Origin of the sequence: Sporosarcina sp. FSL K6-3508 (assembly GCF_038615825.1) — a bacterium.
Classification (GTDB): Bacteria; Bacillota; Bacilli; order Bacillales_A; family Planococcaceae; genus Sporosarcina; species Sporosarcina newyorkensis.
In genome coordinates this window covers 1,384,116-2,306,861 of record NZ_CP152016.1, presented here as the reverse complement: position 1 = coordinate 2,306,861, position 922,746 = coordinate 1,384,116, and the positions used below count along the sequence as shown (strand labels likewise).

Sequence of the window (922,746 nt, the reverse complement as noted above, 5' to 3'; positions counted from 1 at the left end):
ACTTTGCATTCGGCTGGCCATGAGGTAGTAATTGAAACAGGAGCAGGTCTTGGATCTAGTTTTACTGATGAAGAATACATTCAAGCGGGTGCAAAAATTGTCCAAGAGGCCGCCGAGGCATGGGGAGCAGAGATGGTTATGAAAGTGAAAGAACCCATTCCTTCTGAATACCGTTATTTCCGCAAAGGATTACTAGTATTCACGTACTTGCATTTAGCATCTGAGGTTGAGCTGACTAACGCTCTTTTGGATAACGAAGTGATTGGTCTCGCTTATGAAACAGTACAACTTCCAAACCGCTCTTTACCGTTGCTAGCGCCAATGAGTGAAGTGGCTGGGCGTATGGCGACACAAATTGGGGCTCAGTATCTTGAAAAGACAAATGGTGGAAAAGGCATACTGTTATCGGGCGTGCCGGGTGTGCCACGTGGTAAAGTCGTTGTCATTGGTGGAGGACAGGCTGGAACGAATGCTGCTCGCATTGCAATCGGTATGGGCGCCCAAGTAACAGTTCTTGATTTGTCGGTAGATCGTTTACGTCAGCTAGACGATATTTTTGGCAGCGATATTCAGACGTTAGTTTCGAACCCGTTCAATATTGCAGAATCTGTAAAAGAAGCGGATCTTGTCATTGGAGCCGTGTTGATTCCTGGAGCAAAAGCACCAAAACTTGTTTCAGAAGTGATGGTGCAATCGATGAAACCAGGTTCCGTGCTAGTGGATATCGCTATTGACCAAGGAGGAATTTTTTCCACATCTGACCGGGTAACAACTCATGATGACCCGATCTACATTAAGCACGGAGTGATCCATTATGCTGTTGCTAATATGCCTGGTGCGGTGCCGCAAACTTCTACAATGGCATTGACCAATGTGACGGTACCGTATGCACTTCAAATTGCCAATAAAGGTTGGATGCAAGCACTTCTTGATAATACATCGCTGCGAACAGGCTTAAATACCTTAAACGGGAAGATAACATGTTTGGCCGTTGCACAATCTCAAGGATTGAAATATGTATCCCCAGAGTCTCTATTGGCAGGGGAAGACTTGGTTATAAATTAATAAAAGTAGATAATAGTCCTATGAATCATAACTCAGCTGATTGGCAAATTCTTAAAACTAATTTGACATATCAATTTGATCCTTTCATGTTTCTATAGGTCAAACCTCGGGAAGTATTATACTTGAGGTGAGAACCATGGGAGAACTTTTAATCATACTAATAGTATTAGGAATACTAGTGATCATTGGTCAAGTATTGCTGTATTTAAAACGCTTTGGAGATAAAAGAGGTGTATGGATTCAAAATATACTTCTGAATTTACTGATTGGCTTTATATCGTATACATCCTTTCCGGATAACTATACTGCCAGTAAAATGATTGCGTTGGTGCTCTTTGCAGCAGGAGTAGTAGGCTTTATTATGAGCATCGTTGGGAAAAAAACGACTATGGGTGCGAAGCTGTTGATATCGATTTCTGTAATCGGCGGATATTTATTTTTAATCTTCAGCATATGAAATTAAAAGGCTATCACTGAAATTTTCCAGTGATAGCCTTTTTATCATTTCACAAGTTCTCGTTTCAAAAAATCAACTTCTGGATAATAAGCATCTTTCACAAGCAAATTCGGTCCAAGACAGCGGACAGCAGGGCAGTGACAGCTCACACTTTTTGCAAGTGGATGTTGTTGCCATCGATCATACAGTTCAGGCAAATGATCCGTCTGAATATTTCCAAGAGGTGGTACATCGCCAAAATCTGTGACAATTACATCTCCCGTGAAAATATTAACATTCAAACGAGAGCGACCGTCCGGATCATTGCGCACAGTGACATTTTTGCTGGCTGCAAGTTTTGCAAACAACTCTTGATCACGGGCGTCTTGACTGCAGTTGTAGAACGGCAATGTTCCAAATAACATCCAGGTATTTTTATCGCGATAGGAAAGAAGATCTGTGATGGCCTGCCGTGTTTCGTCGAGTGAAAGTACGTCTAGAGAAGAAGCGAAATCACTTGGGTACATAGGGTGAACTTCATGACGTCCACATTTCATTTCATTGACAATTTGCTCATGAATGGTTTTCAAATGAGGCAAAGTTCGACGATTCAGCATCGTCTCGGCGGATACCATGACACCCATTTCCGATAAAGCTTTACTGTTTTCATTCATGCGTGCAAACTGGGCCGCGCGTCGGTCACGGGGCGGTTGTCGTTCCATTCTGGCAAAGCCGCCATCAATGAAATCATCGACTGTACCCCAGTTATGCGAAATATGTAACACGTCCAAATAAGGAGCAATCAGTTCATAGCGATCAAATGGCATCGTTAAATTCGAATTCACTTGCGTCTTAATTTGGCGTGAATGTGCATATTGCAATAGAGGTACGACGTATTGCTCGACAGATTTCTTCGAAAACATCGGCTCACCGCCAGTTAAACTGATTGTCCGCAAATGGGGAATTTCATCCAGTTTCTGAAGTAGTAATTCAATCGGCAACGCGTCCGGATCTTTCGGTTGAAGCATATAACCGACTGCACAATGCTCACAGCGCATATTACATAGATATGTCGTAGTAAATTCAATACTGGACAGCACTTGTTTTCCATGTGTGTCCACGTCATTATAGGCTTCCCAAGCATCTGATAAATGGGGAGTGGATAGTACCATTATTCAAACTCCTAACTTGTTAGTTCTGTTGCAGAACATATTCGGTAATCTCTTTTGCATACTTATTCATGGAAGAAGGAGAGACGTCAAAATGTTCTGCAATGTCCTTCCATGTCATCGTGAGTGGCTCAAACAACTCGTTTTCTTGTCCGTAACGGATGGCACCTGCTGCAATCGCCACTTCTTTCCGTGCATTCGGCTGCTGTTCTACTAAAAAGTCTTCAATGAGTTCAAGCAATGCATCAGATTGTCGTTCACTCATCTCTAAGAACTCCGCAGCTGCTTGCAGAACGCCAGACTCGAATTCAGTGAACTCGTCTCCTGCATAACCGTTTTCTCCAAGCTTCACCCAAAACGACATTGTATGTTCTTTTACCTGATCAATCGAATTCGCAAATTGTTTGATAGCTTCCGAATGATCGGTAGGGAAGAAAATCAAACTGGATACAGCTAAATAATTACCCTCTTCTGTTCCGTCTGGCATCAAGAAACAATAAAAATGAACGCCAGCTGGAATCGGTTTTTCGCTTTCTTTCCACAACTGAATCGTTTCATCACCGATGATGCTTGCGGCGGTCATATACGTCTCATCTACAGCTGTCACTTTGCCGATGAAAACGCGTGGATGCGCCCATTGATCCAGCAAACCTAAAATTGAAGGCCGTACTTGTTTCTTCTTTTGCTTTTCAATATAACTTTCCCATATATCCGAACGTTGATGGAAGAAAAATTCATCCAACGCAATCGCTTCAATCATTTCTTCAGGTAAATATTCACGCAAAGAGGATTTCCAGGAATCCGCGAAGTCAATGAACTCTGATACATCCTTACGTTCAGGATACGTATCATAGAACGTCTGCAATAAGCGTTCCATTTCTTCGGTTTGTACTTCTTCAACAGATACCGCCTGCTTTGATTCGCAACACTTTTTATATTTCTTTCCACTGCCACAAGGGCATGGTTCGTTTCGTCCTACCATACATACACTTCCTTTGATAAATTAACACATAGTCTAGTGTACCAAACGATAGATGAGATGGCATTGGATTTGTATGGCGAGGATTAAAATGAATAACTCTGAATATACAAACAGTCGGCGAAATGATACGCTACTGAATAGTAAAAGAGTAAGGCAACAGGGGGAGGGAATAGAGTGACATATCTGTCTACTGGCGAACTAGCAAAGCGTCTGGAAGTATCGGTCCGAACATTACGTTACTATGATCAAATTGGCTTGGTTCAACCTACTGAAAGAGGCAACGGAGGTAAGCGTTTATATACTGAGGACGATATTTTTACGTTAGAGAAGATCCTCATACTGAAGGACCTATCATTATCTCTCGAAGACAGTAAGCAAATTATTCAGGAGCAATCGATGGCGTCAATCTTATCGGCACACAGATCATCTTTAACTGAACAAGTAGAAACATTGGATGAGTCAATACGGCATACTACCTCGCTCATTCATGTGCTAGAGCTCGAGGGGGAAATAAAATGGCAAGACTTATTAACTTTAGTAGTGGACCACAAGAAAGAAAAGAATTGGGCTTTCTATTTTACTGATGAAGAGCAACAACTGCTTGAAATGCAGCTGCCTTCTTTAGAGAGCCAAGACATTTCCACGAAAAAATGGATGAATTTGATTAAACGGATCGAGCTATGTATTAAGAATGGCGCTTCTCCAAAGTCGGAAGAAGCGCAAATTATTATGGATGATATGAATATTCTTTCCGATGAGACGTTTAATGGTGACCAGGAGCTCATGGATAAGTTTTGGGAAGTGAGAAAATCTGGAGAAGCTTCTGCTGAACTTCGACTGTACCCAATTCGGCAAGAAATCATTGATTTCATTGAGCAAGCGTTATCAGTCTAACTCAATCCATTAAGCGAAAGCGGTTAGAAACAAGGCTATGGCATTAAATGTGCCGTGAATTATCATGCCTGGAAAAACGGATCCTGTCTTTTCATAGGTCCATGAGAAGAGGAGTCCAGAGACAAATGTGATAGGTAATACATTATAAGTAGGAATATGGACCAACATAAAGATGAAGGAACTCCCCATCATTCCCAAAGCTAGACCGTAACGGCTTCTAAACCAGCGATACAGAAAGCCACGGTAAAAAATTTCCTCATACACTGGAGAAATAATGCTGGCTGAAACAAATGCAATGAAGAATGTGAGTGGTGAAAGATGAGTTTGTACACTTTCCGTTTTACTGTTATCTACACCAATCCCGACAAATGACATTAAGAAAACCATTAGGATACTGCCAATGATCAACACAACAGTCCATCCAATAATCGATCCCCAATACGAACGAGAAAAACGATTTAATCCAACATCTCTCCATCCGAGCTGCTTTGGACGTAATGCCACTACATAAAGTCCCGTCATGAAAATAATAGACATGATTAAGCCAATGAGTATGCCGGAATATAAATCGTTTTGAAATAGGTCGGTTAGGTAGTTCATAAAAAGGTATTCGATGAAAAAGGGAATGAGCACTAACACAAGAAATAAAAGTTGAAACAATTCCTTTTTGCCCCAAGGCGAAGTTTTGAAAAATGAAAGCATAGTATTTCCTCCTCATACGGTGTTAATTTAAGTGTATGAGGTGACGCTACGTAACCTGCAAGAGATAGTTTCAATAAAAATAAAAAAGATGCTTTCCAAAATAGAAAGCATCAGCAGTTTAACTTTGTCATGCAGTACTTGTAGAAGTATTCTCATATGCGACGAGTGTCACACCTAATTCATTCTCCAAACGATTTAGTGCATGAAGTTCCTCTTCTCCCAACTTTGCAATTGGTGCTTCAATCTTTGCCATATACATCTTCCTTTCTGAATTTGTACATAAGGTGGCAGAATGAGGACAGATTATACAAACGAATATAAATTAGGGGGCAGCATCATGTACGACCCAACTGTTTTTGAAAACCTTAAAGTAGCATTCGAAAATCATGTCTATGATTTGGATAATCTAGAACGTTCGATTTCCATCTTGAACCGTACCGATCAGTTAGATTTAGCAGTCATGTCAAGAAAATACTCTATACAATTTTCATTAGTAAGCCATCACGCTGTGAGCGTGGAGATTGCGCTGAATTCATCGCTTCAAGAATTGGCGGATGAAATACTGGAAGCGAAAGGAACAGAACCAGGCTGCTTATTGTCTTTGCGCGTACTTATAAATGTGCAGGACATGGATACACAATGTGAGCAGGTCGAAAACATTATTCAGACGATCTGGGAAAATGATATCGAATATAGGCAGACGCTGAGTTTTCATTATGGACAGACAGAGCCTGGTTTTCTAAACACGGTAGAAATCGACTTTAAACCGAAATTGACGGAAGAGCATATGGGAGAGATTGGAGAGTTTTTGCAGCATGTGCTGGAGATGCTTGTTCGAATAAGTGAAATATAAAAACACAGCTGTCCTGAATGTAGAAAAATGCTTTTAGTGACAGCTGTTTCCCTTAGGAACAAGCGAGAAAATCAGGTGAATATACCAAAGTCCCATTGCACATATTCTCGCCGTCATGACAACTATCTAGAATGTACAAAAAGCATTTCTCCGACAAAAAAAGACGGTCTGAGAAGTCGGATAGAAATGACTACACGAACTGCCTTCTTATTCTATATGGTTCCATAAAAAAGACTCGATACCAGGATAGCTCTCATGTTCAATTATAAAGTGTAATTTATCATTATCTAAGAGTCGGTGTTTAACTATTTGACTCAGTGCCATAACTAAACATTTTTCGGCAGGTATTTCTTCAGATGATACATATACACCCGGTTCCAAAAGATGCAGCAAGTTCTCATTCTGTTCTTCTTCGACCAGTGGCAAGACGGCATTTTCAATAATACCTTCTTGAACAAGCAATTGAAGTGCTAGACTCAAGCAACTTTTCTGTGCCCGTAATGTTTTGTCATCGACTGTCCGAATTATCGGTGGCTCGGGTTCAGGCGGATTAAGCAAAACCTGCTCTAATGCCCAAATATAATCCGTACCATCTGGGCTGGGTCCGCTCGGGTCGCCAAACTGTGTCGCACAGCCACATTTCAAACAAATCGCGGTATAGTCCACAAAAAACACATCAATCCCTGGCTTTTCTACGTTTTTATACGTGTGATAGGGCAAAAACACATCATTTGCGCAAAAGCGGCAAATGAGCGGCTGGCCGAGAATCCAAACCCTGCTTGCATCGCAAATCAACTCGTCTACCATCACGTTTTCACCTCGATGTAAACAATATTCGTTTTTGTACCGTCTGTTTTCTCTTGCACAAGTTGAGTCGTACTGCAAACCTTGCACATCAAGGATTGCAAAGTCAGTTGCTCTCGATCTATCTTCTTTGGCAATTCCAAATCCAAATAGACTTCACGATGATGGAACATTTTACCATCGCACAATGTACAACATAGCTGTTTACCTAGAATTTCCACTTCGTAAATCCCGCGTCTTCTGACCAAACCCGCACCTCCCTCATTTTTTGAAACGGTTTCCTGTATTCGAATACACAACGGCGAAAACAACAAGCAGGACAAAGAGAGCAAGCCCTACTACAAATAAAATTTGCTGATTGAGCAATTCACTCAATGCAAACAAACCTATGCAAAAACTCAATCCATACATAATTTTTGACATGAATTTACATAATGAAAGTTCATCAATCATCGCTTTTTTCTCTTCAGGCATCGTATTATAACCCGAAAGAAGAAATGCACCTTTTCCTTGAGAGAGATAGAAAGCGAAGATCAAAAAGGCGATCATTAGTACAGTATCGATCATAGCTCCTGTCATGGCCGACCCTCATTTCCCAACATTTAATCCGATAGTTTAACAAGTAGATCACTTTTCTACATAAAGGAAAAAATGATAATAATAAAAAGATTCGCAGTGAAATGCGATATAGCACTGATCCAAATATTAGTTGTTTTGTGAAATACGATACCATACAACATACTATTAATGAAAATAAAGAACATATCGTAACTGATAACAGCAAAGTTACCTACAGTATAATGAGCGATGGAGAATAGGAAAGAAGTTAAAATTAAGGCGGGAAGGATGGGCAGCCGTGTGCTTAATTGCTTTTGGAAAAAACCGCGCCATGCAATTTCTTCGCCCAATGCTAAAATGGCCAGTTGAAGGATAAGTGCGAATAGCGTATCTAATGAAATCATGGTACCTGTTCTACCGATAAGATGTTCTATGAATTCGGGCAGGAATAGTGTTGCTAAAATAATACAAAATAGGTTCATGAGTAAGGGCGAAAAGATCCAGAACCATAGTGATTTGTTTTTGAAATTCGGTCCAATTGTTTTCAAGCTAAGACTAGTATCAGGAGAGGTAGTTTTATCTGCTACTCTACTGATAATAAAAAAAGTAATACCAAGAATAACAGATATACCGCCAATAGTTAATCCGAAAAAGTTGGCAAAGGAAACAATCACCATAGCAGACATGGCAACTAAATAAAAATCTTTAGTCTCGGACATAATCATTTAACTCCTTGCCTATAGAATGTTATAAATTTTTCTCATTGATTAACCCAACCACGGTCATAATAAGGATACGTTTTACTGTATTATAAGTTTCATTTATTGGTAGTAAATAACTCTATGCCTTCGTCTTGCTTTTAGAAACATTATGCACTAATAAAAAAGTAGCCGACTAAATGCATAGTGCTTTCACTACGAGTTAGTTGACTCCATTTTTTAAAAAATTCAACTTACCATAGATGAGATGAACTTTATAGTTAATTTTGAAGTCAAGGATGATAAAGAACGTCAAGCATGTCTTAGATTCACTAGGATTGAAGTTCTTTATCCTGGTATGAAAGTGATTGTAAAAGTTAAATGGGTTACAACACTTTTATTCGCTATATATTAAGATTTATATATAGCAAAGTAAAGGTCAATCATTCCATAATAGATAAAAGGTGGTGTTTTAATCATGTAAAGTGTGTAGAGTAAAGTAATTGATCTAATACTTTACCTGCGATGTTGCGGTATTTTTCTTTTTATAATATACAGTAGATTGTTTATTCTGGGACAATGAATTTCAATTGATCAGCGAGTTTTGGAGCAATTTGTAAAGATGGTAATCGGTAAATTCTTCACCTTTGCAGTTCCCTGCCAATTCCAATTAATTGCGTATTTATTGTTCAGGTTGTATGACCTCCATTTATTAGTTAATTATATTGGGTGAGTTTGATGATGGGCATGGCGCGGCTGTATGGCTATATCAATCTGGAGTCTTGCTAAGAGGAATTCATCAATTGATTCTAACCCATTTGCATTCAGATCCTATCGTTTGCATACCTGACGTGCTGTTTATGGCTACCGTATCGATTATAAGGTGTACTTATGACAACAATTTAATAGTACATGCTAAGGGGGCAGATATCATTATTCACGAAGTTGGTGTCGTTCCCCCGGATAAACTAGAATCATTGAAAGAATTACAACTTATTATGTCTAAGCGATACTTTCCCGGAAGATGTAGGAAAAGTATTAACCTAAACAAAGCTGAAGTTGGCCGTAAACACACACCTTGTTCTGCTTGGTGGTTTTAATTTAGAAAATGCTGAACTAATAGGAAGAAAGAAATAGACATACTCAGGTGGGATTGTTGAGGGTAAAGACGTTATATCAATTAATATAGGGGATGAAAAAATGGAAGTTGATTAATTCAACGAAATTAATTGAACGAATCATTAAGCCTATGCATGAAATAAAGTTCCCCAAGTATAAATCAAGATTTAGAGAAAGACCAGGAATTAAACATTTCATCTATGTTAGGGAGTGTTGGGTATCAATACAACAGAAAAAAATAACGTAATACGGATTGCTTACGGTACAAATGAAAACCAGTTTGGGGATTTACGAATTCCAGATGGAAAAGGTCCGTTTCCAGTAGCGATGATTATTCACGGTGGTTTCTGGAGAGAAAGGTTTGATCTAGAGCAAATGAATAAAATGGCCGAAGCATTCACTGCGAAGGGCATCGCGACTTGGAATGTAGAATATCGACGAGTTGGCCAGGAAGGAGGAGGCTGGCCGGGGACATTTTTAGACAACGCGGCAGCAGTCGATCATATTCGGGTTCTTACAAAATCGTATCCGCTTGACGTGAATCGAGTGATTACGATCGGCCATTCGGCAGGAGGCCATCTTGCTCTATGGCTGGCAGCTAGACATAAACTTTCCGCAAATAGTATGTTACAAACATCTGAACATCCTTTGCCTTTAAAAGGAGTCATCAGTCTTGCAGGAGCGAACGATTTGGAGATGATGCATGATATTCATCAATGGACAGAGACGTTGTTCGGCATTGTCGATAATCCGACTCGTGACTTATTAGGCGGGAAGCCGAATGAACAGGCAAATCGGTACAAGGAAGGATCGCCATATGAGCTTTTGCCGATTGGAATACCACTCGTTCTCATTCATGGAAGCCTAGATGTCAATGTCCCCATAGGTTTAAGTGAACACTTTGAGAAGGAGGCCATCAAGGAAGGGGATTCGATTACTCTGAAAATCATTCCGACGGCAGAGCATTTCAAATTAATTCTACCAGAGACAGAATCATGGTTAGTTTTATTAGAATCAGCTAATACATTATTAGGAAATAAACATTAGAAAGGTTATGAGATTTTTTACTCATAACCTTTTTTTGGAGAATACTTGATGTAAGGATAAAAGATAATCCACATTGTAATCGAAATTTGTATTTAATGTTCGGATTTCTTTAAGTCGCTGTCTATCTTTGATTTCAAGTACATCGCCGACTACATCAATAATTCCTTCTTTTCGCCACTTATTGATGACCTGATTGACACTTTTTCGAGAAATTCCAAGGAATTCGGCAAAGTTAGTCTGTGTAAACGGGATCACTTCTCCGATTTCACTGTCTAACTTTATTGTAAAATGAGCTATTTTTTGTTCAATGTTGCCATTCATGAAAGTAACAATTTCTGCCATGGTTCGGAGTTTGAACAGAAGAGCTTTTGTAAAAACGAGTCTAGCCTCTGGAAATGCATCGCATACTTCATTATAGGCAAGGTCGGAAAAATAATACACTACAGAGGAGCGCACTGCTCTTGCGTTGGTGATATAGGGTTCATGAAATATGCCTGGTTCGCCGAATAGCATGCCTTCCGTGATATAGTTTATTACGTGTTCGTTACCATCGGTAGAAATGATTGAATTCATGATTAATCCATTATTTAAATAATAGAACCCTTTCCCTTCCTCATGCTGTTGATAGACAAAGACCCCCTGATCAAGATCCAACTGTTGACCAAAATCGAGGTATGGTTGCCAAGAATAACGTAGTTGCACTAGACCTTTTCTCTCCCTTATTAATAGAGTCCTTCAGCGTATTTTTTTAGAACGGTTGGATTTTTGATGGAAAAGGACTTTCCTGTGTTTTCAATATATCCATTTTCACTCCACTCTTTGAAGATCTTATAAATTGTAATTCGTGTAAGCCCCGTGCTGCTGGCTATATCTTTTTGAAGTAAAGGGATATCATACTGGCTAAATTCATCATAAATATTTAAAAGCAGTATTGCTAATTTTTGTTCTGCCGGTAACCTTTCTGCATTAATTTTTGAGGCAAACGTATTCATCTCGTTAATGACCGATTGCAGAAAGAGTTGATTTATTGTAGGTTTCTGAAGCATTATTTCTTCAATTGTATTATAGGGGAAAAAGTAGAGAACCGAATCCTCAATAGTCTTTGCCGTCGTATAATGGACAAGTTGATCCATGGCTTGTATACCTACTAACTGGGTAGGCAAGACTATTTTGAGCAGTAAGTCACTACGACCCGCAGTCGTTGTCATAACTTTAACCAACCCTTTTTTAAGATAGTAAAAACCATCACCAATTTCCCCCTGTTTATAAATTACGGAATTCTTTTCCAGAAACTGACGACTGCCATACTTTACGAACTCCTCCCAATTAATATTAAATTCATTAAGTAAAGTCATAGTTTTCAGCTCCTTTATATTAAATACAGGGAAAATTTAGTATGAAAAGATTCCAAAGCTATAATGAAATTTGAATAAATAACATTCGATCATTTTGGAATCTTCAGAAATATTTACTTATAAAAGTTAAGTGGGTTACACCGTTTTCACTCAATATATATTAAGATTAATATACGGTGATGGGAAAGTCAATTATCCATTCAATATGTAAAGGAGGGTGTTTCTAGCATTAAAAAGAGTGAAGAATAAAGTATAAGATGTTTCTGTAGATTTGTTTGAACATGCTTTCATTTGCATGCAACGGAAAAATAATAAAGGGGATGGCGACATGAATATTCAAGAAAAAAACACATTAAATTCGATTGAAATGAACGGTCAAGAGATTACATTCGATATACACGGTGATGCAGATGGACCGGTAATTTTATTATTATCGGGTTGGGCACAAGACCACCGTTTATTTAAGCATATTGTCGAGCCTTTAAGCAAACGGCACAAAGTACTTCGCATGAATTATCGCGGGCACACGGACCCATTAACATTCCCAGAAGATTTCGGTCCATCTGATCAAGCAGACGATATTATCGGGGTGCTAGATGCGCTGAATATTAAGCAAGTGATCCCAGTATCCACTTCTCACGGTGGTTGGGCAAACATGGAAATCACGGATCGACTTGGTATAGAGCGGATACCACAAACCATAGTCATTGACTGGATCATGATAGAAGCGACAGGGGAATTCGTGAAGAGTTTGCAGGATATCCGAAATCCCAATACATGGTTCCAAGCACGCCGTGATCTTTTCAATCATTGGATTGGTATTAGTGACAACAAAGATGTGAAAGATCATTTGGATATCGAAATGGCAAGCTGGGGATTTGACATGTGGGAGCGTTCCTGCCGACGGATTGAGGAAGCCTATAACTACTGGAGCTCTCCGCTAAAGCGAATGAAGGCCCTGGAAGAGAAGCGCCCAATTGTGCATATTTATTCTCAAGCTGCAGTAGAAGGTTATGAGGATATCCAGCAAAAATTCGCAGACGAAAATCCGTGGTTTGACTTTAAAGTCATCAAAGGGGATACTCACTTCCCTACATTGGAGTCTCCGGATGCAGTTGTTGATCGTATTAATGAATTTGTGGCTGCGCACTCATTAGTAAGTAAGTAATCGAGCTGATAGAAAAGGTATTATGTAAAAACACATAATACCTTGTAAATAAAAATGACGATAGAAAAAGCATACTATTGATATGATAGACATCAAAACTTTACTTAGACAGGAGGACGTTATCGTGGCAAAGAAAAAAGTGATTATAGCGGGAGCAGGATTGTCAGGTTTAACTTTTGCTACAGCACTTGCTCAACGTGGTTGGGATGTTCAAATCTTTGAAAGATCCTCAGAATTGAGAGAAGTTGGAGCTGGGCTGTATACATGGGAAAATGGGTTAAAAGTGTTGGAGTCCATTGATGTTTTTAATGAGGCATCACAAAATATAGAATTTATTACGAACCTCGATATGATTGATAATACGTACGGGCTGATGCATTCCACTAAATTCACGAATGAAAGCCGCTTTTGTGTAATTCCACGCCGAGATGTCTATAAAGCATTAGTAAATGCCTGCAAACGTGCAGGAGTAAAGATCGAAACAAACGCTGAAACCGTATCAGTCGATCCTTCTGGAGTCATTCAATTACGAGATGGAAGAAAATATAAGGCAGATTTAATTATTGGTGCTGATGGAGTTCATTCTAACGTTCGTAATTCACTGAATATTGGAAGAAAGGAAGTCATAGGCAATGGGGCATGGCGTGCTTTGATTCCAAGAATTGATGAAGATAAAAAGGGGATTGCAGAAGAACATTGGAATGACTACCGCCGAATTGGAATCGCACCATCAACAGACAAATATCGTTATGTATACTTAACCGGGATGACTTCGGATAAAGAAGCACTTTCGGAGCCGTTTAACAAAGAGGCATGGTTATCCTCTTTCCCTCATCTGGAATCCGTCCTGGAGAGGATCGATGATTGCAGACTGGACAAAAACTTTTATTATATTTATTTGAATTCATGGAAAAGAGGAAGAGTCGCTTTGCTTGGGGATGCTGCCCACGGAATGGAACCGAATCTCGGACAGGGGGCCGGAGTCAGTATTACGAGTGCGTTAGAGCTTGCGATACAATTGGAACGGTATGATATTGAAGATGCTCTTGATAGCTGGGAGAAGATAATGAAGCCTGCGGCGGACACAACTCAAATGTTTTCTAGAATCTATGGCGCAGCCGCATCCAATTGGCCAAAAGAGTTATTAGGAATTCGCCCCGAAATTGTAAGCAAATCAATGGGATCTGACAATATTGATTTAATGATGAGCACGGCAGCGAGATATGTCACCGGTTTAAATGCGTCGGTATTCATTTAAAAAAGTGTTGGGTAGAAACGCTATCTGCCAAGGATATGGAAACTTAGAAGGACGCAAGTCGACTAGTCATTCAGAAACATAAGTTTGAAATGGCTCTTACATCTTAGGCTAGTTATGTTGATTACTTAAAGGTTTTGTAAGCGCATTCACAGAATGGATAAAACACAAAAAATACCTTGCAAAATGAATGCCTCAAATAAAGGTATGAAGGTATATCTACTTGGACGGATTTAAAGAGCTATGAAAGCTGATTCATCAATCTTTCACCATATTACTCCGATATTGTCATTGATTTCATTAGTATTTTTTGGGAAAAGGAGGAATTTTGTATGAATAATAATCTGGAGATCCAGAACACTGGAGATAGAAAAAAGCTACTTTTAGGAATTATCATTATGCTGATTGCTGCTACCCTTTTTGGTACATTAGGAACTTTGACAAACCTTGCCGTCCAGGCAGGACTAAGTCCTGTTGCGTTTGCAATGTGGCGTGAATTACTTGGAACCATTTCCTTAATCATTTTACTCGCATTCGGTTTAGGAAAAACAACCAAGGAAGATCGGATATCTTTATCGAAAATCCCTAGAAATCAAATCCGTAACCTGGTGATTGCGTCTCTTGCTTTTTCAGCCTATAGCTTGGCCATGTTCTATGCTTTTGTTGAATTGTCCGTAGCTCTAGCGATGCTATTATTCTATACCTTTCCAGCAATTGTTACAATACTTTGTGCAATTACCGGTGTAGAACGATTAAACTCACCCAAAGTGATTGCGTTGATCCTCTCCCTGATTGGTGGTGCTTTAGCTGTTTTTGGGCAGTTGCTTGGACAAAGCGTCCAAATAAGTACCCTTGGAATTGTCCTTGCACTTGGCGCTGCGCTAGGCATGTCTGTATTTTATATGATTGGTAGGAGCGGCTACCAAAGTTTACCACCCACTTATGCTACAACGTTCTTCTTAGCAGCCGGGACTATTGTATTTGCCATTTGCGGAGTAGTCTTTGGAGAGGGTGCTACATTGATTGCGCCATTTGTCGATTCGTCTGCATACGTGTGGTTTATTCTCGTATTTGCCGGGTTAGCCGGAGCTGCAATTCCAACGATGTTAATGATAACGAGTATTCGGATGATTGGGGCTTCACGAGCTTCAACCATGCAAATATTTGAACCGGTCGTTGCCGCAGTTTTTGCAGCTATCTTTCTTGGGCAACAGATCTATTCCATTCAAATTGTTGGTGGAATTTTGATTATTTGCGCTGCATATATCCTTCAGCGTAAAACGAAAGAATCGAGCGTTGAGCCATTATCAGTTCCCGCCATTGGTATTCAGAAAGTTGAATGAAATTTAATTCCAATGTCATTATGATTACCATTTCCCAATAGTAGAGTTGGCGATAAATTACCAAATGAAAAATAACTTAATGCATTAAGCGATTAACAGAGGAACGTCCAACCGGGGCGTTCTTTTTTGATTTCTGGCTAAGAAATATTTAGGGAGGAAGTTGAAAAGGGAAAGTAAATGTAGATTTATCTTCCGGACAGTATGTCCGTGTGGATATACTATTGCATCTGTTTCAGCTTTATGGCCACAAAAACAATAAATAAATTATTATATTTGAGAGAAATCATTGGAGGTCACATAATAAGCGGAAGAAAATTAGCGGAAATCAAGAAAATAATCAATACCATTAAATTCACAATATCTCTAGTTACGGTCAACCTTCATCTTCTAATGAAACCAAATGAGGCCGACTCCATCTTTAAGAGTCGACCTAGCTTTAAACAATCAAGAAGCGGTTTGTTCCTGATGATTATTATTTCTCTTAGCAGACATAGAAAGTGAAATCACCGCGCAAATAAACGCGATAATGACAATACTCCCACCAACTGCCGGCATACTCGTTACACTGCCTGTCTGACTGAAAACCATTCCGCCTACACCGGAGCCAAGCGCAATTCCGACTTGTAAAGCGGAATTGTTAAAGCTTTGATGAATATCCGATGAGACCGGATCACTTGTAATAATGTAATCCTGCTGTGCAGGTGCCAACGCCCAGCTGAGTGCGCCCCAAACCATCATAAACACAATGAAAAGCGGAATCGAGAATGTAGAATAGGGAAGTGCGAACAAACTGATCGCGAATGCTCCCAAAATGACCAAAATACTTTTCTTCGAGCCCAATCGTGAAGCGAGTCCTCCGCCAAAAGCACCGCCGCCAACTGCGGCGAGTCCAAACAAAAAGTAGAATACACTGATCCAATAAGGACTCAATTGCATTGTTGTCTCAAGGAACGGAGTGAAGTATGCATACACCGTATAATGTCCAGCAAGCATAAACATCGTTGCCAAATGTGCAAAGAAAATCTTTTTATTGGCAAGGGCTTTAATTTGAGCTGAAAGAGGCTGCACTTCACCAGTTGGGATGGTTTCCAAGAATTTTGCGATCAACAGAATCGAACCGATGGTCAAAATCGCAATCCCTAAAAATACAGAACGCCATCCAAACGCATTCGTGACCACGATTCCAATCGGCACACCGAGCACGAGCGATGAACTGATTCCCATATAAATATAACCAAGCGCTTTCGCCCGGTACTTAGGCTCCACTAGACGCGCCGTAATCGTCAACGAAAGCACAATGACTAGCGCCGCACTCGCGGCCGTCAAAACACGTGCTGCCATCATCAAACCGAATGAAGGGCTGAAATACGTCAGGACATTTCCAATGAAGAAAACTCCGAGCCCAATCAAGTACAATTTTTTGCGTTCCACTTTCGCCGTCAGTGACAGCAACACAGGACCTGCGATAGCATACACAAGAGCGAAAACTGTAATTAATTGTCCCGCTGTCGCGATCGAAACATTCAAATCGTCCGCAACGACAGGCAAAATCCCGCCTACAACGAGCTCCACCAGACCCACTGTAATGGCAGACACTGCTAATAAAAATACTCTGAAATCCACTATAATACCTCCCGCTTAAGTTGCAAACATTCTATGTTGAATAGAAAAATCCCGATTACAAAAATAACTTTTGTAATCAGGAGATTGACGGTTCCTGGTAGAGACCCCCGAACCATATTATCGGGGTTATACATGTTGATTCCCATAATGAAATTTTCTATTGATCAATTTATCATGGATTTGGGGAGTTGGCAAGGCTGGGGACCCCATTTGTGAAAAGTAAACGATATGAAGATTCTGTATAATATAGGTAATGAGATGTAGCTGAGCGGAGATTGATGAAATATGTATTCTCAAAATCCGCATGATGAGTTTTTCAGAGTAACATTATCGCATGTAGGAATAGCGAAAGACCTTCTATATAGTTATTTGCCCCATACTGTGATGGGAGCAATAGACTTGAACACTTTAGAACTGCAAAAAGATAGTTTCATTAATCATGATTTATACAGGTGCTTAGGAGGGATAAGCATGTCAATATTTATAGAACCCTTTTTCACTTTCTTGAAAACACCAATATTTTGGATTTTAATTTTCCTAATGATTCTTAGTGTATGGTCTAATCGCCAAATGCCAAAGTGGCGGGGTAGTTGGGGAGAGCGACAGGTAAATCGATTGCTAACCCAATTAGGTCCTGAGTATAAAGTGTGGCATGATGTGTATGTTTGGAATAAAGAATATGGTATGACACAGATCGATCATCTGGTCGTATCTCCATATGGCTTGCATGTCATTGAGACAAAACACTATAGCGGCTGGATTTTTGGGTCCGAACGTCAAAAGTATTGGACACAAGTAATCTATAAGAAGAAACAGAGAATGTATAATCCCATTCGACAGAATTATGGACATGTCCAAGCGATTAAAAACTATTTGCGAGACAATGAATTGAATACATATTCTATTATTGCTTTTTCGCCCAGTGTTGAATTCAAATTCAAAGAGCCTTTTAAGACGGCGAAAGTTGTTCATTTTAATGAGCTCATAACTGTCATTAAGGAACAGAGTATACCTGTCGTCAACGCAGAGAAATTGCAGAAAATACAACTAGAAATAGATCGATTGGTACTAGCTGATCCTAAAGAAAAAAGACGGATTCAAAAAGAGCATGTTAAACAGGTAGCAGGAAAACAGCGAGAGAGTGGAAAAAATGTAAGAGTAGCTGCGGAATCTTCAGCTATTGAACCAGAAAGCAAAAAGGGAATATGCCCGCGTTGTAATGGACATCTAGTAGTTCGCAACGGGAAAAACGGTTCATTCATTGGTTGTAATCAATTTCCAAAATGTCGCTATACAACAGAAGTGATTTTGTGAAAAGTATAAAGTTGTTGCTAAGTCTAAGTACAAGTATTTAAAGACAAAACCGAATTACAAGAGTATGTGATTGCACCTGCTGAAATTGGATACTCATCAAGGCATTTACTGATAGTAATAATACTGCATGGATATCCTCCCATTTTCCAAATGATCTATCATCTCATGTTATGGAGGGGAGGGATATAGTTTATCTGTGTTCTTTAATGGGTTGAATCGTTATACGATGAAGGTAACAGTTGCTTGCATAGGTACCCGATTCAAAACTCTTTTCAGTTGTCAAGCGAGACGTTATCAAGTATAATTCCCTGATAAACTGTGCTACTAAATGGACGATAAAGGATGGATATATATGACATTTGAAGAAGTGTTGCCGCGTTTAAAGACTGGCGAGAAAGTGATTCGCAGCGGTTGGGGCGGAGCTGAGTTGTATGTAAAGCTAGTAGGAGAAAGTGAGCATGATGGAAAGAAGTTGAATCCTTATTTCTTGATTAATGTGACAGGTGAGGGTTACACCATGTTTACTCCTACAGTTTGTGATTTGTTAGCGGAAGATTGGATTATTGTAAAATAAGACGGATGAATCAAAGCTCATGAGCAATCATGGGCTTTTTTAATAGGAGGAAGTTATGAAATTTGAAGAATATGTGGGGAAGACAGTTGTTGTAACAGGTGCTGCATCGGGAATTGGAAAGGCACAATCGCTTGCGTTTTTGGAGAATGGAGCGAATGTATTTGCGTTGGATATAAATGAGGACGAGCTTCTGAATATGAAGCGGGCATACCCTGTACAGTTTGCGTATTCAATTGGTAGTATAAGTTCAAATGAAGACGTGACGCATACCGTTGCGGAGGCACTTGCGACATTTGGTCAAATTGATATTTTATTGAATACGGCTGGGCTTCTGGATGGCTTTGCTAAAACGCTTGATACGGATGAAGTGCTTTGGGATCGGATTATGGATACGAATGTTAAAGGGACATATTTTATGACCAATGCTGTTTTACCTCATATGATCGCTCGGAAATCGGGTGTTATTGTCAATATGGCATCTATCGCGGGGCTTGTTGGAGGCGGTGGTGGTGCGGCGTATACAGCTTCAAAACATGCGATTGTAGGTTATACAAAACAGGTGGACTTGGATTATTGCCGTGAAGGAATCCGTGTCAATGCAATTGCGCCGGGAGCGATTCAGTCGCCGATGAACAAAGCGGATTTTGAGGGCAAGGGCGAAATGGCGAAGTGGGTGGCAGAGGAGACACCGGCTGGACGCTGGGCGCAACCAAGTGAAGTCGCTGACCTAACGCTATATTTAGCCAGTCAAACTGCTGACTATATTCATGGTACCGTCATTCCGATTGACGGAGGATGGACAGCCAAATAATTCTTTTTTCATATATGACTTTCTGCTATACTATGCATGCAAGCAAATTCTGCTTGCACTGCGGCACTTTTGATTGAGCGAAAGGCTCATTCTTCCTTTGGCCGTAGTTATTACTGGAATAGCATATGCTATTTCACAAAGGAGAAAATAAAATGAGTATGTCTTTTGTAAAAGATTCACAAAAGAGTGCAGTGAGTGAGCTGACGAAAACAGCGCTTGTTGCGGCTTTATATGTGACAGTTACGGTAATGTTTTCAGTCATTAGTTTTGGAGCAGTTCAGCTGCGTCTATCAGAGATGTTCAACTATCTTGCATTGTACAATAAACGTTATGTGGTAGCTGTAACGTTAGGTGTGATGTTCGCGAACTTTATGTCGCCGACTTGGCTGTTGGATGTTCCAGTGGGTACTATAGCTACATTCCTTGCGTTACTTCTTTGCCGGGTAGTGACGAAGAATATTCAGAATGATATTGTGAAAATGGCGATTACTGCCATTATCTTCGCATTGTCGATGTTTACAATCGCTGGTCAATTGACAATTATTCTAGGTCTGCCGTTTTGGGCGACTTGGGTTACAGTTGGAATCGGTGAATTATTGTCTATGACAGTTGGCGGAATGATTATATATACGTTGAATAAAAAAATAGACTTATCTAAATAAAAAAGGCACATTCGCTAGTTGCGAGTGTGCTTTTTTGCGTTTAACTAAACGAATGCTCAGGCTTGAGACTCTAGCTCACTATCAAAGATTTCAAAGGGTTTTCTGTTAATTGAATCATTTACAAATCAAACGGTTTTTACCGTACAAAAAGATTATACCGTAAAAAGTATTGTAAACACTATCAGAAATCTGTTAACATAATGGAGTGTCAAAAAATAAATTGAAATGAATCTTAGGCGTTTCACCCGTAACTTCAAGAAAGTGAGAGGAAATATGATAGAACTTCGAAAAGTGAATAAAGTTTATGAGGACGGTACTCATGTATTGAAAGACATCGATCTCCTGTTTGAAAGCGGTAAAATTAATGTTTTGATCGGACCAAGTGGATGCGGAAAAACGACCACAATGCGACTGCTGAATCGGTTGACCGAGCATACAGGCGGCGAGATTTTCATTGATGAGAAGAATATTGGGGATTTCAATCCGATTGAGTTACGTCGCCATATGGGGTATGTAATTCAAAGTATTGGGCTGTTTCCGCATATGACGATCTACGATAATGTGGCAACAGTGCCGCGCTTATTGAAATGGGATAAGTCTAAAATCGACAAGCGTGTGAATGAACTGCTGGAGCTGGTTAATTTAAACCCTGAGCAATATAAAAAACGATACCCGTCAGAATTGAGTGGCGGACAACAGCAACGGATCGGTGTGGCTAGAGCGCTGGCAGCTGAACCGGCAACGATCCTGATGGATGAACCGTTCAGTGCGTTGGATCCGATCAGTCGAGATCAGCTGCAAAATGAATTGGTTCGTCTGCAAGAGGACATTCAGAAAACGATTATCTTTGTAACACATGATATGGACGAAGCGTTGAAAATTGCCGATCAGATTATTTTGATGAAAGATGGAAGGGTGGTCCAAAAAGGAACACCGCGTGAAATATTGACGAATCCAGCGAATGATTTTGTCAGAGAGTTTATCGGGGAGGAACGATTGAAAACTGCAGAACCATTGCCTTCATTAAGTAATTTCATCGATCCTACGATACAAGCAATCCACTTATCCGAATCCAAAGAATCGGTAATTAAGAAATTGATGGAACAACAATGTTTTACATACCCGCTAGTCGATGAGACTAATCAATTCCTTGGACAGCTTTCATTGCAAAAGATTATGAATGAGTCATCTGTTCATTTAGAGGATTTTGTCGATCCATCTGTGCAAGCGTTAACAACTGATCAAGATATTGAGGATGTTTTAGAATACTTAGAAAAACATAAGCATCACAGTCTACCAGTTGTTGACAACGAGAATATGTTCGTAGGAATGATCGACATGAAGGAACTGTTTCGATCGGTTCGTTCTGTCTATGGGAAACGTGGTGGAAATTAAATGGAGTTTATACGAAACTATTTTGAATTTTGGAGGGATCGATATCCGTCCATTTTGGAATATGCAGTACAACATTTGATTATGTCTGCCCTTAGTTTGGTAATCGGAATACTTGTGACGATTCCCCTTGCTATATTATTAACTCGTTTGAAACGTAACTTTCTAAAAAGCCTCGTTTTTAACATCGCAAACGTATTTCAGACAGTTCCTACCATTGCAATGTTAGCGCTGATGATTCCTATCCTCGGGATCGGTATGAAGCCGGCGGTTACAGCAATGTTTTTATACTCACTCCTGCCTTTACTTCGAAACACCTATGCAGGTATCCAGTCTATCGATTCAGGTATTGTAGATGCAGCAAAAGGAATGGGCTATAACTCTTTTCAAAGTTTGATTAAAGTCGAACTTCCTTTAGCGATGCCTTATATTATGTCGGGGATTCGCGTGACTTCTGTGTACATCATTAGCTGGGTCACGATGGCTGCAGTGATAGGAGCTGGGGGGCTGGGAGGTTTGATCATTTCCGGCATTGGATTTAATGATAAAAACTTGATTTTCACGGGTACGCTTCTGGCGATTGTGTTGGCAGTAGCAACAGATTTGCTTTTTGCACGTTTTGAAAAATCAAGAAATCGAACTAGGAGGAAGACAATCTAATGAAGAAACTTACATTATTATGTACATCCTTATTGCTGTTAGTGGTTTTAACAGCGTGTGGTGGGAAAGATAAAGAAACGGCTGCTGGTGGAACTTTTTTTGAAATGGGGACACAAGATTACACCGACCCTAAAATTATCGCATATATGGTGAAAGAGCTTGTAGAAGACCAAACAGACCACGAAGTGAATGTCACAGAAAATATCCAAGCGAGCCCATTAATTATCACTGCAATGGATAAAGGCGACTTTGATTTGGCGACTCTTTATTCCGGAGAAGTATATAACAATCATTTTGATGATGATCAAGTAGAATATACAACAGATCCTGACAAAACTCTTGAACAGGCTCAAAAGTTATTCGATGAAAAATTTAACTTGAAATGGTTTGACTCGCTAGGCTTTGAAAATAAGTATACGATTGCCATTACTGAAGACTTGGCGAAAAAGAAAAACATCGAAACAATGACGGATCTTGGAAAGTATGCGAAAGATTTGACGATTGGTACGGACTCCGCTTGGATTGAACGCGGAGATGACGGATACCGTGCATTCCAGGAACACTACGACTATTCATTCAAGAAGGCGAATGGTTTGGAAATTTCTTTGATGTATGAAGGCTTGAAATTAGGGGAGTTGGATGCGATTACTGCGTATTCAGTGGATCCAGAAATTAAAGAATTAAACTTAAGAGTCTTGGAGGATGATAAAGGCTTCTTCCCTCCATCAACTGCTTCCCTAGTGGCAAGAGAAGATACGCTGAAAGATTATCCTGAATTAGAAGAAATTATAAATTCATTGACAGATCAAATTAATGAAGAAGAAATGACGCAAATGATTTATGAAGTAGATATTGAAAAGCAAGAACCGAAAGATGTAGCAAAAAAATTCTTAATTGAAAAAGGTCTGTTGAAATAAGGAGAATGTAAATGGAGTTACTGACAGAGTTAATGCAGTATATAATGAATAACCAGTCGGAGCTGCTAGCTTTAACGGTTGAGCATATCCTGTTAGTCATTTATGGAGTGGTCTTAGCGTTTATTGTCGGGGTTCCATTGGCAATTTTGGCGGTTAAAATTCCGCGGTTGGCACCGGTTATATTGTCGGTCGCGAACATCTTGCAAAATGTCCCGAGTCTCGCGATGTTGGCGATTCTCATGCTGTATTTCGGATTAGGGAATACTGCAGTGATTATCGGATTGTTCTTTTACTCATTACTGCCAATCATTCGTAACACGTATGTAGGATTGCAGGAAGTGAGTGGCAGTCTGCTAGATGCGGGCAAAGGTGTCGGCATGAATTCGTTTCAGTTGCTGACAAAGGTCCAAATCCCTCTTTCTTTACCATTTATCGTGGCGGGATTACGGGTTGCTGCAGTTATTGCAGTCGGAGTAGCTTCGATCGCGCCTTATATCGGTGGCGGTGGATTAGGGAAGGAAATTGTCTCAGGAATTGCACAGCGTTCTGATATCAAGATACTAGCCGGTGCGATACCCGCAGCTTTATTAGCAATTCTCGCAGATTATCTCCTAGGATTTGTGGAAAAATATACGAAGAAAAGAACGGCTTAAAAAGGTGGGATTCGTTTGAAGGAAGAATTATTTACTCGCCTGGAGGATGGCTACGAAGAAATGATCGAGTTGCGTCGAGAGTTTCATATGTATCCCGAGCTCTCCTTCCAAGAGGTGAATACGGCAAAAAAAATCGCTGACTACCAAAGGAAGCTGGGACTAGAAGTGCAAACAGATGTCGGAGGGAATGGAGTCGTTGCCACGCTACGCGGAAAACATCCAGGAAAGACGATAGCGATCCGTGCTGATTTTGATGCGCTTCCGATATGGGAAGAGAATGACGTACCTTATAAATCGAAAAATCCTGGAGTTATGCATGCATGCGGACATGACGCACATACGGCGATCGCATTGGGGTTATCTAAAGCACTGGTTGAGATGAAAGAACAGCTTACTGGAAATGTTGTGTTTATCCACCAGCACGCTGAGGAAGAAGATCCAGGCGGTGCGAAATCCATGATTGAATCAGGGGCCTTGTCTGGTGTTGATGTGATTTTTGCGACACATATGGAAAATTATATTCCGGTAGATCATCTCCTGTACAATGAGAACTATATATTAGGTGCATGCGATGATTTTACGATTGATATTCTAGGTTTTGGCGGACACGGTGCATTTCCGCAAGACACGGTAGATGTCATTGCAGTAGGTGCTCAGCTAATAAGTAACTTACATCAAATTACTAGCAGAAAAGTAGATCCACTACAATCGGCTGTGTTATCAATAGGTGCCTTCCATGCGGGGGAAGCAGCAAATGTCATACCGGAAAAGGCCCAACTCAAAGGGACCGTCCGTACGTTTGACGAGGGAGTTCGCCAAGAGATGCATAAGTGGGTGCAAACAATCACTTCTCATACTTGTCAGGCATTTGGTGCAACGTATGAAATGGACTATATGTTTGGCTATCCAGCAACAAAAAACGATCCAACGATTACAAAGCTGATGGTGAACGCAGCGGAAGAAGTTCTGCCGGCTGAAAACATCCAAGAGGTAAAGCCAAATATGGGTGCAGAAGATTTCTCGTACTTCCTACAGCAAGTGCCAGGAACCTACTTCTTCATAGGTTCTGCCAATGAAGAAAAAGGTTTGATCTATCCCTATCATCATCCTAAATTTGACATTGATGAAAAAGCATTACTAAACGGTGCAAAAGTACTTGCTTCTAGTATGGTTGACTATTGGAAAATCTATAATAAGGGCTAATGCTTGATATATATATACACCTCCTCTTACCATTTTAAGATGGCTAGAGGAGGTGTTTTTCATTATGGGGTGTTTACTACTAAATTGATGCATTGTAAATAGATTACATAACAATCTCTAATGATTCATTAAAATCATCATCCGTCTGATTTAAATTGAAGTCCTGGCTGAGTACACAAAATAAAATTGGTCAACTGTACCATCTCCTGAAATTTGATATAGTTAGATTATCATGTTCAGTGAATTACAATCCATAATTAACTAATAATAGATTGTGAGTAAGTATAGAAAAAGCTGGATCAGTGAATTTTTTGAAAGAAGGATACAAATGTCATTGAATAAAAAAGCACTTCAATTGTTTGAAAACAATCAATACGATGAAGCAATCTTACTGTTGGAAAATGTGGTGAAAGCAGAACGAACGGTTCAGTCGCTAAATAATTTGGCGTTCATGTATTTATACGAAGAAGAGGATGTAAATCGGGCAAAACCACTCCTTGAAGAAGTTATTTTAAAAAAACCGCAGTCACATTTCCCTTTTAGCATGCTTGGAGAAATTGCAATACAAGAAAAACAATGGCTTGATGCGAAGAATTACCTGCAAAAATCCATCGACTTTCATCCTTCTATAGAAGCAATACATAATGTGGCAGTCGCTCATTACAATCTAGAGGATTATGAAATGGCGGCGACCAGTTTTCATCAAATTGCCAAGGATTCTGATGTCATTCGCTGGTATGAAGTACTGGCACGCATTCAAAATAAAGACTATGATGTCGCTCAGTCTATTCTTGATCAATGGAACGCTCAGTCAGATGATTATGCAGGGGCGATTGAAGCGGCAGATGCTTATGTAGAAATCGACTGTTTTGAAAAAGCTCGAGACATGTTCAAGAGGGAATGGGACGAGTATGCTGTCACGTCTTACATCATTAGCAGGTATGCTTATACTTTATTCCAGTTAAATGAGTTACAAACATGTCATGACCTGATAGAGCAAGAAATTGAAAAAAAGCGTGTTGAAATTGAAGAAGAGAAACGAGAAGAATGTGATGAACATTGGTCAGAGCTGGATAAAAAAGAGAGAATTGAAGAACTTCATCAGGAATTAAATGAACTTCTTCAATTGTTTGCTAAACTGCAATCAGGGTATCGTCCTCCCATAGAGATTGAATTGGACCGGACAGGCGGCTGTTACTTATTCGGTTGTCAGCAACATATGCATGAAGAATATAATAATTAGTAAGAGTAAGTTCTAGCCCCTTGCGCGATTAAGTTATCGGAAATCGATTCACAGAATAAGTTCATGTTGGAGGAGTGGTTACTGATGCAAAATGATAATAAATTCCCCATACTGGAAACCGATAGATTGATACTGCGTCAAGTGACTGAAGAGGACGCTGGTAGCTTGCTAGCTTATTTATCTGATCCTACTGTAGTTAAGCACATGGGTTTCGAACCCTTTCTGTCTATCGATGACGCAATAAATGAAATTTCTTGGTATCGTTCCATATTTGACGAGGGAAGCGGGATCAGATGGGGAATTGCCCTTAAGGAAGACGATGTCATCATAGGTAGCTGTGGATTTCTGAATTGGATTCCAAAGCATTATCGTTCGGAAATTGGTTTTGAGTTAAGTAGAAGTTTCTGGGGGAAAGGCATAGCGAACGAAGCTCTCGAAATAGTGCTGGCTTATGGGTTCAAGCAGATGAACCTGCAACGGATTGAAGCATTGATTGAACCACCGAATGAATCATCCAAGCGTTTAGTTGAAAATCACAGTTTCGTTCGAGAAGGTTTGTTAAGGAGTTATGAGTGTACGTTAGGGAAGTTTGTTGACCTTTATATGTATTCTTTATTAAAGGAAGAGTTTTTAAATGCTTAAAAGTGGTGCCGGATCCCTGAAAAGAGAATCTAGCACCTTTTATTAATTAATATATCTGCCCTCCGTGATCCGAAAGCAAGTAATGATCACCATCCTCGGTTATGGACCAGCCCTCAAAAAGAGTGCTGCTGTGAAATACATCGATAAATAAATCATCCAACTGCACCATGAGGAAAGGGCAGTTTTCCCAAAGCTGCACATCTTGGATGGTCTTGTTGATCAATAAATCTTGAAGGTCTTTCCAACTCATACCATTCACATCCATATCAGCATGGCCGAATAAAATGGTTTCTGTGTTGCGAATTCTCCAAGCGCACTCAATCATTAGGCGGCCGTTTTCAAACTGCACGATAAATCGAGGAGCTGCTTGCACATCGACATCCAATATCCGCTGGCCAAGTAATGTAGAAAAGGTATACTTGCTTTTTTCTGAATACCAAAGTTCGCGTGCATATGCGATGATTTTTTCGATTACTTCTTCTTTTGATAAAACAAATGCTTTGTCATATTGAAATTGATCAACCCATTCACTGGGTTCATGCCACTGAAGCTGTTTTTCTTCTAAATCATATTGAATCGAACAGTTATAAATTTCTTTGACGTTAGCAAACACTTCATCAGAATTAAAAAGTAAATGTTGATGCAACAGATTTATATGGAATAATGCGCATTCTCTTTCTGAAGGAAGCTCCCAACCTATTGCGCGAACTGCTTTCTCAAACATCTCATTTATTTCAAAAGGTTGGAGGGGCGGCCGCATACTTGCCAACATCTTCACTTCATCCATATCTAAATAAATTATTTCCTCTGCCCACCGCACATAATCAGCGGGGGTATCATAGCCAGTGTACTTCTTATACAAAAGCTCTTGCAGTTCCATATGGATCATCCTTTCTCTATGTACGTTGCAATACCGTAAAAGACACTGCGTAAATGAGCAAACCACTGATAGGAATTGAAGCAACAGCAAATACTGGAAACCAAATATGATCTAAAAAATAATTCGGTATAAACATAAATGAACCAATTACGAAAAAAGAATAAATAAGTAGACCGGAAAATGCGTAACTTACTGCTTTTCTTGTATGATCAATGGCTCGTTCATCGGTGGCATCATACTCAAAAGTAAAGAAGTCCCGTATATCTGTATTCGTCTGTTTCCGCAAACGCCAAAAATGTAGTAGATTGGCAATAATGAAAAGAAATAAAATCCCTAAAAGCATATATCCCGGCCAATTGGAAATGTCTACAGAGAATCCATCAAGAAGACCTCTATCCATTTGGATAAATAATTGTTCCACTCTTAAAAAATCAAACACCATCACTGCAAGCGCTACAAATAATAAAATTCGTAAACTGACAGCCAGAAACACATTCTTCATTTAGCATCCTCCTTGAAAAAAATATCCTCAATCGGCATCTTAAATACTTCTGCAATATTCATTGCTAACAAAAGGGAAGGCGTATAGCTTCCTTTTTCCAACGCGACAATCGTCTGCCGTGTTACGCCTACTCGTTCTGCAAGCACACCTTGAGTCAAATCAAATCGTGCCCGCAGCTCCTTCACTCGATTTTTAATCACGCGCATCCTCACCTCATTTATACATAATGTATACTAAACTATACATTATGTATAGTCAACCATACAAATTTAAAATGAATTACTGCCATACTAAAATGAAGCGTGCAGTGAAGGTGTTCCAAACGTTATACTATAAGAGATAATTTAATTTTATAAAAAAGGATGATGGAACAATGCAAGTCAGAAGAATAATTAACGATGAGGATCTGAAACAAGCATTTGAAATTCGTAAAGCAGTATTCGTAGAAGAACAAAACGTGCCCGAAGAAAATGAATTTGATGAGTTCGATGCTCAAAAAGGCATATGTGAACATATTTTAGTAGTAGATGAAGAACAAGCTGTCGGCACAGGTAGAATTAGAGATGTTGATGGTGTAGGGAAGTTGGAACGGATCTGTATCCTACCTTCTCATCGGCAGTTAGGTTTGGGGAAAGTGATTGTCAGTGCATTGGAAGAGATTGCACAAGAACAAGGAATTGGTCGAGTGAAGTTACATGGCCAGACACATGCCGAGAAATTCTATCATAAGCTAGGGTATAAGACGGCTTCAGAGGTATTTATGGAGGAGGGTATTCCGCATATTGTGATGGAGAAAGAACTTTCAGCAACAGTTAGATGACTGCGGAAACCGAATATGAAAAATCTCCCACACTCAGTGTAAGGGAGATTTTTCACGTTATGCTTTCACAGAACTTCTTTTCGGCTTCGAATCCTTAATCAGAAAAGACAAGACGAGCCCGACAATTGAGATGTATCCTGCAACGAGAAATGCAATATTGACTCCATGAATTTGACCGGATACCGTACCGTCATCTATTTCAGCTGTTACCATAATCGTCACTAAAACAGCGGTCCCGACCGAGCCGGAAATCTGGCGGAAGGTGTTGTTCATGGCGGTCCCATGCGAAATCAAGTGGTTCGGTAATTGATTCAGGCCAAGTGTCGTAGAGGGCATCATGACCATGGCTATGCCTGTCATCCGAACTGCATTCAAGATAGCTAAATATGTAAAGCTAGTTCCTGCGGATAAATTCGCGAACATGAACGTTGTAATCGTCAGGATGGTGAAACCGGTTAGCAGCAGCCATCTTGCCCCGTATTTATCGAACAATGCACCGGTCACCGGATTCATGATGCCCATAATAATCGCACCTGGTAATAGCATAAGGCCTGAATGGAAAGCATTGAATCCAAGCATCGTCTGCATGAAGAGAGGTAAAATCACAGTTGTTGCGATCATGGATGAGAACACGATCATGCCGAGTCCAGTAGCAATGGTGAAGATTTTGTATTTAAATACCCTGAATTCAAGAATCGGCTGTTCCAGCTTCAATTGCCTTCGTATGAATAAAATTAACGAAATTGCTCCGATAGCAATGGATAGACCGACTTCCGCACTGAGCCAATCCGCTGTACCCGCGATACTGAATCCGTAAAGAAGTCCGCCGAATCCGAATGTGGAAAGAATGATCGATAAACTGTCCATTTTAGGATTGGTTTGTTTCGTCACGTTTTTCAGTAAGAAATATGCCGCAATGATGTTCAATAAAGCAAATGGCAGTACGACATAAAAGACACTTCGCCAAGGGAATTGGTCAACGAGATATCCTGATAAACTTGGTCCGATGGCAGGTGCAAACGCAATAACGAGCCCGTACATTCCCATTGCTTTTCCTCGTTTTTCGATAGGGAAGAGAAGGAACATAATAGTTTGCAAGAGCGGCATCATAATCCCCGCACCGGCTCCTTGTAAAACTCTTCCTAGCAATAAAAAAGAAAAGCTGGGAGCAACGGCAGCGATTAGTGTACCGAAAGCAAATATACTCATAGCAGTAAGGAATAGTCTTCTCGTAGTAAATTTTCCGATTAAAAAGGCAGTGATCGGAATCATGATCCCATTGACGAGCATAAAAATCGATTGCAACCACTGAACCGTGCTCTCCGTGATATGTAGATCAACCATGATCGGCGGCAATGCTGTCGCGAGAAGGGTTTGATTTAGGATCGTGATAAATGCACCTGATAATAAAACGACCATCAGTGGAATATTCTTTTTAAAATCAAATGTTTGCGAGTTTACCATAAATAATAACCACCCATTTTAAAAGTCGTATTCATGAAAAAATCAGAATACGACATGAATTGGACACATCTCACATGTTAGTGGTTATTTGACTGGACCTCAATTATATTGCCTAACTACATACAGTTTTTCGATAATTGAACTGGCGTCACTTATTAACGAAACGCTTCGGATTCTAAAAAGCCAGTACTCGAAACAATTCTGTCTCGAGTACTGGCTGAATCAATTTAAATAGACGCTTCATAAATGGATTGCACGGCTTTTTCAAGTGTGTCATTAAATTCTTCATCTGTCTGATTGGCATTTAAGTCTTGGCTCAGTGCACGTGAAAAACTTGCAATCAGTCCTTCGTTTTCTTTGAGCTTTTCATTCGCGATAACTGTTGAATATCCCCCTGACAGTGCGACTACTCTCACTACACGAGGGTGATCGATAAGCTCTTTATATACGTTCGCTTCTGTCGGGATCGTCAATTTCAGCATAACGTTCTCAGTGTCTTGCAACTGATCTAGATGCTTTAGAATTTCTTTTTTCAGCAGCTGTTCACATTCTTTTTTACCTGAACTGTTGATATCGACTTCAGGTTCGATGATCGGAATGAGACCCGCCGCAATAATTTGTTTACCAACCTCAAATTGTTGATCGACGATTGCCCGGATGCCTTCTTCGTTTGGCTCTTTGATGACGGAACGCATTTTGGTACCGAAAATATGACGTTCGTTTGCCCGCTTCAATAGTTCATCCAAATTAGTGATTGGTTTCATCAATTGAACCCCGTTTGCTTCTTCCGCAAGCCCTTTATCCACTTTTAGGAAAGGTACGATTTCTTTTTTTTCTGCTAAGTAATCCGCAGTGTACATGCCCTCAATTTCACGATCCATTGTCTGTTCAAAGAGAATCGCTCCGAGTATATATTTTGAATCAAAGGCAGGAGATGTAATGATCCGTGTCCGCATGTCGTGCACTAAATTGAACATCTCGTCTTCATTGGCGTAAGCATCTTCTTGTACGCCATAAGCTGCCAACGCTTTTGGTGTACTTCCGCCACTTTGATCCAGTGCGGCAATAAATCCTTTACCATTTTTAATTTTGTCAAATTGTTTTTCATTCATTTACTTCACTCCTTGTAAGTGTGTGATATATCTGATAGTTTAACATGGAATAGAGTTCGGGTGTGTGCGAAACAGCTCGCTCGTAATTATGTAGAGCTTTAGGCGACATGTCCTTTCCGATTTTGTATAAAAGCCTATATACGGGAAATCCTTACGATAAGACGTTAATCTGGCAAGGAGTGTGTCACTATTGAAAAAAGCAGTGTTTCTAGATCGCGATGGTGTGATAAATGAAGTGCTCACCGACCGGGTGAAATTTGTAAATGAGCCTCAACAGCTGTTCTTTTTGCCGGGTGTTGCGAAAGCGATTAAGCAATTGAATACGGTGTTTGATTACATCTTCGTTGTGACCAATCAAGGTGGTGTCGGACTTGGGTTTATGAAGGAGTCCCAGTTGAAGGCGATTCATAAACATATGATGGCCGAACTGGCAAAGGAAGGCGCGTTTATTCAAGAGGTTGCGTACTGTCCGCATAAACCAAAGGCAGGATGCGCTTGTCGAAAGCCGAACAGCAAAATGATTGAAGATTTGGCGAGGAAGTATCATGTAGACGTTTCCTCGTCGTATATGGTTGGGGATACTGATACGGATATTATCGCCGGTAAAAATGCAGGGACGAAAGGAGTCTTTCTTGGTACAGCAGACCCACTTGCAGATGCTGTGTTTCCTGATCTTCTTAGTGCGGCTGAGTGGATTATTGAGGATGCAAATCGAAGTTGACAGGTGAGCTGCACGACTATAAAGCTATATGGAGAATTTATATGTCCAGGGAACAAGTGTAGGATAAGTGCGCACGTTACATACCTATTATTATGCATAAAGGAATAGGAGCTGAAAATGGGTTCATAACAATAAGCATAATAAAAAGAGGAGTTGAAGCTGGTATTCGAGGCTTTGACTCCTTTTTCATGTAAAACAGCTTTCTTTACCCCGTGCTGTGTACACTATACGATAGGATAGAAAGGAAATTAGGGGGAGAATCTAGTATGAAACGAATTAAATCGGTAGAAGCATGGAAGACGCTATTGAAGAAATCAGACGAACAGCCATTTCTTTTATTCAAATTGAGTATGACGTGTATAAGTAGCGTGGTGGCGAAAAAAGAATTGCAGAAGTTGCAGACAGAACTTCCTATATACGTAGTGATTGTGCAGCTGGACAGAAAAGTTTCGAAGGCAGTCGAAGAGGATCTTGGCGTGAAACATGAATCTCCGCAGCTGTTGATTTTAAAAGACGGAAGAGGAATTTGGCAAGCGACGCATTATCATATAAAACAATCAATTGTTCTGGATGCGATTGAAGAGTATGTGTAGGCAATATTTCTCGTAATGAACCTCTAATTTTAATTAGGGGTTTTTAAAATTCCATCTACGAGCTAAATGAAAGCAATTAAAGTCAAAAAGACCGTAAATACTTCTGGTATATTAACGTTAGAGAGGTGAGGAGATGAGCTATAGTCCCGTTATTCAAAGCACCATTAACTTTATTGAAAAAAATTTGAATGAGGAATTGTCTCTTGAAGACGTATCAGCAAATGCTGGTTTTTCTAAGTTTCATTTTCACCGTATATTTCAGAATGAAACCGGCGTCTCTGTTACGGAGTATGTGAGATACAGGAGAATTACCGAGTCTGCTCAGGTGCTTATCTATACCAATGCAAAAATCATTGATATTGCGATGAATTATGGTTTTGAATCACAAGAAGCATTTTCACGAGCTTTCAAAAAGTATTATCATTTGCCCCCAGGCCACTATCGGAAACTAATGGGTAATTTAACTAAGCAAAAGGAGGAAACAACTGTGAATGAAGAACATGCTGTAAAAGGATGGATCTTAAGCGGAAGTAATCCGAATCTTTACCAGATGGGTATTGATCAAGAAACAGTGCATAAAGGGAAGTCTTCAGGTTTTTTACAATCTGTACTTGTGCAGTCTACTGATGAATTTGCTACAATGATGCAACAATTTAAAGCCGAAAAATACCTTGGGAAAAGAATGAAGTTCTCAGGATTTTTAAAGGCATCGAGCGTCGAAGGATTTTGTGGTTTTTGGATGAGAGTCGACAATACACTGGGTGACGTTTTGCAATTTGATAATATGAGCAATCGACAAATTAAGGGAGATACCGAATGGAATTATTATTCTATAGTCTTGGATGTCCCTGAAAACGGATCAACTATTTCTTTTGGAGTTCTTTTGTCAGGTAAAGGGCAAGTATGGATTGATGAATTACGTTTTGAAGAGGTAGACCACCGGGTGGCGACTACCAACCTGGATATTACATTTGAACTTCTAAATGAACCAATGAACTTGTCGTTTGAGGAATGATCAGATGTCTACTAAAAAACAATTTATCAGTATAATGATTTTTGTTCTGATTATCGCAAGCATTATGGCTATGAAATTTGCTGCAGGCAATCTCCTTTTTCCTATAATTAGAGATATGTTTAATTCGATTTTTTAAAGTGTGCGATGGATAGATTGTGGTAAATTGGCTTCTTATCGATATGTAGTATTTTAGCTCACCTTGTTATTAGGTGGGCTTAATTAATTCCATAAATAGTTTATTATTTCTCAACCAGTTGGCAGGGGGCTCTTTAATCTCTCAAATGACTGGCAAATATGAATCATAGACTGGATGAGAATAAAAGGGCGGTCTGGGACCGATTTGAGGAACTTCCACTTGCAAAAACTGATTTCCATAGATTAAAACAGATGTCTGCTCAGAGTACGGGAGCAGCAAGTAATGCACATAAGGAGAAAAGTAAGATTCCATAAAGTGTGCCTCCTAAATTTTACTTTACAATACACTATATTCTTCTAGTTTCAAGTATGTGAAGTATAACAAACTGTTTTTAAACATAAAGTAGCCTGATTAGCATGAAGTCAGGAGGAGAAAGAATTGACACATGATCATTCAGGGAGCGAAGACTATCCTCTTTATCCGAATTACGGGAAAATAACCCGTTATGAAGAAGTGGCACTGACGGTACCTGAGCAAAGACAATACCATCAGCCGGGAAGGGAAGCATTAATGGTGCCGCGGCCTATCATCGAAAACCCAAATTATTTGGGAAGTGGCAAGTTGAAAGGAAAAACAGCACTTATTACAGGAGGTGACAGCGGTATAGGAGCTGCGACTGCCATTGCTTTTGCAAAGGAGGGAGCCGACGTAGCCATTGCCTATCTAGATGAGCATGAGGATGCCAAACGGACTAAAGACAGAATTGAAGAACTTGGCCAGCGCTGCCTTCTGTTGCCCGGTGATCTGCGCCATAAAAAGCAATGTGTGGAGATCGTCGAAAAAACGGTCAATACATTCGGTTCACTTCATATCCTTTGTAACCATGTCGGCATTCAGTTCCAGCAATTGAGCATTGTAGATATTAGCGATGACCAATTTGATGAGACGTTTAAACTAAATGTTTATTCCCATTTTTATACTACACGCGCCGCAATGAACTATTTAAAAAAGGGTAGTTCCATTATTAATACAGCTTCCGTTGTTGCTTTTGAAGGCAATGAGCAATTAATGGATTATACAGCAACAAAAGCGGCAATTGTGGGTTTGACACGGGCATTGGCTAGAAATTTGGTCAGCAAAGGAATCCGTGTCAACGCTATTGCACCAGGTAAAATTTGGACTCCATTGATTCCTGCAAGCTTTTCAGCAGACCAAGTAGTTTTGGCGGGTAACCCGATGGATCGGCAAGGGCAGCCATTTGAAGTAGCACCGACTTTTGTTTACCTTGCCTCTGATGATTCTCGCTTCGTAACCGGGCAAGTATTGCATGTAAACGGTGGTCAAGTGTTCGCTTGAAGATTTTATAAGCGTGAAGTTATTTTTGGCAATTATGGCACAATGTTTCAAAAAGTTCTTTGTATTCTTAGACTAAAACGGTGTAAATAATATTAAGAAATATGGGAAAGCTAATTTGGAAGGAAAAGCGAAGGAAGGAGGATGGAAAATGGATAAAAACTTTCCCAAGCCGAATGATCCAGCTGATAACAAGGAAAGATTGAACAAAACGATCAGCAATATGGAAGCAGCGAAGGAAGCAATGCACTTCGCAGAAGGTGAAGAACGTGCCAAAATCAAAGAAAAAAATGACCGTAGGGAAGAAAGCATTAAAGATTTAAAGAGTGAAATACATGAAGAAGACAAATCGCGAATTAATGGATATATTTAAAGATAACTGGGCAACGAACTTACTCTATGTTGCCCAGTTATCTTTGTTTATACTCTCGCCGGCGCCTCTACATTTTTATACACATTTACGATAAATAGAAGAATAGAGAAAGCTAAAGCGATACCTCCGCCCCAAACACAAATTTGTATGAGCATCAATGGGGCACCGATAGCTGGCTGGATGATCAACATACCTAGCAATAAGATCGGCAATCCGATGTTATAGAGCCAAAATTGTGCTTTTCCTAACGCACTGTTTCCGGCTTTCGGATATACTGAATAAATAATACCGATTGCAGCAGTCGTCAACCACCCAACAACATTTATATGTGCGTGTGTTGCCCCCCACTGAAGTTCGATTGTCGCGTGCATATAAAGTCCAAAACCTACTCCGATTAAAAAATAAATAACAGCCGCTTTAATCCATTTCGCTCCCATGTTTATTCACCTCCTTTCAATCTTGGAGAATTTAGATATGTGCTACCATTCACTTCCTAACTATTCTTTATAATAAACATGTTGATTTTTCGTCATTTCTGTTAAGTTTGTTCTATTATATGCAAGATAGGTTGAGAATAGGTACAGGGTTCCCCCTCATGGAAAAGAGCCAATTACAAGGTAATTGGCTCTTTTCCATGAGGTTTTTGTATTGCATTTTCGCAGTGGAAAATACTTTTTATGTAAAATAGTCAAGTGAAACGGTTTATAATATATAGTTTTTCATAATAATTTCACAATCCAATTTTCCTTTAATTTGTATTAACTTCTAACATTTTAATGAGTTGCAAATATATAAAAATATATATAATAACCTTTTGTGACAACGATTGTTATCTATTGTTTTTCATTTATGAAAGGCATAATATAGATTTCACAAAAGTGCTATTTTACTTTAAATGTAATAAATATTAGCTTTTATTGATATTTAAATATAGTTAATGGAATATGAGCGCTTTAAATACAGAAGGAAGAGGGGAGCCCCATTGAAGAAAAAGTGGTTATTAATTTCGAGTTTTCTACTCATGATTTTATCCGGTTGTGATAACCCGTTGCTTATATTTGACCCAAAAGGTCCACAGGCTCAAACGATATCGGATACAATTCTCTTTTCTATCCTAATGATGGCGGGAATTTTATTCGTTGTGTATGTTCTCTTTGCTTTTATGTTAGTGAAGTATCGATCGTCTAAATTGGCTGCTGATTATGAGCCGCCGCATGAAGAAGGAAGCAAATGGTTGGAAATAACGTGGATCTCCATTCCGATCATCATAGTAGTGATTTTATCTGTCGTCACTGTACGCTCTACGGTAGACGTGGAAAATACACCAAAAGCATATGCAAATGAAAAACCACTCATTGTCTATGCCTCTTCATCCAACTGGAAATGGCATTTCAGTTATCCTGAAGAAGGCATTGAAACCGTGAATTACGTTAATATTCCCAAAGATCGTCCGATTGAATTCAAACTTTATTCATACGGTCCGATCACAAGCTTTTGGATTCCTCAGTTGGCAGGCCAAAAATATGCAATGAGTGATATGGTGACGACGATTCATTTGGCTGCTGATACGCCAGGATCGTATATGGGAAAAAACTCCAACTTTAGCGGGAAAGACTTTGCACATATGGAGTTTGAAGCACAAGTCCTGACTGCAAAACAGTATGACGAATGGGTGCAGGATGTGAAAGAAACAGCGCCTATGTTAACAGAAGCAGAGTTCAATCACTTGCTTGAGCCTGGTATTTTGGGCCGTAAAACTTATAGGTCTACGCATTTAGGATTCAGTCCGGCCCCTGAAGGTGAGCATGCAGGCCATCAACACGAGAAAAATGCGGACATGGACATGGGAACGATGCATGAAAATGATTCAACTATACACGGTGAACATCAGAATAACTAGTTTCAACCCAAACCTCGAAAGGAGTTTACATCTATGAAATGGGATGAATTTTTTGTCACCGGTGAACCGATGATTTACGCGGCGATGGTCAGTATTGTGCTTGTCTCCATCGCGATTCCGGCTGGTCTTACATATTTTAAAAAGTGGGGATATCTTTGGCGTGAATGGCTGACCACGGTTGACCATAAAAAGATTGGTGTCATGTATATTATTGCCGCTTTACTCATGTTGTTCCGCGGAGGAGTCGATGCACTTTTAATGAGAGCGCAAACGGCTGTACCAAATAATGGTTTGCTTGACGGACAGCATTACAATGAAATTTTCACAACTCACGGGATTATCATGATTCTCTTCATGGCAATGCCTTTCATTATTGGTTTAATGAATGTGGTCGTTCCGCTTCAAATTGGAGCACGGGACGTAGCATTCCCGCGTTTAAACGCAGTCAGCTTCTGGCTCTTTTTCTTCGGAGCGATGCTGTTGAATATTTCCTTTGTCATCGGAGGATCGCCTGATGCAGGTTGGTCTGCATATTTCCCGCTTGCCAGTTTGGAGTTCAGCCCGACTGTCGGAAATAACTACTACTCCCTTGCATTGCAGATTGCAGGAATCGGGACGCTTATGACGGGGATCAATTTCCTCGTGACGATACTTAAAATGCGGGCACCTGGTATGAAATTAATGAAAATGCCGATGTTTACATGGTCCATTTTGATAACAAGTGTCATTATTATTTTCGCTTTCCCTGTATTGACAGTAGCACTTGCGTTAATGATGCTCGACCGCCAATTCGGCACGCAGTTCTTTGCGATGCAAAATGGCGGAATGGACATGCTCTGGGCGAACTTGTTCTGGGTATGGGGTCATCCGGAAGTATACATTGTTATCTTGCCGGCATTCGGTATTTACAGCGAGATCATTGCTACGTTTGCCCGAAAAAACTTGTATGGCTATAAATCAATGGTCTATAGTATGGTCGTCATTTCCTTGCTGTCATTCCTAGTATGGGTCCACCATTTCTATACAATGGGGCATGGTGTCATGGTCAACAGTGTTTTCTCCATTACAACAATGGCCATTTCAGTACCGACTGGTGTGAAAATATTTAACTGGCTCTTTACTTTGCGGCGAGGGAAAATAAGTTTTACGACCCCGATGCTCTATGCACTCGCGTTCATTCCGATTTTTACAATCGGAGGGGTAACAGGCGTCATGTTAGCGATGGCGAGTGCCGACTATCAATATCACAATACAATGTTCTTGGTTGCGCACTTCCACTACGTATTGATTCCGGGTACTGTATTTGGCGTCATCGCCGGCTTCCATTATTGGTTCCCGAAAGTGTTCGGTTTTAAATTGAATGAAAGACTGGGGAAATGGGCGTTCTGGTTTATCGCGATTTCATTCAACATTACATTCTTCCCACTCTTTATCCTGGGATTGAATGGTATGACGCGTAGAATGTATACCTATTCTGAAAGCACAGGATACGGCCCGTTAAATATGCTCTCCATGGTTGGCGCTATGGGCTTGACGATCGGTTTCATCCTGCTAGTCTACAATATTTATTGGAGTACACGTTATCAGCCGCGTGAAGTAACGGGAGACCCTTGGGATGCGCGCTCATTGGAGTGGAGTACACCAAGTCCTGTTCCAGAGTATAACTTTGCGAAGACACCGGTTGTCGATAAATTGGATGCTTTCTGGTTTGCGAAAAAAGAAGGCAAATCGTTGATTGAAGAAGGGGATTATGAACCGATTCATATGCCGAACAACAACGGTCAGCCGTTCATCATGGGCGTGGCATTTTTCTTCTTCGGATTCTTCATGGTCTTCAGCTGGTGGCTTCCTGCGATTATTGCCGGGATGTTTATCTTAGGTACGATGGCATATCGAACATTTGAACAAGATCATGGACATTATGTTACTGTCGAAGAAATTGAACGGACAGAAAATGCATTGAGAGGTGAGAAAAAATGAAAATAGATCACTCGTTGCCATTGGAATATAGTACAGAGGAAAATAAGCTGAAAATACTTGGATTTTGGGTGTTTCTTGGCGCGGAAATCGTATTGTTCTCAACTCTTTTTGCTGTCTATTTTACATTGCAAAATAATATAGGGAATGGACCGGGCGGCAGTCATATTTTTGAACTCACGCCTGTGATGATCGAAACAATTGTATTGCTGTCGAGCAGTTTCACCATCGGTCTTGGCATTCACGCCATGAGATTAGGCAATAAAAAAGCGATGATGACCTTCTTTGGTATTACGTTATTTCTGGGCCTCGGATTCTTGGGCGTGGAAATTATGGAGTTTTTCACGTATGTACATGAAGCTGCTACAATGCAAACGAGTGCATTCCTTTCCGCGCTCTTTACATTGCTTGGAACCCATGGAGCTCACGTGACATTCGGCTTGCTGTGGGGTGGTGCGATTTTGTTGCAAGTGAAAAAACGTGGTTTGACACCGGAGACGGCAAATAAATCCTTTATTTTCTCCTTGTATTGGCACTTCCTAGACGTTGTCTGGATCTTTATTTTCAGTTTTGTCTATATGAAAGGGATGATGTAAGTTGAAAGAACTGTTTCCGGTACCACATGTGATCGGTTTTGTTTCTTCATTGCTCCTTTCACTTATCGCACTCGTCGTCATTAAGTTTGATCTATCGTTTGGCATGGGTATGACCATATTGGGAGTGACAGCTATCATTCAAGCATGCTTACAGTTGTTTCTTTTCATGCATGTCGGAGAGAATGAAAACAAAACTGCACTGTTGACCAATATTGGCTACGCATTATTTGTAGGGCTGGTCACCATCTTCGGCACATTATTTGCGATGATGTGGGGCTATCAGATGATATGAAAGAAAGGGCATCATGCGAATGCATGATGTCTTTTTTATGCTTACCGCATGTTGTAAGAGGGAAATGATATAGTAGATTAATTGAAAGGAGTAAAGCGAATGAAAAAGCGAGTTTATGGTAGCCTATTGATTTTGCTGCTAGTAGTATTGAGTGCATGTTCTGCGGATCCTGAATCAGTCAAAGAGCCTCAAATTGATGCAGAATCTCCAGCAGATCAGGGAGAAGCGATGACAAAACCTGATGATAAAACGACTGGCGATAAAATAGAAGATAGAAAAGCGGAACCTTTGACGCAACAAGAAGTGCTGAGCGCAATTGCAGATGAATTGCAAACCAATGTGGAGAAAATATTGCCAAATCATCTGCCTCTGGAAAAAGGACAGCATCTTACGGCGAAAACAGAATCCCGACAGAACGAATATTTCATCGACTTTTATTCAACCAAAGAACTGATTCCTATTAATAATGAAATACTAAAAGAAGAACGTCCAGATATCAAAAAAATAGCAAATCTCAAAGTTAAAATCTATTCATCTGAAAAAGAAGCTGATGAGACCATTGGATTTGAAGACTATTCTAAAGTAGGGGGTCAGAAAGTAGACCTGGGATTTGAAATCACAGGCTATCAAGATGCAGGTGTCGGCAATTTATGGACGAGTTGGAATGAAGGCAGATGGGCGTTGGCTACGCATACTTCGATTCAGCAGCCTGAACAAGGAGTTGATTTAGCTAAACAAAGTGTTAAGTATTTGGAAGAACATACATTGCCGATACCAAAAATGTATGGTGCAATTCGCTTGGATGCTACAGGAGACAGTCATTATGCTTTTTGGGCGAAAGGAAGAGTGGTCGCTGAAGTTACTGAGGTATCGTCAGCGCAGAATTTATTGGAGACAATTGTGAGTTTTGAATGACTGTCTAGAGAGATTGCATCATATAGATAAAAGGGAAATTTAGATGCAGAGCGAAAGAGTAGGATAAGGGAGGAATGACCATGAGTAGTGGAGCTGAACAAGTAAACACGAATGCCTTGCAAAAAGAGTATATTGAAACACCTGTTAAGACCATTTTCAAGAAGTTTGCTAATCAAAGAGATGTATCCTTAGTCTATGGAGAACCTATTGAACTGGGCTTGCAAAAAGTGGTTCCTGTAGCAAAAATCAAGTATGCAGTTGGTGGCGGTGGGGACGGAAACGGTGGAGAAGGTGGTGGAGGCTCTTTTAAAGTAAAACCGGTGGGGGTATACATCATCACACCGGATCAGGTGAAGTTTCAATCTACACTGGATGTGAAAAAGCTTACTGCGCTATCTGTTGTGGTAGGTGGGGTTTTAGGTTTGTTGGCGGTTTGGAAGGGAAGATGATTTAGATTCTATAGTATGAGAAGTTATTTTACTTATTACTACGGAAAAATAAAAGTTTCCATTGAGGCTGAGACAAAACGAGCCTAATTAATAATGTAAAAGGGTGCGGTCATCATTTTTTGATGACTGCACCCTTTTTGAGTGGAGAATTATGTACTCTTACGATCAACTCCTAGTTATGGCGGTATACTTTCTCAAGTTTGCCTCCATAAACATGAACTCTAATTCATTTTCTGTCTTTTCGTTTCCTCTTACGAAGAAATTAGTGAAATGCAAATCAGCCTTCGGAAGTCCAGATATTGAAGCTATATCGATCTTACAATTATCCTATATATTCCTTGTTTTTTCTTCTGAAAGCTTTTCTAAAACATATGCTTTTGGCGCTCCTACACTTTATATTCATATACTTTAAATCTACGATTGAAATCATACTTGCCTTTTGTTTAGAGACGTATTTGAATGCAATTTTTTGTTCGCGCCTATAAACAGTGGTCTAACACAATATATTTATTTTTCCCAGTCTATTTTCAATGTGTTGTATTTAGCAGGCTTAAGAATTGTCGCGCGCCTTTAGCCTGTAGCATAAGCTAATAAAGTAAATAAGAAAAAAGGGGAGTGCTTATGAAAGATGAGCTTATTTATCAACAACGACAAGCACAAAAGCATTTATAAAAATCAAGAAAAAATAAAAGGTATAAATCAGAACTTTTTTAGGAGTGATCCCTTATCCGAGATCTTGAAGGAACAACAAAAGATAAATGATTCATTTTACCGATCAATTCGTGATCTGGAAACGATAAGCAAACAACAAAAATTTAGGCAAAATGAGCAATGGGATGAAATTAATCATCTGTTTAATGAATTTAAAGAATATCATGATAGGAAAAACAAACATGTGGTACAAAAGTTACTAGATTTAGAAGCTGGAAACCGGAAGTTACGACAACGATTTAATCATAAACAGTTATCAGAAGAAAAGTGGATAGATCAAATGGATTCCATTCAGAAATCAAATGATGAAATAATACTGCAACTCATACAATATGCCCTAACAAGTGAACAAATAGAAGAGAAAGTAGATGAACAAATTACGACGCAAAAGCAAATGTATGAAAAAGTCTTGGAACACTCAAAAAATCAAACCGATGTTATAAAAAGATTAGAAATCCAAGAGGAAATCTCGGAAAAAACTTTAATACAAATAGATCATTTTCGCTCTGTTGAATTGAAAGGGCAGTTTGATGAACTAAAAGAATTGTATGGAAAGCATGAAAAGACAGAGCAAAAGCTATTGGATTTAGTAACGGAAAACCGGAAATTAGAACAACAATTTATAAATAAACAGTTACCCGCTCAAGAGTGGATTGATAACATGATTTTCATTCGGAAATCAACCGATGAAATAATGGAACAACTCCAACAATATGCACTTAGAAGCGAACAAATCGAAAGGAAGTTAGAGGAGGAAATAATAGCGCAAAAGCAAACGAATGAACAAGTGCTAGAACAAGTAAATAAGCAAACAGATGATATACGTCGATTGGAAAATAAAAAAGGAATCACAGAAAGAGCTTTAAGACAAATTAGAACATATTCAGATGAGCAAGCATTAGAAGGAATTAAAAGACTACCAACAGATAATAAAAGTGTTGCAAAAAAAATAAACACTGGAAATGTGCAATTGCATAAACCAAAACCCAAATCTGAACCTGAATTGAAAAAGGGAAATTCGAATTTGCTTCGACACATAAATAAAAAGAACGTTCGACTAATTAAATTGGAGGAATGCCCACTTAAAGAAGTTAATTATCAACAACTAGAATGTGAACTTAAAAATCAAACTGAAGGATCGGAAAGGGAGGGGAATGAGGCAGAAAAATTAAGTTCTCAGAAAAATGAATGTCAGAGAGCTGAAGAGAATAGAAAAGCTTCTTTGAGAAGAAAGAAGGTGTTTGGCAAAAGGGAACAAAATAAAGGATCACTACAGAAATATTACTTATATAAACAATTTAGTAAATACCCAAGAATTGATGATTTTTAAAAAATCAGGTGTTAAGAAAGGGTGATAAGTGTGACGGAAAGTGGTAAAGATCTATTGAAGAATGAATTGAAGAAACTAATCCCGGAAATAGAACATTTAAATGGGATCCTGGATCAGGTGGAGATAAACGTTGTTGATAACAACACTACGTATGAAGTGAAAGAAGTTAACAAGCAGGAACTAGAGGCCATTAAAAGATCGGCCCTAAGCAAAGATGGTAGATTTGAAAAAAATGAATCCAATGAGTCTAGAAAGAATATTGGGATACTAAACGAGATAAGAAATAATTTAACTTCTTTAGATAAGAAAATGGATATAATCATTCAGTATTTGGAAGCAAAGGGATGATAGATTTAAAGTCCTTGATGTTTTAGTGGGACTTTATTTAACAAGGACATTAAAAACACTTCCCATCATATGGTGACCTTCCTAGTGTCTATCCATCCAGCATACAGAAATAAAAATAGAGATTGGGGAATCATATTGTTTAAATAAAGGGCTGCTACTTCAGTTGTGAAGTAGCAGCCTTTGTCAATCAATACTATATTATTCGTTTAAATCGAGATCTTCAATGCCGTTGCCAGCTCCATTTGTTGGGCATGGACCAGGTGCTTGATCAAATTCATCCTCAACCGTAACCGTATTGTTTAATCTAAATGCGGGTGCGGCAATTAATAAGTTTTCTTTTTTCCAGAGTTTGTCGATAATAAAACCTCTCACAATAAGTTCTGTTCCATCAGCTGAAACAGAACAATTTAGATAAACTTGAACACAAGATCCATCTACGATTTTAAGGGCGTCACTAGCATATACACGGCGTCCAATACCAGGATCTGTTGATACACTAAAGAAGCGAGAGCAGTAAAAACTGTGTGTATCATTGATTACTAGTGCACAGGTTGTATCGTTTGGATTAGGTGCAATTACCTGATAACCAATCGTAACATCAACTGCTGAACAATCTTCTCTCGGTGCTTCATTGGCACATGTTAGAATTACCTCACAGTTGTCTGGATCGATTGGAGAAACAACTCCACGACAATTCTGTGCACCGGTAAAATCAACAACTGGATACCTCTTTTCAAAGGTGTCTACACAAATAAAACGATCTTGATGAGCACAAATTAAGGTAAAAGGATCGAAGCCAATTATTGAGCCAAGTGAATTTTGCAGTTTTGGTGGAAACGCACCTGTCTGTTCATATAAAGACTGTAAATCCATTCCCTTACTTTCATTCTCTTTTGTCATTTAATTTCCTCCTAAAATATCTTTTGTAAGGCCTTACACTAATACTATATGTAAGAAGGATTATAGCGTTTGGATGTCTATCTCCTATTTGAAAGGGCTTATTAAGAAAAATACGAAAATCCAGTGGACTATCCAGTTATTTAGTATTTGAAGAACAAGATAGCACTCATCTAGTTACACTTGCATAATGTAAGAAAAAGAGAGCATTGATTCTTAGAGGAGGTTTACCACATGATTTTTCCTCCCCCACCGGAGAACCAACAATTGGTCTCCCGTAGCCTTTATTGTGAGGAGACTCAGCAACTGCAGGATGGAATAGCGGAAAATCAAGTGAAAACACAAGCCCTGGAAAAGAAAATCGAAATAATGAAAGAACAAAATCAAAATCTCAGACAACAGATACAAAATCAGCGCACCAGTATGCTTCATAAGCAGAAAAAAATGCTGAAGCATGTAGAGAGTTTGGTTGAAAAACAAGACGATCGAGATCAATTGCTGTTGAACGAAAAACTGCGAATAAATCAGGAAGTTCAAAGGTTGGAAGCCGCCGCTCAAGACCAACAAATGAAAATTCATGATGTCGAAAATCAATTAGCAGAAGCGGCTGTAATGCAAAATCAAAGGGAAGAATATCAACGTCGGCAGTTCAAGGAATTGGGGAATGAACTAGCCATACTACAAGATGTGAAAAGACGTGTGGACCAAAACGAAAAACTCATGCAAGAAGTCGGAAATGAAGTTAGCCAACAGAAACTTCATTTACATGGAATTGATCAAAAGTTTACGGTATTACAGAAGGAAACTGAAGACCTTCATGAAATTGTGCGTACACATGAAAGTAAAATCTATGCCCTGGCAACAGTGTTTAGAGAGTTAATGAGAAGGATGGAACAAAAGATGTTGGGCTGGGTTGTGAATCATAATCTCATCAGGAAGAAATGAATGAGTAGTTAGTAGGGATATACATTTGACGCAGGGCCCCCGACCAAATTGGCTAGGGGGTCCTTTATCGTCATGCTCTAAACTATGCTAAACTAATATGAATATAGTTAAGTGTTGTTGGCGAATAATTCCAGTCATTCTAGAGGTGATTAAAATGAAGTTAAAACCTATTTACGTAGAAATACCAATTCAAGTCCCTATTCAGCGAGTATGGGATGCATCTCAAGAGCCTGACTTGCATGCCCAATGGGATTTGCGTTTTTCTTCGATTAGCTATCTTCCTAAAAATGAAGAAGAGCCTCAATTTTTCACCTACACACGAAAGGTAGGCCCGTTTTTGACGGTGGAAGGTTGGGGGAAAAGCAGTGGTTCGCAGCAATTAAAGAACGGGTCACGAAGCTCGGCTCTTCATTTCGGAACGGATCAGAAAGTATCACCTATACGGGAAGGACGAGGTTATTGGAAGTACGAGCCGGTAGAGAATGGGGCTAGGTTTTTAACGCAGTATGATTATACTGCGAATTTTGGGGGAATCGGTCGCTTATTTGATTTGTTTTTCAGACCGCTAATGGGGTATGCAACGGCTTTGAGTTTTGATGTGTTAAAGAGGTGGTTGGAAAAAGGTGAAGCGCCGGCATCACAATACAGACGTTTCTTTACAACACAACTCCTGACTGTATTCTTTGCTTTCCTATGGGTTTATCAAGGGGTGATGCCTAAACTGGACGCGATGCATCCGCAGGAAAAATCCATGATCGCAAGCAGCTTGTCTCTATCAGATGCGCAGGCGACTTACGCAGTAATCGCTGTCGGGATAGCGGAAGTTTTAGTTGGTTTATTTTGGTTGATTTATAAAAAGAAGCGGCATCTTTTTGTAGTGCAGATTGTCTTTTTTCCTCTTCTAACAATTGCCGCCCTGATCGCTTCTCCTGAAACTGCGATCCAACCGTTTAATCCGGTAACTTTCAATCTGTCCTTGATGATGTTGACTGGGATTGGATTGCTAATGAGCAAAGACATTCCAACTGCTACATCTTGTAAAAGGAAGAAATGAGGTGATGAAGATGACCATATATCAAAAGGTTTTACAGGCAGATTTTTTGCGTCTTCATCCTGAACTTCAAAAAAGATATGATTTTGAAAAAGGTTCTGTCTTTAGAGCTTCAGGAAGAATGGACTCTATACAAGGTGGACCCAGATGGCTTTATCCACTATTTAAATTAGGCGTGAGATGGAAATTGCTTTTTCCCGAGCGAGGACAAGATATCCCCTTCACAATCATTAATTCATCTTTTGTCAATTCAGAAGGAGAACAGCAAATACATTGGGAACGCAAGTTTTTCTTTCCGAAGAAAACGCGCTATTTCAATGCGTTGATGAGTTTAGATGAAAAACGAATGGTTGTGAAAGATTATTTGGGAGAGCCGCATTTACTTTACTCGGACTTGCAATTCACTGTCTCGGATGAAGGAGCATTGGAGATCAATTCAATGGATCAGCGGCTGGTGCTTGGCAAAAAAGAAATCCCATTGCCTCGATTTTTTCAGGGGTTGGCGACAATTGCGGAAACATATGATGATCAATCTGAAGTCTTTCGAATTTCTGTTGTTGTAAAGAACCCTTTAATAGGAAATGTGTTCTCATATGAAGGAGAGTTTACAGTCGATGCCTAATTTCATTTTGGTTCATGTGCTGCTATTCTTTTTCACTGCTGTTTTTAATGTAAATCCTTGGCCATATATCTTGCTGTCCGTTGCACAACTTGTCTATATTCCGATTATGCTGTGGCTTCTATGTAAGGAACGCGATTGGTTTTTCCGAGTCTATCCGTATTTTGCGGTACCGGCTTATGCGGCGGTTGTAATTGAACAAATTACTTCGTCTGACTGGGATATTTTTTTGGCGGCGATCTACCTTTTGTTTACGCTTTACATAGCGCTTTATGGGATATTCCGATTTCTTCATCGAGGGTTTACGAACCTGGAAGAGTTTGCGATCGATATAGGATTGATTTACTTGGCGATGGGTGGAGTTTGGTATTTTGCTTTTATTGCCGAAATTGATTTAGGTTTCAGTCCGTTGCTGACTTGGTTGACGGCTATTCATTTCCATTACTCGGCGTTCCTTTTACCGGTTTTTTCAGGATTGATAGGGCGTCTTCATACTTCGCGTTTGTATAGAAGCTCTACTGCTGCATTACTCGTTGCACCGATGGTTGTGGCGATCGGCATTACGTTTTCGCGATGGATTGAAGTCGGTTCGGTTCTTTTATATGTCTATGGCTTGGCTGGAATCATTTTGATTGCCTGGAAGTTACCTTTTTCGAATTCACTGCAAAAATGGCTAATTCGGATTTCATTTACTGCACTCGCTGTGACGATTTCATTTTCCGCGCTCTATGTACTTAGCAATGGATTTGGGCTGTTTTCTGTCACGATCGACTTTATGCTTCGTTTTCATGGTGTTTTGAACTGCGTCTTCTTTGCTTTACTAGGTATTGTCGGATGGTCTTTAGCTATTCCGCCATCGCGTTTCAAACCACATTCTTTTCCTATTAGTCAGATCCGTGGAAGGCAGTTTGCAGAGAGAATCGGGGAAATCGGAAGACACCGCGGTCTTTCTGATGACTTAAGCGTTTACGAATTAAAGTCAGTGAATCTCTCTTCACAGATTATTGACTTCTATGAAAATACAACGGATTACAGACTTAGAGCTTCCGTCAATTGGCATGCTTGGTTCAAGCCATTTGCATTTCTATATTCATTCATCAGTAAGCGAACACAGCAAATAAATTTGCCTTTTAGCATTAAAAAAGTTGAGATGACTGGAAGTATTTATACTCTGTATGACGGGCTGGATGGGAGAGAAAATGTTCGTGCGTGGGAACGGAAAGTCGTCGACGAAACAATTTTTACGGCTCTTTATTCGCAGCATCAAACAAATGGTCGGATGTATATGAATATCGCGCTGCCTTTGCCTTTTACGACGATGACGGGCATACTGGAGTTATGTTCAGCAGGAGAAGACTTGCGGTTGACGAGCAATCGGTCGGAACCGTCTTCAGATGCAGGTGTATATGTATCGGTAGGCAGTGAGGGGTTATTCAAGCTGCCTTTGCAAGAAGACTTTTTAATTCAGGATGTGGGGAATGGGTATTTAAAAGCAACGCATACTATGCGAATTTTTGCGCTGCCATTCCTGACGATTGAATATTCGATTGATCGATTTTAAGGGGAAAAGAGCGACAGTTTTTAGCAGCTGTCGCTTTTTTTCTTTTATTTATCCGTTGGAGGACCAATCAAAATAGAAGGCTGGATATTAGCAGTCGCCGCTTTCCATTGATTTTCATCCAGACCATACGTATAGGCGAAAACGTCAGCGGGCGTTGCTGTTAAAATGTCTGAACCTAAAATCACTTCGGGTGTATCGGTATTAAAGATTCCTTGTAAGTGGGTATCATCAGTATTTGCGATTTGATAATGCCACCAACCTTGAGGAATATTGACCACCTGTCCTGAGGTGATCTGATAGTGTTGAAACTTTTTCGTGTTAGGATTCATTAATGAAATGGTGGCGGAACCGGATACGCAATAGGTCAGTTCGGATGCATTGGGATGGTAATGGGGCTCGATAATACTGTTTTTGCTAAGGAAGATATCGAGCATTGAGAGGTCGTTCAGTGTATTCAACTGCTGAACGCTAAGAATATTAATGAAGTTTTGTTCATCTTTCTTGAAGAATGTACTTTTATTAACATTCGCAGCATACTGATCGTGATTTGAAATCAGTTAAATCAACCTTTCCATTATACTATTGACCATATCTTTTTTAACAATACCCCGAAAGAATTCACCCTCTTCAAGCGTGTGAAGGGCAATGCCCAACGATAAGAGGGAGATGAATTTCAGTTGGCGATAGCCAAAATACCACTACTTTGTCGTGGTAGAAACAGCTGTTCTTGTAATGTAATGAAGGTAAGTGCCTGTTTTTTATTCAATCTATTTGATGTTGGAGGCCAGTAAGTGGTATCAGGTCCCTAGTATATTTCACTTTATGTTATTCTTTCATCTTCCAAGTTTCTCCACAGGTGATGAGCTTCCCTTGCGATATGTTCCAACAAATCAGGAGGCGATGTTGTTGCGATTGCACATTTTTTGATTAGTTCATCTAACTCCAATTTAAATGCTTCGAGACTCTTAGCTTCTTTAATAATCACTTCTTTAAAATGTGTTAAAACAGGAAGCGTTTCATTGCGAGGTTTACGAATCATTGTTTTGAGAGCGGTTGCCTGCATTAATAGACGCTCAAATTTTTGCATCATATTTGTTACTTCAAAGTTCACTTCATAATTCGAGACGTCTGAATAATGACGAATATAACCCAGATGATCTGCCATTTGTCTTAACCAAAATACGGTTTCGTGGATGATAGCGTCTGACTGTGAAACTTTACCGCCACTTTCCATTAACTTAAAGACCCTTTGAGATTCTTCAGCTTCCCGTACCATGTGGTCAAGAAGGGATACTGGCGTTGAAATAATGACTTCACAATGTAAAGATTTATCCATCGTATGGGCTAACAGACTGTGAAATTCACTTGTGGCATGATGGGCATCAATAAGCAATGTACCAATGTCCTCTTGTCTTGCTTCCGCTCTCTGCCATACTTCCCCCAAACGTTGTATATTGTTTAGGTTTGCACGTGCCAGTTCCATTTCGTAATGGCTTATTTCTCTGTCTAAAAAACGCCCATGATCATAATCATTTCGTAACCAAAATGCAATAATCCCATAGGCATCCCTTTCATAGTTATCTGTGTACGCCAATTCAACACCCCATTCCAAAGTAATGAGTACGGTGCCATGATATGCCTGGCATTTAAATCATATGTTTCGTAAATATATTTGAATAAGCCTATGTTTTGAAACAACTAACGTTGTGTGTTAAACGAAGCTGTGATTGATATGTATTCATATATATGGAAGTTAGTTTAGAAGGAATCTAATGGAAACTGTCGTCCGTTGGTTGAAACATCCACTCATTCATCGAATGCCGTCATACTATAGTAGTAACCGAAAATACGCTAAGAATTCATTTTCGGAGGACTACAAAGAAAGGAGTCGTAGTATGACAAAAAAGCATTGTGCAACATGCAGACAAACCTTACCACCTTGCGCAAATAAAAGTTGCAGATGCAGTGAGAATTCTCATGAAACTAGCTGCTGTGCATGTCATCATCAAAAGGATTGCAGCAATTGTCATCACAGCCATCAATGCTGTGATTGTTGTCGACACCAATCCTGCAGGAAAGCGATCTGTGACGATGACTTCAGACTACGTTTAGGTGGACTGCAAAATGGATTGAATTATCGTCTGAGGCAACTGCTTGGATGTGAGGTGGAAATCCAATTAGAAAATGACGAAGTAGTATACGGAGAAATCTGTTATGTAGGTTCAAACTTTTTAGAGCTACTTGTGGAAGAAAAGAGGCGACCAAAGCCGCGAGATGAGGAGTCTGAAGAAAAATGTGCTGAAACAGTTGAAAAAGCTGAGAAACATCACAAAGAGAAGAAAAAACATTCATTACTATTCTCTTTGGATAAGATTAATAATCTGAAGCATGACTGCGGTTGTCAGAACGCTTGCAATTGTGGTAAATAAAGATTTCGATGGGGGTGATTCGTCATTTCGATTCATCCCATCTTTTTAATTAAAACGAGCTTACGTTAGACTGGAGGCTTAGATTATGGAAGGCATACTAAATATCGGTTCTCAACTCCTGAGCGATCAAACCGATTCTTTAAACTCCAATATACGATATCTGATTCTTTATAAGAAAAATGGTGAAAGATTCGAAGTGATTGGCAGGAATGATGATAAGAAGTGTTTTCCTGCAAATATATTTAAAGTAGAAAACAAGCTGGGGTGTTATGATTGTCTAATTTTAATTCCTATCTATCCCTTCACAAATAAATTATCTTATTCAACCCCAGTTGTTGTTTCCATGTCGTCAATTTGCGGTTATCAATGGATTTGTCCATCCGAAATGAATCATTTTTCCAAGCGGAAGCAAGTCATAACGATAGATGAAGATAGATTGGAAATGCAACATAAAAAAACGAATGTTCCATCCGAATTATTTGATGTTCCCGCCATTCAAGCCAAGGTAGAGATAGGTGAGAATATAATAAAAGAAGCATCAGTCAAAACCGAGGGGACATCTGAAGCTTCAGTCCGCATATACGAGAGGGAAGCCGCGATGAAAAATCCCGTTGAACCTGGTTTTCAAGTGACAAATATCATGAAAGACGCAAAGTCACAGCTTGACCTTCCTCGTTCCCAACAAGAAATCTCAGAACTAAAACAAAAGGAATCACTTCACTCGCAATGTGAACCTTCCGAGCCCACTACTATTATCCCATTCGATAAAATCAAGACCATTACGTTAAAGTGTGAAAGAAAAGAATGAACCCATCATCTGAAGGATTGTATTCTTCTTGGATGATGGGTTTTACTTTGAAGAGACGACACCTTGATATCAGCATAAAAATTTGGAATTAATTATGCTTGATATTTTTTTATCAACGTAATTTTATCTATAGGAATGACTTTCAGTTTCTTATTCGATTCGATTACAATGGTCTCTTTATCTACATCCATCACGAGCCCTTCAATTACTGTATTATCCAAAGTGATTTCAATTATTTTGGCATCCAGCAATAAAAGGTAAATCGTCAATCGTATCTTAAAGAATCTTTGCAATAATTCTGGTGAGGATGCTACGATTTCACCAAAACAAAAAGCTATATCTCTCCTTAAGCAGGAATCAATGTTGAGCAATGAGGGTTCGGTAGTAGGCTCTGCAAACCTTCCGCATGGTTTGACCATATCGATTTGTCTGTAGGGAAGAATGATTTCAACTTTGCCGTCTAATAAAACAACAAAGTCAAAGCCTACAGTCATCACTTTTCCTGTGATGGTTTTTCCTTCGTTCATTATAACTATTACTTTAAGGCCTTCCAGACCAGCAAAAACCTTACGGAAAATTTCTTCAGGTGGCCGGTCTTCTAGGGCTAAATCAAGAAGTAACTCGTTCGCTGCCTTAATTTCTTTCTCCATTTGCTCAAATGATTCAAATGGGAGACAGTTTGTTGGTGAAGGGAAGCGTTCGGGACAGCATCGATCATCAATACAGAAATCTTCAATTGGCTTTTGTTCAACTTGAGGGAGTGTGTGTTCTATTTCTTTCTTCAACTAGTTCACCTCCTTTTTCATTGTTCCTCAAGCGGTGGTAAGTGTTTTTGCAGTTCGGAGTAAACCCTCATGATTCCCCACATGCCCTGCTCAATATCCCATTGAATATTACCTGAACGATACATAAAATCTCCATCAAACCCTAAATAAGCACCAGCGCCTCCCAATAGCTCTAAATCACGCTTTGCACCTGCGACGTTAAATCCGACGAATGATTCCGTGCGTGAATTCATATCTTTCGTATCAAAACGCCAGCGATGTCCGTGAAGATGGAATGTATGCGATCGTCTTCTTTCCGCGGGCGTGACTAAACGAATGGTTACAGGGTCGCCTACATAACTTTCAAACAGCGGAGTAGCTGGATCGTCAAATACCTCGGAGGAAAACAAATCCCGCAAAATGGGATGCTTTCTGTACCGATTAATCAATCTCTCACTTCGATAATTAAAACCGCGAGAACCTTGGTCATAGGTGTCAAGGAGATCTTCTTCGATCTCAGCTGGAGGTAGTATTATGCCATCAACCGGATCAATAATGAGCTGATTGTTCTGGTCAAGCAGTCTCACTCCATCATGCATGACAACCACAAATTCTCTAATGTCAGGCAAAAAAGGATTTCGTAAAATTACGTTTGCGCCTGTCTCCACAGGCTTCAAAGTATAGGGATCCAAATATTCTGTCCATCTTGGTTCAGCGATAAAGGCACCAAATGCTCCCTGCGATTTATGGTTGCGTATATCCGCCATATCCCATAGCCCGCATGCACCTACCGGTATATCAACGTACCAACGATAATTTCTTTTCTCGCCAGGACCGACAGTTTGATCTCCGTTAAATCCGACTGTTTCTCCGGCAGATGTTTTCACATCATAATCGATTAGTTGTGGATGAAGGGATATTCTCAAAGAAGGTGGATAGAATGCCTGTTCCTTTACAGTTGGGTATGGATAAACCCCATCCTTAAAAGGGAATAAATCCATTTTCAACATACTGGTCAATGTTACATCCACTGTATCTCCGACATTGGCTCGGATAATTAGGGGCTCAGGTTTTTTCTTACCTTTTAGAATTGCATCCATATCTTTGCGAAGTGCAAAGATAATGCCGTGTGGATCATGATCACCGAATGAATTGTAGGATATCGGGATTTGGAAAGCGACAATATCAAAATATCGAACGCATCCTTTTTCTACAGGATGGCAAGTAGGATTGTCGGCAGGTGGAGGATTCTTGCCGGTACATTCCGGTAATGGTCTCGAACGTTTTAATGGAGCGGGTCTGTCAGAGAGGGAAATTAGATTAGGTACTTTCTCATCGAAGGCGCGAATCAACCCCCAAAGTCCATTCCATAAATCTTCCTCTGTTTCAAATGCCCATAAATAGTCTCCCACTCTTGGAATAAATGTATCGAATGTAAATGATTCTGAAATTCCAATATGTTGTTGGCAATTATAGTTGGATAGCAAATCACCGCGTTCCCTCAGCCATCTAAGTCCGTGAACATTAAAGCTGTGTGATTCCTCCTGTGCTCCCTGGAGTAAACGAATACGAATAGGATCACCTTCATAGGCGTTAAGAATGGGTGTGTGTGGATCTCCGTGTACATGAGAACTGAAGCTATAGGCTGGATCACAATCCGGTCCTAATCGGAATTGGAGCGGTTCATTTTTATAATTCACTCCAAACAAGCCTGGGTCATCTTGAGAACCAGGAAACTTTGGCGGATTCAACGGTTTCCCATTTTTGTCAAACAACAGGGTAAAGTCTTGTGCGAAAAGGCTGAAATCACGATAATCCGGAATAAGCGGACTAGATACCGTTACCTGTGTTCCGGTATTGACACTTTCACCAGTTTTTGAGTCGAGAAATTTGGCGAATCGTGAATGGACGACCCCGGAGCCAAAAACACCATGCTGCTGATGAGATAAAGGAAATAGATGATCATGGAAAAACCACGCTTTTAATTCCACATCGGCATAATAGGAATATCGAATCGTTTCATTCGGCAAAACACTTGAATCATAGTTCCATCCCACATTTGCTCCATCACAAACGAGAACATCAAATTTAACAAAGTGAATGTGAAAACCAGTTTCATACGTTCTAGTGACTAGCTGAAATGCATCGCCGTCAAGTACATGTGGCAGTCGATTTGTAAAGTTGATATGAAAACACGTATGGGCGGCTGCGTGAATCACTAACGGCTCTGGTTCCTTTTTCCCCGAGCATACGTCTTCCAAATCTTCATCTAAAACATAAATCCGGCCTTTAGGGTCATGCCATCCTTGTTTATTGTATACAAGCGGTAATTCAATTAATGAGATATTAAATTCTTTTACAACTGCATTTTCGGGACAGGGATCGGCAAAAACAACACCAGGTCTTGGGTTAGGAATCGCAGCATGTTGCTCAAGCTTCGTCATTTCACGTCCGCCAATTATGCCTAACGGCGGACGAGGCGCCTTGTTTCCTACCTTTCCTGGAATGAAATTCGGGAATCCAGGTTTTAATTTCGTTGGTTTTGGCGGAGGAGTACGATCGGGTAAAGGCTGCAATGCTTTAATAGGTACTCCGTTCGGGTAACATTGACTGCCGTCCTGAAGTGTATTAAATATACGATTCATCCCCCACATGCCAGCTGCAAAATGCGGATATAGATGGCAATGGATCACGACATCGCCGAAAGAACCTTGTAAACTTCCGAGTCCGTAAAGTGGTTCAATTGTATAATGTGACTGCGGACTAATTGCTTGAGCATCAAAAATTTCAGACGCCAGATCCATAGGGTCGCTAAACCATTGATGCACATGATAATGGAAAACATGAGTTTCTTTTGTTCCGCCATGAAAAAGACGTATTTTTGCAGGGTCTCCTAAATAACCACGCAAAATAGGGGTGGAAGGATCACCAAAGACCCAAGAGTCGTGGTGAACTTCCTCTCCTTCACAGTTTGGACAAACGACTCCTTCTGCAAGTAGCTGCTGCCGTCTGTTTTCCGGCTCGTAACGATAGTTCGCGCCGTGAAATGATTCCTCTTCTTGGTTGGATATATGATTAATCGGTCGATTGCCTGTCAAATCATCTACTTCCATTTCATCATGGAATATCCAAGCATATTCTCGGAATGAAGGTAAGATAGGGTGATGGATATCAGCATACACACCGCTGTTTAGTGTTTTCCCGGTTTCAGGGTCCGTCCACCAAGAAAAGCGCCTTTCCACACACAATCCTCCGAAAAGACCGTTTGAATTCGAACCATTTTCTCCGCTAGAAGGGTTGCCTAAATCCGAAAAGAAGTAATTTCCTTCCTTGACGGCATGAAGTTGGTACAAAATGCTTTCATTTGGAGCAACTGTGCTATCTTTATTCAGTCCTACCTTTGCTCCGTCAGCATGTTGTACGTCATATTCTGCTTCTTGAACATGAATACTGGTAGCGAAAGACAGCTTATTTTCAAATAGAATTTCAACCGTATCTCCTTCATTCGCTCTGATTACTAAAGGCTGTACGAGGTCGACAGGTGTAAATGGATTCTTTTTAATCAAGTCTTTTACCTTTTGTTCATTTTCTTTTAACACATACATATTTGCGTTCGGATTATGGTCGCCAAATTTATTCACTACCATGCGTATAGGAATAGCCACAACATGATATCGTCTCTTCATTAATCCTCCTCATTTCTATCAATCTTTTAAGTCGGGGATTTTCTGACCTATATTCGTTTCAATATAGAAGACTTCAATGGAGTGGATATGAATGAGCCATTCTTTGCCCTCTAATGCAGGAACTGAGGTTGTCAATACATCCAAAACTGCCATGTCCTCTATTACATCTTTAATGATGCCGATAAACATGAAGGGAAATGCCTCAGTCAGAATAAAAACTTTCCGTTTTTTATTTTTCCTGAAGTGTTTAACAATTGCAACATCTCGCGCTATATTGACCATACTTAATGGATCTTCATTATTCATTGAATATCCTCCTTCGTCACGATAATGGAAACGCCAAATCACTAGGGATTTCTGCTGAAAATGCGACAATCTTCTCGAGAGGAATACTTAGTGGGAAGGGGAATTCGTAAAATGGTGCGTTTACCATCTTAATAATCACAGGTGACAGGGTAATATGACTGTCCTTCACTTCCAAGATGGTTCCACAGAAAATGGGGCGAAATACTTGCCCTAGTAAGTTCAGCTGAATCGCTTTCGTAATGACCATCAATTCTTCGCCTTCTATGTTTTTGAGCTTGGCTTTTAGCAGTCTTTGATCCTGTTGTTTCATGTCGATCCCCTCCAATTTTTCGGAAAAACAGACCTCATTATTTCTTTCCAAATGGTAAAAAGCCTTGCCGTAGATGCATATTGAATCTCTATTAATGGAATGATTAGCATCTTATTTGCTAGTTGAAGAGTTAACACTTCTTTATCTGCACTCACTATTTTACCGAATGAAGCTTGATCAGCGGTTTTAACCTCTATCCAAGTACCTTTCCAAGAATGCAAATTTGTTCTTATCGATTCCTCAAAGAACTGCTGTATCAGTGCATCCTTTTTCGTTACGGTTTCTCCGAATCGAAGGATTAGTTTCTCCCTCAGTTGATTGTCATAAATATGATGCTGGTGTGGGTTGGAATAGGTTGGTGTGCCAAATGGAATAGTTGCAGATTCGATAGATGCGAAGGGGAGCCAGATTCGTTTGCGAAGATTGGTCACCATGACAAAGTCTCGTCCTATGGTGGCCACTTTACCTTCAATGGTAGATGTTTTAGTTTCCTCAATCAGAGTAGTAATTACAACTTGTTGGTTGCGTTTCATTTTAAAAAACTTTTTCAAGGTTAATGTTTTTCTATGTGGTTCATATAGGCGAATCAATTTAAACATATTTTGTTGGCTGATATGTTCGTTGAGGATTCTTGTTTCTTCAGCTGATACTGAACTGGTTGGCGATGAAAAGGATGGATTTTCATTTGAGTATTGCTTTTCACTCTTAGAATTTAAGAATCTCTTAATCTTATTCTTCATTACCTTCCTCCATTGTAATTATCGTTAACAGCTTCATATTGATAATATATGGATTAAGCGGGCAACTGTGCAAGATTAGCCAATCGAGCATTGATCATGGTTTTTGCAAGAGCGCTAGGATATTTTCTGCAAGCGCCTCCAAATTGACTGATCTTTGTCCTGTGTTCATATCGTGGTAGGCACGAATAGTGTTTTTTTTATCCAATAAATACATTCTAGTACCGTGAACTATAAAGCCGTCTTGATCTTTCTTGTATACCATTTTAAATTGATTGGTCACTTCTTTAGTATGTTCGGCAGATCCCCTTAAAAAAAACCAGTTACTAGATGAAATGTCTAATTGACTCTTATACTGTTCAATTGTTTCTGCCGTGTCGTTCTCAGGATCCAAGGTAATTAAAACGACATTATATTCATTTTCTCCTACTCCTGCTTCTTGTAATTGTTGTTGAAGCATTTTTAAATCCATTATGGTCATAGGGCACACATCAGGACAGTGCGTATAAAAAAATGTCACCAACTTCGGCTTTTCATCAGAAAAAGTGAATGTCTGACCTTTAGTAGTCGAGAGATGCAGATTCTCTACTTTACCAAGTTTAGGCAGCACCACCGTTTGAGGCCATAAAAAGAGTACTGCAATAAATCCTACTAGAACAAATGACGAGATGATTAGCTTCTTTTTCAAATGAATCCCTCCCTTTACACTCTCAAAGAGTAAAGAACTAGACTGATGACGAATGTTAGAAGTAACGTGGCAAACCCACATATTTGATACATATTCATTAACAGTTGCTGTTGCGATGCAATCGGAATACTGCATAGTTGAGGGTTTTTCAGCACTTCGCCAATCATTAGCCCCATTGAACTTCCGATAATTCCATGATACATACCTACTAAAAGTGAGTGGTATTTTACAAGGGACCCGAACAAAGCGCCAATTAAAATACCGAAAATAGTAGTACACATAAATAGAGTTGATAACTCTGCCGATATGATCAACGAAAAATGAAGTCCAAACAAGAGTGAGGTGATCGAGGTAGCTGTTTTGGTTATGGTGGTTGCGAAACGATCTTCGAATAAGGTTTTCTTTCTTCGTAAAATGAGATAACACAACAATGTAATGGCAAGATTCCAAACGCCAAGACTATAAATGATGACCATATTAAGATTCACGACCTTCTTATTGAAATACCGATTATGATGATCATTAGGAATATCAAGGCTTCCAGAATGACCATAAAATAGACATGCTCTGTCATGATAGCCCCTAGCATTGGAGACATAATACCCGCCATCAGACCATTTATTAATCCTGTTAACATTGTTTGGTAATCAAATAAAGCACCGAAGATTGCTCCAGTTACCATGCCTATGCATGTTGCTAAAATCGTAATAAATGTAAAGTGAAACGGAAATTGAAAAATTAATAAAATGCCCGAGGTTAACGCAATTAATCCACCGGTAACTATGGCTATGTTCATACCTAAATGAAAACCAATCATTCTACGCAACTTAAAAATAAAAATATACAAAAAAATGAACAGTACGAAATTCCCGTATAGTACAGATATAAAGGAAATTCCATGCATTCTACCACCCCACGATAGAATATGCTCCTAACACCCGCAGAGTGATTAAACTAGGGGCATTGCATTGAGATAACCCCTGAAATACTTTTCAATCGAACTACACTTCATGGCGGCAAAGTTGTTTACAGCCCAGTGTATGAATTATTAAACAAGACGTCTTTCTATTTCCGACCATAGCTTTGGTCAGTGAAAGACGTCTAGATGGGACATCTATTGAGGAAGGTAAATGAATTAGCTGTAAAAATTGTTTATGGCTTTTTGGCATCCCAAACCGTACCATTCAAGCGTTTTTCGCTCATCAGTTCACTGACTGTACCGAACGAATAACCTTGTTCTTTAATCTGCATAATCATATCTTCTAAACCTTCTGCAACAGGCGATGTAGGGTGCATCAATACCATGGAGCCGTTTTCGACCTGAGATACTACTCTGTTCACCATCACTGTCGTCGCTGGTTTTTTCCAATCCACCGTGTCGACTGTCCATAAAACTGTATGCATTCCAAGCTGATCGGCGACCTCGACAGTTTGCTGATTGAAACTTCCGCTTGGCGGTCCAAACCACTTTGGCGGATCAATTCCCAATGTTTTTGAAATGATATCATTCGTTTTCCTTAATTCTTCGACCGTTTCCGTTTTGGATTTCTGCTGCAAATCTGGATGACTGTATGCATGGTTTCCGATTTCATGGCCTTCCTCGAATATTAATTTCGCCATATCCGGGTTTTTGCTTACCCAGCTGCCATCAAAGAAAAAAGATACCTTTGTTTGATGTTTTTTCAACACGTCCAAAATGTCTGGAATATATTCATTGCCCCAGGCAACATTAATTAAAAAAGTTACCATTGGCTTTTCAGGATTACCTCTGAATATGGGTTGTGGAGGATTCAAGTCTTCCAAATGAACGCTTGGAGAAATTTCTTGGTAGATGACTTCCGAGGGGTTCAATTCGCCACTGACTTTCATTTTTTTGTAGCTGGCTTTTATATTCACTTCGAGACCATTGTATCCAGGGATTGCTTTCCAAACTCGATCTACTTTTGCATCAACTGCAGGTATCTTATGTCCTTTACTGAATGCTTCCAATTCCTTATAAAGCTCATCTTGGTTGAGCTTCGAAGCAGAAGCCTTACTATTTGGACGTGAATCGATGCCTAAATACTTCGTGGAAACACCCCAGCACAAGATTCCGATACATATGAGAAGAGAAAGTATGCTTAAGTTCTTCACTGTTTTCAACTCCTTTTTGTTACGTAAATGGTTTTACTAATAAGTATTTCCTAAACATAGGGAACTATGCTTTTGATAAATGAACTGTAAAGTATTAGAAGTGTGACAATTTGAATTCAGGGTATTTCATTACATAATAAGCGATTTGCGTGCTCCTAGATTAGGAAAGCAAATTTTTAAATAGGTAGTGGCTAAAGGAGGAGATTGGATATGGTGAAGGAGTATGATTTGCTTGTAATTGGAACGGGAACTGGCGGATCAATTGCAGCTAGTAAATGTAAGGAAGCCGGTTGGAGTGTGGCAATTATCGATGACCGCCCATTTGGCGGTACATGTTCTCAGCGCGGCTGTGACCCGAAGAAGGTGTTGGTAGGAATTGCTGAGCTGACCGATTGGAATGAGCGGATGTATGGCAAAGGGGTGCGGACGGCGGCTCGGTTTGATTGGCGAAATCTGATGGAATTCAAACGCACATTCACGGCAACAATTCCCCAAGATACGGAAGAAAAATTTAAGAAGTTGGGTGTGGGTTCGTATCATGGGAAAGCAATTTTTTATAGTGAGAATGAACTGAAAGTCGGTTCAGAGCTCTTGAAAGGGAAGTATATCCTAATTGCGACTGGAGCAGAACCTATAGAGATGGGAATTGGGGGAGAAGAATATTTGAGGGCAAGTGATGAATTTTTGGAATTGGAGGAACTCCCAAAACGCATCGTTTTTGTCGGGGGCGGGTTTATTTCATTTGAGTTTGCGCATATTGCAGCCAGAGCAGGTTCGGAAGTTCATATTGTGCATAGGAGTGAACGTGTCCTGAAGCATTTTGATCCAGATTTAGTTGATTTACTGATGGAACGATCAAAAGAAGTTGGTATTCAGGTTCATTTGGAAGTAAGTGTGGATGCGATTGAGAAGCGTGGAGATTCATTTGTTGTAAAGGGAAAGCAAAACGAGAAAGAACTAGAGTGGGAAACCGACTTGGTTGTGCATGGGGCAGGACGGACGGCGGCGCTCGATATGGAGTTGGACCGAGGGAATGTGGAGCGTGACAAGAAAGGGGTACGTGTGAATGAATACATGCAGAGTGTCAGCAATCCTTACGTCTACGCAGCGGGAGATGCAGCTTCAACGGATGGGCCGCCCTTAACGCCTATCGCTAAGGCCGAATCGCTCTTGGTAGCGGCCAATTTATTGGAGGGGAACTATGAGAAAGCAAAATATCCTGTCATTCCATCAGTCGTTTTTACAGTCCCCAAGCTGGCATCGGTAGGGATGAGTGAACAACAGGCGAAAAAATCGGGACTGGACTTCCACGTGGAGTATCAAAACACGACTGACTGGTTCACGTATAAAAGGACGAACGAATCGGCCGCAGCTTTTAAAGTGATTACAGATCAGGAAGAAGGCGTGGTACTGGGAGCTCATTTACTTAGCGAAGAAGCAGATGAGCTTATAAACCTTTTCGCTTTGGCTATCCGGTTTAAACTCTCTCTTCAGGAATTAAAAGACATGCCGTTTGCATATCCAACTTCAGCTTCGGATATTTCTTATATGATCTAGTATTAGGTGGAAATAGTTCCATGGGGTTTTAATCATCTGAACGAATAGACAAAGGGTGGACATTCCCTTTGTCTTTCTTTTTTGAAAAAATGAACATTAGTCATAGTTGTTATAAATAAAGAAAAGTTGACGATAAAGTAGGTGGCTATGCATAAAGTATTCAAAGGGCAAGGAAAGTTTTATGCAGAGATTGAATGATCTTTAGCATGAACATGTAGATGGGGGAAATCAAAAATGTCAATCGGAAAAAAGCTATATACGGGTTTCGGGGCAATCTTAGTAGTGATTTTATTATCCTCGGCTTGGAATCATTATGAGTTGAATGAAATTGAAAGTAGTTATGATGAGATGATGCAGGGCAGTGTCGCATTGACGATGCAAGCACAAGCCGTAAAAACTGAACTCGCATTGTCAGGATCATACATCCGTTCGTTTATTCTGCGAGGAAAGTCTGAGGATGTAGAGAAGTTTATCGAATATGAAGAAAAAGCACGACAAGGTATAGGTATATTGCAAAATATGGTGGAGAGTGAGAATTCTCAAGAGACCAAAGACTTTATTAATGGCATCGCGATAATGTCAAAGGACTTTTCGGAAGCTGCATCCCGTGTGATTGATTTGAAGAAGGCGGGCCAAACGAGCCAGGCAGGCATTGTATTAGAAGAGACAATGCGCCCGCTCGATACTCAAATACGTGAATCAATGGATGGAATGATTGCGGTGCAATATGAAAATCTTGAAACCCAGATGAGTGAAGTCGAACAAGCTGCTAACTCTGCAAAATGGGGATTGATTTTTGCGGGCATAATTGCCTTGATATTGGCGCTAGTTATTTCCATCTATATCACCCGAATTATCACCCGTCCTTTGCGGCGAGTAACTGCAGAGTCAGCAATCATCGCTTCTGGAGATTTGACTCGTGAAGATGTAGAACTCAATTCCAAGGATGAACTTCGCGAATTGGCGGACTCATTCAATCAAATGAAGCATAATCTCCGCAAAGTAATTGGTGATGTCCATGACAATGCACTTCATTTGACAGCCTCTGCCGAAGAACTTTCAGCGAGTACGAATGAAGTGGCGGATTCCTCTGAAGACATCTCAAAGGCCGTGGAAAGCATTTCAAACGGTGCACGGGGATCTGCTGTCTCTGCCCGAGAGAGTTCAAAAGCTATGGAAGAGACGGCTACAGGGGTACAACGGATTGCAGAGTCAACAGTCAGCCTGCATGACCGTGCAGAAAATGCCATGAAGCTGGGTATAGAAAGTGGAAGAACGATGCAGTTTGCCAAAGAACAGATGGCGCTTATTCATACTTCATCTTCAGAAACGAATGAGATGATCAAACGATTAAGCCAGCAATCCGCTGAAATAGAGAAATTTACAAATGTCATTACGAGTATCACAGAACAAACCAATTTGCTGGCGCTTAACGCAGCAATCGAAGCCGCGCGTGCAGGTGAGCACGGCAAAGGATTCGCAGTCGTTGCGGATGAAGTTCGAAAATTAGCGGAAGAATCGAAAGCATCGGCAAGTCAGATTGCCAGCTTAACCTCTGCTATTCAGCATGATACGAGAAATGTTGAAGTGTCGGTACAAGATAGCTTATCCAATGCGACTCAAGGTGTAGAAGTGATTGAGGACGCTGCACATTCTTTCATGACAATCGTAGAAGCGGTTCAAAAAATGAATGACGAAATTGAAGAAATATCTGCTGCGACTGAAGAGATTTCGGCAAGTGCGGAAGAAGTATCTGCGTCTGTCACAGATATCGCTTCACTGGCAGAGGTAGCTTCGGAACAATCAGGACAAACATCTGCAGCGATGGAAGAACAGATGGCAACTGTTCAAGAAATTAATGCAGTGGCTAACGATCTCAGCAATAAGGCAATTGATTTGCAAGAGATGATTCAACAGTTCAAAATATAATACATGACAGGTACTCTGGCATATACCGTTTCGTCGGGAATGGTAGGAGTACCTGTTTTCCATAACGGCAGGCGCTTGAGCCAACTGAACTTGTTGGAATGATGGAAATTGACTCTTTCAATAACGTCATATGTTTCGTTACAATAGCGCAGTTATCCATTACTAAGGAGATGTCACAATGAACATAAAACGAGCACTAACCATTGCTGGATCTGCAGCGCGGGGTGGAGCAGGCATCCAGGCAGATTTAAAAACTTTCCAAGAGTTCGATGTATTCGGCATGACAGCAGTTACAGCGATTGTTGCGAAGAATCCAAGAACCGGAACAGGAGTATTCCCGCAATCTTGGGAAGCGATTGAAGCGCAATTGGTGACGATTGAAGAGGATATAGGAGTCGATGCGTTAAAGACGGGTATGCTGTTCACTAAAGATATTATTGTCAACGTAGCACAGTGGATCCGACAGTCGGAGGCAGATAATATTGTAGTGGATCCGGTCATGATCGGTAAAATGGGCTCTGCTTTATTGAAAGAAGATGCCATGGAAGTAATGAAAAACGAACTGCTGCCGCTCGCTACGATTATCACACCGAATATGCCGGAAGCAACATATTTACTGAATGGAATGGAACTAAACTCAGTTGTGGATCTGAAGGAAGCAGCACGTCGTCTAATTGATTTAGGTCCGAAATTTGTGCTCGTAAAAGGCGGCCGATTAACTGGTCCGGCAGTAGACGTATTATGCGACGGAAAACAATTTTATTTAATGGAGGCACCGCGCATCGATACGATTCATACAAATGGAGCGGGCTGTAGTTATTCGGCAGCGATAACGGCAGGACTCGCAAAAGGGCAAACTGTACCTGAAGCTGTGATTGAGGCAAAAAAATTCATTACGGCAGCTATTCGTCATTCGTTAACATTTAAGCAAGGAGTAGGACCTACATACCATGCAGCTTATGGCAAATATGATGAAACAAGCTGTCGTGTGACAGTGGAACAGCTGTAAATATGAGAATGGGTGAGTCACCATCTTCCGTAAATGAAGTGCGGAAGATGGTTTTTTCGAATGTTCATTGAGTTCGTATTGTTTTACTTATCGGTAAAAAATTGTTAAGGTTACTATTAGTAAGCTTAATTCGGTTGCTTCTGAAGACCTCGAATATAGTACTAAACGATTGGGGTAGTGCGAATCATGAATAATGAAGAGTTCGTTCAATCGGTAAACCCTAAAGGGCAACAAACATGTGATAGTTTCCATGGAACGATCGAATTTATCGGCAAACGATGGATGGGAATTATTATCTATCAGTTATTGGACGGACCAAAACGATATCACGAGCTGGTGTCTGAAATCGAAGGGATTTCGGATCGTCTTTTAACCGAGCGGCTGCGTGAATTGGAAGCTCATAAATTGGTCGTTAAAAAGAAATCAGATCCAGCAGCCAGGAAAGTTGAATATGAGCTGACGGGTAAAGGTAAAGAATTAGAAAAAATAATTCATGCTATTTTTGAGTGGGTGAAGAAAAATGGCTGTAGTTATAAGGAGTGAATGATGTGATCAGTGAAAAAGCTAAAAGATACAAAGGAATACCATTGTCTATATTGGATTTAGCAATGATTAATGAAGGCAGCGACGCGGGACAGTCTTTCAAGAACAGTGTCGACCTTGCCCAACATGCGGAAGATTGGGGGTTTAACCGCTATTGGCTGGCAGAGCACCATAATATGCCGGGTGTCGCGAGTTCAGCAACGTCAGTCATTATTGGACATGTTGCCGGGGAAACGAAGACGATTCGAGTAGGTTCGGGTGGTATTATGCTGCCTAACCATGCGCCGCTTGTTATTGCCGAGCAGTTCGGAACGCTCGATGCGATGTATCCGGGTCGAATCGATCTGGGCCTCGGGCGTGCGCCGGGCAGTGACCAAGCGACGGCTTATGCACTTCGTCGAACATTGCACAGCAGTGGGGAAGAGTTCCCTCAACAATTGGAGGAATTGCGGTCTTATTTCTCATCTGACTCAACTGCCCGAGTTCGAGCATTTCCTGGAGTAGGGCAGGACATTCCGATCTGGTTGCTTGGTTCAAGCGGTTTCAGCGCACAGTTGGCAGCTCAACTTGGATTGCCGTTTTCTTTTGCTAGCCATTTTGCGCCGGCGTATATGATGCAGGCATTACAGTTGTATCATCAAAATTTCCGCCCTTCTAAAGACCTTCAAAAGCCACATGCAATGTTAGGGGTTAACTTGATTGCGGCAGATACAGATGAAAAAGCACAGTACTTGGCGACCTCGATGCAACAGCAATTTTTGGATATTCGCCAAGGTATCTCGAAACAATTTAGACCGCCGATTGAGGACATCAATGCAACATGGTCACCGTATGAACAGGCTGCGGTCACTCAGCAAGCGGATGCGCTGTCCGTCATTATAGGCGGACCTGAAACCGTACGCCGTCAGCTTGAAGAATTTGTGGAAATGACAAAAGCGGATGAACTCATCATTAGTTCCGGTATATTCTATCACGAGGACCGACTCCGTTCGTATGAAATCTTAAGTGAATTGATGGACTGAAAGATGAAAAGCATCAGCTGTGCAGGGGAATCCTGAACAGCCGATGCTTTTTTACGTTCGTTTTATTGAGCTTCAATTTCTTCTGTCAGCTTCTCTATCTGTTCGATTAAGTCGCCGATGTAAGCAATCGTGTCGCGTAACGGTTTGTCTGTCGTGATGTCAATGCCTGCCATGTTCGCAAGTTCGGCTGGATTTTTGGATCCGCCTGCACGTAGGACATTCAGCCAATCCTTGACAGCTGGGTCGCCTTCTTTTAGAACGCGCTGTGCCATTTCAGTGGAGACTGTCAACCCCGCACTATATGTGTAAGGATATAAGCCCATATAATAATGAGGCTGGCGCATCCATGTTAGTTCGGCTCCTTCATTCAACGTGACAGTATCACCCCAGAATTCTTCCAATACACCGCGTTTTAACTCATTCAATATGGTTGCATTGACATTGCCGCCAGCATCTACCCGTTCATACACTTTACGCTGGAATGCCGCCTCCAATAAATGGGTGACGAAGTTGTGGTAGTATGTCCGAGAAACAATAGAAGAGAGTACCCATCGTTTGAATTTCGGGTCTTCTGAGTTCTTAAGCAAATGGTTGGCCATCAGCATTTCATTCATCGTCGAAGGTGCCTCGATGAAATAAAGGGATGCTTCGTAGTTAAATAAATTCTGCTCCTGGTTGGCATGGTAGAAGTGTCCCGCATGACCGAGTTCGTGTGCCAACACAAAGACGTCTTCCATGCTGCCCGTCCAGGAGATCAGGATAAATGAACCGCCGCGATAAGGGCTTGCACAAAATGCACCCGTTGATTTCCCCTCGTTTTGCGCAAAATCAATCCAGCGCTCCGAGAAAGCCCGGTTTACCATGTCAAGATAGTCTTCGCCCATGACGGCGAGTGCATCGTTCATATAGGTTTTTGATTCTTCAACAGTAATGGAAGGCTCGTATAATGGGTCGATTGGCATTTTGAGATCTGCAAATGTCATCTCTTCCAAACCATAGATTTTCTGAAGAAGTTTCGCATATTTTCGCATATGCGGAGCCAACTCTTCCATAATGACATCGATCTGTCGATTGTACATCGAACGATCCACGTCCTGATCCATCAACAAGTAGTCGATAACGGATTTATAGCCACGTAAATCGGCTGTAGTTTTCTCCATTTGGACATGCATGTCATACGTTTTTGCTGTTGTATGCTGATACTCTCTTAACTTGCCCGAGAAAGTCTGGAATGCGGCGCGTCTTTTGGCAGTATCCGGCTCGGATTCCCAAACACCTTCAAATGAAACATAACTAAGTGGATAATCCACTCCGTTTACAGTGAAATTAGGAAAATTGATATCTGCCATCTTGGTCGTATTGTACAAAGTATATGGTGCTTGGAAAGTCGAAGAGAATGCAGCGAGTGTTTTCTCTACTTCGGGGTGCAGCTGATATGGCTTTTTGCGTATGATCTTCTCGAATGTCACTGCATAATCTTCTGATTGCTCACTTGCCTGCTGTAAAACTTCTTCAGGCAGTTCCGATAGTTCGCTCATGACAAATGAAGTTTGACTGCCAATTTTAGCGGCGATCGATCCGTATTGACTTTCTCTCATTTGTGCCTCATCATCTGTCAAATCGATGCTGGCAGCCAACTCTGCATAACTGCCAATCTTGGTCATTTTCTCTTGCAAACTGCGGTATGCATCCAATGCCTTGATTGCTGAAGCTGCGTCTTTAATCGTTCCCCGATAGTGCTTTGCAAATGTGGCGGAATCTGCTTCAGCCTCTTGTACAGCCTGCTGATAAGCGCTGTCATTTTCAAATAAAGTTTTTAAGTTCCATGTTTCCTCTACTTTAACTTGTTCACGTTTAGGTAAGCTTTTCACTATGTGGATCGCTCCTTTGCTTCGATTATTCGATTTCCGAATTATTTAATAGTATAGTACAGATACTAGCGAGAGTACAAAATTACGGTTTATTGGAAATGATAAATTCCATCAACCAGTCAACTTGTAAAGGTCCGTTGACGACTTCGTAGTATAATTGATCGTTTTGAATCAAAATCCCTTCTTCTATTAAGATTGTCATACGGTTTCCTGAATCATCGTGAAGGTCGATAGTGAAGAGAGGCTGATCGTCAAATAATTGCAAAGTATCCGGATCAACCCGTTCAAACTCATAAGCTTGCAAAAAATGAAGCAGGCGATTGACTTCATCCACTTGATCTACTTTCCATGTGACGGACGGTTGTTCATGTATGCCGGGTTGTCGGAAGCTGATGGAGGAATAGGGCGTTCCATCCTGATCTGCATATAACCATTCAGTGGGCTGGAAAGTAGTTTCCTTGATTGTCTGGACCATCACATAGAAACCTGCTGAAACTAATAAGGCCAGTAAAACAGCACGTATTTTCATTGAGACTCACTCCTTTTACATACTCTGTGTTTCTTCATAGTATATGAATACTTCTATTACTATACGCACTGAATTATAGACTCGGCTGTGCCGATATTAATTTACACTCGATATTTCAATATTCGGAATGTATAATAGAGAGAATTCATTTAGAAGGAGGAGCTGTCGTGAAAGAATTTATTATCCATGCAATTCAAGATGAATATCCAGATGACTTTTCGTGGTGCTATGGCTGTGGCCGATTAAATGAAGCAGGTAATCATTTCCGGACTGGATGGGAAGGTGAGGAAACGGTGACGTATACTTTGCCGTCTGAAACCTATACCGCGATCCCGGGATTTGTCTATGGCGGATTTCTGGCGTCGTTCTTGGACTGTCATGGCACGGGTTCTTGCTCGCTTGCATTGCATCGTAAAAATGGTCATGAACCCGGCGACGGAGCGATTCCACCTCGTTTCGTTACGGCATCCTTGCAAATTACATACAGCAAGCCGACGCCTCAAGGTCAAGTGCTGAAGGCGGTTGGGCAAGTCACGGAAATCCATCCGAAAAAGTGGAAGGTGGATGTGAAAATCTTTGCGGGAGAGGAATTATGCGCCAAAGGAGAAGTAGTCGGTGTCGTGATGCCCTCTACATTTACTGAATAAAATGGCAACTAGATAAGGTGTGAACAGATAATGAAGAATTCTCCACAGGCTGCAACGGCTGCAAATCCTGTATTTCCAATCATGATTGCAATCGGTGTCTGTCATTTATTTAATGATACGTTGCAGGCGGTGATCCCGGCCATGTTGCCGATTCTTGAGAAAGAACATCAGTTTTCGTTCAAGCAATTAGGTTTCATTGTATTTGCGCTGAATATCGTGGCTTCTTTGCTACAGCCGGTCATCGGTTATTTCAGTGATCGCAAGCCGAAGCCTTTCGCTTTGCCGATTGGTATGACGTTTTCGTTAGTCGGGATGGCAGGCCTTGCGCTAGCGCCTAGTTACTGGCTGATTATTGTATCGGTGCTATTTCTAGGTTTTGGGTCAGCGGTATTTCATCCGGAAGGTTCCCGTGTTTCTTTTTTATCTGCCGGTAATAAACGAGGACTTTCGCAATCTATCTTTCAAGTAGGCGGAAACTCAGGCCAAGCGCTTGCCCCGTTAATTAGTGCATTTGTTCTCGTTCCGCTCGGACAGATCGGAGCAGCAGTTTTTGTTTTGGTGGCAGCGGCAGGAATTGCGCTGTTGTACCGTATTTCGGTTTGGTATAAGAAACAGTTAAATGAGGAACGTCTGGGCAAAAGAAAAAAGGCTATTTTGTCCACGATGGAGAATCTGTCGAAAAAACAAATTACCATCGCATTAATTCTTTTAATGATCGTTATTTTCGCCCGATCATTTTACGTGACGAATATTACGAGTTTTTATATCTTTCATTTGATAGATAACTACGGATTGACGATCCAGCATGGCCAGCTCTATATCTTCTTGTTTTTAGCGCTGGGCGCAGTCGGAACGTTTTTTGGCGGACCAGCGGCAGATCGGATCGGACGAAAGAAAGTCATTGTCTTGTCTCTGGTCGTGCCTTTGCCGCTCTGCCTGTTGTTGCCGTACGCTCCGTTATGGGCGGTCATATTGCTTTTGCTTATCATCGGATTCTTCATTATGTTGAGCTTTTCGGTGACGGTAATCTACGCACAGGAACTGGTGCCATCTAAAATCGGTACGATGGCGGGTCTTACGGTAGGATTGGCATTCGGGATGGGTGCGATCGGTGCGGTAGCGATTGGCGGTCTGATGGATTCGTTAGGAGTGTATCAAACAATGATTATTACATCGTTCTTACCTTTCATTGGTCTGGTTGGCTTGGGATTGCCGCGTGACCAGAAAGTTCAAGCGATGAATTGAAATAACTTATAATTTATATCAAATTACTATGATTTAAAGCTTTTAGTTTGTTATACTAGGTTCACCATTAAAAAAGAAGGTGAACGAGAATGTTAGTTGTAAATAATATGGCGGAGTTGATTGGAGAAACGCCTTTAGTAAAAGTACGTACGCTAGGGAGCCCGAGTGGTGCTGCTGTTTATGTCAAGCTGGAGTATTTCAATCCGAGCCGCAGTGTCAAAGACCGAGCCGCTTATCAAATGCTTGTGGAAGCAGAGAAAAGCGGAGTCTTGAAGCCTGGCGCTACGATCATTGAGCCGACTTCCGGCAATACTGGAATCGGCTTGGCGATGAATGCGGCGGCGAAAGGTTATCGTGCCATCTTCGTCATGCCCGACAACTCGACGATTGAGCGGATCAATTTGATGAAGGCTTATGGAGCGGAAGTGGTTCTTACGCCAAGTTCAGAGCGCATGCCGGGTGCGATTGCAAAAGCGAATGAAATTGCAGCATCGATTGATCACAGTTTCATACCGATGCAATTTGAGAACGAAGCGAACCCGGACAGCCATCGCCATACAACTGCTATTGAAATTATTGAGTCAATCGCTTCGATTGACCGTAAACTGACGGCCTTCGTCTGTACTTCCGGCACTGGCGGAACAGTAACAGGTACTGGAGAGGCACTGAAACAGCATGATCCTACAATTACGGTCCATGTAGTGGAGCCTGCCGGATCACCGGTCTTATCGGGTGGTCAGCCGGGAAAACATAAGCTTGTCGGTACGAGTCCTGGTTTTATTCCTCCAGTATTGAACACCGATGTCTATGATGAGATTTTCCGAATCGAAGATGATGATGCCTATACAACAGTCCGGCAATTTGCGAAACAAGAAGGTGTGTTGCTTGGCCCTTCTGGTGGTGCCTCACTCTATGCTGCTTTGCAAGTGGCCAAACGGCTGACACCTGAGGACACGGTTGTCTGTATTGCACCTGACTCTGGTGAACGATATCTATCAAGTGACTTGTTTCACTAATAAAATCTATTTATTAACCTCTCTCTGCATAGCAGAGGAGGTTTTTTGATTTGTAAATAATTCGATTCCTACGTTTTCCTGTAGTTTAAACAAATAATTGCAACTTTAAAAAAGAATTTTTAAAATTGTGTTGACAAATCCTATAGGAATGGTAGATTATATACATAGTTAAACATATAAAGATAGTAGGAATTAAAAATCTTTGATAGAAAATAAAATGAGCAATAGGGGGAATCGACATGTATTTATCAATTAAAGGGATTGAAAAGAGCTTTCCCCATAAAGAAAGAGGAACGGTCAAAGTATTGGATAAGATTGACCTTGAGGTGGAGAAAGGTCAGTTCGTCTCGATTGTCGGTCCATCCGGATGTGGAAAATCCACCATGCTGTACTTAATTGCAGGACTTGAAAAAGCGGATCAAGGAACGATCAGCATTAACGGAAAGACAGTGACTGGATCGGGTTCAGACCGCGTTGTCGTCTTTCAGGAAGCGGGATTATTTCCATGGCTGACTGTCCTGGATAATGTGACGTATGGCTTGCTGCTGAAAAAGATACCGAAAAAAGAAGCGGAACAGAAAGCGATTGAGATGCTGAAAATGGTTCATTTAGGAAATTATATCCATTCGTATCCGCATCAGTTGTCGGGGGGGATGAAGCAGCGAGTATCTATAGCACGTGCACTCGTGATGGAGCCTGATATTTTATTGATGGATGAACCGTTCGCAGCACTGGATGAGCAGACGCGCATGGTGTTGCATAAAGAGTTACTGGATATTTGGAGGAAAACAAAAGTCACGATTTTCTTTATTACCCATAATATCCGAGAAGCAGTGCTGCTCTCCCAAAAGATTGTAGTATTCGCTACTCGTCCTGGAAAAATTAAAGCGGTCTTCACATCTAAGGATTCAAAAGATGGCGTTGTACCAAGTGACGTGACACTGCAATTGGAAAAGCAAATTTTAGCAGAACTGCAAGACGAAATAGAGAAGGTGCTGAAGGAGGAGATGGGCGATGACTACAGCTTTAAGACGAATAGCGTTTCTCGGGATACTAGTGGCGATATGGGAAGTCACATCTAGATTATCGGATTTACCCGATTTCATGTTTCCGAGTTTTACGCAAGTGATGGCAACGTTATTTTCCGGGCTCATATCCGGCCAGATTCTAGTCGCAATTGGAGCTAGTCTCAGTCGCCTGCTCATCGGTTTCACCATTGCATCGATTCTCGGTCTTGTGCTTGGTTATTTGATATGGCGCTATAAATTGGTGGAAGATACGCTTGGTTTTCTTGTGACGGCTTTGCAGTCGATTCCCAGTATCGTCTGGTTTCCATTGGCGATCATTTGGTTTGGTCTAAATGACTTCGCTATTTTATTTATCGTTACATTAGGGGCTACTTGGACAATGATCGTCAATGCGACGAGTGGGTTCAAAAATGTACCCATACTTTACCAACGAGTTGCTAAGTCTCTTGGATCCAGTGGAATTCATTTTTTAAGGACCGTAATCTTGCCAGCGTCCGTTCCGCAGCTGATTTCCGGTTTACGTATTGCCTGGGCTTTCTCATGGCGCGCCCTGATGGCAGGTGAGTTGCTTGGTGCTGGTGTCGGGCTCGGTCAATTGCTGGAAGCAGGCCGTGCGCTCGGTCAGATGGATCTCGTAATTTCGGTCATGATCATCATAGGAGTGATCGGAACGATTATGGATAATGTATTATTCTTACGTTTGGAACGAAACGTAGAACGAAAATGGGGAATTCGGACGTAACGAATCCAATTGGAAAAGGGGAGAATGAGATGAATAAAAAGTTACTGGGTGTGTTGATTTCTATAGTGGCACTCGTTGGGATTTTATCTGGGTGCGGTAAAAAAGATGCAGCAGAAGCTGATAAAAATGAAGTGAAGATAGGCTATTTCCCGAACTTAACACATATTGCAACGATCATTGGTCTGGAAAATAACTACTTTGCAGAAGAATTTGGTGAAGATATCAAAATTTCTACGAAGACAGTGAGCAACGGCGGTCTTTTCATGGAAGCAATGGCTACAAATTCAATCGATATTGGAACTGTTGGTCCGGGACCGGTCATCAACTATTTTGTCAAGGATCCAAAATATCATATCGTTTCAGGTGCGGTGAATGGTGGCGCAGTATTGGTGGCAAGTGGTCATAGCGGCATCGATGAATTGGCGGACTTAGATGGAAAAAAAGTCGCGATTCCTGTTATCGGCAGCACGCAGGACGTCATGTTGCGTAAAGCATTGCAAGACGTAGACTTGAAAGCAAAAACAAATGGCGGAACAGTAGACTTATTCGCAGCTGCTCCTGCAGATACCGCTACATTATTCATACAAAAATCGGTTGATGCCGCGGCGACTCAAGAACCATGGGGCTATATTTTGCAAAACCAAGCAGGCGGAAAACTGTTATTGGATTGGGAAGACTTTGCATGGGGCAAAGAGTCAACAAATACTGTTGTAGCGACAAGCGATGGATTTTTGCAAAATAAAGAGCTTGTGACAGCATATTTAAAAGCCCATGCCAGAGCGGTGCAGTTTGTGCGTGATGAGCCGGAAGAAGCACAAGCACTTGTCGTGAAGCATATTAAAGGGCTGACAGGCAAAGAATTAGACAAAGCAGAGCTTGAAGCGGCATTCAGCCGGATCGAAGTGACGACGGAAGTGAATGAAGACGTCTTACAAGAAATGGCGGATATCAGTCAGGAAGCAGATTATATTAAAACGAATGAGATTGACGGTTTGATTGATCTGAATGTGATTAAGGAAATTACCGCCAAATAAAATGAAAGCGAGTGTCCAAAATAGGATGCTCGCTTTTCCTATGTCGTTGGAGTTTTGTCAATCCGGATGAAAACAAAATATGCTACTATAAAGAGAGAACGTAATTTCGCTATTATGAAAGGATGAGAATGTATGCTGGCAGATTTATTGAAGAAATCCAAGCGGACAATCGTCTATACAGGGGCGGGAATGTCGACGGAAAGTGGATTGCCGGATTTTCGTTCGGCCAAAACAGGAATGTGGGAAATGGAAGATCCATCAAAAGTGGCGAGTGTGACAGCTCTCAACGAACAGGTCGAGCAATTTTTCCAATTCTACAAACAACGCGTACTGGCCACGAAGGAAACTGGACCGCACGCCGGACACCGCATCTTGGCGAAGTGGGAACAGCAAGGCTTGATCAGCGGTATCATTACGCAGAACGTCGACGGTTTCCATACAATGGCCGGGTCGAAAAACGTGATGGAGCTGCACGGTACGCTCCGTAAGGTTCATTGTGAAAGCTGCGGAAAAGACTACAGTAATGAACGCTACGCACAGGACGAATTCTACTGCGAATGCGGTGGCAAACTTCGACCATCCGTTGTTCTTTTCGGGGAAATGCTACCTGAGGAAGCTTTTCTCCAGGCTATATTCGAAAGTGAAAAAGCCGATTTATTTATCGTCCTAGGCTCTTCATTAACCGTCTCCCCAGCCAATCAATTCCCGATGATGGCAAAAGAACAAGGTGCAAAAGTAGTCATCGTCAATTTGGAAGCAACTGAAATGGACGACATCGCAGATTTGGTCATCAACGGGCGGAAAATTGGAGAAGTTTTAAAGGAAGCGGATGAGGAATTGTTGCGATAAAAGGTTACTGGCCATTTTTTATACACCGAGAGGAGAATACATTTGAAAATATTCCACACAGCGGACTGGCATCTTGGCAAACTGGTTCAAGGCGTTTACATGACGGAAGACCAGCGCTTCATCCTGCAAGCCTTTATCGAAGATATCAAACAAGAAAGACCGGACGCCGTCATCATCGCAGGCGACCTATACGACCGTGCCATCCCGCCAACCGAAGCTGTCGGACTGCTAAATGAAGTCCTGCAGGAAATCGTTATAGACTTGCAAACACCGGTCATCGCAATCGCCGGAAACCATGACAGCCCAAGTCGACTTCACTTTGGCAGTTCATTTATGAAAGAACGAGGGCTCTACATAACAGGAGAACTATCTGCCGATTTACCGCCAGTAGTCTTGAAAGATGAATTTGGAGACGTACATTTTCACCTCATACCATACGCTGATCCATCTATTGTTAGAAGCCTATTTGAAGACGACACCATCAGCAGCCACCAACAAGCGATGCAAAAAGTCATCGATCATTTACGATTATCGATGGAACCAAACGCAAGACATATTTTTGTGGGGCACGCATTCATCACACCAATTGGTGAAAAAGAAGAGAATACGAGCGACGCAGAGAGACCCTTATCAATCGGGGGAGCAGAATATGTCTCCTCAAATTTGTTCGAGCCTTTCCATTATACAGCACTTGGGCATTTGCATAGAGCTCATTTTGTTGGGAATGAAACGATTCGGTATTCAGGTTCGCCTTTGAAATATTCCATTTCAGAAGAGAATCATCAAAAAGGCTATCTCATCATTAATCTGCAAAAAGACGGAAAAGTGGATGTGGAGAAACGATCACTGACTCCGCGTCATGACGTCCGGACTGTCGAAGGAACTATGGAAGACTTGCTTGCACACCAGCCGAATGAAGACTATGTTTTTGTGAAGCTATCGGATACTGTGCCGATCATCCAGCCGATGGAAAAAATTCGTTCTGTCTACCCGAATGCTATGCACATCGAAAGAAAGCTCCTCACATCGTCGTCTGAAGGATTAAGTGCTGCAGTAGACGTAAAAAAGCGGGAAGACGATCGTGCGATGTTTTTATCGTTCTACAAAGAGCTGCAAGGTGAAGAAGCTGATGCAGAAACAGCGAAGTTATTTGAAGAAGTTTTATGGGATGTCATGAATGAGGAGGACAGAGCATGAAGCCAATCACATTAAACATGACTGCATTCGGCCCGTATAAAGATACAGAGACCGTAGATTTTCGTGATTTGAAAGAGCATCGCTTATTCGTCATTTCAGGTAAGACAGGTGCAGGAAAAACGACGATATTCGATGGCATTTGTTTTGCACTTTATGGGCTGGCGAGCGGGGAAGACCGAACAGATTCAAAAGCATTACGCAGTCAATTCGCAGATGACTCTGTTCAGACGACGGTGGAATTACTATTTGATATTCATCAACGAAGATACCGTGTTTTGCGGCAGATTCCTTACAGAAAACGAGGCAATAAATCCGAAACATCTGCGCGCTGTGAACTGTATGAGGTGAAGGATGAGCAAAACATTCCTGTAGTCGATCGGCAAATTGTCACTGAAGTGAATGAGAAAATCGAGCAGTTATTAGGATTTACACACGCGCAATTTAGTCAAATCATGATGCTTCCCCAAGGGGAGTTCCGTAAATTCCTTACGTCCGATACAGGAAATAAGGAAGCAATCATGCGCAAGATCTTTAAAACGGAACCTTATCAGAAAATCGTTGACCGGTTAAAGGCGAAAAAAGATGAAGCGAAAATGGAATATCTACGACAGAAACAGCTTAGCGATGCTATTCTACATCAAATTCCAGCGAAATTGCCTGTGCGTGATGCATTGCTCTTCACTGAACTGGAATCGGAGTACCCTAATTTTCATCAGCTAATTTTAGGGTTGCAAGAAGAACAACAGTATTACCAAACACAATCCGTGGAAAAACATGAAGACTATACCCGTTTTTATACCTTCCATAATGATAAACAAAAAGAATTGTACTCTGCTCGCACTACTAATGAACTGTTTGAGAAACTGCAGAAGCGTCAGGAAGATCTTCAGCGACTGTACGCGCAGCAAGATGAAATGACTTCTCTGGAGCAACAATTGCAAGCAGCCGAACGCGCTGCCGGCTTGGAAGATCTGGAACAACAAGTGAAATCGAATAAATTAGAACAGGACAAGAAAGACCGCAGTTATCAAGAAGTGGTTCACTTGCTCGCGAATGCTAATGAACAACTTGCGAATACTAAGGCTTCATATGAACAGGAGAAAGTGAAGGAATCAGACCGGATAGCAGCGAAGGAAGAATTACTAAGATTGAACGGACTTCTTCCGACGGTCACTGGACTGGCGGCTCAGCGTCAGCAGCTTGATCAGCTTCAAAAGAAAACGGACCAGCTTGAGACGCAACTACAGCAAAATTATCAAGCGGTTGAGCAACAGCAAGCCACTATTATTTCCCGGAAAATAGAAATCGAGGAACTGGAAGGTACATTGGAAGATTACGAACTGCATCTGGACGAGCTAGCCGCTTTAACTGCCATTGCGAAACAATTGAAATTCTATCAAGAAAGAGTTCACGAACTTCAGCAGCTTCATCTTCAATATGAAGCTGCTAAAGAAGAATACGAAGAGTATGCCTCGGCTTATCGTTTGCTGGAAGATCGTTGGATTGGTAATCAAGCAGTGCTGCTGGCAGCTTCCTTAAAAGAAGGAGAAGACTGTCCTGTTTGCGGTAGCGCTCACCATCCTGCAAAAGCAACAGGTTCAGAAGAACAGAATGTAACAAAACAGCAATTGGACGAGGCAAAGCAAGAGTTGGCATCGAAGGAGCAAGTCTTTCATACGAAATCTGCTGAAACTCGGCAGCTTCAGCAAAATTTAGAAACAATCAAACACGAACTGGATGAACAGGACGTCGATTTCGGGCGTGATTACAAAGCTGAACAGACGAATCTCGAAAACAAAGTGGCTGTGCTTCGAAAGAATCGAGATGTTTTAAAGCAGAAAAGAGATGCCGAAACTCAAGTTAAAATTGCTATGGACAAACAGATGGCTGAAACCAAAAAAATGGAACAGCAGCGTAATGAAACAAAAAGTGAATTGGAAACGAAGCGAGCCGTGTATGACCATACAATCGCATCTGTCCCTGAAGATGTAAGAGAGTTTGCTGCTTTAAATGAACAGATACGAATGAAAGAAGCCGTTAGTCAGCAGTTAGAAGATGCATGGGGAAAAATTCAAATGCAATTGCAAGAAGCGAATATCTTGCGAACACAAATGGAATCGCGTGAACAGATGGAAAAGCAATCTGTGGCGGAAATGAAGGAGAAATTGAATCGTAGTACGCTAGCATTTAAAAAGCGATTGGCAGAGGAAGGTTTTACGTCGGAGGAAAGTTATCTGAAAGTAAAATTATCCTCGAGCGATCGTCAAGAAATTAGACATCGTTTACAATCGTACAATCAAACGCTCCATACTTTAAGAGCTTCTGTCGATGAACTGAAACAATCGGTTGAAGGCAAAAAACTGATTGATCTCGAGACACTGGAACAGCAAGTAGAATCTTTGAAAGAACAATATGAGAAGGCATTTGCACATTTCAATCAGTCAGAAGGATGGAGAAAGTCTTCAGAAGAATTGTGTGAACAGCTGGAAAGCAGTAAATCACGTGAAGTGGGATTAGAGAAAACACATGGTAAGTACACAGACCTTTACGATATTGTACGTGGTCAAAATCGGTTAAAAATTTCATTCGAACGATATATTCAAATTGAATATTTGGAACGGATTATCCAAGCGGCGAATATCCGTTTACGAGATCTGTCGAATGGGCAGTATGAATTAGTCCGCAGCGATCGTCAGGAAACGAGAGGGAAGCAAAGCGGGCTGGGTATTGATGTCCATGACGCATATACAGGCCAGACGCGAGATGTAAAGACGTTGTCAGGCGGCGAGAAGTTCAATGCGTCTCTTTGTCTGGCACTTGGCATGGCGGATGTTATCCAAAGTTTCCAAGGTGCTGTACGGATGGAGACAATGTTTATAGATGAAGGGTTCGGTGCACTGGATGAGGAAGCCATTCAGAAAGCGATCGATACATTGATCGCTTTGCAACAATCCGGAAGAATGATTGGAGTTATTTCACATATTGACGAAATGAAAGAAGCGATTCCAGCGACATTGCAAGTTACAAAATTGAAAGAGGGATATAGTAAGACGAAGTTTGTGCTGAGCTAAATAGATGGTGATAAGGAAAGGATAGAACTGATCGCTTATATGGTCAGTTTTTTTGTTTTGAAAAAGTATATTAAATAGAAGAAGGCAGGTATATCACGGATACAACTAAATAGTCAGTGAGTTAGCAATAAATTCAATAATTAAACGATTTATCACTCTGTTGATTTTCTGGTTTAGGAAGAGTAATATATTGCATACAGAAAAGTACTGTCGTTAGTAGGAGGATTTTTATTCAAATGGAGAAAAAATTATCATTTTCATCAAGTCTCGTTATCGGGGTTATGCTGTTCGCTTTATTTTTTGGGGCAGGCAATTTAATTTTCCCCGCTGAACTTGGTCAGCTTTCAGGAACTCACACATGGAAAGCAATGCTGGGCTTTTTATTTACAGGTGTTGGTTTACCTTTTTTAGGAATATTAGCGATAGGTTTTTCAGGGAAAAAAGATTTACAGGACTTGGCAAGCCGGATTCACCCTATCTACGCGGTACTATTCACTTCAATATTGTACTTAACCATCGGTCCGTTTTTTGCTGCACCACGTACTGGAGCAGTAGCATTTGATATCGGAGTTGCTCCGTTTTTGGGTGGATTTTCTATTGATTTGGCCAGATTGCTATTTACTTTGGCATTTTTCGGCATTAGCATGTGGTTATCAATGAATCCTGCAAAAATCGTTGATAGGGTCGGTAAATATCTATCACCTCTTATCATTATATTGTTGATTGGTTTAATTGCGATGACTTTCATCAAGCCGATGGGAACAATCCAAGCTCCTCAAGATCCATACATAGAGTCTCCGTTCTTTAAAGGTTTCCTCGAAGGATACAATACGATGGATGCATTGGCGTCGCTTGTTTTTGGAATTATTGTGATTAAAGCGTTGCATGCGATGGGTATAACGAATAAAAAACAAATTCTGACTTCCACTATGAAGACCGGCTTTGTGGCAGCTGGATTTTTGGCTATTATTTATCTCGGTATCGCTTACCTTGGTGCTACGTCGGTCGAATTATTCGGCCAACTGAATGGGGGGGGACCGGTCTTGAGTAAGACGGCGTCTCATTTCTTCGGTTCGATTGGTCTGGTGTTGCTCGGTGTAGTAATCATGCTTGCATGTTTGACTACAGCGATCGGATTAATAACAGCATGTGGTGAATACTTTCATTCAATTATCCCGGCGATTAGCTATAAATCATTTGTGATTTTCTTTTCGACATTTTGTTTAGTCGTTGCGAATTTTGGTTTAGAAAACATTATCAATTACTCACTACCTGTGCTCGTATTGCTTTACCCACTGGCTATGGTACTGATCTTGCTGACTTTTACAGGGCCTTTATTCCGACAAGCCAAGATAGTATACCGGATCGCCACAGTTACAGCTTTTCTGGTCAGCTTTGTGGAAGCGCTCGTGAAATTCTATTCACTGGTTGAGAAACAGATGCCTATGTGGCTAGAAGTAATTAATGATGCGTATATAAAATACATCCCATATTATGAGCAGGGGATTGGTTGGCTAGTGCCCGTATTGATCGTAGCGGTCATTACCGGGACTATGGTCTTTATTACCAACAAAAAATAATAAAATTAAAACAGGATCCGAACTTATCTCGGGTCCTGTTTTTTGAAGAACTAAAAAATATTTGATTGGAAATAGTATTACTTTATGAATTGACTCTCTTAACAGAATGAAACTCTTCGATTGCGCGTAGCCAATTTTCTCGCATAACTTTTGTTACTTGTTCTCCGTCTCGTGCACTCATCAGATCAATTATTTGTTCGTGTTCCGTAATTGATTGGGAAGTTAATATGATGGAGTTATGGAAAAATAGTCTTCGTACATGGGCCTGTAAGGAGACAAGCATTGAAGAAATATATGGGTTTTCAGCCGTATCCACAATGATTTGATGGAATTTTTCATCGATTTTCAATGCCTGAAAATAATCTTCCTTTTCTACTGCCCGTGCAAAACGTTTATTCGTATCCCGCAGTTTCTTAATGATATTGTCAGTGAGATTCGGTATCGAAAGTTCAGCTGATAAAGCTTGTAAAGCAGCGAGCGGAGGCAATAAGTCTGAGATGGTCTCGCGATCTACCTCGGTTACTTGCGTCGCTTTTCCAGGAAACATTTGTACGAATCCCCGGACCTCTAAAAGTTGCAGTGATTCACGGATCGGCGTACGGCTGACACCGAGTGCTTCTGCAAGTTCAACATCATTCAGTTTTTCACCGGGCTGGAGAGTTCCATCGATAATCCACTTTTGTAATTGACTAAAAGCGTTTTCCTTTGCTGTCTTACGGATAGGTTGTTCATGATTAGTTGGTATAGGCAATTTCTCACACCATCTTTCTCTTTTTTCAGTCTATTTTGACGAATCGCAATCTAAATGGAGATGATATACAATATACTACATCTTTTAGCTGTTATTTAACAGAGAAAACTTGTTAAGGTTGAATAAAATCGAAAAAAGGGCACGTTTATTTAGAAAACTTAAAAAATAGCGAGTAATAAAAAATGTTCTTGTAACTTTCACTTGCATTTGATAGATTAATGAGTATATTAACTTGCTTATCTCAGTAGATTTAATTTTACAAATCTTCGAAAAAAGGTATTGCAAATTAAGTAAATGTTTGGTATTGTTTACATGTGTACTATAACAAATAACCTGTTTATTCCGCTGTGACATATTAACTAGACAGGCTAATGATGAAAGCGGTTTCAGAGGAACGGAGGAGATTGGTTAAATCGCTTCACTTTGCTAGATAAAATAGAAAAATAGAAAGGGGATTAACAAATGAGTAATCAATCGAAAACTACATTAGACTATGAGCGACTTGTCCAAACTGAAGACTTTAAAGGTTTGGTGAGAAGGAAAAAGAACTTTGCAACTCCTTATGTCGTAGCCTTCTTTGCAGCGACCTTCCTTCTTCCACTCTTAACTGGTTATACTACGATCCTAGAAACAAGAGCAATAGGCTATATGACATGGACATGGGTGTATGCGTTTTCTATGTTTTTCATGGTATGGATATTCACATCTATTTATATGACAAAAGCGAAACACTTTGACGTTGAAGTAGATAAGATAATAGAGAAAAACGTCTTAAAATAAGGGGGTTCTGTTGATGAAAATGGATTTTATTTCTGCACTAATATTCTTCTCAGTCATTGCACTGACACTTTTTATTACATGGTGGGCGGCAAAGCAAACGACCACAGCGAGTGACTTTTACACAGCCGGCGGATCATTGACTGGTTGGCAAAATGGTATGGCAATTGCCGGTGACTACTTATCAGCAGCCTCTTTCCTTGGTATCGCGGGTGCGATTTCACTTAACGGCTTCGATGGCTTCTACTATAGTATTGGTTGGCTGACAGCCTACCTAGTTGTACTATTTCTAATCGCAGAACCACTACGAAACTTAGGTAAGTTTACAATGGCCGATATGATCGGTGCTCGCTTCGGTGCTAAAAAAGTTCGTGGAGCGGCTGCATTAAATACAATTACAATTGTTATGTTTTACATGCTTGCACAATTAGTTGGTGCTGGAGCTCTTATTAAATTACTTTTTGGTATCCCATATGCGGGATCAGTTCTACTTGTTGGAACGATGATGTTGATTTACGTTTTATTCGGCGGAATGACTGCAACAAGCTGGGTACAGATTGTTAAAGCGATGCTACTAATGGCAGGTACAATTATTATCTCGTTCCTTGTACTTATGAAGTTCAACTTCAACTTCATTGGTATGTTTGATGCAATGAGAAATGCAACGCCACATGGGGAAGCATTCCTTCACTCAGGGGTTGTCTATAAGGATACAATCGGTCTAATATCTGTATTAATGGCCCTTGTTTTAGGTACAGCGGGTCTTCCACATATCCTTATGCGTTTCTTTACAGTTAAAGATGCGAAAACAGCGCGTTCTTCTGTTATTTATTCAGTTTGGATTATCGGTCTTTTCTATATACTTACAATTTTCCTTGGCTTCGGAGCTGCCAAGTTCGTTGGGGCAGATGCGATCATCGCGGAAAATGCCGCCGGAAATATGGCAGCGCCTATGCTCGCCGGAGTTCTTGGTGGTAATGCCCTTGAATCCTTTGTTGCAGCAGTTGCGTTTGCAACAATTCTAGCGGTAGTTGCAGGTCTCGTTCTTTCAGGTGCATCTGCAATCGCTCATGATCTGTATGGTCAAATTTTCAAAAATGGTAAAGTGACAGAGAAAGAGCAAGTTAACGCTGCGCGTTGGGCTTCCATCGCGATCGGTGTATTCTCTATCATTCTAGCACTAGGCGCTGAAAAACTGAATGTTGCATTCTTAGTATCACTGGCATTCTGTATAGCGGCCTCTGCCAACGTGCCGACAATTCTTTTGACAATCTATTGGAAGCGTTTTAATACAACGGGTGCTGTTGTATCCATGTTATCAGGGCTTATCGTAGCATTGGTACTTGTGGCAATGAGCCCGAGTGTTTGGAATCCGGTTGAAGGGGCTGCATTGTTTACAGGAGAGCCAATCTTCCCGTATCCACTTCCTACGATTTTCTCTGTTCCAGCAGGTTTCATTGGTGCATGGCTTGGTACGGTTCTAAGTGCTAAGCGTCACGAAGAACTAGAAGTCTCTTATGCAGAAGTCCGTTTCAAAGCAGAAACCGGCTACAGAGAGCTTGATAATTAATTATCTGTAGACTTGTTCTTAGAAATGCTTCCCCTTCTATTAGTTACTCAGAAGGGGAGGCTATTTTTATGTACTGAAAGGAAACCCGGAATAATAAGTTGTTCATGAACCGTTCATTTGAGAAGGAGGTTTTGTAGTGCTGCAGACGATAAAAGATCGTGCGTTATATGAAAAAATCCATCAGAGCCCATTATTTGAAAACACAACAGAAGAAGAATTCGACAAGTTATTGCTAGAGTGTAAACTAAAAATATATGAAAATGCCGAGAAAGAGAACTACTTTAAAACACCACAAGAAGGCCTATTGATCATTTTGCAAGGAACTGCAGAAGTTCATATTGAAGGACAAGATGGAAGCTCTGTCCTGTTGGAAGTGATTCAAGAAGACGAGATTATCGGTTTTTCTAATTTTGCTTACTACTTAGGTGAAATAGCTCGACCGCTGGATAAACATCATATTGATATGGAAGTGAAGAAAAATGCAATTTGTCTTCAGATTCCGTATGAAGTAATAAAGCAGCGAATGGATGATCAGAACGTACGAGATTTCGTTCTGCGTAAGATGTCATTGCGTCTAGCCAACGTATATACCTCCCTAGGAGAGCAGGTTCGTTTAGCTGATGAGTATGGTGAAAGTGAGCCTTATGTGCGCCGTGTACAGGACTTCATGAGCAGTCCTGTCATTACGATTGGTGCTGATGCAAGAACGAAGGAAATTGCGGAGTTGATGATTAATAACTCCATCAGCTCAATTATTGTGGTAGATCAAATAGGCAAACTCATCGGCATCGTTACTGAAAAAGATCTAGTGGAACGGGTAATAGCGGGTGGAGGCTCTCCGATGGATCTAGCAGCCAAAGATATTATGACGAAGAAACCTCACACTGTTCGTTTGACAGATTATTATTATGAGGCATTGACAAAGTTCTACAAACACGGAATCAAGCATTTGCCGGTTGTGAAAGCTGGAAAGCCTGTAGGAATCGTTACGTTTGCTACGTTAATCATGAAACGTGACCGTAATTCCATGAATATTTTGCGTACGATTGAAGAATCTTCATTTGAAAATTTGCCAATCGTGAAAGCGGCGATTTATGATGTTCTTTCGAATTTGATTCACGATGAAATTTCTACCATTCATACTTTAGAAATCATCACGAAATTCTATGATCGTTTAGCTAAACATTGTGTAATGCTAGCTGTTAAATCACTGGAAGACCAGGGGAAAGGTTCACCGCCAGTGCCGTTTGCTTGGTATCAAATGGGGAGCGGGGCACGGGGAGAACAGTTCATGCTCACCGATCAGGATCATTTTTTAGTATATGAAGATGTTTCTTCAGCTGAAGCACAGCGAGTCGAAAGTTATTTTGAAATTCTAGGGAATGAGATTGTCGTTCATTTGGAACAAGCCGGGTATACTAGATGTAAAGGGTTTATGATGGCGAGCGAGACTCAATGGCGCGGTACGATGAATGATTGGAGAGAGCGTCTGCGAAAATGGGCTTTGCAGTCGACGCCTGAACAAATTTTATTGGGTTATAACTTTCTATCATTCCGTTTCCTATATGGAGAGTCATCGGTGAATGACCGTTTTGTTCTAATGGTGAAAGAACAATTGAGGAAGTCTTCCACGTTCATCTATTACATGGCTCAGCAGGAGAGAGAAAAACCGATTCCTCAGCTCCATCAGAATTTCCTGACGATTTTTAAAGGGCGCAGCAAGGCAGATATTATTGATATTAAAAAGCATGCGTTGTTTCCTCTGCATCATTGTTTGCAGATTTTAGGTGTCAACAACGGTATCATTAACGCGACGCCTTTAGAAATTATTTCAGCTTTGTATAAAAAGAAAAAAATCACAAAAGATTTTGCAGAAGAAGTGCGTCATGCTTATGAAATTTCATTGAGCATTCGTATTTCGATGTCATGGGAAAAACATTTACGAAATGAGAAAATCTCCACAGAAATTGATTTGCGAAAGTTACGCCGTTGGGAACTGAATGAATTACGAACCACCTTAGATACTGTAAGAGCTCTTCAATCGCACTTATTATCAAAATTATAAGATTATTTAGATGAAGATCCCTGTACTAAACACGTGCGTAATGTACTATATAGGGAGGGGAGGCAAGATCATGTTCTGGAAAAAGAAAAAATTAACCTATGAGCTACAGCAATCTCTTCACTTAAACACGCCTTTACAAGATATGAGCTTTACAGTATTCGACACCGAAACAACTGGCTTTGCGATAGGAGCAGACGACAGGATGATAGAAATCGGCGCGGTTCAAGTGGAGGGGTTTCATGTGACGGATCGAGTATTTCAAACATTCGTCAATCCTTCAAGAGAGATTCCGACTGCAATCAAAAAATTAACCAATATACAGCAAGCACAAGTGGATGAAGCTCCTTTGCCTTTACCGGCCATTGAAAAATATTTCACATTCATCGAAGAGAATAAAAGTGGTGGCTGGGTAGGTCACCATGTTAGTTTTGATGAAATGGTCATAAAAAAAGAATTAAGCAGACAGAAATGTACCTTTGAAACGCCTACGTCGTTCGATACGATGCATCTCATCCGCTTTTTAGATCCAGCAAGCGAGCAGCAAGATTTGGCAGATTATGCGCGGATTTTTGGTACAGAAATTTTTGAACGGCATCGCGCACTAGGCGATGCCTTAACGACAGCGCATGTGTTCACTGAACTGCTAAAGAAACTCGACCGCCAAGGAATTAAGACGCTAGCTGATTTATTGCGCATTAAGAATGGCGGAGCACATAAGTTTGTATCCCATACTTGATCAATCCGAATAGCCCGCATTCAAGCGAACCTTGAGTGACGGGCTGTTTTTGTCAGTCGATTCAATGTGCTATATTGAAGATACAATTAGTTAGTTGAATTAATTAAGGGGCGTGACAGAATGAATAAACGTCAGATGATTTTACTGATCCTCATCATCGCAGCTGTTTTACTCTATTGTTGGATTCTGTTTTTTGAACTGCCCGATAAAACTTTATAAGGGCAAATTGAAGAGTATCGCACATTGATCTGCAGAGAAATAATTTGGAAAGAGGTAGAAAAAATGGAAATTATCATTATTACGGGTGCATCAAAAGGAATTGGACAAGAACTGTATAAACAATTTACTGAATCCGGTGCAATGGTTTACGGTCTAGCACGCACGAATCCAGACCGCTTGCAACGTATGGAGGAAGTGGATATTACGGATTTTGGGAAAACGTCAAACATAGTGAAAACAATCATCCATCGCCATATGGACGAGGCTAAATCTTTCACCTTAATCAATAACGCGGGTGTGATCGATCCGATTGATATGGTTGGTTCATTGGATTCGGAAGAAATTGAGAAAGCAGTGAAAGTAAATCTGACTGCTCCTATTCATTTGATCAATACATTTATCGCCACTTTAGTAGATTTTTCGGGAGAGAAAAAGGTCTTGAACATTTCATCCGGCGCTGGTCGCAATGCTTATGAAGGGTGGAGCATTTATTGCACAACGAAAGCGGGGCTTGATCACTTCTCGCGAGTCGTTGCATTAGAACAACAGCAGTCAGAGAACCCAGTAGGTATTGTATCGATCGCGCCTGGAATTATTGATACGGGCATGCAAGAGACCATCCGATCTTCTTCAGAAGAACAATTTCCTCATTTAGAGAAATTCATTGCTTATAAAGAACAAGGACAACTAAGTACTGCGGCAGAGACTGCGAGTAAATTATTGAAGTTTATTAACAAAACGAATTTCATTGAAACAGAAACAATTGCAGATATTCGTCACTTCAACTAATTAGAAAAGAAACCCCACGGCAACTTGAAGAATCCAAGCTGCAGCGGGGTTTCAACTTCATTCTATAGCTACTTTGCGAACCTCTTTAAAATCCTTCATTTTTTCCAGCGCAATCAAAAAAGGTGGATTTCTGCGTTGATTCAGCAATTCGTAGCGGATGGCATGGACATCACCTTGATGCAGCGTCTTGACATATTCGAGCAGCGCATCGCGTTCTTCGCTGCCACCTTCATGTCCGTCATACACGGTAATCGTGATGATGCCCGTTTTTTTTAGTAAGCCAAGCAAAGCATCCAGCGCTGCAATGGTTGAAGAAGGCTTTGTAATGATGCTTTGGTCTTCACTATAAGGCAGATAGCCTAAATTAAACATGGCACCGCCGATTTCGCCGCTTACATACTGGCGGACGTTCTCGTGACTATCGAGAACTAAAGAAGTCCGGCCTGCTAAATCGCCAAGATGTTGACGCGTCGTATCCAGTGCCTGCTGTTGGATATCAAACGCAAATACCTTTCCGGAGTCTCCGACAAGCTCAGCCAGAAACAGTGTATCGTTTCCGTTGCCTGCTGTTGCGTCGACCACCATTTCGCCCGGTTGCACGCGTTCTGAAATGAGCCGCTTTGCTACAGGCAGGACACGATGCAAAATAATGTCCGTCACTTCAAGTTCACCTCTTGCACATACTTTTTCCCTTGCCAGCTGTTCCGTCTTTCCAATTCCGCGTCAATGCCATTCAGCACTTCCCATTTGGTTACGCTCCACATCGGTCCAATCAATAAATCAATCGGTCCGTCTCCAGTAATCCGATGTACAATCATCTCAGGAGGCATGATTTCCAGCTGATCTGCGACAAGGTTTATATACGCTTCTTTTGTCAGGAATTCCAATTTGCCTTTTTCATATTGTTTGACCATAGGAGTACCTTTCAACAAATGAAGCAAATGAATTTTAATTCCCTGAACGTCAAGCTTTGCAACTGCCTGCGCAGTTTCCATCATCATTTCTTCCGTTTCACCCGGCAAGCCGTTAATAATATGGCTGCAAATGCGGATGCCATGTTTCCGAAGTTTATCGACGCCTTCTTTATAGCACTCGAAATCATGCGCTCGATTGACTAGTTTTGCAGTGGATTCATGAACCGTCTGTAAACCGAGTTCGACCCATAAATAGGTACGCTGATTGAGTTCCGCCAAATATTCAACTACGTCATCGGGGAGGCAATCCGGACGAGTTGCGATGGAAAGCGCAACGACTCCTTCTTGTGCGAGGGCAGCTTCAAATTTCTCTTTCAATACAGGAAGGGGAGCGTGGGTGTTCGTATACGCTTGGAAATACGCCATATATTTTGCGTCTTTCCATTTTCTTTGCGAGCGTTCCTTGATTTCTTTAAATTGCACTTCGATTGGATCGACGCGGTCTCCGGCGAAATCACCAGAACCTGCAACGCTGCAAAATGTACAGCCTCCATGCGCGACAGTTCCATCGCGGTTCGGACAGTCAAACCCCGCATCCAGTGCTACTTTCGCAATTTTACATCCAAATGTATCTTTTAAATGTCGAGACCATGTATGATACCGTTTCCCTTCACTCGGGAACGGAAAAGTTGGTTGGTTCATCGTATCCAGCTCCTTTACAACAGACATTGTACCACGTAGCAAGCGAATAAATCATACAACAATCTGTATGTATACGACAAAAAGCAACAGGGAAGGCTTGTATTCAATCAGGGTTTCGGGTAAACTGAAGAAAATAATGATGGCTTTGATCAGGAATAGTAGTTCTACCGCTTATTTTAAGAGAGCAGACGGCAGGTGCAAGTCTGTAGTAACGTAGATCGAACTCGCCTAGGAGTCTGTATTAGTGAAGAGATGTAACTGATACCGTGATCCGCGTTAAGGAATCAAGTTGGACGGAGAAATCCGTTAATTTGGGTGGTACCGCGGGAAGCTATATAGGCTCTCGTCCCTGTGCAAAGGGACGAGAGCCTTTTCTATTTGAATTGGAGGAATTTTCAGATGAGTTATAATCACGTGCAAATCGAAGAAAAATGGCAGAAGTATTGGGATGACAACAAGACGTATAAAATGATCAATGATCCATCCAAGCCGAAATTTTACGCATTGGATATGTTTCCGTATCCGTCCGGCGCGGGGTTGCATGTCGGGCATCCGCTAGGCTATATTGCGACAGATATTTTGAGCGCATTTAAACGTAAGCAAGGCTACAATGTGTTACACCCAATGGGCTGGGATGCGTTCGGTTTGCCTGCGGAGCAATATGCGATCGATACAGGAAATGACCCTGCGGAATTCACTGCGAAAAATATTGCGACATTCAAGCGTCAAATGCAAGAACTTGGATTTTCTTATGACTGGGACCGTGAAATCAATACAACGGACCCGAGCTATTACAAATGGACACAATGGATTTTCATTCAGCTGTATAAGCGAGGCCTTGCGTATATCGATGAAGTTCCGGTCAACTGGTGTCCTGCTTTAGGAACTGTGCTTGCAAATGAAGAAGTCATCGATGGACTGTCCGAACGAGGAAATCACCCGGTTGAACGCCGTCCGATGCGCCAGTGGGTTTTGCGTATTACTGAATATGCGGATCGTCTTCTTGAAGATTTAGATGACCTTGATTGGCCTGAAAGCCTGAAAGATATGCAGCGCAACTGGATCGGTCGTTCAGAAGGTGCACAGTTAACATTCCAAATTGCCGACACGGAACATTCATTTGATGCGTTCACAACACGTCCGGATACGATTTTTGGTGCAACGTATGCAGTTTTGGCACCTGAGCATAAATTAGTACAAGAGATTACGACGGATGCGCAGCGTGAGGCAGTGGAACAGTACATCGACAATGTGAAATCAAAGAGTGATCTGGAGCGTACGGATTTAGCGAAAGATAAAACAGGCGTCTTCACAGGTGCGTTTGCGATTAATCCGGCAAGTGGCGAGAAAATGCCAATCTGGATTGCGGATTACGTTTTGGCGACGTACGGAACAGGTGCAATCATGGCGGTTCCAGCGCACGACGTGCGGGATTACGAATTCGCAAAAACATTTGATTTACCGATTGTCGAAGTTGTAGCAGGCGGGAATATTGACGAAGAAGCCTATGCAGGTGAAGGTGAGCATGTCAATTCTGATTTCTTGAATGGTTTAGGAAAAGAAGAAGCGATTGCAAAGTCGATTGAATGGTTCGAAAAGCAAGGAACTGGCGAACGCAAAATTACGTATCGTCTGCGTGACTGGTTGTTCTCTCGTCAACGCTACTGGGGCGAGCCGATTCCTGTCATTCATTGGGAAGACGGCACGATGACGACAGTGGATGAGTCGGAATTGCCATTGATGCTTCCAGTTACACAGAATATCAAGCCGAGCGGCACTGGCGAGTCGCCACTAGCGAATATTGAAGAATGGGTCAATGTGGTAGATCCAAAAACAGGTATGAAAGGTCGTCGTGAAACGAATACGATGCCGCAATGGGCAGGTAGCTGCTGGTACTACTTGCGTTATATCGATCCGAACAATGATGAAATGATTATTGATCCGGAATTAGCAGAGCGCTGGCTGCCGGTGGATATTTACGTAGGAGGAGCAGAGCACGCGGTTCTGCATTTATTGTACGCGCGTTTCTGGCATAAAGTGCTGTATGATATCGGCGTGGTTCAGACGAAAGAGCCGTTCCAAAAACTCTTCAACCAAGGGATGATACTAGGGGAAGGTCATGTGAAAATGTCCAAGTCTTTAGGTAACGTCATCAACCCGGATGATATCGTTCATTCTCACGGTGCAGATACGCTGCGTCTTTATGAAATGTTCATGGGACCTCTTGATGCTTCGAAGGAATGGTCGACAAACGGTTTGGACGGATCCCGTCGTTTCCTAGACCGAATTTGGCGCTTACTGGTCAATGAAGATGATACGTTGACGGATAAGCTTACGGAAGAAACAGGCGGACCGCTTGAGAAAGTATACAATCAGACAGTCAAGAAAGTAACCGAAGATTTCGAAGGCATGCGCAATAATACGGCGATTTCTCAGATGATGGTCTTCATCAATGAGTGCTATAAAGCGGATAAATTACCGAAAGCGTATATCGAAGGATTCGTTTTATTGATTTCACCGATTACGCCGCATTTGGCAGAAGAGCTATGGGTGAAACTCGGTCATACGGAGACAGTAGCTTATGCACAATGGCCGACGTATGATGAAACGAAATTGTCTGATGACACGGTAGAAGTAGCGGTACAGATCAACGGTAAAATCCGTGCGAAAATCAATGTGTCGAAGGATAGTACGAAAGAAGAGCTAGAGCAAGTTGCACTAGCGAACGAAGATGTAAAACAGTGGATGGAAGGTAAGGAATTGAAAAAAATTATTGCGATTCCTGGACGTCTAGTAAATATAGTCGCTGGTTAATAAAATGTTTAAAAGCCGGTCAGAGAATATTTTTCTCTGACCGGCTTATTTTGATTGAAAAGATGGTCGCGATCATAAATTGTGGGCAAGCGCTCATACTTTTGGGAAAGTCGCTCATACTGCATCGATACATGATCATACCTCTTCGATTCACGCTCATAAAAGTTTTTTACCGCTCATAAACCTTCACTCCGCGCTCATACAACACAATGTTTTCACAGTATCCCTGCATTTATACCAGCTAATCTGCCTGTAACAAGCGCAGCGGTAATATTATATCCGCCCGTGTAACCGTGTATATCAAGAATCTCTCCGCAGAAAAAGAGACCGGACTTTTTTCGTGAAGCCATCGTCTTTGGTTCGATTTCTTTCACAGACACACCGCCGCCTGTGACGAATGCTTTCTCGATAGGTTGTGTCCCGGTAACGTGAACAGGAAATGTCTTGAGCAAATGAGCGAGCTTGCGAATAGCTTCCTTGGGAATATCTGCGCCGATTTCAGTTTCAGCGATCTCAGCTTTTTGTAGTAAAAATAAAAGCCAGCGCTCAGGTACAAGCCCTTTTAAAGAAGTCTTCACTTGCTTTTTAGACTCATCCTTCAAAACCTTTGTAATGGATTGCATGAGCTGTTCCTCATGCTGATCGGGTATAGAGTCGATTTGTAGCAACACCGGTTGTTTGCCGTTTTTCATTTGTTCCTTGACGACAAATTGGCTACAGCGCAATATCGCAGGCCCGCTCAATCCGAAATGGGTGAAAAGCATGTCCATTTGATGCGAAACAAGCGTTTTACCTTTTTTATTCAGCACCGACACATTGACATCACGCAGCGCGAGACCTTGCAATTCCTTTGAGACGATGAATGGTTCTTTTGACAATAAAGGAACTTCTGTCGGGTAAAGTTCTGTTACAGTATGTCCGGCGCGTTCAGCCCAAGGATAGCCGTCTCCTGTACTGCCTGTTTGGGGAACTGCTTTGCCACCGACTGCTACGACGACTGCGTTGGCCTGCAGTTCTTCGCCATCATCCAATCGGACACCAAGAATCTTTTCGTCATTCATCAGCAATTTCTGAACACGGCATTCTAAACGCACTTCCACTTCAAATTTATCCATTTGATTCAATAAGGCATTGACGACATCTTTCGCTTTATTGGAAACAGGGAACATACGACCGTGATCTTCTTCTTTCAAAGGCACACCTAAACCTTCGAAATACTGGATGATGTCTTGGTTATTAAAGACGGAGAATGGTCCGTAGAGAAATTTTCCGTTACCCGGGATGTGCTTGATTATTTCTTCTTGAGATAGGCGGTTAGTGACGTTGCAGCGGCCACCTCCAGAAATGGCCAGTTTATTACCGAGCTTACGCCCCTTTTCAAGCAACAATACACGTTTGTTTTGTTCGGCCGCTGCAATAGAAGCCATTAAGCCAGAAGGGCCGCCGCCGATCACAATTACATCATACATAGTAGAACCACGCTTTCATTCGTTTTGAATTCATTATACACCATGTCGCTTGCAGTTAAAGATTGTACAAACACGTGCCGAGGGGTAAACTATATAAGTATCTCTTGAGAAATGGAAGGAATCAATCATGGCATCGAATTTAATTAAAGGCACAGCCATTTTAACGATTGGCTTATTTTTGTCAAAGGCACTTGGGCTGCTTTATGTTATCCCATTTTATGCAATAGTCGGTGAAAAAAGTGTCGGTCTCTATCAATATGCATACATACCTTATAACCTAGCACTTGCGGTGGCAGTTTCGGGGGCACCGCTTGCAATCTCGAAGTTCGTTTCGAAATATAACGCGCTCGGGGATTATGCGACAGGGCGAAAGTTGATGAAGTCAGGCATGCTCGTCATGTCTTTGACAGGTTTACTGTCGTTTCTCGCTTTGTTCGCCTTAGCGAATCCTATCGCTGGCCTCGTGATAAGAGATGATGAACAAATTTTCACGGTGCAAGATATCGCCTCAGTCATCCGCTGGGTCAGCTTTGCATTGCTTGCCGTTCCGTTACTCAGTATTGGGCGCGGATTTTTGCAAGGCTATCAAAAGTTCGAACCAACTTCTGTATCTCAATTAATTGAACAGATCGTCCGGATTGTTGTTGTTCTTGCAGGTGCTTTTATTGTTGTGAACGTACTGGGATTATCTCCTAGGATAGCTGTCCAATTTGCGGTCTTTGCCGCGTTTATTGGTGCGCTTGCGGGTTTGTGGAGTTTGTATCATTACTGGAAAAAGTATCGTGATGAATTCAATTATTTATTGACTAACAGTCCTCCGGCGAGTTCTGTATCACTCCGTCAAATCTATACAGAAGTATTCGCTTACGTTTTGCCGTTTGTTCTTGTCGGCACCATTAATCCGATTTATCAATTTGTCGATATGGTCACGTTCAATGATGCAATGAAATCGATTGGGCTGGCAAGCGTGTCAGATTTGTATTTGACGAAGCTGAACTTCTTGACGCATAAAGTTGTGATGATTCCTGTCATGGTGGCGACTGGGTTTTCGATGGCGCTCATTTCCATTATCACGAGCTATTACACAAAGAATGATCAGCAAGGAGTAAGCCGGTCATTGGACCAAACCTATCAAATCATGTTATTTCTAACGATCCCGATGGTTATCGGGCTGATCGTTTTGAACAATGAAGTTTATCAGTTTTTATATGAACAGGACGCAGCAGGTGCAGGTGTACTGGCGTCTTACGCTCCAGTCGCCATCCTGTTTGCAATGTTCACGGTAACAGCGGCAATTTTACAAGGTATCGATCATCATAAATGGATTGTCTTTACGTCTTTACTTGGTTTACTTGTGAAAATGATCATCAACATACCGCTAATTAAACTGTTTGAAACAAATGGTGCGATTCTCGCTACTGCAATTGGTTATTCAGTAGCGGTTGGCATCAATTTACTGGTCATTAAGAAGGCGTTGAATTATAAGTCGCAGATGGTCATCAGAAGATTGGTTCTTATCTTAATCTTTAATGCGATCATGTTTGCCGGCGTATGGCTGACTACTAAAGGGCTGAACGCATTGCATGTGCCGGTAGGTCGCTGGCAGGCATTGCTTTATGTACTGATCGGAACAGGGGTCGGTATGGCGATTTACGGGTTCCTGTCATTCAAGTCAGGACTTGCACAACGATTATTCGGTGATCGGCTGACGCGGATTGCGCAGCGCATTGGATTTGGAGGGTGACGAATGAGGCTTGATAAATTATTATCGAATACGGGGTATGGTTCTCGGAAAGAAGTACGTCAGTTATTGAAAAAAGGAATGATTCGCGTGAACGGGGCGGTGATGAAAGATCCTGCCCAGCATGTGGATCCCGATAAAGATGCGGTTTCATTACTTGGCGAGGAAGTTGTTTACAAGGAATTCATTTATCTGATGTTAAATAAACCGCCTGGTGTACTATCTGCAACGGAAGATTCCCGTGATCGCACTGTAGTGGATTTACTAGGAGCTGAAGAACGGCATTTTCAGCCGTTTCCTGTCGGTCGATTGGATAAAGACACAGAAGGTTTGTTATTGCTGACCAATGACGGACAGTTGGCACATAGTTTATTGGCACCAAAAAAAGAAGTGCCGAAGACGTATTTTGCCAAAGTATCGGGATGTGTCACAGAAGAGGATGTAAATGAATTTTCTAAAGGTGTCGTGCTCGATGATGGGTATGAAACAAAGCCGGGATTTTTGAATATACTTCATTCCGGCGAAATTTCCGAAATTGAACTTACGATTACGGAAGGGAAGTTTCATCAAGTAAAGCGGATGTTTGAGTCGGTAGGAAAAAAAGTAGTTTATCTCAAACGGCTGACGATGGGGCCCTTAAAGTTAGACGGCAATTTGAAGTTAGGGGAATACCGGGAGCTGACAGAAGTGGAGCTGCAGGAATTGCTGAAATTGGATAGTTCCAAGCGAAAAGGCTGATGCAAGAATGCGTCAGCCTTTTCCGCTGTATAGACAACTGTATATAGGATGCTGAATCAGGAAGTTAATTTCACTTTCTTGGACGTCGTCGTCCATTCGCCGCGGACTGAGTTCTTGATCAATTCGTTGTACTCCAAAACGTTAAGGTCTCGCTGAGCCGTACGTGAGGAAATATTGAATTCCTCCGCCACATCTTCAGTCGTTACTGTACCGTTATCCCGAATGAACAAATAGACATCTTTGATACGAATTAACATGCGATCGGTAGCTGGGTTCATCGAAGAAACCACTCCTTCATCTTCATATTTTCACACCAACATAGCAAACGAAGACTGTTGGGTATTCTCTGAAATTACCTGTCCTGATCCGCTCCTTTTGAGTAGTTATGCCAGAATAGTATGTAAAATGTTCTGACAATATGATTATAACGTATTTTTTCATAAATCGCACATATTTTTGCTTCACTCTTTAACAAACTCCAATAAGATAGTTTCCCTTTATTTTATTCACTAAACGTGGGAAAATAGAGTCAGAGGAAACGGCAGCCTATCGTGGTTGTTTTAGGTTCTATAATAGAAGAGGTGACGGACGTATGATCTACTTTAAAGATGGGGAATACCTGCAGGAAGAACAGATGAATCTATCAATGAATGATCGTGGCTATGTTTTTGGCGACGGCGTTTACGAAGTGATAAAAGTGTATGATGGCGTACTGTATACAGCAGAGGAACATATGGAGCGTCTGCTTGAAAGTGCTGCCAAAATTCGTTTGACCTTACCGTACACTTTGGAACAGCTGGTTGGAATTGCAGAACGGTTGTTGCAAGAAAATGAGTTATCGGTAGGTCATATTTATTTGCAAGTGACACGCGGGATAGCTCCACGCGTCCATCAATTTCCAGATCATAGCGTGTCTCCTGTCTTAACAGGCTATACAGTTGAGAATCCACGACCGCTTGAACAGCTGGACAAGGGGGCTGCCATGAAGTCAGTGGAAGACATGCGCTGGCTTCGTTGTGATATAAAGAGCTTGAATTTACTCGGTAATGTTTTGGCTAAGCAAGAAGCGGTGGAACAAGGTTGTCAGGAAGCATTGTTTGTGCGCGACGGAATTGTCCGGGAAGGTTCAGCTTCTAATGTATTCGGCATTAAAGACGGTATCCTACATACGCACCCGGCCAATAACTTTATACTGAATGGCATTACTCGTCGTGTTGTTCTTCAGTTAGCGTCCGATCTTTCAATACCTGTCCAAGAGAAGGAATTTACATTAGCTGAAGCTTTGGCAATGGACGAATTTTTCTTTACATCTACGAACGCAGAAATCACACCGGTCGTGACCATTGATCGTCAGCCAATCGGCGAAGGTATACCAGGCCCGCTCACTCGACAGTTGCAAAAATTATTCGATGAGCAGATACCTGCATTAGTAGCTGCTGGACATGCTTCGGCAAGGGATTCAAATGGCTCAACTAGTTAAGCTAGTCGACTATGTTTCGCGCTATGAGAATGATTTGACACGCTATCCGACACAATTCATCCGTCTAAAGCGTTATCAATGGAAACGGATTAAAAACCAATGGGAACATGGTTTTAATCTTTTTGAAGAACAGGCCGCTACGATTGAGGAGGATCCACGAGAAGATGCGAAATGGTATTCTCTTCTCTTCAAGAAATGGCGGAAGCGGCGAGATGAGGAATTTGAAGATGAAGAACCGAACGTTGGGAAAGAAGAAGGTACGGAAACAGATTTGGCATTCCAGGCCGCTATCTCCGACCGGCCTTCCACTATCGAACAACTGAAAAAATCGTATACGAATCAATTATTTCAGTTCCAATTAAAATGGGCGAGTTCGACACTCTATGATCGCTCACGAGTAGACCCGAAGTTTTTCTCCGATCCCTTGTTGAAAGAGTTGACGCAGCGCTTACCTGATAGTTTTTTGCTGTTCTATTATCCGATCGTCAAAGTGAATAAAGCTCCAATTGAACTGGATATTTTATTGCTGACACCAACTGCCTGCTATTGCATCACGGCACTGGAAGATGAGCGGATGGCTGCTTATATCAGCAGCGGTGATCGATTCTGGCTGAAGAAGTTCGGTGAGAAGGAAGTAAAAGTGTTGAATCCAACCATTGCACTGAATCGGATGGAGAAAGTTGTTTCATCATTTTTCACGGCTGCGAATGTGGAGTTGCCTATCAAGAAATTAATCCTCACGAGAAATGGCTATATCGATTATCCTGGAAACCCGAATGAAATCACGTCAATAGATAAAAAAACATACGATGAGTGGCTGGATCGGCTCAGTAACAACCCGAGTCCGATGAAGCATACACAATTCAAGGCGGCACAAGCGATTTTGGATCATGCACAAACGACTGCGATGAGCCGGTTATTTGATCCAGAAGAGCCAATCGAAGAATAAAAGAATTTAAAGAAAAAGTGAGAGTGTACTGATTATGCGTTTACGAAACAAACCATGGGCGAAAGATTTTATGGCAGAGCATCCTGAGATGTTAATCATGGATTCCGAAGGTAAGAAAAGTCATTGGGCCGAGGAGTTCGGAAACCCGCAGCCGATTCATATTGAAGTAGGGACAGGAAAAGGTCAATTTATCATTGGTATGGCGCTTGCCAATCCTTCCATCAACTATATTGGCATCGAACATTTTGATAATGTCATCGTTTCGGCATTGGAGAAAGCAATCGAGGTAGGGAAACCATCCAATCTGCGTTTATTACGTGCTAATGGTGAAGATTTAGAAAATATTTTTGCGGATGCTGAAATCGATCGAGTGTATTTAAATTTTTCTGATCCATGGCCAAAAACCCGCCATGAGAAGCGTCGGCTGACACATGCGAATTTTTTACAAAAATATGAAGGTATTCTGAAGTCGGGTGGAGAAATTCACTTTAAGACAGATAATCGTTCGCTCTTCGAATACTCTTTAGTATCCATGACAGATTACGGCATGAAATTACTGTCTGTTTCCTTAGATTTACACGCGAACATGCCGGAAGACAATATATTAACGGAGTACGAAGAAAAGTTCTCAAGCAAAGGACAACCGATCTATCGCTTGGAAGCCGAGTATCCAATCAGAAAGAAAATATAGGCTATTCCGCGAGGTCTCCTCGCGGAAATCCATGATGGTGGGCGGGATGTTAATTCGGAAGGTAGGGAGGAATTATTATGGATCAATTAACTTTTCATGACATGAAACTAACATGGTTAGACGGTGGAGTGAACTATTTGGATGGAGGTGCGATGTTCGGTGTCGTACCGAAAGCATTGTGGTCAAGACGCTACGAACCCGATGAAAACAACTTAATCGAATTGCGGACGGATCCGATCTTAATACAGTACCAAGGCAAGAATTTATTGATTGATTCAGGGATCGGCAAGGGGAAACTGGATGAAAAGAAGAAAAGAAACTTGGGTGTCCGTGCTGAAACTAGAGTAGAAGAAAGCTTAGAAGAGCTCGGCTTGACACCGGAGGATATCGACATCGTGCTGATGACGCATTTACACAACGACCATGCGGCAGGCCTGACACAATGGAAAGGCGACCGACTCGTCTCTGTGTTCTCGAATGCTACAATCTACACATCTAAAGTGGAATGGGACGAAATGAGAGAGCCGAATATTCGTTCACGCAACACGTATTGGCCGGAGAACTGGGAGCCGATCCAAGATCAAGTGGAGACATTTGAAGATGAGCTGGAAGTATTACCAGGTATTAAAATGATCCATACAGGCGGTCATAGTGACGGCCATAGTGTGATCAAGTTGGAACAGCAAGGCGAAACACTTATTCACATGGCGGATATCATGCCGACACATGCGCATTCTAATCCACTGTGGGTACTTGCTTATGATGACTACCCGATGGACTCCATTTTCGCAAAAGAGCGCCTCATGAAGGAAGCGCTTCCAAATAACTATGGATTTATTTTCTATCACGATGCTGTGTTCCGTATGGCAAAGTTCAGCGAGGATGGAAAGCAAATCGTAGAGAGCGTTCCGCGTACTCGATAAAATGAAAAAATGAAGCTGTCCTGAAAGTAGAAATCACTTTCGGTGACAGCTTTTTCTCGTGTGGTCAAGCGAGAAAAGAATTGGAACTCACTAAAGTCTCGCTGCACCTAACATACAATATCGACATAAAACAAGAAATGAAAAAGGACACGTAAGATGAGTTACTCAGTCTCCGTGTCCTTACCTGTTATTTGTATATAGATTATTGGCGAACTAATTCCACGACAGTACCTGTCTTCGCATCCGCAGCAAATTCATATTGTTCCAGTCTTCCGTCTTTCATACGAGAAACTCCTCCACGGTAGACCTCCATAGAAATTACGTGATTTGTATAAGGTTCTGGTTTCATTACGATCCAAGAACCGTCAATTGGACCTTCCTCTTTAAAAGCTTCTTTCACTTTTTTAAGAACGTTGTCAGCAGGTACTTCTTCATTTAATTTGTTGAATGCTTCATTTACTACTACTCCTGCAGCAACACCAGTTAAAATGCCAGCTAAAAATTCTTTTACTCTCATGGCCAATTGCAGCCTCCTTCGCAAATCTTTTCTTATAGTGTACCATAGATTAAAAGAGCATGGCGATTCAAATGTCTTTCCTTTTTATCCATTCAGCATATTTTTAATCATCTAATTAAAGAAAATGAGGAACCTAAATAGTTTTCATCTGTTTGCCATCTCGATATAATGCAGGTAGATCGTAAAAAAAGTGAGGGATTTGCATGAAAAAAGAAACTTTGGATTTATTTCGCACATTGACAGAACTTCCCGGCGCTCCAGGAAATGAACATCGTGTCCGGGCTTTTATGCGTGAACAACTTAAAACAAATTCAGACGAGATCATTCAAGACGGTCTGGGCGGCGTGTTTGGTGTCCGAAACGGTAAAGAGGGGCAGCCGAAAATCATGGTAGCCGGACATATGGATGAAGTCGGCTTCATGGTGACAGGCATCACGGACAACGGAATGCTTCGTTTTCAGCCATTAGGCGGCTGGTGGAATCAAGTGCTGCTTGCGCAACGAGTGCAAATTATTACGACCAAAGATACTGTAACAGGTGTCATTGGTTCAATCCCTCCACATTTATTGAGTGATGAAGCACGAGCAAAACCAATGGATATTAAAAATATGCTAATCGATGTCGGTGCAGATGATAAGGCAGATGCAGAAAGTTTTGGAATCCGTCCTGGACAGCAGATTTTGCCGATTTGTCCGTTCACACCAATGGCAAATCCGAAAAAAATTATGGCGAAAGCCTGGGATAATCGATACGGCTGCGGGCTAGCGGTGGAATTGCTGCAGGAAGTGAAAAACGACACGCTGCCGAATACTCTTTATTCCGGTGCAACTGTCATGGAAGAAGTTGGTTTGCGCGGTGCACAGACCGCTGCCCGCATGATCAATCCAGACTTGTTCTTTGCGTTGGATGCAAGTCCTGCGAATGATGCGAGTGGCAATAAAAACGAATTTGGCCAATTGGGAAAGGGAACGTTGTTGCGTATTTTCGACCGTACGATGGTGACACATCGCGGAATGCGTGAATTCATTTTGGATATGGCGGAAACTCACAACGTGCCCTATCAATATTTTGTTTCCCAAGGCGGAACGGATGCCGGTCAAGTCCATTTATCCAATGAGGGCGTGCCAAGTGCCGTCATCGGAATTTGTTCTCGATACATTCACACGGCGGCTTCGATTATTCATACGGACGATTATGCGGCAGCAAAAGAATTGCTCGTTCATTTAGTGAAAGCTTGCGACAAAACGACTGTCGAAACGATTAAACAAAACAGTTAAGCGGATATTGAGAGAGGAAGGAGGGTGCTGAATGAAATTTATAACAGGTTCTGAAAATCAAGCGAAAATGCGTGCGGTGACGCGGATGATTGAACGCTACCTTGGCAACAGGGACATATCTTCAGCATCCGTCGCTTCTGGTGTGAGTCCACAGCCAATGAGTGACGAAGAAACGAGACAAGGTGCGATTAATCGAGCGGTCGCGGCGAGTGCGTTGCAAGAGGATACATATGGAATCGGATTGGAAGGCGGCGTCCGGATAATCGGAAGGACGATGTATTTATGCAATTGGGGCGCACTTGCCACACCGGATGGTCAGGTGTTTACAGCTGCAGGTGCGCAAATTCCGCTTCCGGAAGACTTGGCTGCCGAAATTAAGAACGGTAAGGAACTGGGAGATGCGGTTGATCACTATTTTAAGAAACAACAAATTCGCCTTTCAGAAGGAGCCATGGGAATGCTTACAGCCCAAACGGTTCCGAGGGATGTATTGTTCGAACACATCATGCAGCTGTTGATTGGCCAATTCCTATACAGCAAGGCTAGCAGTTGAATATTGCAATAGAGACGGCATGCGATTAGAATAGGACTGATAGAAAATTGTACGGAGTGGAGAAGGGGGGAACCTAGATGTTCCGAAATGGAAAGGTTGTCTTGCTGCTGCTTCTGGCCGTAGTCCTCGTAGGATGCAACCAGAAAGTCGAAGGACTGACTGATGAGGGCTTTGTCGCTGCAAGGGAAGCATTTGAGGCAAATGCTAAAAAAACCAATGAGGCGGCTGGTGACATCCATTTTTACAAGCCGACAACGATGGAAGTGGACAAGCAATCCACTTCTCAAACAATTGTCCTAACGAAACGAAATGATTCATTTTATTTGACTGTCAATCCAAACGAAAAGAAAAATAGCCGTGTCTATTATGATTTGCTGATGACAGATGAACCTGAAAACTTAGTAGGAGCGCAGACATTCGCAAAGGACGAGGTGTTTGGCTTTGTTGCGGTCATACAAAAAAGTGAGAAGTTAGTGGAATTGATTGCTAGTGTAGGTGGAGTGAAAGTGGAGACCGTAACAGATGAAAAGAATATCGACTCTCATTTGGGAAAAATGATGCAAATTGCGCGTTCTGTTCAGCAAGACGAGAAGTGATGAAATAGGACAAACGATTGTTGAGAAGGAGAGTGTCTAGAATGGAAGCTAAAGATTTAGTAGAAGAACTGAAAAATCGTTTACCTAAAGAGAAGTTTGATTGGCAGTTCGATCGTAAGGCTGACAAGCTGCGAATCGTCCATCATACACTTCATAGAGGGATGGATATTTCATTGCCGGAGATTTTGGCGAAGTATGAGTTAAAAAAAGAGCGAGCAATCGATGAAGTAGTCTACACAATCCAAGAAACGTTCCATGCGATGGAGCAGGAGCATGAAAAAGGATTTGTTGGTGAAACAACTATTTATCCTGTTATTCGTTCGACATCGTTCCCGACTGAAAGTGCAGCGGGGCAACCGTTTCTGACGAAGGATCATACAGCGGAAACCCGTATTTTTTATGCGCTGGATTTAGGTACGACTTATCGTTTGATTGATGAAGGCATGCTTACTGAGATGGGAATGACGGCTCAGGAAGTACAGGAAGTTGCTATGTTCACAGTGAAGACATTGCCAACTGCCTGGAAACGTGATGAAGTATCCGATAATGTATTTTATTTCATTAATAATAATGATGGCTATGATGCGAGCCGAATATTGAATCAGCCGTTTTTGAAGGAAATGGAACAGAAGATTGAAGGTCATATGGTTGTGTCGGTACCGCATCAAGACGTGTTGATCATCGGAGATATCCGGAATGACACAGGCTATGATGTCATTGCACAAATGGCAATGCAATTTTTCACAACAGGCGCGGTGCCTGTTACATCGCTGTCGTTTATTTATGAAGATGGCAAACTAGAGCCTATTTTTATTATGGCAAAAAATCGATTGGCTAGAAGGGACAAGAAAAAATGAACTTATTTTATAATGCCGCAGGTGTAGGCGATGTTTTATTCGTCCAGTTGACAACTGAACGACCAACTGAAGTAGTATGCGAGCGTAAAAATGATGTAGCGATCCTCAAAGAAGCGAAAACTGGTGATATCATCGGATTCAATTTGTTTGACGTGTCGAGTTACTTCCCGCTTGCTGCAAACGGACAAGTGGAATTAACAGAAGAACTTGCTGAACAATTTCAAGAAGCGCTTAGGAAGAATGAAGTGGAATTTGAACTTGATGTCGACTTCAGTCCGAAATTCGTTGTAGGGTATGTGAAAGAAAAAGAGAAGCATCCAAACGCAGATAAATTGAATATTTGTCAAGTTGACGTGGGCGAAGATACATTGCAAATCGTTTGCGGCGCACCGAATGTTGAAGCAGGACAAAAAGTAGTCGTAGCGAAAGTCGGTGCAGTTATGCCTTCTGGGATGATTATTCGTGATGCTGAACTACGTGGCGTAGCGTCATCTGGAATGATCTGCTCTGCTAAAGAACTTAACCTGAAGAATTCTCCTGAAGAAAAGGGAATTCTTGTGCTGGACGAGCAAAGAGAAGCTGGAGAAGCTTTCCAACTATAAGGTTATTATAATTATCTAAGTCGATCAGCTTTTGTACGAGGCTAAGCCCAGCTCGCTGCAAAAGCTTTTTTTATGACTTCAGTCGTATAAGAGGTCCGAGAATCTTGTTGCATTTGCATAGGCTGACTCTTGCAATATTCTTTTTATTTTCAACATACATAGATCTGTTTGATTTCCACATAGTGAACCTGTTAAAATAGATTGATTGACATGAAAAGAGTGATACATTTGAGTTGGTTACGAAATATGAAAAGACGTCTTCAACAAATGGAAGAAGACGGAGAAAAAATAAATGAATCCTATGAAAATTCTATCACCAATGATGATATGGAAGGTAATAAAAAAGTAAACTTTAGATTTCCGATTGTTTCAGATCATGAAATTTATGGATGGGAAAAAGAAATCGAGCACAATGAATATACAAAAGATTATTTACAACAAGAACTAGAAGAAGAATATGAAAAGATTCCGCTTTATCAAAATGCACGCTGGCCTGGCAGATTTGAACAAGAAGGTAAGGTTTATAGATCCGAACCAAAATCTGAATCTCCAAAGCCACCGACGATTGCTAAGATTCGCCCCAAAGCAGCACAAGTGAAAAGCACACCTGTTAAGGAAGCTCTGCCAAAGGTACCTAGAAGACCGTTCTCGCCATCTGAAGTACCGTCTCCTATCTATGGCTATGTTAAGAGCACGCCTGTCTTATCTGCTATGGAAGAAGCTAAGTTAAGAAGAAAGCAAAAAGATGCAATGCAAATGGAAGAACTAGAGGAAACCCAAGCTATAGATGATCTGGACCTGCAACAGGCTGAATCGGTAGATGTTGTGACAGAAATCGAAGAAGTACCTGCAGAAATGACTTCTGATAGTGGTTCAATCGAAGAACTCACACAGCCTTTAGCCGTAGAGGAGTTTGAGAGTGGGAGCAATGAAGTTGCTGTAGCTGAATCTTTTGTTATGGAAGAGCAAGAAACTGAGGAACTAGAGGATGAAGTACAAGAAGTAGAAATAGAAACAGAAACAGAAACAGAAACAGACTTACAGTCAGAATTTCCCCTTTCTATGTCAGATACATCGACGATATCTGCCATTTCAGATGAAGATGAAGAAACGACTGTGATTTCCGAAGCACCAATGGTGGCAGTCCGTGAAATCGGGCAATTGGAAGTTGCAGAATCTGAAACTGATGAGTTTGATGCAGAAGAAGCTGAATTAGGAGAAGTGAACGAGGAGATTGATTTTGTTCAGACGATTGAAGAAAATGCTGAATCACAAAAGAAAGAAAAAATCATACCTTTTAATGTGTTGATGCTCCAATCGGACAAAGAAAAATTGGCGATGAAACATGCACAATCTTCATTGGAAGATAAAAACGTGCAAGAAGCCGTACAAGAGAAACAACCTTTAGTTGAGAAAACGGTCATTAAACCCTCAGTTGCGCAAGCAGTACAGCCTATTAAGAGCATGGAAGATGAAGTGGACGAAGAACCACTTCCTTCGTATGCATTCCCACCCCTGAATTTCTTGGCACCACCGGAAGAAGAGGTGAAGGATGAGGAGTGGCTCGAGTCTCAGTCAGCGAAGTTAGAAGAGGCACTGTCATATTTCTCCATTCAAGCGACCGTCATGCAAGCTGTTCAAGGTCCTGCTGTGACGATGTTTGAGTTGACGGTGGAACAAGGGGTAAAAGTAAGTAAAATCCGCAACCTGACGGACGACTTGAAACTTGCTTTGGCAGCGCGGGATATTCGTATTCAAGCTCCTATTCCAGGAACCAGTTTGATCGGAGTAGAAATACCGAATCGTCAAACGAGAGCAGTCCGTATTTCAGAAGTGATAGAAAGTGAGCCCTTTAAAAACTCGGACTCACCTCTAGAAGCTGTTCTTGGACTCAGTTTAACAGGTGAACCGCAAACGATCGACCTGCGCAAAATGCCGCATGGAATGATTGCCGGTGCAACTGGCTCCGGTAAATCAGTCTGTATAAATTCATTGCTGATCAGTTTATTGTATAAAGCATCCTACCATGATCTGAAACTACTGTTGATCGATCCGAAGATGGTTGAGCTTGCTCCTTATAATGGCATTCCGCATTTATTGAGCCCGGTCATTACAGATGTCAAAGCTGCTACTGCTGCTCTAAAATGGGCTGTTGAAGAAATGGAAAGACGGTACGAGCTGTTTGCCCATTCCGGTGTACGAAATATTGAGCGCTATAATGAAATGGTCATGGAATCGCGCCGCTTCTCCTTGAAGATGCCATACATGCTGATCGTTATTGATGAGTTGGCGGATTTGATGATGATGGCGCCGGCAGACGTGGAAATTTCCATTAGCCGAATCACCCAAAAAGCCAGAGCTTGCGGCATTCACTTGATTATCGCGACACAAAGACCATCCGTCGATGTGATTACGGGAACGATCAAAGCAAATATTCCAACACGAATTGCATTCGCGGTCTCGTCACAAGTCGATTCACGGACGATATTGGATTCGGTTGGCGCAGAGAGGCTGCTCGGAAAAGGGGATATGCTGTACTTAGGCAATGGACAGTCAGCGTCTATTCGTCTACAAGGGACATTTGTCACGGATGATGAAATTGAGCGTATAATAGAACACGTTCGTAACGAAGCTGAACCTGACTATCTCTTCGGTCAAGAAGACTTGCTGGCCACAGCTATTCAGGAAGAGGAAATGGATCCATTATTCCAACAGGCATGTTCCTTCATCATTGAGCAGGGGAGTGCGTCCACCTCGATGCTACAAAGACATTTCAGCATCGGATATAACCGTGCGGCCAAACTGATGGATCGTATGGAAGCGAATCAGTTTATTTCTGAGCAAAAAGGAAGTAAACCGAGAGATGTATTTTTGACACATCAAGCATTAGAAAACTTCCTAAACTGAAGAAATCAGTAATTCAGTCGCTAATTTTTTTCTTAAACACATGCTATACTATGACAAGATATAATCTTCAAGCGTAAATATTTTTAGCTGAAGATAAAAAGTGGGATGAAAGAATTCCCGGGAGGTTTCAATATGACATTGTTACACTTTACAGGCATAAAAGGATCGGGAATGAGCTCGCTTGCCCAGTTGCTGCATGATTCTTCTTATAAAATCCAAGGTTCTGACGTAGAAAAATATTTTTTCACGGAAGATCCTTTACATGAACGAAATATAAAAGTCCTACCATTTGACGAAAGCAATATCCAACCTGGTATGAAAGTTATCGCAGGCAATGCTTTTAAAGACGATCATGCCGAATTAAAAAGAGCAGACGAACTTGGAGTAGAAGTGATTCGCTATCATGATTTCCTTGGATCTTATATGGAACAATTCACTTCAATTGGCGTAACTGGCACTCATGGAAAGACGTCCACGACTGGTTTACTTTCCCATGTATTGGGCGGTTTCGCACCGACATCGTACTTAATTGGCGATGGAACTGGTAAAGGCGTAGAGAATAGCGAGTACTTTGTATTCGAAGCGTGCGAATATAAACGGCATTTTTTGGCGTACCATCCAGACTATGCCATTATGACGAATATTGATTTTGACCATCCGGATTATTTTAAGAGCTTGGACGATATTTTGGATGCATTTAGTCAAATGGCAAGTCAGGTGAAGAAAGCATTGATTGCTTGCGGTGATGATGAAAATCTTCAGCGTCTACAGACACAAGTGCCAATCGTTTATTATGGACTCGATTCCTCAAATGATTTCTATGCGACCAACATCGAAAAGGACAGAGTCGGCTGTTCCTTCGACGTGTTTATTCGCAATGAATTCTATCATCGATTCACGATTCCTTTAACTGGCGATCACGCAATCAAAAATGCGCTTGGTGTCATCACCCTATGCCATTATGAGAATATACCGGCTGAAGTAATCGATGCTCGGTTCGCTACGTTTCCAGGTGTGAAAAGACGTTTTTCTGTCATGGAATTCGAAGGCAGAGTGATCGTGGACGACTATGCGCATCATCCGACTGAAATTCGTGCAACGTTGGATTCTGCACGTCAAAAATACCCGGATCGGGAAGTAGTGGCGGTATTTCAGCCGCACACTTTCACGCGTACGGCTGCGCTTCTAGATCAGTTTGCAGACAGTTTGTCCGATGCCGATCAAGTGTACCTGTGCGATATCTTTGGTTCAGCTAGAGAACAGGCAGGAAATTTAACAATTCAGGATTTAGTCAATAAAATTCCGAGTTCTCGCCATTTAACAATAGATGATACATCCGAACTTTCGCGACATCAAAACGCGGTCATCCTATTCATGGGTGCAGGAGATATCCAACAATACTTAGAACAATTCAAATCCAATATTTCCAAAGAAGAGACAGCCTAACCATATGGGGAGGCTGTTTTTTTCAGTTTTATTCAGCGGGAGACTTAGGTGATGAGAGGAAGTAGTTTTTTCCTGTTCGAGGGATGTTCAAACACTTGATGAACGATAGGAGAACACAGGTGAAGATTGCCCTGTCCTGTGTCAAAGGTTAACTGACCTGCATCACGCAGAACTAAGCACAATTCAAAATATAGACGCAATTACTCCGAGGCGTAATCGATAAAATGAAACAATTAATTGGAGATTGAAAAAGGATATCACTTAGTTTTGTCGAAGAGTAGCTATAAGGCGAAAAGTTTAAAAGCTCTTTAAGAAGGGTAAAGTTTTCGTAAGAATATGCTCTAGGGGGATAACGTCGGTGGTTAATTTACTTTATGTCGCAGCAGTTGTGGCTGCGATCGCATTTCTTATTCTTTGTGTCAGTCTTGCCATGACGCTCGGGTCTTTAAAGACTACTTTAAAAAGCGTCTCGCATACAATGGACGACATGACTAAACAACTGGAGGGAGTCACAACAGAAAGTACACAACTCCTTCACAAAACTAATCAGCTGGCTGAGGACTTACAAAGTAAGGCGGAAAAGCTGACCACTGTAGTGGATGCAGTAAAAGGAGTAGGTGATTCGGTAAACAACTTGAATCAATCCGTGCACCGTATTTCCAGCTCTGTTACTACACAGGCTGAACAAAACAGTGAAAAAATAGCCCAAGTCTTGCAGTGGGGAACCGTGGCAGTTGGTCTCTACGATCAAGTGAAAGAACGGAAACCGGCAAAGTCCACTGGCTGGACACTATATAAGGCCCGCTCCTAGTTCAAGCATTTTCCTTAGCAGCATACCAAACATTCAACACACAGGAGGAAGTAAAATGACAGAAAACAAACCGAACTACAATACAAACCAAGGTACCTACGCAAACACGTACGGTGAACCACAATACCCGGCAAATTACACGTACCGTTCTACAAACGATTTATATGAAGAAGATAACAGCGGAACAGGAAGCTTCCTGGCCGGAGCAATTATCGGAGGTGTCATCGGCGCAGCCACTGCTCTTTTCTTGGCACCGAAAACAGGACGTGAGATGCGTGAAGATTTCACAACACAAGCAGCACAACTGAAAGATAAAAGCATTGAACTTAGCTCAACTGCAAAAGATAAAGCAATAGAATTATCAAGTACAGCAAAAGATAAAACGGCGGATTGGACGGACGTTGCAAAAGAGAAAACAGCTGCATTCACTTCCGCTGCAAAAGACAAATCATCGGAACTTTCTCAAACAATCCAAGAGCAATCTGGTCAGTTAGTGGATAAAGTGAAATCCGTTGCAGGCAAGACAAATATTCCAATGGATGATGGAACAGTGTCTTCAGAAGGTGAAGAGGCAACAGAATATAAAAGCATGAAGGAAAGCAAAGAAGAGTCTGGCAAGATCAAGAAAGCGGATCAATCTGTAGACCAAAATGAAAAAGAGAAGCCGCATAAAAACGTAAATCCGAATAAAACCGTGAGTGCAAGCAAAAAATAATGCTCAATAAATTAAGAGGCTGTCATTTTCTATATGAGAATGACAGCCTCTTTACGCTTTATTCAAATTGAATTTCCAGTCGGTCTCCGCCGAAAATAGGTTCATTGAAACGAATGGATTCTCCGTTACGCAGCAAGCGATAAGCAGAAGTGGAGTTAGTAGGCAGCGAGAAATCTGTGAATGAAAAAATGTCGCTGAAAATGATAGGTGCATCTGAGACGGACTTAAATTCTACTTGATCTTCGGGTTGAACCTGATAAGCATGGTCCGCCAGCTGACCGTTGATGAATACGGCAGTGCGTTGTTTCTTGATACTGACAGGTTCAGTATTGAACATAACATCTGCACGAGCTTCCAAGATAATCTCCAATTCGTCCGCAATTTCTTTAATAGATAAAGGCTCAGGAGATCTGGTCTCAATGATATCGCCGTCTTGGATTATATATTGATGAGTAATCTCTCTACCATCTACGAGATATTTAGACGGACGATGTTTCAGGATATGATTGCTCCCGTTCCACTTTACGGAAAACAATTCTGCAGATACTTTCGGATGTTGTATGCTGTACACTTTTTCAATAGCCGCACCTAATGTGTTTGCTTGCCGTACAATCAATTCATCACGATCTGAGACCATAGTGTCTATAGAGGCAACTTGTCCGTTCAGTAATACCTCGCTGTCAACTGTTACAGCCAAACCATCTAAGTGAAAATGGATCGATGCAGGGCCATCTACTAAATCTTTAACTGCAGCTTCCGCGTCTTTGCCGTCCATTCCGAAATCTAGTTCAATTACATCTTGATTACGAATACGATCTTTCGTGCTGGCTTCTCTGCCATTTAATAAAATCGTGGTGGAAGACCCGTGTTCGCCAGGAATTGTTACCCAGCGCCCGTTTACTTTCACTGTCAAAGCGAGTCCGGGCTTTCCGTATAATTGGCGAGCAGTGACATGCGCTGCAAGTAATGCGTCGCCGACTGTCATTTCTTTTAGTTCGAAAAGACGAATATCCTGCTCGTTGACTGTGATGGACATGTAGTGAATCGGTGCTCTCTTCGCAGCAATGGCAATTCCAATCGGCGTGACGAGTGCAGGGGAAGCTTCAATCGTGTCGTTAAGAGTGACGCCTGTCAATGCATCCAAGCTTCGAATCGCCACCCGGTTCTCAGGCAGCTCCAGTTGGACGCTTAACTCTTTTGATAATGTGGGCGTCAAACTTCCGCCTCCAACAATCATAACAGCCTGCGGAGAGGTACCGTTATTTAATCTTCTAATCTCTTCGCTGATCGAAATAGCCAAGCGTTTTACAGCAGGACGAATGACGTCAACAACTTCCTCCGCTGGAATTTCTTGTTCGAACCCCAAAATATCGTGAAAGGTGAGCGTTTCCTGCGAAGCTATTTGACGTTTCATTTGTTCGGCAAGCGGGAAGTCGAGCAAGTAATGACTGCTCAAAGTTTCCGTTACTTCATCACCTGCTACCGGGACCATGCCATACGCTGTTACGGTATTTTCATTCGCGATCGCAATATCCGATGTACCGGCGCCAATATCAACTAATGCAATATTCAACCTTCTCATGGAAGGCGGGATGAGGACATTAATCGCGGCAATCGGTTCAAGGGTTAATGCTTCCATCTCTAAATCTGCCCGTTTTAACGCCGCGAGTAATGATTCAACGACAACACGCGGTAAGAATGTAGCGATAACTTCAACTGTTGCTACTTTTCCTTTCTGGTCGATCAGACTGCCGATTTCCTCGCCATTTAATTTATAGTGAAGTACGGAATAGCCAACACAGTAATAATGATCGTCCTCTTTCAGTTCATCCGAAGTGAGCAAAGTTTGCTGTGCATTCTGAACCGCTGATAATTCCAAGCGGTTAATATCCTCAGTCGAAATCAATGGTCGTTCCGAGATATCAATCGTTATGGAGCCTTCTGCTGTCTTCAGAGAGCGACCTGCCGCTGCCACGCTGACATGCTGCAACTTACCATGATGCTGTTCTAGCTCTTGTTTAATCTCTTGAATGATAGACGCCACGCTTAAAATATTATGTATTTGTCCGTCAATCATCGAGCGTTCCTTATGTTCTTTCGAAATTAAATCGATGATATGAAACGAATCATCATATTCTTCCAGCACAATACCGACTACAGAACGCGTTCCGATGTCGAGTGCAAATAATGTGTTAACCAGGATTTTCAACCTCTTTTCAAGCTTTATTCTATGTGAAAATAGTGAAAATGTATTAATTCGGTGAAATTGCGTGACTTTTCAAAGATAAGTCATTATACTTGGTCTATTATATAAAAATGTAACATAGATTCCGGACTTAGAAAAGGATGATATGTGCGGGGAGGAGACAGAATGATGAGCAAGCAAGATTTAGGTGAGTTAAGAGGTCGCATTGATCAGTTAAACAATAATATTTTGGATTTGATCAATGAGCGTACCGCCATTGTACAAGAAATTGGTAAACTTAAGGAAAAGCAAGGTGTGAATAGATATGATCCAATCCGCGAACGGGAGATGCTAAACGTCTTAAAGGATGCGAATAACGGTCCATTACCAGACGGAATCCTGGAGCAAGTGTTCAAATCGATTTTCATGTCAGCGCTTGAGGTGCAGCAAGATGAGCAGAAGAACGCATTGCTCGTATCCCGTGCACGGAAAGCTGAAGATACAATTGTAAATGTGAACGGCCAGAAAATCGGAGGTGGGGAACCTACTTTCATTTATGGTCCTTGCGCAGTAGAATCTTACGAGCAAGTATTGGCTGTTGCACAATCTATCAAAGCAAAAGGCTTAACGATGATTCGTGGTGGAGCTTACAAGCCGCGTACATCTCCATATGACTTCCAAGGGCTTGGTCTGGAAGGACTGAAAATTTTAAAAAGAGTTGCGGATGAGACAGGACTTTCCATTGTCACAGAAATCATCACACCAGCACATTTGGAGGAAGCACTCGAGTATATCGATGTAATCCAAATTGGTGCTCGTAATATGCAGAACTTCGAATTGCTGAAAGAAGCGGGCATGGTTGATAAGCCGGTACTTCTGAAGCGCGGAATGTCTGCTACGATTTCTGAGTTTGTTAACGCAGCTGAATATATTATCTCTAAAGGAAATACTGAAATTATGCTATGTGAGCGTGGAATCCGTACATACGAAACGGCTACACGAAATACACTCGATATTTCAGCGGTTCCAATTTTGAAGCAAGAAACGCATTTGCCGGTATTCGTCGACGTGACGCACTCTACAGGACGCAAAGACCTATTGCTTCCAACGGCGAAAGCAGCGATTGCAGTAGGAGCAGATGGTGTCATGGCAGAAGTTCATCCGGATCCTGCAGTAGCACTGTCGGATTCAGCACAACAAATGAACCTAGAGCAGTTTGATACGTTCTATGAAGAAATGAATCGCTTCATGAAGACACACCAAACAATCTGACAATCAGGCACCGATCCCAGTAATGAGGATCGGTGCCTTCTATATAAGTTGAACAACTGATTTTTTACTTATTCACACTAAGTTGCTTGGAGTGGAAGGCATCTTCCTGGAACGGAAAGTGACGGTTGAGACCGTTCATTTCTTTAATTCATCGTATGTACATAATTAGAAATTTTAAAATAAAGAAAAAACCCTATAAAGATGGGCAACACTGTATACTAGTATAGAATAAGGATCGTTGGGAGGATTGGAAATGGCTATCACCATTTACGATGTAGCAAGAGAAGCAAACGTATCTATGGCAACGGTTTCACGAGTAGTTAATGGAAATCAAAATGTCAAGCCTGCTACTCGAAAAAAAGTATTGGATTGTATTGAGAGGTTAGGATACAGACCGAACGCAGTCGCTAGAGGGTTGGCTAGCAAAAGGACAACAACGATTGGTGTCATTGTTCCTGACATGTCCAAAAGCTATTATGCAGAATTATCTAGAGGAATTGCAGATGTGGCGACGATGTATGAATACAATATCATCATCTCCAACTCAGACAAGAGCACTTCACGGGAAGTCGAACTTTTTGAAGATCATTTAGGAAAACAAGTGGACGGCTTAATTTTCATGAGTGATTCGATCTCTCCAGAAGTGCGGGCAGAAATGAAAACTGCCAATGTACCGATTGTATTAGCGGGTACATTGGATTTTGAAACCAATTTACCCTCGGTAAATATTGATCATGAACAAGCCGCTTATGATGTCGTTAAGAAATTAATTGATAATGGGCATAAGCGAATTGCCTTCGTATCAGGCCCGTTCACACGTGATATTAACCGTGTGTGTAAACGGGTAGGTTATATCCGGGCTCTAGAAGAAGCCGGTATGCCGATTGATGAATCATTGATTGTCGAGACAGATAATACGTATGATGATGCCTATGAAAGTTGGAATGTATTAGGGAAATTGGCAGATCATCCAACAGCTGTTATGACTAGCAGCGATGAGGTGGCGGTTGGAATTATGAATGGCGTACGTGATGAAGGTCTGAGTATACCAGATGATGTAGAAATCATTTGTTTCCAACACTCCATTCTCGCAAGAATCGTACGTCCACAACTGTCGGCTATTGTCGTACCTTTGTATGACCTCGGTGCAGTATCCATGCGTTTGCTGACAAAGTTGATCAATGAAGAAGAGGTAGAAGAAACAGAGGTTATCTTACCGTATCATCTAGAAGAGCGCCAGTCTGTAAAGTAAAAACGAGCAACTTATCATTTGGATAAGTTGCTTGTTTGTGTAGATTAAGAAACTAGTGGGTGAGGCACCGTTGACCTGCATTCCGCGTGGCTCCCGCGGCGTTTCACCTGTCGGGCTAATCCCACAGGAAAAGCCGGAACGAAAAACGGCTTTTGCGAACAAAAGCGTAGCGTTGAGAGCATATTTTCTCCTTTCGCTGCCTTCCACTACGATCAACTGGCGTAATATCCTGAGGATGATGGGTATAGGAAATAACATTCGAGTTAAAGAATAGAAATATTTTCTGTTCAAGGAGGAAAATACCAAACTTCACACAGTGTTTCCACTATGTATAAAATCTTCGGTATGCAAGCACAGACCATCTTACATCATTTAATTACACTATCATAACACTATCATAACACTATCATATATTCGCCTTTATTCTATGTAGGCTACATAGTCAAGCAACTTATCACTAAGATAAGTTGCTTGTTTTTTATAAATAGATTACGAACCATTGCGAATGACATGGAGAGCTCTCGTTAGCATTTGCTCATTCTTTTCATTGATATCCTTTTTACGTGGCACAGGCTCGTACAAATTGGGGGGGTCTTCCCATGTTTCAATCAGGGAAACAGGGGATTCCGGCTGCCATTTTTTCAACCATTCTTCGGGCAGAGCGCCGGTTGGAGCTGGAATCGCTTTCATAGTTAACCATAAGTGAGACCAAGCGCGTGGAACGACGCGCCATATATCATAACCACCTCCGCCTATTGCAATCCAACGTCCATCACAATATTCTTCTGCCAGTTCTTTGGCGACTTTTGGAATCTCTTCGTAAATCTTCATCGTTCCATACAAATGGGTTAGCGGATCAAAATAATGTGCGTCCGCACCGTTTTGTGTCAGTATCACATCAGGTTTAAAAAACTCTGCAACTTCCCGCAATGCTGTACGATAAATGTGTAAGAACGATTCGTCTTCCGTGAATGCATCCACAGGGAAATTGAACGAAGTGCCATATCCTTTACCGTTCCCACGCTCCGTTACGTTCCCGGTTCCTGGGAATAAATAACGGCCGGTTTCATGGATAGAAAATGTACAAACACTTGGATCGTCATAGAATGTCCATTGCACACCATCTCCATGATGTGCATCCGTATCGACGTAAAGCACACGGGCACCGTACTTTTCCTGCAAATATTTTATTGCAACAGAGCTGTCATTATAGATACAAAACCCTGATGCTTTGCCCTGAAAACCATGGTGTAAGCCTCCGCCTAGATTCAGAGCAAATCTTGAACGACCTTCCATCACTTCCTCAATCGCAGTGAGCGTTCCGCCGACTAGTAGTGCACTGGCTTCATGCATATTAGGGAAGAAGGGAGTATCTTCTGTTCCGATTCCATATATACTGCCAATATTTTCACTTACTTCACCTTTACTTGCTTTTTTCACAATTTCAATATACTTCGCGTCGTGAGCCAACAGTAGTTCTTCATCGGTTGCCGATCTTGGCACGACAATTTCATCTGGCTGGATCGCATGGATTTCTTCCAGTAAATCTTTAGTTAAGATAATTCGTTTTTGATTGAATGGGTGTGTCTCCGAAAACTCATAATTTAATTGGTCGGGTGAAAATATAAAACTTGCTTGTTTTTTCATAAGTTCATCTCCGGTTCGCTCGGCCAAAGAACCTGAAACCCTTCCATTTTTAAATCTTCGATGATGGAAAGGGGATTCATCCGTTTGATTCTGACAGCTAGAATTTTATATGATTCGTCATCTTGATAAGGATAGACAAGAACACTCAGCACATTGGTATTATGGTGATGAAATACTTTTGATACTTCAAAAAGAATGCCTGGTTGATTTGGGACTCTAATTTGAATATGAGAACTTGGCTGGTTCGCACCTGTCAATTCAATATAATTGTAGAGCAGATCTGTTTTGGTCAGTATACCGACGAGTTGATAATTTGATACGATAGGTAAACAACCGATTTCATATGTGTAAAATAGCAAAGCAGCTTCTTCTATAAAATCTCTTGGATGACCAATGATCAAATCAGTTTTCATAATTTTAGAAAGAGGTGTTTCATAGAGTAATGTTTCTAACTCATCGGAGAGGCTGGAAGGGGCGGCTTCTTTGACATCACGATCCGTTACCAATCCAATTAAGCGGTCATTTTCTATGATCGGTATATGTCTGATCTTTTTCTTTTGCATCAAATGGACAGCTTCTGCGATCGTATGCGTGGAATTCAACGTAATAACGTCATTCTTCATAATGTCTTGTACGAGCATCGTCATTCCTCACTTTCAGTAGTTTACCCGGTTTTTGAAACGAACTCGATCAAATTGTAGGATCGATTCTTCGTCGACTCTTTTTCCTATCCGTGCCATCAAACAATTGGCTGGGTGTGAGCATACCTCCGGATCGTCCGTTGAGAAAAACTCCATTCCGCCAGCACGCATCATTTTTTCCATGACTTTTCGGTATTCCCAAACTGTCAATCCGGTTCCTTTTAGATCCCAATGCCAATAATACTCCGTCGTGATCACGATATAATCTTCCATTGCATCGTCGATCATCGATAACTCCAGCAATGACTTTCCGATATGAGCACCCCGATAAGCTGCAGCTACTTCGACAGCACCAAGCTCAATTAAGTTGGATAATTTTGCTTCATACCATCTTTCAAGTGGATCAGGATAGAGAAAGGTCACGTAGCCGACGATCATGTCTCCGATTCTCGCGATATTGATGCGTCCTTCTGGAAATGAAGCAATTTTTACTAATGCTTCTTGTTGCTGTTTAGGTGGACGAAATGCTTTCAGTCCTTCATGGAAATTAAGCGCAGACAATTGCTCAGATGAAATAGGTCCTTCAATAATTAATTCACCTTCTTCGTGAGGAAACGATCTTGAAAAATACGTTTTTCTATGTTCCACGCAGTTCACTCCTTCCTTTTCAATTTACCCTTAAAGTTGGCAGGTAATCGCTGTGAGCCCAATATGTGCTACTCTACTTCAAGTATACAATTTATGTTGGAAAAATGCGTGTAGTTTTCAGAATATCATGAAATTGTCAATGTTATTTTTTTACAGAAAAAACCGAATTACAAAAGAATAATTGTAATTCGGTTTCATATTCAATCTGTCTTTGGTGGTTCCTGTTTCTCAGGTTCCGGTTTTTTCGGATCATCTTTGTTTTCATTGTTGTTAGAACCGCCATTAACGTTTCCATCTGTTTCAGGAGCGGGAGAACCACCATTTTCTTCAGGTTTGGTTTCCGGTGTAGTTGAATCCGGATCAGGTGTTGGTTCTGGTTCAGGCTCGGGCTCCGGCGCAGCAGTCACTGTATTGGAAGCACCTGATAATAATCCTGTAATATCAACAGCTCTTACATAGTACGACCCAGCGCCAGCCGGATAGGAAAGTGATTCGCCATCTCGGACTGTACCGACGCGAACGCCATTTTGATAAATGTAATAGCCGATTACATCATTAGAAGGTGAAGCTGACCAAGTAAGGACAGAACCATTTTGACTTGCTGAAACTGAAGCTGGCGGTACATTGTCTGCAGGGAAGACGGAGCCGGAAACTACACTGCTTGAATATCCGCTTTGTCCAGAGAATAATTTCGATCCGTCTCCACCAAGTCTGCCAAGCATACGTTTAATAAATTCAGAGTTCAAGCCAACGCCGCCAGATGTCACGAATTCACGTGGTGTGGAAGGCAATGCCTGATACATTTGACCTTTCACTCGTACTCCGGCAGATGAAATGATGCTGTCATCCGCTTTCGATGGGACCATCACTTTAGAATTAAACAAATCAGCGCGCACAAGCCCTGCAGCTGAGCAGGCAGCAGAAGGAGCCATGCCCGAAATCGAACAGAATGAACGAGTTACAACGCTACTTGGACGTTTAAATGTGTCGGACGCCTTGACAATGTCAGGTCGTACGCTGTTGGCTGTATTCATCAGCTGACCGAATAATCGTGCAGTCCGTTCAGAAGGGTGCATTTGACTAGGACTGCCATTGTATAATGTTGTTTTCTGATTTTTATATCCAAGCCAAACACCGAGAGATACATTCGGATTGTAGCCAACGAGCCAAGCATCAGCATAATGCTGAGATGTACCGGTTTTGGCGGCTAAGTCTGGACGGAAATTCATGAATCCAGGAACTCTCGCCCCAGTACCAAAGCCTTTTAATACATCTCTCATCATATCGGTGACGATATATGCGGTCTCTGGACTGAATACTTCGACTGGCTCCGCTTTATGTTCGTAAACAATATTGCCTTTCATATCTTCAATGCGCTCAATCATATAGGATTCAATGAATTGACCGCCGTTGGCGAATGTTGCAAAGGCATTGGTATTTTCCTCAACTGTGACGCCGTATTTTAAACCTCCGAGTGAAGCGGATGGGTTATGGCCATCTTCTTCAATAATTTGAGAAAAATTCATTTTCCGTAGAAAATCAATCGGTTGTCTATCGATAATTTGATTGTAAAGACGTGCGGTGGATAAGTTTTGAGACCGTGCTAATGACTCGCGGGCTGAGATGATGCCCATTTCGCGATCATAGTAATTGGCAGGTTTCCAACCGTGCCAGTTGAACTTCACATCAACAACTGGACTACCTGCCCCGATAACGCCATATTCAATGGCGGGCGCATAGACAAGTAAAGGTTTGATGGAAGATCCGTTCTGTCTAAATGCTTGAGTTGAGTGATTCAATGCTTCAATTTCGTGATCGCGTCCACCGATAAATGAAAGAATTCTTCCCGTATGGTTTTCGATCATTGAAGCACCGACTTGTACTGGGTTTTCTACGATATAACTTTTACCGGAATCTTTATCCGTTTTCTCAGTAGTATAAGTAAAACCGTAGTGTTGGAAATTCTTCGCTACTTCATTCATCTTGTCATATAGATCTTTATCAATTGTAGAATAAATTCGGTAGCCGTCTGTGCGCATGGATCGATCTGCAATAATCTCATACTTTTCCTGTATTTTGGAATCTTCTTCAAATCGACTAGCTTCAATACCATCTTTTTCTGCTAAGACCTTCGCAAGTATTTCGACTGTCCGATTCTGGATTTCTTGTGTAACGTAAGGGTAGCGGTCAGTTGCGCGTCTTGCAGGCTGTCTGAAATCTTTAACGATATCATAGGCAAGCGCTTCCTGATATTCTGCTTCTGTAATGTAGCCAGTATCCCTCATGCGGAATAATACCGTCTTCATTCGATTAATTCCGGGTTGCAGTTTTTCTGGTTCTTTCATCCCCTGATTCTTACTATAGAAAGGTGTGTAAGAGAAGGGGGCTTGCGGTATGCCTGCTATGTATGCAGCTTGTGGCAAATTCAGCTCGCTTGCCTTAATACCGAAAATCCCGCGTGCTGCTGTTTCAATTCCCGCAATATTTTGACCTAAGACATCTCTGCCGTATGGAATGATGTTCAGGTACGCTTCTAATATTTCATCTTTAGTCATGAAGTGCTCTAAACGCATAGCGAGTAAAATCTCTTTCGCCTTACGTTCATAAGATACTTCATTCGTTAAAATTTGGTTTTTCACGAGCTGCTGGGTCAAAGTCGAGCCGCCCGTTTGACTAGCAGAATTGGTGACATCTTGGAATACACCGCGAAAAATCGCTTTCGGCACAATCCCTGTGTGCTCATTAAAATACTCATCCTCTGTTGCGAGAACAGCATCCAATGCATATTGTGACACCTTGTCCAAAGTGATCTGCCTGCGCTCGATGTCCGAGTTGATTTTCCCTAAATATACATTGTCGGCAAAATACATTTCCGATGTTTCTTCATACGTGAAAACCGCATTGCGCAGTTCTTCTTTAGAACGCAAAGGTTCTTTCGCAACTAGTGAAGCGAAATATCCGGCACCGACAGATGTGGCGAAAACCGCGCCGATTACACCGAATATCAGTAACAATATGAATAAGTTCCAAACAACACCTGAACCGATTCGAACTTTTTTGGCCCACGGTTCTTTTTTGAGCTGTTCGAATTTACTTTCTAGTTGTTGGATCCGATTATTTTTCTCTTTATCCAAATCATTCTCCCCCTAAAAATCTTACTCATTATATCATAGATTCAACATTAAATAAGCAATTAATGTTGACTTTCATTGGAACTTGGTTAAAATGAAAGACATACGAAATTACATGTCGAAAAAACCGAAGTAATGTTAGCGATGGTCCGTATTAGAGAGGCAGCGGTTGGTGCAAGCTGCTCGGTGCGCTATACATGAATTACAGTTTTGGAGTGTACGTTTTGCGCAACGTTATCAGCGCCTTAAAGCCGGAGAGTTTCTCTCAAGCCGGGTGGTACCGCGTTATGTTTAATTTACTCAACTAGCGTCCCTGCATGATCATTTATTGATTGTGTGGGGACTTTTTGTGTTGAGCTGAGGAGGAAATGGAAAATGGCGAATGAATTAATGGAAGATTTGAGATGGAGAGGCCTGCTATACCAACAGACGAATGAAGAGGGCTTGGAAAAATTACTGACGGATGAAAAGATTGCTCTATACTGTGGTGTGGATCCAACCGCAAATAGTATGCATATTGGTCATATCGTTCCGTTATTGACATTGCGACGCTTCCAATTGCACGGACATCAGCCGATTTTATTGATCGGCGGGGCAACAGGAATGATTGGAGATCCATCTGGACGCTCTGAAGAACGCCAGCTGCAAACGACGGAACAAGTGGAAGATAATGTGCGCGGAATCAAAAAGCAATTGGAAATGATTTTTGATTTCCAATCAGATAATGGTGCGAAGCTAGTTAATAACAATGACTGGATCGGCTCAATGTCATTGATCGAATTTCTGCGTGATTACGGTAAATTATTGAGTGTCAATTACATGTTAGCGAAAGATAATGTCGCATCTCGTTTAGATCAAGGAATCTCCTATACGGAATTCTCGTACATGCTCATGCAAGGTGCGGACTTCAATCATCTATATGACCATCATAACTGCCGTGTGCAAATTGGTGGATCGGATCAGTGGGGGAATATCACGACAGGTCTTGAAGTCATACGTAAAATGCATGACGAAGAAGTAAAGGCATACGGATTTACAATTCCGCTCGTGACAAAGTCAGATGGAACGAAATTCGGAAAAACAGCGGGCGGCGCGGTTTGGCTAGATGCTAAGAAAACTTCTCCTTATGAGTTCTACCAATTTTGGATCAACGCAGCGGATGCAGATGTCGTGAAATACTTAAAAATCTTCACTTTCTTGAGCCGTGAAGAAATCGAAGCACTCGAAACTTCAGTTCAAGAAGAGCCACATTTACGTAAAGCACAAAAAACATTGGCAGAAGAAATGACACGCCTCATTCATGGAGAAGCGGCACTCGAGCAAGCCATCCGTATTTCAGCTGCTCTATTCAGCGGCGACTTGAAAGCGTTGACTGCCTCTGAAATGAAAGATGCATTTAAAGATGTGCCGACTGTTGAAATGGAGAAGGCGGATCAGAACATCGTCGATTTCATCGTTCAGGCAGGCGTGTCACCATCGAAACGCCAGGCGCGTGAAGATGTGACAAACGGTGCGATTTCATTTAATGGGGAACGCATTACGGATACAGATTTCACAGTGGGGGCAGATCAGCGTTTAGAAGATGCCTTTACGATTGTGAGACGTGGTAAGAAGAAATATAGTATGGTGAAGTTTGTGTAATAGGTAGCTGAATTGAAAAGCAAGTGACCGTAAACGAATTGGTTTACAGTCACTTGTTTTATTTTTAAAGTGGATTGGAAAGCGTGTTCAGCATTTGGTCAGAAACAGGTTATTCACATCCGACTCCATCGCCATCACGGTCTAGGTGCTTTCCGTATCCCGGATCTCCTCGATATACAGGCGCTGCCCCTGCAGCTCTTGCAGCAGTACAATTTTTATAATAAGCAGTAGAGCTCTGTTGGCTCGGCTTTGATACACTGCTGCCAGATGATGAATCTGATTTATTACTAGCAGCATTTACAGTGGCGTTTGTATTCATGCTTGCTACCTGGCCTTTTAGGTTGCTAACTTCACTTGTCAAAGCTGTGTTCTTCGCTGTGAGATCAGTAATTTCCTGTTCAAAAGCTTTGTTGTTCTCTTCGTGAGCAGTTTGTTTTTCCGTTAACTCTTTTGTTAATTTATTGGAATCATCTAGCTTCACCACTAACTCGTCAATTTCTTTATTCGCATTCTTGTTCTCTTCTAGCAACTTCGAATTTTCTTCTATAAGTTTATTGTGTAAGGTTTGCATCTCTTCGTTCTTTGCAATCAACTCGATATTCTCTTCCTGAGCTTTCTCGAACGCAACTTGTACGCTTGTATCCACATTGAAAGCCCCAACGATAAATAATAAAAGACCCCCGATTAAAGCGGAGTAGAAAGGCTTCTTCGGTAATATACGATTACTATTCTTAATTTTCCTTACGAAATGATAAGCCAGATAAATCAATGAACCAAAAAATATAAGTAAACCTACCGCTGCAATTGCCAGCATATTCCCACCTCAATATAATATTTAATAGAGGACATGAAGTCATTACATTTATCTCAAACATAGATTGAATTACTCTAAGCGAAAAATTAAATTTGTTGGCGACCCTTTTTCACTCCAAACTCTTTCCAACTTATATGAAACTTGTCTATGTATCCACCATCCTTGTTATATATCGTTATCCTATCTGTTTCTTTAAGTGACTTCTGAAAAGTTTCTGAAGTTATATTTAACGTAGTAGGTGTTCTTTAAAGAATGTATATCGAGGGTTAATAATATTATTAAGCAGAAACTCGTGAGGAGAAGAACTATTTCCCCTGAGTAATCAATAAAAAGTATAATGCATCAAACATAAGAACGACTGTGTTATAAATGAGGACGGAAGTTTACGAGACGAGCATTGGGGCCTTATAAAAAAGGATTATTATTGATAATTACAGAGGGAGGTACAGCGACGTTTGCTAAAGAACGTTTAAAAGTGTATTTTGGTGAAGGTATTAAATGAAGGTTTTTTCTTTCACTTATCGTATTAAATAAAGAGGGAGGGATTAATCATGACAAACGAAGAAGTAACTAAACTATCAGATATGCTGTTACAAAGCCTTTATGATTATCATTTTGCGAATAATGGAGGAAGCTACACTTTGCCAACAGCAATGCTGAATGCCGATGCGAATAGTAAACTGGCTATTGACTATCTTATCGAAAATGAATATGCCGTAGATAGTGGGAAAGGGTCGGATAATTTAGTTTTGTCCATAACGCCGAAAGGTATGGAATATGTAAAGAGCAAATAAGCGATTAATAGGGGCGTCCGTCTTGGGCGTTCTTTTTATTTTATTTAAAAAGAGAGAAGTGGGCGGGGATGGATAGTAGTAGGGGACAGTGTTTATTGCTTAAAGAAGTGATTTCAAAACAATAAAGCCAATCAAATCGAATTTTTATTTGTTCTGACTGGCTTTATAAAGATCTGAGATTTTGATTAATAAATATTCCTCCCTCTAATTAAGCAGCTTGATCAAAGTAACTATTAAGCAATACATCTAATTCTTGACTGCATTTTACTACTAGCGGATGTGTGAACCCTAAATTTTCAGCTTTTTTATACATGTCCTTTCTTTTTACTTCAATTTTACGTTTTAATATTTTCTTTAACAAGAAACTTATCATTATAATCCCTCTCATCCAATATTTTTAGCTTTCTTCATCTGGGGCGTTTGATTGAGATGAAACAACCTTTTCTATATTAGCCTACCCATAATGTAAAGAGTGTCGATTTATGCGTAAAAAAGTGATTTCATAATAATGTCATAAACAAAGAGTTTTGTGTAAAATAAACCGATTTTGTCTTGACTTTTATCAACCCTTTAGTTTTTGATTTCGAAGATGGAGAATGAAGGTTTTTGATTAAGTTGGGGGATAGGCTTTCATCTAATAATGTTACGCAATTTGCAGACAAAACGACGGAAGTGACACAAAACATGTAGTGGAATTAACTCTTTTATATATGAAAGAAGAGACCAATCTCATTGATCTCTTCTTTGTAATATTTTTTTAGCCTAAAAATTAAAAAAATAATAATGAGCTATTTGGAACTGTCCATTTAATTTTCTGGAGGGTCTGCTTGAATAAAGTAGTTAGGAGTTAAAATGTCATTGCTATATGGTTTATGGTAAATGTCAGTTGTTGCTGGTGATAGTGGTGGAATAAGCCATGCCCAATTACCTGTGATAGGTCGACCATTTTTTCTTTCATTTTCTTCAAAAATCTTAAATTGTTTTGCAGCTGTATGATGGTCGACAAGCGTTACGTGTTCTTTTTGATAAGAATGTATTACTGCGATATTTAATTCAATTAAAGCTTTGTCGATCCACAGCGAGCTGTTTGACTTAGTGTCTAATTCCATTATTTCGGCAACTTTTGGCAGTAAATTATAACGGTCTTGATCGGCTAAGTTTCTTGCTCCAATTTCTGTGCCCATATACCAACCATTAAATGGGGCCATAGGATAATCAATACCGCCTATTTCCAAACGCATGTTTGAGATGATTGGAACGGCATACCATTTTACACCCAGCTTATTAAAATCATCAAGCTGCGGATGAGTTATCGGCACTTCTTTAATAATTTCATGGGGGACTTCAAATAATTTAGGTTTTTTTCCTGTTTCCTGAATGACTAGAGGGAGGATATCAAAGTGGGTATTATCCCCTTTCCATCCCATTCTTTGGCACATTTTTGTCAATTTGATAGATGTTGAATCACCAATTACTTTATCGCCCTCTTTGTATCCGGCATAACGTAGTAATTGATGGTTCCAAATTCTAATAGGATCTTCTCCATTTTTTCGAGGTGCAAAAATCGTAATGGTAGATCGGATTTTCCCACCGTTTGTAGCAAAATCAATATGATTAACTAATTTTTCATATGCATCTTCTGCTGTAAGTGCATCTCGTGCATCAAAAATATGTAATGTGTTCCAGAGTAATCGACCTATACAACGATTGCTATTGCGCCAAGCCATTTTTGCTCCATGCGTTAACTCAAAAGTCTTATGTGAATATGTTCCGGTAGTATTTATTTCATTTTTAATTTCTTCAATTCGCTTCAATTGATTTTCTTTAGATATATTGAGTTCATCGTAACAATGATTAATAAATTGTGTTGCTTCCATTAGCAATTTATTTGTTTTAGTAGATTGAACCATTAGCATCAACTCCTTACATTGAGCTTAACACGAATATAAGAGGGGGATGACTAAACAATTTGTAGATTCATTGAATTGTTCAATTTGGAAAGATGTGAATGAAACATGAGGGTTAAACGAATTTGATACACATTTCGAAGAAAAGCGGAGTAGACGAAGAAATGAACCAAAAATCCCTAAGGGATGCCTGATCATCTATCGGGTTGAAACCTATGACATTGACGGTAAGCTCTTCCGCATGGTGACAGGAGATGCGGGTATCAGGTGGCATGATATCGCTGTCTACATCTTGGAGGATGTGCAAACGAGCGTAAGAATGCAGGTAACAGAATATATAGCAGGCCACTATTAGAGTGTTTATGTGAATGTTTTTCTCCATATATTTTACAAACTACGAATAATAAATCAAAGTAAGGGCAAAATGATACAAGCATACTTAGATTGGAGAGATTAACTTGAAAGAGAAAAAGTATATTATTCCACTTATGTCGGTTATTTTATCTGCTGGATTTTTATTTGGCTGCAATGGAGTAGATGAAAACGAACCGGATCCGACAGAAGAACCATCTGAACAGCGTCAAGATGAGAATAACCAGTAAAGTATGTGGCACCGTTTAGGCGGTGCTTTTTCTATGCCTAAACAAACTATCCTGAAATAGTTCCATTTTCAAACTCAACCCTTCATAGTGGATATTTTCCCCTCCTATGTATAATCCTTTAGATTTTTGTTAACCACTCCAACAACTCTATGCCAGATGTAAAAATCAACGTCTCTTCTATAGAAGCGGAAGTTACGGAAGTTGCTACAGTTGAAAAAGAAATCGATGCGTCCTCTGCGCAAATTAACAACATCCGGCTATCACGGCAAAGCAAAACGTGCGGCCATGCGCTTTGCTTGGTTCTCGCACTTCGCAATAGCATATTAATCTACGCTTAACTGTGTTTCGTGGTGTGCATACAGATGGCAGAACTCTTCTTCAAGCAGTAGCTTTTTCTCGATCTCGTCCAATCCTTTTTTAATGTAGATGATTCCGAGTTTGCCGCGATCTCTGGGTACGGAGGGATACTCTATCACATTCGTGACCTCTAAATTAAACGAAAGGAGATTGCAACGTAGAGAAATTCAGTATTTACACAACTCTGATTCTGGCGCGCGTTCTGGATGGACTCGCGCAGTTGGTTGAGTTCTATCGATGCCTACTTTGATAAGAGCTGCATTATTTAAAACTTAACTCAGCAGCCAATCCGCGCGAAGTCTACTTCCAAATGCGGAATGTGAAAAAGAAAGTTAATGGTCAAGTTGTTTGGACTAAGCAAATTGAAATGGGGATCGAAGGTTTGGAGGTGTAGCTGATTCCTAACTGGACAAACAACGGCGGAATCTACATGGTTCCCCGCTCAGATAAAGTGGACTAGCAGCAGATCAAGGGGGAGATGGATGCACTGGAAGCGAAGTTGCAAATTGCAGAGGTGGCGATAGTTGCGCGAGAGGGGATGACGGCGTGAGGGAGTTTAAGCTGTTAAAGTATTCATTTGCCAAAGGTTAATGGGATTATATCTTAATTATCCTTGAACTTTAATTTATAGCACACTTGTCTAGCTGCCACTAGTTATTTAAAACTAATCAATTGATAATCGTAAATAAACTATCTAAAGGAAATGGGGCGCAATACAAATGAAAGCACTTGGAATTGTAAGGAAGATAGATCAGTTAGGCAGGATTGTTATTCCTATGGAAGTCGGAAGAACACAGAAATGGGAACACGGGACTTTGGTTGAAATGTTCGCGACAGACGATGGAATTACTATGAGGAAGTATCAAGAATCAGAGAAAGTGCACCAAGTCATTGTAGGCTTAGAAGAGGCGAAACTAAAAGCTAAAGATGTTGATACCATTCAAAGTCTCCAAGCGGCTATGGAGTATTTAAATACAAAATTACAATAATAAATTTAATTTAATTTATCGGCTAGCTTACATTATAACTAAAATTATTGCTGGACGTAGAAATGATATTTGGAAGATACAAAACTATATATTCTTACAGCCTGCAAATATTCGAGGTTGTAAGTAAGGATAGTTAGGAGTATTAAAAGTGCCTACAATAGACTAGTAAAGTCTACTGCAGGCACTGAGGTTAATTACCTTGTAATACTCCAGATCCAGTACATTGAGTACCTGTTGAACAAGACAAACCGATACTATAATAGCCAGGGCTGATGGAACCCGAAGTAGTTTGATATTCGAAATGTTAAAGATTATTGAAAGCATGGGTACATGGAAGCCGAGAGTGGTTATTGGGGAAAATGTGAAAAATGTCTTGTCGAAAAGAATGAAGCTGGCATTTGATCGTTATTTATCAGATAAGGAAAGATTGGGTTATACGAATAATTTCGATGTGCTTAATGCTCGAGGCTTCGGGATTCCTCAAGCGAGGGAAAGAGTATTTGTCGTAAGCAGACTGTGTGGATCAGTTTTCAATTTCGCGAGACTTAAGAAAAGCCAATGCAAGATATTTGGAGTTTCATCGAAGACAAAGCGGACGATCGGTACATTATCACTCAGCCAAACATGCTTAACAAAATAGGTGTTGATCCAACCCTTTTGGTGGCAGGCTCACTCTTATCAAAGAATATGCATGGACAATAACCACGAAGCAAATGCGTTGCCCGAACAGCGGCATTATACCAATCGGAAAAGAAAATTATCGGTTGCTGACAGGAAAGGAGTGCTGGCATTTGATGTGCTTTGATGATGAGGACTTTAATGCCGCTGAGAAAGAGCATCCGCGCAGGCGCGACTTTCTTAATGGCACGCTTTATCACCAAGCAGGCAATAGCATTGTGGTGGATGTGTTGGAAGCGATATTCGATGTTCTATTAAGTTCTGAACAACCAAATGATTTTATTCAAGAAACAAACGGGCAGTTAAGGTGGATTTGTTAAGTGGGGTGAAAGCGATGCACGATATTTTATATAGTATCCGCTCTAACCATTTCCATGCTGTTTTACTGGATCGGTCGTAGCAACGGTTACATAGCAGGAGTAAATGCTGGCTATGATCACGGCTGGATAAATGGTAAGCGGGAAGGCGAAAGGCTTGGAAGGCGTAGGAAGTTTTGATACACAATTGACAAAAGCTGCACAACAATGAGTTTTCACATTAAAAAATAGTCCCTTCTTAATTAGCTATTAAGAAGAGACTATTACTTAATTTTATTCGTTTTTATTTAAAGAGAAGATTTAAAAAAGAAACGTTAGGGTTTAATTTCCTTTTTATAAAAGTCGTATAACTGGTTAATAGAAGAACCAGACAAGATATGGCTGGCCCGTTCAATTTTCTCACGTTCCCAATCGAACCAACGCATTTCCTTCAACTTTTCGATTTCTTTTTCTGTAAAGCGTTTCTTTATCTCTTTTGCAGGATTACCACCTACTATCGTATATGGTGGGACATTTTTTGCAACGACCGATCCAGCCGCAACAATGGCACCTTCACCAATGGTCACACCAGGCATAATCATCGCATTCATGCCAATCCAGGCATCATTTTCGATGATTGTATCGCCTTTTGGTTCGTAAGAAGTTTCAATTTGTTCCACAAACGGATACACGGTAATCCATTCGGGATGATGATTGTTATTTCCGCCCATTAAAATAATTACACCACTTGCAATGCATACGTAATTTCCAATAATTAACTTATCTAAATGCCAACCATAGTCTTCGATGGGGTTAAATAACTTTCTTGATTTTTCGTCTCCCCATAAGTATCTAACGCACCCATCTTCAAAATCTTGATTATCGTAATAACCAGAATAGTAGGAGTACTCCCCTACTTCAATCATTGGATTGTTGACAATATCTTTTAAATACTTAATTTCAGACCAGTGGTTAAATCGATGTTTTTTCATTTTTTTTCCTCGCTTCTAAGTAGTATAAATCATTTTTTACTTAGAAGCTTAATGCCGTAGCAACATTCTTAAACCGTTTCAAACGACGAACCATCGCCCTCATCCTATTCCTAATTGATGGGGGAATTGTAACAAATGAATCAACTTCTGTCAAATCTTACTGCAAAGTCGAAGGAAAAGCGCAAGAGGGGTCAGATGAAACCGAAAATTCACAAAGGTTGCCCGATTATCCAGCCAGGAGAACCTATGACATCGACGGCAAGCTAAACGAAGTCGTGACAGGAGTAGCAGGCAACGGCAAGGTTAGAGGTGACTCAATATCGCTGTCGCAACTGGTCTATATCTTGGAGGATGTTCAAACAGGCGAACGAATGCAGATAGGTGAGAAAGAGCTTCACGCTAAATTCTCATGACAAACAGACCGCAAAGCGCGGTCTACACTCACCATTTGGTGTAATCACAGTTTCAGCGAGTGGGGCTGTAAATAAACATAGTAAATTTTGGACAACAGGTGAAGAGCATGAGCAAAAATCCAATAGCAGAAATAACGAAGATATAGGACCAGCTACCGATCGTAGCGTTACAAGACATACACAAACGCATAGCGGATTGGTTAGCCGGCGGAGGCAAGCATGATGATCCGTATGTTTGGCGGCAGTTGAGATATGTGAAGAGTGTAGCAGAAAGGGTGAAAGTGAATGGTCGCTAAATATGAACCGATCTATTTGCTATTTGAAGATGCCACAGTCAAGTGGCGGTGGTCAAAGAGTGAGTTGTTCCGCTTCCGGCAGATGTGGGTGATGGCGCTGATATTAGCGAATTGACAAAAGCGTTTAAGACTAATCGGCGTAGTATTGCACTTGTTGTGATGGATCAGGCGGAGCAGGGGTTTATTGACCATCAGCGATTTGGGTTGTTTGGGAATTGAAAAAGACGAGGATCCCTCCGCGGCATGGCTAACAACATTGTAATACACAAAGAGGTATCCTATGGGAAACACTCATGTTTTTAAATTTTATGGCAACAATAATTTGAAATGTTGAAAGAGAAACGGAGTGGAAATATAAGTGGAATTTTTTTATGGTCAAGAAAATCTTACAAGTATTCAATGGATATTACGTGCAATAGTTTCATTTTCCGTTTTACTTTTGGCAACCAAATTATTGGGACGCCGCTCAATTGCACAGTTAAGGCTTCTTGATTTTACTATAGCCTTAATACTTGGAAATATACTTGCACACCCATTATCAGACGAGCAGTTAGGATTAAAAGGTTCAATTATTACGACAGGGGTGCTAATTGCTCTTTACTTGCTAAGTGTATTTGTTTCTTTGAAGTCGAGAGGATTTGGAAAATGGTTAGAACCATCTCCTTTCCCTTTAATAGAAAATGGAAAAATTCTGTATAAAGAATTGGGTAAAGCAAGGATCACAATAGACCATTTATTATCAGAAGCTAGAAAAGCAAAAGTTGCAGAAATTAATCAAGTCGCCCTTGCAATGTGGGAACCTGATGGAACCATTTCTTTTTTCTTATCGCCACAACTCCAGGCATTAACTCCGAAAGATATTCAATTAGTAAAAGATCCTTTTTCTATTTCGAAGACGATTATCATAGAAGGGAAAATAGATCTCGCTGAATTAAGCCAGATAGGTAAAGACATTGCTTGGTTAGAACATAAAATGTCAATTTCTAATGTTAGTGAAAAAGATATTTTATTGGCAACTATGGATAATCAAGAACAATTAAGATTTTATTTTTATTGATGAAGTTGTTTGTAAATAAAAAAAGACAGGATCTCTCCCGTCATGGCTGACGTTATTGTAACACACAAGGAGGGATCCTGTGGGTGTAATTCAAGAAGAAGTATACGTTAAGAGAGCAGGCAAGTTTGTAAAAGTGAAAAATGCGGCGCTGGTGAGTTTGGATAAAAACGCGGTTTATCGAGTGATAGATAAGTCTATAGATGAGACGGACAAGCATGGAGAGGGATTTGGGAAGCAAATCTTCAACTGGCAGGATGATAAGCCGTTGTTTTATGAGGTTAGTTATACGAAGAGGTAGGTGGGTGAATAGATGAATGATATAGTTAACGCTATGAGTTATCGTGATGGTTACTTAGACGTTCAATTCTCAAGTTCCCTATTAAAAAAATTATACGTCAAGAAAATAAAATGGGGAAATGATACAATATATATAATTCAGGGTTACGGAAAGCATCCACCAGTAATAGAATATATAGTCAAGCGCACAACTTGTTGAAGAGTCACAAATATAAAGATGTTATCTTGAATCACAAAAACGATAGTAAGGTAGGATAAGAAAATGAAAACTCAACTGTCAAAGTATATAAAAACAGGCTCTTCAAAACAATTTAATTCTATTATTGGTGAAAATAACAATCTGCCTCTTTTAGTGTATTTGCATGATGGTCCAGGTGATGCTGCTTTACCACTGATTTATAAATATAACTCAGAACTTGGAAAAACGTTTAATGTTGTAGTTTGGGAACAAAGAGGGGCTGGGAAATCCTACTATACTTTTTCTAATGAGGAACAAATATCTAGTGAAACTTATATAGAAGACTTATACAGTTTAATTCATTATTTGTTAGAAACGTTTAAACAAGAAAAAGTTTACCTTTTAGGGCACTCGTGGGGTAGTGTACTAGGCTTAATTTTTATTAAAAAATATCATCATCTAGTATATAGTTATTTTGGATCTGGTCAAGTAGTTAACATGAAAAAAGGGTTGAAGTGTCAATATGATTTTGTTCTGAAAGAAATTCAAGAACAAAATAAAAAAAGTTTATTCAGCGATTGAAAAGTATTGACCTTTCATTAACTCAAAAAGATTGGTTAAACGATTTATTATTTATTACTAAATTAGTGGTACGATACAGACGTTCTTTATATGGTAAAAGCAATTATAACCAACTGGTAAGGGATTTCGTTTTTTCATCAAAGTACACATTTAAAGATTTAATTAATCGTGAAAAAGGGAGTCTACAATCAATACAATATTTGTGGCAAGAGCTCATGAAAATAGATTTTAGTGAATACAAGAGTTTCGATGTCCCTGTTACGTTTTTTGAGGGGCGTCATGATAGGCATGTTTCTTCCGCGTTAGTAGAGGATTACTATCACACAATAAAAACGACAAAAAAACTTATTTGGTTCGAAAATTCAAGTCATTTTCCCCAGTGGGAAGAATCAGTCAAGTTTAGTGAGTCTTTGATAAGTGATATAAAGCAAAATTAGTTTTACAAGCTATTGATTTCTTTGAAGTCTGTAATTTGCAATGCTTTAGACGGCAGTATATCAAAGCTTTTCATATCTGGTTGGTACAAACGCAGGACTATGAAAGGATATGCATAACTAAATAAGTCTACTGGAACAACCAGGGACACTGAGGAACGGCGTAACGCTGTTGTTTGGTGTCCTTTTTATTTGTTGCACAAGGGAAACTGCACTCTGGGACTTTTTTACCCAAAAACGATAGTTTTGGCAACATTTATGAAAGGAGTGGGGAAATGAACAAAACTTTAAAAGAACAACTCATTGAAAAAGGACTCGTGCAGCTGGTCAAACAAGCGAAAGTGAAAAAGGATACTAGGACAAGCAAGAAGAGAAACGAGCGGTTGAGCGAGCGGGATTGGAGGAAATTGATGGGTTCGAACATGCCGACGTATGGACGGAAAAAGGGCTGAACATTTAGACAACGATAGGATGGGGGATACAACATGCTGGATTGGGCGGATCTGCTGGATAGAAACAATCCGATTGAGATGGAGGATCTGAAGCATTTCAACTCTATGATTAAATTCATGTCTTACTCTCTGGAATGGATGGAAACAGGACGTCAACCAGGGACTTATCGGGGAGCGGAAGAAAGTAATGTTTATCAAAAAAGATCCTACGAAAATATGGATTGGCTGCCTGATTTGGAAGCGCAACTACGTGAAGAAAATGACATAAACAAAAAGCATTTATTCATGACCAGGGAAGAAAAGATAATACTCGCTGACATACTTTCCTCCTTTTCGTTGAGAGAGCGTCAGTGCTGCCTGTTGCACAAGGGGCAGAAGAAAAGCATGAGTGACATAGGAGAGGGTTTAGGTGTCAGTAAAAGCATGGTCCAACAGTCTATACGCCTTGCCAAAAAGAAGATTTCTGATCGTATTCAAAAAGATTCATGATATATGCTATGATATACGAACTTGCTATACTTGAGGGGAACCATTAAAGGAGCCGTGATATTACCCCTTTCACGGGGATGTTTTACTTTTTTCCCGCACTGATATCAATTCATTAGTAAATATCTTCACCCTCTTCAATGAATTTTGCTCGCTCATTATACAGTTCTAATTCTTCAGGTGTGAGTTCACGCAGCTTACTACCGTAGGTTGAACTTTTCTAAACTGACTGAAGCAAATGGGTGTACTCATCTTCATTCTTCTTTTAAATCTGTCTAACTCTCCATCTTTTCTTTTTTACTTTTATTTATTTGTTTATTTATTCTTTTATTAAGCTTTGATTAACCTCGAATACAAAATATTGGAAGGGATTTAAAATGATCAGAATAAGTAAAAAATATCTAAAACCTTTTGTGTTGTTGTTATCTTTCACACTATTTTTAAATATGATTTCTCCAAGTATAGCTTTAGCACAAACAACAGCTTCTGATCAAAAACCTATCGAAAATCTACAGTATGACGAAAATGGATTTGAAGTACAACCTATGTTTTTAGGCTTAATTGCAAGAGTTGTTATTCAAGGTGGTTCAAGATTATTAAAAGTTTTTAGAGGCAACTCATTAGTCACTACTCATAAACTTATTATTCATTCTGGAAAACAAGGTAAACACATAATAGGTCACAGTAATTTCATACCAGGAAGAAGTGTTTTAAGAGCTGACGCTAATGCATTATTAAAATCATATGCTGGAAAAGGAAAAATGATTAATGAAAATAAAGAAAGAGTAGATTTAGGAAAATCAATTGGAAATTATTACAATCCAACAACAAAGCATTACCATCCTACAAACCAAGGAATTATACATTACAGTAAAACAGGTGCTTATATAGTTCCAGCAGCGCCATAATAGACTAAGGAAAGTTATTATAAATGATCCATATAGATAAAATTGTGAAAAAGCTTCTTAAATATAAAACAGGAACTTTATTAAAGATAACTTGGGATAATAATTATACAAGCTTAAATGGGTAAATTTTACACGCATGTATTTTTTAAGGAATACCCGGAAAGAACATACGAATACCATTATTTTTCAAGAGAACGTTTCTTCGGTGCTGCTTATGAAAATGGCGCAGAAATAGAAACGACGGAATATCTGAAAAATGCAAAATACCCATAACATAAGCGACTCTATCCATTCAGACGGAGTCGCTTTTTTTATTTGCCCGGTCAGTACCCATTTTAGAGAATACATTATCATATTGATAAGAAAAAGGAGAGAATAAATGGACCTGCGTTTAGCAGACCTTCTTCAGAAGACCAGTTTGTACGGTACTTTAGCCAAATACTACGAACATATCGATCCACGATGGCATATGTATTTTTACGAGTTGCACTTTAAATATGAAAAACAGCTTGTAGAACTATACTGGAAGCTTCATGCACAAAATCCTAAAATGGATAATGAATAATAAATTTTAATTTATTGAGCCGCTAATTAGAAAGCGGCTCTCTTTTTGTATTATGCCTATCGCCCAATTCTAATAGTGTTTGTGCAAGCATACGTTGTTCATCTATAGATCCAGATTTTAAAAGTTCCATTAACATTTTCAATTCATTACTTGACCCCTTGTCACCAAACTCAACTCTCTCTGAAAGCATGATTACACCCCTTTAACGTTATGTTTCACCAATATGATTTGCATCATTCATCACCTCATACTCATTATGTCCACTTTTAATAATTACAATACATACCATTGGTATAAGAACGTTCATTCGATATAATGAGAAAAAGGGGGGACGAGTGTGCGTAAAATATTAGAGAAGTAGGTAAAGTATGGAGAAATATTAGAGGTTATGTATATGGCCAAGGATGGTTCGATCAGTAAAAGACGAATCCGCGTGTTACAAGTGGAAGAGAACTCATTTCGCGCATATTACTTTCTACGAAATTCCAAACGAATATTTCTGATTGATAATATATATTAGCAGCCGTTCCCATATGCCACAGAGAAAGCCTGGTGATCTGATTAATTTCATCAGGCGACTTGAGTAAAATGAGTTCGGTATTGCACCGGACTCATTTTTAATTTTGCCTTCATCCGTTTCGTATTATAATAATTGATATATTTTTCTAGTTCTATTTTAAATTGTTCTACACTTTCAAATTCTTTTAAGTAGAGGAATTCCGACTTCATAATCCCAAAGAAATTCTCTATCATCGCGTTGTCGTAACAGTTGCCCTTACGAGACATGCTTTGGACGATTCCTCTTGCTTCAAGGGTGTGACGATATTGTTTCATTTGATAATGCCAACCTTGATCCGGATGCATCATTAGCTGGTGATCCTCTGGCAAGCGTTCTAGAGCGTTCTCCAACATATCTGAAACAAGTGAATACGTAGGTCTAGAGCCTATTGTATACGTAATAATTTCTCCATTAAATAAGTCTAAAACAGGCGATAAATAGAGTTCCTCGCCAAATAATTTAAATTCCGTAATGTCGGTTACCCATTTTTTATTTGGGGTATCTGCGGTAAAATTGCGGTCTAAAATATTGGGCGCTATTTTACCAACCGTACCTTTATATGATTTATACTTTTTCATACGTACCAAGCACTTTAACCTAACTCTTTCATGATGCGTTGAACCTTCTTATGATTAACTTTCTTTCCACGATTCGCTAGCTCATCACGAATACGACGGTAACCGTAACGTCCCTCATGTTCTTCATAACTCGCTTTGATTTCAACTTTTAAATCAGCATCTGGATCAGACTGATTCATTCGTTTCACTAAATCATAATATGTGCAGCGTGGAATGCCAGCAAGCTTCACGAGTGCTTTCACCGGATATTTATGCCTTAACTCATAGACTACTTGTGCTTGTCTTGTTTGGTGATTTTTCCTTGTTTTGAACTAAGATACTCAACTTTTTTGAATACTCGTTTTCCATCTCAAGCTGTTTAATGCGCGCTTCAAGCACTTCCGTTGATCTTTCAGTAGCGGATGGTTTTGATGATGGATGTGACTCTTTTTTCATGGATGGACGCCCCTTTTGTTTTGGCTGAAGGGCATCAATTCCTTGTGTTTCAAATTGTCTTTTCCAAACACGAATCGTTGAAGGAGAAGTTATTTTGAAAATAGCTGCAGTTTCATTCAAGGACGTACTATTTCCAACCATAAAATTTAGTACGTCCAGTCTAAACTGTTGGGTGTAATTTGTACATCGTTTTATGAATGCTTCGACACCATTGTACTCATATTGTTTGACCCATTTAAGAATCGCTTTATGATCAGTTCCTAAAGATTTAGCTATTTCACGAGAACTCTCACTTCCGTTTAAGTACTGATTAACTGCTTGTAATTTATCTTCTGCAGTAAATTTAGCCATAGAAAAACTGCACCTTCAATTGTTAGATTGTGTCTAACAATTGGGGTGCAGTTCATAAGCAGTTTCGGGGATTTTGAATACTGTCGTTTACTAAGCGTTCTAATTAGCGAGAGTAAACCGATAATTGAGGATTGGTTATTGTGGTGAATAAAAAGACCACTCTATTTTGAGTGGTCCATAAATAATCGGTATATTAGCCGCCTATGCTGTTTTTTATTAGCCCCAACTATATACTTTAACGTGCATTATAATACTTACATGAATAAATAAAAAGAAGCCCAGAACCTTGATTTAACAAGGTTTCTAAGGCTTTTAATACCATGGTTTGCAATGCAAACTAATTAACGAGAGTAGAATTCAACGATCAATGCTTCGTTGATTTCAGCAGCCAATTCGCTGCGCTCTGGAAGGCGAACGAACGTGCCTTTTTTAGAATCTTTGTCGAAAGTCACATAGTCAGGAACAAAGCTGCTCACTTCTAGCGCTTCTTCAACAGCAGTTAAGTTTTGAGATTTCTCGCGAAGAGAGATTTCAGAACCAGGTTTTACAGCGAAAGATGGGATATCTACGCGTTTGCCGTCTACTAGTACGTGACCGTGGTTGACCAATTGGCGAGCTGCGCGACGAGTGCGAGCAAGACCCATGCGGTATACAACGTTATCTAAACGAGTTTCAAGAAGAATCATGAAGTTTTCACCGTGAATTCCCTGCATTTTCCCTGCTTTGTTGAAAAGCGTGCGGAATTGACGTTCGTTTACACCGTACATGAAACGTAGTTTTTGTTTTTCTTGTAATTGCATTCCGTATTCGGAAAGTTTTTTACGTTGGTTAGGACCGTGTTGTCCTGGTGCGTATGGACGCTTTTCAATTTCTTTACCTGTGCCGGTTAGTGAGATACCAAGACGGCGTGACAGTTTCCATGATGGACCTGTATATCGAGCCATGAGAGACTCCTCCTCTGTTGGTTTTATTTTGTTGTAAAATAAGACCAGATATGTTCAATCCATTTGCCATTCTATTATCTTGCATCTTCGCCTCTGCAGCCCCGAGGTTACGCGATACACCTTTATAAAGGAATAGACTGGACACAATGGAACACATAACTGCTGCAACTATTTTACACAAAGAATAGCATACCAATTAATTAGTCCTAGGTCAAGCTTTATACATATGGAGGAAGTTTAGAGAAACGATTCTTTCACTTTTCGAGAATTCGCGTTACACTGAAAATAGTATAACGAAAATACGCTTTCATATGATTAATTGAATAAGGTAGTAGAAGGAGGAATCAACATGCAAAAGAATAACAACTGGCATAAAGAAACGGCAATGATTCATGAAGGGTATAATAGTAAAGAGCATCAAGGTAGTCTCGCTGTACCTTTATATCAAACGGCAACCTATGTATTTGATTCGGCCGAGCAAGGTGAGCGGCGATTTGCAGGTGAAGAGAGTGGTAATATTTATTCACGTTTAGGAAACCCGACTGTTGGTGTACTGGAGGAACGGATTGCCAGAATGGAAGAAGGTTCAGCGGGACTGGCTTTTACATCGGGAATGGCAGCTGTTAGTGCAGTGCTCGTCCATGTTACAAAGGCGAATGATCATGTGCTTTGTTCTCGCGGAATTTATGGATGTACCTTTGGTTTATTAAAAATAATGCAGGAAAAATACAGTATCACACATGATCTAATTTCCATGGCGACAGAAGAAGAAATTGAAAAAGCGGTAACGCCTGAAACGGTATGTATATATGTAGAAACTCCAATTAATCCGACGATGGAGCTGGTGGATTTGCAGGCTGTCGTCAATGTTGCCAAACGTCATGGCTTGAAAGTGATCGTAGACAATACATTCTGTTCGCCTTATATCCAAACACCTCTGACATTCGGGGTAGACTTTGTGTTGCATAGTGCAACGAAATATTTGAATGGTCATGGGGATGTAATCGCAGGATTATTGGTAGGGAAAGATCAAGAAGAAATAGCGACTATTCGCAGTACTGTTCAAAAAGATTATGGCGGCGTGATTTCGCCATTTGATGCTTGGTTATTGCTGCGGGGAATCAAAACGTTGCCTGTGCGTATGGATAGGCATTCTGCCAACGCCAAGATTCTTTTTGATTATCTGAAAAAACAACCGAAAGTAGAAGAAGTCTTTTATCCATTTGATGATCGACATTCACAGTATGAGATTGCGAAGAAGCAAATGAAAATGGGTGGAGGATTGATTTCCTTTACGATTAAAGGTGGTAAAAAGGAAGCACAGCAGTTGCTGAATAAACTGGAGCTTGTGAAATTGGCCGTTAGTTTAGGTGATGCGGAAACATTGATGCAACATCCCGCGACAATGACACATTCAGGAATACCAAAAGCAGAACGAGAAAAAATGGGCGTTACGGACTCCTTGCTTCGGTTATCTGTAGGACTAGAACATATGGATGATGTGATAGCTGATCTCGAACAAGCATTACACTCTATTTAATGAAGAAATGAAAAGAGGTTGCCGTGGAAGGTCTTTCCGTGGTAACCTTTTCGTTACACAAAAAACCGCCCGAAGTGAAAAAAACTTTTCGGGCGGTTCTGTTTACTGTATAAAATTGTGGAAGGGCTGCCTCTTTTGGAAGCAGCCCTTACTTTTGATAACTTACCAGTTTATTATGTTGGATCTCTCTATATCATAAGTGTGTTGGTTTCTATACATCATGTAGAATCTGAATAAACCGTATTTGCCGCGGTTGTTGTTCTACTGGTTGTTTTACTTAAGCAACGCAAACCCTACCTACTTTTGCGTCCTTGCGACCCTATAGTCGCGCCAGTGATGAATAAGTGTTCCGAAAAACATCTGCAGAACGCCATTTATTGTGTCAGATCAGTTATCAATACCAAATACTTATTATATACCATATATCATTACATGTCAACCGAATTGTAAATAGTCAAGATGGACGGAGTTTACATTTAGATGAAAGGGGAACAAATAAATTAGAGCCTGCGCTGTTAAAAGGCAGGAAAATTTGAACTGGAGGGATTAGGATGAACGTCGAAATTGTTAATGAATTTCCACATGAATTTTTGAGGGAGCAAGCGGAGCTATGTATCTCAATCTATCAACCGACCCACCGTTATCGTCCTGAAAATCAGCAAGATCCAATACGATTTAAAAATTTATTACAAAAAGTACATGAAGAACTAGAAAAAGAATATCCTGCGAATGAAGTGAAGGGCTTACTTGAGCCACTTGAAAAGCTAGTAGGCGAGAGGCCATTCTGGGCTCATGCAGGAGATGGACTAGCGTTATTTGCGACGAAAGATCGTTGTATTGCCTATAGACTCCAACGGCCCGTTCCTGAATTGGCAATCGTTTCAAAAAGCTTCCATATCAAGCCTCTCATCCGAGTATTCCAATCGGCAGATCGCTATCATTTGTTAGGAGTCAATCGACAACAGTTTAAATTGTTTGAAGGAAATCGCTACGGTGTAGAAGAAGTGGAAATACCTGAAGGATTGGCAAAAACTAAAGCGGAAGCAATCGGTGATCAAGTGACCGAATCATACTTAGGTGCAGGTGATTCAAGTGGAGCTGCCGGAACCGCAATGATGCATGGGCATGGAAGTAAAAAAGACGAAATCGATATAGATATTGAGCGTTATTTCCGCTATGTCGACCGAACGGTTGCAGAGCATTACTCCAAACCAAGTGGATTGCCTTTATATTTGGTCACGTTGACAGAGTACCATACGCCTTTTAAAGAACTGAGCCACAACCCGCACTTGCAGCAAATCGGAATCAAATCTGATTTTGAAGCACTGAGTTTAGAACAATTACGAAAAACCGCATGGGAATGCATTGAACCAAATTATTTAGAAAAAACAAAGAAACTAGTAGATAGTTTTGAGAACGCAAGGTCTAATGGTCAAGGCTCTGAAAAAATAGAGCAAGTTGTTCAAGCCGCCAGTGAAGATCGGATTAGTCGTCTTATGTTAGAAGACGGCCGTTTGTACCCAGGTAGAATTAATTTGGATACAGGAGAAATTCAGACAGAAAACCTGAAGAATACAGCTGTTGATGATGTGATGGACGACTTGGCTGAAATTGTTTTTAAAAGCGGCGGGGAAGTAGTCGTCTTGCCAGAAGAGCGAATGCCTGTCGATACCGGAATAGCGGCAATTTATAGATGGTAATGAAAAGCCGGTTGAGAAAATGTTCTCGACCGGCATTTTGTAGAGTTATTCATTTTCTAAAAGTTCTTTTGCGGCAGACAAAGCATTTTGAACACGCGGAAAGCCGACGTAAGGTATTAGTTGCATAATGCATTCGACGATTTCTGTTTTAGTCAAACCAACCGTCAATGCTCGTTTTACATGTGTCTTAATCTGTGGTTCTGTACCTTGCGTCACAAGAGAAGCAAGCGTCACCAACTGTCGCTGTTTACTATCTAATCCAGGCCTAGAATAGATTTCTCCATAACCAAACTCTACGATGTACTTTCGTAAATCAGGTGCTAGATCTTTTAATGTATCGGACGTCATCATCCGTTCTGCTTCTTCCTCGCTAACATATTCTTTGATTTTGCGTAAACCTTGTTCCAAACGATCTGTCGACATAATGTTCCCATCCTTTTTCTATTATTTTCTAATAAATTATAGGGTTAGTATAGCATAGTCCGAATGTTCTCTAAACAAATGGAGTGAGCAGTTTATATTAGTTAGGTGAAAAGGTAATGGGTACAAAGTCGTGAAGTGTGTAGAGGAAGTTTGAAAGGCAGGCTGAATAGGTATAGATGAATAGAGCGGAAAACAATTATTTGGAGGTTTTACAAATGGAAAAGTTTTTCTTAGAAAATGCAGTACAAGCAAAAAAGAAGATTGAAGAGCTAGTGACTCAAGGCTACACACATGACGATATTTATATATTCGCACACAATCAGGATCGCGAAGACAAAATCGCAGATGCGTTAGATTCTGAACAAGTTGGAATGGGGGAGATGGGCTTCCTTAATAAAATGAAGAATATGTTTACTTCTCGTGGAGATACATTACGCAGTGAAATGCAATCAGTTGGATTGACTGAAGCTGAAGCGCAAGAAGGCGAAAGCGAGCTTGATAAAGGCAGACTTTTACTCGTAGCAAAACGATAAAAAAATAAAAAGTCGGTGAAGGACAAGTCCTTTGCCGACTTTTTTTATACTCATAAATTATCCAATGCTTCATAGTAGGCGTCAATCGGAATGAAAAGCCCCACTTTTCCATGGTTGTCTTCGTTTAAAGTAGCAAAAATAATACCGATTACTTCATCTTCATTATTGATCACCGGACTACCACTATTGCCGCGATAAACTGGGGCACGGATCATCACGACAGGGCGGTCCCAATCAGGCAATTGAATATAATCAAGTACATACCCTTTATTGGCTATGCCTGAAAAACTTAATGGGTTGCCAATGAATGTGATAGCTTCATGTTCATCAAAATGGGTTTGTTCGGCCAACACTAAATAGGGAAGAGCCTCTCCCCGCACTTCTAAAATAGCGAGGTCAATGTCTGGGAAAGTACGAGTGACTGTGGCGGAGTATCGCTGTCCCTCAGGGAAAAAGACCATAACCGATTCATACCCTTCAATCACATGATAATTTGTAAGGATTGTACCTTTATCACTAATAGAAAATCCAGTCCCTTTACCATCCCCGGTTGAGACGACAACAACAGCTTCTTTATATGCAGCAACTTGCGGGTTTCTTGAGAGTTCAGATGAGGTCTTTAAAAATTCAATTGCTGGAATCGAAAAAATTTGAAATACAATAGCGAATGTGCTGACTGCCAATGTTGTCGCCATGATCCAAAACATCCATTTTGGAAATGGGCGGTATACGCGGCGTTCGTTCTTTTCAGTAGCTGCTTTTTCAAGCGCTTCACGTTGCGCTTCCAGCACTAGTTCTTGTAGCTCTTCATCATCCAAGTCTTCATGCAAAGGATCTTTAGAATCCACTCATTCCACCTCTTTCTACTAAGTAGTTTACCAGAAACTGAATGAAAAATACTGTACCGCACCTCTGACCTAATAATGTGAACGAGGAAGAGTGATTCTGTTTGATTTCTTGTCTTTGAAAGTCGATTAATCAGAAATTTGAGATAATAGTAGTAGAAAAGATTCTTTTTTATGATATAATAGAAATGGAGATAAAGGACTATTGATTTGGAGGTGAGAGTGTGAAAAGGTCTGTTACGATCCAAGCAGAGACTGTAGAGCAGGCGTTGGAGCAAGCGCTTCAGGTATTGGGGCTCACATTGGATGAAGTGTCTGTTCGAGTAAATCGACCTGCTGGAACATCCATGTTCAGACTGAAAAAAGTTTTAGCAGAAGTCTCAGTTACAGAAGTGGAAGAAAAGAAAGAAAAAATTATGGAAAACCAATCTGTCGTACGAATTCACAACGGACAACTGGAAGCGCACTTTGAAGATCAGAAATATCCGATGATTATTCCGTCCGCTGGGACCGAATTAAGAATTAACGATGATATTGTGGCACGGCGTACAATTCTTTTACCCACAGATCAAATCGTTTGCAAAGCAAAAGCAGAAAAGCTAGATCCTCAGTTCGTCATTCAATTAAAGGATGACGATATGATCGCAAAGGCTATCGTGACACCGGGAAAAACGATTACACGTACATTGATGGATACACAGTGGGAAACGGTTCTGAATATCCAAGTAACAGAAGAAACGCAAAACTTTAACGAATTAAAAACAGAGAGCTTTGTGGATGAACTGAGAAAAATGGGGATTGAGAACGGTTTATGTATGGATGCTATAAAAGAAGCGGCAAATTCATTGGAAGTTAAAGAATTCGTCGTGGCAAAAGGGACTGCGCCAATTGAAAGTAAAGATGCTGCGCTGGTTATTCATTTAAAATTTGATAAAGAACAAGCAGAAGAGCATGAACGAGTAGATTATCGGGAGCAAGATCCCATCCCTACTGTTCAAGCTGGTCAGTTGATCGCAACATATAGTCCACCGGTGGAAGGAATCGCGGGGAAGAGTTTATTTGATGAAGAAAGGCCGGTAAAACCGCCGCAGGAAATCATAATGCAATCGGGTCGGCATGTGAAAGTTTTTCAAAATAAAGTTTATGCAAAAATTGATGGAAGACCCGTAATAGAATGGCGCGGGAAATTGGTGAAAATAGATGTTAATCGAGAATATAGACATTCTGCTGACGTTAATTTGGAGAGCGGAAATATTTATTTTGATGGGGATGTCTGGATTGGCGGCAGTATACATCCCTCAATGTTTGTCGCAGCGTCTGGGTCGATTACGATCATAAAAAACAGCACGAAGGCTTCCATACGAGGAACAAAATCAGTATTTATTAAAGGAAGTATTTTTTCTTCCACTGTTACGGTTGGGATACAGGAAAAAGTGATTTCAATGTTGTTGAAAGATCTTGAAGAAGTTCTTTCCTATTTATGTAATATCGAATTGGCGCTTGTTCAAATATTTACATTACGTGGCGAGAAAGCGGAAGAAATAGCGCCATTTATTTTGAAACAAGCGATTCAACTTTTATTAGAACAGAAATATAGTGATTTCATGCAATTAAACAAACAGTTTATTCAAGTTGTCAAGAACCATTCGAGACGATTGGAGAAAGAATGGCTGGAACTTTCCGAGCGGCTGTATCTATTATTTGCCGATCCGCTGAGAGAAGAACAAACAACCATCTCTTATTTGCGACAATTAATAGACGATGCAGACGTGTTGCTTCAAATATATAATGAAGAGAGTCGGCCTGAATCGGTATTGCAAGCCTCCTTTGCGCTGAATAGCATATTATATAGCAATGGGAAAATCCATATTATGTCGAAAGGTGTCTACAACTGTTCAATTACTGCATTACATGACATTGCCATCAAAGGTGTTTGTCGTGGCGGCGAAGTAATTGGCAGAAGACATATTGACCTAGATGAAACAGGTTCTGCTGCTGGCGTGAAGACGAATATCCAAACTGATGAGGTTGGAGAAATTCGGATTGGAACAGCACATCCAGGAACTGTCATTCAAATTGGGAATCAGCGATATGAGTTTTTCGCTCTCAGGCATCATGTTACCGCAATGCTGAACTCCGAAGGATTTTTGACGATTACCTGATCCATTACACCGAGATGCATAGAGTAGGAAGAGTAAAGTTACCGAATTTCCCTCTAAAAACCGCGTCTAATTGATAAAATATCTGTTATTTCTCAAAAAACATGTTAATTCAAGACGAAAAAGCTTTAAACATGTTACGATATACTATAATATCTAGAGTAATGACTTTATGCGCGAAGTGTGGGATAGGGGGATCATAATGCGATGAAATATTTCATCATTCCATTAATTATTGTCATCGTTCTGACAGTAATCGCATTTCTGTTTAGGCGAAAGCATATACAAGAAATTGGAAGATTGGAACAAGAAAAATTACAAATTCAACATAAACCGATATTTGAAGAAATGACGAAAGTGAAACAATTGAATATGACAGGCCAAACGGAAGAGATGTTCGAGCGTTGGCGAAGCACTTGGACGGAAGTCGTTGATGATCGTATTCCAAAAGTGGATTCATTATTATTTGATGTGGAAGATCACGTGGATCGATTCCATTTCAAAAAAGCAACAGAAACAGAAAAGCATATACAAGAAATCTTGTCTCAGTGCGAAAAGGAAATGCATGCCATCCTTGAGGAACTGAATGAGTTAATCGGCAGCGAAGAGAAAAACCGCATTGAAATGGAAACGATTAAAGAGCAGCATTATGCGGCAAGAAAAGCAATCTTAGCACATCAACACTCATACGGGCCTGCCGTTGAACCACTTGAGAAGGAATGGGAGTCGTTTAATCCGAGATTTGATGAATACGATGCCTTGATCGCAAATGGGAACTATCTACAAGCCCGAGAAATCGTTATTTCATTGGCATCTAAAGGAGATAGGCTATCTCATATTATCCATGAAATTCCTTCGTTACTGACGGAGTTACAATCAAAAATACCTGCTGCATTACGTGAACTACGCATCGGGATTTTAGAAATGGAAGAACAAGCCTATTATTTGGGACATCTCAACCTAACTTCGCAGTTTGACGAAATTGAACAGCGCCTTACCGAACTTCGACAACAGCTTGTTGAGTTGCAAGTGAAAGAAGTTGGGCAAGAAGTATCGGAGCTTCACGATCGGATTGACTCCTTCTATGATGTCTTGGAGGAAGAAGTGAGTTCCCGACATTATGTTGAGGACCGATGGGAAGCGGTGTTGGATTTATTTGAAGATCTGCAAGGAACGATTCAAGATACGATACGTGAAGTGAATTTTGTACAGCAAAGTTATCGTTTAGATGAAAAAGAAGCTCAAGTTCCGCAAAATGCTATGAAAAAGTTGAATGCGTTGGCAAAACGTATCGAGGTATTCATTGAACGCCAGGATAATCATGTATCCGCTTATTCCGGCCTACAGACAGAATTGCAGGAAATAGCAGAAGAACTAGATCTGTTGGCGGAAGAACAAGAGAGATTTACGAATCGTATAAAAAATCTTAGAATCGATGAAAATCAAGTACGTTCGCGTCTTTTGGCATTGTCGCAACAACTTCAGGCTGCGGATCGCAATTTGCATCGTGCGAATATCCCTGGTATTCCGGATGAAATGGAAATCCAGTTGGAAGAAGCAGATGAACAAATTTTTCTTGTCAAACAAAGTTTGGAAGATGTCCCGCTTAATATGGCTTTAGTGGAGTCGTATATTCAAAAAGCAACGACTGTTGTCGATGATGTATGCAAAAAAGCGGAAGATTTGATTGAAAATGCGATGTTAGTCGAACGAATTATTCAGTACGGCAATCGATATCGCGCTTCTCATCCAGAAGTGCATCAGAAATTAGTACAAGCGGAAGATTCTTTTATGCAATTCCGCTACATGAAAGCTTTGGAAGAGGCAGCTACCGCTGTTGAAGACGTCGAACCGGGCGCCATGAAGAAAATTCAAGAAATGCTTCATCATAAAGTGTAACTATATTCCGACAAAGCCACCGGTTTGCCCGGTGGCTTTGTTTCGCTAATTCTGATTAAGAAGGAAGGTTTGAAATGTGTATTTTGATCACAGTGCGACGACAAAAACGGATGAAAGGGTACTGCGCACATTTATAGAGGTTTCTACAAATTATTTTGCAAACCCAGCATCTTTGCACGCTGCAGGGAAACAAACAGAAAAGCTGCTGGAACGTGCAAGAAAACAATTATTGGATACCATTGGGACAGGACTCACAGAAGGAGTTTTTACATCGGGTGGAACGGAAGCAAATAATCTTGCTATTGTCGGATATGTTTTAGCGAATCAGCATAAAGGCAGACATTTGATCACAACAGTAGTAGAACATCCATCCGTGTTCCGTACATTTCAGTACTTAGAAGAACAGGGCTTTACTGTCGATTATTTACAAGTCGATGAAGAAGGAAGAATCTCACTGAAAGAACTCGAGTCTACTTTACGAAATGATACAATTATGGTCAGTATCATGCATGTCAATAATGAAATTGGTACAATTCAACCAATAGAGGAAAGTGCTAGGATCATCCATAGTACATCGCGTGCAGTCTTTCATTCGGACTGTGTCCAAAGTTTCGGAAAGTTATTGCCGGCTGATTTTCAGGATGGACCAGATCTCATTACAGTTTCCGCTCACAAAATTTATGGAATTAAAGGCAGTGGATTTTTAGCTTTTCGAAAAAATTTGAGGCTTCAGCCGATTTCATTTGGTGGTGGACAAGAGGCGACCTTGCGAAATGGTACAGTTTCCGTACCGCATGCAGCCGCATTCGCAAAAGCCGCACGTTTGCAAGCGGAAGAAGTGGATTTGGAAAAAATTGGACGGCGGAAAAATGAATTGCAACAATTCTTTGCAGAGTTTGATGATTGCAAAGTATTAGCGCCAAATTCGAGCGTACCCTATATACTATCGGTTGCTTTTAGAAATATTACTGGAGAAGTAGTCGTTAATTTTTTACAAGAACGAGACATCATCGTCTCAACGTCAAGTGCCTGCTCTTCGAAAAATTCGGACGTGAGCCATGTAATTGAGGCAATCCGTTTGCCGAAAGACTTCGAGAAGGGTGTAATCCGTATCAGCTTCGGAAAAGATCAGACAATAGATGAAATTCATCAGATAATGGAAGCTGTACGTCAATTGATGCAACTGCTGAAAAGGGGAATTGGAAAATGAATTGGAATACCATTTTAATCAGATATGGTGAAATGTCTCTAAAAGGGAAGAATAAAAGTAAATTCGTCCGCAAATTAAAAGAAAATATTAAAGCTGCCTTGCAAGAACTTACGACATTGACAATGCGCGCAGAACGAGATCGCATGTTTCTTTATACGGAGCGTCCTGAGGAGTTAATCCGAGCGATTGAGATTTTGCCAACAGTGTTTGGAATCCAATCCTTCAGTCCAATTGCGATTTGCGAACCGACACTTGAAGCGATTAAGCAGACATCACTAGATGTGATCGGCAATACTGAAACAGAGGGTAAAACGTTTAAAGTTGAAGTGAAACGAACAGATAAAACTTTCCCGCTCGTCACAGGAGAATTGCAACAAGAACTCGGTGGACATGTACTTCGCGCGTTTCCTGAATTGATCGTAAAAATGAAGAAACCTGAAATTTTATTATACGTGGAAATACAACGCGGTGCAGCTTATATCTCTTCTCATATTTATAAGGGAGCGGGAGGAATGCCGGTCGGTTCAAATGGTCATTCGCTTTTATTGCTATCCGGCGGAATCGATAGTCCGGTTGCAGGCTATCTTATGATGAAAAGAGGTGTATCGTTTGACGCGATACATTTTGCGAGCCCTCCATTCACAAGTGACTTGGCAAAACAAAAGGTAGAAGATATTGTACGTCAGTTGACGAAGTTCGGAGCTACTATCCGCTTGCATGTTATTCCATTTACAGAATTGCAGCAAGCGATTGTTAAGCAAGTACCGAGTAATTTATCGATGACAACGACAAGACGGATGATGATGCAAATTGCAGATCGTGTCCGCGAAGAAATACATGCACTTGGACTGATTACAGGTGAAAGCCTTGGTCAAGTAGCCAGTCAAACATTAGAAAGTTTAACGGCTATTAATGAAGTAACGTCTACACCGGTGTTGCGTCCACTCGTTGCAATGGATAAGCTCGAGATTATTCAAATAGCAGAGACAATCGGAACGTATCCGATATCAATTCGTCCATACGAAGACTGCTGTACCATATTTGCGCCGTCCAGCGCCAAAACGAAACCGCAATTAGAAAAAGTACGTTATTACGAAAGCTTCGAGAATTTTGAAGCTATGGTGGAAGAAGCGGTTAACAAGCGTATCACGATCATTCCAAGTGAACAGAACGAAGAGGAATTCAATGATTTGCTTTAAAGAAAATATTTCCTGTCGAATCTCCTGCATGAAATTTCGAAAAGTGACCATTCTATAGTCACAAGGAGGTGACAACGACATGACAAACAACAGCAACGGCAACAACTCAAACCAGCTTTTAGTACCAGGAGTACAACAAGCACTTAACCAAATGAAAGAAGAAATTGCTTCTGAATTTGGAGTACAACTTGGACCAGATGCTTCATCGCGTGCCAACGGTTCCGTCGGCGGAGAAATTACTAAGCGATTAGTGCGTCAGGCTCAACAACAAATGAACGGTTTCCAAAAATAAGCATTGGTCCAAAGAGGACCGTTCTGCATATGCAGAACGGTCTTTTTAGTTTGTATGGAAAAGTGGAATTTATACATAGAGATCAGGCTGCTGTAGTTAAATTTCATAACTTAAAATTACGATTAATATAAAAAGTTTTGAAAAGTACGCATTGTATTTGTATACTTATACTATTATGTAAAAGGAGGAATGAAAATGAACCGTGAAGAATTGTTAGCACCGTCTAAGTATAACATCGTCTCAGAATTCGAAAAGTATGCAACAGGTGATGGCAAAAAAGCGTTAATTTACGTAGACTCACAAAACCAACAGCAAGAAGTGACATATGATGAACTTATGAAAGCGGCAAACAGAACGGCCAATGTATTGACTGCAAATGGTCTGCGAAAAGGTGATGTCGTATTGGTCATGGTACCTCGCATGATCGAAGCCTATGTTACATACATTGGTGCGCTCAAGGCAGGGCTTGTCGTCATACCGAGTTCAGAAATGCTGCGTTCCTCTGATATTGAATACCGGATTGAGCATAGCGGTGCAAAAGCGATCATTGCATTTGATGCCTTCACCGACCAATTAGAGCACGTTGGCAATATAGACAAAGTGAAAGTTTGTATTATCGGTCAGGCAAGGGAAGGTGAAGTGTCTTTAACGGAACAAGAAAAAAACGCATCCTCTGATTTTACAGCTTGTGATACGGCAAGCACAGACACTGCATTTTTATCTTACACATCGGGCACAACAGGCAAACCAAAAGGTGCAGTACATACGCATGCTTGGGGTTATGCGCATTTACGTACGACAGCACCGAACTGGCTTGGTATAAAAGAAGGAGACATAGTTTGGGCGACCGCCGCGCCTGGTTGGCAAAAATGGATTTGGACGCCATTTTTATCGGTTCTTGGAAGCGGTGCCACAGGATTTGTTTTTAATGGTAAATTTAATGTTGATAAATACCTCAATTTCTTAGACGAGTACCAAATCAATGTGTTGTGCTGTACACCGACAGAATACCGCTTCATGGCAAAAGCAGAAAATCTCAGCGACTATACACTTACCTCTGTTAGAAGTGCTGTTTCAGCGGGGGAACCGTTAAATCGTGAAGTCATTGATATTTTTGAAAAACAATTCTCGCTCTCTGTACGAGATGGTTATGGACAGACCGAAAACACTTTACTGGTTGGAACGATGATCGGAATGGAAGCGAAGCCGGGCTCCATGGGTAAACCGACACCAGGAAATCAAGTGGAGATCATTACGGATGAAGGAACAATTGCTGCAGTGGATGAAGTGGGAGATATTGCAGTTCATAAATTGACACCGGCTCTGTTCCGAGAGTATTTGAATGATCCTGAGCGAACTAAAATGCAATTCAGGGGCGATTACTACATTACAGGAGATCGTGCAAAAAAAGATGCAGATGGCTATTTCTGGTTTGAAGGACGCGGAGATGACATTATTATAAGCTCCGGCTATACGATCGGACCTTTTGAAGTGGAAGATGCGTTGATTAAACATCCAGCTGTGCGGGAATGTGCTGTGGTAGCAAGTCCTGATGCAGAGCGCGGCAATGTGGTGAAAGCATTTGTTGTGTTGCGTGATAGAGCGAACGCTCACTCAGATGATTTGGTTAAAGAGTTGCAAGAACATGTCAAGCAATTGACAGCGCCGTATAAATATCCGCGTAAAATTGAATTTTTGGAAGAATTGCCAAAGACAGCATCGGGTAAAATTATGCGCGTTGAGTTACGTAAAAAGGAACATAGTTTAGAAAGTTAATAGAAAAAAGGCTGTCCAAAGTCGTTTGCTCCGACTTTTGAACAGCCTTTAGTTTTGTAATTAAAAGAAAGTACGTTGCACTTTCTCGAAAAATGAATTATCCGAAAGTTTGGCAGTCCGAATGACCCGGTTACTCAGTTTAGCTTCGACTTTTTCAACCTGCTTGATTCCGAGCGCCTCATTGTCTGCCGCAGTCGAAGGGAACTCATTGCCTTCTTGATGAACATTCAAAGTGAGTTTCCTATTGCCGCTTAAAATAAATGAAGTCCCCAAAGTGCGGTAGCGATTGTTATTGACGGAAGCAAGTTCAGACACTTGGTAGCAAGGCAATAATGGATCAATGACAGCGCCGCGTACCGATTTATTGTAGGCTGTGCTGCCAGTCGGTGTGGAAATGATCAAACCGTCTCCTAAAAATGTCTCAAATAATAATTCGTCAATGGAAATATCCATGACGAATGTTCGTATAATGGTGGAACGAATGCTGAACTCATTTAAGCAATAGAATGGTTTATGTTGATTGATTGTTACTTCGAGTATCGGATAGTGACGCTCTGCAAGGCTGGGTTGGTTCAATGCGTATACCAATGTCCCAATTTCATCGTATTTGAAGTCGCAATAAACTCCGTGAGCGCCCTTTATGGAGATGCCAAGATAGAGACAGTCTTGGCGGAAATCTGTTTTGCGGACAGCTTGAAGAAATGTGCCATCACTTCCTATACTTATGACAACGGTCGCCTCAGTATGGTCATCAGTAAGCGAGAATCCTTCTTTCAGCAATTGTTCTTCAACAAATGTCTTTTTATGAACGGTATCTTCGTCAAGCCGGCTAAAGAGATAAATAGTGTGCTGATTAACCATCGGAAATCTCTCCTTCTCTATTTAATAGATTAAGTGTAGCATGAATGAAACATTTGGACGATTGGTAACGTACAGTAAGATGTAAACAAAGGAGGAATTTTAAGAATGACAGCAAAAAGAGTGATTGCAATTGCAGTCGCAGCGATATTGGTGTTCGTGTCGATCGGCATCAATACGATGTCCTGGTTTTTCACGAGAGATTGGAATGATCTAATCACTGAAATCACAGCTATCGACCAAGATCTGCAAGAAACAATAGTCGAAGACGGGAGTCTGAGTGAACGGATTGCCGTACTGAAAGTGGATGGTGTCATCCAAGATACGGGCGCAGCTTCTCTGTTTAGCGGGGAAGAGTACAATCACCGGCAGTTTATGGCACAATTGAATGAAGTCATGAACGACCCAACAGTAAAAGGAATCGTATTATCTGTCAATTCGCCAGGTGGCGGTGTATTGGAATCATCGGATATTTACGATGCGTTTACAGAAATTCAAGCGACAAAGGAAATTCCGATCTATGTGGCCATGGGTGGAATGGCAGCTTCAGGCGGTTACTATATCTCTGCCCCTGCTGAAAAGATTTTCGTTCACCCTGAAACATTAACTGGATCGATTGGAGTCATTATGCAGTCGATCAACTATGGCAAACTGGCAGAAAAATATGGAGTAGATTTTCCTACCATCAAGTCAGGTCCTTACAAGGACATGATGAGCAGTACGAGAGAGATGAAACCTGAAGAGCGCAAAATGCTACAGGAAATGATCGATGATTCGTATAAACGATTTGTAAACATCATCGCAGAAGGTCGCGGCATGTCAGAAAGCGATGTACGCAAAGTTGCGGATGGTCGTGTAATGAATGGCCGACAAGCGATCGAGGCTGGACTTGCAGATGATTACGGAAAATTACCGACAGTCGTTTCGGCAATGAAAGAAGACTACCATTTAGAAAAGGCTGCTGTCTTTGAATATGGGGCGCCAGACAATTTGGCTTCATTGTTATCCATGAAAGCGCACGATGTATTTGGCGGAGATATGGAGTCCCAAATCATGAAGAAGTTACTGACAGATAACCAAGCACCTCGGATGATGTATTTATATGGTGAGTGAGAAGGGGGAAATCGATGATGACGAATGAACTGCTGAACACACAGCGATCCATACCCACGGAACATTCACTTTTCCAACCGAAATTTGCAGGGTTTTGGGTCAGGCTGTGGGCTTTTTTGATTGACCTGCTGCTCATCTCGTCCATTAGTGGAATCTTTGTCAAACCGATTTTCCGTCTGATGGATATGGCGATCAATAAACCGTTTGCCTTTTTATTCAGCCCATATAAAGTAGCGGCATTACTATTATTGCTTCTATATTTTATTTTAATGACAAAATTGGCTGGGCAAACAGTAGGGAAAATGATCATGGGGATTCGTGTAGTGAAATTAAATGGGCAGAAATTGGATTGGAGTACAGTTTTGTTTAGAGAAGGAATTGGACGATTCATTTCACAAATGCTGTGGATTCCTTATATACTCGTTCTGTTTACACCTAAGAAGTCCGCGCTGCATGATATATTCGCAGATACGGCCGTGATTCATGAGCAGATATATGAGAAAAAGAAAGTACATGAGTTGAGTCCAACCGAACAACATAAGTTGCATGAAGGCCCTACCGTTTAGTACACTATGTTAAAAGGAGTGATTGGCATGGTAAATGTTACATTTAAAAACAATCCAATACATCTAGAGGGAACAGAAGTGAAAGTAGGGGAACGTGCTCCAGACTTTACAGTTCTATCTAATGACTTGCAGCCTGTTACATTAGCAGATTCAAAAGGTAAGGTTCGTTTGATCAGTGTCGTACCTTCTGTAGATACAGGTGTTTGTTCTCTGCAGACAAAACGTTTCAATGATGAAGCTACTTCTCTTGGGGATGACGTGGAAGTGTTAACAATTTCGGTAGATTTACCTTTCGCACAAGCTAGATGGAAAGATGCTGAAGGTGTGGAGAATTTGAATCTATATTCCGATCACAAAGATCTTTCATTTGGTACGGCATATGGAACTGCCATTAAAGAACTGCGTTTGCTGACTCGTTCAATTTTCGTTATCGACCGTAATGATAACGTGTCCTATGTGGAATATGTCAGCGAAGCAACAGATCACCCGGACTATGATGCGGCAATCAAAGCCGTGAAAGAATTGAATTAAACTAAAACCCACCTATTAAGAGGTGGGTTTCTTCATGGAGGAAATAGCATGAACAATATGGAAAAAGTGTTTACTTATTATGATGAATATGCACAATCAACGGATGGTTTGTATTTGGATGCAGTGCTTGAGGCTAGTGAACATTGGCTGGACAAACCTTCAGCAGTAGAGTTGGAGGATCCTGTCCAACCAGAAGAAATCCGTAAAGGTGTTCAACTTGCTCTGTTAAAAGGAATGAAGCAATCTGCACAAGCTCATCACCAAATGACTCCCGATTCAATCGGCTATTTGATTGGCTACTTAGTCAATAAATTGATAAATCCTAAACAAGCAGTTATATTTTTGGATCCGGCTGCCGGTACAGGAAATCTGCTATTTACAGTGCTGAATCAATTTGAAGGCAAAGCATCTGCAAGTGCGGTGGAAATCGATGATGTACTTATTCAAATTGCAGCGGCTACGGCAAATTTACTGCAACTGCCGGTATCGTTTTATTTACAAGATGCTCTGCGGCCCCTGCCCATTGATTTGGTAGACGCGGTGATCAGTGATCTTCCGGTTGGTTACTATCCGGATGAAGAAGTGGCGATGGATTATGAACTCATGGCTTCAGAAGGACATGCATTTTCGCATTATCTTTATATTGAGCAATCGATGCGCTATGTAAAGCCGGGTGGATATGGTTTCTTCGTCGTCCCATCAAAATTACTGACGGCGGATGGAGCAGAGCCGATCTTATCATTTGTGAAAGAACATCAGCTGTTAAGAGGAATGTTTGAACTACCTGCTTCTTTATTCAAGGATCAACGTTTTGCGAAAAGTATTTTGCTGTTGCAACAACCGCCAACTGATCGGATTGTCATGCCTGAGGTATTGCTTGCGAAGATTCCAGAGCTTGGAAACGCTTTGGCATTACAAAACTTTTTTGGTAAAGTAAGTCTTTGGATGGAGGAAGGGGAGAGTGACTGAGCACTCGCTCTTCCTCTCTTTTTCTTTTAAAGAAAAATTTTACAGAAAAATAGCTCAAATATCATTTTATTAATTGCGTTTCAAATAGTTAGGTATTATAATAACTTGAACGTCTACCAACGTAAAAGATTACTAAGGGGTTGAGTATAAATTGCCAAAAATTTTATCAGTGAATGCGGGAAGTTCATCTTTGAAATTCCAGTTGATTGAGATGGCAACGGAAGAAGAGATTACCAAAGGATTATTCGAAAGAGTAGGAATGGATAATTCAATTTTCTCCATGACAACAAATGACAAGAAGATCGAAAAAGTACTGGATATTGCGGACCACTCACAGGCTGTTAGTATGTTGCTTGAGCATTTGCTAAGCGAAGGTGTTGTATCGTCCTACGATGAGATTGATGGAATCGGACATCGGGTCGTCCACGGAGGCGAGGTATTTAGTGATTCAGTGCTGATCACTGAAGAAGTAATTGAAAAACTCGAAGAAATTTCAGGATTTGCACCGCTGCATAATCCCGCAAATATTGTCGGTATCAAAGCTTTTAAGGAAGCTCTGCCTAACTTGCCAGCGGTAGCAATTTTCGATACTGCGTTTCATCAAACGATGCCTGAAAAAGCATTTTTATATGCACTGCCGTATGAGTATTATGAAAAATATGGTATACGGAAGTACGGTTTCCATGGTACGAGCCATAAATATGTTACAGAACGGGCTGCGAAGATATTAAATCGTCCGCTTGAAGATACGCGTCTCATTTCATGTCACTTAGGTAACGGTGCAAGTATTGCCGCTGTCAAAGGCGGCAAATCAGTAGACACGTCCATGGGCTTCACTCCTTTAGCAGGGGTGATTATGGGTACTCGTTCAGGAAATATCGACCCGGCGCTTATTCCTTACATGATGGACCGCACGGGGCAGTCTGCTGAAGAGGTAGTGAATGTACTAAATAAAAAATCAGGCTTGCTTGGCCTGAGTGGTTTTTCTAGTGATTTACGTGATATTACAGAAGCTGCGGAACAAGGTAATGAACGTGCTCAATTAGCTTTGGATGTTTTCACAGATCGGATTCATCAGCATATTGGTCAATATGCTGCTGGAATGGGTGGAGTCGATGCCATCATATTCACAGCGGGAATCGGAGAAAACAGCGCCATTGTGCGTGAAAAAGTGATGCGAGGACTAGAATTCATGGGGGTCTATTTTGATCCGAGCTTGAATAATGTCAGAGGAGAAGAAGCGTATATTAGTTTCCCTCATTCGCCTGTAAAAGTATTGATCATTCCAACGAACGAAGAGATCATGTTGGCACGTGATACGGTGCGAGTTGGCGGTATTTCAGTGGAATCTTTACAAGTATCGAAATAAAAAACTCGTTCTTCCTAGAATACCTAGGGAGAACGAGCTTTTTTGTTATTCTTGAGTTTCAGGTGTACGTACTACAAGCACATCACATTTCGCGGAACGGACGATGTTCTCGGAAACGCTGCCGATCAGGAAACGCTCCACACGGTTTAACCCTGTAGCTCCACAAATAATGAGATCTGCATTTAATTTTTTAGCAATATCACGAGGGATCAATGTTTTGGGAGAACCGTATTCAACGTGGATCTGTACGTTGTTCATACCCACTGCGGCAGCCTCGGCCTGATATTCAGTCAATAGATCTTCCGCATACTTTTGAGCTCGTTCTGCGATGGAACGATCATATGCCTCGACTGCTGCATAAGAACGCGTATCAATGATGTTGATTAAGTGTAAAGTTGCTTCGTTACGGTCTGCAATAGCGATTGCTTTTTTGAAAGCCCATTTTGCCTCATCTGATCCATCTACGGCTACGATGATGTCTTTGTACTTAAGTGCCATAATTACCACTCCATCCTTAAAGTTAGATTGTATCTACATCTACTATATTCTTCATAGCTTGCGAATATCCTTCTTTTTTTGTCGAAATATTTACCCTAAGCAATGCAAACTGAAAAGTATACGGAAAGGTTTTAAAAAACAGAGGAAAAAACTTATATTTTCTGATAAGATTAAATTTATATTAATCGGCAAGATGAAATAGGCGATTAACGTAACTTTCAATTTAGGAGGATTTCGCATGCGTATAGGTGTTCCAAGAGAAGTTAAAAACAATGAAAACCGAGTGGCAATTGCCCCTGCAAGTGTACTGACTTTAAAAACTGCTGGACATGAAGTTTTAATTGAAACAGGGGCAGGACTTGGCTCCAGCTTTTTAGACGAAGAGTATAAAGAAGCTGGAGCTACGATTGTGGCAACTGCTGCTGAAGCCTGGGGTGCAGATATGGTGCTGAAAGTAAAGGAACCAGCTGCTTCAGAATTTCAATACTTTCGTGAAGGATTGATTTTATTCACCTATTTGCATTTGGCTCCAGAACTGAATCTGACGCAAGCATTGCTTGAACATAAAGTTACTGCGATTGCATATGAAACAGTCCAATTGCCAAACGGTGCCTTGCCTTTATTGGCTCCGATGAGTGAAGTGGCTGGACGAATGGCGACTCAGATCGGTGCGCAATATTTAGAAAAAACAAAGGGTGGTAAAGGAATCCTGTTAGCAGGAGTTCCAGGTGTTTCACGCGGTAAGATAACAATCATCGGTGGTGGTCAGGCGGGTACGAATGCGGCTCGTGTAGCGATCGGGATTGGTGCACATGTGACGATTTTAGATTTATCCGTAGAGAGAGTCCGCCAGTTGGACGAGTTGTTCGGAAAGGATATTCAAACGCTAGTTTCCAACCCATACAATATTGCGAATGCAGTGAAAGATGCGGACTTGGTAATTGGCTGTGTGCTTATCCCGGGCGCAAAAGCACCGACTTTGGTAACGGAAGAAATGGTTAAATCCATGAAGCCGGGCTCCGTATTGATTGATATCGCAATTGACCAAGGCGGTATTTTTGAAACATCCGATCGTGTAACGACTCATGATGAACCAACCTATGTAAAACATGATATCGTTCATTACGCGGTAGCGAATATGCCGGGTGCTGTTCCTCAAACATCTACCGTTGCATTAACGAATGTAACGATTCCATACGCCCTTCAAATCGCAAACAAAGGTGTAAAACAGGCATGCTTGGATAACGAAGCACTCCGCAAAGGTATTAATACAATGGCTGGAAGCATAACATACCAAGCAGTAGCAGAAGCTCAAGAGCTTGAGCATACTCGCGTGGAAGACGTTTTGCAAAGCATATAATTGAAAAAGCAGTCCGCGCTTTGCGCGGCTGCTTTTTTATGTTCATAAACTAGTTAAATAATTTTCAAGTCTTTAGAGAACTTCGTCAATACCTCAACGCCATCCTTCGTAACCAGTACATCGTCTTCAATCCGTACGCCTGTAATCGTTGGATCGTAAATACCCGGCTCGATTGTGAAAACCATCCCTTCTTCTAAAGGGAGTTCATTCGCTGCTGTCAGAGAAGGGTACTCATGTACGGATATACCGAGGCCATGACCTATTCGGTGTGGGAAAAGTTCACCATAGCCCGCTTCTTCAATCACAGAACGAGCGGCCAGATCCACTTCTTTTGCCAGTGTACCGGGACGAACCACATCAATTGCTGCTTGCTGTGCTTTTTTAACTGTTTCATAGATTTTTCGTTGTTCGTCTGTCGGCTCGCCAAGTGCAATCGTTCGGGTAATATCTGAACAATATCCTTTATATACAACACCCAGATCAAAAAGGATGAAATCTCCATTTTTAATCGCGCGGTCACCGGGTATACCGTGAGGGGAAGCGGTTTTTTTACCTGAAATGACAATTGTGTCAAAGGACATCTTTTCGGCACCCTTTTGTTTGACTGCTTGTTCAACAGCTTGGACAATCTCCAGTTCGGTTTTACCTTCTTTAATTTCACTGCAACCGACTTCGATTGCGTAGTCTGCCAATTCAGCAGCTTTTCTCAAGCAGTCCAATTCAGTTTCATTTTTAATTAACCGATAATTTGCGATTTCTCCATCCAGCTTAGCGAATTGGAGGGCGGGGAACCGTTCTTGTAAAATTTCGAACCGGTCTACTGTTATATGTTCTTTTTCTATTGCCAGTAGTGTCAATTCAGAGATGCGATCTTGGATGGCGTTATCCAAGAATTCAAACGCGTTATCAGTGTCTTTATAGCCGACAACGCCATGGGACCAGCCGATTGCTTTTACATCCGCCACTTCCATGGCTGGACATATAATAAATGGTTCTTCTTCTTTAAAAATAACCACACCTAGTAAACGTTCATGTGGCTCACTTCGAAAATTGGTTAGATAGAAGATGTTATCGGGATTCGTAATAAGAGCAGCATCTATAGCGTGTTCGATGAGGAAATCTTGGACTTTTTTAATATTAGACATTTATGTAGCCTCCTTTGTTTTTGTTAGTATAACAAAAAAAGAGGGTTTTGCGCTGTTTTGCAGAAGGTATAGAGTACAGATTCATTAAAATTAGGAGAGTGATTTTTGTGAAAATCTCATATCACGGCCATTCGATCGTGAAAATTGAAACAAGCGGAAAGACCATACTGATTGACCCATTCATTACGGGCAATAAGCTGACAGATCTGAAAGCGGCAGATGAAAAACCGGATGTGATCTTACTGACGCACGGTCATAACGACCATGTAGGAGATACGATGGAAATTGCGAAAAGGGAAGATATTCTCGTCGTTGCGCCCAATGAATTGGCGGTTTATTTAGGTTTTCAAGGATTGCGGACACACGGCATGAATATAGGCGGTTCAAAAAAGTTCGATTTTGGGACAGTCAAATATACACAAGCATTCCACAGTTCTTCTTACACAACAGAAAATAATGAAATCATATACACAGGCATGCCAGCAGGTCTGTTACTGACCATTGAAGATAAAATCATTTATCACGCGGGAGACACGGCGCTGTTCAGTGATATGAAATTGTATGCCGAAGATCCGATTGATATTGCTTTCCTTCCGATTGGCGATAACTTTACAATGGGGCCGCGCGACGCAGCGAAGGCTGTTGAGATTCTGAAGCCGAAATTAACTGTGCCTGTCCATTTCAATACGTTTCCGCCAATCGAACAGAATCCTGAAGGTTTCAAATCACTTGTAACGTCACATGAAGTGAAAATTATGGCGGCTGGAGACGTGATTGAGATCTAACAATCCAAAATAGGGCAGTGGCGGTCGAGGCGCTTTGTTATCGTCTTAGACCGTTTTTTTGATTGAATTATGGTATGATTAGCTAAAAGCCTAAACCGTTCAAACTAGGTCGGAGAAAAAGGTGAATCCATGTCAACAAAACACGAACAAATCTTGCGCTACATTGAAAGTTTGGCAGTAGGGGAGAAGATTTCTGTACGCCAAGTAGCTAAAGCGCTAGAAGTAAGTGATGGTACTGCATACCGTGCGATTAAAGAAGCTGAAAATCAGAAGCTCGTCAATACAATTGAACGTGTAGGTACCATTCGTATAGAAAAAAAGAAAAAAGAAAATATTGAACGCCTGACATTTGCTGAAGTCATCAATATCGTAGATGGCGTGGTATTAGGTGGTCGCGATGGATTACATAAAACATTAACGAAATTTGTCGTTGGAGCTATGCAGCTTGAGGATATGATACGATACATCGATGCGGGTAGCCTGCTAATTGTCGGAAACCGTTTGAAAGCCCATGAAATCGCTATAAAAGCGGGAGCGGCGGTGCTTGTAACAGGCGGATTTGATGCGACGGAAGAAGTGAAGCATCTAGCAGATGAAATGAACTTACCTGTCATTTCCACGAGCTATGATACATTCACAGTGGCTACCATGCTCAATCGCGCCATTTATGATCAGTTAATCGAAAAAGAAATTTTATTAGTAGAAGACATATTGACTCCGCTCGCCCGTACGGTAACTTTGGCCCCGGAAGACTCAGTTGATCAGTTTTTCGAAGTTAATCATCAGACGGCACACTCGGCTTATCCCGTCGTGGAGTCCAATGGAAAGTTGGTTGGGATCATCACGTCTCGTGACGTCGTCAGTAAACCGGATATGGATACTGTCGGAAAAGTCATGACCCCGGATCCCATTACCGTCAATGGGAAAATGAGCGTGGCTTCGGCAGGTCACAGCATGATTTGGGAAGGCATTGATTTAATGCCAGTTGTTTCCGAAGCGGGAATACTCGAAGGGATCATCAGCCGTCAAGATGTCTTGAAGGCACTGCAAATGACCCAGCGTCAACCGCAACAAGGTGAAACAATCGATGATATTGTAAAGAATCAAATGAAGGTCATTCCAAACGCGCCTGAAAAAATAGAATTCTCTGTTGTCCCTCAAATGACCAATCAATTCGGCTCTCTATCTTATGGCGCTATGCTCACAATCTTGAACGAAGCAGGCAGCCGAGCGATTCGTCTTCAAAAACGCGGAGAGAGCGTTCCTGAAAACGTCACGATTTATTTCATTAAACAAGTTCAGCTAGGTGCTGCAGTCACAGTTGTGCCGAAAATCTTGCACACGAGTCGCAGATTCATCAAATTGGAAATAGAGCTCTTCTCGAATGACAGTATCGTGGCAAAAGCAATGGGGATGTTCCAACTTTTTGAGAAGTAACTTGGCTGGCTTCTAACCGTGATTAAAAATAAAAAACTGATGCCGTTTGGACATCAGTTTTCGTTCAATGCTCGCTCTTCTTCAACGAACTGCTTATAATGTTTCTTCGCTTTAAGATTAAAGATCGCGACATAGCCGCCAAATACTATGAATATACCTGCCACCACATAGGTTAGAATACCTTCGAAAAACAGTATTTGATTGAGCCCAAAAAAGATCAAAAGGGCACCAAGAGCAGATCCTGCCATGCTTGCATACATCTTTTTCCGGATCGGAAACATATGGCTGGTTCGAAATTGACGAGTCTTAAAAACGAAATAAAAAACGCCGGAAGCGACGATACCAAAAACGAATAAAAAATTGACCGTTCCCATTAAAAAGCCTCCATTACATGAAAATAATCTATAGGTTTAAACCTTTAGGTCATAATACATTGTAGCGGCTTTTAACAGGAATTGCGAATACAAGAACAAGAACTTGGGGGAATCCGCATGAAAAGACAAATCATTGACACAATTGAACGCTATCAAAAAATCATTATCCATCGACATGTCCGTCCAGACCCGGACGCATATGGCTCTCAAATGGGACTTAAAGAATTAATCAAAAAAAATTATCCTGATAAAGAAGTACTGGCTGCAGGAACACATGATGAACTTCTCACTTATTTGGGGAAACCCGATCAGGTTACTGAAGCAGATTACGAAGGCGCACTCGTCATTGTTACAGACACAGCCAATACAGATCGGATAGATGGCGAATTCTTCAAACAAGGATCTTTTTTATTGAAGATTGACCACCATCCGAACGAAGATCCATACGGTGATGAGCGATGGGTGAATACGGAAGCCAGCTCTTGTTCGGAGATGATCTATACTCTTTTTGAAGAAGGTCAAGCATCGTATGGCTGGGAAATTTCAACAGAAGCAGCTCGTTTTTTATTCGCTGGAATTGTGGGAGATACTGGACGTTTTATGTTCCAAAGCACTACAGAAAAAACATTTGAAATTGCGAGTTCACTTATCAAACAGCCTTTTGATCGAACGAAATTATTTGCAGGAATGTATGAAGTAGAGCGTAAAATCTTGCACCTCCAAGGTTATATTTATCAAAACTTCACAATTGATGAACATGGAGCCGCGTATATTAAATTGACCCGTGAGATACTTGATCAATTTGATGTGACAGTTTCTGAAACTTCACAGCTGGTCGGTTCATTAGGGAATGTCGAAGGGATCTGTGCGTGGATTATTTTCGTTGAAGAAGACGATCAAATCCGTGTTCGCTTACGCTCAAAAGGTCCTGTGATTAACACCTTGGCGATGCAATATAACGGAGGCGGGCATCCACTTGCATCCGGAGCATCGGTCTATTCGTGGGATGAAGCAAATGAAGTCATTGTGAAGCTAGCAGAAATTTGTAGAAATTACTAAGCAGAGCTGAGGGATTGAAATGAACCTGATGTATCCGCAAATCGTTACTGGCGCAGACTTATTGCGCGGAATCGTAAAGTTAGATGAATTGGCTCCTCTTTTACAACAAAGGGGAGCTAGTTCGGCTGCAATCGTAAATAGTAAACTGTACGGTGTACGATCGTTCAGTAAGATGTTGTCAAAATACGGCATACGTCCAGTGATCGGTCTATCAGTCAAAGTGTCGATTGAGGACAAAGATCTTCTTCTATATGTGTATGCAAAAAATCAATTAGGTTTTTCGAATCTAATGAAAATGAGCAGTGCCATATCGACACGTGAAGAGGAAAACCTACCGCTTTCTTGGTTGCATGCATATCGGGAAGGTTGCTGGGTCATTTGTGCGTTAACGGATTCTTCATGGGCTGCACACAGGACCGCTGAGATTGTGCAACAGTTAGTGGAAGCACAAGCGGATCAGTCGACGTTTATTGGGATTGGTCGACCAGGCGGAGCAAAACACGCCGAAGAAGACCGCATGATCGAACTGGCAGGAGAATGTAAACTGCAAATTGCTGCATGCCATGAAACTCGTTTTCTGCATGCGGAAGATTTTCCTTCCTATGAAGTGGCAACCGCGATTCGTAAAGGCTATAAATTAAATGACCCTCAAAAACCTCCGAATCGTTTTCGCCAAGCGTATTTACCCCAGGCACATGAACTGTCTGAATGGTTCCATGACCATCCCGAATGGCTGCTACTGACTACGGAAATTCTCAGTGCATGCCAAGTGAACATATCAAATCAAGATTTTCAACTTCCTACATTTCCGATTCCTGCGGGACGAACCGCTATTTCCGTACTAACAGAAAAATGCCAGAAAGGTCTCCAGAGTCGTTTTCAGCAACTACCTGCTGAGTATGCAAAACGTTTGAACTATGAATTGGAGATCATTGAGCAGATGGGTTTCACTGACTATTTCTTGATTGTTGAAGATTATGTCCGCTATGCAAAAAATGAGAAAATACTCGTCGGTCCCGGCCGGGGTTCATCTGCCGGATCTTTAGTTGCCTTTGCTTTAGGTATCACAGAAGTAGATCCAATTCATTATGGGCTGCTATTTGAACGATTTTTGAATCCGGAACGTGTGACGATGCCGGATATCGACATCGATTTCGCGGATAATCGCCGAACGGAAGTGGTTAATTATGTGGCCGATACATACGGCAAGCAACACGCGGCACAAATCATCACGTTTGGAACATTGTCAACGAAAGCTGTCGCAAGGAGCATAGCGAGAGCTCTGGATTTCACTCCGGAAGAAGTTCGTTTTATGTCCAACGAATTAAGCAGTGGACGTTCATTCAAAGACACGGTCCAACAGTCCCGAAAACTGCAGGATTGGATTTCGGTTGATCCTCGCAGAGCCCTTTGGCAGCAATCTGCAGAAAGACTGGAAGACTTGCCTAGGAACGCGTCTACGCACGCGGCGGGTGTTGTATTGTCGACCGACCCACTCGTCAATTTTGTGCCATTGCAAATTGGAACAGAAGAAGTGTTTTTAACGCAGTGGGCCATGAAAGATGTCGAAGAGGCAGGCTTGTTGAAAATGGACTTTTTAGGTCTGAGAAATTTAACGTTACTTGATAGGATTCGTTCTATGGTCCAGTACAATAAGAAACTGGAGATTGATTTTGAAAGTATTCCGCTGGATGATCGGGCAACGTACAATTTGTTCAAAACAGGGGATACGACAGGGATTTTTCAATTTGAATCACCTGGCATGCGGCGAGCATTGCAAACCATTCATCCGGATAATTTCAATGATCTATACTCAGTAAATGCTTTGTATCGCCCGGGTCCGATGGAATTCATACCTCTCTATAGTCGCCGTAAAAACGGACAGGAGCCGACAACATATGAGATACCGGAATTACAGCCGATTTTAGCAGAAACATACGGGATCATCATCTATCAAGAGCAAATCATGAAAATCGCTGTTGAAATCGCTGGGTTCACTTTAGCTGAAGCGGATTTATTACGACGGGCCATCAGTAAAAAGAATCAGCAAGTACTAGAAAAAGAACGGCAGCATTTTATTGCAGGTGCAACAAAAAAAGGGTTTGATCATGCCAAGGCGAATAACGTCTATAATCTAATCGTCAAGTTCGCGGACTATGGTTTTCCGAAAAGTCATGCCGTTGCGTATACGTTAATTTCTTATCGCCTGGCTTTCTTTAAGGCAAATGAACCGACATATTTTTATGCGGCTTATCTATCTTCACTGACAGGCAGCAAAGATAAAATGATGGAACTAATTCGAGAAATTAAAGCGAAAGGAATGGAGATTCATCCGCCTTCCGTAACGAACAGCCGCTATTCGCATACTGTGGAAGGTAACGCTATTCGTTTAGGCCTTGGGGCGATTAAAGGAGTGACCTTTGCTTTCTATCAGCAATTAGCTATTGCTAGAGAGAATCAACAATGGTCGTCGATGTTTGATATGGCTATTGCTTTGGGTGCTGATCATTTCACTGAAAAGACATTGATTCCACTGATCAAAGCAGGTGCCCTAGATGGGTTCGGAGAGACACGAGCAGTTCTATTGGCCTCTATCGATGCGGCACAATCGCATGCATTGTATATAGGGGATGACGCGCTAAGTGAACAATTCAAATTCAATTCACATCCGAAATACAATCCAGGCGGAACGATGGATCGTTTAACGGTGCTGGCCTTTGAACGTGATACCTTAGGATTTTATTTATCTGAACATCCTATAGAAGAGTTAAAACGCAATGCCGCCGATCTTATTCAGCCGATTTCATCTCTGCTTGATTTAAGGCCAGGCGCCAAAGTCAAATGTATGGGCATTATTTTATCGATTAAGCGGATCCGAACGAAAAAAGGAGAAGCAATGGCTTTTCTAACTCTGCAAGATGAGACGGAAGAAGTTTCTTGTACAGTATTTCCGAAGCTTTATGCGCAAATTAGTGTTCACTTGAATGAAAACCAATTTGTTCAATTAGCAGGAACGATTGATTATCGAAATCATGCTGTTCAGGTAATCATTGACCAAATGACTCCCTTGTCGACTAATGAAAAAGAATGAAATAGAACAGAAAAAAAGTGTTAGCCAGACATGACACGAGACGCGTCATTGCTGGCTGTGCGCTGTACTATTACAAAGCGAGCGTTCAGTCAGCGCGAAATTTGACGGAAAAAAACTATCGAAACTTTTCCATTTATGCTTTACGGAGAGGAATCTTTTTTGTATGCTAGTAAGCAAGGTGGTCTGACCACTTTGCCGGCAGAACGAAAAAGGAGTTCTTTTATGCAAAATTCACAATCGTCATCCAAGAGATTTTTGGATATTATCGGAGAGCTGCAATCGCTGATCAAAGAGCAAGGTATCCAATATGGCGATAAATTGCCCTCTGAGCGACATCTTGCCGAGCAGTTGCAGGTTAGCAGGACAGCAGTCCGTGAAGCGTTGCGCAGTATGGAATTGCTTGGCTTGATTGAAACGAGACGCGGAGAAGGAACTTTTTTATCTGATTTTAAAAAACACCAATTGGTTGAGGTCCTCTCCACGTTTATCATGCAACAAGCTCGATCTGTCCAAGACGTTGTGGAAACTCGAATGATTCACGAACGTGCAGCCATCACCACTGTAACTGAAAATGAGGAACTGCGCGCATTGCCTGTTTGGAAGGGCATGCAAGTTAAATTAAATGAAGAAGAAGCTGTTTTCTTAAGAGAAGACGTGATACGTGAAACGATAATCGCGACGGAAAATCGACTTTCCTTAAAAATTTGGTTTTTATTGAAACAATATAGCGGAGTCTCTTTTGATGTGGCGATCATTGCCCCAGAAGAAATAGAGGTAGTGGGCGCTCTGTTAGAAGAAATGATGGCAGGCAATACACAGCAGGCCATAGCCTATTATGCACAATGGATGAACCGAGTCGAGGGAGAAAGAAGGGAAATGGAATGAGTATCCGAGAGTTATTTAAAAAGAAGTCAAAAGAAGAAAACCACACGATTCCATCAATGAAAAGCAAAAATGACGTACCAGAAGGCATCATGACTAAATGTCCTGAATGTAAGTTTGTAATATTGACAAAAGACCTGATGAAAAACGCCAAAGTTTGCCCGGAATGTCAACATCATTACAAGATGACTGCACAGGAAAGAATCGAGCATTTATTGGATGCTGAGAGCTTTGAATCAATGGATGATCACCTGAAAACAGAAAACCCTCTAGATTTTCCTTCCTATACGGAGAAAGTCCAGGCAGATTCAGAAGCGACAGGGTTAAATGAAGCAGTGTTAACAGGAGTCGGCACTATTCAAGGTAAGCAAGTTGCGGTTGCTATTATGGATGCGCATTTCAGAATGGGTTCAATGGGTTCTGTCGTAGGCGAGAAAATCACAAGAACCGTAGGAAAAGCAACGCAACTAGGAATTCCAATGTTGATCTTTTCCGCTAGCGGTGGGGCGAGGATGCAAGAAGGAGTACTTAGTTTGATGCAAATGGCGAAAGTAAGTGTTGCTCTTCAACGTCATGCCAACAAGGGCTTGCTTTTTGTATCGATTATGACCTATCCGACAACAGGCGGAGTCTCGGCAAGCTTTGCTTCTGTTGGAGATATCAATCTGGCGGAACCAAAGGCACTTATCGGTTTTGCTGGACGTCGTGTCATTGAACAGACAGTCAGGGAGAAATTGCCGGAAGACTTCCAAACGGCAGAGTTCTTACTTAGTCACGGACAAGTTGATGCTGTCGTTCATCGATGCGATATGGTGGATGTAATGGATAGAATTATTAAGCTTCACGCAGGGAAGGAGACGGATCGTGCATGAGTAAAACATTAGCTTTTGAAGAACCCATCGTGAAACTGCGTGAAAAAATTAGTGAATTAGAAGAGTATACGACAGTAAATGATGTTGACCTTTCAACGGAAATCGTGAATTTGAAAAGCCGTTTGGCGAAATTGGAAAAAGATATTTATGAGAATATGGAGCCGTGGGATCGTGTACAAGTCGCTCGACACCCTATGAGACCGACAACTACTGACTATATCCAGTATCTTTTCGAAGACTTCATAGAGCTTCATGGCGATCGGAACTTCGGTGATGACGAAGCGATTGTAGGAGGCATTGCATCATTTGACCAAATGCCGATCACAGTCATTGGCCATCAGCGAGGGAAGGATACGAAAGAGAATGTCAGAAGAAACTTCGGCATGCCTCACCCGGAAGGATATCGTAAAGCGCTTCGTTTAATGAAGCAAGCCGAAAAATTCAATCGCCCAATTATATGCTTCATTGACACAAAAGGAGCTTACCCCGGGAAAGCCGCTGAAGAGCGTGGCCAAAGTGAAGCAATTGCACGGAACTTGGTGGAAATGGCAGGATTGAAAGTGCCTGTAATTTCGATTGTCATCGGTGAAGGCGGAAGTGGCGGGGCGCTGGCATTAGGCGTGGCCAACCATATCCATATGCTTGAGAACTCTACGTACTCTGTCATTTCACCAGAAGGGGCCGCTTCGATTCTATGGAAAGATCCAAAACTTGCGAAGCAGGCAGCGGAAGCGATGAAAATAACGGCTCCAGATCTTAAAGAAATGAACATCATTGATGAAATCATTCCTGAAGTTCTAGGCGGCGCCCACCGAGATGCAAATCAGCAAGCGATCGAGATTCGCGATACATTGCGCAGATCATTAAAAACGCTGTGCGAGTTGTCATCGGAAGCGTTAATCGATGCACGCTATGAGAAATTCCGTAATATCGGCGTGTTTTCTGAATGAAAGGTGCGGAATAACCGCATCTTTTCATCCTTACATACTAATTTGATGTGAAAGGAGTGTGGAGAATGAGGAAAATTGCAGTGTTGACGAGCGGAGGCGACGCGCCTGGAATGAATGCGGCGATTCGTTCGGTTGTCCGGAAGGCGATATTTGAAGGTTTGGAAGTCGCAGGTGTATTCAATGGTTATCAAGGGTTGATTGATGGGAAAATTGAACAGTTCCAACTTGGGTCGGTAGGCGATATCATTCAAAGGGGCGGAACTGTTTTACGTTCAGCCAGATGTCCTGAATTCATGACAGAAGAAGGCCGCCAAAAAGCATTGCGACAGATTAAGCTTCACGGTATAGAAGGTATCGTGATCATCGGTGGTGACGGTTCTTTCCGCGGAGCTAATGAACTCGTGAAGCTGAATATACCGTGTGCTTGTGTACCGGCTACGATTGACAATGATATCAATGGCACAGAGTTTACGATTGGTTTTGATACTGCGCTCAACACGGTAATTGAAGCGATTGATAAAATCCGAGACACTGCCACCTCACATGAACGTTCATTTATCATAGAGGTCATGGGGCGGGATGCAGGTGACCTGGCGTTATGGGCCGGCCTTGGCGGCGGAGCGGAGTCCATTCTACTTCCTGAAAAGGAGTTTGACGTGACTTCAGTCGTCAACCGTATAAAGAAAAGTGCTGATCGTGGAAAAAAACACAGTATTATCGTTTTGGCTGAAGGGATGATGCCTGCAAATGAATTGGCGGAGATTCTAAAAAAAGAAGCTAATGTCGATACGCGTGTTTCTGTTTTGGGGCATATTCAGCGGGGGGGTTCACCATCTGCACGAGACCGCGTCATTGCCAGCCAATATGGCGCACGTGCGGTTGAAGCTTTGATGGAAGGAAAAAGAAGTGCTGCCATTGGTATGAGAAATCATAAAGTGGTAGACTATAATTTAGAGGAAGTCTTTACGAAGCGAGAAAAGTTAGATCTGTCATTATTGGATTTAGCTGAAACTTTATCCATTTAATTGTTATCACCAGAGTCTACATGACACAGAGGAGCGATAGTTAGTGAGGAAGACAAAAATTGTGTGTACAATCGGTCCAGCAAGTGAATCGTATGAATCACTGAATAAGCTGATTGACGCAGGGATGAACGTGGCACGTCTGAACTTCTCCCATGGCACCCAAGAAGAACATAAAGTACGTATCGAAAGAATTCGTAAGGCGGCTAAAGAAAGAGGAAAAGTCGTCGGGATTTTACTGGATACGAAGGGTCCTGAAATCAGAACACATAAAATGAAGGACGACCAAATCGAGCTAGTCAGAGGACAAGCAATCGATATTTCGATGGAGGAAGTGCTTGGGACTGAAGAAGTTTTTTCAGTCACGTATAAAGAGCTGATCAATGATGTAGATCGCGGTTCATTCGTACTTTTGGATGATGGACTGATTGAGCTGGAAGTTACCGGCAAAGATAATGACAAAGGGTTGATTCATACTAAAGTGATCAATGCAGGTCCATTGAAAAACAATAAAGGTGTTAACGTACCAAATGTTTCTGTACAGCTTCCGGGGATTACGGATAAAGACAAAGAAGATATTCTGTTTGGTATTGAGCAAGGAGTCGATTTCATTGCAGCTTCCTTTGTTCGACGCGCAGCAGATGTGATAGAGATTCGCGAATTGCTTGAAAACAATAATGGCGGACAGATCCATATTGTGCCGAAGATCGAAAATCAAGAAGGCGTCGACAATTTGGATGCAATACTTCAATTATCAGATGGATTAATGGTAGCTCGCGGAGACTTAGGCGTCGAAATACCGGCTGAAGAAGTTCCTTTGGTTCAGAAGATGATGATTAAGAAATGTAACCAGTATGGAAAGCCGGTTATTACGGCGACTCAAATGCTTGATTCCATGCAGAGAAATCCGCGCCCAACGAGAGCGGAAGCAAGCGACGTGGCGAATGCCATCTTGGATGGCTCTGATGCGGTCATGCTATCGGGCGAAACGGCAGCAGGGATGTATCCAGTAGAGTCTGTTAAAATAATGGATAAGATTGCAGTTTCTACAGAAGACTCCATGGACTTCCACTCGGTTGTTTCCTCCAGAACAAGAGGAAAAGAAGGAAACCTTACAGAAGCGATTGGACAAGCGGCTGCCTATACAGCTCTAAATCTTAATGTAAAAGTAATTTTGGCACCGACAGAAAGTGGTCAAACTGCTGAGATGATTGCGAAATACCGCCCAGGTGTTCCGATTATCGCAGTGACACGTTCTGAATCTGTTTCTAATAAACTGACACTCGTGTGGGGGGTATATCCTATCGTCGGCAAAAAAGCGTTGGATATTGATGGGATCCTCCAAGAATCTGTTGAAGAAAGTGTCAAGCATCAATACGTCACACATGGGGATGTCGTCATCATCACTGCAGGTGTTCCAGTTGGAGAAGCAGGTACTACTAACCTAATGAAGTTGCATGTGATCGGTGATTTAATCGCACGCGGACAAGGTATCGGTAAAAATGTGGCGTTTGGAAAAGCGAAAGTCATCAATTCGGCAAGGGAAGCACTGACTCAAATAGCTGAAGGCGACATCATCGTGACGAAATCAACCGATCGTGATATGTATGCAGCGCTTGAGAGATGTGCAGGTATTATCACAGAAACTAGCGGGCTGACGAGTCATGCAGCAGTAGTTGGTTTAAGTCTAGGTGTTCCTGTTATCGTCGGTGTTGAAAATGTAACATCAATAATTAAAAATGGAAGCGACATTACAATGGATGCAGCGAGCGGTGTTATCTACAACGGTCACGCGAAAGTATTGTAATTCATTCAGACCGCTGTTCTCATTATGAGAAGGCGGTCTTTTCGGAGGTTAATATATGAAATGGTTAGTAGGTCTGTTCATCATTGTTCCAACTGCAGAGTTGGCTTTATTGATAGTTTCCGGTAAAACACTAGGAGTGCTTCCGACAATCTTAATCATACTTGTGACGGGGTTCGGAGGTGCCTATCTAGCGAAAAAACAAGGTTTTCGGGCTTGGCGAGATCTTCAATATCGCTTGGCGAATAGGGAAACACCTGGAAAAGCCTTGGTAGATAGTGTTTGTATATTTTTCGGCGGACTATTGTTGTTGATGCCTGGATTTTTGACAGACATCCTAGGATTTATATTGCTATTTAGCTGGCCGCGTAAAATTTTATATCCATTTATTGTGAAGTGGATATACAACAAGATGAAAAACGGGCAAATTCGCGTTATGTGAAGGTAGGATGTTCTTTTACTTTCAAAGCTAAAAATAAAAAGAATGGTAAAAATATAATGCCGTAAATGCCAAATAAATAGACTGCACATGCAGTAATGAGAAACGAATGAACGGTTCTTAATTTGAAAGTATGAGCCCATAAAAAAGATTCAGTCATCTGCCTTGTGATGAGCAAAACGATATATAGAATGAGCAAACCGATTGCTAATTGTACGTGATCTATGTAAAACGCAAATGCAATCATTGGTAAAAAGACTAATCCAATTCCTAAAAAAGGAATACTGTCGACCATGGAAATTAAAAATGCTTTTGTCAAAAAAGAGTCGAAACCGAGCAACCAAAAACCGATACTCATGAGTGAAAAGGTAATGAAAAAAAGCCGGATTTGAACAGAAAAGAAATGCCCCATCAGGCTGCTGGCTTTTGAAAAAATACGTGTCGCAGCGGGGCGGAATTTTTTGGGGAAATAAACTAAAAACCAAAAGCGATTCTTCGCACTTTCTCGTAATGCAAAGAAATAAGCAATAACGAACATGAAGATGCTAAACAATTGTTGGAATAACTTTTGGAAAAAACTTAAAATTCCTTCCATTGCTTCATGACTGGACTGTATAAAGTTCTCTGATACTGCGTGAAAATCCAGCCCTTTGCTGTCAATCATCTCCAAGACTAAGACCAACTGATCTTCAACTGTCCAAAGAACTGAAATAAAGCCGTTCACCGAAAAGAAAACAAATGCGTACATTAAAAGCGCAAGGATGAACATAATGATTAAGGTAGCTAAAAAAGCTGGTAATTTAGTTAAAGATATTAAAGAGTTCACAAGCGGGGCAGTGAAAAAAGCTAAAATTATTGCGAAGCCAATAGGCGGGATGATCACTACAAACAGGACAATGAATAAAGCGGGTAACCATTGCCGTGAGTACGTTTGTAGGCGTTTAGAGTCGATCGATATCATAATTTCTGCCCGCTCCTTTCGAATAATTATAAACAAAAAACATCTTTACCATTCACAAAACTGTAAAAGTTGCTTATAATGGACATTGTAAGCGTTTTAGATAAAAATATAATTAGCAGATGGCCGTCATTCTGCACTCCGCATCCGGGGGATGGCCAGACTGGGAAGAAGGAGAGAATATCATGACAGCAACAAAAGGATTGGAAGGTATCATTGCGGCACAAACTCAAATCAGCTCCATTATCGATGACACACTTACGTATGTAGGGTATGGCATTGACGATCTAGCAGAGAACGCTAGTTTTGAAGAAGTAGTTTACCTCCTTTGGCATAAGCGCCTGCCAAGTGCAGACGAGCTTGCTGAGTTAAAACAGCAACTAGAAGAGCATGCGGAAATACCACAAGGAGTAATCGACCACTTTAAAACTTATCCAATCGACAAAGTGCATCCGATGGCAGCACTACGCACAGCAATCTCACTTCTTGGATTATACGATGATAAAGCTGAAGATATGTCACCTGAAGAAAATTACAAAAAGGCGATTAAACTTCAAGCAAAAGTTGCAACTGTTGTTACTGCTTTCGCGCGTATCCGTAAAGGACAAGAGCCAGTAGCGCCTAAAAAGGGCCTTAGCTATGCGGCAAACTTCCTTTACATGCTTTCTGGGGAAGAGCCTGCTGATATCGCGGAAGAAGCATTCAACAAAGCACTTGTACTACATGCAGATCATGAATTGAACGCATCTACTTTCACAGCGCGTGTATGTGTCGCAACTCTTTCTGATATGTATTCTGGTGTAACTGCTGCAATTGGCGCTCTTAAAGGGCCGCTACACGGCGGAGCTAACGAAGCGGTTATGAATATGCTAATGGAAATCGGCGATGAGGAAAAAGTCGAGCCATATATTCGTGAAAAGCTAGCAAACAAGGAAAAAATCATGGGCTTCGGTCACCGTGTCTACCGCAAAGGTGATCCACGTGCGAAGCATTTACGTGAAATGTCTAAGAAATTAACTGCTCTTCGCGGTGAAGAAAAATGGTATAACATGTCTGAGAAAATCGAATCAATTGTAACAGGCGAAAAGAATTTGCCTCCAAATGTTGATTTCTACTCCGCTTCGGTATATCATTCATTAGACATCGATCATGATATTTTCACACCTATTTTTGCGGTTTCTCGTTTTTCAGGATGGATTGCACATATCCTGGAGCAATACGAAAACAATCGCTTGATCCGCCCACGTGCAGAATACGTAGGACCAGGCATGCAGAAATATGTTCCAATCAATGAACGATAAAAACTAGTAAATTTCGTGGGGCGGTATCTCGTATACCGGCCCACTGATTTTGAACTCAGGAGGATATCAATAATGGCTAATGATGGAAAGATTACAGTAACTAACGGTGTTTTAAACGTCCCAGATCACGCAACGATTCCTTTCATTATAGGCGACGGTACGGGTCCAGATATTTGGAACGCAGCATCACGCGTAATTGAAGCGGCTGTTGAGAAGGCTTATGACGGTAAAAAGAAGATTAATTGGTTAGAAGTTCTTGCAGGGGAAAAAGCATTTAATCAAACTGGTGATTGGCTTCCGAAAGAAACTCTCGACACAATTGACGAATATCTTATCGCGATTAAAGGACCGCTCACAACACCAATCGGTGGAGGATTCCGTTCATTGAACGTAGCTTTGCGTCAAGAACTTGATCTATACACTTGCTTGCGTCCAGTTCGTTATTTCGAAGGAGTACCTTCACCCGTGAAACGTCCTGAGGATTGTGACATGGTTATTTTCCGTGAGAACACAGAAGATATCTACGCGGGGATCGAGTACCAAAAAGGTTCTGACGATGCGAAAAAATTAGTTAACTTCCTTCAAACTGAGCTAGGTGTTGATAAGATCCGTTTCCCTGAAACTTCCGGTCTTGGAATCAAGCCGATTTCTGAAGAAGGAACGAAACGTCTTGTCCGTGCTGCGTTGAACTATACGATCAATGAAGGCCGTAAATCATTGACACTTGTTCACAAAGGTAACATCATGAAGTTCACAGAAGGCGCATTCGCAAGCTGGGGATATGAAGTGGCTGAAGAAGAATTCGGCAACAAAGTATTCACGTGGAAAGAATATGACCGTATCAAAGAAGCTGACGGCACTGAAGCAGCGAACAAAGCACAATCTGACGCAGAAGCTGCTGGTAAGATCATCGTAAAAGATGCGATTGCAGATATCTTCTTGCAACAAATCTTGACTCGTCCTAAAGAATTCGACGTAGTTGCTACAATGAACTTGAACGGTGACTACATCTCAGATGCACTAGCTGCACAAGTTGGCGGAATTGGTATCGCTCCAGGAGCGAACATCAACTATGTAACTGGACATGCAATCTTCGAAGCAACTCACGGTACTGCACCTAAATACGCTGGATTGGATAAAGTTAACCCTTCATCGGTACTGCTTTCAGGCGTTATGATGCTAGAACACCTTGGTTGGAATGAAGCAGCTAATTTAATCACAGCTTCTATCGAAAGCACAATTGCGTCTAAAGTCGTGACGTATGATTTCGCACGTCTAATGGACAACGCAACTGAAGTCAGCACATCTGGTTTCGCTGATGAATTAATCAAAAATCTATAAGAAATAATTAAGAGGGGGAATTCATTCTCCCTCTTTATCTACATTCAGCAACAGACTTTCACCTCTATAGGTGGCGGGATGAAAGCTTTATATTTACTGTTTAGCGGTGTTCAAACGCCTGCTGAATAAAGACGGAGCCTCCGGCGGATGTCACAGGTTTTGAAAGGAGTTAATCGAGCTTGCTCGATTCAAAATCTAGACGCAATTACACCGAGGCGTAATTGATAGTAAATTGTTCTGAAAAGGGGAGTTTTACATGTCATTGAAGCGTAAAAAAGTATCGGTTATCGGATCTGGTTTTACCGGAGCAACAACTGCATTTCTTTTGGCTCAAAAAGAACTTTGTGATGTCGTAATTGTGGATATTCCTCAGATGGAAAATCCAACAAAGGGCAAAGCATTGGACATGTTGGAGGCTGGTCCGGTTCAAGGTTTCGACGCAAATATCATAGGGACTTCTAATTATGAAGATACAAAGGATTCAGATGTCGTTGTCATCACTGCAGGTATTGCACGTAAACCAGGAATGAGCCGTGACGACTTAGTTCAGACCAACCAAAAAGTAATGAAATCAGTAACAGCTGAGATTGTGAAATATTCACCAAATACGACGATTCTAGTGTTAACCAATCCAGTTGATGCGATGACGTATACCGTTTATAGGGAATCTGGCTTTCCGAAAGAACGCGTAATCGGTCAGTCTGGAGTTTTAGATACTGCTCGTTTCCGTACATTTGTCGCACAAGAATTAAATCTTTCCGTAAAAGATGTGACTGGTTTTGTATTGGGCGGTCACGGGGATGATATGGTTCCGTTAGTGCGTTATTCAACAGCAGGTGGTGTACCGTTGGAAAACTTGATTTCTGCAGGCCGTCTGGAAGAAATCGTAGATCGGACGCGCAAAGGTGGAGCTGAGATCGTCAATCTTTTAGGTAATGGTTCTGCATACTATGCACCTGCCGCTTCATTAGTGGAGATGACAGAAGCAATCCTTAAAGATCAAAAACGTGTCTTGCCATCTATTGCATTTCTTGAAGGAGAGTATGGCATGGACGGTATATACTTAGGTGTGCCGACTGTGTTAGGTGCAGGCGGTATCGAAAAAATTATAGAACTGGAATTAACGGACGATGAAAAAGCGGGTCTTGAGAAATCAGCTGACTCTGTGCGTGCGGTAATGAATGTTCTGGCATAATGAATGTCTGAAGAAACGAGCAGCGAATGAAGCTGCTCGTTTTTTTATGTAACTCGATTTTTCGCAAAGAGATTGCTATACTTTAACTAATTGAATAGATCTTCGTTCGCTTTACTGGATAATCCGGAAGTATACTAGGGGGGATTTCTTTGTTGAAAGGTAAACGTATAACGATTGGGAAAGAAATGGCCGAGTTGGAAGTTGGAGAGAGGCTAAGCCTTACTGAGAAAATTGAGGATAAAGACTTGATGCTCTATTTAGGGCTGACAAATGATGCGAATCCGCTGTATATTCAGCATGACTATGCAGCTGAGACCATTTATGGACAGCCGATTGTGCCGCCGATTATGTTGACGGGTATCGTGACAGCTGCAGTTTCAAAGCACTTGCCTGGCCCGGGCGCGCACATCATCCGTCAACAACTACATTTTCCAAAGCCGGTATATCACTATGCGATTGTCGAGTTTTTCTTGGAAATTACTAAGTTGGAGCTCGCAACAAATCAAGTAACGATTTCAGTAGATGCGATCGATGACGAGGGAGAGTGTGTCATGAGCGGGGAAGTAGTCGTCAAGACGCCTGAAAAAACAAACACCGAACAATTGTCGAAAAAAGGAGTTATTAATGGAAACTAAACAACAGAAGGTATTGATCGTAGAAGATGAACAATCGATTCAAAAACTATTAGAATTTACTCTTAAGCAAGCGAATTATCACACAATCTTGGCCAGTGACGGTGAACAAGCTCTATCACTCGTTTTAGATGAAGAGCCCGATTTGATTATTTTAGATTTGATGCTTCCTAAAATTGAGGGCATAGAAGTGTGCAGAATGCTGAGAAAGCAAGATATTGAAACTCCGATCATAATGCTGACCGCAAAAGGCGAAGAGATGGACAAAATCATCGGTCTTGAGATGGGGGCAGATGATTATATGACAAAACCTTTCAGTCCACGCGAAGTGGCAGCTCGGGTAAAGGCGGTTCTTCGGCGTACCGGCGAAAAAAAGGTCCAAAAAACAAAAGAAGAAATTCTAGAAGCAGGACAATTAGTCGTCTATCCTGAGCGTTTTGAAGTCTATCTCGATAAAAAACAATTAGATTTCACACCTAAGGAATTTGAGCTGCTCGTCTATTTCATGCGTCATACCAACCGTGTACTCACACGTGATCAGCTTCTTCAAGCTGTCTGGAATTATGATTTTGCGGGCGATACGAGAATCGTGGACGTCCATGTCAGCCATCTGCGCGATAAAATCGAAGAAAATACAAGAAAGCCTCGTTACATCAAAACGATGAGAGGGGTAGGCTATAAATTCGGAGAGCAAATTTAAATGAAGAACTATTATTCGAGCCTGCTCGCTGCGTCTGCGATAATTTTATCCATCTTATTAATTGTACTTGGAATTATCCTAGGTCAATTTTTTCACTTATTCGCAGAAGATGTCGACCCAATCATTCAACAAACGTATTGGGTCTTTCTTTTACTTACACTTGTATTAGTATTCATCGTCATGATGTTTGTGATGGCAAAATTACTCCAGCAATACGTTCAACCCATCGACCATTTTACGGATATCGCTCATCAGCTGGCTTCAGGTAACTACTTAGCGAGAGCTCAAGTGGAGGATGGTCATATGAATCAGCAGTTGACGATCACAATCAATCAGATAGCCAGGAATCTGCAAGAGAATTCGATTCTGCGTGCGATGGAACAGGAACGACTTAAGACATTGATCAGCAGTATCGGCAGCAGTCTTCTTGTATTTGGTCGGCAAGGCGCTGTCAATCTTGTAAACCGTGTGTTTGAAGAAACATTTCATCGAACTGGCGAAGATCTAATGGGGAAGACTTATAAAGATATCGGATTACCAGAAGATATTGAGAAGGAAATTGAAGCGATTTTTTTAACGGAAGAAGTTCGCTCATTCCAATCAAAAATTCGTTTGGAAGGCGATATAGTTCATTTGGAAGTGTACGGTGCTCCAGTTATTGGGGAAAATGGGAATTGGCTAGGGATCGTTGTCATCATGCATGACATTACGGAGTTGATTCACCTTGAACAAATACGTAAAGATTTTGTTGCAAATGTCTCTCATGAATTGAAAACCCCTGTCACATCAATTAAAGGATTTTCTGAGATGCTATTGGATGGGGAACTTGAAGACTCTGCGCTTAAAAAAGAATTTCTTGAAATCATCTACAAAGAAAGTAATCGGCTCCAACTGCTAATTGAGGATTTACTTCGTTTGTCGAGTATGGAACGCGGAAGTTTTGAAATTACGAGTAAACCTGTAAATATGATTGAAGTTATTAAGCAATCTATCCAAATTGTTCAAACCAAGTTGCAGAAAAAAGATATGGAAGTTGTATTAAATATGCCGCAACAATTAATAATCCCTGCGGATCACGACCGTCTTGTACAAGTGATGGTCAATTTGCTGAATAACGCTATTGCCTATTCACGAGAGGAAACTACGATTACTGTATCGGTTCAGGAAGTATCTGACTTTGTCAATATTGATGTAAGTGACGAAGGAATGGGCATCACATCTTCTGAGCTGCCACGCTTGTTTGAGCGCTTCTACCGTATCGATCGTGCGAGAAGCAGGGAATCGGGCGGTACGGGACTTGGTTTGGCAATTGTCAAACACATAGTAGAAGCACATAACGGATCTGTTACGGTTGATAGTGAAATAGGGATCGGCACCACCTTTAAAGTACAGCTTCCAGTAAGTGAATCTAAACAATGATATACAATTCTCTATTTCATTGAAACTAAATTGCCGGTTGTTCCGTAAAGTAAACATACAGAGAAAAGGGAGGAACAATTATGGGCACAAAACGAATCCTCGTGACACTGGGCTTAGTCATCACCGGATTATTGCTTTTATTAATCGTATTTACGACATGGTATACCGTTGACGAATCCGAACAAGCCGTCGTGATTTCATTTGGTCAAGCGGGTGAACCAGTCGTGGAGTCTGGCTTGCACTTCAAACTACCGTGGCCGATTCAGCGGGCTGAAATTTTATCTAAAGAAACGTATAGTATCCACTTTGGCTACAAACAAGACAAAAGTGGTGAGATTGTCGATAAGGAAACGAAAATGATTACAGGTGATGAATACATAGTACTCACCGATCTAACCGTTCAATGGCGAATTGTCGATCCCAAAAAATATATTTTCAATGCTGAAGAGCCAATTGAAATTTTGCGGGATGCAGCTTCTGCTTCCATTCGCTCCGTCATCGGCAGTTCGACTATCGATGCAGCATTAACGGATGGAAAGGCAGAAATAGAGGCTAAAACACGCGATTTATTAACGAACCTGGTGGAAAGTTATGACATTGGAATTGCCGTTCAAGGCGTAAAACTGCAAGATGTAGAACTGCCAAATGCTGAAGTACGTGCTGCATTTACGGCCGTGACTGATGCAAGGGAAACGAAGAATACGAAAATTAACGAAGCAAAGAAATATGAAAACCAGAAAACAAAAGAAGCGATCGGTGAACGTGACGCGATCAAATCCGAAGCACAAGGTAAGAAGACCGCACGTATTGAACAAGCACGAGGGGATGTAGCGGTATTCAGTGATCTATATACCGAGTATGCGAAAAGCAAAGCAATTACGCGAGAGCGTCTGATCCTCGAAACGCTTGAACAAGTCTTACCTAAAGCAAATCTTTATATCATGAACGATAGCGGAGAAACAATGAAGTATTTGCCTATTCAACAGTTGCCGCAAGCCCCGCCTGTAGAGACTAAAGAGTCGGAGCAGCAAGCTGAGAAAGGAGAGAAAGCATCATGAGTAACGAGCAAAATCCTTTCAAAAAAATAGAAGAAGCGATGAAGAAAATGAGTGAAAATGAGAAAAATAAAACCGATCAGAAAAGACCGGCAACTGATCCTAAAGTAAAAGTTATCAAACCGAAAAAAACAGTCAATATCAAACGTTATACGAAATTAATCGTAATGCTGACCGCCGCATTTGCTGTGCTGGTCATCCTGCTTTCCAATTTGTTCATCGTCAAAGAGAATGAATACCGGGTCGTTCGTCAGTTCGGTGAAATTACCAGGATCGTCAAAGACCCGGGTATTAATATGAAAATACCATTTATTCAAAGTGTCTCGACTTTGCCTAAAAACCAAATGACGTATAACGTGCAGGAAGCAGAAATCACTACTAAGGATAAAAAGCGGATCATCATCGACAACTATGCAGTCTGGCACATCACAGATCCTGCAAAGATGATTTCAAACGCCCGGAACATCGTTAACGCGGAAGCACGGATGGAGGAATTCATTTATTCAGTAGTCCGAAATGAAATGGGGCGCCTGGATTACGTGGATGTCGTCAATGACGAAAACTCAGGACGCGGAAGTTTAAACGACCGCGTTACAGAGAAGGTCAATGACTTCCTAGCTGAAGGAAACTTTGGAATCGAAGTCGTCGATGTCCGAATGAAACGCATCGACTTACCTGAAGAGAACGAGCAATCCATATACACACGCATGATTTCAGAACGTCAATCGACCGCACAATCCTATTTGTCGGAAGGGGACGCGGAAAAACGTAAAATCGAAGCAGAAACGGATCGAGAAGTACAGGAAATGTTGGCGAAAGCAAAAAAAGAAGCAGCCATTGTGACAGCACAAGGGGAAGCAGAAGCTGCAAAAATCTATAACCAAGCTTTCTCGAAAGATCCTGAATTCTACAAGCTTTATCGAACGCTTCAATCTTATTCGAAAGTCGTGAATGACGAAACGGTAATCATCCTTCCATCCGATTCACCATATGCGAAGCTATTAACTGGATATTTACAATAATAATAAGTGCGTCATTTTCATTTACAGTTGCCGAATGGTAAACTAAATGAAAATGACGTGTTTTTAATTCAAAAGCGGAAAGCGCCGTCTAGCCTCGACAGGCACTGGAAGCTTTAAAATAAAGGCGCTTTTTGCCTTTATCTTTAAGACTGAAGTGTCCCGAGAGGCTGGCGCTTGCAGCTGGATGATTAATTGTGAAGATACTTAAAGGAGTGGGATAGATTTTGACGAAAAAGAAAATAGTCTTACTGGACGGCAACAGCTTGGCGTATCGAGCCTTTTTTGCTTTACCCTTACTGACGAATGATAAAGGGATCCACACGAATGCTGTATATGGCTTCACGATGATGCTCGAAACGATTCTGGACAATGAAAAGCCGACACATGTCTTGGTGGCCTGGGATGCGGGTAAAACAACGTTCCGGCACAGCACTTTTACAGAATATAAAGGAGGCCGACAAAAGACGCCGCCCGAGCTTTCCGAACAATTTCCCTATATCCGTAAATTGATTGAGGCATTTGGCATCGAGCAATATGAATTCGATCTTTATGAGGCGGATGACATCATTGGTACATTGAGCAGGGAGTGTAGTGAAGCGAAAGCAGAAGTGGTCATCATTTCTGGAGACAAGGACTTGACCCAACTGGCAAACGAACAGACAACGGTGTGTATTACGAGAAAAGGGATTACGGATCTTGAAAAATACACTCCTCAGCATATTGAAGAAAAATACGGCATTGAGCCATTGCAGATCATCGATATGAAAGGCTTGATGGGCGATGCGTCCGACAATATTCCAGGTGTTCCGGGAATTGGGGAGAAAACTGCGCTAAAGCTTTTGAAAGAGTATGGTTCAGTAGAGAATGTTTACCAATCAATCGATCAAATTACCGCCAAAAAAATGAAAGAAAACTTAGTGACGAATAAAGAGCAGGCGTTCATGAGTAAAGAATTGGCAACGATCGAAGTGCATGCGCCAATCGAAATATCTTTAGCAGATCTAGATTTTGCAGGTCTAAATGAAGAGGAAGTCATCCAACTTTACAAAGAGCTGCAATTTAATTCGCTTCTCGAAAAATTGGATGCGCCAGTTGAAGTGCAGCACCTTGAAGAAATAGAAATTCAAACTGTCGATGAAGTGACTGCCGATATGTTGACGGATACAATGTCTATCCATGTGGAAATCGATGGAGACAATTATTTATCAGCGTCTATTTTAGGGATTGGCCTGTCGAATGAAACCAATACCTATTTCGTTCCGACTAATGTAGCGGCATCTTCGGCTGTGCTTAAAGAATGGCTGGAAGACCATGCGACATTGAAATATGCTTCTGATTCCAAGTCAGCCTATGCGGCGATAGCGAGGCTTGGCATGGAGCTGAACGGCACGGACTTTGATCTCATGCTGGCAGCATATATCGTTAATCCTTCTTTTTCGACAGGAGAAGTAGCAGAGATTGCGCGTTCATTCGGATACCACGGAGTTAAAAGCGATGAAGCGGTTTTTGGCAAAGGTGCAAAAAGATCACTTCCTGCTGCAGAACAACTTGCAGAGCATGTCGCAAGAAAAGCGCATGCTGTGTGGGAGCTGTACCCAGTCGTATCCAAGCAGTTGGAAGAAAATGAGCAACAAGAATTATTTCATGAGCTTGAACTGCCATTAGCGAAAATTCTAGGTAAGATGGAAGTGACTGGAGTTAAGACCGATTTGGACGTACTCCAAACAATTGGTCAACAATTGTCCGAACGCCTAGCATTGATTGAGAAGGACATCTATGAAATGGCGGGAGAGAAATTCAATATTAATTCGCCAAAGCAACTCGGTGTAATTCTTTTTGAGAAAATTGGCCTGACACCGATTAAGAAGACGAAAACAGGCTACTCGACAGCAGCCGATGTTTTGGAGAAGCTAGAGAATGAGCATGAAATCATTCAGCATATCTTACTGTATCGTCAGCTTGGTAAGTTGAATTCGACTTATATTGATGGACTTTCAAAAGAGATTCACGAAGATGGAAAAATTCATACGCGCTTCCAGCAAGCCCTGACGCAGACAGGTCGTTTAAGCTCAATCAATCCGAACTTGCAAAATATCCCGATTCGTTTGGAGGAAGGCCGCAAAATACGGGCAGCATTTATTCCTTCCGAACCTGAATGGATTATGTTTGCTGCAGACTATTCACAAATTGAGTTGCGTGTATTAGCTCATATCTCGCAGGATGAGAAATTGATCGAGGCCTTCAAGCAAGGCGCGGATATTCATACGAAAACTGCGATGGATGTATTCGGCGTAAGTGAAGAGGATGTCGACAGCAATATGCGCCGTGCAGCCAAAGCTGTCAACTTCGGAATTGTCTACGGCATAAGCGATTATGGATTGTCGCAAAGCTTGAATATTACGCGTAAAGAGGCAGGGGAATTTATCGATACGTATTTGGCTAGTTTCCCGGGTGTAAAACAATATATGGATGACAGTATTGCCGATGCCAAGCAAAAGGGATATGTGACGACTTTGCTTAATAGACGCCGATACTTGCCGGATATTACGAGCTCTAACTTTAATTTGCGCAGCTTTGCAGAACGGACTGCAATGAATACACCGATTCAAGGGACTGCGGCGGATATCATTAAAAAAGCGATGATTGATATGGACGCACGACTTGAAAAAGAACAATTGCAAACACGTATGCTGCTGCAAGTACATGATGAATTGATTTTTGAAGCCCCTGTGGAAGAATTAGAAAGACTAAAAGAAATCGTACCGGAAGTCATGGAACAAACACTTCAGCTTGATGTTCCATTAAAAGTCGATTGGAATCATGGCAAGTCCTGGTACGAAACGAAGTGAGAGGATATACATGCCGGAACTACCCGAAGTAGAAGGAGTGGTGCGAGATCTCGCGCCGCTTGTTGAAGGACGGACGATCAAAGGGCTTTCCGTGTCCGATACGGTCGTAACTTCAAAATTAGCTGGTAAAGAAACGATTATTAAAGGAAAAACTGTAGAGGACTTTCTTCAAGATATGGAACTTATGCACATTCAGAAGATCGTCCGGCGCAGTAAATATATTTATTTTCATCTGAAGAAGCAAGAGCAGTCGTATCTACTCGTCAGCCATTTAGGGATGACGGGTGCTTGGTTTGTCGTCGACTCTTTAAATGGAATTGCAGAAGAGAAGTTTCGTAAACATGCTCATATCTTTTTGGAGATGGAAGATGGCGGCTTACTTATTTATTCGGATATCCGCAGATTCGGAGAGATGCGTCTTTTACAATCAGAAGAAGATTTTCCGCCTCTCCTAGATATGGCACCAGAGCCATTTTCAGAGGAAGCGCTAGATCATTTTCTCGAAATGGCGGAATCCACAAAATATAAAAGTAAAGCGATCAAAGAAGTGATCATGGATGGCAAAGTGATCTCAGGCTGTGGCAATATTTATGCAACAGAAGCATTGTTTCATATGAATATTCATCCAGCGCGAGCCGCGGAAAGAATTAGCAGAAAACGCAAAATTCTGCTGTTCAATGAAATTGTCCGCGTGCTGCAAGAGAGCATAGATGCAGGGGGCAGCACGATTTCGGATTATCGTTCTGTCAACGGCAATGCGGGAACAATGCAAAATCGTTTGCATATGTACGGAAAGAAAGTGTGCAGTACGTGCGAAACGCCTACGAAAAGCAAGCAGATTGCCGGAAGGACTTCCGTCTATTGTCCTGCTTGTCAAAAATGAGGAGTGATAGAAGTGATCATTGGACTGACAGGTAGTATCGCCAGCGGTAAAAGCACAGTGGCCAACATGCTGCGTGAAAAAGGTTACCCTATTGTCGACGCAGACGTCATCGCCCGCCAAGTAGTTGAACCAGGAAGTCCTCTTTTGAATGAAATTCAACATGCATTTGGCAGTGATGTTATTCAAAAAGACGGATCACTCAATCGCGAAGAACTAGGTGCACTAATTTTTCATGATGAAAATAAACGCGTCCAGTTAAACGAACTCATGCACCCGGCAATTAGAGGGGAAATGGTAAGCCAGAAGGAACAATATCTGCAGCAAGGCTATCAAACTGTCATTATGGACATCCCATTGCTTTTTGAAAGCAAATTGCATTCCTATGTAGAAAAGATTCTAGTCGTCTCTGTCACTAAAGAACTGCAAAAACAGCGTCTAATCGCACGTAATGAATTGTCAGAACAAGAGGCAGATGCACGAATTGCCTCCCAGCTCGACATGGATATCAAAGAATCAGGTGCCGACGCAGTCATCCATAATAATGCCACGATAGAAGAAACTGAAAAACAGTTAGAAAAAATACTAGCTGACTGGCAAGCGACGCCATTATAAGGAGTACCCGACGGTACCGCATAATATCCGTAGTTCGTTCGTGTTTGTAAGTAGTATTTCTTTCGTATATTTAGAAAATTTATTTTTTAAAATAAACATCTAATAGTGTTGGCTAAATCGTAATATGTGTTATACTAATTAACGATAAAAGATAATAAGTATAACATACATGCAGGAGGATCCCTTTCATGACTACTACAATTGCGATTAACGGACTCGGCCGTATTGGACGGATGGTATTCCGTCAAATCATCAAGGAAGAAGATGTTAATTTAGTTGCCGTAAACGCGACATATCCAGCAGAAACGATTGCTCACCTATTAAAATATGATTCCACTCACGGTGTGTTTGACGGTGACATTCAAACTGAAGAAAATGCCATCATTGTAGACGGCAAACGTGTACAACTCATTTCTGAACGCGACCCATCAAAGCTGCCGTGGAAAGAACTCGGTGTTGACATCGTGATCGAATCAACAGGTGTATTTAATTCGCGTGAAAAAGCAGCACTTCACTTAGGGTCTGGAGCAAAGAAAGTAATCTTGACGGCTCCTGGTAAAAATGAAGATGTCACAGTAGTACTTGGTGTTAACGATGACAAACTGGACGTTGAAAAACATAGCGTTATTTCGAATGCCAGCTGTACGACCAACTGTTTGGCGCCAGTAGCAAAAGTATTGAACGATGAATTTGGTATTGTGAATGGCTTAATGACAACGGTACATGCTTACACGAATGACCAGAAAAACTTGGATAATCCACATAAAGATTTACGTCGTGCTCGTTCTTGCGGCGAGTCAATTATCCCAACTTCAACTGGAGCAGCGAAAGCATTATCTTTAGTCCTCCCTGAACTTGAAGGGAAAATTCATGGCTTGGCATTACGTATTCCAACACCAAACGTATCACTTGTAGACTTAGTTGTAGACGTAGAAAAAGATGTGACTGTTGAAGAAGTGAATAATGCATTTCTAAAAGCAGCAAATGGGCCATTGAAAGGTATCATGCGTTTCACGACGGAACCGCTTGTTTCTATCGACTTCAACACGACAACAGAATCTGCAACGATTGACGGTCTTTCCACGATGGTAATGGGGGGGCGTAAGATAAAAGTACTTGCTTGGTATGACAATGAGTGGGGCTATTCAGCACGCGTAGTCCAATTAACTAAAAAAGTAGCAGCTGCTTTGAACAATAAAGTAATTTTATAATGGCAGAGCGAACACTTCACCATAATCGGTGAAGTGTTTTTCATTACCCTTCTGTTGTTGTACCGGCAGTTTCTGTTATAATGAAAGGTACCAATTAAAAATGCGGAGGAACCGACTATGTTATGTCCAGCTTGCCATTACAATGGAACACGCGTTATCGATTCGCGTCCGGCAGAAGAAAATCGCTCAATTCGTAGAAGACGTGAATGCGAAAAATGTAGTTATCGTTTCACGACTTTTGAAAAAGTAGAACATACCCCGCTCATTGTCGTCAAAAAAGACGCAACGCGCGAGGAGTTCAGCAGTGAAAAATTGCTTAGAGGTTTAATTCGTGCCTGTGAAAAGCGAGCCGTCCCTATAGAAAAATTGAAAGGTATTGTTATCTCGATTGAAAAAGAGCTGCGAAGTGCAGGGATCGTAGAAATAGACTCCGATCAAGTAGGTGAAATGGTGATGGAACGGTTGATTGACGTAGACGAAGTTGCATACGTCCGCTTCGCTTCTGTTTATCGGCAATACAAAGATATCACCGTGTTCATAGATGAATTACAGCATTTACAAAGCAGGAAAGACCAACAAGAGTAAATCGTTTAACCAGAGGAGGAGGAGATTGTCATAATGCTTTATACAGAACTACAGCCTGTCGATTCCTTCCAAGTAAAACTAGCGCATCCTTTTTCCGTTTATGACCGGCAGATGATCACTTTGTTTTATCAGCCACTCATCGGTTCAGAGGCTGTCAGTTTGTTTTTGACACTTTGGACGGATGCTGAAAATATGGAGGCCCAAGAGCATACTCATTACTATTTAATGAATATCTTATCATTCCCACTTCAAAGAATTTTTGAAGCGAGAATTTCATTAGAGGCGATTGGATTGCTTCGGACTTATAAAAAAACAGATGAGATGGAGAACCGCTCTTTTCTATACGAGTTACTGCCGCCGCTAGACGCGCCTTCTTTCTTTCACGATCCGTTATTATCCACTTTTTTATTCAGTAAAATAGGTGAACAGCCATATCGCCAACTACGCAGCCGGTTTCTTCAAGAATCAATCAATGAAGAAATGTATCAAGACATTTCCCGTACTTTTTTAGACGTATTTCAGCCTGCAAGAGGGGATCAGGCTATGGAGTTAACATATGGCTTGGAGTTTCAAGGGAAAACAGTTGCCCCTGGAATCCCTTTTTATATGTCAGATTTCAACTTCGAGTTATTTTATAGCGGACTGTCTGAACAAATGATTCCGAAGTCTTCACTTCGCAGTATTTCCCAGGAAATGATAGCAAAACTTTCTTTTTTATATACATTGACGCCTTTGGATATGCAAAAAGTTGTGATGATTGCAATGGACGAAAACCATCAAGTTACAGAGGAGCGGGCGCGAAAAGCCGCCGCTGAATTTTATAAGATGAACCGCTCGAAAGTGCCGCCTCGTTTAAAGAAAGCATTCGCTTTACCGGTAAATGATGAGCCAATGCCAGAAGACTTGAGTCGGGAAGAAGAGTTGGTTTATTATTTAGAAAATATTTCTACAATTGATATGCTAAGGCAGATTACTGACAAAGAACCATTATCAGTCGATATTAATTTAGCAGAAGAACTTATTCTGACTCACGAGTTTCCAATTGGTGTTGTAAATGCGTTGTTCCAATACATCATGTTGCGTAACGATATGAAAATTACGAAAGGCTTTGCAGAACGCATTGCCTCTCATTGGGCAAGTAAAAAAGTAGAGGATGTCAAGACAGCGCTTGAGCTTGCACGAAAAGAACATGATAAATATATGAAGTGGCTAAAAGAAGGAAAACAGCCGAATACAGGTACACGAAAACCAATTCGAGAAGAGAAAGTGCCTGAATGGTTTGCCAAACGTACCAATAAATCGAAAAAAGCAGAAACGCCTTCTGATTTTAACGTAGAGGAAGAACGACGGAAATTAATGAAGGAACTGGGGATTCAAGAAACAGAGGTGAAATAATTGGAACGAATCGGAGATGCTATGAAGCGGGTGGTCAATGCTCCTTCATTGGCTGCAAAATACGAGGAACTTCGGCAAGAAGTGCTAGAAGACATTGCTGTCCAGCAATTCATCAGTGAACATTCAGACGAAATCAATACAGAAGTAGTGAATCGCAGTTTAGGGAAACTGTATGAGTTCTCAACCGCCTCGCATGCTTGTGAACGCTGTCCAAACCTAGAAGGCTGCGTCAATGTCATGAAAGGATTCGAACCCAAACTGGTAATCGCACAGCGTCTCATCGACCTGGACTACGTCGTCTGTCCGACCAAGCAACTTGACGATGAACGTCGAAATGTATCGAAAATGGTCAATAGCATGTATATGCCAAAAGATGTGATGGAAGCTCGACTGTCAAATGTCGATTTTAAAACTGAAGACAGCCGTGTCCAAATCATGCGGGCTGCGAAGAATTTTTTGAACACCATTGACTCCACAGGTGAGATTCCTGAACGCGGTTTGTATTTGTATGGAGATTATGGAGTTGGGAAGTCCTTCATATTAGGCGCTTTGGCGAATGAACTGGCAACACGTAAAATTCAAACAGTTGTTGTATACGTCCCAGAGTTTTTACGTGAAATGAAGCAATCTATCCAAAACCAGACATTGGATGAAAAAGTGGAATTCGTCAAAAAAGCTCCGATATTAATGTTGGATGATATCGGTGCTGAAACGATGTCAAGCTGGACCAGAGATGAAGTGCTCGGTACCATCTTGCAATATCGAATGGCCGAAAAATTGCCTGTCTTCTTCACATCCAATTTCGATTACGATGTGCTCGAACATCATTTGACCACATCTCAGCGCGGTGAAAAGGAACCGATGAAAGCAGGCCGGCTCATGGAAAGAATTCGCATGGTCAGCACTCCGCTCAAACTGGGCGGTAAAAACTGGCGGGATTGATGTTATATAATGTTTTTTATTAAGGCTTAAAGCGTCCCGTCTGCAGCATAAATCTCGTGTCGCCGCTAAACTTTACTTATGCCATTTCATCGGATTTTGGTTATGAAATTAAGGAAATAAGAAAATAAACTTGCAATTCCGCTCAGACTTTTTTATACTATTACTCAGTTCAATATAAATAATTTGTCAAAATGCATCGAAGAGGACAACAGTTACTTTTTCACCTTTCAGAGAGCAGGGGCATGGCTGAAACCCTTGCAGGCAGGAAAAATAATTTACCACCTCCAAGCAGCATCAGTGAATATAGTAGCTGATGACGGTAACGGCCCGTTAGCCGATCGAAAGCTTCATCTATTCGCAAATGCGAACAGAAGGAAGAAGGGTGGAACCACGAGCTCAAGCCTCGTCCCTTTAGGGATGAGGCTTTTTTGTGTTCAAAAAAAGAAAGGGAGTATGGCAAAATGGCAGAAAACATTCATTTAACTTTTCCGGATGGAGCAGTAAAGGAATTTGAAAATGGAACAACAACAGAAGATGTTGCGGGGTCTATCAGTCCTGGATTGCGAAAAAGTGCATTGGCAGGGAAAATTGGAGATCAGCTAATCGATTTGAAAACACCGATCCATGAAGATGGGGAAATCAGTATCGTGACACCAACTTCAGACGAAGCATTGGAAATCTTACGTCATAGTACTGCTCACCTTTTAGCACAAGCTGTCAAACGTAAGTTTCCTGACGCGAAGCTTGGAATCGGTCCGGTTATTGAAAACGGATTTTACTATGATATCGATTCACCGACGCCGATCACAGCAGAGGATCTACCAGAATTAGAAAAAGAAATGAAACGGATCATTGGTGAAAATCTTCCTATTGTGCGTCATGATGTTTCACGAGAAGAAGCAGAAAAACGTTTCAAAGAAATTGATGATGAATATAAATTGGAACTTCTTGAAGCAATTCCCGAGGGTGAACAAGTCTCAATCTATGAACAAGGCGAGTTTTTCGACCTTTGCCGTGGAATTCACGTACCGTCTACCGGTAAACTAAAAGAGTTCAAATTGCTCAGCATTGCGGGCGCTTATTGGAGAGGGAACTCTGACAATAAAATGCTTCAACGTATTTACGGAACAGCTTTCTTCAAAAAAGATGAACTGAAAGAGCATTTGCGTTTATTGGAAGAAGCGAAAGAGCGTGACCACCGTAAAATCGGTAAAGAACTGAACCTTTTTACGAACTCTCAAAAAGTAGGACAAGGTTTGCCGCTATGGCTGCCAAAAGGCGCTACAATTCGTCGAGTCATCGAACGGTATATTGTAGATAAAGAGGAAAGACTGGGTTACGATCACGTCTATACACCTGTTTTGGGAAGTGTAGATTTATACAAGACATCCGGACACTGGGACCACTATCAAGACAGCATCTTCCCGGTGATGGAAATGGATAATGAAAGCCTGATCCTGCGCCCGATGAACTGTCCTCATCATATGATGGTCTATAAGAATGGTATTCACTCTTACAGGAACTTACCTGTTCGAATTGCTGAACTTGGAACCATGCATCGTTATGAAATGTCTGGGGCACTTTCCGGTTTGCAAAGGGTACGCGGAATGACGTTAAACGATGCGCATATCTTTGTTCGTCCTGATCAAATTAAAGAAGAATTGAAAAATGTAATTTTATTAATTATCGAAGTGTATAAAGACTTTAATATTAAAGATTATACGTTCCGTCTGTCATATCGTGATCCCGCGGATACAAAGAAATACTTTGATGATGATGAAATGTGGGAACGCGCACAGTCCATGCTGAAAGAAGCAATGGATGAGTTAGAGCTTCCTTATACAGAAGAAGAAGGCGAAGCCGCATTCTATGGTCCGAAACTGGATGTTCAAGTGAAAACAGCTATCGGCATGGAAGAAACACTTTCTACGGCACAACTCGATTTCCTTCAGCCTGAACGCTTCGACTTAACGTACATTGGCGAAGACGGGAAACAACATCGTCCAGTCGTCATCCACCGTGGTGTCGTATCCACAATGGAACGTTTCGTTGCATTCTTAATCGAAGAATATAAAGGAGCTTTCCCGACTTGGCTTGCACCTGTTCAAGTAGAAGTGATCCCGGTCTCGCCTGAAGTGCATTTCGACTATGCAATTCAAGTGAAAGAGCAATTGACAGCAGCTGGATTCCGCGTCGATGTAGACAGCCGTGATGAGAAGATCGGTTACAAAATCCGTGAAGCGCAAGTTCAAAAAGTACCTTATATGCTCGTCCTTGGAGATAAAGAGGTCGAGTCCGGTGAGGTCAATGTCCGGAAGTATGGTGAACAAAAATCCGAAAGCATGTCTTTCGAAGCGTTCTTGGAATTGATTCAGGAAGACGTGAAGAAAGACTAAATCTTTTTAGGGGTTTGCTTTCTCTAACTGGACAATTAGTTTTGTGCCGTCGTTCGACTTATAGTGTGTCCGGGACGAAGTACATGTTGTGCTTTGGCACCGCTACGCCGCTGGGGATTGCCTCCCGCTAAGAGCCAACTAGCAAAGGACGCTAGCTGTCTCTTGGCTTCGGCCGACCCCGCAGTTGCGGCTTTGCTGGTTTGATGAAGCTAATAAGCGTATTGTTTAATACTAAGAAAGCTCCGGCACCTGGTTTAGTAGTCAGAAGCCCATGAGCGAAAATATATACCCGGGGCTTTCACTTACTCAACGAAGGCGCCTTACAAGCGGTAGGCGGAGTGATGAGACAGACAGGCGCTTTTCCTGACTGGCTCGTCGCGGGAGCCATCCGCAAGCGCCAAAGTAGTTTCAATGACGTTACTCATTTTTTGTTCCGTTGCTCGAATACCAGTGTGTCCTAGACAGAGTACATGTGGTGCTTTGGCACCGCTACGCCGCTGGGGGATTGCCTCCCGCCAAGAGCCAACTAGCAAAAAGCGCTAGCTGTCTCCTGGCTTCGGCTGACCCCGCAGTTGCGGCTTCGCTAGTGTGGTAAAACTAGTGAGAAAAGTGTTTAAAGTTGGGGAAACTTCGGCAACCGATTTAGTAGTCAGAAGCCAATGTGCAAAAATATATACCTAGGGCATTCACTCACTAAACGAAGGCGCCTTACAAGCGGTAGGCGGAGTGATGGGACAGACAGGTGCACTTCCTGACTGTGGCTCATCGCGGGAGCCATCCGCAAGCGCCGAAGTGATTTCAATAACGTTACTTATTTTTGCTGTTTTTTGCTTAAGAAAATAATAGTTGCCAAATATTCACGAGTGAGCTATACTATGAAAGTTGAATTCTTTTGAATCTAAAATGTGCATTCGATAACAAGTTTCAAACCTAGTTGTTGACACGTTATCCAAAACATGATAAAGTAAATAAGGTTAAATGAATACAGTTTGTGGTATAAGAAGAGGCTACCCGCTTCTCACCTGATCGACGCAATAAAGTTGTTGACAGGTTGGCACATGAGTGAATTTCTATGCATGCATTGCATAGATTACTTACGCGGGTAGACAAATAACATTTGTCTACTTTTTTTATTTCGTAAAATGAATGGACCTGTGGGATCGGATTATTCGACATACCCAATACGTGTATTCACGAGACAACATTCGGAGGTGGATTACTATTAGCAAAGACATGTACGTAAATGACGGTATCCGAGCACGTGAACTACGCTTAATTGATCACAATGGTGAGCAACTCGGTATCAAAACACGTAATGAAGCTTTGGATATTGCTGCTCGAGTGAACCTGGACCTTGTTCTTGTCGCTCCACAAGCGAAGCCCCCAGTAGCTCGTGTTATGGACTATGGAAAGTTCAAGTTCGAACAGCAAAAGAAAGAGCGTGAAGTTCGTAAAAATCAAAAGATCATCAATTTGAAAGAAGTTCGGCTAAGCCCGACAATTGATGAGCATGATTTCCAAACGAAACTTCGTAACGGAATCAAGTTCCTCGAAAATGGGGACAAGGTAAAAGCTTCGATTCGTTTCCGTGGCCGTGCGATCACGCACAAAGAAATTGGCCAACGTGTGCTCGATCGCTTTGCAGAAGCTTGCAAAGAAGTCGCAACTGTTGAAGTAAAACCAAAAATGGAAGGCCGGAGCATGTTCTTAATACTTGCACCGCTTGCCGAAAAAAAGTAACACGAACAATTTAGGAGGAACAGAACATGCCAAAAATGAAAACTCACCGCGGTTCCGCGAAACGTTTCAAAAAAACTGGATCTGGTAAATTAAAACGCGGCCGTGCGTATACAAGTCACCTTTTTGCAAACAAGTCAACGAAGGCAAAACGTCACCTTCGTAAATCTGCACTAGTTTCTTCAGGCGATTACAAGCGAATTCGTGAAATGCTAACAAACATGAAGTAATACAGGTAGAACTCGCTGGATGAATTCTAACAACACACACTTACAGGATAAGCAGGAGGTAATGCACTATGCCACGCGTAAAAGGTGGAACAGTCACGCGCAAGCGTCATAAACGAGTATTGAAATTAGCAAAAGGCTACTTTGGTTCAAAACATAGACTTTATAAGGTTGCTAACCAACAGGTAATGAAATCTTATAACTATGCATACCGTGACCGTCGTCAAAAGAAACGTGACTTCCGTAAACTATGGATCACACGTATCAATGCGGCTGCACGTATGAATGGCCTTTCATACAGCACATTAATGCACGGCTTGAAAGTAGCTGGCATCGATGTTAACCGTAAAATGCTTGCAGATCTTGCTGTTACAGATGCACAAGCATTTGCACAGCTTGCAGAAACTGCAAAAAAATCGGTTGCAAAATAAGATGAACTAAAAGCCGCTTTCGTTTTCATTCTTATATGGAAACGGAGCGGTTTTTCTATGTGAAGGAGTGGGTAAGTTGGTACAAACCCTGATGATTTATATGGCAATCCTTTCTATATGGGCATTTGCAGCTATGGGATTTGATAAAAAACAAGCACAAAAGAAAAAAAAGCGTATTCCAGAAAGGAATCTTTGGTTACTCGCACTACTAGGCGGCGGTGTCGGTGCCTACTTCGGCATGCAAATATTTCGTCATAAAACGAGAAAGACTGCTTTTCGAATCGGTTTTTTGTTATTCGCAATGTTAGACGCTGTAATCCTGCTTGCCGCGTCAGGTGTTAAATTGCCGACTTCTATTACCTTTTAAAAAAGGAATAGCCCATATGCGCTATTCCTTTAAAGAATTATGATTTCATTAACTGCTCGATAGGATTCTTCCAATTGATCTCGGCGTGTGGATAATTAGTTTTGACCTCGGATTCTAAAAAATAGAAGTCCTCCTTTGTCATCCCTTGCAGTTTAGACTCGTCCTTTACCCAGATGAAAATGGATATGACATCGAATGAATCTGTTGTCGTGCCTAAATACTTCTCGCCTTCAAATAATGCACCTTTATACGTGATGAAGAAATTTTTTCGGATATTTTTCACATCATCATAAAAATAGTATTGCTCTTTTTCATGCGCTTCATCCAGTTTCCGCTTAGCATCCGTCAAATAGCGAATACCTACATAAAATAAGTAAATGACAAGAGCTATAATGAACACGCGAATCAATAAAACCATGAAATCAACTCCTGAACACTATATAATACTTTACTATACGGATGAACAGGATATAAGGTTTCATTCTACAGCAAACTTTCGGGGGGATTTTGAAATGAAATTACACCAATTATTCGAAATGCAGAAAGCATTGGATGCATACATACAAGCAAACCACCAACAAGCCGAAACATTCAATGAAAGAGGATTGGCGTTATTGGTGGAATTGTCGGAGTTAGCGAATGAAACGAGATGTTTTAAATTTTGGAGCACGAAAGGTCCTTCCGCGGATGAAGTCGTTCTTGAAGAGTACGTGGACTCTATTCACTTCCTTCTTTCGTTAGGAATTGAAAAAGGGTTTGACGACTTGGATGAATGGCCTACGAGTGATGAACTAGAACGGGATCTAACTCAATTATTTTTACAAACAGGACAGTCCATCTACAAGTTTTTGGATGACTTGACGTTTGACAATTACAAAGATGTTTGGATGCGGTATGGGGCATTGGCCAAAACATTGGGCTTTACAGAACAGCAGATCATTCAAGCTTATATTGACAAAAATGAAGAAAATTATGCACGTCAAAGAAATGGCTATTGAGCTCTACTGCTATGTATTTGATATATCGCGGTTCAGATGATACGATTCTTTCGAGCCTTATATGAATTTCATATAAAATCAATTGACAAAAAGACCTTTTTATCAATAAAATAAATGAGTAGAGCTCAAATGGGGGGTATTTCGTTGAACGAATGGAGTAAAGATGACTTTGGATTGCGTTTGAAAGCACTTAGAGAGCGACGAGGGCTTTCGATGATGGCATTTGGTGCCGCAATCGGAACATCTGCTAGTCGAATAAAAGATTGGGAGCGCGGGAAAAATGCCCCATCCGCTGCCTGGATTGCCAAAATTTCAGAACGTTTTTCGGTGTCTACAGATGAATTGATCATGGGTGAAGTAACCTTTACTCCTTATATAAAAACGACAGGAAACACCGTCGAATCGCTGTATGATCGACTTCGCGAAACAATGAATGCAGAATCCTCTGGAAAATGGCCATCCGAAAGCGATGAGATGTATGCGGAAATCGATTCAACTAATAAAGAACGATACCGCAGTGGGAAAGGCCGACGCTTAGCCGAAAAAGAATTAATGGAACTGGTTATCAGACTGCCTAAAAAAGATGTACTTGAACTATTAGAATTAGCTAAATATAAAAGACGTAACATCTAACACAATGACTCGATTGTTCATTGTGTTTTTTTGTGTCTGAAATATGGAATAGAGTGAAGTATATGAAAACATTTAATAATACGTTATGATAGAAGCGTATATAAATGTGGGAAGGATGAGTTGAATGAAAGCTTTTGTACATGAGAATGGCAAATTGCAGTTTACTAATATCGCAGAACCTATGGCAGGTAAAGGAGAAGTGGTAGTCGCATTGAAAACTGCTGGTCTGAACCGCCGCGACACGAAAATTCCAATTCGGCGGGGAGATGCCAAAGAACCTCTAGTGCTAGGTTCTGATGGGGCGGGTATCATTGAGTCAATAGGTGAAGGTGTAACAAATTGGAGTGTCGGCGATAAAGTAATCATCAACCCATCGCTTCGTTGGTTTGAAAAAAGTGATGCGCCTTCAAAGGAGTTCGATATTCTAGGTATGCCGGATCACGGTACATTTGCTGAAAAAATTTGTCTTCCAGCAGACCAGTTAGAAAAGAAACCTTCTTATTTAACTTGGGAGGAGTCTGCTGTTATCGCACTTGCCGGCTTGACAGGTTACCGCGCACTGGTGACGAAAGGACAAATACAAAAGGGACAGACCGTATTTATTCCTGGCGCGGGGAGCGGCGTCGCAACATTTTTAATTCAGTTCGCTAAGAAGCTTGGAGCGCGTGTAATTGTCTCTTCTCGAAGCGAAGAGAAAAGACGTCAGGCAACTGAAATAGGTGCAGATCTGGCGATTAATACAAATAGTGACTGGCAAGCTGAACTGCAAGCTGAATGTGTGGATTTAGTAATAGAAAGTGTGGGAAGAGCGACATTTAATCGTTCCCTTGATGTCTTGAAACAAGGCGGCCGGATCGTTGTATTCGGAGCTACGACAGAGGATACAGTCGATCTTAATTTGCGGGAGTTCTTTTATGGTCAGTACACATTGCTTGGAACGACGATGGGCAGTCGTGAGGAATTACGTGAGATGTTATCATTTATTGAAACGCATCAAATTCATCCAGTTATTGATTCAGTTCTTCCGCTCGCAGAAACAAATGATGCATTTGCCAAGCTAGACGACAGTGTACAATTCGGTAAAATCGTTTTACAAATTATGCAATGAGACTATCCGAGAAATAGAAAGGCAGTGGGGGCAGTGGCGGAACAGGTGAAAACGCTGACGGATTTAGAAATTGCTTCAGAAGCAAAAATGCAGCCAATTGAAAAAATAGCGGAAAAAGCAGGAATACCTATAGATGCTCTTGAGTTATATGGGAAGTTCAAAGCGAAAATCAATGTGGATTTAATACCAAAAGAAACAAATCAAGCAAAGGTGGTCTTAGTCACAGCCACGAGTCCTACGCCGGCAGGAGAAGGGAAATCGACAGTGACGGTTGGTCTTGGTGATGCGCTTTCCCGCTTAGGTAAGAAAACGATGGTTGCTTTACGTGAACCTTCATTAGGTCCTGTAATGGGTGTCAAAGGAGGTGCCACTGGTGGCGGCTTCTCACAAGTAGTGCCGATGGAAGACATCAACCTTCATTTTACGGGAGATCTTCATGCAATCACAACTGTGAATAATGCACTGAGTGCGATGATTGATAATCATCTGCATCAAGGAAATTTGTTAAATATTGATCCGCGTCGTATAACATGGAAACGTGTTATGGATATGAATGACCGGGCTCTTCGCCATATAACTATTGGACTCGGCGGACCCGCTCAAGGAGTACCACGGGAAGAAGGGTTTGATATTACGGTTGCTTCTGAAATTATGGCTGTGTTCTGTTTGGCGACAGATTTGTCAGATCTCAAGGAGAGATTGGCACAGATCGTCATTGGCTACACGTATGAAAAAGAAGCTATAACAGTAAGGGACTTAGGGGTAGAAGGCGCACTTACTTTATTATTGAAAGATGCATTTAAACCCAATCTTGTCCAAACGATAGAAGGTACGCCAGCATTGATTCATGGAGGCCCTTTTGCAAATATTGCACACGGTTGTAATTCATTAATCGCGACAAACACTGCCCGTAATCTTGCAGACTTTGTGGTGACGGAAGCAGGGTTCGGTTCGGACTTAGGTGCGGAGAAGTTCATGGATATCAAAGCGCGGAAAGGGAATTTTCAGCCGGATGCAGTAGTCTTGGTGACGACAATCCGTGCGTTAAAAATGCAAGGCGGCGTAGCCAAGCAGGAATTGAAATCGGAAAATAGTTCTGCGGTTGAGCTAGGTTTAGTCAACTTAGAGAAGCATGTGGAAACGATTCGTGCATTCGGTGTTCAGCCAGTTGTTGCGTTGAATCATTTCATAGGAGATTCTGAAAGCGAACTTCAAAAAGTTCAACAATGGTGCAAGACAAATGCCGTAAAGATAGCTTTAACTAATGTCTGGCAAGACGGCGGGGCTGGTGGAGAGGAATTGGCGAAAGAAGTTCTCAAAGCATTAGATGAGCCAAATGAATTTGCCCCGATTTATGATGTGGAACAATCGGTCGAAGAGAAGGTGACCGCAATCGTCCAGAAAGTATATGGAGGATTAGGTGTTTTATTTACCGACCAAGCACTAAAAGATTTGGCTGAAATTCAGAAAAACGGCTGGGATTTACTGCCTGTCTGCATGGCGAAGACACAGTATTCCTTTTCGGATGATCCCAAAAAACTTGGTCGGCCTACTGATTTCATGATCACGATACGCAGTATTTTGCCGAAGCTTGGTGCTGGATTCCTCGTTTGTTTAACAGGTGACATCATGACAATGCCTGGTCTTCCAAAACAGCCAGCTGCGCTGAAAATGGATATAGATGAAGATGGCAAGGCAAAAGGCTTAATGTGAACATACTTAGAATGCAAGGAGTCTAATTAGGCTCTTTGCTCTTTTTTTTGTAAAGTAATGCATGCATTGTGACAAAAGACTGAAAAAAACCAAAATAAGGTCCCAATGGACTACTTTAATGATATAATATTTATAGAAGTTTATAACTATTGTTGAGGATGAGAGGTGATGGATTGGATAAGAATTTTCGCGGGAAATTAACAGTCATCCTCTTTTCATTCATGCTGTTTCTTTCACTCATTATCGTTGTGGCCGATTATCAGAAGCTGAAAAAGAATGTGCAAGCAAATCTGGAGACGAAAATTCAGAAGGCGGAAGATGAAATTATCACAAGTCTTTCCACTATTGATAAAGTCTATAACATACTAGACGTGGACCGTGCTGCGAATATGGAAGCGTATTCACTTAAACTGCTGGATCTGTATGAAGAAAATTCGGATTTTTCAACGTGGGATCTTGAGGCAATGGAAAAAGAAAGTGGAATGGATATTTTTATTATTAATTCTTCAAATGAAGTGATTGAGAGCAGTTACATAGAAGATATCGGTCTCAACTTTAATGAATGCTGCAAAAACTTTAGTACGTTATTGACAGAACGGCGTAAGCTTGGAGTTTTTTCTCATGATGCTCTGGATATTCAACAAAAAACAGGCGAATTCAAGAAATTTAGCTATATGCCGACTCCCGATGGAAAATTCTTAATTGAGCTAGCATATTACTTAGAGGATAAACTGGAATTCCAAGAATTTAATTTCAATGATACCACGGAGCGGTTGGAGCAGGAAAATGAGCAAATTAAATCGATCAACGTCTACACATCTTTCGGTTTACTGTTAGGTGACAGGAGAACGGATAGGGATGTAAGGGTGGCTGCATCTCGTGAAGAAGTCTTCAAAGAAGCTTTTAAGAAGTTCGAGAAAAGAGAACTAACTGTCGAGGAAAATGGGCAGACGTTAACTTATCGTTACATACCCTATAAAGCAGAGAAAGCGAAAGGACTTTCAACTAACCGTGTAGTGGAAATAGCATACTATGACGTCCCTTTCGCCAGTGTACTCGCATCATACAGAAATCAATTTATCTTTCAAATTATCGCGATTACAATCATTACCATTATTCTCTCGATTGTTCTGGCTCGAATGATTTCAAGACCAGTATATTTAGCCTTCCATGATGTGTTGACTGGATTAAAGAATCGCGCAGCGTTCGAAGATACGGCTGTAGAATGGTTACGCCAAAAAAAGGGACCTTTGCAATTTATGATTATCGATTTGGATAACTTTAAATTGGTGAATGATTCACTTGGCCACGGAGAAGGAGACAAGATTCTAATTCAAGCTGCAGAAATTATTGGAAAAGAAAGTGGGAAAGATCACTTGGCAGCTCGGATTGGCGGCGACGAATTTGTCGTACTGTTTTCTCGGCTAACAGAAGAGCAAGTGAGGGAGCGAGCGGAAAATATGTTAAAGACAATGCGTCAATCCTTTAGTTACTTGCAAAAAGAAGAAATACCCTTGTCAATCAGTATTGGGATTGCAATCGCTGATGAGAAAGATACCATGCATACCCTCTATCATAAAGCGGACCTCGCTTTATACCAATCAAAGAAAAAAGGAAAGGATCAGTATTCGCTATATAATTCCGCAGAATAATCAAAACCGGTCATCTCAAAGTGGGATGACCGGTTTGATTGGAATCAATTAAGATCGTTTACAGCTAACCAATTTCTGATTGAATCGGCAATAGATTGTACGGTGTCTTCTTCAAATGGAGACTGCAAGTGTGCTTCTTTGATGAGCTCCAAAAAGGATTTTGAACCACCAAGTTGGCAAAGATGTACATAATCTTTCCACGCGGAATCGAAATCTTCGATGGAACGTTGCCAGAATTGAAATGCGCAGATTTGAGCAAGCGTATAATCGATATAATAAAACGGCACTTCATAAATATGACCTTGTCGCTGCCAGAAGCCTCCTTGTTCTAAATACGGATGTCCATCATAGTCACGAGTCGGTAAATAGATATTTTCTAACTCTTTCCACACGGATTTTCGTTCACCAGGCGTCAGATCAGGCTGATCATAGATCCGGTGCTGAAATTCATCCACAGCTACTCCGTATGGTAAAAATAAGACACCTTCAAGTAAATGGGTATAACGATAGAGGTCGGCGTCCTTTTCAAAGAAAAGATCCATCCAAAACCAAGTGAAAAACTCCATACTCATCGAATGTATCTCTGCGCCTTCACTCGTGGGCCAAATATATTCGGGGATTCCAATATTTCGACTGGAATAAACTTGGAATGCATGGCCTGCTTCATGAGTTAAGACGTCGATATCACCGGAAGTACCATTGAAGTTGGAAAAGATAAAAGGAGAGTCATAGTTATCGATGAAGGTACAATAGCCGCCGGCCTCTTTTCCTTTCTTCGCCACAAGATCCAGCAGATTTTTTCGTTTCATATAATCAAAAAAGCGTCCTGTCTCGCGAGAAAGTTCTTGATACATCTTTTGCCCATTTTCAATAATCCACTCCGGCGACCCGCTTGGCTGCGGATTGCCTTCAGGAAAGTGTAACGGTTCATCATAGAACTTTAATTTAGGTACATGGATTCGATTTGCCTGCCCATGACGAATTTCTGCAGCTAAGGGAACAATTGCCTCTCTAATTTGCTTTCTGAAACCTTCTACCATCTTTGCATCGTAGCCTATCCGATCCATCCGGACGTAACCAAGCTCTGTGAAATTCTTGTAACCAAGCGTCGTTGCTATTTTATGACGCACTGCAACGAGCTGATCGAAAAGGTCATCGAATTGATCCGCATGTGCAGCGAAGAAATCGGCTGACGCTTGCATAGCGTCTTTTCTTATCGAACGATCAAGCGACTCTTTATAAGGTCCGAGCTGAGCGAGAGTTAACGTCTCGCCTTGAAATTCTATTTGCGCTGAAGCGACAAGCTTCGCGTACTCAGAGATCAGTTTATTTTCTTGTTGCAAGAAAGGCTGTACCTCATCGGAGTATGAGCGGATTGCGTTTTCTGCTAAAGCGAACAATTGGGGTCCCCATTTAGCCTCGAGATCTCCACGGAATGGTGTAGTGAGCAATGCTTTATAATACTCGCTCTGCAACGCTTGGAATTGAGGTCCGATTTCATCAAAAACATCTCGCTCTTGCTGATAAAAAGAGTCGTTCGTATCGATGGAAGAGCGGATATACATGATGTTTTCCTGTGTACTATAGTTCCTTGTGATCGTATTAATCTGCTCAATAATGGCGGATTGATCTTCGAATGAAGAGGCTTGTTGAAAATTTTCAAGAAGTGCATGGAATTGCTTTGAAAGTTCATTCATGTCTGGTCGGGTATACTTATAATCTTCAAAGGTAAGCATATAATTCCTCCTAATTCGTCTTAACGCAGTCTATCCATTCATTTTCGAGCAACTATTCATGAAAAGCAAACTTTTTATCAGAATTCATGGTCTTAAATTGCCCCCTACATGTAAAATGATGTAGGATAGAGGAAGCACTAAAGTGAACAGCGCTGAAATGCCCCAAGTGGTTGGCGATACTTTAAAGAGCGGGAAGAAGGAGAAGTTGTATGAACATAGTAAACGGCAAGGTAGAAGAATTGGTGGATCCGACAGGCATTATAGAAGGACAGAGGTTTGAGTTCCTTTTGACGGTCAAATTGGATGAAGAAGATGAGCTATACAATGAGAATGGCACGGGACTGCGTATTCTATATTCTGTAAAAGACGATCAACGCAAAATGTTAACATATCAATTTTATGAACTGGCTACCGAAATTCCATTTGACGTAGAATGGGACGAAGAAGAACAAGCAGCAGCAGAACAGTATTGCCTGGCTCATTTTCCTGAAATGTAAAACAAAATAGATGTAACTCTCTAAGAAATAGTAGATAATATAGTAGGAATACGTGTTGTAGATCTCAAGAGTATTATACTAAAGAATTGTTTATAGGAGTGTTTTTCATGAATCAAGAAATAGTAGATATTACGATTATCGGCGGAGGACCGACTGGATTGTTTTCATCGTTCTATGCAGGTATGCGTGAAATGTCTGTGAAAATTATCGATAGCCTGCCGCAGCTGGGCGGACAATTGATCGAGCTATATCCTGATAAATATATTTACGACGTCGGCGGCTTCCCTAAAATCTTGGCAAAGGATTTAGTGGCGAACTTAGTCACACAAGCGCATCATGCGAATCCGGAAGTTTTATTAGGTGAGGCTGCATTGTCTGTAGAGAAAAAAGACGATCATTTTGTTCTGACTACAGATAAAGGACAGCATCTGACACGTACGATTTTATTAACTGCCGGAATCGGTGCATTCCAACCGCGTAAAATCGGTTTAAAGGAAGAAGCTCTTTTTGAAAACAAAACATTGCACTACGGCATTAAGGACCTTTCCATGTTCAAGGACCAGAACATCCTTGTATGTGGGGGAGGAGACTCTGCACTTGACTGGGCGTTGATGCTGGAAAATATCGCAAGCCAAGTCACGCTCGTTCACCGAAGAGAGCGATTTACGGCGCATGAAACAAGTGTTAATCAGCTGCGCAATTCAACGGTGAATGTTTTGACATCCCATACGGTAAGTGAAATTCATGGTGATGGCGATAAAATCGAGAAGTTGACCTTAACAGAAAAAGGCGGCGACACGAAAGAATTCGAAGTGGATCATGTGGTCGTCAACTATGGTAATATTTCTTCACTTGGGCCATTGAAGGAGTGGGGCTTGGAGATGGAGCGCAACTCGATCGTAGTCAACTCTCGAATGGAAACCAATATTGAAGGTATCTATGCAGCCGGAGATGTTACAACGTATGACGGCAAAGTGAAATTGATTGCTGTCGGTATGGGTGAAGCACCAGTTGCTATCAGCCACGCGAAAGCTTTTATCGATCCGAAAGCTAAGCTGCAGCCATTACACAGTACTAGTGTATTTGGTTGATCTGAAAATAAAATTCATACCCTATAGGAAGCCTCAGCCGGGCTTTCTATAGGGTATTTTATTGTTCGTGCATAGATTCAAATGAAACTTTTTTTGAAAAATTTGCGTATGTGAAGGTGCATTTAAATAGGAGGGAGAGTTAAATGAAACAACTATACATTAAACAAAAGGTGTTCAGTATGAGCGGCAAGTTTACAGTAAAGGATCAGACCGAGAAAGATGTCTATTATGTAGAAGGCAGTTTTATGAAGGTCCCTAAGACTTATTCAATCAAAAATTCTGAAATGAATGAGGTAGCACTGATTACGAAAAAAAGATTCAGTTTCATGCCGACTTTTTTTGTTGAGACTGAGAATCGAGAAATGGTAACGATCAAGAAGCAATTCACATTCTTGAAAGCAAAATATACTATTGATGCGGCAGGACTTGAAGTGCGGGGAAACTGGTGGGATATGAATTTTGAGGTTTTGCAAAATGGGGAAGTTATTGGTGCTGTAGATAAGGAATGGTTCACGTGGGGGGATAGCTATCAAATAGAAATTATGAAGGAAGAAATGGAAATCCTACTTGTTGCTCTTGTCATAGCTATTGATTGTGCTAAGGCTGATCAGGCAGCTGCTTCCAGTGGGAGTGTTTGAGTTCAAGTCTTTCTTCATACTCAGATGTTGCATTTCCGGACCACCAAGGAAATTGGAAAATGGGAGGAGAAAATATGTCTGTTCAGATAAAACGAGTATATGATAAGGCTGAAAAAGCGGATGGGATACGGGTTTTGGTAGATCGTCTATGGCCGCGGGGAGTCAGCAAAGAGGATGCTAAGCTGGATGACTGGTTAAAAGAAGTGGGACCGAGCAAAGAACTTCGTGAGTGGTTTAGCCATGATCCTGAAAAGTTTGATGAATTCAAAAGGAAATACAAAGAAGAGTTGAAAAATAATAAAGTACAAACAGAAGAATTGAACAAATTGATCAACCGGAGCAAGGAGCATGATGAACAATTGACGCTTGTATTTGGGTCGAAGGATGAAAAACATAACCAGGCAATCGTTCTTAAAGAACTATTGGACCACCAATGAAATGCATGAAAAATACGTTAAAAGCAGTCTGAATACCCTGCTTGGAGAAAACTCCATACAGGGTATTCGTTAACCATATAGTATTAAAGCTTTGTTATTTCAGGATCTGCAACTTTTACAAGTTGTTTCCCAAGGTTTGTTCCTTCGAAAAGACCTAAGAACGCATTTGGGATATTTTCAAAACCCTCAACGATCGTTTCGTTATATTTCAATTTTCCTTCCGCAAGCCATTTACCTAAATCAGCAGCAGCAGTTCCAAAGTCTGCTGAATAATCCCCGACAGTGAACCCTTTCATTAATGCACTTGTTTTGATCATAGCTGATTGAAGGCGAGGGCCGACGTCCTGACCTTCTTTATTATAAGACGAAATCGCTCCGCATAAAGGGATACGCGCATGTTTATTCAACAAACGAAATACCACGTCTGTTACTTCGCCGCCTACATTATCAAAATAAATATCGACGCCATCGGAAGCAGCATTTTCCAAGTCTTGATGAAAACTGTCATTTTTATAATTCACTGCCTCGTCGAAACCAAGTTCACTTTTCAGATAATCAACCTTCTCATCCGAACCTGCGATCCCCACTACTTTGGCTCCTTTCATTTTGGCGATTTGACCAACGATGGAACCAACTGCTCCTGCAGCACCTGACACAACAACGGTTTCGCCTTTTTGCGGCTTTCCGATATCTAATAATCCAAAATACGCTGTAAGGCCAGGCATGCCAAGGATTCCCAAATGTGTAGTGATTGGGGCAATGGATGGATCTATTTTTCGTATATCTTTCTCCATTGCTGCAGTGTACTCCGCCCAGTTTAGATTGCCTACAACGACATCACCTGGCTGGAAAGCATCTGAATTTGACTTCGACACTTCACCTACCACACCGCCAACAATCACCTCATCGAGCTTAAAAGGCGGGATATAAGATTTTGTATCTTGCATCCGTCCTCGCATGTATGGATCTACCGATACATATAAAGTTCTGATCAGTACTTCTTTATTATTAAGTGTAGGAATAGGACGCTCTACAAAATTAAAGTCTTCCATAGTAGGCAAACCAGTTGGACGTTTTGCTAAGTAAATTTCTTGTTGTGTTGCTTGAGTCATTAATAAGTCCTCCCATTATGTTCGGTTATAGGTATTAAACATGCTATACCCTGTTAATAAACTTACTAATAGTAAGTTTATATTCAACCTTACTATTAGTAAGTAATCATGTCAATTATAAGGCCGTTTTCTGTGAATATCGGCTGTAAGTTAGCAGTTGAAATACAGGGAGGTGTTTCATTTGATTAACTAACAGGAAAATGGGGGAGCTAGAAGAGAAATATTAAGCCGAAATACTGCTGATCGTAGTCTTGTTGTCTGCATTCATAGTGTATAATATATTTTTTAATCTACTGATTTTTAATAAGAAAATAAGGAGCCATCCGAGTCATTTTCACCTGACTTTACGGATGGCTCTTGTTTTTTATGTTTATTAAAATAAATGGACTTTTTACATACGATGGATTAAATAATTCAAAAACTCTTCTTATTATTCCATTTACATTAATTCAAAATTTGTTATCATATTAATTGATAATGATTATCAGTATCAAGTGAAAAGGAGGGATTAACAACACAATGATAATAGCATTATTTTAGAAGGTCGAGTAATAGTATGAAAAATGAAAAAAAGGACGAGATTATTTATTTGCATCCTATATGAATTCGTCCTTTCTAATAAGAAGGGGTTAGATGACAAATTCTGAACATTTGGTAGCACTATATGGAACTGCTCCGCTCACATTTTTAGATATTGTTACACAAAAAATGGCGGAGAAAGATTCAATTCGATCCTTTACTTCGAATGTCGGGGCAGGGGGACTGCTATTCCCTATAGATGGATCGGCTGTTTTTACGATTGAAAATGTAGAGTACATGTTGGAGAGAGGGAAAATCTTGCATGTAGGACCCAATTTAGCGATAGAAAGCCAAATAACAAGCGATCGTCCTTTTGAGTATGCAGTAATTCACTTCAAACTTTCATGTGACATATCAGACCAATTTCCACTTTTTTATAAACATTTCCTGCTCCAGACGAATGAAAGTATCAAACTAGCTAAGAAAGTCCAACAACTTCAGCAAAACTTTTTGATTCCAGGGGCTTTGTCCTATTTACAGTCTAAAGTGTTGTTTTTGAAGATCTTAGAAGAGCTCATCATAATAACTGAAAAAAAACGCTCAGACAGGATCGACGATATGAGTGCCATCATCGAATATATGCATCAGTTTTATGAGCAGGGGATCAGCGTATTGGATATCGCAAATCATTTCAATACAGAGAGAAGAAAGCTGTCGTCCTTATTTTTCAAACAAATAGGGGTGAGTCCCACAAGTTATTTAACAGATTTGAGAATTCAACAAGCAAAATTATTATTGCGTACCTCTGATTTGCCAATAGCTGAAGTTGCTGAGAATACGGGCTATAAAGACCATTTTTATTTCAGTAGAGTCTTTAAAAAAGAGACGGGCTTTTCACCAACTGGTTATAGAAAGCATATGGGTTGAGGATAAATTTCACAATAGTAATGATAAATATGAAGGTCTTACATCAAAAATAGAAAAAAGGAGAAATTGCCAAATGAAAACCAAAGTACAACTATTTATCTTATCACTAGTAGCATTGTTCGCGTTAGCTGCTTGTAGCACCCAAGAGAAAGTTGAGGCAGATACAGAAAAGGAAGCAAAAACAGCAACAAGTGAGGCGAATACTAGTGAATCGGAGACGCGTGCTATTACATATTTAGGAGAAACATATACGGTTCCCAGTAAAGTGGAGCGTCTTGTAATTACGGGTGCAATGGAAGCGATGGAAGACGCTACAGCTTTAGAAGTAGAACCTGTTGGAGCCATAACGATTGCTGGTGAGTTCGCGGAAATGTTTAAAACGGCAATGGGCCAAGCTGAGTCAATTGGAGAAAAACAGCAGCCCAATTTCGAAAAAATCGTCCAATTAAAGCCAGATGTTATTTTAGGGTCAACTAAATTTTCTGAAGAAGTAGTAAGTAAGTTAGAGCAAATTGCACCGACTATCTTAGTTTCACATATTTCCTCCAGTTGGGAAGACAATCTCATGTTGATGGGGGAGTTGAGTGGAAAAGAGGAAAAAGCTCAAACGCTATTAAGTGACTATAAGGAAAGTGTCAAAACAATAAAGCCTTCTTTAGCTGAGGATTTCAAAGACCAAACAGTTGTGGCCATGCGTGTTCGCGGGGGCAAAATGTTCGTCTATCCAGAAGATGTCTTTTTCAATCCTGTTTTGTATGAAGAACTAGGATTGGAGATTCCTGAGACGATTAAGAAAGCTAAAGCACAAGAGGAACTATCAGTTGAACAACTTGCAGAAATGAATCCAGATCATATTTTCATGCAAGTACAACAAACTGGAACGCAAGAGAATGAACAAGCCTTCGAACATTTGAAGAAAAATCCGATTATCCAAAATATCAAAGCGTTTAAAGAAGATCAAGTCTACGTAAACGTCGTTGATTCGCTCCTTGAAGGAGGAACTGTTTTTAGTAAGAGTGCATTTGTGAATGAATTACAGAAAAACTATTAATTCTAATGAAAATAGGAGCTATTTGTATGTCGAAGATACGAAATAAACCTACCCTATTACTGATCGTCATACCGCCAGCCTTAATCGTTACAATGATTTGTTCTGTTATGTATGGGGCGACAACTTATGACGTATCAACTGTTTGGAGAGCTATGTCTCATGCAGATTTTTCAAACATGGATCATCTGATCATACGAAATTCTCGAATTCCAAGAGTGGTGGGTGCACTTCTTGTAGGGTTATTTATTGCTATCTCGGGAGCGTTAATGCAGGGGATGACAAGGAACTTTCTTGCATCTCCTAGCATTATGGGCGTTTCAGATGGGTCTATCTTCGTGATTACGTTAAGTATGATATTTATGCCGAATGCCACGCCGTTAACATTGATCCTCTATTCATTTGTCGGATCTATTCTAGGGCTTCTATTTGTATTCGGTGTCGCTAATTTGATTCCAAATGGGTTATCACCGATTTCCTTAGCGATTATCGGTACAATTCTTGGCATGTTCCTAAACGGAGTGTCGCAAGCGCTCGCTACATATTTTCAAGTCTCACAAAATATTAGTTATTGGTACAATTCTCGCCTGCATGAAATCGATCCAATTATTATTAAATGGTCAATACCGTTTGCACTCATTGGACTCATCATCGCATGGATTGTCAGTAAATCCATCACGGCTATTTCCTTAGGAGATGAAGTCGCACAAGGATTGGGAATCGACCTTCTTAAAATTAAACTTCTGACCATATTGAGTGTTGCGCTCTTAACTGGAATCTCCGTAGCGATGGTTGGGAAAATTACATTCATCGGTTTAATCATTCCGCATATCGCTCGATTTTTAGTCGGCGAAGATTATAAGCGAATTATTTTTTTCGCTGGAGTTTTAGGCGCATTTTTCTTAGCTTGGGCAGATATTGCCAGCAGATTGATCAACCCGCCTTTCGAAACCCCTGTAGGTGTGATGACTGCTTTAGTCGGTGTTCCTTTCTTCCTTTATCTAATACGAATAAAGGGAGGGAAACAACATGCGTAGACGCGCGGCATCAAGACGTTTTACCACTGTTTTCTTTCTTGGTTTAGTGTTAGTGCTACTGGTCATGTACATGAGCTTGGCAACTGGAATTATTCAATTGACTCATTTTGAGATCATCCGCACTCTGTTTGGACTAAATGAAAATCTGGATGATCAACTTGTGATTTATGAATTTCGCATCCCGCGTATTATTATTGCTGCCTTTGTAGGTTGCGCTTTAGGTATAGTCGGTGCTGTCTTGCAAGGTCTTACAAAAAATCAATTAGCGGATCCCGGTATTTTAGGGATACAAGCTGCTGTCGGTTTTTCAGTAGTTTGCTATATGTTTATTGTACAAAGTAATGTCGTCGGCATGAGCGGGCAGTCTATCTTCAGTATGTCGTTATTTGGTTGGCTGGGCGGGGTTCTCGCTGCTATATTCCTCTTTATGTTCTCTAGAAACCATGGAGAGCTCGATCCAAAAAGATTGATATTGGTAGGAATTGCCATAAATGCTGGATTTGGTGCGCTTACACTTTTCGTTTCATTAAAGATGAACCCACAAGATTTTGAAATGGCTACGGTCTGGCTGTCAGGAAGTATTTACAGCGCATCATGGGAACAGATCTATTCAATCATCCCATGGTTGCTCATCGTGGTACCTTTTCTCATATGGAATTCGCGTACATTGAATTTGCTGCAATTAGATGAAGTATCAATGGTTGGTCTTGGATTACGGGCAAATAGAGTTCGGCTCCTTTTTCTTTTGGGGGCAGTAGGTTTAATCAGTTCCAGTGTCATCGTTTCAGGGAGTATTAGCTTTGTTGGCTTGATTGCACCTCATATATCAAGACGCTTGGTAGGCATCCATTATCAATATGTCATGCCGATCAGTGGGGTGGTCGGAGTTCTGTTAGTAGTAATTGGGGATTGGATAGGGCGAACGATTTTCTCGCCTGCAGAGTTGCCTGTAGGTATTGTCATTTCCATAATCGGAGTTCCATACTTTGTATATTTATTGATGCGTTCAACGAGATCGATGTAGTGAATTGATAAGGAGGTGATGGGGATGCAAGGAAATATTCAAAAGATATTTCGGCACCCTTTAGCGGGACATTTTTATAAAATAACTGTGTCGGTTCCAAATGAAGAAGTGCCTGCAACAGGCTTTCCGGTATTGTATATTCTAGATGGCAATGCTTATGGAACTATGTGCGAAGAAATATTGAAGCTGCAGTGGCGGAGGGCTGAAAAAACCTATATTTCTCCAATGATTATCGTGAGCATTGGATATGAGCTAGACGAAGTATTTCCCGCCTTGCGTGTATACGATTTTACTCCTTCTTATCCCGCTAGTTCATTGCCTGATAAACCAGATGGTACTTCATGGCCGGCACATGGCGGAGCAAAAGAATTTTTAGATTTATTGGAAGAAGAGATTCAACCATTTGTTACCAAGCAGGTACCTGTTGATTTAAATAACCAAATTTTATTCGGCCATTCATTAGGCGGGTTGTTTGTTTTATATGTGCTATTTGAACGACCTGAACTGTTTAGAAATTATTTATGTTGCAGTCCGTCTATCTGGTGGAATGATCGAGAAATTTTAATTCATGAACGAAAAACCTGTCTTTTTCCAAATAAAAAATTGTACATTGCAGCGGAAAAGGTAGAAAAAGGGGATATGTTCGAAAATAGCCTAATGCTTTATCAGAGATTAAAAGCTCATCATCCTGATTTTGTTTCTTTTACCTCTCCAGTTGGAGAAAACCATATGTCCATAGTTCCCGCGATATTCAGCGAAGCAATGCGCTTTTTTTATAAATAACATAGAGGTGATAAAAATGATAGGGATCGACCACATTCGAGTAGGGTATGGCGAGCAATTAATCATCAGCGATCTTAGTGTCAACATACCCAGTGGAGAAATCACTACAATTATTGGACCAAATGGCTGTGGGAAATCTACCTTGCTTAAGACGATTGCCCGGATTTTAAAAGTACAGCAAGGAGCGGTTTATATCGATGGGAAATCGGTACACGAAACGTCTTCCAAAGAAATAGCGAAGAAGTTGGCGGTTTTGCCACAAACAGCTGCAGCGCCAGGAGGTTTGACAGTTCAGGAGTTAATTACATATGGGAGATTTCCGCACCAAAACTATTTTGCAAAGACTACGTCAGAAGATAAAAAGATGGTGGAATGGGCATTAAAAAGCACTAATTTAGAGCAGCTTGCTGATCGTCCGATTGAAGCATTGTCTGGCGGTCAAAGGCAAAGAGTGTGGATTGCGATGGCGTTAGCACAAGATACAGATATCTTAATCTTAGACGAACCAACCACATATTTAGATATGGCGCATCAGTTAGATGTATTGGAGCTATTAAAAGAATTAAATAGCGAAGAAAATAAAACGATTGTGATGGTCCTTCATGATGTAAATCATGCCTCAAGGTTTTCGCAGTTTTTGATTGCTATGCGAGATGGAAAAGTTGTAACAGAAGGAAAAGTCTCAGAAGTCATGACTGCCCACTACTTAAATGAAATTTTTGATATTCACCCATTTTTCGCGAAATGCCCTATTAGCGGAAATCCAATATGCCTTTCTTATGAAAAAACAAAGGTAGGTTGAATTTCAAAGATTAAAATGGAGGGAAAGCTACAAACAATTCAGTTCGGTTATAACCATAATTAAAGAAAAGAATGTTTAAGCGATTTATGAAGAGTATAAGGTCTGGATAAGATTGTGAATAAGAAAAAAGGAAGTGTTTATGTTAATAATGGATTCCGTTGCCTATCGCAAAACTAGAATTTACACTCAAAAATGCAAATAAAAATATATATTTAAAAGCACCATATAGTTTAGGTATATTTCTTCATAAGCTAGCTTTAATAACAACCATATTAATAAAAAGAAGCAGCCAATTCGCAGTTATATTAACTGCGAATTGGAGGGGTAACTCAGATAATGTAATCGAAAACTGAACTACGTTAAAATTAGGGCATTTAATCTTTGACTTTTTTCGAGATATTCTATTTTGGGAAAATGCCGCTGTTTTAATTGATCATTAGTATGTACAGTCGCATGCCTAATTTGCCGAATATCTGAAAAAAAGATTTATAAATCTCCAAATTGACTTCCTTTACGTATAGTGATAAGCTAATCCATATTAGGGATATTAGGAGTCTCTAATATCCCTTTTAGGATAAGGAGGATATGTATGAGGTATTCAAACGCCACAAACTACGCCCTGCACACAATGGTCCACTTAATGCTGCAGCCTAGGGAGAACCTGGTGGGAGTGCAGGAATTAGCTGAAATGCAACATCTTTCCCCGACGTACCTTTCTAAGATATTAACCAAACTTACGAAAGCTGGTTTGGTCGAGTCGACACCAGGAGCGAAGGGAGGCTATAAAATCTCCAGAACAAAACATGAAATATCCTTTTTAGATGTTATTAATGCGACTGAAGGAGATAATAGCTTATTCGACTGCTCCATTCATCATGAAGGCTGCCTGATTGAGAAAGTCATGTGGCAGGCAGAAGAAAATATGAAAAGTGAATTGAAATCAAAGCTTTTGATTGATATTGCTAAAGAGGCAGAATCCAAACAGGAATAACGAAAAAGTTAATTTATTTAAAGGAGTGGACAAAATGATATTAGACTGCGCTGTGATTGGCGGAGGACCGGCTGGGCTGAATGCTGCATTAGTTCTTGGAAGATCAAGACGTAAAACGATTCTGTTCGATGACAATAAACCAAGAAATGCGGTAACCTCCGAGTCCCACGGGTTTATCACAAGGGACGGTATACATCCGCAGGAATTCAAAAGAGTTGCCCAGGAAGAATTAAGCAGATATCCAGACGTGAGGATTGAAAAGCAACGGGTGTATCGTATAAATAAAGAAAACACTTTTTTCCAGGTGGAGACAGAAAATGGGGAAGTATACAGCGCGAAAAAGATCATTCTCGCAACCGGTTTTAAAGAAGTCCTTCCAGATATCCCAAGGGTGGAAGAGTTCTATGGCAAAAGCCTGTTCAGCTGTCCTTTCTGTGATGGCTGGGAATTAAGAGATCGTCCGCTAGCAGTGATTGCAAATGATCAAAAAGCTTTTCATATGGCGAAACTGGTGTCCAACTGGACGAACGATTTAATTATTTTTACCAATGGCAATAAAATACTATCGCTGGAAGAACAAGAATTACTCAAACGCTACGGAATCAGTATTAATGAAAAGAAGATCGCCACTTTCATTGGCGAAAACCGGATGCTGAAAAAAATTCAACTTGAAGATGGTACAAAAGTGCTCCGTGAAGGAGGGTTTATATCTGCGGAATGGAAACAGGCTGCTTCTTTTGATTCTACACTTAAATATACATTAAACGAGCATGGTGGAATTGAAACCGACAGCTGGCAACGCACGAATACGGAAGGGGTGTTTGCTTGTGGAGATACGCGAATTTCCGGTCCCTCCCAATTAATTATTGGAGCGGCAGAAGGTAGTATGGCTGCCATATCTGTGATTACAGCACTGACAGAAGAAAAATTTAACCAGGATAAACAGCCGCTTAAAAGGAGAATATATATGCATCACCCGCATGGTAAGAATAGCAAAGAAAAAGTATCATACTTGGAAAGCCCAGAACGAAGAAAGGAATTTTCCCCGGAACAGTTGCTGAACATGATACCTTTAAAAGAAACGGACAGCATCTTGGACTTTGGCGCCGGAACCGGTTATTTTTCCATCCCGGTGGCGAAGAGGACCACGGGAAAAGTATACGCACTAGATATCGATGCTGCAATGCTGGCAATAATAAAAGAGAAATCCTTGAAGGAACAGCTTTCGAATATTGTCCCGGTGCAAGGAAGTATGGAGGAACTACCTTCACCTGAAGGCACTATCGATATGATTATTGCTTCTCTGATATTGCATGAAATTCAGCCGCTGGGACCATTGTTACAGCAAATGAGAAATGTACTGAAAAAAGAAGGCCATCTAATCTGTCTAGAACTTGAACCAAAAGGAAGTTCCGATAAAGGACCAAGAATTACCTTGGAAGGAATGGAGCGAGAAATGAAGGAAGCAGGATTCCAGGTAACAGAGAAATATTTTCCATCGGAATCTCTATACATGCTCGTTGCACAGAGAAGGGATTAATCGATTATTTTTTTGTTTTATTAAAGATATTAGGTATCTTTAAAGACTTCAATTCATTCTTCACATAACATGTAGTTGACGAGCTAGTTTCCTTTTTCGAGGCAAACAGGGCAGGAATGATATATAGGCACTGAGGCTAACGTAGTTGTCCAATGCCCATTTTCTTTTGTGGTTCCTTCTAATCATTCATAGTGTGACAAATCAATGATTTTTTTGATAAACTGATGTAGCAAGTGGCAGAACCTCGTGTTTGTTTCGACAACTTTCACAATAACGGATTTGCCATTTGTTTTCATTTCATCGTCTTATCTGTCGACTACACTTCGCGGTGATGAACCAATATGGCTCCTAGTTAAGCAGGTGTTTTGGTGAAGAGCCGAGAAGCCGTTAATAAAAAAGTCGCTGTCAATAGAAAAACAGCCAACTCCACTTTAGGAAGTTGGCTGTTGTCTATTCAATCAATCATGAAACTGTCTCTTCTAAACGTAACGCTTCAATTTTAGCTAAGCGATCGTTAAACTCCTCAACCGTTAAATCGTGTTCCACGAAATAACGATTGCGTGGATGTACACGACATTCATCTGAACAGCTACGCATATAGACATGTTCATTCTCTTCAGAACATAAGATTTTCGCATTACACTCCGGGTTCGCACAATTCACATAGCGTTCGCATGGTGTGCCGTCAAAATGATCACGGCCAACGACTACATGCTCCACTTGATTGATCGGAACTGCGATACGCTCATCAAATACATAACACTGACCATCCCAAAGCTGTCCTTTTGCAACAGGATCCTTACCATACGAAACAATACCGCCATGTAAATGCGCTACGTCCTCAAAGCCCTCTCGTTTCAACCAGCCAGTAAATTTCTCGCATCGGATACCGCCTGTACAATAAGCCAATATTTTCTTACCTTCTAGTTGCTCTTTATTTTCTAGAACCCACTCAGGTAGATCACGGAAGTTTTCGATATCTGGACGGATTGCTCCGCGAAAATGGCCTAAGTCATACTCGTAATCGTTACGGGCATCCAGAACAACTGTGTTTTCGTCTTGCATCTGCTCTAGAAATTGTTCAGGCTCCAAATACTCACCAGTTAACTCTAAAGGATTGACATCTTCAGGTAAGCTGAGATTAACAATTTCGGGTCGGTGTCGTACGTGCATTTTTTTGAATGCGTGACCGTCTGTTTCATCGATTTTGAACCAAATATCAGCGAAACGCGGATCAGCTTTCATATGTTCCATGTACGCGTCAGTTTGTTCAATTGTCCCTGAACATGTTCCGTTAATACCTTCTTCACCAACTAGGATTCGTCCCTTTAGTCCAGTTTCCTTACAGAATGCCAGGTGTTCAGCAGCGAATTCCTCAGGATTTTCCACGTGGACGTACTTGTAAAACAACAATACTCGATATTCATTCTTTTCCATTTTAATTACCGCCTTCTGTTTTCTCTTTGCAATAGATAACAGCCGAGATCGGTGTGTATCAAAGGAGATGGTAAGTTCCCCTTACACCCGGATTTGCAAGATTCGGGCCTTGGATATTATACCATAAATCCGATTTCAGGAAAAGTATATCTTCAGGGGATTGCCCAATCTACTTAATGAAAAAATATTGAGAGATTCTATCAAATTCTTGTTTAGTTATAAATTTATTGTATACTAATAAATAGACATACTTTTTTAGTTTTCGCTATAAATCTACCATAGCTGACTGCATACAGAAGAGATTTGTCCGATCAAACTGAATAAAGCAATTTTAGGTAGTTTCAAAGATTAAGAAATATCGAAAAAAGGAGTCTTTCTATGAAGTTCAAAAAGAGAAAACGCCGTTCGCTATGGATCGATGTTGCGTTTTCAAGTGCAATCATGGCAATGACAGCCATTGCATTACTGTTAATATTTAACACATCTGACCGGTCGACAAATGCATCTCCAAATAAATCAAAAAAAGAGACGAAGCCGGAAATATTGGTCGACTCAAGCGACTCAAATTTTCCAGGCGTAAAAATTGTCACTGAAACTACCAATGATCCAAATAATCCGTTTGCAATCCAGTACCCTCAAACCGAGTTTACAGATTTTAATGACGAGATATTGGAGTACATAGATCAATGGAAAACACGTTATTTGAAATCTGATTCGGATAAAAACAGTACAACACCAAAAGAATTGAATATTTCATTTGAAACAGTACAGCATAAGTCAGGGAACTACTCATTCGTTATGCTGACAACAATTTCAACGAGTGAAAGTGATAGCCAGACAGAGATTCGTACATTCCATATCCAGCCAGAAACAGGTAAAGGAATTAAGATGACGGACTTGGTTGGTGGAGACGTTGAAAAACTAAAACGGATTGCTAAAGTAGTTCGTGATCATATTTATCAAAATCCTGAATTCAAAGACATACTCCTAGCGGAAAATGTCTGGACGCCGACGGAACCTTTATGGAAAAATTATCGTAATTTTTCTTTGACTGACGACAAAATCATTTTTTATTATGATGCAGGCGTTGTTACGGAAGAGTCAGCAGGCCCGGCAATTGTGGAAGTCCCCTTAGAAAAGTTAAATCCATTTTTAGCTGAAGAGTATCAAGTGGAGGTCGCTGAAAAGTCTGAGGGCAAAAAAGTCGCACTCACATTTGACGACGGTCCTGATCCGAAATCCACTGTAAGAATTCTTGAGACACTGAAGAAATACGATGCAAAAGCGACGTTTTTCATGTTAGGAAGCCGCGTTGAATATTATCCGGAAATTGCACAGCAGGTTGCCGAAGCTGGTCACGAACTAGGCAACCATTCATGGAACCATCCTTCGTTAACAAAAGTACCGGATAAAAAGCTCTATGACGAAGTACAGGGGACTACGGATATCATTCAAGAAGTAATCGGACAACCCGCAACTGTTTTCAGACCACCATATGGCGCAGTCGATGATCGTGTGCGAGCTATTACAAATTTACCTGTAGTAATGTGGGATGTTGACACCTTGGACTGGAAACATCACAATCCTCAAAAACTATTAGCAATAGTGAAAGCTCATACGCGTGATGGGAGCATTATTTTGATGCATGACATCCATAAAGCAACAGCAGATGGTTTGGAATCCGTTATGGCTTACTTGCAATCTCAAGGTTATTCATTTGTAACCGTTTCTGAATTAGAAAATTACTAATTTAAAGTTGTTTCATTGTTTTACTTCTAACAATGGAACAACTTTTGTTTTGTACTAGTCCTATTTAGTAGAGGATGGACATACAGTAAGAATATCAGTCCAAATGAGCATTAAAGAAAAATGGTGTCATGTTATTAACAGTTGACTGCGTGATATACTGTATGGAATGAATTTTATTGGAGGAACAATACGCATGGAGTGGAAAAATTTATATCGAGGGTTTTTAATGGGAATCAGTGATTTGATCCCAGGTGTGAGTGGTGGAACAATTGCTTTCATATTAGGAATATATGATCGATTGCTTATCTCGATAAGCGGATTTTTCAGCAGAGAGTGGAAAAAGCATATTGGATTCTTGCTTCCACTTGGCATTGGGATGGGTGCGACCATTATCTTATTCAGTAAAGTAATTTCTTATTTATTGAAGCATTATCATGAACCTACTCAATATTTCTTCTTAGGGTTGATCGTAGGCGTAATTCCGTTTGTTTCCAAGCAGGCAGGATTGAGAAAAAGTTTTAAGTTTCACCATATAATATTAATGTTAGTTGTGGCAGCAGGACTTGCCTCTACCATATTTATTAAGCCGGCGGATCCTAGTCTCATCACACATCTGACAGGAAAGACAGCGGTTATATTATTTTTTTCCGGATGGGCAGGAAGTATGGCCATGTTGTTGCCAGGTGTGAGCGGATCTTTTGTGCTATTGCTGCTTGGCGTCTACACGACTGTTATTACAGCAATTTCAGACTTTAATATTCCGATTATTTTAGTTACAGGTGTCGGAATCGCTGTTGGATTTGTGGTGAGCAGTAAACTTATTCGCATGTTGTTGACTCATTTCCATACCGGAATGTTTGCGGTCATCCTAGGTCTCATTATTGGTTCCATTTTTGTTATTTTCCCGGGAATCCCTGAAAGTGGCACGCCATTTGTCATGAGTGTGGTCGCCATTATTACAGGATTAATCATCGCTAATATTTTGAATGGCGTAGGAGAAAAATAATGTTCAGACAAAAGCGCTTGGAGAATGAACTCCAAGCGCTTTTATATGTTTTATTCTTAGACGAGTGTTGTAGTATTTTCAATGTCTACATCTGCCATTGGAATGTCCAATGCTTTTGCGACACCTTCACCATATCTCGGATCTGCTAAATAACAGTGGCGGATATGCTTGATTTTGATTTCTTTAGGAGCATCTCCCATATTACGAGCAGTATTGTTGAATAAGCGTTCTTGTTCTTCACTGCTTAATAGATTGAATAATTTTCCTGGCTGTGTGAAGTAGTCATCGTCATCCTCACGGAAATTCCAATGATCTGCATCGCCATGAATTTTAAGTGGTGGTTCTTTGAAATCAGGTTGTTCTTGCCACTCGCCGTAGCTGTTTGGTTCATAATGCATTGTAGCACCGTGGTTCCCGTCAACACGCATTGCGCCGTCGCGATGGAAACTATGGAATGGACATTTTGGTGCGTTGACTGGAATTTGATGATGATTGACGCCTAGACGGTAGCGCTGCGCGTCACCATAAGAGAATAGGCGGCCTTGCAACATTTTGTCAGGAGAGAAACCGATGCCTGGGACGATTGCAGCTGGTGTGAACGCGGCTTGTTCCACTTCCGCAAAATAGTTATCTGGGTTACGGTTTAGCTCAAATTCTCCAACTTCAATTAAAGGGAAGTCCTTTTTATACCAAACTTTTGTCAAATCGAAAGGGTTGTATGGCATTTCCATCGCTTGCTCTTCCGTCATGACCTGGATATACATTTTCCATTTCGGGAAGTTTCCATTATCGATATTGGACAGTAAGTCACGCTGAGCACTCTCACGGTCAGTAGCAATTGTTGCAGCAGACTCTTCATCAGTTAAGTTTGCAATCCCTTGTTGAGAACGGAAATGAAACTTCACCCAATGACGTTCATTGTTCGCATTAATCATGCTGTATGTGTGGCTGCCGAAACCATGCATTTCACGATACGATCTTGGTATACCACGGTCGCTCATGATGATAGTGATTTGGTGAAGCGCTTCAGGCAGGGAAGTCCAGAAATCCCAGTTGTTTTTCGGGCTTCTTAGATTCGTCCGCGGGTCTCGTTTAACGGCGTGGTTCAAATCTGGGAATTGCAATGGGTCACGGAAAAAGAATACCGGTGTATTATTGCCGACTAAATCCCAGTTACCTTCCTCCGTATAGAATTTTAATGCAAATCCTCGAATATCTCTCTCCGCATCCGCTGCTCCGCGTTCACCAGCAACAGTTGAAAAACGTGCGAACATCTCAGTCTGTTTACCAATCTCTGAAAACAGCTTAGCTTTCGTATATTGCGTAATATCATGCGTGACAGTAAATGTACCGTAAGCTCCTGAACCTTTCGCGTGCATGCGTCGCTCAGGAATAACTTCGCGGTCAAAATGTGCTAACTTTTCCAATAACCAAACGTCCTGCAGCAAAAGCGGACCTCTTGAACCTGCAGACATAGAGTTTTGGTTATCAACTACAGGAGCACCAGCTGCTGTAGTAAGCTTTCTTCTTTGAGAATCGTTCTCGTTAATTGACATATAAAATTCCTCCCAATCAGTTCTTTTGTTATCTACAATTACCATTATAGCAGAGCATTTATTAAAAGAAAAGAGTTATTTATAATAATTATCATCTGATAACTATTACTGTTAGATATAAGTTATTAAATGATATATATTATATCTTAATTTTTAGCTTGCTGTTTGTCTAGAAAAAGGTATCGGCTAACGAAAAAAGTTGCAATGAGGTATAATAACAAAAGAAATAGTTTGAAAGAAAGGATGTTAATCGATGAAATCAACGAGTAGATTGTTCGTTTTGCTTACCGTACTTACCAGCTTATTGCTTAGTGCATGCAATGATGAAAAGAATGAATCAGAAGAAAAACCCGAAGTGAATAAGCCGCAGGAGGAAAATGTGGTAATCCCAGCATTAACAGATGAAGCTTTTTTTGAGCAGGTACATAAGAAATTAGAGACAGCAGGTTTTGAAGTGAGCGAACCGATGGAAGCAGATGTGGAACTATTCGGAGCAGTAAGCGGCATGACACTTATAGTGAATAAAGAAGCCTTGATGCCCCTTAATCTTTACAAATTATCACCTTCAGATGAACGTTTATCAGAAGTCGACAAAACGGGCTATTTAGAGGTGACAACTGAAACAAAACATGAACGCCTAGCAGCCAAACGAAAAGATCACTTCATTATATATCTGCATAAAGGCCATCCGGATTACGAGAAAGTGATGGAAGTGTTGGACGAGTTGTAATCTATAGAGAAATATTATCCCATAAGGCTGTCACTGAAAGTTGCAATTGTCTTTCAGTGACAGCCTTTTCTTTTGTTATTGAGCAATGGAAGCTGGAGAAAGGAACAGAGTTTTGTTGAATCGCACTAAAATGCCTCCAGTCTGAACCAAAAAACATACCGTTCTAAACCACCACCGAAAGAATCACTCCAGCCGCACATCCAAATTACCTTCCCTTAAGTAATTGTCTCAAAGAACAACATTCTTTCGTTATACAAAAACCAGAGCCACGCAATACTCGAATTCATATGACTTTTTTGCCTTGATTTCCTGATAAAGGTAGCCGTTTTAAGGAATTCGCAAGGTCTGAACTTGTTGTTACAAAGCCGCCATAACTTCTGTACAATTCGGACATAAGTTTGCAGCTTTGTAACAGGAACTACGCAGATTGTTCACGAACTCTTTTTCGAACTACGTTATTGTAGGTAATAGAAACAAAGATCGAAAGGAGATCATGGAAAATGGAGGAAGTTCTATTAGCAAGAATACAATTTGCATCCACCACACTATTCCATTTTATTTTCGTACCACTGTCTATTGGCTTGGCATTGGTTATTGCGATCATGCAAACGATGTATGTGGTGAAAAAAGACGAAATCTATTTAAAAATGACCAAATTTTGGAGTGTGTTCTTTCTCATTAATTTCGCCATCGGAGTGGTGACCGGGATCATTCAAGAATTTCAATTTGGCATGAACTGGTCTGCTTATTCTAGATTTGTAGGGGATATATTTGGCGCCCCACTGGCAGTTGAAGCATTATTGGCATTTTTCCTGGAATCCACCTTTATCGGAATTTGGATTTTCGGATGGAATAAGTTACCGAAAAAATTACATTTAGCGTGTATTTGGCTTGTTTCAATCGGCACAGTTATGTCTGCGTTTTGGATATTGGCGGCCAACTCGTTCATGCAAAACCCAACAGGCTATGTATTGCAAAATGGGCGGGCGGAAATGAATGATATTATGGCCGTTCTGTTGAATGAGAAGTTATGGGTTGCATTTCCACATACGGTTTTCGGCAGTTTCGCAACCGGTGCATTTTTCGTAGCAGGGGTCAGCGCATGGTATTTGATTAAGAAACGTAAAGTGGACTTCTTTAAAAAGTCACTGACCATTTCATTGGTCATCGGCATGTTGTCTGGCGTGGGAATTGCATTCTCCGGACACTCTCAAGCACAATACCTAATGCATGCACAGCCAATGAAAATGGCAGCTGCAGAAGGATTATGGGAAGATAGTGGAGACCCTGCTGCGTGGACATTGTTTGCGAATATTGATGTGGAAAATCGTGAAACGACTAGCCGCATTGATATTCCATACATGTTGAGCTACTTGACGTACAGTGAATTCAAAGGAAAAGTCGAAGGTATGAATGCACTGGAAGCGAAAATGATTGAAAAGCACGGAGAAGGCAGTTATATTCCTCCTGTAAAAACGACATTCTGGAGTTTTCGTATCATGGTCGTGATGGGCGGCGTGCTCCTCGGACTAGGTACAGTAGGACTGTTTCTCATGTATCGAAAAAAGATTGCCGAGTCGGTTTGGTTCTTGCGTTTACTGATCGCGGGGATATTCCTGCCGTTTATTGGTAACTCGTTCGGATGGATTATGTCGGAAATGGGTCGTCAGCCGTGGGTAGTGAATGGCTTGATGAAAACAGCAGATGGCATTTCACCGAACGTTTCGGCCGGACAGATTCTATTTTCGCTCATATCATTCTCTACAATCTATACAATCCTAGGTATTATCATGGTTGTGTTGTTCGTAAAGTTTATCCAGCGAGGACCGGAAGAGAGACCAGAAGCGGATGTTTCCGCAACAGATCCGTTTGATACAGGAGGTGCCGGACATGCCGTTAAGTGATATTTGGTTCATATTGATAGCTGTCCTGTTTATTGGGTTCATATTCTTGGAAGGCTTTGACTTCGGTGTCGGGATGAGTACGAAGTTTTTGGCGAAAGATGATACCGATAAACGGATCATCATCAATACGATCGGCCCTGTCTGGGATGCCAATGAAGTATGGCTGATCACCGCTGGAGGCGCCATGTTTGCGGCATTTCCTCATTGGTATGCAACAGTCTTCAGTGGATACTATCTGCCTTTCGTTGTTCTATTGCTGGCGCTGATCGTCAGGGGAGTAGCATTTGAGTTCCGTGGAAAAGGTGACTCGGAAGCTTGGGTCAAAACTTGGGATTGGGCGATTTTCTTTGGAAGTTTGCTGCCGCCTTTCCTATTCGGTGTATTTTTCACGAGTTTGATACAAGGATTACCGATTGACAGTGAAATGAATATGTATGCAGGATTCACTGACTTCATTAATGTCTATACAGTAATCGGCGGTGTCACTTTTGTTATGTTGTCGTACTTGCACGGGCTTTTATTCATCGGTTTGAAAACAGTAGGCAGCTTGCGGGAGCGAGCCAATTCCGCAGCTCTTAAGGTGTATGGGCTTACAGGGGTGGTTGTCGTACTGTTCATGGTTTTCACCTATATAGATACTGGTGCATTTTCAGATCGGGGAACGATTCTAGTCCCGTTGTACAGCGTGGCCCTAGTATTGTATGGTTTATTATTTTTCTTCCTGAAAACAAAGCGGGAAGGCCTAAGTTTCACCATGACAGGATTAATCTTAGTGATTGTCATGGCTAGCTTCTTCATTGCTTTGTTCCCGAACGTCATGATCAGTACAATGGATCCGGCATTTAATATGTCGATCGCAGAAGCGGCTTCAGGAGAGTATTCACTGAAAATCATGACGATCGTAGCATTTACTATGGTGCCAATCGTTTTGGCGTATACAATCTGGAGTTATTATGTGTTCCGTAAACGATTGACAGGTGATAAGGAGCATCTAGAATACTAATGGATAAATACTTGCTTCGATATAAAGGAAGTAAACAAGTGTTGGCGTTGATTGGACTACTAACTGTAGTTCAGTCAATTGCCATCGTTTTCCAAGCAATTTACTTGGCGAAAGCCATTACACAATTGTTCCATGGTGCCGAAGGAAGTATTGCACTTCGGTCATTTGTGATTTTTATCGTTGCCAACAGCATTCGCCACCTCATTCAATGGGGGAAGGAGCGAATTGCATATAGATTTGCCGATCGAACAGCGAAGGATTACGAACAGCAATTGCTGCGCAAGATTTTTACGATCGGTCCTCAAGCTGTCGGAAAGTATGGTTCGGGTCATCTGGTGACACTTGGGCTAGAGGGGGTTCCAAAGTTCCGTAAGTATTTGGAGTTGCTCTTACCGCGTTCTCTCTCAATGGCGATTGTTCCATTTGTGATTTTGGTCTATGTTTTTACACTTGATAAAATGTCCGCGATCACATTGCTTATCGTTTTGCCGATCTTGATCATTTTTTTAATTCTGATTGGAATGGTCTCTCAGAAAAAGATTGATGACCAGATGGATACGTATCGATTGCTATCACGACATTTTGTTGATTCATTGCGCGGTATCGTCACGTTAAAGTATTTAGGCCACAGCCGTGCTCATGAGCAGTCTATCGCAACGGTCAGTAATAAGTATCGTATCGCGACCAATCGTTCGTTGCGCTACGCATTTCTATCGTCTTTTTCATTGGATTTCTTTGCAAGCCTATCGGTGGCTGTTGTAGCGGTGGAGCTCGGATTGCGTTTGATCAATGGCCAGATGTTGCTTGAACCATCTTTAGCAATTTTGATTTTAGCGCCTGAATATTTTTCTCCTGTACGGGAGCTTGGAAATGATTTTCACGCAACCGCTGACGGTAAAGATGCAAGTATGCAAATTCACGCTATTTTAGAAGAGGCTGAGCCAGAATCGCTTGTTTTAGAAAAAACAATTCGACGCTGGAATGCTGAATCTTCATTAGAGCTGAAAAATCTAGAGGTCAAGATGGAAGAACAGACTATATTTAAAGGTCTTACTATGAAAATGCAGGGTTACGGAAAAGTGGGGGTAATTGGCCATTCAGGCGCAGGAAAATCCACATTGATCGATGTATTATCGGGTTTCGCAGTGCCGACCGGTGGGGCTTGCTTGCTGGATGGGCAAGAGCTGCCTCACTTGTCGACTGCGGAATGGCAAGATCAAGTCGCCTATATTCCGCAACACCCAACGATATTTCCAGATTCAGTAATCAATAATATTCGCTTTTATGAGCCCGATGCATCGTTAGAAGAAGTGACGGAAGCCGCGAAAAGAGTTGGCCTTGATCAGTTGATCACGACTTTACCGAATGGTTACGATGAACGGATTGGCGCAGGCGGACGTTCATTAAGCGGGGGAGAAGAGCAACGGATTGCAGTCGCGCGTTCTTTGCTCCAACGTCGCCAAATTTTATTGTTTGACGAACCGACAGCACATTTGGATGTGGAGACAGAGCATGAATTGAAGCAGATGTTATTACCCTTACTTGAAGATAAACTCGTTGTGTTTGCGACGCATCGAATACATTGGATGCAAGATATGGATACGATCATTGTGCTGGAAAATGGCAAGGTTGTAGAGACGGGTTCCCATGAAGAGCTTATCGGCGCGGACGGAGCCTATTGTCGACTGCTGGAAGCACGCGGAAAGGGGCATGCAGTATGAATCTTTACCAACATCATATTTTTCCGTATGTCCGTAAATATAAGAAGACATTGTGGTCCACAATCATTTTAGGCGCATTGACGATCTTGTCTGCGGCGATGTTAACATTCACTTCAGGTTATTTGATTTCGAGGACATCTGAACGTCCCGAAACAATTTTGCTTGTCTATATTCCAATCGTAGCGGTTCGGACGTTTGGAATTTCGCGTGCTGCTCTTCGCTATGTGGAACGGTTGCTTGGCCACAATGCGGTTTTGAAGATTATTGCTGATATGCGTGTTCGTCTTTACCATGTGTTGGAGCCGCAAGCATTGTTCATTCGCTCACGCTTTCAGACCGGTGATTTACTCGGTACACTTGCGGATGACATCGAACATTTGCAAGACGTCTATATTCGAACGCTATTTCCGACAGTCATCGGTTTATTCCTCTATAGCTTTTCGGTGATCGTGCTGGCGGTATATGATTGGAAATTCGCACTCGTTATGGCACTATGTCTTGCAGTTGTGGTCTTCATCTATCCGATGGCTTCTCTTTATTTAATGAAGAAAAACCAGCAACAATCTAAAAAGCTGCATAGTCAATTGTACAACACAATGACCGAAGGAATCTTCGGTCTGCGCGATTGGATTATCAGTGGGCGCAAAGAACAATTCTTATCAGCTTTCCAAAAAGAGAGCCATGCAAGTCACGAAATCGATAAGAAAATTGCTTATTGGCAACAATCTCGAACCGTACAACTTCAGATTTTCTCAGGTATTCTTGTATTGGTAGTTGGTGTGTGGGCTGGTCAACAAGCAGCGGATGGATTTTTGCTCCCTACATATATTGCAGCCTTCACTTTGGTGACATTGCCAATTTTGGAAGGATTGATTCCAGTTTCGCATGCAGTTGAGCGCATGCCTGCCTATGATGCATCCTTACAACGTATCGATCGCATACATCAACAGAGTCAGGAATATGTGCAGCTGCTTGAAATGCCGAATGAACATCTTGATGTTACAATTGAACTCCAAAATGTTCGTTATCGCTATGAAAATCAATCAGCGGATGCAGTAAAGAACATCAACCTTTTCATTCGACCTGGTGAAAAAGTTGCAGTGCTAGGTAAGAGCGGGGCTGGAAAATCTACACTGATCCAATTATTGCTTGGCACACTCGAGCCGACTGAAGGCGACGTCCATGTCAATGGTCAACCAGTTAGTAAGTATGGAGATTCCGTGTATGACGTAATGAGTGTGTTGAATCAAAAACCGTATCTATTCGCTACGACTGTAGAAAATAATATGAAATTGGGTGATTCCCAAGCTGCCCTTGAAGACGTCAACCGAGTAGCTGAACAAGTAGGTTTGCACGAATATTTACAGTCTCTTCCTGCAGGATTGAAAACTCAGATGGAGGAAACAGGGCAGCGTTTTTCTGGCGGTGAACGCCAGCGAATTGCGCTTGCAAGAATACTGCTAAAGGAAACACCAGTCGTCATTTTGGATGAACCGACTGTAGGGTTAGATCCGGTGACAGAATATTCTTTGGTTGAGACGCTCCATCAATCTTTGCAAGACAAGACAGTCGTATGGATTACCCATCATTTGATGGGTATGGAGAAAATGGATACAATCCTTTTCATGGAGGACGGGGAAATCATCATGCAAGGAACGCATGAAGAATTGCTCAGTATGAATGAACGGTATCGCCAGCTGTATACAATGGATCAAGGATTATGAAGAACAACTAAATTGGTAACAAAACGTCTGGCATAATGCTAGGCGTTTTTTCTCATATCATAACGTGGTTGGATGTCTAGCGTAGATAACGGTCAAATATATAGTAGTAGTTTACTAAAAATTTTGTTATTGTTTTTTCTTTCCAATAAAACTATAATAGAAAGTAGGATAAATAGACTAATTCAACTAGTGCGATCAGCATACAAAAGAAAAAAGAATCTAGGGGTGCTGTATGAGAACGATTGGTTCTAAACTTATTTTGTCAATTGTGTTACTAGTAGTTGGAGGAAGTGTGTTGCTTGGCTTTTTTACTGCGCAAAACAGCTCGAAAGCTCTTTTGTATCAGTCTGAAATTACATTGACTGAAAAATCCAAAGACACTTCAGATTATATCGATGAACATTTCAAAAGAAAATACTTGGAAATTGAAGCACTTGCAAAAAGTCAGGAAGTAAGAAGTATGGATTTTAAAATACAATCAGAATATTTGGCAAAACAATTGGACAGTCAATCAGATTATCTAACTTTTGCAATCGTAACAGCCGATGGAATTTCGCATTATCTTGATGAGACGACAGCGGATTTAAGTGACCGTCCATATGTGATTGAGGCATTTAACGGGAAAACAACTTTATCCAGCTCAATTATTAGTCGTGTAACAGAAGAACCGGTTTTCATGATGGCGACACCCATTTTAACAGAGGACAGTGAACCCGCACTTTTATTAGGGCGTATTGATGGAGATTATTTAAGCTCTATCGTAGAAGGAGTTACATTCGGAAAGAATGGGTATGCCTATATTTTAGATGAAAACGGCAAATTCATTGGTCACCCGGATAGAACATTGGTGAACGATGAAATCAACTTTTTAAATTTAGTAGAAGAGTCAAAGAAACAGTCTGATAAAGGGAGCAGAATAAAAGAGATACTGACCCTAAATCAAGGTTTGATCAACTACTATTATAAAGAGAAGGATCGCTACGTTGGATTTGATACAATGGAAAATGGGTGGAAAGTGGTTATTGCTTCTCCAATGGAAGATATGCTAAGCGGTATGACGCAATTAAAAAAAGATTTCTTTATAGTAGTAGTGGTTATTATTCTTTTAGGGATTATAATTGCCTATTTCATGGCCAGATCGATCAGTAAACCAATTCAAGTGGTGAAAAGCATAGGCGAGCAAATTGCGGAAGGGAGTTTTTCTTATGAAATACCTGCACGTTACTTACGGAGAAATGATGAAATTGGCTCACTGTCTCATACGCTAGTGAGGATGACGGACAATATGAAAGATATGATCGATAACGTGCGCAACGGGGCTGAAAATATAGCGGACTCCTCACAGTTGCTCGACCGAAAATCCGAGGAAGTGACCAAGATGTCAAATGACATTTCATCTGCGATCGAACAAGTGGATCACGGTTCCGAAATGCAAGTGCAAATGTCCGAAGATAGCGCACGAGCGATGGAGGAAATGTCTACAGGTATTCAAAATGTGGCAGAAATTGCGGCTAATATTGCGGGCAACTCCGATTATATTACAGAGCGTGTGAGTGAGGGGCATGTAGCGGTCCAAACTTCCGTACAACAAATGAATAGTATACAAGCGACAACTGCCCAATCCACCAACGCTATCCGACAATTGGCAGACGAAGCATTGGAGATCGGACAAATATCTAAAATGATAACGGATATTTCGGAACAGACCAATTTACTTGCATTGAATGCTTCGATTGAAGCTGCACGAGCTGGAGATGCCGGGAAAGGATTTGCTGTCGTTGCGAGTGAAGTACGTAAACTGTCCGAGCAGACAGCAGATTCTGCTTCACAAATTAATCGTCTGATCGATAGCGTACAATCTCATACGGGAGACGCAGTGAAAGCTGCTGAACAAGGGGATGCTAACGTCATAAAAGGATTGGATGTGATCAACCAACTAGGCGATCGCTTTGAGGAAATCGTTCGTTCCATTGCACAAATCAGCAATGATATTGGGGAAATGAGTGCCGTTTCTGAGGAGATGTCAGCAAGTTCAGAAGAAGTCAGTGCGGCGATGGAAGAAATGGCGGCTACTGCAAGAGATGCATCCGATTATATCGGCGAAGTGACGAATGCAGCCAATCGACAGCTCGTCACAGTTGAAGAGATGGATCAGTACACGAACCGCTTGCTTTCATTGGCGGAAGATTTACGATCCTCTATCGATAGATTTACAATTTAATACTCCAGCTGGAAAAAGCGTATTCGAGACCCCACTCTCGAATACGCTTTATTTTTTTACAGTAAAGATTTAGAAAAAAGGCAGTCGAATGAAATAGCCGAGAAGGATGCAAATCATTGTCGACACGATCACACCTGGAATTGCGAATAAAATATAACGTCTTACGCTCATCCCGCTCATTCCTGAAACATAACAAACAAAATGGCGCATACCCGGTAAGAAATAACCAATCGTTACTGCCCAAGAACCGTATGCCATAAACCATTGCTCCACCTTTTGCATACGATGGGGCGAGAGGAATAAATAGCGGCCGAAACGATGAACGAGCGGCTTGCCAATCTTCCTTCCGATCATATATGTGAACAATGTTCCGACCATTACACCGGAAATCGTGAAAATCATTGCAAATACGAAATGAAATGTCCCGGCAGATGCTAAATAACCAGCAAATGTTACGAGCAATTCATCTGGCAGCGGTAAACCGAAAATACCTAGCGCCAAAAAGAAAAAAATGGAGAGATATCCATACTGCGCTATATATTCTTGAATCTGTTCCATTAGAAAACCTCATCTATTTAATATTGCCACTCTCCGATTTTATCACCGACCTGCACTTCTGTAAAAGGTAGATTTAGCGGAGCGAGAGAGTTTTTGTTTTCAATGAATAGAATCACGGTAGAACCGAATGCAAAGTGACCAAAATCTTCACCCTTCACACAGTCCTTAGAAGAATCTGCAATACGAATACTATTGACATTCAACGCACCGACCTTAACGATCGCAACCCGGCCACATGCAGTTTCCAACTCTGAAATGATCCGATAGTTTGAGGAGAACAGCTCATCTTTCATTCGAATTCCTAAATCGTTTACAGGATAGGAAGTCGTTCCTAATGCATAGCGACTGACCAACTTTCCAGAAACAGGGTAGTGGAAATGATGGTAATGCTGAGGGGATAGGTAAAACAAATAATAATAACCATTTTGATAAGGTTCTGCTTTACTTGTATCGCCGAAAAGGTCCGTAATACTGTAGTTTTTGTCCTTCACTACAAACTGCTGTTGTTCATTGACAGGACCTGAGTAGCTCAAGACCCCGTCAACTGGTGAAATCAATGTGTTCGGATCGTTATCAATTGGCCGGCTGCCGGCTTTCAGAGACCTCGTGAAAAAGGCATTCAAACTTTTATATTCATTCATTGGGAATTCTGCTTCCTGTTGCTGAATACGATAGAATGAAGAAAATGGCTTGATCAATGGCTTACTGATTGCGGAGGCAGTGAAGTTTTTTATAATTGAAGAACTGATCGGATGCCCCGTCAACTCGACAAATGTTTTAAAAATATGTTTTTTCATCTTTTCATCCCTTCTGTAAAGGATTATAATGGATTAGTCAGTGAGGAGGCAATGAAATGTTTTCATTCAGATATTTTGATTATACTAAACTCAAATCACAATTGGCGAATATTATTACACTTTTCAATTTAAGTTTAGGAATTATAGCAATATTACTTGTGTTAAAAGGACATGGGCATATGAGTTTGATGTTCATATTCTTTGCAGCTATTTTTGATCGATTCGATGGGATGGTGGCAAGACACTACAATATGGAGTCTTTATTCGGTAAAGAACTTGATTCGCTAAGCGATTTAGTTTCATTTGGGGTAGCACCGGCTATTCTCATCTATGACGCTGCTTTGTCACAAACATTATGGATTGGTTTATCTGCAGTGCTGTTTTATATTTTAGCCGGTGCTGTGCGATTAGCTCGATATAATGTCGAAGAGTTTGACGGCACGTTCTTCGGCTTACCGATTACGGCTGCCGGTGTGCTGCTGACTTTGAGTTATTTTGCAGTACCGTATATTCAACCGCCATATTTTGTGATCTTCATGGGATTGCTCGCATGGCTGATGGTGAGCCGAATCCGAGTCGCGAAAGTCTGAAATACGTCTTGCAGGGAGTTTTCTGCAAGGCTTTTTTTATTTGGTAATATTATGTGTGTTGATTAACCAATGTTTCACTCATCTTTCTGTCTTTATTTAACATTCTCCGAAAGAAGTCTCCCTCTTCAAGCGTGTGCAAGGCGAAGCCCAACGGTAAGGGGGGAAGAATTTCGGCTGGTGATAGAGGGAATGATGTATCAATGAATTTGGATAGCAACAATCATTCATTGTTCTTACTGTATTATCATCTCGTGAAGGCCGTCAAATACCGCCGAAAAGCGATGGACGATGTGATCTCGGATTATGCAAAAATTACATGATTTCTTTAGTCGAATGGAATCATGATCAGAATCATGTCCACATATTTTTCAAGGCTCACCCAAACACTGAACCCTCGAAATTTATCAATGCTTACAAGGGTGCGAGTTCGAGACGTATCTTTCCAGAAATGAAGAAGAGGCTTTGGAAAGAGTTTCTTTGGTCGAGAAGTCCAATCACTCTCGCTTATATCGGCAGATACAAGAAAAACTTTCAAAGGAACAGAAAGTCCTTTCACGCAGAACGAAAGGTTCCGCTTGATACAAAAAACAGCGAATCAAAGTCGCTGCACTACATGAGCAGGTGGCGAATCAACGAAAGGACTTCTTACACAAGAAATCTCGTCAGTTGGCAAACAAATATGATTGTGTCGTCATCGAAGCCCTCAACATGAAAGGGATGTCGCAATCCCTTCACTTCGGTAAAAGTGTTGCGGACAACGGATGGGGAATGTTCACCACGTTTCTGCACTATAAGTTGGTGAAGCAAGGAAAGCACCTTATCAAAATCAACAAGTGGTTCCTTCAACTAAAACCTGCTCAAATTGCGGACATGTAAAAAGGTTGCCCTTTCTGAACGACTCTACTCCTGTGCGTGCGGGTTCGAATCTGATAGAGATTGGAACGCCGCCATCAACAGCCGAAATGATGGGAAATTGATGGTAGCATTACCGTGAAATCAAAACAAAAACTCTTGGAACAAGAGGGGTAGCTCGGTCAGTTTTCGTTGGCTAGTAAAAGCAGCGATAAGTCGAGAAGCCCCCACTTCAAACAACCTGAAAGGGTGTTAAGTGGTGGGGAGTTCACGTGTCTCTGCAATTCTGTTATGATTAGGGAAACGATGAAGGAGTGGTTGATATGTCAGGACCCGCTTTAAGACAGCTGCATTCACATCGAGCAATCCATGAAGGCGGCCTATCAGGTGCCGTGATGAAGACGGAAGATTTGGTGGGTTTTCTAGAGCAAGGTGAGCAGGAAATGGTCAATCAAGCGTGCGATGATTTAATAGATTACTGGAAAACGAGAGTGATCAGCCATGCAGATGCCGAAGAGGAAGGTTTCTATAAGCAAATCTTAGCTGAGAATCCAGAGCTCGAACGAGAAATTATCCAATTGACACGTGATCATGATTTGATGCGTTTAGTAGTACAAGATATCGAAGCATTGCGTGAGAAGGATCCGCAAGTGACACCGGAAATCATGCAGAAGTTTTATGGCTTGATGGTAATCAACGAATTACATAGTCGGGAAGAAGAACGGTTATTATTTCAATGAAACAAAATAGCAATTCGGGAAGGAGGCGGCGATCATTCACGATCCATTAGACATATTAGCTAAGCATTTTGGATATTCAGAGTTCCGGGAAGGCCAACAGCGGGTCATCGATCAAGTGTTACAGGGCGATGATACGCTTTGCGTCATGCCTACAGGCGGCGGAAAGTCCATTTGTTACCAAGTGCCTGCTCTTGCGATGGAGGGCACAGTGCTCGTCATTTCGCCGCTCATTTCATTGATGAAGGACCAAGTCGATGCACTGCACCAATTAGGTATCCCTGCGGCCTATATAAACAGCACATTATCGACAGAAGAGTATTTCGGTACGATGGATAATGCAACAGCAGGCATGTATAAGCTTTTATACGTTGCTCCTGAGCGTTTGGAGTCTGAATCGTTCCTGCATCAATTGCAGAAAATGAATATTCCGTTGATTGCGATCGATGAAGCGCATTGTATTTCGCAATGGGGACATGATTTTCGTCCAAGCTATCGAAATATCCATCGTATTCTAGACTATTTAAACAGGCGGCCGATTATTCTTGCTTTGACTGCAACAGCGACTCCGGAAGTTCAGGATGACATTTGCCAGCAACTCCACATCCCGCCTGTCAGCCGCGTCGTAACAGGATTCGAACGGAGCAACTTAGTGTTTTCAGTAGTCAAAGGACAAAACCGGGATCAATTTGTCAAAGATTATACGCAGAAGAACAAAAGTGAATCGGGTATCATCTATGCAGCTACGCGAAAAGCAGTAGAGCAAGTATACTCGACGTTAGAGAAAAATGGTATTGCGGTTGCAAAATATCATGCAGGCTTGCCGGATCAGGAACGACAGCATCAACAAGATCGTTTCATAATGGAAGAAGCGCGCGTCATGGTGGCGACAAATGCGTTTGGAATGGGTATTGATAAGTCCAATATAAGATACGTTATTCATTACCAAATGCCAAAAAACATGGAAAGTTATTATCAAGAAGCCGGAAGAGCAGGCCGGGATGGGCTCGATAGTGATTGTTACCTCTTATTCTCTTCGCAAGATGTGCAGACGCAGCGTTTCCTGATCGAACAATCACCTGATTCCACGCGTGTTTCGAATGAAATCAAGAAGATGCAGGTGATGGTCGATTATTGCCATACTGAAGGGTGTCTTCAAAAGCATATCATCACATATTTTGGTGAAAACGATGCAGAAGACTGTAAACGATGCGGAAATTGTACTGATACGCGAGAGCAATTTGATGTCACAGTCGACACGCAAAAAGTTCTCTCTTGCGTGATCCGGATGGGACAGCGATTCGGAAAAACTATGGTCGCACAAGTATTGACAGGTTCGAAAAATAAAAAACTGATGGAATTTAATTTTGATCAGCTGACGACGTATGGCCTGATGAAAGAACGAAGTGCCAAAGACGTTGCGGATTTCATTGAGTTTTTGATTTCGGAGAATTATTTGCAAGTGGAAAGTGGTCCTTTTCCGATCATTTTTGTGAGTGAAGAAGGGAAGGATGTACTTCTCGGGAAAGTGAAAGTGTGGCGTAAAGGCGAGATGGTCACGACCGTTGTGGCTAAAGACGATCCATTATTCAATGAGTTGCGTGCGCTTCGCCTGAAATTGGCACAGGAAGCAGGAGTACCGCCATTTGTTATTTTCTCGGATAAGACGCTGCGTGATATGGTGGCCAAAATGCCGGCAACCGACGATGAATTGCTGACGGTACAAGGGGTCGGTGAAACGAAGTTAGAGCGCTACGGCGACGTGTTCCTAGAAGCCATCCTATCCTTTTCAGCTCAACAAGCATAAAAAAGAGCCGATTCAATCAATTTTTGATTGGATCGGCTTCTTTTAGTTTTGAATTGTGCTTGGGCCAGCAGGATGTAGCTCATGCAGGCGTTGCCACAGGACGTGGCGTTCTTAGCCTGCGTACTCCTATTGTTCAGCGAGCATTTGAATACCCGAAGAACAGGAAATAACACCACATTCGTTTCATCTCCTATAGTGGCGAGAGGTTTCTACTGAATAAAGATAAATTATTGATTTGAAATCACTGCGTCCGAATTAGTTAATAGGCGAGAGTTTTTTTCTTTTCTCGCTTCGATTCGACGACATATAGCGACCAATAAGTAGACAATCGGTGTATCGACTAAAGCAACAACGAATTTGAAAATATATTGCGTGCCAATCAGTACAAGTAAAGCGCTAATCGGCATAATACCGTAGAATGCAATCGTGATGAAGATTACGGTGTCGACCAATTGACTAGTCATGGTAGACGCATTATTACGGATCCATAGTTTCTTCTCACCGTGTTTTTCTTTAAGTTTATGGAAAATCGTGACGTCTAGATTTTGACTGACAATATAGGCAGTCAAACTCGCGAGCGTTACACGAAAACCTGCCGAAAAAATCGTTTGGAAAGCTTCTTGGTCCTGATATACCGGCGCGGCAGGCAAATTGATCGCAAGCCAGATGAACATACTGGATAAAAGCTGGGCAAATAAACCAGTGAGCACAGTTTGACGCGCGACTTCCTTACCGTATGTTTCTGTTAAGACATCTAAAATAGGATATGTACAAACATAGACAATGGCCGCTGCCGGCAACACGATCCAGCTTCCGAAACTGACTAATTTGACCGCCAAAATATTTGAAAGAATGAGTAGACCGACAAATGTTCCGCTTAAATAGTATCTCATTGTTCCATCACCGATTATCCACTTTCTCAGGATACAAATCGTGTTGGAACAAGCGCTGCTCCGCCATCTGTTCAAACTTTGTGCCAGGCTTGCCGTAATTACAATACGGATCGATCGATAAACCACCGCGCGGTGTGAACTTACCCCATACTTCAATATAACGAGGTTCAAGTAAGTTGACCAAATCCATCATGATTGAATTGACGCAGTCCTCATGGAAATCACCGTGATTTCGGAAACTGAATAAATAGAGTTTCAGTGACTTACTTTCGACAAGTTTCGAATCGGGAATGAAGCTGATATAGATTGTCGCAAAATCGGGTTGACCGGTTTGAGGACATAGTGAAGTGAATTCCGGGCAATTAAATTTTACGAAGTAATCACGTCCCTGGTGTAAATTATCGATGGATTCCAGTAAATTTGGATTGTAGGAATAATCATAGACCGTATTCTGATTTCCTAGTAATGTTAAGTCATGCAAAGTTGATTCATCTCTTCCTGCCATTTAAAAAAACCTCCTGTGTAAGTGGTCAGGGAGGTTCATAGACGAGGTAAATTTACTTATTTATTTCTGCAAAAATGCTGCTAAAATAAAAAAAGCCATGTCAATGGACATGGCGAAAATTCATCATCCATAGTTTTTTATAGAGGGTCGCTATGAACCTCTCCCAGACGGGTTATTCATTTCTATCAAGACATTACTGGATTGTCGTCGTTTTGTCAACAGGCTGTATATCTTTTCGTAGACCAATAACCGTAAAAACTCCCGCTAGGAACAAAATGCCACTTGCGAGCATAAACGCATGCTGAGACCCTAAGTCCAGAATACCGATTGCACTGGATCCTACTACGACTCCAAATGAAAAGAATGCATAGAAAAAGCCATATGCCTTCCCTCTGGTTTCAGGTTTAGTAGAATCAATCAGCAATGAATTGATGGAAGGGAATAATAAAGCAAAACCCATGCCGTAAACAATCATGGCTGTCAGCATTAGGGACAATTGATCCACTTGCGATAAAAACAGCATACTGGCGCTCATTAGAAATAACCCGATCGCCAATGTCAACATCGGTCGCGCAAAGTCAAAAATTCGGTTGACCGGCAAAAGGAAAATCAGCACGGCAACAAAACCGAAAACGCTTAGCAGCATACCGGTCGTTTTGGCATCATACTGTAGAAACTCAACTTTTAACGGAAGGACCAATGCTAAAACGCCTTGAGAGAACATCAAGAAGAAAGCACCGAGAAATGCACGGATAATTCCTGGGTGGCGAAAAAATGCCAATGGCTTCACTGCTTTTTGTGTTTCCGTTTTCACTTTCCTAACAAATGTAAACGAGCGTAAAAATAGGAAAGCTCCTATCGTCAACAGAACCATGAAGGTCCCGTTAATTGCCATGATCGTCACGACACTTGTATGGACAGAAACGATACCGCTGTAAGCAGGTCCGAAAATGGCTGCCAACCCAACAAAAGCACCTGAAATCGCTGCATTGCGTCCTCTTTTTGAGCGCTCAGAACCGTTCGCAAGAAAAGTGAATGCTGCCGGAACGATCAAACCTTCTGTCAAACCATGCAGGAAACGGACACCGATCAATGTCGCGGAGCCTTCAATCAGCGCATAAGAAAATAAAGATAAGGCAGAAGTGAGCAATCCAAACAGCAATATGTAGAATGGACCCTTTCGATCGGTCAGAATCCCCGAGATAATATTTCCGAAAACATTCGAAAATGAATAGATTCCGACTGACAAACCAACAATAAATGAAGAAGCGCCCAGCGAAGTCGCAAATGGACTAATAACAGGGAGCTGTGAAAATAAATCGAAAAACGAGAAGAAGACAATTAAATAAACAAAAAAGCGCATTATGAACCCCTACTTTTCAAATAATTCAACTGCCCCTATTTTACCATGAATCTCTATGAAATGAACGAAACAGCTCAACAATCACAGACGTCTTGGCGTAATTGCGTCCAGATTTTGAATTGCGCTAGCACGATCCCTTTTTCGAAAACTGCGGCTGTCGACATACGCTTATCTTAATTCGGAAAAATATTCGCAATCTATCAACCTTCACGGTAAAATGAGAAAGGTAAACAAGAAAGTAGAAGGGGATGTGTATTCTTGAATAACAAAATACGAGTAGGAATCGCTGGATACGGAAATCTGGGACGCGGCGTAGAGTCCGCGATTAGTCAAAATGAAGATATGACGTTGGTTGGTGTATTTACACGGAGAGAGCCAGTGGACGTGCAATTGCTGTCTGATCAAGTGCCTGTTCATAAATTGGACGAAATTGAATCATTCAAAGACGATATCGATGTGCTGATCCTTTGTGGCGGTTCTAAAAACGATTTGCCAGAACAAGGACCTGCATTGGCCAAACACTTCACAACAGTCGATAGTTACGACACGCATGCCAAAATTCCAGAATATTTTGCTACCGTCGATGAAGTCGCACAAGCTGCAGGAACAACGGCCATCATTTCAGTCGGCTGGGACCCGGGCTTGTTCTCGATTAACCGTATGTTGGGCGAAGCGATTTTGCCAGAAGGCGAAACGTATACGTTCTGGGGCAAGGGGCTAAGTCAAGGACATTCGGATGCGGTGAGACGAGTAGACGGAGTCAAAGCAGGCGTTCAATACACATTACCGGCTGAAGACGCAATGAATCGTGTACGCAATGGTGAACTTCCTGAACTGTCCACAAAAGAAAAACACACACGCGAATGTTATGTGGTCTTAGAAGAGGGGACTAGCGAAGAACAAGTTCGCGAAACGATCGTCACGATGCCGGATTACTTCGCGGACTATAATACAACGGTCAACTTCATTTCCGAGGAAGAATTGCACCGTGATCATGCGAAAATGCCGCACGGCGGATTTGTCATCCGAAGCGGGAAAACAGGTGAAAGTACAGACCAAGTAATAGAATTTTCCCTGAAATTAGACAGCAACCCTGAATTCACGTCAAGCGTATTAGTAGCCTACGCACGCGCAGCTCACAAACTACAGCAAAAAGGCGACACAGGCGCGAAAACTGTTTATGACATAGCACCGGGCCTTCTTTCTCCCAAGTCGCCAGCGGAGATTCGTAAGGAATTGCTGTAAATACACCTATTCAGGACACTTTAGAAATTTAAGAACTAGGAGGAAGAGCCTTTTATGAAACTAGATGAAACGTTAGAAATGATGAAAGACCTGACGGATGCTCGAGGCATTCCAGGAAACGAACGGGAAGCACGGGACGCTATGAAAAAACATATCGAACCGTACGCAGACGAAATCGATCATGACGGACTTGGATCGCTGATCGCGAGTAAGACAGGTGACGTAAACGGCCCGAAAATCATGATAGCGGGTCACTTAGATGAAGTAGGTTTCATGATTACACGGATTGACGACAAAGGTTTCATTTACTTCCAAACAGTAGGTGGCTGGTGGTCACAAGTCATGCTTGCACAACGTGTATCCATCGTAACTCGGTCAGGAGAAACGATCACGGGCATCATCGGTTCAAAACCGCCGCACATCCTAACACCGGAAGCACGCAAAAAGCCAGTCGACATTAAAGACATGTTCATTGATGTTGGCGCTGTATCGAAAGAAGAAGTCCTTTCATGGGGCGTCCTTCCTGGAGATATGGCAGTGCCATACTTCGAATTCACAGTCATGAAAAACGAAAATTTCCTATTGGCAAAAGCCTGGGACAATCGAATTGGCTGCGCAATCGCGATTGAAGTAATGAAGCGATTAAAAGATGAAAAGCATCCAAACCAAGTCTATGGCGTTGGCGTTATTCAAGAAGAAGTCGGCTTGCGCGGAGCTAAAACCGCGACCAATAAAATCCAGCCTGACATCGGTTTCGCAGTCGATGTAGGAATTGCTGGTGATACACCTGGAGTTTCTGATAAGGAAGCTGTTGGAAATATGGGAGAAGGACCTCAAATTCTGTTATATGATGCTTCTATGGTGTCGCATACAGGCTTACGTAATTTTGTCGTAGAGACAGCAGAGGAAATCGGCGTCCCATACCAATTCGCGACAATGTCGGGCGGCGGAACAGATGCTGGATCCATTCATGTAAGCGGGACTGGAATACCGACACTGGCAATCTGTATTCCAACTCGTTATATTCATTCGCATGCGGCTATGCTGCATCGAGCAGACTTCGAAAATACAGTAAAACTATTGGTTGAATTAATGAAGCGCTTGGACTCCGAAACGGTTCAAAAAATCACATTTGAATAATACTTTCTAGACGACAGCGATGCCTTTTCAGGTATCGCTGTTTTATTAATAAAAATTCATTTGACTTCATAATTATACATATGTATACTAATGCATAATACTTTAAATGGATGGTAGGGGATCGGAAAATGGCGACTAATAATCAAACAAAAGCGATGATAGAAAAAGAAACGTTAAAGGGACGCGACTTCTTGACATTATTGGATTATTCCAGTGAAGAAATCGCCTATTTATTACAACAAGCGTATGATATGAAGCAAGACACATTGGCTGGAACTATGCCTCCTGTCCTGGCAGGCAAGACGCTTGGCATGATTTTCGAAAAACATTCAACACGAACTCGTATTTCATTCGAAGTCGGCATGATTCATTTAGGCGGACATGGAATATTCATGAACGCGCGTGATTTGCAAATTGGCCGTGGGGAGTCTGTTTATGATACGGGGCATGTGCTGTCTGAATTTTTGGACGGCGTTATGATTCGTGCGAAATCCCATAAAATGGTGGAAGAGTTGGCAGAGCATACGTCTGTACCAGTAATCAATGGATTGACAGATATATTCCATCCTTGTCAAGCGATGGCGGATTTATTGACAATTAAAGAAGTGAAAGGTGATTTGAAAGGTTTAAAGCTTTCCTACATCGGTGATGGCAATAATGTTGCGCATTCATTGGTCATTGCAGGAGCGCATATGGGAATGCATGTGGCAGTTGCTACGCCGGAAGGCTATGAATACAATGCCGGCCTTCTGGAAAAGGCGAAAAAGATTGCAGAGAAGAATGGCGGCAGCGTTATTTCAACGTATGATCCAGTCGAAGCTGCTTCTGAGTCAGACGCGATCTATACAGACGTCTGGACGAGTATGGGGCAAGAAGAAGAAGCTGCAAAACGTTTGATCGATTTTAAAGATTTCCAGATAAATGATCAGCTAGTGGGCCATGCACACAAAGATTATGTATTCTTGCACTGTCTGCCGGCACACCGAGAAGAAGAAGTTGCAACGTCTGTAATCGATGGACCGAACTCATACGTCTTCCAACAAGCGGGCAATCGTTTGCATGCACAAAAAGCGATTTTAGCTTCTTTATTATAAGAATATAAAGAAAACCGGACTGCTTTCCCTGTTGATCGGGAGAGTGGTTTTTTTGTCGTGATGTTTAGATGAACATTATTTTGTTATAATACGATCAATTGAAATCGAGGAGGAAAAGCTTTGTTGACCTATTTACTCGTATTTTTGATAGCAGCTGTTCCTGGATTTGAAGTGTTGGTGGCTGTCCCGTTAGGTATCTTGCGCGGTATCCCGCCAGTTTTAGCTGTAATCATTGGTTTTGCTGGTAATGCTGCAACCATTTTACTAGAGATCATTGTATTCCAGAAGTTGAAAGAATGGTGGGAAAGCAAAAGGAAAAAAGATGTTTCGATGCCTTCCAAACGTACTGTTCGTGCTGAGAATATTTGGAGACATTACGGGATTCCGGGTCTTTCCTTACTTGGTCCAATTTTAATCGGCTCTCATCTTGCTACATTCTTGGCATTGGCACTTGGCTCGACAAAAAAACAAACTGCTTTCTGGATGTTAATCAGTCTAGCTGTTTGGGCAATTATATTTGGGATCCTGTCGGTGCTTGGTGTAGACATATTCTCTTGGATGAGGCAAAAATTCATTTAATATTCAAATAATGGTAGACAGAATAGTTTGATAATGTGTATACTATGTCCATAAAGTAAACTTAAAGTGTCATTGCAGGAATTCATAGTAGACCTCATCGGCGCATAGAGTACATCCGGGGAAACAAACTCCATCCCATTGCGCATAGATGCTTTTCATTTTAGACGATTGGACAAGCAGATGTTCAGTTGGTAAGGCGATGGATAATGATTTTCACTTCTAAATTAAGAGGAGCGGATGGATATGATGCAGACACCACTAATTTTGTCATCATTTATTAAAAGGGCAGAACGATTTTTTCCAGAAAAGATGGTTATCTCACGTACTGGAGAACAAACAATTCAGCGGTTTACATACCGAGAATGGGCAAAGAGGACACGCAAATTATCGAATGCCTTAACGCAGCTAGGAATGGAAAAAGGAACAAGGGTTGGTACCTTTGCGTGGAACCATCACCGTCATTTGGAGGCATATTTTGGCGTGCCTTGTACAGGTGCGATCCTTCATATGATCAATATTCGATTATCACCCGAGCATATTGTCTACGTCATCAATCATGCAGAAGATGAAATCCTTCTCGTCGATGAAGATTTTCTCCCTCATTTTGAAAAAATGGCACCCATGTTGAAATCCGTTAAACATATTGTCGTAATGAGTGACAGCAAAGATTTGCCCGAAACATCACTTGAAAATGTCCATTCTTACGAAGCGCTGCTCGAAGCTGCTTCCGATGAATACGACTATCCTGAAGACTTGGATGAAAATACACCTGCGGGATTATGCTATACATCTGCGACGACAGGGAATCCAAAAGGTGTAATATACACGCATCGCGGATTGGTGTTGCATAGTTACGCGCTTGGCCTTGCGGATGCAATGGGGCTTTGCGAGCGCGATATCGCTATGTCCGTTGTACCGATGTTTCATGCAAATGCCTGGGGCCTTCCATTCGCAGGCGTCTTTTTTGGAACAACGCAAGTGCTGCCGGGACCAGGCTTTAATCCGGCGGTTCTCTTAGACCTGATTGAGGCAGAAAAAGTAACGATTACTGCCGGTGTGCCGACCATCTGGCTCGCTGCACTGAAAGAATTGCAACAAAATCCACGTGACCTCTCTTCATTGCGTGTCATTGTCTGTGGTGGTTCGGCTTCACCAAAGGGACTAATCCGTGCATTTGAGGAAAAATATAATATCCCGTTTATAGTTGGTTACGGAATGACGGAGACAAGTCCGCTTGTCAGTTTATCTGTCCTCACTTCATCGATGAAGGATTTGACAATGGACGAGCGAATTGAAATCCGTGCTTTACAAGGGTTGGTCATGCCGGGACTGGATATACGAGTAGTCAACGAAGAAGGTGAAGTGCCGTGGGATGGCAAAACGATGGGCGAGTTGACGGTCAAAGGACCATGGATTGCAAGTGAATACTATAAAGATGAACGAACAGAGGAAGCATTTAAAGACGGCTGGCTCTACACAGGGGATATTGCGATCATGACCGAAGATGGTTATCTGAAGTTAATGGATCGAACGAAAGACTTGATAAAAAGCGGTGGCGAATGGATTTCATCTGTAGATCTGGAGAACGCCCTTATGACACATGAATCGGTTTATGAAGCAGCCGTCGTCGCGGTGCCTCATGAAAAATGGATGGAACGCCCGCTTGCCTGTGTAGTATTGAATGAAGGTGTCACGGAAGATGACAGCAAGAAAGAAGAACTGAGAGACTATTTAAAAGGTCAATTCGCCAGCTGGTGGGTTCCGGATGAAGTGCTCTTCGTTAAAGAAATCCCGAAGACTTCGGTAGGGAAGTTCCTGAAAGCAGCATTGCGCGATCACTTACGAGAACAGTATTCAGTCAATTAAACAGCACAGTAAAAAATCCTCCGCTTTTTACAAAGTGGAGGATTTTTAGCTGTTGTTCGATTTATTGCGCTTTAGCGAATGCTTGAGACAACTCATTTGTCATCGCATCTTTTTCCTTATCATCGGCACGCTGCCAAAGCTGTTCGAAAAAAACGCCGAGGCCTGGTAACAAATGTTCTTCGCCCCGCTGAATTGCATCATCGATTACACTGCGTACATCCTGTGAACTATTATTCGTCATATTTGCGGCAATTGCATCGCGTATTTGAAAATTCATTTCATCAACCTCCTACCTTCATCTTTTCCACAACAGTCGCTAAATATACGCGCGTTTGGTACACTAAAAAGAAAAAAGGATGTACAGCCTCTTGAATAAACGTATAGAATCCACACAAAATTCATTAGTGAAACATTGGAAGAAATTAGTGATGACACGGAAAGAACGAGATCAAACAAATGAGTTTCTCGTAGAGGGATTCCATCTCGTCGAAGAAGCATTAAAACACAAGGATTTAGTCATTCAATTGCTTGTGAGAGAAGATTTTGATATTCCTGCTCATTGGGATGTACCGATCATCGAATTGACGGCCGCAGTCTCCAAGGAAATTTCGGAAACCGAACAAACACAAGGTGTCTTTGCCTATTGCAAACAACCGCAATATGACGAAGCAGACCAGCATGAATGGAAACGGCTTTTATTGATAGACGCTGTGCAAGACCCTGGCAATATCGGAACAATGATCCGCACTGCAGACGCAGGCGGCCTCGATGCCGTAGTTCTTGGCAAGGGCTGCGCCGATCCGTTTAATCCGAAGACTGTGCGCTCTGCACAAGGGTCACACTTCCATATTCCTGTCGTGCGTGGTGAATTAATGCCATGGCTGGAACGTCTGAAATCGAATAATATTCCAATCATCGGTACCGGTTTGCAGGAAGCAGTCTCTCTTAATGAAATCACTGCACAATCAGAATTCGCCTTACTTGTTGGCAATGAAGGTAGCGGCGTAGACCCGGACCTTCTTTCAAAAGCCAATCAAGTAGTAAAAATCCCGCTCTATGGGCAGGCGGAATCATTGAACGTAGCCGTCGCAACAGGTATTTTGCTATACACGCTCCGCGATCATTGAGTTGACTGTTGAAGGCAATTGTCTTTTACGGTATACTACAAGATGAATCATACAAACAGCAACGACCGGGAAAAGTACATGGCACAGCACGTTCTTAGGGATTTCACACCTCGACTGAAAATGTGAAAAACGTCGCCCCATCGAATTCACCCTGCGAGCTGCACGCTAGGACCAGCAATGTAAAAGCGTGCCGGCAAAGGACCGTTATTCCAAATCAAGTGATTTTGCATCACATTCTTCAAGATGCGAACTAATCAGGGTGGTACCGCGAACTCGACCTCGTCCCTTTTACAGGGGCGAGTTTTTTGTTTTTCGGAAACTATACAAGTTGATTTGTTTTTTTATTCTTTAGATAGTTTTTCTTGATTTGAAGAATATCTAGTTGATTGTAGTGGAAGACGGCGACTCCAGCGGGATTAGCGGGACAGGTGAGACTCCACAGGGAGCAGAGCGACCGAGGAGGCTCACCGCCCGCCCCGCGGAAAGCGTCCGTCTGGAACGGAAATCAACGGTGCTTAGCAGCCAATCCATCTTACATAGTTTTAAACCACTATTGAACTCAAGAGAGGAGCTATGAACATGAAAGAACAACTGCATGAACTGAAAGAACAAGTCATTGCAAAAATCAAAGAATCCCAAACCATCAAAGAACTCAACGACGTACGCGTGGCCTACCTGGGGAAAAAAGGACCCATCACAGACCTGCTAAAAGGAATGGGTAAACTTCCTGCAGAAGAACGACCAAAAATGGGCGCGCTCGTCAACGAAATCCGCGAAAGTGTAACTGGAATTCTGGAAGAGCGCAAAGAAACACTTGAACAGCAAGCCATCCAAGAGCAACTCGAAAAAGAATCCATTGACGTGACACTGCCTGGTCGCCCAGTAGAGCTTGGCAACCACCATCCGCTAACCCGAGTTGTAGAAGAAATCGAAGACTTCTTTATCAGTATGGGATATGAAATCGCGGAAGGACCTGAAGTGGAAAAAGACTACTACAACTTCGAGGCACTCAATCTTCCAAAAGGACACCCAGCTCGCGACATGCAGGACTCCTTCTATATTACGGAAGATATTTTACTGCGTACCCACACGTCTCCCGTGCAGGCACGGACGATGGAAGCGAAAGATGGTGCTGCCATTAAGATCATCTGCCCAGGAAAAGTGTATCGACGTGACTCAGATGACGCAACACACTCCCACCAATTTACTCAGATTGAAGGATTGGTCGTTGGCGAAAACATTCGCATGAGTGACTTGAAAGGTACTCTTGATTTATTGGCGAAGAAATTATTTGGAGCAGATCGTGAAATCCGTTTGCGCCCAAGTTTCTTCCCATTCACTGAACCATCTGTAGAGATGGATATCTCTTGCTTCAAATGTGGCGGATCAGGATGTAACGTTTGTAAGAAAACAGGTTGGATAGAAATTCTGGGAGCCGGCATGGTGCATCCTAATGTGCTGAAAATGGCGGGCTATAATCCGGAAGAAGTGACTGGCTTTGCGTTCGGCATGGGGCCTGAACGGATTGCGATGTTAAAATACGGAGTGGAAGATATTCGTCATTTCTATACAAATGACATTCGGTTTATTTCACAATTCCACCGGGCAGAGGCGTAAGGAGGCGTACTGATGTTAGTATCAACAAATTGGTTAAGTAAGTATGTAGATTGGAATGAACTCAGCGTAGAAGAACTAGCTGAAAAAATTACTCGTGCTGGGATTGAAGTAGACGGTATCATTGATCGTTCATTCGGTATGGACAATATAGTGATCGGATACGTAACGGACTGCGTAAAACATCCAGAAGCGGACAAATTACATATTTGTCAAGTGGATGTGGGTGGAGAAATCACTCAAATCATTTGCGGCGCGCCGAATATTGCGGCAGGTCAAAAAGTCATCGTTGCACGTCCGGGAGCTATGTTGCCGGGTGGAATGAAGATCAAAAAAGCGAAACTTCGCGGCGAAGAGTCAAACGGTATGATTTGTTCATTGCAAGAACTGGGCATTGAAGGGAAAGTAGTTCCGAAAACCTATGCAGAAGGAATTTATGTTTTGCCGAATGATGTGCAAGCTGGAGAAAGTGCGTTGACTCATCTTGGATTATACGATCAAGTAATGGAATTTGACTTGACACCGAACCGTTCGGATGCACTCAGTATGCTAGGGGTTGCATATGAAGTAGGGGCAATACTGTCGAAAGACATCAAGTTGCCGGCTATTTCTTTTGAAGAATCTTCAGAAAAAGCACAGGACTATTTAAAGTTGGCGGTAGAAGCTCAAGAGGACAATCCGATGTATATTGCGAAAGTCGTGAAGAACGTCAAAGTGGCGGAATCCCCGCAGTGGCTGCAAAATACATTGATGTCTGCAGGAATCCGTCCGCATAATAATATCGTCGACATCACGAACTATGTGCTGTTGGAATATGGTCAGCCGTTGCATGCGTTTGATTACGATCGTCTGGAAACGAAAGAAATCGTTGTGCGTCATGCCCGTGAAGGCGAAAAAATTGTGACGCTCGATCAGGCAGAACGTACATTGAATGGCCATCAGCTCGTTATCACGAACGGGGTGGAGCCGGTTGCACTTGCAGGTGTGATGGGCGGAGCGAACTCGGAAGTGCATGAGGGAACTGCGACTGTCGTCATCGAATCGGCTTATTTCGCACCAAGTTCTGTACGTCGGACTTCAAAAGAAGTTGGACTGCGTAGCGATGCGAGTACACGATTTGAAAAGGGTGTAGATCCAAATCGGGTGGCTGAAGCAGTAGAACGTGCAGCACAACTGATGGCTGAACTTGCTGGCGGGGAAGTCCTTGAAGGTTCAGTTCAATTTGATGAGTTGGATAAAACTGCCGAGAGAATCATTCTGTCTCCAGATTACGTTAACAATCGTCTAGGTATGAAGATTCCGATGGACGAAATGAAGTCGATCATGGACCGTCTGCAAATTCCTACGGAAGCGATCAATGGTCAGCTCGTGATGGATATTCCGACGAGACGACAAGACTTGCGAATCAAAGAAGATATAATTGAGGAAATTGCTCGTCTTTACGGCTATGATGAGATACCGAAAACTTTGCCGGTTGTGGAAAGTACACCAGGTGGATTAACTCCATATCAAGAAAAGCGGCGCATCGTCCGCAGATTTTTAGAAGCAGCGGGTCTTTCGCAGGCATTGACATATTCATTGGCTTCACCAAAAGATGCACAAGCTTTTGCACTGGAGACAGCTCCCGTCACAGAGCTTCTTATGCCGATGAGTGAAGAGCGCAGCGTACTTCGCCAAAGTTTGATCCCCCATTTACTCGATGCAGCTACGTACAATACGGCACGTCGCAACGAATCGGTTGCGTTATATGAAACAGGTTCCGTGTTCCTTGGCATCGAAGAAGATGGATTGCCGAAAGAAGTCGAGCATGTGGCAGCCGTATTAACTGGCAAGTGGGTTCACCATGCGTGGCAAGGTGAGACGAAAAAAGTAGATTTCTTCGTCATGAAAGGGATTGTGGAAGGGCTGTTTGAACAATTAGGATTGCTCGAGCGCATCCAATTTACTAAAGCTACGGTAGAAGGCATGCACCCTGGCCGAACTGCAACTGTATGGCTAGGTGACCAAGCGGTAGGTATGTTGGGCCAAGTACACCCGACTGTACAAAATCAACGCGATTTGCAGGAAACGTACGTAATGGAAATGAATTTACGCATGATCATGGAAACGGCGGCGGAGGAGCTCTTCTACGAGCCAGTACCTCGCTATCCATCGATCTCCCGTGATATCGCATTAGTCGTTGATCGCGACACATCTGCTGCGAACTTGCAGGCTATTATTTTGCAAGCGGGCGGCAAGCTGCTGAAGACCGTTCAGTTGTTCGATCTGTACGAAGGAAAAAATGTTGAAGAGGGCAAGAAATCCTTGGCCTTCTCGTTAACGTACTTTGATCCTGAACGTACTTTGACAGATGAAGAAGTAGTCAATGCGCACAAGAAAGTGCTGGATGCACTGACAGTACAAGCTAATGCACAATTGAGATCTTAAAAAAAATGAACCGCAGTTCTCTTACGAGGACTGCGGTGTTTTTACCTTATTTCTTATATGCTAGTTTCAATGCTTTTTGTGTATTGGCGAAATGTACTTTCGTGATGGAATGTAAAAACGGTTCGCCTTTTTTACGTATGATCTGACAAGCGATTTGGTCGACTTTCGGACCGGCGCCTTTTGGCAGCGTAACTCCTGCCTTGGCACTCAGCCGATCCATTTCTTCCAAGAAAGCCACACGTGCTAGAATGGATGCCGTTGCTACGGATACATGCAAATTCTCTGCTTTTGTCGAAAATAACACTTTGTCACGAATGATTGTCGACTCATTTTTTAAATGATTGTAGTAAATTCTTCGTTCGGCAAATTGGTCGATTAAAATATATTCGGGCAACTCAGGCTGCATTTGTTCGAGAACTTGTTGAATCGCTTGGTTGTGTAGTACGGCTTTGATTTTTCCTTGTGACCAGCCTTTTTTTTGGATTTCATTGTATTTGTCATTATCGAGGGTCAGCACACAATGTGGGACAACCTGTTTCAAGTCCTCTGCGATTTGTTGCATATAGACATCCGTCAGCTGTTTCGAATCTTTCACTCCTAGTTCGCGGACCAGTTCTATTTTATCACGGCTGACAAAACAGGCAGCTACCGTAATTGGACCGAAAAAGTCGCCTGTTCCAGTCTCGTCTGAACCTATTACAGACAAAGTAGCGAAATTCTCGGGCAAGACATCACCTTTTGCTGCAGAACTTTTTGTTTTAGCAGCCGTTGATGGAGTTAGGGAAGGGGACCAGCGTGCAGCTTCTCGATCGGCACCAGCCCCTTGAAACAGCACTTTGCCGGATCGATATGCTGTGATGGAAGTATCAGCTGTCTTTGCAGCGAAAATCACGCCTGGTGCATTGCGTGTAATTTTATTTTGCTCGTAGAAATTCAGAACTTTAGGCATTTCATTTTCATTAAGGACGATGACTTGGTTACTCACTAAATCGTTCACTCACTTCCTGAAAGGATTTTCTACTTAGTATACCTGAAAAGCTAGTGCATAATGAACAGAACCATTTAAAATAGTTGAGAGAATGTAGATATGAGGCATAATTGATTCACAACCAATTGTTATTCATGGTATGATTATTAACAGGGTTTTTCAGAGGAGGGCGGAATAGTGGCGGACAAAGAAAAGACAAGAGTGGCAGTTGGAATCTATGGACAAACCTATACAATCGTTGGCACGGAAACGTCTAATCATGTACGTCATGTTGCCTCGCTCGTTGATGAGAGAATGCGGGAAATCAGTAAACGCAATCCTTACTTGGACAGTACAAAAATAGCTGTTTTGACTGCTGTTAATAGTGTGCATGACTATTTAAAACTGGAAGAAACCGTACAGCAATTAGAAGAAGAAGTGAAAAAGTTGAAGGGTTGAGAGGCGAAAAATGGTTGATTTACTGATAATTTTCTTGTTAGTCGGCGGTTTGATCACGGGCTTCAGACGTGGGTTGATCGTCCAGCTGATCCATATGCTTGGACTGATCGTGTCGATTATCGTTGCGTATATGTATTACAAACAATTAGCGGAGAAGCTCATCTTGTGGATTCCGTATCCTGGGGCTACGGCTGATTCGAAACTTAGTTGGACATTTGATCACTTAGACTTGGATATGACGTTTTATCGGCTCATCGCATTTATATTCATTTTTGTCGCAGTCAAGCTGGTATTACAGTTAATTGGCTCGATGTTGGACTTTTTGAAGCATTTGCCTGTTCTTGGTTTCGGTGCACGTTTACTTGGCGCTGGTCTCGGATTTATTGAATTTTATTTCATTATCTTTTTCTTTTTATCCGTTTTGGCAATTTTACCAATTGAGGTCATTCAAAATTCCTTGCGCCATTCCTTGCTGGCAAAAGCGATGTTCGAACATACGCCGGTCATCTCATCGGCCATCAAAAATTGGTGGTTTGTGTATATGGGTTAACGCCCGTCTGTAAGCAGTGTACATATGAACTGACAGCTTCCCGTTAGCGTGGAAGCTTTTTTAACAGAGTAGGGAGGGTAACGATTTGAATAAAAAGACAATCATTCGCACGTTTGAAAAAATTGCACTCTATATGGAGTTGCTTGGAGAAAACCACTTTAAAGTAGCGGCTTTCCGAAAGGCGGCTTCTGTACTTGAATTAGATACAAGAAGTTTATCCGAAATGGACGATATCCTGTCATTGAAAGGAATCGGAAAAGGAACAGGTGCGGTCATTACCGATTTGATGGAAAACGGCACATCCGAAGTGCTAAAAGAATTGGAAGACCAAGTGCCAAAAGGGTTAATTCCTTTGCTGAACATACCGGGACTTGGTGGGAAAAAGATCGCCAAATTAAGAGAGGCGTTGAATATTGATTCGGTGGAATCGCTTCGGAAAGCATGCGAAGAAAAACAGGTGAGTACAGTGCCTGGTTTTGGCAAGAAGACAGAAGAAAACCTATTACGTGAAATCGAATTGCTTGCGGAACGCTCCGGAAAGACGCCGATTTGGCAAGTAGAAAAAGTCGTAAATATTGTTGAAGCGGAATTGGAACTGATTAAAGAAGTCGATAAGTTTCAAGTTGCCGGCAGTTACCGCAGACGTGAAGAAGAAAGTTCTGACGTGGATTGGATCATCGTGACGGAAAAACCGGAAACAGTGCGTGAAAAAATTCTTTCCGTATTGCCGATTGAAAAGATCATCGCAGCAGGTGATGCTAAGCTTTCTATTTCACTCGACACAGAAAAACCGATTGATGCGGATTTCCGTTTTGTTACAGAAGCCCAATTTGCCACTGCACTCCATCATTTCACTGGTTCTGCAGCACATAATGTTCGGATGCGGCAGCTCGCGAAAAGTAAAAAGCTGAAAATCAGTGAATATGGAGTAGAAGATGAGGCAGGAAATGTTCAGACTTTCAAAAGCGAGAAAGAATTTTTCGCACATTTCGACTTACCTTTTATTCCGCCGAGTATTCGAAAAGACGGTACAGAGATTGAGCGCGCCGATGAAATCGCAAATATTGTCATGCCTGATCAGATTCGTTCGGATCTGCATATGCATACGACGTGGTCAGACGGCGGCTATTCTATAGAAGAAATGGTGGAGGCGTGTCGGGCAAAAGGCTATTCCCATATGGTAATCACCGATCATTCTCATTATTTAAAAGTAGCAAATGGTCTGACACCTGAACGATTGCTGAAGCAGATAGAAGAAATCCGTGAAGTGAGTGCGAAATATGATGATATTGAAGTTTTTTGCGGAACGGAAATGGATATTTTGCCAGACGGAACATTGGATTTTGAAGATGAAATTCTAGAGCAATTGGATTTCGTCATTGCATCGATTCATTCGAGTTTCAATCAGCCGCAAGAGCAAATTATGGAGCGCCTGCATTCTGCCTGCAAAAATCCCTTTGTCCATATGATTGCGCACCCGACAGGCAGGATCATTGGTCAGCGGGAAGGTTATAATCCCGATATGGATCAATTGATCAAATGGGCGAGCGAGTACGGTAAAATATTAGAATTGAACGCGAGTCCCTATCGTTTGGATTTGCGTACAGAATATTTGATTCAAGCGAAAGAAGCGGGTGTGAACATTGCGATCAATACGGATGCACATGCGACCGAACAGCTTGACTATATGCCTATTGGTGTAGAGTATGCTCAAAAGGCATGGCTTCCAGCTGAGATGGTCATCAATACTTGGCCGCTTGAAACATTCATCAAGAACGTGATACGCAGATGAAAGGAAGTGTGAGACGTTGGAAAAACGTGTCTTAAAAACACTTGAATTTAATAAAATAATTCAGCAAGTCGCGACGCACTGTACATCAGTAGCGGGAAGAGCACACGTAGAACAACTTACGCCTTCACGTGAACTGGAAGATGTTCAGCGTTTATTGGAAGAAACGGATGAGGGACTTGCTTTGTTACGTATTCGAGGGAATGTCCCGATGGGGGGTATTCATGACATCCGACCACATGCGAAACGTGCGCAAATCGGCGGAATGCTGAGTGCTATGGAGCTTGTGGAAATTGCGGATACTATACGTGCAAGCCGAATCTTACGCCAGTTCTTGGAGGCTGTAACTGCAGAAGGAGAAATTAACATCCCTCATTTAATTGCCCGCAAAGAAGCAATGCCGATTTTGACGGGTGTTGAGCATGAGATCAATGCCGCGATTGATGATAATGGACGAGTAGTTGATAGTGCTTCTTCGGCATTGCGATCGATTCGTCAAAGCTTACGCGTGCAAGAAAGTCGAGTGCGCGAACGGCTTGAAAGTTATACGAGAGGGAAGAATGCAGCGAAAATGCTGTCCGATGCAATCGTAACAATCCGTAACGATCGGTATGTTATCCCTGTCAAGGCAGAATATCGCTCGCATTATGGCGGTGTTATTCACGACATGTCTTCTTCAGGTCAGACTTTATTTATCGAGCCGGACGCTGTCGTTCAAGCGAATAATGAAATCCGCAGTTTAAAAGTGAAAGAGCAGGAAGAAATCGAGAAGATCTTGCTCGCATTATCCGCCAGTGTCCGGGAAGTGGCACATGACCTCTTTACGTTAGTGCAGCTATTGGCGGAAATTGATGTGATCTTGGCGAAAGCGAAGTATGGAACGGCGAATAAATGTACCAAACCTGCTGTAAACGCAGACGGGTATATGCGTCTTACAAAAGCGCGTCATCCGCTGTTGCCAATTGAAGAAGCGGTTGCCAATACGATTGAATTCGGCCAAGATATCACGACAATCGTCATCACAGGACCGAATACAGGAGGTAAGACAGTTACACTAAAAACCGTGGGCTTATGTACACTGATGGCCCAATCTGGACTGCCAATCCCTGTATTGGACGGTTCTGAAATTGCGGTCTTTGATTCGATTTATGCCGATATTGGAGACGAGCAGTCTATCGAGCAAAGTTTGAGTACATTTTCTTCTCATATGGTCAATATCGTAGACATTTTGAAGAAGTTCGATGACCGGTCATTACTATTATTTGACGAGCTAGGCTCAGGGACAGATCCTCAAGAAGGAGCAGCACTGGCCATTTCGATTTTGGATGAAGTGCATGGCAGCGGCGCGCGTGTAATGGCAACGACTCACTATCCTGAACTAAAGGCGTATGGCTATAATCGTCCGGGTGTCGCAAATGCCAGCGTGGAATTCGATATCGATACATTAAGCCCTACGTATCGTCTGCTGATCGGCGTTCCCGGTCGAAGCAATGCGTTCGAAATATCGAAACGACTCGGTTTGCATAATCATATTATTGATCGGGCAAAAGGGTTTACAGGTGAGGATCGCGGCGAAGTGGATTCGATGATTGCTTCTCTAGAGACCAGTCGGGTGCAGTCTGAAAAAGATGCTGAACGCACGCATGATTTACTTCTTGAAACAGAACAATTAAAGAAGGAATTGAATGCGAAGCTGGCAGAATTTGAAGAACAGAAAGAGCGCTTGACGGAAGCTGCAAAAGAACGGGCGAAAAAGATCGTGGAAAAAGCAAAATCCGAATCTGAAGCCGTTATTTCTGACTTACGTGCGTTACGAATGAATGCAGGGGCAAGTGTGAAAGAACACGAACTAATTGAAGCGAGAAAACGGCTTGAAAGTGCTACGCCTGCTGAAAAGAAAAAGAAAGCCATCAAGGCAAAAGCAGCTCCTCGTCCATTGCAAAAGGGCGATGAGGTAAAAGTGCTGGCATACGGACAAAAGGGTACGCTCGTTGAGAAAGTCTCGGATAAAGAATGGGTCGTCGAAATAGGAATCTTGAAAATGAAGTTGCCGGAATTAGGTTTGGAATATGTAAAACCTGAGAAAGAGAAGAAACAAGTGACCTCTGCAGCCGTCCGGGGGCGTTCAGGTCATGTAAAACTGGAACTAGATCTGCGCGGGGAGCGTTATGAAGATGCGATTGCACGAACGGAAAAATATATTGATGATGCATTGTTGTCCAATTATCATCAAGTCTCAATCATTCATGGAAAAGGGACAGGCGCACTGCAAAAAGGTGTCCAACAGTATTTGAAAAAACATTCCCGCGTCAATTCCTATCGCTTTGGCGAGGCGGGAGAAGGCGGTCACGGTGTTACAATCGTAGAATTAAAATAAAATGAAACTTTTCGGCTGCCTGAACCGTATGACATGCAAGAGAACATAAAGAAGGTGCCGAATACATGAATAATACTGGTTTTTGGGGTCATCCATTAGTAGAGACTGCAGGTTACTTCAGTGTCGTCGTTCTATGTCTGATCGTCTCCATGGTTTTATTTGAAATCGTAACAAAATATAAAAACTGGGAAGAAATTCGAAAAGGTAATCTGTCGGTTGCTATGGCAACGGGCGGGAAAATCTTTGGAGTGGCTAATATTTTTCGCTATTCCATTGAGCAGCATAATAGCTTGCCGCAAATGATGGGCTGGGGGTTGTATGGCTTTACATTGCTCATCTTTGCCTACCTTTTGTTCGAGTTCCTGACGCCAAAATTCAAAGTGGATGAAGAGATTCAAGCAGATAATCGTTCGGTCGGCTTCATTTCCCTTTGTATTTCGGTTGGTCTGTCCTTTGTTATAGGAGCCAGTATATCTTAGGAGATAGCGTATTATGGAAAGATTGATTAAAATTTTATTCGCGGTCTGTATACTTTTCGTTCTAATAGGGGTATATTGGCTCTTCAAAAACACGCCTTGACAGTTGTCTTGGCGTGTTTTTGCTTCACTCCAAATAATTCATGTCCTGTTTTGCAAAAAGAACGAAAGTGTGGAGGAAAAGGTGTGTTGCTCGGGATTTGCCCTCCAGACGGGGACGCGTTCTGGAGGGCGCGCGGTGAGCCCGCCGTCGCAAGCTCCCTGGCGGTCTCACCTGTCACGCTGATCCTCCCAGAGTCGCCCCGCCTTCCGGGCAAATCCCCGACTTTTTATCCGGAAGGCACTGAATTTTTTCTGGTGAATAGCGAGTGGAATAGTGGTTGCTCTTAAAAAAAGAAATACTAGTACAAAAACGATACCTTTTGGTTTTTATTAATTTCAAACGAAAATCAAATTATCTAGCCTACTCAATGTAGGGATTGGAGCGGAAGACGGTCGACTCCGGGAGGATCAGCGTGTGCCTTGAGACCCCGCAGGTAGCGAAGCAGACGAGGAGGCTCAAGCAACGCCCTCCGGAAAGCGTACCGTCTGGAGCGCAAATCCCCATGGATACACTCATGCCGCACTCACTTGGCCAAAAGAACCCATCGGTTGCATTCGTTTTATTTTTGTTGCATTTAAAATAAAAATTACAAAAAACATGTGAACTATTAATTAATCAACTTATCAGATAGTCCCTCCAAGTAGTAAAGTTAGTCATAAAAACCACTTGCACCTAATAGAATGAAAAGCAAGGGCTCTTGTCTGTCTAGTCATAATTCGCAATTAACGTAGACAAACCATTTAAAATAGCTCTTAATTCAACAGGAGAGTAAAGCGCTTTCATATTTATCTTGTAAACTAAAAGATTTATCGATATACTAATGAACAAGGAATATTCAAACAATTAACTATATGTAGAGGAGTTGTGAAGATGACACAAAAACCTTGGTTGTCCGCTTATCCCCCTGAAATTCCGACGTCTTTGGAATATGAACAAATTCCATTGCAAGACTATCTTACTAGGTCCAGTAAGAAATATCCGAATAAAACTGCAATCCACTTTATGGGGAAAGATGTTTCATTTCAAGAGTTTCATGAATCTGCGTTGAAGTTTGCGACGTATTTGCAGAAGCTGGGGGTTGAAAAAGGAGATCGGGTGGCGATTATGTTGCCTAACTGTCCGCAAGGTGCCGTGGCGTATTATGGTATACTCTATGCAGGTGGTATTGTCGTTCAGACAAACCCGTTGTATACTGAGCGTGAATTAACCTACCAAATGGCAGATTCTGGAGCAAAGGTTATTATCTCGCTTGACATTTTGTTTCCACGAATCTCGAAAATCAGGAAAGACACTTCTTTAGAACACATCATCGTGACAGGCATCAAAGACTATTTACCCTTCCCTAAAAATGTCATCTACCCATTCATCCAGAAGAAAGAACATGGTCTTTCCGTTAAGGTGGAACATCGGGGGATCCATCATCTTTATACAGAAATAATGAAATCGACGAAAGCTGATCCGATTCATGTTACTTTTGAAAAAGATGATATTGCATTATTGCAATATACTGGAGGAACAACAGGGCCACCGAAAGGCGTAGAGCTGACGCATGCTAATTTGATCAGTAATACAGAGATGTGTAACGCCTGGCTGTATGAAACAGAAGAAGGAAAAGAAACGATCATGGGAATTCTGCCGTTCTTCCATGTCTATGGTATGACGACCGTCTTAATCTTTGCGGTTATGAAGGGCCATCGGATGGTATTGGTACCTAAATTCGATTTTAAAACGGCTTTGAAAGAAATTGATAAACAAAAGCCGACACTTTTCCCAGGCGCTCCGACGATTTATATCGGTCTTTTAAATCATCCGGATTTGTCAAAATATGATTTGTCATCAATCAAAGCATGTATTAGTGGTTCAGCCTCCTTGCCTATCGAAGTGAAAGAGAAATTCGAACAGGTGACAGGCGGAAAGCTGGTAGAAGGTTACGGACTGACGGAGACTTCACCGGTTGCTTTAGCGAATTTTGTTTGGGATGGGCTAGAGAAAAGAGGCTCCATTGGTGTGCCTTGGCCGGATACCGATGCTTGCATTTTAGGTCCTGGCTCTTCGGAATCATTGCCTGTCGGAGAGATTGGAGAAATCGCGGTAAAAGGTCCACAAGTAATGACTGGTTACTGGAATAGACCGGATGATACGGCTGAAGCTTTCCGTGACGGCTGGTTTTTGACAGGTGATTTAGGGTATATGGATGAGGACGGATACTTCTATATTGTAGACCGCAAAAAAGATATGATTATCGCAAGTGGTTTCAATATCTATCCACGTGAAATCGAAGAAGTGCTCTATGAACACCCTGCCATTCAAGAATGTATCGTAGCTGGCGTGCCAGATCCATATCGTGGCGAAACAGTGAAGGCGTATATTGTCTTGAAGGATGGTCAATCGGTTACAGAAAAAGATTTGGATACGTATTGTAGGAAACAACTTGCCGCATTCAAAGTTCCTAAGAAATATGAATTCCGGGATGATTTGCCGAAAACTGCAGTTGGCAAAATTTTACGTCGTTCATTAGTAGAAGAAGAAAGAAAAAAACAAACAGAAGTCCAAGACACTTTAAAAAGTTCATAACAAAAAGCTTGACTCTAACTGAAAAGTTTATTATTATGAAAATATGAATGAATCATCATTCATATTTTCTTTTTTGGTGGTGAAACAAAATTAAACGAACAAAACCTAAATATAAACAAATTGTAGACGCTGCAGTGATCGTAATTGCAGAAAATGGATACCACCAAGCGCAAGTCTCGAAAATTGCGAAGGAAGCCGGAGTAGCAGACGGAACCATCTATCTTTATTTTAAAAATAAGGAAGATATCCTCATCTCTGTCTTCAGAGAAAAAATGGCGATTTTTGTAGAAAACATCAACGAGATACTTACAAAAGATCTTTCTATCAGTGAAAAATTACTTCAAGTAGTAGAAAACCATTTTAGGGTATTACAAAACGATCCTCATCTGGCGATTGTCACACAGCTGGAACTAAGACAGTCAAACAAAGATCTACGATTCCAGATCAACAATGTATTGAAAGAGTACATGATCTTGCTGGATCAGCTGCTGGAAGAAGGGGTAGAGAAAAATGAGTTGTCTTCTGAACTCGATTTACGTCTAGCTCGGCAAATGCTCTTCGGTACAATGGATGAGACCATTACTTCTTGGGTAATGAATGAACAAAAGTACGATTTGATCAGTCTGGCACCCAAAGTGAGTAATATGTTATTGCGCGGTTATCAACAACGGTAAAAGAACATTTTTTGAAGGAGATGTACTAGATGGCGTTGATTAAATTGGAAAAAGACGGACATGTTGCATTAGCAAAAATCGACCACCCACCAGCGAATGCACTATCTTCTAAAATAATTGAAGAAGTGGATCAACTGTTAACCGAAGTAGAGAATGACCCCGATGTACGAGTGGTCGTTCTCTACGGAGAAGGTCGGTTTTTCTCCGCAGGTGCGGACATTAAAGAGTTTACGACAGTGGAATCAGGCGAAGCGTTCGCTAAGCTTGCTGGCAAAGGACAGCAAGTGTTTGAACGCTTAGAAAATTTTCCGAAACCTGTAATCGCTTCCATACATGGAGCGGCTCTAGGCGGCGGTTTAGAATTAGCTATGGCATGCCATATCCGGTTGGTTACAAAAAGTGCGAAGCTTGGTTTGCCTGAGCTTCAGTTAGGGCTTATTCCCGGTTTCGCAGGGACCCAACGGCTGCCCCGATTGGTCGGTGTCGCAAAAGCAGCAGAAATCATGCTGACAAGTGATCCTATTTCAGGTGAAGAAGCTGTTAAGTGGGGGCTTGCCAATCATGCGTACTCCGATGAAGAACTTTCAAGCAAGACATTGAAATTGGCAAAGAAAATTTCACTGAAAAGCCCGATTGCAGTAAAGCATGCTTTGCAGATGCTAAAGTATTCAAAAGACCAGTCCTTCTATGATGGAGTGGAAGCAGAAGCTAAATCATTCGGTGAAGTGTTTGTATCAGAAGATGCAAAAGAAGGTATTCAAGCATTTATTGAAAAGCGTCAACCTGCATTTACTGGAAAGTAATTATTGAATAGGAGGTTCTATTAATGAACATTTATGCATTAGTAAAAAGAACATTTGATACGGAAGAAAAAATCTCGATTTCAAACGGTGCTATTTCAGAAGACGGCGCAGAATTCATCATCAATCCATACGATGAGTACGCTGTGGAAGAAGCGATTCAACTCCGCGACGAACATGGCGGTGAAGTAACGGTCATTTCAATCGGTGAAGAAGATGCTGAGAAGCAATTGCGTACTGCATTAGCTATGGGCGCAGACAAAGCGGTCTTGATCAACGTTGAAGATGACATCGATGAAGTGGATGAATTTACTTCTGCTAAAATAATTGCAGATTACTTGAAAGATAAGGATGCAGATATCATTCTTGCAGGTAACGTAGCAATTGACGGCGGTTCAGGACAAGTTGGTCCTCGTGTAGCGGAATTATTAGGTATTAATTATGTAACGACAATTACAGAACTAACGGTGGACGGCACCAATGTAACAGTTGTACGTGACGTAGAAGGGGATTCTGAAACAATTGAAACTTCTTTGCCACTTCTTGTAACAGCTCAGCAAGGACTCAACGAACCTCGTTACCCTTCTCTGCCAGGAATTATGAAAGCAAAGAAGAAACCATTAGAAGAGTTGGAGTTCGATGATTTAGACTTGGAAGAAGACGATGTGGAAGCGAAGACAGAAACAAAAGACGTTTTCTTACCACCTGAAAAAGCGGCAGGACGTATCCTTGAAGGTGAACCAGCAGATCAAGCAGCTGAGCTCGTGAAATTATTGCATTCTGAAGCGAAAGTAATTTAATTCTCATAGAACTGTATTAGGAGGGACTACATTATGTCAAAAAAAATTTTGGTTTTAGGTGAAGCACGCGATGGCGAACTGCGTAACGTGTCATTTGAGACGGTTGCTGCAGCAAAGAAAATATCAGGCGGCGGGGAAGTTGTCGCTGTCTTAATAGGAGACCAAGTCCAGTCATTAGGGGAAGAAATGATTCATTATGGAGCGGACCGTGTGGTTACGGTGGAGCACCCACATTTGAAGCATTATACATCTGATGGATACGGACAGGCATTCATGGCTGTATATGAAGATGAATCACCAGAGGGGATTGTCTTTGGTCACACGGCAATGGGGAAAGACTTATCTCCCAAAATCGCTAGTAAACTAGCATCTGGATTGATTTCAGACGTGACAAAAATCGAAGGAGAAGGCGATGATGCAGAATTCATCCGCCCAATTTACTCCGGTAAAGCGTTTGAAAAAGTGGAAATTAAAGAAGGTTTGTTGTTCATCAGCATACGTCCGAACAACATCGAGCCACTTGAACACGATGCAAGCCGTACAGGCGACGTATCTGCGAAAAGTGTCGAAATTACCAATTTACGTTCAGTGATCAAAGACGTTGTTCGAAAGTCTACAGAAGGTGTGGATTTGTCAGAAGCGAAAGTCATTGTAGCAGGTGGACGCGGCGTAAAAGGAACAGAAGGATTCGAGCCGTTGAAAGAGTTGGCTAACCTCCTTGGAGGGGCAGTTGGTGCTTCACGTGGTGCGTGTGATGCGGATTACTGTGATTATTCGTTGCAAATTGGTCAAACAGGTAAGGTCGTCACTCCAGATCTATATATCGCAGCGGGTATTTCAGGTGCAATCCAGCACGTTGCCGGGATGTCGAACTCAAAAGTTATTGTCGCGATCAATAAAGATCCAGAAGCGAATATTTTCAAAATTGCAGACTATGGTATTGTAGGAGATATTTTTGAAATCATTCCAATCATGATTGAAGAAATAAAGAAATTAAAAGCTAGCTAATCAAAAGGCGTTGTAAGCATTTGTTTAGCCCCTATGAAACCTCCATGATATAATGCGAATATAGTCGTATTTAAAAGGAGGCAATAACAGATGGCAATTATTAATGCAACAGATGCGAATTTTGCTGAAAATGTTAAAGAAGGCGTAGTACTTGTAGACTTTTGGGCACCTTGGTGTGGTCCTTGTAAAATGATCGCTCCAGTGCTAGAAGAACTTTCAGGTGAAGTTGAAGGTAAAGCGAATATCGTTAAAGTTAACGTGGACGATAACCAAGCAACAGCAAGCCAGTTTGGAATTATGTCCATTCCAACTCTCCTTCTATTTAAAGATGGAGAAGTAGCGGAGAAGGTTGTAGGATTCCAACCGAAGGAAGCACTTGCACAACTAGTTGAAAAACACGCGTAAATACAAGAGACCGGGAGCTACTTCAGCCACCCGGTCTTTTAGTAGGTGAAAATGATGAATGAAATAATTGAACATAAACTATCGATCCTCCCTGATCTCCCTGGCTGCTATTTAATGAAGGATCGGCAAGGGACCATTATCTATGTCGGAAAAGCCAAAGTGCTGAAAAATCGTGTTCGTAGTTACTTCACGGGCTCACATGACGGCAAAACGCAGCGCCTGGTCGGAGAAATAGAGGACTTTGAATATATTATTACCAATACGGAAATCGAGGCACTCGTCCTTGAATTGAACTTAATCAAAAAGCATGACCCGAAGTACAATATCATGCTAAAAGATGACAAGACCTATCCTTATTTGAAGATAACGAATGAACGGCATCCGAAACTTATCATCACACGCAAAGTGAATAAGAAATCGGGCAAGTACTTCGGTCCCTATCCAAACGCAACAGCAGCCCATGAGACGAAAAAGCTCTTGGATCGCCTCTATCCCTACCGAAAGTGCCAAAATATCCCGACTCGGGCTTGCCTATATTACCACATCGGCCAGTGCTTGGCGCCGTGCATCAAAGAAGTTCCTGCAGAAGCCTATCATGAGATGGTCAATGACATTACACGTTTCCTGAATGGTGGCTACAAAGAAATGAAAAAAGAACTTCAGGAGAAGATGAATGAAGCTTCTTTAGAGTTGGAATTTGAGCGGGCAAAAGAATACCGCGATCAGATCACGAATATCGAAGCCGTCATGGAAAAACAGAATGTGAATACAAATGACTTCACAGACCGTGACATTTTCGGCTATGCAGTGGATAAAGGGTGGATGTGTGTTCAAGTATTTTTCGTACGTCAAGGAAAATTGATCGAGCGCGATGTTTCAATCTTTCCCGCTTATAAAGACGCCGAAGATGAATTATTGACGTTCCTCGGCCGATTTTATGGGGAAACACAACATTTGCTGCCAAAAGAAGTTCTCCTGCCTGAAACGGTAGATATAACGCTTGCTGAACAATTGCTTAACACAAATGTCTATGTGCCGCAGCGTGGGAAAAAGAAAGATCTTGTGAAGTTGGCTGAAAAAAATGCATCGATTGCATTGCGTGCAAAGTTTCAATTGATTGAACGGCAGGAAGAACGAACAATCGGGGCTTGTGAAGAATTAGGTGAAGCTATGGCCATAAGCACGCCATTGCGGATCGAAGCATTTGATAACTCGCATACTCACGGTGTAGAACCAGTGTCTGCAATGATTTCATTTATAGATGGTAGACCGAATCGCAAGGATTATAGAAAGTATAAGACGAAGACAGCTGCCGCTCATGACGACTACGGTGCGATGCGTGAAGTAATTAGAAGACGCTATACCCGGGTACTGAAAGATCATCTCCCGCTTCCCGACTTGATCGTCATTGATGGCGGAAAAGGGCAAATGGAGATTGCTAGGGAAGTTTTAGAGGATGAACTTGGCTTGTTTATTCCGATTGCAGGTCTTGCGAAAGATGATAAGCACAATACGGCACAATTGCTGTATGGCAGTCCGCCTGAGATTGTACCGCTGAAGAAAACGAGTGAGGCATTTTATCTGCTGCAAAGAATTCAAGATGAGGTCCACCGTTTCGCGATTACTTTCCACCGACAGCGTAGAGGGGCTTCTTCACTAACCTCTTCGTTGGATGGCATAGAGGGAGTAGGACCGAAACGCAAACAGCAGCTGCTTAAGCACTTTAAAACAGTAAAAGCCATTCGCGAAGCAACAGCTGAACAGTTAAAAGAAGCTGGTCTCCCTGCAAAAGTAGCAGAAGGACTCATCGCGCATTTTCAACAACAATGATAAAAAGTGGCCACGTAATCTAAGTGGCCCCTTCCTTATTATACGGGTGATTTAGGATCACCTTTCACGATGAAATGAATATGATCTTCTTTGGGCATTTTCTGACCGTAACATTCGGTCAAATAGCCGTTGACCTTTTGATGCTGTTCGGCCAGAAAACCTGCCTCGAGCGAGCAAGAACCACCTGAAAGTTCAAGTAAGCTACTATTATGTAATGTATAATGTGTTTCTTGCTTAACAGTCTTTTCAATTGCCAATTGTCCCCAACCGGCTTCTGCGAAAAAGGCGGGTAACTCATCGAGCGACAAGATAGGGAACTTTCTGGCCATGTCTTTACCAAGCCAATACAATATGTCGTCTTCGTGCTTGCCTAGTAACGTGGGCAGTAAATGATCCCGCAGCAGATTGTAGCCAAAGTTTGTGGCTGGTGTTTGTTGAGTATTCAATAGTTTACAATCCTTTCGGAAATAGATATGAACAGGATCAGAGCAGTTTTCGGAAAAATCGCAATAAATTATAAAAAGTAGACAGCATCTTGACCTGCCACATACAGAGGAGTACAATGTACATGTTATCATATTGTACCACGAAGAGAGATACCGAGGAAGTGCAGCTAAATAGAGAATCTGCAATTCTTGTCAGGGAAATCTCAGAAATAAGGGAGGGTAAAAGACTTGTCGAAAGAATCAGATTTTTTCTTGCGCCGACTACATTCGTTGTTAGGTGTTATTCCAGTCGGACTATTTGTTGCCCAACACTTAGTCATCAACCACTTTGCAACGCGCGGTGAAGAAGCATTCAACACTGCATCTAACTTTATGGGCAACTTGCCATTTGTTACATTCTTGGAATGGTTCATCATCTATATTCCATTAATGTTCCACGCTTTTTATGGAGTGTACATAGCTTTTTCTGCGAAATATAACGTGAACCATTACGGCACATTCCGTAACTGGATGTTTACGCTGCAACGTTTTACTGGCGTATTCCTAGTGATCTTCATCGCATGGCACGTGTATGAAACACGTATCCAAAAAGCTCTTGGTGCAACAGTAGACTATAACATGATGGCGGATATCTTATCGAATCCACTTATGCTTGTATTCTATATTGTTGGAATCCTATCTGCGACTTTCCACTTGGCAAACGGACTTTGGTCTTTCTGTGTCACTTGGGGTATCGCTCAATCACCAAATTCACAAAAAATCGTTTCTTATATTACAATGATCGTATTCTTAGTACTTTCAGTAATCGGAATTCAAGCACTTTTAGCTTTCGTTTAATCAACTAACTTATGAAAACATGTATAATTGAGGAGTGAAACAATAATGGCAAAAGGCAGATTGATTGTCGTCGGTGGAGGGTTAGCTGGTTTAATGGCTACCATCAAAGCAGCAGAAGCTGGCACACCGGTTGACTTGTTCTCGCTAGTTCCAGTGAAACGTTCCCACTCCGTATGTGCCCAAGGTGGCATTAACGGTGCTGTTAACACGAAAGGTGAAGGCGACTCAGTCGATATTCACTTTGATGATACGGTTTACGGCGGAGACTTCCTAGCGAATCAAAAACCAGTGCAAGCAATGACGGCAGCAGCTCCTGGGATCATCCATTTATTAGACCGTATGGGCGTTATGTTCAACCGTACTCCAGAAGGTCTTTTGGATTTCCGTCGTTTCGGTGGTACACTTCACCACCGTACAGCTTATGCAGGTGCTACAACAGGACAACAATTACTGTATGCTCTTGACGAACAAGTTCGTTCACACGAGGTAGCAGGGTTAGTGAAAAAGTATGAACACTGGGAATTCCTTGGAATCATCACTGACGAAGAGGGAATTTGCCGTGGGATTAGAGCGCAAGACTTAAAGACCATGGAAATCCAAGCATTTAAAGCGGATGCTGTTATCATGGCGACAGGCGGACCTGGAATTATTTTCGGTAAATCAACAAACTCTGTAATCAATACAGGTTCTGCAGCTTCAATCGTCTATCAGCAAGGTGCATATTATGCAAACGGAGAATTCATCCAAATTCACCCGACTGCGATTCCTGGCGATGACAAACTTCGTCTAATGAGTGAATCCGCACGTGGTGAAGGTGGACGAGTTTGGACTTATAAAGATGGTAAGCCGTGGTACTTCCTAGAGGAAAAGTATCCCGATTACGGTAACTTGGTTCCACGTGATATCGCGACACGTGAGATTTTTGATGTCTGCGTAAACCAAAAATTAGGTATCAATGGAGAGAACATGGTGTATTTGGACCTTTCTCACAAGGACCCTAAAGAATTGGATATCAAACTTGGTGGGATCATCGAGATTTATGAGAAATTCACAGGGGACGACCCTCGTAAATTGCCAATGAAAATCTTCCCGGCTGTTCACTATTCAATGGGTGGACTATGGGTTGACGATCATCAGCAGACGAACATTCCAGGACTATTTGCTGCTGGGGAGTGTGATTATTCTCAGCACGGAGCAAACCGCCTAGGTGCGAACTCATTGCTATCTGCAATCTATGGCGGGATGGTCGCAGGACCAAACGCTATCGATTATATGAAGCACTTGAAGCGTACAGCTGACGAACTGCCTGAAACTATTTATGATGAAGCAGTCAAAGAAGAGCAGCAAAAATGGGAAGACTTGCTCAAAATGGATGGTACGGAAAATGCGTATGTCATCCACAGAGAGCTTGGCGAATTGATGACTGATAATGTAACAGTTGTTCGTTTTAATGATAAGTTAAAAGAAACTGACGAGAAGATTGTCGAGTTACTTAAGCGCTATGAAAATATCAGCATGACGGATACACAACAGTGGTCTAACCAAGGCGCAATGTTTACTCGTCAGTTGAAAAACATGCTATACCTAGCTCGTGTTATCACATTAGGCGCATTGAACCGAGATGAAAGCCGTGGTGCACATTATAAGCCTGAGTTCCCGAATCGTGATGACGAGAACTTCTTGAAGACAACAATGGCGAAATTTGACGGAGTATCTGCACCGATCATAACGTATGAAGATGTAGATGTTTCCCTAATTCCTCCACGTAAACGCGATTATTCAGCGAAGAAAGGAGATTGACCAAAGTGAGTGAACAACAAACAGCAACTGCAACTAAGACAGTCGTGTTTGAGATTCAGCGTCAGGACACTGCTACTTCAACGCCATACATGGAAAAGTTTGAGATTCCTTACCGTCCGAATATGAACGTTATTTCGGCGCTAATGGAAATCAGACGGAATCCAGTGAACGCAAAAGGTGAAAAAACAACACCTGTTAACTGGGATATGAACTGTTTGGAAGAAGTATGTGGTGCATGTTCCATGGTAATCAACGGTCGCCCGCGTCAATCTTGTACAGCGCTAGTCGATCAGTTGACACAGCCAATTAAACTAGAGCCAATGCGTACATTCCCAGTTGTCCGTGACTTGATCGTGGACCGTGAATTCATGTTTGATTCATTGAAACGAATTAAAGCGTGGGTACCAATCGACGGTACGTATGATTTAGGTGAAGGTCCACGTATGCCTGAGCGTAAACGTCAATGGGCGTATGAGTTATCTAAGTGTATGACATGCGGTGTATGTCTGGAAGCTTGTCCGAACGTAAACGACAAGACGAATTTCATGGGACCTGCTTTGATGTCACAGGTTCGTCTATTCAACTCTCACCCAACAGGTGCGATGAACAAAGACGAGCGTTTGGCAACAGTCATGTCAGACGGTGGAATCACAGAGTGTGGTAACTCACAAAACTGTGTAGTTGCTTGCCCTAAAGGTATTCCATTGACTACATCTATCGGTGCAATCGGTAGAGCAACAACAATTCAGATGTTCAAGAACTTCTTCGGAAGTGACCATCAAGTAGACTAATATCAAAACAAGACGACTTGCCTAATAGGTAAGTCGTTTTTTATTTGTCCTAAAATGATTGATTAAAGGTAAGGCAGTGCCAACCACTCGCAGCCAAGTTGGTTGACGTCTACCATTTTTTTGATATAATAGAAGAATGAATATTCATTCACTTCTATATGGGGGTATTTTGATATGAAAGCAAGCTATATTGAGGATTTGGATAAATGGAAAGAGGATTTTCAGTTCTTTTCAGAAGTATCGGTGCGTTTCTCTGAGACGGATATGTACGGACATTTGAATAATACGTCAGTTTTTACGTACTTTGAATATGCACGCATAGAATATTTTAAGTCTTTAAACTGTATGGAGAAGTGGATGAATCCGAAAGGGGAGACAATTCCGATCGTTGCTGATTTGCAATGTGATTACAGGAAACAAGTCTTCTTTGACGAAAAGCTTAGGGTCTTTGTGAAAACCCAGAGGATGGGAAATAGCTCAATGGATCTGCATTATATGGGGAAAAATGAACACGATGAAATCGTCTTTACGGGCAGGGGGACAGTCGTGCAAATCAACCGAAAGTCCGGACAGCCTGTGGCATGGTCGGAAGAAGAACTGGAAGTATACTTGCAAAACTCGTAAAAGCCTACACAGTCGCGCCCGCGCTCACATATCTTATGTGGAAAGCGTAAAGAGGAGGGGCGCATCTTGGATGAAATGCAAAACCGTTCTTTATTGACGAATCGAGAACGACAAATATTTACTTTACTCGTTGAAGACTTTACCACAAAAGAAATTGCAGGGCAGTTGACGATCAGTGAAAAAACTGTCCGGAATCACATTTCGAATACAATTCAAAAGCTTGGTGTATCGGGCCGGGCGCAAGCAATTGTAGAATTACTTCGGTTGGGTGAATTGCGTTTGAACTAATTTTTATTGAAAGCGTATGAAATTTGGCGTATTTTTGATCAATAGGTGTCCACAAATCCCTCTCTGCTGGTAGATTGCATGAAAAACTGTTGCGTTCATCATTGAAAAAGGTACAATGAAAAGACAGGAATCATTTCAGGGAGCTGATTTTTTGTCAAACGAACAGAAAAGCCTGTTGCATGGGATCGCATTGATGGAAAAAGATCTGCGGCATGTTGCAGCGATCATCAAAGAGCAAGGACGTAAAATCTTAAAAAATTATACGATAACGCCTCCTCAATTTAGCGCTCTTCAATGGCTGCTGGAGCACGGAGATATGACGATCGGTGACTTATCCAATAAAATGTTTTTGGCATTCAGTACGACAACGGACTTGGTGGACCGAATGGAAAGCAGTCAGTTGGTGAAACGAGTACGCGATGACAAAGATCGACGGGTTGTTCGGGTTCATTTGTTACCAGAAGGAGAACGAATCATTGAGGAAGTCATAGAAAAAAGGCAGCAGTATTTGCAGGAAGTACTCAAAAATCATGATAAGCAGGAAATTGAACAATTTTCTGCTCTGCTAGCTAAATTACATGAAGAGATGACTAGAGATTGAGGGATTATAGTGAATGCACCTATTGGAGTTATTGATTCGGGTGTCGGCGGTTTAACGGTCGTACGAGAGTTGCGAAAGTTTTTACCGAATGAACCCATTATTTACATTGGCGATGATGCACGTTGTCCATATGGGCCAAGACCATCAGAGGAAGTGTTGGAATTTACCATGGATATGGTGAAGAGTTTGGCAGATATGGGCATTAAAATGTTAGTGATAGCATGTAATACAGCGACTGCGATTGCTTTAGAGGAAGTCCGACATCAATTCGACTTTCCGGTGATCGGCGTTATTCAGCCAGGAGCAAGAGCGGCTTTAAAGGCGTCTCAAACTAGCGAGATTGCAGTATTAGGTACTCTTGGCACAGTGAAAAGTAAGGCGTATGATCAAGCAATTCATATGCAGCAGCCTGACGCAACGGTCCATTCATTGGCTTGTCCTGAGTTTGTTCCGATCGTTGAAAATGGGGAGTATCGCTCTCCAGCAGCCAAAGTAATTGTGGATCAAACCTTACAGCCATTGCACAAAGAGTCGTTTGATACGGTCATACTTGGCTGTACGCATTACCCGTTACTGCAAGAACATATCGAAGAGCATTTCCAACAGCAGAAGCGTATTATTTCTTCTGCTGTGGAAACCGTTGCGGACGTTGAAAGTATTTTACGTAAGCAGCAGATGTTGTCTGTCTCCGCAGTAGAACCGATTTTCTATACGACCGGTTTAAAAGAAAAGTTTCAGTCAATCGTTGAAGATTGGCTGAGCATTCAGAAACCGGATGTACGCACGATACAGTTTTGAGAATAGCGGAATTCACCCGAAAACAGTTACTCGTTTTCGGGTTTTTACTGTTCTTATGGTAAGATAGGTTGAATGTTTATTTATATGGACAAAATAATAAAAAAGGTACATAACGGAGGAAATAGCATGCGACATGATGGCAGAACAACAGAAGATATTCGTACAGTGACGATAGAGAAAGATTATTTAATCCACCCGGAAGGCTCGGTGTTGATCTCAGTTGGAAATACGAAAGTGATTTGTACGGCAACGATTGAAGATCGGGTACCGCCATTTTTACGAGGCAGCGGTAAAGGCTGGATATCAGCGGAGTATTCCATGCTTCCACGGGCTACAGGACAGCGGACGATTCGTGAATCGTCTCGCGGTAAGGTAGGCGGTCGCACAATGGAAATCCAACGTTTGATCGGTCGTGCTTTACGTGCGGTTGTAGATTTGGATGCAATCGGTGAACGGACGATTTGGATTGATTGTGACGTGATTCAAGCTGATGGCGGAACACGGACTTCTTCCATTACAGGCGCGTTTGTCGCGTTAGTAATTGCCGCGAATAAATTGCAGATCGAAAAACAATTGCCGACTTTCCCGGTTCGTGATTTTCTAGCGGCTACAAGTGTTGGTAAGCTTGCGGACGGACAACTTATTACGGATCTTGACTATGTAGAGGATTCATCGGCAGACGTCGATATGAACGTTGTGATGACAGGAGAAGGACAATTTGTCGAACTCCAAGGTACAGGGGAAGAAGCTACATTCTCACGAGCAGAGATGAATGACCTATTAACACTTGCAGAACAGGGAATCGAACGGTTGATCAAGATTCAAAAAGAAACGTTAGGGGAGCTAGCGGACAAAGTCGGACAGCGGGCAGGCGATGCACAATGAAAGAAGTATTGATTGCGACAAATAACCGCGGGAAGGCGAAGGATTTTGAAGTGCTGTTTAGCCCTCTTGGAATTAAGGTTCTTACTTTGCATGATCTAGACGATTCAATCGATGTGGAAGAGACGGGCACAACGTTTGCGGAGAATGCGATTTTGAAGGCCGAAACGGTAGCGAACATGCTCGATAAGGTGGTCATAGCAGACGACAGTGGATTGGAGGTAGATGCCCTAAAAGGAGAGCCAGGCGTCTACTCTGCACGCTATGCGGGCGAACCGTCAGACGATGAAGCGAATATCGATAAGTTGCTAGCGAACCTTTCTGATGTACCTACAGCCCATCGTCAGGCGCGTTTTAGATGTGTGTTGGCGATTGCTGGGCCTGGTGTAGAGACAACGACTTTCTCAGGTAGCTGCGAGGGTGTTATTACGGCAGAAAGACAAGGTATAAACGGCTTTGGCTATGATCCTGTATTTTATGTGCCAAAAAAAGAGAAGACGATGGCTCAGTTGACAGCCGAAGAAAAAAGCGCAATCTCTCATCGGGGTGCGGCGTTAGCCCAGTTAAAAGAACAACTTCCAGAATTCCTTAAAAGTTTAGGTGATAATGAATGAAAATTATTGTATTAAGTGATTCACATGGCGATACGGCAACTGTTCAACAGATTGCCGCTTTGCCTGCAGATGCTATGTTTCATTGTGGAGATAGCGAATTAGCAGCAGATCATCCCTTGCTTGCAGGTTTACATTGTGTTCGAGGCAACTGCGACCTCGACAGCCGTTTACCAGCCTCTCTGTTAGTGAAAATAGGGGATGAATCAGTATTTGCTGTACACGGCCATGAACATGACGTGAAGCGCTCTTTACTGACACTTTCTTATGCGGCAGCCGAACAGCAAGCGACCGTCGCGTTATTCGGCCATTCTCATTTATATGGAGCGGAACTGATCAACGGTATTTTATTCGTCAATCCCGGCAGCACAACACAGCCACGCGGCGGCAGGGAAGCAACATATGCGGTGATTGAGACAGGAGAAAAGTACACAGTCAACTTTTATACTATGCAAAATCATCTAGTAGATCAAATAGTTTTAGAAAAATAAAATATAGTGTTGACATTTATTTAAGTCATGCCTATAATAGTTCTTGTGCCTGAGTTATTCAGGTGTTTGTCTCAGTAGCTCAGCTGGATAGAGCAACGCCCTTCTAAGGCGTCGGTCGGGGGTTCGAATCCCTCCTGGGACGTATTTGAGTAAAAATGGAATACGATAAGAAAATCAAAGATGACCACAAACGTTGATATAATAGCGTTTGTGGTCATTTTTGATTTTTGAGATATACGTTCTGTAAATACATAGTTATATTTTAAAAATCCTCACTTGTTTGTTTCAATAAATTATCGTGTATATCATCTACATAACACCGGAAACTTTTCCACTCGTTTACTGTTGTAGTAATGAGATACTGAATTATTGTCATCATGAATATCTTACGTGCGGTATCCTTTTATTCTATGAACTTATGTTAGTATGGACATAGTTAATCTCTTTGTTAAGATGCTGCGAATATTAATATAAGTTTTTGATAAATTAAAATGTATTTTACTGTAAAGGAGAATTAGTTATGCCTGATTTAACAGGAAAAGTTGTGTTAGTAACCGGAGCAAATAGGGGGCAAGGGAGGGACATAGCAAAACACTTAGCATCTCTTGGAGCAAAAGTTGCTTTAGGCGCAAGGGATATAGAAAAAGTGAAGGCTCTCTCATTAGAAATTGGAGAGGATAAATGCCTTCCGCTACAATTAGATGTAACGAAGGAAGAAGATTGGATATCTGCTGTGAACTCAATTATTTCTGCTTATAAAAAGTTGGATGTACTTGTTAATAATGCTGGAGTTTTTATGAAAAAACCAATATTAGATACTACCGTTGAAGACTTTCAAGAATTAATCAATGTGAATCAGTTGGGGGTTTTTAGAGGAATAAAGGCAGTTGCTCCATTTATGCAAAAACAACAAAATGGGTCAATTATCAATAATGTTTCCATATCTTCTTTTGCACCAATTAATCAATCCGCAGCTTATGCCGCTACAAAGGCAGCAGTTTCCAACCTTTCGAAATCAGCTGCAATAGAATTAGGCAGAAAGGGAATTAGAGTAAATGTAGTCCATCCAGGTGTTATTGAGACAGATATGGTCAGTAACAATACATTAAATTTGGATCGTGATAATATCCCTTTAGGTAGAATGGGAAAGGCGAATGATATTGCCAATGTAATTGCTTTTCTTGCTTCTGATCAGAGCGCTTATTGTAATGGAACCGAAATTGTTGTAGATGGAGGTTTGACGCTAGGAACAGATATTTAATATTATGCGTGTTAATTAACCATAAAGATCCATTGTAATAAAAAAACACTCTTCTTATAAAATACAAGTATAGCCCATCAAATACAAGAAGAGGTACTACTTATGAAAACCACTATCATATTCCCGAAGTAGATTCGAAAATTTGTGTCCTAAAAGTACTTGATTTAAGCGGGAAAGCTATAGGATACAACACGTAAGATGGGCCTGGTGACATTGCTGGAACAGTCTATCTAAGGTCAATGATTCTACGTTATCCAATAAAGTTGAAAAACTTCTAAAGATATCACAAAAATGACCATGAAACATGTATAGAGCAGCTGGGAAGACACGGACTAAGATTATTTTTTTGAAGATTTTTATTTAGGTATACAAATAATACTGAATATATTGACACATAAGGTTTCGCGTAGATACACCGGAGATGTAATACGAAAGATGAAAGAACGTTAAGAAATCGACGTTCTTTTTTTATTCAGATTAAACACCTGTACTACAAAATTAAGGGCTAGAAGGAGTGGATAAGAGTGGCTCGAAAAAAATATCAAAATTTAGATCCAGCAGCAACAATAAGTTCATTAACAGATGTTATACGCTGGCAAAAAGAGCGAAGGGGAAAGAAAAAATATCAAAGTTATCGGATCGGCCAGGCAGAATGTAAACAACAGGAATTTTTGAGAAGTAATAAAAACGAAACAACGCTTACATGGATTGGCCATTCGACATTCCTACTGCAAATCGCTGGGCTGACGATTGTAACGGATCCTGTATGGGCAAAAAAAATGGGGTTCAGTCCAAGACTTGAGGAACCGGGCATTGCTTTGGAAGAAATGCCGTCCATAGATGTTATTTTACTTTCACATGCGCATTATGATCATCTGCATGTTCCCTCGTTGAAAAAACTCAAAGGCTCGCCAACCGTTCTCGTACCAGAAGGTTTCGGTCGTAAAATGCAAAAGATAATGCCTGGAAAAATTGTACATGAGCTGCCGTGGTGGGGATATGTCAAGATTGATTCCGTTGAATTCCACTTTGTGCCTGCTCAGCACTGGACTCGTCGCACGCTGTCTGACACGAATTCGTCCCATTGGGGAGGGTGGGTAATCAAACGTTCTGAAGCGGCTTTAGCCGAAGGGATGCAAGAGAACGATGCGATCTACTTTGCAGGAGACAGTGGATATTTTCAAGGCTTCCGTGAAGTTGGAGAGAGATTCCCAGATATCACCTATGCCCTTATGCCGATTGGAGCGTACGAACCAGAGTGGTTTATGGGTACACAGCATGTAACGCCTGAAGAAGCAGTGCAGGCTTTTCTTGATGTAGACGCAAAGATTTTTATACCGATGCATTACGGGGCTTTTCGTTTAGCGGACGATACGACAGAAGAAGCACTGAATCGACTGCTGGCAGAGTGGGATCAAAAAAAACTGCCTAGTGATCGATTGCAATTGCTACAGCACGGAGAGACATTAGTCCATGCGAGAACTAAAACTACTTCGGATCGTAATCTTTCCCAGCATGTTTACCTATAAATAGACACGAAATTATCTTCCAATTCAGCTGAATGGAAGATTTTTTTGTAGAGGAAAGCAAGTATTTAGCGATTTGGATGGAAGGTAGAATGCTTTTTGGAGACCTTATGAAAACTATTCATCCACGAAATTGCAAAACTATAAAGACAGTAACGCGGTGAACCTATCAATTATACTGACACAAAGTCTAAAAGTTATATTGATTATTTTTATTTCGACGAACTATAAAGAGCGTTATCTAAAAAATACTTAAGCTTAGTAATATCTAGAAAATGAATGTAGCCCTGGTCATAATCAATCATTTCTTCTGCTTTCCATTGATTGATTATTTTGTAGACGGTAACCCGGGATGTACCGATATAGCGAGCTAATGAGACTTGACTCAATTTTATTCTCAATTCATAATCCCGTAAATGGAGTTTGTATAAAAAATGAGCAAGTCTATAATCAGCGGGTGCATTTAGAATAGCTGTGGTTTCGGCCAATAATCGAACCTTTAGAATTAATGACTGCATAAACAAATTTGAGGCTTCTGGAATATCTAAACAAAGTTGATCAAAGTCTTTTTTTGAAAAAAAGTATAGTGTTGAAGGAGCAGAAATTGATGCGGTTGTAAAGTAAGGATGGTGATTAAACCCGTGTTCGCCTAGTAAGTTTCCAGGCATCACATAATCGATATCTCTTTCAATTCCTTGATTCGATAATAGGCTAATTTTAACTTCACCCTTTTTAAGAAAATAAAAACCTTGTCCTATTTCCCCTTGTCGAAATAAGATGGTGTTTTTTTTAGCATTAATCTTCTGACCATATTCACATGAAATAATATTATCCCAAGTATATTGTTGATTATCCATAAATTATCACCTCTTTTAAATATTAAGGAATACCTACTCAAACTTGTTCTAAATTGATTTAGTTAACAAATTAACACAAAAAAGCTCATCTGCTTCTTTAAATTTATCAAATAATACTGACTATGACAATTATAAAGTGTATAAAATACTTTGAATAATTGTAGTATTCAAAAATAAGTATTGAGATTTTTATTTTCTTATGTATAGTAAATAATAAACAATTTTGATGCTATTTCTTCTAGGAGGGATTGTATGTTTGATTCATATCTTAAAGAGGGTCAAAGAATGTTTGTGAAAAAAAATACAGTGATTTATGAACAAGGAACAATTGGTGATGGATTTTACTATGTAGCTGATGGTTTGGTTAAAATGAGCATGAGAGTATTTGAGGGAAAAGAAAGGATACTTGAAATTATTGAGAAAGGAAAAACATTTGGTGAACTATCAATGGATCATAAATGCTACTTTTCATCTGCCATTGCTATGGAAAACTCAGTTATTTACTACTTGGAATATAAAAAAAATCAGGAGTTGATTATGAAGAATAAAAATGTTCGGGATATGATTTGCAATACTGTAATCAATAAATTAAAAAGACTTGGTGATATTATTCAATATAAATCACTTCCTGTAGAAGAGCAATTAGCATATTTATTAATTGGAATTTGTCATGAAAATAATAGTTATGAAATTCCTCTTAATCAACAACAACTTTCCCAATTTACGGGTTTAACACGTATAACTATTTACAAAGTTACAAAGGAATGGAATGAAAAAAATCTGATTTTGAAAAAAGAAGGAAAACTATTCATCAGATGCCCAGAAAGTTTACAAGAATATGTAAGCGCTCTCTAAGTAATAGAGAGCGTTTTTATTTTTTGCAGAATAATAACAATTAGCATCAGTTGAAAAGTTAAAAGGTGTTAATAGGTTAACGGAAATTAAGAGCATGTGACGTTACAATTAACGCATAAGGGACAAAATCATAAAAAGAGAGGGGTTTATTTGATGACTACAAAGAGCACAACAACCTTAAAGAGTCAGGACAACCAAAAGGATGGGCAACGAAGCAAATATACAACAAGTACCGCATTTTTAGAATCATTGCAAGAGGCCGGGGTATCATACATTTTTGCCAACTTGGGAAGTGATCACCCAGCATTGATTGAAGGTTTAGCACAAGCAAAAAAAGAAAATAGAGAACTGCCTAAATTGATAACTTGCCCTCACGAAATGGTGGCAATGAGTGCAGCACATGGCTATGCACAGTTAACGGGAGAGCCACAAGCCGTGATAGTTCATGTGGAATGTGGAACGCAAAACATTGGAGGTGCAATTCATAACGCATTCAAAGGAAGAATACCCGTTCTCGTCTTTGCAGGTGCATCTCCATATACACAAGAAAACGAATTACTAGGAAGTAGAAATGAGTTTATTCATTGGATTCAAGACGTCTTCGATCAACGTGGAATTATGCGTGGTTATTCGAAGTATGACAACGAAATTCGCACGGGTAAAAATGTTAAACAACTCGTTCATCGTGCTTTGCAATTCGCAAAAAGTGAGCCTAGGGGTCCAGTTTATTTGATGGGTCCGCGTGAAGCGATGGAAGAGGAAACTGAACCTGTAACGATTAATAAAGATCTTTGGGAACCAATATCTCCAAGTGCAATTCCACCGAAAGGTATAGCGGAAATAGCAGAGGATTTAACGAAGGCCAAAAGGCCACTTATTATCACATCCTATTTAGGAAGAAATCCAGAAGCAGTAGAAGGTCTTGTGCTATTGAGCGACCGTTTAGCGATACCTGTAATTGAATCCGTATCCAATGCAATGAATTTCCCGGCAGATCATCCGATGCATTGCGGTCATCAATGGAATACTGCAGAGCAGAATGAAATGCTTGCAGAAGCTGATCTGGTTCTTGTATTAGATAGCGATGTGCCGTGGATTCCTATGAAAAATAAACCTTCAGAAGAAGCGATAATTTATTATATTGATATGGATCCGTTAAAGGAAGAAATGCCTTTATGGTATATCCCTTCCAAACGTTTCTTTAAAGCTGACACACAAGTAGCGCTTCAACAACTAAATGAACATTTAATTAGTGTGCAGATATGTGGAGAAACGATTCAAGAGCGCAAGAGAAAAATCACCCATATTCATGAGGAGAAAAAAGCGGAGAATCTTCGTTTGGAAGAAGCGATGGAAGATGTAATTACGCCGGAATATCTTACTGCATGTGTCCGAGAAATTATCGATGAAGACACAATAGTATTAAATGAAGGTATTTCAAATTATAAAACGATTTGTACACATATTGGACCTAGACAACCTGGTACCCTCCATGGAAGTGGGGCGGGATCATTAGGTTGGAACGGGGGAGCGGCTATTGGGATGAAATTGGCTAACCCAGATAAAACAGTCGTAAGCCTAACGGGCGATGGGTCTTACCTGTTTAGTATTCCATCTGTCGTTCATTGGATGGCCAGAAAGTACGACACTCCTTTCCTAACCGTAATTTATAACAACACTGGATGGAAATCTCCAAAACTATCGACACTAGGCGTACATCCTGACGGAATTGCAAATGCAATGGATCAGTTTGGGGTGAATTTTGATCCACCTGCTGATTTAGCAAAAATAGCGGAAGCTGCGGGTAACGCGTTTGCTTTAACTGTGACGAAACCTTCTGGGCTAAAAGCTGCATTAAAAGAAGCTTTTAAAATAGTGAAGGAAGGTCGTACTGCTGTTGTCGACGTGAGGATTCCCACAGTTTAAATGACAATGAGAACTAAATAACGATAAATTTAGCCAAATATGTTAATGAGTTAATAGTCTGTAAAAACAAATCAGGTTAATATTAACTCACAAGGGAATTAAAGGAGGTGCTATCTTTCTAATATTTATAAACTTGAAATTAGCAAGTGCGTTTGCAAAGAAATTAATTAATAAAAGAATAAATGATAGCGCTTTCAATGATCTTCTTTAATTATTAGAAATGGATCAATAATGCCCCATACCTCAAATAATAAATTTAATGACTGATTTACTCAGTCGAAATCTAAGGAGGAAAAATTATGAGTATACAACTTAATGAAGAACAGAAAAGAGTAGCAAATCTAGGTAAGGAGTTGGCTAAGGATTTCGCAACAAGAGCTGCTGAACATGACAGAGATAGATCTGCTCCAGAAGAAAACTATAAAAAATTGCAGGAAGCGGGACTGTTTGGTGTTGCTATTCCAAAAGAGTACGGTGGATTAGGAGTTGGGTTCTTAGGATATACAGCCTTCGTTATCGAACTGGCGCAAGGATGTGCTTCAACAGCAAACTCGTTTAATATGCATGCAAATGCAACTGGATCTATTTTGCAACATCCTGATATTCCTGAAAATGTTAAAAGAAAGGTGGCTAAATTAGCGATAGAAAAAGGAAAGCTTATGTGTACATCAGTGTCAGAGCCAGATTCCTCAAGTCTATTAGCAAGTGCCTATACACCTTCACTAGAAGCTAGAAAGGTAGAAGGAGGGTATACACTTCACGGAAAAAAAGCATTTTGTTCAATGGTCGAATCTAGTGATTATGTTTACTTATATGCTCATCCTGAAGGAGATGAAAATCTCCAGGCAAGTATTGGTTTTTTAGTACCTATTGATAAAGGAAACGCGCAAGGCGTAACCATCCACGACGTATGGGATATGCATGGGATGAGAGCTACAAGAAGTAACACTGTTGAATATGATGGAACATTTGTCCCTGATGAGCTGCTATTGCATAAAACAGATGAATTTTTAAACGACTTTATTATTCGGGGTGCAAATTGGTCATTCGGTGGTTTTGCTGCCGTTTACCTAGGTATTGGCGTTGGTATATTAAACTTTGCCTCAGGTTTTTTGAAGAATCGAGTGGCGAAAGGGTATGCACAGTCACAAGCTTATCATCCTGATATTAGGAGACGAATTGGGAATATTGCATCTGAATTACATGCATCAGAATTGGCTATAAAATATGCGGCCTGGCATAGCGATACTTACGGAGCGGGAATTGAAACATTTTATGAGTTTATTAAAGCAAAAAATAGTATTGGACAAGCTGTATCTAATACTGCAAAGTCAGCGACCATAGCCTGCGGAGCATCCAGTTTAATGAAGAAAGTACCTTTAGAAAGAATGATTCGGGATGCCGCTACAGCACCAATAATGCCTCCGAACATCGATGCTGCAGCTGATCAAGTGGGACTATTAACTATGGGACTCAATCCTGCAGATGCGCTACCACCTCTGCAGGCAAAACAAAAGTTAATTGCCCCTGTGACGACTAGCTAATTTTCATTTAGGACAAGTAATGAAATCTAAACCGCTATGGTTAAAAATTCACGTTATTAATCTTGAACACAGGTCTCGGTTTTGAGACCTGGCTTTTTTAAAACATTTACGATGAAATTTCTTAACGATACTTTCTGAAATTTAAGTCGTGTTTTTAGATTCCTATCTAATAATGTACATTCTAAGATGATAAATACTTTGCTTTAAAGAGGTGAGATTTATGACTGTTCGTAAACAACAATCTGTTGTGAACCTTCCCGACTTGTTATTTGCTAAGTATTGTAAAGAAACTTATGGATTGAACAGAGGTGTCTATAATATCATCGATGAATGGTTTTATAGACAAAGTCTAGAAAGTGTCGAAATGCGTCGTCAACAAGTACTAGAATTCCTCATGTTTCTTATGAGTTCAATTAACAAAGAAAGAAATGGAAGTAGTTTAAAATTTGGAAAAGGTGAACTTACAAATTTCTTAGTACAGTTTTGGAAACAGCAAAAAGTTTTAATGTAAATTAAACTAGAATTTTTTATTAATATTAAGTGGGCTTTATAGTATCAGAAGTATGTAGAAGTGGTAAATATCCCAAATGGAGTGATAATAATGGCAAACGATTTAAATACACGTTTACAAGAAAAGGTAGCAATTATTACCGGAGCTGGAAGTGGGATTGGTAAAGCAACCGCTATAAATTTTGCCAATCATGGTGCAAAGCTAATATTGAATGATATTAATAAAAAACGCTTAAATGAATTATTAAAAGAGATTCATAATAGTGAGGACCATATTATTGTCGAAGGAGATATATCAAAAGAAGAAACCGCGAATCAATTAAGTGAAATGGCGATAGAAAAGCACGGCAAAATTGATATTCTCATCAATAATGCCGGTATCCATTATATTGAAGACATAACAGATGTGACACCAGATGACTTTGATCGTTGTGTTTCTATTAATTTAAAGAGTATGTACTTATGTGCTAGAGCAGTGATCCCGCATATGGTTAAACAAGAAAAAGGGTCAATTGTAAACCTTGGTTCTATTTCCTCTTTCGTTGGTCAAGAAATGATGGGGAAGAGCACGTTTTTATATAATATTACTAAAGCCGGTGCAGTCCAAATGGCAAAATCACTAGCCACACGCTATGCAGCAGAAGGTATACGTGTAAACGCTGTATGTCCGGGTGCGACAAAAACAGACCAAATTACAGAAGAGCATACCCAAGGTATAGTGAGTCTTGAAGACTTTTGGGATGGAGCAGGAGAAGCACAACCGATGTTAAGGGCTGCAGATCCTTCAGAAATTGCAAATGCCATCTTGTTTTTGGCATCAGATGAATCCTCATTTGTTACAGGAACCTCATTAGCGGTTGATGGAGGATATTTAGCACGTTAAGAAAAAATGGAATTCTAGGAAGGGTGAAAATTTTCTTAGCTGAAGATGATCAATTTCCTTCCTTTTTGATTTAGGAGGATTTAATTGAATAAGATTAAGGTTTTCATAGAATACAAAGTTATTCCTGAAAAAAGAAATCAATATATTGAACTAACCGAAAAGATTATAGCTCGTTATCAAAGTCTTCAAGTGAATGGTTTTTCAATATACGAAGGAATTGAACAACCTAATTTATTTGTTGAAGATTTTACTGTGTTGAATTACGAGCAATTCAAACTACTTAAAACGGAACGCTTTGAAGAGCGAATTCCAATTTGGAAAGAAGTGCACTCATGTATTCATACTGGAGTAAAAAAAGTGAATGCTTATGCTTTCGAGATGTTATAGCAATAGGAAACTAGATAAATAGAACAAATGAAGAGAAATTTGATTAAATCTAAAACATGAGGTGGCTAACTATTGAAAAGAATTATTAGTTTAATATTTATTGTTTCTATTGTAGGTTTAATTATTTCAGGATGCGTAAATGAAACAGATGCTTCGGGAAGTAATGGGAAAACTAAAGGCCCATCGGATGCGATCACGTTAAGTTATTCTTTTTTTGCTTCAGAAAACTCGTTTCCAGCAAAACAAATGGAAAAATGGGCACAAGAATTGTCTGAACGTACTGACGGAAAGGTGAAAGTAGACCTTTTTCCAGGAGGCACTTTATTAGAGGCATCCAATACGTATGATGGAGTAAGAAAAGGGATAGCTGATATAGGCTTGTCGGCAACATCTTATGAACCAAACCAATTTCCGTTGCTAACAATCTCTGATTTACCTTCTAATTATCCGAATGCCTATGTCGCAAGTCGAACTGTTTATGATCTAATTCAAGAGTTTCCACCAGAAGCGTTCAATGATTTTAAAATTATTGCAGCATTCACTACTGAACCAGCCTATATTCAAACGGCAAAAAAAATTGAAACGACTGATGATCTGCGTGGTCAAAAGTTACGAATTGCCGGATCGATAAGTGAAATAGCTTCAAAATTGGGTGCAGCGCCTGTTGGGCTGTCTCAAGCCGAGGTACCAGAAGCATTGCAAACAGGAAATATCGATGGTTTTGTTACATCACGCGAGACCTTAAAAGATTTTCATTTGGCGGAAAATATAAAGTATATTACTGATTACCCTTTGCATATTACTACATTTGTCGCTGTAATGAATAAAGATAAATGGAGTTCACTTCCTGAAGATGTAAAATCAGTCATTGATGAATTAGGAGAAGAGATGGCGATCTTCACTGGTGAGTACCATGATAAGAATATTCAAGAATCGATTGAATGGAGTAATAAAGAACACGGAACAGAAACCAGCACTTTGTCAGAAGAAGAAAGAAAAAAATGGGATAAAATTATTGAACCAATCCAGGATGAATATGTTGAAAAAATAGAAAAGGAAGGATTACCTGCCAAGGAGTACAAAGAGAGACTGTATGAGTTGATAGAAAAATACAGTAATGAATAATTATTTACCAGGTTAAACACAGACCAAAAACGCGCTAAAAGAACCAAAAAAATACAGTAATCAGTACTTTAACAAAGGAGTGTTTATAAGTGGAGGTAATTGCTAAAACACCATCAAAAGGACTGGAGTTAACAGAAAAGTTAGATAAGTCAAATGTGTATTTAAATAATTTTTTAGCTGTAATGGCGGGTATTTCATTATTTTCCATGATGTTTCTGATTGTAGGAAATTCAATTATAAGAAACTTTTCTGTTCCATTTATGGGAACTACAGAAGTTGTAGGGTGGCTCGCCGCCCTTACAACAGCCTTTGCTTTAGGGCATACCCAGCGATACAAAGGTCACGTTGTTTTAGACCTAGTAATGGATAGATTACCAAGCGTTATACAAAAACTAGTAAATATTATAATTAGTATAGTCAATATTGTATTTTTCGCAGTCGTATTTTATCAATTATTCTTATACTCGTTGGATTTAAAAAGAAATGGTAATGTCTCTGAAACATTAGTATTAGCTTATTATCCACTAGTTACCTTGTTAGCGATAGGTTTTTTCGGATTATTATTCGCCTTAGTTACTGATTTAATACGTGATTTGAAAAGGGGGTCTCATCAATGAGTCCCACATTAATTGCAGTTTTAGGGATCATAGTTCTCTTTTTACTTATGCTTTTAAAAATGCCAATTAGTTTTTCAATGTTTATTGTTGGGTTTCTGGGTCTGCTTGTTATGTCAACACCGACCGCAGCGTTTGGAATATTGACGGCAGACTTATGGAATCAACTTTCTAGTTATAGCCTAAGTGTTATTCCGTTATTTATCTTAATGGGAGAACTCGTCTTCCGAACGGGCATAACCGAAAAGTTATTTCAATCAGCCTACAAATGGGTTGGACATTATAAAGGTGGAATGGCTTCTACAACAATACTTGCAAGTGCTGGATTTGCTGCGATCTCGGGTTCTAATTCAGCGACGGCAGCCACGATGGGTACAATGGCATTCCCAGAATTGAAAAAATATAATTACGATGACAAGTTGAGTACAGGAAGTGTTGCTGGTGGCGGTACGTTAGGGATCATAATCCCTCCTAGTACCGTTTTAATTATCATCGCCCTCCAGACAGAGCAATCAATTAAGGACCTATTTTTTGCAAGCCTCATACCTGGAATTACGCTAACGGTTTTATTTCTATTAATGATTATTTATATTTGTCAGCGAAATCCAGATCTTGGACCAGCAGGACCCAAAGCTGCAATGGGTGAAAGATTTCATTCCTTGATAGATGTTATTCCAATATTCTTATTGTTTGTCTTTGTTATAGGTGGTTTGTTTTTTGGTTGGTTTACACCAACTGAATCGGGTGCAATTGGAGCGTTTGGAGCACTCATATTGTCTTTAGTCATGCGGAAACTAACTTGGGAGAAATTGGTCATCGCTACATCGAGCTCATTACGTTCCTCGGCAATGGTCCTGATGTTAGTTGTAGGTGCTATGGTTTTTGGACGCTTTCTTACTTTAACGCGTTTGCCTTATGATGTAGCTGCTTGGGTTGGATCATTGAATGTGGCACCAGTATTGATACTGATAGCTATCCTGCTAATCTATCTAATCGGTGGTGCCCTAATGGATGCAATGGGATTCTTGATCATCTCTATTCCGATCTTTTTTCCTGTAGCAATGAGTCTAGGATATGATCCGGTTTGGTTTGCTGTTGTTTTATGTATGGTGACAAGTATGGGGGCAATAACACCACCGGTTGGAGTAAACGTTTTTGTTGTTAAAGGATTGAGGGCAGACGTTCCGATAGAAAAGATATTTATTGGGATTGTTCCATTTGTAATTGCTTATGTACTTTGTATAGCCATATTAACAATGTTTCCTGAAATTGTATTATTCGTTTTGTAGCTAAATCGCTTACATGAACTTTCGTAAAAACATGAAAATATTTAACTAGATCACTACTGAATTGATAAAAAATATAAGAGGTGGAAGAAATGACGAAAACTGTAGAAGAGAATGTGGAATTAGCGGGTAAAATAACCACTCCTACCTACAATTCTAATCTTGCGAAAAGAAATGTTGCTGATTTACAAGGCGTTGTCCAGTTACTAAAGGAAAAGAAAATGCTTGTTCGTGTGAAATCTCCAGTAGATATTAAACATGAAATGGCAGGTATTGCGACAAGGTTTGATGGTGGAAAAGCTGTTTTATTTGAAAAACTTAAGAACACAGATGTTTCATTATTGACAGGTTTGTACTGGAATCGAGAGGTGCTAGCAGAAATTTTCAACGTTAAAGAAAAAGACTTACCTTTCTTGAGTGCAGATTCAATAGAGAAGTGGAGTAAAAACCCGATTGAACCAATAGTCGTTGAGAACGGACCGGCAAATGAAGTAATCATTAAAAATAAAGAAAATTTATTAAAAGATATCCCAATCCCAACCCATGGCCTTCAGGATGGTGGTCCCTATTTAGATTCCTGTGTACTTATTGCAAAGGACCCGGAAACGGGAGTACGGAACGCATCCATACAACGTTTGATGGTCACAGGACCAAATAGGATGACGATGCTGATGGATATGGGAAGACATTTACGAGATTACTATGAGCGAGCTGAAAAAATGAATAAACCTTTAGAAATTACGATTAATAATGGAGTAGGTCTTCCTGTTCACTTTGCATCTACTACGCCAAGTAGTGCCGCACCTATTGATGCCGATGAACTAGGGGTTGCCTCACAATTATTGGGGGAGCCGTTAAAATTGCTTCGTTCCCAAACTGTTAATGTAGAAGGTGTAGCGGATGCGCAGTATGTAATTGAGGCAGAAATCCTGCCTCATATTCGAGAAAACGAAGGACCTGCTGCCGAAGTTACTGGATATTATGCTGCAGCGGACGATCGATGGGTTGTTAATGTCAAAGCTGTAACTCGCAGAAAACAACCAATTTTTCATACGATTATGCCTGGTAAGGAAGTTTATAATGCTGTCGGTTTAATGGCTGAAGCGAGCGTATATCAAAAAGTTTCTAGTATGGTCCCTGACGTTATAGACGTGTATTTATCATATGGCGGCTGCGGATTTTACCATGCAAATGTTCAAATTAAAAAAAGTAGTGAAGGGGTACAAAAAAATGCAATTATGGCCACGTTCGCTGCGTTTCCACCATTGCGTCGGGTGACCATAGTAGATGAGGATGTAAATATTTATGATCCCGAAGATATAGAGTGGGCTTTAGCTACACGTCATGATCCAGAAAGAGATATGATCCTTATATCTGATGCCCGCGGACATGAATTGAATCCAATAACAAATGACGGAATAGGCACGAAAATTGGCATTGATGCTACGGCCCCATACCCACGCCCTTGGGAATTTCAGCGCCTTGATATGAAAGAGGTTATGCTAGAAAATTACGATATCGAAGAATAAAGAAATATTATTGTGGAAAAATTGTGAAAAAGAGGAGATAAAATGGAAGAAAAGCGCATTGTTATTGGAATTACTGGGGGTTCTGGTGCAATATACGGCATACGTATGTTAGAAAAATTAAAAGAATTGGATGTAGAAACTCATTTAATTATTAGTAAATGGGGAGAAAAGACAATGCAAGTAGAGACTTCTTATCATTTGGATGACGTAAAAAAAATAGCGACGGTTCATTATGAAAATGATAATCTTGCTGCATCCATATCGTCCGGTTCATTTCGCGTTGATGGAATGATCATTGCCCCTTGTAGTATGAAGTCATTAGCAGAAATCGCAACAGGTATGACCTCTAATTTGATTACAAGATCAGCGGATGTGATTTTAAAAGAGAGAAAAAAATTGATTCTTTTGGCTAGAGAATCTCCATTAAATTTAATTCATATTCGAAATATGGAAACAGCAGCACTTGCGGGAGCAGTTATTTTTCCGCCTGTACCTGCATTTTATAATAAACCTCAAACAATAGATGACATTGTTGATCAAACGATTGGCCGTGTTTTAGACCAATTCGATCTCACACCAAATTGGATTAAGCGTTGGGGAGTAGCACCGAAAAAGAAGAAAGTATAAAATTGTTCCATTTGATAGAAAATATCGTGTGAATAGTAGGAGTGATTCAGGTGGAAAGTTTTGATTCAATAATTATAGGCAGTGGTATCAACTCATTGACTGCAGCAGCTATATTGTCCAAAAAGGGGCATAAAGTTGTTGTATTAGAAAGAAATGATTGGATTGGCGGTTGTATTAAGACCGAAGAACTGATAGCGCCTGGTTTTAAGACAGATGTATTTTCGGGATGGCATCCATTGTTTGTAACTGGTCCTGCTTATGCAGAGCTTAAGGAAGACTTGGAGAAATATGGGCTTGAATATGTCAATACAGATGTTCCAACTGGGGTAATTTTACCTAATAATCAAAGTGCTGTCTTATATACTGATCGAAAAAAGAATATACAGACCCTTAATCAATTGGCAGCTGGGGATGGTGATCGATACGCTGAATTGATGAGTAATTTTGAGGGTAATTCTGAATTTGTATTTCATATGTTGTCAAATGAGCCTTTATCTTGGTCTTCTATTCGGACTTTAGTAAAAACGGCAAGAAAAAAGGGGCTCAAGGAATTTAAAAGGGAAGTTGGTTCGATGATAAAGTCTGCTGATAAGTTACTTGATCAGTATTTTGAGAGTGATTTAATTAAAGCTCTTTTCGCTCCTTGGATTTTGCATACAGGCTTGGGTCCGAATGATGCAGCAGGAAATATTATGATGCAAGTACTCGTATTCTCTCTGGAGGCTGCAGGAATGCCAATCCCTAAAGGGGGAGGAGATCAGCTGGTCAAGGCACTAATGAAGATAGTAGAAAATAATAATGGGAAATTCATCACCAATGCCGATGTCAAAAATTTAATAGTCGAAAACGGCGTGATAAAAGGGGCTAAAACAGAGGAAAAGGAGTATAAATCCAAATATGTTCTAGCAAATGTCACGCCTCATCAATTGTATCAAGAACTGTTACAAGATACGTCATTACCTAAGTCTTTACAATCAGATGTGAGAAATTATGATTATGGCAATGCAGCAATGCAAATTCATTATGCTTTAGATACATCTTTAAATTGGGAAAATCCCGAGCTAAATAAGGTCGCAATGATCAATTTAACAAGCGGCGTTGAAGGGGTAAGTCAATCAGTAAATGAAGCTTACAATGGACTGCTGCCGAAAGAAGGAACGATAGCGGTCGGTCAGCATACTGCATTTGATCCGAGTCGTGCCCCAGATGGAAAACACACTTTGTGGATTCAGTTGCTAGAAATGCCACACGTCCTAAAAGGAGATGCATTAGGAGAGATCGTCACAACTAATGGATATACGAAAGAGGTTTTAGAAGCCTATGTGGATCGTATCGAGAAGCGTATTGTGCAACATGCTCCAAATTTCAAAGAAGCAATAATAAATAGGAAAATTATATCGCCAGTACAGTTAGAATCGGCTAATCGAAATTTAGTTGGGGGAGATCCCTATTCTGGCGTCGCTTCTATAGATCAATTACTGTTATGGAGACCTTCTTCAAAATACACAAAACATGATACACCTGTGAAGAATCTGTACCATATTGGCGCATCAACTCACCCGGGACCTGGTCTTGGAGGAACGTCTGGTTATTTGGCAGCTCATCATATAAAATGAATTAATTTTCTTGAATTAAAACCTAATGAATAACATATCATTAATAGTTTTAGACTATAAGCTTTATATTCGAAATGCTAATTATTCTATTGACAAAAAAAGGAGAGAAATGATATGGCGAAAGAGCGGAAACAAGATATATTCAAAAAAATCATGGGCAATTATCCAACAGGAGTAACAATTTTGACGACTGTGTCAGAGGATGGAACGCCAGTTGGACTGACGGTAAATTCATTTGCTTCCGTATCATTAGATCCCCTAATGCTTCTTTGGTCGATTGACCGTGGCGTTTCTTCGCTTAAAGAATTTACAGAAGGCGGGAAATTCGCAGTGCATGTATTAGCCGGAGAGCAACAAGAACTTTGTAAAGTATTCGCCAGCAAGCACGCAGATCGTTTCAGTACATGTAAGTGGAGTTTATCGGAAAATGGGTTACCTGTAATTGAAGATGTATTCGGCGTGTTTGAATGTAAGACATTTAAAGCAATTGAAGCGGGAGATCATATTGTATTAATTGGAGAAGTTCTCGATCTCAAAGTATCAAAAGAAAAAGATCCAATGCTTTATCATCGCAGAGTATTTGGTCCAATTCCTACAGACTTTTACAACTCAGAAATAACGGTGTCTTAATTCTAGACAGTTCAAAAGTTGACTGTCAGAAAATTAAGGGAAAAGACATTACAATTCATCTAAAATAATAAAGTAATATCTTGCTGAAAATTGCAAAAATGTTAACAGGTTAACGACTTGTACAATCAATAAGATGTAAAATGAAGTAAGCAATAAATATTAAATGGAAGATACGGGGGTAATAGGATGGATGTTCAATCGCAAGTAGTACACAAAACATCGCATGATCAATCACACGTATTAAGCCAATTACTAGGAAGTATTGTAAATGATTCAATTGAAGTCGTAGATATGACGCAAGTATTGAACGAAGATACACCAGTAATTCAACTTCCAGAACCATTTAAGAACACGGGCGGTTTTCAGTTTAAACAGCTTTCTAAATACGATGAAACAGGGCCTGTATGCTATTGGAATGATTTTGTCGCAGGTGAGCACTGTGGTACCCATTTCGATGCACCGAATCATTGGGTAACAGGCAGAGAAAATGCAAGTGTAGATAAGATCCCAGTAAAAAATCTGATTGGAGAAGCACGAGTCATTAATATTAAAGAAAAGTGTATAGAGAACCCGGATTATTGTTTAACAGTTGAAGATATAGAAGAATACGAAGCAGAATTCGGACAAATACCTAAGCATTCCTGGGTATTGCTATATACGGGTTGGGCGGAGTATCTAAACAGTGAAAAATATTTCAATACAGATAGAGATGGTTTGTCACATACGCCTGGATTTACACCGGAAGCATCCCGTTTTCTTGTCGAACGCGATATTTTAGGAGTAGGTGTAGAGACAGTAGGCACTGATGCGGGGATTGCCCATACTTTCGATCCTCCATTTCCAAGCCATCATATTATGCACCAAGCAAATAAATATGGTTTAGCACAGTTGACGAACGTTGATAAGCTTCCGCCTAAAGGAGCGGTCCTAATTGCGGCCCCGTTAAAAATAGAAAATGGGAGTGGAAGCCCAATTAGAGCCATTGCTTTAGTTTAATACAGTGCTAAATTTAAACCCGATAAAAAATAGATAAACCCCAGAATAAATTGTTGATTTTATATTAATGGAGGAGATTTATATGCAAACAATTAAAGCAAACACAAACGAAATCACATTAGATAGCCAATACGGTTCTTTTATTAATGGTGAATTTGTTGAGTCGGCAAATGGTTATATTGATGCAATTAATCCAGCAACCGGTGCCGTACTGTCCAAAATAGCTAGAGGGAATAAAGAAGATGTGGACCTTGCAGTAAAGGCTGCAAATGAAGCATTTAAAACATGGTCAACTCTATCAGTGGAAGAACGTGCAGCATATCTTCACAAAGTTGCGGACGCACTAGAAGAAAACACAGCACGATTGTCTATGATTGAATGCTTAGATACAGGCCGTCCTATAAATGAATTTGGGCTAGATTATGATATTGCAGTAAAACAATTCCGATACTTCGCTTCTGCGATTTTAACTTATGAAGGTACTTCAAGACCACTTCCTAATGGTCAGTTGATTGTACAGAAAGATCCTTTAGGTGTTTGTGCACAAATTATTCCATGGAATGTTCCGATGATAATGGTTTCTTTCAAACTGGCACCTGCTCTTGCAGCAGGTAACACAATTGTCATGAAGCCCGCTGAAGATGCGAGTTTATCTACTTTGGAATTTGCTAAAATCCTTAAAGATATTCTACCGAAAGGCGTCGTGAACTTTGTTACAGGTTACGGTATTGAGGCCGGAGATGCGCTTATTAACCATAAGGATGTTCATAAACTTTCTTTTACGGGCAGTGTAGGCGTAGGCCGGTTAGTTGGTAAGATAGCTGGTGAAAGACTGCTGCCGGTAACTCTTGAATTGGGTGGAAAGTCTCCACATATCGTCTTCCCAGACGTCAATATTGATGATGCTGTAGAAAACACTACTCTAGGTTACTGCTTATTTAATGGACAAAGTTGTATTCTTGGTTCTCGTTTATTCGTCCATGACGATATTTATGATGAATTTGTTGAGAAGTTAGTTGCAAGAGCAATAGAAGTTAAAGTGGGCGATCCAACAGATCCATCTACTCGAGTCAGTGCGCTTATCAATGAAAAGCAGGGAAAACGTGTATTAGGCTATATTGATATCGCTAAAGAAGAAGGAGCAAAACTTTTAGCAGGAGGCAACCGCGTAACTGTTCCTAATAATGAACACGGTTACTTCATAGAACCGACGATTTTTGAAGCAACGAATGAGATGAGAATTTCACAAGAAGAGATTTTCGGACCCGTGATTACAGTTATGCGTTGGAATGATGTGGATGCGGTCATTAAAGAAGCAAATGATGTGGAGTACGGTTTGGCGGCGGGTATTATGACGAATGATTTTAAGGCCGCATTGGATACTGCACAAAAAATGCAGGCTGGAAGTGTCTGGATTAATCAATATTTTAACTTCCAAACAGGAGCCCCTTTTGGAGGTTACAAAGACAGTGGCGTAGGAAGAGAATATGGCAAGGAAGCCTTAAGTGAATATACGCAAACAAAGACAATAGCGGCGAATTTCAACTTACCGCCGGCTGGTTTTTTTAAATAAGTCGTTTGTATTTGAAGGGTCCTTGTGTGACTTAAATGTTTAAGTGTTCATAATAATTTCATGTACCACTACCTGACAATGACAGAGGGGGGGAGCCCAATGCAAAGTTTGCAACGCGAAATTATTAATCCAAGTTCGATCCACGCTCCAATTGGATATACACATGTCACGATCCCTAAAGGGAATAAGATCGTTTTCATTGCCGGTCAAGTAGCATGGGATAAAAATTTGCAAGTGGTGGAAGTGGGTGATCTAACGAAACAAACAGATATGGTCTATCAAAATATTGAACAAGCTTTAATTGAAATAGGAGCAACTTGGGATCATATTGCGAAGACTACAATCTTTACAACCCAACCGCACGAATATGAAATAATAGGAAGCGTAACCGCAAGGTACTTTGGAGATACCCCTCCACCCTCCCAAACAATAGTTGGTGTGATGGGACTGGCGCTTCCGGAGTTCCTAATCGGGAGTAGTAATGGAGGAATAAAAATAGTACCCTGCAAATGATGAGGGGAAAAGGTAAACCCTCAATCAAACAACGCATAATCGAACGCAACACCACTTTGGTACGATCAACGTATCAAAGTGGTGCTTTCTCGCGAAGAGGGCCTGTGAGAAAGCTTACATACTCATGTTTGCTGAAACACGTATGAATTATTAAACAAACTATATTCTTTTATCTATTTAACATTATAGATACCCCCAATACTGTTTCCATTTAGATCAACACGATGCAAGGCATGCTTGATCTAGAAAAAGAATGCTTTTAAGTAGGCGACAATAACCATTCCTTTATTCGCAAAGGCTTTACCTCATTCAATGAATAAAAAATTCCTATCTGGACAAACTTTACGTACACTATTGGGAATAAAGGGGAGGTGTGTCTCTATGGATAATTTAAATTGTGATTTTACACCGATGAAGAGAACATTAACCGAAGATATTCGCCAAGTTATTACGGCATTACAAAATAATGTAGAAGCAATGAACGCTGAAAATTTCTGTGTACTTGGAGATTTCGAGGAAATTAAAGAGGCTTTTTTAAGCATTGAAATGAGAGCGGCTACTTTTTATTTGAACTGTTATTTGTCTCCGTTTACAGATAAGTATCCGGAAATATCACAGTGCATTCAAAATATGTCTAAGCGAAGACATGGCGGATTAATTGTAATTCAGCGTGAAGATCCTCTTGAATCTTTGGTGACATCAGGAATACCGATAGGCGCAGAATTAACTCATACTTTATTGGAATCAATTTTTTTCCCCGGCAATCTACTTCATGATGGAGCTGTGATGGTGAACTTTAATCACATCGTTTCAGCGACAAATGTTCTGCCGTTATCAGACAGATTTACAGGTGACAAAAAGCTGGGTACCCGACATCGTGCTGCTTTAGGATTATCCGAACGAAGCGACGCGCTTGTACTTGTAGTATCTGAAGAAACGGGAAGAGTTTCATTTGCTATTAATGGACAACTCCATCCTATAACTTCTCATGGAGCTCTATAAACATAACATGCAAGACACAATTTCTTGTATGTTGGAATAAAATTAACATTTTTCAAAAATCATAAAACAGAATTTCCAGCCCTTTCTTTCTATCTAGAAGAAAAGGGTTTTTTCATGTGCACCAACAAGGTGAAACCTCTTCAGCCTTCTTATCGGACAAATTTCATTGTTGCTCATTTGCAAAATACAAATTAAAGTAAAGGATAGATACTTATAGATTAAGATATTAACTAATACCTAATAAACTATGTAAGCACATCGGAGGAATTGTATTGGATAATAAAAACAAAACAGTGGTTCGATCAATGGATGTCTTAAATCTATTCATTAACCATGCAGAACTGACATTTCAAGAAATCATAGATTACTCGGGTATCCCAAAAACATCTGTTTACCGCATGCTTCGGTCACTTGAGGAAATGGGTTTTCTCGTGAAGGGGGAGGATTCAAAATATCGATTGGGACTTATATTTCTGAAGTTTGGTCATTTGGTCTCTTCTAGGATGAATATTCGTGCCATCGCGTATCCGATCATGCAGGCTCTTCATCAAGAAGTGAATGAAGCAGTGAATCTTATCATAAAACAAAATGATGAAGCCATTTACATAGAAAAAATTGATACACACCAGAAAGTTCGGCTTTACACAGCGATAGGAAGAAGAAGTCCTTTATACGCCGGAGCCTGTTCTCGTGCCATTCTTTCATTCTTACCGGATACGGAAATTGATGACTATCTTGATTCGATTGAGCTGACATCTTTTGGCAGGGGCTCTATTACAGATGAAACACAACTTCGAGAAACGATTAATCAAGCAAGAATAGATGGGTATACTGTAAGTCATTCTGAATTGGAAAACCATACATCAGCGATCGCAGCTCCTATCTTTGACCATAAAGGAGATGTCATTGCGGGAATCAGTGTTGCAGGGATCGAAGCAAATTATCAAGGAGAAAAGATTCAATATTTTGCAGAAAAAACGCTAGAAGCGGCAAAAAAAATATCAATGCAATTAGGCCACGAAGGATAGTGCCTTGAAGGGGCTGCCTTGAATGTTAGAAAACCTTTCAATGGCAGCTTTTACTCATATGAAAGGTGAGAGAAACAGTGAATCAAGCCAAAGTAAAGTTGCACTTGCCCCTGTCAAACCTTTAACTGAATCCCTATTTTGAGGCTTGCGATAATTTGTTCGTTTTTCCATAGTTCATTTTCTGCTTCCTCAATTGAAACCACTTCAAATTGGATGGTCCCTGGTGGCCGCAGTTGCGCTAAACTCGATAAATCGGCCGAAACAATTTGTGCGATCTTCGGATAACCACCAGTCGTTTGCCGATCTGCCATTAAAATAATGGGCTGTCCGTTAGGAGGGATTTGTATCGTTCCATAAGTGACACCTTCAGACAAAAGCTCGGTTTTTTCATTTAATGCAAGGGGCGGACCTTCCAAGCGATATCCCATTCGATCGGATGAATTTGTCAATACAAATAGTTCCTCGATTAGCCTTTGTTTACTCATTTCATCAAATTGATCATATTCTGCGCCTTCCGTGATACGAATGGTTTGCGCTTGACCAAGACGAATGATTGGTTCGTGGTTAGCGCTCCATGCAAAGTGGCGTTGCAACTTAGATAATTGTTGCAAAAATGATCGGCTTGTTGCATTTAGTTCACCGCAGGATAGGCTGTCCCCTTTTTTCAATGCTCTTCCTAAGAAGCCACCAATCCCAGCTCGGACATATGTACTTTTACTCCCCATAACTTTGGGGACAACTAAACCACCAGCAAACGCAATATATGCACGGCATCCTTTTCTTGCCGATTTAAAGGAGAGTAAGGAGCCTTTTCGGACTAATACAGGACGCCACATTGGTACTTCTTTGTCATCTACAGCCGGCATTAAATCACCGCCAGTAATTGCTATTAGAAGATCCCTTTCGAAGAGAAGCGTGCAGCCTACCAATGTCATTTCCAAAGTGCCTTCACCTTCATCATTTCCTACGAGTAAGTTTGCGATGCGAAGCGAATAGCTGTCCATTGCGCCGCCCACGATGACACCGTATTTTTGTGAACCGTATCTTCCCAAGTCTTGTATAGTCGTCAAAAGACCGGGGTGAACTACTTGGAAACTCATGATTTCAACTCCTTTATTCTAGTGTACTCCCTAACGGAAATAGACTTGAAGCGTATTTTATATCCTGCCTGCAGATATGTCGGAGGTTGCTGATCGGGAAGGAAAAGATCGACAGGAGTCCGGCCGATAATTTGCCAACCCCCAGGCGTTTCTAAAGGATAAACTCCTGTTTGCAACCCTGCGATTCCTACAGAACCCGCAGGAATAGAAGTTCTGGGTGTTTCCTTGCGCGGAGTGGCAATTCGCTCATCCATGCCGCCCAAGAAAGGAAAACCAGGAGCAAATCCAATCATATATACTAAATATTCATTTTTTGAGTGAATTTCGATTACTTCATCGGGACTCAGCCCATGATGGCTCGCAACATATTCTAAGTCTGGTCCATACTCACCGCCGTAAACAACAGGAATCGTGACGAGTTTTTCTTCGGAACCTGGTTGTTTACCGATTTTCTGAACTAAGTTTTCCATGTAAACGCTAACATATCGAAATGGACTTTTTGGCAATCCATCAGTAATCGACTGATGCACAATGTAAGGATTATAGTAAACAGTTAAACTGGTGTACGCAGGAACGGACTCGATATAGCCGTTAAATGGATGAATCTCCAGCAATCTAGTCAACTCGCCTACTAATTTGTGAATGGTAGGGTCGATCCCTTCACCTAACTGGACAATCAGGGCCGAATCTCCCAATGGTTTAATAAGTGCGTTATTCGTTTCTTTCTTCATTATCACAACTCCTAAAGGTCCGAAATTCGGTACACTGGTTTTAAATATTGGATCATATAGTTATTATAATAGACAGAAAACAAATTTCAAGTCGTCTAAACAATAAAAAGGTTTCGATACCTTATCGCAAACTTTTTTAAAATAAAATCTATTCAATTTCAAAACTTTATGATAAAGTGGACTTGTAATTCAAAACTAGAGTTTCGATTATCGGAACTAAACGATTTGTAAGCGTTTACGATAATGCATTTCATTTTATTTTTGGAGGGATTATGATGTATCAAGTTGATTTGAACTGTGATTTGGGTGAGAGTTTTGGACGCTATATGTTAGGTGAACAGAAAGAAATATTAAAATATGTCACATCTGCAAATATAGCATGCGGGTTTCATGCAGGTGATCCGCGTGTGATGAGAGAGACCGTCAGACTTGCTGTAGATCATAATGTGAAAATCGGTGCCCATCCAGGTCTACCAGATTTGAATGGTTTTGGCCGCCGCGAAATGAAAATCACTCCACAGGAAGCATATGATATGGTCATTTACCAAATAGGCGCACTGCAAGGGTTCTTAACTGCTTGCCAAACGTCTATGCAACATGTGAAACCACATGGCGCGCTGTACAATATGGCTGCACAAGATGAAAAACTTGCAGAAGCTATTGCGCAAGCTGTATATGACATTTCTGCCGATCTTATCTTATTTGGTCTGGCGGGAAGTGAATTAACAAAAGCTGGTGAACGAATCGGTTTACAAACAGTACATGAAGTATTTGCAGATCGGACCTATCAGGACGATGGTTCTTTAACTTCCCGCTCCCAGGCTGAAGCGATGATTGTTGATAAAGAACAATCTGCTGCACAAGTGATCAAAATGGTGACAGAAGGAAAAGTGTTAACGCAGCAAGGAATAGAAGTCCCTGTCAAGGCGCATTCCATTTGCATCCATGGCGATGGAGAGCATGCGTTGGATTTTGCAAAATACTTAAAAGAACAGCTACTGCAAAACAAGATAAAAGTTGCGGCAATGTCGTAAGAAGTGGAGGGTTCGTATGAAAGACAAGAATTTGGTGCATACACCGAAGAGTGAGAAAGTAAGTAAAAGTGTTTTATTCGGAGCGGCCTTTTTAATGGCTACTTCTTCGATCGGTCCTGGATTCCTAACGCAGACGACGGTATTTACGCAACAATTAGCGGCAAGTTTCGGGTTTGTGATTTTAATTTCCTTGCTGCTAGATGTCTTTGTACAAATAAATATTTGGAGAATTATTGCAGTATCTGGTTTAAGAGGACAAGAAATAGCGAATAAAGTGCTTCCCGGTCTCGGAGTCGTGCTGGCTGTTTTAATTGTCATTGGAGGACTTGCCTTTAATATTGGGAACGTTGCTGGCGCTGGGCTTGGACTTAACGCCATGCTCGGTATGGATCCCGTTTATGGAGCAGTTTTGAGCGCTGCTTTTGCAATCTTTATCTTTCTTTTTAAAGAAGCCGGTAAAGCAATGGATAAAGTTGCACAAGCTGCAGGCGGTGTCATGATCCTCTTGATGCTTTACGTTGCATTTACTACTTCACCACCGGTAGGAGAAGCGATTGTGAATACTTTTAAACCTGAGCAGCTTAGCATCTTTGCGATTATCACAATTGTTGGGGGATCTGTAGGCGGATACATTACATTTGCCGGAGGTCACCGTTTATTAGACGCTGGTGTGAAAGGGATTGACTCATTACCGGACGTTACGAAAAGCTCTGTTATGGGAATTGCGGTAACAGGTGTTATGCGTGTAGCTTTGTTCTTGGCAGTTTTGGGCGTTGTATCGATGGGACTGGCGATCGATCCTGCCAATCCACCTGCTTCGGTTTTCAAGCTGGCAGCAGGAGAGGTAGGATACCGAATGTTTGGTGTGATTATGTGGGCAGCAGCCATTACATCAGTTGTTGGAGCTGCATACACATCCGTTTCTTTCATACGAACCTTTCATCCTGCTATCGAAAAGTATCATAACTGGGTCATCATCTTATTTATTTTGATTTCAACACTGACATTTGCCATCGTCGGTAAACCTGTAAATGTTCTGATCCTTGTTGGTGCCTTAAATGCATTAATCTTGCCTCTTGGACTCGGTACTATTTTAGTAGCCGCTTATAAGAAAGAGATTATCGGGAATTATAAACATCCGCTTTGGTTAACCATTACAGGAGGAATCGTCGTGGTGGCAATGGCTGTGTTAAGTATTATGACATTAATTGAGCAGATTCCATTACTGTTTTAAAGAATGGCAAGTATGCATAGAAGAGGAGAATACATAATGACGAACTATGAAGAGATGTCTCCTGCAAAAGTTAGGGAACTGATCCGCGAACAGACGATTACAGGTCCTACTGCAGGAATGTCAAAAGGATTTGCACAAGCGAATTTGGTGATTCTAAAAAAAGAGCATGCGTACGATTTTTTATTATTTTGCCAGCGGAACCCGAAGTCATGTCCTTTATTGGATGTGACGGAGGTCGGTTCGTTCAAGCCGAACAAAATAGCGACGAATGCAAACATTTTAACTGATGTACCCAAATATCGGATTTATAAAGATGGTGTATTTACGGAGGAAGTGCTGGACGCTTCTTACTATTGGGAAGAGGACATGGTCTGCTTTCTGATAGGTTGCAGTTTCACATTTGAAACGCCACTCCTAGCAGCCGATATACCGATACGCCATATCGAAGAAAATTGCAATGTGCCTATGTACAAAACGTCGATTGCATGTGAGAAAGCGGGTGTCTTTGAAGGGCCCATGGTAGTAAGTATGCGGCCTATGACTTATGAAAATGCCATACGAGCTGTACAAATCACCACTCCTTTACCTGCTGTCCACGGGGCGCCTATTCACATCGGAGACCCGAGCCAAATCGGCATTCAAGATATTGACAAACCAGACTTTGGAGATTCAGTCACGATAAAGGATGGAGAAATTCCGGTGTTCTGGCCATGTGGTGTTACGCCACAGGCGGTTGCAATGCAAAGCAAACCTTCTATCATGATTACACATGCCCCTGGCTGTATGTTTATTGGCGATATTAAAGATACAACACTTAGTATTTTTTAACACTGTAGAAAACTAATTCAAATGCATGAAAGATTGGACATGAACGTGTGTCCGATCTTTTTTGCAGTATGATGGCTAGACAAAATTTTTCATAGTAGGTAAAGTGAAGAGCAGACTAGGGTGATTGGTCAGAGTATTATTAGGTTATACTCCGAACTAAACCCGATTTTAGTAAATAATAAGGAGTGAACGATTATGACAATGAGTAATAAAAAAGAGTTATCACCAGAACAACAAGAAGAACTACTAGCAATTTTGAAAGCACGTTTCGAAAAAAACATGGACCGTCATGAAGGACTGGTATGGACGGTGATACAAACGAAGCTCGAAGCAAATCCCGGAAAACTTTGGTCGCTCAATGAAATGGAAATGACCGGTGGTGAACCGGACGTCGTAGAGTATGATGAAAAATCAGATGAATATGCTTTTTACGATTGTTCAGCGGAAAGTCCTAAAGGGCGCAGAAGTGTGTGTTACGATCAGGAAGCGCTGGAGTCGAGGAAGAAACATAAACCGGAGAATAGCGCTATGGAGATGGCAACTGCCATGGGCATTGAATTGTTAACGGAGAACCAGTTCCGTGCATTACAGGAACTTGGGGATTTCGATTTGAAGACATCGAGTTGGGTTCAAACTCCATCTGATATTAGGAAACTCGGCGGAGCCCTTTTTTGCGATCGTCGATTCGGACACGTTTTCGTATATCATAATGGAGCGGAATCTTATTATGCCAGCAGAGGATTTCGTGGATGTCTTCTTGTCTGAATAAGGGACGTCGTGATTTAAGGAGATATCTAAACTGAGTTGTTAGGATTCTAATTTAGACATCATTATGGCACCACCGAAAATAATGAACCACACATCTAGTTATCATAGGTGTGTGGTTCATTATTTTTTACATACCCATCAGATGGATAAATTTCGTTTTCAATTCATATCAATGAATGGGGAGGTATATGAAATGACAGATAAAAAGAAAGATAACGAAAAAGATGAGCAACTTGAGAGTTTTCGGGTGAATGACAAAGGAAAATATATGACGACAAATCAAGGATTAAAGGTTTCCGAGGATGAACTATCCTTGACTGCCGGTGTCCGTGGTCCAACCTTAATGGAGGACTTTCATTTTCGAGAGAAATTGACACATTTTGATAATGAACGAATACCGGAACGGGTTGTCCATGCTAGGGGATTTGCAGCTCACGGTGAATTTGAGTTATACGAAGATATGTCGCGTTATACAAAAGCGAAGATATTTACTGATACATCTATAAAAACACCAGTATTTGTACGGTTCTCCACTGTCAACGGGGCAAGGGGTTCGGGGGATACGGCAAGAGATGCCCGCGGATTTGCAACGAAGTTTTACACGGAAGAAGGAAACTATGACCTCGTAGCCAATAACATCCCCGTCTTCTTTATTCAAGATGGAATAAAATTTCCAGATGTTGTTCACGCATTCAAACCAGAACCTCATAATGACATTCCTCAAGCATCTACAGCTCATGATAACTTTTGGGACTTTGTTGCCAATAATCCGGAAAATGCGCATATGGTGATGTGGATTATGTCCGACCGAGCGATTCCAAGAAGTTTTCGAATGATGGAAGGGTTTGGTGTAAATACATTTCGTTTTGTTAACGCTGCGGGGGAAGCATTCTTTGTTAAATTTCATTGGAAACCAAAACTAGGCGCCCACTCTTTAACTTGGGAGGAGGCCCAGAAGCTAATGGGAGTTGACCCTGATTTCCATCGCCATGATTTATGGAATGCGATTGAACGGGGGGATTATCCAGAGTTTGAGTTAGGTGTGCAAATTGTAAATGAAAAAGATGAATTTACGTTTGATTTTGATTTATTAGACGCAACTAAGCTAATACCCGAGGAAGAAGTTCCGGTGATAATCATGGGAAAGATGACATTAACTAAGAACGTTGATAACTTCTTTGCTGAGACTGAGCAAGTGGCGTTTCATCCAGGGAATGTGGTACCAGGTATTGACTTTACGAATGATCCATTACTCCAGGCGAGATTATTCTCCTATATTGACACACAATTAATACGCTTAGGTGGACCAAACTTTCATGAGATACCTATCAACCGTCCGATTTGTCCCTTCTATAATAACCAGCGTGAAGGTTATCATAGAATGACGATCAATGTTGGTCGTGTGAACTATCATCGTAACTCCTTAGCAGGGAATACACCGGCTCCCGTACCGTCTGAAGAGGGTGGTTATAAGCATTATGAAGAAAAAGTTGAGGGTCGGACAATAAGAGCAAGAAGTAAAAGTTTTACGGATTTCTTTTCTCAAGCAACAATGTTTTGGAATAGCATGAGTGGACCCGAGAAGAAACATATAATTGATGCGTTTAGTTTTGAACTAGGAAAAGTGAAAAGTAAATCGGTACGACAACAAAACGTGGATTTGTTTGCAAATGTTAACCTTGAACTGGCTAGAACAATAGCTAGAAATATTGGGGGTTCACCACCAACAAGTGGAGGATCAACCGTAACAAAATCTTCCCCGGCATTGAGCCAATTAAATATGCCTATGTCTGCGAAAACTCGTAAAGTAGCGGTAATTGTATCGGATGGGTTTAATGGTCCCTTAGTAAAGTCAGTACTTGAATATTGGAAATCGAAAGGACTTGTTCCGGAAATCATAAGTGAGGACCAAGGAATAGTTCAGGGTACGAAGAATGTTCAGTTAGAAGCGACACAAAATGTATATACTGCCGATTCAGTGTTGTACGATGCGGTCTATATGGTGCGGGGAAGTAGTGATGATATGGCTTTTAACCAAAAAATCGCAAATTTCCTTGATGAGGCTTTTCGTCACAAAAAGACAATTGGGGCTACCGGTCAAGGCGTACAATGGTTAAATGTCAATAATTTCATCAATAAACCAGGTGTTATTACAGATGAAAATATCCCTAATTTTGCAAATCGGTTTGTGGAAGCTGTTGCACAGCATCGTCATTGGGATAGGTAGTTTTCAATGGGAGGCGGTCCAAGGTTCCCTGAATAATAAGAGGTTGAGACAATAAAACCAACAAATTAAAATATTGGCGTCGTACTCCCACCATGTACTGGTGAAGGTACCGCGCCTATTTTTGTTTTTCCTATTCTTATATTTGTTTAGTATTCGAAGAGAATAACTTGAAAAAAATAAAGTGACACAATAACTAGCAGGACCTGTGAATATCTAGAATTTTTATTTAAATACTGCAAACGGCTGAGAATAAAAATTAACGAAATCAGCTCATGATTCTTCACTTTCAAAATGACTACAAATAAATAAGAAATTTGTAGTCTGAAAAATAGTTATTAAATTTTCAGAAAATTAACTTGATATTTAAAAAATGAATGTGTAGAATAAAAATTAATCAATTAACAGGGAGGTGAATCGCCGTGTCGTTGCGCCAGAAGAAGATAGCTAAGAAAAAAGAAGACATTTTACGGACTGCGGTTAGTATTCTCGCAGAAAAGGGCTATCAGGGGACGACAATGGAAGAGATTGCCTCTAGTTTATTGATGACAAAAGGATCTGTCTATTATTATTTCAAAGACAAACAGGATCTGCTTTATCAAAGTCAGCTAATGCTCTTACAGCAAAGTCTGGTAAATATTAAAACAATACAGCAGGAGAATTTACCGGTGGAGGACAGATTTAAAAAGGCTATGGTAGCTCATATCACCTATTTACTAGATGAAAAATCAGGGTTTGAGATGATGGTAAAGCTTGAACAGATTTTTTCAACTGAACAACTTGAAGAGATTTTTCAATTGCGAAATGATTACGAGAAGTGTTTCGACCAACTAATCCTAGAAGGTATCAATGAAGAAGTGTTTGAAGCTGTAGAAATCACAATAGTAAGGAACACAATATTAGGTGCCATGAACTGGGTGACTCAATGGTACTCGCCAGAAGGAAAAAAAGACCCGATAGAAATTGCTGAAACGGTTTCTGGCTATTTAACACGTATTCTGGTAAAAAAATAAACTACATCATTATTGGAGGGAAACAAATGAAAGTAGAAAATGCCGTCGTAGTAGTTACAGGTGGAGCTTCAGGTCTTGGAGAAGCTACAGTAAGGCAAATCGTTTCCAAGGGAGGCAAAGCTGTTATCCTCGATCTATCTGAGGAAAAAGCTCTTCATCTGAAAGAGGAATTAGGGGAAAGTATGTATTATGTACAAACCGATGTAACCGACGAGACCAGTGTACAGCAGGCTCTGGACCAGGCAGTTGAAAAGTATGGAAAAATTAATGGGCTCGTAAATTGTGCAGGTATTGGCATAGCAGAGAAGACGATCGGCAAAAAAGGGGTACATAGTTTATCTCGTTTTGCAAAAGTTGTCCAAGTGAATTTAATTGGTACATTTAATGTCATTCGACTGACATCAGAAATGATGGCTAAAAACGAACCGAATGAGGATGGTGAGCGTGGGGTAATCGTTAATACGGCATCTGTTGCTGCCTTTGATGGGCAAATTGGTCAGGTTGCCTACAGTGCTTCGAAGGGTGGGATTGTAGGAATGACATTACCGATTGCACGAGATCTTGCTCCGCTCGGTATTCGGGTAATGACAGTAGCACCTGGATTATTCGATACTCCATTATTTGCTTCATTGCCGGAAGAGGCAAAATCCGCATTGGGCAAAATGACACCGTTTCCATCCCGTCTAGGTTTTCCTGCTGAGTATGCACTTCTGGTAAGCAGTATTATGGAAAATCCAATGTTAAACGGCGAAACCATTCGTCTTGATGGCGCGATCAGAATGCAACCACGATAAGGATAGCCTTAAATAAGGAGGAAATCATATGGAAAGAGCCTATTTACATGGAGAACATGAAATATTCCGTCGTTCACTACGAAAGTTTCTTGAAAAGGAAGCTTTTCCATACTATGAGCAATGGGAGAGTGAGAAACAAGTTCCCAGATCTTTTTGGAAAAAGGCAGGGGCTCAAGGCTATCTTTGTCCTTGGGCTGATGAAAAACACGGTGCATTTCAAGCAGATTTTGGTTATACTGTTGTGCTTAGTGAGGAATTCGAACGAGTCGGTACAGGAATGGTCGGCGTAGGTCTCCATAATGATATTGTGATGCCATACATCGCGTCTTATGGGACAGATGCACAAAAAGCTGCTTGGATGCCAGGTGCAATCACCGGGAATTTGATTTCCGCTATTGCTATGACGGAACCGGGAACTGGATCGGACTTGGCTGCAGTCAAAACGACTGCAATTAAAGATGGCGATGAGTATATCTTAAATGGGGAAAAATCGTTTATTACGAATGGGCATAGTGCCGATCTAGTGGTTGTCGTCTGTAAAACAAATCCTAAAGCACAGCCTGCTCACAAGGGCATCAGCCTGATTGTAGTCGAAGCCGGGACACCAGGGTTTACAAAAGGTAAAAAGCTGCGAAAAGTCGGACAGCATGCAAATGATACATGCGAATTAATTTTCGAGGACGTACGTGTTCCAGCCAACAATTTACTTGGTGAAGAGGGCAAAGGTTTTTATTATTTAATGGCAAAGCTGCAGCAGGAACGTTTGATGGTTGCCATTCAAAGTATAGCAGCATCGGAAATTATGCTGGATTCAACTATCGAATATGTTAAACAACGAAAAGCGTTTGGCCGCAGTATCAGTCAGTTCCAAAATACGCAGTTTAAGCTTGCGGAACTGAAGACTGAAATTCAGATCGGCAGGACATTTATTGACCGACTGATTGTTGACCATGTTGCAGGCAAAGATGTCGTGACCGAAGTATCGATGGCGAAATGGTGGACGACTGATCTCGCAAAGAAAGTGGCAAATGAATGTATGCAATTGCATGGCGGCTATGGCTATATGGAAGAGTACGATATCGCGAGAAGATATCGTGATGTGGCAGTTTCATCTATTTATGCAGGTTCCAATGAAATCATGAAAGTGATCATCGCGAAAAACATGGGATTATAGAGGCTGACTGCAGCATCTAAAAAGAAAGATTCCAATGGAAAATGAGGACTTCTGATGTTGGAAGTCATTATTAAACATCAGCAGGACGAGGAAGTATTAACTTGCAGTACAAATGTATATGTGCAGGCTTCATGGAAATGTAAGGGCTTACAAAAGGTTGGTAGAAAGGGAGATAGCGATGCGTGAAGCAGTAATTATTGAGGCAGTCAGGACACCGGTTGGCAGACGAAATGGATTATTAAGTGGAATTCGAGCAGAAGAATTGGCTGCAAAGCCTTTGGAGGAAGTATTAAAACGGGCAGGTGTTTCTGCCGAATTGGTGGAAGACGTTATTTTCGGCTGTGTATCGCAAGTTGGAGAGCAAGCTTTTGACATTGCTCGACAAGCAGCGTTGATTGCCGGTTTTCCAGTGGAAGTTCCGGGTACAACAATTGATCGGCAGTGTGGTTCGAGTCAGCAAGCGGTTCATTTTGCCTCACAAGCGATTATTAGCGGAGATATGGATGTTGTGATTGCAGGCGGAATTGAAAGTATGTCGCGTGTGCCAATGGGATCCAATATGCAAGGAGTACAGCTTAGTGAAGCATTAACTTCAAAGTACGAGATCATTAATCAAGGCATATCCGCCGAGCGAGTAGCGGATAAATGGAACATAAGCCGTGAAGAAATGGATGAATTCTCATTGGAAAGCCATAGAAAGGCAATTAAGGCTCGTGAGGAAGGACGTTTTGTCGAAGAAATCATGCCGTTAGAGGTAACACTTCCAGATGGAACAATGACATTGATGAAAGATGATGAAGGTCCTAGAGAAAATACAAATCTCGAGAAACTTAGCGGGATTAAGCCGGCTTTTCGGGAGGACGGCAGCGTAACAGCGGGTAATTCCAGTCAAATCAGTGATGGCGCTGTTGCGATATTAATGATGTCACGAGAGAAGGCCGTTGAACTTGGATTAAAGCCGAGATTTCGTGTAATCGCGCGAACTGTTGTAGGTTCCGATCCGACACTCATGTTGACAGGACCCATTCCTGCAACAGAGAAGGTACTGCAAAAAGCGGGTTTGACGCTCGAAGATATTGACATTGTTGAAGTCAATGAAGCGTTTGCATCGGTTCCGCTCGCCTGGCTTAAGGAATTTGATATCGATCCGGCAAAACTGAATCCAAATGGCGGTGCGATTGCGTTAGGCCACCCTCTTGGTGCAAGTGGCGGACGTCTGATGACCACCATGCTGCATGAATTGGAGAGAAGCAATGGACGGTATGGACTGCAGACCATGTGTGAAGGCCATGGGATGGCAAATGCGACCATTGTAGAGCGACTTGATTAGTAAATTGTAAGTTGCCTGTCGTTTTATCATTTTACTAGAGTGACAGTTACCTTATAATATTTGCGCAATTAATTTTGTCTGGAGGTGTTCGTGTGGTATTAACGTCTATTCGTGTTCTCGATTTAACCCGCCTGTTGCCGGGACCGTATTGTACGATGTTACTTGCAGATTTCGGCGCGGAAGTGATAAAAATAGAGGACCCAAAAATCGGTGATTATGCAAGAATGTACGAACCTAAATTAGACGAGGACAGTGCACTTTTTCATTCGCTCAATAGAAATAAGAAAAGTGTTTGCCTTGATTTAAAAACAGAAGAAGGTAAACACAATTTTATAAAAATGGTCGAGAACGCAGATATAGTGGTAGAGTCATTTCGTCCGGGGGTTATGGAACGACTCGGCTTGGGTTATCAAACGCTGAAACTAGTAAACCCACGCCTTATTTATTGTGCGGTGACAGGTTACGGGCAAACAGGTCCCTATAAAGATTTTCCAGGACATGATATTAATTATTTGAGTTTTGCCGGCCTGCTCAATTTGATGGGAGAAAAGGATGGGAAACCGATTGTACCTTCCACGCAAATAGCCGATATTGGCGGTGGGGCCCTGCCGGCAGCAGTAGGTATTTTATTAGCTTTATTTGAGAGAGAAAGATCAGGAAAAGGGCAGTTTGTCGACATCTCCATGTTGGATGGCGTGATTTCCTGGTTGCAGACTATCCTCCCGAACTATTTAGCCGACTCTGTGACGACCAACCGAGGAGAACAAATGTTGTCCGGCGGGCTTGCTGCTTACAGCATTTATGAAACAAAGGACGCGCGCTTCCTTTCTGTAGGGGCACTCGAGGAAAAATTTTGGCAAGCGTTTTGTCATGGGATAGGAAGAAGTGATTTTATCCCTCGTATATTGGCACCTCCCCACGAACAACATCGCCTAAAATACGAAATACAAACGATAATCTATCAAAAAACACTGGCTGAGTGGATGGAGATATTTGAGAATAAAGAAGCCTGTGTCACTCCAGTGTTAACACTGGAGGAAATGACAAGCGACCCTCAAATAATGGCGCGTGAAATGATTCAATCCATGAAACACGAAACTTTAGGAACGATAAAACAAATTGGTATTCCCATTAAACTGTCTGAGACACCTGGTGTAATTCGTTTCATAGCACCAAAACTGGGTGAACATACAGAAGAAATCTTGAAGGAAGTAAATGCCGCTCGAAAAAAAGTATAAGTACATTATATTTTTCTGGAGGAATGTTCATGGATATTGGGACTACTTTAGCGAGGAACGCACGTCGGACGCCGGATAAAGAAGCAATTTATTTTAAGGATCACGTATACACATATGGTCGATTGAATCGGGAAGTAAATAAACTTGCACATGGATTGATTGCAAGAGGAATTGAAAAAGGAGACAAAGTTGCACTTTTGATGAAAAATTCCGACATGTTCGTAATTGCATTTTATGCAGTTATGAAAGTCGGAGGTGTAGCTGTTCCAATTAATTTCCGATTGACCCAAGAGGAAGTTCGGTATATTCTGGATGACTCCGATGCGTCCGCTGTATTCTTTGATGAAGAGTATGCGATGTTAGTCAATCAGGCTGCTGCGGATAACCAAAAAGTTATATTTCAGGTTTCTGTCGGAGAAAAAGTAGTAGGTGAACAAATCAAAATGGCAGAAATACTGACGAAAAATGACGAGGACCTGCCTATTGAAGTGGATGAATCCGACGATGCAGAAATTTTATACACCTCTGGCACGACCGGACGTCCAAAAGGAGCTTTATTCGATCATCATCGGGTTCTTCATGTAGCGTTTTCTACCGCGATTATGATGAAAATTAGTCCGGATGATAATCTGCTGCACGTAGCGCCACTTTTCCACTCAGCTCAACTCAACTTATTTATGATTACTGGGACGTTTTTAGGAAGTACTCAGGTAATTCATCAGGAATTCGACCCGCGTCACGTACTCCAATCAATTGGAAAATATAAAATTAACATTTTCTTCGCCGTTCCAACCATGTACAATTATTTGCTTTTAGTTCCTGATAGAGAGAGTTTTGACCTAACATCCGTAAAGAGATGCGGGTATGGTGCAGCACCCATGCCGGTTGCCCTGTTGGAAAAGTCGATTGCCATGTTTAAGAATGATCAGTTTCATAACATGTGCGGCTTAACCGAGGCGGGTCCGGGAGGTATTATATTACCGCCTGAAAAACATAAGGATAAAATAGGTGCAGGCGGAAAAGCCATGCTGAATACAGAAGTAAGGGTAGTAAGCGATACAGGTGATGATGTACTGCCGGGTCAAGTAGGAGAATTCATTATCAAAAGTGAGATGGTGATGAAGGGGTATTATAAAAACCCTGAGGAAACAAGAAAAGCGCTTCGGGATGGCTGGCTGTATACCGGAGATCTTGCGTTAATAGATGAAGAAGGCTATATTACACTGGTAGACCGTAAGAAAGACATGATTATCTCTGGTGGCGAAAATGTTTATTCTACTGAGGTAGAACAGATTCTATATAAACATCCAAAATTATTGGATGCAGCAATTATTGGCTTGCCAGATGAGTTGTGGGGAGAAAAGGTTGTGGCAATCGTTGTTCCGAATGAAGGAGAAGTAGTGGATGAGGAGGAAATAAAAACTTTTTGCGGGCAACATCTCGCAAAGTATAAAGTTCCCACCCAAATTTTTGTGGAAAAACAGATTCCACGTAATGCATCAGGTAAGGTATTGAAATATCGAATCCGGGAAGCACTTTCCAATGGTAAACCGGTCATTAATTGAACCAGATTAAGAAAGGGATTTCAAATGATGAATAAGCGGCTAACGTTAGCGTCTTTAGAACCGGTTAAGGGAATACCCCTTAGCCGGTTTTACGTGTTTCTTACCGGCCTTGATTTATGTTAACAAACCGTCGAAAAGTTATACCTAATAATTCAAATTAGAAAAGAGCAATACGGCTGAATTAATGCTATACTTACAAAGTATAATTTACAAGCGAGTAGGTGAGCGATATAATAGAAGTGAAACGATCTCCTGTCAGTGACGGAGAATTCAACAGGGGAGTATTCGCAACATGCGACATCAAAAAAGGCCAGCTCTTGCACGAGGCGCCTGTCATTGCGTACCCGAATGAACAACACCAACATATTGAAAAAACAATACTTGCCGACTACGCATTCGAATACGGAATGAATCATACGGCAATCCTTTTAGGTTATGGAATGTTATTCAACCATTCATATGAACCGAATGCAACGTACGACATTAACTTTGATCACCATACCTTTGATTTCTTTGCACACAAAGACATCAAAGCAGGTGAAGAAATTCTGATCAACTATAACGGCGATGTGGATGATCAAGAACAACTATGGTTTAATGAAGATTACGATGGAACTGCAAATGATTAATATTGGAACTTCGATTCTATACCTGAATCGAAGTTGTTAATCATTTTTATTACTGTGTCCTAGTAGCTCAGCTGGATAGAGCAACACCCTCCTAAGGTGTAGGTCGGGGGTTCGAATCCCTCCTGGGACGTAATTTAAATTAGTCGCGAACATTTTAGTTGTTGAATAAATTTTCTTTAAAGAGAAGAGAGTAGGTGAACAAAGTGGGGAAATATCAATTGGATGCTAAAGGTCAGGCAGCTGTGACAAAGTATCATGAAAAACACAAGCCTGCTAAATTTGATAAAAAGCAGCAACTAGAAAAAATACGTGCGGAGTATTTGGAAAAGAAGCAAAAACAAACAGATAAATAAAAGGAAGAAACATCTTCAAAATTATCAAAAATAGACCAACGGCAAAAGGCTATTTTAGAATTAGTGACGGTATAACACTTGTTTAAGTATTTAATATATTATAATTTAAAAGAGTGTATAGAGCAGATTCATGCGGTTGAGAAGCAAGAGAATAAGAGCAGCAATGAGGCGAGTAAACTAAGTGTTTATCTCGTTTTTTTATTTGTATTGTCAAAACTGAAATTGCCATTTGAGAACATCCGTTGAGCGTTCCTAAATTTGAACGAATCCCTTCTGAGAAGTCAAATAATACAAAAAAGAACGCTGATCCACTCAGCGTTCTTTTTTGTATACCATTTACCATTATACAGCATGCGATCCCCTGCGTGTAAACAACCGAATAATCCAATTAAATAAAGGCTCGATCAAACGACGTTGCCAAATAATCAAAAATGCAACTACAAGTGCAATGAAAGCGCCCGTCAATACATCAGTAGGATAATGGACACCAACGAATATTCGTGACAATGCCATCAGTCCTGCAAACACTAGAAGCACAGAGCCCATTTTTCTGCGTTTCCAGAAGAGGGCAAGGGCTAGGGCAAAGGAACCAGCTGTGTGATTACTTGGGAATGAAGGGTCGGAATCCAATTTGTCTACTAACATGGTGACATCATGGCTGACGAAAGGTCGTGAGCGGAAAAACGACATCTCAATGACCTTATCAATCCCGATTGTGACCACGGCAATCGTAAAAGCAAACAGCACGATTTTTCGGTTTTCTGCACGGTTTCCGTGTTTCGTGAACCATAGCCAGACGAAAAACAATCCGAATAAAAGCGGACCGTATTTCGTGAAAAATACAACGGATTGATCCAGTATATTATTGTGACCGGCAAATTGATTGATTGCTTCAAAAATCTTAAAGTCTAAATTCATTTGTTTTAATCCTCACGTTCTGTTTCGATAAATCATCATTCTTCATCATTTTTATTTGACGCTAAAAAGTCTTTTAGGATTTCTTTATTTTCTTCGAGATTAATATCCAATACAGCGCCTACATTTACACGTTTATCGGTGTAGGAGCCTTCTACAGGTATGCGCAGCGTCTCCATTTCTTTGGATTTCCCACCTGTCACCATACCTTTGCCGATTGCAAACAATATTTTACTATCTATATTCGTATCGAGATAGGAATCGACCACGCCAAGTAGTTTTGGTAAATTTAAGAGGGTGTGGACACTGATGGCCTGTTCTTTTAGTTTAGACAACGCTTCTTGCTGACGCTCTACCCTGCCAAAATCGCTATGGATGTCATGTCGGAAACGGACATACGCAAGCAGCTGTTCACCATTAAGATGTTGTTCGCCTGGTTCCAGTGTCATACCGATACCGTGCGACATTGGATAGGGGATATCGACATGTATGCCGTCAGGTGCAATCACATCTACAATCTTCGTAAAACCCTCGAAATCGACGATTGCATAATATTGAACATCTATGTCGAAATTTTGCTTGATGGTTTTGCGGACTAATTCAGGACCACCAAGGAAAAATGCTGCATTTATCTTCTGCATTCCATATTCAGGAACCTCGACATATGTATCTCTCATAAGGGAGACTAGCTTTACCTTATTCGTATGTTGATCGTAATGGCCGATCATCAGGGCGTCTGATCGTGCATCTTCCTCATCCGCTCTGGCATCGTTACCGATTAGCAGTACGTTTATTTCACCAAACTGAGGATCCGCGCCTTCAAACGGTTCGAACTTCGTATTCAAATCCCCATTGCCGCTCGAATTGCTATTCAGTTCAGTGTGGACGTTGCTCGTCGTATTCCCATTTGCCAAAGATACTCCACTAGTATATTGATTCACAAAGTAGATAGCACCTGCTAGTAGTATGAACGCAAAAATCAGGAAAAAGTTCCTCCGACCCTTGCTTTTCTTCCTCCTTCTCTTGCTTCTCGTCTCCATCCTTATCACCTGCTAACTTGGTTATTAATTCTTATTTACTGTGCTGGAAGCAATCTGAACAGCGATCGCATCATCGATATAGCCAATTGCGAATAAATAATCCGGTATGGCATCGATCGGGGCAATGAAATATAATAATGCACTGCCAATAATAGCAATTTCTCGTTTACTTCCATTTTGAGCTTTGAACCTGCCGAATAAGTATTTTAGCTGATCCATGAATGGTCCCGTTCCGCCGGTGCTTTGGAGTTTCTCCTCAAAATCATTCAGAATACGATTCTTGCCTTCTGTCGTTTGTGAATCGTCTTTGTACTCTGCCAGTTGTTTTTCTACATTAGAAATGGAAATAGTGGCGGAGAGTTGATCAGATATATCCAAGAGGTGTTGTATGGTTTTATCGTCAGCAAACGTTGATTCTTTTTTGTTTTCTATAGAATAGCCTGCAGCTTCCAATAGTTTCGACAACGGGATATCCAAAACAAATGAAAACTTCTCTAGATGATCAAGAGTCGCTTTACGTTTGTTGTTGATGATTCGAGAAATCGTAGCTGTGTCAATGTCCGTACGTTCACTTAGTTTGCGCATGGACAATGAATGTTTTTTTAAAGTATTTCGTAATAAATGCCCGATCGACAGTGTTTCAAATTCATTTGACATAAAACCAATCTCCTTTACAGAAAAACTGGAAGAAATTAAATGATCACCTAACGGCTTACATTGTAAAGAATTTTAAAGTAGTGTTGACAATTTGTCAACATGTGTAGAAAAATATTGCAGTTTGTTGGAAAATGCATTGAAATTCACTTGTTATTTTGCAGTAAGATTTCTTTTCATGAGATGTCAAATGTTTTTTCTGGTACGCTACAACATAGGATATAGAACTGTATAGAAAGGAATGGATAATTTGAAAGAAATGATAGTGAAATGCAGACAGATGGTTGAAATTATTTATAATAAATATGATGCGAGTCACGATCTAGATCATATTGATCGCGTGATGAAAAATGCAGAGAAGATCTTGCTTACTGAACCAACTGCTGATGAGCTCGTCGTTCGCTTAGCTGTTCTTTTGCATGACATAGAAGATGCGAAATATGAATCATTGCATGAGGCTACAACGGTAGAGATGCTCAAGCAAATTGGTGCTTCAGAGGACTTATCTGCGAACGTAATGTCTGCAATTGAAAGTGTGTCATTTAACGGAGGGCATTCGAAAGAGGTTACTTCTATTGAAGGGGCTATTGTCAGAGATGCGGATCGGCTGGATGCAATCGGAGCAATCGGTATTGCGAGGGCATTTGCTTTTGGAGGGGCGCGGGGCAGAAAGTTATACGACTTAGAGGAAGAAGCTCGCAGGAGTATGTCGGCTTCTGAGTACCGTTCAAAAGAAACAGCTTCTGTTACGCATTTTCATGAAAAGTTGCTATTGCTTAAGGATTTGATGGTAACAGAAGAAGGAATCCGACTGGCGAAGGAACGACATGATTTTATGGTTTTATTTTTAAATGAATTGAAGAAGGAGATTGAGTAAAAAGAATAGTTTGAAATTCAATTCCTTTTCTGGTCTTCATTTGGTAGAATAAAGAAAACAGCTTATTTTGTTCTATCCTGTGAAGAAAAAGGTGAGTACTTGGATAAAAATAATAGATTATTTATTATTACATTAATTGCAATTGTACTCTTTACATTGGGTGGTTTTGCAATGCAAAAAGGTTTTATTACATTTTAAGTGTCTTGTTTCATTCATTCCTCAGGGTCCTATGGTCGGTTCATCGACCAAGGGCTTTTCAACGTATCCTGCAATCATCAATGAAGGAAGGAGGGAATCAGATGAATATATATCAAAAACAGCCTGCAGAAATAGCGTCTATTTTTGTTGGGAAACCAAAAGTGATAGGGCAGCAAAATACAGATCATCCGATGGAACGTGAATGGAAAACCTCCATCTTTAAAGAGCCTTTTAACGGACAGATCTTTTTAGGAATGACCAATCTGGAAGGGGATGAGCAGGCGGATTTAAAACACCATGGGGGTCCTGAAAAAGCTGTGTTTTCCTATCCATCCGAGCATTATCATTATTGGCAAAACAAGCTCTGTAATTCGGAAATCAAGCCGGGCGGCATGGGAGAAAATTTCTCTACTATTAATTTGCAGGAATCTGACGTTGCGATTGGTGATATCTATGAAGTTGGGGAAGCCGTGATACAGGTGTCCCAGCCGCGTCAGCCATGCTGGAAGCCTGCCCGTAGATTCCGTATACAAGATTTGGCTGTACTTCTGCAAAACTCAGGCCGCACGGGTTGGTATTATCGTGTTCTCCAGGTGGGCTTTGTCGGGGCGGGTCAGACATTTCAACTGAGAGATCGTGTCGCTCCAGAATGGACAATTGAAAAATGTAATCAGGTCATGCATATAGAGCGAGAGAACTTCGAAAAAGCTGCTGCACTTGCAGCAGTTCCTGAGCTTGCGACCAATTGGAAAAAGACGTTGCTGAATCGAATTGAAATGAGAAAGGCTGAGGATATTCATAATCGAGTGTTCGGTCCTAATGTCGAGTGATATTCTTCGTATTTACATTGCATGATGTACAACAGGTCAATATAGTAAGCAATCCAAGCTGAAAACTTTTTTGTATTCAGCTTATTTTTCGTTGCAATGGATTTAACGTTGCTGTTTTTTTAACCGTTCTACTTCTTTCATTAAATATTCAATTTGCTGTTGCATCTCCAATTTATCCGGATCATTCGCTGATTCAGGTTCTTTTGAAATTTGCTGTAGTGCTAAGTAGGCGGAAAACGTGGTCAGTGCATCGCCAAGAAACCCGAAAGCTTCACCAAGAAAAGCGATTTCCGCAATTTGTTTATCGCTAACACCTTCGTTTTGAAAGAAGTCATTATCCACCCAAATAACCCCCCTTATTCTTTTATCTATTATATGAAAAGCCAGCTAATTGAGTTCGAAATAGAAGTGCTATAGTACATACTAGTTATGCTGAAACTGCATAAAACTCGACTTGAAAGGGCAGGCTTTTTGCATGTCCGTTGTTCGGGTGTTTAGAAAGCAGATTTTGGGTATACGTTTTAAATAGTATGACTCTTTGAAAGGGCGGAGTATAGTGGCTTTAAATGTTACACAAAAGCTAATTAAATCACATTTAATTTCCGGGGAAATGAAACACGGAGAAGAGATTGGATTGAAGATTGACCAGACACTTACACAAGATGCAACCGGTACAATGGTGATGTTAGAGCTGGAGGCAATGGGTGTAAAGCGTGCACAGACAGAAGCATCCGCCCAATATGTAGACCACAATGTCATTCAAGTAGACAACAAGAATGCGGATGATCACTTATTTTTGCAGAGCGCCACACAGCGATTTGGATTGTATTATAGCCGACCTGGCAATGGAGTTAGCCACCCTGTACACATGCAACGGCTTGCAAAACCTGGGAAGACCTTGCTGGGTTCGGATAGTCACACTTGCGCGAACGGTTGTATGGGGATGCTGGCGATGGGTGCAGGCGGTTTGGATGTCGCGCTGGCGATCGCCGGCAAACCCATTTATATTAAAATGCCACAAGTATGGGGTGTGAGATTGACTGGTGAATTACCTGATTGGGTAAGTGCCAAAGATGTCATACTGGAAATGTTAAGGCGTTATGATGTCAAAGGCGGCGTAGGTAAGATCATTGAATATTATGGCCCGGGGTTGAACCATCTAAGTGCCATGGATCGGCATGTGATTGCCAATATGGGGGCTGAATTAGGTGCCACCACGACTGTCTTCCCATCAGATGAAGAGATAAAACATTTTCTAAAGACTCAGGGGAGAGAAGAAGATTGGACAGAACTTACAGCGGATAAAGGCGCAACTTATGACTTGAATGAAGAAATTAATTTATCAGAACTCGTTCCCTTAATCGCTAAGCCTTCAAGCCCCGGAAATGTTGTTCCTGTATCTGAAGTTGCCGGTACACCCATTTATCAATCATATCTCGGTTCCTCGGCAAATCCGGGTTATCGTGATTTTGCTATCGTATCTGAAATTGTTAAAGGGAAAAGGGCGAAACAAGGTGTTTCTTTCGATGTTAACCCAACTTCCAGACAACTCCTAACTGATTTAGTTAAAGAAGGGCATATCGCCAATCTTCTTCAAGCGGACGCACGGTTGCACCAAGCTGGCTGTAATGGCTGTATCGGTATGGGACAAGCCCCAGCGACTGGGCGGAATAGCTTACGGACAACACCGCGGAACTTCCCGGGCAGATCGGGAACACTCGAGGATAGCGTGTTTTTGTGTAGTCCGGAAACAGCTGCAGCATCCGTTCTGAATGGAGAAATTACAGATCCGAGAACTTTGGGTATGCCGTATCCGCTAGTAAAAGACCCGGAAACGCCTACCGTGGATACGAAACTATTGACAGAACCATTGCCATATGAGGAAGCTCGAAAAGTGGAACTATACAAGGGACCGAATATCGCGTTGATTCCGGAGATGGATGAATTAAAAGACGAACTTGAAATTCCAATATTGCTAAAGATGAATGATAATATTTCAACCGATGAAATCCTCGCAGGAGGAGCGCGTGTCTTGCCTTATCGGAGTAATCTTCCTGAAATCAGTAAATTTGCATTTGAGATAATCGACCGTACCTATTACTCGCGAGCCAAAGCAAGTACTTTGGAAGGCGGACATGCCATTGTCGCAGGTTCTAACTATGGGCAGGGCTCGAGTCGGGAACATGCCGCTCTAGCACCAAGATATCTTGGTCTACGGGTAGCATTAGTAAAAGACTTTGCCCGCATACATTGGCAAAACCTAGTTAATTTTGGTGTACTTCCATTAACCTTTGTCGATCCAGATGATTATAAGTTGTTAGAAAATGGAGACGTTCTTCAACTTAGTAATTTACGTGAAGCGGTGAAGAGTGCAAAAGAATTTCTGATTGCCATAAAAGGGAAAAATCGTCAAATTCTTGTTCGACACAGCATGTCGGAGAGGCAAATTGATGTCATGCTCGAAGGTGGCATGATTAATTGGGCAAAAGCTCGACAAGATGAGACGCATGTTTAATTAAAGAGGGGGTATTATAAAATGGTTGATCGAGAAAGTACATGTAAGGCATGTGAAGGTGCAGGAATGTTAGCGGACGATGAAGGTTGGCAATATGCCTGCAGTGTCTGCCGAGGTAAAGGAATTCTTCACTCTGCTGTTTCTGCAGAGGAAGCAAAAGTCATGGAAGTAGACCACAACAACCGATTGTTAGATTAATGGACAGGAGGCTACAATAATGGAAAGAAGTTCATCAACTGAGCGTTTTCAACCGGTTACTTCAGAAAAGAGTAATCAAGGTGTAGAGGTAACGCCTGACCTGTATTGTCATACGATACAAATTGTGAACATCATCTTTTATGGTAAACCTGACGAGGGAGATTGGGTCCTGATTGACGCAGGAATGCCTAAATCCGGGAAAAAAATTGTGGAAGCCGCAGTTGCACGGTTTGGTTCTCACCGACCTCCAAAAGCGATTATCATGACACATGCACATTTCGACCATGTGGGTGGATTGATTGATGTATTGGAGGAATGGAAAGACGTCCCGGTTTACGCCCACGAGCTTGAAATGCCTTATATTACGGGTAAGCAAGACTATCCACAACCTGATACTTTGGTAGAAGGTGGCATGGTAGCCAAAATGTCTTTTATGTTTCCAATCGAAGCCGTAGATATTGGAGAACGGGCGCATGTCTTACCAACTGATCATTCTGTACCGTTCATGCCGGGATGGAAATGGATCCATACGCCGGGTCACTCAACAGGACATGTATCACTATTTAGAGAATCAGATCATGCGCTGATTGCAGGAGATGCATTCGTTACAGTGAAACAGGATTCACTTTACAAAGTGTTTACCCAAGAACTGGAGATGAACGGTCCACCACGCTATTTGACTCCCGATTGGGAAAGTGCAGAACAATCAGTCAAGTCATTGGCTGCTCTCAAACCAGAAATTGCGATTACAGGTCATGGCGTACCGGTTACGGATGCTTCATGGCTGCAAATAGAATTAGACAACTTAGCCAATCGGTTTAAAAATGTAGCTGTGCCCAATTATGGTAAATTTGTCGATGAATAATTGAAAAGCTTATCTGCAGACAGGATGTACTGCAGATAAGCTTTTTGGTTTGAAAACAAGAAAACCTTGAATTGACGAACTATTAAAACAACAGTAGTATAGTTAATGAAAGCGAATACATTCAGTTTGTATATAGATAAGCTACAGAGGGAGGAATCGGGATGGCGATAGAAGGAACAATACTTTGGAAACCAAGTGAATCCTACAAAGAACAAGCGAACATTACACACTATATGAATTGGTTGCAGGAAGAGAGAGGATTAGAGGTCTCTGACTATAACTCACTATGGCAATGGTCTGTAAATGAACTAGAGGATTTTTGGGAATCGATATGGAACTACTTCGCTATTGATTCAGCTTCTCCTTATAAACAAGTACTAGACACGAAGAGAATGCCGGGCGCTAACTGGTTTTCGGGATCAACACTAAATTACGTGGAGCATATTTTCCGACAGGGCGCTAATGAGAAAACTGCGATTTTTCATGAATCTGAAATTCGTCCGCTCGGAGAAATGTCATGGGGGACATTTAAAGAGCAAGTCGTGACCTTAGCGACGAAATTACGAGAGATTGGGGTCAAACCTGGAGATTGTGTAGCTGCCTACTTGCCGAATATACCGGAAACCGTTGTAGCAATGATGGCTACAATGAGCATCGGTGCGATCTGGTCAAGTTGTTCACCGGATTTTGGCAGCAGAAGTGTGCTGGATCGCCTTCAGCAAATCGAACCGAAGCTATTGTTGACGATCGATGGGTATCAGTATGCTGGTAAAACCTTTGATCGGCGTGAAGAGATTCGTGACATTGTAAAGCGTTTGCCAAGTGTTCAGCATGTGATTCATGTACCATATTTATATGCAGAAGAACAGGTAGGACCTACGAAAGATGCGTTAATCTGGAATGATGTGATCAATGAGCCCGCAGCAGTCTCGGTAGCCCAATTTACATTTGAAAAAGTGCCATTTGACCACCCTCTGCAAATTATGTACTCATCCGGCACGACAGGAATTCCAAAAGCGATTGTGCATAGTCATGGCGGAATTTTATTGGAATCATATAAGATTTTAACCTTCCATGCAAACTTGACTCCGGATAGCCGCTTGCTCTTTTATACAACGACAGGGTGGATGATGTTCAATATATTAACGAGTGGATTGCTTACAGGTTCGTCTATCATCCTGTATGATGGGAATCCGGCTTATCCATCGATCGGAAAGTTGTGGGAGTTAGCAGAAAAGACGAAAGCTACTGTCTTTGGTGCCAGCCCGATGTACATTAATTTAATGAAGAAAGCAGGCCTAACGCCAAAAGAGCAATATGATATTTCGGCTATTGATTCCATTATATTAAGCGGCGCGCCGGCAAGTCCAGATGTCTTTGAGTGGATTTATCAGAATGTGAAAGACGATTTATGGCTTTCCTCTCAAAGTGGGGGTACCGATATTTGTTCGGGGTTCGTGTCGGGTGTACCGACAGAGCCGGTATACGCGGGAGAAATGCAAGTCCGCGGCCTTGGCGTAGATGTCCACGCATTCTCCGAAGCAGGAGTTTCTGTCGTGGATGATGTTGGGGAATTAGTTGTACTGCAGCCGATGCCGTCCATGCCGATTTATTTTTGGAATGATGAACAAAATGAGCGGCTTCTGGAAAGCTACTTTGACACGTATGAGGGAATTTGGCGGCAAGGAGATAATTTGAAGATAACTTCGCGGGGTACTTGCGTAATTTACGGTCGGTCCGACTCTGTATTAAACCGCAACGGGGTCAGGATGGGGACAAGTGAAATTTACGCGTCGGTAGAATCACTCGAAGGAATCCAAGATAGCATTATTGTGAATTTAGATTTACCGGATAGCCGATCGTATATGCCATTATTTATCGTGGTAAAAGAAGGGGTTTTATTCGACGAAGAATTAAAGTCGAGAATTAATAAAAAGATAAGAGAAGGTGTTTCGCCGAAGCACGTACCGGACGCTATTTTTCCAATCCAGCAAGTACCTTATACACTTACCGGTAAAAAGATGGAAGTGCCTATACGAAAAATAATTACGGGGATTCCAGTAGAGCAAGCAGCAAACCCGGATGCTATGGCGAATCCAGGGGCGCTTGATTATTTCGTTCGCTTCTCTGAAACCTTGAACGCACCTGTTGAAGGATGAACCGATAAAAGAGCTGAAGTCTTTATGATTTCGGCTCTTTTCTATATGATTAAAAGCTGTTTTCACGATTTGCTTAGTATGAAAGGGACTAGCTGACGCATAGCAATGTATTAATAGAAAAGGAGAGTGATGGAAATGTATAATGCGTCTTATCATGATCAGCAAAGCCGTTCCATAACTGTTTGGGGGGAAGGGGCGGTGAAGGTAACTCCCGACACCGTTCATATTATTATGATGGTCAATTCGAGAGGAAATGAATTAAATGAAATTCAGCAAGAAAATGCGGATCGGATGAACAATGTCATCAGCTCATTGGTCGCTATGGGCGTCCCGGAATCCTCTATCCAAACGATCGATTATCAGATTCATCCTGTCTATGATTACGTGGATGGCGTACAAATCTTCAAAGGTTATGAAGTCGTCAATACAATACGCGTTACAATCAGTGAAATTTCACGTGTAGGTGAAGTGGTGGACACTGCTGTTTCGAATGGTGTGAACCAAATTGGCTCAATCCAATTTACGATCCAAGATCAAAGCGAATACTATCAAAAAGCTCTTGCGCAGGCACTGCAAGACGCCGAAACAAAGATGGTGACGATCGGTTCTTCGCTAAAGCTGCCCAATCGACCAATTCCAGTGAAAATTGAAGAACAACATGTTGCACAGCCGGTTGCCTTTCGTGCTGTTACGATGGCGGAAGCAGGGGGGACGCCGATTGAGTCGGGAACGATTACGGTGAGTGCTAGTTTGAAGGTTAGATATCAAATGGTTTGATCATGGGAATAGGAAGCAATACATGCATAACAACCACTGTTTATAAATAAAAGTTAAAAGCCAATATTTACGAATATAAACTTGTCTGTCTTTCGGTATTAGTTAGGCAAGTTAATATTCGTTTTTAAATATTTTAATAATATGAATAATAACTATTGATTTTGAAAACGTTTGCATTTATACTTTTACTAAATCGGTTTACTAAACCGGTTTAGTAAAAAGAAAAAGGTGAAGTGAAATGAAAGTGACTATGGCTGATGTCGCAAAAAAAGCAGGCGTCTCCAAAAGTACTGTTTCACAATTTATTAACAATAGATTTGAATTTATGGCGGAAGCGACCAAAGTAAAAATCGAGGAATCTATTGAAGAGCTGGGTTACATACCGAACAATATGGCGCGAAGTTTGAAAAAGAAAGAATCTAACACTATTGGTATCATTGTTGCAAATATCTTGCACACGTTTTCGAATGAAATCATTCGTGCGATAGAGGATGTATGTGAAGAACAAGGGGTTCATGTATTTGTTTGCAACGCGGATGATGATCCTAAGAAAGAACGTTCGTATATTAAAATGCTACAGGCAAAACAAGTAGACGGTCTAATCATTTTTCCAACAGTAGGAAATGAAGATGTCTACGCAAGTTTACGTAAGTCCAATTTTCCGATCGTATTTTTGGATAGAAAGACAGAAGGAGCTTATTACCCTACGATCATGTTGGACAACCACAAAGCTTCGGAAATTGCAATTAATCAATGTGTGAAAGCAGGCAAGATGAAAATAGCTATTGTTTCAACTTCTATTAAACGAAAAGTAGTCCCTCGGATCGAACGAATTGAAGGATATAAGCGACGAATGAAAGAGCTTAACTTGGCATATGAAGAATCCTGGATAGTTGCAACTGAACGGACAAAAATAGTGGAAGATCTTGACAGACTATGGTTGGCAGATGAAAGACCAAATGCTTTTTATGCGATTAACGACTTAGCTCTCATGGAATTAATGAAATTCATTAAGAAAAACAGCTTAACTATTCCTCAGGATGTTGCTGTGATTGGTTTGGATGACTCTCCTTTCTTGGAAGTTTTTACACCCCCCATTACCGTTATCACGCAGCCGACTTTTCAAATGGGTAAAGAAGCAGCGCAACTATTGCTAAAAATTATTCAGGCGAAAGATATTGAGGATGATTATGAGGTTATGAGACACATACCTCGTTTATTAAAAAGGGAGTCTGTTTAGAAATAAGGAGTTGGGAATATGTCTAAAAATTTTAATGTATTAACGATAGGGGATTCAATGATAACGATGAATCCTTTTACCACAGGCCCTATGCGATTCGTCTCTACTTTTGAGCGGAAAGTCGGCGGCGCAGAACTAAACTTCGCTATTGGATGTGCAAGACTTGGTATGAAGAGTAAATGGATTAGCCGTTTGGGAGAAGATGAATTTGGACGAGTGATTTACAATTTTGCGCGAGGTGAAGGTATTGATGTATCAGAAGTTGATTTTGTAGAAGGTTATCCAACGTCCGTTAACTTTAAAGAGATTAGAGAAAGTGGAGATGGAAAGACATTTTATTATCGTCATCAGTCACCTATTCTAACACTGAAGCCTGAAGATATTAATGACGAATGCTTGGATTCTGTTGATCTAGTACATATTACAGGAGTATTCCTAGCAATCGATCCACAAAATCTAGTAATTACAAAAAAACTTATCTCATTAGCGAACAAAAAAAGTATTCCGGTTTCTTTTGATCCCAATATTCGTTTGAAGCTTTGGACAATAGAAGAAGCGAAAAAAGTGTATTTTGAACTATTCCCACATATAGACATCTTATTAACTGGTTTAGATGAAATTGACACCCTTTTAGATGGAAGTTCAGAAGTATCATTGACCAAATTTGCGGAAAAGTACGGAATTTCAGACTTGGTTATTAAAGATGGAGCTTCTGGTTCTAGGTTGTATCGAAGTGGTCAATGGTTCTCAGCACCAGCATTTAATGTTCCCGTTGTCGACACAGTGGGTGCGGGAGATGGTTTTGATGCAGGATACGTGTACAGCTACTTGCATAACACTGAACCAGAGCAGGCTTTGCGATTTGCTAATGGCGTTGGTGCACTTGTTGTAACCGTTTCAGGAGATAATGAAGGTCTTCCATATTTGAGTGAAGTGCAGTCATTCATTCAAGGTGAAAAAGAAATTGAGAGATAGAGACTACTGAAAGGGGTGATTGAGGAAATAATGCTAGGTATGTCGGAAGTAGATTACAACTCTAAAGGAGAGAAAAACATGAGAAAATTTAAATGGATTGCAGGTTTAATGATCGCAATGTTGATGTTAGCGGCTTGTGGATCAGATAATGCAGAAGAAACAGCAGGTGGTAAAAGTGAGAAGGTTATTAAATGGAAACTAGGTCACTTAGCAGACGAAAATCATATTTGGCATAAAACCGCAGAGAAATTTGCAGAGTCCGTAAAAGAAAAAACAGACGGACAAATAGAAATTGTAATTTACCCGAACAACTCTTTGGGTGGAGAAACAGATACGATCAACTCGATTCAAGCTGGATCTGCCGATATGGTTGTTTCAGGGGAAACACTGCAAAACTGGGCTCCAAAAGCTGCTTTAATGGCTGTCCCTTATGCGTTTGACGGTATTGATCATGTGAAAAAAGTGGTTGAAGGCGATATAGGAAAAGAAATTGAAGAGCAGATTATGGATAAGGCAAAATTAACACCTCTTTATAATCATCTGAGAGCGCCACGTAATCTAACATCAGATAAAAAAATCGAATCATTAGCTGATCTAAAAGGTTTCACAATGCGTGTGCCAAATGTCCCTCTATTTTTAAAAGTGTGGGAAGCAGCAGGAGCAAAACCCCAAGTTATCGACTTTAACGAAGTATTTACAGGTTTGCAGCAAGGTGTCATCATGGGTCAAGAAAATCCAGTAGACTTAATCCAAAGTGGCGGTCTATATGAAGTACAGAAATATGTCAATCGTACTGAACACGTGTATTCTTGGATTTATGTATTGGTTGGAAACGATCAATTTAATGCATTAACTGAAGAACAACAAAAAGCCGTAAAAGACGCTGCAGCTGAAGCACAAGAATTCGGTGATTCATTATATGATGAATCAATTGAATCAATTGAGCAAGATTTAAAGGAAAAAGGAATGGAGTTTGTTGATGTAGATCGTCAGGAATTTAGTGATGCGATGTTACCAGCAGTTAAAAAGTCATTATCTGACGAGCAAAATGAAGTACTAGACAAAATTCTTGACGCGAAGTAATACAGAAACCAAAAGGTACGACTAGTCCATACCTAGTTGTGCCTTTCCTTAAGAAAGGAATGAATCACAGCCATGTTGAAGTTAGTGGAACGCATATTAGGCACACTTTCAATTTTGAGCTTTACTGGCGTTATCATTGTAGTGACAGTTCAAATTCTGTCAAGATTTCTGCCGTTTTCTTATGTCTGGACAGAAGAATTGACACGTTACTTATTCTTATTTGCAATTAGTTTCGGAACACCTTTAGCTTTGATGCGCAATGAATATATTAATGTTGATTTGTTGATTAATAAAATGAAAGGCAGTGTCAGAAAGTTTTATGATATAGGAATCTATATCGTTATTTTAATTTTAACTCTTGTGATTGCGAATGAAGGGTACAAATTTATGTTACTAGGACACAATCAACAAGCAGCAACACTACCAATTCAGATGTCGGTTGTACATGCGTCAATCTTTTTGATGGGTCTGTTCATTTCAATATTTTCAGTCATAAAAATTGTTAAATTAATACAGAATAAAGAGCCTTACGTAGATGGGAGTGAAGAAGAATGATGGCACTAGTTTTATTCCTATCTTTCCTAGTTTTGATATTTATAGGAGTGCCTGTCGCTTTTAGTTTAGGTTTATCTTCATTATTGTATTTATTCCTTAATGATATGTCATTTTCGATCATCCCTCAAAGAATGTTTGGCGGACTAAATTCATTCGTCTTACTTTGTATTCCTGGCTTCATTTTAGCGGGGAACTTGATGAACGCGGGTGGCATTACAGACCGGATCATTCAGTTTGCGAATAACTGTTTTGGTCATATCCGAGGTGGTCTTGGACTTGCTAATGTAGGGTCTTCAATGGGCTTTGCGGGTATCTCAGGAACGGCTCTAGCGGATACTGCAAGTATTGGTGCAGTAATGATACCGGCTATGAAAAAAGAGGGATATGGAGCAGGCTTCTCTGCAGCTGTTACTGCGTCATCTTCAACGGTCGGTCCAATTATTCCTCCATCCTTACCTATGATTATTGTAGGTACACTTGCATCTGTCTCGATTGGGGACCTTTTTCTAGCAGGTGCACTGCCAGGTATTCTCTTAGGTCTGGGCTTGATGATTCCAACCTACATTATTTCGGTCAAGAGAAATTATCCTAAAGGTGAACGGAAATCATTCAAAGAAATAACGAATAGTTTCTTGGGTGCTTTTTGGGCGTTATTTATGACGGTTATTATCTTAGTTGGAATATTAGGCGGTTTCTTCACTCCAACTGAAGCTTCTATCATTGCCGTTTTATATGCACTTGTCATTGGAATCTTTGTTTATAAAGAACTTCCTATTAAGAAAATACCAGAAATCATGTTATCTTCTATGACTAGCACAGCATCTATTATGTTACTAGTAGGGTTTGCAAACTTGTTTGGTTGGATTATGGTTAGTGAACAAATCCCGCAATTGGTTGCGAGTACGATTCTAGGGATCTCGAGCAATCCGATCGTCGTGATTATCTTAATCAATGTTTTGCTTCTATTTGTCGGTACTTTTATGGAGACGATTGCCGCACTCGTAATTCTCTTCCCTGTATTGCTTCCTGTCGCTATGGAAGTCGGAATGGATCCAGTGCAATTCGGTGTCATGATGGTATTGAACTTAGTAATCGGGTTGACTACTCCACCAGTAGGGGTATGTTTGTTCGTCGCTTCACAAATCGGAAAAGTTTCTATTGGAAAAACTACGAAAGAGTTGCTGCCATTCCTAGGGGTCAGTTTAGTCATCTTATTATTAGTGTCATTTGTGCCTCAGATTACATTGTATTTACCAAGTCTATTTAAGTAGGTGAAGGAATTGAAAGTGAAAGCAGTTCAAGTACCAGAAGCACATAAATTAGTGATTATCGAAAAAGAATGTCCAAAAATTAAGGATAGTTTTGACGTACAAGTGAAAGTGAAGCGAGTTGGAATTTGCGGATCGGACATGCATATTTTCCACGGCACCAATCCTCTTGCAACGTATCCACGCGTGGTAGGTCATGAGGTAGCTGGAGAAGTGATGGCGATCGGTGACTCCGTTAAAACTGTTCAGGTAGGAGATCATGTAGTGATCGAGCCGATCTCATTTTGCGGGAAATGTTATGCATGTAGAAAAGGTCGTCAAAACGTATGTAAATATTTATCTGTTTTCGGAGTACATGAAGACGGTGGAATGCAGGAAGTAGTTGTGCTACCTGAATGTCAAGTCCATCAAGTTAGCAAAGACTTAGATTGGGATGAAATTGTTTTGGCTGAGCCTTACACGATTGGTGCTCAGGCTGTCTGGCGCGGTAAAGTTGAGGCGGGTGATACGGTTTTAATCCAAGGTTGTGGCCCGATAGGTATTTGCATCTTAAAGTTAGCAAAAATAGCGGGTGCCATTGTCATGATGACGGATTTAGATGAAAAGAGACTGCAATTCGCGAAAGAAAATGGTGCAGACTATATTTTAAACGCTGGTAATGTTTCAATTGAGGATGAAGTCATGAGAATCACTGAAGATGAAGGCGTAAATGTTGTAATTGATGCAGTATGTTTGCCATCAACTTTTGAACTAGGTATTCAGGTTGCTTCACCGGCAGGAACAGTTGTCGTTCTAGGTTTTGATGAGCGACCAAGTTCAGTTTCACAGCTGCCTATTACGAAAAAAGAATTAACAGTAGTTGGTTCGCGTTTACAGACTAATCAATTTGAAAAAATCATTACGTTATTAAATGAAGGAAAACTTACACATAATGGATTGATTACACACAAGTTCAACTTGGCGGATGTTCAAGAGGCCTTTGACTTTATTGAGAAGAATCCAGATCAAGTTCGTAAAGCATGTATTATTTTTGACTGAGGAGATGAGAAAATGCTTCCAAAACATCAAGTGATCCAACATTTACTAGAACAAAAAGTAGTGGCAGTCATTCGTGCTTCTCATGCTGAAGAAGCGATTGAAATTTCGAAAGCTGCCATTTCTGGCGGAATCACAGCGATTGAATTAACTTTTACGACGCCATCTGTCGAGAATGTTTTCAAGGGATTATCAGCTGAACAGGCAGTGATTGGAGCTGGAACGGTCTTAGATGCTGAAACAGCTCGTATCGCGATTTTGTTTGGCGCTAAATTTGTTGTGAGCCCACATTATGATGAACAAATTGCGAAAATGTGTAATCGCTATGCCATGCCTTATTTACCAGGATGCATGACGATTAAGGAGATGAATAATGCAATGGAAGGCGGTTGCGATATTCTGAAGTTATTTCCGGCGAATCAATTCCAACCTTCAATTATATCAGCGTTTAAAGGTCCGTTGCCATATACAAACTTCATGCCTACAGGTGGTATTTCTTTAAATAATTTAGAAGAATGGCTAGATGCAGGAGCTGTAGCAGTCGGTATTGGAAGTGATCTTACAAAAGCTTATGCAACTGGTGGAGAAGAAGCAGTACGAAAACTTGCTGAAAAATATATTGAAAAATCAAAGGGGGGTAAGTCATGATGAATATCACCTTTCGTTGGTATGGCCGCGATAACGATACCGTTTCATTAGAACAAATAAAGCAAATACCTGGGACCAAAGGTATTGTTTGGGCATTGCACAATAAACAAGCTGGCGAATTATGGACAGAAGAAGAGATTCAAAATGAAGTTGCTTACATCCATTCACATGGTTTTCATGCAGATGTAGTAGAAAGCGTTAATGTTCATGAGTCAATTAAACTAGGATTGCCTGAACGAGATCAATTCATTGAGATCTACAAGCAAACGATTCGGAACTTATCAAAAGCAGGTATCAAAGTAATCTGTTATAATTTTATGCCGGTTTTTGACTGGACGCGTTCCGACCTGCATCATCCGCTTCCGGACGGTTCAACTGCACTGTTTTATGAAAAAGCGAAGGTAGAAGGGATCGATCCGGCAGAGCTTGTGAAATCTATATCCGAATCTTCTACTTTAACAATGCCTGGTTGGGAACCGGAACGACTTGCAAAGATTACTGATTTATTTGCAGCCTATAAAGAAGTCGATGACAATAAGTTGTGGGAAAACCTAGCATACTTTTTGCATGCAATTTTACCGATTGCCGAAGAATGTGATATTCAGATGGCGATTCATCCGGATGATCCGCCATGGTCTATTTTCGGTCTGCCACGTATTATGACAGGCGGAGATAGCTTGGAAAAACTGTTGGCGATCTCAGACTCTCCTTCAAATCGTATTACTTTCTGTACTGGTTCTCTTGGAGCCAACCCAGAAAACAATATGGTGAAGTTGGCAGAGAAGTATGCAAAATATTCTCCATTTGCTCATGTTCGTAATGTGAAAATCTTTGAAAATGGTGATTTTATCGAGACTTCTCATCTCACAGAAGATGGTTCAATCGATATTGCAGGCGTGGTCCAGACTTTAGCTGATCAACAGTATACAGGATATATACGTCCTGATCATGGTAGGCATTTATGGAATGAGGATTGCCGACCTGGATATGGATTATATGACCGTGCACTCGGAATAATGTATTTGCTTGGGCTGTGGGATGCATATCATATGAAAAATGGGGTGAAGTAACTGTGCACAATATTCACCACAAATTACACGATAAAGTTGCGGTAGTGACAGGTGGAAGCGGAGTGCTTTGTTCAGCGATGGCATTTGAGCTCGCGAGACAAGGCGTGAAAATTGCGATTGTCAACCGGACTCTTGAGAACGGTCAGCTCATTGCGGACCAAATTCAAGAAGCAGGCGGACAGGCTATAGCTGTTGAAGGGGATGTACTAAACCGAGCTTCTTTGGAAAAAGCGAGAGAGCAAATTCTTGCACACTTTTCTAAAGTAAACATATTAATTAATGGAGCAGGTGGTAATCATCCTGATGCTATAACTTCGGAAGAGACATATAGCGGGAAAGAAGTAGATCAGTCTTTCTTTGAATTAGATGAGTCGGGTTTCTCTAACGTATTTGCAAGCAATTTTACAGGCACCTTTTTGACCAGCCAAGTATTTGGAAAGGCTTTGTTGGAACAGAAGTCTCCAGTAATTTTGAATGTATCATCGATGAGTGCTTTCTCTCCAATGACGAAAGTGCCCGCTTATAGTGCAGCAAAGTCAGCGATCAATAATTTCACGATGTGGATGGCAGTGCATTTTGCTGAATCCAATTTACGTGTTAATGCAATCGCACCTGGATTCTTCTTGACGAATCAGAATCACGATTTATTGATTGACGCAGAAGGAAATCACACAGCACGATCCCAAAAAATATTAAACAACACACCGATGAAACGTTTCGGAATACCAAAGGATCTTCTCGGCACGATGTTATGGTTAGTTGACGAGTCGTATTCAAGCTTCGTTACAGGCATTACAGTACCAGTTGATGGTGGCTTTATGGCGTATTCTGGTGTCTAAATATAGGATAAATAACGCAAAGAGAGGAGAATTGTTCTTCTTTGCGTTATTTGGGTTTAGAACTAAACAGGTGGATTCAAGAGGACATATATGACAGCCCCCAACTGGAATCCTAATCTGCCCCTGTGCTATAGTAAAGTTAAAAGGCAGGTGAATGGATTGCGGAAAAAACCTAAACGAGTAATCCAGAAGGGGAATGTCGTAGTATTCCCAGGCACCTTGGAACGATTGCATAGAGAAGGAAGAGAAGCGATGGAGCGGGATCTTCATGTCGAAGCCATCGAGCACTTTGAGACGATCCTTGATATTGATCCCGAAGAAACTTCCATTCTTGACTTGCTGGCCATTTCGTTATACGAGACGAAGGATTTTGAACGTGCTAAGGGATATGCGCTTCTTGCTATCCAAAATCAATCGGGTGATTACATAGAAATATTGGAATTGTATTTATCGATTTCAATTCAACTGCGGCAGTATGAAGAAGTTGAGTTGACGATACAAGGTTTAATGGAAAAACAGATGATTCCACAAGACAGCATAAGGAAATTTCAATATTTGCGGGAATTAAATAATCGATTAGCTAATCGTTATATAGAAGATTCTACGCTTGAAGAACCTGCCATGGAGCTTGACGATTTTCTTCAAATGACAGCTCATGAACAGCAAGATTTTCTTTTGTCCTTGCAGAATCAACAACTGAAACCGTTTGTGCCTTTGTTGGTTGAACTTGTTCAGTATGAAGACAGTCTTCCCGTTGTAAAGACCTATGCGCTTCTTTTGCTGCAGCAAAATGGTGTGGAAGAAAGACTATATATAAGGAAGTATCATTTTGAGACAGAGACGATTCCGACAAGGCTTGTGTCGCCTGAGGATGATTTATTTATCAATGAAGTACAGTTTATTGCGAAATCACGATTTGAAAAAGATCCGACGGCCAGCGAGTTGGCGATGAATTTAATATTGAAGTACGGTATTATGCTTTATCCCTTTCATTGGGGTCCTTATACAGCAGAAGAAGTGGCAGAGGCATATGTCGCCTACACCAAACATTTATTGTATGGAAAAACGGTAGATGAAACTTCCCTGCTCCAATTCATCCGCTCTGTCGATGAAGAAATGGACGGCTGATGAGGAAATTTTGTTGAAAGATGATTAGACTATGTTATACTAAAATGGTTGTCAACTGCTTATCTGTCTCCACTGTAATTTTCGCTAAATAGCATGGCGGGGAACAATCTATTAGTGGTGTCCAGATAAAGCCTTCGAACGGTGTCACAGAGTTTTTTCAAGTGCTACTGAAAAAGTTTCGGACGCAATCACGCGGAGGTATAATTGATTAAAATAAAAGAAATAAAAGTTGTGTAAATGATTTGGAGGTCAGACATATGACAGTTAAATGGGAAAAATTAGAAGGCAGTGAAGGGAAACTTACGTTTGAAGTTTCTGTCGAACGGTTCAACCAAGGAATGGACGAAGCGTTTAAAAAAGTAGTAAAGAAAGTACAAGCACCAGGTTTCCGTAAAGGAAAAATGCCACGTAAGATGTTTGATAAAATGTATGGTGAAGAAGCACTTTACAACGATGCAATTGATATCGTGCTACCTGAAGCATATTCAAAAGCAGTTGAAGAAGCTGACGTTGAGCCAATCGCAGCTCCTGAAATTGATATTGAAAAGCTAGAAAAAGGCGAGCCGGTTATTTTCACAGCAGTTATCGCTTTGAAACCAGAAGTGAAATTGGGTGAATATAAAGGACTTGAAGTGACTCGTCAATCTACTGAAGTTACAGATGAAGAAGTAGACGCTCAACTACAACAACGCCGCGAAGGACTTGCGGAAATGGTAGTTAAAGAAGATGGCGCTGCAGAAAACGGCGACACGGCTACAATCGATTTCGAAGGCTTTGCAAATGGTGAAGCGTTTGAAGGCGGAAAATCTGAGAACTATGATCTTGAAATCGGATCTGGATCTTTCATTCCAGGATTTGAAGAACAAGTGGTCGGTATGAAAGCAGGAGAAGAAAAAGATATCGAAATCACTTTCCCTGAAGAGTACCATGCAGCTGAATTAGCTGGACAACCTGCTACATTCAAAGTGAAAGTTCATGAAATCAAAGCGAAAGAAGTTCCTGAGCTTGACGATGAACTAGCAAAAGAAATCGACGAGAGCGTTTCTTCAGTAGAAGAACTGCGCACGAAGCTTAAAGAAGAAGCAGAAGAAGTGAAAAAGAACGATTCTGAAACTGCGCTTCGCGACGATCTAGTTGAGCAAGCAGCAAGCAATGCAGAAATGGAAATTCCACAAGCGATGATCGATTCTGAAACAGATCGCATGATGCAAGATTTCGAACAACGTTTACAAATGCAAGGCATGAATCTTGAGCTTTACTTCCAATTCTCTGGTCAAGACGAGCAAACTCTTCGCGACCAAATGAAAGACGACGCATTAAGCCGCGTTCGCGTTTCATTGACACTTGAAGCAATTGGTGAAGCAGAAAAAGTGGAAGTAACAGAAGAAGAAGTCAATGCAGAACTTGAAAAAATGTCAGAGCAATTCGGCATGGAAGTAGAACAAATCAAGGCAACTCTTGGTGGCACTTCTGTACTTGAAAATGACCTTCGTTTCAACAAAACAGTTCAATTGCTTGTAGACAACGCAAAAATCGTTGACTAATCCAGCCATAAAACTAAAACAAGGTACGGTTTACCGTGCCTTGTTTTTCGTAAATAAAGGTAGGTATGCATAGTCTGCACAAATATCCATAAGCTATCAAGGAAACCGAATACATATTTGTCTTGGAGTTCTAAATAGTTGATTAAGTCATGGTAATCTTGTAGTATATTCACTTGAATAGGGGTGAGCATAATGTTCAAATTTAATGATGAAAACGATAACCTAAGCTGTTCTTTTTGCGGTAAATCACAAGATCAAGTCCGTAAATTAGTGGCAGGTCAAGGTGTTTATATTTGTGATGAATGCGTTGAACTTTGTGCGGAAATCGTGGAAGAGGAAGTTGGTCTTGAAGAAGACTTCGAACTGAAAGACGTTCCAAAACCAAGAGAGATCCAAAGCATTCTCGATGAATATATCATCGGGCAAGATCGCGCAAAGAAATCACTCGCTGTAGCTGTATACAATCACTACAAACGTGTAAATTCAGGAAGTAAAATCGATGATGTCGAACTGGCAAAATCGAATATTGTATTAATCGGACCAACGGGTAGCGGTAAAACGTTACTTGCTCAAACATTGGCTCGAATCTTGGACGTTCCATTCGCGATTGCGGATGCGACTTCTCTGACAGAAGCAGGTTATGTTGGTGAAGACGTAGAGAATATCCTTTTGAAATTGATTCAAGCGGCGGACTTCGATATTGAAAAAGCTGAAAAAGGAATTATTTATATCGATGAAATCGATAAAGTAGCTCGTAAGTCTGAGAATGCTTCCATCACACGTGATGTATCGGGTGAAGGTGTTCAACAAGCATTGCTGAAAATCTTGGAAGGAACTGTCGCGAGCGTGCCACCACAAGGCGGACGTAAGCATCCACACCAAGAGTTCCTACAAATCGATACGACGAATATTCTGTTCGTAGTCGGCGGTGCGTTTGACGGCATTGAAGATATCGTCAAGCGTAGAATTGGACGTAAAGTCATTGGCTTTGGTTCCAACCCGAACAAAGAAATTAGTGAAGATGAGAGCTTGTTGTCTAGATTGATTCCAGAAGACTTGCAGCAATACGGCTTAATTCCGGAATTCATCGGTCGTTTGCCTGTTATCGCTACATTGGACGCACTGGATGTAGACACGCTCTATCAAATCCTCACTGTTCCAAAAAATGCAATCGTCAAACAATACCAAAAGATGGTAGAACTTGATGAAGTAGAGCTTCGTTTCGAAGAAGAAGCTTTACGTGAGATCGCGAAAGAAGCCATTGCACGTAAAACAGGTGCTCGTGGATTGCGTTCGATTATCGAGAATATCATGCTCGATGTCATGTATGAGTTGCCTTCACTTGATGAAGTGAAGGAATGTCTCATTACAAAGGATTCCGTCCTAGGAAAAGCTTCTCCAATTTTATATAAAGCTGATGGAACCGTATTTGACATCGATCAAGAAAAAAATACGGCATAACGCCGATATTGGCAAAAAGCCGGCTCAACCTATGCGTTTTCACGCTAGGTAGTCGGCTTTTTCTTACATATGATTTTGCAGTTTATCTTTCTTACATATACATAACTTAATGGAGGTGGCTTGTAATGCCGAGTAATCAAAAGAAGAACATCCCTTTATTGCCACTTCGCGGAGTGATCGTTTATCCAACGATGCTTTTACATATCGATGTAGGCAGAGAGCGTTCGGTTTTTGCGATCGAACACGCTTTAGCTAATGATCATCAAGTTTTTCTTGCAACACAGATGGACTTAGGACTGGAAAACCCTGAAAAAGAAGACTTACACAGATTAGGTACGCTTGCGACCATCAAATCAATGACTCAATTACCGAACGGTACATATCGGGTGTTAATCGAAGGGGTGCAGCGCGCACACTGGTCTGCTTATCAAGAAGCCGATCTTTATCCCGTCGTAAATGTTCAAGGCTATGAAGAAGAGCAAGAGAAAGACGCTGAAACCGAAGCCCTTATGCGGACTTTGATTGCACAGTTCAAGCGCTATGCTAAAAATAGCAATCGGATTTCCGATGAGACAGTGGAAACAGTGGAAGGGATTCAAGAAGCAGGAAGATTAGCAGATATGATCGCCTCGAACCTTCCTTTGAAGTTGTCTGCCAAGCAAGAAGTACTTGAAATGACAGATGTCCAAGATCGTTTGGAATGGCTAATTAGCAGGATGTACAACGAACAGGAAATCATGGAGCTGGAACGCAAAATAAACGAGCGAGTAAAAGAAGCGATGGAGCGGACACAAAAAGAGTTCTATTTGCGTGAACAGCTTAGAGCAATTCAAACAGAACTTGGGGATAAAGACGGCAAAGGCATCGAAATCGCGGAGCTCAGGCAGAAGATTAAAGAGGCCGATATGCCGGAAGGAGTCCTAGAAGCGGCAGAACGAGAACTGGATCGGTATGAAAAGATTCCTTCGGTTTCCGCGGAAAGTGGCATTATTCGCAATTACCTCGATTGGCTGATCGCGCTGCCATGGTCTCATGCGACGGTGGACCAGCTTGATTTGGCTAAATCAGAAGCTATATTGAATAGAGACCATGAAGGTTTAGAAAATGTCAAAGAACGTATATTGGAATATTTAGCAGTGCGACAAATGACCAATTCGCTGCGCGGACCGATTCTTTGTCTCGACGGTCCTCCTGGTGTAGGGAAAACGTCATTGGCTCGTTCGATTGCAGAGTCCCTTGGCCGAAAATTTGTCCGTTTATCGCTCGGCGGTGTCCGGGACGAGTCTGAAATTCGGGGTCACCGCAGAACGTATGTCGGTGCGATGCCAGGCAGAATCATTCAAGGTATGAAGAAAGCAGAAACGATCAACCCCGTCTTTTTATTGGATGAGATCGATAAAATGTCGAATGATTTTCGTGGAGATCCTTCATCCGCAATGCTTGAAGTACTCGATCCAGAACAAAATAGTACGTTCAGCGATCATTATATCGAAGAACCATATGATTTATCGAATGTCTTATTCATTGCGACGTCAAATGATTTAGGTGCGATTCCAGGACCTTTACGCGACCGCATGGAAGTCATTTCGATTCCTGGTTATACAGAACAAGAAAAACAATCAATTGCTGTAAATTATTTGATTCCAAAACAATTGAAAGAACATGGACTGACGAAATCTCAGGTCCGTTTCCAAAGTCAGGCGATTTTAGAGCTTGTGCGCTATTATACACGAGAAGCCGGCGTTCGTTCATTGGAGCGGAAAATCGCGAGCATCTGCCGTAAAGCCGCTCGTCAAATACTTGCAGGTGACAAGAAAAGCTTGACGATCAGCCCAAAAACATTACAAGTCTTACTAGGGAAAAAACTATTTCGGTTTGGACAGGCGGAAACAGTCAATCAGGTTGGTATGGCTACGGGCCTTGCTTATACTACTGTCGGGGGCGATACTCTTCAAATTGAAGTTTCATTATCACCCGGAAAAGGTAAGCTATTGTTAACTGGGAAGCTTGGCGATGTCATGAAAGAGTCTGCTCAAACAGCGTTGTCCTATGTCCGTTCAAAAGCAGTCGATTTCGCGATTGATCCCGAGTTCCATGAAAAATGGGATATTCATATTCACGTCCCTGAAGGTGCTACGCCGAAAGACGGCCCTTCGGCTGGAATTACGATTGTGACAGCTTTAGTCTCCGCTTTGACAGAACATCCTGTTCGCCGTGAAGTCGGCATGACGGGAGAAGTGACTTTGCGCGGACGTGTACTGCCTATCGGTGGGCTGAAGGAAAAATCGTTAAGTGCCCATCGCGCTGGTTTGCGAACAATTATTATACCGAAAGACAATGAACGCGATCTTGATGATATACCAGAAAGTGTACGTGAAGAATTAACATTTAAACTCGTGTCGGATGCTCAGGAAGTACTCGATATCGCTTTGGAGGAAAAGAAATGAAAGTCCATAATGTCGAAATGATCATGAGTGCGGTGAAACCTGAACAATACCCTACGGAAGGCTATCCGGAATTTGCTTTAGCAGGCCGGTCAAATGTAGGTAAATCTTCGTTTATCAATAAGATGATCGGACGTAAAAGCTTAGCCCGGACTTCATCAAAGCCAGGGAAGACCCAAACTCTGAATTTTTATAAAATCGAAGAGCAATTATTTTTCGTCGATGTTCCTGGTTACGGTTACGCAAAAGTTTCTAAAACGGAACGAGAAGCATGGGGGAAGATGATTGAGCGCTATATTACAGCGCGTGAAGAATTGCGTGCGGTTTTGCTCATCGTCGATTTGCGTCACCCGCCCACTGAAGACGACTGCATGATGTATGACTTTTTGGCACATTATAATGTACCGACCATCGTAGTGGCGACGAAAGCAGATAAAATTCCAAAAGGTAAGTGGGAAAAGCATAAAAAGGTCGTACGTACAACGTTGAATATGGAGAAGCATCATCCACTATTATTGTTTTCATCCGAAAAGGGAATGGGAATTGAAGAAGCGTGGCGCGAAATTGAAAGTCGGATGTGAAAATAAGCGATTTTAACTGAACACTGCTAAAAATTGACGTCAAATGTTGTTCACAAATCGCATTCCGACCAGAACACTATGTATGTTATAATGTAGTTACGAAAAGATCTCGAAAGGTGTGAGCACCTAATGCATACAGTTGTCGTCGGTGTTAATCACCGAACTGCCCCTGTCGAAATTAGGGAAAAATTATCATTCGTTGAAGCTGAACTGCCGCAAGCGATGCAAACATTGCAACAGCAAAAAAGCATCTTGGAAAACATCATTATTTCCACTTGTAACCGTACAGAAATCTATGCGGTTGTAGATCAGCTTCATACTGGACGATATTATATAAAACGGTTCCTCGCTGATTGGTTTTCAATTCCGATTGAGGAATTCTCAAGCCACTTAATCATCTTTGAAGAAGATGGCGCGGTAGAACATTTATTGCGTGTTGCAGCAGGTATTGACTCCATGGTACTCGGCGAAACACAAATTTTAGGGCAAGTTCGAAGCAGTTTTCTTTCTGCACAGGAAATCGGTACTACCGGAACGATCTTTAATGAATTATTCAAACAAGCTCTAACAACTGCGAAAAAAGCCCATTCTGAAACAGCAATCGGCGAAAATGCTGTTTCGGTCTCTTACGCTGCCGTGGAACTTGGAAAGAAAATTTTTGGTTCACTGAAAAATAAACATATTGCAATTCTGGGTGCAGGTAAGATGGGCGAATTGGCTGTCAAGAACTTGCAGGGCAGCGGTGTCGGGAAGATCACAGTGATCAACCGTACATTCTCAAAAGCAGAATTATTAGCTGCCAAGTTCGATGGAGAAGCGAAGTCCATGCAGGAGTTACAATGTTTATTATTGGAAGCCGATATTCTGATCAGCTCCACAGGCTCAACCGATTATGTAATTGATTATGAGTTGATGGAGTTCGTTGAGAAATTACGTAAGGGAAAACCGTTATTCTTGGTGGATATCGCAGTTCCACGTGACTTGGATCCGAAAATAGGCGATTTAGCGAATATGTTCTTATATGATATTGACGACCTGCAAGGAATCGTGGAAGCAAATCTCGCAGAACGTAAGCGTGCTGCAGATGAAATTGGCATCATGATCGAAAGAGAAGTCGTCTTATTTAAAGAATGGCTTTTGACTCTCGGCGTAGTTCCAATGATTTCAGCATTGCGTAAAAAAGCAAGCCGCATCCAAAGTGAAACGATGCAAAGTATTGAAAATAAAATGCCTGATTTAACAGAACGTGAAAAGAAAGTGCTGAACAAGCATACAAAATCCATCATCAACCAACTTCTGAAAGAACCGATCTTACAGGCAAAGGAACTTTCTATAGATAAAAAAGCTGAAGAGAAACTGGCTTTATTTGAGCAGATCTTCGGAATTTCAGATGATGTCGTGGCAGAAAAAGAACAACAGGCTATTCAAGCGAAAGAACGCCTGCAAAAACGTGCTAACGAGAAAAGTAACACAATCGACTCAACCAAATTAAATTATTTGTACTAATACACTGGTGGTTCTGTATCTAGCTCTTTCACAAGAACGATACAGGCCACTTTTTTTATGCGGGTTAGTGGGTATAATGCTTTTTCATTTAATAGTTGATAGGAGTGGAGGGCAGACTAAGTTCGCCGCGTCCTGCGGCAACGGCTGTATGACTCACATCGTGTGAGCCCGCGGCAAAACCGACTCCCGGAGGATCGGGCGTGTGTCTTGAGACTCTGGACCGAGTAAAGCGAGGGAAGCGGCTCAAGACACGCTCTCCGGAAAGCGTCCGCCCGCAACGGAAATCAACGGTGCGAGGAAGGTAATGCAGATGCAATCATTTGCAGAAATGCCCTCTCATTTGAGAGAATGAAGGTAGAATACTTCTGAATACAAAGAGAGGTCTTCGCTTGAAAGGCAGAGAATAGCATATGGTGGATTTGACTATGGCAAGACTTCAGGAATTCATGATCGTCCTATATGCCCTTGGTCTTGTCTTTTATTTAATTGACTACTTTAAAAAGCAAAAAACATTGCAACAAATTGCCTTCTGGCTGATTGTTACGGTGTGGGTGACACAAACCGCAATTCTACTGCTGTATATTATCGAGATGAAACGGTTTCCGGTACTCTCACTTGTCGAAGGAATTTATTTTTACGTCTGGTTATTGGTAACCCTGTCGATAGTATTTCAATTGATTTACAAAGTGAATTTTATGGTCTTTTTTACAAACATCATCGGATTTATTTTCTTAATGATTCACGTGTTTTCCAACTTGAAATATACGGCGTCTACAGTCGGCGATTCGCTCATTTCGGAAGTATTATTCATTCATATTACGACAGCGATCCTCTCATATGCCGTGTTTGCATTAGCTTTTGTTTTTGCGGTATTGTATTTGATTGTCTATAAAGTATTGAAGAAGAAAAAGTGGTCGAAGCAATTTTCTAATCTTCCGAATCTGCATCAAACGATGATGGGGATGAAGATGTCGATTTACACAGGGATTCCGATTTTGTTCGTCAGTCTAATCTTTGGAGTGCAATGGGCATATGTGGCGCTTGTAGATTGGTCGATTTGGGATGTGAAGATCATGGGCTCGTTTGCAGTGCTCTTGATCTATACAGGGGTAATGTATTTCCAACACAAAGGTAAGCTTCAATCGATGGAATTTGCCTGGATGACAGTTTTTGCATTTCTCTTAACGGTTGTAAATTTCTTTTTGGGCAGTACATTGTCTGAGTTTCATTTATGGATATAAGGAAGGAAGAGTATTGTGAGAAAAATCATTGTAGGTTCTCGTAGAAGTAATTTGGCATTAACACAAACAAAATGGTTCATTGAGCAAATGAAACAAGCAGGTGCACCATTTGAATTCGAAATCAAGGAAATCGTAACAAAAGGCGATCAGATTCTAGATGTCATGCTGTCGAAAGTCGGCGGTAAAGGTCTGTTCGTGAAAGAAATCCAACAGGCGCTATTTGATAAGGAAATCGACTTTGCGGTACATAGCATGAAAGATATGCCTGCTGTCATTCCAGATGGTTTAACGGTAGGTTGTATTCCTGAACGTGTCGATCCGCGTGATGCGTATATTGCCAATGACCACGTCCGTTTCATGGACTTGCCGATCGGCGCGATTGTCGGGACATCCAGTTTACGCCGCAGTTCTCAACTATTGATGTTGCGTCCTGACCTTGAGATTAAGTGGATTCGAGGCAATATCGATACGCGTATACGCAAGTTGCGAGACGGTGAATATGACGCAATTATACTTGCAGCAGCGGGTATGAAGCGTATGGGCTGGGATGATAGCACTGTCACGGAATACTTGGCACTTGACGACTGCATCCCTGCGGTTGGCCAAGGCGCACTGGCTATTGAATGCCGACAAGACGATACGGAACTTTTGGATGAATTAGCAAAACTGACGGACCAAAAAACATGGATCGAACTGCAAGCTGAACGGACATTCCTCAACGAAATGGATGGATCTTGTCAAGTTCCGATCGCTGGATTTGCGAAGTATGATGGAAATGAAGTGGAACTGACTGGTTTTATTGCGTCACCTGACGCGATTGAAGTCTTCCGTGAAACGGTGAAAGGAACTGATCCTGTCTCTGTTGGTAAAGAAGTGAGTAAAATTCTTCGCGAGCAAGGTGCCGCCGAAGTAATTGAGAAAGTGAAGGCGGACATGGATGCGTAATGCGTTACCATTAACAGGGGAAACAGTCATTTTCACAGGTACCCCTAAAGCAAAAGAGGCAGCAGAACTCGTTAAAGAGTACGGCGGCACACCTATTTCAATTCCACTTATTGAAGTGGAAGAAATGAAGGACAAAAAAGATCTGCAAAAGTTAGAAGAAGCGTTGCACGCGGATTGGCTCATTTTCACGAGTCAATCCGCAGTCGGAGCATTTCGTTCGAAGATGGAACGCCATCGTTTGACTGCAGATTCGTATGCAGGAAAGGTAGCCGCGGTAGGAACACGAACGGCAGCTGCACTTGACCAGCTTGGTTTTACGGTTTCGTTCATTCCAACTGTTTTCAGTGCGGATGTCTTCGTTCAGCAATTTAAGCCAAAAGAGTCCGAGCAATTACGTGTTGTATTCTTAAAAGGTTCGCTCGCAGGCAACTTAATTCGTGAAGAATTGCCGTTTCATGTTACAGAATGGACAGTTTACGAAACGAAAAGCGCTACGAGTTCCATAGATAAATTATGTAAACAGATTATGCAGAAAAATCAGGTTTCTGTACTGTTCGCTAGTCCGTCAGCGGTAGAAGTTTTTGCTTCACGCGTAGTCCCGAAGACAACGTGGAACGGTTTTACAGTTTGTGCGATTGGGCATGTTACAGAACGTGCGTTACTGAAAGCAGGGACACGTGTTCATGTCAAACCCGAAACGTATACGTTAACCGAGTTAGTTCATGCATTAGCTAAACGAAAGGGAGATTTTAAATGAATCCAATAGAATTTAAGCGTCATCGCCGACTTCGCACGCATCCGACAGTGCGTGCAATGGTTAGAGAGACATCGATCAAAGCATCGGACTTCATTTATCCACTATTTGTAACGGAAGGTGAGAATGTTCGCAATCCGATTGCCTCGATGCCTGGGGTCGATCAGTTTTCGATTGATTTATTGCTGAAAGAAACAGATGAAGTAGTGGAACTCGGTATTTCATCGATCATTTTATTCGGAATTCCTTCCAGCAAGGATGCAGTCGGTTCGGAAGCATATGACGATGAAGGCATCATTCAGCGTGCAACACGTGCAGTGAAGGAACGTCACCCGGAATTGGTTGTGCTTGCAGATACGTGTTTATGTGAGTATACCGATCACGGTCATTGCGGTGTGATTCACGGAACAGATGTTGATAATGACGCAAGCTTGGAATTGCTTGCGAAAACAGCTGTGAGCCAAGCGAAAGCGGGGGCAGACATTATTGCACCTTCGAATATGATGGACGGTTTCGTTGCGGTGATTCGTCAAGCGCTGGATGAAGCTGGATTTAAGCAAATCCCGATTATGTCGTATGCAGTGAAATATGCTTCCGCATATTATGGCCCGTTTCGTGAGGCGGCCCAATCAACTCCGCAATTCGGTGACCGTAAGACCTATCAGATGGATCCGGCGAACCGTATGGAAGCAATGCGTGAAGCGGAATCGGATATTCTTGAAGGAGCAGACTTCTTGATTGTCAAACCGGCATTATCTTATTTAGACATTATTCGAGATGTGAAAAACCATGTGTTATTGCCTGTCGTCGCGTATAACGTCAGTGGTGAGTACGCAATGGTGAAGGCAGCTGCTCAGAACGGCTGGGTAGATGAGAAAAAAATCGTATTAGAAACGTTGACAAGTATGAAGCGTGCAGGCGCAGACATTATTATGACGTATCATGCAAAAGACGCTGCTCGCTGGCTGGAGGAGAAATAATTGGGTAGATCATATACAAAGTCTGAACAAGCATTCAAAAAAGCTGTAGATTTATTGCCAGGGGGAGTGAACTCTCCTGTCCGTGCATTTAAGTCTGTCAATATGGATCCGATTTTCATGGAAAGCGGAAAAGGCGCGATCATTAAAGACATTGATGGCAATGAATACATCGATTATGTCCTATCATGGGGACCCTTGATTTTAGGGCATACAGACCCGGATGTGGTCGCGGCGATTCAGAGAGTAGCCGAGACAGGGACGAGCTTCGGTGCTCCTTCTTTAATTGAAAATGAAGTGGCTGAACTCATTATCGACCGAGTGCCGTCTATTGAAATGGTGCGCATGGTGTCTTCAGGCACAGAAGCGACGATGAGTGCATTGCGGCTGGCACGTGGTTATACAGGCCGCAATAAAATCTTGAAGTTTGAAGGCTGCTATCATGGCCACGGCGACTCTTTGCTGATTAAAGCAGGATCAGGCGTTGCGACATTAGGCTTGCCAGACAGCCCGGGAGTACCAGAATCGATTGCTAAAAATACGATTACAGTTGCTTACAATGACTTGGAAAGTGTTAAAGCGGCTTTCGAACAATATGGCGATGATTTGGCAGGAGTCATCGTAGAGCCGGTTGCGGGGAATATGGGAGTTGTCCCACCTGAGCCTGGTTTCCTTGAAGGATTACGTGAGTTGACGGATGCCAATGGCACATTGTTAATTTTTGATGAAGTTATGACAGGTTTCCGTGTCGGTTATAATTGTGCGCAAGGTTATTTCGGTATTACTCCTGATCTGACTTGCCTGGGCAAAGTAATCGGCGGTGGGTTACCGGTCGGAGCATACGGTGGTAAACGTGAAATCATGGAACATATTGCGCCGGCAGGAACGGTTTATCAGGCTGGTACATTGTCTGGAAATCCACTTGCGATGACAGCGGGTTCAGAAACATTAAAGAAATTGACACCTCAATCTTATGACCGTTTTATTCAGTTAGGGGATCAATTGGAAGAAGGTTTCCGTAAAGCTGCGTCGGAAAATGGAATACCGCATACGGTGAATCGTGCGGGTTCGATGATCGGATTCTTCTTTACTAATGAACGTGTCTATAATTATGATCAGGCTAAAACTTCTGATTTGCAGTTGTTTGCTGAATATTATCGACTGATGGCAGAAGAAGGCATTTTCTTGCCGCCGTCCCAGTTTGAAGGAATGTTCTTATCTGCTGCTCATACAGAAGAGCATATTGCGAAGACAGTGGAGGCATTCCACACCGTGTTTGCTAAGTTGAAACGATAAAAGATAGCGCTGAGAGATGATCTGTTTTAGCATAGATCATCCGCTCAGCGTTTTTTCTGTGAGGCGAAGTGGGATTGGTGAAGTGTGTTAGGATTTTCGCTCGGATTGATTGGGCTTTGGTTCAGTTGTCTGCGGCTTTGGTGCTATACGGTGGTGAATTGGTTCGGTTCTCACTATGTTTGGTGCGTTCTCAATGATTTATACTACTTTTTTCGTTGGTAGTACTTCTATTCTTTTCGTTTGCTTCATATAGTAGCCTGAGTTAAGAAAAGGAGTGAAGCGGATTGACTAATCATCAATGGACGTTGAATGAAACGTTTTATTTTCCTACTGAATATGGTGCTTTTTCGGAAGCAGTTGAAGTGAAGGTAACACCTGGCTATACGGAAGACCGTACGGAGGAAGCGATCCGATTGCAAGGGATCTATCATATTGCAGCGAATGTTACATTTGACCAAGACAAGCTTGTGGAATTGTCTGCTGAGGATCGATTGGTAATTGATGATGTAGAAGTGGAGAACGGTGCAGGTTACTTTGAATATGCAGTGCCGTTAAATGTGGACTTACCCGGCGATATTGCGGGCCCTCTTGAATTGAATGTGGAAGGAGTGCGGGCTGCGCAGCTTGAAGACGGAGGTCTGCGTTTGGAATGGTCTGTAAATTTACAGGAAATAGCTGAGGCACCAGAGGAGATTGTAGAAGAGGTAGCGGTTGAATCGAAGAAGCCTGTACAAACAGCAATTGAATCAACTTCCCATTTAGAGTTTTTAGCCAACGCGGACAAAGCAGTTGAAAACGTCGAAAAAGAAATGGAAGACTTTCTCTTATACATCGCCGAGTTGGATGACGATGTGACGAGAAAGATCTTCCATTCAAATAATATTTTTGTAGAAGCAGAACGACAGGCCAGCGAGGAGACAGAATAGTAAAAAATCTCCGGTCGTTGGCACGATCAGCAAACGGATCAATTGAAACACAGTGAGCGGAAATATGAATCCTTTGCAATAAAACCTTGTCTTCCGAAGCCAAGGTGGCAGCAAATATGGATTATATCCTTTTCGCAATGCACACCCTCCTTTCTTGTTTGTCTAAAGTAAAACTTGACGGTTATGGCATCCTTCCCATATAATAATGGGTGATAAGGATAAAGATGCGAAGAATAGGAAAGTACATGTGCAAAGTTTTCTCTAGAGAGGGTACGATAGGTGGAACGTACCTGTAAACTACAGATGGAAAGTCCCCTATGAGCAGTTTCTGTGAAAAACGAGTAGCAGGAACCGGTGAAAGCCGTTACTGATTCATTAAGATGCATGCTTTTTAGCGTTCATAAATAAAGGTGGTACCACGAGCTCCTTCGTCCTTTAACCGGGATGGACGGGGCTTTTTGTATCCCTTTTTTTACCTTAAGGAGGAACTGAAATGACAGATGAACTAACGATGCCGACAAAATACGATCCACAAGCAGTGGAAGACGGACGCTACGACTGGTGGCTGAAAGGAAACTACTTTGAAGCCGATGTGACAAGCAAGAAAGAACCGTACACGATTGTCATACCGCCGCCGAATGTAACAGGCAGACTTCATTTGGGTCACGCTTGGGATACGACGTTACAGGATATGCTCATCCGGATGAAGCGTATGCAAGGCTATGATGCGTTATGGTTGCCTGGAATGGACCACGCAGGCATCGCGACGCAAGCGAAAGTGGAAGAAAAGCTTCGTTCAGAAGGTGTATCGCGCTATGATCTAGGGCGTGAAAAGTTCGTACAGGAAACATGGAAGTGGAAGGAAGAATACGCCGACCACATCCGTGCACAATGGGCAAAGCTAGGACTGGCACTGGATTATTCACGTGAGCGATTCACATTAGATGAAGGGCTTTCTAAAGCTGTTCGTGAAGTGTTCGTCAAGCTGTATAAAAAAGGATTGATTTATCGCGGTGAGTATATTATCAACTGGGATCCTGCCACTAAAACTGCGTTATCTGATATTGAAGTTATCCATAAAGACGTTCAGGGCGCATTCTATCATATGCGTTACCCATTGACGAATGGCACAGGACATATCGAAATCGCAACAACGCGTCCTGAAACGATGCTTGGAGATACGGCGGTTGCGGTCCATCCGGATGATGAGCGTTATCAGCATTTGATCGGGAAAATGGTCAAGTTGCCAATTGTTGACCGTGAAATTCCGATCGTAGCGGACGACTATGTCGAAATGGACTTCGGAAGCGGTGCGGTGAAAATTACACCTGCCCATGATCCGAACGACTTCGAAGTGGGGAATCGTCATAACTTGCCAAGAGTGCTTGTGATGAACGAAGACGGTACGATGAATAAACTGGCGGGTAAGTATGAAGGCATGGATCGCTTTGAGTGCCGCAAGCAAATCGTCAAGGATTTGCAGGAGATGGAAGTTTTATTCAAAATAGAAGATCATATGCATTCGGTTGGACATTCTGAGCGAAGTGGAGCGGTCGTAGAGCCGTATTTATCGACACAATGGTTCGTCAAGATGCAGCCGCTAGCAGAAGAAGCGGTCAAATTACAGAAAAATGAAGAAGAAAAAGTTCAATTTGTTCCGGAACGTTTTGAAAAGACCTATTTGAACTGGATGGAAAACATCCACGACTGGTGTATTTCACGTCAGCTTTGGTGGGGACATCGAATTCCGGCTTGGTATCATAAGACGACAGGTGAAGTATACGTTGGTCAGGAAGCGCCGGCTGATGCGGACAATTGGACACAGGACAACGATGTGCTCGATACTTGGTTCTCCTCCGCTCTATGGCCGTTCTCGACAATGGGGTGGCCGGACGTCGACAGCGAAGAGTTCAAGAAATATTACCCGAACGCTGCCCTTGTTACAGGATATGATATTATCTTCTTTTGGGTGTCTCGCATGATTTTCCAAGCTCTAGAATTCACGGGAGAACGTCCATTCAAGGATGTTTTGATCCATGGACTCGTACGTGCGGAAGATGGACGGAAAATGTCTAAATCCCTTGGTAACGGCGTCGATCCAATGGACGTTATCGATCAATACGGTGCAGATGCATTGCGCTATTTCTTGGCGACGGGTTCTTCACCAGGACAGGATTTACGTTACTCCACTGAAAAAGTCGAAGCAATCTGGAATTTTGCCAATAAGATTTGGAACGCATCTCGATTCGCATTGATGAATATGGATGGAATGAAATACGAAGAAATCGACCTGACAGGGGAAAAATCTGTTGCAGATGCGTGGATCTTAACTCGTCTGAATGAAACAATCGAACAAGTGACAAGCCTTGCAGATCGTTATGAGTTCGGTGAGATGGGTCGTGCGTTGTACAACTTTATTTGGGATGATTTCTGTGATTGGTATATCGAAATGGCGAAGCTTCCATTATATGGTGAAGACGAAGCAGCGAAGAAAACGACACGTTCGGTTCTCGCATATGTTCTCGATAACACGATGCGTCTATTGCACCCATTGATGCCATTCATCACAGAAGAAATCTGGCAGAACCTTCCGCATGAAGGGGAGTCGATCACGGTAGCGAAATGGCCGGAAGTAGACACGGCATTGTCTGACGCGTCTCGTGCAACACATATGAAGTTGTTGATGGACATCATCCATGCAGTGCGTAATATTCGCTCGGAAGTAAATACACCGATGAGCCGTAAAGTCGATTTGTATATTTCCGCGAAAGATGAAGCGACGGTCGCAGTGTTGGAAGACAACCGTGCGTATATCGAGCGCTTCTGTAATCCAGAAACATTGACAATCGGTGTAGGTGTAAATGCACCAGGCAAAACGATGTCAGCTGTTGTGACTGGCGCCGAGCTTTACTTACCGCTTGAAGGTTTGATTGACATCGACGAAGAATTGGCTCGTTTGACGAAAGAACTCGGCAAATGGGAAGGCGAAGTAAAGAGAGTTCAAGGGAAATTGTCCAATGAACGCTTTACAGCGAAAGCTCCTGCAGCAGTTGTTGAAGAAGAACGTGCGAAAGAACAGGACTACCTGGAGAAACGCGCGGCGGTTGAACGACGCATTGCGGAGTTGAAAGAGATTTAATTTGGAATAAACTTAGGCTGTCCTGTTGGTCATTGAATATGACTTTCAGGACAGCCTTTTTTTCATGGATAATGTGCGGACGCTCATAGAGCACGTCTTTGCGCTCATAGGCCGCTTGTTTGCGATCATAAAACGTGTCGTCGCGCTCATAGCCACCCGGTTTGCGATCATAAACTCTGTCACCGCGCTCATAACCACCTGGCTGGCGCTCATAAAGCATCTACACTTCTAATCGCTCTTTTATGTAATGCAACAGCTTTTCTGCAACTGAAAAATCATGTGTCGCATACAGAGAACGTGCCCCAACAGGATCTTCAATTTCATTGAGCAACCAGCCGCCTTCAGCAGGCAGCAGGAAATCGATTCCTATATAATCGCTGCGAATAGCACGTGAAATGGTCTGAACTTGTTTCTTCTGTGCTGTGTCGAGCGAATACTTTACCACTGACCCACCGAGCGTAAAATTGGATTTGAATGAATCTACTGGACCTGTTCGTTTTACAGCTCCAAGCACTTCTTCACCAAGCATAAACACACGGACGTCTTGTGCATCGGAATCGATAAAGGGCTGGGCGATTAGTTTTTGCTGATCAAAGCGGCTAAACAACTCCGCTATTTCTTTTTGGGAATGGCAGAGGAATACCTCGCTGCCACCATGCCCCCCTCGTGTTTTAAGTACTAGCGGCACTTTTGGAAGTTGTTGATCTGCCCGAAAAGTCGGCACTACGGGTATACCGAGAACGGTAGCCAATTCGAATGTTCTTAATTTATCATTTGCAATTTCTTGTACAGTGGATCTGTTGAATAGGCGATAGCCGGCCTGTTCCAATTCGCTTGCCACTAGTGGATTGCGGTCTCGGAATAAAATGAAATCAAGCGGTTCGGCTGGATATTTTGTCAGCAATTCAAGACAGATTCCAAGATTTTCCGCTTCTTTTTGTAAGTCCTTAATAAACGCATGATTTCGCTCAGCCTCAGCCAAGCTGTAATAGACTGCGCCTTTCATTGAATTTCCCCCAATATGTATTCAATCATTGCATCTGCCACATTGATGCCTGTAACCGTATAGATATTACGGATGTGCGCTGCGGCATTCACTTCACAGACGAGCGGTTCATCATTCGCCCCATACAGTAAATCGACGCCCGCAAATTCTGCGCCGACAGCTTTTGCTGCGCGTAAGGCCAGCGATTCCTGCTCGGCTGTCAGATCCACGACTTCGGCTATCCCGCCATTCGTGATATTCGCACGGAAATCGGTCTCTGAATACCGATACATCGCAGCGACGATCGTATCTCCCACGATATTAACACGCAAATCTCGTCCTCTGCTCGTTTCAATGAACTCTTGGAATACGTAATCCACTCCGCGCAATTCATCGACTTTTTCATAAAAACTTTCTTCTGACTCGATCAAATAAACCTTCATGCCGAATGAACCATGACCTTCCTTGATGATCATCGGCAAGCCGAGTTCGTCAAGCACTCGCTCATAATAGCCGCTGTCACGGATGGTGAAGTTCGCATACACTTTCGGTGCGATGATGGTCTTTGGCATTGGAATCCCCGTGTTTGCGAGTTCTAAATACTGCTTTGCTTTATTGTCGCATGTCTCGATCACATCTGGATCGTTAAATATTGGGATGCCCGCTTGCTTCAGGTAACTTGCGAGCAGCGTATCTTTATCGAGAAACACGACGAAGTCAGGAGGATTTTGAATCGGTTTTTGCAAATTCATTGGAAGTTCATAGTTTTTCAGTATCGTAGCCTGCACCCCTGCGCGTTCTGCCGCTTCTTGTATCAAATGCGCTTGATCGGCAAATTTATCGCTCGTCAAACTGCCGTTATAGATCACCCAACAACTTTTCAATCCCCACGCCACCTTTGCTATAATAAAGTTATATATTAATATTAGCACAGGAGGAATTCCTTTGATTCCAAAACTTGATGAATATAAAAAACAATTTGAATTAAAGAGCGATGACGCGATTAAACCGGGACTTGAGGCAGTGGAAGAGGCACTTGCGAAAGTTGGTCATCCTGAAAAAGATTTGAAGATTATTCATGTCGCAGGCACGAACGGTAAAGGCTCGACGATCGCGGTGATGGAAGCCGTGTTGAAAGAGCATGGATTCACGACCGGTGTGTTTTCTTCACCTGCTATTGTCGATTTGCATGATCAGATTCGGTTGAATGGCGTGCAGATTTCATCTGAGGAACTGTCCGTTGTGTTTGAGGAAATGAACAGTGCCGGTCTAAGTGGGACATTAACGGACTTTGAATTATTGACAGTGGCGGCGTTTCTGGCTTTTCGAAATGCTGCACCAGACTATATATTGCTCGAGACGGGAATGGGTGGAAGGCTAGATAGTACGAACGTTGCAACTCCATTAGTCTCTGTTATTACTTCAATTGCGCTTGACCATACAGGGTTTCTCGGTAATACAGTAGCAGAAATCGCCTCGCATAAGGCGGGTATCATTAAGCCGGGTGTGCCGGTAGTAATTGGCAAGTTGCCGAAAGACGCGAAAGAAATAGTCGAATTTGAAGCCAATCAAAAAGGAAGTCCGTTAGTTGTCTATGGACGAGATTTTAGAATGGCCAACGAAGAAATTGAAACTTTTAAAGGTATGCAGAATTTTGATCTTCCGATTAGAAGAATGAAAGGGCCGCATCAGGCGATTAATCATGCAGTGGCATTGGAAGCTTTACTGCAAGCAGGAGTTTCCTTAGAACAGGAAAATGTAGCCACAGCCATTCAGAATGTACAGTTGCCGTTTCGTTTCCAAGAAATTAGGGAAGGCGTGTTCATAGATGGCGCACATAACCCGGCAGCTGCTCGTATGCTGGTTCGAACGATAGAGGAAGAGTTCCCTGGTGAGAAGGTGGACTGGGTAGTGGGGATGCTGAAGACGAAGGATTATGAAGAGACTTTAAAGATTTTAGCGCCACTTGCTAATAACTTTACGTTTGTTGATTTTCCGCACCCGCAAGCTGCGAGAGCGGAGGATTTGCAGGCGGTGTGTCCGATTAAGCATGGCCAATTGATTTCTTCAGAAGATGTGGTTTTAATTAATAACGAAAAGTACATAAAAGTTGTTGTAGGCTCTCTTTACTTATTGAGTGGTTTAATGAGACAATAGACTTAATAAACTTTGAATATTAATCTTAAGTTAGAGTAATAAGGCATTTAGATCTAGGTTATAATGTGGAATCAATAGATCCGGAAAGAAAAGGAGGGGCGTCATGAAAACAAACAATGAAAAAGGAATGACATTGGTTGAGATATTGGCTGCTTTGGTGATCCTGGGTATTGTATTTATTGGCTTTATGACGATTTTCCCTCAGATGAATAATATGAATAATCGAACTGAAACTAAGTTGGAAACGATGAATTTGGCAAAAAAGGTTTTGGCTGATTTTAGAGAAGCGTCACCATCCTTACCGACCGATTATGAATTAATGCCAACAAATGCAAATCAGGTGTCTGAGAGATATACTCGAAGTAATAAAGATTATTTCATAGAAGTGATTTGTTCTCCTAGAGAAGATAGCGAGTTTAATAATCAAAAATGCAATAATAGTGAGAATAACCCCGATCGTAAAACGGACTTATATAAAATTCATATAGAAGTGAAAAAAGAAGAAAAAATAGTTAGTGAGTCATTTGGATATATAGTATTGGATTAGAGGAGAGACCACTATGAAAAAAAATGAGCAAGGAATGACGTTAGTTGAAGTGTTAGCGACGCTGGTTCTTCTTTCTTTAGTGGCTGCCGTGATTTGGACAACTATTTCTATAGCCTCTCAATTTAATATCTCTGAGACTTCAAATTTGCGACTTCAACAAGAAGCTAACTATATCATCTCACAACTTCAGCAAGTTCATAGAAATTGTTTTACGTATGATTTAACGATTAGTCAGAATGAAGTAAGAGTTGATAATTGCATGGAAGATAAAGATATACCAAAGGAATCTTATAACGGTGTGGTCAGTAATCAATTTGATTATCTACCCAAAATAGACCATGAAGAACAAACGCCAACGACAAAAGATTTAATCCTTACAAGCTTTAAAGTAACAGATCCTGTAAGAGTTAAAAGATTTGTTGAGATAACAACTGTAATTTCTCGTTATAAAACAGAAAACTAAATTGAAACAAATGAAACGAAAGAAAGGGGTTAACGTGATGGTGTATCAGAAAAATGAAAAGGGTTATGCGTTAATTATCGTTTTATTTGCAATTGTTTTTATTACTATAATAACAGCTGTATTTATGCGTGGAGCGTTGAATAATGCTGCGCAAGAAAAAACAATGGATAATAACAACTTAGCCATTGTGGCAGCAGAGTCTGGGATAGATTATTATTCTTTTGAATTAAAGAAAGCGTATGACGAAAAAGAATTAAATAGCTTGTTAAGAAATCTTTTAAAAAATGCTGTACAGGATATGATTGATAAAAAGAAAACTTCTATAGATTATAATGAAATCCAAGAAAAATTGGCTGATAGAGTGATAGATAATTTGATAGATATTATTCGTCGGATTGATCTGAAACAACAAAATAACACTTATGACATGTCTGATGATTATGAGCATATTTTACTTATCGAATCTACAGTCCCGGGTAGAGAAAATGTTATTACTCCTTTAATTTCTGAGCAGAATCTTGAGAATGGACAGACAAAAATTACTTTGACTGGAAAGGCGCTAGGTAAGCAAAAGAATGTGGATAATCAAAAAGATTTAGCTTTTGTTCTAGCTTTCTATATCCCGAATATTGAATTGTTAGTAGATGGTAATTTAGATGAAGATGATAATTCAAATGGATTTGATGATATTTTAATACCAAAAGACATTTGCAAAAACACAGTGAAAATCGAAAATGAAAATTGCCTATTCCTTACCAATAAAACATCAGATTTGGAATATGTTACAAAAAAATCATTAGTATACTTAAATGGAGATTACAGCGGTTGGAAGTCAGTTAAAATTGAAGATTCTACATTCCGTATGGCTAATATGACTAGTGGTAGTTATTTTGACATTCGAGATTCAAATTTTTATGTGAAGGGAAATTTAAGTAAGCATGGAAATACAAAATTACAAGATTCAACAACTTACATCGGTGGAAATTTTGCTGAATCAGGTTCTATAGATTTTCAAAAATCGAATATTACAATTGGAGGAATGTTTGGATATCAAAGCAGTCAAAATAATAAAATTCAAGATTCAGTTATGAAAGTAGGTTTAGATTTTAACTCACCTAATTTGGTTACTATTCAGGGAACCCACCTGACAGTAGGAGGAATGATGAAATTTAACAGTGGCGGAATTCTAGAATACTCCAATTTGAAAATAGGAGAAGAATTAAATGCCCCTTCAAAGCTTTATACCAAGAATTCACAGTTGGCAATAGGAAGATATCTACAATTAAATTCGGGAGCAGATTTTCAAGATACTAAAATGATTATTGGTTCATATTTAAATTCTCCTCAAGTATTGGATATAAAAAAATCAGAAATTTCAATAGGTGATTATTTACAAATAAACACTCCTTCTAAATTTCGAGGTGCAAATATATCGATAGGTGGGAAGTTTGGATCTCCGGTTAAGATTGAAATTCAAGATTCATCGTTACGTACAAGTGTTGCGGATATTGGGGCATTGAATTTACAGAACAGCAAATTTTGTGCGGAGACTTTCAAAGTTCGGGATTTAAATATGCAAAATAGTAAAATTTATTACGTTAATAGTTCAAGCCATACCGGAAAGGACATAATTAAACTGTCTAAACAAGATTTCGAAGAGACGTGTAAATTTTATTTAAAGCTTGATGACCCCAAGCAGCCTACTGATGGTTTACAGAAGCCGGAAGTTCCTCAGGTGCCTGACGCAGACATTAAATGGGAGGACTATAAACCGAACCTTGAGAATGTAACATATTAAAATAAACTTCATCGAAATTAAGCGGTAAAGGGTGATAACTTACATGAAACCAAAACTATACACAATAACCCTACTATGGGCAGCCGCACTCCTAGCACTCTCCACCCTATTCGTCCAAGACACCTACGCAGGCGATGGCTTTTTCTCAAACATCAAACGCTTCGGGAAGCACACATATGTTGGACCGTTTGATATATCGAAACTAAGTCGTAAGAAAGCAAAGGAAAAACTCGCGGCGGATTTTTCCGATCTGGAACAGAATCTCGCGGTGGAATTGCTTGTGCAGGATGAGTCCGTGGAGGTACCTTCAGAAGTCGTTACGTTTGATGTCGATTCCACGCTAAGTCAGGCTGCTTCAGGGCAGGATAATTCGTTAATTGCGAGTGTATCGCGAGATGGTTTGCGAACGGTCTTGAAGCAGAATTTTGATTCGCTGGCATTCTCTGAAGATGAAGTAGATACAGTCGCTACTAAAATAGAAGAATATGTGCGCAGCGGGATTATGCCACAGCGCATTCATTTGCCGGAGTATGTCCCGAATTTATATTCACAAACGCAAACTTTGGCTTCTTCTACCTATTCAATCAATGAACTACCAAAAGGGTTACGCCTGATTATGGAAGATCTGAATGGTACGGAAATTCAACCAAATACCACTTTTTCTTTTATGGAGATTTTGGAAGGAAAAGAATCGGCCAGTGCGAGTGATGAACAGTTGACGATCATGGCCTCGATGTTATACACGGCGGCCCTTCAAACGAACTGGATTATTGATGAACGTAACATCAGCAGTGAACTGACAGCTGAAGTCCAGCCAGGGTTTGAGGCGGCGATTAATCGTCAGCTTGGTTTGGATTTTATATTTTCGAATCCGAATCAAACTAGTTTTACCATTCATACGAAGTGGACAAACTCTCAATTGGAGTTGACGATAGAAGGGCTACCTTTTGTCCGTACATACGAACCGGAAGTGGAGAAATTGACCACATATGAGCCCAAAACGGTCATTCGCTACAGTGCATTTGTTTCTCCAGGTAGTGTGGAAACGTTGGAGGTGGGAAAAAAGGGATTGGAAGCAACAGTAAAACGAAAAGTGTTGCTGAACGGTTCGCTTGAAGAGTATGAAGACGTGTCTGTTGATTTCTACGTGCCTCAACCAAGAATTGAACGCCATCATTTGGTTCAGGCTGAGAATCCCTTTGACAACACAAATCAGGATGGGAATAGTAGCTCGGAATCAAACAGCGCAAATCCAGACAGTTCGGGATCGGACAATACAAGTAAGAACCCAAGCAATTCTGAAAGTAATACTTCAGGAACCCGGACACCTCCAGGAAATCCTTCTTTAAACTCTAATGCTTCAGGAGGCTCCGCTGGCGGAAAAGAAGACGATAAAATCATTTACGACAAAGGCGGAAATATTATGAAGTTCGATGAAAATGGGAATCCGATCGATTGATGAAGGAGGATTTAGATGGCTGGTACTAGAAAACGTCTCGGGGATTTATTAATAGAATCGGGTTTATTGTCTGATGAACAGCTAATGAGTACGTTGAAAGACAAACCGCGAGAACAACGACTTGGTGATGCGTTATTGCAGCGTGGCTACATTACTGAGCAACAGCTGATTGAAGTGTTGGAGTTCCAGCTTGGAATCCCGCACGTCAATTTATACAGGTATCCGTTTGACCCGAAACTCTTCAATATCGTGCCAAAAGGATTGGCTAAGCAAAAAATGATTGTGCCGCTAAAGAAAGATGGCGATAAATTATTCGTCGCGATGGCGGACCCAATGGATTACAATACAATTGAAGATTTACGTCTCTCGACTGGTTTCCATATCGAAACAGCGATCGCTTCAAAAGACGATATTACTCGAACGATCACTCGATACTATGATGATGAACTATTCGAAGATCTGACTTTTGAAGAACCAGAAGATCAGCAACAGCAACAACAGCAGGAAGAATTGGTTGACAACGACTCGCCAATAGTCCGTCTCGTCAATCAAATCATTTCAAGTGCTGTTTCAATGAAAGCAAGTGATATTCATATCGATCCACAAGAACACCAAGTGGTCATTCGTTTCCGTATCGATGGTAAATTGCAGACAGAACGCGTCTTGCCGAAACATTTGCAGTCTACACTCATTGCGCGGATTAAGATCATGGGCAATTTGAATATTACCGAATCACGTATTCCCCAAGACGGCCGTATTAAAGTAACCATCGATTTTAGACCGATCGACATCCGTTTATCTACTTTACCTACCGTCTTTGGTGAAAAAATTGTTATGAGGATATTGGATTTAAGCAGCTCGCTGAACGATTTGGCCAAGCTAGGTTTTGGCCATACGAATTTACAGCGCTTTTTAGAAGAAATCGAAAAGCCTAACGGCATTATTTTGATTTCAGGTCCGACGGGTTCGGGTAAGTCTTCCACATTGTATGCTTCGCTGAATCGTCTGAATAATGAAGAGGTCAATATTATCACGATAGAAGATCCGGTTGAGTATCAGCTCGAAGGCATCAATCAAATCCAAGTGAATCCTAAAGTGGGCTTGTCTTTTGCGGCCGGCTTACGTTCCATTTTGCGGCAAGATCCGGATATCGTCATGGTTGGTGAAATCCGTGATAAAGAGACTGTAGAAATTGCGATTCGCGCTTCGTTGACAGGGCATTTAGTGCTCAGTACGATTCATACAAATGATTCTGTGGCTTCCATTTCGAGGTTGCTTGATATGGGGGTAGAGCCATTCTTGTTGACGGCTTCATTAAATGCGATAGTCGCACAACGTTTGATTCGGAGAGTGTGTCGAGATTGTGGGACACGTCAGCCAGCTACAACTCGTGAGAAAGAGATTTTTGCTCGGCGTGGCATGGAGATTGAGGAAATCAATCGAGGAGCTGGCTGTGCGGCGTGTAATATGACGGGATACAGAGGACGAATTGCGATTCATGAAGTGTTGATCATCAATGCCGAGATGCGCGATGCAATCAATCGCAATGCCTCGCCAAGTGTATTGCGGGATATTGCTGAAAAAGGCGATACGATTTTCTTGATTGATGATGGTTTAGATAAAGTAAAGCAGGGCATTACAACTACTGAGGAAGTGTTGCGAGTGGCCTTGATTGAATAGGGGTGTGTGTGATGCCGATACGTATTGATCAATTATTAACTGAAGCATTTCAAATGAAGGCTTCTGATATTCATTTGACTGTTGGCGTACCTCCAGTCTTTCGTGTTCATGGAGATTTAAAACGTTATGGTGAAACTCCATTGACGGAAGAAGATACACGAGAGATCGCTTATCAAACAATTCCTGAAAAAGTGGTTCCAGACTTTAAAGAGGCGGGTCAGATCGACTACTCGTATGAAATTTCAGATGTATCACGTTTCAGGGTCAATGCGTTCCAGCAACGCGGAGCGATATCATTGGCATTCCGGACCATTCCGACGAAAATTCCGACTATCGACGATCTGCAGATGCCAGAGACGTTAAAGAATCTTTCGGGTACAGCGCAAGGACTTATTTTAGTGACAGGTCCCACAGGTTCAGGGAAATCTACAACACTTGCCGCAATGATACGTTATATGAATGAAACGATGAGAAAGCATATTATTACGTTGGAAGATCCGATTGAGTATATGCATGATCACGGTGCATCGATTATTGACCAGCGTGAAGTTGGCTTTGATACACTTTCGTTTGCGGATGGATTGCGTGCAGCATTGCGTCAAGATCCAGATGTCATTCTAGTTGGTGAAATGCGAGATTTGGAGACGATCTCCACAGCGATTACTGCGGCGGAGACCGGTCACTTGGTGCTTGCAACCTTGCATACTTGGAGTGCAGCTTCTACAATCGACCGGATTATCGATGTGTTCCCGCATGGACAACAGGCACAGATTCGTGTTCAGCTGGCGGGTGTGTTGACAGCGGTTATTTCGCAGCGTTTATTTCAAACGATGGATAAAGACGGTCGACGTGCCGCTACAGAAATTATGATCAACAATCCAGCTGTTTCAAATTTGATTCGTTCTGAAAAAGTACATCAGATTCCGAACGTCATCCAAACGAATCGTGCGCTCGGTATGCATATGATGGATCATTCGGTCAAAAGCCTCATGGAGCAAGGCATCATCTCGTATGAGGTCGCGATACCATACTTGCAAGGAGATGATTGACCGTGACGCGTTTTACATATGAAGGGCGTGACGCGAAATCGATCCGTCGCGGCACGATCACAGCTACGAATAAACGAGATGCGGCGGTAAAATTAAAGAATCAAGGCATTCGTGTCGTAAGTATTGTGGAGCAGAAAGAAACTGTTTTGACAAAAGACATCACAATCGGTAGTCCTGTCAAACGAGAACAATTGATCATGTTCTTGCGTCAGTTTTCCACTTTATTGCAGGCTGGAGTAACGATTGTGGACGCTGTTCGAATTTTGGCCATGCAAGTTGAACAGCCTGCATTTAGGAAGATTTTAAACGCCGTGCAGGAGGACTTGCGTACCGGAACACCATTATCCGACGCATTGGCAAAGCATCCGAAAGCGTTTGAACCATTGATTTTGAATATGGTTGGTGCAGGGGAGGTTTCCGGGACAGTCGATGAATCGCTCGATCAGTTGGCAGATCATTTCGAGAAAGCTTACCGAACTAGACAGAAAGTAACGTCTGCTATGGCTTATCCAGTTGTTGTAGGCATTTTGGCGCTCGGCGTTGTGATTTTCCTATTGTCATTCGTTGTTCCGATGTTTGTCGATATGTTCGATAGTATCGGAGGGGAATTGCCTTGGTTGACGCTTTTTGTGCTTGCAGCGAGTGATTGGATGCAAAATTATTGGTATTTGTTGGTGTTGCTGGTGGCAGCTAGTGTAGTGGGTGTTCTATTGTTGCGAAACAATCCGCAAGGAAAATATATGTTAGATTCTTTTTTATTGAGGATGCCTATATTCGGAAATATCGTCAAAAAATCCTCACTGGCAATGATGACACGTACACTCAGTTCGATGTTTTCGAGCTCGGTACCGATTCTACAGGCGCTTACCATGACGGAGCGAGTCATAGGAAACGAAGTGATCTCAAGAGTGGTTGGTCAATCCAGACAATCAATGGAACGCGGAGGATCATTAACAGAGCCGATGATGAATCACTGGGCATTTCCTCCGTTAATTCCGCATATGATTGCGATAGGTGAAGAAACTGGTTCTTTAGACTCTATGTTAGCGAAAGTTGCGGACTTTTATGAGAAGGAAGTAGAAGCAGCAACAGACCGATTAAAGGCGCTCATAGAGCCGATTATGATTGTTATTCTGGCTGCAATAGTAGGGACTATCGTCTTGGCAATTATGATCCCGATGTTTAGTATGTTTGGACAAATAGATAGTTTGTAATGCATTTTGTAATATTTTTTGTAGAATATGTGTTTTTTTGAGTTTACTAGTGTTAATTTCCTAAATCGTCTGCTATACTATATTCATAGAGTAAGTGAGAAAGAGGAGGAAACTACATGAAAAAGTTTCTACAAAAGAAATTGAAAAATGAAAAAGGTTTGACGTTGGTGGAGTTACTTGCGGTAATTGTTATTTTGGGGATTATTGCAGCGATTGCGGTGCCGGCTATTGGGAATATTATTACGAATTCAAAGGTTAATGCCTTGAAAGCTGATGGACAGAATGTGTTGGCTGCAGCGCAGATGTATTTTACTGAGAATGGTAGTAAGGATGGGACGACGGTAACACAGGAAGTCCTAAACACTGATGGTTTCCTAGAAGATGCTGGCGGGTTTGCAGCTAAAGAGGGAGCGACAGCAGCAGTAGTTACAAAGGCAGCAACAGGTAATACTATTACAGGGACTGCGGCAAATAAAGGTGTGACAGTGGCTTTTGCGGCTGCAACCAACAAAGAAATTAACGAGGTAGGTACTAAAACTTCCGGGAAATTAACTATAACTCGTTAAAGCTGTAGATTATTGTTACAAGGGAGAAAGAGTTACTAGACCTCCGAACAACCAGGACGTTGTTCATAGGTAAGGTACCTGTCCACTACAAAATTCAGAACCTTGTCAGATAACTTGTTAATCTAATTTTATATTAAAACCAGACTTCATATTGAAATCAGACTCTAAAGATATTATTCTCTTTAGGGTCTTTTTGTAAACTTAATAATTTGTATTTAATTAAACGCAAACTTAGGAAAATGAAGCCAAAACGCTAAAAGGGTTAACTCTCAGTATTTCTTGAAAGTGAAGACATATATTCACTTCGTGTGCTAGGAGGAGAAACTAAGAAAAAATTGTTGGAAGACAAAAAAGGTCTTACGCTTATCGAATTACTAGCGGTCATAGTGATTCTTGGTATTATCGCAGCCGTAGCTATTCCTGCAATCTCCAACATCATGGAAAAATCTCGAATTAAAGCGGAAAAGGCGAATGCACTTATGCTGATTGATGCTGCAAATCTATATTTTGTCGACTATGAAAGTCCGGATGGCTACATTAAGTCTGTCGGTGTCCCTACACTTATCGAAGAAGGCTATTTAGACGATGAAGGCTTGGCGAATGATTCACTTTATGTTGCAGATGCTCAGCCATCTTGGATTTGCGGAATGGAGTACTCTGGAAAAAATAAAGTAGAATTCCGTAAAGCCACACGTGAAATGATAGAGAAAAGCGATACGGAATTAAAGGTTGGAAAAGAACAATGCAGAGATATGGAACCATTGTAAAATGCTAATTAATAAATAAGTGCGATAAATAAGCACATTTCGCTATGAATCTTTCCTTCTCGCAGTCCATTTGCTATACTTAGCCTAACTAAACAGCAGTGAAAATCATTGATAGTTGAATGCTTGCTATTGCTTGTCCGAAAGGAGCCGCCTATGTCTATTCTTGAAAAACTTTCGCGTCCCATTTCTTTATTCGGTCGTAAAAAACGTACGGCATCTTTAACAATTGATGAAGACGCAATCCGTCATGTGCGTATTAAGTCTCGAGATCCGCTCGTGCTGGAAATGGCACAAGAACTTCCTATGCCGCCGGATGTCATGGAAGAAGGCCGGATTGCGGATCAGCCTGCGCTTGAACAAATATTGTCTGAGGCAGTGAAAGATTGGAACCTGGCAAAGCGAGATGTGGCGTTCCTTGCGCCTGATGCATACGTCATCATCCGACGAGTGGCTTATCCCGAAACAGTAGAAGACGAGGAATTGAAAGGACATTTCTTCATCGAAATTGGTTCCACCATTTATTTACCATTTGATGATCCGGTATTCGATGTTGTGCCTTATACAGCAAATACTGCCCAGCATGAAGCCATTTTGATTGCCTCGAAGGAAAGTGTCATGCAGACCTATGAGGATGTTCTCGAAGCGGTAAAACTCGTGCCGGTAGTGGCCGACATCGCGCCGCTTTCGTTGTATCGGCTGGCGTTTCATTCGCATCGGTTCTCAGGTGAAGAGCATATTCTACTTGCGGATTTACGAGGCCGCAGTTTGACGGTGTCCATATTCTTCAGTCATTTTCCTTTGTTCATCCGGTCGATGGAATTGGAAGTGCCGCTTAGTATGACAACAGGTGAAGAAATGAATGAACACCGCGTTGAGCCGTTAACTATTGTTATGGAACTTGAAAAACTGGCGAATTTCTATCGTTTTAATTTGGCGGAAAATGAAGTGTCGATTACGCATCTCCTGTGGAACGGATCATATGGACAACAGGACGAGTTGCTGCAGATGGTGCGGGAGCGTCTGGCGATCGAAACGCTTCCTTTAGTGAAGGAGCCGATTACATGCGTGGACGGTTCTGCGGTTTCTGCAGAGTTTCATCGGACGATCGGTCTTGCGCTGAAGGAAGAGGTGTAGGTGAAGTATGTTAGTCGATATAAATTTGCTGCCAGAGAAGTTAAAAGAACGGTCCACATGGTTATGGGTGGCGATAACAATTCTCGCAGCCGCACTTATCAGCTGGGCTGTTCTTTTTTGGCTTGCGCAAAAAAATGACGATGAAACCCAATCTCTTCAACAGCAAGCGTTTGAAGTGCAGAAACAACAAGAAGATGTCACCTCACAGCTGCGGCCTTCTTCATTTGGCCAGGAGAAAGCTCAGCTCGCCGCAACGGTAGAGTGGCTTGAAGGGTATCAGTATAAAACAGTTCCGCTTCTTCAGGAGCTTGTACACGCATTACCTGAGCGAGGATTCTTTATGGAGTTCACGTTCACCTCACCGAATGAAGCGACCTTCGATGTGCAGTTCGATGATATGTCGGAAACTGCTCATTATTTGACGAGAATGAAAGCTTCTTCATTGATCAATGGAGCGACCTTTGAATTAGTAGAGACAGAAGAGCTGACAGAGGAAGAATTGAGTGCAGATGTGCTGCCGCGCTACGTCGCTAGATATTTCGTTCAATTCCTCGATGAACGAGCTCAGACGGAGACGGACGCCATAGTTGAACCGGATGATGCAATTGATCAGCCGGAAGAACTGCCTGTAGATGAAGCGGAGCCTTCGGAGAACGAAGAAACGGAAGGAGGCGGCGTAGTTGAGTAAATACTTTACAAAACGACAGATGGAGATCGGGCTTGTCGTTTTAGCTTCCATTTTCTTTATCGCGCTCGCATTCTATTCCGTATATACGCTCTATTTGCCGACAAAAGAACAACGTGATCAAGCTGCGCTGCAATTATCTACAGAGCGGGATACATTGTTTGCTTTGCGAAAACAGTTGGCGAATAAGGATCCAGATAAAACCTTCACTTCCCGGCCTCTTCAGCAGAAAGTACCCGTCATACCGCTGGAAGATGCTCTTCTTCTGCAAATTGAAAAAGCAGAAGTGAAATCAGGAAGCAGAGTACACGGAATCGTATTTTCTAAAGAAGTGCCGGAATTTGAAGACATGCCGGAAGAAATGCAGAATGTAGAGAGAGTTCTAATGGAAGTAGAATTGGTTGCGGATACATACGACCAAGTGGAGATGTTCATTTACGAAGTCGAAGAGATGAAGAGGATTCTCAATGTAGAATCCATTCAATTTAAAGCGACAGCAGAAAAGACTGAAGAAGAGGTTGCAACAGGACCCATGGAGTTGGTTATCTCCTTTAACGCTTTCTTCCGTCCAGACCTAATCAACCTACAGAATGAAGCGCCGAAAATAGATGCTCCGCCTGCTGCATTAAAGGAAGATCCGACAACGCTCAATAAAATGACCGGCGACGAGAACGTGGAGTAGGAGGCTGTCTATGGAACTACTAATTAGCGTATTTTTCTTCCTCTACGGCATCACGTTCGGCTCATTTTTCAACGTGGTTGGCTTGCGTGTGCCGATGAAGGAATCCATTGTATCACCGCCTTCTCATTGCACGACATGTGAGCGCCGCTTGACACTTGCCGACCTGGTGCCGGTATTTTCCTACGTCTTTCTTAAAGGCAAGTGCCGTGGTTGTGGAGAGCGTATCAGTGCGATTTATCCACTCATGGAGTTGCTGACGGGGGTACTGTTCGTCTTCGCCTATTTACACTTTGGTTTTGAGCGCGAACTGATCGTGGCACTTTTATTTATTTCGCTGCTGGTCATTTTGACGGTATCTGATTTGAAATACATGCTGATTCCGAACAGAATCCTTTTGCCTTTCGGCGTAGCGATTTTTATCATGCGCATTTTCAGTCCGTTGACACCTTGGTGGGATAGCTTGCTAGGCGCGATTGTCGGTTTTGGTCTGTTATTGTTCATTGCGATCGTGTCGAAAGGCGGCATGGGAGGCGGGGACATTAAACTGTTCCTAGTGATTGGATTGGTTCTAGGGACGTTGCAGACCTTGTTAACGCTTTTTTTGGCTTCATTGATCGGCGCGATTGTCGGTATGATCTTTCTTAAAAAGACCAAGCAGGGCCGCAAGACGCCGGTACCTTTTGGGCCGTCAATTGCAGTTGCTGCACTCATTGCCTATTTATACGGCACGCAACTTGTCGGATGGTACACGGGTTTGTTGAGCTGAATCAGAAAATGTTCTAGGACAAGACGACAAGAGTCTTGTCCTTTTTCGCGTCTGCTTTGGTAAAGTGAAGAAAAAAGTGGAGTGAGTGCAGAATGAATTTTCGCAAATCCTATTCAAAATTCACAGTGATTCGGGCGATGGTGCAAGGTGTGGCAATTGGTCTTGCGGCCGTTTTAGTCATTGGTTTGACAATTTTCAGTACTGGAGGGAAAGATGCAAAGCCGTCTAAAACTGTTGCCACATCCGGCCCGAATACAGAGGAGACTGAAGAAAAACCTGCGGATGGAACGGCGATTCCAATGTACGTTAAGCAGCATGGCGTATTTTCAAGTGAGGAGACGGCGACTGAATTTATCACGTCTAATCCCGCCTTGGCAAATACGGCTATTATACAAGTAGGCGATCAGTTCTACATCTGGGGAGCTGTCTGGCTGAAGGAAAGCCAAGTGGTCTTGAAAGAAGGAGAAGATGCATTTAAGAAGAAAATCCAAGTTACCCCCGGAACGTGCAAGACGGCGGACATCAATGAAGTGAAAAAGGCGTTACTTGCGGAGGATTTATCGAAAATTAAATTATCCAAAGCGAAAGACGATGCCAAAAAAGAGTCGGATTTTGAGAAGAAATTAACCGCTATCACAGCATTCACCAAGGATTCTTCCATTGCCCGACTTCATTTGCTGTCACACTACTCGAGTCAGGACCCATGCTTCAAAATTCAATTTTGATCGAATATCCAGATCGAAATTCAATTTTGCTGCTTTTTCAAAAAGGGTGCAATAGAGTACACTATGGGAAAGGAGGTTTTCCCAATGAAATTTACAAGTACACGACCAATTATCCTCGCATCCTCTTCACCAAGGCGTAAGGAACTGTTAAAACTTGCAGGAATCGATTTTGAGGTGAAGCCGAGCCATGTAGCAGAAGATTTACCATTTACCCCGGAAGAACCGGATCTCTATGCGATTCGCTTATCTGAGCAAAAGGCGCAAGCTGTTTTTAAGGAAGAACCGGACTCGATTATCATCGCAGCAGATACGGTTGTCGTGATGAACGGCAGGCAGTATCCGAAACCCGCCAATAATGCGCAAGCGGTCGATTTCCTGATGGAACTTTCCGGTCAGACGCATGAAGTAATTACTGGCGTAACAGTATTGGAGAAAAATCGTAAGCTGCAGTTCGCAAGTTTGTCACAAGTGAAGTTCAGGCGGCTAGATTTGGAACTGGTTCACGCATATGTGCGGTCAGGGGATGCTGCGGATAAAGCAGGCGCCTACGGAATTCAAACAGAAGGAATGCTGTTTGTGGAAATCATCGCCGGAGATTATCAAAATATCGTCGGGCTGCCAATTGGAAAATTGGTTGAGCGTCTACGAGAAGAAGATTGGTTGTTTCTAGAAGAAGGTGACGCCTGAAATGCCGCTTGATTTAGCTCCACAAATGATGATCCGTGACGTTCATTTAGCGGACAGGCCTCGTGAACGTTTGATCCGGGAAGGGGCAGGAAGTCTTTCCAATCAAGAGCTCATGGCGATTTTATTACGCAGCGGAACGCGCTCTGAGTCAGTTTTAGTGCTCGCTAATCGGGTATTGTCGACACTGGACCGGCTACAGGATTTGAAAGAGCTGACGGTGGAGGAAATGACGGAGATAAAAGGGATTGGCGAGGCGAAGGCCGTACAGCTCTTGGCTGCGGCCGAACTTGGCAAACGTTTATATCGTACAGCACCGCAAGACCGTTATAAAATCCGTTCACCTGAGGATGCAGCCAATTATTTGATGACGGACATGTCTTCACTGAATCAGGAACATTTTGTCGCGTTATTTTTAAATGTCAAAAATGAAGTGCTACATAAGCAGACGATTTTTATCGGCAGTTTGAACTCCAGTATCGTTCATCCGCGCGAGGTGTTCCGCGAAGCATTCAAACGCTCGGCTGCTTCGATGATAATCAGCCATAACCACCCAAGTGGCGACACGTTAAACATAGTATCCTAAACTAGAGTACTCTAAGTACTCAAAGTTTAGGATTTTTTAATTTCATTGCTTTAACTATTAAATATATAAGGGTATTATTCATAGTAGTTAAAGTATTTAAGGGTGGTGGAAAGATGAAAGTTCAGAAAGTGATTGTGGAGGAAAAACCATATCCGTTATACATATTGCTGGATGAAGAATTTGAAGTGATAGAACCAGTTAAGAGATTTATAAAGTACTTGGATAATACGGGCAAAGCTCCAAATACCATTAAAACATATTGTTATCATCTCAAGCTGTTTTATGAATTTATGAGCCAAAGTGGAATCGAATTAGGAGATTTACAATTTGAGGATTTGGCAAACTTTGTAGGATGGTTAAGAAATCCAACAGGGCATTTAAAGGTAATAGATATACAACCAAAGAAGGCTAAAAGAGAGGAAACATCAGTTAATTCCATACTTAACGCTGTAACTAGTTTCTTAGAATATTTAAATCGCACAGAAAATTTTAAAGCTATAGATATGTCTAAAGAAGCAAAAGGAAGAAACTTTAAGGGGTTTCTTCACCATATTACTAAAGGCAAATCCTATAAAAAAAATATTTTAAAGCTTAGGGTCAAAACGAAACTTGTACAAGTATTAGAACATGGACAAGTCAAAGCAATAATTGAGGCATGTCATACCAAAAGAGATAAGTTACTTATTATGCTTATGTATGAAGGGGGACTTCGAATAGGAGAAGCATTATCTCTTCGTATTGAAGATATTTCAACATGGGATAACCAGATTAAAATCAGGCCAAGAGATCACAATGAAAATGGAGCTTATATTAAACTTAAAAAAGAAAGAACTATTGATGTAAGCAAGGAATTAATGGCATTATATACCGATTACTTAGTGTATGAATATGGGGAAGATTTAGATCATGATTATATATTTATTAATCTTAAAGATTCTTATTTTGGCCGGCCACTGAAATACCAAAGTGTATTAGACCTAGTGAGAAGGCTAGGAAAACGGACAGGGATTACTTTCACTGCCCATATATTACGTCATACGCATGCCACAGAGCTTATTAGAAGTGGATGGGATGCTGCATATGTACAAAAAAGATTAGGGCATGCCCATGTACAAACAACACTTGATACGTATGTTCATCTTTCAGATCAAGATATGAAAAATGAATATAAAAAGTATCTTCAAGGGAGAGAAACATGACAATGAAATTTCCAAGTGTAGCAACCAACCGAAAACTTATCGCTAGTACTGAGATTAATAAAAAAATAGCCAATATGACAAGTGTTTTAAAAGGATATTGGGCATCAGATAGGTGGGATATAAGAATTTGTCCACATCCTAGTGCAATTGAGTTAAGTAAGAATCCGTCACTGAGAAATCGTTGGGTAAATTTTGATAAGGTGGAAAATGTCTGGTTGAAAACAGAATTAAAATATTTTTATTACCTTCACTTGAATAATGGAGCTTGGAATGCAAAATCCGTTTGGATTAGAAAGGGAACAGTGATAAGCCGGATGATGGGATTTTTAAATTTAAAATATCCTAATATTACATCGATAACTGAAGTGCCTATAAAAAAAGCTTTGACTGAATACCGAACCTACTTAACGGAACAAAAAGTAAAAACTACTACTACTAATTACAAACTTGATGTAAATCAGCAGAAAATTTCTGTACATGCGAATTCCTATTACGTTACTCATCTTAAGCAATTTATGGAATTCTATGAGGACTTCTATTTTGATGGTGAAGAATGGGAAAAAGATGTTTGGAATCGAAGAAAATTATCATTACCGGAAGATAAGGTAAACCCAACATCCTACGAATATACGATCAACTTTAAGGGGTTTGAAAATAATTATTTTAAAGAAATAGTTAAGCGATATTGTAAACTAATGTTAAACACAGCCAGCTTTTCTCACGTAGTAGATATAGCTTCAAAATTAAAAGAGTTTTTTAATTTCATGAACAAAAATTGTGAAGATATACAAAGGATTCATCAATTAACTAGAAATGAAATTGAGCAATATTTTAATTTTCTAAATTTAAAAGGTTTAAAACCCAGCACTATAACTGGAAGAATATCTACTTTAGACGTTTTTTTCACTACAATTCAAAGATATGACTGGAAGGATACACCTTCTAAAATCCTTATCTTTCAAGAAGATTACCCTAAAGTGCCGAAGGCACTACCACGTTATATTGATGAACACATACTCGAACAATTAAATAGGAAATTAGATAAATTGGAACCTTATATTGCCACAATGATCATGGTGCTTCAAGAATGTGGAATGCGAATCAGTGAACTTTGTACATTGAAAAAAGGAAGCGTCATAACTGATAAAGAAGGGGATTGTTTTTTAAAGTATTATCAATGGAAAATGAAGAAAGAGCATATCATTCCTATTTCAAAAGAAATTGCTGCATTGATATTAGTTCAAGAGCAAAGAGTGGCTGCTGAACTCGATGATGGATGTGTATATGTATTTCCCCGAAAAGACGGCTCGCCATTGAAGCAGGATACCTTTAGGGTTAAATTAAATGAATTAGCTTATGAAGAAAAGATAACGGACAGCAAAGGAGAAATCTTTCGGTTTCATGCTCATGCCTTTCGGCATACAGTTGGTACAAGAATGATAAATAACGGAGTGCCACAGCATATTGTCCAGAAATTCTTGGGTCACGAATCACCGGAAATGACGGCGAGATATGCACATATTTTTGATGAAACTCTTAAGAAGGAATTTACGAAATTCAAGGAAACCTTAGTAACGAATAACGGTGACATTCTGGATTTAAGTGAGGAAAATACTGAAGCAGACAGCACAGATCTTCAATGGTTTAAAAAGAATATCAATGCACAAGCACTTCCTAACGGTTACTGTCGTTTACCAGTAATTGCTGGACCTTGTCCACACGCAAATGCTTGTTTAGATTGTACGAATTTTTGTACAAGTAAACAATTTCTAAATGAACATGAGGAACACTTAAAACGAACGAAGGAAGTACTGAATAGGGCTAAACAGAACCAATGGCAGCGTCAGGTTGAAACTAACGAACGTGTTAAGATTAGATTAGAGCAGATTATTCATTCGTTAAAGGAGACGAATTAAGATGACTAGAAAGAGTAACACAACTGCCATAATTCAACTATCAAAAGAAAAGTCGGAGAACACAAGAATTAGGGTTGAAAAGACAATTTCAGAGATGGCATTGAAAAAAGAGAAGATTAATTTTAATTCTGTTGCACAAAAAGCAAATGTTTCAAAGTCATGGCTTTATAAACAAAAAGGCATCAGAACTAGGGTGGAGACCTTAAGAGGGATGCAAATAAGTGAAGTAGCCCCTCGTAAACCAAGTAAAAGTCCCCGTTCAGAGGATGTATTAATAAAGACCTTAAAAAGCCGTATAAAGTCACTAGAAGAAGAGAACGAACAATTAAAGGATCAGGTTCAAAAATTACATGGCAAGCTGTTTTAGAGTTATTGTACATCTTAGAACTAATATGGCGTTCGGATTAGTGTAAACCTTCGCTATAGGTATGTGTTAAAATAAACTTATGAAGTATGATTACGAGAAGGAATTTCAACAAACGGGCCAGATTGTGGGATTTGTAAATGAAAAAACTAAATTAAATGTGAGGTATAGCAAGGAGGGGTTCACTATAAAAAAACTTAAAACAGTTGTCATTTGTACGTCCATAGTGTTGTTCATTTTACTCGCTATTACTTTTTTTGAATATATTTTCTTAAGATTACTCGGATTACAATATAATTCTATTAGTGCCTTACTGTTTTTCTTTGTCCTATATATCTTTCTTGAAATACCACTATCACTCATTACAAATGCGATACCAAAGGCTCTGAAATCCGTGGGTATTATAAAAACAAGTAAGGGCTGGCTATCGTTTATCTTAAACACGGGGCTTACGTTTTTGTTAATCGGATTACTCGACATTTTTATGGTGAATATTGAAATTTCTATACAAGGTGCATTTGTATTTGCTTTGATCTCTGGTTTCCTAAATTGGAAATTAAGTAATGACGATAAAGAACCACCTGATGCTACTAGCAAAGAATTCAAGGAAATAGGGAATAAGTATAATTCATAAATACAGTGTGATTTTGGGATTTGTGTAATAATTTCAAATTACACAAACGGGCGCTTATCATGAACTAGAATCTGCGCTCTGTATTATAGAATCGGGCGCGATTGTCGGTGCGACACATTCCTGGCTCAAATGAATTGTGGTCAACACAATTCATTTGAGCCAGGCAATTTATTTTTAATTGAAGGATATTATCGAGAAGTCGAATGAAGAAGTAACGCTCTGAAAGGCTTCCCCTGTTTCGAGTAGAACGCTACTTAGTAAGGAAATGCGTGTTATAAGCTCGGTTAATAAGCGTGAGAATGGCAATGTAAACACAATAACATACTGTATTGCTGACGAGCTTCCGAATGTACGGGTCTAGACGCGCATTATATAGAAATGTATTTACTACCACATGTAGGGTTAGCTGTGGATGAGTAAGAATCGGCAATATAAAAATCCATCTTGTGTTACAGGCACATGCAATGCTAACAGGCTCAGAGGAAGCACCTAAGTCTGTTCCATAATAGATCAATATTCAACGTGGTAAACTGATGACGTGGAGGGCTTACTCCCTGCGAAGCGTTGAAAAGGAAAGTAGTCGTGAGACTAGCGGCTATATAACTTTTCTTTATATCAGGGGTCCTACCAACAAAAAGCGCAAAACATACGCTAAGCAAATTTCGACATGAAAAAGGCAAGTTGAAGAAAGATGTGTTCATTAATGGAATGAAAGAGCATTTAGCACACAAAATAAATGGTCGCTGAAATTAAATCAAGTGATAAAAAATATAAACATGACAATTTCTCACATAAACATTGTCCAAACTGCGGAAGACCAATGCTTGAAGTGAATGGTAAAATGGGTGAAATGTTAGTATTCCAAGATCGTGAATGTGGTCACCGCAAGAACGTGTCACGTGTAACAAACGCTCGCTGCTCTCTATGTAAAAAGAAAATGGAACTACGAGGCGAAGGAAAAGGACAAATTTTCGCATGTAAATGCGGTTATCGCGAAAAACGATCTTCTTTTGAAGCTCATCGCAAAAAAAAGAAGGAAGTGGCAGAATTGATAAACGTAGCGTACAGAAGTATTTAAAGCAACAAGAAAAAGAGGCTGAACCACATATTTGGGGTCATAGCTATCGTAAAGATAGGAATGCTCCCTGAAACAAGTTGGCGCGAAATTCCAATCAAATCCAATGGGTTCTGGTTCGTTTCGCTTATTATAAGCGATGATAGATCGATGCCCCATACGGTGTACTTGTGCATAGATCGCTTCAAAGTCATAGCCGGCGTCCATCGTATGATACATCAGATTTCGAAGGGGAAGCCGTTCTGCCATTCCTTTTAACAATGGAATGGCAGCCTTACCGTCATTTAGACTACCGGAAGAAAACAAGGACTGCAGAATATACTGGCTGGATGCACCCACTGCTAAATGCCCTTTATAGCCGAACCAGAACACATTCTGCCTCTCACTGTTTTTCTTGACACCCCATTTAGGGTCTTGGGGGACTTCGGCACGAAGTTCGGCAAGCGATTCGTCCAGTTGTGCCTCGATCTTCTTTTCATATAGCGGAAGATTATCTTCAAGTTTCTCCTGTTCGACCAGCCATTGTTCACGTTCTTCCTTCTTTTTACGGCCGCGTTTCTTGGGTTCTTTCTTTGTTTTTTTCTGTTTGGCCGGCGCTTTATCACGTGCTTCGAAGTGAGTGGCGTCAATCGCTACTGTATCATCATCGATAAATCCTTCCGAGATGGCGTCCAGGACAATCGTCTCCTGTATTTTTTCCAAGATGTCAGTTTCACTAAGTTTCGAAAGCAGGCGACTGTATGAAGCTTCCGAAGGAACGTTGTCTGAAACTTTGAACCCGCAGTCCATCTTGAACGATAGATCGTTGTTCAAGCGCTTGATTAGATCTTTGTTTGTCGGAATCCGCTCGATGTAACGCGCAAAAACACTCACAACCATAGCGCCGTAATTTAATTCAGCAGGCGCACCCAAGTGGGATTTCTTGTTGATTTCGTGGAAAATGGCGTCCAAATAGATGGCAGCCATAATCTCTTCATATTTTTGGGTAGGTTCCATCTCGTATAATTCTTCGATGCTAAATAAGCTCTGTTGTCGTATAATGGTCATAGGGAGTACTCCTCCAGTCTTTTGGGATGTTTTTGTCGACTACCATTATACAAGACTTGGGGAGGTGCTTCCTTTTTTGTGTCTCCAAACCCTTGAGGGACAAGGGCTAGGAATTATGAGATTCATTCAGACTCTTTAATAATTTAAATGATGAATTTAAACAGATACCTAAGAACTGAATATTATCAGCCCATTGCACTAATAACAACAGTAGAAATAATCAAACTTCATGAAAGAACACAATACCCCCTAAGCATAATGTGTACTAAGTATATATTATGCTTAGGGGGTATTTTATAAAAAATACATATTTTATAATGAAATTTAAACGATTTCACTTTTATATATTATATACTTAGTATATAATGATTTTGAAAGAATAGGAGGAATTAAAACATGATTAAAATTAGAAATTTGAAAAAGGAATTTATACAGGGGCAAGAAAGAACTCAAGTCTTGAAGGGTTTTGATTTGAACGTTGAAGAAGGCGAATTTGTTGCTGTAATGGGCCCAAGTGGTTCTGGAAAGAGCACATTACTACAACTTTTAGGGGGTCTTGATGTCCCTACTGAAGGAGATATAGTAATAAATCAAAGTAATTTAAGTAATATGACGGAAAAAGAAAGAACGATATTTCGTAGAAAGTATATCGGTTTTATTTTTCAGAATTACCAGCTACTCCCTACATTAAGTGTAGAAGAAAATATAGCTTTCCCTCTTCATGCAGATGGCAGTTTAACTAAAAATAAGAACCAAATTATTGCAGAATTACTTGATTCTGTGGGATTGAAAGGGCTTGGTCGAAAACGTGCTAATTTGCTGAGTGGCGGTCAACAACAACGAGTTGCTATAGCCAGGGCATTAGTTAATAATCCTTCTGTTCTATTAGCCGATGAACCAACAGGAAATTTAGATAGAGGTAAAGCCGAAGAAATACTCGGATTAATATCAAGATTCAATCGAGAAAATAATCAAACAATCATCATGGTAACTCATGATATTTTCGCAGCCGGGTTTGCTGATCGAATTATTCTATTTAAGGATGGTATTATTGATCAAGTGATTTCTAGAAAGGATGATGATTATGCTAAATATGTGGCGAATTTCATGGCGTAATATTACACAAAATAAAAAAAGGTTTTTAATTTCCCTACTTGGGATAATCTTAGGTATAGCTTTTGTAACATCTATGCTTATTGCAGACAAAACAACAAATGATGTTTTCGATTATTATGAAGAAATGTATGTGGCAAATGCGGATTATTGGGTTCTTAGCGATGATCATACTTACTCTAAGGATGTGATTTCGTCAGTTTTAACTAGTCCAATTGTAACGGAAATCATGCTTGCACTTGATAAACAAGCTTTTTTTGAGCTGGAGGGTGATCAATCTCTAAATCAAAGATCCGTCCGAATTACAGGCGTGAATAATCAAAGCAGTTCTTTATTGAAACTTCCTGTTATCGAAGGGAGTTTGGATAATGAAGGTTTGGTGATACCAAAAGCTGTTGCAAATCTGTTAAATAAAAACGTAGGAGATACAATTAGATTTACCGATTTGGGAGAAGCCAAGGTTTCCGCCATTGTTGAATATACGCAGTTGCTTGCAAGTCCGAATAACTGGGAGCGTGCTGAATCAACCAGCTTCCGAATCATGGCTCCACTTGAATTGCTACAGGAATGGACTGGTATGGAGGACAAACTTTCCTATGTAAGATTTCAAACAAATGAAGAAGGAGAGCAATTTTTTCAATCTCTCCAGGAAGAATTTCGTAATTCAAATGCATATGTACAGCCAGTTGTCGCGGATGATCGGCAAAGTAACGATATAGGGGGACTATATACGTTCTTTTACTTAATTGCTGGATTATCTATGTTTATTAGCGGATTCATTGTTTTTAATATGATTTATACAAGTGTTATGGAGAGAAAAAAGGAATTTGCAATCATGAAAAGTTTCGGATATCTACAAAGTTCTGTTTCCAGACTTATTCTTATTGAAGTACTACTGTTGGGGCTAATAGGTACAGCTATTGGGGTGCCTATAGGAATTTGGCTTGGGGATATGTTCATGCAAACTTTACTAAGTGTATTTGAGTTTGACATGGTTTACACATTAAATTGGGAAATACCTACATTAATAGCCGTAGTAATTGGAATTTTATTTCCTGTTGTATCTTCATTATTTCCTATTTACAATGCGGGGAAAACCTCTGTGTTATTGACGTTAAAAATGGCAAATCAAACCCAATCATCGAGAAGCCTATACATAGTTAGGGCAGTTCTGGGTGTTGGCTTACTTGCTTTTGTATTTATCAATCATCCCATCTCTTATTTAGCGATTTTGGCAAGCATCATTTTGTTGTTTCCATTGTTGTTACTTGGTATGAGTAGGATATTTAAACCTATTTTAAAATTATTCTTCGGCTACTCTGGCAGTCTGGCAACGCAAAGCCTTACAAAACAATTAAATCGAAATGCTAATACTGCCGCTATTCTTGCTGTGGGGATTGCAGTGATATTATTACTAAGTGCTGTTATTGAATCTGCACCTGAAGGTTATGAAAATGAAATCAGGAATACGTATGGAGGAGACCTAAGAGTTTCATCAGAAGCACCTTGGTCTAATCAGGATAGAGAAAGGTTACTATCGTATGATGCTGTTGCAAATGCTGATCCTTTAACGGAAGCTACGCCAATTACATGGGTAACCACCGATGGAGAGAAGAGACAGTTCTCCATTTTTGCTGTAGATGAAGAAGGCCCCACATTGTTTGAAAGCTCTAAAGAGGAAAATTCATATAATGAACTGGCCAAAAAACCTTCTGTTATCCTCGGCGAAAGAGCTTTCGATGAATGGGGTGGAAAAATAGGAGAATATATTTACATTAATACACCCTCAGGTAAACAACAACTAGAAGTCCTTGAGGTAGTGAAAACATCGAATTACTCAGGCTATGTGGCATTTATGGATGAGAATCATTTAAATAATGAATTTGGTTGGGCGAATCATTTCGACATGTTATTAAGTTTAAATGACGGATATAATGGTGAACAATTACGTAATCAGTTATGGTTGGATTTCAGCACTCATCTCTCAAAAGTAGAAACGGTAGAAGATGAAATTAAATCAACTACTTCAGCATTGACTGGTATGAATGAGTTGATTTTAATCATGTTAGTTTTAATCATTGGACTAGCTAGTATTGGTACAGCAAACACTTTATTAATGAATACGTTGGAACGCACCGCCGAGATAGGGACAATGCGTGCTCTTGGATTTACGAAACAGCAAGTTAAAAAGATGATCATTGGAGAAGGTTTACTTATAGGATTGTCGGGGGTTATTGGTGGTATAATTTCAGGTGTAGTTTTACTTTATACAACTAGTAAATCTGAACTATTAGAAGGATTTATATCTTTTCAATTACCTTTAGGGAATATAATTCTGGCACTAATTGCTGGTGTTTCTTTAAGTCTCTTTGCTTCTTGGATTTCAAGTACTACCGCTAGTAAAATAAATATTATATCATCACTCAAAGAAGGTTAAGCAATTATGTCGGTTAAGTACGGAATATTAACATTGCTATTTCTACAGAAAAATCATGGGTATGAATTAAAACTAGAGCTAGAATCTCTTCTGGGAGTTAAAGGAAAAATTAATCCTGGTCAAATTTATACGACTCTGGACCGTCTAATACGTGATCAACTGGTCTTATCTGTAGGAATTGATGACCAAGAAAGAAAACTTTATGAAATCACTATAGAAGGAAAAAAAGAGTTGGAAAATTGGTTACTGGAACCCGTTCCCTATCATTCTACTAAAGAAGACTTTCATTTTAAATGGAGCTGTGCTCGAAAGATTGATTTCGAAGAAGAAAAGAAAATGCTTGATCAACAAAAAGTGATGATAATGAAAGATGTCATGGAATTGACTAAATTTAAAACGGAATTTCTACTTCAAGGTGACGAGAATAGGTATTTATTAATCACTGGTACACTCTTGCATTTAGAAGCAGATTTAAACTGGATAAATCAAGTTGAAAATCGAAATAGACCATAATTCTAGGTGAAGTTTTCCCTTTTTAAAAACCTTTACCTTTATTAATCTTTTGAAAGGGAGTGAACATTCTTTTGGATGTTATCCTTGATTATAATTGGGAATTGTTTATCTCTTTAGAGGTATTGTCATTAGGGTCCCTGATCTTTTTCGGTATATTTCGCTATTTTTTTAAAAAGCCTCAATTTAGCCTAATGTTCATTTTTTTATTTCTGTTTTTGTTGATAATTGAGGGGTTACTCGGACTGTATGTTTATCGTCAAACAGGGGAAATTTCCACTTTTCAAATCGTTATTATCATCTTTATCATCTATGCTTTTACATTTGGTATAACTGATTTTATCAAATTGGATCGTTGGATGCGTAAAAAGGTTGGAAAGTTACGTGGCGTTGAATTATTGACTGATAAAGATTATGAGATTATTGAAAGAAATAGTAATCCTAAATATATTGCGAAGAAATATCGTGTATCATCCTATATTCATTTAGTTTTGTTCATTACAGTTCAAGCTATTCTGTGGGTAATTGGTACAGAAAGTTTGGCAGAAATAAAGATGTACTTAAGTGATTTTTCGTGGCTAGGAAATGAAAATGCTAAAGAATCACCTTATCCAAATGATGCTGCGTTTGCAATAGGTGTAATTTGGGGAATTGTATTTATTGCTGACTTTATTTATTCATGGTCTTATACATTGTTTCCTAAAAAATAGGCAGAAGCAAGTTTGAACTTCAAAATTCGCACAATTATGGCATATACAAGTTATAATCGCCTTTTAATAATTAGTGGAAACAAGATATTAATCTATCCTTTGAATACATGTCCACAATGAAATAGTGTTGTTTATTTAAGTATGATTACGAGAAGGAATTTCAACAAACGGGCCATTTTACGGAGTAAACCAGGGGGTAGCGCAATGCGATTTTATGACAGATCGCTTAAAGCCTATTTATTTAACGATTTGAGTGCTGTTGAAGAACATGACGGAGAATCCATTTATCTTTTTGAAGAAGGGTATGTAACAGTCCTTGGCGAGTTTGAACACGAGAAATACGGTGGAGGTACAGCTTGTATTATTTTTAATCACGAAGACGTTATTTCTGTATCAAAAAAAATGTTGCGCTTTGTTGATGATAACCAATCGTAAAAGTGATGGGATAACCTTCTCCAAACGGGCGCGATTGTTGCAGATCAAAAGCCTAATTCCTCGGTGAAATATAAAGAGGAATTAGGTTTTTTATTTATGGTACATTCTTATTGACTGTAATCAATTGTCATCTAAAAATTACATTGTGTTTTTCCGTTTGATTTAATACGTTAAGTATATGTCCTTAAAGCAAGAGTCTTGATATTAATGGATTTTTAGTAGTTTACTCTTGATAAGACCCTACGCCATCCAGGGAGGATATCGAAGTGACGAAACGACTAATGGAAGCGGGGGCGATCATGGGCATAGACGTCCTTGATCACATCATTATCGGCGACCAAAAGTTCATCAGCCTTAAGGATAAGGGATATATTTAAGAGGGATGATAGACTGTTAGATGCATGCAAGAGACTGGGGAAATCGGTCTCTTTTTTCGTGTTTTTTGCATTCTAGTGAGACCCCACTGTAAATTTAGTTACCTTTCCGTTATAATGTGGTGTATGCTTTTAAGAAGGCCGTTGACGGTTATGCAGAAAGGAAGAACTAATTTGTTTGGAATCGGAACTAAAGATGTAGGAATCGACCTGGGTACAGCCAATACATTGGTCTTTATCAAAGGAAAAGGTATTGTGCTGCGGGAACCTTCCGTAGTAGCTAAAAACACTGTGACAAATGAAATCGTAGCAGTCGGTAGTGCTGCTAAAAATATGATTGGACGTACGCCAGGCTCCATCGTGGCGACTCGCCCGATGAAAGACGGGGTCATTGCGGATTTTGAAACAACAACTGCAATGATTGAGCATTATATGAAAGAGGCAACAAAGGCTTCCGGCGGTTCATGGAAGAAGCCGAATGTCATGATTTGTGTGCCATACGGAATTACTTCCGTCGAGCAACGTGCAGTCATTGATGCGGCACGTCAAGCAGGAGCAAAAGATGCATTCACGATTGAAGAGCCTTTTGCGGCAGCAATCGGAGCAAATTTGCCGGTTTGGGAACCAACGGGCAGTATGGTCGTCGATATAGGTGGCGGTACGACAGAAGTCGCAGTCATTTCACTTGGCGGTATTGTAACGAGCGAATCAATCCGCGTCGGTGGGGATACGATGGATTTAGCGATTATCAGCTATATTCGCAAGACGTACAACTTAACGATCGGTGAGCGTACGGCAGAGGCGATCAAAATTGAGATCGGTTCCGCTAAAGATGCAGTGAAAGCGGAAAAGATGGATATTCGCGGTCGTGACCTATTGACGGGTCTGCCGAAAACATTGGAAATTTCTTCAGAAGAAATTGTCGAAGCGTTGCGCGAATCTATTTTGCAGATTATTGAAGGTGTGAAAAAGACACTGGAAACTACTCCGCCTGAATTATCTTCAGACGTGATGGAACGCGGAATCGTCTTGACAGGCGGGGGCGCGATGCTTCGCAATTTGGACAAGGTTATTTCGGATGAAACGAATATGCCTGTGTTTATCGCAGAAGATCCATTGGACTGTGTGGCTATGGGTACCGGAAAAGCATTAGATAACTTAGAAGTTATCAAAAAAATGCAAGTAAAATAATTGGAGGAGATGTAGGCAATGCCACGTTTTTTTTCCAATAAACGATTAATCATTTTATTAGTAGGAGTAATCGTCCTTGTGGCATTAATTGCATTCTCACTTCGTGACCGGGATCATTCAAATTTACCGGAGCAAGTAGTGAAGGATGTTGTCGGTTTCGGACAGTCAATGTTCACGAAACCGGCTCATTTTGTTACGGGGATTATTGAAAATATTGATACGATGCTTAATACATACGAAGAAAACAAACGATTGAAGGAACGACTGGATGCGTATGCGGCTACGCAAGCCGAGCTGGTCGATGTGAAATCGGATAATGTGAAATTGCGGGAGATCGTCAAGAAGCTGGATGATTTACGAGCGTACGAGCCGATCCAATCAACGGTGATTTCACGAAATCCAGATCAATGGGAAGATAAGCTGATTGTCGATAAAGGAACGACGGACGGTGTGGAAGTCAATATGGCCGTCATTACTTCTCAAGGATTGATCGGGAAAGTTGTGCTTTCCAATCCATTCACATCTACAGTGGAATTGCTATCAACTGAAAATATCAATTTCCGCGTAGCTGCAATGATTGCAGGAGACGAAGAGATCTTCGGTCTGATTGAAGGATTTGACCGACAATCACGTCAATTGATCATGAAGCGAATCGACTCTAGCTTTGACGTGAAAAAAGGCATGCAGGTCACGTCTTCTGGTCTAGGCGGGATTTTCCCTAAAGGTATTTTAATTGGCGAAATAACGGAAGTGTCAACGGATGACTATGGTCTTACGAAGCTTGCGTACATTCGGCCAGCAGCTAATTTTTCCATGCTGGATCACGTGATGATTGCCAAACGTTCATCGACTATCGTGGATGGAACGGATGGAGGCAGCTCTGCTGACACAGAGGGGGACGATGAATCATGACTCGGTTCGTCATCCCTCTCATTGCAGTTGTATTGTTTTTCTTGGAGCCGATTTTTAGTCTGTTCTCGCCAATTGAACAGAACGGAGAATTATTTGTATTCGTTCCGAGATTTTTGATTGTTTACTTGATTTTCATTGCGGCTTATTACAGTCGTCAGCGGGCCATTTTATATGGTTTGATACTTGGACTCTTGTATGATATGTATCACATTGATATTATTGGACTATACACTTTTATGTACCCGCTCATTTGTTATTTATCTACGTTGGTGATCCGCCAAATTCAGCGGCACACATTGACGGTCATGGTATTATCATTAGTGATGATTGTCTTGCTTGAAATTCTTTCGTACTTTTTTGCTAGCGTGATCGCGCTCACGTCGATCGATTTCAATGAATTCTTGACGAGTCGACTCGTGCCGACGGTGATTGCCAATTCAATATTCATTGTAATGTTTGGCTGGACGTTTAAGCAAATTACATTAAAACGATTTTCTCAAAAACAAGCTGGTTTTTAAGTATTGCGAGGTGATGTGGGTGACAAAATCACAAATGGTAACCATAAAAGGAACAAAAGACGGCTTGGTGCTTCGGCTGGACGACCATTGTTCGTTTTCCGAGCTGCTGGAAGAGCTGGAGGAAAAAGTACAGGGCACCGGACTCGAAGGCGTTGCAGAAGTGCAGTTGCATACAGGGCACCGTTATTGTGACGAACAAGACATGAAAAGCATTCTCTCGGTCATTCATCATTCTCCTCATTTACGAGTTTCAAAGGTTCAGAGTGATGTCATATCGTTGGAAGAATGTCAGCAAAAGCTGATCGAGAAGCAATCCGAAACCTATATTGGGATTGTTCGATCAGGACAAATCGTAAAGGCGGCTGGCGATTTAGTCATTATTGGCGATGTGAATCCAAATGCCCAAGTTATTGCGGGTGGGAGTATTTACATTTTGGGTAGGCTGAAAGGCATAGCGCATGCGGGAGCCAAAGGTAATTTGGAAGCCGTGATAGCTGCTTCTTGGCTGGAGGCTACGCATTTGAAAATTGCGGATAAAATGGAGACGATGACGGATGAATTGACGATCCTTTCCGAACATCCTGAAATGGAATGTGCGTACATCCATGATAATGGACAGATTGCGATTGACCGCCTCCAAGAACTCCGACATTTACGTCCGGGCCTTGCTACATTTAAAGGAGGTATATAATTTGGGAGAAGCAATTGTTATTACTTCTGGTAAGGGTGGCGTCGGTAAAACAACTACGTCCGCCAATCTCGGCACCGCCCTTGCATTACAAGGAAAAAAAGTTTGTTTAATTGATACTGATATCGGTCTGCGAAATTTAGACGTTATTCTCGGCTTGGAAAACCGGATTATTTACGACCTTGTCGATGTCGTCGAAGGCCGTTGTAAGATACATCAAGCCCTTGTAAAAGACAAGCGCTTCGATGATCGTCTGTTTTTATTGCCGGCTGCTCAGACGACGGATAAAAGCGCCGTGTCTCCAGAGCAGATGAAAAAACTCATCACAGAATTAAAAATGGATTACGATTATATTTTGATCGACTGTCCTGCAGGAATCGAGCAAGGATATAAAAATGCCATTGCCGGAGCGGATCGGGCAATTGTTGTCACGACTCCGGAAATTTCTGCCGTTCGTGATGCAGATCGGATCATCGGACTACTGGAATCAGAAAAAGATATAGAACCACCAAAATTGATCATCAACCGAATAAAAGGCCGTTTGATGGAGAGCGGAGATGCGCTTGACGTCAATGAAATCACAACACATTTGTCGATTGACTTGCTAGGGATCGTCTTAGACGATGAAAACGTGATTTCTTCTTCCAATAAAGGCGAGCCTGTCGTGATGGACCCTTCCAATCCGGCTGCTGTAGGCTATCGGAATATTGCACGCCGCATTTTGGGTGAATCTGTGCCGTTGATGTCCATGGATACAGGGAAAACAGGATTTTTCGGTAAATTGAAATCATTGTTTAGTAAATAATTGAAATGAAACTCAGTGCCATTAAGGTACTGAGTTTTTTTGCGTCTATTTTCCACCCGCATTTCTAGAGCCGTTCTTTCATACACTGCAGGTAAGGGAGGGGAAGTGGTGAAGTGGAAAACCAAATGGATAATCGCTTTTCTTTTGACTGTGTCTGTAGTCGCTCTGTCAAAAATGGAAGAACGCCAACTCGTCAACATACCTATAACGCAATACGTCACAACAGGTAAAGATTTTGTAGTCATGAAAAAATGGGTTTCCTCCTGGATTGCGGATGATGAATCCATCACAGTATCAGCTGAAGCAGCATTCGACCCATTCGCCAAATATGAATCGTTTCAGCCTTACCAAGATGGTGCGATTATTTCGTACACTCAACCATTATCGATAACGTCACAAGGAAACGGACTCGTTGTATTTACAGGCTATACCCGCCAGTCAGGCAAAACGGTGACGATACAGTATGACAATGGAGACGAGGTGACGTACGGATTTGTCGGTTCTTTTTCGACGTTACCCTATACAACCGTCAGACGAGGGGATGAAATCGCCATGATGGATGAAGACGCTGTGTATATACGTGTGAAACGCAATGGTATTCCATTGGAGCCTACAGTACTCGCAACCTATATGACAGGCGACCTCGAATGAAATTTCGCATTCATCCAATTTTATTGCCGATTTTTTTATTTTTTATGATTGTCGGAGGCGTCTCATTGTATGCCATGATCTTATTTTCACTATTATTCCATGAGGTTGGACACATATGGGCTGCCAAACAAGCAGGGATGAATGTTCGCAGCTGCACAATCTTGCCGTACGGAGGAGAATTGCAAATCGTCAATCGTCAGTTGGCAACAAAACAGCAACGGCTGATCGTAGCACTTGGCGGACCGCTCGCGACAGCCGTTCTGTTACTCATTGCTTTACTCGTCTCATTCCCGGGAAGCGCTCAGCTTATTCAAATTCAACTCATATTGCTGGCCGTCAATTTGTTACCCATCCTGCCTCTAGACGGTGGACAAGCACTCTCCGTATTACTGGAAAGTAAAGACGATAAATACTCCTCACGCTCGATATTCACGCTCTATTCCATCATCGCGTCAATTGCCTTGTTTTTATTTTTAAGCATGTATCTGCCAGAAAGCCTTCCTTACACAATTGTAGCTGCTTTCCTAGCGGTTCAAAACATCATCTCCTATCGTTTCCGAAAGTACGAGCAAGTATTTGAACAAATTTCTTCAGCAAGACGGCGTTCATAATATATAAACTGAAATAGATGACTTGCACTCAAAGTAAAACGTAGAACCCGTTGATTTCCGTTCCAGGCGGACGCTTTCCGCGGGGCGCGAGTGAAAAGGAGCACATCTTTGCTCTGACAGGTGAGACAGCCAAGGAGCTCGCGACGGCTGGCTCACCGCGCGCCCTCCCGAAAGCGTACCTGCCTGGAGGGCAAATCCCGGATCACTTTCAAATTATTCTTTCACTCAATAAATATATCCCTTGACCAAGAGATTTCTATGTGATAATATTTTACTGTTATTGTTTGTAGCACCCGTGCTACAACCGCACTGATCAGGTACAAGCATTCGAGAGCGAATCACCTGTGAAGGCGAGTCTGAGTAAATAGAGGAGGTGCAAGTATGTACGCAATTATTGAAACTGGTGGAAAACAAATCAAAGTTGAAGCGGGCCAAGAAATCTTCATCGAGAAAGTTGCTGGTGAAGCTGACGAGGTTGTAACATTTGACAAAGTCCTTTTAGTAGGTGGGGATGACCTGAAAGTAGGTGCTCCTTTCGTAGAAGGCGCTACTGTAACAGGTAAAGTTGTCAAGCAAGGCCGTGGAAAGAAAATTACGGTTTTCAAATACAAGCCGAAAAAGAACTACCACAAAAAACAAGGTCACCGTCAGCCATACACGAAAATCGTGATCGACGGAATCAATCTATAATTCGGTATGATACATGTCCGAATTACAAAAGAGCCTTCTGGGCGCATCTCAGCTTTTGAGATGGACGGTCATGCTGAATTTGCAGAACACGGTAAAGATTTAGTATGTGCAGGCGCTTCAGCCGTATCCTTCGGGGCGGTCAATGCAATCGCTGAACTTACTGGAACTACACCTATGATCGAGCAAGGAGCGGACGGTGGATACTTGCGAGTGTCGTTTCCGGAAACGGAGCGGGACACGGAAGTCCAACTGATCGTGCAAGCAATGATCGTTTCTTTACAAACGATTGAATTAGACTATGGGCAATATATACAATTATCCTTTACCAAGTAGGAGGTGGCAGCTATGTTACGTTTGGATCTTCAGTTTTTCGCATCCAAAAAAGGAGTAGGTTCTACAAAGAACGGTCGTGACTCCGAATCGAAACGTCTTGGCGCTAAGCGTGCAGACGGACAATTCGTTTCCGGTGGTTCAATCCTTTATCGCCAACGCGGAACAAAAATTCACCCAGGTGAAAACGTTGGTCGCGGTGGAGATGATACTCTTTTCGCAAAAGTTGACGGCATCGTTCGTTTCGAACGCCTTGGCCGCGACAAAAAGAAAGTCAGCGTCTACCCAGAAGTGCAAGAAGCATAATTGGATAGCATGACGAAATAGAAAAAGGACTGCACTTGATGCAGTCCTTTTTCTATTTCTTTGTTGATTATTTTAGTGATTTCCGTACGTAAATGCTATACTAAGAAGTACGAATTCAGCTGGCGGTGAAAACAATGGGAAATATCGAATTAAATGTGTCCGACACCATGAGATACAGTCGGCATGACCATATGAATGACCTGCAATTATTGCTCATGTATTTGGACATGGGCAAGTATAAGGAAGCCAGAAAATGCATCCTGGACAAAACAGCAGAAATGCAGCAACTTGCAATGCTTCAGAAACTTTGTATGCCGCTAACGGAAGAGTGGTTGACTACATTGGACTGGAGATACCCAGTCTTTAAAAGCCACCTGCATTGCGACATCGCATCGAAAATAGAAGTGCAACAGATTGACGAAGTACTTGTGGATTACTTGGAACGTCTTGTACAGGACGTTATACCGAAGATCGACCAATATGCAGAATGTCCAGTGGAAATCACAGTCAGGACAGATGCAGCAGGGTGGAGTATTCAAATGACGTTTTCAGAAATACATGCAAAGCAAATGAACATAAGCGAGAATTCATCTCTGCTTACGGTTGAAGTCTGCGCTGAAGAGGGTCAATGGACGTTTATCATCAGTGGACAATTAGGAGGATTATAAATAATGTTTGTGGATCACGTAAAAGTATTTGTTAAAGGTGGCGACGGAGGCGACGGTATGGTCGCGTTTCGCCGAGAAAAGTATATTGCATATGGCGGCCCTGCTGGAGGGGATGGCGGAAAAGGCGCGGATGTAATCTTTGTCGTTGACGAAGGTCTACGTACGTTAATGGATTTCCGTTATCAGCGTCATTTTAAAGCACCGCGTGGAGAGCACGGAGGAAGTAAGAATATGCATGGACGCGGTGGCGCGAATTTAGTCGTGAAAGTTCCGCCCGGCACCGTCGTAAAAGATGCGGAAACTGGCACAGTCATTGCAGACCTTGTAGAAGACGGCCAGCAAGCTGTCATCGCTCGCGGGGGACGTGGAGGACGCGGCAATAGCCGTTTTGCGACACCTCAGAACACAGCTCCTGAGCTATCGGAAAAAGGTGAGCCAGGTGTCAGCCGTGATATCATACTGGAATTGAAAGTATTGGCTGATGTTGGATTGGTAGGTTTCCCGAGTGTCGGAAAATCCACCTTGTTATCTGTCGTTTCGGCAGCCAAGCCGAAGATCGCCGATTATCACTTCACTACGCTTGTACCGAACTTAGGGATGGTGGAAACGGATGATCACCGTACATTTGTTATGGCGGATTTGCCTGGCCTGATTGAAGGAGCGCATGAAGGAATCGGCCTCGGCCATCAGTTTTTGCGACATATTGAACGGACGCGTGTTATCGTCCACGTCATTGACATGTCTGGACTCGAAGGGCGCGAACCTTTCGAAGACTATCAGACCATCAATGCGGAGCTTGAGCAATATAATATGCGTCTGACCGAACGGCCGCAGATTGTAGTAGCCAATAAAATGGACATGCCGGATGCGGAAGAGAATTTAGCGGAATTCAAAAAAGCGCTGGGAGACGAAGATATACAAATATTCCCGATTTCGGCATTGACCAGAACAGGATTGGATCCATTGCTGTATGCAATTCTGGATTTATTGGAAACAACGCCTGAATTCCCAATGTTGGAAGAGGAAGAAGAGGAAGCGAATTCTGTCTTGTACAAACATGAGGCAACCGGTCCTGACTTTGTTATTTCTAGAGATGACGACGGTGCGTATGTATTGTCCGGTTACACATTGGAGCGCTTGTTCAAGATGACGGATTTCAATTTCGATCAATCTGTGCGGAAGTTTGCACGACAGATGCGCGGTATGGGTATCGACGATGCATTGCGTGAACGAGGTGCACAAGACGGCGATATCGTACGGATCTTGAACTATGAGTTCGAGTTCTTAGAATAAGTCGTCAAATGTAATTGCTCGTTGTGGGGGGAGCCAAATGGAACAAATTGGGGAAGGCCAGTTTTACTTGGTCCGTGAAGATGTTTTGACAGAATCCATGCAAAAAATGCTGGAAGCAAAGAGAATGTTGGCAAGAGGCGAAGTGACAACGATCCAAGAAGCTACGAAGCGGGTCGGTTTGTCACGTAGCGCCTTTTACAAATATCGTGATGCCGTGTTCCCGTTCGAATCGATCGCGCGGGACCGCATCTTGACGATTTTTATTCAATTGGAAGATTTAAAGGGGTCATTGGCCGTGCTGCTGGAAATTATTTCAGAGGCAAAATGCAATGTGTTGACGATCCACCAGACGATTCCTGTACAGGGGCGTGCCAATATCACGCTATCGCTCGATGTAACGGAAATGGAAATTAAAGTGGAAGCTTTTCTACAACGACTGAAAGCTCCCCGATTCATTGATTCCGTTGATTTAATCAGTTCAGGTGTCTTCTGAAATAAGGCAAGACGAACTAGTTAGGAGATGAAAATACATTGAATGATACTAATTACACACCATCTGTTGCATATTTAGGGCCGGAAGCATCTTTTACTCATATTGCAGCAGCTGAGTTATTCGGCCACAAAGGCTTGACGCCCCGTCCGACCATTCCAGATTGTATCGAAGCAGTGACGGAAGGTCATGTAGCTTATGCTGTCGTACCTTTAGAGAATGCGCTGGAAGGCTCGGTGCCGTTGACAATTGATTACTTATTCCATGGCGGAGAATTATTCATCACAGCGGAAATTTCCACGCCGATCGGACAGCATCTAATGGTGAATAAAGCACAGAAAGACTTTACGGATCAATTGGAGTCCATTCAATCGCATCCTCATGCGCTTGCGCAATGTCATAAGTTCTTGCAATATCGTTATCGCAAGATTCCTTTGATTCAGACGACATCCACAGCGGCAGCAGCAAAATATATTTCTGAGCAACCCGCACTGCATATTGCAGCAATCGGCAATCGGCTTGCGGCAGAAACGTACGGCTTACATATAGTAGAAGAAAATATTCATGACTTTCATTTCAATCATACGCGGTTTGTCGTGCTATCGTTAAGGAAAGAAATACTCGATCATAAAAATCATGCGGCATCAAAAAAGACTACGCTTATGGTCAAGCTGCCGGAAGATGACAAAGCAGGGATGCTCCATCAGATTTTATCCGTATTTTCATGGCGGCGCCTAAATTTAAGCAAAATTGAATCGAGACCACTTAAGACTGGACTCGGTCATTATTTCTTTATTATCGATGTTAATGAATCCGACGATCATCCGATGATGAAAGGCGCCATGGAAGAGTTGGCTGCGCTCGGTTGCACCGCTCGATCATTCGGCTCCTATTACGTCTATGAAACAGATCCATCCTCTGAGTGAGGGAGGATCTGTGCTTTTGGACGAAAGAATTGACAAGTGGCTAATGGTAACGTTGATCTTCGTTTCAGGCGGGCGCTTTCCGGGGGCGTGGCTTGAGCCACCTCGCTCCTAACGCTTCGCTTTTACTCGCAAAAGCGAAGCGTTACGGCTTTCGCTACCTGCGGGGTCTCAAGGCTTACGGTGATCCCTCAAGAAGTCTGTTTTGCCTTCCACTGCGATCAACTACCATATTTTACTGAAATTAGTGAGTTGACTGTCTATCCCGGGAAAATACGAAGTGCAGTAAGTAATAGCCCGGGAAAGTACAGATGTTTTTCTGTCGAAGGAAGCGATAACTTACACTACATACAGTGAGTTCGCTATGTACTACAGTTCACTTTATAGGGATTGGAGCGGAAGATGGGCGAAAGGCAAAGATGTGCTCTCAACGCTTCGCTTATGTTCGCAAAAGCCGTTCTTCGTGACGACTTTTCCTGTGGGACTTAGTGCGAATGATGAGACCCTGGACTGAGCGAAGCGAGGGAAGCGAGGGAAGCGGCTCATCCGCGCCCCACGGAAACATACTAACATTAGTAGTACAGACCAAGTCCATGGTTTGTGCTACTATTTTTTATGGTAGAAGTGAAGGAAAGTCGCAGGGACGCTGGGATCTTAGAATCCGTACAAGGAAACCGACTCACTTCACATCCTTATTTGAATCAGTTTAGTATGTTGGATCTTCGAGATCGTGTATAAGAAAGTGGAATCGATGAGGCACTGTGAAGACTTCTATGAATGGTCAAAAGGAGGAAACAAGATGAGTTATGTAATGGCGTTTGATGTCAGTATGGGAAAAAGCGCGGTGGTGATCTATGACGACAATCAGCAGTGTCATTACGAAGGTGAAGTGGAACATACAACAGTGGGGTTCCGTTCACTAAAAGAACAGATTAATTTAGTTAGGAAACTAGACGGTCAACTACCAGAAATCGTATTCGAGGCAACCGGTGTTTATTCGCAGGGCCTAGAGCGCTTCCTACAGAACGAGCAATATCCTTATAGCCGTATAAATCCTCTACAAGCTAAACTACAAATGGCTACAGGTAGTATGCGGCGACACAAAACGGATATCAGCGATGCACATGAACTAGCTAAATCGCATTTCAAGACAGAGCGGAATAAAACCTATGTACACGAAGAATATTTTGAACAAATGCGGGCATTGGGAAGGTACTACGACGATTTAGAACATGAAAGTCGACAATATGCGAACCGATTACATGCATTTCTGCAGTTAAGCTTTCCCTTATTGGAAGACGTGTTCTCTAGGAGTTCTCTTCACTTCTTACAAATCGTACAACATTACCCTCATCCAGATTTGATAAAGGGTTTATCGTTGGAAGAGATACAGAGCCGAGTGAAAGAGACTTCGCTCAAAAATATATCACTTCAACAAGCGGAGAAAAAGGCAGCACTTCTACTGGCAGCTGCTGAAAATTCCTATCCAGCCATTCAGGCGACAGATGTGCGGTGTCAGCACCTAAAGGAGTGTGCCCAACGAGTCAAAGAACTGAAACGCCAGAAAAAAGAGATCATCAAACAGATGGTCCAACTTTCAAAGGAACGTAGCGATTTTCAAGTGCTCATATCTTTTCCAGGCATTGGAGAAGCTACCGCTGTTCGGATTATTGGAGAGTTGGGAGACATTCGCCGTTTTCAAAATAACAAACAGGTGAATGCGTACGCCGGTATTGATATTCAACGGTATCAGTCAGGGAAGCTCCACTATCAAGATCGAATCAATAAACGTGGGAACCGTAGGTTAAGGAAGATTCTGTACTTCATGGTTATTTCCATGATTTCTTTACGAAAACGAACACAAAATACCATTGTTGATTACTATGACCAATTAAAAAAGCAACCCCAGAGTAAGCCTCATAAGGTTGCGGTGATCGCTTGTGTGAATAAGTTCCTGAAAGTCGCATTTCACCTTATTCAACACAGCATCCCCTATAACTATGCATTCGCCATGGCTAGTGCGTAAAAGGATAGCTTTACTATAGCACATTTCTCCTTTCGAAAAACAGCAATTCGTTAGGTCTATTTAGCATATGCAAAAATAAAGCTCAGATTTTACTAATTTTTTCAGTTTAAGCAATTAGATCATGACGGGGGATGGCTTCTTTCGCTCGCTATATAGGATTGGAGCGGAAGACGGTCGACTCCTGGGGGATCAGCGTGCGTCTTGAGACCCCGCAGGAAGCGAAGCGAACGAGGAGGCTCAAGGCCACGCCCCCCGGAAAGCGTACCGTCTGGAGCGGAAATCCCGGGGTGCTCACTAGCTGTGGTTTCACACGCCTATTCGGATAGTAAATCATAGTACGTATCTTTTATTCTAACAAAACCCTTGACTAGAGGTAAGAAAGCGTCCCATCTGGAGCGCAAATCCCCGGACCACAAGCCTCATATTCTTTTCTTGCATTTCTATCTTTATAACTTTAATAGTTATCTACATTTTGCGATCCACCTCCATGTGAGGGTGGATCTTTTTTTGTAATAAAGAATTCCCTGCCGAATATACATAACAAGAGAGGAAGCCTAAATAAGAGTCACCAATCTAGGCGTCCGTTCATACGATGGATTGATGGAAGGGGGAAATGTTAGTGGAAGTTCATATTGTCGTTAAAGGTGATACATTATGGAAAATTGCGAGGCAATACAATATTCCATTTGAAGAATTGAAGCGAGTGAATGCGCATTTGGCCAATCCGGATTATATTGTGCCTGGGATGAAAATATTTTTACCGATGGATAAGAAAAAGCCGACTCATAAAGGTGAATCATCCAAACCGCATGATAAGACACCACAAAAGCCAGCGAAACCAAGTCAACCAGAGATGAAACCGCCGACGCCGGCACCGAAGCCAACGCCAAAACCTGAAAAACCGCATCCTCCAGCACAGCAGGTACCGCCACTGCCACAGATGCCGCAGATGCCACAGACACCGCAGATGCCACAGACACCTCAGAAGCCGCATACACCGCCGCCACAGAAGCCGCAACTGCCGCAGAAGCCACAGACACCGCAAACGCCGCAATATCCGCAACAGCCATTGGAGCCACAAACACCGCCGGCACCTCAGATGCCGATGATGCCGAATATGCCGAGCGTACCAATGTGGCAAGCAGTTTTCCCGATTTGTGGATGGATGCCGATTTTCGATGCAGACTGCCACCCACATATGCCGCAACAACCGATACATCCGCCTATGCAAGCGCCGATTAAGCCGTTGCCGCCAAAAGCACCGATAGATTGTCATGATGAGTCGCCGCATCATCATAAACCTGCACCTATGCCGGACGGCTGGCAGTTGCTCGAGTCCAGTTCTCTGCACATGCCAATTAAGCCGCTTCCGACACCGAAACCGCCCGTCATGCAGCCAAAACCACCTGTTACGCAACCTAAGCCAATTCCACCAAAAGTAGAGCAGCCAATGCCGATGCCGATGCCAAATCAGCCGTCCATTCCGCCGAAAGCTTGTACACCTGCCTCATGGTGTCCGTCTAATCAGGATTACTGCTCGCCGCAGTGGCCGATTCAGCCGCAATGGCCGATGAATACGGAATGCATGCCGTCGCAGCCGCCAATGCAATGGTATCCAATGGCGTGTTACCCGCCAGCGTCGATGATGCCGCTGCCGTATCCAGGTCCATACCCACAGCAGATGCACCCGCCATTCGGACAGCAGAACGAATCGCATTATCCGATGCCCATTCAGGATGATTGGTATAGAAACCAATAATGGGATATGACAGCTGAACAACGATTTACAAAGATAAAAAAGAATGTATGGAAAATGGAAGCCGGCGGACGGGTATATTCTGTAAAGAAGTATGCATCCCTTGCACAAGCTGTGAAAGTTCGACAACTTCATCAATTACTTAATGTACATCATTTCCCGCATATCGTGTCAGTGTTAGAAGAAAAGGACCCATTACTCATCATGCAGCCATGGCTTGAAGGAGCGAAAGCCGTCAATTTCAAACGAAGGATTGACCGGATCGATTCTTTCAATGCGCTGCAGGCATTGCATGATACAAATTCGTATATTGATTGGCCGTCGATGTCATTTCTCCCTCATTATCATATGCTGGAGAAATGGGAGGTCCGACTGGCCAGGTTCATGGAGCTTCGAGAAATTTGCCAGCAATTTCTCTCTCCGAAAATGTATGAAGAGTTGCTTGTTTATGGCAAAGAAGCCTTGAAAATCAGCAAGAAACAGCCTTCATCAAATAATTCATTGACCTTGTTACATGGTGATGTCGTCCATCATAATATTTTGCGTGATGGATCCGGCCTAATTCGTTTCATTGATTTTGATTTAGCGTGTCTCGGAGCTGAGGAAGATGAGCTTGTATTGTGGATGCATCGTGTGTTACCGCAGATTACGTACAATCCTTCTTTTTTAATGGGCGAGCATCCCGCATTGCAGCACTTGTCCAACCAAGCGTTGGCAAAATTACTGTATCCCAATGAAATGCTGCGTGAATGGCTGCATTTACTGTCGCTTCCGGCAGCTCAGCAACAACGTATGGTCAGCAAACTCCTCCTCTTTACGGAGACCGCACTCTCGCAATGGCCGAGATTATGGTATGATGTAGAGCGAATGATGAAGTAGGAGGTTTGATCCATGGCTGGCCATTCCAAATGGAAAAATATCCAGAACAGAAAAGGCGCACAGGATGCAAAACGAGGAAAGATCTTTCAGAAGATGTCACGAGAGATTTACGTCGCGGCAAAGTCTGGCGGAGACGATCCAGACACGAATCCCGCTCTACGTCTAGCAATCGATAAATCGAAAAGCGCGAACGTCCCGAATGATGTAATTCAGCGGGCGATTGATAAAGCAACAGGGGCTGGTGCGGATGAAAATTACGAGGAAGTTATTTATGAAGGCTATGGACCGGGCGGAGTAGCTGTGCTCGTCTATTGCCTGACAGAAAATCGTAATCGTACAGGTCCGAATATCCGAGTTGCTTTCAATAAAAATGGCGGTAGTTTAGGGGAATCCGGCTCTGTCAATTATTTGTTCGAACGAAAGGGACGACTTTTTATCGAACGTACAGCAGAGATTGATGAAGATGCGATCATGCTGTTGGCTTTAGAAGCAGGTGCGGAAGATATACTCTCTACTGAAGACGGATTTGAAATCCTCACGGAGCCGTCTGAGTTCCTGACAGTGAAAGAAGCACTGGAAGCAGAGGCGTTTACGTTTGTTTCAGCGGAAGTCGATATGGTACCATCTGTGTATGCTGAATTGTCGGATGAACAAGAAGAGCAATTCGAAAAAATGATCGATACGCTTGAAGATGACGACGATGTGCAAAATGTTTATCATAATGCAGACAACTAAAAACTCAACCCGACAGGAGAAGTCTTTGTCGGGTTTTTTGATTTGTCATTGTTGGATTTCAAGCGTTTCCAGCATTTGAAAAAATCGGGCACCATGACCTTCCTGTACTTCAAGTGAATAGGCTTCAGTAATGAGCAAAGTGCCGGCTTCTCCAGCATCCATCAAATAAGCCATAAAAACTTGACTGTCCGGCTCAATGCCAGAAGTACCGTGAAGCGAAGTGGCTTGGACAGGGGATGTAACAGTTTCTTCTTCTACTGTAAAACTAAGATCCTTTTTTACTTCTTCCTTTACTTCATCTGGAGATTGATTGTGAATGTATCGAATTTCCATTTTCACTTCGGGATATGAATCAGGTAATGGCTCGACAGGAGTCAACACATCAAAATTTTCAAGCCTCTCAAATTGATAGCGCTCTTTATCCACGTAAAAGGAATAAAGCGATTCTCTGCCTTCCATTAAATCCATTTTAATCGTCTCATCCTGTCCTTCTACTGAAAACACAACGTCTTTCGTAGGTTTGCGCTCTGTTGGGGCAGCAGTGGCAGAAGAACCCGATGGTGTTTCTTCCATTGTTTCTTTAGGCGGATCTGCTTGGTTTGTAGAATCACAGCTGACTAATAGGATGGATGCGATCACGCCGGAATATAAAACTTTGCGCATATACTTTCCTCCTCAATTTAAATTCTAACTATTCAATCAGACGGATAAGAAACCCGAAATGTTACAGAATATAAGCAAATGATTCGTGATTTGAAACTACAAGCGCTATGATAATAAGTAGAATTTAAACACACAAAAAAGGGGCCATTCTTTATGACAATTAAAGTAAAAGCAATCATCGGCAGCACAAGTTCTACTTCGTATAATTTGAAGCTGGTCAACTACATGGCAAAACGCTATCAAGACGAATTGGAGATTGTTCCTGTGCTCATTAACGATTTGGAAATGTTTTCTATTGATATCGAAAGCGATCCATCTCCTGCAGTCCGCGCATTCAAAGAGGACGTCAAAGATTCCGATGCTGTATTGTTCGCAGCGCCGGAATACAACTACTCAATTCCAGGTGCAATGAAAAATGCAATAGATTGGCTATCTCGTGGAGGAGATTTCACGTTGCACGGAAAAACCGGCTTCATCGTCGGCGCCTCGATGGGTGTACTTGGTACAGTGAGAGCACAAATACACTTGCGCGAAATCTTATCCAACCCTGCGTTGGCACCTACTTTATTGCCCGGAAACGATGTGTTTATCGGGGCGGTCCATACAAAGATGAATGAAGAAGGCGACTTGACCGATGAAGCGACGATTCAGTTCTTAGATACAGTCGTACAAAATTTCATCGCATTTTATAAGAAGCAAAAAGCGGTCTCATTAGCATAAATTCTTATAACGAACGGACCGAATGGACACGATGTTAACGTGTCCATTTTTTCTGATGAATTTTAGAGGTCTGACAAGTAGAAAACTCGTTCGTATGCTATAATAACAGGTATACTTAGGGGGAGAATGTATTGTACGATTACATAAAAGGACTTGTCACAAGAGTGACACCGGAATATATTGTCTTGGAGCAGCAAGGAATCGGCTGGCAAGTGATGACGCCAAATCCGTTTGCTTTTCATGTCACGGAAGAGTTGCAGCAAGTATATACATATCTGCATGTGAGGGAAGACGCCCAATTACTGATTGGTTTTAAGACACTTGAACAGCGCGAATTGTTTCGTAAGCTGATCACCGTCTCGGGAATTGGTCCTAAAGGAGCGCTCGCTATTTTGGCGAACGGTCTGCCTTCTCAGGTAGTCAGCGCAATTGAACGTGAGGATGAAGGATTCCTCGTGCAATTCCCGGGGGTCGGCAAGAAAACAGCCCGCCAAATGATCCTGGATTTAAAAGGCAAGCTGCATGATCTGTTTACGGAAATCGATATGCCGGATTCGGAAGATACACTGTTGACGCTTGCCGAAAGTGATGCGCTGGACGAGGCACTGCTTGCTTTATCTGCGCTTGGCTATTCTGAGCATGAATTGAAGAAAGTGAAGCCGAAACTGGCGGATGTTGATCTCGATACAGAAGGCTATATGCGTCTCGCTTTGCAGTTATTATTGAAACAAGGCTAAAACGACGGAGGTGGTTCCAATGGAAGAACGCATATTAACGAATGAAGCAACCCATTTTGACGATAGCTTCGAACAATCATTACGACCTCAATTGCTGCAGCAATACATCGGTCAACAGCAAGCGAAGGACAATTTATCAATTTTTATTGAGGCGGCAAAAGGGCGTGAGGAAAGTCTGGATCACGTCTTATTGTATGGTCCGCCTGGTCTCGGGAAAACGACATTAGCTACCGTCATCGGCAATGAGATGGGTGTGAATGTTCGGATGACGAGCGGCCCAGCTATTGAACGTCCAGGTGATTTGGCCGCCGTTGTTTCTTCCTTGGAACCGGGAGATGTGTTATTCATCGATGAAATCCACAGGCTGAACCGTGCGATTGAAGAAGTTCTATATCCGGCGATGGAAGACTTTTGCTTGGATATCATGGTAGGAAAAGGACCGACTGCACGTTCAGTCCGTCTAGATTTGCCGCCTTTCACTTTGATCGGTGCTACAACCCGGGCAGGTTCATTGTCTGCACCGTTGCGTGACCGATTCGGCGTGCCGCTGCGGCTTGAATATTATGAAGTGGAGCCGCTGACTGAAATCGTAATCCGAAGTGCAGGCTTATTCGAAGTACAGATTGATCCGCAGGCTGCCGTGGAACTCGCGAAACGATCGAGAGGTACACCGCGTATTGCCAATCGACTGTTGCGTCGAGTTCGGGATTATGCGCAAGTACGAGGCAATGGAACGATTACGCTCGCCATTGCGCAGGAAGCACTCGACATGCTGCAAGTGGACCATCATGGACTCGATCAAATCGACCACCAGCTATTGCAAAGCATGATGGAGCGGTTTCGCGGCGGTCCCGTCGGTATTGATACACTCGCAGCTAGTATAGGCGAAGAATCGGTGACGATAGAAGATGTATATGAGCCATATTTATTGCAAATTGGATTTATTCAACGCACAGCGAGAGGACGGATGGCGACAGAAAAAGCGTACGCGCATTTCGGTTATCCACTCCCGCAGTGACAGATAGGAGTTACAATGATGGATGTACATGATTTTGATTTTGACTTACCCGAGCATTTGATTGCTCAGACGCCGCTTCTCGACCGCACAGCTAGTCGGTTGCTTGTGATGGATCGTCAGAATGGGGAAGTGTCACATCGACATTTTCGTGATTTGGTCGATGAACTGGAAGCCGGAGACCTGCTCGTTTTGAACGACACGAAAGTCCTTCCAGCTCGTTTGATCGGAACGAAGGAAGACACGGGAGCTACGATAGAAGTATTGTTGTTGAAAGAGATTGGTGAGGATCGATGGGAGACTTTGGTCAAACCAGCGAAGCGTGTGAAAGTGGGAACGGTTGTGACGTTTGGAGACGGGCGCCTGCAGGCGAAATGTACCGCTATTGGTGAACAAGGCGGGCGAGAATTTGCGTTTATGTATGACGGTATTTTCTATGAACTGCTCGATCAGCTAGGTCAAATGCCGTTGCCGCCTTACATTACGGAGTCACTTGAAGATCAATCACGTTATCAGACGGTCTTTGCGAAAGAACGAGGATCGGCTGCCGCACCGACAGCAGGTTTGCATTTTACAGATGAAATCTTGGATGCATTGCGAGATAAAGGTGTGAAAATTGCATTCATTACACTGCATGTCGGGCTCGGCACATTCCGCCCGGTGAGCGTGGATTCGATTGAAGATCATACGATGCATGCCGAGTATTATGTGATGACGGAAGAAACGGCAGCACTAGTGAGAAAGACGAAAGCAACTGGCGGCCGAGTAATTGCGGTCGGCACGACGTCTACACGGACGTTGGAGACGATTGCTTCAGAGAATGGCGGAAACGTTGTAGCTGCAAGTGGTTGGACTTCGATTTTTATCTTTCCAGGATATGCGTTTAAGGCGATTGACGGTTTGGTGACGAATTTTCATTTGCCGAAATCGACATTGTTGATGCTATTGTCGGCTTTTGCAGGGCGCGAACCGATACTCGCAGCATATGAAGAAGCCGTGAAAGAGCAATACCGCTTTTTCAGTTTTGGGGACGCGATGTTTATTCGCCCCGCTAAAAGAAAGGAACGAGATTAATTGGCAGCTATTACGTATGAACATATAAAAACTTGTAAACAAACAGGCGCGCGCCTTGGAATCGTTCACACACCGCACGGTTCTTTTGAGACGCCTGCCTTTATGCCGGTCGGAACGCAAGCCTCCGTCAAAACGATGGCTCCTGAAGAACTGAAAGAAATGGGTGCAGGAATCATCTTAAGCAATACGTATCATCTTTGGCTGCGTCCAGGTCACGAGATCGTCAAAGAAGCTGGCGGACTTCATAAATTCATGAACTGGGATCGCCCGATTTTGACAGACTCCGGTGGTTTCCAAGTGTTTTCATTGAGTAAATTTCGGGATATTAAAGAAGAAGGCGTTCATTTCCGTAATCATATAAATGGTGATAAGTTATTTTTGAGTCCGGAGAAAGCGATGGAGATACAAAATGCACTCGGCTCGGATATTATGATGGCGTTTGATGAGTGTCCTCCGTTTCCGGCGACACACGAGTATATGAAAGCGAGTGTCGAGCGGACTTCTAGATGGGCGGAACGTTGTTTGGAAGCACATCAGCGTTCGGGAGACCAAGGCTTGTTTGGTATTGTACAGGGGGGAGAGTATGAGGATCTCCGAAAACAAAGCGCAAAAGATTTGGTGTCTTTAGATTTCCCAGGCTATGCAATCGGTGGCTTATCTGTCGGAGAGCCAAAAGATGTCATGAATCGTGCGCTTGAATTCACGACACCTTTATTGCCCGAAAATAAACCGCGTTATTTGATGGGTGTCGGATCTCCTGACTCCTTAATCGATGGAGCAATCCGTGGAATCGATATGTTCGACTGTGTATTGCCAACACGTATTGCACGAAACGGTACGTTAATGACAAGTGAAGGTCGTCTTGTTGTGAAAAATGCAAAATACGAACGAGATTTCGGTCCGCTTGATCCGAATTGTGATTGTTATGCATGCAAAAATTATAGTCGTGCCTATATTCGTCACTTGATTCGTGCAGGAGAAACTTTTGGTATTCGTTTAACGTCTTATCATAATCTCCACTTTTTATTGAATTTGATGGAGCAAGTACGACAAGCCATTCGTGAAGACCGGCTCGGAGATTTCCGCGAAGAATTTTTTGAGCAATATGGCTTCAACAAACCGAATGCAAAAAACTTTTAAATCTTGTATAATAAATCTTGGTGCTTCAGGAAGGGGGAATTAGATTATGGAACAATATGGTGGAATTTTGACTATGGTGCTTATGGTCGCTATAATGTGGTTTTTACTTATTCGACCTGCACAAAAAAGACAAAAAGCAGCGAAAGAGATGCAAAACAGTTTGCAGCGTGGAGACGAAGTAGTAACAATTGGCGGTTTACATGGAACGGTAGATGCGGTGGATGAAACATCTATCTTCTTGCGTGTAGCTGACACGACAGTCTTGCGTTTCGACAAGCAGGCAGTTGGAAGAGTTGTAACGAACACATCAGCTTAATAAAAAGCGGTTATCTACTGGAATGTCCATAGATTGCCGCTTTTTTGTTTGCATGCGTATAGAACAAATGCCTGAAGGAACACTAGTTGTTTAAGGAGGCAGATTTGGGATGCATGAGTATGTGATTATCGGATTGCGGACGATTTTTTTATATGTCTTTTTATTGGTCATTTTACGAATTATGGGCAAAAGAGAAGTGGGAGAACTGGGTGTCATCGATATTGTGGTCTTCATTATTATGGCTGAAGTGGCGGCAATGATTGTAGAAACTCCTGACAAACCAATCATTGTAGGGGTTCTCCCTATTCTTCTGTTGCTCGTTATCCAATATATTTCTTCATTAATTTCTCTGAAAAGCAAGAAATTCAGGGATGTCGTAGACGGCAATCCGACCTTAATTATTAAAGATGGACAGATTCAAGAACAAGAAATGCGAAAACAACGGTATAATTTAGATGATTTATTTCAACAGCTGCGTGAAAATCAAATCGGCTCGATCCATAACGTCACCTATGCGTACCTAGAGCCTTCCGGTAATTTATCAGTGTTTACACGAGATGGCGATCTTCCCATAGTAGGTCTTGTTCTTGATGGAGAAATTCAAGAAGAACATCTCCGCTTAGTCGGAAAAACAGAAGAGTGGTTATTGAAACAGTTGCAAGACCAAAATATTTCGGATGTCTCGACTGTTTTTTATTGCTCATGGGAACAAGGCGATCTAAAGATTCAGATGAAAGAAAGTTAATACAGCAGGCTCAAAGCGCGACCTCTAGAATGCGTCCCCGCCTGGAGGGCAAATCTCGAGGATCCATAATGGCACACAAATTAGCTAATCCACACGTTCATTAATACCGTTTGACTAAATTACGAAGCATAATCCAATCTTGCTTTTTTATTTGCCCTGTCAGCAATAAAAGGGCTAATAATACAGCGGATGTGATGACACATTCTGTAAATAAATGATAGGAACCAACCGGGATAAAGATAGGCCGCATGATCGCGGTTAAAAGGAAAGCAGCATAGGTCATGGCGAACATTGAGAAGCCGGTTGCCGTGGCTTTGTTTTGCCGGATTGTCGCGATATGTAAAAACGAAGTGACCAATACGCCGAAACCGATCGCTAGGACCGCCCCTGTTTCCTGTAGACCAGGTTGCGATGCAAGAATGAACATGACCGCGAGTTTAGCAATTCCTCCGTACACCGAATTCATCATACCAGCTTTTGCGTCACCGGTAGCCTGCAAGATGGAATACAATGGACTTTGAATATAATAAAAGAAAAAGACGGGTGCCAAAATTGTCATATAACTGGCCCCTTCTACTACATGGAACAGCTTTTCGGCTAGTTCTTGACCATGAATATAAAATACCGTCGCTGCAAAAGCTCCAGTTAAAGCAGATAAGCGGAGTGCTAAATGAATGCGTTCCTGCAGCTTCTTTACATTGCTCGATGCGGCAGCCCCACTGACAGCCGGTACAAGCACGACAGATAATGCATACGGAATGAATGCAGGAAACAATAACAAAGGAATCAATACACCTGATATGACTCCGTACAAAGAGGTGGCGGCTACAGCTCCGACACCTGCCATACTTAGTGCACGTAAAAATATGATCGGCTCCAAAAACCAAGTGAAAGTACCGAATAGTCGACTACCCGACGAAGGAAGCGCGACGGAAAGGATGGGTCCCATCGGATAACGCGGCTCTTTTTTACGTTTCTTCGGCTGTTTGTGCTGATGTTGTTTGTATTTGTAAAGGAGATAGAGTACCGACAACACTTCTGCCAAAAATGTGACGACCATCGCATAGGCAGCATTGATCATCGGATCGTTTGGCGCCAGAATATAAGGCAGCATCCATGTAATAAGCAGGATTCGGAAGATTTGTTCAATGACCTGAGCCCACGCCGTTTCTTCTATCCGTGCAATCCCTTGAAAATAACCTCTTATTAAACCTCCAATCGCCGCAATCGGCACAATCGCAATGGCTACATAGAGAGCGGATGAGGTTGCTTCATTACCAAGCAGATTTCCCGCCAAATAAGGCACGAATAAAATACAGGCCGGGATGAAAACCGCTCCTGATAAAATCGTAATGAACGCCGACGTCTTCATCACTTGACGCAACTGCACATTTCCACCTTGCGCCTTCAGTTCAGCAATTACTTTCGCCATCGCAATCGGCACGCCCAACTGTACAAGGGAAAGAAAAAATACAAAAGCAGGATATGCTGTCATATAAATTCCAACTGTTTCTTCTCCAGCTACCCGCATGAACTGAATTCGGTACACGAAACCAAGCAACTTCGATAGAAATACAGCGGCCATCAAAAAAACTGTCCCGCGGATAAATGAAGACACCTCAAACAACTCCTTCTCAATTCCAGACTTTTCAGTTACACTATGAATACGTATTTTAAATTCCAAATATATGTTGAATTATAGTTTAAACATGAATTTATGCAGTAATGGACACTTAGTTGATTGAAGTGAAGGGCGGCGAAAGGCAAAGATATGCTCCCAACGCTTCGCTTGTGCTCGCAAAAGCCGTTCTTCGTTACGGCTTTTCCTGGGAGATCAACGTGCATCTTGAGACCTCGCAGGTAGCGAAGCGGACGAGGAGGCTCAAGCCACGCCCCCCGGAAAGCGTCCGCTTGGAACGGAAATCACCGGTTTCTACGTTTTACTTTGTGTGTAAGTTATTTATTTCAGTTTATCTAGTTAAGTGTATGTACTAGCATCCGAAATATTCCGCAAAACAGACGAGGCAAAGCAGAAGGGGGAAGCGCCAATGAATCAGAAATTAGACGAACTGTACACACATGTATTGCCGGCACTAGAAAGCAAAAAGAACGAATTTCATCTATATGGTTACACCGTAGTTACAGAAAAAGGACTGTGGGACTATCTTGTACAAAAGAAGTGGCGTAGAAAAGATATCTCCAATATGCGCCCTTATGAAATTGTTCAAGATTTATTCAAATTATCTCCTGCTCAATTTATGACGTATACACAGACAGAGGCTCAGCGCAATAGCAGCGCATTTCCAGAGCTTAGTGAAGAAGAGCGGGCCATTCTATTTTCCCCGAGGAAATCAAATTGATTGGCATTTGACATCATGAACTATTTGACACAGACTTCCGACTGTTTCATAATTGGTATGTTGTACAATGAGAGAACGAAGTACATAACAAGTGCTGTGCCGCTCTAGTATATGAGGGGGAAAAGGAAATATGAAAAACAGAGGCAGGATTGTCGCGTTTTTGCTGCTGATTGTGATATTTGCATCAACGATCTTTTCAACGACAAATCCGATTTTAAAAAATGTCAAGCTAGGCCTTGACTTGCAAGGCGGTTTTGAAGTTCTGTACCAAGTGAATCCGCTGAAGGAAGGGCAAAAGATTACGGAGTCCACGGTAGCGGATACCGCGCGGGCATTGACGAATCGGGTCGACGTTTTGGGTGTCAGTGAACCAAGCATCCAAATCGAGTCGAACAACCGTATTCGTGTACAGCTTGCCGGGGTAGAAGATCAGGAATCTGCCCGAAAATTGTTGTCCACTCAGGCGAATCTTTCATTCCGTGATGCGGATGATAATTTGATGCTTGACGGGAATGACTTGAAAGAAGGCAAAGCCAAAGCCAATTTCAATGAAAACAACAGTCCAGTCGTCACGTTAGAAATGAAAGATCCAAATAAGTTTGGAGAGGTTACAACTCAAATCCTGCAGAAGAAGCCGGACAATGTGCTGGTAATTTGGTTGGATTTTGAAGAAGGCGTGGATTCTTATAAAGAAGAAGTCACTAAGCCTAAACCGGCATTCATCTCTGCTCCGATGGTGTCCCAGACGATTAACTCATCCAATGTTGAAATTTCGGGGAACTTTACGGTAGAAGAGACGAAGAACCTTGCGGGTATTTTGAACGCGGGTGCGTTACCGGTTGATCTTGAGGAAATTTACTCCACATCAGTTGGCGCACAATTTGGTGAACAGGCACTTGATAAAACGATATTTGCCGGAATAGTTGGTATTAGCTTAATCTTCATCTTTATGGCATTCTATTATCGTTTGCCAGGGATTGTTGCGGTTATCACTCTGTCCGTTTATATCTACTTGATCTTATTGGTGTTTACACTGATCAATGGAGTACTGACACTTCCAGGGATCGCTGCATTGATGCTCGGGGTCGGGATGGCAGTAGATGCCAATATTCTTACCTATGAGCGGGTTAAAGAAGAATTACGTGTCGGAAAATCTGTTAAGTCATCCTTTACAGCTGGTGCCAAGTCATCATTCACCGCAATATTGGATGCGAATATTACCACTCTTTTAGCAGCGGTTGTATTGTTCATATTCGGGACAAGCTCTGTTAAAGGGTTTGCGACCATGCTGATCATCAGTATTTTAGTCAGCTTTATCACCGCTGTCTGGGGATCCCGCCTATTGCTTGGACTGCTTGTCCACAGTGGCAGCCTGGATGGAAAAACCGGTTGGTTCGGTCTTTCCAAGAAACAAGTCCATTCGGCGGATGAAGGACTTGAAACATTGGACCTTACAACGAAATTTGACCGTTTTGATTTCGTTGGCACGAGAAAACGTTTCTATACGCTCTCAATTGTCCTGCTGATTGTCGGTGCCATTATGCTTGGAGTCTTCAAGCTGAATCTAGGGATCGATTTCTCCGGCGGTACGCGTGTAGAAATCCTTGCTGAACAGGCATTGGATCAAACGGAAGTTGAAAAAGAACTAGAAGCGATCGGTCATCCGTCATCTGATGTCGTCATATCCGGTGATGAGAAGAATATTGCCGTTGCTCGATATAAGGAAGACTTCGCGCAAGAAGAAGTGAATAAGATTAAAAAAGAGCTGAATGGTGTCTACGGCTCAGAACCGAATGTTTCAACGGTTTCCGATACTGTCGGTAAAGAGCTCGTGCAAAATGCGATCAAAGCATTGGCTGTCGCTGCACTCGGTATCATTATCTATGTTGCCTTCCGTTTTGAATGGCGGATGGGATTGGCTTCAATCGTCGGTTTATTGCATGATGCATTCTTCATGATTGCGGTCTTCAGTATTCTACGTTTAGAAGTCGATATCACATTCATAGCGGCCGTTCTGACGATTGTTGGGTATTCCATCAACGATACGATCGTTACATTTGACCGGATCCGTGAAAACCTTCATCACATGAAGCACATTGACAGTGAAGATGAATTGGCAACGATTGTCAATAAATCCTTACGTCAGACACTTGGACGCTCAGTCAATACAGTCTTGACTGTAATCTTCGTAGTTGTTGCATTAATGGCGTTAGGTGCAGAATCCATCCGTCCATTCTCGATTGCATTGCTGATCGGTTTGATTGCGGGTACGTATTCTTCCATCTTCATTTCCGCTCAACTTTGGTTTGATCTGAAGAAGAAGCAGATCAACAAGGGTAACGGTTTGAAAGTAGAAAAAGAGAAAAAACAATGGGGCTCCGACGAACCAGTCGTTTAAGACGTTTGCAGCCTATCAAAAACAGGGTATACTCCGGTATATCCTGTTTTTTGATTGGAGGAATGAGTGGAATGAGTAGAGAAAGTGGAAAGAATTTTCAGTGGACTGTGTTGTTAAGTTTATTGTTTGCGGTCATTATTGCAGTTTTCGCAGTTTTCAATGTCGATTCGGTACCTGTTAATTATCTATTCGGCACGGAAATGATTCCTCTCGTGCTGGTCATCCTCGGCTCGGCATTGCTAGGTGCCTTATTTAGTGGATTTTTCGCCATCTTCAAATCGTATATAGGCAGCCGACGCATTAAAGAGCTAGAGAAGAAGCTGCAAGCGAAAGAAGAGGAACTGACAAGGCAACAACGACAAATGCAAGAGATGGAAGAACAGATCGATACGCTGATGGCAGAAGTGCCGGTTGTGGAAACAGAAATTCTTCCGCCAAAACAAATGTGATGCAAGAGCGGAATGGGCTGTGTTTCTCGCCTGACCGCTTTTTTCATGTGGTTTCCTTTCCGTCTCCGCCAAGATTCGATATAATACGAGATGAGGATGTGAACGTAATGATACAATCCAAAAAAAGATGGCAAATTGAACGTCCAGACGAACAGCTCGTTGAACAGTTAGCGAATGATCTGCAACTCTCTACGATGCTTGCGAAAATTCTTGTTGCACGGGGCGTCACGACCAGTGAGCAAGCAACAGCGTACTTGCATATGGATGAAACCAATTTGCACGATCCTTTTTTATTATATGGTATGACAGAAACGGTCGAATGTTTGAAGCAAGCAATCAAAGAACAAAAGCAAATTACGGTATATGGCGACTATGATGCCGACGGAGTGACTAGCGTAACAGTCCTCACGACTGCACTAGAACGTCTCGGAGCAAATGTAAACTTCGCTATACCGAATCGTTTTGAGCACGGCTATGGGCCGAATAAAGACTATTTTGAGCAATTACATACAGAAGGTACCGAAGTTCTCGTTACAGTAGACAATGGCATATCAGGGATCGAAGAGATCGCATTTGCTAAGTCGCTCGGCATGACCGTCATCGTCACGGATCACCATGAGATGGGCGAACAATTACCCGAAGCTGACGCGGTCATTCATCCGCGCCATCCGAAGGGCGAGTATCCATTTGGCGAATTGGCTGGAGTAGGGGTAGCATTTAAACTAGCTTCTGCATTATTAGGCGAGCCGCCACTCGATCTGCTGGAGTTTGTTGCAATCGGCACCGTAGCTGATCTTGTTCCGTTAGAGGATGAAAATCGCTATGCCGTCAAAGAGGGAATACGCAGATTGCGGCGTTCTAAGCGACCTGCTATTAAAGCATTGATGCAAGTGAGCGGGCACGAACAAGAGGCTTTATCGGAAGAGACCATCGGCTTTACGATTGGGCCTCGTTTGAATGCACCAGGACGTCTGGGAGATGCAGATCCTGCTGTTCATTTACTAAAATCAAAAGACGAGCAGCAAGCGATGGGGATCGCCGAGGAACTAAATGAACTCAATAAAGAGCGACAGCATTTGGTGAAAGAAATTGCAAAAGAAGCAGAAGAGCAAATCCAAATTCGCTACGGTAATCAGGTGCCGTACGTCTTGGTCATTGAAGGAGAAGGTTGGAACCCGGGGGTGGTCGGAATTGTCGCATCCCGATTGACAGAGAAATTCTATCGTCCTGCTATTGTGTTATCAATCGATCATGAGACAGGTTTAGCAAAGGGGTCTGCACGAAGCATTGAAGGATTTGATCTGTATAAGGAACTTTCAAAGAATGCTTCCATTCTGCCGCATTTTGGAGGCCACGCAATGGCTGCCGGCATGTCGTTAGAAATAGCAGACGTCGAATTGCTGCGGAGCAATTTAAATGAGCAGGCAAAAGAACTATTGACGGATGAATTGCTGCAACCTAAGTTGTCGATTGACGTTCCACTTTCACTTCATGAAATTGATATTGCAGCCATCGAAGCGCTCGAATTGATTCGGCCGTTTGGTGTTGGATTTCCGAAGCCTGTCTTTCTGCTCGAACAGCTGGAGACGGCTTCCGTTCGAAAAATTGGAGCGTCAAAAGATCATCTGAAATTGGAGATGGCAGACGGAGACGAGCGATTGGATGCCATTCATTTTGGTGCGGGCGCATTAGCGGATGAAATGGCGCCCACCATCAAATTAAGTCTAACGGGCGATCTGCAGATCAATGAATGGAACGGACGAAAGAAACCGCAAATGCTAGTGGAAGATATTAAATGCGACGAATGGCAACTATTTGATTATCGGGGAGTGCGGGACCCGGCAAGATGGCTGCCGCTTATACCGGAACAGGCTGCATTTGTGGCGTTTACGGAAGAGGCAATCCATCATTTCACTCCGTTTCTCAAGGATGTGCCGATTCAGTTAATCGGAAGAGACACACTTTCACCGGTGGATTCAATCGTGTTAATCGACTTACCGCAGGACGAAGAACAGCTTAAATCAGCGATCGGATCATCGCAGGCCAATCGAATCTATTTGCATTTATATGTCCATGATTCGATGTATTTCGAGAAAATGCCTGACCGCCAACAATTTGGCTGGTATTACAGCTTTTTGAAGAAGAGAGGGTCTTTTCACCTGCGAGATCAGATGGATATGCTCTCGAAACATAAGGGTTGGAAAAAAAGTACGATTAAATTCATGACAAAAGTGTTTTATGAGCTAGAATTTGTTACACTAGAGAATGGTGAAATCACTATGATGGAACCTGCCGAGAAACGTGATTTGGCAGAAGCGCCATCTTATAAAAAACGCCAACAGCAGATCAAATTGGAAGAGTTACTTCTTTATGCGCCGTATCAGGATTTGAAGAAGGTGTTCAACTCATTACGCAAGATTGAAGCTGTTGAGGAGGAAAAACTGTGGATTTAAAAAAGTTTGTAACGATTGTCGATGACTATCCAAAACCAGGAGTAAGCTTTAAAGATATTACAACGATTATGGACAACGGCGAAGCATACAAATACGCTACCGATCAAATCGTGGAGTATGCGCAGGATCTGGACGTTGATATCATCGTCGGACCGGAAGCTCGCGGCTTCATTATCGGTTGTCCCGTGGCATATGCGCTGCAAGTCGGTTTCGCACCTGTTCGAAAACCTGGAAAACTGCCGCGTGAAACGATCTCCGTTTTCTACGATTTAGAATATGGTCAAGATGAATTGACCATTCATAAAGATGCCATTAAACCCGGCCAGCGTGTGTTGATCGTAGATGATTTGCTCGCAACAGGCGGAACAGTTGGTGCTACAGTTGAACTAGTCGAAAAACTTGGCGGTGTTGTAGCAGGTTGTGCCTTTTTAATCGAACTTTCCTATTTGAATGGTCGAGAAAAATTGACCAATCATGACATTCGGGCATTGATTACGTATTAATTTAAGAATCCTTCGCATATTGCGGAGGATTCTTACTATATTTACCAAGCGCTGTAATTGATTCGTTTTACATTTAAGTGATACTATACATATAATAATAAAATTAAATTTCGGAATAGGTTGAAAGGGGTAAGAGAATGGCGAAGAATCAAGACATGACAGAACAAGATATTTTTGAGCTTGTCGCCAAATACATGAACGAAGAACATGTCGACTTTATCAAGAAGGCGTTCGTCGTGGCAAAAGCTGCACATGAAGGGCAGTTTAGAAGTTCAGGTGAGCCATACATCAACCATCCGATTCAAGTGGCTGGGATTTTAGCAGAACTTCAAATGGACCCTGAAACGGTAGCAGCCGGTTTCTTGCATGATGTGGTGGAAGATACTGAAGTCAGCCGTGAAGACATTATCCGCGAGTTCGGGGATGAAGTGGCGATGCTCGTAGATGGTGTGACGAAACTTGATAAATTGAAGTTTAAGTCAAATGAAGAAAAGCAAGCGGAAAACCATCGTAAAATGTTTATTGCAATGGCCCAAGACATCCGAGTCATTTTAATCAAGTTGGCAGATCGCCTTCACAATATGCGAACTTTGAAACATGTGCCCGCTGCGAAACAACGTCGAGTCTCCGAGGAAACACTGGAAATCTTCTCTCCGCTAGCGCATCGTCTAGGAATCTCCACAATCAAATGGGAACTCGAAGATATTGCATTACGTTATTCCAATCCCCAACAATATTATCGTATCGTGAATTTAATGAAACAAAAACGTGTCGAACGAGAAAAGTATTTGCAGGATGTTATGGAGCAAATGCGGGTAGAGCTTGATAATATGGGAATCGCTTCCGAAATGCATGGAAGACCGAAGCATTTATATTCGATCTATCAAAAAATGGTCATTCAAAAGAAAGAATTCAATGAAATATACGATCTATTGGCTGTTCGAATCGTGGTCAAGAGTATTAAAGATTGTTACGCAGCGCTCGGTATTATCCATACTTTATGGAAGCCAATGCCAGGCCGATTCAAAGACTATATTGCCATGCCGAAACAAAATCTTTACCAATCTCTCCATACGACGGTTGTTGGTCCAGCGGGAGATCCACTGGAAGTACAAATCCGTACGGAAGAGATGCACCGTATTTCCGAATTTGGAGTGGCTGCTCATTGGGCATATAAAGAAGGCAAATCCGTCGCAAAATCTTCCAATGATATTGATTCAAAATTAACTTGGTTCCGTGAAATATTGGAGATCCAAAACGAATCTTCCAATGCACAGGAGTTCATGGAGTCGTTAAAGTTCGACCTGTTTTCCGACATGGTCTACGTTTTCACGCCGAATGGGGATGTCGTCGAATTGCCGCAAGGATCTGTGCCGATCGACTTTGCTTACCGAGTACATTCGGAAGTTGGAAATCGGACGACTGGCGCTAAAGTGAATGGCAAAATTGTTCCGCTGGATTCTTCTCTTGAAACCGGGGATATTGTAGAAATCCTTACATCGAAACAATCATTCGGTCCAAGCCGGGATTGGCTGAAGCTTGCTCATACTTCCCAGGCGAAAAACAAAATCCGGCAATACTTTAAGAAACAATTGCGAGATGAAAATATTATTAAAGGCAGCGAACTCGTCGAAAAGGAATTAAAATCCCAAGAATACGACGCTAAAGAGGCGTTAAGCCATGCGAATATTCAACGGACGATCGATAAGTTCAGTTTCACTTCCGAAGAAGATATGTACGCAGCGGTTGGATCTGGTGGCATTACCGCCCAGCAAGTCGTCAACCGGTTGGCTGAACGTATGCGCAAAGAACGCGAGCAAAAAGAGACCATCGATAAAATCGTTTCGGATATGAAAACGCCTCAGCCTGAGAAACAGACGGAATCAGGAGTCATCGTCAAAGATGTCGACAATATGTTGATCCGAATCTCAAAATGCTGCAATCCGGTGCCTGGGGATGACATCGTCGGCTTCATTACGAGAGGTCGGGGAGTCTCCGTGCATAGAACGGATTGTACCAATATTTTATCGGAAGATGGTCAAAGTGAACGATTGATTGACGTGAAATGGGCATTGCCTGACGAGAAAATGCGCAAAGAATTCCAAGTCGACATTGAGATTTCTGCATTCGATCGTCAAGGTTTGCTGAATGAAGTAATGATGGTTGTAGCGGATATGTCGACACCAATTATTGCAGTCAGCGGCAAAGCGGATAAAGACAGTATTGCGCATATCCATATGTCAATAAAGATTCAGAATATTACTCATTTACAACGCACCGTCGAGAAAATTAAACAGATTAAAGATGTTTATTCAGTAGAACGAGTCATGAATTAAAAAGGAGGGGCTGACTTATGCGCGTGCTATTGCAGCGGGCGAAAGATGCGTCTGTGACAGTGGATGGAGAAATTGTCGGCTCCATTGCTAAAGGTTATGTGTTACTGGTCGGGATTACGCACGAAGACAGCGAAAAGGATGCGGCCTACTTGGCTAAGAAAATAGCGGGGTTGCGAATTTACGAGGATGACGAAGGTAAAATGAATCGCTCCATTGAAGAAGTGGAAGGTGCCATTTTATCGGTATCTCAATTCACTTTATACGGCAATGTTCAAAAAGGCAGACGACCGAGTTTTATTGGCGCCGCAAGACCAGAGCAAGCTGAACCATTATGGGAGTACTTTAACGAACAGCTCCGCAACGAAGGACTTCATGTTGAAACCGGACAATTCGGAGCCATGATGGATGTTCAATTGACCAATGATGGACCTGTGACGTTGTTGGTGGAATCGCCTAAGGCGTAACTTCGGCGTAAGATTTTTATTTAATTATCTGCGGGCATAGTAGTTTTAGTTCTAGTAATGTTATTGAAGCTTGGCAAAGGAAAGCATCTTAAATGATGCTTTTTTTATGTAGAGATTTAATGGAGATGAATTGCTGCCGTTAAGGATGATCAACATTCTAAGTTTGATAATTACTTTAAAAATGAACAAATTGTGATTTGCTAATCGTCTAAAACCGGAATTGGTTACAACTTGCAAGAAGATATTCAAGTAAGAGGTAAATAGAGTGTCATTTGTATTTAACAAGGGAATGAATCTTTGCAAGGCGAAGACGTTGTATTATTAATGAGGGCTACTACAGTGTGAAATTACACTAGGGGTGGAATGAAAGATGAAATGATAGATGCGGCTTACTATATTACCTTTGAGAAAGACTTTTAAATTCAATTTCAGAAGAGTTAACTACATATAATTCAATATAAAACGAGAAATTTTGAAAAAGTATTAATGATTACATCTACAATTTAGTTGGGTGGTGTTTCTGGTTTTATTGTTGGCGCCGGATTTGTCAGCACTTGGGTACTTAAAAAGCGTTAAGATAGCTTCAGTTCTGTATAATTTAGTTCATACCTATACCATTCCAGCTATACAAATGATCTGCGGTTTATTGATAGACCACCATCATGCTTTAAAGGTTAGCTTAATCTGGATTGCTCATATCGGGATGGATAGAATGTTTGGATATGGATTGAAATATCCAACAAAATTTCAAGATTCTCATCTTAATCGTGTTTGAGCGCTATACTAACAAAATTTATTTAGGTAAGAAGGTAGTATGTGTTGGATATAATTACTGCAAAATTAATGTATATTGCCATATTTATTTTTATCATTCACTCAATCGAGACACTCGCTTATGCCGTGAGATTATCAGGTGCCAGGGTAAAGATGATTGCTTCCGCTTTATCCCTTTTTAATATCATGGTGATGTTTTCAAGATTGGCAAATATGATGCAACAACCTTTTACGGGAAGTTTAATTGACACTGCACCAGGTAGTCATGCACAGGAGTTCGTAGCAACGCAATTTCGATTTCTTATAGGTGCATCAACAGTTGGAACAATTTTTGGCATGTTGTTACTACCTACTTTTATCGCCCTATTTTCAAGAGCGATTATTCATTTATCTGAAGAAAAGGGATCTGTTCCATCTTTAGTTAAAAGGTTATTTTCCTTACAGTATATAAAACGCGGTGTAACTCATTTCAATTTGCCTAAATTTTCGTATCTAAAAGATACAAAAATGAAAGATATTCCAATACGATTATTTTTCGTCAATATGGTAATAACAGCGATCTATACCATTGGTGTGTTATCTGCGTTGTATGCAGCCCTGCTCGCACCTGAACGGGCATCGACAGCTATTATGGCATCTGGCTTAATAAATGGAATGGCTACCATACTGCTAGTTATTTTTGTTGACCCAAAAGTTTCTGTTGTTGCTGATGAGGTTGTAAATGGAAGAGGGAGTTATCAAAAGCTTAAAAATCTCTCCTTGATGATGGTTTCGTCAAGGTTATTGGGAACGTTGTTGGCACAATTATTTTTTATTCCAGGAGCAAAATATATTGCTTGGTTTACTCAATTTATCGTGTAACATTCTTCGTCAAGCGGGCGTTTTAACCGCATTATGGAGCGCCTGTTTTTATATGAAATACTGCAGCCGTAATAGGCTATATTGCAAATTACTGAATGATTTTAAATTATTGATTTAAAATAGTGTGCTATTCTTCGATAGGGAGAGTAGCTTTTTTGTTTCACCAAATATATTTCACTAAAAACTAAGACAGTATTCTAGATTTTAGAATTTTTTCTCTTTGTTGTAAACTTTCTTAACGAGTGCATTTCATGAATACTAGAACGCCTACTACGATGTGAAAGATTTAAATATAGATAGTATAGAAATACTAGAAAAAATCACTTATGGTACAAAGGATGAAATAGCAGATATTATCAATAAAGCATCATCAGAAGGGGGCAAAGATAATTATTAACAAATACTTGCTAATCGGTAGGAGATGCTCCTCTCAATTGAAGCAATAGGCCAGAATGAATACACATCCTTCAATTTAGTAACTTCATCACGAATCCGAGATGTTTCTCTTGCACATTTATCAATTGAGTAGTAAAGTGAAGATGACACAAGGGAGTGCTGGACAATATGAAAAAGAATACTCGTGGATCATTAATCTGGCTGCGACTCGCTCGATTTACACATCAAAGTAACTTACTTTCAAATGACTTTTTAAAGCAATTTGATTTAACAACTGCACAATTTGATGTGTTAATGCAAATTTCAACATACCAACCATTAACACAAAGTGAACTGGCTGAGAAAGTAACCGTAACGCAGGGTGGTATTTCGCGTATGCTCGCTCGCCTTGAAAAAGAAGGGCTTATTGAACGTAAGCAAGATTGGAAAACAAAAACGATTTCCTTAACAAAGAAAGGGCAGGACAAACTGGACAATGCGTTTGAAGCTCAGCTGGAGTTTCAATCTTCATTCTTTGATGAGTCTTTATCTGAAGAGGAACAAAAGACGTTGTATTCGCTCATATCACGCGTGCAAAAAAATAGCGAAAAAAAGAAATTGTCAAACAGATAATTTTTTTACCACATCACTTGATTAATCAAATGAAAAACAGGAGGAAAACTTATGAATACAATTCCAGGACATCATCATATTTCAATGATTACAAAAAACGCAAAACAAAATAACCGTTTTTACCGTGACATACTGGGTTTACGGCGTGTGAAAAAGACGGTAAATCAAGACGAACCATCAATGTATCACTTATTTTACGGCGATAGAACAGGAAGCCCTGGTACGGAGTTATCATTTTTTGAGATACCGATGGCTGGCCGGACGCATCGAGGCACAAATGCGATCACTCGAATCGGCTTGCTTGTACCGTCAGAAGCGAGCTTAATTTACTGGAAAGAACGTTTTGAGGAATTCGGCATACAACACAGTGACATCACAACCTATGCCAATAAAACTGCTCTTCACTTTGAAGATTCCGAAGGCCTTCGCATGGTGCTTCTTGTGTCGAATGGAGAGAAAGTGGATCACTGGGAAACATGGGAAAGATCAAATGTGCCTGAAGAACATCAAATTCAAGGGATGGGCGCTGTGGAAATTACGGTGCGCCGACTCGATAAACTAGCGCGTACGCTTACGGAAATATTTGGCTATACACAAATTTCACGTACAGAAGATGAAGCGATATTTCAATCGATAGAAGGTCAAGTATTCGGTGAGATCGTTGTGAAATCTATAGATGGACCTAGTGAAAAACCAGGGCGCGGCAGTATCCATCACTTAGCGATTCGTGTGAAAGACGATGCAGAGATCGCTTACTGGGATGAACAAGTACGAGCAAATGGTTTTCACTCATCGGGGATTGTAGACCGTTTCTACTTCAAGAGCTTATACTTTCGCGAATCAAATGGTGTTTTATTTGAAATTGCAACAGACGGACCAGGTTTTACAATCGATGGAGATATCGAAACACTGGGCGAAAAATTAGATTTGCCACCGTTTTTAGAAGGCCGACGTGCGGAAATTGAAGAAAAACTACAACCTATTGAGGAGGACTAATTATGAAAAACTATCGTATCGACCCGTCAAAAGGGATGGAATTTGGATTGTACTCATTAGGAGATCATATGCCGAACCCACTAACAGGTGAGCGGATGTCGGCCCAACAACGAATCAATGAATTAATTGAGGCAAGCAAACTAGCGGAACAAGCTGGAATTGATGTCTTTGGCGTTGGTGAAAGTCATCAAACATATTTTACCACTCAAGCTCATACCGTTGTCCTTGGTGCGATCGCACAAGCAACAAGTAAAATTAAAATCACAAGTTCTGCAACCGTATTAAGCGTATCAGACCCTGTACGTGTGTATGAAGATTTTTCCACAATCGATTTAATATCCGACGGCCGTGCAGAAATTGTTGCTGGACGTGGCTCCCGTGTAGGGGCCTATCAATTACTAGGCGTCGATTTACAGGATTATGAAGAAATCTTTGAAGAGAAGTTGGAACTCCTTAAAAAGCTAAATGAAGAAGAGTATGTGACATGGCAAGGAGAATTCCGTGCCCCATTAAAAAATGCAAATATACTTCCTCAACCCAAAAATGGTTCACTACCAATTTGGCGTGCGGTCGGTGGCCCGCCTGCAAGTGCCATTAAAGCGGGTGTAATGGGAATTCCAATGATGCTGACTACATTAGGCGGACCAGCAAGCAACTTTAAACCTTCTGTTGATGCATATCGCGAGGCAGCTGAACAAAGCGGATATGATCCAAAAACATTACCGATTGCGACAACCAGCTTGTTCTATGTAGCTGAGACTACAAAAGAGGCTTTGCAAGGTATGTACCCTCATATCAACGGCGGATTCCTGGCAATTCGCGGCGGCGGCTATCCTAAGCAGCAATTTGCTCAAGCACCTGATACACGCGATGCACTAATGGTTGGCAGTACACAACAAATTATTGAAAAAATGCTGTTCCAATATGAACTCTATGATATGCAGCGTTTTATGGCGCAGATTGACTTTGGCGGCGTACCTTTTGAGAAGATTATGAAAAACATCGAGATCATCGGGAACGATATTATTCCAGCCATTAAAAAATATACAGCAAAATAACGGGAGGTAATAACATGAAAATCGTAGTACTTGCTGGATCAATCGTCGGTTCAAAGACAAAAACCGCTATGCTGAAAACAGTGGAAATCCTTAAACAAAACTACCCTCAGCATGAAGTCATGCTCATAGATTTAGCAGAATATACAGTAGAGTTTAGTGATGGACGTAATTACTTTGAATATGAAGGAGATACGAAATACATTACAGAGACCATCATGGCAGCAGATGCCATGATTATTGGAACGCCGACATTCCAGGCATCGATTCCCGCAACACTTAAAAACATCTTCGACTTACTCCCTGTTAACGCTTTTCGAGACAAAGTCGTTAGTAGTATCGTGACAGCTGGTACAGCGAAGCATTATTTAATGGCGGAACAGCAATTAAAGCCAATCTTGGCGTATATGAAAGCACACATCGTTCCAACATATGTATTCATAGAAGAAAAGGACTTCTTACGTAAAGAAATTGTGAATGATGATATCCTATTCCGTTTAGAACGATTGGTTGAGGATACAGTACTAACAGTAGAAGCATTCGAAGCCATTCGTAGGAATAAAGACGAAGAATATGATTTTTAAAAGGAGCGCATATGATCATTAACAAAAATTTATATGGGCTGTTCTGTTAATCATTTTTTGGATAGGTATGGATTATTCGGTTAAAATTATAAACTAATAATAGAAATCTTATTTCTCAGTAATAATTAGATTTAAAAAGTAATTCTCGTTTTCGAGACGTTTAATTTGATTTCCAATCGATTGATTGGTAAAGTGAAACAGAGTTAACGAATGGATTTTATTTTTTGTCCAATATCTCTAATACGAGACATATGAAGTGGGTGCATTAAAAATTGAAAAAAACGCTTTTTTTAGCTGATCTTTATCAATTCAAGAAAATACACGTGTTTTTTCTTGTAGCTAACCCAAACTAACCCATGATGAAAAAGAAAAAATTACTTATTTAGATAAGAGAAAAATGAGGGATATATAATGGAAATCAAAGGAATACATCACGTTACAGCGATCACTAGCAGCGCAGAAAAAAACTATGAGTTTTTCACTTATGTTTTAGGCATGCGTTTAGTTAAAAAAACGGTGAATCAAGACGATATTCAAACGTATCATTTATTCTTTGCCGATGATAAAGGCAGTGCAGGCACAGACATGACCTTCTTTGACTTTCCCGGCATTCCAAAGGGAGTGCATGGTACAAACGAGATTTCAAAAACATCATTCCGAGTGCCGAGTGACGCTGCATTGGATTATTGGGTAAAACGTTTTGATCGTTTAGAAGTCAATCATACAGGGATCAAAGAACAGTTTGGCAAGAAAACTCTCTCTTTCGTTGATTTTGATGATCAACAGTATCAATTGATTTCAGATGAAGTGAACAAAGGGATTGATTCCGGTACGCCTTGGCAAAAGGGTCCGATCCCACTTGAGTATGCGATTACTGGTTTAGGACCTGTTTTTATCCGGATTGCGAATTTTGATTATTTTAAAGAAATGCTGGAAAAAGTTTTATTATTTAAAGAGACAGCTCAAGAAGAATCATTTCATTTATTTGAAGTAGGTGAAGGCGGAAATGGTGCCTCAGTCATCGTGGAACATAATACGCTTCTTCCTGAGGGCCGCCAAGGCTTTGGTACAGTACACCATACGGCTTTCCGCGTAGAGGATCGTTCAGTACTTGAGGGATGGATTGACCGGATGAATAGTTTTGGATTTCAGACATCTGGTTATATAAATCGCCATTTCTTTGAGTCATTGTATTCAAGGGTTGCACCACAAATCTTATTTGAGTTCGCGACAGATGGTCCTGGTTTTATGGGAGATGAACCTTATGAAACGCTTGGGGAAAAATTATCTTTACCTCCATTCCTGGAGCCTAAACGTGAAGAAATAGAAAAATTGGTTCGTCCGATTGATACAGTAAGAAGCACGAAGGAATTCATTAAAGAATAAAACCAGAGGCTGGAACACAAACTTTCACTAGTAATTTTGGTTTTCAAACGAATGGATGAATTTTTGCGGCTCTAGCAAGGTTTACAGTAAAACAACTTAGAATACACATCCTCTCAACTATTTTGTACTTGAATTATGTTGCAGGGCAAAATATTGAATATCAAATATATTCAAAGGAGGTGGTTATAACTAAACGAAAAGAGGAAATCATATATGGGAATTTTAAATAAAATATTCGGGAGAACAAAGGAGAATAAAGATATGTCAAACGTCAAATTAGCAGTAGTTTTTTATAGCATGGGTGGAACAAATTATCAACTATCAAAATGGGCAGAAGAAGGAGCCAAAGAAGCTGGAGCAGAAGTAAAATTACTAAAAGTACAAGAATTGGCACCGCAATCCGTTATCGATGGGAACGAAGGATGGAAAGCTACTGTTGAAGCAACGAAAGACGTTCCAGTTGCAACATCAGAAGATCTTGAATGGGCAGATGCAATCATCTTTAGCGCTCCGACTCGATTTGGAAACATGCCATCACAAATGAAGCAGTTCCTTGATATTCAAGGCGGGCTTTGGGCTGGTGGAAAAACAGTGAATAAAGTGGTAAGCGCAATGACTTCCGCGCAAAACCCACACGGTGGTCAGGAAGCGACTCTTTTATCATTATATACTTCCATGATGCACTGGGGAGCTATTATCGCAACTCCTGGTTATACAGACCAAGTCCTATTTGGAGCAGGTGGAAACCCGTATGGAACTAGCGTAACTGTAGGACAGGATGGAAAAATGATTGAAGATGTCCAAGCGGCTGTCAAACATCAAGCGAAGCGTACAGTGCAAGTTGCGGAATGGGTTAAAAAAGGAAATCAATAAGAAAATACAAAGGCTGACCGATATTTATTCGGTCAGCTTTTTTTACGTTGTGAAGTATTATCGTAAAGGTCAAATTGAATTGTTTACAGTGATCAGCATTTCTTTTGCAATGAGGAATGCTATTTACCTTTGGCTGAAATTCAAAGAGCTTCACAACAATGTATGGAAATCGATAAAGATTTATTGCAATTCGATAAATGTTGTATTATTCTCAAATAGAAACTAAATATGCGAGGTGCTTTTTGTGAAACATGGTTCAACATTATTTTTAAAGATAGCTGTTATTTTTATTGGCCTTCCTGTTCTTGCTTTGTGCATCTTTGCGCTGCCCCAACTCGCGAGTGTAGCGATTGCAGAGGCCGTGAAAGGTGCAAAGTTGGGTTATGTGATAGTAGGCCTTTTAGTAGTTATGTATGTATCGGTGCTCCCGTTTTACTTTGCATTGTATCAGGCATTTAGACTATTAACGTATATTGACAAGAACCAAGCCTTTTCGGAATTGTCAGTAGGGGCACTGAAAAAAATTAAAACTTATGCCCTCTCAATCAGCGGTTTGTATGTGATCGCGCTGCCATTGGTTTATATCATCGCGGAGTGGGATGACGCACCGGGTCTCATATTAATTGGGCTGGTCATGGTCGGTGCATCCATGGTGATCGCGGTCTTTGCTGCTGTTCTTCAAAAGCTTTTAAAAGATGCGATCGATATTAAATCCGAAAATGATTTGACGGTCTGAGGTGAATAATATGGCGATTATAATTAATATTGATGTGATGTTGGCTAAAAGGAAAATGAGCGTAACGGAGCTTTCACAAAGAGTTGGTATCACGATGGCCAATCTTTCTATATTGAAAAATGGCAAGGCAAAAGCGATTCGATTATCAACTTTGGAGGCAATTTGTAAGGCTTTGGATTGTCAGCCAGGCGATATTTTAGAATACAAAAGTGATGAAAACGCTCAAGAATGATGAAGGTATATATTTAGTGCAACCTTCTACTAAGAGTACGGCACTTTTGACTTGGTGGTTCTCGTCTAACATTCTGCGCTGTCACCTTTTAATTAGCAAATCCGAATAATACTTTACGAACTGGATCTACTAGATGTAAACCCCAGCAATCTTCCTATGTGAAGTTTGCTGGGGTTTTAAGTTGGATGTGCTGACTATCTGTTCAACATCTCGTAATCTTCAATTCAACTCAATTAAAATAATCCAGCAATCCTTGATAAATACCGTGTGTAGCCTGTTCACGGAAATGATTGGTCGTGATTTGGCGTTCTTCATTGTAATTCGATAAGTATCCTAGTTCTACCAGCACGCCAATTCGGTTATTTTCGCGCAACACATGAAAATCTCCGAATTGCGTACCGCGGTCTCGTAACGTGATCGTAGAAGCTAACCCTTTATTGATAGCTTCTGCGAGCGGCTGTTGTTCAGATCGCGTGTAATAACTCGTGAATCCTGAAATCGATGGGTCTACATGCGCGTCATAATGAATACTGACGAACGCATCCGCATCATGGTACTGTGCAATGGAAGCACGCGCTCCAAGCAATACATATGTATCCGAATTCCGTGTTAATACTACTTCAGCCCCTGCTTTTTGAAGCTTCGTTGCAAGCAGCTCTGCTGTTATAAGCGTCAAATCTTTCTCGATCGAACCATGGGCGCCTGTTGTCCCTCGGTCATGTCCACCATGTCCCGGGTCCACCACAATCGTCAACCCTTTCAGCGTCCCTTTGACCCGAGCTTGTTTTGTCTGCTTTTGCCCAGTTGGGGAAGAAGAATCCGTTGTGGTCACTACCCATTCCGCTACAAATGCTTGCTGGCCGTTTGGCAATGAAATTTTATACCAATCGTCCTGCTTGTCGATAATTGGATAGTTCTCACCTGCGTTCACTCGGAAAACGACCGGCGATGAAGTAGAAGGCTCTTCACGTAAATTCGTTCCATCTGTCAGGATGGTAACGATTCCTTGGTCGGTCTCATCAGTCGATGCTACTTTTGTTTGATTCGACGAAAGATGCCCATGGAATGAATAGACCCAACCTGTCTTTTTCTTATCCAATTGGACTTGCACCCAATTGCCATCAGTTGCCACTACAGGGAACGTATCGCCTTTGTTAATCTGTGTTAGTTTTTTTGACTGCAGTGTCGCTTTTTTACGAACATTGAGCTTTTCAACCGCCACTGTAAATTCATCGGGATCAGTTACTTCTTTAGATACGGTAGGCTGTTCGATTTCTTCCTCTTCACCCGACGCTGCGAATGAAGATTCCTTCGCTTCCGACACATACTCAGCAGAAACCCAGCCTTCTCTTCCGTCCAGTATGATTGAAATCCAATCACCTTCTTGACCGGTAGCTGTCGCAATCGCACCTGCACGCATTTTTCCGATGACCGCAGATTGAACGGAAGGACTGGAACGGATATTAAGTGAATCGACTTTCGATACGACTTCCTTTGACTGTTCGCTCGTTTCAGCAGAGCGCGTCAGCCACTTTGCAACCCATCCTTGTTCCTCTCCAAACTGGATTTTCAGCCAATCTCCATCGGTCTCTAAAATAGTTAAGCGATCTTGATCTTTTAATTGACCGACAACAGGATAGGTGAGCCCAGGCCCGCTGCGTACATTAAGGGTCGGCGAATCTACTTCAACGGTTTCCGCTAAGCCGCTTGGGAGACTACTGAAAAATAATAAGAGTGCTAGAGACATTATTAAACCAAAGCGATATTTTCTCATGTCTTCACCTCCTTACTTCGTATTGTACCGAACAAGCCGCAGTAAACGCCACAATTAGATAAAAAAGTTGACAGTTTGAGTAGAAGTGATTAACATAGGAAATAATCGAATCGAACTACATACCGATGAGATGGAAAGTAACTTTACGAACGGCTGGAAAGAGAACAGGGAACTTGGCTGAAATTCCTTGACAGAACAGTAAGGCGAACAACACCATGGAGGTTTTGTGCTGAAATTAGTAGGCATGAACGGAACCGGCCGTTATCCGGATTCGAGTGGGCACAGTATGTGTCAATTTGGGTGGAACCGCGGAAGCTACAAGCTCTCGTCCCTATGTTTTTAGGGATGGGAGCTTTTTTATGTTTTCTGAAAAGGACACCCGCAACTATTAGGTCATTGAAAGGGGTTATGAACATGAATTTCAAAGTTCCTCGGGGTACACAGGACATCTTGCCTGATGTTTCTTGGAAATGGCAACGTGTCGAAAACATCATCCAATCTGTTTGTGATGTTTACAATTACAAAGAAATTCGCACACCTATTTTTGAACAAACCGAATTATTCCAACGCACAGTCGGTGATACTACCGATATCGTACAAAAAGAAATGTACACATTCACAGACAAAGGCAATCGCTCGATGACATTGCGTCCTGAAGGCACAGCGGCAGTCGTTCGTTCATTCGTTGAGAATAAAATGTTCGGCTATGCAGATCAACCTGTAAAATTATTTTATACAGGACCGATGTTTCGTTACGAACGTCAACAAGCGGGACGCTATCGTCAGTTTGTACAATTTGGCGTAGAAGCAATCGGGAGTGATGATCCGGCTATTGACGCTGAAGTGATTGAGTTAGCAATGACCGTCTATAAGCGCGCAGGATTGTCAGACATCAAACTCGTCTTGAACTCACTCGGTGATAAGGAATCCAGAAACTCACACCGGGAAGCACTCATCGCACACTTCACTCCGCACATCGGAGAATTCTGCCAAGACTGCCAAAACCGTCTGGAGAAAAACCCGCTGCGCATACTAGACTGTAAAGTGGACAGAGAGCATCCGTTGATGGAAACTGCTCCATCTTTAGCAGACTATTTGAATGAAAGCTCATCGGCTTATTTCGAAAAAGTAAAACAGTACTTGGATATAGCAGGAATCGAATACGAATACGATCCAAACTTAGTCCGCGGACTCGATTATTATAATCACACTGCATTTGAGATCATGAGCACATCAAAAGGCTTCGGCGCCATCACTACGCTTTGCGGCGGCGGTCGCTACAACGGCTTAGCAGAAGAAATCGGCGGACCACCAGCACCTGGTATCGGCTTTGCCATGAGTATTGAACGCCTCCTGCTCGCACTAGAAGCAGAAGAAAAATCCTGGACAGATGAACCGTCACTAGACGTCTATCTCGTCACATTAGGCGACGCAGCCCGAACAAAAGGCTTCGAACTCATCGGAAAACTTAGAGAAAACGGCCTTCGCAGCGAAATGGATTACATGGACCGCAAAATGAAAGCCCAAATGAAATCCGCCGACCGCCTGCAAGCAAACTACGTCATCGTCATCGGCGAAGACGAAGTAAACGAAAACTCCGTCCAACTAAAAAACATGGCAGACGGACAGCAGAAAAAAGTATCCATAGATGATTTATTGGAAGAACTGAAGAAGTAATATAATTAGGATCGGTGTTTTTATTTATCTTCCAAGACTTTAGTTGATTGTAGTGGAAGGCGGCGACTCCTGCGGGATTAGCGGGACAGGTGAGACCCCACAGGGAGCGTAGCGACCGAGGAGGCTCACCGCCCGCCCCGCGGAAAGCGTCCGCCTGCAACGGAAATCAACGGTGGGTGGATATGATGTACCAGTTTTAAACGCTAATGCAAATGCAATTAAAACCAACAACAAAGAATTGAAAGGTAGTGTAGTCGTCATGCAACGCACACATTATTGTGGAAACCTAACAGAACAACAAATCGGACAAGAAGTCACCCTCCAAGGCTGGGTACAAAAACGCCGCGACTTGGGAGGACTCATCTTCATCGACGTCCGTGACCGTGCAGGAATCGTCCAAACTGTCTTCAACCCGGATATTTCTAAAGAAGCACTGGAGATTGCCGAAACACTGCGTAACGAATACGTCGTCGAAATCAAAGGACACGTCATCGAACGCGCGGAAAAAACAAAAAATCCGAACCTGAAAACAGGCGCGATCGAAGTCCAAGTAAGCGACGTCAAAGTCGTCAATGAAGCAAAAAATCCGCCATTCACAATTGAAGACAACACCGACGTAGGGGAAGAAACGCGTTTGAAATACCGTTACTTAGACCTTCGCCGTCCTGAACTTGCACGTATTTTCAAAATGCGCTCAGACATCACGAAAACGGTCCGCAATTTCTTGGACGATGAAGGCTTCTTGGAAGTTGAGACGCCAATCCTTACGAAATCAACACCTGAAGGCGCGCGAGACTATTTGGTTCCAAGCCGTGTGCATGAAGGGGAATTCTACGCACTACCGCAGTCACCGCAACTATTCAAGCAATTATTGATGGTATCTGGCTTCGACCGGTACTACCAAATTGCACGCTGCTTCCGTGACGAAGATTTACGTGCAGACCGCCAACCTGAATTTACTCAAATCGATATGGAAATGAGCTTTATGTCGATTGAAGATATTTTAGAGATGAATGAACGTTTAATGAAGAAAGTCATGAAAGATGTAAAAGGGGTCGACGTCGAAACACCATTCAAGCGACTTCCTTATGATGAGGCGATGAGCCGCTACGGTTCAGACAAACCGGATACTCGTTTTGGAATGGAATTGACGGATGTATCGGAAATCGTCAAAGACTCTTCATTCAAAGTATTTGCCGGAGCAGTCGAATCGGGTGGACAGGTGAAATTAATCAACGTCAAAGGGGCAGCAGAGAAATATTCTCGTAAAGATATTGATGCGCTTGGCGAGTATGCAAAAGTGTACGGAGCGAAAGGGTTAGCTTGGTTGAAAGTAACGGAAGACGGCTTTAATGGACCGATTGCAAAGTTCTTTGATGGGGAAATTGGAGAAGCACTTAAGGCAGCTGGAGAAGGAGAAGTGGGTGACTTATTCCTTTTCGGTGCAGATAAGAAATCTGTTGTCGCGGATTCATTGGGCGCATTGCGTTTGAAATTAGGAAAAGACTTGGACATGATCGATCAGTCTCTGTATAATTTCCTATGGGTTACAGACTGGCCACTATTCGAGTACGATGAAGAAGACGGCCGCTACTACGCAGCGCACCATCCATTCACTATGCCTGCTGATGTTGAGCAGTTAAAAACTCATCCCGAGTCGGTAAAAGCGCAAGCATATGACTTAGTGTTAAACGGCTACGAACTCGGCGGAGGATCATTGCGTATTTACCAACGTGAAGTACAGGAAGAAATGTTCAAGGCACTTGGCTTCACTGAGGAATCTGCTCGCGAACAATTCGGTTTCTTAATGGATGCATTTGAATATGGAACACCTCCACACGGCGGAATTGCATTCGGTCTAGACCGGATTGTCATGTTGCTTGCGGGCTCCACAAACTTGCGTGACACTATCGCATTCCCGAAAACAGCAAGCGCAAGTGATTTGTTGACGGAAGCGCCAAGTTCCGTAGATGATGCACAATTAAAAGAACTAGGGATTAAAGTGGTAGCTGAACCAGCAAAAAAGTGAGGAATCTACTATTTTTGAAAGACTGTATTCAAATTGATTGAATTATGAAATAGTATATGATAGGATAAAGATAGTAAAAATCCTGAAGTGTTCGTCATTTGCCAATCAGTTTTGACCCAACATATTATCGTCGGGAGTCTGCTGTTCCAACTTGGATGGCATGCCTTTAATCGGGACGTCAAAAGAGCTGGATAAGACACCCACCTGCTACATGCGGGTTCAAAGCGATATCCAAAGACGGCACAGTCGGGATTTTACTTTCTTGCAAACTTCCAACCTCTTGCATCTGCAGGAGGTTTTTTGCGCTTCAATTAAGTTAGTTGCACTGTGGGCTATGACTGCATTAACATAGGGAATAAGACAAATTACTTTAAAGGATGGGTATCTATGTTACATCAATTTTCAAGAAATGAGTTAGCAATCGGCAAGGAAGGCGTCGAGCGGATGAAAGGGAAGACCGTTGCGATCCTCGGTGTAGGAGGCGTAGGTTCCTTTGCGGCGGAAGCATGTGCCCGGACAGGGGTTGGACGCATTATTTTGGTGGACAAGGATACAGTTGACATTACAAATATTAACCGTCAATTGGTCGCTTACCTTTCAACTGTCGGAAAATCGAAGGCTGGCGTCATGAAAGAACGGATTGAGGATATTAATAAAGAGTGTGAAGTCATCTCGCTACATATGTTTTATACGGAAGAAACAGCAGAGGAATTTTTCTCTTATAAACCGGATTACGTCATCGATGCGTCGGATACGATCAGTTACAAAATTCATCTGATCCAAGAATGCCTAAAACGAGGAGTGAAAGTAATCTCCAGCATGGGGGCTGCAAATAAAACGGATCCGACTCGCTTCCGAATCGCAGATATTTCAAAAACTCATACCGACCCGCTTGCAAAGGTCATTCGCCTTCGTTTGAGAAAGCTAGGCATTGCAAAAGGAGTGCCCGTCGTGTTCTCTGATGAAAGTCCGATCGTTATTCGGGAAGATGTCGTAGAGTCCGTTGGAAATCCTGATGCTTCCATTCGAAAAGCACAGATGCCCCCAGCTTCCAATGCCTTTTGCCCTTCTGTCGCTGGTTTGATTTTAGCCAGCTGGGTATTAAACGATATAGTGGCAGATATTCCTGTTGAACGTGTAAACGATTCGAAATAAAGGAGAGATGTACGATGGATGTAGTTGAAATGATCATCAATGGAAAGCTAATCGGCTCAGATTTACCGCAGATGAATGTGACCAATCCTGCGACGGGCGAAAAGATTGCAATGGTACCGCGTGGCGGAGCAAAGGAAGCGGTGCAGGCAGTGGACGCAGCTTCTGCTGCGCTAAAAGAGTGGTCTGCACTGTCTGCATATGAACGCAGTGCGTTTTTGATGAAATGGCACGCATTGATCTCGGAAAATGAAGAGAGCTTAGCCACGACGATGACGACGGAACAAGGAAAGCCCTTGTCAGAAGCATTGGGTGAAATGCGCTATGCGAATGGTTTTATTAGCTGGTATGCGGAAGAAGGGAAGAGAATTTACGGTGAAATGATCCCTGCAACCCACTCAACAAAGCGGCTCTTTGTTCATAAGCAGCCCGTTGGCGTGATTGCAGCCATCACACCTTGGAACTTTCCGGCTGCGATGATTACACGGAAAGTTGGACCCGCTCTTGCCGCTGGCTGTACGGTCGTGTTGAAGCCGGCTTCTCAAACTCCTTTGACAGCTCTTCGTTTAGTCGAGTTGGCACACCAAGCAGGCATTCCTGACGGTGTTGTCAATATCGTAACCGGGAGTGCCAGTGAGATTGCGGGTGCCTGGCAACAGGATGGGCGTGTGCGCAAGCTGACGTTCACCGGTTCTACTGAAGTGGGAAAAACGCTGATGAAAGGGGCTGCCGATACAGTGAAGAAAATTTCATTGGAACTCGGCGGACATGCTCCGGCAATCGTAATGGCGAATAGCGACCTTGATAAAGCAGTAGAAGGGATTATCGCTGCGAAATTCCGTAATGCAGGCCAGACTTGTGTCTGTGCCAACCGAATTTACGTCCATTCGTCAGTAGCTGAGGAATTTACTCGGCGCATCGGTGAGAAAACGAAGGCGCTGAAGGTTGGGAATGGAGTAGAAGAAGGCGTGGAGATCGGTCCTTTAATCGATGAAGCTGCGATTGGAAAAGTAGAAGAACACGTAGTGGATGCGAAAAGCAAAGGAGCGACCATCGTGGCAGGGGGAGAACAGATCGATGGTTTGTTCTATTCACCTACTGTGCTTTCAGATGTAACGGATGAAATGCTCTGCATGAAGGAAGAAACATTTGGTCCGGTGCTTCCGATCACGTTGTTTGAAACGGAAGAAGAAGTGATTCAGCGTGCCAATGACTCCATCTATGGGTTGGCTGCCTACGTCTTCACTGAAAACATTTCAGAGGGAATCCGAATTTGTGAAGCCTTGGAGTACGGTATCGTCGGTCTGAATGACGGTCTGCCATCTGCCCCGCAAGCACCGTTTGGCGGGTTTAAACAAAGTGGGCTTGGACGAGAAGGCGGGCATCATGGGATCGATGAATATTTGGAAGTGAAGTATATTTCACTGGGTCTTTAATGAAATAAAGGTGCAGGTACGAGTTTTCATGATGAGAAGAAAACAATAATTAATAATATTTTTGGGGACTCAATTCGCATATGAATTGGGTTTCTTTTTTATTGTTAGGTCAACGTGTTGTGGTGTTTACCATATGAATCGATGTGCAATTCACATCTATATTAACGCTATGGTGTTAATTGGCATGATGGAAATGATTACAAATTGTATATATCTTAGGTAGCGGTTTGCTTACTATGAGAATAAATAGGTTTCTTGTAGGATTTAGGAAAAGTTGTGGTAAAATAAGTTAAAATATTAGAAAGGGTCTGTGCGGGGAATTAAGAGAGGGTTTTTTCTTCAACAAACTGGCCGTTTGACAGAATAAGGATATTAATATACGGGGCGATAATGGGAGATATAGTTTGTAAGGTGATATGGGAAACAATGTGAAGGAACCAGTTATTATTGGAGATTACAATTCAGATTGGTTGAGAGAAAAAAGCTATTAAGTTAAAACAAAAGCAAAGACGTGTGATTATAATAGTTCTATGTATAGTAGCGTTTTTAGCTTTATTTTATTTGAATTAGCACGTAAGAATTAACTCCCATGATTTTCGGTAATAGAACTATTAGAAAAATAAAAGTGTAAGGGTGATAGCATACGTGGAAAGAAATATTCTTGCGATTTCCGGTGGTGGTTTTTCTAAAGAAGAGAAAGCTTATATAGACGAGTACTTACTAAAAATTTCACGCAAAGAAAAAAAGTTAAAAATCGCATTTATTGCTACGGCAAGTGATGATGCTCAGGAGTATATTAATAAATTTTATGAAACTTTTAAAACAGAACAGGCAAGCCACATTATATTTCAAGACTTTGAATCAACAAACATCCAAGAAATTATAAACTCCTTAGACATTGTGTATGTAGGTGGGGGCAACACGCAATACATGCTAAGAACTTGGCAAAGAGCTCATTTCGACGCTGTATTAAGAAATGCATATCGAAATGGTGTCATCTTAGCTGGAATAAGTGCAGGAGCAATGTGTTGGTTCGACACTTGTTTTAGTGAGAAAAACGGGGAAGAGTACTACGAAGAATTTAAAGGCTTAGGAATATTAAAAGGTACTCTGTGTCCACATTACAATGACGTAAAACGTCGGAAAGCTTTCGATCACTGGGCAAAAGCTCAAAAAGACAGTAATTTATATACATTAGATGACAATGTAAATTTACACTTTCGAAATGAAAAATTAATCGCGAGAATTATAGTATGAAGTAACCTGATCTTGAACACAAATGCCATTTAATACAGCTATTAATGGAGGTGGGTTTTATGGTGTCTAATTATAATTGTTCTATTGATATTCGTTTCAGTAATGGAGATATCCAATTTGATGTTACAAATGGCACACAATTATTTAGTTTTAAATCAGGTATAGGTTTTATAGCAATCCCGGTTTTTTTCTCAACTCTTTCCTCGCTATATAAAGGAGAAATTAGTGAGGCGGAATTAGTTTGTCATGGAAACTATGATTACTATTTGTTTTCCATTGATGGTACAAACCTTTTTATTGAACATGTAAGCCATTTTCCAGATGGTGTTTTTAAATATGAATTTAACCTAAAAAAGTATATTTCAGCTATCTCTACAGGGTTTAAAAAATATCTGAAACAACTTGAAGAAGAAGGAATATTGCCTTTGAAATCTCAAGAAACTGCTCATCCATTAGGTGATGATATGGTAAATGCCTTCCATGATTTTTCATCACTTTTAAGTCATTAATTTCCATATTTTTTTGTAAAGTTCAACTATTAGCCCAGATTGTTTGGTCAATCATATTGAACGAGTATTCAACAAAGATCATGGCGATGTAAGCGAGGAGGTTAGAACTGTGGTTAAAACAGTAACTTTTTCTTTCAATAGTTCTGAGTATGACGGTACTGAGGTGACAGAAACATTTACCTTTGAAGAGCTGGAAATTGATGAGAAAATAGATAGAAGATTATTGGAGAAAGAATTAGAACAAATTTTTCAAGCCTGGGTTTGGCACAAACTGAATATTTCTTGCAGCATAATTATGGATAAATCAGATGCTGCCCAGTAAGACGATAAAAATTACAAGACACTTTTACAAGTGTTAAGTTAAACTAATGGAGACGTCGATTCCCAACATCGATGTATTAGCAGGAATGTGCTTAACGATGTAGATGTGTAAAGCGCATACAAGGTCATTCAGCAAAACTAGATTTGCAATTAACTAAGATGTGAATGTCGATACTTACCATTGAACATAGGATTCCAACGAAGGATCGGATGGAAGAATTAAATGAACTTCATTCATAAAAAAGGATGGTGCAGAAATTAAATCTGCTCCCATCCTTTTTATTGTGATCGATATTTTATTTCCTTAATTAACAAACTGATTGCCAAAAGGATACTTGCCCCCAAAATGATTGGTCCGACTTTAAAATAAAACATGCCGATCAAGTAAAAACCAATAGCCTGCGCGACTGCCACGCTTAAACCATAGACAAATGCTTGGTAACGGTTTTTACGAATAGCAAGAAATAGTTGGAGTATAATGATATTACCTAAAAGTAAGATACCTGCCGCAATGAAGTAATCGACTGAAAAAATGCTTGTTCCTTCTGCTGTGCCAAAGAGTGAAAATGAGGCTATCAAAATTGTGGGAATGTTAATGGCAACCAATGCCACTACCCAAATGATCCATTGTACTGGTTTATTCATTGTATTATCTCCTTTTATTTGAATGAATCGACGACTGCACCTATGCTCGATGCACGGACGCCGGATTCGTTCTGTAATTGTTTAAGTGCTACTTTTTTTCCGACCACAACCGACCCGATGACTTTAATATTTGTTTCATCAACCTCACCTTGCTCGGTCAGTGTTTCGTAGAACGTTGCCATATCTCTTTTATAGCGCCCCATGTGATTTTTCCCATACACCACAGATTCCATGAATTCCTTAACAGGATCCTTTAATCTGATGCCTGTTTTGTCTACCAATGAAAACCCGAAGACTTCGTTTTCCGTAAATATATTTGCGGGAGGCTCTGAAGTTTGTAACGAGTTGACTTCTTCGACGGAATAAACATCAACCCACGCCCATTGTAAGGATATATCTTTTGGTAACATTGCTTTCACTTCATCCAATGAATAAGCTTTATCAAATGAAAGTCCCATTTCAATTAATTGATGATCCTGAAACATATCGATATTCTTTAATTCGTTCGGGACGTGGTTTAATTTCACTTCTGGGTGAATAAAATTCATCACTTTTCCGCCAAGGTAACTATACGTTTCGTATTCGTTCGGCGTGAGATGCACTTCGATTTTATCGGAGTTATTCGAGATTTCTCCAAGGTATACAGGTCGCCCGTCCAATAATTTATACTGAGGAGCTGTCGCTTTGCTTCCAATAATCTGAATTGACTCTTCCCAAGGACCAATAAACGAATTGGCACCGTGCACTTCATAGTACGTTTCTTGGGCTATCAATTCCTTGTTCAACAACCAAGGTGTCACTTGCAGTTTCACTAATATGATGAGTGTTAGTACCAACAGAGAGACTAATCCACTAATAAAGACCATACGGATTGTACTTTTTTGTTTTGCTTTCGTAATGAGGTTTTTTTCGTTTTTCTCAAAACTGAAAAGATCGTCCAATTCATGATTGTCTTTCAACAAACTCACTCCATTTCTGTTTAAAAGTATTCCGTGAGCGATATAGCGTCGTTCGGATTGTGTCAACTTTCATATTTAGTAGGACACTTATTTCTTCGTACGATAAATCGAGCTCATATTTCAAGAGTAGCAAGTTCGATTGTGTAGGCGATAATTGATTCAAAACTGTTTCAATTTCATTTTTATGTTCTTTCTTCAGCACAATTTGTTCCCCGTCCTCATCCATCTGGTACATATTCTCAAAGAAACTTTCATCTATTTGCGCATGCGGGTATCGTTTTTGTTTCCTGCATAAATCGTAATAATTGTTTATAGATACCCTAAAGAGCCACGCAGAAGGATTGTCCACATTCAGATGAATCATATGCTCAAATGCTTTAGAAAACGTGGTTTGTACGATATCTTCAGCATCCTCTTTCGGACATCCAATTTTTATTAGGTAACGGAATATGACACGAGACTTCTCCCGGTACAGGTCCTCAATCGTTTGGATTTGCAAGTGGCCACCTACTTTATGTTGTTAACATACATCAGACGCAGAGGTTTGAAAAAAGTATACATGTTTTTATTTATTTTCGTTAAAGAAATATTTCACTGCCAGTATTTCTGCCAAATTTAATTAATCTACACTAAGTCATTGTAGTAACACTGATCTACGGAATTTAGAGAGAAACGAGTTCTTTCAACCGTATCACAAAAGTATCAAGGCATTCAGGGCTTTGGTGCTTTTTTGTTTGTAATTTGTTAAGAAATCTACTTAAGATAACGACGGAGGTTGGTGAAATAAGTATAGTAAACATACGTCAAAAAAACGCTCATATTTCTGAGCGTTTTTTGCTATTTACATTAATATTTTATGGATAATTTGAAAGGAAATACTTATTTTGTGTTAAAATGGATTATAAGAAAATGTTTTATTCAACAAACAGAGCCGTTTCGTTGTAATGCTCTTTAAATTAAACCTTAATAAATCCGTGAATTGTAAAGCGTTATAGGTTGTATGATGTGCAGGTTTGTCTTTTGAAGAAGGACTATAATACAGACGAACATTTAACGGGCGCAAGAATAGCATTTAATTTAGCGCTGTTTTTGCTGATATCTTTAACCAGTTTAGTCGGTAACTTCAGCAAAACTTTTTTCTTGAATATAAATGGTTTATTCCAACGTTATTGTGAATAGATATTATATTTTTGTTTCTTTACTACTTGAACGTCAAAAATAAAGGCTATCGTAGCGAAGGTATTTATTATTTCATTCTACTATTGCTTTTAGAAATTGCATCGGTAGGAATAATCATTTCTTACATTTTAAGCGGTTTTCTGAAGTATGCTTATCTCAACGAGAGGAATTAAATGGCTATAAAAAGTATACGGATTTTTGGGGGCTGGATACAGTCGCAGTGCTATTCATACTTTTCATGTCTTGGTTTTATCCATTTTCTCACTTCAGTATATATAAAATTTTTACATACAAACCGACTGAGGTTTTATACCATAACGATAAAACATATGAAGATATTCTCAATAAATTCACTGAATCATACGAGAAGAACTTGGCTAAAGGAATTGAAAAATATAGTAACCGTGATCAGGACGTAACCGTAATGCAGACCCAATATATTCTGCCGATTTTTGAACAGGACTGGCTAATCGGTACAGATCCAGTATCGATGGATCAACATAAATTAGATGAGATGCTTGTCGATGTAAAACAGAGCAGAGACACATAATTGAGCTTGATTGCTAAGAAAGATTATTCAAGTGAAGTTAAAGTGTACTTGGTTGATACAATAAATAATTTTTTAAGGCTGGAAGAAGAAATCAGGTATATAAAAGATGGGAATAAATTTTCGAGAAGTGAACTGAATATTTTATTTGGTAATTTACGTAATACTTTCAGAAGCAACTTTAATATTTTTGCAACGACCTTTTATGAAAGTTCCCACTTGCAGCGGCAGTGAATTACCTTATTGTTCAATCGGACCAATATTGTTTAATAGCTTATGTGGAAATTTCATGCGTCAATTTGAGGAGGAGAAATTATGAAATATAGAGTAGGAAACGTTCAACTTGTTTGCCCTTGCTGTCAAAATGATACTTTCGATAAAGACTATAGACAACTCAACACAAGGGGAGCAACGCTGTTTGGCCTTGACTGGGCAAACCGCGATGCGACTATATTGATTTGCAGACAATGTTCCTATATTTCTTGGTTTATGAAGGAACCAGAAGCGGTTAGGTAAAAATTTAAACGATGAGAATTGGAGACGACAGTGGTGTTTCCGTGATTATACTGTTTTCATAAACAGACCAATCTGTTTAATAACAATTTTAAAGTGAAGTGGATATTATGAAGGTTTGCCGGTTTAACCTTATATATCCACAATCTTAATTACATTTGTTTGTATATTGGTTAAAGGTAGGTTTGGAATGGGGGATTAAATGGTTGATTTCTTCTTAATACTTAGGGGTTTCTTTATCGTTATTGCAAATATTATTGGATTTATATACTACAAAAAAAGAAAAACCTATATTTTGCTGCATTTACAATATTACTACTAGCAGTTTTATTTAGTGCAATTGGTGGTGCATTAGCAATAGTTATTATTCGTGATCCTTTTGCAATATTTTATGGCATGCAAGTGGGACAGTATTTATTGGCAAATAGTGTCATCGTTTTTATTATTGCAATTTTGGTAACTGTGATAAGAAAATATAACAACAGTAAAATTTAAATCATGATTATATTTAACTAACTCGGCGCGATTGCTTAACAGGAGAGTGAGCCAAACGTGCAAGGAGAGTTACTTATTAAAAATAATAGAATAGTATTTTCTTTTAATGCAAAGAATGGGGGATTTTTGGTTTTTACGCTGACCTACTTGTTTCAGCTATATACTATTTTTATTATTTATTTACAGTAAGTACTTTATTTTCTCCTAGTTTGATTTTTTGGAACGGTCTATTTGTTTTCTTTGCAGTTGAATTCATTTCGAGCATTATACACAAGGAATCGGAAAGGAATTTATAATTGAATTGTACTGTTTTGCACTCAGGCGCTTTTCTTCAATAAAGATCAGTGCCAATCGTCGTTTCGATTATACTATTATTCCCTTCTATTAATAGACAAAAAATCAACTTGAAAGAATTGAAAAAAGTTGATGATCTGAATCAACAATTAAAAATGGATAATCAAGAAGTGGGAAGTTATTAAATTAACGGGCGCAGTTGCTTTACAAGGATTGTGCCGCAAACTGGCCATTTTGTTAAGTACTAACTCGTTGGAAGGGAGCAGATTACATGGGCTTATGGTATATAATTAAAGATCGTTACATGCTTTTTTCAATTCTTCTAATAATTCTTCTTGTATGTTTATTTTTACTTTTAGCTACTTGGAAAAGACGCTCTGACATACCTAAAATCTTAACCTTAATAATAACTACAATTTGTACAGTTATAATCTTTTTATCAATATTTGCATTGGTATTTGCAGTTTCCTTTGGATATAACTCTTAAAAAGATTTTCAGAAGCGGATGCGCTTCCGCACTAAGGATTTGCGCCCATTCATCACTCAGGCCAGATTGCTGAAAGAGGTGATAGACAGGATGAACGATATGATTTTTATGGGAGCAGGAAATTGGATTGGTATGCTCTCAACAATTTTAATCATTATTTGTTTTTATTTTACTCTTACATTTTTCCAAAGTTTAAGATCGAATAATGAACGTCTTGCTAAACAGTCAAAGTTAGCAGCAGTTACTTGTTTGGCACTCGGATTGTTGTTGCCCGTTTTATATGGTTTTTATATTTATAATCAGATGATGCGATGAAGAATTAATATTTTGGGTTTTGGCAATCAGGGATGGCAACAGTTATGTAGGAGAAGGTGATTGACATTAAAAACTGGTTTTGGATACTTTTTAATTTAAGCTTTGCGTTCATCCTTCTTGGTTGTGCAAAGGGGGGACATATATTTGATCATAGAGTTTAGTGATCGGTTTAATATGTATATTATTTAAGATGACTTTCTATTACCGGTTTGTTTGTCGTGCTAAAAGTGAATGTATAATCTAGGCTAGTTCAGTAGCTTCTCCTATTTACAAAACAATAGTACCGATAAGAATCGACAATGTTTGGTATTTTAAAAATCATTGTGTTGAAATGGAATTACAAATTGTGGCCATATCATTATACAACTGCCCGTGTGAAACACATTCATGATTATTTAATTTAATAGGACGGTTTAAACAAAAGAAATAGTTTCGTACACAGGTATCCTTCATCGGCTTATTTTAGTCAAAACAGGGAAATATACATATGACAGTTTCAGGAACTACAGAAAGGAGATGAATAAGATGGGCGTGCATCACTATTTTAAAAGCTTGTCAGATTTGGAACAAATTATCCGTTGTCCAGGAAAGTTTAAATATCAAGAGCATTCAGTGGCCAGTCATTCATTTAAGGTAGCAAAAATTGCTCAATTTCTTGGGACGGTCGAAGAAAGATCTGGACAGGAAGTAGACTGGAAAACCTTGTATGAAAAGGCATTGAACCATGACTATGCGGAACTTTTCACAGGAGATATCAAGACACCCGTAAAATATGCTTCAAAAGAGTTGAAGCAGCTGTTCAGTGAAGTAGAAGAAGAAATGACAAGAAATTTTGTGGAAAAAGAAATTCCGGTTGAGTATCAGGCCATTTATTTGGAACGGTTCAAAGAAGGGAAAGATGAAACACTGGAAGGACGTATTTTGGCAATTGCTGATAAAATTGATTTGCTTTATGAATCATTTGGTGAGATTCAAAAGGGAAATCCGGAGCCGTTGTTTTTGGAAATCTACGAAGAAGCATTGCGGACCATCCTGCTGTTTCAAGATATGAGCTGTGTGGAATACTTCATGGAAAATATACTTACAGATATGCTTAGTGAACAATTTACTGAGCATGACGAGCTGACGGACATTACGATGTGGATAATTGGCGAATGCAAGATGTAAAAGACATCCAGCACTGTCTTGTTTGAATTTAGATGACTAACTTGATTCTATAATCGGTCCAAGATATATTATTTAACGACAGATCGAAAGTACAATACCATCCGTATTTTAGTGAATGACGAAGAAATCTCTATTGATAACAAAATGAGTCTATAATCTATATCAATGATCTTCGTTATTCAATTATAGAACGCGATTGCTGGATAAAAACTCCAAGCGGTCTCCTAGGTGATTAAAAAGGAAGGCGGCGACTCCTGCAGACAAGTGAACAGCTAGTCTAAATTCGATTAACAGACATGATTGTTGAGCAGAGAACGCCACTCTTATGAATAAGATAGTGCATCAAAAACGCTCAGATTTCTGGTCAGTTTTTGATGCTATTTATATTTTTATTCTCCCGATTCTGCTTCTTTTTACTTCGTTTCAATCTCCCGTAAAATGCCATGGCCATCTCGCACTTTAAAATGTGCAGTGGTGGTTCCGTCCTGAAGCCCTTGCGCTGCTACACGATGTCCTTTTTTCGGGACATAAAAAGGATCCAGGCCGAAGTTCACGATATAATGTTCGCTTTCCCGGTATTCCCGTTCAGTTGTTTGAGGTAACCAGCCCTCTAAATAGACACCGTCTGTGGGTTCCTTCTCGCTTAAAGTGACCAGCTGATCTATTCCATCTTGCTTTTCCAATACGCCGAAGACTTTTGTCATCCCCAATTCGGACGGTTGTTTCAATGTTTCCACTAAACTGTCCGTCATCTGTTCTTTGAGGACCTTTTCAATTTCATAACGTAAGACGATGTAGTTTTCATTTGCGTCCTCTTTCGTGATCGGTTCGGTTTGCAAATAGACATCAGCCCCCGTTTGAAGTGTTTTGAAATGAGGAACTGCGAGACTTGCCAGTAGAAGCAGGGGAATTACAAAGAGAAGTGCAACACTTATTTTTCTATGCCGATTGCTCAAAGCCGGGTCGCCGCCTTTCGGTAGATTTCATAAAAATACTTCTTATGTATGTAGAGCATGTGCATAAATGTATGGTTTTAGTAGTAATTTACCCATTAATTTTATCCAGGAAACATTTTGAAATTGGTATTTCAAGCACGAAAAAAGCCTGATGTGGTAAGCATCAGGCTTTTTCGGTATATATGACTTAGATCAGCAGTCCGAATAAAGAGCTGTCTTTGTTCACTTCTTTATAAGGAAATCCATTCTGTTCCATTCGTTCGATTAGACCTTTATATTCTTCCTTACGTTTAATCTCTATACCAACCAGTCCAGGACCGCTTTCTTTGTTGTTTTTCTTCGTGTATTCAAACATCGTGATATCATCATCAGGACCGAGCACGGTGTCGAGGAATTGACGTAGAGCTCCTGCACGCTGTGGAAAGTCGACGAGGAAATAATAGAGCAAGCCTTCATAAATCATCGACTTTTCTTTGATTTCCTGCATCCGTCCGATGTCATTATTCCCGCCGCTGATGACACAGACGACGCATTTTCCTTTGATTTCATTTTTATAGAAATCTAGGGCCGCAATTGGAAGAGCTCCTGCTGGTTCCGCGATGATGGCGTGTTCATTGTATAAATCCAAAATGGCCGTGCACACTTTACCTTCAGGCACGCTGACAATATTGTCTACGTAACTCATGCAAATATCAAAGTTGAGGTCACCGACACATTTAACAGCAGCTCCATCGACAAACTTATCGATCGTTTGCAACGGTACCACTTTCTGTGCGTCAATGGAAGTTTTCATACTTAAAGCACCTGCTGGTTCTGCTCCGATCATTCGTGTATGTGGAGATAAGTTTTTGATGTATGTGCTGATGCCCGACATGAGACCGCCGCCTCCGATGCTTGCAAAGACATAATCAATGGGTTCTTCAATATCGTTCATAATTTCTACCGCGACGGTTCCTTGTCCGGCCACGATGTCCCGATCATTGAATGGATGAATGAAGATTCGTTTCTCTTTCTCTACCAATTCAATTGCCTGTTCGAAGCAATCATCAAATGTGTCTCCGACCAATATGATTTCGATACGGTCGCGTCCAAACATTTTCACCATATTCACTTTTTGTTTAGGTGTTGTCTGAGGCATGAAGATTTTGCCGTCAATATCGAGGTGAGCACACGCATACGCAACGCCTTGCGCATGATTTCCAGCGCTGGCACAAACGATACCTGACTTCCGTGCTTCCGTTTCTATACGTTTCATCTTGTAGTACGCACCGCGCAGTTTAAAGGAACGGACATGTTGCAAGTCTTCACGTTTAATATACACATGACAGTCATATTTTTCCGATAGACGCTCATTCTTTTGCAGCGGCGTATGGGCTACTACATCTTTCAGCAGCTGGTTGGCAATTAAGATATCTTCCACTTGAATACTTTTCGACTCCATAGTTTTCACCTTCATAATTAATCATCTAACCTCCGTAACAATTCAACGTTTACTCATAATAACATGAAAAAATCCGAATGAACATAAGAAAGTTCCAAATTGTTCGTTTATTTTAACGACACCTCAATATGTAAGCGTTTACTTGGTTTGAAGGGGTTTCAATGGAGATTAATGGGACAAGAATTTAATATTTTTAGTACTATTCTTCGTTGGCGATTGCTAGATCTAATACAGTTAGTGTTTAATTTAAAAAGCGAGGGGAAAACTACTCAGAGAAGAGGCAGCCAGCTTAAATAAGAAAGGGAGCGTTACTGTATGCAAAAATGGGACAGCAGGCCCGAGAAGCCGGATAACGCGCAGTGGACAGTTTTTGTGGTCACTCTCGTTATTATCGCAGCCGTAATTGTGTACGGCTTAATGATGTAGGAGTCAAAAATTCGGAGCGCCGAGTAATCAGCGCTCTAAATTTTTATTCAATTCTAAATATTTATTCATTCATCCAGCTCTTTTGCATTCTATCGCGGAATACTAGCTTTTATCCAAAAGCAGTGACAAATCTATTCAACCTGTTATATATTAGTATCAATAAAAGTTGCTGTATCAGTACAGTGTATCACAGAAAATGAATGGAGGAATTAAGGATGAAAATGAATAATGAGCAAAGACAAAAGGTTGAAAAGGTTTGCCCGGAGTGTGGAGATAAGTTCACGGAAAAACACGAATCGGTATTGGTGGAGTGCGAACGCTGCATCGGCCGTCATGAAGAGTAAAAGCAACTGTATCCTATGCTTCCATTGTGGAGCATAGGATTTTTAATGTTTTAGAAAAACCCTGAGTGGTATAGAATGATAAGATGTATACAGTCTGTGGAAAGGAGGAAGGATGTATGGCGTATCTTGGCGTGCTATTTATAGCCATTGCGTTTTTGATCGTAGCCATCTACCTCTCCATGTTGCTTGTGAAGTCGTCCCATTTGTTACTGACGGTCACCAAAACAGCGAAGCGAGTGGAAGAGAACTTGGATCAGAGCTTGGAATATGTGAATGGTTTACTAAACGAAACGGAAGAGTTGGCAACAGATGTTCAAGTGAAATTGGATGCGACGACGCCGCTTTTCTCGTCAATTGAAAACGTCGGACGTTCTAGTCAGTACTTGAGTGAAGAATTGACGAAACGAACGAAGCAATTTGAAGAAGATGGATCACTTCCAGGAACGAAACCATTCGTTCAAGCGATTCAATATGGGGAATTTGGCTCCGAACTCTTACGTTCATGGAAACGAGGAAAACAAAGTACGGAAAATAGTCGATAGAAATGAGGTAAGAAGATGGATCTCGTAGGAATTGGCGTCGTATTGATTGGTATCGCCTTTATAATTTTAGCCATTTATTTCTCTAAAGTCTTGCAGCAGGTAGGGAATATCTTGCAGGACGTAGATAAGACGGTAGGGGAGTTACCTCGCCAACTGAATGGCATTTTAGATGAAACGGGAAATTTGATTCAAAACAGTAATAACACGTTAGCGGATATGAATACGAAATTGGAAAATTTGACTCCGCTGTTTCAAGTAGTTGGAGATCTCGGTGAAACCACACAAGGTTTGACTTCTTCTCTAGTGGATGTAACTTCATCGGTACAGCAAAAAGGTGAGCATGCTAATAAATCCGAGCAAAATAAACGACTTGGTAATATTTACGGCTCGGCGATGTTAGGTTACTATTTCTTGAAAAAGCGTAAAGAATCTTCTACAGGATCAACCCATTCAAGAGTAGCGCAAGATCAACCCTTGAAAAAGTTACCATCACCTGAAAACACCGGTTACTGAAAGCTGGTGAATTCGATCCTTGGATAGAAAATAATATATAACAGCTTAACGGGGACACCATTCGTATATGAATTGGTATCCCCGTTTTTATTGATGTACACAGTTTCAAGGAATTTACTGCACGAATGTAGAACTCATAACCAACTTAACTGTATTGCCTGCATCTAAATAAAGGTGCAGAATTGTTTTATGTATCTTGTAATTTATAATTGACATTTGGATACTATATATTACAATCAAAGTAGGGAATTGAGGTGAAGGTTTTTGAAAGAAATCTCAGTTAAAAATAAAGTAAAAATTACTCGGATTGAAAAGGGAAAGATGACCCAAATAGAATTAGCCAACTTGGTCGGAGTTACCCGACAGACGATGAATTTAATTGAAGCACAAAAATATAATCCTTCCATTCGAATATGTCTTCTAATCGCACGGTTTTTAGAAAAACCATTAGACGAGCTTTTTTGGATTGACGATTAAAACTTATTAACAAGAAAGGAGAATTCAGTATGCGTTTACCAAAGTGGGGATTGTTGATATTCAATATGTTATTGTGTGCGGCATTTGCATATGTAAGTATTTCATCATATTCCAATGGGGCGATGATTTGGTGGTTATGGGGGCTAATCTCTATCCTATATGGATTTACCACTATTACTCTTTTTGTAAAGGGGGTTAAGGAAGGTTGGTCTTCAACTGAAATTGTGGAGGATGAACGGACTTGGAATGTTCGACTCGTATCATGTTTCATCTCTTTTATTTTTATCCAGCTTTTCTTAACCGTTGGTATTATTGCCTATTACACAGAGAATTTATCCTTAGATCCTGTTGCTTACATGATTCTTGCAGTCACTGCAAGTGTAGTAGTATTTGCCATAGCTCAAGTTGTACAGTCGATTCAAAAGTAATTTAAGGGCTGTGATTTTGTGCGCTTTAACGGCATAAAGAAACGTGGATTTTTTATTATCGGGCCAAATTTTGGAGGGATTAATATGAAGGACAGGGTATTGTCCATGGTAATATAATCTTTTATTGTAGGAGGTGTAGCTATAAGTAGCATGGATTCCCTAAGTCATGCTTTCAAATCAAATTTTTACATCTTAGCTATGGTTATTTTAGGGGCGATTGTGCTACTTTATCTTTTTGAAAAGGTTAAAAGCATTGGAGAGTAGCCTATATATAGTGTCGGCAATCGGGTGGGCTTAATGGAATAAGCGATAGAGTGAGGTGTTAAAATGAAGTTCCATCTGTTAGGAGAGAAAACTGTATTAGAAATAGATGTCTTAGCTCGTATGTATCCGAACAGTTCTGATTATTGGGACGGAAACTGGCTTAGTTCAAATGTGAAAATTGAAATTCCAGGGTATACAGTTGACTTTAGTGCAAGTTTAAGAGCAGATGAAATTAGAGATTTTTTGAATGACGTAAAGTTAATGCATAGGAATTTATCTGGGAAAGCGAAATTGACAAGTTTAGAAAACTATATACATCTTGAAGGTGAAATGGATAAGCGGGGTCATATAGATTGGTCTGGAGAGACATGTTATCCAGCAGGAAGCGGTGCGGTACTAACCTTTGAATTTGTATCAAATCAATCCTATTTAGAAGAGGTTATTAAAGAGTTAGAGGATATAACCTATGTATATCCAGTAATAGGTAAGCCGTAGTCTTCAATTATGGGCGTGACGGTTTAAAAACATATACTATAATCGGTCCCAATTGTTGAATGACATGTTTTACAAGGTGGGGCAACACCACTAAAATAAACTTGGAGGTTTAAAAATATGAAACCATCAGGGACGCTATACTTTTTCTGTGGAAAAATGGGCGCAGGAAAATCAACTAAATCAAAACAAATGGCAATAGATAAACATGCGGTACTGTTATCTGAGGATGAATGGCTTTCATCTCTTTATCCCAATCAAATCGGATCATTTGAGGATTATCTAAAATTTTCGGCGCAGATCAAGCCGTTGGTGAAAAAGCATGTCCAAAATATATTAAGCGTCGGTACAGATGTAGTGATGGATTTTCCAGCTAACACTCAAAAGCAACGAAAATGGTTTTTGGATATGGTATTAGATGTCAATGCAAGCCATCAATTAATTTTCCTTAATCTTAATAACGAGCAATGCTTACGTCAAATTGCACAAAGGCGTAACGAACAACCTGAAAGAGCGGATTTTGACACGGAAGCGGTGTTTACTCATGTTACTAACTTTTTTGAAGCACCAGAGGCATTCGAGGGTTTAAATATTTTAGAGTTTAGTGGAAAAGAATAATAAGGAGTTCAACACAACATTGGGGTAGCTTTCAACAAAAGGGAGCTCTTCTTAAATGGTAAATGATTTCTGATTGAGCCTGCCATAGGGCATTTTTTTCATTAACGCATCATGGCTTGCGAAATAATAGTATTTGTTATAAAGGGGGAATTGGAGTGGCAGTAATTATTAGGAAATATGAAGACGCGGACTTATCACACATGATCACAATATGGAATGATATTGTGGAAGAAGGTATGGCTTTCCCAGAAGAGGAGCCATTGACAATTGAGGAAGCACGTTCTTTTTTTGCAGAACAATCCTATACAGGTGTGGCCGTCGACAACGGTGAGATAGTGGGTCTTTATATTGTACACCCGAATAATGTAGGGCGTTGCGGACATATTGCCAACGCTTCCTATGGTGTCAAAGCTGGACAAAGAGGTAAACGTATTGGCGAAAGGCTAGTGGTTGATTCACTGGAAAGAGCAAAATCACTGGGTTTTCGAATCATGCAATTTAATGCGGTGCTGGCTACGAACGAAGGGGCGATTCACCTATACAAAAAACTAGGATTTACCCCGCTAGGTTTAATTCCAGGAGGATTTAGACAGAAAAACGGTCATTATGTCGATATTATTCCTTTTTATATTGAAATGAATACAAATAAAGGTCTTTCTTGAGTTCCGCAAGATGAAGTTGTTCCACAAATGGGGCATCCACCCTGTTAAATGTAGTTTGCATGCAAAATGCCCTCCTGCAACATACTACAGGAGGGCAATCATGTCTTATAGTTTTTGAAGTTTCTTCAGTTCTTTACGCTGTTGCAACAAATAAAACACGATTGTCACTAACCCGTATAATCCTTTGTATTCTTTCTCTTTCACAAAGTCACTTGCATTTCCGACACGCTCTTTCAATCGTACGGAACGATCGAGCGCAGCTGTTGTTACCTCACGTGACGCTTCACCAACATCGCCGACGATTTCGAAAACAGGCGTTACTTCTGTAATTTGCTTGTTTACATTGCTGATCGTTTCATTGCTTGTGTGAAGTATTTGCTGTGTCTGTCCCGTTAAATCCGCTACCGTTGACGGCAGGGTATCTGTCGTCTTTTTAACGCTTTCCAACACCTCGGTTAACTTCCCAAGCGGTTTGATCAGAATGACGGCTACTATAATAAGTGCAATGCCAATTAGTAAGACGCCTATGCCTAGTACCCAATCCATCAAATTCACCTCTTTCCTTTCTGTTGCTTCGCGCTGTAATACATACGCGCTGCTGCTTCAGATAAAACAGTTGTTTGTTGCATCAGTTTTGCGTATTTTCCTGGGGGCGCAGCTACTTGATCGGCTATTTTCGTTAAGGAATGCTGTACATACTCTGTAGAATCACGAAGTTCCTTTGCCGAAGCCGCCAATCCATCAACAGATTGTAATTTGGCATTCGCATCTTCCGCAATTCGATTCGTCTGATTCATCAGCTGATCCGTCTTATCTGTAATGCCACCCACTTTTAATTCTACGCGTTTCATCGTGTCCGTTACGTCTTTCATTGCTTCTTTGACCGTTTTGGCCGTTTTGATAATAGCAATTGCAATGACTACTAAGGCCGCTACGGCGACTATGGCACTAATATACAAGAGCACCTTCAATCTCGTCACCTCCACATAATAAAAACATGAACTATTTTATACAAAACGTCTGCCGAAATGCAATTGCGGGTTGACGTTCCATACCCTTGTCTTTCCACAAATGAAGAGAATCTAAACCCCAGCTTGCTTGTGGCTTCTATTTGATATGCTTAACATATCATAAAAACAGGATTTATCCACTTTGTATCTATCTCATTTTCGAAAAAAATTTCGTTGCGCCAAAAGGGAATACTTTTCTGCCCTTTTTGTGAGTTGAAATCATTTACTGCGCTTATTGTTTAATGTTAAACTAACTGCATGAAGGAGTTGTTGATTATGAAACTAGAAAACAAAGTTGCCATCATTACCGGGGGAGCAGGCGGCATCGGCTTTGGAATTGCAACAGCCTATGTAAAAGAAGGTGCAATCGTTGCCATTGTCGACTTCAATCAACAAGCAGGTGAGGTAGCGATAGAAAAACTGAAAGAAATTTCTCCTCAGTCCATATTCATTCAGGCGGATCTATCCGATCATTTGACCTTACCATCTATTGTGGAAAAAGTAGTCCAGACCTTTGGGAAATTGGATATCTTGGTCAACAATGCGCACGCTTCACGTATGAAGCCATTCGAGGAAACAACTAAAGAAGACCTAGACCTTTCATTCGGCACGGGATTCTACCCTACTTTTTATTTGATGCAGGCAGCGCTTCCACATTTAAAAGAGACAAAGGGAAAAGTCGTGAATTTTGCATCAGGCGCAGGAATTAACGGGGACGTCAATCAAGTTTCCTATGCAGCCGCAAAAGAAGCGATCCGTGCGGTTACTCGGGTAGCTGCAAACGAATGGGGACAATATGGTATTACATGCAACTTGATTTCCCCGATTGCGAAAACTCCGGGGATTGAACAGTGGGCAGAAGAACATCCTGATTTCTATAAAGCCATGCTCAGCAAGAACCCTTTAGGCCGACTTGGAGATCCTGAAAAAGACATTGGCCGGACTGCTGTTTTTCTTGCTAGCGAAGACTCGGATTATATAACAGGTCAGACATTGATGGTGGACGGCGGTTCCATCAAACTTCGATAATAACGCATGCAAAAGGCTGTTGCCGAAAGAAAATTCTTTCAGTGACAGCCTTTTTTGACGCATTAAAAATCAGATGAATGTCTCATTCAACTTCGTATAAATCTTTAACAATTGGCTCTGCTCGGCGGCAGATAGATGGCTAAAAAATTCGGTTCGTACTTGTTGACCGTATCGTTTAGCTTCATTCAAGACCTCCAAGCCAAGAGGTGTGATATTCCAATACTTCGTACGTCGATCTTCTTTATCATTTCGTAGCGTAATATATTCATTTTTGATGAGTTTGGTCGATAAATGAGTAAGAGAGGCTGGCGTATAGCCGAGAGTCTCTGCCAGATCGGATGGACGCAGTTCCCCGTTGTTATGTAGTTCTAACAGCACTAGGATGTGAGAAATGCCAAGTGACAACTCAGACTCACGCTGGAAGCGAATGAGCATTTTATTCGTTACTTGATCCATCGTATGGAGCAAATTGAAGAAGGTTTGTTCATCTTTCAAATGGGACACCTGCCTTTCTTTTATGATCAATTATGTCCCGGCGGTATTGCGCCCAAATTTTGGATTTAAAATTTGTGACATCTGCCGGAAGCTTTATCTTTGTTCTGGAAATCCGTTGAACAGGAAAGAAAACCGTATTCCTCTCACCAGCCATAAAGGCGGGGGTTTTCTGCTGAATAAAGATAAACCTTATGTTCATATACTATTCATTATACAGCAATTTGAGTATTTACAACATTTCTATGACAAATTCGCCATGAACTACTTTACTATGCTATCGAAAATAAAGAGATTTACATTTTCTACTTTTTAATTACAGATTGATAGCGTATTATTAAGACAACGAATGAACTAGATGATTAGAAAGAGAAAGGTGGGCAAAAAGATTGATGAAATTTAGAGATTCACTAACATTTCAACTAGGAACGATTATTGCCGGGATCTTAGTAGTAATGCTAGCGATCACATCGATTGCCACGTACAAAACAGCATATGATAAATTATATGACGCAGCTGGAATTGAAGCATATGGCTGTGCCAATATTACAACCGGTCTGATTCGTCCGGATGAAATGGAAAAGGCGATGGCTGGTGATCTTCAGACGCAGGATGAAATTGGAAAAACATTGAATTGGACAACTGATCACAAAGATATATTTGAAACGCAATATATTTTGGATTTGGATGGTAATTTGATTGCATTGGATGACAATCTGAAAAGTAAAGGGTTTAAGCCTGGAGATGCGTTCCACATGGATAAGAAAGCAGTGGACGATTTGCTGGCACACGCACATCCTTCCTATTCCGAACCTTATGAGTTTGGCGGCATGAAGAGATTATCCGGTTATGCGCCTATCCATAAAGACCATGATCCAAGCAAGGAAATTATTGCGGTCAGTGTCATTGATTTTGATGCCGATATCGTGAAAAATCGTACGTGGGATGTTGTGCGCGACGGCATTTTGATCAGCATTATTCCGATGCTGCTAGCTTCCATTGTAACAGGCTTCCTCATTCGTCGAAAAACGAAGCCGATTTCCAGCTTGATTGTCCAAGCGAAGAAAATTGCGGATGGAGATTTGGCAGTGGAAACCACAACCGTCCACTCGAACGATGAAGTAGGGGACTTGGCACGCACGTTGAATCGCATGACAGTGAATTTGCAAGAAATGATCGCGACGATGAATACTACGTCGCATCAGTTGTCAGAGAACTCGAACGAAACATCCAGTTCGTTGAATGAAATGCGAGAAGCTGTCTCTATGGTTGCGAATAGCATTGAAGAAGTGGCAACAGCGGTGACAGATGGAACAACTACCGCCGAAAGTGCAACGGAAATCTTAACGAATTTGGCCAACGACTTACGCAGTACGAAAGAAGATGCAGATGCTATGCTCGTCAATTCCAATGAAACGATGAACATTGCGTTGGAAGGCGCACAGCGGGCTAACGAAATCAGCAGAGACATGGAATTGATTCGAACCGGGTCACAAGAAGTTGGAGATACCATTCAAAACTTGGTGGAATCCACAACGAAAATTCAAGATATTACAGGGTCGATTGCCGGAATTGCGGCACAAACGAACTTGCTCGCCCTGAACGCATCCATTGAAGCCGCTCGTGCCGGCGAACATGGTAAAGGATTTGCGGTAGTTGCCGAAGAAGTACGAAAATTGGCGGAGCAGTCCAATCAAGAAGTGCTGGAAGTGGAGAAATTGGTTCAGGATATTTCAGAACGAATTCAGCAAGTCATCACTTCCACATCAGAAAATACGAAGCATATTACCAAAGGTACAGAAACTGTACGACTCACCTCTCAGTCATTGAGCAATATTTCTTCCGCTGTGGCAGAAACTGTTGAAGAAATTAAAAACATTTCACGCCTGATGACTTCAGAATCAGAAAAGTCGGGTGAAGTCGTGCAATTAATCGAGAATCTGACGCACTCGGTTCGAGATATTGAAGATATGACGAATAATATTGCTGCAGCTGCAGAGCAGACGACCGCAAGTATCGAGGAAATTGCTGATCGCTCAACGCAGACGAATCAAATGGCACAGGATCTCGAAGTGTTTGTCGGTTCCTTCCGATTGCCAGAACAAAATTAGACGATCTATTGAGAAAGAATAATAACTGAAAAGCCTGTATCTTTGATTACCTTGTAATCAGGATACAGGCTTTTTTATTTAAGCTATACTTGTGCTTAAATTAATTTTATAAAAATTGAACCTAATATGATTTGATAATCGTCTAATTGCTGAATTTGAAGTGGTTTGAAGGGGAGGATAGTCGATTGAACAAAGAAGAAAAAGATTTCGAACTAGAGAGAGTGATGATTAAATACGGTAATGAGTTGATGTGGCTTGCATTCTCTTACGTGAAAGACACAGAGACTGCTAAGGACATGGTTCAAAATTCGTTTATCAAATGCTATAAAAACCTTGATTCATTCCGTTATGACTCACAAATCAAAACCTGACTATATCGCATAACAATCAACGAATGTAAAGATCATTTAAAAAGCTGGAATTACAAAATGGTACAAGTAAAAAGCTTTATAAATGAAACAGCAAAATCCATATTGCCATCAACAGAAAAAACAGTTATCGAGAAATACAGGAATAAAAAAATAAAGGATACTGTCTTTTCTCTTCCAAAAGTGTATCGGGAAGTAGTTTATCTATATTACTATGATTCACTAAACACGGAGGAAATTGCCGAAGTGTTGGATATACCGGTCAATACAGTGAAAACCCGATTAAGAAGAGCAAAACAAAGATTAGAGTTAATGATAAGGGAGGCAGAGCTGAATGGGAGATAAACGATTAAGAGAAAAATTTTATAATGCGGATGACCCAGAACTACGATTTACGAAAGAAGACCGTAATGAGGTATTTGAAAAAATTCATAAACTGGAGAAGCATAATACAAAAAAGAAATCCATTATTTTTTCTTCAAAAAAGTTCGCCCCACATGCAGCATCTTTAGTAGTAGCGGGCTTGTGTATAATTTTGTTTATTCCATCAATCCTACCTAAAGATATTGCCAACCAAAGCAACGGAAATATTGACGGTAATGCAAATGCAAGCAAATCAGTGGTACAAGAAAATGAAGTTTCAACTACTTTATTAACGGTGAAAGATGAGAATAATAGAATACCAATTAACCTTTTATTTACTTATAGTAAAGATAAAAATATGATGAAGATTCTATCGATTCCTCGTGATACCTATGCTCCGATATTGGATAATGAAAAAACTACTCCATATGATAAATTGTCGCACGCTTATGTAAATGGTTCGGGAGGGATTGAAGATGTACGAACAACCATTTCTAATTTATTTGATTTACCAATTGATTATTATGCTGTGATGGATGTAGAAGCTTTTTCAAAGATGATTGATTCAGTGAATGGTATAGATTACGACTTGCAAGAAGATATTCGAGTCCGAGCAATATCCAAAGTAGCATTTGAATTCAAAAAGGGAACGCATCGTTTGAATGGAGAAGAGGTTTTGGCATTACTGATGGATGCTACAGTGGGAAATGAATTGGGTGAAAAAGACCAATTAAACCTCATTAATGCGGTTATAAATCAAACAATAAACGTGTTACCACAAACGCAATTAGAACAATTTGCAACTGAAATAGAAGGTGATTTTCCAATTGAACAATTATTGGAGAATCCATTGGAACTTCCCTCGATACAATTAGTATCTTTAACCGATGGAATGATAGGTTCCATGATGAATGAGTCATACTATATTAAATTTGAGAAGAAATTTTTAAATTCAGTTTCAGAAGAGTTAACTACATTTAACTGATAAGAGTTTTAAAATAAGGGAAACATCTTTGATTTGAGTTCGATTTGGGGAACACGTCGATGGTTCTATTGCTTGTCTGACTATATAAGTAAAAGAACTGATCCAATCAAGTTGAAAGAAATGATAGCGTTATCTATTTAATGAAAAATTAAATGAAACTGGGTCCTCAAGTATCAAGACGAGTTTGTGGCATAGCAATATACCAGGATCGGGTCATTATGCTGAAATTATGAAACTGCTCACTATCTCGTTTCGTCTTAATTAATAAGAACTTTCAGTATGAATGGAGGATGTGTAATTTTGTGGCTAATATTCGGACTCCTAGCAATAACTGCAACTTTTATAAATTTATATATGTATGGAACAGGCAAAGATTATAAATTGGCAATGGCGATGGGGTTATCTTTTACTGCTCTAACCCTTGTTGCAGATTATAGTATGGTCTCCAATTGGGTAAAGGCGGAAGATTGGGCTGCTTTATCAGACGTAGTGCCTACGATGGAAAAAGCGTTTTGGATTTTAACGAGTATAGCGATTTTATTAAATATAACTCCCACACTTTTAGAGTTAAAAAATAGAAAATAACTCTTGCGTTAACTTTTTTGTGCAATTAAAGGGCGCAATTGTTGATAAGGACATTGCGTCACCGAATCATGAAATTGAACAAAAAGAGATCATCAATTGTGATGGTCTTTTTTTACATTGCATTCAGAATATATGTTCTGTATAATCACGAACATATATACGGTTTTGGAAGGAGCATTATATGGAGCGAAATCGTGACCGAGGAAATATCAAATGGACTTCTCTGATGCTTCCTGAACATTTAGAACGTCTACGCGACTGGCAGCAGGAAGATCAGTACACTGAACGATCAGAGCTGACGGACTGGGAGCTGCAATCGATGCAGCTGACGCTGGAACATGGCTGGCGAAGCAAGTGTGAACTGTTGATCAAGACATGGCATGACGGTGAAGTGCGTTATCATCAGGGAGAGATCGAAGCGCTTGATTCTGCTAATTCCGCAATTCTGCTTGGCGATCCTTTCGGTACGGAAAGAATCCCTGTTGCCGACATTATCGACGTACAACTGGCAAAAGGTACAGATGGCGCATAAACGAAAATAAAAACTGTCTGCGAGTGCAGACAGTTTAGTCTCTGTAAAATGCTTTTTCTGTATTGTACTTTGCGCGTTCCGTATTGATCACATACGTTTCATAAATCTCGCGCTCCATTGGATCATCCACAAGAATAGCAGCTATTTTCGCTACTTCTTCACGGTGATTGCGCAATGGAGATACTTGGTCTTCAAAATGCTTTTTTAGACGCGGGCGCAACTTTCTTGCTTTCCCTACGAATAATAGCTCGTCACTTTGGTTGTAAAACAACAACAGACCGCCTTTATCCCGGGGAATTTCATGGAAATCAATAAAACCGAAGATCGGCTTGATTGGCGTCGTATCCGGCGTCAGTTCCTGCTTTCTGCGAACGATTGTCACAGCTGGTTCTGGTAATTGAATCGTAATCAATTTTACTTCACATCCTCATATGATTAAGTGTCCATCCTACCATATGGCAGGGGAAAAAGCGAGAAACTTTCCGTGTGTTCCTTGCATATGGTAGACAAATGCCTTGGAGAGGATGAATCCATGAAATTGCCTGCTGTTATACAAGCGTATCATGTGTCGCATACGAAACCCAAAGTGAATATTTATTATCCTGTCATCATTCAGCTGGAGGACCCGAAAATTCAGCAGCAGCTCAATCAAGTGATTTTCACGGAGATGAATAAACTGCTTGTGGAACAAAATTATTACGAACCCAGTTTGGTCGAATTAGTAGCTGATTTTGAAATAAAAAACAACCAACGAGGGATCCTCAGTTTAAATCTTATTGTCTATTCCTTCACTGGCGGGGCGCATGGGATGACAGTCTGTAAGTCACTGACGTTCGACACACGTACAGGCAGAAGCTATAGCTTGCCCGATCTCTTTAAGCCAGGCAGCCCATATGTGCAGCGGATTTCTGAATATGTCCGCCGACATATTGAAAAATGGAAAACGCCTGTATTGGAGCCGTTTAAACAGATCCGACCCGACCAAGATTTCTACATCGCAGATACTTCCCTCGTCGTCTATTTCCAGCTCTATGAAATCTCACCTTACGTAGCCGGTTTCCCGTATTTCCCGATTCCGCTACTCGACCTGGAAGACCTCATCAAGCCAGGAAGTCCTGCAGATAGAATGCTGCCATTTATCGGAGTTTAACAAAGTTTCATGTGGAAGATATGTAGGAATATATGAAGTATTAATGCTATAATTTGAATATACAGACTATACAAATGAGGTGGAACGTATGCTAAGAGATCTCTTTATCGGTTTATCGGAAAATCAATTGTTGAACCGCGCCGCTCGGAACTATGGCTTACAGCTTGGAGCACAGCAGGTAGTGGCTGGAACAAATATTACAGAAATGATGGACAGCGTAAAAGAACTGAATCAAGCAGGGATTGCGTGTACCATTGATAATTTAGGTGAATTTGTTTACAACAAAAGCGAGGCTATCAGGGCGAAAGAACAGATCTTAGCAGTAGTGAAGGCGATCCACGATCAGCAAGCAGATGCACATATCTCCTTGAAACCATCTCAGCTCGGCCTCGACATCGATTATGAGTTTTGTAGAGAGCAAATAAAAGAGATAGCAGAAAAGGCAAGCCGCGACGACATCTTCGTGAATTTGGATATGGAGAATTATCCGCGGCTTGAACCTACCTTCCGTCTGGTTAATGAATTAGCAGAAGAAGGGTATACGAACATTGGAACTGTCATTCAGGCATATTTTCATCGCGCATTGAAAGACACGCGTGCCTATCGTGACATGCGAATGCGTCTGGTGAAAGGTGCATATAAAGAATCGCCTGCTGTTGCCTATCAAAAAAAGCAAGAAATTGATGAGAACTTCATCCGAGTCATCGAGTGGCATCTGCTTCATGGAAAGTTCACTTCAATTGCCACGCATGATGATAGGATCATCGATCATGTCAAACGCTTTGCAGCAGAACATGACATCGAGCGTGATCAATTCGAATTCCAGATGCTGTACGGATTCCGCAAAGACTTGCAGCTGGCGTTAGCGAAGGAAGGCTACCGTTTCTGTACATATGTACCATTCGGTGAAGATTGGTATGGGTACTTCATGCGCAGATTGGCGGAACGTCCGCAAAATATGAATTTGATGGTGAAGCAAGTGTTTAATAAGAAGACCAATACAGTAATAGGTTTGGCGGCAGGTGCATTTTTGCTTGGGCGGTTGTCGAAGCGTGGGAAATGACGAAATCATTGAATAGGGCTATCCGGGAAGTCGTTAGACGATTTCTTGGATAGCCCTTTTTTATATCAAGTGTTTCTTTAGGACCCTCACGCTCATAAGATGCCCGTCGGCGATCATATTTTCGGCCGGGCGCTCATATCCATCCGTTTGCCGCTCATACGGACTCGAAACTCGCTCATATGTCTTCTCCCCGCGATCATAAAGGGAGTATTCTCGCTCATACGCCGAATTGCCAGGTGTTATTTTTCTTATGATTCTACTAAATAAAGCTTCATTTAGTAGAAATACACTTATTTTATCAAATGATTTGAAACTTTTATAGAAAATCTCCGTCTGTAGGGTTCTAAATAAAATAACAGATAGCGGAGTGAATATATAGTGAGAAAATTGTTCGGAAAAATAAAGGTCGTTCTTTTCATTAGTTTGTTATTTGTTTTAATTACCCTGGCCAGCCTGTCTTTTTCCCATTTCGGTGCTGCGGTGCAGGACCAGCGATTTTCGGATATAGACAATACATTCTGGGCCAAAGATGAAGTGATGCAGCTGGCGGATGAAGGGATTATTGCCGGGTATCCGGATTTTCAATTTAGACCGAGTGCTGTTATAACACGTGGTCAGGCGGCCAATTTATTAGCAAGTGCATTACAACTACCCGATACGCCATATGAACCGATATTTACAGATGTCAGTCAGGAGTCATCCTTTTTACGTGGAGCGATGGCGACATACCAGGAAAAGATATTTGCCGGAAAACCGGACGGCGCGTTCGGCGTCAGTGACCCCTTAACAAGAGAACAGATGGCCAGCGCAATCGTCAGCGCGTTCAATTTAAAAAACACAGGGACGGCAAGTGGGTTCACGGATGAAAATGAAATCGGCATATCTCATAAACAAAGTGTAAACGTGCTGAAACAATATGGTATTACGACAGGGAAAGAAGACGGCTCGTTTGATCCGAAATCACCTGTCACAAGAGCGACCTTCGCAGTATTCTTACATAGGACGATGATTCAGTCGGGCGCATTGAAAGAACGGGCAGCTGTAAAGCTCACTGAACCGGAAACAATCGGACCATTTGAAGCCGTCCCTCATTCGGAGCAATTTATTGAATTACCATTGGGTGAGGAGTGTAAAGTATTTCTGCGGTCCGATCAGCAATTGCAGTTGATTGAAAAACGGACGCAGGCTCACGGTCATGCAACCGATCAAATGTATACGTACAGTGTGAACGGGCAGGATTCTGTAACTATGACCGTGGTCAAGCGCCAGTTGCCAAACAGTGACTATTTCTTATTTACAGAGTTACGGAATCCCGAGACGACCCCGATCCGTATAGATCTTGTACAGACTGAAGACGAAATTAAATCAAATGCACTCGAACCGTTCAGCAAGTTTTCTGCGAAAAAAGAAGTGAAGAAACTAGTCGGCGAAGATGTGACGACATTTCCTGTTGGTCTACTGGAGACGGTGACGGATGACAAAATCAGTCAGGAGCTGATCGGAAAATCGTATCGTTCCCGTGAATTGGAAATAAACTATGCGCAGGGGAGCAGCCGTACCCGCGAATTTCTGGCAGAAGAAGATGTATACAGCAGCATAGTGATGGGCGGCACGCGTGTGTCTGTATTTGTATTGCAATCGCATGGTGATGATGTTACAGATCAATGGCTTCTTTCATCCGGAACCAAGTTGTTCTCTACAGATGAACAAAGGGATAACTGGATGCATGAATTTGCCCTCCATAGTAAAAAACGCAATCAATGGTACACTGCCAAAGGAGCTTACAGTAAAATGGCCGAGACCGTGGAACCGATTGCTGCTTCCGGACGTGCGTATGGCCGTAATTTGCTGATGATGAAAGAAGACCGTGCCATGGAACTGTACCAACAGACACAAGAGCGGTTCTATGAAGACCTGCTGCATAATGCATTTGTCAATTTACAGTTGTTCAAAGGAGAGGAACAGTATTGGGAAACAGAAGTGACCAGTACCTACCTGAAAGACTTGTACGGCTTTACGGCTCCGTTTATTGATACGCGTTTTAATGAACAAATTGCCTTGTTCTTGAATAAAGCCGGCGATGCTTTTGAACATCCGGATGCGAGTGAAGGCCTGCGCAACTATGCTGATTTGCTTGTCGCTCAGCAGGAAAAAGGGAATATCAGTGGTTTGAAGCCAGGTGCTTATTATATTCCAGATTATTTCCCAGTGAAGCAGAAGGTGGTTACGCATACATCTATGAATCATCAGCTTGGCGGGATGAACATTCTTTTATTGGCCTATCAAGAGTTTGGGGATACTGTTTATCTAGAAACAGCAAGTGCGATTGAAAAAGCGATCGCGCTGGAAGAAAAAAGCTGGATCCGGGATGATGGGGATATATGGTATAAGCGGACGCCCGATGGAGAGTTTGCAGGAAGGGACTATACCCATCTGACATTGGAAGATTTGATTGATTCCTATGAGAACTGGCTTGCTGTAGACGAAGCAAAAACGCCTGTGTTTAAGCGGATGATCGAGTCAAAAGCAGGCTATTTAGATAAAAATAAGAAAGGGTATACAACTAAAATTAAAGAGGGGCTGAAACGGATCGATATGTCTAACTTATTACCTAATGGAATCGAGCATACAGATGCTTTGTAAAGTAAAATGGTGTGAAGATGCCTTTGTAGTAAATTAGTGGATACGTTCTGAAATAAGACTGCTCATGCGAAAAAATGTGTTGAAATGAACATTACATACCTTAATTGGTTGAAGGGGGTAAAGAAGGGGACAAGAGGTTTTGCGCTAAAAATATTGATTTTAGTGCAAGTTTAAGAGCAGATGAAATTAGAGGTTTTGTGAATGACTTAAAATTAATGAATAGGGATTTAACTGGGAAAGCAAAATTGGAGAGTTTAGAATGAGGCTAAATGAGTTAAGAGATTAATTAAAGGACTGGTTTTATGGAAAATCAATATACAAGTCGCTTTGTTATGGATTTTGGATCAGGACATGTTGAAATTAATCTGCAAGGAGATGACCAAAATATTTGTTTCAAATTTATGCTTGGCTTCATTTCGATACCTTCTTTTCTCAATAAACTCTTTCGGCTATGGGATGCGGAAACTTGCAGAGCTGAAACAAACTTAATATGAATGCAGGATATTGCAAAATAATAGGGACGAGGAGGTACAGGTATCAAGATTCGTAAAAATGATCATGTAGGTATAATCGTAAATGATCTCACTGCTGCTAAAGAATTTTTTCTCGATTTCGGGCTTGAAGTGCTGGGAGAAGCAGAAGTAGAAGATGAGTGGATTGAACCGAAAATGGGGTTAACTGACCTTAGAAAGACGGTTGTAATGTTAGGTATGCCGGACGGTGAGACAAAATTGGAGCTAGTCAAATTCCACACACTTTCAGATAGTAAAGATTTTCAACACTATTTTCCGCTAATTTTGGGTGTATGTCATATTGCATTAGCTGTCGAAAATATTGAAGCCATTGTTGCCAAGTTGAAAAAAAGTGGCTCAGAACTTTAGGTGAGATACAAAACTACGAAAATGTTTTTAAATTATGTTACGTTCGTGGGCCGGAAGGGATTGTTTTGGAATTGGCGGAGAAAATCAATTAAATTTTGGTTGGCGGTTTTCTCCCCATCAATCACTCGTGATTCTAATGCTTTTTTCTTTCATCTAAACTTCATGTTCTCAAAGTGAAAAAGATACAATCGATTTCTAAAAATGAAAGTTGGATTTTTCGCAATCTTTGTTACAATGGATAAAGCCATTGCCACTGGTCCACACCAACGAAAGTGTGAGGCATGAAGCGCTTTAAAAATGGCGAATGATCGTATCAGGGAGGTTATGTACATGACAGAAGATCGTTACCAGCAAGGTTTAGAGAAATTAAAGGAGCTTACGTTATCAGGTGATGAAAATCCAAACGGCGAGATGGACATTGGGGAAGGATTTAAAGACATTGCGCCCGATTTAAGCAAATACGTTGTGGAATTCGCTTTTGGAGAAATCTACTCACGTCCGGGATTGGATAACAAGCAGAAAGTCCTTACCACCATTACAGCGCTTGTTGCACAGGGAAAGCCGCAGATTGAGATGCATATCAAGACCGGGTTGAACGTTGGCTTGACACCGGATGAAATTGTAGGCTGCATCATGCACCTGATCCCGTATACGGGATTCCCGAGTGTTTTAAATGCTTTAACCGTTGCAAAGAAAGTTTTTGCAGAACGCGGTGTATCGGTTACATTGCCGGACGATAACTAGATTCTTTAATGAGACAGTTGAATGAAAGTTCAACAGAAACGGATAATTGGTTTGCAACTGTTCGAAAAATAAAATGGTTCTAATCCGCATTTTTTCAGGTGGGTTAGAACCATTTTGGCAGTAAGCACACTTCTAAATGTATATGCTAAAAAAGGGTTGTTGTATGGAGTACATGTGAAGGAAGCAACTAAAGGAATTATGGTACTTATTAGAGATTGAAGCTAATTTCTAGATGTTGAATTGTTTAGATATGCCTATTGCACACGAGCTGTACATGAATATGGGGGTCTCACCAATGATTGAGAAAAAGATACAATCATCAGAGGGAACAGTTTATTACTGGACAAATGAATTGGATGTCCGCAATGAATTTGCAATTGTTTTTTGCCACGGACTAACAGCAAATCACACACTTTTTGATAAGCAAGTCCAGTATTTATCTGATAAGTATAAGTTGATAACTTGGGATTGGCCTCTGCATGGAAAATCAAGACCTTATACTAATTTTTCTTTCTCGAATGTTAACGAGGAGCTATCGACTATACTTGAACAAGAAAACATAAATAAAATCGTCTTAGTGGGACAATCAGCAGGCGGGTATATTGCCCAGTCATTCATTCGGGATTACGAAGACAAAGTAACAGGATTTATAGGAATAGGAACAACGCCTTTTGGTAAAGGTTATTACAGAAGTTCAGAACTCTTTTGGATTAAACATTATTCTACCATTGCTAGACTGTACCCGTTTAGTTACTACTGTAAAGCAGGAGCAAAAGCCATTACGCTAACAGAAGAAGCAAGGAAAAGTATGTACAATACGCTGCTTCATTTAGGCAAACAAGACATGCTAACGGCAACTGGGGCGGTTTATGATGAATTTTTAAAAGTAGAAGATGAAGTCCAGTTTAATTGTCCAGTCCTGATCACCTATGGAGAGTACGACAAAACAGGCTATATAAAAAAGTATTGTAATAACTGGGCGGAAAAAAGGGGTTATCCATTAAAAGTAATTCATAATGCTTCTCACAATGCAAATTATGATAACTATGAAGAATTTAATGAATTACTGGATAACTTTGTTCAATCCATATTATAAAAGACTATTCAACGGACAAGCACTTTTGCAGAATAAGCATAACTCCTATTCTTGCTGAATCGGTTAATAATCGAGGAGGTATTTATAAATCAGCTCTTTTATCTAAATATTACGAAACCCGAAAGTGTCACTACTCAGGCAAATCAGATGGCACCACATCTCATAAAGTTACATGAATGGGAAAAGAGCCGTAATAGGTTGATTCCATTAAGTTGATGAACAGAATGTTGGCAATTCTACAATCAGATTGAAAACGAAACCTTCACTTGGTGTTTTCCGTACCATTAGTTGGAAGGGAAGGATACGGGAAGATGAGAATTTTTAAGAATACTGTGTTTTAAACCATGATTTTTTTGTCATTTTGTATTTAAATACTCTCATTTTTAACCCTCGGAATATAACGAGTATTTTTGAAAAGGGATTTTACCTGGCGTGGGAGTCATCTTGTCTGCTGTGGCTTTGTTATTTCTACTTATACTTTTCGTCACGCATATCAGCAGACTAAGGGCTACGTCGTAAAAAGAATTTGCAAGGAGGTAGTTCCAACGTGTCAGCAAATTTACCCAACTTACATACCGGCTACACCGTCGTGATCGGAATCGACGGCTTGGGAGGTTCAGGAAAATCGACATATGCGCGGGATCTTCAGCAGGCGATAAAAGGCGTGCACCTTTTTCATCTGGATGATTTCATTCATCCTAAAAAGATCCGTTACAACGAAGAGTATGAAGAGTGGTATGGCTATTATTATTTGCAATGGCGCTATGAATATTTGATCAACGAGCTGTTAGTCCCCTTAAAAAATGGGGGCAAAGTGAGGCGGACAATCGAGCTCTATGACAAGGAAACAGATGGTTATATCGAACAAGAAATTGACATTCCGTCTGGCTCGATCGTACTTATCGAAGGGGTTTTTCTGCAGCGTCCTGAGATAAGACCGTATGTGGATCATGTCATTTTTCTTGAAGTCGACAAACAGACTAGACTCAAGCGTGTAATCGACAGAGATGTCTATATCGGCACGAAGGAAGAGATTATTAGCAAGTACGAACGCAGGTATTTTCCAGCAGAGGAGATGTATATGAAGTTGTGTAATCCTCTGGCATCTGCTCACTATATTGATAGATGAGGTTGAGCGATTTCTGCCTGCTGGCGAACTGATGATACAAGGCTGTACCAGAACCGAACTTATTAATTGAATCGGGAAGGAATAAAAAATGATATGAAGCGTAAAAGGAAAATTATGAAATACCTTATGTATAGTGCCCTCACCAGCGCGGCATTACTCGCGATAGCGCTTTTCTTTCCCACCTGGACATCCACTATAAAAGGTGATGCGAGTATCAGTACACTAGAACAAGTGGAAATAAATGGGGTGGAACATGAAATTATGATACGTGGAGCGAATAAAGATAACCCTGTTATGATTCTTGTACATGGCGGACCTGGATCACCTGAAACACCGTACGCTGTTCAATATGAAGATTTATTGGAAACAAATTTTACTGTGGTGAATTACGACCAGAGAGCAAGCGGGAAGTCGTATCATTTTTTTGAGGACTATTCCAATTTATCCACGGATTTATTGGTTAATGACCTATTAGCGTTGACAGACTATATAGCAGAACGTCTTGGGAAAGAAGAAGTCATCCTTGCGGCTCATTCGTCAGGTACATACATTGGCATACAAGCAGCCAATAAATCTCCTGAGAAATATAAAGCGTATATTGGGATTGGGCAGATGGGTGATACACTCGAAAGTGAGAAAGAAAGTTTGGCTTACTGTATCGCGCAAGCTGAAAAAGCGGGAAATCTTGATGATGTGGAGTATTTACAAGGGATAACAGAGCAAATTGAAAATGGCAAAATGGTCACGCCGAGAGAATACGTGATGAAATATGGCGGATCCACAAAACAAATTGATCATCCTGATGGCAATAATATTGGAGTTTTATTTAGCAATGAATATAATTTGTTGGATGTTATTCGCTACAATATGGGAATGGGGTACTCTCAAGAGAAGTTAGTAGGCCATATGCTGGAAAATCCATTGCCGGAAATTGTGACAAAACTTGAAATCCCTTTCTATTTCGTCATGGGTACAGATGATTATATGACCACATCAAATGCAGCAAAAAAGTATTTCGATACGATAGAAGCCGAATCCAAGTATTTTGTCCCTTTTGAGAAATCAGCTCATTACCCGCATCTTGAAGAAAAAGAGAAATTTCATGAATGGATGTCTGATACATTTATTAATGAAACTAAGTAATAAGCTTAACAATCCTTAGCAAAATCATTAACCATGCCGCATCGAATCGTTCTATGATCTGTGCACATGTGAAAGAGAATCATTCTGATCTGTAAGGATAAGATCAGTATATCGCTTAGAAAAAAGACTCTTGACCACTGGAAAACATATGTTTATTTTGTTTTACCGATCATTCTGCTAGCCGCATTACTGGAAACATACATAGCTGATTTCTTATTCAATTTATTTCAGTAGCTACAAAAGAGAGACTTGATCGAAACTAATGTAGGTAATTTTCAGATCATCTTCAGCGCGCTAAGTACCGTAAATGAAGGAGGTCTCATTGAATTGGATGCAAAATGTATTACATTTCACGAGTTTGGAAGTCCTTTAGACGTATTGAAAATTGAACATAAAAGGATCGAACCGCCGAAGGACCATGAAGTGTTTGTTCGGATGTTAGCACGTCCTATTAACCCATCTGACTTAATCCCAATTAGAGGAGCGTATGCTCATCGAATTTCTTTACCTAGTATACCGGGGTATGAAGGTGTCGGCATTGTGGAAGATGTAGGCGCTTCCGTTTCTCAACATCTTATTGGCAAGCGCGTGTTACCTTTGCGAGGGGAAGGTACTTGGCAAGAATACGTCAAAACAGCAGCGGAATGGGCAGTGCCTATCCCTGATTCTATCGATAATTTTACGGCTGCGCAGATGTACATCAATCCACTTACCGCGTGGATTGTGAGTACAGAAGTTTTACAATTAAAACCGAATGATACGTTATTGGTGAATGCATGCGGTTCTTCCATCGGGCATATTTTTGCTCAATTATCGAAGGTCTTGGGTTTTCGTTTGATTGCGGTGACGCGAAATAACGTCTATACAGAACAACTACTTGATCTGGGAGCTACTGATGTCATCAATACAGCAGAAACCCCTCTACAAAAGATGGTGATGGAGCTGACCGACGGATGCGGTGCAGATGCTGCTGTTGACTCTGTAGGCGGATCATCTGGAAACGAATTGGCTTTTTGTGTACGTCCTAATGGAAAGTTTTTAACGATTGGCCTGTTATCAGGAATCCAAGTAAACTGGGCAGATATTGTAAAAAAAGCAAAAGTACACGCGAACATTTTTCACTTGCGGCATTGGAATAAAAATGTTTCAACGGATACGTGGCAAGAAACATTCAATCATTTATTGACATTACTAAATGATAACCAATTAAGACTGACGGAAATGGACTCTCACTATGATTTAGTAAAAGTAAAAGAAGCGGTTCGTGTCGTAGAAACTTCCAAAAAAGGTAAAGGCAAGGTCTTTTTAACAAATAGGACGTAATTTTATAAAAAACAACGATACTTTTAGAGAGTTTAAAAAACTAAATAAAACCCAAAAGAACAATAAGATAGGGGAAACAGTAATGGTATCTATACCGATGGAAGTATTGAGAAAAAACATTTAGAGAAAGATGGGGATGAGAGCTTCCAATATGTGGTTAATCGGCAGGCGTGTTAACGTACAAAAGATTCCCACCTTCGTATGAAAGTGGGAATCTTTTGTTTACTTATTATTATTTCGAATTTCTTTCTGAATTTTACGAAGTGCTTTTTTCGATCCTCGCTCTATATCATGATTTAGTTTTCTAGTATTGTAGTCAATGAATAAAGTGTCTAAGTCATAGCCCTCTGGATATAACTCTTCAGCTTTTAATTCTAATACCAAGCGTTTTCCGTTTACTTCAATAAATTGATTTTGATAATACACAGTAACGTTAGAATAGTTGTCCTTTTCTTTATACACTATTCCAAAGTCATCGTGGTCAAGCAGTTTTACCCGGTCTCCTTTTTGATAGTCGATATTATTTTTAACTTTCTCAACCTCTGTTTTTGGCTTTAGAATTTTGCTTTCATTTAATCGTTCCAAGCTATACTCTTTATTTTTCATATAATCCTCTGCTCTTTTTAGAACATTTTCAGGAACATTCATTTTTCTAGAGATCCATAAAGCATTACTATCCCCAGACTGCCCGATGAGAAGTTTAAATAATGGATTCAATGTTTCATTATTAAATTGCATAGCGGCGTTCATAAAGTCACTATGCATTTCGGAAAAACGTTTTCTTTCTCCATAATGCGTTGTTGCAACGGTAATACATCCTTTAAGATAAAACTCTTCTAAGAGGGAGATTGCTAATGCTGCTCCTTCATTTGGTTCTGTTCCGCTGCCGATCTCGTCAAATAGTAACAGGGTATTGTTATTTACTGATCGAAGTATCTCTGATAAGTTCTTCATGTGAGAAGAGAACGTGCTAAGTGCATTTTCTAAACTCTGATTGTCACCGATATCGACAAACATACGCTCAAATACTGCAATTTCGGTTTCTTTCGAAGCGGTAATATGGAACCCAGACATAGTTGCCAAAGTAACAAGGCCAATTGTCTTCAGCACGATTGTTTTTCCACCGGCATTAGGTCCAGTTATGATTAAGCTGCGATAATCGCTCCCAATCTGAAACTGTAGCGGTATAACATGACCCGATAGTAATGGATGCTTGCAATTTATTAATTTTATATTCCCATAATCGTTTATGTTTGGCTCAATTCCATCCACATGTTTGCTGTATTTAGCTTTAGCAAAAATCATATCATACTGGGATATAAGCTCAATATTAATATGAATGGCTTGAAGGTTTTCAGTCACTAACCCTGTTAAAGTAGCTAGTATTTGATATTCCAACATGGCCTCTTCGGATTTTAATGTTGCTAATTCAACACTTAATTTTCCCACCACACTAGGTTCCATAAAGACTGTCGAACCTTTAGATGATATTTCAATGATAGTTCCTTGTATTTGATTTTTGTAGGAGGATTTAATTGGTATGGTATAGTGACCATTCTTGATACTTATTATAAATTCCTGAATATAATTTCTGTTTGTGCTACTGTTGAGAAATTTATTTAATCGTTCCTTTATTTTTTGTTCGGTTGTTTGGATATGATGACGAATACGTTTGAGTTCTTTACTGGCATCCGAGTCAATCTGATTATTTTTTATAGAAAAGTTAATATCCTCTTCTACCGACATGAATTCTGTCATGGAATTGGCATAGGACGATAATGTCGGAGCAAAAAATTCTTTACTGGACATGAAAACTTTTATTTTTCGGCAACCTCTTAAAAAATCGGAAATACTTAAAAGCTCTGATGGAGTTAAAATTATGCCCTTTTCCAATTTGTCAATTGTATGTTCAATGTTGGAAACACCCATGAAAGGTACGTTACCACCTGCATTCAGAATGGCACGTGCTTCAGATGTTTCAGTTAATCGATGTTTGACTACTTTTAAGTTAGAACTTGGAATTAATTTATCAAATAGTTGTTTGCCTATTCCGCTAACACAATAAGATTTTATGATCTCTTTTAGTTCGTTATACTGTAATTTTTCAAAAGTACTTTCATTCATGTTTTTCATTCTCCTCCATGTGATGAATAGATCAGCAATGAAGAAACCTAGCAGGAAATTTCAATGAGTTGAATATAAATATAAAAAAGCTGCAGTATCCACCGCAGCTTACGTTTACAATGCAAAAGTAAAATACATAAATAAAACCATCAATAACGATAGTTCTAATCATGAAGTGATGCACTTTTTTGTAAAGTATGGTAGGTATCTTCATAAGTGGAAATAAGTCCACAACAAAATAAGGGGCGTGAAACTAACTGAAATCCCCTGTTGTTAATACTTCCTTATTTCCTATAATGTTTTCTTATTTAGAAACTACCGCACTCACAAAATTCACCTCTTGTATATAATTGAAATGCTCATTGAAATCGACTTTACAGGTCTATTATACTTAGTCGAAAGCGATATGTAAAGAATGTCAAATATTTCGTAAACGTTCTTACACAAACGGGCGCGCACGACAAGTTCTGTAATAAATGCTTTCCGGTATGAAAACACAGAAGATTTATTAAATACATTTCAACCTTACAACGAAGATTGGTGGGTATCAAGGCCATTTGACGAAGCATTTTATATACCCGAAGGCTTTGAAGGATGCGCCAGTATTGTTTACAACATTAATAATTTGTTAGATGTCATTCGTTATAAATATGGGATGGGGTACTCTCAAGAGAAGCTGGTAAATCATATGCTAGAAAATCCGTTACCAGATATTGTATCAACTCTTGACAGTCCTTTATATTTTGTTATGGGTAAATACGATTACATGACGTCATCTAATGCAGCAAAAAAATATTTCGATACGATTGCAGCCGAAGATAAGCATTTTATTACTTTCAAGAAGTCAGCTCATTATCCGCAGTTTGAACAGAAAGAAAAATTTAATGAATGGATGTTGGATACATTTATTAATGAAAGAAAATAGGATACGCCCTTCTGTTAATGAGTCATTTTGTTTAACAGTTATGCTAAAACGTTGATAAGTCATTATTTGGGGAGGGGAAGGTAATGCGTAAAACTAGTACAACCGTGTTGGGCATTTATGATGTATTTTTGGCGATGGGTGCAATTTGGCTGGGAGTCCAAATGATAACGTCGAGTAATGGAACGTTTTTTGCCGATCCGTATCCCGACAGTTGGGTGTCCAATCTTCCTTTTAACAGTTGGATTATGCCTGGGATTTTAGCGATCGTCCTATTTGGATTCGGTAATCTTATAGCAGCAGTGTTAAGTTTTAAAAAAGAACAGAAGAGTTCTTGGTATGCATCTGCTGTTATGGGAACAATTTTCTTGTTCGGTTTGGCTTTTCAGTACATTGCCGTTGGTGAAATGTATATGGTAACTGGCCCCTTTTTAATTATTGGCATGGTGCAGCTATGTCTTAGTGGCTATGTTTTTTGGAGTTATAGAAAAGGTCACAACTTGAACAGAAGATATCATTAATAAATCTTCCTCAAGCGGGCGCAGATTGCAGTGGAGCAGATCTACGCCCATTCGGCAGTTAGTGCCTTTAGCTGAGAAAAGTGGGCTTACAATAAGAATATGAAGGGTGGATGGCTTTTGAATAAAATATTACTGCATGTTGAAGGGTTTGCAGTTCTGGCGTTGAGTATTTATTTTTACTTCCATCTACAATTTAGCTGGATCGTGTTTCTAGTTTTATTGTTAGCACCAGACTTGGCAGCGCTTGGGTATTTAAAAAACGTTAAGATTGGTTCGATTCTGTATAACTTATTTCATACGTACACCATTCCAGCAGCACTATTGATCTTTGGATTAACGACGCATAACAATATTGCTTTGATGATTAGCTTAATTTGGATAGCTCATATTGGGATGGATCGGATGTTTGGGTACGGGCTAAAATATCCAACAAAATTTCAAGAAACACATTTAAACCGTGTTTAAGTGACTTTCTACAAAAGGGCGCAGATGTTGAATAAACGTTGTGCCTGAATTAAGCCACTTTGCAGATTATAGTTCTTAGGAGGCGAAGAAATGAACAGAGATAACGAAACTCCTGAAGAGAAAAGAGAGAGGCTAAGGCAGAAGGAATTAAAACATCCTGCCAGCAGTATTCACGGAAGCAATCTTTCCGATTTGGTCGGTGGATTAGGTTGGAAGGGTACTGGGATCATGATTTTGGTATTAGTAGTAGCTTTTGTAGTATATTCTGTATTCTTCGGTTAATGGGCGCTTTCCTTCAAGAGTGATCAGCATCCGATTTTCATAAGCAGGCCAAATAAGGGAGGGATAGTAATATCATCTATTATTGTTCAAAAAGCTAAAGGCATAGTAGATGGCTTGGAGTATGGTGCATTTATAACCTCTAAGAAATGGGAATGTCAAAACTTTGAGTATTAATTTAAATACTTCTCTAGTTCAGATACAGAGGTATAAAAGTATTCTCTTCTCGTTTTTGCGGCCGGACTTGGAAATTGGTATTCAAAATCCACTTTTATATTTTCTTCGTTTGAAGAATTACAAAATGATCCTTTGTTTGATCCAAATGCATTTTATTATTTTCCGGATTACATTGATTCTTTCTTAGCCAATCGAGAGAGCATAGAATCAGATTATCCAGAGTTGTATAGAATGATCGTTCTCTTTTTGTTTGAATTTGACACTAGGGAGTCATTTGATAAAATGTTTCCTGAACAAGAATTCTTTAAACAGCTCCGAAAGTTTTTAAATAGCACAGGATTCGGAGAAGAATTAATTTACGATGGTTTTCAAAGGTTTCTGTATAACATAGGATTGCCCAATTTTTATAAAAATATATAAAAACCTGACATTGTCTGTAATTCAGGAATGTATATTTTGGGCCGATTTATCAAAACTTGCTTTCTTCAATACATCTCAACTCTATTGCATTTAAGGGCGCTTAATATTATAGCACACACTTAGTTGATTGGAGTGGAAGCCTTAACGAAGTAAGGTTTTTGCAAGTGAAGCGGAGCAAAAGGAGCACATCTGGTGAAACACCCAGCGAGCGAAGCCACCGCCCGCCCTCCCGAACGCGTCCGGCTGCGGGGCAGATCAACGGTTTAGAACCACCTTGACGGTATCGTGCACAAATATGAAATAAACGCTGTGTTTGAATCAGAGCATTTTGTTAAATATAATATGCTGAAGATAATTAAATAAAAGGATGGATATTCATGAAAAAATTCTTTGTTTTTACGATCGGCTTTGTATTTCTATTTTCGCTACTTGTTTTTTCTACTGAATTATTGTCTGGAATATTCCTTACGTCCAGATATGTTCCTGATGTAAGTAAAGCCTGGAATGCAAGTGCTAGTTTACCTCAAGAAGTTGAAATATTCAGTAGTAGCAGTTCTTTTTCACTTACCTTGTTGTTTGCCCTTTTGTCTGCCACTGTTGCTTATTTTATAGCACAAAAGTTTCCACGACATAACTAGAGCTGAAAATGACAGATACTAAATCTCTTGTTACGGAATCTGACCATGCTTGCTGGATAAAATAAACGGTTCGGAATGCTATTCGATTATCAAAGGGGAGCAGTTGTTGAATGAGCAATGTGCTTGAATCTGTACATTTTGTGGGACTGAAGGAGGGATTTAAAGAATTGGATATGGGTAAGTATCTTCAAAGTATCATTGCGATCTCTTTCATCATACTTTTCTCCTTATTTTCATTTACTTATTTGCCTGGTCTAAGCTTAGGATATGAACAAATATTTGTACTCCTCCTTGGAGGATGTGGTATTTACCTTAACTTTATAGAAATGAAAACAGGCTAAGTGCAAATGTAACTATTTCACTGAAATCTGGCTGGATTGTGATAGTTATAAAATCTTTAATAAAGTAGTGATGGAGATGGTTAACAAGTTTTTTCTTGTTGTAGTCGTGGGATTCGGAGCTTTTATGATAATCACAAAAGATATAGTAATGATGCCTCTTTTTATAATACTGTTAGGTGTTGCTCTTGTGCCTGGTGCGATCAAAGAAATTAAAAGTAAAGAAGATGAGAGCGGAAATTTTGGGGCATATATGAATATAACGATATTTGGTTTGATTTTTGCTTATTTTCTATTTCTATTACTATCTGGTCACCTGTATCAATGAATCTAAAGTGTTAAGCAAAAGGGCGCTCTTACGGAATAAGGGCTGTGCTTCAAACGTGCCATCTTATTTAAGAGGAAAGATAGCTTTTGAGGTGGAGACCAAGGTGGTTAGTGCGTCTTTTTTTGTAGGTATGTTTTTAATGCCTATACTATGTATTATTTTTTGTTTAAACTTAGTATCTATATTGAAAAAGGTGAAGAGCGAGGAAAAAACTACGAGTAATACTGCTTGGCTCACAATCTCTTTTACACTCATAGTGTGGAGCATAGGGCAACTCCGTATTAATTTAACAAGGGCGTTAACTGAACAATGTTGTTTCAGAAAAGGGCCATTTAGTTCGAAGCTGTCGGTTGCCGAAAACTTTATTCCATTCTCCACAAAGAAAAAACCCAATGCAAGTGCACTGGGTTTAAACATTGGTACAACCGCGTTCGCCAAGTAACCGAGATCTGAACGGCAAACTTCGGTAGACCAACAGAGCTTAGAGGATGACTAGCTCCGCGAGCTTGACCGCGACGTCTGCCATTGGCTCTTCTGCAGTGTTCAGGCCGCTTCGTGATCCTAGCAATGGACTGACTTCTCGGAGGGCTTCATACGTTGTCTCGTGCACAATAGGAATAAGCCGGTCACCCGCCAGGAGTGCCGAAAGTTCTTTGTCGGCGACACCCTCTGCTGGTAGGCGGCGTAACAACGCAGGGGTCACCAGCACAATCCCAACTCGCGAGTTCGCCAAGCCTTTGTCGATGGCGCGAAGCATTGGCACACCGAGGCCAAGGTCTTTCTCGCTGAACCAGACGGAGACACCACGTAACTCAAGTAGATCGTGCAGCTCTTTGGCTGCGCCCTTTCGGTCATTCCACGCATGGCAGAGGAAGACGTCCCGAAGGTCAGGCTGATTCGCCAGATTTTCGACTCTGTTGCGGACTGGTGTGAGTGCCCGAACTTGTTCAGGTGTGTACAATATAGATGAACCTGCTCCTGACCAGCGCGGTTTTGAACTACGGACAGAACTTCCGCCGCTACTTCGGCCGCCCTCACTTGTCAGGAATGGGGAATAAGATGAGGGTGAGTACGACCTGTAACCGCCATAACTTCCTCTGCATGCTGGACAGTTGGCTGCAGCATGCGCTGAGCTATGTCCCCTTACTGGAGCTGTACATCTAGCCATGTTTCTACCTCCCTAATTGAATGATGGTTCTGACAAATTACATCACTTTTCTCCAATAAAATACAGAGTATTTCGGATACTCTGCATTTCATCATGGAGATCATTTAAGTGTTATCTTGAGAGTCTATGAGGTATACCTTTCCTGTAAAATTTGAACTCAGGGCATTAGATGTTTAGCAAAGAGAACTAAAATGCATGGTTTTCTATTTTTAACCATATTACACTAACGGAAATGTTAGTTTAACGAGCAAAAGGCAATACTCACTATCTTGATCTTCCATTATCGGGCGCTTTTACGACATAAAGAAGGGCCGGATATTCAATGATTAGCCATTTTCTTAAAAAGGGCGTTTATATGTTTGCAGAATTCACTCTATTCTATCTGATAAAGTGATAGAATAGAGTGAGCAGCTACATATCAGCGGATGGGCGGTTGGCACTCCCTTGTGAAAGGGGGTGTTTACATGGTGACATACGAAGCAATGAACATGCTATTCCAATTTGGAATGTTCCTCGCAGCAATGGCAACAGTGATTGTAGCGATGATTGCTCTATTCATCAATAGAAAAAAGTAACCACCCTCCGCTAACGTGCAAGAAAGCAGGGTAGTTACTCTTTATGAAAACACCTTGATTACTGGCCAACCGCACTTCAAGCGGATGTCAGCTGCACTGACCGGGTGTTCACAGCACTCGGTCTTTTTTTTATATCTTCACCTTACCACAATTATGCTGAAAATACACTTGTTTAACCACTATAAATTAATGCGCCTTGCCATCAGTAGCAATAATCGAGAATCGAGCACTATTGCCTCATAATGTTGTGTTGCAATGATGCCATGTTGTTGTCGTGTGAAATGAATTGTACTGGTTCTTAGATAACTGGTTTATTTAATAGTGAAATTGGCAAGAAGTCGAGGGGGGAATTCATGTCATTTTTGAAACGTTTTTCTTTTTGGCTGCCTGTATTGGCGGTGATTCATTATATAATTGAACTGTTGTATAACCCAGTTAAAGATATAATATTCGCCCTTGATCCCTTGCTAGGAAAAACATTTTGGGCGCTTAACATTCACGATTTTCTTTATGATAGCGAACATTCCAAAATCTTATTTCCAGGCTTATTGGTGCATCTTTTCGTGTGGTTAATCTATGGCATTATTATAGATTACATTTTCAAATTGTTATTCAGACAAGATACACGATGATTAAGAGTGCGTGCTTATTGGTTTGCAACTATCGAGCACGTTTGCTGCAAAGACCTGCCAGAACAGGACATTCTACCAGAGTTAAGAAACACTCTTTTATATCCAAGAAAGGTGGACGGGAAAAAATGAATTCAACAATCGAAATACACTCAAGTCCTATAGTGAACCTGAACGAAGAGCTGAAATCTGCGAATCCTGTTTCGATTGCCATCGGCCATGATAACGATCTATTCGTCCTGCTGGCGGAAGAGCGGCCACCTTTAATTAATGGCTGTTTTCCTGCAACGGTTACGGAAGAAAGCTATAGTTATCATGTCGTCCATGTGAAAGACGGTCAGAAGACAGTTGTGCATTTGCCGGAAGAGAAGTGGAATTATCATTATATACAGCCGATCGATAATGGACATATATTGCTTGTCGGTGCGCGATCGTATTACCATGATGCGCAGAATATTGAGGAAAACGCAAGGGTGTATGATAAAAATGGGCGTTTGATCCGGTCGTTTTGCCTAGGCGATGGGATTGAGCATGTGTACGTTACGAAGAACCAGGAAATTTGGACAGGGTACTTTGATGAAGGGGTTTTCGGCAATTATGGCTGGGAGGAACCAATCGGTCGTAGCGATCTTGTTGGCTGGAATGCGTCAGGTCATAAGATCGACTCAATGGAAGAGGACAAGGAGTATTCCATTTTTGAGTGTTTAGCGCTTACCAGTGATGCTGAAAACAGGATTTGGTTTTTCTTCAGTATTGATTCGAAGATTGGAGTACGAAAAGACGGACGGACAGTGTATTATTCGCCCGAAGGTCTGGGTTTCCAGTCGTTTGCGGTGAACGGGGATACCATCATTGCGTATCGGGAAAGATGGGGTCGGTCACTTTTTGAGATGCAGCGTGAAGGTGATGAATGTAAGGTTGTTCATGAAATTGAGTTGATCAAGCCGAATGGTACGGCTGTCGAACCGGAATTGGTGAGCAACCGGGAGAAATGGATACTGTTTTTGGACGGAGATGAGTTGTATATGTTTGAAGCGAAACCGGGCGTGTGATGAAAAGCAACTGGCTAAGATTTTAGGGTTCATTTTTATATAAAACTAATAGGCGAGTATAGAAAAAATCCGCAATTCTACTACAAGGCTTTGTTTCCTCTCACCAACCGGGCCACTTTGTTCTGAATGGAGGTTCTATGACTAGTAAAAATATACTCAAAAAAGCGTTATTTTCGTAGTTCAGTGCTTTGTTATTTTTCTGATTAAGGATTGGGTTTTCAAATCTGAGGTTCGATGGCCATGTACTTTGTTTGGTGTTATTTTAGCCACTTTAGTTTTCTTTGGTTTCTTTTGGCAACAAGCAAAAGGAGAACGAAAGGAAGAGTAAGATTCTAACCAATAAGCTTTAAAGCAATCGGGCACAGATGTTGAATAAACGCTGTGCTTGAAACGGGGCATTTTGTAAGGTTAAGGGAAGTGACAAATAATGTTCTTCAGGAAAATGAGTGTTAAGGAATCATTCAACTCTAAAAAAGGAATGATTTTTGGTTTTTATGCTTACTTGCTAGTTTCTGCCGTAAACTATTTTTATTATTTATTTAAAGAAAGTGGCTTGTTCTCTCCAACGTTTATTTTTTGGAGTGGGTTATTAGCTTTTTTCTTGTTTGAACTGATATTAAATGTTAAAGACAAATTGGTTAAGAAAAGTGTTAAAAATTGAGTACTACAATTCCAGAATCGGGGGCTTTAACAGCATAAAGAAGCGCCCATTTTACATTATCTGGCCAGATTCTTGGATAGGGGTGTATTTTAGTGGGGACTGAAAAGGTACCAAGAAACGAAAAAAAGAAAGTTTATAAAACGATTTTCTTTACAATTGGAGTAGTAGCGCTGCTTTTTGTAGGGCTACTTGGTTATGGAGTATATTGGGCATTCTTTGATATGAATAGGTTGCCGACAGGTGAATATCTTACGGAAGAAGTTCTCCTGATGGTAAGGTAAGTATACGTTAAAGGCATACGTTGCTAACGGTGGGGCTACAACGTCATATACAGTACGTGGCGAGTTAGTCTTTAATCAAAAAGATAGAAAAGCGAAGAATATTTACTGGAATCACAAGGAAGATAGTGCAGATATAAAGTGGCTTGATAATGACACTTTAATGATTAATGGACATTCGCTAGATGTACCGAAAGATAAGTTTGATTTTAGAAATCAGTAATTCACTATACTGTTATCGGGCGCTTTAGTTGAACAATCGGCTGCCTTTACAGCGCAGCTTTTTCTTATTGAGTAGTCAAGCCCGTTCAGCAATTGAATCGATGTTTTAAGGATGTACTAATGAACGATTTCAGTTGTTTGTACAAGAAATCCGGAAAACACATCGCCAATTTAAATTGAGTTAATGAACAGCTCTTACAATAAATAAACAGCCACCGACTCGATTAAGAAGGTGGCTGTTTCATATTGGCTCAATAAGTAAGGTTAGTCTAAGTCTAATTGAGAAGATGGATGTTTTTCCAAATAGAGGAAGTGAGTGTTAAAACTGAAGGTGGAAACGAATTTAAAGCCAACATCATTGAATATGGCGATGACCCAAAGCTTTGGTTTTTAGTTAATGATGGAGAAAAAATAGACTATTGGAATACTTACTCTATGATATTTTCGACCTTGATAATCGTGTCTGTTGCATCTAAATAAGTGAAACGATAATTCTCCCCTTTATATATTAGGGAATCCTCAAAATAGAGTGTCATTTCACCTTTATCGGTTTCAATTAGTACACTATTAGAACGAAAAGACACTTTATGTCCACGAGATCCCCTATATATATCCATAACCAATACGTCTTCGACTTGCCATTCGCCATTTTCATAATCTTTCATACTCTGGATAGACTTTTTAGCTGCAGTTCCACCGAAAACTAATAAAACTATGGTAATGATTAAGGTAAATATCCCACCACATGCAAATTTGATGACCGATGATTTTTTGATCCTCTGAGGATTATAAACAGTAATCAAAAAGACGTGATACAGAATAAGTAAACAGAATGTCAAACCAGCAGCAAACAAAAAGGACATTCCAATAAAATGATAGACGAATGCTTTATAAAGATCCGTCCCAAACTTATTGGTTGTAATAAAACTGCCCCCTATTATAACCAAAACAATCATGACCATTAAAAAGAGAAGAATGATTCGTAGTCGTTTTTCATTCTTTTCATTATGTAACTTTAAGGATTTCTTCCTCATAAACATCAACCTCTCGTTCGCCTATTGCATTTAGGTATGGTCTATGGTCTATTGCCAATAAACTTTTACCTATTTTCATAGTGAATACGAATGAAAGCGGTAAAAAGTTTTAATTGGAGAAGAATTATTATTTGCAATATCTCCTTCCCATCATTTTATTGATAAATAGTTTCACCGTTCCAATTAACTGGTGCACTTGGTTATACGCATTGTACAGAAAATCCACCAGTAGTGTGTTTTAAAGAATTTTTAAGTTACTATTTTATCGACCACTATTAACCCCATCTCGACTTAAGACAAGTTCGAAAAGAGAAAATAAGACAGATTAATCTACTTCAATTAATGGGCGAAGATTGTTTAACAGCTATAGATCGCACTCGGCCTATTTAATTGAACAATGCTCGCATGGCAAGAAGGATTTAGTATGGAGATTTCATTAGTCAGGCATGGTAAATCCAAACATGCAGACAATAATAATATGGCTTGCAATGAATTTAAAATCATTCTACCAACCATTGCGTTTCTTAATTGAAAAAGGGTATGTACTTAATAAGCTGTTCTTGGCGTTCACACTACAAATAAAAGAGGGATAAACAATGCAATCCTATCTAATGCCTATTTTCATTGCCGGCGTCGTTTTTGTGTTCCTTGCCGTATTGCTGACATTGCCATTTTCCATTTTTCAATACCGCAAGTACGGGTATTTCAGCTTTTGGAAAACGGCACTTCTTGTCAGTTTTATTTTTTACAGCTTAAGTGCGTACTTTTTAGTCATTTTTCCGATGCCTTTCAGTTTTCAAAACTGCGGAGAAGTTCCGCCCGGCAAGATTCTTGTCCAAACGCGTCCGTTCCAATTTATCCGGGATATTCAGCGGGAAGTTAATTTCCATTGGATTGTTCCTTCTACGTATGCTAATTTGCTGTCGGCACCTTCTTTTTATGTCCGATTTTTCAATGTTCTTCTGCTATTTCCGTTAGGTGTCTATATACGGTACTTCTTTAAGAATAGGGAAAAGTGGCAATACGCTGCATTGATGGGGTTAGGCGTTTCGCTGTTTTTTGAAATCACTCAGCGAACCGCTGTATTCGACCTGTTTGCCTGCCCTTATCGTGTGTTTGATGTTGATGATTTACTGGCGAATACAGCCGGCGCCGTTCTGGGTTTCTTGATTGCCCCGCTTTTTCTGATGTTCATTCCGTCGAAAGATGCCTTGGACAGGCAAGAACAGTTTTACGATGGACAGCAGCAGGCGACATTTGGCGCGCAGCTGTTTGAAGTGCTGTTAAATGTGATGGTAGCTAAACTGCTCGCTAATCTCATAAGTCCATTGTTTGCGCCGACGAGTACATTGGGCAAGGCCCTCATTTTTGCCGTTGCCTTTTATTTCTTGATCGTTATCCTTCCGGCAGTTTGGAGGGGACAGACAATCGGCGGAAAAATCATTCGTGCCCGGCTTATCGCAATAAAAGGAAGTCAATTTAGGAGATACAATCGACGATTTTGGATTTTGTATATGCCGTTTTTATTTTCCGCAACCAGTAGAGTCTTGACTTCAGAAATGAAAGATGACATCATTCTAAACCTAGCTGCTTTTGGGCTGGCTGGATTTTCCTAGCTTGTCTGGCTAGTGTTTATCGGGCATCTCCTCGTCAGGTGGGGGAAAAAAGATGACATGCCGTTTTATAACCGCTATGCCGGTGTTATGGTTGAGCGGATGGGGAAGAGAATGGATGGCGAAAGGAATAAATACATCTAATTTATAGGGTGCCTGTGTAAAAAACAAACATAATAGTTTGACGCACAGACATCCTACATGTTAATGCTACAATTGAAGATCTGAATAGCGTATCAAAACTAGGGGAATTGCCCTTACAGAAAGCAAAAGATTTTGCCATTGAAACTGGAGCTAAAAGTATTAGTCAGAATATAGCTCCAGATCAGAAGTTAAAAGTGAAGTTGCCAAAGGTGTATATTGATTTGATCAACGAGCTACAGGAACTACTAAGAAAAGGCGGAAAGTTGAAGCGGATAATCGAGCTACATAATAAGGAAACGGATGGCTATACGGAAAGAAATTGAAATTCTGCCTGGTTCGACAGTACTTATAGAAGGAGTTTTTTTACAGCTACCTGAATTAAGACAGTAATTTGATCATGTTATTTTTCTTGCCGTGGGCAAACAGACTTGACATAGGCGTGTAATCGACAGAGATGACACCTTGTAGTTAAGCATCAAGCACAAGTGTAGTTGAATTGTTATAAACGAAACTTGCATAGGTACCAAACAAAAATAGGGAGGAATTAAAATGAAAAGAATTGTACCACATTTAAGGATTAAAAATTGTAAAGAAGAAATTGAGTACTATAAAAAAGTTTTTGGCGGAGAAATAAAAAACACCCAGTTATCGGATGGCATTGAAATGTTCAAGGGGTATGAAGGTAAGTACATTCATGCTGAATTACATATTAACGAAAATTGTATTTTGTATATGGCTGACGTTTTTGGTGAGGAAACCGTACAAGGTACTAGCATTTTGCTTGGTCCTGATCTTGAAAGTGAAGAGGAAATTACCAACGTCTATGAAGAGTTGGCCAAGGATGGAGAAATTAAAATGGAGCTCCAAGACACATTCTGGGGGGCGAAACACGCTATTGTCACAGATAGAAATGGGATAACGTGGGAACTTAACTTTACAAAGTAGACAATTTACTTGTGTTTAAAATACATTGGACAATCAGTCATGATGTTTGTTAAGAAATTTTCAACATGTAAATAAAGTCAAAGAACGAAATTTAAAACATCTTTCATCTAATTATGACGAAATCCCTCCTGAACTCTTCACATCACAGGGGGGATTTTTTAATTCTAATTATTTTTAGCTTGCCCCTTCCCTTACGTCACACGTTAAACTAAAGTTACACCAATAGTAATGGAGGGATAGTTTTATGGATACTGAAGAATATGCTTTCACAATTAGTGAATTTGGAAAGCGTACCACAACAACGGTTAGAACGTTAAGATTTTACGAGAAATTAGAATTACTGATACCTACAAAGCAAAATGCCTCTGGTCACAAGTTGTATGGGTTTAAAGAGTTAACGAAACTGCAGCAAATCCAGTCCTTGAAGTTTTTAGGATACTCGTTACAGGAAATCAAAAACTTAATTGATAACGACTCAGACGCATCTCAACAACTTGAAAAGTCATTGCCCTGGCAGCATGCACTCCTAACGGAAAAGAGAGATGAGTTAAATCGATCCATCGAAGCAGTTGAGCATATACAATTTCTTTTGAAAGAAGGAAAGCCCATTACATGGAAAGTGTTAAGTTCCCTTCTTTTTAAGATGGAAAATGAACAAGATCAACTAGAATGGGTGAAAGAATACTATCCAGAAGACGTGGCTGAACAATTTGTTTCCCTTCCGAAAGAGCAGCGAGCTCAAATGGATATTGAAATGCTAGATTGGTTATCGACAATCAAGCAATTGATGAGGGATGGGTTATCTCCACATTCACCTGAAGCGTTTGAAGTGGCCGTAAAATTATCCGAGATTGCAATGAAACATGTAGATGACAAAGAGGAATTGGCAAAACAAATGCAGAAAGCACAAGAATCAATGAAAGCTGATAGTGTGAATTTTACGTTTCCTACAATTCTGACACAGGAAGAGGAAGCCTTTTTGGAAGCAATAGCAAAGTCGATTAAAGCGTTATATGGTGAAAATGTTGACCAAGAATAATAGGCACACGTGTAATCCTTCACTCAAGAAATTCTAAATTGATTCCTTCCAAAGTAAAAAGACGCTATTCTTTACTAAAGAGTAGCGTCTATTTACTCTTTCCGTATATGTAATTGTGATAGCTGTATATTAAATATTAATATTGGATTTATTCTGACTTCTTAAATGGTAAAATAGATTATAGAGCACATACTTTCTTTATTCAAGCAAATATACACAAACCTATGTTCTTGGATATGGAATAAACTATTCATACCAGTAGGTACAAGTGAAGCAATTTATATTGTGCTTTTTTTTATTTTTAATACCTATACCAGTCTAACTTTTCTTTGCGTTATTTTCTGAATCCGTTAGTGAGTTTATCACGCGGAAAAAAAATGCGGCTATTAACATTCCAAAACTTATCACAAGCAGTCCCATTCCAAGCCATCTGCCAATTATAAAAGAAGCGACAATTAATAAGATCGTTGAAATGACTGTTGAACTAGTTGCTCTTTTTTTATCCTTTAAAATGCCCAAAACTATAAGGTAAATAATCAGGTTACTACCAAAACCAATCCCAATTGGAACTAATATATCCACTCTATTCACCTTTTTCTCATCTTTTTATCGTATAAAAATCGTAACACAAACAGATGTGCACTAACAGCGATAAAGAAGAAAACTAGAGAGATTGTTTTTTGAGCACTTAAAAGAATCAATAAGCTTAGTAAAGAACAGAAACCAATAATTTCATTTATTGACGAGATTTTAAAAGGAACAAATACGATTGAAAGAATCTCCGCATCGCATGATAGTGAGTTAACAGAAATTGCAGGGGAATTGTATAGCAATTATCATTTCAGAGAATCGATTGAAGACGGTAAAGTATTATTTGATTATAAAGTTCACGAAGGACCTTCCACAACAAGGAATGCCATCAAACTGCTGGAGGTTCTAGATTATCCTGAAAGTGTAACTACTCAGGCAAATGAGATGGCACGGCATTTCACTGATGTGCATGAATGGGAAAAGATCAGTAACAGATTAACTCAATTAAGTTAACAAGTAGAATGGTGGCAGTTCAACGATTATGAAATCTTCACTCGATGTTTTTGTAAAAAGAATTATATCAGACATGGGATCGTGTCTACTGTGGCATTTCTATTCTTGGTTATACTTTTAATTACATATATCAGAAGATTAAGGGGGAAGAATTAAAGAGTATCTTTGAGAAAACCACAATGGAACAGCCTGTGGGTCGTTCCATTGTATCCCTTATCAAGTAAATGAGTGTACACTGCAAATTACTTTATTCATCTATTAGAAAACAAAAAAGAATCTTTCCATTTATAATTCCCACTTTATCCTGGCATATACAACGAGCATCACGAAGTTCGCCGCAGCACTAATAACCGTACCATAAGCAATTGACGATGCACCAAATGAGTCCATCATCAAATAAATAACTGCTACATTGATACCCAAGACGCTAATTACACTAAATAGTACCGGTACCATCGAACTACCTTTAGCATAGTAGAATCGCGTGAGAAAGGTATTGGCTGCAAGGAAAAACATTGACAGAGAAAACGCACGAAATATAGGCACTGTCAATAAGACGGATTCTCTTGTAAATTCTCTACGTTCAAAAACAAGACTTATCAGCGGTTCTGCAAAGACGTAAGCGACAACTGTTGCCGGAACAAGTAATGCACATAGATAAATCATTCCTTTTTTATAAAGTGCACGGATTGTCTCGATGTTGCCTTCTCCCTCTTTTTTACTAAGAAGAGGATAGATGACGGTTGTCACAGCAGTCATCAAGATCGCTTGCGGTAAACCAGTCGACTTCGAAGCAATGTTAACTGAAGTAATCACTCCTTCTCCAAATCGCTCAGATACAATCCGATGAATGAGAATATAGAATTGTAACGAAGCACCGCCAAACAGTATCGGCAAAGCGATAACCCATAATCTCTTAATATCTTCCGTCATACCAAAAGATGGTTTCAACGAATAGAGTTTCGATCTCCGAAGTCCTGTATAAAGAAATCCGCCCATCAACAGTGCACCACATAATGCACCAATCCCAAATGATTCAGGACCGAAATAACTGGTTAATAAGATAGCAATTCCGACAAAGGCTGCATTGTATAGAAGAACCGCAATACTCGACAGGCTATATTTCCCGTTTACGTTCAGTACCCCGCTCATCCACGTGGATAGGACTAAAATAATTGAGGACGGCATCATCCAGAGATATAGGGTGCGTAACAATGCATATTCTTCAGGACCCCGGTTTTTGAAGAACAGTTTCAAAGTCGGATCTACAAAGATGATTAATACAGCAGTTACGGAAATTGCAGTTGCAAGAACAGTTGTAAGCGACTTTCGAACATACAAGGCTTTATCAGATGTCGTTGAATGATAGACAGATATAAATGCTGTCGTCAATCCACCACCCACCACAAGATAAATAAAATTTGGAATCGTATACGCTGTTGCAATGGCATCCGCTGTGTTCGACGTTCCATACTGATTCGTTATCACAATTTCCCTATAAAAACCAAGCAACCTGGCCAGTATATTTATGATAGCAACGGCCCCAACAACTTTCATTATTTTACTCATTGAGACAACCTAGCCTTTCTTGAAGGGACAAAATTAACGGCAAGTCTCCTATGTATCGTCATGCAAATACTGTGCGACTTTCATTTACACAGCTGTTCCATAGATTATATCAGAATTGTCTTGCATGCCCATCTTTTTCCTTTCGTAAAGTTGGGGAAATTTGTAGTTGACATCAGAAAGTTGTTAGCTGAATTTTTATTAAGTCTGGTAGCCATCTATTTATTTCCAATAAGTGAGAGAGAAAGGGAACTATTTCTGGTAATATATATATGAATTAGAGTTTTGGTAAATGGGTAAACCGAAGTTGAAACCAGCGCTTCCAAGCCTTCGTATATAAGCTAAAGGGGGGTATTGAGATGATAAATAAAGCTTGGATATTTTCTGTATTCACTCTACTTTCTATAACAATGTTACTGATTTATGATTTCTTTCCTGAGTTAAACAAATTTTTACGACTATCAACACCAATTTTCATTGGACTATTTCTAATGATCTTATTTTCTGGATTCTATTTAAATCGTATTAAAATGAATCTTCCTTGCCATTCAATTTGGCATGGCAAGTTACACTTACATCGTATTTGTTCATTTTAATTATAGTATTTACATTGCTTGGGGGCGTTTCCCAAGTAGGAATATCTTTGTCCAATCCTATTCTATGGATTGTTCTTATGTTTACTGTTGTTGAAGATATCAGGCAGTATAGGAAAATGAAAAATGCTCAATCGAATTTAACTCCATAAATACGTTTTTATGGCATGTTGGTTTTAGAAAGGGTGAAGATAATACTGCAATCGATCGCTTTAAATAACTTACCGATGCTAAAGCACCCACGTTATAACTAGATGCTTGGGTAGTAATATAGATTTCCCCAGCTTTTGTGCTCAGTTGTTTTACTGTAGTTTTTTTGTAGATCTAGTATCTGATCAATTTTTGTTTCGTTTCGAATATTTTTCTTCATCAATGGCATAAATCAATTACAATTTATGCCATTGACGATTCACATGAAACTTGATATTATTTTCCTATTGTTTTTAAAACAAAAGATATACCTTGTATAAATTCAAGAAGATGGCTTGAAAGTTTCTACCAGCTACCGATATTAGCTGACTACAAGGAATGGGGAAATACTGGTATATTTTACTTCCTTTATGTAGAAAAGCTTTGGCCAACTAGTGGTCGAAGCTTTTTTTAGATTATAGGGAAATAAATGAATTATTTCTAAAATGACAGGTAGGCACATTCCCGTTTAATCTTTAATTTAGCAAATAGGAGATTCCAATATGAAAAACTTTTTTAAATTTGCAGAACGGGGTACTTCCTATAAAACGGAAACACTCGCAGGGATTACGACCTTCTTATCGATTGCCTATATTTTGATCGTCAATCCGATTATCCTTAGTCAATCTGGAATGGATCACGGGGCTGTATTCACCGCAACTGCGCTTACTGCAATTATCGGCACACTACTGATGGGGGTACTTGCGAACTTCCCGATCGCCATTGCACCGAGTATGGGATTAAACTCATTCTTTACTTTCTCAGTATGTATTGGAATGGGCATTGATTGGCAAGTCACTTTAACGGGGGTTTTTGTTGCCGGCATTATTTTTATGCTATTAAGTTTATTTAAAATCCGAGAGAAGATTATTAATATCATCCCAATCGATTTAAAATATGCGATCGCTTCGGGTATTGGATTCTTTATCACATTTGTCGGGTTAAAAAATGGTGGCATTGTGGTCGGTAATCCAGATACAATTGTGTCGATTGGCGATTTAACGTCACCGATGACACTACTAGCTGTTCTAGGTCTTATTCTGACGATTATTATGTTAGTACGCGACATTAATGGCGGTATTTTCTACGGAATGGTTATTACAACGATTGTTGGTATGATTTTCGGATTAATCGAAGTGCCTGCATCGATGGTTGGCAGTATCCCGAGCATGGAACCAACATTTGGTGTTGTGTTTGGCCATTTAGATGAGATTTTCACGCCAGAGATCCTGACAGTTATTTTCACGTTCTTAATTGTAGCCTTTTTTGATACAGCGGGTGCATTAATTGGCTTAACGAGTCAAGCAGGCATGATGAAAGACAATAGGATTCCGAATATCGGTAAAGGCTTGCTTGCAGATTCGGCTGCGGGTGTAATTGGCGCTGTTTTAGGTACATCAACACCTGCGACCAGCGTTGAATCTTCAGCTGGTATTGCTGTCGGAGGAAAAACCGGCTTTACCTCTGTCGTGATTGCTGCTTGTTTTGTCGTTGCTTTATTCTTCTCACCACTTGTTCACGTTATTTCAGTGGAAGTGACATCAGCTGCATTAATTATTGTAGGTGCACTAATGGCCATGGAAATCCGTAGAATCAACTGGACAAAGTTAGAAATTGTGATCCCGTCATTTTTAACAATTATTATGATGCCGCTAACTTCCAGTGTGGTCATCGGGATTGGGTTAGGTTTTGTTCTGTACCCAATTTGTTTAGTCGCACAAAAGCGTTCTAAGGAAGTGCATCCAATGATGTATGTGCTCTGCCTGTTATTCCTTTTATACTTTGCTTTTATCGTGTAGTAATAGGATTCGAGTACAAGGAGAATACAGTCGCAGGGAGATAGAGAGCGACGCCTGAAGGAACATACACCATGAAAGAACATAATGACCTCCATTCTTTTTAGGCAACGAAATTAATGGGTTTCAACCATAGAAGACATAGGTTAGTTCAGCTAATCTATGTCTTTTTTTACCTCATAAATAACTTAGGAACCTTATTGCAAGTAAAATTATTGAATAATCCATTCTTCAACTATCGGACCAGATGGTTGAAGAATAATTTTATTTCAACGGTTTTTTACGGGGATATTCCTAGTCGTTTGCACCAGCTTGATTCAATTAAGTTAACGGCCAATATGGTGATAGTTCAACTAACGGATAAGATTAGGAAACCTTTACTCGGTGTTTTCCGTATCACTAGTAGGTAGGAAAGGGTCAGTGAGGATGAAAGTTTTTAAAAACACTATATTTTTATACTATTATCTTTTTTGTCATCTTGGTTTTAAAAGCTCTTATTCTGAATCCAGAGAATATCAAAAGGGTTTTTGAAAAAGGAATTTTAACTGACTTGGGAGATTTCGTGTCTGCTGTGGCTTTGCTATTCTTGGTTATACTTTTAGTTACGTATATCAGTAAATTAAGATTAAAAAAGGAAGAGACGATTTTCAGAAATTCAATAAAAGATATGAAAGCGATCAAGGAGTAATTGGGGAATCATTGAAGGTTATTCAATGATCTATATTCCGTAAACAAGCACACTAACTAAAATGCAAACGCTTCATAAAACGATTGGATTGTCTAAGAAAAAATTGCCAGGAAGGAAATGAGTTTATTGGTTGAGAAATCTAGTGTTGATTGTGTAACGCCTACTAATTTTGGTCTTTTATTTCTTAATGGTGACAGCGAGTTGATTTACAAACAATGTATAAAAGACTTTCAAAGACTGATTACAGCTGATCAATTTGAGGAACTAATCACCAGCTTTAATGAAAATGTGACAAGTTATTCAGTGAAATTCACTTCTCAATTTGGCCCGCTCACACATTATATTTGGGTGGATGCTGCTGAACGTAAAGCTATATCTGTATATTTTGATGAAGAAAACCAAATCCACAGATTGCTAATTAAACCGTATGCAAAGTATCCTCAAACCGATGCAGTTTATTCGAAGCAAACTTATACGATGCCGGTTAAAGAAGATTGGACGGTCTTTTGGGGAGGCGTCAATGAATTCTTGAACTATCATTATGTATATGAAAATCAGAGATATGCCTATGATTTGGTTATCACTCACAATAGAGAAACGTTCAGCAACAATCGACTGAAAAATGAAAACTTCCATGCATTTTCAAAGAATGTGTATGTACCTAATGATGGAAAAGTTATAAAAATCGAGAATACCATACGTGATAATATTCCGGGAGAGATGAATGAAGAGGCCTTTTTAGGTAATTATGTAATTATTAAGCATGACGTAAATGAATATAGTCTAATCGCGCACTTGAAAAGGTATAGTATTACTGTACAAGAAGGTGCAAATGTTAAAACCGGTGAATTGATTGGACTGTGCGGAAACTCGGGAAATTCTTCGGAACCACATATCCACTTCCAGGTAATGGACAATGCTTCTATTTCAACGGGGCAGTCGATTCGTATGAAATTTTATAATGGCAAAGAGCCCATCCAAGGAGATCTCGTGAATTTTTCAGCTGCTATTAAAGAACAAAAGTTGGACAGTTTAGATAAAGCCGAGATGGCCTTCTCCTTGTCGGATATTTTACTTTTCGTACCTCGCCTAATTGTCACTTATTTTAAGTCGTAATTAGCAACACTGGTTGGTGGTTTGATTGAAAAGAATTTATTTGTACAGAGTATGGAAAAAAATAGTGATCGTTTCAGTAAACGGGGCATACAGCGGCATTAAGAAACGCTCAATTTTCATTAAAAATCTAAGCTATAAGACTGATTAGCAACCAGTGGTGGGTATATTGATTATTGAAATTGATGGTCATTCTTTTCAAGTATTGCTTACTGGAGAAAAATGTAATAAACGACAATTAAGGCAAACCTATATGCGGGCAAAAGAATTATCAGGTGATCTCAAAAATCTCCCTGCTATATTTTGCAGAATTTTAAACTATAAAAGTATTCCTTATGACAGTGCTATACCTGTTGATTTTGTCATCGATACTGATACGGAAAGAATTTACTCACCAACTTATTAAATTAACGGATACGTTTGCCGTACAAGATTGTGTCAGAAAAGAGCCATTTAACAGCGACAATCAATCAATTCGGTGGTGGTATTAGTATATATCTTGTTCACTGAATCATTGAACAAGTATTCCAGGAAGAGATATTTGTGCAATTAAAAGCTATTATGGTGTAAGAATTAGACCCACTTGAAATAAGGATAGATTGCAGATTTGAGGTGTTAAAATAATGTTCTTTAGATCAATGAATAAAAAAGAGTCGCAAAATTGGAAAAAGGGTGTTGTACTTGGTTTCTACACGTACATGCTTATGTTGTCTGTTAACTATTTCTATTATTTATCAATGGAAAAAGATTTCTTTTCATCCCATCTAATTTTCTGGGGTGGTTTATTAGTTGCATTTGGATATGATGCTTTTTTGAATCTTAAGGACAGAAGAAAGTCTAGCTATAAGAGTTCAAGTAATTGAACAGTACTCCGCTTGAGTCGGATCAGTAAAAGACTACCCTAGGAGGAAATACTGACAATGATTAAATATTATCTATACGATAAATCGGATAATTCTTTGCATGAATTTGATGCAGAAAAGGCCCGTAATAAATTCTATAAGAAGCAGAGCAAGGAAACCAACTTTCCATTCAGCATTGAAATGGAGGATAATTTTGTAATTACAGAAATCCCAACCACGATTAACCTGTATATGGATGATGGGGAAGGATATTCATTGGGTTATTTGACAACGATATCTGTTAGGACATGGTTGTCCGGAATAGTTGCTAAAAGGGGGAAATATGATGAAGCCCCCTTTACTTCTCAGAAAAAAGAGGATAAAAGCTTTGATGAATGCCTGAAGGATTATATATTTTACATAATGCAACCGAAATAAAACGTTGCATGAAACGAACAATAATGTGGAATATCATATGCAAGAAAACGAAAAAGGTCATGGGTATTGGGCTAATTATCTAAGGAATTCTAATAATAATTTCTAGATTACTAACTCCTATAAAAATTTTACCTACTAGTGTACTTGTTTATTTTGTTCTTGCTTTTACCATGCCTTTTGATGATTTAACCATGTAAAAGTTCTTCCGACTGACGGAGAATTTAGCGTGATATGTTTTTAATATTTATACTAAGGGAGTCTAATGAAATGGTGATAATTGTAACGATTATTTTGTTAATAACGCTGTTTTCGATAGAAGTTCAATTAAGAAGATTAAATAAGACAAACAAAAAAATAGTAGAATTACTTGAAGAAAAGACTGAAGAAGAAGATTTTAAGTAAATGGTTCAATGGACAATAGAGCAGACCAAGCAAGAAATGGGGACCAAAATTCATGCTGTTGAAACGTTTTGCCTTTTGGCTGCCTATATTAGCAGTCGTTCATTATATATTTGAATTGGTATGGAACCCAGTGAAAGACATAGTATTCGCCTTCGATCCCTTACTAGCAAAAATATTATGGATGTTTAACATTCATGGTTTTCTGTATGACAGTGAACATTTTAAAATTCTATTTCCGGGATTTTTGTTACACCTTCTTCTCTGGTTAATCTATGGTCTAATTATTGATTACATTATCAAATTTCTCTTTAAGCAAAATGAAGAAGCCCACTACAAGTGAATGTCTCTTGAGCTTATAACAATCAGGAGCAAGAGTCGAAGAAGTGCTGTACCTGAATTGATCCAGATTGTTAAAGTAGTTAATACGAGGAGGTACAGCTTGAATATACTTAGTATAGTGTTGCCAATTACAGTCGTAGTATCAGGCATTGTCATATTCGCCACAAAAGGTTTTGAATATTTGATTTACTATGTCCTGTTACTAGGGTGCTTTACTTTATTTACAGGATTAAGAGGTATAAGAAAAAAAGAAGATGATTTTTCGAAATACATGAATCTAACTATTTTAGGAATTCTTTTGGTTTATTCCTTTTTTTTTTAGTATCACGTTAAGGAGCACTTACTTGAAAGGATTCAGCAGCAGGACCATCCAGCAGATGAAGAGAAGGGGGGAGAATTGCATTAAGCGCTTTATTGTTATTCTACTGATGGCAGGTATATTGCTTTTAACTGCTTGCAGCAAAGAACATATAAACTATTTTCCATCGAAAGAAGCGGCTTTGGAAGAGTTAATTCGAAGCGAAGGAATTAAAGGGAATATTGACTTGATTACAACGATGAATGATGAAGAATTGTTAGTAATTCAAGAAGATCAGAATAATTATTTTGTAGGTGAACTGTTGGAAGAAAAAAAGGGCTTTGCTGCTAACAAAATATCAGCAAATGTTGTCATGGAGTTAGGTGGAAGTTGGGGGTTGAATACCTTGGCCAATCATAATTACACAATCTATTTTGAGAAAGAGCCAGAGAACCAGAACTTTTTACCTTTATCGAATGAAAATTATTATATCTCGATCGTAGAAGGAGATCAGGTGAAAAAGCAAGATCCGATTATTACAAATTCAATAAAAGTAATTGAATCAATCAAGGATTAATAGGTAATTATTCAATGGAATATATTCCAGAAACAGACGCTCTAACAGAAAAGCAAACACCCTTTTAAAACGAATAGAACATCTAGAAGAAAAGTTGCTAGGAAGGAAATGAGTTTATTGGCAGGGAAATCTAGTGTTGATGGTGTAACGCCTACTAATTTTGGGTTTTTATTTCTAAACGGAGACAGCGAGTTAATTTACAAACCATGTGTAAAAGACTTTCAAAAACTTATAACAGCTGAACAACATAAGAACTAATCACCAGCTTTAATGAAAATGTTACAAGTTATTCAGTGAAATTCACTTCTCAGATCGGTCCGCATACACATTATATCTTGGTCGATGCTGCTGAACGCAAAGCCGTATCGGAATATTTTGATGTTGGAAGGAAATTAGTCTCGAAACAAAAGTAATGGGTTTAATCAATTGTGCTTTATTCTAAAAAACAAAGGGAGGCGATTTTAATGAAACGTTTCTTTTACTATTTTGCTTGGTCCATTGGGATTGGTCTAATCATTTACTTAGGAATGAAGTGGGAGTTCCAGTTAAAAGAAACGGCAAGCATGAATTTTAATATCCTGCCGGTTGTCCTGTTTTCTGCAATTTTCCCTATTGTACTAGGGATGCTATTACGGTTACCGCAACTGTTTATTGAAATAAAGGAAAGTAAAAAATGGTCATTCGATTGGACAAAATTTCTTGCAGTAGCATTGCCGGCTCTATTAATAGTAGTTCTGTATATTTTATCTTACCTAGCAATCGTGCCTGTTGTACATTTTCTATTAATTGGCGGTCAAACACTTGTAACAGTAGCAGGAATCATTTTCGGGTACACGTTGCTAGATAGTTTTAAAAAATAACTATAGTCCTTATCGGGCGCTAATCTGACATAGGGATTAGCGTTAATGCTATAAATAAAGGCGATATTGCTGGAACAATGCAATGTAACTTTTTACGTCAAACCGTGGGCCGGATAACCCAACTGAAACCCTTAGCTCACAGAAATTCAAGTTATGTCTCCATTAAATTAAAGGAGTGAAATTAAAATGAACGGAGATGCTCTGGTTTGGATTGTTTTATTTCTGTCTATTGGAATCTGTGATTTTGTAGCAGTGTATTTATACAAACAAAAGAGATTCCCTTTATGGCTTTCTGCAATTGGTATGGCACTTTTAGTTCCGGTAATCGTCTTTTCCTTTGTGTCTGTTGGGGTTAGTTATAATAACATCGTTGGGCTTGAACCGGATGACACAGGTGAAGGGGTAGCTTTTGCCGGAGGATTTATAGCAGTAGTCCTTGGATTACATTCGATTATTGTGTTTGTTATAGGGGTCATAGTAAGTATTTATAATTTCACAAGAAAAACACAAAAAGTCAAAAAAGATCATGTGTTATAAACGCATGATTTTTTATATATTTTGCATGCAAAACACATAACTGCTTGTACTTTATATCTATTGAAGAAAGAAACTCCTGCGAAGTGGGCATTTTTATGTGGTTGAGGAGCGTGCGTTTTCAATATCAAATTAAATTATGAAACTTTCACTTGATGTTTTCCGTACCAATAGTTGGAAGGAAAGGATTGGTGAGGTTGAAGATTTATAAACAGACTGCGTTTTATACCGTTATCTTTTGTATAATATTGTCTTTAAATGCTCTTATTTTCAACCCGCGAAATATCACGAGCATTTTTGAAAAAGGGATTTTACCCGGCGTGGGAGTTCTCATGTCTGCTGTGGCATTATTATTTTTAATTATACTTTTCGTCACGTATATCAGTAGATTTAGCCCAAAAAATAAAGAGGTATAACCTTCATTATCATGCCAATTAATAAAACAGAAAAAGATCGGTGGCATTCCTATGTACTTCACTCAATTGTATTTATTTACGTTATCAGCATTAGTAAGTTCAGTTGGCGGTTTTATTTTTTATAAATTAAGCAATAAGTTTCTGTTTCCTAAAAAGCTTAGTTATATATTGGGAGGCGTAGTGTCCTTACTATTAAGCTATAGTTTTGCACTATTGTTTATCTTACCTTCACTTTTTTATGGGCTTCTCATTGGATTAGCAGTTTACATTTTATTTCTTGTATTATCAGAAAAAAAGTCATAAAAGTGTTTGTGTCAAATGGGCATGAGAGCTGAACAAATAAATGCTACATTTCAACCGGATTGTGAAAGTGTCTAGTACCAGGAAAAATAATCAATATAGTGCTACCAATCATGGGCACAGTAGCAGGTATTATGTTGCTAGTCACAAAAAAAATATTATTTTCTATTACTAGTCAGTTGATACTTAGATCGGACCATTTTCTAAGAAGAAATTCGATTGGCAAATTGAATAATTTAGGGAGAAGATTTGGAATGAAATATTTTGTAGATGATGACCATTGGGATCTATTGGGCTACGTAGAGGAATTAAAAAAGATCTTACCTAGATTTAATAAAGAGACCTCAAATTTTTTGAAAAAACACTCATTCCATGATGGAAAGGTCATTTCCATTACGGCTGTAAATCAGGAAAACGGTCAAACAAAGGACCCTACCACCATTAAAATGGTCATTGAGCAATATGAAGAGGGTGCGGGGATATTTGAAATACAATGGTTAAACGTCCGTAAGTTTTTGATGGATTTTGATATAACACGAAATGTTTACGGTAATAAGCCCAATGAAATTGTCTTCGGTGGAAGAAAAGGACTTGATGATTGGGGTTATGATGAAATTCTACCGTTGAGTAAAAAAAAATTACAACATGAAATATTTTTATTTTCACAAACGAAAATACTTATACATTGCTCTGATATTAAAATCAGAAAAATTAAGACCTAGAAAACAAGATGATTTTTTTCCATATTCCGACCTTTTATTAGCATTAAGAATTGTCTGTTTTTATCATTGGAGCATTTGTTGAAATTCAAAAATAGTATGTTCATTACTAAACTAGGGGGAATCCTTCTGGGAGAGACTATTCTTTATGGATTTTTTCTGATCACTGTATATGGCATTTTAATTTTAGTCTATATTTTTCCAAAAGAAAGTCTGTAGTTGTTCGGTAGATCGAAGTATAAAATTGAACCTAAATTCTCAGATTTTAGGATTCGTTTGAACAAGTTTCTTGCGCTCACGGTTATCCTCTTTTTAATATTTATGACAGTTAGCATGTTTGTCGACAATGTAGGTGTACGTATGGTATTTATATTTTTGTTTGACGCCTACTTAAAAATGGAAAAAGGAGATCAAGAGAAATTTAGAGTGGAGTTAAAATATCCTACTATTGTATTTGGCTTATGTGCACCTGTTTTAGTTTTACTGCTATTATTTTCTGGCATCTTTTCAGCAACGAAGCCGATTCAACATATTGGGGCGATATTGTTGAGCATTAGTTGTTTATCACTATTTACTTTAAGCTCATTAGGGCGGAATCGAATGAAGAATTGGGCTCTTTCCTGGTCATTTGTTGGCTAAAGGTCTCCTGGATTCTTGATTCACTGAGGGGGGAATGCTGTGAAAAAGGGAAGCGTTGGAATGATAATATTCACTTGTATATTTGTTATGCCCATAATGCTGTTGTTTGAATTTTTAATTCCTACTACTAGGATTATCCGAGTAATAATTGCTGGGTTATCAGCTTTAGGCGGTGGTTTGATAGGAAATAAATTATTTCCAAATAAAGAATGAAAGAACTTTTACTGTCAGGAGGAGTATTGCTTATCGTTATGGGGATTACTGAACTTCGAAAATGAAACCTGTACCTTTCACTTTTTTTCTTGCAGCAGGATATGTCCTATTTTTTGGTACTTATATTTATATAGAAATGGTTATGTTCCCTAAATAGAGAGAGACAATAAACCTTTAATAAGATTTCAATAAATACATAGCAAGAAGATACAAATCAAATCTGGCGGTGATAAAGTGAATAAAAAAGTATTCAACATATTCGGTTGGGTATTGCTTATAGGGTTGGGTGCTTCGTGGATCTGGTTTGGTTATTTGGATATCTACTTATTATGGCTCCCCGTGACGTATCTCTGTTTTGCCATTAGCGATGGTCGGATCAAGAGATTAAAGAAGATGAAAAAGCTATCCGTATCTCAATATTTACAGCTTGTCTTTTCATTTATTTTGTTTGTAATGGTGGCATATGTCCTTATTCAACTAGCTAATTACTTGATCAGGGATATTTTGCATCTTCACGGATCGCTTAAAACCTTTAGTCAAATAATTGCAGTCATTCTTGTGTTATACCCTGTTAAATTTATGTTTGGCAGTATAATTTATAAAGTGAATGAAGAATTAAATTCCAAAAATTAAGGCTAGAGGAATTGAAGAGAACTCCAACAGGTAATTTTAGTGATGCTTTTAATAGGGCTTATATTGGTAGACTTGAAAAGTAATTTAGCGTCTAATTAAAAATATTGGTGGGGATCAGAGGTTGGAACATCTTAAAATAAATGGATACATTGTCAAGGTGGATAAAAGGAAAACAAAGGAGTTATATAAGGAACTTCCACTTGTTTCAGAAAAAGCCCATTGTGGATGTCCTGAGTGTTCATATTACGCCAGGGCGATTATGCAAACAACACCTGATATTAAGCAGTTTTTTGATCAGCTTGGTATTGACCCAAGAAAGGAAGCAGAGGTATGGAGAGCTGCTAAAAATGAGGATGGAACATATTATTATGTAGCCGATTATCATTTTATGGGGGAGATTCAGGATGTGAGTGAATTGGATTGGATCGAAATAGATGGAGCATTTTTTGGCTTAACAAATTTTACAGGAAACTTGCATTCATCAATGATACCGGATACTTTTCTTTCACCTATAGTTGAATTGATTGTAAGGATAAATTTACGTAGTGATTTTTAGTTTCCGAACTTTGAGAAAGTTATCACCAAAAATATTGGAACGTTTTCTAATTGTATAAGTAGATAGTGAGGAGGGCTTATCTTGATGAAAAAGAAGAAACAAGTAATCAAATTATCGTTTATAAGCTTGATGCTCGTGCTATCTGGAGTTTAATTAGCTGCTTGCTCAAAGGCGGGCGCAGAAGATGTAAATGTAGGAGTTATAAAAAATGTTCTGGAACTTCAATTCAATGGTCCAGACGAGAATTTTATGGCACTTATTCATGATCCTAAGTATACGACTGTTATAGACGGTTATGGAGTGAACTCTGAGTTGGGTAAGTATGTACAAGAAGTATATGGGCCTTACTTTACAGAGTTATATGTCGAAACCTTTCTTAACACCATTGGATTGAGTTATCCAGTCAATGCTTATATATCAGGACACCAGTTGAATTTAAAGAATGCAGTTATTGAGAAATCGAAGGAAGCTTCCAATCGCTATACCTTCTCAGCAACAGTCGGATATCAGAAAGATGGAGAGAAAGAAAAATCTGCTGAGGTATCAGGTGTCGTTCTCTTTTCTACAAAGGAAAAAGGGAAAATCGGTAAGTTTGAATATGAGGATGACAATGGTTTTTCTGAAGAATTAACGGCAAATGAATAATTGTTTTAATGCGTAAGCATCAGAAGTATTATCATTCCAACAATCGGGCCATTTAGCGAAATAAATAGCCGTGGCTGTCTATTGCTAGGTATATATGATGAACAAAAACACAGAAGGGCTTGAGTAATATGATGATTTTAGCACCTTTTTTAACAGCTGTTATATTGGGGAGTATTATATTGTTGATTACTTGGTGGTTTAAGAAGATGCACTTTTCTTTGTTTGTTCAGACATTACCCGGAATCTTAACAGCTATAACGGCGATTGTTCTGTTTTACATTGGTTTTGTAAACATTAAGGGATTCGAAGGAGCAGCTTACGGATTTCTTGCTTTCTTTTTAATTAGTTTTGCAGCTATTTCTTTTGAAATGGCCAAGAAGAACAAGGAGGAAAAGTAATGTCCAATAAAGTAAAATCAAGAAAAATAATTTTAGATTTAGCCGTTACTCTAGATGGATTTATTGAAGGAAAAAATGGGGAAGTTGATTGGTGCATAATGGACCCTGAAATGGAGTTTACTAATTTCCTACATCAAATCGATACAATTTTATATGGAAGAAAAAGTTATGATTTATGGGGACAATATACTCCCACAATCAAAGCTGCTGATGATGAAAAAGAAATGTGGGAGTTGATTCACAGTAAGGAGAAATATGTATTTTCCAGAACGCAAAAAGGGTCTAACAATAAAGCACTATTTGTGAATAAAAATATATCCGAAGAAGTAAAAAAATTAAAGAGTAAGCCTGGTAAAGATATCTGGTTATACGGTGGGGCAAGCCTCATCACCACTTTTATGGATTTAGGGCTTGTTGATGAATTTAGATTATCTGTTCACCCTGTGGTTTTGGGGGAAGGGAGACCACTGTTTATTGATATAGGACAGAGGTTGAATTTGAAATTGATTAATACCACAACTTATTCCTCCGGCGTTGTACAATTAATCTACCATTTGGATAGAAATTAAATACAAAAATGTCATTAGGCAATATTCGTTAGTAAATTTCACGACAATCGTGTGCAATTCTTGAACGAGAATTCTCGCTTGTTCAGAAATAGAGCCAAATTGTTAAAAGAGGATTGTCCTGTTAAAAGAAATGAGGATGGAATATGTCAGTAGATCAATATATGCAAGAAAAGTTTCCTAACTTAAAACTTAGACCACCTCTATTTTATAATTGGAGTATTGGTATTCGCTATGAATTAGGAGTGAATTACGAATTAGAAAATATTCATGAAAGCCATTCTTATTTAGAAGAGGTTTATAAAAGAGCGAGTACTTTATTTAAATCTATCCATTCGTCGAATGATGATGTTTACATCGTAGTGGATGTGAATGACTTTGGGGAGCACAAAGCTTACAAGAGAAAATTAAACATCTTTTCTAAGTATGTAAAGGAAAAAGCAATCCTATTTAAGTTACAACACCATATAATTCCTTACATTTTTCCAGAAGATGACGAGGAAGGAACATATAGCACACATAGATTCAGTTTAAAATGTAAAGTATCTGATTTTAACTACTCTCCTATGCTTAAAGCAATTTGCAACCAAGATATGGGAGTAAGGCCAAGTATTTTTCACAGAATATATTTTATCAATGTCAGTAAAAAAACGATCTTTCACATATATGATGATCGTGGTTGTGATTTGCTAGCTAACTCACTGGATGCAATTCGAGGTAATTTTGAAGAATACAATGAATGGATATTAGATTATGACCGAGACGAGATTGATAACATCTTTAAGAAGAGCCACTGAATTACTCGAACAATCATATGTCAGAATCGATTCAGACTTTAAAGCAACATATGACCAAATTTTTCTTAAGTGGTAGGAAAGAATAAGAAGAGATTTTAAATGACATGAGCTATAATGAGACATTTAATCGCTTTTCTCTCTATTTTTTAGCGATGTTGATTTCCCCCATACTTTTTGGGGTTCTCTTGGCAATCTATTCAATAACATTTTTACAAGATTCTTGGAATTTCGGTCCAGCCATAATGGTAGTGATCCTTTATTCATTTCCGTTCTTTATGTTTGGGGCTCTCCCAGTTTCATTGTACATCGATTTTTCCGCTAGAATTAAAAATTGTTCGAAATGGATGAAGAAGTTTTTATATGCGGGTTTCGGCAGTTTGGCAGGTCTTTTGGGGAGCGTAGTTCTATATGATTTATTTCCAATTTTGTCTATGCTTATTTTCGGCATGGTCGGTGGAGTTATTCACTATTTCATATTGGCATTAATAAAAATGATTATCAAATAGCAACGTTGCCGGTGATTTGTCTGGAGGTAAAAGCCGGACAACGTTGTGCCAGAAAAAGTTCATTTAACTGATTACAATTAGGTAAATTAAGGAGGGTTTTAATGAAGTTGTTGTTATCCGTTCTCTTAGCAGGGTTTTTAGGCACCTTGGTTTTCCTCGGTCCTATTGGAATATATATTATATGTGCAATTATTGTTGGAGTCATTTTCAGGTTATTTATCTTAATTAATGAGATACATAAACAGGTAGTACCAATCAATAGCAATAACAGAGCGAAAGATGTTTATGAAAGATACATAAAAGAAAGGGAAGAAAGGGAAGAAAGAGAACGAGAGACTAATGTATGAAGTTCTTGTATCATAGAGAGTATCTGTATAAAAAATGATCGCGAAGTTCCAATAGTCAAGCCTATTGAAACAATCGTGAATGTTTAAAAAAGGAGTATGATTCCAAATCGTAACGTCTACTATGCCAAACATAATCGATAAGGCTTTATTTAAAAGAGCTATTAAGTTTTTCATATTTGCAGCATCCATAACAATACTTGCCGCAATCATAACGTACATAATCAATCCGGATTTAAAAGAGGTAATGAAAGGAATAGACAGTAGGGCGTCCGAACAAGTTAAAGAAGCTACTGGTGTGGATAAAGTATGGTCATATATTGTAAATAACGGTTTCATGGTACCTTTTCAGATGTTTATCCTAGCCTTGATTCCAATACAATTTTTGTATTTTCTCAATATCATTACAACAGTCTCCTTGCCAGGAATTCTTTTTGGAGTTGCGTTGCAAAGTGATTTTGGAAAAGGCTTTGAAATTATACTTTCTTCTCTTCCTCACTATGTTTTTGAGGTTTTTGCGTTATGCTTACTTGCAGCGGCTCTATTTGAATTGAACCGAGTGATTAGAGCGAATATAAAAAATATATTTAAGAAAGATAGATTGGGATTATCATTTATTAAGTCATTTTTAGCAACTGTAAGGACGTACGCTTTTTTTGTTTTACCCATCATTATTTTAGCCGCATTACTGGAAACGTACATAGCCGATTTCCTATATAATTTATTTTAATTGATAGAAAAAGCTTTTTAAAAGGAGCGGAGCGTCATGGAATATGCTGCAGACAGGACTCAAAGCAAATATATGATCGGGGTAGCGGCTCTCATATTATCGGCAATCCTCACTGCGCTAAGTCAGGTTTATTATGGGAATCGGGTACAATCTGTTCATCCTTTTTTATTCACCGGTATTAGTTTTTTTATTACGACTTGTTATTTTCAATGGTTTGCACGTAAGCAAAGGCTGCCTTATTATTGGCGGAAAGCCATTTCTCCATTAGTAAAGTTGAATCTTTCATCCGCGTTAACGTTCATGGGTTTTTACTATGCGTTGAAGTATATTGAGCCAGCCATTGTCAGTTCATTGGAGATGGGGATTGGCCCTTTGTTTGTCATCTTGATTGCCCTTTTTCAAAGAAAAGCCGTTATACTAGAAAAATGGGGAATAGCAGTTGGAACTTTGCTTACGACTTTTTTGCTAATTTATGCAGTTTTCACGGGACAATCCGCTACCGCAATACAATGGGATGTGAATGTTCTTCTTGGTATTTTTGCGAGCGTGGCATGTGGTTTAGGCGCAGTGTTATGTACTATTTATTCCAAGCAGTTAAGCAATGAAGGCTGGACGAGTTCAATGATATTATCAAAACGATTTTACGGCATTATTTTACTATCATTCTTTTTTACATATGATCTGATTTTTGATTATGCGCTAGAGAATATTGGATGGATTTTGGTAATAACATTTACAGGTGTTCTCATCCCCATGTACTTACTGCAAAAAGGAATACAGTACTGTGAAACTTTTTTGGTTATGATGTCTTTATGTTTCATACCTGTTATTACCTTTTTCTTGCAATTGTTTGATTCGAGATTGCAATGGTCGAATTTAACTCTAGTAGGGGTATTGCTGTTATTCGGGCTAGGAATTTCGAGTGTGTATGTGGAAAGGAAAGCTTAACTCCCAATATCGAACTTTCCTATTTTGGTGATTCGCTTTCTCTAGCTTAATTTTCCCAATAGATTGCAACGATCCTAAAGAAACGTCAATAAAAAATTAATTAGAAGATGGTGGATCGGTCATGGGGAGTATTTTTGTAAAGTTAATTCTAATGATATCTGTTTTCAGTCTTTTCGTCTTTTTTCTTAATAAGATTCTTAGGAAATGGCTGAACGTGGAAAAGAAAAAGCCTTTTTCGTATGACCATGTAAATGCCAAACATAAAAAGATTGATTGGACAATTAGAATTGCTTCCATTGTTTTGCTGTTAATTGGTTATTCCGTTAACATTACACGCGTACCTACAGAGCGTATTTGGTTTTTGGAGACGTATTTCATTTTATTCGCCTTTATGATTGTATCTGAAACAGTAGAGCTGTTATGGAAAAACGATATGCTGAAAATGGGAATAATTATATTTTCACGATTATTCAAATGGTAGTTTTCTCAATACTTTTATTTTCGTTATTTATAACTGATTTTTTCGGCTTATTTGGATAACCTTAATTAGGCGCGATTTATACAAATTTTATGATTAGAGATGCTTTATCAGTTAATTAAAGGGAGAGTTATATTATGATCATCGGTTTACACCATGCACAGATTACAATTCCCACTGGGGCTGAAGAAGAGGGGAAAAAGTTTTATTGCGAAATTCTTGGTTTAACGGAGAGAGAAAAGCCGGATTCCTTAAAAGGACGTGGGGGATTTTGGTTAGAAGTCGGAGATCGAGACGTTCACGTGGGGGCAGAAGATGGGTTTGACAGAGTCACAACAAAAGCTCACTTAGCTTATCAGGTACAGGATATTTCATATTGGCGTAGCGTGTTAAAACAGCATAACATTCAAGTGATTGAAGGAGTTCCCATCCCAGGTTTCGAACGATTTGAATTCAGAGATCCTTTTGGTAACCGAGTGGAGATGATCCAGGAAGTATGAGGTTGAGATTCAGAAGCTTGAATTGAACCGGAAAAGAAAGGATGTTAGACCATGGATGGTAGTATATTTTTTGCTTTTCTTCCCATTTTAGGTTTGTTATTTTATATGGTTCCGGCTATATTCATTGTTTGGTTTCTAGTGAAATTCATTAAAATACAGGACCGCAGAAATGACATACTGCAGAATATTGCCGATAAGTTAGATAAGTGATAAGGACTCTGAAGGTATATCGTATGATTTATCAACAAAAGGATGCTAATTCACCTAATGGGCGCTGTTCTTGAAAAAAGATCAGCGCTCATTCTTCATAATTGGAGCTGATTTGTGAATAGAGTTCAGAAAGGGAAAATGCCAATGAAGAGAAGATTATTAGTAGCATCGGTAGTTATGTTTGTCAGTTTAGGCAGCTCTCTCGTGTTCAATTTGAATTCACTTAGTTGGACGTTTAAAACGACTTATTTTGTTATTGTGCAAGTGTTTTTAACGTTATCGGGGTAGTCCTTCTCTTCTGACTCTTCAGAAAACCGGAAAAACGTGTAAGACTGATAGTGCAAAATTAATGGGTTTAGTCTACGAGGAACACTGTGCCTGAATCGGATCCAGATTACAGAATAAAATATAGTAATATCTCATTGAGTAATTATGAGGGGTGTAATTTGTTTGGGAAAAGATCGTCTGTGTGGAGGGGTAAAATGATTAATAAGCGTATTTTAAAAACAATTAATTGGTTTGTGTTCATATCCCTTGTTTTGATAGGGGTTATTACAGCAGTTTTTGCATTTTTAGATATAAATAGTACATCACATTCTTTTGATGCTGATCAATCTCGCGCTGAGTTTCGTTGGAGTTCAATACACACAGCTTTCTCGGTAGTATTAATTCTTCTTTTGACCTTTTTGGGATTAGGTTGGAAGCGACTGTTTCCTTTCAATGTTCCCATTGCTTTGATCATAGCAGGATTATTGTATTCGCTATTTTTTTTAACGTTTACAGTTGGCTGGGTAGGCATGGTGGGACTACTTGGCTTAGCCATTGCTATCGTGGTAGGAATGATATTAATAATAGTGTATTCCGTTTATTTATTGAATGAAAAACGGAAAAGGTCATCTAATAATACGTAGCCACCACTTTTTTCTGCAATTATTATAGGAAAATTTAATACGTCGATTGAAGTCTAGTGAGGAGTAAAGTAGCAATTTTAGGAACCCTTTCGGACGGTTGTTTGATAGTTATTAGCCTTGTCAGAGATAAGGGCTTTCGCGAGCAATAAAATGTATCAGAAAGTTATACATCCAGTTCAATTGATAGAAAAAGGGGGGGAACAAAGTGAGTAATCACAATAATAAGTTCTTTAATACTTTCATTTGTTTTCTACTCCTTTGGATCCTATTTGGATATAACCCTCAGTCAACGTTTTCTGCGAATGAACATATTGATTTAGAAAATAAATTAGAGAATTATATGCTAGAACACGAGGGAAATGTTGCTGGATTGGCAACGATTGTAATTGACCAAGGTGAAATCATTTACAAAATGAAAGGTTATTCAAATATAGAAGAACAACACCTAGTTAATGAAAATACGGTTTTTGAATGGGCATCCGTTTCTAAAATTCTAATTTGGATCAGTGTTTTGCAATTAGTAGAGTCAGGAATGCTTGATTTAGAAACAGATATTGAGACTTACTTGCCAAATAATTTCCGCTCCAAAAAAAAATTTGAGGATCCGATCACGATGCAGTACTTAATGCATCATACAGCGGGATTTGATGATAGTTATACAGATTTAATGATTCATCGTCCAACAAAAAAGAGCTCCTTACGAGAAGTACTTGAAGAGGCCGATATTAAACAAATATTTCCTCCTGATGAAGTCGTTGCCTATTCAAATTACAGTAGTGGTCTCGCTGCCTATATTGTTGAGAAAGTGAGTGGTCTAGACTATCGGGAATACGTACGGAAGAATATTTTAGAACCACTTCAAATGACGAAAACCGCAATAGATCCTGAACAAGACGATAACAAATGGGTGAAAGAACGGCGGAAAGAAGTGCAGGGATATTCGAATACGCTGCAATTAATCAAACCTAATTTTTACTCGATTCCTATGTATCCAGTAGGTAGTGCTATGGGAACAGCTACAGATCTGCAAAAGCTGTTACAAGCGTTATTAGCCGAGGATGGAGCCCCCTTATTTAAAGATAAAAAAACGATTAATATAATGTTTGAACCAACATTATATTACCCAGAAATCAATATCCCAAGGGTTGCAAACGGTTTATTTTATTTACCTTCGAAAAGTCAGCATGTTTATGGTCACAGTGGGAATTCTAAGGCTTTTAGCTCCTCATTTTATGTAGATAGAAAAGAACGTATCGGAGTTTTAGTGTTGACAAACATTAAAAATGAAAGTACGTTCACAGCGGGGATTCCTGAAATCATTTTTGGAGAATATGAACATGGAGAAAATGAAGAAAAAGTAGAAAATTCATCTCAGTGGAAAGGTATTTATGAGCCGGCCCGGTTACCACGACACGGATTTAGTAGAGTGTACGGGTTATTTTTAAGAAGCAAGACGAAGCAAAATGGGTCACACGATTTAATGGTAAACGACTTGAAGTATTCACAGCTAGAACCAGGCATCTACAGAACAGAAGATGGATTCAGTATACACAGTCTGGACCTTTATTCACATCATCCGCAAACTAAAAAAATGTTATCTAATATGTATTCAGATTTACTTTACGTCCCTTACTATAAACACTTCCTAGAGTGGGGAGGAATTATTCTAGGATTATTCACTATACTGTTTTCTTTACTCTGTAGTATAGTCACGATTTTTAGAAGAATATGGAATAAAAAACATCTGCACTTATTACTATTTACTCAACATATTTTAAATCTACTTGTGTTTACTAATATTCTTTGGATAGTTTATAAGGCCTCATCTATGGTAAGTTATTCATTTCTTAAGCCATTTTTAACTTTAAATTTTGTTTATATAGTGATCACTCTTATCAATAGTGGGTTTATAATTGTTAAAATAAAAGTTAAAATACTATCTAAATATAAGAAAATCGTTTGGATTATGACAATTATTTTTACAGTTATTTTGTGCGTAAATATTTTGTATTGGGCGTTTTATTATTAAATATTTCATGTCGATAATGAGAAAATAATTTGAGTTACCAAGTATAGATACAACCAAAATAGAACGACAACTTTAAAAACAGATTGTATAACAACCAGGCCATTTAGTTGAATAAAATAGCTAAGGGAAGTAGAAGAAAATATCATTGATTAAAAGGAAATGGTGGAGAATACCTTGAATAAAGTTGTCATTCCCATATTAGGGGAATAAGAATTTAAAGGTTCTTTACCTCACCTAAGGAGAAATAATGAAATAATATTGATTTAATTACTGTCCAACTCAGAAGGTTGGTTCAGTTCAAGAATTTACTTAATAACAAGAGAATAAATCTATGCCAGTTATACCAATAATAAACATTGACGAGACACCATTTAGTGACCTATTATAAAGACACTGAATGGTGTCCTATTTGTGAGGGGGGGAGGTTTTGAGCGAGAAAAAAGAAGGTCGTGATGTTTATGAAGCCATCGCAGACCCAACGAGACGTAAATTGCTACGTATATTGGCAGATGCAGGGGAGTTACCTTTGTACGAACTAACTGCCCCATTCCAAATAGGGCGTACTGCAGTTTCTAAACATTTGGCTATCCTGAGAGAAGCGGGTTTGGTTACCGTTCGTAAAGTTGGAAGGGAAACAAGGTATCGAATAAATGCGGCCCCCTTGCAGGAAATTAAAGACTGGGTATCCTTTTATGAGAACTTTTGGGTGAAAAAGTGTCGCATTTAAAAAAATTACTATCGGAGGAATAAACTATGGCAGACGTAACATTAGATTTTCAATTTACAAGTTCTATTGAACAAGTGTGGAAGGCATTAACAGATTCAGATATGTTGGCAAAATGGATATGGAACAATGACTTTAAACCAGCTGTCGGAGAAAAATTCCAATTCCGTTCTGAGCCAAATGAATGGTGGGATGGAATTGTTAATGGAGAGGTACTCAAAGTTGAGGAACCTCATATATTGTCTTACACTTGGGCAAGCGCTGGAGAAACCACTACGATTACATGGACATTGAAAACAGGTGCGGACGCTGCTACACATTTGCATTTTGAACAAACAGGTTTCAGTGAGGAAACAAAAGCAACCAAAGGAGCTATTGAAGGAGCTAAATATAGTTGGACGAACTTTGGTGAGCAACTTAAAAAAGTGTTGGAACAATAATCGTATTTTGCTTTAATTAAATGAATGGATAAAATAGATCATGTTAAACAGATCACTAAAATGATCTGTTTTTCGTTTTAAGGAGAACAGGATGATGAGCTTTATTCAAGATACCTTATCAATATTCAAAAAGAGAGAATTGTTATTAATAGAAAGCAAAAAAGAGTCTGAAGGGGTATATTCCTTTCTATTCGAAAAAGAACAGGGTTTAACCTGGAAAGCAGGACAACATGGTCTGTTTATGATTATACATAGGAAGACAAAAAAACCGATACGGCCATTTTCTATTGCATTTGCTCCAACCGAGAATGTGATTAGACTCACAATGCGTATTAGTAACAACCAAGCGATTTTAAGAAAGCCATGTTAGAGTTAAAACAAGACATGAAACTTAAAATGAATGGACCATTAGGCGGGGGGGCGGGTTATCTCCAAAATAACAGTCCTTCCCTTCTAATTGCAGGCGGGATCGGAATAACACCATTTCGGTCGATAATAACACAATTGAAGACTGAAGAGATTGGACAGAATAATTTACATCTGCTTTATTTAGATAGCAATAAAGCATTTATATTTAAAGATGAACTTGATGGAATTGCCGAAAATACTTCAATAAGTGTAACTTACCTTGATTCAAGAGATGAATTACATCAGGAAATAGACAAGTTTACCAATGTATATAAGAATGGTAGTAAATACTATATTGCGGGACCGAAGCCAATGGTAGATACAATTTCAATATCCCTAACAAACAATAATATTTCAAAACAAAATATCAAAAAAGATGCCTTTTTCGGAAATTAAAAATTAACACACACAACCAGACCATTTTCTAGAAGAAAGGAGTTTTAATTTGAAAAAAATTGATGCATTAAAAGCCGGGGTTGCTGTAATTATTTTGAACCAAGAGAATCAAGTTCTATTGCAAAAAAGAGCGGATGTGGGCCTGTGGGGTATCCCTTCAGGACATGTGGAAATTGGTGAAACCGTGTCTGAAGCAGTTATAAGAGAAGTAAAAGAAGAGACGAATTTAGATGTAAGAATTGAAAAGCTAATTGGTGTTTATTCCGATCCTAATTCACAAGTTTTCAATTATCCAAATGGCAAGACAGTTCATTTTATAACGACTTGTTTTCTTGCTGAAATTACAGGTGGGGAATTGAAATGTAATTCAGACGAATCGCTTGAAATTAAATTTTTCGGCCAGGATAATTTACCAGAAGATCTGTTAACAATGCACCCTCAATGGTTAGAGGATGCTCTTTCAAAAAAGGAAGCAGCATTTATTCGCTGACCAATATTCTGGAATCGTTTTTACGTTATCCGTTTTTATATTCCGTAATAATAGGGTATGTATTTAAGGTAAACAGAAAAGAATAGTAAAAATACGTGAATGAATAGGAGGAAAACAAACCAATGGCATATATAATATTAATTATTGGATTTGCATTGTTAATAAAAGGAGCTGGCTATTTTGTTGACGGGGCTTCCAATATCGCGAGACTGCTTCAGGTTCCGCCTATTTTAATCGGGTTAACAATTGTAGCTTTTGGGACAAGTTCACCGGAAGCGACGGTCAGTATTATTGCAGCACTGGAAGGAAGTGCTGAGGTTGCAGTAGGAAACGTAGTTGGAAGCAATATTTTTAACATTACTCTCGTCGTAGGAGTGGCTGCTTTTCTATATCCTTTGAAGGTTGAAAGTGAGACTATTAGAAAAGAAATTCCATTTACCTTACTCGCAAGTGTGGCATTGCTTATTCTTATGAGTGACATGGCATTGCAAGGGTTCAGCAGCAACATGATTACACGTGGTGATGGATTCATCTTCTTATTGTTCCTTTCCATTTTCATGTATTACGTTATCGAGATTGGACTAAAAAGCCGAAAAAATGCTGCGAATGAACCCGTACCTGAGAATATCAGCTGGGGTAAAAATATATTAATTACCATATTAGGCTTGGCTGCTATTATATTTGGAGGGGATTTAGTAGTAGATAATGGTACAAAAATCGCCTACTCTCTTGGCATGAGTGAAACATTGGTGGGACTCACAATTATTGCAATTGGAACATCTCTTCCTGAACTTGTCACATCTATTTCGGCGGCACTGAAAAAAGAAAGTGAAATAGCACTGGGGAATATTGTAGGGAGTAATATTTTCAACATTTTATTTGTACTTGGTGCTTCGGCTGCAATCTCTCCATTAGCCGTGAATGATAAGGTGTTTATTGATGTGATGTTCATGATCGTCCTAACTGTTGTGTTAATGATTTTCTCAAGGACCAATTTCAAGATTGGGAAGCGGGAAGGATCAGTGCTTGCTGCCGCCTATATTGTTTATTTGGTATATATTATAATACGGAATTAATAGGAACCGATATGCCCTGGGGTGCTGTATGAAACCCCGGGCTATAACAAGTTTCACATTTGGTGATGAGACTTGGTGAAAGAAGTCGCGGTATGACCAAAGAAGATGACACGGTTGATGAAATTGACCTTGTGTTATCTTCTTTTCTATATGACGGAAAGATGATAGAGCCAGGTCCTTTTAAAAATTGCGTTTTTTACATAAGGAGAGAGTCGGCTTCGAATGTTAAAGTATATTATTTTTTATAAGGTTTAAGGAACTGTTGAAGAGACTGATGGAACTAACATCCTGCCGTCGCGTTCAAAGTGGAACAAATAGAATAAGAACTTGATTCAGGCGGAAATTTTCTTTACCAAACTGCCTTTTTAAAATAAAGTATAACAAATATAATTAGATTTTTTTGGAGGTCAAAATGAGTGAGTAGTTCCCCAAATAAAATGAAACTTATCATTCCAAAAGGATGTGATAATGCTCCAAGAAAACAAATAGTCATTGACTTTACAGTAGCTATAGTTGAGCTGCAACATGAAATCATTAAGGAGTATGCAGTTGAATCAATTATATGGTATCAATTAAAAGATCATAAAAAAATAGAAGGTATAGGTTCATTTGTTACTACCTTGCAAGAGGAAGTAAAAAACCTTGTTTCCTGCCTTGAAATTTACCAAGTGATAACTCACGGGAAATTTGCTTCTATAAATGGTGTGATTTCATTAATAAATGGTACAGAAATTGACTTCTGTGATGTATATACATTTAGTAATAGTTCGAGGACTGGAAAAGTTAAAGAAATTAAATCCTATAGGCTATAATCTGGAAAGTGAAGTTTTTAAAAACGGAACTAGAGGTGAAGTTGTGTATATTTTAGACCAAACGAATGAATTGGATATCGATTCACCTGAGTTCGATGTGCGAAATAACGAAGTGAAAAATCAGCGGAAAATGCTTTTTGATTATTTTATTATGAAAGCCTGTACTGTGGATATATTGATGTACAAAGGGTTAACTGAAGAGAAGATACTAAAGCAGATGAAGAAGCTTTTTAAAAACCAACGAGTAAAAACAGATCATCATGGTAAATGCTACAAATTCTTTTTAGATGACGCTGCCAGGAGTTGGATTACAGCAAATAATATCAGTGAATGTACGAGCGTTATATATGATAAACATGACAAAGTGATTGCCGATTTTAATAGACATGTATCGTTTTATGAACAAGTGCCTTTGCCATGTGGTGTGTTGCCAGTGAAAGAGCTGCCATTTCAACTGGAAATTTATATTCCCGATAAAGATAGAGAACGTGATGTAGATTTACAAGAACAGGCTAAATCGTATTATATCAATACGGACTATGATTGTATGGAGAAATTTGCTTTTGAAACAATTGAAAATCTTTATTTTTATCCATTGTCTATCTATATTGAAACGCACGACGGAGAGCAACGTCAAATGCAGAAGGATTGGGCGGAGTATGATGTAGAATATATAGACTCTGGGCAGCGTGTGTTGACCCTCTCTTCAAAAGGGATGTATCATGCGGCTTCTTTTTAACAGTAAAGAACACCGATGAATTAAATATTGTGTTCGAAAAATTATTTTACTTAGCATATCAAAACGACACGTTCATTGTATCTCAAAATAAGCTGGAGAACCGAACTGGCCGTAACCGAATTTTCAAATCAAGTGATAAAGTCGTTTTAACGTTCGATCATGATGCACAAGGGATTGTCCTATACAGCGCGCTGAATCTAGAAAAAGTAAAGAGCTATTTTACAAATTATATGATTACACATATACAACAAGAGAGTTAGGCAATTAACTTGCCTCTCAAATTCTTACAAAAGAATATTTTGTATTGGGCGTTTTATTAATAGAAATGGGGTGTTTTAATGAGCAATTGATAAGAACTCATACAATTTAGCACGCAATACTATTTGAATACCGCCTAGTCAGGGTCTTTTTCATTGGTTGGCCAGCAAAATCACAAAATACAAAAACATCGCAAGCAAGCCAAGTATTAAACCGACGCGGGCCCACTCGACGATGTGTATATTTAATTTGCCGGGGGATTCAACATCCCGCCACTAATGAGCAATCAAAACAAAATCGCCTAAATCTTTCGAGTCTTGTAGCTGGGAGGAATAATACTCATTATCTTAAGTTGCGTAATATAAGGTATTGATAAGTCTATCATTGGAAATGGGCACCTTTATATAGGGATGCATATGCTAATTTATAAACATGCAAAGGCTAATATGGGGGTGCTGGGGTGGGTAAGGTTCATAGTGGGAATTTAACGTTTGATTATATCGTAATTGGTACTGGACCAGCTGGATCAGTCATTTCGAAAAAGCTGACAGATGATAAAAAAACATCCTTGCTTGTTTTGGAGGCGGGGGATCATAACAGTGGGGAGCAGCCAATAAGGAATTCGCTTTTTGCCCCGCCATTCATTCTAACGGATAATTATTTGCCTGAATATTTTTGGCAGGGAAAGGGTGTCCCACAGAAAAACGTAAATAGCCGTTCCTTTGAGTGGACGGGTGGACGGACTCTAGGCGGCAGTTCCTCAGTTAATAATGAACAATATGTACGACCTTCGCAAGTGAATATAAAACAATGGGAGAAAAGCCTTGGACCGCTTTGGTCGCCTGAACAGGAAACCTATCAATTTGCAAAGTTGGAGAACTACAACGGTGCAACCTATAATCCATATGCTCGGGGATACGGCGGTCGATTGAATATCAGACAGACTCCGGCGTACCCAACTGAAATGGTAGAAAAGATGGTTTCGGCTATGGAACGGGCCACTGGTCTTTCAAGAATTCTTGACTATAATGACCCGAATACGCCACTTGGTCCCTTTACGAGATGGCAACTTTATCAGATGCCTGACGGTCAACGAGAGAGTGCGGATACCGCCTTTCTATCGCCCGATGTTATGACTGTGAGTGGTCAAGGCGTAAATGAGAGAAAGCTAACAGTATATTATAATTCAACAGCTCTTCGTGTGATTTTTGATAATGAAAAACGCGCAATTGGCGTCGAGTTCCTTAGAGCAGGGAAGTGTGTCCGTGCGTACGTTCACAGAAAGGTCATTGTATCCGCTGGAATCAATAGTCCTCAGCTGTTAATGCTTTCTGGAATTGGATCGTCAGACATCCTGGATAAAGCCGGAATCCCCATTGTGTTTCATAATCCCAATGTCGGAATGAACCTAACCACCCACTCCGCCAATACAGCTACTTTTACAACGAATCCAAACGACAAAGCACTGCCAGCCAATGATCCATTTGCACTTTATACAGGTGGAGCCTTTTTACCGGACCCAACGCCTGGATCTGATCCAAATCGTCGTGGGGTACAAATTATTGGCCAAATTGATTCCAATGGAATGTTAAACATTGTCTTTTTCCTGTTAGAACCAAAAAGCCGTGGTTCTGTTAAAATCCAAAACTATGATCCATTAAAGATTGTGCTTGCGGACGAGGGGTTTCTGAATAACCCAGCCGACCTGGAATCCCTTAAAACAGTTTACAAAATCTATATTAGAAATATTGCGGCGGAGCTATTAAAGATTGACCCAAAGTATCAACTTGTTTCGCCCACACTTGATACTATTAACGACAATAGCAAGCTTGAAATGTATATAAAGAACAACCTTGCCCCCACACATCATGTACAAGGTACGCTTCGAATGGCACCCAATGAAAAGAGTGGGGTTGTAGATGCCAGGGGACACGTTTTTGGCGTACAGGATTTGATAGTTGCAGATGATTCCATTGCACCGTTCGTTTCGGACGGTAACACCTCGGCGCCTGCATTCTTCATTGGAGCAAACATTGCGGATCATCTCCTTGCGGGTCATTAAACGAGGTGACAGTGGCTGCTATAATACAAGGTACCTAATGTGAAAAATCTTGAGATTTTCGAATTGTTTAAACAAACTCAATAGTTTCGTGCACAGGTACCTCAACCAAAGAATCGACGAAGGAGGGATATGAGATGATTGAAGCACGCGAGCCGATAATTGTAGAGTTTCCTTTAAGAGGAGAATGGTACTCTCCTAACACGCCAGGGACAAAAATTCCTAGTCACGGCACAAACCAATTAGGATCAAGATATGCTTATGACTTTATTCAAGTGGATTGGGAAAGAATGGGTTGGCCCGCCTATCGCACTAGTTTGGCGCAATATTTACTTTTCGGGGTTCCCTTAGATGATTATTATTGTTGGGGGCAAGAAGTATTTGCTCCTTGTGAAGGAATCATTGTCCAAGCAAAGGACGGTTATAAAGAACGAGCAAGAACAAAATTGCTTTCAGATATGTCTAACGCTTATAAAAATGCTCATTATTTCGACCTAAAAAAAGACGACATACAATCAGTGGCTGGCAACTACATCATTATAGAATGTGCCGACAATATATATGCTGGATTAGTCCATCTTCAAACAGGGTCAATTCAGGTTTCAGTTGGTCAGCGTGTAAAAAAAGGTGAAGTTATTGGTAGAGTTGGTCACTCGGGTAACTCCTTTGCTCCGCATTTGCATTTTCAACTTATGGATAGTAGTGACATAGCTACCGCAAATGGATTGCCTTTTGCTTTTGAACAATACGAAATATTTAAAAATGGCCTATGGGAAAAAGTAAATAATGGGATTCCAACAAATAAGGATAGAATAAGATTTTAAAAATTCTGATGAACAGGAATAAATGAAAATAGGCTCGTATAATGTACCTGTGTGAGAAACTAACAGGAAGGTTTCAATAGTCGTGATTGTTTCATTAATCGCGTAAGTTTAAACAAACTCAATGGTCTTATGCAAAGAAAAGATATAAATAGTCTCCTCATTGCTTAAAAGAGCTTAAGTATTACAAAGGCATCCTGAATAGATCTATTCAGGATGCCTTTGTCTATCTAAAACAACCATGTCATTAGTAAATGGTTTATAGTCTACAACTGAAGATAATTTTATTAAGGTAGTCGGTTCTCCGAAAGATAAAGTAGCATCAATAAATTCTTCAAGTATTTTCACTGATTCCGTTACAACCTTTACTAAGTAACTAAACTGGCCGGCTAAACGATGGCACTCTACTACTATAGGTTGTTCTTTGCAAAAATCTTTGAATTTTCCCCCTTGTTTTGTATCGAATAAGATAAATGCTGTTATGTTTTTATTGAGTTTTTCAGGGTCAATGATAGCACGATACCCTTTTATAACTTCTTTATCTTCAAGTTTTTTTACTCTTTCATTTGTTGCAGGCGTTGAAAGCCCAATTTTCTTTCCTAATTCTGTCATTGATATTCGAGCGTTTTTTTGAAGTTGTATAAGAATGTTATGATCAATCTCGTCCAAGTTTTTTTCCTCCTTATAATTTTAAGTACATATATACTATTAAAGTTTTAAATTAGGTATCTTTAAAATAAACCTTAAAATGGTTATGTATTCAGAATAATATACCATATATAATTGTGATTAAGAAAAAATTATATTATATAGGAAGGGGAGAGGAATTTAAATGAAAATATATCATGCTATCATTGAAGATTTAGAAGGAGTTTCAAAATTATTTAATTTGTATCGCATGTTTTATCAACAACCATCGGATTTAGAAGGGGCTAAGACTTACATAAAAAAACGTTTAGCAAGCAGGGATTCTGTTATATTAGTTGTTAAAGATAAGCAAGGATACGTTGGATTTACTCAACTCTATCCAACATTTTCATCAATATCGATGAAAAGAGTATGGATATTAAATGACTTATATGTGGATGCAGAAGCTAGAAACCAAGGGGTAGGAGAAATGCTCTTAGACAAAGCTAAAGAGTTTGCTGCTGAGACAGGGGCAAAAAGTATTAGTTTAAGCACGGCACCGGATAATTATTCTGCACAAAGACTATATGAAAGAAACGGGTACGTTCGAGACTCACATTTTTACCAATACGAATTAGGTTTGTCCTAATAAAACTTCAAATGTATTATTTGTATAGAGTACTTGTCTGAGAAACAAATTCAATAATTCCATGTAATCCATTTCCCAACCAAACACTTCGGAGTGACTTCGTCTAATTGCATGCAAATAGAGAAAAGACCGCCAACTGAGCGGTCTTTTTTCATTGCCTAGCCAGCAAAATCACAAAATACACAACCATCGCAAGAAAACCTAGCGGCACACCGACTCGCGCCCATTCACCACTGCGTATATTCAATTTACCTGCCGCGATGATATTCGGGATATTCCCCGGTATCAGCATCCCTCCACTAATGAGCAATCCAAGCAAAATCGCCTGAATCGTCGCTTCGTCCATAGAAGGACTAATTTCCGCTGCAGCCAGTGTCGCATTATCGAGAACGGCAGAAATCATATTGATCCAATACAGCGTCAGTGGATGAAGATCGAGTAAGTAAAGACGAATCAACGGTTCGAATCCGGCGCCGAGAAGTGTCAAAGCAAGGACAAAAACATACACTTTCATGCCTCTCACCAAAATACTCCAATAAGATTCCGCCGCTTGTCCGGATGATTTGCGGACGGTTAAGCGAGGACGGATGATGAACAGTGCCAACAGTCCGAAGACAAAGACCCCTGCTATGATATCCGTTCCGAGCAAATTCATCAGATAATAGAAATCTTCATTCAGTTTATTGGTTGCAATCGTTGAAAGCGGCTCTCCGATGGGTGTAAGCACTGCCCCCATGCCGATCGCATAACATGCCAAAATGACGAAGCGAATTTCCGAACGGCGGTCCATTTGGAGTACCGAAGCAATCGCAACGAGGACGAGTGCCGCGATAATTGCGGTGATGATACTGGAAACGAGACCTAAAATCATAATAATACAAGCTAAATACAGACGAAAAGGGATAAGCCGGCTGCCGTATAGAATGGCTTTTTCAAACGGCACACGCACCCAACGGAATACAATGCCGGCTGCGACGACTGCTATTGTAATATGGAGCGGGTCACGAAGCGCCTGCATGATTAATTCGGGTTGAAGCACTCCGCTAATATATGCGGCAGCACAGCCCATGAAAAACAGAAAAATTTCCAAGTTTCGTTCTATACGAGTAACGGTAAAAGGCAACAACAATACAAGCATTAGAATCACTATCAAGCCAGCAACCATAAGCTACTCCTTTCTTTCATTATTTCCTACTACTCTATGCAAAGTGCCGCCTCATTTTGCATAGAATGTCCATACGATAGAAAAAAAGGAGAGACGGAACATGGAAGCGACGGATATCGTATTAATTCCCGTCATTATCGGCTTGATTGAGCTGCTGAAATTATATGGTTTGCCAAAAAAATTGATGCCCATTTTCTCACTGGCACTAGGTATTGGCGGAGGCATGTTCTATTTGTTCCCGAATGATTGGAAGTCCGGTGTGTTAAGCGGGCTAATTATGGGATTGTCCGCGAGCGGGTTGTATTCTGGAAGTAAGACGATGGTGAAACGGAAGGATTGCGAGGAAGATGGCAATGGAAAATAAGATGGGCAAACTAGGCGAATAGTAATTGCGAGAGTGGAGGCAAAAAGCTTCGACTCTATTTTATTGTTCATTTTCAAAAAACAGAAAATAATTTCAACAACAGTGTATCCTTTTCCAAAAAAGATTCTATATGACAGATAAAGAGGTACCCTCTGTTCAATAAAAGGTGGTGAAATAATGAACTACTTAAAAGAACTTGTTTCGTTTCATGACTGGCTGGACACAAACCCTCTATCGAGCGGGGCGATTGCTTTATGGCACACACTGATGGCGATCAACAATAAAACTGTCTGGTCGGATGAATTTACGGTCGCAAACTTAACATTACAAGCAAAGTGTGGTTTATCCCGACAACAACTAGACAGATCCAGAAAGCAATTAATGAACGCAGGACGAATCGTCTACACAAAATCCGGTCGGGCCAATCAAGCTGGTTGTTATGCGCTGGTACGTTTTGATACACAGGACGATCACAAAGCGAGCACAGTACGGACACGAAACGAACACGACGTAACCACATTAAGTAAACCTAAACAAAATGAAATAAAACAAATCGTTAGACAACAGCAAAGTCTTTCGGATGAACGAATTAAATCGACTAGAGAAAAAAGCTCGGCTGTTGTGGACGCTGGTTTTGCAGAAATCGCTAATTTTTATGAAACCAATATCGCGCCGCTTACCCCACAAATTGGACAGGTTCTCGGCGAAATGTGCGACGAACTAAATTCCGAACTTGCATTACTCGCTTTAAAGAAGGCTGTATTGGCGAACGCGACGCATAAAATTAATTATTCGTTCGGCATCATACGCAGCTGGAGGTCGCAAAATTTTACAACGATCACCGACGTGGAAAATGACGAAAAGCAAAAAGCGCGCAAAGGGCAACCAAAAGCCAAGGTTCGGTCGTTATTCGATGCCTCGTCGGAAACCCTTGAGCGACAGAGAAAAACAGTGGAGAACTACAAACCGAAAGAAATCGATTACTCGAACTTGCCATTCTAGGAGGGATTGTATTGGTTCATGCATTTGAAAGTGTATTTGAGAAGCTGAACGTCCGCAAAGTAGAGGATTTATTTTTTAAGATCCATCCGGATTATGTGCAAAGTGTATCGGAAGTGCGTATGGAATTTGTTCAATGTCCAGCTTGTCAACAGCATACAAAACAAGCATGGGTATATTGCTTTGACGGTGACCGGCTTCAAGAAGACGTTTGGTCGATTTGTCATGAATGTCAGAAACAATTTTATACCCTTCAAGTGGGGGCTAAATTGATTCAGAAGCGCCAGGATATCGTGGATGGTGATTGGTATTACATCAATAGCGATGACAAAGCAGGCTTTAAGAATTTTGAAGAACTGAATCCTGAATTGACGGCGGCGAAAGGAAAAGCTACCGACTATATCAAAGATTTGTTAGAAGGTAAGATCCGGAATTTACGGATATCAGGAACGCCAGGTACAGGCAAAACGCATCTCGCTAAGGCGATTGCGCGGACACTCAAACATAAGGGCAGAAAAGTGGCGTTCATCGAATCTCGAAAGCTCTTCGACAATATCAAAAATACGTTTGGCAATCGGGTGGCGCAAGAGCGTTTTGAAAAACAATTTGCTGACTTTGATCTAGTCGTGTTAGATGATGTCGGAGTTGAAACAAATAAAGCGGCCGACGAACTCTCCTGGTCTAGCCGTGAATGGGTAAAACTAATTGATTTGCGACGCGGTAAATCAACCGTATACACAACAAACTTCGACAAGGAATCGCTAAAAGCGGTGATCGGCGCTCGTTCTGTTTCTCGGATAGGTGAGAATTCAGAAACCATCGAATTATTTACTCCGGATCATGATTATAGAGATCGATTATTATATTAGGGGTGTTGGAAATGACTAATTGGATAAACAACAAAGGGATTTACACGGTGTGGCCCGTTGCTGAGGTTAGCAAGCAACAAATCAAAGCGGACATGGATGCCTTGGAAAAGCGTCTGCAAATTGCGGAAGCGGCAATGGCTGCACGAAGGGGGTTGGCGGTAGTTGAAAAGGTATCCGGTCAGTAAATGGTTCAAGCGCAGTTCGGATTTTATTTAAATTGTACTGGAGGCAGGTGTCTTAACTTAACTTTCTTAAGCATACCTAGGTGTAGAGATCGTATTAATGTGGTAAGATAACTATATACTAAAAAAGACTAGGGTGCGACTACACCCAGTCAATGCAGCTGACATCCGCATGAAGTGCGGTTGGCCAGTAAAAGTTATAAGGTGTTACAAAGAGAGTAACCACTCAGCTTTCTGGACAGTTAGCGGAGGGTGGTTACTTTTTTCTGTTGATGAATAGTGCAATCATCGCTACAACTGCTGTTGCCATTGCCGCGAGAAACATTCCAAATTAGAATAACATGTTCATTGCATCGTATGTCACCATGTAAGCACCCCCTTTCAAAGGGAGTGCCAACCGCCCATCCGCTATATGTCGTCTACCTATTAATTATACCATTCTAGCGGATGAAATGACATACTGTTCATATTGCTGCCTATTTCATGCTCGTCATTACTAGTTCTGAATTTCTATGCTAAATCAGGTGTAGAGTTCGTATAAGTATGGTAAACTGAACATATACTGAAAAAGACCAGGTGCGCTTACACCCGGTCAATGCAGCTGACATCCGCATGAAGTGCGGTTGGCCAGTAAAAGTCTTAAGGTGTTACAAAAAGTAACCACTCAGCTTTCCTAGTCATAAGCGGAGGGTGGTTACTTTTTTCTGTTGATGAATAGAGCAATCATCGCTACAACTGCTGTTACTATTGCTGCGAGAAACATTCCAAATTGGAATAGCATGTTCATTGCTTCGTATGTCACCATTTTAACACCCCCTTTCTCAAGGGAGTGCCAACCGCCCATCCGCTATATGTCGTCTACCATTCAATTATACCATTCCTAAGAGTGAAAAGAAACATAAATAGACCATATGTTCGCCTTCTGTTGATTAAGAAACCATTCCGAATTTAATTTACTATAAAAGCAACAAAAGAGTAGATAAGATGAAAATCTCCACTGAACACGATAAGATAGAAACGTAATCGATTAAAGAGAGGCGGAGATTTTTAATGAACGCATACGATGAGTACATGAGGGGCATTGTACAGCCCATGCGCGAAGAGTTAGTACAATCGGGCTTTACGGAATTAACGACAGCTGAAGATGTGGAACATACATTACAGGACTTAAAAGGTTCTGCAGTCATTGTGATCAACTCGGTCTGCGGTTGTGCAGCAGGTTTAGCGCGTCCCGCGGTTCGCGAAGCAGTTGTGGAAGTAAAACCGGATCATTTATTGACCGTATTTGCTGGACAGGATAAAGAAGCGACGGAAGCTATGCGTTCGCATTTCCCTGAAGTGCCGCCAAGTTCACCATCTGTCGCGATCTGGAATGATGGGAAATTAGCATACTTCATTCCACGTGAACAAATTGAGAACTTTCAAAAAGAACAAATCAAAGATCACCTCGTCGATGTGTTGACGAATGTTGTTAGTCAGTGAACGTGATTATTACGACTGCCGGCCGACCTGATGAACAATCTGCTGCTTTATTGAAATATGCCGAGGATTGTTTGGGTGCTCCTGTTGTCGAACGAAAAAAGCGGTCCGTGTCCAAGTTGCAAGACGTCTATCAATCGGACGTCTTGGTGGCTGGGAAGGACCGCTATTCGTTTTACAGACGCGGGATGTCGGAGCCATTCTTTTTTCATCCGAATTCTGCTACGTATCGATTGAAGCGTCTGTTGAAAGGTGAACTAGATCCTTTAATTGAAGCAGCAGAGTTAATGGCGGGAGATTCTTTTTTGGATTGTACGTTGGGTCTTGGATCGGATGCCATCATCGCGGCTAGTAGCGTAGGTCCGAATGGGATGGTCGAAGGAATCGAAGCAGATAAGGTAATCGCTTTTTTGACTGCGACTGGATTACGCAGTTTTCCGATTGATTTTCCTTTGCTAAAGGAATCAATGGAACGGATTGAAGTCATTCATTCGGAAGCTGTTCAGTTTTTGAAGCAGTGTCCGACAAGTTCGCGTGACGTGGTGTTTTTAGATCCGATGTTTACAACACCCATTGAGGAATCTTCCAATTTTGAGAGTTTGCGTGAAATAGGCGCTATGTATCGTTTGTCGGAAGAGTGGGTAGCTGAGGCTTTAAGAGTGTGCAAGCGACGCGTGGTATTGAAAGACCATTACCAGTCACCAATGTTCGAACGTTTTGGCTTCACTCAGCAAATTCGTCTGCATACGAAAGTGCATTATGGCGTGCTGGAGAAGTGAGTGACGGAGAACCGAACGAAAACTCGTCCGCACCGCACCAATCCAAGACAGAGCCGCACCAAACTGCTTTGTACCGAGCGAAATTCTACCACAAACGCTCGTAACTCGCACCACACCGCACCAAAACAACCGTAGTGCGAGCGTAACAACTTCTTTCCATAAAAAAAGACTGCACAGGCCGAATTCTTGGCTTGTACAGTCTTTTTTGCGTTTCGCCTGTCGAGGCTAGACGGCATCTTTCGCTTTTGTACCATCCAGCTGCAGGCGCCAGTCTCTCGGGACACTTCTGTCTTAAAGATAAAGGCAAAGAGCGCCTTTATTTTTAAGACCTCCAGTGCCTGTCGAGACTAGACGGCGTCTTTCACTTTTGATCAGTGAGTGAAGTTTAAGGAACTTAAGTATAATGTCAAAACGAGCATTCCGATTCCTAGTAGGAAGTTAACGTCCATTCGTGCGACCTCCTTTATCCTGCGTGTTGGTTGGTTGAATTCCGCTTAACTTGCAATCAACGAACTTTTTGTGAAAAGAATGATTGAAGTTTGACTTTATTGTACAATGAATTGGAGAAAGAAGAAACCTTTTGTCGGCTTTTTCGTATGAGTTACTAGGATGTATGACGAAATGTTGAAGGGAGTGGTAGCATGAAACAATGGTTGCAGCGATTTATGATCGCATCGGTCGCAGTCTTGACGCTTGGGGCCATTACGTCCAATCATGAAATTTGGTCGAACTTTCAGTCGAAGGACGAGCCAAATGAAATGGATTCTACAACTGGAGATTCGCACTATTCAATTGAACTCGACGACTCGCCTACGGAATTTTTATCTACACCTGATTATCCGATTCATTCAGAAGAAGACCAACTGCTCGATCTCGCGCGTTCGCTGTCTTATGAAAAATTCGGTCAGCGCATCGGTCCGGTGATTCAAGATGAATTTGATTCGGAGATTTTCCCTAGAATCGAAGCAGTGATACAGACCACTATACATAATGCAGCAGAACGTCGTCTTGCGATCACAGAACAGCCTTCCGGCGATTACGCAGAAAAGATTTTCCATGTGCATGATAAAATGGCGGGACAGGACGTTATTCGTTTCCACGTTCGCACCGAGAAACGTCCTCTTGATGGGTACTTTTACAATTTCCATTATCATACGGCTGACGATGGGTTCACAGCTCATCATACATTGGGCGACATTTACTGGTCCAAAAACACACCACCGAAATGGTTGTCTTAAAAATGTTGAAACACTCGTTGTGAAAACGGGTGTTTTTTTATTTTATTAATTTACGGTAACAAAAACAATGAATAAATTACTATCCCGGAGAGATGATAATAACTCTACGTACTATAAATCATAGGAGGTGCCATAATGAAAGGGAAATTTTTAGCATTGCCATTGGCGGCAGTATTGTTGTTGAGTGCTTGTGGAGAAGACAATGACAAGGATAATTTCAAAGTAGAAGATCCGCTGACAGAGGACAACGGAGAAAATGATGTAGGTACGTGACAAGAAAGAAGTAAATAAAAAGCGGAGTCAACGCGATCCACTTGATGTGAGCGTACAAATATTGTGTTTATATACAACCAAACAGTATAAACACCACCAAAATTCAGTCCAAAAACACACCTCTTTAGATGGCTTTCGTAATTCGCCATCTAAAGAGGTGTTTTTTTGTTCTCGATTTAACGAATGTCATTGGTAGGGTCATGACTAAAATAATGCTATACTGTATGTAATTTAGAAGCAGTTGCTTGAAAAAAGGAGTCTGAAAATGAAGCAATATTTAAATCTTTGTCAACATATTCTGGAAACAGGAACGAAAAAAGGAGATCGGACCGGTACGGGGACATACAGCGTTTTCGGTTACCAAATGCGCTTCGATTTAGCCAAAGGCTTTCCTTTATTGACGACCAAACGAACAGCATTTCGTCTGATCGTCTCCGAGTTATTATGGTTTTTGAAAGGCGATACGAATATTCGGACGCTTATCCAAGACCGCAATGGAATTTGGGATGAATGGGCGTTTGAACGATATGTAGAGAGCGATGCATATACAGGGCCGGATATGACGGATTTCGGGCATCGTGTAGTGGAAGATGAGCAATTTGCGAAAACGTACAAAGCTGAACTTGCTGCATTCAAAGAAAAGATTCTCGCAGATGAAGATTTTGCAAGGAAGTATGGCGATTTAGGTCCTGTCTATGGCAAACAATGGCGGGCGTGGGATACAGACCACGGTGTCATTGACCAATTGGCTCAAGTCATCGAAAGTATCAAAACCAATCCTGATTCACGTCGCCATATCGTCACGGCTTGGAATCCGGCGGAAGTGGATGAGATGGCGTTGCCTCCTTGCCACCTACTGTTTCAATTTTACGTGGCGGATGGAAAATTATCTTGCCAGCTCTATCAACGAAGTGCAGATGTCTTCCTAGGTGTACCTTTCAATATTGCTTCATATGCGTTATTGATTCATTTGATTGCCCATGAATGCGGTCTGGAAGTGGGTGAGTTCGTTCACACACTCGGAGACGCCCACATCTATCAAAACCATCTGACGCAAGTACAGGAGCAGCTATCGAGAGAGCCTAGAGACTTGCCGAAACTCAACGTCAATTACGCAGGGCGTTCCATCTTCGACTTAAACGTAGAAGACATTACGATAGAAGGCTACGATCCGCACCCGAAAATCACTGCACCCATTGCTGTGTAAGGAGGAGAAAAATTTTGATTTCACTACTAGTTGCACATGACGTACAGCGCGTCATAGGAAAAGACAACCAAATGCCCTGGCATATTCCTGAAGAATTGGCTTATTTTAAAAAGATGACGATGGGTAAAGCGATCGTTATGGGGCGTAAAACATTTGAATCGATCGGTCGTCCGTTACCTGGGCGTTTGAATATTATTGTCACTCGGAATGAATCATATGAAGCAGAAGGTATTACGGTCGTGCATGATCTGCAAACAGCTATCCAAAAAGCTAAAGAATACTCCGAAGAAGTAGTCATCATTGGAGGAGCACAGATTTTTGATATGGCAATGGGCTTGGCGGATCGACTGTATATCACCGTTATTGAAAATTCCTATCCAGGCGACACGTTCTTCCCTGAATATAAAGAAGGCTGGCAGCTGACCAGTGAGTCCGACGTACAATATGCAGAAGACCGCACAGCATATGTCTATCAAATTTGGGACAAAAAAGAATAGCGCCCCTCTTATACATACAGAAGGACGCTAAAATACATGGCTGCGCTGCCGGCAATGACGAATAAATGCCAAATTGCATGATTGTACGGCAGGCGCCGCCACGCATAAAAAACAGAACCGAATGTGTAGAGAACTCCCCCAATTACGAGCAGCCAAAAGCCTGCGGGCGGAAGTTGTTCATACAATGGCTTGATCGCAATAATGATCAGCCAGCCCATGACGATATAAAGCGCCAGTGAGGCTTTCTCAAAACGGTGAATGAAAAAGATTTTGAACAAGATCCCTAATATCGTAAGTCCCCAGATAATGCCGAACAATGTCCAGCCGAGAGCCCCTTTTAATGTTACGAGCAAGAAGGGCGTATAAGTTCCCGCGATTAAGACATAAATGGCGGAGTGATCCAAAATCGAGAAAAACTCTTTCACTTTAATAGGCATACTATGTAGTAACGTGCTCATTAAGAAAAGCAACAGCATAGAGACCCCGAAAATCGTGAAACTAACAACGGCTATCGCGGTTCCGCGCTCTATACCTGCCAATATCAGAAAGACCAGCGCAGGTATGCTGAGCAAGAAACCGATTGCGTGGGTAATCGCATTCCAACGTTCTTCCGAAAAATTCTTGAAATCAAATGCATCTGACAAAAAGCAACAACTCCTCAAACCTCACTATAGCAAAAAATGAACAGAAAATCGCATTTCACAGTACGCGAAGGAGACCATAAACATGAAAAAAATACACATAGTCACGGATTCTACCGCTGATCTCACTAAAGAACTCATAGAAAAACACGAAATTCACGTTGTACCTTTGACTATCCAAATTAACGATCAATCTTTTGTGGATGGAGTAGAACTTCAGCCCGACCAATTTTTAGACCTCATGCGAGAGTCAAAAGAACTTCCAAAGAGTTCACAACCCGCTGTCGGTGTCTTTCAAAAATTATACGATGAACTAGGAGCGGACGGCTCTCAAATTATCTCGATCCACATGACGGGTGGGATGAGCGGCACAGTGAAATCTGCCCAAGCGGCAGCCCAGGCTTCTTCTGCAGACGTTACGGTCATTGATTCCATGTACATTTCACATGCCCTGACGTTTCAAGTACTCGAAGCATGCCGTATGGTGGAAGAAGGGAAATCTGTCCAAGAAATTGTGAACGGGCTTGACAGCGTTCGTAAACGTTCTTCACTATATGTAGTGGTGGACGTACTGGATAATCTAGTAAAAGGCGGCCGGATCGGCAAGGGGAAAGCGATGTTCGGATCATTAATGAACATTAAACCGATCGCTACTTTGAAAGATGGCGTTTATACCCCTGTCGCGAAAGTACGCAGTCACAAACAAGTCGTCACATATTTATTGAATGAGTTTAAAAAAGAGACTGCGGGGAAAGTAATTCGTAGCGTTGGCATCGCCCATGCGAATGGACTCTTGATGGCCGAACCTTTGAAAAAAACGATTGAAGAAATGGGTATTCAAGTAAAGCTTACATTTACAACGCCAATTGTCAGTACCCACACGGGCGAAGGCGCGATTGGTTTTATGTTTTACACAGAGTAACACTATCAAAACAAAGGGGAAGATAGAGTTTATGAGAAGAATGGTTTTATTCCTGTTTGTCTTCTCATTGTTTTTATCCGGGTGCCAAGCACCATTTAGCCAAAAAGAAACGGCTTTGCCAGAAAGAGAACCAGTTCTCTTCGAACCTTTCTCAATACCGGAATATTTTGTTCCAAAGCGGGTCAACGTACTCGGTTTAGGAGATTCATTGACACAAGGGGTAGGGGATGAACGTAAAGAAGGCGGTTATTTCGGACGCTTAACAACAGAGATGGAACAATGGAAAGGGATAATGGAAGTAGATGCTGTGAATTTAGCAAAGCGAGGAAAGAGAAGCGATCAGCTGTTAGATCAGCTGGAAGATACCGACGTGCAAGAAGCAATCGTGCAAGCCGACTATATCGTTTTTACAATTGGCGGCAATGATTTGATGAAAGTAGTCAAAGGGAATTTCATGAAAATGAAGCTTTCCGATTTTTATAAGGAACTTGGTAAATTTGAAAATAGAATGGAAGAGTTATTTCAGTTGATCCGTTTGCTCAATCCAAATGCACCGATCATTGTAGCCGGTCTATACAATCCATTTTCTGTCGTTACGGATGAAGTGCAGGAATTTGAGGAGATTGTCGATGATTGGAATGCTTCATTGGAAGAACAAGTACGGAAAGACGGAGCAGCTTGTTTCATTCCTGTTAAAGATTTATTTAATTCGAATACAAATATGGTTTATCATACAGACTTCTTCCATCCAAACAGTAAAGGCTATGATTTGATGGGAAAACGATTTGTGGATGAAATGAAGAAATGTTCAGCAATTGATTTGGAAGTGGAGTGAGCAACTAATGAATTATTGGAAAATAGCATTCTTCAGCCTTGCAGGATTAATCGCAGCATCGATCGTCGGGCTGATCATAGTAATCGGCAATACCGCATCTTCACCTCCTCTTCCTGAATCAAACGCTTCCTCGAAGGCAGGATATTCGCTGGAATTAAATACGACGAAGGAAAATTTCGAAGGCATTGCGAATACGTACATTCGGAAAGCGGTCAAAGGCGCATTACCTGTTGAGTTGGAAATGCGTGATGATGTACTGCTGACGTCAGAACTAACCGTGTTTTCCTATACGTTGCCACTTGCCATGCACTTTGACCCGATCGTGCGGGAAGATGGAAACTTAATCCTGAAGCAATCGTCTATGGAATTAGGGGATTTGAATATTCCTCCTTCGACTGTATTAAAGCTATTGAAAAACTCTGTCGAATTTCCTCCATGGATGATCGTTCGACCGAAAGAAGAAGAAATTTTCATTGATTTGCAAGATTTGCCGATCTCCGGTGACGTTAAAGTGAAAGCAAAAGAAGTGAATTTAGCTGAAGATGAGATTATATTGGAAGTATTGATTCCGAAAAATTAAGGAGGCAACATAGATGGCGACACAATACGCAACATTTGCAGGTGGTTGTTTTTGGTGCATGGTCAAACCGTTCGACCTATACGAAGGCGTACATTCTGTTACTTCAGGCTATACAGGAGGACATAAAGTCAATCCGACGTATGAAGAAGTCTGCTCGAACACGACGGGACACCGCGAAGCAGTGAAGATTGAATTTGATGATGACATCATCTCGTATAACGAATTATTGAATATTTTCTGGCAAGTGATTGATCCTACTGATGCAGGCGGACAGTTTTACGACCGCGGCGAGTCCTACAAATCTGCAATCTATACACATTCACCTGAACAGCAAAAAGAGGCTGAAGAATCTAAAGCAGAGCTGCAGGCGAGTGGGAAGTTTGACTTGCCAATTGTCACAGACATTTTACCGGCGCATCCATTTTACCCGGCTGAAGAATATCATCAGCAATATTATGAAAAGAATCCTGGGCATTATGAACGTTACACCGTAGGATCAGGACGAGCAGGGTTTATTGAAAAGCATTGGGGGGATCCATCATGAAAGAGGACTTGAGAAACCGATTGACGGATATGCAGTATTATGTAACGCAGGAAAGCGGGACAGAGCCGCCCTTCCAAAATGAATTTGACGCACATTATGAAGAAGGACTATACGTGGATGTCGTTTCAGGAAAACCATTGTTCAGTTCCCATGATAAATTCGATGCGGGCTGTGGTTGGCCAAGCTTTTCGAAGCCAATTGAAGCGTCTGAAGTGACGGAGCACTTTGATACCACTCATGGGATGCGCCGCACAGAGGTCCGCAGCAAAACGGCAGATTCTCATTTGGGACATGTCTTCCCGGATGGTCCAGCTGATCAAGGCGGACTGCGCTATTGCATCAATTCTGCAGCTATGCGTTTCGTTCCTGTCTCCGATTTGGAGAAAGAGGGCTACGGAGAGTATAAAGGGCTATTTACGTGATGGATCGATCCTTTTATCATTTTGCGTTGAGGTATCGTGGCGGTGGAAAAGACGATGTGAAGGCGATGTTTGCAGAAAAGATGTTTCGTGATCCGAGTTTTCCAAAAAATGAGGAGGAATTCGATACGTTGTCACGTTATGTCGAGGATCAAGCCGATCACGATTTAAGCTCCACTACCTTTGATGAACTGTACGCAATCTATCAAGACGTATGCAGCAGATAAATGGCGAGGTCTTCATTGCATCTCGCCTTTAATCACTGTATGATAAAATTAAAATAGCGAAATGAGGCTGAAAAAGACATGAGCATACATATTAATGCGAAAAAAGGCGATATCGCCGACACGATTCTTCTTCCTGGAGATCCACTGCGTGCAAAGTATATTGCGGAAACGTTTTTAGAAGATGTTGTTCAGTACAATGAAGTACGAAACATGTTCGGGTATACAGGTACATACAAAGGAAAACGTGTTTCAGTGCAGGGAACAGGTATGGGCGTTCCTTCTATTTCTATTTACGCAACAGAGTTAATGCAGGAGTTTGATGTGCAGAAATTGATTCGTGTGGGTACATGCGGTGCCATCCAAAAGGACGTAAAAGTTCGCGATGTGATTTTAGCACAGGCTGCGACAACGAACTCATCGTTAAACGATACAACGTTCGGTCCCATCCGTTATGCTCCGATCGCAAATTTCGATCTTTTATTGAAAGCATTCCATGCAGGGAAAGAAAAAGGCCTTCATTTGCAAGTGGGGAATGTTTTCACAGAAGACTTCTTTTATAATGAAGACGCACAGCATGAAAAATTAGCACGTCATGGTGTATTGGCTGTAGAAATGGAAGCTGCTGCACTTTACACGCTAGCTGCTCGTTTTGGCCGTCAAGCGCTTGCTGTGCTTACGGTTAGTGATCATATCCTTACAGGCGAAATCACTACGCCTGAAGAACGCCAATTAACATTCAATGACATGATCGAAGTAGCACTAGAAGCAGCAATCGCTGAATAATACACAGTATTTCAAACAGCGGAATAGCTGCACATAAAGAACCTTTGAACAAAGACCGCTCTAGACAGCGGTTCTTTTCATGGGAGTTTAGAAAGTAGGGAAGACGATGAACGAGAACGATTCAAAAGAAAACGGAGAGGTAGAGCCGGAAAAGAAACCCGAACCTAGCCGGTATATCCGGATTAAGCCGTTTTCGCTGATCATGCTCATCTTTGCCCTTGTACTGGCGACAGCAGCGGTTACATTCTTCGCATTAACAGTCGGTGATGATAAAGTCGTAGAGGTCGTCAAACCCCAACAAGTGGGAAGTGAACGAAAAGAATTTAAAAAGCTTTTCGATGCGTATGATCAACTGAAACAAAGTTATTTCGATGAGGTCGACGAACAAGTCATACTGGACGGAGCAATCAACGGTATGGTCGATGCGTTAGGAGATCCTTATTCGGACTACTTGAACGAAAAGGAAGCGAAGCAGCTGAATGAGAGTATATCATCCAGTTTTGAAGGAATCGGCGCAGAAATTCAAGAGTCCAATGGCTATATCAGCATTGTATCTCCTATTAAGAATTCGCCTGCAGAAAAAGTCGGGCTATTGCCGAATGATACCATCCTTTCGGTAGACGGAAAAAGTATCCAAGGTATGTCCTCTTCGGAAGCTGTACTGTTAATTCGCGGGGAAAAAGGGTCAACGGTCACATTATCGGTCCGACGTGGGACAGCCGCAGAGCCGTTCGAGGTGAAAATCGTACGAGATGTCATCCCCGTTCATACGGTATATGCCGAAATGCTGGATGACAATATTGCACATATTAACATTACGTCCTTCTCTGAAAATACGTATCAAGAATTACTGGAATCTTTAAATGAAATGACGGAAAAAGGGATGAAAGGTGTCCTGATCGACGTACGTCAAAATCCAGGTGGTGTGTTGAGTGCCGCTATCGATATTTCTGATCTATTTGTAGAAGAAGGGAAAGCTTTATTCCAGACACAAGAAAAGGGCCGACCGGCAGAGATTTTCCCGGCGTCAGGCGGTCAGAAAATTGATGTGCCTGTCACGTTGATCGTGGACGATGGCAGTGCGTCGGCTTCTGAAATTTTAGCAGGTGCATTGAAAGAATCCGCTCATATTCCGATTGTCGGTATCAAGACGTTCGGTAAAGGGACTGTGCAGACACCGACACAGCTGCAAGATGGTTCCAATCTAAAGTTGACGACAGCCAAATGGTTGACGCCGGACGGCAATTGGATTCATAAAAAAGGGATTGAGCCCGATGTTAAAGTGCCATACCCTCCTTATGCATCACTTCCGTTCCTAGATGCCTCTGAAGAAATGAAGGAAGGCATGGTATCTCCTGCGGTTCAAGCAGCTGAAGAGATGCTTGAAGTAGTAGGATACCATCCTGGGGAAACGGACGGACTGTATGACGCAAACACTGCACAAGCTGTTAAAGCATTGCAGAAAGACCTTTCACTCGAACAAACAGGCATACTGACTGGTGATTCGACGATAGGCTTAATGCAAAAATTACGGGATAAGATGAAAGAAGACGATCCTCAATTGCAAAAGGCAAAAGAAGTCGTCCTGAAGAAAGTAAAATCATAATCCGTTTAATACGGACAAGAAAACGCGTCCAGCCTTGTTTGGACGCGTTTCTTCTATAGAAGGGATAGAGGTTTATGATCGATGTATATTTATTGAGTGGATTTCTCGGCAGTGGAAAAACTTCCTTGCTTGTTCAATTGATTGACCAAGTAAACAAACAAGGGAGGCAGCCCGCTGTTCTGATGAATGAATTCGGCGAATTGAATATAGACAGTCAAATCGTTGAAGAGAAAAAGGAAGTGCCGTTAAAAGAGTTGCTGAATGGCTGTATTTGCTGTACAGGTGCTGAATCGACGGAAGCCCAACTGCAAAGTCTATTGACTGACTATCCAAACGTTGACGTGCTGTTCATTGAGACGACAGGCGCTGCCCATCCGGTAGAGGCGTTAGATGCCGTCTATTCACCCTTATTCGCCGACCAATTAGATGTGAAGGGTATTATCACGGTTGTAGACGCCATGCGCTGGCTGGATCGTGATAAGCTTTCTCCGCGTATGCTCGCATTATTCTTGGAACAGGTCCGACATGCTCATTTCATGCTGCTGAATAAAGCAGATTTACTAACAGCGGGTCAATTGGCATCTGTAACGATGCAAGTGACACAATTCAATAGCTTTGCTCCTCTCGTACAAACAACGAATGCGAAAATCGATTTTAGCTATATCGAGAAGATGGTGGATGCCGCCTCTGCTCCGAAACATGCCGTCAGTACAGGCAGCGGCCTTCCACTCGCTTCGAAGGTACTGTCTTTTGAGAAACCGATTAATCAAGAGCATTTTGAAGATTGGGTGCGTTCCTTGCCAGACACCGTATATCGGATGAAGGGCTATATCCAATTAGAAGGCTCCAGATACTCACACTTGTTTCAATATGCGTATGGAATGGTCAATTGGATACCTGAATATATGCAAATTCCTTCAAAACTTGTCATCATAGGTGAGCAGCTTTCAAGCATCGAATATCCGCCTGAAAAGTAGTTGTCAATAGCTTTTCGCTGCCAATAGTCTTCATGGAAGGGCATATCTGCCAATTATAAGGAAGCTGAGGCTCTTGTCTCATAGGTTTGTAGATTGTATTGGGCGAGTTGGCAATTTCCGTCATATTTTCTTCTTTTCTAAAACGTTATGATAAGTTTCGTAGAAGAGGAGGTATGAAGATGAAAAAACCATTGACAATCATCTTATTAAGCTCAGCTATTTTATTGCCTAACCATTCAGCGGAGGCAAGCACGATCAAAACTGTCCACATCAGCCAAACGTACACGTGGAATATACTCCAAGGACAAGATAAGGGGATATTCTCTAATTTCTGGGATAAGTATTGTAGCATCTTGAACAACGAGATTCAGAAGCCAGTAGAGAAGCCACAGCAACCGAATAAACCAGTAGAGAAGCCAGAACAACCGAGCAAACCAGTGGAAAAGCCAGAACAGCCTAGTAAGCCGGTAGAGAAGCCGGAACAACCGAGCAAACCAGTGGAAAAGCCAGAACAACCGAGCGAACCAGTTGAAAAGCCAGAACAGCCTAGTAAACCAGTAGAGAAGCCGGAACAACCGAGCAAACCAGTGGAAACACCACAACAGCCAAGCACACCGGCTGAAAAACCACAGCAGCCTAGCACACCGCCAACAGCTGAAAAGCCTGAACAGCAAAAGCCGACTGCAAATGTGTCTGCTGAAGAACAAGCAGTTCTAGATCTAACAAATGCTGAACGAGCAAAAGCAGGTCTAAAACCATTGCAATTTGACGCAACTCTTCAGAAGTCTGCTAAACAAAAATCAGCAGACATGGCCAAGAACAATTATTTCTCACACACAAGCCCTACATATGGCTCACCATTTGATCAAATGAAGATGAATGGCATCACATACCGTAAGGCAGCTGAGAATATTGCACAGGGTCAACGGAACGCACAAGAAGTCGTAACAGCTTGGATGAACTCAGCAGGTCACAGACAAAATATCTTGACACCAGAGTTCACTCATATTGGAATCGGTTATGATGCGAACGGAAATTACTGGACACAACAATTCATTCAAAAATAAGCGGTAGGACGATGGAGAATATTCCATCGTCCTTTTTGCATATAACAGATGAATTTTATGCATACTGACTTGCATAGAGGTGAGTTTCATGAAGAACCCCGCATCAATGATAGATAAATATTTTTTGGAAGACTTGTTTTATGGATCATCTGATTTAGTTATCCAGGAAGTACAATGGACGATAGGGAAAGGTTTCGTTTGTTATTTCACAACCCTAGTAGATACTGTTGAAACGGCTAAACAAATTGAGTTGATGCGTTCGCGCTCTGAACAAGCGTTGAAAAACTGGGGCACGACAGCTATTTCAACCGTTCAGACCTTCAATCAAGAGCAGTTAATCGAAAGCATTTGTTCAGGCATGACCCTACTGATCTTCCCGGAGATGAACATTCAAATACAATTATCAACCCAACAGTTCACAGCCCGTTCTCCCGATGAACCAATTGGAGAAACAACCGTCCGCGGCTCACACGAAGGTTTTGTAGAGTCTTTGGAGCAAAACCTATACATGATTCGAAAAAGGCTTGCCATCCCTGATTTAGTGATTCGTACGGTCAAGATGGGTAAAGAAAATAATTCTTACGCAACATATATTTATATTGATTCTCTTGCAGATCCGGATGTGGTCCTTGAGGCGGCAAACCGACTTAAGAATATTCCCGGTGAATATGCCCTAGGCTCTGGACAAATGGAAGATTATCTTGAAGACACGGTTTACTCTCCGTTTCCTCAGCTATTGAATACAGAACGACCGGATCGGGTAGTGGAAAATTTATTGGAAGGTAAAATTGCTTTTTTAATCGATCATTCACCTACAGTATTAATTGGACCGGTCACGTTTTTTTCGTTTTTCCAATCCCCCGATGATTATAATGCCCGCCCTATTGTCGGTACGTTTTATAGACTATTGCGTTTAGGCGGCTTGGCAATGGCTGTTTTACTGCCAGCATTCTATATAGCCGTTGTGAGTTATCATTTTGAAATTTTACCGAATGATATTAGTCAAAAAGTAAAGCTTACGGTAAATGATCTCCCATACCGGCCTATTATCGAAGCGTTATTTTTAGAACTCTTCATTGAACTAATTCGGGAGGCCAGTCTCCGATTGCCTACTCCTATTGGTCCGACAATTGGGATTGTGGGCGGACTGGTAATAGGGGATGCAGTTGTAAACGCAGGGCTCGTATCGAATATCATGATTGTTGTGGTAGCCATAACAGCTATTTCGAGTTATGTCATCCCTTCACCAGAAATGAATATGAGTATCCGAATTATTCGTTTCCCGTTTATGATCATGGCCACGTTATTTGGTTTTTTCGGGATGAGTATCATGGCTTTGCTTTTGTATATCCATCTACTTAATCTTTCGTCACTGAAGCAGCCTTATTTTTCTCCATTAATACCATTTGATGCGTCCCGTCTTTGGGTAGTTTTCTTGAGGCTTCCTTTTTTTCGTCATCATCCACAGCAAAAGACATTTTCGTTTTTTCGGAGAGGTAGGAAATGATGATGTTTGAACTATCCAAAACTCAATTCTTCTGTATATTATTTTTTATACAGACAGGCGGCGTCTTTATCTCTTTTCAGCATTACTTGATTCAAGATGCGAAACAAAATAGCTGGTTGGTATTTTTAGTGATTGCCCTCATGCAATACTTGCTGTTTCTTCTCTTTGAAAAGACTTATCACGCGTTGCGCGTACCCACATTCATTCGCTGGGTATTCAAAATCTACTGGTTGCTTGTCATCATCAGCGGACTCAGTTTTATCATCTATTTATTGTCGTTATGGACGTTACCAGACACGCCTATTATTGTGACAACGGCTATCATTCTTATTGTTTCGTATTATGCGAACTACGGAAAGGTAACTGCTGTATTAAACATTTGGACAATCGCCATACCTGTAGTTATTTTTATCGTAATCACCTGGCTATTAGCCGTCCCTCATTTGGATTGGTACAGGATGGCTCCCCAAATGGATTTTAATGTGGTGAAAATGGCAAGAGCGTTTTTAGTCGCGACAGCACCGATGATTGGCTTGGAGTTTTATTTATTTTTACGCCCCTTTGTTAAAGAAGTAAGATCATTGGCGGGCTGGCCGTTATTCTCCTATCAAATGAGTTGGACGTTTTTTTATTTAGCAACCATCCTCGTCAACCAATTATTCTTTGGGATAGAGGAAATCAAGACCATCCCGCAGCCCACTTTATACATGATGAAATCTTTAACATTGTCTTTCATTGAACGGGCGGACTTGTTTTATATGATTGCATGGATCATATGGAGTATTGTCACAGTCATTTTATACATTTTCTTCGTTGTGATGACTTGGCCAGCCGACAATGAGAGCAAACGAAGACGGCAAAATATAGGTATCCACCTATTTTTATTGGCAGTCATTGGTTTTTTTGTTTCAAAGGAAAGAAATGAATGGATTCGGGAAATAGTGAATTATCTACACTTAGCAATAGGTATCGTCTTGCCTATCATTCTCATTCTTCTAAAGAAGGGGCTGAATAAATGGATAAAAGACTCCTCGTCTTAATACTGTCCTCTTTACTGCTCAGCGGTTGCTGGGATGAGCTTTTATTTAAAGATGTGACCATCGTTCCGCTTGCGGGAATGGAAGGAGGCGATGACGATGTTCACATGACATTTGCTTTCCCAGTATTTGATGGTAATCAGATCAAATTTTCAACATCCAAAGGGAAAGGGAATTCCATGAAGGAAGCTCAAATGAACGCCAACTACAGTACGAAGGAAGCGCTAAATTTATCTAAAATGGAAGTTCTTCTTGTCTCTGAAGAGATGGCTCGAGATGATCTATATCAGTATCTAGATAACGTCTATAGAGCGCCCAGAAACCGTCTGCAAAGTTACATGGCTTTGGTAGAGGGCGATATCCAGACATATTTTAATCCTTCTGGTGATTTACAAGGGGAAGTATCCAATTACTATACAGAGCTTTTATTGACCGGAAAGATTTACACATATTTTCCCCCTGCAAACCTGCAGCGTGCAGGTACCTTGTTATTAGAAAACACACAGGACCTTGCATTGCCTTATCTAAGAATAGATGAGGGAGGGCTACCTCAATTGGTAGGTGTGGGATTGTTTTCGGGAAAGGATTTTACAGGTTATGTTTTAGAGAGGAGAGAAGCAATGCTCGCTACGCTCTTAAGTGGGGAGAAAGGAAAATTCACCCGCTTCAGCTATAAACTAGAGAATGATGAAAAAGAAAACGAACTGACATTTGACGTTTTGAAAGTAAAAGATAATTGGGATATTTTGAACGATCGTATAATAATCCGCATGAAACTGAAAGCGACTATGGAAGCATTTCCTGATTATCACCATAATACACAAGCAGTAGAGAAACAACTATCGGAAAAGTTAACGAAAGACTTCAATGATGTGGTCGGCAAAATGCAGGAAGCAAAAAGCGATATGATCGGTCTCGGTCGCAAAGTACAAGCATTTCATCCTGAAATTTGGAATCGCGGAAGATGGCAGGACACTTTTTCAGAGCTGCCGATCACGGTGGAAGCAGAGCTGACATTCCGTGATTTAGGTATTCTAGAATAAAAAGGCCAGCAGAAAATCACTGCTGGCTTTGTCTTTTTTGGATATAGCGTAAGCGAAAAGAAAGAATGACCGCACCGACTGTCAATCCTGTGATAAGTCCGACCCAATAGCCATACGCTCCTAAACTCGTATAACCAGCCAAAACGTACCCTACCGGCAGACCAATCACCCAAAATGAAATGACACCAACCAAAAACGTCATCGTTACGTCTTTGTAACCTCGCAGAGCGCCTTGAATAGGTGCTTGCACTGCATCGGACAGTTGGAAGAACGCTGCATAGACAAAAAAGTGAATGGCGAGTGCAATAATTGCTGGATCCGGCGTATACATAGAAGCGATGGCTTCACGGAACGTCAGTAAGATGAATATGGATAGGAAACTGAACAATACAGCAAATCCAATTCCGAGATACGTAAACTCCCGGGCATCTTTTGGCCGATTGCCGCCAATTGATTGACCAACCAAAATCGTCGTACCCATCGATACGCTTAGCGGCACCATATAAAGTAAAGAAGTAAAATTCAAAGCGATCTGGTGCGCAGAAATCACCTGGGCAGTATAGCCGCTCATGAGTAACGTTACAACTGAGAAAATACTCGTTTCCACGAAAATCGAAAGTCCAATCGGCACACCGACCAATAATATCTCTTTCCACTTCGTAAACGATACAGGTTGCCATTCTTGGAACAGAGCAAATTCTTTAAAGTGCTTAGATGACCAAGCGATTAACGTGGCTATGAAGAATACTAACCAATATGTAATTCCAGAAGCATAGCCCGCACCTGCGCCGCCTAATTCAGGAAAACCAAAATTCCCGAAAATCAATAAGTAGTTTAAGACAATATTAATCGGAGCAGATAATAAAATAATGAACATGGACACTCGAGTTGCACCTAAGGCATCGAAAAAAGAACGCAACACGGTATAGGCCATCAGCGGTACCAAGCCGACACTCATACCGGTCAAGTAATTCGTAGCAACTTCCACAACTTGATCATCGAGCGGCATTTTGGTGATCGCAGGCAAGATTCCCCACTTGATCAATACAAAAATGATTGCCGAAAGAGTGAGGGAAACGTATAATGCTTGCTGGACAGTAGGCCGGATCGCACTTTTATTCTTCGAGCCAATTTGCTGTGCAATAATAGGGGTAAGACCCATCAAGATACCAGATAGCCCTGTGTAGACAGGAATCCAGAAAGAAGAACCGATCGTGACGCCTGCTAAATGATAGGTATCATAGCGTCCGGTCATCAGGATATCGAAGAAAGACATCAAGTAGAGTGCAACTTGAGTAATTAAAATCGGCAGCATGATTTTAATGAATAACGAGCTTTTCTGTTTTAATGTGTTCTCAGCAATAGACATAGTTTTCATTTCCTCTATAATTATTTTTCAATGGCTATTGTATCATGAAAAACAAAGCGAAAATTACATTACATAAGATTTACAAGGAAGGATGGGAAGAATGAAGCGACCGGTAATTGTATTAACAGGTGGCGGTACGGCAGGGCATGTATCCGTCAATCAAGCTTTAATCCCGGTTTTATTGGGTAAAGGATATAGTGTGCACTACATTGGTTCACATGAAGGGATAGAAAGAGAGTTAATCGGAGATGGACATCCTGAAGTGGTCTATCACTCTATACAAAGTGGGAAGTTGCGGCGTTATTTTTCCATGAAAAACTTTACCGATCCATTTCGCGTGGGAGCAGGTACCTTTCAGGCATTGTCTATTATAAGAAAGCTCAAGCCAGAAATCATTTTCTCTAAAGGTGGGTTCGTTTCGGTTCCTGTTGTGATGGCGGCTAAGCTGGCTAATGTGCCCGTTGTAGTCCACGAATCCGATGTCACGCCAGGATTAGCAAATAAACTCGCATTGCCGTTTTCTTCGCAGATTTTCACCGTGTTTGAGCAAACGCTACAATATGTGCCGGCTGGAAAATCTACTTGCACGGGTCCTATTATCCGTCCTGAACTTTTTAACGGCAGCAAAGAAGAAGGTTTGCGCATAGCGGGGTTAAAATCCGACCGTCCAATATTCATCGTCATGGGCGGAAGCCAAGGCTCAGCCGTATTGAATGAAGCGATACGCGGTGAATTGCCTCAACTGTTGAAAAATTATCAGATCATTCATTTATGCGGGAAAGGAAATGCAGTTCATGAGCTAAACGACTTAGCAGGCTACGTTCAATTTGAGTATGTAACAGGGGAATTGCCTCATTTGCTGGCGGCTTCCGATTACGCGATCTCACGCGCCGGCTCCAATGCAATTTTCGAGCTGCTCGCTATCCATAAACCTATGCTACTCGTTCCGCTCGCTGCATCCAAAAGTAGGGGAGATCAACTACTGAATGCATCTTATTTCGAATCGAAAGGATTAGCGCTTAAAGTAGAGGAAGAACAGCTTGCAGATCAGCCGATGGATGAACTCTTCAAAAATCTGGAGCAAGAAAAAACTCGACTGCTGTCGAATATTGAAAAAACGACAGAACCAAAAACCCCTGAGAAAATGGCTGAAATGATTTTGTCTTTTCAGAAATAAAAAACAATAGCAATACACCTTTGTCAAAGACTTTGTCGCGATTTTCATGTTTTTTTCGTGTCCTTTATAGAAAAGTTCACAACTTTGTATTAATCCCTTTCAGTTCTAGGATTTGCGTGCTATTATTGTATGGAAGTATATAAAATAATCACAACAAGCCAATAGGCAAATGTGGAGGTAATATTACATGTCGAACATTGTGGATTCCCATCGTTCCCCGTATTCTGCTTTTTCGGGTCCAAACCTTGGGTATGTAATGGAAATGTATGATCTGTTTAAAACAGATCCAGATGCAGTTGATCCTGAGTTAGCAGAGCTATTCAGGAATTTTGGTGCGCCTCAGATCGATGAGTCCGGCGAAGTAGCAGTTGTAGCGCAAGGTTCACAAACAGATCTGCGCAAAGTACTTGCCGTCTATTCTTTACTAGAAGCCATTCGCTCGTATGGGCATCTTGCAGCAGACATTTATCCATTAAACGATCGACCAAAGGATACATCACGTCTAGAATTGTCATATCACGGATTGACAGACAGCGATCTGGTCGGATTGCCAGCATCTTTGTTCTTGAAAAATGTTCCACCAACAGTGGAAAACGGATTGGATGCAATGAATTACCTGAAATCTTTATATACAGGTTCCATCGCATATGAGTTTTCACACTTAATCGACGAAACTGAGCGTAACTGGATTCAAACTAAAATTGAAAACGGTGACGTGCAGTCAAGCTTGCAAGGCGATGAGAAAAAGGAACTTCTCGAACGCTTGACGAAAATTGAAGGTTTCGAGAAATTTATTCACCGTACATTCGTCGGAGCCAAGCGCTTCTCTATAGAAGGAGTGGACACTCTTGTCGTATTGATCGATGAATTGGTTCGCCGTTCTGAAGAAGCGAAAGTACAAAAAATGTTGATTGGCATGGCTCACCGCGGACGTTTGAACGTGTTGACACATAATCTAAATAAACCATATGAAATGATGTTTGCAGAATTTGCAGGCGTACCGGCATCCCCATTCTTACCAAAAGACGGCTCATTGGAAGTTACGCGCGGTTGGTTTGGCGACGTAAAATACCATATGGGTGCTCTTTACAAAGGTGAATCCGGTCTAAACCGTTTCTTAGCCTATAACCCTTCACATTTAGAAGTTGTGAATCCAGTTATTACAGGACAAACTCGGGCTGCACAGGAGAACACAGATCAGCCAGGGATTCCAAAACAAGATACAAATGCAGCGTATGCGGTACTTGTACACGGTGACGCAGCATTCCCAGGACAAGGTATTGTACCTGAATCATTCAACTACAGTCGTGTACGCGGCTTCAGAACAGGCGGATCTATTCATGTAATCGCCAATAATACTATTGGCTTTACGACTGAATACTATGATTCTCGTTCTACGCATTATGCGTCCGATCCAGCAAAAGGCTTTGAGGTGCCTATATTCCACGTGAATGCAGACCACCCGGAAGAAGTTCTTGCTGTAGCGAAGTTAGCATTTGAATACCGTCAAAAGTTCGGTAAAGACGTCCTAATTGACCTGATCGGTTACCGCCGTTACGGACACAATGAAATGGACGAGCCGCTCGTAACAAACCCAGTGATGTATCATGAGATTCATAAGCATCCAACAGTTCGCCAAATCTACGGACAGCGTCTGGTGGAACAGAAAATCATGACAGACGAAGAAGTGCAGCAGATGGACCGATCCGTCATCGCGTCTATGCAAGAAGCTTACGACCGTGTGAAGGAAGATTCTGCAGACGCTCCAAAAACTTCGAATGCCACTCCAGAAGGGGTACTTGCTGGACTACCGCGTGATCTTGAAACAGGTGTTGCAGAAGATCGTCTTCGTAAAATGAATGAAGATCTATTGACATATCCATCTGAATTCACGGTATTTAGCAAACTGGATAAAATCCTTAAAAGACGTGAAGAACCGTTTAACGGAAAAGGTAAAATCGACTGGGCGCACGCTGAGCAACTCGCATTCGGTTCTATTTTACAGGACGGCAAACCAATCCGTATGTCTGGTCAAGATATCCAGCGCGGTACATTTGCTCAACGTCACCTAGTTCTCCATGATGAAAAAACAGGTGAAGAATTCGTTCCGTTGCATCATATTGGTGGCTCCAACGCTTCGTTCGTGGCATACAACAGCCCATTAACGGAAGCGGGTATCGTCGGTTATGAATTCGGCTACAACTTGGAAGAAGACAAAACGATGTCCATCTGGGAAGCACAATACGGTGACTTCTCGAACATGGCACAAGTTATGTTTGATCAGTTTGTATCTTCCAGCTTCTCCAAGTGGGGTCAGCAATCAGGACTTGTCTTGTTATTGCCGCACGCATTTGAAGGACAAGGACCTGAGCACTCCAGCGCTCGTATCGAACGTTATTTACAACTGTGTGCAGAAAATAACTGGACAGTTGCGAACATCTCAAGTGCAGCTAACTACTTCCACGTATTGCGTCGTCAATCGAAGATTCTTGGAAGTGAAGCAGAGCGTCCGTTAGTTATTGCGACACCTAAGTCGTTATTGCGTCATCCACTAGTTGGGGCAGACGTCAATGACTTAGTGGAAGGACACTTTAAAACAGTGCTTGAACAGCCGGGTACGGGTACGAAGCCTGAAAAAGTCAAGAAAATTTTATTTGCAAGCGGTAAGGTAGCAATCGATCTTGCAGAGAAAATTAAAGATGGCGAAGGATTTGACTACTTGCACGTCATTCGTGTAGAGCAGCTCTACCCATTCCCATCCGACAAAATCAAAGAAATCCTTGCTCGCTTCCCGAAAGTGAAAGACTTGGTATGGGTACAAGAAGAACCTAAAAATATGGGTACTTGGTCGTTTGCATATCCGTACTTGGAAGAGTTGGCAGATGGCAAGGACATTTCATATGTTGGTCGTATTCACCGTTCCAGCCCGTCAGAAGGCGACGGAGCTTCTCATAAAGTTGAACAAAATCGAATTATTGAAGAAGCATTAAAAAAGTGATATAACAAATAAGGAAGCTTTTCAAAAACAGTCAAAAACTACTTATAAAAAAGTAGCTATCCGTGAAAACGGTACACCTACGAGGAGGAATTTATTGTGGCAGAGATCATAGTACCTGAACTAGCAGAATCGATTACAGAAGGCACAATTGCAAAATGGTTGAAACAACCCGGTGAAAACGTAGATAAAGGTGAATTCATCGTTGAATTGGAAACAGACAAAGTGAACGTCGAAGTCATTTCAGAAGAAGCAGGTGTTGTATCTGAACTACTGGCTGCGGAAGGCGACACAGTTGAAGTTGGCCAAGTAATCGCGATTGTAGGCGAAGGTTCAGGTGCACCGGCACAGCAAGCTCCACAAGCAACAGAAGCAGCGGCTCCGGCAGCAGCTCCAGCTCCAAAACAAGAAGCTGCAGTTGAGCAAGCTACTTCTACAGACCGTACAATTGCAAGCCCGGCAGCACGTAAGATGGCACGTGAAAAAGGAATCGATCTAGCAGCGGTTTCACCTGTAGATCCAATGGGTCGCGTACGTGCACAAGACGTATCCGCTCATACAAACGCTCCTAAAGCACAGCCACAAGCTAAACCGGCTGTAACTGAAGCTAAAGATGACGGCCGCATCACACGCGAAAAAATGACTCGCCGGCGTCAAACGATTGCAAAGCGTCTTCTTGAAGTGAAGCAATCGACTGCAATGCTTACTACGTTCAACGAAATTGATATGACAAACGTGATGGCTCTTCGTTCACGCAAGAAAGATCAGTTCTTCGAGCAAAACGATGTGCGCCTTGGCTTCATGTCATTCTTCACGAAAGCAGTCGTTGCGGCATTGAAGAAGTATCCTTATGTCAACGCGGAAATTGATGGCGATGAAATTTTATTGAAAAACTATTTTGATATCGGTATCGCAGTTTCCACTGAAGGCGGATTGGTTGTACCAAACGTTGTGGACGCAGACCGCAAAAACTTCGCTGAAATTGAAGCTTCTATCGGAGAGCTTGCGAAAAAAGCACGCGACAATAAATTGACAATTGCCGATATGACAGGCGGTTCATTCACAATTACGAATGGTGGAGTATTCGGTTCATTACTATCTACTCCAATCCTAAACGGTACACAAGTAGGTATCCTAGGTATGCATACTATCCAAAAACGTCCAGTAGCTGTTGGCGACAACATCGAAATCCGTCCAATGATGTATGTAGCACTTTCTTACGACCACCGTGTAATTGATGGAAAGGATTCAGTTGGATTCTTGAAGATGGTTAAAGAGTTGCTTGAAAACCCTGAAGACCTTCTACTAGGTTCTTGATCGTCTGATTCAAAATAAAGCGACCCGCGTTTCAATTCGTGGGTCGCTTTCCTTTATGAAATATGAGAGGGGAGATGAAACTATGTCTTATCTGAACTGGTTAGAGGCACCTACTTTGAAAACTGTCACGTGCACACACACCGACGCGGAAAAATATGTCGTCAATCATATGTTGACAGCAGGGAATACGTACGAAGTAAAAAATGAAACAGATGAATTTTTATTCATCGTCGACAATTCTGGAAAAGTCGGCGGCTATTACAAAACGTACTTTGCAAACGAACAGATCTAACTGCAAAAATGTCCTTATGAGGTAACAAGTTCGGTTGACATGAAAAAACGCTCAGATTTCTGAGCGTTTTTTCTATACTTTTTTACGAATAGAAGGTATCCATAATGTTTGTTCCACAATCGCGACCATTTGCTTTGAAAAGCTATTTACTATTGCAAATTTAAAAGGTCTGTAATAATTTCTGAGCTATTAGGCGTTAATAAGAAAACGGATAAGATTACAAATAGTCCTCCTGTAACTAGTGGAACAAACGCTTTAATTCCTCCAGCTGTCTTTATTTTAACTAACCCCACAATAAAAACGACAACACCTGTCAGAAGTAAAAGTAAGTACCAGAACCTCATAAAATCACCCATTCCTTTTTAGATTTTGATTAAAGTTGTTCCTATCGAACCCCTTCTCGAAATCGTTGTAATATAAGACGGATTAAATTCATTACGAGTTTCATACTTGCAACACTAAATAGCCAGTTCATTAAACAAATTTCAATTCCTTTTTTAAGGGATGATTGCACTATTCATCAATAGAAAAAAGTAACCATTCTCCGCTATGACTCAAGATTAGAAACCCTTCCTCGAATAATGCATACATTTTACGTTAGAATGGGGGCAGATAGTAAAAGATAGAAGAGCTTGAACTCTCCCGCAACCTTAGCCATCCAGGTGAGTGGTTGTCAATTTAAAATTCCTTTTTATCTCAAGAACCACCCTTTTGCTTCTTACGGCGCAGAGTGGCTTTCTTTTTGTCTAAAGTTGACTATTTCTTCTCTGATAAAGCATTCACCTATTTCCTATTGATTTGTCAAATAACTAATATCCCAGGAAGAAGTAGTGAAGATATAGAATCATTTGTTAAGGATTTAGGAAAAGGAATTAATACACTAGGGATTAACAAAGCTAAATCTTTAGGTCCGTTTATTAATGAAATTGTAAAAGAGTTTAGCAAAATAAACGATATGTTTTCAACGGTTGCTTATCCGGACATTTCAGTAGAACCTATTGCAGTTTACAAAGAAATGAAATTATAATTTTGAATATTATTTTTGTGGTTTTAACATTGGACTTACTCAGGTAACGGGCGCAATTGCGGAAGAAAAATTTCAAACAGACCCCCTTAGTTGATTGGAGTGGAAGGCGGCGACTCCGGCAGGATTAGCGGGACAGGTGAAACACCTAGGTGAGCGAAGCGAGCAGTGTGGTTCAACGCCCGCCCTGCGGAACGCGTCCGCCTGCAACGGAATTCAACGGCTGCCAGGCTGTAACCCGTTAGTCAGGTTAAATTCATAGTTCAATTAAAAGGCACGATTATCGGACAAACAACTCCCAACATCTGTAAACTATTGAAATGCAAAAACGCTCAGAATCAAATCTGAGCGTTTTTATTTGCTATGTGTTTTGTCGTTTTACTAGTGAACTGCATACTAATTAGAATAATACTTATAGTACTAGTTCCTTTCAACCGAACTTCGCACTTTACGAAGGACGGTTTTTTGATTCTTCATATACAGAAAGCAAACGAGTTTTAAGATCTTCTTCCATACGCGCGATCTCGTGTTCCGCGGCTTTACGTTTCGCTCGGCCATCAGCTTGGATGACAAGTGTTTCTTCAATTGTTTGAATCAAGTTCTCTTGTGTCTTTTTCAGCGTGTCGATTTCAATTATGCCTTTTTCATTCTCTTTGGCCGTTTCAATACTGTTCGTTTTCAGCATCTCCGAATTACGCAGTAACAGATCATTCGTAGTCTTTGTTACAAGCTTTTGAGATTCTACAGCTTTTTGCTGACGATTCAACGTCAATGCGATTGCAATTTGGTTTTTCCATAATGGAATCGCCGTCATAATAGATGCTTGGATCTTTTCTGCCAACGTCTGGTTGGTTTGCTGAATCATCCGGATTTGCGGAGCACTTTGAATCGTAATTTGTCGTGACAGTTGCAGGTCGTAGAGACGTTTCTCCAGGCGATCGACAAACTGTGCCATATCATTGACTTCTTGAACCATCATTTGATCATCCGCAAGCTCTGCTTTTCTGTGCAATTCAGGAATAATCGTATTGTTGATTTCCTCGACTTTCAGTTCTGCGGCCGCAATGTAGACGTTAAGTGCTTGGAAATAAGTCTTGTTCTGCTCATATAGATTATCAAGCATGCGCACATCTTCCATTAAACCGCGTTTTGAATGTTCCAATTGCACCCCGATTTTATCAATCTGGGTACCTAATTTTTGATATCTCGTCATCATTTCCTGAACAGAGCGTGTTGCTTTACCAAATAGGCGGCTTAAGCCAGATTTCTTTTTCTCCGATAAGTCATCCGGGTCAATTTCGGATAGTTTATTCATCAGTTCATTGAGCACATCGCCAACAGGTCCTATATCTTTACTTTGTACATGATCCAGCATTTTATGGGAAAAGCGGGACAGTTCGTTTTGAGCATTGGCACCATACGTAATAATTGCTTCGTAATTGCCTACGGGAATTTGCGAAGCCAACTGTTTCGCTTTGTCTTGTTCTTCTTTTGATAGGCGGTCTACGAGCTTAGTAGACGCGCCGCTTTCCGCAAGGGTAGTCTCCATTTCTTGCGGTAATAGGCTGGCATCCATGTCGAATGGATTGCCGAGTAAATCATCAATTGTGGTTTCCTCTTGTGCATTTTTATCTGTCATTAGAATGTTCTCCTTTCGATTCGAGCAACGGTTTATCTTTATTGATTGTAACATCAACAAAATCAATTTCCATTTGTAGTTGCTCTAAATCTGTCGCAACTGCATTTCGTAAATCTCTTTCCATCTCTTGACTTAAATCAGATAACGTCTCCCGTGTATGCTGAAGAGCTACTTTGATTTCTCTATCTTTTAGCGGTTGATTAACTAATAGTCCATACTTAGAAGTCAATTCTACTGCAGAATCTAGATGTGCGTAGAAAAACGTCTCCACCTGATAAAATTTACGTGGATTCGTTTGAACAATTTTAATGATCCTTCTAGCCATCGAAGACATATCATATACTTGTCTAAACGCTTGGATAGAACGCACTTGTCCATACATATTGGCCAAACGTTTCAATTTTTGCTTGGATTGGGTGAGTTGGTGTTCGATATGCTTATATTCAGTACGCGTCATTCCAAGTTGTTTCAGGTTGGAACGTAATTGTACTTCTTTGATGGCCACATTTCCACCTGCATACAACGCGATACCAATCGCAGAACTCACAAAGAAATTCAGACTCGTAGCTCCGATCAGAGTGAACCAAGTCAGGAAACTAGCAGGAGCCATAATTGCGTGTCGCGTAAAAAAGTTTTTTATTTTATTCATAATTTGTCAGGCCACCTTCCATTCTATATACATTACTTACGGATTAACAACGAAAAAGTTTCATTCGGCCCAATGGGGATGTTGACCATAATCCATCCTATCCTAATTATAGCTGAAATCGGATAAAAACTCATATATTTCGTCGCGCCAATCTTTTTACTTTGCTATAGGGAATAGATTTGCTAGAATAAGTGTCATTCATGCATAGAGCGGATAAAGGGGTGCATACTAATGTATGAAGTGGTCTATATGAAAGCTGATTTTGAACCATGGTGGATGTTTGAAGAGTGGAGAGACTTTACAATCTCTGCGAAAACATTTCCAAATAAAATTGAAATGCAAGAATATGTGAGTGCTATGGTTATCGATATGAAAACGCGTTACGAGCACTATGAGACACGCAAAGGCTGTTTTCATGCATTTTGGTCGCCATCTGAAAAGCATTATTGCGACGGCTGTGAAGGCGATTTGCAAATTTATCATGGACTTATTGTATTGGTGAATGATCAGCCAGATATATCGTAAAAAGATTCTGTAAGTTCGGTATGCTTTTTATTGACAATCCATCCAATTATGATATACTTGCTCTAAGTAAATTAATCGAACGATCGTATGCTAATTGATTCACCTATTACAAAAGGGATCGGCGACGTCGGCACCTTTTGTAATATGTGAATTTTTTTATGCGAAAGTTCATGTATTAACAAGTACTTATACATTTTTGGAGGTTATCGAATGAAACAAGGTACAGTAAAGTGGTTCAATTCTGAAAAAGGCTTCGGTTTTATCGAAGTTGATGGAGAAGACGATATTTTCGTACACTTCTCAGCAATCCAAGGCGACGGATTCAAGTCACTTGACGAAGGTCAACAAGTTGAATTTGAAGTTGTCGAAGGAAACCGTGGTTTACAAGCAGCTAACGTTGTGAAATTATAATCCACTTGCAGAAAGGCGCCTATAGAGGCGCCTTTTTATGTGGGATAAATCATTCAGGTTGTGTTACTGTTTCCAGCAGAGAAGTTACTACAAAATCTTCTTCTGATGTCATGATCGACTCTCGTTTTACTTCGCCGAATCCTTTCACTAAATAGATGCGATTGATAATGTCTTTATCCTCTTTTTCGATGACGATCGCATCCTCAAATTGCTGATAAGGTGTTTCTACAGAAGCATCCATTTTTACAATAGTCCAATCATCAAACGTTGTGCCTTTTTCGATCGGTCCCTTTAAATAGACGCGGATCGGCTTCAATGCCTCCAACTCTTCTTTAGAAGGAACGCCGGCATTCAATTCGACCGGCTCTTCCTGAAGAACCTGGATTTCATCTCCTTGAAGCTTGTATACTTTCTGAATGAAAGACCCACCGTTATTTTCATGGATTACAATATAATCCTCAATAGGGGAATTCACTGTGATATCCAATTCAGCAAACTCATTTCCTTCACCTTTATAATGGGCACTTGATCCATCAGGAAGAAAGTAGTCGAGTAATTGCACTTCTGTTTTTTCTGCATCCTGATGATCTGTTTGGCTCTCATTTGTTTGTTCATCCTTAGTCGGCTTATCATTTGTGCTGCCACTGCCATCCAATGATGTAGCGGGCTTAGAAGAACAACCGGCCATTACAAGCAGAAGCGCAAATACAAGAACGATTGAATTGCGTTTCATGTAAAAAACCTCCTTTATTCTGTGGTATACCCTCAATGAAACCAAGTATTCATGAAAATTAAAAAGCCCGCTTTCTCAAAGAGAAAGCGGTCATGAAACAATTATGCTTTTTGACCTTTCCATTCCAAATACTCATCATACGACATCATTTTATCGAAAATTGTTCCATCTTCATTGATTTCGATAATACGGTTGGCGATTGTCTGAATGAACTGGTGGTCATGAGATGTGAAGACCATTGCGCCTTTAAACGCAATTAAACCATTGTTCAATGCTTGGATCGACTCCAAGTCCAAGTGGTTGGTCGGCTCATCAAGTAAAAGAACGTTAGCACTTGTCAGCATCATTTTAGAGAGCATGCAACGTACTTTTTCTCCACCTGATAATACACTTGGTTTTTTCTTTACTTCTTCACCCGAGAAGAGCATACGGCCCAGGAATCCACGCAGGAAAGTTTCCGTTTCATCTTCTGGAGAATATTGACGCAGCCATTCGACCAATGTCTGCTCAGATCCTTCAAAGTATTTCGTGTTATCAATAGGGAAGTACGCACGTGTCGTTGTAACACCCCATTTAATCGATCCTGTATCCGGCTCAGTTTCTTCTGCAAGCAAATCGAGCAATGCAGATTTAGCAAGCGGATTACCTAGTAAAACGACTTTATCTTCTTTGCCAAGTGTGAACGTAGCATCTTTCAAGAAGGTTTTACCATCTACTGTTTTCGTAACGTCTTTGATCGATAATACATCATTCCCGATTTCGCGGCCCATTGTGAAGTTCACAAAAGGGTAACGGCGGGACGACGGTTTGATATCGTCTAATTCGATTTTGTCGAGTGTCTTTTTACGGGAAGTTGCTTGTTTGGACTTCGAAGCATTCGCACTGAAACGCGCAATGAACGCTTGGAGTTCTTTAACTTTTTCTTCTTTTTTCTTATTCTGCTCTTGAGAAAGCTTTAACGCAAGTTGGCTGGATTCGTACCAGAAATCATAGTTCCCAGCGTAGATTTGAATTTTACTGAAATCAAGATCCGCAATATGCGTACAGACTTTATTCAGGAAATGACGGTCGTGGGAAACGACAACGACAGTATTTTCAAAGTTGATCAAGAATTCTTCCAGCCATTGGATAGCTTTCAAGTCCAAGTGGTTGGTCGGCTCATCGAGAAGCAATACATCCGGCTTGCCGAATAAAGCTTGGGCTAGCAATACTTTAACTTTATCCGATCCAGTTAATTCGGACATTTTAACATGGTGCATACTTTCAGAGAGTCCCAGTCCTTGAAGAAGAACAGAAGCTTCTGATTCGGCTTCCCATCCATTCATTTCAGCGAATTCGCCTTCTAATTCAGCTGCACGCATACCATCTTCATCTGAGAAATCTTCTTTCATATAGATGGCATCTTTTTCTTTCATAACCTCATATAGACGCTTATGTCCCATGATAACCGTTTCCATTACTTCAAATTCTTCATATTCGAAGTGGTTTTGCTTCAATACAGCTAAGCGCTCGTCTTTACCTAGGATGACATTACCTGTTTGAGGTTCAAGTTCACCTGAAACGATTTTGATAAAAGTTGATTTTCCCGCACCATTCGCTCCAATTAATCCATAACAATTGCCTGGATTGAATTGTATATTGACGTCTTCGAATAGCTTGCGGTCGCCGAAGCGAAGACTCACATTACTGACTGCTAACATAATTAAATCCTCCTAAATTCACAATGCTCCTATTATACATGAAAAAACGATGGAATGGAATGTTTGGGCTGGAACTGTTTGCATTTTGGGTTTACGATAAGAGAAGCAGGAGTTTGCTGACACAGCAAATCATCAAGCCTTATTATTTGTATTTCCACTTTTATTTTCGGCTATGCTTATACTGACATTGTAAAATCGCGAATCAATTTGAAACGCATAATCCAGACGCAACCCACCGGAGGCAAAAACGTCATTATCTATATTCAGCAGGAGACTCCCACCTCTACAGGTGGTGAGATGAATGGGGTCTTATTTCCTGTTCGATGGGTGTTTAAACGCCCGCTGAACAAAGATAAAGCCTCCGGCGGATGTCACAGATTTTGAGAGATGAAGTTAACCAATGATCGCCGCGTCCTGCGGCATAGGTTAACTGACCTGCATCACGTAGGCCTAAGCACAATTCAAAATCTGGACGCAATTACGCCGAGGCGTAATTGATTAAAGGACTACAGGGTTATTGGAGGAATGAAGGTTAAATGGAAGAACACTTGGAAGAACAACTGCCGCGTCGCAGAAAAAAGAAACGCAAGCTTCGGGTCGGCAGGGTTTTTATTACCCTTTTATTGCTTGGCACGATCACAGTTGCAGCGTATTGTTATTTTCAATACAAGCAAGGTAAAGCGATGACTGCGGGAAATGAGATTGACCCTGGAGACTTTCAAGGCGATTTACTAGATCCCCAAGACCCCACAACGGAAAATTATTTGTTGCTTGGAATTGATAATGATGGTTCTGGTAAATACCGTACGGATACGATGATGGTACTTTCTTGGGATCAAACACACGGAAACGCCAAGTTGATTTCATTCATGAGAGATATTTATGCTCAGATACCGGGTTATCAATCCTATAAATTAAATACGGCATACTACTTAGGCGGTGTACAAACCGCAAAAGAAACCATCTCAGGAATGTTTAATATTCCAATTCATCATTACGCGGTCGTCGATTTCGAAAACTTTGAATCAATTATGGATATTATGTTTCCAAAGGGCTTGGAGATGGATGTAAAAAAGGAAATGTCTGAAAAAATAGGCGTTACGTTAACTCCGGGGGTACAGAAGCTTAACGGCAAAGAATTATTAGGTTATGCCCGCTATCGCGCGGACAACGAAGGAGATTTCGGCCGAGTAAACAGGCAACAGGAAGTTATTTCAGCTGTTAAGAATGAATTATTTAGTTTATCTACTATTTTGCAGGCACCTAAAGTAGCAGGCGCACTTGATAACTATATCCAAACCGATCTCACTTCGAAAGAAGAATTGACCAAAGTCTTGACCGTTTTGGCGAAAAGAAAATTGGATCTCGAAACATTGAGGATACCAGTAGAGGATAGTTATTCGTTCACCTCTTACCGGCATGCAGGTTCTGTTATAGAAATCGATCTAGATAAAAATAGGGAAGCGATTCATTCTTTTTTAGCCGCACAATAAAGGGTCGTACAGAAGGGGGAAGAGGATCTTGAGACAGCCACCAAAAAAGAATTCTTTACGGGATTTTTGGTCTATTCGTTCAGCGTCACCGATCGTTGGATTTCTTGGTGGTCAATCTACATTGTTTGTGCTGCTTTGTTTATTGCTTATTGGATTGATCATTTTGATATTCACTCAAGTTTCATTTATTTTTTATCCGATCCGTGTGTTTTTCTCAACAGTTGTCCTGCCTATGGTGCTGGCAACCATTTTGTATTATTTAATGAGACCCATTCTGCGTTTTTTGGAAGTACGACTGAAGATACCACGGGTTTATGGGATATTGATCTTATTCCTAGCTGCAGCCGGATTGCTCACATTAGTCATTTTCCTCGTGCTGCCATTTCTGCGTGAGCAGACGATCAACTTATTCGATGAATTTCCTTCGTATTTCAAACAGCTGATTTTGGATATGGACTTATTTTTTAGAACTTCCATATTCGCTCCTGTTTATGAAGGATTTAATTTCAATGTCAACAGCTTTTTGGATTCAGGATTTGAGAGCATCGGAAAATTCTTCACCGAAACAATTGGAGGGATCGCTTCCGGTGTCACGTCCTTTATTTCCGCATTGACTGGTATTATTTTAAGTTTGTTTACGGTTCCATTAATATTGTTCTACTTGCTAAAAGAGGGCGAGAAGCTGCCACAGATGATTTTGCGTATGTTGCCGCCTCGTTTACGTGACGACGCATCAACTATTTTCAGAGATGCGGACAAACAGATCAGCGCCTATATTCAAGGACAGATTTTAGTGGCAATTGCGATCGGTATTATGGTTTCAATTGGATTCCTAATCATTAAAATGAAATATGCACTTTTGCTCGGTGTTCTGGCAATGTTTACAAGCATTGTGCCTTATTTAGGACCTGTCATCGCCATTACGCCTGCGGTTATTATCGCCATTGTGACGTCACCTTTCATGTTGGTCAAGCTGGCGATTGTCTGGACCATTGTACAAGTCGTGGAAGGTAAATTTATTTCGCCGCAAATCATGGGCAAATCCCTACATATCCACCCGATTACAATTATTTTTGTCTTGTTGACCGCCGGATCGTTATTTGGCGTAGCCGGTGTCATTCTTGGAATCCCTTCGTATGCATTGCTGAAGGTAGTAGCGACACATGCCTTTCATTTATTCACACTGCGCTATAATCGCTTCGAAACCGAGGAAGAGATGTATTATGATACTTTGGAAAACTATGAGGACATAGAATAACCCGCCATGTACGGCGGGTTATTTTTATGGTGTTTCGTATAAAATGGAACCTGTATTTGATAAATCATAGCCGCCGATTGCAGAGATTTTCTCTTGGAAATTTTGAGAATTTAAAGTTTCCAAAACCAGATCACGCAGTCTTTCATTGTCCTGTGTTTTCAGCAATACAAGATCATACTGCTCTTGAATCAACGGAACGAACTCCACATCAATGAGACGCGAGGCCTTTTCAATTCCTACTCCCACATCTGCCTGACCCGAGGCAATGCGCGCCGCTACGGCCATATGATTCAACTCTTCGTCCTCATAACCTTTTATAGCAGACGGGGCAATACCTGCAAGACGCAGCTGTTCATCTAGCAGGACGCGTGCACCCGAGCCTTTCTCACGATTGATCAGGCGAATGCCGGGCTGTCCTATATCAGACCAGGTACTAAACTCTTTCGGGTTGCCTTTTTGTACATACATTCCAGCTGTTCTACCGAGTAAATTAACGACCAAATAAGATTGGCCAGTAAGTAAACGTGTAATATACGGCAAATTATACTGTTTCGTTTCACCGTCAAACAAATGCGTACTGACAATATCTGCTTCTCCTTGAACCATTTTAATTAAGCTATTGAGACTGCCTGTAAATGAACGTAATGGACGAACGCCTAGTCCGGCATCTTCAATCGTATTGGCTAAAATATCAAGGCTCAAATCTTGCCCGCTAATAATAATCGAGGAAGCTCTAGATAATCCAGGTGCCTGTTCTTCCGAAACTGCTTGGACTGGCTGTCTTGTAGGAAAGTCACCTCCGCTTTTTAACCGCTCTTTATAAGCCGATAAATCCACTGCATCTACACGCATTTGCCTTCCCACACGATAGGCACGTATTTCGCCTTTCTTAATTAAATCATAGACCGTAAGTTTTGAAACTTTCAGTAGTTGGGCAATTTCTTCTGTTGTATACGATACACTGTTATCTAGATTGCTCATTTCTTCATCCTCCAATGCACATTCATTCTATCTTCCGTCATTTCTATGAAAAATGCAAAATTGACAAGTATAGCAAACCATATTAAGATAATTTTAAATATAATTAACTATAACTAGTTATAGTTAGTTTTATTCAAGAGAAAAGGAGGAATAACAGTGAAACGTTTTTTACTTTCGGTTACATTCGCCGTGCTGTCTGTCCTATTGTTCGGATGTTCGAATAACAATGAGCCAGAAAAAACAGATGCGACCGTAGATCAGGAAACGCCTGAGTCAAAACAGCAACCTGATGAAGAAGTGGCGTTATTAATTTCTGCTGCAGCCAGCTTGACAGACGCATTAGAAAATTTAAAATCGACTTTTGAAGAAGAGCACGAAGGAATTAAACTGACTTATAATTTCGGTAGTTCTGGAAAATTAGCTAAAAACATTGAAAACGGAGCACCATCTGACGTTTTCTTATCTGCAAGCTCAAAAGATATGAATGATATGGAGGAAAAAGGATTAATCAACAATGAATCTAGAGAAAATTTCACATCAAATGTACTTGTATTAATCACACATAAAGATTCGGACAGTACGATTGACTCGTTTGAAGATATCGATCCAGCTGCTCTCGATCACTTTGCAGTAGGCGAACCTGAATCCGTTCCAGTAGGACGCTATACGAAAGAAGCATTTGAAACTCTAGATTTATGGGAGCCTTTGCAAGATAAACTAGTGTTAGGTTCAGATGTTCGTCAAGTGTTGACACATGTGAAAATGGGTAATGCGGATTATGGCGTGGTTTATTCGAGTGACGCATATATTTCGTATGATGTAAAAGTATTGGCTGAATCAGATCCTGAATGGCATGCGCCAATTGTTTATCCCGGAGCAGTTGTAGAAGATTCCAAACATCAGGAGGCTGCACAGCAATTTTTGGATTATTTGACGAGTACTACAGGAAAAGAAACATTGCAAAAATTTGGATTTAAGTAAGAGGAAGGGGGAGTAGGCTTGCTTGAAATGGATTATTCACCTTTGATTTTATCGTTGAAAGTAGCTGCCATCTCCACTTTCTTCGTGTTTTTAGCAGGAGTTTTCATAGCTTATTTACTGTCAAAACGAGATTTTTTTGGTAAAAGTATATTGGAAGCTTTGTTTTTGTTACCTCTCGTATTGCCGCCTACTGTAGTGGGGTTTGGTCTGCTCATTTTATTCGGGAAAAAAGGGTGGATCGGTAGTTGGCTATTGGAATGGTTTGATTTTCAAATTGTTTTTACGTGGATTGGAGCGGTCATAGCTTCGATTGTTGTGTCATTTCCGTTAATGTACCAGAGTGCTGCAGCTGCGTTTGAGAGTCTGGATGAACGGTTTTCAAATGCCGCACGAACGATGGGCGCTTCCGAATGGCGTGTATTTTGGACTGTGGTTTTTCCACTTGCCTGGCCAGGCTTGCTGGCAGGATTGGTTTTATCGTTCGCAAGAGGTCTTGGAGAATTTGGAGCAACATTGATGCTTGCGGGATACATACCAGGCAAAACGGATACGATCCCAATGGCTATTTATTTTGCAGTGGAGTCCGGTCAAATGGAAAAGGCGACATTTTGGGTCGTCATCATCATTACATTCGGATTCAGTCTGATTTTGTGGGTGAACTGGTGGAGCAAGCGTAATATTCGTCGATTTAGCAGGATGTGAATGAAGAAATGGGGGAAGCGGATGCTGAGCGTACAACTAACTAAACGGCTCGCGCATTATGAAATGGCTATTCAATTCGATGTGGGAGCAGAAATCCTCGTGTTGGCCGGTCTATCCGGTTCAGGAAAAACTACAGTGTTAAACTGTGTTGCAGGACTTGTGCATCCTGATAGTGGATTGATCGCATTGAAAGATCGGTCATTTTACAAGAGTGGTGAAAAACCAGTACCAGCGAGAGAGCGTCAAATTGGTTATTTATTTCAAGATTATGCTCTGTTTCCGCATATGACAGTCGAAAAGAATATTTGGTATGGCGTCAAGAAAAAGCACTACAAAGAGGAACAGGATACAATTAAGCAACTTCTGCACGTGCTCGGTATTGAACATTTGCTGCAAAAGTATCCCCATCAAGTGTCAGGCGGTGAAAAGCAAAGAGTTGGGTTAGCGAGAGCGCTCGCCACGCGTCCATCTGTTTTATTACTGGACGAGCCATTGTCTGCACTTGATAAAGAAACCAGGCAACAATGTCAAGAAGAACTGCTTCGCCTGCATGAAATTTGGCAAATTCCTTTCATTATAGTGACGCATGATCTGGAGGAAGCCGAGAAGCTAGGTGATCGTATACTTTATTTAGATCAAGGTCATATCGCAGATGAAAAGCGAATTAAACATTTGGTAACCGCTTATTGAGGTAACGAACCAATCAACGAAGCTCCGATTCAATGGATCAAAGCTTTTTCTATGTCTTGCTGGACCTAGACATGGCTTGTATTTAAAACAAAATATCGCCATACTAGTAGGTATCAATCCATTGAAGAGGGGCCAATCCTGTGAGCAAACAGCTAAATGACCGCAAAGCAGAACATATCCAAATCGTCTTAGAAGAACAAGTGACAGGAAACACGATTACAACGGGCTTAGAGCACTATCATTTTATACATAATGCACTGCCTGAACTGGCATTTGACGATATTCAGATAGAACAGGCTTTTTTCTCAAAATTATGCAAGACTCCATTTTTAATCAGTTCCATGACAGGAGGTGCTAATTTTGCTGAAACGATCAACCGAAACTTGGCACTGGCCGCAGAGCAAAGAGGCTGGGCCCTTGCACTTGGCTCGACGCGTGCTTTAATCGAAAGTGAAGCATATAGACAATCTTTTGATCTGAGAGAGTATGCTCCCACCATTCCGATCATCGCAAACTTGGGCGCAGTTCAGTTGAATTACGGCTTTGCTGCAACAGAATGCCGAAAAATCATTGATTATACAGACGCAGATGCGCTTGTCCTTCATCTTAATATTCTTCAGGAAGTCATTCAGCCGGAAGGAAACACAAATTTCAGCAGTTTACTGCCAAAAATAGAAAAACTATGTACTGATTTGTCCATTCCAGTTGGTATTAAAGAAGTGGGATGGGGAATTGATCGGTCCACTGCTGAAAAACTGCTGGATGTCGGTATTTCTTTTATCGATGTTGCAGGAGCAGGAGGCACATCATGGAGCCAAGTTGAAAGATTTCGGACGGACCCAGTTAAGCAACAAGCTGCCGCCGCATTCAGTGAGTGGGGCATACCTACTGCGAGCTCTGTGGAGTTAGTGAAACCGACTATGGATGAAAAAATATTAATTGCAAGTGGTGGGTTGCACACTGGCGTAGATGCTGCAAAGTGTTTCGCATTAGGTGCAGATTTTGTCGGTTTTGGAAGATCGATTTTAGAGGAAGCTACCGTTTCTGTAGAAAGCGTTTTACAAACAATGGAAATTAGAGAACTCGAATTACGGATGGCAATGTTTGCAGTCGGCGCACAAAACCTTACTGAACTGCAGCAAACAGAACGACTTCAAAAAACAACTCCGTGAATTTTTGGTCACGGTTTGTTTTATATATTAAAAGGAGGAATTATCATGTGGAAATTAGTGAACGGAAAAATGATTCAAACAACCGATGAGACGCGTGTGAAATTTCGTACGAACATCAGCAAAGAGATTTTACAGCGACTAGACGATTTATCCGAGGAATACAATACATACAGCAATTATTTATTGGAAAACGGTTTACGAAATATTATAACGCATGATGTGATTCAGTATGATAAAAATTTACGCCCGAAAGATCGAATTCAATATAAAACTACATATGACAAAGAATTATTGGAAACCGTCAAACAGCTGGCAAAAGAACAAAAGCTGTTCGTCAATGATGTCATTGAGTATTGTGTGGATCATATTGATTTTAGCGATTTGAAAACAAAAGAACATAAAAACCGCTTAGAAGAGTAGCGTGGAAGGTATTAGAGAGTGCGTAAAATATAGAGTGTGTAGAACGCCCCGAACATAATATAAATTATAGGAAGTTAAGTTTCAGTTATAAGTATACTTGTGATATTGAGATATTAGCGGTTTTTAATGTACAAGGACACCAAAGTCCGGACTATTACTATACCCTTAAATTTTTTCTAACCAAAATTCACCATTTTAATTTCTAATTATTTTTGTTTTTATTCATCAATTATACTTTTGTTGTACAATTAAATGCTTCAAAAATGGACAATCGTTGTTTCAGATTGCGTCCTTTAGTTTTAGAGTCTATTTACATTACTCTAAAACTTTATCATCAAAGTTAGAATTTAAAAGTTGTGTTGTCAAAATCTACTTGGATCCTATATTTATGCGGAACAAGAACCTCATCACCAATCTGGCCCATCGTTATTATCGCCTATTTTAAGATTAAATGAATTAGAATCCAGATTGTAATTTTCAACTGACTCATAAAAAATTGATTTTACTTCTTCTTGTACAAATTCAGTAGCCCCTTTATTTTCTAATACATATTTCACCTGAATATCATCACTGGAATAAACAGCCACCAACGTTTGAAACTCATAGCCTTTACCTTCTAATTTTTTGCCTATCTGTTCAATAAAGCCATCCTTTTGATAAAGTCGAGTTAAAATCTCCTCTACTTCTTTTTGTTTCTGTTCTGCCTCCACATCTATTTCGCGATCTGTGAAGTTCGCAGCTGTTTTCCCATTTGTTAAAGGGGTACCAATATACAAAAAGGTTACAACAAATAGAATCGCTATGAATCCTGCTGAAGCAATTCCCCCCTTTTTCACGTTGTACACATCCTTTTTTTTATTTTAAATATATGACTGTACCAAAGGGTTTAAAACGACTTGAATTATTGAAAAACTAACCGTAATTCGTTATGCTGCCTTATTCTACAAAGTGGTCCGATTGATGAACGGACGCAAATGGTTGCTATCGCAATCGCGCCGTTTTATTGAAGATTGGCAATCCTTCGCACAAGAATTGCGACTATGTATGTAAAACACTAATCATAAATATGAAAAAGTGACTAATTTACACTTTTCGCATCGATATGCTGGAACTTTGCCTATTTTAAAAACTGAATCATTTATCAAGACCTCGTTTCCATCATCAAAGAAAACGGAATCCCCTGATTCTGACCAGCAAATTCGACGAGGAGAAAATATATATCCTTGCTGTACTTCATCACCACATTTGTGACACTTTAAAGTTTCGTTCATATTACTAACGCCGACTTTCCTAGATATTTTTTATAACTCACTATAAAACAAAATGGCCCTATTCTGCAATACGAGGCGCAGATCCTTATTCAAGAGGTGCGTCCAGTTTCTTGTAGAAAGTTATATAACGCTGTTAAGTAAAAAATATAAAACTCCCTATTTTCTTAACACCTTTTCGCATTTTAAAAAAGAACAAAGTAGCAAGTGCTAAATTAATACCCCCCATAAAAAGAAAAATAAAGGTGAAATATTTTCCCCCTACAGTTGGTGAACTGAATATTGTTATTCCGAAAAAAACGTAGATTACACTAATAGCTGAAAGAAAAACTGTTAATTCTTTGATATTATTTTTAAGTAGTAAGTAACCGCTTAAAATTAAGATATAAGATAGACTTAACAAAATTAGTATAGGGTACATGGGATAAAACTTTGCCGCATAGATGAAATGGTCCAATTGCGATATCTCTGAATTATCCGTAACTTCCCCATTAAACGTTTTCGAAAAAAATGCTGTGTATTTCCATTCCCAAGGAACATCTCTTATCATGCTTCCTTCATACCAAGATATTAATGTTGAAAATACTAGCAGCATTAATGCTAATAGATATTGAATGGCATACTTCATTTGTAACCCCCTCATTTACTTTATTTTAAGATGGGGCCCATCTTAAAATATCTAGCCCTGATATAGATCGAGCGGGATTACATATCATGAATTACGCCTAATTGCGGAAATAACATCTGGTTATTTATAAACTGATTTGTGCTTCCCCTGTGCATTTTCTCTAAATTCCCATTGGTTTTCTGAATACCGATACACAATGAGTTTGTAATGCTCTAAATCCTCCTTGGATAGGTTATTTTTTAAATAACTTTCGACCTCGGTAATATCTTTTTCTTCGTAAACTGATACATCAAGAACAGGGTCAGTGTCACCGATTGATGTGCTTTGAACATTATGGTTATCCCATAATGAGTCCATTACTGCTTCTGTACTGTACGGTTCTTTTTGCATAAAACCAACTAGTGCAATCCCTATGACGGCAAATACAGAAAAGAATACGCCAAACTTTGTTTTTACTCTCATTTTTCTCATCCTCACTGTTTGCTATTTGTTACCTGAAATATTTCGTAAAAGTATTCACCGTACCAATATAGGAACCACTTTTACTACACAAAATGGCTCCGATTGCAATACAGACGCAATTGCTTTATTGTCTATTATTTGCTGCGTTAATTTTCTTTACATCAGAAAATCCTATTACTACACAAATAAGTACACCTAAACCAAAGAATCCTGCAAGCAGCCAATTATGTTCCCAGTTGATAATCAGGCAATATTGGCAAACTAATGCAGTTATAAATGCTCCATACTTTTCATGCCATTTATATGATTTTGAAGGATTTTTATTGACCAAGAACCCATCCCCTCTCTTGAGTGCCATTCCACAAAATGGACCGATTGCTACATACTAACTAATTCGGAGCTTTCTAACTTATGAAACAAGTATACACTATTCATTAGTTAAATTGGGGTTAAATTATGGAAGCGTAAAATGCAATTAAGCATTTTTTTAATGCCTATACCTTTAGTAGTTCCTGCATTAATATAAAATTAAAGGTTCTTCTTTATTATTATCAGGAATGACAAGTATTTTACTTCGACAATTTCTTCATCACCATTCTATTGTTTCCAAATTTAGTAGACGCATTGTGTATAATAGGCTTATACATTTGTACACCTCCTTGGTATTTACTAATAAAAGGTCTTAACTTTGGTGTCCAAAAAGTTGGACACCAAAGTTAAGACTAAAATTGTAATAATGCAATATTATCAAGGTTTCATATCTGATTATATAGTTCGAACTTTGATGTCCTTCAACACTTTTTAAGGTAAATTTTACACTCGACTTATTAATAATAATTGCGAATTGTACATATAAAAATGCAAAGCTCGATTAAAAATGAGCTTTGCTTAGTATAACACTATTTTAGCGCCTGTACGTTCGGTTTTTAAACATTAACTACGTATTTGAGTGAAGCTGACACATATTAAGTCATTGCGACTTACGTTATCCAGTCCTTCATCTTTTTATAGACGGTTTGTGACGGTAATGATCCACCTCGTTCAATATTGCTTATATAGGATGTCGAAATATTCAATTCGTCGGATACTTGTTTCAGTGTTAAACCACGGTTAATGCGACACTCCTTAAAAACACTACCAATGTTCTTGCAAACTTCTTCTTTAGTTTGCGCTAAGGAAAAATTGTTTGGTGTCTTGATTGATTTCTTTCTCTCAATCGGCTCATAATAGCTAACAATCTCGTCAGGTGGCGCGATGATGATCGTAGCATCTAACCAGATACGTAGCCATCCTTTTTTCGACATACCGTCCTCGTTCCAATGATTGTACTGCCAAAATGTGATTACGCCTTCTTCTTCCAATAGGTCAAGGGCTTTCTCCAGTCGGTCCCGAATACGTGAAGGTGCTTGTGAATCTATTTGTATACCGATTTTTTCGAGTAATGTACTGATTTTATGCGGCTGCAAATAGCTTGCTTTTCGTGCCTGAGTACGCCAACGCCAGCTTACATAACGGATGAGTTTCTTCTCCCATTTCCTTTGATACGGATTGAATTCAATCGCTTGATTCGGTAATAACTTTACTTGTCTGGCAGCACCTTGCAAGAAAGGCTCAAAAACTTCCCCAATCGTTACATATAGACGTTCGGGTAGTGACTTTTCATTCAATTCGCATGGACTGCCGTCTTCATTCGAAAAAATGAACGCACGCCCTTGCATCTTCTTGTTGACAGGTTTACCTTGTTCATATACTAAGACCGTCTCAAGTTCCATCCATAGCGATTGTATAGTTGAAAGCGCTTTCAATACTTGGATACGTTGTTCTTTTTCATAACCACCGCGCCTACCTGTTCCTCCAAGTTTTGTCTTCAGTCCACGGATTGTCAGTAGATCATCGAAGCGGATTTCTACGCGGTCACCTAATTGCGCCAAATACAAATGGCATAGAGAATCTAATACGTCCACATCGACTTCTGATAACGTCTGAGCATCATTATGCAGTTGATTCATACGACTTGCTGTTCGATCCTCTTCACGCGGAAGTAGCTGTAAAGAACCTGCTAATCTAGCACCTTGAATAGTTGCTCGTGGCCATTGACCGAGCTCGCAGACAAAGTTTTGGTTAGAAATCGCTTCCGTAATGAATTGATAGATAGCATTGCTCATGACAACAAGATTATTCGTTTTTGCTGTTGATTCAATAGGCTGATGTACGGAAACCTGCTCGCCGACTCCGAGTAATTCATTGATCTGTTCCATTGAATTTTTTTCTAATTCAAACACCGCAAGTATTTCCGAAAGCATTTTTTCGATGTAAACGTTGACGTCAGCGGTAAATTTATTCAGAAAGCTATCGTTGGAAGCGAAATTCATCCTCATTTCTTCGAGGAATAATACATTCAATATTTCTCTTTCAAGAGCGTTCAGAGTATCGTATCCATGCTTTTTGATCATCTCACTGACGGTATGGTTCATTAAATACGTCCTATACCACGTGCTGAATACATTCCAAGAATTCTCATCATTTAGACGTGTATGTGCACGTACCATTTTATCGTATTTAGCATATAATTTATTTAGGATTTCCCATTTGAGTGTTGGCTTATTCACAAACAACGGTGCAAGATGACCTTCATAAGTACTAAAAAATTTAGCGACCATGAACTCTGTCGATTTCGCGAGCACTTCGCGTCTCGCATCAACACGAATCTTGAAAAATAAATCAATATTGTTTTCGTAGTCTTGCTGACGGACGATGAATGTCTCGTTTTTCCCCCTCGGGAAAATACGGTTGGCATCCACTTTTTTTCGTACGTTTTCAGATGGAAAATTAATTAAGTAGTTATAGTCAAAGAAGTTATGCCGGTGATCGTGTATAATGATCACTTGGAAGTGGTCGATTTTATTTGCGATGTTTTGATGATGGGTCAGTTCACAGTTCGTGTCATTTAACAGTAAATCGTAATTGTTCAAAATAGTCCCCCCGATAAACCGTAAGTTTCAAGTAGTATATCATGAATTTACAGAATTATCTATTCGCTTTCGCGGTAAAAAAGTTAGTCGCGTTATAGACTAAGCCAAAAAAGCTCGTACAGTTCATAAATTGAACTGTACGAGCTTTTTATGGTTAACAGGCACTTATGATACGAGCGCACCTTCTAATTTTATTTCTTTGATGAGTAACGCAAGAACTTCGAACAGATCTCCAACAATACCGTAATCTGCCATCTTAAAGATATTCGCTTCTTCATCGCTGTTGATTGCGACAATCACTTTGGAGTTCGACATGCCTGCCATATGCTGGATTGCTCCGGAAATACCTACCGCGATATAGAGATCGGGCGTAACCACTTTTCCTGTTTGACCGATTTGCAGCGAGTAATCGCAGTAATCTGCATCACAGGCACCTCGAGAAGCCCCTACAGCGCCGCCTAGCAAGTCCGCTAGCTCATACAATGCATTGAATCCTTCGGCGCTCTTGACGCCGCGTCCGCCAGCAATAACGATTTTCGCTTCCGATAAATCTACGCCTTCCGTTTTCTTACGGATAACTTCTTTGACGATCGTACGCAAGTCTTTGACATCTACTTCTTTTGCTATGATGTCACCCGTTCGGCTAGAGTCAGGCTCCAATGCGGAAATATTATTCGGACGGATCGTGGCGAATAACAGTCCATCGTCTTTCATCACTTTCTTTTCAAACGCTTTACCTGAGTAGATCGGTCTAGTGAAGACTACTTGATCGTCTTCTTTTTCAATTGCCACCGCATCCGAGATCAATCCAAGTTCCAGGCGACTTGCGATTTTAGGTGTCACATCTTTACCGACTGACGTATGGCCCATGATGATGCTGGATGGCTTCTCGTCCTCCATCACTTCCATGATGACCTGTCCGTAGCCTTCCGATGTATAATTGCTCAAGTTGGCATGTGAGACGGTAATGACACGATCTGCACCATAGTGAATCATTTCTTCAGCCGGTCGCTGCAAGTCTCCGTCACCTAGTACCAGTGCCAGAATTTCTACGTTTTCGTTTATTTGTTTTGCCGCTGCGATCGTCTCATAACTTACTTTACGCAGAACCCCTTGCTGCAATTCCCCGATTACCAGTATCTTTTCACTCATAGTAAAACTCCTTTCGTTTCGTAGATTGCTTAGATTACTTTCGCTTCATTGGACAATAAGTCGACCAGTTCTTTGACTTGCTCTCCTGTTTCACCTACCAAAATGCGTCCTGCCTGCTTTTTAGGAGGCAAGAAAATAGAAATCGTTGCCGTCTTCGCTTCGACGTCGTCTTCATCGAGATCCAAATCATCGAGCTCGAGTTGCTCAAGTGGCTTTTTCTTCGCCTTCATGATACCAGGAAGGGACGTATATCTTGGCTCATTCAGTCCTTGCTGGCACGTTACGAGCACCGGCAAGGATACTTCAATTTTCTCGAGATCCCCTTCGACGTCCTTCTCAATTTCCGCCGTGCCGTCTTCAATATCCAGCTTGACGATCGTCGTAATAAAAGGCATATTTAGGCGCTCCGCTAGACGGGGTCCTACTTGTCCGCTTGCTTCGTCAATTGCCACATTGCCTGCGAGGATCAAATCCGCTTCTTTTCCTTCAAAAAATGTCTCAAGAATCTTCGCTGTCGTGAATTGATCACCTTCATCAAGGTCGTCACTCGTATCGATGAGTACCGCGTCATCTGCGCCCATCGCAAGTGCCGTACGCAATTGCTTCTCCGAGTCCTCATCACCAATCGTCACAACAGTCACCGTTCCGCCGTGCTTGTCGCGTTGCTGGATCGCTTCTTCGACTGCGTATTCGTCGTACGGATTAATAATGAACTCCGCACCACTTTCATCTATTTGATTGCCTGACACGGAAATTGCTTCTTCCGTGTCGAATGTTTTTTTCAGTAAGACATAAATATTCATGTATAAGTCTCCTCCTTGTACTCTAGAGTTACCATTATTTGATTTCTTCAGTGTTTAAAGGTTTCGGCAATATTTTCGTACCAACTAAATCCTCTTCACTTGTATGGATCCCGTGAATTGTTTTAGGAATTAACGGCAAGAATAATAGTGCAATGACGATGAAACCCATGATGACGAAAGATGTATTCACTACCGCGCCGACGTTATTACCGCTTGCAGAGAAGATTGAGAACGCGACCAACGCAAACGAAGCACCCATTCTCTGTGCAAGGTTTTCTATTACCGTGTTCGTAAACGTCACGACATTCATCCGTTGCACGGAAGCTTTGGAAACGACCAATGCTTTGACGACCGGCGTTTTGAGACCAGCTCCAACCCCCACCAGACTCATCGCCGTGAACAAATAAGCAAACGATGTCGTAAGATTAACGAAACTCAACATGATGATCCCGGAAGAAAAGATGAGAATTCCCGATCCCATAATGGTCCGGGCCGAAAATTTCTTTAAAACTCTTCCACTGCAATATGCTGCGACCGACGTCCCGAGGAACACTGCCATCTGCAGGAAACCTACAGTCGTAGCGTCTTTTCCTTGTACGTTTTGTACAAAGAATGTCAGCAAGTACATCACACCTGCGTATCCAATAAGGATGAATACAGCAATCGTCGTAGGTACCCAGAAGTTCCGATTCGCAACATACTCTAAATCGAGCAACGGTGCTTTTTGTTTTTTCTCTACAACGATCAAGATGATCAACGCAGTGACGAATACTAGCAATGATGGAACCCACATTCCAGATTCGATTCCGAAGCTGTTAATGAATGTTGGAATCGTCAGCAAACCGAGCAATAGAGCGATAACGAAAATCAAACCAAGAACATCCAACTTCTTACGTGCTTGTGCTTTGACGTGTGGAACAAAAGCAAAGAGTGCAATGCCTAAACCACCAAGAACAGCAGTGAATATAAAGCTTGCCTGCCAGTTCATCGTATCGACGATCATACCGCTGATGACCGGACCAAATACCGCACCGATTGTAATAAACGCCGCAAACGTTCCAATCGCCTTCCCCCGCTGTGTCCCGACCATGAATTTACCGGCATAGGCAATCCCCGATGGCGCAATCGCCGCGCCCGAAATACCTTTAAAGAATAAACCGAGAACGAGCACCCAGAAAGAAAACGAGAATGCTACGAGCAATGATCCGATTACCATGAAAATACCGCCAATTAGGATGACGATCTTCAATCCGAACGAATCTCCAATCCATCCAAGTAGTGGCTGGAATCCTGTTAAACCAACAGCCAGACCCAGTTGCATCCAGACTGCGTATCCCGGCGTCAGATTAAATTCGGCAATCATATGCGGGTATGCGGGAAGATGGGTTGCTAAACTTAACATAATAAAGAATGCTCCGAAACTTATGAATAAAAAACCTCTATTAATCGATTTATCTTTCAATGCCATTTCACTCATATAGTGGCCTCCCTTTATCGATGATGGAATGGTTTTCAAGCTTTGGTTATTATGTCACATCTAGCTGTGGTCTAAAAAAGTAAATCCGCAGAAGGAGTTTCAGTCTGCTCAGAGCAAAACCGAAGCTCTCCCGCCACAGATCAGAGTGTTACTGGCTATTTAGCCGATATTAATGACACAAGCTTTTTCCTGTGAATAATCCAAAATCGAGTCCGTACCGTAACCACTTTCCTTTACACCGCTAAACGGCAGGTCCGCTCCTACTCTAGCGTACGTATTGACCCATACATTACCCGCTTGAAGCTTATCAATCATACGATGTGCAAGACCGAGATTTTGCGTCCATACGCCCGCTGCCAGACCGAAGTTCGTGTCATTGGCAATTTGAATGGCTTCTTCTTCCGTATCGAACGGAATAGCAACCGCCACAGGACCGAAAATTTCTTCACGAGCTAGTTTCGTGCTGTTGTCCGCTACTTTCACGAGTGTAGGCTGTACCCAGTACCCGTCCGCGAATTCAGGTTGACCCGGCAGAACCTCCTGTCCGCCGTATTTTCCGCCGAACACTACCTCATACTCGTCTTTTGACGCTTCGTCGATATACCTGCAAACCGACTTGAATTGCGCTTCATTTGCGATAGGTCCCATTGTATTAGTAGTATCTAGTGTGTTACCGTGCTTGACAAATTCCTTGTCCGTCATCAACTCTTTCAAGCGACCTATCACCTCATCGTAAATAGAGCGCTGGATCAACATGCGTGAACCACCCACACAAATCTGGCCGGAGTTCGGAGTAAAGATTCCGTTGATCAATCCATGTACCGCCTGCTCGATATTTGCATCTTCAAAAACGATATTCGGTGACTTGCCGCCCAGTTCAAAAATCAATGACTTCGGTGAATGGGCAGTTGCTTTTGTGATGCGTTCCGCTGTTGCCTTTGAACCTGTCAAACTCACTTTATTCACTTCTTCGTGACTGACAAGATAATCTCCAATTTCGCGACCGGAACCGGAAATGACATTGAGTACGCCAGGAGGCAGAATTTGTGAAATCAATTCACCGTAGCGCAAAGATCCAACCGCTCCGCTTTCAGCCGGCTTAATCACTACTGTATTGCCTGCTGCGAGCGCATAAGCAGCTTTGATCGTAAATGTAAACAATGGTGCGTTCCAAGGTAATATTCCGACTACTACTCCGTACGGCTTGCGTACAGTGAAACCGAAATCTCCTGTACCCATCTGTACAGTGCGCCCTTGTCCGCCTACTAATGTTGCCGCACTCGCTGCATCGTACCAGACTTGCTTCAATACTTCCGCGAGATAGCCATATTCATCCAGTACCCAGCCGTTGTTACGCGTCTCAAGTTCAAGCAGCTCTGCAGCGTACTCGGGTATCATATCCCCGATCTTGCGCATATAATCGCCGCGTGTACGTGCCGGTAGGTCAGCCCAGCCTTCAAATGCTCCGCGTGCCGCCTGGATCACGAGTTCTGCATCTTCTTTCTTACTTGACGGGATCTTTGCCCACACTTCGCCTGTTGACGGGTCGATACTGTCGGCTACGGCCCCGTCCTTCGCTTGTACGATCTTGCCGTTGATGATATTGCCGTAAGTCGTCAATTTGGATTTCTCGGATACGTTCGTCATATATTTTCCTCCTTCAAATTACCAGCCTAGTGAAGAGACTACTTTTTCTTGATAGAAAGGGGTGGAACCTAAATACTGATCATAATAGCGAGCGCGCTTTACAAATAGATGACAATCGATTTCTTCCGTGATTCCGATTCCGCCGTGAATCTGGATATTATGTGCCGAAACTTCGATGAATTTCTCCGTCGCATATGTACGGGCGCTGTATACTGCTGCTTCTCGATCGAATTCGTCCGTATCTACTACCCAGTTGGCATAATGACTCAGTGAACGGGCAATTTCCAAATTCACTTTCATGTTGACGATACTGTGTTTGATCGCCTGGAAACGTCCGATCGCTTGGCCGAACTGCTCCCGAATCTTCGCATATTCCGTCGCCATATTGACAACACTTTCCATTGCGCCGACGATGTATGAACTAAGCGCAGCGTTGAAGTACAACAGACCTTCTTGAAGCTGCATCCATCCCTTGTCTACTTCACCTATAATTTGATCTTCTTTGATGACTAGATTATTGAATTCGATTTTGGCTACATGTTTTGATTCGTCAAAGGAAGATAGTTTCTCGATGTTCATCCCTTCTGTCTTGTCGATCAACACAAGAGATAATCCGTCCTCTTGATCCTCCTGGTTTGTGCGTACCAATATGAGGAATGCATCCGCAAGTTCCGCTTCCGGTACAAGCGTCTTCGTGCCGTTAAGCACATACTGTCCATCCTGCTGTACTAATGTACATTGGATACCTGCTGGGGAGAAGTCGTTGAAAGGCTCCAGTGCTGCGAATGAAACCAGTTTCTCTCCTGAGGCAACCGCTGGCAGATACTGTTGCTTCTGCTCCTCTGTGGCGTATTTCTTCAGCGTCGGTACTACCAACGCTGAAGTTTCCATGAATAAGCCGGGTACTAGTGAACGTCCCATCTCTTCGAACGTCGGAACGAGATCGAGTGCATCCAGATCCATACCATCGTATTCTTCAGGAATGTTGATGCCACTGCATCCAAGTTCAGCTAATGTCGTGTACACCTTCTTCAGATTTTCCGGATTATTGTCAATCATTTCTCGAGCCAACTGTGTACCGCCGAATTTATCCAACATTTTGCGGATATGTCCACGGAACATTTCTTGCTCTTCTGTCAGTGAAAAGTCCATATTTTATCCCTCCAAGTCAATTAACGTCCCATGTCTTTCGGCAAGCCTAGTACGCGCTCGCCAATCGTATTGCGTTGTACTTCACTCGTACCGCCACCGATTGTCTGTCCGAATGATGCGAGGAATAAATGTTGCCACTTCGGATCCGCTGCGGCATCCTTATCAAATAGCACGCCTTGGTGTCCTTGAATCTCCACTGCAAATGCAGAGAGTGCCTGGTTCAATTCAGTTACCACCAATTTATCGATGGATGTTTCCGCTCCTGGTTGACCGTTTTTGATCGTAGTGGTCAGGTTTTTATAGTAATTCAAGAGCGATCCGCGCACGCGGGCATAGAAATTCGCCAATTTTTGTCTGACTAAAGGATTTTCAATCAATGGTTTGCCATTTACTTTATACTGCTGTGCCAGTTCCACTGTATCGTTGAATTGCTTTTCGAGTGTGAAGAGTTCTGCACCGATCCCCGTACGCTCATGGAGCATCAAGGCAATCAGAACATGCCAGCCCGAGTCTACTTGTCCGACGATATCTGCATCTGTCGCTACAGCGTCTGTCATATACACTTCGTTAAAGTCTTTGTGTCCGTCCATCTGCACGATCGGAAACGTTTCGACTCCTGGTTGATGCATATCCATCATGAACACCGTAATACCACGGTGCTTCTTTTCTGGGTGCGTACTCGTTCTTGTCAGAAGAAAGCATTTATCCGCCACGTGGCCAAAACTTGTCCAGACTTTCTGACCATTGATGAGCCAGCGGTCACCGTCTTTTACTGCACGTGTTTTCAGGCCTGTTAAATCCGACCCTGCGCCCGGCTCTGAATAGCCTTGGCACCATATTTCTTCACCTGTTAGGATTTTTTTCAAGTATCTCTCTTTTTGTTCATCCGTCCCAATGTCGATCAATGTAGGACCTACCATATGGATCCCGATATAGTTGATGAGTGGCGGCGCTTTGACGCGTACCATTTCTTGGTGGTAGATGATTTCTTCCATCAAGCTGGCGTTGCGGCCGCCATATTCTTTCGGCCAGGCGATGGCTGCCCATCCGCCTTCATACAATTTATTTTGCCATGCACGTAACACACGTGAGTATTCATCCAGGTCTTCCGGCAAGTCGCGCTTGCCTTCTAGCCAGCCTTCAGGAAGGTTTGCTTCAAGCCATGTTCGTAGTTCGATTCTAAATTTTTCTTCTTTTTTTGTAAAAGAGAAATCCACACTCGCTCATCCTTTCTATCTCATTTATCGATCAATTTGTAGCCGGAATCCACTGTGGCAATGCACGGTCTTCCGTAATATCCACCCATGTCATTTGGATCGGCATACCGATTTCCAAATCTTTTTCTTCGCAATTCAAGATGTTGCCCATAATTTTCACTTCTGGCACTTTGTCAAGCTGTGCGAGTGCGATAATCGTCGGTAACTCATCCTGGAAACCTGGTAAGAATGGACGGTAGGAAACCACATACGAATAGACTGTGGCTTTAATATCGTCGCCGAACTGTTCCCAGCTGACGTTTTCACTTCCGCATTTTGCGCACGTAGGGCCCGGCGGTTGTGAGTACGCATTACAGTCATCACATTTTTGCAGAGCTAGTTGGTGTTTGTCCGCTGCATCCCAGTACGGAGCATTATCTATATCTTTCAATGGAATGGGTTTTTGGTAAGCAGTCTTTGCTTGTGTCATAGTTATTCCTCCTAGTTTCGTAAGATCATGGCGCCTGCGATATCCGGTCCAGCCCAACCGGTACAAATACCGATCTTGCAATCTTCTACTTGGCGGTCGGTTCCTTTGTAGTCATGGCGCAGCTGTCTGACGATTTCAATGGCATTGTTCATTCCGTGTGTGTAACCTTCGGATAGCATGCCGCCCGCTGTATTGGTTGGTAGTTTACCGCCGATCTTCAAGTTGCCTTCTGCAACGAAATCTCCCACTTCTCCACGTTTCGCAAATCCGTATGCTTCAAGCTGTCGCATAACAACCCAGCTGAAACAGTCATAGATGGAGGCAACATCGATATCGTCCGGTGTCACACCCGCGTTTTCATAGAGCTCTTCCGCTACGTAATCAGAAGCAACCTGGTCGATATCGTTCCAGTAGTGAGCGTGCGGATGACATTGTCTTGCCGCCATCCCCATGATATAGACCGGTTTTGACGCGCAGTCTTTTGCTTTTTCAGCAGACGTTACGATGATCGCATTTCCTTCATCGAGTTCCAGGCACGAATCATGAATATTGAATGGAGAACTAATATCCGGTGTAGCGAGATAGTTTTCCATCGTTAACGGCTTACCATGCAGGAAAGCTTTTGGATTTCGTTGCGCATGCTCATAGAAGCTCAAGCACACGTGCCCCAGATGTTCTTTCGTAATGCCCGTTTCATGCATATGACGTGTCGCATACATGCCGAACCATTGCGATGGGCTTGCCGATCCGTATGGAATCACGAAGCTTCCGCCTGTGAGCGCTCTCTGCAGCATATCGGGATCATATCCGCGACCTACACGAGTTCCCGAGCTACCGTTCATGGAACGATAGATCAATACCGTGTTCAGCTGGCCGGCTTCAATGAGCGCCACTGCATCCGCAATGAGCATTTCCGTACTCGCTCCGCCGCCCTGGATATCCTTAACATACTTCGGTCGTACACCAAGATAGGTTGCTAATTGGTGGGACGTACAGGAATCCCCTTCGTTATAGTTCATGAATCCGTCGATGTCCGTCGCTTTCAAGCCCGCATCTTTGATTGCTGCGTTGGCCGCATCGAGCGCCAAATGCAGAGGCGTTTTTCCCGATTTTCTTGAGCGTTCGCTCTCTCCTACGCCTACAATGGCATAGCGGTCCTTAATAGTTCCCATAGATATATTCCTCCCATTTCACGTCTGTTTATGTCAGTTGTAAGATGGCGCTGCCTGATCCGACTACTTCTCCCGATACTTTCTCGGCCGTCAGATCCAGTGCGATCCATCGCTTGCCATCTTCTTCATATGTTCGTTTGACAACACCCGTGCAGCGTATTTCATCGCCCGGTACCGTCATTTTGCCGAAACGCATCTTAAAATTTGCAACGCGTGCTTCCTTGCCAGCAATTTTCATCACATATTCCCCAAGGAAACCCATTACGAGCATGCCGTGCGCTATGACGCCATCCATTCCGATTTTCTGCGCAAAACCATCGTCCAGATGCAACGGATTAAAATCCCCGGAAGCACCTGCATATTGTGCTAGTTGCACTTTCGTAATCGGCGGCTTCACCATCGGTTCAAGTTTCTGATCCACAGTCAATTCTTCCAACACCCAATCTTTGATCATACGAAGTCCCTCCCATTAGTTTTTCGCTGCGCGATAGACGATATTCATTCGGCTAATACAGACCAGTTCGCCTGTTAGATCTTTCATTTCCGTATCAAGCTTCAAGAACTGCATTTTTCCGCTCTTTCCTTCTTTGTCATACAGACCACTTACTTTGATCTGGCAACGTAGTTGATCTCCTATGCGAATCGGTTTGTAGTAGAGGAATTCTTGCTCACCGTGCAACATCCGCCGGTGGTCAAGTTGTAAGGGCATTTCTACTTTGCTGTCGTTCATCGCAATCGGGAATGTGGGCGGGACAATTAGCCCTTCGTATGCCGACTCCTTCGCATATCTGTCGTCTGTATAGAGTGGATTGTCGTCTCCGATGGCAGTGGCGAATTGGCCGACATGCCGACTTTCGACTTCAAACACGTATTCGTCGCTCATTAAGCCTATAACACTTTTATCCAAGTCCATTTTCCATCCTCCTCTTATTTGGTGATGATCAATGCATCTGCCGCTACAATTCCGTCTTCGTAAACGATTAACGGGTTAATGTCTATTTCCTGAATAATATCCGAGTAGTCTTCAATTAATCTAGAAACCTTCAATAACACGTCGATGATTGCTTCTTGATCGACGGGCTTTTTATTGCGTACGCCTTGTAGGATTTGATAGCCCTTCAAGCTTTCCATCTTATCGATAGCATCTTGTCTTGTGATCGGTGCGACACGGAAAGATACATCTTTGAAGACTTCTACAAAGACACCGCCGAGACCAAACATAATGACAGGACCGAATGTCGGATCACTTGTTACACCGACGATGACTTCCACGCCTTCCGGCAACATTTCCTGGACGGATATGCCGTGAAGATCCGCTGTCGGGCAATGTTCTTTTGCACTGCCGTAAATTTCCTTGAACGCCTGGCGCACTTCCTGCCCGTTCTGGACATTCAGCCGAATGCCGTTGACTTCCGTCTTATGCGGAATATCAGGCGAATCGATTTTCATGACAACCGGATACCCCATGTTATTAGCAGCTTGTACTGCAGCATCCTCCGTCTTGGCAGTGATTCGCTTCGCTGTGCGGATACCGTACGCGGAGAGAATTTCGCTCGACTGCGATTCGCTCAACGTTTGGTTTGCGGGTAACAAGTGCCGGATGTTCGATACGTCCAGTTCTGTTCTTGCCGGCCCATCGCTGATTTTGTGCGCCTTTCTGTAAGCCTCTGCATAATCCACTAATTTTGCCAACGAGCGGATAGGATTCATGTCACCGAGAATGAACGGGATACCGTTGTCCTCGAGATACTGGACGCCTTTTGGAATAGACATGCCTTTTAGCGGGAAGTTCGATATCATCACGAACTTATCCGAGTTCTTGCATATCTCAACGAATTCCTGAAGGAGCGGTGTGTTTTCATCCCAGTGAATAGGGAACTCAGGGAATAAGATGATGTCCGTATCCGGATCATTGACTAGTACTTTTAATGGTGCGAGATACAATTCTGGATTGGTAATCGATGCGGCTGCAGTTAAATCAACCGGATTGGAAGCGCTTGCAAAATCAGGAATATTTTTCTCAATTTCTTTTCGTACTTTATCGCTAAGCGCATGGATGTTTAATCCGTACGACTCACAACGATCCGCTTCGTTGATTCCTCTACCGCCTGAACTCGTGACGATAACTGTATTTTTGCCTGTCGGGAGTTTATTGGCCAAGAATAATTTAGAGAATGAAAGAATATCATCGTAATCGTCCGCACGCACAATGCCTGCTTGCTTGAAGAATCCGTCATATACTTTATCAGCACCAGCCAATGAGCCGGTATGTGATGCCGCTGCACGACTGCCTGCGCTGCTTCGTCCGGACTTCATGATGACGATCGGTTTATTGATTTGAAGCGCGAATTTCGCTAGTTTCCGTAACTTGGCTGCGTTTTTCTCGCCTTCCAAATAGCCGCTTGCTACTTTTGTTTTTGAGTCATGCAACATGTATTCAATAACATCGGAGAAGCTCACATCGACTTCATTGCCGACACTGACGAAGTAATTAAACGTCAAACCATGTTGAGCTGCCGCAATATACGTCAACACGCCAAACGCGCCACTTTGCGTAACAAATCCCACTTCACGTTTCTTGCCAAGCGGCACATTCGTGAGTCCTGGAGAGAATGTCCCCATCAAGCCATTTGTTGTATTGAGAAGACCTACACAGTTCGGTCCGATCAATCGCATATGGTATTGTTCCGCGATTTCTTTCAGGCGGTTTTGTGCAACAATTCCTTCTTCTCCGATCTCCGAGTAGCCGGATGCAAAGACAATCGCCGCCTTGACACCGCTTTCACCACAATCGATCAAACATTTCTCTACTTGATTAATACCGACACAGAGAATAGCTAAATCGACTTGTTCCGGTGTATCGCCTACGCTTGCGTAACAAGGCAATTCTCCAATTTCTTTCGATGTAGGATGGATGGGGTAGATCTCGCCTTCAAATCCTGCGTCTAATAGCGCTTTCAATTGCAAGTAACCAATTTTATTCGTGTTTTCCGAAGCACCTAGTACGGCAACTCTTTTTGGGTTGAATAAGGGATCCAGCTCAATATTCGACGGTAGTACTTCATTCAACATTTTCATCATCTCTTCACCTCTACCCTTTCTTATCAACTTTTTCTTTTTACTTGCTTGAATAGAATCATAGCAAAGTGGTTTTTCCATTACTTTTTCTTTTTTGAATTAAGTAATTAATTTTATTAGGTCTGGAAAAATAGTAAATGGAGTGGCGGACACTCGACAGTAAAGAGTTTTTAAATTTTTCAATTTTTCAATCAGTATGCGTGCCCCCGACTCTCGTGAACGATCACCGCGACAATGGAGCGGGACAAGCGCTTTTCTTGTGCTTTTCCATACCATTCACTCTACAGCTGAAAGTCTAGTAATCAAATCAAAAAAACGCTTTGCAATAGGGTCGCAAACCGTTTTTTATCTCTATTTAACTTCTTTCCTCATCACAAATCGGTATATTTCGAAGATGCCAAAAGTTATGATCCCACAGAAACAGCAAGCCGCATCGCCAACCGTATAGGAAGTGCCGGATTCGCCATTTGATTTACATCCCCAACAAAAAGCATGTCCTGCATAGGATGATAAAAGGCAAACGAACCCGTTGAGCCGGAATGCCCTACCAGCTCCCCTTTACCCGTAAACAGAGTAGCGAGACCACTTAGGGGTACTATCATAAATCCAGCGCCATATTGAATAGGATACATGCTGACTTGCAACTTGTTCATTGTATTCAATTCATTGAAAATGGTTTGATTAAATAACTTTCCTCCAAAGAATGACTTGAGGAATATCATTAATTCACGTGCCGTAGAAATACCACCACCACTGGCACGGCTGCTTCTTATGAATTTTGGACGATACAAGACGATATCCTTATAATAAACAGCGGGAACGACATCGTCATCACTTTTCAGGAGACAGGTTTTTCTGAGTTCTAATGGGTCAAAAATAAATTGTTGATACACATCTTCCAATGTCGAGTCCGTGACAGTTTCGATAATCTCTCCAAGTAAATCAAAGTTTATATTCGAATAGTGAGCCCTTTTTCCCGTACCAGGCACGAAATGTGGTTTCAGTTGCTTAGTCATCGCGATCTTATCATCAAAATTAAATTGCCGATCTTCGTAGATCGCACGTTTTTTTGCATTGTTACTGCCTTCTTCAAAAATATCAGGCAATCCACTAGTTTGAAATAATAAATTAGATAGGATCAGCCCCGTGGAATAGTCCTGTCTTTTGTACATATGAAGTTGGCTCAGCGTATCCTTTGTTAAATATTTTGCTACTTCATCATCGAGCGACAGTTTTCCCTGCTCTTTCAAAATTAAAATACAAGCAGTAGTAAATAGCTTTGTGATGCTTGCCATAAGGAATGGTGTATCGATATTCTTTCCACCGTATCCAGTGCCGTAAGAAAAGTCGCCATCCATGTTTTCCACGAAGAGCACGGCTTCATGTATTTGATTGGTTTTTGTCGTTCGTTCAAAGATCCTGTCGATTTTTTGTTTAGTTCTTTCCATAATAAAATCTTGATCCTCCCCGGTCGTATTGCAGACAATTAAATCTTTTTAAAACTACGTCTATTTACTACCCAATATGCCACAATCCGGAGCCGCTACTGAAAAATTTTTGTTACAACATGCAGGACATAAAAGGCAAGTCCGCCGACCGTGGCAATGTATCTTTGCACCGCACCAAAACACAGCTGAACCGAACGAAAAACCTCCCAACCGAACATTTACTCAACCGCACCGCACCAAACCACCCACAGAACGATCCAAACTAGCCGTCCACCGCACATTTACTCAATCCAACGTTAGAGAGAGCAATCGTTTTGCTCGCACAAAAACAAAACCCGCTCGAATTATCAGGTAATCCTGACATTTCGAGTGGGTTTCGATCTCCGCTTTGTTTGTTTCTTCACGATATGCTGCATCGGTCATGCATCCGACTGTCAGGATTTAATACAGTCTATCAATTCACCTCGTCAATACTCAATCTGCACGATTTCTCGTTCACATATCGAATGACCTTCTCCACCAATGCCTCTGCATTCTCCGCTTCAATGGTTTGCAATTGAATCTGGCAAAACGGTTTGACTCTACAGCGCAGACAGCGTCTGAAGCATCCCGTTTCATAGACGTTCACAAGTTCTGAATACTCCTTTTGAAGGGTTTCCTTAGCCTGCTCAGATCCGGTTCTGCGAAGATTGTTTTCACAAAATTTAACAGCGCGCATTAAGCTTCATCATAATGCGTGAATTGAATATCGAGTGTGCGCAGATAGGTTTGCAGGCCGGCATCTTGAATAGGTATGATATAAGCTGCTTCGTCCGATTCGTTATGATGAGAATGCCAAAGCCCCGGCGGTGTAACGAATGCCTTGCCTGTCACCCAGTCGATGCGAATTGGATCAATGATTTCATTGGTCTTCGGATCAATTTGATCGCCAACCAGTGTATACGTGCCAGGTGCCGCATACGCAACAAAATCGAGAGCAACCGATTTGTGGCTATGGGGAGCCTGATTGGATCCGACCGGTACAATGCCGAGCATCGCCCACAACACATGCGTAATCGTCAAGGTTTGATCAAACTTTTCATTGTTCAACAAAATAGAGATTCGATTTTTCAAATGCGCATCCGGAGCATTCGCCACTTCTTCCAAATGCTTTTTCGCCATTTCCGCTGTATATACCGTCGGTTTGAAACGGGCCTCTGTCGCCTTTACGCCTAAATAATCAAGAAGAGGCGTATCTACAATATAATAAATCGTTGTATCTTCTTTCGCCGTATGAATACTATTCGATCCAGATGGCAATGTGACAAAATCTCCTTGTTTCCAGTCAATGGTTTCCCCATTCACTTCCGTGTGCCCTGCACCTGAAATAATATAGTAAAGTTCACTCGTCGCATTCGGTTCCGTTTGAATGGAATCCCCCGCATTGATGCGCATAAATTGCGCAAGCAGCGAAGGACTTGTCGCCAAATAATCGGTTTTTAATTCTCTACTCAGGTCTAATGTGACGATTCTCGTTTCACCAGCATGATAAAGCTCCGGACAAAATTCTTTGGCGGGTATCGGACTGATGATACCGCTTCCAATTGGATCCGCCGCATTGGTATACTCCAAAAACCGCGCGTCCCCCGTCCAATTTTCCACCGCTTCCCCAATAGCAAATTTTCCCGCCTGTGCATTTGTTGACAATGACATCTCCTCCATTCATTTGTTATCTGTAAGTTTAGCTTGCTAGTCATCATTCGTGAAGTATATAATTCATATAACAACGATACGTTTTTCGAATAGTTAGAAAGTTGGTGACGCAACAATGGAATTAAGACAGCTCCGCTATTTTATAGCTGTGGCGGAAGAATTAAATTTCAGTCGCGCGGCAAAACGATTACATATTACACAACCACCATTAAGTATGCAAATTCAAAACTTGGAAAAAGAATTGGATATTCTACTTTTTTCTAGAACGAACCGAAGCGTGGAATTAACAGAGGCAGGACAACAATTCTATCAGGATATCGTCAAAATTATCGATTCCCTAGAAGGTTCAATTGAAAATGCAAAACGGATTCATCTTGGAAAACTTGGGTCTTTGCGTGTCGGATTCGTTGGTTCTGCTACCTATGACATTCTCCCTGCTGTGTTACGGGAATTCCGACACCAATTCCCCGACGTCCAAGTTCACCTTTCTGAATTATCGACACCTGACCAACTCGAAGCACTGCGACAGAACGAAATCGACGTCGGTGTCCTAAGACCCCCTGTCCTCGATGACACACTCCACACCGAAATCGTCTCCATTGATCCTTGCGTACTCGCGGTCCCGAAACAGCATCCCTTACTCGAATTAAAAGCAGTCACCCTGGACGATTTAAAGCCATACCCGTTCGTATTATTATCACCTAGAACATGGCCCGGCCTCTACACCGAAATCCTAGGCATATGTAATCCCGTCATCCAACAAGAAGCGCTCGAATTTCAAACAGTCATCGGTTTAGTTGCCGCAGGAATCGGCATCACCATTGTTCCTCAATCGACCATGAACCTTCATACACAAGAAGTCGTCTACATTGAGTCCATTCAACAATTGCCTCTCGTCTCGATGGGCATTACGTATCGGCGCAGTGACCAATCCATTCTTGTGAAAACTTTTTGTGAGATTGCAGATCGGGTGGCTCGGAGTGTTGTGTAGAATCCTCAGAGATGCAGAGGCCTATTCTCGAAAAAATGCCAGATCCTAAACAATTCGAAGTTGTTTAGGATCTGGCATCATTTCTTGAAACTTGAAAATGTTAGTTACTTTTATCCACAACTGCAAAATAATTTTGTTCACTATCGGCAAAGTTAAACACCCTACCAGTCGGCATTTCCATAATCTCTCCGACAGTAACACGTTGATTTGCTAAGTCGTTATATAATTTATCGAGGTTTTCTGTTGTAAACATCAAAGATGGAGTACTAAGATTTAACTCAGGAGACATCTTAGCAATTACTTCTTTATTGTGTAATACGATGCTGGTCTCCGCATCCTTTGAGGGAGCTATTTCAATCCATCTCATTCCTTGTCCATTTTCTTCCGCAACGATAATAAAGCCTACTTTTTTCGTCCAGAAATCAACTGCTTCTTGTTGATTAGTTACATAAAGCATAATTTGACCGATTTTAGTAATCATTCACGTTTCTCCTTTTACCTTTTATTGTTTACCCGTTTTCAATGATCGATTCTTAAAACTTTCAAGTATAACAGCAAAATTAAAAATGATCAATTCCGTCAAAGTACAACGAAATTGATCATTCATTCACGTCTTAATGTTCCTCGGCTTCTGCATCAGCTTTCGTTTCTTGAACAGTACCGAATGGGTGGTGCGGCGGTGCATAGATTGAATAAAGCTTTAACGGAGAATTACCCGTATTGGTTACATTATGCCATATACCAGCGGGTATCATAATGGCGGAATCATTACCGACGTTTCTTACATAGTTTAGGTTATTCTTGCTTTTTCCCATCTGGACAAGTCCTTGGCCTTCCTCTATGCGCAGGAATTGGTCAACGTCTGGATGAATCTCCAATCCTATATCTTCCCCAACGTTAATACTCATTAAGGTAACTTGTAGGTGTTTTCCGGTCCAGATAGCGTCACGATAGGTATTATTTTGCTTGGCAGCCTGACTGATGTTTACTACATAAGGGTTTTCTCCATGATCTTTTAACACGAAATCGCTTGTATTTCTAAAATTATTTGGATACGTTAAAGAATGGTTCGGAGAGTCCGCTGCATCTGAAATATTCCAATAGCCGTAATTCCAAATAGTATTACAGTTACACATTGGTACATAACTGTAACAAAGGTTTAGACAAGGATACATAAAATAAGGGTTATTCACTGTAATATACCTCCTAATCCATATGATCATAAACTTAGCATATGCACTAGGTAGGTAGGTTGTTATTATCGATACTGATATTTGGCTTCGACAGCCTACTGACTTAGTTTTCCATTCAACTTATAAAGCATGTAAGAATTTAGTGTTTTCTGTAATTACGCTCCGTGAAAAAAATCTTTTATCAGCATAATTGTACTGCATATTCCAAATTTCCATATCTTGTGCCAATGCTACCAGATATCTAAGAAAGACAATGAGAAGATCCTTGCCAAATGCCCGCTGCACATTTACTTGATCTGACGATGAAAGGGCAGGTTGTCACAGAAAAAGAAAATCCGCCCGAAATGTCAGCTAATCCTGACTCTTCGGGCGGGTTTCTGTTTTTATTTATCTTCCTTCTTCATTACAGCCACTTGGACAATCTTTCCTTCTTTCGCTTCGTCCACAATAGAACTACCAGTGGATTGTCGATTCGTATTCTTCAATGACATCGGATCAATCTCAATTTTTTGGTCTTTTGTCGTCAATAATACAAATTGTTCGTCTTCCTTCACTGCCTTCATATCCACAACCCGATATGGATTGGATTTCAACTCTTTTAGTACCGTTACGCCTCTAAGTGCTCGTGAAGCCACTTCGAACTCTGAAATGTTCATTCTTTTCACCGACCCGCGCTGAGTCGCAACGAAAATATTCTTGACTTGCTCTGTAATCACTTCAAATGCTACCAGCTCGTCTTCTGCCTTCAAATGAAGCCCTCTGACGCCTCCTGTACGTATGCCAGTGATGGCCAATTCAGATAAAGAGAATCGCAATGCATATGCTTGCTTGCTCACTAATAACACGTCTTCTTGACCTGTGACCACCTGCGCACCTACGAGTGTCTCGCCTTTTTTCACATTCATTGCTTTGAATGAACGATTATAGCGCTGCACTTGGAAGTCAGTCAGTTTAGATAATTTCACATTGCCGTTTGAAGCTGCAGTTAATATACTCAAGTTTTCATCAAACGTTTCGAGCCCGATAACGTCCACCAGCTCTTCATTCGGCTCAAGTCCGACAACACTTGATAGATGCTGCCCTAAGTCGCGCCAGCGGATATCAGGGAGCTCGTGGACAGGCTGATAGATATAATTCCCGGATGACGTGAACAATAAGAGATGATGCTGTGTATTCATCGCAGCTTCCAATAAATTATAATCGGATTCCTTCATCTCCTGGCCTGTACCATTCGACGCCGAATACGAGCGCATGCTAGTGCGCTTAATATAGCCGCCTTTCGTTACAGACACCATGACTTCCTCGCTTGGCACTAAAATATCCAAGTCCACTTTCAACTCTTCTATTTTTTCTTCAATTACAGAACGTCGCGGTTCAGAGAACTGTTTGCGAATAGCCTTCAGTTCTTTCACCAGAACAGCTACAAGTTTCTTCTCACTTGCAAGAATTTCTTCCAGTTCATTAATCAACATGCGCAGTTCTTCTTTTTCCTCTTTCAATTCGGTGATATCCGTATTCGTCAGACGATATAACTGCAAAGAAACAATTGCTTCGGCTTGGACTTCCGTAAATTGATATGCATCGATCAAGTTTCGTTTCGCATCTTTTTTATCTTTTGACGCACGAATGGTCTTAATGACCTCATCCAGTATAGACAAGGCTTTCATTAAGCCATCCACGATATGCAAACGGTCTTTTGCCTTTCGAATATCATATGTGGAGCGTCTTGTAATGACTTCTTTTTGGTGATCGATATACGCATCGAGCAGCATTGGAAGCGACATGAGCATAGGACGTCTTCCAGCAATCGCAATCATATTGAAGTTGTACGTGATCTGCAGATCGGTATGTTTCAATAAATATTGCATGATGGCATTGCCGTCCATATCCTTCTTCAGTTCCACCACAATTCGCAATCCGGTCCGGTCGGATTCATCACGAATTTCTGCAATTCCATCCAATTTGCGGTCATGGCGCAATTCATCCATTTTTTTCACTAAGTTCGCTTTATTGACGTCATACGGTATTTCCGTAACGACAATTTGTGATTTACCGGCTTTCAACTGCTCGATTTCCCACGTAGCGCGGATAACAAAGCGTCCTTTGCCTGTCTTGTACGCATTGCGTATGCCGTCGGTTCCTTGAATAATGGCGCCTGTTGGAAAATCCGGTCCTGGAAGCACGGTCATTAAGTCTTCAACGCTAGCTTCGGGATTTTTTAGTCGCATAAAGACCGCATCGATGACTTCATGCAAAGCATGAGGCGGAATGTCTGTCGCATAGCCTGCTGAAATACCTGTCGCTCCGTTGACAAGTAGATTAGGAAAGCGTCCCGGCAAGACCGTCGGCTCAAGTTCCGTATCATCAAAGTTTGGAGCGAAATCAACCGTTTCTTTACGGATATCGCGCAACATTTCACTGGCAATGGCAGATAGTCTTGCTTCCGTATAACGCATTGCCGCAGCTGAATCGCCGTCAACAGATCCGTTATTTCCGTGCATATCAATCATTTCATGGCGCAGCTTCCAGTGTTGACTCATCCGTACCATCGCATCGTAAACAGATGTGTCACCGTGCGGATGGTAGTTACCAATGACATTACCGACTGTTTTTGCCGATTTACGAAATGCTTTATCATGGGTATTTCCTTCATGATACATCGCATATAAAATCCGACGCTGAACTGGTTTTAAACCATCTCTGGCATCGGGAATCGCACGGTCTTGAATGATGTATTTACTGTAACGCCCAAATCGGTCGCCAATCACTTCTTCTAAGGGAAGATCTTGAAAAGTTTCTGAATGGGTCATTCCATATCCCCCTCAACATGTATAAATGCATTATCTAATATATTATGTTCTTCAATTAAGCCGAAATCGACATTTTCTTCGATCCATTTTCGACGCGGCTCCACTTTATCACCCATTAATGTCGTGACACGACGTTCGGATTTCGCACCGTCTTCAATCGTCACACGTATGAGTGTCCGTGTTTCCGGATTCATCGTCGTCTCCCATAATTGGTCAGCATTCATTTCTCCAAGCCCTTTATAGCGCTGGAGCATATAGCCTTTACCGATCTTCTTCATCGCTTCATCCAGATCGTCTTCTGTCCACGCATACTCCAGCTTCTCGCTCTTGCCTGACCCTTTGAACACTTTGAACAATGGCGGCAGTGCGATATACACTTTCCCTGCTTCGATCAAAGGTTTCATATAGCGGTAAAAGAATGTCAGCAATAATACTTGGATATGGGCGCCGTCTGTATCGGCATCCGTCATAATAATGATTTTGTCGTATGCAGCGTTTTCGATTTGAAAATCTGCTCCGACTCCTGCACCGATCGCATGAATAATTGTGTTGATCTCTTCATTTTTCATGATGTCTTCGAGCTTGGCTTTTTCCGTATTGATGACTTTACCACGCAGCGGCAGAATCGCTTGGAACGTACGGTCACGTCCTTGCTTTGCAGAACCGCCTGCAGAGTCACCTTCCACTAGATATAATTCATTTTTAGCTGCATTACGGGACTGGGCAGGTGTCAGTTTTCCTGATAATAATGTATCGGATTTTCTGCGTTTTTTGCCGGAACGTGCATCTTCTCTCGCTTTTCTTGCTGCTTCGCGGGCTTGATGTGCACGGATCGCTTTACGCACAAGATTCGCACTTAATTCAGCATTTTCTTCCAAGAAGTAGAGTAACTTTTGAGACACTACTGCGTCCGTCGCGGTACGGGCTTCACTCGTTCCGAGCTTGCCTTTCGTCTGGCCTTCAAACTGCAGAATTTCTTCCGGGATACGAACAGAGACAATCGCTGCAATCCCTTCTCGGATATCCGCGCCGTCCAGGTTCTTATCCTTTTCCTTCAGCAAACCGGTCTTGCGTGCATACTCATTAACAACACGTGTCATCGCTGCTTTAGCGCCTGTTTCATGTGTCCCTCCGTCTTTCGTCCGGACATTATTGACGAACGAAAGAATAGTTTCCGCATAGCCATCGCTAAACTGGAAGGCGAATTCGACTTCAATGCCTTCCACTTCACCTTCTAGATATGCAACGTCATGCAGAACATCCTTCTCTTCATTCAAATACTCGATAAACGCTTCAATACCTGATTCGTAATGAAAAACATCTTTTTTATCGGTACCTTCTTCTTGCAGGACAATCTTTAATCCTTTCAATAAAAAAGCTGACTCACGTAATCTCTCAGCTAGTGTGTCATATTGATATTTGATCGTTGAAAAGATTTTTTTGTCCGGTTTGAAATGAATGATCGTGCCCGTTTCTTTTGTCGTGCCGATTTGCTCTAGCGTGGTAGCAGGATGTCCGCCGTTTTCAAAACGCTGACGGAACTTTTTGCCTTCCCGAAAGATCGTCACTTCCAACCATTCAGATAAGGCGTTAACCACGGATGCGCCTACACCATGCAATCCGCCGCTTGTCTTATAGCCGCCTTGTCCGAATTTACCGCCTGCATGCAGTACAGTTAAAATGACTTCCGCTGTAGGCTTCCCGGACTGATGCAAACCTGTTGGCATGCCTCGTCCATAATCTCGAACACTGACACTGCCATCAGAGTGAATCGTCACATCAATCTCTGCTCCGAACCCTGCTAACGCTTCGTCTACCGAGTTGTCGACTATCTCGTAAACTAAATGATGAAGCCCTCGAGTATCCGTGGAACCAATGTACATTCCCGGTCTTTTTCGAACAGCTTCTAAGCCTTCTAAAATTTGAATGGAACTATCATCATACGTATTTTGTATTTTCTGTTTCGTCAAAATGAAACCCCCGTCAAACAAATGTTCTCTTATTTTTATCATACATCTTCTGATAAACCTTGTCAAATCAACGTTTTGTTTCAGCTCAACCTATTGTATAGAAGAAATCTTAGGATTGCAACGCGGAAAAGGTGACAACCTAATGAACGACATCTTCCGACAGATATTTTTTAAAAGCGTTCTTCAACCTGCACAAATCAGTCATTGTCCAGAACTTACTCTTCTGCTAAACTTAATGCAAACATTTAATCACGCAAAAGGGGTTCATTATGGAAAATTATATGATCATTCTGGCAGCCTATCTGCTTGGGTCGATTCCTTCCGCTTTGTGGATCGGGAAGATTTTTTATCAAACGGACGTCAGGCAGCATGGCAGCGGAAATATGGGTGCTACGAACACTTTCCGGGTTCTCGGAAAAAAAGCAGGGATCGTTGTCACCTTGCTCGATATCTTAAAAGGAACTGCAGCCGTTTTATTGCCTTTATTACCGTACTTTCATGATACTGCGGTGCATCCATTGTTGCTCGGGGTTGCAGCCGTGCTCGGACATATATTCCCTCTTTTTGCGAACCTTAAAGGCGGGAAAGCTGTGGCCACCTCAGGCGGTGTCCTGCTAGGATACAATTGGCCGATTTTTCTTTTGGTAATCATTACGTTTTTGATCGCATTGAAACTAACAAAAATGGTATCCTTAACTTCAATCATTGTTTCAATTCTCGGACCCATCTATTGCCTCATCTATTATCTGATGACAGAAGACCTATACTTATTCTTAGTCGTTGCGTTAATGGGCTTCTTCATTTTTTACCGACACCGAGACAATATCAGCCGCATCAAAGCAGGAACAGAACCTAAGATCAAATGGCTGTAAATCATGAAAAGAAAGGACGTATCCATCATGAATATCAATATATCCGAAAAGGCAGTTCATTGGTTCAAAGATGAAATGGAAGCCTCTTCAGGCGATTATGTAAAGTTTTTTGCACGGTATGGAGGATCTAGCCCATTGCACGACGGTTTTTCGATGGGAATAACGAAAGAAACTCCCGATGAATTGGCTGTGGAAACGGTCATAGATGGTATACATTACTATATTGAAGAACGGGATCTTTGGTTTTTCGATGGTCATGATTTACATGTGGATACAGATGTAAATCATGGAGAACTTGCTTTTCACTATGAGAAGGCATCTTAAAATCACTACATAAAATGGTAAGAATAACTCACATGTTATTCTTACCATTTTTTAATCGCGTCAATTGATCTAAACAATTTTCCTGTTTCAAAATCTCCACTTGTCGTTCACCCATCAAATCAAAGTGCGGGTACTCGTCTCTTGCATGAATCCACTCTTGGCGCAAACCATACTGCTTCCCCCAATTGATAAGCTTCTTCAGGTCGCTGCACCCGACTTTTGTGACTGTGTTCGTATCCGGAAACCGATCGTCTAGCCAATAATGCGTTAAAAAAGCAATCTCCCCTTGTTCTACTGCTCTTTTCCAAGCATACAGTTCCTGTCGCTTAATTCCGAAAGCCATCAGCCTTCTCCACGCTGAACTTCCATATATTTTGCATCCCATTGCGGATGAATTCTCCGTAATGAAACAGGGCGGAAATTGTCTTTTTTTACTACTACGTGCTCAGAGACAGCAGTTGCAGCAACCGTTCCATCTGCATGCAAGATTTCATAGCCATAGACGGTACGCAGTTTACCATGCGATTCCACCCATGTCCGGACGGTTACGGTCTCTCCGTATGTAATGGATGTCTTGTACTTCACTGACAGCTCGGTAACCGGCGATAAATAGCCATCCTTCTCCAGCTGTGCATAATGAAAGCCTAGGTCCTGAATGAGCGATGTACGTCCAACCTCCATCCAAATCAAATAATTGGCATGATACACGACACCCATCTGATCTGTTTCCGCATAGCGAACTTCAATTTCTTTTTCACTGTAAAACATCCAAACTCACCTCATCCTCTAGTATAACGAACGCAAAAAAACATTGCTTGCAATAACATTCCAAACGACACGAAAAAAGATGCCCAACAAAGTCGGACATCTTTTTCTTAAATCATATACTTAGTTTGATTTCAACTTATCACGTAGAACCATTTGCAGGATTCCTCCGTGACGATAGTAGTCGATTTCAACTTCAGAATCGAAACGTGCAAGCACTTCAAATTCAGTTTCCTTGCCGTCTGGAGCTTTCGCTACGACTTTCAGGATTGAACGCGGCTTAACACCTTCTGCGATGTTGATCGCGATTTCTTCTTCGCCTGTTAAGCCAAGAGATTCAATGTTCTCGCCATTGATGAATTGAAGTGGAAGTACACCCATCATCACTAGGTTCGAACGGTGAATACGCTCGAAGCTTTCTACGATAACTGCTCTGATTCCAAGCAAGTTTGTTCCCTTAGCAGCCCAGTCACGTGAAGAGCCCATTCCGTAGTCTTTACCGCCTAGAACGACTAGTCCTGTGCCATCTTCTTGATACTTCATAGCTGCATCATAGATCGGCATAACTTCTTTAGTTGGCCAGTACGTAGTGAACCCGCCTTCTGTACCTTTAGCGATTTGGTTACGAATACGAATGTTCGCAAACGTACCGCGCATCATCACTTCGTGGTTACCACGGCGTGATCCGTATGAGTTGAAGTTACGAGGCTCTACGCCGTTTTCACGCAAGTAGATTCCCGCAGGTGTATTTAGACCGATTGCCCCAGCTGGTGAAATGTGGTCAGTCGTGATGGAATCACCGAACTTACCGATAACACGCAAGCCTGCAAGTGTTTGGATATCTTCCGGTTCTTTCGAAAGGTTTTCGAAGAATGGAGGGTTTTGGATATAAGTAGATGACTCATCAAAATCATAAAGAGAATCATCAGTAGTTTCGATTGCATTCCATGCTTCGTTTTCCGTGAATACGCGCGCATATTCTTTACGGAACAATTCAGGCGTTACAGTAGCTTTCACTACATCCTGAATTTCTTGAGTGGAAGGCCAGATGTCTTTGAAGAATACATCGTTGCCGTCTTTGTCTTGACCGATTGGGTCTTTTGCGAAATCAATGTTCACTGTTCCAGCTAGTGCATATGCAACAACTAGTGGAGGTGAAGCCAAGTAGTTCGCTTTAACAAATGGGTGTACGCGTCCTTCGAAGTTACGGTTACCGGAAAGAACAGAAGTCACGAGTAGATCTTCGTCACCGATTGTTTTTTCGATTTCAGGAAGCAATGGACCGGAGTTACCGATACATGTTGTACATCCGTAACCAACTGTGTTGAATCCGATTTTGTCCAAGTACTCGGATAGGCCGGAATCATTCAAGTAGCCAGTAACAACTTTTGAACCTGGTGCCAATGAAGTTTTGACGTATGCTGGAGGAACAAGTCCTTTTTCGACAGCTTTCTTCGCAACAAGTCCCGCGCCTAACATAACGTAAGGGTTGGAAGTGTTTGTACAAGAAGTAATTGCTGCGATCGCAACATCACCAGTTTTCAGTTCTACTTTACGTCCATCTTCGAATTTGATCGTTCCAGACTTTTCAAGCTCTTTCGGTGTAAGACCAAAGCCTTGTGTTCCTTCTGGTGCAACTACTGCGTCTTTGAAAGACTGTTGCATTTCAGATAGAGGAATCAAGTCTTGTGGACGCTTAGGACCAGAAAGATTCGCTTCGATTTTACTTAGATCGATTTCAACCACATTTGTGAAGTTCGGCTCTTCCTTTTCAGGAGTGAAGAACATATCGTTTTCGATCAAGTATTGTTTCACTACTTCGATATGGTTCTCATCGCGGCCTGTTAAGCGCATATAGTTCAGTGACTCTTCGTCAACCGGGAAGAATCCACATGTAGCACCGTATTCAGGCGCCATGTTTGCGATTGTCGCACGGTCAGCCAATGGCAAGTTCGATACGCCAGGACCGAAGAATTCTACGAATTTTCCTACTACACCTTGTGCACGAAGCGTTTCAGTTACTTTAAGTGCTAGGTCTGTTGCAGTAGTTCCTTCAGGAAGTACTCCAACCAACTTGACACCAACTACTTCAGGAATTGGGAAGTATGAAGGTTGTCCAAGCATTCCTGCTTCTGCTTCGATACCGCCAACACCCCATCCAAGTACGCCGATACCGTTGATCATTGTAGTGTGGGAGTCTGTTCCGACAAGTGTATCCGGGTATGTTTCGAAAGATCCATCTTCATTTTCAACCGCATGGACAACGTTAGCAAGATACTCAAGGTTTACTTGGTGAACGATACCTGTTGCAGGTGGTACTGCTCGGTAGTTATCGTATGCTTTTTGTGCCCAGCTTAAGAATTGGTAACGCTCAGCATTACGCTCGAATTCAAGCTCCATGTTCATTTGAAGAGCTTGTGGCGTACCATAGCTGTCTACTTGTACGGAGTGGTCAATTACTAAATCTACTGGAATTTCAGGGTTGATCTTGTTTGGATCTCCGCCTAATTCATCCATTGCAGAACGTAAAGATGCAAGGTCAACTACAACAGGTACTCCTGTGAAGTCTTGAAGGATTACGCGTGAAGGTTTGAATGGCACTTCAGCATCTGCATTTACTACAGATCCCCATTTCGCCAAGTCTTCAACGTGCTCATCTTTGATCACATATCCGTCGTGTTGACGAAGAACAGATTCCAGTAATACTCTCACTGAATAAGGAAGTTTCGAAACGTTTGTAAGACCTGCTTCTTCTAAAGCTTTTAAATGGTAGTAGTTATACGTCTTTCCATTTACTTCGAAAGACTTTCGGCTATTGTGTAAATTGCTTTTTGCCATGATTTGGTTTCCTCCTTTATGTACTGAAAGATTATAAATGCACATCTTTCCTCTACTCCATCATAGTATAGCAAAGGAGATTAGTAAAATACATATAATTTATAGGGCTCCATAAGAAAAGGTAATGACTAAATCAAATTTCATTAAGAATTCTCAATTAGTCTTTTCAATTCTCAAATAGACCGCTTTTTCCTACTTTAATGTGCTTTTTTGTTACATTATGGCAGATTCGTGAAAATCCATTTTATAGTTCTCTCATAGTCTTTCACTTAAAAATGGATATCCTAATTTGGAAAGGAAACACACAGGGAGGAACGGGTGTATTCCTCGGGATTTGCCCTCCAGGCAGGGGCGCTTTCTGGGCACATCCCCTTTGGTAAGGCATTAATATTTGCCTTGTGAGTAGCGAGTTTCATGGTGTTCTCCTTGGGAAAAGAGAAATTTCTCACCGCATTGTCTTTACATATGTCTAGATATTCAACCGCCACTATGGCAAACTAACAGAAAGGAGATGATGGAATTGAAGAAAGCATTGCTTGTCGTGGATTATACAGTTGATTTTGTGGCTATAGACGGAGCCTTAACATGCGGCGAACCCGGTATCGCGTTGGAGAATCATATCGTACAGTTAACAAAAGATTTTCTTGCACAGCAGCAGCCTGTTTTTGTCATTAATGATCTTCATGAAAAAGACGATCCGTATCATCCTGAAAATGCTCTGTTCCCCGCCCATAACATCCGCGGCACATTCGGTCGGAATCTTTATGGTAAGATGCACGATCTATATAGTGAACATTCGGATGAAATCATTTGGATGGATAAAACCAGATACAGCGCATTTGCAGGAACCGACTTGGACATCCAATTGCGCGCACGAGACATCAGGGAAATCCATTTGACTGGTGTCTGTACAGATATCTGCATTTTACATACTGCGATAGACGCTTACAATCTAGGCTATAAAATTTTTATTCATGAAGGCGGCGTCGCAAGTTTCAATCCCGCGGGCCATGACTGGGCATTGTCTCATTTCCAAAACACGCTTGGTGCAACAGTGATCTCTAATTAATTTCCCCTTAAAGTTCAACAGAAATTACTCTGTCTGAACTTTTTTATTTCGCCAAACAGAATAAAAGATGTTTCATGTATTAAAAAGACGGTAATACAAATAATAAGCACGTACTAGATACAAAATTTTAAAGGAGATGAACAGCATGAGTTTTATTTGGTTCTTAATTATCGGAGGGATTATCGGTTGGTTAGCTGGCCTTATCGTAGGTAGAGATATTCCAGGCGGTATTATCGGTAACATTATTGCAGGTATCGTGGGTGCATGGATTGGTGGTGCGCTGCTGGGTGAATGGGGTCCTCAGATTTCCAGTTTCTACTTCTTGCCAGCATTAATCGGTGCGATTGTTCTTGTCTTCATCGTAAGTCTGATTATGAAGAGTATGCGCAAAGCATCCTAAATTAGACGCTAAAAAATGTGGAGCTACCTTTAACGGTGGCTCCACGTTTTATTTAGCTGCTTGTATTTTTGATTCTTTTTCCTTGCGTTGGTCTTCAAATTCCTTAAAATACCAGAGAACGTCTTCTACATAGGTTTCACTGTGATTGTAATGAAAAATCGCTTTTTCTATATCTCCGTCTGCTGCTCCACTTTTGGAGAGATAATTCGCTGCGCTGAATATCGCATCTTCAATATCAAACGGGTCGGCAATACCGTCACCATTTGCATCTACACCATAGCCGCCATATTTCTTTATCACATCGGGATTCGTTTTATCCTTTTGAGGAATATCACCTTTCCCAAGGTCTTTACAGCCAGGATAACCCCATCCTACAAACGTGCACGGCATGAACTGCATTGGTCCTTCGGCTCCGGCGGGTGAAACATCGGTATTCATTGTGGAAAACCTCGTCTCGATCCGATGATGTGCAGCGAGAAGCGTCCATGGGATATCATATTTTTCAGCTGCAGCTATATAGATGGGGATGTATTCTTCAGGTATCACGGTTCCTGTCTGTCGATCCTGGATACTCAAAAGCGTGGAAGCAGACTTGCGAATGACATCGCTTTTCTCAATGCTCGTCCAAAGTATCGCAGCAATCGTGAAGACGGTGACGGCAACGGGAATTAATAAGATCAAGAAGGCGACTTTGATGCGGATCGACCGGCTGACCTTCTTTTTCTTCATTGCCCCACCTCTTTCTAAAATTAGTTACCTTCTTTAATCAATTCTTTCATGTCTTTGACGATTGTATCATATGGTACGTCGCTATACCCATCATATAGTTTTACAACCTCGCCTTTTTGGTTAACTAAGCCAAAAGCAGTACCGTGTAACACTTGATCACTATTTGGGATGTCTTTTACAGCAGTCTTAAATGAACTGGCCGCTAGCTTCTCAATTGTTTTCATATCATATCCCGTTAGCATCTCCCATTTACTTTCATCAGGAGGGCCAAATGCTTGCATATACTCCTTCAAAGCTTCCGGTGTATCGACATCAGGGTCAATGCTGAAGGATACGATTTTGTAATCCTCCACACCTTCTGCTTGTAAATTTTCCTGCAACTCCACCATATTATTCATCATTGGAGGACAGGCAGACGTACAGACCGTAAAAATGAACTGTGCCAACCACACATCACCTTTCAAGTCTTCATTCGATACTTTTTCATGATTTTGATTGGTAAATTCAAATGGTTCCACCTTATACTTATGGTCCGCTTTGAATCCGCCGCCACACGCACTCAGCATGAGTACAAAAATAAGCATCAGCGGTACAAAAAACTTTTTCTTCATAATCAATTCCTCCAGCTTCTGATAGTCACTTTATCATATCGAAAGTTCGTTTGCCAAACAAGGCGGAGCTCTGTTCCTATTTGGCTAAACATTGACGGTTTCATGAAGTTCTGATGAAGTTCAGCGGTTTTTAATATCTGAGAGAACTTCATGGATCGCTTCCAGCTTTACTTCCAAACGATGTAACAGGTAAAACGATACAAAGACCGGAAACCCGATATCCTGGATCAGTTGCAGCCATTGCTCCATAGTCCACTCCTCCTCTCTTTTCAAAGTAAAAAAACCGGCGTCCAGTAGAGAACTGAATGCCGATTTTCTTGCATTATTAACGAGTCAATATGGTGCGCGCATCCCGCTCAACGATCCGTGCACTTTTAATAGACGCGAGTTGAGAGTCATCTGCCACAAAGACACCACTTTCGATCACTCGCTGCATGACCGACTCAACTTGCTCTTCCGTGATGTCTTCTCGCGGCTCATCGACCGTTAGTTTGACCGGTGTTTCTACTGCAGTCAGAAATGTCAATTCCAATACTTTTGCCATGTGTGAATTCCTCCTTTTGTTTTTTTAGTCATCCTGCACTTCTTCCGTTACCACTTTCTCCGCCTTCATCATCAAATAGCTAGAAAGTGACGCTAATTGCGTGAATGCTACGCTCAAGTCCGTTGCAGTAGACTCTCTTGTAATGTGTTTATACGTCTTTACCTTACGAATGATGTTACCCTTTTCATTCGTCCCTGCATTGAAGTGAATCTTGCCTACTGCCTGACTGAATTCTAGTGAAGCTGCCATATGTCTCACCTCCTTTCATCCCTTACATAGAACGAAAGAACAAAAAAGATACTTTGTTAGTGAAATATTTTCGAAATGCTTTTATAATGGATAGTAGAATGGAAGAGGTGAAAAACAGTGCAAGACCTATTTATGTGGTTTATCCTATTTTGGGGCGTTGTACTAATTGGCTTATTCGGTATCGGCGGATTCTTTATGTTCCGAAAGTTTCTTAAAGTCTTTCCGAAAGAAGACGGCAAATCGACGCTCGATTGGGAAGAGCATTATGTCAATGAATCCCTGCATTTATGGAATACGGAAGCAAAGGGTATGTTGAATGAATTGGTTACACCGGTTCCTGAACTATTCCGGGATGTAGCAAAACAAAAGATCGCTTCTAAAATTGGCCAAATTGCGCTAGAAGACCGAGCAAAAACAATTGAATTCGACCATATTATTAAAGGCTATATTCTTGCGACACCCAAACGAGACCATAATTTTCTGCGTAAAAAGCTGAATGAGATGGAAGTCGACATGCAGCCGTATGAACATTTATTCGGCTAGTAAATGATAAAAAAAGCAATCTGTCCAAACGATCAAAAGTGATCAATGGACAGATTGCTTTTAGTTTGCGCTCTTTTCAAGCTTTTTAAATTTCACAAGCATGCCGACTCTCCACGGCAAAATCATCGAGAATGCCAATATGAAAAACATGCCACCTAATTCTCCTACATCTATCGAACTGCTGAGCACGAGCTTGCCGACCATCCGTAAAATCAACAAGCTGAATAGGATCACGAGGAAAGCTTTCGATTTCTTCAAGTAAATTCCGTCTTCCTTCATTTCAAACATTGTGGTTTTAATGAGAACAGCAGAGAAAACCAATCCCACGAGGCTTGCTTCCAGCACTTGTATCCATGGCACTTGAAATTCATCGAACAAGAACATCAGCATTCCAGTTGACATGAACAACGGCGGCAAAATGATCTTCTTCGCCTGAATGGGTTTACTCGCGGCTCTTGCACGCATTGTATAGACGAATGTTGTCATGACAATAAAAATCACGGTAGAGCCAATAATCAAATAAACCGGCGGAATGCTTGTGAAAATATAATCTACCAACTCTTGCAACTTAAGCATCCTCTACGTTCCCCCACTCAACCAGTTCATCCATCCGTTTCGTCAAGTCATTCATTGGGACTATTCGAGCAAAACGAGCCAGTTCTTTCTTCTGATGAAACAGCAATACGACAGGTGCTGTAAAGAGTGCCAGCTGGCCAGCCATTTCAGGAACTTCCGCTGCATTGACTCTGTAAAAAGGAAAAGGGTAACGGCTTTCGAGCGCCGCCACTTGAGGGTAAAGCCCTTCACAAACAGAACAATGATGGGTCTTGACGAACAATAGGAATTGCTTGGATTCGTTCAATACGTGTTGCCATTCTTCAAAAGAAGTAAGTTCCTGCATAGTACACCTCTTTTCTGTTTCATGACCTTTAATTAGAAACCTTGGAAATCACCAAAGATCGGGCTGAGCAAACTAGTCAGGTACACCATTCCATTAAAGAACAGCAAAATCCCAAATGCAATCATGAGATATCCGCCCGCTTTGGTAATTTTCATGCTGTGCTTTCGAATCCAACCAATTCTTGTGATGAAGAAAGACAAGAAGAAAAACGGAATCGCAAAGCCAAGAACATACAACATCATATACAACATACTAGAAGCCGGATTTGTAGCCGCCAAATAAATGATCGCTCCAATTATTGGCCCCATACAAGGCTGCCAGCCAGCGGAAAACGCTAACCCGATTAAAGCAGTGCCGAGATAACCGGCCGGCCGATTCTTGAATTGCAGCTTTTTCTCCTTCATCAGAAATTCAGGTTTGAATAATCCAATGGTCATCAAACCAAAAAGGACAATGAAGATCGCACCAATTTGACGGATTAAATCTTGATACTGTAAAAATATTGCTCCGATAAACGATGTACTGAATCCCAGAAAGACAAACACAACGGAAAATCCGAGTAAAAAGAATAACGTATGTAAAATACCGGTACGGTTCATACCTTTTGACTTATCTCCCAGATCATCCAACGACATTCCGGTGATGTACGATATAAAGGCTGGGTATAACGGCAAGACGCACGGAGAAATGAAACTTAGAAAACCCGCTCCGAACGCAAAAAATATATTCACATCCGTTCCCAAACTATTTCCTCCTTCACGCTAAGCAATAGTAGATAGACGGCAGACATATTTTATCCCGCCAACTCTCCCACCCTATCGTAACAAAACCGCGTATAGATTACGCCCCATTTGTTTGTGAAATCTTTTTGACAACCTCTCAGCCATTCTCCTGTATGCTGTTCTGAAGTTCATACATTGTGAATTGTATAGTACCATCCTTTTTGCTCAAGCAATTTCGGGTGAGTTCCTAACGCCGGTCGAGGCTCGACAGCGTCTTCCGCTTTTAACTTCTATCCAGCTGCAGACGCCAGCCTCTCGGAACGTTTCAGACAAGCAGTAAAGGCAAAAAACGCCTTTATTGCTTTCCTTCCAACGCCTGTCGAGGCTAAACGGCGTCTTCCGCTTTTATTTATATCCAGCTGCAGACGCCAGCCTCTCGGGACGTTTCAGACAAGCAGTAAAGGCAAAAAACGCCTTTATTGCTCGTCTTCCAACGCCTGTCGAGGCTAAACGGCGTCTTCCGTTTTTATTTATATCCAGCTGCAGACGCCAGCCTCTCGGGACGTTTCAGACAAGCAGTAAAGGCAAAAAACGCCTTTATTGCTCGTCTTCCAACGCCTGTCGAGGCTAAACGGCGTCTTCCGCTTTTATTTATAATGCCCGCCAATTAGCTTGTTTCGCCTGTAAGCAGTCCCGCCGGAAGTGATGGAGACGGCGCGGAGTATGGCTGTGGAGCCGTATTTTAGGCGGAGTTCATCCATTACATGACCGATCCGCTGTTGTTTCCAGTTGGTTGGTTTGAACAAGTCGAGCTGGATGCCGTGTTCAGTTTCTAAATTGGTAAGGGTGACGGAAATGTGGCGGACGGGTCGGCCATCGTGGTAAGTCTCAAGCAGTTCTACACATGTGTGGTAGATGACCAAGGTTTCATTCGTTGCTTCCGCCAGCGTTTTTCTGCGTTGAAATCCGCCACCTAAGGCATGTTTGGAATAGCCGAATGACAGTTGCACAGTGCGACCTTTCTTGCCTGCCAATCGTGCGCGCATAGCAGTGTCCTCACACATCTCCAGGAGAACGGTTAAAATCTCATTCATCTTTATGTAATCTCGCAGCAAGGTCTGACCTTTGCCGTAACTGATTTGTCCTTTGATCAAAACCGATCCGAGCGTTGAATAATCAATTCCGTGCGCATGGTAATATAACTGGTTTCCCATGACGCCAAATTTCTTTTCCAGACGCTCAAGCGGTGTTCTTGCCAGGTCGCCCACAGAATAAATCCCCATGTCTTCCAATGTGCGTTCCATTCTTCTGCCGATTCCCCACATATTCCGAAGAGGTGATACTGGCCAAAGCTTCTTCGGCACATCTTCGTATGTCCAGTATGCCACACCTGTTTTCTTCGCCTCCAAATCAAGCGCCAGCTTAGCTAACAGCATATTCGGACCAACCCCGCAAGCGGAATGAAGTTGAAACTGCCGATACAACTCATCCTGTATCCGATAGATGATGTCATCCAAGGGGCCCCATAACTTTTCTGTCCCTGTGAAATCGACGAAACTTTCATCAATGCTGTATACATGGATTGCTTCTTTCGGAACATAGCGATTCAATAACTTCGTCAGTTCCATCGAAACATCAATAAAAAATTGCATTTTCGGCTCAATCAAATGAATACTTGCATCGTTTGGAATCTCATATAGCCGCATACCTGTCTTGATGCCGAACTGCTTTTTGAGCGGCGGAGACGCAGCAAGGACAACCCCGCCTTTACGCTCAATATCGCCGATAATCGCAATTGGCACCTTCATCACATCCAACCCTTCCATTGCAGCAGCACAGCTGGCGTAGAAGCTGCGCATATCTAAACAAGCGATCTGTCTGTGTGGCAAGTGCTCTGTCATGACCTTCACCTCCATAAGAACGAATGTTCCTCACCCCTATATTACCCACCCACACAGAGTTCAATCAATGGGAGTTGGCGGATAAATGACATAAAATTGGGCGTAGTAGGTTTTTTGAACAAAAAAACAGCCAAACAATAGGCTGTTTTTGTCCTTATTTAAAGAGAAATATCCTGTGGCGGTTCTCCGGATTTATTCATTAGACGAATGGCTTCAGGTTCAATTTTCAAAATCACCAATTTCGGATCCTCGGGACCATCAAACCATTTTTTTATTTGATTATTCCAAATTTTCTTCTTGATCTGTTCATCTGAAGAAATGGATACACGCCCTGCGTATTCGACATACGCATCACCAAATCCCTCTCCCTCATAACCGATTAGAATATGGGTATACGGATTATCTTCTAGATCCTCCACCTTATCCGTCTGGTTGCTCGTAGGTGTGTAGAGCGACAAGCCATCATTCACAAACGTCATATACCGACTATACGGCTTATTATTATCAACCGTCGCCATCGTACCAATAAAACTTTCATCTAAAATTTTCTTCACTGTATCCATCGCATTCATCAACGATCGCTCCTTTCACGATTACTTCTACTCTTCCCAAATGATCATTTTCTAAACTTTGAGAGAGAAGCAATCCATTCGAGTGACCGGACAAACCACGAATTCCAAGATCAAGAAGGCTTCTTGACATTATATCCTTGCTCATCATAAGGCTGAAGACAGCCCAACCACTTATCCTCCAGTTCCATCAGCGCTTCTTTTGCATTGTAAAATGGACCTTCCTTCTTTTTAAGGGTTTCCAGGATGTCTATTTGAAACGCTTCTTTTCCAAATGTGTTCCACTCTTCTTGCAGCGCTTTATTCATATACACACCTGTATTCAGACTGAATTTCACCCCATTTAATGTTTTGAAATTCGGTGTACTGCCAATAAACAATTTTTGATTTACGGTGTTTTTAATTTGATATACACCTGCCTCGATCTTCGTCTCTTTATATAACTGTTTCAATTCTTTTTTTCGATCCATTTGCATCTCCTGCTTCCTCATTATGATTTCAGCCAATATTGACTCCCATCTGACGTACGGTCCAGTAATCCATACTCGATTAAATACCTTCTGATCAGCACATAATCTTCATAAACTTCTTCTAAAATACAATTTGTTTCCTGTTCACTGTAAGTGACTTCATTGTCAAATCGCTTCGTAAGCTCCCGCAGAACAATTAGGCGCTGTTTTTCTTTTGGCGGGAATTTCTCTAACCGTCCTGTCGTTCCATCAGGGAAAAACTTCTTAATGGTCTCCTGTTTTTCTTTTTCCGTCACAGCGTATCGGTCATCGACCATTTTAGCCGTCGTATGAGGCGGTATGAAAGCTGGTGCATATTCGTCCTTTTCTTTCAGTAATTCCATCATCGCTAAAAACGTCTTCGCTTGACGTTCCTTCTCTTTCAAGACAAAGCGATGATGCCGTACAGTAGACGTACTGCCGATCCCTAACGTCTGCTGTACGTCTTTATCATTCCTGCCTTGATAAAAGAGATGAAGAAGCTGGCTTTGATGACTTGTAAGACCAGTCAATTTCTTATCCAAACCGATCAAATAATCAAATACCGATCCGTGAGTACGTTCAATATGCAGCCTCATATATCTCTCCGCTTCATAGAGGATATTTTCAGAAGGGTAAATAATTCCCTTCTCAACTTCCTTGCCACACAGCAAGCAAATGTAACAGTCTTTTTCCAAAATATAGCCTTGTTTTAATTCTGGCATCGTGGCATTCCAAAAAAGTTCAGACAGATCCATTACTAAACACATCCAATTAAAGTTGATTTTTAAGCAAACACATTCACGATTCGTTTGCATTATATTGATTATAATAGCTTCAACATATCAGCGTGTCAATAAAAAAACAAACATTTTCATTCTGCGTTTTAAAATATCCAAACGAAACGAATGAATGTCTGTTAACAAAACAAGAAAATTTATCTAGCTAGCGTTTACATGGTACACTAACCAAAACTACATAAAAGGCGAGGTTCGATAGAATGTGTCTACTAGCTTTCCAATTACAGAACCATCCAAAATACAAGCTCATCCTCATGGCAAATCGAGACGAAGCGTATGATCGCCCGACGGCTCCCGCCGAATTTTGGCAAGACCATCCGGATATCTTAGCGGGGCGAGACTTAGAACAAATGGGAACTTGGCTGGGCGTCAATAAACAAGGTAAAATTGCTGCGTTAACCAATTTTCGTGACTTCTCACTTCCGATCAAAGGAAAACAATCACGAGGGCATATTGTCTCTTCCTATTTACAATCACAGACTCCGCCACGTGAATTTATGGAGCAACTGCATGCCAATCATGACGAGTACACCGGTTTCAATGTATTGGCCGGGTCAAGCGAAGAACTGTTTTATTACTCAAATTTGGAACAGTCAATCAAGCATCTAACAACAGGCACATACGGACTTAGCAACGCATTGCTCGATACACCTTGGCCAAAAGTCGAAGAAACGAAAAGGCTTTTGCGCGATTATACGAAAACTACAGATAAAATCGATGTCGATATCTTGTTCGAAATGATGCAGCGGGCGGAAGGCTTTCCACTTGAACAACTGCCTGATACAGGGGCGGGCGAAGAGTTGGAAAGTTTGCTATCCTCCATATTCATTGCTTCTGAAGGGTATGGGACTCGTTGCACAACCGTAGTTTTAATAGATTCAGACGACCGCGTATATTTTGAAGAGCGAACATTCAAGAATGGTGAATTTACCACCACACAAAAATTTTCATTTGAAATAGAAGAACCGGCAACCTCATAACACAGGTAGCCGGTTTTATTATTCCAATAAAACAAATAAACTATTTTCATATAATCAATTTCGTAATTATATCGAAATAACTAAGATGTTATATCCATATATTTCTTAAATTCCGTTAACGCTTTTTCTCGATCCGCAGTGCTGAAGAGCCGCCTATCCTCTTCCCCAATAATCCGGTAATGACCGCCCGTCGTATGTTGTTGGAGCTTATAATGCTGCCATTGCCCGATCTCCGTCCACCAATTGACAGTTCCACTTGTTGCGAGCTCACGTATATGGACCTCTGGATGTACAGCAATCTCGGCCAACTCTACCGGATCATCCCCTAGGACAGAGCGCAGCAAGGCACTTTCCCTAAACAACGCGCAAATCGCCACAGCAACCGTCCAACTCAACTCTTGACGACCTTTCTCCAGTTGCACAAGAGTCTTCTTCGAAATCCCTAATATATCCGCCATCTGATCTTGCGTATAATCCATTTCTGTACGAATCAACTTCAGCCTAGGTAACACTAGATCAATTACCGTTTGTTTATTCATCTAAACACCCCTTTTACACTAAAAGTGTATTAATACACTTTTAAAGTATTTAGTTACTTTTAGAGAGTATAGTAATAAATATTGTAATTTAGTTGAATATCTTATTGCTAGTCTACCATAGGCATGCAGTATTTATCGAAATATCTTTAATTTTAGCATTCTCAAAAATGTTTAATTCACAAAGAAAAGAAACCTGCGGAGGCTAATTCACTCAGCAGATTTCTAAAATAAAAAATTCAATTAGAATGCTTTTCGTTGGTAAATGGTAGTGGTAACTCCCCAAGATACAGTATAAGCTACCAGGATAATAGCTGCAGCGCCCCAATATAAATATGTAGTGGGTACGTTGACAATAAAATCAGTGATCGCTGTTAAATGTTCAGCAAAAAACATCACAATAGGCGGTACGACACCTGCCAAAAGGATAAAGCCAATAAGAACAACCGTTGTAATATTACCCGGTTTAAATATATGGAATAACGGAAAGGTAAACGCGGAAAATAATAAGAATAAGCCGCCACCAATCGCAATATCAGTCATCGTAAATGATTTATCCAAAGCAAATAGTGCCAGACTCGTCACCCCAATAGCTAATATCATATAGATGATAGCGCCAAGATAGCGTGACGCGATAATTTCCCTGCGCGTGTAAGGTAAAGAATTTAATAGTATATTCGTCTCCGCTTTTTCATCATAACCATACGCATTAAAGGGAATGAAAATACTGGCAACGAGAAAAATCAGGGCTGGATGTGAGTCCATAATAATAAAGAATGCGATAAAAGGAATAAAGGTTAACAGCAGCCTTTTCTGAAGTATGACATCTCGTCTGATCAAATTAAACATAGCTCTCTCTTCCTTTCATGTAATACATGATATCTTCCAATGATGCCCGTTCAATGACAACCGAATTCCCGAACGTATTATTCACCGCATTCACATTATTCGTTAATGCCTCAAATCCTGTTGGCGCACGATGTATATGAACGAAGGCCTTTTCTGTATCTCGATCCAGCAGTTCCACCCTTCCCTTAACGAGCGCATAGTTTTCAGCTACATCGTGAATCGATTGATTAAATACTAATTCGCCTCTCTGCAGGAAAGCTATATAATCTGCGATGCGGTCTAAATCAGTTGTAATATGAGTAGAGAAAAAAATCGTCCGATTGCCGTCCACCATGAATTCCTGTAAAAGATTCAGCAACTCGCGTCTGAAAATGGGATCTAAGCCTGCTGTCGGTTCATCCATAATAATCAGCTCTGCATGATGTGAGAGCGCGATCGCTAATGAAGCCTTCATTTGCATCCCTTTTGAGAATGTTTTTATTGCTTTATTAAGCGGTAGTTCAAATTGGTCCACAAATTGCTCAAACAACGTATCATCCCAATGTTTGTAAGCCGGCGCAACGATGCGTTTTATATCTTTTAAATTCAGTCCTTCAAAAAATACATTGCCATCGTAGACAAATCCAATACGCTCCTTGATCTCCTTCTCATGTGTCTGATAGTCCAACCCGAAAATTTTAATTTCCCCGGTATCCGGTTTTAGTAGATTCATGATCATTTTTATCGTTGTCGACTTACCAGCTCCATTGGCTCCAATGAATCCCGTTACAAAACCTTTCTTTACCTGCAAATCAATGTTTTCTACGGAAAAACCTTTGAATTTCTTCGTGACATTTTTTAATTCAACCACATTTTCCATTCATTTCACTCCTCGGATAAAATGTTCAATAATTGTTGCAGCTCCTCAGTCGACATGCCAATCTCCCTGCTATTCGCTATGACCATACTAAGTTGCTCCTCAATGACCTTTAACTTCTTCTCTCGTATCATCTCTAAATTTTGCTCAGCGACAAAAGATCCCTTTCCGACAATCGAATAGATAAAACCTGCCTTCTCCAATTCCTCATAGGCCCGTTTCGTCGTTATTACACTGATGTGTAAATCCTTTGCGAGTTTTCGCATGGAAGGTATTACATCCCCCTCCTTCAGTTCTCCTGCTAAAATAGACGATTTAATTTGATTCGTGATTTGTTCATAAATCGGCTCCTTTGAACTATTGGAAATGATTATTTGCATGCCAATCCCTCTTCACTATTTTTTTGAAAATATAATAGAATGAATGTCCTGTATCGCTTGAATGAATATCGCCAGAATATGGACGATTGTAAACATATTAAAAAATGGATAGGAATACAGAGTGATCCATTCTGTAAAGATTTTTAAGTTCAAAATCCACCTTCCTGTCCTGGCGAACAAGTTGCCGCTATCGTTTATGTTTGGTTCAAGGAACGTGCCATCCACAGCAATAAAGACCAACTGAACAATTAAAAATATTCCAATGGTGAGCATCCAGCGTTTCGCTCGCTTAGTAGGAAATGTTTTTTCTGTGCCTAGCAATTGGACCCATCTCCTCTCTACTTCAATATTTGATCGTTTTTTAAATTCGAACTGCACAATGTATATGTTCTATATACACACTATATACAAACAGGAAACATTATTCAACTAATTTAAAAAGAATAGATCAGAAGCACGGTAAGACTACAACAGCATGAAATAAGGCAAGCTGAAATATATTGGATCTCAACTCCATTTGTTTAAGAAGCAAACAAAAAAAGCACGTTTTGAGGTTTTCCCCCAAAACATGCTCCTATTAAGTAAAAGTCCTTTAAAAAATCCGCCTACTTCCAACTTCTAATTGTACTAATTTACATCCGCTCAAATTCATAAAACCTATTTTTTCATAAATTGTTTTTTATAATGATCTGTTAAAGGGATCAATTCACCATCTTCGATAACAAATATTTCATCACATAACTCTTCAATATCAGCAAAATGGTGACTTGTCAGTAATATGGTCTTCTGCTGTTCTTTTAAGTGTTTGATAATTTCTTTTACGTCTTGATATGTCTTATAATCCAGTGCGTTGAAAGGTTCATCTAAAATTAAAATATCTTGATTTTCCATAATAGCTTGTGCAATTCCTAACTTTTGTTTCATACCCAGGGAGTAATCCTTTACTTTTGCCTTATTTTTAGGGTTTAAGCCAACTAATTGCATCGCCTTCTCGATCTGCTTATCGGTAATACGATTCGTAATGGCAGCCAAGTATTGTAGATTTTTAAAGCCACTAAAAAGTTCGATGTAGCCAGGTTCGTTGATAAAGACGCCTACACCTTCCGGAAAATCGATTTGTTCTCCTAGAACTTGCTGTCGTATTTTTATTTGCCCACTAGTCGGCACAACAAATCCACATATCAATTTAAATAGAACTGATTTACCGCTACCATTCCCACCGACAATCCCAACCGTTTGACCTTGTCCAATCTTTAATTGAATATTTTTTAATACTTCGTGACCTGAAAATTGTTTTGATATATCTTGTAATTCAATTGCATATACCACCCATTTCACCCTCTCTCAAAATATTTATACGTTTTCCATTTTATAATGCCAATCATACAGATGAGGGCAATAAAACCACTACTCGACATGTCTAACATCGTTCTTCCCATTTCTTCTATACGTGCTAATTGACCAATCCCTGCCACATTGTACGACAACCAACTTACTGGAAACACATTCAATAGATACAAACTCATGCTAGCTAGAAATGACCATGTCACTCGATTGGTTACAATAAATAACAAGAATACTAACGTCAGCATGCAACATAATTCTAGTATTTTAATAAGGATAACATATGTCAGTAAATGCCAATCGATCATCAAAATTTTATCAAAAGATATACCTACAAGTAACAAAATGGCGACTGACAATACAACATAGACAACTGCTAATAATAGTATATGACCTAAAACAGTTGTTCCCCATATGGATTTCTTTCGTATACGTATAAACAATGCCATATTTCTTGGATGACACCATGACTGCAAAAATATACTGAACATATAAATCGGTGTTCCGATATAAATCATTTGTTCCAACCATGTCATGACATGTATAGAACCTAGGGGTAATCCGTAAAAGAAACGTATTACATACTCATTCAATGTTTCCTCACTAAAAATTGCCTTTGTCACTGCTAAAATAACTAAACTTGCACACCAAACCAGTACTAATCTAGGCGTCCAGAAGATACGAGTGTAATAATAGAACAATCCCTTTTTTAACTTTTTAGGATATGCTGGTGTCCAGTGCCAAAACTGTACAATGCAAAAAATTTGCAAGAGACTTAGTATGACTATCGCTATAAGTGTCCACCAAAGCGGATAATCCCCAGAATAGTTATGATGTAACACGATATAACGATTGATTGTGATGAAAGGTATCTTTTCGACCCAGGGCACTTTGATAGATAATATCATAAGGATGTATAAAAATACGATACATAAATAAGTAGCTTTTCTTGAGAAAAAATGTGCCATAGTTACAAATGTACAGCCAATGAAACTGTAACCCGTGACTAAAAATAACACGGTATAAAGAATACCTTGTAACGGGCTACTAAATGTACTCATATAGTACTGCATCATATCTGCATCCAGCGAGCTATGCCAGTCATTTCTCATAGGCAATCCAATTGAGACCACTAGTGAAATCATACCAATAATCCCTACAAATACAGTAGAAAACAGCGTGATTGTTACCCATCTCATAAACATAAAACGATAAAACTTTTTCATACGGATTAATTCAAACATACGTGGCATTGTATATAATTTTGATACGCACAGGAAGAAAACCGGCGTCATAATAAAAATTATGATATAGTGATTCGTCATGAGATGAAGAACAAACAAACTGAAATTCCCTTCGTAAGTTTTGCGGTCTGCTACTGCTGTTAATGCGAAAATGATCACTACTAGCAAAAGAGATTTCGTCATTACTAATTTCAAATGCTGCTGAATGAGCATTTTCATATGTTCACCTACAATTCATAAATGCGTGCATTTACTATTTTTCGTTTGTACACAAGATATCCGAGAATAACTAATAAAAGCAAAACAGGTCCCGTGACAAAACTGGTCCATGAAATAGCTTCTACCCACACAAGTGACGGTTCAAAAGCCGTAACCAAACGATACTTCTCAAGTCCAAAAACAGACCAACAAAAATTCTCTAGTAATACATAAACAAAAGGTCCTGTTAAAATAACAAATAAGTTTTGGCTATATAAACTAAATACAAACCCTAGTGTTGCAACCAATGCACCTATAATGCCTTTCCATAAACTTAATACAAGACCATATAGGAAAGGCTGCTCCAAAAATTGCTCTCCATAAATATGAGTTTGTACAATTTTTCCCATCAACTCACCTGTTTCAGGATTAACCAATGACAATTGGACCGTAATGGGTGGGACAACATATAATGCAACAAGTACACTTATCATCGAAACGCAGAAAACAACTAAGTATCCGCTTCCTGCACTTACGATCCATTTCGAAAATACATAGTTCTTTTTATTCACACGTGGTAGCGTATAGTTAATAAATCCATTTTTGCGCTCAAAATACATAAGCCAACCTGTGGGAATGACTGCAAGCAACGGGAAAATTAGATTAAAGATCTCAAAACCCACCTCATACACTTCCAGTTGTGCTTCTAATGCATAATTTTTGTAAATAATTAATGTACAGATTATAGCGGCTAGCATAGCAAGTACGGCTGTGAAACCGAATGCCACTCTTACTTTCCGCCATTCATTCCTAATTAATCGCTTCAAGCTTTATTCCTCCTTCCTGCCCTCACTATAACGAAGCCGTTTACTGGCTACAATGGTTATAGAACAAAGAAAGGTTTTACGGGAATGAAAATATTTTCATTCCCGTAAAACCTTCGTTTATTCCTGAAAACGTAAACCAATTGTGACATAGTTTCCTGTCCTCTGCTCATTTTTCAAAAGAATATGAGCCTTATATTGTTTGGCAATTTGTTGGACATTGTGCAACCCAAAACCTCGCATGCCTTTTTTCGTTGAAAATCCAATATCGAACATCTTTAGGAAATGATCGTTTGAAATATAAGGTGATGGATTGCTTACTTGTAACATATATTGATTTTCTTCTTGCTTAAGCGTGACATATACAGCGTCTCCACTTTGACTAGCATCAAAGGCATTATCAAGTAAAATACCGAGCACCTCAATTAAATCCACGTCTTCACAAGCCATTTCATGAAGCGAGATGGAATTATCTATCACTACCTGAATCCCCATTTGTTCGGCTCTTTTTACTTTTGTATATAAAAAACCAGCAACAATTTTATGATCCATCGTTAACAGTTGTTGTTGATGAGAAAGCATTTTTACATTTCCAGTGTAACGAGTAATTTCATGCTTTGCCTCTTCTAACGTATTAGCCGTTTCAAGAATACTTGAAATAGCCAACATTTTATTAGAAAATTCATGCTGTCTCGCACGAACCTCTAGTACTAGCTCGTCAATAATCGGTAAATATTTTTCTGTAGCTAAGATTCGGGCTTTCAACGCGTGTTGTTTCTTTTGTTCAAAAAATAACCACGTTAGTAATAAAAAGACAAAGATCGATCCTAACAGCATAAGCCAGCTACCCAATTGAGTAATTTCTGTTGTTTGGAACAGATACATACCCAAAAAGGAAAAAAAGATTATACTCATGAATAGCTGTTGCATCAATGTCATTTGTTCGAATTCTGTATAGGCAAAATGTCTGCGAATGAAGAAAACAAGACCTAGTACCATAGCTAAGCAAATCAAATGATTCCAATCGATTTCTAGCGGTAAAAGCATCGTCAACAAGACTGCTTGCATTCGGACCATCATCCAGACCATTAAACTGAGCATTGTCATCAAAAGAATGGTTAAGTGACTACGCTTAAATAGATAACTATTCGCTACGAGTGTAAGAAAACAAAAACCAATCAGACCAGGTACATATTGCACAGGTAAAACTCCAAGCCCCTTAAGCGTCATGATTAACCCTCGCTCATCGGTATCACTTAGCAAACAAAATAATGAAATGATGCTCACCCAGAATACGTGTGCCCATTTAAATTTGATGGGTTCACGGAAAAACAAACAGGTAATAAGCCAAAGAGCCAGAATATCTGATAGAATGCTCATACTATTTCCTCCTATAAGATATACTGACGATATTTTAAGCCAATTGGAATAAGGGTATCTACGCCTCGTAAACGGATTGTTTGCCCCACTTTATCTATTTGTTCTACCATGTCTTGATTGATAATAAAGCTTTTATGTACTTGCACAAACCGATCATCTAGTAATTCCATGCTAGCCTTTAATGAATAACTTGAGATCATTTCATTCAGTAAGATTCCATCACGTTTTATATGTAAACAAATTTTCTTACCAAAAGATTCGATATAAAACAAATCTTTTAATAGGTACTCAAAAATGAATCCTTTCTGTTCAATACGGATCTTTCCCTCATCCATCTCAAAGTGTGACAAATACTGCAAGACATCTTGGATCACCTTTTGGCATTCTAACTGAGTAAACGGCTTCACTAAATAATAAAAACATTTAAGCTCTCGGTATGCATACAATTCTTCCGTTAAAACAGCCGTTTCAAAAACAATAGGAGTATACATATAAGCGGGCATGGTGCGTAACTGTTTGACTAAGTCCGTTCCCTTGTAATCAACTAGCTGAATATCCACAATAAAGAAATCTATTTTAATATCTTGTGCCAAATTCATAGCTTTTGCCGCGCTGTCTGTAAGATAAACATTAAATACTTGTGGTAACGTTTCTAATGCATTTTGTAAAAACTTTTGGATAGCTTGATCATCTTCAACGATTAATACATTCATTACAAACACCCCTCTAATGTGATAAGTGCTGTTTGTCAAAAAAACAAAAACGAGTCAGCAAGAAAGCGAAAGCTAGGATCTTGTCGACTCATTCGTATTTACTAATGAATAAATCCAGCATCGCCATCTCCACTTTACTCGTATCATTCGTCTTATTTAGAACGCATCGCTTGATTCACGACAACCATCACTTCAGTCCGAGACATTTTCTCCCGACCTTCTTTCAGCGCATCCAATGTACCGTGCGCCAAAGCTAACGGTATCTTACAGAAGTTCAGGATCGTTTTCGTCTCGATGTCTTGAATATATTCATCCGCTAACGCCAAGTTCTCTTCTGCAAAGCTGAACATTTCATCCAGTTTCCAACCGTCCGGGAAGAAGTTCACATCGCGCTCCGCGTCTTCTTTATAGTTACGCAGGATATTGACAGACTGTAAGCCTCTTCCAAAGCCAATTGCCAAATCACGATCTGTTTCGGTTCCATCGTACCAACGCCAAATATCCGTCAGCATGACACCTACCAATCCCGCAACGTAGTATGTATAATCTTCTAAGTCTTCACGCGTATGGATCACCCAATCTTTTTCTGCCCACTTCGCCATGCCTCTGCCCATAATCGCAGTCGATTCAAGTACTTTATCGGTGACCGTGTCAGGGCAAAATTCCACCCAATCGGCAAGGCGCAATGTCACTTCCGGCAATTGCGATTGATAAGGAGCAAATAGCTTGTCCAGCGCTTCCGCAATGGGTGCGCCTGTTGCGATTTTATTTTCCAGTAGTTCGCTGACTTTGTTCAGTAACGTTACGACATCCGCAACACCCATTTGTTCATGATCTTCAATTTCATCGATGGCCCGCATGCACAAATAAGCGGATGCTACAGCTTCTCTTACTTCAGGTTCAAGAAGTTTAATTGGAATAAAAAATGTGCGGCTTGTTTCTTTCAATACTTTCATCGCATCTTTTTGTAGTTTTGTATCAGTTTTCACTTTGGGATCCCTCCATCAATAATCATGGCTGTCAAAAAATATTCTCAATTGAATATGATTCCTTCATTATATCATTCATTGTAACATTAAGACGTTTATAATGGATTGTCAAAATCCAAACAAAAAGCCGGATGCGCCCTTCAGCACCCAGCCTTTATGACGATATCATTCTGCAGATGGTTTCTCCATCGAGACAATGCTAGTTTACATAATATTATTATGCGCAACAAATGCTTACATAATAACAACGTAAGCATTTTCTTCACTTTCTAACTATCCAGTTACTTCTTATAGAAAAAAGGACGTCCAATAACTTCTACTAAAGAAGGAGCAAGAGCATATAGTTTACTGGTCAGACCCATAACTTTAGGTAAGTTTACTTCTCGCCTCGGTTCACGAATCGTCTGTAAGACAGCACGCACTACCGTATCGATGGAGAGCAGTTGGGACCCCATAGCTTGCTTATACTTTCCTGTTTGATCCGCTAATTCGATAAACGGTGTATCTATCGGTCCAGGATGAATGACTGATACATCCAAATGATACGGAGCCGCTTCCATTCTTAATGCATTCGTATAGCCAATAAGTGCATGTTTCGTCGCCGCATAGACCGATGTTTTGGGTGTTGCGACTTTCCCCGCCTGCGAACCGATGAACAGCAAGTGTCCGCTTTTTCGTTCCATCATAGCAGGCAGCAAACGTTTCGTCAGCTGCATCGGAACAAGCACGTTCGTTTCAAGCATTTCTGCCATCTCTTCGTCGGATGCTTCATGAGCGAAATTAAATCTGCCAACTCCTGCTGAATAAACGATTACATCCGGCACTTCGCCTATACGTGACACGAGCCAGTCCAGTTGTTTGGCATCCCGCAAATCAGCACAAAAACCTTCCACCCCTACTTGCTGCAGTTCTTGCAGCGCTTTCGCATTGCGACCAGTAGCCATTACGCGCATCCCTTTTACCGATGCCAGTCGCCTGGCCAGTTCAAAACCGACCCCGCTCGTTGCACCGGTAATTAAGATGGATTTAACAGCTGGCATATTGATGAACTCCCGACTCATCTGCCGTTTCCCTAATCAATTCCTTGGAAATCAAATAATCAAGCTGACCAATCGTTTCGGACAATGTTAATCCAAGCTCTTTTTCATACACTGCCGGAAACAAGCGTTTGGTCACTTCAAAAACGGTCTGTGGCTGTTCACGCAGCATGCCGAGCACTTTCATCGCCCGATCATTCTGCTTCTCCAAGCGTTCCTTGATAAGCGAATGTGCGTTATGGACTTCTCCGGCATGCCCTCCATAAACAATGTTGACGGGCAAATCGAGTAAACGTTCAAGTGATGCGTTATATTGAAGCAACGCCCGAGGCCGGTCTTCTTCTTTTCTAAAAGGTGGTTCGATCAGCGGATTGGACGAAACCTTTTCCAATAAAAGATCGCCACCGATTAAGATTCCCTCTTGTTCATTCCAAAGCGATAAATGACTCTGTGCATGACCTAATGATTCTTGCACTTTCCAGCCCGGATGGCCCGGCAAATCATCCCCTTCATTCACCATCCGATCGACAGGACGATTACCCATCAAATCGACAGAGCGACGAAATCTTTTTATCCATTTAGAATATTCTTCAGGCACGCCTTCTTCATGAAGAGAATTTTCATAAAATCGATCATGTCGATCCAGAAAATCTTGATCGCGCGTCAGCCAATAATTGAGATAGGGATGGCCGAGTACTTCTGCACGATCGAATGCTTCAATCCACCCGCAGTGATCGGGATGATGATGGGTAACGAAAACTTGTTCTATGTCCTTGAATGAGTAACCGATTTCTCGTAATCTATGTTGCAGTGCTTCGTATGCCTCTGGTGTCTTCGTCCCTGCATCGACTAATGTCAGTGTATCGCCTTTTAGTAAGAAACAATTCACATCTCCGACTGCAAATGGAGTAGGTGTTATTATCTTTTCTATCATAAGAAAGTTCCCCCTTGAAATGAATGACTGTTCAGTACATTGTACTCTTTATTTTCCTATGCGTCACGTATCCATTCTCGTTATTTTTGAAATATTTACATGTAGTTGAAACCAAATCGTTTATTCTTCGTATGGTATACTACAAGAAATAGCGGTATTTGCAATATGCTGTCTAAATGGAGGGGTTTCAATGGGGATTTTCAACTTTTTTAAAAACCAATTTATTGAAGTAATCGAATGGCAGGATCAAGATGCCAATACACTAGTTTATCAGTTTCCAGTTCACAATAATGAAATCAAAATGGGCGCAGAACTGACAGTCCGGGAATCACAAGTCGCAATTATGGTGAATGAAGGTGAAATTGCGGACGTATTCACTCCTGGCAGACATATTCTCTATACACAAAACATGCCGATCCTGACGAAGTTAAAGTCTTGGAAATATGGCTTTGATTCACCTTTTAAAGCAGAAGTGTACTTTATCAATACGAAGCAATTTATTAACCAGAAATGGGGTACGTCCAATCCGATTATGATGCGTGACCCGGATTTCGGTATGATCCGTCTTCGCGGCTATGGAATTTATTCATATCGGGTATCTGAGCCAGTTGTGTTCTTACGCGAATTATTCGGTACGAACAGCTCCTATGATACGAATTCTGTTGAAGGTCAGTTGAAGAAAATGATTATTTCGGGGCTATCCGACTTATTTGCAGAGTCCCAAATACCGGCACTCGATTTAGCGATGCATTACGATGAACTAAGCGAACAAGGCAAGCAAAAGATGATGCCGCGTTTCGCTTCATTCGGATTTGACATCACGTCCCTTTATATTGAAAACCTCTCACTTCCTAAAGAGGTCGAACAGGCGATGGATAAACGGACGACAATGGGCGTCCTTGGCAATATGCAGCAATACCAGCAGTATCAGGCGGCAGAAGCAATTCGGGATGTAGCAAAGAACGATTCCAGCGGTTTGGCGGGGGCAGGTATGGGAATGGGCGCAGGTGTTTCAATGGGTCAGGTTATGGCAAATGCGATGGCACCGAATACTCAACCCACACAAACCACTGCCCCTGCAACGAAATCCTGCCCACATTGTCAAGCTACCATTAATGCAGATGCAAAATTTTGCGGTCAATGCGGGAAATCTGTTGAAACTGAAAAAGTCTCATGCGTCAAATGTGAAGCGCAGATTCCGAAAAATGCAAAGTTTTGCAATGAATGCGGTTCCGCGCAAATTACCGAAAAGATCTGTCCAGCGTGCTCACATGCGAACCTACCAAACGCGAAATTTTGCGCTGAGTGCGGTGAGACATTGGACGCGAAGTGAGGGATGAATGTTGACTTCATTAGATGAACAATCATCCACAATCGTTGAAGAAACAGAGAATATCAAGTGTCCTTCTTGCGGTAGTAATACAAAGTTCGATCCAGAGACAGGAGGGTTGAAATGCCCTTCATGCAGTCATGAGATGGCGATTGAAGCTACGAGTAAGCACAATGTCGAGCTGGACTTTAATGCAGCCGGCGACAGTCTTTATCACTTATGGCAAGAAGATAAGCGAGTCTTTTCCTGTGATAGCTGCGGTGCTGAGTCTGTTCTCGATGCAAATGCCATAGCAGACTTCTGTTCATTTTGCGGATCATCGCATATTGCGGTAACTGAAAAAGATGCGGGCATCCAACCAGGGCTCATGATCCCTTTCCACATTTCCAAAGATGAAGCACATGCCAAATTCAAGGAATGGATCAAAGGACATTTCTTTGCACCTTCAAAACTGAAAGTGTCCTATCGTCTTCAAAAAATTTCAGGAGCCTATCTACCCTACTGGACATATGATAGCGAGACCAGTTCCCGTTATGTTGTACGTGTAGGAAATTATTATTACGTTACAGAGACGCGTACCGTTTATGAGGATGGCAAGGCAAAACAAGTGACGGAGCAAGTGCGTAAAATCCGCTGGCATAGGGAGAGCGGGAATTATCGAAAATTTTTCGATGATGTGCTCATAAAAGCCTCTACTAGAGTAGAACCTAAATTACTGCAAAAAGTGCAGCCTTTCCAAATGGCCAGCTTAACGGATTACAAAGTAGAATATATGTCTGGATTTTTGGCGGAACGCTACTCTGTCTCCCTGCAACAAGGATTCACGGAAGCACAGGATTATATGAAACAGCGGATCATCAATGGAATCGAAGGAAGCATTGCGGGTGATATTGTCGAGGTCGTGAATGTCTCGACCGATTACTCGGATATTACATATAAACATGTCTTGCTGCCATTATGGATTTCATCGTTTCAATTCAATCAAAAGGTCTATCAATTTATAGTGAATGGGCAAACAGGTAAAGTATCAGGAAACTATCCTATTAGTATTTTAAAGGTAGTTCTAGTATCGATCAGTGTCTTAGTTGTTTTATTCATCGTCTATCTGTTTATTGACAGCTGACGGCCCATCCGACCTCTGTTTGACATTTCGTTAGGTGCATGACATAATTCAGTGAAAATAAAAACGTACGAGCAGTAAGGATGGATAGAAATGGAGAAAATTTTATTTGTAGGCGCCGGTTCGATGGCGGAAGCAATTATTGCGGGAATCGTGGAACAGGACGTACTCCCCGGCAAACAAATCTATGTAATGAATCGTTCCGATGCGAATAGGCTATGTGATTTGGAATCTCGTTACGGCATCACGAAAGTATGCGAAGATCGCTCGTTCATGGAAGAAATCGACTTGGTTGTTTTGGCAACGAAACCAAAAGATATTCAGCAAGTCATGGCTGATATACATCCGTTCCTAGCCGACAGCACAGCAATTCTTTCAGTCATTGCGGGAACCTCGATTGACACATTTGAACAAGGTCTTGGTAAACGCCCCATCGCCCGTTCAATGCCGAATACTTCCGCAACGATCGGAAAATCGGCTAGCGGCATCGCATTCAATGACGAAGTTTCTATTGAAATGAAGCAGTCGATCCTTAGCCTGCTCGGTGCGATCGGCATCGTCAAAGTGGTGGAGGAAGATGATCTACATGTGGTGACGGCTCTTTCCGGCAGCGGTCCCGCTTATATTTATTACTTAGTCGAGGCATTGGAAGAAGCTGCTGTTGCAAGAGGTTTGGAAGCTCATGATGCCCGTGAACTAATCGTACAAACACTTGAAGGTGCTGCGGCTATGCTGAAAACAACCGGCGAAGAACCTAGTACGTTACGCACGAATGTTACGAGTCCAGGCGGCACGACAGCTGCCGGATTGCGAGCACTGGAAGATCGTCAATTCAAATCGGTGATTGCAGATTGCATCAACAGCGCGGAGGCAAGATCACGCGAGTTAGGTGCATTAACCTAATAGAAAAACAAGCATCCATCCCCTAAGGCGGGCATGGATGCTTATTTTTTTGTCAGGCAAGTCAACTGGCCGTTCTTCCATTGAAAACGCATGAAATCTTCTGCGATGGACAACTGCGGAAACACCGCTTCGCCTTCAGCAAAAAATGCGGCCATTTCACCTGGCATAAAGCGAGCACTAATATGATTGACAATCAAATTTTTGACATGTGCTTCTTTTGCAATTTGAGCTGCATCGACGATCGTTGAATGACCGTATTCCCGAGCACCTTTTGCATATTCCTTTGTAAATGTGGCCTCATGAATGAGAATGTCTGCATTTTGGGCAAGATCGATGGATGATTGACAATAGGATGTGTCTCCAATCACGGTAATGATAAAGCCATTTTTCCGTTCCGACGTCACGTCTCGGCTGAACACTGTCTTGCCGTTGTCCAGTTCGATATCCTGACCTTCTTTCAAGCGCTGCAACAACGGACCTTTTGGAACCCCTTGTTCAATGGCTCGGTCAATCAATAACGTGCCCGGCAAATCTTTCTGCTCGATCCGATACCCGTAGCTTTTTACGACGTGCTGGACTTCCATTGCATACACTTTAAATTGATCGCTTTCAAAAATCAGTCCATCTGCTACTTCATGGATGTTTAGCTCGTAAGGCAGATGAGTGCCGGTGATTTGATAGGTGTGCTGGAGCCATTCTTTTAACCCAGCCGGACCGTATAAATCGACCGAGGCTTCACCACCTAAAAATGCGCGTGAGCTGAGAAATCCTGGTAAACCAAAAATATGGTCGCCATGCAAATGGGTAATGAAAATTTTCGTGATTTTCCTTGGCTTGATTGCGCTGTAAAGCATTTGGTGCTGGGTTGCCTCACCACAGTCGAATAGCCAGTTTTCTCTATTTTCATCTGTAAGGTCCAGAACAAGTGAGGAAGTGTTTCGCTGTTTGGAAGGCATTCCGGCTCCTGTGCCTAAAAATTCAATATCCATTTAGTCAGGCTCCTTTCTATTTATTTGTCCAACCTTTTTTAATGACTCCCTCTCCGAAGCGGTCGGTTAGGCTGGATACAAGTTGATCCATTTGGTATTCCTTTTCTTGCTGTTCGAAGTTATCGAAGGTTAGTTGCTCGACCATCTCATTTCGTTCGATGAGATTGCCGACAGTGACACCCAGAAGGCGGATAGGTTCATTGTTCCAATGTCTACGAAATAACTCCAAAGCGATTTTTGTAATGTCTTCAGCTAGATAGACAGGCTGATGAATGGTTCGGCTTCTCGTGGTGTTTTGCCAGTCCGCATAGCGGATTTGGATTGAGATGGTGACGCCTGCCAGTGATTTAACAGCTAGCCGGGTCGCCACTTTGGCTGCCAGTCTTTCGAATATAGGAATGCAGTCCTCCATTTCCGTGAGGTCTACGGGTAATGTAGTGGAGCTCCCAATACTTTTGCGTTCATCCGCACGTTCCGGATCGACCGGTCGTGTATCGACTCCATTTGCACATTGCTGCAGGCGCATACCATTCTTTCCTAGAAGTGCTTCTATTTTTAATTTTTCAGCGACCGCAAGTTCCCCGATTGTATGGATACCTGCACTATGCAACTTTTCTTCAGTTCGCTTTCCAATGCCATGCATTTCGAGGACAGGCAACGGCCACAGTTTTCTTGCTACTTCACGCTTCCGCAAAATGGTTATACCCATTGGTTTTTTCATGTCGGAAGCTGTTTTCGCCAAAAATTTATTGGGTGCAATACCGATTGAGCACGGCAAGTCAAGTTCCTGAAAAATACGCATCTGTATTTCGCGGGCGAGTTCATAAGCATGTGTTAAGCCGCCGATTTCTGTCGTATCGATGTACGCCTCGTCAATGGAAACGGGTTCTACCCATTCTGTATAACTACGCAGCACTTCAAAGACAGAATCGGACATTTGGCGATACAGTTCATGGCGCGGCGGTACGATATGTAAATTAGGACAGAGTCGCTTGGCTTCACCTATCGTCATTGTAGTATAGACACCAAAAGCCCTCGCTTCATACGAACACGTCACTAAAATCCCTCTTCGCTCCTTTGGATTACCTGCCACCGCAAGGGGAATTCCCTTTAATGCCGGATTGGCAGCCTGTTCCACCGAAGCAAAAAAGCTATTCATATCAAGATGCATGATGACTCGTGGATTTGCTGCTATCAGATCCGTCATATGTACACCTTACTTTCACTGAATTCTCTCCCTATAGTATATCAAACATCCAAAGAAATGAAAAAAGGCAAGCCAAATTTAGCTTGCCGCTTTTTCTTAATATGTCGACATTCTATTCATGTGATATTCAATCAATCCGTTTCCGACGATTGGCGCTGTTCGTTCACATATGCAGATATTTCATCCATACCTGCAAGAGAACTGGCCAATAAATTAGGGGCGATGACAGTAATTACACGATTTTCTAAGTTCGCGACTGTCGTGAAGTAAGGTGTTTTGGAATAGGCTTTGAGAGCCGTTGAAGTCAACTTTTCTTCAGGCAGATCCAGTATCTCTTTCGCATCCAGCACGAGTAGTCCCACTTCCAGCTGATCAGTTGCCAGCACAACGACATGAGATTCTTCATCTCGTGCCGTTGGCTTGTGATAAAGAATTTGACTGAAATCTAAAATAGGCACCAATTCCCCACGTGACTTCATCAGACCTAGTAAATAATCGGGTAAATGAGGAATGGGTGTGATGTATTCAAGTTTTTCGATAGAGACGACCGATTCTACTGGTAGCGCGTACTCTTCATTGCCAGTTCGCACAATAACAGTTTGCATAGCTGCACCTTCTTTCATACAGGAGAAGTAAGTTCTTAGTAGTTTTGTTATTCAGCAGTCGTAGCCGCTTGCTCGACAATCTCAAGCAATAATTCCGTCAGCAAATTCAGTTCTTCGATTGGCATGCGCTCATTTTTCGTATGGATCTCTTCATATCCTACAGATAACGTCACTGTCGGAACACCCATTCCGTTAAACACATTGCCATCACTTCCGCCGCCGCTCGTCATGATGTTCGGCTCCCGGCCAATTTTTCGGATCGCCTTCATTGCGACTTGTACGACCGGTTCCTGTTCAGTTAAATTAAAGCCCGGATACATCAGCTCTGTCTTCGTTTCCGCCTGTCCGCCTAACGAGCTGGCAGTCGTTGCAAACTTTTCTGTCATGGAATCAATTTGCTTTTGCATTTTTTCAGGATTAATCGAGCGAACTTCCGAAAGAATGAATGCTTCTTCGCAGACAATATTCGTTGCTTGTCCGCCTTCAAATCGTCCGATATTCGCTGTCGTCTCGTGATCGATTCGTCCAAGTTTCATCCCCGCAATGGATTTAGCCGCAAGTGAAATTGCAGAGATTCCTTTTTCCGGAGCTACGCCTGCATGCGCGGTTTTGCCGTAAATTGTTGTCCATAGTTTTGATTGGTAAGGAGCTGCGGTAACAATTCCGCCAACCTTCCCGTCACTATCAATTGCAAAGCCGTATTTTGCTTTTAATGCGTCGGGATTCATTTCTTTTGCGCCGACCAATCCGCTTTCTTCGCCTGCCGTAATAATGAACTGAATATCGCCATGCGGTTTGTTTTGTTCTTGAAGAACTTTCGCCATTTCAAGAAGTGCTGCAATCCCGGCTTTATCATCTGCACCTAAAATCGTTGTGCCGTCACTGTAGACGTATCCATCATCCTTAACTACCGGCTGGATCTGCTGGCCCGGTACGACCGTATCCATATGACAAGTGAAATAAATCGGGTCTGCTTCAGGAATAGAGCCTTTCAAATTGGCAATTAAATTTCCTGCGCCATGACCAGTTTTTTCACTTGTATCATCTTCCGTCACTTCAAAACCGAGCGCTTCCAACTTCTTCGTCAGGACATCCGCAATTTGTCGTTCATTTTTCGTCTCTGAATCAATTTTCACTAATTCCAAAAATTCATCTAGTAATCGTTGTTTGTTCAAAAGAAAGACTCCCTTATCTTTATTCAGCAAAAGACTCACACCTCTATGGCTGTTGAGATGAATGCTGGTATATTTCCTGTTCAGTGGGTGTCCAAACACCCGCTGAACAAAGATTATACCTCCACAGATTTTGAATTGGGCTTGCACAATTCAAAATCTGGAAGCAATTACGCTAAGGCGTGATTGATTTATAGAGGTATATTGCCGTGCTTTTTCTTCGGACGGTCTTCTGTTTTATTGCGCATCATTTCCAATGCTTGCAATAATTTAATACGTGTTTCACGAGGATCGATGACATCATCAATCATACCATGTGAAGCTGCTACATATGGATTGGCGAACTTTTCACGGTATTCCTCAATTTTCGCTGTACGAGTTGCTTCCGGATCTTCACTTTTCGCAATATCACGCGCAAAAATGATATTTGCCGCACCTTCTGCTCCCATAACCGCTACTTCAGCATTTGGCCAAGCATAGACAACATCTGCACCGATGGACTTGGAGTTCAGTGCGACATAGGCACCGCCGAATGCTTTACGCAAAATCAATGTGATTTTCGGCACGGTTGCTTCAGAATATGCGTAAAGAATCTTCGCTCCGTGACGGATAATCCCCCCATGTTCCTGTTTGATGCCCGGGAAGAAGCCCGTCACATCTTCAAACGTGATCAACGGAATATTGAATGAATCACATGTGCGAATAAAACGTGCGATTTTATCGGAAGAATCGATATCCAGCCCCCCAGCCATGACTTTCGGCTGATTACAAATGAAGCCAACTGTTTCACCTTTCATACGTGCATACCCAACGACCGCATTTTTTGCGAATTCCGGTTGAATTTCAAAGAACGTACCTTCATCCACTACCTGCTCAAGTACTTTACGCACGTCATATGGACGGATCGTCTCGTAAGGTACAACGTCCGCTAAATTCTCGCGGTAATCATCCTGCTCTTCATATGGCTGAACCGGTGTTTTTTCATTATTATTTTGCGGCAGATAGGACAGTAAATCACGCACCTTATTCAGTACGACTTCCTCGTTTTCACCACGCAAGTGTGCATTCCCACTAATTGTGTTATGCACTTTCGCGCCGCCAAGACCTTCTGAAGTAATTTTCTCACCTGTAACGGTTTCAATAACTTTCGGTCCTGTGATAAACATTTGGCTCGTTTGATCTGTCATAATGACGAAATCCGTAATAGCAGGCGAATAAACTGCGCCACCTGCACAAGGCCCTAAAATAACAGAGATTTGTGGAATCACGCCGGAATAAATCGAGTTACGATAGAAAATCTCTCCATATCCATCAAGAGATAATACGCCTTCTTGGATTCGCGCGCCACCCGAATCGTTTAATCCAATGAACGGTGCACCATTCTTAGCTGCCAAATCCATCACATTCGCTATTTTCATTGCATGCATTTCTCCAAGAGCTCCACCGAACACTGTGAAATCTTGTGAGAACAAGTAAATTGGACGGCCGTGGATTTTTGCATATCCTGTTACCACTCCATCCCCAGGCCCTACTTGCTTGTCCATGCCAAAATCACGAGTACGATGGACTACGAATGGGTTTAATTCCACGAAAGATCCTTCGTCCACCAATAGTTCAATTCGTTCCCGCGCTGTCAGCTTGCCTTTTTCATGTTGCTTAATGATTCGCTCGTCCCCGCCGCCCAGCTCAATTTCTCGCTTTTTGTCATACAACTCATTAATTTTATCGTAAATATCCATCCCTTACTCCCCCTTTGTCTTTTCACATAATTCATACAGCACACCATAAGATGATTTCGGATGCAAAAACGCAACTTCCGCTCCGCCAGCACCAGGTTTCGGTTCATCTTGCAGCAGCTGAACCCCTTTTTCATGTAATTCTTTCATTCTAGTGCGAATGTCCGAGACGCCAAATGCAATATGATGTACTCCTTCACCGCGCTTAGCTATAAATTTAGCGATTGGACTGCTTTCCGTCATGGGCTCAAGCAATTCGATTTTCACATTATGCGCATCGATAAAAGCCACTTTGACACCTTGGCTCGCCACTTCTTCAATCGCCATGACTTCCAATCCGAGTGTATGTATGTAGTAGTCCATTGATTCTTCTATATTCTTAACCGCAATCCCGATATGATCTACCTTATTCATAGGACATCTCTCCCCTTGGCAACTTGTAATTGATTCTTTCTATAGAACAGTCATTCTAGTTGTGAAAATCCATGATTCTGTTAAAATAGAGCTAAACCTATTTCAACGTGTAAGGAGTCTTGTTGCGTGAGTAATAAAAAAATTCAAAAAGTAGTTGTCTATATTATGGTGGCGGCTATGGTTGCTTCCACTCTAGTCATGGGCCTCAGTATGTTACTTTAAGCTATAATGACAGTTCGCATGTAACACATGCGAACTGTTTTTATTTTGCAGCTGTTGGACATCCAGCGTTTGTCGAAGCTAAACAGCGCATTCCGCTTTTGTTAGAGTTCTTCACAATACTCTTCGAACTGACTTTGCAAGTTCACGACGACGGACATTGGATCGTGACCTTCAATTTCGAAACGACCTACTTCAGAGACGAGTTTTCCGTCCTTCAATAGTGCGAATGAAGGTGAGGATGGAATATGGTCTTCACCAAAGTGCATACGTGCTTGAGCTGTCGCTTCTTTGTCTTGCCCTGCAAATACGGTTACCAAATGGTCCGGGCGCTTATCATAATGAACCGCATGTGCAGCTGCCGGGCGTGCAATTCCGCCGGCACAGCCGCAAACTGAATTCACCATAACGAGAGTAGTTCCTGGACGATTGAATGCTTCCTCCACTTGTTCAGGTGTTTGCAATTGCTCATAGCCGCTCGCTTCCATCTCAGATCTCGCTTGGCTTGTAATATCATTCATGTAAAAATCAAAGTTCATTGTCATTTTACAATATCCCCCTTCTTGTTACGTATAATTGTGATAGCCGTAACCGTTAAACAACGATTGGCCATCCTCTTCAATCATAGCATATTAGACTAGAAATCAAGAAGTAATCAAGAAGAAAACAATCGATCGATTGCACCGGATACAGTGACTGTACCTTCCAATAATTCTTCTTCCAACCCTTTAACTTGAGTTTTCCGACCTTGTTCCGCAAAAAACGAATCAATCAAATGATCTTTTATCATTGAGTGGAACCAATCTCTTGTTTGAAGTTGGCGTCTAGTTTGCCAATAATCCGTATCGATCATCTCTTGTTGAAACTGCAGAATGGTCTCCCACACTTCCTTCAAACCAGTTCTCTCAATGGAGGAAACCGCCTGGGCAGTGGACGTCCAGCCAGGAGAAGCCGGCTGTAACATGTGTAAAATACGATTGTATTCTCTGACAGTCTTCTTCACAAGCGGCTTATTGCCTCCATCGTTTTTATGGACAACGATGCCATCTGTCAGCTCCATAATCCCTTTTTTCATCCCTTGAAGTTCATCTCCTGCGCCTGTTAACACCAGGAGCAGGAAATAATCGACCATGCCTCGAACGAGCGTTTCACCCTGCCCAACGCCTACCGTTTCAATCAAGATGACATCATAACCCGCAGCTTCACAAAGTAGCATCGTTTCACGTGTTCTCTTATGCACCCCGCCAAGTGTACCAGCGGAAGGAGAAGGCCGAATAAATGCATTTTGATGACGTGCCAGCTCCTCCATACGGGTTTTATCACCTAATATGCTACCGCCGGTCAACGTCGAACTAGGATCAACCGCGAGCACTGCGACTTTATAGCCCATATCGGCAAGCATCAAACCAAAGGCTTCGATAAATGTACTTTTACCTGCACCGGGAACTCCTGTAATGCCAATTCGAATACAATTACCAGTCTTCGGCAACAGTTTTGTCAAAATATCTTGTCCTAATCGCTTATCACTCTGTTTTGTACTTTCCAGCAATGTAATTCCCTTGGCCAAATGCAAGCGTGAACCATTTTCAATTTCCGTGCGTAAAGAATCAAGGTTTGTATCGGTGGGATCTTTCTTAACAAAGCGTTTACGTGAAGAGGCAACAAACCCATCATGTGTCGATTCTATTCCGCGCATCACATGCATTGCTGAATCATCTCGTCCGTTTTGCCTGTTCGTCAATCCATCACTTCCTCATAACCTAACTGTCGGTAGATTTCCTCAATTACTTTTTGAGCCGCCACCGGAATCACCGTACCCGGCCCAAAGATTGCGGAAGCGCCATTCTTACGCAAGAAATCATAATCTTGCGCAGGTATTACCCCACCGACGACGACTAAAATATCTTCGCGCCCGATTTTCTTCAACTCTTCCCGCAATGTCGGCACCAATGTCTTATGACCTGCCGCCAGCGAACTAACTCCGATCACGTGAACATCGTTTTCTGCTGCCTGCAGCGCGGTTTCTTCCGGAGTCTGAAATAAGGGTCCGATATCCACGTCGAATCCTAAATCTGCAAATGAAGATGCAATTACTTTCGCTCCGCGGTCATGTCCATCCTGCCCCATTTTGGCAATCAAGATCCGCGGACGGCGCCCTTCATTTTCAAGAAACTCGTCTGTCATGTCTTTAACTTCCTGAATCTCTTCTTCATTGGAGAAGTTGGAACTGTATACACCACTCACTGAACGGATCACCGCCTTATGTCTGCCCGATACAGATTCAATTGCATCTGAAATTTCACCGATTGTCGCACGCGCCCTCGCTGCATCGACTGCCAATGCCAGCAAGTTGCCTTCTCCACTTTCAGCAGATTGCTTAAGCGCCGACAGTGCAGCTTGGACATCTTGTTCATTACGACTCTCTTTCATTTCGTTAATACGGTCTATTTGCTTTTGGCGCACAAGCGTATTGTCGATATCTAAAATATCGATTGCATCTTCCGTATCGAGTCGGTATTTATTTACGCCTACGATTGTTTCTGCACGCGAATCAATTTTAGCTTGGCGTTTCGCAGCCGCTTCTTCAATCTTCATTTTCGGCAACCCTGTCTCGATTGCTTCTGCCATGCCGCCTAACGACTCGATTTCCTCTATTAAGTCCCAAGCTTTCTCCATCAATTCTTCCGTCAATTTCTCTACATAATAGGAGCCGCCCCACGGATCGATTACTTTTGTCATCATCGTCTCTTCTTGCAAGAACAATTGAGTATTCCGTGCGATTCGTGCAGAGAAGTCTGTCGGCAATGCAATTGCTTCGTCCAGCGCATTCGTATGCAAGGACTGAGTATGGCCCATCGCTGCTGCATTTGCTTCCACTAGCGTACGTGTGACGTTATTGAATGGATCTTGCTCTGTCAAACTCCAACCGGAAGTTTGTGAATGAGTACGCAAAGCAAGCGTTTTCGGGTTTTTCGGATCAAACGACTGCATCATCTGCGCCCAAATTTTGCGTGCCGCTCTCATTTTCGCTATTTCCATGAAGTAGTTCATACCGATCGCCCAGAAAAATGACAATCGCGGAGCAAAGGAATCAATGTCAATTCCTGCCTGCAATCCGGTACGGACATATTCGAGACCATCCGCGAGCGTATAAGCAAGTTCAATATCCGCTGTCGCTCCGGCTTCCTGCATATGATAGCCTGAAATAGAGATGGAGTTAAACTTCGGCATGTTTTGGGAAGTATAAGCGAATATATCTGCGATAATCCGCATGGACATGGCTGGTGGGAAAATATACGTGTTCCGCACCATGTATTCCTTTAAAATATCATTTTGGATAGTTCCTGACAGTTTTTCAGGAGAGACGCCTTGCTCCTCTGCCGCTACGATATAAAATGCCATTATCGGTAAGACTGCGCCGTTCATTGTCATCGAGACAGACATTTGATCAAGCGGGATTCCGTCAAACAAAATCTTCATATCTTCAATTGAATCAATCGCAACACCTGCTTTTCCCACATCACCTGTTACACGCGGGTGGTCGGAGTCGTAACCTCGGTGGGTTGCCAAGTCAAAAGCGACAGATAATCCTTTCTGTCCCATTGCGAGATTTCGGCGATAAAAAGCATTACTCTCTTCAGCAGTCGAGAAGCCCGCATATTGTCTAACCGTCCATGGCCGTGCCACATACATCGTTGGATAGGGACCGCGTGTATTCGGTGCGATTCCAGGATAATCGGATAAATGTTCCGTTGATTTAATGTCTTTTGAAGTATAAACCGGCGATACAGCAATTCCTTCATTGGTCGTAAAAGCTTCTTTAGACTGCGTCTGTTGTGACAGCTCATTCAATGATCGTTCAAGATCCACTTTACGAAAATTTGGTTTACTCAACTGAATGACCTCCTTTCTTGATGTCTGCAATTTCATTTAGCTTAGCTATTTTATCTTGACCGGCAAAAATGAAGCCATGCAATCCATTTGCAATCCACTGACCGGAAACTTTTTGATCATATTTTCCAGCAACATCGACGATGCATTCGGCTGATTTTTCTTTCAAGAAGTCTGCAACTATATCTTCTACTTGTGTTGGAGGTGCGCAAATCACTGCGTAATCCGGCCGTTCTTTTTGAATCCAAACGAGCGCTTGGTCGATTGAATCAAAAGAAGGGCTCCATATCGCTTCGATTCCTCCAACTGCCAGAAATCCACTGACAAAGTCCGCACGAGGCTTATAATCTTTCAACGCACCAAAGTTCAGTAAAACGGTCTTTGGCAGTTCCTCTTTTCGGCTCGCACGTAGATTTTCAAATGGCTCAGCCAAGCGTTTGGAAACCGCAATAGCCGGGGAATGATCAAAATTCGCCTCGGTCAATTCCGCATAGACATTCGTTCCGATCAGTGACTTTTTACCGCTAGCTGTCTCTTTTTGCCGATTCGCATACAACACACTAAGTTCGCCAGACTGCAAAAATGATTGATAGCCGCCGCTCTCTTCTATCGCTAAAAATTTGTTCCACGCTTTGCGAATCAAGTCCGCTGTCAATGTCTCGATAAAATACGAACCACCTGCAGGGTCGAGTACTTGATCGATATGCGTCTCTTCCTTCAATATCAACTGGATATTCCGCGCATAGCGATTCGAGCTGGACGAAGTGCCTGTCAGCACGTCATGCGGAAGCACCGTCAACCAATCCGCTCCTCCAAGAACAGCAGCGAACGCGGAATTCCCGCCACGCAATAAATTAACGTATGGGTCGAGTTTCGAATAAGAGCGCAAGGAAGTAATCGCAAGTAATGGGACTTGCTTCGGATCTTCGACTCCGTACGCTTCATTAAATAATTTCCATAACACACGGAAAGCACGGAATTTCGCAATTTCCATAAAGAAATGCGTATCTGTAGCAAAACGGGCATAAAATCCATTTGTAAATTCTTCAAAAGTCGCAGCTTCTTCGGCAAGTTCAGCGGCAATAGCCAGACTTACAGCTAGTTCCGTAACCGCATCGGCTCCTTCATGATGCGCTAACCAGAGATCTGCCCCTTTCGTCTTGATTTCAGAAAATCCTTCTGGCAAAACGCCGATGCTGCTAGTAAAGATACCCTTTACATTTCCACGATCCTGTAAGTCCACAAATGTAAAGGCTTGCAAAATAGGATCCTCTTTTTCAATCTCTGTAAAAAGAATCGGATATTTCGTCAGCAACTCCGCCAACTCCCGCAAATCCTGCTCACGCCAGGACAGAGGCGTTAAACCATTGTAAACGATAGCTTGGTTGCCTCTTTCCAATGATTCTTTTAAATTCAACAGAAACTGCTGCCCATTTTCTGCACTGACAGGTTGCGCGATCGTCCATCCAAAATGAGGCTTCGTAACGCGTGAAACCTTTTGCTGATCCAGATGCTCTTTCGTGTACAGGGGCATCAAATCAATTCCTTCTGCCGTCTTTGTACGTAGCGATTCAAAAGGTTTCCCTTTTAATGATTGCACAGCAGCATGTTCCCAGTCTTCGTAAGAAGGTGCTGTAAATGTGAATGTTTTCATTTTATGTATAGGCATAATGGTGCTCCTTCCCTCTTTTAAACCATCTATATTTCTAGTGTACCGTAGAGAGCTATATGAAGAAAGAGAAAAATCAGAAGTTTTCTCCTGATCTTCTAAATCATTCCTAAAAAACAACCTTCAGGTGTTAGACTGAAAGTTGTTTTTTCTCAATAAAGTGATGTCGTTTCTTTTGACATATTTTCCAATAACTCTTTTATGCGTGCCAGGAAACGACCGCATACTAAACCATCCAATACACGATGATCTAAAGATAAGCATAAATTGACGATATCACGCACAGCTACCATCCCATTATTCATGACAACTGGCCGCTTAACGATCGTCTCCACTTGCAAAATAGCGGCCTGAGGGTAATTTATAATCCCCATAGACTGTACAGAACCGAACGAACCTGTGTTGTTAACGGTGAATGTGCCGCCTTGCATGTCTTTCGTCTGCAATTTGCCGTTGCGGACTTTCCCTGCCAGTTCATGTATATCACGCGCAAGTGCCTTGATCGTTTTTTCATCTGTTTGTTTGATGACCGGTACATACAAAGCATCATCTGTCGCTACAGCAATCGAGATATTGACATCTTTTTTCATGATGATCTTATCCCCTGCCCACATAGAATTAACGGCAGGGAATTCCTTCAATGCCTGGGAAACAGCTTTGATGAAGAATGCAAAGTAGGTTAAATTAAAGCCTTCTTTTTCTTTAAATTCAGCTTTCACATTTTCTCGCAACAATACCAGGTCTGTTACATCTACTTCCAACATCATCCATGCGTGCGGAGCTTCCGTTACTGAACGAACCATATTTTTGGCGATAGCACGTCGGACACTCGTCACAGGAATCTCGATATCCCCATTTTCGAGTTGAATAGTTGGTGTAATGTCTTGCTCAATTCCGGACTGTCTATCGTTAGAAGAAGCTAGTTCTTGCTGTGCCGGCTGTTCTTGTTTGGAAGGAACTTCCGGCTGTTCATACGCGGAATTTCCTCCGCCATCAATGAACGCTAGAATATCTTTCCTCGTAATTCTGCCTTCACGACCTGTTCCTACCACTTGCTTCAGATCAATATCGTGTTCTTGCGACAGTTTTAAGACAGCAGGCGAATATCTTCCAGCCGCTTTCCCTATAGCTGCTGGTTTCGCAGGTTGTTTCTCTTTCGGCTGTTCTGCTCTTTGATCTTCAGCTGGCTGGACATTTTTTTGAACAGATGCTTCGACAACTGGTTTTTGGCCGGTCTCTTCTGCTTCAATCAGACAAACCGTTTCGCCAACTTCTATCGTCTCGCCTTCTTGTGCGACAATTTCAGTGATTTTACCAGCAAATGAAGATGGAATTTCGGCTGTCACTTTATCCGTTGTAACTTCCGCTAATGCATCATATTTGCTAACCGTATCACCGACTCCGACTAACCACTTTTCAATCGTACCTTCTGTCACACTCTCACCGAGCTGTGGCATGGTAATTTTTTCAATCCCCATAACACACGCCTCCTTAAACTAGAATTCTGCTAATTCCCTCGCCGCCTGCTCTACTTTTTCCGGATTCATCATGAAGAACTTCTCCATAGAAGGTGCATAAGGCATGGCAGGTACATCAGGTGCTGCTAACCGTTTAATCGGAGCATCCAGTTCGAATAGGCAATGTTCGGCAATGATAGCGGAAACCTCGCTCATGATGCTGCCTTCGAGATTATCTTCCGTCACTAGCAACACTTTCCCCGTCTTCGAAGCTGCTTCGATGATCGCTTCACGGTCTAACGGATAGACAGTACGCAAATCCAGGATATGGGCTGAAATGCCGTCTTCCGCCAATCGTTCTGCTGCTTGCAAAGCAAAATGGACACACAGACCATAGGTGATGATGGTAAGATCATCCCCCTCACGTTTACAATCTGCCTTGCCGATTGGAAGAACATAATCTTCATCCGGAACTTCCCCTTTGATTAAACGATAAGCCCGCTTATGTTCAAAAAATAGCACTGGATCTTCATCCCGCACAGCTGCTTTCAACAGTCCCTTGGCGTCATAAGGCGTGGATGGGATGACGATTTTCAACCCCGGCGTCGAGGCGAACATCGATTCAACCGATTGCGAGTGATAGAGCGCACCGTGCACTCCGCCGCCGAATGGAGCTCGTATCACGACTGGGCAAGACCAATCATTGTTCGAACGATATCGAATCTTTGCCGCTTCAGAAACGATTTGATTGACTGCAGGCATGATGAAATCTGCAAATTGCATTTCCGCAATTGGACGCATCCCATACATCGCTGCACCAATCGCAACACCAGCAATTGCCGATTCCGCAAGAGGCGTATCCAGAGAACGATATTCTCCAAACTGATCGTAGAGTCCGGTCGTCGCTTTAAATACACCGCCTTTTCGTCCGACATCTTCCCCTAGTACGAATACCTGATCATCACGTTCCATTTCTTCTTTCATCGCTAAGTTGATGGCATCTATAAATGAACGAACGGTCATTAGGCTTCGCCTCCCTTTTCATCATACACATAGCGCAATGCATGTTCAGGTTTTGCGTAAGGAGCCAATTCCGCATATTCCGTGGCCTCATCTACAATTTGGTTGACCCGTTCTTCTATTTCATTGTGCTTTTCCTCGGTCAATACATTTGCTTCTTGTAAGTAGTGGATAAATGTCAGTAACGGATCCAACTTCTTTTCGTTTTCCAATTCTTCCGCATCTCTGTACAGGCGTTGATCATCATCAGATGAATGTGCTGTTAGACGATAACACACCGCTTCTACCAATGTTGGTCCCTCTCCGCTTCTTGCGCGGTCTGCCGCTTTTTTAACTGCTTCATAGACATTCAGAGGGTCCGTACCGTCAATCGTTACGCCTGGCATGCCATAGCCTACAGCGCGATCCGAAACATGTTCACAAGCAAGTTGTTTACTGGCAGGAACAGAAATGGCATATTTATTGTTTTCAACCATCACCACGGTCGGCAATTTATGGACTCCTGCAAAGTTCATCCCTTCATGGAAATCTCCTTGATTCGATGAACCTTCGCCTAACGTCACAAAAGTGATAAAATCTTCTTTATTCATTTTAGCCGCAAGCGCTACTCCAACTGCATGCGGTAATTGAGTCGTAACAGGAGATGAACCTGTTAAAATCCTATTTTTACGCTGGCCGAAATGACCTGGCATTTGTCGACCACCCGAGTTTGGATCTTCGGCTTTTGCAAAAGCTGACAACATCAACTCTTTAGGTGTCATACCAAAATGCAAGACTACACCCATGTCCCGATAATAAGGTGCAATCCAGTCCTTCTCGTGATTCAGCGCAAATGCAGCGCCAACTTGAGCCGCTTCCTGCCCTTGACATGAGATGACAAATGGGATTTTTCCTGAACGATTCAACAACCACATCCGTTCATCCAAGCGACGAGCCATTAACATGGTCTCGTACATTTGTAAAACCGCTTCATCTGTCAATCCTAATTCAATGTGCCGATTGTTCATTTCGCTTCCCCCTTTACATATGAATGGCGAGTCCTTCTACAGCTAGTGCCGCTTCACTGAATGCTTCTGACAGTGTTGGATGGGGATGAATGGTCGTGGAAACTTCCCAAGGTATCGCATTCAGCACCATGGCGAGCCCCGCTTCAGAAATGAGGTCCGTGACATGCGGACCTACCATATGAACACCTAAAATATCATTGGATTGTTGATCCACTATAATTTTGACAAATCCATCCGAATGTCCATTTACCAAAGCTTTTCCATTTGCTTTGAACGGGAATTTTCCGATTTTCACTGCTAAGCCGCTGTTCTTTGCCTGCTGTTCAGTCAAACCTACAGCAGCCGTTTCAGGAAATGAGTAGACACATCTAGGTACCAACTCATAATCGATCGAGTCTCGCGTGATCCCCGCGATATGATCGACAGCAAATAGTCCTTCATGCTCCGCGACATGCGCTAATTGAAGGCCACCGATGACATCGCCGATCGCATAAATATGCTGATCTTTCGTTTGATAGGTTTTGGCAGTCTGAATAAACCCATTCTCTACCTGAATATCCGTGTTCTGAAGCCCGATGTCATCTGTGACCGGTGACCGTCCAACAGAAACAAGCAGTTTTTCACTGCTGACCGACTGTACGTCTTCCCCTATTTTATAAGAGATCGTCACGCTATCCGTTCTTTTCTGGAGAGTGTCGGTCTTGATATCGGCCCCTAATGCAAATGTGACGCCACGCTTTTCTAATGCTTTTTGTACAGTTAGCGCCACTTCGCGATCCTCAGTAGCTAAAATCTGCTTCAAACGATCAAGAACTGTTACTTTGACACCAAAATCATTCAGCATGGATGCCCATTCAATACCAATCACTCCACCGCCTATGATTGTAATCGAAGCTGGGAGGTCCTTCATTGCAAGTGCACCGTCTGAAGTCAACACTTGTTGTTCGTCAATGTCCAGTCCAGGCAGCGTTTTCGGTTTTGACCCGGTCGCTATGATTAAATTCTTTAATAATAAAATTTCATTTTCTTGACCATTGTCCATCTCTACTGAAATGGTTCCAGGCATAGGAGAGAAAATGGAAGCTCCAAGGATTCTTCCCTTTCCTTGAAAGACGTCAATTTTTCCCTTTTTCATTAAACTTTGGATGCCTGCATGTAATTGATCCACGATTTTATTCTTTCTTTTTTGCACTTGAGGGAAATCTAACGAGACCTCACCTGTTTTGACACCAAATTCGTCCGCTTCTTCACGAGCAAGGCGGTATACTTCTGCACTTTTCAGCATCGCCTTGCTTGGAATGCATCCATTATGCAAGCACGTTCCGCCTAGCTTTGATTTTTCCACGATGGCTGTTTTTAAGCCGAGCTGGGCTGCACGGATGGCTGCCACGTACCCGCCAGTTCCGCCGCCTAAGATCACTAAGTCGTATTCATTGCTCAAAATATAGGACCCCTTCCATCTATGTTTTGAATGTCCTACTGTAAAGAAAGCACGCAATTTCAGCGGCATACAGTTTACTAGCTGTCTGCCGCTTCCTTTACTTAGGTAGTACTATTTATTTTTTATTTGAAAGAATGTTCTTTTCGTTGCGCAAGAAGGTGTTTCTCGTTGCGCCCACTCTTGCGATCCGTTCTTCTGCTAAACGATCGGCAGCCTGATAGGAAGGAATGCTGTCTCTTTTTGAAATTTCAAAGATCTTGGCGATTGTATCGTAAATTCCTTCGACACGCTTCAATGCGCGTTCTTTATTGTATCCTATGAGTTCGTCTGCCACGTTGATGACGCCGCCAGAATTAATGACATAATCCGGTGCGTAAACGATTCCCATTTCATGCAGGCGATCTCCATGCTCCGGTGCTTTCAATTGGTTATTGGCTGATCCAGCGATCACTTTCACTTTAAATTGCGGGATCGTTTCATCATTGATGACGGCGCCTAGTGCACATGGAGCGAAGATATCTGCTTCCTGAGAATAGATTTCATCCGTCTCGACAGCCTTTGCATCGAATGCTTCTACTGCGCATTGAACTGCTTGCTTATTTATATCAGCAACGATCAGATGAGCACCTTCATTATGTAAATACTCACATAAAGTATACGCTACATTTCCGACACCTTGGACCGCAATCGTTTTGCCTTTCAATGAATCATCGCCAAAAGCTTCTTTGGCAGCAGCTTTCATCCCTTTGTAAATCCCAAGAGCCGTGACCGGAGATGGATTCCCTGAAGTGCCTTGACCGGAGGAAATGCCTGTTACATAGTCTGTTTCCAAGTGAATCAAGTCCATATCGAATTCAGTAGTTCCTACGTCTTCAGCTGTAATGTACCGACCATTCAAACCTTCGATGTAGCGTCCTAGCGCACGGAATAATTCATCATTTTTATCTTTTTTCGGATCGCCGATAATGACCGTTTTTCCGCCACCTAGATTTAGACCGGCCGCCGCGTTTTTGTATGTCATTCCTTTTGCTAGACGTAACGCATCTTCAATCGCTGCTTCTTCGCTCTCATACGTCCACATACGCGCACCGCCTAATGCAGGCCCAAGTGTTGTGTCGTGAATCGCGATGACCGCCTTCAATCCAGATGTTTTATCATAGCAAAGCACCAATTGTTCGTAGTCGTGATCTTCCATGTAAGTAAACATTTCCATTCGTATATCCCTCCAAGTTAGTAAAATAGTATTTGTATGTAATTAATTTTAGATTTCTTACCGCAAGAAAGCAACTTTGACAAATATCAATATACTTTTCATGCTTGTTAACACAATGTCTATATCTCCATCCTACATGATGCCGCAAGCCTTGACAATCCATCCTTACACGGTAAAATTAAATAGGATAAGGGGTTGAATCTTATGGCACGTCTAGCTGCGTTTATCGTTCTTTTAATTCCAGGAATTGCAGCAGCGCTCGGTATTAAATTAATGCGTGATTCTTTGTTCGGGCAACTTTTTCAGCCATTTCCATTCATCTGGCTGCAGTTTTTAGGCGGTTTTCTATTATTCGCAGCAGGGTTAGGATTCTTTGCAGGATTTTTGCTGCGACGCGATCGGAGAAACGGCAGAGTGGCTGACCGATTTAAAAAAGACATGAAATAAAAGGATCAAGGTATTTCAACTACCTTGATCCTTTTATTTTTCTCTGAACACGCGCAGGGTAATCAGTGATCCATCCCTCTATTTGGGGCGACTGACTTAAGAACGACTCCTTGCCCGTCACGCCATACATTCGCAGCGTCTTCTGACTTTCCAACAAAGGCGTCAGATAAGGTTCTTTCCATAAACGCTTATGGAAATGGAAAGCATCCACATCATATGCAGGTAAGCAATCCCAATCCACTGTTGCTTTCTTCAAAAGCAGGGCCGTTTCCACAGAAGGGTCTTGTTGTCTGACCAGCTGCAGCGTTGGATAGTCAAAAGAGGATATATGAACATCTGGTACTCCCTCGATATAATGCAAAATTCGTTCGATGACAGCTGGCTGCCCATAGACAGTTTCCTTCAGCTCGATATTTAACGATAAGCCGTTTTGCTGACAAAAAGAAATTACGTCAAATAAAATCGGGATAGGATGCCCGAAAAGAAATCTACTTCCACCTTTCCCTATCCTGATCTGCCCCAGCTCTTCTGCGGTTAAGTTATCAACCTGCTGATCAATCCCTGCCAGGCGCAGCAGATTATCATCATGAATGACGACCAATTGTCCATCCTTTGTTTGCTGAACATCCAATTCAATGCCGTCTGCTCCCTTTTTTGCTGTTGCCTGAAAAGCACTCATCGTATTCTCGAAATGACTCCCAGATGCACCTCGATGTGCAAACACCTGACTTTTAGACATTCAATACTCCTTCGCTAGTTAGTTCAAAAACCCCTTTTGTGACACGATTCAACATCGTAGAAATCTTTCCAATTTGGATGTTCACTCCAGGATAAGCTTCTTTCGTTATGTTGATCTTTGGAGAGCTTGCTGTTTGTACGAGCTGCAATTTTGTTTTGATCATTTGATCTAGATCCATGATCTGTTGTTGTTTTGCTTGCATGGTCGTTTTCATCTTCTCCAACATGTTGAGTTGTTCACCAGTCAAACTTGCCCTGGTTCCTTCCATCTTCTTCAAAGTAAGCTCTATTTTCTTTAAATCTTCATGTTCGTTCTTCAATTGCTCGGCCAATCTCTGAATCTCTTCAAGTTCCATCTCTTTATTGACACCTTTTACAGTGAGTTTTGTCAATCGTTCGTGTGTATTCCCTGCAAACGCACATTCAATCGAAAATAGTGCTTCCGTAATACCCCCAATCACTTTTCCTTTATGAGGGTCGATGCTGATGTGATCGGCGTATATTTCAGAGCCTAATGAATACAATCCGATATTCACTTGCTTGCCATAAATTTTGCAGTTGTTTGCATGTTTGACGTATACGTTATTTTTCGCTTCGATAACCGTTTCTCCTGCTCCAAACACACCGCCTTTAATATAGACATCCCCATCTTCTGAACGGATTTCTTTAGCGTTTGTGATCCCCTCTTTGCCCTCGATTGAAATATCACCGGTCGCATTCACGGAAAAACCCGCCAAAACAGTTCCATAGATTTGGACAGAACCATCAAATGTAATGGATCCTGTCTTTGTCCCGACATCGTCCGGTATAACCAGCTGCTTGCCTACCCCGATTACGCCGTTCGTCTGTTCCAATGCCCCGCCGTGCAGAGCACGAAGAATCACTTTCCCGTCCTCTTCAAACTCGCCGACGGACTTGCGATCATAGAACAACTTCACATCTTCGCCTTTTTTAGCGGCAATCACTTCTCCGAATACATTAAATCCAGGGATGCCTTCTTGTGCAAGTTCTTTCTCTCCTATCCAATCACCCTTCGCAATGGAGGTAACAAAGTTTAATTCATAATGATCAGCCGAGCCATCATCCCGGATAATTGGCTTGCGATCCGGCATTTCGATATAGCGGACAACGGCATCTTGCCCTTTTACAGGTTCTTGACCGACAGCAGCCGTCATTGGATTGCCGGGAACAAAAGGGATTGTACGGAGTTGTTCAGATTGATATACCACTCCATTTTGCTTTAATAGTTCCTCTGCCTGAAGCAAGAAATGCTCTTTACCTTCTGCAAATTCTTCTTTTGTCGCATAAATATGCAGTTCGACTTTCATTTTACTAGGAGAAATATACAACTCACAAGGAGCGGCATAAAGCCCTATTTCATGATCTCCTTCATTTTGTAGCGCTTTCATTAATTCTTTGAATGAGTGCAATTTCAATCTCGGGAAACCAGATGTTACTGTATCTAAGGACTTGATAGGAAAGCCTTCTTTTTTTGTTCTCATGATGACTTTATTATTTTCTTCAAAAAGGATAAAATGTTCATTTTCTACTAACAACAAAATCCCTCCCCTACTCTCCCTTAGTATAGAAGATTAACAGACCGGGGGAAAGGTCTTTCTGCTTGAACTATTTGCAAATAAGCATTTCCACTCACTCACATAATCTTTATTCTAATAAAATATTTTCAACCTGACGATTCACCCATGGCCCGTCTTATCAATAGAAGAGTCTTTTTGTCTTTATTGCTCTTTCTCACATTGAACATAAAAAACCAATGAATGTAACTATTCATCAGCTTTTTAAGTATAAGACTATGGCTTCACTATTGAAGTGCAGTATACTACTGTGAATATTTCAGTTTACCAACCAATTAAAGCGCTATCATTTCAATGTTTTAGCTCACCATATGCTCCAGACGGATTTTGTCAGCAATCATTGCAATGAATTCACTGTTGGTAGGTTTACTTTTTAGATGATGCACTGTGTAACCGAAAGTTTTGGAAATTAAATCGTAATTCCCTCTATTCCAAGCCACTTCAATTGCATGTCGAATTGCTCGTTCCACTCGAGAAGGGGTAGTATTGTATTTTTTTGCAATATCCGGATATAAGATTTTAGTGACAGAACCTAAAAGCTCTACGTCGGTATATACCATCTGAATGGCTTCACGTAAAAATGCATAGCCTTTAATATGCGCAGGTACGCCAATTTCTTTAATCATGGATGTAATGGCAGTGTCCAATACTTTTTGAGTGACTGCTCCTGTCGGCTGTGTTGATTCCTGAACAACGTATGATGGTGTAGTCGTTTTTGGTTTTCCAGCAATTTTCAAGATTTGTCCAATCAATCTATCAAATTCAAAAGGTTTTAGCATGAAGTAGGATACACCTAATCCAGCTGCTTGCGTCATGACATTCTCCTGACCAAAAGCAGTCAGCATCATAATCTGCATATTCCCCATGCCGCCGGTTTCATGTATGGTTTCCAATACTCCAATACCATCTAAGTGAGGCATGATAATATCTAATAATAAAATGTCCGGGCGTTCTTGCTCCAACATCGATAAGCATATTTGTCCATTATTCGCTGTCCAAATCACATCGATCTCCGGATGTTTTTCAAAATAAGACACCATCGTTTTGACCAACTCTTTATTATCATCCACAATCGCAATTTTAACGTTATCCATTATCCATTCCCCCTGAAATAATATCTGAGCAAAAATGCTAGCATTCGTTGAATCCCTCTTATCATCGTAAGTGAAATTTCTGGCAATTTCTACTTTAACTTTTAATTTCGTTCAAATTGATACTTCTGTACGATGGTTTCTATGTATTTCGACGTTTTTCTTTTTTATTTTCAACAGGCAGCACATAGGATGGAAAACTGCCTATGCAAAAACTTTGCATAGGCAGTTTTGTCACTTTTCGTTCGTTCTCATCGTTTTAAGAAACAAACCGGCCCCTTTTTCCGGCTCATCGACAAACATATGAGTGATTGCACCGACAAATTTTCCATTCTGGATCACAGGACTTCCGCTCATGCCTTGTAATATGCCGCCAGTCTTTTTCAACAACTTTTGGTCTGTCATCAGGATTTGGAATTGTTCTTCTTCTATCTTCGTGATTTGGATAGTGAATTTTTCTACGGTCGACCCTTGTACAGTCGTATAAATTTCTGCAGGACCTACCGTTAGGTCAAGAGGCTGCATAATTTCAAGTGGTTCTGCCAACACTTTACTGTAAGCATTTTTCCAACTGCCAAAAATCCCATAGACATTATTGATCCGAATATTCCCAAGCAAATTATTTGGATCTACAATCGAAGAGATTTTATAACCTGGGGAACCCGGCGAACTTTTCTTGATTTGATTAATTTCCGATAAATAGATCGCGCCTTTTTCAAAAGCAGGAGGCGATTCGAGCGTACTGTCGATAATTTGATGGCCTAGCGCTCCGTATGTGTCGGTTTTCGGATCCACATACGTCAGGGTACCTGTCCCCTCAGTCCGGTCTTTCAAAAAAGGCGTGACGCGCTTAATGAGCTGCAAATCTGCCTGGAGTGTTTGCTTTTCTCCATTACGCATAATGCTTATCTTCATCGTAGCAGCATCATGCTTTTGCACCGACCGTTCAAAATGGACGAGTTGCTTTATTTCTTCTCCATTCAATTCTTGAATGATATCCCCTTTTTTCAGCCATTGTTCCTGACCAATCAAAATGTCGCTTGTTACGTAAATCCCACTTAAATCCATCTCGATTCCGATTGAATCCCCCATCGGAATAAGGAATTCCTCTTCGGCATTGGCAATTACAGGCAGCATGTAGAGCATCAGAAGTGTGGCCAAAAAAGTCTTAATTGATTTATTCCATCCCATGATTCACCTCCTCAACGAAAGATACCTTTGGTATGTCCGATCGCCCGGAAAGTATGAAAGGGTAAAATAAACAATGCGTGTAAATTGAATTGGTTAGGGAATAATTTAACTAAATATCTTTACGAAAAGCTTGTTTCCTTTGGCTGGCCAACGTCAATAATTCATCTGCATGTTGAAGTGTCAAAGGTGTGATTTCAGCACCCGACAACATTCGAGATAATTCTTCTGTCCGCTCTGTCTTCATGACATCATGAATCGCTGTTGTTGTTCGGCCGTCATGGATATCTTTTTTAATTAAATAATGATGATCTGCCATCGCGGCAACTTGCGGTAAATGCGAAATACAAAGGACTTGGGAGTGACTGGCAATCATTGCAATTTTTTCTGCGATGGATTGTGCTACTCTTCCGCTTACACCCGTATCGACTTCATCAAATATAATGGACGTCACGCCTTGATGCTGAGAAAATATGGTTTTCAACGCCAGCATCATTCGTGATAATTCGCCGCCTGAAGCTACTCTTACAAGTGGTTTTAACGGTTCTCCTAAATTGGTGGAGATCATGAAAACCACTTCATCAAAACCGTTCGCATCAAATTGTTTCGGCTCTTTCTGTTGAATTTGCACTTTGAATGTTGCTTTTTCCATATAAAGTTGTTTCAGTTGTTCCTCTATTCCTTTTTCAAGACGAAGCGCAGCTTTTTTTCGAATAATCGATAATTCATTCGCTTCTATTTCCAAGTCTTTTACGTATTGTGCTAATAATTCTTGGTTTTGATGCAATCTTTCGTCACGATTCACCAATTGATCAAGTGCATCGGCAATTTTATCCCGATACAACAAAATTTCTTCTAACGATTTTCCATATTTTCTTTTTAATGTCAGAAATAACGCTAAACGCTCTTCGACAAAATTCAAACGATCTGGCTGAAATTCCATACTGTCGATCAGCCGTTTTAAATCATGCGAAACATCTTGCAGTGAATAAAATGAAGAATTCACAGTCTCCGACAACGGTACCAATTCCGTGTCAATCGATGCTGCTTCTTCCAGATCACTCATCGCATTACCAACCCAATCCAAACCATGAGATTCCAGGGCAATTGCCTCATAGGAAGTATTCAAGCGATCAAAGAGTCGATGGAAATGCTGCAATTTCACGCGTTCAGCCTCTAATTCCTCTTCTTCTCCAATAACCAAATTTGCAGCATCGATCTCTTCCAGTTGAAATGAATAAAGATCAATTTTCTGAGCGATTTGCTGTTCATCCTGTGTTTTCGCAGCGATGAGCTGTTGAAGTTTTTTATATTTATCATAAATCTCGGTATATGTAGACAGAGCACGCTCAATTGGTTCTCCAATATAAAAATCAAGTAAATGAATATGGCGGCGTTCATTCATTAATTCCTGATTCTCGTGCTGCCCATGAATATCAATAAGCATACCACCAATCTCACGCAAGATTGCTATGGTCACCAATTTGCCGTTGACACGACAAACTGACTTTCCATTTACGTTCAGGTCTCTGCGCAAAATGACGACGCCTTCCTCTGCTTCTATACCGAATTCTTCTAATCTGTCCATCACAGCCTGTCGATTGACATCAACTGTGAACATCCCTTGAAGTTCAGCTTTTGTCGTCCCATGTCGGATAAACTCCTGCGAGCCTCTCCCACCTGCCAATAATTGCACTGCATCAATAATGATTGACTTTCCGGCACCTGTTTCACCTGTCAGAACGGTCAAGCCTTCTTCAAATGTGATTTCAAGTTGTTCTATAATGGCAAAGTTTTTTATCGAAAGTTCGCTTAACAAAGAACTATTCACCTCACTTATAGCATTGCTAATAATTTATCTTTTACGTAATCGGTCATCGATTCTTCCCGGCAAATGATCAGACATGTATCATCGCCGCAAATCGTCCCAAGCATTTCTTCCCAATCCAAATTATCAATTAACGAACCGACAGCTTGCGCGTTGCCGGGAAGCGTTTTCAACGTGATAAAATGACTTGCGCTGTCGATACCGACAAATGCATCCTCCAGCATTCGTTTTAACTTTTCTTCTGTGTTGTACCGATGAATAGGCGGGAGACTATATTTGTAATTGCCTGAAGGCGAAGGTACTTTAATTAGATGTAATTCTTTTATATCTCTAGATACAGTCGCTTGTGTCACATCTACTCCTGCATGTTTCAGACTGTCTACCAGTTGATCCTGCGTCTCGATTTCATTATTCGTAATAATCTCTCTGATCCGAAGATGGCGCTGTCCTTTGTTCAATTTTCAATCACTCCGATTCTCTTCTATACCTAACTTCTAACATGTTGATCAACTATTTTAAAGGCCCTTCACTTCGAATTCAGCAAACTAATTCGTGTGCTGTTTTGGAAAAGGCACGACAAGTATATGAACAGGTTTCTCCTAATTACAAATGAAAATAATATTGCCTAGCTTATGCAATTTAGGGATTGGAGCGGAAGACGGTCGACTCCGGGAGGATTAGCGTGTGCCTTGAGACCCCGCAGGTAGCGCAGCGGACGAGGAGGCTCAAGCCACGCCCTCCGGAAAGCGTACCGTCTGGAGCGCAAATCCCACAGCTACACCCATGCTGTACTCACTTGTTAAAAGGACTCACTTGCTGCATTTACTATGCATATTTCAAAAATAACTATGTGAATTATTGGTTAACCAACATGCCTGACCTGACCTAACTTAAAATTATACATAGCATGTAAAAAACGCGCAACTCTCTGCGCGTTATGTTAATTCGTTATGTGCCTCTTTGACTAATTGATGGAAGTTTTCTGATGTAAAAAGTGACGTAGAGGGATCTTCTGCTTCTAAATAAAACAAGAACTCTATATTCCCTTCTCCACCCGTAACAGGAGAAAACGTCGCTCCTTTTACTGAAAACCCTTCAGCAACCGCCATATTCGCAATTTTTTCAAGAACTTCTAGATGTGTAGCCGTTTCACGTACGATTCCTTTTTTTCCGACTTTCTCTTTCCCCGCCTCAAATTGTGGCTTCACGAGAGCAACAACTTGACCGCCCGGCACAATGATTTTCTTTAGCGCAGGCAAAATCAGAGATAAAGAAATAAACGATACGTCGATGGTAGCTAATTCAGGCAAGCCCTCGCAAAATAAATCAACTGTTGCATGGCGGAAGTTCGTTCGTTCCATAACAGTCACTCGTTCATCTTGTCGAATTTTCCAAGCAAGCTGGTTATAGCCGACATCCAAAGCATAGCAATGAGCGGCACCGTTCTGTAGGGCACAATCCGTGAAACCGCCAGTGGAAGCGCCGATGTCCAAAACGATTTTTCCTTTCACAGAAATAGGAAAAGACTCCAATGCCTTTTCTAATTTCAAGCCGCCCCGACTTACATATTTGATAACAGGTCCTTTAACGGTCAAAGGCGCATCGACAGAAATTTTTTCTCCTGCCTTCTCAATTCTTGTCAAATCGGAGTAGACGAGACCTGCCATGATGGAACGTTTTGCTTGTTCACGAGATGCGATCAAGCCGCGTTCCACCAGTAAAATGTCTACACGTTCTTTTTTCATCGAAGGGTTCATACGGTTTCTCTTTCTGCAGCCTTTTTAATAGCTTCCATCGTGACTTCGGCGACATGTTCCGGCGTCATGTGGATCTCCATTAATAAGTCATCGACATTTCCATGTTCAATGAATTCATCCGGAATACCAATTCGCTCAATAATCGTAGATGTGTGATTCACTTCTTCCGCATATTCAAGGACCGCGCTGCCAAAGCCGCCCGCAAGCACTGCTTCCTCAATTGTGATGATCGGCTTGCCCTGTTTAAATAATTCATCCAATAAATCGGTATCAAGTGGTTTAATGAAGCGCGCATTGACGATCGATACATTTTTCCCCTGCTGTTTCATTTGCTCTGCTGCTGCAAACGCCATTGGAATTGTCGTACCGAATGTTAAAATGGTCGCGTCTTCACCTTTTTTCAACACTTCCCATGTACCGATTGGAATGGTGTGGAGTTCTTCATCCATTGGAACGCCATAACCGTTTCCACGAGGGAATCTCATAGCGATTGGACCTTCATTATGCTCGATCGCCGTCTTCACCATATGCTGACCTTCGTTTTCGTCTTTAGGCATCATAATGACCAAGTTCGGCATATGACGCAAGAATGCGATATCAAAGACCCCATGATGTGTTTCACCATCTGCACCGACTAAACCGGCTCTGTCAATTCCGATGAAGACATTCAATTTTTGTCTTGTAATATCATGCAGCATCTGATCATAGGAGCGTTGCAGGAACGTAGAATAAATAGCCAAGAACGGCTTCATTCCTGTTGCTGCAAGTCCAGCCGCCATTGTCGTCGCGTGCTGTTCAGCGATTCCGACATCAAAAAAGCGATCCGGAAATTCTGCCGCAAAAGACTCAAGTTTTGAACCTACAGGCATAGCAGGAGTAATTGCAACAATCCGTCGATCTTTTCTCGCAAGCTTACGAACGGTTTCAGACACTAACGCGCTCCATGCTGGACCTTTCGCCGGAGACTTTACGAAATCACCCGTCTCGATCTTATAAGGACCCGTGCCGTGCCAAGTACCGATTTTATCCATCTCAGCCGGACTGTAGCCTTTTCCTTTTTTCGTAATCACATGAAGCAGGACCGGTCCTTCCATTTTCTTTGCATACTGCAGTGAACGTTCTAATTCGGTAAAGTCATGTCCGTCAATCGGACCTAAATAGGTGAACCCTAATTCTTCGAAAAACACACCATTGACGACCAAATATTTCAAGCTGTCTTTTACACGCTCTGCAGCTGTTGCAACTCTTCCACCAACCGCAGGAATTTTCCGCAAAATAAATTCCAGCTCGTCTTTAACATTGTTGTACTTTCCAGCCGTACGTAACTTACCCAAAATGGAATGCAACGCACCAACGTTCGGAGCAATGGACATTTCATTGTCGTTTAAAATCACGGTAATATTCGTCTTCTCATGACCGATATGATTCAATGCTTCCAGTGCCATACCACCGGTAAGCGCTCCGTCTCCAATGACCGGAATTACATAGCTTTTTTCATGTTTAATATCTCTCGCAACAGCCATTCCCATGGCCGCAGACAAAGATGTTGAACTGTGACCGGTTTCCCACACATCATGAATGCTTTCCGACATTTTCGGGAAACCGCTCAATCCTTTATATTTTCTAAGAGTATCGAATTCTCCGGCACGACCTGTCAAGATTTTATGGACATATGATTGGTGCCCAACATCCCATAAAATTTTGTCAGTCGGACTGTCAAAAATCCGATGTAAGGCGATCGTCAATTCAACGACACCTAGATTGGGTCCGATATGACCGCCTGTCACCGATAAATTTTCAATTAAGAAACTGCGGATATCTGCCGCCAATCCCTGTAATTGTTCTTTATCGAGCTCTTTAATAAAAGATGGATTTGTAATCGTTGTAAGATCCATCGTGATCACACACCTTCATCAAGTAAGTAATTCTTTCTATTCCTGCACAATCAATCGCATGAACCGTCTTATACGTGTTGCGTGCGACTTCCAAAAGGGAACTTTTTTTACCCAGACATTGAGTTTACTGTTTGTTTTCTACATTATAACAGTAAGATCGCCGGTGACAAATATAATGGTCTCGTTCTACTTATTCCGCTCAATAATATAGTCCGCCAACAAATGCAATATAGAATGCTCCAAATCAATCGAACGCAAGGCATTGATTGCTTCTTCATGACGTGCTTTTAACTGAGTTTGTGCGCCTTCGATTCCAAGTAAGGATGGATAGGTCGATTTCTCACTCGTCATATCACTGTTTGCAGGTTTACCCAGCTGTTCAGTTGTAGCCGTGACATCTAATATATCGTCTTGAATTTGGAAGGCAAGACCGATATTTCGAGAAAAACGAGCCAACTGGAATCTTTGGTCAGCCGTCGCTTCGGCTAAAACTGCACCCGCATCGATGCAATATGCCAACAATGCACCTGTTTTATGCAGATGTACTTCTTCTAAATCAGCTAAAGGCAATACTTGCTGTTCGCCCTTCATATCCAGAACTTGCCCCTTTACCATGCCTTGAGCGCCGGAAGCTTTTGCCAATAAACCGACCAATTCAATTGCGGCAGCTGGCGGTGTTTCCCGCAGGTCTGCCAATGCTTGGAATGCCAAAGCTTGCATCGCATCGCCTGCCAATGTAGCCACGTCTTCTCCGAATTTCTTATGGTTGGTCGGCTTCCCTCTTCTGAAATCGTCGTCATCCATGCAAGGCAGGTCATCATGTATCAATGAGTATGTATGTATCAATTCAACAGAAGCAGCAACTTTTAATGCATCTGCAGAATCCAAATGTAAGTCTGATAAAACAGCTAGGACTAGTAAAGGCCGAATTCTTTTACCGCCTGCTTGTATGGAATACGTCATCGATTCATGCAAAATATCGGGAATATCCGACTTTGCCAATTGATTCGTCAATTCTCTTTCGATTTCAGGGATTTTTTCATCCATAAACGTTTTTAATTTCTCATTCATTCGATTCACCTTCTGTCGGATCAAATGGAGCTTCTTTTCCATCTTGATCAATCATTCGAATCAGTTGTTTCTCTGCGTTTTGCAATTTCTTTTGACAATAGGCAGAGAGCTCCATCCCTTGCTTATACAATGTAATTGTATCTTCCAGGGGAGCCTCCCCAGCCTCTAACTTTTGCACAATTTCTTCTAATTGATGCATTGCTTGTTCAAATTGCATTTCTTTTTCTTCTGCCATCCCTACTTGACCTCCTTCGGAATTATGTTTTCTACAACAGCTTGAACTGACCCATCTGACATTTGTACGGTCATTTTCTCACCAACAGAAAGGTTTTCAATCGATTTGACGACTTCATCTTCCTGATAGGCGATCGAAAATCCCCTTTCCATTACTTGCAGTGGATTTAGTGCTTGCATCATGCGTGTGAGCGAGATAAAACGTTGTTGCTGATGTTTGACGTTCTGCTCGGCGGCACGATTCTTTCGCATTGCCAACTGTTTTGTCTGTTGTTGTTCGAGCTGGATGCGGCGAATAGGTGTGTAGTACTGCAGACCAGCATATAAATTATCGAAAACCATACGCTTTTCCTGGATCAATGTGTTGCCGCTGCGCCGTAGTCGTTCTTCCAGATTGTCCATTTTTTCTATAAATGGCCGATACAATCGATCAGGATATTGTAGAGGATAGGCAGACCGTGCGGTTTCTAAACGCTTGTTTTGCTGTCTGAGTAATGTTTGGACAGCTAGATACATGGAACGCTGCTGATTTTTCAGATGCTGAAATAATTGCAATTGATCTGGAACCGCCATTTCAGCAGCAGCAGTCGGCGTCGGTGCACGAAGATCTGCGACATAGTCCGCTATTGTCGTGTCTGTTTCGTGTCCTACCGCACTGATGATCGGAATTCTGCTGGAGAAGATCGCCCGTGCGACTTCTTCTTCGTTAAAGGCCCATAGATCTTCTATGGATCCTCCTCCTCTGCCGACTAATAATACATCGATATCCGCTGTTCTGTTTGCCTGTTCGATTGCCTGCACGATAGATGGCGCTGCAGTACGTCCCTGAACTAATGCAGGAAACAAGTACATCTTAGCCATCGGGAAGCGGCGGGTGATCGTAGAGTACATATCTCGCAGAGCCGCCCCGGATTCTGCAGTGACTATCCCGATCGTCTGAGGGGTTTGTGGGATGGGTTGTTTGAACCTGGCTTCAAAGAGTCCTTCTTGCTGCAGCTTCTTTTTCAACTGTTCAAAGGCTAGATAAAGAGCCCCAATCCCATCTGGCTCCATCGTTTGAACGTATAATTGGTAGGACCCGGCAGTTTCATAGACCGTGACATCTCCTGTTATCAATACATTCATGCCGTTTTCAGGTTTGAATTGGAGTGTATTGGAACGCGAGCGGAACATAGCTGCCTGAATTCTCGTTTTGTCGTCCTTTAACGTAAAATAGATATGCCCAGATGGATGGAGCTTGACGTTGGAGAGTTCTCCTTTTACATAGACGTTTCGCAGATGTGGATCTGCGTCGAATTTGCGTTTGACGTATTTTGTTAGCGCTTGAACGGTTAAAAAAGTTTGATTGGACATGTTGTTGTCACCTGCCCTTTTATGTATAGAGAGGCGCCTGGGATTGGCGTCTCTCGGTTAAAGTTACTGAAATGAGTGCTGATTTATTTTGATTATGCACCTTTGATTTAAGAAAAGACAATAAAACTACATGATTCTTAGTTCTTAGTCCGGGAATTCAATTTGTTTTCTGCACTTTCTACTGTGTTCTTCAATAGCATAGTGATGGTCATCGGGCCTACTCCGCCTGGGACTGGAGTGATGGCGCTGGCTACTTGTTCTGCAGATGCGTAGTCTACGTCTCCGCAAAGTTTGCCGTTTCCGTCGCGGTTCATGCCGACGTCGATGACAACAGCACCTTCTTTAATGTAATCGCCTGTGATAAATTTTGCCATGCCGATGGCAACGATCAAAATGTCCGCTTGTTTCGTGAAGCTTTTAAGATCATTTGTGCGTGAGTGGCAATAGGTGACAGTGGCGTCTTTTTGCAACAGCAGCTGTCCCATCGGCTTGCCTACGATATTACTTCTTCCGATGATGACAGCGTGTTTGCCCGCGATTTCTACTCCTGAGCGTTCGAGCAATTGCATGATGCCATATGGTGTACATGGCAGAAACGTTTGTTGACCGATCAGCATTTTGCCGACGTTCATCGGATGGAAACCATCGACGTCTTTTTCAGGACTGATGGCGCGAATGACTTTGTTTTCGTCGATATGCTTCGGTAATGGAAGTTGTACAAGAATCCCATCGATCGAATCGTCTTGATTCAATTTTTCTACTTCTTTTAAAAGATCTTCTTCAGAAACCGTATCAGGCAATTTGATCAGCTCAGATTTCATGCCTGCTTCGATACTGGATTTTTCTTTGTTTTTAACATACGTCTGAGATGCCGGATTTTCTCCAACTAAAATAACAGCTAGTCCAGGTTGATAGCCCTGTTTCACTAAAGAAGCCACTTGTTCTTTCAGTTCTTCTCGGATTTCTTGTCCAATTGCTTTTCCATCAATTTTTTTACTAGACATGATTTTCCCACCAAACATTTTGTTATTTGTATTGAAAGTTGATCGAGCTCTAACGTGCATACTTCACTTCATATGGGAAGTGAGCCGAAATCAGTTGAATTTAGATAATACACCGTTGACAAAACGACCGGACTTTTCGTCTCCAAATGTTTTACACAATTCAATCGCTTCATTTAGGATCACTCGGTCAGGAACTTCTTTATTGTGCAGGAGCTCGTAAACAGCAAGCCTCAGAACCGTACGTTCTATTTTCGGCAGTCTGTCAATCGACCAGTTTTCCAATTTATTTGTGATTTCGTTATCAATTTCCGTCAAGTTTTCCGCTGTGCCTCGAACCAATTGTTCGTAAAACGTATTAAGAGGCGCATCGACTACATATCCGATGGCTTCGTCTACATTCATTTCACTATTGTCCAGCTGAAACAGCGTTTGAATTGCCTTTTCACGTGCTTCTCGTCGTTTCATATTTCTTATCTCCTCTGCCGCGCATCTTCAAAACCTAATGATAGCACAAAAGCCACGAAAAGAACTAGTAGAATCCTGTGATTTTGTGCGAACCATTGCGATTTAGAGACAAAGAACTTTGAATAGATGCAGATCAAGGAAAAAAGAGGCTGCCCGATATGTTCACCTGACTTGCAGACGGCTATTTTCCGGCTGCAAGAAATGCTTTTTTACAACTAACTCGTGACAGTCGATATCGTCAGGAAATGTGCGTTGCGCTACCTACTCTTCTGAATCACATAAAAAGACTATCACTGAAAGATATTTCTTTCAGGATAGCCCCTTTTACTTTTCTATAGATTATTCATCGAATTGAATGCCCGTAATATGAACATTCACTTCATGAGTAGTAAGTGAAGTCATATGATAGATCGCTTGGCGAACTTCATTTTGAATTTCTGCCGCAACTGCAGGAATTGAATGGCCATATTCGATAATGCAATACACATCGATCTTCAGTCCTTCATCTGCCCACTCGGTCTTCACACCCTTACCATACATCACTTTACCCAGTTTTTCCGCAACTCCTGTCGCAAAATTCCCTTGAGTGGCAACAACACCACCGACTTCCGCCGTGGCAATGCCTATGATGACTTCAAGTACTTCAGGCGCGAGTTGGACACGTCCAAGTGCAGCATCTCCAGACGGTGTCATTCCGACAAACGATGGATTTGTTTTATCAGCCATTACACTTCTCCTCCAATTAATTCATGACGTCATATTTCTCTAAAAACTTCGTATCAAAGTCACCGGATTGGAATACTTCATGATCCATTAATTTAGAATGGAATGGAATCGTCGTATGTACACCTTCAACTACGAATTCATCCAATGCACGTTTCATCCGAGCGACCGCTTGCTCGCGCGTATCGGCATGTACAATCAATTTCGCGACCATTGAGTCATAAAATGGCGGGATCGCATACCCTGGATAAACAGCTGAATCCACACGTACTCCAAAACCGCCAGGGGGCAAGTACATAGTCACTTGACCAGGTGAAGGCATGAAATTCTTTTCTGGGTTTTCAGCATTTATACGGCATTCGATCGACCAGCCGTTCACTTGGATATCTTCCTGTTTGATCGATAGTTTTTCGCCAGAGGCTACTTTCAACTGTTGTTGGATTAAATCGACACCAGTAATCATCTCTGTAACAGGATGTTCCACTTGGATGCGCGTATTCATTTCCATAAAATAGAACGTTTGATTGATATGGTCGAAAATGAATTCTACTGTACCTGCACCGCGGTAATTGACGGCTTCAGCAGCTTTGACAGCAGCTTCCCCCATCTGCTTACGCAACTCCGGAGTCAAAGCTGGAGATGGCGCTTCTTCGACTAGCTTTTGCATACGGCGCTGAATCGAACAATCACGTTCTCCGAGGTGAATCGTGTTGCCGAATTTATCTGCTAATACTTGTACTTCTACATGACGGAAAACTTCGATGTATTTTTCAAGATAGACCCCTGGATTACCGAATGCTGCAGCAGCTTCTTTTTGCGTGATGTTCACGCCTTTTACAAGTTCTTCTTCATCGCGTGCGACACGGATTCCTTTCCCCCCGCCGCCAGCTGTAGCTTTAATGATAACAGGGAAGCCGATTTCTTTTGCAACTTTTAAAGCGTGATCTGCGTCATCCACGATTCCGTCAGAACCAGGAACAATCGGAACGCCTGCTTCTTGCATCGTGTTTCGCGCTACATCTTTCGTACCCATTTTCGAAATTGCTTCAGATGTAGGTCCGATGAATTCAATATTCACTTCTTCACATAATTCTGCGAAGCTGGCATTTTCCGCGAGAAACCCATAGCCGGGATGGATCCCGTCGCAATCAGTTGCTTTCGCTACACTGATGACATTCGAGAAATTCAGGTAGCTGTCAGTTGATAAGCGAGGTCCGATGCAGTAAGCTTCGTCGGCCAGTTGGACATGCAGCGCCTCTTGATCGGCTTCTGAATAAACTGCCACTGTTTGAATGCCCAGTTCTTTACAAGCACGGATAATCCGTACTGCGATTTCTCCTCGGTTTGCAATTAATACTTTTTTCATTTGTCAGTCCCCCTTAATTCTCTTTAACAAGGAATAAAGGTTGTCCGTATTCTACAAGTTGACCGTCTTGCACTAACACTTCAACGATTTCCCCGGATACTTCGGATTCGATTTCATTAAATAGTTTCATAGCTTCTACAATACAAACAATGGATTCAGCTGTGACTTTATCGCCTTTTTTAACATATGGAGCAGCGTCAGGTGAAGAGGCTTGGTAGTATGTACCAACCATTGGCGAAGTAATTTTGTGCAATGATGCATCTTCTGCTACTTCAACAGGTGCTGATGCTTGTGCTGGTGTTTCTGCAGGAGCCGGAGCTGCTGGCGCTGCAACTGGAGCCGCAACTTGCGGTACTGCCTGTGGAGCTGGAGCTGCTAACGGAGCATCAGAAACCACTGTAAGCGTTTCCCCAGAACTTTTTTCTAGTTTAATTTTTCCACCGTCCGATTCGAACGTGAACTTTTGGATGGATGATTGATCGATTAGTTTGATAATTTCTCGAATTTCTTGAATTTTCAACATAACTGATTCTCCTGACTATTTTATTCTTCCTATCTTCTACTATGATAGACGTTTTACTATAAATTTGGAATAGTAAAATCGTATTTTATTCATTAATCAAAGAAAAGTCCCAATTATTTCTAACATACACTTTACTAAATGATCAATAACATCGTGACTTTATTGCGTTCAGTTTTTGAATTGTGATTAGGTCTGCGTGACGCAGGATGTAGCGATCTTATCCTGCATTCTATTGTTCAGTGAGAGTTTTCTGCTGAATAAAGATAAAAACCAGAAGCCATCGAGGCCCCTGGTTGAACTGTTTATTCTTTTGATTCAGCAAAATCCACTTTGACAGTTTGCGCGCCATCCCAGCTTGACATGATGTATTGAGTGATTTCATCTGCCATTTGTGGTGAATGCTCTTCATTTGATAGGACTGTAACGTTTACACGTTCTTCCTCCCCGCGGACAAATACTTCCGGGTAGCCCAGTGCTTTGATTTGCATTTCCATCAAGGCTTCTGTGGAGCTTACTTTGCGCAATTCTGCAATCTCATCAAAGATCTCATTTTTTTCTTCTGCTGTAAAGTCGGAGGAAGTCATTTTTGCGGTTAACTGTTCCACCATTTCACTGCGCTCGTTTCGTACTTCCATTCGCATATCCTGGAAGATATACGATTCGGCAAAGACTGGTTTCACTTCATCCGTTTTACCTTCTTTCTCCAGTAACTTCGTCGCATCTTTTGTTTCTTTCGTGAAGATCGCGATTCCATCAAACGGCATAGGTGCCTCTTTTTTGACGTAGTAGATGGAGATGACTGCTACAAGACTGAGTAATGTTAAAAACCAAACTGTTCGTTTATTTGCTTTCAAGATGATTCCCCCTTTTCTTCATTTCCACGATAACAATACGATGTTCAGGCAATTGAAGGACGTTGGCTAGTAATTGTGAGAGTTCGTTTCGCACAGCCTGATCTTCGGCTCCTTCCGCCACAACGAGCAGGCCTTTTAACTTAGATTCATTTTTAGCCTGAGTGTCGGAGATCGAAAAGTACCCAGCCAATGAACTCTCGACTTCTCTCTCGTCATAATGAAAGTAAACCGTAACTTTCCCTAGTCCCTCCATTTGTTCAAGCGTTTCTTCTAATGTGGATTGCAGACGCTGCTCTTCTTTTTTTCGGTTTTCCCCTCCTAGACTTTCCGTGCTGGTGATGTACAAGATGCCAAATACAATCATCATAAGACCGACTAACAACATTTGGGATTTTTTCTTTGTTTTTTGCATGTTTCCATCACCATCTCATAGTGGCTTTCATTCAGTTACCAAATGGGATTCTACATTTGCATAGTATGTAGAGTTAAAACAACTTATGACCTGCAGCCTGTAAAAAAAATTGTAAGATCCACAATCCAATCGCTAATTTAATTAACGGAACAAAGGCTTTCTCCATTTCCTTCGATGCTACCAATTGGAGAATCAACGCAAGCAACACCAGGTTTGCAAGACCGGTTAGAAACAGATGCATCAGAGTACCCCCTCCTCACTTCCCAAGCGTCATCATTTTAATAAACGTTACGATAAAGATCGTCGTATAGATGAACGCAAATGAAATGAGAAAAGATATAGCGCAGAGAACAAAAAGAGTACGTCCTATATCATCAAGTAATCCGCATACTTCTTTTTGAGAAAATGGTTCGATTAACGCCGCAGTCCATCTGAATAAGAAAGCAGTACATAATATCTTCAATGCCGGCAACAAAGCTACTGTCCAAATGGAAAGCAACAGCCAGATGCTTATATAGGCGGTTGCACCGGAAGAATAGCGGCCGATTGAGCCGAGTGTATCCGTCAAAAGTGAACCGATCAGCGGGATATTCTGGCGGATCAACTCCTTTATCGGTTCATTTAATGTACCGGACAATGTCCAAGTCAACGCACCGCCAGCTGTAATAAAAATCGAATAGGCCGCTACCATAGCAGAGACTATCGCAAGCAACGATGTTCTCAGTAAATCTGCCATCCTAGTAAAAACGATTTCAGGCATCAACCGAGTAAGGATATCCAGTAACAGCGCCGTCGATAAAATCGGCAGCAAAAACTTTTCCGCAAAGACTACAGCACCTTGAGCAAACAACAACATCGCAGGCTGGAAATTCACCACACTGAACGTAGCGCCTGATGCTAAAATCATTGCTGCGATAAGTGGATACATTCCGAGAAATAAAGAAGCGATCGAGTGGGTGATGAGTTGGATTTGTCGAAAGCTTTCGGTTGCCGGTTCCATCAGTAAAAGTAAAACGAGGAGAAGCAGCACAAACCTCGTCCATTTTTGGAACGCCGGCAGAAAAAAATCGACTAGTAACGTGATCAGTAACATGACCATTAGCAGGAAAAAAGGTCCTAATACTTCGGCGATTATGGAATTCAGAAAATCAGGCATAGACGTCTCGTCCATTCGTTGTAGTAGTTTCCGATCCTCCTACCAAGGAATCAAAGCGTGAATGGTTTCAATCAATTGTTTAATGGACGGAAACCAAAGCGTCAGAATCACGATTTTCATGACCGTCTGAAATAACCGCGCAAACGCTCCGTATCCCTCATCTTTCATTTGAAGTGCCAGTAGCTCACCCATATAGTACAGTCCCGCGCTGACAACTAATAAGGTGGTGTAAGGGACCGGCACCTTCTCGACTAGTGACAGGACAGAAGTAGCAAAAGGCACTAAAAATGTAAATAGAACATACACTGCCGTAAGCAAAAATAGCGTCGTATAGAGAATCGGATGCAATGCGGGAGCGGCAAAAGATAATAAGAGCAACAAGATGTAGACAATAAACAGTTGAAAGATGACCGCCATTACATCGCCATCGACAACCAGCTGAAGAATTCTGTAATTTCCGTGAAAAACACGCGAAGAAACATCAGCAATTCAATCGAAATATAAAGATACGCTAGGAAAAATAGAAAAAATGAAAATTCTTTCTTTCCTGTCTGCTCAAAAAACACATGCAAAACACCAATCACCAATCCGACGCCGGCGATGCGCAATAAATCGTTCAATTCCATCCCGCTACGCCTCCTCCATGGTCCACTGTATGAATAGCGTGCGGGCGATATGACAATACGCAAAAAAACACACGAGAGCTATTCTCGTGTGTTTCGGGTATGTTTGATTGCTTTATGCGCGTGAAACGTATTCTGCTTCTTCTGTATTGATGATCAGCTTATCGCCTTGATTGACGAAAAACGGGACCTGTACAACTAATCCAGTCTCCATTTTAGCCGGCTTGGAACCACCGCTCGCTGTATCGCCTTTGATACCAGGCTCAGTCTCTGCTACTTCCAATGTTACAGTACTCGGCAATTCAACCCCGAGCACTTCATCTTTATAAGAGATGACATGCACTTCCATATTCTCTTTCAAGAATTTCAATTCATATTCAAGCTGTGAAGAAGCAAGTTCAAGCTGTTCATACGATTCATTGTCCATGAAAACATGCTCATCGCCATTGGCATATAGATATTGCATACGACGGTTATCGATCTGTGCTTTTTCTACTTTTTCACCTGCACGGAACGTCTTTTCATTGACGTTGCCTGTACGAAGATTACGCAATTTCGAACGAACGAATGCTGCGCCTTTCCCTGGCTTTACGTGTTGGAAATCCATAACACGCCAAATATCACCGTCAAATTCAATTGTTAATCCTGTACGAAACTCGTTTACTGAAATCATTCGTATTCCTCCAATTAATCGATTATAAAATAAGCAGTTCTTTTGTAGACTTAGTCAATCGTTCATTGCCCGTTTCAGTGATCAGAATGTCATCCTCGATCCGAACACCGCCGATCCCAGGCAAATAAATCCCCGGCTCCACCGTCACGGCCATATTCGGCACCAAGACCGTTTCTGAGCGGTACGATAAGGCGGGTGCTTCATGGACTTCCATGCCAATCCCATGACCCGTTGAATGACCAAATGCATCTCCGTAGCCTTTTGACTTGATGTAACCGCGAGCAATTGCGTCTGCTTCAATCCCTGTCATGCCAGGCTTGATATTTTCAACCGCTAATTGCTGTGCGGTCAATGTCACATCATAAATCTCTACTAGTTTAGCAGAAGGCTGGCCTACAGATACTGTTCTGGTAATATCAGAAATATATCCATTATAGAGCGCACCATAGTCCATTGTAACAAAATCACCATTCTCAATCACTTTATCAGAAGCAACCCCATGTGGTAAAGCCCCTCTTTCGCCCGAAGCGACAATGATGTCAAATGAAGAGGATGTTGCGCCTTGCTTGCGCATGAAAAACTCCAGTTCATTGGCGATTTCCAGTTCTGTTTTTCCTGCTCTGATGACGGAGCAAATATAAACAAACGCAGCATCCGCAATGGCGGCAGCTTGCTTTAATATTTCAATTTCTTCCGGTGTCTTAATCAGACGAAGTTTTTCCACCAGGCCGGCAACAGGGACTAGTTGTGCATCTACATGTTCATCATACATTTGGAATTGACTGTAGCTAAGATGCTCTTTTTCGAACCCTAATTTGCTGATTTTCATTTCTTTCACTTGATGGGCGACTTCTTGAATCATCGTTCCTGTATGCTGCACGATACGATAGCCTGTAAGCTGAGTATTCGCTTGATCCATATAACGAAAATCTGTAATGAAAACGGCGTCGTTGCGAGAAATGATCACGGATCCCGCAGAACCTGTAAAGTTGGTCATATAGCGGCGGTTGTAAGGGCTCGTAATGAGTAATGCATCCAATTCTTGTTCTTCTAACAGTTTGCGCAGTTGTTCAATTTTCAAGACGTTCTCCCCTCTCGTTTTAGCAGAAATGCATGGAAGGCGAGATCATATCCTGCTGTACCAAATCCGCAAAGCTGCCCTGCCGCAACCGGCGCAATGACAGAGGTATGACGAAACTCTTCGCGGGTATGTATATTTGAGATATGGACTTCGATTACTGGAACAGATATGGATGCAATGGCATCCCGGAGCGCAATGCTGTAATGTGTGAACGCACCTGGATTAAAGATGATTCCGTTAATTCCCGCATCTTCTGCATCGTGGATCCGATTGATGAGTTCTCCTTCTACGTTGGATTGGAAACAAGACAGTCCTATATCTGATTCGTCAGCCAACCGCTGAATTCTTGCTTCTATATCTGCCAATGTCTCCGCCCCGTAGATATCAGGCTCTCTCTTGCCCAAACGATTCAAGTTCGGACCATTTAACAGTAACAGTTCCATCTAATTCCCTCCCACTCATTTTCCTTCCTATTTTAGCACAATGAGTTAGGCTGACAAACTAATTCTATTTCTGTTTTAAAACGTTTTTCTCATATAGACGGATGTGCCGATAACAAATCGGACGACCATCGCGAGTAGACAAGCAAATGGGATGGATAGTTTTTTCAAAAATTGCTTCATTGTTAATTCTGCGTTTACATGGATTGCCCATTCAATGAAAACCAGCGCAATGATGGTGATGATCAGAGACGATACTGAAGGTGGAATTTTGGATGTAAAGAGCGCGATCATATATAAAAGAAAAAAAAGTACGAAGCAGACAATTCCTAATAAAGTCCACTTGAACCAGCCCGGAGTCGTAGTGAATATGTGTAATCTTTCTGACCAACCGACTGGAGACCATTTGATAAATTTGAAGACTTGCAGAAATTTTAATGAAAAGATAGATAAGACAGCAGCCATCAGAGCTGTCCAGAAGTGTGTTGCAGTTATTCGCATAATAATCCCTCCTGCTTCATTGTCGGATTTTTTTGCTGTTTTTAAACATCTCAATGGTGCATTTTCAGTTTTTTTAGTACACTATAGATATCGTTTCTAACGACAGAAAGTGTGGGTATGTAATGGGTAAACCTAAAACTCCTCCTGCATACGGAGGACAAGCACTTATAGAAGGTGTAATGTTTGGCGGTAAAAAGGATACGGTAACCGCCATTCGCAGGAAAGATGATACGATTGAATATTTTCATGTACCGAGGGAAGAACATCCCGTCCGTCAAAAACTCAAGAAAATCCCTTTAATTCGGGGAATTGTTGCGTTGATCGAATCTGCTGGGAATGGTTCAAAACATCTAACATTTGCGAGTGACCGCTATGATGTAATGCCAGGAGAAGAAGATGAACAGCAAGGAGAAGAAGAAACATCGAAGCTCGTGATGGTTTTAGGTGTAGCCGCAGTCGGAGTGCTGACATTTTTATTCAGCAAGTTCGTCTTTACGCTCGTGCCAGTCTTCTTGGCGGAATTATTCCAGTCGGTAGCGCCTGGTAAAACCGCACAGATTATGCTGGAAAGTTTTTTCAAGTTAGTCCTTCTGCTGACATACATCGGGCTTATCTCTATGACCCCGCTCATCAAACGTGTTTTCCAATACCATGGTGCGGAACATAAAGTGATCAACAACTATGAGAACCATATGGAGATGACGGTTGAAAATGTCCAATCGCAATCCAGACTGCATTATCGATGCGGCAGCAGTTTCATATTGTTTACAGTCATCGTTGGAATGTTCATCTATTTCCTAGTTCCAACCGACCCGCTTTGGCTACGTGTCGTCAACCGGATTTTATTGATTCCTGTCGTGTTGGGTGTTTCTTTTGAAGTACTTCAGCTAACCAATGCTGTACGAAATGTACCTGTTCTTCGTTATCTAGGCTATCCTGGACTTTGGTTGCAATTACTGACAACAAAAGAGCCGGACGATAAGCAAGTGGAAGTAGCGATTGCTTCTTTCGAGAAGTTATTGGAAGTGGAACAATACGGGGTCAGTGCGTTGAACTCGGAAGTGGCGGTTGAAAAAGAAGCAGTGGAAGAACAGAAACCTGTAACGATTCTGTCATAAGTTAAATGGCACCTCAAAGGTCGGGTAGTATCCTGACTTTTGGGGTGTTTTTGATTCTAGGCAAACCGGAGCTTTACCGTGAAAGTATGATTGAAATTATGCGGAACATACTATACTCAAATTTAATTTAGGATGATGAAATTGAAAAAGTTTTTTTCGGTTCTACCGGTTTTATTTGGTGCAGTAGTTTCCGTATTGATTTTTGGAACAGCTAAAGTGAATTCATCCAATATACCGCCCTCCCTTGAGGAAGTATACACTCGAATTGGATATACATCCCCGGATGAAGCAGTGAAAAAGTTTGAAAGTCATTTTAACCATGTTTTAATATTGCCAAGGATCAAGCCTTCTATTTCTTTCACCCATCAATTGGGAAGATTTTCCGAAGACAACCTCAATGACTCTTTGGAAATCAAGTTTATTAATAGTAAAATTATAGAAAACCATTATAAAATTGTTATCCGACCTTTGGAGAATACATTAACTTATAAAAGTAATGCCAATCAGAAAGATTACACACTTAAAAATGGACAAAAAGCCCTTTATATTGAGCATCCGTTATTTAATTTTTTGATTTTTGAACATGATCATTGGCAATACGTGCTCACAATTGATAAAAGAGTTTCTAAAATAACAGCTGATACATTGGTTGAGATTGCCAACTCAATTGAATAAGTCGTATCTCTTCTTACATCAACACTTCTGAACGTTAGGTATATACAAACATTGTAAAGACCGCTAATCCATTATGAATTAGCGGTCTTTGTGTTTTATTGTACTCAAATTAACCAGATGTATCTTCCTTACAGCCCGCACTTCAATTGCGCTTGGCAATTCGTACATGTATTGCATCCGCCAATTTCCTCAACTGTACCTTGTCGGCAGACCGGGCATGTATCGCCTACTTCAGAGCCGATTGTGACGTTAGTTGAACGCAATGCTTGAATCGTATTGACGAGTACGACTTTCGGCTGTTCCGTGACTTCTACTAACTCTTCTGTATCCGGAATATTTTCTTCCGCTTTTAGAGTCAAGACTTGCGAATCACGGCTGCCGTCGACATATACTGTGCCGCCTTTTGCTCCACCTTTATACAATCTTTCATAGACGCTCTCGACTTGCTCAACAGTATAGCCACGCGGCGCGTTGACCGTTTTCGATATCGAGCTGTCGATCCAGCGTTGGATGATGCATTGTACGTCCGCATGCGCTTCAGGTGCAAGCTCCATTGATGAAATAAACCAATTTGGTAAATTTTCCGGATCAGCATCTTGATTGTTTTGCAAATACTCTTCTACGATTTCCGCTTTCACTTCGATGAATTTACCGAGACGTCCGCTTCGGTAATACGTAAAGGAGAAATATGGTTCAAGGCCGGTAGAAACTCCAACCATTGTTCCAGTGGACCCAGTCGGCGCAACTGTCAGTAAATGGGAGTTTCGAATACCATGCTCTAGAATCGCTTCTCGAATATCTTCAGGCATACGTTTCATATAACCTGTCTCAATAAATGCCTGACGCAATGCTTTTGTTTCTTCATCTGTCTTGCCAATCAAGAATGGAAAGCTTCCTTTTTCTTTCGCAAGTTCAATTGATTCGCGGTAAGCAGTAGTCGCAATCGCTTCAAATACTTCATCCACCAATTGATTGCCTTCAGGCGATCCGTATTCTTTTTCGCAATAGATGTGAAGATCTGCGAGTCCCATGACGCCCAGTCCTACTCGGCGTTCGCCAAGGGCTTGTACTTTATTTTCTTCTAAGAAATACGGGGTTGCATCGATGACGTTATCTTGCATGCGCACACCGATTCGAACGGTTTCTTTTAATTTCTCGAAGTTCACTGTCTTCGTTTCTTTATCTGCCATCTCAGCAAGGTTGACAGCTGCCAAATTACAGACAGAATATGGTGCAAGTGGTTGTTCACCACACGGGTTCGTCGCTACAACTTGCTGTCCATACGCTTTCGCATTCGTTTCGTCATTCGCATTATCAATAAAGAAAATTCCCGGTTCCGCAGAATATGTTGCGCAAATATTGATAAGATCCCATAATGCGCGGGCTTTGATCGTACGGTACACGCGGACTTCGTGACCAAGTCTTTCCCATTCGCGCACATCACCGACTTCGTGCCATTGTTCGTTGTAATGCGCCATTTCTTCAGGTGAATAATTTTCAACTGCCGGGAAACGAAGATCGTAATCGCCGTCTTCCTCCACTGCTTTCATGAAATCATCCGTTAATGTAACGGAAATATTCGCACCTGTTAAAAATTCCGGATTATGAACTGTAAATGTTCCGCCATCCTGCAATTTCAGCTCTGCATCGCGAATGATTGCATCGTTGAAGCCGCCTTGGCCAGGAATTTGCTTATAATTCGTGATACCTTGATACATCGCTTCTTCTTGCGGTGTCAATGGTTTGAAATTCAATTTTTCATTCGCGAGTTTCTGAATTAACTCGTCTTCCGTGTTTTCGATCAAATAACGCAAAATTCGCGGATTCTGCATCTTGGAGATGATAAATTCACAAATGTCAGGGTGCCAGTTAGCTAACATAATCATTTGTGCTCCTCGTCTTGATCCACCCTGCTCAACAAGATGTGTCAATTTCGCAATATCGTCCAGCCACGAAACAGAACCAGAAGATCTTCCGTTCACTCCGCGTGCCAGTGTGTTGCGCGGTCGCAATGTCGAACCATTCGTTCCTACACCGCCGCCACGACTCATGATTTCCATCACTTGCTTGCGGTGATCTGAAATTCCTTCACGAGAATCCGGAACGAAAGGCATGACGTAACAATTGAAGAATGTAACATCCGTTTCCGAACCTGCTCCGTACAGAACTCGTCCAGCTGGAACATAATTTAATGATTTCAACTGCTCGTAGAACATCTCATACGATTGCGTTCTTCTGTCCGCTGTTTTCTCTACAGTAGCTAAGCCTGTCGCATTCCGTTTTGCGATTTGTTCGTAATACACTTCAAGAGGTTTCTCTAGCACATCTAACGGCCGCGAGATGATTCCTTTGTGTTGTTCCTCAGGATCGTCAATGGAAGAGCGGTATTCTTCTTCGATCCAAATTTCCGCCTTCCCTTCTGCCTTGTCCAACTTTGTAATATATCCCAATCCGCGTGCAGGGAATTTCGGATCTTCCCTAACTGTCAAGACAACAAAGTCTCCTACCTTCAACGTCTTTTTTTCAGTGTCTTTAAATGAATAGCGATCGATCATCACGAGACGCGACACCCCGCTATGCGTCAGTTTCATATCCTCAGTGATCGGGTGCACTTGATGAAATTGTGAAATGTCCTCATTTAACTGCTTTTTGTCCAGAAATGGCTCGCCTTGTTTCGAAACCGTAACCATATAACATCCTCCTTCGACTTCATAGAACACAACATGTTGTGTTCTTTCTATTCCCTAATCTACTATATCTTGAAACTTTGTCAATCCACAAATTTTTTATTCGAGTTTAAAAAGATTGATACAACAACCTTCCTTTAAAAAAATAAAGCAAAAGAACTAACTTTACTTTTTGTAATTCCAGTCATCATTGGCATATTTTTCATTCTCAATTTGACGCACCAATGCCATTTGTTCTTCCGTTAGTTCGAGTGGCTCCAATGAAATATCCAGTGCCTTTTCAAAGCCTTGTGAAAAGGCCACTTTGCATTCATCGACTGTGATGTCTCGATCTGTCAGCCGATCAATTGCAATTGCCCGGTCTGGCAATGTTCTGCGCACACGTTCCTTCAACTCCGGAGATGAATATTTAAAAATAGACGTCAGCTTGTCTACATCTAGACTCATCAGTATGGCACCGTGTTGGAGAATCACTCCTTTTTGACGTGTCTGCGCACTGCCCGCGACTTTTTTTCCTTCCACCACTAATTCATACCAACTTGGCGCATCGAAGCAAACCCCACTCTTAGGGTTCCTTAATTGGTCCGTCACGTCTTTATCCGGAATGGAGAACTCCGCCTGCAAACCTAAGTTGCGGAAGCCTTGGAGCAGACCGCCTGAGATCACACGATATGCTTCTGTGACGGATTCCGGCATTCCTTTATAGTGCTCACTGACAATCACACTGTAAGTCAATTCATGCTCATGCAGAACGCCTCTGCCACCCGTCGGTCTGCGGACAAAGCCCAACTCCAGTTCTTTTACCTTTTCCATATCGATATCTTTTTCTATACGCTGAAAATAACCGATGGATAATGTTGCGGGAGACCATTCATAAAAACGCAGAACCGGTCCGATTTCCCCGCGGCTATGTAAGTCAAGAAGCGCTTCATCCAGCGCCATATTGAAAGAAGGTGTACACTTACCCGAATCCACATAATGCCAAACTGCTTTTGTCATATTCATTCTCCTTCGTCTATCGTACTGCATTTATGCTATATGAAATCGTGAACGAAAAAAACAATAACGCATTACATTTTATCATTCCGATTGAACTGATGCTAGAAAATCTTTATACTAGAGATATTGATAAAAGGGGGAAGTTTTTTGACGTATTATATTTTAGGAGCCGTTGTGCTCGCGATCATTCTTTATTTCGTTATTACATATGTTCGGGTGGGAAAAGCTCTTACCACTTTAACACAGGAAGAATTCATTCAAGGATACCGAAAAGCACAATTGATTGACATCCGTGAACCAAAAGATTTCGACGCTGGACATATTTTAGGTGCACGAAATATTCCATTCACTCAGTTCACCCAGCGCTATAGAGAAATACGTCCTGATAAGCCGATTTATCTTTACGACCAAAACACTAGCCGTACAGGCCGCGCAGCTTTATTCCTTAAGAAAAAAGGTTGTACGGAAATCTATCAACTACGTGGCGGGTTCAAGCAGTGGACAGGCAAGATCAAAACAAAATAATAATACTAGATCCTCCTTAACCGGGAGGATTTACTATTTCTAAAGGAGAATTACACAATCGATGAAACAGGAATTTTTAATCTCTCTCAGCTCGGACCACTATGAAAAATTGCCTCATTACCAAAATTACAGCGTCATCATCCAGGCCATTATAAATAAACTTAACAAGCACTCCGCTGCGGGTTGGCGGATTGTTCAAGTAGATGAATTCGCTTCGTATACAGAGACGATGCTCCCTGAACTGATTCATCGTAAAAAATTGCCCTATCAATCACTTTGCCACATTTATGAGACACTGCCCACAGAAAAGATTCAGCAAGATGGATCTACAAGTGGTTTTGCCTTGCAAAGCGCTGAAACAATTGACAATCAGTTGATCTTTTTTCCTGACCATCAAATAGCAATAGCTAATATTAGCTACTATGTCGCCACTGGTTCTACATGGTCGGAACATACGGTCTTTGCTCCGTCGGCAGAGCATGTGAAGAACTTTATTGAAGAATTGAATAATCTGCAACGCGAGTCGATGAAGACGAATATCACGTATTTAGTCGACACGGAAGAAGGAATCGAAAAGAAAACTTACGGCTTAGGAGAACAAATTGAACGAAGCGACGTATTATTGGATGAGCATTTAAAAAACGAGCTTTACCGCTCAATCGATGAATTTTTCCATGACGACGGTGCATTTTTCAAAGAATACGGATTGCCGTATAAACGGGGGATTTTGCTCTATGGCTCTCCGGGTAACGGCAAAACGACACTTGTTCGCTCGATTACCGGAACGACCGACGCACCTGTTGTTTATTGGCAAATCACGGAATTCACAGGCAGTCATTCCGTACAGGAAGTGTTTTCTACAGTGGAACGGCTGGCGCCTGCAATTCTCGTTATTGAGGATATTGACTCCATGCCTGAACATATGCGAAGTACTTTTTTGAATATATTAGACGGTGTGCACGTCAGAGACGGCTTATTCATCATTGGCACGACGAACTACCCCGAACGGATTGACCCTGCTTTAATCAATCGGGCAGGACGCTTCGATAGTACGTATGAAATCGTCTCTCCTATTGAAGATGTACGCAAACAATATATCGAAAAACTTGATCGTAAGAAACTATTAAATGACAACGCAACGAATGAAATCGCTAAAAAAACAAAAGGCTTATCGATTTCTCAATTAAATGAATTGTATATGTCGATTGCTCTAACCTACCATTACGAAGGCATTATTATTTACGATGAACGCATCCGGCAACTACAAAAACAACATAGGCAAGCCACTCGAAATGATTGGGATACCGATTCTTCTATCGGATTCTAATGTTCGCGTAAAAAAGGAGAGACGAGTCATTCCGTCTCTCCTTTTCTTATTGGTTAAGCTTCCTTCGTGTAACGCAATACCGGCTTGCGAGCTGCCTTTGTTTCATCCAAGCGGCCAATTACTGTCGTATGCGGTGCTTCCTGGACGATTTCAGGGTTCTCTTCTACCTCTTTCGCAATTTGAATCATTGCCTCAATAAACGCATCCAGTGTCTCCTTAGACTCTGTTTCCGTCGGCTCGATCATCATACCCTCTTCAACGTTCAACGGGAAATAAATCGTTGGCGGATGGTAACCGAAATCCAGGAGGCGTTTCGCCATATCGAGCGTGCGCACGCCTAATTTCTTTTGACGACGACCCGACAACACAAATTCGTGTTTACAATGTTGTGTATACGGCAAATCGAAATAAGGCTCCAGACGACGCATCATATAGTTGGCATTCAACACAGCGTATTCCGTCACGGCTTTCAAGCCATCCGGACCCATCGTACGGATATATGTGTAAGCGCGTAAATAAATACCGAAGTTACCGTAGTATGGTTTCACGCGGCCGATTGACTGCGGTACATCATAATCAAGAACATAACGATCTTCTTTCTTCGCAATAATCGGTTTCGGCATGAACGCGGCCAATTCCTCCGTTACGCCAACTGGACCAGAACCTGGGCCACCGCCGCCGTGTGGACCCGTAAATGTTTTATGCAAGTTCAAATGAACCGCATCAAAGCCCATATCGCCAGGCCGTGCTTTTGACATAACGGCGTTCAAGTTCGCTCCGTCGTAATACAGTTTGCCGCCCACTCCGTGAACGATTTCCGCCATTTCTAGAATATCTTCCTCAAACAGACCAAGCGTATTCGGATTCGTCAACATCAACGCGGCCGTATCGCTGCCTACTTTAGACCTTAAATCTTCTAGGTCCACCAGTCCGTTGTCATTCGACTTCACTGTCACCGTATCAAAACCAGCCACTGTGGCAGAAGCAGGATTCGTACCGTGAGCTGAGTCAGGCACAAGCACTTTTGACCGCTCCGTATCGCCGTTTGCTTCATGGAAAGCACGGATCATCATCAATGCCGTCCATTCACCGTGCGCCCCGGCTGCAGGCTGTAATGTGACCGCCGGCATACCTGTAATTTCAGCCAGATGTTCCTGCAGATCATATGCTACTTCCAAAGCACCTTGTACCGTTGATTCATCTTGCAGTGGATGAACACGTGCAAAACCAGGGAAACGTGCGACGGCTTCATTGATCTTCGGGTTGTACTTCATTGTACAAGAACCGAGCGGATAAAATCCTGAATCTACTCCGTGGTTCCGTCTGGATAGCGCTGTGTAGTGGCGCATGATGTCCAGTTCCGCTACCTCCGGAAGTTCAACGTCTACTTGACGAATGAGTGGCTGCGGCAAAATAGACGCTACATCTACTTCAGGTACATCCAATTCGGGTAAACTGTAACCGACACGTCCAGCTTTTGACATTTCAAAAATGAGTGGTTGATTTTCGTTATGCATGGAAAGCCTCCAGTTCTTGCACGAGTGCATCGATTTCTTCTTTTGTACGTTGTTCTGTTACGGCAATTAACGCATGATTGGCTAATTTTTCATCGACCAAGCCTAGATCATACCCGCCAATGATGCCAGATCCGAGCAAACGCTCATTAACTTCCTTAATAGGCGCTTTGCAATCGACAACGATTTCATTGAAGTGTGCTGGACCAAATTTCACTTTAAAGCCGGCCTGTACAAACGCCTGACGGGCATAAGCTGTTTTAGCGATATTTTGATAAGCAATTTCTTTAATTCCTTTTTTACCAAGTGCCGTCATTGCAACGGATGCTGCAAGTGCTGTTAGCGCCTGATTCGAACAAATATTAGAAGTCGCTTTATCGCGACGGATATGCTGCTCACGTGCTTGTAAAGTCAATACGTAGCCTCTGCGTCCTTGATCGTCCGTCGTTTCTCCGACTAATCTGCCCGGCACTTTACGCATCAACTTCTTCGATACTGCAAAATAGCCGCAATGCGGGCCGCCAAATGATTCTGCAATCCCAAACGGCTGAGCATCCCCTACAGTAATATCCGCACCAAGAGCTCCTGGAGGCGTTAAAACTCCGAGTGCAAGCGGATTCGCAGATACAACGAACAAAGCACCGTTCGCATGCGCGATTTCACTCATTTTCTGAAGATCTTCCACTTGCCCATAAAAATTCGGGTATTGAACGAGCACAGCAGCCGTTTGATCGTCAATCAATTCCGTAAGTTTCTCAATGTCTGTCACGCCGTCTGTATTTGGGATGGTCACAGTTTCAATAGATTGCCCGTTAGCATACGATTGGACGACAGCTTGAGATTCCGGATGAACAGTGGAAGAAACGAGTAGTTTTTTCCTGCGTGTATACCCAGCCGCCAGAGTTCCCGCTTCAGCCAATGAAGTTCCGCCGTCATACATGGAAGAGTTCGCAATGTCCATACCCGTCAATTCGCAAATCATTGTTTGAAATTCAAAGATCGCCTGCAATTCCCCTTGCGAAATCTCCGGCTGGTAAGGTGTATAAGCCGTATAAAACTCTGAACGCGAAATGACATGATCGACAATGATCGGCTTATAGTGATCGTAGACACCCGCCCCCAGGAAAGAAGCATAGTCCTGTGCATTCACGTTTTTAGCAGCCAAGCGGCTAAGTTCTTTTAACAATGAAGTTTCAGATTTGGCTTGTTTTATATTATACTCCCCAGTAAATCGGACTTTTTCAGGAATAGCTGAAAACAATTCTTCGATTGAAGAGACTCCGATCACGTTCAGCATATCTTTCTGGTCTTGCTCCGTCATTGGAAGATAACGATGCTTCATAATATTTCTGCCCCTTTTCCCTTATGATCTTTTATAGAAAGGTGTTTCAACCACTTTAGCTTTCAACCGCTTTGCACGGACTTCGACTTCTACCTCAGTTCCAAGTTCTGTATAATCGATAGCCAGCAATGCAAATCCGATATTTTTCTTTAATGTAGGAGATTGAGTACCCGTCGTCACCTGACCGATTTCCAGACCGTCCGAAAAAACTTTATAACCTGTGCGCGGAATTCCTTTATCAATCATTTCAAGTCCCACAAGCTTCCTAAGCAAGCCGTGCTCTTTCTGCATCTTTAATGCATCTTTTCCAATGAAATCAACCTCTTTGTTTAATTTCACTACGAAACCAAGTCCGGCTTCCAGAGGTGAAATATCAGCCGACAGTTCTTGACCATACAATGGAAGTCCAGCTTCAAAACGCAAAGTATCCCGGGCGCCAAGTCCTGCAGGCACGACACCTTCCGCTTCACCCGCCTGTAAAATCTTCGGCCATAATGCTTGAATGGCTTGTGGTGCCCCATAGATTTCAAACCCATTCTCCCCGGTATAGCCTGTGCGTGAAATGAGTACGTCTTCTCCGCTCACTTGTACATGCTCTTTAAATCGGAAAAATTTAATCTCTTCTAAAGCTTGATCTGTCAGTTTTTGCAGCACTGTCTGAGCCTCCGGACCCTGCAATGCCAATAATGCATAATCCGTGGATTGATTGTCAATGACAACATCCTCTGTTTTCTGCTGTTCCATCCAAGCAACATCTTTATCGATATTGGAAGCATTGACAATTAACAAATAGCGATCTTCCGCTAACTTATAAATTAAAAAATCGTCGATGGTGCCGCCTTGTTCATTACACATCACTGTATATTGAGCTTGACCAATCGCTAGTTTCGATACATCATTTGTGACGAGCATTTGCAAATACTCCAGAGCTCCGCTTCCGCTGACCAGCACTTCACCCATATGAGAAACATCAAATAAACCCGCTTTTGTACGAACTGCTTCGTGTTCAGCTTTAATGCTCGAAAACTGAACAGGTAATTCCCAACCTCCAAAATCGATGGTCTTACCTCCATATTTTTTGTAACTTTCAAATAACGGGGTGCGCAATAATTGATTCGTCAATCTGTTTCCTCCTTCATTGTCTGATCGACGCTGATGTCAAGATGATCGATCAGTATGTAGTAGTTCAATCAAAAAGGACAGAGGTCCCCTGTGATAAGAGAACCCCTGTCCTTTTGCCTGAAAACTTCTTCGGTCTTGTCCAGAGATGCGTCCTGCATGCGTTTTTTTACCTGAGAGATTCATAACATTCGTTACTTGCTCCTTCGGCGGCGCCCAATGCGCGCTCTCCCCATGCAATCATTCGCATTATTTCATTAACTTACTTGTCACTGATATCTTAACATTAATTATAAGAAAGCGCAATCTATTTCTGAAAGTGCTCAGAAGGCGAATGATAATCAAAATATCCCAATCATCATTCGCCTTCTAACTTGATAATTATTGATATCTTTCTATTTGAAAGATAATATACTCTGCAATTTCTGTCAATGACTTCCCAGTCGTCTCTACTGTGAAATGACTGGCCTGCAAATATTTAGGCTTTCGCTTCTTGTACAATGTCTCTAGCTCCATTCGCGAAGATTGTTGAACAATTGGCCGATTGACATCAGTCGATATTCTTCGCCAAATATCCCGGAACGAGGCATTTAAGAAAAACACCATGCCGGTTTCTCTCATAAGCTGTATATTTTCTTCTTTTACTGCCACGCCCCCACCTGTTGCGACGATACAAAACTCTTCAGGAAACGAGCGCAAAAACTCAGTTTCTAATTGACGAAAGTATGGTTCTCCATATTGATTAAAGATTTCAGGTATCGTCAATTGCATCTGATCTGCAATTACATGATCCATATCATAGAATGGAATGTCTGTGAGCGTATGAAGTCTTTTACCAATCGCACTTTTCCCGCACCCCATGAATCCTACTAAGTAAATCCTTTTCATTTTCATCCATCCCGTTTCATTAATTCGACTGCTTCTCGCTCATAATAGCGTTCGAGAGAATCGTATATTCCATAAAGACTATCATGCCATGAAACGAGGGAGAAAAGAAAGAGGCTAACGAAAAATAATAGGACAATGGCAAAAACAAACATCCCTCCTTTTTCATTCTGTATATAATCCAATGGCAAACGTCCTTTCTTTCTTGGTCCCGTCAACCTTTTCTACAGATACGTGCAAGCGATTGCCATCCACTATAAATTCACATGATTTCACACCAATCAATAAAGGTACATGGCCTTGCCCATTTACGAGCTTTCGAATCAGCTGCTGGTATACTTGAATGGTAACCAACCCCCTCTCCGTTGCAAACGAGACACTAGTACTGGTAGGTACTGCGACAAACTCTACTTCTTCCAATAATTGCTGGAGTTCTAAAGAGAATAACTCCCACTCACCTAGAAAATCATTCTGGTAACTCGTTTCAATAGGTGCTTTCCAATAAAAGAAAAGAACCGTTAACTGGATAAGGATAGAAAAAATCATCAAATGAATTATACTCTCGAATAATGAAAACCCTTTTTCATCCAGATTCTTCATAGGTTCACACATTTACTGCCAAGTCCTCGTACTTCTTCGTACGTTACGCAGATTTCTCCGCCAGCCACCGTCCAATGATAGTCACGGCCTTCATGCGTTCTGCTGCCTGAAAGCTGGCCGTTTGCCCGAAAATGAATGGCAGCCTGAAAGCTTGTTTCGGCGGCAATCATGGCGTTTTTCTTGATAAGGACAGAGGATGTTAACTTCGTAGCCATAGGCAAGAGCGAGCTAAAAATCACCAGGATAATTACTAAGGACAGCATCGCTTCCGGCCAAGATTGTCCTTTCTCATCCACTGATCATCATCCTTCCCCTTTCAAACTGAAAACTGATTGTTTTCTGCCCGGATTTTTTTGTGCGAATCTTGATTTTGCCTGTCGGATACATATTCCCAGAAGGACTAAAACTCAAATCTCTTAAGCCATCGTTCGGGATTTTCATCATTCCTTCTGGAAATTTGCCTTCTAATAATATCGTCCTATCACTTCTATACGCCCTATAACCATTTCCTTCATCCCTAAACTCAACTCGAGTAGCTTCTTGATGCGTAATGGCATACAACTGCGTCTCATGGACTGCCACCATAAACGATTTCAATGCGTCTTCTTCAGTCACCTGGAGGAGACGTTTTTCACTGAACGGCAGAATGACCGCAGTTAATATAACGATGATGGAAAGAACGAGTAAAAGCTCCAGGAATGTGAAACCCTGTTCTCCTTGCAATATGCGTTTATCCTCCTGCATTTGCAACCTTCACTTTACCTTCCGCATCGATTTCTAATGAGCTACCATCCGGGCAAACCGGAGTTTCGGGTAAATAGTCCTTTGACGTGAGATCTGCTAAACTAGGAGTTTTCTTTTCGTCCATCTTATACGCTTGTATTTGTCCTTCCACCATTTTTACATAAGCACCGCAGCCTTTTTCATCTATTGATTTCGAATGTTTTGTGACATTTGGTATAGCAATAAGAACTAAAATAGTAATAATAAGTAAAACGATCATCATTTAGAGCTGTTTTTCCGACAGTTTTCAATACAGCCTAAAACGTTATTACAAGCGGCGTAGAGTGATTTCTACGTCACTTTTATTTCCTGTATTAATCTACACGTGCCTACTTCCGTGGTTTTTATGTGAATAGACCACTATAAAAGACCACATTTTCAAACGCTTTATTGTGTTCCTTTTAAAAAGACCACATTTCATGAAAAAACAGCCGCTCCTCGATGAGGATGACGGCTGTTCATTTTCATTTTTTATTTTTCAATTTCTCAAGCAGAGCATTTACTTTGTCACGCGTGATTTCTGTTTCTTCTTCCTGGACTTCGATTTCATAGCCGGATTCTGATTTGCTGATCAATACAATATTGCCCTCAGCAATCTGACCTTGAATCTCATTCACAGGAATGATCAATTGATTGATTTCTTCGGGATGTTCCAAAAATACATACTGCCTTTCTTCAACACGATCTAATGTATATTTTTTACTCATTCGCATGCCCACCCATCTTTATCTCGGTCCATTTTAGCTTGGTAAGCCGGATGTCCTTTGGCTACGCCTTTTGGATATACTTTCTTCAATTCTGTACAGTTTTTAAAGTTAGTTTGGGTCACAGGCTTTGCAGCTGGTTTAGATGGAGCTGGTTTGACTGGCGTAGGCTTTGCTGCAGGCTTAGACGGTGCAGGTTTAGCAGCAGGAGTGGAAGCCTTTCCGCAGCTATTCGTCACAGAATGTTTAACGCCGTTAGTTGTAACTGTGATATCGCAGTGTACTGCTGTTTTGTAAGTTTTGGCGCCAACATTTTTATGTCTCGCTTCAATCGCTAGGTGCGGGTGTCCATAGCTGTTGTTTTTACCATACGACAAGATACCAACACTCGGTTTAACAGCGCTAATAAATGCCACTGAACTGCTTGTATTAGATCCGTGATGACCGTTTTTAAGAACCGTAGCTTTAACATCGTACTTAGAGCGAATATAATCTTCAATCTTTGTATCTGCATCGCCCATCAGTAAAAATGATACTTTATTATAAGTGACCTTTAAAACGATTGATGCCGCATTACTATCTTTTGCGTTTTCGTCAGCATATAAAACACGTGTTACTAGTTGTGGATCCAGCGGTAGCTTATCCAATTCTTTTGCAACCTTAAACTTAATATTCTTCTTGTCAATCAACGCCAACATATTATAGTAGGTTTGTGAATTATGCGCATAGCCAGAATCAACAAAGTTGGTTACTGGGAACGCATTTAGTACAGCTTCCAATCCACCGATGTGATCCGCGTCTGGATGAGTTGCTACTACATAATCAAGACGCTTAACACCTTTAGCCTTTAAAAATGACACTACTTTACTTCCAGAAGCTTTAGGTCCACCGTCGACTAGCATGTTTTTGCCGTTTGGCGATTGGACTAAGATTGCATCTCCTTGACCAACGTCAATAAAATGTACTTTCATGTCTTTTGCTGCTGCATCCGTAGAAAACGGCATCAGACTGACGGCTAGCACCATAGTCATGATGAGTGTTACTAGTTTTTTCAATTTATGCACCCCTTTTGTATTATGTTATTTATCATAATCTGTCAGGAGTACGTTGTCTAGATATATTTTCCAACGATAAGTGCACCTGTTAGTAAACAAAACACAAAAATACAGCCATCTTCTATATGAGAGGAATGGCTGTTTTATTTCAATGTAATTTTGTCCTAACACTGATCGACGCAATCATAAAATCAAGTGCAGACATTTGTGGAAGTTCATTTACAAAGGACCAGGCTTCTTTGGAATCAATAAAAGAAAACGACTGAATGGCATGTTCTACCTCACCGGCGACACACAGATAAAGATATACGCGAGATAAACCTTCTTTCTTGCCGTCCATGTTATCTCCGGTTACTAAAATCATCACTGCATCATTTGTTGGGCTAAAAAATGTAGTTAGAAATTCAGTCCCATCCAACTCCATTCGTTCTTTATAATCCACTCCATCTCCCCCTTTAATAGTCAATTCGACATAGGGAGTTAACATCCTTCAAATTATCTAAATAATATGTAAATTAATTTCTGACTTTTGAAAAGTACTCTTTCATCAGCTCTTCTGTTCTGTTGCGTAGCCGATAACTTAGGTAATTGCGAGAATCTTCATACCCATTATGAATAAATATATATTCTGTGAAAATACCTTCTGTTTTACCTTTGATTAGTTTCATTCGATTCTTACTTAGATAATCATGTGTATTTTTCATATCTGTCTGCACCGCTGTCATTACCTCATTGATAAAATTAATATAAGGACCGTTAAACTTTAATGGGAGTTTTTCAAAACGTTCGCGGTCACTCGACAGGATTGTCATGATCATTGGTAGGTAAATCACATTCTCAAAATACGGTATTGCCTCCTCAGGAATCATGCGCATTAGATCACCGCACTCTCTCTTTGCGTAATGGGAACGGCTGCTAAAACATTTTCAATAAGAAAAGTTCGTTTGGATTTTCGTAAAAAGCAATAAGCTCTGAATGAATTATCTCCCACCTGTAGCACTTTGATTTTCCTTTTGCTGATTGATCCATCTTTCGCTAAATACATCATTTCCAATACCTCTCCAAAACTTACCGCTCTTTCTAATGTTTTACGCACACTCGTTCCCCCTTTTTAGTTATTATAAAGAACGAACATTCGTTTGTAAAGGATGTAATAACACTTTCCAGGGACCTCCTTATTTATTTAAATAATTGCTTATTATATAATCCTATGGTGAAGCCTAACTGTGCAGAGGAGGATTTTGAATGACTACTTTAGGCGTTGATATTGGTGGAACAAAGATGTTGTTAGTAGTTGAATATCAAGGTGAAAAAATCTCGAAAATAGTACCGACCGGAAAGATGTATACAGCTGATGAAATCCTTAGAGAAATTAATGAATTCGCCAATCAATTACCTTTTACTATTAATTCTATAGGAGTTGCTGTTCCAGGATTAGTTGAGCAAAATCAAAAAATAGTGATTTCAGATGTGCTGCCTAACATTGCTGGCATGGATACTGATTTCTTAAACATAAATAATATTCCTGTCTATTTGATAAATGACGTTAAGGCTGCGCTTATCCAAGAAACAGTTTTAAATGAAAAAGTTGATACTGTAGTAATCATGATAGGAACAGGTATCGCCGCAGGAATTAACCAAGGTGGACAGTTTGTAGAGGGGTGCAAAGGATGGGCCGGTGAACTAGGTAGCATTCCTATTTCTACTATGGACGGCATTAAAAAGCTAGATGAATTAGCAAGCGGCGCTAGTATAATCGCACAAGCTAAAACTGATGCCGAAACTCTACATAAAAACTTAGAGCAGAATGATGCGAGCGCGCATGAATTAGTCCGGACAGCAGGAGGATATTTAGGATTAGCTATTGCAACAGTTATCAATCTCTTAAATCCTCAAAGGATAATTTTAGGGGGAGGAACAATTCAGTATGAAGGATATTTTGAATCTGCAATAAATGTTGCTAAAGAGAACACACTTCCAGAATTATGGGAGGTATGCACTATTCGAAAATCAGAGGATGCAAAATATATGGTTGCTCAAGGAGCGATGAAATTCGTAGTTGCACAAGAAAAATAAAGCTTTTAAATAATAGAGTACGTTTATAAAACAAAAAAGCGACTCCGTCCGATTATGGATAGAGTCGCTTATGTTATGGGTATTTTGCATTTTTCAGATATTCCGTCGTTTCTATTTCTGCACCCTTTTCATAAGCGGCACCGAAGAAACGTTCTTTTGAAAAATAATGGTATTCGTATGTTCTTTCCGGGTATTTCTTAAAATATACGCGCGTATAAAATTTACCCATTTTAAAGTCATACTTGGTTTCTCTTGATAATATATCATTTTGATAGCTGTGTTCCTCTAAATAAGAATCAAAATGGCGTTCTACTGTTCTTTTTTCAAAATATTTAACTGTTAAAAAGATCGAACCAATTATTAAAAGAACAATAAATAAAATTACTAATACTTTTTTCATAAAAACCTCCAAATTTGGAAAATAGTTTGTTTTATTATTCATCTATGATAATATCATATTAACATTGCAATGTAAAAAATTTCTAAGGGAGACAAAAATGAAGAAAATTCTAAGTTTATTATTTTTATCGTTACTAATTACTATCTCACCTATTTCTACGAAAGCAGATACTACCTTATCTAAAGATACAGTTGGGAACCCTGAGTTGACTTATGAAGTTTATTTAGAATTAATTGATTCAGGTATTTTAGATGAAACTATTACTTATGACGTTTGGGTTCAATTAAATTCTGAAGAAAGAAGCAATTCTATAAAAGAAGAAGCTGAATTATCTTCTCTTCCTACAACTTTGAGTGGATCAACCTCTTCATTAGTGAGAGGCGATATTTTAATATCTAATGGATCAAGCTCCTATGGTTTAACTGGGCATGCTGGGATTGTAGTGGGGAATGATCGAATACTACACATAGCTGGGCCTGGATATAAAACAAATATTATTAAGTTTAGTACGTGGACCAATAAATATGGAAAGCCAAGAGGCGGTATAGTTAATACTGAAGTTTATCGAATTAGTAATTGGACACACAGGAATGCTGCGGCCGACTGGGCTGTTGCAAAATATGAAAATTTGGGAGCTAGTTATAGTCTAACGACCGGGTTATATACTTTTAATCCAACATATTGTTCGAAAATTGTTTGGCAAGCATATCATTATGGACCTTCTACATCATTAGTGAACGCACCTGGAGGACCACTTGCAACGCCTTATGGTTTACCGACGTACTTTAAAAGTACAGCAAATATAAGTTACCAATTTAATTTTTAATCTAAACGCTGGAGGACACAACTCTTCCAGCGTTTAGATTTTTTTATTTTGCAACTAAATACATATTTTTTATCTTGCTATTAAAAATAGTATATTTTGAAGAGCTGACGAGCCACTACAAATTAAGCAACGTAAAACCCATTTATGGATGGACGTCAGAATTTATTTATTCGTATCGATAATATACTTAGCTGCTAGTCCTAACAAATCAACATCTGTGATCTGGCCATCTTCTAATTTCTTTTGCCACGATTCGTGAGCGCCAGCTTTTACAGCTGCATTTACAATAATCTTGCGTCTGGCTTTACTACCTAACGTTAGCTCAGTTTCAGCTTTTAATGCTGGACTGGAAAATCTCAATTCGTCATCCTCCTTTGAACTGTTTGGCGTTGCTACTACTGTCTTAATGCCAAAATAGTCATTGATGCCCTTTGCAGTTAAACGTGCCAGCTTGTCCACTTCAGTGATTAGTAGCGACTCATCGTTATTGTTACTAATAAACGCATACTCCACCAGACAGGCCGGCATGTTCGTCTCACGTAATACAGCAAAGTTTGCACGCTTCATACCGCGATCGCGCAAACCAATCTCTTTGATAAGAGCGTTATGAATGGCTCCTTGAAGTTTAATTGTTTTTGCGTTTGAAGTCTTATCAAAAATAAACGTCTCAAAGCCGGTTGCCGTTTTGTTGGTTGCGCTGTTGTCATGCAAGCTAACAAATATGTCTGCCCCCCATTTATTCGCCGCAGCTGCTCTTTGCGATAGCGTCAAATAGACATCAGTTTCTCGCGTTAAATTGACCGTATGACCATGTTGCTGGAGCAGCGTTTTCATTCTCAAAGCAACTTTCAAGACGTTATTTTTTTCGTAGGACCTTGCTCCTCCTGCCCCACTATCGTGTCCGCCGTGTCCTGGATCGATCAAGATTTTTACCATCAGTCAAACACCTCATTCTCCGAATCCGCATAGCATTCCTCGCACATCGGCTCTCCGTTGTAATTTTCCAAAAGCCGGATCTCTTTTTCACACACAACGCATTCGATTGTATTACTCATTACTTATCATCCTTTCTTGGCTTCTTGTATCGCATAACCTGCTTACTGTCATCCACGCCATCAGTAGTTGGATCAACCACCACACCGATAATGACTAGCAAAGCAAATAAGGCGTTAATAAAATTGGCCGCTTCTTCTCCAATTAGGTCTGCAGCTAATACATACCCAAACCAACTCGCTACAATCTGTGCAACCAATAAAAAAGCCGGCACCAAGGCCAGCCAAAACAATTTATTCTTTGCTCGTACTTTCCAGTTAATTTTCATCTTATAGACCTCCATTATTTTAATATTTGAAGCAAGCCCGCTATGCCTGCTAGTATTCCACCTGTTCCTGCAAAAGCTCCTACTATGCCTAACACAATTTTCTCACGCGTGGAAAAGCGTTTTAGCGTGATCCGCTCATCCTTGTGGATGACATCAGATTTCATCTTCATTTTCTGCATATCAACTTCGAAGTAGTGTTCCATGAATCTACTTAGAATACCCCTTGTTTCCTGACCATCCTTCATAATCGTTAGTTCGAGATTAGTTTGCGAAGATTTTATTTCTTTCACCTGACTTGTAATTTCCTGTACTTGCGCGCTTACGTTAAGCTGTGATTTTTCCACTTCTTCCAGACGCGGCAAGATATTATGGTGTATCAATTCGTCATGTCTTTCAAGCATTTCAAGCTCCTCCTCTGTTCGAGCCATATCTCACCCCACCACACTTTTCTCTTTATAAATGGATTTAAAAAAGAACGCCCCTAAGGACGTTCCTGAATTATTCTTTTACTTGCTCCATCATGAAAATATCGGACATAGTGATTTTTTTGCCAGTAATGGATTGCAATGCAGAGTTTTTGCTTATGCCCATCCCATATATCAATTGCATAAAATCCCGTGGTCGACCTTCCACTATGCATTCTTCCCCATCAATAAGTGTCAGTTTTGTTTTCATTACCCCGTCCCCCTCTGTAGTACTAATATACGACAGGGAGGAAGTATTACCCTTCTATTTACCCACAACTATTTACACAGTTACCTAACATTCTCCAGCTGTACATTATAGCCTTAAAGGAAACATTCATGCATTTGCATAATTTCTTGATGATTAGCCATATTAATATAAAAAGTGGTGATCAAATGTTTAATCCCAGAACGAATCGTTTCCTGGTAGGCAGCGCTATTTTATCCAGCGCTCTAAGTGTGGTCGTTGTTGCATTAACGATTTATCATCATTTTGTTATTCAAGATAAGATAGATGATTTAAAAAATGAAAAAATTAAATAGTCGGATCTGAATAAGCGTCTATGCAACTTTAGACGCTTATTTACTTTCTTTTTCAACCTCAGCAGCCAAATACTCCGCAACCGGCACCTGGTACTGTTTAGGCAGGCTGTCGATTTCACGCGCTCCTGCTTTCACCAATAGACCGTACACTGGAACCATGTATTGATAAACCATTATTCAGCACCCCCTTTTAGCGCTTTGACTTCGGCTTTCAATTCCTCGATTTGTTCTTGCTGCCCGGCCATTGCTTCTAGGAGGACAAGAACAGTTTCATCAATCTTAGGTGGTTCGTCAGGAAACAAAGGTTCCAACGGGCCATACGAACCGTTTGGCTGCTTTCGTCTAACCATAATCATTGTGTCAACGCCCCCTGAATTTGATGGATTGGTTTATCGCCAGTCCAAGAGAGTTTGATAGCGATCTTCTCGGCTGAAACATCTGAGCGGAACTTGTAGAAATCTTCCACTGTTCCAATTTCATCTGGACCAGAGGAATCGAATTCCATTGGCTTAAAATCTTCCGGTTCTTTACCGTTCGTCATACTGATTTCAACCGTTACGTCTTGCGCTTCGTCCCTTTTGATCCATAACAAAACGCCTTGTGCAGATCCAGCCGGGGGTACGATGGTGTAACGCTGCACGGCAGATGCTAAAGGCGTTAGGTTTGCTTTCTTATTCAGTTTAATAGTTTTGGAAAACTTGAAATCGTATGTGTCAGAGACTTCGACGACAATACTATTTTCACCGTCTGTCAGCTTGGACAATGGAATATCAAATGAAAACTCCCCTGCAGGTCCATTGTGAATCTCAACGTTTATACCGTTGTTAATACGATAACGTACCACTACATCGTTGTCATCAGGATCAAACGACTCCCCAGTAACCGTTACTTTATCAACATTGATTAAATCAGATTGATCTGTGATCGGATCGATTGTCAATAATGGTGGGCGATTTGGAACAACATAAAACGTCCGCTTCTCGACATCCGATTTCCCGCCCTGGTTATCCTCTGCCCAGACTTCAAGTGTATGAGCCGTGCCCTCTGTCAGCTTGCCAGTGATTTCCGTCTCGCCTTTATAAAGTTTTCCAGACTTGAAGAGCAGTTGCTCGCTGAATGGAATTGCTGATCCGTCAGATAGCTTGGTCTCGATCCCTCTAGCAGTGCCGCCGTTAATACGGTAATAAACGATCAGGACGTCTCCAATATCCAATTCCAATGCAGAACCTTTGATTGTAAACGTGTCTTTTTCGTAGAGAGTTTTGTTGTTTTCGGTTTCGAGCGTTAGAGTCGGAATCTTGTTGTGCTGGATCGTGAACGCTTCGGAATAAACGTAGTCGGAATAAACGCCGCTTGTGTTTTTAGCCCTTACCCTAAATTCGACTGTTGTAAGTGTCTTGTCAGTTGTTACGGTGAATGAACGAGTTAATGCACTTGTGTGCGAACCAACATTTTGCCATGCACCGTCATTGTATCGGCTTTGAACCTCGTAGGTGCTGATACTTGGTGCGGATGAGGCGCCGAACGCGAGCGTTAGAGCTTGTTTCGGTTCGAGTACTGCATTGATTGCCGGCGCTGTAAATGCCGATGGTGGTGCAATGGATTGCGATACGCGGGAACCTCGGACGTACCAAAATCCATCAGAGTGCCTGCCGTCCGTTGGGTAAGATCCTTCTATGGCCGTGATATTAGATTGTACTAGACTACCCCGTGAGTAAGTAGGAGAATAGATATTTTTTGAAGGATCTTTCACACTCACCAGGTTATTAAAGTAATCCCCTGTCCCACCCATGAAAGACGGGCTATTGCTACCTGTCCCATCATAGGCTTGATATCTGTAAAGATATCCCTCTCTGATCTCATAGGCGATATCCGTGTTATACACGTTTTCAAATCCGGTCCATAAGTCAGATATTCTGTACTGATTAGCAGCTTTATCATAGAGGTACCTTTTTCCCCTAGATAAAAAGCTTTTCTTATCCCCATTAACGTACCCTTCTGAAAAGGTTGCATTTTCTATCCAGTTAGAGGTTGTTAAAGTATTGTACTTACTCCAGTAGTAAGTAGGCTTCGAAACGGTAAATACCGCACTCTCCCGATACCCGGATTCTAACCCTCCTGAATCCACGGCTTTGACGCGCATTTTTAGAGATGTAGCTGTCGGGATTGTGTAAGTAAAGCTTGGTGTCGATGTTTCACCGACTTTTGCATATGAACCGCTGTTGATAGCCGCTTCCCAAATATATTTCGAGAGATTGCCCTCTGCATCCGATGAAGCGCCGACGGAAAATACTTTGGCGTCTCCGATTTCTAAAGTGCCGGTCGGCTGAGAGAAAGCTCCTGGCATTGTTGGGGCTGTATTAATTAATTCTTTTCTAACGTACCAATAACCATCATTATGTTTGCCGTTATTTGGGTAAGTACCGTTCTCGGCAACGATATTAGACTGAACTAGGTTTCCTCTACCATCATAGAAAGAATACTTTGTTCTTGGGGCATGCCTTACGCAATTTGGAAAAACTATATACAAGCCCTCATCAAAGGGTTGACCTCTTAAAAGCACCGTTTGGTTGTAATCGACAAAGACAAAATACCCGCCTTTATTTGCAGAATTATAGCCCTCAACACGAGAAGAAAAGCTATCCAAGTCTAGCTGACCATTACTTTTTATAGTAGGTATTCCGTTAGTCATTTGGTACATCTCATCTCTTTTGAGTGACCAACGGTGACCATCTTCCGTTACACCCAATTCATAACCATCCGGATAACTAACTCTTGTTACAGTATACTTATCGTAATAATACTTGGCCATCTCACACCACCTCCATTACTGAATAGGTACCCCAAGCACCATTATCCATCCGACCATCCGCAATCGTCACGTTACTCCGAGCAATAACAGCGCCTTTGACGTAATCATGCTGTAACGGCTGGACGGTGATCGTAGACTCCGTTACATCGGTAATCAGCACGTCCTCATGATTGGTAGCGTCATAGATTGTCACCTCTGTAAATGGTTTAAATCCGTCTGTATTATCAACATTAAGGACGGTAGTTCCCGCCGACCGTGGGGCTGTTAGGACCGCACGAGCAGTTTGACGTACTAACTTATTTGGCTCGCCGTCGAATGTGTCTGCGAAGGTTCCGCTATTGCCTGGCGCCTTGCCGTCGAGTTCCTGCTGAATCTTAATGCGTAGGATGTCATTAGCATGACCGTCTAGGCGTTCGTGAGACTTTGCTATGCCTTGTTCAATATGGTTATATCTTTCCGCTGCATGCAGTGTCCCATCTTGGAGTCGTTTCCACTTCGGAATCGGCTCACGTGTAATTGGGTGTAGAATCAAATTACCGTATGGGCCGGTTTCATATATGATATTCCCTTCATTATCCCTTAAGGGAATTGGTTGCTTGTTTTCATCCAGCTCGATGATATCGTCTTTCCACAAATACGGATCGTAAACATACGGTTCAGCCACTCGTAACTCCCTCCCTTATTTCCAAACTTAAAAAGAACGTGACCATTAGTCCGTTCCCGTCCTTTTTGATATCCATTGTTTGCTCACGGATCCGGCGTCCGTGCTGATCATGGACGTAAGCATGCGTAACATGACCGGATTCCGATTCCAAGTACACGAATTTCTTTAGAGTGTTCCCTTCTATATAGGATGACTCATGAATCGGATAATCCTTTACGATACCGTCAATCGTCACTTTTGCACCGACAATCAGCCGATCCCAAAATTTCAGTGTTTCGTCTTCCAATAGTGAAACCATTTAATAACCCCCTTCTGAGGAACAATAAAAAGTCCCTGTAACTGGATACGGGACTTGGTAGGTGTATGATTTTGATTCTGCTTCGACTGTTACCTTGTCTGCTACTCCGTTAATTGGTGCTGTATGGAACGTGCCGGTGGTCTGGTACGGGACTGGGAAGGTGTATTGTTTGGTACGAACTTCCGCAATCAATCCAATAGCAATGTGTATTAAAAACTCCAAATGAGCCGGTTTTACTTCGTTAATTGCTTTATAAATATCAGCAGGATTCATCTCAACAGTTTCATCGGCCGGAAATATTCCTTCGAATCGATATTCGTTGGGATATTCTACAATAAAAGCATCTTTATTTTGCGTATACAAGTTCAATATCTTTGTCAGATTGGCTTTCGTTGCTGGCTCTGTTCCATTTAATTTCACAAGAATACGCTCACGACGTTTTCGGATGGACATTCGCGGGGCAGGCGCTAAGTCTAACACTCGATCCCAATAATCCAATCCCCAGGTCGCAGTAGACACAAACATCTGATCCAGCAAATCTTGCGCTTCCGCTCGTTTCCGTTCAATTTCCTGCGCGTTCCCCCGCATGATCGCATTGACTTCCGGCGACTCCTTATAATAAGACGGCATACTATCAAGCATTTCCTGTTTCCGACGTTCGATGTCGTTTTCATTTACTCTAATCATGTCAAGATCACCTGCCCAACAACTGCTACGTCATCGGCAGATATTAACACATTTTCTGCACCCATTATGCCGTCTGCCCCGATTTCTACATCATCATAGTCTTTGATTCCTTCCGTGCGTAAAATAGCGCGTGAAATCTGCGAATAACGTATTTCCATACCCGCTTCAGTCAGATATTCAGCAATACTTTGCTCTACTGCTTCTTGTACGTCTTCAGGCAGTAGACCACCTTCCAATACGAGAGAAGCTATTACATCAACCGGCACTTCTTTGATGGCGACAACCGTTACGGTAGCGCCAATTGGACGTTCTTTTTCAATGTGATCCGCAACCGCCTGAACCTGTTCTTCTGTTGGTGCTCGCCCTTCCGAGTTGATAACCGTGACTTTGACCGTGCCAGGACCATCCCATAAAGGCGTGACTCGCGCCTGGCTGATTCCGGGCACTTGTCTTGCCCATAATTCGTAATGGTATATATTGCCGGATGTAATAGGTTTTCGGACCTTCAGTAGTACACGAGATTTCAATTCATCATCAGATTCGCGGTCAACGCCCCCCTGAAACTCAATTGGATTGGTGATGATCGCTTCCGGCAAATCTACACAAGTCATATCGCTGTAAGTCGGGATATTCCCTTTTTCTCCCGGGAACTCCGCAACCGCTTGTACGGTTACTTCTCCACTTTCCGGCACTACTGCATATTCTGTGATTAATAGTGTCAACAGCCAGTCGTCATACTGGACTTGTACCTGTGTATCGATGTTGATTTCACGACCAGGTTTATCCGATATCAATAGCCACCCTTGCGCAAACTCTGCTTGCTTCCGATATTCGCCGAAGTGCATGGCGTGCTTATCGACGTACTCCATTTGTGCTGTATCAAGAAATCCGTTCTCCGCTTGCGCATTCAGCACAACGTTGAGTACTTCAATTTCCCCTGCCGGCGCCGCCTGCATGTCATACACGATGGCACCTTCCCGCTTGTCCACATCATCACGAGTCGACGCAAGCATGTCAGCCAGAATCTCGTCTTTCGTTCGCTCGATGTACATTAGATCACCACCTCCTGACGTACCCTGCCGTAAATTGACAGAACGTCAGCATAAATAAAAACAGCGTCACCTTCGCGGTGCGCTGTAATGTTATCGACTGATAGTATACGGTCATCATATTCAATTGCCTCACGGACCATCCGCGGAATTTCAGAACGAAGGAAACCGTCCGTAACATCTCGTCCTAGTAGACTGGGGAGTTCGCATCCGTAACCATCTGTATAGATCGGCCACTTACTTCGCTCTGTGATGATGGCTTTGCGAATGAATTGTTTGACCGCTTCCAAGTCGTCCACGAAACCACGGATCCTTCCAGTTTCAAAATCCAAAATGTATGTCTTAGTTGGTTGTTCTGCATCATCGCCAGACACTCTTTCAAGATACTCGTCTAGCAATTCTGTTTCATTTTTTGGCAGGAGACTCATTTATAGCTCACCACCCTGTCCACTATCGTAAATTTTGCGCGTTCGTTGTCACATTCAACGATGACGCGGTCGCCTTCTTTGAGAACATCCAAGTAGGATATTTCGGCGTTTTTCAGGCTGATGCTTGTTAGCTCATGTGTATGTGGCCCCTGACCGTTTGCGGTCATAGGTGAAGCAACTACCAGTCCTATGATATCTGCCTTACGCTTGTGAGCCGTAAGACGTTCTGAAACATAGATGTCATCTTTGTCATAGGTGTTTTCGTCGTGGTCAATGTGCAGCTTAATGTCGGGAGGCGCGCTTATGATCGTGCCAAACTCCATGGTGGATGTTTCGTTTCGTCCGATGTCGCGCATGGCCTGTACCATCTGCGAGTATGGACTGCCTTCATATTTCAATCGTTTTTGCATTTGCATCATAACGCCCTCCTTATCGACATGTAGTGCTGGCCCCAGTAACCCGTTGTGTAGGTGTGCTCTGTGCAACCTTTGTCGTGCATGCTGATGCAATAACCTTTACGAGTGACGATACCAACGTGTGAAACGCCCTTGCGGTAAGTGTTTTGGAAGAATACCAAGTCACCCGGCTTTGCATCCGCTTTATTGACTGACTTGCCAAGTCTGATCTGTGCAGATGTTCCATGCGGCAACTTAATACCGTGCTTGTTAAAAACATAGCTAGTAAATCCGGAACAGTCTGACGTTCCGTTTGGCAGGTTTTTGCTGCCGAATACGTAGCGCAATTTCCCTTTATAGGAATTGGCAGTCTTGATAATGCCGGCCGCTTTTCCTTTGGCAGCCTTGTCTACTTCACGTTGCTCCTTCTTTGTATTCCACTTTTTCTTGATGGAATTCCACGTCTTAACTTTCGCTCGTGCGTCTGGTGCACCTTTCCCTTTTTCAAGGATGGCTACTTCGATTTCTCGGCGTCCGAACGTGGATGTTGCATTCTTACCTTGAATGAGGATGTCGATGCGTTTACCTTTAATTGCACCACCTGAATCCTCTGCCAAATACATGCCATTATACTTTGGCATGCTGGGTACCTTGATAGCGACAACCGAGCCATGAGGAATCACTTTTGGATCAACCGCGATCGTCCGATTATACGCCCAACGCGTACTAGTTGCTGTCGTGCGCGGATCACCACTTGTATTGATGCCTCCAAGCATTGGATCATAAGCTGTCGCAATCCAACCTTTTGTATAGGCCACGTCATACTCAGCGCTACTCCCGCTATCAGAATCCGTTTCTTCGTTTGGTGGCTCATATTCGAGTACCGGCAAATCAAGCGTTTTAGATAGCGTCAAGTCCATGACATGCACACCACCTGCACTAAACTCATGGTTATCTGCCAGTACGAAATAAGTTCCGCGAATACCTGTCAGGTTATCCTGTACGACTACAGCCATGCCAGCCACCATATTGCGAATGCCCAGCACCTTGATAGACATTTCTTTCTGCGGCTTGGATAGTTCGGCAAGCAATGCATTTGCAAGTCCCGGCAATGCCGATTGATTGGCGTCTGAATTATGTTCGACATGTTGCATGATTCCATATTTGTCTGTGTCCTTTTTGACGACAACCTTGTATGGTGATTTTTCATCGCCGCCTGTATACAACACCTGCGTCCGTGTATCATCAATAGATTCGGAATAAGATGCGGAAATTAGGTTCTTCCCGGCTTCGTAGCGCAACCATTCCTTTGCCGGTTTAACTTCTTCAAGGGTTAGCTTACCTTTGACGTTATGGAGCATGTATCGCTTGCCAGTGACCTTCTGCGTCATCGTGAGCGCCGTAATAAATACGTCATAGATCGTTTTACCGCGCATGATAAAACGCGGGATTTTATGTTTGGTGTCAGATAGTTTTCCGATTGCTAAGCCGTAATTGCCGCATAGCGTTTTGATAATATGTGTCGCGGTTTTCTCAATAAACTTGACGTTGACCGTGTTTTTAATCAAATATTCATTGCCATCTTTGGCAATCAGGCTATCCCGACCATCAGAATGGCGCTCGAAACTGCGCACCGTGCCGCGAAATACTTCCATTTCACCTGACAAGACGCGGATCTCTTTGCCGTTCACGATATCAAATATCCGCTGAATGCCCTTTGTTGTATTGGCAAAAGTGACGGAACACTCTCGCGCCGCTTGTGCGACATCACCTTTAATGGACACTGATTCGACGACCTCACCCATCTGATGAAGCGTTTTCCCATCGTAATACAGTACCTGTACGTCCGGTCGGTCAGATTTATAATCAATTGGTTTCGTTGTCATTTCGGCAACACCAACTTCATACCCGCCGTGATCTTATCCGGGTTATTACCGATCAATTTTTTGTTGGCGTTAAAAATATCCTTCCAACGGTTTGCGTCTTTATAGACCGCAAAGGCGATCTTACTGAGGCTTTCCCCCGCTTTAACAATGTGTGTGCCGCTCGGTGTAGCTGTCGAGCCTTTATTGACAACCGGTGGTCTGTCGGTCTGTTTGGTTGGTGCAGCTGGTTTAGTAATGTCTACTTTCTTTCCAAGCGTCAGGAATTCATACTCTTTTAACACAATGTTGAAATAGACATCGCCTGGCTCGCCCGCACGTTCCAGTTCATAGTTGAAATCACGAACAGTCACTGGCAAGTTAATATTCGTACCTGTTACCATAAAACGGATCGGGCGCTTACTATTGCGCCACCGCTCAATCCAGTTGATAAATTTGTACGGGTCCGGTATATCGACATAATCGCAATAAGTGGAGTTATAATCACGCGGCAAAAAGGACTGGAAGGAAAACTCCTTCAGCCCTCTGTCTCCGATAATCGTAAATTCTTTTCCCGAAACTATTTCAATGTCTGTATTCGTAAAAGGCGACGATACATTAACTACAGGAGGGGGCACTGGAAAGCGCAGCTTCTCCGCTCCGTTGTTATAACTCAACCAATACTCCGGTATCGCCATTATGCGCCCCCCTCTCCTGCTGCAATGAATTTGCGCACCATTTTGTCAGCTAGACGATCAAGATCTGCTTCCTCACGGATGACCGTACCGTTCATTTGAATGATGAACGGACGTCCTCCCCCACCGCCTTTTTGACGTTCTTTATTTTCTTTTGCGGTAAGCACTGCTTCCCCGCGGTGGAGTCTGTACGGCTTGTTATCACGCGGGACGTATTTGATACCGTGATAGCGACCTTCGCCTTTTTCGTCTCCGCCGCCCCCGCCTTCAAATTTAACCGTACCACCTCCACCTAGCTTTGATAGCCAGTTCGGCACTTTGAATTTCGCCAACGCAGACTTGAAGGTGTCAAACCAACCGGCGACCTTTTCGATTGCCCCGCCGAAAACTTCAAATTTACCTTTCAAAGCATCCATTTTAGGATTCAGTGCTTCGAGGGTTTTGGTGAAAATACCGCTCAGAAATTTCACAACCGGCTTTAGGATGGTGTCCCAAACAATCTTCAGTACTCCAAACGCCACTCCAATTGCTGATCCGAGCAGTTTTAGAATCGGTCCTACAATGGTCCACAGTAATTGAAAGTTCTTCATGGCAAATCGAAGAGCAGGCGCAATAATGTTTGTCCATGCAACCACTGCAATATCCGCCACAATCATAAAGGCGTTCTTTAACGCGCCGAATATCGGCTGTAGAACGGACCACAATGTTGTGAATACGTCTACCAATACGTTTTTACCGATGGAGAATGCTTCGGCTAATAGATCCAAAGTAGGCGCCAGCTCGTCTTTCTTCTGCAAAAGGAAGTCTCCGAGTTGCTTGAAGCTTTCTTTGACCTTGCCAAACGTCTCCACGATGCTGTCTACAAAGTTACGCGCCATTTGGATCTGGTCGTCGCTGAATCCCATCTTCTTCATGAGATCACCGCCGCCTGAACCTGTTTTAAGCACATTGAAAACCTCTTTGAATGTGCCAAGAAGGTTCTGTACCGCATTACGGAACGGCTCAATTTTTTGGTAGGCTACCATAAACCCAGTTACTAGTCCCGCAACTGCAAGAATTGCAATACCGACGCCCGAACCGATGACAGCGAACAATGCCCCAATTCCCGCAATTGCTCCTGCAGCCATCGCCATGCCACCGAGGACGGCGCCAAATACCAACGCGGCTTTTGCGATTTCTTTGAGGATGGGGTGGATGGGTTTGGTTGCATCATAGATTTTTTTCATCTGCTTGGCAAAAGCACCTAGTTTTTCATTAGCGTTTTCAAAAGTTTGACTAATGACAGGCTTGATTTTCTTGATGATATTCTCAATTTTCCCTGTACCGCCGAGCGCTTGGTCAATAGCAGTGATTGAACCAGCGACCCCATTCGTTATGGCTGTACTAATGTTTTTCCAAGCTGTAGCGAGGCCCCCTGAACTATTTAATGCGGCTTCAGCAAAACCATCTTGCGCCTTACTTAATTCGATCAGTTTGTCATTGAATTGCTCGAAAGTAATTTTCCCGTCTTTAAGTTTATTATAAAGTTGATCTTGAATTGCGCCCTCTGTTATGCCGAATGATTTAGCTAGGTCGTTTAGCCCTAGCCCCATTACCTCTTGCAATGTTGTCCAAGAGTCCATATTAACTTTACCGGTAGATAACATCTTGAGATATTGTTCAGTACCCCGCGCCGCCTTGTCCGCATCTGCTCCTGACGCTATTAATGCATTGTTCAGTGCGAGAGCTGTCTCCGTCGCTTTATCCAAATCACCCGTCATGATTGCTATTCTCTGTGTGGTTGCCGCTATCTCATTTAACGTTGTCGGCAAACCATCAATACCTTCTACCAACCGGTCGATGGCCTTTTTTGATTTATCCGTGGAAAAACCGATTTTCTCCATTACCTTCGGAAACGCATTTAAAGTATCATATCGAGCGACCGCGCCCTCAATTGCTCCTTTGAGCAATTGGAAACCTTTAGACGCGACCGCAACTACCCCTACGGCAGATGCTATACCTAGTATGGCACTTCTAGCGGATGACGCCGGGCCTTTTATCCCTGTATTTATACTGTTTTTAATCTTGCTGCCCATTCCGCTAAATTTGCTTGGCAGCTGAGAAGCACTATTGCCTATGCGACTCAACGCATCACGTGAGCGGCTGCCAAGATCAGTAAATTTTCTCCCAACATCTTTCGCCGTGGTAGTGATTGACTTTAATGATTTAGAAGAAAAGTTGCCCGCTTTACCAACTGTGTTTTGCATTTTACTAGCATTGCTTTTTATTTTATCCAAGCCTTTGGAAGCGATTTTGCTAGCATCGGAAAACTTTTTCCCCATATCACTGGTCGAGCTTGCCGCTTTACTCACTTGATTCTTTAAGCGATCCAGCTGCTGTCCAACTCTTTTCAGTCGATTGGTGAAGTCATCCTGCAATTTCAGCTTGGCGACCAAATCAAATGCCATTGATTATCCTCCTTTCTGCTTGCGCCGTTTTTCTTCTTCCGCTCGTGCCTTCTCTTCTTCCTCAAATGCCAATTCCTCGGAAGCGTAGATCAGTTGCTTGTCATCCCATGACAAGGCGTGTATTTCGTGCGGAGGGATGCTGTGACGTTGCCAAATTCGATGTAGCATCGTCAGTTCGCCACCCTCCTTTATCCGTTTTTTACTTCTTCGATTGGATCATCTTCAAAACCTGACAGGTCCATGATTTTAGAAGACAACATGGCAATTTCTCCGAAAAGCAAAGCTTTCTGTGTACAGTCGCCAGGTGATTCTGCCCGGTAGTGATTCATCAGTTCAGGATTCGAAAAGTCCGGCTCGATACATGCTTCTGCAACAATCAGTTGTCCGAGTTCATCCGTATTTTCATGTTTTTCCATCTTGCCGCCTTTGCCTGGGCGTGTGTAGGTGCATTGCTCGCGCAACTCATTTATTTTTTCACCTGTTAGTGCTTTGATAACGAAATCAGTTTCCAATCGCTTCATGTAGACCGGCTTTTGAATATCCGTAGAAGTACCGAGAAGCGCTTCGAGCGCTGACTTCTTCTTAGGTTTTTCCTGCGCTTGCACTTCTTTGTATTCAAATTCAGCTGTATTTTCTGTCATGATCATTCTCCTTTTTTAGGTAAAATAAAAACGCCCCCGAAGGGCGCTTAATTAAACTGGCTCGTAACCTGTAAAAACGAATGGGATTTCCTCTTTTACGATTTCTCCGTGGGTGTACCCCATGCCCGGAATCTTCTGGAACTGCACGCCTTTGATGCGGTAGAAACCTTTCATTTCCGGATTATCCGGATCACTCATTTCAGACATAAGCTCTGTTACAAATGAAGGGCTGTCATCGTCAAGAATTGTGGCGATTTTGTCAGCCAAAACGCGGGAAACTGTATACCCTGAAATTGTTCCGTTCATATTGATTTTCATGAGTTTTTGCCCCGGTGTTCGTCGACCAGGAAGCGGAACCTCTTCGTATTCTGGTTCGATATTGACTTCTAGGTCTGTAACATTCATGAGCCATTCGCCGTCATGATACGACTTTCCAAAAGCTCCATTGAGCACCTTTGTGCCGTCTGCTAATTGCGTCATTTACATTCCCTCCCTTATACTCCGAATTCCAAGAAGATGCGCTCCATGGAGTCGACTTCGTCTGCTTGGATATAAATGAACACACAATCACCTTTTGATTCACGTCGCGAATCTAGCCCAGCGTCTATATTCATCAGTACATTTTCTGTTTCGAGCGTTTCTAAATACTGTTTAATCGCGGCGATCAGCGATGCCTGTCCAGCTGGATTGTTGTCAATCTTGCCGATGTAATGATCTTTTGCAACCGCCGGGATGTCCGTAGCGATTGCCTGTCGCGCTCTCATGGCCCGGATCTTGCCACGCGATGTCTCGGTTGTGTTTGTCGTAATGCCCTGCTCAATCTTGACGTTTCGGCCATCGTTGACCAACACTAACGAACCTGAATCAAGCGCTGTAATGATTTCTGCGTTGGTCATACGGCGATTCACATCAGACAGCGGTAGATCGTCGTATGTGATCGACTGATTAATTGGTGTGCCTGCAATTCGACCGGCGAGAAATGATGCATATTCTTCCGATGGGATTTCATTCCCTGAACCGTCGATGCCCCCTACAATCAGGTTGACGACATAATCATCTTTTAGCAGAATAGATCGCGCATTTCCTACTTCCGGGTCTTGGTCATCCTCTGCACTACCACCGGCTACATACGTAAAATGCTTACCGTCTTTCCGGTTCCTTTCCGTCCATTCTTTCGTCGCTTCCTGCTCTGCCGTTGAAACGGCACCAGGATACACAAAGACATTAAAAGACCGCGCCTCATATGCTGCCCGGATACCTGTAAAATCATATTCTGATTCCGGTTCTTTCGCGGGTACGCCATAAATTAAAACTTGCGCGGCGCCTCCTGAAAGCACCCGAATGATAGGCGTTGCATTTACCTTGCCCACCGCTTCAACTGCCTCAATTTCAGTTTCCACCGTCAAAAATTTGCCGGACTCTAACTTCTTTCCGTCACCTTCTGCTGCATACGTAAAAATCGGAAGCCCCACAACTCCCCTGGGACCTCCGACTACTTGCGCGAGTGCGCGATTGACGAAGTTAATATATAACCCCGGCCGCTTTGGCAGGGATAATGGATCCCATTGTCCGCCGTTAGCCATGTTTACATCTCTCCTTTTCTACAATCTTCACCTATAACAATGTCATCTTCGTAACCAGGCGGCGTAATGCCACCGTCCTCACCGCCCGAATCTCCATTTTCACCGCCGCTTTCTCCATCGCCATCGATAGGTGGAAGAATAGGGCGAATGATAATTCCGCCAATCGGTGGGTGTACTTCTTGCGCTGCCATCTGCCGCACTTGCGCGTGCAACTTGCCTATAGACGCATAGACCACCTTGTCCTCTGTCAAAAATGGACGGGACGGCAAAAAGGACCCAATTCGCATATAGCGACTGGACCCTTTGATTTGCAATGAATGTATGTTTGTAAATAATTTTTGCAATGCGTCTATTTGTTGCAATGATCCGAACGGATTTTTTGCGAAGGACAGGATGTTGAATACTCGATCGTACCGATCAACTACCCCCGTCTCACGTTCCACGTCGTCACCTTCCCATTGCACTACGCATAGACCAGGCTTATATACTTTAGGCAAGTCCTGACCTTTCACTTCATCGAAAAGAGGACTCACATACTCCGCAATCGTTTGTATTTCGAGTGCGATATTCGCTGTAATGTTCGGCAGTGTTGTCATTCCGACCACTCTCCCAGCGCCTTTTTAACTTCATCTTCCATCCAGCCTTGCCATTTATCCAAATTGTCTTCAGCTGGCTTATCCAAGAATTTTTTGATCGCATTCGGGTTTTTATCGGTTCGCAACGACTTGCCGCCTGCGTTTTGTTCATGGATGTAATAAGCATAGTTAAAACTGTCGCCGCCCTTCATGGTGTCGGCGTTGCCATCTATCTCGATAAAGCCGTTCGCGCCTTGACCACGCACTTCGCCTGTAATCAAATCATGTAAATTTCCACTGTCTTCAGGAGCAACGTGTTGCGCTTCCTTGACCCAATCATCTTTGATCTTTTCAAGTCCCGCCTGCGCACCTTGGCCGACCTTTTCCGGCAACTGTTCCATCGCCTTTATAAACGCCGACATATCCAGTTCAAATTCCTTCGCCATATGACCACCTCACAAGTACACCGATGTGTATAGCGCTTTGCCGTTCAGTTTTCGAGCGGGCGCTATCAATTCGGGTTCGCGTTTTAGGCTATTACCGCGTTCGTTGATAAACTCAATCTTGTCGTCATAGTCGATGTCTGGCAATCCGCGAAACATGATTTCCGCACCAACTACTACTTCATCGCCCATGCGGTTTTTAACCACTTGCGTCTTTTCATCGACGCGGCACTTTATGATCAACACAACAGCGTCGCCGGCGTTGCTCCAGAAATCATCTTCGCCTGGTTTATAGACGGTCACCGTATGCGGTGTAGGAAACATTAGATCAGCCTCCCAATCGCCGCACGTAGTGTACCGACAAGGATCCCGATGACATCAGGCGAAATGCCCGAACCGTCAAACGTGACAGATATACCTTTCACTGAGTAGGACTTGACACCTTGACGTTTGAGCATGGCAAACTCTTCACCTTCGCCCTCGAGCATGTACAGGACTTGCAGAGCTACAACGCGGTCTGTCAGCTTTTCGACAGGAAAGTTATCTTTGAGCAATTCAAACGCGCTAAAAATTGCCTTGTCTTGCTCCAGCAGATCCAATGCAAAAAAGCCGTCCGTGTTGGACAGCTTCTGCAAATAAAGCTTTACAGTTAGATCAGTGACCATATAGATCACCCTTTCTTTTTCTTCGGTTTTTCTTCCACTTGTTCTTCAGCTTTCACTTTCGCTTCTTGAGCAGCCGTCTCTTCACCTAGAATCTTTACGTAACCGATTCTTTCAAGGTGTTCAGCGGAACGAGAATCAATAGCGATAGTTTCACCACGTCGCGCTCCATCCACAATCGTATTAAGAACTTCTACTTTTGTTTTAGCCACAATATTTCCCTCCTACTATTAAGGTGTATATGCATCGATGTGATACACGAATGAGATTTTTTCAGGTGCAGGGAATCCAGCTCCAACTGCACGCAACACAGACTGGATCGGTTCTTTTTTGTCGTATGCTTCCAAGAACAAACCTGGTTGGAAGTTGTTTTCAAGTGTTGGGCCAAGTAAATACTCCCCAACTCCTTCGGATAGCATGACAATACGATTGACAGGCATTACTTCTTTGCGAACGATATCGCCTGTGTAAATGTCCTTGTATTGCACGAAACGGTCTGTAATGACTTGTACAGGTGGTAGGCCATGCGCTTCAAATACAGCGGTTAGTTCCGCTTGTGAAATACGATTTGCCCCTTCTGGTCTGCCTGCTTCAGCAACCACTAAACCATGTTTAAGTAGCTTCTGATTTAGTTCACGCGATACCCACATAACGTCTGGCTCTTTGCCATTCGCTTCCGCATATTTTTGCACGTTGTCCTGTAACATTCCGATAACATCAAAGCCTGGAGCATCCAAGTCTTGGCCGGACGATAGAGCAACCTTGTGATCTTCCAGAATGCCGAAGTCGAAGTTGACCTTCACGTTATTCGCATCATAGGAATGCGTACCACGTGTGAGAGCTTCCATCTTTGCTACATAAATCAGCTTGCGTAATCCGTTCAATAAATCGATATTCTTCACGGTAATCTTCTCGATGACCGCTGCTTGCTCTGCGTTGTTACGAGCTTCGTTGATGGACTGTAATTCTTCATATGTGACAATGTCCTTCAAACCGAAGTATGCAATCTCACCCATCTTGTTTGCCACTGCATTACGGTCAACGACAGGCGGCTCTGCACCGTATCCGATGTATGCCGCGATGTATTGATTGTTTTTAATGATATCGTAAGCAAAACGACGGTCATATGTCGGCACAGTCGGCAAGAACCGATCTGCAATTGTTTCTTGTACGTCCTGCTCTGTTAAATCTACCAGTGCTTTAAGCGCCGGCTTTTGAAATACTTCTAAATGCGTAATACCTGCCATAATAAAATTCCTCCTTCAACTTCCTTATTGTTTTATGTGTTTGACATAGCGAATTTGCGGGCTAGTCGCCGCCTTGAATGCAGCTGTGACAGTTTCAGGTAGCTTTGCATCATATACAGATCCACGAATCAGTACTTCCCCGACCACGATATTTGTTCGTCCGTCTGATTCCACGTCAATATTCAGTAATGACAATTCGTCAAAACCTTCCGGGACTGCATCTTCCGTATCCTTATACGGCTCGAAAAACCCTGTTGTTGTATTGCGTGCGATCGGCGTACCTACCGGAATATAAACCGCACCAAATTTAGCGGCGTCCAGTGTGGCGCCCCCCTCAATAAATTGAAAATGTTCCGAAGCGAGAATATTGAGTCCTCCTCGGAACTCAGTAGTAACCGTTTTGCCTGTGTAGGGCATAGTAATTCCTCCTTTAAATTCTTTTATTTAGTTTTAATTGCTCGTACATTTTCACGCCGGCTTGATAAGCATCTGGCTTACCTGGATCGTTATGCTTTTGTTGAGTGCCTGGAACATGACCGGCTGGTTGAGTCTGCTGTGTTTCATCAGCGAACAGATACGGATCCGATGTCTTAAGCCCTTCCAGTTGCTCCGACAGTCCGACGACTTTGCCATCCTCACCCAACTTAATGAGTTCGGAATCAAGCAATGCACGAACCGCCCGCGGATTGCGAGCCTTGTTAACAAGGAGCGCCCGATCCAATTCATAATTCAGCTTAGTTTTCGATAGCTCGGCTTGATGTGCAGCCTTCGCTGATTCATTCGCTTCTTTGAGCGCATCGATTGTTGCCTGCAAGTCATCGTTGCCTTGTGCTTTGCCACGTAAGTCTTCCAGCTGTGTGTCACGTTCTGTCAATTGTGTTTTTAATGAATTGCGCTCTGACTGTGCACCTGTCAGTTCTTCTTTCATCGGATTCACAACTTTTCCGTGTGCCGCCATAATGCTATCAATTTGCTCGTCAGATAATCCGAGCGCTTTAAGTTCTTCTCTTGTCATTTTGCATATCTCCCTTTACGTTTGATAACGCAGTATCGGCTGCGTAAGGTTGCACGGTAACGCTGTGCGGGCGAATGATTGCATAATAAAAAAGCCTTTTATGACGTCGTGCCGAGGACGTGTTTTCACAAGATATTATCTAGTTCGTATGCGGAGCCGTAAGACATGCCTTTGATGTAGACATCTTTGTTCATTACGTGTTTCAAGTCGTCAGTATAAGCGTTGATATAGAACTTTTCTTTTGCGTCAAGGGAATGTCGCGGTACGACAATTACCTCTTCAACACCTTCTGCTACAATATTTACGAACAAATACTGAAAATCTTCACGTCTTACTTTTTCAAACGTGTTAATTAAAGTTTCTTTTGTCAGCATTTCCTCAGCCTCATACTATCTAACACATCTTCCTCGCCACATCTTAGTAAACCCAATATTTCTAACGGACTGCCTTGGCTGTAACCAGTACCGACTTCACCTGTTGGTTTTTTGGTGACGTAGACCACGGATTCAATTTCCCCACGTTCGATTGCCATTGCTAGATTCTTAATCAATCGTAGGGCAGTCACGATGCCTTCTGACTCGGCTTTCTTTTCTTTAAAGTCGATAGGTTTCATTCGCCATCCCTCCTATTTGTCTGGTTGCATAACGGAGCAACGAACCGAGATATTGGATCACTTCCTTTCGCTTAATGGAAACGGACTGATTCTCCACCTCTTCGTAAGAGGACACTGAACGGCTAACCGGTCTTTGCGAAGTTTGAATTTCACTTTAAGGTCGCTTATGTTCATTCGTCATCCTCCTCAGTTTCGATGATTTTATAATCTTTATGGACAATGGCATCCTTTTCAGAAATAGACGCGATCAGTTCGTTTGTTTTGGCATCCACAACGTTGATCACCTTCATCCCAATCCCTCCCATCTCACTTAGTTTTAGCACCCTTGCGTCGATTGGTAGCCCGACTGACCACGCGCAGATTGCTTTTCGCATTACTGCCACCCTTGGACAACGGCTTCTTATGATCGACTTCCCGCTTATCCCCGACTTCCAAGCCCATCACACGACGAGCCTTATTCCTGGCAGCTCGGTTTTTCCGTTGCGCAGGTTTCGAATGATAGTCGCGGTACTCTTTCTTATAATCACGTTTCTTCGCCAACTGTATCAACTTCTCTCATCATCTTTTGAAGCTCCTTATACTTAGGTGTCTGACCGCGCTTCATCCGTTTAAATGCGCCGAGGGTAGCAGGAGCTTCATCACCTAGCGCTGCAACCATGCGAGCATAGGCTTTCTTTTCGTAGTTATTCTTGCGATTACTCGCCTGTTTCTTGTCATAGGCTTTCTTGATATTGTCCGGACGCCTGTCCTCTTCAGGATTGAAGTTCTTTGAACGCTCAATGTCCGCTTCGACATAACGGTCATCCAATTCAGCCTCTTTGTACTCTTCCACATAACACATGCAGTTCGGATGATAAGGCGGAGTGCGCTCTTTCGTCAGCGGCGGAAATCGCTTGTCCTTGCCAGAAATAGAAAAAACCACGCCCCTGTGAGCGTAGCAATGTCTGCATGTAGGCGTGACGCCATTGATAATGACTAAATCCTTGCCGTTGTCTTCAAACCAGTCAACTCTGCCACGATTCTCCGCGTTTTGCATATTTGTTCTGGTGACAACTTCGGAATAGAAATCGAGTGGCAGGTTTTTACCGTCAGACGTAACAAAAGAGGTCATGCCATGTTCTGCAAATGATTCTGCGACTTTTTCAGTCACTTTACGTTTCTTTGCAGCGCTCGCCACACCTGATTGAAGTTCACTCTGAACCTCTGACAATGCCTTTCTGATGGACTTATTCGTATTCAACTTCGCTGTACGAATAGCTGCCTTTAAATCAAGCATCACGTTATCTGTCAGTTCGGTAACTGCATAGAGACTAGCACCAAGTACGGCACCTGCCGTTCCCGTCATGTACGACTGCAAAATAACAGGCGGAATCACGTCCTCGATGACAATACCAAGCTTATCAAACAGTTCGTTGATCCGTTCCATTGCTCGTTTGGCATGCGTCTCATCTGCCATGTTGTAACTGGTGAGGATGAACAGGATTTCATCTTTCAACTGCCTGATGACTTTTAGGAGTTCTTCGTTCATCGGTTATCACCTACTCGTGCTATTACTAATACTGCCCATAATGGAACTAGCAATGCTATTGGCTATGGCGCTTGCATCAGACTTCGGTTCATTCCCTCGCGCCAACTTTTCCAAGGATCGAGCTATGCTTTTCAACGACCGGTCGATGCTTTCAGCTGTTCGTTTTTCCATCATTCCTCATCTCCAATCGGATTCATATTTTCATCACGATTCCCATAGAAATTCTCAAGTGTCTGGAAGCCACGTGCAGTTGAAAAACTATCAGCACTCGAATGTTCCGCCTCTACTCTGGCCAACTCTTCCATTACCCATTCTTCAGATGCCGTCGGGTTATTCCTTCGAATCGTCACTTCAAGTGACTGCGTGCCATCTGTGTACGCTTTGTTATTCTCTTCCACCAATTCTTTGCGACTGATTGGAATCATCGACTTAATTTGCACTTCCGGCTCTTCGATGATGATAGCCGGGTCCAGTTCGTGCTGAATCCATAAGGCTGATTCAAACAATTGCTGAAGAAAGTAAATGTACTCCTGCTGGATCTGCTCCGCTTTAAGTAGTGAGACGAATAAATCATAAAACTTCGCCACACCTGATTGAGCCGCTCCTGTTGATCCAGATACATCCGAATAAAAATCAATCATTTTTTCAGAAGTCTGTGTTTCCATGAGCACCAGTTTGATTAAGTCCTTGACCCAGCCGATGTCTCCAATCTTGGTTACATCTATCTGGATGACTTCTAACGCCTTGCCTTTGTCGTCAAACGTCGTGATTTCTAAATCTCTATGATCAATCCTACCCTCGTCACCGTAACGCTCCATCGCTTTGTCTTGCAGCGCTCGCATGACTTCAGGCGATACAGCTATACGCGGCTTGCCGTTACGTTCAAACGTCAACGAGTTCCTGGTAAGCGTCCAGTTGATTTCATCTTGCTTGCCCTCTTGGTTTTTCAGGCATGACACGCCGAGTTGATTTATGAACGTCTTCTGATTCGGCCAGTAGATGACAAACGGTCGACCGCGACCAATGTAGACTTTCTCCAATTCATTCATACCTAGAAGTTGCTTAACCATTGGATCAGGCAGCTGCCGAGCCTCATTACTGGCATTCAATTCATAAAGCAAGTGAGACGTTCGCAAATTCATGTCCACGCCATTTCCACGCTCTACACGTTCCCGGTACACTTGCAGATAGTCCTTCTCATCAATCTCTCGGCGATAGACTAAATCCACGCCCATGCCGTCCTCATGTGGAAAGTACACGTCCCGCGCTTTAAACTCAATGCGCAGTCCCGCATCATCTAGCCAAGGTACACCGACCAAGCCGCCATCTACTTGTTGCTGTACAATATTGCCCCAGTGTTCGAATGTCAGCTTGGAGTTGTTCTCGATCTGACGCACAACTTCCTGTTGCGCATGAATGATTTTGCTGGATTCTGTACCGTCTGCAGGGCCATCAATCATATCGTCCGTTTCCTCATTGACTTCATCATTCTGAAAATCGTCGGGTGATACCGACGTCTGAATCGTGCCGATCGACCGACTGACAAGCATGGCCGGAATCTCAGGAATCAACTTACAGATGTTCGCGACGATATACGGTGTCTTGACGTTTGCCGTCTTGGGTACGCCATTGATAATGTTGTCGACAATCTCACCTTTTTCAATAAGTTCTTTCGCACGCTCGAATATTTCCGAGTGCCTACCCTCGTATAATTTACGGTAGTAGTACACATTGCCGTGCAGTTCCGTCACGGTCTTTTCGTCAAACTTTTTCCATTCTAGCGGCATGTTGCCCCTCCTTTACCATGCGGATGCACTGCTGATACCAGCTTGCGGCGCAAATATAATAGTCGACACAAAATAGCGGTCGCTATCGAGCGCGTGATCAAACTGTTTTACCGGTTTGTCCTCGCCCTTAGCGGCCGCTTTGGTGTCCCACACATATGAAGAAAATTCTCTGAAAGTCTCTTTACAGCAATCGTTATATAAAATCAGACCTTCGCTTAATGCCGTCTGTACATTGCGTATGCCATCCAGTACGTCATTCTTTGCTTTCATAACGCTGAATCCATCTTTTTTTAACTGCGCAATGAAACTAGCAGCTGATGGATCCACGATGATAGACGAAACACGAATATCTTTCACGAACTTTTTCAGTTCCGCGCTGTACTCTGCATCTGTCTTTTGTCTGCCGGCATTGCGTCCGTCATGGTAATATTCCTTGATCTTGTACCACACCTTGCCACTTCTGCCCCACAAACCGAATGTGGTTGGGTTCTGTGTCCCGTAGTCAATTGCTACATGGTATTTTTCATAACGTCGCTCGACAGTCGGCACCACATGTTGCTCTTGATTAAACTGATCGAAGATAACACCCTCTGCCAGCACCCATAGACCGAGAATGAAACGCTTGAAGAAGATGCCGCTATACATACGGTAATATCTTTTCATCACTTCAGCTGACAGCGAAAGGTTGTCCTCCATCGTAAAATGAAGATGCACCAGTTTCTTTTCCTCCACTTTATCCAGCCAGTTGAGCTTGAACCAATGGTAAGGGCCTTCTGGGTTGCAGTTAAACCAGAACTTTGCTCCGGCAACGGAACAACGCGCAGTGGCTTGTGACACAAATGATTCCGGCATCAAAGCCACTTCGTCAAAAAACATACCAGCAAGCGTGATCCCCTGTATCAAGTCTTGGGACCCTTCGTCTTTTCCGCCGAATACATAGAAGAAGTTTGTTACACCGTTTCTGCTGATTGACAGCATATTTTCAGAACGATGATCTTTTACTTTGTAACCTCTCGCTTTGAGCATTCGTTTTAACGGCGTAATGACGTTGCGTCGGAATGAGCCAATTGTCTTTCCGGCCATGCCCAGGTTTTCATTCTGAAAGGTTTCCATTGCCCACATAACGTAAGAGAGGGACATGACCACCGTCTTCCCAGCTCGCACTGAACCATCGCAAATGATGCCATCCATATCTTTGACCGGAGAGTCGTTTCTCCACCAAGTGAGTACTTGTTTTTGTTTTATAGAGAATGGCTTAAATTTGAATGGTGCCGGTTTTTTCTTGAACTGTTTACGATTCGTGAGGAACGAGAAGTGTTTAGCTTTCTTCTTCGATTTCGTTTGAAGTAGCATCACCCCACACCTCCACAGTCGTAGAGTCTAAGGCTTCATGGAATCCATCATCCTCATACTCTTCTTGATCGTCTGAACCGAAGACCTTCGCATGAGCAATCTTTAGCTTTTCCTCTTCTAATTGACGCTTGAAGTGATCAGGCACCATATCGAAGTGTTTCGCTAGGAAGTCCATAGCTTTCATCTTGTCAGCTAGTTTGACAGCTACACCCTCACGCCCCATCTTTACTTCCGTTATGATAGTGCCGTCCACTACATCATGATTCTTTAAATCGACATAGCTTTCGCGGTAAGTAATCGGTTTGAAGTTGTCATCTAGTTTAGGCCTGCCTGTCTCCTCGTTAATGACTTGACGCTCGACACTACCGAACATAACGTAATCTGTGATATCAGCAAAAGCTATCTGGATGTACTTGTTGAGCACGTCCATAGCATCGATGAAGATACCTTGTTGCATTTCACCTTTCAGCCTGCGTATCTCGTCAGCCACCTTAGCATTTCTTAGCAAGCGACTCCCTTCAACGTGGGCACTGTTCGTAGCATACCCTGCCTTGATAGCCGACATCGTAGCATTAAAGCTTTTAATGTAGTAAATACAAAAAAGCCGTTGTTTATCGGTTAAATCATCCGACTCTACAACAGGCTCAAATTGTTCTTTTTTCGGTTGCATCCTTTTCGTAGGTGTTGCAACCTTTTTCTTTCTAGTTGCATCTTTTCTAGATGAACCTCTTACCCAAGCTTCACGGCTTTTTCTGCTCTTTAATGTCCCTAATTTCACACCATGCTTTTCAGCCAACGCAGCCAGTGTTATCTTTGTCATTTCCCACTCATTCTGAATCTCTTCCCAATTCAGCATGTCACATCACCACTCACTCCTTTATTCAGGTATAAAAAAACCATCCAATAATGGATGGAATTAATACATTATCTACCTAACATATCAAGTAGTTCTTTTTCAATTTCTTCTTTCGTCATCTGATCTACAGGCTTGTATTCCCCTTGATAGTTATAATCAGCTGGATTATCTGTGGGCCCATTTTCAGGAACAAATTCCCCATCATTATTATAGTCATTCGGATTTATTGACGGTGCTTTAGGGTCAGCTTTTAACTCTTCTTCTGAGTATACTGGCTTTATATCCCGCTCTGTATCTGCTACTCCTGAATCTCGTTCCTCTTGCTCTGTCGGAACGTCTTCTTTATCCTTTATTGTATCCTCGCCATTGCAACCGACTAAGGAAAAAAGGACAAACAAAGCTAATGTTGTCATATTGATAAATTTAAACAATATATCACTCCTTTTCTCCTATAATACCTTATCATTCATTAATACCCAGGAAAATCATTCGACAAATACCGACATATTTTATTTTGGGAATAGAAAAAGCACCACTAGGGGTGCCTAATCAAAAGATTCTTCATATTTACTTGGTATGTTATAACTCATATAATCTTTTACGTCATAAAGAAAACTATATAAATTTTTATAAGACAACGGACCAGTTATCGATGCAATTGACTCGTGTACTGCCGGGCTGTAATTACTCTGAAATAGATCGTGATCAGCATAAGCTTTTCTAATTCTTAATAAGTCATTATTTTTATATTCACGCTGAAGTTGTTGGCGTATTTCTTTCGCAACGGACATAGCGCCCTTTTTATCCGTTTCAAATAAACGCATTCCCTTTTGTGCTTCTTCGATATAATAACGCATTCTAACTACTGCTTCTTCATTAGCTACTTTGTGAATGCCATCAAACAAGATATCGTTCATAATATCACTCCTCAATGACAATATTCGTCAAAGAAGGTGATATTCCTCTATTTGCTTCGTTCTGATCGCAACTTCAATTCATCGAATAAATGAATCAAATTATTTACCTTTATTCCCATTAAATATGACTGGAACTACCTTCCAACAAAAGAAAATCCAAAATATAAACCAGGAAGTTATGATGGGTTGATTGAATATATTTTCCACTCTTTCCACTCCTTCATAGTATACTTAATTTGAGAGGAGGTGCTAACAATGACAGAATCGAATGATAATAATGTTGAAAAAGCTGTTGTAGGTTTAGTGACAGAATCGGCCAGACCTTTATCGTTATCGATAGGCCAATCATTAACTGATATATATTTCGGTCTGGTTGGTAGTAGAACACAAACCTATGCCAGCAATCGCATGGCAGCTGAAATGATGAAGCGAGATCAATTCGTTAAAGATTTAGTTACTAAATCCGAAAATATTGATGATAAAGATTTAAAAGAACCTGAAATGCACATCATCGGTCCGGCCATTGAAGCGACTAAATTCTACATGGACAATGATGCCTTAAAACAGATGTTTGAAGAATTAATTTTATCATCTATGCAAATTTCAAAAGCTAAACATGTTCATCCTTCTTTCGTCGAGATTATCAAACAGTTATCACCACTAGACGCTGCAAACTTATCTTTCTTTAAAAAGTCACATGCATTGCCTATAGCAAACTACAGATTGTCCACTTCTAAGAATGACGGAAGTGTAGATTTGCAAACTAACGTTTTCTTATCTAACCCCTCGCAGAGTGATATCGATCTCCAAGCTAGTTCGATAACGAATCTTAACAGGGTTGGACTTATTTCGTTGAATTACACTTCAAGCATTCTAGATCAGAACGTATATAATGACTTCAATAAAACAGAACTTTTCTTGCATTACGAGAAATTGCTATCCTTAGATGAAGAAGCTAAGCCCGAAATATTGAAACGTTTTGTAAGAATAACATGTACGCATGGGATAGCAAAACTAACTCCATTCGGGGAAGACTTTGTAAAAATTGTTCTAAAATAAATCTAGAACCAATTAAGTATTGAATTTACGTGCAAAACGGGGAATGGATACATGTGCATATCACGCACTACCCAACTCCCCGACCTGCCTTCCAGTTTACTCTCTTTATTCTTTAAGAACAATTTCTCGACGTATTCGGCGAATTCGGCATTTTCGACATTTCAGACATTTGCCATACAATAGAATCTTTCAGGCGTCTGATATGCCGCTCTGATAAACTCATATGCCTTGCAATCCATGAGTACCCTTTGCCTTCGAGTAACCAATGCAGAACTTCCGATTCTCGAATGTCTGTAATAACGTGGATTCTTTCTTGAATCATTTTCACTTTAGTTTCATAACCAGCTATTTTTTCGTGGTGCTTACTACGTCTAATCACCTCTCGATAGACTGGATCGCTTGCTCCGCCTTTTCCTTTTGGCATGATAGATTCTATGCCATACTGGGCTGTCAAACCGTCTCCTGCGTCCTTTAAATATTCTCGCATTACTTTTACTGAGTTAATCATCCAGTGATAATCCTTTAAAATCTGCTCAATCTGTTTCTCCGTCATGCCACTTCCCCTTTTTTATCGTCTCCGAATCGCTCCGCCTGGACCGCGTCTGTACGTATCGCGATTTGTCCCCATCAAATCAGCTAGTTCACGATCGCTGAATTGTTCGCTTTTCTTGCGTTCCGTACCGCTTGAGACGTTTTTCATGTCACTTTTAACGGATTCAGTATCACTTACATCCGATTTAGTACCACTTCGAATCATTTAGATCACTCCTTTTCTGAAATAAAAAAAGAGGACAACAAATGACACAGCGCAATGCTGTAATCATCGTTGTCCTCTGGTTGGCCAGGGGGACTGGTTATTCGTTTTAAATCGTATTGCTATGTTCTTCTTTTTTTTCAATCAACAAATCCATTAATTCTATACAATATGTATTTTTCTCCACAGATTTTCGAAAAATTCGATCTATAATTAAATACGTAACAAATGCAATAACTAAAAGAATTGCCAAGTATAAAGCCATATAATTTTTTTCAATACCAGCTCTTAGAATAATATTTATATTAATCGTTAAGAATAATCCTAAGAATAACAAACCAACTTGAATTGCTTTCGAGCTTTCACTTTTCGAAACTATTTTTGCTCGTAATAACTGAATTTCAAAAATCGATTTTCCCGAAACCCTTTTACTTTTGAAATACTTAGATCCCCTTAACATTCCATCTATTTCCTTCTCCAACAATTTCAAGTCATTCAATATACTTCCCCCTCCGACATTATCACAAAAAACTAATTATCTAGATTTATTATATCACTCTATAATTTTCCATTAAAGTTTTTCACTACAAAAAAAGACAACAAATGAAGCAGCGTAAAGCTGCCATCAAATGTTGTCCTCTGGTTAGCCAGGGCGGACTACTTAATCCATCTTTAAAATTCTTCTTGCTTCTTCGATTTTCTTATCTAATTTATATTTTGAATTTGTGAGCAATATTGTATTAGCTTTCAAACCAGTAATCACTGATTTCTCATCTGCATTGTCTAAAATAAGTTCTATGTCATCACCAATTATAATTTGTATTTCTGCAAGCGTTAACTTTATAATCTCGAAGTCTAAACTAATCTCAGGGAAAATGATATCTTCAATCGAATGTATTTGAGTCAATATCTCACTAATGTTTTCAACGATATTTCGATTCCCAAACTTATCAAGTTTGTCCACCATTTGTTGAATTTTTTCATCTGTCAAATCTTCTAGCAGTCTATCCAGTTTAACAATTAAAGGATAAATATATTTGAAGTACTTTTTATAGTCGTCTTCGACACGTAATTTCTTGTTATTATAGAACTGAATGAGCAAAACTGTTAAAGCTATTGAACCTGACAATAAGGCTCCCAAGAATGAACCTAAGAATGAAGAATCAACAACAATATCTAGAATTTTAGTCCGAAAAGCAGATTTAATACCTAAGTCAGTAATAAGAAGTACAGAAATGCTTGAGAAAGTTATTAATAACAAGCTGGCAATTATAATGTTTTTCACTAAATGCGAAATATCATCCCTCAAAACTCTTCCCCTTCTTCCCTCCGCATCCGCCGAACTTTCCTCTGGTGCGTCACAATCTTAAATTTCTCATGTTTCATTAGGATCAACAAATGACGCAACACAACGCCGTAATCAAATATTGTCCTCCAGTTGGTTGGTAGGATAAAATGTGTCAATTATAAATATTAAGATATTAATTAATCTTTTTAATATCAAAGCCAATTTTCGCTTTAAAGTTTCCTGAACCCATGATAGTTGATAATTTGGCTATGCTCATTTGAAATTCATGACTGTACTTATTATTTATGATGTCTTCAAACTCAATTTTTATTATTAATTTTGGTAGTAGATCGAAAGGAATAAAGTTCAAATTCGAGTTAACGATATATAAATTGTATAAAACCACAAATGTATTTGGTATTTTAATTTTTTTTCTATCCCCATCTGCTCCAATAAAAACCAAATCTTGATTTATAAAATTTTGCAGGTCGTATCTTCCTGAAAAATTTGGTGAAAGATTACCATTATTACGGATGAACTGTTGAATAAGCAAAACCTCTAAATCAACATTTTCCGGTGCTTTATCCAACAATAGTTGAAGTTCTTCCTTACTATTGTCTGTTAATTTTGTGAGAAATTCATTGGTATACTTAATTGACGTCTGAACTGAAATATTCTTTGCAGTTCCTTTACTAATATTTACTATTTCCAATTCGGGTAATAAAAAAGTAGTGTCTAAGGCTAAACTATATTCACCTGTATCCCAATTCAGATTGAAATAATCCTTCTGCAAATCAAACTCCAAATTATGTTCTTTGTTATCAACAACTAAAAATGGCATGATAGCCCTCTTATTATTTTTGCCTTGCTCTTCTAAACTATTTTTAGCCGCATTTGCACTAACTAAAGCAGCTATAGCAGCTGCAGATGAAGCACACATAGCAAATATAGAAACTACGAATTGAGAAATCTCTATTGAATTCAAAACTCCTCGCCCTCCTCTCTTCGTATACGTCTCACTTTCCCCTGGTTAGTTATAATTCGTTATTCCCCAATTCCATAATGGACAACAAATGACACAACGTAACGCTGCAATCAGGTGTTGTCCTCTGGTTGGCCAGGGCGGACTATTTGTACTCTCTTAACATTTTCTCAAAATGCTCAAACTCATTAAGATATCTTTGCAAGGAAGAAATTAATTCTTGTATTATCCATAAGTCAGGAAATGATTCAATTGAATCAATATCGTTTACTTTCTCAAAGCCCGCTTCTATTTTTGTAAGTAGAAATTTATTTTCACTAATCATTTTAATGAAGTCGAAATCATTGATATGATCGTAAGAGGAACGCTCCAATCTGCTCTTAGTTTCGCGTAGCAACGAAAGCAATTGTTCATTCTTTTGAGTAAGCAAATTTAACACTGGACTAAATCTCTCAATTTCATAATTTAATTTTTGTTTATCTGGATATTGTTCATGATGGCTTTTCATCAAATCGAAAAACTCAAAATTAAAAGCTCTGAAAACTTCCATTAAACTCCATGAGTCTTTTAAGTAATCATTTAAATAGATAGCTTTCTTTACAATTTGCTCGGCTTGTCTTTTATCCTCTTCATGCTTAATATTTTTCTTGAATAAAGCAACTGATAGCTGTCCTGCTATCAACGCCCCTAATCCTGCTCCTCCAAATGTTGATAAACTTAGAACGACAGTCTTAAAATCCAAAATTTTCTTAACCTCTACATTGCTTTCAAGTAGTATAATTAATGATAATGAAATGACTATTAAAACTAGTGCTCCTATAATAACCTCTTTGACATACGTTCTCAAAACTCTTCCCCCACTCCCCTCCGTATACGTCAAACTTCTCCTTGATGCGTCACAATCTTATGTTCCCCATTATCCATAAGGAACAACAACTGAGGCAGCGCAATGCTGCACTCAAATGTTGTCATGTGGTTGGCCAGAAGGTGTACTATCTATTTAACGATTCTAAGAATTCTCCCTCTTTATCTTCGTCGGCTAATAATAGCAATAATTCCTTGTTTTCAAAGTTACTTGAAATTCTTTCTAATAATATCTCGCCTAGCGTTCTCAGCCTTCGAAGTTTACTAGGAGTTCTTATCAAGCGTTGAATACTCCTATCGGATTTAATATAATGTACAAAGTGCTCAGATGCAGTATCATCAAACTTTTTAAACATATCAGGAATAATAAGCGCCGCCCCATCTGCATAAAAATCCGTACGGGCATGGTAATAAGAGCTTCCAATAAATCCAATAAAGCTTTTAGTGATTACTTTTACATATGTTTCTAATATCTCCTGAGGTATGAAGCTCGAATACTGCAATAGTTTTCGAGCACATTCATTCTCTTTAGAAAATGTACCTAAGTTCTCCACATACTCATCTAAAACCGGTTTAATGATATACTCTTTTGAGAACCTCGATAGATATTCATTTCCATTTACAATTTCTACAAAGTCAAAGGCTGCATCAATTTTTTGTTTTTGACCCGCTGTAATTATTTGATCTAAGCCTCTTACAATCTGTAATTTGTCTTCCTTTGCCAATACTTTCCATAAGAGTGGAGCACAGAACTCTATATTAGACTTCAATATGGTTGAAGCGTTTGGTAGTAGGTATGAACTGAATATCCTATTAGATAATTCAACCTTATACCGCTTGGGAAGGTCAAAAAGAGCATTTTCAATTGCTATTTCATTTCTATCGTACGATTCGGTATTCATTATTTCTAAATAGTCATCGATATCTATGATCTTCGATGGATATTCATCGTTAAGGACATACTTAATGCAATCTTCCATTACAGATAAAACTTTAATCATTGAAGGTTCGGAGCTCCCCGGATGACCACTAAAGAAGTGCCTTGTTTCTTTTGCATGCTTAAGAATTTTGCTTGCTTCGTAACCAATAACACCTATCTTATATGCTCCCTCGATAAGTTCATCATCATTAACATAGTTTTGAAAATCTTCGTAGCTTTTAATCTCTCTTCTCAACGTCATTTCTTTGTTAAACATCTCTAAACTTCTAAACATTATTTTATTCCTTAAATCGTCCACAACTGCATTCCAAAACGAACCAATAGAACTTCGATAACCGCCAACAGCTAATACTCTTACAGCTTCATTAATATAAGTATTATCCCTCATGTCACTCCTTACGTTTTCAATAGCCCTTGTAAAGAGTAACTCGACTTCGTTCGTATTTATCGCTACAACCTTTGCCTCGTTCATATGCCTAATTTCATTCAAAATTCTTCTCCCTCTTCCCTCCGCATCCGTCTCACTTTCCCTTGATGCGTCACAATCTTGTATTCACCGTATTCAGGTAATTCCCTCACTTTGGCCTTCCCCTCCGAAATTACCACAACACAGTTAATCGGTAGTCCTATTGTATCAATACTTAGCAATCCTTGGTAGTCTATTTCTAAATCTTTCATGTGAAGGTCCCTCCATGCTATAATGTAATTGTCTGGATCAGGAGGGACACTCCTGGTCTTTTTTTATTTACCAAATATCCCACGTTTCCGCGGCCGAATATTACTTTCTTCCGCCTGATCCATGACTAGAAGCGCAATGCTAGTTGAATTACTTCCCAGTTCTTCCGCTATCTCCTCAATTGAAGATCCCTCTCGCCATAACTCCCGAAACCTGATAATCTGACTGCCATCCCAATACCATTGGATATCTGCATTTTCGAGAAGAATATGAGTGTCTTCGTGTTTCAAAGCGTTAACCATTTCTATTCTCCTTTCAGGGCTTGCTCTATAGCTTCAAGGACATTATCCGAAGTCTCGACAAAAGTGGTCTGAAATTTTATTTCTTCCAACGCTTCCCGCAGACATGCGTTTTCGCGTTTGTACTTTGAAGCCGCTTGAAAGTTCCCTCGTGATTCTTCAGATAGAGAAATGTTTAATTCCTCTAATTCCTGCGCTCGTTCGGCTTGTTGGATGAACCAGTCAAAGTCTTTATTTAACAACGGATAACCGCTTTTCCGGTCTGCAATAATTTTCCTTACACGCTCTTCATTCGTTTCAGTCGTCAATTACCTCTCCCCAATCTCACTATATTTTCCGCATACCGCAACTGTTGCCAAACATACGGATCATCATGGTTACCTCCGCTGGCACGCCAATCAGCTATTCGTTGATGTATATCTTGCAGTACTTCTAACGGCAGTTGCTCTCGTATGTTGTTGATTTCATAAATCGGATTTTTGCTCATGTTCTTCTCCTGTTGTCCAAAATTTACAAGGTTTATTTACAGCCTCACTCGTTGAAACTGCAGTTACACCAAATGGTGAGTGTAGACCGCGCTTTGCGGTCTGTTTTTAATGGGCTTTATCTTCGAAATGTGCATTAACGGATTCCGTATTTTTCTTTCAATTCTCCGATTTCATTCGTAATTTTATCTAATAATCGACTTTCCTCTGCTATATCTTTTTCCGATGCAATTGGTCTTAGGATATATCGTTGCAAAGCATGTTTGATTATCTGTAACTACTAATACTTCAAGATTCATCACCCTTTCTTTATAACGCCTTATTTATCTTGTACTTATCATCTTCGTACTGAGACGTTTATTTTACATTTACATTATTATGAGTATATTTTATAATCAGGTTGTTCCTAAACATGGAAAGGACTGAACTATGCGCAGATAGATGTCAGTATTTTTAATCCACCATAAATCACTAATTGGGAGGTAAAAGTATTGATAAAAGATTTATTTACAGAACGAATACATTTAAGAAAAATTACAACCGCTGATTCAGCTAGCTTATTCAAAATATGGTCTGATCCCGATGTTGTTAGATTCATGAACATCGATTATTTTACGGATGAAGAACAAGCTAAAGAAATGATTAATCACATTAATAAGCTGGCTAATGATAATAAAGCGAATCGATTCTCCATAGTTGAGTTAAATACTAATGAAGTGATTGGTTCATGCGGATACAATTCATTAGATTTTGAGAATGCTAAAGCCGAAATTGGATACGATATAGCTAAAAAGTATTGGGGCAATGGTTTCGCAACAGAAGCTGTATCTACTTTATTGAATTACGCATTTGATTCTCTAAATCTCAATCGAGTCGAAGCCAAAGTAGAACCTGAAAACATAAGTTCTATAAAAGTCCTTGAAAAGTTAAATTTCACTTTCGAAGGGACGTTAAGACAAAGTGAAAAATCTAAAGGAAAATTTGTTGACATAAAAATTTTCTCTAAACTAAAAACAGATTGATTTTTCCGCCTCTATTTCACCTGAAGTAGAGGCTTTTTATTTAATAAGTAGTTGCACAGTATCCGTCTACCGCGCCATACCTTCTAAATATCCCAACACGTAGGCAACCAAGAAAATCAAGGCTGCCGATAAATACAACATCATTCCCTCACCCACTCTTTATGCTTTAACCTAACGACGACCAATTCTTGACCAGTCGCTTGCTCAAATAATTTTCTTCTTAACGGAAAGTCCCTAGTAACAGGCCCTCCCTTGACGTCCACGTACTCTACAAATCCATCAATATACGTAACTTTGAAATCAGCTGTATACACCGCGCCTGACTTCTGACGTTCACCCTTGCCGCGACATAACGAGCAATTGATAGGATTGCCTGTCTTTATGCTTGCCTGCCTTCCAGAGCCTGCACAACGCTTGCAAGTAACACTGTAATTCTCAATAATTTTGAATTGAGGTTGTGTCACGATGTCTTTAACTAATGGATCACGCTTTAGATGCTCGTAATAGGCGGCTTCCGTGAGTGAATCAAATGTAATGCCGTCGATTTCAACACTCTTTTTATGAAACTGGCGAGACTGCTTAGGTGCTCTTGGTCGTCTGTTCGTTCGTTGTCTCATCGCTCCACCTTCAACTGATATTCCATCTCTTCGTCCAATGTGATCTGCCGTTTGAGAAATTCTGCTTCTGCAGCATCGTGCTTTTTCTTACAGACAGGACCATATCCATCATCGATACTCTTCTGTGTTTTCAGCTTCTTTCCACATAATTTGCAAGCGTGCATCAAACCACTCCTTTCATACGCCGAATCGGTATGCCGTGTTTGTTAACTTGCGGATTAACTTCCTCGCGCCAGTGAACACGGTAACCCTCACTCCGTAGCTGTTTGATCTCCTGATTAGACAAATGCCCGAATGCCACTAACGGCTGTTTATAGTCGTCTTTGATAAGCATGGAGAGCATTGCACCCCGCCCCTTTCTTCCATGACTTGCTCTGCGATAGCGGAAGCTACAGCTGCCACATGAATTAGTTCGGTATACAAATCATCTGCGTCCGTATCTTTACTCGCTACACTGCCTTGTTGGATTGCCTGAGCGACCTCTCCAACCTCTTCGACCAAGATCGCTAGCCAGTAACCGTAATCATGCCGTTGCACGCCCCATTTTTTATTTTGTCTATATCGCTCATTTATCACATCTTGATTAACCACTTGCATTAACATCTCTTCTTTTTTCAATTCGTCATCTCCAATACTTTTCTAGCACGCTCGCCCTTATCGGTCTCGATCAGCGTCATTTTCCTAACTCCCGAATATTTGCCGCGCTGCCCTTCATATGTTTTCTCGTCTGCGTAAAATGTGAGCTCAGATCGTAACCGTGCGTTTTCCTGTTGTAAAGACCAGATCAATTCATTATCAAGTAGCTCTCTGGATTCCACGGCGCTCACCCGCCCTCCGCATGACCACGCAAAATCTACTTGTAATCACTGTCGATTTTACGCGCTGTTGCTTACCGTCCTTGTCCACATATCGCTGCTCCGTGACGCCAATATATTCCGTTTGTCGCTCAAAAAACTTGATTGGCATATAGCCCCGACTGAGCAATTCGCGCACTCTCATGTTTCGCTCTTTAACTGATCTGGAAGGAATAGTAATTGTGTGATCTTGCATTTTGGTCATCCCCTTAACTCAAAATGGTAAATCGTCATCCGTGACTTCGATAGGTCCGCTCGGATTGTTGAACGGATCGCCTTGCGCTTGTCCACCGTAGCCACCTTGGCCTGTCTGGTAGTTTGATTGAGTATTTGTCTGTCCGTAACTTTGCGTCTGTTGTGGAGCTTGCTGGGCGTTGTTCGGCTGTTCCGAACGGCTAGATTTCGGCTCCAAAAATTGAGTGCTATCTGCAACAACTTCCACTGTGAAAACTCGCTTCCCATCTTGCCCCTCAAAACTACCTGTCTGAATTCGTCCATCTACTCCGGCTAGGCTACCTTTATGCAAATAGTTCGCTACGCTCTCGGCTTGTTTACGCCATGCCACACAGTTGATGAAATCAGCTTGTTGCTCGCCGCCTTCAGTTTTAAATGGGCGATTACAAGCAAGAGTGAACCTGCAGACTGCGATTCCTGATTGAGTGTATTTAAGTTCCGGATCCTTCGTGAGTCGGCCAACTAATACGACACGGTTGATCATGATTTCACCTTTTCTAATTCGTATTGATTTCTCATCAATTTTCTCCAGCAGCCATCGCATAATTTCTTAGTGCTTGTATGTTTAGGGAAAGGAAAAATTCGACCCTTTTCTTTAATATCTCTCACACTTTTAATACACAAATCACAATTTTGGTATTCGATTTTTGAACCTAAATAACTAGGGTTAAATTCAACCTCTACTTCGAATTCTTTTTCACAAATTTCACATTCAGTATCAAATCTATTGTCGCTTGGTAAATCAGTTAAGCCATCCGACATATCGTTTTCATGCTCACAATACGGACATTCGACTGTATTCCAATTCACACCCTCACCGCCTGTTCCACTGCCAACATGTTCCGCAACGTGTAGTAATTCATATTTTCCAAAGGCTCACTTTTCACAGTTTCATAGATTCCGAGACGGTTTAATTCATCGATCAGGAATTGCTTCTCGGTTTCTTTGCTCATTTCGACTCTTGCTCCGATCATGGCTGCACCTCCAGGAGTTCGGGGCGCTCGTGTATGTTGCCAATGATTTCAAATTTGGTGCAACCACACCCTGTATAAAAACAACTAGTAGCATCGATCTCAGCGAACAACTCTCGTTCTCCGATATAAAATCCTGCGTAATCTTCTCGCCACTTAACTTCTTGGATGTCCTCAACGTCTTCTGGTGGATCACTGGTACCAAATAACCTTATCGTTACGACACGTTTTAAAATGTCCCCCTCATAAATCTCCACACCGTTCTTGTCTTTCAGGCCAGTGAATTGGCAAAACGTATTCGGCTTGACGTTTTTTCTTTCGCCATGACAATCAACAATCTGGAATACATCTGCCCAACCATAAATTAAAGGGAATCCGTAAATCCAATCTTTATTATTTGTGCTTAGTGCGCGGAACTTAATCTCCCTCATGCCGTCATCCCCTCCCGCGCAGCAATAGCCGCCTCTGCAATTTGCAACCGTATTTCCAACTCGTCCATCTCCCGCTTGATCTGCTGCTTGTCCACTTTGTCAGGACGTTGCACCATGTAGATGCCGCCGTTGTTAGTCCACATTGGATTCACCTCGCTTGATTTCAGTCAGTGCATGAAATGTGTTCCTTCCAACTTCGTGCAACATACCTATTGCCTCGTGCGGCGTATACCCTTCCTCTTCTACAAGGCGAGCGAGTCCAGTGATCATCAACTGTAATCCGTAGCTGTTATCTACTTTTTCCATAAAACTCATTCGTCTGCACCTCCTGCAATCTCAAATTTTATAGTCACACCAGCTATCTCAAATTGCCGCTTGCCTTGGATGATCACATAGTCAATATCCTGCCCCGGCTTGATCGTGCCGTCCGGATGTAAATGTTTGAGCGGGATCCAGCAGTTTTGATTTGTGCCATTGATTGTGAAGCGTCTGGCTTTCGCTTGCCCATACCCTCGGTCGATCTGCTTTAGCGGAATACCCTTGTAATATTGTGTTTCAAAATTGCGCTGCAAGCCGTTTAGATTACGGCTGTCGTTATGGTGTTTGTATGGTTTGGTCGTCATTTTGCTTCCTCCTGTCATAACTCTTAGCTCCGCCTTCCACGGCTTCTGTAGCGCATTCTGTGCAAATCAAGTGATTCTTTTTTCCTTTCACGAATGCCAAATGCGCCATGTCTTTTTCCGTGAAATCTCGATAGCATAATTCGCATTTCTTTTTATCTTGTCGCACACGGTAAAAATCACCAAAGTTCATGAAGTTAAGACAAACTGAAGTCACTTCCCAACGCTTCGTAAACGTTTTTTCGAATGTGTAGCTCATTCCGGCGCACCTTCCAATCTGTGGTTTAATACCTTTCTGTCACCTTTGATGACAACTGTGTAGTCTTGGCACATCTCGTAAATTCGAGTGCCCAGCGCCTCATCGATATTAGCCAACTCATTCACCGTCAGTTCTGAGGAAATCATTATCGGTTTATGGTTCAAGTAACGATGATTGATGACTGCGTATAGTTGCTCGACTTGCCAATCTGTCGCCCGCGCCTTGCGCTCTTTTCCGGTTGGCTTGAACAAATCATCGATGAATAGGACATCGACCTTCTTCATACGGTTGAGCTTTTCTTCCAGCATGTCAAAGTCGTCTTTAAGGTCATTGAATCCCTCTACGTATGGGAAATAGAGAACCGGTATATGTTTTTTCATGATTAAGCTATTGGAAATTGCCGTAAGGAGATGCGTCTTGCCTGCTCCTGGTTGACCTAGCAATGCAACGCTATTACGTCGCTCTTCTCGGATCTTGTCAAAGTCCAAATAATATTCCATCGCACAATCGTAAGCGTCCTTGATTACTTCAGGTTTGTCTTCTATCACGAAGTTCTTAAAAGCCAGTTGCTTAAATGCATCTGTAATCTCGCTTGAACGCATCATTCGTACGGCCTTTCGCCACTCGACACATTTACATACAACCCATTCTTCACCATGCTCTTTTTGCTCAATATAGCCGGTCTTGTCTTTACATTTAGGGCAGTCATATCGATTGGCGTCTTCTAATCCGACCGACTCGATCTCTGATAATTGACTCATCTTCAGTGCCCTTTCCTGTAGCTGGGCCATTACGTCGCTGATCTTTTCCATGCATGCCCCTCCCTTCGTTTAAGTAAGATTCGAACTTAGTTCCAAAAAGCGTAAGTGGACGGAGGAAAGCGTTCATTTTCTCGTCTGTCAACCATTGGTTTGACTTGATGTCTATCACCAACTTGAAATCATCAAGCGTGAAGCCTTCCTTCCAGCGTGCTTTGATCATGTCTTTTGTTTTTTGGGTGCTCGCTTTAAAATCACGATTACATTTCTCATTCAGGTAATCGACAATGTCCCGGTACGGGACTATATCTTTAATATCTTTATCTAGTTCTAGTTCTAGTTCTAAATCTAATTCTTTGTCTGTTACATTCGCGTTACACGGTAACGTTACATCCGCGTTACTACTTTCAATCTTCTTTTTCTCACGATGTTTGGCTACTCTTTTGCGATTCTGTTCACGGATTTTATCCAGCCCTTGGACACTCTGATGTTTGTCCCAGTTTGATATATTTATAAAACTTTCATCATCAATTTCTATCATGTCGAATTGCTTGAAAACCTCTAAAGCCATCCGAACAGTTCCCAGTGGGCGGTTGAAAATAGTTGCCAACATTTCATCTGTGTATGGGATATTTTCGCTTAGATAGATATAGCCGTTCGCGTTTGTCTTGCCAGCTTGAGAAAGCAGTTTAACCCAGATAATGAGAATGGTGTCCGCGTCGGGCATTTGTTCAATCAATTTTATCTTTTCATCCTCAAACATCTGCGTGCTCAGCTTTATCCATTTCACATTACTCATGGTGAATCACTACTCCTTTAAATCAATTCGCCTATCTCAATCGTGTCCGTCAGCTGCTTTGTCTGCCTGCAATAAGCACACCTCTCACATCGGGAAGGCACTCCATTACCAGCCTTCAATTCCTTGTACTGATCAATCAAATGCTCCACGAAGTCCAATTCAAACTGAAATCTCGTATCATCGAAATGGAGCACCGCTTTGTCGGGCGGATCTTCTTTCGTCACCGCGACAATGTATGGTGAGTAGTAATTTCCTGTAGATTGATAGATAATCTCGCGATACATAGCCATCTGCAGCACGTAATCCCACGCCTCGATGAATGAGACGTACTTCTGGTACTTGTCCGACCAATAGCGCTGTGTAAGGCTTCTAGTGGTCTTTAAATCGGTGAAAGTTTTACGCTGGTGATTGATCGAGTCGATCTTTGCTTTCCACTTCACACCGAACAATTCAGCGGTCAAAATACTCTCTTTTTCGCCTTCCATGGCAAACATAGCGAACTTGTCCTTTTTGATCGTCTCGATCATTGTGTCGGCCATTGCAAAGTCTGCGTATTTTCCACCGCGTGTATTGAAAATTTGATCTTGATTTTCCTGATTGAATAAATCGAATGCGTCACCGCTTTCAAACGCTGCGTGAGTGTAAGAGCCGACGACCAATGCCTTGCCGTACGATTCTTCATATTCGCCTTTCAACTTCGCTACAGCTTTCGCCTGACACGCCATAAAGCTTTTAAATTGCGAGACCGAGAAATATTCCCGGTCCGCTTCTAATGAATGGTAGTTACTCTGCGTCAGTTCCAGCGTCATCCGCCTTCACCTCGTCTTGATCTGACCGCTCTTCTTGCTTGAATGATTCTGAAAGCTCGCTAGAATGTTTCTTCTTCACATCTTTATCGAACCAATCGTCAACTTTACTCATTCCATCTTTCAGACTGTTAATGATAGTTTTTACATTCACCAAATCAATTTCAGTGAAAGAGTCTGCGTTATATCCGAATCGTTCTTCAATCATTTCCTGCGTAACGTTGTACGTTTCTTTGAAGAAAGAAAGCATGCTCGTCACCCTGTCTTTTAAAGGCTTTTCAGACGTTCCCTGTAATGTTTTTTCACACTGGTTAACTGCGTTGTCCACGATGTCTCCTGGAACGATCCCGAGGATGCATGCACGGACACGACGTGCCCCGCTACTCGCGACCAATTCATATATATCTCGTGGATCTGTGAGTTTCTGAAGTTGTCCTCTTGCCTGCCTACTATGCTTAACCGTGAATACTTTTTCTTGACGTACATTCGTTTCTAAATCCCAGGCATAAGCCATAGCAATTGATTCACCTTCACGTTGTTCGAGTTCTTTTACACCGAATGAAATGTTGCCCCAATTCTGCGCCAATACTTCAGCGAGCCGAATGGACGGTCCCATCACTTTCGTTCCGCCGCGTGGATATTGATACATCGCTACTTCTGCTAACGATGTCCGTTTACATGAATCCAAGATCCGTTGTTCCGCCTGAAAGATGTTCCGCGGAAACTGTTTCGCAAGGAAAATTGCCCCTTTGACTTCTTCCATTTCACGTGACGCAGTAGCTTGTCCAAGGACATTACCTTGTTGACCTTGTTGCTGGTACTGCATAGATAATTCGCTCATATTCAATCGCTCCTCTTGTATTTTGTTGAGGTTCTTATGTATAATGGAATTAATTGATATGCATAAGAACCTTACTGACTCGCTGCCCTACAGCGGGTCTTTATTTGTTTTCTGGGAATACATTCAAAAAGAAATCGTTCATGTCATCGAATGGACCGCAGTAGACTTCCTCTTCTTGTTCACGTTCGTACTCCAAATACTCATTGCTTGGATAACCCGTGAGCATGGCATGCTCGATATCCGGATGCATCACAGGTCTTCACCTTCTTCTAACACGGCTTCAATTGCCGCTTCGGAATGATAGTGATCACAACCTTCGCACTTGGTTGGGTGACCTGGTTCCTGCCCTGTGTAACAGCCGCAACTTTCACAGTAGACACCTTGTTGGATTAAGTTTGCATATTCACCCACTCAAACCGCCTCCTCAAACTCAATGATTTCAGCAGCTTTTCGAATGGCGTAAATACTGATGTGGTTGCCGTAATTCTCTTCGAATGTTTGAGCTGCTACCAACACACTGTCTGCAGAAGTCAAAATAAAAGTCGATTCACCTTCCATTGGGATGATCTCCCAGCGATATGTTTTCATTCCGCGTCACGCTCCCTCTTTAATTGATGACTAGCCTCATTCCAGAGGATTCCTAAACCGAATGCAACGATTGGCAACAAGATCGTTACCAGCAGCCAATTTCCGTAGTCTGTCATCTTGTCATCTCCTTTCTGATGGTTGAATCCCATCAAGAAGCCCAGGTGTCGCGACGAGTAACCAACTCAATCGGAAATCTTTCAATGGCTAACCAACCACCTGGACTTCTTGACAGGAGCCAAAGCTCCCGACTTGTGTTATAATGAACTTACATAAATTTGAGTTTGCCGATTAGTGTTGGACGCACTGGTCGTTTTTTTTATTGCCATAATGTCGACGCCTTCCAACTGCATCTTTTCTACGAACAACGCTAGCTCTTTCCGTAACTTCTCCGACTGTTTTTCTGTTTTCATGACTTCCTCCTAATACATAAAGTTGATAAATCCGCCGATGATCGACGTTCCGACTGTCGATAAAATACTAGTAAGCACCGTTATACCTTCGACTCCGAGCAAGTACGCAACCAATATGTCTTGCGAATTCGTGAGCACCGCCCACCTTTGTAGCAATGACATATTCGGCTCCTTGGTGCTGTTTTCATATTTAGATATGTCAGACTGATTGACATGTAGCTGCTCGGCCATTTCCGCTTGACTCCATCCCACTCGCTCTCGACACGCTCTCAAAATCGCTCCATTCTTCAAATCTTTCTCCCCCTTATATTCCAATCTGGAATAACAACTTACATATTCCAAGTTGGAATTTCTTTCTATCTAGGGCTGTTGTACTCTATAGATGTAGCCTCCAAAAACCTTCGCAACAACAACCCCTGAAAACACCCTTCCAATCTAGTGGAGCAAACCCCTCTGCTCCGCTAGATCGCATTTTTCAAACTCAGTAACTTATTGATAAAGTAAACTTGACCCTTGCCAGTCACTTTCGTTGTTTTACTGACGGAAATTGAACCGCTGTTATGGTGTATAGGTGTCTCCTTGATTTCAAACAACCCCATATCCATACTTCTCTGTGTCGGTGTATTGCGATCGGAACCAAGGCGTTTAACAAGATAACCATTTGAACGCAACCATTCATACAAGCGCCGCTCTCCAGTGTCTATACCGTTCTGCTTGAGCAATACTGCTAGTTCTCGTACTAAAATAGAAGTTTTGCTAGCTTCAACTGATTCTGCAAATAACACTTTTGGTTTTTGTTCAGCGATGATTTTCTTTTGGTCTTCTATTTCTTTGTTTTTTCTAGCAATCGTTTTGTTAGCTATTAAAACTGCTTTTGCCATGATTGATTCATCATCGTCATTTTCGGAGACCATGATATATCCGCCGTCTTTTCGTATAGAAGGAATCACCTCGACTGCCAACCAATCTTGGAATTTTTCCGCTACATTGTTTTGCGCTTTGAAAGCCAATTTGTAAACCAAAGGTTCGGGAATTAAATCTCCTTTCGCCACTCGTGGCGAAGTTTCAGGAAGATGAGAATTCACACGGTTCCATCTGACATATTCAACATCATTCTTTCTGTCTATGAAGCCCAAAGATCTAGCAACCTGCTCTACATCAAACAAAACTTGTCCATTTTCTAAAACAGCTCCAACTTCGAAAATCCCATTCTTAAAAACTTTTAATTGATTCATCTTCATTCCTCCTTTTCTTGATGATTTCTATTATAGTTTTTGACCTTTTACCACTTATGGATAAAAATGTTTTTCTGTGAGTGTCTATGCTTTTCAAATAACTGTTTTTTAATGATTTTCAACGTTTTACTGTTCTGTGGTTCCCTGGGCATTTCGGAAATATTTCATTTCTGGAAAATTTGTCGATAAGGCTTGTCAAGTACTTTTTTATAAATCGGGAAATAAAATTTCAAAAGGCCGTTTAAAATAGCTTTCTAGGCCTAATGAGATATCAAGCCCAGGTTTTACTCTCCCCAGTTCCAAGTGTGAAATTGTCGCTGTTGAACATCCTAACTTCTTGGCTAATTGTGTTTGGGTTAGCCCTGCCCTTTTTCTTTCTGCAATAAGACGCTCACGTTTGGAGCCCTTGAGATTCCTGTACTCCATCGAAATTGAAGTCGATCGATTTGAATTTCTTTTATGTGCCATAACTGATTCCTCCCTATCCGCTAAAGTTATAAACTAAATCGTAATTGCTTCGCTTCTTAATCCATTCCAGCAACTGATCTGTCACGACCTTTGCGTGACCAAAATCATGAGTGACTGGGAAACCTTGAATCTTAGCTGCTCTATGGATCGTCGTTTGACTCACACCCAGCAGCTCAGCAGTTTCTTTCAGAGATAGCAAGATTGGTAGTTGACGCTCTCGCAATGCTTCGCCTACGGCTTGTTTAACGGCCGTGTTGACAAGTTCGTTCAATTGCGTTGTAGTCGTCACGATGACTTCTGACATGTTTTTCACTCCCTATACGACTTCTTCGACACCACTTTGTAAACCTTGTATAACGCCAGGATCAAAAAAAATATCCCTTGGATCAACTTTCAAAGCCTTTGCAATAGACAGCGCCAAATAAACGCCGGGCTCTTGTCCATGCAACTCAATATTTGTAAGAGTTTGTCTGGATGTCTTTGCCCTTTTGGCCAATACCGTAAGAGGCATTCCAATTTCCTCGCGAACCTTTCGAAGTTTGTTAGACACGTATAACACCTCCTTAAATAAAATGTAACACAAGTATAACAGTGTTGTCAATAAAGATTTACAACAACATTATTTAATTTTACTTTAGAGTTGTGTAAAGTATGTATTACGGGTGATGATATGATGAAATTAGGAGAATATATAAAACAATTAAGAGGTAAAACCTCATTAAGAGAAGCTTCTGAAAAGATTGGGATCAGTCATACTTATTTAGATACAGTTGAAAAAGGCTTTGATAAGAGATCTGGTAAACCAATTAATCCAACTCCGGATACTTTGAAGTTAATTGCTCAAGCTTATAATTGTGATTATGGAAAGTTAATGGCTTTAGCAGGTTATTGGAGCGAAGAGGAAAGTGAGAATGAAAAAGAATTCCAAGCATTCGCCAACGATCCTGAATTGCAACGTTGGTATCGCAAGTTGCCGGAGTCTGATGAGGAAGATGTGCGGAAGCTTCGGGAAATGTGGGAGATTATTCGGAGAGATAAGTAGTAAAGGGAGGAATGAATTTGGCACAGTGTAATTTTTGCAGTAAGAAAGGTTTTTTTCTAAGGGTTTCTAAAAACGGTCTGTGTGATCCTTGCGAAGAACTTGTTGCTATAGCAGTTAACAGGCATATTGAGATCATACAAGAATCTGCTGAACTTGTTGATAATTCAAAAGTATTTAAAACAAGGATAAGTAGACTTGATGTGATATTAGAACATCTGGATATATTAGACAGCGAGTATATAGAAAAAGGCGTATTCTTAAACATTGACACTAAAGATATGAGAAAAACGATGAATGAAATAAAATATCAAATCTTCGATGAAGAAGCCTATAAGAAAACAGATGAGTTTTTGAGGAAAGCCGGTTTAGCGAAGACCCTTAATACTAAAATTAACAATGCAAATAAAGCTCTTCTGTTTTTAAAAGAGCTTCAAGATGATTATGGCTATTTAAATGAAGAACTAGGTATACGAGTTATGAAGTATATTCATGATGCAGAATACCAAGATCTTTTATTGAAGGCGGAAAGAGAAGAGTTCAAAGAAAATCACAAAAAAGCCATCGACAAGTATAAAGATGTTTTATTTTTTCTTGCCAAAGATGACATAGATGACAATCTACAAAGAGAGATAATACAAAATATTGAAAGAAAAATAGAAGATCTTACAAGTAGTTTAAAGAAATAATATTTTTAGATGCGCTACAGTTTAAGACTTTTATTTTTTACATAAATCATGGTTCTATCTCACTAAGTAATGTACATGAGACAAATGAAATAGAGGTGATGTAAATGAAAGAAAAGACCAAAAAACCGTTTTATAAGAGATGGTGGTTTATAGCGATTTGTGCGTTTCTCGCGTTCGGTGTAATAGGCACCATCTTCGAGTCTGAAGAATCTAAGCAAGAACGGGCAGCTGAAGAGGTGGCAGCGGAACAAAAAAGAATTGATGACAGAAACGCCAAGAAAGAAGCAAAGAAGCTAGCTGCAGAAGAAGAAAAGAGGAAAGAAGCGGCGGAAAAAGAAGAGTATGAAAAATTACCTTTCTACGAAAGACTAAAAAAAGAAAACGAATATATCGATGATGCTACCTTTTCAGATGGAAAGCTAACCATTTCCAAAGAAATCAAAACGTATTTCAGCGATACTCACACTATGAAAGATGACGTGTACGAAATTTTCGAAGTCATGGAAAAGGGTTTTAAAGATGAATCGGTTAATGAAGTAGAGGCAATTCTCTCAACCACTCTCCACAATGAACAAGGAAAAGAGTATGTGGACGATATTGTGAAATATAGATACAGCCGAGACAACTTTAAAGAGTTGGATATATCTAACTTTAAGTTTTACAGTTATAGCGAGACCTGGCGCATAATGAATCAGGCAGATCACTACTGGATTCGCCCTGGTATTTATAACAATATAGACCCTGAATATAGAAGTAAATTGCGAAATAGTGCAACGAAGTAAACGACAGCCCTCCTCCAGGGCTTTTCTTTCAACCAGAAAAAGAACATACGTTTGATAGGTGGTCATTTTATGTATCAAAACAGTCATTTAGAAGATTTCATCGAACAGCTGTATGCCAGTTTATCCATCCGGCAACCAGAACAGCTGAATAAATATCTCATTGCTGAACGCTTGAACATCGGTATCTATCTATCCCGCAACGACAGCGAGGCATTTTACTGGGATGGTCGTTATTATATCTTCATCAACCGCGATTTGGACAGCCGACAGCGATGGCAGGATTTCGGTCATGAGCTGTGTCATGTATTACGTCACAGCGGACATCAAGGCCGCATGCCTCCCCTATTTCGACAGTTACAAGAATGGCAGGCAGATAACTTTATGTACCACTTCTGTGTGCCTACATTTATGCTACAAAAAATTCACTTACCATATGATCAATTCGAAGCTATCAGATTAATCGCAGAAACTTTTAATGTTGAATACGACTTTGCCTTTAAAAGACTAGAAATGTACCAAAGAAAGGATGTGTTTCAAATGAAGTATGCTCTAACCAATAGATAAATATCAATCTTTTTTGAAAGGAGAAATGAATATGTACTGTCGTAAATTAAACAATGGTAAATGGTCGTGTACCACTGACGCAACTCCTAATCCCCTAACTGGTCAGCGACGACAAGTAACGCGGCGCGGTGATACCAAGAAGGAAGCCTTACAAAGAGCGCAAGCAGCGGCAGATGAATTATCGAAACAGAGGCAGCCGCAAAAACGACAGGTGTCAGAAGTTTATGAAGAGTGGTTGAGTGTTTACAAGGAAACGGTAAAGTCCTCCTCTGTCAAAGTAAGAATGGTCGCCCTGCGTCCCTTTATCGATAAGCACGGCAAACACCTAATAAGCAAACTTCAGATAAATGATCTGCAATCCTTTTTAATTGAACGACGCGATACTGGGATATCTAAGCACCACATTGCGGGTACTCGAACTGCATTAAATTTAATGTTTGAGTACGCTACGCGAAATGGGTACACCGAAAAGAATATTGTAAAAGATACTGTAATTCCAAAGGCAAAGAAAAGCTCACAGGTTTTTGTGAACTCAAAGAAAAAGTATCTTGAAAAAGAAGAAATTCAGACCTTTTTAACCGGAGTGAAATCTTCTGGCAGAAGAAACGCCTATCAACTGGCACTCACAATGCTTTCTACGGGCTTGCGTGTCGGAGAGGTGTTAGCGCTCACCTGGAATGATATCGACTTGGAAAACCATACACTCACGGTCAGTAAGACACTTTTTGAGAAACCTGCGGGTGAAGGCGGATTTGAGCAGATGCCACCGAAAACTCAGGACTCCAATCGGACGGTGTCATTTAACCAAGAGCTTGCTGAGGAATTGAAGAAGATGAAGGTACAATATAATAAAGAAAAGTTGATGGGTTTGCGTGATTCGAAATCCGTATGGCGAGATTTAGTCTTCACCGGAAGAAACCAGCAACCTGTCCGCGCTGTAACGATCAGTGCGATTTTCAATAAAATATATAAGGCCTATGGTATTAATGATGTAAGTGGCACTCATATTTTACGACACACGCATATCACCATGCTTGTAGAAGCTGGAGTGGATCTTCCTGTTATCATGGAACGTGTCGGACACTCGAACATAAATATCACCCTCGACATTTACACACATGTCACTAAGAAAATGCAGAAGCAAAGTGACGATAAAATTAATGAGTATTTTCGCCAATTTATCTAAACTGAAAATAAATGTGGTTTTTCTGTGATTTTATCTTCTGCGTAACCATCATATAACCCTTGTAGGACCTGTGGTTACGCCATTCCCTCTTTACAGTGTTTGAAATGATCATCATTTCGATTAGAGTGAAAGCTTGTTCGTTCTTTAAAAATCTTTTTACCAATTTCTATTTCCTCCTCTTTAAATACTATCGATCATGCGGTAAACAGGAAGTAGGATCGACAAATAGGATAGTAAGATACAAACGGCCAGTATGCCAAATAAGGCTGGTTGCAAAACAGCAATTCCTTTGTTCATCTTCTCTTCTAACTGTTCGCTTGTATGCTGGCTGTAAATCAGTAACTCCTTCGGTAAATATCCACTGTCTGCACCATGTTTCGCAAAATCCGCTAAGCTACTGGAGAGACCATCTGTTAACCGAATGGCTTCATGCAATGGTTCCCCGTAGATGACGTGGGCACTCAGCTGTCCTGATATTGCAGATAAAATTGGATCTTCTTTTTGCTCTACCAAGACATTCAGTGCGCTTTGCAGCGACAAACCGGATTGTAGTAAACTGCCTAGCTCGTTAGCGAAATCTCTCGTCTTCATCGCACTATAAAAAGGGCCAAGCCCGGGAACACGTAAAAGCTGCTTCAGCATTTGCTCAGCTGTCAGTTTCTTCAACCAGATTCTCAAGCCCAACATTGCAATACCTGCTGTCGTTATCAGGAGCAAAATTAAATCCGGTATAGAGGAAACCAGTCGAGGTAAATACCGGACCACACCAGATTCTTGACTAGCACGCATCAAAGTTAATGCTTCAAAGTTCGGCAGGAAAAACTGGCGAAAAGCAACCAACAACGCGAATAAAAGTGAAAATAAAACAGCGGGATAGGCTAGCAGTTTACGTAGTTGTTTTTGCTTTTCAGTGGTACGGTTGACACGCATTGCCACTTCGTCCAAAGCGCGAACTAAATTTCCATCGACTTCTGCAATGACAATCGGCAACATAATACTTTTGCTGAATCCCAAGCTTTTTAATATATAAGAGACACCGAAACCCATTTTTAATTCGGATTCAACTTTCGCCAATTTCTTTTCGTATTCTTTTGAATGATAAGGCAAGATAAGAATCAGTCCTTCATGAAACGTGTAACCTTCCCGCAGCAAAACAGATAGTCTATGCAAAAACTCTGCAGGCTTCACCAGCTTTTTCTTAGGCGAACGTCTGCCAAGAAGTTTAGACACCATTGTTTAGCACTCTTTCATAGAAAGCTGACTGTATATCGATTTTTCGTTCAGATGGCATTGAAAAACGATGTCCTTTCGAGATTGCTTCTGCCGCTTGTTCGATGTATGGGTCTTGCAAAATTTCAAAAATGGCGGCTGTTTCGCCTGTTTGCTTTGTAATCAAGCGCTGGGCGGAAATCGCGATGAGCGTTTGTCTAAGTTCTTCTAAGTGAACTCCTAGATCAAGCAATCGATAAAGACAGCCTAGCGGATCTTTCGCATGGATCGTACTGAGTACGAGATGCCCTGTCAAAGCAGCTTCTACCGCAATTTTGGCTGTTTCTGCATCCCGTATTTCACCAATCATGATGACATCAGGCGAATGCCGTAAAATAGCTTTCAATCCGGCAGAATATGTAATGCCGGATCTTTCATTCACTTGGATTTGCAGTAAATGGCTGTGCTTATTCTCCACTGGATCCTCCAATGAAATCACATGGCGCTTTAACTCGTTCACACAATGAGCCGTCAGTGAATACAATGTCGTCGTTTTGCCTGAACCAGTCGGGCCGGTGACAAGAAATAATCCCTGCTTATGAGCAGCAGCTTCTGATAATTGTCTACTCCACTGGGGATTTATACACAAATCTTGAAGGGGTACAACCTTGTCATGTTTCTGGATACGGATGGCGACACTTTCCCGCAATTGAATAGACGGAATGGTTGATATACGAAAAGAAAAGTTGTAGTCAGAGAACGACCGATGAAAGGAGCCACTTTGAGGCCGGCGTTGTTCACTAATATCCAGCGAAGATAAAAACTTATAAAACGAAATCAAACGGCCGCCTAATGTATGGGGGAATTGGCCAATTTTCGAGAATAATGCATGCTTGCGAATGGTCACATCATAACCTTCAGCGGTCGGCACAAAATGGATATCTGTAGCCTCTAAATGAATTGCTTTCTCCAGTAACTGAAAACACGTTTTTTCTATTGGATTCGCTATAATTTCCATAATTCTCCCCTTTCTCCGTATGATGAAAGACCACTTTTCATCTTACGCAGGAGTATACATTGGAAATGAATTGTTGGAAAATAGTATTCATTTAAGATAATTTAATTATCATCGTGAATAAGAGGACAAAATGTATTTTTAGAACTCAAAATCACAGAGAAAATGAATTTTCATATTATTTTTATTGGATGGTTCTGCTATACTGAGGATAGCTAATGTCTAAGTCACCGAAACAAGTACACTTTTTTGTCACAATGTGAAATTGATTGGAGTTTACTTTTAGGCTGACGTTCTATTATAATGGATAAGAGCTTATTGTATTGTTGTGAAGGAGGGACGCGTAGATGGATAATATGTTCAAACTTTGCGGATTCTGGACAGGTATTTTTGCGGTCATGTTCTATGTTGGACACATGATTCCTGCTTCTTTACTGCTAGTCGCAAGCACTATCTTCTTCGTACTACTTGGATACTTGAAACTTTCAGAGCGTATGTACATGTACTTATTCGGAGCATACTTAATGATCTTCATGGTTGGTTTCAGTTACTATTCCATATTTATTCATGTACCAGGTGGAGGACACTAATCCGTACATACAAAAAACAGCCTCATCACGAGAGCTGTTTTTTGTTTTGCTTTAAAATCCATGCAGGAACGGATTCTGATCTTGTTCGATCCCAGGTGTCGTCGCCGGGCCGTGTCCCGGATAAATCATCAATTCTTCATCTAATGATAATAATTCGTTGTGGATAGAAGACAAAAGCGTTTCTGTATGACCTCCCGGAAGATCGGTACGCCCTATACTACCTCTAAATAGCGTATCCCCCACAATGGCGAATCCCTCGTCTGCAAAGACATAGGACACGCTTCCAGGCGAATGGCCCGGCGTATGGCGGACCTCCATCGTGAAAGGCCCCACTTGCAGGTTTTTTTCATCCTTCAATAAAATATCGGCCGGTTTGCAAATCACGTCCGGGAACATCGGATATTTCCCTGATCCGTTCAGCTGCGGGTTGCCTAGCCAATCTTTTTCAGCTTCATGCACGTAGACCGGGATATCGTATGCACTTCGAATCGTCTCGATTGCACCAATATGGTCAAAATGTGCATGGGTCAGCATGATCGCGACAGGCTTTAGTGATAACTTTTGCAGTTCAGAAAGCAATGCCTCGCCTTCTTCACCCGGATCAAACACCAAACAATTTTTCTCTTCATCTTCAATTACATAACAATTTGTCTGAATTGGACCTAATGGATGTATATGTATCTTCAATTAACTCACCTCTTTTTCTAATATTAATGAAACCTTGCTCATATTTCAAACAATCGTCATTATTTAATCTCGACAAAACGTTTGTTTAACAGTACAATAGAGGAGGAATATCGCTATACGGCATTCATTTTTTCAATGTTGAAAGGAGTGTCTACTCAATGAACTTATTGGTCGTCATTTTTGGATTGATTGCAATCTTAGCAGTCTTTGGAACGGTCCAAGCTTTTAAAGAGCGGAATGTATTAAGTATAATTTTCAATGTGGTAACTGTTGTCGTTATCGGAGGCTTTACAATTGCTACCGTTATATATTCAGGATACCCGCCACAGCTACACAAATAATCAGTTCCAAAAAATAAGGACACCTCTATACTGGAGGATGTCCTTATTTTTTATTCTTCCGTTATTGCTTCTGCTGTTTCAATCACCGGTTCCTCTTCATTGAGTTGCAACCATTGTGTGGTTCCTCCCGTCTCTAGATCAATCAGTGTATCCATACGGTAGCCTACAAGACACGTTCCGCCATCTGGTGAACAATTCAGCAGACCGCCTTCCACCTCGGGATCATATCGCTTTATCGCTTCCCCATCTATGACTTGAACCATTGTAGACATACCATCTTGATCATCGGACGAAAGATTAGTTGACATAATAATATTATCGTCATCTGTGAATTCAACATCCTCCATTGTTTCCGATGGATGTTCAGCCTGCCATGAATGCTTCTCTTCCCCATTTGCATCGAGAACAGTAAAGCGTGTTTGTTCTTCGTCAGGTATCTCCACAACTAGTTGTTCTGATGAAGCATGAAAGCGATTAACCTCGGTGACTAGCTCACTTCTCTCACTCGTTTGAAGCGATTCCTTTACTATAGTAGTGTCTTCTAGGTAAACGAGCTGATCTTCTCCCATCCATTGTGGAAATGGATCAGTCAATTCGATAGGTTCTAAAGATTTTTCACTCATGTCATATAGGAAAACCTGATAACTCCAGTCTTCTCGAAAAGCAGAAATCAACAGTTTGGACGCTTCTGCATCGTTCCACTGAATCTCAAGTTCCGACGAATCGACAGTTAATTCATCCAGCACTTGGCCTTCTGTATCTATCACAGTCATATTCGCCTCTGTAGAAGTATCTGATGTTTTGACAAGCAGTTGTTTTTTTGATCGATGTATCAGTACTTCAGAAATTATCGAAGCATCCGTATAGATCGTATGTATTCCTCCCGTCTTTAAGTTGAATACCTGAAGACGGTCTTCTGCATCATGATGATCTACATAAGCTATATTCATATCGTCAAGCCAGCCCGCCACAAACCGCAAGTTCTCCTCGGATGTTTTCAATGTTTTAACAGACAATACTTCTTCATCAACCACAAGCGGGTTCTTTTCTTCCGTTTTCTCTATTTCATTTTGCTCACAGCCCACCAGAAAAAGAGCTAGTAAGATCATTATGATTGTCTGCTTCAAAACGTTTCCCCTTTTCAAGATGTATTAAATGAAAATGAAAAAAGCTGCGCGGCATAGGCGACCGCGCAGCTCCATCAACTTATTCTCTCTCTTTCATCTCCGGACTGCCATCTTTCTGATCTTTGAAACGAAGCAAGTCGCCATTGATGACCGTATCTGAGTAATTTAACTCAGTTGTGGCACGCTCTACATACGGCTCACATTGCGCTTCATCTGTCGGCTCTCCTGTTTCGATATCATAGCAGACTTCCTGAGTGTAGATGTTTTTATCTGTCACAAATCGGCCATCACGGAATATGACAAACGGTTCGTGATCTGGTGAAAACACGTCAGATCCAAATTGCATATCTGCTTTCGTGTCGATACCTAATAAGTGAAGAATTGTAGGACGCAAGTCGAGCTGCCCTGAAAGTTCATCCATTACTTTCCCTTTTCCGTAACCCGGAATGTGAACGAACATAGGAACTTTTTGCAGCTCCGCATTATCGAAAGGTGTAATTTCTTTATCCATGTACATACCCATCGCTTTATTATGGTTTTCGGAGATTCCGTAGTGGTCTCCGTACATGATAATAATGGAATTATCATACAAGCCATTTTCTTTTAAGTCCTCAAAAAACCCTTTCACTGCTTCGTCCATATAACGAACAGTTTGGAAGTACTTATTCAATGTATTGGAATTCGAAGTGTATTCAGGAATCAACTTATCTTCTTCATCCAAGTCAAACGGGTGGTGGTTCGTCAACGTAATCATTCGTGTAGCAAATGGCTTCTTCATATCTTTCATCAACTCTACAGATTGATCAAAGAACGGAATATCTTTCATACCCCAGTTAACAGCTTGACCTTCTTCGATTGAGTAGCTCTCCACGTCATAGAACTTTTGAATATCCATTGCTTTGTACATGATATCGCGGTTCCAGAAGCTTTTGCTGTTCGCGTGCATAACACTTGTGGAATAACCATTTTCACCCAAGCGATTGGATAGGGAATCGTACGTATTGCCGCTGTGTGTGAAGAATACTGCACTTCCGTTACGACCATATAGTGAATTCTCTACGATAAACTCAGAGTCAGATGTTTTACCAAGCCCTGTTTGGTGGTAGAAGTTATTAAAGTAAAATGTGTCTTTGTCTTTTGTTAATTCGTTTAAGAACGGCGTAATCACGTGGCCGTCCATTTCATTGTTGATCACAAAGTTCTGCAAGGACTCCAGTGAAACGATGATAACATTCCGGTCCTTTGCCACGCCGAACATTTCAGGATCCGGCTGCGCGTGATTGGCTTTTACATAGTTCTCTATTTCCGTCAACTCAGTTCCATCTGCGAAAGCTCGCTGTGCGTGTGATTTCGATTGGACAAATAAATCATAGAGATGATAGTTATACGTCCCGATGTTTTTCACAAGCAACTCACGGTCAAAGCTTCGAGTCAGAAGTTGTGGGCGCTGTGCTTCTGCCATCGCCAAGTTGAACATCAGCAATGTAGCTGCCGCCGCGAAATAGACTTTACGCCCCACTTTTCGCCCTGTTACTTGAACCGGCTCTTGTGGTATGAAGCGAATTGCCAGCAAGACAATGATGACATCTGTGAAGAAGAACACATCTAGAAATCTCATGTTCTCTGTAATTGATGAAGTCAAATCTGCAAAGTTATTCGTTTGGAATAGCAATGGCAGTGTAATAAAGTCTGTGAAAAAGCGATAGAACACAGCGTTACTGAACATAATAATCGATGTCAGCAAACTAACTGTTACTATATATCGATTTCTTGTCTTAGTTTTTTTGATAAACAAGGCGATTCCGTACACAAACAACAGGAATGTTAGTGGATTAATAAATAATATAAACTGTTGCATCGCATTATCGATCTTCATATTAAAACTGGTGAGATACCCGATATAAGTAGTCAACCAAGTTGCAATCACGGCGATAATGAGTACGGAATGCTTTGGCCATTCGAATTTTCTCATTCCTTCTCTTCCTTTCATATCTAAATAAAGAGTTGTAGTGTTATTTATCTAAATTCAGCAGAAAACTCCCACCTCTATAGGTAATGAAGTGAATGCAATTTTGTTACTGTTCAGTGGATGCTCAAACGCTTGCTGAACTCAGATAAAGCCTTTGGCGCACATTACGGATTTTTTACAGGAGCTTTTCAGGCAAACTCGAATATAATCCGGTCCCATTTATGCAAAAGCATAATTGATAGTTGCCTAACAGATAGACGGTTGACTGAAAGAAAAGTTTCAAATACCACCGGGAATGAGTCCATCCTCCTATAATTTGTTAGGGAAACTATCATTTTTTTGTTCTTTTCGCAATACTAAAACAGCTTGCATATATGTTTGCTGATCAATAAATTGATGATCAAATAACTCTTTTATTTCAGACTCCATTAGTATGCTGTCTTGCTTCTTATTGCCTGTATAGATAATGACTCCGAATCTTTTTAACAATTGGAGGACATCGTAGAAACTATTCATTCATCTCACGAGCTTTCTGACAGTCTATGATACGATCTTCTGTATAAAGATATGATACAGGAAAATCATGCGGCTCCCTAATTACATTATCCAGTATTTGACGTTCAAATGCTAGTGATATCGTTTGAAATGGATATCCTGCCAAATACCGATCGTAATAGCCGCCACCGAAACCAATACGGTAACCTTCCGGTGAATAGACAACACCCGGTACGATTTGCAAGTCAATCTCTTCAGGAGGGACAGATTCCGTCAGATCGACGCATGGTTCTTTTAAATCCATATAGACGACTTCAGTCTGGTCAAAGGAGTCGATTAAGCGAAAGTCCATTTCCCTCGTCGAAGAGATGCACTTCGGGATAGCAATTCGTTTCCCGCACTGCCAAGCGAATTCAATCAAATGATGCGTCGCCACTTCCGGAAATCTAGAAAGCGTGATCCCGATCGTCTTGGCATACTTAAATTCATCCGAAGCAAGAACGCGTTTCTGTATCAGAGCAGATTTCTGTTCGTGATCAGATGGACTTAATTGATGTAATTGCTTTAAAACCTGTTCGCGAAGTTTTTGCTTTTCCACTGCTTTACCTCCCGTAAGAAAAAACCAAAACCGAAGCAGGTTTTGGTTTCACTAATTATTTCGTTTCACGGTGCAAAGTTTGTTTTTGATCACGTGAGCAATATTTTTTCATTTCAAGACGCTCTGGATTGTTACGCTTGTTTTTCTTTGAAATATAATTGCGCTCTCCACATTCCGTGCAAGCGAGTGTAATATTTACGCGCATTACTGTCCCTCCCACTCATTAGCGATAGATATAAGATTAAATATGAGCATGATTTATACGACTTATAAATTATAGCATATTTTCTTTCATTGTACAGCAGAAAGATTGAAATTTCATTCGCCGGGTCGCTATGGTATTATGAAGGAAACTCTAGTTATTTTGGAGGGAAACGAAATGGATATCGCCTTAATTTTACTCATTATCGGACTGCTGGCTGTCTTGGCTTCTTTCTTTGTAGGGAACCCCACTCGTACATATGAAGATGAATTGGAAAAAGTTTCCGTCAGTCTTCATCAGGAAACAAGTAATCTAAAGAAAAGGGTGCGGGTGCTCGAAGATGAGTTGATGGTTGCCCCGCCTATGACAGAAAGTTACACGGCTTCCCCGAAAAAACCTGTTCACGCAATTATCGTCAATCAGATCACTTCTTTACACAGTCAAGGCTATACAATGTCTGAGATTGCACAAAGAGCTTCCATGCAGAAAGATGAAGTGGCTGCTGTACTCCGTTCAAAAGGAGTGCGCACATGATCAAAGAAGTATTTCGCTCGGTAGGCATCGGTTGTTTGCTGGCAGGCGGTATTTTATATACCGTTGACAATTTACCGAAAACAACGGAAGCATCCTTACAACAAGAATTGACGGCAACTCAAAAAGAATTGGAAGTTATTAAGAAAGAATTGGCCATATCCCAAACCTTGACGTCTGAAGGTGAACCAAACAAAGAAACTGCTTCGGAAACTAAACCAGTTGATCAGCAAGAGCCCAAGAAAGAAGTTGAAACAACCGTCATCAAAAAGAAAATTGCTGTGCAGGCCGGATCCAGTTCAGCAGATTTATCCGGAACGCTCGAACGTGCCCATTTAATAGAAGATGCATCGAAATTCGATACGTATATGAAAGAAAACGATTATGCCGGAAAAATCCAGATCGGCACATTTGAATTGAACTCTGACATGAGTTTTAAAGAGATGGCCGATGTATTGACAAAATGAAACAACCTCCTGTGAGTACAGGAGGTTGTTTTTTATTCGTCTTCTGGAGCTTTCTTGATTTTGATATCCGGAGAAGAATTGGGGATTTTTGAGTTTCTCTCTTTTTCCAGGTCAAAATATATATCGAGTGCTTCTCGGACGATTTCACTGGCAGTCGCAGAAGGATAGCGTCTTGTATTCGTTGAAATATATGGAATCATTACAGAGTAAGCAACTTGTGGATTCTCGGCAGGTGCATAGCCAACATGGGATAAATTGATTGTCGGAATGACTGGATTTGATTTATTACCAGTATAATAAAACGACTGTGCCGTTCCCGTCTTCCCTGCTCCATCATAGGAAGCCCCTTTTAATAATCCTGAAGCTGTTCCATTCGAACCATAATATACGTAATGCATTCCTTTTTTCACTTGATCGATTTCAGCTTGTGTATTGTTAATATGATTGAGAACCTTTACAGGAGTTTCTTCTACCAAATTTCCAAAAAACTCTCCGTCTGGTGAAGGCTCGCGAATTTCTTTTAAAATTTTCGGGGCGATTCGATTACCGTCTGCTGCAATTGTGGCAACATATTGCGCCAGTTGCAGCGGCGTATAGGTGTCAAACTGACCGATCGCAAAGTCCATCAGTTTACCTGTGATTGTTTCAGTACCCGTCACACCTGTGTATTCTCCCGGCAAATCGATACCCGTCTTAACGCCTAAGCCGAATGAAGCGAAATTTTGACGGAATGTGTCAAACGCTTTTTTGTCAATCGGCAGCGCCTGACCTGGTCGATAACTTGCACCACCTAATGCAAAAGAAATCCGGAACATATAGACGTTAGACGAACGCCCAATAGCTTGAATATCATTTAGTGCGACCCGGCCGTTCTGATTAAATAGGGATCGTTTTACCGTGCGGCCGATTCGGATCGGTTCGTCAATTTTGACATCTCCGATTCGGATAGCCCCTTCACTGTAGCCTGTTAGCATGGTAGCCAATTTTACAGTTGAGCCCGCTTCATAAGCAGAAGTGAACGTGCCAAAAGTATAATCTTGAATTGCCCATTGGCCAGTCGATTCGTCTCTTACGACTTTTTTGCCCACCAACGATAAGATTTCACCATTATTCGGATCCATCATGACAAGAAAGGCAGACTCCAGTGCACCTGCACTTGCATTCCGCTTCAATTTCAATAATTTATTGGACACGACTTCTTCCAGTGCCTTTTGCAGTTCACTATCCGTTGTCAAGATGAGATCTTTACCAGGCTCTCCTTCTTTCACCGTTTTGGTTTCAATCACTTTACCCGTGCGGTCCTTAATGTTTTTTACGATGGTCTTTTGCCCTTTTAATAGATCTTCATAGTAAGCTTCCAAATAACTTCTGCCGACCCGGTCGTTACGAGAGTAACCTCTGGCTAGGAAATAATCTAAATGGGAACGTGGAATCCCTTCTACTGGACTCGTTGTAGAACCGAGAATTGCGCTATCCGATTTCTTGACACGGTCCCAATCCGTCGTCGTATTGACGCCGGGCAATTCATTCAGCCGTTCCGAAACGACCGCAAATTCTTTATCGGTCACTCCATCACTCTTAATAATTTGAGGCGAATAGGCATATCCTGCCATCATTTCTCGATAAATTGCCAGGACCTTGATGTCTTCATCCGATAACGAATTGATTTCTTCGTCTGTGATCCGATCTCTCGTCAATTGGTTGATTTCCCTCTGGATATCTTTTTTAGATTTTTTATCGTCCTTACCAATACTGCTTTGTTCTTTTTTTGATACTTTCTCAGCAGCTTTCTCAGGGTTGAGCAAGATCCAGAAATCACGCTTATCTCCCATTGTCACTCGCTTTGTATCTTGATCGATTAACTTCGATAACTTCCTTGCGAGCTCCAACATATCTGCAGTAGAAGTAGATGAAGTTTTCGTATAGGTAATTGCATTTTTCGGTTCATTGTCTACAAGTACTTGACCATTTCGATCGTAAACTCTTCCTCGCGGCGTACTCGTATTGACGGCAATTTCTTCCGTTCGCTCAAGCATCCGTGTATAATCTTCCCCTTTTACAATTTGCAGATAACCTAGCCGGAATATGAGCAAGGAGAAAAGGACGAAAATTGCCACGAAAAGAAAGTTCATTCGAAAAGCAATATGTTTACGTTGCCGGGCTTTCGCCTGATCTGCTTTTCTTGTTGTCTTTTTCAACGGGAATCTCCTTTCTATATTTTTTTATGTATGCCTCAGTATATCATGAACCCATAAAAGAACACACATCTTGACGAATCAGATGTGTGTCAGGTTTCAATTATTTATTGTCTTGGTAACGCTTTTCAACTTCATCCCAATTGATTACGTTCCAGAATGCTGAAATATAATCAGGACGACGGTTTTGGTAGTTTAAGTAGTACGCATGCTCCCAAACATCCAAACCTAGTAAAGGTGTTTTGCCTTCCATGTAAGGAGAATCCTGATTTGGCGTAGAAGTTACTTCAAGCTCACCGTTGTTCAGAACGAGCCAAGCCCAACCTGAACCGAAGCGTGTTGTTGCAGCTTTTGCGAATTCTTCTTTAAACGCGTCAAAGCTACCAAACTTCTTGTCGATTGCTTCAGCAACCTGCCCTTTAGGATTTCCGCCACCATTTGGAGAAAGGATTTGCCAGAAGAATGAGTGGTTAGAATGTCCACCGCCATTATTGCGGACTGCTGTACGCTTGTCCTCTGGAACTTTGTCCAAGTTTGCAACCAATTCATCAACCGGCATGCTAAGAAGTTCGTCATGACCTTCTAGTGCATTGTTCACGTTAGTTACATACGTGTTGTGATGTTTTGTGTGATGGATGTTCATCGTTTCTTTGTCGATGTGTGGCTCCAACGCGTCATAAGCGTATGGAAGTTCTGGTAATTTGTAAGCCATTTTCCATTCCTCCTCTAGTTATATCTGTTTTGCCCTACCTATTCACATTATCAAAATATGAGTCAGCATTCAAAGAAAATGGACTATTAACGGAGAAAAAACAGAAAAATAGCAATCATGATTCCCATCACGGTCCCTTTTACTACCACCGATGTCAGAAAACCGACAACAGAGCCTACTCCCGTCTTGAACGCTTGTTTGATACCCGAGCGTGTAACGAGTAATTCCGCTACGATCGCCCCAAGAAATGGGCCAGCTAAAATACCGGCGACCGGAATGACAAATGGACCGATCAGCAAGCCAATCGTACTTCCCCACATCCCTGCCTTACTGCCCCCAAAGCGTTTGACGCCTACGAGATTCGCAACCGTATCTGCTCCGAACAGCAAGATCACAAACAACCCCTCTATTACCCAGAACAGCCACGTAAGCTCTTCGAATGAAACAATGACGCCATACAACAAGAAACCGGCCAGTATAAAAACAACAGAAGGAATGACCGGATAGATAAGTCCGGCGAATGCTATACAAAACATCAAAATAGCTACGATCCAACCGATCCATATCATAAACTGTCACTCCTTCTTCATTATGCGTGCTTTCCTAAGATCGCTTCCGCAATATTCACTGCATGGTCCCCGATCCGCTCCAAATTCGAAACGATATCTACGAATACCATCCCTGCTTGTGCACTACAATGCCCTTCATTCAGACGGACAATATGATTTTTTCGGAAACGACGTTCCATATTATCAATCAAATCTTCCTTTTCGGAAACTGTACGTGCTAATCCCGTATCATTTTTATCCAAAGATTCAATAGCTTTTTGGACCGTTTCGATCGTTAACGTAAACATCTCTGTCAAATCATCGATCGCACCATCTGTTAGTTTTAATTTATTCGTCTCACGCAAATCAATTAATTCAATAATGTTTTCGAAGTGATCACCGATCCGTTCGATATCCCGTACGCTGTCCATCAACATAACATGACGGCCGGATTCCGCTGGGGATACGGTTACAGCTGAAATCTCGACTAAGTAATCTGTGATTTTCCGATCGAGATTATTAATGGCATCTTCTATCTGATAAGCCATTTCCGCGTGTTTTTTCTGTCCTGTTTTCAAATACTCGAATGATTGCTGTAGCCCTTGCACACTGAAATCACCCATGCGGATAATTTCTTCTTTTGCCTGTCCAATCGCAACTGCCGGCGATTGGGTAATGAAATGCCGGTCAAGATGCTTCGGTTTGTATTCGATCGTCACATCTTCCCCTGGAATCATACGGGTGACGAGATACGCCCAGGCACCAATAAAAGGAAATTGCAGTATTGTATTCGCAATGTTAAATGAACCGTGAGCAAATGCAATTTGCATCTTACTTTCTAAATTCAGGGCGCCAGACACCCATTCCACATATGCCGTAAACGGAATGAGCAGCAACATGAAGATGATTGTACCGACAATATTGAATAAAACATGTGTAGCAGCAGCCCGTCTAGCCGCTACGGATGCACCAATAGAAGCAAGAACGGCCGTGATCGTCGTTCCGATATTATCACCGAAAAGTATCGGCAATGCCGCTTTCATTGTAACTAAATCTTCCGCGTATAGACCTTGTAAAATCCCGACAGTCGCACTGGAACTTTGGACGATTAATGTAAAAATTGTTCCGGCTACTACACCTAACAACGAATGTTCACTCATCGCCAGCGTGAAGTCTGAGAAAGCTTCCAACGAACGCAGAGGTTTCATTCCGTTACTCATTAACTCCAAACCTAAAAACAAGCCACCAAAACCAAAAATAACTTCTCCCAAGTTTTTGACTTTAGCTTTATTAATGAAGAAAATAAGAAACGCACCGATCGCCATGATAGGCAATGCATAAGCCCCAACGTCTAAACCGATAATAAACGCAGTCACCGTCGTACCGATATTGGCACCCATAATGACACCGATTGCCTGACGGAGCGTCATGAATCCTGCGCTTACCAGTCCTACAGTAATAACTGTAGTACCCGAACTGGATTGGATTAAAACAGTTACAATAATACCGACAAGAACGCCCATAAATGGGTTAGTTGTAAAACGGTCTAAGATTGCACGGAGTCTGTCCCCTGCAGCTTTTTGCAATCCATCCCCCATATACTTAATTGCGAATAGGAAAATACCTAAGCCTCCAAGAAATTGGAACAGCACTTCCTGCCAGTTCACTTCCATTTAATTGTCAACCTCCATCAAACGATTATGTATAGTCTTACAGTTGCCCCTCCGCATGGATTCATGTGAAGTTTCACCCTATTATGTTCGGACCATACACCAATTGTAAAGTACTGAACACAAATCTTTACATCACCTTTACAAAGCCGCAATAATTTGTCATAAGAATGTCGAAATTTCACGTATCCTGCAGGTTTCACATAAATGATAGACTATACAGTAGAAAGGGAGGCCTATTTCGTGAAATTCCATCAAATATTCAAAGCTTCTTTGCATGAACCGAAAAAATTGGCTGCATTTCGCTTGCTACCGATCGGAAAAGTCATTCAATACATATTTATTTTTGTCTTTCTTTACACTGCTGTATCGTTTACCCGTTTTTTATTTGGTGATCATTCCCTTTTTCAATCGACACCTGAAGTAGCAGAAATCGGAAAAACAATCGGTATCTTAATATATCCTTTTGCATTCGTTTTGCAACTTGTGATTATCACGTCGTATTTATTTATTCGGGTCAGTATTTTTGGTATTATAGGAGTATTGCTGCTGAAACTATTGCACCGTCGCGGCGAGTTTCGATTTATGTGGCGCACTGCGGCAATTGCTGCCACGCTACCTATTTTATTGACAATGATTTTTGAATTCATACCAGACATGCAATCTTACGGCCTCTTGGTTGCGTCACTTGTCCATTTACTCTATGTTTGGCGCGCTGCAACCTATTATCCAAAAAAGCCGACAAAATGAATAGTCTTGTCCTTGCCTGCATAGTGTGATGCAGGAGGGATGATCTATGAGAATATTTTTGTTGGCACTCGCTGTATTTTGCATTGTTCATTTTGTGCGTGTGGATTTAACAGATGGGACAATCCCTCTTGCAGCCTTTTTCGATGAAGAATCGTCCTGTATAGAGGAAACCGTTAATCATTCAATTGTCATTCGGGCCGTTGAAGGTGATACAATAGAATCGTTATTTGCATTATATCCAGATCCCACGCTTAATTTTCTAGAGAGGCTGGAGAAATTTTATTCCTTGAATCCTCATCTGGAACGACAGCAGTTCCTGGCCGGCGAAGAAATCAAACTGCCGCTTGGCGAACAGCCGGATACGGAATGCGAGGAAAGCAACGAACGTTAATTTACCATTCCATCTATGATGGTATTTATCTATTTGAAGGAGAGAAAAGCAATGACCGAAATGATTCATCGTGCGAACACCCGTCCCGTTAAAGTCGGTAATTTAACGATCGGGGGAAGCAATGAACTATTTATTCAAAGCATGACGACTACGAAAACTCACGATGTGGAGGCAACTGTCGCTGAAATCAATCGTTTGGAAGAAGCAGGATGTCAAATTGTACGTGTAGCATGCCCAGATGAGCGTGCAGCGTATTCGATTGGCGAAATAAAAAAACGCATCAATATTCCACTCGTCGTAGATATTCATTTTGACTATAAACTAGCCTTGATCGCAATCGAACAAGGTGCAGATAAAATCCGTATCAATCCTGGAAATATTGGACGCCAATCCAAAGTAGAAGCGGTCGTCAATGCCGCCAAAGCGAAAGGCATTCCAATCCGAATCGGCGTTAACGCTGGCTCACTTGAGAAGAAGATCCTTGAAAAGTATGGTTATCCAACAGCTGAAGGCATGGTAGAAAGTGCCTTGCATCATATTAAGATCCTAGAAGACTTGGATTTCCATGATATTATCGTGTCGCTGAAAGCATCTGACGTCAACTTGGCGATCGAAGCGTATAAGCTGGCTGCAGCTGCATTTGATTATCCGTTGCATTTAGGTATCACGGAATCCGGTACGCTATTTGCAGGCTCCATCAAGAGTGCAGCTGGACTCGGTACGCTGCTATCAGCAGGTATCGGCAACACGATGCGCGTATCATTAAGCGCGGACCCTGTTCAGGAAATTAAAGTGGCGAGAGAACTTCTGAAAGTATTCGGTCTTTCTTCGAATGCTGCAACACTTATTTCTTGCCCGACATGCGGTCGGATCGAAATTGATTTAATTTCAATTGCCAATGAAGTGGAAGAATATATCTCCACTATTAAGGCTCCTCTTAAAGTCGCAGTACTGGGATGCGCGGTAAACGGTCCCGGAGAAGCTAGAGAAGCAGATATCGGGATTGCAGGAGCTCGTGGCGAAGGGTTGCTCTTCATGCACGGTAAAACGGTTCGGAAGGTTCCGGAAGAAACAATGGTCGACGAGCTGAAGAAAGAAATCGATATTTTAGCAGAAGAATATTTTGAAAAAAAACGACAAGAGGAAGCACTTGCCCAAGGTGGCGCAGCCGAATGAAGCAACTTCGTTTCGGCATCGATATTGATGGAACTGTAACATGCCCTACTTCTCTATTGCCCCATATCAATAAGCGCTTTGGCTCAAACCTGACGCTTGACGATATTAAAGAATACGATCTGACAAAAGCATTTGACGTAGATCCTGTGCAGTTCGGAAATTGGTATAAGGAAGCAGAGGAACTGATATACCAAACGTCTCCTGCACAGCAGTACGCGAAAGAAATATTAACGAATTGGCAAAAGAATTATGAGCTGTTCTATATTTCTGCCCGCGGGCAAAATGTGTTGGAATGTACGACCGCTTGGTTCCGTGAGCATCAAATTCCTTTTGATCACGTAGAATTGATCGGAACACATCATAAAATCGAAACAGCGAAAAAATTTTCTGTTGATGCTTTTTTTGAAGACAAGCATGACAATGCGGTAGGAATCCACGAAGAGCTGGACATACCGGTATTCTTGTTTGATACCCCTTATAACCGGAATCCGATCCCCAAAGGCGTAATCCGAGTCAAGGATTGGCAGGAGGCAAATCAGCAAGTTCAACGATTGTTTGCTTAACTCCTCGACACAAAAAGGCAGTCCCAAAAGTCGATTTTCCCGACTTTTGGGACTGCCTGTTTTTATTCAATACACCTCGGACATCTCCCATAAATTTCAAACTTATGGCCCTCTATTTCATAATCCGATAAATTTACTGTCACCTGATCCATCGGACAACTAGGAATGGATTTCGTATTTCCGCAGGTTGTGCAAATAAAATGATGATGGTGACTATCTGAAGCACACTGCATGCGGAAAAGACGTTCCCCATTCAGTTCTGTCTCATCCAATATTCCCAATCTAGAGAAGACCGCCAGATTACGATAAATCGTATCGAAGCTTATACCTGGATTGTCCTGTTCAACTGCATTTCGAACCTCCATTGCTGTAACATAACGATCAACTTGATCAAAAAAACGCAACAGGATGTCACGGTTTTTCGTACGTTTATAATCATGCTTCAAAAGAATTTTCCACGCTTCGTCCATTGTCATCCTGAACCGCCTCCTTTCTCACTCTTTACGCGCGAACCTTTTTCCAAAATAGTACGATCAGTAAGATGAAAACTGAAGTCACTACTATTGTTCCGCCCGGTGCGATATCTAAATAATAAGCAGAAATAAGTCCGATAATCACGGCAATTTCACCGAAGATTACTGAATAAACAAGCGCTCCCTTATAACTTTTTGCAAGTTGGATGGCTGCAGCAACGGGAAGTGTCATCAGCGAAGACACGAGCAAGATCCCGACGATCCGCATCGAGGCTCCGATGACAAGCGCTGTAATAACCATGAATGCCGCTTGAATGATCCGCTCATTAATGCCTGATACTCTCGCATACTCAGGATCAAACGCCAATGAAAACAACTCTTTGTAAAGAAAATATAAGAACGCTATAACGATGATTGCAATCAATAGCACAATATATAAATCCTGACGACTAACAGCTGAGACTGAGCCAAACAAATAGCCAACTAAATCCGTACCGAAGCCTTTTGCCAACGAAATAAAAATCGCTCCAAAACCGATACCGGCAGACAGGATAATCGGAATCGCCAATTCTTCAAAGCTGCGGTATACTCTGCGCAATCGTTCAATCAACAATGAACCAACGACAGCCGCTCCCATCCCTAAATATACAGGATTCAATGCTGCAAAGAACAATACTTGCTGACTTAAATACAAACTACCTGCTATCCCCGCCAAAGCAACATGGCTTAACGCATCTGATATCATCGCCATGCGCCGAACGACGATAAACAATCCAAGCATAGGCGCGATCAATCCGATGATCAGCCCGGACAGGACTGCGTTTTGTAAAAATTCATAAGTGAAAATCGCTTCAATCATCTGGCACGCTCCGTTTCTTTTTGATGAAGCCGGCGAACTGGATGTCCATACCAGCCGGACAACTCCGACTCACTCATCTTCTCGTAATCTGCATGCACGCCATGGAAATGAATGGTGCGATTTAAACAAGCTATATGCGTCGCAAGCTGTGTCACCAGATCAATTTCATGTGTTACCAATAAAATCGCAATACCATAATCACGATTTAATTCACTAAGCATAGAATAAAAGGATTCGACGTTTTGACGGTCAATTCCGACTGTCGGCTCATCCATGATAAGAAGATCCGGCTTGCTCACCAATGCTCTCGCGATAAACACACGCTGTTGTTGGCCGCCCGACAGATCACCAATACTTTTTCCATGATAGTCCGCCATTTTGACGACCTGTAACGCATCTAATGCCCGTTGTTCGTCTTCTTTAGTAAATCGTTTGAAGAGACCTTTTTTACTCGTCAAGCCGCTTCTCACGACTTCCAAGACCGTAGCAGGGAACCTTGTCGTAAAGGCATTGGACTTTTGCGAAACATAACCGATTCTCTGTTGTTGCTTGAACGAATCGATCGGTCCTCCAAATAATTGAATTGTACCTTCCGTCGGTTTCAGCAAGCCTAAAATGATTCTGAGCAACGTGGATTTACCGGAACCATTCGGGCCAATTAACGCCCAAAACTCCCCCTGTTTCACTTCTAGACTGACATCAGAAAGTGCAACGGAGTGGTGATACTTATGTGTAATATGATCTAATTTGATAATGGAATTTGTCATATACATATCCCTTCCTGTAATTCGTAATCATTACGATTACTTAATAAATTATAGCGGAATATGTTAAAGGATACAACCAATTGAAAGGATTTGAGGAGAATGGATTTACTACAGTTGATTCAGGAGATCAAACAGTTGTCCGATAATGAGGCGCAACAGTATGCGGCAAGTCATGGTGTACAGTTGTCAGTGAAGCAAATTCAGCAGTTGCGCCCTTTATTGGATGAGGTGTCGTTGTCATGGCTGTTCACTGGTATTCCATCTGTTTTTCTAGAGAAAGTATCTTCTGTCATCGGATACGAACAAACGATGCTTTATTTAGATCAATACAAGTTGCAATAGAAAAAGCGCTGCAAACTAGCAGCGCTAATTAGGTATGTTAGTTATTCAACTCTTGCAGTAACTCAGGTGTGAATTTTTTATTTTTCAGCATTTCGATTTCAACTGCATAAGGTGCTTTTTTGTTTGCTTTGTCCGTCCCGATGAAAGGTGTTTCCAAAATTTTTGGAATGTCTTTGAATGTTGGGTGGTGGACGATGTATGCAAGCGGGTCGAAACCGATGTGGCCGAAACCAATGTTTTCGTGACGGTCTTTTCCGGCGCCGCAGACATTTTTGCTGTCGTTGACATGAATAACGGAAATTCGATCCAAGCCGATGATTTTATCGAATTCGTCGAGTACGCCTGCGAAGTCATTGACAATGTCGTAGCCTGCATCGTGGACGTGGCACGTGTCGAAGCAGACCGACAGACGTTCATTGTGTATCACACCGTCGATAATTTTCGCAATTTCATCAAAGCTTCTGCCGCATTCTGTACCTTTTCCAGCCATCGTTTCCAGGGCAATCCGGACATTGGCGTCTTTAGAGAGCACTTCATTCAGACCTTCTATGATTTTTGTTATACCCATGTCCGTTCCAGCGCCGACGTGTGCTCCTGGATGCAGTACGATTTGATTAGCTCCGAGTGCTTCTGTCCGCTCTATCTCCTGCTGCAGAAAATCCACGCCTAGACGAAACGTTTCAGGCTTCGTCGTATTCGCAATATTAATGATGTACGGTGCATGGACGACGATTTTGGATTGGCCATTAGCTTCCATATGCGCCGTTCCTTTTTCTATATTCAATTCTTCGATTGGTTTACGTCTCGTATTTTGAGGTGCTCCAGTATAGATCATGAAGGTGTTCGCTCCATATCCTAATGCTTCTTCACTTGAGCCGAGAAGCATTTTCTTGCCGCTCATCGATACGTGGGAGCCCAAAAGGATGTCATTTGCTGTCATTATTTCTTTTTCATTCTCCTTTGTCTCTTTTTGAATTTTTCTTGTTCTTCAGCTAATTTTTTCTTATAGCCTGGCTTGACTTTATCCGGCTTACGGATTATAGATGCAGCCTTCTTATCAATTTCGTCGACTTCTCTTATACGTTTCTTCCGGGCTTGTCGTTCTTTCACTTCGATCCACTCACCATTTTTCACGTCTTCATGGACAAATGGAATGCCTAGTTTTTCAATACGGTTGATTTGATCTTCGTCTGATGGAGCATATAGCGTGATGGCCATACCGCCGAGACCCGCACGTGCCGTCCGCCCTACACGGTGGATGAAGAACTCTAGGTCCTCCGGTAATTCGAAGTTGATTACATGGCTTACGCCCGGAATATCGATCCCTCTCGCAGCAAGATCTGTTGCCACAATATATTGATACTCAAGGTCACGCACTTGTTTCATCATTCTTGTCCGTTCACGCGGCGTCAAATCCCCATGAATCCGGCCCGGCTTATAACCGTGCTCGGCTAAATAATCTGCAAGTTCATCTGCATTTTGTTTGGTATTCGTAAAGATGATCGCCAAATACGGTTGAATGGCATCCATAACGTGAAGCAACTTTTTCTTTTTGTCCATACTTCTGACTGGTACTAATGAATAATGCATATTCTCTGTCAGTGGTTTTTTATCATCCATCTGCACATGAACAGGAGAATTCATATATTTAGCTAAAAACGGTTTCAATTTCTCCGGAATGGTCGCTGAAAATACATACATGCTAAGCTTATCAGGCATTCTTGAGGCAAATTGATCGATATCCTCAATGAACCCCATATCAAAAGCGAGATCCGCTTCATCGATTACAAGCTGAGTAGCTGTATGAATCGGCAGCGCTCCTACTTCCGCCATATCTCGAATACGGCCTGGCGTGCCCACGATAATATGAGGAGTACTTCTCAAGCGCTCTGCTGATCTTTTCTTATCCGTCCCACCAATCAAGATGGCACTTTTAATATCTGTCTCTTCGATTAGTTTCTTTAATTCTGTATGGAGCTGCGTCGCCAATTCACGGGTCGGTGCCGTGATGACTACTTGCAATTCATCTTGTGCTGTATCGATCTTTTCGACGAGCGGGATCAGGAAACTATGTGATTTCCCTGTACCTGTATGTGCTTGTCCTATAGCACTTGTGTTCTTCATTATAAGCGGGATCATTTCTTTTTGAATGGGTGTCGGTTCTTCAAAACCCAATTTTTGAATCGCTTCCCTCAAAAATGGTTTGAATTGATAATCTGTATATTTCGACATATCGTTCCTCCTCTAGCGTATTTCTTATTGTACCATGATTCGGTGCCATCAGTAGTTTTTTTCGCATAGGATACTATGAGAAGTACTCAAAACGTTTAGAAAGGAGTTCGTGATGAGATATCAATCATTTTATCCGTTCAGTAATCAACAGTCAGCCATGAGGCCCAGTACTCCTCCCCCGCAATTTACTGGCGGCGGGATGCGGCAGCCATTTTCTTCCGGCATGCCGCCGACTTCAGGGTTCCCGCAAGCAGGCGCAAGCGGACAGCAGGCCGGCGCTGGTGGGGCTGGCGGGCCTTCACGAGCAGATCAATACATGCAGACTGCCAATCGATTTTTGAATACCGCTCAGCAATTTGCGCCGCTTGTACAACAGTTTGCACCTATGCTCCAAAATTTACCCGCCATGTGGAGATTATATAAAGGATTCCAGTCTATGCCAAATGCACCTGCAGCAACACCTACTGCACAACCAGGTAGTTCACCCGCGCCTAGTGCCCGAGCAAGCGCTGCACCTGTCAGCCAGCCTTCCGCACCGCGTATTTTCCAGCCTCCCTTCTGAACTCTTTGAATCACCCGCCAATCTCCGCTATAATGAAAGAGAAGTTAGTAGAGGAGTGGAGTGGAATAAATGAAAGTACTCAAGATTTCACCAAGAGGTTATTGTTATGGTGTGGTTGATGCGATGGTCATTGCGAGAAACGCAGCTCTCGATACATCCCTGCCGAGACCCATTTATATATTAGGCATGATCGTCCATAATAAACACGTTACAGATGCATTTGAAGAAGATGGGATCATCACCTTGGATGGGGAAAACCGCTTAGATATTTTGCGTAAAGTCGACAAAGGTACCGTTATTTATACAGCACACGGCGTTTCTCCTGAAGTGCGTAAACTGGCAAAAGAAAAAGGTCTCGTCGCGATTGACGCTACGTGTCCGGATGTCTCCGTCACTCATCATTTGATTGAGGAAAAAGTGGCAGAAGGCTATGACATACTTTACATCGGAAAAAAACACCATCCCGAGCCTGAAGGGGCAATCGGTGTGGCGCCAGAGTCGGTTCATTTAATCGAAAAGCTGGAAGATATCGAAAACTTGGAAGTCGAGAATGATCGTCTGTTGGTGACGAATCAGACGACGATGAGTCAATGGGATGTCGCACATTTAATGGAAGAACTGCAGCGCAAGTTTCCTCATATTGAAGTGCATCAGGAAATTTGTTTGGCGACTCAAGTGAGACAGGAAGCAGTCGCGGAACAGGCTGGAGAAGCGGATTTATTAATCGTTGTAGGAGATCCGAAGAGTAATAACTCGAACCGCCTGACGCAAGTATCTGTGGAGATTGCCAATACGCCATCTTACCGTATCTCCGATGTTTCAGAAATCGATCCCGCATGGTTGATGGATATCGAGACAGTTGCGGTAACGGCAGGTGCTTCGACGCCTACTGTAATCGTTAGAGAAGTTATTGCCTACTTGAACAAGTTTGATGCAGCAGATCCTTCGACACATCAACCAGAACGGCAATTTAAGTTGGAGAAAATCTTACCGAAAATCAAAAACCCGAGTCCCGTCATTCGGATTGAACCTTAAACGCAACGTACGAATAAACCGGCGAGAGAATAAATCTCTCGCCGGTTTTTTAGAATAAAAATTGAAAAGGCTCCGTATTCACTTTTGATTCGATGAATTCTATATCGTATTTCATTTCGTTGCAGAGTTTGGATAGGTTTCGGGCGACTCCCTCAATCATAATCTTCTCTATGTTATGTCCAGGGTCGACTACAGCCAGTCCTAAGCTTTGTGCATCTTGTGCGACATGGTAATATAAATCGCCGGTCACCAGCACGTCCGCGCCCTTACGCTTAGCTGCTGTGATGTATTTGTTGCCGTCGCCGCCTAACACCGCTACTTTGCGAATAGATGTTTCCGGATCCCCGACAAAACGTAAAGCTGGCACCTTAAAAGCGTTTTTGACATGCTCTGCAAATTGTTTTAGTGTCATCTCTTCGGACATGCGACCGACTCTTCCGATGCCATGCACATTTATTTTTTGTTGCATTTTGAACAAATCAAATGCCGGCTCTTCATATGGATGCGCTGCAAACAAGGCTTTAATGACTTTCGGCTGAAGACTTTCCGGAAAAACGACTTCGATTCGTTCTTCATCCACTGAAGTAGGCTCTCCCACTTCACCAATTGTTGGATTCGCTCCGTCAACCGGCGTGAAACGTCCGATTCCATGCGAGCTGAAACTGCATCCGACATAGTCTCCAATAGCCCCGGCACCTGCTGCCGCTAACTCTTTACGGAGCTGATCTGCATCTGTCTGCGGACAAAATACAGCCAGTTTTACTAAGTGCTCAGAACTCGTTTCCTCGATTGGTTCTGTATCCGTAATGCCGAGACGGTCTGCCAGCATATCATTGACACCGCCTTTTGCGATATCTAAATTGGTGTGTGCCGCATAAACGGCTATATCATGCTTGATGCACTTTTCAATCATCTTTCCTTGCGGTGTATCTGTCCATATCGTTTTCAATGGCCGGAAAATGGGCGGATGATGCGCGATGATGAGATTAGCTTCTTGTTCAATCGCTTCGTCAATTACTTGTTCGTTAACGTCAAGCGTCACAAGCACTTTATTCACATGTCGATTTAGTTGACCAATATGCAGACCAATCGGGTCTCCTTCAAATGCGAGCTTCTTAGGTGACCACTTTTCAAAAACCTCAATAATCTGATATCCATTTACTTTTTTCATTCAGCTAACACCTTCCTGACTAAATCGTAATTGGTTTGGATTGATTGCTTTTTCAGTCGAATTTCGTTTGTTTGTTCTGCTTTATCCAAAGCTTCTAATACACGTACCCATTCCCGTGTTTCCCTCTCCCATTTCGCACGGAAAACGGGTGAAGATTTTTGTCGCAAGATGGGTCCCAGCAGAAGGTCTGTTGGCGAATACTCTGCTGATCCCCTTTCCAATACCAGAATTTCATAAATTTTACCGTCTTCTTCTAAAATCTCTTCATCCACAAGTTGAAATCCGTTTTCTATCGCCCATTGTCGAATGGCAATCGCATGCAAATTCGGTTGAGCAATAATTCGTTTTACATGACGCAGACGTTCTTTCCCTGCCTCTAAAATCGATGTGATCAACGTTCCGCCCATTCCCGCGATGGTTACGGTTTCTACTTCATCTGCATCTTCAATGGCCAGTAAACCATTCGCTAGACGCACTTCAATACGATCGGCAAAACCATTCGCTTGTACATTGCGTTTTGCTGATTCGAATGGACCTTTCACGACTTCTCCTGCAATCGCTCGTTGAATAACGCCTTTATTCATCAAATAGCATGGCAAATAGGCGTGATCGCTGCCGATATCAGCGAGCACAGTGTTTTTTGGAACGAACCTTGCGACCATTGCAAGGCGTTTGGATAATTGGTTGGTATTCATAAGTCCCCGCCTTTCATTCCATTCTATTGTATATTTGACAAACCGTACATGCAATGCAAAAGAGCCATCAAACCAAGGAAGAGTGGTCCCCCTCCTGGTTTAATGGCTCTATTAGTAAGTAGATACTCAGTCTAACGATAAAATGTATTCAACCATTTCATCTATGTTCTCGTCCGGAACAAGTCCAGCTGGCATAGCAGTTCCTGGAACGCCATCTTTGATTGCGTCATGCATTTCTTCCGCAGGGAATGCTTGTCCGTTTAGAGCAGGTCCCATTCCGCCTGATAAGTTATCTCCGTGACAACTTACGCACTTTTGTTGTGCGACAGCTTCTGCGTCAAATTCGCCGGTATTTGCATTTTCTTCAGTAGTGGCTTCTTCTTCATCTGGTCCAGCAATTTCTTTCTTTTGATCTAAACCATAAAGTGACATGAAGAAAATCAGTCCAATTCCTAGCGCAAAAATCAAAAGATAAGGTACAACAGGATTTTTATTCATTGGATTACCCTCCTTCATCAGAATCTATTCTGTAAAAGATACAGTACACAATTAACATTGTACTGTATCTATGAGAAAACTGAAAGTGTTATTGAACGACTTTTCACCTTTTGTGACAGATTGGACATAATTCAACATTCAGCAACCAATTTGTCGTGCAATCACCATACGCTGTACTTCTGAAGTACCTTCCCCTATCTCGAGCAGCTTCGCATCCCGCAAATATCGTTCGACTTCATATTCACGCATATAACCATAACCGCCGTGTATCTGAATTGCTTCGTTGGCAATTTCCATGGCGATTTCAGATGCATATAATTTACACATCGATGCTTCTGTCGTGAATTTCCTGCCTTGGTCTTTCAACCAAGCTGCCTTATAAACCATATTCCGCGCCAATTCGATTTTCACAGCCATATCTGCAAGCTTAAATTGGGTGATCTGAAATGAAGATAGGCTCTTACCGAATTGCTTACGTTCTTTTGAATAACGCAACGCTCGGTCATAGGCTGCCTGCGCAATCCCAACTGCCATTGCACCGATTCCGATACGTCCACCATCCAATGTCACTAAAAATTGTTGAAACCCTTTCCCTCTTACACCAAGCAAGTTCTCTTCCGGCACGACAACCTGATCAAGTAACAACTCAGTCGTATTGGACGCATGAAGACCCATTTTTTCATAGTTATCCATGACCGTAAAGCCTTCTGAATTTGTCGGCACCATAATTGCACTTATTTCTTTTTGACCGTCCGTGCGACCTGTGACGGCTGTTATAGCTAAGTGCTTCGCATAGCTGGCATTTGTAATATAAACCTTGGAACCATTGATCGTGAACTTTCCGCCTTCTAATCGTGCTGTCGTTTCTGTCCCTCCAGCATCTGACCCGGCATTCGGCTCCGTCAGCCCGAATGCTCCAAATGATTCCCCTGTGCAAATAGGTGTCAAATACGCTTGTTTTTGCTGTTCCGTACCGAATAGATGTAACGGGGCACCTCCAAGCGAGATGTGGGCTGAATACGTTATCCCTGTAGATGCACACGCACGGCTCAATTCTTCCGTCACAATGGCGAAACTGATCGTATCTGCACCTCCCCCTCCGTATTTCTCAGGGAACGGCAAGCCCATCATGCCCATTTGAGACAGCTTCTTAAAAATTTCGATAGGGAATGTACCCGTTCTGTCTCGTTCAACCGCGCCAGGAGCGACTTCTTCATTCGCAAAATCCTTCATTAACTTCTTAACCATCTGCTGTTCTTGAGTTAAATCAAAGTTCATTTTGATCATCCTCTCTATGAAAGCCCTTACATAACATTATATAGAGATTGGATGAAATATAACAATGAATATATTATCCTTCATCCTATTTATCTTTATTCAACAGACAACTCCCATCTCTATAGGTCGTGAGATGAATGCGGTTTATTAATCTGTTCAGCGGATGTTTAAACGCCCGCTGAACAATAGAAGTACAAAGGCTAAGATCGCCCCACAACCTGCGGCAAAGGCTAACTGACCTGCGTCACGCATGCCTAAGCACAAATCAAAATATGGAAGCAATTACACCGCGGTGTAATTGATTTAAATCAAAATGATAAAATTAAAAAGCCGACGATCGTCAACAAGCCTAAAGAACCGGAAATCGTAAAGTATAGTAAGTTCATTAGTCTGCCTGTAAATAGCCACAGACTGCAATTCAAAACAAGTAATCCAATTAATAATGTAGTCTCACCATTAAAAAATGCTGTCCAGATTTTCAAGGACATCATCAGCAACAGAAAGGCCATCGATATGTATAGGAAAGGAGCAAAACCTTTCTTGATGAACAATTTTCCTGAGGAAATCACGAGAAAAAGCAGCGAAAGGACCGTGGCTGAAAGTAACGTGGCTATCGGATATTCTTTCAGTAAAAACATGGCGACGGATACCAAGCCTGCCAGCAACAAACTGATGAGCAGAATCATCAATTGCTTTGTTCGCAACTGTTTTTTCTCTTTGTGCAGAGCGGAAGATTCCTTTATGACCATCTCGTCAGGATCTTCTCCTTGCGCGTACAGTGTAATCAAAAAATCACAGTAGTGTTCAGGAAGAAGTTTATTCTGTTTCCAATAGCGGATTTCTGAAATGATTATTTGCTTCTTTTCTTTTGTCATCCTTTCTCCCCCATTAATACCAATCAATAAAATTGTTCTTTTTATGGATCCAGAAGAAAAAGCATCGGCTAATTTGAAGCCGATGCATCTATTACTCTAAAAAGTCTTTTAAGCGTTTGCTGCGTGATGGATGACGCAATTTTCTAAGTGCCTTGGCTTCAATCTGGCGAATCCGCTCACGTGTTACGCCGAAGACTTTACCTACTTCTTCCAGCGTACGTGTACGGCCATCATCCAGACCGAAACGCAGACGCAAGACATTTTCTTCCCGGTCTGTCAATGTGTCCAAGACATCTTCGAGCTGCTCTTTTAATAATTCATACGCCGCATGATCTGAAGGAGATTGTGCTTCTGAATCTTCGATGAAGTCACCTAAATGAGAATCATCTTCTTCTCCAATCGGTGTTTCCAAAGAGACAGGTTCTTGTGCGATTTTCAGGATCTCACGTACTTTTTCAGGAGTTAAGTCCATTTCCTCTCCGATTTCTTCTGGAGAAGGCTCTCGTCCTAAGTCTTGCAGAAGTTGACGTTGTACGCGAATCAATTTATTGATCGTTTCAACCATATGCACAGGAATACGAATTGTACGGGCTTGGTCTGCAATCGCACGTGTAATTGCTTGGCGGATCCACCACGTAGCATACGTACTGAATTTAAAGCCTTTTGTATGGTCGAACTTCTCGACAGCTTTAATCAGACCCATATTCCCTTCCTGAATCAAGTCAAGGAATAACATACCACGGCCGACATAGCGTTTAGCGATACTGACAACCAATCGCAAATTCGCCTCCGCCAATTTCTTTTTGGCATTTTCTCCACGAATAATAGCTGCATCTATTTTAGGTGTCATTTCGTTTGTTTCTGCCAACTCTGCTTCCGCTTCAATACCTTCTTGAATCCGAATCGCCAAATCAACTTCTTCTTTACCTGTCAATAAGTCGACACGCCCGATTTCTTTCAAATACATACGAACGGGGTCGTTGATCCGGACTCCTGGCGGCACACTCAAATCATTTAAGTCGAATTGTTCTTCCGCATCACTCTTGGCATCTGCTTCTTCTTTTCTATCCATTTCGATACCTTGTGCTTCTATCTGATCGAGAAACTCTTCAAATTGTTCAGGTTCCATTTCAAAAGATGCCAGTTTTTCTGTTACATCCTCTAGTGTTAGTTCGCCTGTTTTTTTACCAGCCTCTATAATAGCTGCCTTTGCTTCTTCAATAGTCAATTCTACTTCTCCCGTTTGTTCTTCTTTTGTCATAGCGACTATACCTCCTTACAGAACCTTTAACGATCTCACAAGTTGGATTACCTCTGTGGCCAACTCCATTGCTTTTAGTAGGTCGTTCTTTTTTTCTGCTTCTTTTGATTCATGTTGTTTTTGTTCAATCAAACGTTTTAGTTGATTGCGTTTTAAGTGACGGATACAATCTTCTACTTCTTGCCCTGTATGCTCTTGTGAACGTTCTGTCAAAATAGCTTCCATGACGATTTTCTTCAATTGCCGGTCTTCCAACATTTCAGCAAATCGTTGATAGTTGGGCAAGTCATATTGTTCATAAAACGCGGCCAACTTGAAAAATATTTTGATGACGTCGTCTCTGACAAATAAATCTTGAAGTTCTGCACGCTTTTCTTCAAACAAGTCGGCGTCCATCAATAGGTGAGCAAGGAGCAGCTGTTCCGCTCGATCTGTCTCCGTTCTGTTCGCTGTAGCACTGGTTAAGCTTACCGATCGGCTTTCTTCCACTGGATCTGCATCACGTGTCTGTTTCGCCTTTCGTGCTATAGACTTTGTAAACTCCTGTCCGAGTGACTCTTTGGAAGCATTTGTTTCACTATGGAGTTGTTGAATCAATAAATCCTTTTCAATAGGAGAACAACGGTGAGCAAGTTCATTGAAAACTTCATGAACATACTGCTTAATATCATGATCAATCGATAAGTTTTTGTCTCTTCTATAATAGGCAGCGACAAAAGAAATATACGAAAGTGGCTGATCTAAGATTTTCTCTGTAAATGCGTCGACTCCCTGTTGGGCGATGAAATCATCGGGATCCATTCTATCTGGCAGAGTGGCCACGAGCACATCCATTCCACTATCAATCAAACTGTCGGCAAATCGTTTGGCGGCCCCCCAGCCAGCAGAATCTCCGTCACAGCAAATGACCACTTTCTTTGCCATTCGCTTCAGTTTCACGATATGATGTGATGATAAAGCAGTACCCATGACTGCGACCGTATTCCCGATTCCACCGCGGTCTGCAGCAATCGTATCCATAAAACCTTCGAATAGTATTACTTTACCCGATTTCCGAACATTAAGACGTGCCCGATGAAAATTAAACAAAACCTTGCTCTTTTCGAATATCGGAGTCTCTGGACTATTGATATATTTAGCGTCTGAAGACGAATCCTCCAATCTTCTTCCAGAGAAGGCAATGGTCATGCCATTATCATCCTGAATTGGAAACATGATTCTTCCCCTGAAGCGGTCGAAATATCCCGATCCATCCTCTTTTTGAAAACAAAGTCCTGCGGTTTCCATTTCTTTCAGATCAAAGCCCTGCCTAGTTAATAATGAAGACAAAGCATCTGATTGAACAGGAGACCATCCTATTTCATACTGTTCGATTTGATCACGCGTAAACCCTCTATTTTCTAGATATTCTAATGCTTTTTCGCCTTCTATGGTGTTTAAGAGCAGATGGCTATAAAAATTGGCGGCAAGCGTATACGCTTTAAGCATTTGTTGGTTAGAAGAGGTTTTCGTCGTTTGCGCATCGTTTGTTGAAGCTTCTAGCTCCATTCCAATACGACTTCCGAGTTTCAGAATGGAATCGATGAACGAACGGTTTTCCATATCCATCATAAAGGTGATGGCATTCCCGCTTGCTCCGCATCCGAAGCAGTGAAATAGTTGCTTGTCTTCGGAAACAGAGAAGGATGGGCTGTTTTCTTCATGGAACGGACACAGTCCAAACCAATTCTTTCCCCTTTTCGACAATTGGACATATTCACTGATCAAATCGACAATGTCTGTTCCTGAGCGGATTTCCTCAATCGTGTCGTCAGATATTCTTGTCATTCTATCACCATTTCCACTCTATATACATAAATTCGAGGACTTTCTCAAAAACCCTTTTTTATCGACATCATTCGCCTCGAAAACTTTTAACTTCGCATGAATTGAGTATTCAAGTAGGAAACATGTACTTCCCAACACAGTTGACCGCTGTTCCAAACAGCTGTTTCCAATTCCCCCTATAGTTTGCTAATAATGATCAATTCATATACTCTGTTGCTACATTTCGGCCTACTATCCAACTAGACACAGAAAAAAGAAGACCTAACCATCCGTTAGTTGGCCTTCCTTGCTGTAAATGTTTTGAGAATCGTATTGGCTGTTTCTTCAACTGCGCGATTGGTCACATCAATGACTTCGCAGCCGACTTTTGTCGTAATCTCATTAAAATAGTCTATTTCTTGTTGAATACGTGCTATTTTCGCATAGTTTGCGTCATCTTTCAAGCCCAACGTTTCCAAACGCGCTTTTCGAATAGAGTTTAATTGATTTACTGATATATAAAGTCCGAAACATTTAGTTGGATCGATTGAGAATATCTCTGCTGGCGGATCGACTTCAGGGACAAGCGGCACATTAGCCACTTTATATCCTTTATTCGCCAGAAATTGTGACAGCGGTGTTTTGGATGTCCTCGATACACCGAGCAGTACAATATCTGCTTCCAATACACCGCGCATATCTCTTCCGTCGTCGTATTTTACCGCAAACTCAATAGCCTCGATTTTTTTGAAATAATGAGCATCCAACTGCCTGACCAAGCCTGGTTCCTCAAAGGGTTCTAGGCCTAACTGATTTCCAATTTCGTCGATAAGCGGTCCTAACAGATCTACGGACTTTACGTCCAATTCTTCACAAAGAATACGCAAATGATCGCGCATTGACTCTTTGACTAAAGTAAAGACAATCAAAGCTTGCTGTTGTTTAGCTAAAAACACAATTTCCTCTAACTGTGAATTCTCCTCAATATAGGAGAATCTCTTTATGGAAACGCTCTCCAAATCATGCCGGAATTGACTAGCAGCCGCCTTCGTAACAAGGCCAGCTGTTTCCCCGACAGAATCAGAGACGATGAATAATGTAAAATTCGGCATACCGTCACTCCTCATAAGTCATGATCTTCCGCTAATGAAAGAAATGCGGCTGTTATATTGGTCTTTGTAATCCGCCCGATTACTTCCAATCCGCCCTCTTTCTCATTGATGATTGGCAATGAATCAATTTGACTGTCCATCATTTTTTTTGCTACTGAAATGAGGGTATCCTGCTTCCTGCAATACATAATATTCGGCATTCTTGTCATGATGACATGCACAGGAATTTTATCTAATTCCGTTCTTCCGATACTTGTCCGCAACAAATCTTTTCTGGATAGTACACCTGTCAATAAGGATTGCTGATCCACTACGAAAAGGGTTCCGACATCCTCCAGAAACAATTGGCAGATCGCATCATAAACTGATAGATTCTCCGTGATCACGACCGGTCTTGATTGAAAATCCGCCGCTGTCATATCTACCATACCGTCCGCTACCGATTGAATAGGTTTTTTGCCAGAATAGAAGTAACCCACACGCGGTCGTGCATCCAAATAACCCGCCATCGTCAAAATTGCTAAGTCAGGTCGGATAGTTGCACGCGCTAAGTGTAGACGCTCAGCTATTTGCTCTCCTGTAATCGGTCCGTTTTCTTTGACGATGTCAAGGATTTCATTTTGACGTGTATTTAATTCCAAACATGTCACCGCCTTCACACTTCAAAGTAGTATTTACTAACCAATTATATAACAAGACGCTCACTATTGCGAAGAAAGGAGAACCATGCTAAACTAATTTTGAATGAAGTAAGCGAAGAACGGTCAATAAGTAGTGTAAAGATGAGCGAACAGGGACAGTGAGAGCCTGTACTACACGAAGACGGCAGCCGGGAGTTGAACCATTCATTATGAAAGTGGGTTGAAAAACCAATCGGGGTGGAACCGCGGGTCATCATGCACTCGTCCCCGGACATGTCTATGTCCGGAGACGAGTGCTTATTTTAATTGGAGGGATTTATAATGTTATCTATGGAACAAGTAGTGAATCTTTCAAAGCAACGGGGTTTTGTGTTCCCAGGCTCTGAAATCTATGGCGGTTTGGCGAACACATGGGATTACGGTCCGCTCGGCGTTGAGTTGAAGAACAACATCAAACGTGCTTGGTGGCAAAAATTTATTCAGGAATCGCCTTATAACGTAGGGCTGGATTCAGCCATCTTGATGAACCCGAAAGTTTGGGAAGCATCTGGTCATATCGGGAACTTCAATGATCCAATGATCGACTGTAAAAAATGTAAGACGCGTCACCGTGCGGATAAATTAATCGAAGAAGCATTAGATGCCAAAGGGATTGAACTCGTAGTTGACGGCTTGCCATTTGAAAAGATGTTCGAACTAATCCAAGAACACGGCATCGTGTGCCCGACTTGCGGTGCGATGGACTATACAGAAATCCGTCAATTTAACTTAATGTTCAAGACGAGTCAAGGAGTGACGGATTCATCCGCAAACCAAATTTTCCTTCGTCCTGAAACAGCACAAGGAATCTTCGTCAACTTTAAAAACGTTCAACGTTCGATGAGAAAGAAAGTACCATTTGGAATTGCGCAAGTCGGTAAAAGTTTCCGTAATGAAATCACGCCGGGTAACTTCACGTTCCGTACGCGTGAATTTGAACAAATGGAACTGGAATTCTTCTGTAAGCCTGGTGAAGATGAGCATTGGTATGGATACTGGCGCGACCAATCCAAGAACCTATTGTTGAACCTTGGATTGAAAGAAGAGAATATCCGTCTTCGCGAGCATAATGAAGACGAACTTTCCCACTACTCTAAAGGAACTGTAGATATCGAATATAAATTCCCGTTTGGCTGGGGAGAGCTTTGGGGTATTGCCAACCGTACGGACTTCGATTTGAAGCGCCATATGGAATATTCAGGCGAAGACTTCCACTACCAAGATCCTGTAACGAATGAAAAATACGTTCCTTACTGCATCGAGCCTTCTGTTGGTGCAGACCGTGTTACACTAGCTTTCTTATGTGACGCATTTGACCAAGAAGAGTTGGAAGACGGCGATACACGCACAGTGTTGCGTTTCCACCCGGCACTTGCTCCTATTAAAGCTGCGATCTTGCCATTATCTAAAAAGCTTGCAGACGATGCAGATAAAGTGTATACGGAACTGGCGAAGCATTTCCCAGTACAGTATGACGATTCCCAATCAATCGGCCGTCGCTACCGTCGCCAAGATGAAATTGGAACTCCTTTCTGTATCACATACGATTTTGATTCATTAGAAGATCATCAAGTGACTGTCCGTCACCGCGATTCTATGGAACAAGAGCGTATGCCGATTGCAGACGTTAAAGCATATATCGAAAAACATCTACAATTTTAATTTTAAAAACCCGGAGAATCGGCATTAGCCTTCATTTTCCGGGTTTTCTTTTGGTTTTTGTAATTCTGGTGTCCGTTCCAACTGCTCGATAAATTTTCTGGATTTCAAGTAAATCCCCACTTGTTCATGATAAATCGTCGAGACCAGTTTCTGCATAAAGGTTTTCGTCGGTTTCTTTAATTCCAGCTTACCGATCTGATCCAATGGCACATTATAAAACATCCGAATCAACTTGATCTGAGTCGGAGACAAGCGAATAATGTATGGATCCACTCCAAAACAACGATGACAAAGAAAGCCGATTTGCTGAAATGAAAAAGCAAACTCCCCTTCCGTCGCCCCGCAATTGGCGCATTCATGAAGGATGGGGTGAATACCAGCGACGGGCAGCATCTTCCATTGAACAAATAACGAAATTGCCTCTGCATCATAACCCTCTTCCATGGCATGGAACGCCTCTTCCAACAGTCGAAAAATCCCAGCATTCGGTTGCTCCGATTCGGTTAAGCGATCTATCAACTCAACGACCAGTCCCGCATACGCAGTTGTCTCCAGGTCAGCGCGAATATGCCGTACACTGCTGATCAACTCACCTTGTTCAAGAGATCCCATTCCCCTGCTTGCCCGTATCATAAAAAAACCATGTGTGAACGTTTGCGTAATGGCAGCTAGTCGACTCGCCGGCTTTTTCGCACCTCTTGCCATCGCGGTTATTTTACCTGCCTCTTTTGAATAAATCGTTACGATTTTATTTGTTTCACCGTAAGGGATGCTCTTTATAATAAATCCTTCCACCTTGTTTAACAAAGTGCTCTCCCCCAATCAAACATACTGGACAGATGAAGAATTAATAATCTTCCTCATTGAATCCAAATTCTTTTAGGCGGCTTGGACGATTGCGCCAGTCTTTCTGAACTTTTACCCATAATTCAAGAAATACTTTTTCTCCAAGCAGCATCTCAATATCTTTTCGTGCTTTCGTTCCAATTTCTTTTAGCAATTTACCGCCTTTGCCAATGACAATCCCTTTTTGTGAATCTCTTTCCACTATAATCGTAGCTCGGATATGCGTCTTTCCAGTGGATGCATCCTGTTCAATGCTTTCAATGGCCACCGCAATGGAGTGAGGAATTTCTTCACGTGTCGTATGCAGCACCTTTTCCCGAATCATTTCTGAAATGATAAAGCGCTCAGGATGGTCGGTAACTTGGTCGGCAGCATAATATTGAGGACCTTCCGGCAAATAACTTTCCAGCGTTTCCACTAAACGTTCAATATTATTGCCGTTTAAAGCTGAAATCGGAACGACTTCAGCAAACTTCAGTTCATCTGTGTACGTCGTGATGATCTCGAGTAATTGATCGGGATGCACAAGGTCGATTTTATTAATGACCAGGAATACAGGAGTCTCGGACTTTTCAAGCCATTCCATAATAAAGCGGTCCCCTGTACCGATCTTTTCATCTGCATTCACCATGAACATGATGACATCTACTTCACTCAATGTACTGCGCGTCACTTTCAGCATGAAATCGCCTAGACGGTGCTTTGGTTTGTGGACGCCTGGCGTATCGATGAAAATCATTTGGGATGTGTCACTTGTCACAATGCCCTGTACTTTATTTCGCGTTGTTTGCGGCTTATCACTCATGATGGCGATTTTTTGACCGACCATCCGATTGATGAATGTTGATTTCCCGACATTCGGACGACCAATTATTGAAACAAAGCCTGATTTGAATGGTTTATCGTTCTTCTGCATAGTCTAAATCCTCCTTAGAAAAAGCGCCTGGCAATAGTTCTGCAACGGTCGTCTCTTGAACGTCCCCTTTAAGATTCGTTAGATAGACCGGCATGCCCGGTGCGCAAAACTCCGCGATCACTTGACGGCATGAGCCACACGGTGCAATCGGTCCTTCTGTATCCCCGATAACAGTAAGCGACTTGAAAGATTTAACGCCTTCAGAGATTGCTTTAAAAATCGCTGTCCGCTCTGCACAATTCGTAAGTCCGTAAGCAGAGTTTTCGATATTACATCCTCGGAAAATCGTACCGTCTTCTGTTTCTAAGGCAGCACCCACCGGAAACTTAGAGTACGGGACATATGCAGTTTTCATTGCTGATTCTGCTTCGTTTTTCAGTTGTTCAAATTTCATCTAGTTCACTCCAATTCATTTGATTCAGCCAAACCATTTCGGAAAAAAGATCAAACAGCCAATGACTGCACTGGCGACAGCGAAAATCAGTACCGACCCAGCCGCGATATCTTTGGCCTTTTTTGCTAGTGGATGGTATTCCTTTGTTACGAGATCTACGACGTACTCAACAGCAGTATTCATCAATTCCAATGCCAGCATTCCGCTGATCAATAAAAGAACAATCAGCCATTCGGTCATAGAAAGAACAGTGAACCAGCCAGCAAGGATGACGATGATGGCTGACAGGGCATGAGATTTCATGTTGCGTCCATTGACGAAACCGTCTCTCATCCCTTCCCACGCATAGACAAAAGATTTGAAAAATCTTTTCATCTGATCACTGTCGCTCCAAGCCAAAAGAAGTTAAGATTTCTGTTTGTCTTCCGAACATCTCTTTTTCATCATCCTCTTCAATGTGATCATATCCGAGTAAATGAAGAAATCCATGTAACGCCAAAAACCCTAATTCTCGTTGAAAGGTATGATTGTATTCAACCGCTTGGCGTTGCGCCGTTTCAATAGAGATGATGATATCACCAAGTACAACTGGCATATCTCCTTCATGTACGATCGCCACTTCCCCTTCAGACAGTTCTTCTAAGGCAAATGAAATGACATCGGTCGGTTTATCCTTGCCTCGAAATTCTGCATTTACTGCTTGGATCGCATCATCATCCATAAAAGTGATTGAAAGCTCGTATAAACCTTCCAAATCTTCCATTTTCGCTGCGTGATTCAATAGATCGGTAATTAACACTTCCGACGTTTCGTCAACTGCATCTGTATCATCTTGAAAATAAAAGTCTATCATTGCCCATACTCCTTTTTTAATCCGGATATTCGATTCGATTATGGAAAATTCCATTCAAAGTCTCACATATCACTTTTTTCACCTGTTTGATTTCTTTCATCGATAAATCGCATTCTTCAAATTGATCATCTTCAACTTTTGACCGAACGATCGCTTCGACGAGTACCGCAATCTTATCGGGTGTCGGCTCTTTCATGGAACGTACCGCTGCTTCTACACTATCCGCAATCATAATAACAGCGATTTCCTTCGTTTGCGGCTTTGGACCCGGATATCTGAATTGATCCTCCGCCACATCTGAACCTTGTTCTTTCGCTTTTACATAGAAAAACTTCAGTAAGCTTGTTCCGTGGTGCTGCCTGGCAATCGCTATTAACTCTGCAGGCATATGATGCTTCTCCAATATTTTCGCACCATCTTCAGCGTGAGCTATAATCATATCACGACTTTTCTCAGGTGGCAGGGAATCATGTAAATTCTGTCCGGCATGCTGATTTTCAATAAAGAAACCAGGGTGAACCGTTTTCCCGATATCATGATAATAACTCCCTACGCGTGCAAGCAAGCCATTCGCTCCTATCGACTCACATGCAGCGTCTGCCAAATTCGCAACCATCACACTATGATGATACGTTCCTGGCGTCTCCACTAAAATTTTCTTCAGTAACGGATGGTTTGGATTCGACAACTCGACCAACCGCATGTTGGAAAGCAATTGAAAGCCAGATTCGAAAAACGGCAATAGTCCGATCGTCAACGCACCTGACAGTACTCCTGATGAAACCGCTGCTACTGCATAAAAAGTCAGCTCCGGTAATGTATAACTAGTTTGTGTCATTAACAGATAAAATATGATGAAGATCGTATTAGAAGCCGCGACTGCAAGACTCGATTGTAAAATCGTTGAGCGCCTGCCATGTGCGCTGAGAACATATATGCTGACGATCCCACCAAATAAAATATACAAAGCGACTTCCATCTGCAAGATGGCGGCAATGCCTTCCTGCAACATAATGCCTGCGGTTGCTGCGGTAATAATTACAGATAGTATGGCCGTTCGCTCATTAATCAGCAGCTTGATCAACATAGGCGCCAGCGCAGTCGGAAATAAAAACGCAATTTGCACGTCAAATTCATGATCAATATAACTGATGATCTTCATGAGGACAACAACTGCGAAAATTATGACGTAAAACATCAATACAGCTTTCTTTTTGAACTGATTATTTTCTGACCATGTAGAGAAATGAATCCCTATCAGACTAGAGATAAAGAGTACGAATAACCCAATCCCTAAGATTGGTTTAATGGATGACTGATTCGTCAGGACACCTGATAATTTCAATTGTTGATAAATATCACGATCAATCAGCTGCCCTTCGCGTACAATGACTTGTCCTTGAAGAATACGAATCGGCTCAATCGACTCACGCGCATCGGCTTTATTTTTTTCAGTCAGTTCTTCATCTATCACTTCTGTTTCTACGACAGCCGTTCGACCTAAGGATAACGCCACGTCCAGTAATCCACTTGGTAATGTACTGGATTGACGAATCTGTCTTTCCACTTCATATCGATGAGTGGATAATTGATCAGACTTGAAAGGTTTGGACAGCTCTTCACCAATAATCGTTAGCAGTTGTTCATGCAGATTGTCTATTTCAGTCTGATCGGATGCCAATAATTGTTTCAATTGGTCATCTGATAAGCGTAAAAAAGATTGTTCTTTCTCCAATCCTTCCAACTTTCCCCTGAGTAGTTTCAGTTTCTTACCGGCCGTCATATCAGTCTCTTTGTTTTCTTCCATTTTCACTTCACTGACAGCTGTGAATATCGAGCTGATGATAGCTTGTCTATTTTTCATGATATCTTCTGAAAAACGATAGGACGCCGGGACCGCTTGCTCCGCTCGAACACGTTCAAGTTCGGTTTTCTCAGTATCTTCAATCGTCTTAGGCGATCGTATCGTTTTTGGAGAGATCTCATATGCTGAGATTTCATAGGTTTCATTTGTACTGTTGCCATACATCAATACGAATAAAAGGATACTGGAAAGACTAATGACAACGAGCAATAGGAATGTAAACTTCACCTTCCTCATTTGTGAAAATAACCCCTTTAAGTCCGCCAAATTTCTTGCCCCCCTCGACAATTTTTGCCGCCTTGCCTTATGTATATATATATTTAATTCATAAAAAAGCAGTCATTTACTGGATGACTTAGACCGCTTAATGAATGGAGACCGATAATGAAAATCATACGTTTTACTAGTAAATACAGCTATGTTAGCCATTATACCTTATTAGAGGGTCAAACTGCATTTATTTTCCTGACACTGAAAATCTGAGGATGAGATTAACTATTGGTTGCTTAGCCTAATTCATTACTCAATTCTAAATTTAGAAGTATTTCAAGCGATCCCGACCTTTACGAGAGCATGTAAATAGAAATTCAAATGAACTTCTCTTCACTTTTTAGCAGACACTTAAAATGTCCGTACTACAAACCGAAAACCCTCAAGCCTTTAGTATAAAGGCTTGAGGGCTATTCAGCAGTCATCAGTTCGATTTCTGTTCTTTGTCATATGCATCAATGATTTTTGCTACAATTGGATGCCGTACAACATCCCCTTGTTCCAAGTAAATGAATTCGATGTCTTGTACTTTCTTCAATATGTGTTCCGCTACATTTAAGCCAGAGTCCACGCCGCGCGGCAGGTCAATCTGTGTTTTATCTCCGGTGATCACCATCTTCGAACCAAAACCGAGACGAGTCAAAAACATTTTCATTTGCGCTTTTGTGGTATTTTGAGCTTCATCCAAAATAACGAATGCGTCATCGAGTGTCCTGCCTCGCATATAAGCCAGCGGAGCGATCTCAATCACGCCTCGCTCAATTAGACGCTCTGTATGCTCTGCCCCCAGTATATCGTGGAGTGCATCGTACAGTGGCCGCAAGTATGGGTCCACTTTTTCTTTTAAATCTCCTGGTAGGAAACCTAGGCTTTCTCCTGCTTCTACGGCAGGACGAGTCAGAATAATACGTTTCACTGAGCCTGTTTTCATTGCCTGCACTGCCATGACGACTGCAAGATAGGTCTTCCCCGTTCCAGCCGGGCCAATACAGAAAACCAGGTCTCTTGAGCGGATCGATTGCACATACTCCCGTTGGCCAATTGTTTTCGCACGAATTACTTTACCTTTAGTATTGCGTGCGATTTCCTCATCATATAAAGATGAGAAATATTCAATTGTACCGTTTTTCGCCATTTCAATCGCGGTGGCAACATCACGCAAATTGATGTTGATGCCTTTACGAATTACTTTCAATAACTGTTCCAGCAGTGCTTTCGCTGCTTCACTTTGCTCGATTTCCCCGCTGATCGATATTGTTTCTCCTCTTGTTCTAATGGAGATATTCAATTCTTCTTCAATTAAATTCATATTTTGATCGGAAATTCCAAGAAGCATAATCGCTTCATTCGGTTCTTCAATATGCAGTTGAATGATTTGTTCGCTCAATATATTCAGTCTCCTTGAGTTATCGGTCGTTTTTCAGCAATGTTTTCATTAATCAAAAACAAAAGAGTCCCACTAACTTTATCATTAGTGAACGATACATGTAAAATGTTTTCCTCTTTAATTACAAGTTCATCCGTCTTCTTTGATAATAGATCGTGCTTCAAAAGCGGAAGAATAACGGTCTCTTCCATTCCTTTTTCTAAACGGACGGTATGAATTGGATCCTCTCGTGACTCTTTAAAAAGTATTGGGTTTCTGAGACGAAAAACCCCTTCTTTACTTTCATGCCATGGAGTTCTCCAATTAATATTGACTTGTTCTTCGCCTTGCGTTGAATACTTGACGGTTCGCGGTAATTCAAAATGATATTCTAACCAATAATCCGCAAAAACTTCTCCATCCGCTCCTACAACTGTCGTCTTCTCTCCTTGTTCCAGAATACCTGTAGCGAGCATATCTCCCTTTTTTACAGTTTGGTGAACAATACTCGCACGCTCACCTCTCGTCAACGCAAAATGAGTGATCACCCCTCCTGTTTTAGCTACTAAATGAGATGGTTTTTCTTTTTTATCTTCTTTCACTTCAGCAGACAACGGAGCCAACATAGGTGAAACAATTAAAGAAGTCCCCATTTTCTTAAAGCGTATCCACGACAAGGAAGACTCGTCTTGCATGAGCAGTCGGCGAATCTCATCCTCTTCAGGTAACTTGGAGAGAAGAGATGGAACCCTAATATTCGCTTTTTCCATTTTCAGCTCCATGCGTTCAGCTAATTCAGGAACCTCACTCTCTACTTCAATGTTCCACAAAAACAAGGAAGCACAGAGGGGTAGCATACACCCGATGATAAATAGAAAAGATGAGAAAAGCCGATAATTGACGGTGTCGTTTCCTATATGTGAAACTTTCACTTTCACATGATACTTTTTTCTGAAACGACGAATCGTTTGAATCCCTTTACTGTCTGTTTCAAAATACACGGAACGTCCTGCCACATACAAATTTTTTATTTTGACTTGCTCTACTTGCAATTTTCCAAGGAATGAAGATGTTCCACCAACTGCAGTCAATTGAACCTCAAAACGTTTAGGACTCATACATCGGCCCCTCATTGGGTTTATATCGAATTGATAAATCTTTCAGCTCTATGATGGAAATATGGGCATTTTGTTCAGTTAATGCAAGTACAGTCACTTCTTCACCTTGGATCGTTAAAAAAAAGTCGTCTGTTTGAAAGGACACGGATTGTTCGCTTAACGCCTTCAATTGGTAGAAGCCCGTAATCCGTAATGAATTGAATTCATCTAAAATAATAGATGGATGAAGTGCGAATAATTTTTTCACGAAAAAACCCCCTATCTCAACATATGACGGAGATGGGGGTCGCATGATTACCGTTTTGCTTTCGGTGGTCCTAAAATTTCCGAATACACAATTCCCTGCAGGACCTGTTGCGGAGTTGTCGGGATTAAATCTTCTTGTAAGATACGATGGTCTTCCTGAATGACCGATTGTCGTTCCGTCTGGAGTCTTCCTCTTCCGGATTGACGTTCAGATCTCGGTACAGAAACCGGCTTTGCAGCTCGTTCAGGACGTTTGTTTTCAACCTTAGGCTCCGGGTAGAAGATTTCCGTTTGCGGCGCCTGAGTCTTCTGTGGAGCTTCTGGTTGCTGAGTTTCTTGCTGCAACTCTTTGAACTCTTTCTGGATATCTTCGAAAAGACCTTTTGATAGATCTTTCAATGTGCGCGGCTTATTCGTCGGTTCCGCATTCGCGCGCTGCGGTTCCTTTCTCGCCGGCTCATATACTGTCTGCGTATGAACAGGTTTTTGCTCGCTAGGCTTTTGCTTCGGTTCAGGCTTTTCTTTCTTTTTACTGAACAGGGAGCCTAACGCCGCCATGATTACCAAAATAATGAGCTGTTCCATTATGCATCCCCTTCCCGGGAATTCATTGTTTTACTTTAGTCTTTCTTCTGTTGCGGTGGCTGCTGGTCTCCGCCAACTTTGCTGATGGAGTCACGCATACCTGTATCGGCTTGGATGTTCTTGTAGTTCATATAATCCATAATACCAATGTTTCCTGAACGCAGTGCTTCCGCCATTGCCAAAGGCACTTCGGATTCCGCACCCACCACTTTCGCGCGCATCTCCTGGGTTTTCGCCTTCATCTCTTGCTCATTGGCAACAGCCATCGCACGACGTTCTTCAGCTTTCGCTTGGGCGATATTTTTATCTGCCATTGCTTGTTCCGTTTGAAGTTCGGCACCGATATTTTTACCGATATCTACGTCCGCAATATCAATGGATAAGATTTCGAAAGCAGTTCCGGAATCCAACCCTTTCGTAAGGACCGTCTGAGAAATCATGTCTGGATTTTCCAGCACTTTGGCATGGTTGACGGAAGAACCAATCGTACTGACAATCCCTTCGCCGACACGGGCAACAACCGTTTCTTCACCTGCGCCCCCGACGAGTCGATCAATATTGGCACGAACCGTAATCCGTGCTTTCGCCTTCACTTCAATACCGTTCATCGCAACACCTGCAATGAATGGTGTTTCAATAACTTTTGGGTTAACGGACATTTGGACTGCTTCCAACACATCTCGTCCTGCCAAGTCAATCGCTTGTGCTCTTTCAAATGTCAGCGCGATATTCGCTCGTTGTGCTGCGATTAATGCATTCACGACACGGTCTACGTTACCACCCGCCAAGTAATGGCTTTCCAGTTGATTAATCGTTACAGTCAACCCCGCTTTATGTGCTTTGATCAGCGGGTTAACGACTCTGCTCGGGATTACTCGACGCAAACGCATCCCAATTAATGTGAAAATACTTACTCGTACTCCTGCCGCCATGGCGGAAATCCATAGCGTCACAGGAACAAACGTAAAGAATATCGCTAATACGATAATGATGATAAAGACTGCTGCTACCAGTCCTATTGTTCCTAGTCCCATCATAAGCCTTGTTCCTCCTCATTCTTCTTTTCTCTAACAACGATTCTGAAGCCTTCCACCGCTACGATCACTACTTCTTTATTACGATCAATATAGCGCCCTTCCGATACAACATCAATCCGCTCGCCGTCTAAATCAGCGACACCGGATGGACGAAGAGGTGTAAGCGTTGTCGCAACTTTTTGCAATAGATCCGTACGGTTCTCGTTGGATACATAACCGTTTTCCGTATCCATCGTATCCATTAGAATGATTTTATTCAACAGATGAAGTTTTTTTCCGAAGAATTTCATAATAACCACCGCTCCTATACTCGCCACGGCCATCGCAATCAGCACTGAAACCGCCATGAATGCCAAGTTTGTGCCTGCCAGCAAAATACTTCCTATGATAGCCAAGACTCCGAAGATTCCCGCTATCCCACCTGCAATAAAAAATTCGGCGATGATGAGTCCTACACCCAAAAGGAACAAGATCAAGGTCTCATAACCCGCCAGACCAGCCACTGTATGACCGTAGAAAAATAAGAATAAGGCAGTCAGCCCCATACTTCCCGGTACACCAAAGCCTGGTGAGTACAATTCCACAATCAGTCCAAGACTCGCAACAGAAAGTAAAATCGGGACAACTATCGGATTCGTAATGAACCGAGCTGCTTTTTCCGAAAATGTTTCCGTCGTAGAAATGACTGTTGCCTCTTCCAAGTCCAGCTTCTGCAGCAATTCATCAAATGTTGCAACCGTCCCCTCACTATAACCTACTTCCTCGGCTTCGTCTGCAGTGAGCGTCAACAGTTCTCCTTTAGGAGCACGAAGCTCCGGCATGTCAATTTCCGGATTGGCCATCGCGAGAGCATACTTAGGTTTTCGGTCGTTGTGCAACGCAGCATTTTTCATTTGTGCAAGCCAGTAACTGTTGGCTTTCGTTTCTGCTGCATTTCCGGATCCATCGATGACTTGAGCAGCACCTATGGAACCATTTGGCGTCATGAAGATTTCATCCGCATAGAGTGCCAAGAACGCACCTGCTGATAATGCCCGATCATTAATGAATGCGACGATTTTGGCGTCAGTCGATGTCATTAGCTTCGCGATTTGATCCGCAGCATCCACAAATCCGCCGGGAGTATCTATATCCAATACAATCGTCTCTGCACCTTCGTCAGCCGCTTCTTTAAATGAACGTTGCAGGAATGCATGCAGTCCCTTCTCTACCTCTTGATGGAGCGGCACCCGATATACTTTCTTTTCAGCTGCATCCGCCGTGTGTATAAAAGGCAAAGCGATTGTTCCGATGAATAAAATGAGCAGAAAAATAGACCTAATCATTTTAGTCATTGTTTTCTCACCTCTCTCTACTGCCTATTATACTAACTATTTACGTTTGAAAACCTTTTTGGTTTCATTTTATCGAAAAAAAAAAAATATCAATTACGCCTAGGCGTAATTGTGTCCAGATTTTGTATCGAGCTTTAGGCCGGCATGACGCAGGTCAGTTAGCCTTTGTCGCAGGAAGCCGCGACTTTTGGCTAACTTCATCTTTTAAAGCCCATCTCAAAATCTGTGACATCCGCCGGAGGCTTAGGCCTACAAGAAGTAGGTCATGCAGGCGTTGCCACAGGATGTGGCGATCTTAGCCTGCGTACTTCTATTGTTCAGCGAGTTTTTAAACACCCGTTGAACAAAGATAAGGCCACACTCATCTCGCCACTTATAGTGTGGAAGGCAACCGCTGCATAAAAATAAAATAAACCGAAAATCCTTTGATGGATTTTCGGTTTATACGAAATTACATTAATAGTTAATCTCAAAATTCAATGTAGGCAGAAATTAGAATTTACGCTTACGAGCAGCTTCTGATTTCTTTTTACGTTTCACACTTGGCTTTTCATAGAACTCGCGCTTTCTTACCTCTTGTATTGTACCACTTTTGGATACAGTACGTTTGAAGCGGCGAAGAGCGTCTTCAAGTGATTCATTTTTGCGAACGACTGTCTTAGTCATATCTCTTGTCCCTCCCTCCGAGCACACTTCGAAACATAGCTGTTTGCCATGTACTAGAAAATTATAACGTAAAATTTCCGATCGGTCAATAAAAAACTATTAGAATATTAATAAGAATTTCTACCGCTGGCTGCCAATTTCAAACAAGTGCCTGTCGAGACTAGACTGCGCTTTGCACTCTTGAGATCAATAGTCCGATGTAGATTCGAGACCTTCCATTATTGCGACGCCTGAACTTGCTCCGATGCGAGTGGCTCCCGCTTCGATCATTTTGTTGACGTCTTCGATGCTGCGGACACCGCCAGATGCTTTAACACCGATTTTCGGTCCTACTACGGAGCGCATCAGCTTGACATCTTCAGAAGTAGCGCCTCCTGTTGAGAAACCTGTGGAAGTTTTTACGAAGTCTGCACCTGCAAGTACTGACAGTTCGCAGGCCGTACGTTTTTGCATAGCGTCCAGCAATGACGTTTCCAAGATTACTTTTACAATCGCTTTTCCTTTTGCCGCTTCAACAACACCTTCTATATCCTTTTGAACATATTCAATTAATCCGCTGTGAAGAGCACCGACGTTCAGTACCATATCAATTTCTCCTGCTCCGTTTGCGATGGCATCTTTCGTTTCGAAGATTTTTGTTTCCGTCGTACTGGCACCTAAAGGAAAGCCGATCACGGTACAAACTTTGACATTTGTATTCTGTAATGCTTCCGCAGCTGTCTTAACCCATGTCGGGTTGATACAAACAGAAGCGAATTCGTACTTTTTCGCTTCTTCACATAACTCAATTACTTGTTGCTTTGTAGCGTCTGCCTTCAATAGCGTATGATCAATATACGCGGCATAATTTTTCGTCACTGAAAGCGCTCCTTTTTTAACATCTTTTCTTTTAGTATAGCAAAGCTTCATTTTGCTTGCACGAAAAAGACCACCCATACAGGTGGCCTTCATCAGATCAAGATTTCTTGATCTTCAATAATTCGTACCGGCTGTCCTTCATTGTAAGGATACCCAGCTTTCGTTAATTTCACTCGGACAATTTGGCCGACCACCGTTTCATCTGCCGGCAAGACCACTTTCAAATAGTTGTCTGTATAGCCTTCAAACAAGTTTTTTTCAGGGTCTAGTTTATAGCGCTCTTCCGGGATGACTTCCAGCACTTCGCCTTCAAATCGAGCCGCATAGTCTTTTGCCAGTTGATCGTTCAATGTAATCAAACGATGTACACGCTCGTTTTTAACGCTTTCATCAATTTGATCTTCCATACGAGCTGCCGGTGTACCTGTTCGCTTAGAATAAGGGAACACATGCAGTTCAGAGAATTTATGATCGCGGATGAAATTATATGTCTCCATAAATTCCTCTTCCGTTTCGCCCGGGAAACCGACGATGACATCTGATGTAATCGCAAGCTGCGGTAATGCTTCATTCAAGCGGACGAGACGTTCAGAAAAGAACTCCATCGTATACTTACGGCGCATCCGTTTCAGTACTGTATTGGAACCTGACTGAATTGGAATATGCAAGTGACGGACGATGATTTTGGATTCTCTCAATACATCAATTACTTCGTCAGTCAATTGGCTCGCTTCGATTGAACTGATTCGAAGACGTTTGAGTCCTTTGACGTTCTTCTCAAGATCCCGCAATAGGCGTGCAAGATTATAGTCTTTCAAATCTTCCCCATAGCCGCCTGTATGAATCCCCGTCAAGACGATCTCCAAGTAGCCTGCATCAACAAGCTGCTGCGCTTGATGTATGACTTCTTGCGGGTCACGTGAGCGCATCAAGCCTCTTGCCCAAGGGATGATACAGAACGTACAGAAGTTGTTGCAGCCTTCTTGGATTTTCAATGAAGCGCGGGTACGGTCCGTGAATGAAGGTACATCCAGTTCTTCGTAGACACGGTTCTTCATAATATTCCGCACAGCATTTATCGGCTGCCGTTCTTCACGGAATTGTTCAATCAGCCCCAAAAGCTTCGTGCGGTCTTGCGTGCCTACCACGATGTCCACGCCAGGTATCGCCATAATTTCAGCAGGAGAAGTTTGTGCATAACAGCCTGTCACACAAATTACTGCGTCCGGATTTTGACGGATCGCACGACGTATCACTTGGCGGCTTTTTTTATCTCCTGTATTCGTTACCGTACATGTGTTGATCACATAGACGTCTGAGTTTTTTTCAAATTCAACCCGACCATAGCCTGCCTCCTGAAACAGCTGCCAAATCGCTTCTGTTTCGTAATGATTCACTTTGCAGCCTAACGTATGAAAAGCAACCGAAGACATCAGTCGCTCACCTCTTTCATTCAAATTCATAAGACATAGCGGACAATAAATATAAAGGGGCCGTTTCCGTCCGTAAGATTCGAGGCCCGAGTGCCATCGGAAGGAATCCCGCATCTTTCAAAAAATGCGCTTCTTCCCTGGCTAAGCCGCCTTCGGGTCCAAAAACAACCAATACCGATTGTTTATGATACACGTTTTTCAGACGATCTGCAATCTTATGCGGCACTTCGCTTTTTGCATCCTCTTCATCAGCGAAAAGCTTGACGTCAAAGGAAGCCGCATATTCTGCAAGTTGCTTAATAGATTGGACAGGGAGAATCTCGGGTATGTGATTACGGTGGCATTGCTCTGCCGCTTCTTTTGCAATCTTTTGGAGACGTTCCACTCGCTTATCGCTTTTTCTAAGGTCCCATTTGACGACTGATCGACTAGCCGCCAAAGGAATTAGACGCTTCATGCCGAGCTCCGTCCCTTTTTGCGTGATCAAGTCCAGTTTATCGCCTTTTGGAAGACCGCAGGCGATCGTGACATGTATAGGCATCTCATTGTGTTGATCGAGTTCCTCTAGCTGAGATACGATGACTTCATCATCAAGAATCTCTTCAATAGACGCCAATGAGACGACTCCGTTATATACTGTCAGTAACTGTTCGCCGGATGTCATTCGCATAACCTTAACGATATGCTTATAATCGTCTCCGCTGATCGCTACCCGCTGTTCTCCATCGAAAGGCTTTTCAAGAAAATAACGTTGCAAAATTATCCACGCCCTTTGCGCGCAATAATTGCTACCCAATCTTCCATGAGCACTGTCTCGACAATTTCAAAACCTTGCGCGATTAAATCTTCACGTACTTCATCACGTTTCTGAAGTATGATCCCAGATGTGATGAATAGCCCGCCCGGCTTAATCAGCTTAAATGCATCTTTCGAAAAGGACATGATGACATCCGCAAGTATATTCGCGATAATCAAGTCAGGCGGCTCTTCTATCGCATCCAGCAAATTCGCTTCCAAAACTGTAATCCGATCATCCACATGGTTGTATGAAACATTTTCCTGCGCCGCCCGGACAGCAACTTCGTCTAAATCCAGCGCAGTAATATGTTTCGCACCGAGAAGAGCGGCACCAATCGCCAGAACGCCCGAGCCTGTTCCGACATCTACAATACTTTGATCAGGCAGCAAATACTTCTCGAGTGCCTGCAGGCAAAGAACTGTTGTCGGATGAGTTCCTGTACCAAACGCCATCCCCGGATCAAGTTCAATGATTAATTCATCCGTTTCCACCGGTGTATAGTCTTCCCAAGTAGGCACAATTGTAAAACGCTTGGAGATTTTTACCGGATGATAATACTGTTTCCAAGAGTTTGCCCAATCTTCTTCGTCGACCTCTGTAATTCCAATTGTGAAGCGCCCTGGATCGAGAGAAAATTGACGGAGCCCCTCGATTTCTAATTCTAATTCCTGAACCGTTTCATTGATGAAACTATTAACCGGCAAATAGGCTTTGATGATGACACCTTCACCCGGAAAATCTTGTTTATCCAGCGCATAGAGTTCACCGTATTGGTTTATCCGTTCTTTATCCGGCTCTGTGGAATCTTCTATGATGACACCACTAGCTCCCGCTTCATGCAGTATATTGGCCACGGCTTCGGTTGCTTCATGCGTGGTATGGACGGAGACTTCTGACCATTTCACAGTTTTTCAATCCTTTCATTCGCCTTTGAAAGTACGTTTGATTTTGTCGAAGAATGAGCTGGAGTATTCATCAGGTGTTTCGCCTTCAATTGAGGCAAATTCTCTCAGCAACTCTTTTTGTTTTTCTGTCATCTTTTTCGGAGTAATTACTTTGACGATGACGTGCTGATCCCCTACTCCATGTCCGTGTACGTTCGGTACCCCTTTACCGCGCAAACGGAAAGTCGTGCCGTTTTGAGTACCAGCCGGGATTTTCAACTTTACTTTCCCATGTACGGTTGGAACTTCGAGTTCATCGCCGAGTGAAGCTTGCGGGAATGTTAAGGACAATTCTAGGATAATATCGTCTTCCTCACGGATAAAACGTTTGTGTGGACGGACGTTAAAGACGATATATAAATCTCCTGGAGGTCCTCCGTTAATTCCTGCCTCACCTTGACCTCCTACGCGTAAACGCTGGCCTTGGTCCACTCCTGCCGGAATTGAAACTTCAATAATCTTCTTTTTAGTGACTCGGCCTTTACCGTGACATGTTTCACATTTTTCAGGAATGATCTTTCCTGTTCCTTGACAAGTGGAGCATGTTCTGCGGTTCACTACTTGGCCAAACGGAGTATTTTGCGCCACTGAAATTTCGCCGGAACCATTACATTCTGTACATGTTTTGACACTTGTACCTTTTTTGGCACCTGTTCCGTCGCATGTGTCACACACTTCTTCACGTGGAATTTCGATTTCAGTCTTTTTGCCGAAGATGGCATCCATGAAATCCACTGTCATCGTATATTGAAGGTCATTTCCTTTTTGAGGAGCGTTTGGATCTCTTCTTCTCGCACTGCCGCCAAAAAATGTACTGAAAATATCTTCGAAACCGAAGCCTTCAGCACCGCCGCCGCCAAAACCGCCAAATCCTTGGCTCGGACCTTCATGACCATATTGGTCATAGCTGGCACGTTTGTTTTCATCGCTTAGCACTTCAAATGCTTCCGTTACTTCCTTAAATTTCACTTCAGCATCCGCTTCTTTGTTCAAGTCTGGATGGTATTGTTTGGAAAGCTTCCGATACGCTTTGCGGATCTCTTCCTTTGTGGCGGACTTAGAGACCCCCAACACGTCGTAATAATCTCGTTTACTCATTCACTGCACCCCTCATCGCATTTTACCTGTGGTCCATTGTAACATGTTGAAATGATTTTTGTTATGATAACAGACGAAAAAGTCAAAGCCGGAATTTCGGACTTTGACTTTTCCGTCAACATCTATTTCAATTCAATTATTTCGTGTCTTTATCGTCTACTTCTTCAAAATCTGCATCGACTACATTATCGTCTGCTTCACCTGGTTGCCCATCACCTTGAGCAGCTTGAGCTTCTGCTGCAGCTTGCTCATAAAGCTTGACGGAAAGCGCTTGTACCAATTCGTCGAGTTTTTCTTTCTTCTCGCGGATCTGATCAAGATCTCCAGATTCATTTGCAGTTTTCAACTCTTCTAATGCTTCTTCTGCGCTTTTCACTTCAGCTTCATCTACTTTGCCTTCAAGATCTTTTAGTGTCTTTTCAGCCATGAAGACTAGCTGATCTGCTTCGTTGCGCAAATCTGCTTCTTCTTTACGCTTCTTATCATCTTCAGCGTGTGCTTCTGCGTCTTTTACCATTTGATCGATTTCTTCATCAGAGAGACCTGAAGAGGATTGGATCGTAATGTTTTGTTCTTTCTGTGTTCCTAGATCTTTCGCTTTTACGTTAACGATACCGTTTTTATCGATGTCGAATGTTACTTCGATTTGCGGTACACCGCGTGGTGCCGGTGGAATATCCGTCAATTGGAAACGACCTAACGTTTTATTGTCAGTTGCCATTGGACGCTCACCTTGCAATACATGAATGTCTACTGCTGGCTGATTATCCGCTGCAGTGGAGAACACTTGTGACTTACTAGTCGGGATCGTAGTGTTACGCTCAATCAATTTCGTGAAGACCGAGCCCATTGTTTCGATACCTAGAGAAAGAGGTGTAACGTCAAGCAATACAACATCTTTTACGTCTCCTGTCAAGATCGAACCTTGAACTGCTGCACCCATTGCAACGACTTCATCCGGGTTAACGCCTTTAAACGGCTCTTTCCCAGTCGCTTTTTTGATCGCTTCTTGTACAGCTGGAATTCGAGTAGAACCACCAACTAGGATAACACGATCGATTTCAGACGGAGACAGTTCAGCATCTTTAAGCGCCTGACGAGTCGGCACCATTGAACGCTCTACTAAATCTGCTGTCAACTCATCGAACTTAGCACGTGTTAACGTGATTTCTAAGTGAAGTGGACCAGCCTCTCCAGCAGTGATGAACGGCAAGGAAATCTGAGTGGAAGTTACACCCGACAAATCTTTCTTCGCTTTCTCAGCTGCATCTTTCAAGCGCTGCATTGCCATTTTATCTTTTGATAGATCGATTGCATTTTCTTTACGGAATTCTTGTACAAGATAATCGATGATGATGTCGTCGAAGTCGTCACCGCCGAGCTTATTGTCACCCGCTGTAGAACGTACTTGGAATACACCGTCACCAAGTTCTAGGATAGAAACGTCAAATGTACCGCCACCTAAGTCGTACACAAGGATCGTTTGGTCTTCATCCGTCTGATCCATACCGTATGCAAGTGCCGCTGCTGTCGGCTCGTTGATGATACGTTCTACTTCAAGACCAGCGATTGTGCCTGCATCTTTCGTAGCTTGACGCTGTGCATCGTTAAAGTAAGCCGGTACGGTAATTACCGCTTTCGTTACTTTTTCACCTAGATAGTCTTCCGCATAACCTTTCATATATTGAAGGATCATAGCTGAAACTTCTTGAGGTGTATATTCATTATCTTCTACTTTTACTTTGAAGTCCGTTCCCATATGTCTTTTCACGGACATGATCGTATTCGGATTCGTGATGGATTGGCGCTTTGCAACTTCCCCTACTTGGCGCTCTCCATTTTTGAATGCTACGACTGAAGGAGTTGTACGGTTACCTTCAGGATTTGGGATAACTTTCGCTTCTCCGCCTTCATATACCGCTACTACTGAGTTTGTTGTACCTAAGTCAATACCAATAATTTTACTCATGTTCAATTTGCCTCCTAATTATTCGCAAGTTAGTTTTGTCTGTTTTTATTCGTTTACTTTGACCATGGATGGACGCAGCACACGTTCTTTCAGCTTATACCCTTTTTGAAGTTCTTCCAAAACAATGCCGGAAGCTTTCTCTTCATCATTTCCTGTCATAACTGCTTGATGGAAATTCGGATCAAACTCCTGATCAATTGCTTCGATTTCTTCCAGACCTTCGGATTTCAATGCTTCGACCAATGAGCGGTAGACCATATCCATGCCCGTCAAAATCGACTGACTTTCTGTTTCTGTTGCCTCAACAGATAGAGCGCGTTCGAAATTATCCAATACAGGCAAAATATTGACCATCACATTTTGTGCACGATAGGTCTGCAACGCTTGATAGTCGAGGGAAGCTCGTCTTTTTACGTTTTCCATATCTGCCAATACACGCAATTTCTTACCCTCTTCTTCCTCAAGGGCTTTTGTCAATTCATCTATTTTTTTCTTTAGTTCGTCTTCTTCAGTGACTTCTTCAGCTTGTTCTTCTGGCTGATCTGTCGTATGTTCTGCATCTTGTTCTTCTTCAGAACCATTCTCAAGTTGTTCATTTTCATTGAGTTCTTCTTTTTCAGTCACGTGTCTTGCCTCCTATCTGCGTCTTGTCCGATCGTCAATCTATGAAGTGCAGAAGATAAATCACTGCTTAAAATATCGAGCAGCGTGATCACTCTTCCATAATCCATTCGTTTCGGACCGATAATTGCAATGGAACCTTCCATATTCTCACCTGCAGAGTATGTGGATGTGATAACACTGTAATCTTCCATGTCGATCACTTTGTTCTCAGAACCGATTCGAACTTGAATCCCTTGTTCGTTCTTCTGAAAAATAGCCATGGCAGGATTGCCTTTTTCAATCAGCTCAAAGAAGGACTTCATTTTTTGAAAGTCATGGAATTCCGGTTGCTTCCACATATTCATTTTCCCACCGAAATAAAGACGTTCTTCGGGTTCTACCGCAACCGCTTGCTGCAGCGAGCTGAAGAGTTTCTCGGCATGATGAATATGTTGTTCAAAAACATGCTTTGCTTCCTGTAACAACTTTTGCTGCAGCTGTACAAGCGAGGTGCCTATTAGGCGTTCATTTAAAATATTGACCGTCTTTTCAATTTCTGAAGCAGTCAATCCTTCTGGAACATCAAAGATCCGATTTTCCACATGACCATTATCTGTAACGATAATGGCGACTGCCTTCTTTTGATCCAAAGGAACAATTGAAAACTTTTTGACGGCGTGCGTCGAAGTATCAGGTCCCAGCAGAATCGAAGTGTAATTCGTCAGCTCCGATAAAATCGTTGCAGACTTACGTATTAGCTCTTCAGATTCCCCTACTTTTTCCTGAAACAGTGTTCGCAGCTGCAGACTGTCTTCCAAGCCTAGAGTTTGCGGCTGCAATAAATGATCCACAAAGAATCGATACCCTTTTTCAGAAGGCACTCTTCCGGATGAAGTGTGAGTCTTTTCAAGAAACCCCAAATCCTCGAGGTCCGCCATGTCGTTCCGGATAGTGGCCGAACTAAACGGCGCCTCCGGTTTCTTTGACAGTTGCCTAGAGCCTACGGGTTGAGCAGACTCGATGAAATCTTTCACCGTCAATTGTAGTATGAGCAATTGTCTGTTTGTCAACATGATCATCACTCCTGTTAGCACTCATTAACTTCGAGTGCTAATACTACTCATAATTTATCAAATTACATTTTACCTGTCAATGAATCAAGCTCACTCTTCAAGTAAAAATTGTTCAAATACCGTATTTCCTTGAAAGACACCTTTTTTCGTCAGACAGAGACGATCCTCTTTCATTTGCAGTAAGCCTTGCTGCTGCAACTTTTCAATGGATTGTCCGAATACTTCTTGAATCGGTCGCCCGTATTTCCGTGCGAAATGCTCCATGGAAACACCTTCGATTTTTCGCAGACCTAAAAACATTTCTTCTTCCATCGATTCGCCTGCTGTAACTTCATGTACTTCTTTAAGAGGTAATATCCCCTCTTCCAAATGGTCGATATAATGTTTTAGCGGACCTACGTTGGCATAACGTTTCGTCCCTAAATAGCCATGTGCGCCTGCACCAATACCTGCATAGTGAGAGTTTTCCCAATAAATCAAGTTATGAAACGAAGGATAGCCCGGAATGGCAAAATTACTGATCTCGTACTGTTGTCTATTTGCTGCATTCATCAGGTCAATGACCATTTCAAACATTTCTGTTTCGGTATCTACTCCAGGCAACGGCAACTTTCCTTTGATCATTCGGTTGTAGAATACAGTTTTCGGTTCGACGATTAAGGAATAAGCAGAGTAATGCGGTAAGTCGAGAGCTAGGGCCCGGTCAAGCGTTTCTTGCCACTCTGAAACTGTTTGGTTCGGCAAGCCATACATTAAATCTAAGCTGATGTTTTCGAAACCAATGGATCGGGCAGTAGTAATCACGCGTTCCACATCCTCAACAGAATGCGTTCGACCGATTTGCTTTAATAAGCGTTCATTAAACGACTGGACGCCAATCGATAAACGATTGACCCCTTTCTCCTTTAAAATGAAGAGTTGTGCTTCGGATAGATCATCCGGATTTGCTTCTGTCGTAAATTCGCGCAACGACGGGACATCAATGTACTGCCCGACTATTGTCAACAATCGATCGAGTTGCAGAACAGAAAGGGCAGTCGGTGTTCCCCCGCCTAAAAAGACCGTTTCCACTTGTTCAAATGAATGACCTGCCTCCTTCATCAATTGAAACTCTTTTCCGATCGATTCAATATATTGATCGACAGGCTGATTCTTTAAGAAAACTTTATTGAAATCACAGTAATGGCAAATTTGCTGGCAAAACGGTATATGGATATACACACCCCGCATGCGGTCACTTCCTTCTATCTTAATTCAATATGTAAACGTCAAAAAGAGGGCGCTTCTGCCCTCTCTTTAAAGTCGTAGTTCATCTTCATCCATCTTCAGAACCGCCATGAATGCTACTTGCTGATTAGACTTAACAAACTGTATCATACAGCATCGCGAGATACTATACAAACGTTTTAGCCATGCGTGTTTGTCAAGGTTTGTTTTAACACAAAGTTACTTAGGGTCGCTTAGTGAAATTTTCGCTGTTCGCTTGGCTGGATGGCAATAGGAGGAAAAATCTATTCAAGCATCCATGCAGTGATTTCATGACTCTTATTAAAGGGTCACGATTTTTATTGGTATTAGACACATTAAAAATCTTCTATATGGACACACTAGATGTGAATACGCTATAAGGAGGAAAGTAAATGAAAAAAACAAGTTTTTTAATGATTGTTCTTTTGGTTGCACTGGTCGTGATGGGTTGCGGAACAAAAAAGGATAACACAACTCCCGTTGAAAAAAATACTACTACGAATGAAACATCAAATGATACCGTTGACGAAGATGCTACTTCCCCTAGTACTAACGAGACCAAGGTAGAGACTGCTGATGAAGCTGCAGACAAAATCACTGAACTGACAGAGGTGGATAATGCCACTGTACTGGTTACTGATCATAACGCTTATGTTGCTGTTGTCTTAAAGGATAAGGCAGTGGAAGAAGCGACAAAAGAGCTGGAGGATAAAGTTGCAGAAAAAGTCCGATCTTCTAATTCTGCTATCGAGAATGTCTACGTTTCCCTTAATCCAGATTTCGTCGAAAGAATGACCGATTATAGGGAAAAAGTTAGAGCGGGAGAGCCAGTAGAAGGATTCTTTGATGAGTTTTCAGAAGCAATGAAACGAGTATTCCCTGATGCACATTAACATCTCAACATAATTAAAAAGTAATTAACTACTTTTATTCCTTTTTATAAAGACGGCTTTAAACAATAAAGATGCCTCTATTATTGGAAAAAAGCGGTCCGTCCAATTAAGGATATGATGTACACCCCGAAAGTTAGAGTTTCAAAACCTAACTTTTGGGGTGTTTTATTATGGCTAAGTATAGTAATGATTATAAGAGGATAATTATTCATGAATATCTTGATGGTAATTCTAGATATAAGACATTAGCCAGAAAATATGGCGTGAAGGTTGATATACAAATTAGAAATTGGGGGAAGTCTTACGAGAAGTATGGTGTTAAAGGAGTATTTAGAAAGAAAAGTAAGGAAGTTTACTCTTTTCAATTCAAGCTTGATGTACATAGCTTTATGAAAAGGACAGGTATTTCTTTAAATGAAACAGCACTTCATATGACCTCACTCCCTTTTTGCGAAATAAAAAAGAGGACAACAAATGACGCAGCGCCATGCTGCAATCAAATGTTGTCCCCGGTTTTTCCAGTAGACTTTTATAAAATAAGAATATTTTTTTCATTTTGTCTGATACTGAGTATTACAAACAATAAATGAGGTGCTAAATTTGTATTACTACAAAGAAGAATTGATTAACCCTATCACTCCTCCCGATCAACCAGACCCTGCAGCTGCGAAGGTACTGCAGGAAATTCTAGGAGGTCATTATGGAGAAATGAGAACCATGATGCAGTACTTCTTTCAAAGTTCTAATTTCCGCGGAAAAGACACACAATATCGAGATTTACTCCGCGGTGTATTTTTGGAAGAAATCGCTCATGTTGAGCTTGTGCAAAATACAATCAATCAATTACTAAATGGCTCTGGTGATACCGATTTACCAGGTAATAGCGGAAGAGATCATGCACCACTAGAAGATGCGGTAAGACACGCAAATCCTCATCATTTCATCATGGGCGCTCAAGCTTCTCTTCCCGTTGACGCCGCAGGAAATCCTTGGAACGGTTCTTGGGTTTATAGCCACGGCAATTTGATTGGTGATTTGCTTGATAACCTAGTATTGGAATCAACTGGTGTCTTACAAAAAACTCGAATTTATGAAATGAGCTCCAATAAAACTTTCCGTGAAACTTTAGCGTTTCTTATTGTCAGAGATAATGCACATCAAAATGCATTCGCTAAAGCGTTGGAAACTCTAGGCGTTGAATGGGGCAAGCTTTTCCCAGTCCCGAATTACGATATTAATAAATATCCTGAATGTAGAAAATATGTTGAATTAGGTTATCATAATGCACAATTCAATTTCAGATTAGACCCGACTAGAATCGGTGAAGTTTTCCAAGGCCAGTCTCCTAGTAGAAATAAGGAAGAACTTAACGTAACCCCTCCACCAGCTGGCTTCCCGGTCCCACTTATGCCTGACATGCCTAATGAGCACAGCCCTGGTATACAAGACATGAATAATTAAGTGAGGTCAGTCCCTATTCGAGGGACTGATTTTAATCTTTTTGTATAACTAACTTCATAAAACAACGGCTTATCATCCTGCCAGTTGAAGATTTGCTTCCCGAATCCCTCTCCCGGCTTGTCCGACTCATCTATGAACTTATCCATCACTCGATAAACCGCGTTTTTCACTTTTACAAACTTGCCTGCTCTCTTAACGTATACATCTTCTTGAATAACACCCAAAGGACCCCTCCTTGTGTGTTATACTAATGTCAGCCATGATGGGAGAAATCCTGTCTTTTTTATGTCTTAATACTCCATCGATAATGCAATAAACGGCTTGCACTTCTAATTGATACACATTTACATTTTCCATTCCAATCACTCCCCGATTTTTAGTTTCCAAACAACCCAAACCGCCGCTGCTCAATTTGCCCCGCTCTGCCTGATCCATCACAACGAGCGCAATGCTGCGCTTATTCGTCTTAAATTCCTTCGCCGGCTCACTGTTATCAGCGCCAGCATTCCACATCTGCCGGAAACGGAACAGCTCGCTCACTTTCCACTTCCACTTGACTGTCGCATCCTCTAACAATACGTAGAATGGCTCATACCTAACGCTGACCACTTATTTCATCTGCCATAAACTCATTTATTACATCAATGATTTCGTAAGGTTGTATCGTTCTTCCATCAGCGTCGCAATGTGTAGCAAGTAGTTTCAATATCTTTACCAATTCCCGCAGACAGGCGTTTTCCCGTTTATAATTTAAAGCCGCTTGACAGTTTCCTCTTGATTCTTCCGACAGGGATTCATTTAGCATTTCCACATCCTGCGCTCGTTCTGCTTGCTGGATGAGCCATCTCAAGTCATTTAACAATAGTTTCCGTATCGATTCGACCTAACGCACTACCTCCTGCAACCGTGCCGCATTCGTTTCAGTTGTCATACCAATACCTTCGTTCCTTTTAACGCATTGGTCAGCTGCATAAAACGATCTGCGTCCCCACAAATCCAACGCATGGTCAATCTGTACCAACAACATGTCCCTATCGGTTATGATCGTTTCACTATTTGAAGGAAACTCTTACTCTTGACGTTTCGATGTAGTTTCCTCGTGCACAACTACGACGTTTTTTAAGAGACTTGGGTGTACATTCATGTATGTCCTCCTCATATAAAACTCTTCACTGTTCATCCTGATTCCTCCCCACTATATTTTCCGCATATCTCAACTGTTGCCAAACATACTGATCATTATGATTGCCGCCGCTAGCACGCCAATCATCTATGTGTAGGTGTATGTCTTGAAACACCTCTAACGGCAACTGCTCCCGCATGTTGTTGATTTCATAAATCGAATTTTTGCTCATGCTCTTCTCCTGTTGTCCAAAATTTACTATGTTTATTAATAGCCCTACTTGCTGAGACTGTAATTACACCAAATGGTGAGTGTAGACCGCGCTTTGCGGTCTGTTTGTCATGAGATTTCAGCGTAAACATTCCATGACCTTTCGTTTCCCTTTACGGTTAATCTTTTGTCCTGGTGAACCATCAATCCGCATGGTGTCTTCCAGTGAACCGACACGCCCGTCCAACACTTTGTATTGCTGTTCCTACAAATATTGAAAGCGGGGATGAAATTTTAATCATTTGTTTATTTGAATAATTTTAAGGAAGCGGAAAACATGCATGGGTGACTATGTAATAGAGGTAAAAACTGTTTCTATTATTTTGACTTGGGCATGGCGGATGGCAAACGGTAAAGGATAGAACGCGTGGTAGTGCCTGACAAGAAAGAAACAGAGCGAGCATCGAGACAAGCAATAACAGAATATGAAAACACGGGTATGTATTTCGAGCCAACTACAATGGCCGTTGCAGACTTTATGGATTACTGGTTCAAAGGATACACAGAAGTGAATCATAAGGATAATACGCAGCTGAACTTTGAAAAGGCTATTCGTTTTCAAATTAAGTCGGCAATTGGAAAGTTCCGGTTTCGGTTGCGGTCTTTGACTCACGCTATCTTGCAACAATTTGCGAATGATTTATATAGAGAAAGTTATGCCAAAAAGTCATTGAGTATCTTTGGAAATGTCGTTAACCACGCACTACGACGCGCTGTGCATCCATGGGGCTTAAACAAAGAATAATCCATCTTATGACGAAAGAAAGCGTTTTGAGAAGGAATTAAAGATTTTACCGATAGAGGACTTAAAGAAGATTAGCGAGCAGTTGAAAGAAGATCATCCGCTATACTTTCCTTTCCATATTGGACTGCATACAGGTTTGCAGGTGAGTGAAGTGTGGGCTTGCGGGGACATATCGAGTTAGCGAGAGGTCATTACATGTAGAGCAAGCTATGATCAATGAAAACAGTCAGTGGGTATTCGACACAACTAAGGCGATATCATCTGAACGTCAGATTTCATTGAGCACTACAATCGTCCAGACATTAAAAAAACACCGCACTTGGATTCAGAAAAATCAGCTCAAGTACGGTGCCCATTATACAAAATCAAACATGTCTGAGTGAAAAAATGTGGTAGCATTATCACGCTAGTGTCATTAAATATAATACCCGGGAGATGCAAGATACTCCAAGTATTGATTTCAACTTCCATACACTGCGTCATACCCATGTAACAATACTCATGGAAAATAGTGCAAAGGTGAAAGTTATCCAAGCAAGACTCGGTCATAGTAGATCAGCCATTACCATCGGCACCTATTCACACTTAACGCAAAAGATGCAAACTGAAACGATTGATATCTTTGAACAATTCATGCAAGCTTTAAAATGAAACACAGTTTTCACTATTTTGCACTGCCACCGTATTTTTTATATGATGGCAACACGGTGGCAAATCATTTATATTAACAACCCACACAATATACAAATCGCATACCTACGCTAGTTAATCCTCATCCATCTTCAGTACCGCCATGAATGCTTCTTGCGGAACTTCTACAGAGCCCACTTGCTTCATCTTCTTCTTACCTTCTTTTTGTTTCTCAAGAAGTTTACGTTTACGTGAAATATCTCCACCGTAACACTTAGCTAAGACGTTCTTACCCATTGATTTGATTGTCGAACGTGCAACGATCTTTTGACCAATCGCTGCCTGTACCGGCACTTCAAATTGCTGTCTTGGAATTAAGGACTTCAACTTTTCTACGATTGCTTTGCCGCGTTCATAACTGAAATCATTATGGACGATAAAACTCAAAGCATCGACTTGTTCGCCATTCAACAGGATATCCATTTTCACGAGTTTCGAACGTTTATAGCCGATTAGCTCGTAGTCAAGAGATGCATAACCTTTCGTGCTCGATTTTAATTGATCAAAAAAGTCATAAACAATCTCAGCCAATGGAAGCTCATAAATCACATTGACACGGGTGCTGTCCATATAATCCATCGTAATGAAGTCGCCGCGCTTGTGCTGGCATAATTCCATTACAGCTCCTACATAATCATTCGGCACCATAATGGAAGCTTTGACGTACGGCTCTTCTACGAAGTCGACTTTTTGTGCGCTCGGCATCATGGATGGGTTATCTACATTAATGGAAGAACCATCTGTCAAATTGACTTTATAGATAACACTTGGTGCCGTCGTGATCAAGTCGATTTTAAATTCGCGCTCGATCCGTTCCTGGATGATTTCCATATGTAGTAAACCTAGGAAACCACAGCGGTAACCGAATCCAAGTGCTTGTGAAGTCTCCGCTTCATATTCGAGGGCAGAGTCATTAAGCTCCAGTTTTTCAAGAGCCTCACGTAAATCATTGTATTTTGATGTGTCAATTGGATAAAGACCGCAGAAAACCATCGGATTCATCCGACGATAACCTGGCAACGGCTCACTTGCAGGATTGTCAACAATTGTGACCGTGTCCCCTACGCGTGTATCCCCTACATTTTTAATGGACGCCGATAAAAACCCGACGTCTCCAACTGTTAATTCTTCTCGTGGGGAAATGGTGGGCGTAAAGACACCCGTCTCAATGACTTCAAATTCTTTCCCTGTCGCCATCATCCGAATTTTATCGCCAGGCTTTACTCTTCCTTCAACAATCCGGATATTGACGATGACGCCTTTATATTGATCATAGTGAGAGTCAAAGATTAGCGCTTTCAATGGAGCATCAGGATCTCCTTGTGGTGCAGGTACTTTTTCGACGATTTGCTCAAGGATCTCTTCGATACCGATACCAGCTTTTGCTGATGCAAGAACTGCTTCAGACGCATCGAGTCCGATAACATCTTCAATCTCTTGTTTGACACGCTCTGGATCAGCAGCCGGAAGATCGATTTTATTAATAACGGGTAAAATTTCCAAGTCATTGTCGAGTGCCAGATAGACGTTTGCCAATGTCTGAGCTTCGATTCCTTGAGCGGAGTCCACTACTAGGATTGCACCTTCACAGGCAGCCAAACTTCTCGATACCTCATAGGTAAAGTCGACGTGTCCTGGTGTGTCAATTAGATGAAAGGTATATTCTTCTCCATCTTTAGCGTTGTATGTCAATTGGACGGCATTCAATTTAATCGTGATGCCGCGCTCACGTTCCAAGTCCATGGAATCCAATGTTTGTGATTTCATTTTTCGTGAGCTTACTGTTTCTGTTTTCTCCAAAATCCGATCAGCCAGCGTCGATTTCCCGTGGTCGATATGGGCGATAATAGAAAAATTTCGTATATTCTTTTGACGTGCCAATCTTTGTTCTTGATTCATCCCTGTTCACTCCTACGTTTACGAACCTATTTAGACTAATTGAATTATAGCAGTGAACCGTGCAGACTTCAATATTTGAAAGATTATTGCACAGTCAGTAAAGCAGATACGGATTCTCCAATAATCGAAACTGTCTGATTTAGCTCTGCTTCGTTATTTCCCACACCGCCAAGCTCGACCAAGATCATGCTCGTGTCCAAATCCTGATTGTATTTGCCATCTACTCCACGGCCGCCTTTAACAATAATCTCCCTTGTAATTCCGGGTACTCGCTTATCCATTTCACTTTTTAATTGTTTTGCCTTAGTTAAGTTTTTTTCGAAAAACGGATGATCCCTTCCGACAACAAACGCGACCTTTGCATATCGTTGGTTGTTATGTGTAATTGTCGTCTTTGAAGGTCCTAAAGAATCTCGATGCAGATCAATAACCAAGTCGTATGATTTACTCTTCACTTTTTCCTCAACATAGGGACGGATGGCCGCATAAGAGCGGTGATAGGGAATTTTCTTTTGTTGCATAATTTTCACAATATCGATATCCAGCTGTTCGGCCGTCACTCCATTGACAAGTAGGTTATCTTTCAGTTTGCCGCCTACTTTTACAATATTTTCTGAATGATGAGAGGCTGCCACTTTTCCATCGACCGCTTTAGTAATAGGTTCGTACGCTTCATGAGAATGGGTAGAATAAATGAGGACATTGCCTTCTGCTTTCGGCTGAATGTCTTCCTCTAGCACATTGGATGCGTAGACAATCATGCTGGGCTCCTTCAAAGAGAGGGTGGATGGAATATTGGACTGTTTGGGTAGGAACTGCAGAACTACAGGGAAGATGAACAATAGAAAAATGATGCTCATCCAGATTTTTAAAGTTTTTTTCATTATGATCCCTCCATCTTCCACTCTATGCAGAAGAAAAAAGGACCATGACTGGACTAGGCTTTTACTTTATGGACCCAGTCCATCAAAGAAGACGACAGGGCAGAGGCATATTGCGCTACCCACGAGTCAATTTCTTTTGGCGAAATAAATGTAGACAGTTCTTGACTCGTAAGTACTTCTTCAAATAATTGAATACGCTCATCATGCGTCCAAGAAGACCAATCTCCAAATATAGGTGCCAATGAAGTACGGTCTGCATCTTTCGTCGACCGCTGTGGAAAACGACCAGTCGCAAGCTTAGACGACGGCATGCCTTCCTCCTCGATTTTCGCAGCAATATAACCGAACATTGTATCAATTGCGTCCGCTACGAGCACCGGACCATCCACAACAGTCGGGACACCGATCGCAATGACAGGGATCCCAAGACTTTGTTCCGAAAGCTCTTTCCTGCTATTTCCTACTCCAGAGCCCGGATGGATGCCGGTATCTGTCAACTGAATCGTACGGCATAGACGTGAACTGCTCCTAGCAGCCAGCGCATCCACGACAATTAAGACATCAGGTTTCCCTTCGTCCACAATCGCTTTGACAAAAGAAGCTGTTTCGAGTCCCGTCTGAATCGTAACACCCGGTGCATAAACTATTACACCACTATCATCCGCTTCATAATAGTCCGGAATGATTTCCTTCACAGAATCCATCGTGATTGGTCCTACTGCGTCAGGGGTGATATCCGGATTGCCTAATCCGACAAATAACAGCTTCCCGACTTTTCCTAGCACTTTTTCCTTGATCAAAGCGTCCATTTTTTCTACAACCAGTTTGCAGAGCTTTTGTAATTCATCCGTTTCATGGACAGCGAGCGTTGGAATGGTCAGCGTAACGTATGTGCCTTTTGCTTTCCCAATCTCTTCTTGCCCTTCAGCAGTAACTTTTACGGTGGTGGATTTTATCCTTCCGATCACTTGTTCTTCTACTTTAATGCCTGATATTTTCTTTAGTTTATTTTCTTCACGATCCGATTGATGCTTGACAAATTCATCACTCTCATCGATCAAATCGGTCCGATAGTAATTGATCTTGTCCATTGTCTTCACCTCTTTACTTGAAGCTTGTGCAAAATCCGGACGTTTATTCTAAAAGTAATTGCTGTAAAGCCAATAAGCTTTACCTTTTTTTCTTGCAATCTAACAGAAGCTTTGTTAAAATTATGCTTGTTGTAAAGAGATGTCCGGATGATTGTGGAAACACTCTTGCCTTACCTGAAAGCTGGAGGTGAATGAAATGCCAAACATTAAAGGTGCAATTAAACGCGTGAAACAAAGTAGCGCTGCTAATGAGCAAAACTCTCATGTCAAAGCTGCTATGCGTACAGCAATCCGTAAAGCGGACGCTGCTCTAATTAATAACGAAGAGAACGCACAAGCGCTTTTGAAAGACGCTGTGAAAAAAGTGGATACTGCTGCCCGTAAAGGTCTTATCCATAAAAACACTGCTGCTCGTCAAAAATCACGCTTAACTAAAAAAGCTCAATAATGAACTGTTAAAAGACTGCCTATGTGGGCAGTCTTTTTTTCTTTATTATAATCCGTTCAGTAAAAACAATTCCAATCTTCTCTGCCGATTGCCGCTTGTCGTCTTCAATTGAAGATCGATTGTCGCTAAATCATCCAATGCCTTTAAAAGGATCTGCAAAGTAGGCAGATTTCTCTGCATCATCAGTTTGACCCGATACGGATGAACGTGAAGCGTAGTAGCAATTTGCTGTTGCTGATAGCCTTTTTTACGCAAATTCACTATATGAATCATTAGACGGACTTGGCTTGCAATCAATGACGCCAGCATAATAGGCTCTTCTCCGTTACGAAGCAAGTCGTGATAAACCGATAGTGATTCCGATTTTCTGCCATTTACAAACGAGTCAGTCAGACGAAATACATCCATTTCAGGAGTCCGCGCCACCAGTTGTTCGATCATTTCAATCGTCACGATCCCATCAAAAGACAAGTATGCGGCCAATTTCTCCACTTCCGTCGATAACGTCAGCAAATCTGTACCCGCCATTTCAAGTAGAAAAGCAGCTTCTTTTTTATCAATTTTAATTCCTTTGTCTGTTCCTTGCTGCATAATCCAAGTGGTTAGATCCTGACCTTGCAGCGTCTCCGCTTCCACTACAACGGCATGCTTCTTAATCTTCTTAGTGATTTTTTTGCGCGCATCGAGCTTTTCATAAGGCGCCACAAAGACGACCGTCGCAGTAGGAGATGGATTCTCCAACCACTTTTCCAATAATTCCAGTTGATGCGGTTGTTTCTCTTTCGAGTTATCGGTAGCTTTCAAAAATGAACAGTTCTTCGCAACAATTAATTTATGTTCGACTAAAAAAGGCAGTTCATCCGCTACTTCGAGCACCGCCTGAATCGGAAGCTCTTCCAGGTCAAAACGATTCACTTCAGAAGAAGTCATTCCCGGCACCGCACGGATTAACCTTTTCACTGTTTCATCAATCAAATGCTGTTCCGTCCCGGTTAACAGATAAACGGACTGGATCTTACCTTTTTCAATCTCATTCCATATTTTTGTGACCATGTTCTTCACCTCGATTGACAACTATCTTTTAGTATAACGTAAAAAGCTTTACGCAAAAACCTTTGTCCACTATACATTAAAATCAATACGTTCTCCATACTAACTTCAAAAGGAGGTTTTATTGATGACAGAAAACAAACGAAAGAAAACAGACCATCGTGCACCAGCTAAAACGAATGAAAGAGAAGAAATTTCAAACGAGCTGACTGAACTGGGTCACTTACAGCCAAAACATGAACCGATGACACCGAACCATCGAGAAACTGCTGAAAAGGATAAATACTACGGATAAAAGCCATACAGTCTTTGAACAAATTGTGTCATCCGTCAATGAACCGCCATTAAACTGCAATTTTTATGGATTTTTCATTCACTTTCCTCTATACTTAGTATGGAATTAGGAGGTGTAGCAATGAATGAATTTGAACATGATGTCCAATCAAAACGGAATGACGCGATTGATTCAGGCATCGGCTTTATAGTATCGTTTATCGGTTTTTCTGCAATTTTTGTTGTTGCTACGATCATCGATATCGTCGCCCGCTAATCAATATTGGATAAAATAGACACAACCGTCTCTTGGCGGCTGTGTCTATTTGCATTTTTAGGATTCTATCGACTGGAAGAAACACTGTATGACTGACCTTTCACTCGAATTTCGATTGTACCTCTCTCCGCTGTTGACCAATATGGAATTCCATGTTCATCAAACCGCTCAACTACTTCGGCATGCGGATGTCCGTAACGGCTATTTCTACCTGCAGAAATTACGACGAATTCCGGTTCTAAGAAACGAATGAACGGCTCAGTACTCGATGTTTTGCTGCCGTGATGCCCGGCTTTTAAAACTACTCGCCCAAAATCCGTTGTTGGATATCTGCGCAAAAATCGCTGCTCTCCATCCGACTCTAAGTCTCCAGGAAAGATAAATGACAAGTCTTCTGTTGCCATCATCATCACTAACGAGCTATCATTCCCATCATATTCTCTTTCTTCAGGTGCAAGGTATTGAAAATGATAAGTCCCGAGTTTCCAATGCGCCCCTTCACCAACCAACTGAACCGGGACATTTTTCTGCTTCGCCAATCGCAGCACTTCATCCATCGTTTTCTCTCGCTCGCTCCCGGGCGGAATATGAATTTTCCGTACCCGCAGTTCTTCTAAAACTTCATCCGCTCCTTCCATATGATCGAGGTCTGCATGTGTAATGATCAACTTATCGATCGTCGTGATGCCTTTCGCCTTCAGATACGCAACGACAATGTTCCTGCCGACTTCGAATGACTGTTCAGGCGTCTTCCAATTCTTCTCGCCAAAATGAATCACTCCCCCTGTGTCGATTACATAAACTGCTTTCCGAAAAGGCATTTCAATGATCGTGCTGTCCCCTTGCCCGACATCTACGTACGAAACAATAACATCTGTATGCAATATCGGCTTGAATTCTAAATAAACCGCTGGCATGAGCAAGCAAATCACGCCAAAAACAATCGATTTCTTCCTTTCAAGACAGACCAAAAACAGTAAAATACCTACCACGGCCAAAGCTGCACCGATTCCGTCCGGTTGCCCGGGAGTCCAGACCTGATAAGGCAATGAAGCGAACCAAGACGTCATACTTCCAATCCATTGGCGAAATGGTTCATACACAATGAAGAGTGTGTTTGACAAAGGAGGTAACAAGTAGCTGCAAGCAAGCAGAACGAGATTTGCAGGCAGAATGACGACAGAATACAGCGGTACATAAAGTAAATTGGCCACAAACGAAGAAATCGACAGTTCGAAAAAATGGTATAAGAGCACAGGATATAATGCCACTTGCGTGATGACCGTCACTAAAAACGAGACATGCAGGCTGTTTTTTGCATTTGTGAGAATCTTAGATGAATAGAGCAGCGAAAATGCGGCTAAATAAGAAAGTTGGAAACCTGGCTGAAAGACGATAAACGGATGCAACCAAACAAAACCCATCGCACTCAATGCAAGCGCATCATCGAGGCGCAGCTTCAGCCTTCCCGATGCAGCGAGCAAGAGAATCATCGTCACTGTCACTGCACGCCATACCGAAGGAGCCCCACCCGCAATACACGCATAGATAGGAAGAAAGATCAACAGACAATACGTCACCCATTCCTTGCGAAAACCAAGGCGCAGCAAAATTTCCCGAATGAAAAAAGTCAGCAATCCTACATGCAGCCCTGAAATGGCAAATAAATGTGTGATCCCGAGTGTCCGATATTCTTTTTGCAACGCTTCCGTCATACCTGAACGATCGCCTATCAGCAAAGCTTCCGCTTCTGTAACGAGTGACTGTGGAAAATTCATCTCAATATGCTTTTTTATATCATGTCGATAATAGGATAATCTTGAGCGGACAGTGGACAAACGTTCTCCTGATTGAAGTTCTGTCACTTCTAGAATACCTGCAGCCCCATTCATTCGTAAATAGCGCTGCATGTCAAACGCATACGGATGCGCCGCTGGTTCCGAATCTTTTTGCTGCACCACGGCAGTAAATTGGTAAGCCGCCAAATTTATCGACTGGAAACGTTCCTTCTCATGTTCTGACTCAAATGGATACATCAGATACACAACCGTGCCATCTACCAAACGTGCGAAACCTTTTACTTTGCCGCCATCTATTTTCGCTTGATCTTTCCATTGAAAAATAACAGTTGAAGAGTGGTCTGGAAGAGATGATGTCTTATGGGAGAAATAATAAAATGAAAGAAATACAGTTGCAGTGCAAAGAAAGAGATGCAGAAAATCTCTGCGCAAAAAGAGGAATGGAATGAGGAATAATAAATTCAGTAATAAAAGCGACCCTGAGAGCTCAGCTGCAAATGCAGAAATCGCTATAAGGATCGCTATATACATCCATCGTATCGATCGGATCAGTTGCCAAATAAATGATTCACCCTTTGCGAAAGGGCATCCAATTCTTCATCGTCGGCGCCAAGCGCTTGCATTTTTGTCAGCATTTCACTGAACAAAGCAAACTTATCTTCACTCGCGAAGTCGATCGAACGTTCATCAAACGAAACTTTTTCAATTTCTACTCCAGCTTGCTCAAATAGCTCCAAGGCATATTCGCTGTTGCGATAATCCGTTGCATAGTTGACACGCTGAATCCCCGCTTGAATCAATGCCTTACTGCACTGCAAACAAGGAAAATGTGTCACATAGATCGATGCTCCCGCAACTGGTATGCCATATTTCGCACATTGCAGCAAGGCATTCATCTCAGAGTGGATCGTCCGTACACAATGATTATCTACCACATAGCATCCATGCTCAATACAGTGGTCACCGCCAGATATTGATCCGTTGTAACCCCCTGCAATAATTCGTTGATCGCGCACCAAGATGGACCCGACTGAAAGCCTGGTACATGTGCTGCGCATCGCCAGCAAATGACTTTGCGCCATGAAGAACTGGTCCCAAGTAATTCGCTCCATACGGTCGCCTCCATCAATTAAGTGTTATAGATGATTCTAATTTCTCAAATGTTTTATCGCCAATTCCTGAGACATTTTTCAAATCGTCCAATTGCTTAAAAGCACCATGCTCTTCTCTGTATTGGACGATTGCTGCCGCTTTTGACGGACCTACGCCAGGCAGCGTTTGAAATTCCGTTTCATTGGCTGTATTGATATTCACCTGTGCTGTCTGTGTGCCGCCAGTAGCGGAAACCGCAGTTGCCGCGGGCTGCGAATAGGCGGGCGGTTCTTCTCCCGCAACGGGTACATAGACCACTGACTCGTCCAACAATTTCTGTGCATGGTTCAATAAACGAGTATCTGCTTCCTCCGTATAACCGCCTGCTTTTTGCACAGCATCAAGCAAACGATCTCCTTCTTGCAAAGAATAGAGACCTGGATGTTTCACAGCACCTTTAACATCAACCAAAATCGCAACAGACACTGCTTCTGCCACTAATTCAACAGGTGGTACGACTTCTTCAATTGGTTCAACAACTTCTAACGTTTCAAAAAGGGATTGTCCTTGTTCTACGGATACTGAATCCATTTGTTCTCGGGGAAAGAACAGAACGAAGGAAAGTACAGCGAGTGCTGCAATAGGAATGATCAATTTACGCCATTTTTCGGTAATGAATGAACGGATAGTTCAACATCCTTTCTTTCAGCACCGTATGGAGTCCCCTTAACTATAAACGATTTTCTCAAACTTTGGAAGGGTTATTTACGCACTTGAAAGAATACTCTTTCACTTTCATCCGTCGGCGGTTCATCTTCCCAATCTGCAAAAATCCTTTCGATCTGGAAGCCGGCATCATTGAGCATCCCAACATACTCGGTAACCGAGAACGTGCGCTGCATATGTACTTCGTCAAATCGTTTGAACAATCCATTTTCCTGTCTGACAAAAAATGCAAGCTGCGAATAAATAGAATGCTCTTCGTCACCAGGAGCAGTTTGCCACATATATGTGATGCGCTGATCATCAAAAACAAACGGCCCTTCCAAGAAGATTTCATCCATTTTGAAAATCGAATGAACGTCAAACAGCAAGACGCCATCCTTGCCAAGCGCTTTATAAATTCGGCGGAATGTTTCTCTTACATCAGTTTGAGAGATGACATAATTTAACGAATCAATCGAAATGACCGCAATATCGTATGTACCTTCCACTTCCAGTTGTTGCATTGGCTGCTGAATGAATTCAATATCGAGCCCAAGCGACCTGGCACGGTTCGAAGCAACTTCCAACATATCTGCGGATAGATCGACACCAGTGACACTCGCACCCTTTTTTGATAGCATCGCGGACAACAAACCCGTACCGCAGCCAATATCCAAAACTTTTTTCCCCACAACGCCAGTAGACGCCAAATCGAGCAAATCGATGTAGGCGTCATATGGGATATCATTCATTAATTCGTCATAAATATGAGCGAACTCTTGATAGGAAGAACTCATTGTTCATTTGCCACGTTTAATAACGGCGCGTCTCCCCAAAGTTTTTCTAGATTATAGAAGCCGCGTTCTTCTTTGTGGAATACGTGTACAACTACATCCAATAAGTCGACCAATATCCAGCGTCCAGAATCAAATCCTTCCATCCGCTTGACAGTAAAACCTTCTTTTGCTGCCTGATCTACGACTTCGCGCGCGATCGCTTGTACTTGTCGCTCAGAGTTTGCGTGGCAAATGATGAATTGGTCGGCTATTAATGAAATGCCCTCCATATTCAACACGACAATATCCTCTGCTTTTTTACTATCTACTGCTTGATAAGCTAATTCCAATAAAGTTGGCATATTTCACTGTTCCTTTCTTCTGCGTACATGTTCATTATAGCAATCAAATGAATAAGGGAAAATGACTGCGTACTGATGAACTAAAAATTTAAGTGTATGTTGAATACACTCCGTCATTTGATCTTCTAATAATTGACCGTTGATGCGTTTCCGTAAGTCTTCGATCCCAGGAAACTTCCTGCCCGGTTCGATTAAATCTGCAATATAGATGACTTTCTCTAAAGGTGACATTCCTGCCCGACCTGTCGTATGAAAACGAATCGCTTGAAGAACGTCCTCATCTTCTACTCCATATCGCTCTTTTGCAAGCAATGCTCCTACTGGCGCATGCCATAACTCGGCATGATATTGTGAATACAAATCATACTCTTGATCTTGTTTCAATAAATCATGTAATTCCTCTTTATCCATGAACTTAGCGTAATCATGGAATAGTCCGGCGATTTCTGCTTTTTCTACCGACACGCCTACCTCTTTGGCTAACTCCACAGCAGTCGCAGTTACACGCAGGACATGTTCATAGCGTTCTTGCGGTAAACGCTGCTTCAGATCATTTCGAACTTGTTGAAGATCCATATAATCTCTCCTCTCGAATGTATGCCTCGACAGCAGGAGGGAGCAGCAATTGAACTGTTCCTCCCTCTAAAAAGCGTTGGCGGATCAAAGTGGAAGATAAATCAAGCTGTGGCGTCTCCACCATTTGGACCGGAAAATCAGATGCACTCACGGCGCCAGGACGCTTCACGCCGATAAACTTGATGATTTGCAGCAGCTCGTCAATTTTGTACCACGTCGGCAACTGATCGATCATATCGCCACCGATGATGAAATAAAATTCATGTTGCGGTTCATCTTGGATCAATTGCGACATCGTATCGTATGTGTAAGATACACCGCCGCGCTCAATCTCAAAAGACGAAGCACGCAATCCTTCTATCTCATCCACTGCCAATTTTACCATGTGCAAACGTTGCTCCGCTGTAGCGTCTCCAGCCGCAGTTTTATGGGGTGGAACCGCAGTCGGCATCAGCCACACTTCGTCTAGATCACCTGCATACCGTACTTCGTTTGCAATCAACAAATGCCCTGTATGAGGCGGGTTGAATGTTCCACCTAAAATGCCGATTCGTTTCATCCGACTCTCCTTATGGTAGTAGTATGCGTTTCTTCTCTTTCGATTCTCTGTACAAGACGATGATATTACCAATGACTTGCACTACTTCGATTCCTTTGAACGCGCCAATTCGTTCTGCTATTTCGTTCTTGTCCTCCTCACAATTTTGAAGGACGCTGACTTTCAATAGTTCACGTGCTTCCAGCGCTTCATCAATTTGCGCCAGTATCGCTTCTGTCAAACCACTTTTCCCAATTTGGAATAATGGTTGCAAATGATGTGCTTCACTGCGCAAAAATCTTTTTTGTTTACCTGTTAACATGTTTACCCGCCAACTTTCATTGTAATCGTTTCAATCATTTTTTTCGTATCGGGATAGACGCCTGTCCATTTTTCAAAAGCGAGTGCACCTTGGTGTACAAACATCCCGACACCATTCATAATACGCGCGCCTGCTTGTTCTGCCGCCTGTAGAAATTCTGTTTCCAGCGGATTGTAAATAATATCCGCCACTATTGCATCTCTTGCTATGTTTTTAGGATTTAACGGCATACCTTCCTGCGCAAAATTCATCCCGACAGAAGTCGTCTGGACGACGAGACCAAATTTGCCTAGCCGTTGTTCCGCTTCCTCTATCGAGAAAACGTACGCATTCCGCATTTGTGCAGCCAGTTCTGCCGCCTTGGAAGCTGTCCGATTTGCAAAATAGAGAGGACCGTAGCCAGCAGATTGCAGTGCAAATGCGATTCCTCTCGCCGCACCTCCAGCTCCTATGATCAGCACAGGTGCATCTACACCGTCGTCTCCCGCAAACTCTTCCAACGATCTCACAAAGCCTGCACCGTCCGTGTTGGTACCAATCAGTTTCCCGTCATTTGTTTGATAGACCGTGTTGACTGCGTCCATGAGTTTTGCTGAATCGTCCACTTCATCTAGGAACGGAAGGATCGCCTGCTTATGCGGCACCGTGACATTCCATCCACTGCAGCCGAGCGTACGTAAGCTTTGAATCGCCTGCTCAAGATTTTGCGGCTCTACATGGATCGGCACATAGGTTGCATTCAGATTGCTCTGTCCAAACCACTGATCATGCATCGTCGGTGACATCGATTGAGCGATCGGGTCGCCTAAAACAGCATACCATTTCTTCATTGCTATCCCCTTCCGTCTCATAAGCTATTTGCGGACCTCAAATCAATGAAGGTCGTATAATCACATTCACGCCTTTAGGTGCATGCACAGCTACCTGTACATCCGCATGCTGAATCGTAATCCAGCCAAGACCTGAAATAACGACATCCGTCTTCGCTTCTTTAATTGAAAATTCATGACGAACGAGTGGCGGCAGTTTCTCAAGTGAAGCCGCACTCGGCGGAGACAGCATGTCCCCCAAATGATTGAGATAGAGCTCATCCGCATTTTCTAATTTTGTCCGATGCAGCGGCAGACCGTTCGCTACGTAGATATTGAATGACGAACGATCTCCTGCGATAAAATCAAAGCGAGCCAAACCACCAATGAATAAAGTTTGCTCAGCATTTAACTGATAAACTTTCGGCTTCAACTCTTTTTTAGGTGTGATGAGTTTCAAGTCTTTGGCGTCCAGGTCATGTGCTATTTGATGATCGTTAATAATGCCTGGTGTATCCATTAAGGACTTGCCGTCATCCAACGGAATCTCCACAACATCAAGTGTTGTACCCGGGAAGTAGGACGTTGTTATGACATCCTGTACGCCTGTCGCATCTTTTATAATGCGGTTGATGAATGTGGACTTCCCGACATTCGTACAGCCCACGACGTAGACGTCCTTGCCTTTACGGTAGGTCTCGATGGCGTCGAGCGCTTCCGACATCCCTGTACCTTTCACTGCAGATACAAGCAGGACATCGATCGGTTTCAATCCTAATTTTGCCGCTTCGGCTTTCATCCAGTTGGTCACACGTTTCGAATTGATCGACTTCGGCAGTATATCGGATTTATTGCCAATCAATAAAATGTCTTTCTTGCCGACGAAACGATGCAGCCCATTGATCCAGCTGCCGTTAAAATCGAAGATGTCGACCACTTTGACAATCAGTCCGTCTTTTTCACCAATACCGTTCAAGATCGCTAAAAAGTCATCTCCCGATAAGGACACCGGCTGCAATTCATTATAGTTTCGTAATTTGAAACAGCGCTGACAAATGACATCTTCCTTCTCTAAAGAGGAAGGCGGTGCAAAGCCTTCTGCTGTTTTATCTGTCGTCTGGATCGCAATCCCGCATCCAATACATTTGATCGATTCCAAATTTACTCCTCCCACGTGATCAATCCTTTTCTTTTAAACCTTGCCATAATCCTTCGTTCAATCGCTCTGTTGAATTTCGTAATAGGCGCATCAGAGCTTGCTACAGGAACGACCAATATCGTCTGCAGACCGACCCGGTTCGCACCTAAGACATCTGTCAACAGCTGGTCACCAATCATCACAATTTCATCTTTTGACAATCCTAATGTCGCGATTGCTTGATGAAATGCTTTTTTCAGTGGTTTCCGTGCTTCACAAATAAACGGAATGCCTAATGGATCACAAAAATGACTCACGCGTTCTATATGATTATTGGAAACAATCGTAATTTGTAAACCTGCATCGTGCATCGACTTGAACCACGCCATAATATCCTGCGTAGCATCTGCACGGTCCCATTCAACAAGTGTATTATCCAGATCGGTAATGATGCCCTTAATGCCTTGTTTCACAAGCTTTTCCGGCTTGATATGCAACACCGATTTGACATATTCACTCGGTAAAAAATGTTTTAACACGTTATCCTCTCCGCCCTGCATCAAATTCTTGTCTGATTATAACATAGTTGCGTATTCCACACGCACTCCTATGTCTAAATTCCCCGGTTTTCTTGTCGGGTGATAGTCCCTTACATCTTCGCATATGTTGAAGTATTAAGAATCGGAGGTGGTCACATGAGCGGGTTTTTCATGGCCGTCGTGCAATTGTGGTTAGAGATCCCCGCATTACTCGGCTATATCAGAGGGCAAGCATTCCTTCGCCCACTCTCAAAAAAGGAAGAAGCAGAGTGCCTGAGACGATTAGCTGAAGGCGATGAAAGTGCGCGCGATGAGTTGATTGAACACAATATGCGGTTAGTAGCTCATATCGTGAAGAAGTTTCAGCCGAAACATGAGTTGTTGGACGATTATATTTCCATCGGCGTCATCGGCTTGATGAAAGCAATCAACAGTTTCACACCTGACCGAAAGACGAAACTCGCAACGTATGCCGCTCGCTGTATCGAAAATGAAATTCTTATGTATTTGCGAACACAGAAGAAAGTCCAGAAAGATGTCTCCCTTTATGAACCCATCGGCCTCGATAAAGACGGCCAATCCTTAGAAATCGCGGATCTTCTCCAAACAGATGATATTCCTCCACAAACCACAGTTGAACAGAACGAGCAAAAAGAGCGCTTGTATAAGCATTTGGGTAAGCTTGATGCCCGAGAGCTGGAGATTATCCAACGACGCTATGGCTTGCTCGACGACAAACCAATGACCCAAAAAGAGATTGCCAAACAATTGAATATTTCCCGTAGTTATGTTTCTCGTATTGAGAAAAGAGCCATTGTGAAATTATATCAATCTTTTAAGCATGAGTATCAATGAGTTTCTGATTCGGCTAGCTGCAAACGCCAGAGGCTAGGATCATAAGTCAAAACAGCTGGGTGTTCCAAAGGTCGCCACTTCGCTGTTTAGCCTTATGCCTGTCGTCTCTTACACGGCGTTTGCAGCTTTTGAATTTAAAAAGCGTTTCCACTGGCCAGGGTCCCGGGGTTCCGGGGGTCCCTGCACATCGGAAACGCTTTGTTTATCTTTATTCAGCAGAACCTCTCGCCCTGTAAATAGAGAGTGGAATAAGGTTTTATATCCTGTTCAGCATGTGTACAAATACGCACTGAACAAAGATATAGCCTTCGGCAGCTGTCAGTCCGCCTTGACCTCACGTAAAATTACTGCCGCCAAAATTGCTGTTACTACAAATGCACCACCCATAAGGAATCCCATCGGTTGTCCCTCCTTTCGACGAAACTATCATATGCTTTGTCTACTAATTAATTTTACCATAACCGAATCAAAGTTTCGAGATGACGCGTAAAACAATCTGTGACGAATGTTTTGCTGCAAGTGGTAAAAATTCATCAAAACTGATAGACGACTCTTTCCCTGCGATATCGGAGAGCGCACGAATGACTACGAATTTTGTGTTGAATTGATAACACACTTGAGCAACGGCTGCTGCTTCCATTTCGACAGCGATGACTCGCGGAAATTTCTCTTTTACTGACAACACTCGATCAGCATCAGACATAAATACGTCAGCAGACGCAATCGTTCCTACCGCGTGCTTGTATGTATCCAACTCTGTAACTGTTTCCTTTGCCAGATTGATCAATTCCTTATCTGAAGGGAACGTAGCAGGAAGTTGAGGTACTTGGCCGAGTTCATAGCCAAATGCCGTGACGTCTACGTCATGGTGAAGGACGTAATCGGAAATTACAATTGTCCCTACTTCGAGGTCGGGATGTGTACCGCCTGCTGAACCTGTATTTAGTACGATGTCCGGCTTGTAGTTTTGCAAAAGAATGGTCGTAGCCATAGCAGCGTTTACTTTACCAATACCACTTTTTGTAACGATGACTTCATGTTTGCCAACTTTTCCTTCGATGAATTCGCAGTTGGCGATAGTAGTAATTTTCCCAATGCCGATTTCATGGCGCAGTATTTCTACTTCTTCTTCCATGGCTCCAACGATAGCTATTTTCATTGTTCTCTCTCCTTCGAAAGTTTGTTTCCATTAAAATAATAAAACCTAAAACATTGTGTATGTTCAGGGCATCGTTGATTTGCGCTGCGGGCGGGACGCTTTCCGGGGGGCGCGGCTTGAGCCTCTCGTCGCTACACTCCTGCGGGGTCTCAAGGCTCACGTTAATCCCCCTGGAGTCGCCCTCCGCTCCAATCAACTAGTAACGCTTTTTGGTATTGAAATAAAAACAAACCATAGCCACTCATAATAAATAGTGTAGGTCTATTTCGTCTCCAATGTATTCAGAACATCCATTTTTACTGGTGTCCAGCCTTCGCCGTCTACCCATTCTATGTAGACTTTGTATTTCTCTGATTTGTCCAGACTTGAGACGATGCCTTCTGATTTTTGGGGGCTTCCACCGTTTTGGATGCGCCAGTAGATCAGTTGGTCTTCAGGAAGGCCTGTGGCGTATGAAATCGCTGCTTTTTTCTCGTGCCAATCATCAGATTCCCCGTCATATTTAGAAACGTGCTCACCTGTTTGTTTTGTTCCGATTGGTTTCCAATTTGAATTCACTATCGTCTCTTTAACAGCACTGTCATTAGATGGAGTGACGGTAAGGGATTCGGATTCGTCAACGATCTTGCCGCCTTCCTCCTCTTCGTCCTCCACATTGGTATCTTCATCCGGATTTGTTTCTTCTGTGTCGTCTTCATCCGGCTGCTCTTCCACGAGCACATTGTCATCCGGTGCCTCTTCAGTCTGTTGCGGCTCCTGTTTCTGATCTTTGCTTGCTTCTTCCTTGTCATCGCCAATAATAAATGTGACGCCGACAATTAAAATGAGCAATACAACGATGCCGATTAAAATGTTTAATATCTTATTTGCCTTATTCCCTTTTTTACGTGACATTCTGGAAAAATTAGGTTCTCGATCTGCCATTTATCACATCTCCTTAAACACAGCATATACCCTTGTCCAATCAGACGTTTTATCCGACCAATTGGTTTCAAAAAAAGCAATACCGTCTTCTGCCAGTGAGAAGACGGTACATTTGTCATTTTATCTCGAGTATTTCAACTGACATTTCGCCGCCGGGAGTTAAAATCTTTACTTTGTCATCTTTCTTTCGTCCAATCAATCCCTTAGCGATAGGAGAATCATTCGAAATGAGTCCTTCCAAAGGATTCGCTTCCGCGGAACCGACAATCGTGTACGTCTCTTCTTCTCCATCTGGAATTTCTTTGAACGTCACCGTTTTGCCTAATTGCACTTCATCGTTGTTCAACTCATCTTCTGTGATGATCACTGCATTGCGAATCATAGATTCCAATGAAGAAATCTTTCCTTCAACAAATGCTTGGTCTTCTTTCGCTGAATCGTACTCGGAATTCTCCGATAGGTCGCCATAACTACGTGCTATTTTGATACGTTCAACGACTTCTTTACGCTTTACCGTCTTAAGATATTCTAGCTCTTCTTCTAACTTTTGTTTACCCGATACCGTCATAGGGAATTTTTTTTCTGAAACCATTTAAACAACACTCCTCAAATTTCTGTTCATAAAAAATACTATGCCACACCAACTTCAGGTATGTGACATAGTGGAACTATTATTGTTTACGTTTACCTTACTCCAATTCAGTTTAGGCTAACTGAATTTCAGTAGACCGTGCATCCTTCCAATAGCTTATAGCGACAAGGTCTACGTTGAATTAATTTAAAATTATGTCATCATCATATTATACTTCGTCTGCAGAAGCAAGAATTGTTTTTATTTTAGTCACCATCAAATCGATAGCAACCGCATTCTCTCCGCCTTCTGGAATGATTATATTGGCATACTTTTTTGTTGGTTCAATGAATTGATTATGCATTGGCCTAACTACGGATATGTACTGTTCGATGACCGAATCCACATTTCGACCTCGGTCATTGATATCGCGTAATAATCTTCTGATGATCCGAATATCTGCATCCGTATCGACAAATAATTTAATGTCCATTAAATCACGCAGACGTTCATCCTCGAGCACGAGAATCCCCTCTAAAATGATCACGTCCTGTGACTCCACACAATTCGTCTCCGCAGACCTAGTGTGCAATGTATAATCATATGTCGGTACTTGGATCGATTGTCTTTCCAATAACCGGTTGATATGTTCAATTAATAAATCAGTGTCGAATGCCAGCGGATGATCATAATTCGTTTGCAGCCGTTCTTCAAATGCTAAATGTGATTGGTCTTTGTAATAGTCATCTTGCTCGATGACTACAACGGAATGACCTTGAAACACTTCATGAATCTTTTTGGTGACACTCGTTTTACCGGAGCCGGAACCTCCGGCAATGCCGATCACAACAGGCTTTTTCTTCACAGCGATTCCCCTTTGCTGCTTTCTAATTCGTTTTTCTTGACCGCAATCAAAATTCCATCTCCAATGGGCAGAAGAGACGTCTCATAACGTTCATGGTTCATTGCCCAATCAGTGAATTTTTGCAGATTGCGAATCATCGTGCGATTTCGTTTCGGTACTTCTGCATCTTTCAACAGCACCATACCATGCATGAACATATTATCACAATAAATTACACCTTTTGCGCTGATCAATGGACTATATTTTTCAAAGAACTTTTGATATTGTCCTTTTGCCGCATCAATGAACAAGGTATCAAATGGTTGCTTTGGCAAGTTCTTTTCGTCAAATACCAAAGCATCATCCTGGATGATTTGAATACGTTCTTGTAAACCGCTTCGCTCAATGTGCTCGACAGCTTTCGCATAACGTTCCGCGTCTCTTTCAATTGTATAAATTATCGCCTCAGGAAACGCTAGAGCTATTCGGATTGCCGAGTAGCCAATTGCGCTGCCGATTTCTAGAATTCTTTTTGGCTGCTGTATTTGAAGCAGTCCAATCAACGTATTCAAACCTGTATCATCCATGATCGGTACGCGGTGTTCTGCCGCATAGCGCTCCATTTCAAGAATGAGCGGCTCTTTCTCTTTGGCAAAACCGTTAATATAGGCACTGTAATCCGCCATATAATTTCTCCTTTATAGAACCTTCTTATTTCTTATTTATGCTGACTATCAATATACTCAGCTTTGTTTTTCAAATGCTCTTCATAAGTCTTCGCGAAATGATTCACACCATCTTTATCTGCCAAGAAAAATAAATACTTTGTTTTGGAAGGTTCGACAGCTGCTTGTAAGGACGCGGCTCCCGCATTGGCGATAGGACCCGGTGGCAATCCTTTATTTTGATAGGTGTTGTATGCATTTTCCACTTTTAGATCCTCGAGTAATACACGGTCTTTATGCTCTCCTAAAGCATACAAAACAGTAGGGTCTGTTTGCAGAGGCATACCTTCATCCATTCGGTTAATGAACACACTGGCGATGGTTTCACGATCTGCTTTGCTCGTTGCTTCTTTTTCAAGCAGGGAAGCAAACGTTAATAGCCAGTGCGCGGACTTTTCTTTCTCTTCTAAAAAGCCTTGGAACGGAATGATATTTTGCACCGTTGCATCCACCATCGTATCCACTACTTCTTCCACTGACGGCGACTCATCATAAAATGGATACGTGGCCGGGAATAAATAGCCTTCTAGAGCATAGCGAATGTTTTCTTTTTGTATTTCTTCGGTAATAATATCGGGATACTTCGTCATATATCGCAAAACGGCGTCTTCACTCGTTACAAAATCCATAAATTCCTCTTTTGTGAACGATGCCTTTGCGCTTGTCCTTTCTGCGATCTGATCTAGCGTCAAGCCTTCCGGTATCGTCAGCGTGAAGGCAGGCGTTCGATACACCACACCTGTTTTCAAACTCTGAAGTAATTCATCAGGCGTCATAGATTTAGTAAGACCATATGTTCCAGCTTGGAAATCTGCTTCATTGTTTACTTTTGCATAGTATTTAAACACTCGAGCACTTTTGATAACGCCCTTTTTTTCCAGAATCTCAGAAATAGTATCCAACCCCGAACCAATCGGTACGACCACTTCTACGACTTTTTCAGAGTCCGGATCAACTGGCTTTAATGCACCTTTTATGTATGTATAGATAGAGAAACCGCCAATTATCCCAATCACGAGAATGACGGATACGATCCAAAACACGATTTTTCGAACTGTCCTCACTTCTTCCTTTTGTTCAAGCATCCGTTGAAACATAACTTCCTTTTTTCTTTGGGGCTCTTTTTCCATAACCCTCACCTCTTTTTCACTACTGCTGAATTAAGTTAAAAAAGACGGAACGGTCCGCACCATTCCGTCCGTCACATGAATAGAACTCTCAGTCGCCTTCTTCTTCAAGGAAAGTATTCAATACTTCTTCAATCATATCCCATTCTTCATCGGATTCGATTTCGAGTAATTCTCCGCCTTCTTCGCCTTCCTCCGTAGGAATGAAAGCAGATGCGTGGATTTCGACATCTTCGTCATCGTCCACTTCTTCACCGTCTAAAATGTGGTAAAGTACATACGATCTTTCATATTCTTTCGAATCAAATGTTAAGATCACTTCACAAACATGCTCTTCACCGTTCTCGTCAACTATTGTCATTGTTTCTTGTCCGTGTTCCATTCTAATCACCTCTAAATTTTTTTTGAATCCAAATACCCTTGAAGTATCATGACAGCTGCCATTTTATCAATCACCGATTTCCGCTTTTTACGGCTTACATCCGCTTCGATTAAGACACGTTCGGCAGCCATCGTCGTCAGCCGCTCATCCCAAAGAACAACTGGAAAACCAAATTTCTCGCGTAAACTTTCGGCGTATTGTTCAGAGGCTTGTCCCCTCGGGCCGATTGTATTGTTCATATTTTTAGGATAGCCGACGACAAATTCATGTACTTCGTATTCTTTAGTTAGTTCTTCGATCCGCTCAAGACCGAAAAGACCTTCTTCTTCGTTGATTTTGATCGTCTCGATGCCTTGAGCAGTCCATCCGAGACCATCACTAATTGCGATGCCGACTGTTTTCGTGCCGACATCCAATCCCATTATTCTCATTCTGCTTTTCCTCTATTCTCTCGAATGTAGAACTTCACTAATTCTTCGAGAATTTCATCTCGTTCTAACTTTCGTATTAGACTGCGAGCGTCTTCGTGGCGCGGAATATAGGCTGGATCTCCGGATAGTAAATAGCCGACGATTTGATTGATCGGGTTATAACCTTTTTCTTCCAATGCTTTGTAGACATGGAGCATGACTGCTTTGACTTCTTCCTCCATTGATTCCTCTGGAAAGTTGAATTTCATCGTTTCATCAGATGAATTCATACTCGACACCCCGCTTTCCGATTCCATTATGTGTATACCAACCAATCGTTCTTTCGCTTCCTAGACACCGTTGATTTCCGCTTCGGGCGGACGCTTTCCAGGGGGCGTGGCTTGAGCCTCCTCGTCGCTTCGCTCCTGCGGGGTCTCAAGACACACGCTGACCCCCTACGAGTCGCCGCCCTACGCTCCAATCAACTAGAGATGTGAAATAATAAGCCTATTTCAATAGTGTATATCAGTAGAACGATTGCTGAAATTGGTTAAACAGATTTTACATAATCATACACGGATTGGAGCGCGTCATCAAGTTTAGACGCGTCTTTTGCTCCGGCCATTGCCATGTCGGGACGGCCGCCGCCTTTTCCGCCGCATAGGGATGCGACGTGGTTGACGATTTTCCCTGCGTGATACTCGCTGCCTTTTAAGTCGTTCGTGATGCCAGCCGCGAGCATTACTTTGCCGTCTGTGACGGTTCCTAATACAATGACGCCTTTGGATGTTTTTTGTTTCAGTTCGTCGATCAGCTGGCGAAGGCCATTGTTGTCTTTTACCTCTACATTGGCTGAGATAACTGTGATGTCTTCGATTTGTCGAGCTGTTTCCATGACGTCCGTCAATTGGCTGTTGCCCATTTTTGCAGCTAATGATTCGTTTTCACGCTGCAAGTCTTTATAGTCCGCCAAGATAGATTCGACTTTCGTTACGACCGTTTTCGGTGTTGCTTTCGTCGCTGTCGCTACTTGATCGATGACGGCTTGGTCTTCTTTAAAAGAATGGAATGCTTGTCCGCCTGTCAATGCTTCGATTCGGCGTGTTCCTGCTCCGATTCCGCTCTCCGAAACAATTTTGAAGACATTGATGTCAGATGTGTTGTTTACGTGACAGCCGCCGCATAGTTCGATAGAGTAGTCGCCTACTTGCACCACTCGGACGATGTCTCCATATTTTTCACCAAACAGGGCCATTGCACCCATTTCTTTAGCTTCTGCAATTGGAGCAAGTGATGTATTGACAGGAGTTCCTACCCAAATTTGTTCATTCACTTGATATTCAATACGTTCGAGCTCCTCTTTCGTCACTTGGCCGAAATGCGAGAAGTCAAATCGCAGTCGATCGGGGCCTACATAAGAACCCGCTTGATTGACATGCTCTCCAAGGACATCTTTCAATGCACGGTGCAGCAAGTGAGTAGCTGTATGGTTCTTGACCGTCAGCTGACGTAAATGCTCGTCGACCACGGCAGTAACTGCAGCGCCCCCATTCATTTCTCCGGAACTGATGAAAACGGTGTGCAAGTTTTGGCCATTCGGTGCTTTTTGGACATCCTGGACTTCTGCAATGAATGCCTCATTGGTCAATTTCCCTTTATCTGCAATCTGTCCGCCACTTTCTGCGTAGAAAGGGGTCTGATCTAAGATCACTTGCACAGTTTCACCTTCAGCAGCATGTGAGATACGCTGGCCATCTTTTAAAAGTACGATAACCGAAGCATTCGTTTGCAACTGCTGATAGCCGATAAATTCACTTGGAACATGGATTTCACCAAGCACACCGGATTGGATGTGCATGGAATCTACGTCCGCTCTCGCAGCGCGTGCGCGATTTCTTTGTGCTGCCATCTCTTCATCAAAGCCGATACGGTCGACTGCAACATTCTCTTCCAGGGCGAATTCTTCGGTTAATTCGAACGGGAAGCCGTATGTGTCATACAACTTGAATGCGTCGCTTCCTGAAACCACAGGCACTTCAGAAGCTTTAGCTTTCTCGATGATTGTTGAAAGAATCGCCATTCCGTCATGCAATGTTTCGTGGAAACGGTCTTCTTCGTTTTTTACAACCTTCATGATAAACGCTTGTTTCTCATGCACTTCAGGATAAAAGTCTTTCATAATATCTCCTACAATTGGAACGAGCATGTACATGAACGGCTTATTAATTCCTAATTGCTTAGCGAAACGGACCGCTCTTCTTAGTAGTCGGCGCAAGACATAGCCACGGCCTTCATTGGAAGGTAGCGCTCCGTCCCCTATCGCGAAGGCAACAGTACGAATATGGTCCGCGATTACTTTAAATGCAGTATCTGCTACCGTTGTTTCCCCATATTTCTTGCCTGAAACGTCTTCTACTGCTTCGATGATGGGCAAAAACAGATCTGTATCGAAGTTCGTTGGGACATCTTGGATGACTGAAGCCATCCGTTCGAGGCCCATCCCTGTATCAATATTTTTCTTAGGAAGAGGAGTGTACGTATGATCCGGATTATGATTGAACTCAGAGAATACTAAGTTCCAAATTTCCAAGTAGCGATCATTCTCTCCTCCCGGATATAATTCAGGATCGGAGAAGTCGTCTCCATAAGCAGGACCGCGGTCATAGAAAATTTCTGAGTTTGGTCCGCTTGGGCCTTCTCCGATATCCCAGAAGTTCCCTTCCAAACGAATGATCCGCTCTGTAGGGATTCCAATCTTGTCTTTCCAAATGGAGTATGCTTCTTCGTCTTCCGGATGAACGGTGATCGACAACAATTCCGGATCAAAACCGATCCATTTATCGTTCGTCAGAAAATCCCACGCACGAATAATTGCTTCTTCTTTAAAATAATCACCGATCGAGAAGTTTCCGAGCATTTCAAAGAACGTATGATGACGCGCTGTATAGCCAACATTTTCGATATCGTTCGTACGGATCGATTTTTGTGCATTGGCAATCCTCGGATTCTCCGGTATGACTCGTCCATCAAAATACTTCTTCAACGTTGCAACGCCACTATTGATCCATAGAAGCGATGGGTCATCGACAGGCACTAAAGCGGCCGATGGTTCTACTTTATGCCCATGCTCTTTAAAATAGTCTAAAAAAAGTTGGCGAATTTCAGATGCCGTTAGTTTTTTCATCGTTTACTCCTCCTAAAATTAAAAAAACTCCACCCCTGTATAAAGGGGCGAAGGTTAAAGAATCGCGGTACCACCCTAATTACCGCAAGTTGCGGTATCTCGAGTTGCTTTAACGCAGCAAAGACGGCAGGGATTAGCTGCAACTTCGGAATAGCGTTCCTCAAGTCCTGCGAGAGCTTTTTCAGCCTGGAAGCTCTTTTCTAAACACAGAATACACGAGTACTCGTTCCTTCGACGTTTTTCAATATTTCTAAACGAATTATAGGAAAGTTCTACTGCTTTGTCAATCGGCCGCTTCCAGAAAGTCGAATGGCGACACATCTGACATTCCAATCATCGGATCAATCATACTGAAATTGTCCATCGTTAACTTTGCGAGTGTGGTTTCCACAGCCTGCTCAATTGGTTGTTTCGCCTCTTCAGAGCCAGTCAACTGAACTGTTTCTTCCGCTTCTTCTATATCAATAAAACCAGCAATCCGCTCTTTCAATGTCGTTTGACGCTCGGTTTCATCCGTTCGCTCGATACCTGCCTTGAACTCTTCCGCCTCACCACATAGTATCAAGAAGTTTTTGGCTCTCGTGATGCCTGTATACAGGAGATTGCGTCTCAGCATTTTACGTTGACTTCGTACAATCGGCATGACAACGATCGGAAACTCACTGCCCTGAGACTTATGGATCGAACAGCAATAGGCTAGCGTGATTTGATTCAAATCGCCGCGTTCATAGTTCACTTCATTGCCGTCATACGAAACGACCAACATCGCTTTTTTATCAGTCGTCTCTTTGGCCAACATGATGGCTACAACTTCTCCCATATCGCCATTAAAAACATTGCTTTCCGGCTGATTGACAAGCTGCAGCACTTTATCCCCGACCCGATACGTCGTTTCACCAAAAGTCATTTCTTTTCTGCCCGCAGCGGGCGGATTGGTGATTTCCTGGATCATTTTGTTCAGACCGTCTATGCCAGCCGGACCTTTATACATCGGTGCTAGCACTTGGATATCTTTGATCGAATGTCCTTTAGATGTCGCACTTTGAATGATTTGTTTGACCGCAGGGAGGATTTGCTCACTGGAAGCCCGTATGAATGATCGGTCAGACGTCTTCTTCGTCACATCCATCGACCATGTCCTCTGCTTAATCATATGCGCCATTTCGATAATAGTAGAGCCTTCACTTTGACGGAAAATATCGGTCAATTCAACAACCGGAATCTTGCCTGACTGCATAAAATCATGCAGTACTTGGCCTGGTCCGACAGACGGCAGCTGATCTTGGTCACCGACGAATAAAAGCTGTGCATCATTTCGGACCGCTTTCAATAATTGATGCATCAGCCACGTATCGACCATCGACGTTTCATCGATGATGATTAAATTGCCCTCTACTTCCCGCTCAGTCTCTTCTTCCGATTCCTGACCGGTAAAGCCGAGAAGGCGGTGAATCGTCATAGCGGGCAATCCTGTGGCTTCTGACATACGTTTTGCTGCCCGTCCGGTAGGTGCCGCCAATATAATTGGAAACGGTTCTTTCTTACGTGCGTATTCTTCAAGATCCAATGAGAGTCCATGTAATTCTGCATATACTTCAACGAGACCTCGGATAACGGTTGTTTTCCCCGTCCCCGGTCCTCCCGTCAAAACGAGCAAAGAAGAATGCAGCGCCCGCTCAATTGCTTCCACTTGCGTTTCCGCATACTCCACTTCCAAACGTTCTTCAATTTCGCCAATCGCTTTTCTGATCTCAGAAGCAGGGAACTGTTCATCCACTTCATTTTCCAGAATGCGTTGTACTTTTGCAGCGATTCCGATTTCCGAATAATAAAGGGAAGGTAAATAAAGCCTTTGCTTTTCGGCAGACAACGTCCCTTCCTCAACCAATTCGATAACCGCTTCCGAGATGGATTCATACGATATGTCATGAGGCTGACTTGCTTCGAGCAATTGCTTCGCTTGCGGTAAGATCTCTTCAGATTCCAAATAAACATGACCTGAAGACTGCACTTCACTATGTACACTGTAATAAACAGCAGCTTTTATTCGCGCGGGATGATCGCCTACTAATCCCAATTGTTTCGCCAAATCATCTGCGCGCTGAAAACCGATCCCCTCGATTTCCTTTATGAGCCGATAAGGATTTTCCGTCAAGATGTCGATTGCATCGTCTTGATAAGTCTGATAAATCCTCATGGCGATTTGAGGTCCGAAGCCCCATTCATTAAGTTGCACCATGGTTCGTTCAAGACCTAAGTTTTCTTGTAAAACTGCTACAAGCGTATCTTTTCGTTCCTCTGACAAACGCGGGACCTGATCGAGGACGGACCGATCTTCCAAAATCTTCTGTATGACGTTATTGCCTAAAATCTTTACGATTTCTCCTGCCGTCTTCTTCCCAATGCCAGGAAATAAATCACCTGATAAATAATGAATGAGCCCGGCTTCGGTTGCCGGAAGCTCTTTTGAAAACGTTTGGACGTCAAATTGCTGACCATGGACAGGATGGTTCACCATACGACCCGTAAACTTATAATCCTCTTCAGCAATCAATGGAGGAAAGGAGCCTTTGATGACGATCTCTTTATCCCGATAATCTGTATTGGTCGATGTGACTTTCATTTTCACTATGGAAAATAAGTTCGTTGCGTTATGAAAGATCGTTACAATCGGTCTGCCGATTATATACTGTTCAGATTCATTCATCAGGCCCTCACCTCCTTTTCTCTGCTATTCGCTTTGTTCGTCGCCGAGCTGGATCATATCGTAAATATATCGCGCCTGTGTGTGCTCCGGCTCGACCGTAAAGGCTTGCTCCAAGTGGGACAATGCGCGCTTTTTATCCTCCGTGGAGACTGCAAACAACACGCCTAGGTTATAATGGGCGTCCGCATGTTCCGGTTCCTTTTCTAAAATGGTCTCAAAAACCGGCTGTGCCTCTGGAAACAGTTCCAGTTTCGCCAGTAAAATGCCGTAAGACAATAAAACTTCCTGATCGTCTTCGTTCAATTCAACAGCCCGCTGCAAGTAAGGCAATGCCAGACGGTCATTGCCTGCCTGTTCCATGCTTTTCCCCAACATAAAATAGACGTCTACCGTTTCCAGTCCCGTCTGGATGGCTCTCTCATAAAGTTTGGCCGCCTCTTCAAAACGCTCTTGATTGTAGTACAGATTGGCGAGGCCATAAAATGCTGTGCCTGCCTTCTCGTCAAGAGTCAATGCTTTTTGGAAAAATGGTTCCGCACGCTCTGTGTCTCCGAGCGAAGCGAAAATATTTCCAATATTAATATAGCCGGTTGCATCCTCAGGATTTTCCTCAATGGATTGCATGAACAACTCGACTGCTTTTTCGTAATTGCCTTCTTGCATTTCTTGAATTGCTTCATTCTGTAACGACATCATATACCCTCCTTACCCAACGTATGTCAGCTTTTTGCCATCTTTAAACACTTCATCAATCGTTCCGCCGCCCAAGCATTCCTCGCCGTCATACAGGACGACCGCTTGCCCCGGGGTAACCGCACGTACTGGCTCCGCGAATGTAACGATGGCCCCTTCACCTGACAGTTCCACAGTCACTTGTGTGTCCGGCTGACGGTAACGGAACTTTGCCGTACAAGAAAATGTCTTCGGCAATTCCTTTGTTGTACAAATATTCATATCTGTCGCTTTTAAGCTGGTCGAATACAAGGCATCATGATGAAACCCTTGCTCCACTAGTAAGACATTGCGCTCCAGATCCTTACCAACCGCGAACCAAGGCTCCCCTGAACCGCCGATCCCAAGTCCATGGCGCTGGCCGATCGTATGATACATCAACCCATCATGTTTCCCCATGACTTTACCGTCCATAGTTTGCATTTCCCCTGGAATCGCAGGCAAGTATTCACTCAGGAATTCTTTGAAGTTCCGTTCGCCAATGAAACAAATGCCTGTAGAATCTTTTTTCTTCGCTGTCGCCAGTCCTGCTTTTTCCGCGATTTCTCGAACGCTTGATTTTTCCAAGTGACCCAGCGGGAACATAACTTGCTGCAGCTGCTCCTGTGTCAATTGATTCAAGAAATACGTTTGATCTTTATTGTTGTCAACTCCACGAAGCATCGCGACGCCATCTTCACGTTCTACGACTTGTGCATAATGACCTGTCGCCAAGAAATCTGCTCCCAAGCTTTTAGCATGCTCTAGAAATGCATTGAATTTTATTTCTTTATTGCACATTACGTCTGGGTTCGGGGTGCGTCCTGCTTTGTATTCATCCAAGAAATACGTGAATACTTTATCCCAATATTGCTTCTCAAAATTAACGGAATAGTAGGGAATGCCGATTTGATCGCAGACACTTCTTACGTCTTCAAAATCTTCTGTCGCTGTGCAATGTCCAGATTCGTCTGTGTCATCCCAGTTTTTCATGAAGATTCCAATCACTTCATAACCTTGTTCTTTCAAAAGTAATGCCGCAACCGAAGAGTCCACTCCGCCAGACATTCCAATGACTACCCGTGTATCTGCTGGGGCTTTTGTCGTTCTCATTTCCACTTCATCCTTTGCTGGTTCATTTCACTAGTCTTTTCACTACAGCGGAGATTCTCTCTGCGGCTTCTTCAATCATGGATTGCTCCAGACCGTATCCAAAGCTGATGCGTATCGAGTTTCGAGCGTTATCGGAGTCGTCACCGAACATAGCCGTCACGACATGCGACGGTTCAAACGAGCCCGCTGTGCAAGCGGAACCGCTAGAAACCGCAATTCCTTCTAAATCCAAACTCATCAAAAATGTTTCCACGTCTGTCCCCGGGAACGAAACATGGTAAATATGCGGCAGTACCGGAATTGATTCATGTACTGTCGGCAAAAATTCTATTTCATTTCGTTTGAAAATTTCACTCATCGTCCGCTTGTATGACTGATAGGTTTCGGCGGTCTCATCCTTTGTTTGTTCCGCGATGGACACAGCTTGTGCAAACGCTGCTGTCGCCGGAACATTTTCCGTACCAGCACGCCGTTTTTTCTCTTGTTCACCGCCATGCAATTGAGCATCCAGTAATTTTCCGCTTCTCTGATAGAGGAAACCGATTCCTTTTGGACCATTCAGTTTATGTGCAGAGACCGACAATAGATCCACTTGCAGTTCATTTACATCGAGCAAGGAAGTTCCATACGCTTGAACTGCATCTGTATGGAAGATCGCTTGATGCGACTCCAGAAGATTGCCAATTTCGGCAATTGGCTGTATCGTGCCTACTTCATTGTTTCCATACATGATCGAGACAAGAATGGTTTCGTCTGTCAATGCATGCCGAACTTGTTCCACAGAAATAAGGCCGTTTCGGTCAGGTTGCAAATACGTCACTTCATAGCCTTGTGACTCCAGTCGTTTACACGGATTTAACACCGCGTGATGTTCGATTTCTGTCGTGATGATATGACGTCCATGTGGCTGCATTATTTGTACAGAGCCGAAAATCGCTAAATTATCCGCTTCGGTGCCTCCTGAAGTGAAGATGATTTCATTAGGCAGAGCACCGACTGAGAGAGCTAACGTTTTACGCGCTTCCTCCAGCATTTTTTTCGCGTTCCTGCCGAATTGATGCGTGCTCGACGGATTGCCGTACGTATCTGACAACGCGGAAGTAAAACGTTCCAAGACTGTTGGATGCATAGGAGTCGTAGCAGCGTAATCTAAATAAATGGCTTGTTTCATCTGGTAAACTCCTTTAAATATAGAACATGTATTCATCTTGTGTTGGCGTGTCTTCATACTCGATCAGATCTTTAATTGTCGTATGGTCGAGTACTCCGCGGATTGCGTCACCAATTCGTTTCCATAATTCGCGCTGTGGAATTTCATCATCCTCAAGTCCTTCCACGAGCTGGATCGGTCCTTCAAGCAGACGAATGATCTCCCCCGCTGTAATTTGTGAGGGATCTTTAGCTAGTTTGTAACCTCCGTATGCTCCGCGAACACTTTTAACGAGTCCACTGTTGCGTAAAGGGGGGATTAATTGCTCCAAATACGCTTCGGAAAGATTTTGCTCTTCTGCAATTTTCCGCAGCGGCACAGGGCCTTCCCCAAATTTTCGTCCTAATTCTACAATAACCGTGAGGCCGTATCGACCTTTGGTGGAAATTTTCATTTTGGCATCGTCCTTTACTAAAATTGCTGTCGTTAGTATAGCATAATTCTAGCGTTCGTTCTTCGAAATGACTTCATTCAGATTTTACGATATAATGAAAGAACAGATGTACGGAGGATTGATATACATGCATAACGAACCTTTGGCCTTCCGCATGCGGCCTGAAACGATAGATGAAGTCATCGGACAAGACCACGTCATCGGGGAGACGACCCCCCTTTATCGAATGATCAAAAATGGGCATGTCCCATCTCTTTTATTATATGGTGAACCTGGCATAGGTAAGACTTCCCTTGCCTATGCCATCGCAGGAACTTCCAAATTGCCATTCATTGCGCTGAATGCGACAGTGGCAGGGAAAAAAGATGTAGAAGATGTCGTCAAAGAAGCAAGAATGACAGGAAAAGTATTGTTATTTTTAGATGAAATACACCGCTTCAATAAATTGCAGCAAGATACGCTGCTGCCCCACGTAGAAAGCGGATCGATCATTTTGATCGGAGCGACGACAGAAAATCCTTTTCATGACGTCAATCCGGCGATACGCTCTCGATGCGGTGAAATCGTGCAGTTAAAACGACTGCAGCCGGAAGATTTGCTAAATTTATTGAAACGCACATTAGAAGACAAAAAGAAAGGCCTTGGACAGGAAGACATCGTCATAACGACTGAGCAGCTTCAGAAAATCGCTGAAGGGGTCAATGGAGATGCGCGTAAAGCGCTAACGTTCCTCGAGTCGTTGCTCGCTGCGAGCGATGAAGAAAACGGACAGATCATTGTTGAAGATGATTTGCTGCAACAATTGCTCACAAGAATCAGTTTGCTAGGCGACAAAAAAGGCTCCCATCATTATAATTTGTTATCCGCACTGCAAAAAAGCGTGCGAGGCAGCGATGTCAATGCGGCGCTTTACTACTTGGCACAACTTCTCGAAATCGGGGATTTGACGGCGGTCACGAGACGATTGCTCGTCATGAGTTATGAAGATATCGGCTTAGCTGCTCCCGATGTCGGTGCGCATGTCGTCGCCGCTACGGATGCCGCTTTGCGCTTAGGTATGCCGGAAGCCCGCATTCCTTTGTCGGTCGTTACGGTGGAGATGTGTTTGGCTTCGAAATCGAACTCGGCTTATCGGGCAATCGATCAAGCGACCAAAGTTCTTCACGAGCAACCAACCGGCGAAATCCCAATGCACCTTCGCGATACTCATTATGGCGGAGCAGCACAGCTCGGCCACGGAGGATATGTCTACCCGCACGATACGCCAGTCGGCTCATTCGGCGGCTGGACGGATCAGCAATACTTGCCCGACAGCTTAGCAGGCACAGAGTTTTATTCCCCAGTTGAAGCAGGTGATGAAACGAGAATGGCCGCCATCTATAAACGACTGCTCTCGTTTAAAGGCAAAAAAAATCCACGATAGCTTAAGGGCTTCGTGGATTTAAATTGCAGAAAAAAGTTGCTATTGGAGAAGGCACCGTTGATCTACGTTCCTGGCGGAGGCTTTCTGTAGGGTTTAACGAGAATGATGAGACTCTGGACCGAGCGAAGTAAAGGAAGCGGCTTATTCGAAAGTGTCCCGTCTGTAGCGCAAATCCCCGAACCACAAACCTATTTTCTTTTGCTATATTTAACACTTTGACTTCCCAACTGTATTAGTTCGGGATTCGTCTATATGAGAAAATCCACGAAAGCTATTGGCTTCGTGGATTTTTTTATTTCAATTCAGCAATTCTGCAAAGCCCGCAGGCGTTTGAATTGGATCGATGTCGTTGAAATAACTGTAGTTGGCATCTAGTTTTTGTTTATAGCGAATATAGTCGCGACCGAAATAGCTTGTAATATTTGCGGACAGCTTCATACCTGTAACGAAAAATGTTTTTTCATTCACAGTCAATTCCAGATCCATTTTCTCAACGACTGGAAAACCAGTATGGGTATGTATGAACTGTTCAGGCATCGGACTGTTCACCGCCACTTCTTTCATGAATCGTCGGTACTCGGCCGGCGTTAATGAAAACTGAAGAGCATAACCATAATCGATTTTTTCCAACTCTGCGCTCTCTATGAAAGGCTCCAGTAGAGAGAGGTCCATAGCAGGAGCAGTGAATGGCACCCATACATCCAGTAATTCTTTGCGTTCTTCCTCTGTCATCGCTTGCCAGTCGCCCTTTTCTTCCTGTACTGCCAATTGATCATCCTGTCGGAAAATATGAAGGTTTTTTGGCTGTTGTTTCGGAATCTGTAAAACTACTTCTTCTGAAACTTTCACAGGATCCAGTTCGACATTCGATTGGATATGCAGCTTTTTACTGTCGCGCTCAACCGGATCAGAAGTGACGCTGCTCTCATCAAAGACAATGCTCGTATGTACAGATTTCAGCTCCTTCATCGCTGCATCTGCTTTCTTCAGCACATCTTCAGGGCTAGATGGTGCCGAAGATGTTTTTCCGCATCCTGCCATCGTAAATATTACGAATGTCAGGAAAAGAACGAAATATCGTTTGTTCATCAAGAAACTTCCTTTCAATCAAATCAATCAAAACTATTTACAGTGTACTGCACGGGAGCGCACTTGTCACGAATGATTCGATATCCGTTCCATCTTCCTATAAGAGGAAGATCGATCAATCTACTTTGACAACCCAATTGAACGGATCTTCCACTCTACCTGTCTGAATTCCTGTAATTGTTTCATATAATTTCAGAGACAATTCTCCGATTTGATTACCATTGATTTCACATTTTTCTCCGCCCCAAGATAATTCACCCATCGGCGAGATTACTGCAGCAGTTCCTGTGCCGAACGCTTCTTCCAGAGTTCCAGCCGCATTGGCATCGAATATTTCTTGGATGGATACTTTACGTTCCGTTACTGGAAATCCCCATGATTGCAGCAATTCGATGACGGATTTACGTGTGATCCCTTCTAAAATGCTGCCGTTCAGACTTGGCGTAATAACTTCTCCATTGATTTTGAAGAACACATTCATCGCGCCGACTTCTTCAATGTATTTATGCTCTTTTGCATCCAACCAAAGCACTTGCGAATAACCCGCAGCTTCTGCTACTTCTTGCGCTTTCATCGCACCTGCATAGTTCCCTGCGGTCTTCGCACTTCCTGTCCCGCCTACCGCAGCACGGACGAACTCTGATTCTACCGCAATTTTCACAGGGTTCATACCTTCTTTGTAATAGGCACCTACAGGAGATAAAATGATCATCAATCGATACGTCTTCGAAGGCGCAACACCTAAATAAGGCTGTGTCGCAAAAATGAATGGACGGATATACAGTGAAGTGCCTTCCCGATCAGGAATCCATTCTTTATCTAAAGAGACCAATTCCTTTAATGCATCAAGCACCAATTCTTCATCAAAGTTCGGCATGCATAATCTTTCATTGGAACGGTTCAGGCGTTTCATGTTTTCATCCGGTCGGAACAGCACGACTTTTTTATCGTCAGTTACATAGGCTTTTAATCCTTCAAAAACAGTTTGACCGTAATGCAAAACAATCGCTGCCGGGTCAAGCATGAACGGCTCGTACGGTACAATGCGTGCATCATGCCAGCCTGTTCCTTCCGTATAATCCATTACAAACATATGATCCGTAAATACTGTGCCAAAAGCCAGTTGATCGGTTGCCGGTTTTTCTTTCGGTTGTGCGTTTCTTTTGACTGTTATCTTGTTCTTCGCTGTCATATCTATACCCTCCTGAATATTTATCTGATTTGGCCAGTGCCGCGGATGACAAATTTGGATGAAGTCAACGCTTCTAATCCCATTGGCCCCCGTGCATGTAGCTTCTGCGTACTGATCCCAATTTCTGCACCGTAACCGAACTCGAAGCCATCTGTGAAACGAGTCGATGCATTAACATAGACAGCCGCCGCATCCACGCTATTCAAGAACTTTTCCGCATGCTCATCACTTTGCGTAACAATACCTTCTGAGTGTTTTGTACTGTATTGCTTAATATGATCAAGCGCTTGTTGGAAGTTCTGTACATTTTTCATCCGCAATTTCAAATCCAGAAATTCGCTCGACCAGTCATCTTGCTCCACTTCAGCAATCGAAGGATCAAATTGATGGATTGTCTCGTCTCCCACTAACTGGACATCTTTTTCACGCAAACTATCGATCAGCTTTTCACCGTGTTGCTGTAACCAATTCTGATCAATGATCACCGTCTCAATTGCGTTACAAACTGAAGGTCGGTGAGTTTTTGCATTCACAACGAGGTCGATCGCCATTTGCGAATCCGCTGATTCATCAATGTATAAATGACAGTTTCCAGCTCCCGTTTCAATAACCGGAACAGTGGATTCACGGATAACTGTTTGAATCAATTTCGCACCGCCACGTGGGATCAACACATCCAAATAGTCATTTAACGTAAACAATTCCTTCGCAGTTTTACGGCTCGTATCTTCAATCAACTGCACGGAATCGACTGGCAAGGAACCTTTTTCCAGTCCTCGCTGAATGACATGCCATAGCGCGAGATTTGAATATTTGGCTGACGAACTACCACGTAATACGACTGCATTCCCCGTCTTCAAAGCGAGAGATGCCGCGTCAATTGTAACATTCGGACGCGCTTCATAAATCATCGCAATGACACCGATCGGCACACGCTTTCTGACGATGTGCAAGCCATTTTCCTTTTCGATCTCTTCCAAGGTCTCCCCGATTGGATCTTTCAAATCAATCAGTAAACGAACGCCTTCAGCCATTGCTTCAATGCGGTCCGGCGTCAATAAGATCCGATCGAGCACAGCTGCCTCGATACCGTTTGCACGGCCTTCTTCGATATCTTTCTTATTTTCCTCAAGAAGATGTTCTTGCTCCTCCAGCAATTGATCCGCAATCAAACGAAGTGCTTCGTTCTTCTCTTCCGTCGTTGCCGTGTTCAACACATAACTCGCTTCTTTAGCCGCTTTCCCTTTACGTCTGATCTCACTCATTGCCCAATCTCCCCTTTAAGTTAATTGTACCCAACGATCTCTGTGAATCACTTCGATCATCGGTGCTAACACTTCCTCATTTTTGTCTCTCTCGGTCAGGACTTTTTCTAATTGCTCTGATGAATACGTCACTTCTCCTCTACCGATCAAACCATCCACACCATACACTTCCACGACTTCCCCTGCTTCAAAACTTCCTTTTACTTTAAAAACACCAGCCGGTAAAAGACTACGGCCATTGTGTAAGATTGCCTCTTCTGCACCTTTGTCGACATACAAACGGCCGGTGGATTCAGAGTGCAGCGCGATCCATTGACGCTTCGTATTGATGACACTGCCGAGCGGACTTGAAATATACGTACCGTCTCCATTACCTTGCAGAATCTCTAAAAATTTAAAAGAGCCGCTGCCTGTTCCAATAAAGACGGGGACTGCCAAAGTGTGTGCAGTTTTTGCAGCCAGTAACTTCGAGCGCATGCCGCCTGTACCGACTTTCGAACCGAGATCGTCTGTACCGCCAAGCAACTCATCCGTAATTTCATCGAGCTCCGTCAAACGAACAGCGTCAGGATCTTTTCTCGGATTACTCGTATAAATTCCATTGACATCCGTCAAAATGATCAATTGATCCGCATGCAAAAATCCGCTTACTAACGCAGATAACATATCATTATCGCCAAATGTCAATTCATCTATGGAGACAGTGTCGTTTTCATTGATGATCGGCACGATGCCTCGCTCCAATAATTCCGACATCGCCGCAAACGCGTTACGGTAACGGTCCCGGTTCGAAAAATCTTGACGGGTTAAAAGGATTTGAGCCGGCACGACGCCATGCTCACCGAATCGTTCGATATACGATTGAATCAAAAGACTTTGACCAACAGCTGCTGCTGCCTGTCTTCCTTTGATGGTTACAGGGCGCGATGGGTATCCAAGCCGCGCAAAGCCTGCAGCAACAGCCCCGGATGATACGACGATGACCTCATGACCGGCATTTTTCAACATTGCCAACGCATCGACATGGTCATTCAATTTTAGCTGATCGATTTCCCCGCTGTCGTTTGTTAAAGAGCTACTGCCTATTTTCACAACAATTCGCTGTCTCTTCATTTTAATTTCGCCTGCCATTTCTGTAATTCATAATTAAATCTTTTGTGAATTTAGTTCCTGTCGAGGCTGATCGGCGCTTTCCGCTTTTGATACATCCAGTTCCAGATGCTAGTCTATCGGGACGTTTCAGGAAAGCAGTAAAGGCAAAAAGCACCTTTACTGCTTTCCTTCCAACGCCTGTCGAGACTAGACGGCATCTTTCACTTTTGAACCCATCCAGCTCCAAACGCCAGCCTCTCGGGTCGTTTCGGTCTTTCCGAAAAGGTGCAAAGACCGCACCTTTGCCAGCAAGCCCTCCAACGCCTATCGAGGCTAGACGGCGTTTTCCGCTTTAGATACAAAAAAGCCCAGTCGTCCCGAAGTTATCAGGACGAAAGGACTTTGCTTCCGCGGTGCCACCATCATTGGATCCAGTTCATGAATCCCGCTCTCCCCATAACGCCGAGGTACGCGCCTATGTTTTCATAGGACTCCAAAGGCAGGTTCAACAACTGCCATGTGACGGAATTTTTCAGCCGATGAACCCCGCTCTCTTGCACACGCTGTTTGTCTACTATTCCTTCATCAACGTTCAACATTCATTTCACCCATCATACAATATTGGCGGTGATTGTCAAGCGTTCGTTGTCAGAGTTTGGGCGAATGAAGCATCCGATCGAGGGCCATGATTGCTTCTGCAGAAGTTGAGACATCAACAGCGATGATATTGCGAGACGCTCCTACTGCAATACTTTCCAAACACCAAAGCAAGTGCGGCAAGTCGATCCGGTTCATCGTTAAACAAGGGCACATAAGCGGGTTCAAAGAAATAATATCTTGCTCTTTATGTTCTTCTTTCAATCGATTCACTAAATTCATTTCCGTTCCGATTGCCCATTTTGTGCCGGGCGCTGCGGCGGTGATTTGGTCGATAATATATTTCGTCGATCCATTATCATCCGATTGCATCACGACTTCATGAGGACATTCAGGATGGACGATAATTTGTCGATCCAGTTCATTTTCACGGATATGGCGGATATTTTCGACCGTGAAGTTTTCATGTACGGAACAGTGGCCTTTCCAAAGAATCACTTCGCAGTCGTCATCGGGTCCAGAGTATTCCAAAACGTTCGCAATCGGATTCCAGACTGCCATATGATCTAACGAAACCCCTATATCATATGCCGTGTTGCGTCCTAAATGCTGATCCGGCAGGAAAAGGATCCGTTTCTTCTGCGCGAATGCCCATTCCACGATTTTCTTCGCATTCGATGAAGTGACGGTAGCTCCGCCATTTCGGCCGACGAATGCCTTAATCGCGGCAGTCGAATTGACGTATGTCAAAGGCAGTATCGTATCGCCAAAACGTTCCTGTAAGTGTTCCCACGCTCTTTCAGTCTGAAAAATATCTGCCATATCTGCCATCGAACATCCGGCACGCATATCCGGCAAATATACTGTTTGGTTAGGTGTGGTCAGAATATCAGCGGTTTCTGCCATGAAATGCACTCCACAAAACACAATATGCTCTGCTTGTTCATTGGAAGCGCAGATCTGAGCCAATTGCAGTGAATCTCCTGTTGCATCTGCAAACTGAATGACTTCATTTTTTTGATAATGGTGGCCTGGAATAAATAACTTGTCCCCGAGAGATTCTTTTATTTTCCGAATTCTGTCTTCCATTTCACTGACAGAAAGTGTTTTATATTTTTCAGGCAACATTACATCTGCATGCTCTTTCGTTAAATCAAGTATGGACATTGTCTGATTCCCCCTGCTTTTTTAATTTGTATAGTTGCGCTGATGTCTGCAGCTCTCACTGAATGTGTCAGCGCACCAACCGATATGTACTGAATGCCTGTCGATCCATACGCAGCGATCGTTTCCTCCGAAATCATGCCGGATGCCTCAGTCACGATTTGTTTCGGCACAACGTGAAGCCACTCTTTGATTTGCTCGGGCGAACAATTATCGAACATGATAATATCCGGTGCTGCGTTTACTGCTTCTTTGAGTTGCGCAAGCGTTTCGATCTCGACTTCTATTTTCACAGTATGCCCAAGCCGACTTCGCAGCTGCTTAACGGCTTCAGTAATTGATCCGGCATAGGCAAGGTGGTTATCCTTCAACATCACCGTGTCGTAGAGTCCATTGCGGTGATTAAATCCGCCACCAGTACGGACTGCATATTTATCCAGCATCCGCAAACCAGGCGCTGTTTTCCGCGTATCACAAACCCTTGCTTTCGTACCCTTCAGAAATGCAGTCAGTTGGGAAGTCTTGGTGGATATTGCACTCATCCTTTGTATACAGTTCAAGATAACACGCTCTGCTGACAGTAAATTCTTCACAGAGCCTATAGCAACAGCCAAAACCTGCTGTTCTTCCATCTTCTCTCCATCCTCAATAAAGCAAATCACTTCAACGGCAGGATCCATGACTAAAAATCCTTCTCTTATGATGTCGGTTCCGCAAAAGACTCCTGACTCTTTGGCAATGATCTGCAATTCTCCGACAGCAGTATCAGGAAACAACGTCTCGACAGACAAATCGCCATCCCCTATATCCTCAATGAAAAATTGCTCAAGCATTGATCTCAGTTTGATTCTATTCATACGCACTCTCCCTACTAACCTTTAATTTTCAGTGTCTTTACATCTATCTTTACACATTTACAGAACTATGACAAGATGAATAAAACAATTAAACTAGGAGGTATGTACATTGAAGTATTTCGATTACGCAGCTACGACTCCCCTTCACAAGGAAGCTGCCGCAGTTTATTTATCTACAGCACAGTATCAGTTCGGCAATACGACGAGTCTCCATGACGCGGGCGGCATGGCTCAAAACGTACTGGAACGATGCCGGAAACAACTGGCCGCTATTTTAGGTGTTCATTCGGAAGGTTTGTATTTCACGTCTGGAGGGACCGAAAGTAATTCACTTGCTCTGCTTTCCCTCGCACAGGCTAATATGCATAAAGGCAATCATATTATTTTGACTGCCGCAGAGCATCCTTCTCTTCATTCCGCAGCAGAGTATCTTGCAGATCAAGGGTTCCACATTACGACCATTCCTTTTACCGCTGACGGCTTCATAGACTTGCAAGCATTGGAAAACGCCATCAACGGGCGGACGATCGTCGTTTCTGTACAGCATTGCAACCCGGAGATCGGAACCATTCAGCCGATCCGCTCCATCTATGAGACATTGCAGCCAAAAGGGATTCTCTTACATAGTGACTGCGTTCAATCATTCGGCAAGTTGAATGTGCAGGACATCACACCATATGTTGACAGTCTTTCTGTTTCCAGTCATAAAATCTATGGTCCAAAAGGCGTTGGTGCACTGTATATCAATCCGCGCTTGCGTGCTGTGCCGCTATTCCCAGGGACTGTCCAAGAAAAAGGCTTCAGAGGGGGGACGGTCAATGTTCCCGGTATTGCAGCATTCCTGATAGCAGCACAATTGGCAGAAGAAACGGGAAACCTCGCCCATTACCAAAAACTCCGGACTATATTTTTCAATGCGTTGTTGCCGCATAAAGAATTTTTTACTTTTTTCGGTTCGGATCAAGCTGCAGAACAGTTGCCGCATATTATCGGATTGCGTGTCAATCATTCGGAAGGCCAGCTGATTATGTTAGAATTGAATAGACGCGGATTTGCGGTATCGACAGGAAGTGCTTGCCAGGTCGGCAAACAACAGTCTTCGACCACGATGAATGCTATGCAGATTCCAGTTCATCTATCGAAAGGATTGGTCCGTATTTCATTTGGACAGTCTTCCACCGGAAAAACTGTTCAACAATTGGCAGATTGCTTGGTGGAAATTGCGAAAGAACAAAACAAAAAACACTGACAGCAGGTGATTTAATTGCAAAATAAAGAAAAAGTATTGGGAAAAGAGCGTCGAAAACTCATTTTGCGCACGTTACAAGAAGCAGGACGTCCTATTACAGGACGCGAGTTAGGAGAACTGACTAATGTCAGCCGGCAGGTCATTGTCAGCGACGTTAACTTACTGAAGGCGAAAAAACAGCCGATCATCGCGACGAATCAAGGATATCTCTACACTGCCCTGCCTGAAACAGCAGAAGAGTATGAAAAGATCATCGTCTGCCGTCATGAACCTGAAGCAACGGAAGAGGAATTGAATATTCTCGTAGATCACGGAGTAACAGTGAAAGATGTTCGTGTGGAGCATCTCGTATATGGCGATGTCCGTGCCTCCATCATGGTCTCCAATCGCCAGGAAGTGAAGGCGTTCATCCAGCAGATTCAACAAGCGAATGCACCCTATTTACTGAATTTGGATGAAAGTGGCATTCATTTGCATACTATCTCAGCTCCCCGAGAAGAGCAACTCATCGAAGCAGAGCAAGCATTGAAAAAAGCGGGATTCCTAGTCGAATAGGAATTCCGCTTTTTATGGGAACAGTATGAAACCAAACAACGGACCCACCAACGCACCGATGATCGCCGATAACGTCATGGCAACCGAGCTCATAGAAGCTTCCTGTTCGCCGTATTCGAGAGCTTTAGAAGTACCGATGGCATGCGCTGCCACACCAAGACCGATGCCTTGTCCGAGCGCTGTATCGATCTTCAACAGTCGATTCAATTGCGGGCCTATTAGGATTCCAGCCAAGCCGGCAATAATGACAAAAACCGTAGCGAGCGAAGGAACGCCACCGAGTCCTTCGGCAATTTGCATCGCGATTGGCGAAGTGATCGACTTAGGCAAAATTGTAGCGAGAAGTACATTTGAAAACCCGACAAGCCGCGCTGCTAAAACGCCTGTCACCATTCCGACGACTCCCCCAACGACCACTCCACTTGCGATCGGCAATAAATTTTTCTTAATCAAATCACGCTGTTTATATAATGGAATACAAAGAGAAACAATTGCTGGTCCGAGAAGTGCATCGATCCACTTTCCTCCAACCATATATGTATTATAGGAAGCATCGAAAATCGTTAAAGTGACTATCACTGCGATGGTAGTTGTTAGGATCGGCACCAAAAAAGGTGATCGTAGCCTTACGTACAATGCATTCATTATGAAATACATTATCACCGTCAAGAGGATCATCGCGAGTGCCAATAAAAATGAATTCATGACAGCTCCACCTCATCTTTCTCATTACGTTTCGCCATCGATTGACTCACAAGACTAGCCACAGCCATTGTGATATACGTGCTGACGATTGTGATGACAACAAGCAGCAGGCCTTTCCCTTTAAAGACATGACCGTAATTCATCACACCGACCGTTGCAGGTATCAAATAGAGCGGCAATGTGGATAAAAAAACGTATGCACCTTTTTCCACCCAATTAAGCGGAATGATTCGGAATGATAGCAATCCCCATAAAATCAATAATCCAATAATGCTACCAGGCAGAGGAATCGACAGCCTTTGACGCAAAAAATCCCCTAGCATGAAAAATAGATATAGAAAGACCACTTGAATAAGCGTTTTGACTATTTTCATTTGATTGCTCTCCTTCCCTAGTCAATGAACACTTATTCATTATAGTGGTGAAAAGCCTAAAAACCAATACCTTGTTCCAAATAGTACAAATCGATTGAAAATTCTTCGGAATTTATCTTTACATCGTTGACCTGATGTAACTGTTCATGTATAGTGTAGGGAGCTATATAGGTATGTTGGGGCTATTTTGCTTTCCAATACTTTTATATGGCCGCTATGAATTTCTGAATTGCCGAGGAGGAATTTACATGCACCAAGGTAAAGTGAAGTGGTTCAGCAGTGACAAAGGTTATGGATTTATCGAAGCAGATGATGGTGAAGACGTGTTTGTCCATTTCACAGGAATTGCAACAGATGGATTTAAGACACTTGCTGAAGGTCAAACTGTTTCTTTCGAAGTAATTGAAGGGAACCGAGGTCCTCAGGCGGCAAATGTATCTACACTCGAAGAAGAAGTTTAAAGACAGCTCGGCAGGCAGAGCAATTCCACTCAATCATTATGGAATTTCAGCTGAATGAAGATAAATAAAGCATCCACGCGTAAAATGCGGGATGCTTTTTCTATTTAATCATTTGGAAGATGTGCCAATTTTATTGATTTCTGACCCTAAAAACTTCAGTTGGTCGCCGATTGTACATTCGGATATGCAAAATTGGTGAGCTCCTGTCTTTCCGCGTTCCTTTATCAGTTGTCTTTTGACATAGCATCCTTCACAATATATATCGAGCAATTGATTGATATCTTTCATGACCATTACTTTATTCATTAGAAAAGAACTCCCACCTTTCTTTCTTCTATTTTAGGTGGGCTTATGGAATGTTGCAACCTTTTACTGAGTCTTCCCCATTCATTTCCAGAGAGGAGCGATGAAGACCGTGTTGGAAATATACATAGATGGCGCTAGCGCAGGAAATCCAGGATTGAGCGGAATTGGCGTTTACATTAAAGGCGAAGGACACGATGTGAAAATCAGTGAACCAATCGAACCAACGAACAATCACAATGCAGAATTCCAAGCGCTTTTAAGAGGTTTGGAAGAAGCAGTGAAGCTGACGAGCGGCATGGTGTCTGTCAGGTCGGATTCCAATGTCGTTGTTCAGGCGATGGAAAAGGAGTTTATCAAGAACGAGGAGTACGCTCCTTATTTAAAAAAGGCAATGAAACTCACGGAGCAGTTTGATTTCTTTTTCATCAAGTGGATCCCCGATCACACAAACAAAACAGCAGATGTCCTCGCTCGGCAGGCGATACTCCAACAAAAAAAGGCTAAGGGTTAAGGTCCTTAGCCTAGCTTAAAGACAAGCATCAGAATGATTTAGCATGGGAGAAACATGGGCTTGCGGTCCTGGGATTTGCGCTCCAGACGGGGATGCTTTCCGGAGGGCGTGGCTTGAGCCGCTTCCTTCGCTTCGCTCAGTCCGGGGTCTCAAGACTCACGCTGATCCTCTCGGAGTCGCCCCGTCTTCCTCACAAATCCCAAAACAGTACGTTCTAGCACATAGTAAAGCTCGCTGTATAAAGTATGTGTATCTGTAACCATAGACAAAGAAGTTTGCATTCTTTTTGAGATATTACTTCTTGCCCTTTTACCTCTCTCTAAATGGACTTGCAACCCACTAACATTAGGAAAATACGCAAGTTGATCGTAGTGGAATGCGGCGACTCCTGCGGGATTAGCTCGACAGGTGGGACCCCGCAGGAGCGAAGCGACGAGGAGGCTCACCGCGAGCCCCGCGGAAAGCGTCCGCCTGGAACGTAGATCAACGGCGCCTTTACCACTCCCCCAATTCTTTTCCACTGCCTAATCCCCTTATCCTCTTTGTGCTCTCATAAACCGCACCGTACGTTCTTCCGCATTAAACAGTACCCATTCCCTTGACCCGACAACAGCGCCAACATTGACAATATTTCGCTTTCCAGACAGCGAAATTTTGCCGCGTCCTGAAATCAACATTTCTTGCTGATCTCGCGTGTAGCCGGCGCGGTGTGTATGCCCGTGGAAGACGATTGTTTTGTCTGGTATTTGCGCGTTCAGCCAGGCATTTCTCTCGTCTGAGTTCCATTGATGCCCGTGTATGATGACGGCTTCCCCTGCCGAAAGAGTCTCGGACAGGTCATGGAGATAATCACGCAGCGGCTCCGCATGTTCCGTAAGCAACAAAATCCGCTCTTCTTGATTGCCGTAGACAGACGGGAAAGTTAATAACTTATCGAAGCCTTCCGGATGTTTGATCACTTCATTTACAGACGGATAAATCTGCCCGCGCAGATCTTTCTTGCTAACTGTACATTCATATAAATCACCCAAGCCAATGACCTCAGCATGCGGTGCCTCAATTGAAATATGTCCTAACACGGCTTTCAGGTCTTCGATCGATGAATGGATATCACCTAGTAATGCATACTGCAATTTTGTCAACTCCCATCTTCACGACGTTTCGATCGGGGCGTCATCTTCTGAGATCCAGTCACTGAAACTGCCTACGTACAATCGGACGTCCGAATAACCGAGCTCTGTAAGTGCAGCGAATAAAGGAGACGCCGTCACGCCGCTGCCGCAATAGACAATCACTTTATCGTCAGGCGCTGCCATTTGCTGGAGCTGTTTTTCTGCAGCTTGCACGTCATAACGGCCATCTTCTTTTAAATCTTCCCAATTAAAATTGCGGGCCGTCGGAATATGCCCTGCCTTATGATCAATCGGTTCCTTTTCACCGCGGTACCGTTCAGGAGCACGTGCATCCAGCAGCACTGCGTCCTGTTCTCTAGCAACCACTTGTTTTACATCGCTTCTGATCGCATATAGATGATCTTGCCATTCCGGCTGAACAGATGACTGTGCAGGCGATACAAACGTCTCCCGATCGACCGCGCAACCTATCTCCTTCAGCTGGTCATAGCCTTCAAGCAAAATACGGGCATTTTTAAATCCTCCGTATTGTAAGATCCACCAAGCACGTGCGGCAAATGGACTACCCCCATCATCGTAGATCAGAATCGTATCTTCTAACTGTAGGCCGCTTGCACGATACAGCTCTGTCAATTTGTCTTTTGCCGGCAGCGGATGCCGACCGCCGGAGACAGATTCAGCGGAGAGGTTCTCTGCTAAATCCCAATGAACGGCATTTTGGATATGCTCTTTATTATATTCATCAATTCCGTAGTCTGGATTTTGAAGGGAAAACCGTGCATCGATCCATTTCACTTGCTCCACGTCAACATCTTTAGCCGATACGAATACATGCATTATTGAGCCAGCTCCTCCAAACGTATTTTTTCATAAATACTTTGCCAGTGTTCCAGTTGCTCCGAACCATCGAGCAATGTGCGTTCCGATTCAATTTGCACAAGACTTTCCTGCAACAGATGAAGACGTAATGCTTCCGCTTCATCTTCAATCCATAGATCCGCCCATTTTTCTATACGTTCTTTCTGTTCACCTAAATACTTCGACGCATCGGTCTTCAATGCCTCTTCCAGCTTGTTTTTCAGTATATCCCGGTCCCCGCGCTCAAAAAACGCTTTTTGATTCTTGAATGATTTATTGGCCGCGCTGTATACTGTCGGGTTCTCATAAGGCGTTTCAAACGATAGCATTTCTTTGTCGTTCGGCTCATATGGAGAAGGTACGATGGACTGATCCATGTCCGCTAATGAACGAACTTCCATACGTTGACGTTCCAGCAATTGCTTCTTCATATATTGCAAAATCCGCAAATTCGTCACTTTCAATTCTTGAGTCAAGTCAAACCCAACCATTTCGACTGTTTCCGCCAAAGCGATTTTCAACGCGCGGTCGGAAGAATTCTTAGCGAATGTCGATGGGCTGTACCCTTCCTTAAAGAAATCCCCGAAACGCAAGAACACACGCTGTAAAATATAGTAGACGAGTTCGCTCAATTCATCCTGTGTCGCTTTCACTAACACTTCGCTGGCGCTCTTCTCAAAGCGTTGCTTGATCGCTTGTTCAGCAATTGCCAACTCTTCCAATCGTTCTGCCTTACGTGAACGGTTCTGAATTGTCCGGTCGATCAATGAAGCGAGACGGTCAATCGTCTTCGTCGTTTCCTCTTCCAATGCCTGAACGACTTGCGCACGCAAATCATGCTCAAGGAATGCATAGAACTTCTCTTCAAAATGCTGCATTAAAGGATTCGGCTGTTTATTCAATTTACCTTCAAGCGCTTCAAGGCTTGAAATCCCATGAACACGCGGGTTACGAATACCGAACTTCTGAAGTTCATTGGCCACAAAGCTTTTTACTTCTTCGGATTCTTCTTCGTTCGACGCCAGGTCGATAGCATTGACGATGAAGAACATCTTATCGAGTTCAAACGCGTCTTTCACACGTCCGAGCTGGATCAGGAACTCACGGTCTGCGCGAGCGAATGCGTGATTATAGTACGTCACAAATAAGATCGCGTCGGCATTACGAATATATTCGAACGCCACGTCGGTGTGGCGGGCGTTGATTGAATCCGCTCCAGGCGTATCAACGAGTGTGATTCCGTGGCGTGTCAGCGGACAATCGTAGAAGAAATCGATCGATTCTACGAAACAACTGCGTTCTTCCTGTGCTACAAACTTTGTGAACTCCTCCCGCTCTACAGTCAACGTCGTACCGAGCGCGGATGTATATACTGAATAGCCTTTCTTGAACGCTTGGATGAATGACTTATGGATATGCAAATTTTCATTTTCGAGCGGCTGTTTCAATGCTTCATCCGTCTTCGCGAACGCTTCTTCAAGAGTCGAAATATGAATACCCAAAGCTTCAAATGACAATGCTACGTCTTCCGTCATCGTTGCAGCATTTTTCAAATGAACGTCCGCTGTATTATGCAGATGCGTTTCACTGACAGGACGGATTCGGTTGATTGCCGCTGTTGTTGGATTCGGTGACACCGGCAACACCTTTTCCCCGATCAACGCATTGGAAAATGAAGATTTCCCTGCACTGAATGCCCCGAATAATGCAACGGTGAACTCCTGCCCTTTCAATCGGGCGGCTTTCGTCTGCAAGTATAACGCCGTTTCCGCAAAGCCTGGAATCGTCTCAACGGATTGTGCAATATGTTGGGCGTAGGTGATCGCTTTTTCGGAATCGACAAATTGGCGTTCCTCTTCTTCTTGTTCGACTACTTCAGTCGATACGGATTCTTCTTTTTCCGAACCCGCCACATAGTCAATGATCTCAATCTGTTTTGGCTTTTCCCATTCTTCTAGCAATTTGTCTCTACCAATGCGTGTAGGTGCAGACGGATTCCCGATCTCTTTATCCACCCACTGCATACGCTCTTGCCACTTGTTCATTTCGTTGATCGCATCGACTTTTTCCTGAAGTGACCGAATTGCAAGAGCAAGCGGTGCAGACTGTTCGCCTCCAACTGATTTCGCAATGACGGACATTTCTTCCTTCCATGCGTCGGTCTTACGTTTATAAACTAAATGGATTGCACGCTTCATTTGTTCCGTATAATTCAGGATGGTCTCTCCTGTAATGACTTCCGCCACATGAAGCTGCTCATCTACCTCATCAAAAGGCAATGACAGATCCATGGAATCGATTTCCATTGACCGTTCATCCGTCAAGATTCCCGCTTGCTTCAAAGAGTCTTTCATCAACGTCTTCATATAGATTTCAATTTGTGTATGGGCCAGTCCCGTGATATTTTCCTTCAATTTTTGACGGCGTTTTTCGCGCTCCTCGGCAGTTTTCTTCGCGCCGAATAAAAGTCCTACCTTAAACTTCGGAGATTTTGATTCCAAGTAATCCTTCAGCAATTCTCTTGTTTCAAATGGCCCGAGTCCGGCGCTTAATAATAATTCATTGCGCTCTTTCTCAAAATTGACGTAGAATTCATCTCCAGACAGAAGCTCCATCCGTTTTTTTGCTTCCTTCAACTCTCGATTAAGCTCCTCGAATTGATTCCATTCATTGTCCATAACGATATCGCGATTGTTTTCTTTAACGTCATCCAGCTGTTGCTGCAAGAAACTCATATGCTCGTCTTTCAGCTTATGAAGGGATTGATCGATATTTTGTTCAAAATTCTCCTCGCGGTGTTCAATTGAGCCATCCACGATCGCTTTTACTTTTTCAAAATCATTATGCGGATGTTCAAGCTCTTTCAATGACGTGTAGAAAATCCCTTTCGGCTCCACGCCCCACAGCTTGAACGAATCCTCTACTGATTTCTTGAATGCATCAAAAGACAATTCACTTTCCCGATGCTTATCGATTTGATTGATGATCAAGTAGACGTTGCTGTTATAGCGCATCAATTCTTTCGTGAAACGGAAATTCATTTCGGATTGTACGTGGTTGTAGTCCATCGTATAGAACACTAGATCCGCCAAGTGCAAAGAGGATTCCGTGGATAGTCGGTGTGCATCATCTGTAGAATCCACCCCGGGCGTATCCATTACTGTGATTCCTTCCGGCAATTTGGATTCGGTATGGCCGATTTCTACCAGTGAAACAGCCGCTCCATCTTTACTGAATTCTTTGACGGCTTCCGAGAAACCGTGCCCGCTGAATTTCACAGCACTCCCATCTACACGGTGGATGATCGCGAAATCTTCATCCGCCTTATGTACCTTTACAATATTCGCACTTGTAGGGATCGGGCTTGAAGGCAATAGATCATCGCCAGTCAACGCATTGATTGTAGATGATTTACCTGCCGAAAAGTGACCTGCGAACGCAATTGTATATTCTTTCTCAATTATTTTATTTGCGAGTAATGTGATTTTTCCTTTTCGTTCATCATCTTCATTGGTAGAGAAAATCTGTCCATAGGTGGCAGACTGTTGTAAAAATACATGGTTTGTAGACATAATCGTCGTCCTTTCACTTATAACTCACCCTATCATACCATTAATGATTGAAAAAATAGAAGCTTACTTTTATTTGAGTCTACAACTTTTAAGTAGGCTTTTCGACCCTTTAATGATATGATTGAACTACTACTATTTTCTGAAAGGGTGTCTTTATTCGTGAGCACTGCAAATAACGTGCAAAAAGTCTTAAACGCTACTATTTCTTCACTGACTACTGTCGTTCCGATAAAATTCGATGTCCTCTCTCCTTCGTTGATCAAGCAACCCTATGAACAGCGCGAAATCAGTGTGCTCATTGGTTTGATCGGAGATATGAAAGGGCGTCTTATTGTAGAACCTACCCATGGCATTATTGATAAAATTGGCCTAGCGATGTTTGGTATGAATATTGAAGGAGAAATGGCCGAGTCTTTTACCGGAGAACTCGGGAATATGATTGCCGGCAATCTCTGTACAATACTGGAAAACGATGAATTGACACTCGACATTTCACCGCCCACTGTTTTAACCGGGCATACGAAGTTTTATGGCTTCCAACAAGCCTTTAAAATTCCCGTGAAATTTGAAGATGGCGAGGTATTGAATCTTTTACTGACGATAGATGACGAGAGCTGACTGCGTCGTAAATTAAATAAAAAAGGCACAGACATTGATTATTCAACGTCTGTGCCTTTTGCTATTCTTCATGAAAATGGTACAGGTAAAACTCTTTCTATCACAGGCAGTAACTCACTTCTCTCCGGTTCAACGAATAAATGAATAGAACCCGCATCCTCACTCGTCCGGATCAGCCGGCCGATTCCTTGACGAAGCCGCAACAGCATGAATGGTAGATCCACTTCATCAAATGCATCTTCCGCGTATTGTCTTCTCGCTTCAAACAACGGGTCTTTCGGCGGGAACGGCAGATCAAAGATGATGACACGCGTCAGGGATTCATTCGGAAGATCTAAACCTTCCCATAAATGATAGGAGAAAAAGACTTGGACCTTGCGCTGCTGGAAGTCTTTCACCAATGAAGACAGCGAACGCTCTCCTTCATAAGCAACTAGCACTTGAAGCTCTAACGGCAGTTTTTCATAGGCTTCCATCATCGATTGCTTAGAGTTAAACAATACTAAAGTTTGCTCTTCCTCTGAAAGAAGCATTGACAAGCGCTCGATGTTGTCTTCGTGTACACCTTGTTCCAAATGGATCTTCATCACATTCTCATAATCAAAAGGCGATTCAATGGAAAACGACTGATACGACTCAATTCCGAGACTGTATGCCAAGTAATCAAACGATTTCTCAACAGATAACGTAGCGGAAGAGAAAACGATCGGCATTTCGCCAGTGAATAACTTTTCTTTCAAAATAGACGTCACGAGTCGCGGCATGATCAGCAAAGTACTTTCATCACGTCGATTTTCCAACCAATCTACAGCGTCATTCTGATCAGCAAATAATTCCATCGAATAAATATACTGCTCCAAATACTCCTCCACTATTTTCAGATCGTATTCCGGAATGACGTACAATTCACCCTCAAAGACGAATTCCTCAAGAAGTTCGTTCGATAAAGAGACGGCTCTCTTAGCTAGTCTCATCATTTCATCGTTCTTGTTAATCGTCAAACGCTCATTATCATTTTGCGTCGCATGCTCTCGTAATTGCTTAAAGAACAGTTCATGGACATCCAATAATTGCTCCATCAACTGCAGAGACTTCTCCCGAATGCCATCGACCATGATGCGCTCAAGCAATTGGACAATCGTCTGCTCCTGCACTTCATAAGTCAATGCCCGCTGCGCCGAATACTCAAGCAGGTGTCCTTCATCAAAGACCACCATCGATACTTCTGGCAGCAATGGCAACTGTCCTTGACGCACTCTCGATTCTTTCGTCCACAGATGTTCCATATAAAAATCATGCGAGCAAATGATTAAATCCACTGCTTCTCTATAGTGATTACGATGAATCGTCTGTCCGCAACGATTACGGATATCACACGCCGCACATTGCTGAATCGGATGGTAATTGATCATTTCCCACTCTTCATCTTTCAAATATGGATAGTCGGAACGCACTCCATATGGAAAAACAGACTGCAACGAACGATCGGCATAGATAAAATCAGGCAGCTCATCTTCAACTAAATCAACAAACTGTTCGTCTGTTCGATTACTTGTCTCTTCTAGACGCTTTAGGCAAATATACTGATTTCGCGCTTTGGCCAATCGTACATCGATCGATAAATCGAGTGCCTGACTCAATTTCTGAATGTCGCCTTCTTCTTTGATCAACTGATCGATCAACGTCTCATCTGCACAAGAAATCACAGCAGGCTTTCCTGTATAGCGTGCATATGCAAGGGCTGGAAGCAAATAGGCAATCGTCTTCCCTGTACCCACACCCGCTTCCGCCAGTAACACATTTTTGTCCTTAAGTGCTTGTTCGATTTGAAAAGCCATATAAATCTGCTCATCCCGGCATTCGAACCCTTTTTCCGTCAAATCATCATATAATGTATCGCCCAACCAATCATTCAGTGATTCAAAGAACGTTTGGTCTTTCACTAATTGAAATGGAATTTTTGTACTCATACTGACTCCTCCCTGAATGCAAGCGAAAGGAAGAGGAGTGCTTTCCTCTTCCCATCGATTTCGATATGGTTATACGCGCTGTCCCCAAAACTGATAATAATCAGTGCGGATGAAGCCGTTAAATAGTTTACGTTTTTTCGTCGCTCTTTTCCCATACATCGTCTCATAGTTTTCGAGTGAAGATAAAATATAGACGGACCAGGATGGGTGATGCTCCATAATTGACCCAAGGATTTCTGCTATATCTTCCGCTTCCTCTGTTTCGCCAAGTCGCTCTCCATATGGCGGATTGGCAATGAGGACACCATTTTGTCCTTCAATGTGCAAATCCCGGACGTCTTGCTGCTGCCATGAAATCAAATCTGCAAAACCGGCTTCCACCGCATTTTGCTGAGCTATTGAAATCATTTTACCATCGACGTCGTAACCGCGGATATCAAGCTCTTGGTCGTACTTCGCTACGTCTTCCACTTCTTCTCTGACGCGATCCCATACTTGCGCTTTCATCCAAGGCCATTCTTCACTTAAAAATGAACGATTATAGCCAGGCGCAAGATTCTGTCCAATCATCGCCGCTTCAATTGGAATCGTTCCCGAACCGCAAAACGGATCCACGAACGGGCGACTCGGACTCCACTTCGATAATTTCACAAGTGCTGCAGCCATCGTCTCTTTAAGAGGCGCATCTCCTTGTCCTAATCGATAGCCGCGTTTATGCAATCCGGAACCGCTCGAATCGATCGTAATTGTTACCTTATCCTTCAAAATTGAAACTTCCAATTTAAAGAGAGGACCTGATTCATCCAAGAAGCCAATGCGCTTATACGCGATCTTCAACCGCTCCACAATTGCTTTCTTCACAATCGCTTGGCAGTCCGGCACACTGAACAGCTTCGATTTGACCGACTTTCCTGAAACCGGAAAAGCGGCATCAACCGGCAGGAACTGTTCCCAAGGAATCGCTTTCGTCCGCTCAAATAACTCATCGAATGTATAAGCTTTAAATTCACCAGCCACCACGCGAACCCGATCTCCCACACGAAGCCACATATTGGCTCTGGCAATCGTTTCTGCATCTCCATTGAAGAAGACTTTTCCGTTTTCGGTCTGGCAATCATACCCAAGATCTTTTATCTCAGATGCTACAATCGACTCCAGCCCCATTGCGGCTGTAGCAATCAATTTATATTCACTCACAATAAAAACTCCATTCTCCGTTACTGGATCAGATGAAGAAATTCATCAAACTCCAGAGGTTTACTTATATATGTTCCTTGTGCATAGCTGCAGCCTAACGCGCGCAACCGCTCAGATTGGCTAACGTCATCTACACCCTCAAAAGACAAGTCAATCTCTAAAGCCCCAGCCATCGCTTTAATCGCCTGAGCAATCTTCCATTGATCTTCTTCAGTCGATAGCCGTTTCACTAGATTACGATCTAGTTTCAAATGCCCGATAGAGCTATCTGACAGCAAAGGAATTGATGAATAACCGTAACCGAAATGATCGATCAGCAGATGAAACCCCAACTTTTTCAAGGTCCTTAACTTATGGATGGATTGCTCTTCATCTAGCATAATAACCTTTTCATCCAATTCTAATTCAAAATTTTCAGGCTTAACATCAAATTGTCCGAGAATTCCACAAACATTTTGGATGAACTGAGGATGCGTGAAGTACATGCTCGAAATATCGACGGCAATCACTGTGCGCAAACGTACAGCTTCCGGCATACGGGAAAGGTCCTCGCAAATCCTCTCAATGGCCAAGTTGGTAATCGGAATATCAAGACCCATCTCTACCAGTTCCTCGTAGGAATCCCTCAGTGTAGTAACCGATTGTTTACATCCGCCACATCGCAACGAAATCTCCGCACCGCGGAACACACCTGTCCCAAGATGAAGTTTCGGCTCATACAGTAACTGAAAGTCCTTATTTTCGACCATGCCAATCAAATCTTGTTCCAGCTCTTGAAGCTTGGCAATGCGCTCCTCCAAATCTTGCTCAAACAGCGTCTGTCGATTACGGCCTTTTCGCTTGGATTCATACATGGCGACATCTGATTTTCTCATTAAGCTCTCTCTGTCGGTACCATTTTTCGGATATAAGCTAATTCCGATACTAGTCGACATCCCGACTTCATAGGAGGCACTGTGATAGGGCTGCTCAATCGCTTCAAAGATCCGATCCGCTAAGAGCACTGCTTCCCCTTCATGCTTAATGTCTGTTTGAACGATAACGAACTCATCGCCGCCTAACCGGGCAAACAAATCATTTTTCCTAAGAATTTTCTTCACTCTTCGTGTGAACTCTTTCAATAATTCATCTCCGACGAAATGTCCCATCGTGTCATTGACTTGTTTGAAACGATCCAAATCTAAAAATAACACAGCGTGCATTTTCTTTCTTTCGGGATCACCACAGAATAGCTTGTCCATTTGACTCGTCAAATAGTTACGATTTCCAATTTTCGTCAAAGGATCTGTACAGCCATCGCCTTTTGATGGCGGCTGGTTTATCATGGAAGCGGGTCGGCAAATTCCATAATAATATGCCTGGTCATTAGTGGTATCCAAATGGAAGAACAATTTGACGTCTCCATCTTCTCCATTTTCACCAAACGGCAGACCGCCTTCCCAATACCCTGTCTTTTCAGCTTCTTCCCAAATATCATGTTGCCATGTTGCCGGAAAAAGCTGAAGCATGGACGGATCTTCATTATTGTAATGGGTCAGTGTAAAGAAAACAGAGTTAGCAAAAAGCAGGTTTTTACTTTCATCTGTAACGAAAACGCCTTGTTTCATTTCCTCAATAATTGTATTATAAATTGTTGGCGGGAAGGCAGGGTTTATTTGAAAGAAATCAGACTCATTTACCATTACCTTCCCTCCTTATGTATCGCCTTTTCAATCGGTCTCTTCTCAGTATTATGTCAAATAAATGCGATTAGCAAACCTTCTGTACAAAAGAAAAACTCTCCCAATACTATAGGAGAGCTAATTGTGATGTAAACCATAGAATATTCTGTAAGCCATGTTTTGTTCTTCAGTACTCAAACGGTTTGCACCTCGTACTTGAAGCGGTAATCATCTATCTACAGACAATTGCCTGTCCCTTCCTCCATTGAATTCTTTCGGAAGAGCGCCCCTACCATAATTTGGGTTTCTCACTCGTGGGGTTTACCCGTTCCACTTGACATGTTTCCATGCCAACTACGTCACTGTGGCACTTTCAGAGAATCTCATCCATATCCGAAGACTTAGGATTTATTCTCGCCATCAATGCAAAAGCATTGCCCCGGCTTATTTTTTCACCGAGCACGAACACTACGGTCATCTCAGAACCGTGTGAGCATGGACTTTCCTCTACAATAAAATTGCAGCGATTACCTGAATAGACTCTATGGTACTCTTTAGTATACATCAATTCATCCCGGCTATCAATGATTTCGTTCAAACTGGTCATTTCCAATTTAAAGAAAATCAGTTATCAGACAGCTTGCTGCCGAAAACTTGTCTTTCCAAGTTGGATAGGCGCTGCAAGATATCAAAATTCGTTGGTTGAGGAGTCGGCGCAGACGTTCTATGCTGCGAAGTACTTGCTGACGCTTTCAACCGTTCGTTTTCTTCTGTAAGTTGCGCGATTTCTTTTTTGAAAGTCTCATAATCTTGGATTACATCGTCCAAAAATAAATCCACTTCTTCTTGTTTATATCCGCGCATTGCTGTTTTAAATTCTTTCTCTAAAATCTTCTTTGAATCTAACTTTAATTCCATGACAAAACGTCCCTCCGTCTGTGATCCCATACGGTCATTATAGCATATCATGTCATTCTTTGTCTTAATTGAGAAGGTCCTTAAGACTCTCTTGTCGGTTTCTGCGCTTGCCCGGGAAATAGTTTCTTCTTCACGCGTATTTCCCGCTTGGAAAAGGCGCTCTGCATGCTATCAATAAAGCGTTTGGATAGTTTATTTTGTTGTTCGAGCAAAGATTTCCCCTTGTTAATTCGATCAACCGCCAGCGGGAAATCTTTCAGCTTATGTTCATATAATTTCGCCAATTCTTCATAGGCAAGTATTTGTTCCCGGCCTTCTCCACTCGAAGCTACGATTTCAAATGATTGGACCGCACGATCGTACTCTCTATATCGCTTCAATAGAAACCCTAAATGAAAATGTGTCAGCGGATAACTCGATCCGTACACTTCTGCGATTCTTTCCAGCTCGGCAAAACTACGCTCAGTCAAACCAAGATCCTTGAACCATTTGGCGATATTCGTTGCGACTTGAGCAGTTGGTTTACTCTCCTCCTGCAAAATCATGTCAGAAGAAAGACTGAACAGCGTGACGAGGGAAAGAATATCCCATTCATTGTGCCACATAACCTTCATCAAGATTTCAGCCCGCCCATTCTTCACGGCATCCTGATAGATGATCGGCGCCATATGCCCTGGAATATCATCTTTCCGATGAAAGCCTAGCTGTTTGCGCTCGATTTCCGTAAGTTTGAAAGAGTCCATTTCGCCTTTCCAAATACGCCGCGAACCATGCAACAGATCAATTTGCTTTGGAACCGGCAACTTAGGGAGCTGTTTTCTATGCAGCGACCAACGTGTCTGCAATTGCGGAAAGTCAAAACTCTTTCCATTATAAGTGACAAGCGTCAGCCCTTCCTGCCAAAGTTTTGATGCATAGAGAAACGCTGCTTCGTGATCTGGATTCGGCAGCACGTACTGTGTCATGACGAATTCATCCGATTTCAGTTCCAATAACCCAATCAAAAAAATTATCGCTCCCGCCCCTTTAAGTCCAGTTGTCTCGGTATCGAAAAAGAGCAGCTGATCAGAAGAAGGAGCAAGCGGATGAGCATATCCAGTCTCCATCCAATTGGTCAACTTCTCTTGTATGTCCCCTAAGCAAATATCGCCATGCATATAGGTAAGCGGATAATGAATGACACGCTTATAAACGATACCTAAGTCATTTTCGATTTTTTCCAGTCCCGTCGTCAGCCATCTCTTTTCATATGATGGCGCCGGCGGTTTCGTAAACGTTTCAACCGACTCTTGCACGACTGTCGTTTTTTTCACTAGCGATTTCATGGCCATAAGTTTTTTCTCATAAGACACGGCAAATCAACTCTTCTGTATGCGGGCTTTCCATCGTATGCTCCGCAGCCCGGATATAGTATTGCTTATTTATCTTTAAGAACATCGATACACCTCACCCCTCGAAGCAATTACATGATTTGTATTGAATTATACTATACTTGAAGGACTTATTAATAGAAACACACTCGTAAACATACAGGCCAGTATTTCTTGGGGAATAAATAGCAGATGAGAATGAAAAGCATTGAAACGAAGTAACCGCATGCCGCATATTTCCTCCACCACAGTCATTCTCACTATTGCAGTCATAAACGTGGGACAACTTCACATATGTTGACATGGTAATGCTTGCGCAATTTATTTAATTAGGAGGAATTTGATAATGGCACAGTATAAGTACAGACTCGATTTAAGCAAACCTATGGAACAACAAGAGCAACCCGGACACAATCGTTGGCACCCTGATATTCCTGCTGTTTTTTCAGTAGAACCGGGAACCGCATTTCGAATGGATTGTAAAGAATGGACCGATGGACAGATCCATAATAATGACAGTGCAGAAGACCTTCGCACCGTTAATCTTACTCGTGTCCACGTATTAAGCGGTCCTGTCTACGTCAATGGCGTGGAGCCTGGTGATTTGCTCGTCGTTGATATTTTGGATGTCGGAGCCCATCAAGAATCAGAATGGGGGTTCAATGGGATTTTTGCGAAAGAAAACGGAGGCAGCTTCTTAACAGATGAATATCCAGAGGCCGCCAAATCGATTTGGGATTTCGAAGGCATTTATACGACGTCCCGCCATGTGCCTGGTGTCAAATTTGCGGGTCTCATTCATCCAGGTTTGATTGGAGTCGCTCCCTCAATGGAACTATTACAAAAATGGAACGAACGCGAACAAGCTTTAATTGATACGGATCCTAATCGAGTTCCCGCACTTGCAAATCCCCCCTCCGAAGAAAGTGTAGTGTTAGGGCATTTGGAAGGCGCGGAGTTTGACCGGATCGCAAAAGAAGGCGCGCGTACAGTCCCGCCTCGTGAAAATGGAGGAAACTGCGACATTAAGAATCTCTCCAAAGGTTCTAGAATCTTCTTCCCAGTATTTGTGGACGGCGCCAAACTGTCCGTCGGCGATCTGCATTTCTCTCAAGGCGATGGAGAGATCACATTTTGTGGCGGCATCGAAATGTCAGGCTGGATCGAATTAAAAGTGGATGTGATTAAAGGGGGTATGGAGAAATATAAGATCAAGGAAAATCCCGTATTCCAACCAGGACCTGTTGAACCGAATTATAATGATTTCTTAGTTTTCCAAGGCATTTCCGTAGACGATCGTACAGGAAAACAACATTATCTGGATGCTAATCTCGCTTATAAAAAAGCCTGCTTAAATGCCATTGAGTATTTAAAAACGCTTGGCTATACAGGTGAACAAGCCTTTATGCTTTTAAGCTCAGCACCTGTGGAAGGTCGAATTAACGGCATCGTGGATATTCCAAATGCCTGTTGCACGATTGCGATCCCAACACAAATCTTTGATCAAGACATTATGCCGAAATAATAGGAGGGTAAATCTTGCCAAACTACACATTTCGTTGTCCAGGTTGTGGAGAATTCACGCTGTTCTTCAATTCCATGTCCGGCAACAGGGAGAATACAGAATGTCCTACTTGTAAATCGGAAGCTGCCAGAGTTTATTTTGCGCCTCACCTCTTCACCCTTTCTCGTAAGCTCAGCTCGAAGATCGAGAAAGGGATGGAACCGCAACGAATGACTCGGGATGAACTAGGTGCAAAACAGAAGCAAACAAAGGTAAAAGCAAATCGTCCTTGGCAAGTCGGGTAGACTCCTCCATGAATCTTGAATCAATATAATAGCGTACAAGATAAGAGGCTTGGACATAACCAGCCTCTTTTTTATGTGATTAGACTTCACTGAATAAATGGGATTACTCAAACTATTGCAGGCAAAAATGCAACAAAAGGTACTACTCTCATCACTGAATCAAATTCGCCTAAGAGGAATATGTCACTTGTTCCATTATTGAACTACTACCACTTTCACTACGTTTAGAAGTGAGAGATTCCTAAGATCACCGGCGTAACCGCCAGTTATTGATTAGGCTATCCCCGCAGCCCCTGCGGTTAGAAGTCTGTTCGCTTCCTTTTCAAGATTTATACTTGCGTTAAGATCTCGGTCGTGATGACTTCCACATTTCAGACAGCTCCATTCACGCAAAGCCAGATTCTTAACGTCTTTGTTTCGATCTCCACACTTCGAACAAAGTTGACTCGATGGGAATGTTTTTCCTACGACTACAATCTGTTTGCCGTACCACTTCGCTTTATATTCAAGCATTGTACGAAATTGTGACCAGCTAACTTCGCTAATTGATTTAGCCAATTTTTGATTTTTAAGCATAGTAGTGATTTGCAAGTCTTCTATTCCGATTACATCGTGGTTTTTGATGATATCGGTTGAGAGTTTATGCAAGTAATCCTTTCGCTTATTCGCAATGCTTTCCTGGATACGCGCAACTTTCACACGTTGTTTTTGATAATTTCTCGCTTCACTTAGCTTACATTTTCTTTTGATAGCTAGTTCTCTCCGTCTTGAGAGAATCCGTTGCGCTTTCGCTAACTTCTTCTCTAATGAACGAAAGTACTTGGGATTGTTATACACTGTGCCATCTGATAAGACTGCAAACTCTTTCAAACCCACATCAACACCCACGGAGGAATTCGTTTTAGGTACTTCTTGTACTTCTGTTCCCACAAGAATCGAAACGAAATATTTGTCCGAAGAAGTATGTCGAATCGTTGCATTCATGATTCGACCCTTCACTTCACGACTTCGCGAAAATTTTATCATGCCCAACTTAGGGAGTTTAATTTTGTTGCCAACGATTGCGATATTGCCATTTGTTTGTTTTGTTGTGTACGATTGAACATCATGATTTTTTGATTTAAAGCGGGGTGCTTTGTTTTGTTTTTTGAAAAGTCTTGTATAAGCGTCAGCCAAGTTTTTTAAGGAAGATTGAAGGGAAATGCTATCCACTTCGTTTAACCAAATGGTACGTTCTTGCTTTTTTAACTGAGTTAGTTCAGCGGAACAGGTAGTGTACGAGAGTCCTTTCCCTGTCTCTTTATACGTGCTGTCCCATTTAGCCAAAAAGTGGTTAAAAACAAAGCGGCTACAGCCAATGGTTTTTGCGATTAAAATACGTTGTTCTTTGTTCGGATGAATTTGAAACCGATAAGCTTTGTGGATCAGCATGAAATTCACCTCCACCAAAAAGAATGTACGTTCTCATTATAACCGACTGACATACTCTTTGGCTAGCGCCAACCGATATTTATCACCCACTTACCCATTGGGCTACGCCCTACACATTCCTTGAAGTGGGCGTCTTCTGTCGGAAAGTAATAAATTCCCTATGAACGGACATACTTAAGGTATTCATGAAACATAGGGAGAGACGACTAATGACCAATCTCGAAAATACTTTGTCGATTTTTGCTTTAGGCGGGATTAATGAAATCGGGAAAAATATGTACGTAGTGCAATATGAAGATGATATCTTTGTTATTGATTGCGGCTCAAAATTTCCTGACGAAAGTCTTCTGGGAATTGATTTGATTATCCAAGATATTACGTACTTACAACAAAATAAAGACAAAGTCAGAGCTCTTATCATTACACACGGACATGAAGATCATATTGGAGGCATCCCCTATTTCTTAAAGCAGCTGAATATCCCCGTGTATGCAACGGAATTAACAGCTGGGTTAATAAACCTTAAATTGAAGGAACATGGTTTGCTTCGTCATACGGAATTAACAATCTTCCACGCAGCATCTAAGTTATCATTCGGAAACGTGGACATTTCGTTTTTCAGGACAAATCATAGTATTCCCGATTGTGTAGGAATCGTTTTCCATACACCTATTGGGGCAGTTGTTCATACTGGGGATTTTAAGTTTGATTTAACCCCTGTGAATAATGATGCGCCAGACATTCACAAGATGGCGGAAATCGGAAAAAACGGTGTGCTCGTATTACTGTCTGAAAGCACCAATGCGGAGCGCCCTGGATTTAACCCTTCGGAAATAACGGTCGGAGGACATATTGAAGAAGAATTCCGAAAGGCACAGAAAAAAGTTTTTATCTCTACGTTCGCATCCAATGTACACCGTGTTCAGCAGGTCGTCGATGCAGCACAAAAAACGGGTAGAAAACTCGCTTTACTAGGCAGAAGCATGATAAATGTGGTAAGCGTTGCCACGGAACTTGGGCATTTGAGAATCCCTGACGATATGTTGATCGAACCATACGAGATAGGTAAAATGGACCCTGAAAAAGTCGCCGTTTTATGCACCGGCAGTCAAGGTGAACCGATGGCAGCCTTGTCGCGGTTGTCGAGTTCCAATTTCAGGCATGTAGAAATACTTCCAGACGATACCGTTATTTTAGCTTCGTCCCCTATCCCGGGTAACGAAAAGAATGTTTCACGGATTATCGATAATTTATATCTTCTGAAAGCGAATGTAATTTATGGCTCAGGCGGTTCAACCGGTATGCATGTTTCCGGCCATGCAAACCAAGAAGAACTGAAGCTCATGCTTACACTGATGAAACCGAAGTATTTCATTCCCATTCACGGAGAATATAGAATGCTCTATAAGCATAAGCAACTGGCCGAATCTGTAGGCGTGGACCGAGAAAATATTTTTATAATCAACAACGGAGATGTAGTGGATGTCGATCGTACTAAGGCATATCAAACACGAAGAGTTCATGCTGGCCGTGTGTTTGTTGACGGATTAGGTGTAGGAGATGTGCGTAATATTGTGCTGCGTGACCGAAGAGTCCTGTCAGAAGAAGGGATGCTCATCATTGTGATTACGGTTAGTAAAACGGATGGTCAACTTATTTCTGAACCAGATACCATCTCGCGAGGCTTTGTTTATGAACCCGATGCGAAGGAACTCATTAAAGAAGTCAATGAAATTGTTAAAACCACGGTCACTAATTTGAGCTCGATACACGGCAGTAAACGAACGGCTATCAGACAGAGTGTAAAGAAGTCGGTGGAGAGTTTGTTATTTGAGCGAACGAAAAGAAGACCGATGATTCTTTCGTTTTTGATTGAGATTTGATTTTGAAAGGATTTTTATAAAACGATACTTTGTAAACTGCATAATTAAGGGGACTATCTTTTGAACGGCTTCTAATCCTTTTCATTTACTCATCCGGCTCTTTGAACATTCTTATTCTCTTTTTAATCCTCGTCCCCTATAAAGGGAGCGACTCTTTCATACCTAAATAGCGAGTATTTCACAACCGATTTCAATCCACGCTCTCTATAAAGAGAGCGACTCACAAACAAAATTAGCTTCGTATTTAACGTCAAATTTCAATCCACGCTCTCTATAAAGAGAGCGACGAATTTTGTGGCTAATTGGGGAGGTGAAGCGATTATTTCAATCCACGCTCTCTATAAAGAGAGCGACGTATATCTTAATGCGGTTGACCTTCGACAAAATTGATTTCAATCCACGCTCTCTATAAAGAGAGCGACTTGATGGTTTAATAACTCCATAAAATCTTGCAAATCGATTTCAATCCACGCTCTCTATAAAGAGAGCGACGATATTGTCACCAATAATGACTTAAAAATTTTCAAAATTTCAATCCACGCTCTCTATAAAGAGAGCGACATCACAAAGATCCTCCACAAATATGTACCAGCTATTTCAATCCACGCTCTCTATAAAGAGAGCGACGCTGCAGGTCGGTACAAAGCACTCAGCGAAGCGAGAATTTCAATCCACGCTCTCTATAAAGAGAGCGACAATATGCCGATCTGTTAATCATCGAAGACAAGTATTTATTTCAATCCACGCTCTCTATAAAGAGAGCGACCTAAAACTAAGTGCACCGTTGTGGACGAAAAAGATTTCAATCCACGCTCTCTATAAAGAGAGCGACGATAATAAGTATGAGGTGATTATATGCAAACAATTTGATTTCAATCCACGCTCTCTATAAAGAGAGCGACGTACAGGGTGCATTACAGAAGGTTTAATCTATGATTTCAATCCACGCTCTCTATAAAGAGAGCGACCCTAGACTTGTTTTTATCATCATGAGGACGTATATTTCAATCCACGCTCTCTATAAAGAGAGCGACCTAAAGCTCCAACGCCAACTAATCCAGATCCGGAAATTTCAATCCACGCTCTCTATAAAGAGAGCGACATTACAGGAACAGCTGCTAAAACATTTTCAATCAAATTTCAATCCACGCTCTCTATAAAGAGAGCGACCGCAAGATATAGACACAAGAAACACTATAGCTCTATATCTTGTGTTTATACATATATAATTCAAATATCCCTATCCATTTTATACCTATTAAAACAAAAAAGTATAGATTATCATGCAAATTATGCGCGAACCTCCCCGGGTTTTCATGTTCACTATAGGTTCGCACATTAGAACACAAGCGGATCTTCTACCTTAATTGATGGCTTTGCACCAACATGTCTTACTTTTTTATCATGATTATTTCCTAAACGGTAATAACGTAAGCTGTCAACATCGGGGTCAATGATTTCTTCTAATGCAATCTCTAATTGACGTAATTGAGTGCTATCTACAATACACTCAAAAACTGAATTTTGCACACGTACACCGTATTCTTCACATTTCTTTGCAATTTTTCTTAAGCGCTTTTTGCCGCTGCTTGTGTAAGTCTGAACGTCGTAAGTAACAAGTACTAACATTTTACAACACCTACCTTATTAGAATAGGAGGATAGGCATCAAGATCACCGCGTAAGAAACGAGCCAATAATAATGCTTGTATATGCGGAATTAGCCCCCAAGAAACTTTTTCCTTTAAAAATGGATGAGTGATCATTTGTTGTTTTTCCTTTTGCCATAATTGTAAAAACGATCGTCGAGCTTCATCCGTCAAAATCACCGCTTTGTTTTCTTTCACAATAAAATCATCACTGCTTATTTGCTGACGGTTAATTAATTTAAGAACAAATCGATCAGCGATTAGAGGCCTCAATTCTTCCATCAAATCAAGTGCAAGCGAAGTACGCCCAGGCCGATCTCTATGCAGAAATCCTACGTACGAATCCAATCCAACTCCTTCAAGCGCTGCCGCTGTTTCTGCTGCAAGTAGTGAATAGGTGAAAGAAAGTAAAGCATTCACAGGATCCAAAGGCGGTCTCCGATTCCGGCCCTTAAAAAAGAAGATATCTTTCTGTTGCAAAATACATTCTTCAAAAACACTAAAGTATGCACTTGCCGCGTTACCCTCGATTCCTCGCAGTGCATCTAAATCATTACATTTACTTGCTACTTTTCTCGCATCTCGTAGTCTCACAATGATCTCTTTGATTCGGTCACCGTTTACCCTTAATGCATGGTCTCTTATTGTACGTTTCAGAAGTTGTTCACTATTGAAAATCTTGCCAATGATCATGTTTTTGGCAATACAGACACACTCCTCTTCATTTTCTGAAACTCGATACTGTTTTTTTCGGAGAGTCACATTGCCATTCAGTTCACCAGTGACACGTCCCCGAAACCGACCGCTGCTTGTAAAGAATGTTAAGTTGATGTTCTGCTTCATACATTCACTCATTAAAGCCGGACTAGCTCCTTGATGTCCAAACGTACAGATTGCTTCAATATTATGCAATGGAATACGCGCTAAAGATTCATCCGCTTTCAATAGATTTAGGTTTTTTCCCTTTAAGGCAAGATATACTTCTGGATCAGAAACATATACGGTATTTAGCAATTGTTTCATTCCGCCAACATCCTATCCATATAAATTGATACCTTCTCACGTTCGAGTAGTTCAGGAAGACATCGATGACGAAGGGAACAGTGTAAACAATGTTTCCCTGTCTTGACACGCGGCGTATGGCGCCGCTTATAATAATGGTGCATTTCCTTTGTTATTTCTTTCACTCGCATCTTCATTTCTTCCGTTATTGTTACCGGCTCCCGGCGCTTTACTTCATGGTAAAAGAGCGCCGCTTCCTCAATGTGAGTTCCAAGCATTTCTTCTAGACAAATCGTTTGAGCTGTAAGCTGAAGAATATCGGCATCATGCGTCTTAGGTTTACCTCGCTTATATTCAATAGGTTTTACTCGATACAAACCTTTTTCTTTATCGAGCGGGACACCACCACTGTCTTGAATAAATTCAACCATATCGCATATGCCACTAATGCCCAAATATTGTGAATGGATCGGTAATGCCCTGACGTAAAGAGTGTCACCTCTTTTCTCTCTCGTAAAGGGATTATCTACTTTCTCATGCAAATAATTTCCTTCTATCGTCAGTACATTCTCTTCCCACTCCTGTTCTACATGTATGAGCGCCCACTGTCTTCGACAGAATGCAAAATGCTGGATACCCGAAAGCAATAGGTACTCTTCCTCGTTATATCCCAACATATTCTTCGACAGAAAGCCCTTCCAAAAGTGTCGCAGAAATTTGATAATTTTCAATAGACGACTTCATAGCATCGCCCACTTTTTCTATTTTCACAGTTCGATGCACTGCAGCCGAGGAATATTGACCTAGTTTTGAATTATGTTCCCACCAAAATACCTTATTGACTTCCATGCTGCCATCAGGTCTGGCAGATGAAGCGTCATTCGCAAATAACGTTTTTAATGCTTCTTTTAATTTTTCTGCATCTTCACAAGTAAAGCCAGTACGTTCAGCAAGTTGCGGGTTGATACTGCCATAGAAAACATAAACGCCAAAGTCTACTCGATGCTTCATACCCATCGTATCCGATGTTTTTTGGCTCGGATCCTTTTCATTGGTTGTTGAGTTTACACTTTTTGTGATTTGCATACTTGTAACATCGACAGGTTCGATACTTGTTGCTGTATGGATAGATACTGGACCGCGAACTCCAATCGACATCTTCGCGCCTTTAAAAGCGAATACTTGTCCAAAAGCACGCACATCAAACCAATTCCCACATGCGAGCATTTCTGCAGTCTGCTCATCTGTTCCTGTTGCTTTTGCTTTTGATAATAGTTTCTTTAACTCATCAATCGATTCCACTCGATCTTTTATGCTTCTGTATTCGTCGGATCTTCTCTCATCTGATTGAACCAAAATAGATTCACCTTCATCTTGAAGCCGATTTCTCAATTTGCGTTTGATCGCAACATCTGATACCTCACCGTGACCAAAAAAATCCTGACGTGGTCGGTTGCCGTTTAGTGGGTCACCATTCGGGTTAGCCTTATTCACCGTAAATGCTACCGCAAAATCAATTTTATTCTTCAATACTGACATGTTCTTTCTCCCCCTTTTTCGTATACATCTCTTGAATTTGACTGCTATAGCCGAGCAAGAACACCGGACCGAGCGGAGCGTCTGTCATTTGTTCCACTGTTAATCGGTCTTCAACTTTTTGCAATCTCATCGCATAATACCCTGCATTACTTCCAGATCTTTCGAAGTAAGGTGACAGCTGTTTACGAATCACCATCCATGTACGGGCAGGATGTTGGGAAAACGCATTGAAGTACCGAGTGGCATTTGTCGCTCTGTTTTCATCACGCTCTTTCAGAATACTTCTTTCCATGACTTCAGCAATTCCAAGCAAACGCCCAAATAAATAGTCTCGAGAATTATTCTCTTCTTGAATAGCCACGCTATATCCCTCGCTTTCATACTGTTTACTGACTAATGCACAGGCAATATTCAGCGTTGCATCCCATGACTCTGTTGTACCTTTAAAACTGAATGGATTCTTCACGCGATTGAAAATCAATGACACAATATCTTTTGGCAGGGGCTTCTGTTCCACGATACAAGGAAGCATCCTTGTATAAAAATCTTTTTTAATCCTGCTATCGGCTTTACTCCCGTAAACAGCTTCTGCCAATCTATAAGTAGAAGGTGTGCCGATGAAAGTTTGTATCTTATTCGTATTGGAATTCTTATGTGTTTGTAGCCATCTGCAAGTGCTATGCCATTGCTCAATCGAATCTAAAAACAAATCGACACTTAGTTCTTGATAGTAGACAATTGCAAGTCGGCCTTTGGTGGCTGCGTCCAGTGCCATCACAATAATATTTTCCAGATAATCTTGATTGAGCGTATGGCGCATACCATGTATAGCTTTGTTCAATTCTGCAGCTACCAACTCTTCAGTATGGGCAAGTTTCCGGCTGAATTCTGCGGTTTCATCTGCAAAAATATCCTCAAAACTTTCTATGCTACTCTTACATAGATCCAAGGTGCCATCAAATTGATTCGGCACGTCCGGCTGTTCTTTCCCAAATGTTATAAAATATCGGGAATCTACGTACGTACTTTGCCTTTGAATCAGCCACCTTAATGCATGATGCGCTTTTTGAGATGTCTCGTAGCCAATTTGCACCGCTTCCGTCGGTTTTGCGAAACGTCCCCGATATGTAAAACCTGAACTATCATTAGCAGAAATCAATTTGGACATATCGCCTGCATTTCGAATACGCGATCCATGCTGAGTCGTTAAGGCGGTTGCTTCTCCCGTGATGTAGCATATTCCGCTTTCCATTTTATTAACACTAGCTAGGAACTCAATAAAATTATCAAATATCTTTTTATCTTCCCATACGTTTGGATCGCTTGCTGTCTCATGCATAACGTCAAAACGGACAAAGGCAGAGGATGCTTCGGCAGGAATAACTTTATAAATGTCAGGCTTCTCTTCTTCGGCATTAGCCGGCCATTTATCCAACAACTTTCCCTCGGCATTAAGATAAAGAATTTTAGCTTCGACCAAATCTTTAATCATGTGGCCTTTAGCAATATAGTGATAGATAGATTGGACTTTATTAGAGCCTCCTTCCGATTCCGCCCATTCTTTCATTTGCTTCCTGTAATTCTGATGATGCTCTACGTATTTTGGATTTCCACCAAACTGCACGTAATCCCCTGCTACATAAGCCAATTTATCATGTATGAAATGTGGTGCACTTGCGTTAGCTCTATTTGCTGAATTAGGAGTCGCTGGAACTATCGTTCGAGCATTTTCCTTCTCAATCACCCTCGCACTATGGAATTCACCGTCTTGGGTCAGTAACACCGCAATTTGAGCACTCTGCATTACATGCGATACCGGCAATAGTGTCATCCGTTGTTTTCTTCTTTCCTCGAACTCTCCCACTCGATGAACGTTGTGATCATACACTTCTGCCAGCTGTTTCATCCAACTCATTTGTCCACCTCCTCAAAAATCATTACGTATTCTTCATCTACCGAAGTAAAGTTTATGCCTTTCTCAAATGATTTCACCAGCTCTTCGTGGATCGTTCTAATAATTCCGCATTCTTCTGGACGGTTAAATTGAATGATTCCATCTTTCATGACCGGTACACATAAGCGCGCTTGAAACGACTTCTGATCTCCTTCATCAGGATACGTAAATCCATGGAACATTTGTCCGAAACTGATCTCGCCGTACTGATCGTAGAACCCTTCTCCCTCACCAAACGTACACGCTTCGACGTACCCTTGACATTCTCTTGTCCCAAGATAAATATCTCGTCTTCCACCTCTCTCGACAGAACGCTTTGAAATATTATGATGCTTATGTTCGTTACGGTCATACGCAAGATCGGGTCTGTTTTCGTTAAATTCAAAATGTGCGCGAACTTGATATGCTGGATTACGTAAATAGGTGTAGTACATCAAATCATTTTCGTCGCTTTGATACTTAATAGGACGAATCGCTTTTACTTCTGTCTGAATCGGGTTCATCACTCGTACTTCATCGATGAACCAAGTGATTGTAGGTTTCCAGTAGATTGATTCTGTAATGCCTTTCAATGCCTGATAGGTTGGTATTTGATACGTAAACTTTTCCCCACCAATTCGAGTTACTGGATCTGTGAATAGTCCGTACTTGCCGTGCACAATAAATTCAATTTGATTTCTCACTTCATTCACCTCCCTAATAAAATTCCAATTGCAATCCTGCTTGTCCTTTTAACGTCACACCATATTCAAGATCATAGGCTTTCTTTGTTAAACAATAGATAGAATCCTCGTAAAGGGATTCGATCAACCCTTCATTATCTAATATCCTTAGTTCATGTGTGTAAAGATTTACGCTATATTGCTGTGCTTTTTTGATCAGCTGATTGAATAGCTTAAAATCACGTATATCTTCATTCAAGCTAGCGATAATTTCTTCTCCTTCTCCAAATGGCACCAAAACGGCTGTAGTTGGAGAATGAATCGCTTCAAAGTGCTTTTCTATCGTTTTGAACATCCCCGAAGATCTCGTTTGCTTCGACTGTTTTGCAGCAGATGTACCGTTCAACAGAGTAAACAAATCACAGTCCAGTTCTGGAGGCGCAATCCGAATTTCTCGTTCAGCCTGCGCCAGGAAGTGACTAAAATACGTTTCGATGGTTTTCGGATGAAGTAAGCGATCTATATATGCAGGATTCGTTAATATATAATCACTCGTTACTTCTGCACCTATCCGAATTTCAGGAAGCTTGGATAAATTTTCATCTTTGGAGCGAATGATAAACACCTCCCCTAGATCCCTTTCCCCATTACGATTACATCTGCCCGCTGCCTGCGCAATCGAGTCCAGTCCCGCGAGAGATCGAATAACCGATTCAAAACTGATGTCTACACCTGCTTCGATTAATTGCGTACTGACACAGACCACTTTCTCTTTCCCTAGCTTTTCTTTGATTCGTTCTAGTATTTCTTTGCGATGCATCGCGCACATCGAAGTGCTTAAATGGGCAACATACACATCTTGTAGTACTTCCAGTTCTTGATACAATTTTTTCACAGCAGTTTTTGTATTAAGAATAACCAAGACAGAATCACGATCTTCCAAAAGCTTTTTTGTAAAGTTTGCAATCTGTGCAGCATCCCAGCCGTCCGGATCTACTTCTGAGGAAATGGAGACCCTCTTGAACGCATCTACCACTTCATCCAATCCCGGAATCATTTCCGATTCCTTTTTCAAAAGCAATGGAACCTTTATCTGCTTTATCGACGCGTCATTGGCAGGCTGCGTGGCTGTACAAAGAATTATGCTGCTATTGCCGATTGCCTGAAGAAAATTGACAGCCGAATGAAATAGTTCCCTATGTTGATAAGGTACGGATTGCACCTCATCGAAAACAATTATGGCGTCTGTCAAATTATGTAGGCGCCGGCTCTTTCTCGTCCCTTTTTGATAAAAAGCATCTAAGAATTGGACCATGGTAGTAAAGATAATAGGATAATCCCAATTATCTCTGCCAAGCTGCATATTTTTGTGATAAGTCTGATTATAATAATCCGTTTCATTATCTATCCCTTCATCATCTACTACATTTGCATGATGTTCGAGTACAGCTTCTGGTTGTTGAATCATCTCCCTGACAGCTTGTGCGTTTTGTTCAAGAATCGTCGTATAAGGAACAACGTATATAATTCGAGATTTTTTGTACTTTAGGGCATGTTTTAAAGCATAGCGCAGGCTGGCAAAGGTCTTTCCGCCACCGGTAGGAACGGTAAGTGTATAAATGCCTGATGGATAATCAGCAAACATATCGCAACTTTCCGACATCTCATTGCGCAATGCGTTGATACCTTGGTTGTTTTGTTTAAATTCCGTAACCTTCTCCATCAAATGCTGGTATCCTATTTCAAAAACGTCTCCGGCATACATTTCTGAAGTATTGCTATTCTCTTCGAAACATCTTGTATTCGTACGATCCGCATCAATAAGACAGCTAAAGACTAACTTTTGCATTAGTGTTAAATATACATTTGCATTTCCAAGTGGTTTCACAAGCTGAATAAATTTTTGCATTTCTAGTTTTGCTTCGTCTATGAGTTGCTGAACTCTTTCTATATTTCCAGTTATACTTTCAAAATTCAATACTACTTCGTCATAATAAGGGAGTTGCTCATTCGTCACACGTCTTACATAATCGGAAGGTTTTAAATCTGGTTGCAAAAAATTTTGCATTCCCGAATGGTGAGATAAGACAGCCATTCCTACTGTCTCCACTACATAATCTTGTAAAGGATCTATGCCATAGTATCGTTCGTACAAATACTTTGCACCTGCTGTCGAGTGATCGATTTTTTCGCCGGCAATTTTATTTTTAAGCACTGCATTTTTCAGATAAGTAGTAAAGTGCTCCGTAAACTTCCCCATATCATGCAAGAATCCTGAAAGTTCGGCATGAGCCCCGAGATTGACCAGGTCTCCAAAACGACGAGCCAGCTCAGCCACCTCTTCTAAATGCTCTTGAACAGATTGTTCAGCGAAATCACTCTGTCGAATATGTGCGATTAACAATACATCCACCCCACTCATAGTCTATACGACTTATTTCACGTAATTAATCATTACCAATGTATCATAAATTATCCAAATATTGAAGAATATTTAAATTTATTTTGGAAAGTCCAATAAACTAAAGGCGTCAGGCTATGTATCATTCTTAGAAAAAGTAGTTGAAAGCACGTCGGTCGATCACTAGAACTCCGTGTAATTAATTTAGATGAAGGTCCCTTCAGTAATTTTTCCTGACTTCTGTCTATCGTTTAAGTAGAGAGTATTTCAAGATTAACTTGTTTATCGGTTGATGAAAACGTTTATATAGTGAATAAATTAAGAATAGAATTTGAACGATCCAGCTAAACTCAAGTGGAAGTAGTTGGAGAATAAATGCGCAAATAAAAACTTAGAATTTTTGTTTCCATCCAATTATTGTGATACATTGAATATATTCTGTAATGTGCGAACGTTAAGTGAACATGAAAACTCAGGGAGGTTCGCGCATATTTTGTATGTTTTTATGCCTCTTTTTATTCAAACAGGCATAAAGAAGAAGTGTAAAATTAATTTAAAGAATAATAAACACAAGATATAGTGTCATGTTGATGATAATGCCTATATTTTGCGGTCGCTCTCTTTATTGAGAGCGTGGATTGAAATAAGCCGATGATCTGGAATGACGAAGATACCAAAGGTCGCTCTCTTTATTGAGAGCGTGGATTGAAATGATCATTCTGACGCCAAAATAAAATGCAAAGGGGGTCGCTCTCTTTATTGAGAGCGTGGATTGAAATTCTTCGGTTTCGGCCGCTTGTGCATTTTGAATGGTCGCTCTCTTTATTGAGAGCGTGGATTGAAATATTTAAGGATTTAGCTGAGAAGCATGATGTAAAAGAGTCGCTCTCTTTATTGAGAGCGTGGATTGAAATTATAAGTAGATGGGAAAACGCACAAGCCACTCCAGTCGCTCTCTTTATTGAGAGCGTGGATTGAAATGCCCATGCCAAACGATGTGCCTTTTACAGAATCTAGTCGCTCTCTTTATTGAGAGCGTGGATTGAAATATATTTATTTCTGGTGTCTAGCTTTGTTACATTTGTCGCTCTCTTTATTGAGAGCGTGGATTGAAATGCATACGTTGGGCGTAGTCTTTAAAATCCTCTTTGTCGCTCTCTTTATTGAGAGCGTGGATTGAAATTGGTAAAAATGATAGCCGAATGTCTTTCGTAATGTGTCGCTCTCTTTATTGAGAGCGTGGATTGAAATCCATAAACTTTTGGCCGCTCCGCTTGAAAATTTGTCGCTCTCTTTATTGAGAGCGTGGATTGAAATGGCACATTGAAAGAATTGTCCTATGTCGAGTCCGTCGCTCTCTTTATTGAGAGCGTGGATTGAAATTGGATGTTTTAGATGTTTTCGAGGATAACGAACTGTCGCTCTCTTTATTGAGAGCGTGGATTGAAATATGAAATATAAAAACCAGACCGCATGATTTTGTGTCGCTCTCTTTATTGAGAGCGTGGATTGAAATGCTGCCGCTGCATCCGCGGAAAACGGCATCAGACGTCGCTCTCTTTATTGAGAGCGTGGATTGAAATAATCCAGACGAATTTAATTCATCCAATGCAAAAGTCGTCGCTCTCTTTATTGAGAGCGTGGATTGAAATTTCACTTTACGGCTATTCTCTTCTGCCGCTACTGTCGCTCTCTTTATTGAGAGCGTGGATTGAAATGGCAGCATCCGTCATACCAATAGAACTCTCCACAAGTCGCTCTCTTTATTGAGAGCGTGGATTGAAATATAATAATTACTTAACCCAAACAGACTATAGCCATCCACATGCTATCCTTCCCAAAGATTGTCTAGTTGCTTCTACCACTCAAAACCTATTCATACATCATCACCGAATCTAGGACTCCAGCATAAAAAAAGAACGCCCAAAATGGACGCTCTCTGTTAAAGGTTTACTGCTTCGGTATTGCTGTATACATCGGCACCCCGCATTGCTTTAGGCGGAATGTAGCTATCGCCGTTAGTAGCAAAATGATAACTATAAAGACTTTGCAGTAACAGATCTGATAGTTTGGTCACTTCTTCATTCATTATGAATCATTCCTCCTTATTTTCATAACTCGGAAATAACTCGAAGAAACTTATATTCAATATTTAATATTTCTGGGGCTCCCACCAGTATAGCTAAATCAAAATAGGAATCTAAGCCAAATCACCTTACAGCTTCATCCCACCAATTCCCTCAAAAGACTCTCCGCCCGGCTCTTATTCTCCGTCTGCCCCGCTTCCTGCGCACCAATGCAAACCGGACACCCATACTCACACCGACACTCCATCACATGTTCGGCCGCCAGCGTCAACAATTCACTCCATCGGCTATAAATATTCTCGCTCAATCCGATTCCACCTGGATAGCTATCATAAATGAAAAATGTCGGACGTTTCATATGAATAGCTTTCACTTGTGGTACAACGTGGATGTCACTACGATCACACTTGATAAAAAGCGGGATCAACGACTGAATCGCGTATGCCGCCGAAGTCATCGCATCTGTCAAATCTGATTTCTCCCAATCACTCGGCACATCGAATGTCAACCAAGTGCCGGATGTGTGCATTTCCTCAGATGGCAATGAAATCGGTCCTGATCCGATATTGTCATGTGTATCAAACTTAATCTTCTTAAAAATCGTCGGGATCGCAAGCACCGCCAAATCACCAAACGCATACGTCCGTTCTCCCGCGTCCTGCCTCTTATCTTCACTAATCACTTTCAATTCCACCGCTAAATTCGCATCTGTGAAATAATCAACGTCCACGACAGTAACATACGCCTTCTTTTCTTCCCAATCCAACTTCTCCACTTGATACTGCGTGCCTTGATGCAAATAAATCGCTTCCTCATGCAAAAGTGTCATCGCGCTGAAACGATCCATTTCTCCAATGACCCGGGTTTCTTTCGGAAATGACTGATCGATGATAACCACATTTTCCTGTGAAGCAGATCGCAAGCTGATTTCTCCTGCTGGAAAACGATCCGTCATCCAGTGCCATTTATCCGATGTTTGCATTAGCACGCCTTCGCTCTGCAAAAATGCCAGCAGTTCCTGCACTTCGAACTCACCGTATGTTTCTATTGAAGAAAACGGCAATTCAAATGAAGCACATTTCAAGTGATCCATTAAAATCAACATATTATCCGGATGAATATGAATTTCTTCAGGCTGTTGACCCAGCAAATACGACGGATGCTTAATAATGTATTGATCGAGCGGCATAGACTGCGCTACATAAATAATCAACGCATCTTCCTGCCGCCTTCCCGCTCGTCCTGCCTGCTGCAGGGCACTTGCTATATTTCCCGGATATCCCGTCATGATACAGGCTTGCAGCTGACCGATGTCGATTCCAAGTTCTAAAGCGTTCGTGCTGACGACCGTGCGTATATCACCGTTTTTCAGTCCGCTTTCAATTTTTCTGCGCTCCGTCGGAAGATAGCCTCCGCGGTACCCCATCACCGTCTCATCAAATAACTTCTTTTTCGTCAGTTCTTTCATATACGTAACGAGCATTTCTACGCGGACCCGGCTGCGTGCGAAGATAATCGTCTGAATATGCTGCTGATAAAGAAATGCACCTAAATCCCGCACTTCAAGAACGGCACTTCTTCGTATGCCAAAGACATCATGGACAATCGGCGGATTGTAGAAAACGAAGTGTTTTTTTCCGCGTGGTGCGCCATTTTGATCGATAAGCACCATTTCGCGATTCGTTAAGTTCTCGGCTAATTCTTTCGCGTTTGAAATCGTAGCAGAGGTACAAATGAAAATTGGATCACTGCCATAAAACCGGCAAATGCGCTGCAATCTCCTCAGCACATGCGCGACATGACTGCCGAACACTCCTTTATATGTGTGAAGTTCATCCACCACAATATATTTTAAGTTCTCAAACAATGAAATCCATTTCGTGTGGTGAGGCAGGATCGCCGAATGCAGCATATCGGGATTGGTCAAAATAATATGCCCGGATTTTCGAACTTTTGCCCGTAATCCTGGAACCGTATCTCCATCATACGTATGGCTTAAAATCGTCTCCCCGCTTGCTTCGATCAATTCATGCAAATCCGCCAATTGGTCTTGCGCCAATGCTTTGGTCGGAAATAAATACAATGCGCGCGAAGACGGATTATCCAAGATGGATTGCAGCACGGGCAGATGATAACAAAGCGACTTTCCTGACGCTGTCGGAGTAATCGCCGTAATCGAGTTGCCCTCACTGACTGCGTCGAACGCTTGCCTTTGATGGCTGTAAAGCTGTGAAATACCTTTTTCCGCCAACGCGTGTCGAATGGACGGATGCAAAGCAGGCGGAAATTCAGCAAGTTTTGCTTCTTGCTCCTTCAACGTTTCGATATAGGAAATATTCGGCCCAAAACGTGGATCAGCAAATAATTGTTGAATGGTTTCAGGTATATTTTGTTTATTCATTCGGACGGCCCTCTCCGGTTTCATTGCCCATTGCATTCAAAACAGTCTGTAATGTATAGCGCGCGGCATTGATCGATAAGATAAAACGCTTCTTCCCGGTCTCTTTATAAAAAGATTGGACGACAAATTGCGTCATCGAATCTTTTAATGAATCGATCTGCACTTCATGAACATATCGCGGTTTCGCGACCTTGATCCAAACCTTCATATCCGCAGACCAATCCGCGATCGCACGATGGCTGCGGTCCGCATAAGGCTTCACTTCTTCAAAAAACTCCGGTGAATGACCGGTTTCTCTCATTGTATAAAAACGCTGCTCACATTCGTCACAAATGGCAAGCAAGCTCTTTGTCTCTTCAACTAAACTCATCATATAAAACTCCTTCATCACTCTATGCTTATCTATATTTTATCAGAAAGCCAGCCCCTACTCCACTTATTACGAACAAGTATTCCGCAAGTTAATTTTCAAAGCTTTACATTGCTGTGAAACTTTCTTTTTGGTAACTCGTCTAGTAGTGGGTATGGTATGATTAAGAGCGCGAGGTGGTCACATTGGCGATTCGTTATCCTAACGGAAAAAAGTATAATCCGTCCGTACCAGCAGCAAAAAAGAAAACCTTTGCCCACTCCTTCAGTAACCGTGGTAAATCATTGGAAGACGAATTAAATGACACGAATGAATATTATTTGGCTAATGAAACGGCGGTAATCCATAAAAAGCCGGTTCCCATTCAAATAGTCAATGTCCGATATCCAGCTAGAAGCGCGGCAGTCATCACGGAAGCGTATTTCCGCACACCTTCCACTACAGACTATAACGGGGTCTATAAAGGCCGCTATGTGGATTTCGAAGCGAAAGAGACAAAGAATAAAACATCTTTTCCTTTGCAAAATATTCATTTGCATCAAGTGCTTCATATGAAGCACGTAATAGATCAATTGGGCCTTGCTTTTTTTATTATTCATTTCAGTTCCCTTGACCGTTACTTCTTATTGCCGTTCGAACAATTTCACCCTCTATGGAAACGTATGGAAGACGGCGGAAGAAAGTCGATCACATTGGAGGAAATGGAAGAGCGATCCATTGAGATTACAACAGGTTACCAACCCAGGCTAGATTACTTACAAGCCGTTGAACAATGGCTTCAACGCGAACGAATAGATCAAGACATTGAAAGGCAGGAAAAAGCATGAGTGACAATATAAACTCAAGAACCGCTAGAAGGAAGCAAGAGGAAGCGAAGCAAAGAAAAAAGCCTCGTAAAAAAGCGCCTAAAGGATGGTTCAAGAAAATCATAGTGGCGGTTGTCATACTAGGTCTCGCCGTCTTAGTCGGAGGCGCTTCATTGTTCGCCTATTATGCGAGTACAGCACCTGATTTAGATGAAGAGCTTCTAAAAGATCCGCTCACGTCCAACTTTCTAACAAAAGATGGAGATATATTCTTGAAATTTGGTGCGGAGAAACGAGATTATGTACCGTATGATGAAATACCCGAACAAATGAAAAATGCTATTTTAGCAACTGAAGACATCCGTTTCTTCAAACATCACGGGTTGGATTTCTATCGTCTAGGCGGAGCAGTACTCGGAAACTTACGAAGCGGTTTTGGTTCCCAAGGTGCTTCTACCCTCACGCAGCAAGTAATCAAAAACTCATTTTTAACGGATGAAAAGACATTAAAAAGAAAAGCTCAAGAAGCTTGGCTTGCGTTTAAATTGGAAAGAGAGTATTCAAAAGAAGAAATTTTCGAAATGTATTTCAATAAAATATTAATGTCCGGTAACCGATATGGTTTCGGTACAGGAGCAAACTATTTCTATGGCAAGAAGCTCAATGAATTGGATTTGCAAGAGACTGCAATGCTTGCAGGATTGCCTCAATATCCGAATGGCTATAATCCGTTCAAACATCCAGAACGTGCGGAGAAGCGCCGAAACATCGTGTTGACACTTATGTACCGACACGAAAAGATCACAAAAGAAGAGATGGAAGCAGCTAAGGAAATACCTGTCACAGCCACTTTATTACCTGAAGAAGAACGTCAAGCGAATGGTAAGTACCCTGCCTACGTAGACGCCGTATTGGATGAGCTAGAGGAAGCTGGTCTATCCGATTTATTGGCAGAAGGCATCACGGTACAAACCTCACTCGATCCTAAAGTACAGGAAACAGTAGAAGCCGCCCTCGATGATCCGAGTTATTATGAATCGGAAAAAATGCAGGCGGGCATGACCGTGCTGGATACAAAAACCGGTGCCATTGTCGCTGTTGGCGGAGGACGTGAGTATGCGGGACGGAACTTGAACTTCGCGGAGCAAAAACGGCAACCTGGTTCAGTCATTAAACCTATTCTCTCTTATGCCCCGGCAATTGAGAACTTCAGCTGGTCTACAGGTCAAACAGTTGTAGATGAACCATATAAATATAAAGGCACGAACAAATCCATCAATAATGCAGACGGACGATTCCTTGGGTCATTGACAATGCGGGAGGCATTATACTATTCCAGAAATATTCCTGCCGTTAAAACGTTCGAGGAAGTCGGAGCAAAAAATGCCAAAGCGTTTGCTGAGACACTTGGCTTACCTTATGACACGATCAATTCCAGCGACGCATTGGGCGGTGGCGGCGGATTCTCCACTGTGCAAATGGCCGGTGCCTATGCTGCATTCGGCAATGGCGGGATTTACACGAAACCACATGCCGTGACGAAAATCACGCTACGTGATGGGAAAACAGAGAAAAATCTTCGTCCAGATCCCGTGACGGCGATGAAAGATTCTACAGCGTATATGATTACAGATATGTTGCGTGACGTCTTAACTTCTGAAGGAACAGCTATAAACGCTGCAATTAGCGGAATGGACATCGCAGGTAAAACCGGGACGACCAACTACTCTTCCGATACGATGAAAAAGCATAATATGAAAAACACAGACGTACCCGATACTTGGTTCACAGGCTACACGACGGAGTATACGATCTCCACATGGGGTGGCTATGCGGATTATGTAACGCCAATTACAACATATGATAAAGGCCGACACGTACCGCAAAAATTATTCAAAACGGTCATGAGCAGCATTGCAAACAATCCTGACCGATTCACACAGCCAAACTCAGTGGAAGAAGCAAAAATTGTCAAAGGCAGTAATCCACTCGCCTTGGCTAGTTCGTTCACTCCGAGCAATTTAGTGCGGACGGAATTATTCGTCAGGGGAACACTTCCTACCATACAAGAAGTGCCAGAACAGATTGAATTGCCGAGTCCAACTGACTTGACAGCACAATTTGATGCCGATTCAAATTCCATTGAATTGCAGTGGAATTATGACGTTCCAGATGAATTTGAAGATCTTGGAGATCCTGAGTTCAACGTTAGCGTATCGATTGACGGAGGCGCAGCGCAAAGTATCACAACTACTGCCGATCACCAAGCAGTCTTCCAGGGAGCAGAATTAGGCAAGACCTATACATTCAGCGTGACTGCCAGCATGGGTGGCTATACAAGCGGCGCGACTTCCACCCAACTGCTGCTAGAAGGAGCAGATGAGCCGGACGTCGAAGAGGAGCCGGATGAGGATCCAGACAATGAATTTGAAGATCCAAACATTGATCAGGGTGATTCTGACAACGATGGCCAACCCGATCAAAATAACCCAGGTAATCCCGACCAAGACAACTCAAATAACCAAGGAAACCAGGGTAACCAAGGCAATCAAGATGGCCAAGGAAATCCGAACGATCAAGGCAACCAAGGGAATCAAGGGAACGAGGGGAATCAGGGCAACCAAGGGCAAGGGAATCAAGGCCAAGATTCCAACCCTTCTATATCCACCCCGAATTCTTCACAATCTAACAATAACTAAATAAAAGCCGCCCGAGAAGTCATTTTCACCTGACTTTTCGGGCGGCTCTTTTTTATGTCGGAAAAGCTGTTTATCAGTTTCAAGGTGTTGAAATATAGGCACGAAATCGGGTTGGTTTCGTTAACGGCACTTTAGTGCGTATCTACATTCAATGAAAAAAGCTGTCTCTGAAAGTCATTTTGACCCTCAGTGACAGCTTCTCCTTGTTTTGAACCTATATATTACCGCCGCACACGCAGTCGGGCTGCTTTCTTCTTTACTTCATCGTAGAGCATGTTCAATTGAACCAATGCATAATGACTTGTGTTTTGAAGTTTGATAAACTCTATGCGTTCCGTGTAATTATTCGGCTCCAACACATACTGAATTCTGTTTGTATGTGGATGTTCTTCCGTTCCGCTCTGCTCGATTAGCCGTTCCAATTGTTCAATCGCCGGCTGCAGTAAAAACATGCGGCTTTCATCCCGCACTGCGTAGGCTTTCTCAAGATTCGGCTTCTGTTCGTTCCACAACTCGAGTGTTTGTCTTACCGACTCTTTAAGTTCTTCATGATTCATTTCGCTTTCATCCTTTTCTGACCTTCCCTGCACAAATGCAATAGCGGGCATTCCGGACAGTTTGGATTTTGTGCTTTACAATGATAGCGTCCGAAGAAAATGATTTGATGATGCGCCTGCGTCCACTTTTCCATCGGCGTCCAACGCATAATTTTCTCTTCCACATCGATGGGACGGTCTTTCCAACGATTCATGCCGAGCCGTTTTGCAACGCGTTCCACATGCGTGTCCACCGCTAAGGCTGGGACGCCGAACGCGTTGGATACTACGACATTTGCAGTTTTCCGGCCAACGCCGGGCAGTGTCATCATGACATCGCGACTCGCCGGCACTTCCCCGCCATGTTCTTCAATCAATATCTCACTAAGCGCTTGGATATTTTTTGATTTATTGCGGTAGAGACCGATCGAACGAATGTCTTGCTGTAATTCCTCAATGGAAACTCCGAGATAATCTTCCGGGACCGTATACTTTTGAAATAGATCAGCAGTTACGCGATTCACCAATACGTCAGTGCATTGGGCGGATAATAACGTTGCGATAAGTAACTCGAACGGATTTTTATGCACGAGCTCACAATGAGCATCCGGAAACATCTCTTCGAACGCTTGCAGGCAGACTTGCCATTGTGTTTTTGTTAACATAGTATCCCCTATTCTCGTTCTTCCAACCAATTATAGAAAGGTACACGTTTTATAGATTTTTTTGTCATCTGCTGTGTTACCGTAGCAGACGCGACAGGACGGAACGATTGAACTTGCCTTTCGACATCTTTCATCGTTCGTACATTTTTCTTTTTCCATTCAAATAAAATGCGGTCGATGTAGCGTAAGCTCATCTTTTGGGCCAGTACGGCTTCCCTCAATGCGGCGCGTATAATTTCAGCCGAGTGGCCATCCTTATCAATCCACATCCCGATTGTTTCACACTCCATAGGAGAAAGAAACCGTCCGAATTCTTGCTCAAATAAAGAGAAGATTTCTCCTTCATCATTTTGTTGCTGTTGCTCTGTTATCTGCGCCTGATTTTTCGCAATAATTTCTAGTAGTCGTTCCCATAGGGGCAGTAAAGAAAAGCGCTCGTGCAAAACTTGATGTTCGTCCGTACTTTGTACAATCGAAAAAATTCCTTTTTGCATCAAACGTTGTAAAGAGTCCGTTATATCCTTCTCTTGCTGCTGCATACGGTTCGCAATATCGGTCGGAGTAGGAAAATGTTTTCCTTCTCCTTGAAATGCGATAATATGCAAAATCACCATCGCGTCACTATCTGAAATCAGCAGTTGTTTATAATGTTGAAAAAAGAGCTGGGAAATAGAGACATTTCCCTGCTCAATCCAAATTTTCAGCCGCTCATCTTGTTGCATGTATGAAACTTCCTCTCATCAGCAAATGAAAATTTGCTTCCGTACTATCCAAAGCGTGAAGGTTAAGCCTTCCAGTGATCTTTTACAAACTTTTCAATACGTTCCAAGCCTTTTTCAAGCTGATCGATCGATGTAGCATAGGATAACCGAATCGTCGTATCTGATCCAAAACCGGACCCAGGAATTACCGCTACTTTTGCTTCTGTCAACAGTGCTTTTGCGAATTCGTCGACGGACGCAAAGCCGGTATGCTCCAGTGCTTCCTTTACGTCAGGCAAGAAATAGAATGCGCCTTGTGGTTTCAACACATGGAAACCAGGAATAGCGGAGAGCTTCGGATAAATCTGATTCATACGGGATTCAAAAGCAGTACGCATGACTTCGACTGCATCTTGCGGACCGTTATATGCTTCAATCGCCGCATATTGTGATGTTGTTACAGGGTTTGAAGTCGAGTGGCTCGCCAAATTCGTCATTGCGCCCACAACGCTAGCGTCACCCGCGATATAGCCAATGCGCCAGCCCGTCATCGAATGGGACTTCGATACGCCATTAATGATGAATGTACGCGCTTTTGCGTCTTCCGTCAATTGTGCAATGGACACGTGCTGCTTGCCATCATAAACAAGTTTTTCATAGATTTCATCCGAAATGATCCAAATGTCTTTTTCACGGCATACATCCGCGATCGCCTGCAATTCTTCTTTTGTGTAGATCATGCCTGTTGGATTTCCCGGTGAATTGATGATGACGGCTTTGGTTTTCTCCGTTATCGCTTCGCTAATTTGTGCTGCCGTCACTTTGAATTGTTCAGCTGCCGTCCCCTCAATAAATACCGGCACGCCTTCTGCCAACTTTACTTGTTCTGGGTAACTCACCCAATAAGGTGATGGGATGATAATTTCATCGCCTTTATCCAGCAACACTTGAAACAAGGTAAATAGTACATGCTTTGCGCCGACGCCAACCAGTATTTCATTGCGTTCATACGTCAACCCTTGATCTGTTTTCAATTTGCCAATTATCGCATCTTTCAATTCCGGAAGACCGCCGGCTGGAGTATATTTCGTCTTGCCATCTTTCATCGATTGATAAGCTGCTTCCAAAATGTTTTCAGGCGTATTATAGTCCGGTTCGCCCGCCCCGAGTCCGACGATATCAATGCCGGATGCCTTCATTTCTTTTGCTTTCGCAGTAATCGCTAGTGTTGTAGATGGTGTTAAAGTACTTACTCTCGATGCTAATTGTTTTCTCAAATTGACCGCTCTCCTTTAATCCTAATTCAACAGTAATCTATAAATGCATAATTCGCTTTTGCCACTTGCCATCTTTAAAATTAAGATAGACATAATTCAAACTGTCATCTTCCCCAAGATATGTCACTTCCCAAAAAAGGTTTTCTTTTTCCATTCCGAGTGAAGTGTGTAGGATCTTTTGGACCTTATCTTCTTTTTTAACGATGTCTGCGGCTTGTTGCTTTGTAATGCCTGTAGAGGGCGTAATCGTACGGACGACTTTTCCTGCTTTTTCATCCACTAAAATTACTTTGTTCTTGCCTTTTTCATCTGTACCATAAACAGAGACCAATGCGGCGGTGCCATGATAAATATCTGCCCGGTCCACTGTCGTAAGCGCTCCTTCACTGAGCACGAGATCCATCGCTGCATCTCTTGTAGAAGCAAATGGCTTTTCAGCTTGATAAAAAACTATGATCGTAATCGTTACAAAAAGGGTGAATAAAAAGATGGATAAAAACTTAATCCAATTGAGCATAAGCAACCCTTCCTGTCGAATGAACCGCCAATTTTTTTCGATTCATTTTCTAACCTACTTTCGATTTTGGTAAAACCAATTTTGAGACATTTAGCTTTAAGCGCCAGCCTCTCGGGTCGTTTCGGACTTAAATTAAAGGTAAAAAACACCTTTATTTTCAAGCCCTCCAACGCCTGTCCAGGCAAGACGGCGCTTTACACTTTTGCATCATCCAGTTTCAAGCGCCAGCCTCTCGGGTCGTTTCGGACTTAAAATAAAGGTAAGAAGCACCTTTATTTTTAAGCCCTCCAACGCCTGTCGAGGCTAGACGGCGCTTTACACTTTCATAAATCAGTATAACAATTTTCTATCTCATTCACCAGACTCTCTAGCGATACTTTTTTTACATGAGACTGTGGTAATGCATTCAAGAATGATTTGCCGTATGATTTTGTATCGATTCGCCGATCTAGGATGATGAAAAATCCTTGTTCATCTGAAGAGCGGATCAGTCGGCCGAATCCTTGTCGGAATCTAAGGATTGCTTCCGGCAAGCCGAGGTGTGTGAATGCATTTTTTTGCTCTGCCTGCAATGCAGCAGAACGCGCTTTAAAGAGAGGTTCTTCAGGAGAGGTGAACGGCAATCTCACGACGACAACAGCTGACAGCTCATCACTCGGAACATCAACGCCTTCCCAGAAACTTGTCGTTCCAAACAGAATCGCTTTCTCTGATTGTTTGAATGTCTTAAGAAGCTTGTGCCGACTGCCTGAACTTACACCTTGCGCTATTAATGTATATTCATCCTGTAACGATTCGCTATCCACGATTTCTTCGTATGTTTTCTTCAGCATATCGTGGGATAGGAACAGAGCAAACACACGTCCATCAATCGCGACGGCCGTCTGAATCAAGGCATCAGCAACTGCCGCAATGTATTCGTCGTCTGAAACTTGCTGTATATCTGGCATATCCTCCACAATAAACGTATTCGCCCCTGCATAAAAATCGCTTGGCGCATCAAATACATAAATCGGAACCGTTTCAGGCACACCCATTTGATCCAACACAAATCGTTCGTCCTGACCTGCTGTTAACGTACCGGACGTCCAGACAATCCCCGCCTGCCCTTCAAATTGATCAATGAATGAACGGACAACGGAAGCCGCATGAATCGGGCTCTTTTTGATCTGCAAACTTCCCGGCAAGCTTCTGCTGTCTCTTTCCATCCAAATTGTCATGTGAGACTCGGTATCCTCCAAAAAAAGCTCTACCCAGTCCCCTGCTTTTATTTTCATTTCATCCAACCAATACAGCCATTCATTCAGCGCGGCTTGTTCGTCAAGTGTCAGTTCATTCGCGTGCTGCTGTACAGGTCTGATATAGTTTTCTGCGGCATGCAAAAACTCATTCAATTTCCGCAGCACCACACGGAAGCTTTCATGTTGCAGCAAACGCTTCTTCAGGGGTTTCACTGAACGTGTCGTCCGACGGTTCTCCTGCTCCATTTTCGTGTTCGCCAAGATCAGCATCGACTCATCAAAAGCAAGCATGAACGCGTCATACGCACTCTGCAGTTTTTCAGTGGAATGCCTATGGTTGAAATGAAAACGCGTCAGGATCTCTTGTATATCAAAAAGCAATTGCCCATTGCTGAATGAATTCAATTGGCTCATCACGTACTTCCAATTTGTAAAGGAGAAAACTTGCTCTTGCGTTCGAATGGCCGCTTGATACAATTGATGTGCCTCATCGATCACAAGTCCTCCCACCGACTTGAACAGGGGCGTGTGTCGCTCTTTGTCGTTCATCAGCATCGCGTGGTTCGTCAGCAATAGCATCGAATGTCGGCAACGCTCCAAAATCCGCGAATAAAAATCGGCCACTCGCTCATCCTGCTTCAACTTCATGGAACGCTTACGGATCCGGTCTATAAACAGCTGACCGCCCCCTGAAACATTCACTTCATCCAAATCACCTGTTGTCGTCTCCGTCAGCCAGATCAGCACTTGCATGATCGTTATGGAGTCATCATAGACCTCATCATTGAAACGTAATAACTCTTCAAACTTTCCGAATGAAATGTAATTCGCCATTCCTTTGACAACAGTAGTCGGAATGTTCATTTGCAACGCTTTCCCAAGATTCTGCACTTCCTCCGCTAACATGTCGACCAAATGGTTTGTGTAGGTGCTTATGACGATCGGTTTTTTCGTAGCAGACGCCTGAATAATTGAAGGGATCAAATAGCCCATTGTTTTTCCAACACCTGTCGGAATCTCGACAGCTACTTGTTTCTTCTCTACAAAAGCCTGCCATGTCAAATCCATTAATTCGGCTTGACCTCTTCTCACATGATACTTGGCATTGATCTTCTGTAAAAATTGTTCTTTTGTTTCGTCACTCGAAGGAAATGTCGGCAGCTCAGTAGGACATGGTGCCATCTCCTGTTCTTTCCGATAAGGAATCCCACGAAACAATGAATACTCTTTAGCAGTTTCTTTGCTTTGTACAGAGCGCAGTCCTTCATAAAACAATGTCGACAGATCTGATTTCATTGCAAATGAACGTTCATGCAGCCGACCGAGCGTTTCTTTCGGCAAATCATGGATCTTAGCCAATGCTTTTAAAAAGAATTCTGCAGTAGCTTTTGCATCATCGTCTGCTCGATGTGCTTGGTGCAGTGGTATGTTCAGAGCTTCCGCAATATCCTGCAATCGATATCCCGGCAATGTCGGATATAAAATCTTCGCAAGCTCCACCGTATCGATTTTCTTACCCTGCCACTTCGATACCCCGCAGCGCACGAGTTCTTTTTGTAAGAAGGAAACATCAAAGTCGGTATTATGTGCAACAAACACACACCCCGCAAGCATATACGCCACCTCCTCGGCAATCTCTTCAAAAGGAGGCGCGTCCGCTACATCTTCATCACCGATTGAAGTCAGTTGATGGATGAATGGAGGAATGGTGCGTTGCGGATGAACATAACGCATATATGTATCGATAATTTGATTGTTTTCAATAAAGACTATAGCAATTTGAATGATCCGGTCGCCTTTTGAAGGTGAGTGACCCGTTGTTTCCAGATCAACAACTGCATATTTGCTTGTAGACATACCATCATCAACTTCCTGTATTGGTTTCTCTAGCAAATTGTATCATACTTGGATCAGCTACTCACGTCTTCCCCTACCCAAAAAGAAGAGAACCCATTTGAAGTTTCTCAAATAAGTTCCCTTTTTGTATTTCTAGAGAAGAGCGACGCCAGGCTTCTCGGTAATCAGCTCTTTTATGCGATTATTTTCATCCATAATTAGGACATTCGGCTGATGTACGCGTGCTTCTTCATCAGATAAATAGACATAATTCAAGATGATGACAATATCTCCCGGCTGCACGAGACGCGCTGCCGCTCCGTTGACACAGATCACACCACTGTCTCGTTCCCCTTCGATAATATACGTTTCAAAGCGTGCACCATTATTATTATTGACGATCTGCACTTTTTCATTCGGCAACATGCCGGCGGCTTCGAGTAATGCTGCATCGATGGTAATGCTGCCCACATAATTCAGATTGGCTTCCGTAACAGTTGCGCGGTGGATTTTTCCGTTCATCATCGTTCTAATCATTTTTCTCATCCTTTATGGTTGACATAATAATATTATCTATTAATCGCGTTGAAGTGAATTTCACAGCTACCGCGATAATAACTTCCTCCGCTTCACTGAAATTTTCATCCAATGAAGGGTAAGCTAGCGCGGTCACATAGTCGATCGTTCCTGACGTGTCTTTTTCAATAGCCGTCCGAATGATCTTTTCAACTTCTTGCAATGGTACTCCGTCATAGTAACTTTTCTTTCCAAGACTTAATGCTTTATAAATCGCGCTTGCTTCACTCCGCTCCTGTTCTGTCAAACGAACATTTCGGGAGCTTTTCGCAAGCCCGTCTTCTTCCCGTACCGTGGGAACACGAGAGATCACCGTCCGTAAATTAAAATCACGCACGAACGTTTCAATGATCGCCAACTGCTGCGCATCTTTCATTCCGAAATACGATTCATCCGGATCAATGATATTAAATAGTTTCAACAACACTTTCAACACGCCGTCGAAATGGCCGGGTCTGGATGCACCGCATAGACGCGTCGCTTGCTCTCCAGGAAGGATACGAATCGTGCTTTTATTAGGATACATTTCTTCTACAGATGGGATAAATAAATAATCGACGCCAGCTGCAGATGCAAGTTCCGCATCACGTGGCTCGTTACGTGGATAAGCTTCATAATCTTCACCAGGACCAAATTGCGCCGGGTTGACGAAAATACTCATGACGACGATATCATGATCTCTTCTCGCATGTTCCACCAGCGTCAGATGACCTTCATGAAGAAAACCCATCGTTGGCACAAAACCAACTGTACGGCCATTGCGCTGTTTTGGGTTCACTATAGCTTGCAGCTCATTCACCGTGCGGACGATTCGCATCGTACCAGCCGCATTCATAACTTTTTACCTCCGTATAAAGCATCGAGTTCTTCTTCTTTCATCGTGAAGCGATGGCTTTCGGAAGGGAATGACCCCTCTTTCACGGCCATATTATAGAGCTTTATTGCTCCTTCGATATCTTTACCTACATCGGCATAGCTTTCTACAAACTTCGGCAATTTGTGATTACCATAGCGAACCATGTCATGGAACACAAGTACTTGTCCATCGGTATCTGCACCGGCCCCGATACCGATGATCGGAATCGAAACGGCCTGCGCCACTTCTTTTGCCAGTTGGAAAGGAATGCATTCCAAGACAATCATGAACGCACCAGCCGCTTCACATGCTTTTGCATCCTCGATCAATTGTTTCGCTGCTGCAGCTGTCTTGCCCTGTACTCTATATCCGCCAGTAACACCTGCCGACTGAGGAAGGAGCCCCAAGTGCCCACAGACCGGAATTCCAGCAGACGTCAGTAAATTGATTTTATCAACTACTGCACCGCTGCCTTCTACCTTTAGCGCGTTCGCAGCTGTTTCTTGGAATAAGCGCAGTGCATGCTGTAATGTAGTATCCTCCGATCCGTGATACGTACCGAACGGCATATCGACAATAACAAATGTTTCTTTAGCGCCTCGTCTAACCGCTTTTCCGTGATGAATCATTTCTTCTAACGTCACAAGTGCTGTAGAATCATAGCCCAATACGACCATCCCAAGAGAATCGCCGACGAGAAGTACATCGACCCCCGCTTGTTCTGCGATTTGTGCTGTTGGAAAATCATAAGCCGTCAGCATGCTGATCTTTTCACCAGCGACTTTCATCTTTGAAAAATCCGTTGTTGATTTCACTGTTCATCTTCTCCTTTTAACGAATTTCAGCGGGGGCTATTTATCTTTAAAACAAAAATAAAACCCTGCTGATCCAAAATTGGACAGAAGGGTTGCGTAAGCGTACATAAATTGCGTCCTCCGTCCCTGTCTTTGCAGATCAAGGCAGATCTCATCACTATTTCATTTTCAAAACAGGTGCAGCTCTTCAATGATACCGCCCTTCGATGTATACTATATCAAAACAGTAAGATTCTGTATAGTTTTAATTTTTCACTTCAATATCGGCAGAGTAAATTCCCCGGACCGATCCGTCAGCCAGTTGTAGCTCCAACATTCCTTCTGCCGAAATACCAAGTGCCACGCCTTCAACAGTTTCGTTCACCATATTGGCCCGGACACGCTTGCCTGTTATCGAGGCATAGCTTTCCCACAATAGTTTTATAGGAGCAAAACCTTTCTCCACATAAAGTGATGTGTATTGCTCCAAGTACTCCAAGATTTTGGCCACCAGTTTTGCCCGATCAACTTCTTCGCCTTTTTCAATTTTCAATGAAGTAGCAATCGATTGCAACTCTTCCGGGAAATCCGTCAGCTCTTGGTTAACGTTAATGCCCATGCCAAGAATAACAGCTTTTATACGGTCTGGGTCAGCTTGCAGCTCCGTCAAAATGCCCGTCACTTTTTTATTGTTGATCAGAATATCATTTGGCCACTTAATGACCGGATGGATATCGGTTATGTCTTCAATCGCACGCACAATCGCGACAGCAGCCACAAGAGTAAGCTGCGGAGCTTGTTGAGGCGCAAGATTCGGTCGGATGATCAGACTCATCCAAATGCCTCGTCCTGCATTTGACGTCCAAGGTCTAGCAAGTCGGCCTTTCCCCGCTGTCTGTTCTTCCGAAATGATCAACGTCCCGTCCTCTACACCGTTTTGTGCTTCTTCGTGGGCAATTTTCTGGGTCGTTGGACAGGTTTTAAAATAATGGATCGTCTGACCGTATGTTTTCGTTTCTAAATGCTCGTGAATATTGGCCTGATTGACAATGTCAGGAATTTCAATTAAATAATAGCCTTTTTTACGCAACGAGCCAATTTCATAGCCCTCTTCTTCTAATTCTTTAATGTATTTCCAAATTGCGGTGCGAGAAAGACCGAATTCATCGGCAATATCTTGTCCGGACACCGGTTTTCCCTGCGCAGCAAACAGTCTCTTCAACAGTTCATTCTTCACGGAAAATTTCATATAAAAACCATTCCTTTATCGCCTTTGCGTCGTTTTCAACTCTTCTTTCCACAACTGCTTCCTCAATCTTTCCAATCCATTCGCTCGTCCACTTCCCGCCACGCCGCCCCAACCAAACGAGCAGGTCATTGCCGGTGAACGCAAGCTCTGAACGCTGCTTGATCGGTAAATTGTTTTTCCGTTCGGCTAATTGTTCGAGAGTCCGTGTCGTTTCATCTGGAAATTGAGCATTATGGATTCTTTCACCAATGTCAAGCACTTCCAAAGGATATCGATAAAGTTCGAGATCTTGGAACGAATGATCGACCCGGATGGCAGATGCTTCCTCTATTTGCTTTAGAAAACGTTTCTCTTCGTTCGAAAGTTTAAATTTCCTCGCGAACTCTGCCGACGAAACATTACTGAGCAAGAGCATCGCAGCCCAGCCATGACGTGCATTCAAAAAAGGTGTGAACGAATCCAGCTGAGCAAAAGAAGAAAATAATTTTGGGAAAAGCGTCGGCAATCCGATTTCCCTGCTGTATTGGAAAGCGATCGAAGAGTTTTTCCCTTGCAATAATTTATCCATTTCTACTTTGATGCGCTCCATGGCGATATGACTCAATTCATGTGCCAGCTTTTTCATCGCTTCCAAAGTCTTTTCCTCGATTCGGAAATCCAAAACAGACGAAAAGCGTAATGCCCGAAAAATTCTCAATGCATCCTCGCTAAATCGTTCAGCCGGACAACCTACAGAGCGGATCAAGCGCTTCTCCAGGTCGTCAAGCCCTCCGAATAAATCGACCATTTCACCTTCCAGCGTCATTGCCAGCGCATTAATCGTAAAATCACGACGTTGTAAGTCTTCTTTCAGTGAAGTGACATAAAAGACTTCGTCGGGTCTCCGATGGTCGCTATAAGTACCTTCCGTCCGAAAGGTAGTGACTTCAATCGGTTCATCCATCATGAGAACTAACACCGTTCCATGTGCGATGCCTATATCGATTGTATGGTCAAATACCTCTTTGACTTGTTCAGGCGTAGCAGACGTTGCGATATCGATATCGGTAGGCTCCTTGCCTAACGCAAAATCTCGCACTGCTCCTCCGACAAATACAGCTTCGTAGCCCGCCGATTGTAATTGCTGAACCACTTCACGACTCGCAAGTGAACCAAAAGAAGTTGTCATTTCATCTCCGCCACTTCATAATATAACGCTTCGTATTGTGAAACGATGTATTCTGAACTAAAATGTTGTTGCACAGTCAGTTCCGCGTTTTCCTGCATTTGCTTATACAGTTGATCGTCCGTTAAAAGCTGAGAAACTTTCTCCGCAACCGCTTGTACATCACCCAATTCGACAAGAAAACCATTATAACCGTCTTCCACCACTTCCGGTATGCCGCCGATTGCCGTTGCAACGGCAGGGACTCTGCACGCGAAAGCTTCGAGTAAGACAAGCCCGAACGCTTCCTTTTCTGATAGCAGCAACATGACATCGCTCACCGACAGCAGCTCTGGCAGGTCGTCCCGTTTACCTAAGAATAAAATGTCTTCCTGAAGTCCAGCCTTCTGCACATACTGCTCCAACTCAAATTTTTCTGGTCCCTCGCCAACTAACAGCAATTTGACGTTATGCTTCCGGCGGATTAATTCAAAGCTTTCAATGATGTCGGGAATACACTTCACTTTCCTGAAGTTCGAAATATGAATCAATATTTTTTCATCCGGCGCAATCCCAAGCTCTTCGCGCAGGTATACCGTTTCATGCGGAAAATATTTTTCTTCGTCGATAAAATTATAGATCGTTTCGATTTCTGTCGTCGGATGCAGCAGTTCAATCGTTTCGTTTTTTAGTGAATCTGAAACTGCTGTGACTCGATCTGATTTATTGATTCCATATGATAATGTGTTTTTCAGCGCGGGGTCATAACCTAAAATGGTGACATCCGTCCCATGAAGTGTCGTGATGATTCCGATCGCCGAGTCTGCCATATCTTTAGCCAAAACTGCGGAAATCGCATGTGGTACGGCATAATGAACGTGCAGTAAGTCAAGCCCTTCAGTTTGAATAACCTGCGCAATGCGGTTAGCGAGCGCGATATCATAGGGTGGATACTTAAACACAGCATACCCTTCAATTTTCACTTCATGAAATTGGATATTCGGATGGGCATCCAGAAAACGGAAAGGCTTGCTGGATGTTATATAGTGCATTTCATGACCTTTATCTGCCATTTTCTTCCCAAGTTCTGTTGCCACCACTCCCGAACCACCTAATGAGGGATAACAAATCACGCCTACTTTTAATCTTCTTTGTTGTTGCATACGTTCAACCGCCTCACTGCCGAAGTTTAGTCGATAATCTTTTCTAGTCCGTAAACGAACTGTGTTGTCGAGACTGCTTCACGAATAGCCAGCAAAATCCCTGGCATGAATGATTTCCGATCGAATGAATCATGACGAATCTTCAGCAGTTCGCCTTCTCCTCCAAGTAATACTTCTTGATGCGCAAGCAGCCCGGGAAGTCGGATACTATGGATTTTCATTCCTTCTATATCTGCGCCTCTAGCTCCCGGAATCGTTTCCTGCTCTTCAGGATGCCCTTGAATATGCGCTGCACGCACCTCCCGAATCATCTCGGCTGTTTTGACTGCTGTGCCGGACGGAGAATCCAGTTTACGGTCGTGATGCATTTCGAGTATTTCGATGTCGCCTAAATAGCGGGCTGCCTGCTGGGCAAATTTCATCATCAATACAGCACCGATCGAAAAGTTCGGCGCAATGATACAGCTTTTCTGCCGTTCCTTCGAAAGTCTCTCTAAATCCGTTAACATTTCCGCTGTCAGGCCAGACGTCCCGATGACGACATGCATGCCGAGTGTTAATGCCTCACTTGCGTTTACGAAAACAGCATCTGGATCCGTGACGTCGAGCAAGATATCGGGATTATGTGCTGCTTTTAATGCAGTTAGTGATGTATAAATCGGTATCCCATCTTCCATTTCTGTTACCGTTTCATTATGTAAAAATTGGCCATCATATTTGTAGTCGAGTGCTGCCACCACTTCTATATCAGCTGCTTCATTCGCGGCCAGAACTGCTGTGCCACCCATTCGTCCGCGTGCGCCAGCTATCGCTAATTTAATCGTCATTCCATTTCCTCCTTTTTCGTCCATCGATTCGCATCTCGAGTGTTGAATTTCGTCAGTACATTTTCAAGTGCTTCCGTTAAATCTATGTTTTGCGAGTTAGCGAAGCAAATCAGGACAAACAATAGGTCGCCTGTTTCTTCTTCAAGTGTCCGTACGGCTTCCGAAGATTTTTTCTTCTTCATACCATAGCGATCTTGAACTTCACGAGATAATTCGCCTAGCTCTTCCGTCAATCTTGCCATTAGTTCCATTGGAGGAAAATAGCCTTCTTTAAAACTTGTTATGTATGCATCAACATCTTGTTGTAATTGTACCATTGATTTGGATGGTTCCATTACTATATCAACTCCCCTTTCTATCGTATGCATTCTACTCACTATTGTCAAAATAAAATATTTAGCACATACTGTCTATATTGGTCAAATCGCGGGGAAAGATTACTATGTGAGCAGGCGCGTGATTTGTGCTTAGGTCCTGCATATCGAGGAGTTAAATAGAATTGTACTGTCAATCCTTGATTATGTTAAATGGGAAATTATATTTGCATAGAAGGAGTGTTGTCGTTGTTTTCTGGCATCCGTATTCGCAATATATTGTTAATCTTACTTGGTGCAGCCATTTTTAGTTTTGGGCTCGTCAACTTCACGATTCAGCATGAATTGGCGGAAGGTGGATTCACTGGGATTACACTGATTTTGCTATTTGCGTTTCAATGGGATCCTGCTCTAATGAACTTGGTGCTAAATATTCCGATGTTTTTTCTTGGGTGGAAGATGCTCGGTAGAAGATCTTTCAAATATACGGTAATTGGAACGGTTGCTGTTTCGGTATTCATCAAAATTTTCATGAAGTATCAAATGCAGATTCATATGGAGGGCGATTTGTTTCTTGTTTCTTTATTCGCCGGTGTTTTTATCGGTGTCGGCCTCGGTATTATCTTTAGAAGCGGCGGTACGACTGGCGGCTCGGACATCATTGCACGGCTCGCTCATAAGAAGTTCGGCATCACAATGGGAAAAACGATGTTTGCATTTGATGCAGTTGTTATTTTACTGAGCTGGGCGGTTTATTTGGATTATCGTTCCATGATGTATACGTTGGTCGCTTTATTTGTCGGCGCCCGGGTCATTGACTTCGTGCAGGAAGGTGCTTACTCGGCGAGAGGGGCATTTATCGTCACGAATTATCCAGATGAAATGGCGGAAATGATTGGCACTGTCATGGGCAGAGGCGTGACGGTATTTAAAGGATATGGACATTTTTCAAAGGAAGACCGTGAAATCCTTTACTGTGTAGTTGGGAAAAACGAAATGATCCGACTGAAAAACATCATCAACTCTGTCGATCCTGAAGCCTTTGTATCGTTAATGGAAGTTCATGACGTGATGGGAGAAGGCTTTACATTGGACGAACAAAAACGTCCGATTCAAGATTAAAAAATCCGTCTGCTGACACTATGTCAGCGGACGGATTTTCATCGTACATGTTCATTTAAGTGATCAGTCGCGATTTACAAAAATCAGTACTAAACGCAGTAGCTCGAGAACAGCAACTGCAGTAGCAGCAACATACGTCATCGCAGCTGCGCTCAATACTTTCTTTGCATACGGTTCTTCGTCATTACGAATAACCCCTAATTCCACGATTTGATCCATCGCACGAGACGATGCGTTAAATTCCACAGGCAATGTAACAACTTGGAATACGACCCCAACAGCCATCAGCAAAATTCCGATCCCAAGCAATGAATTCATACTTGAGAAAATTAAACCGATCATGATGAAGACCCAGGATGCATTCGAAGTAAGATTCGCAACTGGTGCTAATCTGTGACGGAAACGCAGGAATGAATAGTCTTCCTTATCTTGAATCGCATGGCCCACTTCGTGTGCAGCTACCGCGGTACCTGCAACCGATGCTTCATGATAGTTACTTGAAGATAATGCAACAATCTTTGTCATCGGGTTATAGTGGTCACTTAAGAAACCTTTACTTTCCACTACTTTCACATCATGTAAACCATTTTGGTCCAAAATGAGACGAGCTACTTGTGCTCCAGTCATCCCTGACGTGGAACGTACTTTTGAGTATTTATTATATGTGCTTTTCACTTTAAACTGCGCATAGATAGGCAGCAATATGATCATACCAAAATAGAGCCAAAACACGTCAATCTCTCCCCTTTCTATCTTCTTCAATTTTATAATCTTTGTCGGCTTACTGCAACTTTTAACTACCGATTAGTTTGCAGCGGGTCCAATCTTGTTTTGAAGCTCCACATGGCAATTCCAATACATGCGATGGACAACCAAAACGTGAAGTATCCGATTTGTGGACTAAACTTCATCAAATCGTGATAAATCGGCATTTGACCAAAGACATAATCGATGACATCATTATGCAATGTCCAGATGGCGGCAATTGCAATGTGCCGCCCAGTGAATCGATAATTCGGTATATAGAGGACACCTTGAACAGCCATCGCAAAATGAGAACCAATGAGCATCCAGCCTACCCAACCGATCGAACCTGTTTCCGCTAATGTAAGAAAGTTCATTACGACTGCCCAGACGCCATACTTAACGAGCGTAATCAATGCGAGCGCTTCCATTAACTTGAAGTTTCGTTTCACTAACCAACCAATGATCGCCAAACAGAAAAACAAAGTAGCTGTCGGACTGTCGGGAACAAATATCCAAAATTTTGGTTCCGTTATTTCCAGCTGCCACATATACCAGTCATATCCGTATACCGTACCGAATATATTGATGAATAGAAGTATCCATAAAAATGATTTATGGGACAGGATGAACCACAGTTGCGTAAATAGGATGCGCAAAAACATACCCCCTCGTTTTTATTGCTGATTCTGTATGTATTATGATTATGCATCATTCAAACTGGATATATAGAAAAAAAGAGTCAGTTTCCTGACTCTTTTTTCATCAATCCGTATTCAAACCTTCAATGAACTCAGCAAGTACTTGAAGATCTTCATCCGAACCTTCCCATGTACCAGGAGGCATAGATCCACGGCCATCATGAGCAATTTCAATAATTTCATCTGCAGTCATGCCTGTGTTCGTCAACGGTAATCCCAAACCACCCTGGAATGAGTCCCCGTGACAGCCAATACAGGAAGAACCTTGATAAATCTCATAGCCCTCGGCTGTTTCATCAAATTCCACTTCATCAACGATCGCACCTTGAACTTTTGCTGCTTCCCAGTCGTGGTTCACAACGGACTCCCAAGTCAAGTAGAACATCGCCAAGAATGAAAGAATCATGAAGCCTGTTGGCAATGGACGCTTAAACGGACGTCGCTCTTTCGTCGTATCCGTGAAAGGAACCAGCATTAATGCCATAAATGCCAAACCAGGAATGATGATCGCACCGATCACGTTATAAGGACCGGATGCGAATTCATATTTCAATAATTGATACATGAATAGGAAATACCAGTCTGGAACCGGTATATACATTGTATCCGTCGGGTCCGCTTGACGCTCAAGCGGTGACGGGTGTGCAAGTGTGACGATTAGGTAACCGATCAAGAAGATCGCTCCGATCATCCACTCTTTCAATAGAAAGTTTGGCCAGAATGCTTCGGTTTTACCCGGATATTCTGAGTAATCTTTTGGAGTGTTCGGCATTTTATTCGTAGCTTTGATGCGCGAATCTCCAACAAATTTCATCCCTTTTCCGCGGTGCATGTTATTCCCTCCTTCTTAAATTTCAGATGACCCTAACCAATAAATTGGTTCTTATAGTGGTCCGGAAATACCTTGTCTTCTGATCATGATAAAGTGTGCTGCAAGCAACCCAAGCAAAGCAGCCGGTAGGAAAAATACATGAATCGCGAAGAATCTTGTTAACGTCTGTGCACCTAATATCGTGGAATCACCCGCGAGAAGAATTTTAATCTGTTCTCCGATGAAAGGTACTGACGCGGCAATCTCAATCCCAACTTTTGTTGCGAATAGAGCCTTCATATCCCAAGGCAATAGATATCCTGTGAACCCTAGACCCATCATGACGCCGAAAATCATGACGCCGACGATCCAGTTCAATTCACGAGGCTTTTTATAAGACCCTGTAAAGAATACACGTAAAGTATGTAGGAACATCATGACGATAACTAACGAAGCTCCCCAGTGGTGCATCCCACGCACAAGTTCACCGAATGCAACATCATTTTGAAGGTAGAAAACTGATTTCCATGCGTTCTCGATATCCGGTGTATAATACATTGTCAGGAACATACCAGACAAGATTTGGATCACCGTTACGAAAAACGTCAAACCTCCGAAACAATAGATGAATGCAGAAAAATGATGTGCAGGGTTTACGTGCTCAGGTACTTCATGGTCAGCGATATCTCGCCAAATTGGAGTGATATCTAACCGTTCATCCACCCAATCATAAATTTTATTTAACACTACGGTCGTACCCCCTTACCCTTTAGACTAATGTGTTCGGTATTACTCCACCAAGATTGACAAACCCGTCGATGACTTCAACTTCATACTCATCAAGCGGTCCAAGCGGCGGTGTTCCTGGAATGTTATCACCATTTTTTTTGTAACGTCCTGCGTGACATGGGCAGAAAAACTCATTTTTATGCTCATCGCCTTCCCAGTTCACTGTACACCCAAGGTGCTTACAAACTGGAGAAAGTGCTATGACCTTGTCGCCTTCTTTGTAGACCCAAGCCGTGTTCGATACATCAGAAGTATACCATGCGTCTTGTCGATCTTTGATTGTATAGTCTACGCGAACCGGAGTTTCAGTTAACTCGTCGGCTTTTTGTGGTGTCGGGATAAAATCCGAACCGCCAGCACTCGCCAATACAGGATCAATTGCGAAGCGAATCATCGGCATCAGCATCGCAGAAGCCATGAACCCACCAGTTCCCATTAGTGTATAGCTAAGGAACGTGCGTCTAGACACTTTATTGCTCATCAGTAATTTCCCTCCTCTTACTCCAAAGTCAGTCCCACGGACATTCTTTTGCTAATTGTAATACTAGGACATATCTATGATATATCAAGATGAAAGTAAATTCAATAATGCTTTTAGATGGCCTTTAAGTTTGTGAACAAATATTAAGATTTGGTGACAAACGAGAAAGGTTCTTTAATTTTTCTCAAATAGGTGGTTTGGATGAAATTCTTTCTTAACTGGACTGGGCTAGTATAAGTAAAATTTTAGCTAGCGGTCCGGGGATTTAGACCAAAGATGTGCTCGCAAAAGCCGTTCTTCGTTACAGCTTTCACTCTGGGTGGACGCTTTCCGCGGAGCGCGCGGTGAGCCCCCCGGAAAGTGTACCGTCTGGAGCGCAAATCCCGGACCGCTCACTTCGTTAGCTTTTAATGTTCTAAAGCTGACTCACTGCACATTCCACTCTTCCATAAAGTGCGTAAGGACTTGTCTCAGTTGATCTTCCATGATCGTTTGACGCAAATGGTTGTCCATTGTTTCTAACGGAATGGACGGCAGCCAGATCACTTTTTCTTCTAACGTCACAGACGTCCATTTCGAATCGGTTGTCAAGTAGAAGATGTGTGTGAAAGGCGATTGCTTGAGATCTTCCGACAGCGTATCGGCGAGTTGTTGGAGATCTGTTGACTGCGTGTACGAGACAGGAGGCAGGAACATCATTCTGCCTTTGAATTGCTTCTCGATGAACATCGATAGATTCATTAAAAACTCTGAGGAAGATGCGCTATTTTTCATTGTTTCCGGCCTTGTATCAATTGAGATCAATGGCACTACGAGTGTATCGATATAATCTTTTTGACTGATATATGTATCCACATCTTTTGGTACCCAATTCATTTTCTTCCCTCCCGTCATTGCTTCATAAGAGTTTAGCTCAAAATTTCCAGCAAGGCAAACCAATGACTCCACCGCGTTCGGCGAAGTCATTGGTTTTTGTCTTTTTTCATTTCGTTCAACAGAGCAGTCAAGCTGATAAAGAGCTCCCGGTCCCCATTATCAAGCGCTTCATCAATCCTCTTTAATAACATTTCATTGGTCATGAGCGTCACGCTTTCTTCAAGCAGGCGTTCGGCTATTTCCTGGTCTCTCTTTTTGGTCAGAATGTCTTCAGGCAGATATGGATTTTCTTCTGCAACACTCGCATACTCCGGACATTTATTGCTATCCCTGAAGTTCAATTGAATGAACATTTTTTCATCAGGATGCAACCGCAAATCGTGAAATGATTTCTCGGCATCTGCAGTCATTAAATTTCCTTTGTAAAATCGAAATGGGATACTGTCTACTTCTGTGGTGGAGATAATCATTGCCCGCGGACAGTGATGAGCCTCGTCTGTAAAGTGAACATTAGTCAATAAATGCTCATTGCTAAGAAGATAATTTAAAATCCATACACATTCCCGCCGCTTCAATCTGTAGCGTTTTAAAAACCACCTCAAAAAATCTTTTTTAGCGGTTACAGGAACCATGGCTTTCATTTCACACCTCCTCTTCAGATTGCGCTTCTAAGTATGCTGTCCACTCTTCTGCATCGGGAGCGATCTTGACGAGTTGTCGAATCACTCGCTGCGCTTCTGCGTGTTTGCCTTCCTCCAGTAAGAATTTCGCATAACTGTCTAAAAAGCCAGCATCTTCATTCATCCCATCATATGCTTTCCGGTACATTTCATATGCCTCTTTATATACTTCTGTCCTTTCATAAGCATACGCAAGGAATGCATGGAGGAGAGGGATCTCCAACTGATCGGCTTCTGAGTATGTCAGTAATTCGATTAACAGCTCATCTTCTTCCCTTTGGTTATACAAGGAAGCCAGAGTCACCAGCGCATCAATATATTCCGGATCAAGAACGAGTGCCTCTTTCAGATAGCGTTCAGCCTCTTCCGGCAACTGAAGTTTCAAAGCAGACTTTCCAGCAGCAAGCTGTAGCTCCTTATCAAATGTATCCCGCTCGATCCCCATTTTATAAAATTCCAAGGCTTTGTCATCTTCGTTCAACTGAGCATGACTTTGACCCGCAAGCATATAAGCGGAAAAATAATCAGGATCCATTTCAATCAACTGTTTTAATCGACTAATTGCATCAGCATAACGTTCTGTCTGATAATAGGCCAATCCTAGTCCAAACAGCTCTTCAGGATTCGTTTCCTGATTGAGCAACTCTTCATAGTACGGAATCGCTTCTTCGTATGCTGCACCCGCACTGTAGGCTTCCGCAAGGCGAGATGTCAATTTGACGCCTGCCAATTCTTCAGCCGTTTCGAGAAGCTTTTTATAGAGCCGTACCGCTTCACTGTACCGACCGGAATCCAACAGCAACTCTGCCTGGGCCAACTGGATGACTGGTTCATGCGGAGCCAACTCACTCGCTTCACGGACCTTGGCAAGCGCAGTTTCCGCCAGACCAACCATTTGATAATAGTCCGCCTGCGCAAGGAGTGCCTGCACATACTCTTCTTCATCCGGTCCAATTTCCGTCAATAAGAGCAATGCTTCATCTTCTTCACCCAATTCAAGCAATGCAGCGGCACGATCGATTTTCAACTGTGCTTCATCGGGAAAAACGAGCAGCAAGTGAGAGAAAATCCCATCTGCTTGCCCGATAAATCCATACTCGATCAAAAGATTTGCGACGTCATACAGAAGATCGTATTCCGTTGTAGCTTGAAGCTTTTCTATTCCATCGTGCAGGGCATTCAAGTCCCCATCCAATAAGAGCTGCTCCATATCTTGCAATGTATTCATTTTTTCACCTGAACTTTCTGTTGAACTTCATCCATTCGCGAGATTTGAAAGATCCTCGAAGAATTGCGGATAAGATATTGCGATGCATGAAGGATTTTCAATATGAACCGGACCAGAAGTGATCAAACCGGCAATCGCCGCCATCATTCCCAACCGATGATCGCCATACGATTGAAGGGTAGCACCAGTTAACGGCGTCGGTCCGTTGATGATCATACCATCGGGAGTTGTTTCAATGTCCGCACCAAGTTTGCGCAGTTCTGTTGCGACAGCTTCTATCCGATCGGTTTCTTTGACACGTAATTCTTCGGCATCCGTAATAATTGTTCTGCCTTTTGCTTGCGTGGCCAGTAAAGCCAACACAGGAAGTTCGTCGATCAATCTCGGAATCAGCTCACCGCCAATTTCCGTAGCGTTTAACTTCGAATACATAATTTTCACGGTACCGTAGCGTTCGCCAGAAAAACCTTGCTCCTGTGACTGCTCCAAACGCACGCCCATAGCCTTCAATACATCAAGTATACCTGTACGCGTCGGATTCAATCCAACCTTTTCGAATGATACTTCGCTATCTTCTACCATAGCGGCCGCTACCATGAAAAAAGCTGCGGATGAAATATCCCCAGGCACGACCACATCCGTCCCGGATAATTGCTGCCCGCCCTGAATGCGAATTGTCTTTCCTTCTTGTGTAAGCTCAGCACCAAACTGATTTAACATACGCTCTGTATGATCTCGTGAAACAACCATTTCAGTGACAGATGTTTCACCTTCTGCCTGAAGACCTGCCAGCAACACAGCGGATTTCACCTGTGCACTGGCAACAGGCATTTGGTAGTCAATTGCCGCAAGCTTTGTGCCGTGTACTGTCAACGGCAAGTAGTCATCGTGTTCATCACTTGTAATGTTAGCTCCCATTAACCCGAGTGGTCCAGTCACGCGTTTCATTGGACGTTTGGATAAATACTGATCTCCGCACATCGTTGAAGTAACAGGAGATCCGGATAATATACCGAGCATAAGACGTGCAGTCGTCCCTGAATTACCTGCATCCAATGTTTCGGTCGGAGTTTGCCATGCGGAAATACCAGGACTATCCACTACAACATCCGTTCCTTCACGGGTAATCGATACGCCGAGTTTTCGAAACATATCGATTGTACTCAGACAATCTTCTCCATCCAAAAAACCTGAGATTGTCGTCTTTCCTGTAGCGATGGAACCGAGCATGACTGCACGATGAGAAATCGACTTATCTCCTGGCACTTGCAATGTTCCACGGAGGACAGGTCGTTCAAATGAAACCGTCTTTTGTTCTGACATACCGCTCTCCTCCTTTAAAAATACATGCATAAATCAAAGAACATGCATGGAATAATCCGTTGCTTGCGCCAGCACTTGCCGGGCTCGCTTGCGCTCAGCTGCCGATTGGAAGCTGATCACCAAAATCCCATAGACGTCCGTGCGTGTTTCCACAATGCGGATATTCGTCAAACTGATATCCGCGTCAGCCAGGATTTTTGTAATTTCAGAAATGATTCCTGGGTGGTCAGGTATATCAATATGCAAATCAAATGTCATATACAATGCACCTTGAACCGCTCCCTCATACGTTGAAGGCAGTTTATCCCGATACGTTTTAGCCTGAGAAAAGAAATCGAAAATTTGATCCGGGTTATTTTCTACAAGCATCGACCGAATAGTATTCATTTGGTCCAGCCAGCCATCCACTTGGGTGAGCAGTTCATCTCTATTTTGGATTGTGATGTCCCTCCACATAACAGGATCTGCAGATGCAATGCGAGTTAAGTCACGGAAACCGCCTGCCGCCAGCCTTTTGACAAAAGGCTGTTGCTCTTCTTGTTCAGCCAACCGGCCGACCAATGAAGAGGCAACAAGGTGCGGAAAGTGACTGATAATGGCCGTCATCCGATCATGCTCTTCAGCCTGCAGCACGATGAGTTTTGCTTTCGTTGTTTCAAGCAACGTTTCAAGAAGCGTAATTTGATGTTCAGTCGTTGTTTTACTTGGAGTCAAAATATAATAGGCATTCTCAAAAAGATGTTCCATTGCTGCGGAAACACCACTTTTATGGGAACCCGCCATTGGATGGCCGCCAATGAAAGTAATGCCTTTTTCTTGTAGGGCGACAGCTGCATCCATGATTGGTTTCTTCGTGCTGCCGGTATCTGTGACAATCGCATGTTCTTTGAATGTCCACTCCAGTGCCTCTTCGAAAATCGCCACTGTCGTATTGACAGGCGTTGCGAAAATGACAAAGTCAGCCTGCTCGCAGGCTGATTTTGCTGAAGGTGCAATTGTGTCAATGATGCCTCGTCGGAACGCTTCGTCAGCAGTCGCATACGAGCGGTCGAAACCAACTAGGTGAACATCTGGATTTCGTTTCAATGCGAGACCGAGTGATCCTCCGATCAATCCCAGTCCTATAATACTTACAGTCGTTTTCATCGTCATCTATCCTTATTCAGTAATTAATAATTGATCAAATGCTTTGAAGAAATCGGTATTTTGCTGTTCAGTCCCTACCGTCACACGGACATACCCCGGAGTACCGAGCAAATTCCCGCTGCGTACGATAAACCCATGCTGTAACAGTTTTTCACAAGCTTCATCGGAATCCATCGGTACTTCTATCAATACAAAGTTTGTTTCGGAAGGATAGATGGCTATAGAATTTTTCTCTGCATAGTCGACATACCGTTTACGTTCTGTGTGATTTTTCTTCACACAGTCTTGAAGAAACTGCTGGTCTCCAAGCGCCACTTCTGCCGCTGCAAGAGCCAGAGAGTTATTATTGAATGGATTGCGTACTTTATTTAATTCTGCCATATTGGCTTTGTTCGTAACGCCATAGCCAAGACGGAAACTAGCCAGCCCGTACGCCTTGGAGAACGTCCGCAACACAATTAAATTGTCGTAATCATGGATCCAATTCATCGCATCTTCCTGTCCAGGATCCGTGACATATTCAAAGTACGCTTCATCAAGAACCACAAGAGCCGTTTTAGGTGCCTGATCTAAGAAATCTTTGATCTTTTTGCTCGATAGCAAGTTACCTGTTGGGTTATTCGGATTACATACCCAAATAATGGCTGTATGATCATCCGCTGCCTTCAAAAACCCTTCTAAATCATGATCCCCATTATCGAGCATAGGCACTTGACGGATTTCAGCACCTTCAATTTTCGCATTATGTGCATATTGAGGAAATGTAACGGAAGCCATTACGGTGTTTGTACCTGGCTGCAAAAGCGCTCTTGAGATCATCGTTACCATTTCATCGGAACCGTTACCGAATAAAATTTCCATCGGATCGACCTGATGAAATTCTGCCAGCTTCGTGCGCAAGCCAGCAGTAAACGCATCTGGATACATTTCAAATTGATCCGCTTTAGAGCGTAGATACTCTGCGACTGCGGGAGAAGAACCATACGGATTTTCATTTGATGCGAGCTTGTTTACTTCCTGCAGTCCGTATGTACGTTTTACTTCAGCAATTGAACGGCCTGGGGTATATGGTTTCATAGTTGATAAAATCGGCTTCCAATTCATTTTGGGGCCCCCTTTTAGAAATGAGTTATTTTTGTAGGTCCGGTCGTAATTGAACTGCATGATTTTGGTAGATGTGTTGGATATCACTTTGCTTCGTTTCGATATTGACGTTCATCATGACCCGGATGCATTTACGCATGGAATCTGGAACATCGATTTCATGTGTACACATGACAGGAACATACGTCCAACCTTCTATCGAACGAATGGCTTTAGCGGGAAATGCCGCTTTGACATCCACCGTCGTAGACACGATGACCGAAGCGATATCTTCTGGATCAAACCGGTTCACCTTCGCCATTTCCAACACAAGTTCTTCAGTTGCCTTCAATATTTCCTGTGCTTCGTCTTTTTCTACAGTCGTCGCGCCTCGAATACCTCTGACACTCACACAATCCCCCCGCTCTCTAGTTTCTGCTTAAACTCTTCAAACACTTCCCTGCATTGCTCAGTAGTAATTTCCTTGACAAATGGCTGTCCGATTTCTTTTAACAAGACAAAATTCATCTTTCCGAATGAAGCCTTCTTATCTTTCTGCATATACGACAACAACTCATCGAAGCTATATGAAAATACCGGTTCAAATGTATAGCCGTTTTGATTCGCAAATTGTAAGTATTGATTCGTGAAATCAGCCGAAATATCCCCATGTTTTTCACTAAGAAGAAACGCATAACCCATCCCAATCATGACACATTCCCCATGGCTCAATTTGCCGTATCCCGATGCCGCTTCCACCGCATGGCCGAACGTATGGCCGAAGTTCAAAAACTTACGCGTGGAATGCTCAAATTCATCTTCTCCGACAATCTGCGCTTTCACATGTATCCCTTGCATTAATTCACTTTCTAACCACTCGATCGATGGCGTGGAAAATTGTTCTTCTACGAGAAGCTGCTCAGTCCAGACCGCATCGGAAATAAACGCGTGCTTAATCAATTCAGCCATCCCTGAACGCATTTCAGAAGCCGGCAGCGTCTTGAAGACATCTGTATCAAACAACACTGCAGCCGGCTGATGAAAAGCTCCTACCATATTCTTTCCTTCCGGCATATTAATCGCCGTTTTTCCTCCAACCGCGCTGTCATGAGCGAGCACTGTTGTTGGACATTGAATAAAGCGAATGCCTCGCATGAAAGTTGCTGCAACAAAACCAGTCAAATCTCCGCAGGCGCCGCCGCCAAAAGCAATGAGAAGCGAATTACGTGTGAATCCTTCCGTCAATAGAAACGACTGGCAATCAACATACACGTCGGAACTTTTACAGCTTTCGCCACCCGGCACGATTTTGACCGAAATCTCGCGTCCTGTGCGTGCAAGCGCATTTTTCAATAACGGAAGATGCAGTTCAGCTACATGTGAATCTGCAATAATGCCGATTTTATCCGTGCTGTTAATCAGGTCCGCGTATTCTGAAGCAAATAATTCATACGTTTTTGAACCCACATAAACATTGTACTGATGCTCTTTGACGGAAACCGTTAACTTTTCCATCTTAAAACTCCTTTACATACTGTCTATATTGTTCAATGTCCTTTTGCAGACCGTCCATTGTATCAGAACGGAACTCATTCATGATCGCTTTAGCCATTTCTGTCGCAATGACATGCTCTGCCACGACAGACGCTGCAGGCACTGCACAAGGGTCCGATCGCTCGATTGTTGCTGTAAACGGCTCCTTCGTATCTATATCAACACTCTCAAGCGGCTTGTACAATGTTGGAATCGGCTTCATTACACCTCGTACAACGATAGGCATTCCAGTCGTCATACCGCCTTCCAGTCCACCTAAGCGATTGGACTTACGGTAGTACCCCCGCTCTGAATCCCAACTAATTTCGTCGTGCACTTCACTGCCCGGCATCCTTGCCATCTCAAAGCCTAATCCAATTTCAACACCTTTGAACGCATTGATGCTCATCATCGCGCCAGCCAATTTGCCGTCCATTTTCCGATCAAATTGTACATAGCTGCCAATCCCAGGAGGACACCCTTCAATAATCACTTCGACGACTCCACCAAGCGTGTCGCCCCGCTTTTTAATATCATCAATTGCCTCTGTCATTTTGGCCGAAGCTTCTTTGTCTGCACAATACACTGGGTCTTCCTCGACAGTCTGACGCAAGTCTTCAATCGTAAGGTTTGCATATGTAGAAGGATCCGTCTCGATTCCTCCGATTTCTGTCACATGAGCAACTGTTTCTATGCCTAGCTGACGCAAGAATTGCTTGGCAACTGCGCCGATTGCAACCCGCATTGTCGTTTCACGTGCAGAAGAACGTTCCAACACATTCCGTAAATCGCGATGTCCATATTTCATGCCGCCGACTAGATCTGCATGGCCTGGGCGCGGTCTCGTAATTTGACGTTTGACGTCCTCAGGATTCATATCTTCTGCCAAAGGTTCGATACCCATAATCCCCGTCCAGTGCTTCCAGTCATCGTTTACGACTGTTAGTGTGACAGGAGAACCGATTGTCTTACCGTGCCGTACACCTGAAGAAATTTCTACACGGTCTTTCTCAATCTGCATTCTTCGACCTCTTCCATGACCGCCTTGTCTTCTCTTTAATTCCTTGTTGATCATGTCTGCCGTCAATTCCATTTGTGCAGGTAAGCCCTCAATGATAGCTGTCAATTGTGGACCATGTGATTCTCCAGCTGTAATAAAACGCATGTTCAGTTCCCCCTTGAATGTTCGTATTATTTTTTTCTATAAAAGAATGTATCCACTGATTCAAAGTTGTATTTTTCAGGGTTGAATATCTGCTCTGTACTGCCGACAAATAAAACGCCCCCTGGCTTTAATGCCTTAGAAAAATTCGTATAAATCTGGTCTTTTGCTTCTTCTGTGAAATAAATCATGACATTACGGCAAACGATGAGATCATAATTCGAATCGTAACGATCTTCCAGCAAATTATGCTGTTTGAATGTTACGGTTTTCTTGATCTCCTCTACCACTTGATACGATTGCCCTTCTTTGACGAAGTATTTACTGACGATTGATTTTGGCACTTCTTTTAACGAACGTTCGCCATATAACCCTACTTTGGCACGGTTAATGACGCCAGCGTCCAAATCAGTAGCCAAAATTGAAATATCTCGCAATGGAATGTGCGTTGCCATCACCATTGCCAATGAATATGGCTCCTCGCCAGTGGAACAAGCAGCACTCCACACTTTCAATCTCTTATTCTTCTCCAATAATTGCGGTAGTATCTTTTTCTCCAGCACATTCCACCGGATTGCATTGCGGTAAAATTCAGAAACATTAATCGTCATGCGGTCCAAGAATTCATCCAACATCTCTTTGTCAGATTGAATCGCTTCAAAATATTCTCTGAAGTCCCGGAAGCCCTTCTTCTCATATAAGGAAGTCAATCGACGTTTCATCTGGGCTTCTTTATATAACGATAAATCAATGCCGGTCTTCCTTTTAATCCCTTGAATTAATATCGAATAATCAGACATGCAAAGCCCTCCTACTGCCCTATCTTTCTATGTATGTTCCTATTATAACGGAAAAAGCATGCCGTATGTATAAGAAAAACAGCCACGCGAAATTCGCTCGGCTGTTTTTGGCGATTAGTTAATCCAGCTGTTCACTGATTTGTCATAAGTCACAAGCTCTTCTTCTTTGAAGAACAAGTTGATTTCGCGGCTTGCTGACTCAGGTGAATCTGAACCATGAATAATATTTTTGCTTACCGTTACAGCGAAGTCTCCACGGATAGTTCCAGGAGCAGATTCTTTTGGATTCGTAGCACCCATCATCAAACGTGCAGTTGAGATGACATTCTCACCTTCCCAAACCATTGCGAATACTGGTCCAGAAGTGATAAAGTCTACAAGTTCACCAAAGAATGGGCGTTCTTTATGTTCACCATAATGTTGTTGTGCAAGCTCTTCGGAAATGTTCATTAATTTCCCGCCTACCATTTGATACCCTTTGTCTTCAAAGCGGCTGACAATTTCACCGATCAGGTTACGTTGTACGCCGTCTGGTTTTACCATTAAAAATGTTCTTTCCATCTGTCAAAACACTCCTTCATCTGTCTATCGGGGAATAACCCTTTTAAATCGTACCACTGACGTCTTTTTCTTTCAACTATAAACAAGATTCGTCAATATTTTCGTTGCCCGATGAAGTCTGCAATTTGGATTAATGCTTTTTTCGACTTGCCATTCGGGAGACCATCAAGTTCTTTTAGCGCCTTTTCTAAATAAAGATCGCTGACATGCTGTGCTTTGTCTATTGCGTCGCTCTGCCGGATGTAGCGTAGCATATTTTGCCGATCGGACTCCAGCATATTTCCAGCGAATGCACGTTCCATATACGGTCTGAATTCAGCATCGTCTTTTATGTATAAAATAGGTAACGTAATATGACCATTCAATAAGTCACTGCCCGCTGGCTTACCAAGCTCCGCGTCTGTTGACGTGATGTCGAGGATATCGTCCACTATCTGAAAAGCCATTCCTGTGAAATAGCCATATCTTCTGAGTTTCCGTACAGTTTCCGCATCCGCATCCGCACTCAATGCACCCAGTTCACAGCTGGAAGCTAGCAATAGTGCCGTTTTCCGCTTAATACGTTGCAGATAATCCCGCATGCCTTGGTCGGTTTGTCTCTGAAAATCAATTTGAATGATTTCACCTTTGCATATTTCCAACATCGTCTCCGCCAAAATTCGGTGTACCGCTTCTTTTTCAATGCTGCCAATAGAAGTCAGCGCACGTGAAAAGATGAAATCACCGGCATACATGGCTACACGGTTATTCCACTTCGCCTTAACCGTCTCCAAACCGCGTCGCATGTCGGAATCATCAATGACATCATCATGTACAAGAGATGCCATATGAATTAATTCAAGCGACACAGCTACCTTTGCTGCTTTTTCGAGGGAGTAGTTGCCGAATTGTGCAGCCAAAATAACGAAAATGGGACGAATTCTTTTCCCGCCAGCTTTTAATAAATGTAAAGAAGCTTGACGAACAATGGGAGAAGAAGATTGCACGGAACGTTCAAGCTCTTTTTCAATATAGGCCACATCTTTCCGGAAATCCGTGTAAAGTGACATCAACTTAATTTTTTCCAAACCCATTACCTTCTCCCATTTACTCATTATTTGTATGCGATATGTCCCGCCGCAGCCCCGCCACTGTAAGACTTATACGAAACTTCTTGATAGCCCGCTTCGACAAAAAGCTGTGCCAGCTCTTTCATCCCCGGAAAATCATTCGCCGATTCTTGCAGCCAGGAATATTCTTTATAACTTTTTGCGAAGAGCTTCCCGAATAACGGCATGATGTATTTAAAATAAAATCGAAACGCCTGACGATAAACAGGTATTTTAGTCTGAGAGGTTTCCAGGCACACAGCCATTCCACCTGGTTTTAGTACGCGATGCATTTCTTTCAGAACAGTTAGATAATCCGGCACATTCCGCAAGCCGAATCCGATCGTTACGTAATCAAATGAATTATCTGGAAAAGGTAGTGACATGGCATTCCCCTGAACTAACTCAATATTCGGATAGGGAGCCACTTTTTCTCTGCCTGATTCCAGCATATTTGCGCTGAAATCAAGTCCTGTCACTTCGCCAGCAGGACCTGCCGCTTTAGCTAACGCTACCGTCCAATCCGCTGTGCCACAACAGACGTCCAATGCCTTTGAGCCCGGCTGCACATTCATCCGAACCATAATATCGTTCCGCCATTTTATATGCTGATTGAAACTGATTACGGAATTCATTTTATCATAGTCTGTTGAAATCTTTTCAAAGACGTTATGAACTTTTTCTTCTTTTGAGACCGCCACGATTTGCCCCTACTTTCTAAATCAGTTTGCTTGCCCCTTGCTTTGCCATCTTCAGTACTTGATCGACTAAAGGTTTATGTAAATAAAAGTTATTGTGTAATCTATCATCTAAGTTTTCCTGCAATTGCTGAATCCATTTTTCCGTATCTCTTGCATTCGGTGCTAAATGCGGAAATTTCATTCGATTCAAGTCCTGTTGACCGCTTTCTATCAGCCAAATTAAAGGAAACAGCACTTCAACAATAGAAATATATCGGGTAAAACCGAACGTATGATAAAACTCTATTATGCAAGCACTTTCCACTTCACCAATCAATTGTAACCGATCCTCAATGGAATTTGGAGGTTCTTGCAGCAAAGTTGTCTTGCATTCATTGATCCTGCCGATCGCAACAGATAAAGAACGGATGAGATGGAAGTTTGGAATGGATGCCAATAGCTTATAATGAATGCCACTGAAATGATCACCAGCAAGCACCATCAGCTGCTGTTCCTTGGATGAAGCATCTGTACTATCGATTTGATCATGAATATCAAACGCCGTGTGAATTGCGCCAATTGCTAAAGACGCTTGATGCATTTCATCCGTCCATGACTCTCCATTCAACATAGGCAGTAAAAGCAAAAATGCCTTTTGTCTATCGATTGGTGCATGTCCCGCATCTCGCTCGACAATCGGTTGATAAATAGCGCTTCGCAAGTTTTGTATATAATTGTCGACTTGGTCAGTGAATCCTTTTGTATCCATCAGTAAACTCCATTCCCATCAGCCTTAAATTGCCGGTCATTCTTTTTCTTCGCTCGAAACGATTCCATGAGCTGTATGGATTTCAGCTTCACCCCGAATTTTAATGGCAGATGTATGCTCTGTAAACTGAGCAATCATGACCTCTCCTCGATCCAACTTCTCAGTATGGTGAAACTTTGTGTCGTTGCCTCTCGTCAACCCAATGACATTTACTCCGTCTTTTTTCGCTTTAATAACTAAATAGTCAGGTTGTGTCATCTTTGCATCTCCAGTCTCTATATGGTCTTAATGATAGCATATAAATCGAGCGTTCCGCAAAGGCCTCAGTTCGTTTTGAGCAGAGATAGAATTTCAGCACGTTTTACGTCGTCATGTTCATAAATTCCTCTAGCTACTGTTGTGATCGTCTTAGAACCAGGTTTTTTAATACCTCTCATCGTCATGCACATATGCTCAGCTTCAATGATGACATAGACACCGATCGGATTCAGCATTTCCATCATCGCATCTGCGACTGTCGATGTAATGCGTTCCTGCAGCTGCGGGCGTTTTGCAGTCGTCTCCACGGCTCTAGCTAATTTACTTAATCCAGCCACCACTCCATCACGCGGTATATACGCAACGTGGGCAACTCCGAAGAACGGGACCAAATGATGTTCGCACATAGAGTAAAATGGAATATCTTTTACTAGTACGACTTCATCATGGTTTTCATGAAAGACTACTTCAAAATATTCTTTTGGATCTTTATTCAATCCTTCAAATACTTCATGATACATTTTGGCGACACGCTTGGGCGTATCAAGTAAGCCTTCACGGCTTGGATCTTCGCCGATGGCTTCCAAGATCATCGTGACTGCTTGTTCTATTTTATTTAAATCTTGCTCATTCATCACAGTATGTCCTCCTTATAGGAACAAAACCTATTTCACCAAAATAGTAGCATATTCTACACATTCCGTACAGTTAGGGTACTTTTCTTTATCCAACAGACACGCCGGCGGATTTCACAGTTTTTGAAAGGAGTGAACCGAGCACACTTACTTCAAAACCGGGACGCCACTACACCGAGTGTAATTGATTATGTACAAACGTAAAGGAGTCCATCCATTGCCATCTGTTTGACAGATTCGCTGGACGGACTCCTATGTAAAATCTCGAATTATTTTACTGCGTCTTTTAGTGCTTTACCTGCTTTAAAAGCTGGAACTTTACTTGCAGCGATTTCGATCTCTTCACCCGATTGTGGATTACGTCCTTTACGGGCAGCGCGTTCACGAACTTCAAAGTTTCCGAAACCAATCAATTGAACTTTCTCACCCTTCGCAAGAGTCGCTTGAATTGTATCGAATACAGCTTCAACAGCTTTAGTCGCGTCTTTTTTCGTCAGACCTGCCGCTTCTGCTACAGAGTTAATTAATTCTGTTTTATTCACACCGTTCACCTCCTCTCAAAAGGGGATGCTATTGCTGTTAACACTGTAAAAAGAGTAACATAAGAAAAACGGCGGTGCAACAATATTATTGCGCTTTATCGCGATAAACAGTTTTTCTGTGCTTTTCTCCCTTTTTAAAGGAAAAACAATAGAAAAAAGACCCGCTTTTGTCGGATCTTTCTCTACATTATCTTTATTCAGCAGATTATTTCTTTCTCTAATAGGAGATGGGATGAATTCGGAGTAGTTCCTTGTTCAGCAAATGTCGTCAAAAGTGGAAAGCCCTGATTAGTCTTGACAGGCACTGGAGACTTTCCCGAAGTGACCCGAGAGACGGGCGCTTGGAATTGAACGTCACAGATTTCGAAAAGAGTTATACGAACAGGTTCGATTCGAAATCTGGACACTTCCTCACTGAGGCGTAATTGATTCATTAGACGATAAATGTGATCATGCCTTTATTGCCGTCATTCACCATTTGTTCAATTGTTTCTCTCAGTCGTTTTCTAGCTTTGTCCGGGACCGCTGCGGTCTTGAAACGAATACTTTCTTTCATCACTTCATGCAGCGGGGTTCCAAACAACTGTGTTTCCCATAGAGCATCCCGATCATGTAAATAAGCATTTTTCAATTCTTTAAGTAAGTGATGACTATGGAATTCCGAACCGATCAACGGAGAAAATTCAGCTTCCATATCGATTCGTATTATATGCAGCGAAGGCGCCTTCGCTTTCATTCGGACACCATAGAATGTATCTTGTTTGATCAGCTCTGGCGGTGTCGGCTGGAAGTCTGCGATCGTAGGGAGGGCAACACCATAGCCCGACTGCTTTGCTGTATCAATCGCTTCCGCATACATATCATAGGACTTCTTGGCTTTCACGGCTTCTTTTATGAAGACGAGCCAATCTTTTTTGGATCGCATCTCTTTACCCATAAACTCTTCACATACGGCAATATAAGCACGTTCATCCATATCTATATTAACGATCGCTTTTCCTTTACCTGCATCGACTTCTACGACGTCAGCCTGCCGTACAAACTCCTCTTCTTGCAATAATTCAGCAATCTCCTGTACTTTACGTATTTTTGAAACACCCAGGAAACCATCATTGATGACATGGTCGATTCGAGCATTCAGTTTGTGATCATCCCCCAGCTCTTCCATCCAGTCCGGACGTTGCAGTTCAATATCAGTGATCGGAAACTCATACAGTGCTTCTTTTAAGATCAGCTGAATTTCCGCAGCGTTCAATTGATCAGCACTGATCGCAATGACAGGAACGCCATATTTTTCATGCAGTTGCTGTTTTAAATCCAGTGCACGCTCATGCGCAGGCATTTTTGAGTTCAATACAATGACGAACGGTTTACCAATTTCCTGCAGCTTAGAGACGATTTCATTCTCCGCGACTTCCGCAGCAGAGCGAGAAATATTATTAACGGTACCATCCGTTGTCAGCAATATTCCGATCGTTGAATGATCCCGGATGACTTTGTCTGTGCCGATCCTTGCCGCCTCTTCGAACGGGATCGGTTCATTGTGCCAAGGGGTATGAACATATTTCGGTCCTTCCTCGTCTTCATAGCCTTTGACGCCGTCGATTACATAGCCTACGCAATCCGCTAGTCGAATCTGAAATGCCAGTTCTCCTTCTCCAATTGATACGTTTGTGCCTTGAGCGGGCACAAACTTCGGTTCTGCCGTCATGATCACCGGGCCAGGGGAACTCTGAGGCAACTCGTCTTGCGCGCGTATACGGTCGTTTGCATCGGTCATATTCGGAATAACGACTTCTTCCATGACTCGTTTGACAAAGGTGGATTTACCTACACGCACAGGGCCTACCACACCTATATAAATATCACCGTCTGTTCTTCTAGCAAGATTTTCATATAATTCTTCTTTCATCTTTCGCCCTCCTTTTTCTCCGCATAGTAGTTTATGAAACAGAAAAACGTTTCATGCATAATAAAGCATGAAACGTTTTTCAATATCTAGCTATTTATGACTGAGTGTGGGGGCACCATTGATTTCCGTTGAGGGCGGACGCTTTCCGCGGGACGTGCGGTGAGCCGCTTCCTTCTAAGAGCGTGTGCTCCTAACGCTTCGCTTTTACCCGCAAAAGCCGTCCTTCGCTACGGCTTTCGCACAGTCCAGGGTCTCACCTGTCACGCTAATCCCGCAGGAGTCGCCGCCCTCCACTCCAATCAACTAGATAGTCCGTTCTGCAAATTGATACAAAAACAAAACTTTCACTGCGATCAGTTGAACAACTTCCAGCAAAACAAAAAAATTATTTCTTCATAAATACCGGCTCATTGTCTTCGTTCACAGTATATGGCAATGAGTAGGCTGGTAGAATGGCTGAGGTTTCGGAAAGCAGGTAGCGGATGTCCGTTCCTTGCTCGACTTCAGGTTTTTCTTCCGTAAGAATCTTATTCAAATCTATAGAGTAGTCCACGTAGAAATGGCCGTCTCCTGCTACGACAATTGGCAGGTGAGCGTTAGAGTATGGGCTTTCTACAGTTAAAGGTTCTTTGAAACCCATTTTCTTAAAGTCCACTTCATAGACAAACTCGCCTACCGGGTCTAAAAATGGCAGTTCGCCATTGATGAATTTCCGCAAATTCAAATCACGTAATTTCTCTGCTATTCGGAGGTCTACAAGTTTCACAGTCGGGTTTTCTTCAACGTCTGTAAGGACATACTGAAAGATTCCACCGTTTTCGAAAGCATTGGATGGAATTTTTTCAGTGAAATCCGGTACGATTTTTGAAAACTCTATTGGATATTTGATATATTGATCGGTTTCCATGTCTCGCGTTTTGATCGGCAATAGACCACCTGCTTGTTCTTGGTAACTATCCACTGCTTTTTGAACTGTTTCCAACTGGTCAGGATATGGCGTTTCACTTACTTGTTTTTCTTCAGGTGTACGTGATATACAGCCCGACAACAGCAATCCAACACACAACATGACAGTTAATACGATTACTTTTCTATTCATATTTTATGCTCCTCCAGTAGGTCCATTGAATACTAAATAGACCATCGCAAAGAACGAAGTAATTAATAATACATAGGCTATAATGGCAAACAAGATTTTAAGTACGCGATTTTTCAATTTATAACGACTTGTATAGATCAAGCCCATTGAAATCGCCATAAAACCCATCGCGTAAAAAGATAGCCACATTTTATCTAACGAGGACAAAATTGTCACCTTCCTACTATTTATATACCGCCAAAGAACATATCGATTTCTTGTTTCTTCCCGCGGCTCATCAATTGGTCGACTGCTTGCTTCGGTGGAATGCCTCCAAATAAAATCGAGTACAAAGCTTCCGTCAACGGCATGGTCGTGTCGAAATGGTCTGCCAGCTGATAGGCAGCTTTTGTTGTGCGCACGCCTTCTATCACCATTCCCATTTCATCCGTCACCTTCTCCAGTGACTGTCCCTTGCCAAGGCGATTGCCCGCCTTCCAATTTCGTGAGTGGACACTCGTGCACGTTACGACAAGATCACCGAGACCTGTCAAACCTGAGAACGTTTGTTGTTCCGCTCCCATCTTAACACCCAATCTCGTAATTTCAGCCAAGCCTCGTGTAATAAGTGCGGCTTTGGCATTGTCGCCATAACCCAGACCATCCGATATTCCTGCAGCCAACGCAATGACGTTCTTCAACGCACCGCCAAGCTCAACACCCACTACGTCAGCATTGGTATAGACTCGGAAATAATTGTTCATGAATAAATCCTGTACACGCTCTGCCGCCTCCATATTGGATGAAGCGGCTGTCACAGTCGTTGGATGACGGAGCACTACTTCCTCCGCATGGCTCGGACCTGATAATACGACAATTGCAGAGCGAAGCGATTCATCCACTTCTTCTTCAATAATTTCCGAAATCCGTTTTAAGGAATCTGGTTCAATACCTTTTGAGACGTGAACAAAAATTGTAGGAGTTTTAAGTACAGCTTGAATTTTTTTGCACGTTTGACGCATGGCAACTGTCGGAACAGCAAGGACGATTATATTCGCATGCTGCACCGCCTTGTCCAGTTCACTAGTGGATGTAAGATTTTCGGGCAGCTTCACATCAGGCAGATATTGACTGTTCGAATGCTGTTGGTTGATTTCATCCGCTTGCTCAGCACGTCTTGTCCAAATCAAGCTGTCATGCCCATTTTCAGCGAGTACGAATCCAAGAGCTGTTCCCCAGCTTCCTGCTCCTATTATAGAGACGTTTTCCATTACCCCAACCCTTTCTTATCTAGTACTTAGCTTCTTGCTCTCGTGATCAAGCGAATCGGCGTACCTTCAAAGCCAAAAGCTTCCCGCAATCTATTTTGCAAGAAACGTTCATAAGAAAAGTGCATAAGCGATGGTTCGTTGACGAATACAACAAAAGTCGGCGGCTTGACGGCAACTTGTGTCGCGTAATAGATCCGCAAACGTTTCCCTTTATCAGCAGGCGCAGGGTTTCTCGCTACAGCATCTTCGATTACTTCATTTAAGACACTCGACTGGATGCGCAATGCATGATTTTCACTAATCATTTGAATATTGGAGAATAATGTATGCACTCTTTGCTTTGTTTTAGCTGACACAAAAAGAATCGGTGCATAATCCAAGAAACGGAACTGATCCCTGATATCGTCGATAAAATTATTCATCGTCTTATCGTCTTTCTCCAATGTGTCCCATTTGTTCACAACGAACAAGACACCTTTGCCGGCCTCTTCAGCGTATCCTGCAACCCGCTTATCCTGCTCACGAATTCCTTCTTCCGCGTTAAGGACGATTAAGACGACATCAGATCGATCAATAGCCTTCAATGCGCGGAGCACACTGTATTTCTCCATGTTTTCATACACTTTACCTTTTTTACGCATACCGGCAGTATCGATTATCTTGAAGAGTTGTCCATCCACTTCTTTAACAGAGTCGATCGCATCAGTTGTTGTACCAGCAATATCACTGACTATTACGCGGTCTTCGCCGAGAAGCGCGTTAACTAGTGACGATTTTCCGACATTCGGCCGTCCTATCAAGCAAAAACGGATTGTGTCTTCATCTTCCTCTTCAAGATCCATTTCCTTAAAGCTTTCAGCGACCGCGTCCAATAAATCACCCAGACCTAGCCCGTGCGAACCGGATATCGGATACGGTTCTCCAAAACCAAGTGAGTAGAAATCATAAATCATTTCTTTCATTTCCGGATTATCCACTTTATTAACTGCCAAGACAATCGGCTTTTTTGTTTTATAAAGCATTCTGGCTACTTGTTCATCCGCATCGGTTACGCCGTCTCTCCCGTTCGTCAAAAAGATGATGACGTCCGCTTCATCGATGGCGATTTCAGCTTGAGCACGGATCTGTTCCAGCAATGGTTCGTCACCGATGTCAATTCCGCCCGTATCGATTAAATTGAATTCATAATTCAGCCAATCCGCCGGGCTGTATATGCGATCACGTGTCACGCCGGACACATCTTCCACTATGGAGATCCGTTCGCCTACGATGCGATTGAAAATTGTCGACTTCCCGACGTTCGGTCTCCCTACGATTGCTACTGTTGGTTTTTTCATTTGTTTCATTACACCCTTCCGACCTATCTTTGAATATTATACACAAAAAGAATGATGATGCATATGAAAGCATCATCATTCTCATCGTACATAGTAATTAAGTTGTTGTTAGTTGATCACAATCGACTCATCACTGATAATATTATTCTTTGAATTTCTTTAGCTGATCGCCGATGACATCTCCGAATGAAAAGCCGGTTGTTTCTTCAGGCATTTCATAGCTGAAGTTCTCTTCGCGAGGATCGTCCTCTTTTTCCAAAAGATCTTTGATGCTTAATGAAATTCGTTTCTCTTCTGGATTGACATCGAGTACTTTCACCTGAACCGTCTGCCCCTCTTCAAGCACTTCGTGAGGTGTACCAATATGCGTATGTGCAATCCTTGAAATGTGGACAAGTCCTTCGACACCCGGGAAGATTTCCACGAATGCACCATATGCCACTAGACGCTTTACTGTTCCTTCTAATACAGAACCGATCGGTGCTTTTTCAGCGACATTTTCCCAAGGTCCAGGCAGCGTGTCCTTGATGGATAGAGATACACGTTCAGCATCGCGATCTACAGACAAGACCCTTACCTTAATTTCGTCTCCTTCTTTCAAGACATCGGAGACACTTTCGATATGTCCATGGGAAATTTGTGAAATATGGACAAGGCCATCTACGCCGCCAATATCAACAAAAGCTCCGAATGAAGCGATCCGTTGTACAGTACCGTCTAAAACATCGCCTTCTTGGATCGACGAAAGTGCTTCTTCTTTTTTCTTATCGTTTTGTTCTTGGACGACCGCGCGATGTGATAGAATCAATCGATTTTTTTCTTGATCCATCTCCACAATTTTAAATGTCATCGTACGTCCTTTATAATCTTCGAATGATTCAACGAAATGATCTTCAACTAGTGAAGCCGGGATAAATCCACGAACTCCCAAGTCTACGACAAGTCCGCCTTTCACTACGTCTTTTACTTCTGTTTCGATGATTTCACCGTTCTCAAATTGTTCTTTTAATGAATCCCATGCGTTTTCCGCGTCTACTTGGCGCTTCGATAAAACATATGCATCGTCCTCAACTTTTGTAATCGCTAACTTCAATTCATCACCGACCTCGACTGCATCGGCTGCTTTTTCAATATGCAAGCTTGAGAGTTCACTGATCGGAATGACGCCATCAAATGGAGCGCCTGCGATTTCAACAGTTACCGATTTTTCTTCAACCTTTGTAACTACACCTGTTACATGATCACCTTCACGGTATTCTTTTACTTCATCCATATTCATCTCTTCAGTCATATGTAGTCCTCCTCCATAATGAATCTTATCTCTATAGTATTCGAATCTACACTTAAAAACAAAAAATTGCACTTATTCTTTTATTTGTGTTGCGCTATCAACTTGGAGATCTCTGCCATAATCGCTTCTGTCACTTCTTCAGCAGAAGCTTTTCTTTCGCGAAAAGGCGTCATATCAATTGCATCGCCATAAACGACTTTCAGTTGTGAAAAAGCTTTATACGGTCCGATGATTGCACAAGGTACTACTTTTGCTTCGCCTCCTTTTAAGGCAAAGAAACCTGCTCCCGCTAACCCCTTACCGAGCTCCCCTGTCTTGCTTCTTGTACCTTCAGGAAATAGGCCGACAACTTTCCCATCACGAAGTAATTTGATCGTCGTCCGGAAGGCGTCACGGTCGCTCATGCCTCTTTTCACTGGATACGCTTGTACTTGCGGCAGAACGGACTTGAGAATCGGCTTTTTGAACAGTTCTTCTTTCGCCATGAAATGAACCGTTCTCGGGCAAGTGATTCCGACTACAGGCGGATCAAGATTATCTATATGATTGGTGCATAAAAGCACCCCGCCTTCTTTAGGGAATTTTTCTTTGCCAATTACTTTAATTCGATAAAGTGGATAACAAATCGTACTGATCAAAAATTTGCCTAAAGGATATAAGTTCATCGAGCTAACCTCTTTTCGGCATATTCAACGATACTATTTGTCACTTCTTCTATTGTTTTCCCCGTTGTGTCAATTATAATCGCATCTTCCGCTTTTTTTAATGGAGAAATTTCGCGTTCGCTATCTGCCTTGTCTCGCGCTGATATTTCTCCTTTCAATGTTTCATAATCCACTGTATTGCCCCGTTGCTTTTCTTCTAATAAACGTCTCTCTGCTCTTTCTTCCACGGATGCCGTCATGAAGATCTTCAATTCCGCATCTGGCAGCACAGACGTGCCGATATCCCTGCCGTCCATTACGACAGATGAATCTTTTGCTAAGTTCTGTTGTTTTTTCATTAAAAGTTGACGAACTGACGTAAGTGCCGCAATTGCGGAAACTTGGGAAGTCACTTCATGTGAACGAATGACCTCCGTCACATCGCGACCGTCCAAAATTACCTTTTGCGCTTGCTCACCTTGTTGCAACTCAATTTCTGCTTGTCCCACAAGTTGAGCGATGGCTTCTTCATCATGTGGATCCACGGCATTTTGAAGTACTTTATACGTGATGGCCCGATACATCGCTCCTGTATCGATATAAGTGTATCCTAATTTTCTCGCCACTAATTTAGCAATTGTACTTTTACCGGCTGCCGCAGGTCCGTCGATTGCAATTCTCATTCCACCAGTCATGCTAAAAACCCCTCCATTTTCGCCTTTATTGTACCATATGCAAAAAGGAAAAGTCTTTTGAAGATAGACTTTTCCTTAAGAATTACGCAACTCTAATTGACGTTCAAAACAATACCGAATGATATGCTGGCGATCTTTTTCATCAATTTCTTCAAACTTTAAAGAGCTTAGCCGGCGAGTGTCCTGCTCCCAATTTCTTACGACCTTCGCCTTGCAGGAAATATATTTGATTTCATTTTTGGAAAAATGAAGTACAATCATCAAATCCAACTCTGTTTGTTGGGGGAAATACTCATGATTTTTCATATTGACTGCCAACCCGCCTGCACTCAAGTCGGATGAAACCAATTGCAACGATTCTGAATCAGCTTGTAAGGCTACATCCAATGATGTCTCGACCCGGACAAATTCACGCCTCTGAATCTTGATCAGTTCTTTATCTCCAGGATATTTCAGTTTTAACATCGGAATTGTTCGATTCATCCTGCTGTGAATTTCGGTACGAAATGCATAGGACATTTTGAGGTCATCAACAAATGTGATCAATAACTGGGTGCCATCAATAAAGAAAGCCGTTTTCCCTGTCTCCATACTAATTGGATAGTCCATCATAAAATGAGTGTGATCTTCTTCGATATCTACAACACGGGATTTAAACTTCTCGGATTCCTCTGTGTAATCCTTCTCAATCGTCAACACCGTACCAATTGTTAACTTCATCTCTCCACCTGCCAATAGTTACTTTTGATACTATTATGTCACGCGGTGAAGAGTTTTCCAATCTATTTCTTATTGTTTTTCGGTTTTAATTACTTCTAATGTGTCCGTATCCACTACAATTTTATAGGTCTCTGGTTTTTTATCATTGGAAACGACTGTAAGATAATGAGTCAAACGTTGCTCTAATTGCTGATTTTCAACATATGCAAGCTCTTCTTCCATTACCTTTACGCCCGTTCGGAAAAACTCTTTCCAATTCACGTCCCGGATGGGTTGCGGCTTTAGTGTTTCTTTACGAATATATTCAGATGTATCCATACCTAATACTTCCCCATTATCCTTCGCCATTTTAATATGGATCGGATCGGAAAATACTTTTGCATTGTTATCTGGATTTACCCTGACGAAAACAAAATGCCATGCCACATCATTTTCCCTGGACTCCTCCAATACAACGTCTTTGTAATCCGCCTTATCTAGGAACTCCGAAGCCATTTTCTTTAATTCCTCAAATGACTTTGTTGGTTTTCCCATTCGACGTTCTACCAAATACGATAAGATATGTCCGCCTTTTTGGGTGATGTCAATATATCCGATTGATGAATTTTCGGAAAAACGAATGTGATAAAAAGGATAGGGTGCTCCTTTTCTGCTTTTCTCTGCAGCAATTACATCATTCGAGACTTCAGGTAAAAGCTTTTTAAATCGTTCGATTGCCTCATCTTCTGTAATTTTATGGTCTTTAATATTACGTAATTCTTTTTTCTTTTGCGCATCCGACTCACTTGCCGTCAAAGGAAATACAGCTTCTCCGTATTGTTTGATGGATGCCCCCATTTTACCCCAATTACCTTCATCCTCGACGTTACTGCCAAGTTTATTCTCCCAATGCTGCATGGTCATATCGCCTGATAATAAATCAGAAGTAGCCACTTGCCACTCACTTGAGAGTTCATCCAAGTTATCCGAAGCCCGTTTCATGACAGCATAATAATCATCTTTATTGCCCTGCTCCGTAGATTCTTTCGCATAATTCCCGAGACGGCCTAAATAGTTCATCCAAGAAGTTGAAAAGCTCTCATTCACAGGAAGAGCACCTATTGAAGCTTTGATATCCGACGACAGTCGCCAAACATCTTCTCGCTCTTTAGCTGAGCTTTTTTCGTCTTCAAACAGCAATGATTTTTTAACCGATTCTTCAAGTTCGCCTAGCTTTTGTGAAGCGTCCGAAATACTTTTTGAATACTGTGTATTTAAAGCCACCGATAATTGCTCGGTCTCTTGAGTTTTACCAAAGGCATAAATCCCGAGTACTATGAATGAATAGGTCATAATAAAGAGCATTCTTTTCATATCGTCGCCTCGCCCTCCTTTCCTTTAATTACAAAATATGTGCAGTCCGATTTTCTTAATTTGCGGTCGTGACCAGATCCACTTACTCGTTGCTGTAATTGGATTGAAATAATAAATCGCATTTTCAGATGGGTCCCAGCCATTGATCGCATCGATGACAGCTTCTTTTGCCCTTTCATTCGGGGTCAGCCAAATTTGTCCATCTGATACAGCGGTAAAGGCTCCTGGTTGGAAAATAACTCCCCCGACGGTATCTGGGAAATCAGCATGTTCAATCCGATTCAAAATTACAGCTGCCACCGCAACTTGCCCTTCATAAGGCTCCCCCCGTGCTTCCCCATAAACCGCATTGGCCAATAACTTTATATCCTGATCCGAATATTTCGCAGGTGTCTGCATTTGTTTCTGCGGTTTGCTGCCTTTCTTGACTTGCGCCTCTAAAGGCTGGCCGCCATAATACGTAAATTGATTCCCTTTTGCAATTTGCCCTTTGACATACTTCTCATCGTAATCGGAGATTCCCTGCAACTTCTTCTTGACGTTTTTACCAACAATACCGTCTACCGGCATGCCATATTGTTCTTGAAAGTTCCGTAATGCCCAGTATGTTCCATAACCAAAGTTGCCATCAATTTCACCATGATAAAATCCGATGTACTGCAGCCTTGCTTGCAATTCAATAACATCATCGCCTTTAGCACCTTTTGCCAAGTCACGCGCACTGAATGCTTCCGTTTGAATGACAAATAATGAAAGAACCATTACACCGGCGATGAGTAAAAATAGGAAGCGTACAGCAACTCGCTTCATGTAACATCCACCTCCAAATTTTTCTGCTTTGTTCTAGTTTGTCCAATGCTTTAAATTTTATGATAAAAAATAAAAAATCCGCCTAAGTAGACGGATTTTCTGGTTTTGCATTTATTTTCTTTCTAAATTGTTGCATCGCAAATGTATGGGCATATTTCACACGAGTCAAACCAAACCACCAAAGGAACAGCATAAAAGGAATCATTAAATATAGCCAATAGTCATATAAGAACAAGATTGCATTATAGAATGCGTGGAGCGTGAACGGAGCTAAAAAGGCAATCCAAACCCATCTGCCTTTTTCGGATTCTGTCGAAAACTTGGCTTTACCAAAATAATAGCCCATCACAACGCCAAATAAAGCATGACTCGATACGGGCAGCAACGCACGGATAAATGCTGTGTCCAGTCCGAATGAAAGAAGATATAAAATATTTTCAACGGTGGCAAAACCTAGCGAAACACTAGCGCCATACAAAATTCCGTCGTACGCATCCTCAAAATCAATGATTTTGTATACAAGGATAAAAATGATGATCCATTTGAAAAACTCTTCTAAACTACTAGTAAATAAAACGTTACGTAAAAATTCATTAGAAAATACATGTTCCTCTTCAAAAACGTGCTGAATGAACAAAATCGGAAAAGTCATAATAGCTCCATACATAAACGCATGAAACAATGTTCGCGATGGCTCTTTTGCGATTTGCTTTCGGAGATATAAGTAACTGAAAAGTGCTAGCCCTGGCGCAATCGCGACAGTAAGTAGAATAAACATAGGCGCCTCCCCATGACGCTAGTGTATCACAAAACCTACTTGCAGCACTCTAGTATTATAGTTCTCCTACTAAAGAACCGCCGGACGTTTTTCAGTCCGGCGGCTTTCTCATTCGTTCTGTTGTTTGATCGCTGCTGCAATCATCCCGCCGTGAAAGCGGCCATTCTCGATAAATATTTCATTGGCATTATTGCCCGCAGCTATCACACCTGCGATAAAAAGGTTTTCCACATTCGTTTCCATCGTCTCTTCATTAAAAATCGGACGTCCTGACGCTTCGTCCACTTGTATACCTATTCTGCGTAAAAAAGGATGGTCCGGATGATAACCGATCATCGCAAAGACGTAATCACTTGCCAAATCAAACGTCTTTCCTTGCTGAGTGACGGTTACAGCCGTCTCCGTAATCTCCGTGACACACGCATTAAAATACATTTGAATTTGTCCATTTCGCACCAAACTATCAAACCCTGGTAAAATCCATGGTTTTACACTCGCTGAATAGCTGTCTTTTCTATAAATAACCGAAACATGCGCCCCTGCTCGCTGCAACTCCAAAGCCGCGTCAACGGCTGAATTCTTGCCGCCGATCACAACAACATTTTTATTAAAATAAGGATGGGCCTCCTTAAAGTAATGATAAACGTTCGGCAACTCTTCACCTTTGACGTTCAGACTGTTCGGTTGATCGTAATAACCCGTTGCCACCACTACATAGGAAGCTTCATATGTCGCTTTATCAGTCTGGACAATGAATCCGTTCCCTTGCTTTTGAACGTTTTCTACTCGTTCGTGGCTATTGATTCGCAAATTCTTAAGTTGAGCCACCGTGCGATAGTACACCAATGCATCATTTCGCTTTGGTTTATCAATCGCCGTAATGAATGGAATATCGCCGATCGATAATTTGCTGCTGGAACTAAAGAATGTTTGGTGGGTCGGATAATTGTAAATGGAATGAACGATATTTCCTTTTTCAATGACAATTACGGACAACCCTATTTTTTGTAATTCGATTGCTGCGGATAAGCCACACGGACCGCCGCCGACAATTACTGCGTCAACAGAATACATGAAATCTACTCTCCTTACCCCATCTGCTCAGTAATGTATTTCCACTACATGACATTCAGGTTTGGCACCAAGCCGTAATGGCACCATCGTAGTGCCAAAACCATTACTAATCAACTTGGCACCATTTGTTGTTTTTTGAAAAACACCTAAATCTTGCAATCCCCATTTACCTAAACGGATTTGTCCCCCATGCGTATGGCCAGCCAACATGAGATCCGGCTTCATACGCCCTTCAATCTTACGAAATAGAGAAGGATTGTGGGCTGCTAAAATGAGATGTTTAAAACCAATTGTCGAGGCAACTGCCTGATCGACATCAACTGTACCATTTGAAGGGTCTTCCAATCCGCATAGTCCCCATGTCGGATGCCCTGGAATACGTATCGTTTGATCGACAAGCGTCACTCCGCCTGACTCTTCAATGATTTTCAAGAGCTCCTCTGTTCCCACCTCTTGGTCATTGTTTCCGAAAATATAATAAAGAGGACCAACCGTGGCCAACAGTTGAAAATTTCGTTTTACACGAGAAAGCGGCACTCCTTTTTCAGCCACATCTCCTCCTACAATGACTGCGTCAACAGGAAAAGTACGAAGTTTATTTATCAGCCCGTTTGAAAGCCGGCGCCTATGAATATCAGAAATAAAAAAAACCGTCAACTTCTTGGCAGTTGCGCCTTCTAAAGCAACTGTGTGCGTCAACACTCTGTTCCGATGTGCGAGTGAAAACATATATGCCAGCAGGCCAGCGCCAGACATTAAGACGGATAACAAAGTCGTTTGATACCTTTTCATCACACAGCTCCCATAGAAAAAAGCAAAGCATCCACTTTGCTTTTAAAATATTAGTAAAAAAACCATCATTATCATATCAATTTTTAGATAAAAGTCATAAAATGTTGCTCAATTGTACGTAACCTAAGGCAACACAAGTGTCTGCCCCACACTTATATTATTGGACGATAAGCCGTTCGCCTGTTGAATCTTCTGAACATGAGCGCCACTTCCATAATAATTGACAGAAATACGGTACAGCGTCTCGTTCGGTTTGACGACATGATGTCTAACACCCGTAGCAGGTTTATTTTGCGCCGGTTTTTCCACAGGCTTCTCCACCGGCTTGGGTGCTGGCTTTTCCACTGGTTTTGGCTTTGCTTCAGGTTTTGGTTTTGGTTTTGCTTCTGGTTTCGGCTCCGGTTGCTTGGCTGGCTGCTTATGTTTCTCCACCGGCTTTTCAGGCTTTACTTCGACTGCAGGCTTTTTAGCAGCATCCGCATTTGGTTTTTTTGTTTCTGCCGGTTGCTCTTCATTTCCCTTAGCAACTCCGGTCAAATTGCCATCTGCAACGGAATTATTGCTGACTGAAACCTTCGATTTTTCGACCGGCACTTGGTTCGGGACGGCAGGCGAATATAAATCGGATAAAACGTATACTAAAATCACAATCGGTATTAACGTAAATATAGCAAGAAGAATATTAATTAACTTCGTCCGATTCTGATTCTCCTTCTTTTTCTTTCTATGAATTTCTGAACGAGAAGGTAGTTTATCAGACTCTTTTTCTATAGTAATCTCTTTACGATTTTGCTCAAAATCCAGTTCATAGTCATCTTTTTTCATATGCAACTTCTCCTTCACATCTCATAATGTCAGTTCCAATTATGTGATGTAATTCATTTCTCAAAACTATCAAGAAATAGACATCATCCGAACGTATTCATACTTCCATTATGCCGAATTTTGTCGGAAAAGTAAATAAGGACAGAAGGCTTAGCCTAGTAATTGATGCAGTCTTTCTTTCCAATCCAATTTAGTCGAACGTTTTTGTTCAACTGTCGTCCTAACCAGCCATTCATCGGCGATATTCTGACATTGTGAACAACAATCGAAAGTTGTAGCAGATTTTTCACCGAAATAACTGAGAAGCTTTTCTCTTAAACAATCTTCACTTCTCACAAATCTCTCCATGTCCGCGATTTGTCGTTCTTTCACTTGAAAGATTTGACGAATTTGACGAATGACATTTTCCTCGTCAAACTGCTCGAAATAATAATCCAGCAGTCGGGCCGCCACTTCTGTCAGTCCGGATTGTTCAATCGCAAGCGATCCACTTACCCCCGTCTGCATCAATGAATGATAATAACGGATTTGTTGTTCGTCAGGCAAGTCTTCAAAAACGATGAATTTCAATTTTTGTATATCTCTTTCACTGTAAAGAAGTGTTGCTGCTGCTTTTTCTCCATCGCGTCCCGCCCTGCCTACCTCTTGTACATAAGCGGATGGAGTAGCCGGTAAATGCTCGTGGATAATTTGACGGATATCGTCTTTATGGATTCCCATCCCAAACGCATTGGTTGCACAAATCCACTCTAGGTCACCTTGTACAAACTGTTCTTGAATGATGGAACGTTCATCTTGTTCCTTGCCTCCATGATAACTCGCCACCCGGATCCCTTTTTCTTGCAGGACCGCCGCCAATTCATCCGCTCGCTTTCTAGAAGCGACATAGATAATGCCTGGACCGATCGTAACGTACAATCTTTCAATGATCCAGTCTGTTTTCGCCAATTGATTTTCTAAATGCAATACACGATAAGATATAGAAGGCCGATCGATCGGCTGACGTTCGATATGCGGTTGATTGAGCTGCAGATAAGACGTGATATCTTCTATTACCTTTTCACTTGCCGTCGCGGTTAAAGCTAAAACAGGTGCCCTTTTCGATCCTGCGAAAATTTCTTTCATCCGCAAATAATCCGGACGAAAATCGAATCCCCACTCCGATATACAGTGTGCTTCATCCACTACATAAAACGCCACGTTCAATTGCTCGATCAATTGTTGAACCGCTGTTTGCATAAGCATTTCAGGTGACAGAAAAATGAATTTATACTGATGCAATGTATTCAGAGCCAATTCTTTCTCTTGTCTCGATAAAAATGAATTTATCGCAACAATTCTTTTTTCTTTATGATTACGTAAATTAGCGACTTGATCTTCCATTAATGCAACCAGTGGGGAGATTACGACTACTGCGCCATCCATTACGTAGGCAGGAAGTTGATAACAAAGTGACTTGCCCATCCCGGTGGGAAAAATCGCGACCGCATCCCTGCCAGCTACAATATGACGGATCACTTCTTCCTGTCCGGGCCGAAATGCAACATAGCCAAACCTTTGCTGTAAAACGTCTTGTATGTCCATCAACTGTCCACCCGCTTTCCATGGATGATAATTAACCGAAGCTGAAAATATGATAGTTCCGCACACCGCTCTTTTAATACACGCAATCGTTTTGTCTGCAACCGGTCAATTTGCTGCCAAACTTTCTGGATCTGTTCAGCGGTGACAAATTCTTCATACGGAAAAGTTTTTACATTTGCAGCCATTTCCACCATATGATCCTCTATTGTACTGAGTTTCAGATTGCGCAGCGAAGCAATCTGCTCTATAGAATACCCTTGTTGAACCAATTTACGCGATCGTTCTGCAGATTGCGTCAAATAGTTCTCCACTCTGCACCCTACAGCCAAGCTTTTCACTAAAGGCATGTCCTCATGTTCTTCAATGAAATCTAGTACGATATGTAAGCTTTCCAGGAAATAGATTTGAACACTTGTGACAGGCGAATTCAGCGCTTCCGCTATTTGCTCCCATGTATAAGCCGTCAATTGCACACCAGTCAACCTATATGAAAGAATCGTTCGTTGCAGATCGGTCAGATTCGCTTCAGATAGAATCTGTACCAATTCTTTATGTACTCTTTTTGCAAGTTCATCCACCGATACCGTCTGTCTGCGAAGGAATTCTTTGACGAATTGCTGTATATGCAACTCCTTTTGTATCGGCGCAAACATTGTCTGCCCGGTCCGAATATACGATAATGTTTGTACAGTAAGTGCCAGCCGCTTAACGAATTCCCTTTCTCCGCCACGGTATTCCCACCCATTGAAACGCCATGGCGCATGCAGCGTATTCTTGCGGCCTTTATCTGTAACGTAAACGACTTGATTTTCAATACGTATTAAACCTTCTGCTATCAAACGTTCAATTTGTCGACGATAACCATCGGTTGATAGGTTTGGAAATAACGAATAAAATGGTTTCAATTGATAGTTTTCGACATCCTGCAATGTTTGCCCGGATCTTTTGCCGCGAAGAATATGATACACTCCTTGTGCAGATCGTTCGCCATGAAGGCGCTGAAACATCGTTAATAAGATTGAAATAAAAACCAATTACGCTTCCTCCCGAAGAAATAGAGTTTTATTGTTGAAAAGTGATGAAAACAGCTTTAGAATAGAGTAGATGCAAAATAGGTTGAGTGAATGGAAGAAGGGAGAAAGACAATGTCTAGCAAAAAGTACACAATTGTCGATCAGGATACATGTATAGCTTGCGGTGCATGCGGGGCTGCTGCACCGGATATCTATGATTATGACGACGAGGGAATCGCGTTTGTTATTTTAGATGATAACATGGGAAACACTGAAGTTCCAGAAGAACTGATGGAAGATCTCGAAGATGCGTTCGATGGCTGTCCAACTGATTCAATTAAAATTGCGGATGCTCCTTTTGAAGGCGATCCATTAAAATATGAAGATTGATTCATGAACAACAACACTTCCGAACGCAGGATGTGTTGTTTTTTGATTGTTATAAAAAGAATATGTTTCTAAACAATTAAAGTACATTGGATTGTGGCCGGGATATGACGTGAAGTATCAAGAACTTTATGACTCTTGCCTTTTCAGCTTTTCCTGTAAGTATTCTTCAGACGCTCCCTTGGGGATACTAAGGCTTTCCCAAATGTCCCCTTTTAACTGCTTACCAATATAAACTATCTGCCCTATATGATAAGCATAGTGAGCCATTTGCCTTTCAATCGCTTCTAGCACCGTATGACTTTCACCACGAATTGTTACCTTCTTTACTAAATCTTTATCATCTAAATCTTGTAATGTGCCGAATAGAGTATTCCAACCATTTTCCCAAACTATTATTAATTCTTGTTTCGATAAAACATGATCCACAAATTCCTGATCACGATTCCTATAGGTTTTTTCTCCATCCGAAGTTAAAAAGTCCGACCATCGAGATATCATATTTCCGCTTAAATGCTTGGCTATAACCGCAACACTATTGGAAGCTTCGTTTAACTTCCAATGAATGTCGTCTTCTGTCAATTGATTTATCGTCTTATCTCCAAGATCTTTAACACTTCTAAACCTTTCCTGCACAACTTTCAAATATTCAGTTCCAAGATTCATGGGAGCTCCTCCTAGTAAAATAATGTGACTTACTAATTTATCATCTGTAAGTTGATAAATGATCTGATGGCACAATTTTCATTTAGCTATAGCACTCTTTGCAGACGATATTAAATTAATTAACTAAGTGAGAATGTGGGTTCGTAAAACAACAAACCCACATGTTAAAATACTATTCCATTATGTTCCGAACAAACAAATGCTTATTCTTATATACAATCAACGTGACGATAGCAAGCATTAGTCCCGAAACAAGAAAAACACACCTGACCCCAAATAAATCTGCCAGAATACCCATACCAAGAGAGGATATTCCGAATATCCCTGTTGAAATCGCCCCCAAAGATGTATATACAGTAGACAACTTTTCCTTCGCTACGCTGGTTTGAATTACTGTTTGTTGAGGAATGCTCTTTAACTGTCCGAATAAACCAATTCCAACTGCCAACAATAAAGCAATCATCGGATTGCTGGTTGCACTAAATAATATAGTTATAAAAAAGCTAGATAAAGAGCCAATGAAAATTATTTTGGCAAGCTTTCTTTCGACTAGAGAAGAGTATTTTATGCAATAGATGCTTCCGATTATTAGCCCTAAAAAGAAGGAGCCGTTGATGAAGCCCCACCATTTTTCGTCTACGTGCAGTGCATCACTGACAAACACATACAAAATAGCGGCAATCCAAACTGTAGCAGCCACGGTTTCCAAGACTTCCATATATGCTATTTTCCGTAATACAGGGACATCAAACAAGGTTTTCCAACCAACTTTAATCCGATCGAGCTTTTTTTCCTGTTTCGATCTCTGATTTTTTACATTATCCAATAAAAACATCATGATACTTGATAGTGCAAACATGAGACTAACAACCCAAATTAACTGCTGTACATCCATGAAAATCAAAAATAAACTGCCTACAAACCACATCACCGTTTGAATGAATTGGGATATCGTTTCAGCTACACCGTTCGCTCGAACTAATCTTTCTGGCTCTACGTACTGCGGTATCATGGTTAGTTTTATCGGATTAGCACATCCGTCAAGGAACGCAATGCCAGAGATGACGAGAAACACCAAATAATAATTTGCTCCTGATATCCCACTTAAAAATAGTCCTAGTACTACGATCAGGCCTGTTTTTCCCAATTGTGATCCAGTCAGTAACCACTTCAAATTAACTTTACCCATTACTAGAGGTGTCAAAAGACTCGATAAAAACATCGAGGAGGTAATTGTAAAAGGCACAAAGGACGCAGCCGTTGCAGATCCTGTTAACGCAAAAATCGTGCTTATAATGCCAACCATATACAGAACATCACCAATACTTGCAAGTGACTGCCCTGTTATGAGTAAAATGAAGTTTTTATTCAATTGTATATCCCCCAATTAAAATTAATTAACTTAGAAAGCTGGGGATTCTTAAATTGGACTGTTCATATACCCTTGGCTCCTTTACCTTTAGAGATAAACCTCGGGGGATTAAGGTTTATCGTTTTTTGGTTAGACTATTTAAAACCTATTGGTATAACAACTAAACTTTGTAATCCAACATTGTTTACCATGTTACGAGCACCAAATCAAAAAATAAAACAGCAGCCCCTTTTTAAAAAGAAACTGCCGTTTGTTTAATTAAACTAATAACTTCTTCTGTTGCTGGAGAATCCACTTCTCCATACTTCTATATAACATCAACGAAATCGCCAATAATATGACACCTTTAATGAGGTTGAATGGCAAGATCCCTAAAATGACCATTTTATAAAGTGCATCACCGGTTACAGCTGGCATACCAAGGAAATAAGTGTACATCGGGAAAAACACAAAGTAATTCAATACACTCATACCAATTGCCATTGCTGTTGTACCTGCGATCAAACCTGCCGCCAGCCCTTTTGTCGAACGATATTTCATGTAGATCCAATAAATCGGCATGATGAACATGACACCTGTTGCAAAGTTTGCAATTTCACCTACAGGAACACCCGTTGGACTACCGGATAAAAACCAATACATGATATTCTTCAATAATTCCACACCGATCCCTGCAACTGGTCCCATTGTCATGATTGCGACGACAGCCGGAACTTCACTGAAATCAAACTTCAGAAATCCAGGCAATGCAGGCAATGGAAAGTTAAACTGCATTAAAACGGTGGATATACTTCCTAAAACAGCAATCAAAATTAACTTGCGTAACTTCATGTTTTTCATTTGTTCCTCTCTCCTTTTGCGATTCACTTCAAAAGAGGAAAGGCTTGCTCATCTGCTGCTTCGCTAAAAATCCCTAAAGCAAATCGCTTTAGGGAGAGTTAAATGCACTGTTAATAACAGATAAATTTTCAAGGATTTATCCGAGTTTAAACAAGCATCATTTTGCGTACACAAAAAGATGGCTGCACCTTCACCTTCTCCCATCCAGACTATACTGTCGGCTCCGGAATCTCACCAGAATCAGCTGTTAAGCTCGCGGGCTAAAAATAGAAGACTATTTTATTTCCGCCGGTCGGGAATTACACCCTGCCCCGAAGATGAATCAATATTATGTTATATTCCTATTGTAACTAAAAAAAACTGTTTTGTAAACTACTTGAGTCTACAAAACAGAATTATTTGAGAATAAGGAATTTCGGATTCGCTCCAATTGGTTTCGGCAGCGGCTGTGTAAAATCAAAATCCTGCCATTGCTCTTGCATTATTTGATCGAACTGTACTTGTCGATCAAAGCTTGCAGCAGTCAATAAAATACCTTCGATTAATTGCATAGCCTCTTCCACTTGCATACTATCCAAATCTAATACATCACTAAATTCCACATGGAGCACTTCCTTGTCTTCCGAGACTTTAAAATCTACGCCTTCTGGAACGACACTAGAATAAATGTCATTCGGCTTTTTCTTCATGCTCAACAAAGCTTCTTGTGGCGATTTAAAGGATTTACCGAAATTCGAAGAAAGCAACTCTTCCCCATTTTCTTGAGTGAATCGATAATAGGCTTGTTGCGATTTAGAGCCTTTCAGCACAATAGGTTTGCTCGCTTCACCGATCTGATCAAATACAATAGGCGATCCGTCTTCTCGAAGAAATTTGACTTCATCAAATCCGTAAAACGTATCTTGAACGGCTTGATTCAACATCTCTAGCGTAGCGCTCGCCATGTCGTACGAATGGTCTGCAGCAAACTTCATCCATACTTGTTTTTCATTCGATGAAATCACCGCGTTAAACGGGTGATACTCAGTGAAGCCGAGTGATTCCTCATCTAGTTTTCCGGCATACATATTGTAAAGTGCAACAGCATCCGGCTGTATCGTTCCTAAATCACTTTCTACCAACTCATTCGGTATAAGGAAGGTCACAGGTACAACCGTTGCCTGATTCGTCGCCAGACCTATATGAAAAGAATTCTGTTTAGCTACGTCAGACGGATAGACGGCATAATGCGGGGCCGTCGGTAAAGCTTTAGAGAATGTCGCCATATCTTGACTTGACTCGGTTGATTCTGAATTTTCTTCCAGTGATGCCGGAGCAGGGTCCGCATTATCCACCGGTTCTGCTTTATCCATCGATACTTGATTCGATGGATTGAGAAACGTCGGCACTAAAATACTGAGCAATAAAATCGCTGCAACAGCCACAAGAATCGGCTGCCATTTCGCTTTCATCCGCTTCTTCTTTGGCTGGGGTTCTTCGTTTACTCTCGGATCTTTCTTAAGTCTTGCTAGTACATCCTCTTTAGAGCGGTGATCTGAAATCGTAGGCATTTCGCGTAATGTAGTTTCAATTTTTTCTTCATTCCACTTATCATTACTCATTTGATCGCCCCTTTCTCACCGAACGTGCTTCTACCTTTTCCTTCAAAGCCTTTACTGCACGATGCTGGGTAGTTTTTACTTTACCCTCTGTCCATTCCAAAACTTCTGCAGTTTCAGCAATCGTGAGGTCTTGGAAGAACCGCATGAAAATGACCATTTTCTGATCGCCTGTACAGTTATGCAATTCTTCCAAAACTAGTCGTTTCTCTTCATCCGATTCGATAAGTTGCTCAGGCAGGAGATCGTGTGCAACCAATTCCTGTGTTTCCCAATCGAAATGAAGATCTGTATGCTTCTTCATGGTTGCTTGTTTACGGAAATAATCAATCGAGACATTTTTCGCAATTGCAAACAGCCATGTTTTCTCTGAACTTTTTCCTTCGAAGTTGCTGTATGATTTCAGTACGCGAACATATACTTCATGCATTAAATCTTCGGCTATGTCTCGATTACGAGTCAAATAGATCAAAAAATTAAATACATCTCGGTTATATTCTTCGTACAATCGCAGGAAAACGGAATCATCCATTTAATCCCCTCGCTCTATTATAGTAGTCGATTCATTTGAGGAAAGGTTTCAATTCTTTGGAGAATCAAATGGAAGTGAGCAAATGAAGACGGTTCCTTTCTCATCTCCATGTTTCGCCAAAATTGATCCGTGATGTGCATCCATGATGTTTTTTGCGATAGCCAAACCTAAACCTGTCCCACCTTTACCTCGCGTCCTCGCTTTGTCTGCTTTATAAAAACGTTCAAAGACAAATGGTAAGTCTTTTTCAGGAATCCCTACGCCTGTATCAGAAACCGACAGATCAAGCATCCCATTCGATCGATGGATTCCTAGTGTCACTTCACCTCCATTAGGTGTATGACGAATCGCATTATCAATCAAATTGGTAAATACTTGTTCAAGGCGATCCTCATCGGCAAGTATAACTAGATTTGATGATTCTTCTGTATTTAAGGTGAGATTCACTTGCGCGTCTTTTGCTACTTGAGAAAATTTTGTTACCATACGATTCATAAATTCGAAGATCGGCAATGGGTTCTCATGCAACTGGATATGACCCGATTCCATTCTTGCCAAGTCCAGCAAGTCTGTCACCAAGCGACTCATTCGCTTGGATTCATCATGAATAATTCGAACCATTTCCATGCGTTCTTCCTCACTGCTGACCACATCGTCAATAATCGCTTCACTGTACCCCTGCAACATTGAAATAGGAGTCCGTAATTCGTGGGAGACATTGGCAATAAAGTCTGAACGCAATTTATCCAATTTATGCTGTTCCGTCATATCCCGAAATACAGCGACCGCACCTCGAATATTATTTTCGCTATAGAGAGGACTGATGGAAATGACATAGAACTGTCCACCTAATTCAAGCTCATCTTCCACTTCCTCCGAAAATGAGATCGCATGCTCCAACATATGGAAGACTTCCTTTGGCAGAGGATGATGCTTTTTCTCATTGTAGCCATACCATTTTTTTAATAACAGCTCGGCTTGTGGATTCTTCAGCAATATCGAATAATCCTGATTAAACGTAACAACTGCATCTGTCATGGAAGTTAGAATACTGGATAATTGTTCTTTCTCCTGTTTGATTAACTCCATATTGTATTTTAATTGACGTCCCATTTGATTAAATGCTGTTGCGAGTTGACCAATTTCATCGTTTTGTGCAACTGGCAAATGAGTATCAAAATTCCCTTTGGACAATTCGAATGCAGCTTGTTTCATTTTCCGTAACGGCAGCGTAATCCGTGTCGATAAGAAAAAGGCAAAAAATGTAGTTAGTATGAATGCAATGAATGCTGATAAGAATACAATATTAGTTGTACTTTTCGTCGTGCGGTGTACTGCGTCCAAACTTTGGTACATGAGGACACTTGCTTTTTCTCCTGAAAATTGTTCATAAGGATAAGAAAGAATCAAATATTGCCCCATTACTTCGTCTTCGTCTAAAGATGGAAGGATCATTTCCTTTACAATCTGATCGCCAACTTCCGGTGATTCAAAAAGACTTCGTTCAGATAACAATTTTTTTTCAATTTCTTCTTTACTTGCAGCCGTATGGAACGAATAAAGAATTTGCCCTTCTTGACCCACTATTATCGCATTGGTCTCGGTGTCCAGTATGTCTTCTATGATCAAATGCATGGAACTCGTAGTTTGTCCTTCATGATCATTGACAATTTTGCTGATGGTGGCAGCTTCCCTCTGCAAGGATTCTTCTGCTTGTTTCGTATGAAAATTATCCAGAAACTCCAGCAGAAGCAATGTCACGATAAACAGGACAAATGAAACGAGAAGCAATATGGTGGCCCATAGCTTCCCGACAATTGAATTCCATATTCTAATCATTCGTTCGGAACCTCGAACTTATAACCGACGCCCCAGACGGTGACGATCATTTTGGCTGCCCGTTCAGATACACGACTTAACTTTTCTCGAAGGCGTTTGACGTGCGTATCTACCGTTCTCAAATCTCCAAAAAACTCATAGTGCCAAACTTCCTTCAATAACTGCTCGCGATCGAACACTTTATCCGGAGATTTCGCCAAGAAATAGAGCAATTCATATTCTTTCGGCGTCAAATTCACTTCTTTACCCTCCGCCGTTACACGGTGTGCATCGTGATCGATTGTTAATTGAGGGAATACGACTAAATCTTTCGATGTGGTAGACGATGAAACATTCGGGAAAGAAACCGACCTTCTAAGCATCGCTTTAACACGCAGTACCACTTCTCTCGGACTGAATGGCTTGACGATATAATCATCCGCACCGCTTTCAAATCCGCCTACACGGTCGGATTCTTCACCTTTTGCAGTCAAAAGAATGACAGGTGTCATTTGCTTATGTTCACGCAGTTCTGCCAACACTTCCAACCCATCTTTTTCAGGCATCATGACATCAAGCAATATGCAATCATACTGTTCAGCAAACGCTTTCTCCAAAGCTTCTGCTCCATCCACCGCTTCGTCGATTTCATAACCTTCGCGAGATAGATACATATTCAGCAGTCGGCGAATCCGATCCTCATCATCCACTACTAATAATTTCACTGTTTCTTCCACAAATCATTACCCCTTTCGACAATCTTCTATGTCCATTGTACAATTTCTAGTGTTTAAAAGAAATCAATTACGCCTCGGCGTAATTGCGTC

962 protein-coding genes, 2 tRNA genes, 2 other RNA genes, 13 pseudogenes, 2 CRISPR repeat arrays, 4 riboswitches and 7 other annotated features (1 of these 992 cut by a window edge) are annotated in these 922,746 nt (G+C 41.6%); of the genes and pseudogenes, 515 read left to right on the top strand and 464 right to left on the bottom strand.

Annotated features, from left to right (window positions below; genetic code table 11):
- On the top strand, nucleotides 1–1,065 hold the 3' portion of the coding sequence (ald, locus tag MKX97_RS11330; RefSeq protein WP_342535990.1) for an alanine dehydrogenase. 72 nt of this gene lie to the left of the window's left edge; only the last 1,065 of its 1,137 coding nucleotides appear in the window; its start codon lies beyond the left edge, outside the window; its stop codon occupies nucleotides 1,063–1,065.
- A 136-nt stretch (nucleotides 1,066–1,201) separates the two neighbouring features.
- Nucleotides 1,202–1,522 carry a hypothetical protein gene (locus MKX97_RS11325; RefSeq protein ID WP_340759413.1) on the top strand — a complete coding sequence of 107 codons (321 nt, stop codon included), beginning with the start codon at nucleotides 1,202–1,204 and terminating at the stop codon, nucleotides 1,520–1,522.
- Nucleotides 1,523–1,566: 44 nt separating this feature from the next.
- On the opposite strand, the gene yfkAB is transcribed toward MKX97_RS11325, so the two are convergent.
- Nucleotides 1,567–2,673, bottom strand: a complete 1,107-nt coding sequence (yfkAB, locus tag MKX97_RS11320) for a radical SAM/CxCxxxxC motif protein YfkAB (RefSeq protein WP_342535989.1) — start codon at nucleotides 2,671–2,673, stop codon at nucleotides 1,567–1,569.
- A 19-nt stretch (nucleotides 2,674–2,692) separates the two neighbouring features.
- A complete protein-coding gene (locus MKX97_RS11315; protein ID WP_342535988.1) occupies nucleotides 2,693–3,652 on the bottom strand; it encodes an SEC-C metal-binding domain-containing protein in 960 nt (319 codons plus the stop codon).
- Between the two features lie 174 nt (nucleotides 3,653–3,826).
- Here MKX97_RS11315 and MKX97_RS11310 point away from each other — a divergent pair, with 174 nt between their 5' ends.
- Nucleotides 3,827–4,546 carry a MerR family transcriptional regulator gene (locus tag MKX97_RS11310; RefSeq protein WP_078818087.1) on the top strand — a complete coding sequence of 240 codons (720 nt, stop codon included), beginning with the start codon at nucleotides 3,827–3,829 and terminating at the stop codon, nucleotides 4,544–4,546.
- Nucleotides 4,547–4,555: 9 nt separating this feature from the next.
- Here MKX97_RS11310 and MKX97_RS11305 read toward each other — a convergent pair whose 3' ends face one another.
- The gene (locus MKX97_RS11305) at nucleotides 4,556–5,248 is read right to left on the bottom strand and encodes a CPBP family intramembrane glutamic endopeptidase (protein WP_342535987.1); all 693 of its coding nucleotides are present in this window, start codon (nucleotides 5,246–5,248) and stop codon (nucleotides 4,556–4,558) included.
- Nucleotides 5,249–5,375: 127 nt separating this feature from the next.
- Nucleotides 5,376–5,501, bottom strand: a complete 126-nt coding sequence (locus tag MKX97_RS11300; RefSeq protein WP_281250670.1) for a hypothetical protein — start codon at nucleotides 5,499–5,501, stop codon at nucleotides 5,376–5,378.
- 39 nt (nucleotides 5,502–5,540) lie between these two features.
- Between MKX97_RS11300 and MKX97_RS11295 the strand changes: the two genes are divergently transcribed.
- On the top strand, nucleotides 5,541–6,101 hold the full coding sequence (locus MKX97_RS11295; protein WP_342535986.1) for a hypothetical protein: 561 nt from the start codon (nucleotides 5,541–5,543) through the stop codon (nucleotides 6,099–6,101).
- Between the two features lie 207 nt (nucleotides 6,102–6,308).
- Here MKX97_RS11295 and MKX97_RS11290 read toward each other — a convergent pair whose 3' ends face one another.
- Genes MKX97_RS11290 through MKX97_RS11275 form a run of 4 tightly spaced genes read right to left on the bottom strand, consistent with a single transcriptional unit; the run spans nucleotide 6,309 to nucleotide 8,182 of the window.
- Nucleotides 6,309–6,908 (bottom strand): hypothetical protein, encoded by a 600-nt coding sequence (locus MKX97_RS11290; RefSeq protein ID WP_342535985.1) that lies wholly within the window; start codon nucleotides 6,906–6,908, stop codon nucleotides 6,309–6,311.
- Nucleotides 6,908–7,153: a hypothetical protein gene (locus tag MKX97_RS11285; RefSeq protein ID WP_342535984.1), complete on the bottom strand. Its 246-nt coding sequence runs from the start codon at nucleotides 7,151–7,153 to the stop codon at nucleotides 6,908–6,910. The genes MKX97_RS11290 and MKX97_RS11285 overlap by 1 nt, the downstream gene beginning before the upstream one ends.
- Nucleotides 7,154–7,166: 13 nt before the next feature.
- Nucleotides 7,167–7,484: a DUF3784 domain-containing protein gene (locus MKX97_RS11280; RefSeq protein WP_221838056.1), complete on the bottom strand. Its 318-nt coding sequence runs from the start codon at nucleotides 7,482–7,484 to the stop codon at nucleotides 7,167–7,169.
- A gap of 56 nt (nucleotides 7,485–7,540) precedes the next feature.
- Nucleotides 7,541–8,182 carry a CPBP family intramembrane glutamic endopeptidase gene (locus MKX97_RS11275; RefSeq protein ID WP_342535983.1) on the bottom strand — a complete coding sequence of 214 codons (642 nt, stop codon included), beginning with the start codon at nucleotides 8,180–8,182 and terminating at the stop codon, nucleotides 7,541–7,543.
- A gap of 1,311 nt (nucleotides 8,183–9,493) precedes the next feature.
- Here MKX97_RS11275 and MKX97_RS11270 point away from each other — a divergent pair.
- A complete protein-coding gene (locus MKX97_RS11270) occupies nucleotides 9,494–10,327 on the top strand; it encodes an alpha/beta hydrolase (RefSeq protein WP_342535982.1) in 834 nt (277 codons plus the stop codon).
- Between the two features lie 21 nt (nucleotides 10,328–10,348).
- Here MKX97_RS11270 and MKX97_RS11265 read toward each other — a convergent pair whose 3' ends face one another.
- Together MKX97_RS11265 and MKX97_RS11260 are read right to left on the bottom strand one after the other, a co-directional pair.
- Nucleotides 10,349–11,029 (bottom strand): Crp/Fnr family transcriptional regulator, encoded by a 681-nt coding sequence (locus tag MKX97_RS11265; protein ID WP_340759118.1) that lies wholly within the window; start codon nucleotides 11,027–11,029, stop codon nucleotides 10,349–10,351.
- Between the two features lie 20 nt (nucleotides 11,030–11,049).
- Nucleotides 11,050–11,682 (bottom strand): Crp/Fnr family transcriptional regulator, encoded by a 633-nt coding sequence (locus MKX97_RS11260; RefSeq protein WP_221838059.1) that lies wholly within the window; start codon nucleotides 11,680–11,682, stop codon nucleotides 11,050–11,052.
- Nucleotides 11,683–12,010: 328 nt separating this feature from the next.
- On the opposite strand from MKX97_RS11260, the gene MKX97_RS11255 reads away from it, so the two are divergent.
- From MKX97_RS11255 to MKX97_RS11245, 3 genes are all read left to right on the top strand, one after another.
- On the top strand, nucleotides 12,011–12,850 hold the full coding sequence (locus tag MKX97_RS11255; protein WP_221838060.1) for an alpha/beta hydrolase: 840 nt from the start codon (nucleotides 12,011–12,013) through the stop codon (nucleotides 12,848–12,850).
- Between the two features lie 124 nt (nucleotides 12,851–12,974).
- Nucleotides 12,975–14,108: an NAD(P)/FAD-dependent oxidoreductase gene (locus MKX97_RS11250; protein WP_340759117.1), complete on the top strand. Its 1,134-nt coding sequence runs from the start codon at nucleotides 12,975–12,977 to the stop codon at nucleotides 14,106–14,108.
- A gap of 329 nt (nucleotides 14,109–14,437) precedes the next feature.
- Entirely contained in the window at nucleotides 14,438–15,448 is a 1,011-nt protein-coding gene (locus tag MKX97_RS11245) for a DMT family transporter (RefSeq protein WP_342535981.1), read from the top strand.
- Nucleotides 15,449–15,892: 444 nt separating this feature from the next.
- Here the strand turns inward: MKX97_RS11245 and MKX97_RS11240 are convergent, their stop codons facing one another.
- On the bottom strand, nucleotides 15,893–17,071 hold the full coding sequence (locus tag MKX97_RS11240; RefSeq protein ID WP_340759115.1) for an MFS transporter: 1,179 nt from the start codon (nucleotides 17,069–17,071) through the stop codon (nucleotides 15,893–15,895).
- Between the two features lie 53 nt (nucleotides 17,072–17,124).
- Nucleotides 17,125–17,225, bottom strand: a riboswitch (purine riboswitch).
- Nucleotides 17,226–17,542: 317 nt separating this feature from the next.
- On the opposite strand from MKX97_RS11240, the gene MKX97_RS11235 reads away from it, so the two are divergent.
- The 11 genes from MKX97_RS11235 (at nucleotide 17,543) to MKX97_RS11185 (ending at nucleotide 27,142) form a co-directional block, all read left to right on the top strand.
- Complete coding sequence (locus MKX97_RS11235) at nucleotides 17,543–18,385, top strand: NERD domain-containing protein (RefSeq protein ID WP_340759114.1); 843 nt, start codon at nucleotides 17,543–17,545, stop codon at nucleotides 18,383–18,385.
- Nucleotides 18,386–18,737: 352 nt separating this feature from the next.
- Nucleotides 18,738–18,959, top strand: a complete 222-nt coding sequence (locus MKX97_RS11230; RefSeq protein WP_221838065.1) for a DUF2829 domain-containing protein — start codon at nucleotides 18,738–18,740, stop codon at nucleotides 18,957–18,959.
- A gap of 55 nt (nucleotides 18,960–19,014) precedes the next feature.
- Nucleotides 19,015–19,770: a 3-oxoacyl-ACP reductase gene (locus MKX97_RS11225; protein ID WP_342535980.1), complete on the top strand. Its 756-nt coding sequence runs from the start codon at nucleotides 19,015–19,017 to the stop codon at nucleotides 19,768–19,770.
- A gap of 152 nt (nucleotides 19,771–19,922) precedes the next feature.
- A complete protein-coding gene (locus MKX97_RS11220; protein ID WP_221838067.1) occupies nucleotides 19,923–20,432 on the top strand; it encodes a QueT transporter family protein in 510 nt (169 codons plus the stop codon).
- 273 nt (nucleotides 20,433–20,705) lie between these two features.
- Nucleotides 20,706–21,827, top strand: a complete 1,122-nt coding sequence (locus MKX97_RS11215) for an ABC transporter ATP-binding protein (RefSeq protein WP_342535979.1) — start codon at nucleotides 20,706–20,708, stop codon at nucleotides 21,825–21,827.
- Nucleotides 21,828–22,484, top strand: a complete 657-nt coding sequence (locus MKX97_RS11210; RefSeq protein ID WP_221838070.1) for an ABC transporter permease — start codon at nucleotides 21,828–21,830, stop codon at nucleotides 22,482–22,484. It abuts the gene before it with no gap.
- Nucleotides 22,484–23,401, top strand: a complete 918-nt coding sequence (locus tag MKX97_RS11205; protein ID WP_340759111.1) for a glycine betaine ABC transporter substrate-binding protein — start codon at nucleotides 22,484–22,486, stop codon at nucleotides 23,399–23,401. Before MKX97_RS11210 ends, MKX97_RS11205 begins: the two co-directional genes overlap by 1 nt.
- Nucleotides 23,402–23,412: 11 nt before the next feature.
- Nucleotides 23,413–24,054 (top strand): ABC transporter permease, encoded by a 642-nt coding sequence (locus MKX97_RS11200; protein WP_221838074.1) that lies wholly within the window; start codon nucleotides 23,413–23,415, stop codon nucleotides 24,052–24,054.
- A gap of 15 nt (nucleotides 24,055–24,069) precedes the next feature.
- Nucleotides 24,070–25,257 (top strand): M20 family metallopeptidase, encoded by a 1,188-nt coding sequence (locus MKX97_RS11195; protein WP_342535978.1) that lies wholly within the window; start codon nucleotides 24,070–24,072, stop codon nucleotides 25,255–25,257.
- 328 nt (nucleotides 25,258–25,585) lie between these two features.
- Nucleotides 25,586–26,500 carry a hypothetical protein gene (locus MKX97_RS11190; protein WP_342535977.1) on the top strand — a complete coding sequence of 305 codons (915 nt, stop codon included), beginning with the start codon at nucleotides 25,586–25,588 and terminating at the stop codon, nucleotides 26,498–26,500.
- A gap of 84 nt (nucleotides 26,501–26,584) precedes the next feature.
- Entirely contained in the window at nucleotides 26,585–27,142 is a 558-nt protein-coding gene (locus tag MKX97_RS11185; RefSeq protein WP_342535976.1) for a GNAT family protein, read from the top strand.
- 46 nt (nucleotides 27,143–27,188) lie between these two features.
- On the opposite strand, the gene MKX97_RS11180 is transcribed toward MKX97_RS11185, so the two are convergent.
- From MKX97_RS11180 to MKX97_RS11170, 3 genes are read right to left on the bottom strand one after another with little or no spacing between them, the layout of a single operon-like run.
- Nucleotides 27,189–28,022 carry a hypothetical protein gene (locus tag MKX97_RS11180; protein WP_340759107.1) on the bottom strand — a complete coding sequence of 278 codons (834 nt, stop codon included), beginning with the start codon at nucleotides 28,020–28,022 and terminating at the stop codon, nucleotides 27,189–27,191.
- A 16-nt stretch (nucleotides 28,023–28,038) separates the two neighbouring features.
- On the bottom strand, nucleotides 28,039–28,524 hold the full coding sequence (locus tag MKX97_RS11175) for a hypothetical protein (RefSeq protein ID WP_221837131.1): 486 nt from the start codon (nucleotides 28,522–28,524) through the stop codon (nucleotides 28,039–28,041).
- Nucleotides 28,521–28,730 carry a helix-turn-helix transcriptional regulator gene (locus tag MKX97_RS11170; RefSeq protein ID WP_078816980.1) on the bottom strand — a complete coding sequence of 70 codons (210 nt, stop codon included), beginning with the start codon at nucleotides 28,728–28,730 and terminating at the stop codon, nucleotides 28,521–28,523. Before MKX97_RS11170 ends, MKX97_RS11175 begins: the two co-directional genes overlap by 4 nt.
- Before the next feature lie 167 nt (nucleotides 28,731–28,897).
- Here MKX97_RS11170 and MKX97_RS11165 point away from each other — a divergent pair, with 167 nt between their 5' ends.
- On the top strand, nucleotides 28,898–29,344 hold the full coding sequence (locus tag MKX97_RS11165) for a GNAT family N-acetyltransferase (protein WP_221837128.1): 447 nt from the start codon (nucleotides 28,898–28,900) through the stop codon (nucleotides 29,342–29,344).
- Between the two features lie 57 nt (nucleotides 29,345–29,401).
- On the opposite strand, the gene MKX97_RS11160 is transcribed toward MKX97_RS11165, so the two are convergent.
- Complete coding sequence (locus MKX97_RS11160) at nucleotides 29,402–30,808, bottom strand: MDR family MFS transporter (RefSeq protein ID WP_340759105.1); 1,407 nt, start codon at nucleotides 30,806–30,808, stop codon at nucleotides 29,402–29,404.
- A gap of 227 nt (nucleotides 30,809–31,035) precedes the next feature.
- Nucleotides 31,036–31,920, bottom strand: a complete 885-nt coding sequence (locus MKX97_RS11155) for a fructose bisphosphate aldolase (protein WP_078816977.1) — start codon at nucleotides 31,918–31,920, stop codon at nucleotides 31,036–31,038.
- Between the two features lie 190 nt (nucleotides 31,921–32,110).
- On the opposite strand from MKX97_RS11155, the gene MKX97_RS11150 reads away from it, so the two are divergent.
- From MKX97_RS11150 to MKX97_RS11140, 3 genes are all read left to right on the top strand, one after another.
- Nucleotides 32,111–32,641, top strand: coding sequence for an HAD family hydrolase (locus MKX97_RS11150; RefSeq protein WP_078816976.1), 531 nt, complete (start codon nucleotides 32,111–32,113; stop codon nucleotides 32,639–32,641).
- Between the two features lie 266 nt (nucleotides 32,642–32,907).
- Complete coding sequence (gene ytxJ / locus MKX97_RS11145) at nucleotides 32,908–33,234, top strand: bacillithiol system redox-active protein YtxJ (RefSeq protein ID WP_221837122.1); 327 nt, start codon at nucleotides 32,908–32,910, stop codon at nucleotides 33,232–33,234.
- A gap of 133 nt (nucleotides 33,235–33,367) precedes the next feature.
- The gene (locus MKX97_RS11140) at nucleotides 33,368–34,249 is read left to right on the top strand and encodes an AraC family transcriptional regulator (protein ID WP_009497775.1); all 882 of its coding nucleotides are present in this window, start codon (nucleotides 33,368–33,370) and stop codon (nucleotides 34,247–34,249) included.
- 277 nt (nucleotides 34,250–34,526) lie between these two features.
- On the opposite strand, the gene MKX97_RS11135 is transcribed toward MKX97_RS11140, so the two are convergent.
- A complete protein-coding gene (locus tag MKX97_RS11135; RefSeq protein WP_340759103.1) occupies nucleotides 34,527–34,697 on the bottom strand; it encodes a hypothetical protein in 171 nt (56 codons plus the stop codon).
- A gap of 126 nt (nucleotides 34,698–34,823) precedes the next feature.
- On the opposite strand from MKX97_RS11135, the gene MKX97_RS11130 reads away from it, so the two are divergent.
- Together MKX97_RS11130 and MKX97_RS11125 are read left to right on the top strand one after the other, a co-directional pair.
- The gene (locus tag MKX97_RS11130; protein WP_078816974.1) at nucleotides 34,824–35,741 is read left to right on the top strand and encodes an SDR family oxidoreductase; all 918 of its coding nucleotides are present in this window, start codon (nucleotides 34,824–34,826) and stop codon (nucleotides 35,739–35,741) included.
- Between the two features lie 148 nt (nucleotides 35,742–35,889).
- Nucleotides 35,890–36,111, top strand: coding sequence for a small, acid-soluble spore protein tlp (locus MKX97_RS11125; protein WP_078816973.1), 222 nt, complete (start codon nucleotides 35,890–35,892; stop codon nucleotides 36,109–36,111).
- Nucleotides 36,112–36,158: 47 nt separating this feature from the next.
- On the opposite strand, the gene MKX97_RS11120 is transcribed toward MKX97_RS11125, so the two are convergent.
- On the bottom strand, nucleotides 36,159–36,548 hold the full coding sequence (locus MKX97_RS11120) for a hypothetical protein (RefSeq protein ID WP_078816972.1): 390 nt from the start codon (nucleotides 36,546–36,548) through the stop codon (nucleotides 36,159–36,161).
- A gap of 545 nt (nucleotides 36,549–37,093) precedes the next feature.
- On the opposite strand from MKX97_RS11120, the gene qoxA reads away from it, so the two are divergent.
- The 8 genes from qoxA (at nucleotide 37,094) to MKX97_RS11080 (ending at nucleotide 44,629) form a co-directional block, all read left to right on the top strand.
- Nucleotides 37,094–38,011, top strand: a complete 918-nt coding sequence (gene qoxA, locus MKX97_RS11115) for a cytochrome aa3 quinol oxidase subunit II (protein WP_342535975.1) — start codon at nucleotides 37,094–37,096, stop codon at nucleotides 38,009–38,011.
- 33 nt (nucleotides 38,012–38,044) lie between these two features.
- The gene (gene qoxB / locus MKX97_RS11110; RefSeq protein WP_342535974.1) at nucleotides 38,045–39,991 is read left to right on the top strand and encodes a cytochrome aa3 quinol oxidase subunit I; all 1,947 of its coding nucleotides are present in this window, start codon (nucleotides 38,045–38,047) and stop codon (nucleotides 39,989–39,991) included.
- Nucleotides 39,988–40,584, top strand: coding sequence for a cytochrome aa3 quinol oxidase subunit III (qoxC, locus tag MKX97_RS11105; RefSeq protein WP_342535973.1), 597 nt, complete (start codon nucleotides 39,988–39,990; stop codon nucleotides 40,582–40,584). Before qoxB ends, qoxC begins: the two co-directional genes overlap by 4 nt.
- A 1-nt stretch (nucleotide 40,585) precedes the next feature.
- Entirely contained in the window at nucleotides 40,586–40,876 is a 291-nt protein-coding gene (qoxD, locus tag MKX97_RS11100; protein WP_221837115.1) for a cytochrome aa3 quinol oxidase subunit IV, read from the top strand.
- 99 nt (nucleotides 40,877–40,975) lie between these two features.
- A complete protein-coding gene (locus tag MKX97_RS11095) occupies nucleotides 40,976–41,791 on the top strand; it encodes a hypothetical protein (protein ID WP_342535972.1) in 816 nt (271 codons plus the stop codon).
- A gap of 80 nt (nucleotides 41,792–41,871) precedes the next feature.
- Entirely contained in the window at nucleotides 41,872–42,240 is a 369-nt protein-coding gene (locus MKX97_RS11090) for a hypothetical protein (RefSeq protein WP_221837110.1), read from the top strand.
- A gap of 628 nt (nucleotides 42,241–42,868) precedes the next feature.
- Entirely contained in the window at nucleotides 42,869–44,281 is a 1,413-nt protein-coding gene (locus MKX97_RS11085; protein ID WP_342535971.1) for a hypothetical protein, read from the top strand.
- A gap of 30 nt (nucleotides 44,282–44,311) precedes the next feature.
- On the top strand, nucleotides 44,312–44,629 hold the full coding sequence (locus MKX97_RS11080) for a hypothetical protein (RefSeq protein WP_221837106.1): 318 nt from the start codon (nucleotides 44,312–44,314) through the stop codon (nucleotides 44,627–44,629).
- A 198-nt stretch (nucleotides 44,630–44,827) separates the two neighbouring features.
- Here the strand turns inward: MKX97_RS11080 and MKX97_RS11075 are convergent, their stop codons facing one another.
- A complete protein-coding gene (locus tag MKX97_RS11075) occupies nucleotides 44,828–45,529 on the bottom strand; it encodes a hypothetical protein (RefSeq protein WP_342535970.1) in 702 nt (233 codons plus the stop codon).
- Nucleotides 45,530–45,895: 366 nt separating this feature from the next.
- Between MKX97_RS11075 and MKX97_RS11070 the strand changes: the two genes are divergently transcribed.
- The 4 genes from MKX97_RS11070 to MKX97_RS11055 all read left to right on the top strand — a co-directional run bounded on the left by MKX97_RS11070 (nucleotide 45,896) and on the right by MKX97_RS11055 (nucleotide 49,702).
- Complete coding sequence (locus MKX97_RS11070; protein WP_342535969.1) at nucleotides 45,896–46,471, top strand: hypothetical protein; 576 nt, start codon at nucleotides 45,896–45,898, stop codon at nucleotides 46,469–46,471.
- A gap of 154 nt (nucleotides 46,472–46,625) precedes the next feature.
- Complete coding sequence (locus tag MKX97_RS11065) at nucleotides 46,626–47,525, top strand: DoxX-like family protein (protein ID WP_342535968.1); 900 nt, start codon at nucleotides 46,626–46,628, stop codon at nucleotides 47,523–47,525.
- 10 nt (nucleotides 47,526–47,535) lie between these two features.
- Nucleotides 47,536–48,144, top strand: coding sequence for a DUF4166 domain-containing protein (locus tag MKX97_RS11060; protein WP_342535967.1), 609 nt, complete (start codon nucleotides 47,536–47,538; stop codon nucleotides 48,142–48,144).
- The gene (locus tag MKX97_RS11055; protein WP_342535966.1) at nucleotides 48,137–49,702 is read left to right on the top strand and encodes a YndJ family protein; all 1,566 of its coding nucleotides are present in this window, start codon (nucleotides 48,137–48,139) and stop codon (nucleotides 49,700–49,702) included. Before MKX97_RS11060 ends, MKX97_RS11055 begins: the two co-directional genes overlap by 8 nt.
- A gap of 59 nt (nucleotides 49,703–49,761) precedes the next feature.
- On the opposite strand, the pseudogene MKX97_RS11050 reads toward MKX97_RS11055, so the two are convergent.
- Nucleotides 49,762–50,259: pseudogene (locus MKX97_RS11050) on the bottom strand (cupin domain-containing protein); the annotation flags it as partial.
- Nucleotides 50,260–50,522: 263 nt separating this feature from the next.
- Entirely contained in the window at nucleotides 50,523–51,296 is a 774-nt protein-coding gene (locus tag MKX97_RS11045; protein WP_342535965.1) for a DUF2935 domain-containing protein, read from the bottom strand.
- A 383-nt stretch (nucleotides 51,297–51,679) separates the two neighbouring features.
- Here MKX97_RS11045 and MKX97_RS11040 point away from each other — a divergent pair, with 383 nt between their 5' ends.
- The 3 genes from MKX97_RS11040 to MKX97_RS11030 all read left to right on the top strand — a co-directional run bounded on the left by MKX97_RS11040 (nucleotide 51,680) and on the right by MKX97_RS11030 (nucleotide 52,939).
- A complete protein-coding gene (locus MKX97_RS11040) occupies nucleotides 51,680–51,814 on the top strand; it encodes a hypothetical protein (RefSeq protein ID WP_342535964.1) in 135 nt (44 codons plus the stop codon).
- Between the two features lie 17 nt (nucleotides 51,815–51,831).
- A complete protein-coding gene (locus tag MKX97_RS11035) occupies nucleotides 51,832–52,131 on the top strand; it encodes a hypothetical protein (protein ID WP_342535963.1) in 300 nt (99 codons plus the stop codon).
- Nucleotides 52,132–52,216: 85 nt separating this feature from the next.
- The gene (locus MKX97_RS11030) at nucleotides 52,217–52,939 is read left to right on the top strand and encodes a hypothetical protein (RefSeq protein WP_342535962.1); all 723 of its coding nucleotides are present in this window, start codon (nucleotides 52,217–52,219) and stop codon (nucleotides 52,937–52,939) included.
- Between the two features lie 92 nt (nucleotides 52,940–53,031).
- Here MKX97_RS11030 and MKX97_RS11025 read toward each other — a convergent pair whose 3' ends face one another.
- The 9 genes from MKX97_RS11025 to MKX97_RS10985 form a co-directional block, all read right to left on the bottom strand.
- Nucleotides 53,032–53,724: a hypothetical protein gene (locus MKX97_RS11025; protein ID WP_342535961.1), complete on the bottom strand. Its 693-nt coding sequence runs from the start codon at nucleotides 53,722–53,724 to the stop codon at nucleotides 53,032–53,034.
- 17 nt (nucleotides 53,725–53,741) lie between these two features.
- Nucleotides 53,742–57,389, bottom strand: a complete 3,648-nt coding sequence (locus MKX97_RS11020) for a multicopper oxidase domain-containing protein (RefSeq protein WP_342535960.1) — start codon at nucleotides 57,387–57,389, stop codon at nucleotides 53,742–53,744.
- 18 nt (nucleotides 57,390–57,407) lie between these two features.
- Nucleotides 57,408–57,695 carry a hypothetical protein gene (locus MKX97_RS11015; protein ID WP_342535959.1) on the bottom strand — a complete coding sequence of 96 codons (288 nt, stop codon included), beginning with the start codon at nucleotides 57,693–57,695 and terminating at the stop codon, nucleotides 57,408–57,410.
- A 16-nt stretch (nucleotides 57,696–57,711) separates the two neighbouring features.
- Nucleotides 57,712–58,005, bottom strand: a complete 294-nt coding sequence (locus MKX97_RS11010) for a hypothetical protein (RefSeq protein ID WP_342535958.1) — start codon at nucleotides 58,003–58,005, stop codon at nucleotides 57,712–57,714.
- A complete protein-coding gene (locus MKX97_RS11005; protein WP_342535957.1) occupies nucleotides 58,002–58,745 on the bottom strand; it encodes a hypothetical protein in 744 nt (247 codons plus the stop codon). The genes MKX97_RS11010 and MKX97_RS11005 overlap by 4 nt, the downstream gene beginning before the upstream one ends.
- Before the next feature lie 94 nt (nucleotides 58,746–58,839).
- Complete coding sequence (locus tag MKX97_RS11000) at nucleotides 58,840–59,430, bottom strand: SCO family protein (RefSeq protein ID WP_342535956.1); 591 nt, start codon at nucleotides 59,428–59,430, stop codon at nucleotides 58,840–58,842.
- Nucleotides 59,431–59,444: 14 nt separating this feature from the next.
- Entirely contained in the window at nucleotides 59,445–59,918 is a 474-nt protein-coding gene (locus tag MKX97_RS10995; protein ID WP_342535955.1) for a hypothetical protein, read from the bottom strand.
- Nucleotides 59,915–60,334: a hypothetical protein gene (locus MKX97_RS10990; RefSeq protein ID WP_221836303.1), complete on the bottom strand. Its 420-nt coding sequence runs from the start codon at nucleotides 60,332–60,334 to the stop codon at nucleotides 59,915–59,917. The genes MKX97_RS10995 and MKX97_RS10990 overlap by 4 nt, the downstream gene beginning before the upstream one ends.
- 248 nt (nucleotides 60,335–60,582) lie before the next feature.
- Entirely contained in the window at nucleotides 60,583–61,563 is a 981-nt protein-coding gene (locus tag MKX97_RS10985; RefSeq protein ID WP_342535954.1) for a polysaccharide deacetylase family protein, read from the bottom strand.
- 210 nt (nucleotides 61,564–61,773) lie between these two features.
- Between MKX97_RS10985 and MKX97_RS10980 the strand changes: the two genes are divergently transcribed.
- The 5 genes from MKX97_RS10980 (at nucleotide 61,774) to MKX97_RS10960 (ending at nucleotide 67,623) form a co-directional block, all read left to right on the top strand.
- Nucleotides 61,774–63,120 carry an NAD(P)/FAD-dependent oxidoreductase gene (locus MKX97_RS10980; RefSeq protein WP_078816962.1) on the top strand — a complete coding sequence of 449 codons (1,347 nt, stop codon included), beginning with the start codon at nucleotides 61,774–61,776 and terminating at the stop codon, nucleotides 63,118–63,120.
- A gap of 234 nt (nucleotides 63,121–63,354) precedes the next feature.
- Nucleotides 63,355–65,049, top strand: coding sequence for a methyl-accepting chemotaxis protein (locus tag MKX97_RS10975; protein ID WP_342535953.1), 1,695 nt, complete (start codon nucleotides 63,355–63,357; stop codon nucleotides 65,047–65,049).
- 178 nt (nucleotides 65,050–65,227) lie between these two features.
- Entirely contained in the window at nucleotides 65,228–66,058 is an 831-nt protein-coding gene (gene thiD, locus MKX97_RS10970) for a bifunctional hydroxymethylpyrimidine kinase/phosphomethylpyrimidine kinase (protein ID WP_221836311.1), read from the top strand.
- Between the two features lie 186 nt (nucleotides 66,059–66,244).
- Nucleotides 66,245–66,601 carry a helix-turn-helix domain-containing protein gene (locus MKX97_RS10965; protein ID WP_246602660.1) on the top strand — a complete coding sequence of 119 codons (357 nt, stop codon included), beginning with the start codon at nucleotides 66,245–66,247 and terminating at the stop codon, nucleotides 66,599–66,601.
- Nucleotides 66,602–66,606: 5 nt separating this feature from the next.
- Nucleotides 66,607–67,623 (top strand): LLM class flavin-dependent oxidoreductase, encoded by a 1,017-nt coding sequence (locus tag MKX97_RS10960; RefSeq protein ID WP_342535952.1) that lies wholly within the window; start codon nucleotides 66,607–66,609, stop codon nucleotides 67,621–67,623.
- Between the two features lie 62 nt (nucleotides 67,624–67,685).
- On the opposite strand, the gene pepF is transcribed toward MKX97_RS10960, so the two are convergent.
- Both pepF and MKX97_RS10950 read right to left on the bottom strand, forming a co-directional pair.
- Complete coding sequence (gene pepF, locus MKX97_RS10955; protein ID WP_342535951.1) at nucleotides 67,686–69,494, bottom strand: oligoendopeptidase F; 1,809 nt, start codon at nucleotides 69,492–69,494, stop codon at nucleotides 67,686–67,688.
- 82 nt (nucleotides 69,495–69,576) lie between these two features.
- Nucleotides 69,577–70,023 (bottom strand): hypothetical protein, encoded by a 447-nt coding sequence (locus tag MKX97_RS10950; protein ID WP_342535950.1) that lies wholly within the window; start codon nucleotides 70,021–70,023, stop codon nucleotides 69,577–69,579.
- Between the two features lie 167 nt (nucleotides 70,024–70,190).
- Here MKX97_RS10950 and MKX97_RS10945 point away from each other — a divergent pair, with 167 nt between their 5' ends.
- The 10 genes from MKX97_RS10945 (at nucleotide 70,191) to brnQ (ending at nucleotide 82,432) form a co-directional block, all read left to right on the top strand.
- The gene (locus MKX97_RS10945; RefSeq protein WP_221836314.1) at nucleotides 70,191–70,670 is read left to right on the top strand and encodes a PaaI family thioesterase; all 480 of its coding nucleotides are present in this window, start codon (nucleotides 70,191–70,193) and stop codon (nucleotides 70,668–70,670) included.
- A gap of 30 nt (nucleotides 70,671–70,700) precedes the next feature.
- Nucleotides 70,701–71,915 carry an MFS transporter gene (locus MKX97_RS10940; protein ID WP_221836315.1) on the top strand — a complete coding sequence of 405 codons (1,215 nt, stop codon included), beginning with the start codon at nucleotides 70,701–70,703 and terminating at the stop codon, nucleotides 71,913–71,915.
- Between the two features lie 89 nt (nucleotides 71,916–72,004).
- Nucleotides 72,005–72,931, top strand: coding sequence for a cysteine synthase A (cysK, locus tag MKX97_RS10935; RefSeq protein WP_078816953.1), 927 nt, complete (start codon nucleotides 72,005–72,007; stop codon nucleotides 72,929–72,931).
- A 239-nt stretch (nucleotides 72,932–73,170) separates the two neighbouring features.
- Complete coding sequence (locus MKX97_RS10930; RefSeq protein ID WP_221836317.1) at nucleotides 73,171–74,013, top strand: ABC transporter ATP-binding protein; 843 nt, start codon at nucleotides 73,171–73,173, stop codon at nucleotides 74,011–74,013.
- Nucleotides 73,946–74,701, top strand: coding sequence for an ABC transporter permease (locus MKX97_RS10925; protein WP_221836319.1), 756 nt, complete (start codon nucleotides 73,946–73,948; stop codon nucleotides 74,699–74,701). Before MKX97_RS10930 ends, MKX97_RS10925 begins: the two co-directional genes overlap by 68 nt.
- A 29-nt stretch (nucleotides 74,702–74,730) precedes the next feature.
- On the top strand, nucleotides 74,731–75,735 hold the full coding sequence (locus MKX97_RS10920) for an aliphatic sulfonate ABC transporter substrate-binding protein (RefSeq protein WP_221836322.1): 1,005 nt from the start codon (nucleotides 74,731–74,733) through the stop codon (nucleotides 75,733–75,735).
- A gap of 132 nt (nucleotides 75,736–75,867) precedes the next feature.
- The gene (locus MKX97_RS10915) at nucleotides 75,868–76,584 is read left to right on the top strand and encodes an NAD-dependent deacylase (protein WP_221836325.1); all 717 of its coding nucleotides are present in this window, start codon (nucleotides 75,868–75,870) and stop codon (nucleotides 76,582–76,584) included.
- Between the two features lie 42 nt (nucleotides 76,585–76,626).
- A complete protein-coding gene (locus MKX97_RS10910) occupies nucleotides 76,627–77,781 on the top strand; it encodes an exonuclease SbcCD subunit D (protein ID WP_342535949.1) in 1,155 nt (384 codons plus the stop codon).
- Nucleotides 77,778–80,852: an SMC family ATPase gene (locus MKX97_RS10905; protein WP_078816947.1), complete on the top strand. Its 3,075-nt coding sequence runs from the start codon at nucleotides 77,778–77,780 to the stop codon at nucleotides 80,850–80,852. Before MKX97_RS10910 ends, MKX97_RS10905 begins: the two co-directional genes overlap by 4 nt.
- Before the next feature lie 236 nt (nucleotides 80,853–81,088).
- Complete coding sequence (gene brnQ, locus MKX97_RS10900; RefSeq protein WP_340759092.1) at nucleotides 81,089–82,432, top strand: branched-chain amino acid transport system II carrier protein; 1,344 nt, start codon at nucleotides 81,089–81,091, stop codon at nucleotides 82,430–82,432.
- A gap of 82 nt (nucleotides 82,433–82,514) precedes the next feature.
- On the opposite strand, the gene MKX97_RS10895 is transcribed toward brnQ, so the two are convergent.
- Nucleotides 82,515–83,183, bottom strand: a complete 669-nt coding sequence (locus MKX97_RS10895) for a GntR family transcriptional regulator (RefSeq protein WP_009497737.1) — start codon at nucleotides 83,181–83,183, stop codon at nucleotides 82,515–82,517.
- 462 nt (nucleotides 83,184–83,645) lie between these two features.
- On the opposite strand from MKX97_RS10895, the gene MKX97_RS10890 reads away from it, so the two are divergent.
- The 5 genes from MKX97_RS10890 to MKX97_RS10870 all read left to right on the top strand — a co-directional run bounded on the left by MKX97_RS10890 (nucleotide 83,646) and on the right by MKX97_RS10870 (nucleotide 89,339).
- The gene (locus MKX97_RS10890) at nucleotides 83,646–83,963 is read left to right on the top strand and encodes a DUF485 domain-containing protein (protein ID WP_009497736.1); all 318 of its coding nucleotides are present in this window, start codon (nucleotides 83,646–83,648) and stop codon (nucleotides 83,961–83,963) included.
- Between the two features lie 19 nt (nucleotides 83,964–83,982).
- Nucleotides 83,983–85,530 carry a sodium/solute symporter gene (locus MKX97_RS10885; protein ID WP_340760931.1) on the top strand — a complete coding sequence of 516 codons (1,548 nt, stop codon included), beginning with the start codon at nucleotides 83,983–83,985 and terminating at the stop codon, nucleotides 85,528–85,530.
- A 136-nt stretch (nucleotides 85,531–85,666) separates the two neighbouring features.
- Nucleotides 85,667–87,595: a DUF294 nucleotidyltransferase-like domain-containing protein gene (locus tag MKX97_RS10880; RefSeq protein ID WP_342535948.1), complete on the top strand. Its 1,929-nt coding sequence runs from the start codon at nucleotides 85,667–85,669 to the stop codon at nucleotides 87,593–87,595.
- Nucleotides 87,596–87,665: 70 nt separating this feature from the next.
- Nucleotides 87,666–88,331 (top strand): exonuclease domain-containing protein, encoded by a 666-nt coding sequence (locus MKX97_RS10875; RefSeq protein WP_340759089.1) that lies wholly within the window; start codon nucleotides 87,666–87,668, stop codon nucleotides 88,329–88,331.
- A gap of 282 nt (nucleotides 88,332–88,613) precedes the next feature.
- Nucleotides 88,614–89,339, top strand: a complete 726-nt coding sequence (locus MKX97_RS10870) for an SDR family NAD(P)-dependent oxidoreductase (protein WP_342535947.1) — start codon at nucleotides 88,614–88,616, stop codon at nucleotides 89,337–89,339.
- 57 nt (nucleotides 89,340–89,396) lie between these two features.
- On the opposite strand, the gene MKX97_RS10865 is transcribed toward MKX97_RS10870, so the two are convergent.
- Together MKX97_RS10865 and MKX97_RS10860 are read right to left on the bottom strand one after the other, a co-directional pair.
- Nucleotides 89,397–89,984, bottom strand: coding sequence for a class I SAM-dependent methyltransferase (locus tag MKX97_RS10865; RefSeq protein WP_342535946.1), 588 nt, complete (start codon nucleotides 89,982–89,984; stop codon nucleotides 89,397–89,399).
- Between the two features lie 11 nt (nucleotides 89,985–89,995).
- The gene (locus MKX97_RS10860) at nucleotides 89,996–90,955 is read right to left on the bottom strand and encodes a TIGR01212 family radical SAM protein (RefSeq protein WP_078816940.1); all 960 of its coding nucleotides are present in this window, start codon (nucleotides 90,953–90,955) and stop codon (nucleotides 89,996–89,998) included.
- Nucleotides 90,956–91,091: 136 nt separating this feature from the next.
- Nucleotides 91,092–91,309 (top strand) — a binding site (T-box leader).
- 45 nt (nucleotides 91,310–91,354) lie between these two features.
- Here MKX97_RS10860 and leuS point away from each other — a divergent pair.
- Nucleotides 91,355–93,769: a leucine--tRNA ligase gene (gene leuS / locus MKX97_RS10855; RefSeq protein WP_342535945.1), complete on the top strand. Its 2,415-nt coding sequence runs from the start codon at nucleotides 91,355–91,357 to the stop codon at nucleotides 93,767–93,769.
- Between the two features lie 215 nt (nucleotides 93,770–93,984).
- Here leuS and MKX97_RS10850 read toward each other — a convergent pair whose 3' ends face one another.
- Entirely contained in the window at nucleotides 93,985–95,238 is a 1,254-nt protein-coding gene (locus MKX97_RS10850; RefSeq protein WP_342535944.1) for an NAD(P)/FAD-dependent oxidoreductase, read from the bottom strand.
- 127 nt (nucleotides 95,239–95,365) lie between these two features.
- Between MKX97_RS10850 and MKX97_RS10845 the strand changes: the two genes are divergently transcribed.
- The gene (locus tag MKX97_RS10845) at nucleotides 95,366–96,982 is read left to right on the top strand and encodes a polysaccharide biosynthesis protein (RefSeq protein WP_009497722.1); all 1,617 of its coding nucleotides are present in this window, start codon (nucleotides 95,366–95,368) and stop codon (nucleotides 96,980–96,982) included.
- Nucleotides 96,983–96,985: 3 nt separating this feature from the next.
- The gene (locus MKX97_RS10840) at nucleotides 96,986–97,717 is read left to right on the top strand and encodes a pseudouridine synthase (RefSeq protein WP_009497721.1); all 732 of its coding nucleotides are present in this window, start codon (nucleotides 96,986–96,988) and stop codon (nucleotides 97,715–97,717) included.
- 56 nt (nucleotides 97,718–97,773) lie between these two features.
- On the opposite strand, the gene MKX97_RS10835 is transcribed toward MKX97_RS10840, so the two are convergent.
- Nucleotides 97,774–97,995 (bottom strand): DeoR family transcriptional regulator, encoded by a 222-nt coding sequence (locus MKX97_RS10835; protein ID WP_009497720.1) that lies wholly within the window; start codon nucleotides 97,993–97,995, stop codon nucleotides 97,774–97,776.
- Nucleotides 97,996–98,309: 314 nt separating this feature from the next.
- Between MKX97_RS10835 and dat the strand changes: the two genes are divergently transcribed.
- The 4 genes from dat to MKX97_RS10815 all read left to right on the top strand — a co-directional run bounded on the left by dat (nucleotide 98,310) and on the right by MKX97_RS10815 (nucleotide 101,760).
- The gene (dat, locus tag MKX97_RS10830) at nucleotides 98,310–99,197 is read left to right on the top strand and encodes a D-amino-acid transaminase (protein WP_342535943.1); all 888 of its coding nucleotides are present in this window, start codon (nucleotides 98,310–98,312) and stop codon (nucleotides 99,195–99,197) included.
- On the top strand, nucleotides 99,181–100,146 hold the full coding sequence (locus MKX97_RS10825; protein WP_342535942.1) for an NERD domain-containing protein: 966 nt from the start codon (nucleotides 99,181–99,183) through the stop codon (nucleotides 100,144–100,146). Before dat ends, MKX97_RS10825 begins: the two co-directional genes overlap by 17 nt.
- A 34-nt stretch (nucleotides 100,147–100,180) precedes the next feature.
- Nucleotides 100,181–100,837 (top strand): tRNA (guanosine(46)-N7)-methyltransferase TrmB, encoded by a 657-nt coding sequence (gene trmB / locus MKX97_RS10820; protein ID WP_342535941.1) that lies wholly within the window; start codon nucleotides 100,181–100,183, stop codon nucleotides 100,835–100,837.
- Nucleotides 100,838–100,914: 77 nt separating this feature from the next.
- Nucleotides 100,915–101,760 carry an MBL fold metallo-hydrolase gene (locus MKX97_RS10815; RefSeq protein ID WP_221836365.1) on the top strand — a complete coding sequence of 282 codons (846 nt, stop codon included), beginning with the start codon at nucleotides 100,915–100,917 and terminating at the stop codon, nucleotides 101,758–101,760.
- Between the two features lie 202 nt (nucleotides 101,761–101,962).
- Here the strand turns inward: MKX97_RS10815 and MKX97_RS10810 are convergent, their stop codons facing one another.
- Nucleotides 101,963–102,277 carry a PepSY domain-containing protein gene (locus MKX97_RS10810; protein WP_009497715.1) on the bottom strand — a complete coding sequence of 105 codons (315 nt, stop codon included), beginning with the start codon at nucleotides 102,275–102,277 and terminating at the stop codon, nucleotides 101,963–101,965.
- 203 nt (nucleotides 102,278–102,480) lie between these two features.
- Between MKX97_RS10810 and MKX97_RS10805 the strand changes: the two genes are divergently transcribed.
- The 9 genes from MKX97_RS10805 to MKX97_RS10765 all read left to right on the top strand — a co-directional run bounded on the left by MKX97_RS10805 (nucleotide 102,481) and on the right by MKX97_RS10765 (nucleotide 112,041).
- On the top strand, nucleotides 102,481–103,554 hold the full coding sequence (locus tag MKX97_RS10805; protein ID WP_009497714.1) for a M42 family metallopeptidase: 1,074 nt from the start codon (nucleotides 102,481–102,483) through the stop codon (nucleotides 103,552–103,554).
- A 31-nt stretch (nucleotides 103,555–103,585) separates the two neighbouring features.
- Complete coding sequence (locus MKX97_RS10800) at nucleotides 103,586–104,107, top strand: DUF84 family protein (protein WP_340759079.1); 522 nt, start codon at nucleotides 103,586–103,588, stop codon at nucleotides 104,105–104,107.
- Nucleotides 104,108–104,184: 77 nt separating this feature from the next.
- A complete protein-coding gene (locus MKX97_RS10795) occupies nucleotides 104,185–104,703 on the top strand; it encodes a hypothetical protein (protein WP_078816930.1) in 519 nt (172 codons plus the stop codon).
- Between the two features lie 41 nt (nucleotides 104,704–104,744).
- A complete protein-coding gene (locus MKX97_RS10790) occupies nucleotides 104,745–105,560 on the top strand; it encodes a DUF1444 domain-containing protein (RefSeq protein ID WP_009497711.1) in 816 nt (271 codons plus the stop codon).
- Nucleotides 105,557–106,162 carry a YtpR family tRNA-binding protein gene (ytpR, locus tag MKX97_RS10785; RefSeq protein ID WP_342535940.1) on the top strand — a complete coding sequence of 202 codons (606 nt, stop codon included), beginning with the start codon at nucleotides 105,557–105,559 and terminating at the stop codon, nucleotides 106,160–106,162. Before MKX97_RS10790 ends, ytpR begins: the two co-directional genes overlap by 4 nt.
- A 228-nt stretch (nucleotides 106,163–106,390) precedes the next feature.
- A complete protein-coding gene (locus tag MKX97_RS10780) occupies nucleotides 106,391–109,069 on the top strand; it encodes a DNA translocase FtsK (RefSeq protein WP_342535939.1) in 2,679 nt (892 codons plus the stop codon).
- A 132-nt stretch (nucleotides 109,070–109,201) separates the two neighbouring features.
- Complete coding sequence (gene murC / locus MKX97_RS10775) at nucleotides 109,202–110,515, top strand: UDP-N-acetylmuramate--L-alanine ligase (protein WP_221836369.1); 1,314 nt, start codon at nucleotides 109,202–109,204, stop codon at nucleotides 110,513–110,515.
- Nucleotides 110,516–110,873: 358 nt separating this feature from the next.
- Nucleotides 110,874–111,326 carry a DUF948 domain-containing protein gene (locus MKX97_RS10770; protein ID WP_221836371.1) on the top strand — a complete coding sequence of 151 codons (453 nt, stop codon included), beginning with the start codon at nucleotides 110,874–110,876 and terminating at the stop codon, nucleotides 111,324–111,326.
- A 55-nt stretch (nucleotides 111,327–111,381) separates the two neighbouring features.
- A complete protein-coding gene (locus MKX97_RS10765) occupies nucleotides 111,382–112,041 on the top strand; it encodes a YtxH domain-containing protein (RefSeq protein ID WP_078816922.1) in 660 nt (219 codons plus the stop codon).
- A gap of 58 nt (nucleotides 112,042–112,099) precedes the next feature.
- Here the strand turns inward: MKX97_RS10765 and MKX97_RS10760 are convergent, their stop codons facing one another.
- Nucleotides 112,100–114,250, bottom strand: coding sequence for a cell division protein FtsA (locus tag MKX97_RS10760; protein ID WP_342535938.1), 2,151 nt, complete (start codon nucleotides 114,248–114,250; stop codon nucleotides 112,100–112,102).
- A gap of 165 nt (nucleotides 114,251–114,415) precedes the next feature.
- On the opposite strand from MKX97_RS10760, the gene MKX97_RS10755 reads away from it, so the two are divergent.
- The gene (locus MKX97_RS10755; protein WP_040759645.1) at nucleotides 114,416–115,498 is read left to right on the top strand and encodes a bifunctional 3-deoxy-7-phosphoheptulonate synthase/chorismate mutase; all 1,083 of its coding nucleotides are present in this window, start codon (nucleotides 114,416–114,418) and stop codon (nucleotides 115,496–115,498) included.
- A 253-nt stretch (nucleotides 115,499–115,751) separates the two neighbouring features.
- On the top strand, nucleotides 115,752–116,750 hold the full coding sequence (ccpA, locus tag MKX97_RS10750) for a catabolite control protein A (RefSeq protein WP_078816921.1): 999 nt from the start codon (nucleotides 115,752–115,754) through the stop codon (nucleotides 116,748–116,750).
- A gap of 489 nt (nucleotides 116,751–117,239) precedes the next feature.
- Here the strand turns inward: ccpA and MKX97_RS10745 are convergent, their stop codons facing one another.
- From MKX97_RS10745 to MKX97_RS10730, 4 genes are all read right to left on the bottom strand, one after another.
- Entirely contained in the window at nucleotides 117,240–118,397 is a 1,158-nt protein-coding gene (locus MKX97_RS10745) for an acetoin utilization protein AcuC (protein WP_340759073.1), read from the bottom strand.
- Nucleotides 118,394–119,038 (bottom strand): acetoin utilization AcuB family protein, encoded by a 645-nt coding sequence (locus tag MKX97_RS10740; RefSeq protein ID WP_078816919.1) that lies wholly within the window; start codon nucleotides 119,036–119,038, stop codon nucleotides 118,394–118,396. Before MKX97_RS10740 ends, MKX97_RS10745 begins: the two co-directional genes overlap by 4 nt.
- 15 nt (nucleotides 119,039–119,053) lie before the next feature.
- Nucleotides 119,054–119,686 (bottom strand): GNAT family N-acetyltransferase, encoded by a 633-nt coding sequence (locus MKX97_RS10735; RefSeq protein ID WP_221836379.1) that lies wholly within the window; start codon nucleotides 119,684–119,686, stop codon nucleotides 119,054–119,056.
- 200 nt (nucleotides 119,687–119,886) lie between these two features.
- The gene (locus MKX97_RS10730; protein WP_342535937.1) at nucleotides 119,887–122,820 is read right to left on the bottom strand and encodes a transglycosylase domain-containing protein; all 2,934 of its coding nucleotides are present in this window, start codon (nucleotides 122,818–122,820) and stop codon (nucleotides 119,887–119,889) included.
- A 372-nt stretch (nucleotides 122,821–123,192) separates the two neighbouring features.
- On the opposite strand from MKX97_RS10730, the gene tyrS reads away from it, so the two are divergent.
- A complete protein-coding gene (gene tyrS / locus MKX97_RS10725; protein WP_009497698.1) occupies nucleotides 123,193–124,458 on the top strand; it encodes a tyrosine--tRNA ligase in 1,266 nt (421 codons plus the stop codon).
- A 109-nt stretch (nucleotides 124,459–124,567) separates the two neighbouring features.
- Here the strand turns inward: tyrS and MKX97_RS10720 are convergent, their stop codons facing one another.
- The gene (locus tag MKX97_RS10720) at nucleotides 124,568–125,272 is read right to left on the bottom strand and encodes an excalibur calcium-binding domain-containing protein (RefSeq protein WP_340759070.1); all 705 of its coding nucleotides are present in this window, start codon (nucleotides 125,270–125,272) and stop codon (nucleotides 124,568–124,570) included.
- A gap of 551 nt (nucleotides 125,273–125,823) precedes the next feature.
- Here MKX97_RS10720 and MKX97_RS10715 point away from each other — a divergent pair.
- Nucleotides 125,824–126,066, top strand: coding sequence for a hypothetical protein (locus MKX97_RS10715; protein ID WP_342535936.1), 243 nt, complete (start codon nucleotides 125,824–125,826; stop codon nucleotides 126,064–126,066).
- A 208-nt stretch (nucleotides 126,067–126,274) separates the two neighbouring features.
- Here MKX97_RS10715 and MKX97_RS10710 read toward each other — a convergent pair whose 3' ends face one another.
- Nucleotides 126,275–126,439, bottom strand: coding sequence for an aspartyl-phosphate phosphatase Spo0E family protein (locus MKX97_RS10710; RefSeq protein WP_078816915.1), 165 nt, complete (start codon nucleotides 126,437–126,439; stop codon nucleotides 126,275–126,277).
- A 433-nt stretch (nucleotides 126,440–126,872) separates the two neighbouring features.
- Complete coding sequence (locus tag MKX97_RS10705) at nucleotides 126,873–127,976, bottom strand: nitric oxide synthase oxygenase (RefSeq protein WP_078816914.1); 1,104 nt, start codon at nucleotides 127,974–127,976, stop codon at nucleotides 126,873–126,875.
- A gap of 455 nt (nucleotides 127,977–128,431) precedes the next feature.
- Here MKX97_RS10705 and MKX97_RS10700 point away from each other — a divergent pair, with 455 nt between their 5' ends.
- The gene (locus tag MKX97_RS10700) at nucleotides 128,432–128,575 is read left to right on the top strand and encodes a hypothetical protein (protein ID WP_176132486.1); all 144 of its coding nucleotides are present in this window, start codon (nucleotides 128,432–128,434) and stop codon (nucleotides 128,573–128,575) included.
- Nucleotides 128,576–128,898: 323 nt separating this feature from the next.
- Here MKX97_RS10700 and MKX97_RS10695 read toward each other — a convergent pair whose 3' ends face one another.
- Nucleotides 128,899–129,051: a hypothetical protein gene (locus MKX97_RS10695; protein WP_342535935.1), complete on the bottom strand. Its 153-nt coding sequence runs from the start codon at nucleotides 129,049–129,051 to the stop codon at nucleotides 128,899–128,901.
- 600 nt (nucleotides 129,052–129,651) lie between these two features.
- Here MKX97_RS10695 and MKX97_RS10690 point away from each other — a divergent pair.
- The 3 genes from MKX97_RS10690 to MKX97_RS10680 all read left to right on the top strand — a co-directional run bounded on the left by MKX97_RS10690 (nucleotide 129,652) and on the right by MKX97_RS10680 (nucleotide 130,919).
- Entirely contained in the window at nucleotides 129,652–129,921 is a 270-nt protein-coding gene (locus tag MKX97_RS10690; RefSeq protein ID WP_221836387.1) for an AbrB/MazE/SpoVT family DNA-binding domain-containing protein, read from the top strand.
- Between the two features lie 256 nt (nucleotides 129,922–130,177).
- Nucleotides 130,178–130,561 (top strand): DNA cytosine methyltransferase, encoded by a 384-nt coding sequence (locus MKX97_RS10685; protein ID WP_342537505.1) that lies wholly within the window; start codon nucleotides 130,178–130,180, stop codon nucleotides 130,559–130,561.
- Between the two features lie 73 nt (nucleotides 130,562–130,634).
- Nucleotides 130,635–130,919, top strand: coding sequence for a DNA cytosine methyltransferase (locus MKX97_RS10680; protein ID WP_078816910.1), 285 nt, complete (start codon nucleotides 130,635–130,637; stop codon nucleotides 130,917–130,919).
- 311 nt (nucleotides 130,920–131,230) lie between these two features.
- Here MKX97_RS10680 and MKX97_RS10675 read toward each other — a convergent pair whose 3' ends face one another.
- The gene (locus MKX97_RS10675; protein WP_078816909.1) at nucleotides 131,231–131,887 is read right to left on the bottom strand and encodes a CatB-related O-acetyltransferase; all 657 of its coding nucleotides are present in this window, start codon (nucleotides 131,885–131,887) and stop codon (nucleotides 131,231–131,233) included.
- A gap of 571 nt (nucleotides 131,888–132,458) precedes the next feature.
- On the opposite strand from MKX97_RS10675, the gene MKX97_RS10670 reads away from it, so the two are divergent.
- The 8 genes from MKX97_RS10670 to MKX97_RS10635 all read left to right on the top strand — a co-directional run bounded on the left by MKX97_RS10670 (nucleotide 132,459) and on the right by MKX97_RS10635 (nucleotide 137,555).
- Nucleotides 132,459–132,596 carry a DUF6877 family protein gene (locus tag MKX97_RS10670; protein ID WP_342537504.1) on the top strand — a complete coding sequence of 46 codons (138 nt, stop codon included), beginning with the start codon at nucleotides 132,459–132,461 and terminating at the stop codon, nucleotides 132,594–132,596.
- A gap of 358 nt (nucleotides 132,597–132,954) precedes the next feature.
- A complete protein-coding gene (locus MKX97_RS10665; protein ID WP_342535934.1) occupies nucleotides 132,955–133,653 on the top strand; it encodes a YetF domain-containing protein in 699 nt (232 codons plus the stop codon).
- 79 nt (nucleotides 133,654–133,732) lie between these two features.
- Nucleotides 133,733–133,951, top strand: coding sequence for a glycosyltransferase (locus MKX97_RS10660; RefSeq protein WP_078816906.1), 219 nt, complete (start codon nucleotides 133,733–133,735; stop codon nucleotides 133,949–133,951).
- Nucleotides 133,952–134,212: 261 nt separating this feature from the next.
- Nucleotides 134,213–134,710, top strand: a complete 498-nt coding sequence (locus tag MKX97_RS10655) for an alpha/beta fold hydrolase (RefSeq protein WP_342535933.1) — start codon at nucleotides 134,213–134,215, stop codon at nucleotides 134,708–134,710.
- Nucleotides 134,711–135,419: 709 nt separating this feature from the next.
- Nucleotides 135,420–135,596, top strand: coding sequence for a hypothetical protein (locus MKX97_RS10650; RefSeq protein WP_176132457.1), 177 nt, complete (start codon nucleotides 135,420–135,422; stop codon nucleotides 135,594–135,596).
- Between the two features lie 33 nt (nucleotides 135,597–135,629).
- On the top strand, nucleotides 135,630–136,085 hold the full coding sequence (locus tag MKX97_RS10645; protein ID WP_078816904.1) for a hypothetical protein: 456 nt from the start codon (nucleotides 135,630–135,632) through the stop codon (nucleotides 136,083–136,085).
- 374 nt (nucleotides 136,086–136,459) lie between these two features.
- Nucleotides 136,460–136,990: a polymorphic toxin type 50 domain-containing protein gene (locus MKX97_RS10640; RefSeq protein WP_342535932.1), complete on the top strand. Its 531-nt coding sequence runs from the start codon at nucleotides 136,460–136,462 to the stop codon at nucleotides 136,988–136,990.
- Nucleotides 136,991–137,369: 379 nt separating this feature from the next.
- Complete coding sequence (locus MKX97_RS10635; RefSeq protein WP_342535931.1) at nucleotides 137,370–137,555, top strand: hypothetical protein; 186 nt, start codon at nucleotides 137,370–137,372, stop codon at nucleotides 137,553–137,555.
- Between the two features lie 22 nt (nucleotides 137,556–137,577).
- On the opposite strand, the gene MKX97_RS10630 is transcribed toward MKX97_RS10635, so the two are convergent.
- From MKX97_RS10630 to rpsD, 3 genes and pseudogenes are all read right to left on the bottom strand, one after another.
- Nucleotides 137,578–137,745 carry a hypothetical protein gene (locus MKX97_RS10630; RefSeq protein WP_176132484.1) on the bottom strand — a complete coding sequence of 56 codons (168 nt, stop codon included), beginning with the start codon at nucleotides 137,743–137,745 and terminating at the stop codon, nucleotides 137,578–137,580.
- 380 nt (nucleotides 137,746–138,125) lie between these two features.
- Nucleotides 138,126–139,478 (bottom strand): annotated as a pseudogene (locus tag MKX97_RS10625) (IS3 family transposase).
- A gap of 341 nt (nucleotides 139,479–139,819) precedes the next feature.
- The gene (rpsD, locus tag MKX97_RS10620) at nucleotides 139,820–140,422 is read right to left on the bottom strand and encodes a 30S ribosomal protein S4 (protein ID WP_078816901.1); all 603 of its coding nucleotides are present in this window, start codon (nucleotides 140,420–140,422) and stop codon (nucleotides 139,820–139,822) included.
- Nucleotides 140,423–140,771: 349 nt separating this feature from the next.
- On the opposite strand from rpsD, the gene megL reads away from it, so the two are divergent.
- Both megL and MKX97_RS10610 read left to right on the top strand, forming a co-directional pair.
- Entirely contained in the window at nucleotides 140,772–141,962 is a 1,191-nt protein-coding gene (gene megL / locus MKX97_RS10615; protein ID WP_221836405.1) for a methionine gamma-lyase, read from the top strand.
- A 551-nt stretch (nucleotides 141,963–142,513) separates the two neighbouring features.
- A complete protein-coding gene (locus MKX97_RS10610) occupies nucleotides 142,514–143,662 on the top strand; it encodes a hypothetical protein (RefSeq protein ID WP_221836408.1) in 1,149 nt (382 codons plus the stop codon).
- Nucleotides 143,663–143,707: 45 nt separating this feature from the next.
- On the opposite strand, the gene MKX97_RS10605 is transcribed toward MKX97_RS10610, so the two are convergent.
- Nucleotides 143,708–144,085: a carboxymuconolactone decarboxylase family protein gene (locus MKX97_RS10605; protein ID WP_078816898.1), complete on the bottom strand. Its 378-nt coding sequence runs from the start codon at nucleotides 144,083–144,085 to the stop codon at nucleotides 143,708–143,710.
- Nucleotides 144,086–144,300: 215 nt separating this feature from the next.
- Between MKX97_RS10605 and MKX97_RS10600 the strand changes: the two genes are divergently transcribed.
- Nucleotides 144,301–144,618 carry a general stress protein gene (locus tag MKX97_RS10600; protein ID WP_245799438.1) on the top strand — a complete coding sequence of 106 codons (318 nt, stop codon included), beginning with the start codon at nucleotides 144,301–144,303 and terminating at the stop codon, nucleotides 144,616–144,618.
- A gap of 50 nt (nucleotides 144,619–144,668) precedes the next feature.
- On the opposite strand, the gene MKX97_RS10595 is transcribed toward MKX97_RS10600, so the two are convergent.
- Complete coding sequence (locus MKX97_RS10595; protein WP_342535930.1) at nucleotides 144,669–145,466, bottom strand: serine protease; 798 nt, start codon at nucleotides 145,464–145,466, stop codon at nucleotides 144,669–144,671.
- A gap of 221 nt (nucleotides 145,467–145,687) precedes the next feature.
- Between MKX97_RS10595 and MKX97_RS10590 the strand changes: the two genes are divergently transcribed.
- The 6 genes from MKX97_RS10590 (at nucleotide 145,688) to MKX97_RS10565 (ending at nucleotide 153,998) form a co-directional block, all read left to right on the top strand.
- Nucleotides 145,688–147,625, top strand: coding sequence for a FapA family protein (locus MKX97_RS10590; protein WP_342535929.1), 1,938 nt, complete (start codon nucleotides 145,688–145,690; stop codon nucleotides 147,623–147,625).
- A 204-nt stretch (nucleotides 147,626–147,829) separates the two neighbouring features.
- A complete protein-coding gene (ezrA, locus tag MKX97_RS10585) occupies nucleotides 147,830–149,521 on the top strand; it encodes a septation ring formation regulator EzrA (protein ID WP_342535928.1) in 1,692 nt (563 codons plus the stop codon).
- Nucleotides 149,522–149,597: 76 nt separating this feature from the next.
- Complete coding sequence (locus MKX97_RS10580) at nucleotides 149,598–150,731, top strand: cysteine desulfurase family protein (RefSeq protein ID WP_342535927.1); 1,134 nt, start codon at nucleotides 149,598–149,600, stop codon at nucleotides 150,729–150,731.
- Complete coding sequence (gene thiI / locus MKX97_RS10575; RefSeq protein ID WP_078816892.1) at nucleotides 150,728–151,930, top strand: tRNA uracil 4-sulfurtransferase ThiI; 1,203 nt, start codon at nucleotides 150,728–150,730, stop codon at nucleotides 151,928–151,930. Before MKX97_RS10580 ends, thiI begins: the two co-directional genes overlap by 4 nt.
- A 79-nt stretch (nucleotides 151,931–152,009) precedes the next feature.
- The gene (locus tag MKX97_RS10570; protein WP_078816891.1) at nucleotides 152,010–152,222 is read left to right on the top strand and encodes an alpha/beta-type small acid-soluble spore protein; all 213 of its coding nucleotides are present in this window, start codon (nucleotides 152,010–152,012) and stop codon (nucleotides 152,220–152,222) included.
- A gap of 195 nt (nucleotides 152,223–152,417) precedes the next feature.
- Nucleotides 152,418–153,998: an acyl--CoA ligase gene (locus MKX97_RS10565; RefSeq protein WP_221836417.1), complete on the top strand. Its 1,581-nt coding sequence runs from the start codon at nucleotides 152,418–152,420 to the stop codon at nucleotides 153,996–153,998.
- Nucleotides 153,999–154,058: 60 nt separating this feature from the next.
- On the opposite strand, the gene MKX97_RS10560 is transcribed toward MKX97_RS10565, so the two are convergent.
- Nucleotides 154,059–154,859, bottom strand: coding sequence for an NAD kinase (locus MKX97_RS10560; protein WP_342535926.1), 801 nt, complete (start codon nucleotides 154,857–154,859; stop codon nucleotides 154,059–154,061).
- 105 nt (nucleotides 154,860–154,964) lie between these two features.
- Here MKX97_RS10560 and sppA point away from each other — a divergent pair, with 105 nt between their 5' ends.
- The 5 genes from sppA (at nucleotide 154,965) to MKX97_RS10535 (ending at nucleotide 159,404) form a co-directional block, all read left to right on the top strand.
- Nucleotides 154,965–155,969: a signal peptide peptidase SppA gene (gene sppA / locus MKX97_RS10555; RefSeq protein WP_340759062.1), complete on the top strand. Its 1,005-nt coding sequence runs from the start codon at nucleotides 154,965–154,967 to the stop codon at nucleotides 155,967–155,969.
- 14 nt (nucleotides 155,970–155,983) lie between these two features.
- Nucleotides 155,984–156,535, top strand: coding sequence for an RDD family protein (locus MKX97_RS10550; protein ID WP_342535925.1), 552 nt, complete (start codon nucleotides 155,984–155,986; stop codon nucleotides 156,533–156,535).
- Between the two features lie 27 nt (nucleotides 156,536–156,562).
- Nucleotides 156,563–157,066, top strand: coding sequence for a thiol peroxidase (gene tpx, locus MKX97_RS10545; RefSeq protein WP_078816886.1), 504 nt, complete (start codon nucleotides 156,563–156,565; stop codon nucleotides 157,064–157,066).
- A gap of 48 nt (nucleotides 157,067–157,114) precedes the next feature.
- A complete protein-coding gene (locus MKX97_RS10540; protein WP_342535924.1) occupies nucleotides 157,115–158,035 on the top strand; it encodes a class I SAM-dependent methyltransferase in 921 nt (306 codons plus the stop codon).
- A gap of 151 nt (nucleotides 158,036–158,186) precedes the next feature.
- The gene (locus MKX97_RS10535) at nucleotides 158,187–159,404 is read left to right on the top strand and encodes an acetate kinase (protein ID WP_009497679.1); all 1,218 of its coding nucleotides are present in this window, start codon (nucleotides 158,187–158,189) and stop codon (nucleotides 159,402–159,404) included.
- Between the two features lie 45 nt (nucleotides 159,405–159,449).
- Here MKX97_RS10535 and MKX97_RS10530 read toward each other — a convergent pair whose 3' ends face one another.
- A complete protein-coding gene (locus tag MKX97_RS10530) occupies nucleotides 159,450–159,902 on the bottom strand; it encodes a universal stress protein (RefSeq protein WP_009497678.1) in 453 nt (150 codons plus the stop codon).
- A 238-nt stretch (nucleotides 159,903–160,140) separates the two neighbouring features.
- On the opposite strand from MKX97_RS10530, the gene ald (MKX97_RS10525) reads away from it, so the two are divergent.
- Nucleotides 160,141–161,262, top strand: coding sequence for an alanine dehydrogenase (gene ald / locus MKX97_RS10525; protein ID WP_078816884.1), 1,122 nt, complete (start codon nucleotides 160,141–160,143; stop codon nucleotides 161,260–161,262).
- 53 nt (nucleotides 161,263–161,315) lie between these two features.
- On the opposite strand, the gene MKX97_RS10520 is transcribed toward ald (MKX97_RS10525), so the two are convergent.
- Entirely contained in the window at nucleotides 161,316–162,407 is a 1,092-nt protein-coding gene (locus tag MKX97_RS10520) for a Xaa-Pro peptidase family protein (protein WP_009497676.1), read from the bottom strand.
- 107 nt (nucleotides 162,408–162,514) lie between these two features.
- Here MKX97_RS10520 and MKX97_RS10515 point away from each other — a divergent pair, with 107 nt between their 5' ends.
- On the top strand, nucleotides 162,515–163,192 hold the full coding sequence (locus MKX97_RS10515) for a metal-dependent hydrolase (protein ID WP_009497675.1): 678 nt from the start codon (nucleotides 162,515–162,517) through the stop codon (nucleotides 163,190–163,192).
- 129 nt (nucleotides 163,193–163,321) lie between these two features.
- A complete protein-coding gene (locus tag MKX97_RS10510) occupies nucleotides 163,322–164,629 on the top strand; it encodes a DRTGG domain-containing protein (RefSeq protein WP_078816882.1) in 1,308 nt (435 codons plus the stop codon).
- Nucleotides 164,630–164,682: 53 nt separating this feature from the next.
- On the opposite strand, the gene MKX97_RS10505 is transcribed toward MKX97_RS10510, so the two are convergent.
- Nucleotides 164,683–165,003 (bottom strand): YtpI family protein, encoded by a 321-nt coding sequence (locus tag MKX97_RS10505; protein WP_009497672.1) that lies wholly within the window; start codon nucleotides 165,001–165,003, stop codon nucleotides 164,683–164,685.
- 117 nt (nucleotides 165,004–165,120) lie between these two features.
- Between MKX97_RS10505 and MKX97_RS10500 the strand changes: the two genes are divergently transcribed.
- The 8 genes from MKX97_RS10500 to MKX97_RS10465 all read left to right on the top strand — a co-directional run bounded on the left by MKX97_RS10500 (nucleotide 165,121) and on the right by MKX97_RS10465 (nucleotide 175,125).
- Nucleotides 165,121–166,062 carry a bifunctional oligoribonuclease/PAP phosphatase NrnA gene (locus MKX97_RS10500; protein WP_040759267.1) on the top strand — a complete coding sequence of 314 codons (942 nt, stop codon included), beginning with the start codon at nucleotides 165,121–165,123 and terminating at the stop codon, nucleotides 166,060–166,062.
- 19 nt (nucleotides 166,063–166,081) lie between these two features.
- Nucleotides 166,082–169,153: a DNA polymerase III subunit alpha gene (locus MKX97_RS10495; RefSeq protein WP_342535923.1), complete on the top strand. Its 3,072-nt coding sequence runs from the start codon at nucleotides 166,082–166,084 to the stop codon at nucleotides 169,151–169,153.
- A 222-nt stretch (nucleotides 169,154–169,375) separates the two neighbouring features.
- Nucleotides 169,376–170,038, top strand: a complete 663-nt coding sequence (locus tag MKX97_RS10490; RefSeq protein ID WP_040759265.1) for a GntR family transcriptional regulator — start codon at nucleotides 169,376–169,378, stop codon at nucleotides 170,036–170,038.
- Nucleotides 170,035–170,907 (top strand): acetyl-CoA carboxylase, carboxyltransferase subunit beta, encoded by an 873-nt coding sequence (accD, locus tag MKX97_RS10485; RefSeq protein WP_342535922.1) that lies wholly within the window; start codon nucleotides 170,035–170,037, stop codon nucleotides 170,905–170,907. Before MKX97_RS10490 ends, accD begins: the two co-directional genes overlap by 4 nt.
- Entirely contained in the window at nucleotides 170,904–171,857 is a 954-nt protein-coding gene (gene accA / locus MKX97_RS10480; protein WP_342535921.1) for an acetyl-CoA carboxylase carboxyl transferase subunit alpha, read from the top strand. Before accD ends, accA begins: the two co-directional genes overlap by 4 nt.
- Nucleotides 171,858–171,922: 65 nt before the next feature.
- Entirely contained in the window at nucleotides 171,923–172,882 is a 960-nt protein-coding gene (gene pfkA / locus MKX97_RS10475; protein WP_340759054.1) for a 6-phosphofructokinase, read from the top strand.
- 43 nt (nucleotides 172,883–172,925) lie between these two features.
- A complete protein-coding gene (pyk, locus tag MKX97_RS10470; RefSeq protein WP_009497665.1) occupies nucleotides 172,926–174,686 on the top strand; it encodes a pyruvate kinase in 1,761 nt (586 codons plus the stop codon).
- A 55-nt stretch (nucleotides 174,687–174,741) separates the two neighbouring features.
- Nucleotides 174,742–175,125: an FxsA family protein gene (locus tag MKX97_RS10465; RefSeq protein ID WP_078816878.1), complete on the top strand. Its 384-nt coding sequence runs from the start codon at nucleotides 174,742–174,744 to the stop codon at nucleotides 175,123–175,125.
- On the opposite strand, the gene MKX97_RS10460 is transcribed toward MKX97_RS10465, so the two are convergent.
- Nucleotides 175,118–176,083: an AI-2E family transporter gene (locus MKX97_RS10460; RefSeq protein ID WP_009497663.1), complete on the bottom strand. Its 966-nt coding sequence runs from the start codon at nucleotides 176,081–176,083 to the stop codon at nucleotides 175,118–175,120. The two genes, MKX97_RS10465 and MKX97_RS10460, sit on opposite strands and share 8 nt — an antisense overlap.
- Nucleotides 176,084–176,265: 182 nt before the next feature.
- Here MKX97_RS10460 and citZ point away from each other — a divergent pair, with 182 nt between their 5' ends.
- The 20 genes from citZ (at nucleotide 176,266) to MKX97_RS10360 (ending at nucleotide 198,380) form a co-directional block, all read left to right on the top strand.
- Entirely contained in the window at nucleotides 176,266–177,381 is a 1,116-nt protein-coding gene (gene citZ, locus MKX97_RS10455) for a citrate synthase (protein ID WP_040759263.1), read from the top strand.
- A gap of 72 nt (nucleotides 177,382–177,453) precedes the next feature.
- Nucleotides 177,454–178,722: an NADP-dependent isocitrate dehydrogenase gene (icd, locus tag MKX97_RS10450; RefSeq protein ID WP_342535920.1), complete on the top strand. Its 1,269-nt coding sequence runs from the start codon at nucleotides 177,454–177,456 to the stop codon at nucleotides 178,720–178,722.
- A gap of 256 nt (nucleotides 178,723–178,978) precedes the next feature.
- A complete protein-coding gene (mdh, locus tag MKX97_RS10445) occupies nucleotides 178,979–179,917 on the top strand; it encodes a malate dehydrogenase (protein WP_009497660.1) in 939 nt (312 codons plus the stop codon).
- 149 nt (nucleotides 179,918–180,066) lie between these two features.
- On the top strand, nucleotides 180,067–180,552 hold the full coding sequence (locus tag MKX97_RS10440) for a MaoC/PaaZ C-terminal domain-containing protein (protein WP_009497659.1): 486 nt from the start codon (nucleotides 180,067–180,069) through the stop codon (nucleotides 180,550–180,552).
- Nucleotides 180,542–181,249, top strand: coding sequence for a response regulator transcription factor (locus tag MKX97_RS10435; RefSeq protein WP_342535919.1), 708 nt, complete (start codon nucleotides 180,542–180,544; stop codon nucleotides 181,247–181,249). Before MKX97_RS10440 ends, MKX97_RS10435 begins: the two co-directional genes overlap by 11 nt.
- Entirely contained in the window at nucleotides 181,250–182,668 is a 1,419-nt protein-coding gene (locus MKX97_RS10430; RefSeq protein ID WP_078816874.1) for an ATP-binding protein, read from the top strand.
- Nucleotides 182,669–182,748: 80 nt separating this feature from the next.
- A complete protein-coding gene (hflK, locus tag MKX97_RS10425) occupies nucleotides 182,749–183,726 on the top strand; it encodes an FtsH protease activity modulator HflK (RefSeq protein WP_078816873.1) in 978 nt (325 codons plus the stop codon).
- Between the two features lie 47 nt (nucleotides 183,727–183,773).
- Entirely contained in the window at nucleotides 183,774–184,745 is a 972-nt protein-coding gene (gene hflC / locus MKX97_RS10420) for a protease modulator HflC (RefSeq protein WP_245799448.1), read from the top strand.
- Between the two features lie 224 nt (nucleotides 184,746–184,969).
- The gene (gene polA / locus MKX97_RS10415) at nucleotides 184,970–187,594 is read left to right on the top strand and encodes a DNA polymerase I (RefSeq protein ID WP_342535918.1); all 2,625 of its coding nucleotides are present in this window, start codon (nucleotides 184,970–184,972) and stop codon (nucleotides 187,592–187,594) included.
- 10 nt (nucleotides 187,595–187,604) lie between these two features.
- Nucleotides 187,605–188,477: a bifunctional DNA-formamidopyrimidine glycosylase/DNA-(apurinic or apyrimidinic site) lyase gene (gene mutM, locus MKX97_RS10410; RefSeq protein WP_221836447.1), complete on the top strand. Its 873-nt coding sequence runs from the start codon at nucleotides 187,605–187,607 to the stop codon at nucleotides 188,475–188,477.
- Nucleotides 188,478–188,489: 12 nt separating this feature from the next.
- Nucleotides 188,490–189,089: a dephospho-CoA kinase gene (coaE, locus tag MKX97_RS10405; protein ID WP_342535917.1), complete on the top strand. Its 600-nt coding sequence runs from the start codon at nucleotides 188,490–188,492 to the stop codon at nucleotides 189,087–189,089.
- Between the two features lie 188 nt (nucleotides 189,090–189,277).
- Nucleotides 189,278–190,300: a glyceraldehyde-3-phosphate dehydrogenase gene (locus tag MKX97_RS10400; RefSeq protein WP_342535916.1), complete on the top strand. Its 1,023-nt coding sequence runs from the start codon at nucleotides 189,278–189,280 to the stop codon at nucleotides 190,298–190,300.
- A 117-nt stretch (nucleotides 190,301–190,417) separates the two neighbouring features.
- Nucleotides 190,418–190,885 (top strand): transcriptional regulator NrdR, encoded by a 468-nt coding sequence (gene nrdR / locus MKX97_RS10395; protein WP_009497650.1) that lies wholly within the window; start codon nucleotides 190,418–190,420, stop codon nucleotides 190,883–190,885.
- 33 nt (nucleotides 190,886–190,918) lie between these two features.
- Nucleotides 190,919–192,280 carry a helicase DnaB gene (locus MKX97_RS10390; RefSeq protein WP_009497649.1) on the top strand — a complete coding sequence of 454 codons (1,362 nt, stop codon included), beginning with the start codon at nucleotides 190,919–190,921 and terminating at the stop codon, nucleotides 192,278–192,280.
- The gene (dnaI, locus tag MKX97_RS10385) at nucleotides 192,281–193,222 is read left to right on the top strand and encodes a primosomal protein DnaI (protein ID WP_009497648.1); all 942 of its coding nucleotides are present in this window, start codon (nucleotides 192,281–192,283) and stop codon (nucleotides 193,220–193,222) included. It abuts the gene before it with no gap.
- Between the two features lie 187 nt (nucleotides 193,223–193,409).
- Nucleotides 193,410–193,636: a binding site (T-box leader), on the top strand.
- 47 nt (nucleotides 193,637–193,683) lie between these two features.
- The gene (gene thrS, locus MKX97_RS10380) at nucleotides 193,684–195,618 is read left to right on the top strand and encodes a threonine--tRNA ligase (RefSeq protein ID WP_078816867.1); all 1,935 of its coding nucleotides are present in this window, start codon (nucleotides 193,684–193,686) and stop codon (nucleotides 195,616–195,618) included.
- A 992-nt stretch (nucleotides 195,619–196,610) separates the two neighbouring features.
- Nucleotides 196,611–196,757: a sequence feature (ribosomal protein L20 leader region), on the top strand.
- Between the two features lie 94 nt (nucleotides 196,758–196,851).
- On the top strand, nucleotides 196,852–197,358 hold the full coding sequence (infC, locus tag MKX97_RS10375) for a translation initiation factor IF-3 (protein WP_040759255.1): 507 nt from the start codon (nucleotides 196,852–196,854) through the stop codon (nucleotides 197,356–197,358).
- A gap of 26 nt (nucleotides 197,359–197,384) precedes the next feature.
- Nucleotides 197,385–197,585: a 50S ribosomal protein L35 gene (gene rpmI, locus MKX97_RS10370; RefSeq protein ID WP_009497645.1), complete on the top strand. Its 201-nt coding sequence runs from the start codon at nucleotides 197,385–197,387 to the stop codon at nucleotides 197,583–197,585.
- Between the two features lie 68 nt (nucleotides 197,586–197,653).
- Nucleotides 197,654–198,013: a 50S ribosomal protein L20 gene (gene rplT, locus MKX97_RS10365; protein ID WP_009497644.1), complete on the top strand. Its 360-nt coding sequence runs from the start codon at nucleotides 197,654–197,656 to the stop codon at nucleotides 198,011–198,013.
- Between the two features lie 76 nt (nucleotides 198,014–198,089).
- A complete protein-coding gene (locus MKX97_RS10360; RefSeq protein WP_342535915.1) occupies nucleotides 198,090–198,380 on the top strand; it encodes a DUF1294 domain-containing protein in 291 nt (96 codons plus the stop codon).
- A gap of 37 nt (nucleotides 198,381–198,417) precedes the next feature.
- Here the strand turns inward: MKX97_RS10360 and MKX97_RS10355 are convergent, their stop codons facing one another.
- Entirely contained in the window at nucleotides 198,418–198,798 is a 381-nt protein-coding gene (locus MKX97_RS10355; RefSeq protein WP_009497642.1) for a hypothetical protein, read from the bottom strand.
- A gap of 94 nt (nucleotides 198,799–198,892) precedes the next feature.
- Between MKX97_RS10355 and MKX97_RS10350 the strand changes: the two genes are divergently transcribed.
- From MKX97_RS10350 to MKX97_RS10330, 5 genes are all read left to right on the top strand, one after another.
- Nucleotides 198,893–199,378, top strand: a complete 486-nt coding sequence (locus MKX97_RS10350) for a dUTP diphosphatase (protein ID WP_040759253.1) — start codon at nucleotides 198,893–198,895, stop codon at nucleotides 199,376–199,378.
- Nucleotides 199,379–199,522: 144 nt separating this feature from the next.
- Nucleotides 199,523–200,011 carry a helix-turn-helix transcriptional regulator gene (locus MKX97_RS10345; RefSeq protein ID WP_050804681.1) on the top strand — a complete coding sequence of 163 codons (489 nt, stop codon included), beginning with the start codon at nucleotides 199,523–199,525 and terminating at the stop codon, nucleotides 200,009–200,011.
- A gap of 124 nt (nucleotides 200,012–200,135) precedes the next feature.
- Nucleotides 200,136–201,119, top strand: coding sequence for a zinc-binding dehydrogenase (locus tag MKX97_RS10340; protein ID WP_009497639.1), 984 nt, complete (start codon nucleotides 200,136–200,138; stop codon nucleotides 201,117–201,119).
- A gap of 33 nt (nucleotides 201,120–201,152) precedes the next feature.
- On the top strand, nucleotides 201,153–202,832 hold the full coding sequence (locus MKX97_RS10335; protein ID WP_143759372.1) for a formate--tetrahydrofolate ligase: 1,680 nt from the start codon (nucleotides 201,153–201,155) through the stop codon (nucleotides 202,830–202,832).
- A 173-nt stretch (nucleotides 202,833–203,005) separates the two neighbouring features.
- Nucleotides 203,006–204,484 carry a GGDEF domain-containing protein gene (locus MKX97_RS10330; protein WP_176132483.1) on the top strand — a complete coding sequence of 493 codons (1,479 nt, stop codon included), beginning with the start codon at nucleotides 203,006–203,008 and terminating at the stop codon, nucleotides 204,482–204,484.
- A 44-nt stretch (nucleotides 204,485–204,528) separates the two neighbouring features.
- Here MKX97_RS10330 and MKX97_RS10325 read toward each other — a convergent pair whose 3' ends face one another.
- A complete protein-coding gene (locus tag MKX97_RS10325; protein ID WP_340759043.1) occupies nucleotides 204,529–206,220 on the bottom strand; it encodes a M3 family oligoendopeptidase in 1,692 nt (563 codons plus the stop codon).
- A 209-nt stretch (nucleotides 206,221–206,429) separates the two neighbouring features.
- Between MKX97_RS10325 and MKX97_RS10320 the strand changes: the two genes are divergently transcribed.
- The 4 genes from MKX97_RS10320 (at nucleotide 206,430) to MKX97_RS10305 (ending at nucleotide 208,883) form a co-directional block, all read left to right on the top strand.
- Nucleotides 206,430–206,717 (top strand): DUF6509 family protein, encoded by a 288-nt coding sequence (locus tag MKX97_RS10320; RefSeq protein ID WP_009497635.1) that lies wholly within the window; start codon nucleotides 206,430–206,432, stop codon nucleotides 206,715–206,717.
- A gap of 107 nt (nucleotides 206,718–206,824) precedes the next feature.
- On the top strand, nucleotides 206,825–207,808 hold the full coding sequence (locus tag MKX97_RS10315) for an NAD(P)/FAD-dependent oxidoreductase (RefSeq protein ID WP_009497634.1): 984 nt from the start codon (nucleotides 206,825–206,827) through the stop codon (nucleotides 207,806–207,808).
- Between the two features lie 143 nt (nucleotides 207,809–207,951).
- Complete coding sequence (locus tag MKX97_RS10310) at nucleotides 207,952–208,446, top strand: LURP-one-related family protein (protein ID WP_342535914.1); 495 nt, start codon at nucleotides 207,952–207,954, stop codon at nucleotides 208,444–208,446.
- Nucleotides 208,447–208,520: 74 nt separating this feature from the next.
- Nucleotides 208,521–208,883 (top strand): DUF488 domain-containing protein, encoded by a 363-nt coding sequence (locus MKX97_RS10305; RefSeq protein WP_342535913.1) that lies wholly within the window; start codon nucleotides 208,521–208,523, stop codon nucleotides 208,881–208,883.
- Nucleotides 208,884–208,966: 83 nt separating this feature from the next.
- Here MKX97_RS10305 and MKX97_RS10300 read toward each other — a convergent pair whose 3' ends face one another.
- A complete protein-coding gene (locus tag MKX97_RS10300) occupies nucleotides 208,967–209,995 on the bottom strand; it encodes an NADP-dependent oxidoreductase (protein WP_342535912.1) in 1,029 nt (342 codons plus the stop codon).
- Nucleotides 209,996–210,628: 633 nt separating this feature from the next.
- Between MKX97_RS10300 and MKX97_RS10295 the strand changes: the two genes are divergently transcribed.
- The 8 genes from MKX97_RS10295 to MKX97_RS10260 all read left to right on the top strand — a co-directional run bounded on the left by MKX97_RS10295 (nucleotide 210,629) and on the right by MKX97_RS10260 (nucleotide 218,666).
- Nucleotides 210,629–211,441, top strand: coding sequence for an AraC family transcriptional regulator (locus MKX97_RS10295; RefSeq protein ID WP_342535911.1), 813 nt, complete (start codon nucleotides 210,629–210,631; stop codon nucleotides 211,439–211,441).
- 73 nt (nucleotides 211,442–211,514) lie between these two features.
- Nucleotides 211,515–212,492, top strand: coding sequence for an ABC transporter substrate-binding protein (locus MKX97_RS10290; protein WP_342535910.1), 978 nt, complete (start codon nucleotides 211,515–211,517; stop codon nucleotides 212,490–212,492).
- Nucleotides 212,493–212,518: 26 nt separating this feature from the next.
- Nucleotides 212,519–213,526: an iron ABC transporter permease gene (locus tag MKX97_RS10285; RefSeq protein WP_342535909.1), complete on the top strand. Its 1,008-nt coding sequence runs from the start codon at nucleotides 212,519–212,521 to the stop codon at nucleotides 213,524–213,526.
- On the top strand, nucleotides 213,519–214,550 hold the full coding sequence (locus MKX97_RS10280) for an iron ABC transporter permease (protein WP_078816858.1): 1,032 nt from the start codon (nucleotides 213,519–213,521) through the stop codon (nucleotides 214,548–214,550). The genes MKX97_RS10285 and MKX97_RS10280 overlap by 8 nt, the downstream gene beginning before the upstream one ends.
- A 24-nt stretch (nucleotides 214,551–214,574) precedes the next feature.
- On the top strand, nucleotides 214,575–215,333 hold the full coding sequence (locus MKX97_RS10275) for an alpha/beta hydrolase-fold protein (protein WP_050804680.1): 759 nt from the start codon (nucleotides 214,575–214,577) through the stop codon (nucleotides 215,331–215,333).
- A 10-nt stretch (nucleotides 215,334–215,343) separates the two neighbouring features.
- A complete protein-coding gene (locus tag MKX97_RS10270) occupies nucleotides 215,344–216,135 on the top strand; it encodes an ABC transporter ATP-binding protein (protein ID WP_139365942.1) in 792 nt (263 codons plus the stop codon).
- Between the two features lie 589 nt (nucleotides 216,136–216,724).
- Nucleotides 216,725–217,126 carry an Rrf2 family transcriptional regulator gene (locus MKX97_RS10265; RefSeq protein WP_040759242.1) on the top strand — a complete coding sequence of 134 codons (402 nt, stop codon included), beginning with the start codon at nucleotides 216,725–216,727 and terminating at the stop codon, nucleotides 217,124–217,126.
- Nucleotides 217,127–217,160: 34 nt separating this feature from the next.
- Nucleotides 217,161–218,666, top strand: coding sequence for a bifunctional NAD(P)/FAD-dependent oxidoreductase/class I SAM-dependent methyltransferase (locus MKX97_RS10260; protein WP_078816856.1), 1,506 nt, complete (start codon nucleotides 217,161–217,163; stop codon nucleotides 218,664–218,666).
- A 462-nt stretch (nucleotides 218,667–219,128) separates the two neighbouring features.
- Here MKX97_RS10260 and MKX97_RS10255 read toward each other — a convergent pair whose 3' ends face one another.
- The gene (locus MKX97_RS10255; protein WP_040759240.1) at nucleotides 219,129–220,103 is read right to left on the bottom strand and encodes a rhodanese-related sulfurtransferase; all 975 of its coding nucleotides are present in this window, start codon (nucleotides 220,101–220,103) and stop codon (nucleotides 219,129–219,131) included.
- 378 nt (nucleotides 220,104–220,481) lie between these two features.
- Here MKX97_RS10255 and MKX97_RS10250 point away from each other — a divergent pair, with 378 nt between their 5' ends.
- Entirely contained in the window at nucleotides 220,482–221,852 is a 1,371-nt protein-coding gene (locus tag MKX97_RS10250; protein ID WP_009497619.1) for a polysaccharide deacetylase family protein, read from the top strand.
- Between the two features lie 193 nt (nucleotides 221,853–222,045).
- Nucleotides 222,046–222,858: a DUF368 domain-containing protein gene (locus tag MKX97_RS10245; protein ID WP_040759238.1), complete on the top strand. Its 813-nt coding sequence runs from the start codon at nucleotides 222,046–222,048 to the stop codon at nucleotides 222,856–222,858.
- 56 nt (nucleotides 222,859–222,914) lie between these two features.
- Here MKX97_RS10245 and MKX97_RS10240 read toward each other — a convergent pair whose 3' ends face one another.
- Nucleotides 222,915–224,414: a catalase gene (locus MKX97_RS10240; protein WP_171805924.1), complete on the bottom strand. Its 1,500-nt coding sequence runs from the start codon at nucleotides 224,412–224,414 to the stop codon at nucleotides 222,915–222,917.
- A 253-nt stretch (nucleotides 224,415–224,667) separates the two neighbouring features.
- Between MKX97_RS10240 and MKX97_RS10235 the strand changes: the two genes are divergently transcribed.
- The 6 genes from MKX97_RS10235 (at nucleotide 224,668) to MKX97_RS10210 (ending at nucleotide 233,717) form a co-directional block, all read left to right on the top strand.
- On the top strand, nucleotides 224,668–225,144 hold the full coding sequence (locus MKX97_RS10235; protein WP_078816855.1) for a hypothetical protein: 477 nt from the start codon (nucleotides 224,668–224,670) through the stop codon (nucleotides 225,142–225,144).
- 500 nt (nucleotides 225,145–225,644) lie between these two features.
- Nucleotides 225,645–227,048, top strand: a complete 1,404-nt coding sequence (locus MKX97_RS10230; RefSeq protein WP_078816854.1) for a cytochrome ubiquinol oxidase subunit I — start codon at nucleotides 225,645–225,647, stop codon at nucleotides 227,046–227,048.
- Nucleotides 227,035–228,051 (top strand): cytochrome d ubiquinol oxidase subunit II, encoded by a 1,017-nt coding sequence (cydB, locus tag MKX97_RS10225; RefSeq protein WP_009497613.1) that lies wholly within the window; start codon nucleotides 227,035–227,037, stop codon nucleotides 228,049–228,051. The genes MKX97_RS10230 and cydB overlap by 14 nt, the downstream gene beginning before the upstream one ends.
- Entirely contained in the window at nucleotides 228,051–229,772 is a 1,722-nt protein-coding gene (cydD, locus tag MKX97_RS10220; RefSeq protein ID WP_342535908.1) for a thiol reductant ABC exporter subunit CydD, read from the top strand. Before cydB ends, cydD begins: the two co-directional genes overlap by 1 nt.
- Nucleotides 229,769–231,496, top strand: coding sequence for a thiol reductant ABC exporter subunit CydC (gene cydC / locus MKX97_RS10215; RefSeq protein ID WP_342535907.1), 1,728 nt, complete (start codon nucleotides 229,769–229,771; stop codon nucleotides 231,494–231,496). The genes cydD and cydC overlap by 4 nt, the downstream gene beginning before the upstream one ends.
- A 232-nt stretch (nucleotides 231,497–231,728) precedes the next feature.
- The gene (locus tag MKX97_RS10210; RefSeq protein WP_342535906.1) at nucleotides 231,729–233,717 is read left to right on the top strand and encodes a methyl-accepting chemotaxis protein; all 1,989 of its coding nucleotides are present in this window, start codon (nucleotides 231,729–231,731) and stop codon (nucleotides 233,715–233,717) included.
- A 69-nt stretch (nucleotides 233,718–233,786) separates the two neighbouring features.
- Here MKX97_RS10210 and MKX97_RS10205 read toward each other — a convergent pair whose 3' ends face one another.
- Together MKX97_RS10205 and asd are read right to left on the bottom strand one after the other, a co-directional pair.
- On the bottom strand, nucleotides 233,787–234,275 hold the full coding sequence (locus MKX97_RS10205; protein WP_078816850.1) for a DedA family protein: 489 nt from the start codon (nucleotides 234,273–234,275) through the stop codon (nucleotides 233,787–233,789).
- A gap of 17 nt (nucleotides 234,276–234,292) precedes the next feature.
- Complete coding sequence (gene asd, locus MKX97_RS10200) at nucleotides 234,293–235,072, bottom strand: archaetidylserine decarboxylase (protein WP_009497609.1); 780 nt, start codon at nucleotides 235,070–235,072, stop codon at nucleotides 234,293–234,295.
- Between the two features lie 56 nt (nucleotides 235,073–235,128).
- Between asd and pssA the strand changes: the two genes are divergently transcribed.
- The 5 genes and pseudogenes from pssA (at nucleotide 235,129) to recQ (ending at nucleotide 239,058) form a co-directional block, all read left to right on the top strand.
- On the top strand, nucleotides 235,129–235,662 hold the full coding sequence (pssA, locus tag MKX97_RS10195; RefSeq protein ID WP_009497608.1) for a CDP-diacylglycerol--serine O-phosphatidyltransferase: 534 nt from the start codon (nucleotides 235,129–235,131) through the stop codon (nucleotides 235,660–235,662).
- 200 nt (nucleotides 235,663–235,862) lie between these two features.
- Nucleotides 235,863–236,152 (top strand): annotated as a pseudogene (gene tnpA / locus MKX97_RS10190) (IS200/IS605 family transposase); the annotation flags it as partial.
- 2 nt (nucleotides 236,153–236,154) lie between these two features.
- Nucleotides 236,155–236,656, top strand: a pseudogene (locus MKX97_RS10185) (transposase); the annotation flags it as partial.
- A 181-nt stretch (nucleotides 236,657–236,837) separates the two neighbouring features.
- Nucleotides 236,838–237,254 carry a hemerythrin domain-containing protein gene (locus MKX97_RS10180; protein WP_009497604.1) on the top strand — a complete coding sequence of 139 codons (417 nt, stop codon included), beginning with the start codon at nucleotides 236,838–236,840 and terminating at the stop codon, nucleotides 237,252–237,254.
- A gap of 31 nt (nucleotides 237,255–237,285) precedes the next feature.
- Complete coding sequence (gene recQ / locus MKX97_RS10175; RefSeq protein WP_342537503.1) at nucleotides 237,286–239,058, top strand: DNA helicase RecQ; 1,773 nt, start codon at nucleotides 237,286–237,288, stop codon at nucleotides 239,056–239,058.
- 227 nt (nucleotides 239,059–239,285) lie between these two features.
- Here recQ and MKX97_RS10170 read toward each other — a convergent pair whose 3' ends face one another.
- The 3 genes from MKX97_RS10170 to MKX97_RS10160 form a co-directional block, all read right to left on the bottom strand.
- Entirely contained in the window at nucleotides 239,286–239,951 is a 666-nt protein-coding gene (locus MKX97_RS10170) for a queuosine precursor transporter (protein ID WP_342535905.1), read from the bottom strand.
- Between the two features lie 7 nt (nucleotides 239,952–239,958).
- Nucleotides 239,959–240,456 carry a preQ(1) synthase gene (gene queF / locus MKX97_RS10165; RefSeq protein WP_340759021.1) on the bottom strand — a complete coding sequence of 166 codons (498 nt, stop codon included), beginning with the start codon at nucleotides 240,454–240,456 and terminating at the stop codon, nucleotides 239,959–239,961.
- 193 nt (nucleotides 240,457–240,649) lie between these two features.
- A complete protein-coding gene (locus MKX97_RS10160; protein WP_342535904.1) occupies nucleotides 240,650–241,819 on the bottom strand; it encodes an MFS transporter in 1,170 nt (389 codons plus the stop codon).
- Nucleotides 241,820–242,077: 258 nt separating this feature from the next.
- Between MKX97_RS10160 and MKX97_RS10155 the strand changes: the two genes are divergently transcribed.
- From MKX97_RS10155 to MKX97_RS10135, 5 genes are all read left to right on the top strand, one after another.
- Nucleotides 242,078–243,064 carry a diaminopimelate dehydrogenase gene (locus MKX97_RS10155; protein ID WP_342535903.1) on the top strand — a complete coding sequence of 329 codons (987 nt, stop codon included), beginning with the start codon at nucleotides 242,078–242,080 and terminating at the stop codon, nucleotides 243,062–243,064.
- Nucleotides 243,065–243,118: 54 nt separating this feature from the next.
- Nucleotides 243,119–244,204, top strand: coding sequence for a M42 family metallopeptidase (locus MKX97_RS10150; protein ID WP_342535902.1), 1,086 nt, complete (start codon nucleotides 243,119–243,121; stop codon nucleotides 244,202–244,204).
- A 128-nt stretch (nucleotides 244,205–244,332) separates the two neighbouring features.
- Nucleotides 244,333–245,298 (top strand): ornithine carbamoyltransferase, encoded by a 966-nt coding sequence (gene argF, locus MKX97_RS10145; RefSeq protein WP_340759018.1) that lies wholly within the window; start codon nucleotides 244,333–244,335, stop codon nucleotides 245,296–245,298.
- Nucleotides 245,299–245,418: 120 nt separating this feature from the next.
- Nucleotides 245,419–245,877 carry a small multi-drug export protein gene (locus tag MKX97_RS10140; RefSeq protein WP_342535901.1) on the top strand — a complete coding sequence of 153 codons (459 nt, stop codon included), beginning with the start codon at nucleotides 245,419–245,421 and terminating at the stop codon, nucleotides 245,875–245,877.
- 243 nt (nucleotides 245,878–246,120) lie between these two features.
- Nucleotides 246,121–247,743, top strand: coding sequence for a long-chain fatty acid--CoA ligase (locus MKX97_RS10135; protein WP_342535900.1), 1,623 nt, complete (start codon nucleotides 246,121–246,123; stop codon nucleotides 247,741–247,743).
- A gap of 61 nt (nucleotides 247,744–247,804) precedes the next feature.
- Here the strand turns inward: MKX97_RS10135 and sspI are convergent, their stop codons facing one another.
- Nucleotides 247,805–248,020, bottom strand: coding sequence for a small acid-soluble spore protein SspI (gene sspI / locus MKX97_RS10130; protein ID WP_009497593.1), 216 nt, complete (start codon nucleotides 248,018–248,020; stop codon nucleotides 247,805–247,807).
- A 79-nt stretch (nucleotides 248,021–248,099) separates the two neighbouring features.
- On the opposite strand from sspI, the gene MKX97_RS10125 reads away from it, so the two are divergent.
- The 3 genes from MKX97_RS10125 to pheT all read left to right on the top strand — a co-directional run bounded on the left by MKX97_RS10125 (nucleotide 248,100) and on the right by pheT (nucleotide 252,911).
- Nucleotides 248,100–248,870 (top strand): RNA methyltransferase, encoded by a 771-nt coding sequence (locus MKX97_RS10125; protein ID WP_342535899.1) that lies wholly within the window; start codon nucleotides 248,100–248,102, stop codon nucleotides 248,868–248,870.
- Between the two features lie 52 nt (nucleotides 248,871–248,922).
- Nucleotides 248,923–249,160: a binding site (T-box leader), on the top strand.
- Between the two features lie 289 nt (nucleotides 249,161–249,449).
- Nucleotides 249,450–250,487, top strand: coding sequence for a phenylalanine--tRNA ligase subunit alpha (pheS, locus tag MKX97_RS10120; RefSeq protein WP_342535898.1), 1,038 nt, complete (start codon nucleotides 249,450–249,452; stop codon nucleotides 250,485–250,487).
- A gap of 12 nt (nucleotides 250,488–250,499) precedes the next feature.
- Nucleotides 250,500–252,911 (top strand): phenylalanine--tRNA ligase subunit beta, encoded by a 2,412-nt coding sequence (gene pheT / locus MKX97_RS10115; RefSeq protein ID WP_342535897.1) that lies wholly within the window; start codon nucleotides 250,500–250,502, stop codon nucleotides 252,909–252,911.
- A gap of 46 nt (nucleotides 252,912–252,957) precedes the next feature.
- On the opposite strand, the gene rnhC is transcribed toward pheT, so the two are convergent.
- Nucleotides 252,958–253,896, bottom strand: a complete 939-nt coding sequence (gene rnhC / locus MKX97_RS10110) for a ribonuclease HIII (protein ID WP_078817016.1) — start codon at nucleotides 253,894–253,896, stop codon at nucleotides 252,958–252,960.
- A gap of 180 nt (nucleotides 253,897–254,076) precedes the next feature.
- On the opposite strand from rnhC, the gene zapA reads away from it, so the two are divergent.
- The 12 genes from zapA to uvrC all read left to right on the top strand — a co-directional run bounded on the left by zapA (nucleotide 254,077) and on the right by uvrC (nucleotide 267,723).
- Nucleotides 254,077–254,337: a cell division protein ZapA gene (gene zapA / locus MKX97_RS10105; RefSeq protein WP_009497588.1), complete on the top strand. Its 261-nt coding sequence runs from the start codon at nucleotides 254,077–254,079 to the stop codon at nucleotides 254,335–254,337.
- A gap of 10 nt (nucleotides 254,338–254,347) precedes the next feature.
- Nucleotides 254,348–254,887, top strand: coding sequence for a CvpA family protein (locus MKX97_RS10100; protein WP_009497587.1), 540 nt, complete (start codon nucleotides 254,348–254,350; stop codon nucleotides 254,885–254,887).
- Nucleotides 254,888–254,972: 85 nt separating this feature from the next.
- Nucleotides 254,973–256,679, top strand: a complete 1,707-nt coding sequence (polX, locus tag MKX97_RS10095; protein WP_342535896.1) for a DNA polymerase/3'-5' exonuclease PolX — start codon at nucleotides 254,973–254,975, stop codon at nucleotides 256,677–256,679.
- A 16-nt stretch (nucleotides 256,680–256,695) separates the two neighbouring features.
- A complete protein-coding gene (locus MKX97_RS10090; RefSeq protein ID WP_009497585.1) occupies nucleotides 256,696–259,053 on the top strand; it encodes an endonuclease MutS2 in 2,358 nt (785 codons plus the stop codon).
- A gap of 65 nt (nucleotides 259,054–259,118) precedes the next feature.
- Nucleotides 259,119–259,532, top strand: coding sequence for a DUF350 domain-containing protein (locus MKX97_RS10085; protein ID WP_009497584.1), 414 nt, complete (start codon nucleotides 259,119–259,121; stop codon nucleotides 259,530–259,532).
- A gap of 970 nt (nucleotides 259,533–260,502) precedes the next feature.
- Nucleotides 260,503–262,206 (top strand): long-chain-fatty-acid--CoA ligase, encoded by a 1,704-nt coding sequence (locus MKX97_RS10080; RefSeq protein ID WP_342535895.1) that lies wholly within the window; start codon nucleotides 260,503–260,505, stop codon nucleotides 262,204–262,206.
- 89 nt (nucleotides 262,207–262,295) lie between these two features.
- A complete protein-coding gene (locus MKX97_RS10075; RefSeq protein WP_040759231.1) occupies nucleotides 262,296–262,880 on the top strand; it encodes a TetR/AcrR family transcriptional regulator in 585 nt (194 codons plus the stop codon).
- 29 nt (nucleotides 262,881–262,909) lie between these two features.
- Complete coding sequence (locus MKX97_RS10070; protein WP_078816841.1) at nucleotides 262,910–263,683, top strand: enoyl-CoA hydratase; 774 nt, start codon at nucleotides 262,910–262,912, stop codon at nucleotides 263,681–263,683.
- Nucleotides 263,684–263,706: 23 nt separating this feature from the next.
- Nucleotides 263,707–264,480, top strand: coding sequence for an electron transfer flavoprotein subunit beta/FixA family protein (locus MKX97_RS10065; protein ID WP_009497580.1), 774 nt, complete (start codon nucleotides 263,707–263,709; stop codon nucleotides 264,478–264,480).
- Nucleotides 264,481–264,513: 33 nt separating this feature from the next.
- Nucleotides 264,514–265,488 (top strand): electron transfer flavoprotein subunit alpha/FixB family protein, encoded by a 975-nt coding sequence (locus MKX97_RS10060; RefSeq protein WP_009497579.1) that lies wholly within the window; start codon nucleotides 264,514–264,516, stop codon nucleotides 265,486–265,488.
- A gap of 90 nt (nucleotides 265,489–265,578) precedes the next feature.
- Nucleotides 265,579–265,893, top strand: coding sequence for a thioredoxin (gene trxA, locus MKX97_RS10055; RefSeq protein WP_009497578.1), 315 nt, complete (start codon nucleotides 265,579–265,581; stop codon nucleotides 265,891–265,893).
- Nucleotides 265,894–265,947: 54 nt separating this feature from the next.
- The gene (uvrC, locus tag MKX97_RS10050) at nucleotides 265,948–267,723 is read left to right on the top strand and encodes an excinuclease ABC subunit UvrC (RefSeq protein WP_009497577.1); all 1,776 of its coding nucleotides are present in this window, start codon (nucleotides 265,948–265,950) and stop codon (nucleotides 267,721–267,723) included.
- Between the two features lie 38 nt (nucleotides 267,724–267,761).
- On the opposite strand, the gene MKX97_RS10045 is transcribed toward uvrC, so the two are convergent.
- Nucleotides 267,762–268,169, bottom strand: coding sequence for a YslB family protein (locus MKX97_RS10045; protein WP_009497576.1), 408 nt, complete (start codon nucleotides 268,167–268,169; stop codon nucleotides 267,762–267,764).
- A gap of 228 nt (nucleotides 268,170–268,397) precedes the next feature.
- On the opposite strand from MKX97_RS10045, the gene MKX97_RS10040 reads away from it, so the two are divergent.
- From MKX97_RS10040 to MKX97_RS09980, 13 genes are all read left to right on the top strand, one after another.
- Complete coding sequence (locus MKX97_RS10040) at nucleotides 268,398–269,006, top strand: succinate dehydrogenase cytochrome b558 subunit (RefSeq protein WP_009497575.1); 609 nt, start codon at nucleotides 268,398–268,400, stop codon at nucleotides 269,004–269,006.
- Nucleotides 269,007–269,051: 45 nt separating this feature from the next.
- Nucleotides 269,052–270,806, top strand: a complete 1,755-nt coding sequence (gene sdhA, locus MKX97_RS10035) for a succinate dehydrogenase flavoprotein subunit (RefSeq protein WP_009497574.1) — start codon at nucleotides 269,052–269,054, stop codon at nucleotides 270,804–270,806.
- 5 nt (nucleotides 270,807–270,811) lie between these two features.
- A complete protein-coding gene (gene sdhB / locus MKX97_RS10030) occupies nucleotides 270,812–271,597 on the top strand; it encodes a succinate dehydrogenase iron-sulfur subunit (protein WP_040759230.1) in 786 nt (261 codons plus the stop codon).
- A 174-nt stretch (nucleotides 271,598–271,771) separates the two neighbouring features.
- The gene (locus MKX97_RS10025) at nucleotides 271,772–272,221 is read left to right on the top strand and encodes a thioesterase family protein (protein ID WP_342535894.1); all 450 of its coding nucleotides are present in this window, start codon (nucleotides 271,772–271,774) and stop codon (nucleotides 272,219–272,221) included.
- Between the two features lie 75 nt (nucleotides 272,222–272,296).
- Nucleotides 272,297–272,509 (top strand): LuxR C-terminal-related transcriptional regulator, encoded by a 213-nt coding sequence (locus MKX97_RS10020; protein ID WP_040759620.1) that lies wholly within the window; start codon nucleotides 272,297–272,299, stop codon nucleotides 272,507–272,509.
- Between the two features lie 193 nt (nucleotides 272,510–272,702).
- Nucleotides 272,703–273,110 (top strand): MarR family transcriptional regulator, encoded by a 408-nt coding sequence (locus tag MKX97_RS10015; protein WP_050804706.1) that lies wholly within the window; start codon nucleotides 272,703–272,705, stop codon nucleotides 273,108–273,110.
- A gap of 9 nt (nucleotides 273,111–273,119) precedes the next feature.
- Nucleotides 273,120–273,908 (top strand): glutamate racemase, encoded by a 789-nt coding sequence (racE, locus tag MKX97_RS10010; protein ID WP_221836490.1) that lies wholly within the window; start codon nucleotides 273,120–273,122, stop codon nucleotides 273,906–273,908.
- Nucleotides 273,909–274,034: 126 nt separating this feature from the next.
- Nucleotides 274,035–274,793: a ribonuclease PH gene (gene rph / locus MKX97_RS10005; protein WP_340759004.1), complete on the top strand. Its 759-nt coding sequence runs from the start codon at nucleotides 274,035–274,037 to the stop codon at nucleotides 274,791–274,793.
- A complete protein-coding gene (locus MKX97_RS10000) occupies nucleotides 274,790–275,404 on the top strand; it encodes an XTP/dITP diphosphatase (RefSeq protein WP_340759003.1) in 615 nt (204 codons plus the stop codon). Before rph ends, MKX97_RS10000 begins: the two co-directional genes overlap by 4 nt.
- Nucleotides 275,401–275,892 (top strand): metallophosphoesterase, encoded by a 492-nt coding sequence (locus tag MKX97_RS09995; RefSeq protein ID WP_340759002.1) that lies wholly within the window; start codon nucleotides 275,401–275,403, stop codon nucleotides 275,890–275,892. The genes MKX97_RS10000 and MKX97_RS09995 overlap by 4 nt, the downstream gene beginning before the upstream one ends.
- Before the next feature lie 68 nt (nucleotides 275,893–275,960).
- A tRNA-Arg gene (locus tag MKX97_RS09990) sits at nucleotides 275,961–276,034 on the top strand.
- 378 nt (nucleotides 276,035–276,412) lie between these two features.
- Nucleotides 276,413–277,153, top strand: coding sequence for an SDR family NAD(P)-dependent oxidoreductase (locus MKX97_RS09985; protein ID WP_342535893.1), 741 nt, complete (start codon nucleotides 276,413–276,415; stop codon nucleotides 277,151–277,153).
- 524 nt (nucleotides 277,154–277,677) lie between these two features.
- On the top strand, nucleotides 277,678–278,682 hold the full coding sequence (locus MKX97_RS09980) for an MBL fold metallo-hydrolase (RefSeq protein WP_342535892.1): 1,005 nt from the start codon (nucleotides 277,678–277,680) through the stop codon (nucleotides 278,680–278,682).
- 209 nt (nucleotides 278,683–278,891) lie between these two features.
- On the opposite strand, the gene MKX97_RS09975 is transcribed toward MKX97_RS09980, so the two are convergent.
- Nucleotides 278,892–279,536 (bottom strand): Crp/Fnr family transcriptional regulator, encoded by a 645-nt coding sequence (locus tag MKX97_RS09975; protein ID WP_342535891.1) that lies wholly within the window; start codon nucleotides 279,534–279,536, stop codon nucleotides 278,892–278,894.
- A gap of 252 nt (nucleotides 279,537–279,788) precedes the next feature.
- Here MKX97_RS09975 and MKX97_RS09970 point away from each other — a divergent pair, with 252 nt between their 5' ends.
- From MKX97_RS09970 to MKX97_RS09885, 18 genes are all read left to right on the top strand, one after another.
- Nucleotides 279,789–280,391, top strand: a complete 603-nt coding sequence (locus MKX97_RS09970; protein WP_340758998.1) for a Crp/Fnr family transcriptional regulator — start codon at nucleotides 279,789–279,791, stop codon at nucleotides 280,389–280,391.
- A gap of 153 nt (nucleotides 280,392–280,544) precedes the next feature.
- Nucleotides 280,545–282,317 carry a thiamine pyrophosphate-requiring protein gene (locus tag MKX97_RS09965; RefSeq protein WP_342535890.1) on the top strand — a complete coding sequence of 591 codons (1,773 nt, stop codon included), beginning with the start codon at nucleotides 280,545–280,547 and terminating at the stop codon, nucleotides 282,315–282,317.
- Nucleotides 282,318–282,616: 299 nt separating this feature from the next.
- The gene (locus tag MKX97_RS09960; protein WP_340758996.1) at nucleotides 282,617–283,861 is read left to right on the top strand and encodes an acyl-CoA dehydrogenase family protein; all 1,245 of its coding nucleotides are present in this window, start codon (nucleotides 282,617–282,619) and stop codon (nucleotides 283,859–283,861) included.
- Between the two features lie 220 nt (nucleotides 283,862–284,081).
- The gene (locus MKX97_RS09955) at nucleotides 284,082–284,372 is read left to right on the top strand and encodes a hypothetical protein (RefSeq protein ID WP_340758995.1); all 291 of its coding nucleotides are present in this window, start codon (nucleotides 284,082–284,084) and stop codon (nucleotides 284,370–284,372) included.
- A gap of 90 nt (nucleotides 284,373–284,462) precedes the next feature.
- Entirely contained in the window at nucleotides 284,463–285,254 is a 792-nt protein-coding gene (locus MKX97_RS09950) for an SDR family oxidoreductase (RefSeq protein WP_340758994.1), read from the top strand.
- 84 nt (nucleotides 285,255–285,338) lie between these two features.
- Nucleotides 285,339–285,641 (top strand): hypothetical protein, encoded by a 303-nt coding sequence (locus tag MKX97_RS09945; RefSeq protein ID WP_340758993.1) that lies wholly within the window; start codon nucleotides 285,339–285,341, stop codon nucleotides 285,639–285,641.
- A gap of 72 nt (nucleotides 285,642–285,713) precedes the next feature.
- Complete coding sequence (locus MKX97_RS09940; RefSeq protein ID WP_340758992.1) at nucleotides 285,714–286,766, top strand: TRAP transporter substrate-binding protein; 1,053 nt, start codon at nucleotides 285,714–285,716, stop codon at nucleotides 286,764–286,766.
- 89 nt (nucleotides 286,767–286,855) lie between these two features.
- Entirely contained in the window at nucleotides 286,856–287,383 is a 528-nt protein-coding gene (locus tag MKX97_RS09935) for a TRAP transporter small permease (protein ID WP_340758991.1), read from the top strand.
- A complete protein-coding gene (locus tag MKX97_RS09930; protein ID WP_342535889.1) occupies nucleotides 287,380–288,669 on the top strand; it encodes a TRAP transporter large permease in 1,290 nt (429 codons plus the stop codon). Before MKX97_RS09935 ends, MKX97_RS09930 begins: the two co-directional genes overlap by 4 nt.
- Nucleotides 288,670–288,758: 89 nt before the next feature.
- On the top strand, nucleotides 288,759–290,195 hold the full coding sequence (locus MKX97_RS09925; RefSeq protein ID WP_342535888.1) for a UbiD family decarboxylase: 1,437 nt from the start codon (nucleotides 288,759–288,761) through the stop codon (nucleotides 290,193–290,195).
- Nucleotides 290,196–290,237: 42 nt separating this feature from the next.
- Entirely contained in the window at nucleotides 290,238–290,822 is a 585-nt protein-coding gene (locus MKX97_RS09920; protein WP_340758988.1) for a UbiX family flavin prenyltransferase, read from the top strand.
- A gap of 50 nt (nucleotides 290,823–290,872) precedes the next feature.
- A complete protein-coding gene (locus tag MKX97_RS09915; protein WP_342535887.1) occupies nucleotides 290,873–292,438 on the top strand; it encodes an NAD(P)/FAD-dependent oxidoreductase in 1,566 nt (521 codons plus the stop codon).
- 114 nt (nucleotides 292,439–292,552) lie between these two features.
- Nucleotides 292,553–293,068, top strand: a complete 516-nt coding sequence (locus tag MKX97_RS09910) for a flavin reductase family protein (protein WP_340758986.1) — start codon at nucleotides 292,553–292,555, stop codon at nucleotides 293,066–293,068.
- A 186-nt stretch (nucleotides 293,069–293,254) separates the two neighbouring features.
- Nucleotides 293,255–294,064 (top strand): cyclase family protein, encoded by an 810-nt coding sequence (locus tag MKX97_RS09905; RefSeq protein WP_342535886.1) that lies wholly within the window; start codon nucleotides 293,255–293,257, stop codon nucleotides 294,062–294,064.
- An 82-nt stretch (nucleotides 294,065–294,146) separates the two neighbouring features.
- Entirely contained in the window at nucleotides 294,147–295,637 is a 1,491-nt protein-coding gene (locus tag MKX97_RS09900) for an aldehyde dehydrogenase family protein (RefSeq protein WP_342535885.1), read from the top strand.
- A gap of 99 nt (nucleotides 295,638–295,736) precedes the next feature.
- Complete coding sequence (locus MKX97_RS09895; RefSeq protein WP_342535884.1) at nucleotides 295,737–296,150, top strand: RidA family protein; 414 nt, start codon at nucleotides 295,737–295,739, stop codon at nucleotides 296,148–296,150.
- Between the two features lie 381 nt (nucleotides 296,151–296,531).
- Nucleotides 296,532–297,152: a sporulation-specific diadenylate cyclase CdaS gene (gene cdaS / locus MKX97_RS09890; protein ID WP_342535883.1), complete on the top strand. Its 621-nt coding sequence runs from the start codon at nucleotides 296,532–296,534 to the stop codon at nucleotides 297,150–297,152.
- Nucleotides 297,153–297,424: 272 nt separating this feature from the next.
- The gene (locus MKX97_RS09885; RefSeq protein WP_342535882.1) at nucleotides 297,425–298,180 is read left to right on the top strand and encodes an IclR family transcriptional regulator; all 756 of its coding nucleotides are present in this window, start codon (nucleotides 297,425–297,427) and stop codon (nucleotides 298,178–298,180) included.
- A gap of 113 nt (nucleotides 298,181–298,293) precedes the next feature.
- On the opposite strand, the gene MKX97_RS09880 is transcribed toward MKX97_RS09885, so the two are convergent.
- Both MKX97_RS09880 and pxpB read right to left on the bottom strand, forming a co-directional pair.
- Nucleotides 298,294–299,280 (bottom strand): biotin-dependent carboxyltransferase family protein, encoded by a 987-nt coding sequence (locus MKX97_RS09880; RefSeq protein WP_009497551.1) that lies wholly within the window; start codon nucleotides 299,278–299,280, stop codon nucleotides 298,294–298,296.
- Complete coding sequence (gene pxpB, locus MKX97_RS09875; protein WP_009497550.1) at nucleotides 299,277–300,011, bottom strand: 5-oxoprolinase subunit PxpB; 735 nt, start codon at nucleotides 300,009–300,011, stop codon at nucleotides 299,277–299,279. Before pxpB ends, MKX97_RS09880 begins: the two co-directional genes overlap by 4 nt.
- A gap of 275 nt (nucleotides 300,012–300,286) precedes the next feature.
- Between pxpB and MKX97_RS09870 the strand changes: the two genes are divergently transcribed.
- From MKX97_RS09870 to MKX97_RS09805, 14 genes are all read left to right on the top strand, one after another.
- Nucleotides 300,287–301,045, top strand: coding sequence for a 5-oxoprolinase subunit PxpA (locus tag MKX97_RS09870; protein WP_040759226.1), 759 nt, complete (start codon nucleotides 300,287–300,289; stop codon nucleotides 301,043–301,045).
- A gap of 16 nt (nucleotides 301,046–301,061) precedes the next feature.
- Nucleotides 301,062–302,279 (top strand): NRAMP family divalent metal transporter, encoded by a 1,218-nt coding sequence (locus tag MKX97_RS09865; protein ID WP_009497548.1) that lies wholly within the window; start codon nucleotides 301,062–301,064, stop codon nucleotides 302,277–302,279.
- Between the two features lie 36 nt (nucleotides 302,280–302,315).
- Nucleotides 302,316–303,107, top strand: a complete 792-nt coding sequence (locus MKX97_RS09860) for a putative hydro-lyase (protein ID WP_342535881.1) — start codon at nucleotides 302,316–302,318, stop codon at nucleotides 303,105–303,107.
- A gap of 195 nt (nucleotides 303,108–303,302) precedes the next feature.
- Nucleotides 303,303–303,872, top strand: coding sequence for a DUF4256 domain-containing protein (locus MKX97_RS09855; protein ID WP_342535880.1), 570 nt, complete (start codon nucleotides 303,303–303,305; stop codon nucleotides 303,870–303,872).
- Nucleotides 303,873–304,068: 196 nt separating this feature from the next.
- On the top strand, nucleotides 304,069–306,102 hold the full coding sequence (locus MKX97_RS09850; protein ID WP_342535879.1) for a catalase: 2,034 nt from the start codon (nucleotides 304,069–304,071) through the stop codon (nucleotides 306,100–306,102).
- Nucleotides 306,103–306,521: 419 nt separating this feature from the next.
- Nucleotides 306,522–307,112, top strand: coding sequence for a TetR/AcrR family transcriptional regulator (locus MKX97_RS09845; protein WP_342535878.1), 591 nt, complete (start codon nucleotides 306,522–306,524; stop codon nucleotides 307,110–307,112).
- Nucleotides 307,113–307,138: 26 nt separating this feature from the next.
- Nucleotides 307,139–307,906, top strand: coding sequence for a 3-hydroxyacyl-CoA dehydrogenase (locus MKX97_RS09840; RefSeq protein WP_342535877.1), 768 nt, complete (start codon nucleotides 307,139–307,141; stop codon nucleotides 307,904–307,906).
- A gap of 28 nt (nucleotides 307,907–307,934) precedes the next feature.
- Nucleotides 307,935–309,080, top strand: coding sequence for an acyl-CoA dehydrogenase family protein (locus tag MKX97_RS09835; protein ID WP_342535876.1), 1,146 nt, complete (start codon nucleotides 307,935–307,937; stop codon nucleotides 309,078–309,080).
- 178 nt (nucleotides 309,081–309,258) lie between these two features.
- Nucleotides 309,259–310,410, top strand: a complete 1,152-nt coding sequence (locus MKX97_RS09830; protein ID WP_342535875.1) for a thiolase family protein — start codon at nucleotides 309,259–309,261, stop codon at nucleotides 310,408–310,410.
- A 92-nt stretch (nucleotides 310,411–310,502) separates the two neighbouring features.
- The gene (locus MKX97_RS09825) at nucleotides 310,503–311,648 is read left to right on the top strand and encodes a CoA transferase (RefSeq protein WP_342535874.1); all 1,146 of its coding nucleotides are present in this window, start codon (nucleotides 310,503–310,505) and stop codon (nucleotides 311,646–311,648) included.
- 29 nt (nucleotides 311,649–311,677) lie between these two features.
- On the top strand, nucleotides 311,678–313,213 hold the full coding sequence (locus MKX97_RS09820) for a long-chain-fatty-acid--CoA ligase (RefSeq protein ID WP_342535873.1): 1,536 nt from the start codon (nucleotides 311,678–311,680) through the stop codon (nucleotides 313,211–313,213).
- A gap of 230 nt (nucleotides 313,214–313,443) precedes the next feature.
- Nucleotides 313,444–313,842, top strand: coding sequence for an SET domain-containing protein (locus tag MKX97_RS09815; protein WP_040759608.1), 399 nt, complete (start codon nucleotides 313,444–313,446; stop codon nucleotides 313,840–313,842).
- 56 nt (nucleotides 313,843–313,898) lie between these two features.
- Nucleotides 313,899–313,972, top strand: a tRNA-Arg gene (locus tag MKX97_RS09810).
- Nucleotides 313,973–314,045: 73 nt separating this feature from the next.
- On the top strand, nucleotides 314,046–314,195 hold the full coding sequence (locus MKX97_RS09805) for a hypothetical protein (protein WP_176132480.1): 150 nt from the start codon (nucleotides 314,046–314,048) through the stop codon (nucleotides 314,193–314,195).
- Between the two features lie 342 nt (nucleotides 314,196–314,537).
- On the opposite strand, the gene MKX97_RS09800 is transcribed toward MKX97_RS09805, so the two are convergent.
- The 3 genes from MKX97_RS09800 to MKX97_RS09790 are packed head-to-tail and all read right to left on the bottom strand — an operon-like array spanning nucleotide 314,538 to nucleotide 316,807.
- Complete coding sequence (locus MKX97_RS09800; RefSeq protein WP_342535872.1) at nucleotides 314,538–315,113, bottom strand: phosphatase PAP2 family protein; 576 nt, start codon at nucleotides 315,111–315,113, stop codon at nucleotides 314,538–314,540.
- Between the two features lie 35 nt (nucleotides 315,114–315,148).
- Nucleotides 315,149–316,150: an LCP family protein gene (locus MKX97_RS09795; RefSeq protein WP_342535871.1), complete on the bottom strand. Its 1,002-nt coding sequence runs from the start codon at nucleotides 316,148–316,150 to the stop codon at nucleotides 315,149–315,151.
- 24 nt (nucleotides 316,151–316,174) lie between these two features.
- Complete coding sequence (locus MKX97_RS09790) at nucleotides 316,175–316,807, bottom strand: DUF1232 domain-containing protein (RefSeq protein WP_342535870.1); 633 nt, start codon at nucleotides 316,805–316,807, stop codon at nucleotides 316,175–316,177.
- A gap of 238 nt (nucleotides 316,808–317,045) precedes the next feature.
- Between MKX97_RS09790 and MKX97_RS09785 the strand changes: the two genes are divergently transcribed.
- Both MKX97_RS09785 and MKX97_RS09780 read left to right on the top strand, forming a co-directional pair.
- Nucleotides 317,046–317,681, top strand: a complete 636-nt coding sequence (locus MKX97_RS09785; RefSeq protein ID WP_342535869.1) for an HD domain-containing protein — start codon at nucleotides 317,046–317,048, stop codon at nucleotides 317,679–317,681.
- 299 nt (nucleotides 317,682–317,980) lie between these two features.
- The gene (locus tag MKX97_RS09780) at nucleotides 317,981–318,709 is read left to right on the top strand and encodes an MOSC domain-containing protein (RefSeq protein ID WP_342535868.1); all 729 of its coding nucleotides are present in this window, start codon (nucleotides 317,981–317,983) and stop codon (nucleotides 318,707–318,709) included.
- Nucleotides 318,710–318,811: 102 nt separating this feature from the next.
- On the opposite strand, the gene MKX97_RS09775 is transcribed toward MKX97_RS09780, so the two are convergent.
- The gene (locus MKX97_RS09775; RefSeq protein WP_342535867.1) at nucleotides 318,812–319,051 is read right to left on the bottom strand and encodes a hypothetical protein; all 240 of its coding nucleotides are present in this window, start codon (nucleotides 319,049–319,051) and stop codon (nucleotides 318,812–318,814) included.
- A 214-nt stretch (nucleotides 319,052–319,265) separates the two neighbouring features.
- Between MKX97_RS09775 and MKX97_RS09770 the strand changes: the two genes are divergently transcribed.
- From MKX97_RS09770 to MKX97_RS09640, 27 genes are all read left to right on the top strand, one after another.
- Nucleotides 319,266–321,224 carry an aconitate hydratase gene (locus MKX97_RS09770; RefSeq protein ID WP_342535866.1) on the top strand — a complete coding sequence of 653 codons (1,959 nt, stop codon included), beginning with the start codon at nucleotides 319,266–319,268 and terminating at the stop codon, nucleotides 321,222–321,224.
- Nucleotides 321,225–321,245: 21 nt separating this feature from the next.
- Complete coding sequence (locus MKX97_RS09765; protein ID WP_009497528.1) at nucleotides 321,246–321,422, top strand: hypothetical protein; 177 nt, start codon at nucleotides 321,246–321,248, stop codon at nucleotides 321,420–321,422.
- Nucleotides 321,423–321,441: 19 nt separating this feature from the next.
- Nucleotides 321,442–322,287 carry an MBL fold metallo-hydrolase gene (locus MKX97_RS09760; protein ID WP_009497527.1) on the top strand — a complete coding sequence of 282 codons (846 nt, stop codon included), beginning with the start codon at nucleotides 321,442–321,444 and terminating at the stop codon, nucleotides 322,285–322,287.
- 161 nt (nucleotides 322,288–322,448) lie between these two features.
- Nucleotides 322,449–324,446, top strand: a complete 1,998-nt coding sequence (locus MKX97_RS09755) for an acetoacetate--CoA ligase (RefSeq protein WP_342535865.1) — start codon at nucleotides 322,449–322,451, stop codon at nucleotides 324,444–324,446.
- 135 nt (nucleotides 324,447–324,581) lie between these two features.
- Entirely contained in the window at nucleotides 324,582–325,223 is a 642-nt protein-coding gene (locus tag MKX97_RS09750; protein WP_221836525.1) for an SIMPL domain-containing protein, read from the top strand.
- A 238-nt stretch (nucleotides 325,224–325,461) separates the two neighbouring features.
- A complete protein-coding gene (locus MKX97_RS09745) occupies nucleotides 325,462–326,463 on the top strand; it encodes a substrate-binding domain-containing protein (protein ID WP_078816801.1) in 1,002 nt (333 codons plus the stop codon).
- A gap of 18 nt (nucleotides 326,464–326,481) precedes the next feature.
- Entirely contained in the window at nucleotides 326,482–327,438 is a 957-nt protein-coding gene (locus MKX97_RS09740) for a sugar kinase (RefSeq protein WP_078816800.1), read from the top strand.
- 78 nt (nucleotides 327,439–327,516) lie between these two features.
- On the top strand, nucleotides 327,517–328,521 hold the full coding sequence (locus tag MKX97_RS09735) for a TRAP transporter substrate-binding protein (protein WP_342535864.1): 1,005 nt from the start codon (nucleotides 327,517–327,519) through the stop codon (nucleotides 328,519–328,521).
- Nucleotides 328,522–328,593: 72 nt separating this feature from the next.
- Nucleotides 328,594–329,076: a TRAP transporter small permease gene (locus MKX97_RS09730; RefSeq protein ID WP_342535863.1), complete on the top strand. Its 483-nt coding sequence runs from the start codon at nucleotides 328,594–328,596 to the stop codon at nucleotides 329,074–329,076.
- Nucleotides 329,073–330,347 (top strand): TRAP transporter large permease, encoded by a 1,275-nt coding sequence (locus tag MKX97_RS09725; RefSeq protein ID WP_078816797.1) that lies wholly within the window; start codon nucleotides 329,073–329,075, stop codon nucleotides 330,345–330,347. Before MKX97_RS09730 ends, MKX97_RS09725 begins: the two co-directional genes overlap by 4 nt.
- 15 nt (nucleotides 330,348–330,362) lie before the next feature.
- Nucleotides 330,363–331,382, top strand: a complete 1,020-nt coding sequence (locus MKX97_RS09720) for a zinc-binding alcohol dehydrogenase family protein (protein WP_342537502.1) — start codon at nucleotides 330,363–330,365, stop codon at nucleotides 331,380–331,382.
- A 12-nt stretch (nucleotides 331,383–331,394) separates the two neighbouring features.
- Nucleotides 331,395–332,027, top strand: coding sequence for a bifunctional 2-keto-4-hydroxyglutarate aldolase/2-keto-3-deoxy-6-phosphogluconate aldolase (locus tag MKX97_RS09715; protein ID WP_342535862.1), 633 nt, complete (start codon nucleotides 331,395–331,397; stop codon nucleotides 332,025–332,027).
- The gene (uxuA, locus tag MKX97_RS09710) at nucleotides 332,027–333,097 is read left to right on the top strand and encodes a mannonate dehydratase (protein ID WP_342537501.1); all 1,071 of its coding nucleotides are present in this window, start codon (nucleotides 332,027–332,029) and stop codon (nucleotides 333,095–333,097) included. The genes MKX97_RS09715 and uxuA overlap by 1 nt, the downstream gene beginning before the upstream one ends.
- Before the next feature lie 2 nt (nucleotides 333,098–333,099).
- Complete coding sequence (locus tag MKX97_RS09705; protein ID WP_342535861.1) at nucleotides 333,100–333,936, top strand: SDR family oxidoreductase; 837 nt, start codon at nucleotides 333,100–333,102, stop codon at nucleotides 333,934–333,936.
- 159 nt (nucleotides 333,937–334,095) lie between these two features.
- Entirely contained in the window at nucleotides 334,096–335,064 is a 969-nt protein-coding gene (locus tag MKX97_RS09700) for a hypothetical protein (RefSeq protein WP_342535860.1), read from the top strand.
- A 257-nt stretch (nucleotides 335,065–335,321) separates the two neighbouring features.
- On the top strand, nucleotides 335,322–336,608 hold the full coding sequence (tig, locus tag MKX97_RS09695) for a trigger factor (RefSeq protein WP_342535859.1): 1,287 nt from the start codon (nucleotides 335,322–335,324) through the stop codon (nucleotides 336,606–336,608).
- Nucleotides 336,609–336,800: 192 nt separating this feature from the next.
- Nucleotides 336,801–338,069: an ATP-dependent protease ATP-binding subunit ClpX gene (gene clpX, locus MKX97_RS09690; protein ID WP_078816792.1), complete on the top strand. Its 1,269-nt coding sequence runs from the start codon at nucleotides 336,801–336,803 to the stop codon at nucleotides 338,067–338,069.
- Between the two features lie 125 nt (nucleotides 338,070–338,194).
- Nucleotides 338,195–340,516: an endopeptidase La gene (gene lon, locus MKX97_RS09685; RefSeq protein ID WP_009497520.1), complete on the top strand. Its 2,322-nt coding sequence runs from the start codon at nucleotides 338,195–338,197 to the stop codon at nucleotides 340,514–340,516.
- A complete protein-coding gene (gene yihA, locus MKX97_RS09680) occupies nucleotides 340,513–341,094 on the top strand; it encodes a ribosome biogenesis GTP-binding protein YihA/YsxC (RefSeq protein ID WP_009497519.1) in 582 nt (193 codons plus the stop codon). The genes lon and yihA overlap by 4 nt, the downstream gene beginning before the upstream one ends.
- Nucleotides 341,095–341,223: 129 nt before the next feature.
- Nucleotides 341,224–342,600 (top strand): glutamyl-tRNA reductase, encoded by a 1,377-nt coding sequence (gene hemA / locus MKX97_RS09675; RefSeq protein ID WP_340758954.1) that lies wholly within the window; start codon nucleotides 341,224–341,226, stop codon nucleotides 342,598–342,600.
- 425 nt (nucleotides 342,601–343,025) lie between these two features.
- The gene (ccsA, locus tag MKX97_RS09670; protein ID WP_245799432.1) at nucleotides 343,026–343,841 is read left to right on the top strand and encodes a cytochrome c biogenesis protein CcsA; all 816 of its coding nucleotides are present in this window, start codon (nucleotides 343,026–343,028) and stop codon (nucleotides 343,839–343,841) included.
- A 15-nt stretch (nucleotides 343,842–343,856) separates the two neighbouring features.
- Nucleotides 343,857–344,786 (top strand): hydroxymethylbilane synthase, encoded by a 930-nt coding sequence (gene hemC / locus MKX97_RS09665; RefSeq protein ID WP_009497516.1) that lies wholly within the window; start codon nucleotides 343,857–343,859, stop codon nucleotides 344,784–344,786.
- A complete protein-coding gene (locus MKX97_RS09660; protein WP_342535858.1) occupies nucleotides 344,779–345,543 on the top strand; it encodes a uroporphyrinogen-III synthase in 765 nt (254 codons plus the stop codon). The genes hemC and MKX97_RS09660 overlap by 8 nt, the downstream gene beginning before the upstream one ends.
- Entirely contained in the window at nucleotides 345,540–346,520 is a 981-nt protein-coding gene (gene hemB / locus MKX97_RS09655) for a porphobilinogen synthase (RefSeq protein WP_342535857.1), read from the top strand. The genes MKX97_RS09660 and hemB overlap by 4 nt, the downstream gene beginning before the upstream one ends.
- The gene (gene hemL, locus MKX97_RS09650; RefSeq protein ID WP_340758953.1) at nucleotides 346,521–347,813 is read left to right on the top strand and encodes a glutamate-1-semialdehyde 2,1-aminomutase; all 1,293 of its coding nucleotides are present in this window, start codon (nucleotides 346,521–346,523) and stop codon (nucleotides 347,811–347,813) included.
- Nucleotides 347,814–348,097: 284 nt separating this feature from the next.
- Nucleotides 348,098–348,739: a hypothetical protein gene (locus tag MKX97_RS09645; RefSeq protein ID WP_340758952.1), complete on the top strand. Its 642-nt coding sequence runs from the start codon at nucleotides 348,098–348,100 to the stop codon at nucleotides 348,737–348,739.
- Nucleotides 348,740–348,959: 220 nt separating this feature from the next.
- Nucleotides 348,960–349,178: a binding site (T-box leader), on the top strand.
- Between the two features lie 54 nt (nucleotides 349,179–349,232).
- On the top strand, nucleotides 349,233–351,878 hold the full coding sequence (locus MKX97_RS09640; protein WP_342535856.1) for a valine--tRNA ligase: 2,646 nt from the start codon (nucleotides 349,233–349,235) through the stop codon (nucleotides 351,876–351,878).
- Between the two features lie 220 nt (nucleotides 351,879–352,098).
- Here the strand turns inward: MKX97_RS09640 and MKX97_RS09635 are convergent, their stop codons facing one another.
- A complete protein-coding gene (locus MKX97_RS09635; protein WP_342535855.1) occupies nucleotides 352,099–352,884 on the bottom strand; it encodes an ATP-grasp domain-containing protein in 786 nt (261 codons plus the stop codon).
- Nucleotides 352,881–353,747 (bottom strand): RimK family alpha-L-glutamate ligase, encoded by an 867-nt coding sequence (locus MKX97_RS09630; protein ID WP_342535854.1) that lies wholly within the window; start codon nucleotides 353,745–353,747, stop codon nucleotides 352,881–352,883. Before MKX97_RS09630 ends, MKX97_RS09635 begins: the two co-directional genes overlap by 4 nt.
- Before the next feature lie 61 nt (nucleotides 353,748–353,808).
- Here MKX97_RS09630 and MKX97_RS09625 point away from each other — a divergent pair, with 61 nt between their 5' ends.
- From MKX97_RS09625 to MKX97_RS09520, 22 genes and pseudogenes are all read left to right on the top strand, one after another.
- Nucleotides 353,809–355,020 carry a folylpolyglutamate synthase/dihydrofolate synthase family protein gene (locus MKX97_RS09625; protein ID WP_176132478.1) on the top strand — a complete coding sequence of 404 codons (1,212 nt, stop codon included), beginning with the start codon at nucleotides 353,809–353,811 and terminating at the stop codon, nucleotides 355,018–355,020.
- A gap of 103 nt (nucleotides 355,021–355,123) precedes the next feature.
- A complete protein-coding gene (locus MKX97_RS09620) occupies nucleotides 355,124–355,567 on the top strand; it encodes a type II secretion system protein (RefSeq protein WP_078816780.1) in 444 nt (147 codons plus the stop codon).
- 13 nt (nucleotides 355,568–355,580) lie between these two features.
- A complete protein-coding gene (locus tag MKX97_RS09615) occupies nucleotides 355,581–356,030 on the top strand; it encodes a type II secretion system protein (RefSeq protein ID WP_078816779.1) in 450 nt (149 codons plus the stop codon).
- Nucleotides 356,031–356,067: 37 nt separating this feature from the next.
- Nucleotides 356,068–357,828 (top strand): hypothetical protein, encoded by a 1,761-nt coding sequence (locus MKX97_RS09610; protein ID WP_342535853.1) that lies wholly within the window; start codon nucleotides 356,068–356,070, stop codon nucleotides 357,826–357,828.
- Nucleotides 357,829–357,871: 43 nt separating this feature from the next.
- Nucleotides 357,872–359,287 (top strand): VanW family protein, encoded by a 1,416-nt coding sequence (locus MKX97_RS09605; protein WP_342535852.1) that lies wholly within the window; start codon nucleotides 357,872–357,874, stop codon nucleotides 359,285–359,287.
- A gap of 15 nt (nucleotides 359,288–359,302) precedes the next feature.
- Nucleotides 359,303–360,967 (top strand): GspE/PulE family protein, encoded by a 1,665-nt coding sequence (locus MKX97_RS09600; RefSeq protein ID WP_078816776.1) that lies wholly within the window; start codon nucleotides 359,303–359,305, stop codon nucleotides 360,965–360,967.
- 11 nt (nucleotides 360,968–360,978) lie between these two features.
- Nucleotides 360,979–362,016, top strand: coding sequence for a type IV pilus twitching motility protein PilT (locus MKX97_RS09595; protein WP_078816775.1), 1,038 nt, complete (start codon nucleotides 360,979–360,981; stop codon nucleotides 362,014–362,016).
- Between the two features lie 2 nt (nucleotides 362,017–362,018).
- Nucleotides 362,019–363,230, top strand: coding sequence for a type II secretion system F family protein (locus MKX97_RS09590; protein WP_342535851.1), 1,212 nt, complete (start codon nucleotides 362,019–362,021; stop codon nucleotides 363,228–363,230).
- A gap of 116 nt (nucleotides 363,231–363,346) precedes the next feature.
- Nucleotides 363,347–363,796 (top strand): type II secretion system protein, encoded by a 450-nt coding sequence (locus tag MKX97_RS09585; RefSeq protein WP_078816773.1) that lies wholly within the window; start codon nucleotides 363,347–363,349, stop codon nucleotides 363,794–363,796.
- 335 nt (nucleotides 363,797–364,131) lie between these two features.
- On the top strand, nucleotides 364,132–364,563 hold the full coding sequence (locus MKX97_RS09580) for a prepilin-type N-terminal cleavage/methylation domain-containing protein (protein ID WP_342535850.1): 432 nt from the start codon (nucleotides 364,132–364,134) through the stop codon (nucleotides 364,561–364,563).
- A 153-nt stretch (nucleotides 364,564–364,716) separates the two neighbouring features.
- Nucleotides 364,717–365,697: a pilus assembly protein PilM gene (gene pilM, locus MKX97_RS09575; protein WP_342535849.1), complete on the top strand. Its 981-nt coding sequence runs from the start codon at nucleotides 364,717–364,719 to the stop codon at nucleotides 365,695–365,697.
- 7 nt (nucleotides 365,698–365,704) lie between these two features.
- On the top strand, nucleotides 365,705–366,385 hold the full coding sequence (locus tag MKX97_RS09570) for a fimbrial assembly protein (RefSeq protein ID WP_342535848.1): 681 nt from the start codon (nucleotides 365,705–365,707) through the stop codon (nucleotides 366,383–366,385).
- On the top strand, nucleotides 366,378–367,064 hold the full coding sequence (locus MKX97_RS09565) for a pilus assembly protein PilO (protein ID WP_342535847.1): 687 nt from the start codon (nucleotides 366,378–366,380) through the stop codon (nucleotides 367,062–367,064). Before MKX97_RS09570 ends, MKX97_RS09565 begins: the two co-directional genes overlap by 8 nt.
- A gap of 10 nt (nucleotides 367,065–367,074) precedes the next feature.
- On the top strand, nucleotides 367,075–367,830 hold the full coding sequence (locus MKX97_RS09560) for a prepilin peptidase (protein ID WP_342535846.1): 756 nt from the start codon (nucleotides 367,075–367,077) through the stop codon (nucleotides 367,828–367,830).
- A 92-nt stretch (nucleotides 367,831–367,922) separates the two neighbouring features.
- Nucleotides 367,923–368,555, top strand: a complete 633-nt coding sequence (locus MKX97_RS09555) for a hypothetical protein (protein WP_342535845.1) — start codon at nucleotides 367,923–367,925, stop codon at nucleotides 368,553–368,555.
- Between the two features lie 84 nt (nucleotides 368,556–368,639).
- Nucleotides 368,640–369,242 carry a nucleoside triphosphate pyrophosphatase gene (locus MKX97_RS09550; protein ID WP_221836564.1) on the top strand — a complete coding sequence of 201 codons (603 nt, stop codon included), beginning with the start codon at nucleotides 368,640–368,642 and terminating at the stop codon, nucleotides 369,240–369,242.
- Between the two features lies 1 nt (nucleotide 369,243).
- Nucleotides 369,244–369,804 (top strand): annotated as a pseudogene (gene radC, locus MKX97_RS09545) (DNA repair protein RadC); the annotation flags it as partial.
- 134 nt (nucleotides 369,805–369,938) lie between these two features.
- The gene (locus tag MKX97_RS09540) at nucleotides 369,939–371,024 is read left to right on the top strand and encodes a tyrosine-type recombinase/integrase (protein ID WP_342535844.1); all 1,086 of its coding nucleotides are present in this window, start codon (nucleotides 369,939–369,941) and stop codon (nucleotides 371,022–371,024) included.
- A gap of 2 nt (nucleotides 371,025–371,026) precedes the next feature.
- Nucleotides 371,027–372,940, top strand: coding sequence for a site-specific integrase (locus MKX97_RS09535; protein ID WP_342537500.1), 1,914 nt, complete (start codon nucleotides 371,027–371,029; stop codon nucleotides 372,938–372,940).
- A gap of 1 nt (nucleotide 372,941) precedes the next feature.
- Entirely contained in the window at nucleotides 372,942–373,307 is a 366-nt protein-coding gene (locus MKX97_RS09530; protein ID WP_342535843.1) for a DUF6262 family protein, read from the top strand.
- Between the two features lie 124 nt (nucleotides 373,308–373,431).
- A complete protein-coding gene (locus tag MKX97_RS09525) occupies nucleotides 373,432–373,938 on the top strand; it encodes a YrvL family regulatory protein (protein WP_342535842.1) in 507 nt (168 codons plus the stop codon).
- A gap of 672 nt (nucleotides 373,939–374,610) precedes the next feature.
- A pseudogene (locus tag MKX97_RS09520) lies at nucleotides 374,611–375,087 on the top strand (hypothetical protein); the annotation flags it as partial.
- On the opposite strand, the pseudogene MKX97_RS09515 reads toward MKX97_RS09520, so the two are convergent.
- A pseudogene (locus MKX97_RS09515) lies at nucleotides 375,044–376,060 on the bottom strand (transposase); the annotation flags it as partial. The pseudogenes MKX97_RS09520 and MKX97_RS09515 overlap by 44 nt on opposite strands.
- A 396-nt stretch (nucleotides 376,061–376,456) precedes the next feature.
- Between MKX97_RS09515 and MKX97_RS09510 the strand changes: the two are divergent.
- From MKX97_RS09510 to MKX97_RS09405, 22 genes and pseudogenes are all read left to right on the top strand, one after another.
- Nucleotides 376,457–377,176, top strand: coding sequence for an ABC transporter ATP-binding protein (locus MKX97_RS09510; protein WP_342535841.1), 720 nt, complete (start codon nucleotides 376,457–376,459; stop codon nucleotides 377,174–377,176).
- Nucleotides 377,145–379,610: an FtsX-like permease family protein gene (locus MKX97_RS09505; protein ID WP_342535840.1), complete on the top strand. Its 2,466-nt coding sequence runs from the start codon at nucleotides 377,145–377,147 to the stop codon at nucleotides 379,608–379,610. The genes MKX97_RS09510 and MKX97_RS09505 overlap by 32 nt, the downstream gene beginning before the upstream one ends.
- Nucleotides 379,611–379,616: 6 nt before the next feature.
- Nucleotides 379,617–380,123 (top strand): PadR family transcriptional regulator, encoded by a 507-nt coding sequence (locus MKX97_RS09500; protein ID WP_342535839.1) that lies wholly within the window; start codon nucleotides 379,617–379,619, stop codon nucleotides 380,121–380,123.
- 71 nt (nucleotides 380,124–380,194) lie between these two features.
- Nucleotides 380,195–380,830, top strand: a complete 636-nt coding sequence (locus MKX97_RS09495) for a hypothetical protein (protein WP_342535838.1) — start codon at nucleotides 380,195–380,197, stop codon at nucleotides 380,828–380,830.
- Nucleotides 380,831–381,034: 204 nt separating this feature from the next.
- On the top strand, nucleotides 381,035–381,265 hold the full coding sequence (locus MKX97_RS09490) for a hypothetical protein (RefSeq protein ID WP_342535837.1): 231 nt from the start codon (nucleotides 381,035–381,037) through the stop codon (nucleotides 381,263–381,265).
- A gap of 236 nt (nucleotides 381,266–381,501) precedes the next feature.
- Nucleotides 381,502–381,642, top strand: a pseudogene (locus MKX97_RS09485) (JAB domain-containing protein); the annotation flags it as partial.
- Between the two features lie 171 nt (nucleotides 381,643–381,813).
- Complete coding sequence (locus MKX97_RS09480) at nucleotides 381,814–382,830, top strand: rod shape-determining protein (RefSeq protein ID WP_040759197.1); 1,017 nt, start codon at nucleotides 381,814–381,816, stop codon at nucleotides 382,828–382,830.
- Between the two features lie 18 nt (nucleotides 382,831–382,848).
- Complete coding sequence (gene mreC / locus MKX97_RS09475; RefSeq protein WP_342535836.1) at nucleotides 382,849–383,742, top strand: rod shape-determining protein MreC; 894 nt, start codon at nucleotides 382,849–382,851, stop codon at nucleotides 383,740–383,742.
- Nucleotides 383,739–384,260: a rod shape-determining protein MreD gene (mreD, locus tag MKX97_RS09470; RefSeq protein WP_078816764.1), complete on the top strand. Its 522-nt coding sequence runs from the start codon at nucleotides 383,739–383,741 to the stop codon at nucleotides 384,258–384,260. The genes mreC and mreD overlap by 4 nt, the downstream gene beginning before the upstream one ends.
- Nucleotides 384,261–384,273: 13 nt before the next feature.
- Complete coding sequence (gene minC, locus MKX97_RS09465; RefSeq protein ID WP_078816763.1) at nucleotides 384,274–384,951, top strand: septum site-determining protein MinC; 678 nt, start codon at nucleotides 384,274–384,276, stop codon at nucleotides 384,949–384,951.
- A gap of 1 nt (nucleotide 384,952) precedes the next feature.
- A complete protein-coding gene (minD, locus tag MKX97_RS09460) occupies nucleotides 384,953–385,753 on the top strand; it encodes a septum site-determining protein MinD (RefSeq protein WP_040759193.1) in 801 nt (266 codons plus the stop codon).
- A gap of 108 nt (nucleotides 385,754–385,861) precedes the next feature.
- Nucleotides 385,862–386,404, top strand: coding sequence for a peptidoglycan DD-metalloendopeptidase family protein (locus MKX97_RS09455; RefSeq protein ID WP_078816762.1), 543 nt, complete (start codon nucleotides 385,862–385,864; stop codon nucleotides 386,402–386,404).
- The gene (locus tag MKX97_RS09450; protein WP_078816761.1) at nucleotides 386,401–387,015 is read left to right on the top strand and encodes a M50 family metallopeptidase; all 615 of its coding nucleotides are present in this window, start codon (nucleotides 386,401–386,403) and stop codon (nucleotides 387,013–387,015) included. Before MKX97_RS09455 ends, MKX97_RS09450 begins: the two co-directional genes overlap by 4 nt.
- A gap of 292 nt (nucleotides 387,016–387,307) precedes the next feature.
- Nucleotides 387,308–387,383, top strand: a sequence feature (ribosomal protein L21 leader region).
- A 13-nt stretch (nucleotides 387,384–387,396) separates the two neighbouring features.
- The gene (gene rplU / locus MKX97_RS09445; RefSeq protein WP_009497483.1) at nucleotides 387,397–387,705 is read left to right on the top strand and encodes a 50S ribosomal protein L21; all 309 of its coding nucleotides are present in this window, start codon (nucleotides 387,397–387,399) and stop codon (nucleotides 387,703–387,705) included.
- A 6-nt stretch (nucleotides 387,706–387,711) separates the two neighbouring features.
- Nucleotides 387,712–388,038, top strand: a complete 327-nt coding sequence (locus MKX97_RS09440; protein WP_221836597.1) for a ribosomal-processing cysteine protease Prp — start codon at nucleotides 387,712–387,714, stop codon at nucleotides 388,036–388,038.
- 12 nt (nucleotides 388,039–388,050) lie between these two features.
- Nucleotides 388,051–388,341, top strand: a complete 291-nt coding sequence (gene rpmA / locus MKX97_RS09435) for a 50S ribosomal protein L27 (RefSeq protein WP_009497481.1) — start codon at nucleotides 388,051–388,053, stop codon at nucleotides 388,339–388,341.
- A gap of 134 nt (nucleotides 388,342–388,475) precedes the next feature.
- Complete coding sequence (locus MKX97_RS09430; protein ID WP_221836599.1) at nucleotides 388,476–389,009, top strand: Spo0B domain-containing protein; 534 nt, start codon at nucleotides 388,476–388,478, stop codon at nucleotides 389,007–389,009.
- Between the two features lie 3 nt (nucleotides 389,010–389,012).
- On the top strand, nucleotides 389,013–390,302 hold the full coding sequence (gene obgE / locus MKX97_RS09425; protein ID WP_009497479.1) for a GTPase ObgE: 1,290 nt from the start codon (nucleotides 389,013–389,015) through the stop codon (nucleotides 390,300–390,302).
- Between the two features lie 37 nt (nucleotides 390,303–390,339).
- Entirely contained in the window at nucleotides 390,340–390,795 is a 456-nt protein-coding gene (locus tag MKX97_RS09420; protein ID WP_009497478.1) for an ACT domain-containing protein, read from the top strand.
- 38 nt (nucleotides 390,796–390,833) lie between these two features.
- Nucleotides 390,834–391,718 (top strand): prephenate dehydratase, encoded by an 885-nt coding sequence (pheA, locus tag MKX97_RS09415; RefSeq protein ID WP_221836603.1) that lies wholly within the window; start codon nucleotides 390,834–390,836, stop codon nucleotides 391,716–391,718.
- A 796-nt stretch (nucleotides 391,719–392,514) separates the two neighbouring features.
- A complete protein-coding gene (locus MKX97_RS09410) occupies nucleotides 392,515–393,741 on the top strand; it encodes an IS110 family transposase (RefSeq protein WP_078818701.1) in 1,227 nt (408 codons plus the stop codon).
- A gap of 613 nt (nucleotides 393,742–394,354) precedes the next feature.
- A pseudogene (locus MKX97_RS09405) lies at nucleotides 394,355–394,492 on the top strand (LysM peptidoglycan-binding domain-containing protein); the annotation flags it as partial.
- Between the two features lie 92 nt (nucleotides 394,493–394,584).
- Here the strand turns inward: MKX97_RS09405 and MKX97_RS09400 are convergent.
- Nucleotides 394,585–394,831, bottom strand: a pseudogene (locus MKX97_RS09400) (hypothetical protein); the annotation flags it as partial.
- A 27-nt stretch (nucleotides 394,832–394,858) separates the two neighbouring features.
- Here MKX97_RS09400 and MKX97_RS09395 point away from each other — a divergent pair.
- The 3 genes from MKX97_RS09395 to MKX97_RS09385 are packed head-to-tail and all read left to right on the top strand — an operon-like array spanning nucleotide 394,859 to nucleotide 397,111.
- On the top strand, nucleotides 394,859–395,500 hold the full coding sequence (locus MKX97_RS09395) for a hypothetical protein (RefSeq protein ID WP_290367070.1): 642 nt from the start codon (nucleotides 394,859–394,861) through the stop codon (nucleotides 395,498–395,500).
- A 6-nt stretch (nucleotides 395,501–395,506) separates the two neighbouring features.
- Nucleotides 395,507–396,376 carry a phosphotransferase gene (locus MKX97_RS09390; RefSeq protein ID WP_009497474.1) on the top strand — a complete coding sequence of 290 codons (870 nt, stop codon included), beginning with the start codon at nucleotides 395,507–395,509 and terminating at the stop codon, nucleotides 396,374–396,376.
- A gap of 12 nt (nucleotides 396,377–396,388) precedes the next feature.
- On the top strand, nucleotides 396,389–397,111 hold the full coding sequence (locus MKX97_RS09385; protein WP_078816755.1) for a YebC/PmpR family DNA-binding transcriptional regulator: 723 nt from the start codon (nucleotides 396,389–396,391) through the stop codon (nucleotides 397,109–397,111).
- Between the two features lie 45 nt (nucleotides 397,112–397,156).
- On the opposite strand, the gene MKX97_RS09380 is transcribed toward MKX97_RS09385, so the two are convergent.
- Nucleotides 397,157–397,774 carry a hypothetical protein gene (locus MKX97_RS09380; protein WP_342535835.1) on the bottom strand — a complete coding sequence of 206 codons (618 nt, stop codon included), beginning with the start codon at nucleotides 397,772–397,774 and terminating at the stop codon, nucleotides 397,157–397,159.
- A 153-nt stretch (nucleotides 397,775–397,927) separates the two neighbouring features.
- On the opposite strand from MKX97_RS09380, the gene MKX97_RS09375 reads away from it, so the two are divergent.
- From MKX97_RS09375 to MKX97_RS09345, 7 genes are all read left to right on the top strand, one after another.
- A complete protein-coding gene (locus MKX97_RS09375; protein ID WP_009497471.1) occupies nucleotides 397,928–398,494 on the top strand; it encodes an NADPH-dependent FMN reductase in 567 nt (188 codons plus the stop codon).
- Between the two features lie 131 nt (nucleotides 398,495–398,625).
- Complete coding sequence (ruvA, locus tag MKX97_RS09370; RefSeq protein WP_342535834.1) at nucleotides 398,626–399,231, top strand: Holliday junction branch migration protein RuvA; 606 nt, start codon at nucleotides 398,626–398,628, stop codon at nucleotides 399,229–399,231.
- Nucleotides 399,232–399,250: 19 nt separating this feature from the next.
- The gene (ruvB, locus tag MKX97_RS09365) at nucleotides 399,251–400,249 is read left to right on the top strand and encodes a Holliday junction branch migration DNA helicase RuvB (protein WP_009497469.1); all 999 of its coding nucleotides are present in this window, start codon (nucleotides 399,251–399,253) and stop codon (nucleotides 400,247–400,249) included.
- An 18-nt stretch (nucleotides 400,250–400,267) separates the two neighbouring features.
- The gene (gene queA, locus MKX97_RS09360) at nucleotides 400,268–401,320 is read left to right on the top strand and encodes a tRNA preQ1(34) S-adenosylmethionine ribosyltransferase-isomerase QueA (protein WP_040759190.1); all 1,053 of its coding nucleotides are present in this window, start codon (nucleotides 400,268–400,270) and stop codon (nucleotides 401,318–401,320) included.
- Nucleotides 401,321–402,460 (top strand): tRNA guanosine(34) transglycosylase Tgt, encoded by a 1,140-nt coding sequence (gene tgt / locus MKX97_RS09355; RefSeq protein WP_009497466.1) that lies wholly within the window; start codon nucleotides 401,321–401,323, stop codon nucleotides 402,458–402,460. It abuts the gene before it with no gap.
- Nucleotides 402,461–402,506: 46 nt separating this feature from the next.
- The gene (yajC, locus tag MKX97_RS09350; protein WP_009497465.1) at nucleotides 402,507–402,776 is read left to right on the top strand and encodes a preprotein translocase subunit YajC; all 270 of its coding nucleotides are present in this window, start codon (nucleotides 402,507–402,509) and stop codon (nucleotides 402,774–402,776) included.
- 109 nt (nucleotides 402,777–402,885) lie between these two features.
- A complete protein-coding gene (locus MKX97_RS09345) occupies nucleotides 402,886–403,521 on the top strand; it encodes a DUF421 domain-containing protein (protein WP_009497464.1) in 636 nt (211 codons plus the stop codon).
- Nucleotides 403,522–403,621: 100 nt separating this feature from the next.
- On the opposite strand, the gene MKX97_RS09340 is transcribed toward MKX97_RS09345, so the two are convergent.
- Complete coding sequence (locus tag MKX97_RS09340; protein WP_342535833.1) at nucleotides 403,622–405,139, bottom strand: oligosaccharide flippase family protein; 1,518 nt, start codon at nucleotides 405,137–405,139, stop codon at nucleotides 403,622–403,624.
- Between the two features lie 430 nt (nucleotides 405,140–405,569).
- On the opposite strand from MKX97_RS09340, the gene MKX97_RS09335 reads away from it, so the two are divergent.
- The 17 genes and pseudogenes from MKX97_RS09335 to MKX97_RS09255 all read left to right on the top strand — a co-directional run bounded on the left by MKX97_RS09335 (nucleotide 405,570) and on the right by MKX97_RS09255 (nucleotide 422,989).
- Nucleotides 405,570–405,881 (top strand): post-transcriptional regulator, encoded by a 312-nt coding sequence (locus MKX97_RS09335; RefSeq protein WP_078816753.1) that lies wholly within the window; start codon nucleotides 405,570–405,572, stop codon nucleotides 405,879–405,881.
- Between the two features lie 130 nt (nucleotides 405,882–406,011).
- Entirely contained in the window at nucleotides 406,012–408,279 is a 2,268-nt protein-coding gene (secDF, locus tag MKX97_RS09330; RefSeq protein WP_340758908.1) for a protein translocase subunit SecDF, read from the top strand.
- Between the two features lie 71 nt (nucleotides 408,280–408,350).
- Nucleotides 408,351–408,728 (top strand): lipopolysaccharide assembly protein LapA domain-containing protein, encoded by a 378-nt coding sequence (locus MKX97_RS09325; RefSeq protein WP_342535832.1) that lies wholly within the window; start codon nucleotides 408,351–408,353, stop codon nucleotides 408,726–408,728.
- 107 nt (nucleotides 408,729–408,835) lie between these two features.
- Nucleotides 408,836–411,181, top strand: a complete 2,346-nt coding sequence (gene recJ / locus MKX97_RS09320; protein ID WP_078816750.1) for a single-stranded-DNA-specific exonuclease RecJ — start codon at nucleotides 408,836–408,838, stop codon at nucleotides 411,179–411,181.
- Nucleotides 411,172–411,684, top strand: coding sequence for an adenine phosphoribosyltransferase (locus MKX97_RS09315; protein ID WP_009497457.1), 513 nt, complete (start codon nucleotides 411,172–411,174; stop codon nucleotides 411,682–411,684). Before recJ ends, MKX97_RS09315 begins: the two co-directional genes overlap by 10 nt.
- A 137-nt stretch (nucleotides 411,685–411,821) precedes the next feature.
- On the top strand, nucleotides 411,822–414,020 hold the full coding sequence (locus MKX97_RS09310) for a bifunctional (p)ppGpp synthetase/guanosine-3',5'-bis(diphosphate) 3'-pyrophosphohydrolase (RefSeq protein ID WP_221836618.1): 2,199 nt from the start codon (nucleotides 411,822–411,824) through the stop codon (nucleotides 414,018–414,020).
- Between the two features lie 17 nt (nucleotides 414,021–414,037).
- On the top strand, nucleotides 414,038–414,484 hold the full coding sequence (gene dtd / locus MKX97_RS09305) for a D-aminoacyl-tRNA deacylase (RefSeq protein ID WP_221836620.1): 447 nt from the start codon (nucleotides 414,038–414,040) through the stop codon (nucleotides 414,482–414,484).
- Between the two features lie 505 nt (nucleotides 414,485–414,989).
- Nucleotides 414,990–415,259 (top strand): annotated as a pseudogene (locus MKX97_RS09300) (DUF4260 domain-containing protein); the annotation flags it as partial.
- Between the two features lie 44 nt (nucleotides 415,260–415,303).
- Nucleotides 415,304–416,119, top strand: coding sequence for a lipid II flippase Amj family protein (locus tag MKX97_RS09295; RefSeq protein WP_078817013.1), 816 nt, complete (start codon nucleotides 415,304–415,306; stop codon nucleotides 416,117–416,119).
- Nucleotides 416,120–416,683: 564 nt separating this feature from the next.
- Nucleotides 416,684–417,127, top strand: a complete 444-nt coding sequence (locus tag MKX97_RS09290) for a MarR family transcriptional regulator (protein WP_009497449.1) — start codon at nucleotides 416,684–416,686, stop codon at nucleotides 417,125–417,127.
- Between the two features lie 51 nt (nucleotides 417,128–417,178).
- Nucleotides 417,179–418,123, top strand: coding sequence for a ring-cleaving dioxygenase (locus tag MKX97_RS09285; RefSeq protein ID WP_342535831.1), 945 nt, complete (start codon nucleotides 417,179–417,181; stop codon nucleotides 418,121–418,123).
- A 2-nt stretch (nucleotides 418,124–418,125) separates the two neighbouring features.
- Nucleotides 418,126–419,181 (top strand): LLM class flavin-dependent oxidoreductase, encoded by a 1,056-nt coding sequence (locus tag MKX97_RS09280; protein WP_009497446.1) that lies wholly within the window; start codon nucleotides 418,126–418,128, stop codon nucleotides 419,179–419,181.
- A gap of 14 nt (nucleotides 419,182–419,195) precedes the next feature.
- A complete protein-coding gene (locus MKX97_RS09275) occupies nucleotides 419,196–419,762 on the top strand; it encodes an NADPH-dependent FMN reductase (protein ID WP_342535830.1) in 567 nt (188 codons plus the stop codon).
- 408 nt (nucleotides 419,763–420,170) lie between these two features.
- Complete coding sequence (locus MKX97_RS09270) at nucleotides 420,171–421,148, top strand: ring-cleaving dioxygenase (RefSeq protein ID WP_143759355.1); 978 nt, start codon at nucleotides 420,171–420,173, stop codon at nucleotides 421,146–421,148.
- A gap of 261 nt (nucleotides 421,149–421,409) precedes the next feature.
- Nucleotides 421,410–422,021 (top strand): NAD(P)H:quinone oxidoreductase, encoded by a 612-nt coding sequence (gene wrbA, locus MKX97_RS09265; protein ID WP_040759591.1) that lies wholly within the window; start codon nucleotides 421,410–421,412, stop codon nucleotides 422,019–422,021.
- A gap of 244 nt (nucleotides 422,022–422,265) precedes the next feature.
- Nucleotides 422,266–422,757, top strand: coding sequence for a DUF2975 domain-containing protein (locus MKX97_RS09260; protein WP_040759186.1), 492 nt, complete (start codon nucleotides 422,266–422,268; stop codon nucleotides 422,755–422,757).
- Between the two features lie 10 nt (nucleotides 422,758–422,767).
- A complete protein-coding gene (locus tag MKX97_RS09255) occupies nucleotides 422,768–422,989 on the top strand; it encodes a helix-turn-helix transcriptional regulator (RefSeq protein WP_009497437.1) in 222 nt (73 codons plus the stop codon).
- A 229-nt stretch (nucleotides 422,990–423,218) separates the two neighbouring features.
- Here MKX97_RS09255 and MKX97_RS09250 read toward each other — a convergent pair whose 3' ends face one another.
- Nucleotides 423,219–424,763 carry an SH3 domain-containing protein gene (locus tag MKX97_RS09250; protein ID WP_342535829.1) on the bottom strand — a complete coding sequence of 515 codons (1,545 nt, stop codon included), beginning with the start codon at nucleotides 424,761–424,763 and terminating at the stop codon, nucleotides 423,219–423,221.
- A 116-nt stretch (nucleotides 424,764–424,879) separates the two neighbouring features.
- Nucleotides 424,880–425,099: a binding site (T-box leader), on the top strand.
- Between the two features lie 78 nt (nucleotides 425,100–425,177).
- On the opposite strand from MKX97_RS09250, the gene hisS reads away from it, so the two are divergent.
- The 8 genes from hisS to MKX97_RS09210 all read left to right on the top strand — a co-directional run bounded on the left by hisS (nucleotide 425,178) and on the right by MKX97_RS09210 (nucleotide 433,145).
- Nucleotides 425,178–426,440 carry a histidine--tRNA ligase gene (gene hisS, locus MKX97_RS09245; protein WP_342535828.1) on the top strand — a complete coding sequence of 421 codons (1,263 nt, stop codon included), beginning with the start codon at nucleotides 425,178–425,180 and terminating at the stop codon, nucleotides 426,438–426,440.
- A gap of 259 nt (nucleotides 426,441–426,699) precedes the next feature.
- Nucleotides 426,700–428,469: an aspartate--tRNA ligase gene (gene aspS / locus MKX97_RS09240; RefSeq protein WP_221836705.1), complete on the top strand. Its 1,770-nt coding sequence runs from the start codon at nucleotides 426,700–426,702 to the stop codon at nucleotides 428,467–428,469.
- Between the two features lie 76 nt (nucleotides 428,470–428,545).
- Nucleotides 428,546–428,726, top strand: a non-coding RNA gene (gene ssrS, locus MKX97_RS09235) — 6S RNA.
- Between the two features lie 130 nt (nucleotides 428,727–428,856).
- The gene (locus MKX97_RS09230) at nucleotides 428,857–429,624 is read left to right on the top strand and encodes a tRNA threonylcarbamoyladenosine dehydratase (protein ID WP_342535827.1); all 768 of its coding nucleotides are present in this window, start codon (nucleotides 428,857–428,859) and stop codon (nucleotides 429,622–429,624) included.
- Between the two features lie 14 nt (nucleotides 429,625–429,638).
- Nucleotides 429,639–431,057, top strand: a complete 1,419-nt coding sequence (locus MKX97_RS09225; protein ID WP_342535826.1) for an NAD-dependent succinate-semialdehyde dehydrogenase — start codon at nucleotides 429,639–429,641, stop codon at nucleotides 431,055–431,057.
- Between the two features lie 645 nt (nucleotides 431,058–431,702).
- Nucleotides 431,703–432,314 carry a peptidase E gene (locus MKX97_RS09220; protein ID WP_342535825.1) on the top strand — a complete coding sequence of 204 codons (612 nt, stop codon included), beginning with the start codon at nucleotides 431,703–431,705 and terminating at the stop codon, nucleotides 432,312–432,314.
- Between the two features lie 59 nt (nucleotides 432,315–432,373).
- Complete coding sequence (locus MKX97_RS09215) at nucleotides 432,374–432,823, top strand: hypothetical protein (RefSeq protein WP_342535824.1); 450 nt, start codon at nucleotides 432,374–432,376, stop codon at nucleotides 432,821–432,823.
- Between the two features lie 109 nt (nucleotides 432,824–432,932).
- Nucleotides 432,933–433,145, top strand: coding sequence for a hypothetical protein (locus MKX97_RS09210; RefSeq protein WP_342535823.1), 213 nt, complete (start codon nucleotides 432,933–432,935; stop codon nucleotides 433,143–433,145).
- A gap of 278 nt (nucleotides 433,146–433,423) precedes the next feature.
- On the opposite strand, the gene MKX97_RS09205 is transcribed toward MKX97_RS09210, so the two are convergent.
- From MKX97_RS09205 to MKX97_RS09195, 3 genes are read right to left on the bottom strand one after another with little or no spacing between them, the layout of a single operon-like run.
- Nucleotides 433,424–433,789, bottom strand: a complete 366-nt coding sequence (locus MKX97_RS09205) for a hypothetical protein (protein WP_342535822.1) — start codon at nucleotides 433,787–433,789, stop codon at nucleotides 433,424–433,426.
- Nucleotides 433,790–433,803: 14 nt separating this feature from the next.
- Nucleotides 433,804–434,748 (bottom strand): anti sigma factor C-terminal domain-containing protein, encoded by a 945-nt coding sequence (locus MKX97_RS09200; RefSeq protein WP_342535821.1) that lies wholly within the window; start codon nucleotides 434,746–434,748, stop codon nucleotides 433,804–433,806.
- The gene (locus tag MKX97_RS09195) at nucleotides 434,732–435,247 is read right to left on the bottom strand and encodes an RNA polymerase sigma factor (protein ID WP_342535820.1); all 516 of its coding nucleotides are present in this window, start codon (nucleotides 435,245–435,247) and stop codon (nucleotides 434,732–434,734) included. The genes MKX97_RS09200 and MKX97_RS09195 overlap by 17 nt, the downstream gene beginning before the upstream one ends.
- A 900-nt stretch (nucleotides 435,248–436,147) precedes the next feature.
- Here MKX97_RS09195 and MKX97_RS09190 point away from each other — a divergent pair.
- The 4 genes from MKX97_RS09190 (at nucleotide 436,148) to MKX97_RS09175 (ending at nucleotide 439,745) form a co-directional block, all read left to right on the top strand.
- Nucleotides 436,148–436,477: a hypothetical protein gene (locus MKX97_RS09190; protein WP_342535819.1), complete on the top strand. Its 330-nt coding sequence runs from the start codon at nucleotides 436,148–436,150 to the stop codon at nucleotides 436,475–436,477.
- 312 nt (nucleotides 436,478–436,789) lie between these two features.
- Complete coding sequence (locus tag MKX97_RS09185) at nucleotides 436,790–436,990, top strand: hypothetical protein (protein WP_009499533.1); 201 nt, start codon at nucleotides 436,790–436,792, stop codon at nucleotides 436,988–436,990.
- A gap of 1,363 nt (nucleotides 436,991–438,353) precedes the next feature.
- Nucleotides 438,354–438,578, top strand: a complete 225-nt coding sequence (locus MKX97_RS09180) for a hypothetical protein (RefSeq protein ID WP_050804617.1) — start codon at nucleotides 438,354–438,356, stop codon at nucleotides 438,576–438,578.
- A 525-nt stretch (nucleotides 438,579–439,103) separates the two neighbouring features.
- Nucleotides 439,104–439,745, top strand: a complete 642-nt coding sequence (locus MKX97_RS09175) for an HD domain-containing protein (protein ID WP_342535818.1) — start codon at nucleotides 439,104–439,106, stop codon at nucleotides 439,743–439,745.
- A 413-nt stretch (nucleotides 439,746–440,158) separates the two neighbouring features.
- On the opposite strand, the gene MKX97_RS09170 is transcribed toward MKX97_RS09175, so the two are convergent.
- Nucleotides 440,159–440,701, bottom strand: coding sequence for a GDYXXLXY domain-containing protein (locus tag MKX97_RS09170; protein WP_009496503.1), 543 nt, complete (start codon nucleotides 440,699–440,701; stop codon nucleotides 440,159–440,161).
- A 187-nt stretch (nucleotides 440,702–440,888) separates the two neighbouring features.
- The gene (gene ilvA / locus MKX97_RS09165) at nucleotides 440,889–442,157 is read right to left on the bottom strand and encodes a threonine ammonia-lyase IlvA (protein ID WP_342535817.1); all 1,269 of its coding nucleotides are present in this window, start codon (nucleotides 442,155–442,157) and stop codon (nucleotides 440,889–440,891) included.
- 626 nt (nucleotides 442,158–442,783) lie between these two features.
- On the opposite strand from ilvA, the gene yhfH reads away from it, so the two are divergent.
- From yhfH to MKX97_RS09125, 8 genes are all read left to right on the top strand, one after another.
- The gene (gene yhfH, locus MKX97_RS09160) at nucleotides 442,784–442,912 is read left to right on the top strand and encodes a protein YhfH (protein ID WP_143759236.1); all 129 of its coding nucleotides are present in this window, start codon (nucleotides 442,784–442,786) and stop codon (nucleotides 442,910–442,912) included.
- A 116-nt stretch (nucleotides 442,913–443,028) separates the two neighbouring features.
- Nucleotides 443,029–443,454 carry a DUF948 domain-containing protein gene (locus MKX97_RS09155; RefSeq protein WP_040758073.1) on the top strand — a complete coding sequence of 142 codons (426 nt, stop codon included), beginning with the start codon at nucleotides 443,029–443,031 and terminating at the stop codon, nucleotides 443,452–443,454.
- A gap of 15 nt (nucleotides 443,455–443,469) precedes the next feature.
- Complete coding sequence (locus MKX97_RS09150; protein ID WP_078816720.1) at nucleotides 443,470–443,967, top strand: DUF948 domain-containing protein; 498 nt, start codon at nucleotides 443,470–443,472, stop codon at nucleotides 443,965–443,967.
- Nucleotides 443,968–444,240: 273 nt separating this feature from the next.
- A complete protein-coding gene (locus MKX97_RS09145; RefSeq protein ID WP_040758736.1) occupies nucleotides 444,241–444,444 on the top strand; it encodes a helix-turn-helix transcriptional regulator in 204 nt (67 codons plus the stop codon).
- A gap of 29 nt (nucleotides 444,445–444,473) precedes the next feature.
- Nucleotides 444,474–444,872 (top strand): hypothetical protein, encoded by a 399-nt coding sequence (locus tag MKX97_RS09140; protein WP_342535816.1) that lies wholly within the window; start codon nucleotides 444,474–444,476, stop codon nucleotides 444,870–444,872.
- A 327-nt stretch (nucleotides 444,873–445,199) separates the two neighbouring features.
- The gene (locus tag MKX97_RS09135; RefSeq protein ID WP_340758888.1) at nucleotides 445,200–445,631 is read left to right on the top strand and encodes a hypothetical protein; all 432 of its coding nucleotides are present in this window, start codon (nucleotides 445,200–445,202) and stop codon (nucleotides 445,629–445,631) included.
- 117 nt (nucleotides 445,632–445,748) lie between these two features.
- Nucleotides 445,749–446,246 carry an ATP-binding protein gene (locus MKX97_RS09130; RefSeq protein WP_078816717.1) on the top strand — a complete coding sequence of 166 codons (498 nt, stop codon included), beginning with the start codon at nucleotides 445,749–445,751 and terminating at the stop codon, nucleotides 446,244–446,246.
- Nucleotides 446,247–446,401: 155 nt separating this feature from the next.
- Entirely contained in the window at nucleotides 446,402–446,908 is a 507-nt protein-coding gene (locus MKX97_RS09125; protein ID WP_342535815.1) for a GNAT family N-acetyltransferase, read from the top strand.
- 105 nt (nucleotides 446,909–447,013) lie between these two features.
- Here MKX97_RS09125 and MKX97_RS09120 read toward each other — a convergent pair whose 3' ends face one another.
- Together MKX97_RS09120 and MKX97_RS09115 are read right to left on the bottom strand one after the other, a co-directional pair.
- On the bottom strand, nucleotides 447,014–447,454 hold the full coding sequence (locus tag MKX97_RS09120; protein WP_009496513.1) for a DUF948 domain-containing protein: 441 nt from the start codon (nucleotides 447,452–447,454) through the stop codon (nucleotides 447,014–447,016).
- A 5-nt stretch (nucleotides 447,455–447,459) separates the two neighbouring features.
- Nucleotides 447,460–447,873 carry a DUF948 domain-containing protein gene (locus tag MKX97_RS09115; protein WP_245799445.1) on the bottom strand — a complete coding sequence of 138 codons (414 nt, stop codon included), beginning with the start codon at nucleotides 447,871–447,873 and terminating at the stop codon, nucleotides 447,460–447,462.
- A 318-nt stretch (nucleotides 447,874–448,191) separates the two neighbouring features.
- Here MKX97_RS09115 and MKX97_RS09110 point away from each other — a divergent pair, with 318 nt between their 5' ends.
- On the top strand, nucleotides 448,192–448,947 hold the full coding sequence (locus MKX97_RS09110) for an SDR family oxidoreductase (protein ID WP_176132491.1): 756 nt from the start codon (nucleotides 448,192–448,194) through the stop codon (nucleotides 448,945–448,947).
- 69 nt (nucleotides 448,948–449,016) lie between these two features.
- Here the strand turns inward: MKX97_RS09110 and MKX97_RS09105 are convergent, their stop codons facing one another.
- Nucleotides 449,017–449,442 carry a MarR family transcriptional regulator gene (locus tag MKX97_RS09105; protein ID WP_009496516.1) on the bottom strand — a complete coding sequence of 142 codons (426 nt, stop codon included), beginning with the start codon at nucleotides 449,440–449,442 and terminating at the stop codon, nucleotides 449,017–449,019.
- Between the two features lie 389 nt (nucleotides 449,443–449,831).
- On the opposite strand from MKX97_RS09105, the gene MKX97_RS09100 reads away from it, so the two are divergent.
- The 5 genes and pseudogenes from MKX97_RS09100 (at nucleotide 449,832) to MKX97_RS09080 (ending at nucleotide 454,383) form a co-directional block, all read left to right on the top strand.
- Nucleotides 449,832–451,550: a methyl-accepting chemotaxis protein gene (locus MKX97_RS09100; RefSeq protein WP_342537499.1), complete on the top strand. Its 1,719-nt coding sequence runs from the start codon at nucleotides 449,832–449,834 to the stop codon at nucleotides 451,548–451,550.
- A gap of 185 nt (nucleotides 451,551–451,735) precedes the next feature.
- Nucleotides 451,736–452,263, top strand: a pseudogene (locus MKX97_RS09095) (sigma-70 family RNA polymerase sigma factor).
- The gene (locus MKX97_RS09090; protein ID WP_342535814.1) at nucleotides 452,253–453,266 is read left to right on the top strand and encodes an LCP family protein; all 1,014 of its coding nucleotides are present in this window, start codon (nucleotides 452,253–452,255) and stop codon (nucleotides 453,264–453,266) included. Before MKX97_RS09095 ends, MKX97_RS09090 begins: the two are co-directional and overlap by 11 nt.
- A 300-nt stretch (nucleotides 453,267–453,566) precedes the next feature.
- Nucleotides 453,567–453,851 carry a hypothetical protein gene (locus MKX97_RS09085; protein ID WP_078816712.1) on the top strand — a complete coding sequence of 95 codons (285 nt, stop codon included), beginning with the start codon at nucleotides 453,567–453,569 and terminating at the stop codon, nucleotides 453,849–453,851.
- A 181-nt stretch (nucleotides 453,852–454,032) separates the two neighbouring features.
- Nucleotides 454,033–454,383, top strand: coding sequence for a YolD-like family protein (locus MKX97_RS09080; protein WP_078816711.1), 351 nt, complete (start codon nucleotides 454,033–454,035; stop codon nucleotides 454,381–454,383).
- A gap of 34 nt (nucleotides 454,384–454,417) precedes the next feature.
- Here the strand turns inward: MKX97_RS09080 and MKX97_RS09075 are convergent, their stop codons facing one another.
- A complete protein-coding gene (locus MKX97_RS09075) occupies nucleotides 454,418–454,795 on the bottom strand; it encodes a nucleotide excision repair endonuclease (protein WP_009496523.1) in 378 nt (125 codons plus the stop codon).
- Between the two features lie 120 nt (nucleotides 454,796–454,915).
- Between MKX97_RS09075 and MKX97_RS09070 the strand changes: the two genes are divergently transcribed.
- The 9 genes from MKX97_RS09070 (at nucleotide 454,916) to MKX97_RS09030 (ending at nucleotide 465,555) form a co-directional block, all read left to right on the top strand.
- Complete coding sequence (locus MKX97_RS09070) at nucleotides 454,916–455,533, top strand: DUF3298 and DUF4163 domain-containing protein (RefSeq protein WP_009496524.1); 618 nt, start codon at nucleotides 454,916–454,918, stop codon at nucleotides 455,531–455,533.
- An 88-nt stretch (nucleotides 455,534–455,621) separates the two neighbouring features.
- Nucleotides 455,622–456,596 (top strand): proline dehydrogenase family protein, encoded by a 975-nt coding sequence (locus MKX97_RS09065; protein ID WP_342535813.1) that lies wholly within the window; start codon nucleotides 455,622–455,624, stop codon nucleotides 456,594–456,596.
- Between the two features lie 378 nt (nucleotides 456,597–456,974).
- The gene (locus MKX97_RS09060) at nucleotides 456,975–459,239 is read left to right on the top strand and encodes an S-layer homology domain-containing protein (protein ID WP_342535812.1); all 2,265 of its coding nucleotides are present in this window, start codon (nucleotides 456,975–456,977) and stop codon (nucleotides 459,237–459,239) included.
- A 536-nt stretch (nucleotides 459,240–459,775) separates the two neighbouring features.
- Nucleotides 459,776–460,120 (top strand): VOC family protein, encoded by a 345-nt coding sequence (locus tag MKX97_RS09055; protein ID WP_342537498.1) that lies wholly within the window; start codon nucleotides 459,776–459,778, stop codon nucleotides 460,118–460,120.
- 330 nt (nucleotides 460,121–460,450) lie between these two features.
- Nucleotides 460,451–460,864 (top strand): carboxymuconolactone decarboxylase family protein, encoded by a 414-nt coding sequence (locus MKX97_RS09050; RefSeq protein WP_342535811.1) that lies wholly within the window; start codon nucleotides 460,451–460,453, stop codon nucleotides 460,862–460,864.
- A 295-nt stretch (nucleotides 460,865–461,159) separates the two neighbouring features.
- Nucleotides 461,160–461,960 carry an alpha/beta hydrolase gene (locus MKX97_RS09045; protein WP_342535810.1) on the top strand — a complete coding sequence of 267 codons (801 nt, stop codon included), beginning with the start codon at nucleotides 461,160–461,162 and terminating at the stop codon, nucleotides 461,958–461,960.
- Nucleotides 461,961–462,507: 547 nt separating this feature from the next.
- On the top strand, nucleotides 462,508–463,089 hold the full coding sequence (locus MKX97_RS09040; RefSeq protein WP_009496534.1) for a uridine kinase: 582 nt from the start codon (nucleotides 462,508–462,510) through the stop codon (nucleotides 463,087–463,089).
- A gap of 114 nt (nucleotides 463,090–463,203) precedes the next feature.
- Nucleotides 463,204–464,232 carry an alpha/beta hydrolase gene (locus MKX97_RS09035; protein WP_342535809.1) on the top strand — a complete coding sequence of 343 codons (1,029 nt, stop codon included), beginning with the start codon at nucleotides 463,204–463,206 and terminating at the stop codon, nucleotides 464,230–464,232.
- 327 nt (nucleotides 464,233–464,559) lie between these two features.
- Entirely contained in the window at nucleotides 464,560–465,555 is a 996-nt protein-coding gene (locus tag MKX97_RS09030; protein ID WP_342535808.1) for a zinc-dependent alcohol dehydrogenase family protein, read from the top strand.
- A gap of 222 nt (nucleotides 465,556–465,777) precedes the next feature.
- On the opposite strand, the gene MKX97_RS09025 is transcribed toward MKX97_RS09030, so the two are convergent.
- Nucleotides 465,778–467,679 carry an endonuclease MutS2 gene (locus MKX97_RS09025; protein ID WP_342535807.1) on the bottom strand — a complete coding sequence of 634 codons (1,902 nt, stop codon included), beginning with the start codon at nucleotides 467,677–467,679 and terminating at the stop codon, nucleotides 465,778–465,780.
- Between the two features lie 688 nt (nucleotides 467,680–468,367).
- Here MKX97_RS09025 and MKX97_RS09020 point away from each other — a divergent pair.
- From MKX97_RS09020 to MKX97_RS08995, 6 genes are all read left to right on the top strand, one after another.
- Nucleotides 468,368–468,604, top strand: coding sequence for an alpha/beta hydrolase (locus tag MKX97_RS09020; RefSeq protein WP_342535806.1), 237 nt, complete (start codon nucleotides 468,368–468,370; stop codon nucleotides 468,602–468,604).
- A gap of 83 nt (nucleotides 468,605–468,687) precedes the next feature.
- The gene (locus MKX97_RS09015; protein WP_078816700.1) at nucleotides 468,688–469,122 is read left to right on the top strand and encodes a hypothetical protein; all 435 of its coding nucleotides are present in this window, start codon (nucleotides 468,688–468,690) and stop codon (nucleotides 469,120–469,122) included.
- A 117-nt stretch (nucleotides 469,123–469,239) separates the two neighbouring features.
- The gene (locus MKX97_RS09010; RefSeq protein WP_245799422.1) at nucleotides 469,240–469,587 is read left to right on the top strand and encodes a DUF4260 domain-containing protein; all 348 of its coding nucleotides are present in this window, start codon (nucleotides 469,240–469,242) and stop codon (nucleotides 469,585–469,587) included.
- Between the two features lie 90 nt (nucleotides 469,588–469,677).
- Nucleotides 469,678–469,869, top strand: a complete 192-nt coding sequence (locus tag MKX97_RS09005; protein WP_009496547.1) for a DUF6366 family protein — start codon at nucleotides 469,678–469,680, stop codon at nucleotides 469,867–469,869.
- Nucleotides 469,870–470,840: 971 nt separating this feature from the next.
- Complete coding sequence (locus tag MKX97_RS09000; protein ID WP_342535805.1) at nucleotides 470,841–471,101, top strand: hypothetical protein; 261 nt, start codon at nucleotides 470,841–470,843, stop codon at nucleotides 471,099–471,101.
- Nucleotides 471,102–471,518: 417 nt separating this feature from the next.
- Nucleotides 471,519–471,767, top strand: coding sequence for a hypothetical protein (locus MKX97_RS08995; RefSeq protein WP_342535804.1), 249 nt, complete (start codon nucleotides 471,519–471,521; stop codon nucleotides 471,765–471,767).
- 481 nt (nucleotides 471,768–472,248) lie between these two features.
- On the opposite strand, the gene MKX97_RS08990 is transcribed toward MKX97_RS08995, so the two are convergent.
- Nucleotides 472,249–472,935, bottom strand: coding sequence for a toll/interleukin-1 receptor domain-containing protein (locus MKX97_RS08990; RefSeq protein ID WP_342535803.1), 687 nt, complete (start codon nucleotides 472,933–472,935; stop codon nucleotides 472,249–472,251).
- 464 nt (nucleotides 472,936–473,399) lie between these two features.
- Here MKX97_RS08990 and MKX97_RS08985 point away from each other — a divergent pair, with 464 nt between their 5' ends.
- The 4 genes and pseudogenes from MKX97_RS08985 to MKX97_RS08970 form a co-directional block, all read left to right on the top strand.
- Nucleotides 473,400–473,510, top strand: coding sequence for a putative holin-like toxin (locus MKX97_RS08985; RefSeq protein ID WP_245799421.1), 111 nt, complete (start codon nucleotides 473,400–473,402; stop codon nucleotides 473,508–473,510).
- 757 nt (nucleotides 473,511–474,267) lie between these two features.
- A complete protein-coding gene (locus tag MKX97_RS08980; RefSeq protein WP_342535802.1) occupies nucleotides 474,268–475,191 on the top strand; it encodes a hypothetical protein in 924 nt (307 codons plus the stop codon).
- A gap of 753 nt (nucleotides 475,192–475,944) precedes the next feature.
- Nucleotides 475,945–476,133 carry a DUF5412 family protein gene (locus tag MKX97_RS08975; protein WP_342535801.1) on the top strand — a complete coding sequence of 63 codons (189 nt, stop codon included), beginning with the start codon at nucleotides 475,945–475,947 and terminating at the stop codon, nucleotides 476,131–476,133.
- A gap of 55 nt (nucleotides 476,134–476,188) precedes the next feature.
- Nucleotides 476,189–476,353 (top strand): annotated as a pseudogene (locus MKX97_RS08970) (DUF5412 family protein); the annotation flags it as partial.
- A 427-nt stretch (nucleotides 476,354–476,780) separates the two neighbouring features.
- On the opposite strand, the gene MKX97_RS08965 reads toward MKX97_RS08970, so the two are convergent.
- Nucleotides 476,781–477,386 (bottom strand): hypothetical protein, encoded by a 606-nt coding sequence (locus MKX97_RS08965; protein WP_342535800.1) that lies wholly within the window; start codon nucleotides 477,384–477,386, stop codon nucleotides 476,781–476,783.
- Between the two features lie 596 nt (nucleotides 477,387–477,982).
- Here MKX97_RS08965 and MKX97_RS08960 point away from each other — a divergent pair.
- From MKX97_RS08960 to MKX97_RS08945, 4 genes are all read left to right on the top strand, one after another.
- Nucleotides 477,983–479,002: a VanZ family protein gene (locus tag MKX97_RS08960; protein WP_342535799.1), complete on the top strand. Its 1,020-nt coding sequence runs from the start codon at nucleotides 477,983–477,985 to the stop codon at nucleotides 479,000–479,002.
- A gap of 248 nt (nucleotides 479,003–479,250) precedes the next feature.
- Complete coding sequence (locus MKX97_RS08955) at nucleotides 479,251–479,466, top strand: hypothetical protein (protein ID WP_078816694.1); 216 nt, start codon at nucleotides 479,251–479,253, stop codon at nucleotides 479,464–479,466.
- A gap of 226 nt (nucleotides 479,467–479,692) precedes the next feature.
- A complete protein-coding gene (locus MKX97_RS08950) occupies nucleotides 479,693–480,088 on the top strand; it encodes a VOC family protein (RefSeq protein ID WP_009496559.1) in 396 nt (131 codons plus the stop codon).
- A gap of 244 nt (nucleotides 480,089–480,332) precedes the next feature.
- Entirely contained in the window at nucleotides 480,333–481,127 is a 795-nt protein-coding gene (locus MKX97_RS08945; protein WP_342535798.1) for a MerR family transcriptional regulator, read from the top strand.
- Nucleotides 481,128–481,445: 318 nt separating this feature from the next.
- Here the strand turns inward: MKX97_RS08945 and MKX97_RS08940 are convergent, their stop codons facing one another.
- Nucleotides 481,446–481,718 (bottom strand): hypothetical protein, encoded by a 273-nt coding sequence (locus MKX97_RS08940; RefSeq protein WP_009496561.1) that lies wholly within the window; start codon nucleotides 481,716–481,718, stop codon nucleotides 481,446–481,448.
- Nucleotides 481,719–481,949: 231 nt separating this feature from the next.
- On the opposite strand from MKX97_RS08940, the gene MKX97_RS08935 reads away from it, so the two are divergent.
- Complete coding sequence (locus MKX97_RS08935; RefSeq protein WP_009496563.1) at nucleotides 481,950–482,171, top strand: MutS domain V protein; 222 nt, start codon at nucleotides 481,950–481,952, stop codon at nucleotides 482,169–482,171.
- A 285-nt stretch (nucleotides 482,172–482,456) separates the two neighbouring features.
- Here the strand turns inward: MKX97_RS08935 and MKX97_RS08930 are convergent, their stop codons facing one another.
- Entirely contained in the window at nucleotides 482,457–483,740 is a 1,284-nt protein-coding gene (locus MKX97_RS08930; RefSeq protein ID WP_342535797.1) for a lipid II flippase MurJ, read from the bottom strand.
- Nucleotides 483,741–484,772: 1,032 nt separating this feature from the next.
- Nucleotides 484,773–484,872: riboswitch (purine riboswitch) on the top strand.
- A gap of 150 nt (nucleotides 484,873–485,022) precedes the next feature.
- On the opposite strand from MKX97_RS08930, the gene MKX97_RS08925 reads away from it, so the two are divergent.
- The 35 genes from MKX97_RS08925 to MKX97_RS08755 all read left to right on the top strand — a co-directional run bounded on the left by MKX97_RS08925 (nucleotide 485,023) and on the right by MKX97_RS08755 (nucleotide 510,289).
- The gene (locus tag MKX97_RS08925; protein WP_342535796.1) at nucleotides 485,023–486,318 is read left to right on the top strand and encodes an NCS2 family permease; all 1,296 of its coding nucleotides are present in this window, start codon (nucleotides 485,023–485,025) and stop codon (nucleotides 486,316–486,318) included.
- An 811-nt stretch (nucleotides 486,319–487,129) separates the two neighbouring features.
- Nucleotides 487,130–488,119 (top strand): M23 family metallopeptidase, encoded by a 990-nt coding sequence (locus tag MKX97_RS08920; RefSeq protein ID WP_342535795.1) that lies wholly within the window; start codon nucleotides 487,130–487,132, stop codon nucleotides 488,117–488,119.
- Between the two features lie 166 nt (nucleotides 488,120–488,285).
- Nucleotides 488,286–488,522: a hypothetical protein gene (locus MKX97_RS08915; RefSeq protein ID WP_342535794.1), complete on the top strand. Its 237-nt coding sequence runs from the start codon at nucleotides 488,286–488,288 to the stop codon at nucleotides 488,520–488,522.
- A gap of 514 nt (nucleotides 488,523–489,036) precedes the next feature.
- Nucleotides 489,037–489,396 carry a hypothetical protein gene (locus tag MKX97_RS08910; protein ID WP_342535793.1) on the top strand — a complete coding sequence of 120 codons (360 nt, stop codon included), beginning with the start codon at nucleotides 489,037–489,039 and terminating at the stop codon, nucleotides 489,394–489,396.
- Nucleotides 489,397–489,663: 267 nt separating this feature from the next.
- On the top strand, nucleotides 489,664–489,798 hold the full coding sequence (locus MKX97_RS08905) for a hypothetical protein (RefSeq protein WP_342535792.1): 135 nt from the start codon (nucleotides 489,664–489,666) through the stop codon (nucleotides 489,796–489,798).
- Nucleotides 489,799–490,481: 683 nt separating this feature from the next.
- Nucleotides 490,482–491,012 carry a hypothetical protein gene (locus MKX97_RS08900; protein ID WP_342535791.1) on the top strand — a complete coding sequence of 177 codons (531 nt, stop codon included), beginning with the start codon at nucleotides 490,482–490,484 and terminating at the stop codon, nucleotides 491,010–491,012.
- A gap of 464 nt (nucleotides 491,013–491,476) precedes the next feature.
- A complete protein-coding gene (locus MKX97_RS08895) occupies nucleotides 491,477–491,872 on the top strand; it encodes a hypothetical protein (protein WP_342535790.1) in 396 nt (131 codons plus the stop codon).
- 186 nt (nucleotides 491,873–492,058) lie between these two features.
- Nucleotides 492,059–492,409 carry a hypothetical protein gene (locus MKX97_RS08890; RefSeq protein WP_342535789.1) on the top strand — a complete coding sequence of 117 codons (351 nt, stop codon included), beginning with the start codon at nucleotides 492,059–492,061 and terminating at the stop codon, nucleotides 492,407–492,409.
- A gap of 967 nt (nucleotides 492,410–493,376) precedes the next feature.
- Entirely contained in the window at nucleotides 493,377–493,844 is a 468-nt protein-coding gene (locus MKX97_RS08885; protein WP_342537465.1) for a hypothetical protein, read from the top strand.
- A gap of 675 nt (nucleotides 493,845–494,519) precedes the next feature.
- Nucleotides 494,520–494,693 carry a hypothetical protein gene (locus MKX97_RS08880; RefSeq protein ID WP_342537464.1) on the top strand — a complete coding sequence of 58 codons (174 nt, stop codon included), beginning with the start codon at nucleotides 494,520–494,522 and terminating at the stop codon, nucleotides 494,691–494,693.
- Nucleotides 494,694–494,927: 234 nt separating this feature from the next.
- A complete protein-coding gene (locus MKX97_RS08875) occupies nucleotides 494,928–495,326 on the top strand; it encodes a hypothetical protein (RefSeq protein ID WP_009496576.1) in 399 nt (132 codons plus the stop codon).
- A gap of 121 nt (nucleotides 495,327–495,447) precedes the next feature.
- Nucleotides 495,448–495,882 (top strand): hypothetical protein, encoded by a 435-nt coding sequence (locus MKX97_RS08870; RefSeq protein WP_078816679.1) that lies wholly within the window; start codon nucleotides 495,448–495,450, stop codon nucleotides 495,880–495,882.
- 249 nt (nucleotides 495,883–496,131) lie between these two features.
- A complete protein-coding gene (locus MKX97_RS08865) occupies nucleotides 496,132–496,527 on the top strand; it encodes a hypothetical protein (RefSeq protein ID WP_342537462.1) in 396 nt (131 codons plus the stop codon).
- Between the two features lie 128 nt (nucleotides 496,528–496,655).
- The gene (locus MKX97_RS08860; protein WP_078816677.1) at nucleotides 496,656–496,925 is read left to right on the top strand and encodes a hypothetical protein; all 270 of its coding nucleotides are present in this window, start codon (nucleotides 496,656–496,658) and stop codon (nucleotides 496,923–496,925) included.
- Entirely contained in the window at nucleotides 496,925–497,494 is a 570-nt protein-coding gene (locus MKX97_RS08855; RefSeq protein WP_078816676.1) for a dihydrofolate reductase family protein, read from the top strand. The genes MKX97_RS08860 and MKX97_RS08855 overlap by 1 nt, the downstream gene beginning before the upstream one ends.
- A 143-nt stretch (nucleotides 497,495–497,637) precedes the next feature.
- The gene (locus MKX97_RS08850) at nucleotides 497,638–498,288 is read left to right on the top strand and encodes a DUF3885 domain-containing protein (protein WP_342537461.1); all 651 of its coding nucleotides are present in this window, start codon (nucleotides 497,638–497,640) and stop codon (nucleotides 498,286–498,288) included.
- 104 nt (nucleotides 498,289–498,392) lie between these two features.
- Entirely contained in the window at nucleotides 498,393–498,794 is a 402-nt protein-coding gene (locus MKX97_RS08845) for a hypothetical protein (RefSeq protein WP_009496582.1), read from the top strand.
- A 101-nt stretch (nucleotides 498,795–498,895) separates the two neighbouring features.
- Complete coding sequence (locus MKX97_RS08840; RefSeq protein WP_342537460.1) at nucleotides 498,896–499,141, top strand: ATP-dependent Lon protease; 246 nt, start codon at nucleotides 498,896–498,898, stop codon at nucleotides 499,139–499,141.
- Nucleotides 499,142–499,262: 121 nt separating this feature from the next.
- On the top strand, nucleotides 499,263–499,868 hold the full coding sequence (locus tag MKX97_RS08835) for a stage II sporulation protein M (RefSeq protein WP_342537459.1): 606 nt from the start codon (nucleotides 499,263–499,265) through the stop codon (nucleotides 499,866–499,868).
- Between the two features lie 36 nt (nucleotides 499,869–499,904).
- Nucleotides 499,905–500,816 carry a DMT family transporter gene (locus MKX97_RS08830; protein WP_342537458.1) on the top strand — a complete coding sequence of 304 codons (912 nt, stop codon included), beginning with the start codon at nucleotides 499,905–499,907 and terminating at the stop codon, nucleotides 500,814–500,816.
- Nucleotides 500,817–501,030: 214 nt separating this feature from the next.
- Nucleotides 501,031–501,297, top strand: a complete 267-nt coding sequence (locus MKX97_RS08825; RefSeq protein WP_342537497.1) for a DUF4181 domain-containing protein — start codon at nucleotides 501,031–501,033, stop codon at nucleotides 501,295–501,297.
- Nucleotides 501,273–501,356 carry a hypothetical protein gene (locus MKX97_RS08820; RefSeq protein ID WP_342537496.1) on the top strand — a complete coding sequence of 28 codons (84 nt, stop codon included), beginning with the start codon at nucleotides 501,273–501,275 and terminating at the stop codon, nucleotides 501,354–501,356. The genes MKX97_RS08825 and MKX97_RS08820 overlap by 25 nt, the downstream gene beginning before the upstream one ends.
- 75 nt (nucleotides 501,357–501,431) lie before the next feature.
- Entirely contained in the window at nucleotides 501,432–501,794 is a 363-nt protein-coding gene (locus MKX97_RS08815) for a VOC family protein (RefSeq protein ID WP_009496587.1), read from the top strand.
- A gap of 354 nt (nucleotides 501,795–502,148) precedes the next feature.
- Nucleotides 502,149–502,292 carry a hypothetical protein gene (locus MKX97_RS08810; RefSeq protein ID WP_342537457.1) on the top strand — a complete coding sequence of 48 codons (144 nt, stop codon included), beginning with the start codon at nucleotides 502,149–502,151 and terminating at the stop codon, nucleotides 502,290–502,292.
- A 194-nt stretch (nucleotides 502,293–502,486) separates the two neighbouring features.
- Nucleotides 502,487–502,915 (top strand): RND transporter, encoded by a 429-nt coding sequence (locus MKX97_RS08805; protein ID WP_078816669.1) that lies wholly within the window; start codon nucleotides 502,487–502,489, stop codon nucleotides 502,913–502,915.
- Nucleotides 502,916–503,120: 205 nt separating this feature from the next.
- Nucleotides 503,121–504,944, top strand: coding sequence for a serine hydrolase domain-containing protein (locus MKX97_RS08800; protein WP_342537456.1), 1,824 nt, complete (start codon nucleotides 503,121–503,123; stop codon nucleotides 504,942–504,944).
- A gap of 427 nt (nucleotides 504,945–505,371) precedes the next feature.
- A complete protein-coding gene (locus MKX97_RS08795; protein WP_342537455.1) occupies nucleotides 505,372–505,671 on the top strand; it encodes a metalloregulator ArsR/SmtB family transcription factor in 300 nt (99 codons plus the stop codon).
- A 26-nt stretch (nucleotides 505,672–505,697) separates the two neighbouring features.
- Nucleotides 505,698–506,108, top strand: coding sequence for an SRPBCC domain-containing protein (locus MKX97_RS08790; protein ID WP_342537454.1), 411 nt, complete (start codon nucleotides 505,698–505,700; stop codon nucleotides 506,106–506,108).
- A gap of 91 nt (nucleotides 506,109–506,199) precedes the next feature.
- On the top strand, nucleotides 506,200–506,478 hold the full coding sequence (locus MKX97_RS08785; protein ID WP_342537453.1) for a hypothetical protein: 279 nt from the start codon (nucleotides 506,200–506,202) through the stop codon (nucleotides 506,476–506,478).
- A gap of 14 nt (nucleotides 506,479–506,492) precedes the next feature.
- The gene (locus tag MKX97_RS08780) at nucleotides 506,493–506,912 is read left to right on the top strand and encodes an FAD-dependent oxidoreductase (RefSeq protein ID WP_342537452.1); all 420 of its coding nucleotides are present in this window, start codon (nucleotides 506,493–506,495) and stop codon (nucleotides 506,910–506,912) included.
- A 49-nt stretch (nucleotides 506,913–506,961) separates the two neighbouring features.
- Entirely contained in the window at nucleotides 506,962–507,402 is a 441-nt protein-coding gene (locus tag MKX97_RS08775) for an NUDIX domain-containing protein (protein ID WP_078816666.1), read from the top strand.
- 122 nt (nucleotides 507,403–507,524) lie between these two features.
- The gene (locus MKX97_RS08770) at nucleotides 507,525–508,478 is read left to right on the top strand and encodes a calcium/sodium antiporter (RefSeq protein ID WP_078816665.1); all 954 of its coding nucleotides are present in this window, start codon (nucleotides 507,525–507,527) and stop codon (nucleotides 508,476–508,478) included.
- A 416-nt stretch (nucleotides 508,479–508,894) separates the two neighbouring features.
- Entirely contained in the window at nucleotides 508,895–509,290 is a 396-nt protein-coding gene (locus tag MKX97_RS08765) for a hypothetical protein (RefSeq protein WP_342537451.1), read from the top strand.
- A gap of 43 nt (nucleotides 509,291–509,333) precedes the next feature.
- Nucleotides 509,334–510,029, top strand: a complete 696-nt coding sequence (locus MKX97_RS08760) for a hypothetical protein (protein ID WP_078816663.1) — start codon at nucleotides 509,334–509,336, stop codon at nucleotides 510,027–510,029.
- A gap of 29 nt (nucleotides 510,030–510,058) precedes the next feature.
- Entirely contained in the window at nucleotides 510,059–510,289 is a 231-nt protein-coding gene (locus MKX97_RS08755) for a hypothetical protein (protein WP_078816662.1), read from the top strand.
- Between the two features lie 150 nt (nucleotides 510,290–510,439).
- Here the strand turns inward: MKX97_RS08755 and MKX97_RS08750 are convergent, their stop codons facing one another.
- The gene (locus MKX97_RS08750) at nucleotides 510,440–510,523 is read right to left on the bottom strand and encodes a hypothetical protein (protein ID WP_245799444.1); all 84 of its coding nucleotides are present in this window, start codon (nucleotides 510,521–510,523) and stop codon (nucleotides 510,440–510,442) included.
- Between the two features lie 224 nt (nucleotides 510,524–510,747).
- On the opposite strand from MKX97_RS08750, the gene MKX97_RS08745 reads away from it, so the two are divergent.
- Both MKX97_RS08745 and MKX97_RS08740 read left to right on the top strand, forming a co-directional pair.
- Nucleotides 510,748–512,349, top strand: a complete 1,602-nt coding sequence (locus MKX97_RS08745) for a GMC family oxidoreductase (RefSeq protein WP_078816661.1) — start codon at nucleotides 510,748–510,750, stop codon at nucleotides 512,347–512,349.
- Between the two features lie 134 nt (nucleotides 512,350–512,483).
- Entirely contained in the window at nucleotides 512,484–513,170 is a 687-nt protein-coding gene (locus MKX97_RS08740) for a M23 family metallopeptidase (protein WP_009496597.1), read from the top strand.
- A 204-nt stretch (nucleotides 513,171–513,374) separates the two neighbouring features.
- Here MKX97_RS08740 and MKX97_RS08735 read toward each other — a convergent pair whose 3' ends face one another.
- Complete coding sequence (locus MKX97_RS08735) at nucleotides 513,375–513,836, bottom strand: Lrp/AsnC family transcriptional regulator (protein ID WP_342537450.1); 462 nt, start codon at nucleotides 513,834–513,836, stop codon at nucleotides 513,375–513,377.
- 163 nt (nucleotides 513,837–513,999) lie between these two features.
- Here MKX97_RS08735 and MKX97_RS08730 point away from each other — a divergent pair, with 163 nt between their 5' ends.
- A complete protein-coding gene (locus MKX97_RS08730; protein ID WP_340758845.1) occupies nucleotides 514,000–514,443 on the top strand; it encodes a GNAT family N-acetyltransferase in 444 nt (147 codons plus the stop codon).
- Nucleotides 514,444–514,594: 151 nt separating this feature from the next.
- On the opposite strand, the gene MKX97_RS08725 is transcribed toward MKX97_RS08730, so the two are convergent.
- On the bottom strand, nucleotides 514,595–515,608 hold the full coding sequence (locus MKX97_RS08725) for a DUF1646 family protein (protein ID WP_078816658.1): 1,014 nt from the start codon (nucleotides 515,606–515,608) through the stop codon (nucleotides 514,595–514,597).
- Between the two features lie 100 nt (nucleotides 515,609–515,708).
- Here MKX97_RS08725 and MKX97_RS08720 point away from each other — a divergent pair, with 100 nt between their 5' ends.
- From MKX97_RS08720 to MKX97_RS08705, 4 genes are all read left to right on the top strand, one after another.
- Complete coding sequence (locus MKX97_RS08720; RefSeq protein ID WP_009496602.1) at nucleotides 515,709–515,972, top strand: hypothetical protein; 264 nt, start codon at nucleotides 515,709–515,711, stop codon at nucleotides 515,970–515,972.
- Nucleotides 515,973–516,149: 177 nt separating this feature from the next.
- Nucleotides 516,150–516,974 carry a DnaD domain protein gene (locus MKX97_RS08715; protein ID WP_342537449.1) on the top strand — a complete coding sequence of 275 codons (825 nt, stop codon included), beginning with the start codon at nucleotides 516,150–516,152 and terminating at the stop codon, nucleotides 516,972–516,974.
- 11 nt (nucleotides 516,975–516,985) lie between these two features.
- The gene (locus MKX97_RS08710) at nucleotides 516,986–517,840 is read left to right on the top strand and encodes an ATP-binding protein (RefSeq protein ID WP_342537448.1); all 855 of its coding nucleotides are present in this window, start codon (nucleotides 516,986–516,988) and stop codon (nucleotides 517,838–517,840) included.
- An 11-nt stretch (nucleotides 517,841–517,851) separates the two neighbouring features.
- Nucleotides 517,852–518,025, top strand: a complete 174-nt coding sequence (locus MKX97_RS08705; RefSeq protein ID WP_342537447.1) for a pilus assembly protein PilO — start codon at nucleotides 517,852–517,854, stop codon at nucleotides 518,023–518,025.
- Between the two features lie 691 nt (nucleotides 518,026–518,716).
- On the opposite strand, the gene MKX97_RS08700 is transcribed toward MKX97_RS08705, so the two are convergent.
- Nucleotides 518,717–518,827: a putative holin-like toxin gene (locus tag MKX97_RS08700; RefSeq protein WP_245799415.1), complete on the bottom strand. Its 111-nt coding sequence runs from the start codon at nucleotides 518,825–518,827 to the stop codon at nucleotides 518,717–518,719.
- Nucleotides 518,828–519,072: 245 nt separating this feature from the next.
- Between MKX97_RS08700 and MKX97_RS08695 the strand changes: the two genes are divergently transcribed.
- The 6 genes from MKX97_RS08695 to MKX97_RS08670 all read left to right on the top strand — a co-directional run bounded on the left by MKX97_RS08695 (nucleotide 519,073) and on the right by MKX97_RS08670 (nucleotide 523,495).
- On the top strand, nucleotides 519,073–519,504 hold the full coding sequence (locus MKX97_RS08695; RefSeq protein ID WP_342537446.1) for a BrxA/BrxB family bacilliredoxin: 432 nt from the start codon (nucleotides 519,073–519,075) through the stop codon (nucleotides 519,502–519,504).
- On the top strand, nucleotides 519,501–520,280 hold the full coding sequence (locus tag MKX97_RS08690; protein WP_342537445.1) for a class I SAM-dependent methyltransferase: 780 nt from the start codon (nucleotides 519,501–519,503) through the stop codon (nucleotides 520,278–520,280). Before MKX97_RS08695 ends, MKX97_RS08690 begins: the two co-directional genes overlap by 4 nt.
- Nucleotides 520,281–520,921: 641 nt before the next feature.
- Nucleotides 520,922–521,518, top strand: coding sequence for a YpjP family protein (locus MKX97_RS08685; RefSeq protein WP_078816655.1), 597 nt, complete (start codon nucleotides 520,922–520,924; stop codon nucleotides 521,516–521,518).
- Between the two features lie 135 nt (nucleotides 521,519–521,653).
- The gene (locus tag MKX97_RS08680) at nucleotides 521,654–521,791 is read left to right on the top strand and encodes a hypothetical protein (protein ID WP_009496612.1); all 138 of its coding nucleotides are present in this window, start codon (nucleotides 521,654–521,656) and stop codon (nucleotides 521,789–521,791) included.
- 265 nt (nucleotides 521,792–522,056) lie between these two features.
- Nucleotides 522,057–522,998: a thymidylate synthase gene (locus MKX97_RS08675; RefSeq protein ID WP_078816654.1), complete on the top strand. Its 942-nt coding sequence runs from the start codon at nucleotides 522,057–522,059 to the stop codon at nucleotides 522,996–522,998.
- A gap of 14 nt (nucleotides 522,999–523,012) precedes the next feature.
- The gene (locus MKX97_RS08670) at nucleotides 523,013–523,495 is read left to right on the top strand and encodes a dihydrofolate reductase (RefSeq protein ID WP_078816653.1); all 483 of its coding nucleotides are present in this window, start codon (nucleotides 523,013–523,015) and stop codon (nucleotides 523,493–523,495) included.
- Nucleotides 523,496–523,503: 8 nt separating this feature from the next.
- On the opposite strand, the gene MKX97_RS08665 is transcribed toward MKX97_RS08670, so the two are convergent.
- Nucleotides 523,504–524,139, bottom strand: a complete 636-nt coding sequence (locus MKX97_RS08665) for a hemolysin III family protein (protein ID WP_009496615.1) — start codon at nucleotides 524,137–524,139, stop codon at nucleotides 523,504–523,506.
- A gap of 82 nt (nucleotides 524,140–524,221) precedes the next feature.
- Here MKX97_RS08665 and MKX97_RS08660 point away from each other — a divergent pair, with 82 nt between their 5' ends.
- From MKX97_RS08660 to MKX97_RS08600, 13 genes are all read left to right on the top strand, one after another.
- Entirely contained in the window at nucleotides 524,222–525,058 is an 837-nt protein-coding gene (locus MKX97_RS08660; RefSeq protein WP_009496616.1) for a DegV family protein, read from the top strand.
- Nucleotides 525,059–525,089: 31 nt separating this feature from the next.
- A complete protein-coding gene (locus MKX97_RS08655; RefSeq protein WP_040758095.1) occupies nucleotides 525,090–525,893 on the top strand; it encodes an SGNH/GDSL hydrolase family protein in 804 nt (267 codons plus the stop codon).
- Between the two features lie 7 nt (nucleotides 525,894–525,900).
- Nucleotides 525,901–526,473, top strand: coding sequence for a YpmS family protein (locus MKX97_RS08650; protein ID WP_078816652.1), 573 nt, complete (start codon nucleotides 525,901–525,903; stop codon nucleotides 526,471–526,473).
- Nucleotides 526,474–526,486: 13 nt separating this feature from the next.
- On the top strand, nucleotides 526,487–527,017 hold the full coding sequence (gene msrA / locus MKX97_RS08645; protein ID WP_342537443.1) for a peptide-methionine (S)-S-oxide reductase MsrA: 531 nt from the start codon (nucleotides 526,487–526,489) through the stop codon (nucleotides 527,015–527,017).
- Complete coding sequence (gene msrB / locus MKX97_RS08640; protein ID WP_009499536.1) at nucleotides 527,014–527,439, top strand: peptide-methionine (R)-S-oxide reductase MsrB; 426 nt, start codon at nucleotides 527,014–527,016, stop codon at nucleotides 527,437–527,439. Before msrA ends, msrB begins: the two co-directional genes overlap by 4 nt.
- Nucleotides 527,439–527,663, top strand: a complete 225-nt coding sequence (locus MKX97_RS08635) for a YozE family protein (protein ID WP_078816650.1) — start codon at nucleotides 527,439–527,441, stop codon at nucleotides 527,661–527,663. The genes msrB and MKX97_RS08635 overlap by 1 nt, the downstream gene beginning before the upstream one ends.
- A gap of 78 nt (nucleotides 527,664–527,741) precedes the next feature.
- Nucleotides 527,742–528,446, top strand: coding sequence for a purine-nucleoside phosphorylase (gene deoD, locus MKX97_RS08630; protein WP_009496621.1), 705 nt, complete (start codon nucleotides 527,742–527,744; stop codon nucleotides 528,444–528,446).
- A gap of 106 nt (nucleotides 528,447–528,552) precedes the next feature.
- On the top strand, nucleotides 528,553–530,052 hold the full coding sequence (locus MKX97_RS08625; RefSeq protein ID WP_221837991.1) for a S41 family peptidase: 1,500 nt from the start codon (nucleotides 528,553–528,555) through the stop codon (nucleotides 530,050–530,052).
- 74 nt (nucleotides 530,053–530,126) lie between these two features.
- Nucleotides 530,127–531,029, top strand: coding sequence for a CobW family GTP-binding protein (locus MKX97_RS08620; protein ID WP_342537441.1), 903 nt, complete (start codon nucleotides 530,127–530,129; stop codon nucleotides 531,027–531,029).
- 179 nt (nucleotides 531,030–531,208) lie between these two features.
- On the top strand, nucleotides 531,209–532,096 hold the full coding sequence (locus tag MKX97_RS08615; RefSeq protein WP_050804620.1) for a CAP domain-containing protein: 888 nt from the start codon (nucleotides 531,209–531,211) through the stop codon (nucleotides 532,094–532,096).
- A gap of 88 nt (nucleotides 532,097–532,184) precedes the next feature.
- Entirely contained in the window at nucleotides 532,185–533,603 is a 1,419-nt protein-coding gene (locus tag MKX97_RS08610) for a spore germination protein (RefSeq protein ID WP_009496625.1), read from the top strand.
- A complete protein-coding gene (locus tag MKX97_RS08605; protein ID WP_342537440.1) occupies nucleotides 533,600–534,643 on the top strand; it encodes a GerAB/ArcD/ProY family transporter in 1,044 nt (347 codons plus the stop codon). The genes MKX97_RS08610 and MKX97_RS08605 overlap by 4 nt, the downstream gene beginning before the upstream one ends.
- Nucleotides 534,619–535,683 carry a Ger(x)C family spore germination protein gene (locus tag MKX97_RS08600; protein WP_342537439.1) on the top strand — a complete coding sequence of 355 codons (1,065 nt, stop codon included), beginning with the start codon at nucleotides 534,619–534,621 and terminating at the stop codon, nucleotides 535,681–535,683. Before MKX97_RS08605 ends, MKX97_RS08600 begins: the two co-directional genes overlap by 25 nt.
- 16 nt (nucleotides 535,684–535,699) lie before the next feature.
- Here MKX97_RS08600 and MKX97_RS08595 read toward each other — a convergent pair whose 3' ends face one another.
- A complete protein-coding gene (locus MKX97_RS08595; protein ID WP_139365926.1) occupies nucleotides 535,700–537,052 on the bottom strand; it encodes an MATE family efflux transporter in 1,353 nt (450 codons plus the stop codon).
- Nucleotides 537,053–537,152: 100 nt separating this feature from the next.
- Here MKX97_RS08595 and MKX97_RS08590 point away from each other — a divergent pair, with 100 nt between their 5' ends.
- The 5 genes from MKX97_RS08590 to MKX97_RS08570 all read left to right on the top strand — a co-directional run bounded on the left by MKX97_RS08590 (nucleotide 537,153) and on the right by MKX97_RS08570 (nucleotide 543,860).
- Nucleotides 537,153–538,229: an undecaprenyldiphospho-muramoylpentapeptide beta-N-acetylglucosaminyltransferase gene (locus MKX97_RS08590; RefSeq protein WP_078816641.1), complete on the top strand. Its 1,077-nt coding sequence runs from the start codon at nucleotides 537,153–537,155 to the stop codon at nucleotides 538,227–538,229.
- A 187-nt stretch (nucleotides 538,230–538,416) separates the two neighbouring features.
- The gene (locus tag MKX97_RS08585; RefSeq protein ID WP_009496630.1) at nucleotides 538,417–541,227 is read left to right on the top strand and encodes a 2-oxoglutarate dehydrogenase E1 component; all 2,811 of its coding nucleotides are present in this window, start codon (nucleotides 538,417–538,419) and stop codon (nucleotides 541,225–541,227) included.
- 96 nt (nucleotides 541,228–541,323) lie between these two features.
- Nucleotides 541,324–542,541, top strand: a complete 1,218-nt coding sequence (odhB, locus tag MKX97_RS08580; RefSeq protein ID WP_221837998.1) for a 2-oxoglutarate dehydrogenase complex dihydrolipoyllysine-residue succinyltransferase — start codon at nucleotides 541,324–541,326, stop codon at nucleotides 542,539–542,541.
- Between the two features lie 82 nt (nucleotides 542,542–542,623).
- Nucleotides 542,624–542,833: a DUF6501 family protein gene (locus MKX97_RS08575; protein ID WP_078816639.1), complete on the top strand. Its 210-nt coding sequence runs from the start codon at nucleotides 542,624–542,626 to the stop codon at nucleotides 542,831–542,833.
- 742 nt (nucleotides 542,834–543,575) lie between these two features.
- Nucleotides 543,576–543,860 carry a hypothetical protein gene (locus MKX97_RS08570; protein ID WP_078816637.1) on the top strand — a complete coding sequence of 95 codons (285 nt, stop codon included), beginning with the start codon at nucleotides 543,576–543,578 and terminating at the stop codon, nucleotides 543,858–543,860.
- 445 nt (nucleotides 543,861–544,305) lie between these two features.
- On the opposite strand, the gene MKX97_RS08565 is transcribed toward MKX97_RS08570, so the two are convergent.
- A complete protein-coding gene (locus MKX97_RS08565) occupies nucleotides 544,306–545,496 on the bottom strand; it encodes a toxic anion resistance protein (RefSeq protein WP_078816636.1) in 1,191 nt (396 codons plus the stop codon).
- Nucleotides 545,486–546,145 carry a 5-bromo-4-chloroindolyl phosphate hydrolysis family protein gene (locus MKX97_RS08560; RefSeq protein ID WP_009496634.1) on the bottom strand — a complete coding sequence of 220 codons (660 nt, stop codon included), beginning with the start codon at nucleotides 546,143–546,145 and terminating at the stop codon, nucleotides 545,486–545,488. The genes MKX97_RS08565 and MKX97_RS08560 overlap by 11 nt, the downstream gene beginning before the upstream one ends.
- Before the next feature lie 231 nt (nucleotides 546,146–546,376).
- On the opposite strand from MKX97_RS08560, the gene MKX97_RS08555 reads away from it, so the two are divergent.
- Entirely contained in the window at nucleotides 546,377–546,670 is a 294-nt protein-coding gene (locus tag MKX97_RS08555) for a DUF1033 family protein (RefSeq protein WP_009496636.1), read from the top strand.
- 210 nt (nucleotides 546,671–546,880) lie between these two features.
- A complete protein-coding gene (locus MKX97_RS08550; protein ID WP_009496637.1) occupies nucleotides 546,881–547,081 on the top strand; it encodes a cold-shock protein in 201 nt (66 codons plus the stop codon).
- 49 nt (nucleotides 547,082–547,130) lie between these two features.
- Here the strand turns inward: MKX97_RS08550 and MKX97_RS08545 are convergent, their stop codons facing one another.
- The gene (locus MKX97_RS08545; protein ID WP_342537438.1) at nucleotides 547,131–547,814 is read right to left on the bottom strand and encodes a hypothetical protein; all 684 of its coding nucleotides are present in this window, start codon (nucleotides 547,812–547,814) and stop codon (nucleotides 547,131–547,133) included.
- Nucleotides 547,815–547,915: 101 nt separating this feature from the next.
- The gene (locus tag MKX97_RS08540; RefSeq protein ID WP_078816634.1) at nucleotides 547,916–549,514 is read right to left on the bottom strand and encodes an ATP-binding cassette domain-containing protein; all 1,599 of its coding nucleotides are present in this window, start codon (nucleotides 549,512–549,514) and stop codon (nucleotides 547,916–547,918) included.
- A 536-nt stretch (nucleotides 549,515–550,050) separates the two neighbouring features.
- Here MKX97_RS08540 and MKX97_RS08535 point away from each other — a divergent pair.
- Together MKX97_RS08535 and MKX97_RS08530 are read left to right on the top strand one after the other, a co-directional pair.
- On the top strand, nucleotides 550,051–551,007 hold the full coding sequence (locus MKX97_RS08535; protein WP_009496641.1) for an LCP family protein: 957 nt from the start codon (nucleotides 550,051–550,053) through the stop codon (nucleotides 551,005–551,007).
- A gap of 28 nt (nucleotides 551,008–551,035) precedes the next feature.
- On the top strand, nucleotides 551,036–552,265 hold the full coding sequence (locus tag MKX97_RS08530; RefSeq protein ID WP_009496642.1) for an AI-2E family transporter: 1,230 nt from the start codon (nucleotides 551,036–551,038) through the stop codon (nucleotides 552,263–552,265).
- Nucleotides 552,266–552,289: 24 nt separating this feature from the next.
- On the opposite strand, the gene MKX97_RS08525 is transcribed toward MKX97_RS08530, so the two are convergent.
- Nucleotides 552,290–553,246: a substrate-binding domain-containing protein gene (locus tag MKX97_RS08525; RefSeq protein ID WP_342537437.1), complete on the bottom strand. Its 957-nt coding sequence runs from the start codon at nucleotides 553,244–553,246 to the stop codon at nucleotides 552,290–552,292.
- A gap of 156 nt (nucleotides 553,247–553,402) precedes the next feature.
- On the opposite strand from MKX97_RS08525, the gene modA reads away from it, so the two are divergent.
- From modA to MKX97_RS08500, 5 genes are all read left to right on the top strand, one after another.
- Complete coding sequence (gene modA, locus MKX97_RS08520; RefSeq protein WP_342537436.1) at nucleotides 553,403–554,227, top strand: molybdate ABC transporter substrate-binding protein; 825 nt, start codon at nucleotides 553,403–553,405, stop codon at nucleotides 554,225–554,227.
- A gap of 18 nt (nucleotides 554,228–554,245) precedes the next feature.
- Complete coding sequence (gene modB / locus MKX97_RS08515; protein WP_342537435.1) at nucleotides 554,246–554,929, top strand: molybdate ABC transporter permease subunit; 684 nt, start codon at nucleotides 554,246–554,248, stop codon at nucleotides 554,927–554,929.
- A gap of 21 nt (nucleotides 554,930–554,950) precedes the next feature.
- On the top strand, nucleotides 554,951–555,619 hold the full coding sequence (locus MKX97_RS08510; RefSeq protein ID WP_342537495.1) for an ATP-binding cassette domain-containing protein: 669 nt from the start codon (nucleotides 554,951–554,953) through the stop codon (nucleotides 555,617–555,619).
- Nucleotides 555,620–555,759: 140 nt separating this feature from the next.
- A complete protein-coding gene (gene fni, locus MKX97_RS08505; protein WP_342537434.1) occupies nucleotides 555,760–556,791 on the top strand; it encodes a type 2 isopentenyl-diphosphate Delta-isomerase in 1,032 nt (343 codons plus the stop codon).
- 45 nt (nucleotides 556,792–556,836) lie between these two features.
- On the top strand, nucleotides 556,837–557,211 hold the full coding sequence (locus MKX97_RS08500; RefSeq protein ID WP_009496648.1) for a hypothetical protein: 375 nt from the start codon (nucleotides 556,837–556,839) through the stop codon (nucleotides 557,209–557,211).
- A 407-nt stretch (nucleotides 557,212–557,618) separates the two neighbouring features.
- Here MKX97_RS08500 and MKX97_RS08495 read toward each other — a convergent pair whose 3' ends face one another.
- From MKX97_RS08495 to MKX97_RS08405, 19 genes are all read right to left on the bottom strand, one after another.
- The gene (locus MKX97_RS08495; RefSeq protein ID WP_342537433.1) at nucleotides 557,619–558,047 is read right to left on the bottom strand and encodes a hypothetical protein; all 429 of its coding nucleotides are present in this window, start codon (nucleotides 558,045–558,047) and stop codon (nucleotides 557,619–557,621) included.
- Between the two features lie 222 nt (nucleotides 558,048–558,269).
- Nucleotides 558,270–558,482, bottom strand: coding sequence for a PF20097 family protein (locus MKX97_RS08490; RefSeq protein ID WP_221838033.1), 213 nt, complete (start codon nucleotides 558,480–558,482; stop codon nucleotides 558,270–558,272).
- A gap of 133 nt (nucleotides 558,483–558,615) precedes the next feature.
- Nucleotides 558,616–559,107, bottom strand: a complete 492-nt coding sequence (locus tag MKX97_RS08485; RefSeq protein WP_342537432.1) for a DUF4306 domain-containing protein — start codon at nucleotides 559,105–559,107, stop codon at nucleotides 558,616–558,618.
- Nucleotides 559,108–559,227: 120 nt separating this feature from the next.
- Nucleotides 559,228–559,569: a hypothetical protein gene (locus MKX97_RS08480; RefSeq protein WP_342537431.1), complete on the bottom strand. Its 342-nt coding sequence runs from the start codon at nucleotides 559,567–559,569 to the stop codon at nucleotides 559,228–559,230.
- A 124-nt stretch (nucleotides 559,570–559,693) separates the two neighbouring features.
- Nucleotides 559,694–559,900 carry a hypothetical protein gene (locus MKX97_RS08475; protein ID WP_342537430.1) on the bottom strand — a complete coding sequence of 69 codons (207 nt, stop codon included), beginning with the start codon at nucleotides 559,898–559,900 and terminating at the stop codon, nucleotides 559,694–559,696.
- 649 nt (nucleotides 559,901–560,549) lie between these two features.
- Nucleotides 560,550–562,541: a helix-turn-helix transcriptional regulator gene (locus MKX97_RS08470; RefSeq protein WP_342537429.1), complete on the bottom strand. Its 1,992-nt coding sequence runs from the start codon at nucleotides 562,539–562,541 to the stop codon at nucleotides 560,550–560,552.
- 165 nt (nucleotides 562,542–562,706) lie between these two features.
- Complete coding sequence (locus MKX97_RS08465; RefSeq protein ID WP_342537428.1) at nucleotides 562,707–563,693, bottom strand: electron transfer flavoprotein subunit alpha/FixB family protein; 987 nt, start codon at nucleotides 563,691–563,693, stop codon at nucleotides 562,707–562,709.
- Between the two features lie 29 nt (nucleotides 563,694–563,722).
- Nucleotides 563,723–564,496, bottom strand: a complete 774-nt coding sequence (locus MKX97_RS08460) for an electron transfer flavoprotein subunit beta/FixA family protein (RefSeq protein ID WP_009496651.1) — start codon at nucleotides 564,494–564,496, stop codon at nucleotides 563,723–563,725.
- A gap of 34 nt (nucleotides 564,497–564,530) precedes the next feature.
- Nucleotides 564,531–565,973, bottom strand: a complete 1,443-nt coding sequence (locus MKX97_RS08455) for an MFS transporter (protein ID WP_078816626.1) — start codon at nucleotides 565,971–565,973, stop codon at nucleotides 564,531–564,533.
- Nucleotides 565,974–566,132: 159 nt separating this feature from the next.
- Nucleotides 566,133–567,620, bottom strand: a complete 1,488-nt coding sequence (locus MKX97_RS08450; RefSeq protein WP_078816625.1) for an aldehyde dehydrogenase family protein — start codon at nucleotides 567,618–567,620, stop codon at nucleotides 566,133–566,135.
- Between the two features lie 18 nt (nucleotides 567,621–567,638).
- On the bottom strand, nucleotides 567,639–568,772 hold the full coding sequence (locus MKX97_RS08445) for an acyl-CoA dehydrogenase family protein (RefSeq protein WP_078816624.1): 1,134 nt from the start codon (nucleotides 568,770–568,772) through the stop codon (nucleotides 567,639–567,641).
- A gap of 20 nt (nucleotides 568,773–568,792) precedes the next feature.
- A complete protein-coding gene (locus MKX97_RS08440) occupies nucleotides 568,793–569,989 on the bottom strand; it encodes an acyl-CoA dehydrogenase family protein (RefSeq protein ID WP_009496656.1) in 1,197 nt (398 codons plus the stop codon).
- A gap of 31 nt (nucleotides 569,990–570,020) precedes the next feature.
- On the bottom strand, nucleotides 570,021–570,458 hold the full coding sequence (locus MKX97_RS08435) for an OB-fold domain-containing protein (RefSeq protein WP_009496657.1): 438 nt from the start codon (nucleotides 570,456–570,458) through the stop codon (nucleotides 570,021–570,023).
- An 11-nt stretch (nucleotides 570,459–570,469) separates the two neighbouring features.
- The gene (locus MKX97_RS08430) at nucleotides 570,470–571,630 is read right to left on the bottom strand and encodes a thiolase (RefSeq protein ID WP_342537427.1); all 1,161 of its coding nucleotides are present in this window, start codon (nucleotides 571,628–571,630) and stop codon (nucleotides 570,470–570,472) included.
- A gap of 28 nt (nucleotides 571,631–571,658) precedes the next feature.
- A complete protein-coding gene (locus tag MKX97_RS08425; protein ID WP_009496659.1) occupies nucleotides 571,659–572,084 on the bottom strand; it encodes a MaoC/PaaZ C-terminal domain-containing protein in 426 nt (141 codons plus the stop codon).
- A 15-nt stretch (nucleotides 572,085–572,099) separates the two neighbouring features.
- Complete coding sequence (locus MKX97_RS08420; protein WP_342537425.1) at nucleotides 572,100–572,543, bottom strand: MaoC family dehydratase N-terminal domain-containing protein; 444 nt, start codon at nucleotides 572,541–572,543, stop codon at nucleotides 572,100–572,102.
- A 14-nt stretch (nucleotides 572,544–572,557) separates the two neighbouring features.
- The gene (locus MKX97_RS08415) at nucleotides 572,558–574,711 is read right to left on the bottom strand and encodes an acetate--CoA ligase family protein (RefSeq protein ID WP_342537424.1); all 2,154 of its coding nucleotides are present in this window, start codon (nucleotides 574,709–574,711) and stop codon (nucleotides 572,558–572,560) included.
- A 401-nt stretch (nucleotides 574,712–575,112) separates the two neighbouring features.
- Entirely contained in the window at nucleotides 575,113–576,156 is a 1,044-nt protein-coding gene (locus tag MKX97_RS08410) for a serine hydrolase domain-containing protein (protein ID WP_342537423.1), read from the bottom strand.
- A gap of 717 nt (nucleotides 576,157–576,873) precedes the next feature.
- Nucleotides 576,874–577,848, bottom strand: a complete 975-nt coding sequence (locus MKX97_RS08405; RefSeq protein ID WP_342537422.1) for a cupin domain-containing protein — start codon at nucleotides 577,846–577,848, stop codon at nucleotides 576,874–576,876.
- A gap of 115 nt (nucleotides 577,849–577,963) precedes the next feature.
- Here MKX97_RS08405 and MKX97_RS08400 point away from each other — a divergent pair, with 115 nt between their 5' ends.
- Nucleotides 577,964–578,839 (top strand): LysR family transcriptional regulator, encoded by an 876-nt coding sequence (locus MKX97_RS08400; RefSeq protein WP_009496668.1) that lies wholly within the window; start codon nucleotides 577,964–577,966, stop codon nucleotides 578,837–578,839.
- 100 nt (nucleotides 578,840–578,939) lie between these two features.
- Here MKX97_RS08400 and MKX97_RS08395 read toward each other — a convergent pair whose 3' ends face one another.
- The 4 genes from MKX97_RS08395 to parE all read right to left on the bottom strand — a co-directional run bounded on the left by MKX97_RS08395 (nucleotide 578,940) and on the right by parE (nucleotide 584,854).
- Nucleotides 578,940–579,320: a VOC family protein gene (locus MKX97_RS08395; protein ID WP_342537420.1), complete on the bottom strand. Its 381-nt coding sequence runs from the start codon at nucleotides 579,318–579,320 to the stop codon at nucleotides 578,940–578,942.
- Between the two features lie 133 nt (nucleotides 579,321–579,453).
- The gene (locus tag MKX97_RS08390) at nucleotides 579,454–580,032 is read right to left on the bottom strand and encodes a cupin domain-containing protein (RefSeq protein WP_342537419.1); all 579 of its coding nucleotides are present in this window, start codon (nucleotides 580,030–580,032) and stop codon (nucleotides 579,454–579,456) included.
- A gap of 383 nt (nucleotides 580,033–580,415) precedes the next feature.
- Nucleotides 580,416–582,842 (bottom strand): DNA topoisomerase IV subunit A, encoded by a 2,427-nt coding sequence (gene parC, locus MKX97_RS08385; RefSeq protein ID WP_342537418.1) that lies wholly within the window; start codon nucleotides 582,840–582,842, stop codon nucleotides 580,416–580,418.
- Nucleotides 582,839–584,854 (bottom strand): DNA topoisomerase IV subunit B, encoded by a 2,016-nt coding sequence (parE, locus tag MKX97_RS08380; protein ID WP_342537417.1) that lies wholly within the window; start codon nucleotides 584,852–584,854, stop codon nucleotides 582,839–582,841. Before parE ends, parC begins: the two co-directional genes overlap by 4 nt.
- A 227-nt stretch (nucleotides 584,855–585,081) precedes the next feature.
- On the opposite strand from parE, the gene plsY reads away from it, so the two are divergent.
- On the top strand, nucleotides 585,082–585,684 hold the full coding sequence (gene plsY / locus MKX97_RS08375; RefSeq protein ID WP_342537416.1) for a glycerol-3-phosphate 1-O-acyltransferase PlsY: 603 nt from the start codon (nucleotides 585,082–585,084) through the stop codon (nucleotides 585,682–585,684).
- 27 nt (nucleotides 585,685–585,711) lie between these two features.
- Nucleotides 585,712–586,008 (top strand): HesB/YadR/YfhF family protein, encoded by a 297-nt coding sequence (locus tag MKX97_RS08370; RefSeq protein WP_040758101.1) that lies wholly within the window; start codon nucleotides 585,712–585,714, stop codon nucleotides 586,006–586,008.
- A 28-nt stretch (nucleotides 586,009–586,036) separates the two neighbouring features.
- Here MKX97_RS08370 and MKX97_RS08365 read toward each other — a convergent pair whose 3' ends face one another.
- The 3 genes from MKX97_RS08365 to acnA form a co-directional block, all read right to left on the bottom strand.
- Nucleotides 586,037–586,351 (bottom strand): hypothetical protein, encoded by a 315-nt coding sequence (locus MKX97_RS08365; protein WP_009496683.1) that lies wholly within the window; start codon nucleotides 586,349–586,351, stop codon nucleotides 586,037–586,039.
- Nucleotides 586,351–586,776, bottom strand: coding sequence for a thioesterase family protein (locus tag MKX97_RS08360; protein WP_342537414.1), 426 nt, complete (start codon nucleotides 586,774–586,776; stop codon nucleotides 586,351–586,353). The genes MKX97_RS08365 and MKX97_RS08360 overlap by 1 nt, the downstream gene beginning before the upstream one ends.
- A gap of 120 nt (nucleotides 586,777–586,896) precedes the next feature.
- Nucleotides 586,897–589,611, bottom strand: coding sequence for an aconitate hydratase AcnA (gene acnA / locus MKX97_RS08355; protein WP_040758102.1), 2,715 nt, complete (start codon nucleotides 589,609–589,611; stop codon nucleotides 586,897–586,899).
- Between the two features lie 520 nt (nucleotides 589,612–590,131).
- Between acnA and MKX97_RS08350 the strand changes: the two genes are divergently transcribed.
- Complete coding sequence (locus MKX97_RS08350) at nucleotides 590,132–590,680, top strand: isochorismatase family cysteine hydrolase (RefSeq protein WP_040758103.1); 549 nt, start codon at nucleotides 590,132–590,134, stop codon at nucleotides 590,678–590,680.
- A 145-nt stretch (nucleotides 590,681–590,825) separates the two neighbouring features.
- Nucleotides 590,826–591,080 carry a GlsB/YeaQ/YmgE family stress response membrane protein gene (locus tag MKX97_RS08345; RefSeq protein WP_009496691.1) on the top strand — a complete coding sequence of 85 codons (255 nt, stop codon included), beginning with the start codon at nucleotides 590,826–590,828 and terminating at the stop codon, nucleotides 591,078–591,080.
- 48 nt (nucleotides 591,081–591,128) lie between these two features.
- Here MKX97_RS08345 and MKX97_RS08340 read toward each other — a convergent pair whose 3' ends face one another.
- From MKX97_RS08340 to MKX97_RS08320, 5 genes are all read right to left on the bottom strand, one after another.
- Nucleotides 591,129–591,809: a lytic transglycosylase domain-containing protein gene (locus MKX97_RS08340; protein ID WP_009496693.1), complete on the bottom strand. Its 681-nt coding sequence runs from the start codon at nucleotides 591,807–591,809 to the stop codon at nucleotides 591,129–591,131.
- A 20-nt stretch (nucleotides 591,810–591,829) separates the two neighbouring features.
- Nucleotides 591,830–592,420 (bottom strand): SCO family protein, encoded by a 591-nt coding sequence (locus MKX97_RS08335; RefSeq protein WP_009496695.1) that lies wholly within the window; start codon nucleotides 592,418–592,420, stop codon nucleotides 591,830–591,832.
- A 120-nt stretch (nucleotides 592,421–592,540) separates the two neighbouring features.
- Nucleotides 592,541–592,669, bottom strand: a complete 129-nt coding sequence (locus tag MKX97_RS08330; protein WP_078816612.1) for a YvrJ family protein — start codon at nucleotides 592,667–592,669, stop codon at nucleotides 592,541–592,543.
- 76 nt (nucleotides 592,670–592,745) lie between these two features.
- The gene (locus MKX97_RS08325) at nucleotides 592,746–592,964 is read right to left on the bottom strand and encodes a DUF2922 domain-containing protein (RefSeq protein WP_009496707.1); all 219 of its coding nucleotides are present in this window, start codon (nucleotides 592,962–592,964) and stop codon (nucleotides 592,746–592,748) included.
- A 24-nt stretch (nucleotides 592,965–592,988) separates the two neighbouring features.
- Nucleotides 592,989–593,213: a DUF1659 domain-containing protein gene (locus MKX97_RS08320; protein WP_009496710.1), complete on the bottom strand. Its 225-nt coding sequence runs from the start codon at nucleotides 593,211–593,213 to the stop codon at nucleotides 592,989–592,991.
- A gap of 132 nt (nucleotides 593,214–593,345) precedes the next feature.
- On the opposite strand from MKX97_RS08320, the gene MKX97_RS08315 reads away from it, so the two are divergent.
- The gene (locus MKX97_RS08315) at nucleotides 593,346–593,756 is read left to right on the top strand and encodes a DUF2621 domain-containing protein (RefSeq protein ID WP_040758759.1); all 411 of its coding nucleotides are present in this window, start codon (nucleotides 593,346–593,348) and stop codon (nucleotides 593,754–593,756) included.
- Nucleotides 593,757–593,816: 60 nt separating this feature from the next.
- On the opposite strand, the gene MKX97_RS08310 is transcribed toward MKX97_RS08315, so the two are convergent.
- From MKX97_RS08310 to MKX97_RS08280, 7 genes are all read right to left on the bottom strand, one after another.
- Nucleotides 593,817–594,332 (bottom strand): cytochrome c biogenesis protein CcdC, encoded by a 516-nt coding sequence (locus MKX97_RS08310; RefSeq protein WP_009496712.1) that lies wholly within the window; start codon nucleotides 594,330–594,332, stop codon nucleotides 593,817–593,819.
- Nucleotides 594,325–594,657: a thioredoxin family protein gene (locus MKX97_RS08305; protein WP_342537413.1), complete on the bottom strand. Its 333-nt coding sequence runs from the start codon at nucleotides 594,655–594,657 to the stop codon at nucleotides 594,325–594,327. The genes MKX97_RS08310 and MKX97_RS08305 overlap by 8 nt, the downstream gene beginning before the upstream one ends.
- A gap of 32 nt (nucleotides 594,658–594,689) precedes the next feature.
- A complete protein-coding gene (locus tag MKX97_RS08300; protein ID WP_009496714.1) occupies nucleotides 594,690–595,400 on the bottom strand; it encodes a cytochrome c biogenesis protein CcdA in 711 nt (236 codons plus the stop codon).
- A gap of 626 nt (nucleotides 595,401–596,026) precedes the next feature.
- Entirely contained in the window at nucleotides 596,027–597,280 is a 1,254-nt protein-coding gene (locus MKX97_RS08295; protein WP_040758104.1) for a UV damage repair protein UvrX, read from the bottom strand.
- Nucleotides 597,281–597,438: 158 nt separating this feature from the next.
- Entirely contained in the window at nucleotides 597,439–597,852 is a 414-nt protein-coding gene (locus MKX97_RS08290; RefSeq protein ID WP_342537412.1) for a pyridoxamine 5'-phosphate oxidase family protein, read from the bottom strand.
- Nucleotides 597,853–597,962: 110 nt separating this feature from the next.
- A complete protein-coding gene (locus MKX97_RS08285; protein ID WP_040758765.1) occupies nucleotides 597,963–598,319 on the bottom strand; it encodes a GIY-YIG nuclease family protein in 357 nt (118 codons plus the stop codon).
- A gap of 20 nt (nucleotides 598,320–598,339) precedes the next feature.
- Nucleotides 598,340–599,095, bottom strand: coding sequence for a DUF2087 domain-containing protein (locus tag MKX97_RS08280; RefSeq protein ID WP_078816608.1), 756 nt, complete (start codon nucleotides 599,093–599,095; stop codon nucleotides 598,340–598,342).
- Nucleotides 599,096–599,337: 242 nt separating this feature from the next.
- Here MKX97_RS08280 and MKX97_RS08275 point away from each other — a divergent pair, with 242 nt between their 5' ends.
- On the top strand, nucleotides 599,338–600,117 hold the full coding sequence (locus tag MKX97_RS08275; protein WP_342537411.1) for an NRDE family protein: 780 nt from the start codon (nucleotides 599,338–599,340) through the stop codon (nucleotides 600,115–600,117).
- An 80-nt stretch (nucleotides 600,118–600,197) separates the two neighbouring features.
- Here the strand turns inward: MKX97_RS08275 and MKX97_RS08270 are convergent, their stop codons facing one another.
- The 13 genes from MKX97_RS08270 to MKX97_RS08210 all read right to left on the bottom strand — a co-directional run bounded on the left by MKX97_RS08270 (nucleotide 600,198) and on the right by MKX97_RS08210 (nucleotide 611,401).
- Nucleotides 600,198–600,656, bottom strand: a complete 459-nt coding sequence (locus MKX97_RS08270) for a helix-turn-helix domain-containing protein (protein WP_342537410.1) — start codon at nucleotides 600,654–600,656, stop codon at nucleotides 600,198–600,200.
- Nucleotides 600,657–600,896: 240 nt separating this feature from the next.
- The gene (locus tag MKX97_RS08265; RefSeq protein ID WP_009496721.1) at nucleotides 600,897–601,502 is read right to left on the bottom strand and encodes an ABC-2 transporter permease; all 606 of its coding nucleotides are present in this window, start codon (nucleotides 601,500–601,502) and stop codon (nucleotides 600,897–600,899) included.
- Nucleotides 601,495–602,361 carry an ATP-binding cassette domain-containing protein gene (locus tag MKX97_RS08260; protein WP_009496723.1) on the bottom strand — a complete coding sequence of 289 codons (867 nt, stop codon included), beginning with the start codon at nucleotides 602,359–602,361 and terminating at the stop codon, nucleotides 601,495–601,497. Before MKX97_RS08260 ends, MKX97_RS08265 begins: the two co-directional genes overlap by 8 nt.
- A 5-nt stretch (nucleotides 602,362–602,366) precedes the next feature.
- Nucleotides 602,367–602,738: a GntR family transcriptional regulator gene (locus tag MKX97_RS08255; protein ID WP_340758794.1), complete on the bottom strand. Its 372-nt coding sequence runs from the start codon at nucleotides 602,736–602,738 to the stop codon at nucleotides 602,367–602,369.
- Between the two features lie 15 nt (nucleotides 602,739–602,753).
- The gene (locus MKX97_RS08250) at nucleotides 602,754–603,059 is read right to left on the bottom strand and encodes a YfzA family protein (protein WP_342537409.1); all 306 of its coding nucleotides are present in this window, start codon (nucleotides 603,057–603,059) and stop codon (nucleotides 602,754–602,756) included.
- 336 nt (nucleotides 603,060–603,395) lie between these two features.
- Entirely contained in the window at nucleotides 603,396–604,067 is a 672-nt protein-coding gene (locus MKX97_RS08245; protein ID WP_139365925.1) for an ABC transporter ATP-binding protein, read from the bottom strand.
- A gap of 5 nt (nucleotides 604,068–604,072) precedes the next feature.
- Complete coding sequence (locus tag MKX97_RS08240) at nucleotides 604,073–605,545, bottom strand: hypothetical protein (RefSeq protein WP_342537408.1); 1,473 nt, start codon at nucleotides 605,543–605,545, stop codon at nucleotides 604,073–604,075.
- Between the two features lie 8 nt (nucleotides 605,546–605,553).
- On the bottom strand, nucleotides 605,554–606,351 hold the full coding sequence (locus MKX97_RS08235; RefSeq protein ID WP_342537407.1) for a hypothetical protein: 798 nt from the start codon (nucleotides 606,349–606,351) through the stop codon (nucleotides 605,554–605,556).
- A gap of 117 nt (nucleotides 606,352–606,468) precedes the next feature.
- Nucleotides 606,469–607,728, bottom strand: coding sequence for a GHKL domain-containing protein (locus tag MKX97_RS08230; protein ID WP_342537406.1), 1,260 nt, complete (start codon nucleotides 607,726–607,728; stop codon nucleotides 606,469–606,471).
- A gap of 11 nt (nucleotides 607,729–607,739) precedes the next feature.
- Complete coding sequence (locus MKX97_RS08225; protein ID WP_009496742.1) at nucleotides 607,740–608,441, bottom strand: response regulator; 702 nt, start codon at nucleotides 608,439–608,441, stop codon at nucleotides 607,740–607,742.
- A gap of 152 nt (nucleotides 608,442–608,593) precedes the next feature.
- Nucleotides 608,594–609,430, bottom strand: coding sequence for a phytoene/squalene synthase family protein (locus tag MKX97_RS08220; RefSeq protein WP_342537405.1), 837 nt, complete (start codon nucleotides 609,428–609,430; stop codon nucleotides 608,594–608,596).
- 281 nt (nucleotides 609,431–609,711) lie between these two features.
- Entirely contained in the window at nucleotides 609,712–610,470 is a 759-nt protein-coding gene (locus MKX97_RS08215; RefSeq protein WP_342537404.1) for an SDR family NAD(P)-dependent oxidoreductase, read from the bottom strand.
- A complete protein-coding gene (locus MKX97_RS08210) occupies nucleotides 610,457–611,401 on the bottom strand; it encodes an MBL fold metallo-hydrolase (protein ID WP_221834985.1) in 945 nt (314 codons plus the stop codon). Before MKX97_RS08210 ends, MKX97_RS08215 begins: the two co-directional genes overlap by 14 nt.
- A 190-nt stretch (nucleotides 611,402–611,591) precedes the next feature.
- On the opposite strand from MKX97_RS08210, the gene MKX97_RS08205 reads away from it, so the two are divergent.
- The 3 genes from MKX97_RS08205 to proC all read left to right on the top strand — a co-directional run bounded on the left by MKX97_RS08205 (nucleotide 611,592) and on the right by proC (nucleotide 614,754).
- On the top strand, nucleotides 611,592–612,734 hold the full coding sequence (locus tag MKX97_RS08205) for an SPFH domain-containing protein (RefSeq protein ID WP_342537403.1): 1,143 nt from the start codon (nucleotides 611,592–611,594) through the stop codon (nucleotides 612,732–612,734).
- A 7-nt stretch (nucleotides 612,735–612,741) separates the two neighbouring features.
- Nucleotides 612,742–613,854 (top strand): TFIIB-type zinc ribbon-containing protein, encoded by a 1,113-nt coding sequence (locus tag MKX97_RS08200; protein ID WP_342537402.1) that lies wholly within the window; start codon nucleotides 612,742–612,744, stop codon nucleotides 613,852–613,854.
- 90 nt (nucleotides 613,855–613,944) lie between these two features.
- Nucleotides 613,945–614,754, top strand: a complete 810-nt coding sequence (proC, locus tag MKX97_RS08195) for a pyrroline-5-carboxylate reductase (protein ID WP_009496758.1) — start codon at nucleotides 613,945–613,947, stop codon at nucleotides 614,752–614,754.
- Nucleotides 614,755–614,795: 41 nt separating this feature from the next.
- Here proC and rnz read toward each other — a convergent pair whose 3' ends face one another.
- The 6 genes from rnz to mce form a co-directional block, all read right to left on the bottom strand.
- On the bottom strand, nucleotides 614,796–615,743 hold the full coding sequence (gene rnz, locus MKX97_RS08190) for a ribonuclease Z (RefSeq protein ID WP_078816594.1): 948 nt from the start codon (nucleotides 615,741–615,743) through the stop codon (nucleotides 614,796–614,798).
- Between the two features lie 16 nt (nucleotides 615,744–615,759).
- Entirely contained in the window at nucleotides 615,760–616,950 is a 1,191-nt protein-coding gene (locus MKX97_RS08185; protein WP_078816593.1) for a DNA polymerase IV, read from the bottom strand.
- 131 nt (nucleotides 616,951–617,081) lie between these two features.
- A complete protein-coding gene (locus MKX97_RS08180; protein WP_245799411.1) occupies nucleotides 617,082–617,555 on the bottom strand; it encodes a chemotaxis protein CheW in 474 nt (157 codons plus the stop codon).
- A gap of 47 nt (nucleotides 617,556–617,602) precedes the next feature.
- Nucleotides 617,603–618,730 (bottom strand): M20/M25/M40 family metallo-hydrolase, encoded by a 1,128-nt coding sequence (locus MKX97_RS08175; RefSeq protein ID WP_340758788.1) that lies wholly within the window; start codon nucleotides 618,728–618,730, stop codon nucleotides 617,603–617,605.
- A gap of 188 nt (nucleotides 618,731–618,918) precedes the next feature.
- Nucleotides 618,919–620,466 carry an acyl-CoA carboxylase subunit beta gene (locus MKX97_RS08170; RefSeq protein ID WP_009496765.1) on the bottom strand — a complete coding sequence of 516 codons (1,548 nt, stop codon included), beginning with the start codon at nucleotides 620,464–620,466 and terminating at the stop codon, nucleotides 618,919–618,921.
- 3 nt (nucleotides 620,467–620,469) lie between these two features.
- The gene (gene mce / locus MKX97_RS08165) at nucleotides 620,470–620,877 is read right to left on the bottom strand and encodes a methylmalonyl-CoA epimerase (RefSeq protein WP_078816591.1); all 408 of its coding nucleotides are present in this window, start codon (nucleotides 620,875–620,877) and stop codon (nucleotides 620,470–620,472) included.
- Nucleotides 620,878–621,003: 126 nt separating this feature from the next.
- Between mce and prli42 the strand changes: the two genes are divergently transcribed.
- A complete protein-coding gene (prli42, locus tag MKX97_RS08160; protein ID WP_150103610.1) occupies nucleotides 621,004–621,099 on the top strand; it encodes a stressosome-associated protein Prli42 in 96 nt (31 codons plus the stop codon).
- 101 nt (nucleotides 621,100–621,200) lie between these two features.
- Here prli42 and MKX97_RS08155 read toward each other — a convergent pair whose 3' ends face one another.
- The 9 genes from MKX97_RS08155 to MKX97_RS08115 form a co-directional block, all read right to left on the bottom strand.
- A complete protein-coding gene (locus MKX97_RS08155) occupies nucleotides 621,201–621,641 on the bottom strand; it encodes a BrxA/BrxB family bacilliredoxin (RefSeq protein WP_009496767.1) in 441 nt (146 codons plus the stop codon).
- 110 nt (nucleotides 621,642–621,751) lie between these two features.
- A complete protein-coding gene (gene meaB, locus MKX97_RS08150) occupies nucleotides 621,752–622,801 on the bottom strand; it encodes a methylmalonyl Co-A mutase-associated GTPase MeaB (RefSeq protein ID WP_342537494.1) in 1,050 nt (349 codons plus the stop codon).
- A 32-nt stretch (nucleotides 622,802–622,833) separates the two neighbouring features.
- Nucleotides 622,834–624,990, bottom strand: a complete 2,157-nt coding sequence (gene scpA / locus MKX97_RS08145) for a methylmalonyl-CoA mutase (protein WP_340758787.1) — start codon at nucleotides 624,988–624,990, stop codon at nucleotides 622,834–622,836.
- Nucleotides 624,983–626,656 carry a methylmalonyl-CoA mutase family protein gene (locus tag MKX97_RS08140; RefSeq protein ID WP_078816589.1) on the bottom strand — a complete coding sequence of 558 codons (1,674 nt, stop codon included), beginning with the start codon at nucleotides 626,654–626,656 and terminating at the stop codon, nucleotides 624,983–624,985. Before MKX97_RS08140 ends, scpA begins: the two co-directional genes overlap by 8 nt.
- A 152-nt stretch (nucleotides 626,657–626,808) precedes the next feature.
- Nucleotides 626,809–628,134, bottom strand: a complete 1,326-nt coding sequence (locus tag MKX97_RS08135) for a dihydrolipoamide acetyltransferase family protein (RefSeq protein ID WP_009496771.1) — start codon at nucleotides 628,132–628,134, stop codon at nucleotides 626,809–626,811.
- 18 nt (nucleotides 628,135–628,152) lie between these two features.
- A complete protein-coding gene (locus MKX97_RS08130) occupies nucleotides 628,153–629,136 on the bottom strand; it encodes an alpha-ketoacid dehydrogenase subunit beta (protein ID WP_009496772.1) in 984 nt (327 codons plus the stop codon).
- On the bottom strand, nucleotides 629,136–630,140 hold the full coding sequence (locus MKX97_RS08125; protein ID WP_009496773.1) for a thiamine pyrophosphate-dependent dehydrogenase E1 component subunit alpha: 1,005 nt from the start codon (nucleotides 630,138–630,140) through the stop codon (nucleotides 629,136–629,138). Before MKX97_RS08125 ends, MKX97_RS08130 begins: the two co-directional genes overlap by 1 nt.
- Before the next feature lie 13 nt (nucleotides 630,141–630,153).
- Nucleotides 630,154–631,581 (bottom strand): dihydrolipoyl dehydrogenase, encoded by a 1,428-nt coding sequence (gene lpdA, locus MKX97_RS08120; protein ID WP_040758778.1) that lies wholly within the window; start codon nucleotides 631,579–631,581, stop codon nucleotides 630,154–630,156.
- 115 nt (nucleotides 631,582–631,696) lie between these two features.
- Nucleotides 631,697–632,800 carry a Glu/Leu/Phe/Val dehydrogenase gene (locus MKX97_RS08115; RefSeq protein ID WP_342537493.1) on the bottom strand — a complete coding sequence of 368 codons (1,104 nt, stop codon included), beginning with the start codon at nucleotides 632,798–632,800 and terminating at the stop codon, nucleotides 631,697–631,699.
- A gap of 198 nt (nucleotides 632,801–632,998) precedes the next feature.
- On the opposite strand from MKX97_RS08115, the gene MKX97_RS08110 reads away from it, so the two are divergent.
- Nucleotides 632,999–633,241: a DUF2627 domain-containing protein gene (locus tag MKX97_RS08110; RefSeq protein ID WP_078816586.1), complete on the top strand. Its 243-nt coding sequence runs from the start codon at nucleotides 632,999–633,001 to the stop codon at nucleotides 633,239–633,241.
- Between the two features lie 19 nt (nucleotides 633,242–633,260).
- Here the strand turns inward: MKX97_RS08110 and MKX97_RS08105 are convergent, their stop codons facing one another.
- The 26 genes from MKX97_RS08105 to MKX97_RS07980 form a co-directional block, all read right to left on the bottom strand.
- Nucleotides 633,261–633,980: a glycerophosphodiester phosphodiesterase family protein gene (locus MKX97_RS08105; protein ID WP_342537398.1), complete on the bottom strand. Its 720-nt coding sequence runs from the start codon at nucleotides 633,978–633,980 to the stop codon at nucleotides 633,261–633,263.
- Entirely contained in the window at nucleotides 633,973–635,535 is a 1,563-nt protein-coding gene (locus MKX97_RS08100) for a FapA family protein (RefSeq protein WP_009496778.1), read from the bottom strand. The genes MKX97_RS08105 and MKX97_RS08100 overlap by 8 nt, the downstream gene beginning before the upstream one ends.
- Before the next feature lie 338 nt (nucleotides 635,536–635,873).
- On the bottom strand, nucleotides 635,874–636,668 hold the full coding sequence (gene spo0A, locus MKX97_RS08095) for a sporulation transcription factor Spo0A (protein ID WP_221834996.1): 795 nt from the start codon (nucleotides 636,666–636,668) through the stop codon (nucleotides 635,874–635,876).
- Between the two features lie 231 nt (nucleotides 636,669–636,899).
- The gene (locus MKX97_RS08090) at nucleotides 636,900–637,856 is read right to left on the bottom strand and encodes a SpoIVB peptidase S55 domain-containing protein (RefSeq protein WP_221834998.1); all 957 of its coding nucleotides are present in this window, start codon (nucleotides 637,854–637,856) and stop codon (nucleotides 636,900–636,902) included.
- Nucleotides 637,857–637,965: 109 nt separating this feature from the next.
- Nucleotides 637,966–639,672, bottom strand: coding sequence for a DNA repair protein RecN (gene recN / locus MKX97_RS08085; protein ID WP_040758110.1), 1,707 nt, complete (start codon nucleotides 639,670–639,672; stop codon nucleotides 637,966–637,968).
- 17 nt (nucleotides 639,673–639,689) lie between these two features.
- A complete protein-coding gene (gene argR / locus MKX97_RS08080; protein WP_009496782.1) occupies nucleotides 639,690–640,139 on the bottom strand; it encodes a transcriptional regulator ArgR in 450 nt (149 codons plus the stop codon).
- A 477-nt stretch (nucleotides 640,140–640,616) separates the two neighbouring features.
- Entirely contained in the window at nucleotides 640,617–641,438 is an 822-nt protein-coding gene (locus MKX97_RS08075; protein ID WP_221835000.1) for a TlyA family RNA methyltransferase, read from the bottom strand.
- On the bottom strand, nucleotides 641,435–643,333 hold the full coding sequence (dxs, locus tag MKX97_RS08070; protein ID WP_342537396.1) for a 1-deoxy-D-xylulose-5-phosphate synthase: 1,899 nt from the start codon (nucleotides 643,331–643,333) through the stop codon (nucleotides 641,435–641,437). Before dxs ends, MKX97_RS08075 begins: the two co-directional genes overlap by 4 nt.
- A gap of 186 nt (nucleotides 643,334–643,519) precedes the next feature.
- Complete coding sequence (locus tag MKX97_RS08065) at nucleotides 643,520–644,404, bottom strand: polyprenyl synthetase family protein (RefSeq protein WP_009496785.1); 885 nt, start codon at nucleotides 644,402–644,404, stop codon at nucleotides 643,520–643,522.
- Complete coding sequence (locus tag MKX97_RS08060; RefSeq protein ID WP_009496786.1) at nucleotides 644,397–644,639, bottom strand: exodeoxyribonuclease VII small subunit; 243 nt, start codon at nucleotides 644,637–644,639, stop codon at nucleotides 644,397–644,399. Before MKX97_RS08060 ends, MKX97_RS08065 begins: the two co-directional genes overlap by 8 nt.
- 2 nt (nucleotides 644,640–644,641) lie before the next feature.
- Complete coding sequence (xseA, locus tag MKX97_RS08055; RefSeq protein WP_342537395.1) at nucleotides 644,642–645,991, bottom strand: exodeoxyribonuclease VII large subunit; 1,350 nt, start codon at nucleotides 645,989–645,991, stop codon at nucleotides 644,642–644,644.
- Nucleotides 645,992–646,128: 137 nt separating this feature from the next.
- Nucleotides 646,129–646,995 (bottom strand): bifunctional methylenetetrahydrofolate dehydrogenase/methenyltetrahydrofolate cyclohydrolase FolD, encoded by an 867-nt coding sequence (gene folD / locus MKX97_RS08050; protein ID WP_342537394.1) that lies wholly within the window; start codon nucleotides 646,993–646,995, stop codon nucleotides 646,129–646,131.
- A gap of 90 nt (nucleotides 646,996–647,085) precedes the next feature.
- A complete protein-coding gene (nusB, locus tag MKX97_RS08045) occupies nucleotides 647,086–647,460 on the bottom strand; it encodes a transcription antitermination factor NusB (protein WP_009496789.1) in 375 nt (124 codons plus the stop codon).
- Nucleotides 647,461–647,799: 339 nt separating this feature from the next.
- Nucleotides 647,800–648,186 carry an Asp23/Gls24 family envelope stress response protein gene (locus tag MKX97_RS08040; RefSeq protein WP_009496790.1) on the bottom strand — a complete coding sequence of 129 codons (387 nt, stop codon included), beginning with the start codon at nucleotides 648,184–648,186 and terminating at the stop codon, nucleotides 647,800–647,802.
- A gap of 16 nt (nucleotides 648,187–648,202) precedes the next feature.
- A complete protein-coding gene (accC, locus tag MKX97_RS08035; RefSeq protein ID WP_221835004.1) occupies nucleotides 648,203–649,549 on the bottom strand; it encodes an acetyl-CoA carboxylase biotin carboxylase subunit in 1,347 nt (448 codons plus the stop codon).
- A 13-nt stretch (nucleotides 649,550–649,562) separates the two neighbouring features.
- Nucleotides 649,563–650,072: an acetyl-CoA carboxylase biotin carboxyl carrier protein gene (gene accB / locus MKX97_RS08030; RefSeq protein ID WP_009496792.1), complete on the bottom strand. Its 510-nt coding sequence runs from the start codon at nucleotides 650,070–650,072 to the stop codon at nucleotides 649,563–649,565.
- Between the two features lie 302 nt (nucleotides 650,073–650,374).
- Nucleotides 650,375–650,926 carry a SpoIIIAH-like family protein gene (locus MKX97_RS08025; protein WP_009496793.1) on the bottom strand — a complete coding sequence of 184 codons (552 nt, stop codon included), beginning with the start codon at nucleotides 650,924–650,926 and terminating at the stop codon, nucleotides 650,375–650,377.
- Nucleotides 650,913–651,338, bottom strand: coding sequence for a stage III sporulation protein AG (locus MKX97_RS08020; protein WP_009496794.1), 426 nt, complete (start codon nucleotides 651,336–651,338; stop codon nucleotides 650,913–650,915). The genes MKX97_RS08025 and MKX97_RS08020 overlap by 14 nt, the downstream gene beginning before the upstream one ends.
- 73 nt (nucleotides 651,339–651,411) lie before the next feature.
- Nucleotides 651,412–651,579: a hypothetical protein gene (locus MKX97_RS08015; protein WP_342537392.1), complete on the bottom strand. Its 168-nt coding sequence runs from the start codon at nucleotides 651,577–651,579 to the stop codon at nucleotides 651,412–651,414.
- 15 nt (nucleotides 651,580–651,594) lie between these two features.
- A complete protein-coding gene (locus tag MKX97_RS08010; protein WP_176132467.1) occupies nucleotides 651,595–652,494 on the bottom strand; it encodes a hypothetical protein in 900 nt (299 codons plus the stop codon).
- Between the two features lie 39 nt (nucleotides 652,495–652,533).
- Entirely contained in the window at nucleotides 652,534–652,911 is a 378-nt protein-coding gene (locus tag MKX97_RS08005; RefSeq protein WP_009496797.1) for a SpoIIIAC/SpoIIIAD family protein, read from the bottom strand.
- A complete protein-coding gene (locus tag MKX97_RS08000; protein WP_009496798.1) occupies nucleotides 652,911–653,120 on the bottom strand; it encodes a hypothetical protein in 210 nt (69 codons plus the stop codon). Before MKX97_RS08000 ends, MKX97_RS08005 begins: the two co-directional genes overlap by 1 nt.
- A gap of 112 nt (nucleotides 653,121–653,232) precedes the next feature.
- Nucleotides 653,233–653,790 (bottom strand): elongation factor P, encoded by a 558-nt coding sequence (efp, locus tag MKX97_RS07995; protein WP_009496799.1) that lies wholly within the window; start codon nucleotides 653,788–653,790, stop codon nucleotides 653,233–653,235.
- A 22-nt stretch (nucleotides 653,791–653,812) separates the two neighbouring features.
- Complete coding sequence (locus tag MKX97_RS07990) at nucleotides 653,813–654,871, bottom strand: Xaa-Pro peptidase family protein (RefSeq protein WP_340758782.1); 1,059 nt, start codon at nucleotides 654,869–654,871, stop codon at nucleotides 653,813–653,815.
- Nucleotides 654,868–655,314 carry a type II 3-dehydroquinate dehydratase gene (aroQ, locus tag MKX97_RS07985; RefSeq protein ID WP_340758781.1) on the bottom strand — a complete coding sequence of 149 codons (447 nt, stop codon included), beginning with the start codon at nucleotides 655,312–655,314 and terminating at the stop codon, nucleotides 654,868–654,870. The genes MKX97_RS07990 and aroQ overlap by 4 nt, the downstream gene beginning before the upstream one ends.
- Nucleotides 655,315–655,389: 75 nt before the next feature.
- Nucleotides 655,390–655,812, bottom strand: coding sequence for a hypothetical protein (locus MKX97_RS07980; protein ID WP_078816557.1), 423 nt, complete (start codon nucleotides 655,810–655,812; stop codon nucleotides 655,390–655,392).
- Between the two features lie 122 nt (nucleotides 655,813–655,934).
- On the opposite strand from MKX97_RS07980, the gene MKX97_RS07975 reads away from it, so the two are divergent.
- Both MKX97_RS07975 and MKX97_RS07970 read left to right on the top strand, forming a co-directional pair.
- Nucleotides 655,935–656,930, top strand: a complete 996-nt coding sequence (locus tag MKX97_RS07975) for a DUF1385 domain-containing protein (RefSeq protein ID WP_078816556.1) — start codon at nucleotides 655,935–655,937, stop codon at nucleotides 656,928–656,930.
- Nucleotides 656,931–657,065: 135 nt separating this feature from the next.
- Nucleotides 657,066–657,605: a carbon monoxide dehydrogenase gene (locus MKX97_RS07970; protein ID WP_342537391.1), complete on the top strand. Its 540-nt coding sequence runs from the start codon at nucleotides 657,066–657,068 to the stop codon at nucleotides 657,603–657,605.
- A 128-nt stretch (nucleotides 657,606–657,733) separates the two neighbouring features.
- Here the strand turns inward: MKX97_RS07970 and MKX97_RS07965 are convergent, their stop codons facing one another.
- A complete protein-coding gene (locus MKX97_RS07965) occupies nucleotides 657,734–660,295 on the bottom strand; it encodes a vitamin B12-dependent ribonucleotide reductase (RefSeq protein WP_342537390.1) in 2,562 nt (853 codons plus the stop codon).
- Between the two features lie 162 nt (nucleotides 660,296–660,457).
- Entirely contained in the window at nucleotides 660,458–661,291 is an 834-nt protein-coding gene (locus tag MKX97_RS07960; protein WP_040758114.1) for a biotin/lipoate A/B protein ligase family protein, read from the bottom strand.
- Between the two features lie 147 nt (nucleotides 661,292–661,438).
- On the opposite strand from MKX97_RS07960, the gene MKX97_RS07955 reads away from it, so the two are divergent.
- Both MKX97_RS07955 and MKX97_RS07950 read left to right on the top strand, forming a co-directional pair.
- Nucleotides 661,439–661,816, top strand: a complete 378-nt coding sequence (locus tag MKX97_RS07955; protein ID WP_139365922.1) for a rhodanese-like domain-containing protein — start codon at nucleotides 661,439–661,441, stop codon at nucleotides 661,814–661,816.
- Nucleotides 661,817–661,877: 61 nt separating this feature from the next.
- Nucleotides 661,878–663,143 (top strand): ATP-binding protein, encoded by a 1,266-nt coding sequence (locus tag MKX97_RS07950; RefSeq protein ID WP_078816553.1) that lies wholly within the window; start codon nucleotides 661,878–661,880, stop codon nucleotides 663,141–663,143.
- Between the two features lie 53 nt (nucleotides 663,144–663,196).
- Here the strand turns inward: MKX97_RS07950 and gcvPB are convergent, their stop codons facing one another.
- The 13 genes from gcvPB to MKX97_RS07885 all read right to left on the bottom strand — a co-directional run bounded on the left by gcvPB (nucleotide 663,197) and on the right by MKX97_RS07885 (nucleotide 672,241).
- Nucleotides 663,197–664,660 carry an aminomethyl-transferring glycine dehydrogenase subunit GcvPB gene (gene gcvPB, locus MKX97_RS07945; RefSeq protein WP_342537389.1) on the bottom strand — a complete coding sequence of 488 codons (1,464 nt, stop codon included), beginning with the start codon at nucleotides 664,658–664,660 and terminating at the stop codon, nucleotides 663,197–663,199.
- Nucleotides 664,653–665,999 (bottom strand): aminomethyl-transferring glycine dehydrogenase subunit GcvPA, encoded by a 1,347-nt coding sequence (gcvPA, locus tag MKX97_RS07940; protein ID WP_342537388.1) that lies wholly within the window; start codon nucleotides 665,997–665,999, stop codon nucleotides 664,653–664,655. Before gcvPA ends, gcvPB begins: the two co-directional genes overlap by 8 nt.
- A gap of 21 nt (nucleotides 666,000–666,020) precedes the next feature.
- Nucleotides 666,021–667,121: a glycine cleavage system aminomethyltransferase GcvT gene (gene gcvT / locus MKX97_RS07935; protein ID WP_078816551.1), complete on the bottom strand. Its 1,101-nt coding sequence runs from the start codon at nucleotides 667,119–667,121 to the stop codon at nucleotides 666,021–666,023.
- A gap of 148 nt (nucleotides 667,122–667,269) precedes the next feature.
- Nucleotides 667,270–667,362, bottom strand: a riboswitch (glycine riboswitch).
- A 137-nt stretch (nucleotides 667,363–667,499) separates the two neighbouring features.
- The gene (locus MKX97_RS07930) at nucleotides 667,500–668,006 is read right to left on the bottom strand and encodes a shikimate kinase (protein ID WP_221835019.1); all 507 of its coding nucleotides are present in this window, start codon (nucleotides 668,004–668,006) and stop codon (nucleotides 667,500–667,502) included.
- 162 nt (nucleotides 668,007–668,168) lie between these two features.
- A complete protein-coding gene (gene comGF, locus MKX97_RS07925; RefSeq protein WP_009496814.1) occupies nucleotides 668,169–668,603 on the bottom strand; it encodes a competence type IV pilus minor pilin ComGF in 435 nt (144 codons plus the stop codon).
- Nucleotides 668,600–668,899, bottom strand: coding sequence for a hypothetical protein (locus MKX97_RS07920; protein ID WP_342537387.1), 300 nt, complete (start codon nucleotides 668,897–668,899; stop codon nucleotides 668,600–668,602). The genes comGF and MKX97_RS07920 overlap by 4 nt, the downstream gene beginning before the upstream one ends.
- Nucleotides 668,892–669,326 carry a competence type IV pilus minor pilin ComGD gene (gene comGD, locus MKX97_RS07915; RefSeq protein ID WP_342537386.1) on the bottom strand — a complete coding sequence of 145 codons (435 nt, stop codon included), beginning with the start codon at nucleotides 669,324–669,326 and terminating at the stop codon, nucleotides 668,892–668,894. The genes MKX97_RS07920 and comGD overlap by 8 nt, the downstream gene beginning before the upstream one ends.
- A gap of 7 nt (nucleotides 669,327–669,333) precedes the next feature.
- A complete protein-coding gene (gene comGC, locus MKX97_RS07910) occupies nucleotides 669,334–669,609 on the bottom strand; it encodes a competence type IV pilus major pilin ComGC (protein ID WP_342537385.1) in 276 nt (91 codons plus the stop codon).
- A gap of 241 nt (nucleotides 669,610–669,850) precedes the next feature.
- Nucleotides 669,851–670,093: a DUF3006 family protein gene (locus tag MKX97_RS07905; RefSeq protein ID WP_342537384.1), complete on the bottom strand. Its 243-nt coding sequence runs from the start codon at nucleotides 670,091–670,093 to the stop codon at nucleotides 669,851–669,853.
- Entirely contained in the window at nucleotides 670,090–671,145 is a 1,056-nt protein-coding gene (locus tag MKX97_RS07900; protein WP_342537383.1) for an MBL fold metallo-hydrolase, read from the bottom strand. The genes MKX97_RS07905 and MKX97_RS07900 overlap by 4 nt, the downstream gene beginning before the upstream one ends.
- A 148-nt stretch (nucleotides 671,146–671,293) precedes the next feature.
- Complete coding sequence (locus tag MKX97_RS07895; protein ID WP_342537382.1) at nucleotides 671,294–671,587, bottom strand: hypothetical protein; 294 nt, start codon at nucleotides 671,585–671,587, stop codon at nucleotides 671,294–671,296.
- Between the two features lie 73 nt (nucleotides 671,588–671,660).
- Entirely contained in the window at nucleotides 671,661–672,020 is a 360-nt protein-coding gene (locus MKX97_RS07890; RefSeq protein ID WP_342537381.1) for a hypothetical protein, read from the bottom strand.
- Nucleotides 672,020–672,241 (bottom strand): transcriptional regulator, encoded by a 222-nt coding sequence (locus MKX97_RS07885; protein WP_342537380.1) that lies wholly within the window; start codon nucleotides 672,239–672,241, stop codon nucleotides 672,020–672,022. The genes MKX97_RS07890 and MKX97_RS07885 overlap by 1 nt, the downstream gene beginning before the upstream one ends.
- A gap of 149 nt (nucleotides 672,242–672,390) precedes the next feature.
- Here MKX97_RS07885 and MKX97_RS07880 point away from each other — a divergent pair, with 149 nt between their 5' ends.
- Nucleotides 672,391–673,221 (top strand): ROK family protein, encoded by an 831-nt coding sequence (locus MKX97_RS07880; RefSeq protein WP_342537379.1) that lies wholly within the window; start codon nucleotides 672,391–672,393, stop codon nucleotides 673,219–673,221.
- 73 nt (nucleotides 673,222–673,294) lie between these two features.
- Here the strand turns inward: MKX97_RS07880 and MKX97_RS07875 are convergent, their stop codons facing one another.
- Nucleotides 673,295–673,621 (bottom strand): DUF3139 domain-containing protein, encoded by a 327-nt coding sequence (locus tag MKX97_RS07875; protein WP_342537378.1) that lies wholly within the window; start codon nucleotides 673,619–673,621, stop codon nucleotides 673,295–673,297.
- Nucleotides 673,622–673,718: 97 nt separating this feature from the next.
- Between MKX97_RS07875 and MKX97_RS07870 the strand changes: the two genes are divergently transcribed.
- Nucleotides 673,719–674,447, top strand: coding sequence for a hypothetical protein (locus tag MKX97_RS07870; RefSeq protein ID WP_340758694.1), 729 nt, complete (start codon nucleotides 673,719–673,721; stop codon nucleotides 674,445–674,447).
- Between the two features lie 162 nt (nucleotides 674,448–674,609).
- Here the strand turns inward: MKX97_RS07870 and MKX97_RS07865 are convergent, their stop codons facing one another.
- From MKX97_RS07865 to MKX97_RS07680, 38 genes are all read right to left on the bottom strand, one after another.
- Complete coding sequence (locus MKX97_RS07865; RefSeq protein ID WP_342537377.1) at nucleotides 674,610–675,383, bottom strand: N-acetylmuramoyl-L-alanine amidase; 774 nt, start codon at nucleotides 675,381–675,383, stop codon at nucleotides 674,610–674,612.
- Between the two features lie 118 nt (nucleotides 675,384–675,501).
- Entirely contained in the window at nucleotides 675,502–675,768 is a 267-nt protein-coding gene (locus tag MKX97_RS07860; RefSeq protein ID WP_342537376.1) for a phage holin, read from the bottom strand.
- A gap of 14 nt (nucleotides 675,769–675,782) precedes the next feature.
- A complete protein-coding gene (locus MKX97_RS07855) occupies nucleotides 675,783–676,196 on the bottom strand; it encodes a hypothetical protein (protein ID WP_342537375.1) in 414 nt (137 codons plus the stop codon).
- 70 nt (nucleotides 676,197–676,266) lie between these two features.
- The gene (locus MKX97_RS07850) at nucleotides 676,267–676,443 is read right to left on the bottom strand and encodes a hypothetical protein (protein WP_342537374.1); all 177 of its coding nucleotides are present in this window, start codon (nucleotides 676,441–676,443) and stop codon (nucleotides 676,267–676,269) included.
- A gap of 368 nt (nucleotides 676,444–676,811) precedes the next feature.
- The gene (locus MKX97_RS07845; protein ID WP_342537373.1) at nucleotides 676,812–676,949 is read right to left on the bottom strand and encodes a CD1375 family protein; all 138 of its coding nucleotides are present in this window, start codon (nucleotides 676,947–676,949) and stop codon (nucleotides 676,812–676,814) included.
- Complete coding sequence (locus MKX97_RS07840; RefSeq protein ID WP_342537372.1) at nucleotides 676,949–677,131, bottom strand: hypothetical protein; 183 nt, start codon at nucleotides 677,129–677,131, stop codon at nucleotides 676,949–676,951. Before MKX97_RS07840 ends, MKX97_RS07845 begins: the two co-directional genes overlap by 1 nt.
- Entirely contained in the window at nucleotides 677,128–679,587 is a 2,460-nt protein-coding gene (locus MKX97_RS07835) for a hypothetical protein (protein WP_342537371.1), read from the bottom strand. The genes MKX97_RS07840 and MKX97_RS07835 overlap by 4 nt, the downstream gene beginning before the upstream one ends.
- Before the next feature lies 1 nt (nucleotide 679,588).
- On the bottom strand, nucleotides 679,589–680,251 hold the full coding sequence (locus MKX97_RS07830) for a hypothetical protein (RefSeq protein WP_342537370.1): 663 nt from the start codon (nucleotides 680,249–680,251) through the stop codon (nucleotides 679,589–679,591).
- Nucleotides 680,244–680,549 carry a hypothetical protein gene (locus MKX97_RS07825; protein ID WP_342537369.1) on the bottom strand — a complete coding sequence of 102 codons (306 nt, stop codon included), beginning with the start codon at nucleotides 680,547–680,549 and terminating at the stop codon, nucleotides 680,244–680,246. The genes MKX97_RS07830 and MKX97_RS07825 overlap by 8 nt, the downstream gene beginning before the upstream one ends.
- Nucleotides 680,550–681,236: a putative phage tail protein gene (locus MKX97_RS07820; protein WP_342537368.1), complete on the bottom strand. Its 687-nt coding sequence runs from the start codon at nucleotides 681,234–681,236 to the stop codon at nucleotides 680,550–680,552.
- Nucleotides 681,233–682,288, bottom strand: coding sequence for a baseplate J/gp47 family protein (locus MKX97_RS07815; RefSeq protein ID WP_342537367.1), 1,056 nt, complete (start codon nucleotides 682,286–682,288; stop codon nucleotides 681,233–681,235). Before MKX97_RS07815 ends, MKX97_RS07820 begins: the two co-directional genes overlap by 4 nt.
- Nucleotides 682,288–682,713 (bottom strand): DUF2634 domain-containing protein, encoded by a 426-nt coding sequence (locus tag MKX97_RS07810; RefSeq protein ID WP_342537366.1) that lies wholly within the window; start codon nucleotides 682,711–682,713, stop codon nucleotides 682,288–682,290. The genes MKX97_RS07815 and MKX97_RS07810 overlap by 1 nt, the downstream gene beginning before the upstream one ends.
- The gene (locus tag MKX97_RS07805) at nucleotides 682,710–683,132 is read right to left on the bottom strand and encodes a DUF2577 family protein (RefSeq protein WP_342537365.1); all 423 of its coding nucleotides are present in this window, start codon (nucleotides 683,130–683,132) and stop codon (nucleotides 682,710–682,712) included. Before MKX97_RS07805 ends, MKX97_RS07810 begins: the two co-directional genes overlap by 4 nt.
- The gene (locus MKX97_RS07800; protein WP_342537364.1) at nucleotides 683,129–684,994 is read right to left on the bottom strand and encodes an NlpC/P60 family protein; all 1,866 of its coding nucleotides are present in this window, start codon (nucleotides 684,992–684,994) and stop codon (nucleotides 683,129–683,131) included. Before MKX97_RS07800 ends, MKX97_RS07805 begins: the two co-directional genes overlap by 4 nt.
- The gene (locus tag MKX97_RS07795) at nucleotides 684,991–685,668 is read right to left on the bottom strand and encodes a LysM peptidoglycan-binding domain-containing protein (RefSeq protein WP_342537363.1); all 678 of its coding nucleotides are present in this window, start codon (nucleotides 685,666–685,668) and stop codon (nucleotides 684,991–684,993) included. Before MKX97_RS07795 ends, MKX97_RS07800 begins: the two co-directional genes overlap by 4 nt.
- Nucleotides 685,668–688,112 (bottom strand): tape measure protein, encoded by a 2,445-nt coding sequence (locus MKX97_RS07790; RefSeq protein ID WP_342537362.1) that lies wholly within the window; start codon nucleotides 688,110–688,112, stop codon nucleotides 685,668–685,670. The genes MKX97_RS07795 and MKX97_RS07790 overlap by 1 nt, the downstream gene beginning before the upstream one ends.
- A gap of 3 nt (nucleotides 688,113–688,115) precedes the next feature.
- Entirely contained in the window at nucleotides 688,116–688,280 is a 165-nt protein-coding gene (locus tag MKX97_RS07785; protein WP_342537361.1) for a hypothetical protein, read from the bottom strand.
- A 20-nt stretch (nucleotides 688,281–688,300) separates the two neighbouring features.
- Nucleotides 688,301–688,753, bottom strand: coding sequence for a hypothetical protein (locus MKX97_RS07780; RefSeq protein WP_342537359.1), 453 nt, complete (start codon nucleotides 688,751–688,753; stop codon nucleotides 688,301–688,303).
- Nucleotides 688,754–688,804: 51 nt separating this feature from the next.
- On the bottom strand, nucleotides 688,805–689,233 hold the full coding sequence (locus tag MKX97_RS07775) for a phage tail tube protein (RefSeq protein WP_342537358.1): 429 nt from the start codon (nucleotides 689,231–689,233) through the stop codon (nucleotides 688,805–688,807).
- Between the two features lie 14 nt (nucleotides 689,234–689,247).
- Nucleotides 689,248–690,336 (bottom strand): phage tail sheath subtilisin-like domain-containing protein, encoded by a 1,089-nt coding sequence (locus tag MKX97_RS07770; protein WP_342537357.1) that lies wholly within the window; start codon nucleotides 690,334–690,336, stop codon nucleotides 689,248–689,250.
- Nucleotides 690,337–690,338: 2 nt separating this feature from the next.
- Complete coding sequence (locus tag MKX97_RS07765) at nucleotides 690,339–690,932, bottom strand: hypothetical protein (RefSeq protein WP_342537356.1); 594 nt, start codon at nucleotides 690,930–690,932, stop codon at nucleotides 690,339–690,341.
- Nucleotides 690,929–691,357, bottom strand: a complete 429-nt coding sequence (locus MKX97_RS07760; protein ID WP_342537355.1) for a hypothetical protein — start codon at nucleotides 691,355–691,357, stop codon at nucleotides 690,929–690,931. The genes MKX97_RS07765 and MKX97_RS07760 overlap by 4 nt, the downstream gene beginning before the upstream one ends.
- A gap of 9 nt (nucleotides 691,358–691,366) precedes the next feature.
- Nucleotides 691,367–691,678, bottom strand: a complete 312-nt coding sequence (locus tag MKX97_RS07755) for a hypothetical protein (protein ID WP_342537354.1) — start codon at nucleotides 691,676–691,678, stop codon at nucleotides 691,367–691,369.
- The gene (locus MKX97_RS07750) at nucleotides 691,678–692,019 is read right to left on the bottom strand and encodes a hypothetical protein (protein ID WP_342537353.1); all 342 of its coding nucleotides are present in this window, start codon (nucleotides 692,017–692,019) and stop codon (nucleotides 691,678–691,680) included. Before MKX97_RS07750 ends, MKX97_RS07755 begins: the two co-directional genes overlap by 1 nt.
- A gap of 5 nt (nucleotides 692,020–692,024) precedes the next feature.
- Nucleotides 692,025–692,228: a hypothetical protein gene (locus MKX97_RS07745; protein ID WP_342537352.1), complete on the bottom strand. Its 204-nt coding sequence runs from the start codon at nucleotides 692,226–692,228 to the stop codon at nucleotides 692,025–692,027.
- Between the two features lie 18 nt (nucleotides 692,229–692,246).
- Nucleotides 692,247–693,263 carry a major capsid protein gene (locus MKX97_RS07740; protein ID WP_342537351.1) on the bottom strand — a complete coding sequence of 339 codons (1,017 nt, stop codon included), beginning with the start codon at nucleotides 693,261–693,263 and terminating at the stop codon, nucleotides 692,247–692,249.
- Nucleotides 693,264–693,287: 24 nt separating this feature from the next.
- Nucleotides 693,288–693,680 (bottom strand): hypothetical protein, encoded by a 393-nt coding sequence (locus tag MKX97_RS07735; RefSeq protein WP_342537350.1) that lies wholly within the window; start codon nucleotides 693,678–693,680, stop codon nucleotides 693,288–693,290.
- Between the two features lie 13 nt (nucleotides 693,681–693,693).
- Nucleotides 693,694–694,278, bottom strand: coding sequence for a phage scaffolding protein (locus MKX97_RS07730; RefSeq protein ID WP_342537349.1), 585 nt, complete (start codon nucleotides 694,276–694,278; stop codon nucleotides 693,694–693,696).
- A gap of 125 nt (nucleotides 694,279–694,403) precedes the next feature.
- Nucleotides 694,404–694,652 (bottom strand): hypothetical protein, encoded by a 249-nt coding sequence (locus MKX97_RS07725; RefSeq protein WP_342537348.1) that lies wholly within the window; start codon nucleotides 694,650–694,652, stop codon nucleotides 694,404–694,406.
- On the bottom strand, nucleotides 694,646–694,891 hold the full coding sequence (locus MKX97_RS07720) for a hypothetical protein (protein ID WP_342537347.1): 246 nt from the start codon (nucleotides 694,889–694,891) through the stop codon (nucleotides 694,646–694,648). The genes MKX97_RS07725 and MKX97_RS07720 overlap by 7 nt, the downstream gene beginning before the upstream one ends.
- 306 nt (nucleotides 694,892–695,197) lie before the next feature.
- Entirely contained in the window at nucleotides 695,198–695,440 is a 243-nt protein-coding gene (locus MKX97_RS07715; RefSeq protein WP_342537346.1) for an HNH endonuclease signature motif containing protein, read from the bottom strand.
- Nucleotides 695,415–696,419 (bottom strand): phage minor capsid protein, encoded by a 1,005-nt coding sequence (locus MKX97_RS07710; protein ID WP_342537345.1) that lies wholly within the window; start codon nucleotides 696,417–696,419, stop codon nucleotides 695,415–695,417. Before MKX97_RS07710 ends, MKX97_RS07715 begins: the two co-directional genes overlap by 26 nt.
- 6 nt (nucleotides 696,420–696,425) lie before the next feature.
- Complete coding sequence (locus MKX97_RS07705) at nucleotides 696,426–696,593, bottom strand: hypothetical protein (RefSeq protein ID WP_342537344.1); 168 nt, start codon at nucleotides 696,591–696,593, stop codon at nucleotides 696,426–696,428.
- Nucleotides 696,590–698,206, bottom strand: a complete 1,617-nt coding sequence (locus MKX97_RS07700; protein ID WP_342537343.1) for a hypothetical protein — start codon at nucleotides 698,204–698,206, stop codon at nucleotides 696,590–696,592. The genes MKX97_RS07705 and MKX97_RS07700 overlap by 4 nt, the downstream gene beginning before the upstream one ends.
- Before the next feature lie 12 nt (nucleotides 698,207–698,218).
- Nucleotides 698,219–699,559 carry a PBSX family phage terminase large subunit gene (locus MKX97_RS07695; RefSeq protein ID WP_342537342.1) on the bottom strand — a complete coding sequence of 447 codons (1,341 nt, stop codon included), beginning with the start codon at nucleotides 699,557–699,559 and terminating at the stop codon, nucleotides 698,219–698,221.
- Nucleotides 699,525–700,379, bottom strand: coding sequence for a terminase small subunit (locus tag MKX97_RS07690; protein ID WP_342537341.1), 855 nt, complete (start codon nucleotides 700,377–700,379; stop codon nucleotides 699,525–699,527). The genes MKX97_RS07695 and MKX97_RS07690 overlap by 35 nt, the downstream gene beginning before the upstream one ends.
- A gap of 104 nt (nucleotides 700,380–700,483) precedes the next feature.
- Entirely contained in the window at nucleotides 700,484–700,846 is a 363-nt protein-coding gene (locus tag MKX97_RS07685) for a hypothetical protein (protein ID WP_342537340.1), read from the bottom strand.
- A 114-nt stretch (nucleotides 700,847–700,960) separates the two neighbouring features.
- Entirely contained in the window at nucleotides 700,961–701,332 is a 372-nt protein-coding gene (locus tag MKX97_RS07680; protein WP_342537339.1) for a hypothetical protein, read from the bottom strand.
- A 255-nt stretch (nucleotides 701,333–701,587) separates the two neighbouring features.
- Between MKX97_RS07680 and MKX97_RS07675 the strand changes: the two genes are divergently transcribed.
- Nucleotides 701,588–702,391, top strand: coding sequence for a DUF4393 domain-containing protein (locus MKX97_RS07675; protein ID WP_342537338.1), 804 nt, complete (start codon nucleotides 701,588–701,590; stop codon nucleotides 702,389–702,391).
- Nucleotides 702,392–702,503: 112 nt separating this feature from the next.
- Here the strand turns inward: MKX97_RS07675 and MKX97_RS07670 are convergent, their stop codons facing one another.
- The 11 genes from MKX97_RS07670 to MKX97_RS07620 all read right to left on the bottom strand — a co-directional run bounded on the left by MKX97_RS07670 (nucleotide 702,504) and on the right by MKX97_RS07620 (nucleotide 708,681).
- Nucleotides 702,504–702,944 carry a DNA-binding response regulator gene (locus MKX97_RS07670; protein ID WP_342537337.1) on the bottom strand — a complete coding sequence of 147 codons (441 nt, stop codon included), beginning with the start codon at nucleotides 702,942–702,944 and terminating at the stop codon, nucleotides 702,504–702,506.
- A gap of 15 nt (nucleotides 702,945–702,959) precedes the next feature.
- Complete coding sequence (locus MKX97_RS07665; RefSeq protein WP_342537336.1) at nucleotides 702,960–703,148, bottom strand: hypothetical protein; 189 nt, start codon at nucleotides 703,146–703,148, stop codon at nucleotides 702,960–702,962.
- A gap of 106 nt (nucleotides 703,149–703,254) precedes the next feature.
- On the bottom strand, nucleotides 703,255–703,644 hold the full coding sequence (locus MKX97_RS07660) for a hypothetical protein (RefSeq protein ID WP_342537335.1): 390 nt from the start codon (nucleotides 703,642–703,644) through the stop codon (nucleotides 703,255–703,257).
- Nucleotides 703,645–703,806: 162 nt separating this feature from the next.
- Entirely contained in the window at nucleotides 703,807–704,454 is a 648-nt protein-coding gene (locus MKX97_RS07655; RefSeq protein WP_342537334.1) for a hypothetical protein, read from the bottom strand.
- Nucleotides 704,455–704,626: 172 nt separating this feature from the next.
- Nucleotides 704,627–705,418 (bottom strand): hypothetical protein, encoded by a 792-nt coding sequence (locus MKX97_RS07650; RefSeq protein ID WP_342537332.1) that lies wholly within the window; start codon nucleotides 705,416–705,418, stop codon nucleotides 704,627–704,629.
- Nucleotides 705,419–705,560: 142 nt separating this feature from the next.
- Nucleotides 705,561–706,262, bottom strand: a complete 702-nt coding sequence (locus tag MKX97_RS07645; protein ID WP_342537331.1) for a hypothetical protein — start codon at nucleotides 706,260–706,262, stop codon at nucleotides 705,561–705,563.
- A gap of 145 nt (nucleotides 706,263–706,407) precedes the next feature.
- Nucleotides 706,408–707,709 carry a hypothetical protein gene (locus MKX97_RS07640; RefSeq protein WP_342537330.1) on the bottom strand — a complete coding sequence of 434 codons (1,302 nt, stop codon included), beginning with the start codon at nucleotides 707,707–707,709 and terminating at the stop codon, nucleotides 706,408–706,410.
- The gene (locus MKX97_RS07635) at nucleotides 707,706–707,897 is read right to left on the bottom strand and encodes an XtrA/YqaO family protein (RefSeq protein ID WP_342537329.1); all 192 of its coding nucleotides are present in this window, start codon (nucleotides 707,895–707,897) and stop codon (nucleotides 707,706–707,708) included. The genes MKX97_RS07640 and MKX97_RS07635 overlap by 4 nt, the downstream gene beginning before the upstream one ends.
- A 63-nt stretch (nucleotides 707,898–707,960) precedes the next feature.
- On the bottom strand, nucleotides 707,961–708,197 hold the full coding sequence (locus MKX97_RS07630; protein ID WP_342537327.1) for a helix-turn-helix domain containing protein: 237 nt from the start codon (nucleotides 708,195–708,197) through the stop codon (nucleotides 707,961–707,963).
- Nucleotides 708,198–708,199: 2 nt separating this feature from the next.
- Nucleotides 708,200–708,502 (bottom strand): hypothetical protein, encoded by a 303-nt coding sequence (locus tag MKX97_RS07625; RefSeq protein WP_342537326.1) that lies wholly within the window; start codon nucleotides 708,500–708,502, stop codon nucleotides 708,200–708,202.
- Nucleotides 708,499–708,681, bottom strand: a complete 183-nt coding sequence (locus tag MKX97_RS07620) for a DUF6877 family protein (protein ID WP_342537325.1) — start codon at nucleotides 708,679–708,681, stop codon at nucleotides 708,499–708,501. The genes MKX97_RS07625 and MKX97_RS07620 overlap by 4 nt, the downstream gene beginning before the upstream one ends.
- A 489-nt stretch (nucleotides 708,682–709,170) precedes the next feature.
- Here MKX97_RS07620 and MKX97_RS07615 point away from each other — a divergent pair, with 489 nt between their 5' ends.
- Complete coding sequence (locus MKX97_RS07615; protein ID WP_342537324.1) at nucleotides 709,171–709,701, top strand: GNAT family protein; 531 nt, start codon at nucleotides 709,171–709,173, stop codon at nucleotides 709,699–709,701.
- 140 nt (nucleotides 709,702–709,841) lie between these two features.
- Here the strand turns inward: MKX97_RS07615 and MKX97_RS07610 are convergent, their stop codons facing one another.
- The 26 genes from MKX97_RS07610 to MKX97_RS07485 all read right to left on the bottom strand — a co-directional run bounded on the left by MKX97_RS07610 (nucleotide 709,842) and on the right by MKX97_RS07485 (nucleotide 720,142).
- On the bottom strand, nucleotides 709,842–710,318 hold the full coding sequence (locus MKX97_RS07610; RefSeq protein ID WP_342537323.1) for a DUF1064 domain-containing protein: 477 nt from the start codon (nucleotides 710,316–710,318) through the stop codon (nucleotides 709,842–709,844).
- On the bottom strand, nucleotides 710,315–710,482 hold the full coding sequence (locus MKX97_RS07605) for a DUF6011 domain-containing protein (protein WP_342537322.1): 168 nt from the start codon (nucleotides 710,480–710,482) through the stop codon (nucleotides 710,315–710,317). Before MKX97_RS07605 ends, MKX97_RS07610 begins: the two co-directional genes overlap by 4 nt.
- A 136-nt stretch (nucleotides 710,483–710,618) precedes the next feature.
- Nucleotides 710,619–710,936, bottom strand: a complete 318-nt coding sequence (locus tag MKX97_RS07600; protein WP_342537321.1) for a MazG-like family protein — start codon at nucleotides 710,934–710,936, stop codon at nucleotides 710,619–710,621.
- A complete protein-coding gene (locus MKX97_RS07595) occupies nucleotides 710,933–711,136 on the bottom strand; it encodes a hypothetical protein (protein WP_342537320.1) in 204 nt (67 codons plus the stop codon). The genes MKX97_RS07600 and MKX97_RS07595 overlap by 4 nt, the downstream gene beginning before the upstream one ends.
- Complete coding sequence (locus MKX97_RS07590) at nucleotides 711,114–711,368, bottom strand: hypothetical protein (RefSeq protein WP_342537319.1); 255 nt, start codon at nucleotides 711,366–711,368, stop codon at nucleotides 711,114–711,116. The genes MKX97_RS07595 and MKX97_RS07590 overlap by 23 nt, the downstream gene beginning before the upstream one ends.
- A gap of 18 nt (nucleotides 711,369–711,386) precedes the next feature.
- Nucleotides 711,387–711,890, bottom strand: coding sequence for a single-stranded DNA-binding protein (gene ssb / locus MKX97_RS07585; RefSeq protein ID WP_342537317.1), 504 nt, complete (start codon nucleotides 711,888–711,890; stop codon nucleotides 711,387–711,389).
- Nucleotides 711,887–712,216, bottom strand: coding sequence for a hypothetical protein (locus MKX97_RS07580; protein ID WP_342537316.1), 330 nt, complete (start codon nucleotides 712,214–712,216; stop codon nucleotides 711,887–711,889). The genes ssb and MKX97_RS07580 overlap by 4 nt, the downstream gene beginning before the upstream one ends.
- On the bottom strand, nucleotides 712,213–712,380 hold the full coding sequence (locus MKX97_RS07575; RefSeq protein ID WP_342537315.1) for a hypothetical protein: 168 nt from the start codon (nucleotides 712,378–712,380) through the stop codon (nucleotides 712,213–712,215). Before MKX97_RS07575 ends, MKX97_RS07580 begins: the two co-directional genes overlap by 4 nt.
- Nucleotides 712,377–712,808, bottom strand: coding sequence for a YopX family protein (locus MKX97_RS07570; RefSeq protein WP_342537314.1), 432 nt, complete (start codon nucleotides 712,806–712,808; stop codon nucleotides 712,377–712,379). The genes MKX97_RS07575 and MKX97_RS07570 overlap by 4 nt, the downstream gene beginning before the upstream one ends.
- Nucleotides 712,805–712,951: a pilus assembly protein PilO gene (locus MKX97_RS07565; RefSeq protein ID WP_342537313.1), complete on the bottom strand. Its 147-nt coding sequence runs from the start codon at nucleotides 712,949–712,951 to the stop codon at nucleotides 712,805–712,807. Before MKX97_RS07565 ends, MKX97_RS07570 begins: the two co-directional genes overlap by 4 nt.
- The gene (locus MKX97_RS07560; protein WP_342537312.1) at nucleotides 712,941–713,123 is read right to left on the bottom strand and encodes a hypothetical protein; all 183 of its coding nucleotides are present in this window, start codon (nucleotides 713,121–713,123) and stop codon (nucleotides 712,941–712,943) included. Before MKX97_RS07560 ends, MKX97_RS07565 begins: the two co-directional genes overlap by 11 nt.
- Entirely contained in the window at nucleotides 713,120–713,431 is a 312-nt protein-coding gene (locus MKX97_RS07555; RefSeq protein ID WP_342537311.1) for a hypothetical protein, read from the bottom strand. Before MKX97_RS07555 ends, MKX97_RS07560 begins: the two co-directional genes overlap by 4 nt.
- Nucleotides 713,403–713,687 (bottom strand): hypothetical protein, encoded by a 285-nt coding sequence (locus MKX97_RS07550; RefSeq protein WP_342537310.1) that lies wholly within the window; start codon nucleotides 713,685–713,687, stop codon nucleotides 713,403–713,405. The genes MKX97_RS07555 and MKX97_RS07550 overlap by 29 nt, the downstream gene beginning before the upstream one ends.
- Nucleotides 713,684–714,499: an ATP-binding protein gene (locus tag MKX97_RS07545; protein WP_342537309.1), complete on the bottom strand. Its 816-nt coding sequence runs from the start codon at nucleotides 714,497–714,499 to the stop codon at nucleotides 713,684–713,686. The genes MKX97_RS07550 and MKX97_RS07545 overlap by 4 nt, the downstream gene beginning before the upstream one ends.
- Nucleotides 714,393–715,244, bottom strand: coding sequence for a phage replisome organizer N-terminal domain-containing protein (locus MKX97_RS07540; protein WP_342537308.1), 852 nt, complete (start codon nucleotides 715,242–715,244; stop codon nucleotides 714,393–714,395). Before MKX97_RS07540 ends, MKX97_RS07545 begins: the two co-directional genes overlap by 107 nt.
- Nucleotides 715,245–715,261: 17 nt before the next feature.
- Nucleotides 715,262–716,053 carry a PD-(D/E)XK nuclease-like domain-containing protein gene (locus MKX97_RS07535; RefSeq protein ID WP_342537307.1) on the bottom strand — a complete coding sequence of 264 codons (792 nt, stop codon included), beginning with the start codon at nucleotides 716,051–716,053 and terminating at the stop codon, nucleotides 715,262–715,264.
- Nucleotides 716,028–716,891: a hypothetical protein gene (locus tag MKX97_RS07530; RefSeq protein ID WP_342537306.1), complete on the bottom strand. Its 864-nt coding sequence runs from the start codon at nucleotides 716,889–716,891 to the stop codon at nucleotides 716,028–716,030. The genes MKX97_RS07535 and MKX97_RS07530 overlap by 26 nt, the downstream gene beginning before the upstream one ends.
- Nucleotides 716,892–716,991: 100 nt before the next feature.
- On the bottom strand, nucleotides 716,992–717,144 hold the full coding sequence (locus MKX97_RS07525) for a hypothetical protein (protein ID WP_342537305.1): 153 nt from the start codon (nucleotides 717,142–717,144) through the stop codon (nucleotides 716,992–716,994).
- The gene (locus MKX97_RS07520; RefSeq protein ID WP_342537304.1) at nucleotides 717,141–717,302 is read right to left on the bottom strand and encodes a hypothetical protein; all 162 of its coding nucleotides are present in this window, start codon (nucleotides 717,300–717,302) and stop codon (nucleotides 717,141–717,143) included. Before MKX97_RS07520 ends, MKX97_RS07525 begins: the two co-directional genes overlap by 4 nt.
- Nucleotides 717,303–717,479 carry a hypothetical protein gene (locus tag MKX97_RS07515; protein WP_342537303.1) on the bottom strand — a complete coding sequence of 59 codons (177 nt, stop codon included), beginning with the start codon at nucleotides 717,477–717,479 and terminating at the stop codon, nucleotides 717,303–717,305.
- A gap of 254 nt (nucleotides 717,480–717,733) precedes the next feature.
- Nucleotides 717,734–717,889 carry a hypothetical protein gene (locus MKX97_RS07510; RefSeq protein WP_342537302.1) on the bottom strand — a complete coding sequence of 52 codons (156 nt, stop codon included), beginning with the start codon at nucleotides 717,887–717,889 and terminating at the stop codon, nucleotides 717,734–717,736.
- Between the two features lie 9 nt (nucleotides 717,890–717,898).
- The gene (locus tag MKX97_RS07505; RefSeq protein ID WP_342537301.1) at nucleotides 717,899–718,180 is read right to left on the bottom strand and encodes a helix-turn-helix transcriptional regulator; all 282 of its coding nucleotides are present in this window, start codon (nucleotides 718,178–718,180) and stop codon (nucleotides 717,899–717,901) included.
- Between the two features lie 170 nt (nucleotides 718,181–718,350).
- On the bottom strand, nucleotides 718,351–719,124 hold the full coding sequence (locus MKX97_RS07500; RefSeq protein ID WP_342537300.1) for a phage antirepressor KilAC domain-containing protein: 774 nt from the start codon (nucleotides 719,122–719,124) through the stop codon (nucleotides 718,351–718,353).
- Between the two features lie 207 nt (nucleotides 719,125–719,331).
- Nucleotides 719,332–719,592 (bottom strand): helix-turn-helix transcriptional regulator, encoded by a 261-nt coding sequence (locus tag MKX97_RS07495; RefSeq protein ID WP_342537299.1) that lies wholly within the window; start codon nucleotides 719,590–719,592, stop codon nucleotides 719,332–719,334.
- Nucleotides 719,593–719,605: 13 nt separating this feature from the next.
- The gene (locus MKX97_RS07490) at nucleotides 719,606–719,896 is read right to left on the bottom strand and encodes a helix-turn-helix domain-containing protein (RefSeq protein ID WP_342537297.1); all 291 of its coding nucleotides are present in this window, start codon (nucleotides 719,894–719,896) and stop codon (nucleotides 719,606–719,608) included.
- Nucleotides 719,897–719,908: 12 nt separating this feature from the next.
- A complete protein-coding gene (locus MKX97_RS07485; protein WP_342537296.1) occupies nucleotides 719,909–720,142 on the bottom strand; it encodes a helix-turn-helix domain-containing protein in 234 nt (77 codons plus the stop codon).
- A gap of 120 nt (nucleotides 720,143–720,262) precedes the next feature.
- On the opposite strand from MKX97_RS07485, the gene MKX97_RS07480 reads away from it, so the two are divergent.
- The 5 genes from MKX97_RS07480 (at nucleotide 720,263) to MKX97_RS07460 (ending at nucleotide 723,852) form a co-directional block, all read left to right on the top strand.
- Complete coding sequence (locus MKX97_RS07480; protein ID WP_342537295.1) at nucleotides 720,263–720,634, top strand: helix-turn-helix transcriptional regulator; 372 nt, start codon at nucleotides 720,263–720,265, stop codon at nucleotides 720,632–720,634.
- Between the two features lie 17 nt (nucleotides 720,635–720,651).
- Nucleotides 720,652–721,320 (top strand): hypothetical protein, encoded by a 669-nt coding sequence (locus tag MKX97_RS07475; RefSeq protein ID WP_342537294.1) that lies wholly within the window; start codon nucleotides 720,652–720,654, stop codon nucleotides 721,318–721,320.
- A gap of 104 nt (nucleotides 721,321–721,424) precedes the next feature.
- Nucleotides 721,425–722,102 (top strand): hypothetical protein, encoded by a 678-nt coding sequence (locus MKX97_RS07470; RefSeq protein ID WP_342537293.1) that lies wholly within the window; start codon nucleotides 721,425–721,427, stop codon nucleotides 722,100–722,102.
- Nucleotides 722,103–722,171: 69 nt separating this feature from the next.
- Complete coding sequence (locus MKX97_RS07465; protein ID WP_342537292.1) at nucleotides 722,172–722,666, top strand: ImmA/IrrE family metallo-endopeptidase; 495 nt, start codon at nucleotides 722,172–722,174, stop codon at nucleotides 722,664–722,666.
- A gap of 31 nt (nucleotides 722,667–722,697) precedes the next feature.
- The gene (locus MKX97_RS07460) at nucleotides 722,698–723,852 is read left to right on the top strand and encodes a site-specific integrase (RefSeq protein WP_342537291.1); all 1,155 of its coding nucleotides are present in this window, start codon (nucleotides 722,698–722,700) and stop codon (nucleotides 723,850–723,852) included.
- 180 nt (nucleotides 723,853–724,032) lie between these two features.
- Here the strand turns inward: MKX97_RS07460 and comGB are convergent, their stop codons facing one another.
- On the bottom strand, nucleotides 724,033–725,085 hold the full coding sequence (gene comGB, locus MKX97_RS07455) for a competence type IV pilus assembly protein ComGB (protein ID WP_342537290.1): 1,053 nt from the start codon (nucleotides 725,083–725,085) through the stop codon (nucleotides 724,033–724,035).
- Nucleotides 725,075–726,079: a competence type IV pilus ATPase ComGA gene (gene comGA / locus MKX97_RS07450; RefSeq protein ID WP_342537289.1), complete on the bottom strand. Its 1,005-nt coding sequence runs from the start codon at nucleotides 726,077–726,079 to the stop codon at nucleotides 725,075–725,077. The genes comGB and comGA overlap by 11 nt, the downstream gene beginning before the upstream one ends.
- Nucleotides 726,080–726,423: 344 nt before the next feature.
- Between comGA and MKX97_RS07445 the strand changes: the two genes are divergently transcribed.
- On the top strand, nucleotides 726,424–726,666 hold the full coding sequence (locus MKX97_RS07445) for a DUF2626 domain-containing protein (RefSeq protein WP_009496820.1): 243 nt from the start codon (nucleotides 726,424–726,426) through the stop codon (nucleotides 726,664–726,666).
- 51 nt (nucleotides 726,667–726,717) lie between these two features.
- Here MKX97_RS07445 and MKX97_RS07440 read toward each other — a convergent pair whose 3' ends face one another.
- Nucleotides 726,718–727,353 carry an MBL fold metallo-hydrolase gene (locus MKX97_RS07440; protein WP_078816546.1) on the bottom strand — a complete coding sequence of 212 codons (636 nt, stop codon included), beginning with the start codon at nucleotides 727,351–727,353 and terminating at the stop codon, nucleotides 726,718–726,720.
- A gap of 158 nt (nucleotides 727,354–727,511) precedes the next feature.
- On the opposite strand from MKX97_RS07440, the gene MKX97_RS07435 reads away from it, so the two are divergent.
- The gene (locus MKX97_RS07435) at nucleotides 727,512–727,694 is read left to right on the top strand and encodes a DUF2759 domain-containing protein (protein ID WP_009496822.1); all 183 of its coding nucleotides are present in this window, start codon (nucleotides 727,512–727,514) and stop codon (nucleotides 727,692–727,694) included.
- A gap of 50 nt (nucleotides 727,695–727,744) precedes the next feature.
- On the opposite strand, the gene MKX97_RS07430 is transcribed toward MKX97_RS07435, so the two are convergent.
- The 5 genes from MKX97_RS07430 to rpmG form a co-directional block, all read right to left on the bottom strand.
- Nucleotides 727,745–728,821: a hypothetical protein gene (locus tag MKX97_RS07430; protein ID WP_221835022.1), complete on the bottom strand. Its 1,077-nt coding sequence runs from the start codon at nucleotides 728,819–728,821 to the stop codon at nucleotides 727,745–727,747.
- Between the two features lie 79 nt (nucleotides 728,822–728,900).
- Entirely contained in the window at nucleotides 728,901–730,793 is a 1,893-nt protein-coding gene (locus MKX97_RS07425) for an LTA synthase family protein (RefSeq protein WP_221835023.1), read from the bottom strand.
- 306 nt (nucleotides 730,794–731,099) lie between these two features.
- The gene (locus tag MKX97_RS07420) at nucleotides 731,100–731,306 is read right to left on the bottom strand and encodes a YqgQ family protein (RefSeq protein WP_009496825.1); all 207 of its coding nucleotides are present in this window, start codon (nucleotides 731,304–731,306) and stop codon (nucleotides 731,100–731,102) included.
- Nucleotides 731,299–731,883, bottom strand: coding sequence for a 5-formyltetrahydrofolate cyclo-ligase (locus MKX97_RS07415; RefSeq protein ID WP_009496826.1), 585 nt, complete (start codon nucleotides 731,881–731,883; stop codon nucleotides 731,299–731,301). The genes MKX97_RS07420 and MKX97_RS07415 overlap by 8 nt, the downstream gene beginning before the upstream one ends.
- A 55-nt stretch (nucleotides 731,884–731,938) precedes the next feature.
- Nucleotides 731,939–732,088, bottom strand: a complete 150-nt coding sequence (rpmG, locus tag MKX97_RS07410; RefSeq protein ID WP_009496827.1) for a 50S ribosomal protein L33 — start codon at nucleotides 732,086–732,088, stop codon at nucleotides 731,939–731,941.
- A gap of 174 nt (nucleotides 732,089–732,262) precedes the next feature.
- Here rpmG and MKX97_RS07405 point away from each other — a divergent pair, with 174 nt between their 5' ends.
- Together MKX97_RS07405 and MKX97_RS07400 are read left to right on the top strand one after the other, a co-directional pair.
- Nucleotides 732,263–732,619, top strand: a complete 357-nt coding sequence (locus MKX97_RS07405; protein WP_342537288.1) for a hypothetical protein — start codon at nucleotides 732,263–732,265, stop codon at nucleotides 732,617–732,619.
- Nucleotides 732,616–733,083, top strand: coding sequence for a hypothetical protein (locus tag MKX97_RS07400; RefSeq protein ID WP_342537286.1), 468 nt, complete (start codon nucleotides 732,616–732,618; stop codon nucleotides 733,081–733,083). The genes MKX97_RS07405 and MKX97_RS07400 overlap by 4 nt, the downstream gene beginning before the upstream one ends.
- Nucleotides 733,084–733,115: 32 nt before the next feature.
- Here the strand turns inward: MKX97_RS07400 and MKX97_RS07395 are convergent, their stop codons facing one another.
- From MKX97_RS07395 to MKX97_RS07380, 4 genes are all read right to left on the bottom strand, one after another.
- Nucleotides 733,116–735,281: a penicillin-binding protein 2 gene (locus MKX97_RS07395; RefSeq protein WP_009496830.1), complete on the bottom strand. Its 2,166-nt coding sequence runs from the start codon at nucleotides 735,279–735,281 to the stop codon at nucleotides 733,116–733,118.
- Nucleotides 735,282–735,381: 100 nt separating this feature from the next.
- Nucleotides 735,382–735,990, bottom strand: a complete 609-nt coding sequence (locus MKX97_RS07390) for a superoxide dismutase (protein WP_009496832.1) — start codon at nucleotides 735,988–735,990, stop codon at nucleotides 735,382–735,384.
- Between the two features lie 86 nt (nucleotides 735,991–736,076).
- Entirely contained in the window at nucleotides 736,077–736,559 is a 483-nt protein-coding gene (locus MKX97_RS07385; RefSeq protein ID WP_009496834.1) for a DUF456 domain-containing protein, read from the bottom strand.
- Nucleotides 736,560–736,579: 20 nt separating this feature from the next.
- Complete coding sequence (locus tag MKX97_RS07380; protein WP_342537284.1) at nucleotides 736,580–738,211, bottom strand: Na/Pi cotransporter family protein; 1,632 nt, start codon at nucleotides 738,209–738,211, stop codon at nucleotides 736,580–736,582.
- A gap of 240 nt (nucleotides 738,212–738,451) precedes the next feature.
- Here MKX97_RS07380 and MKX97_RS07375 point away from each other — a divergent pair, with 240 nt between their 5' ends.
- From MKX97_RS07375 to MKX97_RS07360, 4 genes are read left to right on the top strand one after another with little or no spacing between them, the layout of a single operon-like run.
- On the top strand, nucleotides 738,452–738,958 hold the full coding sequence (locus MKX97_RS07375; RefSeq protein WP_176132466.1) for a DUF1189 family protein: 507 nt from the start codon (nucleotides 738,452–738,454) through the stop codon (nucleotides 738,956–738,958).
- A 46-nt stretch (nucleotides 738,959–739,004) separates the two neighbouring features.
- Nucleotides 739,005–739,349 (top strand): hypothetical protein, encoded by a 345-nt coding sequence (locus MKX97_RS07370; protein WP_078816540.1) that lies wholly within the window; start codon nucleotides 739,005–739,007, stop codon nucleotides 739,347–739,349.
- A 51-nt stretch (nucleotides 739,350–739,400) separates the two neighbouring features.
- Nucleotides 739,401–740,525, top strand: a complete 1,125-nt coding sequence (ispG, locus tag MKX97_RS07365) for a flavodoxin-dependent (E)-4-hydroxy-3-methylbut-2-enyl-diphosphate synthase (RefSeq protein WP_040758122.1) — start codon at nucleotides 739,401–739,403, stop codon at nucleotides 740,523–740,525.
- The gene (locus tag MKX97_RS07360) at nucleotides 740,522–741,088 is read left to right on the top strand and encodes a hypothetical protein (RefSeq protein ID WP_078816539.1); all 567 of its coding nucleotides are present in this window, start codon (nucleotides 740,522–740,524) and stop codon (nucleotides 741,086–741,088) included. Before ispG ends, MKX97_RS07360 begins: the two co-directional genes overlap by 4 nt.
- A 62-nt stretch (nucleotides 741,089–741,150) precedes the next feature.
- On the opposite strand, the gene MKX97_RS07355 is transcribed toward MKX97_RS07360, so the two are convergent.
- The 3 genes from MKX97_RS07355 to MKX97_RS07345 are packed head-to-tail and all read right to left on the bottom strand — an operon-like array spanning nucleotide 741,151 to nucleotide 743,187.
- A complete protein-coding gene (locus MKX97_RS07355; RefSeq protein WP_009496848.1) occupies nucleotides 741,151–741,564 on the bottom strand; it encodes a Fur family transcriptional regulator in 414 nt (137 codons plus the stop codon).
- A 25-nt stretch (nucleotides 741,565–741,589) separates the two neighbouring features.
- Entirely contained in the window at nucleotides 741,590–742,420 is an 831-nt protein-coding gene (locus tag MKX97_RS07350; RefSeq protein WP_009496850.1) for a metal ABC transporter permease, read from the bottom strand.
- Nucleotides 742,417–743,187, bottom strand: a complete 771-nt coding sequence (locus tag MKX97_RS07345) for a metal ABC transporter ATP-binding protein (protein WP_040758124.1) — start codon at nucleotides 743,185–743,187, stop codon at nucleotides 742,417–742,419. The genes MKX97_RS07350 and MKX97_RS07345 overlap by 4 nt, the downstream gene beginning before the upstream one ends.
- 99 nt (nucleotides 743,188–743,286) lie before the next feature.
- Between MKX97_RS07345 and MKX97_RS07340 the strand changes: the two genes are divergently transcribed.
- Nucleotides 743,287–743,529, top strand: coding sequence for a hypothetical protein (locus tag MKX97_RS07340; protein WP_009496854.1), 243 nt, complete (start codon nucleotides 743,287–743,289; stop codon nucleotides 743,527–743,529).
- 37 nt (nucleotides 743,530–743,566) lie between these two features.
- On the opposite strand, the gene MKX97_RS07335 is transcribed toward MKX97_RS07340, so the two are convergent.
- The gene (locus MKX97_RS07335) at nucleotides 743,567–744,469 is read right to left on the bottom strand and encodes a deoxyribonuclease IV (protein ID WP_342537283.1); all 903 of its coding nucleotides are present in this window, start codon (nucleotides 744,467–744,469) and stop codon (nucleotides 743,567–743,569) included.
- Nucleotides 744,469–745,761 carry a DEAD/DEAH box helicase gene (locus MKX97_RS07330; protein WP_009496858.1) on the bottom strand — a complete coding sequence of 431 codons (1,293 nt, stop codon included), beginning with the start codon at nucleotides 745,759–745,761 and terminating at the stop codon, nucleotides 744,469–744,471. The genes MKX97_RS07335 and MKX97_RS07330 overlap by 1 nt, the downstream gene beginning before the upstream one ends.
- Nucleotides 745,762–745,873: 112 nt before the next feature.
- Here MKX97_RS07330 and MKX97_RS07325 point away from each other — a divergent pair, with 112 nt between their 5' ends.
- Nucleotides 745,874–746,323 carry a YqfQ family protein gene (locus MKX97_RS07325; protein WP_221835026.1) on the top strand — a complete coding sequence of 150 codons (450 nt, stop codon included), beginning with the start codon at nucleotides 745,874–745,876 and terminating at the stop codon, nucleotides 746,321–746,323.
- A 69-nt stretch (nucleotides 746,324–746,392) separates the two neighbouring features.
- Complete coding sequence (locus tag MKX97_RS07320; protein WP_009496862.1) at nucleotides 746,393–747,358, top strand: 4-hydroxy-3-methylbut-2-enyl diphosphate reductase; 966 nt, start codon at nucleotides 746,393–746,395, stop codon at nucleotides 747,356–747,358.
- Between the two features lie 49 nt (nucleotides 747,359–747,407).
- On the opposite strand, the gene MKX97_RS07315 is transcribed toward MKX97_RS07320, so the two are convergent.
- The 9 genes from MKX97_RS07315 to MKX97_RS07275 all read right to left on the bottom strand — a co-directional run bounded on the left by MKX97_RS07315 (nucleotide 747,408) and on the right by MKX97_RS07275 (nucleotide 756,704).
- Nucleotides 747,408–748,529, bottom strand: coding sequence for a Nif3-like dinuclear metal center hexameric protein (locus MKX97_RS07315; RefSeq protein ID WP_009496864.1), 1,122 nt, complete (start codon nucleotides 748,527–748,529; stop codon nucleotides 747,408–747,410).
- Nucleotides 748,526–749,224, bottom strand: a complete 699-nt coding sequence (locus MKX97_RS07310; protein ID WP_009496866.1) for a tRNA (adenine(22)-N(1))-methyltransferase TrmK — start codon at nucleotides 749,222–749,224, stop codon at nucleotides 748,526–748,528. The genes MKX97_RS07315 and MKX97_RS07310 overlap by 4 nt, the downstream gene beginning before the upstream one ends.
- A 126-nt stretch (nucleotides 749,225–749,350) precedes the next feature.
- Nucleotides 749,351–749,722 (bottom strand): cytochrome c550, encoded by a 372-nt coding sequence (cccA, locus tag MKX97_RS07305; RefSeq protein WP_040758125.1) that lies wholly within the window; start codon nucleotides 749,720–749,722, stop codon nucleotides 749,351–749,353.
- Nucleotides 749,723–749,860: 138 nt separating this feature from the next.
- Nucleotides 749,861–751,000: an acyl-CoA dehydrogenase family protein gene (locus MKX97_RS07300; protein WP_342537282.1), complete on the bottom strand. Its 1,140-nt coding sequence runs from the start codon at nucleotides 750,998–751,000 to the stop codon at nucleotides 749,861–749,863.
- Nucleotides 751,001–751,308: 308 nt separating this feature from the next.
- The gene (locus MKX97_RS07295; protein WP_342537281.1) at nucleotides 751,309–751,875 is read right to left on the bottom strand and encodes a hypothetical protein; all 567 of its coding nucleotides are present in this window, start codon (nucleotides 751,873–751,875) and stop codon (nucleotides 751,309–751,311) included.
- A gap of 91 nt (nucleotides 751,876–751,966) precedes the next feature.
- Nucleotides 751,967–753,136 (bottom strand): RNA polymerase sigma factor RpoD, encoded by a 1,170-nt coding sequence (gene rpoD / locus MKX97_RS07290; protein WP_078816534.1) that lies wholly within the window; start codon nucleotides 753,134–753,136, stop codon nucleotides 751,967–751,969.
- Between the two features lie 15 nt (nucleotides 753,137–753,151).
- A complete protein-coding gene (gene dnaG / locus MKX97_RS07285; RefSeq protein WP_009496873.1) occupies nucleotides 753,152–754,963 on the bottom strand; it encodes a DNA primase in 1,812 nt (603 codons plus the stop codon).
- 272 nt (nucleotides 754,964–755,235) lie between these two features.
- Entirely contained in the window at nucleotides 755,236–756,054 is an 819-nt protein-coding gene (locus MKX97_RS07280; RefSeq protein ID WP_040758127.1) for a pyruvate, water dikinase regulatory protein, read from the bottom strand.
- A gap of 11 nt (nucleotides 756,055–756,065) precedes the next feature.
- Entirely contained in the window at nucleotides 756,066–756,704 is a 639-nt protein-coding gene (locus MKX97_RS07275) for a helix-turn-helix transcriptional regulator (RefSeq protein WP_040758128.1), read from the bottom strand.
- A gap of 312 nt (nucleotides 756,705–757,016) precedes the next feature.
- Between MKX97_RS07275 and MKX97_RS07270 the strand changes: the two genes are divergently transcribed.
- A complete protein-coding gene (locus MKX97_RS07270; RefSeq protein ID WP_342537280.1) occupies nucleotides 757,017–758,396 on the top strand; it encodes a glycine--tRNA ligase in 1,380 nt (459 codons plus the stop codon).
- Between the two features lie 24 nt (nucleotides 758,397–758,420).
- On the opposite strand, the gene recO is transcribed toward MKX97_RS07270, so the two are convergent.
- The 22 genes from recO to hemW all read right to left on the bottom strand — a co-directional run bounded on the left by recO (nucleotide 758,421) and on the right by hemW (nucleotide 779,898).
- Nucleotides 758,421–759,203, bottom strand: a complete 783-nt coding sequence (recO, locus tag MKX97_RS07265; protein ID WP_340758756.1) for a DNA repair protein RecO — start codon at nucleotides 759,201–759,203, stop codon at nucleotides 758,421–758,423.
- A 40-nt stretch (nucleotides 759,204–759,243) separates the two neighbouring features.
- Nucleotides 759,244–760,158: a GTPase Era gene (gene era, locus MKX97_RS07260; protein WP_340758755.1), complete on the bottom strand. Its 915-nt coding sequence runs from the start codon at nucleotides 760,156–760,158 to the stop codon at nucleotides 759,244–759,246.
- Nucleotides 760,142–760,552, bottom strand: coding sequence for a cytidine deaminase (locus MKX97_RS07255; protein WP_009496885.1), 411 nt, complete (start codon nucleotides 760,550–760,552; stop codon nucleotides 760,142–760,144). Before MKX97_RS07255 ends, era begins: the two co-directional genes overlap by 17 nt.
- 24 nt (nucleotides 760,553–760,576) lie before the next feature.
- Nucleotides 760,577–760,927, bottom strand: a complete 351-nt coding sequence (locus MKX97_RS07250) for a diacylglycerol kinase family protein (protein WP_342537279.1) — start codon at nucleotides 760,925–760,927, stop codon at nucleotides 760,577–760,579.
- A gap of 4 nt (nucleotides 760,928–760,931) precedes the next feature.
- Nucleotides 760,932–761,459: an rRNA maturation RNase YbeY gene (gene ybeY / locus MKX97_RS07245; RefSeq protein WP_078816530.1), complete on the bottom strand. Its 528-nt coding sequence runs from the start codon at nucleotides 761,457–761,459 to the stop codon at nucleotides 760,932–760,934.
- Nucleotides 761,422–763,506, bottom strand: coding sequence for an HDIG domain-containing metalloprotein (locus MKX97_RS07240; protein WP_342537492.1), 2,085 nt, complete (start codon nucleotides 763,504–763,506; stop codon nucleotides 761,422–761,424). The genes ybeY and MKX97_RS07240 overlap by 38 nt, the downstream gene beginning before the upstream one ends.
- A 457-nt stretch (nucleotides 763,507–763,963) precedes the next feature.
- Nucleotides 763,964–764,926, bottom strand: a complete 963-nt coding sequence (locus tag MKX97_RS07235; RefSeq protein WP_009496893.1) for a PhoH family protein — start codon at nucleotides 764,924–764,926, stop codon at nucleotides 763,964–763,966.
- A gap of 5 nt (nucleotides 764,927–764,931) precedes the next feature.
- Entirely contained in the window at nucleotides 764,932–766,023 is a 1,092-nt protein-coding gene (locus tag MKX97_RS07230; protein WP_176132464.1) for a sporulation protein YqfD, read from the bottom strand.
- Nucleotides 766,013–766,270: a YabP/YqfC family sporulation protein gene (locus MKX97_RS07225; protein ID WP_040758131.1), complete on the bottom strand. Its 258-nt coding sequence runs from the start codon at nucleotides 766,268–766,270 to the stop codon at nucleotides 766,013–766,015. Before MKX97_RS07225 ends, MKX97_RS07230 begins: the two co-directional genes overlap by 11 nt.
- A gap of 47 nt (nucleotides 766,271–766,317) precedes the next feature.
- Nucleotides 766,318–766,854, bottom strand: coding sequence for a hypothetical protein (locus MKX97_RS07220; protein WP_342537277.1), 537 nt, complete (start codon nucleotides 766,852–766,854; stop codon nucleotides 766,318–766,320).
- Between the two features lie 35 nt (nucleotides 766,855–766,889).
- On the bottom strand, nucleotides 766,890–767,888 hold the full coding sequence (gene floA / locus MKX97_RS07215; RefSeq protein ID WP_040758796.1) for a flotillin-like protein FloA: 999 nt from the start codon (nucleotides 767,886–767,888) through the stop codon (nucleotides 766,890–766,892).
- On the bottom strand, nucleotides 767,888–769,225 hold the full coding sequence (locus MKX97_RS07210) for a nodulation protein NfeD (protein WP_342537276.1): 1,338 nt from the start codon (nucleotides 769,223–769,225) through the stop codon (nucleotides 767,888–767,890). Before MKX97_RS07210 ends, floA begins: the two co-directional genes overlap by 1 nt.
- A 492-nt stretch (nucleotides 769,226–769,717) precedes the next feature.
- Nucleotides 769,718–769,891, bottom strand: coding sequence for a 30S ribosomal protein S21 (rpsU, locus tag MKX97_RS07205; protein WP_009496905.1), 174 nt, complete (start codon nucleotides 769,889–769,891; stop codon nucleotides 769,718–769,720).
- Between the two features lie 186 nt (nucleotides 769,892–770,077).
- On the bottom strand, nucleotides 770,078–770,749 hold the full coding sequence (gene deoC, locus MKX97_RS07200; protein WP_342537275.1) for a deoxyribose-phosphate aldolase: 672 nt from the start codon (nucleotides 770,747–770,749) through the stop codon (nucleotides 770,078–770,080).
- A 92-nt stretch (nucleotides 770,750–770,841) separates the two neighbouring features.
- Entirely contained in the window at nucleotides 770,842–772,182 is a 1,341-nt protein-coding gene (gene mtaB / locus MKX97_RS07195) for a tRNA (N(6)-L-threonylcarbamoyladenosine(37)-C(2))-methylthiotransferase MtaB (protein ID WP_342537274.1), read from the bottom strand.
- 16 nt (nucleotides 772,183–772,198) lie between these two features.
- Nucleotides 772,199–772,939, bottom strand: a complete 741-nt coding sequence (locus tag MKX97_RS07190; RefSeq protein ID WP_009496911.1) for a 16S rRNA (uracil(1498)-N(3))-methyltransferase — start codon at nucleotides 772,937–772,939, stop codon at nucleotides 772,199–772,201.
- 2 nt (nucleotides 772,940–772,941) lie between these two features.
- On the bottom strand, nucleotides 772,942–773,886 hold the full coding sequence (prmA, locus tag MKX97_RS07185; RefSeq protein WP_009496913.1) for a 50S ribosomal protein L11 methyltransferase: 945 nt from the start codon (nucleotides 773,884–773,886) through the stop codon (nucleotides 772,942–772,944).
- Between the two features lie 15 nt (nucleotides 773,887–773,901).
- Entirely contained in the window at nucleotides 773,902–775,023 is a 1,122-nt protein-coding gene (gene dnaJ, locus MKX97_RS07180; RefSeq protein WP_009496915.1) for a molecular chaperone DnaJ, read from the bottom strand.
- Between the two features lie 136 nt (nucleotides 775,024–775,159).
- Complete coding sequence (dnaK, locus tag MKX97_RS07175; protein WP_009496917.1) at nucleotides 775,160–776,992, bottom strand: molecular chaperone DnaK; 1,833 nt, start codon at nucleotides 776,990–776,992, stop codon at nucleotides 775,160–775,162.
- Between the two features lie 45 nt (nucleotides 776,993–777,037).
- Nucleotides 777,038–777,616 carry a nucleotide exchange factor GrpE gene (gene grpE, locus MKX97_RS07170; protein ID WP_009496919.1) on the bottom strand — a complete coding sequence of 193 codons (579 nt, stop codon included), beginning with the start codon at nucleotides 777,614–777,616 and terminating at the stop codon, nucleotides 777,038–777,040.
- Nucleotides 777,613–778,668: a heat-inducible transcriptional repressor HrcA gene (gene hrcA, locus MKX97_RS07165; protein ID WP_050804625.1), complete on the bottom strand. Its 1,056-nt coding sequence runs from the start codon at nucleotides 778,666–778,668 to the stop codon at nucleotides 777,613–777,615. The genes grpE and hrcA overlap by 4 nt, the downstream gene beginning before the upstream one ends.
- 90 nt (nucleotides 778,669–778,758) lie before the next feature.
- On the bottom strand, nucleotides 778,759–779,898 hold the full coding sequence (gene hemW / locus MKX97_RS07160; RefSeq protein ID WP_340758747.1) for a radical SAM family heme chaperone HemW: 1,140 nt from the start codon (nucleotides 779,896–779,898) through the stop codon (nucleotides 778,759–778,761).
- Between the two features lie 410 nt (nucleotides 779,899–780,308).
- Here hemW and MKX97_RS07155 point away from each other — a divergent pair, with 410 nt between their 5' ends.
- The 3 genes from MKX97_RS07155 (at nucleotide 780,309) to MKX97_RS07145 (ending at nucleotide 782,270) form a co-directional block, all read left to right on the top strand.
- Nucleotides 780,309–780,809, top strand: coding sequence for a YhcN/YlaJ family sporulation lipoprotein (locus MKX97_RS07155; RefSeq protein WP_009496925.1), 501 nt, complete (start codon nucleotides 780,309–780,311; stop codon nucleotides 780,807–780,809).
- 170 nt (nucleotides 780,810–780,979) lie between these two features.
- A complete protein-coding gene (locus MKX97_RS07150; protein ID WP_342537272.1) occupies nucleotides 780,980–781,399 on the top strand; it encodes a transposase in 420 nt (139 codons plus the stop codon).
- Between the two features lie 10 nt (nucleotides 781,400–781,409).
- The gene (locus MKX97_RS07145) at nucleotides 781,410–782,270 is read left to right on the top strand and encodes a manganese catalase family protein (protein WP_342537271.1); all 861 of its coding nucleotides are present in this window, start codon (nucleotides 781,410–781,412) and stop codon (nucleotides 782,268–782,270) included.
- Here MKX97_RS07145 and MKX97_RS07140 read toward each other — a convergent pair.
- The 3 genes from MKX97_RS07140 to MKX97_RS07130 all read right to left on the bottom strand — a co-directional run bounded on the left by MKX97_RS07140 (nucleotide 782,267) and on the right by MKX97_RS07130 (nucleotide 783,625).
- Entirely contained in the window at nucleotides 782,267–782,494 is a 228-nt protein-coding gene (locus MKX97_RS07140; protein ID WP_009496931.1) for a hypothetical protein, read from the bottom strand. The genes MKX97_RS07145 and MKX97_RS07140 overlap by 4 nt on opposite strands.
- Nucleotides 782,463–782,879 (bottom strand): hypothetical protein, encoded by a 417-nt coding sequence (locus tag MKX97_RS07135; protein WP_342537270.1) that lies wholly within the window; start codon nucleotides 782,877–782,879, stop codon nucleotides 782,463–782,465. Before MKX97_RS07135 ends, MKX97_RS07140 begins: the two co-directional genes overlap by 32 nt.
- 560 nt (nucleotides 782,880–783,439) lie before the next feature.
- Nucleotides 783,440–783,625 (bottom strand): DUF6877 family protein, encoded by a 186-nt coding sequence (locus MKX97_RS07130; protein WP_342537269.1) that lies wholly within the window; start codon nucleotides 783,623–783,625, stop codon nucleotides 783,440–783,442.
- Nucleotides 783,626–784,030: 405 nt separating this feature from the next.
- Here MKX97_RS07130 and MKX97_RS07125 point away from each other — a divergent pair, with 405 nt between their 5' ends.
- Nucleotides 784,031–784,408, top strand: a complete 378-nt coding sequence (locus MKX97_RS07125; RefSeq protein WP_342537268.1) for a hypothetical protein — start codon at nucleotides 784,031–784,033, stop codon at nucleotides 784,406–784,408.
- A 765-nt stretch (nucleotides 784,409–785,173) separates the two neighbouring features.
- Here the strand turns inward: MKX97_RS07125 and lepA are convergent.
- The 3 genes from lepA to gpr form a co-directional block, all read right to left on the bottom strand.
- A complete protein-coding gene (lepA, locus tag MKX97_RS07120) occupies nucleotides 785,174–786,997 on the bottom strand; it encodes a translation elongation factor 4 (RefSeq protein ID WP_009496938.1) in 1,824 nt (607 codons plus the stop codon).
- Nucleotides 786,998–787,080: 83 nt separating this feature from the next.
- A complete protein-coding gene (gene spoIIP / locus MKX97_RS07115) occupies nucleotides 787,081–787,881 on the bottom strand; it encodes a stage II sporulation protein P (RefSeq protein ID WP_342537267.1) in 801 nt (266 codons plus the stop codon).
- Nucleotides 787,882–787,934: 53 nt separating this feature from the next.
- Entirely contained in the window at nucleotides 787,935–788,972 is a 1,038-nt protein-coding gene (gene gpr / locus MKX97_RS07110) for a GPR endopeptidase (protein ID WP_342537265.1), read from the bottom strand.
- A gap of 196 nt (nucleotides 788,973–789,168) precedes the next feature.
- Between gpr and rpsT the strand changes: the two genes are divergently transcribed.
- Nucleotides 789,169–789,420: a 30S ribosomal protein S20 gene (gene rpsT / locus MKX97_RS07105; RefSeq protein ID WP_009496941.1), complete on the top strand. Its 252-nt coding sequence runs from the start codon at nucleotides 789,169–789,171 to the stop codon at nucleotides 789,418–789,420.
- A 45-nt stretch (nucleotides 789,421–789,465) separates the two neighbouring features.
- On the opposite strand, the gene holA is transcribed toward rpsT, so the two are convergent.
- Nucleotides 789,466–790,473 (bottom strand): DNA polymerase III subunit delta, encoded by a 1,008-nt coding sequence (holA, locus tag MKX97_RS07100; protein ID WP_009496942.1) that lies wholly within the window; start codon nucleotides 790,471–790,473, stop codon nucleotides 789,466–789,468.
- Between the two features lie 124 nt (nucleotides 790,474–790,597).
- Between holA and MKX97_RS07095 the strand changes: the two genes are divergently transcribed.
- Nucleotides 790,598–790,765, top strand: coding sequence for a hypothetical protein (locus MKX97_RS07095; RefSeq protein ID WP_009496943.1), 168 nt, complete (start codon nucleotides 790,598–790,600; stop codon nucleotides 790,763–790,765).
- A gap of 120 nt (nucleotides 790,766–790,885) precedes the next feature.
- Nucleotides 790,886–791,020, top strand: a complete 135-nt coding sequence (locus MKX97_RS07090) for a YqzM family protein (protein WP_040758137.1) — start codon at nucleotides 790,886–790,888, stop codon at nucleotides 791,018–791,020.
- A gap of 65 nt (nucleotides 791,021–791,085) precedes the next feature.
- Here MKX97_RS07090 and MKX97_RS07085 read toward each other — a convergent pair whose 3' ends face one another.
- The 11 genes from MKX97_RS07085 to MKX97_RS07035 form a co-directional block, all read right to left on the bottom strand.
- Entirely contained in the window at nucleotides 791,086–793,350 is a 2,265-nt protein-coding gene (locus tag MKX97_RS07085; protein WP_342537264.1) for a DNA internalization-related competence protein ComEC/Rec2, read from the bottom strand.
- Between the two features lie 17 nt (nucleotides 793,351–793,367).
- Nucleotides 793,368–793,931 (bottom strand): ComE operon protein 2, encoded by a 564-nt coding sequence (locus tag MKX97_RS07080; protein ID WP_221835044.1) that lies wholly within the window; start codon nucleotides 793,929–793,931, stop codon nucleotides 793,368–793,370.
- A 13-nt stretch (nucleotides 793,932–793,944) separates the two neighbouring features.
- Nucleotides 793,945–794,565 (bottom strand): helix-hairpin-helix domain-containing protein, encoded by a 621-nt coding sequence (locus MKX97_RS07075; protein ID WP_009496947.1) that lies wholly within the window; start codon nucleotides 794,563–794,565, stop codon nucleotides 793,945–793,947.
- Between the two features lie 107 nt (nucleotides 794,566–794,672).
- Nucleotides 794,673–795,413 (bottom strand): class I SAM-dependent methyltransferase, encoded by a 741-nt coding sequence (locus MKX97_RS07070; RefSeq protein ID WP_078816523.1) that lies wholly within the window; start codon nucleotides 795,411–795,413, stop codon nucleotides 794,673–794,675.
- Entirely contained in the window at nucleotides 795,410–795,754 is a 345-nt protein-coding gene (rsfS, locus tag MKX97_RS07065; RefSeq protein ID WP_009496949.1) for a ribosome silencing factor, read from the bottom strand. The genes MKX97_RS07070 and rsfS overlap by 4 nt, the downstream gene beginning before the upstream one ends.
- Nucleotides 795,755–795,757: 3 nt before the next feature.
- Nucleotides 795,758–796,330: a bis(5'-nucleosyl)-tetraphosphatase (symmetrical) YqeK gene (gene yqeK, locus MKX97_RS07060; protein WP_342537262.1), complete on the bottom strand. Its 573-nt coding sequence runs from the start codon at nucleotides 796,328–796,330 to the stop codon at nucleotides 795,758–795,760.
- Nucleotides 796,305–796,889, bottom strand: coding sequence for a nicotinate-nucleotide adenylyltransferase (locus MKX97_RS07055; protein WP_009496951.1), 585 nt, complete (start codon nucleotides 796,887–796,889; stop codon nucleotides 796,305–796,307). Before MKX97_RS07055 ends, yqeK begins: the two co-directional genes overlap by 26 nt.
- Before the next feature lie 10 nt (nucleotides 796,890–796,899).
- Nucleotides 796,900–797,190, bottom strand: coding sequence for a ribosome assembly RNA-binding protein YhbY (gene yhbY / locus MKX97_RS07050; RefSeq protein WP_009496952.1), 291 nt, complete (start codon nucleotides 797,188–797,190; stop codon nucleotides 796,900–796,902).
- Between the two features lie 2 nt (nucleotides 797,191–797,192).
- Nucleotides 797,193–798,020, bottom strand: coding sequence for a shikimate dehydrogenase (gene aroE, locus MKX97_RS07045; protein WP_340758738.1), 828 nt, complete (start codon nucleotides 798,018–798,020; stop codon nucleotides 797,193–797,195).
- 37 nt (nucleotides 798,021–798,057) lie between these two features.
- The gene (gene yqeH / locus MKX97_RS07040; RefSeq protein WP_342537261.1) at nucleotides 798,058–799,158 is read right to left on the bottom strand and encodes a ribosome biogenesis GTPase YqeH; all 1,101 of its coding nucleotides are present in this window, start codon (nucleotides 799,156–799,158) and stop codon (nucleotides 798,058–798,060) included.
- A 2-nt stretch (nucleotides 799,159–799,160) separates the two neighbouring features.
- On the bottom strand, nucleotides 799,161–799,697 hold the full coding sequence (locus tag MKX97_RS07035; RefSeq protein WP_342537490.1) for a YqeG family HAD IIIA-type phosphatase: 537 nt from the start codon (nucleotides 799,695–799,697) through the stop codon (nucleotides 799,161–799,163).
- Between the two features lie 135 nt (nucleotides 799,698–799,832).
- On the opposite strand from MKX97_RS07035, the gene sigK reads away from it, so the two are divergent.
- Nucleotides 799,833–800,531, top strand: a complete 699-nt coding sequence (gene sigK, locus MKX97_RS07030) for an RNA polymerase sporulation sigma factor SigK (RefSeq protein ID WP_040758142.1) — start codon at nucleotides 799,833–799,835, stop codon at nucleotides 800,529–800,531.
- A gap of 466 nt (nucleotides 800,532–800,997) precedes the next feature.
- Here the strand turns inward: sigK and mtnN are convergent, their stop codons facing one another.
- From mtnN to MKX97_RS06955, 15 genes are all read right to left on the bottom strand, one after another.
- A complete protein-coding gene (mtnN, locus tag MKX97_RS07025; RefSeq protein WP_342537260.1) occupies nucleotides 800,998–801,690 on the bottom strand; it encodes a 5'-methylthioadenosine/S-adenosylhomocysteine nucleosidase in 693 nt (230 codons plus the stop codon).
- Between the two features lie 261 nt (nucleotides 801,691–801,951).
- Complete coding sequence (locus tag MKX97_RS07020; protein WP_078816519.1) at nucleotides 801,952–802,614, bottom strand: DUF1510 family protein; 663 nt, start codon at nucleotides 802,612–802,614, stop codon at nucleotides 801,952–801,954.
- A 115-nt stretch (nucleotides 802,615–802,729) separates the two neighbouring features.
- A complete protein-coding gene (greA, locus tag MKX97_RS07015; RefSeq protein WP_078816518.1) occupies nucleotides 802,730–803,206 on the bottom strand; it encodes a transcription elongation factor GreA in 477 nt (158 codons plus the stop codon).
- A 208-nt stretch (nucleotides 803,207–803,414) separates the two neighbouring features.
- Nucleotides 803,415–804,050 carry a uridine kinase gene (gene udk / locus MKX97_RS07010; protein WP_342537258.1) on the bottom strand — a complete coding sequence of 212 codons (636 nt, stop codon included), beginning with the start codon at nucleotides 804,048–804,050 and terminating at the stop codon, nucleotides 803,415–803,417.
- Entirely contained in the window at nucleotides 804,047–804,715 is a 669-nt protein-coding gene (locus MKX97_RS07005) for an O-methyltransferase (RefSeq protein ID WP_009496961.1), read from the bottom strand. The genes udk and MKX97_RS07005 overlap by 4 nt, the downstream gene beginning before the upstream one ends.
- 32 nt (nucleotides 804,716–804,747) lie before the next feature.
- Nucleotides 804,748–805,884 (bottom strand): endolytic transglycosylase MltG, encoded by a 1,137-nt coding sequence (gene mltG, locus MKX97_RS07000; protein WP_009496962.1) that lies wholly within the window; start codon nucleotides 805,882–805,884, stop codon nucleotides 804,748–804,750.
- Nucleotides 805,885–805,972: 88 nt separating this feature from the next.
- Nucleotides 805,973–806,263, bottom strand: a complete 291-nt coding sequence (locus tag MKX97_RS06995) for a DUF1292 domain-containing protein (protein ID WP_009496963.1) — start codon at nucleotides 806,261–806,263, stop codon at nucleotides 805,973–805,975.
- Nucleotides 806,264–806,274: 11 nt separating this feature from the next.
- Nucleotides 806,275–806,694, bottom strand: coding sequence for a Holliday junction resolvase RuvX (ruvX, locus tag MKX97_RS06990; RefSeq protein WP_009496964.1), 420 nt, complete (start codon nucleotides 806,692–806,694; stop codon nucleotides 806,275–806,277).
- Nucleotides 806,691–806,963 carry an IreB family regulatory phosphoprotein gene (locus MKX97_RS06985; RefSeq protein ID WP_040758807.1) on the bottom strand — a complete coding sequence of 91 codons (273 nt, stop codon included), beginning with the start codon at nucleotides 806,961–806,963 and terminating at the stop codon, nucleotides 806,691–806,693. The genes ruvX and MKX97_RS06985 overlap by 4 nt, the downstream gene beginning before the upstream one ends.
- 260 nt (nucleotides 806,964–807,223) lie before the next feature.
- The gene (alaS, locus tag MKX97_RS06980; RefSeq protein ID WP_342537257.1) at nucleotides 807,224–809,857 is read right to left on the bottom strand and encodes an alanine--tRNA ligase; all 2,634 of its coding nucleotides are present in this window, start codon (nucleotides 809,855–809,857) and stop codon (nucleotides 807,224–807,226) included.
- 283 nt (nucleotides 809,858–810,140) lie between these two features.
- Nucleotides 810,141–812,564, bottom strand: coding sequence for an ATP-dependent RecD-like DNA helicase (locus MKX97_RS06975; RefSeq protein WP_342537256.1), 2,424 nt, complete (start codon nucleotides 812,562–812,564; stop codon nucleotides 810,141–810,143).
- A gap of 24 nt (nucleotides 812,565–812,588) precedes the next feature.
- The gene (locus MKX97_RS06970; protein ID WP_342537489.1) at nucleotides 812,589–813,257 is read right to left on the bottom strand and encodes a tetratricopeptide repeat protein; all 669 of its coding nucleotides are present in this window, start codon (nucleotides 813,255–813,257) and stop codon (nucleotides 812,589–812,591) included.
- A gap of 12 nt (nucleotides 813,258–813,269) precedes the next feature.
- Nucleotides 813,270–814,388, bottom strand: coding sequence for a tRNA 2-thiouridine(34) synthase MnmA (mnmA, locus tag MKX97_RS06965; RefSeq protein WP_078816512.1), 1,119 nt, complete (start codon nucleotides 814,386–814,388; stop codon nucleotides 813,270–813,272).
- Between the two features lie 22 nt (nucleotides 814,389–814,410).
- A complete protein-coding gene (locus tag MKX97_RS06960) occupies nucleotides 814,411–815,559 on the bottom strand; it encodes a cysteine desulfurase family protein (RefSeq protein WP_342537255.1) in 1,149 nt (382 codons plus the stop codon).
- A 13-nt stretch (nucleotides 815,560–815,572) separates the two neighbouring features.
- Nucleotides 815,573–815,992 carry an Rrf2 family transcriptional regulator gene (locus MKX97_RS06955; RefSeq protein WP_009496971.1) on the bottom strand — a complete coding sequence of 140 codons (420 nt, stop codon included), beginning with the start codon at nucleotides 815,990–815,992 and terminating at the stop codon, nucleotides 815,573–815,575.
- 127 nt (nucleotides 815,993–816,119) lie between these two features.
- On the opposite strand from MKX97_RS06955, the gene MKX97_RS06950 reads away from it, so the two are divergent.
- Nucleotides 816,120–817,415 (top strand): replication-associated recombination protein A, encoded by a 1,296-nt coding sequence (locus MKX97_RS06950; RefSeq protein ID WP_040758148.1) that lies wholly within the window; start codon nucleotides 816,120–816,122, stop codon nucleotides 817,413–817,415.
- Between the two features lie 297 nt (nucleotides 817,416–817,712).
- Here MKX97_RS06950 and MKX97_RS06945 read toward each other — a convergent pair whose 3' ends face one another.
- From MKX97_RS06945 to nadC, 7 genes are all read right to left on the bottom strand, one after another.
- Nucleotides 817,713–818,504, bottom strand: coding sequence for a DUF6612 family protein (locus tag MKX97_RS06945; protein WP_340758728.1), 792 nt, complete (start codon nucleotides 818,502–818,504; stop codon nucleotides 817,713–817,715).
- A gap of 115 nt (nucleotides 818,505–818,619) precedes the next feature.
- Complete coding sequence (locus tag MKX97_RS06940) at nucleotides 818,620–819,696, bottom strand: branched-chain amino acid aminotransferase (RefSeq protein WP_342537253.1); 1,077 nt, start codon at nucleotides 819,694–819,696, stop codon at nucleotides 818,620–818,622.
- 20 nt (nucleotides 819,697–819,716) lie between these two features.
- Nucleotides 819,717–820,961, bottom strand: coding sequence for a glutamate-5-semialdehyde dehydrogenase (locus tag MKX97_RS06935; protein WP_078816509.1), 1,245 nt, complete (start codon nucleotides 820,959–820,961; stop codon nucleotides 819,717–819,719).
- Nucleotides 820,962–820,976: 15 nt separating this feature from the next.
- Nucleotides 820,977–822,074, bottom strand: coding sequence for a glutamate 5-kinase (proB, locus tag MKX97_RS06930; RefSeq protein ID WP_342537252.1), 1,098 nt, complete (start codon nucleotides 822,072–822,074; stop codon nucleotides 820,977–820,979).
- A 401-nt stretch (nucleotides 822,075–822,475) separates the two neighbouring features.
- A complete protein-coding gene (locus MKX97_RS06925; RefSeq protein WP_342537251.1) occupies nucleotides 822,476–822,652 on the bottom strand; it encodes a hypothetical protein in 177 nt (58 codons plus the stop codon).
- A gap of 49 nt (nucleotides 822,653–822,701) precedes the next feature.
- The gene (gene nadA / locus MKX97_RS06920) at nucleotides 822,702–823,817 is read right to left on the bottom strand and encodes a quinolinate synthase NadA (protein ID WP_342537250.1); all 1,116 of its coding nucleotides are present in this window, start codon (nucleotides 823,815–823,817) and stop codon (nucleotides 822,702–822,704) included.
- Nucleotides 823,799–824,671 carry a carboxylating nicotinate-nucleotide diphosphorylase gene (gene nadC, locus MKX97_RS06915; protein WP_342537249.1) on the bottom strand — a complete coding sequence of 291 codons (873 nt, stop codon included), beginning with the start codon at nucleotides 824,669–824,671 and terminating at the stop codon, nucleotides 823,799–823,801. The genes nadA and nadC overlap by 19 nt, the downstream gene beginning before the upstream one ends.
- Nucleotides 824,672–824,780: 109 nt before the next feature.
- Here nadC and MKX97_RS06910 point away from each other — a divergent pair, with 109 nt between their 5' ends.
- Both MKX97_RS06910 and MKX97_RS06905 read left to right on the top strand, forming a co-directional pair.
- A complete protein-coding gene (locus tag MKX97_RS06910) occupies nucleotides 824,781–825,920 on the top strand; it encodes an IscS subfamily cysteine desulfurase (protein WP_342537248.1) in 1,140 nt (379 codons plus the stop codon).
- Between the two features lie 15 nt (nucleotides 825,921–825,935).
- Nucleotides 825,936–826,475: a transcription repressor NadR gene (locus MKX97_RS06905; protein WP_078816503.1), complete on the top strand. Its 540-nt coding sequence runs from the start codon at nucleotides 825,936–825,938 to the stop codon at nucleotides 826,473–826,475.
- A 12-nt stretch (nucleotides 826,476–826,487) separates the two neighbouring features.
- Here the strand turns inward: MKX97_RS06905 and MKX97_RS06900 are convergent, their stop codons facing one another.
- Nucleotides 826,488–827,180 (bottom strand): LrgB family protein, encoded by a 693-nt coding sequence (locus MKX97_RS06900; protein WP_342537247.1) that lies wholly within the window; start codon nucleotides 827,178–827,180, stop codon nucleotides 826,488–826,490.
- On the bottom strand, nucleotides 827,177–827,554 hold the full coding sequence (locus MKX97_RS06895; protein WP_342537246.1) for a CidA/LrgA family holin-like protein: 378 nt from the start codon (nucleotides 827,552–827,554) through the stop codon (nucleotides 827,177–827,179). The genes MKX97_RS06900 and MKX97_RS06895 overlap by 4 nt, the downstream gene beginning before the upstream one ends.
- A 248-nt stretch (nucleotides 827,555–827,802) precedes the next feature.
- Here MKX97_RS06895 and MKX97_RS06890 point away from each other — a divergent pair, with 248 nt between their 5' ends.
- On the top strand, nucleotides 827,803–828,015 hold the full coding sequence (locus MKX97_RS06890) for a cold-shock protein (protein ID WP_078816500.1): 213 nt from the start codon (nucleotides 827,803–827,805) through the stop codon (nucleotides 828,013–828,015).
- Nucleotides 828,016–828,123: 108 nt separating this feature from the next.
- Here the strand turns inward: MKX97_RS06890 and MKX97_RS06885 are convergent, their stop codons facing one another.
- On the bottom strand, nucleotides 828,124–828,321 hold the full coding sequence (locus MKX97_RS06885) for a zinc-finger domain-containing protein (protein ID WP_078816499.1): 198 nt from the start codon (nucleotides 828,319–828,321) through the stop codon (nucleotides 828,124–828,126).
- 109 nt (nucleotides 828,322–828,430) lie between these two features.
- Here MKX97_RS06885 and MKX97_RS06880 point away from each other — a divergent pair, with 109 nt between their 5' ends.
- The gene (locus MKX97_RS06880) at nucleotides 828,431–828,832 is read left to right on the top strand and encodes a reverse transcriptase-like protein (protein ID WP_221835079.1); all 402 of its coding nucleotides are present in this window, start codon (nucleotides 828,431–828,433) and stop codon (nucleotides 828,830–828,832) included.
- 533 nt (nucleotides 828,833–829,365) lie between these two features.
- On the opposite strand, the gene MKX97_RS06875 is transcribed toward MKX97_RS06880, so the two are convergent.
- Genes MKX97_RS06875 through MKX97_RS06865 form a run of 3 tightly spaced genes read right to left on the bottom strand, consistent with a single transcriptional unit; the run spans nucleotide 829,366 to nucleotide 834,395 of the window.
- A complete protein-coding gene (locus MKX97_RS06875; protein ID WP_176132459.1) occupies nucleotides 829,366–829,965 on the bottom strand; it encodes a metallophosphoesterase family protein in 600 nt (199 codons plus the stop codon).
- Between the two features lie 18 nt (nucleotides 829,966–829,983).
- Nucleotides 829,984–830,802, bottom strand: a complete 819-nt coding sequence (locus tag MKX97_RS06870; RefSeq protein WP_342537245.1) for a sulfurtransferase — start codon at nucleotides 830,800–830,802, stop codon at nucleotides 829,984–829,986.
- Complete coding sequence (locus MKX97_RS06865; RefSeq protein ID WP_342537244.1) at nucleotides 830,802–834,395, bottom strand: dynamin family protein; 3,594 nt, start codon at nucleotides 834,393–834,395, stop codon at nucleotides 830,802–830,804. The genes MKX97_RS06870 and MKX97_RS06865 overlap by 1 nt, the downstream gene beginning before the upstream one ends.
- A 159-nt stretch (nucleotides 834,396–834,554) precedes the next feature.
- Between MKX97_RS06865 and MKX97_RS06860 the strand changes: the two genes are divergently transcribed.
- On the top strand, nucleotides 834,555–835,013 hold the full coding sequence (locus tag MKX97_RS06860; RefSeq protein WP_078816494.1) for a chemotaxis protein CheX: 459 nt from the start codon (nucleotides 834,555–834,557) through the stop codon (nucleotides 835,011–835,013).
- Nucleotides 835,014–835,081: 68 nt separating this feature from the next.
- On the opposite strand, the gene MKX97_RS06855 is transcribed toward MKX97_RS06860, so the two are convergent.
- From MKX97_RS06855 to MKX97_RS06830, 6 genes are all read right to left on the bottom strand, one after another.
- Entirely contained in the window at nucleotides 835,082–836,983 is a 1,902-nt protein-coding gene (locus MKX97_RS06855; RefSeq protein ID WP_342537243.1) for an ATP-dependent DNA helicase, read from the bottom strand.
- Nucleotides 836,984–837,052: 69 nt separating this feature from the next.
- Nucleotides 837,053–838,180: a class I SAM-dependent RNA methyltransferase gene (locus MKX97_RS06850; RefSeq protein ID WP_009497079.1), complete on the bottom strand. Its 1,128-nt coding sequence runs from the start codon at nucleotides 838,178–838,180 to the stop codon at nucleotides 837,053–837,055.
- 20 nt (nucleotides 838,181–838,200) lie between these two features.
- Nucleotides 838,201–839,862, bottom strand: a complete 1,662-nt coding sequence (locus MKX97_RS06845; RefSeq protein WP_342537242.1) for a diguanylate cyclase — start codon at nucleotides 839,860–839,862, stop codon at nucleotides 838,201–838,203.
- A gap of 143 nt (nucleotides 839,863–840,005) precedes the next feature.
- An RNA gene (gene rnpB / locus MKX97_RS06840) (RNase P RNA component class B) lies at nucleotides 840,006–840,380 on the bottom strand.
- 85 nt (nucleotides 840,381–840,465) lie between these two features.
- Nucleotides 840,466–840,759: a cell division regulator GpsB gene (gene gpsB, locus MKX97_RS06835; protein ID WP_040758157.1), complete on the bottom strand. Its 294-nt coding sequence runs from the start codon at nucleotides 840,757–840,759 to the stop codon at nucleotides 840,466–840,468.
- An 80-nt stretch (nucleotides 840,760–840,839) separates the two neighbouring features.
- On the bottom strand, nucleotides 840,840–842,090 hold the full coding sequence (locus tag MKX97_RS06830; RefSeq protein WP_340758712.1) for a ribonuclease H-like domain-containing protein: 1,251 nt from the start codon (nucleotides 842,088–842,090) through the stop codon (nucleotides 840,840–840,842).
- A 385-nt stretch (nucleotides 842,091–842,475) separates the two neighbouring features.
- Between MKX97_RS06830 and fmdA the strand changes: the two genes are divergently transcribed.
- Nucleotides 842,476–843,654, top strand: coding sequence for a formamidase (gene fmdA / locus MKX97_RS06825; RefSeq protein WP_078816489.1), 1,179 nt, complete (start codon nucleotides 842,476–842,478; stop codon nucleotides 843,652–843,654).
- Between the two features lie 14 nt (nucleotides 843,655–843,668).
- Nucleotides 843,669–843,938: a zinc ribbon domain-containing protein gene (locus MKX97_RS06820; protein ID WP_078816488.1), complete on the top strand. Its 270-nt coding sequence runs from the start codon at nucleotides 843,669–843,671 to the stop codon at nucleotides 843,936–843,938.
- Between the two features lie 273 nt (nucleotides 843,939–844,211).
- On the opposite strand, the gene tnpB is transcribed toward MKX97_RS06820, so the two are convergent.
- Complete coding sequence (tnpB, locus tag MKX97_RS06815) at nucleotides 844,212–845,369, bottom strand: IS200/IS605 family element RNA-guided endonuclease TnpB (RefSeq protein WP_342537240.1); 1,158 nt, start codon at nucleotides 845,367–845,369, stop codon at nucleotides 844,212–844,214.
- A 209-nt stretch (nucleotides 845,370–845,578) separates the two neighbouring features.
- On the opposite strand from tnpB, the gene MKX97_RS06810 reads away from it, so the two are divergent.
- On the top strand, nucleotides 845,579–847,252 hold the full coding sequence (locus MKX97_RS06810; RefSeq protein ID WP_342537239.1) for a ribonuclease J: 1,674 nt from the start codon (nucleotides 845,579–845,581) through the stop codon (nucleotides 847,250–847,252).
- 119 nt (nucleotides 847,253–847,371) lie between these two features.
- Nucleotides 847,372–848,422: a CRISPR direct-repeat array (repeat unit 33 nt; unit sequence ATTTCAATCCACGCTCTCTATAAAGAGAGCGAC).
- A gap of 168 nt (nucleotides 848,423–848,590) precedes the next feature.
- Here the strand turns inward: MKX97_RS06810 and cas2 are convergent.
- The 10 genes from cas2 to MKX97_RS06760 all read right to left on the bottom strand — a co-directional run bounded on the left by cas2 (nucleotide 848,591) and on the right by MKX97_RS06760 (nucleotide 861,319).
- Entirely contained in the window at nucleotides 848,591–848,881 is a 291-nt protein-coding gene (gene cas2, locus MKX97_RS06805; protein WP_340758708.1) for a CRISPR-associated endonuclease Cas2, read from the bottom strand.
- A gap of 10 nt (nucleotides 848,882–848,891) precedes the next feature.
- Nucleotides 848,892–849,923, bottom strand: coding sequence for a type I-C CRISPR-associated endonuclease Cas1c (gene cas1c / locus MKX97_RS06800; RefSeq protein WP_340758707.1), 1,032 nt, complete (start codon nucleotides 849,921–849,923; stop codon nucleotides 848,892–848,894).
- Complete coding sequence (gene cas4 / locus MKX97_RS06795; RefSeq protein ID WP_342537238.1) at nucleotides 849,920–850,549, bottom strand: CRISPR-associated protein Cas4; 630 nt, start codon at nucleotides 850,547–850,549, stop codon at nucleotides 849,920–849,922. Before cas4 ends, cas1c begins: the two co-directional genes overlap by 4 nt.
- Nucleotides 850,550–850,565: 16 nt before the next feature.
- Nucleotides 850,566–851,441, bottom strand: a complete 876-nt coding sequence (gene cas7c, locus MKX97_RS06790; protein WP_342537237.1) for a type I-C CRISPR-associated protein Cas7/Csd2 — start codon at nucleotides 851,439–851,441, stop codon at nucleotides 850,566–850,568.
- Complete coding sequence (cas8c, locus tag MKX97_RS06785) at nucleotides 851,422–853,356, bottom strand: type I-C CRISPR-associated protein Cas8c/Csd1 (RefSeq protein ID WP_342537236.1); 1,935 nt, start codon at nucleotides 853,354–853,356, stop codon at nucleotides 851,422–851,424. The genes cas7c and cas8c overlap by 20 nt, the downstream gene beginning before the upstream one ends.
- On the bottom strand, nucleotides 853,353–854,078 hold the full coding sequence (gene cas5c / locus MKX97_RS06780) for a type I-C CRISPR-associated protein Cas5c (RefSeq protein WP_342537235.1): 726 nt from the start codon (nucleotides 854,076–854,078) through the stop codon (nucleotides 853,353–853,355). Before cas5c ends, cas8c begins: the two co-directional genes overlap by 4 nt.
- 13 nt (nucleotides 854,079–854,091) lie before the next feature.
- The gene (gene cas3, locus MKX97_RS06775; protein WP_342537234.1) at nucleotides 854,092–856,461 is read right to left on the bottom strand and encodes a CRISPR-associated helicase Cas3'; all 2,370 of its coding nucleotides are present in this window, start codon (nucleotides 856,459–856,461) and stop codon (nucleotides 854,092–854,094) included.
- Between the two features lie 609 nt (nucleotides 856,462–857,070).
- A CRISPR array of direct repeats spans nucleotides 857,071–858,244; the repeat unit is 33 nt; unit sequence GTCGCTCTCTTTATTGAGAGCGTGGATTGAAAT.
- Between the two features lie 156 nt (nucleotides 858,245–858,400).
- Nucleotides 858,401–858,547: a hypothetical protein gene (locus tag MKX97_RS06770; RefSeq protein ID WP_340758701.1), complete on the bottom strand. Its 147-nt coding sequence runs from the start codon at nucleotides 858,545–858,547 to the stop codon at nucleotides 858,401–858,403.
- Between the two features lie 134 nt (nucleotides 858,548–858,681).
- Nucleotides 858,682–860,946: a DEAD/DEAH box helicase gene (locus MKX97_RS06765; RefSeq protein WP_342537233.1), complete on the bottom strand. Its 2,265-nt coding sequence runs from the start codon at nucleotides 860,944–860,946 to the stop codon at nucleotides 858,682–858,684.
- Nucleotides 860,939–861,319, bottom strand: a complete 381-nt coding sequence (locus tag MKX97_RS06760; protein WP_342537232.1) for a YppE family protein — start codon at nucleotides 861,317–861,319, stop codon at nucleotides 860,939–860,941. Before MKX97_RS06760 ends, MKX97_RS06765 begins: the two co-directional genes overlap by 8 nt.
- Before the next feature lie 182 nt (nucleotides 861,320–861,501).
- Here MKX97_RS06760 and recU point away from each other — a divergent pair, with 182 nt between their 5' ends.
- Together recU and MKX97_RS06750 are read left to right on the top strand one after the other, a co-directional pair.
- Entirely contained in the window at nucleotides 861,502–862,143 is a 642-nt protein-coding gene (recU, locus tag MKX97_RS06755) for a Holliday junction resolvase RecU (RefSeq protein ID WP_342537231.1), read from the top strand.
- On the top strand, nucleotides 862,140–864,821 hold the full coding sequence (locus MKX97_RS06750; RefSeq protein WP_342537230.1) for a PBP1A family penicillin-binding protein: 2,682 nt from the start codon (nucleotides 862,140–862,142) through the stop codon (nucleotides 864,819–864,821). Before recU ends, MKX97_RS06750 begins: the two co-directional genes overlap by 4 nt.
- Before the next feature lie 221 nt (nucleotides 864,822–865,042).
- Here MKX97_RS06750 and MKX97_RS06745 read toward each other — a convergent pair whose 3' ends face one another.
- The 14 genes from MKX97_RS06745 to MKX97_RS06680 all read right to left on the bottom strand — a co-directional run bounded on the left by MKX97_RS06745 (nucleotide 865,043) and on the right by MKX97_RS06680 (nucleotide 878,538).
- The gene (locus MKX97_RS06745; protein ID WP_342537229.1) at nucleotides 865,043–865,378 is read right to left on the bottom strand and encodes a YpoC family protein; all 336 of its coding nucleotides are present in this window, start codon (nucleotides 865,376–865,378) and stop codon (nucleotides 865,043–865,045) included.
- Complete coding sequence (nth, locus tag MKX97_RS06740; protein WP_340758633.1) at nucleotides 865,375–866,022, bottom strand: endonuclease III; 648 nt, start codon at nucleotides 866,020–866,022, stop codon at nucleotides 865,375–865,377. The genes MKX97_RS06745 and nth overlap by 4 nt, the downstream gene beginning before the upstream one ends.
- Nucleotides 866,023–866,030: 8 nt before the next feature.
- Nucleotides 866,031–866,744 carry a DnaD domain-containing protein gene (locus MKX97_RS06735; protein ID WP_342537228.1) on the bottom strand — a complete coding sequence of 238 codons (714 nt, stop codon included), beginning with the start codon at nucleotides 866,742–866,744 and terminating at the stop codon, nucleotides 866,031–866,033.
- 62 nt (nucleotides 866,745–866,806) lie between these two features.
- Nucleotides 866,807–868,000 (bottom strand): pyridoxal phosphate-dependent aminotransferase, encoded by a 1,194-nt coding sequence (locus MKX97_RS06730; protein WP_342537227.1) that lies wholly within the window; start codon nucleotides 867,998–868,000, stop codon nucleotides 866,807–866,809.
- Nucleotides 868,001–868,037: 37 nt separating this feature from the next.
- Nucleotides 868,038–868,517 carry a DUF5590 domain-containing protein gene (locus tag MKX97_RS06725; RefSeq protein WP_009497114.1) on the bottom strand — a complete coding sequence of 160 codons (480 nt, stop codon included), beginning with the start codon at nucleotides 868,515–868,517 and terminating at the stop codon, nucleotides 868,038–868,040.
- Between the two features lie 323 nt (nucleotides 868,518–868,840).
- Complete coding sequence (dinG, locus tag MKX97_RS06720) at nucleotides 868,841–871,615, bottom strand: ATP-dependent DNA helicase DinG (RefSeq protein ID WP_342537226.1); 2,775 nt, start codon at nucleotides 871,613–871,615, stop codon at nucleotides 868,841–868,843.
- Nucleotides 871,616–871,747: 132 nt separating this feature from the next.
- Complete coding sequence (panD, locus tag MKX97_RS06715; RefSeq protein WP_040758169.1) at nucleotides 871,748–872,131, bottom strand: aspartate 1-decarboxylase; 384 nt, start codon at nucleotides 872,129–872,131, stop codon at nucleotides 871,748–871,750.
- Complete coding sequence (gene panC, locus MKX97_RS06710; protein ID WP_342537225.1) at nucleotides 872,124–873,005, bottom strand: pantoate--beta-alanine ligase; 882 nt, start codon at nucleotides 873,003–873,005, stop codon at nucleotides 872,124–872,126. The genes panD and panC overlap by 8 nt, the downstream gene beginning before the upstream one ends.
- Nucleotides 873,002–873,841: a 3-methyl-2-oxobutanoate hydroxymethyltransferase gene (gene panB, locus MKX97_RS06705; protein WP_340758630.1), complete on the bottom strand. Its 840-nt coding sequence runs from the start codon at nucleotides 873,839–873,841 to the stop codon at nucleotides 873,002–873,004. The genes panC and panB overlap by 4 nt, the downstream gene beginning before the upstream one ends.
- A 244-nt stretch (nucleotides 873,842–874,085) precedes the next feature.
- Entirely contained in the window at nucleotides 874,086–875,069 is a 984-nt protein-coding gene (locus MKX97_RS06700) for a biotin--[acetyl-CoA-carboxylase] ligase (RefSeq protein ID WP_340758629.1), read from the bottom strand.
- Nucleotides 875,047–876,237 carry a CCA tRNA nucleotidyltransferase gene (locus MKX97_RS06695; protein ID WP_009497120.1) on the bottom strand — a complete coding sequence of 397 codons (1,191 nt, stop codon included), beginning with the start codon at nucleotides 876,235–876,237 and terminating at the stop codon, nucleotides 875,047–875,049. The genes MKX97_RS06700 and MKX97_RS06695 overlap by 23 nt, the downstream gene beginning before the upstream one ends.
- Nucleotides 876,234–877,376, bottom strand: coding sequence for an N-acetyl-alpha-D-glucosaminyl L-malate synthase BshA (bshA, locus tag MKX97_RS06690; protein ID WP_342537224.1), 1,143 nt, complete (start codon nucleotides 877,374–877,376; stop codon nucleotides 876,234–876,236). The genes MKX97_RS06695 and bshA overlap by 4 nt, the downstream gene beginning before the upstream one ends.
- Before the next feature lie 26 nt (nucleotides 877,377–877,402).
- Entirely contained in the window at nucleotides 877,403–878,203 is an 801-nt protein-coding gene (dapB, locus tag MKX97_RS06685; RefSeq protein ID WP_221836798.1) for a 4-hydroxy-tetrahydrodipicolinate reductase, read from the bottom strand.
- Nucleotides 878,200–878,538, bottom strand: a complete 339-nt coding sequence (locus MKX97_RS06680; protein ID WP_040758173.1) for a nucleotide pyrophosphohydrolase — start codon at nucleotides 878,536–878,538, stop codon at nucleotides 878,200–878,202. Before MKX97_RS06680 ends, dapB begins: the two co-directional genes overlap by 4 nt.
- 228 nt (nucleotides 878,539–878,766) lie before the next feature.
- On the opposite strand from MKX97_RS06680, the gene MKX97_RS06675 reads away from it, so the two are divergent.
- Entirely contained in the window at nucleotides 878,767–879,639 is an 873-nt protein-coding gene (locus MKX97_RS06675; RefSeq protein WP_342537222.1) for a YitT family protein, read from the top strand.
- Nucleotides 879,640–879,702: 63 nt separating this feature from the next.
- Here the strand turns inward: MKX97_RS06675 and MKX97_RS06670 are convergent, their stop codons facing one another.
- From MKX97_RS06670 to MKX97_RS06480, 39 genes are all read right to left on the bottom strand, one after another.
- Nucleotides 879,703–880,377, bottom strand: coding sequence for a zinc metallopeptidase (locus MKX97_RS06670; RefSeq protein ID WP_281250639.1), 675 nt, complete (start codon nucleotides 880,375–880,377; stop codon nucleotides 879,703–879,705).
- A gap of 59 nt (nucleotides 880,378–880,436) precedes the next feature.
- Nucleotides 880,437–881,042, bottom strand: a complete 606-nt coding sequence (locus MKX97_RS06665; RefSeq protein WP_040758174.1) for a DUF1405 domain-containing protein — start codon at nucleotides 881,040–881,042, stop codon at nucleotides 880,437–880,439.
- Between the two features lie 106 nt (nucleotides 881,043–881,148).
- Complete coding sequence (locus MKX97_RS06660) at nucleotides 881,149–881,916, bottom strand: menaquinol-cytochrome c reductase cytochrome b/c subunit (RefSeq protein ID WP_009497127.1); 768 nt, start codon at nucleotides 881,914–881,916, stop codon at nucleotides 881,149–881,151.
- 51 nt (nucleotides 881,917–881,967) lie between these two features.
- Nucleotides 881,968–882,642, bottom strand: a complete 675-nt coding sequence (locus MKX97_RS06655; RefSeq protein WP_009497128.1) for a cytochrome b6 — start codon at nucleotides 882,640–882,642, stop codon at nucleotides 881,968–881,970.
- A gap of 22 nt (nucleotides 882,643–882,664) precedes the next feature.
- On the bottom strand, nucleotides 882,665–883,168 hold the full coding sequence (locus tag MKX97_RS06650) for a ubiquinol-cytochrome c reductase iron-sulfur subunit (RefSeq protein ID WP_040758175.1): 504 nt from the start codon (nucleotides 883,166–883,168) through the stop codon (nucleotides 882,665–882,667).
- A 423-nt stretch (nucleotides 883,169–883,591) separates the two neighbouring features.
- A complete protein-coding gene (locus tag MKX97_RS06645) occupies nucleotides 883,592–884,041 on the bottom strand; it encodes a DUF2487 family protein (protein ID WP_078816995.1) in 450 nt (149 codons plus the stop codon).
- An 86-nt stretch (nucleotides 884,042–884,127) separates the two neighbouring features.
- Nucleotides 884,128–884,682: a ReoY family proteolytic degradation factor gene (locus MKX97_RS06640; RefSeq protein ID WP_009497131.1), complete on the bottom strand. Its 555-nt coding sequence runs from the start codon at nucleotides 884,680–884,682 to the stop codon at nucleotides 884,128–884,130.
- Nucleotide 884,683: 1 nt separating this feature from the next.
- The gene (locus MKX97_RS06635; RefSeq protein WP_342537221.1) at nucleotides 884,684–885,949 is read right to left on the bottom strand and encodes a tetratricopeptide repeat protein; all 1,266 of its coding nucleotides are present in this window, start codon (nucleotides 885,947–885,949) and stop codon (nucleotides 884,684–884,686) included.
- A gap of 27 nt (nucleotides 885,950–885,976) precedes the next feature.
- Nucleotides 885,977–887,272, bottom strand: a complete 1,296-nt coding sequence (gene aroA / locus MKX97_RS06630) for a 3-phosphoshikimate 1-carboxyvinyltransferase (protein ID WP_221836784.1) — start codon at nucleotides 887,270–887,272, stop codon at nucleotides 885,977–885,979.
- Between the two features lie 33 nt (nucleotides 887,273–887,305).
- Nucleotides 887,306–888,418 (bottom strand): prephenate dehydrogenase, encoded by a 1,113-nt coding sequence (locus MKX97_RS06625; protein WP_342537220.1) that lies wholly within the window; start codon nucleotides 888,416–888,418, stop codon nucleotides 887,306–887,308.
- Nucleotides 888,419–888,430: 12 nt separating this feature from the next.
- The gene (gene hisC, locus MKX97_RS06620) at nucleotides 888,431–889,522 is read right to left on the bottom strand and encodes a histidinol-phosphate transaminase (protein ID WP_340758627.1); all 1,092 of its coding nucleotides are present in this window, start codon (nucleotides 889,520–889,522) and stop codon (nucleotides 888,431–888,433) included.
- A gap of 25 nt (nucleotides 889,523–889,547) precedes the next feature.
- Nucleotides 889,548–889,913 (bottom strand): chorismate mutase, encoded by a 366-nt coding sequence (aroH, locus tag MKX97_RS06615; RefSeq protein WP_342537218.1) that lies wholly within the window; start codon nucleotides 889,911–889,913, stop codon nucleotides 889,548–889,550.
- Complete coding sequence (gene aroB / locus MKX97_RS06610; RefSeq protein WP_342537217.1) at nucleotides 889,910–891,016, bottom strand: 3-dehydroquinate synthase; 1,107 nt, start codon at nucleotides 891,014–891,016, stop codon at nucleotides 889,910–889,912. The genes aroH and aroB overlap by 4 nt, the downstream gene beginning before the upstream one ends.
- A 1-nt stretch (nucleotide 891,017) precedes the next feature.
- Nucleotides 891,018–892,199, bottom strand: coding sequence for a chorismate synthase (gene aroC / locus MKX97_RS06605; protein ID WP_009497138.1), 1,182 nt, complete (start codon nucleotides 892,197–892,199; stop codon nucleotides 891,018–891,020).
- Between the two features lie 26 nt (nucleotides 892,200–892,225).
- Complete coding sequence (locus tag MKX97_RS06600) at nucleotides 892,226–892,996, bottom strand: protein-glutamate O-methyltransferase CheR (RefSeq protein WP_342537216.1); 771 nt, start codon at nucleotides 892,994–892,996, stop codon at nucleotides 892,226–892,228.
- A 114-nt stretch (nucleotides 892,997–893,110) separates the two neighbouring features.
- Complete coding sequence (ndk, locus tag MKX97_RS06595; RefSeq protein WP_009497140.1) at nucleotides 893,111–893,557, bottom strand: nucleoside-diphosphate kinase; 447 nt, start codon at nucleotides 893,555–893,557, stop codon at nucleotides 893,111–893,113.
- Between the two features lie 92 nt (nucleotides 893,558–893,649).
- The gene (locus tag MKX97_RS06590) at nucleotides 893,650–894,624 is read right to left on the bottom strand and encodes a polyprenyl synthetase family protein (protein WP_078816994.1); all 975 of its coding nucleotides are present in this window, start codon (nucleotides 894,622–894,624) and stop codon (nucleotides 893,650–893,652) included.
- A 26-nt stretch (nucleotides 894,625–894,650) separates the two neighbouring features.
- On the bottom strand, nucleotides 894,651–895,346 hold the full coding sequence (locus MKX97_RS06585; RefSeq protein WP_009497142.1) for a demethylmenaquinone methyltransferase: 696 nt from the start codon (nucleotides 895,344–895,346) through the stop codon (nucleotides 894,651–894,653).
- A 16-nt stretch (nucleotides 895,347–895,362) separates the two neighbouring features.
- Nucleotides 895,363–896,094, bottom strand: coding sequence for a heptaprenyl diphosphate synthase component 1 (locus tag MKX97_RS06580; RefSeq protein ID WP_078816464.1), 732 nt, complete (start codon nucleotides 896,092–896,094; stop codon nucleotides 895,363–895,365).
- 36 nt (nucleotides 896,095–896,130) lie between these two features.
- Nucleotides 896,131–896,352 carry a trp RNA-binding attenuation protein MtrB gene (gene mtrB / locus MKX97_RS06575; protein ID WP_009497144.1) on the bottom strand — a complete coding sequence of 74 codons (222 nt, stop codon included), beginning with the start codon at nucleotides 896,350–896,352 and terminating at the stop codon, nucleotides 896,131–896,133.
- A gap of 65 nt (nucleotides 896,353–896,417) precedes the next feature.
- A complete protein-coding gene (gene folE, locus MKX97_RS06570; RefSeq protein ID WP_221836834.1) occupies nucleotides 896,418–896,987 on the bottom strand; it encodes a GTP cyclohydrolase I FolE in 570 nt (189 codons plus the stop codon).
- Nucleotides 896,988–897,256: 269 nt separating this feature from the next.
- A complete protein-coding gene (locus MKX97_RS06565; RefSeq protein WP_009497146.1) occupies nucleotides 897,257–897,529 on the bottom strand; it encodes an HU family DNA-binding protein in 273 nt (90 codons plus the stop codon).
- Nucleotides 897,530–897,962: 433 nt separating this feature from the next.
- A complete protein-coding gene (gene spoIVA, locus MKX97_RS06560) occupies nucleotides 897,963–899,441 on the bottom strand; it encodes a stage IV sporulation protein A (protein ID WP_009497147.1) in 1,479 nt (492 codons plus the stop codon).
- Between the two features lie 385 nt (nucleotides 899,442–899,826).
- Entirely contained in the window at nucleotides 899,827–900,540 is a 714-nt protein-coding gene (locus MKX97_RS06555) for a hypothetical protein (protein WP_078816463.1), read from the bottom strand.
- Nucleotides 900,541–900,543: 3 nt separating this feature from the next.
- Nucleotides 900,544–900,747: a DUF2768 domain-containing protein gene (locus MKX97_RS06550; RefSeq protein WP_040758180.1), complete on the bottom strand. Its 204-nt coding sequence runs from the start codon at nucleotides 900,745–900,747 to the stop codon at nucleotides 900,544–900,546.
- Between the two features lie 20 nt (nucleotides 900,748–900,767).
- Nucleotides 900,768–901,790, bottom strand: a complete 1,023-nt coding sequence (locus tag MKX97_RS06545; RefSeq protein WP_340758621.1) for an NAD(P)H-dependent glycerol-3-phosphate dehydrogenase — start codon at nucleotides 901,788–901,790, stop codon at nucleotides 900,768–900,770.
- 26 nt (nucleotides 901,791–901,816) lie between these two features.
- Nucleotides 901,817–903,127: a ribosome biogenesis GTPase Der gene (gene der / locus MKX97_RS06540; RefSeq protein ID WP_340758620.1), complete on the bottom strand. Its 1,311-nt coding sequence runs from the start codon at nucleotides 903,125–903,127 to the stop codon at nucleotides 901,817–901,819.
- A gap of 142 nt (nucleotides 903,128–903,269) precedes the next feature.
- Nucleotides 903,270–904,418, bottom strand: coding sequence for a 30S ribosomal protein S1 (gene rpsA / locus MKX97_RS06535; protein ID WP_078816462.1), 1,149 nt, complete (start codon nucleotides 904,416–904,418; stop codon nucleotides 903,270–903,272).
- A gap of 80 nt (nucleotides 904,419–904,498) precedes the next feature.
- Nucleotides 904,499–905,083 (bottom strand): lysophospholipid acyltransferase family protein, encoded by a 585-nt coding sequence (locus MKX97_RS06530; protein WP_078816461.1) that lies wholly within the window; start codon nucleotides 905,081–905,083, stop codon nucleotides 904,499–904,501.
- Nucleotides 905,080–905,757 carry a (d)CMP kinase gene (gene cmk, locus MKX97_RS06525; RefSeq protein ID WP_078816460.1) on the bottom strand — a complete coding sequence of 226 codons (678 nt, stop codon included), beginning with the start codon at nucleotides 905,755–905,757 and terminating at the stop codon, nucleotides 905,080–905,082. Before cmk ends, MKX97_RS06530 begins: the two co-directional genes overlap by 4 nt.
- A 75-nt stretch (nucleotides 905,758–905,832) precedes the next feature.
- Nucleotides 905,833–906,477: a flagellar brake domain-containing protein gene (locus tag MKX97_RS06520; protein WP_221836772.1), complete on the bottom strand. Its 645-nt coding sequence runs from the start codon at nucleotides 906,475–906,477 to the stop codon at nucleotides 905,833–905,835.
- Between the two features lie 69 nt (nucleotides 906,478–906,546).
- Nucleotides 906,547–907,830, bottom strand: coding sequence for a PepSY1/2 domain-containing protein (locus MKX97_RS06515; protein WP_340758617.1), 1,284 nt, complete (start codon nucleotides 907,828–907,830; stop codon nucleotides 906,547–906,549).
- 24 nt (nucleotides 907,831–907,854) lie between these two features.
- Entirely contained in the window at nucleotides 907,855–908,640 is a 786-nt protein-coding gene (sleB, locus tag MKX97_RS06510) for a spore cortex-lytic enzyme (protein ID WP_139365914.1), read from the bottom strand.
- An 82-nt stretch (nucleotides 908,641–908,722) separates the two neighbouring features.
- The gene (gene prsW / locus MKX97_RS06505) at nucleotides 908,723–909,418 is read right to left on the bottom strand and encodes a glutamic-type intramembrane protease PrsW (protein WP_078816457.1); all 696 of its coding nucleotides are present in this window, start codon (nucleotides 909,416–909,418) and stop codon (nucleotides 908,723–908,725) included.
- Between the two features lie 108 nt (nucleotides 909,419–909,526).
- On the bottom strand, nucleotides 909,527–910,492 hold the full coding sequence (locus MKX97_RS06500) for a YpdA family putative bacillithiol disulfide reductase (protein ID WP_078816456.1): 966 nt from the start codon (nucleotides 910,490–910,492) through the stop codon (nucleotides 909,527–909,529).
- A 27-nt stretch (nucleotides 910,493–910,519) separates the two neighbouring features.
- On the bottom strand, nucleotides 910,520–911,284 hold the full coding sequence (locus tag MKX97_RS06495) for a metallophosphoesterase (RefSeq protein WP_078816455.1): 765 nt from the start codon (nucleotides 911,282–911,284) through the stop codon (nucleotides 910,520–910,522).
- Nucleotides 911,285–911,407: 123 nt separating this feature from the next.
- Nucleotides 911,408–912,109, bottom strand: a complete 702-nt coding sequence (locus MKX97_RS06490) for a LysM peptidoglycan-binding domain-containing protein (RefSeq protein WP_340758616.1) — start codon at nucleotides 912,107–912,109, stop codon at nucleotides 911,408–911,410.
- Nucleotides 912,110–912,259: 150 nt separating this feature from the next.
- Entirely contained in the window at nucleotides 912,260–913,693 is a 1,434-nt protein-coding gene (locus MKX97_RS06485) for an ATP-dependent DNA helicase RecQ (protein ID WP_340758615.1), read from the bottom strand.
- Nucleotides 913,693–914,727, bottom strand: coding sequence for a helix-turn-helix domain-containing protein (locus MKX97_RS06480; protein ID WP_342537215.1), 1,035 nt, complete (start codon nucleotides 914,725–914,727; stop codon nucleotides 913,693–913,695). The genes MKX97_RS06485 and MKX97_RS06480 overlap by 1 nt, the downstream gene beginning before the upstream one ends.
- Nucleotides 914,728–914,838: 111 nt before the next feature.
- Between MKX97_RS06480 and MKX97_RS06475 the strand changes: the two genes are divergently transcribed.
- Nucleotides 914,839–915,096 (top strand): ferredoxin, encoded by a 258-nt coding sequence (locus MKX97_RS06475; RefSeq protein ID WP_078816451.1) that lies wholly within the window; start codon nucleotides 914,839–914,841, stop codon nucleotides 915,094–915,096.
- 126 nt (nucleotides 915,097–915,222) lie between these two features.
- On the opposite strand, the gene MKX97_RS06470 is transcribed toward MKX97_RS06475, so the two are convergent.
- The 7 genes from MKX97_RS06470 to MKX97_RS06440 all read right to left on the bottom strand — a co-directional run bounded on the left by MKX97_RS06470 (nucleotide 915,223) and on the right by MKX97_RS06440 (nucleotide 922,656).
- A complete protein-coding gene (locus MKX97_RS06470) occupies nucleotides 915,223–915,759 on the bottom strand; it encodes a DUF1572 domain-containing protein (RefSeq protein WP_040758184.1) in 537 nt (178 codons plus the stop codon).
- A gap of 172 nt (nucleotides 915,760–915,931) precedes the next feature.
- Nucleotides 915,932–917,137: an MFS transporter gene (locus MKX97_RS06465; RefSeq protein ID WP_342537488.1), complete on the bottom strand. Its 1,206-nt coding sequence runs from the start codon at nucleotides 917,135–917,137 to the stop codon at nucleotides 915,932–915,934.
- A gap of 252 nt (nucleotides 917,138–917,389) precedes the next feature.
- Nucleotides 917,390–917,971 carry an ECF transporter S component gene (locus MKX97_RS06460; protein ID WP_078816448.1) on the bottom strand — a complete coding sequence of 194 codons (582 nt, stop codon included), beginning with the start codon at nucleotides 917,969–917,971 and terminating at the stop codon, nucleotides 917,390–917,392.
- A gap of 188 nt (nucleotides 917,972–918,159) precedes the next feature.
- Nucleotides 918,160–918,294, bottom strand: a riboswitch (FMN riboswitch).
- A 72-nt stretch (nucleotides 918,295–918,366) separates the two neighbouring features.
- Complete coding sequence (locus MKX97_RS06455; protein WP_342537214.1) at nucleotides 918,367–919,572, bottom strand: GerMN domain-containing protein; 1,206 nt, start codon at nucleotides 919,570–919,572, stop codon at nucleotides 918,367–918,369.
- Complete coding sequence (locus MKX97_RS06450; RefSeq protein WP_221836756.1) at nucleotides 919,565–920,101, bottom strand: sigma-70 family RNA polymerase sigma factor; 537 nt, start codon at nucleotides 920,099–920,101, stop codon at nucleotides 919,565–919,567. Before MKX97_RS06450 ends, MKX97_RS06455 begins: the two co-directional genes overlap by 8 nt.
- Nucleotides 920,102–920,149: 48 nt before the next feature.
- Entirely contained in the window at nucleotides 920,150–921,940 is a 1,791-nt protein-coding gene (locus MKX97_RS06445; RefSeq protein ID WP_078816445.1) for an ATP-binding protein, read from the bottom strand.
- A complete protein-coding gene (locus MKX97_RS06440; protein ID WP_078816444.1) occupies nucleotides 921,937–922,656 on the bottom strand; it encodes a response regulator transcription factor in 720 nt (239 codons plus the stop codon). The genes MKX97_RS06445 and MKX97_RS06440 overlap by 4 nt, the downstream gene beginning before the upstream one ends.
- Nucleotides 922,657–922,746: the final 90 nt, after the last annotated feature.

Coding starts and splice junctions, on each gene's coding strand:
- MKX97_RS11325 (WP_340759413.1), top strand. CDS start 1,202: ATGGGAGAACTTTTAATCATACTAATAGTATTAGGAATACTAGTGATC.
- yfkAB (WP_342535989.1), bottom strand. CDS start 2,673: ATGGTACTATCCACTCCCCATTTATCAGATGCTTGGGAAGCCTATAAT.
- MKX97_RS11315 (WP_342535988.1), bottom strand. CDS start 3,652: ATGGTAGGACGAAACGAACCATGCCCTTGTGGCAGTGGAAAGAAATAT.
- MKX97_RS11305 (WP_342535987.1), bottom strand. CDS start 5,248: ATGCTTTCATTTTTCAAAACTTCGCCTTGGGGCAAAAAGGAATTGTTT.
- MKX97_RS11300 (WP_281250670.1), bottom strand. CDS start 5,501: ATGGCAAAGATTGAAGCACCAATTGCAAAGTTGGGAGAAGAGGAACTT.
- MKX97_RS11295 (WP_342535986.1), top strand. CDS start 5,541: ATGAGGACAGATTATACAAACGAATATAAATTAGGGGGCAGCATCATG.
- MKX97_RS11290 (WP_342535985.1), bottom strand. CDS start 6,908: ATGGTAGACGAGTTGATTTGCGATGCAAGCAGGGTTTGGATTCTCGGC.
- MKX97_RS11280 (WP_221838056.1), bottom strand. CDS start 7,484: ATGACAGGAGCTATGATCGATACTGTACTAATGATCGCCTTTTTGATC.
- MKX97_RS11275 (WP_342535983.1), bottom strand. CDS start 8,182: ATGTCCGAGACTAAAGATTTTTATTTAGTTGCCATGTCTGCTATGGTG.
- MKX97_RS11260 (WP_221838059.1), bottom strand. CDS start 11,682: ATGACTTTACTTAATGAATTTAATATTAATTGGGAGGAGTTCGTAAAG.
- MKX97_RS11255 (WP_221838060.1), top strand. CDS start 12,011: ATGAATATTCAAGAAAAAAACACATTAAATTCGATTGAAATGAACGGT.
- MKX97_RS11245 (WP_342535981.1), top strand. CDS start 14,438: ATGAATAATAATCTGGAGATCCAGAACACTGGAGATAGAAAAAAGCTA.
- MKX97_RS11235 (WP_340759114.1), top strand. CDS start 17,543: ATGTCAATATTTATAGAACCCTTTTTCACTTTCTTGAAAACACCAATA.
- MKX97_RS11230 (WP_221838065.1), top strand. CDS start 18,738: ATGACATTTGAAGAAGTGTTGCCGCGTTTAAAGACTGGCGAGAAAGTG.
- MKX97_RS11225 (WP_342535980.1), top strand. CDS start 19,015: ATGAAATTTGAAGAATATGTGGGGAAGACAGTTGTTGTAACAGGTGCT.
- MKX97_RS11220 (WP_221838067.1), top strand. CDS start 19,923: ATGAGTATGTCTTTTGTAAAAGATTCACAAAAGAGTGCAGTGAGTGAG.
- MKX97_RS11215 (WP_342535979.1), top strand. CDS start 20,706: ATGATAGAACTTCGAAAAGTGAATAAAGTTTATGAGGACGGTACTCAT.
- MKX97_RS11210 (WP_221838070.1), top strand. CDS start 21,828: ATGGAGTTTATACGAAACTATTTTGAATTTTGGAGGGATCGATATCCG.
- MKX97_RS11205 (WP_340759111.1), top strand. CDS start 22,484: ATGAAGAAACTTACATTATTATGTACATCCTTATTGCTGTTAGTGGTT.
- MKX97_RS11200 (WP_221838074.1), top strand. CDS start 23,413: ATGGAGTTACTGACAGAGTTAATGCAGTATATAATGAATAACCAGTCG.
- MKX97_RS11190 (WP_342535977.1), top strand. CDS start 25,586: ATGTCATTGAATAAAAAAGCACTTCAATTGTTTGAAAACAATCAATAC.
- MKX97_RS11185 (WP_342535976.1), top strand. CDS start 26,585: ATGCAAAATGATAATAAATTCCCCATACTGGAAACCGATAGATTGATA.
- MKX97_RS11180 (WP_340759107.1), bottom strand. CDS start 28,022: ATGGAACTGCAAGAGCTTTTGTATAAGAAGTACACTGGCTATGATACC.
- MKX97_RS11175 (WP_221837131.1), bottom strand. CDS start 28,524: ATGAAGAATGTGTTTCTGGCTGTCAGTTTACGAATTTTATTATTTGTA.
- MKX97_RS11170 (WP_078816980.1), bottom strand. CDS start 28,730: ATGCGCGTGATTAAAAATCGAGTGAAGGAGCTGCGGGCACGATTTGAT.
- MKX97_RS11165 (WP_221837128.1), top strand. CDS start 28,898: ATGCAAGTCAGAAGAATAATTAACGATGAGGATCTGAAACAAGCATTT.
- MKX97_RS11160 (WP_340759105.1), bottom strand. CDS start 30,808: ATGGTAAACTCGCAAACATTTGATTTTAAAAAGAATATTCCACTGATG.
- MKX97_RS11155 (WP_078816977.1), bottom strand. CDS start 31,920: ATGAATGAAAAACAATTTGACAAAATTAAAAATGGTAAAGGATTTATT.
- ytxJ (WP_221837122.1), top strand. CDS start 32,908: ATGAAACGAATTAAATCGGTAGAAGCATGGAAGACGCTATTGAAGAAA.
- MKX97_RS11140 (WP_009497775.1), top strand. CDS start 33,368: ATGAGCTATAGTCCCGTTATTCAAAGCACCATTAACTTTATTGAAAAA.
- MKX97_RS11135 (WP_340759103.1), bottom strand. CDS start 34,697: ATGGAATCTTACTTTTCTCCTTATGTGCATTACTTGCTGCTCCCGTAC.
- MKX97_RS11125 (WP_078816973.1), top strand. CDS start 35,890: ATGGATAAAAACTTTCCCAAGCCGAATGATCCAGCTGATAACAAGGAA.
- MKX97_RS11120 (WP_078816972.1), bottom strand. CDS start 36,548: ATGGGAGCGAAATGGATTAAAGCGGCTGTTATTTATTTTTTAATCGGA.
- qoxB (WP_342535974.1), top strand. CDS start 38,045: ATGAAATGGGATGAATTTTTTGTCACCGGTGAACCGATGATTTACGCG.
- qoxC (WP_342535973.1), top strand. CDS start 39,988: ATGAAAATAGATCACTCGTTGCCATTGGAATATAGTACAGAGGAAAAT.
- MKX97_RS11095 (WP_342535972.1), top strand. CDS start 40,976: ATGAAAAAGCGAGTTTATGGTAGCCTATTGATTTTGCTGCTAGTAGTA.
- MKX97_RS11090 (WP_221837110.1), top strand. CDS start 41,872: ATGAGTAGTGGAGCTGAACAAGTAAACACGAATGCCTTGCAAAAAGAG.
- MKX97_RS11085 (WP_342535971.1), top strand. CDS start 42,869: ATGAGCTTATTTATCAACAACGACAAGCACAAAAGCATTTATAAAAAT.
- MKX97_RS11075 (WP_342535970.1), bottom strand. CDS start 45,529: ATGACAAAAGAGAATGAAAGTAAGGGAATGGATTTACAGTCTTTATAT.
- MKX97_RS11070 (WP_342535969.1), top strand. CDS start 45,896: ATGAAAGAACAAAATCAAAATCTCAGACAACAGATACAAAATCAGCGC.
- MKX97_RS11065 (WP_342535968.1), top strand. CDS start 46,626: ATGAAGTTAAAACCTATTTACGTAGAAATACCAATTCAAGTCCCTATT.
- MKX97_RS11060 (WP_342535967.1), top strand. CDS start 47,536: ATGACCATATATCAAAAGGTTTTACAGGCAGATTTTTTGCGTCTTCAT.
- MKX97_RS11055 (WP_342535966.1), top strand. CDS start 48,137: ATGCCTAATTTCATTTTGGTTCATGTGCTGCTATTCTTTTTCACTGCT.
- MKX97_RS11040 (WP_342535964.1), top strand. CDS start 51,680: ATGAAACTAGCTGCTGTGCATGTCATCATCAAAAGGATTGCAGCAATT.
- MKX97_RS11030 (WP_342535962.1), top strand. CDS start 52,217: ATGGAAGGCATACTAAATATCGGTTCTCAACTCCTGAGCGATCAAACC.
- MKX97_RS11020 (WP_342535960.1), bottom strand. CDS start 57,389: ATGAAGAGACGATATCATGTTGTGGCTATTCCTATACGCATGGTAGTG.
- MKX97_RS11015 (WP_342535959.1), bottom strand. CDS start 57,695: ATGAATAATGAAGATCCATTAAGTATGGTCAATATAGCGCGAGATGTT.
- MKX97_RS11010 (WP_342535958.1), bottom strand. CDS start 58,005: ATGAAACAACAGGATCAAAGACTGCTAAAAGCCAAGCTCAAAAACATA.
- MKX97_RS11005 (WP_342535957.1), bottom strand. CDS start 58,745: ATGAAGAATAAGATTAAGAGATTCTTAAATTCTAAGAGTGAAAAGCAA.
- MKX97_RS10990 (WP_221836303.1), bottom strand. CDS start 60,334: ATGCATGGAATTTCCTTTATATCTGTACTATACGGGAATTTCGTACTG.
- MKX97_RS10980 (WP_078816962.1), top strand. CDS start 61,774: ATGGTGAAGGAGTATGATTTGCTTGTAATTGGAACGGGAACTGGCGGA.
- MKX97_RS10975 (WP_342535953.1), top strand. CDS start 63,355: ATGTCAATCGGAAAAAAGCTATATACGGGTTTCGGGGCAATCTTAGTA.
- thiD (WP_221836311.1), top strand. CDS start 65,228: ATGAACATAAAACGAGCACTAACCATTGCTGGATCTGCAGCGCGGGGT.
- MKX97_RS10965 (WP_246602660.1), top strand. CDS start 66,245: ATGAATAATGAAGAGTTCGTTCAATCGGTAAACCCTAAAGGGCAACAA.
- MKX97_RS10950 (WP_342535950.1), bottom strand. CDS start 70,023: ATGAAAATACGTGCTGTTTTACTGGCCTTATTAGTTTCAGCAGGTTTC.
- MKX97_RS10940 (WP_221836315.1), top strand. CDS start 70,701: ATGAAGAATTCTCCACAGGCTGCAACGGCTGCAAATCCTGTATTTCCA.
- cysK (WP_078816953.1), top strand. CDS start 72,005: ATGTTAGTTGTAAATAATATGGCGGAGTTGATTGGAGAAACGCCTTTA.
- MKX97_RS10930 (WP_221836317.1), top strand. CDS start 73,171: ATGTATTTATCAATTAAAGGGATTGAAAAGAGCTTTCCCCATAAAGAA.
- MKX97_RS10925 (WP_221836319.1), top strand. CDS start 73,946: ATGACTACAGCTTTAAGACGAATAGCGTTTCTCGGGATACTAGTGGCG.
- MKX97_RS10920 (WP_221836322.1), top strand. CDS start 74,731: ATGAATAAAAAGTTACTGGGTGTGTTGATTTCTATAGTGGCACTCGTT.
- MKX97_RS10915 (WP_221836325.1), top strand. CDS start 75,868: ATGCTGGCAGATTTATTGAAGAAATCCAAGCGGACAATCGTCTATACA.
- MKX97_RS10905 (WP_078816947.1), top strand. CDS start 77,778: ATGAAGCCAATCACATTAAACATGACTGCATTCGGCCCGTATAAAGAT.
- brnQ (WP_340759092.1), top strand. CDS start 81,089: ATGGAGAAAAAATTATCATTTTCATCAAGTCTCGTTATCGGGGTTATG.
- MKX97_RS10890 (WP_009497736.1), top strand. CDS start 83,646: ATGAGTAATCAATCGAAAACTACATTAGACTATGAGCGACTTGTCCAA.
- MKX97_RS10885 (WP_340760931.1), top strand. CDS start 83,983: ATGGATTTTATTTCTGCACTAATATTCTTCTCAGTCATTGCACTGACA.
- MKX97_RS10875 (WP_340759089.1), top strand. CDS start 87,666: ATGTTCTGGAAAAAGAAAAAATTAACCTATGAGCTACAGCAATCTCTT.
- MKX97_RS10870 (WP_342535947.1), top strand. CDS start 88,614: ATGGAAATTATCATTATTACGGGTGCATCAAAAGGAATTGGACAAGAA.
- MKX97_RS10860 (WP_078816940.1), bottom strand. CDS start 90,955: ATGAACCAACCAACTTTTCCGTTCCCGAGTGAAGGGAAACGGTATCAT.
- leuS (WP_342535945.1), top strand. CDS start 91,355: ATGAGTTATAATCACGTGCAAATCGAAGAAAAATGGCAGAAGTATTGG.
- MKX97_RS10850 (WP_342535944.1), bottom strand. CDS start 95,238: ATGTATGATGTAATTGTGATCGGCGGCGGCCCTTCTGGCTTAATGGCT.
- MKX97_RS10845 (WP_009497722.1), top strand. CDS start 95,366: ATGGCATCGAATTTAATTAAAGGCACAGCCATTTTAACGATTGGCTTA.
- MKX97_RS10840 (WP_009497721.1), top strand. CDS start 96,986: ATGAGGCTTGATAAATTATTATCGAATACGGGGTATGGTTCTCGGAAA.
- MKX97_RS10835 (WP_009497720.1), bottom strand. CDS start 97,995: ATGAACCCAGCTACCGATCGCATGTTAATTCGTATCAAAGATGTCTAT.
- dat (WP_342535943.1), top strand. CDS start 98,310: ATGATCTACTTTAAAGATGGGGAATACCTGCAGGAAGAACAGATGAAT.
- MKX97_RS10825 (WP_342535942.1), top strand. CDS start 99,181: ATGGCTCAACTAGTTAAGCTAGTCGACTATGTTTCGCGCTATGAGAAT.
- trmB (WP_342535941.1), top strand. CDS start 100,181: ATGCGTTTACGAAACAAACCATGGGCGAAAGATTTTATGGCAGAGCAT.
- MKX97_RS10815 (WP_221836365.1), top strand. CDS start 100,915: ATGGATCAATTAACTTTTCATGACATGAAACTAACATGGTTAGACGGT.
- MKX97_RS10810 (WP_009497715.1), bottom strand. CDS start 102,277: ATGAGAGTAAAAGAATTTTTAGCTGGCATTTTAACTGGTGTTGCTGCA.
- MKX97_RS10805 (WP_009497714.1), top strand. CDS start 102,481: ATGAAAAAAGAAACTTTGGATTTATTTCGCACATTGACAGAACTTCCC.
- MKX97_RS10800 (WP_340759079.1), top strand. CDS start 103,586: ATGAAATTTATAACAGGTTCTGAAAATCAAGCGAAAATGCGTGCGGTG.
- MKX97_RS10795 (WP_078816930.1), top strand. CDS start 104,185: ATGTTCCGAAATGGAAAGGTTGTCTTGCTGCTGCTTCTGGCCGTAGTC.
- MKX97_RS10790 (WP_009497711.1), top strand. CDS start 104,745: ATGGAAGCTAAAGATTTAGTAGAAGAACTGAAAAATCGTTTACCTAAA.
- ytpR (WP_342535940.1), top strand. CDS start 105,557: ATGAACTTATTTTATAATGCCGCAGGTGTAGGCGATGTTTTATTCGTC.
- murC (WP_221836369.1), top strand. CDS start 109,202: ATGACATTGTTACACTTTACAGGCATAAAAGGATCGGGAATGAGCTCG.
- MKX97_RS10765 (WP_078816922.1), top strand. CDS start 111,382: ATGACAGAAAACAAACCGAACTACAATACAAACCAAGGTACCTACGCA.
- MKX97_RS10755 (WP_040759645.1), top strand. CDS start 114,416: ATGAGCAAGCAAGATTTAGGTGAGTTAAGAGGTCGCATTGATCAGTTA.
- ccpA (WP_078816921.1), top strand. CDS start 115,752: ATGGCTATCACCATTTACGATGTAGCAAGAGAAGCAAACGTATCTATG.
- MKX97_RS10745 (WP_340759073.1), bottom strand. CDS start 118,397: ATGAAAAAACAAGCAAGTTTTATATTTTCACCCGACCAATTAAATTAT.
- MKX97_RS10740 (WP_078816919.1), bottom strand. CDS start 119,038: ATGCTCGTACAAGACATTATGAAGAATGACGTTATTACGTTGAATTCC.
- tyrS (WP_009497698.1), top strand. CDS start 123,193: ATGGCGAATGAATTAATGGAAGATTTGAGATGGAGAGGCCTGCTATAC.
- MKX97_RS10720 (WP_340759070.1), bottom strand. CDS start 125,272: ATGCTGGCAATTGCAGCGGTAGGTTTACTTATATTTTTTGGTTCATTG.
- MKX97_RS10715 (WP_342535936.1), top strand. CDS start 125,824: ATGACAAACGAAGAAGTAACTAAACTATCAGATATGCTGTTACAAAGC.
- MKX97_RS10710 (WP_078816915.1), bottom strand. CDS start 126,439: ATGATAAGTTTCTTGTTAAAGAAAATATTAAAACGTAAAATTGAAGTA.
- MKX97_RS10705 (WP_078816914.1), bottom strand. CDS start 127,976: ATGGTTCAATCTACTAAAACAAATAAATTGCTAATGGAAGCAACACAA.
- MKX97_RS10690 (WP_221836387.1), top strand. CDS start 129,652: ATGAAAGCACTTGGAATTGTAAGGAAGATAGATCAGTTAGGCAGGATT.
- MKX97_RS10680 (WP_078816910.1), top strand. CDS start 130,635: ATGCGTTGCCCGAACAGCGGCATTATACCAATCGGAAAAGAAAATTAT.
- MKX97_RS10675 (WP_078816909.1), bottom strand. CDS start 131,887: ATGAAAAAACATCGATTTAACCACTGGTCTGAAATTAAGTATTTAAAA.
- MKX97_RS10655 (WP_342535933.1), top strand. CDS start 134,213: ATGAAAACTCAACTGTCAAAGTATATAAAAACAGGCTCTTCAAAACAA.
- MKX97_RS10650 (WP_176132457.1), top strand. CDS start 135,420: ATGAACAAAACTTTAAAAGAACAACTCATTGAAAAAGGACTCGTGCAG.
- MKX97_RS10645 (WP_078816904.1), top strand. CDS start 135,630: ATGCTGGATTGGGCGGATCTGCTGGATAGAAACAATCCGATTGAGATG.
- MKX97_RS10640 (WP_342535932.1), top strand. CDS start 136,460: ATGATCAGAATAAGTAAAAAATATCTAAAACCTTTTGTGTTGTTGTTA.
- MKX97_RS10635 (WP_342535931.1), top strand. CDS start 137,370: ATGGACCTGCGTTTAGCAGACCTTCTTCAGAAGACCAGTTTGTACGGT.
- MKX97_RS10630 (WP_176132484.1), bottom strand. CDS start 137,745: ATGCTTTCAGAGAGAGTTGAGTTTGGTGACAAGGGGTCAAGTAATGAA.
- rpsD (WP_078816901.1), bottom strand. CDS start 140,422: ATGGCTCGATATACAGGTCCATCATGGAAACTGTCACGCCGTCTTGGT.
- megL (WP_221836405.1), top strand. CDS start 140,772: ATGCAAAAGAATAACAACTGGCATAAAGAAACGGCAATGATTCATGAA.
- MKX97_RS10610 (WP_221836408.1), top strand. CDS start 142,514: ATGAACGTCGAAATTGTTAATGAATTTCCACATGAATTTTTGAGGGAG.
- MKX97_RS10605 (WP_078816898.1), bottom strand. CDS start 144,085: ATGTCGACAGATCGTTTGGAACAAGGTTTACGCAAAATCAAAGAATAT.
- MKX97_RS10600 (WP_245799438.1), top strand. CDS start 144,301: ATGGAAAAGTTTTTCTTAGAAAATGCAGTACAAGCAAAAAAGAAGATT.
- ezrA (WP_342535928.1), top strand. CDS start 147,830: ATGAAATATTTCATCATTCCATTAATTATTGTCATCGTTCTGACAGTA.
- thiI (WP_078816892.1), top strand. CDS start 150,728: ATGAATTGGAATACCATTTTAATCAGATATGGTGAAATGTCTCTAAAA.
- MKX97_RS10570 (WP_078816891.1), top strand. CDS start 152,010: ATGACAAACAACAGCAACGGCAACAACTCAAACCAGCTTTTAGTACCA.
- MKX97_RS10565 (WP_221836417.1), top strand. CDS start 152,418: ATGAACCGTGAAGAATTGTTAGCACCGTCTAAGTATAACATCGTCTCA.
- MKX97_RS10560 (WP_342535926.1), bottom strand. CDS start 154,859: ATGGTTAATCAGCACACTATTTATCTCTTTAGCCGGCTTGACGAAGAT.
- sppA (WP_340759062.1), top strand. CDS start 154,965: ATGACAGCAAAAAGAGTGATTGCAATTGCAGTCGCAGCGATATTGGTG.
- MKX97_RS10550 (WP_342535925.1), top strand. CDS start 155,984: ATGATGACGAATGAACTGCTGAACACACAGCGATCCATACCCACGGAA.
- tpx (WP_078816886.1), top strand. CDS start 156,563: ATGGTAAATGTTACATTTAAAAACAATCCAATACATCTAGAGGGAACA.
- MKX97_RS10540 (WP_342535924.1), top strand. CDS start 157,115: ATGAACAATATGGAAAAAGTGTTTACTTATTATGATGAATATGCACAA.
- MKX97_RS10530 (WP_009497678.1), bottom strand. CDS start 159,902: ATGGCACTTAAGTACAAAGACATCATCGTAGCCGTAGATGGATCAGAT.
- ald (WP_078816884.1), top strand. CDS start 160,141: ATGCGTATAGGTGTTCCAAGAGAAGTTAAAAACAATGAAAACCGAGTG.
- MKX97_RS10520 (WP_009497676.1), bottom strand. CDS start 162,407: ATGTCTAATATTAAAAAAGTCCAAGATTTCCTCATCGAACACGCTATA.
- MKX97_RS10510 (WP_078816882.1), top strand. CDS start 163,322: ATGTCAACAAAACACGAACAAATCTTGCGCTACATTGAAAGTTTGGCA.
- MKX97_RS10505 (WP_009497672.1), bottom strand. CDS start 165,003: ATGGGAACGGTCAATTTTTTATTCGTTTTTGGTATCGTCGCTTCCGGC.
- MKX97_RS10500 (WP_040759267.1), top strand. CDS start 165,121: ATGAAAAGACAAATCATTGACACAATTGAACGCTATCAAAAAATCATT.
- MKX97_RS10495 (WP_342535923.1), top strand. CDS start 166,082: ATGAACCTGATGTATCCGCAAATCGTTACTGGCGCAGACTTATTGCGC.
- MKX97_RS10490 (WP_040759265.1), top strand. CDS start 169,376: ATGCAAAATTCACAATCGTCATCCAAGAGATTTTTGGATATTATCGGA.
- accD (WP_342535922.1), top strand. CDS start 170,035: ATGAGTATCCGAGAGTTATTTAAAAAGAAGTCAAAAGAAGAAAACCAC.
- accA (WP_342535921.1), top strand. CDS start 170,904: ATGAGTAAAACATTAGCTTTTGAAGAACCCATCGTGAAACTGCGTGAA.
- pfkA (WP_340759054.1), top strand. CDS start 171,923: ATGAGGAAAATTGCAGTGTTGACGAGCGGAGGCGACGCGCCTGGAATG.
- MKX97_RS10465 (WP_078816878.1), top strand. CDS start 174,742: ATGAAATGGTTAGTAGGTCTGTTCATCATTGTTCCAACTGCAGAGTTG.
- MKX97_RS10460 (WP_009497663.1), bottom strand. CDS start 176,083: ATGATATCGATCGACTCTAAACGCCTACAAACGTACTCACGGCAATGG.
- citZ (WP_040759263.1), top strand. CDS start 176,266: ATGACAGCAACAAAAGGATTGGAAGGTATCATTGCGGCACAAACTCAA.
- icd (WP_342535920.1), top strand. CDS start 177,454: ATGGCTAATGATGGAAAGATTACAGTAACTAACGGTGTTTTAAACGTC.
- mdh (WP_009497660.1), top strand. CDS start 178,979: ATGTCATTGAAGCGTAAAAAAGTATCGGTTATCGGATCTGGTTTTACC.
- MKX97_RS10435 (WP_342535919.1), top strand. CDS start 180,542: ATGGAAACTAAACAACAGAAGGTATTGATCGTAGAAGATGAACAATCG.
- MKX97_RS10430 (WP_078816874.1), top strand. CDS start 181,250: ATGAAGAACTATTATTCGAGCCTGCTCGCTGCGTCTGCGATAATTTTA.
- hflK (WP_078816873.1), top strand. CDS start 182,749: ATGGGCACAAAACGAATCCTCGTGACACTGGGCTTAGTCATCACCGGA.
- hflC (WP_245799448.1), top strand. CDS start 183,774: ATGAGTGAAAATGAGAAAAATAAAACCGATCAGAAAAGACCGGCAACT.
- mutM (WP_221836447.1), top strand. CDS start 187,605: ATGCCGGAACTACCCGAAGTAGAAGGAGTGGTGCGAGATCTCGCGCCG.
- MKX97_RS10400 (WP_342535916.1), top strand. CDS start 189,278: ATGACTACTACAATTGCGATTAACGGACTCGGCCGTATTGGACGGATG.
- nrdR (WP_009497650.1), top strand. CDS start 190,418: ATGTTATGTCCAGCTTGCCATTACAATGGAACACGCGTTATCGATTCG.
- MKX97_RS10390 (WP_009497649.1), top strand. CDS start 190,919: ATGCTTTATACAGAACTACAGCCTGTCGATTCCTTCCAAGTAAAACTA.
- thrS (WP_078816867.1), top strand. CDS start 193,684: ATGGCAGAAAACATTCATTTAACTTTTCCGGATGGAGCAGTAAAGGAA.
- infC (WP_040759255.1), top strand. CDS start 196,852: ATGTACGTAAATGACGGTATCCGAGCACGTGAACTACGCTTAATTGAT.
- rpmI (WP_009497645.1), top strand. CDS start 197,385: ATGCCAAAAATGAAAACTCACCGCGGTTCCGCGAAACGTTTCAAAAAA.
- rplT (WP_009497644.1), top strand. CDS start 197,654: ATGCCACGCGTAAAAGGTGGAACAGTCACGCGCAAGCGTCATAAACGA.
- MKX97_RS10355 (WP_009497642.1), bottom strand. CDS start 198,798: ATGGTTTTATTGATTCGCGTGTTCATTATAGCTCTTGTCATTTACTTA.
- MKX97_RS10350 (WP_040759253.1), top strand. CDS start 198,893: ATGAAATTACACCAATTATTCGAAATGCAGAAAGCATTGGATGCATAC.
- MKX97_RS10340 (WP_009497639.1), top strand. CDS start 200,136: ATGAAAGCTTTTGTACATGAGAATGGCAAATTGCAGTTTACTAATATC.
- MKX97_RS10325 (WP_340759043.1), bottom strand. CDS start 206,220: ATGCTTACCTTTGAAGATTATAAGTATACCCGACCAGACATGAATGAA.
- MKX97_RS10320 (WP_009497635.1), top strand. CDS start 206,430: ATGAACATAGTAAACGGCAAGGTAGAAGAATTGGTGGATCCGACAGGC.
- MKX97_RS10315 (WP_009497634.1), top strand. CDS start 206,825: ATGAATCAAGAAATAGTAGATATTACGATTATCGGCGGAGGACCGACT.
- MKX97_RS10310 (WP_342535914.1), top strand. CDS start 207,952: ATGAAACAACTATACATTAAACAAAAGGTGTTCAGTATGAGCGGCAAG.
- MKX97_RS10305 (WP_342535913.1), top strand. CDS start 208,521: ATGTCTGTTCAGATAAAACGAGTATATGATAAGGCTGAAAAAGCGGAT.
- MKX97_RS10300 (WP_342535912.1), bottom strand. CDS start 209,995: ATGACTCAAGCAACACAACAAGAAATTTACTTAGCAAAACGTCCAACT.
- MKX97_RS10295 (WP_342535911.1), top strand. CDS start 210,629: ATGACAAATTCTGAACATTTGGTAGCACTATATGGAACTGCTCCGCTC.
- MKX97_RS10290 (WP_342535910.1), top strand. CDS start 211,515: ATGAAAACCAAAGTACAACTATTTATCTTATCACTAGTAGCATTGTTC.
- MKX97_RS10285 (WP_342535909.1), top strand. CDS start 212,519: ATGTCGAAGATACGAAATAAACCTACCCTATTACTGATCGTCATACCG.
- MKX97_RS10280 (WP_078816858.1), top strand. CDS start 213,519: ATGCGTAGACGCGCGGCATCAAGACGTTTTACCACTGTTTTCTTTCTT.
- MKX97_RS10275 (WP_050804680.1), top strand. CDS start 214,575: ATGCAAGGAAATATTCAAAAGATATTTCGGCACCCTTTAGCGGGACAT.
- MKX97_RS10265 (WP_040759242.1), top strand. CDS start 216,725: ATGAGGTATTCAAACGCCACAAACTACGCCCTGCACACAATGGTCCAC.
- MKX97_RS10260 (WP_078816856.1), top strand. CDS start 217,161: ATGATATTAGACTGCGCTGTGATTGGCGGAGGACCGGCTGGGCTGAAT.
- MKX97_RS10255 (WP_040759240.1), bottom strand. CDS start 220,103: ATGGAAAAGAATGAATATCGAGTATTGTTGTTTTACAAGTACGTCCAC.
- MKX97_RS10250 (WP_009497619.1), top strand. CDS start 220,482: ATGAAGTTCAAAAAGAGAAAACGCCGTTCGCTATGGATCGATGTTGCG.
- MKX97_RS10245 (WP_040759238.1), top strand. CDS start 222,046: ATGGAGTGGAAAAATTTATATCGAGGGTTTTTAATGGGAATCAGTGAT.
- MKX97_RS10240 (WP_171805924.1), bottom strand. CDS start 224,414: ATGTCAATTAACGAGAACGATTCTCAAAGAAGAAAGCTTACTACAGCA.
- MKX97_RS10235 (WP_078816855.1), top strand. CDS start 224,668: ATGAAATCAACGAGTAGATTGTTCGTTTTGCTTACCGTACTTACCAGC.
- MKX97_RS10230 (WP_078816854.1), top strand. CDS start 225,645: ATGGAGGAAGTTCTATTAGCAAGAATACAATTTGCATCCACCACACTA.
- cydB (WP_009497613.1), top strand. CDS start 227,035: ATGCCGTTAAGTGATATTTGGTTCATATTGATAGCTGTCCTGTTTATT.
- cydD (WP_342535908.1), top strand. CDS start 228,051: ATGGATAAATACTTGCTTCGATATAAAGGAAGTAAACAAGTGTTGGCG.
- cydC (WP_342535907.1), top strand. CDS start 229,769: ATGAATCTTTACCAACATCATATTTTTCCGTATGTCCGTAAATATAAG.
- MKX97_RS10210 (WP_342535906.1), top strand. CDS start 231,729: ATGAGAACGATTGGTTCTAAACTTATTTTGTCAATTGTGTTACTAGTA.
- MKX97_RS10205 (WP_078816850.1), bottom strand. CDS start 234,275: ATGGAACAGATTCAAGAATATATAGCGCAGTATGGATATCTCTCCATT.
- asd (WP_009497609.1), bottom strand. CDS start 235,072: ATGAAAAAACATATTTTTAAAACATTTGTCGAGTTGACGGGGCATCCG.
- pssA (WP_009497608.1), top strand. CDS start 235,129: ATGTTTTCATTCAGATATTTTGATTATACTAAACTCAAATCACAATTG.
- MKX97_RS10180 (WP_009497604.1), top strand. CDS start 236,838: ATGTCAGGACCCGCTTTAAGACAGCTGCATTCACATCGAGCAATCCAT.
- MKX97_RS10170 (WP_342535905.1), bottom strand. CDS start 239,951: ATGAGATACTATTTAAGCGGAACATTTGTCGGTCTACTCATTCTTTCA.
- queF (WP_340759021.1), bottom strand. CDS start 240,456: ATGGCAGGAAGAGATGAATCAACTTTGCATGACTTAACATTACTAGGA.
- MKX97_RS10160 (WP_342535904.1), bottom strand. CDS start 241,819: ATGCGCTTTTTTGTTTATTTAATTGTCTTCTTCTCGTTTTTCGATTTA.
- MKX97_RS10150 (WP_342535902.1), top strand. CDS start 243,119: ATGAAACTAGATGAAACGTTAGAAATGATGAAAGACCTGACGGATGCT.
- argF (WP_340759018.1), top strand. CDS start 244,333: ATGGCGACTAATAATCAAACAAAAGCGATGATAGAAAAAGAAACGTTA.
- MKX97_RS10135 (WP_342535900.1), top strand. CDS start 246,121: ATGATGCAGACACCACTAATTTTGTCATCATTTATTAAAAGGGCAGAA.
- sspI (WP_009497593.1), bottom strand. CDS start 248,020: ATGAATTTTCAAATACGCGATGCAATTGCCGCAAATATGACGAATAAT.
- MKX97_RS10125 (WP_342535899.1), top strand. CDS start 248,100: ATGTACAGCCTCTTGAATAAACGTATAGAATCCACACAAAATTCATTA.
- pheS (WP_342535898.1), top strand. CDS start 249,450: ATGAAAGAACAACTGCATGAACTGAAAGAACAAGTCATTGCAAAAATC.
- pheT (WP_342535897.1), top strand. CDS start 250,500: ATGTTAGTATCAACAAATTGGTTAAGTAAGTATGTAGATTGGAATGAA.
- MKX97_RS10100 (WP_009497587.1), top strand. CDS start 254,348: ATGGTTGATTTACTGATAATTTTCTTGTTAGTCGGCGGTTTGATCACG.
- MKX97_RS10085 (WP_009497584.1), top strand. CDS start 259,119: ATGAATAATACTGGTTTTTGGGGTCATCCATTAGTAGAGACTGCAGGT.
- MKX97_RS10080 (WP_342535895.1), top strand. CDS start 260,503: ATGACACAAAAACCTTGGTTGTCCGCTTATCCCCCTGAAATTCCGACG.
- MKX97_RS10070 (WP_078816841.1), top strand. CDS start 262,910: ATGGCGTTGATTAAATTGGAAAAAGACGGACATGTTGCATTAGCAAAA.
- MKX97_RS10065 (WP_009497580.1), top strand. CDS start 263,707: ATGAACATTTATGCATTAGTAAAAAGAACATTTGATACGGAAGAAAAA.
- MKX97_RS10060 (WP_009497579.1), top strand. CDS start 264,514: ATGTCAAAAAAAATTTTGGTTTTAGGTGAAGCACGCGATGGCGAACTG.
- trxA (WP_009497578.1), top strand. CDS start 265,579: ATGGCAATTATTAATGCAACAGATGCGAATTTTGCTGAAAATGTTAAA.
- uvrC (WP_009497577.1), top strand. CDS start 265,948: ATGAATGAAATAATTGAACATAAACTATCGATCCTCCCTGATCTCCCT.
- sdhA (WP_009497574.1), top strand. CDS start 269,052: ATGGCAAAAGGCAGATTGATTGTCGTCGGTGGAGGGTTAGCTGGTTTA.
- MKX97_RS10025 (WP_342535894.1), top strand. CDS start 271,772: ATGAAAGCAAGCTATATTGAGGATTTGGATAAATGGAAAGAGGATTTT.
- MKX97_RS10020 (WP_040759620.1), top strand. CDS start 272,297: ATGCAAAACCGTTCTTTATTGACGAATCGAGAACGACAAATATTTACT.
- MKX97_RS10015 (WP_050804706.1), top strand. CDS start 272,703: ATGGAAAAAGATCTGCGGCATGTTGCAGCGATCATCAAAGAGCAAGGA.
- rph (WP_340759004.1), top strand. CDS start 274,035: ATGCGACATGATGGCAGAACAACAGAAGATATTCGTACAGTGACGATA.
- MKX97_RS10000 (WP_340759003.1), top strand. CDS start 274,790: ATGAAAGAAGTATTGATTGCGACAAATAACCGCGGGAAGGCGAAGGAT.
- MKX97_RS09995 (WP_340759002.1), top strand. CDS start 275,401: ATGAAAATTATTGTATTAAGTGATTCACATGGCGATACGGCAACTGTT.
- MKX97_RS09985 (WP_342535893.1), top strand. CDS start 276,413: ATGCCTGATTTAACAGGAAAAGTTGTGTTAGTAACCGGAGCAAATAGG.
- MKX97_RS09975 (WP_342535891.1), bottom strand. CDS start 279,536: ATGGATAATCAACAATATACTTGGGATAATATTATTTCATGTGAATAT.
- MKX97_RS09970 (WP_340758998.1), top strand. CDS start 279,789: ATGTTTGATTCATATCTTAAAGAGGGTCAAAGAATGTTTGTGAAAAAA.
- MKX97_RS09965 (WP_342535890.1), top strand. CDS start 280,545: ATGACTACAAAGAGCACAACAACCTTAAAGAGTCAGGACAACCAAAAG.
- MKX97_RS09960 (WP_340758996.1), top strand. CDS start 282,617: ATGAGTATACAACTTAATGAAGAACAGAAAAGAGTAGCAAATCTAGGT.
- MKX97_RS09955 (WP_340758995.1), top strand. CDS start 284,082: ATGACTGTTCGTAAACAACAATCTGTTGTGAACCTTCCCGACTTGTTA.
- MKX97_RS09950 (WP_340758994.1), top strand. CDS start 284,463: ATGGCAAACGATTTAAATACACGTTTACAAGAAAAGGTAGCAATTATT.
- MKX97_RS09930 (WP_342535889.1), top strand. CDS start 287,380: ATGAGTCCCACATTAATTGCAGTTTTAGGGATCATAGTTCTCTTTTTA.
- MKX97_RS09925 (WP_342535888.1), top strand. CDS start 288,759: ATGACGAAAACTGTAGAAGAGAATGTGGAATTAGCGGGTAAAATAACC.
- MKX97_RS09920 (WP_340758988.1), top strand. CDS start 290,238: ATGGAAGAAAAGCGCATTGTTATTGGAATTACTGGGGGTTCTGGTGCA.
- MKX97_RS09910 (WP_340758986.1), top strand. CDS start 292,553: ATGGCGAAAGAGCGGAAACAAGATATATTCAAAAAAATCATGGGCAAT.
- MKX97_RS09905 (WP_342535886.1), top strand. CDS start 293,255: ATGGATGTTCAATCGCAAGTAGTACACAAAACATCGCATGATCAATCA.
- MKX97_RS09900 (WP_342535885.1), top strand. CDS start 294,147: ATGCAAACAATTAAAGCAAACACAAACGAAATCACATTAGATAGCCAA.
- MKX97_RS09895 (WP_342535884.1), top strand. CDS start 295,737: ATGCAAAGTTTGCAACGCGAAATTATTAATCCAAGTTCGATCCACGCT.
- cdaS (WP_342535883.1), top strand. CDS start 296,532: ATGGATAATTTAAATTGTGATTTTACACCGATGAAGAGAACATTAACC.
- MKX97_RS09880 (WP_009497551.1), bottom strand. CDS start 299,280: ATGAGTTTCCAAGTAGTTCACCCCGGTCTTTTGACGACTATACAAGAC.
- pxpB (WP_009497550.1), bottom strand. CDS start 300,011: ATGAAGAAAGAAACGAATAACGCACTTATTAAACCATTGGGAGATTCG.
- MKX97_RS09870 (WP_040759226.1), top strand. CDS start 300,287: ATGTATCAAGTTGATTTGAACTGTGATTTGGGTGAGAGTTTTGGACGC.
- MKX97_RS09865 (WP_009497548.1), top strand. CDS start 301,062: ATGAAAGACAAGAATTTGGTGCATACACCGAAGAGTGAGAAAGTAAGT.
- MKX97_RS09860 (WP_342535881.1), top strand. CDS start 302,316: ATGACGAACTATGAAGAGATGTCTCCTGCAAAAGTTAGGGAACTGATC.
- MKX97_RS09855 (WP_342535880.1), top strand. CDS start 303,303: ATGACAATGAGTAATAAAAAAGAGTTATCACCAGAACAACAAGAAGAA.
- MKX97_RS09850 (WP_342535879.1), top strand. CDS start 304,069: ATGACAGATAAAAAGAAAGATAACGAAAAAGATGAGCAACTTGAGAGT.
- MKX97_RS09840 (WP_342535877.1), top strand. CDS start 307,139: ATGAAAGTAGAAAATGCCGTCGTAGTAGTTACAGGTGGAGCTTCAGGT.
- MKX97_RS09835 (WP_342535876.1), top strand. CDS start 307,935: ATGGAAAGAGCCTATTTACATGGAGAACATGAAATATTCCGTCGTTCA.
- MKX97_RS09830 (WP_342535875.1), top strand. CDS start 309,259: ATGCGTGAAGCAGTAATTATTGAGGCAGTCAGGACACCGGTTGGCAGA.
- MKX97_RS09820 (WP_342535873.1), top strand. CDS start 311,678: ATGGATATTGGGACTACTTTAGCGAGGAACGCACGTCGGACGCCGGAT.
- MKX97_RS09800 (WP_342535872.1), bottom strand. CDS start 315,113: ATGAATTTAGACTTTAAGATTTTTGAAGCAATCAATCAATTTGCCGGT.
- MKX97_RS09795 (WP_342535871.1), bottom strand. CDS start 316,150: ATGGAGACGAGAAGCAAGAGAAGGAGGAAGAAAAGCAAGGGTCGGAGG.
- MKX97_RS09790 (WP_342535870.1), bottom strand. CDS start 316,807: ATGTCAAATGAATTTGAAACACTGTCGATCGGGCATTTATTACGAAAT.
- MKX97_RS09785 (WP_342535869.1), top strand. CDS start 317,046: ATGGATAATTTGAAAGAAATGATAGTGAAATGCAGACAGATGGTTGAA.
- MKX97_RS09780 (WP_342535868.1), top strand. CDS start 317,981: ATGAATATATATCAAAAACAGCCTGCAGAAATAGCGTCTATTTTTGTT.
- MKX97_RS09765 (WP_009497528.1), top strand. CDS start 321,246: ATGGTTGATCGAGAAAGTACATGTAAGGCATGTGAAGGTGCAGGAATG.
- MKX97_RS09760 (WP_009497527.1), top strand. CDS start 321,442: ATGGAAAGAAGTTCATCAACTGAGCGTTTTCAACCGGTTACTTCAGAA.
- MKX97_RS09755 (WP_342535865.1), top strand. CDS start 322,449: ATGGCGATAGAAGGAACAATACTTTGGAAACCAAGTGAATCCTACAAA.
- MKX97_RS09750 (WP_221836525.1), top strand. CDS start 324,582: ATGTATAATGCGTCTTATCATGATCAGCAAAGCCGTTCCATAACTGTT.
- MKX97_RS09745 (WP_078816801.1), top strand. CDS start 325,462: ATGAAAGTGACTATGGCTGATGTCGCAAAAAAAGCAGGCGTCTCCAAA.
- MKX97_RS09740 (WP_078816800.1), top strand. CDS start 326,482: ATGTCTAAAAATTTTAATGTATTAACGATAGGGGATTCAATGATAACG.
- MKX97_RS09735 (WP_342535864.1), top strand. CDS start 327,517: ATGAGAAAATTTAAATGGATTGCAGGTTTAATGATCGCAATGTTGATG.
- MKX97_RS09730 (WP_342535863.1), top strand. CDS start 328,594: ATGTTGAAGTTAGTGGAACGCATATTAGGCACACTTTCAATTTTGAGC.
- MKX97_RS09725 (WP_078816797.1), top strand. CDS start 329,073: ATGATGGCACTAGTTTTATTCCTATCTTTCCTAGTTTTGATATTTATA.
- MKX97_RS09715 (WP_342535862.1), top strand. CDS start 331,395: ATGCTTCCAAAACATCAAGTGATCCAACATTTACTAGAACAAAAAGTA.
- uxuA (WP_342537501.1), top strand. CDS start 332,027: ATGAATATCACCTTTCGTTGGTATGGCCGCGATAACGATACCGTTTCA.
- tig (WP_342535859.1), top strand. CDS start 335,322: ATGACAGTTAAATGGGAAAAATTAGAAGGCAGTGAAGGGAAACTTACG.
- clpX (WP_078816792.1), top strand. CDS start 336,801: ATGTTCAAATTTAATGATGAAAACGATAACCTAAGCTGTTCTTTTTGC.
- lon (WP_009497520.1), top strand. CDS start 338,195: ATGCCGAGTAATCAAAAGAAGAACATCCCTTTATTGCCACTTCGCGGA.
- yihA (WP_009497519.1), top strand. CDS start 340,513: ATGAAAGTCCATAATGTCGAAATGATCATGAGTGCGGTGAAACCTGAA.
- hemA (WP_340758954.1), top strand. CDS start 341,224: ATGCATACAGTTGTCGTCGGTGTTAATCACCGAACTGCCCCTGTCGAA.
- ccsA (WP_245799432.1), top strand. CDS start 343,026: ATGGCAAGACTTCAGGAATTCATGATCGTCCTATATGCCCTTGGTCTT.
- MKX97_RS09660 (WP_342535858.1), top strand. CDS start 344,779: ATGCGTAATGCGTTACCATTAACAGGGGAAACAGTCATTTTCACAGGT.
- hemB (WP_342535857.1), top strand. CDS start 345,540: ATGAATCCAATAGAATTTAAGCGTCATCGCCGACTTCGCACGCATCCG.
- MKX97_RS09640 (WP_342535856.1), top strand. CDS start 349,233: ATGACAGATGAACTAACGATGCCGACAAAATACGATCCACAAGCAGTG.
- MKX97_RS09635 (WP_342535855.1), bottom strand. CDS start 352,884: ATGAAAGGCGCAGTCTATTACAGCTTGGCTGAGGCTGAGCGAAATCAT.
- MKX97_RS09620 (WP_078816780.1), top strand. CDS start 355,124: ATGAAAACAAACAATGAAAAAGGAATGACATTGGTTGAGATATTGGCT.
- MKX97_RS09615 (WP_078816779.1), top strand. CDS start 355,581: ATGAAAAAAAATGAGCAAGGAATGACGTTAGTTGAAGTGTTAGCGACG.
- MKX97_RS09610 (WP_342535853.1), top strand. CDS start 356,068: ATGGTGTATCAGAAAAATGAAAAGGGTTATGCGTTAATTATCGTTTTA.
- MKX97_RS09605 (WP_342535852.1), top strand. CDS start 357,872: ATGAAACCAAAACTATACACAATAACCCTACTATGGGCAGCCGCACTC.
- MKX97_RS09600 (WP_078816776.1), top strand. CDS start 359,303: ATGGCTGGTACTAGAAAACGTCTCGGGGATTTATTAATAGAATCGGGT.
- MKX97_RS09595 (WP_078816775.1), top strand. CDS start 360,979: ATGCCGATACGTATTGATCAATTATTAACTGAAGCATTTCAAATGAAG.
- MKX97_RS09585 (WP_078816773.1), top strand. CDS start 363,347: ATGAAAAAGTTTCTACAAAAGAAATTGAAAAATGAAAAAGGTTTGACG.
- pilM (WP_342535849.1), top strand. CDS start 364,717: ATGTCTATTCTTGAAAAACTTTCGCGTCCCATTTCTTTATTCGGTCGT.
- MKX97_RS09570 (WP_342535848.1), top strand. CDS start 365,705: ATGTTAGTCGATATAAATTTGCTGCCAGAGAAGTTAAAAGAACGGTCC.
- MKX97_RS09560 (WP_342535846.1), top strand. CDS start 367,075: ATGGAACTACTAATTAGCGTATTTTTCTTCCTCTACGGCATCACGTTC.
- MKX97_RS09555 (WP_342535845.1), top strand. CDS start 367,923: ATGAATTTTCGCAAATCCTATTCAAAATTCACAGTGATTCGGGCGATG.
- MKX97_RS09550 (WP_221836564.1), top strand. CDS start 368,640: ATGAAATTTACAAGTACACGACCAATTATCCTCGCATCCTCTTCACCA.
- MKX97_RS09540 (WP_342535844.1), top strand. CDS start 369,939: ATGAAAGTTCAGAAAGTGATTGTGGAGGAAAAACCATATCCGTTATAC.
- MKX97_RS09535 (WP_342537500.1), top strand. CDS start 371,027: ATGAAATTTCCAAGTGTAGCAACCAACCGAAAACTTATCGCTAGTACT.
- MKX97_RS09530 (WP_342535843.1), top strand. CDS start 372,942: ATGACTAGAAAGAGTAACACAACTGCCATAATTCAACTATCAAAAGAA.
- MKX97_RS09510 (WP_342535841.1), top strand. CDS start 376,457: ATGATTAAAATTAGAAATTTGAAAAAGGAATTTATACAGGGGCAAGAA.
- MKX97_RS09505 (WP_342535840.1), top strand. CDS start 377,145: ATGCTAAATATGTGGCGAATTTCATGGCGTAATATTACACAAAATAAA.
- MKX97_RS09500 (WP_342535839.1), top strand. CDS start 379,617: ATGTCGGTTAAGTACGGAATATTAACATTGCTATTTCTACAGAAAAAT.
- MKX97_RS09490 (WP_342535837.1), top strand. CDS start 381,035: ATGCGATTTTATGACAGATCGCTTAAAGCCTATTTATTTAACGATTTG.
- mreC (WP_342535836.1), top strand. CDS start 382,849: ATGCCACGTTTTTTTTCCAATAAACGATTAATCATTTTATTAGTAGGA.
- mreD (WP_078816764.1), top strand. CDS start 383,739: ATGACTCGGTTCGTCATCCCTCTCATTGCAGTTGTATTGTTTTTCTTG.
- minC (WP_078816763.1), top strand. CDS start 384,274: ATGTGGGTGACAAAATCACAAATGGTAACCATAAAAGGAACAAAAGAC.
- MKX97_RS09450 (WP_078816761.1), top strand. CDS start 386,401: ATGAAATTTCGCATTCATCCAATTTTATTGCCGATTTTTTTATTTTTT.
- rplU (WP_009497483.1), top strand. CDS start 387,397: ATGTACGCAATTATTGAAACTGGTGGAAAACAAATCAAAGTTGAAGCG.
- MKX97_RS09440 (WP_221836597.1), top strand. CDS start 387,712: ATGATACATGTCCGAATTACAAAAGAGCCTTCTGGGCGCATCTCAGCT.
- rpmA (WP_009497481.1), top strand. CDS start 388,051: ATGTTACGTTTGGATCTTCAGTTTTTCGCATCCAAAAAAGGAGTAGGT.
- MKX97_RS09430 (WP_221836599.1), top strand. CDS start 388,476: ATGGGAAATATCGAATTAAATGTGTCCGACACCATGAGATACAGTCGG.
- obgE (WP_009497479.1), top strand. CDS start 389,013: ATGTTTGTGGATCACGTAAAAGTATTTGTTAAAGGTGGCGACGGAGGC.
- MKX97_RS09420 (WP_009497478.1), top strand. CDS start 390,340: ATGGAACAAATTGGGGAAGGCCAGTTTTACTTGGTCCGTGAAGATGTT.
- MKX97_RS09410 (WP_078818701.1), top strand. CDS start 392,515: ATGAGTTATGTAATGGCGTTTGATGTCAGTATGGGAAAAAGCGCGGTG.
- MKX97_RS09395 (WP_290367070.1), top strand. CDS start 394,859: ATGCCGAGCGTACCAATGTGGCAAGCAGTTTTCCCGATTTGTGGATGG.
- MKX97_RS09390 (WP_009497474.1), top strand. CDS start 395,507: ATGACAGCTGAACAACGATTTACAAAGATAAAAAAGAATGTATGGAAA.
- MKX97_RS09385 (WP_078816755.1), top strand. CDS start 396,389: ATGGCTGGCCATTCCAAATGGAAAAATATCCAGAACAGAAAAGGCGCA.
- MKX97_RS09380 (WP_342535835.1), bottom strand. CDS start 397,774: ATGCGCAAAGTTTTATATTCCGGCGTGATCGCATCCATCCTATTAGTC.
- MKX97_RS09375 (WP_009497471.1), top strand. CDS start 397,928: ATGACAATTAAAGTAAAAGCAATCATCGGCAGCACAAGTTCTACTTCG.
- ruvB (WP_009497469.1), top strand. CDS start 399,251: ATGGAAGAACGCATATTAACGAATGAAGCAACCCATTTTGACGATAGC.
- queA (WP_040759190.1), top strand. CDS start 400,268: ATGGATGTACATGATTTTGATTTTGACTTACCCGAGCATTTGATTGCT.
- yajC (WP_009497465.1), top strand. CDS start 402,507: ATGGAACAATATGGTGGAATTTTGACTATGGTGCTTATGGTCGCTATA.
- MKX97_RS09345 (WP_009497464.1), top strand. CDS start 402,886: ATGCATGAGTATGTGATTATCGGATTGCGGACGATTTTTTTATATGTC.
- MKX97_RS09335 (WP_078816753.1), top strand. CDS start 405,570: ATGAATCAGAAATTAGACGAACTGTACACACATGTATTGCCGGCACTA.
- secDF (WP_340758908.1), top strand. CDS start 406,012: ATGAAAAACAGAGGCAGGATTGTCGCGTTTTTGCTGCTGATTGTGATA.
- MKX97_RS09325 (WP_342535832.1), top strand. CDS start 408,351: ATGAGTAGAGAAAGTGGAAAGAATTTTCAGTGGACTGTGTTGTTAAGT.
- recJ (WP_078816750.1), top strand. CDS start 408,836: ATGATACAATCCAAAAAAAGATGGCAAATTGAACGTCCAGACGAACAG.
- MKX97_RS09310 (WP_221836618.1), top strand. CDS start 411,822: ATGGCGAAGAATCAAGACATGACAGAACAAGATATTTTTGAGCTTGTC.
- dtd (WP_221836620.1), top strand. CDS start 414,038: ATGCGCGTGCTATTGCAGCGGGCGAAAGATGCGTCTGTGACAGTGGAT.
- MKX97_RS09290 (WP_009497449.1), top strand. CDS start 416,684: ATGAAAAAGAATACTCGTGGATCATTAATCTGGCTGCGACTCGCTCGA.
- MKX97_RS09285 (WP_342535831.1), top strand. CDS start 417,179: ATGAATACAATTCCAGGACATCATCATATTTCAATGATTACAAAAAAC.
- MKX97_RS09280 (WP_009497446.1), top strand. CDS start 418,126: ATGAAAAACTATCGTATCGACCCGTCAAAAGGGATGGAATTTGGATTG.
- MKX97_RS09275 (WP_342535830.1), top strand. CDS start 419,196: ATGAAAATCGTAGTACTTGCTGGATCAATCGTCGGTTCAAAGACAAAA.
- wrbA (WP_040759591.1), top strand. CDS start 421,410: ATGTCAAACGTCAAATTAGCAGTAGTTTTTTATAGCATGGGTGGAACA.
- MKX97_RS09255 (WP_009497437.1), top strand. CDS start 422,768: ATGGCGATTATAATTAATATTGATGTGATGTTGGCTAAAAGGAAAATG.
- MKX97_RS09250 (WP_342535829.1), bottom strand. CDS start 424,763: ATGAGAAAATATCGCTTTGGTTTAATAATGTCTCTAGCACTCTTATTA.
- hisS (WP_342535828.1), top strand. CDS start 425,178: ATGAATTTCAAAGTTCCTCGGGGTACACAGGACATCTTGCCTGATGTT.
- aspS (WP_221836705.1), top strand. CDS start 426,700: ATGCAACGCACACATTATTGTGGAAACCTAACAGAACAACAAATCGGA.
- MKX97_RS09230 (WP_342535827.1), top strand. CDS start 428,857: ATGTTACATCAATTTTCAAGAAATGAGTTAGCAATCGGCAAGGAAGGC.
- MKX97_RS09225 (WP_342535826.1), top strand. CDS start 429,639: ATGGATGTAGTTGAAATGATCATCAATGGAAAGCTAATCGGCTCAGAT.
- MKX97_RS09215 (WP_342535824.1), top strand. CDS start 432,374: ATGGTGTCTAATTATAATTGTTCTATTGATATTCGTTTCAGTAATGGA.
- MKX97_RS09205 (WP_342535822.1), bottom strand. CDS start 433,789: ATGAATAAACCAGTACAATGGATCATTTGGGTAGTGGCATTGGTTGCC.
- MKX97_RS09185 (WP_009499533.1), top strand. CDS start 436,790: ATGAAATATAGAGTAGGAAACGTTCAACTTGTTTGCCCTTGCTGTCAA.
- MKX97_RS09180 (WP_050804617.1), top strand. CDS start 438,354: ATGAACGATATGATTTTTATGGGAGCAGGAAATTGGATTGGTATGCTC.
- MKX97_RS09175 (WP_342535818.1), top strand. CDS start 439,104: ATGGGCGTGCATCACTATTTTAAAAGCTTGTCAGATTTGGAACAAATT.
- ilvA (WP_342535817.1), bottom strand. CDS start 442,157: ATGAAGGTGAAAACTATGGAGTCGAAAAGTATTCAAGTGGAAGATATC.
- yhfH (WP_143759236.1), top strand. CDS start 442,784: ATGAAAATGAATAATGAGCAAAGACAAAAGGTTGAAAAGGTTTGCCCG.
- MKX97_RS09155 (WP_040758073.1), top strand. CDS start 443,029: ATGGCGTATCTTGGCGTGCTATTTATAGCCATTGCGTTTTTGATCGTA.
- MKX97_RS09150 (WP_078816720.1), top strand. CDS start 443,470: ATGGATCTCGTAGGAATTGGCGTCGTATTGATTGGTATCGCCTTTATA.
- MKX97_RS09140 (WP_342535816.1), top strand. CDS start 444,474: ATGCGTTTACCAAAGTGGGGATTGTTGATATTCAATATGTTATTGTGT.
- MKX97_RS09135 (WP_340758888.1), top strand. CDS start 445,200: ATGAAGTTCCATCTGTTAGGAGAGAAAACTGTATTAGAAATAGATGTC.
- MKX97_RS09130 (WP_078816717.1), top strand. CDS start 445,749: ATGAAACCATCAGGGACGCTATACTTTTTCTGTGGAAAAATGGGCGCA.
- MKX97_RS09120 (WP_009496513.1), bottom strand. CDS start 447,454: ATGGATTGGGTACTAGGCATAGGCGTCTTACTAATTGGCATTGCACTT.
- MKX97_RS09100 (WP_342537499.1), top strand. CDS start 449,832: ATGAAATTTAGAGATTCACTAACATTTCAACTAGGAACGATTATTGCC.
- MKX97_RS09090 (WP_342535814.1), top strand. CDS start 452,253: ATGGGAGATAAACGATTAAGAGAAAAATTTTATAATGCGGATGACCCA.
- MKX97_RS09080 (WP_078816711.1), top strand. CDS start 454,033: ATGGAGCGAAATCGTGACCGAGGAAATATCAAATGGACTTCTCTGATG.
- MKX97_RS09070 (WP_009496524.1), top strand. CDS start 454,916: ATGAAATTGCCTGCTGTTATACAAGCGTATCATGTGTCGCATACGAAA.
- MKX97_RS09065 (WP_342535813.1), top strand. CDS start 455,622: ATGCTAAGAGATCTCTTTATCGGTTTATCGGAAAATCAATTGTTGAAC.
- MKX97_RS09050 (WP_342535811.1), top strand. CDS start 460,451: ATGACAGAAGATCGTTACCAGCAAGGTTTAGAGAAATTAAAGGAGCTT.
- MKX97_RS09045 (WP_342535810.1), top strand. CDS start 461,160: ATGATTGAGAAAAAGATACAATCATCAGAGGGAACAGTTTATTACTGG.
- MKX97_RS09035 (WP_342535809.1), top strand. CDS start 463,204: ATGAAATACCTTATGTATAGTGCCCTCACCAGCGCGGCATTACTCGCG.
- MKX97_RS09025 (WP_342535807.1), bottom strand. CDS start 467,679: ATGAATGAAAGTACTTTTGAAAAATTACAGTATAACGAACTAAAAGAG.
- MKX97_RS09020 (WP_342535806.1), top strand. CDS start 468,368: ATGCTAGAAAATCCGTTACCAGATATTGTATCAACTCTTGACAGTCCT.
- MKX97_RS09015 (WP_078816700.1), top strand. CDS start 468,688: ATGCGTAAAACTAGTACAACCGTGTTGGGCATTTATGATGTATTTTTG.
- MKX97_RS09005 (WP_009496547.1), top strand. CDS start 469,678: ATGAACAGAGATAACGAAACTCCTGAAGAGAAAAGAGAGAGGCTAAGG.
- MKX97_RS09000 (WP_342535805.1), top strand. CDS start 470,841: ATGAAAAAATTCTTTGTTTTTACGATCGGCTTTGTATTTCTATTTTCG.
- MKX97_RS08995 (WP_342535804.1), top strand. CDS start 471,519: ATGGTTAACAAGTTTTTTCTTGTTGTAGTCGTGGGATTCGGAGCTTTT.
- MKX97_RS08990 (WP_342535803.1), bottom strand. CDS start 472,935: ATGGCTAGATGTACAGCTCCAGTAAGGGGACATAGCTCAGCGCATGCT.
- MKX97_RS08985 (WP_245799421.1), top strand. CDS start 473,400: ATGGTGACATACGAAGCAATGAACATGCTATTCCAATTTGGAATGTTC.
- MKX97_RS08980 (WP_342535802.1), top strand. CDS start 474,268: ATGAATTCAACAATCGAAATACACTCAAGTCCTATAGTGAACCTGAAC.
- MKX97_RS08965 (WP_342535800.1), bottom strand. CDS start 477,386: ATGAGGAAGAAATCCTTAAAGTTACATAATGAAAAGAATGAAAAACGA.
- MKX97_RS08960 (WP_342535799.1), top strand. CDS start 477,983: ATGCAATCCTATCTAATGCCTATTTTCATTGCCGGCGTCGTTTTTGTG.
- MKX97_RS08950 (WP_009496559.1), top strand. CDS start 479,693: ATGAAAAGAATTGTACCACATTTAAGGATTAAAAATTGTAAAGAAGAA.
- MKX97_RS08945 (WP_342535798.1), top strand. CDS start 480,333: ATGGATACTGAAGAATATGCTTTCACAATTAGTGAATTTGGAAAGCGT.
- MKX97_RS08930 (WP_342535797.1), bottom strand. CDS start 483,740: ATGAGTAAAATAATGAAAGTTGTTGGGGCCGTTGCTATCATAAATATA.
- MKX97_RS08925 (WP_342535796.1), top strand. CDS start 485,023: ATGAAAAACTTTTTTAAATTTGCAGAACGGGGTACTTCCTATAAAACG.
- MKX97_RS08910 (WP_342535793.1), top strand. CDS start 489,037: ATGATTAAATATTATCTATACGATAAATCGGATAATTCTTTGCATGAA.
- MKX97_RS08905 (WP_342535792.1), top strand. CDS start 489,664: ATGGTGATAATTGTAACGATTATTTTGTTAATAACGCTGTTTTCGATA.
- MKX97_RS08895 (WP_342535790.1), top strand. CDS start 491,477: ATGAAACGTTTCTTTTACTATTTTGCTTGGTCCATTGGGATTGGTCTA.
- MKX97_RS08890 (WP_342535789.1), top strand. CDS start 492,059: ATGAACGGAGATGCTCTGGTTTGGATTGTTTTATTTCTGTCTATTGGA.
- MKX97_RS08885 (WP_342537465.1), top strand. CDS start 493,377: ATGAAATATTTTGTAGATGATGACCATTGGGATCTATTGGGCTACGTA.
- MKX97_RS08865 (WP_342537462.1), top strand. CDS start 496,132: ATGGCACTTATTCATGATCCTAAGTATACGACTGTTATAGACGGTTAT.
- MKX97_RS08860 (WP_078816677.1), top strand. CDS start 496,656: ATGATGATTTTAGCACCTTTTTTAACAGCTGTTATATTGGGGAGTATT.
- MKX97_RS08855 (WP_078816676.1), top strand. CDS start 496,925: ATGTCCAATAAAGTAAAATCAAGAAAAATAATTTTAGATTTAGCCGTT.
- MKX97_RS08850 (WP_342537461.1), top strand. CDS start 497,638: ATGTCAGTAGATCAATATATGCAAGAAAAGTTTCCTAACTTAAAACTT.
- MKX97_RS08845 (WP_009496582.1), top strand. CDS start 498,393: ATGAGCTATAATGAGACATTTAATCGCTTTTCTCTCTATTTTTTAGCG.
- MKX97_RS08840 (WP_342537460.1), top strand. CDS start 498,896: ATGAAGTTGTTGTTATCCGTTCTCTTAGCAGGGTTTTTAGGCACCTTG.
- MKX97_RS08835 (WP_342537459.1), top strand. CDS start 499,263: ATGCCAAACATAATCGATAAGGCTTTATTTAAAAGAGCTATTAAGTTT.
- MKX97_RS08830 (WP_342537458.1), top strand. CDS start 499,905: ATGGAATATGCTGCAGACAGGACTCAAAGCAAATATATGATCGGGGTA.
- MKX97_RS08815 (WP_009496587.1), top strand. CDS start 501,432: ATGATCATCGGTTTACACCATGCACAGATTACAATTCCCACTGGGGCT.
- MKX97_RS08810 (WP_342537457.1), top strand. CDS start 502,149: ATGAAGAGAAGATTATTAGTAGCATCGGTAGTTATGTTTGTCAGTTTA.
- MKX97_RS08805 (WP_078816669.1), top strand. CDS start 502,487: ATGATTAATAAGCGTATTTTAAAAACAATTAATTGGTTTGTGTTCATA.
- MKX97_RS08790 (WP_342537454.1), top strand. CDS start 505,698: ATGGCAGACGTAACATTAGATTTTCAATTTACAAGTTCTATTGAACAA.
- MKX97_RS08785 (WP_342537453.1), top strand. CDS start 506,200: ATGATGAGCTTTATTCAAGATACCTTATCAATATTCAAAAAGAGAGAA.
- MKX97_RS08780 (WP_342537452.1), top strand. CDS start 506,493: ATGAAACTTAAAATGAATGGACCATTAGGCGGGGGGGCGGGTTATCTC.
- MKX97_RS08770 (WP_078816665.1), top strand. CDS start 507,525: ATGGCATATATAATATTAATTATTGGATTTGCATTGTTAATAAAAGGA.
- MKX97_RS08740 (WP_009496597.1), top strand. CDS start 512,484: ATGATTGAAGCACGCGAGCCGATAATTGTAGAGTTTCCTTTAAGAGGA.
- MKX97_RS08730 (WP_340758845.1), top strand. CDS start 514,000: ATGAAAATATATCATGCTATCATTGAAGATTTAGAAGGAGTTTCAAAA.
- MKX97_RS08725 (WP_078816658.1), bottom strand. CDS start 515,608: ATGGTTGCTGGCTTGATAGTGATTCTAATGCTTGTATTGTTGTTGCCT.
- MKX97_RS08720 (WP_009496602.1), top strand. CDS start 515,709: ATGGAAGCGACGGATATCGTATTAATTCCCGTCATTATCGGCTTGATT.
- MKX97_RS08715 (WP_342537449.1), top strand. CDS start 516,150: ATGAACTACTTAAAAGAACTTGTTTCGTTTCATGACTGGCTGGACACA.
- MKX97_RS08705 (WP_342537447.1), top strand. CDS start 517,852: ATGACTAATTGGATAAACAACAAAGGGATTTACACGGTGTGGCCCGTT.
- MKX97_RS08700 (WP_245799415.1), bottom strand. CDS start 518,827: ATGGTGACATACGAAGCAATGAACATGCTATTCCAATTTGGAATGTTT.
- MKX97_RS08695 (WP_342537446.1), top strand. CDS start 519,073: ATGAACGCATACGATGAGTACATGAGGGGCATTGTACAGCCCATGCGC.
- MKX97_RS08685 (WP_078816655.1), top strand. CDS start 520,922: ATGAAACAATGGTTGCAGCGATTTATGATCGCATCGGTCGCAGTCTTG.
- MKX97_RS08680 (WP_009496612.1), top strand. CDS start 521,654: ATGAAAGGGAAATTTTTAGCATTGCCATTGGCGGCAGTATTGTTGTTG.
- MKX97_RS08675 (WP_078816654.1), top strand. CDS start 522,057: ATGAAGCAATATTTAAATCTTTGTCAACATATTCTGGAAACAGGAACG.
- MKX97_RS08660 (WP_009496616.1), top strand. CDS start 524,222: ATGAAAAAAATACACATAGTCACGGATTCTACCGCTGATCTCACTAAA.
- MKX97_RS08655 (WP_040758095.1), top strand. CDS start 525,090: ATGAGAAGAATGGTTTTATTCCTGTTTGTCTTCTCATTGTTTTTATCC.
- MKX97_RS08650 (WP_078816652.1), top strand. CDS start 525,901: ATGAATTATTGGAAAATAGCATTCTTCAGCCTTGCAGGATTAATCGCA.
- msrA (WP_342537443.1), top strand. CDS start 526,487: ATGGCGACACAATACGCAACATTTGCAGGTGGTTGTTTTTGGTGCATG.
- msrB (WP_009499536.1), top strand. CDS start 527,014: ATGAAAGAGGACTTGAGAAACCGATTGACGGATATGCAGTATTATGTA.
- MKX97_RS08635 (WP_078816650.1), top strand. CDS start 527,439: ATGGATCGATCCTTTTATCATTTTGCGTTGAGGTATCGTGGCGGTGGA.
- deoD (WP_009496621.1), top strand. CDS start 527,742: ATGAGCATACATATTAATGCGAAAAAAGGCGATATCGCCGACACGATT.
- MKX97_RS08625 (WP_221837991.1), top strand. CDS start 528,553: ATGAACGAGAACGATTCAAAAGAAAACGGAGAGGTAGAGCCGGAAAAG.
- MKX97_RS08620 (WP_342537441.1), top strand. CDS start 530,127: ATGATCGATGTATATTTATTGAGTGGATTTCTCGGCAGTGGAAAAACT.
- MKX97_RS08615 (WP_050804620.1), top strand. CDS start 531,209: ATGAAAAAACCATTGACAATCATCTTATTAAGCTCAGCTATTTTATTG.
- MKX97_RS08610 (WP_009496625.1), top strand. CDS start 532,185: ATGAAGAACCCCGCATCAATGATAGATAAATATTTTTTGGAAGACTTG.
- MKX97_RS08605 (WP_342537440.1), top strand. CDS start 533,600: ATGATGATGTTTGAACTATCCAAAACTCAATTCTTCTGTATATTATTT.
- MKX97_RS08600 (WP_342537439.1), top strand. CDS start 534,619: ATGGATAAAAGACTCCTCGTCTTAATACTGTCCTCTTTACTGCTCAGC.
- MKX97_RS08595 (WP_139365926.1), bottom strand. CDS start 537,052: ATGTCTATTGCTGAGAACACATTAAAACAGAAAAGCTCGTTATTCATT.
- MKX97_RS08590 (WP_078816641.1), top strand. CDS start 537,153: ATGAAGCGACCGGTAATTGTATTAACAGGTGGCGGTACGGCAGGGCAT.
- MKX97_RS08585 (WP_009496630.1), top strand. CDS start 538,417: ATGTCGAACATTGTGGATTCCCATCGTTCCCCGTATTCTGCTTTTTCG.
- MKX97_RS08575 (WP_078816639.1), top strand. CDS start 542,624: ATGTCTTATCTGAACTGGTTAGAGGCACCTACTTTGAAAACTGTCACG.
- MKX97_RS08565 (WP_078816636.1), bottom strand. CDS start 545,496: ATGACAGATAAAAATGCACAAGAGGAAACCACAATTGATGATTTACTC.
- MKX97_RS08560 (WP_009496634.1), bottom strand. CDS start 546,145: ATGAATAAAATAAAAAACTTTTTTACGCGACACGCAATTATGGCTCCT.
- MKX97_RS08555 (WP_009496636.1), top strand. CDS start 546,377: ATGTATGAAGTGGTCTATATGAAAGCTGATTTTGAACCATGGTGGATG.
- MKX97_RS08550 (WP_009496637.1), top strand. CDS start 546,881: ATGAAACAAGGTACAGTAAAGTGGTTCAATTCTGAAAAAGGCTTCGGT.
- MKX97_RS08545 (WP_342537438.1), bottom strand. CDS start 547,814: ATGAAACGCAATTCAATCGTTCTTGTATTTGCGCTTCTGCTTGTAATG.
- MKX97_RS08540 (WP_078816634.1), bottom strand. CDS start 549,514: ATGTTAGCAGTCAGTAATGTGAGTCTTCGCTTCGGCGACCGCAAGCTA.
- MKX97_RS08535 (WP_009496641.1), top strand. CDS start 550,051: ATGGAAGAACACTTGGAAGAACAACTGCCGCGTCGCAGAAAAAAGAAA.
- MKX97_RS08525 (WP_342537437.1), bottom strand. CDS start 553,246: ATGAGCAATCTAGATAACAGTGTATCGTATACAACAGAAGAAATTGCC.
- MKX97_RS08510 (WP_342537495.1), top strand. CDS start 554,951: ATGCTGAGCGTACAACTAACTAAACGGCTCGCGCATTATGAAATGGCT.
- MKX97_RS08500 (WP_009496648.1), top strand. CDS start 556,837: ATGTGGAAATTAGTGAACGGAAAAATGATTCAAACAACCGATGAGACG.
- MKX97_RS08490 (WP_221838033.1), bottom strand. CDS start 558,482: ATGAACGAAACTTTAAAGTGTCACAAATGTGGTGATGAAGTACAGCAA.
- MKX97_RS08485 (WP_342537432.1), bottom strand. CDS start 559,107: ATGAAGTATGCCATTCAATATCTATTAGCATTAATGCTGCTAGTATTT.
- MKX97_RS08480 (WP_342537431.1), bottom strand. CDS start 559,569: ATGAGAGTAAAAACAAAGTTTGGCGTATTCTTTTCTGTATTTGCCGTC.
- MKX97_RS08465 (WP_342537428.1), bottom strand. CDS start 563,693: ATGAGTGAAAAGATACTGGTAATCGGGGAATTGCAGCAAGGGGTTCTG.
- MKX97_RS08460 (WP_009496651.1), bottom strand. CDS start 564,496: ATGAATATTTATGTCTTACTGAAAAAAACATTCGACACGGAAGAAGCA.
- MKX97_RS08455 (WP_078816626.1), bottom strand. CDS start 565,973: ATGAGTGAAATGGCATTGAAAGATAAATCGATTAATAGAGGTTTTTTA.
- MKX97_RS08450 (WP_078816625.1), bottom strand. CDS start 567,620: ATGACGAACGTATCCGAGAAATCCAAATTGACGACTTACGGCAATATC.
- MKX97_RS08445 (WP_078816624.1), bottom strand. CDS start 568,772: ATGGACTTTTCACTGACAGAAGAGCAAGAAATGTTCCGTGGACATATC.
- MKX97_RS08435 (WP_009496657.1), bottom strand. CDS start 570,458: ATGACACAAGCAAAGACTGCTTACCAAAAACCCATTCCATTGAAAGAT.
- MKX97_RS08430 (WP_342537427.1), bottom strand. CDS start 571,630: ATGGGAACTATTAAGGACCGCTATGCCATTGTAGGCGTAGGAGAGAGC.
- MKX97_RS08425 (WP_009496659.1), bottom strand. CDS start 572,084: ATGATCAAAGATTGGGTGTTGGAAGAATTGACTGTGGATCAGAAACTT.
- MKX97_RS08420 (WP_342537425.1), bottom strand. CDS start 572,543: ATGGACTTGGATAAAAGTGTTATAGGCTTAATGAGCGACGAATACGTG.
- MKX97_RS08415 (WP_342537424.1), bottom strand. CDS start 574,711: ATGATGAAAATGTTGAATGAAGTACTACCGTCGAATATTGAGCTGGAT.
- MKX97_RS08410 (WP_342537423.1), bottom strand. CDS start 576,156: ATGGAAAGAACTAAACAAAAAATCGACAGGATCTTTGAACGAACGACA.
- MKX97_RS08405 (WP_342537422.1), bottom strand. CDS start 577,848: ATGTCATTGTCAACAAATGCACAGGCGGGAAAATTTGCTATTGGGGAA.
- MKX97_RS08400 (WP_009496668.1), top strand. CDS start 577,964: ATGGAATTAAGACAGCTCCGCTATTTTATAGCTGTGGCGGAAGAATTA.
- MKX97_RS08395 (WP_342537420.1), bottom strand. CDS start 579,320: ATGATTACTAAAATCGGTCAAATTATGCTTTATGTAACTAATCAACAA.
- parC (WP_342537418.1), bottom strand. CDS start 582,842: ATGACCCATTCAGAAACTTTTCAAGATCTTCCCTTAGAAGAAGTGATT.
- parE (WP_342537417.1), bottom strand. CDS start 584,854: ATGATAAAAATAAGAGAACATTTGTTTGACGGGGGTTTCATTTTGACG.
- plsY (WP_342537416.1), top strand. CDS start 585,082: ATGGAAAATTATATGATCATTCTGGCAGCCTATCTGCTTGGGTCGATT.
- MKX97_RS08370 (WP_040758101.1), top strand. CDS start 585,712: ATGAATATCAATATATCCGAAAAGGCAGTTCATTGGTTCAAAGATGAA.
- MKX97_RS08365 (WP_009496683.1), bottom strand. CDS start 586,351: ATGGCTTTCGGAATTAAGCGACAGGAACTGTATGCTTGGAAAAGAGCA.
- MKX97_RS08360 (WP_342537414.1), bottom strand. CDS start 586,776: ATGTTTTACAGTGAAAAAGAAATTGAAGTTCGCTATGCGGAAACAGAT.
- acnA (WP_040758102.1), bottom strand. CDS start 589,611: ATGGCAAAAAGCAATTTACACAATAGCCGAAAGTCTTTCGAAGTAAAT.
- MKX97_RS08345 (WP_009496691.1), top strand. CDS start 590,826: ATGAGTTTTATTTGGTTCTTAATTATCGGAGGGATTATCGGTTGGTTA.
- MKX97_RS08340 (WP_009496693.1), bottom strand. CDS start 591,809: ATGAAGAAAAAGAAGGTCAGCCGGTCGATCCGCATCAAAGTCGCCTTC.
- MKX97_RS08335 (WP_009496695.1), bottom strand. CDS start 592,420: ATGAAGAAAAAGTTTTTTGTACCGCTGATGCTTATTTTTGTACTCATG.
- MKX97_RS08330 (WP_078816612.1), bottom strand. CDS start 592,669: ATGGAGCAATGGCTGCAACTGATCCAGGATATCGGGTTTCCGGTCTTT.
- MKX97_RS08325 (WP_009496707.1), bottom strand. CDS start 592,964: ATGGCAAAAGTATTGGAATTGACATTTCTGACTGCAGTAGAAACACCG.
- MKX97_RS08320 (WP_009496710.1), bottom strand. CDS start 593,213: ATGGCAGCTTCACTAGAATTCAGTCAGGCAGTAGGCAAGATTCACTTC.
- MKX97_RS08315 (WP_040758759.1), top strand. CDS start 593,346: ATGTGGTTTATCCTATTTTGGGGCGTTGTACTAATTGGCTTATTCGGT.
- MKX97_RS08310 (WP_009496712.1), bottom strand. CDS start 594,332: ATGCTTAAGTTGCAAGAGTTGGTAGATTATATTTTCACAAGCATTCCG.
- MKX97_RS08305 (WP_342537413.1), bottom strand. CDS start 594,657: ATGCAGGAACTTACTTCTTTTGAAGAATGGCAACACGTATTGAACGAA.
- MKX97_RS08295 (WP_040758104.1), bottom strand. CDS start 597,280: ATGACAGAGCACTTGCCACACAGACAGATCGCTTGTTTAGATATGCGC.
- MKX97_RS08290 (WP_342537412.1), bottom strand. CDS start 597,852: ATGAATGCGATGGATACAGTGAAGAAAATTTTAGATGAAAGTTTTATT.
- MKX97_RS08285 (WP_040758765.1), bottom strand. CDS start 598,319: ATGGATCGAAAAAAAGAATTGAAACAGTTATATAAAGAGACGAAGATC.
- MKX97_RS08280 (WP_078816608.1), bottom strand. CDS start 599,095: ATGGATCTGTCTGAACTTTTTTGGAATGCCACGATGCCAGAATTAAAA.
- MKX97_RS08275 (WP_342537411.1), top strand. CDS start 599,338: ATGTGTCTACTAGCTTTCCAATTACAGAACCATCCAAAATACAAGCTC.
- MKX97_RS08270 (WP_342537410.1), bottom strand. CDS start 600,656: ATGAATAAACAAACGGTAATTGATCTAGTGTTACCTAGGCTGAAGTTG.
- MKX97_RS08265 (WP_009496721.1), bottom strand. CDS start 601,502: ATGTTTAATTTGATCAGACGAGATGTCATACTTCAGAAAAGGCTGCTG.
- MKX97_RS08260 (WP_009496723.1), bottom strand. CDS start 602,361: ATGGAAAATGTGGTTGAATTAAAAAATGTCACGAAGAAATTCAAAGGT.
- MKX97_RS08255 (WP_340758794.1), bottom strand. CDS start 602,738: ATGCAAATAATCATTTCCAATAGTTCAAAGGAGCCGATTTATGAACAA.
- MKX97_RS08240 (WP_342537408.1), bottom strand. CDS start 605,545: ATGAAAATGCTCATTCAGCAGCATTTGAAATTAGTAATGACGAAATCT.
- MKX97_RS08230 (WP_342537406.1), bottom strand. CDS start 607,728: ATGAGCATTCTATCAGATATTCTGGCTCTTTGGCTTATTACCTGTTTG.
- MKX97_RS08225 (WP_009496742.1), bottom strand. CDS start 608,441: ATGAATGTATTAATCGTTGAAGATGATCAAGCTATCCAAAAGTTTTTA.
- MKX97_RS08215 (WP_342537404.1), bottom strand. CDS start 610,470: ATGCCAGCTGTTAAATCCATCTTAATTACCGGTGCAACGAGCGGGGTC.
- MKX97_RS08210 (WP_221834985.1), bottom strand. CDS start 611,401: ATGATAGAAAAGATAATAACACCTACTCCATTTGCAGTCGGAGATGTG.
- MKX97_RS08205 (WP_342537403.1), top strand. CDS start 611,592: ATGGGGATTTTCAACTTTTTTAAAAACCAATTTATTGAAGTAATCGAA.
- MKX97_RS08200 (WP_342537402.1), top strand. CDS start 612,742: ATGTTGACTTCATTAGATGAACAATCATCCACAATCGTTGAAGAAACA.
- proC (WP_009496758.1), top strand. CDS start 613,945: ATGGAGAAAATTTTATTTGTAGGCGCCGGTTCGATGGCGGAAGCAATT.
- rnz (WP_078816594.1), bottom strand. CDS start 615,743: ATGGATATTGAATTTTTAGGCACAGGAGCCGGAATGCCTTCCAAACAG.
- MKX97_RS08185 (WP_078816593.1), bottom strand. CDS start 616,950: ATGACGGATCTGATAGCAGCAAATCCACGAGTCATCATGCATCTTGAT.
- MKX97_RS08180 (WP_245799411.1), bottom strand. CDS start 617,555: ATGCAAACTGTTATTGTGCGAACTGGCAATGAAGAGTACGCGCTACCA.
- MKX97_RS08170 (WP_009496765.1), bottom strand. CDS start 620,466: ATGGATATTTACGATAAAATTAATGAGTTGTATGACAAAAAGCGAGAA.
- mce (WP_078816591.1), bottom strand. CDS start 620,877: ATGAATAAGGTAGATCATATCGGGATTGCGGTTAAGAATATAGAAGAA.
- MKX97_RS08155 (WP_009496767.1), bottom strand. CDS start 621,641: ATGACAATGAACTTTGATTTTTACATGAATGATATTACAAGCCAAGCG.
- meaB (WP_342537494.1), bottom strand. CDS start 622,801: ATGCATGTGATGCGCGGAATAGAATCGACACATGATGGGTTTGTTGCC.
- MKX97_RS08140 (WP_078816589.1), bottom strand. CDS start 626,656: ATGCCTATACATAAAATGAAAACATTCACATTTACAGCACCTTCTTAC.
- MKX97_RS08135 (WP_009496771.1), bottom strand. CDS start 628,134: ATGGGGATTGAAAAAATTACCATGCCACAGCTCGGTGAGAGTGTGACA.
- MKX97_RS08130 (WP_009496772.1), bottom strand. CDS start 629,136: ATGACCGTTCGTTCATTTATAGATGCCATCAACTTAGCGATGAAAGAA.
- MKX97_RS08125 (WP_009496773.1), bottom strand. CDS start 630,140: ATGAACAATCGGCACATTGAATTAGGATTGACAGATGAAGCGGTTTTA.
- MKX97_RS08110 (WP_078816586.1), top strand. CDS start 632,999: ATGGCACGTCTAGCTGCGTTTATCGTTCTTTTAATTCCAGGAATTGCA.
- MKX97_RS08105 (WP_342537398.1), bottom strand. CDS start 633,980: ATGTCTAAAAGTCAGGTGTTTGCACATCGAGGTGCATCTGGGAGTCAT.
- spo0A (WP_221834996.1), bottom strand. CDS start 636,668: ATGGATAACGTTAAAATTGCGATTGTGGATGATAATAAAGAGTTGGTC.
- MKX97_RS08090 (WP_221834998.1), bottom strand. CDS start 637,856: ATGGGATGGAATAAATCAATTAAGACTTTTTTGGCCACACTTCTGATG.
- MKX97_RS08075 (WP_221835000.1), bottom strand. CDS start 641,438: ATGAACCCTTCGATGAAAAAAGAACGTGTAGACATTTTACTGGTGGAA.
- dxs (WP_342537396.1), bottom strand. CDS start 643,333: ATGGATCTTACAACGATTACAAATCCATCTTTTATTAAAGAGCTCGAT.
- MKX97_RS08065 (WP_009496785.1), bottom strand. CDS start 644,404: ATGAATGAGAAATTAAAAACGTTTATGGATGAAAAAATCCCTGAAATC.
- MKX97_RS08060 (WP_009496786.1), bottom strand. CDS start 644,639: ATGGCAGAAGAAAAAGAAATGCAATTTGAACAAGCAATGCATCAATTA.
- xseA (WP_342537395.1), bottom strand. CDS start 645,991: ATGTCCAATCAAACTTTTTTAACCGTTCAAGCGCTAACAAAATACGTC.
- folD (WP_342537394.1), bottom strand. CDS start 646,995: ATGTCTAGTAAAAAAATTGATGGAAAAGCAATTGGACAAGAAATCCGA.
- nusB (WP_009496789.1), bottom strand. CDS start 647,460: ATGAAACGACGAGAAGCACGTGAAAAGGCAATTCAAACGCTGTTTCAG.
- MKX97_RS08040 (WP_009496790.1), bottom strand. CDS start 648,186: ATGGCTGATAAAACAAATCCATCGTTTGTCGGAATGACACCGTCTGGA.
- accC (WP_221835004.1), bottom strand. CDS start 649,549: ATGAAAAAAGTATTAATTGCAAACCGAGGAGAAATCGCAGTACGGATT.
- accB (WP_009496792.1), bottom strand. CDS start 650,072: ATGTTGAAAATTCAAGAAATTCGAGAAATTATCAAACTAATCGATCAA.
- MKX97_RS08020 (WP_009496794.1), bottom strand. CDS start 651,338: ATGCAAAAAACAAAGAAAAAATCCCAAATGTTGTTAGTCGGTCTTATG.
- MKX97_RS08015 (WP_342537392.1), bottom strand. CDS start 651,579: ATGCATCTGTTTCTAACCGGTCTTGCAAACCTGGTGTTGCTTGCGTTG.
- MKX97_RS08010 (WP_176132467.1), bottom strand. CDS start 652,494: ATGCCTGATTTTCTGAATTCCATAATCGCCGAAGTATTAGGACCTTTT.
- MKX97_RS08005 (WP_009496797.1), bottom strand. CDS start 652,911: ATGGCGGTCATCTTTCAACTGTTTATTGTCTACATCTTGTTGCTCTTA.
- MKX97_RS08000 (WP_009496798.1), bottom strand. CDS start 653,120: ATGGAATTGAACGATTTATTGCGCATCGCCGGCGTCGGATTGGTGATT.
- efp (WP_009496799.1), bottom strand. CDS start 653,790: ATGATTTCAGTAAACGAGTTTCGTACAGGATTAACAATTGAATTTGAC.
- aroQ (WP_340758781.1), bottom strand. CDS start 655,314: ATGGAACTGTTACTGTTAAATGGTCCGAACTTGAATCGTTTGGGCAAG.
- MKX97_RS07980 (WP_078816557.1), bottom strand. CDS start 655,812: ATGCGAATAACTGCAACACACTTCTGGACAGCTCTGATGGCTGCTGTC.
- MKX97_RS07975 (WP_078816556.1), top strand. CDS start 655,935: ATGGGTAAACCTAAAACTCCTCCTGCATACGGAGGACAAGCACTTATA.
- MKX97_RS07970 (WP_342537391.1), top strand. CDS start 657,066: ATGAAATTGAAAAAGTTTTTTTCGGTTCTACCGGTTTTATTTGGTGCA.
- MKX97_RS07965 (WP_342537390.1), bottom strand. CDS start 660,295: ATGGTTACGGTTTCGAAACAAGGCGAGCCATTTCTGGACAAAAAGCAG.
- MKX97_RS07960 (WP_040758114.1), bottom strand. CDS start 661,291: ATGACAAAAGCAGTTTGGCATTATGTGGATTCGGGTAAGTGTACACCT.
- MKX97_RS07950 (WP_078816553.1), top strand. CDS start 661,878: ATGAAACAGGAATTTTTAATCTCTCTCAGCTCGGACCACTATGAAAAA.
- gcvPB (WP_342537389.1), bottom strand. CDS start 664,660: ATGCATAACGAAAATCAACCACTCATTTTTGAAATGTCAAAAGCTGGA.
- gcvPA (WP_342537388.1), bottom strand. CDS start 665,999: ATGAAGCATCGTTATCTTCCAATGACGGAGCAAGACCAGAAAGATATG.
- MKX97_RS07930 (WP_221835019.1), bottom strand. CDS start 668,006: ATGAAAAGGATTTACTTAGTAGGATTCATGGGGTGCGGGAAAAGTGCG.
- comGF (WP_009496814.1), bottom strand. CDS start 668,603: ATGAAGAATCTGGATGAAAAAGGGTTTTCATTATTCGAGAGTATAATT.
- comGC (WP_342537385.1), bottom strand. CDS start 669,609: ATGATGATCGTTTTACTTATTATTACTATTTTAGTTCTTATTGCTATA.
- MKX97_RS07905 (WP_342537384.1), bottom strand. CDS start 670,093: ATGAGTAAAAAATATACATTAGATCGTGTTGAAGAAAGGCAGTATGTA.
- MKX97_RS07890 (WP_342537381.1), bottom strand. CDS start 672,020: ATGCGCATGATTCCTGAGGAGGCAATACCGTATTTTGAGAATGTGATT.
- MKX97_RS07880 (WP_342537379.1), top strand. CDS start 672,391: ATGACTACTTTAGGCGTTGATATTGGTGGAACAAAGATGTTGTTAGTA.
- MKX97_RS07875 (WP_342537378.1), bottom strand. CDS start 673,621: ATGAAAAAAGTATTAGTAATTTTATTTATTGTTCTTTTAATAATTGGT.
- MKX97_RS07870 (WP_340758694.1), top strand. CDS start 673,719: ATGAAGAAAATTCTAAGTTTATTATTTTTATCGTTACTAATTACTATC.
- MKX97_RS07865 (WP_342537377.1), bottom strand. CDS start 675,383: ATGGTAAAAATCTTGATCGATCCAGGACACGGCGGACACGATAGTGGG.
- MKX97_RS07860 (WP_342537376.1), bottom strand. CDS start 675,768: ATGAAAATTAACTGGAAAGTACGAGCAAAGAATAAATTGTTTTGGCTG.
- MKX97_RS07855 (WP_342537375.1), bottom strand. CDS start 676,196: ATGGCTCGAACAGAGGAGGAGCTTGAAATGCTTGAAAGACATGACGAA.
- MKX97_RS07850 (WP_342537374.1), bottom strand. CDS start 676,443: ATGAAAACAAAACTGACACTTATTGATGGGGAAGAATGCATAGTGGAA.
- MKX97_RS07845 (WP_342537373.1), bottom strand. CDS start 676,949: ATGGTTTATCAATACATGGTTCCAGTGTACGGTCTATTGGTGAAAGCA.
- MKX97_RS07840 (WP_342537372.1), bottom strand. CDS start 677,131: ATGATTATGGTTAGACGAAAGCAGCCAAACGGTTCGTATGGCCCGTTG.
- MKX97_RS07835 (WP_342537371.1), bottom strand. CDS start 679,587: ATGGCCAAGTATTATTACGATAAGTATACTGTAACAAGAGTTAGTTAT.
- MKX97_RS07825 (WP_342537369.1), bottom strand. CDS start 680,549: ATGGTTTCACTATTGGAAGACGAAACACTGAAATTTTGGGATCGGCTG.
- MKX97_RS07820 (WP_342537368.1), bottom strand. CDS start 681,236: ATGATTAGAGTAAATGAAAACGACATCGAACGTCGGAAACAGGAAATG.
- MKX97_RS07815 (WP_342537367.1), bottom strand. CDS start 682,288: ATGTACATCGAGCGAACGAAAGACGAGATTCTGGCTGACATGCTTGCG.
- MKX97_RS07810 (WP_342537366.1), bottom strand. CDS start 682,713: ATGAGTCTCCTGCCAAAAAATGAAACAGAATTGCTAGACGAGTATCTT.
- MKX97_RS07805 (WP_342537365.1), bottom strand. CDS start 683,132: ATGATGCAAATGCAAAAACGATTGAAATATGAAGGCAGTCCATACTCG.
- MKX97_RS07800 (WP_342537364.1), bottom strand. CDS start 684,994: ATGACAACGAAACCAATTGATTATAAATCTGACCGACCGGACGTACAG.
- MKX97_RS07795 (WP_342537363.1), bottom strand. CDS start 685,668: ATGGCGATACCGGAGTATTGGTTGAGTTATAACAACGGAGCGGAGAAG.
- MKX97_RS07790 (WP_342537362.1), bottom strand. CDS start 688,112: ATGGCATTTGATTTGGTCGCCAAGCTGAAATTGCAGGATGACTTCACC.
- MKX97_RS07785 (WP_342537361.1), bottom strand. CDS start 688,280: ATGCTACATCGAATTTGGCAACGTCACAGCATCCCTCCGCACGAAATA.
- MKX97_RS07780 (WP_342537359.1), bottom strand. CDS start 688,753: ATGACAGAAAATACAGCTGAATTTGAATACAAAGAAGTGCAAGCGCAG.
- MKX97_RS07775 (WP_342537358.1), bottom strand. CDS start 689,233: ATGACGCAATTAGCAGACGGCACAAAGGTGCTCAATGGAGCTTTTGGA.
- MKX97_RS07770 (WP_342537357.1), bottom strand. CDS start 690,336: ATGGCTAACGGCGGACAATGGGATCCATTATCCCTGCCAAAGCGGCCG.
- MKX97_RS07765 (WP_342537356.1), bottom strand. CDS start 690,932: ATGACAACACTGCCGAACATTACAGCGAATATCGCACTCGAAATACAA.
- MKX97_RS07760 (WP_342537355.1), bottom strand. CDS start 691,357: ATGGCGAAGGAATTTGAACTGGATATGTCGGCGTTTATAAAGGCGATG.
- MKX97_RS07755 (WP_342537354.1), bottom strand. CDS start 691,678: ATGTTTCCTACACCGCATACGGTGACCGTCTATAAACCAGGCGAAGAT.
- MKX97_RS07750 (WP_342537353.1), bottom strand. CDS start 692,019: ATGGTCACTGATCTAACTGTAAAGCTTTATTTGCAGAAGCTGTCCAAC.
- MKX97_RS07740 (WP_342537351.1), bottom strand. CDS start 693,263: ATGGCAGGTATTACGCATTTAGAAGTATTTCAAAAGCCGGCGCTTAAA.
- MKX97_RS07735 (WP_342537350.1), bottom strand. CDS start 693,680: ATGCCCTACACAGGCAAAACGGTTACTACTGAGTTCCGAGGAGGACTC.
- MKX97_RS07730 (WP_342537349.1), bottom strand. CDS start 694,278: ATGACAAGAGAAGAACTTAAAGCGCTCGGATTATCTGACGAGCAAATT.
- MKX97_RS07725 (WP_342537348.1), bottom strand. CDS start 694,652: ATGCTGACAAAAGAAACTTTAATTAACACGTTTGAAAAAGTAAGACGT.
- MKX97_RS07720 (WP_342537347.1), bottom strand. CDS start 694,891: ATGAAACCTATCGACTTTAAAGAAAAGAAAGCCGAGTCAGAAGGCATC.
- MKX97_RS07710 (WP_342537345.1), bottom strand. CDS start 696,419: ATGAACGAAGAACTCCTAAAAGTCATCAGGCAGTTGAAAGATGAAATC.
- MKX97_RS07705 (WP_342537344.1), bottom strand. CDS start 696,593: ATGATGGAAAAACGAACAGCTGAAAGCATCGACCGGTCGTTGAAAAGC.
- MKX97_RS07700 (WP_342537343.1), bottom strand. CDS start 698,206: ATGCCGCTAGAATGGAAAAAGTTTGACGAAAAGACCGTGACGGAACTG.
- MKX97_RS07695 (WP_342537342.1), bottom strand. CDS start 699,559: ATGCTACTTCAAACGAAATCGAAGAAGAAAGCTAAACACTTCTCGTTC.
- MKX97_RS07690 (WP_342537341.1), bottom strand. CDS start 700,379: ATGACAAAGATAACACTGGCTGCGTTGGCTGAAAAGCATGGTGTGAAA.
- MKX97_RS07680 (WP_342537339.1), bottom strand. CDS start 701,332: ATGAACGATATCTTGTTTGATGGCATTCACAAAGTAGCTAATGAAGAA.
- MKX97_RS07675 (WP_342537338.1), top strand. CDS start 701,588: ATGACAGAATCGAATGATAATAATGTTGAAAAAGCTGTTGTAGGTTTA.
- MKX97_RS07670 (WP_342537337.1), bottom strand. CDS start 702,944: ATGACGGAGAAACAGATTGAGCAGATTTTAAAGGATTATCACTGGATG.
- MKX97_RS07665 (WP_342537336.1), bottom strand. CDS start 703,148: ATGATTCGAAGTGGTACTAAATCGGATGTAAGTGATACTGAATCCGTT.
- MKX97_RS07635 (WP_342537329.1), bottom strand. CDS start 707,897: ATGAAAGATTTAGAAATAGACTACCAAGGATTGCTAAGTATTGATACA.
- MKX97_RS07630 (WP_342537327.1), bottom strand. CDS start 708,197: ATGGTTAACGCTTTGAAACACGAAGACACTCATATTCTTCTCGAAAAT.
- MKX97_RS07620 (WP_342537325.1), bottom strand. CDS start 708,681: ATGAGCAAAAATCCGATTTATGAAATCAACAACATACGAGAGCAACTG.
- MKX97_RS07610 (WP_342537323.1), bottom strand. CDS start 710,318: ATGAGACAACGAACGAACAGACGACCAAGAGCACCTAAGCAGTCTCGC.
- MKX97_RS07605 (WP_342537322.1), bottom strand. CDS start 710,482: ATGCACGCTTGCAAATTATGTGGAAAGAAGCTGAAAACACAGAAGAGT.
- MKX97_RS07590 (WP_342537319.1), bottom strand. CDS start 711,368: ATGCAAGATCACACAATTACTATTCCTTCCAGATCAGTTAAAGAGCGA.
- ssb (WP_342537317.1), bottom strand. CDS start 711,890: ATGATCAACCGTGTCGTATTAGTTGGCCGACTCACGAAGGATCCGGAA.
- MKX97_RS07575 (WP_342537315.1), bottom strand. CDS start 712,380: ATGATCGGAGCAAGAGTCGAAATGAGCAAAGAAACCGAGAAGCAATTC.
- MKX97_RS07570 (WP_342537314.1), bottom strand. CDS start 712,808: ATGAGGGAGATTAAGTTCCGCGCACTAAGCACAAATAATAAAGATTGG.
- MKX97_RS07565 (WP_342537313.1), bottom strand. CDS start 712,951: ATGTGGACTAACAACGGCGGCATCTACATGGTGCAACGTCCTGACAAA.
- MKX97_RS07560 (WP_342537312.1), bottom strand. CDS start 713,123: ATGAGTTTTATGGAAAAAGTAGATAACAGCTACGGATTACAGTTGATG.
- MKX97_RS07555 (WP_342537311.1), bottom strand. CDS start 713,431: ATGACGACCAAACCATACAAACACCATAACGACAGCCGTAATCTAAAC.
- MKX97_RS07550 (WP_342537310.1), bottom strand. CDS start 713,687: ATGAGCTACACATTCGAAAAAACGTTTACGAAGCGTTGGGAAGTGACT.
- MKX97_RS07545 (WP_342537309.1), bottom strand. CDS start 714,499: ATGGAAAAGATCAGCGACGTAATGGCCCAGCTACAGGAAAGGGCACTG.
- MKX97_RS07540 (WP_342537308.1), bottom strand. CDS start 715,244: ATGAGTAATGTGAAATGGATAAAGCTGAGCACGCAGATGTTTGAGGAT.
- MKX97_RS07535 (WP_342537307.1), bottom strand. CDS start 716,053: ATGACGCTGGAACTGACGCAGAGTAACTACCATTCATTAGAAGCGGAC.
- MKX97_RS07530 (WP_342537306.1), bottom strand. CDS start 716,891: ATGAGCGAATTATCTATGCAGTACCAGCAACAAGGTCAACAAGGTAAT.
- MKX97_RS07515 (WP_342537303.1), bottom strand. CDS start 717,479: ATGAAAACATATCGCTGGGAGATCATCCCAATGGAAGGTGAATCGACT.
- MKX97_RS07510 (WP_342537302.1), bottom strand. CDS start 717,889: ATGAAAACAGAAAAACAGTCGGAGAAGTTACGGAAAGAGCTAGCGTTG.
- MKX97_RS07500 (WP_342537300.1), bottom strand. CDS start 719,124: ATGAATCAATTAAAAGTTTTTAAGAATGGGATTTTCGAAGTTGGAGCT.
- MKX97_RS07495 (WP_342537299.1), bottom strand. CDS start 719,592: ATGGCACATAAAAGAAATTCAAATCGATCGACTTCAATTTCGATGGAG.
- MKX97_RS07490 (WP_342537297.1), bottom strand. CDS start 719,896: ATGTCAGAAGTCATCGTGACGACTACAACGCAATTGAACGAACTTGTC.
- MKX97_RS07480 (WP_342537295.1), top strand. CDS start 720,263: ATGATGAAATTAGGAGAATATATAAAACAATTAAGAGGTAAAACCTCA.
- MKX97_RS07470 (WP_342537293.1), top strand. CDS start 721,425: ATGAAAGAAAAGACCAAAAAACCGTTTTATAAGAGATGGTGGTTTATA.
- MKX97_RS07465 (WP_342537292.1), top strand. CDS start 722,172: ATGTATCAAAACAGTCATTTAGAAGATTTCATCGAACAGCTGTATGCC.
- MKX97_RS07460 (WP_342537291.1), top strand. CDS start 722,698: ATGTACTGTCGTAAATTAAACAATGGTAAATGGTCGTGTACCACTGAC.
- comGB (WP_342537290.1), bottom strand. CDS start 725,085: ATGGTGTCTAAACTTCTTGGCAGACGTTCGCCTAAGAAAAAGCTGGTG.
- comGA (WP_342537289.1), bottom strand. CDS start 726,079: ATGGAAATTATAGCGAATCCAATAGAAAAAACGTGTTTTCAGTTACTG.
- MKX97_RS07445 (WP_009496820.1), top strand. CDS start 726,424: ATGGATAATATGTTCAAACTTTGCGGATTCTGGACAGGTATTTTTGCG.
- MKX97_RS07435 (WP_009496822.1), top strand. CDS start 727,512: ATGAACTTATTGGTCGTCATTTTTGGATTGATTGCAATCTTAGCAGTC.
- MKX97_RS07425 (WP_221835023.1), bottom strand. CDS start 730,793: ATGAGAAAATTCGAATGGCCAAAGCATTCCGTACTCATTATCGCCGTG.
- MKX97_RS07420 (WP_009496825.1), bottom strand. CDS start 731,306: ATGAATAGTTTCTACGATGTCCTCCAATTGTTAAAAAGATTCGGAGTC.
- rpmG (WP_009496827.1), bottom strand. CDS start 732,088: ATGCGCGTAAATATTACACTCGCTTGCACGGAATGTGGAGAGCGCAAT.
- MKX97_RS07405 (WP_342537288.1), top strand. CDS start 732,263: ATGGATATCGCCTTAATTTTACTCATTATCGGACTGCTGGCTGTCTTG.
- MKX97_RS07400 (WP_342537286.1), top strand. CDS start 732,616: ATGATCAAAGAAGTATTTCGCTCGGTAGGCATCGGTTGTTTGCTGGCA.
- MKX97_RS07390 (WP_009496832.1), bottom strand. CDS start 735,990: ATGGCTTACAAATTACCAGAACTTCCATACGCTTATGACGCGTTGGAG.
- MKX97_RS07385 (WP_009496834.1), bottom strand. CDS start 736,559: ATGATATGGATCGGTTGGATCGTAGCTATTTTGATGTTTTGTATAGCA.
- MKX97_RS07380 (WP_342537284.1), bottom strand. CDS start 738,211: ATGGAAGTGAACTGGCAGGAAGTGCTGTTCCAATTTCTTGGAGGCTTA.
- MKX97_RS07370 (WP_078816540.1), top strand. CDS start 739,005: ATGAGAATATTTTTGTTGGCACTCGCTGTATTTTGCATTGTTCATTTT.
- ispG (WP_040758122.1), top strand. CDS start 739,401: ATGACCGAAATGATTCATCGTGCGAACACCCGTCCCGTTAAAGTCGGT.
- MKX97_RS07360 (WP_078816539.1), top strand. CDS start 740,522: ATGAAGCAACTTCGTTTCGGCATCGATATTGATGGAACTGTAACATGC.
- MKX97_RS07355 (WP_009496848.1), bottom strand. CDS start 741,564: ATGACAATGGACGAAGCGTGGAAAATTCTTTTGAAGCATGATTATAAA.
- MKX97_RS07350 (WP_009496850.1), bottom strand. CDS start 742,420: ATGATTGAAGCGATTTTCACTTATGAATTTTTACAAAACGCAGTCCTG.
- MKX97_RS07345 (WP_040758124.1), bottom strand. CDS start 743,187: ATGACAAATTCCATTATCAAATTAGATCATATTACACATAAGTATCAC.
- MKX97_RS07340 (WP_009496854.1), top strand. CDS start 743,287: ATGGATTTACTACAGTTGATTCAGGAGATCAAACAGTTGTCCGATAAT.
- MKX97_RS07335 (WP_342537283.1), bottom strand. CDS start 744,469: ATGACAGCAAATGACATCCTTTTGGGCTCCCACGTATCGATGAGCGGC.
- MKX97_RS07330 (WP_009496858.1), bottom strand. CDS start 745,761: ATGTCGAAATATACAGATTATCAATTCAAACCATTTTTGAGGGAAGCG.
- MKX97_RS07325 (WP_221835026.1), top strand. CDS start 745,874: ATGAGATATCAATCATTTTATCCGTTCAGTAATCAACAGTCAGCCATG.
- MKX97_RS07320 (WP_009496862.1), top strand. CDS start 746,393: ATGAAAGTACTCAAGATTTCACCAAGAGGTTATTGTTATGGTGTGGTT.
- MKX97_RS07315 (WP_009496864.1), bottom strand. CDS start 748,529: ATGAAAAAAGTAAATGGATATCAGATTATTGAGGTTTTTGAAAAGTGG.
- MKX97_RS07310 (WP_009496866.1), bottom strand. CDS start 749,224: ATGAATACCAACCAATTATCCAAACGCCTTGCAATGGTCGCAAGGTTC.
- cccA (WP_040758125.1), bottom strand. CDS start 749,722: ATGAATAAAAATCCTGTTGTACCTTATCTTTTGATTTTTGCGCTAGGA.
- MKX97_RS07300 (WP_342537282.1), bottom strand. CDS start 751,000: ATGAACTTTGATTTAACTCAAGAACAGCAGATGGTTAAGAAGTTAATG.
- MKX97_RS07295 (WP_342537281.1), bottom strand. CDS start 751,875: ATGACAAAAGAAAAGAAGCAAATAATCATTTCAGAAATCCGCTATTGG.
- rpoD (WP_078816534.1), bottom strand. CDS start 753,136: ATGACAAAAGAAGAACAAACGGGAGAAGTAGAATTGACTATTGAAGAA.
- dnaG (WP_009496873.1), bottom strand. CDS start 754,963: ATGACAAGAATATCTGACGACACGATTGAGGAAATCCGCTCAGGAACA.
- MKX97_RS07280 (WP_040758127.1), bottom strand. CDS start 756,054: ATGCCGAATTTTACATTATTCATCGTCTCTGATTCTGTCGGGGAAACA.
- MKX97_RS07270 (WP_342537280.1), top strand. CDS start 757,017: ATGTTATCTATGGAACAAGTAGTGAATCTTTCAAAGCAACGGGGTTTT.
- era (WP_340758755.1), bottom strand. CDS start 760,158: ATGCAGAAGAACGATAAACCATTCAAATCAGGCTTTGTTTCAATAATT.
- MKX97_RS07255 (WP_009496885.1), bottom strand. CDS start 760,552: ATGAAATTTGAACAACTGAAAAACGAAGCAGAATCAGCAATGAAAACT.
- MKX97_RS07250 (WP_342537279.1), bottom strand. CDS start 760,927: ATGAAAAGATTTTTCAAATCTTTTGTCTATGCGTGGGAAGGGATGAGA.
- ybeY (WP_078816530.1), bottom strand. CDS start 761,459: ATGGAATTTTCCATAATCGAATCGAATATCCGGATTAAAAAAGGAGTA.
- MKX97_RS07240 (WP_342537492.1), bottom strand. CDS start 763,506: ATGAGGAAGGTGAAGTTTACATTCCTATTGCTCGTTGTCATTAGTCTT.
- MKX97_RS07230 (WP_176132464.1), bottom strand. CDS start 766,023: ATGAGTCCTAAACGTTTTGAGGTTCAATTGACTGCAGTTGGTGGAACA.
- MKX97_RS07220 (WP_342537277.1), bottom strand. CDS start 766,854: ATGGAACAGCTCATTATTTTGGTAATCATGGCGGCGTTAGGCTCCCTG.
- floA (WP_040758796.1), bottom strand. CDS start 767,888: ATGGGACTAGGAACAATAGGACTGGTAGCAGCAGTCTTTATCATCATT.
- MKX97_RS07210 (WP_342537276.1), bottom strand. CDS start 769,225: ATGACTAAAATGATTAGGTCTATTTTTCTGCTCATTTTATTCATCGGA.
- rpsU (WP_009496905.1), bottom strand. CDS start 769,891: ATGACTAAGACAGTCGTTCGCAAAAATGAATCACTTGAAGACGCTCTT.
- mtaB (WP_342537274.1), bottom strand. CDS start 772,182: ATGTCTTCGGTTGCTTTTCATACGTTAGGCTGCAAAGTGAATCATTAC.
- dnaJ (WP_009496915.1), bottom strand. CDS start 775,023: ATGAGTAAACGAGATTATTACGACGTGTTGGGGGTCTCTAAGTCCGCC.
- dnaK (WP_009496917.1), bottom strand. CDS start 776,992: ATGAGTAAAATTATTGGTATTGACTTAGGTACAACAAACTCAGTAGTA.
- hrcA (WP_050804625.1), bottom strand. CDS start 778,668: ATGTTGACAAACAGACAATTGCTCATACTACAATTGACGGTGAAAGAT.
- hemW (WP_340758747.1), bottom strand. CDS start 779,898: ATGCGGGGTGTGTATATCCATATACCGTTTTGCCAGCAAATTTGCCAT.
- MKX97_RS07155 (WP_009496925.1), top strand. CDS start 780,309: ATGAAAAAAACAAGTTTTTTAATGATTGTTCTTTTGGTTGCACTGGTC.
- MKX97_RS07150 (WP_342537272.1), top strand. CDS start 780,980: ATGGCTAAGTATAGTAATGATTATAAGAGGATAATTATTCATGAATAT.
- MKX97_RS07130 (WP_342537269.1), bottom strand. CDS start 783,625: ATGAGCAAAAATTCGATTTATGAAATCAACAACATGCGGGAGCAGTTG.
- lepA (WP_009496938.1), bottom strand. CDS start 786,997: ATGAATCAAGAACAAAGATTGGCACGTCAAAAGAATATACGAAATTTT.
- spoIIP (WP_342537267.1), bottom strand. CDS start 787,881: ATGAAAAAAACTTTAAAAATCTGGATGAGCATCATTTTTCTATTGTTC.
- gpr (WP_342537265.1), bottom strand. CDS start 788,972: ATGGACAAGATCAATTACTATCGGACCGATTTGATCGATGAGAGTGAT.
- rpsT (WP_009496941.1), top strand. CDS start 789,169: ATGCCAAACATTAAAGGTGCAATTAAACGCGTGAAACAAAGTAGCGCT.
- holA (WP_009496942.1), bottom strand. CDS start 790,473: ATGGTCACAAAAATATGGAATGAGATTGAAAAAGGTAAGATCCAGTCC.
- MKX97_RS07095 (WP_009496943.1), top strand. CDS start 790,598: ATGACAGAAAACAAACGAAAGAAAACAGACCATCGTGCACCAGCTAAA.
- MKX97_RS07090 (WP_040758137.1), top strand. CDS start 790,886: ATGAATGAATTTGAACATGATGTCCAATCAAAACGGAATGACGCGATT.
- MKX97_RS07085 (WP_342537264.1), bottom strand. CDS start 793,350: ATGTATATAGCGATCCTTATAGCGATTTCTGCATTTGCAGCTGAGCTC.
- MKX97_RS07080 (WP_221835044.1), bottom strand. CDS start 793,931: ATGGAGCGAATTACTTGGGACCAGTTCTTCATGGCGCAAAGTCATTTG.
- MKX97_RS07070 (WP_078816523.1), bottom strand. CDS start 795,413: ATGAGTTCTTCCTATCAAGAGTTCGCTCATATTTATGACGAATTAATG.
- rsfS (WP_009496949.1), bottom strand. CDS start 795,754: ATGCCAACTTTATTGGAATTAGCTTATCAAGCAGTAGATAGTAAAAAA.
- yqeK (WP_342537262.1), bottom strand. CDS start 796,330: ATGGATCTTCAACAAGTTCGAAATGATCTGAAGCAGCGTTTACCGCAA.
- MKX97_RS07055 (WP_009496951.1), bottom strand. CDS start 796,889: ATGAAACGAATCGGCATTTTAGGTGGAACATTCAACCCGCCTCATACA.
- yhbY (WP_009496952.1), bottom strand. CDS start 797,190: ATGTTAACAGGTAAACAAAAAAGATTTTTGCGCAGTGAAGCACATCAT.
- aroE (WP_340758738.1), bottom strand. CDS start 798,020: ATGAAGAAATGGTATGCTGTTTTAGGCGACCCGATCGCTCAATCGATG.
- MKX97_RS07035 (WP_342537490.1), bottom strand. CDS start 799,697: ATGCAGGGCGGAGAGGATAACGTGTTAAAACATTTTTTACCGAGTGAA.
- sigK (WP_040758142.1), top strand. CDS start 799,833: ATGAGCGGGTTTTTCATGGCCGTCGTGCAATTGTGGTTAGAGATCCCC.
- mtnN (WP_342537260.1), bottom strand. CDS start 801,690: ATGAAAATAGCTATCGTTGGAGCCATGGAAGAAGAAGTAGAAATACTG.
- MKX97_RS07020 (WP_078816519.1), bottom strand. CDS start 802,614: ATGGCAGATCGAGAACCTAATTTTTCCAGAATGTCACGTAAAAAAGGG.
- greA (WP_078816518.1), bottom strand. CDS start 803,206: ATGGTTTCAGAAAAAAAATTCCCTATGACGGTATCGGGTAAACAAAAG.
- MKX97_RS07005 (WP_009496961.1), bottom strand. CDS start 804,715: ATGGCGGATTACAGTGCCTATATTAACGGTTTTGCCAAAGAGAAAGAG.
- mltG (WP_009496962.1), bottom strand. CDS start 805,884: ATGGAAAAAGAGCCCCAAAGAAAAAAGGAAGTTATGTTTCAACGGATG.
- MKX97_RS06995 (WP_009496963.1), bottom strand. CDS start 806,263: ATGGAACACGGACAAGAAACAATGACAATAGTTGACGAGAACGGTGAA.
- ruvX (WP_009496964.1), bottom strand. CDS start 806,694: ATGAGAATAATGGGATTGGATGTCGGCACGAAAACAGTCGGCATCGCA.
- MKX97_RS06985 (WP_040758807.1), bottom strand. CDS start 806,963: ATGAATTCATCTGATGAAACGATGAAATTCAACTTTCCAGAGGAATCA.
- alaS (WP_342537257.1), bottom strand. CDS start 809,857: ATGAAAAAACTAACGGCATCTGAAATTCGCCAACTTTTTTTAGACTAT.
- MKX97_RS06975 (WP_342537256.1), bottom strand. CDS start 812,564: ATGAATGAATCTGAACAGTATATAATCGGCAGACCGATTGTAACGATC.
- MKX97_RS06970 (WP_342537489.1), bottom strand. CDS start 813,257: ATGTCGTTACAGAATGAAGCAATTCAAGAAATGCAAGAAGGCAATTAC.
- mnmA (WP_078816512.1), bottom strand. CDS start 814,388: ATGAGAACGACAAAAGCCCCAGCAGATACACGGGTAGTCATTGGAATG.
- MKX97_RS06960 (WP_342537255.1), bottom strand. CDS start 815,559: ATGAAACAAGCCATTTATTTAGATTACGCTGCTACGACTCCTATGCAT.
- MKX97_RS06955 (WP_009496971.1), bottom strand. CDS start 815,992: ATGAAAATTTCCACCAAAGGTCGATACGGCCTCACGGTTATTGTAGAA.
- MKX97_RS06950 (WP_040758148.1), top strand. CDS start 816,120: ATGCATAACGAACCTTTGGCCTTCCGCATGCGGCCTGAAACGATAGAT.
- MKX97_RS06945 (WP_340758728.1), bottom strand. CDS start 818,504: ATGAACAAACGATATTTCGTTCTTTTCCTGACATTCGTAATATTTACG.
- MKX97_RS06940 (WP_342537253.1), bottom strand. CDS start 819,696: ATGACAGCGAAGAACAAGATAACAGTCAAAAGAAACGCACAACCGAAA.
- MKX97_RS06935 (WP_078816509.1), bottom strand. CDS start 820,961: ATGAGTGAGATCAGACGTAAAGGGAAAGCGGCTAAAGAAGCGAGTTAT.
- proB (WP_342537252.1), bottom strand. CDS start 822,074: ATGAAGAGACAGCGAATTGTTGTGAAAATAGGCAGTAGCTCTTTAACA.
- MKX97_RS06925 (WP_342537251.1), bottom strand. CDS start 822,652: ATGTTGAACGTTGATGAAGGAATAGTAGACAAACAGCGTGTGCAAGAG.
- nadA (WP_342537250.1), bottom strand. CDS start 823,817: ATGTCCATACTTGATTTAACGAAAGAGCATGCAGATGTAATGTTGCCT.
- nadC (WP_342537249.1), bottom strand. CDS start 824,671: ATGAATAGAATCAAACTGAGATCAATGCTTGAGCAATTTTTCATTGAG.
- MKX97_RS06900 (WP_342537247.1), bottom strand. CDS start 827,180: ATGAATTCATTTTTATTGGCACTCGCGATGATCCTCTTGACGGTGATA.
- MKX97_RS06895 (WP_342537246.1), bottom strand. CDS start 827,554: ATGAAAATAGTCAAAACGCTTATTCAAGTGGTCTTTCTATATCTATTT.
- MKX97_RS06890 (WP_078816500.1), top strand. CDS start 827,803: ATGCACCAAGGTAAAGTGAAGTGGTTCAGCAGTGACAAAGGTTATGGA.
- MKX97_RS06885 (WP_078816499.1), bottom strand. CDS start 828,321: ATGAATAAAGTAATGGTCATGAAAGATATCAATCAATTGCTCGATATA.
- MKX97_RS06870 (WP_342537245.1), bottom strand. CDS start 830,802: ATGCATGTATTCGTATCGGCTAAAGATGTTGACGTGGAGCAAGTGAAA.
- MKX97_RS06865 (WP_342537244.1), bottom strand. CDS start 834,395: ATGTCTACAAACCATGTATTTTTACAACAGTCTGCCACCTATGGACAG.
- MKX97_RS06855 (WP_342537243.1), bottom strand. CDS start 836,983: ATGAGTACAAAAATTCCATTTCAATTAGTGAAAGACCAAACGTTCTTT.
- MKX97_RS06845 (WP_342537242.1), bottom strand. CDS start 839,862: ATGGTAAATGAGTCTGATTTCTTTCAAATAAACCCTGCCTTCCCGCCA.
- gpsB (WP_040758157.1), bottom strand. CDS start 840,759: ATGGAATTAAAGTTAGATTCAAAGAAGATTTTAGAGAAAGAATTTAAA.
- MKX97_RS06830 (WP_340758712.1), bottom strand. CDS start 842,090: ATGGCCATGAAATCGCTAGTGAAAAAAACGACAGTCGTGCAAGAGTCG.
- fmdA (WP_078816489.1), top strand. CDS start 842,476: ATGGCACAGTATAAGTACAGACTCGATTTAAGCAAACCTATGGAACAA.
- tnpB (WP_342537240.1), bottom strand. CDS start 845,369: ATGCTGATCCACAAAGCTTATCGGTTTCAAATTCATCCGAACAAAGAA.
- MKX97_RS06810 (WP_342537239.1), top strand. CDS start 845,579: ATGACCAATCTCGAAAATACTTTGTCGATTTTTGCTTTAGGCGGGATT.
- cas2 (WP_340758708.1), bottom strand. CDS start 848,881: ATGTTAGTACTTGTTACTTACGACGTTCAGACTTACACAAGCAGCGGC.
- cas1c (WP_340758707.1), bottom strand. CDS start 849,923: ATGAAACAATTGCTAAATACCGTATATGTTTCTGATCCAGAAGTATAT.
- cas7c (WP_342537237.1), bottom strand. CDS start 851,441: ATGTCAGTATTGAAGAATAAAATTGATTTTGCGGTAGCATTTACGGTG.
- cas8c (WP_342537236.1), bottom strand. CDS start 853,356: ATGAGTTGGATGAAACAGCTGGCAGAAGTGTATGATCACAACGTTCAT.
- MKX97_RS06770 (WP_340758701.1), bottom strand. CDS start 858,547: ATGAATGAAGAAGTGACCAAACTATCAGATCTGTTACTGCAAAGTCTT.
- MKX97_RS06765 (WP_342537233.1), bottom strand. CDS start 860,946: ATGAATAAACAAAATATACCTGAAACCATTCAACAATTATTTGCTGAT.
- MKX97_RS06760 (WP_342537232.1), bottom strand. CDS start 861,319: ATGATGAGTTTAGTTGAAGAGACAAAGAGCTTGCTTGCCATTTGTGAC.
- MKX97_RS06750 (WP_342537230.1), top strand. CDS start 862,140: ATGAGTGACAATATAAACTCAAGAACCGCTAGAAGGAAGCAAGAGGAA.
- MKX97_RS06745 (WP_342537229.1), bottom strand. CDS start 865,378: ATGAATCATGAAGAACTTAAAGAGTCGGTAAGACAAACACTCGAGTTG.
- nth (WP_340758633.1), bottom strand. CDS start 866,022: ATGTTAACAAAAACACAATGGCAAGTCTGCCTGCAAGCGTTCGAAGAG.
- MKX97_RS06735 (WP_342537228.1), bottom strand. CDS start 866,744: ATGCAACAAGATGAGCGGCTGAAAATTTGGATTGAGCAGGGAAATGTC.
- MKX97_RS06725 (WP_009497114.1), bottom strand. CDS start 868,517: ATGCTCAATTGGATTAAGTTTTTATCCATCTTTTTATTCACCCTTTTT.
- dinG (WP_342537226.1), bottom strand. CDS start 871,615: ATGTCTACAAGCAAATATGCAGTTGTTGATCTGGAAACAACGGGTCAC.
- panD (WP_040758169.1), bottom strand. CDS start 872,131: ATGATTAGAACGATGATGAACGGAAAAATCCACCGCGCAACTGTTACG.
- panC (WP_342537225.1), bottom strand. CDS start 873,005: ATGAATGCGGCTGGTACGATGCGAATCGTCCGCACGGTGAATGAGCTG.
- MKX97_RS06700 (WP_340758629.1), bottom strand. CDS start 875,069: ATGAAATTTTCCGTGAAGAATGAACTGTTGAAGAGACTGTTTGCTGCG.
- MKX97_RS06695 (WP_009497120.1), bottom strand. CDS start 876,237: ATGACAACTTCTTTTGGTTCACTTGCGAGTCGTGAAGTGGTTCAGCAA.
- bshA (WP_342537224.1), bottom strand. CDS start 877,376: ATGCAACAACAAAGAAGATTAAAAGTAGGCGTGATTTGTTATCCCTCA.
- dapB (WP_221836798.1), bottom strand. CDS start 878,203: ATGACGATTAAATTAGCGATAGCTGGCGCACGCGGACGAATGGGTGGC.
- MKX97_RS06680 (WP_040758173.1), bottom strand. CDS start 878,538: ATGGAACCATCCAAATCAATGGTACAATTACAACAAGATGTTGATGCA.
- MKX97_RS06660 (WP_009497127.1), bottom strand. CDS start 881,916: ATGCACCGCGGAAAAGGGATGAAATTTGTTGGAGATTCGCGCATCAAA.
- MKX97_RS06645 (WP_078816995.1), bottom strand. CDS start 884,041: ATGAATTGGGTACCAAAAGATGTGGATACATATATCAGTCAAAAAGAT.
- MKX97_RS06640 (WP_009497131.1), bottom strand. CDS start 884,682: ATGAAAGCCATGGTTCCTGTAACCGCTAAAAAAGATTTTTTGAGGTGG.
- MKX97_RS06635 (WP_342537221.1), bottom strand. CDS start 885,949: ATGAATACATTGCAAGATATGGAGCAGCTCTTATTGGATGGGGACTTG.
- aroA (WP_221836784.1), bottom strand. CDS start 887,272: ATGTCAGAACAAAAGACGGTTTCATTTGAACGACCTGTCCTCCGTGGA.
- MKX97_RS06625 (WP_342537220.1), bottom strand. CDS start 888,418: ATGAAAACGACTGTAAGTATTATAGGACTGGGATTGATCGGAGGATCA.
- hisC (WP_340758627.1), bottom strand. CDS start 889,522: ATGAATTGGAAGCCGATTTTATCAACTATGAAACCATATACCCCAGGC.
- aroB (WP_342537217.1), bottom strand. CDS start 891,016: ATGGAAAAGTTAACGGTTTCCGTCAAAGAGCATCAGTACAATGTTTAT.
- aroC (WP_009497138.1), bottom strand. CDS start 892,199: ATGCGTTTTATTACAGCTGGAGAATCACATGGTCCACAATTGACAGCT.
- MKX97_RS06600 (WP_342537216.1), bottom strand. CDS start 892,996: ATGTCTGATTATTCGATATTAATTCAAGGGATTAAAAGGAAGACCGGC.
- ndk (WP_009497140.1), bottom strand. CDS start 893,557: ATGGAAAGAACATTTTTAATGGTAAAACCAGACGGCGTACAACGTAAC.
- MKX97_RS06580 (WP_078816464.1), bottom strand. CDS start 896,094: ATGGATACAAAAGGATTCACTGACCAAGTCGACAATTATATACAAAAC.
- mtrB (WP_009497144.1), bottom strand. CDS start 896,352: ATGACACAACCTGACTATTTAGTTATTAAAGCGAAAAAAGACGGAGTA.
- folE (WP_221836834.1), bottom strand. CDS start 896,987: ATGAATGAGCAAGATTTAAATAAAATAGAACAAGCAGTCACGATGATC.
- spoIVA (WP_009497147.1), bottom strand. CDS start 899,441: ATGAAAGAAGAATTATATGAAAATCTTGCTAGAAGAACAGACGGTGAT.
- MKX97_RS06555 (WP_078816463.1), bottom strand. CDS start 900,540: ATGAATAGAAAAGTAATCGTATTAACTGTCATGTTGTGTGTTGGATTG.
- MKX97_RS06545 (WP_340758621.1), bottom strand. CDS start 901,790: ATGGAAAACGTCTCTATAATAGGAGCAGGAAGCTGGGGAACAGCTCTT.
- der (WP_340758620.1), bottom strand. CDS start 903,127: ATGAAAAAACCAACAGTAGCAATCGTAGGGAGACCGAACGTCGGGAAG.
- rpsA (WP_078816462.1), bottom strand. CDS start 904,418: ATGACTGAAGAGATGAATATGGATGAAGTAAAAGAATACCGTGAAGGT.
- MKX97_RS06530 (WP_078816461.1), bottom strand. CDS start 905,083: ATGAACTTATATCCTTTAGGCAAATTTTTGATCAGTACGATTTGTTAT.
- cmk (WP_078816460.1), bottom strand. CDS start 905,757: ATGACTGGTGGAATGAGAATTGCAATCGACGGACCTGCGGCAGCCGGT.
- MKX97_RS06520 (WP_221836772.1), bottom strand. CDS start 906,477: ATGAAGTTAACAATTGGTACGGTGTTGACGATTGAGAAGGATTACACA.
- MKX97_RS06515 (WP_340758617.1), bottom strand. CDS start 907,830: ATGAAAAGAATGCTCTTTATTATGACCTATTCATTCATAGTACTCGGG.
- sleB (WP_139365914.1), bottom strand. CDS start 908,640: ATGAAGCGAGTTGCTGTACGCTTCCTATTTTTACTCATCGCCGGTGTA.
- prsW (WP_078816457.1), bottom strand. CDS start 909,418: ATGTTTATTCTACTTACTGTCGCGATTGCGCCAGGGCTAGCACTTTTC.
- MKX97_RS06500 (WP_078816456.1), bottom strand. CDS start 910,492: ATGTATTCTGTTGACGCAGTAATTGTCGGCGGCGGTCCGTGTGGCTTA.
- MKX97_RS06495 (WP_078816455.1), bottom strand. CDS start 911,284: ATGAAAAGGTATCAAACGACTTTGTTATCCGTCTTAATGTCTGGCGCT.
- MKX97_RS06490 (WP_340758616.1), bottom strand. CDS start 912,109: ATGAAAAAAGATGACTATGAACTGGATTTTGAGCAAAATCGTAAAGAG.
- MKX97_RS06485 (WP_340758615.1), bottom strand. CDS start 913,693: ATGGACATACAAGACGTTTTACAGCAAAGGTTTGGCTATGTTGCATTT.
- MKX97_RS06475 (WP_078816451.1), top strand. CDS start 914,839: ATGTCTAGCAAAAAGTACACAATTGTCGATCAGGATACATGTATAGCT.
- MKX97_RS06470 (WP_040758184.1), bottom strand. CDS start 915,759: ATGAATCTTGGAACTGAATATTTGAAAGTTGTGCAGGAAAGGTTTAGA.
- MKX97_RS06460 (WP_078816448.1), bottom strand. CDS start 917,971: ATGAAAAACATGAAGTTACGCAAGTTAATTTTGATTGCTGTTTTAGGA.
- MKX97_RS06455 (WP_342537214.1), bottom strand. CDS start 919,572: ATGAGTAATGATAAGTGGAATGAAGAAAAAATTGAAACTACATTACGC.
- MKX97_RS06450 (WP_221836756.1), bottom strand. CDS start 920,101: ATGGATGATTCCGTTTTCCTGCGATTGTACGAAGAATATAACCGAGAT.
- MKX97_RS06445 (WP_078816445.1), bottom strand. CDS start 921,940: ATGATTAGAATATGGAATTCAATTGTCGGGAAGCTATGGGCCACCATA.